At 44.9% G+C, this 816,786-nt stretch carries 715 protein-coding genes, 19 tRNA genes, 6 rRNA genes, 26 pseudogenes, 4 riboswitches and 3 other annotated features (2 of these 773 running past the window's edge); of the genes and pseudogenes, 581 read left to right on the top strand and 185 right to left on the bottom strand.

Translation table 11 applies throughout. The annotated features are described in order from the left end of the window. The 9 genes from ACBP55_RS36475 to pssA form a co-directional block, all read left to right on the top strand. Positions 1 to 2,617 (top strand): 23S ribosomal RNA (locus ACBP55_RS36475) (it extends 301 nt beyond the left edge of the window). Between the two features lie 131 nt (positions 2,618 to 2,748). Further along, a 5S ribosomal RNA gene (gene rrf, locus ACBP55_RS36470) occupies positions 2,749 to 2,865 on the top strand. Between the two features lie 547 nt (positions 2,866 to 3,412). Then, on the top strand, positions 3,413 to 3,874 hold the full coding sequence (locus ACBP55_RS36465) for a CtsR family transcriptional regulator (protein ID WP_029196492.1): 462 nt from the start codon (positions 3,413 to 3,415) through the stop codon (positions 3,872 to 3,874). Positions 3,875 to 3,887: 13 nt separating this feature from the next. Then, positions 3,888 to 4,400, top strand: a complete 513-nt coding sequence (locus tag ACBP55_RS36460) for a UvrB/UvrC motif-containing protein (protein ID WP_464648453.1) — start codon at positions 3,888 to 3,890, stop codon at positions 4,398 to 4,400. Between the two features lie 65 nt (positions 4,401 to 4,465). Continuing rightward, positions 4,466 to 5,485 carry a protein arginine kinase gene (locus tag ACBP55_RS36455; RefSeq protein ID WP_051253568.1) on the top strand — a complete coding sequence of 340 codons (1,020 nt, stop codon included), beginning with the start codon at positions 4,466 to 4,468 and terminating at the stop codon, positions 5,483 to 5,485. A 60-nt stretch (positions 5,486 to 5,545) separates the two neighbouring features. Further along, positions 5,546 to 7,987, top strand: coding sequence for an ATP-dependent protease ATP-binding subunit ClpC (gene clpC, locus ACBP55_RS36450; RefSeq protein ID WP_464648452.1), 2,442 nt, complete (start codon positions 5,546 to 5,548; stop codon positions 7,985 to 7,987). Between the two features lie 292 nt (positions 7,988 to 8,279). After that, entirely contained in the window at positions 8,280 to 9,710 is a 1,431-nt protein-coding gene (gene radA, locus ACBP55_RS36445; protein WP_464648451.1) for a DNA repair protein RadA, read from the top strand. A gap of 448 nt (positions 9,711 to 10,158) precedes the next feature. Next, entirely contained in the window at positions 10,159 to 11,238 is a 1,080-nt protein-coding gene (gene disA, locus ACBP55_RS36440; protein WP_464653557.1) for a DNA integrity scanning diadenylate cyclase DisA, read from the top strand. A 119-nt stretch (positions 11,239 to 11,357) separates the two neighbouring features. Further along, positions 11,358 to 12,107, top strand: a complete 750-nt coding sequence (pssA, locus tag ACBP55_RS36435; RefSeq protein ID WP_029196485.1) for a CDP-diacylglycerol--serine O-phosphatidyltransferase — start codon at positions 11,358 to 11,360, stop codon at positions 12,105 to 12,107. 75 nt (positions 12,108 to 12,182) lie between these two features. On the opposite strand, the gene ACBP55_RS36430 is transcribed toward pssA, so the two are convergent. Beyond that, a complete protein-coding gene (locus ACBP55_RS36430; protein WP_029196484.1) occupies positions 12,183 to 12,578 on the bottom strand; it encodes a hypothetical protein in 396 nt (131 codons plus the stop codon). Between the two features lie 155 nt (positions 12,579 to 12,733). Between ACBP55_RS36430 and ACBP55_RS36425 the strand changes: the two genes are divergently transcribed. The 63 genes and pseudogenes from ACBP55_RS36425 to ACBP55_RS36115 all read left to right on the top strand — a co-directional run bounded on the left by ACBP55_RS36425 (position 12,734) and on the right by ACBP55_RS36115 (position 59,916). After that, entirely contained in the window at positions 12,734 to 13,801 is a 1,068-nt protein-coding gene (locus ACBP55_RS36425; RefSeq protein WP_464648450.1) for a PIN/TRAM domain-containing protein, read from the top strand. Positions 13,802 to 13,908: 107 nt separating this feature from the next. Next, positions 13,909 to 14,613, top strand: a complete 705-nt coding sequence (gene ispD, locus ACBP55_RS36420; RefSeq protein ID WP_464648449.1) for a 2-C-methyl-D-erythritol 4-phosphate cytidylyltransferase — start codon at positions 13,909 to 13,911, stop codon at positions 14,611 to 14,613. After that, the gene (ispF, locus tag ACBP55_RS36415) at positions 14,610 to 15,095 is read left to right on the top strand and encodes a 2-C-methyl-D-erythritol 2,4-cyclodiphosphate synthase (RefSeq protein ID WP_464648448.1); all 486 of its coding nucleotides are present in this window, start codon (positions 14,610 to 14,612) and stop codon (positions 15,093 to 15,095) included. The genes ispD and ispF overlap by 4 nt, the downstream gene beginning before the upstream one ends. Before the next feature lie 30 nt (positions 15,096 to 15,125). Next, a complete protein-coding gene (gene gltX / locus ACBP55_RS36410; protein ID WP_464648447.1) occupies positions 15,126 to 16,580 on the top strand; it encodes a glutamate--tRNA ligase in 1,455 nt (484 codons plus the stop codon). Positions 16,581 to 16,925: 345 nt separating this feature from the next. After that, positions 16,926 to 17,597 carry a serine O-acetyltransferase gene (gene cysE, locus ACBP55_RS36405; RefSeq protein ID WP_464648446.1) on the top strand — a complete coding sequence of 224 codons (672 nt, stop codon included), beginning with the start codon at positions 16,926 to 16,928 and terminating at the stop codon, positions 17,595 to 17,597. Next, positions 17,578 to 18,978: a cysteine--tRNA ligase gene (gene cysS, locus ACBP55_RS36400; protein WP_464648445.1), complete on the top strand. Its 1,401-nt coding sequence runs from the start codon at positions 17,578 to 17,580 to the stop codon at positions 18,976 to 18,978. Before cysE ends, cysS begins: the two co-directional genes overlap by 20 nt. Further along, positions 18,975 to 19,406 (top strand): Mini-ribonuclease 3, encoded by a 432-nt coding sequence (locus ACBP55_RS36395; protein ID WP_464648444.1) that lies wholly within the window; start codon positions 18,975 to 18,977, stop codon positions 19,404 to 19,406. Before cysS ends, ACBP55_RS36395 begins: the two co-directional genes overlap by 4 nt. A 53-nt stretch (positions 19,407 to 19,459) precedes the next feature. Further along, positions 19,460 to 20,201, top strand: a pseudogene (gene rlmB, locus ACBP55_RS36390) (23S rRNA (guanosine(2251)-2'-O)-methyltransferase RlmB). Between the two features lie 5 nt (positions 20,202 to 20,206). Further along, on the top strand, positions 20,207 to 20,719 hold the full coding sequence (locus ACBP55_RS36385) for an NYN domain-containing protein (protein WP_464648443.1): 513 nt from the start codon (positions 20,207 to 20,209) through the stop codon (positions 20,717 to 20,719). Between the two features lie 119 nt (positions 20,720 to 20,838). Further along, positions 20,839 to 21,483, top strand: coding sequence for an RNA polymerase sporulation sigma factor SigH (gene sigH / locus ACBP55_RS36380; protein ID WP_028557511.1), 645 nt, complete (start codon positions 20,839 to 20,841; stop codon positions 21,481 to 21,483). A 225-nt stretch (positions 21,484 to 21,708) separates the two neighbouring features. Beyond that, positions 21,709 to 21,858, top strand: coding sequence for a 50S ribosomal protein L33 (rpmG, locus tag ACBP55_RS36375; protein ID WP_079418041.1), 150 nt, complete (start codon positions 21,709 to 21,711; stop codon positions 21,856 to 21,858). A 19-nt stretch (positions 21,859 to 21,877) separates the two neighbouring features. Next, positions 21,878 to 22,090: a preprotein translocase subunit SecE gene (gene secE, locus ACBP55_RS36370; RefSeq protein WP_029196474.1), complete on the top strand. Its 213-nt coding sequence runs from the start codon at positions 21,878 to 21,880 to the stop codon at positions 22,088 to 22,090. Between the two features lie 24 nt (positions 22,091 to 22,114). Then, a complete protein-coding gene (nusG, locus tag ACBP55_RS36365; RefSeq protein WP_029196473.1) occupies positions 22,115 to 22,648 on the top strand; it encodes a transcription termination/antitermination protein NusG in 534 nt (177 codons plus the stop codon). 102 nt (positions 22,649 to 22,750) lie between these two features. After that, positions 22,751 to 23,176 carry a 50S ribosomal protein L11 gene (gene rplK / locus ACBP55_RS36360; protein WP_029196472.1) on the top strand — a complete coding sequence of 142 codons (426 nt, stop codon included), beginning with the start codon at positions 22,751 to 22,753 and terminating at the stop codon, positions 23,174 to 23,176. A gap of 118 nt (positions 23,177 to 23,294) precedes the next feature. Continuing rightward, positions 23,295 to 23,987, top strand: a complete 693-nt coding sequence (gene rplA / locus ACBP55_RS36355) for a 50S ribosomal protein L1 (RefSeq protein WP_029196471.1) — start codon at positions 23,295 to 23,297, stop codon at positions 23,985 to 23,987. Positions 23,988 to 24,041: 54 nt separating this feature from the next. After that, positions 24,042 to 24,196: a sequence feature (ribosomal protein L10 leader region), on the top strand. A gap of 66 nt (positions 24,197 to 24,262) precedes the next feature. After that, a complete protein-coding gene (gene rplJ / locus ACBP55_RS36350; protein WP_029196470.1) occupies positions 24,263 to 24,772 on the top strand; it encodes a 50S ribosomal protein L10 in 510 nt (169 codons plus the stop codon). Between the two features lie 54 nt (positions 24,773 to 24,826). After that, a complete protein-coding gene (rplL, locus tag ACBP55_RS36345; protein WP_029196469.1) occupies positions 24,827 to 25,192 on the top strand; it encodes a 50S ribosomal protein L7/L12 in 366 nt (121 codons plus the stop codon). 145 nt (positions 25,193 to 25,337) lie between these two features. After that, entirely contained in the window at positions 25,338 to 25,934 is a 597-nt protein-coding gene (locus tag ACBP55_RS36340; protein WP_464648442.1) for a class I SAM-dependent methyltransferase, read from the top strand. A gap of 382 nt (positions 25,935 to 26,316) precedes the next feature. Beyond that, positions 26,317 to 29,856, top strand: a complete 3,540-nt coding sequence (gene rpoB, locus ACBP55_RS36335) for a DNA-directed RNA polymerase subunit beta (protein ID WP_029196467.1) — start codon at positions 26,317 to 26,319, stop codon at positions 29,854 to 29,856. A 69-nt stretch (positions 29,857 to 29,925) separates the two neighbouring features. Beyond that, positions 29,926 to 33,546, top strand: coding sequence for a DNA-directed RNA polymerase subunit beta' (gene rpoC, locus ACBP55_RS36330; RefSeq protein WP_464648441.1), 3,621 nt, complete (start codon positions 29,926 to 29,928; stop codon positions 33,544 to 33,546). A gap of 189 nt (positions 33,547 to 33,735) precedes the next feature. Continuing rightward, the gene (locus ACBP55_RS36325) at positions 33,736 to 33,987 is read left to right on the top strand and encodes a ribosomal L7Ae/L30e/S12e/Gadd45 family protein (RefSeq protein WP_029196465.1); all 252 of its coding nucleotides are present in this window, start codon (positions 33,736 to 33,738) and stop codon (positions 33,985 to 33,987) included. Between the two features lie 163 nt (positions 33,988 to 34,150). Continuing rightward, complete coding sequence (rpsL, locus tag ACBP55_RS36320; protein WP_028557500.1) at positions 34,151 to 34,570, top strand: 30S ribosomal protein S12; 420 nt, start codon at positions 34,151 to 34,153, stop codon at positions 34,568 to 34,570. Positions 34,571 to 34,614: 44 nt separating this feature from the next. Then, complete coding sequence (rpsG, locus tag ACBP55_RS36315) at positions 34,615 to 35,085, top strand: 30S ribosomal protein S7 (protein WP_028557499.1); 471 nt, start codon at positions 34,615 to 34,617, stop codon at positions 35,083 to 35,085. Between the two features lie 38 nt (positions 35,086 to 35,123). Beyond that, complete coding sequence (gene fusA / locus ACBP55_RS36310; RefSeq protein WP_029196464.1) at positions 35,124 to 37,199, top strand: elongation factor G; 2,076 nt, start codon at positions 35,124 to 35,126, stop codon at positions 37,197 to 37,199. Between the two features lie 39 nt (positions 37,200 to 37,238). Further along, the gene (gene tuf / locus ACBP55_RS36305) at positions 37,239 to 38,429 is read left to right on the top strand and encodes an elongation factor Tu (RefSeq protein ID WP_028557497.1); all 1,191 of its coding nucleotides are present in this window, start codon (positions 37,239 to 37,241) and stop codon (positions 38,427 to 38,429) included. Between the two features lie 240 nt (positions 38,430 to 38,669). Continuing rightward, entirely contained in the window at positions 38,670 to 38,978 is a 309-nt protein-coding gene (gene rpsJ / locus ACBP55_RS36300; protein ID WP_028557496.1) for a 30S ribosomal protein S10, read from the top strand. A gap of 45 nt (positions 38,979 to 39,023) precedes the next feature. After that, positions 39,024 to 39,647: a 50S ribosomal protein L3 gene (gene rplC, locus ACBP55_RS36295; protein ID WP_029196463.1), complete on the top strand. Its 624-nt coding sequence runs from the start codon at positions 39,024 to 39,026 to the stop codon at positions 39,645 to 39,647. A gap of 16 nt (positions 39,648 to 39,663) precedes the next feature. Beyond that, entirely contained in the window at positions 39,664 to 40,290 is a 627-nt protein-coding gene (rplD, locus tag ACBP55_RS36290; RefSeq protein WP_029196462.1) for a 50S ribosomal protein L4, read from the top strand. Next, the gene (gene rplW / locus ACBP55_RS36285; RefSeq protein ID WP_028557493.1) at positions 40,287 to 40,577 is read left to right on the top strand and encodes a 50S ribosomal protein L23; all 291 of its coding nucleotides are present in this window, start codon (positions 40,287 to 40,289) and stop codon (positions 40,575 to 40,577) included. Before rplD ends, rplW begins: the two co-directional genes overlap by 4 nt. Positions 40,578 to 40,609: 32 nt before the next feature. Then, positions 40,610 to 41,440, top strand: a complete 831-nt coding sequence (rplB, locus tag ACBP55_RS36280) for a 50S ribosomal protein L2 (protein WP_028557492.1) — start codon at positions 40,610 to 40,612, stop codon at positions 41,438 to 41,440. Positions 41,441 to 41,524: 84 nt separating this feature from the next. Further along, positions 41,525 to 41,803 (top strand): 30S ribosomal protein S19, encoded by a 279-nt coding sequence (rpsS, locus tag ACBP55_RS36275; protein WP_029196461.1) that lies wholly within the window; start codon positions 41,525 to 41,527, stop codon positions 41,801 to 41,803. Positions 41,804 to 41,833: 30 nt separating this feature from the next. Next, the gene (gene rplV / locus ACBP55_RS36270) at positions 41,834 to 42,166 is read left to right on the top strand and encodes a 50S ribosomal protein L22 (protein ID WP_464648440.1); all 333 of its coding nucleotides are present in this window, start codon (positions 41,834 to 41,836) and stop codon (positions 42,164 to 42,166) included. Positions 42,167 to 42,179: 13 nt separating this feature from the next. Continuing rightward, positions 42,180 to 42,842: a 30S ribosomal protein S3 gene (gene rpsC / locus ACBP55_RS36265; protein WP_029196460.1), complete on the top strand. Its 663-nt coding sequence runs from the start codon at positions 42,180 to 42,182 to the stop codon at positions 42,840 to 42,842. A 3-nt stretch (positions 42,843 to 42,845) separates the two neighbouring features. Further along, positions 42,846 to 43,280 carry a 50S ribosomal protein L16 gene (gene rplP / locus ACBP55_RS36260; protein WP_029196459.1) on the top strand — a complete coding sequence of 145 codons (435 nt, stop codon included), beginning with the start codon at positions 42,846 to 42,848 and terminating at the stop codon, positions 43,278 to 43,280. After that, entirely contained in the window at positions 43,270 to 43,467 is a 198-nt protein-coding gene (gene rpmC, locus ACBP55_RS36255; RefSeq protein ID WP_028557487.1) for a 50S ribosomal protein L29, read from the top strand. The genes rplP and rpmC overlap by 11 nt, the downstream gene beginning before the upstream one ends. 27 nt (positions 43,468 to 43,494) lie before the next feature. Then, positions 43,495 to 43,758 carry a 30S ribosomal protein S17 gene (rpsQ, locus tag ACBP55_RS36250; RefSeq protein WP_029196458.1) on the top strand — a complete coding sequence of 88 codons (264 nt, stop codon included), beginning with the start codon at positions 43,495 to 43,497 and terminating at the stop codon, positions 43,756 to 43,758. Between the two features lie 35 nt (positions 43,759 to 43,793). Continuing rightward, on the top strand, positions 43,794 to 44,162 hold the full coding sequence (rplN, locus tag ACBP55_RS36245; protein ID WP_028557485.1) for a 50S ribosomal protein L14: 369 nt from the start codon (positions 43,794 to 43,796) through the stop codon (positions 44,160 to 44,162). A 55-nt stretch (positions 44,163 to 44,217) separates the two neighbouring features. Then, entirely contained in the window at positions 44,218 to 44,571 is a 354-nt protein-coding gene (gene rplX / locus ACBP55_RS36240) for a 50S ribosomal protein L24 (protein WP_079418006.1), read from the top strand. Between the two features lie 33 nt (positions 44,572 to 44,604). Continuing rightward, complete coding sequence (gene rplE, locus ACBP55_RS36235) at positions 44,605 to 45,147, top strand: 50S ribosomal protein L5 (protein WP_029196456.1); 543 nt, start codon at positions 44,605 to 44,607, stop codon at positions 45,145 to 45,147. A gap of 36 nt (positions 45,148 to 45,183) precedes the next feature. Further along, positions 45,184 to 45,369, top strand: a complete 186-nt coding sequence (locus ACBP55_RS36230; RefSeq protein ID WP_029196455.1) for a type Z 30S ribosomal protein S14 — start codon at positions 45,184 to 45,186, stop codon at positions 45,367 to 45,369. A 33-nt stretch (positions 45,370 to 45,402) separates the two neighbouring features. Then, positions 45,403 to 45,801: a 30S ribosomal protein S8 gene (gene rpsH, locus ACBP55_RS36225; RefSeq protein ID WP_029196454.1), complete on the top strand. Its 399-nt coding sequence runs from the start codon at positions 45,403 to 45,405 to the stop codon at positions 45,799 to 45,801. 29 nt (positions 45,802 to 45,830) lie between these two features. Beyond that, positions 45,831 to 46,373, top strand: a complete 543-nt coding sequence (gene rplF / locus ACBP55_RS36220) for a 50S ribosomal protein L6 (RefSeq protein ID WP_029196453.1) — start codon at positions 45,831 to 45,833, stop codon at positions 46,371 to 46,373. Between the two features lie 101 nt (positions 46,374 to 46,474). Then, the gene (gene rplR / locus ACBP55_RS36215) at positions 46,475 to 46,843 is read left to right on the top strand and encodes a 50S ribosomal protein L18 (protein WP_464648439.1); all 369 of its coding nucleotides are present in this window, start codon (positions 46,475 to 46,477) and stop codon (positions 46,841 to 46,843) included. Positions 46,844 to 46,871: 28 nt separating this feature from the next. Then, on the top strand, positions 46,872 to 47,369 hold the full coding sequence (gene rpsE / locus ACBP55_RS36210) for a 30S ribosomal protein S5 (RefSeq protein ID WP_029196451.1): 498 nt from the start codon (positions 46,872 to 46,874) through the stop codon (positions 47,367 to 47,369). Between the two features lie 11 nt (positions 47,370 to 47,380). Next, the gene (rpmD, locus tag ACBP55_RS36205) at positions 47,381 to 47,569 is read left to right on the top strand and encodes a 50S ribosomal protein L30 (RefSeq protein WP_029196450.1); all 189 of its coding nucleotides are present in this window, start codon (positions 47,381 to 47,383) and stop codon (positions 47,567 to 47,569) included. Positions 47,570 to 47,605: 36 nt separating this feature from the next. Then, positions 47,606 to 48,046 carry a 50S ribosomal protein L15 gene (rplO, locus tag ACBP55_RS36200; protein ID WP_029196449.1) on the top strand — a complete coding sequence of 147 codons (441 nt, stop codon included), beginning with the start codon at positions 47,606 to 47,608 and terminating at the stop codon, positions 48,044 to 48,046. Beyond that, complete coding sequence (gene secY, locus ACBP55_RS36195) at positions 48,046 to 49,350, top strand: preprotein translocase subunit SecY (RefSeq protein WP_029196448.1); 1,305 nt, start codon at positions 48,046 to 48,048, stop codon at positions 49,348 to 49,350. The genes rplO and secY overlap by 1 nt, the downstream gene beginning before the upstream one ends. Before the next feature lie 85 nt (positions 49,351 to 49,435). After that, positions 49,436 to 50,086: an adenylate kinase gene (locus ACBP55_RS36190; protein ID WP_029196447.1), complete on the top strand. Its 651-nt coding sequence runs from the start codon at positions 49,436 to 49,438 to the stop codon at positions 50,084 to 50,086. Further along, complete coding sequence (map, locus tag ACBP55_RS36185) at positions 50,086 to 50,838, top strand: type I methionyl aminopeptidase (RefSeq protein WP_029196446.1); 753 nt, start codon at positions 50,086 to 50,088, stop codon at positions 50,836 to 50,838. Before ACBP55_RS36190 ends, map begins: the two co-directional genes overlap by 1 nt. Before the next feature lie 10 nt (positions 50,839 to 50,848). Then, complete coding sequence (locus tag ACBP55_RS36180) at positions 50,849 to 51,154, top strand: hypothetical protein (protein ID WP_464648438.1); 306 nt, start codon at positions 50,849 to 50,851, stop codon at positions 51,152 to 51,154. A 2-nt stretch (positions 51,155 to 51,156) separates the two neighbouring features. After that, entirely contained in the window at positions 51,157 to 51,375 is a 219-nt protein-coding gene (gene infA / locus ACBP55_RS36175; RefSeq protein WP_009676800.1) for a translation initiation factor IF-1, read from the top strand. A gap of 107 nt (positions 51,376 to 51,482) precedes the next feature. Continuing rightward, complete coding sequence (gene rpmJ / locus ACBP55_RS36170) at positions 51,483 to 51,596, top strand: 50S ribosomal protein L36 (RefSeq protein ID WP_029196444.1); 114 nt, start codon at positions 51,483 to 51,485, stop codon at positions 51,594 to 51,596. Positions 51,597 to 51,615: 19 nt separating this feature from the next. Further along, entirely contained in the window at positions 51,616 to 51,984 is a 369-nt protein-coding gene (rpsM, locus tag ACBP55_RS36165) for a 30S ribosomal protein S13 (RefSeq protein WP_028557471.1), read from the top strand. 18 nt (positions 51,985 to 52,002) lie between these two features. Beyond that, positions 52,003 to 52,399, top strand: a pseudogene (rpsK, locus tag ACBP55_RS36160) (30S ribosomal protein S11). A gap of 126 nt (positions 52,400 to 52,525) precedes the next feature. Further along, complete coding sequence (locus tag ACBP55_RS36155) at positions 52,526 to 53,470, top strand: DNA-directed RNA polymerase subunit alpha (RefSeq protein ID WP_029196443.1); 945 nt, start codon at positions 52,526 to 52,528, stop codon at positions 53,468 to 53,470. Positions 53,471 to 53,494: 24 nt separating this feature from the next. Further along, positions 53,495 to 53,860 (top strand): 50S ribosomal protein L17, encoded by a 366-nt coding sequence (gene rplQ, locus ACBP55_RS36150; protein WP_029196442.1) that lies wholly within the window; start codon positions 53,495 to 53,497, stop codon positions 53,858 to 53,860. Positions 53,861 to 53,999: 139 nt separating this feature from the next. Then, on the top strand, positions 54,000 to 54,761 hold the full coding sequence (gene truA, locus ACBP55_RS36145) for a tRNA pseudouridine(38-40) synthase TruA (protein WP_173192016.1): 762 nt from the start codon (positions 54,000 to 54,002) through the stop codon (positions 54,759 to 54,761). A 172-nt stretch (positions 54,762 to 54,933) separates the two neighbouring features. Next, positions 54,934 to 55,371 carry a 50S ribosomal protein L13 gene (rplM, locus tag ACBP55_RS36140; protein WP_029196440.1) on the top strand — a complete coding sequence of 146 codons (438 nt, stop codon included), beginning with the start codon at positions 54,934 to 54,936 and terminating at the stop codon, positions 55,369 to 55,371. Between the two features lie 18 nt (positions 55,372 to 55,389). Next, a complete protein-coding gene (rpsI, locus tag ACBP55_RS36135) occupies positions 55,390 to 55,782 on the top strand; it encodes a 30S ribosomal protein S9 (protein ID WP_029196439.1) in 393 nt (130 codons plus the stop codon). A 265-nt stretch (positions 55,783 to 56,047) separates the two neighbouring features. After that, positions 56,048 to 56,740, top strand: coding sequence for a phosphoadenylyl-sulfate reductase (locus tag ACBP55_RS36130; protein ID WP_464648437.1), 693 nt, complete (start codon positions 56,048 to 56,050; stop codon positions 56,738 to 56,740). A 27-nt stretch (positions 56,741 to 56,767) separates the two neighbouring features. Beyond that, positions 56,768 to 57,939: pseudogene (gene sat, locus ACBP55_RS36125) on the top strand (sulfate adenylyltransferase). A 72-nt stretch (positions 57,940 to 58,011) separates the two neighbouring features. Next, positions 58,012 to 58,767, top strand: coding sequence for an N-acetylmuramoyl-L-alanine amidase CwlD (gene cwlD / locus ACBP55_RS36120; protein ID WP_464648436.1), 756 nt, complete (start codon positions 58,012 to 58,014; stop codon positions 58,765 to 58,767). 60 nt (positions 58,768 to 58,827) lie between these two features. Beyond that, positions 58,828 to 59,916: an Mrp/NBP35 family ATP-binding protein gene (locus ACBP55_RS36115; RefSeq protein WP_464648435.1), complete on the top strand. Its 1,089-nt coding sequence runs from the start codon at positions 58,828 to 58,830 to the stop codon at positions 59,914 to 59,916. Between the two features lie 48 nt (positions 59,917 to 59,964). On the opposite strand, the gene gerD is transcribed toward ACBP55_RS36115, so the two are convergent. Continuing rightward, positions 59,965 to 60,765 carry a spore germination lipoprotein GerD gene (gerD, locus tag ACBP55_RS36110; RefSeq protein ID WP_464648434.1) on the bottom strand — a complete coding sequence of 267 codons (801 nt, stop codon included), beginning with the start codon at positions 60,763 to 60,765 and terminating at the stop codon, positions 59,965 to 59,967. Positions 60,766 to 60,903: 138 nt separating this feature from the next. On the opposite strand from gerD, the gene ACBP55_RS36105 reads away from it, so the two are divergent. Next, positions 60,904 to 61,500: a KinB-signaling pathway activation protein gene (locus ACBP55_RS36105; RefSeq protein WP_029196434.1), complete on the top strand. Its 597-nt coding sequence runs from the start codon at positions 60,904 to 60,906 to the stop codon at positions 61,498 to 61,500. A 36-nt stretch (positions 61,501 to 61,536) separates the two neighbouring features. Here the strand turns inward: ACBP55_RS36105 and pdaB are convergent, their stop codons facing one another. Continuing rightward, positions 61,537 to 62,319 (bottom strand): polysaccharide deacetylase family sporulation protein PdaB, encoded by a 783-nt coding sequence (gene pdaB, locus ACBP55_RS36100; RefSeq protein ID WP_464648433.1) that lies wholly within the window; start codon positions 62,317 to 62,319, stop codon positions 61,537 to 61,539. 113 nt (positions 62,320 to 62,432) lie between these two features. Here pdaB and ACBP55_RS36095 point away from each other — a divergent pair, with 113 nt between their 5' ends. The 34 genes and pseudogenes from ACBP55_RS36095 to ACBP55_RS35930 all read left to right on the top strand — a co-directional run bounded on the left by ACBP55_RS36095 (position 62,433) and on the right by ACBP55_RS35930 (position 86,566). Next, positions 62,433 to 63,044: a stage II sporulation protein M gene (locus ACBP55_RS36095; protein WP_268616244.1), complete on the top strand. Its 612-nt coding sequence runs from the start codon at positions 62,433 to 62,435 to the stop codon at positions 63,042 to 63,044. Positions 63,045 to 63,196: 152 nt separating this feature from the next. Further along, positions 63,197 to 63,427, top strand: coding sequence for a regulator of G-protein signaling domain-containing protein (locus ACBP55_RS36090; protein WP_029196431.1), 231 nt, complete (start codon positions 63,197 to 63,199; stop codon positions 63,425 to 63,427). Positions 63,428 to 63,738: 311 nt separating this feature from the next. After that, a 16S ribosomal RNA gene (locus ACBP55_RS36085) occupies positions 63,739 to 65,280 on the top strand. Between the two features lie 124 nt (positions 65,281 to 65,404). Continuing rightward, positions 65,405 to 65,521: ribosomal RNA gene (gene rrf / locus ACBP55_RS36080) — 5S ribosomal RNA — on the top strand. A 92-nt stretch (positions 65,522 to 65,613) separates the two neighbouring features. After that, positions 65,614 to 65,690, top strand: a tRNA-Ile gene (locus tag ACBP55_RS36075). 92 nt (positions 65,691 to 65,782) lie between these two features. Then, positions 65,783 to 65,858 (top strand) — tRNA-Ala (locus ACBP55_RS36070). Positions 65,859 to 66,071: 213 nt separating this feature from the next. Beyond that, positions 66,072 to 68,987 (top strand): 23S ribosomal RNA (locus tag ACBP55_RS36065). A gap of 105 nt (positions 68,988 to 69,092) precedes the next feature. Further along, a 5S ribosomal RNA gene (gene rrf, locus ACBP55_RS36060) occupies positions 69,093 to 69,209 on the top strand. Together the 16S, 23S and 5S rRNA genes with 14 tRNA genes alongside form the textbook arrangement of a ribosomal RNA operon. Positions 69,210 to 69,214: 5 nt before the next feature. Beyond that, positions 69,215 to 69,290, top strand: a tRNA-Asn gene (locus tag ACBP55_RS36055). A gap of 2 nt (positions 69,291 to 69,292) precedes the next feature. After that, positions 69,293 to 69,368 (top strand) — tRNA-Thr (locus ACBP55_RS36050). A gap of 15 nt (positions 69,369 to 69,383) precedes the next feature. After that, a tRNA-Glu gene (locus ACBP55_RS36045) sits at positions 69,384 to 69,458 on the top strand. A 23-nt stretch (positions 69,459 to 69,481) separates the two neighbouring features. Beyond that, positions 69,482 to 69,557, top strand: a tRNA-Val gene (locus ACBP55_RS36040). A gap of 12 nt (positions 69,558 to 69,569) precedes the next feature. Further along, positions 69,570 to 69,642 (top strand) — tRNA-Thr (locus ACBP55_RS36035). 9 nt (positions 69,643 to 69,651) lie between these two features. After that, positions 69,652 to 69,723 (top strand) — tRNA-Gln (locus tag ACBP55_RS36030). Between the two features lie 10 nt (positions 69,724 to 69,733). Then, a tRNA-Lys gene (locus tag ACBP55_RS36025) sits at positions 69,734 to 69,809 on the top strand. A gap of 57 nt (positions 69,810 to 69,866) precedes the next feature. Beyond that, positions 69,867 to 69,946: transfer RNA gene (locus ACBP55_RS36020), tRNA-Leu, on the top strand. A gap of 39 nt (positions 69,947 to 69,985) precedes the next feature. Further along, positions 69,986 to 70,060, top strand: a tRNA-Gly gene (locus ACBP55_RS36015). Positions 70,061 to 70,069: 9 nt separating this feature from the next. Then, a tRNA-Arg gene (locus ACBP55_RS36010) sits at positions 70,070 to 70,146 on the top strand. 22 nt (positions 70,147 to 70,168) lie between these two features. Further along, positions 70,169 to 70,242, top strand: a tRNA-Pro gene (locus ACBP55_RS36005). Between the two features lie 7 nt (positions 70,243 to 70,249). After that, positions 70,250 to 70,320 (top strand) — tRNA-Gly (locus ACBP55_RS36000). Between the two features lie 716 nt (positions 70,321 to 71,036). Next, positions 71,037 to 72,044 (top strand): phosphotransferase, encoded by a 1,008-nt coding sequence (locus ACBP55_RS35995; protein ID WP_464648432.1) that lies wholly within the window; start codon positions 71,037 to 71,039, stop codon positions 72,042 to 72,044. A gap of 14 nt (positions 72,045 to 72,058) precedes the next feature. Further along, a complete protein-coding gene (locus ACBP55_RS35990; protein ID WP_464653551.1) occupies positions 72,059 to 73,291 on the top strand; it encodes a glycosyltransferase family 4 protein in 1,233 nt (410 codons plus the stop codon). Further along, positions 73,188 to 73,634, top strand: a complete 447-nt coding sequence (locus ACBP55_RS35985; protein ID WP_464648431.1) for a HipA family kinase — start codon at positions 73,188 to 73,190, stop codon at positions 73,632 to 73,634. The genes ACBP55_RS35990 and ACBP55_RS35985 overlap by 104 nt, the downstream gene beginning before the upstream one ends. A 166-nt stretch (positions 73,635 to 73,800) precedes the next feature. After that, positions 73,801 to 73,989, top strand: coding sequence for a hypothetical protein (locus ACBP55_RS35980; RefSeq protein ID WP_464648430.1), 189 nt, complete (start codon positions 73,801 to 73,803; stop codon positions 73,987 to 73,989). 305 nt (positions 73,990 to 74,294) lie between these two features. Beyond that, positions 74,295 to 77,081: a phosphoenolpyruvate carboxylase gene (gene ppc, locus ACBP55_RS35975; protein ID WP_464648429.1), complete on the top strand. Its 2,787-nt coding sequence runs from the start codon at positions 74,295 to 74,297 to the stop codon at positions 77,079 to 77,081. A gap of 121 nt (positions 77,082 to 77,202) precedes the next feature. Continuing rightward, positions 77,203 to 78,072 carry a DMT family transporter gene (locus ACBP55_RS35970; protein ID WP_464648428.1) on the top strand — a complete coding sequence of 290 codons (870 nt, stop codon included), beginning with the start codon at positions 77,203 to 77,205 and terminating at the stop codon, positions 78,070 to 78,072. Positions 78,073 to 78,168: 96 nt separating this feature from the next. Further along, on the top strand, positions 78,169 to 78,765 hold the full coding sequence (gene sigW, locus ACBP55_RS35965; RefSeq protein WP_051253878.1) for an RNA polymerase sigma factor SigW: 597 nt from the start codon (positions 78,169 to 78,171) through the stop codon (positions 78,763 to 78,765). A gap of 69 nt (positions 78,766 to 78,834) precedes the next feature. Further along, on the top strand, positions 78,835 to 79,440 hold the full coding sequence (locus tag ACBP55_RS35960; protein WP_464648427.1) for a zf-HC2 domain-containing protein: 606 nt from the start codon (positions 78,835 to 78,837) through the stop codon (positions 79,438 to 79,440). A gap of 188 nt (positions 79,441 to 79,628) precedes the next feature. Further along, positions 79,629 to 80,443 (top strand): annotated as a pseudogene (gene cdaA / locus ACBP55_RS35955) (diadenylate cyclase CdaA). After that, complete coding sequence (locus tag ACBP55_RS35950; RefSeq protein ID WP_464648426.1) at positions 80,436 to 81,668, top strand: CdaR family protein; 1,233 nt, start codon at positions 80,436 to 80,438, stop codon at positions 81,666 to 81,668. The pseudogene cdaA and the gene ACBP55_RS35950 overlap by 8 nt, the downstream one beginning before the upstream one ends. Before the next feature lie 41 nt (positions 81,669 to 81,709). Beyond that, positions 81,710 to 83,050, top strand: coding sequence for a phosphoglucosamine mutase (gene glmM, locus ACBP55_RS35945; protein ID WP_464648425.1), 1,341 nt, complete (start codon positions 81,710 to 81,712; stop codon positions 83,048 to 83,050). Between the two features lie 484 nt (positions 83,051 to 83,534). Further along, the gene (glmS, locus tag ACBP55_RS35940; protein WP_464648424.1) at positions 83,535 to 85,364 is read left to right on the top strand and encodes a glutamine--fructose-6-phosphate transaminase (isomerizing); all 1,830 of its coding nucleotides are present in this window, start codon (positions 83,535 to 83,537) and stop codon (positions 85,362 to 85,364) included. 185 nt (positions 85,365 to 85,549) lie between these two features. Further along, positions 85,550 to 85,912, top strand: coding sequence for a helix-turn-helix transcriptional regulator (locus ACBP55_RS35935; RefSeq protein ID WP_464648423.1), 363 nt, complete (start codon positions 85,550 to 85,552; stop codon positions 85,910 to 85,912). Between the two features lie 405 nt (positions 85,913 to 86,317). Further along, the gene (locus tag ACBP55_RS35930; RefSeq protein WP_464648422.1) at positions 86,318 to 86,566 is read left to right on the top strand and encodes a hypothetical protein; all 249 of its coding nucleotides are present in this window, start codon (positions 86,318 to 86,320) and stop codon (positions 86,564 to 86,566) included. Between the two features lie 329 nt (positions 86,567 to 86,895). Here the strand turns inward: ACBP55_RS35930 and ACBP55_RS35925 are convergent, their stop codons facing one another. The 5 genes from ACBP55_RS35925 to ACBP55_RS35905 form a co-directional block, all read right to left on the bottom strand. Next, positions 86,896 to 87,627, bottom strand: coding sequence for an amino acid ABC transporter ATP-binding protein (locus tag ACBP55_RS35925; protein WP_464648421.1), 732 nt, complete (start codon positions 87,625 to 87,627; stop codon positions 86,896 to 86,898). Beyond that, the gene (locus ACBP55_RS35920) at positions 87,624 to 88,271 is read right to left on the bottom strand and encodes an amino acid ABC transporter permease (protein WP_464648420.1); all 648 of its coding nucleotides are present in this window, start codon (positions 88,269 to 88,271) and stop codon (positions 87,624 to 87,626) included. The genes ACBP55_RS35925 and ACBP55_RS35920 overlap by 4 nt, the downstream gene beginning before the upstream one ends. Positions 88,272 to 88,281: 10 nt before the next feature. Next, on the bottom strand, positions 88,282 to 88,947 hold the full coding sequence (locus ACBP55_RS35915; protein ID WP_464648419.1) for an amino acid ABC transporter permease: 666 nt from the start codon (positions 88,945 to 88,947) through the stop codon (positions 88,282 to 88,284). A gap of 67 nt (positions 88,948 to 89,014) precedes the next feature. Beyond that, a complete protein-coding gene (locus ACBP55_RS35910) occupies positions 89,015 to 89,833 on the bottom strand; it encodes a transporter substrate-binding domain-containing protein (protein WP_464648418.1) in 819 nt (272 codons plus the stop codon). A 514-nt stretch (positions 89,834 to 90,347) separates the two neighbouring features. Then, entirely contained in the window at positions 90,348 to 91,283 is a 936-nt protein-coding gene (locus ACBP55_RS35905) for a hypothetical protein (protein ID WP_464648417.1), read from the bottom strand. 537 nt (positions 91,284 to 91,820) lie between these two features. Between ACBP55_RS35905 and ACBP55_RS35900 the strand changes: the two genes are divergently transcribed. The 5 genes from ACBP55_RS35900 to ACBP55_RS35880 all read left to right on the top strand — a co-directional run bounded on the left by ACBP55_RS35900 (position 91,821) and on the right by ACBP55_RS35880 (position 95,628). Next, positions 91,821 to 92,717 carry an ABC transporter substrate-binding protein gene (locus tag ACBP55_RS35900; protein WP_464648416.1) on the top strand — a complete coding sequence of 299 codons (897 nt, stop codon included), beginning with the start codon at positions 91,821 to 91,823 and terminating at the stop codon, positions 92,715 to 92,717. Continuing rightward, entirely contained in the window at positions 92,708 to 93,133 is a 426-nt protein-coding gene (locus ACBP55_RS35895) for a hypothetical protein (protein WP_464648415.1), read from the top strand. Before ACBP55_RS35900 ends, ACBP55_RS35895 begins: the two co-directional genes overlap by 10 nt. Before the next feature lie 90 nt (positions 93,134 to 93,223). Next, positions 93,224 to 94,084 carry a carbohydrate ABC transporter permease gene (locus tag ACBP55_RS35890; protein WP_464648414.1) on the top strand — a complete coding sequence of 287 codons (861 nt, stop codon included), beginning with the start codon at positions 93,224 to 93,226 and terminating at the stop codon, positions 94,082 to 94,084. Continuing rightward, positions 94,081 to 94,911 carry a carbohydrate ABC transporter permease gene (locus tag ACBP55_RS35885; protein WP_464648413.1) on the top strand — a complete coding sequence of 277 codons (831 nt, stop codon included), beginning with the start codon at positions 94,081 to 94,083 and terminating at the stop codon, positions 94,909 to 94,911. The genes ACBP55_RS35890 and ACBP55_RS35885 overlap by 4 nt, the downstream gene beginning before the upstream one ends. A gap of 15 nt (positions 94,912 to 94,926) precedes the next feature. Next, positions 94,927 to 95,628: a PIG-L deacetylase family protein gene (locus ACBP55_RS35880; RefSeq protein ID WP_464648412.1), complete on the top strand. Its 702-nt coding sequence runs from the start codon at positions 94,927 to 94,929 to the stop codon at positions 95,626 to 95,628. A 64-nt stretch (positions 95,629 to 95,692) separates the two neighbouring features. Here ACBP55_RS35880 and ACBP55_RS35875 read toward each other — a convergent pair whose 3' ends face one another. Next, positions 95,693 to 96,334: a GntR family transcriptional regulator gene (locus ACBP55_RS35875; RefSeq protein WP_464648411.1), complete on the bottom strand. Its 642-nt coding sequence runs from the start codon at positions 96,332 to 96,334 to the stop codon at positions 95,693 to 95,695. 178 nt (positions 96,335 to 96,512) lie between these two features. On the opposite strand from ACBP55_RS35875, the gene ACBP55_RS35870 reads away from it, so the two are divergent. The 33 genes and pseudogenes from ACBP55_RS35870 (at position 96,513) to ACBP55_RS35710 (ending at position 131,054) form a co-directional block, all read left to right on the top strand. After that, positions 96,513 to 97,664 carry a mandelate racemase/muconate lactonizing enzyme family protein gene (locus ACBP55_RS35870; RefSeq protein WP_464648410.1) on the top strand — a complete coding sequence of 384 codons (1,152 nt, stop codon included), beginning with the start codon at positions 96,513 to 96,515 and terminating at the stop codon, positions 97,662 to 97,664. 67 nt (positions 97,665 to 97,731) lie between these two features. Further along, positions 97,732 to 98,073 (top strand): alcohol dehydrogenase catalytic domain-containing protein, encoded by a 342-nt coding sequence (locus ACBP55_RS35865; protein WP_464648409.1) that lies wholly within the window; start codon positions 97,732 to 97,734, stop codon positions 98,071 to 98,073. After that, the gene (locus tag ACBP55_RS35860) at positions 97,986 to 98,756 is read left to right on the top strand and encodes a zinc-dependent alcohol dehydrogenase (RefSeq protein ID WP_464653549.1); all 771 of its coding nucleotides are present in this window, start codon (positions 97,986 to 97,988) and stop codon (positions 98,754 to 98,756) included. Before ACBP55_RS35865 ends, ACBP55_RS35860 begins: the two co-directional genes overlap by 88 nt. A 14-nt stretch (positions 98,757 to 98,770) precedes the next feature. After that, positions 98,771 to 99,862, top strand: a complete 1,092-nt coding sequence (locus ACBP55_RS35855; RefSeq protein WP_464648408.1) for an ABC transporter substrate-binding protein — start codon at positions 98,771 to 98,773, stop codon at positions 99,860 to 99,862. A gap of 52 nt (positions 99,863 to 99,914) precedes the next feature. After that, on the top strand, positions 99,915 to 101,018 hold the full coding sequence (locus tag ACBP55_RS35850) for an ABC transporter ATP-binding protein (RefSeq protein WP_464648407.1): 1,104 nt from the start codon (positions 99,915 to 99,917) through the stop codon (positions 101,016 to 101,018). Continuing rightward, positions 101,011 to 101,856: an ABC transporter permease gene (locus tag ACBP55_RS35845; RefSeq protein WP_464648406.1), complete on the top strand. Its 846-nt coding sequence runs from the start codon at positions 101,011 to 101,013 to the stop codon at positions 101,854 to 101,856. Before ACBP55_RS35850 ends, ACBP55_RS35845 begins: the two co-directional genes overlap by 8 nt. Before the next feature lie 9 nt (positions 101,857 to 101,865). Further along, positions 101,866 to 102,639 (top strand): ABC transporter permease, encoded by a 774-nt coding sequence (locus tag ACBP55_RS35840; RefSeq protein ID WP_464648405.1) that lies wholly within the window; start codon positions 101,866 to 101,868, stop codon positions 102,637 to 102,639. An 81-nt stretch (positions 102,640 to 102,720) separates the two neighbouring features. Further along, positions 102,721 to 103,473 (top strand): HAD family hydrolase, encoded by a 753-nt coding sequence (locus tag ACBP55_RS35835; protein WP_464648404.1) that lies wholly within the window; start codon positions 102,721 to 102,723, stop codon positions 103,471 to 103,473. A 28-nt stretch (positions 103,474 to 103,501) separates the two neighbouring features. After that, the gene (locus ACBP55_RS35830) at positions 103,502 to 104,608 is read left to right on the top strand and encodes a lactonase family protein (protein WP_464648403.1); all 1,107 of its coding nucleotides are present in this window, start codon (positions 103,502 to 103,504) and stop codon (positions 104,606 to 104,608) included. A gap of 220 nt (positions 104,609 to 104,828) precedes the next feature. After that, positions 104,829 to 105,278: pseudogene (locus ACBP55_RS35825) on the top strand (SDR family oxidoreductase); the annotation flags it as partial. Between the two features lies 1 nt (position 105,279). Beyond that, positions 105,280 to 105,828, top strand: coding sequence for a type I restriction-modification enzyme R subunit C-terminal domain-containing protein (locus tag ACBP55_RS35820; RefSeq protein WP_464648402.1), 549 nt, complete (start codon positions 105,280 to 105,282; stop codon positions 105,826 to 105,828). Positions 105,829 to 106,024: 196 nt separating this feature from the next. Beyond that, the gene (locus ACBP55_RS35815; RefSeq protein ID WP_464648401.1) at positions 106,025 to 106,480 is read left to right on the top strand and encodes a hypothetical protein; all 456 of its coding nucleotides are present in this window, start codon (positions 106,025 to 106,027) and stop codon (positions 106,478 to 106,480) included. A 552-nt stretch (positions 106,481 to 107,032) separates the two neighbouring features. Further along, positions 107,033 to 107,410: a hypothetical protein gene (locus ACBP55_RS35810; RefSeq protein WP_464648400.1), complete on the top strand. Its 378-nt coding sequence runs from the start codon at positions 107,033 to 107,035 to the stop codon at positions 107,408 to 107,410. A gap of 20 nt (positions 107,411 to 107,430) precedes the next feature. After that, positions 107,431 to 107,679 (top strand): hypothetical protein, encoded by a 249-nt coding sequence (locus tag ACBP55_RS35805; protein WP_464648399.1) that lies wholly within the window; start codon positions 107,431 to 107,433, stop codon positions 107,677 to 107,679. Between the two features lie 382 nt (positions 107,680 to 108,061). Continuing rightward, on the top strand, positions 108,062 to 109,378 hold the full coding sequence (locus ACBP55_RS35800; RefSeq protein ID WP_464648398.1) for an ABC-three component system protein: 1,317 nt from the start codon (positions 108,062 to 108,064) through the stop codon (positions 109,376 to 109,378). Then, positions 109,353 to 109,634: a hypothetical protein gene (locus tag ACBP55_RS35795; RefSeq protein WP_464648397.1), complete on the top strand. Its 282-nt coding sequence runs from the start codon at positions 109,353 to 109,355 to the stop codon at positions 109,632 to 109,634. The genes ACBP55_RS35800 and ACBP55_RS35795 overlap by 26 nt, the downstream gene beginning before the upstream one ends. Before the next feature lie 90 nt (positions 109,635 to 109,724). Next, a complete protein-coding gene (locus tag ACBP55_RS35790; protein WP_464648396.1) occupies positions 109,725 to 111,008 on the top strand; it encodes an IS110 family RNA-guided transposase in 1,284 nt (427 codons plus the stop codon). A 542-nt stretch (positions 111,009 to 111,550) separates the two neighbouring features. Next, positions 111,551 to 113,464, top strand: coding sequence for a hypothetical protein (locus ACBP55_RS35785; RefSeq protein ID WP_464648395.1), 1,914 nt, complete (start codon positions 111,551 to 111,553; stop codon positions 113,462 to 113,464). A 179-nt stretch (positions 113,465 to 113,643) separates the two neighbouring features. Continuing rightward, complete coding sequence (locus tag ACBP55_RS35780; protein ID WP_464648394.1) at positions 113,644 to 115,524, top strand: ATP-dependent nuclease; 1,881 nt, start codon at positions 113,644 to 113,646, stop codon at positions 115,522 to 115,524. 658 nt (positions 115,525 to 116,182) lie between these two features. Continuing rightward, complete coding sequence (locus tag ACBP55_RS35775; RefSeq protein ID WP_464648393.1) at positions 116,183 to 117,163, top strand: hypothetical protein; 981 nt, start codon at positions 116,183 to 116,185, stop codon at positions 117,161 to 117,163. A gap of 104 nt (positions 117,164 to 117,267) precedes the next feature. Beyond that, the gene (locus ACBP55_RS35770) at positions 117,268 to 117,663 is read left to right on the top strand and encodes an SAVED domain-containing protein (protein WP_464648392.1); all 396 of its coding nucleotides are present in this window, start codon (positions 117,268 to 117,270) and stop codon (positions 117,661 to 117,663) included. Positions 117,664 to 117,725: 62 nt separating this feature from the next. Then, the gene (locus ACBP55_RS35765; protein WP_464648391.1) at positions 117,726 to 119,204 is read left to right on the top strand and encodes a hypothetical protein; all 1,479 of its coding nucleotides are present in this window, start codon (positions 117,726 to 117,728) and stop codon (positions 119,202 to 119,204) included. 777 nt (positions 119,205 to 119,981) lie between these two features. Further along, on the top strand, positions 119,982 to 120,227 hold the full coding sequence (locus ACBP55_RS35760; protein WP_464648390.1) for a helix-turn-helix domain-containing protein: 246 nt from the start codon (positions 119,982 to 119,984) through the stop codon (positions 120,225 to 120,227). A 162-nt stretch (positions 120,228 to 120,389) separates the two neighbouring features. Next, entirely contained in the window at positions 120,390 to 120,938 is a 549-nt protein-coding gene (locus ACBP55_RS35755; RefSeq protein WP_464648389.1) for a sugar O-acetyltransferase, read from the top strand. Positions 120,939 to 121,101: 163 nt separating this feature from the next. Further along, entirely contained in the window at positions 121,102 to 121,653 is a 552-nt protein-coding gene (locus ACBP55_RS35750) for a helix-turn-helix domain-containing protein (protein WP_464648388.1), read from the top strand. Between the two features lie 288 nt (positions 121,654 to 121,941). Further along, a complete protein-coding gene (locus ACBP55_RS35745; RefSeq protein WP_464648387.1) occupies positions 121,942 to 122,316 on the top strand; it encodes a RidA family protein in 375 nt (124 codons plus the stop codon). A 64-nt stretch (positions 122,317 to 122,380) separates the two neighbouring features. Continuing rightward, positions 122,381 to 123,733 carry a D-serine ammonia-lyase gene (locus tag ACBP55_RS35740; RefSeq protein ID WP_464648386.1) on the top strand — a complete coding sequence of 451 codons (1,353 nt, stop codon included), beginning with the start codon at positions 122,381 to 122,383 and terminating at the stop codon, positions 123,731 to 123,733. Between the two features lie 32 nt (positions 123,734 to 123,765). Next, on the top strand, positions 123,766 to 125,103 hold the full coding sequence (locus ACBP55_RS35735) for a GntT/GntP/DsdX family permease (protein WP_464648385.1): 1,338 nt from the start codon (positions 123,766 to 123,768) through the stop codon (positions 125,101 to 125,103). A gap of 877 nt (positions 125,104 to 125,980) precedes the next feature. After that, on the top strand, positions 125,981 to 126,154 hold the full coding sequence (locus ACBP55_RS35730) for a glycerate kinase (protein ID WP_464648384.1): 174 nt from the start codon (positions 125,981 to 125,983) through the stop codon (positions 126,152 to 126,154). A gap of 72 nt (positions 126,155 to 126,226) precedes the next feature. Beyond that, a complete protein-coding gene (locus tag ACBP55_RS35725) occupies positions 126,227 to 127,204 on the top strand; it encodes a 2-hydroxyacid dehydrogenase (RefSeq protein ID WP_464648383.1) in 978 nt (325 codons plus the stop codon). Positions 127,205 to 127,315: 111 nt separating this feature from the next. After that, entirely contained in the window at positions 127,316 to 128,782 is a 1,467-nt protein-coding gene (locus tag ACBP55_RS35720; protein ID WP_464648382.1) for a spore germination protein, read from the top strand. A gap of 7 nt (positions 128,783 to 128,789) precedes the next feature. Further along, the gene (locus tag ACBP55_RS35715; protein ID WP_464648381.1) at positions 128,790 to 129,908 is read left to right on the top strand and encodes a GerAB/ArcD/ProY family transporter; all 1,119 of its coding nucleotides are present in this window, start codon (positions 128,790 to 128,792) and stop codon (positions 129,906 to 129,908) included. Between the two features lie 24 nt (positions 129,909 to 129,932). Continuing rightward, positions 129,933 to 131,054, top strand: a complete 1,122-nt coding sequence (locus ACBP55_RS35710) for a Ger(x)C family spore germination protein (protein WP_464648380.1) — start codon at positions 129,933 to 129,935, stop codon at positions 131,052 to 131,054. 60 nt (positions 131,055 to 131,114) lie between these two features. Here the strand turns inward: ACBP55_RS35710 and ACBP55_RS35705 are convergent. After that, positions 131,115 to 132,064: pseudogene (locus ACBP55_RS35705) on the bottom strand (MBL fold metallo-hydrolase). Positions 132,065 to 132,242: 178 nt separating this feature from the next. Between ACBP55_RS35705 and ACBP55_RS35700 the strand changes: the two are divergent. From ACBP55_RS35700 to ACBP55_RS35665, 8 genes are all read left to right on the top strand, one after another. Next, complete coding sequence (locus tag ACBP55_RS35700; RefSeq protein ID WP_173191135.1) at positions 132,243 to 132,767, top strand: DoxX family membrane protein; 525 nt, start codon at positions 132,243 to 132,245, stop codon at positions 132,765 to 132,767. 129 nt (positions 132,768 to 132,896) lie between these two features. Next, positions 132,897 to 133,508: a molybdenum cofactor guanylyltransferase gene (gene mobA, locus ACBP55_RS35695; RefSeq protein ID WP_464648379.1), complete on the top strand. Its 612-nt coding sequence runs from the start codon at positions 132,897 to 132,899 to the stop codon at positions 133,506 to 133,508. Between the two features lie 109 nt (positions 133,509 to 133,617). After that, complete coding sequence (locus ACBP55_RS35690) at positions 133,618 to 133,782, top strand: cytochrome c oxidase subunit 2A (protein ID WP_464648378.1); 165 nt, start codon at positions 133,618 to 133,620, stop codon at positions 133,780 to 133,782. Positions 133,783 to 133,816: 34 nt separating this feature from the next. Next, positions 133,817 to 134,287, top strand: coding sequence for a cytochrome c oxidase subunit II (locus tag ACBP55_RS35685; RefSeq protein ID WP_464648377.1), 471 nt, complete (start codon positions 133,817 to 133,819; stop codon positions 134,285 to 134,287). Positions 134,288 to 134,318: 31 nt separating this feature from the next. Continuing rightward, positions 134,319 to 135,983 carry a cbb3-type cytochrome c oxidase subunit I gene (locus ACBP55_RS35680; RefSeq protein ID WP_464648376.1) on the top strand — a complete coding sequence of 555 codons (1,665 nt, stop codon included), beginning with the start codon at positions 134,319 to 134,321 and terminating at the stop codon, positions 135,981 to 135,983. A 91-nt stretch (positions 135,984 to 136,074) separates the two neighbouring features. Continuing rightward, entirely contained in the window at positions 136,075 to 136,380 is a 306-nt protein-coding gene (locus tag ACBP55_RS35675; RefSeq protein WP_464648375.1) for an STAS domain-containing protein, read from the top strand. Between the two features lie 53 nt (positions 136,381 to 136,433). Beyond that, positions 136,434 to 138,461: a putative bifunctional diguanylate cyclase/phosphodiesterase gene (locus ACBP55_RS35670; protein WP_464648374.1), complete on the top strand. Its 2,028-nt coding sequence runs from the start codon at positions 136,434 to 136,436 to the stop codon at positions 138,459 to 138,461. Between the two features lie 184 nt (positions 138,462 to 138,645). Then, positions 138,646 to 138,837: a hypothetical protein gene (locus ACBP55_RS35665; protein ID WP_464648373.1), complete on the top strand. Its 192-nt coding sequence runs from the start codon at positions 138,646 to 138,648 to the stop codon at positions 138,835 to 138,837. A gap of 79 nt (positions 138,838 to 138,916) precedes the next feature. Here ACBP55_RS35665 and ACBP55_RS35660 read toward each other — a convergent pair whose 3' ends face one another. Next, entirely contained in the window at positions 138,917 to 140,200 is a 1,284-nt protein-coding gene (locus tag ACBP55_RS35660; protein WP_464648372.1) for a methyl-accepting chemotaxis protein, read from the bottom strand. A 168-nt stretch (positions 140,201 to 140,368) separates the two neighbouring features. Here ACBP55_RS35660 and ACBP55_RS35655 point away from each other — a divergent pair, with 168 nt between their 5' ends. Then, positions 140,369 to 140,911, top strand: a complete 543-nt coding sequence (locus ACBP55_RS35655) for a hemerythrin domain-containing protein (RefSeq protein ID WP_261303017.1) — start codon at positions 140,369 to 140,371, stop codon at positions 140,909 to 140,911. A gap of 26 nt (positions 140,912 to 140,937) precedes the next feature. Here the strand turns inward: ACBP55_RS35655 and ACBP55_RS35650 are convergent, their stop codons facing one another. Beyond that, a complete protein-coding gene (locus ACBP55_RS35650) occupies positions 140,938 to 141,633 on the bottom strand; it encodes a Crp/Fnr family transcriptional regulator (RefSeq protein ID WP_464648371.1) in 696 nt (231 codons plus the stop codon). Positions 141,634 to 141,926: 293 nt separating this feature from the next. Here ACBP55_RS35650 and ACBP55_RS35645 point away from each other — a divergent pair, with 293 nt between their 5' ends. From ACBP55_RS35645 to ACBP55_RS35600, 10 genes are all read left to right on the top strand, one after another. Then, positions 141,927 to 142,391, top strand: coding sequence for a GAF domain-containing protein (locus ACBP55_RS35645; protein ID WP_464648370.1), 465 nt, complete (start codon positions 141,927 to 141,929; stop codon positions 142,389 to 142,391). 90 nt (positions 142,392 to 142,481) lie between these two features. Further along, positions 142,482 to 143,135, top strand: a complete 654-nt coding sequence (locus ACBP55_RS35640; protein ID WP_029195708.1) for a response regulator transcription factor — start codon at positions 142,482 to 142,484, stop codon at positions 143,133 to 143,135. Further along, the gene (locus tag ACBP55_RS35635; protein ID WP_464648369.1) at positions 143,128 to 144,234 is read left to right on the top strand and encodes a PAS domain-containing sensor histidine kinase; all 1,107 of its coding nucleotides are present in this window, start codon (positions 143,128 to 143,130) and stop codon (positions 144,232 to 144,234) included. The genes ACBP55_RS35640 and ACBP55_RS35635 overlap by 8 nt, the downstream gene beginning before the upstream one ends. Before the next feature lie 362 nt (positions 144,235 to 144,596). Further along, the gene (locus ACBP55_RS35630) at positions 144,597 to 146,816 is read left to right on the top strand and encodes a helix-turn-helix domain-containing protein (protein WP_464648368.1); all 2,220 of its coding nucleotides are present in this window, start codon (positions 144,597 to 144,599) and stop codon (positions 146,814 to 146,816) included. Positions 146,817 to 147,127: 311 nt separating this feature from the next. Next, on the top strand, positions 147,128 to 147,415 hold the full coding sequence (locus tag ACBP55_RS35625) for a hypothetical protein (protein ID WP_464648367.1): 288 nt from the start codon (positions 147,128 to 147,130) through the stop codon (positions 147,413 to 147,415). A 250-nt stretch (positions 147,416 to 147,665) separates the two neighbouring features. Beyond that, a complete protein-coding gene (locus ACBP55_RS35620; RefSeq protein WP_464648366.1) occupies positions 147,666 to 149,204 on the top strand; it encodes an extracellular solute-binding protein in 1,539 nt (512 codons plus the stop codon). Positions 149,205 to 149,281: 77 nt separating this feature from the next. Further along, the gene (locus ACBP55_RS35615; protein ID WP_464648365.1) at positions 149,282 to 150,190 is read left to right on the top strand and encodes an ABC transporter permease; all 909 of its coding nucleotides are present in this window, start codon (positions 149,282 to 149,284) and stop codon (positions 150,188 to 150,190) included. 12 nt (positions 150,191 to 150,202) lie between these two features. Beyond that, entirely contained in the window at positions 150,203 to 151,069 is an 867-nt protein-coding gene (locus ACBP55_RS35610; protein ID WP_464648364.1) for a carbohydrate ABC transporter permease, read from the top strand. Positions 151,070 to 151,126: 57 nt separating this feature from the next. After that, positions 151,127 to 152,026, top strand: a complete 900-nt coding sequence (locus tag ACBP55_RS35605) for a DMT family transporter (protein WP_464648363.1) — start codon at positions 151,127 to 151,129, stop codon at positions 152,024 to 152,026. A 66-nt stretch (positions 152,027 to 152,092) separates the two neighbouring features. Further along, positions 152,093 to 153,124: a dienelactone hydrolase family protein gene (locus ACBP55_RS35600; RefSeq protein WP_464648362.1), complete on the top strand. Its 1,032-nt coding sequence runs from the start codon at positions 152,093 to 152,095 to the stop codon at positions 153,122 to 153,124. A gap of 46 nt (positions 153,125 to 153,170) precedes the next feature. Here ACBP55_RS35600 and ACBP55_RS35595 read toward each other — a convergent pair whose 3' ends face one another. From ACBP55_RS35595 to ACBP55_RS35580, 4 genes are all read right to left on the bottom strand, one after another. Next, complete coding sequence (locus tag ACBP55_RS35595; RefSeq protein WP_464648361.1) at positions 153,171 to 153,992, bottom strand: AraC family transcriptional regulator; 822 nt, start codon at positions 153,990 to 153,992, stop codon at positions 153,171 to 153,173. Between the two features lie 155 nt (positions 153,993 to 154,147). After that, positions 154,148 to 155,230, bottom strand: coding sequence for a Gfo/Idh/MocA family protein (locus tag ACBP55_RS35590; protein WP_464648360.1), 1,083 nt, complete (start codon positions 155,228 to 155,230; stop codon positions 154,148 to 154,150). 1 nt (position 155,231) lies between these two features. Next, the gene (locus tag ACBP55_RS35585; RefSeq protein ID WP_464653547.1) at positions 155,232 to 155,993 is read right to left on the bottom strand and encodes a sugar phosphate isomerase/epimerase family protein; all 762 of its coding nucleotides are present in this window, start codon (positions 155,991 to 155,993) and stop codon (positions 155,232 to 155,234) included. Positions 155,994 to 156,556: 563 nt separating this feature from the next. Beyond that, positions 156,557 to 157,453, bottom strand: a complete 897-nt coding sequence (locus tag ACBP55_RS35580) for a helix-turn-helix transcriptional regulator (RefSeq protein ID WP_464648359.1) — start codon at positions 157,451 to 157,453, stop codon at positions 156,557 to 156,559. 173 nt (positions 157,454 to 157,626) lie between these two features. On the opposite strand from ACBP55_RS35580, the gene ACBP55_RS35575 reads away from it, so the two are divergent. Genes ACBP55_RS35575 through ACBP55_RS35565 form a run of 3 tightly spaced genes read left to right on the top strand, consistent with a single transcriptional unit; the run spans position 157,627 to position 160,492 of the window. Continuing rightward, positions 157,627 to 158,472 (top strand): sugar phosphate isomerase/epimerase family protein, encoded by an 846-nt coding sequence (locus tag ACBP55_RS35575; protein ID WP_464648358.1) that lies wholly within the window; start codon positions 157,627 to 157,629, stop codon positions 158,470 to 158,472. A gap of 11 nt (positions 158,473 to 158,483) precedes the next feature. After that, entirely contained in the window at positions 158,484 to 159,485 is a 1,002-nt protein-coding gene (locus tag ACBP55_RS35570) for a hydroxyacid dehydrogenase (protein ID WP_464648357.1), read from the top strand. A gap of 59 nt (positions 159,486 to 159,544) precedes the next feature. Then, positions 159,545 to 160,492, top strand: coding sequence for an acetylxylan esterase (locus ACBP55_RS35565; RefSeq protein ID WP_464648356.1), 948 nt, complete (start codon positions 159,545 to 159,547; stop codon positions 160,490 to 160,492). Between the two features lie 52 nt (positions 160,493 to 160,544). Here ACBP55_RS35565 and ACBP55_RS35560 read toward each other — a convergent pair whose 3' ends face one another. Further along, entirely contained in the window at positions 160,545 to 160,841 is a 297-nt protein-coding gene (locus ACBP55_RS35560) for a hypothetical protein (RefSeq protein ID WP_464648355.1), read from the bottom strand. Positions 160,842 to 160,913: 72 nt separating this feature from the next. Here ACBP55_RS35560 and ACBP55_RS35555 point away from each other — a divergent pair, with 72 nt between their 5' ends. The 3 genes from ACBP55_RS35555 to ACBP55_RS35545 all read left to right on the top strand — a co-directional run bounded on the left by ACBP55_RS35555 (position 160,914) and on the right by ACBP55_RS35545 (position 164,164). Continuing rightward, on the top strand, positions 160,914 to 161,111 hold the full coding sequence (locus ACBP55_RS35555; protein WP_464648354.1) for a hypothetical protein: 198 nt from the start codon (positions 160,914 to 160,916) through the stop codon (positions 161,109 to 161,111). 95 nt (positions 161,112 to 161,206) lie between these two features. After that, complete coding sequence (locus ACBP55_RS35550) at positions 161,207 to 162,907, top strand: ribonuclease J (protein WP_464648353.1); 1,701 nt, start codon at positions 161,207 to 161,209, stop codon at positions 162,905 to 162,907. Between the two features lie 75 nt (positions 162,908 to 162,982). Next, positions 162,983 to 164,164, top strand: a complete 1,182-nt coding sequence (locus ACBP55_RS35545) for a cation:proton antiporter (protein ID WP_268616166.1) — start codon at positions 162,983 to 162,985, stop codon at positions 164,162 to 164,164. Positions 164,165 to 164,295: 131 nt separating this feature from the next. Here ACBP55_RS35545 and ACBP55_RS35540 read toward each other — a convergent pair whose 3' ends face one another. The 3 genes from ACBP55_RS35540 to ACBP55_RS35530 form a co-directional block, all read right to left on the bottom strand. Next, positions 164,296 to 165,288, bottom strand: a complete 993-nt coding sequence (locus tag ACBP55_RS35540; RefSeq protein WP_464648352.1) for a zinc-binding dehydrogenase — start codon at positions 165,286 to 165,288, stop codon at positions 164,296 to 164,298. 77 nt (positions 165,289 to 165,365) lie between these two features. Further along, positions 165,366 to 166,196 carry a Ppx/GppA phosphatase family protein gene (locus ACBP55_RS35535; RefSeq protein ID WP_464648351.1) on the bottom strand — a complete coding sequence of 277 codons (831 nt, stop codon included), beginning with the start codon at positions 166,194 to 166,196 and terminating at the stop codon, positions 165,366 to 165,368. Between the two features lie 443 nt (positions 166,197 to 166,639). Further along, on the bottom strand, positions 166,640 to 167,344 hold the full coding sequence (locus ACBP55_RS35530) for a response regulator transcription factor (RefSeq protein WP_464648350.1): 705 nt from the start codon (positions 167,342 to 167,344) through the stop codon (positions 166,640 to 166,642). Positions 167,345 to 167,617: 273 nt separating this feature from the next. Here ACBP55_RS35530 and ACBP55_RS35525 point away from each other — a divergent pair, with 273 nt between their 5' ends. The 7 genes from ACBP55_RS35525 (at position 167,618) to ACBP55_RS35495 (ending at position 176,257) form a co-directional block, all read left to right on the top strand. Continuing rightward, the gene (locus ACBP55_RS35525) at positions 167,618 to 168,901 is read left to right on the top strand and encodes an EAL domain-containing protein (protein WP_464648349.1); all 1,284 of its coding nucleotides are present in this window, start codon (positions 167,618 to 167,620) and stop codon (positions 168,899 to 168,901) included. A 35-nt stretch (positions 168,902 to 168,936) separates the two neighbouring features. Then, on the top strand, positions 168,937 to 172,164 hold the full coding sequence (locus tag ACBP55_RS35520) for a response regulator (RefSeq protein WP_464648348.1): 3,228 nt from the start codon (positions 168,937 to 168,939) through the stop codon (positions 172,162 to 172,164). A gap of 144 nt (positions 172,165 to 172,308) precedes the next feature. Beyond that, positions 172,309 to 173,202 (top strand): PhzF family phenazine biosynthesis protein, encoded by an 894-nt coding sequence (locus ACBP55_RS35515; protein ID WP_464648347.1) that lies wholly within the window; start codon positions 172,309 to 172,311, stop codon positions 173,200 to 173,202. Positions 173,203 to 173,341: 139 nt separating this feature from the next. Then, the gene (locus tag ACBP55_RS35510) at positions 173,342 to 173,548 is read left to right on the top strand and encodes a hypothetical protein (RefSeq protein WP_464648346.1); all 207 of its coding nucleotides are present in this window, start codon (positions 173,342 to 173,344) and stop codon (positions 173,546 to 173,548) included. A 286-nt stretch (positions 173,549 to 173,834) separates the two neighbouring features. After that, complete coding sequence (locus tag ACBP55_RS35505) at positions 173,835 to 174,113, top strand: hypothetical protein (RefSeq protein ID WP_268616174.1); 279 nt, start codon at positions 173,835 to 173,837, stop codon at positions 174,111 to 174,113. Positions 174,114 to 174,257: 144 nt separating this feature from the next. Then, entirely contained in the window at positions 174,258 to 175,487 is a 1,230-nt protein-coding gene (locus ACBP55_RS35500; protein ID WP_464648345.1) for a hypothetical protein, read from the top strand. Between the two features lie 38 nt (positions 175,488 to 175,525). After that, on the top strand, positions 175,526 to 176,257 hold the full coding sequence (locus ACBP55_RS35495) for an MOSC domain-containing protein (RefSeq protein WP_464648344.1): 732 nt from the start codon (positions 175,526 to 175,528) through the stop codon (positions 176,255 to 176,257). An 84-nt stretch (positions 176,258 to 176,341) separates the two neighbouring features. Here the strand turns inward: ACBP55_RS35495 and modB are convergent, their stop codons facing one another. Beyond that, positions 176,342 to 177,013 (bottom strand): molybdate ABC transporter permease subunit, encoded by a 672-nt coding sequence (gene modB, locus ACBP55_RS35490; RefSeq protein WP_464653545.1) that lies wholly within the window; start codon positions 177,011 to 177,013, stop codon positions 176,342 to 176,344. A gap of 2 nt (positions 177,014 to 177,015) precedes the next feature. Next, the gene (gene modA, locus ACBP55_RS35485) at positions 177,016 to 177,870 is read right to left on the bottom strand and encodes a molybdate ABC transporter substrate-binding protein (protein ID WP_464648343.1); all 855 of its coding nucleotides are present in this window, start codon (positions 177,868 to 177,870) and stop codon (positions 177,016 to 177,018) included. A gap of 167 nt (positions 177,871 to 178,037) precedes the next feature. Here modA and ACBP55_RS35480 point away from each other — a divergent pair, with 167 nt between their 5' ends. Both ACBP55_RS35480 and ACBP55_RS35475 read left to right on the top strand, forming a co-directional pair. After that, the gene (locus ACBP55_RS35480) at positions 178,038 to 178,997 is read left to right on the top strand and encodes a substrate-binding domain-containing protein (RefSeq protein WP_464648342.1); all 960 of its coding nucleotides are present in this window, start codon (positions 178,038 to 178,040) and stop codon (positions 178,995 to 178,997) included. Between the two features lie 451 nt (positions 178,998 to 179,448). Further along, positions 179,449 to 180,333, top strand: a complete 885-nt coding sequence (locus tag ACBP55_RS35475; RefSeq protein WP_464648341.1) for a prohibitin family protein — start codon at positions 179,449 to 179,451, stop codon at positions 180,331 to 180,333. Between the two features lie 138 nt (positions 180,334 to 180,471). Here the strand turns inward: ACBP55_RS35475 and ACBP55_RS35470 are convergent, their stop codons facing one another. Continuing rightward, complete coding sequence (locus tag ACBP55_RS35470; RefSeq protein ID WP_029195725.1) at positions 180,472 to 182,028, bottom strand: ABC-F family ATP-binding cassette domain-containing protein; 1,557 nt, start codon at positions 182,026 to 182,028, stop codon at positions 180,472 to 180,474. A gap of 275 nt (positions 182,029 to 182,303) precedes the next feature. Between ACBP55_RS35470 and ACBP55_RS35465 the strand changes: the two genes are divergently transcribed. Next, the gene (locus ACBP55_RS35465; RefSeq protein ID WP_464648340.1) at positions 182,304 to 182,861 is read left to right on the top strand and encodes an SRPBCC family protein; all 558 of its coding nucleotides are present in this window, start codon (positions 182,304 to 182,306) and stop codon (positions 182,859 to 182,861) included. Between the two features lie 132 nt (positions 182,862 to 182,993). Here the strand turns inward: ACBP55_RS35465 and ACBP55_RS35460 are convergent, their stop codons facing one another. After that, positions 182,994 to 183,743 carry a spermidine synthase gene (locus ACBP55_RS35460; protein WP_464648339.1) on the bottom strand — a complete coding sequence of 250 codons (750 nt, stop codon included), beginning with the start codon at positions 183,741 to 183,743 and terminating at the stop codon, positions 182,994 to 182,996. An 80-nt stretch (positions 183,744 to 183,823) separates the two neighbouring features. Between ACBP55_RS35460 and ACBP55_RS35455 the strand changes: the two genes are divergently transcribed. Then, positions 183,824 to 184,735 (top strand): helix-turn-helix transcriptional regulator, encoded by a 912-nt coding sequence (locus tag ACBP55_RS35455; protein WP_464648338.1) that lies wholly within the window; start codon positions 183,824 to 183,826, stop codon positions 184,733 to 184,735. Between the two features lie 63 nt (positions 184,736 to 184,798). Then, positions 184,799 to 185,185: a GyrI-like domain-containing protein gene (locus ACBP55_RS35450; protein ID WP_464648337.1), complete on the top strand. Its 387-nt coding sequence runs from the start codon at positions 184,799 to 184,801 to the stop codon at positions 185,183 to 185,185. 515 nt (positions 185,186 to 185,700) lie between these two features. Here the strand turns inward: ACBP55_RS35450 and ACBP55_RS35445 are convergent. Next, positions 185,701 to 186,597 (bottom strand): helix-turn-helix domain-containing protein, encoded by an 897-nt coding sequence (locus ACBP55_RS35445; RefSeq protein WP_464648336.1) that lies wholly within the window; start codon positions 186,595 to 186,597, stop codon positions 185,701 to 185,703. A gap of 122 nt (positions 186,598 to 186,719) precedes the next feature. Here ACBP55_RS35445 and ACBP55_RS35440 point away from each other — a divergent pair, with 122 nt between their 5' ends. From ACBP55_RS35440 to ACBP55_RS35425, 4 genes are all read left to right on the top strand, one after another. Continuing rightward, a complete protein-coding gene (locus ACBP55_RS35440; protein WP_464648335.1) occupies positions 186,720 to 187,796 on the top strand; it encodes a Gfo/Idh/MocA family protein in 1,077 nt (358 codons plus the stop codon). Between the two features lie 22 nt (positions 187,797 to 187,818). Then, positions 187,819 to 188,655 (top strand): sugar phosphate isomerase/epimerase family protein, encoded by an 837-nt coding sequence (locus tag ACBP55_RS35435; protein ID WP_464648334.1) that lies wholly within the window; start codon positions 187,819 to 187,821, stop codon positions 188,653 to 188,655. A gap of 265 nt (positions 188,656 to 188,920) precedes the next feature. Further along, a complete protein-coding gene (locus ACBP55_RS35430; RefSeq protein ID WP_464648333.1) occupies positions 188,921 to 189,409 on the top strand; it encodes a hypothetical protein in 489 nt (162 codons plus the stop codon). Between the two features lie 26 nt (positions 189,410 to 189,435). Then, a complete protein-coding gene (locus ACBP55_RS35425) occupies positions 189,436 to 189,720 on the top strand; it encodes a hypothetical protein (protein WP_029195735.1) in 285 nt (94 codons plus the stop codon). Positions 189,721 to 189,764: 44 nt separating this feature from the next. Here ACBP55_RS35425 and ACBP55_RS35420 read toward each other — a convergent pair whose 3' ends face one another. Continuing rightward, positions 189,765 to 192,086 (bottom strand): helix-turn-helix domain-containing protein, encoded by a 2,322-nt coding sequence (locus tag ACBP55_RS35420; protein ID WP_464648332.1) that lies wholly within the window; start codon positions 192,084 to 192,086, stop codon positions 189,765 to 189,767. A gap of 154 nt (positions 192,087 to 192,240) precedes the next feature. Between ACBP55_RS35420 and ACBP55_RS35415 the strand changes: the two genes are divergently transcribed. From ACBP55_RS35415 to ACBP55_RS35355, 13 genes are all read left to right on the top strand, one after another. Continuing rightward, positions 192,241 to 193,764 carry an extracellular solute-binding protein gene (locus tag ACBP55_RS35415; RefSeq protein ID WP_464648331.1) on the top strand — a complete coding sequence of 508 codons (1,524 nt, stop codon included), beginning with the start codon at positions 192,241 to 192,243 and terminating at the stop codon, positions 193,762 to 193,764. A 782-nt stretch (positions 193,765 to 194,546) separates the two neighbouring features. Continuing rightward, entirely contained in the window at positions 194,547 to 196,076 is a 1,530-nt protein-coding gene (locus tag ACBP55_RS35410; protein ID WP_464648330.1) for an extracellular solute-binding protein, read from the top strand. Between the two features lie 100 nt (positions 196,077 to 196,176). Next, positions 196,177 to 197,127 (top strand): ABC transporter permease, encoded by a 951-nt coding sequence (locus tag ACBP55_RS35405; RefSeq protein WP_464648329.1) that lies wholly within the window; start codon positions 196,177 to 196,179, stop codon positions 197,125 to 197,127. A 50-nt stretch (positions 197,128 to 197,177) separates the two neighbouring features. Further along, on the top strand, positions 197,178 to 198,053 hold the full coding sequence (locus ACBP55_RS35400; protein WP_029195740.1) for a carbohydrate ABC transporter permease: 876 nt from the start codon (positions 197,178 to 197,180) through the stop codon (positions 198,051 to 198,053). Between the two features lie 56 nt (positions 198,054 to 198,109). Further along, on the top strand, positions 198,110 to 199,222 hold the full coding sequence (locus ACBP55_RS35395; RefSeq protein WP_464648328.1) for a glycoside hydrolase family 88/105 protein: 1,113 nt from the start codon (positions 198,110 to 198,112) through the stop codon (positions 199,220 to 199,222). A 173-nt stretch (positions 199,223 to 199,395) separates the two neighbouring features. Beyond that, entirely contained in the window at positions 199,396 to 200,100 is a 705-nt protein-coding gene (locus ACBP55_RS35390) for an alpha/beta fold hydrolase (RefSeq protein WP_464648327.1), read from the top strand. A 38-nt stretch (positions 200,101 to 200,138) separates the two neighbouring features. Continuing rightward, complete coding sequence (locus ACBP55_RS35385; RefSeq protein WP_464648326.1) at positions 200,139 to 200,852, top strand: metallophosphoesterase family protein; 714 nt, start codon at positions 200,139 to 200,141, stop codon at positions 200,850 to 200,852. Positions 200,853 to 200,947: 95 nt separating this feature from the next. Continuing rightward, the gene (locus tag ACBP55_RS35380) at positions 200,948 to 201,889 is read left to right on the top strand and encodes a GyrI-like domain-containing protein (protein WP_464648325.1); all 942 of its coding nucleotides are present in this window, start codon (positions 200,948 to 200,950) and stop codon (positions 201,887 to 201,889) included. Positions 201,890 to 202,203: 314 nt separating this feature from the next. Beyond that, positions 202,204 to 203,181: an ABC transporter permease gene (locus ACBP55_RS35375; protein ID WP_464648324.1), complete on the top strand. Its 978-nt coding sequence runs from the start codon at positions 202,204 to 202,206 to the stop codon at positions 203,179 to 203,181. A 3-nt stretch (positions 203,182 to 203,184) separates the two neighbouring features. After that, positions 203,185 to 204,081 (top strand): carbohydrate ABC transporter permease, encoded by an 897-nt coding sequence (locus ACBP55_RS35370; RefSeq protein ID WP_464648323.1) that lies wholly within the window; start codon positions 203,185 to 203,187, stop codon positions 204,079 to 204,081. 64 nt (positions 204,082 to 204,145) lie between these two features. Then, positions 204,146 to 205,744, top strand: coding sequence for an extracellular solute-binding protein (locus ACBP55_RS35365; RefSeq protein WP_464653543.1), 1,599 nt, complete (start codon positions 204,146 to 204,148; stop codon positions 205,742 to 205,744). Between the two features lie 28 nt (positions 205,745 to 205,772). After that, the gene (locus ACBP55_RS35360; RefSeq protein WP_464648322.1) at positions 205,773 to 206,591 is read left to right on the top strand and encodes a hypothetical protein; all 819 of its coding nucleotides are present in this window, start codon (positions 205,773 to 205,775) and stop codon (positions 206,589 to 206,591) included. A 55-nt stretch (positions 206,592 to 206,646) separates the two neighbouring features. After that, a complete protein-coding gene (locus ACBP55_RS35355) occupies positions 206,647 to 207,537 on the top strand; it encodes a hypothetical protein (protein WP_464648321.1) in 891 nt (296 codons plus the stop codon). A gap of 29 nt (positions 207,538 to 207,566) precedes the next feature. Here ACBP55_RS35355 and ACBP55_RS35350 read toward each other — a convergent pair whose 3' ends face one another. Beyond that, the gene (locus tag ACBP55_RS35350; protein WP_464648320.1) at positions 207,567 to 208,634 is read right to left on the bottom strand and encodes a glycoside hydrolase family 88/105 protein; all 1,068 of its coding nucleotides are present in this window, start codon (positions 208,632 to 208,634) and stop codon (positions 207,567 to 207,569) included. Between the two features lie 130 nt (positions 208,635 to 208,764). Between ACBP55_RS35350 and ACBP55_RS35345 the strand changes: the two genes are divergently transcribed. From ACBP55_RS35345 to ACBP55_RS35330, 4 genes are all read left to right on the top strand, one after another. After that, the gene (locus ACBP55_RS35345) at positions 208,765 to 209,688 is read left to right on the top strand and encodes an AraC family transcriptional regulator (protein ID WP_464648319.1); all 924 of its coding nucleotides are present in this window, start codon (positions 208,765 to 208,767) and stop codon (positions 209,686 to 209,688) included. A gap of 328 nt (positions 209,689 to 210,016) precedes the next feature. Then, positions 210,017 to 214,588 carry an Ig-like domain-containing protein gene (locus ACBP55_RS35340; protein WP_464648318.1) on the top strand — a complete coding sequence of 1,524 codons (4,572 nt, stop codon included), beginning with the start codon at positions 210,017 to 210,019 and terminating at the stop codon, positions 214,586 to 214,588. Further along, complete coding sequence (locus ACBP55_RS35335) at positions 214,585 to 217,320, top strand: discoidin domain-containing protein (RefSeq protein ID WP_464648317.1); 2,736 nt, start codon at positions 214,585 to 214,587, stop codon at positions 217,318 to 217,320. The genes ACBP55_RS35340 and ACBP55_RS35335 overlap by 4 nt, the downstream gene beginning before the upstream one ends. 84 nt (positions 217,321 to 217,404) lie before the next feature. Continuing rightward, the gene (locus ACBP55_RS35330) at positions 217,405 to 219,708 is read left to right on the top strand and encodes a PDC sensor domain-containing protein (RefSeq protein WP_464648316.1); all 2,304 of its coding nucleotides are present in this window, start codon (positions 217,405 to 217,407) and stop codon (positions 219,706 to 219,708) included. Positions 219,709 to 219,756: 48 nt separating this feature from the next. Here the strand turns inward: ACBP55_RS35330 and ACBP55_RS35325 are convergent, their stop codons facing one another. Further along, positions 219,757 to 220,113: a DoxX family protein gene (locus ACBP55_RS35325; protein ID WP_464648315.1), complete on the bottom strand. Its 357-nt coding sequence runs from the start codon at positions 220,111 to 220,113 to the stop codon at positions 219,757 to 219,759. 1 nt (position 220,114) lies between these two features. Further along, positions 220,115 to 220,882, bottom strand: a complete 768-nt coding sequence (locus tag ACBP55_RS35320) for a DODA-type extradiol aromatic ring-opening family dioxygenase (RefSeq protein ID WP_464648314.1) — start codon at positions 220,880 to 220,882, stop codon at positions 220,115 to 220,117. A gap of 164 nt (positions 220,883 to 221,046) precedes the next feature. Here ACBP55_RS35320 and ACBP55_RS35315 point away from each other — a divergent pair, with 164 nt between their 5' ends. Beyond that, complete coding sequence (locus ACBP55_RS35315) at positions 221,047 to 221,367, top strand: winged helix-turn-helix transcriptional regulator (RefSeq protein WP_464648313.1); 321 nt, start codon at positions 221,047 to 221,049, stop codon at positions 221,365 to 221,367. Between the two features lie 774 nt (positions 221,368 to 222,141). On the opposite strand, the gene ACBP55_RS35310 is transcribed toward ACBP55_RS35315, so the two are convergent. The 3 genes from ACBP55_RS35310 to ACBP55_RS35300 form a co-directional block, all read right to left on the bottom strand. Next, positions 222,142 to 222,522 (bottom strand): ArsR/SmtB family transcription factor, encoded by a 381-nt coding sequence (locus ACBP55_RS35310; RefSeq protein ID WP_464648312.1) that lies wholly within the window; start codon positions 222,520 to 222,522, stop codon positions 222,142 to 222,144. 1 nt (position 222,523) lies between these two features. After that, positions 222,524 to 222,949: an SRPBCC family protein gene (locus ACBP55_RS35305; RefSeq protein WP_464648311.1), complete on the bottom strand. Its 426-nt coding sequence runs from the start codon at positions 222,947 to 222,949 to the stop codon at positions 222,524 to 222,526. A gap of 168 nt (positions 222,950 to 223,117) precedes the next feature. Continuing rightward, entirely contained in the window at positions 223,118 to 223,351 is a 234-nt protein-coding gene (locus ACBP55_RS35300) for a hypothetical protein (RefSeq protein ID WP_464648310.1), read from the bottom strand. Positions 223,352 to 223,587: 236 nt separating this feature from the next. Between ACBP55_RS35300 and ACBP55_RS35295 the strand changes: the two genes are divergently transcribed. Then, positions 223,588 to 224,589: a Gfo/Idh/MocA family protein gene (locus ACBP55_RS35295; protein WP_464648309.1), complete on the top strand. Its 1,002-nt coding sequence runs from the start codon at positions 223,588 to 223,590 to the stop codon at positions 224,587 to 224,589. 530 nt (positions 224,590 to 225,119) lie between these two features. On the opposite strand, the gene ACBP55_RS35290 is transcribed toward ACBP55_RS35295, so the two are convergent. Then, a complete protein-coding gene (locus ACBP55_RS35290) occupies positions 225,120 to 226,469 on the bottom strand; it encodes an APC family permease (protein ID WP_464648308.1) in 1,350 nt (449 codons plus the stop codon). A gap of 87 nt (positions 226,470 to 226,556) precedes the next feature. Continuing rightward, positions 226,557 to 226,660: riboswitch (guanidine-I (ykkC/yxkD leader) on the bottom strand. A 193-nt stretch (positions 226,661 to 226,853) separates the two neighbouring features. Beyond that, positions 226,854 to 226,951: riboswitch (guanidine-I (ykkC/yxkD leader) on the top strand. A 70-nt stretch (positions 226,952 to 227,021) separates the two neighbouring features. On the opposite strand from ACBP55_RS35290, the gene ACBP55_RS35285 reads away from it, so the two are divergent. The 4 genes from ACBP55_RS35285 to atzF are packed head-to-tail and all read left to right on the top strand — an operon-like array spanning position 227,022 to position 233,927. Next, on the top strand, positions 227,022 to 227,744 hold the full coding sequence (locus ACBP55_RS35285; protein WP_464648307.1) for an urea amidolyase associated protein UAAP1: 723 nt from the start codon (positions 227,022 to 227,024) through the stop codon (positions 227,742 to 227,744). Continuing rightward, positions 227,745 to 228,398, top strand: coding sequence for an urea amidolyase associated protein UAAP2 (locus ACBP55_RS35280; protein ID WP_464648306.1), 654 nt, complete (start codon positions 227,745 to 227,747; stop codon positions 228,396 to 228,398). A 57-nt stretch (positions 228,399 to 228,455) separates the two neighbouring features. Continuing rightward, on the top strand, positions 228,456 to 232,076 hold the full coding sequence (gene uca, locus ACBP55_RS35275) for an urea carboxylase (RefSeq protein ID WP_464653541.1): 3,621 nt from the start codon (positions 228,456 to 228,458) through the stop codon (positions 232,074 to 232,076). A gap of 18 nt (positions 232,077 to 232,094) precedes the next feature. Continuing rightward, positions 232,095 to 233,927 (top strand): allophanate hydrolase, encoded by a 1,833-nt coding sequence (atzF, locus tag ACBP55_RS35270; protein WP_464648305.1) that lies wholly within the window; start codon positions 232,095 to 232,097, stop codon positions 233,925 to 233,927. 306 nt (positions 233,928 to 234,233) lie between these two features. Here atzF and ACBP55_RS35265 read toward each other — a convergent pair whose 3' ends face one another. From ACBP55_RS35265 to ACBP55_RS35255, 3 genes and pseudogenes are all read right to left on the bottom strand, one after another. Then, the gene (locus ACBP55_RS35265; protein ID WP_464648304.1) at positions 234,234 to 234,431 is read right to left on the bottom strand and encodes a PspC domain-containing protein; all 198 of its coding nucleotides are present in this window, start codon (positions 234,429 to 234,431) and stop codon (positions 234,234 to 234,236) included. Between the two features lie 439 nt (positions 234,432 to 234,870). Continuing rightward, a pseudogene (locus ACBP55_RS35260) lies at positions 234,871 to 236,068 on the bottom strand (MFS transporter). Positions 236,069 to 236,201: 133 nt separating this feature from the next. Then, complete coding sequence (locus ACBP55_RS35255; protein ID WP_464648303.1) at positions 236,202 to 236,483, bottom strand: ArsR/SmtB family transcription factor; 282 nt, start codon at positions 236,481 to 236,483, stop codon at positions 236,202 to 236,204. 542 nt (positions 236,484 to 237,025) lie between these two features. On the opposite strand from ACBP55_RS35255, the gene ACBP55_RS35250 reads away from it, so the two are divergent. The 4 genes from ACBP55_RS35250 to ACBP55_RS35235 all read left to right on the top strand — a co-directional run bounded on the left by ACBP55_RS35250 (position 237,026) and on the right by ACBP55_RS35235 (position 242,372). Further along, positions 237,026 to 239,701, top strand: a complete 2,676-nt coding sequence (locus ACBP55_RS35250; RefSeq protein ID WP_464648302.1) for a YhgE/Pip family protein — start codon at positions 237,026 to 237,028, stop codon at positions 239,699 to 239,701. 69 nt (positions 239,702 to 239,770) lie between these two features. Continuing rightward, on the top strand, positions 239,771 to 240,313 hold the full coding sequence (locus tag ACBP55_RS35245; protein ID WP_464648301.1) for a hypothetical protein: 543 nt from the start codon (positions 239,771 to 239,773) through the stop codon (positions 240,311 to 240,313). Positions 240,314 to 240,519: 206 nt separating this feature from the next. After that, entirely contained in the window at positions 240,520 to 241,194 is a 675-nt protein-coding gene (locus tag ACBP55_RS35240; RefSeq protein ID WP_464648300.1) for a phosphatase PAP2 family protein, read from the top strand. Then, positions 241,191 to 242,372 (top strand): MGDG synthase family glycosyltransferase, encoded by a 1,182-nt coding sequence (locus ACBP55_RS35235; RefSeq protein ID WP_464648299.1) that lies wholly within the window; start codon positions 241,191 to 241,193, stop codon positions 242,370 to 242,372. Before ACBP55_RS35240 ends, ACBP55_RS35235 begins: the two co-directional genes overlap by 4 nt. A 418-nt stretch (positions 242,373 to 242,790) precedes the next feature. Here ACBP55_RS35235 and ACBP55_RS35230 read toward each other — a convergent pair whose 3' ends face one another. The 4 genes from ACBP55_RS35230 to ACBP55_RS35215 all read right to left on the bottom strand — a co-directional run bounded on the left by ACBP55_RS35230 (position 242,791) and on the right by ACBP55_RS35215 (position 246,823). Further along, the gene (locus tag ACBP55_RS35230; RefSeq protein ID WP_464648298.1) at positions 242,791 to 243,699 is read right to left on the bottom strand and encodes an ArsR/SmtB family transcription factor; all 909 of its coding nucleotides are present in this window, start codon (positions 243,697 to 243,699) and stop codon (positions 242,791 to 242,793) included. 603 nt (positions 243,700 to 244,302) lie between these two features. Beyond that, the gene (locus tag ACBP55_RS35225) at positions 244,303 to 244,968 is read right to left on the bottom strand and encodes a hypothetical protein (RefSeq protein WP_464648297.1); all 666 of its coding nucleotides are present in this window, start codon (positions 244,966 to 244,968) and stop codon (positions 244,303 to 244,305) included. A gap of 116 nt (positions 244,969 to 245,084) precedes the next feature. Next, positions 245,085 to 246,104, bottom strand: a complete 1,020-nt coding sequence (locus ACBP55_RS35220; RefSeq protein ID WP_464648296.1) for a LacI family DNA-binding transcriptional regulator — start codon at positions 246,102 to 246,104, stop codon at positions 245,085 to 245,087. Positions 246,105 to 246,235: 131 nt separating this feature from the next. Beyond that, positions 246,236 to 246,823: a P-loop nucleotide/nucleoside kinase family protein gene (locus ACBP55_RS35215; protein WP_464648295.1), complete on the bottom strand. Its 588-nt coding sequence runs from the start codon at positions 246,821 to 246,823 to the stop codon at positions 246,236 to 246,238. Between the two features lie 199 nt (positions 246,824 to 247,022). Here ACBP55_RS35215 and ACBP55_RS35210 point away from each other — a divergent pair, with 199 nt between their 5' ends. The 13 genes from ACBP55_RS35210 (at position 247,023) to ACBP55_RS35150 (ending at position 264,437) form a co-directional block, all read left to right on the top strand. Further along, on the top strand, positions 247,023 to 248,261 hold the full coding sequence (locus tag ACBP55_RS35210; protein ID WP_464648294.1) for a serine hydrolase domain-containing protein: 1,239 nt from the start codon (positions 247,023 to 247,025) through the stop codon (positions 248,259 to 248,261). 298 nt (positions 248,262 to 248,559) lie between these two features. Next, positions 248,560 to 249,099 carry an NUDIX domain-containing protein gene (locus ACBP55_RS35205; protein WP_464648293.1) on the top strand — a complete coding sequence of 180 codons (540 nt, stop codon included), beginning with the start codon at positions 248,560 to 248,562 and terminating at the stop codon, positions 249,097 to 249,099. 47 nt (positions 249,100 to 249,146) lie between these two features. Next, entirely contained in the window at positions 249,147 to 249,329 is a 183-nt protein-coding gene (locus tag ACBP55_RS35200; protein WP_464648292.1) for a hypothetical protein, read from the top strand. After that, a complete protein-coding gene (locus ACBP55_RS35195) occupies positions 249,317 to 249,610 on the top strand; it encodes a type II toxin-antitoxin system RelE/ParE family toxin (protein ID WP_464648291.1) in 294 nt (97 codons plus the stop codon). Before ACBP55_RS35200 ends, ACBP55_RS35195 begins: the two co-directional genes overlap by 13 nt. A 297-nt stretch (positions 249,611 to 249,907) precedes the next feature. Continuing rightward, complete coding sequence (locus ACBP55_RS35190; protein WP_464648290.1) at positions 249,908 to 250,240, top strand: DUF3024 domain-containing protein; 333 nt, start codon at positions 249,908 to 249,910, stop codon at positions 250,238 to 250,240. A gap of 26 nt (positions 250,241 to 250,266) precedes the next feature. Then, positions 250,267 to 250,719 (top strand): DUF4362 domain-containing protein, encoded by a 453-nt coding sequence (locus ACBP55_RS35185; RefSeq protein ID WP_464648289.1) that lies wholly within the window; start codon positions 250,267 to 250,269, stop codon positions 250,717 to 250,719. A gap of 105 nt (positions 250,720 to 250,824) precedes the next feature. Further along, positions 250,825 to 252,270 (top strand): DEAD/DEAH box helicase, encoded by a 1,446-nt coding sequence (locus ACBP55_RS35180; RefSeq protein ID WP_464648288.1) that lies wholly within the window; start codon positions 250,825 to 250,827, stop codon positions 252,268 to 252,270. Positions 252,271 to 252,903: 633 nt separating this feature from the next. Next, entirely contained in the window at positions 252,904 to 253,848 is a 945-nt protein-coding gene (locus ACBP55_RS35175; RefSeq protein ID WP_464648287.1) for a carbohydrate ABC transporter permease, read from the top strand. A gap of 20 nt (positions 253,849 to 253,868) precedes the next feature. Beyond that, entirely contained in the window at positions 253,869 to 254,696 is an 828-nt protein-coding gene (locus ACBP55_RS35170; RefSeq protein WP_464648286.1) for a carbohydrate ABC transporter permease, read from the top strand. A gap of 122 nt (positions 254,697 to 254,818) precedes the next feature. Continuing rightward, positions 254,819 to 256,174 carry an ABC transporter substrate-binding protein gene (locus tag ACBP55_RS35165; RefSeq protein WP_464648285.1) on the top strand — a complete coding sequence of 452 codons (1,356 nt, stop codon included), beginning with the start codon at positions 254,819 to 254,821 and terminating at the stop codon, positions 256,172 to 256,174. A gap of 102 nt (positions 256,175 to 256,276) precedes the next feature. Then, positions 256,277 to 258,064 carry a cache domain-containing sensor histidine kinase gene (locus ACBP55_RS35160; RefSeq protein WP_464648284.1) on the top strand — a complete coding sequence of 596 codons (1,788 nt, stop codon included), beginning with the start codon at positions 256,277 to 256,279 and terminating at the stop codon, positions 258,062 to 258,064. Positions 258,065 to 258,066: 2 nt separating this feature from the next. Next, positions 258,067 to 259,698: a response regulator transcription factor gene (locus ACBP55_RS35155; RefSeq protein ID WP_464648283.1), complete on the top strand. Its 1,632-nt coding sequence runs from the start codon at positions 258,067 to 258,069 to the stop codon at positions 259,696 to 259,698. Positions 259,699 to 260,300: 602 nt separating this feature from the next. After that, on the top strand, positions 260,301 to 264,437 hold the full coding sequence (locus ACBP55_RS35150; RefSeq protein WP_464648282.1) for an OmpL47-type beta-barrel domain-containing protein: 4,137 nt from the start codon (positions 260,301 to 260,303) through the stop codon (positions 264,435 to 264,437). 262 nt (positions 264,438 to 264,699) lie between these two features. Here ACBP55_RS35150 and ACBP55_RS35145 read toward each other — a convergent pair whose 3' ends face one another. From ACBP55_RS35145 to ACBP55_RS35135, 3 genes are all read right to left on the bottom strand, one after another. Beyond that, the gene (locus tag ACBP55_RS35145; protein WP_464648281.1) at positions 264,700 to 264,846 is read right to left on the bottom strand and encodes a hypothetical protein; all 147 of its coding nucleotides are present in this window, start codon (positions 264,844 to 264,846) and stop codon (positions 264,700 to 264,702) included. Between the two features lie 586 nt (positions 264,847 to 265,432). Beyond that, positions 265,433 to 265,876 carry a hypothetical protein gene (locus ACBP55_RS35140; RefSeq protein ID WP_464648280.1) on the bottom strand — a complete coding sequence of 148 codons (444 nt, stop codon included), beginning with the start codon at positions 265,874 to 265,876 and terminating at the stop codon, positions 265,433 to 265,435. A 45-nt stretch (positions 265,877 to 265,921) separates the two neighbouring features. Next, the gene (locus ACBP55_RS35135; RefSeq protein ID WP_464648279.1) at positions 265,922 to 266,113 is read right to left on the bottom strand and encodes a hypothetical protein; all 192 of its coding nucleotides are present in this window, start codon (positions 266,111 to 266,113) and stop codon (positions 265,922 to 265,924) included. Positions 266,114 to 266,394: 281 nt separating this feature from the next. On the opposite strand from ACBP55_RS35135, the gene ACBP55_RS35130 reads away from it, so the two are divergent. Continuing rightward, positions 266,395 to 267,612 carry a multidrug effflux MFS transporter gene (locus tag ACBP55_RS35130; RefSeq protein ID WP_464653539.1) on the top strand — a complete coding sequence of 406 codons (1,218 nt, stop codon included), beginning with the start codon at positions 266,395 to 266,397 and terminating at the stop codon, positions 267,610 to 267,612. Between the two features lie 87 nt (positions 267,613 to 267,699). On the opposite strand, the gene ACBP55_RS35125 is transcribed toward ACBP55_RS35130, so the two are convergent. Together ACBP55_RS35125 and ACBP55_RS35120 are read right to left on the bottom strand one after the other, a co-directional pair. Beyond that, positions 267,700 to 268,323, bottom strand: coding sequence for a DedA family protein (locus ACBP55_RS35125; RefSeq protein ID WP_464648278.1), 624 nt, complete (start codon positions 268,321 to 268,323; stop codon positions 267,700 to 267,702). Between the two features lie 205 nt (positions 268,324 to 268,528). Further along, complete coding sequence (locus ACBP55_RS35120) at positions 268,529 to 269,479, bottom strand: DNA-3-methyladenine glycosylase family protein (protein WP_464648277.1); 951 nt, start codon at positions 269,477 to 269,479, stop codon at positions 268,529 to 268,531. Positions 269,480 to 269,634: 155 nt separating this feature from the next. Here ACBP55_RS35120 and ACBP55_RS35115 point away from each other — a divergent pair, with 155 nt between their 5' ends. The 3 genes from ACBP55_RS35115 (at position 269,635) to ACBP55_RS35105 (ending at position 272,199) form a co-directional block, all read left to right on the top strand. Then, the gene (locus ACBP55_RS35115) at positions 269,635 to 270,177 is read left to right on the top strand and encodes a bifunctional transcriptional activator/DNA repair enzyme AdaA (protein WP_464648276.1); all 543 of its coding nucleotides are present in this window, start codon (positions 269,635 to 269,637) and stop codon (positions 270,175 to 270,177) included. Positions 270,178 to 270,200: 23 nt separating this feature from the next. Beyond that, positions 270,201 to 270,749 carry a methylated-DNA--[protein]-cysteine S-methyltransferase gene (locus tag ACBP55_RS35110; protein WP_464648275.1) on the top strand — a complete coding sequence of 183 codons (549 nt, stop codon included), beginning with the start codon at positions 270,201 to 270,203 and terminating at the stop codon, positions 270,747 to 270,749. 631 nt (positions 270,750 to 271,380) lie between these two features. Beyond that, the gene (locus ACBP55_RS35105; protein WP_464648274.1) at positions 271,381 to 272,199 is read left to right on the top strand and encodes an SPL family radical SAM protein; all 819 of its coding nucleotides are present in this window, start codon (positions 271,381 to 271,383) and stop codon (positions 272,197 to 272,199) included. Between the two features lie 51 nt (positions 272,200 to 272,250). Here the strand turns inward: ACBP55_RS35105 and ACBP55_RS35100 are convergent, their stop codons facing one another. Continuing rightward, on the bottom strand, positions 272,251 to 273,192 hold the full coding sequence (locus tag ACBP55_RS35100; protein WP_464648273.1) for a helix-turn-helix domain-containing protein: 942 nt from the start codon (positions 273,190 to 273,192) through the stop codon (positions 272,251 to 272,253). 209 nt (positions 273,193 to 273,401) lie between these two features. Here ACBP55_RS35100 and ACBP55_RS35095 point away from each other — a divergent pair, with 209 nt between their 5' ends. Further along, positions 273,402 to 274,139: a ThuA domain-containing protein gene (locus ACBP55_RS35095; protein ID WP_173189408.1), complete on the top strand. Its 738-nt coding sequence runs from the start codon at positions 273,402 to 273,404 to the stop codon at positions 274,137 to 274,139. Between the two features lie 150 nt (positions 274,140 to 274,289). Here ACBP55_RS35095 and ACBP55_RS35090 read toward each other — a convergent pair whose 3' ends face one another. The 5 genes from ACBP55_RS35090 to ACBP55_RS35070 all read right to left on the bottom strand — a co-directional run bounded on the left by ACBP55_RS35090 (position 274,290) and on the right by ACBP55_RS35070 (position 278,296). Continuing rightward, complete coding sequence (locus ACBP55_RS35090) at positions 274,290 to 274,448, bottom strand: hypothetical protein (RefSeq protein ID WP_164826792.1); 159 nt, start codon at positions 274,446 to 274,448, stop codon at positions 274,290 to 274,292. A 54-nt stretch (positions 274,449 to 274,502) separates the two neighbouring features. After that, positions 274,503 to 274,835, bottom strand: coding sequence for a winged helix-turn-helix transcriptional regulator (locus ACBP55_RS35085; protein ID WP_029199412.1), 333 nt, complete (start codon positions 274,833 to 274,835; stop codon positions 274,503 to 274,505). Positions 274,836 to 275,172: 337 nt separating this feature from the next. Continuing rightward, a complete protein-coding gene (locus ACBP55_RS35080; RefSeq protein ID WP_464648272.1) occupies positions 275,173 to 276,741 on the bottom strand; it encodes a sensor histidine kinase in 1,569 nt (522 codons plus the stop codon). Continuing rightward, the gene (locus ACBP55_RS35075; RefSeq protein WP_464648271.1) at positions 276,738 to 277,433 is read right to left on the bottom strand and encodes a response regulator transcription factor; all 696 of its coding nucleotides are present in this window, start codon (positions 277,431 to 277,433) and stop codon (positions 276,738 to 276,740) included. The genes ACBP55_RS35080 and ACBP55_RS35075 overlap by 4 nt, the downstream gene beginning before the upstream one ends. 101 nt (positions 277,434 to 277,534) lie before the next feature. Continuing rightward, positions 277,535 to 278,296: a hypothetical protein gene (locus ACBP55_RS35070; RefSeq protein WP_464648270.1), complete on the bottom strand. Its 762-nt coding sequence runs from the start codon at positions 278,294 to 278,296 to the stop codon at positions 277,535 to 277,537. A gap of 182 nt (positions 278,297 to 278,478) precedes the next feature. Here ACBP55_RS35070 and ACBP55_RS35065 point away from each other — a divergent pair, with 182 nt between their 5' ends. Continuing rightward, on the top strand, positions 278,479 to 278,775 hold the full coding sequence (locus ACBP55_RS35065) for a Rieske (2Fe-2S) protein (protein ID WP_464648269.1): 297 nt from the start codon (positions 278,479 to 278,481) through the stop codon (positions 278,773 to 278,775). 6 nt (positions 278,776 to 278,781) lie between these two features. On the opposite strand, the gene ACBP55_RS35060 is transcribed toward ACBP55_RS35065, so the two are convergent. The 3 genes from ACBP55_RS35060 to ACBP55_RS35050 form a co-directional block, all read right to left on the bottom strand. Beyond that, on the bottom strand, positions 278,782 to 279,123 hold the full coding sequence (locus ACBP55_RS35060) for a YrdB family protein (RefSeq protein ID WP_464648268.1): 342 nt from the start codon (positions 279,121 to 279,123) through the stop codon (positions 278,782 to 278,784). Between the two features lie 138 nt (positions 279,124 to 279,261). Continuing rightward, entirely contained in the window at positions 279,262 to 280,104 is an 843-nt protein-coding gene (locus tag ACBP55_RS35055) for an SDR family oxidoreductase (protein ID WP_464648267.1), read from the bottom strand. Between the two features lie 110 nt (positions 280,105 to 280,214). Then, a complete protein-coding gene (locus tag ACBP55_RS35050; protein WP_173189420.1) occupies positions 280,215 to 280,628 on the bottom strand; it encodes a MarR family winged helix-turn-helix transcriptional regulator in 414 nt (137 codons plus the stop codon). A 231-nt stretch (positions 280,629 to 280,859) separates the two neighbouring features. Here ACBP55_RS35050 and ACBP55_RS35045 point away from each other — a divergent pair, with 231 nt between their 5' ends. Continuing rightward, on the top strand, positions 280,860 to 283,076 hold the full coding sequence (locus tag ACBP55_RS35045; protein WP_464648266.1) for a sensor histidine kinase: 2,217 nt from the start codon (positions 280,860 to 280,862) through the stop codon (positions 283,074 to 283,076). Positions 283,077 to 283,078: 2 nt separating this feature from the next. Then, on the top strand, positions 283,079 to 283,783 hold the full coding sequence (locus ACBP55_RS35040; RefSeq protein WP_464648265.1) for a response regulator transcription factor: 705 nt from the start codon (positions 283,079 to 283,081) through the stop codon (positions 283,781 to 283,783). A 111-nt stretch (positions 283,784 to 283,894) separates the two neighbouring features. Here ACBP55_RS35040 and ACBP55_RS35035 read toward each other — a convergent pair whose 3' ends face one another. The 3 genes from ACBP55_RS35035 to ACBP55_RS35025 form a co-directional block, all read right to left on the bottom strand. Then, complete coding sequence (locus ACBP55_RS35035; protein WP_464648264.1) at positions 283,895 to 284,203, bottom strand: hypothetical protein; 309 nt, start codon at positions 284,201 to 284,203, stop codon at positions 283,895 to 283,897. Between the two features lie 89 nt (positions 284,204 to 284,292). Beyond that, positions 284,293 to 284,673 (bottom strand): hypothetical protein, encoded by a 381-nt coding sequence (locus tag ACBP55_RS35030; protein WP_464648263.1) that lies wholly within the window; start codon positions 284,671 to 284,673, stop codon positions 284,293 to 284,295. A 114-nt stretch (positions 284,674 to 284,787) separates the two neighbouring features. Then, the gene (locus ACBP55_RS35025; RefSeq protein WP_464648262.1) at positions 284,788 to 285,375 is read right to left on the bottom strand and encodes a TetR/AcrR family transcriptional regulator; all 588 of its coding nucleotides are present in this window, start codon (positions 285,373 to 285,375) and stop codon (positions 284,788 to 284,790) included. A 356-nt stretch (positions 285,376 to 285,731) separates the two neighbouring features. Between ACBP55_RS35025 and ACBP55_RS35020 the strand changes: the two genes are divergently transcribed. Both ACBP55_RS35020 and ACBP55_RS35015 read left to right on the top strand, forming a co-directional pair. Further along, positions 285,732 to 285,854: a hypothetical protein gene (locus ACBP55_RS35020; protein ID WP_464648261.1), complete on the top strand. Its 123-nt coding sequence runs from the start codon at positions 285,732 to 285,734 to the stop codon at positions 285,852 to 285,854. Positions 285,855 to 285,932: 78 nt separating this feature from the next. Continuing rightward, positions 285,933 to 287,126, top strand: coding sequence for an MFS transporter (locus tag ACBP55_RS35015; protein ID WP_464648260.1), 1,194 nt, complete (start codon positions 285,933 to 285,935; stop codon positions 287,124 to 287,126). 399 nt (positions 287,127 to 287,525) lie between these two features. Here the strand turns inward: ACBP55_RS35015 and ACBP55_RS35010 are convergent, their stop codons facing one another. Both ACBP55_RS35010 and ACBP55_RS35005 read right to left on the bottom strand, forming a co-directional pair. Further along, positions 287,526 to 289,001, bottom strand: coding sequence for an S-layer homology domain-containing protein (locus ACBP55_RS35010; protein WP_464648259.1), 1,476 nt, complete (start codon positions 288,999 to 289,001; stop codon positions 287,526 to 287,528). A 290-nt stretch (positions 289,002 to 289,291) separates the two neighbouring features. Beyond that, on the bottom strand, positions 289,292 to 289,903 hold the full coding sequence (locus tag ACBP55_RS35005; protein ID WP_029198142.1) for a biotin transporter BioY: 612 nt from the start codon (positions 289,901 to 289,903) through the stop codon (positions 289,292 to 289,294). Positions 289,904 to 290,020: 117 nt separating this feature from the next. Here ACBP55_RS35005 and ACBP55_RS35000 point away from each other — a divergent pair, with 117 nt between their 5' ends. From ACBP55_RS35000 to ACBP55_RS34985, 4 genes are all read left to right on the top strand, one after another. Then, positions 290,021 to 290,860 (top strand): ATP-binding cassette domain-containing protein, encoded by an 840-nt coding sequence (locus ACBP55_RS35000; protein WP_464648258.1) that lies wholly within the window; start codon positions 290,021 to 290,023, stop codon positions 290,858 to 290,860. Continuing rightward, positions 290,851 to 292,521 carry an ATP-binding cassette domain-containing protein gene (locus ACBP55_RS34995; RefSeq protein WP_464648257.1) on the top strand — a complete coding sequence of 557 codons (1,671 nt, stop codon included), beginning with the start codon at positions 290,851 to 290,853 and terminating at the stop codon, positions 292,519 to 292,521. The genes ACBP55_RS35000 and ACBP55_RS34995 overlap by 10 nt, the downstream gene beginning before the upstream one ends. 789 nt (positions 292,522 to 293,310) lie before the next feature. Next, positions 293,311 to 294,084 (top strand): EcsC family protein, encoded by a 774-nt coding sequence (locus ACBP55_RS34990; protein ID WP_464648256.1) that lies wholly within the window; start codon positions 293,311 to 293,313, stop codon positions 294,082 to 294,084. A gap of 160 nt (positions 294,085 to 294,244) precedes the next feature. Beyond that, on the top strand, positions 294,245 to 295,474 hold the full coding sequence (locus ACBP55_RS34985; RefSeq protein WP_464648255.1) for an NAD(P)/FAD-dependent oxidoreductase: 1,230 nt from the start codon (positions 294,245 to 294,247) through the stop codon (positions 295,472 to 295,474). A gap of 366 nt (positions 295,475 to 295,840) precedes the next feature. Here ACBP55_RS34985 and ACBP55_RS34980 read toward each other — a convergent pair whose 3' ends face one another. Then, on the bottom strand, positions 295,841 to 297,382 hold the full coding sequence (locus ACBP55_RS34980) for an MDR family MFS transporter (protein ID WP_464648254.1): 1,542 nt from the start codon (positions 297,380 to 297,382) through the stop codon (positions 295,841 to 295,843). Positions 297,383 to 297,549: 167 nt separating this feature from the next. Next, the gene (locus ACBP55_RS34975; protein WP_464648253.1) at positions 297,550 to 298,578 is read right to left on the bottom strand and encodes an AraC family transcriptional regulator; all 1,029 of its coding nucleotides are present in this window, start codon (positions 298,576 to 298,578) and stop codon (positions 297,550 to 297,552) included. Between the two features lie 144 nt (positions 298,579 to 298,722). On the opposite strand from ACBP55_RS34975, the gene ACBP55_RS34970 reads away from it, so the two are divergent. Then, positions 298,723 to 299,304, top strand: coding sequence for an NAD(P)H-dependent oxidoreductase (locus tag ACBP55_RS34970; protein WP_464648252.1), 582 nt, complete (start codon positions 298,723 to 298,725; stop codon positions 299,302 to 299,304). A gap of 7 nt (positions 299,305 to 299,311) precedes the next feature. On the opposite strand, the gene ACBP55_RS34965 is transcribed toward ACBP55_RS34970, so the two are convergent. From ACBP55_RS34965 to ACBP55_RS34955, 3 genes are read right to left on the bottom strand one after another with little or no spacing between them, the layout of a single operon-like run. Beyond that, the gene (locus tag ACBP55_RS34965; protein ID WP_464648251.1) at positions 299,312 to 300,388 is read right to left on the bottom strand and encodes a Ger(x)C family spore germination protein; all 1,077 of its coding nucleotides are present in this window, start codon (positions 300,386 to 300,388) and stop codon (positions 299,312 to 299,314) included. Further along, positions 300,385 to 301,464, bottom strand: coding sequence for a GerAB/ArcD/ProY family transporter (locus ACBP55_RS34960; protein WP_464648250.1), 1,080 nt, complete (start codon positions 301,462 to 301,464; stop codon positions 300,385 to 300,387). The genes ACBP55_RS34965 and ACBP55_RS34960 overlap by 4 nt, the downstream gene beginning before the upstream one ends. Continuing rightward, entirely contained in the window at positions 301,457 to 302,794 is a 1,338-nt protein-coding gene (locus tag ACBP55_RS34955; protein WP_464648249.1) for a spore germination protein, read from the bottom strand. The genes ACBP55_RS34960 and ACBP55_RS34955 overlap by 8 nt, the downstream gene beginning before the upstream one ends. Positions 302,795 to 303,041: 247 nt before the next feature. On the opposite strand from ACBP55_RS34955, the gene ACBP55_RS34950 reads away from it, so the two are divergent. Continuing rightward, the gene (locus ACBP55_RS34950) at positions 303,042 to 303,752 is read left to right on the top strand and encodes a FadR/GntR family transcriptional regulator (protein ID WP_464648248.1); all 711 of its coding nucleotides are present in this window, start codon (positions 303,042 to 303,044) and stop codon (positions 303,750 to 303,752) included. A gap of 74 nt (positions 303,753 to 303,826) precedes the next feature. Here ACBP55_RS34950 and ACBP55_RS34945 read toward each other — a convergent pair whose 3' ends face one another. The 4 genes from ACBP55_RS34945 to ACBP55_RS34930 form a co-directional block, all read right to left on the bottom strand. After that, entirely contained in the window at positions 303,827 to 304,993 is a 1,167-nt protein-coding gene (locus tag ACBP55_RS34945; RefSeq protein ID WP_464648247.1) for a trans-sulfuration enzyme family protein, read from the bottom strand. 47 nt (positions 304,994 to 305,040) lie between these two features. Beyond that, complete coding sequence (locus ACBP55_RS34940; protein ID WP_464648246.1) at positions 305,041 to 305,877, bottom strand: carbohydrate ABC transporter permease; 837 nt, start codon at positions 305,875 to 305,877, stop codon at positions 305,041 to 305,043. After that, positions 305,877 to 306,761: a carbohydrate ABC transporter permease gene (locus tag ACBP55_RS34935; protein WP_464648245.1), complete on the bottom strand. Its 885-nt coding sequence runs from the start codon at positions 306,759 to 306,761 to the stop codon at positions 305,877 to 305,879. Before ACBP55_RS34935 ends, ACBP55_RS34940 begins: the two co-directional genes overlap by 1 nt. 82 nt (positions 306,762 to 306,843) lie before the next feature. After that, a complete protein-coding gene (locus ACBP55_RS34930) occupies positions 306,844 to 308,172 on the bottom strand; it encodes an ABC transporter substrate-binding protein (protein ID WP_464648244.1) in 1,329 nt (442 codons plus the stop codon). A 332-nt stretch (positions 308,173 to 308,504) separates the two neighbouring features. Further along, positions 308,505 to 308,655, top strand: a riboswitch (cyclic di-AMP (ydaO/yuaA leader). Positions 308,656 to 308,752: 97 nt separating this feature from the next. Between ACBP55_RS34930 and ACBP55_RS34925 the strand changes: the two genes are divergently transcribed. The 3 genes from ACBP55_RS34925 to ACBP55_RS34915 are packed head-to-tail and all read left to right on the top strand — an operon-like array spanning position 308,753 to position 311,882. Continuing rightward, positions 308,753 to 310,588, top strand: a complete 1,836-nt coding sequence (locus ACBP55_RS34925) for an APC family permease (protein WP_464648243.1) — start codon at positions 308,753 to 308,755, stop codon at positions 310,586 to 310,588. Between the two features lie 44 nt (positions 310,589 to 310,632). Continuing rightward, positions 310,633 to 310,893 carry a YqkE family protein gene (locus ACBP55_RS34920; protein ID WP_464648242.1) on the top strand — a complete coding sequence of 87 codons (261 nt, stop codon included), beginning with the start codon at positions 310,633 to 310,635 and terminating at the stop codon, positions 310,891 to 310,893. Between the two features lie 11 nt (positions 310,894 to 310,904). Then, positions 310,905 to 311,882: a polysaccharide deacetylase family protein gene (locus tag ACBP55_RS34915; RefSeq protein WP_464648241.1), complete on the top strand. Its 978-nt coding sequence runs from the start codon at positions 310,905 to 310,907 to the stop codon at positions 311,880 to 311,882. Between the two features lie 16 nt (positions 311,883 to 311,898). Here the strand turns inward: ACBP55_RS34915 and ACBP55_RS34910 are convergent, their stop codons facing one another. Beyond that, positions 311,899 to 312,114, bottom strand: coding sequence for a hypothetical protein (locus ACBP55_RS34910; protein WP_029198156.1), 216 nt, complete (start codon positions 312,112 to 312,114; stop codon positions 311,899 to 311,901). Positions 312,115 to 312,754: 640 nt separating this feature from the next. Between ACBP55_RS34910 and ACBP55_RS34905 the strand changes: the two genes are divergently transcribed. Further along, complete coding sequence (locus ACBP55_RS34905; protein WP_464648240.1) at positions 312,755 to 313,321, top strand: NUDIX domain-containing protein; 567 nt, start codon at positions 312,755 to 312,757, stop codon at positions 313,319 to 313,321. Between the two features lie 56 nt (positions 313,322 to 313,377). Then, positions 313,378 to 313,758 (top strand): DUF1284 domain-containing protein, encoded by a 381-nt coding sequence (locus ACBP55_RS34900; RefSeq protein WP_464648239.1) that lies wholly within the window; start codon positions 313,378 to 313,380, stop codon positions 313,756 to 313,758. A gap of 25 nt (positions 313,759 to 313,783) precedes the next feature. Here the strand turns inward: ACBP55_RS34900 and ACBP55_RS34895 are convergent, their stop codons facing one another. Beyond that, positions 313,784 to 314,431, bottom strand: coding sequence for an SOS response-associated peptidase (locus tag ACBP55_RS34895; protein WP_173189469.1), 648 nt, complete (start codon positions 314,429 to 314,431; stop codon positions 313,784 to 313,786). A gap of 110 nt (positions 314,432 to 314,541) precedes the next feature. Then, on the bottom strand, positions 314,542 to 315,429 hold the full coding sequence (locus ACBP55_RS34890; protein WP_464648238.1) for a GGDEF domain-containing protein: 888 nt from the start codon (positions 315,427 to 315,429) through the stop codon (positions 314,542 to 314,544). A 363-nt stretch (positions 315,430 to 315,792) separates the two neighbouring features. Here ACBP55_RS34890 and ACBP55_RS34885 point away from each other — a divergent pair, with 363 nt between their 5' ends. The 20 genes from ACBP55_RS34885 (at position 315,793) to ACBP55_RS34790 (ending at position 340,623) form a co-directional block, all read left to right on the top strand. Continuing rightward, positions 315,793 to 318,009 (top strand): ATP-binding protein, encoded by a 2,217-nt coding sequence (locus ACBP55_RS34885; RefSeq protein ID WP_464648237.1) that lies wholly within the window; start codon positions 315,793 to 315,795, stop codon positions 318,007 to 318,009. A gap of 142 nt (positions 318,010 to 318,151) precedes the next feature. Further along, a complete protein-coding gene (locus ACBP55_RS34880; RefSeq protein WP_312876181.1) occupies positions 318,152 to 318,730 on the top strand; it encodes a Pvc16 family protein in 579 nt (192 codons plus the stop codon). Between the two features lie 12 nt (positions 318,731 to 318,742). Then, positions 318,743 to 319,546, top strand: a complete 804-nt coding sequence (locus ACBP55_RS34875) for a peptidase associated/transthyretin-like domain-containing protein (RefSeq protein WP_464648236.1) — start codon at positions 318,743 to 318,745, stop codon at positions 319,544 to 319,546. Between the two features lie 126 nt (positions 319,547 to 319,672). Continuing rightward, positions 319,673 to 321,406: a phage tail sheath family protein gene (locus tag ACBP55_RS34870; protein ID WP_464648235.1), complete on the top strand. Its 1,734-nt coding sequence runs from the start codon at positions 319,673 to 319,675 to the stop codon at positions 321,404 to 321,406. 42 nt (positions 321,407 to 321,448) lie between these two features. Continuing rightward, positions 321,449 to 321,883 (top strand): phage tail protein, encoded by a 435-nt coding sequence (locus ACBP55_RS34865; RefSeq protein ID WP_173189480.1) that lies wholly within the window; start codon positions 321,449 to 321,451, stop codon positions 321,881 to 321,883. Positions 321,884 to 322,057: 174 nt separating this feature from the next. Then, on the top strand, positions 322,058 to 322,435 hold the full coding sequence (locus ACBP55_RS34860) for a hypothetical protein (protein WP_057304095.1): 378 nt from the start codon (positions 322,058 to 322,060) through the stop codon (positions 322,433 to 322,435). Beyond that, the gene (locus ACBP55_RS34855; RefSeq protein ID WP_079410461.1) at positions 322,432 to 322,635 is read left to right on the top strand and encodes a DUF6760 family protein; all 204 of its coding nucleotides are present in this window, start codon (positions 322,432 to 322,434) and stop codon (positions 322,633 to 322,635) included. The genes ACBP55_RS34860 and ACBP55_RS34855 overlap by 4 nt, the downstream gene beginning before the upstream one ends. A 7-nt stretch (positions 322,636 to 322,642) precedes the next feature. After that, positions 322,643 to 322,999: a phage tail protein gene (locus ACBP55_RS34850; protein ID WP_464648234.1), complete on the top strand. Its 357-nt coding sequence runs from the start codon at positions 322,643 to 322,645 to the stop codon at positions 322,997 to 322,999. 130 nt (positions 323,000 to 323,129) lie between these two features. Beyond that, on the top strand, positions 323,130 to 327,650 hold the full coding sequence (locus ACBP55_RS34845; RefSeq protein ID WP_464648233.1) for a hypothetical protein: 4,521 nt from the start codon (positions 323,130 to 323,132) through the stop codon (positions 327,648 to 327,650). Between the two features lie 65 nt (positions 327,651 to 327,715). Further along, the gene (locus tag ACBP55_RS34840) at positions 327,716 to 328,237 is read left to right on the top strand and encodes a CIS tube protein (protein WP_464648232.1); all 522 of its coding nucleotides are present in this window, start codon (positions 327,716 to 327,718) and stop codon (positions 328,235 to 328,237) included. Continuing rightward, positions 328,221 to 328,343, top strand: coding sequence for a hypothetical protein (locus tag ACBP55_RS34835; protein WP_464648231.1), 123 nt, complete (start codon positions 328,221 to 328,223; stop codon positions 328,341 to 328,343). Before ACBP55_RS34840 ends, ACBP55_RS34835 begins: the two co-directional genes overlap by 17 nt. 4 nt (positions 328,344 to 328,347) lie before the next feature. Continuing rightward, positions 328,348 to 329,436, top strand: a complete 1,089-nt coding sequence (locus ACBP55_RS34830) for a phage late control D family protein (RefSeq protein ID WP_464648230.1) — start codon at positions 328,348 to 328,350, stop codon at positions 329,434 to 329,436. Then, positions 329,436 to 330,161: a phage baseplate assembly protein V gene (locus tag ACBP55_RS34825; RefSeq protein ID WP_464648229.1), complete on the top strand. Its 726-nt coding sequence runs from the start codon at positions 329,436 to 329,438 to the stop codon at positions 330,159 to 330,161. Before ACBP55_RS34830 ends, ACBP55_RS34825 begins: the two co-directional genes overlap by 1 nt. An 18-nt stretch (positions 330,162 to 330,179) precedes the next feature. After that, positions 330,180 to 330,581 (top strand): GPW/gp25 family protein, encoded by a 402-nt coding sequence (locus tag ACBP55_RS34820; protein WP_464648228.1) that lies wholly within the window; start codon positions 330,180 to 330,182, stop codon positions 330,579 to 330,581. 53 nt (positions 330,582 to 330,634) lie between these two features. Further along, entirely contained in the window at positions 330,635 to 332,125 is a 1,491-nt protein-coding gene (locus ACBP55_RS34815) for a hypothetical protein (protein WP_464648227.1), read from the top strand. Beyond that, complete coding sequence (locus tag ACBP55_RS34810) at positions 332,079 to 333,710, top strand: putative baseplate assembly protein (protein WP_464648226.1); 1,632 nt, start codon at positions 332,079 to 332,081, stop codon at positions 333,708 to 333,710. The genes ACBP55_RS34815 and ACBP55_RS34810 overlap by 47 nt, the downstream gene beginning before the upstream one ends. A gap of 687 nt (positions 333,711 to 334,397) precedes the next feature. Continuing rightward, positions 334,398 to 336,632 carry a putative baseplate assembly protein gene (locus ACBP55_RS34805; protein WP_464648225.1) on the top strand — a complete coding sequence of 745 codons (2,235 nt, stop codon included), beginning with the start codon at positions 334,398 to 334,400 and terminating at the stop codon, positions 336,630 to 336,632. A 29-nt stretch (positions 336,633 to 336,661) separates the two neighbouring features. Further along, a complete protein-coding gene (locus tag ACBP55_RS34800; protein WP_464648224.1) occupies positions 336,662 to 338,779 on the top strand; it encodes a phage tail protein in 2,118 nt (705 codons plus the stop codon). Between the two features lie 33 nt (positions 338,780 to 338,812). After that, a complete protein-coding gene (locus tag ACBP55_RS34795) occupies positions 338,813 to 340,504 on the top strand; it encodes a hypothetical protein (protein ID WP_464648223.1) in 1,692 nt (563 codons plus the stop codon). A 48-nt stretch (positions 340,505 to 340,552) separates the two neighbouring features. Next, a tRNA-Ala gene (locus ACBP55_RS34790) sits at positions 340,553 to 340,623 on the top strand. A 146-nt stretch (positions 340,624 to 340,769) separates the two neighbouring features. On the opposite strand, the gene ACBP55_RS34785 is transcribed toward ACBP55_RS34790, so the two are convergent. After that, on the bottom strand, positions 340,770 to 341,222 hold the full coding sequence (locus ACBP55_RS34785) for an Lrp/AsnC family transcriptional regulator (protein WP_464648222.1): 453 nt from the start codon (positions 341,220 to 341,222) through the stop codon (positions 340,770 to 340,772). Between the two features lie 172 nt (positions 341,223 to 341,394). Between ACBP55_RS34785 and ACBP55_RS34780 the strand changes: the two genes are divergently transcribed. Together ACBP55_RS34780 and ACBP55_RS34775 are read left to right on the top strand one after the other, a co-directional pair. Further along, on the top strand, positions 341,395 to 341,571 hold the full coding sequence (locus ACBP55_RS34780) for a hypothetical protein (protein WP_464648221.1): 177 nt from the start codon (positions 341,395 to 341,397) through the stop codon (positions 341,569 to 341,571). After that, complete coding sequence (locus ACBP55_RS34775; protein ID WP_464648220.1) at positions 341,568 to 343,094, top strand: MFS transporter; 1,527 nt, start codon at positions 341,568 to 341,570, stop codon at positions 343,092 to 343,094. The genes ACBP55_RS34780 and ACBP55_RS34775 overlap by 4 nt, the downstream gene beginning before the upstream one ends. On the opposite strand, the gene ACBP55_RS34770 is transcribed toward ACBP55_RS34775, so the two are convergent. Then, on the bottom strand, positions 343,091 to 343,975 hold the full coding sequence (locus ACBP55_RS34770) for a LysR family transcriptional regulator (protein WP_464648219.1): 885 nt from the start codon (positions 343,973 to 343,975) through the stop codon (positions 343,091 to 343,093). The two genes, ACBP55_RS34775 and ACBP55_RS34770, sit on opposite strands and share 4 nt — an antisense overlap. A gap of 110 nt (positions 343,976 to 344,085) precedes the next feature. Between ACBP55_RS34770 and ACBP55_RS34765 the strand changes: the two genes are divergently transcribed. The 7 genes from ACBP55_RS34765 (at position 344,086) to ACBP55_RS34735 (ending at position 348,786) form a co-directional block, all read left to right on the top strand. Further along, positions 344,086 to 344,496 carry a tautomerase family protein gene (locus ACBP55_RS34765; RefSeq protein ID WP_464648218.1) on the top strand — a complete coding sequence of 137 codons (411 nt, stop codon included), beginning with the start codon at positions 344,086 to 344,088 and terminating at the stop codon, positions 344,494 to 344,496. 2 nt (positions 344,497 to 344,498) lie between these two features. Then, positions 344,499 to 344,828 carry a carboxymuconolactone decarboxylase family protein gene (locus tag ACBP55_RS34760; RefSeq protein ID WP_464648217.1) on the top strand — a complete coding sequence of 110 codons (330 nt, stop codon included), beginning with the start codon at positions 344,499 to 344,501 and terminating at the stop codon, positions 344,826 to 344,828. A 650-nt stretch (positions 344,829 to 345,478) separates the two neighbouring features. Next, positions 345,479 to 345,619 (top strand): hypothetical protein, encoded by a 141-nt coding sequence (locus ACBP55_RS34755; RefSeq protein ID WP_464648216.1) that lies wholly within the window; start codon positions 345,479 to 345,481, stop codon positions 345,617 to 345,619. Further along, the gene (gene ltrA, locus ACBP55_RS34750; protein ID WP_464648215.1) at positions 345,594 to 346,358 is read left to right on the top strand and encodes a group II intron reverse transcriptase/maturase; all 765 of its coding nucleotides are present in this window, start codon (positions 345,594 to 345,596) and stop codon (positions 346,356 to 346,358) included. The genes ACBP55_RS34755 and ltrA (ACBP55_RS34750) overlap by 26 nt, the downstream gene beginning before the upstream one ends. 514 nt (positions 346,359 to 346,872) lie before the next feature. Next, positions 346,873 to 347,241 carry a hypothetical protein gene (locus ACBP55_RS34745; RefSeq protein WP_464648214.1) on the top strand — a complete coding sequence of 123 codons (369 nt, stop codon included), beginning with the start codon at positions 346,873 to 346,875 and terminating at the stop codon, positions 347,239 to 347,241. A gap of 29 nt (positions 347,242 to 347,270) precedes the next feature. Beyond that, positions 347,271 to 348,119, top strand: a complete 849-nt coding sequence (locus ACBP55_RS34740) for a reverse transcriptase domain-containing protein (protein ID WP_464648213.1) — start codon at positions 347,271 to 347,273, stop codon at positions 348,117 to 348,119. Positions 348,120 to 348,234: 115 nt separating this feature from the next. Then, positions 348,235 to 348,786, top strand: a complete 552-nt coding sequence (locus ACBP55_RS34735; protein ID WP_464648212.1) for a group II intron maturase-specific domain-containing protein — start codon at positions 348,235 to 348,237, stop codon at positions 348,784 to 348,786. 105 nt (positions 348,787 to 348,891) lie between these two features. Here the strand turns inward: ACBP55_RS34735 and ACBP55_RS34730 are convergent, their stop codons facing one another. Together ACBP55_RS34730 and ACBP55_RS34725 are read right to left on the bottom strand one after the other, a co-directional pair. Continuing rightward, complete coding sequence (locus tag ACBP55_RS34730; protein WP_464648211.1) at positions 348,892 to 349,554, bottom strand: stalk domain-containing protein; 663 nt, start codon at positions 349,552 to 349,554, stop codon at positions 348,892 to 348,894. Between the two features lie 236 nt (positions 349,555 to 349,790). Continuing rightward, positions 349,791 to 350,450, bottom strand: a complete 660-nt coding sequence (locus ACBP55_RS34725) for a TetR/AcrR family transcriptional regulator (RefSeq protein WP_464648210.1) — start codon at positions 350,448 to 350,450, stop codon at positions 349,791 to 349,793. Positions 350,451 to 350,728: 278 nt separating this feature from the next. Between ACBP55_RS34725 and ACBP55_RS34720 the strand changes: the two genes are divergently transcribed. From ACBP55_RS34720 to ACBP55_RS34705, 4 genes are all read left to right on the top strand, one after another. Then, a complete protein-coding gene (locus ACBP55_RS34720; protein WP_464648209.1) occupies positions 350,729 to 351,580 on the top strand; it encodes an SDR family NAD(P)-dependent oxidoreductase in 852 nt (283 codons plus the stop codon). Continuing rightward, positions 351,577 to 352,587: a zinc-dependent alcohol dehydrogenase family protein gene (locus ACBP55_RS34715; protein ID WP_464648208.1), complete on the top strand. Its 1,011-nt coding sequence runs from the start codon at positions 351,577 to 351,579 to the stop codon at positions 352,585 to 352,587. The genes ACBP55_RS34720 and ACBP55_RS34715 overlap by 4 nt, the downstream gene beginning before the upstream one ends. A gap of 31 nt (positions 352,588 to 352,618) precedes the next feature. Continuing rightward, positions 352,619 to 353,782, top strand: a complete 1,164-nt coding sequence (locus tag ACBP55_RS34710; protein ID WP_464648207.1) for an SMP-30/gluconolactonase/LRE family protein — start codon at positions 352,619 to 352,621, stop codon at positions 353,780 to 353,782. A 1,265-nt stretch (positions 353,783 to 355,047) separates the two neighbouring features. Further along, positions 355,048 to 355,290 carry a YolD-like family protein gene (locus ACBP55_RS34705; RefSeq protein WP_464648206.1) on the top strand — a complete coding sequence of 81 codons (243 nt, stop codon included), beginning with the start codon at positions 355,048 to 355,050 and terminating at the stop codon, positions 355,288 to 355,290. On the opposite strand, the gene ACBP55_RS34700 is transcribed toward ACBP55_RS34705, so the two are convergent. Further along, complete coding sequence (locus ACBP55_RS34700) at positions 355,266 to 355,439, bottom strand: hypothetical protein (protein ID WP_464648205.1); 174 nt, start codon at positions 355,437 to 355,439, stop codon at positions 355,266 to 355,268. The genes ACBP55_RS34705 and ACBP55_RS34700 overlap by 25 nt on opposite strands. A gap of 8 nt (positions 355,440 to 355,447) precedes the next feature. Beyond that, entirely contained in the window at positions 355,448 to 355,780 is a 333-nt protein-coding gene (locus ACBP55_RS34695) for a LytR/AlgR family response regulator transcription factor (RefSeq protein ID WP_464648204.1), read from the bottom strand. 276 nt (positions 355,781 to 356,056) lie between these two features. On the opposite strand from ACBP55_RS34695, the gene ACBP55_RS34690 reads away from it, so the two are divergent. Together ACBP55_RS34690 and ACBP55_RS34685 are read left to right on the top strand one after the other, a co-directional pair. Then, on the top strand, positions 356,057 to 359,962 hold the full coding sequence (locus ACBP55_RS34690) for an S-layer homology domain-containing protein (protein ID WP_464648203.1): 3,906 nt from the start codon (positions 356,057 to 356,059) through the stop codon (positions 359,960 to 359,962). A gap of 332 nt (positions 359,963 to 360,294) precedes the next feature. Next, positions 360,295 to 363,255: a hybrid sensor histidine kinase/response regulator gene (locus ACBP55_RS34685; RefSeq protein ID WP_464648202.1), complete on the top strand. Its 2,961-nt coding sequence runs from the start codon at positions 360,295 to 360,297 to the stop codon at positions 363,253 to 363,255. A 227-nt stretch (positions 363,256 to 363,482) separates the two neighbouring features. Here the strand turns inward: ACBP55_RS34685 and ACBP55_RS34680 are convergent, their stop codons facing one another. The 8 genes and pseudogenes from ACBP55_RS34680 to ACBP55_RS34645 form a co-directional block, all read right to left on the bottom strand. Further along, complete coding sequence (locus ACBP55_RS34680) at positions 363,483 to 364,610, bottom strand: response regulator (protein ID WP_464648201.1); 1,128 nt, start codon at positions 364,608 to 364,610, stop codon at positions 363,483 to 363,485. Then, entirely contained in the window at positions 364,588 to 364,824 is a 237-nt protein-coding gene (locus ACBP55_RS34675; RefSeq protein ID WP_464648200.1) for a hypothetical protein, read from the bottom strand. Before ACBP55_RS34675 ends, ACBP55_RS34680 begins: the two co-directional genes overlap by 23 nt. An 89-nt stretch (positions 364,825 to 364,913) precedes the next feature. Next, positions 364,914 to 366,348: pseudogene (locus ACBP55_RS34670) on the bottom strand (MFS transporter). A 54-nt stretch (positions 366,349 to 366,402) separates the two neighbouring features. After that, positions 366,403 to 366,990 (bottom strand): TetR/AcrR family transcriptional regulator, encoded by a 588-nt coding sequence (locus ACBP55_RS34665; protein ID WP_029195490.1) that lies wholly within the window; start codon positions 366,988 to 366,990, stop codon positions 366,403 to 366,405. Between the two features lie 128 nt (positions 366,991 to 367,118). After that, complete coding sequence (locus ACBP55_RS34660; protein ID WP_464648199.1) at positions 367,119 to 368,318, bottom strand: MFS transporter; 1,200 nt, start codon at positions 368,316 to 368,318, stop codon at positions 367,119 to 367,121. A gap of 78 nt (positions 368,319 to 368,396) precedes the next feature. Continuing rightward, positions 368,397 to 368,996 (bottom strand): TetR/AcrR family transcriptional regulator, encoded by a 600-nt coding sequence (locus ACBP55_RS34655; RefSeq protein ID WP_464648198.1) that lies wholly within the window; start codon positions 368,994 to 368,996, stop codon positions 368,397 to 368,399. A 126-nt stretch (positions 368,997 to 369,122) separates the two neighbouring features. Continuing rightward, entirely contained in the window at positions 369,123 to 369,974 is an 852-nt protein-coding gene (locus tag ACBP55_RS34650; protein ID WP_464648197.1) for a DMT family transporter, read from the bottom strand. Positions 369,975 to 370,001: 27 nt separating this feature from the next. After that, complete coding sequence (locus tag ACBP55_RS34645) at positions 370,002 to 370,952, bottom strand: metallophosphoesterase family protein (RefSeq protein ID WP_464648196.1); 951 nt, start codon at positions 370,950 to 370,952, stop codon at positions 370,002 to 370,004. A gap of 291 nt (positions 370,953 to 371,243) precedes the next feature. On the opposite strand from ACBP55_RS34645, the gene ACBP55_RS34640 reads away from it, so the two are divergent. The 8 genes from ACBP55_RS34640 to ltrA (ACBP55_RS34605) all read left to right on the top strand — a co-directional run bounded on the left by ACBP55_RS34640 (position 371,244) and on the right by ltrA (ACBP55_RS34605) (position 382,971). Continuing rightward, positions 371,244 to 372,899, top strand: a complete 1,656-nt coding sequence (locus tag ACBP55_RS34640) for a DUF4091 domain-containing protein (RefSeq protein ID WP_464648195.1) — start codon at positions 371,244 to 371,246, stop codon at positions 372,897 to 372,899. A gap of 138 nt (positions 372,900 to 373,037) precedes the next feature. Then, a complete protein-coding gene (locus tag ACBP55_RS34635) occupies positions 373,038 to 373,808 on the top strand; it encodes a DeoR/GlpR family DNA-binding transcription regulator (protein ID WP_464648194.1) in 771 nt (256 codons plus the stop codon). Between the two features lie 240 nt (positions 373,809 to 374,048). Further along, positions 374,049 to 375,698, top strand: a complete 1,650-nt coding sequence (locus ACBP55_RS34630; protein ID WP_464648193.1) for a type 2 periplasmic-binding domain-containing protein — start codon at positions 374,049 to 374,051, stop codon at positions 375,696 to 375,698. A 57-nt stretch (positions 375,699 to 375,755) separates the two neighbouring features. Next, entirely contained in the window at positions 375,756 to 376,673 is a 918-nt protein-coding gene (locus tag ACBP55_RS34625; RefSeq protein ID WP_464648192.1) for an ABC transporter permease, read from the top strand. Positions 376,674 to 376,727: 54 nt separating this feature from the next. Then, positions 376,728 to 377,606 carry a carbohydrate ABC transporter permease gene (locus ACBP55_RS34620; protein ID WP_464648191.1) on the top strand — a complete coding sequence of 293 codons (879 nt, stop codon included), beginning with the start codon at positions 376,728 to 376,730 and terminating at the stop codon, positions 377,604 to 377,606. A 172-nt stretch (positions 377,607 to 377,778) separates the two neighbouring features. Further along, positions 377,779 to 380,058 carry a helix-turn-helix domain-containing protein gene (locus ACBP55_RS34615; protein ID WP_464648190.1) on the top strand — a complete coding sequence of 760 codons (2,280 nt, stop codon included), beginning with the start codon at positions 377,779 to 377,781 and terminating at the stop codon, positions 380,056 to 380,058. A gap of 112 nt (positions 380,059 to 380,170) precedes the next feature. Beyond that, positions 380,171 to 381,070, top strand: a complete 900-nt coding sequence (locus ACBP55_RS34610; RefSeq protein WP_464648189.1) for a copper amine oxidase N-terminal domain-containing protein — start codon at positions 380,171 to 380,173, stop codon at positions 381,068 to 381,070. A 488-nt stretch (positions 381,071 to 381,558) separates the two neighbouring features. Then, positions 381,559 to 382,971 carry a group II intron reverse transcriptase/maturase gene (ltrA, locus tag ACBP55_RS34605; RefSeq protein ID WP_464648188.1) on the top strand — a complete coding sequence of 471 codons (1,413 nt, stop codon included), beginning with the start codon at positions 381,559 to 381,561 and terminating at the stop codon, positions 382,969 to 382,971. A gap of 127 nt (positions 382,972 to 383,098) precedes the next feature. Here ltrA (ACBP55_RS34605) and ACBP55_RS34600 read toward each other — a convergent pair whose 3' ends face one another. Together ACBP55_RS34600 and ACBP55_RS34595 are read right to left on the bottom strand one after the other, a co-directional pair. Beyond that, positions 383,099 to 383,320 (bottom strand): hypothetical protein, encoded by a 222-nt coding sequence (locus tag ACBP55_RS34600; protein ID WP_464648187.1) that lies wholly within the window; start codon positions 383,318 to 383,320, stop codon positions 383,099 to 383,101. A 58-nt stretch (positions 383,321 to 383,378) separates the two neighbouring features. Then, complete coding sequence (locus ACBP55_RS34595) at positions 383,379 to 384,287, bottom strand: AraC family transcriptional regulator (RefSeq protein WP_464648186.1); 909 nt, start codon at positions 384,285 to 384,287, stop codon at positions 383,379 to 383,381. A gap of 162 nt (positions 384,288 to 384,449) precedes the next feature. Between ACBP55_RS34595 and ACBP55_RS34590 the strand changes: the two genes are divergently transcribed. Both ACBP55_RS34590 and ACBP55_RS34585 read left to right on the top strand, forming a co-directional pair. Next, a complete protein-coding gene (locus tag ACBP55_RS34590) occupies positions 384,450 to 386,210 on the top strand; it encodes a glycoside hydrolase family 35 protein (RefSeq protein WP_464648185.1) in 1,761 nt (586 codons plus the stop codon). Between the two features lie 22 nt (positions 386,211 to 386,232). Next, a complete protein-coding gene (locus tag ACBP55_RS34585) occupies positions 386,233 to 387,069 on the top strand; it encodes an alkaline phosphatase family protein (RefSeq protein WP_464648184.1) in 837 nt (278 codons plus the stop codon). A gap of 217 nt (positions 387,070 to 387,286) precedes the next feature. On the opposite strand, the gene ACBP55_RS34580 is transcribed toward ACBP55_RS34585, so the two are convergent. Together ACBP55_RS34580 and ACBP55_RS34575 are read right to left on the bottom strand one after the other, a co-directional pair. Further along, positions 387,287 to 388,738: an IS1182 family transposase gene (locus ACBP55_RS34580; RefSeq protein WP_464644886.1), complete on the bottom strand. Its 1,452-nt coding sequence runs from the start codon at positions 388,736 to 388,738 to the stop codon at positions 387,287 to 387,289. A 649-nt stretch (positions 388,739 to 389,387) separates the two neighbouring features. Then, positions 389,388 to 389,540, bottom strand: coding sequence for a hypothetical protein (locus ACBP55_RS34575; RefSeq protein ID WP_464648183.1), 153 nt, complete (start codon positions 389,538 to 389,540; stop codon positions 389,388 to 389,390). A 49-nt stretch (positions 389,541 to 389,589) separates the two neighbouring features. Between ACBP55_RS34575 and ACBP55_RS34570 the strand changes: the two genes are divergently transcribed. The 3 genes from ACBP55_RS34570 (at position 389,590) to ACBP55_RS34560 (ending at position 393,564) form a co-directional block, all read left to right on the top strand. Continuing rightward, positions 389,590 to 390,561 (top strand): CapA family protein, encoded by a 972-nt coding sequence (locus ACBP55_RS34570; RefSeq protein ID WP_464648182.1) that lies wholly within the window; start codon positions 389,590 to 389,592, stop codon positions 390,559 to 390,561. A gap of 100 nt (positions 390,562 to 390,661) precedes the next feature. Then, positions 390,662 to 392,473, top strand: a complete 1,812-nt coding sequence (locus tag ACBP55_RS34565) for a sensor histidine kinase (protein ID WP_464648181.1) — start codon at positions 390,662 to 390,664, stop codon at positions 392,471 to 392,473. 2 nt (positions 392,474 to 392,475) lie between these two features. Then, positions 392,476 to 393,564 carry a response regulator gene (locus ACBP55_RS34560; protein WP_464648180.1) on the top strand — a complete coding sequence of 363 codons (1,089 nt, stop codon included), beginning with the start codon at positions 392,476 to 392,478 and terminating at the stop codon, positions 393,562 to 393,564. A 185-nt stretch (positions 393,565 to 393,749) separates the two neighbouring features. Here ACBP55_RS34560 and ACBP55_RS34555 read toward each other — a convergent pair whose 3' ends face one another. Continuing rightward, complete coding sequence (locus ACBP55_RS34555) at positions 393,750 to 394,874, bottom strand: SGNH/GDSL hydrolase family protein (protein ID WP_464648179.1); 1,125 nt, start codon at positions 394,872 to 394,874, stop codon at positions 393,750 to 393,752. A gap of 210 nt (positions 394,875 to 395,084) precedes the next feature. Here ACBP55_RS34555 and ACBP55_RS34550 point away from each other — a divergent pair, with 210 nt between their 5' ends. The 5 genes from ACBP55_RS34550 to ACBP55_RS34530 all read left to right on the top strand — a co-directional run bounded on the left by ACBP55_RS34550 (position 395,085) and on the right by ACBP55_RS34530 (position 406,794). Next, entirely contained in the window at positions 395,085 to 396,062 is a 978-nt protein-coding gene (locus ACBP55_RS34550; protein ID WP_464648178.1) for an ABC transporter permease, read from the top strand. 11 nt (positions 396,063 to 396,073) lie between these two features. Continuing rightward, entirely contained in the window at positions 396,074 to 396,955 is an 882-nt protein-coding gene (locus tag ACBP55_RS34545; RefSeq protein WP_464648177.1) for a carbohydrate ABC transporter permease, read from the top strand. A gap of 169 nt (positions 396,956 to 397,124) precedes the next feature. Then, a complete protein-coding gene (locus ACBP55_RS34540) occupies positions 397,125 to 398,591 on the top strand; it encodes an extracellular solute-binding protein (protein WP_464648176.1) in 1,467 nt (488 codons plus the stop codon). Between the two features lie 125 nt (positions 398,592 to 398,716). After that, positions 398,717 to 404,680, top strand: coding sequence for a heparin/heparin-sulfate lyase HepB (gene hepB, locus ACBP55_RS34535; protein ID WP_464648175.1), 5,964 nt, complete (start codon positions 398,717 to 398,719; stop codon positions 404,678 to 404,680). A gap of 29 nt (positions 404,681 to 404,709) precedes the next feature. Continuing rightward, the gene (locus ACBP55_RS34530; protein WP_464648174.1) at positions 404,710 to 406,794 is read left to right on the top strand and encodes a cadherin-like beta sandwich domain-containing protein; all 2,085 of its coding nucleotides are present in this window, start codon (positions 404,710 to 404,712) and stop codon (positions 406,792 to 406,794) included. Positions 406,795 to 406,859: 65 nt separating this feature from the next. Here the strand turns inward: ACBP55_RS34530 and ACBP55_RS34525 are convergent, their stop codons facing one another. From ACBP55_RS34525 to ACBP55_RS34515, 3 genes are all read right to left on the bottom strand, one after another. Continuing rightward, positions 406,860 to 407,894, bottom strand: coding sequence for an NAD(P)-dependent oxidoreductase (locus ACBP55_RS34525; RefSeq protein ID WP_464648173.1), 1,035 nt, complete (start codon positions 407,892 to 407,894; stop codon positions 406,860 to 406,862). Positions 407,895 to 408,019: 125 nt separating this feature from the next. Then, complete coding sequence (locus ACBP55_RS34520) at positions 408,020 to 408,151, bottom strand: hypothetical protein (RefSeq protein ID WP_464648172.1); 132 nt, start codon at positions 408,149 to 408,151, stop codon at positions 408,020 to 408,022. A gap of 20 nt (positions 408,152 to 408,171) precedes the next feature. Then, positions 408,172 to 409,275 (bottom strand): Gfo/Idh/MocA family protein, encoded by a 1,104-nt coding sequence (locus ACBP55_RS34515; protein WP_464648171.1) that lies wholly within the window; start codon positions 409,273 to 409,275, stop codon positions 408,172 to 408,174. Positions 409,276 to 409,432: 157 nt separating this feature from the next. Between ACBP55_RS34515 and ACBP55_RS34510 the strand changes: the two genes are divergently transcribed. Beyond that, on the top strand, positions 409,433 to 410,662 hold the full coding sequence (locus ACBP55_RS34510; protein ID WP_464648170.1) for a substrate-binding domain-containing protein: 1,230 nt from the start codon (positions 409,433 to 409,435) through the stop codon (positions 410,660 to 410,662). A gap of 63 nt (positions 410,663 to 410,725) precedes the next feature. On the opposite strand, the gene ACBP55_RS34505 is transcribed toward ACBP55_RS34510, so the two are convergent. Further along, a complete protein-coding gene (locus ACBP55_RS34505; RefSeq protein WP_464648169.1) occupies positions 410,726 to 410,971 on the bottom strand; it encodes a hypothetical protein in 246 nt (81 codons plus the stop codon). Positions 410,972 to 411,220: 249 nt separating this feature from the next. Further along, on the bottom strand, positions 411,221 to 412,219 hold the full coding sequence (locus ACBP55_RS34500) for a zinc-binding dehydrogenase (RefSeq protein WP_464648168.1): 999 nt from the start codon (positions 412,217 to 412,219) through the stop codon (positions 411,221 to 411,223). A gap of 289 nt (positions 412,220 to 412,508) precedes the next feature. On the opposite strand from ACBP55_RS34500, the gene galE (ACBP55_RS34495) reads away from it, so the two are divergent. Genes galE (ACBP55_RS34495) through nudK form a run of 3 tightly spaced genes read left to right on the top strand, consistent with a single transcriptional unit; the run spans position 412,509 to position 415,700 of the window. Beyond that, positions 412,509 to 413,531 (top strand): UDP-glucose 4-epimerase GalE, encoded by a 1,023-nt coding sequence (gene galE / locus ACBP55_RS34495; RefSeq protein WP_464648167.1) that lies wholly within the window; start codon positions 412,509 to 412,511, stop codon positions 413,529 to 413,531. Then, positions 413,528 to 414,832: a MerR family transcriptional regulator gene (locus ACBP55_RS34490; protein WP_464648166.1), complete on the top strand. Its 1,305-nt coding sequence runs from the start codon at positions 413,528 to 413,530 to the stop codon at positions 414,830 to 414,832. The genes galE (ACBP55_RS34495) and ACBP55_RS34490 overlap by 4 nt, the downstream gene beginning before the upstream one ends. Beyond that, positions 414,729 to 415,700, top strand: coding sequence for a GDP-mannose pyrophosphatase NudK (gene nudK / locus ACBP55_RS34485; protein ID WP_464648165.1), 972 nt, complete (start codon positions 414,729 to 414,731; stop codon positions 415,698 to 415,700). The genes ACBP55_RS34490 and nudK overlap by 104 nt, the downstream gene beginning before the upstream one ends. Positions 415,701 to 415,784: 84 nt before the next feature. Here the strand turns inward: nudK and ACBP55_RS34480 are convergent, their stop codons facing one another. After that, a complete protein-coding gene (locus tag ACBP55_RS34480) occupies positions 415,785 to 416,618 on the bottom strand; it encodes a helix-turn-helix domain-containing protein (protein ID WP_464648164.1) in 834 nt (277 codons plus the stop codon). Positions 416,619 to 416,804: 186 nt separating this feature from the next. On the opposite strand from ACBP55_RS34480, the gene ACBP55_RS34475 reads away from it, so the two are divergent. After that, on the top strand, positions 416,805 to 417,830 hold the full coding sequence (locus ACBP55_RS34475; protein ID WP_464648163.1) for a zinc-dependent alcohol dehydrogenase: 1,026 nt from the start codon (positions 416,805 to 416,807) through the stop codon (positions 417,828 to 417,830). Between the two features lie 1,093 nt (positions 417,831 to 418,923). On the opposite strand, the gene ACBP55_RS34470 is transcribed toward ACBP55_RS34475, so the two are convergent. After that, entirely contained in the window at positions 418,924 to 420,300 is a 1,377-nt protein-coding gene (locus tag ACBP55_RS34470) for an extracellular solute-binding protein (protein WP_464648162.1), read from the bottom strand. Between the two features lie 244 nt (positions 420,301 to 420,544). Here ACBP55_RS34470 and ACBP55_RS34465 point away from each other — a divergent pair, with 244 nt between their 5' ends. The 9 genes and pseudogenes from ACBP55_RS34465 (at position 420,545) to abc-f (ending at position 428,927) form a co-directional block, all read left to right on the top strand. Continuing rightward, positions 420,545 to 421,273 carry an amino acid ABC transporter ATP-binding protein gene (locus tag ACBP55_RS34465; protein WP_173190954.1) on the top strand — a complete coding sequence of 243 codons (729 nt, stop codon included), beginning with the start codon at positions 420,545 to 420,547 and terminating at the stop codon, positions 421,271 to 421,273. 80 nt (positions 421,274 to 421,353) lie between these two features. Further along, complete coding sequence (locus tag ACBP55_RS34460; protein ID WP_464648161.1) at positions 421,354 to 422,169, top strand: glutamate ABC transporter substrate-binding protein; 816 nt, start codon at positions 421,354 to 421,356, stop codon at positions 422,167 to 422,169. A 112-nt stretch (positions 422,170 to 422,281) separates the two neighbouring features. Continuing rightward, positions 422,282 to 422,893 (top strand): amino acid ABC transporter permease, encoded by a 612-nt coding sequence (locus ACBP55_RS34455; protein WP_464648160.1) that lies wholly within the window; start codon positions 422,282 to 422,284, stop codon positions 422,891 to 422,893. A gap of 20 nt (positions 422,894 to 422,913) precedes the next feature. Beyond that, on the top strand, positions 422,914 to 423,564 hold the full coding sequence (locus tag ACBP55_RS34450) for an amino acid ABC transporter permease (RefSeq protein WP_173190950.1): 651 nt from the start codon (positions 422,914 to 422,916) through the stop codon (positions 423,562 to 423,564). Positions 423,565 to 423,598: 34 nt separating this feature from the next. Then, a pseudogene (locus ACBP55_RS34445) lies at positions 423,599 to 424,358 on the top strand (TSUP family transporter). Further along, positions 424,241 to 425,653, top strand: coding sequence for an ATP-binding protein (locus ACBP55_RS34440; RefSeq protein WP_464648159.1), 1,413 nt, complete (start codon positions 424,241 to 424,243; stop codon positions 425,651 to 425,653). Before ACBP55_RS34445 ends, ACBP55_RS34440 begins: the two are co-directional and overlap by 118 nt. 5 nt (positions 425,654 to 425,658) lie before the next feature. After that, a complete protein-coding gene (locus ACBP55_RS34435; protein ID WP_464648158.1) occupies positions 425,659 to 426,561 on the top strand; it encodes a response regulator in 903 nt (300 codons plus the stop codon). Between the two features lie 122 nt (positions 426,562 to 426,683). Further along, complete coding sequence (locus ACBP55_RS34430) at positions 426,684 to 426,827, top strand: hypothetical protein (protein ID WP_171640423.1); 144 nt, start codon at positions 426,684 to 426,686, stop codon at positions 426,825 to 426,827. 105 nt (positions 426,828 to 426,932) lie between these two features. Further along, positions 426,933 to 428,927 (top strand): ribosomal protection-like ABC-F family protein, encoded by a 1,995-nt coding sequence (gene abc-f / locus ACBP55_RS34425; protein ID WP_464648157.1) that lies wholly within the window; start codon positions 426,933 to 426,935, stop codon positions 428,925 to 428,927. A 361-nt stretch (positions 428,928 to 429,288) separates the two neighbouring features. On the opposite strand, the gene ACBP55_RS34420 is transcribed toward abc-f, so the two are convergent. Next, on the bottom strand, positions 429,289 to 429,573 hold the full coding sequence (locus ACBP55_RS34420) for an IS3 family transposase (RefSeq protein WP_464648156.1): 285 nt from the start codon (positions 429,571 to 429,573) through the stop codon (positions 429,289 to 429,291). Positions 429,574 to 429,620: 47 nt separating this feature from the next. Then, a complete protein-coding gene (locus tag ACBP55_RS34415) occupies positions 429,621 to 429,908 on the bottom strand; it encodes a transposase (protein WP_464648155.1) in 288 nt (95 codons plus the stop codon). Positions 429,909 to 430,088: 180 nt separating this feature from the next. On the opposite strand from ACBP55_RS34415, the gene ACBP55_RS34410 reads away from it, so the two are divergent. The 4 genes from ACBP55_RS34410 to rarD all read left to right on the top strand — a co-directional run bounded on the left by ACBP55_RS34410 (position 430,089) and on the right by rarD (position 433,533). Beyond that, entirely contained in the window at positions 430,089 to 430,787 is a 699-nt protein-coding gene (locus ACBP55_RS34410) for a pirin family protein (protein WP_464648154.1), read from the top strand. Positions 430,788 to 430,812: 25 nt separating this feature from the next. Then, entirely contained in the window at positions 430,813 to 431,145 is a 333-nt protein-coding gene (locus ACBP55_RS34405) for a hypothetical protein (protein ID WP_464648153.1), read from the top strand. A 72-nt stretch (positions 431,146 to 431,217) separates the two neighbouring features. Further along, positions 431,218 to 432,303, top strand: coding sequence for a nitric oxide synthase oxygenase (locus ACBP55_RS34400; protein WP_464653537.1), 1,086 nt, complete (start codon positions 431,218 to 431,220; stop codon positions 432,301 to 432,303). A 339-nt stretch (positions 432,304 to 432,642) separates the two neighbouring features. Further along, positions 432,643 to 433,533, top strand: coding sequence for an EamA family transporter RarD (gene rarD / locus ACBP55_RS34395; RefSeq protein ID WP_464648152.1), 891 nt, complete (start codon positions 432,643 to 432,645; stop codon positions 433,531 to 433,533). Between the two features lie 506 nt (positions 433,534 to 434,039). Here the strand turns inward: rarD and ACBP55_RS34390 are convergent. Together ACBP55_RS34390 and ACBP55_RS34385 are read right to left on the bottom strand one after the other, a co-directional pair. After that, positions 434,040 to 435,704: an MORN repeat-containing protein gene (locus tag ACBP55_RS34390; RefSeq protein WP_464648151.1), complete on the bottom strand. Its 1,665-nt coding sequence runs from the start codon at positions 435,702 to 435,704 to the stop codon at positions 434,040 to 434,042. Positions 435,705 to 435,754: 50 nt separating this feature from the next. Beyond that, a complete protein-coding gene (locus tag ACBP55_RS34385; RefSeq protein ID WP_029197689.1) occupies positions 435,755 to 436,141 on the bottom strand; it encodes a DUF4280 domain-containing protein in 387 nt (128 codons plus the stop codon). A 538-nt stretch (positions 436,142 to 436,679) separates the two neighbouring features. Between ACBP55_RS34385 and ACBP55_RS34380 the strand changes: the two genes are divergently transcribed. From ACBP55_RS34380 to ACBP55_RS34335, 10 genes are all read left to right on the top strand, one after another. Continuing rightward, positions 436,680 to 439,967 carry a stalk domain-containing protein gene (locus ACBP55_RS34380; RefSeq protein WP_464648150.1) on the top strand — a complete coding sequence of 1,096 codons (3,288 nt, stop codon included), beginning with the start codon at positions 436,680 to 436,682 and terminating at the stop codon, positions 439,965 to 439,967. A gap of 17 nt (positions 439,968 to 439,984) precedes the next feature. Next, positions 439,985 to 442,750, top strand: a complete 2,766-nt coding sequence (locus ACBP55_RS34375; RefSeq protein ID WP_464648149.1) for an adenylate/guanylate cyclase domain-containing protein — start codon at positions 439,985 to 439,987, stop codon at positions 442,748 to 442,750. Positions 442,751 to 442,771: 21 nt separating this feature from the next. After that, positions 442,772 to 443,266 (top strand): GNAT family N-acetyltransferase, encoded by a 495-nt coding sequence (locus tag ACBP55_RS34370; protein WP_029197686.1) that lies wholly within the window; start codon positions 442,772 to 442,774, stop codon positions 443,264 to 443,266. A gap of 47 nt (positions 443,267 to 443,313) precedes the next feature. Further along, entirely contained in the window at positions 443,314 to 446,346 is a 3,033-nt protein-coding gene (locus ACBP55_RS34365; protein ID WP_464648148.1) for a cyclic nucleotide-binding domain-containing protein, read from the top strand. A 69-nt stretch (positions 446,347 to 446,415) separates the two neighbouring features. Then, positions 446,416 to 446,853: an ATP-binding protein gene (locus ACBP55_RS34360; protein WP_464648147.1), complete on the top strand. Its 438-nt coding sequence runs from the start codon at positions 446,416 to 446,418 to the stop codon at positions 446,851 to 446,853. Then, positions 446,850 to 447,185, top strand: coding sequence for an STAS domain-containing protein (locus ACBP55_RS34355; RefSeq protein ID WP_307438433.1), 336 nt, complete (start codon positions 446,850 to 446,852; stop codon positions 447,183 to 447,185). Before ACBP55_RS34360 ends, ACBP55_RS34355 begins: the two co-directional genes overlap by 4 nt. A 42-nt stretch (positions 447,186 to 447,227) precedes the next feature. Further along, entirely contained in the window at positions 447,228 to 448,676 is a 1,449-nt protein-coding gene (locus ACBP55_RS34350) for a PP2C family protein-serine/threonine phosphatase (RefSeq protein ID WP_464648146.1), read from the top strand. Between the two features lie 125 nt (positions 448,677 to 448,801). Next, on the top strand, positions 448,802 to 449,563 hold the full coding sequence (locus ACBP55_RS34345; protein WP_464648145.1) for an eCIS core domain-containing protein: 762 nt from the start codon (positions 448,802 to 448,804) through the stop codon (positions 449,561 to 449,563). A gap of 78 nt (positions 449,564 to 449,641) precedes the next feature. Further along, positions 449,642 to 451,345: a hypothetical protein gene (locus tag ACBP55_RS34340; protein WP_464648144.1), complete on the top strand. Its 1,704-nt coding sequence runs from the start codon at positions 449,642 to 449,644 to the stop codon at positions 451,343 to 451,345. 14 nt (positions 451,346 to 451,359) lie between these two features. Beyond that, a complete protein-coding gene (locus tag ACBP55_RS34335; RefSeq protein ID WP_464648143.1) occupies positions 451,360 to 451,881 on the top strand; it encodes a YbjN domain-containing protein in 522 nt (173 codons plus the stop codon). 80 nt (positions 451,882 to 451,961) lie between these two features. Here ACBP55_RS34335 and ACBP55_RS34330 read toward each other — a convergent pair whose 3' ends face one another. Together ACBP55_RS34330 and ACBP55_RS34325 are read right to left on the bottom strand one after the other, a co-directional pair. Beyond that, positions 451,962 to 452,600, bottom strand: coding sequence for a hypothetical protein (locus tag ACBP55_RS34330; protein WP_464648142.1), 639 nt, complete (start codon positions 452,598 to 452,600; stop codon positions 451,962 to 451,964). Between the two features lie 418 nt (positions 452,601 to 453,018). Next, positions 453,019 to 454,002 carry a bile acid:sodium symporter family protein gene (locus ACBP55_RS34325; RefSeq protein WP_464648141.1) on the bottom strand — a complete coding sequence of 328 codons (984 nt, stop codon included), beginning with the start codon at positions 454,000 to 454,002 and terminating at the stop codon, positions 453,019 to 453,021. Between the two features lie 272 nt (positions 454,003 to 454,274). Between ACBP55_RS34325 and ACBP55_RS34320 the strand changes: the two genes are divergently transcribed. The 19 genes and pseudogenes from ACBP55_RS34320 to ACBP55_RS34230 all read left to right on the top strand — a co-directional run bounded on the left by ACBP55_RS34320 (position 454,275) and on the right by ACBP55_RS34230 (position 475,112). Next, positions 454,275 to 454,928, top strand: a complete 654-nt coding sequence (locus ACBP55_RS34320; RefSeq protein WP_464648140.1) for a TetR/AcrR family transcriptional regulator — start codon at positions 454,275 to 454,277, stop codon at positions 454,926 to 454,928. Between the two features lie 37 nt (positions 454,929 to 454,965). Continuing rightward, positions 454,966 to 456,741: a sensor histidine kinase gene (locus tag ACBP55_RS34315; protein ID WP_464648139.1), complete on the top strand. Its 1,776-nt coding sequence runs from the start codon at positions 454,966 to 454,968 to the stop codon at positions 456,739 to 456,741. Continuing rightward, a complete protein-coding gene (locus ACBP55_RS34310) occupies positions 456,713 to 458,323 on the top strand; it encodes a response regulator transcription factor (RefSeq protein WP_464648138.1) in 1,611 nt (536 codons plus the stop codon). The genes ACBP55_RS34315 and ACBP55_RS34310 overlap by 29 nt, the downstream gene beginning before the upstream one ends. Positions 458,324 to 458,605: 282 nt before the next feature. Further along, positions 458,606 to 459,475: an ABC transporter permease gene (locus tag ACBP55_RS34305; RefSeq protein WP_464653535.1), complete on the top strand. Its 870-nt coding sequence runs from the start codon at positions 458,606 to 458,608 to the stop codon at positions 459,473 to 459,475. Positions 459,476 to 459,491: 16 nt separating this feature from the next. Then, positions 459,492 to 460,382 (top strand): carbohydrate ABC transporter permease, encoded by an 891-nt coding sequence (locus tag ACBP55_RS34300; protein ID WP_307438450.1) that lies wholly within the window; start codon positions 459,492 to 459,494, stop codon positions 460,380 to 460,382. Positions 460,383 to 460,443: 61 nt separating this feature from the next. Further along, positions 460,444 to 461,982, top strand: coding sequence for an ABC transporter substrate-binding protein (locus ACBP55_RS34295; RefSeq protein WP_464648137.1), 1,539 nt, complete (start codon positions 460,444 to 460,446; stop codon positions 461,980 to 461,982). A 20-nt stretch (positions 461,983 to 462,002) separates the two neighbouring features. Then, on the top strand, positions 462,003 to 463,508 hold the full coding sequence (locus ACBP55_RS34290; protein WP_464648136.1) for a DHA2 family efflux MFS transporter permease subunit: 1,506 nt from the start codon (positions 462,003 to 462,005) through the stop codon (positions 463,506 to 463,508). Beyond that, entirely contained in the window at positions 463,505 to 464,362 is an 858-nt protein-coding gene (locus ACBP55_RS34285) for a sugar phosphate isomerase/epimerase family protein (RefSeq protein ID WP_464648135.1), read from the top strand. Before ACBP55_RS34290 ends, ACBP55_RS34285 begins: the two co-directional genes overlap by 4 nt. 44 nt (positions 464,363 to 464,406) lie before the next feature. Next, the gene (locus ACBP55_RS34280; protein ID WP_464648134.1) at positions 464,407 to 465,507 is read left to right on the top strand and encodes a Gfo/Idh/MocA family protein; all 1,101 of its coding nucleotides are present in this window, start codon (positions 464,407 to 464,409) and stop codon (positions 465,505 to 465,507) included. A 108-nt stretch (positions 465,508 to 465,615) separates the two neighbouring features. Further along, a riboswitch (TPP riboswitch) is annotated at positions 465,616 to 465,714 on the top strand. Between the two features lie 662 nt (positions 465,715 to 466,376). Further along, on the top strand, positions 466,377 to 466,775 hold the full coding sequence (locus ACBP55_RS34275; RefSeq protein WP_464648133.1) for a beta/alpha barrel domain-containing protein: 399 nt from the start codon (positions 466,377 to 466,379) through the stop codon (positions 466,773 to 466,775). After that, a complete protein-coding gene (locus tag ACBP55_RS34270; protein WP_464653533.1) occupies positions 466,744 to 466,998 on the top strand; it encodes a thiamine phosphate synthase in 255 nt (84 codons plus the stop codon). The genes ACBP55_RS34275 and ACBP55_RS34270 overlap by 32 nt, the downstream gene beginning before the upstream one ends. Next, complete coding sequence (thiO, locus tag ACBP55_RS34265) at positions 466,999 to 468,243, top strand: glycine oxidase ThiO (protein ID WP_464648131.1); 1,245 nt, start codon at positions 466,999 to 467,001, stop codon at positions 468,241 to 468,243. It abuts the gene before it with no gap. After that, positions 468,227 to 468,430, top strand: a complete 204-nt coding sequence (gene thiS, locus ACBP55_RS34260; protein ID WP_173185701.1) for a sulfur carrier protein ThiS — start codon at positions 468,227 to 468,229, stop codon at positions 468,428 to 468,430. Before thiO ends, thiS begins: the two co-directional genes overlap by 17 nt. Before the next feature lie 5 nt (positions 468,431 to 468,435). After that, positions 468,436 to 469,202 (top strand): annotated as a pseudogene (locus ACBP55_RS34255) (thiazole synthase). Positions 469,203 to 469,800: 598 nt separating this feature from the next. Beyond that, positions 469,801 to 470,667 (top strand): bifunctional hydroxymethylpyrimidine kinase/phosphomethylpyrimidine kinase, encoded by an 867-nt coding sequence (thiD, locus tag ACBP55_RS34250; RefSeq protein ID WP_464648129.1) that lies wholly within the window; start codon positions 469,801 to 469,803, stop codon positions 470,665 to 470,667. Further along, positions 470,664 to 471,309: pseudogene (gene thiE, locus ACBP55_RS34245) on the top strand (thiamine phosphate synthase). Before thiD ends, thiE begins: the two are co-directional and overlap by 4 nt. Before the next feature lie 13 nt (positions 471,310 to 471,322). Further along, positions 471,323 to 473,108: pseudogene (thiC, locus tag ACBP55_RS34240) on the top strand (phosphomethylpyrimidine synthase ThiC). Positions 473,109 to 473,387: 279 nt separating this feature from the next. Continuing rightward, positions 473,388 to 473,993, top strand: a complete 606-nt coding sequence (locus tag ACBP55_RS34235; RefSeq protein WP_029198371.1) for an ArsR/SmtB family transcription factor — start codon at positions 473,388 to 473,390, stop codon at positions 473,991 to 473,993. A gap of 3 nt (positions 473,994 to 473,996) precedes the next feature. Then, positions 473,997 to 475,112, top strand: coding sequence for an aminopeptidase (locus ACBP55_RS34230; RefSeq protein ID WP_173185706.1), 1,116 nt, complete (start codon positions 473,997 to 473,999; stop codon positions 475,110 to 475,112). 508 nt (positions 475,113 to 475,620) lie between these two features. Here the strand turns inward: ACBP55_RS34230 and ACBP55_RS34225 are convergent. Beyond that, on the bottom strand, positions 475,621 to 476,067 hold the full coding sequence (locus ACBP55_RS34225; protein ID WP_464648127.1) for a helix-turn-helix domain-containing protein: 447 nt from the start codon (positions 476,065 to 476,067) through the stop codon (positions 475,621 to 475,623). 47 nt (positions 476,068 to 476,114) lie between these two features. Further along, positions 476,115 to 476,471, bottom strand: a complete 357-nt coding sequence (locus tag ACBP55_RS34220) for an AraC family ligand binding domain-containing protein (RefSeq protein WP_464648125.1) — start codon at positions 476,469 to 476,471, stop codon at positions 476,115 to 476,117. Positions 476,472 to 476,659: 188 nt separating this feature from the next. On the opposite strand from ACBP55_RS34220, the gene ACBP55_RS34215 reads away from it, so the two are divergent. Together ACBP55_RS34215 and ACBP55_RS34210 are read left to right on the top strand one after the other, a co-directional pair. Continuing rightward, positions 476,660 to 477,511, top strand: a complete 852-nt coding sequence (locus tag ACBP55_RS34215) for a sugar phosphate isomerase/epimerase family protein (RefSeq protein ID WP_464648123.1) — start codon at positions 476,660 to 476,662, stop codon at positions 477,509 to 477,511. A gap of 130 nt (positions 477,512 to 477,641) precedes the next feature. Continuing rightward, positions 477,642 to 478,316 (top strand): TVP38/TMEM64 family protein, encoded by a 675-nt coding sequence (locus ACBP55_RS34210; RefSeq protein WP_464648121.1) that lies wholly within the window; start codon positions 477,642 to 477,644, stop codon positions 478,314 to 478,316. A gap of 196 nt (positions 478,317 to 478,512) precedes the next feature. Here the strand turns inward: ACBP55_RS34210 and ACBP55_RS34205 are convergent, their stop codons facing one another. After that, complete coding sequence (locus ACBP55_RS34205) at positions 478,513 to 478,851, bottom strand: hypothetical protein (RefSeq protein ID WP_464648119.1); 339 nt, start codon at positions 478,849 to 478,851, stop codon at positions 478,513 to 478,515. 490 nt (positions 478,852 to 479,341) lie between these two features. On the opposite strand from ACBP55_RS34205, the gene ACBP55_RS34200 reads away from it, so the two are divergent. From ACBP55_RS34200 to ACBP55_RS34150, 11 genes are all read left to right on the top strand, one after another. Beyond that, positions 479,342 to 480,649, top strand: a complete 1,308-nt coding sequence (locus ACBP55_RS34200) for an ABC transporter substrate-binding protein (RefSeq protein WP_464648117.1) — start codon at positions 479,342 to 479,344, stop codon at positions 480,647 to 480,649. A gap of 85 nt (positions 480,650 to 480,734) precedes the next feature. Next, on the top strand, positions 480,735 to 481,619 hold the full coding sequence (locus ACBP55_RS34195; RefSeq protein ID WP_051253895.1) for a carbohydrate ABC transporter permease: 885 nt from the start codon (positions 480,735 to 480,737) through the stop codon (positions 481,617 to 481,619). Between the two features lie 18 nt (positions 481,620 to 481,637). Beyond that, positions 481,638 to 482,465: a carbohydrate ABC transporter permease gene (locus tag ACBP55_RS34190; protein ID WP_464648114.1), complete on the top strand. Its 828-nt coding sequence runs from the start codon at positions 481,638 to 481,640 to the stop codon at positions 482,463 to 482,465. Positions 482,466 to 482,513: 48 nt separating this feature from the next. After that, positions 482,514 to 483,536, top strand: a complete 1,023-nt coding sequence (locus ACBP55_RS34185) for a LacI family DNA-binding transcriptional regulator (RefSeq protein ID WP_464648112.1) — start codon at positions 482,514 to 482,516, stop codon at positions 483,534 to 483,536. 40 nt (positions 483,537 to 483,576) lie between these two features. Then, a complete protein-coding gene (locus tag ACBP55_RS34180; RefSeq protein WP_268616371.1) occupies positions 483,577 to 484,530 on the top strand; it encodes a carbohydrate kinase family protein in 954 nt (317 codons plus the stop codon). Beyond that, the gene (locus tag ACBP55_RS34175; RefSeq protein WP_464648110.1) at positions 484,530 to 485,900 is read left to right on the top strand and encodes a family 4 glycosyl hydrolase; all 1,371 of its coding nucleotides are present in this window, start codon (positions 484,530 to 484,532) and stop codon (positions 485,898 to 485,900) included. Before ACBP55_RS34180 ends, ACBP55_RS34175 begins: the two co-directional genes overlap by 1 nt. Further along, a complete protein-coding gene (locus ACBP55_RS34170) occupies positions 485,900 to 487,183 on the top strand; it encodes a glycoside hydrolase family 125 protein (protein ID WP_464648108.1) in 1,284 nt (427 codons plus the stop codon). Before ACBP55_RS34175 ends, ACBP55_RS34170 begins: the two co-directional genes overlap by 1 nt. 126 nt (positions 487,184 to 487,309) lie before the next feature. Further along, on the top strand, positions 487,310 to 488,251 hold the full coding sequence (locus ACBP55_RS34165; RefSeq protein ID WP_464648106.1) for an aldo/keto reductase: 942 nt from the start codon (positions 487,310 to 487,312) through the stop codon (positions 488,249 to 488,251). After that, complete coding sequence (locus ACBP55_RS34160) at positions 488,248 to 489,006, top strand: sugar phosphate isomerase/epimerase family protein (RefSeq protein WP_464648104.1); 759 nt, start codon at positions 488,248 to 488,250, stop codon at positions 489,004 to 489,006. Before ACBP55_RS34165 ends, ACBP55_RS34160 begins: the two co-directional genes overlap by 4 nt. A 24-nt stretch (positions 489,007 to 489,030) precedes the next feature. Then, on the top strand, positions 489,031 to 492,162 hold the full coding sequence (locus ACBP55_RS34155; protein WP_464648102.1) for an alpha-mannosidase: 3,132 nt from the start codon (positions 489,031 to 489,033) through the stop codon (positions 492,160 to 492,162). 980 nt (positions 492,163 to 493,142) lie between these two features. Beyond that, on the top strand, positions 493,143 to 494,171 hold the full coding sequence (locus tag ACBP55_RS34150; RefSeq protein WP_464653531.1) for an LLM class flavin-dependent oxidoreductase: 1,029 nt from the start codon (positions 493,143 to 493,145) through the stop codon (positions 494,169 to 494,171). Between the two features lie 8 nt (positions 494,172 to 494,179). Here the strand turns inward: ACBP55_RS34150 and ACBP55_RS34145 are convergent, their stop codons facing one another. Continuing rightward, a complete protein-coding gene (locus ACBP55_RS34145; RefSeq protein WP_464648100.1) occupies positions 494,180 to 494,488 on the bottom strand; it encodes a hypothetical protein in 309 nt (102 codons plus the stop codon). 75 nt (positions 494,489 to 494,563) lie between these two features. On the opposite strand from ACBP55_RS34145, the gene infC reads away from it, so the two are divergent. Beyond that, positions 494,564 to 495,049 (top strand): translation initiation factor IF-3, encoded by a 486-nt coding sequence (gene infC / locus ACBP55_RS34140; RefSeq protein ID WP_464648098.1) that lies wholly within the window; start codon positions 494,564 to 494,566, stop codon positions 495,047 to 495,049. 109 nt (positions 495,050 to 495,158) lie between these two features. On the opposite strand, the gene ACBP55_RS34135 is transcribed toward infC, so the two are convergent. Beyond that, the gene (locus ACBP55_RS34135) at positions 495,159 to 495,947 is read right to left on the bottom strand and encodes a C39 family peptidase (RefSeq protein ID WP_464648096.1); all 789 of its coding nucleotides are present in this window, start codon (positions 495,945 to 495,947) and stop codon (positions 495,159 to 495,161) included. Between the two features lie 289 nt (positions 495,948 to 496,236). Between ACBP55_RS34135 and ACBP55_RS34130 the strand changes: the two genes are divergently transcribed. Both ACBP55_RS34130 and ACBP55_RS34125 read left to right on the top strand, forming a co-directional pair. Then, entirely contained in the window at positions 496,237 to 496,743 is a 507-nt protein-coding gene (locus tag ACBP55_RS34130; protein WP_464648094.1) for a hypothetical protein, read from the top strand. Beyond that, positions 496,740 to 497,990: a M48 family metallopeptidase gene (locus ACBP55_RS34125; protein ID WP_464648092.1), complete on the top strand. Its 1,251-nt coding sequence runs from the start codon at positions 496,740 to 496,742 to the stop codon at positions 497,988 to 497,990. The genes ACBP55_RS34130 and ACBP55_RS34125 overlap by 4 nt, the downstream gene beginning before the upstream one ends. 364 nt (positions 497,991 to 498,354) lie before the next feature. Here the strand turns inward: ACBP55_RS34125 and ACBP55_RS34120 are convergent, their stop codons facing one another. The 4 genes from ACBP55_RS34120 to ACBP55_RS34105 all read right to left on the bottom strand — a co-directional run bounded on the left by ACBP55_RS34120 (position 498,355) and on the right by ACBP55_RS34105 (position 503,212). After that, on the bottom strand, positions 498,355 to 499,503 hold the full coding sequence (locus ACBP55_RS34120) for a conserved virulence factor C family protein (protein ID WP_464648090.1): 1,149 nt from the start codon (positions 499,501 to 499,503) through the stop codon (positions 498,355 to 498,357). Between the two features lie 99 nt (positions 499,504 to 499,602). Beyond that, positions 499,603 to 500,190: a guanylate kinase gene (locus ACBP55_RS34115; RefSeq protein ID WP_464648088.1), complete on the bottom strand. Its 588-nt coding sequence runs from the start codon at positions 500,188 to 500,190 to the stop codon at positions 499,603 to 499,605. Between the two features lie 157 nt (positions 500,191 to 500,347). Further along, complete coding sequence (locus tag ACBP55_RS34110) at positions 500,348 to 502,393, bottom strand: DEAD/DEAH box helicase (protein ID WP_464648086.1); 2,046 nt, start codon at positions 502,391 to 502,393, stop codon at positions 500,348 to 500,350. Between the two features lie 132 nt (positions 502,394 to 502,525). Continuing rightward, a complete protein-coding gene (locus tag ACBP55_RS34105; RefSeq protein WP_464648084.1) occupies positions 502,526 to 503,212 on the bottom strand; it encodes a YhcN/YlaJ family sporulation lipoprotein in 687 nt (228 codons plus the stop codon). Positions 503,213 to 503,490: 278 nt separating this feature from the next. Between ACBP55_RS34105 and coxB the strand changes: the two genes are divergently transcribed. From coxB to ACBP55_RS34075, 6 genes are all read left to right on the top strand, one after another. Further along, on the top strand, positions 503,491 to 504,507 hold the full coding sequence (coxB, locus tag ACBP55_RS34100; RefSeq protein WP_464648082.1) for a cytochrome c oxidase subunit II: 1,017 nt from the start codon (positions 503,491 to 503,493) through the stop codon (positions 504,505 to 504,507). A gap of 66 nt (positions 504,508 to 504,573) precedes the next feature. Further along, entirely contained in the window at positions 504,574 to 506,406 is a 1,833-nt protein-coding gene (ctaD, locus tag ACBP55_RS34095; protein ID WP_464653529.1) for a cytochrome c oxidase subunit I, read from the top strand. Continuing rightward, positions 506,403 to 507,017, top strand: coding sequence for a cytochrome (ubi)quinol oxidase subunit III (locus ACBP55_RS34090; protein WP_464648081.1), 615 nt, complete (start codon positions 506,403 to 506,405; stop codon positions 507,015 to 507,017). Before ctaD ends, ACBP55_RS34090 begins: the two co-directional genes overlap by 4 nt. 1 nt (position 507,018) lies before the next feature. Next, on the top strand, positions 507,019 to 507,336 hold the full coding sequence (locus ACBP55_RS34085; RefSeq protein ID WP_464648079.1) for a cytochrome C oxidase subunit IV family protein: 318 nt from the start codon (positions 507,019 to 507,021) through the stop codon (positions 507,334 to 507,336). A gap of 75 nt (positions 507,337 to 507,411) precedes the next feature. Further along, a complete protein-coding gene (locus tag ACBP55_RS34080) occupies positions 507,412 to 508,269 on the top strand; it encodes a cytochrome c oxidase assembly protein (RefSeq protein ID WP_464648077.1) in 858 nt (285 codons plus the stop codon). A 9-nt stretch (positions 508,270 to 508,278) separates the two neighbouring features. Further along, complete coding sequence (locus ACBP55_RS34075) at positions 508,279 to 508,740, top strand: DUF420 domain-containing protein (protein WP_261302760.1); 462 nt, start codon at positions 508,279 to 508,281, stop codon at positions 508,738 to 508,740. 149 nt (positions 508,741 to 508,889) lie between these two features. On the opposite strand, the gene ACBP55_RS34070 is transcribed toward ACBP55_RS34075, so the two are convergent. The 4 genes from ACBP55_RS34070 to ACBP55_RS34055 form a co-directional block, all read right to left on the bottom strand. Continuing rightward, the gene (locus ACBP55_RS34070) at positions 508,890 to 509,597 is read right to left on the bottom strand and encodes a glycosyltransferase family 2 protein (RefSeq protein ID WP_464648074.1); all 708 of its coding nucleotides are present in this window, start codon (positions 509,595 to 509,597) and stop codon (positions 508,890 to 508,892) included. A 38-nt stretch (positions 509,598 to 509,635) separates the two neighbouring features. After that, positions 509,636 to 510,052, bottom strand: a complete 417-nt coding sequence (locus ACBP55_RS34065; protein WP_173185729.1) for a protein kinase family protein — start codon at positions 510,050 to 510,052, stop codon at positions 509,636 to 509,638. Between the two features lie 116 nt (positions 510,053 to 510,168). Continuing rightward, complete coding sequence (locus ACBP55_RS34060; protein ID WP_464648072.1) at positions 510,169 to 511,593, bottom strand: DUF7948 domain-containing protein; 1,425 nt, start codon at positions 511,591 to 511,593, stop codon at positions 510,169 to 510,171. A gap of 380 nt (positions 511,594 to 511,973) precedes the next feature. After that, on the bottom strand, positions 511,974 to 513,092 hold the full coding sequence (locus tag ACBP55_RS34055) for a mandelate racemase/muconate lactonizing enzyme family protein (protein WP_464648070.1): 1,119 nt from the start codon (positions 513,090 to 513,092) through the stop codon (positions 511,974 to 511,976). A 185-nt stretch (positions 513,093 to 513,277) separates the two neighbouring features. On the opposite strand from ACBP55_RS34055, the gene ACBP55_RS34050 reads away from it, so the two are divergent. The 3 genes and pseudogenes from ACBP55_RS34050 to ACBP55_RS34040 all read left to right on the top strand — a co-directional run bounded on the left by ACBP55_RS34050 (position 513,278) and on the right by ACBP55_RS34040 (position 515,430). Beyond that, positions 513,278 to 513,673 (top strand): hypothetical protein, encoded by a 396-nt coding sequence (locus ACBP55_RS34050; protein WP_464648068.1) that lies wholly within the window; start codon positions 513,278 to 513,280, stop codon positions 513,671 to 513,673. A 58-nt stretch (positions 513,674 to 513,731) separates the two neighbouring features. Further along, positions 513,732 to 513,854, top strand: a pseudogene (locus tag ACBP55_RS34045) (gluconate 2-dehydrogenase subunit 3 family protein); the annotation flags it as partial. After that, entirely contained in the window at positions 513,844 to 515,430 is a 1,587-nt protein-coding gene (locus tag ACBP55_RS34040) for a GMC family oxidoreductase (protein WP_464648067.1), read from the top strand. The pseudogene ACBP55_RS34045 and the gene ACBP55_RS34040, both read left to right, overlap by 11 nt. Positions 515,431 to 515,520: 90 nt before the next feature. On the opposite strand, the gene ACBP55_RS34035 is transcribed toward ACBP55_RS34040, so the two are convergent. The 3 genes from ACBP55_RS34035 to ACBP55_RS34025 form a co-directional block, all read right to left on the bottom strand. Further along, positions 515,521 to 517,443, bottom strand: coding sequence for a PAS domain S-box protein (locus tag ACBP55_RS34035; RefSeq protein ID WP_464648065.1), 1,923 nt, complete (start codon positions 517,441 to 517,443; stop codon positions 515,521 to 515,523). After that, positions 517,382 to 518,119 (bottom strand): PAS domain-containing protein, encoded by a 738-nt coding sequence (locus ACBP55_RS34030; protein ID WP_464648063.1) that lies wholly within the window; start codon positions 518,117 to 518,119, stop codon positions 517,382 to 517,384. The genes ACBP55_RS34035 and ACBP55_RS34030 overlap by 62 nt, the downstream gene beginning before the upstream one ends. Positions 518,120 to 518,259: 140 nt before the next feature. Further along, complete coding sequence (locus ACBP55_RS34025; protein WP_464648061.1) at positions 518,260 to 519,036, bottom strand: helix-turn-helix domain-containing protein; 777 nt, start codon at positions 519,034 to 519,036, stop codon at positions 518,260 to 518,262. Between the two features lie 124 nt (positions 519,037 to 519,160). Here ACBP55_RS34025 and ACBP55_RS34020 point away from each other — a divergent pair, with 124 nt between their 5' ends. The 8 genes from ACBP55_RS34020 to ACBP55_RS33985 all read left to right on the top strand — a co-directional run bounded on the left by ACBP55_RS34020 (position 519,161) and on the right by ACBP55_RS33985 (position 530,930). Beyond that, positions 519,161 to 520,219: an amidohydrolase family protein gene (locus ACBP55_RS34020; RefSeq protein ID WP_464648059.1), complete on the top strand. Its 1,059-nt coding sequence runs from the start codon at positions 519,161 to 519,163 to the stop codon at positions 520,217 to 520,219. A 15-nt stretch (positions 520,220 to 520,234) separates the two neighbouring features. Continuing rightward, on the top strand, positions 520,235 to 520,585 hold the full coding sequence (locus ACBP55_RS34015; RefSeq protein WP_464648057.1) for a Rieske (2Fe-2S) protein: 351 nt from the start codon (positions 520,235 to 520,237) through the stop codon (positions 520,583 to 520,585). A gap of 143 nt (positions 520,586 to 520,728) precedes the next feature. Then, positions 520,729 to 521,127: a hypothetical protein gene (locus tag ACBP55_RS34010; RefSeq protein WP_464648055.1), complete on the top strand. Its 399-nt coding sequence runs from the start codon at positions 520,729 to 520,731 to the stop codon at positions 521,125 to 521,127. Further along, entirely contained in the window at positions 521,124 to 523,037 is a 1,914-nt protein-coding gene (locus tag ACBP55_RS34005) for a helix-turn-helix domain-containing protein (RefSeq protein ID WP_464648053.1), read from the top strand. Before ACBP55_RS34010 ends, ACBP55_RS34005 begins: the two co-directional genes overlap by 4 nt. A 284-nt stretch (positions 523,038 to 523,321) precedes the next feature. Next, on the top strand, positions 523,322 to 524,245 hold the full coding sequence (locus tag ACBP55_RS34000) for an ABC transporter permease (protein WP_464648051.1): 924 nt from the start codon (positions 523,322 to 523,324) through the stop codon (positions 524,243 to 524,245). A 12-nt stretch (positions 524,246 to 524,257) separates the two neighbouring features. Continuing rightward, positions 524,258 to 525,121, top strand: a complete 864-nt coding sequence (locus ACBP55_RS33995) for a carbohydrate ABC transporter permease (RefSeq protein ID WP_464648049.1) — start codon at positions 524,258 to 524,260, stop codon at positions 525,119 to 525,121. 61 nt (positions 525,122 to 525,182) lie between these two features. Next, complete coding sequence (locus ACBP55_RS33990; RefSeq protein WP_464648048.1) at positions 525,183 to 526,760, top strand: extracellular solute-binding protein; 1,578 nt, start codon at positions 525,183 to 525,185, stop codon at positions 526,758 to 526,760. Positions 526,761 to 526,931: 171 nt separating this feature from the next. Further along, positions 526,932 to 530,930: an Ig-like domain-containing protein gene (locus tag ACBP55_RS33985; RefSeq protein WP_464648046.1), complete on the top strand. Its 3,999-nt coding sequence runs from the start codon at positions 526,932 to 526,934 to the stop codon at positions 530,928 to 530,930. A gap of 52 nt (positions 530,931 to 530,982) precedes the next feature. On the opposite strand, the gene ACBP55_RS33980 is transcribed toward ACBP55_RS33985, so the two are convergent. Next, the gene (locus ACBP55_RS33980) at positions 530,983 to 531,873 is read right to left on the bottom strand and encodes a LysR family transcriptional regulator (RefSeq protein WP_464648045.1); all 891 of its coding nucleotides are present in this window, start codon (positions 531,871 to 531,873) and stop codon (positions 530,983 to 530,985) included. A gap of 174 nt (positions 531,874 to 532,047) precedes the next feature. Between ACBP55_RS33980 and ACBP55_RS33975 the strand changes: the two genes are divergently transcribed. From ACBP55_RS33975 to ACBP55_RS33955, 5 genes and pseudogenes are all read left to right on the top strand, one after another. Continuing rightward, positions 532,048 to 533,427, top strand: coding sequence for a GntP family permease (locus ACBP55_RS33975; protein WP_464648043.1), 1,380 nt, complete (start codon positions 532,048 to 532,050; stop codon positions 533,425 to 533,427). Positions 533,428 to 533,451: 24 nt separating this feature from the next. After that, positions 533,452 to 534,238: pseudogene (locus tag ACBP55_RS33970) on the top strand (3-hydroxybutyrate dehydrogenase). A 68-nt stretch (positions 534,239 to 534,306) separates the two neighbouring features. Beyond that, a pseudogene (locus ACBP55_RS33965) lies at positions 534,307 to 534,994 on the top strand (CoA transferase subunit A). After that, on the top strand, positions 534,991 to 535,671 hold the full coding sequence (locus tag ACBP55_RS33960; protein ID WP_464648041.1) for a 3-oxoacid CoA-transferase subunit B: 681 nt from the start codon (positions 534,991 to 534,993) through the stop codon (positions 535,669 to 535,671). The pseudogene ACBP55_RS33965 and the gene ACBP55_RS33960 overlap by 4 nt, the downstream one beginning before the upstream one ends. After that, entirely contained in the window at positions 535,664 to 536,848 is a 1,185-nt protein-coding gene (locus ACBP55_RS33955; protein ID WP_464648039.1) for an acetyl-CoA C-acetyltransferase, read from the top strand. The genes ACBP55_RS33960 and ACBP55_RS33955 overlap by 8 nt, the downstream gene beginning before the upstream one ends. 68 nt (positions 536,849 to 536,916) lie before the next feature. On the opposite strand, the gene ACBP55_RS33950 is transcribed toward ACBP55_RS33955, so the two are convergent. The 7 genes from ACBP55_RS33950 to ACBP55_RS33920 all read right to left on the bottom strand — a co-directional run bounded on the left by ACBP55_RS33950 (position 536,917) and on the right by ACBP55_RS33920 (position 543,521). Next, positions 536,917 to 537,816 (bottom strand): fumarylacetoacetate hydrolase family protein, encoded by a 900-nt coding sequence (locus ACBP55_RS33950; protein ID WP_464648037.1) that lies wholly within the window; start codon positions 537,814 to 537,816, stop codon positions 536,917 to 536,919. A 100-nt stretch (positions 537,817 to 537,916) separates the two neighbouring features. Beyond that, a complete protein-coding gene (locus ACBP55_RS33945) occupies positions 537,917 to 538,690 on the bottom strand; it encodes an SDR family NAD(P)-dependent oxidoreductase (RefSeq protein WP_464648035.1) in 774 nt (257 codons plus the stop codon). Between the two features lie 14 nt (positions 538,691 to 538,704). Then, on the bottom strand, positions 538,705 to 539,454 hold the full coding sequence (locus ACBP55_RS33940; protein WP_464648034.1) for an IclR family transcriptional regulator: 750 nt from the start codon (positions 539,452 to 539,454) through the stop codon (positions 538,705 to 538,707). An 853-nt stretch (positions 539,455 to 540,307) separates the two neighbouring features. After that, positions 540,308 to 540,988, bottom strand: a complete 681-nt coding sequence (locus ACBP55_RS33935) for a TIGR00266 family protein (RefSeq protein WP_029194582.1) — start codon at positions 540,986 to 540,988, stop codon at positions 540,308 to 540,310. 34 nt (positions 540,989 to 541,022) lie between these two features. Next, the gene (locus ACBP55_RS33930) at positions 541,023 to 542,222 is read right to left on the bottom strand and encodes an MFS transporter (RefSeq protein WP_047687135.1); all 1,200 of its coding nucleotides are present in this window, start codon (positions 542,220 to 542,222) and stop codon (positions 541,023 to 541,025) included. 97 nt (positions 542,223 to 542,319) lie between these two features. Next, positions 542,320 to 542,562, bottom strand: coding sequence for a hypothetical protein (locus ACBP55_RS33925; RefSeq protein ID WP_464648032.1), 243 nt, complete (start codon positions 542,560 to 542,562; stop codon positions 542,320 to 542,322). 80 nt (positions 542,563 to 542,642) lie between these two features. After that, positions 542,643 to 543,521 carry a helix-turn-helix transcriptional regulator gene (locus ACBP55_RS33920; protein WP_464648030.1) on the bottom strand — a complete coding sequence of 293 codons (879 nt, stop codon included), beginning with the start codon at positions 543,519 to 543,521 and terminating at the stop codon, positions 542,643 to 542,645. Positions 543,522 to 543,664: 143 nt separating this feature from the next. On the opposite strand from ACBP55_RS33920, the gene ACBP55_RS33915 reads away from it, so the two are divergent. The 4 genes from ACBP55_RS33915 to ACBP55_RS33900 all read left to right on the top strand — a co-directional run bounded on the left by ACBP55_RS33915 (position 543,665) and on the right by ACBP55_RS33900 (position 546,354). Continuing rightward, entirely contained in the window at positions 543,665 to 545,071 is a 1,407-nt protein-coding gene (locus ACBP55_RS33915; RefSeq protein ID WP_464648028.1) for an MATE family efflux transporter, read from the top strand. 76 nt (positions 545,072 to 545,147) lie between these two features. Further along, positions 545,148 to 545,426, top strand: a complete 279-nt coding sequence (locus tag ACBP55_RS33910) for an ArsR/SmtB family transcription factor (RefSeq protein ID WP_464648026.1) — start codon at positions 545,148 to 545,150, stop codon at positions 545,424 to 545,426. 1 nt (position 545,427) lies between these two features. Beyond that, the gene (locus ACBP55_RS33905; protein ID WP_464648024.1) at positions 545,428 to 545,883 is read left to right on the top strand and encodes an SRPBCC family protein; all 456 of its coding nucleotides are present in this window, start codon (positions 545,428 to 545,430) and stop codon (positions 545,881 to 545,883) included. Positions 545,884 to 545,919: 36 nt separating this feature from the next. Then, on the top strand, positions 545,920 to 546,354 hold the full coding sequence (locus ACBP55_RS33900) for an SRPBCC family protein (protein ID WP_464648022.1): 435 nt from the start codon (positions 545,920 to 545,922) through the stop codon (positions 546,352 to 546,354). Between the two features lie 530 nt (positions 546,355 to 546,884). On the opposite strand, the gene ACBP55_RS33895 is transcribed toward ACBP55_RS33900, so the two are convergent. Then, the gene (locus ACBP55_RS33895) at positions 546,885 to 547,088 is read right to left on the bottom strand and encodes a hypothetical protein (protein ID WP_464648020.1); all 204 of its coding nucleotides are present in this window, start codon (positions 547,086 to 547,088) and stop codon (positions 546,885 to 546,887) included. A gap of 364 nt (positions 547,089 to 547,452) precedes the next feature. Then, positions 547,453 to 548,358, bottom strand: a complete 906-nt coding sequence (locus ACBP55_RS33890) for an ArsR/SmtB family transcription factor (RefSeq protein WP_173185756.1) — start codon at positions 548,356 to 548,358, stop codon at positions 547,453 to 547,455. A 165-nt stretch (positions 548,359 to 548,523) separates the two neighbouring features. Between ACBP55_RS33890 and arfA the strand changes: the two genes are divergently transcribed. Further along, positions 548,524 to 550,035, top strand: a complete 1,512-nt coding sequence (gene arfA / locus ACBP55_RS33885; protein WP_464648018.1) for an arabinosylfuranosidase ArfA — start codon at positions 548,524 to 548,526, stop codon at positions 550,033 to 550,035. A 63-nt stretch (positions 550,036 to 550,098) separates the two neighbouring features. On the opposite strand, the gene ACBP55_RS33880 is transcribed toward arfA, so the two are convergent. Further along, entirely contained in the window at positions 550,099 to 553,689 is a 3,591-nt protein-coding gene (locus tag ACBP55_RS33880) for a family 10 glycosylhydrolase (RefSeq protein ID WP_464648016.1), read from the bottom strand. Positions 553,690 to 553,957: 268 nt separating this feature from the next. Between ACBP55_RS33880 and ACBP55_RS33875 the strand changes: the two genes are divergently transcribed. The 8 genes from ACBP55_RS33875 to ACBP55_RS33840 all read left to right on the top strand — a co-directional run bounded on the left by ACBP55_RS33875 (position 553,958) and on the right by ACBP55_RS33840 (position 561,695). Further along, positions 553,958 to 554,272: a c-type cytochrome gene (locus ACBP55_RS33875; protein ID WP_036632564.1), complete on the top strand. Its 315-nt coding sequence runs from the start codon at positions 553,958 to 553,960 to the stop codon at positions 554,270 to 554,272. A gap of 97 nt (positions 554,273 to 554,369) precedes the next feature. After that, positions 554,370 to 556,382 carry a sulfatase-like hydrolase/transferase gene (locus ACBP55_RS33870; protein WP_464648013.1) on the top strand — a complete coding sequence of 671 codons (2,013 nt, stop codon included), beginning with the start codon at positions 554,370 to 554,372 and terminating at the stop codon, positions 556,380 to 556,382. 125 nt (positions 556,383 to 556,507) lie between these two features. Continuing rightward, the gene (locus ACBP55_RS33865; RefSeq protein WP_464648011.1) at positions 556,508 to 556,633 is read left to right on the top strand and encodes a hypothetical protein; all 126 of its coding nucleotides are present in this window, start codon (positions 556,508 to 556,510) and stop codon (positions 556,631 to 556,633) included. A gap of 215 nt (positions 556,634 to 556,848) precedes the next feature. After that, positions 556,849 to 557,625: an ABC transporter permease gene (locus ACBP55_RS33860; RefSeq protein ID WP_464648010.1), complete on the top strand. Its 777-nt coding sequence runs from the start codon at positions 556,849 to 556,851 to the stop codon at positions 557,623 to 557,625. After that, positions 557,622 to 558,413: an ABC transporter permease gene (locus ACBP55_RS33855; protein WP_464648008.1), complete on the top strand. Its 792-nt coding sequence runs from the start codon at positions 557,622 to 557,624 to the stop codon at positions 558,411 to 558,413. The genes ACBP55_RS33860 and ACBP55_RS33855 overlap by 4 nt, the downstream gene beginning before the upstream one ends. A 35-nt stretch (positions 558,414 to 558,448) precedes the next feature. Next, positions 558,449 to 559,420, top strand: coding sequence for an ABC transporter ATP-binding protein (locus ACBP55_RS33850; RefSeq protein ID WP_464648006.1), 972 nt, complete (start codon positions 558,449 to 558,451; stop codon positions 559,418 to 559,420). Between the two features lie 21 nt (positions 559,421 to 559,441). Further along, on the top strand, positions 559,442 to 561,403 hold the full coding sequence (helD, locus tag ACBP55_RS33845) for an RNA polymerase recycling motor HelD (RefSeq protein WP_464648004.1): 1,962 nt from the start codon (positions 559,442 to 559,444) through the stop codon (positions 561,401 to 561,403). Continuing rightward, on the top strand, positions 561,375 to 561,695 hold the full coding sequence (locus tag ACBP55_RS33840; RefSeq protein WP_464648002.1) for a hypothetical protein: 321 nt from the start codon (positions 561,375 to 561,377) through the stop codon (positions 561,693 to 561,695). The genes helD and ACBP55_RS33840 overlap by 29 nt, the downstream gene beginning before the upstream one ends. A 299-nt stretch (positions 561,696 to 561,994) precedes the next feature. Here ACBP55_RS33840 and bluB read toward each other — a convergent pair whose 3' ends face one another. Continuing rightward, positions 561,995 to 562,642: a 5,6-dimethylbenzimidazole synthase gene (gene bluB, locus ACBP55_RS33835; RefSeq protein ID WP_464648000.1), complete on the bottom strand. Its 648-nt coding sequence runs from the start codon at positions 562,640 to 562,642 to the stop codon at positions 561,995 to 561,997. A gap of 205 nt (positions 562,643 to 562,847) precedes the next feature. On the opposite strand from bluB, the gene ACBP55_RS33830 reads away from it, so the two are divergent. The 29 genes from ACBP55_RS33830 to ACBP55_RS33690 all read left to right on the top strand — a co-directional run bounded on the left by ACBP55_RS33830 (position 562,848) and on the right by ACBP55_RS33690 (position 602,905). After that, positions 562,848 to 563,939 (top strand): GerAB/ArcD/ProY family transporter, encoded by a 1,092-nt coding sequence (locus tag ACBP55_RS33830; RefSeq protein WP_464647998.1) that lies wholly within the window; start codon positions 562,848 to 562,850, stop codon positions 563,937 to 563,939. Further along, positions 563,939 to 565,390 carry a spore germination protein gene (locus ACBP55_RS33825; protein ID WP_464647996.1) on the top strand — a complete coding sequence of 484 codons (1,452 nt, stop codon included), beginning with the start codon at positions 563,939 to 563,941 and terminating at the stop codon, positions 565,388 to 565,390. The genes ACBP55_RS33830 and ACBP55_RS33825 overlap by 1 nt, the downstream gene beginning before the upstream one ends. Continuing rightward, the gene (locus tag ACBP55_RS33820) at positions 565,387 to 566,550 is read left to right on the top strand and encodes a Ger(x)C family spore germination protein (RefSeq protein WP_464647994.1); all 1,164 of its coding nucleotides are present in this window, start codon (positions 565,387 to 565,389) and stop codon (positions 566,548 to 566,550) included. Before ACBP55_RS33825 ends, ACBP55_RS33820 begins: the two co-directional genes overlap by 4 nt. A gap of 200 nt (positions 566,551 to 566,750) precedes the next feature. Continuing rightward, on the top strand, positions 566,751 to 567,683 hold the full coding sequence (locus ACBP55_RS33815; protein ID WP_464647993.1) for a hypothetical protein: 933 nt from the start codon (positions 566,751 to 566,753) through the stop codon (positions 567,681 to 567,683). A gap of 66 nt (positions 567,684 to 567,749) precedes the next feature. Then, positions 567,750 to 568,487, top strand: a complete 738-nt coding sequence (locus ACBP55_RS33810) for an ABC transporter ATP-binding protein (RefSeq protein ID WP_464647991.1) — start codon at positions 567,750 to 567,752, stop codon at positions 568,485 to 568,487. Then, entirely contained in the window at positions 568,480 to 569,229 is a 750-nt protein-coding gene (locus ACBP55_RS33805) for an ABC transporter permease (protein WP_464647989.1), read from the top strand. Before ACBP55_RS33810 ends, ACBP55_RS33805 begins: the two co-directional genes overlap by 8 nt. Before the next feature lie 5 nt (positions 569,230 to 569,234). After that, positions 569,235 to 570,710, top strand: a complete 1,476-nt coding sequence (locus ACBP55_RS33800; protein WP_464647987.1) for a sensor histidine kinase — start codon at positions 569,235 to 569,237, stop codon at positions 570,708 to 570,710. Further along, on the top strand, positions 570,707 to 571,396 hold the full coding sequence (locus ACBP55_RS33795; protein ID WP_029194561.1) for a response regulator transcription factor: 690 nt from the start codon (positions 570,707 to 570,709) through the stop codon (positions 571,394 to 571,396). Before ACBP55_RS33800 ends, ACBP55_RS33795 begins: the two co-directional genes overlap by 4 nt. A gap of 999 nt (positions 571,397 to 572,395) precedes the next feature. Next, the gene (locus ACBP55_RS33790; RefSeq protein ID WP_464647984.1) at positions 572,396 to 579,943 is read left to right on the top strand and encodes an S-layer homology domain-containing protein; all 7,548 of its coding nucleotides are present in this window, start codon (positions 572,396 to 572,398) and stop codon (positions 579,941 to 579,943) included. 77 nt (positions 579,944 to 580,020) lie between these two features. After that, positions 580,021 to 581,232 carry a HupE/UreJ family protein gene (locus tag ACBP55_RS33785; RefSeq protein WP_464647982.1) on the top strand — a complete coding sequence of 404 codons (1,212 nt, stop codon included), beginning with the start codon at positions 580,021 to 580,023 and terminating at the stop codon, positions 581,230 to 581,232. A gap of 35 nt (positions 581,233 to 581,267) precedes the next feature. Beyond that, a complete protein-coding gene (locus ACBP55_RS33780) occupies positions 581,268 to 582,299 on the top strand; it encodes a permease (RefSeq protein ID WP_464647980.1) in 1,032 nt (343 codons plus the stop codon). A 16-nt stretch (positions 582,300 to 582,315) separates the two neighbouring features. After that, on the top strand, positions 582,316 to 583,251 hold the full coding sequence (locus ACBP55_RS33775) for a TIGR03943 family putative permease subunit (protein ID WP_464647978.1): 936 nt from the start codon (positions 582,316 to 582,318) through the stop codon (positions 583,249 to 583,251). A 32-nt stretch (positions 583,252 to 583,283) separates the two neighbouring features. Further along, positions 583,284 to 584,159, top strand: a complete 876-nt coding sequence (locus tag ACBP55_RS33770) for a cupredoxin domain-containing protein (RefSeq protein ID WP_464647976.1) — start codon at positions 583,284 to 583,286, stop codon at positions 584,157 to 584,159. 84 nt (positions 584,160 to 584,243) lie between these two features. After that, complete coding sequence (locus tag ACBP55_RS33765) at positions 584,244 to 585,212, top strand: sugar-binding transcriptional regulator (protein ID WP_464647975.1); 969 nt, start codon at positions 584,244 to 584,246, stop codon at positions 585,210 to 585,212. A 168-nt stretch (positions 585,213 to 585,380) separates the two neighbouring features. Continuing rightward, positions 585,381 to 586,283, top strand: coding sequence for a TrmB family transcriptional regulator (locus tag ACBP55_RS33760; protein WP_268616646.1), 903 nt, complete (start codon positions 585,381 to 585,383; stop codon positions 586,281 to 586,283). Beyond that, positions 586,280 to 586,951: an HD domain-containing protein gene (locus ACBP55_RS33755; protein WP_464647973.1), complete on the top strand. Its 672-nt coding sequence runs from the start codon at positions 586,280 to 586,282 to the stop codon at positions 586,949 to 586,951. The genes ACBP55_RS33760 and ACBP55_RS33755 overlap by 4 nt, the downstream gene beginning before the upstream one ends. Before the next feature lie 580 nt (positions 586,952 to 587,531). Further along, complete coding sequence (locus tag ACBP55_RS33750; RefSeq protein WP_464647971.1) at positions 587,532 to 588,779, top strand: DUF445 domain-containing protein; 1,248 nt, start codon at positions 587,532 to 587,534, stop codon at positions 588,777 to 588,779. A 40-nt stretch (positions 588,780 to 588,819) separates the two neighbouring features. Beyond that, positions 588,820 to 589,659, top strand: coding sequence for an ABC transporter ATP-binding protein (locus ACBP55_RS33745; protein ID WP_464647969.1), 840 nt, complete (start codon positions 588,820 to 588,822; stop codon positions 589,657 to 589,659). After that, entirely contained in the window at positions 589,592 to 590,356 is a 765-nt protein-coding gene (locus tag ACBP55_RS33740) for an ABC transporter permease (RefSeq protein ID WP_464647967.1), read from the top strand. Before ACBP55_RS33745 ends, ACBP55_RS33740 begins: the two co-directional genes overlap by 68 nt. A 16-nt stretch (positions 590,357 to 590,372) precedes the next feature. Next, positions 590,373 to 591,398, top strand: coding sequence for an ABC transporter substrate-binding protein (locus tag ACBP55_RS33735; protein WP_464647966.1), 1,026 nt, complete (start codon positions 590,373 to 590,375; stop codon positions 591,396 to 591,398). A 1,321-nt stretch (positions 591,399 to 592,719) separates the two neighbouring features. Continuing rightward, positions 592,720 to 593,679, top strand: coding sequence for an ABC transporter permease (locus tag ACBP55_RS33730; protein WP_464647965.1), 960 nt, complete (start codon positions 592,720 to 592,722; stop codon positions 593,677 to 593,679). Between the two features lie 84 nt (positions 593,680 to 593,763). After that, positions 593,764 to 595,494: an extracellular solute-binding protein gene (locus tag ACBP55_RS33725; protein WP_464647963.1), complete on the top strand. Its 1,731-nt coding sequence runs from the start codon at positions 593,764 to 593,766 to the stop codon at positions 595,492 to 595,494. Between the two features lie 77 nt (positions 595,495 to 595,571). Continuing rightward, positions 595,572 to 596,483 carry a carbohydrate ABC transporter permease gene (locus tag ACBP55_RS33720; protein WP_464647962.1) on the top strand — a complete coding sequence of 304 codons (912 nt, stop codon included), beginning with the start codon at positions 595,572 to 595,574 and terminating at the stop codon, positions 596,481 to 596,483. 23 nt (positions 596,484 to 596,506) lie between these two features. Then, positions 596,507 to 597,394, top strand: coding sequence for a CehA/McbA family metallohydrolase domain-containing protein (locus ACBP55_RS33715; protein ID WP_464647960.1), 888 nt, complete (start codon positions 596,507 to 596,509; stop codon positions 597,392 to 597,394). Between the two features lie 42 nt (positions 597,395 to 597,436). Continuing rightward, positions 597,437 to 598,456: a LacI family DNA-binding transcriptional regulator gene (locus ACBP55_RS33710; RefSeq protein ID WP_464647958.1), complete on the top strand. Its 1,020-nt coding sequence runs from the start codon at positions 597,437 to 597,439 to the stop codon at positions 598,454 to 598,456. A gap of 32 nt (positions 598,457 to 598,488) precedes the next feature. Beyond that, positions 598,489 to 599,523 carry a carbohydrate kinase family protein gene (locus ACBP55_RS33705; protein WP_464647957.1) on the top strand — a complete coding sequence of 345 codons (1,035 nt, stop codon included), beginning with the start codon at positions 598,489 to 598,491 and terminating at the stop codon, positions 599,521 to 599,523. A gap of 28 nt (positions 599,524 to 599,551) precedes the next feature. Next, positions 599,552 to 600,451: a metallophosphoesterase family protein gene (locus ACBP55_RS33700; protein ID WP_464647955.1), complete on the top strand. Its 900-nt coding sequence runs from the start codon at positions 599,552 to 599,554 to the stop codon at positions 600,449 to 600,451. Beyond that, positions 600,448 to 601,986: a leucyl aminopeptidase family protein gene (locus ACBP55_RS33695; protein ID WP_464647953.1), complete on the top strand. Its 1,539-nt coding sequence runs from the start codon at positions 600,448 to 600,450 to the stop codon at positions 601,984 to 601,986. The genes ACBP55_RS33700 and ACBP55_RS33695 overlap by 4 nt, the downstream gene beginning before the upstream one ends. Positions 601,987 to 602,236: 250 nt before the next feature. Beyond that, the gene (locus ACBP55_RS33690) at positions 602,237 to 602,905 is read left to right on the top strand and encodes a DUF559 domain-containing protein (RefSeq protein ID WP_464647951.1); all 669 of its coding nucleotides are present in this window, start codon (positions 602,237 to 602,239) and stop codon (positions 602,903 to 602,905) included. A gap of 867 nt (positions 602,906 to 603,772) precedes the next feature. Here ACBP55_RS33690 and ACBP55_RS33685 read toward each other — a convergent pair. Both ACBP55_RS33685 and ACBP55_RS33680 read right to left on the bottom strand, forming a co-directional pair. After that, entirely contained in the window at positions 603,773 to 604,225 is a 453-nt protein-coding gene (locus ACBP55_RS33685) for a bactofilin family protein (protein WP_464647949.1), read from the bottom strand. Next, entirely contained in the window at positions 604,225 to 605,235 is a 1,011-nt protein-coding gene (locus ACBP55_RS33680; protein WP_464647947.1) for a M23 family metallopeptidase, read from the bottom strand. Before ACBP55_RS33680 ends, ACBP55_RS33685 begins: the two co-directional genes overlap by 1 nt. 270 nt (positions 605,236 to 605,505) lie before the next feature. Here ACBP55_RS33680 and ACBP55_RS33675 point away from each other — a divergent pair, with 270 nt between their 5' ends. From ACBP55_RS33675 to ACBP55_RS33665, 3 genes are all read left to right on the top strand, one after another. Further along, positions 605,506 to 606,708, top strand: a complete 1,203-nt coding sequence (locus tag ACBP55_RS33675; protein ID WP_464647945.1) for a WD40/YVTN/BNR-like repeat-containing protein — start codon at positions 605,506 to 605,508, stop codon at positions 606,706 to 606,708. A 148-nt stretch (positions 606,709 to 606,856) separates the two neighbouring features. Then, positions 606,857 to 607,441 carry a C40 family peptidase gene (locus tag ACBP55_RS33670; protein WP_464647943.1) on the top strand — a complete coding sequence of 195 codons (585 nt, stop codon included), beginning with the start codon at positions 606,857 to 606,859 and terminating at the stop codon, positions 607,439 to 607,441. Further along, positions 607,431 to 607,643, top strand: a complete 213-nt coding sequence (locus ACBP55_RS33665) for a C40 family peptidase (RefSeq protein ID WP_464647941.1) — start codon at positions 607,431 to 607,433, stop codon at positions 607,641 to 607,643. The genes ACBP55_RS33670 and ACBP55_RS33665 overlap by 11 nt, the downstream gene beginning before the upstream one ends. Positions 607,644 to 607,662: 19 nt before the next feature. Here the strand turns inward: ACBP55_RS33665 and ACBP55_RS33660 are convergent, their stop codons facing one another. The 6 genes from ACBP55_RS33660 to ACBP55_RS33635 all read right to left on the bottom strand — a co-directional run bounded on the left by ACBP55_RS33660 (position 607,663) and on the right by ACBP55_RS33635 (position 612,884). Next, on the bottom strand, positions 607,663 to 608,589 hold the full coding sequence (locus tag ACBP55_RS33660; RefSeq protein ID WP_464647939.1) for a polysaccharide deacetylase family protein: 927 nt from the start codon (positions 608,587 to 608,589) through the stop codon (positions 607,663 to 607,665). Positions 608,590 to 608,643: 54 nt separating this feature from the next. Next, the gene (locus ACBP55_RS33655; RefSeq protein ID WP_173185800.1) at positions 608,644 to 609,375 is read right to left on the bottom strand and encodes a polysaccharide deacetylase family protein; all 732 of its coding nucleotides are present in this window, start codon (positions 609,373 to 609,375) and stop codon (positions 608,644 to 608,646) included. Between the two features lie 152 nt (positions 609,376 to 609,527). Continuing rightward, entirely contained in the window at positions 609,528 to 610,025 is a 498-nt protein-coding gene (locus ACBP55_RS33650; RefSeq protein ID WP_464647936.1) for a hypothetical protein, read from the bottom strand. A gap of 25 nt (positions 610,026 to 610,050) precedes the next feature. After that, positions 610,051 to 611,232 carry an MGDG synthase family glycosyltransferase gene (locus ACBP55_RS33645; RefSeq protein ID WP_464647934.1) on the bottom strand — a complete coding sequence of 394 codons (1,182 nt, stop codon included), beginning with the start codon at positions 611,230 to 611,232 and terminating at the stop codon, positions 610,051 to 610,053. 57 nt (positions 611,233 to 611,289) lie between these two features. After that, positions 611,290 to 611,865, bottom strand: a complete 576-nt coding sequence (locus tag ACBP55_RS33640) for a thymidine kinase (protein ID WP_464647932.1) — start codon at positions 611,863 to 611,865, stop codon at positions 611,290 to 611,292. Positions 611,866 to 611,906: 41 nt separating this feature from the next. After that, a complete protein-coding gene (locus tag ACBP55_RS33635; protein WP_464647930.1) occupies positions 611,907 to 612,884 on the bottom strand; it encodes an HD domain-containing protein in 978 nt (325 codons plus the stop codon). 601 nt (positions 612,885 to 613,485) lie between these two features. Here ACBP55_RS33635 and gltB point away from each other — a divergent pair. Together gltB and ACBP55_RS33625 are read left to right on the top strand one after the other, a co-directional pair. Beyond that, positions 613,486 to 618,078: a glutamate synthase large subunit gene (gltB, locus tag ACBP55_RS33630; protein ID WP_464647928.1), complete on the top strand. Its 4,593-nt coding sequence runs from the start codon at positions 613,486 to 613,488 to the stop codon at positions 618,076 to 618,078. A gap of 144 nt (positions 618,079 to 618,222) precedes the next feature. Continuing rightward, positions 618,223 to 619,707 carry a glutamate synthase subunit beta gene (locus ACBP55_RS33625; RefSeq protein ID WP_464647926.1) on the top strand — a complete coding sequence of 495 codons (1,485 nt, stop codon included), beginning with the start codon at positions 618,223 to 618,225 and terminating at the stop codon, positions 619,705 to 619,707. 339 nt (positions 619,708 to 620,046) lie between these two features. Here ACBP55_RS33625 and ACBP55_RS33620 read toward each other — a convergent pair whose 3' ends face one another. Beyond that, a complete protein-coding gene (locus tag ACBP55_RS33620) occupies positions 620,047 to 621,318 on the bottom strand; it encodes an MFS transporter (RefSeq protein WP_464647924.1) in 1,272 nt (423 codons plus the stop codon). 127 nt (positions 621,319 to 621,445) lie between these two features. Here ACBP55_RS33620 and ACBP55_RS33615 point away from each other — a divergent pair, with 127 nt between their 5' ends. Then, positions 621,446 to 621,913 carry a hypothetical protein gene (locus tag ACBP55_RS33615; RefSeq protein WP_464647922.1) on the top strand — a complete coding sequence of 156 codons (468 nt, stop codon included), beginning with the start codon at positions 621,446 to 621,448 and terminating at the stop codon, positions 621,911 to 621,913. 80 nt (positions 621,914 to 621,993) lie between these two features. On the opposite strand, the gene ACBP55_RS33610 is transcribed toward ACBP55_RS33615, so the two are convergent. After that, positions 621,994 to 622,686: a response regulator transcription factor gene (locus ACBP55_RS33610; RefSeq protein ID WP_464647920.1), complete on the bottom strand. Its 693-nt coding sequence runs from the start codon at positions 622,684 to 622,686 to the stop codon at positions 621,994 to 621,996. 132 nt (positions 622,687 to 622,818) lie between these two features. Beyond that, positions 622,819 to 624,018, bottom strand: a complete 1,200-nt coding sequence (locus ACBP55_RS33605) for a sensor histidine kinase (protein ID WP_464647918.1) — start codon at positions 624,016 to 624,018, stop codon at positions 622,819 to 622,821. A gap of 195 nt (positions 624,019 to 624,213) precedes the next feature. Between ACBP55_RS33605 and ACBP55_RS33600 the strand changes: the two genes are divergently transcribed. Then, a complete protein-coding gene (locus ACBP55_RS33600) occupies positions 624,214 to 625,146 on the top strand; it encodes an ABC transporter ATP-binding protein (RefSeq protein ID WP_464647917.1) in 933 nt (310 codons plus the stop codon). After that, positions 625,130 to 626,074 (top strand): ABC transporter permease, encoded by a 945-nt coding sequence (locus tag ACBP55_RS33595; RefSeq protein ID WP_464647916.1) that lies wholly within the window; start codon positions 625,130 to 625,132, stop codon positions 626,072 to 626,074. Before ACBP55_RS33600 ends, ACBP55_RS33595 begins: the two co-directional genes overlap by 17 nt. A gap of 78 nt (positions 626,075 to 626,152) precedes the next feature. Here ACBP55_RS33595 and ACBP55_RS33590 read toward each other — a convergent pair whose 3' ends face one another. The 3 genes from ACBP55_RS33590 to ACBP55_RS33580 all read right to left on the bottom strand — a co-directional run bounded on the left by ACBP55_RS33590 (position 626,153) and on the right by ACBP55_RS33580 (position 628,458). Next, the gene (locus ACBP55_RS33590) at positions 626,153 to 626,887 is read right to left on the bottom strand and encodes an HAD family hydrolase (RefSeq protein WP_464647915.1); all 735 of its coding nucleotides are present in this window, start codon (positions 626,885 to 626,887) and stop codon (positions 626,153 to 626,155) included. Between the two features lie 81 nt (positions 626,888 to 626,968). Beyond that, the gene (locus ACBP55_RS33585) at positions 626,969 to 627,421 is read right to left on the bottom strand and encodes a bactofilin family protein (RefSeq protein ID WP_464647913.1); all 453 of its coding nucleotides are present in this window, start codon (positions 627,419 to 627,421) and stop codon (positions 626,969 to 626,971) included. A gap of 5 nt (positions 627,422 to 627,426) precedes the next feature. Further along, positions 627,427 to 628,458 (bottom strand): M23 family metallopeptidase, encoded by a 1,032-nt coding sequence (locus tag ACBP55_RS33580; protein ID WP_464647911.1) that lies wholly within the window; start codon positions 628,456 to 628,458, stop codon positions 627,427 to 627,429. A gap of 201 nt (positions 628,459 to 628,659) precedes the next feature. On the opposite strand from ACBP55_RS33580, the gene ACBP55_RS33575 reads away from it, so the two are divergent. After that, positions 628,660 to 629,751 carry a ParM/StbA family protein gene (locus ACBP55_RS33575; protein ID WP_464647909.1) on the top strand — a complete coding sequence of 364 codons (1,092 nt, stop codon included), beginning with the start codon at positions 628,660 to 628,662 and terminating at the stop codon, positions 629,749 to 629,751. 220 nt (positions 629,752 to 629,971) lie between these two features. Here the strand turns inward: ACBP55_RS33575 and ACBP55_RS33570 are convergent, their stop codons facing one another. The 4 genes from ACBP55_RS33570 to ACBP55_RS33555 all read right to left on the bottom strand — a co-directional run bounded on the left by ACBP55_RS33570 (position 629,972) and on the right by ACBP55_RS33555 (position 634,462). Next, positions 629,972 to 631,342, bottom strand: coding sequence for a GerAB/ArcD/ProY family transporter (locus ACBP55_RS33570; protein WP_464647907.1), 1,371 nt, complete (start codon positions 631,340 to 631,342; stop codon positions 629,972 to 629,974). A gap of 72 nt (positions 631,343 to 631,414) precedes the next feature. Beyond that, the gene (locus ACBP55_RS33565; RefSeq protein WP_464647905.1) at positions 631,415 to 631,645 is read right to left on the bottom strand and encodes a hypothetical protein; all 231 of its coding nucleotides are present in this window, start codon (positions 631,643 to 631,645) and stop codon (positions 631,415 to 631,417) included. 2 nt (positions 631,646 to 631,647) lie between these two features. Then, positions 631,648 to 632,823, bottom strand: coding sequence for a Ger(x)C family spore germination protein (locus ACBP55_RS33560; protein ID WP_464647903.1), 1,176 nt, complete (start codon positions 632,821 to 632,823; stop codon positions 631,648 to 631,650). Further along, positions 632,810 to 634,462, bottom strand: a complete 1,653-nt coding sequence (locus ACBP55_RS33555; protein ID WP_464653526.1) for a spore germination protein — start codon at positions 634,460 to 634,462, stop codon at positions 632,810 to 632,812. Before ACBP55_RS33555 ends, ACBP55_RS33560 begins: the two co-directional genes overlap by 14 nt. A gap of 227 nt (positions 634,463 to 634,689) precedes the next feature. On the opposite strand from ACBP55_RS33555, the gene cls reads away from it, so the two are divergent. Continuing rightward, a complete protein-coding gene (gene cls / locus ACBP55_RS33550; RefSeq protein WP_464647901.1) occupies positions 634,690 to 636,117 on the top strand; it encodes a cardiolipin synthase in 1,428 nt (475 codons plus the stop codon). Positions 636,118 to 636,145: 28 nt separating this feature from the next. Here the strand turns inward: cls and ligD are convergent, their stop codons facing one another. Then, positions 636,146 to 637,030 carry a non-homologous end-joining DNA ligase gene (gene ligD / locus ACBP55_RS33545; RefSeq protein ID WP_464647899.1) on the bottom strand — a complete coding sequence of 295 codons (885 nt, stop codon included), beginning with the start codon at positions 637,028 to 637,030 and terminating at the stop codon, positions 636,146 to 636,148. 236 nt (positions 637,031 to 637,266) lie between these two features. Between ligD and ACBP55_RS33540 the strand changes: the two genes are divergently transcribed. The 7 genes from ACBP55_RS33540 to mnmH all read left to right on the top strand — a co-directional run bounded on the left by ACBP55_RS33540 (position 637,267) and on the right by mnmH (position 645,315). Next, positions 637,267 to 637,866: a nitroreductase family protein gene (locus ACBP55_RS33540; RefSeq protein WP_464647897.1), complete on the top strand. Its 600-nt coding sequence runs from the start codon at positions 637,267 to 637,269 to the stop codon at positions 637,864 to 637,866. Between the two features lie 1,022 nt (positions 637,867 to 638,888). After that, complete coding sequence (locus ACBP55_RS33535; protein WP_464647895.1) at positions 638,889 to 640,571, top strand: hypothetical protein; 1,683 nt, start codon at positions 638,889 to 638,891, stop codon at positions 640,569 to 640,571. A gap of 159 nt (positions 640,572 to 640,730) precedes the next feature. Then, the gene (locus ACBP55_RS33530; protein ID WP_029199385.1) at positions 640,731 to 641,297 is read left to right on the top strand and encodes a sigma-70 family RNA polymerase sigma factor; all 567 of its coding nucleotides are present in this window, start codon (positions 640,731 to 640,733) and stop codon (positions 641,295 to 641,297) included. A 4-nt stretch (positions 641,298 to 641,301) separates the two neighbouring features. After that, on the top strand, positions 641,302 to 642,030 hold the full coding sequence (locus ACBP55_RS33525) for an anti-sigma factor domain-containing protein (RefSeq protein WP_464647893.1): 729 nt from the start codon (positions 641,302 to 641,304) through the stop codon (positions 642,028 to 642,030). Between the two features lie 82 nt (positions 642,031 to 642,112). Next, a complete protein-coding gene (locus tag ACBP55_RS33520; RefSeq protein WP_464647891.1) occupies positions 642,113 to 643,081 on the top strand; it encodes a ring-cleaving dioxygenase in 969 nt (322 codons plus the stop codon). Positions 643,082 to 643,218: 137 nt separating this feature from the next. After that, on the top strand, positions 643,219 to 644,268 hold the full coding sequence (gene selD / locus ACBP55_RS33515) for a selenide, water dikinase SelD (protein ID WP_464647889.1): 1,050 nt from the start codon (positions 643,219 to 643,221) through the stop codon (positions 644,266 to 644,268). A 15-nt stretch (positions 644,269 to 644,283) separates the two neighbouring features. After that, positions 644,284 to 645,315 carry a tRNA 2-selenouridine(34) synthase MnmH gene (mnmH, locus tag ACBP55_RS33510; protein ID WP_464647887.1) on the top strand — a complete coding sequence of 344 codons (1,032 nt, stop codon included), beginning with the start codon at positions 644,284 to 644,286 and terminating at the stop codon, positions 645,313 to 645,315. 37 nt (positions 645,316 to 645,352) lie between these two features. Here mnmH and ACBP55_RS33505 read toward each other — a convergent pair whose 3' ends face one another. Next, positions 645,353 to 646,237, bottom strand: a complete 885-nt coding sequence (locus ACBP55_RS33505) for a LysR family transcriptional regulator (protein WP_464647885.1) — start codon at positions 646,235 to 646,237, stop codon at positions 645,353 to 645,355. A gap of 126 nt (positions 646,238 to 646,363) precedes the next feature. Here ACBP55_RS33505 and ACBP55_RS33500 point away from each other — a divergent pair, with 126 nt between their 5' ends. Continuing rightward, positions 646,364 to 647,641 (top strand): adenylosuccinate synthase, encoded by a 1,278-nt coding sequence (locus ACBP55_RS33500; RefSeq protein ID WP_464647883.1) that lies wholly within the window; start codon positions 646,364 to 646,366, stop codon positions 647,639 to 647,641. A 337-nt stretch (positions 647,642 to 647,978) separates the two neighbouring features. Here the strand turns inward: ACBP55_RS33500 and ACBP55_RS33495 are convergent, their stop codons facing one another. The 5 genes from ACBP55_RS33495 to ACBP55_RS33475 are packed head-to-tail and all read right to left on the bottom strand — an operon-like array spanning position 647,979 to position 650,950. Continuing rightward, positions 647,979 to 648,413 (bottom strand): protein-tyrosine phosphatase family protein, encoded by a 435-nt coding sequence (locus ACBP55_RS33495; RefSeq protein WP_464647881.1) that lies wholly within the window; start codon positions 648,411 to 648,413, stop codon positions 647,979 to 647,981. A gap of 13 nt (positions 648,414 to 648,426) precedes the next feature. After that, positions 648,427 to 648,900 (bottom strand): ArsI/CadI family heavy metal resistance metalloenzyme, encoded by a 474-nt coding sequence (locus ACBP55_RS33490; RefSeq protein ID WP_464647879.1) that lies wholly within the window; start codon positions 648,898 to 648,900, stop codon positions 648,427 to 648,429. A gap of 1 nt (position 648,901) precedes the next feature. Further along, positions 648,902 to 649,324, bottom strand: coding sequence for an arsenate reductase (thioredoxin) (gene arsC, locus ACBP55_RS33485; protein ID WP_464647877.1), 423 nt, complete (start codon positions 649,322 to 649,324; stop codon positions 648,902 to 648,904). Positions 649,325 to 649,348: 24 nt separating this feature from the next. Further along, positions 649,349 to 650,641 (bottom strand): arsenic transporter, encoded by a 1,293-nt coding sequence (locus tag ACBP55_RS33480; protein WP_464647875.1) that lies wholly within the window; start codon positions 650,639 to 650,641, stop codon positions 649,349 to 649,351. A gap of 36 nt (positions 650,642 to 650,677) precedes the next feature. Next, positions 650,678 to 650,950 carry an ArsR/SmtB family transcription factor gene (locus ACBP55_RS33475; protein WP_464653524.1) on the bottom strand — a complete coding sequence of 91 codons (273 nt, stop codon included), beginning with the start codon at positions 650,948 to 650,950 and terminating at the stop codon, positions 650,678 to 650,680. 435 nt (positions 650,951 to 651,385) lie between these two features. Between ACBP55_RS33475 and ACBP55_RS33470 the strand changes: the two genes are divergently transcribed. Continuing rightward, positions 651,386 to 652,333: an ATP-dependent DNA ligase gene (locus ACBP55_RS33470; RefSeq protein WP_464647873.1), complete on the top strand. Its 948-nt coding sequence runs from the start codon at positions 651,386 to 651,388 to the stop codon at positions 652,331 to 652,333. A 78-nt stretch (positions 652,334 to 652,411) separates the two neighbouring features. Here ACBP55_RS33470 and ku read toward each other — a convergent pair whose 3' ends face one another. Next, complete coding sequence (gene ku, locus ACBP55_RS33465) at positions 652,412 to 653,281, bottom strand: non-homologous end joining protein Ku (protein WP_464647871.1); 870 nt, start codon at positions 653,279 to 653,281, stop codon at positions 652,412 to 652,414. Between the two features lie 161 nt (positions 653,282 to 653,442). On the opposite strand from ku, the gene ACBP55_RS33460 reads away from it, so the two are divergent. The 8 genes and pseudogenes from ACBP55_RS33460 (at position 653,443) to ACBP55_RS33425 (ending at position 662,362) form a co-directional block, all read left to right on the top strand. Beyond that, positions 653,443 to 653,628 (top strand): hypothetical protein, encoded by a 186-nt coding sequence (locus tag ACBP55_RS33460; protein WP_029197048.1) that lies wholly within the window; start codon positions 653,443 to 653,445, stop codon positions 653,626 to 653,628. Beyond that, positions 653,625 to 653,807, top strand: coding sequence for an H-type small acid-soluble spore protein (locus ACBP55_RS33455; RefSeq protein WP_268618490.1), 183 nt, complete (start codon positions 653,625 to 653,627; stop codon positions 653,805 to 653,807). The genes ACBP55_RS33460 and ACBP55_RS33455 overlap by 4 nt, the downstream gene beginning before the upstream one ends. A gap of 137 nt (positions 653,808 to 653,944) precedes the next feature. Further along, the gene (tsaE, locus tag ACBP55_RS33450) at positions 653,945 to 654,427 is read left to right on the top strand and encodes a tRNA (adenosine(37)-N6)-threonylcarbamoyltransferase complex ATPase subunit type 1 TsaE (protein WP_464653522.1); all 483 of its coding nucleotides are present in this window, start codon (positions 653,945 to 653,947) and stop codon (positions 654,425 to 654,427) included. Further along, positions 654,424 to 655,248 (top strand): tRNA (adenosine(37)-N6)-threonylcarbamoyltransferase complex dimerization subunit type 1 TsaB, encoded by an 825-nt coding sequence (gene tsaB, locus ACBP55_RS33445; RefSeq protein WP_464647868.1) that lies wholly within the window; start codon positions 654,424 to 654,426, stop codon positions 655,246 to 655,248. The genes tsaE and tsaB overlap by 4 nt, the downstream gene beginning before the upstream one ends. Continuing rightward, positions 655,248 to 655,755 (top strand): annotated as a pseudogene (gene rimI, locus ACBP55_RS33440) (ribosomal protein S18-alanine N-acetyltransferase). Before tsaB ends, rimI begins: the two are co-directional and overlap by 1 nt. Before the next feature lie 82 nt (positions 655,756 to 655,837). Further along, entirely contained in the window at positions 655,838 to 656,905 is a 1,068-nt protein-coding gene (tsaD, locus tag ACBP55_RS33435; protein WP_464653520.1) for a tRNA (adenosine(37)-N6)-threonylcarbamoyltransferase complex transferase subunit TsaD, read from the top strand. Positions 656,906 to 656,979: 74 nt separating this feature from the next. Further along, positions 656,980 to 657,230 (top strand) — a binding site (T-box leader). A gap of 119 nt (positions 657,231 to 657,349) precedes the next feature. Then, positions 657,350 to 657,617, top strand: a binding site (T-box leader). Positions 657,618 to 657,989: 372 nt separating this feature from the next. After that, positions 657,990 to 659,561: a 2-isopropylmalate synthase gene (locus ACBP55_RS33430; protein ID WP_464647866.1), complete on the top strand. Its 1,572-nt coding sequence runs from the start codon at positions 657,990 to 657,992 to the stop codon at positions 659,559 to 659,561. A 368-nt stretch (positions 659,562 to 659,929) separates the two neighbouring features. After that, complete coding sequence (locus ACBP55_RS33425) at positions 659,930 to 662,362, top strand: hypothetical protein (protein ID WP_464647864.1); 2,433 nt, start codon at positions 659,930 to 659,932, stop codon at positions 662,360 to 662,362. Between the two features lie 352 nt (positions 662,363 to 662,714). Here the strand turns inward: ACBP55_RS33425 and ACBP55_RS33420 are convergent, their stop codons facing one another. After that, positions 662,715 to 664,664 carry an ABC transporter ATP-binding protein gene (locus tag ACBP55_RS33420; RefSeq protein WP_464647862.1) on the bottom strand — a complete coding sequence of 650 codons (1,950 nt, stop codon included), beginning with the start codon at positions 664,662 to 664,664 and terminating at the stop codon, positions 662,715 to 662,717. Positions 664,665 to 664,980: 316 nt separating this feature from the next. Here ACBP55_RS33420 and ACBP55_RS33415 point away from each other — a divergent pair, with 316 nt between their 5' ends. The 10 genes from ACBP55_RS33415 (at position 664,981) to groL (ending at position 672,574) form a co-directional block, all read left to right on the top strand. Continuing rightward, positions 664,981 to 665,217, top strand: a complete 237-nt coding sequence (locus tag ACBP55_RS33415; protein WP_464647860.1) for an endonuclease/exonuclease/phosphatase family protein — start codon at positions 664,981 to 664,983, stop codon at positions 665,215 to 665,217. Continuing rightward, the gene (locus tag ACBP55_RS33410) at positions 665,214 to 665,684 is read left to right on the top strand and encodes an endonuclease/exonuclease/phosphatase family protein (RefSeq protein ID WP_464653518.1); all 471 of its coding nucleotides are present in this window, start codon (positions 665,214 to 665,216) and stop codon (positions 665,682 to 665,684) included. The genes ACBP55_RS33415 and ACBP55_RS33410 overlap by 4 nt, the downstream gene beginning before the upstream one ends. 65 nt (positions 665,685 to 665,749) lie before the next feature. Next, positions 665,750 to 666,379 (top strand): 5-formyltetrahydrofolate cyclo-ligase, encoded by a 630-nt coding sequence (locus tag ACBP55_RS33405; RefSeq protein WP_464647859.1) that lies wholly within the window; start codon positions 665,750 to 665,752, stop codon positions 666,377 to 666,379. 16 nt (positions 666,380 to 666,395) lie between these two features. Beyond that, positions 666,396 to 666,884: a cyclic pyranopterin monophosphate synthase MoaC gene (moaC, locus tag ACBP55_RS33400; protein WP_464647857.1), complete on the top strand. Its 489-nt coding sequence runs from the start codon at positions 666,396 to 666,398 to the stop codon at positions 666,882 to 666,884. 111 nt (positions 666,885 to 666,995) lie between these two features. Continuing rightward, complete coding sequence (locus ACBP55_RS33395; protein WP_029197035.1) at positions 666,996 to 667,487, top strand: MogA/MoaB family molybdenum cofactor biosynthesis protein; 492 nt, start codon at positions 666,996 to 666,998, stop codon at positions 667,485 to 667,487. Positions 667,488 to 667,533: 46 nt separating this feature from the next. Then, positions 667,534 to 668,547, top strand: a complete 1,014-nt coding sequence (locus tag ACBP55_RS33390; protein WP_464647854.1) for a molybdopterin-binding protein — start codon at positions 667,534 to 667,536, stop codon at positions 668,545 to 668,547. Positions 668,548 to 668,973: 426 nt separating this feature from the next. Beyond that, a complete protein-coding gene (gene tatA, locus ACBP55_RS33385) occupies positions 668,974 to 669,513 on the top strand; it encodes a twin-arginine translocase TatA/TatE family subunit (protein ID WP_464647852.1) in 540 nt (179 codons plus the stop codon). A 70-nt stretch (positions 669,514 to 669,583) separates the two neighbouring features. Beyond that, on the top strand, positions 669,584 to 670,342 hold the full coding sequence (gene tatC, locus ACBP55_RS33380) for a twin-arginine translocase subunit TatC (protein ID WP_464647850.1): 759 nt from the start codon (positions 669,584 to 669,586) through the stop codon (positions 670,340 to 670,342). Between the two features lie 228 nt (positions 670,343 to 670,570). After that, the gene (gene groES / locus ACBP55_RS33375) at positions 670,571 to 670,852 is read left to right on the top strand and encodes a co-chaperone GroES (protein ID WP_028553854.1); all 282 of its coding nucleotides are present in this window, start codon (positions 670,571 to 670,573) and stop codon (positions 670,850 to 670,852) included. 93 nt (positions 670,853 to 670,945) lie between these two features. Continuing rightward, positions 670,946 to 672,574 carry a chaperonin GroEL gene (gene groL, locus ACBP55_RS33370; protein ID WP_029197032.1) on the top strand — a complete coding sequence of 543 codons (1,629 nt, stop codon included), beginning with the start codon at positions 670,946 to 670,948 and terminating at the stop codon, positions 672,572 to 672,574. An 83-nt stretch (positions 672,575 to 672,657) separates the two neighbouring features. On the opposite strand, the gene ACBP55_RS33365 is transcribed toward groL, so the two are convergent. Further along, the gene (locus tag ACBP55_RS33365) at positions 672,658 to 673,320 is read right to left on the bottom strand and encodes a class I SAM-dependent methyltransferase (protein ID WP_464647847.1); all 663 of its coding nucleotides are present in this window, start codon (positions 673,318 to 673,320) and stop codon (positions 672,658 to 672,660) included. Positions 673,321 to 673,711: 391 nt separating this feature from the next. Continuing rightward, positions 673,712 to 677,947 carry a GGDEF domain-containing protein gene (locus ACBP55_RS33360; protein WP_464647845.1) on the bottom strand — a complete coding sequence of 1,412 codons (4,236 nt, stop codon included), beginning with the start codon at positions 677,945 to 677,947 and terminating at the stop codon, positions 673,712 to 673,714. A gap of 272 nt (positions 677,948 to 678,219) precedes the next feature. Between ACBP55_RS33360 and ACBP55_RS33355 the strand changes: the two genes are divergently transcribed. Then, positions 678,220 to 678,525 carry a hypothetical protein gene (locus tag ACBP55_RS33355; protein WP_464647844.1) on the top strand — a complete coding sequence of 102 codons (306 nt, stop codon included), beginning with the start codon at positions 678,220 to 678,222 and terminating at the stop codon, positions 678,523 to 678,525. A gap of 179 nt (positions 678,526 to 678,704) precedes the next feature. After that, positions 678,705 to 679,463, top strand: a complete 759-nt coding sequence (locus ACBP55_RS33350) for a C1 family peptidase (RefSeq protein ID WP_464647842.1) — start codon at positions 678,705 to 678,707, stop codon at positions 679,461 to 679,463. A gap of 56 nt (positions 679,464 to 679,519) precedes the next feature. Here ACBP55_RS33350 and ACBP55_RS33345 read toward each other — a convergent pair whose 3' ends face one another. From ACBP55_RS33345 to ACBP55_RS33330, 4 genes are all read right to left on the bottom strand, one after another. Then, the gene (locus ACBP55_RS33345) at positions 679,520 to 681,001 is read right to left on the bottom strand and encodes an O-antigen ligase family protein (RefSeq protein WP_464653516.1); all 1,482 of its coding nucleotides are present in this window, start codon (positions 680,999 to 681,001) and stop codon (positions 679,520 to 679,522) included. Next, positions 680,979 to 682,040, bottom strand: coding sequence for a hypothetical protein (locus ACBP55_RS33340; protein ID WP_464647840.1), 1,062 nt, complete (start codon positions 682,038 to 682,040; stop codon positions 680,979 to 680,981). Before ACBP55_RS33340 ends, ACBP55_RS33345 begins: the two co-directional genes overlap by 23 nt. 128 nt (positions 682,041 to 682,168) lie before the next feature. Further along, positions 682,169 to 682,771, bottom strand: a complete 603-nt coding sequence (cysC, locus tag ACBP55_RS33335) for an adenylyl-sulfate kinase (protein ID WP_464647838.1) — start codon at positions 682,769 to 682,771, stop codon at positions 682,169 to 682,171. A gap of 30 nt (positions 682,772 to 682,801) precedes the next feature. Then, positions 682,802 to 684,100 carry a sulfotransferase family protein gene (locus ACBP55_RS33330; protein WP_464647836.1) on the bottom strand — a complete coding sequence of 433 codons (1,299 nt, stop codon included), beginning with the start codon at positions 684,098 to 684,100 and terminating at the stop codon, positions 682,802 to 682,804. A gap of 199 nt (positions 684,101 to 684,299) precedes the next feature. On the opposite strand from ACBP55_RS33330, the gene ACBP55_RS33325 reads away from it, so the two are divergent. The 30 genes and pseudogenes from ACBP55_RS33325 to ACBP55_RS33180 all read left to right on the top strand — a co-directional run bounded on the left by ACBP55_RS33325 (position 684,300) and on the right by ACBP55_RS33180 (position 713,685). After that, positions 684,300 to 685,103 carry an ABC transporter permease gene (locus ACBP55_RS33325; RefSeq protein WP_464647834.1) on the top strand — a complete coding sequence of 268 codons (804 nt, stop codon included), beginning with the start codon at positions 684,300 to 684,302 and terminating at the stop codon, positions 685,101 to 685,103. Between the two features lie 12 nt (positions 685,104 to 685,115). Continuing rightward, positions 685,116 to 686,387, top strand: a complete 1,272-nt coding sequence (locus ACBP55_RS33320) for an ABC transporter ATP-binding protein (protein ID WP_464647833.1) — start codon at positions 685,116 to 685,118, stop codon at positions 686,385 to 686,387. Between the two features lie 12 nt (positions 686,388 to 686,399). Next, a complete protein-coding gene (locus ACBP55_RS33315) occupies positions 686,400 to 689,654 on the top strand; it encodes a glycosyltransferase (protein WP_464647831.1) in 3,255 nt (1,084 codons plus the stop codon). 10 nt (positions 689,655 to 689,664) lie between these two features. Next, the gene (locus tag ACBP55_RS33310) at positions 689,665 to 690,501 is read left to right on the top strand and encodes a mannose-1-phosphate guanylyltransferase (protein ID WP_464647830.1); all 837 of its coding nucleotides are present in this window, start codon (positions 689,665 to 689,667) and stop codon (positions 690,499 to 690,501) included. Further along, a pseudogene (locus ACBP55_RS33305) lies at positions 690,494 to 690,604 on the top strand (mannose-1-phosphate guanylyltransferase); the annotation flags it as partial. The gene ACBP55_RS33310 and the pseudogene ACBP55_RS33305, both read left to right, overlap by 8 nt. A gap of 126 nt (positions 690,605 to 690,730) precedes the next feature. Continuing rightward, complete coding sequence (locus tag ACBP55_RS33300; protein WP_464647828.1) at positions 690,731 to 691,015, top strand: phosphomannose isomerase type II C-terminal cupin domain; 285 nt, start codon at positions 690,731 to 690,733, stop codon at positions 691,013 to 691,015. Positions 691,016 to 691,062: 47 nt separating this feature from the next. Continuing rightward, positions 691,063 to 693,141 carry a YfhO family protein gene (locus ACBP55_RS33295; protein WP_464647826.1) on the top strand — a complete coding sequence of 693 codons (2,079 nt, stop codon included), beginning with the start codon at positions 691,063 to 691,065 and terminating at the stop codon, positions 693,139 to 693,141. Between the two features lie 13 nt (positions 693,142 to 693,154). Then, positions 693,155 to 694,501 carry a hypothetical protein gene (locus tag ACBP55_RS33290; protein WP_464647824.1) on the top strand — a complete coding sequence of 449 codons (1,347 nt, stop codon included), beginning with the start codon at positions 693,155 to 693,157 and terminating at the stop codon, positions 694,499 to 694,501. A gap of 31 nt (positions 694,502 to 694,532) precedes the next feature. Next, on the top strand, positions 694,533 to 694,931 hold the full coding sequence (locus ACBP55_RS33285; RefSeq protein WP_464647823.1) for a sugar 3,4-ketoisomerase: 399 nt from the start codon (positions 694,533 to 694,535) through the stop codon (positions 694,929 to 694,931). Between the two features lie 29 nt (positions 694,932 to 694,960). Further along, positions 694,961 to 696,052 carry a DegT/DnrJ/EryC1/StrS family aminotransferase gene (locus tag ACBP55_RS33280; protein ID WP_464647821.1) on the top strand — a complete coding sequence of 364 codons (1,092 nt, stop codon included), beginning with the start codon at positions 694,961 to 694,963 and terminating at the stop codon, positions 696,050 to 696,052. Continuing rightward, a complete protein-coding gene (locus tag ACBP55_RS33275; protein ID WP_464647820.1) occupies positions 696,042 to 696,974 on the top strand; it encodes a glycosyltransferase family 2 protein in 933 nt (310 codons plus the stop codon). Before ACBP55_RS33280 ends, ACBP55_RS33275 begins: the two co-directional genes overlap by 11 nt. 23 nt (positions 696,975 to 696,997) lie before the next feature. Next, entirely contained in the window at positions 696,998 to 697,687 is a 690-nt protein-coding gene (locus tag ACBP55_RS33270) for an acyltransferase (RefSeq protein WP_464647819.1), read from the top strand. A gap of 12 nt (positions 697,688 to 697,699) precedes the next feature. After that, the gene (locus ACBP55_RS33265) at positions 697,700 to 698,704 is read left to right on the top strand and encodes a ketoacyl-ACP synthase III (RefSeq protein ID WP_464647818.1); all 1,005 of its coding nucleotides are present in this window, start codon (positions 697,700 to 697,702) and stop codon (positions 698,702 to 698,704) included. Positions 698,705 to 698,724: 20 nt separating this feature from the next. Further along, a complete protein-coding gene (locus tag ACBP55_RS33260; protein ID WP_464647816.1) occupies positions 698,725 to 698,958 on the top strand; it encodes a hypothetical protein in 234 nt (77 codons plus the stop codon). Next, on the top strand, positions 698,939 to 699,361 hold the full coding sequence (locus ACBP55_RS33255; RefSeq protein WP_464647815.1) for a GtrA family protein: 423 nt from the start codon (positions 698,939 to 698,941) through the stop codon (positions 699,359 to 699,361). Before ACBP55_RS33260 ends, ACBP55_RS33255 begins: the two co-directional genes overlap by 20 nt. Then, entirely contained in the window at positions 699,358 to 700,101 is a 744-nt protein-coding gene (locus ACBP55_RS33250) for a sugar phosphate nucleotidyltransferase (RefSeq protein WP_464647814.1), read from the top strand. The genes ACBP55_RS33255 and ACBP55_RS33250 overlap by 4 nt, the downstream gene beginning before the upstream one ends. Before the next feature lie 14 nt (positions 700,102 to 700,115). Further along, a complete protein-coding gene (rfbC, locus tag ACBP55_RS33245; RefSeq protein WP_464647813.1) occupies positions 700,116 to 700,661 on the top strand; it encodes a dTDP-4-dehydrorhamnose 3,5-epimerase in 546 nt (181 codons plus the stop codon). An 18-nt stretch (positions 700,662 to 700,679) separates the two neighbouring features. Continuing rightward, the gene (gene rfbB / locus ACBP55_RS33240) at positions 700,680 to 701,696 is read left to right on the top strand and encodes a dTDP-glucose 4,6-dehydratase (protein WP_464647812.1); all 1,017 of its coding nucleotides are present in this window, start codon (positions 700,680 to 700,682) and stop codon (positions 701,694 to 701,696) included. Between the two features lie 2 nt (positions 701,697 to 701,698). Then, on the top strand, positions 701,699 to 702,547 hold the full coding sequence (rfbD, locus tag ACBP55_RS33235) for a dTDP-4-dehydrorhamnose reductase (RefSeq protein ID WP_464647810.1): 849 nt from the start codon (positions 701,699 to 701,701) through the stop codon (positions 702,545 to 702,547). Positions 702,548 to 702,645: 98 nt separating this feature from the next. Further along, a complete protein-coding gene (locus ACBP55_RS33230; protein WP_464647808.1) occupies positions 702,646 to 703,512 on the top strand; it encodes a glycosyltransferase family 2 protein in 867 nt (288 codons plus the stop codon). 6 nt (positions 703,513 to 703,518) lie between these two features. Beyond that, positions 703,519 to 704,925, top strand: a complete 1,407-nt coding sequence (locus tag ACBP55_RS33225) for an undecaprenyl-phosphate glucose phosphotransferase (protein WP_464647807.1) — start codon at positions 703,519 to 703,521, stop codon at positions 704,923 to 704,925. Positions 704,926 to 705,007: 82 nt separating this feature from the next. Continuing rightward, positions 705,008 to 705,133: a hypothetical protein gene (locus ACBP55_RS33220; RefSeq protein WP_261302619.1), complete on the top strand. Its 126-nt coding sequence runs from the start codon at positions 705,008 to 705,010 to the stop codon at positions 705,131 to 705,133. Positions 705,134 to 705,312: 179 nt separating this feature from the next. Then, a pseudogene (gene rfbC / locus ACBP55_RS33215) lies at positions 705,313 to 705,859 on the top strand (dTDP-4-dehydrorhamnose 3,5-epimerase). A 118-nt stretch (positions 705,860 to 705,977) separates the two neighbouring features. Continuing rightward, positions 705,978 to 706,241, top strand: a complete 264-nt coding sequence (locus ACBP55_RS33210; protein WP_464647804.1) for a hypothetical protein — start codon at positions 705,978 to 705,980, stop codon at positions 706,239 to 706,241. Between the two features lie 189 nt (positions 706,242 to 706,430). After that, positions 706,431 to 707,612, top strand: a complete 1,182-nt coding sequence (locus tag ACBP55_RS33205; RefSeq protein WP_464647803.1) for an outer membrane lipoprotein-sorting protein — start codon at positions 706,431 to 706,433, stop codon at positions 707,610 to 707,612. A 170-nt stretch (positions 707,613 to 707,782) separates the two neighbouring features. Then, a complete protein-coding gene (locus ACBP55_RS33200) occupies positions 707,783 to 709,120 on the top strand; it encodes a YecA family protein (RefSeq protein WP_464647801.1) in 1,338 nt (445 codons plus the stop codon). A gap of 82 nt (positions 709,121 to 709,202) precedes the next feature. Beyond that, positions 709,203 to 710,393: an alanine racemase gene (gene alr / locus ACBP55_RS33195; protein WP_464647800.1), complete on the top strand. Its 1,191-nt coding sequence runs from the start codon at positions 709,203 to 709,205 to the stop codon at positions 710,391 to 710,393. 207 nt (positions 710,394 to 710,600) lie between these two features. Further along, entirely contained in the window at positions 710,601 to 710,882 is a 282-nt protein-coding gene (locus tag ACBP55_RS33190) for a CopG family ribbon-helix-helix protein (RefSeq protein ID WP_028553892.1), read from the top strand. A gap of 3 nt (positions 710,883 to 710,885) precedes the next feature. Beyond that, positions 710,886 to 711,237: pseudogene (locus ACBP55_RS33185) on the top strand (type II toxin-antitoxin system PemK/MazF family toxin). Between the two features lie 165 nt (positions 711,238 to 711,402). After that, positions 711,403 to 713,685 carry a Tex family protein gene (locus ACBP55_RS33180; protein WP_464653514.1) on the top strand — a complete coding sequence of 761 codons (2,283 nt, stop codon included), beginning with the start codon at positions 711,403 to 711,405 and terminating at the stop codon, positions 713,683 to 713,685. A 694-nt stretch (positions 713,686 to 714,379) separates the two neighbouring features. Here the strand turns inward: ACBP55_RS33180 and ACBP55_RS33175 are convergent. The 3 genes from ACBP55_RS33175 to ACBP55_RS33165 all read right to left on the bottom strand — a co-directional run bounded on the left by ACBP55_RS33175 (position 714,380) and on the right by ACBP55_RS33165 (position 716,058). Further along, entirely contained in the window at positions 714,380 to 714,961 is a 582-nt protein-coding gene (locus ACBP55_RS33175; protein ID WP_464647798.1) for a hypothetical protein, read from the bottom strand. Between the two features lie 327 nt (positions 714,962 to 715,288). Further along, positions 715,289 to 715,453, bottom strand: coding sequence for a cortex morphogenetic protein CmpA (gene cmpA, locus ACBP55_RS33170; RefSeq protein ID WP_090818813.1), 165 nt, complete (start codon positions 715,451 to 715,453; stop codon positions 715,289 to 715,291). 251 nt (positions 715,454 to 715,704) lie between these two features. Further along, on the bottom strand, positions 715,705 to 716,058 hold the full coding sequence (locus tag ACBP55_RS33165; RefSeq protein WP_464647797.1) for a hydrolase/acyltransferase: 354 nt from the start codon (positions 716,056 to 716,058) through the stop codon (positions 715,705 to 715,707). A gap of 128 nt (positions 716,059 to 716,186) precedes the next feature. Here ACBP55_RS33165 and ACBP55_RS33160 point away from each other — a divergent pair, with 128 nt between their 5' ends. The 4 genes from ACBP55_RS33160 to ACBP55_RS33145 all read left to right on the top strand — a co-directional run bounded on the left by ACBP55_RS33160 (position 716,187) and on the right by ACBP55_RS33145 (position 718,732). After that, on the top strand, positions 716,187 to 716,645 hold the full coding sequence (locus ACBP55_RS33160; protein WP_464653512.1) for a SprT family protein: 459 nt from the start codon (positions 716,187 to 716,189) through the stop codon (positions 716,643 to 716,645). A 19-nt stretch (positions 716,646 to 716,664) separates the two neighbouring features. Next, a tRNA-Asn gene (locus ACBP55_RS33155) sits at positions 716,665 to 716,740 on the top strand. A 7-nt stretch (positions 716,741 to 716,747) separates the two neighbouring features. After that, positions 716,748 to 716,836: transfer RNA gene (locus ACBP55_RS33150), tRNA-Ser, on the top strand. Between the two features lie 153 nt (positions 716,837 to 716,989). Then, a complete protein-coding gene (locus ACBP55_RS33145) occupies positions 716,990 to 718,732 on the top strand; it encodes a methyl-accepting chemotaxis protein (RefSeq protein ID WP_464647796.1) in 1,743 nt (580 codons plus the stop codon). Between the two features lie 62 nt (positions 718,733 to 718,794). On the opposite strand, the gene corA is transcribed toward ACBP55_RS33145, so the two are convergent. Then, positions 718,795 to 719,724: a magnesium/cobalt transporter CorA gene (gene corA, locus ACBP55_RS33140; protein ID WP_464647794.1), complete on the bottom strand. Its 930-nt coding sequence runs from the start codon at positions 719,722 to 719,724 to the stop codon at positions 718,795 to 718,797. A 150-nt stretch (positions 719,725 to 719,874) separates the two neighbouring features. On the opposite strand from corA, the gene ACBP55_RS33135 reads away from it, so the two are divergent. The 4 genes from ACBP55_RS33135 to metK all read left to right on the top strand — a co-directional run bounded on the left by ACBP55_RS33135 (position 719,875) and on the right by metK (position 722,824). Next, a tRNA-Glu gene (locus ACBP55_RS33135) sits at positions 719,875 to 719,946 on the top strand. 18 nt (positions 719,947 to 719,964) lie between these two features. Continuing rightward, a tRNA-Leu gene (locus ACBP55_RS33130) sits at positions 719,965 to 720,046 on the top strand. Positions 720,047 to 720,354: 308 nt separating this feature from the next. Beyond that, entirely contained in the window at positions 720,355 to 721,572 is a 1,218-nt protein-coding gene (gene mtnK / locus ACBP55_RS33125; protein ID WP_464653511.1) for an S-methyl-5-thioribose kinase, read from the top strand. Positions 721,573 to 721,615: 43 nt separating this feature from the next. Then, positions 721,616 to 722,824 carry a methionine adenosyltransferase gene (gene metK, locus ACBP55_RS33120; RefSeq protein WP_464647792.1) on the top strand — a complete coding sequence of 403 codons (1,209 nt, stop codon included), beginning with the start codon at positions 721,616 to 721,618 and terminating at the stop codon, positions 722,822 to 722,824. 236 nt (positions 722,825 to 723,060) lie between these two features. On the opposite strand, the pseudogene ACBP55_RS33115 reads toward metK, so the two are convergent. Together ACBP55_RS33115 and ACBP55_RS33110 are read right to left on the bottom strand one after the other, a co-directional pair. After that, positions 723,061 to 723,391: pseudogene (locus ACBP55_RS33115) on the bottom strand (hypothetical protein); the annotation flags it as partial. 111 nt (positions 723,392 to 723,502) lie between these two features. Next, a complete protein-coding gene (locus ACBP55_RS33110) occupies positions 723,503 to 724,456 on the bottom strand; it encodes a carbohydrate kinase family protein (RefSeq protein ID WP_464647790.1) in 954 nt (317 codons plus the stop codon). 193 nt (positions 724,457 to 724,649) lie between these two features. On the opposite strand from ACBP55_RS33110, the pseudogene ACBP55_RS33105 reads away from it, so the two are divergent. The 3 genes and pseudogenes from ACBP55_RS33105 to ACBP55_RS33095 all read left to right on the top strand — a co-directional run. Continuing rightward, positions 724,650 to 725,579, top strand: a pseudogene (locus ACBP55_RS33105) (methylenetetrahydrofolate reductase); the annotation flags it as partial. Positions 725,580 to 725,636: 57 nt separating this feature from the next. Continuing rightward, complete coding sequence (locus tag ACBP55_RS33100) at positions 725,637 to 726,587, top strand: spermine/spermidine synthase domain-containing protein (RefSeq protein WP_464647789.1); 951 nt, start codon at positions 725,637 to 725,639, stop codon at positions 726,585 to 726,587. A 161-nt stretch (positions 726,588 to 726,748) separates the two neighbouring features. Beyond that, on the top strand, positions 726,749 to 728,575 hold the full coding sequence (locus tag ACBP55_RS33095; RefSeq protein ID WP_464647787.1) for an APC family permease: 1,827 nt from the start codon (positions 726,749 to 726,751) through the stop codon (positions 728,573 to 728,575). Between the two features lie 22 nt (positions 728,576 to 728,597). Here the strand turns inward: ACBP55_RS33095 and ACBP55_RS33090 are convergent, their stop codons facing one another. After that, a complete protein-coding gene (locus ACBP55_RS33090) occupies positions 728,598 to 729,071 on the bottom strand; it encodes a hypothetical protein (RefSeq protein WP_464647786.1) in 474 nt (157 codons plus the stop codon). A gap of 966 nt (positions 729,072 to 730,037) precedes the next feature. Between ACBP55_RS33090 and ACBP55_RS33085 the strand changes: the two genes are divergently transcribed. The 9 genes from ACBP55_RS33085 (at position 730,038) to ACBP55_RS33045 (ending at position 739,738) form a co-directional block, all read left to right on the top strand. After that, positions 730,038 to 730,448, top strand: a complete 411-nt coding sequence (locus ACBP55_RS33085) for a hypothetical protein (protein ID WP_464647784.1) — start codon at positions 730,038 to 730,040, stop codon at positions 730,446 to 730,448. A gap of 178 nt (positions 730,449 to 730,626) precedes the next feature. After that, complete coding sequence (locus ACBP55_RS33080; protein WP_082562338.1) at positions 730,627 to 730,704, top strand: potassium-transporting ATPase subunit F; 78 nt, start codon at positions 730,627 to 730,629, stop codon at positions 730,702 to 730,704. Positions 730,705 to 730,751: 47 nt separating this feature from the next. Continuing rightward, positions 730,752 to 732,422, top strand: coding sequence for a potassium-transporting ATPase subunit KdpA (kdpA, locus tag ACBP55_RS33075; RefSeq protein WP_464653509.1), 1,671 nt, complete (start codon positions 730,752 to 730,754; stop codon positions 732,420 to 732,422). Positions 732,423 to 732,493: 71 nt separating this feature from the next. After that, positions 732,494 to 734,536: a potassium-transporting ATPase subunit KdpB gene (gene kdpB / locus ACBP55_RS33070; RefSeq protein WP_464647782.1), complete on the top strand. Its 2,043-nt coding sequence runs from the start codon at positions 732,494 to 732,496 to the stop codon at positions 734,534 to 734,536. A 28-nt stretch (positions 734,537 to 734,564) separates the two neighbouring features. Beyond that, complete coding sequence (locus ACBP55_RS33065) at positions 734,565 to 734,966, top strand: potassium-transporting ATPase subunit C (protein WP_464647780.1); 402 nt, start codon at positions 734,565 to 734,567, stop codon at positions 734,964 to 734,966. Between the two features lie 7 nt (positions 734,967 to 734,973). Continuing rightward, positions 734,974 to 735,129 carry a potassium-transporting ATPase subunit C gene (locus ACBP55_RS33060; protein WP_464647778.1) on the top strand — a complete coding sequence of 52 codons (156 nt, stop codon included), beginning with the start codon at positions 734,974 to 734,976 and terminating at the stop codon, positions 735,127 to 735,129. 77 nt (positions 735,130 to 735,206) lie between these two features. After that, positions 735,207 to 737,507: a histidine kinase gene (locus ACBP55_RS33055; RefSeq protein WP_464647777.1), complete on the top strand. Its 2,301-nt coding sequence runs from the start codon at positions 735,207 to 735,209 to the stop codon at positions 737,505 to 737,507. A gap of 4 nt (positions 737,508 to 737,511) precedes the next feature. Next, the gene (locus ACBP55_RS33050) at positions 737,512 to 739,077 is read left to right on the top strand and encodes a DUF4118 domain-containing protein (protein WP_464647775.1); all 1,566 of its coding nucleotides are present in this window, start codon (positions 737,512 to 737,514) and stop codon (positions 739,075 to 739,077) included. Continuing rightward, complete coding sequence (locus tag ACBP55_RS33045) at positions 739,040 to 739,738, top strand: response regulator (RefSeq protein ID WP_464647773.1); 699 nt, start codon at positions 739,040 to 739,042, stop codon at positions 739,736 to 739,738. The genes ACBP55_RS33050 and ACBP55_RS33045 overlap by 38 nt, the downstream gene beginning before the upstream one ends. Before the next feature lie 555 nt (positions 739,739 to 740,293). Here ACBP55_RS33045 and ACBP55_RS33040 read toward each other — a convergent pair. Further along, positions 740,294 to 740,902, bottom strand: coding sequence for a hypothetical protein (locus ACBP55_RS33040; protein WP_464647771.1), 609 nt, complete (start codon positions 740,900 to 740,902; stop codon positions 740,294 to 740,296). Between the two features lie 575 nt (positions 740,903 to 741,477). On the opposite strand from ACBP55_RS33040, the gene ACBP55_RS33035 reads away from it, so the two are divergent. The 26 genes from ACBP55_RS33035 to ACBP55_RS32910 all read left to right on the top strand — a co-directional run bounded on the left by ACBP55_RS33035 (position 741,478) and on the right by ACBP55_RS32910 (position 768,033). Then, complete coding sequence (locus ACBP55_RS33035; RefSeq protein ID WP_464647769.1) at positions 741,478 to 742,503, top strand: HD-GYP domain-containing protein; 1,026 nt, start codon at positions 741,478 to 741,480, stop codon at positions 742,501 to 742,503. Positions 742,504 to 742,549: 46 nt separating this feature from the next. Continuing rightward, positions 742,550 to 742,888, top strand: coding sequence for a response regulator transcription factor (locus ACBP55_RS33030; protein ID WP_029196382.1), 339 nt, complete (start codon positions 742,550 to 742,552; stop codon positions 742,886 to 742,888). Positions 742,889 to 743,094: 206 nt separating this feature from the next. Beyond that, positions 743,095 to 743,856, top strand: a complete 762-nt coding sequence (locus tag ACBP55_RS33025) for a YveK family protein (RefSeq protein WP_464647767.1) — start codon at positions 743,095 to 743,097, stop codon at positions 743,854 to 743,856. Continuing rightward, positions 743,837 to 744,502: a CpsD/CapB family tyrosine-protein kinase gene (locus tag ACBP55_RS33020; RefSeq protein WP_029196380.1), complete on the top strand. Its 666-nt coding sequence runs from the start codon at positions 743,837 to 743,839 to the stop codon at positions 744,500 to 744,502. Before ACBP55_RS33025 ends, ACBP55_RS33020 begins: the two co-directional genes overlap by 20 nt. 46 nt (positions 744,503 to 744,548) lie before the next feature. Continuing rightward, the gene (locus ACBP55_RS33015; protein ID WP_464647765.1) at positions 744,549 to 745,832 is read left to right on the top strand and encodes an efflux RND transporter periplasmic adaptor subunit; all 1,284 of its coding nucleotides are present in this window, start codon (positions 744,549 to 744,551) and stop codon (positions 745,830 to 745,832) included. Between the two features lie 21 nt (positions 745,833 to 745,853). Continuing rightward, a complete protein-coding gene (locus ACBP55_RS33010; RefSeq protein ID WP_464647763.1) occupies positions 745,854 to 747,575 on the top strand; it encodes a hypothetical protein in 1,722 nt (573 codons plus the stop codon). A 12-nt stretch (positions 747,576 to 747,587) separates the two neighbouring features. Next, positions 747,588 to 747,806: a hypothetical protein gene (locus ACBP55_RS33005; RefSeq protein WP_464647761.1), complete on the top strand. Its 219-nt coding sequence runs from the start codon at positions 747,588 to 747,590 to the stop codon at positions 747,804 to 747,806. Positions 747,807 to 747,876: 70 nt separating this feature from the next. Then, positions 747,877 to 748,662, top strand: a complete 786-nt coding sequence (locus ACBP55_RS33000; RefSeq protein WP_464647759.1) for a hypothetical protein — start codon at positions 747,877 to 747,879, stop codon at positions 748,660 to 748,662. After that, positions 748,662 to 748,931, top strand: coding sequence for a PqqD family protein (locus tag ACBP55_RS32995; RefSeq protein ID WP_464647757.1), 270 nt, complete (start codon positions 748,662 to 748,664; stop codon positions 748,929 to 748,931). Before ACBP55_RS33000 ends, ACBP55_RS32995 begins: the two co-directional genes overlap by 1 nt. Further along, complete coding sequence (locus ACBP55_RS32990; protein WP_464647755.1) at positions 748,918 to 749,373, top strand: signal peptidase I; 456 nt, start codon at positions 748,918 to 748,920, stop codon at positions 749,371 to 749,373. Before ACBP55_RS32995 ends, ACBP55_RS32990 begins: the two co-directional genes overlap by 14 nt. Positions 749,374 to 749,392: 19 nt before the next feature. Continuing rightward, positions 749,393 to 751,216 carry an ABC transporter ATP-binding protein gene (locus tag ACBP55_RS32985; RefSeq protein WP_464647753.1) on the top strand — a complete coding sequence of 608 codons (1,824 nt, stop codon included), beginning with the start codon at positions 749,393 to 749,395 and terminating at the stop codon, positions 751,214 to 751,216. Beyond that, the gene (locus tag ACBP55_RS32980) at positions 751,185 to 752,210 is read left to right on the top strand and encodes a nucleotidyltransferase family protein (protein ID WP_464647751.1); all 1,026 of its coding nucleotides are present in this window, start codon (positions 751,185 to 751,187) and stop codon (positions 752,208 to 752,210) included. The genes ACBP55_RS32985 and ACBP55_RS32980 overlap by 32 nt, the downstream gene beginning before the upstream one ends. Before the next feature lie 195 nt (positions 752,211 to 752,405). Beyond that, positions 752,406 to 754,346, top strand: a complete 1,941-nt coding sequence (locus ACBP55_RS32975; RefSeq protein WP_464647749.1) for a lasso peptide isopeptide bond-forming cyclase — start codon at positions 752,406 to 752,408, stop codon at positions 754,344 to 754,346. A 15-nt stretch (positions 754,347 to 754,361) separates the two neighbouring features. Next, positions 754,362 to 754,496 (top strand): paeninodin family lasso peptide, encoded by a 135-nt coding sequence (locus tag ACBP55_RS32970; protein ID WP_261302588.1) that lies wholly within the window; start codon positions 754,362 to 754,364, stop codon positions 754,494 to 754,496. 112 nt (positions 754,497 to 754,608) lie between these two features. Then, positions 754,609 to 755,538, top strand: coding sequence for an HPr kinase/phosphorylase (locus ACBP55_RS32965; protein WP_464647747.1), 930 nt, complete (start codon positions 754,609 to 754,611; stop codon positions 755,536 to 755,538). Then, the gene (locus ACBP55_RS32960) at positions 755,539 to 755,847 is read left to right on the top strand and encodes a lasso peptide biosynthesis PqqD family chaperone (RefSeq protein WP_464653507.1); all 309 of its coding nucleotides are present in this window, start codon (positions 755,539 to 755,541) and stop codon (positions 755,845 to 755,847) included. A gap of 36 nt (positions 755,848 to 755,883) precedes the next feature. Then, entirely contained in the window at positions 755,884 to 756,339 is a 456-nt protein-coding gene (locus ACBP55_RS32955) for a lasso peptide biosynthesis B2 protein (RefSeq protein ID WP_464647745.1), read from the top strand. Positions 756,340 to 756,357: 18 nt separating this feature from the next. Continuing rightward, complete coding sequence (locus ACBP55_RS32950) at positions 756,358 to 757,551, top strand: nucleotidyltransferase domain-containing protein (RefSeq protein WP_464647744.1); 1,194 nt, start codon at positions 756,358 to 756,360, stop codon at positions 757,549 to 757,551. Between the two features lie 4 nt (positions 757,552 to 757,555). Beyond that, positions 757,556 to 759,397 (top strand): ABC transporter ATP-binding protein, encoded by a 1,842-nt coding sequence (locus ACBP55_RS32945; RefSeq protein WP_464647742.1) that lies wholly within the window; start codon positions 757,556 to 757,558, stop codon positions 759,395 to 759,397. Between the two features lie 127 nt (positions 759,398 to 759,524). Then, on the top strand, positions 759,525 to 760,247 hold the full coding sequence (locus ACBP55_RS32940; protein WP_464647740.1) for a glycosyltransferase family 32 protein: 723 nt from the start codon (positions 759,525 to 759,527) through the stop codon (positions 760,245 to 760,247). Next, entirely contained in the window at positions 760,244 to 760,846 is a 603-nt protein-coding gene (locus ACBP55_RS32935) for an acyltransferase (protein WP_464647738.1), read from the top strand. The genes ACBP55_RS32940 and ACBP55_RS32935 overlap by 4 nt, the downstream gene beginning before the upstream one ends. Continuing rightward, complete coding sequence (locus ACBP55_RS32930) at positions 760,839 to 762,038, top strand: glycosyltransferase (protein ID WP_464647737.1); 1,200 nt, start codon at positions 760,839 to 760,841, stop codon at positions 762,036 to 762,038. Before ACBP55_RS32935 ends, ACBP55_RS32930 begins: the two co-directional genes overlap by 8 nt. 14 nt (positions 762,039 to 762,052) lie before the next feature. Then, a complete protein-coding gene (locus ACBP55_RS32925; RefSeq protein WP_464647735.1) occupies positions 762,053 to 763,021 on the top strand; it encodes a polysaccharide pyruvyl transferase family protein in 969 nt (322 codons plus the stop codon). An 18-nt stretch (positions 763,022 to 763,039) separates the two neighbouring features. Then, positions 763,040 to 764,308 carry a peptidase gene (locus ACBP55_RS32920; RefSeq protein WP_464647733.1) on the top strand — a complete coding sequence of 423 codons (1,269 nt, stop codon included), beginning with the start codon at positions 763,040 to 763,042 and terminating at the stop codon, positions 764,306 to 764,308. A 10-nt stretch (positions 764,309 to 764,318) separates the two neighbouring features. After that, complete coding sequence (locus ACBP55_RS32915) at positions 764,319 to 765,869, top strand: lipopolysaccharide biosynthesis protein (protein WP_464647732.1); 1,551 nt, start codon at positions 764,319 to 764,321, stop codon at positions 765,867 to 765,869. 85 nt (positions 765,870 to 765,954) lie between these two features. Further along, complete coding sequence (locus ACBP55_RS32910; protein ID WP_464647730.1) at positions 765,955 to 768,033, top strand: right-handed parallel beta-helix repeat-containing protein; 2,079 nt, start codon at positions 765,955 to 765,957, stop codon at positions 768,031 to 768,033. Between the two features lie 524 nt (positions 768,034 to 768,557). Here ACBP55_RS32910 and ACBP55_RS32905 read toward each other — a convergent pair. The 3 genes from ACBP55_RS32905 to ACBP55_RS32895 all read right to left on the bottom strand — a co-directional run bounded on the left by ACBP55_RS32905 (position 768,558) and on the right by ACBP55_RS32895 (position 771,052). Then, positions 768,558 to 769,625: an EpsG family protein gene (locus tag ACBP55_RS32905; protein WP_464647728.1), complete on the bottom strand. Its 1,068-nt coding sequence runs from the start codon at positions 769,623 to 769,625 to the stop codon at positions 768,558 to 768,560. Beyond that, positions 769,606 to 770,655 (bottom strand): acyltransferase family protein, encoded by a 1,050-nt coding sequence (locus tag ACBP55_RS32900; protein WP_464647726.1) that lies wholly within the window; start codon positions 770,653 to 770,655, stop codon positions 769,606 to 769,608. The genes ACBP55_RS32905 and ACBP55_RS32900 overlap by 20 nt, the downstream gene beginning before the upstream one ends. A gap of 127 nt (positions 770,656 to 770,782) precedes the next feature. Beyond that, positions 770,783 to 771,052 carry a hypothetical protein gene (locus ACBP55_RS32895; RefSeq protein WP_464647725.1) on the bottom strand — a complete coding sequence of 90 codons (270 nt, stop codon included), beginning with the start codon at positions 771,050 to 771,052 and terminating at the stop codon, positions 770,783 to 770,785. Between the two features lie 624 nt (positions 771,053 to 771,676). On the opposite strand from ACBP55_RS32895, the gene istA reads away from it, so the two are divergent. Genes istA through istB form a run of 4 tightly spaced genes read left to right on the top strand, consistent with a single transcriptional unit; the run spans position 771,677 to position 773,967 of the window. After that, on the top strand, positions 771,677 to 772,618 hold the full coding sequence (istA, locus tag ACBP55_RS32890) for an IS21 family transposase (RefSeq protein ID WP_464647723.1): 942 nt from the start codon (positions 771,677 to 771,679) through the stop codon (positions 772,616 to 772,618). A gap of 3 nt (positions 772,619 to 772,621) precedes the next feature. Continuing rightward, positions 772,622 to 773,008 (top strand): Mu transposase domain-containing protein, encoded by a 387-nt coding sequence (locus ACBP55_RS32885; protein ID WP_464653505.1) that lies wholly within the window; start codon positions 772,622 to 772,624, stop codon positions 773,006 to 773,008. Continuing rightward, positions 772,996 to 773,223 (top strand): hypothetical protein, encoded by a 228-nt coding sequence (locus tag ACBP55_RS32880; RefSeq protein WP_464647721.1) that lies wholly within the window; start codon positions 772,996 to 772,998, stop codon positions 773,221 to 773,223. The genes ACBP55_RS32885 and ACBP55_RS32880 overlap by 13 nt, the downstream gene beginning before the upstream one ends. Beyond that, the gene (gene istB / locus ACBP55_RS32875; protein WP_464647719.1) at positions 773,224 to 773,967 is read left to right on the top strand and encodes an IS21-like element helper ATPase IstB; all 744 of its coding nucleotides are present in this window, start codon (positions 773,224 to 773,226) and stop codon (positions 773,965 to 773,967) included. 386 nt (positions 773,968 to 774,353) lie between these two features. Here the strand turns inward: istB and ACBP55_RS32870 are convergent, their stop codons facing one another. Further along, positions 774,354 to 776,510 carry a right-handed parallel beta-helix repeat-containing protein gene (locus ACBP55_RS32870; RefSeq protein WP_464647717.1) on the bottom strand — a complete coding sequence of 719 codons (2,157 nt, stop codon included), beginning with the start codon at positions 776,508 to 776,510 and terminating at the stop codon, positions 774,354 to 774,356. 375 nt (positions 776,511 to 776,885) lie between these two features. Here ACBP55_RS32870 and ACBP55_RS32865 point away from each other — a divergent pair, with 375 nt between their 5' ends. From ACBP55_RS32865 to ACBP55_RS32785, 17 genes and pseudogenes are all read left to right on the top strand, one after another. After that, entirely contained in the window at positions 776,886 to 778,061 is a 1,176-nt protein-coding gene (locus ACBP55_RS32865; protein ID WP_464647715.1) for an acyltransferase family protein, read from the top strand. A gap of 46 nt (positions 778,062 to 778,107) precedes the next feature. Then, complete coding sequence (locus tag ACBP55_RS32860) at positions 778,108 to 778,302, top strand: hypothetical protein (protein ID WP_464647713.1); 195 nt, start codon at positions 778,108 to 778,110, stop codon at positions 778,300 to 778,302. 747 nt (positions 778,303 to 779,049) lie between these two features. After that, positions 779,050 to 780,879: a polysaccharide biosynthesis protein gene (locus tag ACBP55_RS32855; protein WP_464647711.1), complete on the top strand. Its 1,830-nt coding sequence runs from the start codon at positions 779,050 to 779,052 to the stop codon at positions 780,877 to 780,879. Positions 780,880 to 780,895: 16 nt separating this feature from the next. After that, the gene (galU, locus tag ACBP55_RS32850) at positions 780,896 to 781,771 is read left to right on the top strand and encodes a UTP--glucose-1-phosphate uridylyltransferase GalU (protein ID WP_268614153.1); all 876 of its coding nucleotides are present in this window, start codon (positions 780,896 to 780,898) and stop codon (positions 781,769 to 781,771) included. A gap of 9 nt (positions 781,772 to 781,780) precedes the next feature. Beyond that, complete coding sequence (locus tag ACBP55_RS32845; RefSeq protein WP_464647708.1) at positions 781,781 to 782,935, top strand: glycosyltransferase family 4 protein; 1,155 nt, start codon at positions 781,781 to 781,783, stop codon at positions 782,933 to 782,935. Next, positions 782,920 to 784,029, top strand: coding sequence for a glycosyltransferase family 1 protein (locus tag ACBP55_RS32840; protein WP_464647707.1), 1,110 nt, complete (start codon positions 782,920 to 782,922; stop codon positions 784,027 to 784,029). Before ACBP55_RS32845 ends, ACBP55_RS32840 begins: the two co-directional genes overlap by 16 nt. 3 nt (positions 784,030 to 784,032) lie before the next feature. Then, positions 784,033 to 784,917 (top strand): glycosyltransferase family 2 protein, encoded by an 885-nt coding sequence (locus tag ACBP55_RS32835; protein WP_464647705.1) that lies wholly within the window; start codon positions 784,033 to 784,035, stop codon positions 784,915 to 784,917. 19 nt (positions 784,918 to 784,936) lie between these two features. After that, positions 784,937 to 786,006 (top strand): annotated as a pseudogene (locus ACBP55_RS32830) (EpsG family protein). Between the two features lie 22 nt (positions 786,007 to 786,028). After that, entirely contained in the window at positions 786,029 to 787,066 is a 1,038-nt protein-coding gene (galE, locus tag ACBP55_RS32825; protein WP_464647703.1) for a UDP-glucose 4-epimerase GalE, read from the top strand. Next, entirely contained in the window at positions 787,063 to 788,127 is a 1,065-nt protein-coding gene (locus tag ACBP55_RS32820; protein ID WP_464647702.1) for a glucosamine inositolphosphorylceramide transferase family protein, read from the top strand. The genes galE (ACBP55_RS32825) and ACBP55_RS32820 overlap by 4 nt, the downstream gene beginning before the upstream one ends. A 13-nt stretch (positions 788,128 to 788,140) precedes the next feature. Continuing rightward, on the top strand, positions 788,141 to 788,746 hold the full coding sequence (locus ACBP55_RS32815; protein WP_464647700.1) for a sugar transferase: 606 nt from the start codon (positions 788,141 to 788,143) through the stop codon (positions 788,744 to 788,746). After that, positions 788,733 to 789,722 carry an ATP-grasp domain-containing protein gene (locus ACBP55_RS32810; RefSeq protein ID WP_464647698.1) on the top strand — a complete coding sequence of 330 codons (990 nt, stop codon included), beginning with the start codon at positions 788,733 to 788,735 and terminating at the stop codon, positions 789,720 to 789,722. Before ACBP55_RS32815 ends, ACBP55_RS32810 begins: the two co-directional genes overlap by 14 nt. After that, positions 789,712 to 790,404 (top strand): HAD family hydrolase, encoded by a 693-nt coding sequence (locus ACBP55_RS32805; RefSeq protein WP_464647696.1) that lies wholly within the window; start codon positions 789,712 to 789,714, stop codon positions 790,402 to 790,404. The genes ACBP55_RS32810 and ACBP55_RS32805 overlap by 11 nt, the downstream gene beginning before the upstream one ends. A 53-nt stretch (positions 790,405 to 790,457) precedes the next feature. Then, positions 790,458 to 791,633, top strand: coding sequence for a DegT/DnrJ/EryC1/StrS family aminotransferase (locus tag ACBP55_RS32800; RefSeq protein ID WP_464647694.1), 1,176 nt, complete (start codon positions 790,458 to 790,460; stop codon positions 791,631 to 791,633). A gap of 120 nt (positions 791,634 to 791,753) precedes the next feature. Continuing rightward, positions 791,754 to 792,101, top strand: a complete 348-nt coding sequence (locus ACBP55_RS32795; protein WP_464647692.1) for a helix-turn-helix domain-containing protein — start codon at positions 791,754 to 791,756, stop codon at positions 792,099 to 792,101. Then, positions 792,088 to 792,492, top strand: a complete 405-nt coding sequence (locus ACBP55_RS32790; protein WP_464647690.1) for a VanZ family protein — start codon at positions 792,088 to 792,090, stop codon at positions 792,490 to 792,492. Before ACBP55_RS32795 ends, ACBP55_RS32790 begins: the two co-directional genes overlap by 14 nt. Before the next feature lie 135 nt (positions 792,493 to 792,627). After that, on the top strand, positions 792,628 to 792,969 hold the full coding sequence (locus tag ACBP55_RS32785) for a helix-turn-helix domain-containing protein (RefSeq protein WP_029196342.1): 342 nt from the start codon (positions 792,628 to 792,630) through the stop codon (positions 792,967 to 792,969). Positions 792,970 to 792,971: 2 nt separating this feature from the next. Here ACBP55_RS32785 and ACBP55_RS32780 read toward each other — a convergent pair whose 3' ends face one another. Next, positions 792,972 to 793,172, bottom strand: coding sequence for an anti-repressor SinI family protein (locus ACBP55_RS32780; protein ID WP_036633525.1), 201 nt, complete (start codon positions 793,170 to 793,172; stop codon positions 792,972 to 792,974). 195 nt (positions 793,173 to 793,367) lie between these two features. Between ACBP55_RS32780 and ACBP55_RS32775 the strand changes: the two genes are divergently transcribed. After that, positions 793,368 to 794,240: a metallophosphoesterase gene (locus ACBP55_RS32775; RefSeq protein WP_464647687.1), complete on the top strand. Its 873-nt coding sequence runs from the start codon at positions 793,368 to 793,370 to the stop codon at positions 794,238 to 794,240. Positions 794,241 to 794,279: 39 nt separating this feature from the next. Here ACBP55_RS32775 and ACBP55_RS32770 read toward each other — a convergent pair whose 3' ends face one another. Next, the gene (locus tag ACBP55_RS32770; protein WP_464647685.1) at positions 794,280 to 794,681 is read right to left on the bottom strand and encodes a hypothetical protein; all 402 of its coding nucleotides are present in this window, start codon (positions 794,679 to 794,681) and stop codon (positions 794,280 to 794,282) included. Between the two features lie 244 nt (positions 794,682 to 794,925). On the opposite strand from ACBP55_RS32770, the gene ACBP55_RS32765 reads away from it, so the two are divergent. Beyond that, positions 794,926 to 795,432 (top strand): tyrosine-type recombinase/integrase, encoded by a 507-nt coding sequence (locus tag ACBP55_RS32765; protein ID WP_464647683.1) that lies wholly within the window; start codon positions 794,926 to 794,928, stop codon positions 795,430 to 795,432. A gap of 234 nt (positions 795,433 to 795,666) precedes the next feature. On the opposite strand, the gene ACBP55_RS32760 is transcribed toward ACBP55_RS32765, so the two are convergent. Next, positions 795,667 to 796,035, bottom strand: a complete 369-nt coding sequence (locus ACBP55_RS32760; protein ID WP_464653503.1) for a helix-turn-helix domain-containing protein — start codon at positions 796,033 to 796,035, stop codon at positions 795,667 to 795,669. A gap of 137 nt (positions 796,036 to 796,172) precedes the next feature. Here ACBP55_RS32760 and ACBP55_RS32755 point away from each other — a divergent pair, with 137 nt between their 5' ends. Then, positions 796,173 to 796,601, top strand: a complete 429-nt coding sequence (locus ACBP55_RS32755) for a hypothetical protein (RefSeq protein ID WP_464647681.1) — start codon at positions 796,173 to 796,175, stop codon at positions 796,599 to 796,601. 550 nt (positions 796,602 to 797,151) lie between these two features. Here the strand turns inward: ACBP55_RS32755 and ACBP55_RS32750 are convergent. Beyond that, positions 797,152 to 797,580, bottom strand: a complete 429-nt coding sequence (locus tag ACBP55_RS32750; RefSeq protein ID WP_029199423.1) for a DUF2621 domain-containing protein — start codon at positions 797,578 to 797,580, stop codon at positions 797,152 to 797,154. 166 nt (positions 797,581 to 797,746) lie between these two features. Here ACBP55_RS32750 and ACBP55_RS32745 point away from each other — a divergent pair, with 166 nt between their 5' ends. From ACBP55_RS32745 to ppnP, 4 genes and pseudogenes are all read left to right on the top strand, one after another. After that, entirely contained in the window at positions 797,747 to 798,874 is a 1,128-nt protein-coding gene (locus ACBP55_RS32745; protein WP_268616859.1) for a deoxyribonuclease IV, read from the top strand. A 66-nt stretch (positions 798,875 to 798,940) separates the two neighbouring features. After that, positions 798,941 to 799,840: a formyltetrahydrofolate deformylase gene (purU, locus tag ACBP55_RS32740; protein WP_464647678.1), complete on the top strand. Its 900-nt coding sequence runs from the start codon at positions 798,941 to 798,943 to the stop codon at positions 799,838 to 799,840. A 189-nt stretch (positions 799,841 to 800,029) separates the two neighbouring features. Beyond that, positions 800,030 to 802,052: pseudogene (gene tkt, locus ACBP55_RS32735) on the top strand (transketolase). 78 nt (positions 802,053 to 802,130) lie between these two features. Next, entirely contained in the window at positions 802,131 to 802,448 is a 318-nt protein-coding gene (gene ppnP, locus ACBP55_RS32730; RefSeq protein WP_029199427.1) for a pyrimidine/purine nucleoside phosphorylase, read from the top strand. A 106-nt stretch (positions 802,449 to 802,554) separates the two neighbouring features. Here the strand turns inward: ppnP and hisC are convergent, their stop codons facing one another. Beyond that, positions 802,555 to 803,664, bottom strand: a complete 1,110-nt coding sequence (gene hisC / locus ACBP55_RS32725; RefSeq protein ID WP_464647675.1) for a histidinol-phosphate transaminase — start codon at positions 803,662 to 803,664, stop codon at positions 802,555 to 802,557. 261 nt (positions 803,665 to 803,925) lie between these two features. Here hisC and ACBP55_RS32720 point away from each other — a divergent pair, with 261 nt between their 5' ends. The 9 genes and pseudogenes from ACBP55_RS32720 to ACBP55_RS32680 all read left to right on the top strand — a co-directional run bounded on the left by ACBP55_RS32720 (position 803,926) and on the right by ACBP55_RS32680 (position 811,643). Next, positions 803,926 to 805,431 carry an aminotransferase class I/II-fold pyridoxal phosphate-dependent enzyme gene (locus tag ACBP55_RS32720; RefSeq protein WP_464647673.1) on the top strand — a complete coding sequence of 502 codons (1,506 nt, stop codon included), beginning with the start codon at positions 803,926 to 803,928 and terminating at the stop codon, positions 805,429 to 805,431. A 42-nt stretch (positions 805,432 to 805,473) separates the two neighbouring features. Beyond that, a pseudogene (cyoA, locus tag ACBP55_RS32715) lies at positions 805,474 to 806,382 on the top strand (ubiquinol oxidase subunit II). A gap of 35 nt (positions 806,383 to 806,417) precedes the next feature. Further along, a pseudogene (locus tag ACBP55_RS32710) lies at positions 806,418 to 808,396 on the top strand (cbb3-type cytochrome c oxidase subunit I). After that, a complete protein-coding gene (cyoC, locus tag ACBP55_RS32705) occupies positions 808,396 to 809,022 on the top strand; it encodes a cytochrome o ubiquinol oxidase subunit III (RefSeq protein ID WP_464647671.1) in 627 nt (208 codons plus the stop codon). The pseudogene ACBP55_RS32710 and the gene cyoC overlap by 1 nt, the downstream one beginning before the upstream one ends. Beyond that, entirely contained in the window at positions 809,023 to 809,349 is a 327-nt protein-coding gene (gene cyoD / locus ACBP55_RS32700) for a cytochrome o ubiquinol oxidase subunit IV (RefSeq protein ID WP_464647669.1), read from the top strand. Continuing rightward, positions 809,346 to 810,224: a heme o synthase gene (cyoE, locus tag ACBP55_RS32695; protein ID WP_464647667.1), complete on the top strand. Its 879-nt coding sequence runs from the start codon at positions 809,346 to 809,348 to the stop codon at positions 810,222 to 810,224. Before cyoD ends, cyoE begins: the two co-directional genes overlap by 4 nt. A gap of 24 nt (positions 810,225 to 810,248) precedes the next feature. Continuing rightward, on the top strand, positions 810,249 to 810,656 hold the full coding sequence (locus ACBP55_RS32690) for a FixH family protein (protein ID WP_464647665.1): 408 nt from the start codon (positions 810,249 to 810,251) through the stop codon (positions 810,654 to 810,656). 80 nt (positions 810,657 to 810,736) lie between these two features. Continuing rightward, a complete protein-coding gene (locus ACBP55_RS32685) occupies positions 810,737 to 811,039 on the top strand; it encodes a c-type cytochrome (RefSeq protein ID WP_464647663.1) in 303 nt (100 codons plus the stop codon). 24 nt (positions 811,040 to 811,063) lie between these two features. Then, positions 811,064 to 811,643, top strand: a pseudogene (locus tag ACBP55_RS32680) (SCO family protein). Positions 811,644 to 811,742: 99 nt separating this feature from the next. On the opposite strand, the gene pdxR reads toward ACBP55_RS32680, so the two are convergent. From pdxR to ACBP55_RS32660, 4 genes are all read right to left on the bottom strand, one after another. Then, positions 811,743 to 813,176 carry a MocR-like pyridoxine biosynthesis transcription factor PdxR gene (gene pdxR, locus ACBP55_RS32675; RefSeq protein WP_464647661.1) on the bottom strand — a complete coding sequence of 478 codons (1,434 nt, stop codon included), beginning with the start codon at positions 813,174 to 813,176 and terminating at the stop codon, positions 811,743 to 811,745. A 325-nt stretch (positions 813,177 to 813,501) separates the two neighbouring features. Continuing rightward, positions 813,502 to 813,879, bottom strand: a complete 378-nt coding sequence (locus ACBP55_RS32670; protein WP_464647659.1) for a hypothetical protein — start codon at positions 813,877 to 813,879, stop codon at positions 813,502 to 813,504. Further along, positions 813,872 to 814,438, bottom strand: coding sequence for an ImmA/IrrE family metallo-endopeptidase (locus ACBP55_RS32665; RefSeq protein ID WP_464647657.1), 567 nt, complete (start codon positions 814,436 to 814,438; stop codon positions 813,872 to 813,874). Before ACBP55_RS32665 ends, ACBP55_RS32670 begins: the two co-directional genes overlap by 8 nt. A gap of 162 nt (positions 814,439 to 814,600) precedes the next feature. Further along, entirely contained in the window at positions 814,601 to 815,008 is a 408-nt protein-coding gene (locus ACBP55_RS32660; RefSeq protein WP_464647656.1) for a helix-turn-helix domain-containing protein, read from the bottom strand. Positions 815,009 to 815,172: 164 nt separating this feature from the next. On the opposite strand from ACBP55_RS32660, the gene ACBP55_RS32655 reads away from it, so the two are divergent. Both ACBP55_RS32655 and ACBP55_RS32650 read left to right on the top strand, forming a co-directional pair. Next, positions 815,173 to 815,571, top strand: coding sequence for an ArpU family phage packaging/lysis transcriptional regulator (locus ACBP55_RS32655; protein WP_464647655.1), 399 nt, complete (start codon positions 815,173 to 815,175; stop codon positions 815,569 to 815,571). Positions 815,572 to 816,402: 831 nt separating this feature from the next. Continuing rightward, positions 816,403 to 816,786, top strand: the 5' portion of a protein-coding gene (locus ACBP55_RS32650; protein ID WP_464647654.1) for a minor capsid protein. It continues 483 nt past the right edge of the window; 384 of the gene's 867 nt are visible here — the first part of the coding sequence; the start codon lies at positions 816,403 to 816,405; its stop codon lies beyond the right edge, outside the window.

Raw genomic sequence — 816,786 nt, 5'->3', positions numbered from 1 at the left:
AGGACCTCGATATGGGGTTAGTTCGGTAGGCGAAGTGATCTGGAAAGGTCCGGCATAGAAGGTAAAAGCCCTGTAGCTTAAATCGAACGAAACCCCTAGAGGTATCCTGAGTACGGCGGGTCACGTGAAACCCCGTCGGAATCCGGCAGGACCATCTGCCAAGGCTAAATACTCCCTAGTGACCGATAGTGAAGCAGTACCGTGAGGGAAAGGTGAAAAGCACCGCGGAAGCGGAGTGAAAAAGAACCTGAAACCGTGTGCTTACAAAAAGTCAGAGCACTCTTTATGTGTGATGGCGTGCCTTTTGTAGAATGAACCGGCGAGTTACGTTCCCGTGCGAGGTTAAGTTGAAAAGACGGAGCCGCAGCGAAAGCGAGTCTGAATAGGGCGCTTTAGTACGTGGACGTAGACCCGAAACCGTGTGATCTACCCCTGTCCAGGGTGAAGGTGAGGTAACACTCACTGGAGGCCCGAACCCACGCATGTTGAAAAATGCGGGGATGAGGTGGGGGTAGCGGAGAAATTCCAATCGAACTCGGAGATAGCTGGTTCTCCCCGAAATAGCTTTAGGGCTAGCCTCGGATGTTGAGTTGTGGAGGTAAAGCACTGATTGGGTGCGGGGCCCGCCAAGGGTTACCAAGTCCAGTCAAACTCTGAATGCCACAAACTTAAATCCGGGAGTCAGACAGTGAGTGCTAAGATCCATTGTCAAAAGGGAAACAGCCCAGACCATCAGCTAAGGTCCCCAAGTGTGTGTTAAGTGGGAAAGGATGTGGAGTTGCACAGACAACCAGGATGTTGGCTTAGAAGCAGCCACCATTGAAAGAGTGCGTAATAGCTCACTGGTCGAGTGACTCTGCGCCGAAAATGTAACGGGGCTAAACACGCCACCGAAGCTATGGCTTGCACTATGTGCATGGGTAGGGGAGCGTTGTATGTACGTTGAATTCTGACCGTAAGGACAGGTGGAGCGCATACAAGTGAGAATGCCGGTATAAGTAACGAAAAGATCAGTGAGAATCTGATCCGCCGAAAACCTAAGGGTTCCTGAGGAAGGCTCGTCCGCTCAGGGTAAGTCGGGACCTAAGGCGAGGCCGAAAGGCGTAGTCGATGGACAACAGGTGGAAATTCCTGTACCACCGTAGCCGTTATGAGCGATGGAGTGACGCAGAAGGATAGTGACGCGAGCTGATGGATGCTCGTCCAAGCAGTGAGGCTGGTTAGTAGGCAAATCCGCTAACCGTTAAGGCTGGGCTGTGATGGGGAGGGAAACTTTAAGTACCGAAGGTCATGAGTTCACACTGCCAAGAAAAGCTTCTAGCCAGGCGAAGGTGCCCGTACCGCAAACCGACACAGGTGGGTGAGAAGAGAATTCTAAGGCGCGCGGAAGAACTCTCGTTAAGGAACTCGGCAAAATGACCCCGTAACTTCGGGAGAAGGGGTGCCTCGGTAGGGTGAATAGCCCGAGGGGGCCGCAGTGAAAAGGCCCAAGCGACTGTTTAGCAAAAACACAGGTCTGTGCGAAGCCGCAAGGCGAAGTATACGGGCTGACGCCTGCCCGGTGCTGGAAGGTTAAGAGGAGTGGTTAGGGGTTAAACCCGAAGCTATGAATTGAAGCCCCAGTAAACGGCGGCCGTAACTATAACGGTCCTAAGGTAGCGAAATTCCTTGTCAGGTAAATTCTGACCCGCACGAATGGCGTAACGACTTGGGCGCTGTCTCAACGAGAGATCCGGTGAAATTTTAATACCTGTGAAGATGCAGGTTACCCGCGACAAGACGGAAAGACCCCATGGAGCTTTACTGCAGCTTGATATTGGACTTTGGTACGATCTGTACAGGATAGGTGGGAGCCTTTGAAGCCTGAGCGCCAGCTTGGGTGGAGGCGCCGTTGGGATACCACCCTGATCGTATCGGAGTTCTAACCTGGTACCGTAATCCGGTATGGGGACAGTGTCAGGTGGGCAGTTTGACTGGGGCGGTCGCCTCCTAAAATGTAACGGAGGCGTTTAAAGGTTCCCTCAGAATGGTTGGAAATCATTCGCAGAGTGCAAAGGCATAAGGGAGCTTGACTGCGAGACCTACAAGTCGAGCAGGGACGAAAGTCGGACTTAGTGATCCGGTGGTACCGAATGGAAGGGCCATCGCTCAACGGATAAAAGCTACCCTGGGGATAACAGGCTTATCTCCCCCAAGAGTCCACATCGACGGGGAGGTTTGGCACCTCGATGTCGGCTCATCGCATCCTGGGGCTGAAGTAGGTCCCAAGGGTTGGGCTGTTCGCCCATTAAAGCGGTACGCGAGCTGGGTTCAGAACGTCGTGAGACAGTTCGGTCCCTATCTGTCGCGGGCGTAGGAAATTTGAGAGGAGCTGTCCTTAGTACGAGAGGACCGGGATGGACGTACCGCTGGTGTACCAGTTGTCTCGCCAGAGGCATCGCTGGGTAGCTATGTACGGAGGGGATAAGCGCTGAAAGCATCTAAGCGCGAAGCCCCCCTCAAGATGAGATTTCCCAGTATGTAAGACCCCTTGTAGACGACGAGGTTGATAGGTTCGAGGTGGAAGTGCAGCAATGCATGCAGCTGACGAATACTAATCGGTCGAGGGCTTAACCAATTCCCAACCAAGTGAAGATAAGCTTTGTAGTGAATTCCGAATACTTGATTGGGGCCCAGAAAACCTAAGCAATTCAAACCTTTACGCAAGTTTCGTATCTAGTTTTCAAGGCGCAAACCACGCTTTGACTGTTTGGTGATGATGGCGGAGGGGACCCACGCGTTCCCATCTCGAACACGACCGTTAAGCCCTCCAGCGTCGATGGTACTTGAACCGCAGGGTTCTGGGAGAGTAGAACGTTGCCAAGCACACTGAAGAACCTTATGAGGAGAATTCCTCATAAGGTTTTTTGCTGTTTAACGGGAGAACCTCCCGTTAAATACGCCATTTCCGCAGACAAGTTAACACTAACAGGAAAACCTTCAGCTAATTATGCTTATTTCGCCGAAAGTCTAAGAAAACGCCAAATTACATGGAGCTTTTCCCGTTAACCACACATTTCTCCCTATCGCACTCCAAATTAGCAGGAGGCTTTCCTGTTAATTGAAAATGCCCATTCGAGTAGATGCATGGTACTAAGTAAAATCCGCACGCGTCAGAATATACCCGATCATTTGCTCCTGCCCCTCATGAAGAGCCTTTTTGAGAGAAATCTCAAGAAGGCTTTTTTGTTTTTATTTCGAATAAAACTGTAGGTAAGGTCAACAATAGTAAGGTTCACTTTTGGATATCGGATCATTAAGGATTGGATTTTAAGAGCAGTACTTGTCAAAAAGAAAGGAAATGATTATAATCTAGTTAAGGTCAAAGAAAGTCAAAGTCAATTTACTTCTGGCAATCTGGGAGGACGAATTGATGCGCAACGTATCAGAAATTATTGAGCAGTATTTAAAACATGTCTTGCAGCAGAGTTCCGAAGGGGCCATTGAGATTCAACGCAATGATCTAGCTGATCAGTTCCAATGTGTGCCTTCCCAAATTAATTATGTGATCAGTACAAGGTTTACCTTGGAAAAAGGTTACATTGTGGAAAGCAAGCGCGGCGGTGGTGGATACATACGTATCCAAAAAATCGAGCTCAAGAGTCACGGGTCCATTTTAGACCACATTTTTCGCACGATTCATACGCACATTGATCAAGTCACTTCAGAAGGACTCGTATACCAACTGCAGGAAGGCCATTATATTTCAACACGAGAAGCTAACCTGATTCGGGCCGCAATTTCGAGAGATGTGTTGACCTTCAAGCTCCCGCTGCGCGATGAAATTCGGGCTAAGATTCTTAAAGCAATGCTGATATCCTTGCTTAGCAGATGAGGAGGCATATGAAATGATTTGTCAGGAATGCGGGAAACGACCGGCGACTCTTCATTTTACAAAGATTGTGAATGGAGACAAGAACGAGTTCCACATTTGTGAGAATTGCGCTCGTGAAAAGGGCGAAATGATTCCAGGAACATCCAACGGATTTTCGATTCACAATCTGTTATCAGGATTACTTGATTTCGAACCATCATCGCTATCCGCTGCAAAGTCTCAGGCGATCCGTTGTGAGAACTGTGGCCTTACGTATTCTCAGTTTAGTAAATTAGGACGTTTTGGTTGCGGATCTTGCTATCAAAGCTTTTCAGAAAAGTTAGATCCTCTCTTCAAAAGAGTGCATGGAAATATCGTTCACGTTGGGAAAGTGCCTAAGCGAAGTGGTGGCATCATCCAATGTAAACGGGAAATTGATACGCTCAAGAAGGATATGATGACCTGTATCGAACAAGAAGAGTTCGAACAGGCTGCAAAGATTCGTGATCAAATTCGTGAAATTGAGAAGAAAATTGCGGGTATGTGAGTTTGTAAGGAGGTGTGAATCCAGTGACATCACAGCGGTTTACAGCAGATGCATTAAGCGAATGGATGAAGGGCGAAGGGCCTGAGTCGGATATCGTCATCAGTAGTCGGATCCGCATTGCTCGCAACCTTAGGGACTACCCTTATCCCATGCTAGCGACAAATCAACAATCACAAGAAGTGCTGGATCATTTGTCCGGTGTGCTTGAAAATGATGAGTTGGAGACGATAAGCAATTTTTCGCTCATTCCGTTATCCGATCTCAATGAGCTTGAACGAATGGTTCTAGTAGAAAAGCATTTAATTAGTCCTAATTTAGCTAACGAGTCCAGGAATGGCGCCGTTATTTTAAGCGAAAATGAATCCATCAGTATTATGATCAACGAAGAGGATCATCTTCGCATACAATGTTTATGTCCCGGTTTTCAGATTAAAGAAGTATGGGATTTGGCGAACCAAATCGATGATATTTTTGAAACACAGCTGGATTATGGGTATGACGAAAAAAGGGGCTACTTAACAAGCTGCCCTACGAATGTCGGTACCGGGATCCGCGCTTCGGTGATGATGCATTTACCGGCGCTAGTGCTAAGCCAACAAATTAATCGGATTTTATCAGCTGTTACGCAAGTTGGGTTGACAGTTAGAGGATTATACGGGGAAGGCAGCGAAGCTTTAGGAAATCTGTTTCAAATATCGAATCAAATTACGCTTGGCCAATCCGAAGATGAGATTATTGATAATTTACACAGTGTAGCACGGCAAATTATAGAGCATGAACGTGCTGCGAGACATAAGCTGATTCAAGAGTCCCGAATGCGGATAATAGATCGTGTGAACCGTTCATTAGGTATTTTGTCATATGCGGGAATCATGGATTCGAAGGAAGCCGCGCAGCGTTTATCAGATGTGAGACTTGGCATTGATCTTGGAATAATCAACAACGTTTCATCGAATGTTTTGAATGAGCTGTTGGTGATGACGCAGCCTGGTTTTCTTCAACAATATGCCGGTGAGAAATTGAATGCCGAAGAGCGAGATATACGCAGGGCAGAGTTGATACGCGAAAGATTTGGTAGGGTTTAAGAAAGATAAGATTCATCCTTTAGGATTTCCATAGATATACTAATTTTGGAGGTGTTCTCTATGATGTTTGGAAGATTTACGGAACGTGCGCAGAAGGTTCTCTCTCTTGCTCAAGAAGAAGCTGTTCGTTTAGGGCATAACAATATTGGTACGGAACACATTTTACTTGGTCTAATTCGTGAAGGGGAAGGTATTGCCGCTAAAGCGCTCGTTGCTTTGGGCTTAGGTCTTGAGAAAATTCAAGACGAAGTGGAGTCACTGATTGGCAGAGGACAAGAGCAGCCTACCAACATTGCGTATACACCTAGAGCGAAGAAGGTCATTGAGCTTTCGATGGATGAAGCGAGAAAATTAGGTCACACGTACGTGGGGACTGAACATATTTTACTCGGGCTTATTCGCGAAGGAGAAGGTGTTGCGGCAAGAGTCCTTAATAACTTAGGTGTCTCTTTGAATAAAGCACGTCAACAAGTCCTTCAATTGCTTGGAAGCAGCGAGACCGTGTCACCAAGTCATGGTAGTAATCCGAATGTGAACACGCCTACATTGGATGGTTTAGCACGCGATTTGACGGCGTATGCCAAAGAAGGTCATTTGGATCCAGTGATTGGGCGCAGCAAAGAAATTGAGCGTGTTATTCAAGTGTTAAGCCGCAGAACGAAGAACAATCCGGTACTGATCGGTGAGCCAGGTGTTGGTAAAACAGCGATTGCGGAAGGTCTTGCACAGAAAATTATAAACAATGAAATTCCCGAAACGTTGAAGGATAAAAGGGTAATGACCCTCGATATGGGATCTGTTGTAGCAGGGACTAAGTATCGCGGCGAGTTTGAAGACCGTCTCAAAAAGATCATGGACGAAATTCGTCAAGCCGGAAATATCGTACTATTCATTGATGAGCTTCACACATTGATTGGTGCTGGCGGAGCTGAAGGTGCAATTGATGCCTCCAACATCCTTAAACCGGCACTAGCTAGAGGCGAGCTGCAATGTATTGGTGCTACAACGTTGGATGAATATCGTAAGTATATTGAAAAAGATGCCGCATTAGAGCGTCGTTTCCAACCGATTACAGTAGATCAACCATCACCTGAAGAAGCAATTCAAATTCTTTATGGACTTCGTGATCGCTATGAAGCTCATCACCGTGTGAAAATTACGGATGCTGCGATCCAAGAAGCTGTTAAGCTTTCTGATCGTTACATTACGGATCGTTTCTTACCAGATAAAGCAATCGATTTGATCGATGAGGCGAGCTCCAAAGTAAGACTACGTTCTTACACAACGCCACCTTCATTGAAACAGCTTGAGAGCAAGCTGGATAACATCCGTAAGGAGAAAGATGCAGCGGTTCAAAGTCAAGAATTCGAGAAAGCAGCTGGACTTCGTGATACGGAGCAGAAGCTTCGCGAAGAGCTGGATACAACGAAGAATGATTGGAAAGAGAAGCAAGGTCGTTTGGACACAGAAGTAACACCAGATGATATCGCGCAAATTGTGGCGAGCTGGACAGGAATTCCGGTAAGTAAACTTGCTGAAGAAGAAACAGAGCGTCTGCTCAAAATGGAAGATATTCTTCATGAGCGTGTCATTGGCCAAGAAGAAGCTGTTAAAGCGGTAAGCCGTGCAATTCGCCGCGCTAGAGCAGGTCTGAAAGATCCGAAGCGTCCAATGGGCTCTTTCATATTCCTCGGACCAACGGGTGTTGGTAAAACCGAATTAGCACGTGCATTAGCAGAATCTCTATTCGGTGATGATAACGCTGTAGTCCGAATTGATATGTCGGAATACATGGAGAAGCACTCGACTTCCAGATTAGTAGGGGCGCCTCCGGGTTACGTTGGATACGAAGAGGGCGGTCAACTTACCGAGAAAGTTCGCCGTAAGCCATACTCGGTTGTACTGCTCGATGAGATCGAGAAAGCACATCCAGAAGTGTTCAACATTCTATTGCAAGTGCTGGAAGATGGTCGTTTAACAGATTCCAAAGGACGCACGGTTGATTTCCGCAACACATTGATTATTATGACATCCAATGTTGGCGCGGATATGATTAAGAAAAATTCTTCGCTTGGCTTTACGGCTGCTGTTGATGCAGGTAGAGATTACACCAATATGAAGGATAAAGTAATGGGCGAGCTCAAGAAAAGCTTCCGTCCCGAGTTTCTTAACCGTATCGATGAAATTATCGTGTTCCACTCCTTGGATGAAGCACATATCGCACAAATTGTCAGCCTGATGGCCGATGATCTACGCAAACGCTTGAAAGAGCAAGAGGTTGATTTCTTGCTAACAGACAAAGCAAAGGTATTCCTTGCCAAAGAAGGATTCGATCCGACTTACGGAGCGAGACCGCTGCGCAGAGCGATTCAGAAGCATATCGAGGATCGCTTGTCTGAGGAACTGCTCAGAGGCAATATTGCCAAAGGTGACTCTTTAACCATTGATGAGAAAGATGGCGAACTTGTCGTCCTGAAGGGCGAAGGCGTAGCCGCGAAATAATGAAAGCAAAGAAGCATTTTGCTCCATCCTACCTAGGGTGCAGCAAAATGCTTTTTATTTTTCCCCATCAAATGAGCCATTCGACATTATTCAGTAGCCGATAATAGCTCATTTGCTACTTTGAACGTAATAAAGTTTGTTAAAATAAATAATGTATCTCAAACAAACGGTATTATCCATGTTGATAAATATGTAAGAAATACATAAAAAAATGTATGATAGAACGGTGGATGCAGAAATAAAGGAAACCTTTGAAGAACTATTTGATTAATTGGGGAAGTGAATCTTAACTATGAAAAAGAAAACCATTTATAAATGTACCAGTTGTGGTCAAGAGCATCCAAAATGGCAAGGTTCGTGCAGTAGTTGTCGTGAGTGGAATACCCTTGAAGAAGATGATGTAATAAACGCTCCTAGTGGTGGTCAGAAGGGCATAAACAAAAAGAAGAATGTTATCATAAACCGTCTTACAGATACCGTATCCCAAAACAGTGATAGGATTGTTACCAAGTACAATGAATTTAATCGTGTAATGGGTGGAGGAATCGTTAAAGATTCTGTTACGATTATTACGGCTGTTCCAGGTGCGGGAAAATCCACACTCTTATTGCAAATATCAGATGATGTGGCAAAGCAAGGATTGAAAGTGCTGTATGCTTCAGGTGAAGAAAGTGATAGTCAGATAAAGAGAAGAGCAGAGCGAGTCTTGCAAGATATTCAAAAAAACGTTTGGGTTTATTCTGATAATAGTTTGAATAATGTCTTAGGTTGTATTGACCAAGTAGACCCTGACCTCATTATTATTGATAGTATTCAAACTTTTGTATTAGAAGAATATCCGCAAAGACCTGGCTCACCCACGCAGACGATGGAATGCGCGAATACTCTTTTAAAGGTCGCAAAAGATGCACAAAGACCAAGAGCCATTATAATGGTTGGGCAGATGACCAAAGATAACGAATTAGCTGGATTAAGAGCATTAGAACACTTGGTAGATGCTGTTCTTGTTCTTGAGGGGGAAGAAGGCGAGGAGCTAAAACAGCTATTTTCGACTAAAAATCGCTACGCCAGCACAGGAGAGCTTGGATTTTTCACAATGGGTGAGCAAGGATTGACACCTATTGATAATCCCTCAGAGTTCTTTATGACACAAAGAGACGAGAATGATGTAGTTAGTGGAAGTGCATTAACAGTCGTTAAAGAAGGCACAAGACCCATCATTTTGGAAATAGAAAGTTTGGTATCAACCACGTTCATGCCATACCCAAGCCGGATTGCTGAATGTTTAAAAAAGGACCATGTGAATACACTTATCAGCATCATGGAGCAAAGAGCCAATATCCCTCTTCATGATAAGAACGTGGTTGTTAAAACGACAGGCGGTATTCGTTTAAAAGAACAATCATCAAATTTAGCCGCGATAATGAGCATTGTATCTTCCTGCAAGAATCAAGGTATCCCAAATGATACTGTATTTATCGCAGATATTGGATTAACGGGTGAATTAAAAAAAGTACCTACGTTAGAACTAAGAATTAGAGAACTTGAAAGAATGGGTTTCAAACGTGTCTATGTTGCGCTCAATGGATTGAAAAGCACAACTACGTTTTCTACAATAAAGGTAATCCCATGTAAGACATTGAGCCAAGTCATCCACTCTGTATTTGGCACTTCTTCTAAAGGCAAAGAGGAGAAGGCACCTTGGGATGAGGAAGATAATTAGACAACAGCTATTGTTGAGCGTAATAGACTTCAAGTTAAACGGAGTGTGACCTACATAAAAAAGTTACACATATCGACTCCTGCCAATTTAAGTATTTAGATTGAATGATAAAGTTTCGAACTTAGTAATAAACTAAACTGGTTATCCTAAGAAAATTAGAACTGTTCTTTCGTTATATACAACTTCTTTTAAAGAAATGAATTTTCCGTTATACTTAGTTGTAAGGATTTAGCAATTTGACTCTATCCAGTCATACAATTCGGATTAAGGGTGTTAAGTTGGATCAAAGCAGCATGAATTTCGAATCTGAAATGTATTATATACGTAGAAGGATGGATACATCCGCCTAGTATGGAGATTATCGGAGTGAACACGGTAGCAGAGGCATTGAAAGCGGCACTGGGTTAACTCGTGGTCATTCAACCTGCAAGCCTTCAGGAGGAAAATGATGAGCAAAGAAGAGATAAAGCGAGACGTCATGAGCCAATTGCTGCAAATGGTAGCACCTGGTACACCGTTCCGTGATGGGTTAGAGAATGTCCTACGCGCCAAAACGGGTGGACTTATTGTAGTTGGATATAGTGCGGAAGTAATGGAAATCGTGGATGGCGGTTTTTCCATAGATTGTGACTTTTCTCCCAATTATTTATATGAGCTTGCCAAAATGGATGGCGCGATTATCCTTAGTGAGGATATCAAACGCATCCTATATGCGAACACACAATTAATCCCTGATTCCTCGATCTCATCCTCGGAGACGGGAATTAGGCATAGGACAGCCGAACGAGTTGCGAAGCAAACAAATAAATTGGTTGTTTCGATTTCACAGCGGCGTAATGTAATAACGCTTTATCAAGGTAATTTGCGTTACGCGTTGAAGGATATTGGTGTCATCCTGACCAAGGCGAATCAAGCGATCCAGACGTTGGAGCGTTACAAAGTCGTGCTGGATCAGTCGCTGACCAATCTAAGCGCATCCGAATTTGAGGAATTGGTTACCCTGCACGATGTTACCAATGTCATTGCCCGGTTTGAGATGGTGCTGCGTATTAAAGCAGAGATTAATCGATACATTAATGAGCTCGGGAATGAAGGCCGCCTTATTAGCATGCAGCTGGAAGAACTTGTTGGGAATGCGGAACTTGAAGCGCGTTTGATCGTAAAAGATTATGTACGTGATTTATCGGAAGACCGCGTCAAAGAAATGCAAGCAGGCTTAAAGCGGTTATCCTCGGATGAACTGCTGGAGCCCCACCAAATCATCCGATTGCTTGGATATCCGCATACGAATTCTATTGCTGAAGAACCGGTTTCTCCTCGAGGGTTCCGAATTTTAGGCAAAATTCCGCGGCTGCCATCTATTATTATTGCGAATCTGGTCGAAAAGTTTGGTTATTTGCCTCACATGATGATGGCGACAATTGAAGAATTAGATGAAGTTGACGGTATTGGCGAAGTGAGAGCCCGAGCCATTAAGGAAGGTCTCAAAAGAATTCAAGAACAAGTGTTCATTGACAGACATATTTAAACTAGATACAATCATAAAGTATCATTGTTGAGGTTTTGTTAAGTCAAGGCAGTTTTATTGGTCGAGGTTTTATTAAGTCGAGATTAGGGTATAGTAAATCCAGAGGTGGACAAAAACATATGTTAACGAAATCAATTCCCAGTCTTTTTACAGTAGGGAACTTATTCCTAGGTGTTCTGTCAATTATTCTTGCTTTCAGTGGTGAACATGGAATTGCAGCAGTACTTGTCATTGTCGCTATGTTGCTTGATGGACTTGACGGTCGTGTAGCCAGAGCTTTGAACGCGCAGAGTGAGTTCGGTAAAGAGTTAGATTCGCTGTCCGATGTCATTTCATTCGGTGTAGCACCAGCCTTTATCATGTATGTGGTTGCATTTAATGATCCGAATGTGATTAGTCCGGCATTTGCTTGGATTGTTACAGCGATCTTCCCGATTTGTGGAGCGCTCCGTTTAGCTCGTTTCAATGTCGTTGCTGGTACGCCTGGCTATTTCATCGGTCTTCCGATTCCAGCCGCAGGCGGTGTTCTTTGTACACTAGCGTTGTTTGTGAACGAAATTAATGTATATGTGTTGTTGGTAAGTACGATCCTGTTATCTTACTTGATGGTAAGTACAGTAAAGTATCCGAACTTCAAGAAAGCCGGTATTCCTAAAGCAGCTATTTGGATAACGCCAATTATTGTTGCCGTAGCAATTTTGATTGCTATCAAATGGCCGGAGTCGATTTCTAAAATGATTTTCGTACCTCTATTAGCCTACGCGCTATATGGCCTAAAAAAAAACGTTGATGGGTTCTTCATCCGTCTCCGGAGAAAGAACAAAAGACGCGGCATGGACGACACGAATTCAGTGAAATCGGACGTTTAACACAGGCTTCGAAAATAAAAAGCATTTATTTTCTTCTGATGATTCAGAGAGAAAATAAATGCTTTTTTTTCGTCTTCATGACATGTTGAAAAGTCCCAGTGTTGTGCATTTCTTCGATTCGTTCTCAACGACTTGCTCCAAATTAACGTCTAGGATGTTACTAAGTGCAGACATATAGAAGAGATTTCTACCTAGTTCCGTACTTACGACCTCGATGCATTGTTCACATAAGTGACCAGATACATGAGTGCCGAGCACTTCCTTGGCCTCATCCAAAGTCATCTCAGGATGATACTCTTGCTTGGCTGCATGAACCTGAATACATCCACATTCCGTAATAGATTTCACCACAGAACGATTAGTAGCTGCACCAGACTGTTGGAATTTGGATAAGACGTCAAGCAGACTTCGGTGACGGAGTAACAATTCAGATACTTGATCCTGAAACTGCTTTAAAGTCAAGGAGCTCATTCCATCCACCTCGGGTGTGTTGGTAACTTCCAATTTCATTATAAAGGAAGCCCTCTAATATTTCAATTTTCCATGTAAAGAAGTGATTAACGTTGGAGAAATTGGAACATAATTGTAATAAGGCTTAAAACAAGTTTGATTTAGGGGGTGAATCTGTGATGAGAAAATGGGTACAAATCATTTTGGCCATCATGGGTGGTAGTTTAGGTTATAGTTGGAGTGATTCGATCCTTCGAAAGACATTGCTAATGAGTGATGCGGGACAAGTTATTTGGATTAATAGTTTATGCGCAGTAGGTATGTTCTTCCTTTCGTCATGGGTTGCAAGTCAAGGAATGAAACTGCTTATGAGAGGCGAAAAGAATGTAGCGGATATCCCGGTGTCCGATTTACTCTCAGGTACATTAGGTTTAGTCATTGGACTGCTTATATCGGTATTGGTGTTCCCTGTCTTAGAGCAAGCGAAATGGGCTAGTCCCTTTTTACCGTTCATTGTCTCTGCGGTATTAGCTGTAATGGGTTTCCGTATCGGTTACAGCAAGAGGGAAGAGTTGGTTCAGATCATTGCTAAGAGCCGATCCACAGGCCCGGAGAAGCAGACGCACCGTCCTTATGAGGAGCATAAGATTCTCGACACGAGTGTCATTATTGATGGCAGGATCGCTGATATTTGCAAAACGGGATTCATTGAGGGAACTCTCGTTATTCCGGAATTTGTCTTGGAAGAGCTGCAGCACATTGCGGACTCGTCGGATTTACTCAAACGGAATCGCGGTCGGCGCGGTCTGGACATTTTGAACAAAATCCAAAAGGAACTTGAAGTGAAAGTGCTTATTTACGAAGGAGATTTCGAGGAAATATCTGAAGTGGACAGCAAGCTGGTCCGGCTCGCCAAAGTACTGCAAGGCAAAGTGATTACGAATGATTTTAATCTAAACAAAGTATGTGAATTGCAAGGTGTTTCGGTGCTCAATATCAACGACCTCGCGAATGCAGTGAAGCCTGTTGTCCTACCGGGTGAAGAAATCATAGTTCAAGTCATTAAGGATGGCAAGGAGCATGGACAAGGTGTAGCTTATCTGGACGACGGTACGATGATTGTGGTGGAAGGCGGGCGCGAATTCATCGGGATGACACTCGAAGTGATGGTCACAAGTGTTCTGCAGACGTCGGCGGGACGTATGATTTTCGCGAAACCGAAACTATTGGAAAAAGCACAGTAAAACCAGTATGATAAGGAGATGTAACATAGCTCTTACTAGGTCGTTTATCCTTGGGTCTATGCTTACGAAGAAAGCTTTCTTTCAGAAAGCACTTAGTTGGAGGACTTATGGGGAAGCTAGGAGTTATCATCGTGGCAGCGGGCAAGGGCTCGCGAATGGGAACGGCTGAAAGTAAACAATACTTACAACTGGGACACAAGCCAATTCTGGTACATACCTTGCAATTATTTCAAAACATACATGAAGTGGATGAAATTATTCTCGTTGTTGGGGGAACGGATGTAGATCGCTGTAGAGGCTATGTACAGGACTACGCTCTATCCAAGGTCACTCGTGTGCTAGCGGGAGGCGCTGAACGTCAAGATTCCGTTAGATGGGGTCTGGACTCCTTACAGAAGGATACAACGTGGGTACTCGTTCATGACGGTGTTAGGCCTTTCGTGAAAAAAGAACATGTGTTCGATTGCCTTATGAAAGCGCAAGAACAGGATGCAGCTGTACTGGCCGTACCTGTTAAGGACACGATCAAAATCGTAGATACCGAGAAACGAATTCAATCTACACCGGATAGACGAAGCTTGTGGGCGATCCAAACGCCGCAAGCTTTTCGGTTTTCTCTTCTACAGGAAGCGCATGAACGAGCTCTTCAGGATGATTTCATGGGGACAGATGATGCAATGCTGGTGGAACGGATAGGAACGACGGTGCATGTGGTCGAAGGGGACTATTATAATATTAAGATTACGACACCGGAAGATTTGCCATGGGCAGAATGGATATTACATAACGTAAGGGGAGAGGGACAGCTATGATTCGCGTAGGACAAGGATTTGATGTTCATCAATTGGTGGAAGGCCGCAAGTGCATTATTGGAGGCGTGACGATTCCTTATGAAAAAGGGCTGCTCGGGCACTCTGATGCCGATGTGCTGCTGCACGCTATTAGCGATGCTATTCTGGGTGCGCTAGGTTTAGGCGATATCGGGAAGCATTTCCCGGATACAGCTGCGGAGTTCAAGGATGCGGATAGTCTAGTACTGCTGAAGCATGTTTGGCAGCTGGCTAAAGACAGAGGGTATCGTCTTGGGAATATAGATTCCACCATTATTGCCCAGAAGCCAAAGATGGCGCCTTACATTCCGCAAATGGCAGAAATTATTGCAGCTGCGCTTGATGCTAAGCTGGATCAAATAAATGTAAAAGCGACGACAACGGAACAGCTTGGTTTCACGGGTCGAGGCGAAGGAATTGCTGCGCAATCGGTTGTTTGTTTAATTCGAGATGTGCTAGAATAGCAGGTAATATTGGGGAGAAGAGGGACACACATGAATCAGCCTTTACGTGTGCGTTATGCACCTAGTCCGACTGGACATTTACATATTGGCGGTGCTCGTACAGCACTGTTTGATTATTTATTGGCGCGTCGCCATGGCGGTGCGTTCGTTGTTCGTTTTGAAGACACGGATCAAACTCGTCACAAAGAATCCGGAATTGAAGATCAGTTGAACGGTCTTAGATGGCTTGGCTTAGAGTGGGACGAGAGCGTAGATATCGGAGGTCCTTACGGTCCTTATCGTCAGATGGAGCGACTGGATATTTATCAGACGTATCTCGATCAATTGGTTCAGAGCGGCCATGCGTACCATTGCTATTGCTCGGAAGCCGATTTGGAGCAGGAGCGGGCAGAGCAAGAAGCACGCGGAGAAATGGGTGGTTATTCAGGGAAATGCCGTAACTTAACAACTGAGCAGATTGCTGCTTATCAAGCTGAAGGACGTAAGCCTTCCATTCGTTTCCGTGTTCCAGAAGACCGGATTATCGGCTTCGAGGACAAGGTGCGCGAGCGTGTTGAATTTGAATCCAATGGGATTGGCGATTTCATCATTGCACGTACGGATGGCATTCCAACCTATAACTTTGCTGTCATTGTGGACGATCATTTGATGAAAATCAATCTGGTTATTCGCGGTGAGGAGCATCTGTCCAATACACCAAGACAAATTCTCATGTACGAAGCACTGGGACTTCCTGTGCCTGACTTTGCTCATTTGGCGCTTATTTTAAATCCTGATCGTAAAAAAATGAGTAAACGGGATGAATCCATCATTCAGTTTATCGAACAGTACAAAGAGCTAGGCTATTTGCCTGAAGCTGTTGTTAACTTCATTGCCCTGCTCGGTTGGTCTCCTGGCGGCGAAGAGGAAATGTTCACGAAGGAAGAACTTATTGCCCAGTTTGACCTGGATCGCGTATCCAAGAGTCCGGCTGTGTTTGATATGGATAAATTGAATTGGATGAACAATGCTTATTTGAAAAAGGCGCCTCTCTCCCGAGTGGTCGAGTTATGCGTGCCTCATCTGCAAAAGGCTGGGTACATCCAAGGTGATTTGGATACGGCAGCTCAAGAGTGGGTAACGGCTCTCGTAGGCCTCAATCAAGAGAGAATGCGTTTCGCGGCTGAGATCGTCGAACTATCTAGTATCTTCTTCAAAGAAGAGCTGGTTATCGACGAGGAAACTTCGGCTGTATTGAAAGAGGAGCATGTGCCTGTTGTGCTAGCTAGCTTCCTCACGCAAGTCGAACAAGCGGAAGACTTCACCGTAGAAGCTATCCCTGCTTTGCTTAAGCAAGTGCAGAAGGATACGGGCTTCAAAGGGAAACAATTGTTTATGTCGATTCGTTCTGCGCTAACAGGACAAGTGCACGGACCTGATTTAAATGTGTCTCTTTACTTACTTGGCAAAGAAAAAGTTGCCTCTCGTCTAAGGAACTTATTGTAATGCGGGTTTCTTTTCGCTATACTTAGTTCAATATCGAATGCAATGATCAGGAGAGTACGTTTAACTAGGGATTTATCAGAGAGGATAATCGAAGCCGCGAGGCTTTGGCTGTGAGTTATCCAATTCCTGTAATCGGAAATGCACCTGGGAGCTGCCGCGCCGAATACTCGTGAGAGTAGGGTAGGCGCAGCCGGAATACCCACGTTACGGGAACCTAAGTTGGGAGACTTCCGAGTCACCAAGCAGAGTGGAACCGCGATAATACGCCTCTGCAGCCATATGGCTGCAGGGGCTTTTTTGTTTTAGAAGAATCCTTGTAATGATTTCTACGAAGAAGGTGAGAACATGTGGGCAACGATCAAATCTGATATATCCGCCGTATTCGATAACGACCCGGCTGCACGCAGCTGGTTTGAGGTTGTTTTTACGTATTCTGGGCTTCATGCGATTTGGTCTCATCGAATCGGCCATTGGTTTTACAAGCGGGGGATGTATACGATCGCTCGTATTGTTTCGCAGTGGAGCCGGTTCATGACAGGGATTGAGATTCATCCGGGTGCAACGATAGGGAAAAGACTGTTTATTGATCATGGCATGGGTGTTGTTATCGGAGAAACCTGTGAGATCGGTGACGATGTCATCCTATACCAAGGCGTAACCTTAGGGGGCACGGGGAAAGAAAAAGGTAAGAGACATCCAACTATTGGCAATAATGTAGTTATTGGCTCTGGTGCCAAAATTCTCGGTTCTTTCCTTGTAGGTGAAAATTCACGTATTGGTTCTAATGCGGTAGTCATTCAGGAAGTTCCTTCAAATAGTACCGTAGTCACGATCCCTGCTAAACTTGTGAAGCGGGACGGGGTTCGTGTTAATCGTTTGGACCATGGGAACTTACCTGATCCTATTGTTGATATATTTCAGGAGTTACAGAATCAGATTAACGATTTAAAACAACAACTTGCACAAGAACGCCTTAAGAATGGAGAAACGAGAGAACATGACACTCAGAGTGTATAATACGCTAACACGGAAAAAAGAAGAATTCGTTCCAATTGAACCAGGCAAAGTGAAAATGTACGTTTGCGGACCTACTGTGTATAACTATATCCATATTGGTAACGGCAGACCGGTTATTTTCTTCGATGTTGTACGTCGCTATTTGGAATCTCAGAAATATGAAGTGACCTATATTACGAACTTTACCGATGTGGATGATAAAATGATTCGTAAAGCCGAGGAGTTGGCTGTTACCGTTCCAGAGCTTGCCGAAACATTCATTCAAGCTTTTTTGGAGGACGTCAAAACGCTTGGCGTTCACGACGCTACCTTGAATCCGCGTGTGACGGAGAATATCCAAGAAATTATTGATTTCATAGCTGCTCTCGTTGAGAAAGATTTCGCGTACGAAGCCCGCGGTGATGTGTATTACCGAACAAGCAAATTTGCTGATTATGGTAAGCTGTCCAACCAAAATCTGGAAGAGCTCCAATACGGTATCCGTATTGAAGTAGACGATCGCAAAGAGAGTCCTCAGGATTTTGTACTTTGGAAAGCGGCCAAACCGGGCGAGATTTATTGGGATAGTCCATGGGGCCAAGGGCGTCCAGGCTGGCATATCGAATGCTCCGCCATGGTGCGCAAATATTTGGGTGAAACGATTGATATACACGGCGGCGGACAAGATTTGACCTTCCCGCATCATGAGTGTGAAATCGCTCAGACGGAAGCTGTAACGGGGCATCCGATGGCCAATTATTGGCTGCACAATGCTTTCCTGAACATCGACAATGAGAAAATGTCAAAGTCGCTTGGCAATGGGATTCTTATTCGTGATCTCGTTAAACAAATCAAGCCGCAAGTATTCCGTTTCTTCATGTTGTCCGCGCACTACCGCAATCCGCTGAATTTCAGCGATGAGAGCTTGAAACAAGCCTCTAATGCGTTAGAACGGATCCAGAATGCTTATGACAACTTGAAACACCGACTTACTACTGCTTCTGCGACCAGCGAAATTGAATCAGCGCTTACGGATCGCTTGGCTGCGATTGCTAGCCAGTTTGATGATAAGATGAACGACGATTTCAATACGCCGGATGCTATTACAGCGGTTTTCGACCTTGTTGCTGAAGCGAACCTTTACCTGCAACAGGAGCGGGTAAACGCAGCCGCGCTGCAGCTCTTCTTGGATCAGCTGCAAGCGTTCGATCAAACCTTAGGGATTCTTTCGCAGCAAACGGATGAGCTGTTAGATGAAGAGATCGAGCAGTTGATTATCGAACGGACGGAATCGCGTAAGTCGAAGAACTGGGCCCGCGCGGATGAAATTCGTGACCTGCTCACAGAGAAAGGGATATTCCTTGAGGATACACCACAGGGAATACGCTGGCGCCGTAAATGAGCGAGTCCTTCCATGATGCTGCGAACCTTTTTGTTTTCCCGCCATCTAAAAGTCCCCATTTATTAAATCCGCTTGTATTAGCGTATATAGGGGATGCTGTGTATGAAGTGTACATCAGACAATATGTCATTTCTGGAGCTAACCATCGGCCAAACCATTTGCACAAAGCATCAACGGGATATGTCTCAGCCAAAGCGCAATCCAAATTGTTGGAAGCTTTGATGCCGATGCTATCAGAAGAAGAAGTTGACATGGTAAAGCGGGGGCGCAATGCCAAATCGGGAACTACAGCCAAAAACGCGGAAGTGCTTGAATACCGGCACAGCACCGCGTTTGAGTGCTTAATCGGATATTTGTACTATAAACAATCTTTTGAGAGATTGAAGGAAATATTAGACTTTGCGATTGCTTACAAGCAGAACAAGTAGCTTAAGCTAAAGATGATTAAAATGTTCAAGCAAAACTTTTAGGAGGAACAGGAATGGATGAAGAATATATCGGCGGGAAGCACTCCGTTCTGGAGGCGCTTCGTGCAGGTCGGACGATTAATAAAATATGGATCGCAGAGAGTGCTCAGAAGCAATTCGCAGGTCCTATTGTAGCGGAAGCCAAAAATGTTGGCATTATCGTTCAGTTTACGGACAAGCGCAAGCTGGACCAGATGGCCGAAGGACTACAACACCAAGGGGTTGTAGCGCAAGTAGCTGCCTATGAGTATGTCGAAGTGGAAGATATTCTAGCTAAGGCTAAAGAGCTTGGGCAGGAACCATTTGTCTTGATTTTGGATGAGATCGAGGATCCGCATAATTTGGGTTCAATTCTGCGAACAGCTGATTGCACAGGTGTCCATGGCGTCATTATCCCCAAGCGGCGTTCCGTTGGACTTACGGCGACTGTTTCCAAGACCTCAAGCTGGGGCTGTTGAATACGTTCCCGTTGCACGTGTGACGAATATTGCGCAGACTATCGAGAAGTTGAAAGAACAGGGAGTCTGGGTCGCTGGAACAGATGTAACCGCTGCTCAAGATGTGTATAAAGCCAACTTTAGCATGCCAATAGCACTCGTTATTGGTAATGAAGGTAAAGGTGTAGGCCGATTAATTAAAGAGAAATGTGACTTCTTAGTTAAGCTTCCGATGGCGGGACATGTGAATTCTTTGAATGCGTCCGTTGCCGCGGGTGTATTGATGTACGAAGTGGTTAGACAGCGTAATAAGAGTTAAATGAAATGGAACAGTTTCTGATTGTTGATGGCTACAATATTATTGGCGCTTGGCCTGAGCTGAGTAAGCTGAAAGACACAGATCTGGAGGGCGCTCGTGATCAGTTAATTCATATGCTGGCGGAGTATCAATCCTACTCGGGTATGAAGGTGTACCTTGTTTTTGATGCCTATATGGTACCAGGACTTGGGAAGAAGTATGTACAGAGTAAGCTTATAGTACTCTACACCAAAGAGAAGGAAACGGCAGATGAACGGATCGAACGCTTGGTCACGAATTTGATGGGAAGGCGTAAGCAGATCTATGTAGCCACTTCGGATATGATTGAGCAGCATGTCATTTTCGGTAAAGGAGCTCTTCGGATGCCCGCTGGTGAACTGCTAGTCAAAATCAAACAGAATCGCAAGGAAGTGCGAGAACGTATTCATTCTGAAACTTCATCCAAGCGTAATCCGTTCGAAGGTAAACTGAGCCGTGAGCTCAAAGAGCAGTTCGAACGGTGGCGAAGAGGAGAGTGAATCCTCCAAATGCTAGAAATGGTGCGGTTCACCGTTGACGGTGTGAGTTTTCTTCATGTATACTTAACCTAAACTTTTATAGTGAATCTGGGTAGTCCTGCAGGCCGGAGGGATTGTTGGTGAGTGTCGACCTCAAAGAACTGAGAATGTATGATTATGACCTCAAGCCAGATGAAGACATCGTCGAAGCAGTTCGTGAAGGCAGTAGCGAAGCATTGGAATACCTTATCAATAAATATAAGAATTTCGTACGTGCCAAAGCACGTTCTTATTTTTTGATAGGTGCAGACCGTGAAGACATTGTGCAGGAAGGTATGATAGGTTTATATAAATCTATTCGCGACTTCCGAGGAGACAAGCTTGCTTCATTCAAAGCCTTTGCTGAACTGTGCATTACGCGACAGATCATCACGGCGATCAAAACAGCAACGCGTCAGAAGCACATTCCTCTTAATTCCTACGTGTCATTGGACAAGCCTATCTATGATGAAGATTCTGATCGTACGCTGCTTGACGTTATTAGCGGTTCCCGGGTTACAGATCCTGAGGAGCTTGTAATCAATCAAGAAGAGTTTACGGGCCTTGAAGATAAAATGGGAGAGATATTAAGTGACCTAGAGCGCAGGGTATTGATGCTCTATCTCGATGGCAGATCGTATCAAGAAATTGCTGTTGATCTCGATCGTCATGTGAAGTCTATTGATAATGCTCTTCAACGTGTTAAACGCAAACTTGAACGTTATCTAGAAGTCCGAGATTTGTAGGAAGTACCCGCGCCGCTTAAGCAGTGCGGGTGTTTTTCTTTTAGGAGAATGTTTAACTATTGTCTAGAGAGTCTATACTGATGATACTCTCGCATTTATGAGACTTCTGCCTTGACACCCTATTACGGGTTGTGATAAAGTATTTCAGGTAGCCCTAAAAGTCGCTTTCTTTTTGACGCGCTTAGAAGGGCTTTAATTAGAAAGTGTCTGTAGGAGGTGTACATCATGCGGGTCATCATCACATTAGCGTGCACAAATTGCAAACAAAGAAACTATGCATCCACTAAAAATAAGCGCAACAATCCCGACCGTATTGAGTTGAAGAAATATTGCAAATTTTGCAATGAACATACTGCTCATCGCGAGACTAGGTAGTTCTTTGGAGGTGTAGTTTGTGGCGTTCTTGGCTAGAATGAGACAAAGCTTCGGATCCACTTTTTCCTTCTTCACCGACAGTTGGTCAGAACTCAAAAAGGTCAAGTGGCCAAGTCGCAAAGAGATGACAACCTATACGCTTGTTGTATTAGGTACTGTAGCTTTTGTTGCTATCTATTTTTTTGTGCTGGATCTAGGAATTTCTGAGTTGCTGCGCCTTGTTTTTAAATAAACAGGACTATAGGTGAATTTATTCATGGAAAAAAGATGGTACGTCGTACATACCTATTCAGGGTATGAGAACAAAGTGAAAGCCAATTTAGAGAAACGCGTTGAATCTATGGAAATGACGGACAAGATCTTCCGTGTGCTTGTGCCTATGGAAGAAGAACTGGTAAACAAAGACGGCAAGAAAAAAGTCGTCATGCGTAAAGTTTATCCAGGTTATGTCCTCGTAGAAATGATTCAAACAGATGACTCTTGGTATGTCGTGCGTAATACGCCAGGAGTAACTGGATTCGTAGGTTCTACAGGATCCGGCTCTAAACCGACTGCATTATTACCTGAGGAAGTTGAATCTATCCTGAAGCATATGGGTATGGAAGAACCGAAGGAGAAAATCGACTTCGAACTCAAAGAAACCGTACGCGTCAAGGTGGGACCTTTCGCAAACTTTGTCGGCTCTGTTGAAGAAATTGTTGCTGACAAGGGTAAACTTAAGGTACATGTCAACATGTTTGGTAGAGAAACCCCGCTTGAGCTCGATTTCGACCAAGTGGAAAAGCTATAAAACAAGAAAACCAAGGGTTTCTACCAGGTCTATTCCTCGGGATAGACCTTCGTTAGTGGGATGGCAATGAGATCCCATATTAAAAGCAAGGAGGTGTCTATCATGGCAAAAAAGGTTATTAAAATCGTGAAGCTTCAAGTTCAAGCTGCGAAAGCAAATCCAGCACCACCGATCGGTCCAGCATTGGGTCAAGCAGGTGTGAACATCATGGCATTCTGTAAAGAGTTTAACGCTCGTACTGCTGATCAAGTTGGTCTTATCATTCCGGTTGAAATCACAGTATTCGAGGATCGCTCCTTTACATTCATCACTAAAACGCCTCCGGCTGCAGTTCTTCTTCGCGTCGTTGCTGGTATCGAAAAAGGATCCGGTGAACCAAACAAAAAGAAAGTTGCAACTGTGAAACGCGCAAAAGTTCGCGAAATCGCTGAACAAAAAATGCCTGACCTAAATGCTGCATCCGTTGAGGCTGCAATGCGTATGGTTGAAGGTACTGCTCGCAGCATGGGAATCACTATCGAAGATTAATTCCGCAAGGAATGCGGTTAAACGGTAAGCACTTGCTTTCGAAGTGAGTTTTCTACGAAAACTCTTCAGCCGCTCGGTGGGAGGATTATCCGCTAATACCACTAAGGAGGAAATTTAAATGCCTAAACACGGTAAAAAATACCGCGAAGTATCTCAGCTTGTAAATGCTGAAACTTTGTATGATCCGTCAGAAGCAATCGAGCTTGTTAAGAAAACAGCTCCTGCTAAATTTGATGAAACTGTAGATGTTGCAGTTCGTCTGGGTGTTGACCCAAGAAAACAAGATCAGGCTGTTCGTGGTGTCGTTGTACTTCCACACGGTACTGGTAAAACGAAACGTGTACTTGTATTTGCTAAAGGCGAGAAAGCGAAAGAAGCTGAAGCAGCTGGTGCAGATTTTGTTGGTGATGCTGATATGATCAACAAAATTCAACAAGGTTGGTTCGAATTTGACGTTTGCGTAGCTACTCCGGACATGATGAGCGAAGTTGGTAAACTGGGTCGTATCCTCGGGGGTAAAGGTTTAATGCCAAACCCTAAAGCAGGAACAGTTACTTTCGACGTTACTAAAGCTGTTCAAGAGATCAAAGCAGGTAAAATCGAGTACCGTCTTGACAAAGCAGGCCAAATCCATGCTCCACTTGGCAAAGTATCTTTCGATGCTGATAAGTTGAACGAAAACTTCAAAGCATTGGTTGATGCACTTGTAAGAGCGAAACCAGCAGCTGCTAAAGGTGTTTACCTGAAAAACATTGCTGTATCCTCCACAATGGGTCCAAGCGTTCGTGTGAACCTGCAATCCTTCAGATAAGTAAAAGCTACCAGTTGACTTCGGTTGCTGGGCGTGATACTCTATCAAAGGTCATAAAAATGAATATGCAAACCGTAGACAGTAGGTGCCAACGTGCTTAATTTCCTACCGAGGTGTTATGATATATATTGCGATTTCTTTGTACATCAGGGAAAAAGTGAACACATCATGCCTTCGTAGCGTCTACGAAGGCATTTCTTATTTTAGATAAGGAATGCTGATGCTCCTACTGTTTGCGATCTTGAAAGATAAATGCATAAGAAGTGAGGTGTACTATGGCAAACGCGAAAATTCTTGCACAGAAAGAACAGGCAGTAGCTGAAGTAACTGAAAAGTTTAAAGCTAGTGCTTCTACAATCATAGCAGACTACCGCGGTTTGAACGTAGCTCAAGTAACGCAGCTGCGCAAAACCTTGCGCGAAGCTGGAATTGAATTCGTAGTTCTGAAGAACTCGTTGGCTAGACGCGCATCGGCAAATGCTGAATTAAGCGCATTGGATGAGTACCTAACAGGTCCAACTGCTATTGCTTTCAGCAATGACGATCTAGTCGCTCCAGCGAAAATTTTGACTGAATTTGCGAAAAAGAATGATCAATTGAGCGTAAAAGGCGGCGTGGTCGAAGGCCGCGTAGTTGGATCCCAAGAAATCAAAGCACTTGCAGAACTTCCGTCCAGAGATGGTCTTCTCTCCATGTTGCTTAGCGTTCTTCAAGCTCCAGTTCGTAACTTTGCACTTGCTGTTAAAGCAGTTGCTGAGAAAAAAGAAGCTGAAGGTCAAGCTTAATTTTGTTTTACAACAACAACCACAAAATATATGAATGATAATGGAGGTTTAACCATGAGCAACAATGCAACGATCCTAGAAGCAATCAAAGGCATGACAATCTTGGAATTGAACGACCTGGTTAAAGCAATTGAAGAAGAGTTTGGCGTAACAGCAGCAGCTCCAGTAGCAGCTGGCGGTGGCGCAGCAGTAGCAGTTGAAGAAGCTCAAACTGAGTTTGACGTTATCTTGACTAGCGCTGGCGCATCCAAAATCAACGTAATTAAAGTAGTTCGCGAAATCACAGGTCTTGGCCTGAAAGAAGCGAAAGACTTGGTTGATGGCGCTCCTAAAGCAGTTAAAGAAAAAGTTAGCTCCGAAGAAGCAGAAGCTGTTAAAGCTAAGCTTACTGAAGCTGGCGCTTCCGTAGAAGTTAAGTAATCTTTCAATAGGAAACCTCTTGAAGCTTGACTTCAAGAGGTTTTTTTAACCGTTATAAGATGAGGTTTTTACCCTTAGGAAAGCCTTAGGAACGCTCTCGTTATTTGATTTTCCTAAAGGTAAAAGTGGAGGAGGAATTCATAACGTGTCAGAGCATTACTATACGGAGCGACCGACGGTTAAACGAGATGTTCAGACTACGCAAGAAGTCTTGCGTGGCAAGACATATACGTTCCTGACGGACGCGGGAGTCTTTTCGAAAAAAGGTGTCGATTATGGAAGTAAACATTTAATTGAAACCATGCAATTGCGCGAGGATGCTAAGGTTCTTGATGTAGGGTGTGGGTACGGTCCAATCGGGCTAAGCGCTGCTGTGATGTGTCCGAAGGGGCATGTGACAATGGTTGATATCAATGAGAGAGCGGTCGAGCTTTCTGCTGATAATGCGAAGCGTAACGGAATTGCGAATGTGACCATCCTTCAAAGTGATCTTTTGGAACAAGTAAAAGAGCAGAGATTTGATGCTGTTCTAACTAATCCACCGATTCGTGCCGGCAAGGAAGTTGTTCATCGCATTTTTTCAGATGCTTATGATTGCTTAGTTGAGGGCGGGGCTATCTGGGTTGTTATTCAAAAAAAGCAAGGTGCTCCATCGGCAATGAAAAAACTCGAGTCTATTTACAGCGAAGTGACTGAGGTTTCCAAAGATAAAGGGTACAAAATTCTCAAGGCTACGAAGTAGTGGCGGTGGATGAGATTTGGTTTTAAGTCTTAACTGTCAATCTAGGGAAATTGTTTGACTTGACATTTCACATGTGGTATTATTAAAAAATGTCAGTATTAAGATGGGACACATGTCTTTAGTTAACAAAAATGTCAAGTATTTTTTTCTTCCAGAATGAATAAAATTTGAACGAGTAACGTATAATGTTTGAATTTTAGGAAACTCTAACAGGATGGGAAGAAATATTTGGAAAAGTCTTATTGATTTCAGGGAAAAACCTTCCTTCATACAGTCGCTTAATTCGGACGGGCTCCACTAATGGAGGCGTCCTGAGTGTACGTCGGTAGAAGTTTTTCTTCTTCTTTTTATTTATTGAGTAGAGTTGAGGGGTGAATGAAAGTTGGCGGGACATCTTGTTCAATTTGGACGACGTAAACGCAGGACTTATGCACGAATTAATGAGGTGCTGGGCATTCCAAACCTGATTGAAATCCAGCAAAAATCGTATGAGTGGTTTTTGGAAGAAGGACTTCGCGAGATGTTTCAGGATATCTCTCCGATCCAGGATTTTACAGGTAACCTAGTACTGGAGTTTATTGACTATAGCTTAGGTGATCCTAAGTATTCGGTTGATGAATCCAAAGAACGCGACGTAACCTATGCGGCGCCGTTAAGAGTCAAAGTCCGTTTGATTAATAAGGAAACCGGCGAGGTCAAAGAACAAGAAGTGTTCATGGGTGATTTCCCTATTATGACTGACACGGGAACGTTCATTATTAACGGTGCGGAGCGTGTAATCGTCTCCCAGCTCGTTCGTTCACCCAGTGTTTATTATAGCACGAAAGTGGATAAAAACGGCAAAAAAACATATACCGCAACCGTCATTCCGAACCGTGGAGCTTGGTTGGAGCTTGAGACTGATGCGAAAGATATCATCTATGTTCGTATCGACCGTACGCGTAAAATTCCAGTAACTGTTCTTCTTCGTTCCTTAGGATTTGGTACGGATGCTGAGATTTTGGATTTGCTCGGTGATAATGAATACATCCGTAATACGCTCGATAAAGATAACACGGATTCTACGGAAAAAGCGTTAATCGAAATCTATGAGCGTCTTCGTCCGGGTGAGCCTCCTACGTTAGATAATGCTAGAAGCTTGATCGTTGCTCGTTTCTTTGATCCGAAGCGTTACGATTTGGCTAATGTAGGTCGCTACAAAATTAACAAGAAACTTCACATCAAAAACAGATTGTTCAATCAACGTTTGGCTGAAACACTGGTGGACTCCGAGACTGGAGAAATCATTGCAGAAGCTGGTCAATTACTTGATCGTCGTGTGTTAGATGAAATCCTTCCTTTTATTGAAAAAGGTGCAGGATATAAAGAATTTACAATTCCAAAAGGTGTAACGGGCGCAGATACGATTCCAGTTCAGTGCATCAACGTTTATTCACCAACAGAAGAGGGCAAGGTCGTTAAAGTTATCTCTAACGGTGTTATTGACAAAACTGTCAAAAACATCACGCCTGCCGATATTATTTCATCCATAAACTACTTCATCAATTTGCTTCACGGTATCGGAAATACGGATGATATTGACCACTTAGGTAACCGTAGACTTCGTTCTGTAGGTGAATTGCTGCAAAATCAATTCCGTATTGGTCTTTCCCGTATGGAACGTGTTGTTCGTGAGCGTATGTCAATTCAAGATGCGAATGTGATTACACCGCAAGCCTTAATCAACATTCGTCCTGTTATCGCATCAATCAAAGAGTTCTTCGGTAGCTCCCAGCTTTCTCAGTTTATGGACCAAACGAATCCACTTGCTGAATTGACGCACAAAAGACGTCTTTCTGCACTCGGACCCGGCGGTTTGACGAGAGAGCGCGCAGGTATGGAAGTTCGTGACGTGCATCACTCTCACTATGGCCGTATGTGTCCAATTGAGACGCCAGAGGGACCGAACATTGGTTTGATCAACTCCTTGTCTACGTTTGCCCGTATTAATGAGTATGGCTTCATTGAGGCGCCGTATCGTTGGGTAGATCCGAAGTCAGGACTTGTAACCGACCAAATCGCATACCTGACAGCAGACGAAGAGGATAACTATGTTATCGCTCAGGCGAATGCACAATTGACGGAAGATAATAAATTCGTTGAAGATGCTATTATCGTTCGCTATAAGGATGACAACTTAACACTTCCGGTTGAACGTGTCGATTACATGGACGTTTCTCCGAAGCAAGTTGTTTCCGTGGCAACGGCGTTAATTCCGTTCCTTGAAAACGATGACTCCAACCGTGCGCTTATGGGTTCAAACATGCAGCGTCAAGCGGTTCCGCTTTTGATCCCGAAAGCACCTCTTGTAGGTACGGGTATGGAGCATAAGGTTGCTAAAGACTCAGGAGTATGTATTGTCTCCAAATTCGATGGAATTATTGAGAAAGCTGCTGCGAATGAAATTTGGCTGCGTCGCCAAGAAATGGTTGATGGCAAGCTGGTTAGCGGCAACATCGTCAAATATAAGCTCCACAAATTTATGCGTTCTAACCAAGGTACGTGCATCAATCAACGTCCTATTGTCAAAAAAGGTCAATTGGTTAAAACGGGCGATATTCTTGCAGACGGACCTTCAACAGAACAAGGTGAATTGGCGCTTGGACGTAACGTTGTCGTAGCCTTCATGACTTGGGAAGGTTACAACTACGAGGATGCGATCTTGCTTAGCCAAAAGCTTGTGAAAGAGGATGTATACACTTCTATTCACATCGAGGAATACGAGTCCGAAGCTCGTGATACGAAGCTGGGACCTGAAGAAATCACACGTGATATCCCGAATGTTGGGGAAGATGCACTGAAAAATCTTGATGAGCGCGGTATTATCCGTGTCGGTGCCGAAATCGGCGCAGGCGATATCCTTGTTGGTAAAGTAACGCCGAAAGGTGTAACGGAGCTAACAGCGGAAGAAAGATTGCTGCATGCGATCTTCGGTGAGAAGGCTCGTGAGGTTCGTGATACATCCCTTCGCGTACCGCATGGTACAGACGGTATCGTTGTTGATGTGAAAGTATTTACTCGTGAGAACGGCGATGAGCTGCCTCCTGGTGTGAACCAACTCGTTCGTGTCTATATCGCACAAAAACGGAAAATTTCCGAAGGCGATAAAATGGCGGGACGTCACGGTAACAAAGGGGTTGTAGCACGTATTCTTCCAGAAGAAGATATGCCTTTCCTTCCAGATGGTACTCCGGTTGAAGTTGTATTGAATCCACTAGGGGTTCCTTCACGGATGAACATCGGTCAAGTTCTTGAAGTTCACTTAGGTATGGCTTCCAAGTACCTAGGTATCCATGCTGCAACGCCAGTATTCGATGGAGCGCGTGAGTATGACGTGTTCGATGCGATGGAAGAAGCAGGTATGCAGCGTAGCGGTAAAACGATTCTGTACGATGGTCGTACTGGGGAATCGTTTGAACGTGAAGTAACCGTCGGCGTCATGTACATGATTAAACTGGCGCACATGGTTGATGATAAAATCCATGCCCGTTCAACAGGACCTTACTCCCTTGTTACTCAGCAGCCGCTGGGTGGTAAAGCGCAGTTTGGTGGACAACGTTTCGGGGAGATGGAGGTATGGGCACTCGAGGCTTATGGAGCTGCTTATACATTACAAGAAATTCTTACCGTGAAGTCCGATGACGTTGTAGGCCGTGTGAAAACATATGAGTCTATCGTTAAAGGCGAGAATGTTCCAGAGCCAGGTGTTCCTGAATCATTCAAAGTTTTGATCAAAGAGCTTCAAAGCTTAGGTATGGATGTTAAAATCCTCTCCGGCGACGAAGAAGAGATCGAAATGAGAGAAGCCGACGATGACGACGAAGTCACTAGCGATAAATTAAACCTAAACTTAGAGGGCTCTGAATTAGGAGTCAACGAATAAAGAACACCACAATAGATCGAGAACGATTCACTGCATAGTGGGTTTAAATTCTTAAAGGAGGGTTGCTCCTTGATGGACGTTAACAACTTCGAGTTTATGAAAATCGGCTTGGCATCACCCGATAAAATTCGCTCTTGGTCCCGTGGGGAAGTAAAGAAGCCGGAAACGATTAACTACAGAACCTTAAAGCCTGAGAAAGAAGGTCTTTTCTGCGAAAAGATCTTCGGGCCTACCAAAGATTGGGAATGTCATTGCGGTAAATACAAACGAGTTCGTTATAAAGGCGTAGTTTGTGACCGTTGTGGCGTTGAAGTAACACGTCAAAAGGTACGTCGTGAGCGCATGGGTCATATTGAACTTGCCGCTCCGGTATCTCACATTTGGTACTTCAAAGGTATTCCAAGCCGTATGGGGCTTGCGTTAGATATGTCTCCAAGATCATTGGAGGAAATTATCTACTTCGCTTCCTATGTGGTAACAGATCCAGGGGATACACCTTTGGAGAAGAAACAACTTCTTTCCGAGAAAGAATACCGCAGCTATCGCGAGAAGTACGGTTATGCTTTCCAAGCGGGAATGGGTGCGGAAGCCGTTAAGAAACTTCTGATCGATATTGATATCGAGCGTGAAGTAGATACACTCAAAGAAGAACTCAAAACAGCGCAAGGTCAACGCCGTAATCGTGCGATTAAGCGTTTGGAAGTTATGGAAGCTTTCCGTAACTCGAAGAATTTACCAGGTTGGATGGTTCTGGATGTACTTCCTGTCATCCCTCCGGAGCTTCGTCCGATGGTACAGCTCGATGGTGGTCGCTTCGCGACTTCTGACTTGAATGATCTGTATCGTCGCGTGATCAACCGTAACAACCGTTTGAAAAGATTGCTCGACCTAGGCGCTCCGGATATCATTGTTCAAAATGAGAAGCGGATGCTGCAAGAAGCGGTTGATGCGCTTATCGACAACGGTCGTCGCGGCCGTCCGGTAACAGGTCCTGGTAACCGTCCTTTGAAATCCCTCAGCCACATGCTGAAGGGTAAACAAGGTCGTTTCCGTCAAAACTTGCTCGGTAAACGTGTTGACTACTCCGGTCGTTCCGTTATCGTTGTAGGTCCTAACCTGAAGATGTACCAATGTGGTCTTCCGAAGGAAATGGCTCTTGAGCTGTTCAAGCCTTTCGTGATGAAAGAGCTTGTGAATAAAGGTTTGGCCCATAACATCAAAAGTGCAAAACGTAAAGTTGAGCGTGTAAGTCCAGATGTTTGGGATGTTCTTGAAGAAGTCATTAAGGAGCACCCGGTTCTTCTGAACCGTGCCCCTACGCTGCATAGACTTGGTATCCAAGCGTTCGAACCGATTCTGGTAGAAGGCCGCGCTATTAAACTTCATCCGCTCGTTTGTACAGCTTACAACGCTGACTTCGACGGTGACCAAATGGCCGTTCACGTACCATTGTCCTCTGAAGCTCAAGCCGAAGCTCGTTTGCTCATGCTGGCGTCAGGCAACATCTTGAATCCGAAAGACGGTAAGCCTGTTGTTACGCCTTCACAGGATATGGTTCTGGGAAGCTTCTATTTAACAACAGACAACAAATTCGCTAAAGGTGCTGGTTCTATTATTAGAACGGTACATGAAGCAGTTTCTTCTTACCAATCGGGCAAAATGGCTCTGCACGCACGGGTTGCTATTCCTGCAAGAGCATTGAACAAAGTTAGTTTCACTGAGAAACAACAAAATGCAATCTTGATCACGACGATCGGTAAAATCATTATGAATGAGATTTTCCCTAGCGACTTCCCATTCATTAATGAACCAACCAAAACGAACCTACTTAGCGGGATTCCTGATTCTCACTTTGTTTTCGAAAAAGGTGCTGATCTTAGAGCTATTATGTTGGAGCGCGATGAGAACAAAGCGGTAGGTAAAGAATATCTCGGTTCTATCATTGCTGAGTGTTTCCGTAAATACCACACAACTCAAACGTCCATGATCCTTGATAAAATTAAAGAGCTTGGATTCACGTACTCCACCAAAGCGGGTATTACCGTAGCTGTCTCAGACGTTGTCGTTCCTACTGAAAAAGTAGCCATTCTCAAAGAATGTGAAGAGAAAGTACGTGTAGTTACGAACCAATACCGTCGTGGTTTGATTACAGATGAAGAGCGTTATGACCGTGTTATTGCGATCTGGAGTAAAGCGAAGGATGAAATCACAGATATTTTGATGAAATCCCTTGATAAATATAACTCTATTAGCATGATGGTTGAATCCAAAGCACGGGGTAATAAATCACAGATTACACAGCTTGGCGGTATGCGTGGTTTGATGGCGAATCCATCCGGTAAAATTATGGAGTTGCCAATTAAATCGAACTTCCGTGAAGGCTTGACCATCTTGGAGTACTTTATTTCCACGCACGGAGCGCGTAAAGGTCTTGCCGATACGGCGTTGCGTACAGCTGACTCCGGTTACTTGACTCGTCGTCTCGTTGACGTTGCACAAGATGTAATTGTTCGTGAAGATGATTGTGGAACAGATAAAGGCTTCATGGTTAGCAAAATTCAAGATGGTAAAGAGGTTATTGAAGATCTCTATGACCGTATTGAGGGTCGTTATGCTTATGAAACCCTTCGTCATCCGAAAACGGGTGAAGTCATTGTTCAACGCAATGAGCTCATCGAATCGGGTATTGCTGACACAATTATTGAAGCAGGTATCGAGAAGCTTCAAATTCGTTCTGTTCTTAGCTGCCGCACCAATCATGGTGTTTGTAAAAAATGTTACGGTCGTAACTTAGCTACTGGTCAATTTGTTGAGGTTGGGGAAGCAGTTGGTATTATTGCTGCTCAATCCATTGGTGAGCCAGGAACACAGCTGACGATGCGTACGTTCCATACCGGTGGTGTTGCCGGAGATGATATTACGCAAGGTTTGCCGCGTATTCAAGAGCTCTTCGAAGCTCGGAATCCGAAAGGTCAAGCGATCATTTCCGAAATCGATGGTACAGTCAAAGAAATCCGTGAAGCTAAGGACCGTCGTGAGATCGAAGTCCAAGGGGAAGCGGAATCCAAAGTCTATGCTGTTCCTTACGGATCACGTGTACGTGTTTCATTGAATCAACAAGTGGAAGCTGGAGACGAGTTGACTGACGGTTCTATCGATCCGAAAGAAATGCTCCGTATCAAAGGTATCCGCGGCGTGCAGAACTACATTCTGCAAGAGGTTCAACGCGTTTATCGTAACCAAGGGGTAGAAATTAACGATAAACATATCGAAGTTATGGTTCGCCAAATGTTACGGAAAATCCGTATCGTTGACGCTGGAGATACAACGCTTCTACCTGGTTCCTTCGTAGACATTCATGAATATGAAGCAGCCAACAAAGTAGCCTTGTTCGCTGGCAGTGAGCCTGCTGTTGCGAGACCAATCTTGCTCGGTATTACTAAAGCGTCCCTAGAGACTGATTCCTTCCTATCTGCAGCGTCTTTCCAAGAAACAACACGTGTCTTGACTGATGCAGCGATTAAAGGCAAGGTTGACCAATTACTTGGTCTTAAGGAGAACGTTATTATCGGTAAACTTATTCCTGCAGGTACAGGTATGCCTCGTTACCGGAACATCCGTATTACGGATCCGAACGAAGTACTTGTACAAGACGAAGACCTTGAAAAAGAGACTGTCGCTGTTGAATAGATTTGCGGTGTAATCATGAGGGATAGCCACTTTATTATGAAGTGTGCTGTCCCTTTTGATTTACTTTTGTTAATCTAGTAAGAATAATAAAATATAAGAAGTTATTCCTTGACACCCGAAGTTCAAAATGCTAATATATCGTAGTGTGCCTAAGTCGATATTCTTTCCTTTCTTTGAAGGGGGTGCCTTATGTCTTATGATAAAGTCAAACAGGCGAAGAGTATTAGTGTAGGTACGAAGAAAGTTACAAAAATAGTCGAACAAGGTAAGGCAGTCGAAGTTTTTGTTTCCAAAGATGCAGATCCGCGATTGACGATAAATCTGGTAACTCTTTGTACGCAGAAGGGTGTACCTGTTACCTATGTGGATTCTATGAAGATGCTAGGTAAAGCATGTGGAATTGAAGTTGGAGCTGCGGTAGCAGCTGTTGTAAATGAATAAACGCTAAAGACGTTTTTGTTAGTGGTTATAGCCTACATTAGTACTAGTGACTTTTTGCAGCTATCCATGGCAAGGACTTTCTCTTTGCTCATTTATGACTCGCCTGGATCTGTGGGCTTGCAAGAAGAACATCATGTTATGAATGTAGGGAGGAGGTGGCGATATGCCAACAATTAACCAACTAGTACGTAAAGGTCGTCAAGCGAAGGTGGATAAGTCTAAATCACCAGCTTTGCAAAAAGGTTTTAACGCTTTGAAAAGAGAAGCAACGGATTTGAGTGCACCTCAAAAACGTGGTGTCTGCACGCGTGTAGGTACTATGACTCCTAAGAAGCCTAACTCCGCACTTCGTAAATATGCACGTGTTCGTTTAACGAACCGCGTAGAGGTGACAGCTTACATTCCAGGTATCGGTCACAACCTGCAAGAACACAGCGTTGTATTGATCCGTGGAGGTAGAATTAAAGATCTTCCAGGGGTACGTTATCACATCGTGCGTGGCGCGCTGGATACTTCCGGTGTTAACAACCGTAAGCAATCCCGTTCCAAATACGGTACAAAACGTCCGAAAGTTAAAAAATAAGAGATAATAATCAGGGATGATTCTTATAAGAAAGGGGGATAACTATGCCTCGTAAAGGTCCAGTTACTCGCAGAGACGTATTGCCAGATCCAATTTATAATAGCAAACTAGTTACTCGTCTTATCAATCGCATTATGGTTGATGGAAAAAGAGGGGTAGCACAAACCATTCTATACAACGCTTTTAACCTCGTGAAAGATCGTACAGGTAAAGAGCCGATGGAAGTGTTTGAAGCTGCTATCAAAAATATTATGCCAGTACTAGAAGTTAAAGCTCGCCGTGTTGGTGGAGCAAACTATCAAGTGCCTATCGAAGTAAGACCTGATCGTCGTTCGACATTAGGCTTGCGTTGGTTGGTAAACTACTCACGTCTACGTGGTGAGAAGACGATGGAAGAAAGATTGGCTTATGAAATCATCGATGCTAGCAACAGCACAGGCTCTTCCGTTAAGAAACGTGAAGATACACACAAAATGGCTGAAGCTAATAAAGCATTCGCTCACTATCGTTGGTAGAATTCTAAATTAATATCAGAAAGGAGACATAACGACCTATGGCTAGAGAGTTCTCCTTAAAAAACACACGTAATATCGGGATCATGGCTCATATCGATGCTGGTAAAACGACTACAACAGAGCGCATTCTGTACTATACTGGTAAAGTTCACAAAATCGGAGAAGTGCACGAAGGTGCAGCTACGATGGACTGGATGGAACAGGAACAAGAGCGCGGAATCACGATTACTTCCGCCGCTACAACTGCGCAATGGGAAGGTCACCGCATCAATATTATTGATACCCCGGGACACGTTGACTTTACCGTTGAGGTAGAGCGTTCCCTTCGTGTGTTGGATGGAGCAGTTGGTGTATTTAGTGCGAAAGAGGGCGTTGAGCCTCAATCGGAAACAGTTTGGAGACAAGCTGATAAATACAACGTTCCACGTATTGCTTACGTAAACAAAATGGACATCATCGGTGCAGACTTCTTGCAAGTTGTTGAATCGATGCGTCAAAAGCTTGGTGCAAATGCAGTAGCTATTCAACTTCCAATCGGTGCTGAGAATGAATTCAAAGGTATCATTGACTTGGTTGATGAAGTTGCTTATATGTACAAAGACGATCTTGGTAAGGATATCGAGAAAATCGAGATTCCTGCTGAGTTCAAAGATCAAGTTGCAGAACTTCGTTTGGAATTGATTGAGAAAGTTGCTGAGCTCGATGAAGAGCTTACAATGAAGTATCTTGAAGGCGAAGAAATCTCTGTTGACGAAATCAAAGCAGCTCTACGTAAAGGTGTCTGTGAAGTGAAAATCTTCCCAGTTATCGTAGGGTCTTCTTACAGAAACAAAGGTGTTCAATTGATGTTGGATGCGGTAATTAATTACCTGCCATCACCACTTGATGTACCTGACATTAAAGGTGTACTTGACGACGGTACTGAAGTGGTTCGTAAGTCTGCTGATGATCAACCTTTCTCAGCGCTTGCATTTAAAATCATGACAGATCCTTTCGTTGGTCGTCTTACGTTCTTCCGTGTTTACTCTGGTACCTTGAACTCCGGTTCCTACGTTGTTAACGCAACGAAAGGCAAACGTGAGCGCGTTGGTCGTATCCTGCAAATGCATGCGAACAGCCGTCAAGAGATCAGCATTGTATACGCTGGTGACATCGCCGCGGCCGTTGGATTGAAAGATACAACGACTGGTGATACACTTTGTGATGAGAAAAATCCAGTTATTCTTGAGAAAATGGTCTTCCCTGAACCGGTTATCCAGCTTGCTGTTGAACCGAAGACGAAAGCCGACCAAGATAAAATGGGTATCGCATTGCAAAAGCTTGCTGAAGAAGATCCGACTTTCCGTGCTTCTACAGACGAAGAAACAGGACAAACGATCATCGCTGGTATGGGTGAGCTTCACCTTGAAATCCTCGTTGACCGTATGCTTCGCGAGTTCAAAGTAGAAACCAATGTAGGTAAACCACAAGTTGCTTATCGTGAAACGTTCCGTGCAGCAGCTAAAGTTGAGGGTAAATTCGTTCGTCAATCCGGTGGTCGTGGTCAATACGGACATTGTTGGGTTGAGTTTGAACCTCAAGAAGCTGGTACAGGTTTCATTTTCGAAAGCAAAGTAGTGGGCGGATCTATTCCAAGAGAATATATCGCACCTATTCAAGCTGGTATCGAAGAGTCCATGAAAAACGGTGTAATCGCAGGATTCCCGCTCGTGGATATCAAAGCTACAGTTGTCGATGGATCTTACCATGATGTTGACTCCAATGAAATGGCGTTCAAAATCGCGGGTTCCATGGCACTTAAAGCAGCTAAAGAAAAATGTAAACCGGTTCTTCTTGAGCCAATCATGAAGGTTGAAGTTACTGTACCAGAAGAGTACATGGGCGATGTTATGGGTGACCTTAACTCCCGTCGTGGACGCATTGAAGGTATGGATAACCGTCATGGCGCGCAAATCATCCGTGCTAAGGTGCCTTTGTCCGAAATGTTTGGATATTCCACAACACTTCGTTCGAGAACACAAGGCCGTGGTGTTTACTCCATGGAACTTTCACATTATGAAGAAGTACCTAAGTCCATTGCAGAAGAAATTATTGCAAAAGGCAAAGGCGCTTAATATAAAACTATTAGTCACTCTAAGGAGGAATCGTTTAAAATGGCAAAGGCTAAATTTGAACGTAACAAACCGCATGTTAACATCGGTACTATCGGTCACGTTGACCATGGTAAAACAACTTTGACAGCTGCTATTACAACTGTATTGTCCAAAAGATACGGTGGAGCTGCAGTAGCATTCGACCAAATCGATAAAGCACCAGAAGAGCGCGAGCGCGGTATCACAATCTCCACAGCTCACGTTGAGTACGAAACACCTAACCGTCACTACGCACACGTTGACTGCCCAGGACATGCTGACTATGTTAAAAACATGATCACTGGTGCTGCTCAAATGGACGGAGCGATCTTGGTTGTATCCGCAGCTGACGGCCCTATGCCGCAAACTCGTGAGCACATCCTTCTTTCCCGTCAAGTAGGCGTACCTTACATCGTAGTATTCCTTAACAAATGTGATATGGTTGAAGACGAAGAGTTGCTTGAATTGGTTGAGATGGAAGTTCGCGACCTTCTTAACGAATATGAGTTCCCAGGCGATGATACTCCAATCATCCGTGGTGCAGCTCGTGAAGCTCTTCAAAACCCAGATGGTCCTTGGGCTGACAAAATCATCGAGTTGTTCGAGCAAGTTGATACTTACATCCCAACTCCTGAGCGTCAAACTGACAAGCCTTTCCTTATGCCAGTTGAGGATGTATTCTCAATCACTGGTCGTGGAACAGTTGCAACTGGTCGTGTTGAGCGTGGTACTGTTAAAGTACAAGAAGAAGTTGAAATCGTTGGTATCGCTGAAGAAACTCGTAAATGCATCGTAACTGGTGTAGAGATGTTCCGTAAATTGCTTGATTCCGCTCAAGCTGGTGACAACATTGGAGCATTGCTTCGTGGTGTAGACCGTAAAGATATCGAGCGTGGACAAGTTCTTGCGAAACCAGGTTCAGTTAAACCACACACGAACTTCACAGCACAAATCTACGTTCTAACTAAAGAAGAGGGTGGCCGTCATAAGCCTTTCTTCACAGGTTACCGTCCACAGTTCTACTTCCGTACAACTGACGTAACGGGTATCATCTCCCTTCCAGAAGGTACAGAGATGGTTATGCCTGGTGATAACATCACAGTTACTGTTGAACTGATCAACCCAATCGCAATCGAAGAAGGAACACGTTTCGCGATTCGTGAAGGCGGACGTACAGTTGGTGCGGGCGCGGTTGCAACAATTCAAAAGTAATACCTATATATAGAAGAAACACTCATCGTTTAGGCGATGGGTGTTTTTTTTATGCATATGCCTAAAATTTCGCTTGCTTTTCGTTTTCAAATTTTATATAATATAAAACGTTGGTCTGTGACGTTGCGATGATGCGAAAGGTTGCCGACACACCTGGCCCCTTTGCCATGGGGAAGGATGTTGGAGAATTTTCGCGGAGTATGTCCGATACTAAATTGGGCGATAGAAGGAGGGACTTATATGGCAAAGCAAAAAATTCGTATCCGTTTGAAAGCTTATGATCACAGAATTATTGATCAATCAGCTGAGAAAATCGTGGAAACTGCCAAGCGTTCCGGTGCAGGTGTATCCGGTCCGATTCCGCTTCCGACAGAGAAGCAAATCATCACGATTCTTCGTGCGGTGCACAAGTACAAGGATTCGCGTGAGCAATTCGAAATGCGTACGCATAAGCGTCTTATCGATATTGTGAATCCAACACCACAAACAGTTGATGCTTTGATGCGTCTAGACTTACCGTCTGGCGTTGACATCGAGATCAAACTGTAAAACAACTATAGAATGAACGTTTAGGAAGGAAATGAGGTGTCAACGATGAAAGGTATCTTAGGAAAAAAACTTGGGATGACACAGTTGTTTACTCCGGAGGGTAATGTAGTTCCGGTAACTGTCATTCAAGCGGGACCATGTGTGGTACTGCAAAAGAAAGATGTGGATAACGACGGATATGAGTCGATCCAAATCGGTTTTGATGATGTTAAAGCTAGCAGAATCATTAAACCAGAGCTTGGCCATGCGAAAAAAGCAGGGGCAACGCCTAAGCGCTACGTTAAAGAAATTCGTGGCATTCAGTTGGGTGACTATGAAGTTGGTCAAGAGCTGAAAGCAGATCTGTTTACAGAGGGCGAATTCGTTGATGTAACGGGTACTTCCAAAGGTAAAGGTTTCCAAGGTAACATCAAAAGACATAACCAATCCACAGGCCCGATGGCTCACGGATCACGTTATCACCGCGGACCAGGTTCCATGGGTTCCATTCAAGCAAACCGCGTTCCTAAAGGTAAGAAATTGCCAGGGCACATGGGTAACGAAACAGTAACATTGCAAAACCTTCAAATCATTAAAGTAGATGCTGAGCGTAATGTATTGCTAGTTAAAGGTTCCATTCCGGGTCCTAAGAACAGCTACGTTAGCGTGAAGTCTGCTGTGAAAAAGTAAGAAAGGAGGAAGACAGATGCCAAAAGTAGCTTTATATAATGTAACAGGTGCTCAGGTAGGAGAAGTTGAACTGTCTGACGTTGTTTTCGGAATTGAGCCTCACGTTCACGCGATTCACGAAGCTGTTCTTTTGCAACAAGCAGCTGTGCGTCAAGGGACACACAAAACAAAAGGTCGTTCGGAAGTTCGCGGCGGTGGTCGTAAACCTTGGAAACAAAAAGGTACAGGTCGTGCGCGTCAAGGTAGTATTCGTGCTCCACAGTGGAAAGGCGGCGGTACCGTATTCGGACCGACACCTCGCAGCTATGGTTTCAAATTACCTAGAAAAGTTCGTCGCTTAGCGATCAAATCCGCTTTGTCCTCGAAACTTATCGATAACAACTTGATCGTATTGGATCAGCTTCAATTGAACGCTCCAAAAACGAAAGACTTCGTAGCTATTTTGAACAACCTGAAAGTAGATCGTAAAGTATTAGTTGTAGGCGTTGCTAACGACTCCAATGTTGCTTTATCAGCTCGTAATATTCCAGGTGTGAAATTTGTTGCTGCTGATGGAGTTAATGTTCTTGATGTCATGTTGTATGACAAATTGATCATTACACAAGAAGCTGTACAGAAAGTTGAGGAGGTGCTTGCACAATGAAAAATCCACGCGACATTATCAAGCGCCCGATCATCACTGAGCGTACAAGCGACCTAATGGCTAACAAAAAGTATGTTTTTGAAGTGGATCTTCGCGCTAACAAAACAGAAATTAAACAAGCTATTGAAGCTATTTTCAAAGTAAAAGTTACAAATGTAAACACATTGAGAATGCCAGCTAAGCCTAAACGTTATGGCAAACACTCCGGTTACACTTCCATCTGGAAGAAAGCTATTGTGTCCCTAAGCGCAGAAAGCAAAGAATTGGAATTCTTTGAATCAGTATAAACCCTATCTCTTAAAGTAAGGAGGAAATCAGAGTGCCAATTAAAAAATATAAACCAACCTCACCAGCTCGACGTGCGATGTCGGTTTCTACTTTTGAAGAAATCACAACATCAACACCGGAGAAATCCTTGCTTGCTCCTCTGTTCAAGCATGCTGGTCGTAACAACCAAGGTAAAATTACGGTTCGTCACCATGGTGGTGGACACAAACGTAAATACCGTATTATCGATTTCAAACGTACTAAAGATGGAATACCAGGACGCGTTGCTACAGTTGAGTACGATCCTAACCGTTCCGCGAACATCGCATTGATTCATTATGCTGATGGCGAGAAAAAATACATCATCGCTCCTAAAGGCCTTAAAGTGGACGATCGTATCGTTTCTGGACCACAAGCAGATATCAAAGTAGGTAACGCTCTTCCATTGGAAAACATTCCAGTTGGTACAGTTATCCACAACATCGAGTTGAAGCCTGGTAAAGGTGCACAACTAGTGCGCGCTGCCGGTACGGAAGCTCAACTTCTTGGTAAAGAAGAAACTTACGTAACCATTCGCCTTTCATCTGGTGAAGTTCGTAAAGTCCTTAAAGTTTGCCGCGCAACAATCGGTTCTGTTGGTAACGAGGATCACGAGCTAGTGAAAATCGGTAAAGCAGGACGTAATCGTTGGAAAGGCAATCGTCCACAAGTTCGTGGGGTTGTTATGAACCCGAATGATCACCCACACGGTGGTGGTGAAGGACGCGCACCAATCGGACGTAAATCACCTATGTCACCATGGGGTAAACCGACGCTTGGTTTCAAAACTCGTAAAAAAGGCAAAGCATCCGATAAATACATTGTACGTCGCCGTACGAAGTAATCACGATAAAGTGAATCGAATAAATGTTTCGATTTATCACGGATATATGAATTCTCTTGAGGTTCAAGGAAGGGAGGAACACCCATGGGTCGCAGCTTAAAGAAGGGTCCATTTATTGATGGATACTTACTGAAAAAAGTAGAAGACTTGAACACTTCCAGCAAAAAACTGGTTATCAAAACGTGGTCCCGTCGTTCTACGATTTACCCGCAATTCGTTGGTCACACTTTCGGAGTATATGATGGAAGAAAACACGTGCCTGTGTATGTAACCGAAGATATGGTTGGACACAAGCTTGGTGAATTTGCACCAACTCGTACTTACAAAGGTCATGATGACGACAAGAAAACCGGAAAACGTTAATTTCATTTTTAACCGAGAGGAGGTACTACCATGCAAGCTAAAGCAATATTGAACCACGCTCGGATTGCTCCTCGTAAAGCAAAGCTAGTTGTTGACTTGATTCGGGGAAAAGCGGTAGGCGAAGCGATTGCAATTCTGCGTCACACACCTAAAGCAGTTTCTCCAATCCTGGAGAAACTATTGAATTCCGCAATTGCCAATGCAGAGCATAACTATTCATTAGATCCTAATAAATTAGTGGTATCTGAGACGTTTGTTAACCAAGGACCTACAATGAAAAGGTTCCAACAACGTGCAATGGGCCGCGCTAGCGCGATCAAAAAACGTACCAGCCACATCACAATCGTGGTATCTGAAAAATAAGGAGGGATAACGTGTGGGTCAGAAAGTAAACCCGGTAGGCTTTAGAATTGGTATTATTCGTGATTGGGAGTCCAAATGGTTCGCAGAGAAAGATTTCGGAACTCTGTTGCTTGAAGACGTCAAAATCCGCGAATACTTAAAAAATAAACTTAAAGACTCAGCAGTTTCCCATATCGATATCGAGCGCGCGGCTAACCGTGTGAACGTTACGATTCATACTGCTAAACCAGGAATGGTTATTGGTAAAGGCGGAGCTGAAGTTGAAGTTATTCGCAACTACATCGCTGGTATGTCCAATAAAAAAGTTCACATCAACATTTCTGAAATCAAAAGCCCAGATCTTGATGCAATTCTCGTAGCTGAAGCTATCGCACTTCAATTGGAACGTCGTGTTTCATTCCGTCGTGCTATGAAACAAGCTATGCAAAGAACAATGAGATCCGGCGCTAAAGGTATTAAAGTAGCAACTAGCGGACGTCTTGGCGGTGCTGAGATTGCTCGTACGGAAGGATATAGCGAAGGAACAGTTCCACTTCATACGCTTCGTGCGGATATCGACTATGGTACTGCTGAAGCAGCCACTACTTATGGACGTATCGGTGTAAAAGTATGGATTTATCGTGGAGAAGTGCTTCCGCCAGCTAAGAAAAAGGCTCAGCCGGAAGGAGGAATTTAAATCATGTTAGTACCTAAACGTGTAAAACACCGTAAAGAACACCGCGGTAACATGAAAGGTCGCGCTAAAGGCGGAACGGAAGTAGCTTTTGGCGAATATGGTCTGCAAGCGGTAGAACCGGCTTGGGTATCCAACCGTCAAATCGAAGCAGCACGTATTGCCATGACACGTTACATCAAACGTGGCGGTAAAGTTTGGATTAAAATCTTCCCAGCTAAACCAGTTACACAAAAACCGCTTGAAGTCCGTATGGGTAGTGGTAAAGGTAACGTGGAGAAATGGGTAGCAGTAGTAAAACCGGGTAAAATTTTGTTTGAACTTGCTGGTGTAAGTGAAGAGGTCGCTCGTGAAGCGATGCGTCTTGCTGCTCACAAGCTTCCAATCAAAACGAAATTCGTGAAAAGAGAAGAAGTAGGCGGTGAAGCAAATGAAGGGTAGTGAATTCCGGAACTTAACCACTGCTGAAATTGAGCAAAAAGTTAATGGTTTTAAAGAAGAACTCTTTAACCTCCGTTTTCAACTAGCTACTGGTCAATTGGACAACCCGACTCAAATTCGTGATTTGCGTAAAGAGATCGCTCGTGCCAAGACTATTTTGCGTGAAAGAGAATTGGGGATTGGGTAACCAAATCTAGAAGGGAGGGTTCCTTAGATGGCTGAACGTAACGATCGTAAGGTACTGATCGGTAAAGTTGTCAGCGATAAAATGGATAAAACCATTGTTGTTGCTGTCGAAACTTACAAAAAACATGATCTCTATCACAAGAGAATCAAATATACGAAAAAGTTTAAAGCGCATGACGAAAACAACCAAGCTAAAATCGGTGACACTGTGAAAATCAGTGAAACTAGACCATTATCCAAAGATAAAAGCTGGAGACTGGTTGAAATTACTGAAGTTGGCGTTGTTATCTAATAATCGAGACATGAACCCCGAAAGGAGGGAATACGATGATTCAACCATTTACTCGTTTGGCTGTCGCTGACAACTCAGGTGCGAAACAATTAATGTGTATCCGCGTTTTGGGTGGTACTGGTCGTCGCGTTGGTCACATAGGTGATTTGATCGTCTGTTCAGTAAAAGAAGCAACACCAGGTGGCGTTGTCAAAAAAGGTGACGTTGTTAAAGCAGTTATCGTTCGTACGAAGAGCGGTGCTCGCCGTAAAGACGGATCATATATCTCATTCGATGAGAATGCGGCTGTTATCGTGAAAGAAGATAAAAGTCCACGTGGTACACGTATCTTTGGACCAGTTGCACGCGAACTTCGTGACAGAGACTTCATGAAGATCGTATCCTTGGCTCCAGAAGTTATCTAAGAACAGTTACGATGTTTGTTTTCCTAACGGGAAACCTCAGGAGGTGTAGAAGCTAATGCCAAGATTAAAAAAGAGATTAGAATCTCATAACAATAAACTGCACGTGAAAAAAGACGATACGGTTTTTGTAATCACTGGTAAAGACAAAGGTAAGAAGGGTCGCGTTATCGCTGCTTATCCTCGTCAAAACCGTGTGCTTGTAGAAGGTGTAAACATGGTTAAGAAACATGCGAAACCATCTCAACAAAATCCACAAGGCGGTATCTTGAATCAAGAAGCTGCAATCCACGTTTCTAACGTGATGCTAATTGATCCTAAGAGCGGCAAACCTACTCGCGTAGGATACAAAGTATTGGATAACGGAACGAAAGTTCGTATCGCGAAAAAATCCGGCGAAGTTATCGACTAATACAAACAAGCATGGAAAGGAGGCAAATGAGTCATGGCAGTAAGAATGAAAGATCGTTACTTGAACGAAATTACTCCAGCGTTAATTCAGAAGTTTAACTACACAACAGTCATGCAAGTTCCTAAAATCGAGAAAATCGTTATCAACATGGGTGTTGGTGAGGCTGTATCGAACTCCAAAGTACTTGACACTGCTGTAGAAGATCTTCAAAAAATTGCTGGTCAAAAACCAGTTGTAACAAAATCCAAAAAAGCGATCGCGGGTTTCAAACTTCGTGAAAATATGCCAATCGGCGTGAAAGTAACTCTTCGCGGCGAACGCATGTATCATTTCTTGGATAAACTTTTCAACGTATCACTTCCACGTGTACGTGACTTCCGTGGTATTTCCAACAAGGCTTTTGACGGCCGTGGAAACTACACACTTGGTCTGAAAGAACAACTCATTTTCCCAGAGATTGAGTATGATAAAGTTGATAAAGTTCGTGGTATGGATATTGTTATCGTTACAACGGCTAAGTCCGACGAGGAAGCTCGCGAGCTTTTAACACAACTCGGAGCGCCTTTCGTTAAATAGGTTACCAGTCGTACCTATCAGGAGGTGTTATATTAAGTGGCAAAAACTTCGATGAAAGTCAAACAGCAACGTACCCCGAAGTTTAAAGTGCAAGCATACACACGTTGTGAGCGCTGCGGACGTCCGCATTCAGTGCTTCGCAAGTTCAAAATTTGTCGGATTTGTTTCCGCGAATTAGCACACAAAGGTCAGATTCCTGGCGTTAAAAAAGCAAGCTGGTAATCACCCTATTTTCGGGAAGGAGGTTTACACAAAATGGTCATGTCAGATCCAATTGCAGATATGCTAACTCGCATTCGTAATGCGAATATCGTACGTCATGAAACAGTTGAAATTCCTGCATCAAAAGTGAAGAGGGAAATCGCTGAAATCCTTAAAAAAGAAGGATTTATCCGTGACGCTGAGTACGTTGAAGATAGCAAACAAGGTATCATCCGTTTGTTCCTGAAATACGGTTCAAACAATGAACGTGTTATCTCCGGTTTGAAAAGAATTAGCAAACCAGGTCTACGCGTTTATACTAAATCACAAGAAATCCCTCGTGTATTGGGCGGATTAGGGATTGCCATCATCTCCACATCTAAAGGAGTTATGACGGATAAAGATGCTCGTCAATCCAAAGCTGGCGGAGAGGTTATCTGCTACGTTTGGTAATACAATTGTAATTGAATGGAGGTGCAAACATGTCTCGTATTGGTCGTAAGCCAATCACCATTCCAAGTGGTGTAAATGTAACACTAGACAATACTCAAATCACGGTTAAAGGCCCTAAAGGTTCTTTGTCCCGTGAACTTCATAAAGATATGAAAGTAAATGTTCTAGAAAACGAGATTTCCGTTGAGCGTCCTTCCGATAACAAGCTCCACCGTTCCCTGCATGGTACAACACGTAGTGTTGTTGCCAACATGGTAAGTGGCGTAACGGAAGGTTTCACGAAATCTTTGGATCTAGTTGGCGTTGGTTACCGTGCTAACAAGAGCGGTGACAAATTGGTTCTCAACGTTGGGTACTCCCATCCAGTTGAAATCAATCCTGAAAACGGAATTGAGTTCGATGTTCCTACGAACACGAAGATCATCGTTAAAGGTATTGATAAAGAATTAGTAGGCGCTATGGCAGCTAAAGTTCGTTCCGTACGTGAACCAGAGCCGTATAAAGGTAAAGGTATCAAGTATGAAGGCGAACGCATTCTTCGTAAAGAAGGTAAAGCTGGTAAGAAGAAATAAGATCGTTAGATCGCGGGTAATAGCTAAGAGTTTTCTTGTGAAAACTTGCTACGTAAGCATAAGCCTCGCATCATAAGATGATGAAAGGAGTGTAAGTATAGATGATTACTAAAAGCGATAAAAATAAAGCTCGTTTGAAAAGACATCTTCGTGTTCGTAAGAAAATCGAAGGTACTACTGTTCGTCCGCGCTTGAACATATTCCGCTCTTCCAAGCACATGTATGCTCAACTTATCGATGATACAACGGGTGTTACAATCGTTGCTGCATCGACTCAAGATAAAGAACTGAAAAGTGATATTGGTAATGGCGGTAACGTTGAAGCTGCTCGTAAAGTTGGCGCATTAATCGCTCAACGCGCGAAAGAAAAAGGTTTAGACAAAGTGGTTTTTGACCGCGGTGGATACCTTTATCATGGACGTGTTCAAGCATTAGCTGACGCAGCTCGTGAAGCTGGACTTGAATTCTAGGAAAAACATATATAAGGAGGTAAAAGACTTGCGTGTAGATCCTAATACTTTAGAGCTAACAGAAAAAGTTGTTAATATTAATCGCGTAGCTAAAGTAGTAAAAGGCGGACGTCGTTTCAGCTTCAGCGCACTTGTTGTCGTTGGCGATGGCAATGGCTGGGTTGGCGCAGGAATCGGTAAAGCTTCCGAAGTTCCTGATGCAATCCGCAAAGGTATTGAAGATGCGAAAAAGAACTTGATTCATGTTCCTATCGTAGGCACTTCGATTCCTCACCTTGTAACAGGTAAGTTTGGTGCAGGACGCGTTCTGCTAAAACCAGCTTCCCAAGGTACAGGAGTTATCGCAGGCGGACCAGTTCGTGCAGTTCTTGAACTTGCTGGTATCGGCGATATCTTGACAAAATCCCTTGGTTCATCGAACTCCATGAACATGGTTAACGCTACGCTTGAAGGCTTAAGCCGCTTGAAAAAAGCGGAAGAAGTTGCAAAGCTTCGTGGTAAAACAGTTCAAGAGCTATTAGGTTAGGAGGGGTAAACATGGCGAAACAATTACAAATTACCCTAAAACGCAGCCTGATTGGCCGCCCTGAAACACAACGCGTTACTGTGAAAACACTTGGTCTTCGCAAGATGCACCAAACTGTTCTTCATCAAGATAATGCTGCGATCAGAGGCATGGTTAATCAAGTGAGCCATTTGGTAGAAGTTAAAGAAATCGAAGCATAGTAGCAAGATATTAAGATCTAGAGGAGGTGTGCAACGATGAAGTTACATGAGCTAAGTTCTGCTACTGGTTCTCGTCACACTCGTAAACGTGTTGGCCGTGGTACAAGTAGCGGCATGGGTAAAACATCAACTCGCGGACATAAAGGTCAGAACGCACGTTCCGGTGGAGGCGTTCGTCCTGGATTCGAGGGTGGACAAAACCCGTTATACCGTCGTTTACCTAAACGTGGTTTCACGAATCGTTTCCGTACGGAATACGCAATCGTAAACCTTGAAGATTTGAACAATTTCGCAGCTGGTACCGAAGTTACTCCACAAGTATTAATGGAGACTGGTATTGTTAAAGCTCCTAAAGATGGTATCAAGATTTTAGGAAACGGTGAAATCACAGTAAAATTAACCGTTAAAGCGAATAAGTTCTCTCAATCAGCAATTGAGAAAATCCAAGCTGCCGGCGGTCAAACCGAGGTGATTTAATGTTTAATACCATAGCCAACATCTTCAAAGTAGAAGATTTACGCAGAAGAATTTTATTTACGCTCATCTTGCTAATCGTCTACCGCTTAGGTGCCTTTATTCCAGTGCCTAACATAAATACGGCTGTCCTGAAACTTCAAGACCAAGCGAATCAGAGTGATGTCTTTGGTTTGCTTAACACGTTTTCAGGTGGTGCGCTCTTCCAATTCTCTCTCTTCGCGATGGGAATTACGCCTTACATCACGGCTTCTATCATAGTTCAGCTTTTGTCCATGGATGTTATTCCACGCTTTGCGCAATGGGCAAAAGAAGGTGATGTTGGAAGAAAGAAAATGACACAAGTTACTCGTTACGGTACGATTATTCTAGGTGTGATTCAAGCCTTTGGACTTTCAATAGGGTTTAACCGTTTGTATAGCGGTCTCGTTATTGATCCAGGTGTTGCAACCTTTGCTCTAATCGCTCTCGTATTGACAGCTGGAACAGCTTTCTTGATGTGGCTCGGTGAGCAAATCACGGAATATGGGATTGGAAACGGTATTTCCATTATCATCTTTGCAGGTATCGTCGCGGCGATTCCTACAAGCATACAGCAAATTTACAAATCACTTTTTGCGACCGAAGGAGCTTTGTTCCTGAATATCGTGAAACTGATCATTATTGCTTTGGTTGTTATACTGATTATTGCCGGGGTCATATTCGTGCAGCAAGGTGTCCGTAAGATACCTGTACAATATGCGAAACGGGTAGTTGGTCGTAAAATGTATGGTGGTCAAACCACTCACATTCCTCTTAAAGTGAATGCGGCTGGTGTAATCCCTGTAATCTTTGCACTATCGTTATTGATGTTCCCTCCTACCATTGCAAGTTACTGGAGAGGTAATGTTGTTGCAGAATGGATAATTAACAATTTAAGTATTAACCAAACTGCTCCATTAGCGATTGTACTTTATGTACTGCTGATTATTGGATTCACATACTTTTATACCTTCGTACAAATTAATCCAGTCCAAATGGCTGACCAGATGAAGAAAAATGGTGGCTATATACCAGGTATTAGACCCGGTAAGACAACATCGACTTATCTGACTCGCGTAATGACTAGAATTACTCTTTCTGGAGCTTTGTTTCTCTCAGCGATCTCAATTCTTCCAATGCTTTTTGGAGGACTTGCCGGTTTGCCTAGTTCGGTTCGGATTGGTGGTACATCTTTACTTATCGTAGTAGGCGTTGGTCTTGAGACGATGAAACAAATCGAGAGCCAATTGATTAAGCGTCATTACAAAGGATTTATCAATAAATAGCTAATAGGTTCTGATGGGGCAATATCTGCGACATCGGCACCTATTGTGCTGTTCGTAATGCCGAGTGCGATGGGAGGTTTTAAGTGTGAACGTAATTTTTATGGGGCCTCCTGGTGCAGGCAAAGGCACGCAAGCTGAAAAGATCGTTAACGAATTTCAAATTCCTCATATCTCAACTGGAGATGCTTTTCGCTTGGCGATGAGTCAAGGTACACCACTTGGTGTTGAAGCCAAAGGTTATGTGGATAAGGGACTACTGGTTCCAGATGAAATAACGAACGGTATTGTGAGAGAGCGTCTTGCCCAACCGGATTGCGATAAAGGATTTTTGCTTGACGGGTTCCCTAGAACAGTTGCTCAAGCAGATGCGTTATCTGAAATCGTAGATTCATTAGGTAAGAAGATTGAGGTTGTTATCAATCTTTCCGTTGATCGCAGTTTCTTACTTGCAAGACTAACTGGCCGAAGAATTTGTAAATCCTGTGGGTCTACGTATCATGTAATCTTCAACCCACCAAAGCAAGAAGGCGTATGCGATAAATGTTCGGGTGAGTTGTACCAACGATCTGATGATACGGAAGAGAAAGTCGGAACTCGTTTGGATGAATACATCAATAAAACGGCTCCGCTGCTGGATTACTACCAAAAGAGGGAATTATTGCGTGAGGTTAACGGGGAACAAGACATTCATGCGGTAACCGAACAAATTAGCTCACTGCTACGAGGTCTAGCGTAATGATCATTTGTAAGTCCGAGGTTGAACTAGACCTAATGCGAGAAGCTGGTCGTATCGTAGCCGAAACGCACCGCTTATTGGCAAGGGCGATTCGTCCGAACATTACAACGAAAGAACTTGATCAGATCGCAGAGGAATTCATTCGCAGTCAGGGAGCGATTCCATCTTTTAAAGGCTACAACGGTTTTCCTGGAAGCATTTGTGCTTCAGTCAACGAAGAATTAGTTCATGGTATTCCTGGTCCTAGAAAGCTGGCTGAGGGCGATATTATCAGTATAGATATTGGTGCTCAGTATAAAGGTTATCATGGAGATTCTGCTTGGACGTATCCTGTCGGTGAAATTTCTGAAACAGCTAGGCGTTTGTTAGCTGTAACAGAACAATCACTTTATCGAGGCATAGCAGAAGCTAAACCAGATGCTAGACTCTACACGTTGTCGCATGCAATCCAAACTTGTATTGAAGACGCAGGCTTCTCCGTGGTTATAGAGTATGTCGGTCACGGTATCGGAACGGATCTTCACGAAGAGCCACAAATTCCGAATTATGGTGTACCTGACAAAGGTCCTCGTCTCAAACCAGGCATGGTCCTAGCCATTGAACCGATGGTGGTCGTTGGCGAAAGATTTGTCCAAACACTCGAAGACGATTGGACTGTAGTCACAGCGGATCGAACCCTATGTGCTCATTTTGAACATACGATTGCAATTACGGCAGCCGGTTATGAAATATTAACTTTGCCTAGATCGTAGGTGATGATGAATGGATAGCATGATTCCGAAGGTGGGTCAAATCGTAAAGGTGCTTCGCGGTCGAGATCCCGGAGAATATGCGGTCGTGATTGGAATTGTCGATCATCGCTTTGTCTGGCTTGCCGACGGTGATCATCGCAAATTCGATCAACCGAAGAAGAAGAACCTGAATCATCTTCAGTTACAAGAAACGATTAGCAGTGAAGTGGAGTCAAGCATTAGGGAAACAGGTCGTGTTACTAATGGAAAGTTGCGCTTCGCAATTGCCAAATTCGTTGAACTTATGCAAGATGAAGCACAAGAGAAAGGAGAATGACTGTGGCCAAAGAAGATGTAATTGAAGTAGAAGGTACAGTGATTGAACCTCTTCCGAATGCAATGTTTAAGGTTGAATTGGAAAATGGTCATAAAATCCTAGCCCATGTATCCGGTAAAATCAGAATGCACTTTATCCGCATTTTGCCTGGAGATAAGGTTACCGTAGAATTATCGCCTTATGATTTAACGAGAGGCCGTATAACCTACCGTTTTAAATAAATGTTCGGCTTACATGTAAGTTACTCTCTCAAGGCGTATGCTTACGAAGCAAGTTTTCTAACCGAAAACGCAACATGGTTGCTTACGATGATAAGGAGGGCTTAAAAATGAAAGTTAGACCGTCAGTAAAACCGATTTGCGAAAAATGCAAAGTTATTCGCCGTAAAGGTAATATCATGGTTATTTGTGAAAATCCTAAGCACAAACAAAAACAAGGTTAAAAGGAGGTGCAATCTGTAGATGGCACGTTTAGCTGGAGTTGACTTACCTCGTGACAAACGAGTTGTAATCGCGTTGACTTACATTTTCGGTATCGGCACTACAACTGCTCAGAAAATCATTGCTTCCACAGGTATCGACGCTAGTACTCGCGTTCGTGACTTGACTGAAGATGAAGTGAGCAAGATCCGTGATGTAATTGACAAAACCCTAAAAGTAGAAGGCGACCTTCGCCGCGAAATTTCCCTAAACATCAAACGTCTAATCGAAATCGGATCCTACCGTGGTCTTCGTCACCGCCGTGGTCTTCCTGTTCGTGGACAACGTACTAAAACTAATGCTCGTACACGTAAAGGTCCTCGTCGTACAGTAGCTAATAAGAAGAAATAATAAAGGGGGTTAGAGCTAATGGCAAAACCTAAAAAAGTCGTCCGTACGAAACGTCGTGACCGGAAAAATATTGAGAGCGGTGTAGCACACATCCGTTCAACATTTAACAACACGATCGTAACGATCACGGATCCGCATGGTAACGCAATTTCTTGGGCAAGTTCAGGAAACCTTGGATTCAAAGGTTCCCGTAAAAGTACTCCTTTCGCGGCGCAAATGGCAGCTGAAAAAGCAGCTAAAGCAGCTATGGAGCACGGCTTGAAAACTGTTGAAGTAATGGTTAAAGGTCCAGGAGCTGGCCGCGAAGCAGCAATTCGTTCTTTGCAAGCAGCTTGGTCTTGAAGTAAACCTGATTAAAGACGTGACTCCGGTTCCTCATAATGGCTGCCGTCCTCCAAAACGTCGTCGCGTATAATTCAGGATCACTTTGTAGTATAATTATTCCAAAATCGTGAATAATGGTTTGAAGGATAGGAATACTATGAAATTTTCAGGCGAAGTATCCAGAGGGAAACGACGTATTGAATGGAGGGTACATTTCATGATCGAAATCGAAAAGCCAAAAATAGAAACCGTAGCATTAAGTGAAGATGGCGCTTATGGTAGATTTATCATCGAGCCGTTGGAGCGTGGCTATGGTACAACCTTAGGTAACTCACTACGTCGTATCTTACTGTCCTCTTTACCGGGGGCAGCAGTAACCTCTGTCCAAATCGATGGCGTTTTGCATGAGTTTTCAACGATTCCTGGCGTGCTTGAGGATGTAACGGAAATTATCCTCAACTTAAAAGGCTTATCGTTGAAAATTCACTCCGATGAGGAGAAAGTGCTTGAAATTGATGCAGAAGGAGAAGGTAATATTACCGCGGCTGATATCCGTGGTGATAGCGATGTGGAGATTCTTAACCCGGATTTGCATATTGCAACCTTGTCTCCCGACGCACGTCTTCACATGAGGATTCATGCGGGCAGAGGACGCGGTTACGTCCAATCGGACAAAAATAAGCATGAAGAACAACCAATTGGTGTGATTCCAATTGATTCGATCTACACGCCTATTACCCGAGTAAACTATTCTATTGAGAATACTCGCGTCGGCCAAGTGACTAACTATGATAAGTTGACCCTCGAAGTGTGGACTGATGGAAGTATTCGACCAGAAGAAGCAGTGAGCTTGGGTGCCAAAATCTTAACTGAACATCTTAACTTGTTCGTCGGTTTGACGGATGAAGCGAAAGATGCTGAGATTATGGTAGAGAAAGAAGAAGATAAGAAAGAGAAAGTTCTAGAGATGACTATCGAGGAACTTGATCTATCTGTTCGTTCTTACAACTGTCTCAAGCGTGCAGGGATTAACACCGTACAAGAACTGATTACCAAAACAGAAGAAGACATGATGAAAGTTCGGAACTTAGGCCGCAAATCACTTGAAGAAGTTCAAGAGAAGCTCGAAGAGCTGGGTTTGGGTCTACGTACTGAGGAATAATCTTGTCAGAAGGAGGTTAATTCAATGAACTACAGAAAGTTGAACCGCGATTCCAGTAATCGTAAAGCATTATTCCGTGATCTGGTTACAGATCTGTTCATACATGAACGCATCCAAACTACAGAAGCAAAAGCAAAAGAAATTCGTTCCATCGCTGAGAAGTTAATCACTCTTGCGAAGCGCGGAGATCTTCATGCACGCCGTCAGGTTGCTGCTTTTGTTCGTAGAGAAGCTGCAGACGAGAATCAAGATGCGATTCAAAAACTGTTCTCTGATTTGGCTACTCGTTACTCCGAGCGTCCAGGTGGATACACTCGTATCCTTAAACTGGGACCACGCCGCGGTGACGCAGCACCAATGGTTTACCTAGAGCTAGTAGATCGCGCATAAAGACGGATGGGAAAGGGTGGACGGAATCGCTAGATTCTGGTGAAGCCCTTTTTTTGCAGTCTTAGCACGCTCTCTAGAAGTGAATTTAGCTAAGGCTAATCACTAAAGATAGGAAGGATGACTCATGGAGGATCAAGCCTTGAGAAATCTACGTTTTACCATAAGTTACGATGGAACGGCTTATTCAGGTTTTCAGATTCAGCCTAAAGCAGATACGATTCAATACCGTTTAGAGCAGGCTGTTTTCATGTTGACTGGTGAGAGGGTGAAAGTCATCTCATCCGGGCGTACAGATGCCGGTGTACACGCGAAAGCCCAAGTTATTAATTTCAGTACGAACTCTAAGATACCAGTGGAACGTTGGTGTTTAGCTCTCAATGCTAGACTCCCCAGAGATATTGTCGCACATACCGCGGAAGAAGTCCTTCCTTCCTTTCATTCTCGCAAAGCCGCGAAACGCAAAACATATTGCTTTTCAATTCGCTCGGCGCGCTTCCCTGATGTCTTTCACCGCAACTATGAATACCATCATCCTACGCATTTGAATGTGGAAGCCATGAGAGAGGCGCTCCCTTGCTTGCTAGGTGAGCATGATTTTACTTCGTTTTGTACGGTGAGAACAGATAAGGAAGTAAAGGTGAGAACCCTCTACGAGGTTCGTCTGGAGACGGAAGCTGACGAGTTATCTACGACGGGGAACATTGCCCGGATCCGGTTAATCGTAACGGGTAATGGTTTCCTTTATAACATGGTTAGGATCATTGCAGGAACGCTGATTCAGATTGGAGAAGGTAAGAGACCTAGCAGTGATATGCAGCGGATTCTCGAAGCTAGAGACCGATCTCAGGCGGGTCCTACGGCCGAAGCTATGGGTTTAACGTTATGGAGAGTCGACTATTAAATAGCCTAAAACACTACTTGCTTCTTACGGATGTTTCGTGTAAAATATAACTTGGCGTTTCGTGATCGGCTACCCCACAGCCCCTGATCACAAATGGCCGTCAACCATCCATCATTTATGTAAAATAAAAATAATAATTATGTATTGAGATATATTTCTAGGAGGATTAAGCATGCGCACCACATATATGGCTAAGCCAAATGAAGTTGAGCGTAAATGGTACATTGTTGACGCTGCAGGCCAAACACTTGGCCGTCTTGCAAGTGAAGTTGCTAGCATTATCCGCGGTAAGCACAAACCGGAGTTCACTCCACACGTAGATACTGGCGATTTCGTTGTTGTTATCAATGCTTCCCAAATTAAGCTAACAGGTAAGAAAATGCAAAACAAAATGTACTACCGTCACTCTTTATACCAAGGTGGTTTAAAAGTGACTTCTGCTCAGGATTTGCTGAACAGCAAACCTGATCGCATGATCGAGTTTGCCGTACACGGTATGCTTCCTAAGAACCGTCTTGGCGACAGCTTGAAAACAAAGCTTAAAGTCTACGGTGGAGCAGAGCACCCGCACCAAGCACAACTACCAGAAGTCTGGAATCTTCGCGGTTAATATAAGGAGGAACGTTTCGTGGCACAAGTTCAATATTATGGAACGGGTCGTCGTAAACACTCGGTAGCGCGCGTGCGCTTAGTACCGGGTGAAGGACGCATCATTATCAATAAACGTGATCTAGATGAGTATTTCGGTCTAGAAACGTTGAAACTGATCGTTAAACAACCATTGACATTAACTGAGACTGTCGGTAAATACGATGTTCTAGTTCTTGCAAATGGTGGTGGAATCAGCGGACAAGCTGGAGCAATTCGTCACGGTATTTCCCGTGCATTGTTGAAAGCTGATCCGGAATACCGTGGATCCCTGAAAAAAGCAGGATTCTTAACACGTGATTCCCGTATGAAAGAGCGTAAAAAATATGGATTGAAAGCCGCTCGTCGCGCTCCTCAATTCTCCAAACGTTAAGATCTTGCGCCTATGGCGCTCAGAAAAACCTTTTCAGTATTCACTGGAAAGGTTTTTTTCTTTAATCAATACACGGTTTTACTTGTTTTGTTGAAAAGTATTCTCAATTCGACGTGCGGGAAAGCGATTTTGTAAAGAATAGTTAGAAAATCAGCGAAGTTAATACCAAAATGATAAAAAGCCATTGACAGAAGAAAGATCTCAGTTATAATTGACTTATAAATCATACGATATCACTCGGAATTAAATAAGCGGAGGTAATATTATGAATCTTTTTGAAAAAGAAGCGTTTGTTACGAAAGCTGCTGAAGAATTTGAAAATCAATCAGCGCAAGCAGTTTTGAAATTAGCGGTTGAAACATATGCTAGCTTGACGTTGGCGTGCAGTTTCGGTGCTGAGGACGTTGTGCTCGTTGACATGCTCCAAAAGATTAGTCCAAACGTAGATATTTTTTACTTGGATACAAACGTGCATTTCCCAGAAACTTATGAAACGAGAGATCGCCTAGAACAGCATTATGGCACTAAATTCGTACAGGTATTGCCAAAGCTTACGCTTGATGAGCAGGCTGAGAAATTTGGCGATGAGCTATGGAAAAGCGATGCAAACCAATGCTGCAACATTCGTAAAGTGGATCCACTAACGGACGTTCTTAAAAACTATGACGCATGGATCACAGGAATTCGCCGCGACCAAGCGCCTACTCGTGCAAATGCGAAAAAAGTGGAATACGATGTGAAATTCGGTCTTATTAAGTTTAATCCACTTGCAAGTTGGACTTCCGAAGATGTATGGAATTACATTCGCGAGAACGATGTCATTTACAACCCGCTGCATGACCGCAATTACCCAAGTATAGGCTGCACACACTGCACACGCCAAGTGGCAGAAGGTGAAGATCCGCGTGCTGGTCGTTGGGCAAACATCGAGAAAACGGAATGCGGACTTCATAAATAAGAAGCGAAATGATGGAGGTGCTAGTAAATGCCTACGATCAAACCGCATGGCGGCGAATTAATCAATCGATTGGTTCCCGCAGAACAAAGAGAAGACTGCTCAAACGCGCGGCGTCTTTGAAACAAATCCGGGTAAATTCTTGGACGATTTCTGATCTGGATCTTATTGCAGTAGGAGCTTTCTCACCGCTTACCGGTTTTATGGATGAGGAAAACTACAACTCTGTAGTTGAAACGATGCGTCTGACGCATGGAACAGTTTGGAGCATTCCAATTACGCTGTCCATTGCTCCTGATGTTGCAGCTACCATCACGATCGGAGAGCAAGTAGCGCTTGTTGGCGATGAGGATAACATTGTTTATGCCATTTTAGACACTACAAGTATCTACAAAGTTGATCAAACGAATGAAGCAGTTAAAGTCTTCAAAACGGATGACATGGCTCACCCAGGCGTAGATAAACTCTTCTCGCGTTCTTCTACGAATATTGGAGGACCTATCCAACTGCTTGACCGTCCTAAGCCGAAGAAATTTGAAGATTTCTACTTCGATCCTTCGGAAACTCGTTGTATTTTCGATGAAAAAGGGTGGAGAACGGTCGTTGGTTTTCAAACACGTAATCCGGTTCACCGAGCTCACGAATACATTCAAAAGTCGGCCATGGAAATCGTGGATGCCCTTTTCCTTAATCCGCTTGTTGGTGAGACGAAATCCGATGATATATCTGCAGATGTACGTATGAAAAGTTACTTGGTACTGCTTGAGAACTACTATCCGAAGGATCGGATTTTCTTAGGTGTATATCCGGCTGCTATGCGTTATGCAGGTCCTCGTGAGGCGATTTTGCACGCTATTGTGCGTAGGAACTATGGTTGTACGCATTTCATCGTAGGACGCGACCACGCGGGTGTTGGCGATTATTACGGCACATATGAAGCACAAGAAATTTTCAGTAATTTTACTGCAGAAGAAATCGGGATTACTCCATTGTTCTTTGAACACAGTTTCTTTTGTACCAAATGTGGCAATATGGCATCTAGTAAAACTTGTCCACATGATAAGTCCCACCATATGCATCTCTCCGGCACGAAGGTTCGTGGATTGCTTAGAGACGGTCAATGCCCGCCTCCTGAGTTTACTCGTCCTGAAGTTGCACAGGTTCTTATTGAAGGTCTAAGAGACCCTGAATATCAAGTTTAAGTAAGGTATATTTGTCCACCCTGTCCCATATAGATGTTACAGAGTCTATGGGGAACAGAGGTGGATTTTTTTATGCGTAAAAGGAAGAAGAGGCTGGTCGTTTGGCTAACTTTTAACAGTAGTCTTAAGCTTGTTCTCTCGACCTTGCTGGTTGGACTTGTCGTTTTCATCTATGCCTATGAGCTGCCGGCAACGAGTACCTGGTCGGATTGGACTTTACCTTTGTCAGGTAAAACAATTGCTCTGGATGCTGGTCATGGTGGACCTGATGGTGGAGCTGCCAGTAAGGAAGGAGTTGTTGAGAAAGATATCAATTTAGCGATCACACTTCATATTCGCGATTATTTGCAGCAGGCGGGTGCGATAGTCATTATGACAAGGGAAACGGATACCGACTTGGCTGAATCCGGCACGAAGGGATATAGCAAAAGAAAGACGCAAGATCTCCATAACCGAGCCGATCTCATCAATGAGAATAATGCGGATATGTTTCTTAGTGTGCATTTAAACAGCATACCTTCTCAGAAATGGAGAGGCGCACAAACATTCTATTATCCGAATAATCCGAATAACCCTAATTTAGCCGCACTCATTCAATCGGAGTTAAAGAAGAACTTAGAGAATACGGATCGTGTTGCCAAACCGGCGGACAAGAGTGTTTACTTATTGAAAACGTTGAAAATTCCGAGCGCACTTGTAGAAGTGGGTTTCCTATCAAATCCAGAAGAAGCAAGACTGCTTGCAAATGAGAAATATCAGAAGATGGTGGCAGCATCTGTCTATCAAGGGATCTTAAGATTTTATGCGGGGGAAAAAGTGGGTTCTTAATCAAAATGTGTTATAATTAAGGCCACAATTACAATGTCCGAATAAAGGTATGGTGTGGCTATGATAAATAAAGAACAACTATTAGAAGCATTACAACCTCTTGTGGAACCTCATTACAATAAAAGCGTTGTGGAACTTAATTTAGTTAGAGATATCATGTTTAATGATAATAATGTATCTTTAAGCTTAATTGTCACGACCGAGGATGAGGCGTTCAAAGAGAAAGCAAAGGTTTATATTCAGCAAACTTTAGAAAAATTGGGTATAGCGCAAGTACATATTCGTTTCAGACTCATGACTGATTATGAGCGTAATCAAATTAAGGATGCGGTTCAACCGGCTGCAGAGAAGAAAACTCAACCTATTCAACCACCAATCGAACAACCTATTTTGGGAGAAGCCTCTACAGTTGAGTTTATAGCTGTTGCAAGTGGCAAGGGTGGTGTGGGTAAATCAACTGTGACTGTTAACTTAGCCGTTGCCTTAGCCCGCCAAGGGAAAAAAGTTGGAATTATCGATGCGGATATCTACGGTTTCAGTATTCCGGATATGATGGGTATCGAAGAACAACCGAAGCTTGTCGATAATGTCATTATGCCAGTTGAGAAATTTGGTGTAAAAGTAATCTCTATGGGCTTCTTTGTTCAAGATAACGCGCCTGTCGTTTGGCGTGGTCCTATGCTAGGGAAAATGCTTCGCAATTTCTTTAATGAAGTTAATTGGGGAGATGTTGAATACATCCTTCTGGATCTTCCTCCGGGAACGGGAGATGTAGCGCTAGATGTACATCAGCTCATCCCGCAAAGTAAAGAAGTGATTGTGACAACACCGCATGCCACAGCGGCTTTTGTAGCTGCTAGAGCAGGTGCGATGGCCATTCAAACTAACCATGAAATTCTAGGTATTGTCGAGAACATGTCCTATTATGAATGTAAAGATGGCAGCATAGATTACGTATTCGGTAAGGGCGGCGGTGCTAGACTTGCGGACGATTTGCATAGTGAATTATTAGCGCAGATTCCGCTTGGAGCACCCGACAATCATGTTTCGGAAATCGATTATTCACCATCTGTTTACAAGTCAGACTCAAAAGCTGGACAAATCTATTTGGACATGGCTGCGAGCATCATTACTAAATTGGAAAAATAGATATAAAAGGGCATACGGAGAAATCCGTGTGCCCTTTTAATTTCATATTTAAGAATCGGAAGAGCTGGAGTCATCCTTTTTCTTTCCGCTGTCTTGCTTTTGGGAGTCTCCCGAATCACTTTTCTGATCTTTCTTTTTGTCTCCTCCACTGCTATCTCCGCCGCTATCTGATTTACCACCGCTATCTCCGCCCTTTTGTTGAGCACTTTTAGCCGTAGGCATCTGATCGGGCTTACTTTGTTGTGCTATGGCTGCCTTAAGAAGGTCAACCATATGTGCACGGAATAAAGGACTCTGGATCGATTCTTCCATGACTGTCATCATTTGCTGGCGGTATGCGGCAGTTTTCATAACATCCAGCATCATCTTTTCATATTCAGGGTTTTTCATAACATCAACGAGTGATTTTTGATATTGCGGGTCTTTTAAAAGCTCTTTGAACATCTGTTTGGTCTCTGTGTGGATTGACTTAGCAAAATCACCGGCAAATTTAGGGTCTTTCATCATATCCGTGAGGAACGCGTTATTCTCTTTTGCTGTGAGTACATCCTTAACTGCCATCTGCAGCTGCAAAGATTCATTTGCAGACAAAAGTTTGATTTGAGATTGTCCAGCTACACCGGTGGCGCCAACATCACCATTCATTATGCTGCGGTTAGCTGCACTGATTGCTTTCTTCCCATCCTCTGACTTCAAGATATCAAGAATCATGGTCTTTTGTTCTTTATACGTGTTAGCTTGAGATTGACCTTGACCTTTTGATGAACTATCTGATCCACACGAAGCGAGAAGTAAAGCGATAGAAATGAGTGGTAGGACTTGCAGCTTTCTCAGATTTGTTATGGACATAAAAGCATGCTCCCTTCCCTAGCTTAATAGTTGTTAGTATGTGTGGTTCGGGATAGATTATAAGGGCTATTCATTGGCTTTTTATCGTAAACGTTGGTACAATTAACAATTAGAGTTGAAGTATGGAGGTAATTGATCTTGACGCTGCGGAAGTGGTTTCACTTATTTTGGACAACACTGCTATTAGGAATGATTGTATCTATAGGGATTGGACTCATCTTACAATATTCCGACAAAGAATTTTCAGTTATGGGGCTCTCGGCAGTAGGATTTAACGTTTTAAATATGCTGCTTGGTGGTGCGACAATAAGCGTTCTGAGCCAAATGGGCTTTTTTGCCTATCTGATAGTCAGGTTTATTGCTGCGGGAATCATCCGATCCAAGACGGTATGGGATCTTCTGCAATTGGCTGTCGTCATTGTTGTCTTGTTTGACCTCGTTTACTTGAGAATGACTAATTTTGAGGGTACAGGATCCGTTTTGAGTTACACTGTTTTGCCAGTAATCATATTGGTAATTTCCATAGCAGTTGCTTATTGGAAGGTAAAGATGACGAATCGGAATGCGTTTATCCCAACGCTGTTCTTTATGTGCGCTGTTTCGGTTCTTGAAGCCGTACCTGCATTAAAGCTAGATAATGCAGCTTCGAGTCTTTTTATGTTGGCTCCGTTGCTTGTTTGTAATGCATGGCAAATTTTGATTCTACATAAAATATTGGATAACAAAAAGAGCTAATATAATTAGCTCTTTTTTGAATCTGAGATCAGCTCATTAATTAATATGTTTCATTGCTTGGTCTTCAACTGGTTTGGTCTCCACCTGGGTTTGTTTGATTAGCTCACTAACCGTAACGAATTCGTATCCTTTAGCTCTTAACTGCTCAATGATAACTGGTAAGGCCTCGTGTGTTTGTTGAGACGAATCGCTTGCATGCAGTAGCACAATATCGCCTGGATGCGCTTTGGTTACTACACGGTTAATGATGGTATCAACACCTTTGTTTAACCAGTCTTGAGAGTCAGTGTCCCATTGGATAACCGAATATCCCAAATCATCAGCAATTCGAAGCACTCGTTTGTCAAAGTCACCGTTAGGAAGGCGGATTAGGTTTGGTTCTTTTCCGATCAATTCCGTTAAAATGCCATGGGCTGTAGTAATTTGTTTGCGTATTTCTTCATCACTTAGCGTACTATAATTATCGTGTTTGTTGCCATGGCTTCCAATTTCGAAACCATCCTTTTTGATATGTTCCACAATCTCTGGGTGGCTTTTGCTCCACGGAGAGGATAGGAAGAAGGTTGCATTCTTCACACCTTTTTCCTTGAGAATATTCAAAATAGGTTCTGCACGCTTCTCGCCCCATGAAATATCAAAGGTCAGAGCAATGACCTTTCTTTCGGTCTGCACGCTATAGATAGCGGAGGGCTCTGCATTGGAAAATACGGAAACATTGCTTTGTTCCGAATAAACAATAGCAGCAGCGAACACAATGGCAAGCGCGATAAATACATATTGTTTAAACTTACGAGCATTTACAACGAAAAAGTAGTTCATGAATAGCTTGTACCTCCTCTAAGCCTTACATACGGGCAAGGCTTGTATACTCTTTTGTAAATAATGTATGCTCGTACACAGTACTTATGCTTCCGAAATTGGAGGGAACCAAAATGAGATTTCGACCATTGTTCCAACATTTTAAAGAAATGAAACATTACTTCATCGTTGTCGTTTTAGTTTTTGGGTTTAGTCTTTATCTAGGTTGGGCGAATTCAGCGCAATTTTCACACTTTTTAGAAGGTCAGATGCAAGGGCTTAAATCATTAAGCCAATCCCTAAGTAATAAGGAAAATCCCCAACTATGGTTTTTTATCTTCATCTTTCTAAATAATGCAATTAAGTCTGTGGTAATTATCTTTCTTGGTCTATTACTTGGCGTTCTGCCACTCTTTATGTTGATTGCTAACGGGATGATACTCGGATATGTACTTTCCTTACAAACGCATGAAAGCACTCTGTCCATTGTTCTGAGGGGAATTCTTCCGCATGGTATCATAGAGATTCCGGTCATTTTAATTGCCTGTGCATATGGACTTAAATTAGGTATGTTAGTTTGGAAGTCGGGAGCACAGATCTTTGTACCTGATAAATATAAAACAGCTCGTGCGGAGCTTATTAAAACACTCCATCTAACAAAGCCGTTAATCGTATCTATCGTAATTCTGCTGCTCTTTGCTGCAATTATTGAAAGTACACTTACCTACTGGTTGGTGCATCTGTAAAATATTTTCAAAAGTATTGTCATAAAAATGGCAAAATCTGAGCATAACAGTAAAACGGTAAGGAGAGCGGATCGGATAAGGGTCGGCTCTCTCTTTCAATCAAACTGTAAGTGCCATAAATCTCTACAGTCGAGAGGGGTTTGGATGGATGTATGCTCGGATTCTTGTTCAATGATCGGGAATGCAGAGAGTTGGATTATGTACTTCGTAAAGAATTAGATGAAATGTTGTTCGATTTAAATGACAAAAGAATTGATCAAGAGATTAAAGGGGCCATAGAATCCAGATATAAAGTGATCTTCCGGATGTATGCTCGCATAGCGACGCCAAAGGAAATATCAAAGTATGCAAGAAACCGTAATTATCAAGCACAAAAAAAATAGAGGGTAAGTGCTTGACTTACCCTCTCATCCTATGGTATTTTATAACTCGCCCCTTCGAAAAGAAGGATAACAAGTTGTTTGTGAAGATGAGGTTTTAATATTTCTTCAAAAAAATACTTGCAATCATCTAGGTCGATGTGGTATATTAAAAAAGTCGCCGCTAAACGGATGGCGAAGAAATAAGAGAGAATATTGATCTTTGAAAACTGAACAACGAGTGAGTAAGCACGAACGAGAAATCGTTCAAAAAAGAGATTGCAAAATCTCGCTAGCAACGCAAATGAGCAATTAAGCTTTCAAATAGTTTTACTATTATGGAGAGTTTGATCCTGGCTCAGGACGAACGCTGGCGGCGTGCCTAATACATGCAAGTCGAGCGGGTTTATCCTTCGGGATAAGCTAGCGGCGGACGGGTGAGTAACACGTAGGTAACCTGCCTATAAGATCGGGATAACTATCGGAAACGATAGCTAAGACCGGATAATTGGTTTTCTCGCATGAGAGAATTATGAAACACGGAGCAATCTGTGGCTTATAGATGGGCCTGCGGCGCATTAGCTAGTTGGTAGGGTAACGGCCTACCAAGGCGACGATGCGTAGCCGACCTGAGAGGGTGAACGGCCACACTGGGACTGAGACACGGCCCAGACTCCTACGGGAGGCAGCAGTAGGGAATCTTCCGCAATGGACGCAAGTCTGACGGAGCAACGCCGCGTGAGTGATGAAGGTTTTCGGATCGTAAAGCTCTGTTGCCCTAGACGAACAGCAAGGAGAGTAACTGCTCTTTGTGTGACGGTATAGGAGAAGAAAGCCCCGGCTAACTACGTGCCAGCAGCCGCGGTAATACGTAGGGGGCAAGCGTTGTCCGGAATTATTGGGCGTAAAGCGCGCGCAGGCGGTCAATTAAGTTGGGTGTTTAAGCCCGGGGCTCAACCCCGGTTCGCATCCAAAACTGGTTGACTTGAGTGTAGGAGAGGAAAGTGGAATTCCACGTGTAGCGGTGAAATGCGTAGAGATGTGGAGGAACACCAGTGGCGAAGGCGACTTTCTGGCCTATAACTGACGCTGAGGCGCGAAAGCGTGGGGAGCAAACAGGATTAGATACCCTGGTAGTCCACGCCGTAAACGATGCATACTAGGTGTTGGGGATTCGATTCCTCGGTGCCGAAGTTAACACAGTAAGTATGCCGCCTGGGGAGTACGCTCGCAAGAGTGAAACTCAAAGGAATTGACGGGGACCCGCACAAGCAGTGGAGTATGTGGTTTAATTCGAAGCAACGCGAAGAACCTTACCAGGTCTTGACATCCCGGTGTAACGCCTAGAGATAGGCGCCCTCTTCGGAGCACTGGAGACAGGTGGTGCATGGTTGTCGTCAGCTCGTGTCGTGAGATGTTGGGTTAAGTCCCGCAACGAGCGCAACCCTTGATCTTAGTTGCCAGCACTTTGGGTGGGCACTCTAAGATGACTGCCGGTGACAAACCGGAGGAAGGTGGGGATGACGTCAAATCATCATGCCCCTTATGACCTGGGCTACACACGTACTACAATGGTCGGTACAACGGGAAGCGAAGCCGCGAGGTGGAGCCAATCCTTAAAAGCCGATCTCAGTTCGGATTGCAGGCTGCAACTCGCCTGCATGAAGTCGGAATTGCTAGTAATCGCGGATCAGCATGCCGCGGTGAATACGTTCCCGGGTCTTGTACACACCGCCCGTCACACCACGAGAGTTTACAACACCCGAAGTCGGTGGGGTAACCCGCAAGGGAGCCAGCCGCCGAAGGTGGGGTAGATGATTGGGGTGAAGTCGTAACAAGGTAGCCGTATCGGAAGGTGCGGCTGGATCACCTCCTTTCTATGGAGACTCGGATCTGATAGATCCAGTCAAGTGCGAAAGCACAAAACAGCTTACTCACTCGTGTTCAGTTTTGAAAGAGCAAGCCTCTTTCTGCAGGATGGTTAACACCATGTTGCACTCGTTTGGTGATGATGGCGGAGGGGACCCACGCGTTCCCATCTCGAACACGACCGTTAAGCCCTCCAGCGTCGATGGTACTTGAACCGCAGGGTTCTGGGAGAGTAGAACGTTGCCAAGCGAGCCCACGTCAAGCTTTCGAAGAAAGCTTTCTTCGAAAGCTTGTAGGTGGGTTTTTATTTTGGGAAGTTTCCCGAAAAGGTAACATTATAAGGGCCCTTAGCTCAGCTGGTTAGAGCGCACCCCTGATAAGGGTGAGGTCGGTGGTTCGAGTCCACTAGGGCCCACCATTTAACTTCATAGAGAAGTCCAGTATCGGGGTCCCCGAAAAGTAATCGGAATCCACCTCGAAGCCACACTTCACTTTTTGGGGTGAATTTATGGGGCCATAGCTCAGCTGGGAGAGCGCCTGCCTTGCAAGCAGGAGGTCAGCGGTTCGATCCCGCTTGGCTCCACCAAAACAACATTTCAATACAGAAATTTCCAAGAAATTTCGACTTGAAATGAGCTAATAAGATGTGATAAGATAACTTTCGCCGCTGAAATAGGGCAAAGAATACGAATCACAGAAACAAGTTGTTCCTTGAAAACTAGATAACGAAACAAAACGTAAAGTAAGAACTTAGGTAGCATGATCTTTGGATCTTGCGAAATTTTCAAATGTTTTTTCTGGTTAAGCTAGAAAGAGCACACGGAGGATGCCTAGGCACTAGGAGCCGAAGAAGGACGTGGCGAACGACGAAATGCCTCGGGGAGCCGTAAGCAGGCTTTGATCCGGGGATGTCCGAATGGGGGAACCCAGCTGTGGTAATGCGCAGTTACCATGCAGTGAATACATAGCTGCATTGGAGGCATACCCAGGGAACTGAAACATCTAAGTACCTGGAGGAAAAGAAAACAAAAGTGATTCCGTCAGTAGCGGCGAGCGAAAGCGGAATAGCCCAAACCAAGGAGCTTGCTCCTTGGGGTTGTAGGACCTCGATATGGGGTTAGTTCGGTAGGCGAAGAGATCTGGAAAGGTCCGGCATAGAAGGTAAAAGCCCTGTAGCTTAAATCGAACGAAACCCTTAGAGGTATCCTGAGTACGGCGGGTCACGTGAAACCCCGTCGGAATCCGGCAGGACCATCTGCCAAGGCTAAATACTCCCTAGTGACCGATAGTGAAGCAGTACCGTGAGGGAAAGGTGAAAAGCACCGCGGAAGCGGAGTGAAAAAGAACCTGAAACCGTGTGCTTACAAAAAGTCAGAGCACTCTATATGTGTGATGGCGTGCCTTTTGTAGAATGAACCGGCGAGTTACGTTCCCGTGCGAGGTTAAGCTGAAAAGGCGGAGCCGCAGCGAAAGCGAGTCTGAATAGGGCGCTTGAGTACGTGGACGTAGACCCGAAACCGTGTGATCTACCCCTGTCCAGGGTGAAGGTGAGGTAACACTCACTGGAGGCCCGAACCCACGCATGTTGAAAAATGCGGGGATGAGGTGGGGGTAGCGGAGAAATTCCAATCGAACTCGGAGATAGCTGGTTCTCCCCGAAATAGCTTTAGGGCTAGCCTCGGATGTTGAGTTGTGGAGGTAAAGCACTGATTGGGTGCGGGGCCCGCCAAGGGTTACCAAGTCCAGTCAAACTCTGAATGCCACAAACTTAAATCCGGGAGTCAGACAGTGAGTGCTAAGATCCATTGTCAAAAGGGAAACAGCCCAGACCATCAGCTAAGGTCCCCAAGTGTGTGTTAAGTGGGAAAGGATGTGGAGTTGCACAGACAACCAGGATGTTGGCTTAGAAGCAGCCACCATTGAAAGAGTGCGTAATAGCTCACTGGTCGAGTGACTCTGCGCCGAAAATGTAACGGGGCTAAACACGCCACCGAAGCTATGGCTTGCACGTATGTGCATGGGTAGGGGAGCGTTGTATGTACGTTGAATTCTGACCGTAAGGACAGGTGGAGCGCATACAAGTGAGAATGCCGGTATAAGTAACGAAAAGATCAGTGAGAATCTGATCCGCCGAAAACCTAAGGGTTCCTGAGGAAGGCTCGTCCGCTCAGGGTAAGTCGGGACCTAAGGCGAGGCCGAAAGGCGTAGTCGATGGACAACAGGTGGAAATTCCTGTACCACCGTAGCCGTTATGAGCGATGGAGTGACGCAGAAGGATAGTGACGCGAGCTGATGGATGCTCGTCCAAGCAGTGAGGCTGGTTAGTAGGCAAATCCGCTAACCGTAAGGCTGGGCTGTGATGGGGAGGGAAACTTTAAGTACCGAAGGTCATGAGTTCACACTGCCAAGAAAAGCTTCTAGCCAGGCGAAGGTGCCCGTACCGCAAACCGACACAGGTGGGTGAGAAGAGAATTCTAAGGCGCGCGGAAGAACTCTCGTTAAGGAACTCGGCAAAATGACCCCGTAACTTCGGGAGAAGGGGTGCCTCGGTAGGGTGAATAGCCCGAGGGGGCCGCAGTGAAAAGGCCCAAGCGACTGTTTAGCAAAAACACAGGTCTGTGCGAAGCCGCAAGGCGAAGTATACGGGCTGACGCCTGCCCGGTGCTGGAAGGTTAAGAGGAGTGGTTAGGGGCAACCCGAAGCTATGAATTGAAGCCCCAGTAAACGGCGGCCGTAACTATAACGGTCCTAAGGTAGCGAAATTCCTTGTCAGGTAAATTCTGACCCGCACGAATGGCGTAACGACTTGGGCGCTGTCTCAACGAGAGATCCGGTGAAATTTTAATACCTGTGAAGATGCAGGTTACCCGCGACAAGACGGAAAGACCCCATGGAGCTTTACTGCAGCTTGATATTGGACTTTGGTACGATCTGTACAGGATAGGTGGGAGCCTTTGAAGCCTGAGCGCCAGCTTGGGTGGAGGCGCCGTTGGGATACCACCCTGATCGTATCGGAGTTCTAACCTGGTACCGTGAACCGGTATGGGGACAGTGTCAGGTGGGCAGTTTGACTGGGGCGGTCGCCTCCTAAAATGTAACGGAGGCGTTTAAAGGTTCCCTCAGAATGGTTGGAAATCATTCGCAGAGTGCAAAGGCATAAGGGAGCTTGACTGCGAGACCTACAAGTCGAGCAGGGACGAAAGTCGGACTTAGTGATCCGGTGGTACCGAATGGAAGGGCCATCGCTCAACGGATAAAAGCTACCCTGGGGATAACAGGCTTATCTCCCCCAAGAGTCCACATCGACGGGGAGGTTTGGCACCTCGATGTCGGCTCATCGCATCCTGGGGCTGAAGTAGGTCCCAAGGGTTGGGCTGTTCGCCCATTAAAGCGGTACGCGAGCTGGGTTCAGAACGTCGTGAGACAGTTCGGTCCCTATCTGTCGCGGGCGTAGGAAATTTGAGAGGAGCTGTCCTTAGTACGAGAGGACCGGGATGGACGTACCGCTGGTGTACCAGTTGTCTCGCCAGAGGCATCGCTGGGTAGCTATGTACGGAGGGGATAAGCGCTGAAAGCATCTAAGCGCGAAGCCCCCCTCAAGATGAGATTTCCCAGTATGTAAGACCCCTTGTAGACGACGAGGTTGATAGGTTCGAGGTGGAAGTGCAGCAATGCATGCAGCTGACGAATACTAATCGGTCGAGGGCTTAACCAAATATAGGGATCTTTGACGAAAGTCAAAGTCTCTCTGCCTAAACCCTGAATATTACTTTACGCAAGTTTCGTATCTAGTTTTCAAGGCGCAAACACGCTTTGACTGTTTGGTGATGATGGCGGAGGGGACCCACGCGTTCCCATCTCGAACACGACCGTTAAGCCCTCCAGCGTCGATGGTACTTGAACCGCAGGGTTCTGGGAGAGTAGAACGTTGCCAAGCAGTTTTCCCTGATAGCTCAGTTGGTAGAGCACTCGACTGTTAATCGAGTTGTCACAGGTTCGAGTCCTGTTCGGGGAGCCATTGCTTCCATAGCTCAGTCGGTAGAGTGCATCCATGGTAAGGATGAGGTCACCGGTTCGATTCCGGTTGGAAGCTCCAGTAATTTATTAGTAAGGCCCGTTGGTCAAGTGGTTAAGACACCTCCCTTTCACGGAGGTAACAGGGGTTCGAGTCCCCTACGGGTCACCATTAATTTTCTAATTCTTTCCCATGGAGGCTTAGCTCAGCTGGGAGAGCATCTGCCTTACAAGCAGAGGGTCGGCGGTTCGATCCCGTCAGCCTCCACCATTAACTTCATATGCCGTTGTAGCTCAACTGGTAGAGCAACTGACTTGTAATCAGTAGGTTGGGGGTTCAAGTCCTCTCGACGGCATGTCTTCGATGGGGATTAGCCAAGCGGTAAGGCAACGGACTTTGACTCCGTCATGCCAAGGTTCAAATCCTTGATCCCCAGTTCTTCATATGAGTCATTAGCTCAGTTGGTAGAGCACCTGACTTTTAATCAGGGTGTCGTAGGTTCGAATCCTACATGACTCACCATATATATGGATCTTTGGTCGTAGACCAAAGTCTCTCAGATTGCCTTATTTACAGCATGCGCGTATGGCGGAATTGGCAGACGCACTAGACTTAGGATCTAGCGGGTGACCGTGGGGGTTCAAGTCCCTCTACGCGCATTAAATCCTCAGCAGTATTCATACTCCTGAGGTACCCATGCGGAAGTGGCTCAGCGGTAGAGCATCGCCTTGCCAAGGCGAGGGTCGCGGGTTCGATCCCCGTCTTCCGCTCCATTTTATTAAGCGCCCTTAGCTCAGCTGGATAGAGTATTTGACTACGAATCAAAAGGTCGGGAGTTCGAATCTCTCAGGGCGCGCCATTTTTCATATGTATAACCGTATCGGGACGTAGCTCAGCTTGGTAGAGCACCTGCTTTGGGAGCAGGGGGTCGCATGTTCAAATCGTGTCGTCCCGATAGACACGCGGGCGTAGTTTAATGGTAGAACTTCAGCCTTCCAAGCTGATCGCGCGGGTTCGATTCCCGCCGCCCGCTTTAGAGAAAAAGATCACCTTCGGGTGGTCTTTTTCGTTTGAACGGGAAAGGAAGAGAAGCCGTATGGGTTCGACCGTCCGTGAAGACATCATAGAATATACCCAAGTAGGACGCGCGTCCAAATATACCGCTAGCCGCTTCCGTAGGAAGCATTTTAAATAAGTATTTGGAGTATTCCCGCCGCCCGCTTAACAGAAAAAGAGACCACCTTAGGGTGGTTTTTTTTGTTTTAACGGTGAAAAGGAGAGTATCCTCAAGAGTTCGACCGTCCGTGAATACATCATAGAATATACGCAAGTAAGACGCGCGTCCCAATATACCACTAACTACTTCCAGAGGAAATATTTTGAGTAGAGTATTTGGAGTATTCCCATCACCTGCTTCACAAGTTACAAAAACTGAAAGCCTTGATAAAGGCTTTTTTTGCTTTCTATAACTTCCTTTATGCCTAATACTGCGATTAATGATCGCCATTGTTGAGTGTTTGCTGACAAATTATTTTAGGAGGAATCTTTGAGATGGCTGAGAATTGACGATATGCATGTTTTGATCTCCCCTTATTTGCAACTGGTCAATCCAATATTCAGAGTGAGTTAATAGGCTGCTGCTCGAGGTTCAAATTCGGCTTTATTTACATATTCTTAATAAATAGATGAAATTAGATACAAAAAGGAATCCAAAATTTATTTGTGGTTATATAGCAGGAGGAATCTTATATGACCAGCCAGCAAGTTAACCTACTAGCACAAGCATTTAAAGTAAAGATTAAGCATATGCGAATTATTAAGTCAGGTGTTTACCGTTTGATATCCACCGATGGAAAACAACATTGTCTGAAGAAGATGAGCTATAGCTTACGACGATTGCGCTGGATGGATCAAGTGTTGAGGAGGATTCGGCGCAAGGGTTTTTCCAACATTGCCTGGCGGAATCCGTTTGAGCGTTCAGGAAGACATCTTTATGCCAGACGAGCGCGCGGAGGAACCCCATACATTCTTACCTCTTGGATCAATGGACGGTCACCTTCATCCACATCGCAAAGAGAAATTAAAGCCTGTGCTGCATCTTTAGCCCGATTTCACCTTGCTGGTCGCAAAGCATTACTTCCCCGATCAGGTGCCCTCAATATGCTGCGAAAATGGCCTTCCCTTTTACAAGCACGCGAAGTGTTATTGAAAAAACAAATAAATAAAGCAAAGCGAAATGGTCACGGCAGTCCGTTGGATCGTTTGCTGCAAGTACACGGGGATAGCCTTCTCCAGAGATCGCAGGAAGCTCTGCGTGTACTCAGACGCAGCAATTACAAAGCAATGTGTAAGGAAGCCGTGGATAGCGGGGCCTTGTGTCATGGAGATAGTGGACCGAAAAATTTTGTTCTTACCCGCAGTGGAACGTATATGATCGATTTTGAAACACTGCGTTTTGACTTGCGGGCATATGATCTTTATCGAATGATTCGTCTTTCCTGCAAGAACAAAGGATGGAAATTATCAACGGCACGTTCCGTACTGGATGGATACCAAAGCGTTTCTAAGCTTGAACGTTCAGACATCGAGTTGATCATGGTCTGGCTCCAATTTCCGAACAAAGCTTTTAAGCTGCTCTCCCGCTACGATCGATCGAAAGCCGAGGGCAGACGAAAAATCGAAAAAGATCTAGAAAAAGTGATTGCTGACGAACGGCATATCATCTCATTCCTCCATAAGCTGAGCCAATATGTTTAAAAGGGTTGATTGTGATGAGAATTTGGGTCATGACGAATGAATATGAAGGTAATATTGTTGGCGGGCTTGGCATCGTCGCAATAAATCTTTCAAAGGCGTTGGCCAAAAGGAACGGGATACTCCTAACTATTATTTGCAAGGGCGCTAGTCGTGAAGTGACCGTTGATAGCGATGGCTCGATAAGGGTCATTCGATTTCCCAGTAGTTCGAAGTATCATTCGGTTAGCAGGCAAAAATTTAATGCTGTACCGATTGCCAGATGGTTGCAAGCACATGGGTTTGCAAGTCCGAACTTGATCCATATTCATAGTTTGCAGTGTGATGAACTCGCTAAGCATTACAAACACAAATTTCGTATTCCGATCATATATACATGCCACTCCCTAATCGTATTGGAGAAAAGACTGAGAGGCCGGACGAATATGGCGGCGCGTCAAAAAAAACTGATTCGTATCGCAAATGCCATTACGGTACCCAGTCGGTGGCAAAAAAAGAAAAACAGGCAATATTACCCCTTTTATAAGGGACAAATCAAGGTGATTCAAAATGCCGTGTCAATGAAAAATGAGATTAACAAACCGGCATTCAATCCTTACCATTTGTTGTATGTCGGACGTTTGACTGCAATGAAAGGGGTTAAAGAGTTGCTACACGCTATTTCACTGCTAAAAAAAAGCAATCATCATGTCAAGCTAGATATTGTAGGGAAAGGATCTAGAGCTTACACGATTAAATTAAAAAAAATTGCTCATAAACTGAATATCAATAAGAATGTCAAGTGGATTGGGCAGCTCAAACCGATGGCCGTTCAAAGATTATATTCTTCCTACGGAGCTGTTATTGTTCCAAGTCGCCATGAGTCTTTCGGTTTAGTCGCATTGGAAGCAATGGCCAATGGGGCCCCGCTTGTGTCAACCCGGAATGGTGGCCTCCACAGCTTTGTGAATAAGAATAACGCAAGTGTCATTCGAACAGTAACAGCGTCAAATATCGCTTCAAGTGTCAGAGAGATATGGAGAAATCCTGAATTGACCATCAGTCGTGTTAGAGTGGCCAAGGATACAGCGCATCGGTACGGCTGGTCAAAAATATCAAATCAGTACTTTTCGTTATTCTCCAGGTATGCAAAAGGGAGGAGGATTAATGTTGCCAGTACGTCACTGGAAATTGAAAAAGATATGGAAAACGAAGCGCCAAGGCCAAGTATGGATCGTCCAGAATACCTTGGGGAGGCGCGGCTACTTTAAATTTTCAAATAGGAATCAGTGGTATTTTTCGGGGCCAATGATCGCTAATGAATATATCGCATCAACACTAGCACAACGTCTTGGGTTCCCTGTCGGCAAGCTCCAATTAGCAAAAGTCTCCGGACCCGATGGTAATCTGCAAACAGGAGTAGTTTCCAAACAGGTAATGGCCAAGGAGGTCATAACGTGGAGAAAGGCAGGAAAACACGTACATTTAAATCCATCCAAATATATAAAGCGGCTTGGATTGATGAGGCACCTGATCGTTTTTGATGCGTGGATTGCCAATATAGATCGAGACTGCAGGGAAAAATCTCATACTATACCGAAAAGCAAATGGTGAAAAATATAATTGGTATTTGATCGACCATGGACATACCCTTTACGGATCACCGAGAAAATGGAAGAAAAGAGCATGGAACGCTCCTTTTTGGAAAAACATACGGAAATTCTATCACACTCCCAGGGGCCTTCTGCGGCTACAATCCTCATGGGCAGTCTTAGAACCGATGGTTCAAAAAATAGAACAGCTAACCGACGCGGATATAGAAGCTGCTCTGGACAGTGTACCAAAAGGGTATCTTAGCCCTAATAAGCGCCAGTTTATTAAACGGCTTCTACTTACACGAAAAAAACAATTGCGCAGTATGATCAAACGTTGGCTCGCTAGTAACGGGCTGAAGGAATACAACAAGTAAGCGTGATCATGAAAGGCGCTAACACTTCGTTAGTGTCTTTTTTCTTTCGACCTTCTTATGAGGTCATTTTTCAAAGAAAAAAAGAGGGCAACGGTAAAAGAGGATTCAGTGGAAATTCTTTTAACATGCTGTATAGCCAAGTAGTGATACATAAATTACCACGCTCAGGCGTGGCTTTTTTTTATTTTAATACTATGTGCAGAGGGCGGATTGTGGTAAAATATTCTGAAATGAGTTTTTATAGCATCTAGCTTTTGTAGAGAGAAGCATTAATGCAACATAGTGAATAGATGAGGTGGAGAGTTATGTTAGAGAATGATATTGTCCTACAGAAGCAAGCAACGAATAACCTGCTGCGCAGGGACGTACGCTTCTTGGGCCACATACTAGGTGAAGTTCTGGTTCATCAAGGCGGTAATGATCTGCTTGATGTTGTCGAGAGAATTCGTGAGATGAGTAAGTCTTTAAGAGCACACTATGTCATCGAGATATATGATGAATTCAAGAAAACGATCTCCTCCTTGGATCCGGAGATTCGTCATCAAGTAATTCGTGCATTCGCTATTTACTTCCAACTTGTTAATATTGCTGAGCAGAACCATCGGATCCGTCGTAAAAGAGATTACGAGCGTTCCTCCGGTGAGTCCGTACAGCCAGGTTCCATAGAGAGTATTGTTCAAGAGTTAAAGAATAATCATATTCCATACGCAGAAGTTCAAGAAATTCTGAAAGCTATCTCTTTGGAACTAGTAATGACAGCTCATCCGACAGAAGCGATGCGTAGAGCTGTGCTTGATATTAATCTGCGTATTTCGGAAGATATGATGAAACTCGATAATCCTATGCTGACATATCGCGAGCGTGAGCAATTGCGTGAGAAGCTGCTTGGAGAGGTTCTTAATCTTTGGCAAACGGACGAGCTTCGTGATCGGAAACCAACGGTTATTGATGAAGTTCGCAATGGTTTGTATTATTTTGACGAAACTTTGTTTGATGTACTTCCAGAGATCTATCATGAGCTTGAGCGTTGTTTAAATAAATATTACCCGCAAGACTCTTGGCATGTGCCGTCTTTCTTGAAATTCGGTTCATGGATTGGTGGGGACCGTGACGGTAACCCGTCAGTTAGAGCCAATGTGACTTGGGAAACATTAGGTTTGCATCGTCAACTGGCTTTGCAAAAGTATGAAGAAGTTCTCAAAGAAACGCTCGAGAACATGAGCTTCAGTAATAGCATTGTGAACGTAAGCAATGATCTCATAGAATCTATTCAATGCGACCGTGAAGCAATGGGCAATATCCAGGACGTTTGGCGTAATGAGAAAGAGCCATATCGCATCAAAACGACTTATATGATTGAGAAGGTTCATAACACGGGCAATCCGAATGTTCCTACAAGCCAGAAATACAACAGCCCGGAAGAGTTTATTAGTGATTTGAAAATCATCGAGGCTAGCTTGAGGATGCATTTTGCTGACTATGTAGCTGATAAATATATTAAAAAGCTTATTCGTCAGGTTGAGCTGTTCGGCTTCCACTTGGCTGCTTTGGATATCAGACAGCACAGTAAAGAGCATGAGAATGCGATGACTGAGGTTTTGGCGAAAATGGGCATCACAAGTAATTACAGTAAGTTATCGGAAGAGGAGAAAATCAGTCTCTTAACGGATGTACTGAATGACCCAAGACCGATTACATCTACGTATTTGGATTACTCGGAAAGTACACAGGAGTGTTTAGATGTTTATCGCACTGTTGGCAAAGCTCAGAAGGAATTCGGTCGCAACTGTATTAACAGCTATCTCATCAGTATGACGCAAGGAGCAAGTGATCTCTTGGAGGTTGTTGTCTTTGCGAAAGAGGCTGGATTATATCGCAAAGAGAGTGATGGCAGCGTGACGAGTACGCTTCAGTCTGTACCTCTTTTTGAGACGATTGATGACCTGCATGCGGCTCCTGGCATTATGAGCACGTTGTTAGCGATCCCTGCTTACAAAGCTAGCCTTGACCCTGAGACACAACTGCATGAGATTATGCTGGGATACTCTGACAGCAATAAAGACGGCGGTGTGATTACAGCGAACTGGGAGCTTCGTATGGCGCTCCAGGATATCACAGAAGCTGCTAAACAATACGGCGTTAAGCTTAAGTTTTTCCATGGCCGTGGCGGAGCACTTGGTCGTGGCGGTATGCCGCTTAACCGCAGCATTCTGGCACAGCCGGTTGAAACGCTTGGTGGCGGCATTAAGATAACAGAGCAAGGTGAAGTATTATCTTCTCGTTACTCCTTGCAAGGCATTGCATACCGCAGCTTGGAGCAAGCGACGTTTGCGTTAATTACGGCATCCAAATTATCACGTTCCCCGCAAAGAAATCCACTGGAAGACAAGTGGGAGAACATTATGCGTGGTATTTCGGAACAAGCTCAGACGAAGTATCAGGATCTCATTTTCCGAGATGAAGACTTCTTAACGTTCTTTAAAGAATCCACACCGCTTCCTGAGATTGGGGAGCTGAATATCGGTTCACGTCCATCCAAGCGTAAAAACAGCGATAAATTCGAAGATTTGCGCGCGATTCCTTGGGTATTCTCTTGGACCCAGACGAGATATTTGCTTCCGGCTTGGTACGCGGCGGGCACGGGTCTCCAAAGCTTTTATCAAGGAAATGCGGCGAACTTAGAAACTTTGAAAGAAATGTACGAGAATTGGTCTTTCTTCCAGACGATGATTGATAATTTACAAATGGCTCTTGCCAAGGCAGACCTTCAAATTGCTAAGGAATACGGCAACCTAGTGAAAGAATCAGCAATTGCAGAGCGTATCTTCAATCTCATCAGGGAAGAATATGAACTGACTTCGTCCATCATTTTACAAATTACGGGTCAGCAAGAGATTTTGGATAATGTTCCTGTTATTCAGGAGTCCATCCGTCTGCGTAATCCCTATGTAGATCCGCTGAGCTATATGCAGGTAGAGCTGCTTACTGAGCTTCGTGCACTACGTGAGAACAACGAGGATGATGCTATCCTGCTTCGTGAAGTGCTGCTTACGATTAACGGAATAGCCGCTGGGCTTAGAAATACGGGCTGATAAAACTTAGAGCGCAGAAGTAAGATACAGGATGATAAAGTCGGGGGCCACGTATCACGTAGGCAGCTCGACTTTTCCTGTCCTTAAACGAAATGCCCATAGACGGGAGTTGTGCATCAACATGGGGCGATGGTTAGCAATGGTTCTAGTCATCATCGGGGCGTCAAGCTACGGCTTGCTTTCCTCTTTTATCAAGATGGCCTATGATCAAGGATTTACAGATGGGCAAATTACACCGGCACAAATGACGATGGGAACTTTATTTGTATGGGTGTTGATTCTTTTTCACAAAAAATCATGGGTCAATCCCTTTAAAGGTCCTTGGATTAAGCTCGGTTTGATAGGTATCTTTGGATTGGCTTTAACGACAGTCTTTTACAATATTGCTTTAAAAGAGTTGAATGCTTCTTTATCGATTATTCTTCTGTTTCAGTTCACATGGATGACCATTGCGATGGATTGTATCGTGAAACGAAGACTTCCAAAAAAGGCGGAAAGCTTAGCCATTATCTTAATATTGGTTGGGACGTTGCTTGCCGTAAATGTGTTTGAGACGAACTGGGAACAATTTAGTTTACTAGGAATTTTGTATGGATTGTTGTCGGCTCTGACATACAGTATATTCCTCTTTTTCACTGGACAAGTGGTTAGTGCCCTTCCTCCTCTTATGAATTCGGCTATTATGCTTACCGCGGCGATGCCTGTGATGTATATTCTGTATCCACCGACGGTATTTGTACACGAGAATGGGAGTACACTGCTGTTATGGGGACTTTTGTTGGGTTTCTTGGGGCAGGTTGTGCCTACAGTGTCGTTTAATATCGGAATTCCGCGAATCGGTAGTACGCTTGCCGCTATGCTTGGATCGGTGGAACTGCCAGTAGCCGTTATTGCTGCTTACCTACTTATAGGAGAGCCGGTAAATGGGTTACAATGGTTAGGGATGGGACTGATCATAGGAGGCATAATTATTTCTGAAAACAAATCATAATTTCTTACGTATGTATAGAAGAGAGACTTTAATCTACGATTAAAGGTCCCACAGCGTTTAGGGAATCGAATTGTCGAGAAGCCGGAGGAAATCGAATTGAACTTTGTAGAAGCACGTCTGGCTAAGGTGGCCAGGAATGGGGATCGGAATGCTTTTGCAGAGCTTGTAGAGCTCTATAAGGACAAGATCTTTCATTTGGCTTACCGTATGCTGAATAATAAGCAAGAAGCCGAGGATGCTGTGCAGGAGACGTTCTTGCGGGTGTATACTAATCTGCACCGATACGATGAGAATCAGAAGTTTTCGACTTGGATTTTCCGAATAGGGACGAATCTGTGTATCGATAAGCTGCGTCGAAGAAAGAACACCTACTCGCTTGACGCGGAGATGCCGGATGGAGAGGGCAATGATTATTATGCCATGCTTCCAAGTCATGAGGACACACCTGAGAAGCAAGTCATTGTGTCCGAAACCCAAGAACAGATACGCCGGGCCATTGAAACGTTACCTGAAAAATATAAATCCGTTGTGATTCTGAGATATCTGCACGATATGTCCTTGCAGGAGATAAGCGAAGTTCTTGACATGCCAGTTACAACGATCAAAACACGTGTACATCGAGGGCGGGAGTACTTACGTAAACGGTTAGAGCAGGAGGATCAAGTTGGCAGCACAAACCCTGTTCATATGTGAAACATATTTGAAATTCAAACGTATGGTATACCACAACATGCAAAAGTCTAAGAAAGGGGTGGCTGAATCATGAATTGTAAAGAAGCCCTCCCGCTCATACATGAATATCTCGACGGTGATCTGCAAGGATCCGATTCTCAGCGATTGAAGGAGCATTTGATATCCTGCCAAGCCTGTCATGCTCTGTTCAGACAATTGGAGAAAACGGACGCGATGGTTAGAATGCTGCCTCCCGTTAGAGTATCTGATACGTTAACTGCACAAATTATGAGCGGACTGCCTCCAGTGAAGAAGCGCAATTCCTGGATGGTCTTCATTCGCAGGCATCCTGCTGTATCGGTAGCTGTTGTTTTCGCTACGGTCATGTTCGGAAGCTTCATGTCCATGTGGAATGATGATACGAATTTGATGGTGAAGGGAAGTAACCTTCAGGATGTTGTGATTGAGGGTGATACAGTTACTGTACCGCAAGGGCATACGGTGAAAGGTGATCTCGTTGTTCAGCGGGGTAAACTGAAAGTTGAAGGCGATGTAACCGGAAACTTAACCGTTATTGATGGTTCTCTCAATTTAGCGTCAACCGCTCATATCTCTGGGCACGTCACACAAGTCAATGAAGCATTGAGCTGGGTCTGGTATAAATTAGGCGAGTACGTAGGAATGTTCTCGCATTAGCTTGAAACGTCTTCCAAATGGCTTTTTGCCAGAGGAGGGCGTTTTTTTTCTTCCTAAATATAATAAAATGAACCAAACTCGTTGTAATAACGTCTTGTGAAGAGAGAAAAATAGAAGTATAACTGGGTTTATGTTATGATTCTATTATAGAGAGATCACTGTGTTCAGTCGCTGGGGGAGAATAATAAATGGACTTACTCACGAGCATCTCGGCTAAGGATATCGTTGATATTCTGATCGTTAGCTATGTGATTTATAAACTGATCCTGTTGGTGCGTGGGACGAGGGCTATTCAACTTATGAAGGGTATCCTTGTGGTCGTCATTACATGGGTATTTAGTATTTGGTTTAAGCTCAGTACGCTGCAATGGATGATGAACCAGACCTTTACGTTCGGAGTTCTTGGGGTTATTATTATTTTTCAACCGGAGCTAAGGCGGGCATTGGAGCAGTTGGGCCGGGGAAGCTATTCAGCCGATCTTCTACGGAAGAGGATCAGGATGTGAATAAGCGGATTAGTGAAGTGATACGAGCTGCGAATTATTTGGCCAAAAGAAAGATAGGGGCCTTGATTGTTTTCGAGAAAGAGACCGGTCTGACCGATTATGTCGAGTCCGGTATTGCAATAGAGAGTAAGATCAGCGCGGAGCTGTTGATTAATATTTTCATACCGAATACGCCTCTTCACGATGGGGCTGTGATTATTCGCCAAGGCCAATTAATGGCTGCTGGTTGTTACTTGCCCTTGTCTGAGAATCCCTTTATCAGTAAAGAGCTTGGTACTCGGCATCGTGCGGCCATTGGGATGAGTGAGGTTTCAGATGGAATGTGTATCATTGTTTCGGAAGAGACCGGGCAAATCTCGCTGACAATGAATGGTCATATCGTACGGGACATCAAAGAAGAATCTTTGATTGCCAAATTGTTCGAAGAACTGAAGCCGAAGGCAAAAACAAAAGAGAAGAACCCTTTCTTGAAATGGAGGGGCCGTTCGAATGGATAAATGGTTACGCAATACGAATGTGGTGCGGATTGTTGCACTTGTTATAGGTATTTTGCTATGGGTTGTTGTTCACATGGAAGAAACCAATCTATCTGGAAATTCACCTCTCCGCGAACGGGAAGAAACCATAAATAATGTGGCCATTACGACAAAATATGACGAAACTCATTATCACATTTCGTCCATGGCTCCTGCCAACGTACAGGTTATTGTCAAAGGGAAGGAATCATCGGTTAAGAAAGTGACGACCAGTAATTCTTATCAAATTGAGCTCGACTTGACGCAAGTGGGTAAGGGAGATCATCAGGTAGCACTAAAACCGGTTGGCTTTCCTTCAGATGTAGATGTTCAAATTGTTCCTAGAACTGTCCATGTGGTTATCGAAGAGCTGCAGATGAAAGAAGTGCCCGTCGTCATTAATGTCAAAGGAACACCAGCAGCGGGTCTCAAAGCCGGACAGCCGATTGTGAAGCCAGCCAAGGTGTATATTACTGCGCAGACCAGCAAGCTGGATCAAATCGAGAATGTTCGCGGCGAGGTTTCGGTAGATAAGGCTCAGTCTGCCGTTACGAAGCAAGTGAGACTGCAAGCTTTTGATAAAGACGGCAAAGAAGTAACATTGAATATCAATCCTTCTGTGGTCGATGTCGAAGTGCCAATCACGAGCCCGTTCCAAACCATACCTTTACAAATGAAGATTAGTGGAGAACCGCCGAAAGGTTTCGCGATAGCGATGGTTACTCAAAATCCGGACAAGGTAACTGTCTACGGTACTCAAGATGTTGTTGATCGCCTAGAGTTTTATCAAGGGCCGCAGCTGAATGTTCAGGATCTGAATGAAACCAAGGAGTTTGCACTGGACATTCCCTTAAGGAATAAAGTAACTCAACTGGATCCTGCCAAAGTTACGGTTCACGTGGAAATTGTTCCTTCCATTACGAAGGCTTTGGAAAATGTACCGATCACGATTATTGGTCAAAACGAAAATTATAATACGAAAGTCACACTGCCGGAGACGGCTAAGCTAAACATTACGGTAGAGGGCGCTCCTGCACTGATTGATCAATTGAAAGTGCAGGATGTACAGGCGATCCTGGACGTTAGTAATTTGCCGCCAGGCAAGCATGAGCTGAAGGTGACATTAAATCTGCCGACTTATGTGAAGCTGGCTATGCCTCAAGAAGTAAAGGCAACTGTAGAAATCAGCGAGAAAGCACCAAAGTAACAAATCCATAATGGGTTGTAGAAAAAGAGGAGAATATAAACATGGGGAAATATTTTGGTACAGATGGTGTGCGAGGAGTCGCTAATGGCGAACTGACACCAGAATTAGCTTATAAAGTAGGCCGCTGCGGCGGTTATGTCTTAACGAGACAGGCCAAGCATCCGAAAGTCGTGATCGGGAGAGATACACGGATCTCGGGTCCCATGCTGGAAGCTTCACTCGTAGCAGGATTGCTATCGATTGGTGTTGAAGTTATTCGCATCGGTATTGTCAGCACACCGGCGGTAGCTTATTTAACGAAGAAGCTCGGAGCCGATGCGGGCGTTATGATTTCGGCTTCGCATAATCCGGTAGAGGATAATGGGATTAAGTTTTTTGGGGGCGACGGCTTCAAGCTGCTAGACGAGACAGAGCTTGAAATTGAGCAGCTGCTTGACGCGGCTGTAGATGAATTACCTCGGCCCATTGGCGGCGAGATTGGCACGGTTTCCGATGAGCCAGATGCGAAGTTCGCCTATCTGGCGTTCTTGAAGGAGACGGTATCCGAGTCTTTCGCTGGATACAAGGTCGTTCTGGACTGCGCGAATGGCTCAGCCTTCGAGCTGGCTCCTACAGTGTTCCGCGAGCTAGGAGCGGAAGTAATCACCATCGGCGCTGAGCCGAACGGTCGCAATATCAACGATCATTGCGGCTCCACGCATCCTGAGAAGCTTCGCGCAGAAGTGGTGAAACATGGCGCAGCCATTGGTCTTGCTTTTGACGGCGACGCGGATCGTCTGATCGCGATCGATGAGACTGGCGAGGAAGTCGACGGCGACTTCATCCTTAGCATTCTGGGAGATGCGCTGAATCGCACAGGGAAGCTGAACCACGGCACAATTGTGACGACGGTGATGGCGAACATTGGCTTTTTCAAAGGGATTGAAAAAGCGGGTCTTAAAGCTCTGCAAACCGCAGTAGGCGATCGCTACGTGATGGAAGAGATGCGTAAAGGCGGCTATAACTTAGGCGGAGAGCAGTCGGGGCATGTCATCTTCCTCGATTACATCCCGACCGGAGATGGGATTCTGACGGCTTTACAGCTGGTAAACACGATTGTCCAATCTGGGCGCAAGCTTAGTGAGTTAAAAGGAATTATGCGTAAATTCCCGCAGCTATTGGTTAATATTCGTGTTGCGGATAAAAGCAAGCTCAAGGACAACGCTGTGATTGAGGAAGCTATTCGTAAGGTGGAGGAAGAACTCGGAGATAACGGCCGCGTGCTGGTGCGACCTTCGGGAACGGAATCGTTAATTCGCGTTATGGCTGAAGGTCCTGACAAGGAGCAAGTTGAGGCTTATGTTCATGATATTGCTAAGGTTATCCAAGAGCAATTAGTATAAAGGGCAGGGACAAGTGGATCCCCCTTGGGTGCTTCTTGCTAATTGGGGGATTTTCCACGAAAAAATAAGTTGCGCGCTTGCGCTAAAATGAATATGATGTATTTGACTCAAGAAGGAAAGGCAGGGTTGAGGTTGATTAGCAACAAATAGCGCCAGAACTCGCAAGCGGGACGGAAATGTAGTGAGATTGCTACTACTTCGCAGGTGAGTTGACGAGGTGAAGGTGTTCGAAACATTCGGCGGGGACCTTCCGGCATGAGGAGTGCCGTTAAGTTGGAGAGCAAAAACGTTTGGGCGACCAGGCTGACAAGTATCCAACATCCATTTATCAATTATTTATAAACGTAATGATCGTCCTTATATATGGTTTATTTGATTTACCGTTTTTCTTGTCTAACTGATGGATTTTTAAATGATTATTAAACCAGGATCTTTGAAAAATAGCCCCTTTAGAAGAGGCTTATAAAACTATGGAGGTACTACTATGTGCGGAATTGTTGGTTATATTGGAAAGCGTAATTCTCAGGAAATTTTATTGGAAGGGCTCAAAAAGCTCGAATATAGAGGCTATGACTCTGCAGGTGTAGCTGTGTACACGGCTGATGGTTTACAAATTAAGAAGGCCAAAGGCCGCATCGCGAATCTTGAATCCAAGCTGGATGAGACTCCACTGAACGGAAGCGTTGGAATCGGACATACGCGTTGGGCAACACACGGAAAGCCTTCGGATGTAAACTCTCATCCTCATACGGATAATTCGATGAAGTTTTCGGTTGTGCACAACGGCATTATCGAAAATTACATTAGCCTCAAAGAAGAGCTGACTGCGAAAGGTCATAAATTTGTATCTGAGACAGATACCGAAGTTATTTCTCACTTAATCGCTGATTTGTACGATGGAGATATCCTTAAAGCCGTTCAAAAAGCGGTAAAGCATATGACAGGTGCGTTCGCGCTAGGCGTACTGACCGAATATGAACCTGATCGCCTTGTAGCTGTGCGCCAGGCTAGTCCTTTGATTATCGGTATTGGTGAAGGCGAGAACTTCATTGGTTCGGATATCCCTGCTATCCTTGAATATACACGGAATGTGTTTATTTTGAATGATGGCGAAATGGCGCTGTTAACGCGTGATGGTGTCGAATTAATGACTTTAGAGGGGAATTTTATTTCCAGGGAAATGTTTCATGTCGATTGGGACATAGTAACAGCTGAAAAAGCCGGATTTGATCACTTTATGTTGAAAGAAATCTATGACCAACCCAAAGCTTACCGCGACACAATGGGCAGCCGTATTTCCCCTGATGGTCTTGGCGTGACGTTGAACGAGCTTACGATTACACCTGAAGCGATTCGAAACATTAATCGTGTTCATATTGTTGCCTGTGGTACAGCCTATCATGCGGGTATGGTTGGTAAGTATGTCATTGAGAAGTTGGCGCGCATTCCGGTGGAAACGGATGTTGCCTCTGAATATCGTTATCGTTCACCGATAATCACGAAGGATACGCTTGTCATCGTAGTTAGCCAGTCTGGCGAGACCGCGGATACGCTTGCTGCACTTCGTGAAGCTAAACGTTGTGGTGCACATGTATTGGCCATCACAAATGTGGTAGGTAGTTCAGTAGCACGTGAAGCTGATGATGTGATCACAACTTGGGCAGGACTTGAAATTGCAGTTGCGTCTACGAAAGGATATACATCGCAGTTAATTGCTTTCTATCTGCTCGGGTTGCACCTGGCTCAAACGCTAGGAACTCAAACGTCCGAAGAGATTAAAGAAGCGGTTAAAGCATTGAAAGAGCTGCCGGCTCAAGTAGAAGAAATTTTGGCGCAAGCAGAAGCCATTAAAGTAGTCGCTGAGGAGATGGCTAAGCATGATAATCTCTTCTTCATCGGAAGAGGCTTGGATTATGCTGTAGCTATGGAAGGCTCTTTGAAGCTGAAAGAGATTTCTTACATTCATTCGGAAGCTTATGCCGCAGGTGAATTGAAGCACGGTACACTAGCGCTAATCGAGGATGGCGTTCCGGTGATTGCGTTGGCTACTCAGCATGAGCTGCTTGAGAAAACGGTAAGCAATATTAAAGAAGTGAAAGCGCGCGGCGCAAATGTACTTGGGATTGCTGTAAAAGGTGAGCTGGAGCTGCAGAAGTCTGTAGACAGCACCTTCGTTATTCCGAAGACGCTGGATGTACTATCACCTGCGTTGGCGGTCATACCGTTGCAGTTGCTATCTTATTACGCGTCGTTGGCACGTGGCAATGATGTTGATAAGCCTCGTAATTTGGCGAAGAGTGTGACGGTTGAGTAATTGATGGGTAAAAGAAGAAGGCATTGTCCCTATGTAAAAAAGTTGGAAAGTAGTAAAGAATATTGGAAAGTAGTTAAGAAAGTCGGAGTGTAGTAAAAAATGTTGGAAAATGACCTCTGAGAGAAAAGTCCCGATGAAGAATAAACTCATCGGGACTTTCTTTTTTATATTGAAAGGAGACAAGTATGCTATCTTCCTTAGGTGATCGAATTAGGGTAATTCGGAAAACAAATCGATTAAATCAGAACGAATTTTCAAATTTAATTGGTATTTCTCAAGCGACACTTAGTGAGCTTGAAAAGGATAAATATAATCCGTCCATAGACACTATCTTATCTATTTACAGGGTTTTTAAAACTAATTTGAGTTGGCTAATTCTCGGTGAAACGGTTAAAGAAGAGAATAACGAACATACAATAGATTTGTTTCAAACAGTGATTAATGAAAAAGAACTGAAGTTAATTGAGCTATTCAACAAATTATCGGACAGTGATATGGATGAGATTATGCTTTTTATGGAGTTAAAGATTGGGAGATATCACAAATAACTATCGCTACATAATGTTGAGCTACTTAGGCAACGCGCGATTCGCTCGGCGGCCCACTCTACAAAGGGGCAGTAAGTACAGTTTACTATTTAACGAAAATATCATTATCGGCGCAAACGATCACGTCCAATGGTAGCATCAGATTATAAATCGGAATGATGTTGTAACACCAATCGGATTTATTCGTATATTCAGTAAGCTCATGGAGATGACTCCCAGCCAATACCGAGAGAAATAGGAATTGCTCTAGTCCTTATGGAAGATTATGCTATATAAATATGGTCGAAAACGTTTCTGGAGGGGATAGGAAAATGAATCCAAGTAAGCGACAGAATGAACGGTTGACTCCGCTGCTTAAGAGCGTCATGGAAAAGGGACCGGCTGTGCCTGTACCGTTGTGCGGGATTGGGCCTTCCCTTTGTTAAGGCAGTCAAGGGTCCATACTCGTATATACCGGTTATACCTACTGGGGGTGTAACCCTAGATAATGTAAGCGTGTTTATAGAGGTTGGTTCAGATGCTGTAGGGCTTGGTGGCACTCTTGTTCGACAAGATGCGATTGAACAGGAGAACTACAGTCTTATTCGAGAGACCGCAGTCAAATTTGTGGGGGAAATCCGTAAAGCGAGATTGCAATATAAGACGGAAGAATAAGGATTTATTTGGTGCAAGCTGCCGGCATTACGCTGGCAGCTTTTTGCATACAAAAAAGGATTCTTCGGGATATGTGGCGAGCTTTCTTTAGATTTGATAACGAATGTAGACCAAATTCGAAACCAATTGGGTAACAGTAATGACATTATCGTCCGTGAATTTGAAATCGCACGAACAATACAATCTGTTGCCATTTATATATTTGTATCGGATCGATCAGCCCATCATTGAGTCTTTTCGACAATTAATCCTTATCGAATCGGACCGCGTGGCCTTTCATTACATGCGTCCCGACCCCTATTTGTGTAGCTACATCTGCTACATGCCTCTTATCGCTGAATGACCGCTTTAAGAAATTCACGGGTTCTGTCGTTTTGCGGATTGGTGAAAATATCTTCCGGTTTGCCCTCTTCGATAATACGGCCTTCTGCCATTACTACAACACGGTCGGCCACTTCCCGGGCAAAATTCATCTCATGGGTAACGACAATCATCGTCATCCCTTCCTTGGCCAACTCCTTCATAACGGATAAGACCTCTCCGACAAGCTCAGGGTCCAGGGCGGATGTAGGTTCATCGAATAACATGATTTTAGGCTGCATCGCCAAAGCTCGGGCAATCGCGATTCGCTGTTGCTGCCCGCCCGACAACTGCTCCGGATATCGATCCTTCTTATCAATGAGCCCCACCTTCGCAAGCAGGGTCTCCACGATTTCCTTTACCTGCTGCTGATTCAACTTACGTACATGACGGGGACCCAAGGCAATGTTTTGAAAAACGGTCAAATGGGGAAATAAATTAAAAGATTGAAAAACCATGCCAACCTCGGTTCCAATCTTCCGTGAAACGGGTTTTTTAGTGGCCATAACCGGTTGGCCATTCATGCAAATCTCGCCGGAATCAATTGTCTCCAAATGGTTGATGCAGCGGAGCATGGTGCTCTTGCCCGAGCCACTTGGACCGATGACCACCACGACTTCCCCTTTTTCGACTTGAAGCGATACATCGTGAAGAATTTTAAGCGAACCGAACGATTTGTTGAGATGTTGAAGTGTGATCATTTAATATAAATTCTCCTTTCCATCCATGTTACGAACATGGAGAGCGGATAACAGATGATAAAATACACAAGCGATATGAAAAGTAATATTTCAAAAGGCTTGCCGGACACATTCATAATCGCTTTTCCCTCATGCAATAACTCCGCATATCCGACGACAGAGGCTACGGAAGTATCTTTGATAAGCGTAATATAAAATCCGATCAACGGCGGCAAGGAAACTTTCAAAGTTTGGGGCAATATGACTCTAAACATCAGTAGAAAATAAGAAAAACCAAGAGCCTTTGCGGCCTCGAACTGTCCCTTGGGGATGGAATCGATTCCGGCCCTTATGATTTCGGCTATATAGGCGCCGGTATATAAAGTAAACACTAATGCGGTTGCCTCGAATAGGTTGATGTTCACTCCGATATAAGATAACCCGAAATAAAACATGAATAATTGAATGAGCAGCGGCGAACCACGAAATAATTGAACATACGCCGTAAGCAGCACCTTTAACCAGTTGATCTGGCTCGTTCTGGCCATACTGATCATGATTCCCGTCAAAGTCCCTAAGAGGATCGCTGTAAATGAAAGCTTGCAAGTTACTACGAATCCGCTCCACAAAAGATACCGGTACTCGTAGATTACACTCAAATCCATGGTTGTCACCTTACTTCGCGTTTGATATAAACAATCGGCGGTTAATCCAATTGAAAATGGTAGAAACTATAAAATACAGCACATAATAAAGTCCGGTTACGAAAACGAATATCTCCAATGTCCGGAACGTTTGACCGTTTAAAATCAACGCGCGGTCGGTAAGCTCTTTAACGTCAAGAATCGCGAGCAGGCTGGTATTGAAGATAACCATAATAAATTGATTTGCGGAGACCGGAAAAATATGTTTGAAGGCTTGCGGAAAGATGATAAATCTGAACATTTGAGTGTAGGTAAGCCCTATAGCTTTGCTTGCTTCCCATTGCCCTTTGTGGATAGATTGAATCCCCGCCCTTATGATCTCCGACATATACGCCGAGTTGTTTATGGTCAAGGCAATAATTCCGGCTTGGATAGGCGTAAAGTGGATGCCGAACTGGGGAAGACCGAAATAGATCAAAAAGATTTGGACCAGAGCGGGCGTATTTCGGATTAGCTCCACATACATTGTCGAGACTGCATATAGTGGGTAGATTCGCTTGTTAAACCGGCAAACCGCCAGCATAACACCAATCACAAAAGACAGAAAAAAAACGAGTACAGTCAGCCACAAGGTCATGAGAGCCCCGCCTGCAAAATAACCCCAGTTCCGGAAGGGGGTCGACCAGTCAAATATCATTCGTTTGCCTCCTTACAATAAGAGGCCCGCCTTGTTTTACAGCAGACCTCCTCATCTTCATCGTTATTTAATACTGCGGATTTAGCATATAAGGAGGATTAATGCCGAACCACTTCGTATAAAGACTTTTATTCGTTCCCTGATTATTAATCTGGAATACGAAGAAGTTCAAGTAATTCAACCATTCCTGGTCGCCTTTACGTACTGCTATACCTTGATAAAGCGGAGCTATAAGCGGGTCGCCCGCCACTTTCAGTTCGGGATAAAGCTTGGCTTGGTAAGCCAGGAAACTTTCGTCCTCGACAAACGCATCCGCTTGACCGTTTTTGACGGCAAGCACACATTCCGCGGAATTGGAGAAATACGAAAGCTGTGCCTTCGGGGCAAGTTCGGTGACGGCCTGGTTGGTGGAACCCTTTACAACAGCGACCTTTTTATCATTAAGATCTTGAACTTTCTGAATGGCGCTGTCTTTCTTGACCAGCATTTTCTCGCTGGCAGCCGAGTAGGGCGCAGACACATTAATCTTTTGCAAGCGTTCGTAGGTTCGCGAAAAACTGCCTATAACTGCATCCACTTTCCCAGTTTCGATAGCCGGGATTCGCGCAGAGGAATCGAGATCGATGATTTCAAGCTCGGCGTTCAGGGATTTTGCCAATTCTTTGGCAATGTCTACATCGTAGCCTTGCGGGTTATTTTTATCGTCTTTAAACCCGAAAGGCGGGTAGGAGAGAATGACCCCGACTTTCAGTTTTTTGGATTGAACGACCTTCGTCAGAAACGAGCTTTCCATCTTACTGGAGTTTCCCGGCGTTGAGCATCCTGTTATGGCAAGAACAAGCACCAGCGCTATGAATAGCAGACCATAAACATTTCTTTTTTTCATACAAAGACCCCTTTCGATTAAAATAATATTTGCAACAGGTTTCCATGCCCAGGCCCGGTGTATCCGGGATAACGATTTGGCTGTTTGCAAAAGACAGCTGGCTCGTTAGAACTTCATTCATTCTTTCTGACAACGCTTTCAAAATCCGCATACGATTCATCACATCACTATTTTCATCCTCTTGCCTCCTTGATGGATAAATTTCGGCGCATTATTTGGGATAGCGCTTTATGAGCCCATAGTATCATCACACTTTTAATATTGTCAACAATAACAATAACAATTATGCCAAATCTTATTTGTTGCAGGTTGAAGACCCAAAAAAAAGAGCCTCGTCAACGAGACGAGGAGCACCCCTTAGAATGGTATGAGAGAAGGGTCGGCCTCTCCGGTTTATACATCAGTACCACCGAGAATGTTAATCCCAAGCATATGACGTGCAATTTTGGCAACTTGGTCAGATTTCCCGACGAAATAATACAGTTGGGAATGATCCGATTGAACAGAAAAATCTTTACTGTTCATAGAAGGGGCATGGTATTCCAATTCCCCGAAGCCGCCCATCTTTTCTCCATCGTAGAAAAACTGCATGCAGGAACCGGTATAATGCGGTCTGACTTTCCGGATAATCGGGATATGAGGCAGATGGGTTTACCTGGAACTGTCTTACGATTAAACAGGAAGTTTCCTGACTTAATCTTCGGTAATAACCGAATCTTCCGGTACTTTGCAGAGTATGATACGACAGCTTGAAGCTGCTGCCGCCTTCAAACGGGAAGCTTGCATAGTGGGACTGACGATTTATCCGGATCTCCTCTTGTTCCCGGTACATCACAAGCGGTTCGGAATCACCCAGCACAGGAACCAAAACCGTGCCGCCGGGAGGGACCTGCAGGATCGACCATAGGTTGAATTCGGGTAACGGCGAATCCGGCACATGCTCCGTCTCGGGAAGGAGCTGTAAGCGCGTTTCGCATTGATATCCGATGTAGGGAATTTGTGCCAGCTCACGGTACTCGTCGGAATCAATCATTAGAAAAGGATTGGCAATCAGGCTGTATTCCTTCGTCAGGCTAAGCGGAACATTGGTTTGATCCGGCCAATGGGTCAAAATGCTGGTTTGTCGGGTACGTACCGTCCCGGCTTTATCCGAAGGGATAAAACGATAGGAGCCGGGATCGAGCTGCGCAGGAATATCATAATTACCCGATGCATCCGCGAAAAAATCCATCTCGGGACTGATCCAGGTGCGGTCTCCTCCGACATTCCATGAGTCTTCTTCCAAGGCGTGAATATCGGTCCATACCGCGGATTCCTTACTGTTAGCCGGTACGAGGCGGATCAGGCGGGAACCTCTCTCCAAAATGATGGCGTGACCGCCTTGCGTATCTTTCAACAAACGATGGTTCTGGTTTAAAGTAGTTAATTGTCGAAGCAATGAGTCGCTCAATCGATTCTCTCCCTGTTATAAAATTGATCGTGTATCGTTCCAGTCATGAACCTTTACGTGTCCCGAGGATTGCCGCAATCACAATAACCGGGAAAGTAGCGGCATCTAATTGTCAACAAAATTGTCGACAATTAGATGCCGCTATTATACTTTAGAAATATGGTTTTTAAAAGATATTTTCATAGTATGCAGCCAGCACGAGGAATGATGCGAAGAATATACCTTTTGCCGATGAATGAATAAAGTCAGGGTCGTAACTAAAGAGGATGATTTAAAGTGCATTTATTGTTAACAATATTGTTGACAATAATAATGAAATTAAATTATACTGTCTTTCAAGCGGGCTCCGAGTTCGAGTGATCGTGGTATCCTCTATGGCTGGTTCGACCGTACGTTTCATGTGTACTTGTAAGCGATACCAAGAAGTTGAAAGGGGTGATCGTTTCCGGCATGATAGAACAATAATTTGATGGGTGTATCGGAAGAATAGTATGAAAATCTAATTTTGGTTTGCAGTTTAAGGGGAGGTTTAGAATAATGAAGATCTGTTCGAAAAAGTTGACGGTAGTGGCTGGTTTGGTTCTCACATCACTTCTTACAGCTTGTTCAAGCGGTGAAGATATGGCTCGTACCGACAGTGTCAATAAATCGAAGACTTTGAAATTTATGGTTACTACAGAGAATTACAGCGGCAGACTCAAAGAGTTCATATCGAATTATGAAGCCAAGAGCGGCAACCGCGTAGATGTTCAATTGTTTCCGGCAACGGAATTCGAGAATATGCTGAAGGTCAAAATGATGTCCGATGAAGGACCCGATTTGTTTGTTACCGACGATATCGCCATGTCGCAATTCCAAGTCTCGAAAGCATGGTTTGAGGATCTTTCCGGAGAGCCCTGGACAAGCCGGCTGTCGGAAGGCGGCAAAAAAATTATTCAATGGAACGATGGCCGAATAACCGGATTGCCCATTACGAATCCGGGAGGCATGGGGATCTTGTATAACAAAGCGATTTTCAAAAAGCTCGGGCTCGAGGTACCGACGACTTGGGTCGATTTTTTGAAGATCTGCGAAAAGATCAAGCAAGAGGGCATCGTTCCTGTCAACATCCAACTGGCCAACGGGAGCGAGTTCGGTACGACGCATATGATGCACCAGCTATTTGCAAACGCCGGGCTAAACCGAGGCAAAGAAGCCGACCGGTTCTGGCAAGATATGAACACGCACAAGATCAATGTAACGGAAGTGAAGGAGTACGAGCAGTCGTTGAATCAAATGGTGGAATTAAAAGAGAAGGGTTACATCAATGAGGATTTTATTTCAACTACGTTTGAGATGACCCAGGAAAAATTGGGAACCGGCAAAGTGGCCATGCACCCGCCGGCGATTTTATACTTGAACCGCTGCTTAAGAAATATCCAGATATGGAACTAGGTTTCTTCTCCATGCCGTTCGGCAATACGCCGGGTGCCATTTCACTCTACGCGGGGGTGGGGATCTCGGTTAACACAAAAGCTGCGCACAAGGAAGAAGCGCTGGAGCTGATCCGATTGTTCGCTTCCAAGGAGCAGCAAGAAATATACTTACAGAAGTCGCCGGGTATATCCGTCTTCTCCGATGTGAATGCTAAGCAGAATATGATCAGTGGAGATTTACAGCGTTATATGGATAATGGGAAAGCTTTTATGGGGATGTTCGGAAAGTATGAAGCCTGGAACGATATGGATGCCCGAAAAATCATGCAGGAAATGATGCTAGGCGGGAAAAAACCTGCGCAAGTGTTGAAGGAACTGAATTCCAAGATGGAAATAGTGGCCAAAGGGAAAAAGCTTCCGGGGTGGAGCCAGTGAAAGCTCAACGGTTAGGAATGGAGGGAGACTTACATGTCTGGCGTTGTTGAAGAGAAAGCAAGACGTCCGATGCGCAAATGAAGATCTCCCTTGTACTACCCCATCATGTTTGTCGTTCCCGCGTTGGTCATCTATGTTGTGTTTTTCATTTATCCGACCATCCTGGGTTTCTATTATTCTTTCACCGATTGGAATGCGGCAGGCGAAAAAATCCGATTTGTCGGCTTGACTCAATTCATCGAAGTCATTCGAAATCCGGACTTCGCTGTTGCATTGAAAAATACATTCCTATATGCAACGGTAACGACGATCGGCAAAAATGTCATTCCGCTGGTACTGGCCGTGCTGCTGACAATGGGGATGAGGTCGCGAAATGCATTGCGAGCCGTCTATTTTTCGCCTGCTATTCTCAATATCGTGGCGGTTGGCCTTATTTTCCAAGGGTTATTGAATCCTCATACTGGATTTGTCAATAATCTATTGCGTTCATTGAATCTTGACTTTTTGGCATTCGGTTGGATCGGGGACCCGTCTTTATCCATATATGCAGCCTGTTTAATGGAGATATGGCGTGCGTCCGGGATTACGATGGCCATTTATATCGCCGGTATCCAGAACATTCCGACCGATTATTATGAAGCGGCAGATATTGACGGGGCATCCGTTTGGTCGAAATTCATGCATGTGACGCTGCCGCTGCTGATGCCGGCCATTACGATCAATGTGCTTCTGTCGGTCATCTACGGCACCCGCATGTTTGAAGGCGTGTATTTCCTGACTCAGGGCGGCCCCGGTAATTCATCCGAGGTATTGATGACGCTTGTCTATAAGTATATGGGACAAGGCCTTTACGGTTATAGCACCGCATTGAACTTGATATTGGTGCTTCTTATTGTCATGATTTCGATGCCGTTACTCTCTTATATGAAGAAAAGGGAGGTAGAGGGATGATTGAACGGCGGCGAAAACGATGGATCCGATTAGCGGAGTTGTGTTTGTGGGGCATGAGTGCCGTCATCCTCATTCCCTACTTGATGGTTGTGTTGACATCGCTCAAAAGCAGCAAGGAGGCGGGTCTTTTTCGGCTCGCTCTCCCTTCAGATATTCATTTTTTCGATAACTACCGTGTCGTATTTGAGCGAGGGTACGTACTTCAAGGCTTTCTTAACAGTACATTCGTAACGGTAGGTTCAGTCGTCATTGTGTTAATTTGCTCTGCGCTTCTAAGCTTTTATATCGCCAGGGTGCGAAACCGGATATCCGGAGCACTTTACCGATTTTTCTTGCTTGGCATGGTTGCGCCGATTAGTCTAGTCACCACATTCAATGTTCTAAAAACGTTGAACATCCTGAATACGAGAACGGGGATTATCCTGATATTTGCGGGTATCTTGATTCCGTTCGCAATGTTTATTTACGTCGGTTTTGTCAGGACAATTCCGAGAGAAATGGACGAGGCGGCAACGATTGACGGATGCGGACCGTACCGCATGTTTGCCGTCATCATTTTTCCGCTCATGAAACCGATAACCTTTACGGCGGCAATACTGGTGTTCATGAACGTTTGGAACGATTCGCAAATCCCGCTGTTTTTTTTGAACGACAATCAATATTGGACCATGCCTTTGAATATCTATCGATTTTACGGCTATTTCAGCACGGATTGGAACTATATTTTCGGAAATATTTTTCTAACGGCCCTGCCGGTATTCATTATTTATCTGCTCGGGCAGCGTTTTATGATCGAAGGAATGACGAGCGGAGCGGTAAAAGGATGAGGAGGAGGAAATAGAATGCGTATACTTGCGATTGGCGCCCATCCGGACGATGTGGAGATTTTGTGCGGAGGGACGCTCGCCAAATATGCGGCACGAGGGGATCATGTGACCATCTTGATCGCAACGAACGGCAATGTCGGATCTCCTGTCTTGTCAAAGGAAGAAATCGCCGCCGTTCGCCGAAAGGAAGCGGAAACTTCGGCGGCTTGCATTGGAGCGGATTTGATTTGGATGGGGGTTGACGATGAATTTCTGTTCCATGACCGGGAGACGCGAATGGCTTTTATCAATGCCATTCGCAAGGCGTCGCCCGACGTTATGTTCGTGCACGGGAACAATGATTATCATCCCGATCACCGAATATGCGGCGAAATTGCCATAGATTGCAGAATTCCGGTTACCGTACCGCTTATCGAAACGGAATATCCACCTATGCCCCGAATTCCGCATGTTTTTGTGATGGACAACTTGGGCGGGGTAGGATTCGAGCCCGAATTTTATGTGGATGTAACGGACGTTTACGAAATGAAAAGCCGCATGATTCGTTCACATGCGAGTCAGGATCAATGGCTGAACTATCAATACGGTATGGATTACGTCGAATTCGTGTCCAAGACGAGTGCGGTTAGAGGAATGGTAATCGGAGTGCGTCATGCAGAAGCATTCCGGAGCCTTCCCATGTACCCGGTCATGGGAGGCGCGACTTTGTTGCCTTAAAGCCGGCGATCGATGACCAGGACAAATCAAAAGCGCCCTCTGATCACTCAGGGGGCGCTTTTGGCTAGTAAATATGCTTTCTCAAGACGGGTTCAATGATCGCCCAATCTTTGGTCTTAATGGCGTTCAACAATTCGCGATGCTCTTCAATAAGCAGAGAGAAGTCGTTCTGTTGATGCATATGGGAATTGTTCATGAAATGAAAAACGATTCGGGATGAGACTCCCGACCAAAGTGAAATCAGATAGGGCTCTTCAGTCAAGGAAACCAGGTATTCATGAAATTGCAAGTCTTTCTTAACGATTGAGCTCATGTCCATTTTTTGACAAGATTCGATCAATTCGTTCAGGATTTTTTCCAAATCCTCAAAATGGATATTGTTAAGACGGGGAATAACAGTCTGGATGCAGTACGATTCCAACAAGATGCGAAGCGGGTTAAGCAATCGATCGACTTCTCCCTTTTCTACGTTCGCGACAGTGGTTTCACGATGAGTTTGTGTGACAAGCAGACCTTCGCGCTCGAGAAGTAAAATCGCTTCACGGATGGGGCCGCGGCTTACGCCCATATCTTTGGATAGGTCCTGCTCGCGCAAACGCTGGCCGGGCTTCAGTTGGCCGCCGATCACGGCATCCTTGATGTCCTGATAGATTTGATTGCGCAGGGTATCCGTTTTTTTTATTGAAAACCGGAATTCGGAACTCATTATTGATCCTCCACTCTTTAATAACTCCAATTATAGATTACAATAACGAATAAAACAACTAACGTCAACGATTACAAAAAAAAATAAACAATGAATGTTATTGTTGACAATTACAAAGTTCTGAAATAATCTAGAGATGAACAAACGCACACAGTTCATTATCTAAAGGAGCGCGATTATGAAAATTATCGATGTTATCACAACACCTGTATTAATTCCCTTCAAGAAGCCTGCAAAGTGGTCCGGAGGCACGCGCCGAAATGCACCTGCACTTATCATTCAGCTAAAAACAGATGAGGGTTTGATCGGATACGGCGAATGTGTCGGTCCGACGATTCCGACGATTCAAACCGTAATCGAGAAAGAATTCAAGCCTTTTCTCATCGGGAAAGACCCCATGCAAACCGAGTTGATTTTGCATCAGTTGGAAGAATACATTCTGAATTGGTCCCAAATCGGTTATTATGCAATGGCAGGCATCGATATCGCGCTGCTCGATCTCAAAGCCAAAATATTGAACACGCCGTTATATAATCTTCTTGGCGGACTGTACCGGAAAGATGTCCGTTTCTCAGGTTACTTGTTCATAGACGATCCGCTCGTGAATGCGAAGGAAGCGGAGGAACTGGTGGCCAAAGGTTACGACGAGATTAAGATCAAAGTCGGCCGGGAAGTCGACTACGATACGCAGCGCATCAAGGAAATTCGCCGGGCTGTCGGTCCGAAAGTGAAATTGAGAATCGATGCGAATCAAATTTGGAGCGTGCCTACGGCCATTCGGGCAATCAACCAGATGGCGGTTTACGACCTGCAGCTGGTCGAGCAGCCGGTGCCTTATTACGATATCGACGGGATGGCAGCAGTCAGCCGGGCGGTACCGGTTCCCATTACGGCGGACGAATCCTGCACGACCTTCGATTCGGCGCTCAAGCTGATCGAGAAAGGCGCCGTATCCGCGTTCACCGTATATCCGTCAGAGGCGGGCGGCCTTCTGAAAGCGAAGCAAATTGTCGATCTTGCCAACAACTACGGAATATGGTGCGTGACGGGATCATGGGCGGAAACGGGTATCGCGACAATGGCGAATGCCCATCTGATTGCTTCCTCCCGCAACTTCGTATTTGCCAGCGATACGCACTATGAATGGTATGCATCGGATGTTCTACAGAATAAGCTCAATATCGCGAACGGCAAATTGTCGATGACCGATAAGCCCGGTCTTGGCGTCGAGCTTGCCCGGACTTTGGCGGACTGGCCAAAGAAGAGATCAGAGAAATGGTGTTTTATGATGACGAGTCGGCAGCCGCGTATCAGCCGCGTATCGGCATGATTCTTTAATTACCGGTAAAGCTGCGGTTTACGGCAGAGCACCTGCCACATTGAAAGGAGGCTGCAAGATGACAAAAACCATGCAAGCGCTTGTATGGCACGGTGTCGGGGATTTGCGGAGCGAGGAAGTCACGGTCCCCCGCATCGGAGCGAAAGAAGTATTGGTTAAAGTACGGTACGCGGGTATTTGCGCAACCGATCAGGAAATTTTCAACGGACAATATCCGTATCCCGCACCGTACATTCCTGGCCACGAAATTACGGGCACGATCGAGGAGATCGGGGAAGGCGTCGAGCAGCTGCAAGTCGGGGCCGGGTCGTCATTGACCCGGCCATCCCTTGCGAGACATGCAGATTTTGCCGAAACGGACGCTCGGAATTTTGTCAACATTATCGCGAGCTCGGTATAAACGAAAACGGGGGTTGGGCACAGTTCGTTAAGGCGCCTGCTAGATGCGTATACCCGATCCCGGTTACGCTCAGCGATAAATCCGCGGCTGTCATCGAGCCCTTGGTATGTCCGTTCGGTGCGGTTCATGCGGCCGGCGTCGAAACGGGGGATCATGTGCTCGTGATCGGCGACGGACCGGCCGCGATGTATTTCGTGCAAATTGCCCGATTGATGGGTGCGGCGTCCGTATCGGTTTCCTATAAATTGGACTCCCGCATCACAGGATTGCTAAAATGCGGTGCCAAGTACCTTGCCAAAAGCGAGCGCATTCATGAGCTGGTCGATACGAAAGCTTATCAGGCGCACGGAGGCTTTGATCTGGTTATTGACGCCGTGGGGTATTCGGAAACGATAAGACAAGCCATCGGAATGGTTCGAATCGGCGGAAGAATTATTTTATATGGACTGAAGGAAGCTGAATCGGACGCCTTCCCTCATAAGGAAATTATTTTGAAAAATCTGACGCTGTACGGCCGGACAAATGCGCCTGCACTCTGGGGCAAAGTGATTGAATGTATTGAAAACGGTTTTTTGGAAATTGATTTCATTCCCGATCAAGAGGTTAACCCGCAGGAGGTAGCGGAGCTGCTCTCGAAACCGCAATGGCCGTGGGTAAAGTGCATCGTGAAGTGGAGCGAATAAAAGGAGGGGCTCTAATGAAAAGAAACGTACGTCTGGGTAAAATGCTTGCATCGTCACTGATTCTGCTCCTGCTTGCCGCATGCGGAGACGGCTCTGCATCTTCCGATAAGGATAAACCTTTTGCCGGCAAAGAACTAAACGTCTTGTCCTGGGAAGGGTATCAGGAGCCGGAATGGGTTAAACCTTTCCAGAAGCAGCATGGCGTTAAGGTCAATGTCACCTACGCGGGAAGCGTTGACGAGATGTTTTCGAAAGCGGCTTCCGGCTCGCTCCATTACGATTTGATCTTTATGGATGGGGGCTCCGTTACACGGTACAACAAAATGAAGCTGATTCAGCCCATCGACGTCGCCAAATTGAAGCATTACAACGAACTCATCTCGAACATGAAGAGCATCAATGACAAACACATCGTGTCGGGCGGACAAACTTATTCGATTCCGTTTGCCTGGGGTTCGCTTCCTCTGGCCGTCAATAAGGATAAAGTCAAAGAACCCGTCACCTCGTGGTCCGCCCTATGGGATAGCAAATATAAAGGGAAAATCGCCACCATCGACGATGCAAACAATCAGGTTGCGACTACCGCGCTTCTGCTTGGTTATCCCGATCCCTATAACCTCACGGAGGAACAGATGGCTGAAGTGAAGAAGAAGCTGGTTGAGCAAAAGCCGCTGGTCCGTTCCTATTATTCCGGTTTCGAAGACGGCAAAAACCTGATGGCGAGCGGAGAAGCTTGGATCCTGTTTACGCAGGGGCCGACGATGGTAACCGATCTTAACGACCAGGGCATGAACGTGGAAGAAGTCATTCCGAAGGAAGGGGCGCTTGTATGGATCGATAATGCCACAATCGGGGCGAAAACGGAAAACCCGGAACTTGTTTATAGCTATATCGACTATTTAATCTCTTCCGAGGTACAAGCCCAATTGATCAAGAAAACCGGCTACGGCGGGGTCAACGGCAATTCCGTTCAAATATTGACGAAAGAAGAGGCGAGGAAGTCCCATATGGACGATCCGTCCTATTTTGACAAATTGGTTTATGTTTCGTTCCCCGAGAGCTTTGAAAAACGCATCAAGCTGTGGAATGAAGTAAGGGCACAATAGAACGTTGCATGATAAAGACTACGATCAGATCCTTACAAGGAAGGTAAGTTATATGGACAACACACAGCAGGTTGTAATGGAGTTGGCAGGTGTAAATAAACAGTATGGAACCTACACTGCAATTAAGAATCTAGACTTGTCGATTCGCAAAGGAGAGTTCTTCTCCATTGTCGGACCGAGCGGCTGCGGGAAAACGACCATACTCAAAATGATCGCAGGTTTCGAATATCCGACCTCAGGGTCGATAAGGATTGCCGGCAGGTCATCGGACAAGCTGCCCCCTCACAAGAGAAATGTCAATACCGTATTTCAAAATTACGCTTTGTTTCCGCATATGAACATCTATGATAACGTGGCTTATCCGCTTCGGATCAAGAAAACGGATAAGGCCGCCATACAAAAGTCCGTTATGGAGCATCTGGACATGGTGGGGATGTCTCAGCATGCTCACAAGGCGCCTCAGCAGCTCAGCGGGGGGCAGAAGCAGCGGATCGCACTTGCCCGTGCCATGATTTCCAAGCCTGATATCCTACTTTTGGACGAACCTCTGTCGGCCCTAGATTTTCATCTTCGTCAGGATATGCAACGCGTGTTGAAACAATTGCAACGTGAAAGCGGTATCACGTTTGTGTATATTACCCATGACCAAGGAGAAGCGCTTAGTTTGTCGGATCGTATCGCCGTAATGAATCAAGGTATCCTTCAACAAGTAGACACCCCTACGGTTATCTATCAGAAGCCCGCTACGAAATTCGTTGCAGGCTTCATCGGAAAGACGAATATTTTGAAGGGCGCGTTCGACGAAAATCGGATTTTTGTCATATCCTCCGGGAACGGGAAGGCCTGCTTGAGCATACGAGACGAAGGATTCTTCCAAGCGGGAAATGAATTCTATATATCGATACGGCCAGATAAGATCAGGTTCTCGAAAAAGGACGATAGCTACGACAACTGCATTCGAAGTACTTCCATCGTCGATCTGGCGTATTACGGCTCGGAAAGGGAAATCCTCCTGAACACGGAAGAGTTTGGGGCGCTGCTCGTGAAGGTCCACGAACATGAATCGGCAGACTTGACAGTCGGGGAGAAAACAGACATTTATTTCCGTTCCAAAGACGTCATTTCCATACCGATAAGCGGAGCCGCCTATGAATAACAAAAATATCGTTACCGGCTTGACCTTCTTGTGGGTAGCGCTCTTCATACTTATTCCGATCGGCATTATGATTGCATACAGCTTCTGGTATGTGGAGGATTTCAAGATCGTCAAGGAGATTACGTTCCGGAACTATGAAGAAGTGATTTCGAATGGAACTTACCTTTCTATTTTATGGAAGACGATCAAATTGGCCGCACTAATGGGGCTGTTAGCCACCCTTATCAGTTATCCTCTGGCTATTTTCGTTCATTTTCATGGGGGAAAACACAAGGAGTTTCTGTATCTTGCGGTTCTTGCGCCACTTCTTGTGGGATATTTGATCCGGGTTTACGCTTGGAGATCGATATTGGGCGAAAAGGGCGTCATTAATTCCGTCCTGACCATGACGGGGATATTGTCCGAGCCTACCGATAAGCTGCTGTTCAACAATTTCTCGGTTGTCGTTACGATGTTGTGCATTGCCATACCGTTCACTTTTATACCCATCTACAACGCGCTCGAGAAAATCCCTGCCTACCTGTTGAATGCGGCGGCGGATCTCGGTGCGAATGCGCGGCAAACGTTCCTGACCGTGCTGCTTCCGCTCAGCCTTCCCGGTATGGTAACTGGTTTTATGTTTGCCTTCATTTCGGCATTGGGGGATTACATGACACCGTCACTCGTTGGCGGCACTTCCGGAATCCTGATCGGGAATTTTATTCAATCCCAGTTCGGCAACAGCTTCAACTGGCCGCTCGGTTCCGCCCTTGCCATCGTGATTCTGATGATCACCCTTATTGTTATCGCCGTATCCCAGAAACTTGGCGATGTTAAGGGCGTCATCGAGGAAGGGTAGGGAGACGACATGAAAATAGGGAAGCTCTTGTTTGTCGCATTCGTTTGTCTTGCATTTTTCTTTATGTATTTCCCCATAGCGGTAATCGTCCTGTTTTCCTTTAACTCGGGTAAAATACCGGCGTTTCCGATCGATGGCTTTACCTTGCACTGGTATGCAGAGCTCTTCCGGGAGCCGAAGCTGTGGCTTGCCGCCAAGAACAGCTTGTTGGTAAGCATTCCGTCGGTCATCGTCAGTACCGTTTTCGGAACGATGGCGGCATTCCTGTTCCAACGCCATAAATTTCCCGGACAAGGCTTCTTGCAAATGGCGATACTGATGCCTTATGTACTTCCCGGCATTTTGACGGGCATTTCCCTTACCTTGCTGTTCAAATTGCTGAATGTGCCATCGACGCTATTAACCGTTATCGTGGGTCATACCGTTCTGATTACGCCTTTGATCATGATTATGACGATGAATCGTTTGAAGCGTTTTGACAGATCTATAGAGCTGGCATCCATGGATCTTGGTGCAAGCCCTTTTATGACGTTCTTTCGAATCACGCTGCCGAATATCAAAGGAGCGATTATCGGCGGCATGTTGCTCGGCTTGACTGTCTCCTTCGACGAGGTGATTGTGACCTTCTTCCTGATCGGTACCGACAATACATTGCCGATGCAGATTTGGTCCATGATTCGTTACGGTTTTTCGCCGCAGATCAACGCCATTTATTCCATCATCATCATCGTTACGTTGTTTTTTGTGTTCTTCACGAATCGGAATAGCGCGAAGAACAAGTAGGTGGACATGTTTATACCGGCGAATACGCTTCAAAGGTTAACGTCACTTTGTGGGGATATTTTATAGGGGAGGAAATCGAGGATGACAGGAAAGACAGTATATTTTGGCGAAAAAGCGACCAAGGTCAAATGCGTTGCATTCGATAAAGACGGGACGCTGTTCGATGCGTTCGGGTTCTGGCGCTATATCGATAATCTGCGAAAAGAAGAGTTCGTTTCCCAGGTCGGGCTCGAACATCAGCAGGCATGGAGCAGTCTGATGGGAATGACCGAAGAATCGATCGATCATCAGGGCGTTCTTGCAGTCGCCTCCACGCAGGAAGAAATCACGATGACAGCCGGCCTTATCTACCAGTTGAAGGGCTGGCCGTGGATCCGGTGCAAGCAGTTGGCGGCGGATATTTTCAGAGAGGCCGATGCGAAGCTGGAGATCGATAAAGCTTTTAACCGGGTGGAAGGGGCTCCGGACATTTTTCATACGTTAAGAGAGGCGGGCATCCATACCGGCATTCTGACTTCTGATGCTTTAGCCCGTACGGAAGATTGCATGCGCCTCCTGGATATTGTGGAGCACCTGGAATTTGTCATTACGCCCGAAAAAGTCAAGAACGGGAAGCCTTCTCCCGATATGGTTCATATAGCGTGCGAAATTCTGGGCATCCAGCCGTCCGAAATGGCCGTCGTCGGCGATTCTTTGGTCGACTTGAGAATGGCAAAAGCCGCAGGAAGCTTGGCGGTCGGCATCATTACCTATGATGGTTCCTCCGAGGTACTTGCACCTGAAGCGGATATCCTCATCCGTTCGCTTACGGAAATTCGGGTTGACTTTTCCTAATATTTAATCGAAATCGGATGTGGTAGATTTGTCGAACGGGAACAAATTGACGGTTGCAGTCGGTTCATATGGAGCAGGGGAGCAGGAAGCGATACATTTTTATCGATTTGATAAGATCCGAGGGACGCTGGGGCAGCTTGGGGGATTTGCAGGAATTGAGAATCCGTCGTTCCTTGCTATTGGCAAAGATGCGAGTCATCTGTATGCAGTAAGCGAGACCGATGGTACCGGAGAGGTTGTATCTGTGACAGCTGACGTCTCAGGCAGGATGATTTCCGAGCTGAATCGCCAACCAACATACGGGGCGTTTCCTTGTAATCTGACCGTCGATCCGTCGGGCAAATGGTTATTGTCGGTCAATTATGAGGGGGGCAGCGTATGCGTTTACCCTATTGAAAAGGATGGGCGGATAGGCCGTCTTTCCGATCAAGTGCATCATGCCGGAAGAAGCGTTAATCCGGCAAGACAAGGCTCGCCTCACCCTCATTCCATCATTGCGGTTCCCTCTACATCATTTTATTTGGTATCGGACTTGGGGACGGAGCACATTTATACCTATCGTCTTGATGGCAAAATTGGGAAATTGGAGCTTATTTGCAGGACAAGAGCGGAACCGGGGGCAGGGCCTAGGCATTTGGCCGTACATCCAACGAAACCATGGATTTATTCGATAGAGGAATTAAGCTCGACCGTTACCGTGTACGAATTTGAGATGCAGACTGGGCAGCTGAGGCCGATCCAAACGATCACCACTTTGCCAGGTGACTTTACAGAGGAAAATACTTGCGCCGAAATTGCGGTATCTTCGGACGGAAGATTTGTTTACGGCTCCAATCGGGGACATAATAGCATCGCAAGTTACAAGATTGACGAGGAAGGCAGATTGGCCTTATTGGGACATACCGCAACAAACGGGGAAACGCCCAGACATTTTGCGCTTGTTCCCGGAGGGAAATGGTTGATAGCCGCCAATCAAGACTCCGATTCGATCATCGTCATGAAAATCAATTCCAGCGGAGTTCCGGAGTTGACGGGACAGCAATATGTTGTAGAGAAACCAAGTTGCATACAAATAATTGAAACAAGTTCATGGTTAACTGATGCACCGCCTAAGCCCGGACGGTCGACGAATTAATTAAAAAAAGCGAAGGAAATGGGTATACCCGGACTCGCTGTATATTTATGTAGCAAATGAATAATTATCAAAATTCGCTTTAAAATTTTCCTAACGAATTCTGCAACAAACGGCAATTTCTGCCGCGGTACTCTTTAAATTCTTATCAATTCTGCAACAACAAAAACGGAGCCACGCAGGTTTGCGGGCTCCGTTTTCTAATTAATTCTGGAATATCACACATGCTGCACAGGATTGGCACGATGTGCTGAACTTGAATTTGAATGCTACTTTCTTCCTTTGCCAGCTAGTAGGGCGCCATATGATCGAGCGCGGCAGCGGCAAAATCATTAATATCGCTTCAATGTTGACCTATCAAGGAGGCATTAACGTTCCTGGGTATACGGCATCCAAGCATGCCATTGCAGGCGTTACGAAAGCGCTGGCGAATGAATGGGCAAGTAAAGGCATTAATGTTAATGCTATCGCACCAGGCTATATGTCGACGGATAATACAGCTGTGATTCGCGCTGATGTTGAACGTAACGCTTCCATTCTCGCTAGAATTCCTGCTGCACGATGGGGAACTACGGAGGATTTGCAAGGCGCTGCGATCTTCTTAGCATCGAATGCTTCTGATTATATGAACGGACACGTGCTGTGTGTTGACGGCGGATGGATGGCGAGATAATATGGCGAATGCGATACGATTGCCACATCTTTTTGGAGTGCAGATGGTAAGCCTATTTCCGCTGAAGAGTTTTTACGCAACTTATATGGAGCACTTCCAGATTTTTAAAAGTGAAGATGAATTACGTGAAATTTGGTCAAATCCTTTAACTAGAAAAGCGTTTCTAGAGAAGCTCGCTGATGCAGGCTATGGAAAAGATGAATTAACAGCGTTACAAAGCTTAATTAAGGCTGAAAGAAGCGATCTGTTTGACGTACTTGAATATATATCATATGCTATAAAACCTATTTCAAGAGAAGAACGAGTTGCCCGAGCCAAGCCCAGTATTTTTAAGAATTTAGATGATAAAGAAAGAGATTTTCTAGAGTTTGTACTCTCCAAGTACGTTGAAACTGGATTTGAAGAACTTGATCAAGAAAAGTTACCACGCCTGTTAGAATTGAAATATCATTCAATTTCGGATGCAGTGCAAGTCCTCGGTGGTGTTAGCAAGATACAAACAACATTTATGTCTTTTCAGAAGAGTTTATATGAAGAAGAAGCATCATAGTTTATAACATTATTAATACAAGAAGAAGGACAAAAACTAATGACATAAGAGTTTTAACTGGGGACACGTGGTGATGAATTGTGGTGTTTTTCACTTCATCATTGCGTACTATTTAGCGAAGGAACTGTTGATAAACACACTTAAAGGAATTATAGGTTAATAATGCACTGAAATATCGTTTTCAGGGGGGGAATAGATGACTTGGAATAGTTTTATTAATAATTTTTTCTCTGTTCAAATATTAGTAGCTATTATCTCATCTAGTGTTATTGGAGCTTTCATCTCCTCTTTAGTGATAAAGTTAAACAATGATCGAAATTTGAAGTTGAAGTATATCACCGAAGAGAGACAAAAATGGAGAGAGCAGATAAAAGATAAGGTCAGTCTAATAATTTCTGATTCATATTCAAATAATAATGAGTTGTTAAAAATCGCAACATCATTGCAACTAAGTCTAAACCCAAATGATCCAAATGATCAGAAAATTACTCTATGTCTTGATCAAATTCTTCAAGATCCATCCAATTCGACTGAAAAACTACGACTTAGAAAAATGATTGTTCAGTTACTTAAACATGATTGGGATAGGGCAAAAAGAGAAGCAACAACATGTAAAATACCTTTTAAGTATCCTAAAAGAAAGTTAGAATAACATTGGTAATTTCTCATTTCTGTTCACTGTTAGATTAGGAAGGCAAATATGAATACGATGAAGTAACAGTGGAAATAAGAAGTCCCTCTGCATTTGATGCAAAGGGACCTTTTGTTCGTTCTTGATTGGAAACAGATAAAGGGATTTATTTCCATGCAGATTCAGTGACGTAAAAAATTCTCCGGAATTTTTATATAGATCAGCGTGCCCATCCTAGCCCGCCACTGTTTTCTTTATAGAACCAGTCTAAAACTTGAAATTAGAAGGATGAAGATTTTCGAATTCAAGTACGGCGTGGGATCAACAACTCGAGCCAATAACAGTTGATGGTAGAATATTTGGATTCATTTTGAAGGAAATCATGAGTATCTCGCGAGTTATGAACACATCAATAGAAAAAGAAGTGATTTTGATGAACCTAAAACTCACCTAACTGCAGTTGCTTTTTTTAATCTCACTAAATATCGTAATTTCGATATATTATATCAATCCAGTATACTTATATTGGTTTATGCTCATAATAGAGACATAATATGATAAATGAGGTGAAGTATGAACGATCAAATGCTTAATGCACTTGTGACATCAAAAGGAATTCTGTTTCAAGGAAAGTATTATAGCTGTGAAAGGGCAATACGAGAAAGATGGTTTGAACTCGCTCACATATACGGTGAATGGACAGTTCAAGTTGCTTCAAATGATTATGAGGCCATTTATCTTCCTCTAGGTGATGGAAGGGAAGTGTGTCGTATCATCATTGAACAAGAGTACGAAGGTTCAAAATTGGAACGATATTTTCTTAGTATCCAGGCACTCAAGAAGGAATGGAAAACCTCTCAAAAACGGAGAAGGCAGAGAACTATAAGATCATTACATAAGCTTGAAACAAAGAAGAATTCAATTTTTGGCATAGAGGCGGAAGTAGACTAATAGTTTAGGAGGCATTCGACATGCAAGAAATGCTAAATGAGGTTACAAAAATATTAGGTACTCTTCAATCGAACATAGAAAGACAGAAGAAGTACTATGATTACCCTTTTACACAGAGCTGTGATCTTTTTTACAAATTAATTTTGTTACAACAGAAGATGGAAACTTGGAACCAGTGTAAGTCTTTAATAGAGAAGTATAAGAAGTCTCGTATGGGGCCTATCATGAAAAGAAGAAGTGAAGATTTTGAGAGCAGTTTCATTCTGTAACTTTCCCTCTCATTTACGAACAAATGTTCGTTTTACGCCCTATTTATATAATGCAAAATGGGGTGAGAACTTTTCCCTGAGTTAAAATATCGAGGGTTATATAATCAGCTGGACAAGGATTTCGTTTAGTTCTAGCTATTTAAATGCTCCCGACAAATTTTATGATACTCAATTCTTTCGTATCCAAAACCATAGATATGAGATAGTTTATTTCCATTTTATCATTTTTTCAATTTGTGACTCATTCTTAATTTGTTGGCTTATGCGTGCTAGTAGCAAGCTCGCAAATATATTTAAAACAAAAAAAGAAAAAAAAGGAAATTCAATGTTTTCTGTCGAATCAAGATGGTTATTATTACATCGTCTAGCGGAGGACAAAGTCATGGATCATGCGATAAACTTTGCCAAGTCATTATATAATCAGAATCGGCTTGTGCCTTTTATCGGAGCGGGATTATCTTATCCATTTAACATACCAACTTGGGGGGACATGATTCTGGAATTATCTGAGGAACGTGTAGACCTATCCTTAAGAGAAGCGATTAAATTTGAAATTGTAAAACGCAAAGATTATTGGGCTGCTATAGAAGGCCTATTAAAATACGGCGAGATGACCGAATTCGAGCTTCAGCAAGCAATTGTCTCATTAATGGAGAGGAAAAAGCGCAATAAAAATGCCGTGGTTGACCATAACTACTTGGATATTGGTGAAATGAATTTCAAAATTCATCTGACGACCAATTATGATTACTTAATCCATGAATTCATCCAAGGTGACTGTCATATGCCGTTAATGCTAAGCAACTGTAACCTAAGTACACAGGAAATTATCACCGACCCAAAAAAACGGATCTTTCATCTTCATGGCCACATGTCAGATACAGGAACCATTGTAATCAGTAATCAAAAATATAATGAGTTGTATGCCATGGAAAAGTACAGACAGCTATTTGGACACTTTTGTGGTAGCTATACGTTCTTGTTCATAGGCTTTTCATTTGATGATTACTACATCAAAGACTTGATTAAAAAGTACAGGGAATTCTTTAATGCCAAACATTTTATAATTCTTGACCGACCGGGGCCTTCATTAATCGAAACGCTAAAAAAGGATTATTTCTTGGAAGTACTCTCTTACGACAGCACAACTGAGGGCCATGCTGGTGGAATACGGAGAATACTTCATGAGCTGCGTTCGGGCAGCGAGGTAGAAATAAATACAGAAGACATGAACGAATTTTTACTTCCCCCTGAAGCAAATAAAGAGCAACTCGAATTACTCGAAAGCCACCTGTTTGCGAAGAAATTAAAATTGGAAAATATCGATCCAACGATTTTAGATATGAGTAAAGAATTTTACTATTATGCCGATACTTATATCCGAAGATTAAGAAAGAAAAGGCTGAGCGAAGAATTAATCCAGACGATCCTTACAATTTGTTTTATGAGATATAAAGATCTGCGGGCGGAATTTTTAATCCACAATGACAGCAAACGTTTCGTAAACGAAGTTCATGAAGCTTTCGGCAACATAGATTATGGACGAATCAAGCAATATTTAGAGAAGGTTTCACCATTAGCTCTTGAGAATAAAGGATTTGCTCATATTCTCGCCGACGATGAAATAAAGGATGTTTGGTGGGGAAACAACAGAATTACTGGAGATGAAGATAATGGACCCAACTCTAAAACTTCCTGATCAGATCAAGCTGCTATTTGATAATGAATATTTGGATACATTCACAGTTTTAACGTTATTATCCGCGTTCTCTTCAAAAAAAGCGGGTATTCCACTGCGTCAATTAATTTTTTATTATAGTTTGGTGCTAAGCGAAGATGGACGCGATCATTCCGATACATCTTCGAATATTTATTTTAAGATTGAAAAGAAAATGAAATCCTTAATTATCCGCTTGCATAGTTTAGGTGTTATTGAACCTTCCTGTAGGGCCTAAAAAATGGTCTTTGTCAAAAAAGGAGCGCCTCGGTATGATGGGTTTGTCCACGGGTTTGAAACCCAACACCATCAAGGAGGCGCTCTTATTATGAAGTTTAAGCAATCAGACGAACAAAATCAACGAATAGAACGAATTACTCCATCTCACTTAGTAATTGGCATCGATATAGCGAAGGATGCACATGTCGCACAAGCAACGAACTTTCGCGGAATTGTTCTTTCTAAACGACATCTTACGTTTACCAACAGCAAGGAAGGGTTTGAAAGGTTTGGACGTTGGATTAATGAGTTGCAGCAGAATCACCGTTTGAACAACATAATAATTGGAATGGAACCGACGGGGCACTATTGGTTTAATTTAGCGAATTGGCTGGTAGAACAGGGGTTAAGCGTTGTTCTGGTGAACCCTGTTACGACGAAAAGAAACAAGGAGAATAGAGATAATTCTCCTTCTAAAAATGATCCGAAGGACGCTCTAGTCATCGCGGATGTTGTTAGTAGGGGGTATTACTCTGAATACACAAAGCAATCGCATTATTTTGAAAGGATGCGCGTTATCATGAGTGATCGAGAGTTTTGGGTAGCGAATAGCATACGGCTTCAGAACCGAATCATTCGCTGGTTGGATATTCGTTTTCCCGAATATACGTTAGTGTTTTCAGATTGGACCTGCAAGCGATCCTTGGCGACGCTTTATGAATTCCCTGTTCCAGCAGACTTACATGGGGTGACTACAGCAGAAGTCATAGCAAGCTGGAGAAAGCACATGAAACGAGCTGGCGGAACTACAGGGCTAGAGAAGGCTGCACAGCTCATCGCTTCTGCAGCTAGAAGCATAGGAGAAATTGTAGCTACCCACGAAGCTAAACAGGATTTGCGCCGGCTACTCGATGAGTATTGCCGCATAATCGAGATTCTAGAGATGATTGAGCAAGAAATCTTGGTGCTCCTGGACAAGATACCTTTGGCTCAACAACTTCGCTCCATTCAAGGTCTTGGACCCATCTTCATTGCGGCAATCCTTTCCGGTGCAGGTGATCTAAGCCTCTATTCCCATGGACGACAATTACTGAGAAGAGCAGGCCTGAACCTAGCTGAGAGTATGTCAGGGAAACGGAAGGGGCAGATCGTACTTTCTAAACGTGGAGATGCAACGCTGCGAAAGTATTTGTATTTAGCGACCTTACGTCTTATTGGGAACAATCCGTTATTTCGGAAGTGGCATGAACATAACGTACAGGTAAGGCACATGAAAAAGTACCGTTCTATGTTTAAATTAATTGGTAAGCTAGCACGTATTCTGGTTGGTCTAGCTCAACGAGGAGAGTCTTTTTCTACTGACAAAGCGGTTATACATGACTGTGTAGCTTAAAGTAAATCTATATACGTAGGTTGGTTCATTCGCAGGATTACAAAGAAAGCACGGAGTACCGATTACCCGTTACTTAAGGGCACAGACCCGCATATTGAACTTGATCGGCCTCCACCCCTTGGACAGGTGTAACGAAGGAAGGTAAGGGCATAGACCCGTTGAGATCTGGGAGGGTGAACCCCCGAGGGCATTGTGGAGAAAGCGTGCAGTAATTGGAATAATGAGGAAGTTAAGACTTATCCTCTATTTAAGTATGCCTTCATGGCCGTTCGGTGATGTCACTACCACTACTATGCCGTTATATCCTTTTTACCAAGAGGGTGTAATCCTGCGAATGAGCGAGTAAACGTGAGAAAATCCCTTAATACCGAGGGAAGTAACAGGTAGCAAAGAGGTAACTTGTAAAATCAAAGAAACGGGCAAACAACTAATAGGCTCGCTTGAATCATCGTATTTTACCGAGCTGTGCGAAAGAGCCGGCAAGATCATCGCGGAAGTTCCATTTTCGCCAACGATGGAGAAGCAAATTTTTGGAGGGTACAATGGGTCATCGAATAAAAATAAATAAACTTATTGTTCAGGGTGATGAGTATCAGCGCACCTTTTTATTCTCAGAAGGATTAAATATCATCTCTGGTGATGCCTTCACAGGAAAGTCTTTAATTCTCAAGTGTATCAACTACTGTCTAGGAGACTCCGAGATTATACCGTCCAATGTCCAGCGGGAGCTATTTGCCTATTGCGACCGTGTATATTTGGAGTTAAATATTGATGAAAAGACATTTACTTTGTTGCGGGATTTGAAATCACAACCGAACCAAATTCATACGTTTTTTTGCAGGTTTGATGAGATCCACTCTTTTATTCCAAAAATAATCACGGTTTCCGATTTTCCAAAATTCATGTTTGAAATTTTGGAAATACCCGAACTGCACCGTATTAAATATAAAGCGCATGATACAAAGAAAACAACCGAATCCATTTCATTTCGGGACATTATGCGTTATGTATATATTTCGCAGGATGAGCTTGGCACCAAAAACTTTTTAAAAAATGAAAACTTCTTTGTTCGCCCCAAAAATAAGTCTGCTTTTCAGCTCATGCTGCATCTTGTAACTCCAGATTATGATTCCATCGTGCATCAGATTGTTGAAAACCAGAACCGAATTCAAGACATAAAAAAAGAAATATCAGGATTGACGCAGTATTTAATTGAGCGCAATGCGGACAACAAGATGGAAAAGGATCTAGAACTGCTTCAGGTTCGCAATAACGCAAAGGATATGTTGACCAGAAAAAAAGAACTACTGAAGGAAGTCCAGGACGAAAAACAAAAGCAAAACAGTCTTTATGACAGCGTGCAAGAAAAGACTAAATCCATTTATAAAGAAATTCGATTTAACGAAGATATGCTTCGCGATGCAAGGTTTTCATGGGTTAACAAAAGTTCTCTTCTTGAAGAATACAAAAAAGAAAAACAAGAATTAAGCGCTACTAAAGAAGCCATGTATAAAGTTCATATGGATCATCAGGAGCATGTATGCCCGCTCTGTTCGTCATCAATTACGATGGAAGTACCGTCAATGTCTGTCGACGCCATAGAACATGTCATAAAGCAATTGAACACTAAAATACGTAATATTGAGCACTCGATACAAACCAATGAGCTTGAAATAAAAAATAAAGAAGAAAAGTTAAAAGAGTTGTTTGAACAACAAGATATTTACGATCGTGTATTAAAAGAATTCTCCAAAAAAACAGAACTGCCCTACCTATCGGAACTTGAAGCCATTAATACATACATAAAAACAATTCAAGAAAAGGAATATGTGCTTGTTGAAATTCAAAGGGTATATAAAAAAATTGAAGAAAAGGAATTTGAAATTGCAAGTATCACTAAAATACTGGACATCTTAAAGGAAAAAGAGAAAACCTTAAAAGTGGGGGACAAATACGAACAAAACGTACTTGAGTTTTTGGATGATAAATACCGCGATGGTTTAAATAAATTTCAATTTAAAGCAGATCCGTCAGACAGCATGATAGATCGAAAAAATTACTCACCATTGTACGCGGATGCTAGTGTTTTTGAGCATGAAAGCGGCGGATTATTAATGTGCATTCAGATCGCTTATATCGGATCGATCGTGAAGAGAAAAACGCTGGACCCGAACGTTAATCATCCTGGATTTTTAATGTTTGACACACTCAGCAAATATTTGGGCACTTATAAAGCCATCGATGAAAGTGAGCGTCTCGATCCGCTGAGTTATAAAGCTATTTATCAGTATCTAATTGAGCTCGCAGAAGATTTTCAAATATTTGCAGTGGATAACACGCCACCTGAATTCGCAGACGATTATGTAAAATTTACTTTCGCTCGTGCGCAGGGAACAGACGACCTACAGGGATTTATTGATATGAGTAAGAATGAGCTGAAAAATATCGAAGAGTAATCCCTATCGATTATGGAATAAGGAGCCGTGAACTGTCCAGAGCTATTTTGGCTTTCCAGATTATTGCGAATCCTTCCTTTTTAACAAATATGTTCTTTAATAAGTTCCCCTTAATTACAGAATAACGATTAGCTTCAATAATTGTGGATTTAAAGCAAAAGTACAAAAGGGGTTCTTATATGCCTAAGATATCAATGAAGGTTTTTTTGAGTAGTGCTAAAAATACAAGTGACAATATTAAAGCTGTGTTACTAGATTTAGATGATGAATATGAATTGTCCTACCATGGTACTATTGAAAGGGCACACCTAGTAAGAAAGAAAATGAGTATTCGAAATCAATATGATAAGTATGGCCACTTTATCATTAAAGAAGGAAAAGTGTACTTTTCTGAAAGGATTACATATGGTCGGGCTTCAAAAATTGCCAAAAACATAAATCTACATAAGCTGTATAAATCATTATCGGGTAAAGAAGAGATTTTTGACCGCAAAGCAAAGTTATTGAACTTGCATGATACTCAATTAATTATTAATCACTTAATTGTTAGAGATCCTACGCAACAGAAGTTAAAGGAGATACATATTCATTCCTTGAAAAATATCAAGGACCTAGAAATAAGTTTTAATGATGAAAAAAGATTAACAGCAATTATGGGGAGCAACGGGACTGGAAAGTCAACGATACTGCACGCTCTTGCTTGTTGTTACAAACCATTAAGACGGATGAAAACTGAAGACTATCATTTCAGCTTTTTTTTCACCCCAACAAACGATTCCCCATGGACAGGCAGTGCTCTATCAATTGTTTCTGAGGAGAGGACTCAAAACAATGTACACCTTATTACAAAAAAATTTACGAAGCCAAGGGATAGGTGGGTGCCTAAATATAACACAAGACCGGCAAGATATGTGATATATATTGGTATTGTTTCAAGTGTTCCGTCTATTGAGTTAGAAAAAAGTAAAAACTCAATTAATTATTCAACAATCCCTATGTCTGATGAGGTTTCAAATGTAGTCAAAATAAAAGCAAGCTATATTCTTAACAGAGATTATAGCTCTTATAATCTTCATGAAACTAAAAAATCGACTTATATTGGTGTTGAATTAGGTAAAATTAAATACTCTGCATTAAGCATGTCAGCTGGAGAACAAAGAGTGTTTAAAATAATAGCTGAGATATTAAAGGCTCCTAAATATTCATTACTTTTAATTGATGAAATTGATTTGCTTCTTCATCCAGAGGCACTAAAAAAGTTAATATTAGTTCTTAATGAATTAGCTGACCAGAAGAAATTGCAAGTAATTTTTACTACTCATTCTCCTGTAGTAATTGAATTAAATGAAACGATAAATATCAAGCATATTTTTAACACCGCAGAAAAAACTCTCTGTTTCAATGAGACGAAACCCGAAGCCGTCTTTAGATTAACGGGCCAAAGGGAATACGTACTTGAAGTTTTTGTGGAAGATGATTTGTCAAAAGCAATTGTTGAGTACATGTGCGAATTGATGGACATTAAACCCTATGTCAGTGTGAAAATGTATGGAGCAGCAATTAACTGTTTTACTCTAGTTGGCGGTATGTTGTTACAAGGTGAGAAGGACATTGATAAGAGTATTTTAGTACTTGACGGTGACGTGTATACAGCCGTCGCAGAGAAGGAAAAACATTTGAATAAGGTTATTACAGGAAATACTCATGAACATAAAAAGAAACGAGAACAAGCTCTTTCACAGATATATCAATTTAATTTGCCCGATGAATACTCCCCAGAAAAGTATATTTGGTCATTAATTAGGGGGATTGAACTCCCATCTGATTCTAATACGAGGAAAATAAAAGAAACATGTATGAGTATAAATATGGTATCAGATAGTCATGAATACGTGAATGAAATTATTAAATCACTTGGGTATGGTAGGGAAATTGGTTTGTATAAAGTAATCAAAGCAGCATCTGAATCGGCGTTTTGGGAGGAGTATATTGAGCCAGTGAGCCAGTGGCTTATGTCAAAAAAGAGTTTGATTGTTGAAACTGCGTCAGTAATAAAATGAAATTTTTGGCGAAAGTAATTTGTTTAAGAAGGTATTTAGTGAAGGCAAGCGTATATGGGCTTGGTCTTATTCAAACACACTTGTTCGAAACGTAGGGGAAAGGTCGTTGCTCTGCATTGTTCTTGATGTAATAGATTATGCCAATTTAAAATATCAAAGCGAAACATTCTAGGGGACATACATAATGCGAATGAACCTATGCAATCAAATTCATTAAGAATAAACATACAATGAGGAGATTATCGAAGCAGCCTTAGTTATGAGATAGTTCATCGCTCGAAATTTTGGCTAATCGATAATTCATATTTCTTCTGAATTTATGTAGTGAGACAAAAACGCTACGTTTATGAAAGATTGATGTCCTGCCAGCTACTCCTCCCAGGCCAGGATGTAGTTAACTTTTCCCCAATGGCCATACTTCTGCCCCAGTGGCTTCGTTACTGTCATCCACCGGTCTGACCTTCTTCGGGTCAGACCGGTGGATGACTCAACGCCAAATATGGCTCCTCAGGATGACTCTTCACTTCTTCTACAATAGATGCATAGTGTTCTGTGAAAATAAAGTTTTATACAAGCTGTGGCTTTAAGCCACAGTGTAATCATGAGCGTCTAGTCGTTTTTAACAGATGCAAAGTATATTGCTGAGGGAGGGAGAAAGATGGGTTGGAAACTCTCACAAGAGGAATTCTGCGTATTGAACAAATACATGGGATCGGGTGATTTCTATAACACGAATGTGTTGTTCTTCGGAAACGAGGAGGGACTTGGAGGCAAGGAGCTGGAGGCCAATCTCGTAGCAAGAACGACAGCGTTCGGAGAGTGGGACTTGGAAGGGAACATCGTCTCGTCGCTGAATGGGAGAACGAGGGAAAAAGGGTACTGGGAGCCGAACGCGGCTGATGGCGGAGACAAGGTGCACGCCCGTCTCTACGAGCAAGGGCTCGTTGGGAATCCGAACCGAAAGCCGTTCATCGATGGGTATTTTCTGCCCATGGCCGCTAGAATTTGCCTTGCGCTTGAGAGGCCGAAGCTTGATCCAGCCTATTGGTTCAAGCCGAAAGGTGAGTATTTTGAGGGCCGTGTCAACACCATCGACGAATACATCGAGAATTACTTGTTTCGAAAACGGGAGGAAGGGATGAGCACCGCTCTGAGTGATTGGCGTCCTCTGCCTCGTGTGAAGGAAAACACGAGGCCACTCGAATATGAATACATCGATTGGAAAAAGTACATAAGGGCGTTCAACAACCCGTTCGGAAAGAAGGATATCTCGGATTCGTTTGCCTCATATTCGGGAGCATCAATGGAGAGAGCGGGCATGTTCGCGGATATGATGCGCGTGTCGAAAATCAAAACCGTAATAGGGTTCGGAGATATTTCGGCGAAGGCAAAAATGCTGTCAAAGCTGTATCCAGACATTAAATTCGGAGGCGTCAATTCGGTTTCATTTCCAAGTACAAAAACGCTTGAAGGAAATATCGAGCTGGACGAAAGAGACGTTAAAGTTTTACTTCTTCCGTTTCCAGATCCAAGAAGTCGTACATGGAGGAACTTACCGAAATATGAACGATATTCGACGATGCTCTCGCTTTTCGCGGAGGTGATGGAAAAGAAGATTGTGCCTCATTATCAACGATGAAGCAAAAGGACGCCTCTTGACTCAGGTCAGGACTCACTTGTCGATTCGACTTTCGTAACAATAGCATCAAGACAAGCAGGCTGCCTTCTGATAAGACTTCTTCTATGGGATCTTCTCAGATACACTCTCAGTTTACTTCAACAACTAACACATCGAAGCTTGTGGTATTGTTATCGGTAAGTGCATTAATCAACTTGAAGGATATTGAAGAAGTGTTGCCACCGCCATTCGACCTTCAAGAAATAAAAGTTGATGACCCAAGGATTAATCGAATTCTATACCGAGAAGATGTTCTATCGATTCAGAGGTGGTTTAAATATACTATTGAATCACTTTTTCAAAGTGGCCGCTATACTGAGATACTTTTATTTTATAGTGGACCTGCAGGACTGGCAGTTGAAATTGGGCGGAGTATTAATCCAAGCCTGTGGCCTGGGGTCTTTTTGTATCATTTCAATATTCGTAATACTCCAAGATACCAACTGGCATTTAGTGTATAATTAATTTATCCGAAATTGTTAGCCTGCCTACTATAAAAGTTATTTTATTGGGAGTGTTTTATTTGAAGAGTTTTGAAAATGATGTTTTAAAGTATCTTAGCAAACTAGAAGAACTCACAAACGATTTTCTTGGAATCGATATTAAATATGTAGCATCGAAAAATAAAAGAGGGGCCGTTGATGTAAAAACTGAAACTAGATTGCCTCTGAAAGCACCGGGACTTACAGAAGAACTAACCTCTAAAATACTGGGTGCCATTTCTACTGAGATGAAGCGGGCAGTTAATGTTAAGGGAGAGTTAGACTATAATTTATTTCGTACCTTAACTGAAGATATATCGTTATCTCTAGTTTTCTCCACCTACTTTAGAAGTAGAACTCAACAAAAATACAACATACAGAAGTTTGCAGATAGTATAAAAGAAATCGGTTCAAAGACTTATGAAAATCAACCAGCGAATATTGGAGTAATATTCTGCCCAGATGCAGCTTCAATTGTTGAGTTAAAACAATGTGACTTAGAATATATCGAATTGGCGAAGAAAAGGACCGTGCATGAATTTTTTCTTTCTGAAAAACCCTTTTTGAAATTAATTGATAGCCAATCGCTAATGATAGTAATTGATAAAAAATTTGAAGTCTTTGCAATAATTCGGAAGAAGAGTGGTAAAACAAGCTTATGTGATATTTTCGAAAATATGTATAATCAATGTACTATAAATGATGTGAAGATGAAGGTATTAAAGAGTTTCGTTGAGGAAACTTCAATTAACAAAGGCAAAATACCTCCGGATAGTCCTCAATATGAAGTTTATACTTTTATAGAAGAAGCGTTAACTAAAAGAATAAATACAATTCCTTCGAAAGTTTACCCAAAATTTATCTATATTGCGGTGACCGATAAAAAGGTGAATTATTTCACTTCTAACAAGTTTATTATTTCTCACCAGGAAGGAAAATGGAAGATCAGGCAGTATCATTTGCTTACTGCTTGTATAATGAGATTTATTTTTGTCAATATGCTTCATTATTTAGTGAAAATTAAGTTGTCTGACTTTGAAGTATTAATGAATTCAATTACAGATGGTGTCACAAAACTGACATCGATAATCAAAGGGATTTCTAGTAGTCACAATAGCTCAATATTTATTATGTTAGCGAATGAATTACTAACAAGTGAACTATCAATTACCCAAACCAGAAAGTTAATGGAGACCCCTCTATTTAACTCTAATAATGTTGAAAGAAACTTTATTAAAGTAGCTCAAAACGGTGGTAATTCCTTAAACATTCTTAATATTGATAAATACCTTATGAACTCAATAGCAACTGTAGATGGTGCTGTTGTATTGGACTCTAATCTTAATATTTTAAGCTACGGTGAAATTGTTAATGTTCCAAAAGAAAAAAAATACCCTGATACGTTTGGTTCAGGAACAAAAGCGACCAGGGCAACTTCTGAGCACGGAATTGCAATTAAAATTTCAGAAGATGGTGATATTAAATTATTCCAAAACGAAAAACTCTTATTACAGGTCTAAGGTTTCCTATGTAAGTAGCTGTTATTTGGGAACTAACATTAAAGTAAGTACCAGGTACTTACTTTAATGTAATCTTATGTTGAGTTTACTTTTCTCACGAACCAACTATAAAAAGTAGCTTGGGCTCGTTGGTCAGTATGCATATACTCTTTGCGAAATCATTCTTTAACTAATCGAAAAAATAAATCTACATATTATGATTTTTATAGTAATATATTCAAATCGCGAAGCATGCTTCTAAAAGCCCCGTCAGGCATGCGAGGCTTTTTAGTTGTTTATCTAATGCTAAGGAACATGTCCCTTACACGATTGATGTAGCAATTAAGTCGCATATTATTTTCAACTCTAACCAGATCACATATAATAACAAGTTCATCTTCATACTAGAGCCATAACAATGACCCCCTCCGGGAACCCTTATGGCTTTTAATTAGTCAGCGTCCCATCTCTATTCAAGGTCCTCAGTTTGCATAATTAGTGCACTATTCAACTTTGATCTTATTTCCTGTCCTTTCCAACTTTTTTAATAAACCTCAAAAGATTGAGTCAAACGTACTTTCCGACATTTATATATTCGGTGTTTTTTTTAAGCTGCGAAAACTCAATAAATTCAACAAAATCACTTTCCATTTTTTTTGCTAAGGGACAGCATATTAACTCATTACAATAAAGTATTGTTCTATGAAAATTACTACTTGTCTACACTAGAGGTTTTTCATTCAGTGACCCGATCAATAATGTGTTCGGGTCACTTATTATTTAATTGGATGTGAAAAAATGATAAATATTGGACCCAATATTCGTAGATTACGAAAATTAAATAATATGAATCAAGTGGAGTTCTCGAGTAGAATAGGCATTTCTCAAGGGAATTTAAGTGAGATTGAACAAGGGAATTGTAATCCATATTTTGACACCTTATTAGCAATAAAGAAACAATTTAATTGCAATATTGATGATTTAATAATTATTGAGAATGATTTATTTAAATCAAATAATTCTTCTATTTTAAATTTGATATAGTCCCGGTGAGCTAGTAAAGTCATTGGGACTATTTTTTTTAGTGTAGATAAAAGAACCGTCATTAAGACGGGCAGGATAGTGGAATGACTTTACTTTGATTCGCCTAAACTATAAGTTTGATTTAACCGAACTACACAAATTGAAATTAAAAGGAGTATACAAATGGGCGATGGCAAAAAAGAAAAAATTTATTATCAAAGAAGTACTGAAGAATTAAAGATGAAGAGCATTAGAGCTCAGAAACTGGTTCAAGAATTTAACAGGAGTGATTTTGAAGAATTTGAAAAGAAAGAAAATATTATTCGGGAATTGTTTGGAAGTGTAGGAGAAGGGCTTAGCATCGAGCACAACTTTCATTGCGATTTAGGTTACAACATACACGTAGGAAATAACTTTTATGCAGGATATAACTGTACGATTTTAGACATGGCAGAGGTAAGAATTGGTGATGATTGTATGATAGCTCCTAATGTTGGGATCTACACCGCTGGTCATTCTGTAGAACCAAAGGATAGAAATAAAAGTGGTTATGGGATACCGATAACTATAGGAAACAATGTATGGATTGGCGGGAGTTGTGTAATCTTACCTGGTGTAAATATTGGAGATAATTCCATTGTAGCTGCAGGTTCAGTTGTCACGAAGGACGTGCCTGCAAATACAATAGTCGCGGGTAATCCAGCAAAAATATTAAGACAAATAACCGAGTAATATGTAAGGTGATAACGTTGTTCTTGCGATTTCTATCAAGCCTCTGAAACTAAAAAATCTAATCAAACTTTAATATTTCTAAGATTTATGATATCTTTAGGCTATTAAGCTCAGGAACGGCATATTAATTAAATTTGAGTATTTTTAAGAGGTATGATGAATTATGGATAATCTAGAATTAGGTAAAACAATCGCAAAATTTCGCAAAAACAAGAATTATACGATTAAACAGGTATCAGAAATAACGAATGTAACCTCATCAATGTTAAGCCAAATTGAAAGGGGACTTTCCAGTCCGTCACTGAATACTCTGCGCATGATTGCCGATGCGTTAGAAGTTCCTTTATTTAGTTTGTTTACCGAATTTGTGCAAACTAAAGATTTAATTACCAGAGCTAATTCCAGAAAAAAAATCATATTTCCATCGAACAATTGGGAATATTCATTATTGTCTCCGGATTTAAGTGGCTCAATTGAGATGGTTTTAATGAAATTACCTCCTGAATCCCAGTCTGCCGAAAAACCTATGAGTCACATTGGTGAAGAAGTAGCGTATGTATTGGCGGGTGAGGTAGTATTATTTATTGGGGACGATGTGGAGACTTTATATCATGGAGACAGTGTAAAAATACCACCTGGAATAGAACATAAGTGGGAAAATAGATCGGATAAAGAAGCAACCGTAATTTTTGCTATTACTCCTCCGACATTTTAGAAAACAAATTATAATCATAGACCGTTTCTGTATTTGCAAGTGTATTGCACACTAGTAAATACAGAAACGGTTTTTTTTACCAAAAAAACGATTATATTAAGCTTGAATTAATAAATTAAAAATGCTAATATTCATTTATAGTTAATTTATTAAATATGATTTAACTTTTTTGAGTCTCCGTTAGAATATCATCAACAATGGAGGTGCACATATATTAATATACTGCAAATAGAATTGCAATTAGATATTAAAGGGAATGTTATTTCAAAACAAGGAGATGAAATTTTTATGAAAAAAACAATTATGACTGATAAAGCTCCCTCTGCTATTGGTCCATATTCGCAAGCGATTGTAAGCGCTTCACGATTGTATGTATCTGGGCAACTTGGAATTAATCCGCAGACAGGTGAAATGAATGATGACTTTGCATTACAGGCAAAACAAGTGATGGAGAACATCTCCGCAATTTTGAACGAAGCAGGATACGTTTTCGAGGACATTGTAAAAACGACTATTTTTATGACTGATCTTGCCAACTTTACTTGTCTGAATGAAATCTACGGCTCTTATTTCAAGTCTAGCAAACCCGCTCGTTCCTGCATCCAGGTTGCAGGTCTTCCTAAGGGAGGCAAAGTAGAAATAGAATTAATCGCAGAAAAATAAATTGAAAATCACCCCAAATCACCTTTTGGATTTAAAATTTGTCCATTTTAGTACGGAGGTAAACATGACTAACAACATTGCTGGAAAAACAGTCGAAGAATGGAAAAATGAATTACCGGATCTACAGAAAATCATTGATACTCAGGAAGTTTTCTGGGTAAACCCGCAGCTTGAGAGTTGCAGCAACCGAATTATTAACACGGAATTAGGGATAGCTAGTATCGAAGATGCGGAACAACGACTGCTTCGCTTCGCGCCCTATTTAGCAAAAGTATTCCCGGAGACCAAGGAAAAAAACGGAATCATCGAATCTGAATTAGTCAACATCCCTAAAATGCAGCAGAAGTTATCAGAAATGTTCAATCAGGAAATAGCGGGAAATTTATATCTTAAATGTGACAGTCACCTGCCCATCTCTGGTTCTGTAAAGGCTCGTGGAGGAATTTACGAAATATTAAAAGTGGCCGAAGAGATAGCCTTTAAACATGGCATGCTGTCAATAACCGATGACTACTCCATTCTGGCAGATGAAAAATTTCGGACTCTCTTTTCGAATTATTCGATTGTGGTCGGATCAACCGGTAATCTAGGTCTTAGTATTGGTATTATGAGTGCCCAATTAGGTTTCAAAGTTATTGTGCATATGTCTACTGACGCTAAACAATGGAAAAAAGATTTATTACGGCAAAAAGGTGCTATCGTAGTTGAGCACAATAGCGACTATGGGAAAGCAGTAGAGGCTGGCAGACAACAATCCCAGGAAGATCCCAATAGCCACTTCGTTGATGATGAAAATTCTTCAACGTTATTCCTTGGTTATGCCGTAGCAGCTAAGCGGCTCCAAAAGCAACTAAATGACATGAAGATTCCAGTCGATCAGGATCATCCGCTTTTCGTCTATCTACCTTGCGGTGTAGGCGGCGCTCCTGGCGGAATTACTTTCGGATTGCGGACAGTATTTGGAGACAATGTCCATTGCTTTTATGCAGAGCCAACCCATTCACCGGCAATGTTGCTAGGTTTAATGACACGTAAGCATAGCGAGGTATCAGCTCAGGAATTTGGAGTTGATAATATTACAGCAGCAGATGGACTTGCCGTAGGGAGACCATCAGGCTTTGTGGGCAAAGCACTAGAGAAAGATATTAGTGGTGTCTTTACGATTCAAGACGACTGTCTCTATCGAATCCTTAGAAAGCTAGCCGATTCAGAAGGAATATTCTTAGAACCATCGGCAGTTGCAGGATTTATCGGACCAGTTCAACTGAACGCTTCTTCCATGGGAAAAGATTATTTGAAAAATAATCACCTTGAACAGAAGATGCGAAATGCCACTCACATTCTTTGGGCTACTGGCGGCGGCATGGTTCCAAAAGATGTCATGGATGATTTCTACCGTAAAGGTGCAAACAGCTAATATACTTTATAGTATAGGGAGAGGTTAAGACAATGGAAACTGGAACAATGATGATGCTGGTATTAGTCGCATCTATAGCAATTCTCATCTTTCTCATTCTTCGAGTTAAATTACATCCCTTTCTATCCTTAATATTAGTGTGTATATTTGTGGGAGTTGCTACAGGTATGCCTCTTCCTAAGATTGCTACTTCCATTGAAAACGGAATGGCTGGAACGTTAGGTTTTCTGGCCACCGTTATCGGTTTTGGTACGATTTTAGGCAAAATGTTGGAAGTATCTGGCGGCGCAGAGCGTCTTGCACGAACATTATTAGAAACAATGGGAGAAAAAAGAGCTCCTTGGGCGATGACAATTGTCGGCTTAATTTGCGGAATTCCCGTATTTTTTGAAGTAGGATTTGTTTTACTTTTTCCATTGGTTTTCATCGTTGCCAAACAAGCTAAGATGTCGTTACTCCGTATTGGAATTCCTTTGGCAGTATCGCTGATGGTCGTTCACTCGATGGTCCCTCCACATCCGGCAGCGTTTGCAATTACTACAAGTTTGGGGGCTGATGTAGGTAAGGTCATTCTGTTTGCTCTTCTTGTGGGAACTCCTACTGCCATTTTAGCTGGTCCAATTTGGGCCAAGTTTATCAGTAAGAAGTGCAAGACTGGGGTATTAATAGAATCGGAAGAGACCGCTGCAACACCAACTGAGAATCTTCCAGGTTTCGGCATTACCCTATTTACAATCCTATTGCCCCTAATCATTATGGTAGGAAAAACGATTAGTACATTGTTTCTCGCAAAAGATTCTGCGTTATTGCCTATTGTAACTTTCTTAGGCAATCCAATTATAGCACTTCTCATTTCGGTATTTGTGGCTTATTATACGTTAGGCCTTTCTCGTGGTTTAAACATGAAAAACTTGTTATCGCTTACAGAACAATGCTTTGGACCGATTGCCGGCATCTTGCTGATTATTGGTGGCGGTGGAGCATTTAATGCCATCTTAGTTGACAGTGGGGTAGGTACTGAATTGTCTAAGATTTTGATGTCACTAAATATGAACCCAATTATTCTCGCTTGGCTAATAGCTTGGCTCATGCACCTTGCTATCGGTTCCGCCACGGTGGCCATGATTAGTACTGCAGGCATGGTGGCACCTATGCTGGCTGCTTATCCTGGTGTGAGTCCGGAAATTATCGTTCTTGCCATTGGTTCCGGAGCGATTGGCTGGTGTCATGTCAACGATTCGAGTTTTTGGTTTGTAAAAGAATATTTAGGATTATCGTTACCGGATATGTTTAAGAGCTTCACTGCGGCCTGCCTTATTGCATCATTTGTTTCTCTAGGTGGTATATTAATTTTATCTCTATTCGTTTAATAAAATATTATTAATACACCATCCTCGCCATTCGTCATGGAGAGATACAGAAGTAAAAAGGTACTTAAATTACATGCTTCCAACGACATGTAATTAAAGTACCTTTTTCATTTCTAGCTACTTGCGAAATGGGGTCTTAATTTCGAAGTAGCAAAGATATGGATCATCGTTTTTGGATCTATTACAGTTACTCATTTAAGACTTTTTTCTGATCGGGATGTTCTACAAAACCCAGCCAGCACCACCTTTTTGTCGCGGTAAACACTTGACCAGCTAGATTTCCTGTATATTTGGATTTAGGTATCTGAATTTCAAATATAAATCATCATGATTCTGTATTATACATGATACGTCGAATGTAGTAGTATGAACGAGCGGACAAGAAATAATGAACACATTACACTACAAGGTGAGCAATTACTTGCAAGAAGTTTTCGGGTTTTAAGCAGGTTTGATAGGATCGTCACAACCGTGTTTATCAGACGCAAAGACGCTTTAATCACCCCCGCCTTGTCAGCCTTCTTATCGGAGTGTTAAGTAAAATAATAATAATTAAATATTATTTTCATTTGGAATTAATAAATCATACCTATAATAAAAACCAACCCCCCTTTAATATATAATTTAGACCCTCAGGCCGTTGCTGAGGGTCTCTTTTTGTTAATTAAACTAACAACACATAAGCGGTTCAAAATCCGTTTCATAATCAATGCCTCAAACGCATGAATACGCAACTTACATGTTTGAGGCCATGGAAACAAATAAGCCGTTCAAAATCGGCGGAAATGTGATGATCTAATCGAAGCTCATAGTGACTGGTTGCCAAAGTTTGTGTAAACTAGAAGAAATGTGAACGGAACAAGAGGGAACTTCACCTATGAAGGTGGTCATCGCTATCGATTCTTTTAAGGGCAGCGTTTCATCGATGGAAGGAAGCAACGAGATCGAGCTAGGCATTAAAGAGGTGTACCCTAATGCGGAGATTGCAAGTTTCCCGATAGCCGATGGCGGTGAAGGAACAGTGAAAGCAGCGGGAAATCAGCGAAAGTAAAATACCGATCACTCCTGATCCGCAGAGGGGTAGGTATATTTGCATAATAGAAAGGGAGAGGGAAAAACCGTTATGGCGAAATATAAGGTGGTATTAACCAAAGAAACATGGCCTGCTGCCATGGAAAGAATTGAACAACATTGTGAGGTAAAGGTTTGGAAGGAAACTGAACCGATCCCACGGGCAATATTACTCGAATGGTTAGAGGATGCGGAGGGTTTATTCAGCACAGGTGATGTACAAGTAAATGACGATTTGTTGGCTAATGCTCCTCAATTAAAAGTTGTAGCACAGTCATCGGTAGGGTACGACAATGTGGATATCGATGCCTGCACGAGGAATGGAATCCCCTTTGGGAATACGCCTGGCGTGCTTGTCGAAACAACGGCAGATCTAGCCTTTGCGTTACTTCTGAGCGCAGCTCGTCGGATTCATGAATGTTGGGATTTCGTCAAATCAGGCCATTGGGCAAGTACGAATAACATTCCTTTCGGTGTAGATTTGTATGGGAAAACTCTCGGTATCGTAGGCATGGGGGATATTGGCTGCGCCGTAGCTAGGAGAGCAAAGGCGTGCGGGCTGAACATTATTTACTATAATCGTACAAGGCGTACGGATGATCAGCTGCTCGAAGCGAGATATGTCGGCTTTAGAGACTTGCTGCAAGAATCCGACTTTATCATTACCCTCGTTCCTTTATCCAAACAAAGCCGAGGAATGTTTGGAGCTGAAGAGTTTGCGCAGATGAAGCCTTCGGCCTATTTTATCAATGCGGCACGCGGGTCTATCGTGAATACCGAAGCCCTTTATGAAGCATTGAAAAGTAAACAAATCGCATATGCCGCATTGGATGTGACCGATCCAGAACCCATTGCGGGAGACCATCCGTTACTCAGCCTTCCGAATATCTTAATAACCCCGCATGTAGGTAGTGCAACATACGAGACGAGAAATCGCATGGCACATTTAGCTGTGGATAATTTATTGGCAGGTCTGGATAGAAAACCGCTTCCCACTTGTGTGAATCCAACCGTTAATTATTTGAAGTAAGCTCTTTAAATCTAATGGCTTCGCCTTTTAAACGAGGGCGAAGTTTTTTGCATTGTTTTTCATGCATAACTAGAAAGAAAAAAATGGATACTATGGTTAAAGGTGATAAGTATGGATTTACCGGATTCCGTTGATCTTTTCGAAGAATCGTTGAAAAGTCTGCTCCATAATTGCTCGGACCTTATCGTCAAACATGCGAATGATGACCTTAATCTCATTTATTTCTGTGATTTAGTTGACGCAAGTCTCGTTAACAATCAACTACTCAGCTCCCTACAGCAAATCCGGCTAGAACCATTCTCGATGGAGGGACTTGCTCAATCAATCCCTATTGGCCAGACCGACCTTACTTGTGAAATGGAGCAAGTCATTATCTTGCTGCTGCGCGGTTGGACAGTGGTATATAAAGTTGGACATTCAGATGCCATTCTGGTCAATACATCTAAACAGCCAAAACGATCTCCATCCATAGCCGAAATCGAAACGAATGTGATCGGGCCTCAAATCGGATTCACCGAATCATTGGAAACGAATCTGGGTATCGTTCGCAGCTATATTGCTCATGAAGACCTGTGTAATGAATCCTTTGAAATTGGTGAAAAAACAAGAACTCAGGTGCAATTGCTTTACTTGAAAGATGTCGCAGAAGAGCAAACGGTCAATACGCTGCGTCAACGTATTTCGGAATTAGAGATAGACGGCGTCATCGCGAGCACCCTTCTGGTACAGCTTATTGAAGATAATTCTTTGTCGATTTTTCCTCAAATGATTTTAACCGAACGACCCGATCGTGTTAGCTTTAGCTTATTGGAGGGTAAAGTCGTCCTGCTTGTTAATGGCAGCAATTTTGCAATTGTAGGACCGAGTACATTCCTTGATTTTTTCAAATCACCGGAAGATCACTATCTGCATTGGAATATTGCGATGTTCATAAGAGGATTGAGGTTCTTGGCCATCTTCATCTCCATCTTGCTGACCCCAGCATATGTGGCTGCCTTAACGTTTCATTATGAGATCATTCCTCCTAGTCTGCTCGTTCCGCTAGCCCAGTCGCGTTCCAAAGTGCCGTTTCCACCTTTGTTTGAATCGTTATTTCTAGAAATTACGATCGAGCTTCTACGTGAAGCCGGGGCTAGACTACCGACCAAGGTTGGACAAACGATGGGCATCGTGGGAGGTATTGTTATCGGACAAGCGGCGGTTCAGGCCGGCTTTACGAGCAACATCTTAATTATGATTGTCGCCTTGGCTGCTCTGTCTTCCTTTACCACACCCATATACTTAATGGGCATTAGTATCCGATTTGTTCGTTTTCCGATGATTATTGCTGCGGGCATTTGGGGTGGGATCGGCATTGTGTTCACGATTTGTTTATTACTCATGCATCTATTACGTCAAACGAGTCTTGGACATCCGTATATGCATCCGATCTTTCCTCCGCGATGGAGGGATTTGATAGATACGGTCATTCGACTTCCTTTTCCATTTCTCTCCGCTCGTTCTACCTATACGCGCACGCCGAATAAGCAGAGATTCAATAAGAATCAAGCGAAGCAGAAAAAAGACATCGACGAGTAGACGGGTGATGACCAAAATGGAGATCTCGGATAAACCGAGGAAAGGTTTAATGTTTCAAGCGTTCCTACTTGTTTTTATAATTAGTAAAGCCCAATTGGGGGTGGGCGTGCTCGGATTCCAGCGAGTTATTTTTAAATCAGCGGGTCATGATGCTTGGATTTCGGTCGTTGTGGCCGGTTTAGCCGCACATCTTTCCATTTGGTTGATGATTCGCACGCTAGCGCATTATGATTCTGCGGACTTGTTCGGAATTCATTATGCGCTATTCGGAAAATGGGTAGGGCGGATTCTTAGCCTCCTGTTTATGACGTATTTCGCGTTCTACGTCTTGACAATCTCCCGTACGTATATTGAAACTGTTCAGTCGTGGATATTTCCTGATTTCCCGATTTGGCTCCTCATGCTGCTTCTCATTACGCTAATTGCTTATGGTATGACTGGTGGAATTCGAGTAATTATTGGCATGTGCCTGTTTGGTTTTGGATGTTGGATCCTGACCACGCTATTTTTTTATGCGGCGATAAAGCATGCTCAGTGGAGTTTTTTACTTCCGATTATGGAAGCCACGCCTTCCCGGGTGTTACAAGGTGCGAGTAAGATGCCGCTGACGCTTGCTGGGTTCGAGGTTATTTACTTTCTTTATCCGTTCATTCGAGATCAACAAAACATTCATCGTTACGCTCAAATAGGCGTTCTTCTTAGCAACCTGTTTTATTTGTTCGTCATGGTTATTTCAATCGTCTATTATAGTCAAAATCAGATGCCAAAAACGATTTGGGCTACTTTTAGCTTTTTGAAAATCATCCGATTTCCGTTTCTGGAACGATTCGAATACATTGCGATTCCGCTCTGGATGCTTATCCTAGTTTGCAATTTAATGTTATTCACATGGGTCATCCTACGTGGAATGAAGCGTGTTTTTCAGCAAAATCAAAAACGGACGTTAGCCGTATTCTGTGTCATTCTGTTCGCATGCTCCTTTCTGTTCCAAAAACACGGACAAATATATAAAATGAACTCTATCTTGAACTCCGTGTCGATTTATGTGATCTTTCTTTATCCACCCCTTCTTTTTCTGTTGGTGAAAACCGTACATGCCATTAAAAAAAGAACCGTTAATCGATAAGATTACTCTCGGGGAGTGAAATGCGTGAGAAGACCGCTTTGTCTATCTCTATTGCTCGGCACAGTCGTTTTGTTCTCGGGATGTGTCAAACCATTCATATTAGAGAATTTGGCGCTTAGCATTATTATCGGATATGACTCTCTTGAGAAAGAACGTATTCTTACAACATCGGTCTTGCAAAAAATCGATCCGAGCGCCAAAGAAAAGACGCAGGTTGTAGCCAGCACGGCTTACACCAGTAAAGGATCGCGCATTTCTTCGAATCGAGAACTTAGCAAATATTTGGTTGGCGGGCAGGTGAGGGTCGTCATGTATGGCAAAAAGCTCGCCTCCAAAGGGATCATCGATATGGTTGATACCTTGTCCCGTGACCCAACGCTCGGCGATATGATTTACCTTTGCGTTAGCGATGAGAAAGCTTCACATATTTTAACGCATCGCTATCGGGAAATATCGAATATTGGCATGTATCTCTATGAAAATTTAAGACAAAATTCGGAGAGAGAGGAGCTTCCTTCCCCAACACTCCAAGATTTTCTTCGTGATTATTATAGTGAAGGCAAAGATCCCGTCGTTCCGTTGCTCAAACGAAGGGGCAATGAGGTTTATATCAAAGGACTGGCTTTGTTTCATGATGATCGCATGGTTCACGAAGCTTTGCCGCGGCAAGGATTTCTGCTCAAAGTACTACTCAATACGCAGAAGGAGGGAAATTTCGAACTCGTAGCAGGCGCCGAACCTTTAGCGAAGTACATGAAGCATCCAGATAAAGAGGTTAAAATTGTGTTCACCACTGCGAAAAGCAGCAGTAAAATTAAGCTTCTTGACTCGAAAGTACCAGAATTTATGGTGTCGGTGTCCATGCAAGGGGATCTTCAAGAAATTTCGACTCCTTATTCTTTAGATACGCCCGAGGCGATATCGGCCTTAGAGAAAGAAATTGGGAAAAAACTGAAGGAGGAAATAGAAAGATTCATCGCGAGTTTGCAATCGAATGAATCTGATGCTGTCGGGTTCGGTGAGGTTTATCGGAGTCATACAAGAGACTCAAAGCTAACCAAAGTAAAGTGGCACCCCATGTTTAGAGAAGCAAAAATCAACGTTCGCGTAAATTTCACATTGAGACATACCGGTGCGATTGAATGAAGGATCAGAAAGCAAAAGCTGCCATGGGCTTAGTCCATGGCAGCTTTATTGCTTTGTCCGTCAGTCCACCAGTGTTTCCCCGTGTTTCAGCAGTTTAAGACGACTGGAGTCGAGCTCCCTTCGCTGCCAATCGGCCAACAACCGGTCAAGTGCTTCCTGCGGCGTATCATCGGCTAGCCGGAAAGCGCCATAATGCATCGGTATGAACGTCTCGGCGCCAACATCGAGGAATGCCTGAATCGCCTCCTCCGGTGTAACGTGCTGCATACCCATAAACCACTCTGGCTCGTAAGCGCCGATTGGCATGAGTGCATAGCGTATACCCGGAAACTTCGCTCCGATGTCGCGGAAGCCTGGGAAATATCCGCTGTCTCCCGCAAAATAAATGGCACTGTTCTTCTCCGCGCCGTCTACTGAATGCTCATCTGATCGCTTGATCAACCAGCCTCCCCAAAGCGAGCTGTTCGTATCCGTCAATGTGCGCCGAGTCCAGTGCTGCGCTGGAACGAAATGAAACTCCAACGGCCCGACCGTCATCTTCCCCCACCAAGGCAGCTCGTGGACCGTACTCAGCCCAAGTCGCCTCACCTTCATGCCGAGTCCTTCTGGTACTAGGGCGACAGGCGTTCCTTTCAGCTTGCGCAATGATCCGACGTGCAGGTGATCGAAATGCGAATGAGACAGCAAAACGACATCAACCGGCGGTATTTCATCGAGTGTAAGCCCTGGCGCCTCCAGTCTGCGGGCAAGGCCCATCCGGCCGCCCAGACCGGATCCGTAATGATCGTCAAGCCCGCCATCTGCAGCAGGAAAGTCGAATGTCCAATCCAAGTGATCGTTGTTTCGCTGCGGTTATTCATGAGCAGTTCTTGCTGCTTATGCTCCGCTTGGCCGATACGAAAAGTGAGATCCTTGACTTTCCCTTTCCGTTCTTGCTGCCATCGACGAATTTCCTTCCAGGTTTTCACTTTCGCGGCGGGATCCATATTGCTATAACGTTTGCGTGCCATAAATCGCTGCTCCCCTCACAAAGCCACCATAAGTCCTTTGAAATAATATCTCCATACCTATTAAGATGTAGAATCTTATCGCTTTTGTCAATTTTTAGTTGGTGTGATCTATCTCACATACCAGAATGTTTTTTCGAAATATAATGAAGACAGAAAAGAACAAAAGGAGATGGTTCAAATGATGAAATGGTTAAGAGGAAATCGTTACGCGGCGATGATGTTGACGATTATTCGTTTGTATGTGGGTTGGCAGTGGATGACAGCGGGATGGCATAAAATCGCCGGGGCAAAGCCATTTGACGCAGCGGGTTATCTGAAAGGCGCAATTGCGAAACCAGTCCTTGAATCGGGAACTACGGATATGGTTTACGCGAATTATGTAGCTTTCTTAAAAAGCTTTGCCCTCCCCAATGTGGGCATCTTCAATACGATAGTTCCTTGGGGAGAATTGTTAGTTGGTTTGGGTCTGATTCTTGGCGCACTGACGACTACAGCCATATTCTTTGGATTATTAATGAACTTTATGTATATGTTCGCTGGAACGGTTAGCAGCAATCCATGGTTAGTGCTTCTTGGATTCTTTATCATCGCCGCAGGCGCTAACGCAGGCAAGTTCGGCGTCGATCATCTGATCCTTCCTTATCTTCACAAATGGTTTGATAAATTAATCGATAGACTCCATTTGAAGCCAAAATATAAATAAATGGGAACTTTGGAGCGGGTAATTTACAAAGGATGTTCATATATGCGAAAAGAACCTACTCTTTGACTCAGTTCGCTGAAGAAGAGTAGGTGTTTTTTTCTCACTACAAAACGGGATAGAGGGAGAGTGATGGTGATGCTTACAGGCGTCATTTTGGCTGGTGGAGCAAACCGTCGAATGAATGGGGAACTGAAAGCATTACTTCCATTTGGTGGACAGCCTCTTATTGTTCGCCAAGTGGATCGGATGAGGATATTGTGTGATGAAATCATTGTCGTAACCAACGATCCCAAATCGTTTCTTCCAATTCTGGATCGTTCGGTACGGATCATTACGGATTTTCACACTGGCTATGGACCGCTTGGGGGCATGCATGCGGGATTGTCGTTAGCGAAGCATTCATCGGTCTGGGTTGTTGGTTGTGATATGCCCTTTATTTCGTACAAAGCCGCCGAACTTTTGTGGAACAGCAAGCGGGAAGGGATTGAGGCTGTCATTCCTCTTGTATCGGGTAGATTAATTCCCCTACATGGGATTTATGATCGAGAATGCAAGACTAAGATTCTTCCTCTGCTCAAAAAAGGCGAAACTCGGGTTTCTGCTTTACTTGGACATATTTTCTGGAGTGAGTTAGGAGACGAATATTTGCAGAAGAATGGTGTCGATCTGAAGTTCATTTCGAGTATCAAGACCTTGGAAGATTATGAGGCTTTCAAAAACACCGTGAAGACGGGGATTTAAGGAATTGTACCCTTTTTTCATATACGGAATGTGACATAAATCATAGTGACCCCTGGAGAATGCTCCTAGAATGAGGATAGCTAGATTTTAAATTGGAGGTGGGTCTGATATGAGTATTAGAAAGTTAAGCAATGAGCAGCCCGAACAAATGAGAATAAACAAGGCGGAGCAAGAACCCGTATTGAAAGGCACATTTGCCTCGGTCATGCTGCTTGGAGCTTTTTTGGCCATAACCTGGGTCGCCGTATTTCTATTATTTCTATACAGACAGTAGTTCATTTTACGATTAGAAAAGGGTGGTTTAAGCCATGCATATTCATAAACTTGAGAAAATTTGGCTAACGATTGGCATCAGCATGCTGTTCGTATTCCTTGGCGTTTTGGGTGTTTCTGCGTTTGCCATGGGGGTAAAACCGCCAAGTGAGCACCATCATCGGATTGATCCTGCGAAAGTAACAGAGACTGCCCCTTTTGACAAACCAGGATTGTATAAGACCGGAGAAAAAGAATACGAAGCGGTGATGACCGCTTTTACATTCGGATATGCCCCAGACAAGATGGAAGTTCCTGTTGGTGCAACGATTAAGTTCGTAGTCACGAGCCAGGATGTCGTTCACGGCTTCGAAATACCAGGGACGAACGTAAATATGATGATAGTTCCAGGCGAAATCAGCCAAGTGACGCATACGTTTACGAAACCAGGCGAGTACCTAATTTTGTGCAACGAATATTGCGGTGGAGCGCATGAATATATGAAAACGACGATTATCGTGAAATGACGGGAAGAAGCACAGAAGGGTGGAAGTCTGCATGAAGAAAGGGCAGTTGGAATTGTTTGAAAATAAATTCGATCTCAAAGACGGGAAGCTGGTCGTTGCACACATCATCGTGGCTTTCGTTGCACTGCTCATCGGAGGGATCGCGGGGCTGCTGCAAACATTAGTGAAGAGCGGGACGGTCAAGCTGCCGTACGGCATCGGTTATTATGAACTGCTGACTGCGCATGGCGTATTAATGGCGATCGTATTTACGACCTATTTCATTATAGGCTTTCTATACTCAGGTATTTCATACACGTTAGGTGGAAAGCTGCTTCCGATTGTTCATCGCATGGGATGGCTTGGATTTGCTTTCATGACGGTGGGAACAGCCCTCGGGGTAGCAATGGTTTTGACAGGAAAAGCGAGCGTCTTGTATACGTTCTATGCGCCCATGAAAGCTTCGCCTTACTTTTACATCGGATTAGCCCTATTGGTGGTAGGGAGCTGGATTAGCGGGTGGGGCATCTTCTATCAACTGAAGTATTGGAAAAAGACGCATCAAGGCAAGATCTCTCCGTTGTTTGCATTCATGGCGGTCATCACGTTCCTTATGTGGCAAATTGCTACCATTGGGGTTGCTGCCGAGGTGCTGATTCAGCTCATTCCATGGTCTTTCGGATGGGTGGAAACGATTAACGTAATGCTCAGCCGTACCCTGTTCTGGTACTTCGGCCATCCGCTCGTGTATTTCTGGTTAATGCCTGCGTACATGTGCTGGTATGTCATTATTCCGAAAATTATCGGAGGCAAAATCTACAGTGACGCTCTCGCCAGATTATCCTTTGTCCTCCTCCTGTTATTTTCCATTCCTGTTGGCTTTCATCATCAATTGATGGAGCCGGGCATTAGCTCATTCTGGAAGTACCTGCAGGTAGTCTTGACCTTCATGGTGGTCGTTCCGTCACTGATGACCGCTTTCTCTTTATTTGCAACTTTTGAGATCAATGGTCGTGCCAAAGGAGCTACAGGTCTGTTCGGTTGGATAAAAGTCATGCCATGGAAAGATGTGCGATTCTTCGCGCCATTCCTGGGTATGCTGATCTTTATTCCAGCTGGCGCAGGCGGATTAATCAATGCAAGTAATCAAATGAATGCAGTGGTTCATAATACGTTATGGGTAACAGGGCACTTTCATTTGACCGTTGCGACGAGTGTAGCGCTCACGTTCTTCGGAATTACGTACTGGCTGCTTCCAGCCGTAACGGGCCGTGTGCTGACTAAGCGCATGAACAAGCTTGGGATTATTCAAACGATCATTTGGTGTGTGGGCATGTTCTTTATGTCAGGTGCGATGCATCTCGTCGGACTATTCGGTGCACCTCGAAGAACGGCATTCACGACCTATGAGGGAAACGTGGATGCGGCAGGCTGGATGCCCTACTATGTATTCATGGCTATTGGCGGCACAATATTATTCATTGGCGTATTGTTGATGGTGTACAATGTCTTCGCCCTGCTTCGGGCGCCAAAAGGTGTGACAGAGTATCCAATCGGCGAAGCGATGGAACAAGCAGAAGCGACTCCGGCCTACTTGGATCGTTGGAGTGTGTGGATTAGCTTGTCGGTGGCGCTGATATTGATTGCTTATACAGTACCGTTAATGGATATGATTATGCATCCAGGCGTCGGTTCCAAAGGATTTGTCACTTGGTAAAAGGAGAGAAGCACCGAACTTTATGTGAAGTAAAGCTGGTGCTTTTTCACAATGAAGTGAGGCTGGAAAATAGGGACCTGGAGGGGTAACAATGTTTCTAGATGTTCGAGTGTTCGACGGACAGGTGAATGTAACGCCTAGGGGCAAAATTTATGTGGATGAAGCAACGATCATAAGGGAGAAGCTGTTTCCCTATTTGGACAAGGGATGTAAGCAATTTGTTTTTCATTTATGTCATGTGGATTATATCGATAGTTCCGGACTTGGCGTACTGGTTGCGCTTCAGAAGAAAGCTCATCTTAGCGGCGGAGGGGTGGTCATTCAAGGTCTACAGGGTGATGTCAAAGAACTGTTCGAGCTGACTCGTTTAACGAATGTTTTTGAGATTCACCCCTGATTTAGCCATATTTACATGTGAAACAAGTCGCTGACCTGGAGGTGATAGCATACATGAAAGATAAGCTGCGGCTTTATGCACGTGTTTTTAACAAAGTTATGGAATCCATCATGATTACAGATTCTGGAGGTATTATCCTTTCGGTCAATCCTGCGTTTACAACGACAACCGGCTATACGGAGGAAGAAGTGGTGGGTCAAACGCCGCGTATTTTGTACTCCGGTAAACAAAAACCTGAGTTTTATATTCATATGTGGGCAACGATTCATGAAACGGGTGGTTGGAAGGGCGAGATCTGGAACCGACGGAAGAATGGGGAGCTGTATCTCGAATGGCTGACGATAAGTGCAGTGAGGGATAAGCGGGGCAAAATAACCAATTATGTAGGCATTTTCATGGATATAACGGAGCGCAAGAAGTCTGAGAAGAAACTGCAGCTGCACGCCAGAGTCTTCGAAACAGCGAGTGAAGGGATTATGATTACGGATACGAAAGGAACGATATTATCAGTCAATCCGGCATTTTCCGAAACAACTGGCTTTACGGAAGCTGAGGCTTTAGGTCGAACCCCGCGCATGCTGCATTCTGGCGTGCAGGATGCCGAATTTTATATTCAAATGTGGGCATCGATTCATGAAAGAGGCAGCTGGCAGGGCGAGGTCTGGAATAAGCGAAAGAATGGGGAAATCTACCCGGAATGGCTGACGATTAATACCGTTAGGAATGAGAATGGCAAAATCTCCAATTATGTCGGGGTTTTCACGGATATTACAGAACGTAAACTGTCGGAAGAGAACTTAAAATATTTGGCTCATTACGATGTATTGACCGGGCTCCCGAATCGATTTTTATTTCATGACCGACTGAGTCATGCCATCACGCAGGCCAATCGGCAGGGCCACTGGGCTGCCCTGATGTTTATTGATCTCGACCATTTCAAACTGATTAACGATACATTGGGACATGCAGTTGGAGATCAACTGCTCCAGAACGCCAGCAAACGGCTGGAGAGCTGCGTTCGAACCAGCGATACGGTATCACGACTGGGCGGCGATGAATTTACGGTCATTCTACCCTACATTGATGAAACCGAAGATGCGCTTCTTGTAGCGCAGAAAATACTGGAAGAGCTGGCTCAACCTTTCTTCCTAGCCGAACAGGAGCTGTTTATAACGGCCAGCATTGGAATCAGCATTTATCCCTTGCATGGAGAAGATAGTGAAACCTTGATCAAACAAGCCGATTCGGCCATGTATCGAGCCAAGGAACAGTCCAACAATTATCAGCTGTACACTTCAAATATGAACGCAACCTTCTACCGGAAAATGAAACTGGAAAACGGGCTGCGAAAAGCAATGGAGAAAGATCAATTAAGAATTGTGTACCAGCCGCAAATGGACATTCGAACGGGCAGGATCAACGGCATAGAAGCCTTGCTTCGCTGGCAGCATCCCGAGATGGGAATGGTTTCGCCGAATGAATTTATTCAGATCGTAGAAGAAAATGGACAAATTGTCGAAATCGGAGAATGGGTGCTGCGCAAGGTTTGTGAGCAGAACAAGGCCTGGCAATCCGCAGGCTATCCTCCCTTGAAATGTGCCATCAATCTGTCGCCCCGACAGTTCAAGAATAAGAATTTGATTGAAACGGTCAAGCAAATATTGAAGGAAACGGAGCTGGATCCGAGTTATCTTTGCTTCGAAATTACGGAAAACATCAGCATACACCAAATTGAGTCGGTACTGACGGTTCTGCATGATTTTAAAGAGATCGGGTTGGAGTTAGCCATTGATGATTTTGGCAAGGGACATTCCGCTTTAAGTTATTTGAAAAAGTATCCCATTGATACATTGAAAATTGATAAATGCTTCGTTCAGGGTATTGAGATGGATCGAGGGAACGCATCGATTGCCAAGGCTATGATTGATATGGCTCACGGTTTGGGGCTCCGAGTGATTGCCGAGGGCGTGGAAACGGAAGATCAGTTGGCTTTTCTCAAGGATCTCCAGTGTGATTCTATACAAGGATTTTGGTTAAGTCGACCGCTGCCTCCTGAAAGGATTGAATCCTTTTTCGGGTGACGAGCTTATCTTTGGATAGATGGTTACCAATGTTGTATTTCCTACAACAATTCACACGCTGAAGGGCTATTTTGCAACTTGAAGTTGCAGTTTGTACAACATTTTGGGCCCATTTCTTACGAAATGGCCTGTTTAGGACCAAATTGTTGTACAAGATGCAACAACGAAGGGAGAGAGGCGAGATTTGGGCAGCAATTGTTGCACTTTTTACAACATCACTCATTCAACAGAGAATAGGGATACATTCATCCGGGAACTCAAGTTAGCATATGCGGCGACGATTGATTCCGATTTAAGACACTTCCATCTAGAGCTTGATTGGATGAATGAATCGACGGACGGCATAACCGGTTATTTGATGGCTGACGAAGGTTGATCAAGCATACGATTAAAAGCCTTCCTACATGCTTCAGCAGTGCATGTAGGAAGGCTATTTCCAAGGACAGAGACCGATTTCATCTCACTTTGAAGATTTCAATTTGTTTCTTTAAACTTGCGGATTGATCTCTCAATACATCGGAGGATGCAGCGATTTCCTCCATCACGGCCGTCTGTTCCTGTGTTGAAGCGAATACGCCTTTCGCGCCTAAAGAGATTTTGGCAGCAATGTCGGTGACATCTCGAGCTTCATTTAAAGTGAGCTGTACTTGATCAGCTTGGCTTGCGACCATGGATGCAATATGATCCACGAGTTGATCGACCTGATTAGCTTCACCGACAATACTTTGAAGCGCTGAAGCGGTTGTCTCCCCATTCGCGGCTTCTTTATTAACCATTTCGAATTGTTGTGTAATTTTGAAGACGACATTCTTGACCTCAGACTGAATTTGATCGATAAGCTGGTTAATGTCATGAACCGCCTGCGAACTTTGTTCGGCAAGTTTCTTCACTTCACCCGCCACTACGGCAAAGCCTTTGCCGTGTTCGCCGGCTCTCGCGGCCTCAATGGAAGCGTTCAAGGCTAATAAATGCGTTTGATTGGCGAATTCACCAACAACGCTCGAAATATCGCTGATTTGCTTCGCATTGCTTTCCAGAAGCCGCACGGTATGTATAGATTCTTGATTAGAAATTGCAAGGCTTTGCATCCCATTAACTAAAGACTGAATCACTCTTGCACTATCCTTAATGGTAATAATCATTTGTGTCGTTAAATGCCGGGCTTCATGGGCTTCTTTATTAATCGCATCCGTGGTTCTCATGATTTGTTCGACGGACATAAACATGGTTTCGGAGGATTTCGATTGCTGTTCAGCTCCATGGGAGATGTCTTCAATCGTCGTTGTTATCAGTTCCACATGAGCTGCTGCATGTCCAATCGCTGATCTCAATTCATCCACATGCATATCGGTTCCTATGAAGTTGACTGAAATTCCATCAATGATTTCTCTTAAATTTCCGATCATCAGCGAGAAAGAAAGGCTGAGTGCTCTTAATTCATCATCCGATTTACTTGGAGTAATCGTAATTTGCAAATTCCCTGCGGAAGCTTCATTAGCTGCGTCTGTAAGCTGAAGTAGGGGTTTAATGAACCATTTTGCCGCAATCCATCCCAGAAATCCTGTCCAGAATATACCCAAAGAAAGGGTGATCCAGATGAACAGCCAATCCGGCATGTAATCTTTAAATAAACCTTGCAGGGTAAAAATAAAAAAAGCACTTGTCCCATAGGTTACAGTGGATACTAACGTGATGCCAAGTACCATTTTCTTGACTATGCTCAATTTAAATTTCTTCATCTTCGTCAGTCCCCATTCTGCCTTTTTCTGTGATGATTTCTTCCAATAAGTACTTTCCAAAAATATAGCAGAGTCTTGAAAACGTAGATGTGATGTTTCTCACAGCGATAATCGGCAAAGCATTTATACTAGAGATAGAAGCAAAAGACGTATGTTGGAGGGATGAATATGGCACCACTTTCAATAACCTGTATGTTGGGAATAGCCTCATCCAACCCAGATGAACTTGATTTTGCCACGGATCGTCTGAAGGAAGAGCATAACCAATTAAGACAGCAGCTAAAGGCTCTCGAACATAGCGCTAAGGAAGTGAGCCTGCTGGATGATCCTGCGGAGGGCGTTCAGGTCTTGCAGCAACTAAGGCAGCAAACCGCTGATTTTGTGGAGGCACTGGAGCGCCACGCGGAATGGGAGGACCAGGAGTTGTTTCCCTTTCTGCTTGACTATTTTCATCGACAATCGGCTCCATCGATCACTCCCTCCTTTTGGGTACTGGAAAAGGATCACCAGCTGGCGATTTCATTTATCCAGACCTTCAATGAAACCATCATCGATTTAACGCCAATTGTCATCAAAAAACAGCTGATTGAGGCTGCGGCACATCTCATACAGGCCTGTTTAATCTTAAATGATCACTTTACGATGGAAGAACAGCTCGTAATTCCTTTAACGGAGAAAGTGCTTACGGACCTTGAATCCTTCTTTTCCTAGTTAAATGGACCATTTCAATCGGAATGCTACATGCGGCAAATCTCTTTCGGACAGTTTTCGCAGTGGCATACATCGCGGAGATAGGTTAAATCCTTAATCACGATATGGCCATTTTGAATCTCAAGCGCATCTTCCTTCTTCATATCACTCAACATCCGATTGACACTTTCCCGTGTAGCTCCTATCATATCGGCCATTTCTGTATGATTGATCTTGTAATTGATCAGCGTATGTTCACCGTTTGGAACGCCATACGAATTACTAAGTCTGATAAGTAACGAACAGAGTGCGCCTGGTTTTCCGTACATCATCAAATCACGGAACTTCGTTTCGGTCATGCGGTGCATAAGCCCCATCCATTTCATAAACTCGATGGCCAAATCCCCATGCTGCCAAAGTAAGACTTCGAGGTCTTTTCGTTGAATGACCCCGATCTCACAATCTTCTGTTACTTCTGCACTATAGCTTTGTACAGAGTTCTGAAAGGGATCGATCTGACCGAACAAATCACCAGTCTGATGCAGAGATAGGATAAAGCTTTTACCCGTTTCCGACAGCTTGGTGATACGCACTCCGCCTTTCATTACGTAGTACAATTTATCCGCGACATCACCTTCCCAGAACAGATAATCACCTTTCTCCGCATGTTTCACATACATAATGCTTTGTAATTTATGGAAATTTTCTTCGGAAAAAAAGGCGAAAATACCTTTAACAGCCATCTGTACCAACTCCTCAACGTTTCTTTGTTATCTCTATCTTAACGGGTTCAGATGGTTTTGTTTATCGGGAGTTCTGCTGATCTTTTGGGGGAAAACTCCCTATATGGTGTGAGATAAATCACAAGTTAATCCCTTACTTTCCTGATGACTCCTGAGGTAATTTGCAGGTGAATTCGCGCAATGTCCTGATTGCGAAATCAGGGTTTTCCCTGACATACAAGATGAGTGGAAACGTCTACAATGTTAATTAAAATAAATCGGCTCTGGTGCGTAAGGAAATGGAGGTGGCCTATATGGCTCATGGGGATGCAAACATCATAGAAGAGCTGGAGCGTTTGCGAAGCCTAACGTCAAGCGATTTTATCGCACTGGCGCCATTGCATGACAAAGCCGAGCGCATTCGTTGGAAGTATGCTTCAGGCAGCAGGAATGAGCGCTATCAGCAAATGGTGATTAAATCAGGCCAAGGATTAGCGGGTTCCGTCCTGCGCCTAGGCAGATGGGTGAAGCTCGATGACTCGCATCCTGACTCCGATCAAGTGCGACGAAGTTGTCCTGTCCTACTTGCCGAGCAATTGCAGACAGCAGCTGTATTTCCAATTTTAACGGATTCCGATAATCTCTTGATAAAAGGCTTGCTGTTCATTGGCAAAAGAACACAGCCCAGATATACGGAGGCCGAGCTCCTTGTCGTTCAGGAAGGTCTTCCTACGCTGGCTTGGTATCTGAAGGAGAATACAGGGGAAATAGCAAAATGAGTTCCATTATTGGAATTCATTTTATTTGTTATTAGTAATACAATAGGAGTAATGATAGGGTAGTTCTAGCCGATTTATTGGAGGATGGGTATGCCGAAAATTCTGGTAGTTGATGATCATGCCGTAGTCAGGTCGGGATTAATGAGCCTGCTGAATGGTAAGCACAGCATGGAAGTTATCGGAGAGGCTGCCGATGGACAAGAAGGTATTCAAGCAGCCCAATTGCTGAAGCCGGATGTCGTATTAATGGATTTGAACATGCCCCATGGCATGGATGGACTTACAGCAACAACAGAATTGAAGCGTCTGATGCCGGATTTGGCGGTGCTGGTTCTGACCATGCATGACGATGACGAATACCTGTTTAGGGCGATTCACGCCGGCGCCTCAGGGTATATATTGAAAAGCGCTCCGCATGAGGAGCTGTTGACAGCTATCCGCTCCGTTGCATCAGGAAACGCCTATTTGTATCCTACAGCAACCAAAAGGCTGATGAGTGAATATATAGAACGCTTGAAGCATGGAGAAAATATAGGTCCTTACGAATCCCTTTCGGAACGTGAGAAGGAAGTTCTGTCTCTGATTGCCAAAGGATTTTCCAATAAAGAGATTGCCGAACAGTTGATTATTAGCGTAAAAACGGTTGAATCGCATAAAAGCAACGTAATGGAGAAGCTAGGGCTCAAAACGAGACCAGAGTTGGTCAAGTTTGCGGTGAAGAAAGGATTGTTGAATTTTGAGTAAGGATGAAAACAGGGAGTATCCGGAAGTGATTGGTGAAAATGTAACCGAGCTTATAGCCCACATGGATGAGTATATTACTGACTCTTTGTTTCAAGCTGATTTGAAACAGTCTCTCAAGCAGTTGTCCAATGTAAAGTTCGCTCTAGATGAATCTTCCATTGTTGCCGTGACGGATCATAAAGGGAGAATTCAATACGTCAACGATAAGTTTTGCGAAATCTCCCAATATACACGTGCTGAGCTTCTCGGGCAAGACCACCGGATTATTAACTCGGGCTATCATCGGAAGGACTTCATGACCCTCTTGTGGCAAACGATCTCCTCTGGCAAGGTGTGGCGCGGAGAGATCAAAAATAAAGCAAAAAGTGGCGGATTCTACTGGGTAGATACGACGATTGTGCCATTCGTAGATGAGCAAGGACAACCCTACCAGTATCTTGCGATTCGTAACGAAGTGACGCAATTAAAGCGTGTCGAAGAGGAACTGCAGCTTATGATGTCGCAGGTGATGCAAATTCAGGAGGAAGAACGAAGAAAATTTTCTCGTGAGCTGCATGACGGTATCGGACAGAGTCTGTTTTCCCTGTTGATTCAGATGGATAGAGTGATCGGGGAAAGTGAAAAGTCTGAAATATCCGGGCTTCGGCATGTGGTTTCCGGAATCATTGAAGAAGTTCGTAATTTGGCGTGGGAAATCCGTCCGTCTGTTCTGGATGATTTGGGTGTAGTGCCGGCCATTCGAACCTATATAGAAAATTACACGGGGCATTACGGTATACGGGTCTTATTGGATAGCAATTTGCGTAAGCGATTGGGAGCGTTGGAGGAAACGACCATATACCGCGTTATACAGGAGGCTCTTACCAACGTGGCCAAATATGCCGATGTATCAGAAGCTAACGTGTTCGTTCATGATAAAGAATCGTTTGTTGAAGTACGCATCGAAGATCGGGGAAAAGGTTTTGTTCGCAGTGGTGGCTCCAAAGGAGTGGGGCTGTTCAGTATGGAGGAAAGAGCCAAGAGCATTGGCGGTCAAATCACTATTCATTCTGAAATGGAAAAAGGGACGACAATCACCTTGATTGTTCCGAAAAGGTGAATCATACATCCCTGCGGAGTGCTGAGCTCATTAACTATGCTGGAGCCACATCTAGCGAGAAGATGATTGTAAATGTAACGAAGTAGGTTATTGAAGAGGCTCACCCAACTCATCTAAGAGATGAGTTGGGTGAGCCTCTTGTGCGCTTGGGCAGAGCAATTGACTAAGGCGTGTGATTCACTGGATAGCTCCCACAGCAGCAGTGGAAAAGCTCTGCGAATCTCTAGCAAAAGAACTATGATTAATTTCATTTGTACATTTTGTTTAATGCTTTACAAAAGTGACGTCGTTTGTTTTAATTGGAACTAATAGGAAGCAGTGAGTAGATTACACGAACGGATCGATAGTAAAGGAGGGATCTTATGAGTAAATTTCTACCTATACTTGTCTATATCCGAAACCGATCTAACTCTTTATTCCTGCGGCTTGTCGCAGGATTTTTGTGTATCATACTGATACTTGTCTCCCTCACGATCTATTCCATTTCTGTCTCTAAGCTGAACGTCCGGAAGGAAATTGTTCAATACAACACCCTCATGCTCAATAGTACGATGGAGAGTTACGAGAAGCATATTGAAATGGTCAATAAACAAATGCACTTGTATCTCTACAGCGAAGAAGTCCAACGTTTTCAATATACTCCCCAATATATTAATTATCCCATTCTGCAAAGGGAGATCAATTCATGGGTGTCCAATTCCTATTTATTCATCGAAAATATCGTCTTGTATACAAAGCACGATGAACTTATTCTGGAGAAAGGCACGAGTACCGACGCGCAAACGATGTTCAATGTCTTCCAAGTCAGCAAGGAATATCCGCTGAATTTCTGGCGGCAGCAATTCGACGAAAACTACAGCAGCCGAATTTTACCTTCTGCCGGTTTCTACAATGAGAGCTTTGGACACAGGGAATCAAATGGCGAGTTGATCCCGATTATATATAAAGCCAAGGGGAACAGCGGTTTGATGATCGTTGTTTTTCTCAATGCGGATAAAATGTTCAAGGCATTTCGCGTAGCTCCGAGCGATGACTTTATTATGTATAATGATCAAGGGCAAACCATGTTTAATCGTGGGGAGCAGGAATCATTTATAAGTTTAAGTGATTTGCAGAAGAATGATAACAAAGAACTAATTGTAAACGGCAAATATTATTTCCATGCAACTGGCAAAGTGAGCGGATTTACCTACGTTCACCGTGTTCCGGTAGAAAAAATTGCTTCGCAAACGCGTCTGAATCTTTCACTTGTCGCCATATTAGTGCTCTCGATCACGTTGAGCGTTATCGCTGCGTTCCTCATCGCCGCACGCATTAACAATCCGTTACAAAAGGTGATTAGATCAACTCAAAAAGGCAGACCATTCCGGTCGAATATAAGAGAGTTCGATATCATTAGCTCTCAACTTTACGATAAGCAAAAAACAGATCAACAGCTAGCGCTGTTCAACCATCTGAAAGCGATTCGACATAACGAAGCAGCTGCGGTCATACTTGATTTTACAGAGAAAAATTTTGTTTTTGTTCTTTCTCATGTGGTGGGCAAGAAGAATTATGCTTGGGAGCATGTGTCCTTCCAGAAATGGCTGTATTACATCAAAGTGTTTATTGAAAATGAGATGAACCAGGTATTTCCAGATTCAATGACTTTCCAAATCGAACAAAATCAGATTCTGAGTCTTGTGTTCATTGAGCAAATGGGTGATCTGGAGGATTTGCTTGAAAGGATGAAAGCAACTTTTGGACAAGATAGCGATTACGGAAACATAACCATGGCCGTTACCTCGCTTTTCAGTCATTCGAAGCATATTGCAGATGCCTATCAGGAGGCTCAAGGAGTGCTTGGCAAGCGCAAGCTGATTGACGAAGTACAAATTGTTACAGCAGGGCATGTGTCACGGCAACTTAGCGGATTTACAACCAATCAGGAAAAAGAATTCAGTGTGAATCTGCGAGAAGGCAACGTCGAGCAATTGGAAGCGTTTATGGCGCGGTTTTATGCAAAATGGGATAGAAATGAGCTAACGGCTGAATCGTTAACTGGCTTTGCCGAAATGCTGCTGAGTAAAGTTAAAAATGAAGTCTCCTTCATATTGGATGGGGTCGAGGACGACGGAATGCAAGCCGCGTTGCAACTTATAAACGAAAAGATTCAGCAGTGTGTCACCATCCTCGAAGTGGAGAAGCTGCTGCAGGAAGGGGTGACGTTTGCCGCCAAAGCAGTCAGGGAGAGGAAACAACGAGCCGAGCAGAAAGATCCGGTCACCTGCTTCGTTATGGATTACGTAAACGAGCATTACGCCGAAGACTTGTATTTGGATGTACTGGCACAAAAGCTGAATTTGAGCGGCGGCTATTTATCCTCGTATTTTAAAGAAAAAACCGGCATGAATATCGTGGACTATATCAATGAAATCAGGATTAACAAGGCTACGGATCTTCTGGAAAAAAATCGGTTGAAAATTCACGATGTTGCAGAAGCGGTCGGTTATCGAAATAATACTTCGTTTAATCGGATGTTCAAAAAATATACCGGCGTCACGCCAACTGAATTCCGCAAAAACTCAAATATCCCTTCCTAGAGAAAGCTTTGCACCCGCAGAGCTTTCTTCTTTTTTTAAACATTTTCATGAAACGTGATATTATCTTCCGTTTTCCGAAGAAAGTTGAAGGCGCATTGGCTTTCGTTAATTTACGGACAGGTGGGACTTTTTTATGATGGTGACAGCACAGGAAGTGCTAGCTCCTGCTGTTTCACTACATTTTTTGCAGAATCTTAAAAGGATAGATGGGGGGGAGAGCAACGTACCAAAGCAGATTCAAGTTGGGAATCTAATCCTGGAAGAGGTGTAAGTTATTGGTCTGTGTTGTGGTAAAAAGAAGAATTTCATTAATGCTAGTTATGCTCCTATTCGTTAGTTTGATTACAAGCGCTTTCGTGAATCAGACTGCCTTCGGAGCAGAGCCGTCCAACCAAGAGATGCTAACGAACGGCGGATTTGAGGACATTCAGAATGGGTTCCCAGTGGGCTGGCAGCCCACCGTGCCCGCGCAAGCATCGCATATTACCTCGGTTACTTCTACGGTGTATGAAGGAACCAAGAGCTTGAAGCTTGATGATGATGGCGTCGGCGGAAAGCCGGGAAGTCGGCGTGAAAACAGCGAGCATCCCGATTCGTAGTTAGTTTCGTCTCCAAGTTTGGCAAGGAGGATGTGTTGAGAAGCCCTCATTGCCCTAATAACATGACGTCCTAGGCAGATCCACTGCCTGTTTGATAGGAAACGTTTTTCAGGAAGTTAAACTTTTTTTCATGTAACCGAATAAAGTTGATGTTTTCATGGCATTCATTTATTTACCTAGCAGCTGCCTTTACTTATGATGATGGAGTCAAACATATAAATTGAATTGGCATACAGAAAGGGGTTACCAAATGAAACATGTAAAGAAAAGCAGTTTTGCCATCACCATGATCTTATCTTCCATTCTGATTGTCACGGGGTGCAGCAGCAATACCGATACGAAATCGGTAACAAAAGACAATCAACCAAGTACGGCTTCACCTTCTTCCCCATCAGCCAAGCTACCGGAACCGGCTACGATCCGTGTATTTACGGAAAATTCGACGTCATGGCCGCCCAAACCGGATTGGGGCGTATGGAAGTGGGTGAAGGAAGAGACGAATATTACCGTAAAGCAGGAATTGGCGTCAGGTCCTGAGTCGCTGTCGCTTTCCGTTTCATCGGGAGACATGCCGGATGTATTATCCGTCTTCCCGGGAGAAGTTCAGAAGTTTGGACCGCAGGGGGCGTTCTTGGATTTATCTAAGCATCTGGATAAAATGCCTAATGTGAAAGCCTACCTAAAGGCGAACCCGGAAATCCGCGAGCGGATTACGATGCCGAACGGAGAAATTTACAGCATCATTAACGACGGAGCGGGTGCGGGCAGCCAAATGGTGTGGTTTTACCGCGAAGATATTTTCAAAAAACACAATCTGCAGGTACCGAAGACGTGGGATGAGCTTTACGAAACATCGAAGAAACTGAAAGGGCTGTATCCAGATAGCTATCCGTTCGTCTTCCGCCATGGCGTTGGCACGTTGGACACGTTCGGTCCATCCTTCGGATTCTACCCCGGCTTATATCAGGATCCAAAAACAGGGAAAATGGACTACGGCGTGAAACAGCCTGCAGCCAAAACAATGATTGAGAATTTAAATAAATTCAATAAAGAAAAGTTAATCCCGCCTGACTGGCTCACGATGGACTATAAAGCATGGACACAATTCATGACAACGAATAAATCATTCATCACCGTTCAATTTATCGGACAGATTGAAATTATGAACAACCAGCTGAAAGAAGGTAATCTGAAGTTTATGGCACCACCCATTGGTGTCGGTACGCAGCCGTATCTCCCAAGAGGCGGCACCGAGGAATATGGATTTGCGGTTGCCTCCAAGACCCAGAAACTTGATGCTGCCCTTCGTTATCTGGATTACATCTATTCAGAGAAAGGCAAGGAAATCCAAAGCTGGGGCAAGGAAGGCGAAACCTATACCACCCAAGGGGGTAAACGGAAGTTCAAGGATCTGTACAAAGAAGCCAACGATTTACGCCGGGAATCAGGTATTCAAACAGCGGGCACGTATGGATGGTTTGACTTTAATGCATGGCTGTCCCTTGTCAAAGAAAGTGAGCAATTCTCCTATCAGGAAGCTCCTAAATATCGATTCCCTACGTACAACAGGCTGCCTGTTCTGACACAGGAAGAAGCGGCTTCGGTCGCTGTTTCTAATGATCAATTGTACAAATTTTACACAACGTCTATAAGTAAATTTATTTTGGGTGATACGCCGATGACCGAGTGGGATAAATTCACCCAAGATCTGGACAAATACGACTTGAAGAAACTTCTCACTACGTATCAGACCGCATTGGACCGACAAAAAGCGAATGCAAGTAAATAATGAATGAAGGAAACCTGCTGGGCAATGCGTCGCATGTAACGTATTGCCCAGCAGAATCTTAAGGAGGAGACGAGGCTTTGAATCAAACAATCATCAAGAGATTCATGCGGGACCGTATTTACTTTCTGCTGCTCGCTCCGGCATTGCTCTACTATATTTTGTTTAGATATGTGCCGATGTTTGGAATCATCGTGTCCTTCAAGGACTATAATTTGTTCAAAGGCGTGTGGGCAAGCGAATGGGTGGGGCTTAAGTATTACCGGATGTTTCTCGCCAATCCTGACGCAAATGTAATCATTAAAAACACAGTTCTACTAGGGATCTACAGGTTGCTATTCGGGTTCCCGGCGCCGATTATTCTGGCCGTGCTGTTCAATGAAATGCGCTTTAAAAAATATAAACGATTCGTGCAATCGGTTAGCTACATGCCGTATTTTTTGTCGACCGTTGTCGTTTCCAGCATCATGATCATGCTGCTGTCACCGAGCACCGGTTGGATTAATGGCTTCATCCAATCACTTGGATTTGAGCCTATCAACTTTCTCCAGAAACCTGAATGGTTTCGGACCATCTACGTCAGCTCGGATATATGGCAATCGGCTGGGTTTGGTACCATCATTTATTTGGCTGCCTTGGCCTCAGTTGATCCTCATTTGTATGAAGCAGCCGAAATCGACGGAGCAGGTAGATGGAATAAAATGGTGCATGTAACGCTGCCCTCTCTTGTGCCGGCGATGGTTATTATCTTCATCCTGCAGATTGGGTCAGTCCTCGAACTAGCCTTCGACAAAGCGTTCCTGCTGGGCAATCCGGCTACCTTCGAAACGTCGGATATCATCTCGACTTATGTATACCGGATGGGCATCATTCAAGGGAGCTTTAGTTATGCTACCGCCATCCATTTGGCAATGGGCGTCGTCGCATTTCTATTCGTCTATTCGACGAACCGGATCGCCCGAAGAGTAGGGGAAACCAGCTTATGGTAAGGAGGAAGAGAATTGTATAGGCGTATAGGCGTGTTCGATATTGTTAACGTTCTGCTGCTGGGGATCGTCGCGTTTACAGCGCTGTTTCCCTTCATCCATATGGCGTCAGTGGCGATAAGTTCGCCGGAGCACGTGGTCAGAAATGAAGTCGGTCTTTGGCCGAAAGGGTTTCAAATAGACACAATCAAAGCGGTGATAAGCGATAACCGCTTGTGGGTCGGCTATAAAAACACGCTAATCTATGTGGTGTTGGGAACGGCCATATCGCTGCTGATGACAGTGACAGGCGCCTATTCCTTGTCGCGAAAATCGCTTTTGTTTGGAAAACCAATTATGCTGCTCATTGTGTTCACGATCATGTTTAACGGAGGATTGATACCTTTCTATCTCGTTGCCCGTGAATACGGTTTAATGAATACGATCTGGGCAATGGTGCTTCCCAATGCAATCAATACGTATAACTTGATCATTATGCGTACTTTTTTTCAAGGACTCCCGAAAGAAATTGAGGAGTCCGGCAGAATTGACGGATTATCGGACTTTGGTATATTGTCACATATCGTCATCCCTTTATCGAAACCGGTATTAATGACGATCGGGCTGTTCTATGCGGTTGAAATCTGGAATTCTTTTACCACTGCGCTTATTTTTCTAAGAGATGCAAGTATGCATCCTCTCCAGCTTATCATTCGGAATATGGTTATCGTCGGTCAAGTCGGTGATATCGTGGAGTCTTCAACTGCAAGCGGCCATAAGGTTGTACTAGAATCGCTGAGATATGCTGTCATTCTTATAGGAGCTCTGCCGATTATCATCGTGTATCCGTTCATTCAGAAATACTTTGAGAAGGGCGCATTAATCGGGTCCGTAAAGGGGTAATTTGGATGAAAGAACAGAGGTTAGCGTGATTTGCTTATCTAGCTAGGAGTTGCTGCAGTGGCATATTTCTCATTAATTTTAGCGGTAGTCATATGGGGTTTGTCTTATATATTCATGAAGGATGGGACGGCTCAGTATCCGAAGGATTTGTTTCAATTATGGCGATATGTGCTTGTTAGCGCGATCTACGTCATTATTTTCTACAAATCGATCAGGAGTATCAATGCGAAATTGTGGGTAACTGGCTTGTTCAAACTGGGGCTGGCTAACTTCGTACTCAGCTTTTTTTCCATATATGCGGTACAATATACGACTCCGACGAGGATCGTCATGATCAATAGCCTGATCGTTGGCGTTGTTCCCTTATTGCAATATATTCACTATAAGACACAGATTAGTCTGAACGAGAAAATGGCAATAGGTATATCCTTGCTAGCGATCACTTTTTTGCTTGAGCCATATAAGATGACTTTTCAGATCGGAGACGTGCTAGGCCTAGTTGGTATGCTTGGGTATGCCTATACAATTGTAATCATGAGTCGGTTATTGCAAAAGGAACAGACTTCGGTCATTCAGGTTTCCTTTCTTACCGTAGCGGGTTCGGCATTCTATTTTGGTTTGGTAGCCTTGTATTACGGACTGTTCCATTTCGAATGGCTCGCTGCGCAAATAATACCTACAGATGTCCATACAATTGCAGCCATTGCGTATATGATCGTCATCGTGTCCATATTTTCCAACCTGTTGCAATCGTTTGGTCAGAGAAAAGTGTCATCGGTCGTCGTAGCGATTGTGTTTTGTCTGGAGCCTGTTATTACAGCTGTTTTTGATTATGTACTGCTGGGCAATGTCCCTTCAACAGGCATCATCATTTGCGGAGTTCTGCTGGTTCTGGCGACCATTACGGCTTCGATGAAAAAGGTGCGAGCGGAGACGTCAGTGGATTCAGGCTGGTAGACTTTAGCTTTGGAACTGTAAAAAAGATCGCTCTTTCACTTTATGAATCATAAAGGGGATACAATCATGGCGTATGTATTATCGCAATTGAACCAAACGGGTGTACCGCCACTTTTGCAAGGGATTGAGAGTTATGAACAATGGACGGAGAAACTGTCTGATATTCGCAGGACCTGGCTTGATTATATTGGCGAACTGCCTGCAAGGGTACCTATCCGGCTACAAGTTAACTCTCAAAGCAAAGAATCGAGCCATACTCGGTTACATGTCGAATACGATACCGTTTATGGTGATACCATAACTGCCTACATATTAGTTCCAAATGAAGAATCCCATCGTCCAGGAAAATTAGGTTACCCTGCTGTTATTGCGCTGCATCCAACGCAAGAACTGGGGAAAGACAATATTGCTCTGTCCACAGGGAGCAAAAATCGCATGTATGCACTTGAACTCGTTGAGCGCGGTTATGTGGTGCTTGTCCCTGATGCGCTGACTGCTGGTGAACGGATTTATCCGGGCAAAGCGGCATTTGATAGCGAACCTTTTTATGAACAGCATCCAGGATGGTCAACAGTAGCCAAGAATTTAACAGACCACATGCAGAGCATTGATGTTTTATGCTCATTGGATGTTGTGAATCCACTTGCAATCGGAGCGATCGGACATTCTTTTGGCGCTTACAACGCTTATTTTCTGGCAGGTATGGATGATCGGATTAAGGCTGTTGTATCCAGCTGCGGCTTTAGCCCCTTTACTGGGGATTCGTACCCAGAGCATTGGACCTATCGGAATTACCCCTACACGCACATTCCCAAAATTTTAGCAGATTTACAACAGGATCAGGTCCCCTTTGATTTTCATGAAATTGTGGCTTTAATCGCTCCTACACCTTTTTTCAGCTACGCAGGTCAGGATGATCATATTTTTCCTCATTGGAAATCTGTTGGGGAAGGGATGTTGGAGCTTTCAAGGCTGTACCGATGGTTAGGTAAAGAAGATAATTTCAAGTCGTTAATCGGTGCAGGAGGGCATGATTTTCCTGAGGAAATACGCATGCTGTCTTATTTATTTTTAGATCAATGGTTGAAGAAGGGCTAAGAGCTACAGTTTCGTTGTGCAACCGACTAGGTGGAGAGTGATCTTTCTATTGTTCCATTCGAAGCTTCGAGCGTTTCTGTTGTTCTTCTCTATATTGACGGGGGGATAACCCAAAATGCATGCGAAATTGTCGATGGAAGTACGTATAGTTATTAAAACCGCTTGATTTAGCGACAGAGTCAAGTGACATTGCGCTGAAACGAATGCGTTCACATGCGACGGCAAGGCGGACTTCAATGGCATAACTCATGATGGATTGACCGAAATTGGTTTTAAACAAGTTCACAGCTCTGGAGATACTAATTCCCGCATGTTTGGCAATTTGCTCCAAGGTGAGAGCTCCTGTCGCATGCTGATCGATGAATTTTTTAATTCGATAGGCAATGTAGGATGGACTTAACGTTTTTCCCATACCGGCAATTTCATGCAGGCGCTGTAAGGTCAAGCAAAAGACGCGCAGCTTATAATCTGTCAGCTCTTCGATGGTGTCATTCATCCGCAATGTTTCCTTCGCCAACTGATTCCACAATTTCAGAAGATCGTCGTCGAGAGGGATGTTTGTCTTTTGCGGAGGCGAGAAATTGTCCCACCACTGGTCAATCCATGTTCCATTGCAAATCACATAGTAATCGATGCTGTTGTCTTTCAAGATGAGCTCGTACTTTTCACCTGGACGAAACATAAGTAGGTCTCCAGGATCAATCACGACAAATTCGTTATCAACGAGCGCTTCACAGCTACCACTTGTCTGCAGCCGGATGATGTATGTGTTTAATAACTCACACGGATTTCGAAAACGCTTCTTATGGTGCGCCATGCCTACATACAGCGTTTCAGCTTGCAATTCATCCTCGCGTCCATGCAGCACACCGGCTTCCTCCTTTGACTCGAGCAAATCGTTCATGTTTTGGTTCTATTAGGTAATTATACAAACTTTCTAGGCAATTGTACGCAAATATTTCCATACACAAACGTGACCGCCCTTGAACAGGGCGGTTGTTGTATATTCTAGTTTTATTTAGGTTACTCGAAATAAATCGCTTTCCCTGTCCTCGAAGACTCATATATAGCTTCTAATATTTGTGTGACAACAAACGCTTGCTCCGGTTTTACCAACGGCTCGGTATTATGAAGGATACATTCGAGCCACAGCCGCGCTTCCATGTCGCTTGCACTCTCTGCGCTGCCTTCAAAAAAAGCAACTCCGCCTGCACTCAAATCGATGGTTGTCGCATTCATTCTGCCCAGCTTTTCGCTGTTAATGCGGAGTCCGTCACGCATGTCCGCTCCGCCTTCCGTACCGCAAAGCGTCGTTTTTGCCTCTACTGTATCCAGTGTGTTAAGTGCCCAACTGGCTTCGAGTATAACGGTCGCACCGTTCTGCATCGTTATGAAGCCGAAAGCGGAATCCTCCACCGTAAATTTTTTCGGGTCCCACGGTCCCCATATATTTGCTGCGTTTTCTTTGCGGCTAAGCTTGTGATAAGCCCTGCCCAAAACACATTTTGGTGCGTAATTGTTCATCATCCGAAGTGTTAAATCCAACGCATGGCTGCCGATATCAATGAGCGGGCCACCACCCTGCTTCTCTTGATCTAGAAAGACACCCCAGGTTGGAACAGCGCGTCTACGTATCGCATGAGCTTTGGCAAAATAGATGTCGCCGAGCTCGCCGTTATCGCAAATTTGTTGCAAATAACGGCTGTCTGGCCGGAAATTATTCTGATAGCCAATCGAGAGCTTCTTGCCGGTACGTTTGGCGGCGTCCACCATGGCTTGTGCTTCTGCGGCAGTTTTAGCCATCGGTTTCTCACACATGACATGCTTGCCTGACTCCATGGCCGCAATAGAGATCTCCGCATGTGAATCGTTAGGCGTACATACATAGATGACATCGATGGAGGCATCCTTAAGAACCTCTTTATAATCTGAAAATGCTCTTGCGTCAATCGAACCGTATGCTGCCGCTGCTTTTTCTGCTTTTTCGACAATAATATCGCAGAAGGCGACCATTTCTAGTTCCTTCAGCTTGGACAGTGAAGGGAAATATTTCTCGAACGCAATGCCTCCACAACCAATAATTGCACCTTTGAGTTTTTTCGTCATCTTAATCGACCTCCGTAAACCTATAATTTTGGCGCAGCCAATCCATACTTATCTTTACACTTTCTAACGCAGGTAGGTCACAATCGTCTTGTTCGACGATGAGCCATTCAGTTCCCGCTGACTCTGCTGCTGCGATAATCGCCGGTAAATTCATTTCGCCGCGCCCCAGTTCCAACGTTTGATAAGTGCCATCGGCGAACTTGCGAATATCCTTCAAATGAATTAAAGGTACGCGTCCGGCATATTTTTCGAGGTAAGCAATAGGGTCGCAGCCAGCTTTATGTACCCAACAAACATCGAGCTCACTTTTCATATCGTTTGGGGATGTACATCCAAAAAATGCATCAAACCAAATCTGATCCCCATAAGCTTCGGTAAATTCAACGTAGTGATTATGAAAGCCAAATGCGATGCCTTTGCTCGCGAATTGCTTGCTGCACTCGACAAAAAAAGCAACAGTTTCAGGAAGCGCCTGCCGTTGTTCTTGATTGATTCCTGGACAGACGACATAACGGCTGCCAATGGCAACATTCATGGCAATTTCTTCTTCCAAATGGTTCCGCAGTCGTTCCATGTTTACATGGCTGCCGATGGCTTTTAGTGACAAGTCTCTAAGCAGCGTCTTTAACTGCTCTGGGCTAAAATCGTAATAACCTGCAAACTCCACACCCTCATAACCAAACTCGGCCACCTTTTGCAAAGCCGTTGCGGCGTCATGCGCCATTTCATCACGAAGTGTGTATAATTGCAGGCCAATTCCCATTTTCCTCACGAAAGGTTACCTCCCATTTCAGACAAATTGTTCATTTCTGATTCATTATAAGATGAACGATCTCGCCATGAAATGAAGGATGTCATTGAAACATGAACAATATGATTAAGTTTTTCAGTAAATAAATTCCCTTAGGGGCTCAGAAAACAAAAAAAATGAGGGGGCAAGGTTATTCTTGCCTTCTCATTTTTTTGTTTTCTGTCGATTTGCAAAGGAAAGCCACCCGACCTCTAGCTAGCGGAACGTCGATGTCTTATTTCGGGAAATCTGTGCATGAAATTGAATGAGAGGAACGTGAATGCTCTATTTGATCAATAGGAACGTTCCGGAGGCGAAAAACCGCGAATAACGCATCGACGTTCCTCTTCCTCGTGATTTCGGGGGTTTTTATCCAAATAGCACATCGACGTTCCCTCTCAGCAAATTCTGGTTACCATAGTATAGTAAAGTAAAGGGTCAAGAGGCATAACTTCCAAAAATGGCTTTTGGGACAGCCCCATCCGTGCGCCTTACCAAGCTGTCACAACATATCTAAGTTCTACCCTCTAAGGCTATTAAGTTTGATGCCTACGATAGTCGCCTGGCGTTACGCCTGCGTGCTTCTTGAACGTTCTATTGAAGTGACTTATATGATTATAGCCCACACGGGTTGCAATCTCGGTCACATTGAGGTCCGTTCCCCCCAGAAGCTCCATGGATGCCTGAATACGAATGGCTGATAAGAGCTCGATATACGATTTGCCCCGCACCAGTTTCAGCATATTGCTGAAATATGATGGAGCCATCAATGCTTTTGCAGAAACCTCTTCCAAATGGAGATCTTCATTGTAATGCGTTTCCATATATCCAATAGCCTCATAGAAGGCTTCTCGGTGATGTGCCACCCTGTTGCGCTCGTGTTGACTTTGCGTTTGTGAATAGCGTTTATACTGCCTGCCGGTAATGACGAGAAGCCTCAGGAGCTCGGCCTTGATCGCTAACCGGTAGCCTTCTTCTTGTTCCTCCCATTCGGTGAGAATGACGTTCAGCAGGTTCTCGACAACGGTTTGTGTAGGGGGAGGGAACGACATTTTGGGCAAAAGATCGGCTTCGGAAATGAGGGGTCTGATATAGGCGAAATCGACGAACGTCTGCATTTGCGCCAGATCCTGAAAGCTTTCATTAATCGCATGGGGCATGAAATCGACCTGTATCATCTCAAAATCCATCGAATCACGGGGTTCCAAGCGATGCTCTTGAAAGGGCGGGATCGAGAAGAGATCACCTTTGGTCAACACATATTGCCTGCCTGCTGCCCAATGAAGACAACTGCCGGACATCATGTAGCACAGCTGCAGGTGCTCGTGAGCGTGTTGAAATCGATTCATATTCTGTGGTGTTCGAATTTCGATTTTAAAAGGAAACTGCTCGTCGAGTAACCCTTTGTAGACATAGATCGGATAATCAGACATACTTGACCTCCACTAAATTCATCCGTAACTCATTAGCTAAAGATAATGGTACACAGATTCGAGGAATTGTGCAAAAGAAACATGGAAAAGGGAAAGCGTTAGCTGAACTTCGCTGTAATAATAGAAGGAAGTTAAGTTACCCACTAGATTTGGGAGGAAATGGGTATAGCCGTATGAAGCATCTGGCATTTAGCACGCTCCCCTGCGAGGGCTGGTCTTTGGCGGAAATGATTACGTTTGCCAAGGCATGCGGTTTTAGCGGAATGGAGCTGAGGGAAGGGCCCACATGGGGCATAACCACCGAAATGGCGCAGGATGAGCGGAAAGTGGCGATTCGGAAATTCGAGGAAGCGGGCATCCGAATCACCAATATTGGTTCAAGTGTATGTTTTACAGGCCAAAGAGGGGATACCGAGCAATTCGATAATTTTAAAAAGGTTGTTTCGCTCGCTCGTGATTTGAAGGCTGGCGGAGTGCGGATTTTCCTTGGCTACTTCAATAACCGCAGAGACAATCCGGTTCCTGCTATTCCATATCCTGAAATCATAGCCCAGATTAAGCAAGCTTGCGATTATGCGGCCTCTTACGGTGTGCAGGTATGGATCGAGACACATAATGAATTCGCCACTGGCCGTTCGCTTCGCAAGCTGCTGGATGATGTAGACAGAGCGAATTGCGCGGTTATCTATGATATTATCCATCCGCTGGAAGAAGGAGAGACGCCAGTGGAGACCATTGCGTTACTTGGCTCGCAGTGCGTTCATGTACATGTCAAAGACGGCGTCCCTTTTGAAGATCCGCTGGAGTCGAGCTGGATGTACACCAAGGTCGGCGAGGGGCAGGTGCCGATTGCTTCCATTGTGGATCAGCTTGAGCAAATGGGATACAACGGCTTTTACTCCTTGGAGTGGGAAACCAAATGGCGCAAGGAGCTGCAAGTTCCCGGTATGGAGCCAGCAACTATTTTTCCTGCGTATGTTGAATTTATGCGTGAATTATTTCAAAGCCTAATGAAATGAGGGTTAAGCCTATGAAAACATTAATTACGATCGCTGACGCTGGATTACGTGAATTGTTTTGGCAGGAGCACACTCTGAATAAGCTTTCGAGCTTTTCGGAGGTTGATTTTATTCCCTTGAATGAGAAATTTACAAGCGAGGACCTATCGGAACGAATTGGTTCATATGATGCCTGTATCACTTCATGGGGCTCGCCTCGCTTTACCCCGGAAGTGCTCGCACGCGCGGAGAGATTGAAGTTTATCGGCCATGGAGCAGGGAGTGTAGCATCAATCGTCAAAGAGGATGTGTTCGATACTTCGATTGCCGTAACATCGGCCAATAGAGTGCTCGCCCTCTCGACTGCAGAGTGTGCAATTTCACTGATGTTTGCCGGGGCGTGGGACTTAGCTGGGTACAGCGCTCGGCTTAAAGAGGGGCAGTGGAGCAATAACAACCGCGATACGATTCTTGGCGTGACGCGAAGAGTGATCGGCCTAGTCGGCTACGGGGAAATCTCCAAGCAGGTGATCCGGATGCTCCAGCCTTTTAACACGAGAATCTTGCTGCACTCTAGTTATTGTACAAAGGAGGAAGCGGCTGCGCAGGGCGTCGAGCTCTGTGGTTTGAATGAACTGTTCGAGCTCAGCGACATTGTCTCGTTGCACAATACGTGGACGCCTCGTACGCAAGGGATGATCGGCGCGGAACAGATAAGACTGCTGCGCGACGGGGCGCTCTTCATTAATACGGCTCGCGGGCCTATTGTGAAAGAAGAGGCGCTCTTGGAAGAACTGAGCAAAGGCAGGATACATGCAGCCCTTGATGTTTACGACATGGAGCCCATGCCAGCCGATCATATGCTGCAGGCGATGCCGAACGTGTTATGCTTGCCGCACATTGGCGGGTTCCATGGAATATTGAAGCGCGAGCTCTGTGATTTCATCGTCGATGAGCTGCACCGATTCGTGAAAGGTGAGGATTTGCTCGGCAAAGTTACGTTGGATCAGTACCGCAGATTGACGCCGTGGTAGAGGTATCTCGTAGAAAAATTGTATAATCAAATGGACAATTTCAAACGAGGAGTGTAGCGATGAACGCAATAGAAACACGGATTCATTCGTTGAAACAGTATGTGCCAGAGTTAACGGCACCAACCGATCTGGAAGATTTTTGGGATCGTGTCTCCCGGGAAGCAGCAGAATCCGTGAGATATTCGATTGAGCCGGTCGCCTCCCCGTTCCTACAGGCGGAAGTTTACAAAGTTGTATTGGAGGGGGCGGCCAATACGCTGGTTCACGCTTGGTATATGCTGCCTTCCGTCCAGCTGCATCATCCACTTCCCTGTATCGTAACCTTTCACGGTTATTCCGGTTCCAAAGGTCAGCCGGAGGATCACGCTGCTTGGCTGCTTATGGGGTATGCTGTTCTCGCCATCGACGTTCGGGGGCAAGGGGGGGAGACTGGCAACGGGCTGCCGCAAGCATACGGCATGACCAAAGGATGGGTGACACAGGGGATTCTCGATCCGGAGAGTTCCTATTACCGGGCAGTAGCTATTGATGGCTTGCGTGCTGTACGGTGCGCGATGGCAATGCCGGAGATAGACTCCGAGAGGGTGTTTGTTTTTGGCGGCAGCCAGGGAGGCGGTCTGGCACTGCTTGTATCCGCCTTGGAGCCTAAGCTACGGGCTGTAATCGCTCATGTACCGAATATGTGCCACATGGATCTGGGGATACTGCAATCGGTCAGTTCACTCACCGAAGCTGCGGAATTCGTAACTCGCTTCCCGGACCGCCTTGACGAGGTGCTGCGGACGCTTAGTTATTTCGACATCATGAATTTGGCCCATCGCATTACGCTGCCCGTGCATGTGACGGTAGGACTGAAGGACACGACCTGCTTACCCGATGCGATCTTCGCCGCCTATAATCGGATCGCATCAGTTAACAAAACGATCGAGGTTCACCCGTTCATGGGGCATGCGCTGCCCCCGGGATTTCACGCTGCGGGACATGCCTTTTTCTCACAGTGGCTGTAAGAGCTGGACAAGGGGGAGCAGCAGCCTAGTAGTGATCTTTAGCTAACCATTACTAGGCTGTAGGCTCGTTTTTCATAAAGCTTTTAGCTAAATTCTCGACATTTAAATCTCTTGTATTGCTTTCATTGTCTCTTAAAATCTGAATCCAATACTGCTCCCCCGGTTTATATGCTCTGAAAATAGCCTGTTCTTTATTTTCAATACGAACATCGTGACCGCAGTCTATTAAACATTGTTGAAAATCAGATAAGGTAGGTTTTTGATTTTCTTCTAAGAATATAAGCCCTCTTAAAAGTTGGATGCTATCCTTGTGGATAACTTTAAAGTGAATAATGTGTTCTTTTTTCATAGATAAGCACTTCCTCTACAACAATTCTCAGCTATTATAGACATATGGTAGCTTTTTTTGTTGTTGGGAGCAGTGATTTTTGTTATAGCTTTTCATATGAAATGGTGTTGGATTTATTTAGAATCGTTCATTAAGTCTCTGCCAACAGAGCGCGCGTTCGACAATCTCATCTGGGGCATGGTCGGAATCCCCATATTGACCATCGTCTTCGTTTTTATTTATCGGGGCTATGCCAGAAAGCGAACGAATGCCGTTGCTACCATGGCCTAATAAATTGTAATAAAGAGGATCCACATGGGATCCTCTTTTTGTTCGTTTGACGGAGAAATTTTGGTGTATAGGTTATCCCTAATCTGGAAAAATTAATGCGGATATGTAAATTTGGGGGGGCTTTTCAGGTGAGCAAGACAGACAATCAGTTATCTGTTTTCTCTTTAGGCGGGATCAACGAAATTGGTAAAAATATGTATGTGGTGCAATACGCAGATGATATTATTGTCATTGATTGCGGCTCGAAGTTTCCGGATGAAAGCTTGCTCGGAATTGACTTAATCGTTCCGGATATTACCTATTTGCTCGAAAATAGCGATAAAGTCCGCGCACTGATTATTACGCATGGACATGAAGATCATATCGGGGGCATTCCATATATAAGAAGACAATTGAACATGCCGATTTATGCAACTCGGCTTACGCTAGGGCTAATTGAAGGCAAGTTGAGAGAGTCTGGACTGCTTGCAGATACCCAATTTATTGAGATTGACTCCGATTCGAGCATTGAGCTTGGACAAATCACGTCTACTTTTTTCAAAACAAACCATAGTATCCCTGATTGCTTAGGGGTTGTTTTTCATACACCAGAAGGAACGGTCGTACATACGGGAGATTTCAAATTTGATTTAACACCAGTTGGCAATCAATACCCTGATATTCATAAAATGGCGGAGATTGGGAAAAACGGTATTCTACTTCTTTTATCAGAAAGCACGAATGCCGAGCGCCCTGGCTACACACCTTCAGAAAGTCTTGTAGGCAAGCATATTGAGGATGCCTTCCATAAAGCGAAGCAAAAAGTGTTTATAGCCACATTTGCCTCTAATGTTCATAGGCTTCAGCAAGTCGTAGATGCTGCTCAGGCAACGAATCGGAAATTAGCCTTACTAGGACGCAGTATGGTCAATGTTGTGAGAATTGCTTCCGAGCTCGGCTATCTAACGGTCCCTGATGGGATGCTGGTGGAAGCGGGAGAAGTCAATCGGATGGCTTCCGATCAGATCGCGATCTTATGCACCGGTAGTCAGGGAGAGCCGATGGCTGCCTTATCGCGATTGTCCCGTTCGAATTATCGTCAGGTAGAAATCATGCGTGGAGACACCGTTATTCTGTCCTCATCCCCGATCCCGGGAAATGAACGCAATGTATCGCGGACTGTCGATAATTTATTTAGCCTAGGGGCTGAAGTGATTTATGGTTCGAGCTCAGCTACTGGGATGCACGTATCCGGGCACGGGAGCCAAGAAGAACTGAAGTTAATGCTCACGCTGATGAAGCCGAAGTATTTTATTCCGATTCATGGTGAGTTTAGAATGCTTCATCAGCACCGTATTTTGGCGGAAGGCGTTGGCGTGGACCCGGCTAACATCTACATTTTGAATAATGGCGATGTCGTGGATATTAAGAATGAAGTGGCAACTCAGAGCCGCAAAGTGTACGCGGGGAATACCTTAGTCGATGGATTAGGGGATGTTGGCAATATTGTTCTGCGTGACCGTAAACAACTGGCCGAGGATGGTATCTTGATCGTGGTCCTCCTGCTTAGCAAAAGTGACGGTAAAATTTTGTCAGGTCCGGATATCATCTCCCGCGGGTTTGTCTATGTTCGAGAGTCGGAAGACCTGATGGATCAAGCGAATATGCTAGCAACAGAAACGATAAACAGGCTTCAAAGAGAAAACGTGAATCAATGGAATGTGCTTAAAACGAATGTAAAAGAAGCGCTAGGAAAACTCTTTTATGAAAAAACGGGCAGGAGACCCGTTATTCTCACCATACTCACGGAAATCTAGCACAAAGTAAGCACCAAACAGCGGATCCCTTCGGTTTGAGGTCGATTCCGCTTTTTGCTTTAGAGGGGGACTCAAATGATCCATTATTGGCTTGTACTACTCACTATTGCCGTCGCAGTCGCCTACATCGCGGACAAGATGAAACAACCGTATCCAACTTTGCTGGTTATTGCCGGGCTATTGTTGGGGGTCATACCGATTCATGCTTTGGATGAAATCAAAACATATGTCGCATCGGATCATGTCTTTCAAACAGCAGTCATTCTGATCTTTCTGTCAGCTTTAATAGGGGATGCGGCCCTTAAGCTGCATGTTCAAGAATTAAAAGCGAATAAACGACCGATTCTCTTACTCTCATTGTTAGGAACTTTCATTACCTTTGTGCTAATCGCAGGACTTTGTAACGCTTTGTTAGGCCTTTCTTTGCAAAAGTCCTTGGTGTTCGGTGCTCTAATGGCCGCGACAGACCCAGTATCGGTGCTAAGTATTTTTAAAGCCATGGGATTAAATGAAAAGTTGTCCACGATTGTTGAAGGCGAAAGTTTGGCCAATGATGGTGTAGCCGTTGTTTTATTCAAGATTGCAGCAGTTACAACGGTTCTCAGTGCTTCGGGGATCATGGAAGGTGCTGTGGAATTCGTGAAAGTTGTCCTCGGCGGCATCATTATCGGTATGGTCGGAGGATTCATTGCCTCCAAAATTACTTCGAAAATCGATAATTATTTGGTTGAAATAGGACTTTCCATCGTTCTTTTCTATGGTGTTTTTGAAATGGCAGAGATGTTTCACCTCTCTGGGGTGATTTCCGTCGTATTCGCGGGTCTAATATTGGGGACATATGGGAAAAAGATTGGGATGTCCGACCTTACACTCGATAAGATGGACTCCTTCTGGGAAGTGATTGCTTTTATAGCCAATGCGTTAATTTTCCTTATGGTAGGGCTAGAAATTTCAAATATAAATTTTACGGATAAATGGTTGGAGATTGGCGGGAGCATTCTGATTGTTGTAGCTGCCAGGTTCATTGCTGTCTACGTTAGTCTGCTTATGGATCGTTCTATCCCTAGTTCGTGGAAGCCTATTATCGCTTGGGGCGGTTTGAAGGGTTCCTTATCCATTGCATTGATCCTGAGTTTGTCTCCGTCCTTTGAAGGCCGTGACTTATTGCTAGCCATGACCTTCAGCAATGTGGTCTTTTCTCTTTTGATTCAGGGCACTACGGTTAGCAAATTGGTGTCTAAATTGAAAGTTAGCTAGCGCTGCCCTCTTTTGCTAGAAGCACGAGCTGCAGCAACGCCAAGGAGAGGGAAGCCACGCTGGAGGTATTGTTGCCGGAGAAATAAGCGCATGCCGCCTAAATGGCGCATGCGCTTATTATTTGTCAATATCTAGATAGGCAGCAGAAGCACTTTGCCCGAAGTCATATTGGCCGTATACTGCTGGATGGCATCAACGGTTTGACTCATCGGGAAGTTTTGGCTAATCTCGGTTTGGATATGTGATCCGATTGATTTTTTCATCGAGCTCTGCAGGGCGAGAAGTTCAAAAATCGATTGTGTTTTCACCCAATCGGATGCCCAGAATCCGGCGATACGTTTCCGGCGAAAAACAAGATCATCCGCGTTGATTGTTGTCGTTTTTCCGCCTAGAAGGCCGTATTGGAAAATGGTAGCGCCATCAGGGAGAGCCGATAGCACGGGGCCCGTTAAGTCGCCTCCTACGGCATCAAAGCACACGGTAGCTCCAAGCTCATGCGTCTTGCGCTTTAAGTCCTCCGCGAAGGTAGCTGAGCTGCTGTTGACGATATGCTGTCCGCCAATTTCTCTCAGCAGCAGTTCTTGTTCTTCCTTGCGAACAACACTAATCACAGGAATACCATGCTCTTGGCCGAGCTTCACAAGAATTCTGCCAAGGGCGCTCGCACCGGCTGTTTGAACGATGGCTTTGGATTTATGCTGCTTGGCTATCTTCACCATGGCCATGGCACTTGCCGGATTGACGAAGAAGACAGCACCCTGTTCATCGGACACATGATCTGGCAGCACCATGCAGGTCATTGCACTCGCTTTCGTATAGGGCGCCCAGGAGCCGTAAACTTCGGATACGAAGGCGACACGCTTCCCTTTTAACATACGTGCGACAAGGCTGTTGCCTGTAGCGACAACCGTTCCGCATCCTTCCATGCCGCCAACCGAAGGCAGCTCTCGTTGCATGCCATACTGTCCGTGCAGAAATAATAAGTCGGCGGGATTAATGGAGGCGGCATGTACTTTAATCAGCACCTCACCGCTGTTTATGTCAGGAATGGCAGTCTCGCCAAATTCAATCCCTGAGATCCCTCCATACTCCTTGATCATAACGGCATTCATTATCTTCGTCATGCGAGTAAACCCACCTTATCTATTTGCGTATAATGTTCTCTAATGATTATATATGACTGCTGCAAAAGTGGGAATATTTACAACTGCTTGATAAATCCATGAGCGATATTGAGATCCGATGGCATGAATTTGGTTGCGCCCGATTTGATCAAGCCAGCAAGAACGACACAATTAGAGGCAATGGCCCCGCGCATCCATTTGGGATCGAAGGGAGAGTTAGCTTCTAGGGTTTGGAGGTCCTGAGCTGCCAATTGTCTGGTTAGTAGAGTGAAATCACTTCTATGGCAATACAGATCATCCTCAAGCTCGATCTGGAAATGACGCAAATACGTTTTCTCACCGCCCGTATAGGCAAACTGCTCTAAGGAAGCCGGCAATCGGCAGGAAAGCCATTTGATACAAGTGGCAATCTGTCTTTGATCTGGAGGTCCAAGCAAGTTGAATTGTTGGTTAAGATCCGAAATGCCGAAAGGAATCAGATAAGGAGCTTCGCTTTCACTTGTGATAACTTGGATGCTGCCTCCCCCGGCATTGATGACATCAAGGTCACTGGGGATATCCGATTCGGCTATCGCTTTCTTCAGCAAGTCAGCCTCTTCTTTTTGACTAATGGTTCTGTAAGCAATCCTCAAATTCCTACAAACTTCCTGCATATGTTCGGACAAATGAGGTGATCTTCGCATCGCTTCTGTACCAATAGCTTCGATGTCTCCTTGGCCAAGGCCTTCGATAAAGGAACACTGCGTAGAAAGCAAAGACTTTAAAGTACCTTCAATAGACGGCAGGTCCACCCCGCTCTCCAGAAGCTCCCATGTTAGAACATCCACTTGCTCAATATGATCGTTTGATTTCCTGAACACTTTGGCGCTATGACTTCCTAAATCCAAAATTAATTTATTACTGTGCATAAGATCTCACCCATTTGTTCCATAGTTTGGTTATCCCCTAGCGTGGTCTCAGAAGTCCAATACTAAAGGATCAATGATTTCTATGTCAACCAATTTTTGCTAAAAATTAGTAAAAGTTTGTATAAAGATCTAGTTTCAACAAATTGCATTGTTTTACGACACAGCGGGAATGAAATCATAGGGGGTAGGGGGAATAGATGCAAGGATTTGCTGTTTACATTGGATTTTTTGAAGAGCTTGTTTGTGAAGGTTGAGGCGAAGCAAGATGAAGCCAGAATGAATACTTTTGTGTGCTAAGAGGTGTCCTAAATCGTAGCTAGCTTTTCACCCTATCAACGACAAATAAGAGCCTCTAAAGGCTCTTATTCAGCTCCAATAGCTACTTTATGCGCAAATAGAAAGCTCCAAAAGGCGCTTGTTTCTCCTTTAGGAACATCCCATCGTCACATGACAAATTTATAGCCTACGCCCCACACGGTTTTTATGTATTTTGGTTCTTTGGGATTAACTTCAATTTTTCTGCGCAAATTCGTAATATGAACGTCAATGGCACGGTCGTTTATGTAGGAATCGAAACCACGTAAGGCATTTATGAGATCTTCTCGGCGGTAAACGCGTTCGGGGTGCTCGTACAGCAGCCGGATAAGCTCGAATTCGGAAAACGTCATTTCGATAGACTCGCCTCGAACATAGAGCGTTCTTTTTTCCAAATTAATGTTTAAATCCGTGGTTGGTACGGTAACTTCATGATCGGCCTGAAGTTTTGGCGTCTCGGTAGGGTGTCCCAGTTTGAAACGACGTAAAAGGGCTTGTATTCTGGCTTTCATCTCATGCATGCTGAATGGTTTGACTAAGTAATCGTCAGCACCTACAGTGAATGCTTCAATCTTTTCGCTCACTCTGGAGTCAGATGAAATGATAATAATGGGCACAGGCGTTATGTTCCGTAGGGAAGTACACAGCTCAATTCCTTCAAAGTCAGGAAGATTAAGATCGAGAAGAATGAGATCCGGTTCGAATTCATGCAAGGCTGCAAGGCCTTCCTGACCGTTGTGGGACCTAAGGACTAGGAAGTCTTCCTCCTTCAGATACATACAAATCATTTCACCGATAATATCATCGTCCTCAATTAGTAGAACTCTGTCCATTAGAAACTCCCCCAAACTAAGCTAAATTTTCCAATTCAAAAATTCGTGAAATGAACAGAGGGAATGCACACGCTAACACTTTACTCATTAATTCTATTATACGGTGTCGAAATTTAAGAGTAAACCGCTATCATTGACATTTTAAGAGAAATTGTTAGTAAATTATTAGCGAAATTAGAAGGGGGAATTCATACCATTTATGCAAGTAACCTAATAAGTGGAAAGTATAATAGAGATAATGCGTATTTTATTGCTTGTAAGGGTGGTGGGGAAATGGGTCTTTTGGACGGGTATGGTGTTCTAGTTGTAAGTGAATCAAGTGAATTAAGATCAGAAGTAGGAGCCTTAATCGAGAAAGATACACAATTCGTAATGACAGGTATGGCGAAGCACGGAAATACTGTCCTTGATTGCATCTTGGCTAGTAAACCGGATTTGGTCATCATTGATTTAGATATGGCTAACTCAGATGGACTAATTGCACTTCATCTTATTATGAATCATAGTCCTATTCCTGTTGTAGTACTTAGTACGCATACACCCGAAGGTTCTATGAAGACCATTCAAGCGATGCGTTTAGGTGCGGCAGATTATTTTCATAAAGAAATGTTAACCCAGGAATTGACGAATAAAATTGCGACCTCTTATTTTCTAGAACGATGCAAAATGGCTATTCAAAACGGGATTCAAGGCATATATGACTCTCACTTTTTTTCAACAGGAATTGCAGAAACCGTGCTTTCTGCCCCACAGCCACATAGACAAGATCAGTTCCAAAGGCGGATGGACATCGAGTTTCACTTGCGAAGAGCGATTAACAATAAGGAATTCCATCTTGTTTATCAACCAGTGGTTGATGTATATACGAATCGAATTGTAGGACTTGAGAGCCTGATACGTTGGCATAATCCTACTTTGGGTCATGTGCCTCCATCTGATTTTATCCCTATAGCCGAGGAAAGCGGTCTTATTCATGAAATTGGGGAATGGGTACTGAAGGAAGCCTGCATGCAGAACAAGCGGTGGCAGGAGGCGGGCCTTTCCAAGGTGTTTGTTGCGGTTAATCTGTCCAGGCGACAGTTCAATGATAGCCGACTTAGCCGGATGATTCAGACTATTTTGGAGAAAACAGGCTTACAGCCCAAGTACTTGGAGCTCGAAATTACCGAAAGTATGAGTATGCAGGTTGAGCTGGCCGCCGATGCGCTTCGTCAGCTGAAGAAGCTAGGTGTTCGCGTCGCAATGGATGATTTTGGAACCGGGTATAGCTCACTCGGGTATCTCAGAGATTTTCCCATTGATAAATTGAAAATTGACCAATCCTTTATTAAGGGATTGATACATAAACAAGTGAATGCGGTAATAGTAAACACGATGGTTACGATGGCAAGAAATTTGAATCTTCTCGTTGTAGCGGAAGGTGTAGAGACAGAGGAGGAGCTTCAAGTACTGCAGGAGTGCGGCTGCAGGCTGGTACAAGGCTATTATTTCAGCCAGCCGGTCAAGGCGAAGCGCATAGAGGAAATGCTGCATCTAGAAACCAAACAAACAGGATAGCGTGATTATCCTACATTCTAAGTCGATATAGGCTGGTGATTACTCTGCTTCACGCTTTGATTACCAATTTTGCTATTATAACGATTTTTGTATTATTCGTGGAACAGCTTTCCATCACGATGAAACTGAATCAGAAGCCTGCCTGGCTCTATAAGGTTTTCATTGGGCTTTCATACGGAATGTTAGTTTTTGTCCTCTTACACTTCAGTGTCCACGTTGATGATCGCGTTATTATTAACTTTCGCGGAGTAGCCTTACTGCTTTCTATTTATCTAGGAGGATTCATCTCCTTAAGTATTACATTCGTATGCTTATGGATAGGGCGCTACATCTTTGAAGGTAACATAGAAATACCGCAGCTGATATTTGGAGTGATAGCTGTCACGGGGACTAGTTTTATATTTGCAAAAACGCGTTCATATTGGCTTAAATGGTTATTTGGAGGAGTCATTTTCTACCCGTCCTATTATACGATGATATGGTTTGTTTATCGAACACCGCTTGATATCTTTTACAGATATATTATCATTCAGCTGCTTTGTTTGTTTTTTGTTGCTTGTTTTCTGCGATATTTAGTCCGTGCTCGTGAGTATAAACAGCAGATCTATCAAGTGGAACAGGAACTAATCGATATGCTGCGCTTTCAGGCAGGCTTTACGTTTAAACTCCATAAACACCGGGATCAATACGTTTACGTCTTATTTGAAGGACAGCTGGTCTATCATCTTGGTCTGAGACCGAGCTTATTCATCGGCAAGAAATTGGACGAAATTCATGTATTAAGTGAAGAGTCCAAACAATTCGTAAAGCAGCATTATGATAAAGCTTGGCAGGGTGAACGAGTTTCGTATGAATACGATTGCAGCGGATCTACGATTCTTGTTAACTTACAACCCATTTATAAGTATGGTTCCGTCAATGAAGTGATTGGATCTGCCATGGACGTGACCGAACATCGTGCAGCGCAGAGCAAAGCGAGAGTCAGAGATGAGCAATATCGGACGTTAGTGGAAAATTCGGAGGACTTTATTTTCAGATTTCGCCTGGACGGAAGCATCTCCTCTACGAACTACAAAATGTATCAGACCTTTCAGCTAGAGTATGAGCAAGTAAGGGGACAGCAATTAACGGACCTTGTCCGGATGGATGACACTGAGAAGTGGCAGCGGATATTCGAACAAACGATTGAGAGGAAGAAAACGCAGCAATTTGCGATTAACTTCCTGCTTCCGGATGGCAGTCAGCATACGTATAACGTCACCTTGTCCCCTTTATTCAATGAGAATAAAACAGAGATCACCGCTGTCACCGGTACGGTACATGATATAACCGACTTGAAGAAGCGGGAAGAAGCGGATGAGTCGAACAGGGCGAAGAGTAAGTTTCTAGCTAGGATGAGTCATGAAATACGTACGCCTCTTAACGGAATTATTGGACTTTCTTTACTTTTACAACGAACAGAATTGACGACGATTCAGAAGGAATATTTGGACAAAATTGAGTGTTCCTCCAATGTCCTGCTTACGACGATTAACGATATTCTTGATTTCTCAAAAATTGAAGCGGGTAAAATGACCTTAGAGATGGTGGAGTTCTCATTAGAACAGTCCCTCCAAAAGGTTGCCGATCTAGTCAGCGTATCTATAGGTAAGAAGCGAATCGAGATCATGCTGGATACTCCAGCAGATTTACCGGATATCGTTAGCGGAGATTCCTTTCGTCTTGAACAAGTACTCATTAATTTATCTAATAATGCGATTAAATTTACCAAGCAAGGCTATATTCGATTAAAAGTTCGGGTCGAGAAATACGTGGACGAAGGGGTCGTTGTTTCTTTTGCAATGGAAGACTCTGGAATTGGTATTTCAAAAGAGCAGCTATCGCAGCTGTTCTTACCGTTCTCGCAAGCAGATACATCCATAAGCCGCAAATATGGCGGTACCGGTTTAGGACTTGTCATTTGTCAGCATTTGGTGCAGTCAATGGGGGGCGTTTTGCAGGTGGATTCGGTCCTTGGGGAAGGCAGCCGCTTTTATTTTAGCCTGATGTTTGGCACAAAAGGGGATGCAGGGAAAGAAGCGAAGAGCCTGGACCAGCACGCTGGGTTGCCGCAGGGGAATAACCGTGTGCTTTTAGCTGAAGATCATCCAGTTGTTGCGCAGCATATCTCGGAGCTCTTTGTTTCCTTTCAATATCACGTGGATACGGTTTCATCTTCATCCGATTTGTTTGCTTCTTTGGATCAGGACAGCATGACCAAGTCTGCAAATGATTATTTATTTCTGGATATGCAAATGGATCAAATGCAGCATCCCGCCACTTGGCGCCATGTTTTAGATTCGATAGATCGCTCGCAGACGAAAGTGATTGCGTTTACAACACTTGAAGGCAGAGAGGAAATGTCCGAATTGCCCGAGGAGCTGAAAGCGGATGAAGTTATTGTTAAGCCTGTCAGCAGGTTGACCTTGCGGAAAAATTTGCAAGCTTTGAATCAACGTAGACTGGAAGCATCGCAAGCCATTGCACCCAATTCCATTGAAGTAAGCAACTCGTCGTCCATGTCCAAAGGTAGTATTTTAGTTGCTGAGGATAATGAAATTAATCAAATGGTGATTATTGGCCTTCTTGAGCAATTAGGTTACCAAGCGGTTATCGCGCAGAATGGCTATGAGGTCCTGGAACTTGTTGATCAGCAGGAATGGAAGCTTATTCTAATGGATATTCATATGCCTGAGATGGATGGCTATGAGGCAACACAGCGGCTGAGGAAGCTCAAACTGATGAATAAGATCCCGATCATTGCCCTTACAGCAGATGTCATGATGCAGGACCTGGAAGCTCTTAAATTGGGGCTGAATGACATCCTCATTAAACCAGTTAATGAAAAGCAGCTTTCCGATATGCTGGAGAAGTGGATAAATCCGAATTGGTTATTTGAAATCGAGGGTGTAGATACCACGCAAATCATGCGAAATATCGATCATAAAATACATATTTTTCAATATATGATGGAGAAATTTAAGCTGGATTACTGTAACTTCTCAGAGCGAGTTTATCCGGTTATCATCCACCAGGAGAATGCGACTGCACGCAGAATGGTTCATACGCTTAAAGGTATAGCTGCCAATTTCTACGCGGAGCCGTTGTTAACGGCGGTTCTGGCTTTGGAAAAAAAGATGGAAAACGAAATCAATTTGGATGCCTGTCATGAGGGAATTATACGCATTCAGATTGAGATTAATCGGATACTTGGTGTAAAGTAAGATGCCCCGCAAACGAATTACCGGAGTCGTTAGAAGATTGGTTGTAACGTTGGGGGACTGCCGCGGCAGCTTTTCTTTTTTGAGGAGGAAAAAAATCATATAATTGGTATTAGAAGATTTATTGTGAAAAGGCAGGTGTACGATATGAAAACAATAAAGGTTTATCATTACGATGCATTTAGTCATATTCCTAACATGGGTAACCCTGCGGGCGTCGTATTGGATGGCGAAAAGCTTACTGACGATGACATGCAAAAAATAGCAGAACAAGTTGGTTTTAATGAAACAGCTTTCCCACTTAAGTCCGAAAATGCTGATCTCAAGATTCGATTCTTTACACCTGGTCATGAAATGAACCTCTGTGGTCACGCTACAATGGCAACCATTTATGCATTGAAAACAAAAGGGCTGCTTGGAGATCAAACAAAATTGACGATTGAAACAAGAGCGGGTGTATTATCGATTAGACTTGACTCACAACTGAATAAAGGGATTTACATAACGATGCAGCAAGCCCCTCCGCAATTTCAAGACTTCAATGGTTCACTGAAAGATTTGGCATCTGCCATGGGGATTCAAGAAGAAGATATCGAAACCAATCTACCAACACTGTATGGAAGCACTGGCATATGGACGTTGTTAGTCCCGATTAAAAACCTTAGTGCTTTCAGAGCAATGAAACCGAATAATAAGCACTTTCCAGAGGTATTACAAGATATGCCGAAGGCCTCGGTACATCCTTTCTGCTTAGAAACATACGATAAGAATGCGCACATGCATGCTCGACATTTTTCATCTCCCTATTCAGGTACGATTGAGGACCCGGTTACTGGCACCGCTTCAGGTGTAATGGGGGCTTATTATGCCAAATATATGAACGAGGAAGCTGACTATCCACTAAATCTTTTGATTGAGCAAGGCCATGAAATGGGCAGGGATGGCAGAATTCACGTAACAGTAACACGAAACAATGATAGGTATGGCATAGAGGTTAAGGGTACCGCTGTTCATGTTAAAGATTTCGAGGTTTCCATATAATACGGCGGCTTACAGATATATCGACAATAGCATTGTTAAAGAAGAAGGGACATGACTGTCCAAGGTCTGGAATGAAAAGCGCTCCATTGAGTAATAATAACTTGAAGTGTATTTTGTTATGGATAACGGAGGGATTTCATTGGATCAAAAGGAATTGCATAAGAAGCTTGGACGTCCAGTTAGTTGGGCCATAACCTCGAATCTGGAAGAGAACGCGGATAACGCTATCTCGAATCATGTGGACCAGACAGATGAAGAAGTTCCGTCAAATTATCAGGCCATGGGTGAGAGCTATAGCGATACGACTAACTTTGAAGTTAACAAAACGCCTGGCAGATTGAATTAGAATGACAAATAGGAGGAGTCATGTTGAGAGTTTTCAATATGGCTTTTTTTAATAGATTAATTTATATGTTTTGGGTAGGACGTAAGGCGAAAGGCGAAAGCTTGCCCCTATTTAGCATGGTTTGCTATGGATTTTGCTGAGTTGAGTGAGATTCTCGATACATGCATAATCATTCGGTGATTGACTATATTTTCCCGGGTTACTGTTTTCTGGTTTATGAGAGAAATGGAGAATTAGGTAGGCATAAAATGGTATAATAAGGATATTAACGTGAAGGAGGTCAAATATGAAAGATACTTCCTACAACCCTTTTAATGACAAGACTCTGCATCAAACTGAGAAACTAAGCAATGAGGTTGCCACTGAAGAAAGGGCACCTTTTAACGAAGCGATTAAGCATGGCGATATCGTTCAAGGCTTTCAATCACCTAAACGACTCGAGCAATTTCCAAAGTGGTACCAGAATCCTCGGAGAATTTACGCGACGATTTCTGTGCTCGTTTTTGCATCGTTTATCATATATCAAATTGTCCAAAATATTGTTGAGATAGCCACGGGAAAATAGCTTTGGAATATCACTTACAACGTTGAGCGCCTTATCCGACAATCGGTGGGGCGCTTTGTTGCGCGTTGGACAATTTGCTAATGAGGGAAAATTTGTAACTTTCATGCAGAACTTACGTCTAATTATCGAAAGGAGATGATTAGTTTGACCAAATGGTTAACCTTGCTGCTGGCCGCAGCAATAGGTGCCCTATCCGGACCGCAGCTCTCTAAGGCTGAGCAGGAGCTCGCTACGCCAGGTGCCATGCCTTATGTAACCTTGTTGGACGAGTTTACGCTATATGCAAGCAATAACACAAGATCGGATGAGGTCATCGGCTCGCTTAGCGCCTTCCAGTCTGTCCACCTAGCTCCGATTGAGAGCAGCACTCTGCTGGGCATCACTCGTATGGATAAAGTGCCTGTTATGACATGGCTTGGTGTAGCATGGATTAATTTGAAGGAAGGCGCGTACAAATACGGACAAATGGAGCTTCAGGAGCAAAAGCTGACTTTACTTGAACAGGAAACAGACCTGTATGACTCTGCGTCAACGATGAAGAAGACCGAGTACAAGCTCTCTCCGCAAACGGTTCAGGCGATTGCCTCGATCTCTGTGTGCGACCCGTATACGCCGTGCTACTCCAATGATAAGTGGTATTTAATTAAAACCTCGTGGCTTGGAGACAAGTGGATTCGCCCGTATCATTATGCAGAAAAATACAAAGGTGCTCCGGTTGAAGGAATGATATCGATTGAACAGGAAACTGAGGTTTATATGCTGCCTTTCGAGAAACCGTTGACTGACGAGCCGAAGCTGCCCCCTCAGATCGTGAAGCCTATCGAGAAGTATAACCAGCAAGCGCGAATGGTTCCACCAAGCATCTGGTATAGGGTCGATACAGCGAAAGGACAAAGATGGATACATGCAGATGATTCCCATGGACTTGGGTTTGAGGGTGTAGAGAAGGTCGACCTTAAGCTGGACATTCCTGTCCCATTTCACTATTACAAATTACCATTCCCTTATAGCGTCGAATTACCTGAGCTTCAGCAGCCGCAAACTGTTCATGCGATTGGAAAATTACACGGTTGGTACTTTGTTGTATCGGACGGTTCTGGTAAGTGGATCAACCTAGCCAAAGAAATCTCATCCCACTTGACCGGTGACTTCGATAACGATGCCAAGTTCGGGGTAAAGCTGAGTGATGTTAGTCTTGAACTGACTGCTGCATCCATTGCACTGGACACACCGTATATGGACGCTTCATTGACAACGCATGTGCTTACCTTCACCCCGCAAACCGTCACCGCTTCACGCGAATGGAAGTCTCCAAACGGTGAAAAGTGGTATTACATTCATACTTGGCAAGGAGCCAAATGGGTACGGCTTTAGCTAAAGATAATCCATGCGATGACCTAGGAGGATCTATTTTGACATTACATAGCGTAGGTAAAATTAGTGAAATAACCCGATATCCTGTAAAGTCATTTGCGGGTGAAAGTTTGCAGGCTAGCTGTATGGAGAAAAGTGGTTTATACGGCGATCGCTATTTTGCCTTTATTGATGAAACAAAAGAGGGATGGGATAGCTTTATCACGGCTAGAGAGTTCCCTAACATGCTTGCTTATAAGGCGAGAATCATCGGAGAGGATCATGAAGATGAGCTGCCTGAGTTAGTAGTCACATCGCCAGATGGACGGATTTTTAACTGGAATGAAGAATTATTAGATGAAATCCAAAGATATTCCCCAAAAAGGGTGTCTATGAAGTACTACAAAACGCAGAACGCTGATCTGATGGCTGTCGATTCAGGGAGTATCTTAATCGTTACGGACACTACTTTACGCAAGCTTGAAGAGATATGGGGAAAGAGATTGGATCGTAGACGCTTTAGAGCAAACCTAGTCGTGACATTAGATGAAAACTCCAGTAATGAAGGTAATTGGATAGGTAAGCGAATACGGATAGGCAGTACTGAATTACAAATTGATAGTTATTGTGAGCGTTGTTCAATGACTACAATCGATCCAGATACACTCGAACGCGATGTTTCTCTGTTGAAGAAAATTAACGAGGAGATGAATTTAAATTTTGGAGTGTATGCCTCTGTCATAAAGACAGGACCCATTCATGTTGGTGAGAGGGTATATTTAGTAGATTAGCCTCATGAATTAAAAAGGTCCGGAACATATAGATGAAACTCCCATATGTATTCCGGACCTAGAATCTTCCTACATCCAATTTCTCTAATTTTTTGGTTTGTGGCTAGCAAACAGCATCAATCCGAATGAGATAATGATTATGGCTCCTGCCCAGTACCATGCAAGGGTTTGATCACCAGATTCAACAGCAATATAGATGGCGGTAGGCAACGTTTGGGTTTTGTGAGGGATGTTGCCAGCTATCATCAGCGTTGCGCCAAATTCTCCCAGACCTCGAGCGAAGCCAAGAATGTAAGCTGTTGTAACAGAGCGCCATGCCAAAGGTAAGGTTATATAGCGTAGAACTTGCCACTCGGTTGCTCCCGTTGATCTCCCCGCGTCCTCCAGATCTTTGTTAACCGAGGAAAACCCGGTTTTCATCGTTTGATAGACTAATGGAAAAGCCACCACGATCGAAGCGATAACGGCGGCCCCCCATGTAAATATGATCGACTGATTGAAGAAGCTTTCCATGAGGTACCCAATCCAACTCTTTTTACCCAGCAGGACCAGCAAAATGAAGCCGACGACTGTCGGAGGCAGTACCAAAGGCAGAAGAAAAGTAGTTTCTAACAATGTTTTTCCGCGAAAGTTCCGCCGCGACATTCCCCAAGCTGCTAATCCACCAATCAAAAGAACAAAAACGCTGGATACGACGGCAACCTTTAATGAAAGGATTATCGGATAAGCAAATTCTGTCCAATTAATCTGTTTCATCATCATTTTGGTATAGAGAATCCGTATTTCACAAACACATCTTGGGCTTCTTTACTTTGGAGATATGTGTAGAAGTCAGCGGTTTCTTTGCTGTGTTTGGTTGCTTTTACAATACCGGCAGGATATTCAATGGGCGTGTACGTTTTTGGATCAACACTAAAAGCTGCTTTTACATTTTTTGAAGTCAACGCATCGGTCTTATAAACAAAGCCGGCTTCAGCATTCCCAGACTCCACATAGGTAAGTACTTGGCGTACATCCTTGCCCTGTACGATTTTGGCTTGAAGCGGGTCCCAAAGTTTCGCATTAGTCAGTGCCTCTTTGGCATAGCTGCCAGCAGGGACGGTCTGTGGTTCTCCGACGGCTAAGTGCTTGATCGTTTCGTTTGTTAAATCTTCTATTTTTTGTACAGTCACTTTACCATCAGCTGGAACGACGAGAACTAATTCATTAATTAGCAAGCTTTTTTGCTGAGTTGAATCAATCAATTGCTTGTCGACTAAGGTTTTCATATTTTTAGTTGCTGCCGAAAAGAATAAATCTACAGGAGCTCCTTGTTCGATTTGCTGTTGCAGAGCCCCTGAAGCTCCGAAGTTAAAATTGAGTTTAATTTGTTTGTTTTTGTTCTCGTAATTCGTTTGAATCTCTTTGAAGGCATCGGTTAAGCTTGCGGCTGCAGAAATCGTTAATTCTACTTTCTCAGTGGGAACTGAAGTAGGTGTTGCTGTTGCTTGAGCGGATTGAGTTGGTGTTGTGCTTGCTGCGGATTGTTCCTTTTGACTCGAACACCCTGTGATAATCATTGCCGATATAACGAAACATGATAAAACATAACTAAACATTCTTGATTTTAACATTATGTACCCTCCAATTTTAAGTTTATATCTATTTGATTATAAATAGAATAGTATATTTATTGATCATTATATAAAACCATATTTAATTAGTAAACAACGGGATTGAAATACCCTATTTATCCGCTTATGATAGATGATAATGAAAAACATGCTTTTGGAGGTTTACCATGACAGCCGACGTTTCCTATACAACGGAAGAGATATCTAAACTTTTGAAAATCTCCAAGCTAACCGTCTATGATTTAATTAAAAAAGGGGATCTGCCTGCCTACCGTGTCGGAAAGCAAATGCGGGTAGACGCTTCTGATCTCGAAGCATATAAAACACGTACGAAAGGAGGTATGGCCTCTACTCCCAAAAAGGAGCTAGCCGAACCTTCCGTACAGCAGCAAGTTCATGCTCAGGCTGCCTCATCTTCGAAACAATCTCTTGTTATAACTGGACAAGACGTTAGCTTGGACATTTTAGCCAAGCATATGGAGAGAAATTTACCCAATTACAGACCGCTTCGTTCTTACGTAGGAAGTCTGGATAGTTTAATTTCGATGTATAAAGGTGAATCTGATATTGTCAGCACCCATTTGCTGGACGGTGACACAGGTGAATATAACATTCCCTATATCCGAAAATTGCTGACGGGTTCTTCCTATCTGGTTATGAATCTCGTTTCACGATCGGCTGGCCTATACGTTAAGCAAGGAAATCCTAAACAGATCTACGGATGGGCTGACCTCAAGAAGCCTGGCCTTCAACTGGTCAATCGTGAAAAAGGTTCCGGCGCACGCGTTCTTCTCGATGAGCAGCTCCGCCTTCATGGAATTCCACATCAGCTGCTAAGCGGTTATGAGCAGGAGGAATCGAATCACATGGGCGTGGCTGGTAAAGTCGCCACGGGTGAAGCGGATTTCGGAGTTGGGATTGAGAGAGCAGCCTATATGGTTGGCGGCGTGGAGTTCATTCCACTTATTCAAGAACGATATGACCTTGTCATGTTAAAAAAACCGGAAAACCTGGAATGGATTGAACGACTTAAGCAGGTCTTACAATCCGAATCCTTCCATAATGAGCTGCGTCCAATTCAAGGCTATGACTTATCGCAGACTGGGCGCATTTTATTCGAGACTTAATATGTCAGAACTGTAGTATTTTAAAACATGCTAATTCACTAAACCACAAGTGAATTGGCATGTTTTTTGGTTTTTAATCGATTTGGTGTCAGAGGAGGAGGAATTCCGTCTAAGGAACAAGGGGAGATCTTTGCACTACGATGGTCTGACATCGACATGGAAAAATGTGTAATTAAAGTTAGGCGAAATTTAGTGATCTAGATACAGCCCTACGCGAAGCTGAGGAAAAGCAAAAAGAGTATGAAAAAAGAAAATATGAAAAATAGCAAGATTAAGCACCCACGCGGAGTGCTTTTTATTGCTCATCGAATGTGCGTTCTGTTTCTACAAATGGCTAGGAAGTGGCAATGTGGGCTTTGAATGATGTATTGAAGGTGAATTAGATGAATAGATTTTGAAGTAAAGAGATTAGGTACTAATAAACTAATTCACTATTCAGGAGAGTGTAACTATGGAAACAGGTCTGAACGTAAGAAAAGGATCGACTTTAACCAAAGGGATCAAATATGGAGTTGGTGGAGTTGCAATATTACTATTAATTTTGACTTCGTTTAGTACAGTGGAAAACGGTCATGTTGGATTCAGAAAAACATTAGGTAGTGTTAGCTCAACAGTACTGGAGCCAGGTCCTCATTGGAAGTGGCCGTTCATCTCAAGCATTGTTGAAGTCAATACTCAAGTAGCTAAATCGGAAGCAGATGCAGCGGCGTCTTCCAAAGACTTGCAACCTGTTCATAGTCATGTAGCTGTTAACTTTACAATTCCTAAAGGGGTGGCTTACAAGTTACTCCATGATGTTGGTTTAGATTTCGACGCCAAAGTAATCAATCCTCACGTGCAAGAGATATTTAAAGAAGTTACAGCTAAGTACAGCGCAGAGGAGCTAATCTCTAAGCGTGAACGTGTAGCTTTAGAGACAAATGAATTATTGAAGAAAGCTTTAGAGGCTTACAACATCCAAGTAGGGGATATCTCTATTGTTAACTTTACATTCTCTGATGCATTTAATCAGTCTATTGAGCAGAAACAAATTGCTGCTCAAAATGCAATGAAAGCCCAGAACGATCTAGATAAAGCTAAGATCGACGCTCAACAAAATGTAGTAAAAGCAGAAGCAGACGCTACAGCAGCGAAAGCTAAAGCGGATGCTGATCTATATGTAGCTCAACAAAAAGCAAAGGGTAACCTAGAGCTTGCTAAGTCAATAACTGCTGACTTGGTTGATTATAAATTCCTTGAGGCTTGGAAGGGCGATGTGCCTGATGCTTGGGGTAACGGTTCTTTGATTAACATGTTACCGAGCAAAACTCCAATACCTACAGAAACTAAGAAGTAATCTAATAAGTGGAGAGTCATAGAAAAACCACTAGCGGGGGCTAAATGCTATAACCCTGTTCGAGCAACGCTATTGTACAATAATATAAAAAGCTTACCTAATCGCAAGAAAGCGATTAGATAAGCTTTTTAGGTTAGTTTAAAATACTTTCGTCGTCCAAGATTCACAGTTCCATGTTTCTGTTACGACATCACGGTAGAAATCCGGTTCATGGGAAATCAGCAGGATGCTGCCTTTGTACGCCTGGAGAGCACGTTTCAGTTCATCCTTCGCATCGACATCCAAGTGGTTCGTCGGCTCATCGAGCACGAGCAGGTTCGTCTCGCGGTTGATCAGCTTGCAAAGCCTAACCTTAGCTTTCTCACCACCGCTGAGTACCACAACTTTACTCTCGATATGCTTGGTTGTAAGCCCGCATTTGGCTAACGCCGCGCGTACTTCGAATTGTGAGAACGAGGGGAACTCATTCCACACTTCCTCAATACAGGTATTGTTATTGGAATCCTTGATCTCTTGTTGGAAATAACCAATTTGGAGGTTATCTCCCTTTTGTACAGATCCGGAAAGTGACTTGATTTCGCCTAAAATACTGCGCAACAAGGTCGTTTTACCGATACCGTTCGCGCCTACAAGCGCGATCTTCTGACCGCGTTCCATGCGAAGGTTGAGCGGTCTGGATAAAGGATCCTCGTAACCGATGACGAGATCAGTCGCTTCAAAAATCAGCTTACCAGCCGTTCTCCCCTCCTTGAAATTAAACTGCGGCTTCGGTTTTTCTCTGCCCAACTCGATGACTTCCATCTTGTCCAGCTTCTTTTGCCGGGACATCGCCATATTCCGCGTCGCGACACTCGCTTTGTTACGGGCAACGAAGTCCTTCAGTTCGGAAATTTCCTGCTGCTGACGCTTATACGCGGATTCAAGCTGCGACTTTCTCATTTCGTGAACCTGCTGGAAATGCTCGTAATCGCCAACATAGCGGTTTAACGCTTGATTTTCCATGTGATAAATCAGGTTGATAACGCTGTTAAGGAACGGAATATCATGTGAGATGAGAATGAAGGCATTCTCGTACTCTTGCAGATATCGTTTCAACCATTCGATATGCTGTTCATCGAGATAGTTGGTCGGCTCATCGAGAAGCAGAATGTCTGGTTTTTCAAGCAGAAGCTTCGCAAGCAATACCTTCGTACGCTGCCCACCGCTTAAATCATTGACGTCCTTGTCCAGTCCAATATCCGTAAGGCCCAGTCCTCGGGCGGTTTCTTCGATCTTGGCATCGATCATGTAGAAATCTTGATTCGTCAATGTATCTTGAATCGTTCCAACATCTTCAAGCATTTGCTCAAGCTCTTCTGGTGTTACATCGCCCATCTTGGCGTACATATCGTTCATTTCCTGTTCCATATCGAACAGATATTGAAAGGCTCCCTTTAAGATATCGCGGATCGAAAGGCCCTTGTTCAGTACAGCATGTTGATCCAGGTAACCAACGCGCATACGCTTGGACCATTCGACTTTGCCGTCATCCGGCTGGAGCTTACCTGTAATGATATTCATGAAGGTGGACTTCCCTTCACCGTTAGCGCCGATGAGTCCGATGTGCTCGCCCTTGAGTAGGCGGAAGGATACATCGTTGAAGATGGCGCGGTCTCCAAAGCCGTGACTTAATCGTTCTACGTTTAATATGCTCATGAATGACACCTTTTCTTTTGATCTATTCTTACTTTATTCCTATTTTATTATAAACGATAGGTAACGAACAACACCAAAAAAGACCATCCCCACTTAGAGCAGCCAGACGTCGCAAAAATTGTTGCTATGGTTACATATTCCTTCATAGGTTACCTAACATTGGGGAAAATAACATTGCCCTGTTTCATCTCCTCATTAGGATGAGGCATTGACATACCTTCACTTTCAATTTGCTTACATATTCTACAACTTCAAGTACAGGGAGATAGAAGACAATGACGACATTATCTTGCAAGTGTGGTTTCACAGTAGAAGAGATAAACAGGTACAAAGCAGAAGCAAAGATGTGGTACCATACGATTCATGAACATGCCGAAATGTTAAAAGACATGTCCGTGGAGCAGCTTGAAGAAAAGCTGAAGGGGAAGGACAAGCAAAATGGAGGTAAATCGACGATCCAACAAGAGGTGTTATTCTCTGTGAGTCCGAATCGCATCTACGAGGCATTGACCGATGCGACACTGTTTAGTGAAGTGATGGGAGGCTCTCCGACAGAAACGTCGACCGAATCCAGCGGCACCTTTTCCTGCTTCGGAGGGATGGTCGTAGGGAAGAATATAGAGCTAAGGCCAAATAAGCGAATTATTCAGGCTTGGCGTATCAAGGATTGGGAAGAGGGCGTATATTCCCTAGTGAAGTTCGAGCTGGAGGAACAAGAGGATGGAACTCGCTTAACCTTGAGCCATACAGGATTTCCTGAGGACCAAAGTGAACATTTGTCTAAAGGCTGGCATATCAACTACTGGGAACCGCTAAAACAATTCTTCGCCTAACACAAAAAACGTTATTCGTTCACTTGAACGATAACGTTTTTTATGTCCACATAAGAAAGTATAAGTTTTCGGTTCCCGAGAACCGCTTTCTTATTAGGTCGCTCGCTTTGAATTGCCTCGATAGAGGTTTTCTCACCTTGGGCTGCTATCCCTAATGACATAGCCTTGTCCTAGTTCAATCTCTGTGAAACCCGCCATATGGCGTGCTTGAAATGCGATTGGCTTATTTCTGCCTATAATAATGATATTTAGGATATCGGCGGCACCCTCGGATGGCAGGGCAAATGATTTGATGTAAGCATATTCCTCGCTAAGCGTCGTATGAATGGCGTTTAGAAGCGGATCATTCTCACCTTTGCCCATCAGATTCATGATGATAGATCCTTGCGAATCGAGCTTTTCCCTCGTTATCCTGAAAAATTCCCTAGATATTAAATGCAGAGGAGTACCCTTCTCCGTGAAGGCGTCTAAAAGAATATAATCGTAGGCCTGCGGTTCTTCACTCCCGAGAATTTGGCGTCCATCACCGACGATCACATTATCCTTGCAGTATCCAAAAAACCTCTTGCTTAACTCCACGACTTTATCATCGAGCTCTGCGACTTTAAATCGTTTCTCCGAATAATGCCCTGCAATCGTTCCAATTCCATGCCCAATTACAAATACATCCTCGAATGATGGGGAGTTGAAATCCATTAAATGGATAATCGCCCGTGGATATTCAAATAGGATTCGTTCGGGATTATTCAAATCCATCGCACCTTGTATAGCCTTATTGGAAAACTCCAATACTCGGAAGTTTCCTTTCTTACCATATAACTCCGGCGTGTCGTATACGGTTATCTCGTGATTATTGCTGACCTCTTTAAACAGTAAATTCAAGTCCTGCAGCTCCTTTTTTTAAAAGAAAATGTATGAATTATTTAAGCAATATGGTAATTTGATCAAACAAGGAGGATGCCATGAAAACAGCGAGAATGTTCTCCATACTGATCTATTTATTGAAGAAAAAATTAGTTTCTGCTGATGAATTAGCTAATGAATTTGAAGTAAGTAAAAGAACGATCTATAGAGATATGGATGCTTTATCAGCAATCGGAATCCCTATTATTTCGTATCTAGGAAAAAATGGCGGTTTCACATTAATCGATAACTATCAACTTGATAAATTTACGTTTAACGAAGAAGAAAAGAAATTTTTATTAGAAGGTCTAACTTTAAAAAGTGAGTTATTTGATAATCATCAATTAACCGTTTTACAAAGAAAAATAGAGCTATTGAAAGAAAATAAGGAAGAATTTCATTCTAATATTACAATAACATCATCTACATTACACCGAGAAACGATTGAAGAAGAAACAAAAGTGAAGATAAAAAAAGTACTCTCTATCATTGATGAGGGGAATAAAATTTGTATTCATTATGTGTCACAAACAGCGAATATATCTAGTAGAATTATTCAACCTTTGAAATTAAATTTTATGAATGGTAGTTGGTACTTGGAAGCCTTCTGTGAAACCAAAAAAGGTTTGAGATTATTTAAATTGACTAGGATAAGAAAGATGGAAGTCATAGATGACAAGACTAGAACTGCTTATACGGAGGCAAATGAGTACTTGACTACTAAGTCCGTTAAAGTAGAGGAGATTATATTACTTTTTTCAAAAAGTGAACTTGGTAAGTTATACGATTTTTTTACGGAAGATGAAATATCGGTACTTGGAGATGGGAGCTTAAAGGTAATCTTTCATTATGACAGCACTAAAAATATATTGCCATTCCTACTCATGTTTGGCAGGCATGTAAAGATATTATCTCCACAATGGCTTAGAAATGAATATCAGAATGAAATTAAATTTATTTATGAAAACTGACAGACTGTTGTCATACTTTGAATGTTATATTTTCTATATTAAAACTAGTAGGAGGAAATATACATGCATGCAGCAGTTACTGAAAAGCTTATTTATGGTAAAAGAATAAGAACAAATAATCAAAATACAGACAAAATACTTAGTTTGTGGGAAGAGTTTCTTCGTTTAGATGTAAAAGGTGATATATACGCTGTTTATCATAATTATTCAAGTGATTTTACAGGTGATTATGATTTGCATATTGGTTCTGAAGAACAATTTACGGATGAAAGTAGTGTCATCATTCTAGCAGGAAACTACCATGTTGTAGAGGTAGATAATACCGATCCACAGGGAGTCTTTCATGCTTGGGTGGATATCTGGAAAAGTGATATTAGAAGAGCATATAAAACTGATTTTGAATTTTATTCTCAGGATGGCAGTATAAAGATATTTCTATCAGTTGAATAATGAATCGTAAAAAGATCCACAACAATGAGTTGTGGATCTTTTCTATTTTTTTGACAACAAATTATCGATTGCGTTGTAACAACAAAAATCCGCTAACACTTGACGTTTTTCTCTGGAACACGATTTTAAAACCAATGTCATGGTCTAATAAGCAGTTTAAGGCATTGATAAGCAATCCATTAGGTACCAGCGTAAACCTACAAGGTTGAGCACTGCCAATAACACGAGCAGCAATAATTCTGCGTGCTGAACCAGGGACTAGAGGGTTTCTTGTCCAACTAATCAATACTAGATCAGGCTGTAAAACAGCTTTTGCACGAGCCATTCCGATCACCTCGCTTCTATATTAGATTCTCTATATAAAATGCAAAGTAGATTCATAATGTGCTAAACAAAAGGCGGAGTAATGAACACAGGAATGAATGATAAAAAAGACCTCTCAGCTGCCGATTACGGCGTGTGAGGTCTGGGTTTAGTGCTGAGAAGACCGTTTCCGAGGAAAACAGCCGGAGTCGCTATCCTTGCGTTACTCGTCGACCATACTCGGCTTTGCGATAGTCCTTCGGCACGATGCCTTTGCTTTCCCGAAAAATGCGGGAAAATGTCTTATACGAACCGTACCCGACCTCCAAGGCAATCTCCGTCACGCTCATGTCGGTGGATACAAGCAAGCTGCACGCATGGCGCAGTCGCAGATCGTGCAGGAAATGAACGAACGTTTGGCCGGTCGTTTGTTTAATGACCTCGCTGATGCGGGATACACTCATAGTGAATCGTGTCGCGAGGTCAGATAAAGCTAGATCCTCTTGGTAGTTGCGGTGGATGTAGTGAATGATTGGCCACACGGAAGGGCTCGTTTTCGTCCCTGAGAGCGGCGAGATGGCCGTAACTTCAGCCTGCCCCGCTTGTTTCCAACGATAACGATCGAACCGAACTAGGATTTCCTTCAGTCTCGCTTTCAGCAGCGTCTGCCTGTAGCGTTCGTTCGCGTTGTATTCTTTGTACATATCTTCAATGAGAGCACTCATTTGCTGTTGATCTTGCCCACTTAGTTGGACATAGCCCGGCAGGGTATTGGTATCATTAAACAGGCCGGACAAGCCTTGGTCGTTCCCGGGCTCCATAAGCAGGTCCATACTGAACGAGCAGTTGAAAAGGACTAAATGCTCCCCCGGATCTGTGAAAATTTCATGCACCTGATAAGGCAGTACGAACGTAAAAGTGCCTGGTGTCATCGGATGTTTCACATCATTTATGGTTTCTGCTCCCCGGCCATGGACGACATAAGAAAACTCTAGGTAATCATGGCGATGTGCCCGAAAACCACGTTCAAGCGTATTCCTGCTGAGGTGGAAAGGGAAGGACGATTCCATATTGGGATACGTTTTTAGATAATCGGGAAAGTACGTCATAATGAGGCTGATCTCCTTCGAAAAAATGGGACGTTTTCCGAAATAACGGTACGACTTCTTGCTGCACTTATTTTAACATAAAAGGAGATCGAACAGGATGTGCATATGAGGAGGAACGAACAGTGGAAAGCGTTAACAAAATTAGAGTAGGTATTATTGGAGCGGGGAATATCGGCGGGGTTCACATTCGTGAATTTTCGAAGTTAGGCAATTTATGTGAAATTACGGCGATTACGGATGCCTATCTGCCACTCGCGGAAGCGCGCGCACAGGAACACGGTATTGCTTACGTGCCAGCTACCCCTGAAGAACTTATACAAAGTGCGAATGTAGACGCTGTTATTATCGGCGTGCCCAATATGCACCATGCTTCGCTTGCTGTACAAGCGATTGAAGCAGGCAAGCATGTGCTGATCGAGAAGCCAATGGGTATTAATGCGGAAGCGGCCAAACAAATTTACAAGGCTAGTCAAGCATCGGATAAAGTTGTCATGATCGGTCACCAAATGCGCTGGGAATCCGTACCTCTTCAGATTAAGGAGCAGGTCGATGCCGGTGAGTTGGGCAAAATTTATACAGCGAAAACCGGTTGGTTCCGACGCAAGGGTATTCCCGGTTGGGGTACTTGGTTTACGAAAATGGAGGAGTCAGGCGGGGGCCCGCTGATTGATATTGGCGTTCATATGCTGGATCTTGCCCTCTACTTGATGGGGAATCCGAAACCTGTGTCAGTATCAGGCGCTACGTATGCCGAATTCGGGCCTCGCCGCAAAGGTATCGGAACATGGGGTACGCCGAACTGGAACGGTACGTACGACGTTGAAGATTTGGCTACTGCTTTGATTCGCATGGAAGATGGCAGCACGCTGACGCTGGAAGTAAGCTGGGCTGTGCATATGGATACGGACAATACACCGTTCGTTCATCTGATGGGAACAGAGGGCGGAGCGAGCTATCGCGGAGCTAACGGTAAGCTGTTAACGGAGAAGTTTAACAAAGCGATCGAGACCGATCTGAATAAACCGGATGATGATGAGGGTGAACGTCTGCGCCTCAGCCGGCATTTCCTAGATTGCATTCGCGAAGGCAAACAACCGATTACATCGGCACTCTCCGGTTATACGAACAATTTAATTCTCGATGCCATTTACGAATCTTCACGAACTGGGAATGAAGTGAAGCTGAACTGGAACGAATAACATTACACTTGGAGGGATAATCATGCTAAGAGGATTAACGGGGGCTGGACTCGGCAAGCTTGAAAGTAATGAACAATTCATCGAGTTGGCGGCAAAATATGGCTTCGGGGCCGTCGACATCGACGCGCTTGGTCTAGTAGAGAGCTACAGCGTAGATGGGGCACGTGAGCTGCTCAATAAACATGGCCTCGTCATTGGTTCCATCGGCTTGCCGGTTGAATGGCGAGGGACGGAAGAGACGTTCCGTGCAGACTTGCCGAAGCTGACACAGGCAGCAGCCGCTGCTGCTGCGCTTGGATGTACGAGCTGCTGCACGTATGTGTTACCTTCAACAGATTTGGGCGCTGCGCATTTCATGGCGTTAGCCACACGCAGACTGCGTACTTGTGCTCAAATCCTAGGTGCCTACGGCATCCGTCTTGGACTAGAATTCGTGGGGCCGCATCATCTGCGAACCCATTGGAAGCATCCATTCATCTGGACGCTGGATGAGACCTTAGATTGGATCGACGCCATTGGCGAGAGCAACGTTGGTTTATTGTTCGATTCGTACCATTGGTACACGAACGGGCTAACAGTGGCCGATATTGAGAAGCTACGCGCCGAGCAGATCGTGCATGTCCATATCAACGACGCACCTGATGTTCCCGTGGAGGAAGTGTTGGATAACGCACGGTTGTATCCAGGTGAGGGTGTAATCGACTTGGCAGGCTTCCTGCAAGGGTTGCAGCGTATTGGTTATAAGGGGGCTATCTCTCAGGAAATATTGACGGCAACGCCGCCGACAGAAACCCCCGAGAGCTTGGTTCAACGTTCCAAAGCTGGCTTCGACAAAGTGTATGCGGCAGCTGGAATTTGATTTTGTAACATAGAGGTAATGGTTTTTGAGATGGGCTCGCCTTGAGTGGGGATGGCATAGACGTGGGAAGAAGCTTGCTGACGCAAGTGTCCACGGCCACCTTCAAGGCGTGCCCTCTTTCATTTTTATGCCAAGAAAAAATTATTCGACAAAGGTTCCTAAAATCCCACCCTACGGAATGACAACCTTTTTACCCATTTTCTTATACTATTTTCTTGTCCATAGACACAACACATCACGAATTTAAAGGAGATTCAAAGGGGAAATGGAACAAGAAGACTATATCGCAGAGGCAACCTTCCATGCTAACATTTCATACCTCATTCAAGCCCAAACGAAAAAGCAAGCCTTAGAACAGGTTGCATACGAATTAGACCAAACCAACATCCAGCTTAATGAAATTACGTTAGAAAATGAACTAGGGGACTCCCACGTTTTTACGGTTCAAGAAGTTGAAAAAATGGACTGGTATGATGTAAATCATACAGAGTGCTGTAACCAATTTAGGGTGTTTGGTCGTATGCAGCTGCTTATTACTCTGCGGAGACAGAGTGACACTATGAAAGATGTGGAACAATCAACCTACCATTTGTCTCAGTCACTTGTATACGGTAAACCAGTTTTGACAATATCAGAAGGCTATAAGCACATATTTTTAACCGTTTCACAACATAAAATGGAGTGGAAAACTAAGCTTCAGGAAACGGAAAAAGAAAAGGAAACAGAAACGATTCTTTTGAGTAAACTTGCCTAAGAATAAATGAAAGAGAGGATACGATCATGCAAATCAAAAAGAAAAACGACATTGGAGAGATTTTGGACAATTTTTCATCGTTTGCGAAATGGGACCCTTCAGGAGAGAAACTCTACCTCGTATTTGCTGACAACAAACGCGGAGGGCAATGGACTTTGATGAACTACTCAGATGATCGTTTCAGCGTTCATGGACTTGGCCAAGACTATGTAGATGAGAAAGAATCGTTCTTTGAAGAACGCAACAGCGTTGTATCATTTCTATGGGATAATCGTGCGGCCCTCAAAGCTGCCGTCAAACCGACAACCTAGCATTTGGTTGCTAGAATTAGAGACAAGCAAGGAAGGCAAGGAACCTATGGATTAGGTGCCGAGCCTTCTTTCTTTTTGTCCCGATACTGGCCAGGGGTTAAGCCTTCTTGCTTGCGGAACGAACGGATGAAGTTCTGGGAATTGTTATAGCGCAGCTTGGACGAGATATCTTTGATTGGCATATCGGTTTCGGACAGCCATTTCTTAGCCATATTGAACCGGTAGGTCGATAAGTAGTCACTGAAGGAACAGTTCGTTTCTTTGCGGAAAATACTGCTCAAATAATTCGAGTTATAATGCAGCCGGGAGGCGCATTCTTCAAGCGTAAGGTCGGTATCGTAATAGTGCTGCACAAGATCAATAATCTTCTCGGAAATGTTGTGGTACTGGGCATCCTGCCGGTCGCGATAAATGCGAATCAGCGGGTGTATGACCTCTGTCCAGAACCAGTCCTCGATTTCGGCTGTCATATGCAAATTGAGAAGCTCCTCGAAGAGAGACCCTTTGTTCGGATGAATCTGATTCAAGCCGATTCCGGATTCCTGCATCACCATGAGCAGGTTATTGAGCAGCCGTGCCAATGGAATTTGATATTCCTGCGGTGTCAGCGGAGCTGCGAATACCGCTTGCAGCAGCTGCTTCAGCAGCTCTTTGGACTTATCCTTTTCGGCTAGCTTGATCGCATCAATCAATTCATTCTCGATGGGTTTCGGATAGTTTAAATTCAAGTAATGCTTCCCTGAGTTAATATTTTCATATTGAATGATGATGCCCTCACCCAGCTTGATGCGATGCTTCAAAGCCTCCAGACCTTCCCGATAGGCAATCGCCATCTGTGAGAAAGCATGAATCGGGAGGCTCATCCCGATGCTGACGTGGAGATTCAGGAAGCTATAGATATGCTGCTGCATCTGCTCGGTTAATGCATATACGGTATTGCGAAAGGCAGCTGCTTCGCTATCGGCACTACCAATCAAGGTGACTACGGTTTGGTCAATAATGATGGGAGCGAGACGCTGCTGCGAAGGAATCAGCTCCTCGATCATATTGTGCACAGCGAAGAGCAGCAGCTCTATATCCCGTTTTTCGTAACGCGTATTGTCGATAGAATCGATCTGCATCGTGATCACAGACATCGTTTTCCACTCTTCAATGTGCTTGTTATAGCCGAATTGCGCCAATTTCTCCAGCAGCTCGCTCTGTTTGAAATGCCCTTGGAAAGCTTTGATTAAGAAAAACGTTCGTACCTGGCCGATATGCTGGTGGACTTCTCTTTCCAGTTGAGACTTCGATTGGAACAAGGTATGGACATGCTCGCTGATCATTTGGAACTCGTTGGCCTTTCGCTTCTGATTCACGGACACAAGCCCCCCGATTTGGTTCAAAAGAAGCTGGATCGGCGAATACATTTTGCGCGAACCTAGCCAAGCTAAGACCATGGAGAGGAGCAGCATCAGGACGCATACATAGATCGTATAGGTACCGATTTTACTTGATTCCTTCGTCAAGCTGTCGATAGAGGTTAAGGATAAATAGGTCCAGTTGTTGAGGTTTGAACGCAGAAAGCTGACGGAATAAGGCTTCTCGTTAATATTCGCTGAGAACTGGCCCATTGGCGCCTCTAACTGCTTCAAATCTGTAAGCCCTGCTTCGGTGATGGATTTGCCGATGAGGCTTGAATCCGGATGCATGAGAATCCGATTCTGTTCATCCATAATCAAGATGTCATCCAGATGCTCGGTATCACTTTGGATCAAATCCTGCAGACTGCAGGCAGGAATGTTAGCCAGAGCCAAGCCGTATTTCTCCAGACCGGTAGTGGGCAGCTTTTTAACCAGAGAAATACTGTAGTCACAGGTAACGCTTCGCGCGTTTTCTTCGGTGAAAAACCACTTGGATGGATTAAGCGTCCAAACGCTGTTCTCCTGTGTATTCATCAGGGTCATAAGCTTATCGTAATAAGGGTAGCTGTCATAGCGGTACAAGCCCGAATTCTTAATCATCCAGTTTTCCCTGGCATTAATCAGGATGACATCTTCCAGCTTGGTATCAAAGGATTGCATATATCGAATTTCGCTGCGCAGGTCATCATACATCATGAAATCGTTTACAGTTAGCGGCATATCCATCGCCTTTTTGAGCACGGTAGAGTTGATGACCTGATTAAGTGTATGGTTGACAGTCGTTAATTTCTGCTCTACATTGGAGTTGATTTGGGTGATTAACTGCATTTTACCTTCGTTGACATTCTTTTGAATTTCACTCGACGAGGTGACGAAGGCGAAAGCGCCGATGAAGATAACCGGCAGCGTGCTGAGCAGGAACCCGAATATGGTCATTTTGCTAAGAAAACTTAAAGAGCGCATCGCATCCAACACCTATCTATCTTGAGGATGATCATTCAGCTATCTATGTATTGTAGTCAAGACAGGCGTTAAGAGCAATAATCATCTAAGTGACGGATAATCATTTTCTCTGATTTTGACTATAAAACACTGCTGCTATAAGGGGGAAGCTCTCATGAGAACAAGTTTACATGGCAAGGGTTTTAAGCTTTTTGGTCTCCTTTTGATAGGGCTGTTGATGGCTGCTTTGATCAGTGCTTGTCAGATAAATAGCTCGAAAAAGACAGAGGATGTGAACGGCAATCGTCCCGTTATATCGATTATGGCGCCGCTGCATTTTCCGCATCCGCCCATCCCTGAATTGGTTCAGGAAATCGAGAATCGCACACAAACTAAGCTGGATCTGAACTGGGTTCCGGACGGAATTTATACCGATAAAATGAACACCGCGCTCACCACAAACTCATTGAAAAAAGCAACCTATGTGAAATATACGGACTATATGCTGATGAAAAATTCGATCCGTTCCGGCGCATTTTGGGATATCGGACCTTACTTGGCGGCGTACCCGAATCTGAAACAGCTGAACAAGGAGATTTTGGGACAGGCAGCTGTCGATGGCAAAATCTATGGCTTGTACACCGAGCGGCCCTCCTCTCGGCAGGGCATTATTATTCGTGAGGATTGGCTGAACAATCTGAAGCTGGCTAAGCCGACGAATCTAGATGAGCTGTATCAGGTATTGAAAGCTTTCACGTTCGGTGATCCTGATCTGAATGGGAAGGCAGATACCATCGGTCTGACGGACCGGAATGATTTGGTTTTTGGTGCGTTCAAAACGATCAGCTCTTATTTCGGTACTCCGAATAACTGGGGTACTGATGGCGCTGGAAAGCTAGTCCCTGAGTTCGAAACCCAGGCCTACGTGGACACGATGAACTATATGAAGAAACTGTATGACGAGAAGCTGATCAATGCGGATTTCGCAGTCACCAGTAAGGAAGTTCAGCGTGATAAACTCATTCGCGGCATTGCGGGCGTCTATATTGGCAGCATGCAGGATGTGCAGCGTCTTTCGGATGAAGCTCAGCTCATTAACCCGAAGGCGAAGCTTACGCTCGTGAACCATATCGAAGGCCCAATGGGTTTTAAAATTTGGTCGATTCCCAATTATAGTGCGCTCTACCTGTTCTCGAAAAAAGCGATTCGCACCGAAGCGGAATTGAAGCAGGTCCTTCAATTTTTTGATCGTTCGATGGATAAAGATGTCGCCAACTTGATGAAGTACGGGCTGGAGGGACGTCATTACACAGCCAAAGGAGATCAAGTTCAACTCTCGGAAGAGACCTCGAAGCTCCGTGTGAATGAGGTGAATGCGCTGTATGCACTCATGATTGCTGATCTGAACAATCCAAAGGTCATGCGCGTCTCGGAGAGCGAGTCCTTGTCGCAGCTCGCGGACCGACTGAGTTTGGACAACGAGAAAAACGTCGTCAAAGACCCGACTGTTGGTCTGGAGTCGAAGACCTACGACGAGCGAGGCATCGAATTGTACAAAATTGTATCTGACGCTACGTACAATTACATTTTGGGGAAACTGGATAAAGCCGCATTCCAGCAAGAGATTGAGCGCTGGAAGCGAAATGGCGGCAGCCAGATGATAAGAGAGTACAATGAGGCTTATGGGAAGCGAGGTTGAGATAAGGAAACCGCTGGCGCAGGTGCGCGGCGGTTTTTTTTCTTTTTTGTGAGTTGGTGGAGGAGCTGAGCAGCTACGGGAGAGGCCCGTCTAGGCTGGAACGATGATTTTCATCGTTAAAGTTGCTTATGAGCGCGCGTGAGTGAGTGTAGCGATGAAAAACATCGCTACAGCATCAGGAAGAGTGCCTAACTGGTTAAAGTGCGAGCTGAGACGATGATTTTCATCGTTAAAGTCGCGTATGAGCGCGTACGAGTAAGTGTAGCGATGAAAAACATCGCTAAAGTAGCAGGAAGAGTGCCTAACTGGTTAAAGTGCATGCTGGGACGATGATTTTCATCGTTAAAGTCGCGTGTTGGTGCGCGAGTAAGTGTAGCGATGAAAATCATCGCTACAGTGGCGGGAAGAGTGCCTAACTGGTTAAAGTGCGAGCTGAGACGATGATTTTCATCGTTAAAGTCGCGTATGAGCGCGTACGAGTAAGTGTAGCGATGAAAAACATCGCTAAAGTAGCAGGAAGAGTGCCTAACTGGTTAAAGTGCGAGCTGAGACGATGTTTTTCATCGTTAAAGTAGCTTATGAGCGCGTACGAGTAAGTATAGCGATGAAAAACATCGCTACAGTGGCGGGAAGGGACGATAATCATCTCCCCGACCGATAATCTTCATCTCACATTTTTACTGTGTGGGGCTTAACTGAGCAAATGATTATTTCGGTACCTCCCTGCGGCCGTGTAGTGTGGAATTTGTAGCACACAACAATTTCGCGGAGGTCTAACCAATATGAAGAGAAAATTAGTCTCGATTCCACTTAGCGTTCTGCTCGTTTCCAGCTTTGCGCTGGCAGCTTGTTCAGACGGGGGGAAGTCAACTCCTGCAGCTACGACTGGTGTGGTGGAGTCGCCTAAAGCAACGGCAGACAACAAACCGACGGCGATCACGATTATGGCACCGCTGAACACAGCGCAAACGCCGCCCGATACGATTATTAAAGAACTCGAAAAGTTAACGAACACGAAGTTAACGTATCAATTTTTCCCGGCTGATACGTATGAGGAGAAGCTGAATACAACGTTTGCTACAGGGGCACTGCCGCAAGTCACTTACCTGAAAAATCAGGCGACATTTATTCAGATGAAATCGGCCATTCGTGACGGACAATTCTGGGAAATTGGTCCTTTGCTGAAGGACTTCCCGAACCTGAGTAAATTGAAGTCTACAACCAATGATAATACGAAAGTGGATGGCAAGCTTTACACGCTATATCGCGGTGTAGATATTGCCCGTCAAGGCCTCATCTATCGGAAAGATTGGGCGGATAAGCTGGGACTGAAGCCACCTGCAACAACCGAAGATTTGTATGCCATGATGAAGGCGTTCACTGAAAATGATCCTGACGGCAACGGCAAAAAGGATACTATCGGCTTAACGGATCGCAACGATCTCATTTACGGATCATTCAAAACCGTTGCCACTTGGTTCGGTGTACCGAACAATTGGGGCATTAAAGATGGCAAGCTGCAGCCTGAGTTCATGTTTCCCGAATATGTAGCGACAATGGATTACTACAAGAAGCTGCGTGATGGTGGACTTATCAACAAGGACTTCGCGGCTACAAGTAAAACGGATCAACAGAAGCTGTTCACCAATGGAACAGCGGGTATGTATATCGGTGCCATGACAGATGTTGCATCTCTCAATAAAGATCTGATCAAAAATGTGCCTACAGCAGTAGTAGATGTACACAGTATGGTTGCTGGGCCAAGCGGTAAATTCGCAGCATGGGCTCTTCCTGGCTATGCGAACGTCGTTCTGTTCCCGAAATCCGCTACGAAAACAGAAGCTGAGCTAAAGAAAGTCTTGGCGTTCTTTGACAAAATGATGACGCCTGAAGTTGCCAACCTTGCAAACTGGGGCATTAAAGATGCTAACTACAGCGTAATCGACAACAAAGCAAAGAAGCTGGATGAAGAAAAGTGGACACGCGAAGTTAAGCCTTTCACGGACGCGGCCATTGGTGATGAAGATACGTCCGGCAGATACTTGGGTATTCCTACGATTCCTGCTCAAGGTAAGGCAGATGAACTCAAGATTGCCAACCTGCAGTTCGCTGTGCAGGATCCGGTAGCTGCTCTGGATTCGAAAACGAACCAGGAGAAGGGCGCTCAACTTCAAGATGTGATTAAAGATGCAACGAACAAATATATCTATGGCACGATTGATAAGGCTGGTTTTGATAAGGCTATTGAAGATTGGAAGAGTCGTGGAGGCAGCAAAATTATCGAGGAATACAACGCTGTTTATAAAAAATAATGAGATAGTCGTGAAGCATGCAGATTGAAGGCGGGGAAGGCTGCTGTTCATGCAGCAGTCTTCTCGTAATGAATGAATCGCCCGGAAAGGAAGAAGTCGTATGCAGGAAGTGAATGTAGCACAACGTGTGGTGGCTAGGAAACAAAGCAGTGAGCTGGGTAGACGACTCTGGAAAAACAAATGGATCTACGTCATGCTGCTGCCGGGAGTCTTATACTTTCTCGTTTTTAAATATATTCCCATGTACGGATTGATCATTTCGTTTCAGAATTATAAACCGTTTAAGGGGATTAGTGGAAGCGAATGGGTTGGTTTTGAGCATTTTCGGCGGTTGTTTACAGAGCCCGATTTCTTAATTATTTTAAGCAATACATTAATCTTATTTGTCATGAATCTCTTGTTTTATTTCCCGATTCCGATTCTTCTGGCGCTCATGCTGAATGAGGTCAAAGGGGATCTTTTCAAAAAAGTATTTCAAACGATCGTTTATCTGCCACACTTTATGTCCTGGGTTATTATCGTCTCGATCAGTTTCGTTATGCTGACGATGGATGGCGGTATTATCAACGATATTATAGAGTTTTTCGGATTTGAAAAGATCAATTTCTTGTTAGCCCCGGAATGGTTTAGACCGATCTATATTCTTCAAGTTATTTGGCGTGAAGCGGGTTGGGGCACGATTATTTATCTGGCGGCGATTGCTTCCATTGATCCTCAGTTGTATGAGGCTGCGCGTATGGATGGTGCAGGACGGATTAGACAAATGTGGCATATTACATTGCCCGCTATTCGAAGTGTCATCATTGTTTTGTTAATTTTGAAAATTGGTGCGGTTCTCGAACTCGGTTTTGAACATGTCTACTTGCTTCTCAACTCCATGAACCGAAATGTTGCGGAGATCATTGATACTTATGTATATACAGCAGGGTTAAAACAAGGGCAGTTCAGTTACAGCGCTGCTATCGGATTGTTCAAATCGTTTATTGGACTTGTGTTGGTTATGTTAGTTAACCGAATTGCCAAGAAGATGGGCGAAGAGGGCGTTTATTAAATGCTTACGAAGTAAGTTTTGCTAACGCAAAACTCTAAGGAGGTTACACCATGGTTGAAGATACTACGCTAGGCGGCAGAATGTTTGGCATCATCAATTATTTGTTGCTAACGATCATTGGTCTCATTACGCTTATCCCCTTTGTACACGTTGTAGCGGGTTCGTTTACGACCAGTGCGGAAATGGCCGCCAAGAAATTTGTCATCATCCCGACGGACTGGAGCATAGAGGCCTATCGATTCATTTTCTCGACGAATACGATTTTTAAAGCCATGGGCGTTTCGATTGGTACCACGCTTGCGGGAACGATCATCAGTATGTTTATCACAGCTCTGATGGCCTATGGTTTGTCCCGTAAAGACGTGGATGGAAGAAAAGTCATTATGTTTCTTGTCGTATTTACGATGTTGTTTCACGGCGGCTTGGTTCCGACCTTCTTGGTTGTGAAGGAACTGGGGATGATCGACAGCTACGCGTCGTTGATTCTACCTTCTGCGATTAGTGCCTTTAATTTAATTATTTTGAAAAACTTCTTTCAAAACATCCCAGAGGGACTCGAAGAATCTGCCAAGATCGATGGCTGCAGTGACTTTGGTATCTTGTTCCGAATTGTGCTGCCTCTATCGATGCCGGCTATCGCAACAATCTCGTTATTTTACGCCGTGACGTACTGGAACACTTACCTCAGCGCGATTCTTTACTTGAATGAGAGTGCGAAGTGGCCGATTCAAGTCCTCCTCAGACAAATTGTCGTGCTTGCGAGCGGGATGGATGTCAGTGCGGATTTGGATAGTGTCACACCGCCTCCTGCACAATCGATTAAGATGGCCGTTATCGTCGTTGCGACTTTACCAATCTTGTGTGTGTATCCGTTCTTGCAAAAGCACTTTGCTAAAGGGGCTATGATCGGCTCCATTAAGGGATAAGGAAGGGATTTCAATTAATCCGAAAATCTATTTTGATTATAGAGAGGAAATTTATTATGACTCATCATTTTGTAAAATCACCGATCGAATGGGCAAAAGCTGCCTGCGATTCAATTATGAGCACGTACACGCCAATGGAGCTGCCGCCTGCCGGGCGCTGGCATTATCATCAAGGTGTATTTTTATGCGGCATGGAAATGCTGTGGGAAGCTGAACAAGATGACCGCTATGACGCCTACATTCAGGCGTATGTGGATGGTTTGATCGACGAACGAGGCAATCTCTATTTTGCGCGGGATGAGCTGGATGCCGTTCAAGCTGGCCTTTTGTTGTTCCGATTGGAAAAACAGACAGGACACAGCAAATACCGAATCGCTGCGGATAAGCTGAGAAGTTTGTTGAACACGCTGAATCTTACTTCAGAGGGCGGTTACTGGCATAAAGACAAGTATGCATTCAACATGTGGTTGGACGGTTTGTATATGGCGGGTGTCTTCTCATTGAAATATGCGAATGCTTACGGAGATATTGCATTGCGTTCCACAGTGCTGCATCAAGAGAAACTAATGCGCAAATATATGAAAGATGAAGAGACAGGGCTGTTGTACCATGCGTGGGACGAAAGCCGCAAGATGCCATGGGCGAATGCCGAAACAGGCTGCTCACCGGAATTTTGGGGCCGCTCACTCGGCTGGTATGGCCTAGCAGTTACACAATTCCTTGATGAGCTCCCAGCGGATGAACCAGGGCGCGAAGAGTTAGTTAACTCTCTGCGTGATTTCGTTCATGCTTTGATTCGTTATCAGGATGCAGAGAGCGGACTTTGGTATCAAATCGTTGACAAGGGTGATCAGCCCGATAACTGGCTTGAGACATCCTGTACGAATCTGTTCGTATACACGATTGCCAAAGCGATTAAGCACGGAGTCGTTGGCCAAGAATGTGTGGATGCAGCCGTGAAGGGATATGAAGGACTGATTCGAACGCTGAAGTTCGACGAGCAGGAGCGGGTGATACTACCGCTGATCTGTATCGGAACGTCAGCAGGCGATTATGAGAACTATGTGACTCGACCGACTAGTGAGAACGACCTTCATGGAGTGGGCACATTCGTGATGGCGTGTGTAGAAGTGGAATCGCTTATCAGGCATTCGACATATGTGCAGTAGATAAATCAATAATCAATTCGTAACTGGACGTCCATCAGGACGTCCTTTTCATATTTCTTATGTAAGATCAATAATAATTAAGAAATCCCGAGTTAACCAATCTATGATAAAATAAAACCTAAATAATAGAAATACGCATAGATTTTAGAGTTTGCTAGGGAGCTGATATGTCGATGGTCGAGCCGCATTTTGCGCTGAATCAAGAAGTACGCCTTCATTATCTTGTTTCTTCAACCAGTACGGCGAACACGCCGTTAGTTTATATTCCCGGCATGCTGGGATCTGCAGAAGAGTTCTTTTTTTCAGCTTTTGACGACAGGGAATGTACAGCTATCAGCCTCAGGGGGCGCGGGAAAAGTGATTCTCCGAAGACCGGATATACGTTTAACGATCATGTGGCCGATATTGAGGCCGTGGTATCCCAGAAACATACAGATTCGGATCGCTTCGTTTTGATGGCTTTTTCCAGAGGGGCTGCTTATGCGATGGGCTTTGCTAGTCAGAGACCAGAACGGCTGAAAGGATTAATCATTTGCGATTTTCCTGCGCAGTACCCTGTGTTTAGCACAGAATGGCTTGAACGATGTTTATCTAATCCTCACACCAATTCCGACGTGGTACAAGCTATATTTGATGAAACGGAAGAAGTTGATCTGTGGGACCAGCTTAAGGCAATCGAGTGCCCTGTTTTAGTTATCCGCGGTGGAAATGAGGGCTCTTTCTTAAGTGAAGCAGATGCGATGCGCTATCAAAAACATCTTAAACACGTGGAGATCGTCGTCTTTGAGGATTCCGGCCATGCCCTGTGGGAACCGGATGAGGCCCGTTTTCGACAAACAATTCAACATTTTCTAGAGCAAATAGATGGCCATAAATAGATGGATTTACAGGAGCTCGCCATCAGGGGGTACAGGATATGAAAAGAACATTGGCCGTAAGCGATATACATGGCTGTGTGGATGAATTCAAGCAATTACTGGATAAAGTAAATTATAATGCCGTAGAAGACCAGCTCGTGTTGCTTGGTGATTACGTGGATCGAGGGCCGCAAAGTCGGGAAACCGTAGAATTCGTCATGCATTTGGTGCGAGAAAAGGGAGCGATTGCGCTCAAAGGAAATCATGACCAACGTTTCGTGGATGTTCTGGGGGACGTCGACGCACTGACGGAAATGAAATTTTTTGAACATGGTGGTATCCAAACTTTCAAAAGCTTCTGCGGGACCGAGGATCTTGATTTGAAGCAATCGAAGGAACGAATCCGAGCAAAGTTCAGCGATCATATTTCATTTTTAAATAATCTTCCGTATTATCACGAGGACGAGACTCACATTTATGTTCATGCTGGGCTTAACCCTACATTTTCGGATTGGAAAACCCAACCAGAAAGGGACTTTTTGTGGATTCGTGCTCCTTTTGTTCAGCAGCGAACCGTCGTGAAAAAAATAGTCGTTTTTGGGCATACGCCGGCTAAGGATATTCATGGGAAAGCAGATGTTTGGTTCGATCGTGATAAAATCGGCATCGATGGCGGCTGTGCATACGGCTTGCAAATCAATTGCTTGGAAATCAAGGGCAGGAATCAGTACAAAACCTTTTCGGTTGCTTCCAAAGGGAGTTGGAAATCATAAATGCGATGATATCGCGCACTCCATTAGCAAGAAAGATCAAGAATCGTTATTTTAAATAGCTTACACTGTGTTTAGAGTGCTGGAGGGGGCAATCGATGGACACCGATTACTTTGTGCAGATTCAGAAGACTTTGGATTATATTGAAGATCACCTATCCGAGCCTTTATCTGTTGCTTGTTTAGCTCAAGTTGCTTGTTTCTCTGACTTCCATTTTCATAGAGTCTTTCAAACCATGGTGGGAGAAGCTGTGATGGAGTATGTTCGGAAAAGAAGATTAGCGAGTGCGGCCTATCAGATCGCACATACGGAGAAGAAATTAATCGATATTGCCCTCGACAATGGGTTCCAGTCCCACGAGAATTTCACTCGAGCATTTAAAAAAGTTTTTGAACGTACGCCGCTTGCGTACCGTAAACAAGGTATTTTGACGCCAGTTTATGCGAAAGCGAATGTGCTGCAAAGAAAATTCAACCCAAAGCGGAGAGACTTTGAGCTACGCTCAAAGATCCCTATATTAGGAGGAATTCGAATGGAATATCAATTGAAGACGAAGCCTGCTTTTAAACTGATTGGCTATGAACTGAAAACGTCCTGCAAAGAGGGAAGAAACCATCGTGAAATCCCTGCATTCTGGGGCTCATATCTACAAGAGGGCAAGGGGAATCGCATTCCCAACCGTGTGCATGCAGATTCACAAGTTGAGCTGGGTATTTGTACGGATTTCAACATGGAGACTGGGGATTTAAGTTATATCATCGGAATGGAGGCCACTGGTTTTGAAGGTGTGCCAGCCGATTTGGTGAGCCGTGAATTTCCAGAGGCAAGGTATGTGGTGTTTACGACACCTAAGGTCCCTCAAGATCAATTCGTTGCATCCATTCAGAGCACGTGGAAATCCATTTTCGAAGAATGGTTTCCTCATTCTGGCTATGAGCATGCAGGCGGTGCGGAGTTCGAACTGTACGATGAACGCTGTAACCCATCCAAATATGAGCTCATCCAAATGGACATTTATATCCCGATTAAGGAAAAATAGCTGCATGCTTGTAACAAATGGGAATCATTTGTAATCCAAATGACATCTGGTTTTCATCTGGCTTTAAGGTTCGGGCCCTATACTGAAATTCGACCCCCTTTTTAAATATATATACTTGATGACCCGCAGCCCGTTGCTGTGGGTCTCTTTTTTTGCGTCTTTAGGAAAATGAACCTAGTATAAAAAAGGTGACAGGGCAATTGTTAAGAAAAGACAGCAGAGCAAAACGTGTCTATTTGCAAGCAAGCAGCGGCAGGATACGATGATATCGCCGGCACAACAGCAGGCTCACATTTGGAAAGGGTGAACACAACATGGAGGAAAGAGTGACCGGCTTAACTAAGAAGCTAAGTCAGCAGAAGCCAATTCCAACCAAGCCGATTCCGTCCACATTCCGAGGCCGCTTGATACGGGATCGACATTTGTATCTGATGCTTCTGCCTGTGATTGGATTTTATCTGTTGTTTAAATATGCTCCGATGGTCGGCGAGATGATTGCCTTCAAGGACTACCGATTCGCCGACGGCATCTTCGGCAGCAAGTGGGTAGGGCTGAAACACTTCACTAGCTTGTTCCAAAGCATCGATTTCTGGAGAGTGCTAAGAAACACGCTGCTGCTCAATGTGTATAGCCTTGTTTTTGGATTTCCGATACCCATACTACTCGCGCTTCTGCTTAATGAGGTACGCAAGGAATGGTATAAAAGAACCGTTCAAAATCTGCTCTACTTGCCCCATTTTATCTCATGGGTTGTGCTTGGGGGCATCTTCATTGCTATGCTTTCTCCAAGCACGGGTGTTGTCAATTTGGTGCTGACGAAGGTGTTTGGCATCGAGCCCATTTATTTCATGGCTAGCTCCGGCTGGTGGCCTGTGGCTTACACCTTATCAGGCATATGGAGGGAAGCGGGCTGGGGCACGATTCTTTATCTGGCTGCAATGGCCTCGATTGATCCGCAGCTGTATGAAGCGGCCAAGATGGACGGCGCATCGAAGCTGCGTCAGATTTTGCATATTACATTGCCTGGCATTCGCAGTACAATCGCTATTCTGCTTGTTCTTCGCATGGGGCATATGATGGATGTGGGGCTTGAGCAGACACTGGTGCTGCAGAATATGTCCGTCTTGGATGTTGCGGATGTAATTAGTACCTATGTGTACCGTGTCGGTTTGCAGAATATGAACTACAGCTATACGACGGCCTTAGGGTTGTTCCAATCCGCAGTTGGGTTGATACTGGTCGTAGGCGTAAACAGATTGACTCGAGCGTTCGGAGAACGGGGGTTATGGTAAGCGATGCAAAGTTTATACAGAAAACAATCCCTTTTATCCCGACTAGGGACGTCAGCTAATTATGCGATACTCGGCTTTCTTTCGTTAATTGCCTTATACCCGTTCTGGTATGAGGTTGTATCGTCCTTCAGCAGCAGCAGGGCTATTACAGCCGGTGAGGTGACTTTGTGGCCGGTCGAATTCAATGCGGAGGCCTATAAGCGTCTTTTCCAGGATGGGCAGCTCTTTATAGCGATGTGGAATACCGTGCTGGTAACCATAGTCGGCACAGCGCTCAATATGACACTTACTTTGCTGGCTGCATATCCGCTTTCCAGACGAAGACTGATGGGGCGTAATGGGCTGCTCATTTTCATCACCTTCACCATGCTGTTCGTTTCGGGCGTAATCCCGAATTTTATATTAGTTAAATTATTAGGACTCATGGATACCTATTGGGCGTTGTGGCTTCCCTCATTAATCAGTACATACAACATGTTTGTGATGAAAACGTTCATGGAAGGCTTGCCGGAGGAAGTGGAGGAATCAGCGTCCATCGACGGCGCTGGGGACTGGCGAATTCTGCTTCAAATCATTGTCCCATTATGCAAACCGATCATAGCGGCCATCTCACTCTTTTATGCGGTAGGCTGGTGGAATTCATACTTCAATGTATTGCTCTACGTTACCAAAACAACCAAGCAAACCTTAACGCTTAAGCTCTATCAAATGATCCTGCAGGTGGATCAGAATCTACTTGATCATGCATCCGGTAGCGAGGGTGTTGCGGAGATGACGCTCACTCCCGAAGGGATTAAAGCAGCGGCGATTGTCATTGCAGTCACGCCCATTCTGATCGTGTACCCGTTCTTGCAGAAGCATTTTGTCAAAGGCGTCTTGATTGGATCGGTCAAAGGCTGATATCTCGGGGCGAATAGTCCTTGATATATACCACACAATATTTAGGGGGATGGAACCATTGAAAATGACTAAACATGCGTGGAAACCAGTTCTTGCAGCAAGTATGTCTTTAGCAGTACTAGCCGCTTGCAGTACGAATACGACTACAGAGGGTGGCAGTTCAGCAAAGCCTCAAGGAAGTGCAGCTGCTACAGCAACAGCGGCCGGTCCGAAGAAAGAGATCAGTATTTCCGCTTTTGATCGTGGAACAGTAGCCGCTGAGGAAGGCAGCTACGAGAGCAACCGTTGGACAAAGTTTATAAATGAAAATTCGCCGGCCAAGGTGACCTGGGTGCCAGTACCTCGGGCACAGGCTCAACAAAAGCTCAGTACTCTGGTGGCTTCCGGAAGCGCACCTGATCTCATTTGGGAATATGACCGCAACTATATTGCGCAACTGGCCAACCAAGGTGCTATACAACCGGTAGACGGTTTCATCGAGAAATATAGCACGACTATGAAAAAGTATCTGCAGGAGCATCCTGAGCTCAAATCAGCGTCAACGATTAACGGCAAAATGTATGCGGTCACTAGCAGTCGAAGCATAGATGGAATTGCCAACCATGGGATGTGGATTCGTCAGGATTGGTTGGATAAGCTGGGCCTGAAGGCGCCGACGACAACGGAAGAATTGATCGAGGTAGCGAAGAAATTTAAGGAAGCAGATCCGGACGGTAATGGTAAAGCAGATACAGTGCCTATTGTGTTTAATGGCAACGCTGTGCAAATCATTCGAGCTCTCTTTTTCGTGAATGAGAATCAATGGTACTTGGAAGAGGGTAAGCTCAAATTTGGCAGAACGTTGGATCGTTACAAGGATTCCATTGCTTATCAGAAATTATTATTCGATCAAGGCTTGCTGGATAAGGAATATATCACGGATAGCAACTTCCAACGTGCGCGTCAAATGTGGACGACTGGCAAAGCAGGTATTTATTTTGGTTCATGGAATATGCAGAACGAATATATGGATCTTAAGAAAAATGTCGCCGATGCCAAGATGGTTCCTTTAGAGCCAGTGGCCAGTAAGTATGGGAAAAATGGTTTATATCAAGAGCTTCCGGCGAGTATTCTGGTAGCCTTTAACAGTAAAATGAAAGAAGACAAAATCGAATCCGCTGTTAAATTCCTCGACTGGATGATGGATAAAGGGGATATGGCGATGAAATACGGCGAGGAAAATGTCCATTACAAGCTAATTGACGGTAAAATCCCGCAAGTCATCGATGCTGACAAATCTCGTAAAGAAGTATCCTACGCAGGTGAGTATGCGATTGTAACTGATTTTAGTCTGAAATCCGACTGGTTTCCGACCATGGCTGCCCAAGATCCGCTCTCCCAGGAATATGCCAAATTGAAGTCACAGTCATTGGATGTAGCACTCAAAAACAAATACCGCAGAGACATAGCTTTTAGCCCAGATATTCCGGAAGTAAGCCAACTGATCGCCACGTTCCATCCGATCGCTACGCAAATCGAGGTGAAAGCCGTAACTGGAGGCGGTGCATTAACCCCAGAGGCTGCTATGGAAGAGTCACGTAAAGAGTGGAAGCGTCTTGGTGGAGATAATGTTGAGAAGCTTGCACAAGAGTGGTATGAGAAAAATAAAGAGTTCTTGAAATAATCAGAGCGTGAAGGATGGAATGCTCCGTATGAGTTTAAATGAGACCATGCTAGATCACAAACAACTTTTGATAAAGGCAATCACAGCCAAAGAAAGTGAGTATGATTCTCTTGTTTGTATGCTTCGTCGGCCCTTTCATAGTCCGGGGTACCATACTACGCTAACGGCGAAAGATCACCCGACAACCCATCCGACCTATCAATCGCTGCTCTATGCAGTTGGCTTGCTAAATACGGAAATGAAGGAATACGAACAGAGAGCCTGTGATATCATTGGCCGCCTGCTATCTTTGCAGGATTGTAATCCGCTAAGTGATACTTATGGGATATGGCCTTGGTTTTATGAAGAGCCGCTTACACAGATGGCTCCTCCTGATTGGAACTGGGCGGACTTTTGCGGCAAGGAACTGCTTCTTGCGGTGCTGCGTCACGGTCATAAGCTGCCTGAAGCGCTTAAAGATCAGATCCGAGAATCGGTAAGCTTTGCATGCGACGCAATTATCAGACGGAATGTAGGACCGAACTATACGAATATTGCGATTATGGGGGCATTTGTGACCTTAATCGCCGGTGAGCTGTATGAACGGAAGGATTATGCGGATTATGGGCTGGAAAGGTTGGAGAAGCTGCAGCAATATACAGCAAATTTAGGGACCTTCCAGGAATTCAACAGTCCTACCTATTCGGTCATTGCTATTGTGGAGCTGTCTAAAATTGGTGAGTATTCCCTCAACTCTCGTGCGAAGGACATAACCGCTGAATTGCTAGATATGGTCTGGCGAATGGTGGTGGAGCATTATCATCCGGGTCTCCCAGCAATGGGCCGGTCCGCACAGTCGCAGTTATAGTACGTTACTGACGAATAAGACTAAATCCTTCCTGCAAGTGGCTACCGATAACAAGTTGGTTTTCTTTACATCCGAGGATTTGGAATATGATACAGAGTGGTACGGCAGTGGAATCCAATGTCCAAAACAATATGTTGAGCAATTTACCCGTGTAGAAGTACGTGATCTTAGGCAGCCTTATTATCGCAATGAGGAAACCGGATTCGTGAAATGGGCGGATACTTACATCACGCCGCAGTATGCGATCGGAGTGTTTAGGAAAGAGATCATGTGGAATCAAACCAGAGGGATGGTTGCTTATTTCGATAATGGCGGGCAGCCGACCTATCTGCAAATGCGCTGCTTACACGATGGGTACGATTATTGCTCGGCTGTTCTCAGCGTTGCAGCGAGCCGCAGCCATCTGTTGTTAGGCGTAAACTTTCTGACGAACGGCGGGGATACACACCCAAATTTGGATCGCATTCAAGGCCGTATAGAGGCAACGGATTTCCGGATTCGAATGGAATTTGGCGGTTGCTTGGAGCTTATGAGCGTTGAGCAGGAAGGCACTGTGGCACAGGTGCAGATCAATGGACTGCCGCTTCGTTTCGAAAGTTTATATGCTGCCTTTGAGGGTACTGAAGAGAATCAACTGCGCTGCGGCGACAAAAACGTATCCTCCGCTGCTCCCGGTTGGAACTGGGAATGGAGCAAACAGGGGGACACATATGGACTGGATCTGGTTATTTACGCTGGCGAGCGGCAAACAATAGACTTCCAAGCTATGGACAAAGCTGCGTTTTTATTCTCGTTAGCTATTGGTGACACAGTGAAGGAAAAGCCGCTAATAGTCATTGAAGAAGAAGCGGAGCAAGTGACAGTAAGGCAGGCTGACAATCGTGCGGACGGCTCAAAGCAGCAACTGGCGATCTCCTTGAAGCCGAATGACAAGCATCCGAACTAGGGATTGCAGAAAAAGAAGGATCTCGCCAATTACATGGCGAGCTCCTTCTTTTTTACAATTAATTCAGAGAGCAGCATTAGCACTAGCCCCTGTCCATAAAGCGTGGGATAACAAGGAATTGTGTTATAAGCTTCAATCGTTGGCATAACAGGTGTTCCTCCTGATACGCCGGTTACTTCCCCGGTAGGCAGAATTTTTGATAGAATAGCTTCAACGGCGCGATAGGCTGCTTCCTTGCTGGATGGGTCGAGCAAACCGCGTTTCACGGCTAGTAGAATGCCGCAAGCGATACCCGCGCTGCCTGAAGTCTCCGGATAGTAATCAGGCTGATCCATGACAGTGGCCCATAGGCCATCTGGCTGTTGATAGCGAATGAGCCCTTGCATCATAGAACTGTAGCGCTCTAAAGTTTCTTCTGGCACATGGGTGAGGCCTTCTATTTCTTGCAGGATCATCGGCGTTGCGACTGCGATCCATGCGTTAGCTCTCGTCCAGCGCGCAGATGACATATGATCCTGCGCGATGCAGTTCCAACCGTGGAACAGTACGCCCGTATTGTCATCCTGAAGCAGTCGCAAATGGAGGTCAAGCTGGTTGACAGCTTCCTTGGCATAGGCGGTTTCACCGGTAAGGCGAGCGAGGCGCGCTAGGAACAGATCAGCCATGAAGATCGTGTCTGCCCATACCTGCTCGGGGAAGCTGGCATTTTCAGTAACAGTATGCTCAAATGCGCCTTCCCTTGTACGAGGAGCTTCGGTTAGCATCCACTTCCCGATGCGCTCGGCAGTTTTCAGAAAGACGGGGTCCTTCGTGTGACCGTAAAGAGCAGGAAATATGGCGAAGGGAGCCATGGAGTTAATGACCTTCAGATGCTCCGATTTATGCATGTTTTGGCGGGCCCATGAGGTCAGATGATTCAGGATCTCCGGATTTTGCGTGCTTTCATAATAGGCAAGTGCCGATATGACGCCGACGCCGGGCACCCAATCCCAATGATGAATATCCAAGCCCCAATTTCCCGTATGATCAGATAGCATGTAACCATAAATTTGGCTCGCGGTTTGTTCGAGATAAGCAGATGCAAGTGTAGTTGGCATTGTCGTATTCCTCCAAGAGAAGTAGTGGCATACGCTCACTATACTATGCAGGATGACCATGAAGCTTGGCGTATTCTCTTATTGACTTGGGGTATTGTCTACGAATTAGATGCGAAGGAAGTGAAGAACTGTGAGCGGGGCGAAATCGGAAAACTTGGAACTGGTGGAGCAGCCTGATGCCATAGGAGCGGCAATAGACGAGTGGACGAATCAGACACTTTCCACCTTTCCCGTTCATTGCTTGTATCGAACAACGAGCTTGTACCAGCGCAGTTTCCATTCGCATAGCGGATTCGAAATTTATTTATGCATACAAGGCAGTGGCAAATACATCGCCGGTGAGAGGATTCATACATTAGGACCGGGAAATTTCACGGTCGTACGGCCTATGGCCATGCATAGATCACGCCCGGATATAGATGTGCCCTTTCATCGCTATGTTCTTGCCGTGGAGAAAAGCTATCTAGAAGGGCTGTACGAGCGAGATGGGCAAATAGCCGCTTGGATCGAGCAGTGGCTTCCAGAGATGGGCAGCGACTCCCTTCATGTCCAATTAAATGCCCGCCAATTGCTGGGCTTGCAGGAAACGCTTAGTCAACTGGAGCGGGAAATCAGGGAGCAGCAGCCGGGATATCCCCTTGCTGTGAAAGGGCTCCTGCTGCATATGTTTACTCAGTTAGGCCGATATCAGACGGATATAGGCGTTGTTCAGCAGGGATCGGGAGACCGGAAGAGGGTTGTCGAAAGCATACTGAGCTATATGATGGAGCACTACCAGGAGTCCTTGCGTATAGAGGATTTGTGCGGACAGTTTCACCTTTCACGATCGTATCTTTGTAGAATTTTCAAACAGGATACAGGGGTCTCCGTCAATGAGTTTCTAATTGCCTATCGTATCAACAAAGCGAAGGAGTTCTTACAAGGGAGCGATCTGCCCATTACGGAAGTTGCAGCTTCTGTAGGTTTTCAGGATATTTCCCACTTTTGCCATACGTTCAAGCGATTGACGGAGTTGACACCAAGTGGTTATCGAAACCTATACCATTCAATTTAATTCGTACATCAACCGGCATGCTAGGCAAGAGAGTTCTCTTGTCTGGGCATGTTTTTTTTCATTTGGGGAAGTGACCTATTGGCGGATCAAGTTACATCTTTTAAGACAGTACTATTGAGGCTGTTGAATTGCACTCTTACAGCGATGGATCGAAAGAAATGCCACGTCCGACAAAAACTGTCTATTGTGATTTCAAGCGCATTTGATAAGGTTAATCTCATCATACGATGGAACCCAAGATTTGAGTGGAGGTGAGAGGAAGTGTGACGAGCGTTGCATGCAAACACGCTCTAATCAGGCTATTCATTAGGGAGAAGGGAGTTCTGTGATGCTTAAAAAAGTATGTCTCATCATCTTCGCAATGTTATTGTTTATTCAATCCATAGGTATGGCATCGACTGATGTACCTATCGCGCATGCGGCCGAGTCGGATGTACCAAAGCTGCTAAGTGATAATACATTAGGCCAGTTGTTTCCGGAAAATACACCGGTCATTGATACCGGAGCCATATATGATTGGCAGCAGGAAGGAATATATGCTACGAATGGCGGGCTTTTAGCTGCAGATCCTGGCAAAGCGGCCAAAATGACAGACGGTTCTGTAAGCGTTGTCACATCGACCTACAGTCAATTAGGAGCAGCTCACGGAACGCTGGTCTATGACCTGCAAGCCGTATACCGGGTATCCGCCTTGCAGGTTTGGTCCGAATTCTCGGGAACAAGCGGCTTGAAGCAGGTCGAGATTTATGCAAGCATCGACGGTGCGAATTACAACCGCGTTGCAGATACCGAAAGTACATACGGGGATGACGCAGGCATCGTTCCTGTGACCAGCAGCATCAAACCTGCCCCATATGCCCGATATGTAAAGGTCATCCTGCACAAAAATCCGGCTAAGCTCACGATGAGCATAGGAGAAGTGGCAATATGGGGCGACGCTGCGGAAGCGCCGGCGATTCTAAGCAATAACCAGTTAAAAGCTGGTGGTTACTATGCCACAGGGATGCCAAAGCTGGATACAAAGGCAACCTATAAATGGAGCGCCGAACAGCCTTTTGTGACGCAAACTGGTTTAATGACGAGCGACAATGAAGCCGGCGCTAAGAATGATGGGAGCGTCAGCGGCTTGCCTGATCTAATTGACGGTTCGAGCACGGAGGAAACGGCAGATACGACAGCCAGTATGGCCGCAGGCTCCCAAGGGAAATACGGAACGGTAACTTTTACATTAAATGATGTGTATCAGATCGGGAATATCGATGTGTGGTCCAAAGCGGAGAGCGGTAATTTCATGGACGGCTATGAGGTTTTGCTGAGCGTCGATAACATCAACTATTTCTCAAGCGGATACACTGCCAATCCTAACAGCCGATATACAAATAGCATGGTTAATACGCCTTCCTACGGCATCCCCGGCAAACATGCGAAATATGTAAGAATCGTCATGCATAATGCCAACGACTCCGACCGACTGATTGCCGGAGAGATCGCAATCTGGGGCTGGAAGCTGTATGATGTGACGCTTGCCAAGAAAGATAACCCGGATCAGGTCGAATTCACGACCTATGTGAAAAATTACAACACGCTATATCTGGATTGGTCTGCGTATAATTCCGTAGTCAATAAGGTCAATAAATACAGCATCTACATTCAGAAGAGCGACTTTACGACAACAAACGGGCTACCCGCTCATGTGACGGCCAATAACGGATCGGTTGAACAGAAGGGGAAGTTTCTGCTTGTTTCTTCTTTGGAGCCTGAGACGACTTATTACATCGCAGTAACTCCGACGAGTGCCGCCTCGGGCGAACGCAAGGATGTTAGCGCGGTCAAAATCACGACACCTAGCGTTCTCGGCGGGGAGAAGGTCGGGGACATCTTCGCTATTAACGATACGCCTTATGGCGGAGGCAATTATGTGCAGCACGGGAGCAAAGAGGATGAGAACATCATCCGCAAGCTTATTCTGACGAGAGGCATCGAAGGGATTAACTTCAACCGTTGGTGGATTCATGATTCTTGGGTCAAAACGTTCTCTAATAAATACGGGGTTGGGTTCCATACGTTCTACCACGGGCCACAAGATGTTCCGATGGAAAACAAACAAGGAACCTGGTCCTTCTCCACGGTTAATGAGCCTGACTTAAAGGGCACAAATCCTTCTGCACTGGCCATGCAATTTAAGCAAAACCACGAGAGCTTGAAGGCGGTGGATAGCCGAAACTTACTGGTCGAGCCTGCTCTTGGCGGAACTGAACCAGCAAGTATGACTTGGCTTGAGAACTTATATAAATCAGATGGGCAAAATGGGGCTTTAGTGAAAACCTATTTTGACGTGCTTGATGTACACCCCTATGTGAAAAACCATGAAGGCAGCTTGCCTGGACTCATTCCAGGTGCGCCGGAAATGCTGATTAAGAAAATTGAAGATATCCAGGCGCTGAAAGCCAAATATGGCGATCAGGAGAAGCCGATTATCTTCACTGAGCTAGGATGGAGCACCTATACTGGAAGCAGTTATCTTCGTCCGGTGAATCTGATCACACAGCGCAACTATTTGGCTAGAGCTTATATGCATGCGATTGCTGGCGGGATTAAGAGAATGCACTGGTACGATTTCCAAGATGACGGACTCGATGCGACCAATCTAGAACATAATCTGGGACTCATCGACTGGAACGGCATCCCGAAGCCAAGCTATTATGCTTACTATACGATGTCTAAGGTACTGAAAGACGCCAAATACGTAAGGGCTCAGCCGAATGTCGAGCATCCGTACTATGGTTATGAATATTGGCATGAAGGGAAAAATCAGTATATCACATCGCTTTGGGCGGCGGATGAATCTACCAAAACAGCAACCTTCAAAACGAAGGACGCCGGGCTTACCGTTGTAGGTATTGACGGAAGCTATACCTATTTGCCGGTCAGCGATGGTAGCGCAAGCTTAACGATTAATGGCGCACCTGTGTTTATTTACTCCAGCACGGGCGTTGAGATTTCGTCCATTGATGATTCCTTTGTGTTAAAGACTCCCTCGGTGGATGTTAGACGTGGAGAGGTTATCCACGCTGCGATCAACCGATTCGGGATGGGTGCGGAGCTGGACGGAAGGTTGGAGCTAATTGGTCCATCCGATGAATGGAAGCTGGAAGGTGACGTAAACTTTACAGCGGGAACGACGGCCATTCCGATTACTATTCCCGTTCCGCTTAACGCGGAAGAGAAAGTCCAGGAGCTTACGCTCCAAGTCATCTCGGGCACATCGCTTGTTGCGTCCATGAAATTAAAGGCTAATGTACTGGAGACGATCAAAGTCCGCATGGCGCCTGAGATTGCTGTACCCGGGCAATGGGATCAATGGAATGCGGCAATTTATGTGGAGAATGCGACTGAGGACAAGGAGCTTAGCGGCGCTATAAGCGTTACCGAGGCTGTATATTTGGTCTTAGGACAAAGCGGCCCGATTGCTTTCAATGGTCTCTTACCCAGGGAAATTAAGAAAATAACGATTCCGATCACCGAGCTTCCGGAAAAGGCGAGAGCCAAGCTAAAACTCATGGTTGAGTTGGATAGCGGATTTACGAAGATCGTGGAGAGACCGTTTAACTTTATTGCAGCTGTGAACGACCAGACGGCGCCGATCATAGATGGCAAGCTGTTAGAGGCAAGCTGGCATAATGGCATGCCTATCGTCATCAACCGAGCGGATCAAAATAAGAACATCGCCAATTGGGGCGGTGAGCAGGATTTAAGCGGCAAAGGCTATCTGAAGTGGGACCGCAATCATCTCTACTTCGGTATGGAAGTTCAAGATAATATCCATGTTCAAAAAGGAACTGGCGGCGACATGTGGCAGGGGGATAGCATACAGTTCTCTATTGATACGGGAAGAGTTAACGGCATCGGCAGCGCGGAAAACAACGAGTTCGGTATCGCGCTAGGAGAACAAGGCCCGATGGTCTGGAGATGGTTGTCAGCTAACGGTAAACCGACAGGAGAAATGACGACTGTGCAAGCGGTGGTTAATCGCAGCGACATCGCCACCACCTATGAGCTCGCGATTCCGTGGTCGGAGCTGCTGCCTGAAGGCCAATCGCCACAGGACAAAGACATCTTCGGGTTTTCCATGCTGATTAATGAGAATGACGGAACTACTCGACGCGGTTGGCTTGAATATATGAGCGGGATTGGTTCCAGCAAAAATACGCAGTTGTTTGAAGATTTGATTTTCACCGAAATCGCTGCGCCCGAAGTGCGAGTAACAGGAGTTACGCTGGACCAAATGACGGCATCATTGAATCTGGGAGAAACGGCCGTCCTGAATGCGACGCTCCTTCCAGGCGACTCAACCAACAAACAAGTTCGCTTTACATCGAGTGATCCAGCGGTGGCAACCGTTGTGCAAGGGGTCTATGGTCTGCAAGCAACCGTCACTGGTCTGTCAGCGGGTACGGCAACGATTACTGTGACGACAGACGATGGTGGCTATACGGCAATAAGTACGGTGACAATCAAGGCACCTGTAACAGACGGCGATGTGCAAGTAACAGGGGTTACAATGAACCGCTCGACCGTAACTTTGAAAGAGGGTCAAGCGATATCCCTGAACGCAAAGGTCCAACCAAGCAATTCAAGTAACAGGAAGGTCCGCTTCACATCGAGCAATCCGGCGATTGTAAGTGTTGCTCAAGAGGTCGACAAGCTGCATGCAACTATTACTGGAGTGTCAGAAGGTACAGCGACGATTACCGTGACGACAGACGATGGCAGTTATACGGCGAGCAGTATAGTAACCGTCAAGGCACGTTCAAAAGGTGATGACATGCCTTCTGAAGCGGCCGCCGACGAAGCTGTTCCGATCCTGTACGCCACATTCCAGAGAGGAGCTTTGCCATGAGATTTATGAAAAAGAGCTGTGCTCTTGTCGTTGCATTTGCTTTTCTGCTCGGTTTGGTTTTCGTTGCTATTCCTTTGGAAAGTCAACCTGTTCAAGCGGCAAACGGCGAGAAGGTACTAAGTGGAAATGTGATCGGAGGGACACTCTTCCCTGAGGGTACAGCGGCTATGGCTACCGGAGCGTCCTATACCTGGTTGACAGAAGGGATCCATGCGACGGATCCGGCTCTGATCGCTTCGGATGACACCAGTGGGCCGGATATGACGGATGGCAGTAACGGTCCAGACGATAACACGAGCAGCACAACAGGGAGCGCGGAAGGCTCTGCTGCATATGGAACGCTTATATACGACTTGAAATCCGTCTATAAGGTATCATCGGTGAAGGTATGGGCGGACACGGACAATAACAGTCATATGAGGAATTTCGAGGTATATGCCAGCTTCGACGGAGTGACTTACAATCGGGTCGGGGCAATGGACAATGCGAATCCACCAGACTCGGGTTTTGCCCCCGTTACGCTTGCCGTCAAGCCTGTCGTTTATGCGCAATATATCAAAGTCATTATGCACAAGGATCCGGCAAAGCAAGTCATGAGGCTAGGTGAAGTGGCCGTATATGGCGATACTCTGGAGCCGATGGCTATTTTGAGCAATAACTATTTAAGGTCTTCCGGCTATTATTATAATACGTCCCTTCCCAAGATTGCGACTGGCGCATCCTACGAGTGGTTGACCGACTACCCGTTCATTACAGATGGAGATTTAATCAAATACGATAACGATAGCTCCAAGAATGATACCGTAGGGGGAGCACCGGACTTAATCGACGGTTCCAGCAAAGAATCCGACGCTGCTTCTACGACCAATTCGATTTGGGGTTCGAAAGGGAAGTTCGGCACGGTTGTTTTCAACTTGAACGATGTGTATCAAATCGGAAAAATCGATGTATGGACATTGGCATCAGGTGGTAACAAGTTCATGGACGGGTATGAGGTTCTCGTTAGTACCGACGGTGTGAACTATACGTCTCTCGGTTATACGCCTAATGCGAGCAGCCGCACAGCGAACGTGATCGTGAATACGCCGGGCTACGGTGTTCCAGGCAAGCCTGCGAAATACGTCAAAATTATTATGCATAATGCGAATAATTCGGAGATCTTAACGGTCGGAGAAGTGGCGATCTGGGGCTGGAAGCTGTACGACCCTGCGCTTCCGAAGAAGTCGACGCCGGATCAAGTTGAGTTTACTGCGGAGCTCAAAAATTACAGCACGCTATATCTGGACTGGTCCAGCTATAACAGCGTCGTCAATAATGTAACCAAATACGGCGTTTATATCGAGACATCTCCTTTTGCGAGTACGGCAGGGTTGACGCCGAAATTCGTGGCTGAGGCCAAGTCCCTTGAGCAGGTCGGCAAATACTTATCGTATTTCGCTCTGAAGCCGGAGACCACCTATTATGTAGCCGTAACTCCCTTCCATTCGACCGGTGGAGAGAGGAAAGATGTTGAGACGTTGAAAATTACTACGCCATCTGTTCTTGGCGGGGAGAAGGTCGGAGATATATTTGCCATCAACGATGCTCCTTACGGTGGAGGAAACTATGTGCACCATGGCGAGACGGAAGATGTGTTCCTGATGACAAAATTGCGTCTTCTTAGAGATCTTGGAGGAATCAATAAGAACAGATGGTGGGATCACAGCAGCGCGATGAAGACGTTGTACGGCAAAAGCGGACTAAATTTCCACTACTTTTATCATGGCCCAAGCTATGTTCAGTCTGATAATAATGGGGGAGCCTATACGTTCTCAACTTATAATGAACCTGATCTTGCCAAAAGAGATCCGGCTGCTGCAGCGGCCGCCCTCAAGGCAAATCATGACAGCTTGAAAGCGGTCAGCAGCAAGAGCTTGCTTGTAGAGCCTGCTCTCGCCGGCCTGGATCGTTTAAAAGCGGATGAGGGCTTGAACTGGCTGGATGCCTTGTATAATTCCGATGGACAGAATGGCGCCTTTGTGAAAACGTATTTCGATGTCATGGATGTCCATCCTTACGTCAAATATGAGTATCCTGCTGTTCCAGGTCTGGAACAAGGCGCACCAGAAAAGCTTCTCCAATCGTTCCAGGAACTGAAAACCGTCATGGCCAGCCATGGTGATGGAGAAAAGCCAATCGTAGTTACCGAGCTAGGCTGGAGCACCTATACAGGCGGAAGCTACTTAAAAACGGTGGATCGATCGACCCAAAGAAATTATTTGGCCAGAGCATACATGCACGCCATCGCAAACGGAATCCGAACGATGCACTGGTATGATTTTGCCGATGACGGTACGGAGACCAACAATTTGGAGCATAACCTCGGTCTGATCGACTGGAACGGTAAACCGAAGGAGAGCTACTATGGTTACTACACGTTGATTAGGGTGCTTAAGGATTCGAAGTATTTGGGTACTGTATCAAATATAGCCAATCCCTATTATGGTTATCAATTCTGGGATGAGAATAAGAACCAGTACATCACATCTTTATGGGATGCTAGCTGGAAAACGACAAGCAGCTCTTCCAGAACGGCCCAAATTGCGACATCTGATCCCGGTGTAACGATTGTTGGAATAGATGGGAGCTTCAAATATATTGCTGCAGTATCAGGAGTTGTAAGCGTACCTCTGACTGGAGCACCAGTGTTTATCTACTCCCTTGCCGGCGTTACTGTAAATACCATCAACTGATAGGAAGACCAGATTTTCCCTCCCGGACAGCCGTGTTAATGGTACAATAGAAAACAAAACAATGCGCCGAAGCGGAGGTCCATCATGAGAACCAGCATATCCGGAAAAGCCATGATGATATATGGTATCGTATTCCTCTTCATCATCACCCTGACCTTCTGGTTGTCCTATACTGGCACCGTGGGCAGGCTGCAGAAGGACTTACAGGATGCTAATCTTGCACTGCTGAAGCAGGTTGATTCCAAGATCGAGGCTGCCTTTCGCCAGACGGAGAAGGATCTGCTCTCCATGGCGGAAGGGCTGGAATTTGTTTATTTTATGAATAACAGCTACAGTGATGACGGTCACAGGTATAGCATTTACTATACATTGACAAACAGATTGAGGGAATTTATTTCAAATAATCCGAATTATTCCTCAGTCTTTGCGTATTCACATATCAGTGGCGACTTAATGACAGAGGAAACCTATTTAAAGCAAGCTTCGTCAGAGTTCAATTGGTTGGCCCAGTACCTGGATATGCCTGAATATTTTAAGTGGCTATCGACTCAGAAGGTATGGGATGGTCATGAGACCCAAGATGTGATTACCTTGGTCCGCAGCTTTCCTAGCCTTAGCAGTCCTGGCTTCAGGAAGGGTCTAATGGCTATTAGCATCAAAGAGGCTCAGTTGTCTCAGATGATTAAAGCGATCTACGAGGATGGGCACGCTGGTCAATTTTTCATTCTGGATGCGGAAGGGAATGTCGTCACTCATGACGATAAGAACCAGCTTTACCGCAACATGAAGTCGCTGCCATATATACATACGATCTTAATGGATCCTGACAGCGGCTCTTTCAATGTGAAGCTGGACGGGATTCAGGAGTCAGTTTTTTACCGGACGAGCGGATACACAGGTTGGAAATTTGTCAGCATAATGCCGGAGTCCACCGTATTTGAGCCGATCAAGGTTACACGCAACCTGCTGCTCACATTTGCCGTCGTGATGTTCTTTTTGGCATTGGCTGCATTATTTTATGTGAACCGCTGGACCTTTAAGCCGCTGGATCGTTTGGCAGGTAAGCTGTCCGGCGTGAACAAGCGTAGAGGACAGGGAGCAGAGAGTATAGGACTCAGAAACCTGGAGCATATATTCGATGAGATGGTTACAGACCGTGAGCACTTGGAACAGCATGTCAGGGATTCGAAGCCTATGCTCAAGTGGAAGATCATGATGGATGTATTGAACGGCAACCGTTCCGATTTCCATGCGATGTATCATCATTTGGAATTTTTAGGGATTCACATGTATTCGGAGCGCTTTATCGTTTGTACGGCTGAGATTGGCAAGGAAGGAGAACAGCTGAATCCGCGGGACGAAACGTTGTACACCTATATGTTCTGCAATGTCGCGGAGGAGCTGATCCGAACTGAACATGCGGGTTTGGCCATTGATTTGGGTGGTGGCCGGGCGGCTGTTCTTCTCAGCTTTGCAGAAGGTGATTCGGAGCAAAATCATTTGAGAACATTAGTCATACTTGAACTCATCCTTGATATCATGAAGAGGCAGTTTGGCTTAACGGTAACTGTCGGAGTCGGCAAATGCCGCATGGAGATGAAAGAGATACCGAACTCCTTCGATGAGTCGCAGAAGGCGCTTCATTATAAGATGATCTTTGGTAAGCATTCGGTCATATCGGTAGACGACTTGCAGCCGCCGGATCGACAGGATTATTACAAACTTAGCCGGATGATCGATCCGGTGATGGAAGCCATGAGGCAAACAGATCGCGTCAAGATGCTAACGTACTTATCGGATGCATTCCGTGAAGCGGTTGTGAGCAATCTTCCTCCGGAGCTGATCAGGCAGCTATGCTACGACCTTGTGATGAAATCTTTGCAAACCGTCAAAGCCATTGGGATTGAGCCGGAAATATCGATGGGTCCCCTGAGCAGCTTTTATGACCGGATCGGGAAGTGTGAGAACTGGAAGGATGCGGAACGGCTAGTCGGAGATACTCTCGAGGGCTTGGCTTCACAAATTGAGGAAAAGCGCAATTCACGTGGGAAAAATGAGACGATCGAGCGAATGCTGGACTATATCCAAGAGCATTATCAGGAGTATGATCTGTCCTTAGATCGGTTGGCCGAAATGTTTCATCTCACTCCGCCTTACATCAGCCGATTGTTTAAGGATCACACGGAAAGCAATTTTATCGATTACATGATCGAGATTCGCATTAAAGCGGCTATGGAGCTTTTGAAAGATAAGTCCATCAAAGTTAACGACGTTTCGGGAGCGGTCGGATATGCAAATACGAGAAGCTTCCTACGCACCTTCAAAAAATATACAGGCTTAACGCCAACGGAGTATCGGGAACACATGTCGAAGCCTATTCCGTCGTAAATTACAAAAACGGGTATCACCTGCCATCTGGCTGGGATACCCGTTTGCTTATGCGCGTTTGGATCGTCTTAGCACAACAATTAATGCCAGGAGGAGAAAGATAAGCGGTAATGCCGCGGTGCTCATACCTTGACCTGATCGGACATGAGTTAGCATGGCGCCAGCCATTATAACTACAATAATCCCAGCGGAGAAGAATGCAATGCGCGGATTCCAGAAGCCGATAACCAGTCCGATTCCTGCTAATAATTCAATAACTCCAACGACATACATGGCGTTTAAACCATACCCGTAGGTTTCTGTAAAAGCTTCCACCTGCATGGGATTTGTGGATAATTTCATAAAGCCAAACATTAGAAACGCGACTGCCAGCACACCTTGAAATATGCGAGTCGTCCATTTCATGTTAAAAAGAGACCGAAAGATAGCTGAGCGAACCGACTTCATAGCTGCGATGAATTACTTGGACGGGACGTTCCGGGTCACCGCTGCCCATTGTAATAAAGAGCGGAATGAAATGCTCTGGTCTTGGCACAGCCATGCGAGCATTCGGGGCTAAAGCAGCGTAGTCGAACAGCGCTTCCAGGTTCTGCGATTGCATGTTCTGGATGAGCCATTCGTCGAAATCAACAGCCCAAGCGTCTGGCTCTTTGGCATCCCAATTGAGAGCTCGCAAATTATGCACAGTAGCACCGCTTCCGATAATCAGGATATCCTCCTGATCGAGGCCGCGCAGCGCTTCGCCAATGCGATACTGCTCCGCAGGCGGCAAGTACGGATTGACAGACACTTGAATGACTGGGCATGCAGGTAGTGGGAACATCCGTAAAAGCGGAACCCATGAGCCGTGGTCAAGCCCGCGCTGTGAATCCAAATTCACAGGGATGCCTTTCGCCGTGAAACGGTCAGCGATCATTCGAGCCAGTTCCACATCCCCTTTGGCCGGATATTTGATTTGAAACAACTCATCCGGGAAGCCGCGGAAATCGTAGATCGTGTCATATACGTCATTGGTGGACGAGATAGTGAGTACCTCTGTTTCCCAATGAGCTGTGAAAATGACAATAGCTTTCGGGGAAAGCTTCTTGCCATAGTCGAGCAGGAATTGTGTGCAAGCTGTATCTTGAATAGCCATCATGGGAGATCCGTGTCCTACAAATATGGGTGAAATCACGATAAAAACACTCCTTTTTAAATTACTTAAATTCACTTAGTTACTTTATGTAACTGATACTACGCCAAATTTATAGTTTCGTCAAGTAACTAAATTACTTTTTGTAACCTTGTATATCCGTGTCCACTTACTCTATAATAAATAGACATATAGAGGTGATAAACATGGAACGAAACCTATTGTGTCCTCGTTTCGAGAAAGCTGTAGAAATCCTCAGCAAGCGCTGGACATCGCTTATCGTTTTTCAATTACTATCAGGCCCGCAGCGGTTCATAAATATCGATCAGGCACTTCCAAATTTGAGCGGCAAGGTGTTGTCGGAGCGATTGAAGGAGCTTGAGCATGAAGGTATTGTTAAGAGGGTAGTATTCCCAGAAAGTCCGGTTCGTATCGAATATTCACTTACGGATAAGGGGCAAGCGTTGGCTCCGATTTTCGGTGAAATTGCGAAGTGGTCACAAGAGTGGCTTCCAGTTCAGGAGTAGGGTAAAAAAGGTCATCCAACCTGTAGAAATTAGCAGGGGAGATGATCTTTTTTTTTGTGGAGGATCTGAGAGATTATGAAGTGAACGCGTGCAAATCCTGGAGTGCGCGTTGTAGTGTCGCGTGGTAGTAGTCGGCCTTTTCATGGATTGGAATCCATAGTTTATAAATGCAGATATGGGATTGTTGACTGAATCCACACATTTGGATGGATGATGTTGTAAGTCTGAATCCGCACTCATGGTTGAATGATGTTGTAGGGCTGAAACTACACTCTTGGTTGGATGATGTTGTATTTTGTGCAACAATTGTTGCCTCTACTCCGCCTTCTTCGCCTCATTGTTGTAAAAAATACAACTTTTTGGACCACATATAGGCTGTTTCTCCACAAATGAGTCAGAAATGTTGTATGGAATACAACTTCTACCTGCTATTTAGCCATTTGAGGTGAAATTTGTTGTATAAAATACAACATTGGTAAAGAATGAAAGGCGCTTACTCGAGATTGTGTGGTAGATGGAGATGTGTAAAGTGCTCACTTGCTAGAGTATGGAGAAATGGAGTTGTCTAAGTCTCACTTGATGTCTGTGGAGAATTGGAGAAGTGTAAGACGCTCACAATTGAGAGTGTGTTGGGAGATAGGGCTGTCTAAGATTCTCACTTGAATGTGTATGGGGGAATAGAGTTGCTGAAGAGCCAACATTCTTTTGCCAAGAATGATGCATTGGATTGAAAAAAAGCCGAGGGTCCGATGAACCGACGGCTTTTCGTGTTTGTTATTCGTGTTTCGTAGGATCGACCAATTCCAAAACGGATAAAGCATTTCCGCCTTCCTCGTCGTCCGATTCCACGAATCGTTTGAGCACGTTTAACTTGTTTTCCCAATAGCGTTCATAATAGGATAGCCAACGCTTCAACTCCATAAGCGGTTCCGCCTCCAGCCTGTATCGGGTCTCGCGGCCGACTTTGCGTTCTTTCACCAACCCGGCATCAGCCAAAATGCGAAGATGCTTGGACACCGCGGTGCGGCTCATCGGGAAATGACCGGAGATAACCGTGACGGGCATCTCTTGCTCGCCGAGCAGCTGCAACACCTGACGGCGGGTCGGATCGGCGATCGCTTGAAAGACGTCATGCTTCTGCGAGGGGACTGCCATCTTAAGCCTCGACGTGAGCAGCCAGTTTCTTCGCCAGGCCAACCCAGCCCATCGACATGGTCTCGCGAACCGCAGTGTGAGGTTGACCGAATTCTGTAACTTTGTCCGCATCCCAGCCGGAGTGGATGAGCGTAAATTCGGTTTTGCCTTCCAAATCGGTCAATTCAAAAGTCAGCGACCAATCCTTGCCCCATGCAAAAGTCAAACGGTTCGGCGGGTCGAGCTCGGTTACTTTACAAGGGGATTTGCCAAAAGGTCCTGCTTCCAAATGAAATTCATAGCCAACCTCTGGCTTGAAATCATTGGGCATGAGCCAAGCTGCGATGCCATCAGATGTCGCTACGGCATTCCAAACTTTTTGAATCGGCGCGTTAAAAACAAGTGTTTGCCTGATATCCGGCAATGTGCCTTGAGTCTGATTTTCCATAAATAAAAAGCCTCCAATGATTAATTTTTTAGGATTTTGTTTTTACTTTACTCTTATGACGTAAACGCAGGGCCGACAATTTATCGTCCACCGCGACATTGCTTACAAGACGATAGTCCGTTTTTTCATCCATCAACTTCCACAGAATGTCTCGGTTAATGTCGGTTTTCACCTTTGAGCTTTGCTTCGGATAAGTAATCCAGAACAGCCGTTCAAATGGGCAATTGCTTTAGGGGCCCACTCCTCCACCTCGGCGGCATTGTTAACAAATAGCTGAACGAAATCGTAGGTCCCATTCGGCTCCTCGTTATCCTCAATGCCAAGCTTGTAGCCTTCAGGTGCCTGAAGAACGAGGGCTCGTCCTTGTTTATAGCGCAGCTTTTTCAGCAGTTCCTCCTGCATTGTAAGTCAATCCTTCCCTTATTTCCTTTCTGTATTGTGCCCAAAAGATTAGGTTTTCCAAAGGCATTGCAATGTGAAACCAATTGGTTACATAACGGATTATACGAAACCTTTTGGTTTCATGTCAAGGGGGTTTTTAGGCAACAATTCTGCCTTCCTGTTTCTGTTCTTTTTTTCAACAGTTCTGAAATCATGGTATAGTTATGAAAAACAAGAGTGGAACAAAGGAGAACGATATGATACGTTTTGCTGTTATTGGAACCAATTGGATTACGGAAGAATTCATTCATGCTGCCCGCGAGACGGGGGAGTTCGTCTTAACTGCCGTATACTCGCGTACGGAGGAGAAAGCTGCGGAATTTGCTCAGAAATTTGAGGTTTCTCATATCTATACAAGCCTAGAAACGTTTGCACAAAGCAAGGAATTCGATGCGGTTTATATTGCTAGTCCGAACTCGCTTCACGCTGAATATGCGGTACTCTGTATGAATCATGGCAAGCATGTTATTTGCGAAAAGCCTGCGGCATCCAATACTGCTGAACTCTCAGCGATGATTAAGGCTGCACAAAATAATAAAGTGGTGTTCATGGAAGCCCTCAAGTCCACACTACTTCCTAATTTCAAGGCCATTCAAGATAATTTACATAAGCTGGGTAAAATTCGTCGTTATTTTGCGAGCTATTGCCAATATTCCTCCAGATATGATGCCTATAAGCAGGGGACGGTTCTGAATGCGTTCAATCCGATTTTTTCCAATGGCTCATTAATGGATTTAGGCGTTTATTGTATCTATCCGTTGGCGGTACTTTTTGGTGCTCCCGATCGTGTACAAGCAAGTGGAGTACTGCTGGAGTCAGGTGTAGATGGCGAGGGCAGCCTGCTTCTTAGCTACAAAGAGATGGATGCGGTTATCATGCACTCCAAAATATCGAGCTCCTATCTGCCTGCAGAAATTCAAGGCGAGGATGCGACGATGATTATCGATAAAATCAACACGCCTGAAAAAGTTGAAATCCGCTACCGAGATGGTTCGGTAGAAAACCTGACGCGGGAGCAAGCTGTGCGAACGATGCGCTATGAAGCGGAAGAATTTATTCGACTTATTAAAAGCGGAGCATTAGAGTCCACGACAAACTCACATGCGAATTCCAGCATTGCCATGGCTATTATGGATGAGGCTAGAAAGCAGATGGGGCTTGTTTTTCCTGCTGACCTTAAATCGGGACATCTCGAATAAGTAAGGTGGCTTTCCTACAGATGATCAAAGCGTGCCGATTCAACACTCTGCCACTAGCGAGAATGAATAACGATTTACCCGTCTTTTTAGGCAAGAGTGGCCGGCTATCAGGGTTGAGTAAGTTCGATACAGGCAAGTGAAGAAAAGTGTGATATCTATCTGCGAAGGTAAGTAAAGTTTGATAGGCGAGCGAAGTTGTAATTTGTACAACATTATGCAAGATAATCGGTATTATCGCGGCAATTGTTGCAAAAAATACAACATATTTTCCCGAAAGTGGCTCAATTGGGTGAAATGCGGGGAAAATGTTGCACAAAATACAACATCGGCAGCTTGTTGAGAAGAAACAGCCGAAATTGTTGTACTCTGTACAACTTCTGTCTATTTAGGCCGGGTAAAACACCCAACCCCCATAACGAGCTATCCCTATTCGCAGTAGCCTTACTTCTCCCGATACCATTCCTGAAATGTAAAAAAAGGTTGTCTCACTAGTAGCTAAAAGCTACCAATGGGACAACCTTTTTCTCATTCTATTCCAAAGACCCGGAAGGACGGCCGCTGCTCGTGATGATGGGCCTGCTTGCCACAGTTAGCGTACGTGCGGAACGCTTTCGAATCAAATGATACATAATGCCCGCGAGGAGCCATACGCCTCCCATCCATAAGGCGTCTTTGTCGAGCAAAGACAGTAGATAGCCAATGAAACCGGCTCCGATCAACGGCATAATGAGATAAAGGAACGTTTGCTTCGGCGAGCGCTGCTTATCTTTGATGTATTTTTGGGCGATAACGGAGATGTTTACAAAGAAGAAGGCCGTCAATGCCCCGAAATTCACGAATTTCACAGCATTGTCTAGCGATATGACAAGAGCGAGCAGAGAGACAACGCTGACGATAACGATGTTAGTGACTGGTGTGTTGAACTTAGGATGAAGGGCGCCGAACACCCGTTTAGGGAGTATGGAATCGCGCCCCATCACAAAGAGGAGACGAGAAACGCTAGTTACCGATGATAAGCCTTGGGTGAAAATGGCGAGTATAAGCACTGTGATGAATACAGAGCTAAGTGCGGCTCCGCCGACGAGCTTCACGATCTCGAAACCAGCCGAATCGGTATCGACGAAGGTTAGCTGTGGATAAACCAGCTGTGTCAGGAATGACGGCACCAAGTATAAAATGCTGGCTGTAATGATGATAATCATGATCGCCCGCGGAATCGTTTTCTCGGAGTTTTTGGTTTCTTCCGACATGGTTGTGACCGTGTCAAAGCCTAGAAAGGAGAAACAGATCATCGATGCTCCGGCAAGAATGGTGGAAAAAGGGACTTCGGTTTGCAGGAATGGCTGCAGCGGATGAACATCTCCGGTGATATTTCGGAATAGGAAAAAACAGAAGACGGCGATAAAAAGAATCTGAATCCAGACGAACAGCTTGCTGATATTTGCAGAAAACTTAATGCCAATAATATTTACGATGCCGAGGACGAAATTGAGCCCAATGATCCAGACATAAGCTGGAATGGACGGGAACTGTGCGTGAAGATAGATACCGAAGGTGAGGCAAGCGATAATGGGGGAGAAGAAGTAGTCAAGAAGCAGTGCCCAGCCGACCAGGAAACCCAAGTAGGGATGTATGCTTTTCTTCGTATAGGTGTAAGCGGAACCTGATGTAGGAAAAGATTTGGACATGACACCGTAGCTGTACGCGGTGAAGAAAATGGCAACGAAGGCAAGTAGATATGCTTGCGTCAGCATGCCATGCGCATTCTCATAAGCAATGCCATAGATGGAGAAATAGATCATAGGCGTCATCCATGCCAGCCCCATGTAAACGACTTGGGATAGGTTTAAAGATTTGCGCAGTGTGACTTCTGATTTCATGATGTTGACACTCCCTTATCCTTGTTTTCCAGTGATCGTACGGAGCGTATATGCAAAAAAGCCAAGGAGATATCTAAGAAACAGATATCCTCCCGGGCTTTTATCCCTCCGTGAACACAGGGTTAGCTGTGCGTTTTCTCTTGGTCCAGACCGAGACTTCTTTCGCTCGCGGAACCCTAGAAAACCATGTATGTGATGAATCATTACTTACCTATTAGTCAAAAAAAGGTCTTTTGCTTTCTTATGTTAGAATCCAATGATATGTGTAAGTTAATATAACACAAAGTTAATCATATGAGAAGTATTTTAGATAAAAACAGGAATGAATCTAGAAGTTATTGACACATACCATAAACGATGTTATGTTTAGTGACACAAACGAATACGATTGTTTACTAGGGTTCCGCCGGCATGACCGGGCTGGTCCGAGAGTAAACCGCTCTTGCACAAGAGCGCCACGGAAGGATAAAAACCTGGGAGATATCACCAAGACATTTGAGTCTTGTGATGTCTCCCTTTTTGTTTAACGACATGGCAAAGGAGATGGGTAGCATGGATAACATTTGGAGCAAGACAATAGGGCCAGGCGGCAAGTGGTCAGGAGCGGTTGGTAGAGGGAAGTTGATTCGTTTTACGGCGCTGGAGGCGGGTGCGAATGTGTCTATACAAGTGTTCCACGCGAGGGATCTTACAGAGCGCTACAATATGCCGGATACGCTGAAAGCCCAGCATACAGCCCATTTGACACGCGGTAACGTGCTGATGAGTGACAACGGCCGAGCGTTAGTGAGCATCGTGGAGGACAGTATCGGTTGGCATGATCCGCTTAGCGGATATATAAGCCGTGCGGCTACGGATGCCAAATACGGGACGACGAATTTTCAAGAGCAGCGCAATGAGTGGCTGCGGAGCGGGCAGGAGAACTTCGCGGTAGAGCTGGTACGTAATGGCCTTAGCATGCGCGATATGATGCCGGTTGTGAATTTATTTTCCAAAGTGTTTTGTGATGACAATGGGGATATGCATTTTAGTGCGACTCATTGCCCTGCGGGTGCAACGGTTACGCTGCGTACGGAATTAGATGCCTTGCTCGTCTTATCGAACACGCCGAACCCGCTAGACTCAAGATCAACTTATCCTTCTGTGCCTGTCAAAATGGAAGTGCTGACTGCATCGCCTGTGGGTGAAGATGATTATTGCTTGAATTACCGCCCGGAAAATCGCCGAGCTTTTGGAAATACATGGGAATATCACACGCTGTTAGGAGGAATTTAAATGGCTGTTTTTAATCGAGTAGAAAGCCCTCGCATCACCCGGGATGCCATCTATAGCGAAGTTATTCAAGCGGGAGACGGTTGGATGCGGGTTTTGAAGCCAGGGCAGGTGCTGCGCATTGTCGATCTGGAAGGGAACCAGGCGGCAGACACGTTGTTTTATGATGCAGAGAATCCGGAAGATCATTATAGTGCGGTTGCGACGATTACAGGTCAAAGCAACATTTATCTCAGCACAGGCTCGGTCCTCCGGGCAGAATCCGGTAAGGCATTGCTTGAAATCGTAGCCGACACTTGCGGGCGCCATGATACGGTCGGAGGTTCGTGCTCGGCTCAAAGCAACACGGTGCGTTACTCGCACGATAAGCTGTCGATGCATAATTGTCGGGATACGTTTATGTTACAGCTTGCTCAGCACGAAAGCGGAGCGTATACGAAGCGGGATTTGGCGCCGAATATTAACTTCTTTATGAATGTACCCGTCACACCGGATGGTGGACTGAAGTTCGATGATGGTGTTTCCGCTCCGGGCTGCTATGTAGAGGTCCAGTCGTTAGGCAGCTCTATGGTGCTTATCAGCAACTGTCCACAGCTTAATAATCCTTGTAATGCCTATAATCCGACGCCGATCCAGGTTCTTATTTGGGAGAAGTAAGTTCCTTTGCTTAAGAGGAGATAGATGGTCTACGAAATTCTAAGGGGTGTGGATACGATGTTTACTAAAGTGCTGATTGCTAATCGTGGCGCTATCGCTGTACGTATTGAGCGTACTTTACGCAAGCTCGGGGTTAAATCCGTTGCTGTATATACAGGGGCAGATCAAGATAGTTTACATGTGGATGGCGCGGATGAAGCTGTTCTGATCGGGGAAGGACCGGCGAAGGAAAGCTATTTGAATACAGAGCTGATTTTGAAAACAGCGCTGGAAACCGGTGCGCAAGCGATTCATCCCGGTTACGGCTTTCTAAGTGAAAATGCCGATTTCGCTCGTGCTTGCCGTGAGAATGGCATTGTATTCATCGGACCTACGCCGGAGCAAATGGAAATGTTTGGACTCAAGCATTCTGCGCGAGAAATTGCCGAAAGAGCCGGCGTACCGATGCTGCCCGGGACTCCATTGATTAAAGAGCTGGATGAAGCCATAGTTGAAGCTGCGCGTATTGGTTACCCTGTTATTCTTAAAAGCACAGCAGGCGGCGGCGGTATTGGGATGCGCGTTTGCGCTGATGAAGCAACACTAAGAGCCGCATATGATGGCGTTCGCCATTTGGCAGAGACGAATTTCAAAAACGGCGGCATGTTTCTCGAAAAATATATCGCGAGAGCTCGTCACGTTGAGGTACAAATTTTCGGTAATAACTACGGTGAAGTTGTTACATTAGGTGAGCGCGATTGTTCCATTCAGCGCCGTAATCAGAAGGTTATTGAAGAAAGTCCGGCTCCGAATCTGTCGGATGAAGTGCGTGAGGCGATGTTCGCCTCTGCGAAGCGTCTTGCTGCTGAAGTGGGCTATCGCAGTGCGGGTACCGTGGAATATCTTTATGATCCGGAGACGTGTGAGTTTTACTTCCTTGAGGTCAATACCAGACTTCAGGTTGAGCACGGTGTGACGGAAGAAGTGCTGGGTATTGATCTTGTCGAGTGGATGGTGCTTGAAGCGGCTAATGAGCTTACCAACATTCAATCGCTTATCCGTAAGCCGGTAGGGCACAGCATTCAAGCGCGGATTTATGCGGAGGACTGCCTCCAGCAGTTCCGTCCGAGTGCGGGGCAGCTGGATCGGGCGGTCTTTTCTGAAAAAGCAAGGAATGAGACATGGGTCAGGGATGGGTTGACAGTAACGACGCTATACGATCCGATGCTGGCTAAAATTATTGTCCACGGTGTAGACCGTTTGGACGCCATTCGTAAATTGATCGAAGCGTTAGCGGAAACGCGCATGTATGGAATTACAACGAATCTGCAGTATTTGCAGGCTCTTCTGCAAGAGAAAGATTGCGTAGACGGGAACGTCTTCACGCAATTGTTGAATACGTTCGAGCCCGTGGAACGGGCTCTGGAAGTTGTAGACGGCGGGATCCAAACCACCGTCCAGGACTTCCCGGGCCGCATCCGCCACTGGGACGTGGGTGTACCCCCTTGCGGACCGATGGATCCGCTATCGTTCCGCATCGGTAACAAGCTGCTTGGCAACAATGACGATGCCTGCGGATTGGAAATGACGCTGCGCGGAGGTTCATATAAATTCCGCAGCGACATGTGGTTCTGCGTAACTGGCGCAGATATGCAGGCGGAGCTGGATGGAACGGCTGTTGTAACGTATAAGCCGGTGTTGGCGGCTCGCGGTCAAGTGCTGAGCTTCGGCGAGGCCAAGGAAGGTATGCGCACTTATCTTCTTATCTGCGGCGGCTTGGATATGCCGAAAATTCTCGGCAGCTCATCTACGTTTACGCTAGGCGGCTTCGGTGGTCATGGCGGTCGAGCGCTGCGTACGGGAGATGTGCTGGGTGTGAAAGAAGGCGGAAGTCCAGTTCAAGAGGCGGCAGAGCTTGCTCTGGAGCATCGTCCTGTGATGACGCGAGAGTGGACGATCGGTGTGATCCCTGGACCCCATTGTACAGGTGAATTTTTGCATGCAGAATACTTGGATCAATTGACGGAAACGAGTTGGGAAGTTCATTTTAACTCCTCGAGGACAGGAGTTCGTTTGAAAGGGCCTGCGCCGCTATGGACGCGTGAAGATGGCGGGGAAGCGGGGCTTCATCCATCCAATATACACGATAATGCGTATGCGGTCGGTACGCTGGATTTGACGGGAGATATGCCTATTCTTCTTGGATCGGATGGCCCGAGTCTTGGCGGTTTTGTATGTCCAGTGACGACGGCTTCGGCTGAGTTTTGGAAGCTGGGGCAGCTTCATCCGGGTGATGCCATTCGATTCCATTTGCTGACACTCCCAGAGGCGGAAGCATTGCGTGATCAGCAGGAAAGTAATTTGCGTGCGATGGGTGAGGGGAATCTAGGACAGCTGGTACTTGTGCAGCTCCCTGCTACTAATGAGGAGATTACACCGGAATATCCGCGTCTTTTCCAAGAATCTGCTAATCGCAGATTTCCTATTACGATCCGCTGCTGCGGCGATCAGAATTTACTTGTTGAGTATGGCGAGCTTGAACTGGATTTGCTGCTGCGCTTCCAAGTGCAGGCTTTGATGCAAGCGATTATGGAAAGTGGCTCGATTCCAGTGCTGGATTTAACGCCAGGGATTCGTTCCTTGCAAATTCACATCGACCCTTCACAAATAACGGTAAGTGAAGCGTGTGAGAAAATTGTTGAGATTGACGCAGCTCTGCCTCCTTTGGAAGAGTTCCGCGTACCGTCGCGTATTGTTCGTTTGCCGCTTTCCTGGGATGACCCCGCGACACAGCTGGCGATTCAGCGTTATCAACAAGGGGTGCGTCCAGATGCGCCGTGGTGTCCGAGCAATCTGGAATTCATTCAACGCATTAATGGATTAGAGACAATTGATGATGTTAAAAAGATTGTTTATGACGCTAATTATTTGGTACTTGGATTAGGTGACGTGTATTTGGGGGCTCCTGTAGCTACGCCTGTCGACCCGCGTCATCGCCTAGTCACAACGAAATATAACCCTGCACGAACTTGGACACCTGAGAATGCCGTTGGTATCGGCGGTGCTTACATGTGTGTGTATGGAATGGAAGGTCCGGGCGGATATCAATTCGTAGGACGTACGATTCAGATGTGGAATCGTCTGCGCTCGACGGAAAGCTTCAAGGCGGGTAAACCTTGGTTGTTAAGGTTCTTTGATCAAATTCAATTCTACGAGGTCAGCGCAGAGGAATTGCTTCAACTACGTGAAGACTTCCCGAGAGGCAGATATGAAGCGGATATTCAAGAAACGACATTTGATTTAGGCGAATATTTGCAATTCTTAAGCTCAATCGAAGAGAGTGCGGAAACGTTCCGCAAGCAGCAGCAAATTGCTTTTAAAGAAGAGCGGGAAAGCTGGAAGGCGAAAGGGTTGGCGGAGTACGTATCCGAGCAGGAGACTGTCAATGAAGGACCAGAGGATGAGCTGCCGGCAGGAACTGTTGCTGTACGCGGTATTATGCCGGGAAGTGTGTGGAAACTTCTAGTTTCTCAGGGGGAACAAGTGAAGAAGGGTGATCAGCTGGCAATTCTGGAAAGTATGAAAATGGAGTTCCCGCAGCATGCGCCTTGTGATGGCTATGTTTCTATGATTGGGGTGAAGCCTGGAGATCAAGTTCATGCAGGTCAGTTGATTCTCGGTATTGCACAATCTGCTTAAGGAGAGAGGTGTCTGTAGATGACTGAAAGAATCGAAGTGGCAAAGGAATTAACTATCAAGTGGCTCCGGGATAAATATGAGAAGCAGGAGTTAACGCCGCAAGAAGTGATAGCAGCTATTGTGCAGCGCTCGTCGGATGATGTAGATATGAATATTTGGATTACACCGCCGACGATGGATATCATTCAGCCTTACTTGGAAAGATTAAAAACGGTTTCTATGGCTGATGCGCCGCTGTGGGGAATTCCTTTTGCGATCAAGGATAACATTGATCTGGCTGGGGTGCCGACGACAGCTGGCTGCGCGGAGTATGCGTATACGCCGGCGGAGCACTCAGGTGTCGTGGAGAGATTGATTGCCGCAGGAGCGATTCCGGTCGGCAAGACGAACTTGGACCAATTCGCGACGGGGCTTGTCGGCGCGAGAAGTCCTTACGGTGACGCGAATAACGCGCTTCGCCCGGAACTGATCAGCGGCGGCTCGAGCTCCGGCTCAGCCGTCTCGGTAGCTCGTGGCCAAGCGGCGTTCTCGCTTGGCACAGACACGGCAGGCTCGGGTCGCGTGCCTGCAGCTTTGAACCGATTGGTTGGCTATAAGCCGAGTTTCGGCGCCTGGCCAACCAAAGGGGTAGTGCCTGCCTGTGCGAGTTTAGACTGTGTAACCGTCTTCGCGCACAGCTTGGATGACGCGCTAGCCGTAGACGGCGTAGTGCGCGGGCTTCACGCGGATGACCCTTGGTCACGCAGTGTAACAAGGGAAGCCGCTAAGCTTCCGGCCAAAGTTTTTCTGCCGGAAGGTGAGTTGGGTTTTTATGGTCCTTATGCTTCGGAGTACCGCGCTGCGTGGAACGCAGCTGTTGAGAAATTAAAGGGATTAAGTGTTAAATTAAACATCCCGGTTGAATATATCGATGTTGCGTTGTTCGCTGAAGCGGCGGCAATACTGTATGAGGGCCCTTGGGTGGCCGAGCGTTGGGCAGCCTTGGGCGACTTTATTGAAGCGAACCCGGGGGTGGCTTACCCGGTGACGGAGAAAATTCTCCGCTCTGGTTCCGCTGCGGAGTATGATGCGGCATCCGTGTTCCACGCGATGCATAAGCTGCAGCAGTTCAAGCTGGAAGCTCGCAAACTGCTGAAGGCTGGGGTGCTTGTCATGCCTACCTGCGGGGGGACGTGGACGCGCGAGCAAGTGCTGGCTGATCCGATTAGTACGAATCGGGATATGGGGCGCTACACGAATCATTGCAATCTGCTTGATTTGTGCGGAGTTGCTGTGCCGGCGGGTGATGCGGCTCCGCAGACGCCTTTTGGCATCACGTTCTTCGCGCTCGCTGAAGAGGAGAGCTTGATCTGCGGCGCAGCCGAGCAGTTCGTAGCGGGTGATGTGGACGCCGAACTGGCATCGGCTGATGAAGGGATTGCGCCGCGTGCTGCAGGCTCGGCGGCGGATGAGGTTGCCGTGGCAGCGGCGCCGACGACGCTGGTCGCGGTCTGTGGCTTACACATGCGCGGCTACCCGCTGGAGAAGCAAATGCTAGGCTGTGGAGCACGGTTCATCCGGGAGGATGAGACCGCAGCGAAGTACAGCCTGGTGAAGCTGCCGACCACGCCGGCGAAGCCGGGGTTGGTAAGGCAGCAGCAGGGCGGCGCAGCCATCCTGCTGGAGGTTTGGGAGATGCCGCTGGAGGCATTCGGCGGCTTTGCGGCTGCGATCCCAGCTCCGCTGGGGATCGGGAAGGTTGAGCTCCGGGACGGCACGGAAGTCCCGGGCTTTGTTTGCGAAGCTTACGCGGCCGCGGGCGCGGAAGATGTAACAGCTTTGCGCACATGGCGCAAAGTGGTGCCGTTATAACAAAGAAGGGGCCGTCTCAAAAGTAGATAAATCTACTTGCGACAGCCCCTTATGGCCTACTGATCTTCTGGGAATTCGAATTGGTATTCAGAACGAAATTCATACTTCCATTGGATTTTTCCAATGGAATCGACTTTCAGGCTTCAAAATGCGTTCTTCTATTGGAATAAATCCAATGGAATTGATTTTTATGCTGCCGAACCTCAACTTCTATTGTATTTTCTCCAATGGAAGTTGCAGATAGACTGCAAAAATCATAAAATGAGTTTTCATTTTTCCAATTAAGACTTATAAGACAACCTCTTTTTATATGTGGCTATATGGCATTTTCGGAACAAGGATAGAGCCGATGAAGTAAAGCAGTATGACGGTTCCGAAGCTGCATAGTGCAGTAAAAGCAACGATTAGGCGAATGATGGTTGGATTAACTCCGAGCCATTCTGCGATTCCTCCGCAAAGGCCGGTTAATTTACTGTCTGTAGTGGATCTGAATAATTTGTTCATTGTATAAGTCTCCTCTCAAATGTAAGCATGTTGTATGTCTGCTTCGTTCTTATGTCTATATTGTAGCTTGTTCGAACTTCTACGAAAACGGACCGCCGACGGTTATGGAAGCTGTACTAAAGTCGGGGAAGCCCCACTACTTAAGAGGAGTTTAGGCATGGTCGATAATTCTTTTCGTTATGTAAGACCGCTCTGTTGTTTATCCCATGTTGTATTAACATCAACATTGTCGGAACTGTTTGCAGCTACGGCAATGTTCCAGTCGAGGATGCCGTCCGGAATGTCTTTCTTCTCGATTCACAAGGACTGAACGACGTGCTGGTCATCGAAGGGGCGCAACGGCCAATGACAGGTGAAGTGAAAAAAAGGATAATCCATAGCTCCATTAGAGCCGGATTATCCTTTTTTGTCTTTTTCCAATGCCGCCATTAGATAGTTCTTATGCTCTTTGCAACGGCTCAACTGAAGATTCAGCAATAGATTTGCTTCCTGCTCTGGATCGTCTGAAAGATAAGATCGTAATACCCACTGCAATTCCAACGCCAATCGCTCCGATCCAAGTCACAGACGCCAAAGATATTTGTCCAACTACAACGCCGCCAACGCCGGCACCGGCAGCCATAGCAAGCTGCATAACCGAGCTGTTCAGACTGAGCATAATACCTGATGATTCAGGAGCTAAGGTAACCAAATTATATTGTTGAGTAGGTCCGGACGACCAAGCTGCGAATGACCATAAGATAAGCAATGGAAATACAACACTTGGTGAGTGCGCGGCTAAAGTTAATAAAATAAGGGTTATAACATGTAACAGCATGCCCGATGTTAGCGTTCGACGAACTCCCCAGCGATCCGCGCTGTAGCCTCCGAGTTTGGAGCCAATCAGGCTGGCAATACCGAATGCAAACAAGGCGGTACTTAATGTTTTCTCGCCCATACCAGTAATCGTTAAAAGATAAGGCGAAATATACGTATAGGCAATGGAATAGCCGCCCAGCCAAAAGAAACTAACCAACAAGGCCATAGCTATTTTTGGGTTTTTCAAAAGAGCCAATTGTTTACGCAGCGGTATAGCCGCCTCTCCCTGTAGAGATGGAATTGTTAGGGCGATAACGACCATCGCAAGCAGACCCAGGGCGCCGATTCCGCCAAACACCATTTTCCAATCGTATGAAGCGGCAATCATTCTACCCAGCGGGACTCCGACGATCAAGGAGGCAGTGAAGCCCATGATGACAGTTGCGATCGCACTGGCCTGTCTACCTTGAGGGGCGATCATAGCCGCGATACTCAATGCGGTGACAACGACGACCCCGGCTCCAAGAGCCATCAAAACTCGAGCGCTAACGAACAGTCCGAATCCCGGCATGACAAAAGCCAAACCATTAGCGAGGACGAACAAACCAAGAGCATAAAGGAGCAGTTTACGCCGGTCCCGACCCGGAAGTTAAGGCCATGATGATCGGAGTGCCGATCGCGTAGATGAGTGAGAAAACAGTAATCAGTTGGCCGGCAGCCACCAATGAAATATCCATCGAGCTCGAAATTTTATCCAGAATTCCCGCTATAATGAATTCCGATGTTCCAACTAAAAAACTAAGAAGTGCTAAAATGTAAATTCTCCATGTTTTTGACATTTTGAAAACCTCTTTCATTTAAATTTTTATATTTCTAGATATATTGGAATATGGGGTAAAAAATAATACTTTGTCGCAGATGCGAGAATATATTTTTATGTTTCTAAATATGTCGAAATATAAAACAAAAAAATTAATCGAGCAAATAGGGTACGAATTTTTTGGCATTTTCCCAATTCACGCTGAAGTAAACGAACGTTCCTTTTTTTTGAGAGTCAAGCAGTCCGCAGTCTGTTAATTGTTTCAAATGATGAGACAGTGTGGATAACGCCACTGATTCCAAACGGTTTTCCAGTTCTGCGGGGCATAAATTACTTTCTTTGATCAGCATCTCAAAAATTTTGTAGCGAGTAGGTTCGCCTAACGCTTTATGAACTTTCACCGCTTGCTTGGCTTCCAAACTGACATCAACCATCGTAGATTGCTCCTTTCTGTTGTTTCTATATTCATCGAAATAAGGATAGCATGCCTCTGTAAAAAAGTAAATACCTGCGTGTTGCCCTGTACACCGCGCTGTGGGTTTATGTGCGAATAACTCAAATTTGTGATGATTCTTCACATAGCCTCCCTCTTTTCATCGATTAAAAAGGCTCTTTTTGCGGAAATTCTGCTTATTCCCACCCTCGTCTTTCAACCTGCTTTCTGACCTCTGATCTTTGTCCCTCTTTTTATCGACTCCAACTGACCTTATTAAACTTATCCACAAAGATACCCACAATATCAACATGTCCACAGAGCAGGTTGTGTATAATAAAACGGACATGCTATACACATATCCACAGGGCAACTTACCCACAGCCATTACGGCTTCTAAGATTGGAGAACTACTTCAGACGGATTCCATTTCGTGTGTTCTCGATATTCTTTTATATAGTCTTTTCTTATATGGCAAATAAGTGTATGGTATCTTAGGTGCAAGGTAACATTAACCATATCGTTGAAAGTTGTGGAGGTATTATGAAGAAAATTTTGAGCATTTATTTAACGGATCTTCGGAACTTGTGGAAAGTGCCCACGGGTCTTTTTCTTATGATTGCACTAGCTATTTTGCCGTCTGTATATGCTTGGATTAACCTAGAGGCGATGTGGGATCCTTATGCGAATACGTCTGGTATCAAAATTGCTGTAACAAGCAAAGACCAGGGGGCCGTTGTCCAAGAGAAAGCTATTAATATCGGTAATGAAGTTGTGGATAATTTGAAAAATAATCATTCCTTGGGTTGGACATTTGTGAACGAGCAGGAGGCTCTGGACGGTGTTGAAAAAGGGGATTATTACGCAAGTTTGATCATTCCGGACGATTTTTCGCGAAAAATAACAAGTATTGTGGATGGATCGATGGAAAAGCCGGAGATTTTATACACGGTAAATGAGAAAATCAATGCGGTTGCTCCCAAAATTACGAGTAAAGGCGCTTCCAGCGTGACTGCGCAAATCAGCGAAAATTTTATTAAAACGGTGAGCACGTCAATTTTAACGCGAATGAAAGCGTTGGGTATCGATTTGGAGAAAGAGCTTCCGACGATTCGGAATATGGAGTCAAGGATCTTTGAGTTGGAAAAGCGTATGCCGGAAATTACGGCTATGGGCGATAAAGCGCTTGAGATCGAGCAGAAGCTGCCCGAAATCAAGGAAAAGGGGCAGAAAATCGTCGAGCTCGAGAAACGGATTCCCGAAATGGATCGGGCTGGAGATACGGTTCTAAAGATTGAAGAGCGTTGGCCAAAGATTGAAGCTGCTGCGCAAGAAGTGCTGGTCATTCAACAAAAGCTGCCGGAAATCCAGAAGGCCGCTGATCGTATTGCAGAACTTGATCAGAACTTCGGCAAGGTCGAAGAGGCTCTCAACACAGCGATTGATAAATCACGCAAGGCGGACGAAATTGTTACCGCGGCCTTAAACACCCTGCCTAAAATAGAGGCTATTGCTGCGCAGGGTGGTGCATTTGCAACTCAATTGAGCAGCTTTCTACAAAATAATGATGCGGCGTTCCAAGCGCTTATCCCTGTCGTGAAGCAGAATTTGATATTGCTTCAGCAGACAGCGGATGCTGTAACTCAGCTTACTGGCTTGCTCCAGGATGCTAATCTTGACCCGCAGAAAGCTTTGGCTGCTATAGGTTTGCTCACGGATCGCCTTACTACGGGCGTGGCTGTCATCGACCGAACAGTCGATTTGCTTACACGCTTGAACACCTACTTGCCGAATGGTCCGCTTACCGATTCGATAAACCGTTTGAACAGTGTCAAATCCAATTTCAATAACCAACTTCAAACGTTAAGCAAGATCCAAGCGGCCATTCAGCGCGGGGAAAAGCCAGCGAAAGATCTTGTGGATAATTTGAACACGTTGTCCAAAGAGGCGAGCAGCGCAATAGGCAATATCTTGTCGCGTTACGATTCGGAAATTGTTCCGAACATCACCAAGGCACTGGGACAATTGAAGTCTATCGCCCAAAACTCAGCAACTGTGCTGCAGACATTGCAGTCCCAACTGCCGAACATCAAAGAGATCTTAGTGGACGCGCAGAGCGGCATTCATTTCGCGCAAGCTCAGCTCGATGTGCTGCAAAAGGATCTGCCGAATATTCACGCCAAGGTACATGAAGCGTCAACAACTCTTCAGACCAAAATGAACGAGTTCACCAACGCGATCAATGAAGCCGCGCCGTTCGTTCGTAATGATCTCCCCAAAGTCGAGCAAAAGCTGCATGAGGCAGCAAATTTTGTGCGCAATGATTTACCGGCGGCTGAGGATGAAATTCGCAAATTATCTGATCTGTACCAGACGAAATTTCCAGAGGTAGAGAGTGCTGTCCATCTAGCGGCCAACCTTGTGCGCAATGATCTGCCGGCCTTTGAGGCGGCTGTCCGCAAGGCCGCGGATCAAATCCGTAAGGTGGAAGGCGGGGGCAGTATCGAAGAGATTCTGCGACTGCTGCAGAATGATATTCAAAAGCAAAGCGATTTCCTCGCGAATCCTGTGTTGATTAAAGAGGATAGGCGTTTTCCCATTCCGAACTATGGGTCGGCGATGTCGCCCTTTTATACAACGCTTGCCTTGTGGGTAGGAGCTATGCTGCTTGTTTCGATGATGAGAGTGGATGTGGATAACCCGGACGGCCTGCTCAAGCCGCACCATGTCTACTTTGGACGTATGCTCATCTTCCTGACGGTTGGATGTCTCCAAGCCATCATCGTCACGCTCGGCGATATGTATCTTTTGGGCACATATGTTGTGGATAAGTTTTGGTTCATTATCTTTGCCATTCTCATCAGCAAAGTGTTCATAACCATCACGTACACACTAGTCTCCGTATTCGGGAACATAGGTAAAGGGATAGCGATCATTTTCCTTGTACTTCAGTTCTCCAGCTCCGGAGGCACTTTTCCGGTTAGTACAGCATCGCCTTTTTTCCAAAAGCTGAACCCGCTCGTGCCGTTCACTTATGCAGTAGGTGTCATGCGCGAGGCGGTTGGTGGTATGCTGCTCTCCGTGGTGCTTAAGGATGTGTTCTTCCTCTGCGTGTTCATTGCGATTTGCTATGTCATTGCTCTAGCACTGAAAAAGCCGCTCAGCGGCTATACTAAGAAAGTTGCGGAGAAGGCAAAGCAGACAAAGCTGATTTCTTGAAGAAAGTTATGTAGAATTTTGCAACAATTACCAACTGGGCGCGTCTTTAGTTATAAAGGCGGTGTTAGTATGAATAAGCTAATCATATGGATTGTTCTTCTTGTTTTTCTTTTTCCCGCAAATACCTATGCGCTATCCTGTGCGCAAATGCCATCGATGGATCAGGGTTATGACCGATATGACGGTGTATTGATAGGTCTTGTTGAGGGGGTTGTTCGCAAAAAGAGTAGTAATCAAATTCAAGTAACTGTCGTAAAAAGCTTTAAAGGTATTGAAGAACATACAATTAAAGTGGACGAGGACATCACATGGGGATCACTTAACGGGCCGAGTGAGAAGGGGGTGCACTATCTCTTTTTCCTAAAAAAGAATGGGAATGATTGGGTAAACCCGCTGTGCTCACCGTCCAAAAAGCTTGCTGACGCTTCCAAAGAGCTCGACTACTTGAAAGATAAAGAGATCCCGTTGAAAGAGGCTGAAGCTGCAAACGGATCTTTCATAGGAGACAATGCGTCCAAGCATTGGACTGTAATCGCCATCTTAGTTGGCTTGATTGGGGCTATCTTAGTTAGAATTCTACGTTATAAGAAGCGATCTAACAGAAATAAATAAGCATTCCCTTATCTCACTAGCCTTTCAGACTTGTGCATAGTCACAGGTCTTTTCTGTACATTTTCCCTTTTCGCAAAATAGAACTTAGACTTTGGTCTAGGTTTTTTCGCGACCTTTGGCTAACGAAAGACAGTACCTTAGTGCGTTAAGAAGTTGGGGGATCTCTTTTATAATGAAGATAACGTAAAGGAGAGCGAGGAATTGATGTGAAAAAAACTTCGTGGTGGTCATATATAATGGCATGCAGCGGCTTGCTATTGATCCCCCTAGTGGGTCTCATCTACATTCATTTGAATCAGGCGGACGGGGTGGCTTACAGCTTAGTTACTGATTTGGATCGGCAAATTCCGTTTATGAAGAGCTTCGTTATTCCTTATCTGTCTTGGTACGGGTTTCTGTTGGTTGGGTTTTTATATTTGGCTTATAAGGATCGCAGCATGTACTATAAAACACTTTTTCAGTTCATAATGGGTCTGCTCTTGTGTTACGGGGTATATGCTATATATCAGACGACTGTTCCTCGGCCGGAGCTAACCGGAAACGATTGGCTGCTGCGGATGGTACAGTGGGTGTATCGCTCAGATCAACCGTTTAACTGTTTTCCAAGTACACATGTGTTAACTTCGTATTTAATGATGAAAGCTTATTTAAGATCAACAGCTATATCTTGGCCCTATAAAATAATGGCTACGAGCATGTCATTGCTCATTATTGTATCGACGCTGTTCATGAAGCAGCATGTTCTACTGGACATTTTGGGGGCAGTCCTGGTTTCTGAAGGAGTTGTGTACGTCGTGGAACGTTTTAGAAATGGTTTGCTGAAAGAATCGGTGGCTGTGAATACGCAGCAGCGAAAGTTCGAAGGGGGACTTAGAAGATGAAACATAGGGACAAACTATTAATCCTGACAGGCAGCCTAGGGGACGGGCATAATAAAGCAGCGCAGGCGATTCTGGAAGCTGCACGGTTTTATAAACCGGATGTGGATGTGAAAGTGGTTGATTTCTTGGAGTGGACGCATCCTTACCTGCATTCAGTGGGCAAATACTGCTATATGCAGTGGGTGAAAAGTCTGCCATCGGTTTACGGGTATTTGTACCGCAAGACGCGAGAGGATAATACATTGTCTCATATGTTTAAAAAGATGAAATCGTTCAGCACCGATAGGATGCTGGAGCTGCTGCAAGAAGAGGAGCCGACGGAAGTGGTGTGTACCTTTCCAGGGGCTGCCGCGGCGATGTCGTATTTAAAATGTAACGGCTTGACCACGGTGCCAACTGTGACAGTGATGACCGATTATACGGATCACAGTTACTGGGTTCATCCCGGTACGGATCGTTATCTCGTTGGTGCTGAGCACGTGAAGCAATCGCTTCTGCGTTACCGGATTCCGGAGCAGCGTATTGTGGTGACGGGTATTCCGATTCGAATGCCTTTCACACAAACGTATGATCGCAATGAGCTCCGTGATAAGCATGGTTTACAGCGTGATATGCCTACCGTGTTGGTGATGGGCGGCGGGCATGGCTTGATCGGCAAGCAGTTCAAGTCTGTGCTGCAATCAGACGATTTGGCAGTGCCGGTGCAGTTTGTGTTCGTATGCGGACGCAATGAGAAGCTGAAGCAGCAGCTAGAGGAAGAGCTGGGCGGCGAGAAAACGCGTCATCGCGTGATGGTAACAGGCTTCGTGGATCATGTCCACGAGCTGATGGCTTTATCCGATCTGATCGTGACGAAGCCGGGAGGACTCACCGTATCCGAGGCGCTCGCGCTCGAGCTACCGATGATGCTGTACAAGCCGATACCTGGACAAGAGCAGGATAATGCGGCATTTCTTGTTGGTCTTGGAGCAGCAATTGAAGTGAAGAATGCGGGTGAGCTGAAAAGACAATTGCTTGAGGTTATCGCCAACCAGTCTTTGCTGGTGAAACTTAAGAAGAATGCTAAGCTTAGTCAGCAGAACCAAGATGCTCTTCACACGCTGAATGCGATATTGGATACTCACCATCATTTCATCCCTGCACTAGATGGCCTGCAGCTAGCCTATGCAAATGTGTGATAAGTTGGATCATCAACCATCGATGTAAAGTTAGCTTTGTTTTTGGAGCTCGTTTCTCCCTCTTTTTCCCCTTCGAAAAGCACCGTACTTTAGCTCAAATTGTACAGGTGCTTTTTTGTTGTCAAGTTTGGTGTCAATATGGGGAGGTGCAGATTTATTTTGAAATAAATCTGTGGATGGGGGGTTTGCTTGACATTTTATTTTTGTCAATTTAAGTGGGGAGCCCAGTGGAAATTGGCCGACATTTAATTGTCGCTACTACTTGCGACTCGCCGGTTGTGCCAAGGCTGGCACTACGGCTAGTACCGGGTCGAGCCCCTCGGCCGGCCCCCGGCGAGCCCCAGTGCCGGCCTCTCGGCCAGCGACCCTACCTTTCGCCCCGCGCTGCGACCTACGGGGGCTCATTAGCTATTTGGCCCTACTTGTCCTCATGCATTGTAACTACGATGTCTTGCTCATAATTTCCAAATTGCTTGCCGAATAAAGTAATGCCGCCGCAGTTTGTGGAGTCTTCTAAGGATGCAATTCGAAAATGGATGTCTTTTGCGAAAGAAATATGTAAGTCTTGGATGGTGACGTCAGAAATCTTCGTTCCGTCCAAGAAAGAGCCTTGCGGATTGACGGTGATGATTTTCAAAAGACCGTGCTGAGTGAAACCATTTCCCCACCAATCCGGGGATAGGACACCTCTTTGCTTGCCAAAATCCCCAGGACTCGTCCATTGACCTAGGAGAGTTTCGTTGATAAAGAAAGAAATATCGGATGGCCAATTCTCGTTAAATCCCGGGGCCTCAGAACAGATTTCAAAAGAAATTTCCATCGAGCGAAGCTTCTGATTGCTGTGAAAAAAGTTAGGGATTCTATATTCGACATAGCCACTCCCGAACCAAAGGATGCCTGCATGCACATGTTGGGGATCAGAAAAATATCTGGGGTCATCAATGACGCCGATGATTTGCGTAGGCGAAGCCAGACCGCACGTAGGTTTCACCTCAAAGGATGAGTATTGGCCAACCGGAATTGATATCGTATTCGTCGGATGTTCATACGGCTTCTTTGCTTTGAACTGAAGCATCGCTTGCTCGAGCTGCAGATAACATACTTTCTGTGTCCCGCGGACACCGGTCATACTTTCGGACGTCACAATTCCGGCTTGTTCTAGCTTCTGGATATGCTTAGTCACGATGGCAGATGAAATCTCCAGCCGCTGTGATAATTGTTTAATGTTCAAAGGTTCTTCACCCAGCAGCTCAATAATTTTCACGCGGGTTTCCGAAGAGAAACATTCTAAGAAGTACATATTTTTGGTAGAAACCTCAATTTGCATAGTGGAACCTCATTCTAATGTTTTTATTCATTGTATAACTTGTAAGTTAATTAAACAATGTTAAAACAGTGTTCGTACACATGTTTTGCTCAACTTGCACAGCATTGTTGTACTTTGTGAATCGTAGCAGGGCTACAGAAGCGTAATTCTCAACTCCGATCCCAGGCTAATGGCCGCTCCAATTGGTGCAGTTCGACTAATGGTTGCTCAAATGGCGCATATCAGACTATGAATATCCCTAACCAGCCGAATTGTTGTATTTCGTGCAACAATACGGCGGTTTTTTTGGACAAATTGGCTTTTTGTTGTACCGCGTACAACAATTTGATGCGAATCGCTCAGATATAGGTGTTTTGAGCTCAAATTGTTGTACGAAATACAACAATAGCAGGCCAAAGCGGCGTTAGCTAGAGATATTGTTGCACAAAATACAACTTGGACTGATATAAACTTGTGGATCCTCCAATCGGAGGGTACCCAACTGCTGCTGGATGCCCAACTGCTAGATGCCAAGTAAACTTGCCACGATTTGATGCATGTCTGGAAAGTGGTTGCTCGATACTGATTGTCCCCAACTAAACGATAAGGCATCAACCCATACCATTAAATCAAATTCTGCCAAGCACCTTCCTTCAACTCATAGTAACAGGCATATTTGTCGCGCGTTATGGATCGCAGGATGCCCTTTTCGACTAAACCGTATAGCCATTTGCGTGCTGTCCGAAAATTTACATCACAATGCAGGGTGATATCCTTAGGGCGAATTGGCTTCCCTAGGTTTATGGCTAACCTGAGGACTTCCTTTTCTTCTGGAGAAATAGAAGTGGTTGCTAAATTGCGGAGGAGATGAGGTCCGATGACCAGCTGCAGCAGCATCCGGCAGACCTCGGGCAGGTTCTGGATATCATCGAAGGAGAAATGAATCATGGTCCAACCCATTCCTGTGAGGAACGTATCTCGGTTCAGAGCGTAACTGAATTTCTCGCGGTCCATGTCTTTGATATGGCTTTGATAGCCATCGCACTCAATTCCAAAACGACCAAATGGAGTGAGGAACGCAAAGTCGAGGAATTGTGATTTGCGATTCCAGTCGAAGATCTCATATTCCGGATGCAGGTTGTCGAAGTTTCCGAATAGCGGCCACCACACCAGTTGGAGCAGCAACTTTTCCGCATAATTGTGTCCCCTCATTAAACGCCCCTTTCTTTCACCGCTTCTGCGAGCATGATGGTTTTCTATGAACGATTGATGTGCCTGTTCAAATGGCATTTGGCAATTGCCTCCTTATAAAAGAATAAAAAAACGCCCTTGCGCCACAGGGCTCAAGGACGTTCTTCGTCTAACGAAATTATAACATTAGCAGGTAGATAGTGGAATTGAAAATATTACCTTTCTCCCAACATTTTACAAGAATCACGCTCAATGAGTTCTCCATAGATGGAAACCTTCGCAGGGCTTCCGCCGAAGTCAATTTTGCGAATGAGAAAATCCACGGCTTCATAGCCGAGCTTTTCCCGCTGCACTTGGATCGTCGTTAGACGAGGCGCAATAAGTTGAGCCGCTTCAATGTCGCCAAACCCAACAACAGAAATATCCTCCGGTACCTTGTAGCCTTTGGATATTAGGATTTGAATGAAGGAAATCGCAATGCGATCATCTGCACAAAACCAAGCTGTCGGCATGGAAGTCATCGCATCGAGATGATCTGCTAACTGGGTGGGGGTGGAATTTAGCTCCTCCAGTGGTGAGGGATTGATGATATTGTGATTCATATCGATTGCCAGCTCTGCATCGGACATGGCATTTTGGTATCCGGACCAGCGTTCTTTGAAGCTCTTCGACTTACTGATCGCACCGATAAATCCAATCTGCTTGTGCCCTTTGTCGATAAGATGGGAGACGATTTTGTAAGCCTCTTCGGCATTCGCTGTCACAACGGCGTCAAGCTGTAAGCTATCGTAATAATGATCCACTGTGACGAGGGGAATTCCCAAGTCAAAAAGCATTCGAACATAGTTAAGGTGAAGGACACCAACTAGGAGCATGCCTTGAAAATCTATTTCATGATAAAGCTCCGGCAGGATGAGTTGATCCTCCATCTCTTGTGTAACACCGCAGATAATGGCGTTGTAGCCATGTTCTTTGGCTCTTTTTTCAATGGACCAGAACACTTCGTAGTAGAAAATTTTATTATTACGAATGTTTTCAGGGATTAAGACGAGCAGGTTCCCGCGTTTCTTTTTCGTTTTCGAATCTGTCCGGTAGTTCAACTGATTAGCTGCTTCAAAAATACGAAAGCGCAATTCTTCACTGACGCCAGCTTTATTATTAAGGGCCAAGGAGACGGCATTCTTGGAAATGCCCAACTTATCCGCGATGTCTTGCATGGAGGTTTTCGAGTTCATTTTATGTATGGCCCCTTGAGAAGTATGTAGATCCTATTTGTATTTTATATTTATAAAAGTATTTTGTAAAGTGATGTGAATTTACAAAATACTTTACACGAAAATATTGTCAATGTTGTTGTTTGGATCTTTTAGCTTCTTAAAATGAAATTCTCAAGATCATCTAGCTTTACAGATGAAAGCGGTCCTGAATTATCGAAATAAAGAATGGAAGAGGGATCAATTAGCCATTTGATTTCCCTGCGAACGAGCGACTGGCTGAAATGCTTCCAGTTGTCCAGCTTCCAAACATCCAAAGCGGAGCCTCTTGTCCGTATACGTTCTTGGTAGGCTTCCTCGCTTGGTAAATAGACAAAAACAGCCCTAACGCACACATCGTTAATCGTAGCGCCAACGTTTGAAAGCTCCTTTTCCAGCCAAAACGGATCAGCAAGTTCTTTGGTAAAAGGTCCGACTACAATGGCATCCAAGCCTAGTTCGAGATTCTCGAGTGCCGCGTCCATCGTTATGCGGTAGCCTAAATCGCGACAGAATTTCTTGTATGTGGGGGAATCCCGGTCGTTCGGGTCTTGTCCTGCAAGGGTCATGATCGCTTCAGCCGCGGGTCGGAGCAGCGTATCCATGTCCAGAAAAGCTCCGCCGTGTTTATGTGCCCATGCTTTGGCAAGTGTCGTTTTCCCTGCACCGGCAGGACCTATGAAAAATATGAGTTTTCGCATGCCTAACCTCCGAATAAAGTTTCCTTTTAAGGGGATTTGTACGAATATTGTAACATATGGGGCTTAAATCACATGAAATTCAGCAAACGTTCAGCTAATATTAAGGTTCTATTAAGGTTTAAGCCATATTTAGTTCACACTTATCATGTAAAATACATAGCACAGGGGGCTAAAAACCATACTGGAAGGAAAGATAGAGATGAAAAATAATAATAAAAATAAACCACTTGTCGGAAGTGGAAATAAAACAGCGGCCCTTTCTTTGTCAGCGTCTGGAACCCAAAATAAACAAGTTCATTTTTTGAACAAATCGATTCCACAAATGACTATCAATTCGGATAGTATTTCTTCAAATAAGACTAATGATTGGCCTACTCAAGGTTGGAAAACGTCTACGCCTGAGGCGCAGGGGATGAACTCGGCTGCACTGGCCAAGATGCTCGAGGTTTTTCGCGACCAGCAGGTACATAGTGTGGCGGTGATTCGTAACGGGCATTTGGTTGCGGAAGCCTATAATGAGAGTACTCAAGCAGACTTGCCGCAGGATGTGAAGTCCGTGACCAAAAGCGTGACGTCCGCATTGATCGGTATTGCGTTGTCTGAGCGTAAGCTGATCAGTCTGGATCAGAGGCTTGCTTCTTTTTTTCCTGAACTAGAAAGTGATCCATTGAAATCAAAGATCATGTTAAAGCATTTGCTTTCCATGACCTCGGGGCTAGCGTGGAACAATGAAAATGAACAATCCTCAACCGAAATGATGTACTCATCGGACTGGGTGCAATATGTTCTGAAATGTCCGGCTAAGAACCAGCCTGGTGCAATGTTTAATTACAGCAATGGTGATGCGCATCTTCTGTCTGCTGTATTGCAAAAGGTAACAGGTGAGTCCATGTTTGACTATGCCAAATCCCGCTTATTCGAACCGCTGGGGATAACAGATGTAAACTGGAATCATGATCCTGAGGGCTGTACGATTGGGGCTTGGGCTATGGCTTTAACGTTAAGAGACATGGCCAAAATTGGCTATCTGTATTTGAAGGAAGGCCAATGGGAAGATAAGACCATTATGCCGAAGCCATGGATCCGGGAGTCGGTGACTAAGCGCATATTCCTCAATTATAGTAATGGTACACAAGGTGGTTACGGCTATTATTGGTGGTCCAAGCCATTGGCTCAAGGGCTAGTCAGAGGAAGCAAAAAGCAACATGAAGTGTTCTATGCATCTGGTTCAGGCGGAAGACGCATATTTGTTGTTCCTGATCTGCAATTAGTCGTTGCAGCTACAGCGCATTCAGCGGATGTGGACATGCCGGAACTACTGCTGAACCATGTAGTTGGGGCTATTCGATCGGATAAGCCGATTTCAGAGAATTCGGAAGCTTTTGCTGGGTTGGGTCAAGCTATTGAGGCTTTTAAGATGGGATTAGAGTTGGCGTAAAAGTATATAGAAATAATGAAGGAGCTGCCGTGGCAGCTCCTTTTTGCTTTGTAAATTAAGTGAGTGTAAGTGTGTGAATGTGCAGGGATATTTTGGAATTAATTGAATTAATAATTAGGGAAGTAAATGAATTTTTTGAAATTACTTGAATTGAGGATTTCTTGTTAATTGAGATTTATAGATCCTTCTCACTAGGATTATAAAATCCGTTCTCTATAGATTCATACATTGTTCTTGATGTCCCTGAAGACATAACACAATTCGGAAAACTTATAGGAAAATAAAGTAAATATTATTAATGGAGTTGATCATTTTGTCAGTAAATATAACGTACAAAATATATACAATGTGTATGATACAAGATGGAACTAGAGTTTTACTAATGAATAGACCAGACAAACTAGGGTTTCCAGGATACATAGCACCGGGAGGTAAGGTTGATTTTCCAGAGAGTATAGTTAATGGGGCAATTCGGGAAGTAAGAGAAGAGACCGGCTTAATTATTAAAGATATTATTTATAAAGGTCTAGAAGAATTTTGCGAACCTGATAAAGGACTAAGATATATGGTATTTAATTATTTAGCTACTTCATTTGAGGGAGATATACTCGAGAATCCTCCAGAAGGTAAGCTATTGTGGGTAGAAATCGAAGAAGCATTAAAGTTACCTATGCAAGATTGGTTTAAGCGAAGATTTCCTTTGTTCTTTGAAAAGGGAACGTTTGAATTGAGTTTTGTATGGGATGAGAAAAGCAATGTAACATTAAAAGAGACTATTAAGAGCTATGGTGTGGGTAAATATAACCCAAGAAGTATTAACACTTTAGAGATGAACTGAATTATAATTAAGTTATTATAATTTAATTTGTAAGGAGTGGCTCACAAATGAGTGTAAAAGATGAAGTAATTAAATTGATTCAAGAATTACCTGACACTGCTACTACTGAAGATATATTATATAAGCTATATGTAAGAGCAAGAATCGAAGAAGGTATTAAGGAATTAGATGAGGGAAAAGGGTTGTCTCATGAAGATGCTATGGATGAAATATCCAAATGGCTCAATTAATTTGGTCTCCTAGATCACTATCTGATCTACAAATAATACACGAATATATTCAGCAGGATTCACGTGAACGAGCTCGAGATTTTATTAACGAATTAATCAGAGCAACTTTGAATATTCCTGAGTTTCCACTCGCTGGGAGAATTGTATCCGAATTTAAAGATAGTAAAACCAGAGAGAAAATTTATAAAAATTACCGAATTATATACAGGTTATACGGAGAAAATGTAGAGTTAATCGCAATTTTACATCAGGCTAGAAGATTGAATAAACAAGAATTTTAAAGACATCATTGTGAGTAATATCAGGATGTCTTTTTATTTTGCAGGTAGACAAAGGTATGCAGCAGAAAACACCATCCTTACGCATTAATTGATGTCTCCTTATCTGCAGTTGCAGAGTTCAGTTTTTTTGATAACAGAGGATATTGTAAGCAGTCTAGATAGATTAAGTGATGATTATTATTTGGCAACTCAGGGGATTTACGGGGATAAGGATGAGGTAGTTCAAGAAGCGCTTGAATTTTTAAAGCAATATGACATATATTTTGAAGATAATCTTACATAATATGAGGTGGAACTATGTTTGACGAATTCACAAAGAAACGATTAGAAAACATTTTACAGGCATATATTGAGAAGAAGATACCCAAACATTTAAACAATCAGATTCGGATGGTGTATAAATTTAGAGGGAACAATGTGACACTCATTGAGGAAAGAGAACCCTATATCGGTACAGAATGGACGCAATATGATATTGCGCAGTTCAGATTAGAATCAAATGTATGGAAGGTCTATTGGACAGACAGCAGGGATAAGTGGCACTGGGTTGATCATATCGATCCCGATAGTAATTTTGAAAAACAACTACAATTAGTTGATCAGGACAATACAGGAGTGTTTTGGGGATAGAGCATTTAATAGAACCGAGGTAAACCATGAGGAGAATAATTTGTCTTATTCTTTCTGTATTTGTACTATCAGCCTGTAATACATACACACTTCAAGACGCAAAGAATAATGGGGATATTATTTTAGGTCATCTGGGGCCAATGAACTCTGAAAAAATTGATTCTTTTGTTGCTGATTTTGAAAAACAGAAAGCATCTAAACTTAGGATTACTAGTTACACAGACGAAGGGGATCCAATATTAAGTGATCTCTACTATGAAGGGAAGCAAATTAACTATACATTCGATAACTCAAGAGATAAACATGGTGGAAACCAAAAAGGGAAAGATAAAACATCGTGCAATAAAATTGAGAAGAGAAGTGTAACAAGAGAAGACAGTACAAAAGGAATAGAATATATCTTAACGGATTGTAAGGAGATTATTGGTTTTCATTCGGGCGATAAAAATGAAATTTTCTTAATGTTTAAAGATCAGTAATTGTCTTGGTCTGCTCCTCTCAAGCCCTCTTTTAGGGCTTTTTTTTGTTCCCGAGGCCGGATGTAGTAATATAGGAAGAACAGCAAGAAGAAGGGGAGTTTATTTGTGGGTATAAGAAGTTTTACGGATTATCAATTGAGCGAGGATATCATTCGCGCCCTGCACAGCCTTGGATACGAGCAGCCGACTGATGTGCAGAACGAAGTGATTCCTATCGCGCTTCAGGAGAAGGATCTCACCGTTAAGTCACGTACGGGAAGCGGGAAGACGGCGGCATTCGGCATACCGATTTGTGAATTGGTGGAGTGGGAAGAGAATAGGCCGCAGGCGTTGATTTTGACACCGACGAGAGAACTGGCCGACCAAGTGAAGCAGGATATCACGAATATCGGGAGATTCAAGCGGATTAAAGCGGTGGCTCTTTATGGGAAGCAGCCATTTGCCAAGCAGAAGATTGAACTGCACCAGAAGTGCCATGTGGTTGTTGGGACGCCGGGCCGCGTGCTGGACCATATTCAGAAAGGGACGCTGGATTTGGAGCGACTGAAGTATCTAGTCATCGATGAAGCGGATGAGATGCTTCGGATGGGCTTCATTGAGCAGGTAGGAGCGATTATTGATGAGCTGCCAACGGATCGGATGACGATGTTATTTTCGGCGACACTCCCGAATGATGTGGAACAATTATGCCATCAATACATGCATCACCCTATCGATATCGAGATTCAAACGCCGGAGGCATCCAAGGTTCAGATTGAGCATGCGATCATAACGGTTCGAGAAAACGATAAGTTTAATGTGCTTAAGGATGTCTTCGTGGTGGAGAATCCTGATAACTGCATCATTTTCTGCCGGACGCAAGAGCATGTCGACTACTTATATAGACAATTGGAGCAGCTAGATTATCCGTGCGATAAGATCCACGGGGGCATGGTGCAGGACGATCGGTTCCTGGTCATGAATGCTTTCAAAAGAGGGGAATTCCGTTTCTTAGTTGCCACGGATGTCGCGGCGCGAGGGATTGATGTGGAGGATATCACACATGTCATTAACTACGATCTTCCGCTTGAAAAAGAAAGCTATGTCCATCGAATCGGAAGAACGGGACGTGCGGGGAAGACGGGCAAGGCGATAACGTTTGTTACGCCAAATGAGGACAAGTTTCTAGCTGATATTGAAGGCTATCTGGGTTTTGAAATACCGAGAAAAGACGCTCCCGCGGCGGAAGAGGTTGCTCTTGGTCAACCGGCTTTTGATCAGAAAATGCAGGCCACACCTGTCATTAAGAGGGATAAAAGTGACCAACTGAACAAGGGAATTATGAAGCTCTATTTTAACGGTGGGAAAAAGAAAAAGATTCGAGCGGTAGACTTTGTGGGAACACTCGCCAAAATTGAAGGTGTGACGGCAGACGATATCGGTATTATTACGATTCAGGACAATGTGTCGTATGTGGATATTTTGAATGGTAAGGGCCCGCTGGTGCTCAAAATTATGAAGAATACGACGATTAAAGGCAAGCTGCTCAAGGTGCATGAAGCGAATAAGTAAGATCACGATCCGGTTAGCCTCTAGGGCTCATCGGATTTTTTGCCTTTTGTGGTTGACCACTGCCAGGCTGCGGTGCTAGAACGCACTCTCAGTATTCGCGCCAAGGGGAGGAGGGGGATTGGGAGGCCGAACCGGCAGTCTTTTCTCGGTCTATAGGAGCGAATGTTGTACAACGTACAACAATTTTGGACGTTTCACTGTCCACAAGCTGAAGATGTTGTATGCTGTACAACAATTCAACCGCATTTCCTTCAAAACAGCTGCTTTTGGAAGAAAATGTTGTATGTTCTGCAACAATCGCAGGGATAACGCGGATTACCCAGCTTAATGTTGTACAAAATACAATATTGCTTGCCAGAGCAGAATTGTTTTGATCAAATATGGCTTGGACCCCAAATGAGGGAGCCGACGATCTATTTACTTGATAATGGTTAAAATGTGCAACTTAACTTGCTTCGCATCAACCTAGACAAATGGCTCGTTTCTTTAGAACAGCGTAAGACATTTATCCTTGTATCCCGCCACATTTACATGCCCACAGGTTAAAATTTTACCCAAAGGGGTCAATTAATTGACTTACCGATCCTTCTCCACCAAGGTAGACTAGAGAAAACACGACATGGGGTGAATTTCATGGCTACCAAAATACATTCACAAGCAGGCACCATTCCATCCGTACAAGTGAAGCGGAAGCGGTCCATGCAGCAGGTGCGCGAGGATCTGGTCGGATACGCATTCGTCAGTCCCATGGTACTTGGATTATTTATTTTTACATTATTTCCAATTGTAGCGTCCTTTTTCCTCAGTTTTACGAATTGGAACTTTGTTGCCGGGTTTTCTAAAGTGAAATTTCTCGGCTTAGATAACTTTGTTAAGCTTTTGCATGACAGCGTTTTTCTTCTCTCACTCAAAAATAACCTGATTCTTATGATTGTAGTGCCGCTAACATTGATCTTTTCGCTCGTTCTGGCGGTCGTCATTGATAAGAAAATTCATTTTAAAGACCTATTTAAAGTCGTTTATTTCATTCCATATATCTCGAGTGTTGTTGCTGTAGCAATTGTGTTTCAGGTATTGTTCCACCCAACTTATGGACCGATTAATCAAATATTAATCGACTGGGGGGTAGCGAATCCGCCAAAATGGCTAGCTGATCCAGATTTCGCTTTATATTGTGTGATGGGTCTGATGATTTGGATCAGCATTGGGTATAACATGATTATCTTTATGGCCGGTTTGCAGTCGATTCCTAACGATCTGTACGAAGCCGCGGACATTGACGGAGCATCGAAGTTGAAGCAATTTTTCAGCATTACGGTGCCGCTCTTATCACCAACCACATTCTTCTTGCTCGTAACAGGCATTATCGGAACATTTAAAGCGTTCGACGTTATTTCCGTTCTCACCGGCGGTGGTCCAGCTAATTCCACCAGTGTAGTCGTCTATCGCTTGTATGAAACGGCTTTCGTAAATCTGCAATCTGGCTATGCCTCCGCGATGGCAATTGTGCTGCTGGTGTTTGTCCTTCTGATTACACTCGTACAGTGGTTTGGACAACGTAGATGGGTCAATTACTAGAGAAGAAGGAGGAGTAACCGATGGACAAGTTTAAAAATGTTAAGAAAACGCTGCTAACTATACTCATGTTTATCATAGGCATATTGTTCATGTCTCCCTTCTTATGGATGATATCCGCTTCCATGAAGCCGGAAGCAGATGTGTTCGTGTATCCCATTCAGTGGATTCCGAAACATTGGAATCTGATTGAAAATTATAAGGCAGTCTGGGAGACGAAGTTTTCCCTCTATTATTGGAATTCCATTAAGGTATCGGTGTTAACGACGGCGCTTTCCGTCCTGCTTTCCTCCATGGCAGCCTATGCTTTTTCGAAGATCAAGTTTCGCGGCCGTCATGTGCTCTTTGTTCTCGTTCTGGCGATTTATATGATTCCCAGTCAAGCGATTCTCGTTCCGCAGTTTCTATTGTTCCGCTGGATGGGCTTGTTCGACAGTCACTTTGGCTTAATTTTGCTAGGCTCCTTCAGTGTTCTCGGGACTTTCATGCTTCGCCAGTTCTATATGGGCATTCATGAGGAGTTTATCGAGTCGGCGCGAATGGATGGAGCGGGTCATGTTCGAATTTTCTTCTCAATCTGTACACCGCTTGTACGTCCGGCGATCGCTACTTATGCGATTCTGCGCTTTATCTGGACCTGGAACGATTACCAGAATCCGCTCATTTTCTTAAGAACGAAAGATCTATTCACACTGCCTCTAGGCATCAGATCCTTTGCAGATTTAAATGGAGAGTTCTACTCACTCATTATGGCTGCTTCTGTATCGGCAATCGTCCCTTTACTTATTATTTTCATCATTGGGCAAAAGCAAGTTATCGAGGGAATCTCGATGGGTGGGGTTAAAGGCTAAGTTAAAAGGTCAAAAAATGAGTGCATGAGGTTAAAATAGTGCCTCGTGTGCTCCAAACAAGTTTGTTACGATCGATCATGTAAAGGTTTTCAAAATAACGAATACAACTTGGAGGGGTTCCTATGAAAAAGAGTTTATTAGTACTAAGCGGTTTACTAGCTATCAGTACTGCACTTGCAGGCTGCGGTAAAAGCGAAACACCAGCAGCGGTTAAAGGCAACGATGCAACGGCAACGGCAACGGCAACGGCTAAGGCGCCAGTTACCATTAAGGTACAAGGCTGGTACACGGAAGCTCAAGGAAACTGGAACGCGACGGTTGAAGCTTATAATAAGACACACCCGAACGTGAAAGTTGTTTATGAAAGTATGTCCGAAAAAGGCGATTCCCAAGAAGGGATGAAGAAACTGGATCTATTAGCAGCTTCCGGCGATCAAATGGACGTTGTAATGTATTCAAGTGCACCCGACTTTGCACAACGCGTAGGAGCCGGTATTTTGGAGCCGCTTGATGAATACTTGAAGAAAGACAACATTGTTGTAAAAGATGAATATAAGCTTGATCCTGCTATAAACGGCAAATATTATGCGCTGCCAGGTAAAATGGCTGAATGGTTCGTTCTATTGAACAAAGATAAGTTGGATGAAGCGAAACTGCCGGTGCCAACAGAATGGACTTGGAATGATTATGCGGAGTATGCTAAGAAATTGACTAAGGGTGATGGTGCAGCCAAGCAATACGGTTCCTACTTCCACACGTGGAAAGAATACGCGGAATTGGCACTGAACAGCGACATGGACAACGCTTATCTGGTGAAACCTGACGGTACTCAGAATATCGATAATCCGAAGGTCCGTTTCTCCCTTGATTTACGTAACAAAATGGAGAATGTGGATAAAACATCCGTTCCTTATTTTGAAGTTGTTTCACAAAAAATGGCTTACCGTGACGTATTCTATAGCGGTAAAACAGCGATGTTAGCAACAGGTAACTGGATGGTAGGAGAACTGGCGTTGAATGCGAAATTTAAGACAGTATTTGCTCCATATCCGAAGTACGACGCGAAAGATGCGAACGGTCTAACGATCGGGGGCGCTGACTTTGTGGGTGTTGCAGCAAATTCTAAGAATAAGCAAGCGGCCTATGATTTTGTGAAATGGTATACGACAGAAGGAATTCAAACACAGGGTCTGTTCTTCTCTGGTTGGAAGAAAGCCGATATTGCGAAGAATGTAGATGCGATTCTCAAAAATGGTAAACCAGAACAAGTTGCAATGATCGATAGGGATTCTTTGCTGGCTACATTGAAAGTAAATAAACCAACAAAACTTGTTATTCCTCCGACATATGCCCTGCAGCAAGAGAAAGATTTCTTAACGCAAGTTGAGCTGTTTTTGACAGGCAAGCAGGATCTGGAGAAAACAATTCAAACGGCAAAAACAAAAATTGAAGATATCCGTAAGAGCAATGCCAAGTAGTTATTAACGAACGGTGCAACATTCCTGATATAATTGAAAGAGGAGGCCTAGGGCTCCTCTTTTTCCCATTTCATCGATTCATCCGAAAGGCAGGAGAATGCAGTGCCGAACTGGCTTCGTACTTTATCACTACGCAATAAATTGGTGCTGACAATTCTGATTTGTCTAGTTCTCCCTTCTCTTGTCTCCATGAACGTTTCCAGTCTGCTAACTAGAGATGCTGTGAGGTCGCAAGTGGCTGATAATTCCCAAGAATCGATGCGGATCGTCAATCAGATTGTAAACGGACAAATGAAAAATATGCTTTATGTGATGAATTTCATTCAATTTGATGAGGATCTGCAGCCTTCTATTCGGGAATTAGGCCGGGCCAATGACCAAACGGATAAAGGTGATGTTTTGGCGTATAAACAAACGATTATCAAGAGAATGACAACGGTTATCAACTCATTTGGTAATTTGTACGTCACACTGCTTTTGCCCAATGGTGAGTATGTAGCTTCGTATTCAACCTTTGCTTTTAACCCGAATGAATTTCTACAAAAAAGTTGGTTTAGCGATGTGGAGATGGCATCCGGTTATAATGTGAAATGGATAGGCGCTGAACCCAATTATAGTCAAGCAACCAATCAACCTTATTTATTGGCGGCAGCAAAACCGCTTCGTATCAATGGATTAACGTACGGTTATGTGGTTGTAGGAATGGAATTAAGCACAATCCAACAGTTATTTGATCAATATAAAAATAATGAATCGATGGTCATTGTTGACGGTGAGGGGCGTATTCTGGTCGATAAAGACTCCACCACCATCGGTCATCCGTTTCCTTACTATGATCAGCTTCCGGCGCAGGATGGATCTTCTTTTGTGAAGGTAGATGGGGAAGATTACATCTTGCTCAGTAGTCATGTGACACCGGAATGGAAGCTTGTGAACATGAGTCCTTATAAAAGCGCTGCTCAAAAAATTGAGTCGTTCCGAAAGACTGATTTTCTGATTCAGTTATTCTTTTTAATCCTATTTGCTGTAGCGCTCCTATATATGGTGCGTACGCTTACCAAACCAATTGCGCGGCTTGTCCAAACCGTAGTCCGCATCGAGTCCGGTCAACTAAGTGAGCGATCTAACATCAGCGGGGGCGATGAAGTAGGGCGGCTTGGCTATGTTTTCGACCGAATGATCGACCGCATTGAGTGGATGTTAGAAGAGAACCGCCGCGAACAAGAGTTAAAGCGAAAGGCAGAGCTAGCTATGCTGCAGGCGCAAATTAATCCGCATTTTCTATTTAATGTGCTCAATTCGATCCGTCTGAAAATCATGATGAAAGGTGACTCTGAGAATGCGGAGTTGATCAGTTCATTGTCATCACTGTTACGGATGACGATCAACCGCAACAACGAATACATTTCGCTGCATGAAGAGATTGAGATCAACGAACATTATATTCGACTGTTAAATTCTAGGCACGGTGATCGGGTACAACTGCAGATTTCTGCAGCTTCAGACACCCTTCTGTTTGAAATACCTCGGTTTTTATTACAACCGCTAATTGAGAACGCCTATATACATGGTCTTAAAAGTAAGGGAGGGGAAATCACCATTGCTTCGAGAATTTGTGAGGATGGGAGGCTGCAGGTGGAGGTTAGAGATTCGGGTGTCGGGATGCCCCCTGAACGTTTAGCTGCACTTCGCAATCATTTGGATATCGCTCCTGCCCATCAATCAGAAGAAACAAGCAGCCCATCTTTGTCAGGCATTGGTTTACACAATGTATTTGAACGACTTCGTTTAATATATGGTCATCGTTTCGATTATGAAATCGTAAGCGGTCCAGATCAGGGGACGCAGATTGTGCTGCGCTTTCCTCAATTAGCAGGAAAGGAGGGTTAACCATGTATTCCGTTATTATTGTGGATGATGATTTACCAGTGCTTGAATTTCTGAAGACTTCAATTCAGTGGGCAGAATTAGGGTATACGTTGACAGGCGCTTACGAGAATCCACTTGATGCGCTCGAAGCAGGACGCAAAGAAAAAACGGATGTGCTTATCAGCGATATTGGCATGCCTGGCATGAATGGACTGGAGCTCATTGGGCATCTGCGTGAGGTTCATCCTCATGTGAAGACAGTCATTCTATCTTGCCACGATGATTTTCACTTTGCGCAAACCGCGATGAAGCTGTCGGTGAGCGAATATATCTTGAAGGAAACGATGAATGTTAGCAACATTTCTGACGTGTTGGGAAGGTTGAAGGAACAATTGGACGCGGAGGTCCAACTATTGTCGAAGAGCCACAAGCTCGAGAAGGAGGTTTATCAACACCGCGGTGCGTCCAAGCGTCAATTTATCCGCAGTACCGTGAATGAGCCTTTGTTTGATGCTGTAGAGTGGACGCTGAAAGCTGAAGGATTCGGTATTCGACTTGGCAAACATGGCGTACTTCCGGTCTTTGGCTACGCGAATCGAGTGAAGGACGCAGTTAGTCGTTTTCAATCCAAGGATCTGTTTGAATACACCATCCAAAATATTGTGGAAGAACTGCTTGTCGATCAGAAGGAGACAGCACTTTTCACTTATGATACCGGGGAATTTGTTTTGTTGTTTCCACATTATTCGGAGCTTCATGTTAACAACAGCCAGAAAGTGGAGCAGACACTAAGGCAACTGCAAAGCAGCTTACAGCAATACTCGAAGCTTTCATTCACCTTTCTAACAGGAAGCCCTGTCAAAGATGCACGCTCATTGAAAGACCAATTGATTCGAATGGTTGAAGGGAAGAATCTGCGATTCTATTTGCCGGAGTCATCTATCATCAAATTGGGTCATGTCAGAGATGGCTTCGGGGACGGAGGGCTGCTGCTGGCACAGTACTCCGAAGCGCTGGATGAGTTTCGGAGTGTCGTTTTTGATGAGCGATTGGATATGATCGACGTATTTGTCTCGAAGTGGATTGATTTTATCCAATATAATCGGTTTCATCCAATGGAAGTAAAGGAATGGTTGCTGAAGATGATTCTCGACGTGCGGATGCGGCTCAAGTCGCTGCAGCATTATCAGTCAACCTTCTCCTCGGAGCTCTTGCATCATGATGTTCATGAGTTGTCGTCCCTCCGTGAGCTTGAGCTGTGGCTCAAGGATTACCTTCAGCAGGCTATTCAATGGGCAGGCAAGGTATATCGCGAGTCGCACAACCGTGAAATTCTGGAGTGTCAACGCTTCGTATATAATCATCTGCACATGAAAATATCCCTCGAAGACGCTGCTACTCATCTGCATTTGCATCCAAGCTATTTGAGTCGATTGTTCAAACGGGAAACCGGGGAGAATTTCATCGAATACGTCACGCGGCTGAAGATGGAAAAAGCGAAGGAGCTCTTGGAAATCACCGATAAGAGCGTTGAACAAATTTCGGATATGCTGGGCTACGAGAACAAGAATTATTTCGGTAAGCTGTTCAAAGCGCATACAGGGTTTGTGCCGAATGCCTATCGCGGACAAACGAAAGCGAATCAGTCGTCTTAACTAAGGTAACCCGAGTTTCTTGAGGGAACGTTTATGCTATTTGGACAGTAAACACCTAGAATCAAGGGGAAGAGGAACGTCGATCCGTTATTTGGACGAAAACACCCGAAATCAGGAGGAAGAGGATCGTGGATGCGTTATATTGTGTTTTTTGCCTCCGGATCATTCATAATGATCAATATAGCGTACTGACGTTCCTCTTAGTCTATTTATTGTACATATTTTCCGAAATAACGGATCGTCGTTCCAGTAACTAAAGATAGGGTGATACTATACAAAAATGAGGACAGTTGGGCAGGTATAATCTGCTGTTCAGCTGTCTTTTCAATTTCAGGAAAAATAAGGATGTCTCGAAATGTAAGCGTTTACAATCTAACTAAAGTGATATTGATGAACAATCCTGCTCAAGTGCAAGTGAAGATTGCATAGCTTGTTAATTAAACAATTGTACACCTGCACAAAATTCCTTATCTTTACAAAAAAATATCACTTTTTCCTTTTGAACCATGGTAAAATTTAGTGGCACTATTGGGCTTGTCTGTCCATAAAGACTTTGCTTATGAAGAAATTTTTTGACTCAGCAACGCTAAGGAGGAATTGTAATGAGTAGGCTAGCAGGATGGAAAGCAAAATTGTTTAAAACAACACTTGCCTTAACAATCGCGTTACCGTTTCAAGTATTGGCCACAAGCAGCTGGCAAGCTGTTATGGCGGAAGGACCAAGTGATCCGGCTCCATTCATTGAAGCCAAAGTTGTGAATGAAAATGCAGGAAAGAAAGTGCTTTTCGACAATACGCATGAACAAACGGCTGGAGCGGCTGATTGGGTTATTGATGGCGCCTTCTCCGATTTTGCCAATGCTTTAGCGAATAATGGTTATTATGTGAAAGAACTGCGCAAAACGACACCCATTACGTTGAGTGATTTGAGTGGTTACGATGTATTCGTCGTTGCGGAGTCGAACGTTCCTTATAAGACGAGCGAGCAGGCTGCTCTTGAGCAATATGTGCAGGGTGGCGGCAGTATCTTCTTCATCGGAGATCACTACAATGCAGACCGCAACAAGAACCGTTGGGACGGTTCGGAAGTATTCAATGGATACCGCAGAGGCGCGTGGACGAACCCAGCTAGCGGCATGAGCGCAGAGGAGACAGCTTCGTCGGCGATGCAGGATGTAGCTAGTTCGGATTGGTTGGCTACACAGTTCGGTTTGCGTTTCCGTTATAACGCTTTAGGGGATATTACGGCGAACCAAATTGTTGCGCCAGAGCAAGCTTTCGGGATTACCAGCGGTGTCTCGACAGTAGCTATGCATGCAGGTTCAACATTAGCCATTCTTGATCCGACTAAGGCAAAGGGAATTGTATACCTGCCACAAACGAGCGATGCTTGGGCGAATGCAGTTGATCAAGGTGTATATAACGGAGGCGGTATAGCCGAAGGTCCTTATGTGGCTGTTGCTAAATCGGGTGCAGGCAAGGCTGGATTTATCGGCGATTCCTCACCGGTTGAAGATGCGACACCGAAATATGTCCGCGAGGATACAGGTGCCAAGAAGACGACTTATGACGGCTTTAAAGAGCAGAATGATGGTGTGCTGCTTGTAAATATGGTGAACTGGCTCTCGAAGAAAGAAAGCTATACGAGCTTATCTCAGGTTAGCGGCTTGCAGTTGGATCAACCGACGGCACTTCTGCCCTTTGAAGATCCGGCTGCGTCAACGGAACCACAGCCAGAGCCGTGGGCTGCGCCAAACGCAGGCTACAAATGGTATGACCGCAGCACTTTTAAACCGGGCTCGTACGGCGGACCTACGGCAACAGCTAGCGCAACTTACAGCTTCGTGCATCAAGCAACACTACCCAATGCAGTGGACTTCCCAGTGCGGGTAGTTGTGGATAACCTGCCTGCGTCTACGACTGTAGCGGGGTTCAGTGTGGGTATCTATTTGGTCACCGGGGGCGCTCAAATTGCCATGATTCAAAATGCAGACGGCACATGGCCTACTGCATACGGGTACAGCTCCACGTTTAGCGTGACCTCAGATATTAACGGACATGCTACGAAAGATCTGAATGTTCGAATTAAGCCAGGAACGACGGCTGCGGCTAACTTAAGGCTGCGCCAAAACGGAACAAACTTGAAGACCGAAGGTGTTACGCTTGGCAACGTTCCGGCTGAACCGTTACCGGAAGAGCAGAATCCGATTCCGGCAAAGATCACCGTCGCTGAAGCGCGGGGTAAAGCTACAGGTACATTGGTGACTGTAGAGGGCGTTGTAACTACGGAACCGGGATCTTTTGGTGGGCAATCTTTCTATTTGCAGGATGCTACCGGCGGTATGTATGTGTTCCAGAGCTTGAGCGGATTCCATCTTGGAGATACCGTGAAGGTGACGGCATCGACAGCGCTATTTAACACAGAGTTCGAGCTAACGGATCCAGTGGAAATTGCCAAAACTGGGGTCTCTGCTGTGCCTACACCTGCAGCTGTATCTGCTGTAACTAGCGATAATCAAGGGCAGCTGGTCGAGCTCAGCAATGTAACTATCAACAATATCATTAGTGCTACACCGACTGGCTCTTTTGAATTTGATGCGGTTAGCGGAGCTGTAAGCAATCATGTTCGGGTCGATGCTCGGACTGGATTAACACAAAGTACGTTCCCGTATCAGGCAGGTCAAACCGTGAATGTCAAAGGTGTCGCTGCCATTTTCAAAGGTGTATTCCAGTTGAAACCAAGAGGATTGAACGACTTTACCAAAGTGGCTGATACATTGGCACCAGTGACGACAGCGGCATTGTCGGGTGCTCCAAATAGCGAAGGCTGGTTTAAAGAAGATGTGACGGTTACCTTGACAGCGGTGGATGAATCAGCCGGTGCGGTGGGGACCGAATACAGTATCAATGGTGGGACTGCAGCTACTTACGTAGCACCTATTGTTATTCAAGACGAAGGAACGAGTACGATTGGCTATTTCTCTACAGATGCTGCTGGGAATGTGGAAGCGGCGAAATCTTTGCAGGTGAAATTGGATAAAACAGCACCGGTTGCTGTTTTGACGGAGTCCGGTCACGCAGTAGCAGATGTGACAGATGCGGATACGTTAAGATTTGATTTGAACAGTACAGATGCACACTCCGGTGTGGGTGCACAGACATTGACTTTGGATGGTGCTGTGATTAACAGCGGTCAAACGATTGCCGCAGGAAGCCTAGCACTAGGAGCACATACGGTGCAATACAGTGTAGTGGATGTAGCAGGCAATTTGGTGCAATCGACACAAACTTTCAACGTGAGTGCGAGCGTTACATTCACTCAAGCTAGCCTTGCTGCTGACTCGGTGTCTCTGAAGCCAGGCGAAACAACGGCTACTCACCTTTCAGGCACATTAAGCAACGGAGCGCCTGCTGATCTTAGTAGTGCTGTAGTTGCTTACAACACAAGCAATGGAGCGGTAGCAACTGTAGATGCACAAGGTAAAGTTAGCGCTTTGGCTGAAGGTACTGCGCAAATTTCAGCTCTCGTTACCATGAATGGGAAAACAGTACAAACGAATGCTGTGACTATTACGGTTGTGAAGCCAAGCGTTACGTTCAGTCAAGCTACGCTTACTGCTGACTCGCAGTCTCTAAAGCCAGGCGAAACAACGGCTACTCACCTTTCAGGCACATTAAGCAACGGAGCGCCTGCTGATCTTAGTAGTGCTGTAGTTGCTTACAACACAAGCAATGGAGCGGTAGCAACTGTAGATGCACAAGGTAAAGTTAGCGCTTTGGCTGAAGGTACTGCGCAAATTACAGCTACCGTCACGCTGAATGGTAAAACCGTACAAACCAATGCTGTGACTATTACGGTTGTGAAGCCAAGCGTTACGTTCAGTCAAGCTACGCTTACTGCTGACTCGCAGTCTCTAAAGCCAGGCGAAACAACGGCTACTCACCTTTCAGGCACATTAAGCAACGGAGCGCCTGCTGATCTTAGTAGTGCTGTAGTTGCTTACAACACAAGCAATGGAGCGGTAGCAACTGTAGATGCACAAGGTAAAGTTAGCGCTTTGGCTGAAGGTACTGCACAAATTACAGCTACAGTCACCCTGAATGGTAAAACAGTACAAACCAACGCTGTGACTATTACGGTTGTAAAGCCGTTATCGGTTGGGGCACCTGGTAAGCCCGTTTTGTCAGATAACAGTGGCTATGCTACTGGATTAAAAGATGGCAACTACACCGTCACGATGAACATGTGGTGGGGGAATAACGGCTCCGTGTTCAAGCTGTACGAAAATGGCGTACTCATTAGTACGCAAACATTGAAAGACGCGTCTCCAGCAGCGCAAGTGGCTAAAGTAGATGTGAAAGGCAAAGCGAACGGCACTTACACGTATACGAGTGAACTTATTAATTCCTTCGGAACAACAGCTAGCAGCCCACTTGTGGTCAAAATTACAGACGCATTGCCAGGTAAACCGGTATTATCTCAAGATAATTGGGATGGAGATGGCAACTACAAGGTGACGATGAACATGTGGTGGGGTACCAACGCTACCGAGTATCGCCTATACGAAAATGGCATCTTGATCGATACCAAGACCTTGAACGCAGCTTCTCCAAATGCACAAAGCGCAGTGTCGACGATTGCCGGCAGAGCGATTGGCGTGTATGAATACCGCAGCGAGTTGGTCAATGCGGGTGGTGTCACTTCGAGTGACAAGATTACGGTGAAAGTAACGAAGTAAGAGATGAAGTGAGTGACGAGGTAAGTAACTGAGAGTGATGAAGTAAGTAACGAAGTAAGAGATGACGTTCTGGAAAAAGGGCCTTTAACAACTCCGGCTGGAGTTGTTGGAGGTTCTTTTTTCGTCCAGGTTAGGGGGACGGGAGACTGGTCTTGAGTCCAAGTGCCGCCCTATGCAGTAACGAATTTGCACTCTAGTAGCTTGTACGTACATTCCTGAAGCCTAAAGCTCCAAGCTCCGAATCCAAGGCCCAGTTGCCCGACTAAAGTAGTAGGCCCGCCAGTAGCCATGAATTCAAGTCAAGTGACCCAAGCCCAAGCCCAAGCCCAAGCCCAAGCCCAAGCCCAAGCCCAAGCCCAACCCCAACTCCAACCCCAACCCCAACCCCAACCCCAACCCCACGTGCCAAACTACCCCTCTAGTTATCAGAAATCGGTCGAGTCTACCGCAACAGATGCAGAAAGTGCAGTAAATTCTGAGTTATTTACCGATTTGAGTAGAAGAGATGCATTTAGTACATCAAATATCAGCGCTATAGCTGAAATTTGCTTTTATAGGCTGAATTAGCTGCACTTTTTGCATCAAAAGATGTTATTACTGTCGGCCGAGTTCCAGGATTCCCTATTATGATCCTCATCCTCATACTCACGCTCATCCCCGTCTAAATCTACATTTACATTTATTTACTTGCCCATCCTCATCGTCATCGTTATATCCCACCTCAACCCAACCTCAACCCAACCTCATACCCTTCCCTATCCCCAAATTCATCCTCATCTCCATTTTTCATCATCTTCCCGGGCACCTGCAGCCTCATTCCCTTTCCCAGACTACAAGTACAAAACAAGCTACTCCAAGTAATAAATCTACTCATGAGCTAATATTTGGCGAGGTACCCTGTAGTTTCTCCGCATGCTACTTTAGTGTAATTCCCAGCAGCTTTTTCCCAACCTCATCCCCTTCTCCATTTTTCATCTTCATCTGCCCAGAGCCAGCTAGTCTACAAAGTCCATGATCCCACGAGCGAGCTCGTATTGGACGACTCGTCCTCCTGCGGTTCGGCTTATTGGAGTTAGCCATCCTTTGGTGCGTAAGGATTGAAGAAGTCGCACGGCTGTTCGATGATTTATTGCGAAGTGTTCTTTAACATCTACGGGACGTATGGGTCTAGCTAACTGGTTGAGCAGTCGGATGACTTCTTTTTCGGCTAGGATGGCTCGGTTCGTAGGGGAGGGGGCAGACTGATAGCGGCTCAAAAGCATGCGGAGTAAGGTGATACATAGCTCAGGGCGATGAGCAACATCGTCGTAAGCGAACGAGACTACTCGAAAGCCAAGGGCTTGGAGGAAAATTTCTCGGTTTAATTCTTCGCAATATCGTTTGCGATCCATGTCCTGAACATGGGGGCCGAAGCCTTTGATTTCCCAAATGAACTTCACCTCACCAGGTAAATAGGCAAAATCTCCGAAGTACGAGCGTCCTCTCTAATCTAAAACTTCATATTCAGGGTGCAAATGATCAAAATGCCCGATTAGCGGAAACCAGACTTGTTCCAAAAAAAGGGCCTCCGCATGCTGGTGCCCGCGTTCAAGTCTTCCCTTGCGTTCACCTGATCTCTGGGAGATATGGGCGTTGAGAAAGGCCTGGTGCTTCTCATGAAAATGTGAACTACTCATATGTATAACTCCTCTTTTGTATAAATAAAAAAACGCCCCTCATTCATTAAAAAATGAATAGGGACGTTCTTCGTCGCGTTAGCACTCATTATAGTCGAAAGGCGAAAACGTGGCAATAACCACTCTGCACTCTGGTTTGTTATTGTGTTTTGCTTAGACTTGCTGGCATTTCATCTTTGGGCAATTTCCCCTTCGCTCGGCATTGTAAAAGTTACCTACTAGACAAAAACACATCTCGATGGTAGCGTAAATTTACTACGAAAGAAAGTTTGTGATGCGTGATGTCCAATCCTATTGCTTCCCAAGTGAGATTATCTTCAAGTCGTTCAAGCCGATTATGGATCGTGCTCGTGCTCGGTTCACTGGCTTCGTTCGGTCCGCTCTCGCTCGATATGTACTTACCCGCGCTGCCTGTGCTCGCGAATGATCTTCATACGACTACCTCGCTGGCACAAATGAGTTTAACCGCCTGCATGCTCGGGCTATCGATCGGTCAGCTCATCGCCGGTTCGGTAAGCGATGTGCGCGGAAGGCGAATGCCACTGCTGATCGGACTCGTTATTTATGCGATTTCCTCTGTCCTGTGCATGTTCTCGCCAACAATTTGGGTATTTCTGGGTCTGCGTTTCGTTCAAGGCATGGCTGGCGCAGCTGGTATCGTTATCTCCCGTGCGATTGTTCGTGATATGTATGAAGGTGTGGAGTTGACGAAATTTTTTGCCCTTCTAATGTTGGTTAATGGGTCTGCGCCTATACTTGCTCCCATCGTAGGTGGACAAATTTTGCAATTCACCTCGTGGCGTGGTGTATTTCTTGTTTTGAGCCTGATCGGTGTGGTTATGCTCTTTGCTACTGTGTTCGGCTTGAAGGAAACACACCCGCCAGAGCGTCGTTCCAAAGGTGGTCTCACCAATACACTTCGAACGTTCGGCGGCCTGCTCACAGACCGTATGTTTATGGGCTATGCGCTAACGCAAGGACTCGTTTTTGCTGGCATGTTCGCCTACATATCGGGTTCTCCTTTCGTGCTGCAAGATATTTTTGGCGTTTCCCCACAGATATTCAGTCTTTGCTTCGCGATTAACGGTCTGGGTGTTATCATTGCCGGTCAAATCACGGGTAAACTTGCAGGCAAAGTAAGCAACCCTCGATTGCTAGCTGGTGGGCTTGCCATTGCCGCTTTCGGCGGCTTGTTACTGCTCATTTCTACCCTTATCGGGGCAGGGTTATATGCGATTTTGGCGGCATTTTTCTTCATCGTTTCAAGCGTAGGACCGGTCTCTGTAGCAACCTCCTCGCTAGCTCTTCAAAATCAAGGGAAAACAGCAGGCAGCGCGGCAGCATTGTTAGGCTTGCTTTCTTTTATCATAGGAGGCCTAGTTGCTCCGTTGGTCGGTATTGGCGGCAGCCAAACCGCAGTTCCGTTAGGCATCATCATAGCCGTGATGGAAATAGGAGCGATCCTTTGTTTTATTTTACTCACCCGAAAAAAGGCTTAATAACAAAATCAAATAAGGTTGCCTCATTCGATCTTTTAAGACCGAAGGGCAACCTTTTTCATATAAAAAGGGGTTTAGATAATTGCTTTATTGAGGCTTTTGCAGCCCCGTTTTCAAACGATTACGCCATTTTACAAGTAGTAAAATAGCCACCGCAATACACAACCCAATCAAAGTGTAAATCAAAAACTTTTCAACCCACATAAAAATGATAAGCCACTGATCACCGAAAAGGTAACCAATTCCGAAAAATACAACCACCCATAAAGCTGAGCCTGTGAAGGAGAATAAAGCAAAAATTCGGTATGGAACACGGATGATGCCTACAAAATAAAAGATAAACTGTCTGATTCCCGGTATGAAATAACTGAAAAGAAGCAATTTGTTTCCGTATTTTGCGTAATATTCTCTAGATTTCTCCAGATGTGCGGGCTTCAAAAACAGAAACTTTCCATATCGTTCGATCAGAGGCGTGCCCAGTCTATATCCGATCCAATAGGTAATCGTCATGCCGATTATAGATCCGACCCAGGCCGCACCCATGGCTAAGAACCAACTAAGCACCCCTTTATAAGCTAAAAAACCCGTATACGTCATCGTTGTATTTCCCGGAGGAATCGGAAGCGCAATAGCGTCCAATGGCAGACCGATCAACAATACCCAATAGCCATATTGTGCAAATAATTGTTCAATTAGTCCCATAAACTTCATGACTGATGCTCTCCTTGTAACAAAAAACAGGGTATTTTTTATAGAAAATTTGCATGAATCTCTCTTAATTTGCGCAGAAATGAATCATCTTACATAAAATTATACCTGTTTTAAGTAAAGCTATGAACCGTCATAAAGTCAAGTTCTGGTCAGGACCTAAGTCTAGTTATCCGCAGGGGAAGGCTACGTAATCGCATCATTTCGGCTAGTATAATACACGCCATAAATAAAAAGTCGCATAAGCTTCCCATCCACTCCATCCTTCTGCAAGCTGCCTAATATGGGGAATAGTCGGTTTCTGCTCTAAACCAAGCACATGCTTCAGAGCATTGTGCAGGCCAACGTCAGCAATAGGGAAAGCAGCGGGGTTCCGCAAGCAGCGCATCAGGACATAATTGGCCGTCCACGGGCCGATACCGCGAATACTTAACAGCTCTTTCTCCATTTCTGCAAAATCGTTCCGCCTCAGCAGTTCCTCTTTAACAAGCAGCCCCTCCGCCATCAACTTGGCAACGCCGATTAAGTATTCAGCCTTTTTACCCGTGAACTGCAAGGCAGTCAAAGCATCAGGTGTGAGCTCGGCGATTCGCTCTGGTGTAGGAAATGCCCAATACGTTCGTCCTTCCCAGTCTAGCCTGGTGCCGAAGGCTTCGACAAGACGTTTTTTGAGCGTATAGGCAAAAGTCAGGTTGATTTGCTGTCCGATAATGCCCCAGCTCATCGCTTCGAATAGATCTGGAATCCCCATCACGCGCAGCCCATAAAAGTCTTGTGTGACTTGCTTCAACAGAGGATCACCCTTGGCCAACTCGTAGAACGGCGTAAGGTCGGTGCCGAGATCAAACCACTCCCACACATAACGAGCCACATTTTCACGGAGGGATGGGGTGAGGGAACCGCCCGGACTATGGATAAGTTGAATGCGCAGCCGCGAATTATCCTCACTGTTGACAGCGATTAGGACATGGTTATCCCCAACTGGAATCAGCTTGTAAATAGCCAAGTTATCCACATGGAATAGGCATTCATTGGTGGATCGGGATAGGTAACCGAGATTGTGCTCATATCGAAAAAGATCAGGAAGCGGCAGCGTAAGGGAGCTCGTCTGCTCGCTCCATTTTAGGATAGAAGGGTCAAAGGGGTGAAGATGTGGCATGTTAAGTTCTCCTCTAATCTGATAAAGTTGCTTCCTCTATTATCGCTGAAGGCGGCTTTCGTAATCTTGCTTTCTCATCTCTCTTCCCTTACAACAGCAGCATAGTTTGGTTATACTGAGCTAGTAGGGAAATGGAGCTGAGAGGAGCGGTAGTCATGCAAGAACGGTTTTGGAAAGCGATTGTTGCGAATGATGCGGCTTATGATGGTACGTTTTATTATGCAGTTACGACAACAGGGATCTTCTGCAGACCTTCCTGCAAATCAAGGTTGCCTAAGAAGGAGAATGTCCGGATTTTTGTGAACCGTCAAGCGGCTTTCTCAGAAAATTATCGTCCTTGCAAAAGGTGCAGGCCAGACGGCGTGAGACTTCCTGATGAGGAATGGGTGTCGCTTATGGCGTCTCACATCAAAGATCATTATTCCGAGCCGCTGACGTTGACAACATTGGCAGATCACTTTTATGCGAGCGTTTATCATCTGCAACGGACTTTCAAACGCGTACAGGGCGTCACGCCTCTAACCTATCTTCAACAAGTGCGCATCGAGGCGGCCAAACAGCTACTTTTAGACACGAATGCTCCTGTGAATGCGATTGGTGTTCAGGTGGGGATTCCGAATGCGGCACATTTTGCCACGATGTTTCAAAAAAAGACCGGTTTCTCGCCAACAGAATTCCGTCAAATAAAATCAATTTAAACATAACCGAGGAGGGTTCGAAGATGCAAACTAAACCAACCAAGTTGATCTACTGGGGAGTCGTTCGTTTATTGGGGAATAACTTTTTGATGGCGGCAACGGATGAGGGGCTTTGCTATTTACAATTTCATGATGCGGATCCTGCAGCTGGTGTAGATGAGGGTGCGTGGTCGGAATTAGCGAAATGGGCTCGCGCGCAGCTGCCTGAGCCTAACTGGGTAGAGGATGCAGAGAAGCTGCAGCCCTATATCCTTCAATTAGAGGAGTACTTGAAAGGACTACGCACGACATTTACATTGCCGTTGGATCTGCGTGGTACTAGTTTTCAGCAGGCGGTTTGGCGTGTGCTTCATGAGATCCCACATGGGGAAACGTTTAGTTATTCACAGGTAGCCCAAGAGCTGGAAAAATCAAGTGCAGTTAGGGCCGTAGGCACTGCCATTGGGGCTAACCCCGTGCTCATCGTGGTGCCGTGTCATCGTGTAGTGGGGAAGGATGGGTCATTAACTGGCTATCGGGGCGGACTTCGGAACAAGGAGAAGCTGTTGTTGCTGGAGCGAGCGGGAATGTGATTTAGAAATGGCAAATTTCATGGAAAATGGAAAAATCCATTGGAGTTATTCCAATGAAAGCGCAAAAGCTAAAGTCTAAAGAGAGATTACATTGTATTTGCTCCAATGCCAATTCAATCAGGATGCCTCCTCACCACGGGGGAAGCATGACTCCAAAATTTGATTGTATAGTCGTCGAGTGGGGTTGACCACCGCCATGCGGCGGTGCTACAACGCGCGCCCAGGATTCGCGAGTTCAGCAGCTTTGTGAAGGGTTATGATAAGCCGAATTGTTGTATTTCGTGCAACAATTCGGCGGTTTCTTTGGACAAATTGGCTTATTGTTGTACCGCGTACAACAATTTGGTGTGAATCGCTCGGAAATAGGGGTTTTGAGCTCAATTTGTTGTACGAAATACAACAATAGCAGGCCAAAGCGGCGTTAGGTAGAGATATTGTTGTACTAAATACAACTTTGAATGTCTTGAACATGTGGATTTTCAATCGACGGGTACCCAAATTAGTGGTGGATGCCCTACAGTGCTAGTTGCAAATAAAGTTGCTCAACGATGTATGTTAGACTAGATGTTTGCCTAATTGGAGCATGTCCAATGGGTCGATCCAATTATTGTATGTCGGTGGAGGTGAGTCTATGAAGATTGACGTAAACCAGAAGACGGCGAAGCAGCTGCTCACGAAAGCGAGCGGCTTTCTTAATGGTTACACTCACACGTTAAACCCTTACACCGGCTGCTCCTTCGCCTGTTCCTACTGCTACGTGAGGCAGATGCCGGTCGCGTTGTTCCGCAGTGATGCATGGGGAGAATGGGTCGATGTGAAAGAAAATGCGGCCGCGCTTCTAGCGAAGGAGCTCACCAAAGCGAAGAGCAAAGGGCCGGTAACGATCTTCATGTCATCGGCCACGGATCCCTACCAGCCGATCGAGCATAAGGAGCGACTCACTCGCTCGCTCCTTGAGGTGATGTCCGCGAATCCGCCGGACTTCTTGTTCGTTCAAACCCGCAGCCCGCTCGTGACACGGGATGCGGACCTATTAAAGCTGCTCGGCGAACGCGTAAGAGTCAGCATGACGGTCGAGACTGACCGCGAGGATATACGCCGAGCGTTCACGCCGTCCGCGCCGCCGATTCCGGCGCGTCTCACTGCCCTCCGCGAGCTCGCAGCTCGCGGCATTCCCGTGCAGGCCACGATAGCGCCAGCGCTGCCGAGCTCGGAGCATTTCGCCGAGCTGCTTGCGGGCATCGTGGATCGGGTGTGCATCGACGATTACTTCATGGGCGATGGCAGTGGGGGCAAGCGCACGGAACGCATCGGCGTGCGCGCGATCTATGACGTGCTGGAGCTGCCAGACTGGTACAGTCGGGATGCGTACGAGCGCGTGCGCGAACAGCTCCTGCGGCATTTCCCGCAGGAGCGTGTGTTTGTCAGCCAACAAGGCTTCCTGCCTTGATGGAAATGAACAAAGCCTCCTACGGGATTTCCCGTGGAGGCTATAAGTGCGTTAGTCCGCTTGCGCAAGCAGAGGCGTCAACCCTGATTGACTGCGCATGCGTTGTTTAAATTCTTTGGGCGAGCATTGGTTATGCCGCTTAAACAGCTTGTAGAACTGCGCCATATTCAGTATGCCTACTTCAAAGCTTACTTCCATTATGCTGAGGTCGCCTGTTAACAGGAGACGCTCGGCTTTTTTGATCCGCTTGTAATTAACGTAATCGACGAAGGATATCCCCATCACCTTTTTGAAATACTTAATAAAGTAATGATAGCTTAAATTGAGCACACTGCACATGTCTTCGACCGAAATCCGTTCGCTCAGATGCTCGTCGATAAAGTCTAGCGCCGGGCGCACGCGGGAAATACCGGAGTCCTCGGCAAGAGCCGAGAAATCTCTTTTGTCATTGCGCAGCATTAAAAGTAAGAGATTTTTGACAGCGGCACTGATCGCCAACTCGTACCCAATCTTGCGGGATTGCGACTCTTCATAAATCTGCATGATGAGGTTGTAAGCAGCTTGTTTGACAGCTGCATTGCTTTGAAACAGCTCATTAAATTGCTCAAGCGGATGAGTCAACTCTGAGAAACAGTGCAGGTAGGGCATGGTGCTTAGGTCAAAATGCTGCTTTAAATCAATCTGGAAAACGATCTGTCTCAAGGCATCCGCTGAATGCTTATATGTCCGATGGGGCTGGGAAGAGCCCAAGACCATGACATCTCCAGGCGCCATCACGGTATAATCGTGCTTCGTTTGGATGCCGAGTTGACCTTCTATGACCACAAGAAATTCAACTTGCATATGTGAATGCCAACGCCAAGGAGTAGGAGGCCCAAACTGCGGGGTGTCCGAACTCATTTCCCAAATTTTCAAAAAGAGCAAGGGGTTCTGATAAATGACTTCTTCATTAACGATCTCGGTAAAGGTGCTAGTGCTATGAATAGGGTCCATGGATAGGTATACCTCACTACTGTGAAAGACATTTTTGAATACGTAAAAAGTGGCGAAACGTAAGGTTTATCAGTATTGAGTATATCATTGTTTAGCAGGGAAGGACACTATTGAATAAGAATTAGGCAGGATCTTGCCTTTATTTTCGGCGAGGGAGTGACTATACTCAAAAGTATGAATGAATACGCTACCTTGGAGGGAATAAGAAGATGAGTCAGAAGCTTAGAGTAACGGTTTGGAACGAGTTCCGTCATGAAAAAGAAAACGAAGTCGTACGCACAGCATATCCAGATGGTATCCATACGGCGATTGGTGAAGGCTTAAGCGGAGCAGTTGATGTCACTTATGCGACATTAGATGATGCTGAACACGGCTTGTCCGAAGAAGTTTTGAATAACACAGATGTTCTCATTTGGTGGGGACATAAGGCACATAACGAAGTGCAAGATGAAATCGTTGACCGCGTTCAAAAACGCGTATGGCAAGGCATGGGGCTCATCGTGCTGCATTCCGGACACTTCTCTAAAGTGTTCAAAAAGCTGATGGGCACATCTTGTGACCTCAAATGGCGTGAAGCGGATGAGAAAGAACGTCTTTGGGTTGTTGCTCCGGGGCATCCAATCGTTGAAGGTATCGGCGAGTACATCGATCTTGAAGCAGAGGAAATGTACGGTGAGCACTTTGATATCCCTCAGCCGGACGAGCTGATTATGGTTTCTTGGTTCGAAGGCGGGGAAGTTTTCCGCAGCGGATGCACGTTCAACCGCGGCAACGGGAAGATTTTCTACTTCCGTCCTGGACACGAAACGTACCGTACGTACTACAATGAACAAATCCGCCGCGTTATCAGCAATGCGGTTCACTGGGCGGCACCATCTACACGTGAGTACCCGAAATACGGTAACCACAAGCCGCTTGAAGAAATTAAAGCAAAGGTCAAAGCTTAATTGCGATTAGATAGGAATGCTCCCGGTTTATCGGGGGCATTTTTTTTGCTTTGTGATGTTTTTAAGCGTATCGAGCAGCTGCCCCCATCTAAAAAGAAAAAAACCACCCTGTCGGATGGATATCCCCTGGATAGTCTTCTGCAGCTTCGCTTATTTTTTTATAAGATTCAGCTTAAGCGCCTGCTCCTCCGTCAAAATAAATTCCTCCTGAGGCCATATTTCCTCATCTTTATCTCTCCCGAAGAGACGAAGTATGTCTGACCAGACCCCTTTTTCCATAGCTTCCGAAGCTGAAATCATGATCTTCAATGCAAACACCTCCTGAGATTAGTTACTTGTATATCACCTAGCTCCACAATTAAATTAATGAGTTAGTATGGGATCCATATTCTTTTCTTTCATATGATGCTCTCCCCAGGCACACATAGCATCGAGAATGGGTTTGAATGACCAACCATAATCGGTTAAGGAGTAGACCACTTTCGGTGGCACTTGATCATAGCTTGTTCTTTTCACCATTCCGTCTTGTTCCAATTCGCGTAACTGTTGGGTAAGCATCTTCTGGGTAATGTCGGGCATTAGCCTTTTTAACTCGCTTGTTCGTTTGTCCCCTTTGTCCAAATGACACAAGATGACGACCTTCCATTTACCGCCGATCACATCAAGTGTGGCTTCAACTGGAACATTATAGGCCATAGTCGTATACCTCCTTTTGAAAAATAAGGGTACTATATAGTACCTATATACCTTAAATGTATCTATACTACTTCAATGCGCGTACTTATCAAAAAGTTTGTATACAAATATAATAGCACTCAGAGTCAAAGTGTTAAAGTGTACGGCCATTCACTTCAATTATAAACTAGGAGGATATCATGAGCCAATCATTCGCACAATCTGCTTCTATACAAAAAGAAACCTTAAATTTAAGGGAATGAGCGCAATGGTTCTAGTTGCCGTCTTACTCACTGGTAAGCAGAAGAAAGCACAAGCGATCAGGAATCGTTTCCCTGTTGCTTGTGCTTTTTTGTCCTCATGAAACTTTTGGCACGGTTGATTTATTCGTCTGCTTTCCTGGTTCGATGTAAAAGGATACGCCATCTCGCTGGTTCGCCGCACAAACAGTCATGCCATGATGGTCCATGATTTGTTTCACGATGGCGAGTCCGAGTCCGAATTGACCATCTCCGCCTGAGCGGAAAGGCTCAAAAAGGCTGTCCGCGATGGCTTGATCAAGAAGCGGGCCATCATTACTTATACAAAACTTAGACAAAGATGTTTGCCCTTTTACCGCATTCTCATTGTCGAGTGACTGGGATTTAACCACGATGCGGATACAGCTTTTGGCATAGCGGAGCTGGTTGTCGAGCATATTTTCCAAGGCGATTTTCCATTGTTCCTGATCACCGATTAGTGTGGTATGAGGAGCGAGATCCATCTCCCACTTGATTTCAGGACGACGATACCGCAGCCGTTCAACCACATCTTCAATGACAGAATTGATCTCAAAAGGCTGAAAAGGCTTCTCTCGGGATGTCAAATAGTTCAGCTTATTCAGCAACAGCAGGTCGCGAATCCGCTTCTCCAGCCGCTCGCCCTCTTTCATGATAACGCCAACGCTCTCATTGAGGGTTCCCTTCGGATAGACGCCGTCTTGAATAGATTGTGCATAGCTGCGAATCACCATCACAGGCGTCTTCAACTCGTGCGACGTATGCTGCAGGAAGAACTGCTGCGCCCGATCCTGGCGCACTAACCGCTGCCGCATGGATTCAATCGCTTTGGCTAGCCGCCCAATCTCATCCTTGCGGCTTGTTGAGATAGGCTCGTGCCAGTCACGTTCGGCCATCCGCCCGACATGGCGCTCCATCTGAACGAGTGGACGTGTGAAATAGCGAGCTATTCCCAGACAGGGGAGCCAACTAATGAAGATAAGTCCTACCATCAGCAGCATGAGCCGGCCAAACATCGTCATCACAAGATCGTTGCGATAGTTTCCCCAAGCATACGAAACAATGAAGTTGGGCTTAGCTAGATCACCTTCTTTGCGAATCACATAGAAGATACTTTTGTTCTCAATATTCCGCGTATATTTCTCTACGGGCAGCTGTTGTGCGAAGGCATCATGCTCCATAGCCTGCATGAAAGGCTCGCTAATGGTAGCGCTCGAAGCAAATGTTTGATTGCTGGCAGCAGTACCGCTTATCATGAAATGCTGAATCGCTGGTCCGCTCAATGTAGCTTGAAGAGGAGCAGTTGCCCGTATCTCCATAGTTGAATTAGGGAGGATGTTGTTTACTTCATTGAGGTCCATTTTCGGTACGACCAAAATGCGCTTGTCCATAGGTATGCCCTGTACAAAACTGGGAACCGGAAGTTGAATGATTGGCTCCGCGGGGATTGTCAAAGTCGTCGCTTTGCTGCTTTCCACACGAAGACCGCTCTGTGTATCGAGTAAAATATCATACAACTGCTCAGTGAAAAACCCCTTCAATGTCCAAGGAAGCAGAATGGCGAGCAGTGTGAAAATCAAAAGTGTTAAGGAAGCGAACGCCCCCCAGAGCTTAACCGCAAGAGGCCAATTTCCCAGACGCATTCTCATGCTTTCACCATCCTATATCCGTAACCATATACGGTTTCAAGTCGCAATTCCGGCAGCTTACGGCGTAATCTTCGCACCAAATCGTCGACGACGCGATCCGTACCGAAGTAATCGATGCCCCAGACAGCGGTAAGCACCTGCTGACGTTCAAGCACCTGTCCATGGTGATTCACCAGGTAAAGCAGCAGCTCGAATTCCTTCGATGTAAGCTCCGGGTTCGTTCCATCGGCGTCAGTCACAATGCGGCCTTGCTCATCGATCAGATAGGGGCCGACTGTTAGTTTCACGCGGCGTTCTTGCGCAGCTATCAAGGATCCATGGAGTCGGTCCCCATAGACGCGTTCAAGCAATTTACGTGTGCGAATCACGAGCTCCCGCGGTAAAAAAGGCTTGGCCAGATAGTCATCACTGCCTAGCTCCAGTCCAATAATTCGATCAATATCGGCATCTCGCGCGGAGATAAAAATAACAGGCTGCATCGGTTGATCCGCCTTGATTTCTCGCATTAGCTGATAACCATCAACGCCAGGCAGCATAATATCGAGGACCCACAAGTCCGGCCGCTCCGAGATTGCTTCTCGGGCTGAAGTTCCGTCGGGGAACGAGCGCACTTGCCACCCCTCTTTCTCTAAATATGCGGCTAGAACGCCTCTTAAATCCTCTTCATCTTCTACCAGATAGATGTGATACATGTGCCTAATCTCCTACTTTCCTGACTACATAGGGAAAAAGTGGAGCCGATCAGCTCAAAAAATGCGATCGGTTCCACTAGATTCAAATAACTAAACAACCTTTATTTCTCAGCGGGTGCTGGAATTTCTGTTTTCAATTTCTTCGTCAACTCGCGAAGATCTTCGGTTTGCTTCACATAATCCTTCAATAATTCAGGCAATAAGCTTTTAATCGCCGCGGAATCATCTGCTTCCACCGCTTCTGTTAATTTCTGCTGACGTTTGAAAGATTCGGGGATCTCCGCTTTCATTATATCACCAGCTACAACACCCTCAAGTGGAAGTGCTTGGGTAACCAGTTGTTTGATCATGATATCTTTTGTAGGCGGCGTTATTTCACCATCTGAATTGATGGTAACAGAAGGAAGGGCTGGGACGGCAGTAACGGAAGCTGGGAGCCCTTCCATTTGAAGCGCATCGCCTTCAGTCAGGACTTTCTCATCCGTTTTACCAGTCGCAGCATCTTTTTTAATGATCACTTTTTTAGCAAAAGTAGGCTTTGGAAATTCATTTTCTACCTGTTTGCGATCTTCCAGCGCCTTTTTCCAGTCGGATAAGGTTTCTGGTGCATAGGTACTGGCAAGCATTTTCCAGTAGTTTCGCTCATGCGATGGCTGCATCAGTAGACCTGCGCTAGCACTAGTCGCACGGAACATCATGACTGGTTTACTGCCTTCAGGTTGTGAGATTTGGACAGCGGCTTGGATCGTTTTCGTTTCTTTGGTCGTGTCTGCTGCGGATGCATTGACGGCTCCGAATGCGATAGTTGCGATTACGGCTAGCAGGCTAGTTTGAGCTGCGCGTTTTTTCCATTGTGTTTTCATTTTAGAAAACTCCTCTCGGTATATGTAGCTTGTAGGGGATGTTAGTCATTTCCCTTACACCCTTACTGTACCGAAAGATTATGGACATCCTATCGTAACATTGTGGGAAATTATGTGTAGAAGCTTGTGGATTGCGATAAACTGTTAAGACAGAGTATGAACATTTTGCTAGGAGGATTAGGATGAAAGAAATTGAACTAGGTCCGGAAGAGCAATTCACTGATTTACCCGCAGAAATTGAAATTGAAAACCAAAAGTACTGGATTTTGAAAAACGACGAACCGGATAGTTATCGTTTAGTGTCGCGCAAATGTCCGCATGCTGGGGGGTTGGTAGAGGCGGAAGGTGGGGAGCTGGTATGTCCCTTGCATGGTTGGGAATTCGATTCTCATACTGGCGTGTGTCTGAACGTGCCTTCAAAAAGTCTAACGGCGTATACCGTTATTGTAAAAGATGGGCTGCTTGTCGCCCAAATGTGATCGCATTTATTGTTTCCAAAGGAACTTCAGAATGCAATGAAGGATGTAAAAAAGAGCGAAATAAATAGCGAGAGAATGTTTGCCGGTTACATAAAGAGCTATGATGGCAACTACGAAAATAACGAGTTCGATGATAAATTGGAGAGGCTGAGAGACGGTTATTGAAGCTTTCGGTGAAACGAACATGCCCCATAGGATGGCTGCAAGCAGTGGAGTGCCAATGCCCAGAATGCCTTTGAGCAGCCACCCGCTGCCGACGTGAAATCCCCAATAGCAAAGGGAAGCAAGGATGCAAAGCTCTAACAGAAAACGTAAGCCCAAATTGGCTGCTTTCATCATGATCATCATGATAACAACACTCCCTTTCACAGATAAACTAAATATAATAACATATTAACTAATGGTATTAGTATGTGCAATCTTTTTTGGATTTTAAAAATACCACTGCAAAACGTTTTTTACGTTTCGAAGTGGTATTTGATTTTGTTACTTATTCAAGTGCAGCTTACGTGTGTTGAGCATGCCGCCCAGGCCAGTGGGATCTTGACTCACTTTATATTGGACGAAAGCTTCTGCAGCCTCCGAAGTTCGAATGCGCAATGGCTTCGGCTCCAGCTCCGTGACTAATTTAACCATCACCTCTGCAACCGATTCAGACGTTTGAGGCACCGTATTCCGCTTGGAGAAATTGTCCAAATACTGTGTGATAATTGGCTTATATTCATCCTCCAGAATGCCGCCTGTTTGTTGAACATGACCGAGGACGGTGCTGTTAAAATTAGTTGCGATCGCTCCGGGCTCAAGCAGCGTGACATCGATATTGAACGTAGGCTTATAATAGGTAGCCAAACTTTCTAATAAACCCTCAACAGCAAATTTAGCCGCGCAATAAATCTCATTAAAGGGTTGTCCGACTAGGCCGCCGACACTCGTTGTTGCAATCAGATGCCCAGCATCTGACTTGCGAAGAAGCGGAAGCCCTGCACGAATCGTATGCATAACCCCATACACATTCGTATCAAAAACGCTATGAATCTCCTCCATAGTCGCTTGCCCCAAGGCTCTCAAAAATCCAAAGCCTGCGTTGCAGAACAAAACGTCAAGGTGACCGTGGTTCTTTTCGATAACGGCAAATGCCTGTTCCATTGATTCAGGGCTGGTAACTTCCATTTCGATAAAATGAAGATTAGGCTGATGGCCGTATTTCTCTTGATCACGTTCCACGTTGCGTGTACCAGCGTAAACCGTCCAACCCATCTCAGAAAATTTCATTGCAGTCGCTAATCCTATGCCCGATGAGGCTCCGGTAATCGCAATAATTTTATTCATTGAAAACGCTCCTTGTGTGTTTAAATTTTAAACTGTTTAATAACTAAACAATATAACGATTAAACAAAATAGTCAAGATGAAAACAAAAAATCCCAACAGGACGTTGGGATTATAGAGGCAATTTTTCTAAAAGCTGTTTGAGTGAAGCCAATTCTTCCTTGGAATAGGGGGTGAATAGCTGTTCGATTTTGTTATTATACGCAGCTAAAATGTTAATTATCAGTTCATTTCCTTTATCCGTCATTTGCACGAGCTGACTTCTGCGACTAGTGGGATGCGGCTTGCGGATGACCAAACCCTGCAATTCCAATTTATCTAACAGCTGAGTGATAGCACCTCTAGTTAGCCCGAATTCATTGGAGATATCCACAGCGATGCATTCAGGGTGTTTGCGCAGAAACTCCATGACATACATCATAATCGGGGTAATGTGAAAGTGAGGCAGCACCTGCATCAAATAGGAGGAGATCACATTTTTAATTTCGCGAAATTTGGTCGTTATTAATTCTTGGTCATTTTCCATAAGAAGCCGCCCTTTTTTGTTTAGTTTCCATACATTATAACAAAAAAGTGACCCACAGCAACGGGCCGCGGGTCTAAGTATATTTTAAAGGGGGGTCGAACTTTATTATAGGCTTACTTCATTAAAACTAGATGAATCTCAGATTTCATTTTCATTACATTTTTGCAAATGGTAAAATAGAGCTAATGAACACATCTAAGAATAGTGTTGCTAGAGCGGAGGAACTATGTTTTGAAACATTATTCGATGCGATCGCATTTGACCCTAACTTTCGCTATTATGGCGATGATTCCGATTCTAATTCTAGGCAGTTTTCAAGTTTCTCAAATTACCCATATTACGCAGGAGTCCAATCAGAATCAGCGGCAGACAACCTATCGGCTGGGGGATGCCATCCAAGATTACATGTACTATCATCGAAATGCGGTTGAAACGTTAGCTGCTACAATTTCGGCGTCTGATGCTGCCTTTCGAACGCGCGAAAGCTTAACGCTGAAGCTGCAATCGCTGCAAGAAAATTTGGCAGGCTTCACGGGCATCTACGTTGTAGATCAAAACGGAATCATTAAAGCGACTCATACTGCTGCGAATAACTCACTCATTGGCGCCGATGTTAAGGATCGGGACTACACCAAACGTGTGCAAACCGCGCAAAAGACCATTATATCTTCCTTATTCCGGGGACCAGAAGGGTTGAATCAGCCGGCGGTCGCGATTGCTGTACCGATATATAAGGGAAATAAGCAAGCTGATGGCTTTGTACTCGCAGTGCTCGAACTGGCTCCGATTAAGGAGCTTGTTACCAAATATGATTACGGCAAAGAAGCGTATCCGGTTGTTCTGGATCATGCGGGTAAACCCATCTATCATCCGAATGCAGCGCTGACGGCATCCATGGCCGATTTATCGAAGGAGCCTGTTGCCGAAGATGCCCGAGTCCAGCGACAAGGGGAAGGTACTTACCAATTAAGCACCTCCACGCATAAAGAACAGATTACTTATAAAGTCATCCCCGAAATCGATTGGATCGTGTGGGTAAGCAAGTCCAAAGCCGCAGTTAATGCTGCTTTCATCGAATCTCTCCGTATCACGATATTGCTGCTGGTGTTCACCCTCATTTTGACAGTGCTGCTAGGTAGTTTTCTGGCAAAACGGCTGAATGGAACCATTCATGCCTTAGTTGGTTACACGCAGCGTCTTGCAGGAGGCACCTTCGCCAAACCGGATAGCAAAGTCGTTCCTCAAGGTTCACCTCTGGAACTGCAATTGCTGGCTGATCATTTCTTCCGGATGGCTGAGCAAATTAAGGAAAATCAAGGAGCGCTTCTGCAGCTCAACAGCGAGCTTGAGAATCGTGTCGAGGAACGGACCCAGCGGCTGCAGGACGAGCATGCGACCTTGAACGCCGTTCTGGAAAGCATGTCCGATGCGGTTGTCCTGATCGACGTGGAGCATAACGTTGTTTATGCTAATCATCGGATGGCCGAAAACTTCGCGATTCCGATGTCGGAGTTGGGGGATATGAATGAGGCGGCATTGTTTGAAAGGATTGCTCTTTTGCTGCCTGAACGTCAGGAAGAGCTCCAGAAGCTTACTGCTGAGCCTAGGATGCAGGGGGCTTTTACGGTGAAATCGGAGCAAGGCAAAGAGCGCTTTATGATGGTTTCGGCGTTTCAAGTGGCTAGAGAAGGGCGGGTTTTTGGCCGCGGTTATGTGTGGCGTGATATGACTAAGGAGCATGAAATCGATGCGCTTAAGAATGATCTGATTTCCCTTGCATCGCATGAATTTAAAACACCAATCACGAGTATTCGCGGCGGTGTTGAGACGCTTCTTCGCGTGGATGCTCAGTGGGAAGAAAGCTTCAAGCAGGAGCTGCTGGAGGGCATTCATGAAGACATCGGGCGCATTCAGGATCTGATCGATGAGTGGTTGGATATCTCGAAGATCGAATCGGGAGCTATGCGGATTAATCCGCAGCCGCTCCGGCTGGAAGCCGTTGTGGAGAGCGCAATGAGAAGGCTGCCGCAGCAAGCGAATTATGAGCATACCCAATTCGATGTGCAGCTGGACGAGGATATTCCTTTGGTCTACGCGGACAAGCTTCGCATGGAGCAAGTCCTCGTGAACTTGTTCACGAACGCAGTTCGATACAATGAGCAGCATCCGATCATTCGAATTACCGCTAAAGCGGATGAACGTTATGTTCATTTGGAAGTTCAAGATAATGGCATCGGGATATCTGCAGAGCATGTGGATAAAATATTTGACCGCTTCTACCGAGTGGATGTGTCATCCAGCCGTCAAACGGGTGGAACTGGACTCGGTCTTGCGATCTGCAAGGGGATCATGCAAGCGCACGGCGGAGAGATCCGCGTATCGAGCAAGCCTGGTGAGGGAAGCACATTTATCCTCTCCATACCGAGGTTTGAAGGGAAGGAGAGCTGATAATGAACAAGAAGAAGATTATGATCGTCGATGATGAGCCTAAAATCGTACGATTCGTTGCAGCGAACCTCAAATCGTTGGATTTCGAAACCTTGGCCTGCCAAAGCGGCGCTGAAGCGCTTGAGAAGGTTGAGGGATTTGATCCGGATTTGATTTTACTTGATCTGATGATGCCGGGCATGGACGGATTCGACGTGCTCAAAAGGCTGCGCTCCTACTCCAGCGTGCCAGTCATCATGCTGACAGCGCGGAGCAATGGGGCAGATAAAGTGCAAGGACTCAACCTAGGAGCGGACGATTATTTGACGAAGCCGTTCTCGTTAGACGAGCTATTCGCCCGTGTGAACGCCGTGCTTCGCCGGATGGATGGCCGAATGACAACGACAGTCACAACGAGCGAGATTACGCTCGGACCTGTGACCGCAAATCTAGCTCAGCGTCGAATTTGGCTGGGAGAAACAGAGGTTAAGTTTACGGAGACCGAGTATAACTTGTTTGCTCTGCTCTTGCAGCATGCGGGTAAAGTTATGACCCATGAGCAGCTGCTGAGCGAAATCTGGGGAAGTGAATACCGCGATGAAGTTGAATATTTGCGGGTCACCATAGCGAGAATTCGCCAGAAGATCAAGAGCCTTGCAGAGGGGCAGGAGACTGTGGAGATTATTGTAACCTACCCTGGCGTGGGTTATATGGCGAAGCATGGATGATACGAATGAAAGCAAGATCCTATTGAAAAGGCCCCTTGCCCGTTTTATCGGGTAAGGGGCTTTTGGTCTCGTAACACATGAAAAATAAGCTGAGAGAGCCGAAATGGGCTATTATTTTGTCGCTTTTACATATGTATCATTTTTCCTAATAGCAATAGATTTTTGCTGGTCAACACCAACTATTTTATATAATTTACTCCCTACTTCTGTGTCATTTGCCTCACCATTGTTATTAGGCATAGGACTTACTTTTTTTCTTATTTCACCTATTTCATCTCCAATATCCGTTGAGGGCACAGTTTCAGTAGATACACCATAAATAATATCGCCCCACATTATTTGAGAGGGATAAGAACCTTTTGAATGATTACAGGCAGTAAACAATGAAAGGATTATAAAAATACAAATCAAATGTTTCAACTTAAGTCACCTCAATTTGATTTATAGGTAATAACTATTTTTGCAGAAAACCATCCTTGAAAGTTACCAAAGGATGGCTTAATAATATATTATGGTTGGAATAATTTTGCATCTTTCATTTTTGGTTTACTTTTGAATTTCTCTAACTCGTTGGATATTTCATTGTTAAAAGTCAAAGGATCAATCTCATCCCTTACACCTTTGAAAATTTTCTTTTCCGTATTTTTTTCTTTTAGATTGTATTTTCCTTGGAGCATTCCAGTCAGGACATAGTAATCTTCATTTGCTACAGTGATATCACTATCATCTCTTGAAAGGAATACAAGAATATCCTCTCCTTTTTCAAAATTAGGATATCCCTCCGAAAACTTCATAACTGGAATGATAATACTCCAAGTGAGCGTCCTTCCAGGAGCTTCATCATAACTATCCGTAGTGGTTATGATGAGAATGTTGCTACAAAGGATCATGATTGCTCATGGAAATAGCGGCAGCTTAGGGCTTATTTTTCGTCCAGGGCTACCGCTGTTTCTCTTGTTGGGGGCTGTTGTGCTTTGCGTCAGCTGTAGTCTGCATCTGCGGCTTCAGTTCGAGCGGATTCCTTCAAATGCGTTCATTACCAAATGCTGCACATAGGAATCGTCTAACTTTCCACCGGTCACCAGCAAGCGATAGAAAATCGGCCCATAAATGAGATCGGTGCTTAGTTCAATATCGAGATTTTTTTTCAATTCCCCGCGTTGAACCCCCTGCTCCAGAATACTCCTGGCCTCAAGCCGGCGTGGATGGAAATATCGGGTCCGATAGGCCTCCGCTAATCCTGAATCAAACTGCCCCTCGCCTAATAACTCCTTAATGATTGTACCCTCCCGACTTGTCAAAAACCGGGCTAAATTCGTGGCGTGAATAAGAATATCATTGAATGCCGAGCCCGTGTCAGGCACGGGCAGTCTTGCCGATGCGGCAGATAGAAAACCATCCATCACCACTGCAGACTTATTAGGCCACCATTTATAAATCGTCGCTTTGCTAACCTTGGCGCGATCAGCAATTTTTTCAACTGTGACCGATCCAAAGCCATCTTCCAGCAATAAATCATAGGAAGCGGAAAGGATAGCCTTTTGCGTTTCAACATTACGTGGCCGCCCTCTTTTGACCTGCACCAGAATCATCCCTTTCGCCTATTTGAATAAAAACTGGAAAAATATAAACTGTACGTTCAGTATACTCAATACGAAACACAAAGTAAAAAAAATGAAATGGCTATTTACAAAACCGGACGTTCAGTATATGATTTAATCATCGATTAATGAACTATACGTTCAGTATTTAATTTATGAGTCAGAAGATTTATGCTTCCGCAACTTGGAAAATAACCACGAGGAGGAGGAACTGCAAAAGGAACAAGTAATGAAAGAGAGCTGCATCTCAAGTTGGATGATGATTGTTGGCAGTGACTTGCCCTTTAGCCCGCAAAACCAGATCATTCAATACATGAAAGAAAAGATAAATATAATGGTGACAATTCTTGGTCGTACCAGCTGCGTATGTTATCGATAATGAAGGGATAATCGTCACGGCGCTTGCAGAACAAGACTACAGAACAGGCATGGAGCCTTCCGGTGTATTGAACATCATTCGCTCCTTATAAATACAGAATAAATTCCAAATGTCGTGAAATAATGGATTAATTGACTACAAAATTATTACCAAATAAGGAGTGGTACCTATGACTGCTTCAAAAAAACAAGTAATCGAGAAAAATATTCCAACATGGTTAACCATGCTTGTGGCGACCGCATGCGGTATCATAGTAGCTAATCTTTATTATGCACAGCCTTTGGTGGGGTTAATTAGCTCTTCAATCGGGCTCTCTGCTAGCAGTGCTGGCTTGATCGTAACATTAACCCAGATTGGATACGTTTTCGGCTTGCTATTTATCGTACCTTTGGGAGATATTGTTGAAAACCGAAGGCTAGTAGTAGTATCGTTAATTCTCACAGCAGCTGCACTGATCGTCACAGCAATGACGAAAAACCCTATGCTTTTCTTAACGGCTTCCCTTTTTATTGGATTGGGGTCGGTCGCAACACAAGTGCTCGTACCTTTTGCATCATACCTTGCATCAGAATCTACACGGGGCCGCGTTGTTGGCAATGTCATGAGTGGTCTGTTACTTGGCATCATGCTCTCCCGTCCGTTATCGAGCCTGGTGGCTGACTTCTTTAGCTGGCATGCAATATTTGCCTTGTCAGCGACAGCTGTCATTGTCTTGGCGATCTTACTGTCAAAAGTGCTGCCAGCAAGAAAGCCAACGGCAAGCACGAACTATGTAGCGTTGCTTGGCTCAATGTGGCAGCTGCTGCGAACAACCCCGATCTTACGACGACGGGCTGCTTATCATGCGTGTGTGTTTGCGACTTTCAGCTTATTCTGGACAACTGTTCCATTATTATTATCTGGTCCCGTTTTTCATTTTTCTCAGAAGGCCATTGCATTGTACGCGCTTGTAGGAGTCGCAGGTGCGATAGCTGCGCCTGTGGCTGGTCGCTTAGCTGATCGGGGCTGGACTAGACCCGCCACAGGAATAGCTCTCGGTATTGTCATCGTTTCAGTGTTGTTGCCGCTGATAATTCAAACAAATTCCCCTGTCGGAGTAACAGTTTTAGTCATATCAGCTATTCTGTTGGACGCTGGAGTATCCGCAAATCTTGTATTGGGGCAACGCGCGATCTTCTCATTGGGTCCGGAAATTCGCAGCAGACTGAACGGGCTATTCATGGCTATTTTCTTTTTTGGTGGCGCCTTGGGATCTGCAATGAGTGGATGGGCATACGCATCAGGGGGATGGAGTGCAGCACTATGGATTGGAATAACTTTTCCGATCATTGCCCTGCTTTATTTCGCGACAGAGAAAAAGTAATTCTTTGAAGAGCAGTTATTTAAGTTAAACTTTAGCAGTCAGGAGAGTCTGATTGCTAATTTTTTTTGGAGTGATTCTGTGCTACAGAAAGCATGTATATGTATAAACGTACATTCCCAAAAATGCCGTTAGTTTCAAATATGACGGCACACACTCGGAGCCAGAAGGATGCTTATTAACCACAAATGTATGCTGAGAGAGCCGAAATGGGTTTTTCGGGACGCGACCCGCAGCCTATTAATAGAAGAAGCAGCGTGAGCGGAGTCAATATGGTCAGGAATGAATGGTTTTTAAGCAACATGGGAATTCACCTCGGATTTGTGGGATACGGATAAATAATAGAACGAGAGCACCTCATTCAAGGTACCCTCGGATCTCTTTATCTTTTTAATGTGAAGATTATTTGGCTAAAGTCAAAGTGACGCCAGTTGCCGTAGACCATTTGCCTACTGGAGCAACGGTATAAGAAGTGCCTGGAACGAGTTGAGCGTTATTAAGAAGAGCGAAAGTACCTACAGCGCCTTTACGTGAAGTCAGCGTGTATTCGGCCGTTAATACTGTACCATCAGTTGCGGTAAGTGTAACTCGGCGAGAGACAAAAATTTCATCCTTAGGATCTTGCGAAAGTGTAACAGCGATCGTCTTTGTATCAACCGCGGCAGCGGATTGGATAGTAAGCGGCGCGATTTCTTTGGCTGTAAAAGTTGGATTCGCGAGAGTAGCCCAGTCAGCCGAAACTGTATATTTGACGCCGGCTTTGAACGTTTCGCCGTTAGGTAGAATAAACTTAGGTGCTTGTCGACCATCAGTTGCTTGTGTGAATGGCAAGTAGTTCGCTGTCATTGCTCTACCACCCTCAGGGGTAATTTGCACTTGACGATTACGCATCGATGAAAGAATTTGATATGTTTTGCCGTTGTAGCTGTTGTTCTCGTCAACGATGAATGAGCCTGGGCGGCTTTTGCTGTAAGCTGCAATCACATAACCGTAATCAGCAACACCATCAGCCAAGTTGGATTCAACTTCAAACAAATCACTAGCCACCTGCGCTGTGGATTTTAGTGCGATTTTTTCCGTGCTCGCTGTGAAAGTACCAGCAGGCTTACCTTTATAAGTCAGCGTGTAAGTTGTCCCGGCTTTTTGGGTAGGAACTGGAACGATGTAGGTGGATTTGGAGCCTGTTTTTAACCGTGGAACATTACTGATCGCTAGGCCGTTGTCAAAAACAAAGTTTTTGGACGCTTGATCCAGTTCCAATTCTGCCGCCGGAATCGGTGCCGAGAAAGTAACTTGCAGGGTTATGGCATTCAAAGCTTGGAGCTTAGTCACTTGAATAGGCGCTAATTGCTGAGCTTCAAAAATAAGCAGAGCGGCTTGGCCGCGCGTCACTTGACTGCCTGTGATAGATGCAAAGCTTGGCAGCTTTTCAACGGCTGCTTTATCAACTTTCAACACGCTCGCAATCACGTCAGCAAGTTGATCGGAAGAGATGGATTGACCTCCCCGGAATTGTCCGGCTGTATCTTTCATGGCACCTAGAGTCTCAAGGGCAACTGCATAGGAATAGAACCAATCACCTTTCGTTACATCGTGAAAATGGTTGGCTGCAGCTGGGTCCATGCTCACATGAAGCGCTAATGCGACGATTTTGGCAACCTCTGCGCGAGTTACATTCTGATTCGGCTTAAAAGTGTTGTTCTCATAACCGGAAACTACTTGCTGCTGTGCTAATTGTTCAATCGCTGTTTGAACTTGAGTTGAGTTGGCAGAATCCGTGAAAGGATTAGCTGCTAATGCATTGAAAGGAAGAATTGCTGATAAACCTACGGTTGCTGTGATGGTTAATGCGGCTAAAGTCTTTTTGCTGTTTTTCATATATAACACTCCTATTCGTTGATGTTTGGATTGCTCTGCTGTTTGCATCGTGCTGTTGTCTACAAGAATTAGCTTACACGTCAGGGCATTACAATCGAATAAAAATTCCGTGCTGCACATTACAAAATCGTAAAAAATTTGATATGCTCACTTGAAAAGCAATACAAAAACGGCCTTACAGATGTAAAAGATTTGAGAGAGTGCTCAGATCTTTTACGGCTGTAAGGCCGTTATTCACTACTGTGGGAAAGTGCTAGCATTGACACGTATAAAAGGTAAATTTCAAAGCCTTAAACGCTAAGATCAGTAGGACTATTACTTTTAACCACGCTATGGGAAGAGGAGCCCGTAAGTCTTTGCGGGGGGAATACTTGGCGAACAGGAGCAATAATTAGTGCGGCCACCACAGCTTTGATGGCATCTCCTATTAAGAATGGATAACACGCTGCTGCCATGGCTTTGGCGAATGTATAGGTAGGTACTTTGTACATTAACCAAGGAACTCCGGCCAGATACAGAATAAGAGAGCCGAATACTTCAAGGACTAAGAAGGCGGCGATGTAACCCATGATGCCATTCATGCGAATACGAGGTAAAATAAGACCGATAAGCATAGCCGAAATTGGCCAAATCATAATGAAGCCTCCAGTAGGTCCGAGGACGACACCTAAACCGCCATTCCCGTGAAGCAGGGGAAATCCGATAGCTGTGAGGACAACAACGAGTGCCATACTAAGGAATCCATAGCGAGCTCCCAGAAGTCCGCCGGCAAGCATAACCGCCAGTGTTTGCAATGTAATAGGTACAGGTGTCAGAGGAAGAGAAATTTTCGCAAAGCTGAATAAAACGAGAATAGCGGCAAATAGTGCACTGAAAACAACGCCGCGAAGAGTGAGTTTCATATTGTTCATCGCTCCTGTTTCTGGTATTGTAAATGTATTGTCAACCGACTCGATATGTATTGGTTGACAATCAGATGATAGCACATCTTTTGTGAAAGTGAAAGGAACTTTTTACATATGACAAACAGAGAGATTTTAGCTTCTTTGGAGAAAGCCTCCGTTATCTATCGAACCGAATCGGGAGAAGGAAGGCAAGTGTGGTCCGATATCTCCATGGATATTCGTCAGGGTGAGTGGATTGTCGTCATAGGGCCAAATGGCAGCGGTAAAAGCACACTAGCCAGCGTACTACTGGGCTTAAGTCCGCTCTCCAGTGGGCAGTTCGTTCATAAACAAGACCAGAATAGGCTAACTCGCGGTGTGCTGCAAATACCGGACGCCCAGTTTGTTGGAGATACGGTTCAGGAAGAGCTGGACTACTTACCGCATGGGCAAAATTTAAGCACTGAAGCATGTAAAGCGTGGTACCTTGAAGTCTTGTCTGCCGTTGGATTGACGATCCCAATCGAGCGAACACTTAACACGTTATCCGGCGGGCAAAAGCAGTTGGTGAATCTCGCGGCAGCGCTTGCTGCTCATCCAACGATCCTTGTATTAGATGAGCCGACCGCTATGCTGGACCCTGCGGCAAGGAATGAAGTGCGCCAAGCGGTACGCGAAGCGCATAAGCAGGGGACGACGATTGTGTGGATTACTCATCGCTTGGAAGAGTTGGCGGATGCTACGCGAGTTGTTGGTTTTGGAGAGGGACGGATTACCTTTGATGGGGAGCCGAGAGCGTTTTTTTATGGGGAAGGGAGAGAATTATCGGTTATGACACCTTGTATGGCGTTAGGGTTTGATCCGCCTTTTGTGGTTAAGACAGCCATTGGTCTGCTGCAGCAAGGTTGTCAGCTTGATATCCTCCCGATAGAAATGGAAGAGCTGGCCAAGGCGGTGTCATCCTTATGCCCATAGCTCTGCAGGACATTCGGGTAAATGCTCCGGATGACCCTAACAATCAACTGCTGAAGGATATCAACTTCAACCTAACGGATGGATCAATAACCTTATTGATTGGTCATACAGGTTCTGGAAAATCAACATTGCTTCAGGTCCTGGCCGGAATTGTGGAACCAACCTCAGGAACAATTACCCTCGATGAGCAGCCATTGTGGTACAAGCGGAAAGTAGACCAAGCCCATCTTTTGCGTCTAGGTCTTATCTTTCAATTCCCCGAGCAGCAGCTGTTCGCACGCAGTGTACGCCAAGAATTCGCGTACTCTTTGCGTCCTTACCGGCTCGGGGCGGACGAACGCGAGCGCCGCATTCACGCCGCTTGCGCTGATCTCGATCCACGTGGCGTTATCGCCATGGATCGTTCGCCTTTCTCGTTGAGCGGCGGCGAGCAGCGCCGGCTCGCGCTGGCCACAACGTTCGCCACCGCGCCGGATTGGCTCCTCATGGATGAGCCAACTGCCGGCTTAGAGGCGGCAGCCGTCCGCGAATTGCTGCGCATCATTCGCGTTAGAGAGCGTGGCGGCTTCGTCATCGCCACGCACGACCTGGACACGTTCTTTCCGCTAGCGGACCGTGTCCTCGTTTTAGATCGCGGCGCGCTCGTCTTCGACGGCTCGCCGGCAGAGCTTTGCCGCGCGCCGGAGGTGCTGACGCGCGCGGGGGTCGGCCTCCCGAGCTGTGTGGAGGCCGCTATAGAGCTGGCGCGCTATGGCATCGCCATCGCGCCGGACCTCACGCCGGAGCTTGCCGCTCCGGCGATCGCAGAGGCGCTGCGCGAATGCGCCAGCGCCAGCCCTAGGCCGGCGCCGCAAGCGGCAGCGCCGGGCCCGCAGGCCACGCGCGAAGCTGGCGTGGCAGCGAAGCCGCCGCAGGCCGCATGGCTGCGGATCGATCCGCGCGCGAAGTGGCTGCTCTACCTGCTGCTCGTCATCGAGACGATGCAGCAGCAGCAGTGGAGCGGCCTCGCGGCATCCATGCTGCTCCTCAGCCTCGCGTTTCTCGGCCTCCCGCGATCCGTCCTTCGCGGCAGCATGAAGATCGCCCTGCCATTCCTGATCTTCATGTTCATTTCGATCCTTCTGGCAGGGCTGGACTGGTCAACCGCTGAAGGGCAGTTTCCGCTGGGTTTCTCGGCGGAGCGTGGCTGGAGCACGGCACTCACGTTAACACGTTTGTTTCTCGTCCTCATGGCAGGCTATTGGCTAGCCGTCACGACGCCTTATGGTCAGCTCGTGCAAGGGCTCAATTGGGCTTTGAAATATTTCCACAAAGTTAAGCTGCCAGTTGAATCGTTTTCTTTGGCCGTTTCCTTGATTTTCCGCTTCATTCCGCTTATCCTGCGGGAGTGGCAGCGGTTCTCAGCCATCGTCAGAGCCAGAGGCAAAGCATCAATTCGCCCGGGGGCTGTTCGTTCACGAGATATCCCGGCGCTGGTCGTCCCTTTGCTGCTCGCTATGTTTCATAAGGCTGAGCAAATGACCATTGCAATGGAACTGAAAAAAATCGACGGCAAACAGCTGCTGCTGAGGAAAAACACGTTACAGTGGCGAGGTATGGACAGCATCCTCGTTGCCATGGGCATTCTTTGTTTTACATTACTACTCTTCATGCAATTCTAAATTCAGGGGGCTGTCCCAAATGTAGATAAATCTACTTGAGGACAGCCCTTTAGGCCTATTCATCATCTTGGACATTCGAATCGGTATTCAAAACGAGATTCATACGGGCTGTCCCATAAGGCGTTCATCTTTAGGCTGCCTCTTCTTTTCACTGTTGTAATACATGGAAAACCTACCCTTAATTTGGTTTTTTTTCTGAAAAAGTTTAGTTTACATGGAAAAAAATCTCCCGTTATTTCTGATGTTTTCTCGAGGAATAGCGATTCTCCCAAAAATTAGAGGGAGGTTTTCCAGTTAGATGACCGTTTAGAACAGTTAACGTCAAATTAACTGGAGGAACTCCTGTTAGATTTCGCTCCGTATCGAAACAAAATAGAGGCTGCTCGCTAGGTTATTATCCTTTTGAGTCAGCCTCTTTACTCTGAGGCTTCGAAATTCGTGCTTCAATTGGAATTATCCAATGGAATTGACTTTTAGGCCGTCAAATCCCCACTTCCACTGGATTAATCCAATGGAAGTAGCAAGCAGACTACGAAATTCACAGTGTGGGAGCTGAATTTTGCAAAAATGACTTTGGGACAGCCCCTTGCTCTTCATCTTGCTCTTCCGCTTGAGTCTTGTCGCTCTTCCTCTTGAGTCTTTGTCGCTCGTCATCTTGTAACTTCTTGCTTCCACTCGCCGCTCCTCTTCCCGCCACTCTACGTATTCATCTTCGCCCGCCACGTCATGTTGAGACCAATCCCTCCGTATACTATACTTAAATCAAGAACAGAAATGGCGGTGACGAGATTGGAAACAGCGTACACAATTTACGAGCAGCAGATGTTGAAGAAGCTGAAACGCTGGGAAATCCGGCAGCAGAAGGCTCCCAACCTGATGGAGAGAGCCTCCAAATCTGTTCAAACCAGCATCAATAATTTGATTCCCGATAAGGTTCATAAAACGATCACCGCGACCGTCAAAGGGATCGTGCAAACGACCCTATTCGGTATGAATTACATCCCCAAAAACGACCCGATATACGGCGCTTCCTTAGCAGATAGCGATGCTAGAGCTGAGGAATTATTATCCTTATATAAAAAGATTGCCGCAGCAGAAGGAGCAGGTACGGGAGCGGGCGGGATCCTGCTAGGACTGGCGGATTTCCCGATTCTGATCGGCATTAAATTGAAATTCCTATTTGAGCTGGCGCATGCGTACGGCTACTCTACGAAAGATTACAGGGAGCGGTTGTTCATTCTCTATGTGTTTCAACTTGCTTTTTCCAGTCCGAATAAGAAGCCGGATCTTCTTCATACCATTAAGAATTGGCATACCATTTCGCATTCCTTCCCCCCGGCTGAGGACTACATGAATCTAGTGGATTGGCAGCAGCTGCAGCAGGAATATCGGGATACAATTGATTTTCGTAAAATGCTCCAGCTCGTTCCCGGCATCGGGGCGGTGGTGGGAGCTTGGGCGAACTTTGGTTTGCTGGAGGAGCTCGGCGTAGCAGGAATGAACTGTTTTCGATTACGCAGATTACATGATAAAGCGAAGAGCGGAGGCTTCGAATCCAAATAAAACGCTTATTGTTCAAAAATTGGTCAAATTTATAGTGATTTTCGATGAGAAATAACATATGATAGAAGAAAGAGTCGTCAACCGACTCTTCTTATAAAAGTATGTGATATTTTTCACATATATATGTGATTTATTTCACAAATCGGAGGAGAGGATTTCAATGAGCAAACCGAAAGTGGTTATTCTTGGCGCAGGTTACGGTGGTCTGGTCACAGCTATTAGGCTTCAGAAGCAGATGAAAGCAAGTGAGATGGATGTTACCTTGGTGAACAAACATGATTATCACTACATCACGACGCATCTGCATATGCCGGCTGCCGGTACCGATCATCACGATAATGCCCGTGTGGCGATTGCGGATTTAATTGATGAGCATAAGATTCATTTTGTGAAATCAACGGTAAGTCAAATTTTGCCTGAGGAAAAGAAGGTTGTGCTCGGGGATAGAGACCTCTCCTACGATTATTTGGTTATTGGGCTTGGGAGTGAGACCGAGACATTCGGTATTCCTGGGATGAATGAATATGCGATGTCGATTAAGAGCATTAATAGTGTGCGCTTTATTCGCCAGCATATTGAATATATGTTTGCCAAGTCAAAAATGGAGCCAAAGAGGAAAGAGTACCTCACCTTTGTGGTTGGGGGCGCCGGCTTCACTGGAACAGAGTTTGTGGGGGAATTGGCGGATCGGATCCCTGTGTTGAGCAGGACCTATGACGTCGACCCGTCCACTGTGCAAATTATAAATATCGAAGCCTCTCCATCGGCGCTGCCTCCCGGTTTGCCTGAAGATCTTGTCGAATACGGCATGGAAGTCATGCGCCGCAAAGGTGTTCAGTATAAATTATCCACACCGATTAAGGAATGCACACCAGATGGCGTTATTCTTGGCAATGGCGAGTTCATTCGAGCAGGCACCATTGTTTGGTCGGGAGGCATTCGCGGGAATTCCTTGTTACAGCAAGCGGGATTTGATGTTCAGAGGGGGAGGGTCAAAGTGGACGAGTGCTTGCGCTCCTACCAGTATCCGGATGTATTTATTACCGGTGATTGCTCCATTGTGATGAGCCCTGAGGGGACGCCTTACCCGGCGAATGCCCAGATTGCCGTTCAGCAAGGTTACAACGTAGCGAGAAATCTTCTATGTGCCGTTCGCGGCCGCGACCTTAAGCCCTTCGCTTACGATTTCAAAGGGACCGTGGCATCCTTGGGCAGAGGAGAGGCAGTCGGTCTTCTCAAAGTGAAGAAAGTCAAAGGGAAATTCGCCGCTCTCCTGAAAAAAGTCATCGATGCTCGCTATCTATACCTCATTGGCGGCATCCCGCTCATATGGAAAAAAATGATTTTCAAACAAAAAACAACAGCCCGCAATTATCACGTGCCGAATTAATTAAGAAGCAAAAACTGGATTGAGAAGATCAGAAATTAATCTGATTTTCTCTCCAGTTTTTTGCTTTACGCCAGAAATTAAGTTTTTTTGGGGCTAGGGAGAAGTCCAAGTTTCCCTCTAATTAGTATGGTTATCTATCGATTTTGCTGAGCTGAGTGAGATTGTGGAGGCATAATCATTCGGTAAGTGACTTTGTGTTTTTGCTGTAAATTGTTTGATTGTTCGTTGGTTTGTTTATGGGCAATGGGGGGAATTAGAAAATTATTGCTTCAACATATACATCCTGGGACTAAAATGCTGTGCATTAACCATTGCACACACTTGTTCGAGGACGGCGTAAGCCGTTCATTTTGTCATATATTTCTGTCATGTATTTCTAGTCTGAGCTTCTTTGGAAGTCAGCACGTCTTTTGTACTCACAGCCTCTTCCGCATTCGTCAGCACTTCTTTTCTCATAAACAAGCAAGCTATGAAAGCTGCGATAGCGAAAATGATGCCTATAGCGAAAATGTGTTGGAACGCCTCTGTAAATACCATTTTGATCTGCAGCAGTAAGTCATCTGAGAGCCCCTGTGGGATGCCTCCGTTTAGGATTGTCTGTGCAGTTCCTTCTGGGAATTGGTCCGACAATCCGGATAAACCGCTGGCGATATTTCTGGAAAGCAGGCTGCCGAAGATACTGAACCCTAGCGTGGTACCAATAGCCTGTAACAACTGCACGGTTGCAACCCCGACTCCGCTGTGTTCCTGTGCAACGGACTCCTGCACGATCAGATTGTCTGAACCGAATAGAACGCCGATCCCAAGTCCCAAAATGAAGAACGCCGCGATAATATAGATAACTGTTGTATCAACCTGTAAGCGTGATAGAAGGACATAGCTTACGATCGGGAAAATAAAAGATACGATAAAGAGATTCTTGTAGGCGATCTTCGTTATGAGATTACCGCAAAGAATACTAGCAGGAATCGCACCCGCCATGAAAGCTAGCGTCAAGTAACCAGACGCGGTTGGTGACATTCCCATGACATTCTGTGCGAAAAAAGGGAACCCAGACATGCCTCCCATGATGCCAAGCATCGTCAAGAAAACAATGCAGGACAAAACAACGACGGATCGATTTCTGAAGAGTACAAGCGGAATAATCGGCTCCTTAACCTTCGATTCGATTCGAATAAAGAGCATGGTAAGAGCTGCGAATAGCGTCAATAAGCCAATTATAACAGGGGAAGACCACGTATAGCCTTTGATGTCGATCAAGACCGGAGCCAGAAGAAGTGAGAGCATGGCAAGAACGAGTGTGAAGGCTCCTGCCCAGTCAATGGATTTTTTCTCGGTGTTGATCGTTTCACGTAAGCCTTTGGAAACGATAAAGGCAGCGATAAGTCCTATAGGAATGTTGATCAGAAAGATCCAATGCCAGCTCACATAGCTCACGAAATACCCGCCAATCGTAGGTCCGATCAGCTGTGGCAGTATCAATAACGGCCCGACAAGGCTCTGGACCTTGGCTCGCTGCTCCAGCGGAAATGTATCGCCAATGATGATCATGGCCAAAGGCATGAGTCCACCGGCACCGATTCCTTGAACGCCTCTTCCGATTAACAGTATGGTCATCGAATCAGCGAGTCCACTAATGATGGATCCGATCATAAATAAGGCCACACAGCTTAAATAAATCTTCTTGCGGCCATAAATATCGGCAAGCTTGCCGAAGATCGGCATGAACATCGTAATCGAGAGCATGTATATCCCTGCTACCCAGCCATAAAGTGTCATGCCGTGCAGATCGCGAATAATAGTAGGCAGAGCCGTCGATACAACCGTTTGATCCAACTCTGAGAATACCAGGCCTAGCAGCAGACCGATTAGAACTAACGTCTTGTTGTTTCCTTGCTTTTTCATCATTACACCTCATCTTTAATTAAATTCCTAAACGCTTCTCTAAGTATAGATCCACGAGGTGTTTCACTCATCCGACGCAAGCTTTAAAAAGTTCTCGGTCTAGCGATGTAGTTTTTAAACACTGGATGAACGCAAAAAAGCCCTTTCGGGCTTTCTGGTTTTGGATGTTTTCATAGTTGAAGCTGTTTCAATAAATCCATCCTATACTGTCTTGGTGTTACCCCAGTCCACTTCTTAAAAGCACTTTGAAAGGCACTTGGCTCTGAGAAGTGAAGAAGGTAAGCGACCTCTCCTATTTTATATTCCGGTTTAGCCAAATAACCCACAGCAAGCTCTCTTCGAGCTCGATTCAAGATATCTTGATAGGTTGTATTTTCGTGCTTTAACCTTGCCTGAATGCTTCTAACGCTCATTTTGAAAGCCAACGATGTCTCTTTTAAACTTGGAAAAGGCATCGGCATGTCCTTCATAATCCAATTGTATAATTGGTCGGAAAAAGTTCGACCTTGCATGAGTCTGTGTCTGGTTTCCTCCGCGATAGCCTCGAAGGTCCCTAATAGCTTGGAATCCGCTAATAAAATGGGATACTCCAGAATGTCCTTGCTTATTCGAATCGCATTCGAATCCTTACCAAACTGCGGCATGATCCCTAATACCGACGTATATGCGTCAATCTCCGTGGAGAGAGTATGAGTGAAATGCACCTCTTTTAAAGAAATGTTTCGGCAGCTTAGCCTTATCATTAAGTGGTACAAAGAGCTAGCCATATCCTCTATGCAGTGCCTGGATGGTTGCTTGTAAGGATGATTATAGGACAACCCGATGATAACGTCATTCTCCTCTATTTGCCAATTGATGTTGTACCCATTGCATACGATCACATTATATTTTTGAAAAGCGGCTAAGCCTTGAGCGATTGTTTTTGAATGAAGCATCACATATCCAAGAATCCCCAGATCGGAAACCTCTATGTTTTGTCCTTGATGTAATCCGAACATGTCATCCGATGTAATGGCAGCGGCAACTTCCGTCAAGCGTTCAAAATCCTCTTCCGACAACCGAGCCTCGGGGTCTTGAAAAATGGATTCATCTATATTTGCTTTTTTGAAAAATTCGTCTTTGTTATGTCCCTTGAACACAATGGCTTTGATAATTGGATAAACAAGGGATACAGATAACCCTGAGTAGTTTGGTAACAATCCCGCGACCTCCATTCTGCACATAAGAATAAGATTTTCGCATGTTTCATCATACTTTTCTAATTCCAAATGGCTTATTCTTACTTTATCTTAACACGCACAGTGATGAAAGATGAATAAACAGAGCCACGAGGAGGCAGGATCATGCGACCAAACATAGCCATTATTAACGGACATCCTTATGCCAAGAGCTACTGCACAGCGTTATCGGAGGCCTACAAGAAGGGTGCAATTGCTAGCGGCTCGGAGGTACGCAGCATTCATATAGGCGATTTGACTTTTGAACCGAATTTGAAATACGGCTACCATCAACGGCTGGAGTTAGAAGAGGATTTGCTTGCGGCTCAAGAGACGATCCGTTGGGCGGATCACCTGGTGTTCGTCTATCCGATATGGTGGGGGACAGTCCCAGCGATCCTTAAGGGGTTCATCGATCGTGTATTTCTGCCTGGCTTCGCCTATCGGTATCGTCCAAATTCCATGTTCTGGGACAAATTGTTGAGTGGGAAGTCTGCCCGTCTCATCGTAACCATGGATACGCCTTCTTGGTACTATCGTTGGGTGTACAAACAAGCAGGGCATCATGTCATGAAGCGTGGGACCTTGCAATTCAGTGGAGTCAATCCCGTCAAGATTACAGAAATAGCTCCCGTTAAGTCTTCAACAGATAAGCAGCGTGAAAAGTGGCTGGCAGATGTTGAAAAGTTAGGTTTGAAGCGTTCGTAGAATGGGCTCACGAATCAATCGTATTAAATTTCAAATTCCCGCTATTTCTAATATTCACCTTTACATTTAATATGATCTTGAGCCGTGGATACCACGATTCTCTCCATTGTTTTAGTTGATCATGCGACAGATCATTACGGAAATATTGTCCGTAACCAAATAAATCAGACTGATTTTCCTGCAGCTTGTCAAGCATCGCTTTAGCTCTTTTATTCAACAAGTTTGTGAGTTCTTCCTTAATCTGTTCTTTACGGGGGTTACCCTTCGTCTCCAAAAGCATGCCAACGACCTTCATATCCGTTTCTACTTGCGGTGTATCGCCATCCCAATGATGACGATGCTTAAAATCCACGTCGATGATAAGAACAGTGGCATGCTCCATTACTTCTACATTGGCCCCCTGAAAATCACCTTTCATAACGTTGTATATGAGCGTATCATCCGAAGAAATCGTTCCAACCATGACGCCCCGACTCATAATGGCGGAACCATCTAACTTAAACATTGTACGCTCTCCAGATTTAATGATAGGAAGTGCATAATCTTCCGTATGTGAAAAGCCCCCTCGAAATGCTTCCCATAAATACACAATAGACGTATTGGGGGTCCAGCCAGCCAGCTTGTTGAAATAATCATAGCTCGCAGTGCCCCCCTCCGCTCCGCCTTGCTCTTTTTTGTTCAACAGTTCGATAAAATCACCTCTATACACAGAAACCAGCGATTTAGGTGCAATGTCATGAGACCTTATAGCATATTCAAGCACTTCTTTTATACCAACCTTAGCGGTTTTTTCATCAATCATAAGAAGTTTGAGATGCAGTAAATCAATACTACTTTCTACATTTCCACGTATCCGATCCAAGGCTTCACTAATGGTTGAGGCTTCCCCCGTTAATATTCGTGGTGTCGTATTTGAGGAATTAGGTTGTGGCACTCGAAGCCCCACTTTATACGTTTTGGCATCTGTTTGACTAATAGCCATCGCCACAGGTAGTATCCTTTTATTAATATCCTTATTGTCCCAACAGCCTGATAACAGGGATATGGCTAGGAGTGCTAGAACTGAACGCAATATGTATATCATCCTTGGTTAACTCGCCTCCTTTGCAGCGCGCCAATAATCCCAATTACGACCGGAAAGACAAAGATACTATAAGCTCGTAGCCCAGTATCCAGCCAAAGTAGGTGTTCGGTTTCAGACCAACCCGGAATCAGTGAACTTAGCATGTAGGCCATGATTGTAACAATTACACTCAACCATTTATTGGATAAGGGTACTACAATGTTTCGAAACATCTCAGCTATGATCCAAATTAAAACCGCACTATAGAGAACTAGAAAAGCAATCGTAGAAGTTGTGTAAAACAGCGTCATTCTCTCGAATATGGACCAGCTCATATCGATCGTATCCATCCCCGTGTGAAGAGGGAATTGGAATTGAATGACAGTCTCTTGTCCGAAAATGAGAAGGGGGATATAAACGGAAGCCAAATATAAAGGAAACAAGCCAGCCATCAAAAGTATAAATACCTTGCGGCTGCGCGCGACATTTCGAAAAAAAGGGTGAATCATACCCAAAAATAAAAACCCGGAAAAAGCAAAAAAACTGGAATAATAAGCAGGATGCTTCAAAAAATCAAAGTTCGTGTTCCAAATTGGGGATGCATTACGTATATCGAAATTTGATATGGAGCTGCTGAGTGCTGCAAAAATCCAAGGTATGAACAAAACGGAGATAATAACACTTGTTCGGAGCACAGTCTTGATGCCATACCAGGCTGCAAACAAGCCCAAGAAGATAAAACAGAGTAAGGCCACTATCGGCGTTTTTGGTAAAAATACGATGGTCATCATTTCCGAATATACCCTAGAAATTAATACTAGAGTCGCGAGAAAATATAACATAATTGGAATTAGAAGGATTCTTGATATCCAGGGCCCCAATACTTGTTTACAAATCTGAACGATCGTCATGTTAGGGAAAGATGACAGTCCTCTTAGATAGATCCACATCATGACTGCTTCAAATAGGCAGCCTATCAGGATAGCTTCCCAATGGCCTTTGCTTGTCGATTCAAATATTTTCTCAGGATATAAGAAAAATATCAGCCCGAAATGTAAAATGATGAATGTCAGATAGACGGATATTTTATTAACCATCCTGGGGACCTTCCTTTACATTTACATTGATGTAAGCGACCCCAAATGTCGAGATAGAGGCCATATAGATGGACAGCCAAATGAGTCCGCCAATCGTACCGAGAACACCAAAAATAGCACTAAACACAATCAAAACATATTTAGATAATCGAATAAATAGCCCATTTTGTACCCCGTTTAATGTAAAATTCGCTAAAGCCGAAGCTGCTAAAACAATAATGAATAGATTACTAACCAATTTGGCGCTTACAACGGCTTGCCCAAGAATAATTCCACCCACTGTCGTTATCGAAGGACCGATACTCTTGGGAAGACGAACACTGGCTTCAATCAGCATCTCAAGAATAATTAACATAAATATGACTTCCAAAAAGGCCGGATAGGGTACCCCTTCACGACTCTGGGCAACAGACAAGGCTAGCTGAATTCTCAATACCTCTGGATTCACAGAGACCAATGATACATATATAGCAGGTAGGACTAAAGCGATAAACAAGCCGATAATCCGAAGCATCCGAAGGGTAATCATTGTGGCCTTGGGAAAGTTGCGATCGGATTTAACGCACCAGAGATCAGTAATGATAACTGGCAAAATAAAAGCGAACGGAAGTCCTTCGATAAACAGGATAACACGACCGTTTTTCAAATGGTCTGCTGCTTCTGCCGGTCGCTCAGAAGTTAGACAAGGGGAAATAAGACTGAAATTCCCCTCTCCCAATACCTTGATGATTTCTTGCAAATGATTAAATTCCTTTGCTTTATTTGCCTCAAGCTTCTTCATTAAGGAGGAAAGCAGCCTATGATTAACAGAGTCGGATAAATAAGCTAAGGTGGTGAGTTTTGGCTGTTTTGTTCCCATCAATAAAGTATTCATGGTTAGCGTAGGGGATCTTAGCTCATTGCGGATCAGCGCCATATTCGTGTCCAAATCCTCGTTAAATGCTCCGTAGGAAGACTCAACCACATTCTCATTTTGTGGAACATCTATCGCTCTCTTAATCATGGTTGGTACGGGCTTGATCACAAAATTTCTTATAGGGTTATCGAGTAAGTAAATAACTAAGTTACCTTCCAATAAGCTGTTCATCTGCTTGTCATAAGTAGCGTTAAATTGGCCATTCAATAGGCTTATTTGTTGTTGCCAATCACTGATTGGACTGGAATCCATCCAAGAAAATAATTGGTTCGTATGCGCTAAATTAACAAAGGGACGAAAATAACAAAAGACAACTTGCTGACCCAAAAGTTGCTTTCGTTGCATCACAAAATCACTATTTGATTCAAATTGACGTTTAATTTTGTCCATATCCGTTGTTTCTGTCAGATTCATGTTATATCACCTGAGGTTAGGTTTCCTTGCGAGACGGAAATTTATTCCTTGTATCATGACTGGGAAAAAGCCTGCCTTAGTAGCTCCGATTTTACATTAGGGATGATTGAACACTGAGAATCCAACCGGATTTTTGCTAGGCTAAGTGAGATTATGGTAATGTTTAGTTTTTCTTGAAATAACTCTTCATCCTACATGTATGCTATAATATAGTCATATAGTAGTACGTGAATGAGGAGGCCCTTCGGTGCGTAAAATCAAAAAACCACAGCTGCACGAAATCGTTGCACAAGAAATTATTGATTATATTCGGAATTCTGGTTTGCAAAAAGGGGACAAACTGCCCCACATCGAAGAAATCGTTCAAATGTTAGGCGTAAGCCGCACCTCGATTCGAGAGGCGCTGCGCTCGCTGGAAGCGATGGATTTTGTCAAAATCCAAAATGGTAAAGGCATTTATGTCGAAGATCCCTCTTCCTACCGATTTTCGATGAAAATTGATATAGAAGATGAAAAAACATTCATGATCCAAGCCTGTCAAGTTCGCAGGGCATTAGAAGGACTTGCTGTAGAACTTGCTACCGAGCATGCATCAGAAGAGCAAATCAGGCTCATGCATCAATTCTTGGATGAAATTCGCAATCACGAGGAAGTCATTGAAATTACGACTGTCGCAGATAGGAACTTCCACAAGACCATTTATGAAGCATCCGGAAACTTGGTGCTGCAAGGCATTATTTTATCGTTATCTTCTTTCTTTGAGAAGTTCTGGGCGCAGGCTCCACTTGGACAAGAGCGGCTTTTCGAAGATACCTTCCCTTTCCATCCTACCATTGCCCAAGCCATCGCCGACCGCGACAAAGTAAAAGCGATATCAACCTTTCATCAATTGATGGATGCTATCGAACTGGCTATTTTCAATGTCCCTGTTCAAGGAGAGCGCAAAGTATCTCGTTGATCAAATAAGTATATACAAAAAAGGGGCCTCCCTCAGTCATCTTTCATGACCATGGGACGGCTCCTTACTATTTTCTATATGACGCTCTGATGTTCAGCTCCAATCGAAGCAAACGCCTGCTTCAAATCATTGATGAGATCGACCGGCTCCTCAAGGCCTACATACAATCGAACGATTACCCGATTATCGGGCTGATTGGGCATGTACACTAAGCTCTCGAAGCCACCCCAGCTTATACCCTTGCGGAAGTACTGCAGTTGATTCGCCCAGTACCGCATGCGTTCCATCGGTATATGGGTTTCGAAGGAAAAGAGACTTCCACTACCCGACATTTGCGAACAATAAAGCTCATGCTGGGGATGGCTTTTCAAACCGGGATGGTTCATTTTTATGATAAAAGATTGGTTTTCCAAGTAATGGGCAACCTTAAATCCATTCTCTTGTAGTTTATGCATCCTGAGTGGCAATGTACGCAAACCTCTCATAAACAAGGAGGCGCTTTGCGGATGAAGGATACCGCCGAACAGCTGGAATTCCTCTCGGAACAGTTGATCTATATGTTGTTTTGCGCCAATCACGACCCCTCCGATCAAGTCGCTATGACCGGAAATATACTTAGTCATCGAGTGTACGACCATATCAATGCCATTAGACAGCGGACTTTGGAAGCATGGGCTAGCCCATGAACCGTCAATAATGGTTTTTGCTCCAATTTTTTTTGCAAGCGCTGCGATTTGCTCTAAATCCTGAAGTTCAAATAAAATGCTCGTCGGACTCTCCAAATAAATTAAGCGGGTGTTCGGACGTACGGCACCCAGAACTTGCATCATATCCTTACCATCAACAAAGGTAGTCTCAACTTGAAATTTCACCAGATATTCTTTCATAAGTCTTCTGGCTGGACCGTAGCAGCCATCCACGCACACGATATGGTCACCCGCTTGTACGGTTGACAAGATGGCAGCCGAAATCGCTGCCATACCTGAGGCAAAGCATCTCGCTTCCTCTCCGCCTTCCAGCTCTGCCAAACGCTCTTCCAATAGACGAACCGTCGGATTGTTGCCGCGAGTGTAAATCATACTACTCACTTCAAAGGCAAGCGCCTCTTCCAATTCTTCATGCGTTTCAAACGTGAACAAACTGTTCTGATAAATCGGATGCGTGACCGCACCGTAATGTCGCTCATCATGCACGTCATGCGTGACGATGGTCTTCTTGCTGTATGTCTGAATCTCTGGCATACTTTCCTCCACCTTCTCCTAAATGCTTCTATGATTCTATGTACGAATTAGCCTTTTTCGGCGCCTTGTGTTAATCCTTCAACAATGAATCGCTGACAAAACGCGAAAATAATAATCGTAGGAATAACAGATAGCACCGCTCCCGCAGACATGGGGCCCCAATCAATATTAAACTTCGTAATGAAGCCGTTCATAGCAACCGGAATCGTCTTGGCCGATTCTTTATCGATAAACATGATCGACATGAAGAGTTCATTCCAATTTTGTACAAAAGCAAAAATAAAAGTCGCTGCAACACCCGGCAGCATGACCGGCATAATAATACGGAACAACGCTGACAACCGCGTGCATCCATCAATCACAGCCGCTTCTTCCAAACTGGCAGGAATGCGTTGGAAAAAGCCGCGGAGCATAATCGTGCAGAATGGTATGAGTCCGGCTGTGTACAAAATAATGAGTGAATACAACTGATTCAGCAGGCCGAATTTCGACATCATGAGATACAACGGGGCGAACCCGACAAAAGCCGGTATCATCTGTGTCATGAAAAAGGCGAACATAATTTGAGGGCCACCCTTAAATTTATGACGAGCCAATACATAAGCACTGAGCGTCGTAATAAGAAGCACTGTGAATGCAGAAGCGAGAGAAACGATCAAACTATTAAAGATATAAATATGAAAATTGGAGATTTTGAAGATATTTATATAGTTTTCGAATGATATCGTTGACGGCCAATATTGCAGGGGCAGCTTAAAAATTTCTTTGGACGGCTTGAGTGAAGTGATGAAAATCCAGTAGAGCGGAAATAACATGACGATCAGCACAATGCCCAGAAACAACACTTTTCCAGGGAGACGTAACCATTTCATGATGGGATTCATCAGAAATCAGCTCCTTTCTCGGACTTGGTCGCCATCAAGTAAAACACGGTATACATGGCTAATAGAATAACCATAATGACCCCTGCCGCAGCAGCTTGACCGTAGTCGCCTCCGAACATAATTTTATCCATCATGAAAGTGGCCAAAATATGTGAAGAGCCCGCAGGTCCTCCATTGGTCATCGCATATATAATATCCGGGAAATTGAAAATCCAGATCACCCGCAGCAAAGTAGTAGCGATGATCGTCGGCATAATGTAAGGGATAGTCACGTACCAGAACTTCTGTGAACTGTTCGCCCCATCGATACCAGCGGATTCATAGAGATCAGCAGGGATCGACTGAAGCGCAGCAAGCAGCATGATAGCAAAGAACGCTACGCCGTACCAGACGTTAGCTGCAATCACAGAAGGCAACGCCCACTTAGGATCGGATAAAAAACCAATCCTTTCGGTAATGAGGCCCATCTTTAAAAGCAGATCGTTAATAACACCGATTTGGCCGTTTAACAGCCATCTCCAGATGATGCCGATCAGGAATCCAGACATAGCCCATGAGTAGAAGATTAGTCCTTGGTAGACACCTCTGCCTTTGAACGGTTTCTTCAAGACCAATGCCAAAATGAACCCTAAAGTAAACTGTAAGAAAAGAGAGATAAACACCCAAAAGAAGCTGTTGGACAGAGCTTTCAGAAAAGCAGGCTGGCCAAATATGAGAGTGAAATTGTCAAACCCAATAAAATGAATATCCGTTAAATCGAATAGTGTATATTTCTGGAACGCCATCCCAACACCCCGAAAGAAAGGGTAAAACGTAAATACAGAAACGACCAGTAGGGAAGGTTGCAAGCAGTAAAATATGAACTTGTTTACATTATCTTTCATCTTTGTCCTCCTCCCGTAAGTATCCAAAGAAAGGAGGGGTCCCTTTGATCCAGACCCCTCCAAAGCACCTTTGTCATCCGGGTTATTTTTTCTGAGTTGCTTTTTCATTTTTCCAGTAAGCGTCCCACTGCTCTAGAACTTTATCCAGCTGCATGCTGCCTAGGATCATCGCCTGATTGTTTTCAACTTGAAGCTTTTTAAATTGGCCATTACCTTGATAGTTTGTCGCATCTCTCATCATGAAGTAATCTTTGGAATTATTGTTCATATTGATAAAGGCTTGGTAGGCCCCAACTTTAAAGAATTCATCATCTTGCGCCGAAGTGTGAATCGGAATGAGTCCAATGCCCTTGGCGAACTTCAAGTTCTGCTCGGGGCTCGATAAGAATTCGATCAACTTCCAAGCTTCTTCTTTATGTTTGGTGTATGATGTCATTCCCCATCCTGCTGCGCCGACGAATCTTGGAGCTTTACCACTGGGTCCTAGTGGAATTGGCGCTGTCGCCCATGTTCCTTCTGCCATTTTCTCTTTCGTTACGGAGATAACTTCCGGATCGTTAATCAACATCGCGGTTACACCCGACACGAAGCTTTCCACTGTTTCCGCAAAAGCCCAGTTCGTTGAATCCTTTGGCGAAGCTTCTTGATAAATTTTCGTGAATAATTCCATGGCTTGTTTCGCTTCCGGCGAGGAGAAGATCGTTTGACCGTCCTTCAAGAACATGGAGTCGTTCGGATTAATTTTATCACCGACAAACGCTTGCATAATCATGAGGGAGAAGTTATCGCCCCCTGCTCCGCCACGATACGCATATCCGTAACGATTCTTGGCTGGGTCAGTGAGCGCTTTGCCCTTTTCATAGACCTCTTGCCACGTTTTCGGCGGGGTTAATCCTTTTTCTTTGAACCAGTCTTGACGATAGTACAATACTTTCTGGTACAGCCCGTAAGGTATGTAATATGGCTTGTTATCAATGTATTCAGCTGCCATTTTAGCACTGTCGTTCAACGTCTTGTAATTCTCCCACTTCGTTGTAAACGGTTTCAGATCTTCGATGAAATTATTTGTTACAAATTGTTTTGCGGTATTATCTCGAACCTCGAGAACATCCAAACTTTCTTTCGCTCCCAGCATAGCAGCGATCTTCGTATCCGCATTCTGAAGCGGCGGCGAGATTAACTCTACTTTAATGGTTGGATTTTGCTTCTCGAATTCGCCGAGCATGTTTTTGAGAAGCGTTGTTCTTTCAGGGCTGGTCAAACTCTCAATCATTTTTAGTGTAACGGTCGCATTTTTGTCTCCGCCCGCGTTTCCCGTCTTCTCATCCGACGAGCAGCCTGCCAGTATCCCTCCTGCTAACATGACAATGGTTAACCCAGTGATCGACATCTTCTTTACAATAACAGTCATACGTGTGACCTCCCTATAAATTTTCTTAGTTCGATTTAACTGTGTGTCTATATAGCTATATAGCTGTACAGCTATCATACAGCTAAATCTTAAAGTAGTTGTATTTTTCTGTCAAGCGTAAAAAAAGACGAATCCACCAGTGATGCTCAACCCGGGCTATTCGCCAAATGTTAAAAATCCACGATGTAATAAGAGAATGGAAGTAAATCAATGAATGGCAGGATTGTAAGCGTATTATTGAGTGAATGTAGTGGTTGGAGTTATCTTTTTAAGTTTATTCAATCCTTTACTATGCTGTAAGAAGAGAGTAGTATTCAACTCGTACGTTACAGTTGAATATTTCGCTTAATTTTCTTATTAGAAAAGCGGGGGAACCAAAAGTTTTATGGGGTGAGTAAAGGTGCTTACGTATGGCACCATTTAGGGCAGATTCTCGCGGCCCGAACCCGACAGCTAACCTCGTAAGCGACCGTGGGAAGGAGAACATGTGTATAAACACAAGGTCTATCCTTGTGTTTTTTTGCGTCCTAAAACACAAGAATACGTCAGATATTAGGTTTAATTGGGGGAACTATCACGAATGACAAGCGACTCATTGAAAAAAATTATGTTTGGCAAACCGCTTAAATCCAGCGAAATGGAATCCGAAAAAATGCCGGTTTGGAAAGGACTGCCGATCCTATCCTCGGATGCCTTATCGTCAGTTGCTTACGGGACTGAGCAGATTCTTTTAGAACTTGCGACTGTTGGGGTTGCCGCTTTTGCGTTCTCTTTGCCTATTGCGTTATCCATTATTGCTCTGATTATGCTGCTAGTTTTGAGCTATAGACAAGTGATAGAGGCCTATCCGCAAGGTGGCGGAGCGTATATGGTTTCCAAAGAAAACCTAGGTATGGTGTGGGGAAGGCTGACTGGTGTTTCGCTGCTCATTGACTATACACTTACCGTTGCCGTTTCGATCTCTGCCGGCGTGCAGGCGATTACGTCAGCGTTTCCATCAGCGGTGCCGTATATTGTTCCGATTACTTTAGTTCTTGTGTGGATCATGGTTTGGCTTAATTTACGTGGAACATCGGAATCAGGTACGATTTTCGCTATTCCAACGTACTTTTTTATATTTTGTATTTTACTGCTAGTGGGCAAAGGTATATACGATATGCTGACGGGTTCCATTAATATGCATCCTATAGTGTTTGCTCCGAGTTCAATGACAAGCTCATTGACGTTATTCGTCCTTTTAAAAGCATTTTCCTCGGGGTGTTCCGCCGTGACAGGGATCGAGGCCATCTCCGATGCCGTGCCACATTTCCGCACACCATCCGTTAAAAACGCGAAGCGCACGTTAGTTTCCTTAGGGACACTTTTGGCTATCGTGTTTGGAGGCGTAACGGTATTAGCTTTGGGTTATGGTATTGTACCTGATCCTAATGGCCATACATCCGTCTTATCGATGGTGACAGAGCAGGCTTTTGGTCGTGGGGCGATGTACTATGCAACTCAAATTGGTACCATGCTCATTCTGGTTTTGGCTGCAAATACTAGCTTCAACGGCTTTCCAATCTTAGCATCCATTATGGCACAGGATAAAAACTTTCCGCGTATGTTCTCGTTCCGAGGAGACCGACTTTCGTTCCACTATGGGATTATCACGCTTGGTGTGCTTGCCAGTATTCTTCTGATTGGTTTCAAAGGTAAGACAGATGCACTCATTCCTCTATATGCGATTGGCGTGTTTTTATCTTTTACACTTGCGCAAGGCGGCTTGGTTCGTAAATGGTTGAGAGAGCGAGTGAAAGGTTGGATCGGAAAGCTGCTCATCAATGGTTTAGGCGGGATCGTTTCTCTTGTTGTTTTGCTCATATTTTCCATAACTAAATTTGCCGAAGGTGCGTGGATTGTTATTATTATAACCCCGCTGCTGCTTTGGTTAATTACGAAAATTAGTCATCACTACGATGATGTAGCGAAGCAATTGCGTATTGATATAACGATTGAGCGGGTTTGCACGAAGGAGCCTTTGATTATTGTGCCTGTGGCGGGCATTCATCGGGTTGTGGCACAGTCCTTGAACTATGCGAAATCGTTGTCGCCAAACGTGATTGCCTTCTATGTATCGTTCTCAGATGAAGATGAAGAATTGATGCAGGAGAAGTGGGATAAATGGGATCCGGGCGTTCGATTGGTTATTTTTAAATCGCGTTATCGGACGATACTTAAGCCGCTTGCTGAATTTATTGAGAGAATTGACACACATGTTTCGGAAAAACAAAACATTATGGTCATTCTACCGCAATTTATGCCGAAAAAATGGTGGCATCGACTGCTCCATAACCAGTCTGCTGCACGCATTCGTTCGAAGCTGCAAGCAGATAAAGATATCGTCGTGGCGACGGTACCGTATCATTTGCACGAGTAGAAGTGTACAATAATAGGGAGAAACTGAACTGAGGTGAACCCGTTATGGCAAAGAAAAAATGGTCGTCTACTCCTGCTGTTACCAGCGTGCAAGATAAACCCACAACACTTAAGGATTTACTGCGCCCGGAAATACTTGAGGGACTCAAAGCGCAGGCTGATGCCATGAAAGCAGAGGAACAAGCGAAGAAAGATGCAGAGAGAGCAAAGGCGGAAGCTGCTCGCAAAGCAGAAGAAAAACGGCTTGAGAACGATTTTGGACATCTGCTGTCTAAAAGCAGTCTGGATTGGCGAAAGCACAAATGAGGGGGCGCACGATGTGCCTTCTCTTCCTTCTTCTCGTAATGATAGCGTTGTCATCCTGTGAGATGGGTAATAGAAAGTCAGCTCAAGGGACTGCTGAGGTAAGTGGTGCACCGACAGTGACAATGACACCAGCATCTATACCAACATCGACGACAATGGTGTCAAAAGAGACTCCGACGCCATCGGTGGCATCGGCATCAGCTCCAACAGCCATGGATACACCGCTGATTCCATCTTCGCCTCCAAGCGAACCCAGTTCATCGCCTAGTCCGGCTTTTTCGTCTTTGGAAAAGACCCTAATCGAGCGTTACGGAAACGCTAAACCAAAGAAATGGGGCGAAAATGTCCCAGGCGTTCGGACACATCTTACTACAAAGGAACAAGTGATTGCGCTGACTTTTGACGCATGTGGGGGGAAAGAGGGCAGTGGGTACGATGAGAAGCTGATCGACTATTTGATCAAGGAGAACATCCCGGCTACTTTATTTATGAATGCGAGATGGATAACGGCCAATAAAGACATATTTGCCAAATTAGCCGCAAACCCACTGTTCGAGATTGAAAATCATGGGACCGAGCATCGGCCCTTGTCTGTAAATGGCAAGTTGGCGTATGGCATCGCGGGAACCAAGAATGTGAACGAAGTTATTCATGAAGTGAAAGACAATGCTGACCAGATCGAGAAGCTGACTGGACGGCGTCCTGTATTTTTTCGCTCGGGCACAGCCTATTATGATGATGTTGCAGCAGGAGTTGTTCATGATTTAGGGTTTCAGTTGGCAGGTTACAACGTACTCGGAGACGCTGGAGCGACTTATAACACGGAACAGGTATACAATGCGCTGCTAAAAGCCCGAAGCGGTTCTATTGTATTAGCTCATATGAACCACCCGGAGAAAGATACGGCAGAAGGCATTATGAAAGCTATTCCTGAGCTTAAAAAAGAAGGCTACCGCTTCGTTCTTCTAGCTTCCTATACCTTAAACTAAGCGATAGCTGCAGCAGCTATCGTTTTTTCATTTCAAAAAATTCACAAGCCTCTCGATCATAGTACGTCAAATCACTAACACGAGTTTGTACGACAACTGTCGTTTCACTGAAACGTAAGACAACCGCATTCGAATCCACAATGTGATCATCTTTGAAAACACGGACGACAGCCTGTCTTTCAACTGCATCTTGAAAATCTGTATCCGTTACTAAGCGTTGATTTCTAGCCATCCTCGGCATTCCCCTAACTTGTTTAAAATAGTTCTTCTATTGTACCACAAGGTATCGATCAACCCGAATTCACATGATCCTCCGCCCAGCCTAGCATACAATGTAGCACCAAATTGGGCAGAGAGGATGCGTGATGTAGGATCGTGACGATGTTTTTGGTGTAGTAAGACCCCGTTCCGTCAACCGCACCTCGCCACCCTCTGGGTTCCTCCATAGGGTGGCGGGTTTTTCTTTCGCCAGCCGAATCCGCGAAATAAGAGTCTCCAAAGACTCTTATTTCCGTATAAACTTACCAAAAAGTAAAAATAGCAGTCCCTAGGACCTCTTATTTGCTCAGATTCTCTCGAATCCCAACAAATTCTACCTAATAAGAGTCCCTAGAACCTCTTATTTTCACTTGAAGTCCTCAAAATGCCCAAATAGCAGCCCCTAAGGCCTCTTATTTACTCAGAACCACCTCGTTTCTAAATTCAGCGATATCGCAAGACAAGTGCAGGAAGTATCTCCAATTTCCCATGCAATGAGCGGAAAACGTACGGGATCGGAGTTGCCTATTTTCCACTTCAAGCAGTAAGCTTACATACAGTGAACTCGAATGGAAGTTGGAACTCAAGACTATAAGAAGTTGGAGATGAGATAGATGGAAGCCAAGTTTTGTATGACCTGCGGTGCTACTATGGAGTCGCGCGATGTGGATGGCACGATAAGAAGAGCTTGTACCGCGTGCAGCTTTGTTCATTGGGGTAATTATAGCATCGGTGTAGGCGCACTCGTGATGAAGGATGAGAAGATGCTGCTTGTACGCAGGGCTCAGGAGCCAGGGAAAGGCCGATGGACCAACCCGGGCGGCTATATTGAGCAGCATGAGCTGATTCAAGATACGATTGAGCGCGAAGTGCTGGAGGAGAGCGGAGTCAAAGCGGTTGTAAATCGATTAGTAGCCGTGCGTGATTTGCCTAGAAGCATACACAATGTATACATTGCTTTTGAAATGGATTACATCAGCGGTGAGCCTCAGCCAGACGGCGTAGAGGTCGACGCAGCGGGATTTTACAGCTTGGCCGAGATGGAATCGATGAATGTGGCGGATTTTACACGCTGGCTCATTGATGTGGCTCTACATTCCAAATCGACGGGTCTAGTCGAGGATAAAGATCCAATCATTAAAATGGAAGGGTACGGATTGTACCGTGTCCCTAAAATATGACCCAGGCGATCAAGCTTCGGGGACATCACTTACTTTGTCTGCTAGGCTACAGAGGTATGGGATACTCCACAGAGTTTTGTGAGAATATGACCGCAGTCTACGAAAAGCTTCGGAAAGAACCCGAAACGATGATCCGCATTGTACTAGGACCTGACGATCTTTGCGCAGCTTTCCCGAAGGATCAAGAAGCGCATTGTGAAAATAGGACCGTCTATCAGCACGATGCAGAAATCGTCACCAAGCTTGGCTTGCAAGTGGAAATGGAGCTGAGCTGGTCGGAGATTTGTGGGCAAGTGGCCGACCGTGTGAAACCGGGCGACATTGGTCACCTATGTGCCACATGCCGCTGGGAGCCTTACGGTGTTTGTGCGGAAGGTGTACGATTGATCGGTGAGGGGGGCGATTTGCCGCCCGTCACTACCAAAAAAGAGGGCTAGCGTGTAGACGCAGCCCTCTTTTTTTTCATACAAAAACACTTACATCCGAAGCGTTCTCCAGCTTCTCCGCAGGAGAAGACAAAACATTTGCAACCATAAGCAGATCATCTACAGGTCGAAGGATGGATCTGAGGAGTCTGCTGTCTTTCATCTCCGGCTGCAGCCACATTTCGGCCTGATCTTGGTCGAGTATCGCCGGCATTCTGCGTTGATAAGGAGAGACGAGTGAGTTCGCTTCTGTCATCAGCATCATACACGTACGAAGCTCCTCTTCACCAGATGGAGCCCGCCAGACATCATACAGTCCCGCGATGCCGAAGGTGCCGCTGCGCATTTTGAACTTAATCCACTCTGTCTCTTTTCCCTCCGTCACGCTAATATAAAATCCACTGCAAGGAATGATACAGCGCTGCTTTCTGACGATACGCTCGAAGACGACATTGGTGAAGATCGAATCGCGGTCCCCGCATACGGCATCTTTTGCCCAGAACGGCATTAGACCCCAACGGAATTCATCCAGGATGCGTTCTCCCTTTTTATTGATCATCACAGCGGAAACAGATTCTGTCGGCCGCACCTCATAACGATTGGAGCTGTACGATAGCAGCCGATCAATGCGGAATTGTTTAACAAGCTCGTTGACATCAGCAAGAATAGATATGGAATGACACATTGTTTTACCACCTCATTTGGTTTTGGCTATTATTTGCCTATTCAACCAAATTCATGTATGAGGCTTAGAAAAAAAAGCTAGAAGCTTTAGAGCTCCTAGCAATGAATAAACTATTCGGAAATATGCGAATGAATGCGATTTTTCCCATTTCTTTTGGCGGTATACAAGCATTCATCAACAAGCTGGAACCAAGCTTTTTTCATCGTGTTGCGATTATAGCTAGCGAGTCCGATACTCATCGTTAACGGTTGATCCGGCATCTCAGGAATCTCGGTATTTCGGATGATTTCCATTAATTTTTCGCAAATATGTAAAACTTCCGCGTGTGATTTGCCTACAAACAGAACGGCGAATTCCTCACCGCCATAGCGAAAAGACATATCGTCAGGGCCGAGCGCGTCTTTTAGAATGGAGCCGATCGTTTTGAGAACCATGTCACCGACCCAATGCCCGTAGGTATCATTAATCTTTTTGAAATTATCAATATCGATAAGAGCTAGCTCAAGCGGCGTATCATGGGGCATATGCGAAATCAGATGATCGGTATGTTCTTGAAAAGAACGATGATTAAAGAGCTCGGTGAGCGCATCCACTTTGGAAAGGCGGTCAATCATCACATTTCGAATAAGGAGATCCTGTTCGCGAACGACGGAATCTTTTAACTCGGTAATGAGAACTAGCCCTTTATTCATAATGACAAAGCACACAAGTGCGGTTGAGGTGAGAACTGTAAAGGACACGATCACATCAGAAGTCATTAATGCATACCCTTGATATACCTGGCAAACTAGTAATGAAATGAAATATATAAGGCCTAAACTATAAGCGAAAATAATATATTTCTTTTGGAAATAGATTGAGGCTAAAATAATAGGGATACTAATTAATTCGTAGCTGTTCATCAGCTCGGGAATACAGAGAATAAAGATACAAACCATGGTCATGGTCCATATAATCATGATAAAATCGCTGTATCGTTTCAGAAAGTGAATAGCCAAATAACCGGCTCCCATTAGGGAGACTGCAGGCAGGCCGTAATGATTTGAACATGCATGAACTTGTTAAACCATTGCGAAGGCTGATCATACCTATTAAAAAAGAATCCAAGTAGAGCAACCACTTCGTAGAGTAATAGGATCCACCATAAAATATGTATAAGTTTTCGATTCCATATATGATCATTAGCGGGAAGCTGTTCCATGTAGTGGAGGCCACTTTCCTTTCGGTTTAGCAATTATTGGAAAAACGTTTTGTGCCTTATCAATCATTGTAAAGAATAATACCCCGTTTAGGCAAGCTGTTTACAAAGGGGAGTCTTTGTATTTTTTTGTAAATATCGATTAGGGTTATCAGGAGGGGCTATGGCAGCTCAAGGTTATGTACATGCATGGGAACATTATAAAGATGAGCTTACCTTGTTGGATAAAAAGCTTGAGCTTTTATATAAGCGTCGTCAAAAGCTGACGCCAGACCCGCAAACGGATTCGTTTCGCGGGATGTTCGTGTCCGAAGATGAGTTCATCCGCCTTATAGACGGGCAAAGTGGGGATGAGGAGCTGGATGGGGAAGAACTCGAGCTCTTGGCTGGTATTCAGAATTCGGAAGCGTTCATTGCCCTGCGACGTGAAGAAAGCCGCAAGGCAGGCGTGTTCTTGCCACTGTCGTATGTATCTTCTGTATTTGGGCTTTCGCTCGTGGAAGAGCGGTTCGTTATGCTGGGGCTCGCGGTAGAGCTAGATCGCAAATATGAACGCATCTTCGGCTTTCTGCAAGATGATCTGACCAGCAAAACGCCTAATATTAGTCTAGCGCTGCAAATTGCTTGCAGCAGTCCTGATGATATGCGGGCAGCGCGAACGACATTCATGGCGCCGGAGGGTAGACTGGCGCGCTATGTGCTTCACCGCGAAGCGCAGGAAATTAGCGGCCAGACGTTATTGTCGAGGCCGTTGCTTCTGGATAAGCGAATCATCTCATTCATGCTGGATTCGGGTGAAATGGACCCGAAGCTGAAGCCCGCTGTCCGGATGGTTTATCCCGATGACGAGCTGGCTCCTCTGCTCGTCCATGAGGATTTTCAGCAGCGGCTGCGAGGCTTCATCCTAGCTGCGCTCCAGGCTCCGGCGGCTGAGCGCAAACGGCTCGCATTCCACCTGTGGGGGAATGCGGGCGCAGGCAAGAAGCTGCAGGTGGCGCATCTCAGCGGCTTCTTCAATAAGCCGCTGCTGCTTGTTGATCTCGCTGATGTGCTTTTGCATGCAGCGAGTTTTGAAGATCAGCTGAACGCGATTGTTCGCGAAGCGATCCTGCACCAAGCCGTGCTGTGCTTCACACGGCTGGAAGCGCTCTATCCGGAGGAGCCGGATCTTGCGGCGCAGCGGCGACTCGGCTGGTTTCACGAGCTGCTGGACGGCTACGGCGGCATGGTCTTTCTGCTGGCCGGGCGGTTCAACCGGCTAACGTGGAAGCCCAAGGAGCGGCTGCTCCTTGAGCACGAACTGCAAGTGCCGGACGAAGGCGGGCGTGAGCGCCTTTGGACGGCATTCGCGCGCGAGCTCGGCGTGAGCGCGGACGTGGACTGGCGGGTGATGAGCGGGAAATTCCGCTTCACCCCTGGGCAAATTCGCCGCGCGCTGACGCTGGCGCGCGGGTACTCCGCCTGGCAGCGCGAGGCTGCGAGAGAGGGCTCCAGCGATGCGGCAGCGCTGGACGTGCTGAGGGCAGATGCGCTCTACAAGGCGTGCTACCAGCAGGTGCAGCACAAGCTCGAGCGCAAGGCGACGCGCATTGAGCCTCGCTATGGGTGGGGAGATGTCATCCTCCCGCCTGAGCAGAAGGATCAGCTCCGCAATGCGTGCAATCAAGTGAAATACCGTGGCGTTGTCTACAGCGACTGGGGTTTCGAGAAGAAGCTGGCCTACGGCAAGGGGCTAAGCATGCTGTTCGCCGGCCCGCCGGGCACAGGGAAGACGATGTCTGCACAGGTTGTCGCCGGTGAGCTTCAGCTGGAGCTCTACAAGGTCGACCTCTCGCAGGTAATCAGCAAATATATTGGTGAGACCGAGAAGAATTTGCATGAGATCTTCGAGGAAGCGCAGCTTAGCAATGCGGTTTTGTTCTTCGACGAAACCGATGCGCTATTCGGAAAGCGTTCGGAAGTCAAAGATTCGCATGATAAATATGCGAACATCGAAACTGCCTACCTGCTCCAGAAAATGGAGGAGTATCAGGGTATCACAGTGCTGGCAACGAATCTATTAAATAATATTGATGAAGCCTTCTTGAGGCGAATCAATTACGTCATTAAATTTCCTTTTCCAGATAGCGAATATCGTGAAAAGATTTGGTATTCCATGTTTCCGCCTGCCGCCCCGCTTAGCGATGATGTCGATTTCAAATATTTAGCGCAGCGCTACGAGATCGCCGGTGGGAATATCAAGAACGTCGTCCTTTCTTCAGCTTTCCTAGCAGCAGAGGCTGGCGAACCCATCCGGATGCTGCATATTATCAAATCGATTCGACACGAGCTTCAGAAATCAGGCAAAATCCTTGCCCGCCAGGAGTGGGAAGAGTACTAATCATAGAAGGTGGGTAATTACAAATAAATAATTTAATCCCTATAGTCATCCTAGTAATTTGCAATTATAATATAAAAAGGTACACATTATGACATAATCCTTACCATCTTCATTACATTACATAGGTATTTTGAGGCAGGAAGTGAGTCTTATTGGCGATTATTCTGTAATTGCAGATGTAAGCGCATCTTTAATCAAGCTTCTCAGAGAAAATATGACCCCTGATCCCATTCCTCAACCTGAGATGATTGGGCTTGCTTCGCCTGTCGATAAAGGGGATTTCTACTTATCTCTCTATTTGTACAACATCCGCGAAAGCGGTGATAATCGTCGTACCCACATGATTGCTAGAGGGACGAATGAAATTCAGTATCCGCCTATGGTTGTAGATCTTAGCTACTTACTGACGGTACAATCACCAGCAGAACTGCAATCCAGAGCGCTGGATGAGCATCGGATACTAGGAAGAGCGATGCAAGTGCTCTACGATCATTCTATACTTCGAGGTTCTATGACCCTCGGAACGCTAGCTGAGCAAGATGAAGAAGTTCGCATTGTCATGGAGCCTCTTAAAGGAGAAAGCATCCTGAATATGTGGAACTTCGCTGATACCCCGTACAGACTCTCTGTCAGCTATTCAGTTGGGCCTGTAAATATCGATTCAACCCGCATCAAGACAACCAAAAGAGTTTCGGAAACCGATTTTCGTATACAGGGTTAGGGGGATTAGGTTGTGGATCACATTCGCGTTTCGCAATTGAAAACCCGCGTATCTTTGGTTGTATGCGTCATCGATGCAATTACCTCACAAACTCCTCTTGGCAACACGACCACCGTTTATCTGGAAGGCACCCGTTCGAAAGCAATTCGTAAATCGAATGGTTCCTATATATTCAACGATTTACCGCCCGGTGATTACCGTCTTATGGTAAGCAACGAGCACTATTTTCAAGAACAAACTCTCATCACAGTAGGAACCGACAATTTTATAGAGGTTGTTCAGTTAAAGCCACTGCCTTCTTATCCTTTTTCGCAAGGAACAGGACTGATCCGAGTCATGCTGCAGGATGCTGCCGGAGCTCCTTTGAGGGATGCCCATTTGCAGGCGCTGATTCTCTCGGAAGAGTGTGCCCGTGCTCGAATTATGGCAGATCAAGCCGACAAGGGAGCACTTGAAGTAACACTGGGTTCGTTTACAGGTGTTATCGCAGTTGGAGATTCTTATTTGCTTCGAGGACGAGGCTCTAAAGCTGCCGAAGAGCAAATTCGAATTATCGAGGTATTGGAGCATCAAAAGCGTTTTCGTCTAGAGAAAAAGCTGACTAAAGGATTTACTAGAGGTGCTCTGCTGCTGCCCATCCAAGAAAGCCGTGCTACAGATAAAGGAGAGGCCGTTATTGCTTTTCGCGGCAATCGGATTCCGTCCTTTCAGACAGAGTTGGCTATTACATACGGCAAAGATCGGCGGCATATTTTGAAGGAAGTATTTGTAGCAGAAGGAACAACGACGAACCTTGGCATCATTCAACTCGCTTAACCCTAATTAGTAGAATGGACACGTCCATCTTCTATACAAAAATGACAAGCAGAAAGGAGAGAACTGGTTTCATGTCTGTGGCCGTATTGATTTGCAAGAAGTGCCATCTGACTGAACTGGGGAACAATGGCTGACTATTTATCACCTGGAGTCTATGTGGAAGAGTTTGACAGCGGGGCGCAACCGCTTGAAGGTGCAAGCACAAGTACGGCCGGGTTTATAGGGCTTGCGCAAAGAGGGGAAATTGAAGGTGTCCCTCAACTGGTTACGAGCGTAGCTGATTTCCATCGTTTATTCGGCAGCTACTTGTCCGAGAATGAATTCGGTGAGTATCGTTTCCTTTCTTATGCGGTTGAGCATTTCTATTTAAACGGAGGTTCTCGCTGTTATGTCATGCGCGTAGCGCCAACTGACGCTAAGGTAGCAACGAACAAAGCGGCAACGAACAAAGAATCCGCGATTCTTGAGATTACTTCCAAGAACCCGGGAACATGGGGTAACCAAGTTCGTATCGTGGTTGTTCCGTCAAGTAAAGCTAAGACGCAAATCTATGAAGTGCTGAGTGAGACCCAATATCGCGTGAAAAATAACGCTGGCTTCAATGTCGGCGATGTTGTTGCCTTCGAAGCCGCTGGCCAGAAGCAATACAACAAAGTTGTTTCTTCTCAAGACAACATTATTGAGCTTGCTGAAGCGCTTGATGGAGATGTTGTGGATAGCGGTCTGCTTCCATCCAAAGTGTTAACAACAAGTGAATTCACGTTGCATGTATTTTACGGCGATGAAGCAGAGACTTATGAGAAAGTGTCCCTGAATATCTCTGCAGCGAACCATATTGAGAAAATCGTTTCCCGTTCGAACATCATTACGGTGAAAGATCTGACAGATGGTAAGGATCTGGGTGCTGTTGCTCCGTTTGAAGTGCTTTCCGGTGAGGAAGAAACGGTTGGCAAATTCCAAATCGCTTTGTCTGGCGGAAGCAACGGTTCAATCGCGCAAGTAACGCCTGATATCTTCATGGGTGTAGACCGTGGACCTGGTAAACGTACAGGGATTCAGTCTTTCATCGACAACGATGTTGTTAGTATCATCGCGATTCCAGGTGTAACTGAACCTACGGTTCAATTATCTCTCGTAGCGCATTGCGAAAATCTGGGCAGCCGTTTTGCCGTTCTTGATATTCCGCGTGAGAAAACAAAAGTTGCCGATGTTATGACGCACCGTAACATTTTTGACAGCAGTTACGCAGCGATGTACAATCCGTGGCTTCAAGTGTTCGATCCATTAGACAAAAGAAATATTTACATACCGCCATCTGGCTCTGTTATCGGTATCTACTCCCGTTCCGACCAAACGCGTGGCGTTCAAAAAGCGCCTGCCAATGAAGTCGTTCGCGGTGCAGTTGGCCTTGATTGCCAATATAACAAAGGCGAGCAAGATATCCTGAACCCACAAGGCGTAAACTTGATTCGTGCTTTTGCCGGACAAGGTATTCGTGTATGGGGTGCTCGTACAACGTCGTCGAACGGCTTGTGGAAATATGTGAACGTAAGACGTTTGTTCATCTTCATTGAAGAGTCCATCAAGAACGGCACGAACTGGGTCGTATTCGAACCGAATGATGAACAGCTGTGGGCTCGTGTACAACGAACCATTGATGCGTTCTTAACTCGTGTCTGGAGAGACGGTGCCTTAATGGGCGGAAGTCCTTCCGAGGCGTTCTATATTAACATCGGACGCAGCACAATGACGCAGGATGATATCGACAACGGTCGATTGATCTGTGTGATCGGGGTAGCTCCGGTCAAACCTGCCGAGTTCGTTATCTTCCGCATTACTCAGAAAACAAGAGAAGAATAGTTGAAACGTTAGATATTTTTCATATTAGGAAAGGGGTATTATATGGCTGGCGAACGTAGGGATCCATACCGCAATTTTAGATTTAGAATTGAAGTAGAAGGTATTCAGCAAGCTGGTTTCAGCGAAATCTCTGGATTTGACGCATCCTTGTCGGTAATTGAGTACCGTGAAGGAAATGAAACCATTACGCCTCGGAAGCTTCCGGGACTTGCTAAATACGGCAACATCTCACTGAAGTGGGGTGTTACTGACTCCATGGACATGTATAACTGGATGTCGGAGTCGATTCAGGGGAAAGTTTCCCGCAAAACGGTCACGATCATCGCAATCAATGAAGAAGGCGCAGACGTAGCAACTTGGCTGGTTATTGAAGCATGGCCGTCCAAGTACTCGGCTCCAAGCTTCAAAGGTACAGGCAATGAAATTGCCATTGAGAGCCTAGAGCTTGCCCACGAAGGCATGACACGCACGAAGTAATCAAGGATAAACGACTCCGTCGTCCTGAAGGGACGAACGCGTTTGTCAAGGTTGATGCGAAGCTAAAGTATAAAACTTATACTTTGTCATCAACGAGCACTAGAGTAGGCGCCGGAGCGCGAAGTCTCCGGTTCCTAACTCTTCTTTTTTTCATAATGCTAAGGAGGTAACATCATGGCTTTCAAAACAGAATATGAATTCGAGCTGCCTAGAGGATATGTGGATGACAACGGTACGCTGCACAAAAGAGGCGTTATGCGGTTAGCAACAGCTGCGGATGAAATCCTACCCATGCGTGACCAACGTGTCCAGCAGAATCCCGGTTATTTAACGATTATCTTACTTACTCGTGTGATTACCAATCTAGGTGATTTGCGTGCGATTGATACACGTGTGGTAGAGAAGTTCTTCACAGCAGATCTAGCTTTCTTGCAAAATTTTTATCGTCAAATTAATGAAATGGAAGTGCCAAGAGTACACACGAGCTGTCCGAAATGTGAGCATGAGTTTGATGTGGACGTGTCTTTTTTGGACGAGATGGCGGGGGCATAACGGGTTATCCCATTGACAAGATCTATGAGGAAGCGGGCTTTATTGCTTACTACTTTCATTGGACGCATGATGAAATCATGTCAATGGAGCACCGGGAGCGCCGAACGTGGTGTGAGGAAATATCCCGCATCAACCGCAATCTGAATGACGATGGTAAAAAGCAGCCTGACAATCCGTTTGATGTGTTCGGTAAGAGGTGAGTAGCAAGTGAAACAGTCCAAAAAAGAGTCCAAAGTGCATAACGTAGGCGGCGCATTCCGGTTCGAGGTAGAGCTTGACGGACTGATTGTCGGCGGTTTTTCTGAGGTAACAGGCATGAAGTCTGAAACGGAAGTTAAGCCCTTATGGGAAGGCGGCGTGAACACGCACCCCCACTATATGATCGAACATACGAAGTATCCTAATATTGTGCTAAAAAGAGGCATTACCACTTCCAGCGAGCTCTGGGAATGGTACAATGGTGTCGCCCAAGGCAAAATAAAGCGTAAAAATGGCTCCATTATTTTACACAACCAAGCAGGCACGGAGATGTGCCGATGGAATTTTTTCAGTGCTTTTCCGTGAAATGGAACGGACCTGATTTGAATGCCAGCAGCGGTAACATAGCTATCGAGTCGATCGAGACTGGTGCATGCCGGTTTGAAAACTATTTTCAAAAAATAAGTGTGAGTTCAAAAACTTAGGGGGATTGTTTATGAAATCTCGACAATCGCATAAACCCCGAGTGAAGAGAACTAAGGGCATTTTGCAGATTTCTGCTGCTAGCAGTAATTCTGCAGGACGTGCAGCCAGGGAGTCCAAACAGTTTGCTTCCGGTATTATGGGCAAATATGGGTTTTGGCGCAACAACTATTTAGGTATGTTAGCTCTTATTTTTAAACAAAAAGGAATTCTCACGGATAAGAATTTATCGGCCTTAGCGGATTCGAACGATCAGTCGTGGGTTATCCAGCTGAAACTTCAGCTGCAAAGCTTGCTGCATCCCGAATCAGCACCGCTTATTACGAAAAAGCAAACGATTCGTCAGTTACAGCAGCTGATTGCGAATAGTGGTCACAGGCTTCCTTCACAATCAACTTTTGAAGAGGTTTTGGGTAACAATCAGGCGGTGCCGTCAAAGAAATCAGTTTCAATTAACTACGTTAACAAAGGCAATTCACCGTTAATTCAGCGATCTATTCGGCAGATTGCCGCTTCCATCGGGATGCTTTCACATGCCCAAAGCAGCAACCCGAATCAACAATCGCAATCGGTGAATGGACCTCAACATACAAAATTACATACGCAGCGCTCAATCGTGCATAGAGCTGCACCTATGGATAATCATGTGCAAGTAGTCAAACATGTGGATGCTCTTCGGCAATCATCGCAATGGATAGAGCAGTTCCAAGAAGGGAAACCAAGCGCTGGTTTGCCTGATGCCAATGTAGGTCATTCTGCAATTGCGTCTTCTGTGGTATCTACAAATGGGATGCAGCCTTCTTATCAGCATGCTGCCAAGCTCTATTTAAATGGTGTGTACCAAACACCAACGCTGCAAAAGGGAGTACGAAGGCTTCCGCAGTCTAATCACACCTACACCTTGCCTAAGCTTGGTGAGGGGCCTTTTTCGAATGCAGAAGCGCCTGCTTCTGTGCATTTTATTAGAAGCTTACTTGTCAGAAATATGGCTAGTTCTAGTGAGCAAGAGGATGCTTTGCTAATTGCGCTATTGTCGCCGATTGGTGAGTCAAAGAGTGATGGGAAACTAATTCGTAAGAAAGAAGCTTCAACTGCAAGAGGTTTTCTAGCTGCAAGTCAGCAACCATTAGCTATTAATGCCGCCCGATTGACTTCAACTTTGCCTTTTGCTATGCATGCTTCCACATCAAGGGGAGCCCGGCAGAGTGTGCCGCATGTTTGGCGTAAACGGGATGAGCAGGTAGAAGGTTTTGGACAAGAGAGATTAGCAGCTCAAGTGGTGCATCAAGAAGATGCCTCTACTTCGGTGAGAAGGCAAGATCAAGTACAAGATCAAATGCAAGATCAAATGCAAGATCAAGTGAAAGATCAAGTGCAAGGTCAAATGCGAGAAAAAGTAGAAGATCGAGTGCAAGTAAGAGTACAGGAACAAGTAGAAGAACTTGTACAAAAGCGAGAACAAGAACAGTTGCAAGAACGACTGCGAGTGCAAGAACAGGAAAAAACGCAGGATTGGGATCGAGTTCAAGAGAATGAGCAGATTCAAGTTCAAAATCAGGTTCGGAATCGAGCTCAGGATCATGTGCAGGATCAACCGGATCAAAAACAAGATAAATTAGATCAGGTACAGGATCAGGTAACGAGTCAAAATCGAAACCAAGATCAAGTATTGATTCTCCTGTCGCAAGATGAACATACGCACCAATTAGTGCAGCTAGAGACAAACGCTTCAGTGGGTCAGAAGCTTGGGCTGGGAACTGAGCAGCAGCCGATCTCGGAAGCGGTCTCCTATGAAAATTGGGAAACTCGTTCGAGCACGCGTGAAGGTAACAAGAGAAATCGAGGCTCCTCCATGATGGAACGCCTTATCAAGCTAGTTACTAAGCAAGTGGCTGAGCAAGGTATTGAAGCAGCTCCATTTGTAGAGGGGGCTTATCCTTCCCAGATACATAGAAAAGCAAGTGTAATGGAAAATGGACTAGAATCTGTTGTGAAAATTCAAAGCAACGAGAAATTGCTAAAGCAACTGGTCCAACGACAAAAACAAAGACAAAACTCTTCTAATGATTCATTTGTTAGGAGTACACATACAGTTCCACAAAAAAAATTACAGGTGATCTCCGATCATCTAACCATGACTACTCACATTCCAAGGATTATGCGCAGGGAGAATGTCGTGCAAAGTAATGCTGATAATTCCCTGGCCATCGCGAGATCAGCTGCGAATCCGAATGTGGAATCGAGGATGCGGTCACACTCTGATGCAATGCTACTTCAACCAAATAGGAGTACAAGAGCAGCTGCACAAGCTGATCTTGGCACTGATATTTATGCCAAAGCACAAGGGAAAGCGGGGAGTGCACAACTATCTTCCAATCCTAGTGCCAATAGAGTGATACACCAACCAGGAAGTCCCCGTGAGGGATACTTGGCTAGTCTGCAAGCCAGTTCTTTTTTACAAGATTCACAGCGTGTTCTTCGAGCTGCTTCGAAACCTGAAGAGCAAAATGAAACAAGCATGAAAATAGGTCCGAATTTCCCAATAGCTGCGAAGTCACCGAGACTTAGGGACCAAACATCAGATGCCTTGGGTGCTATGATGCCGCTTGAGGGATATCGAGCTAGCTTGCAAGCCAGCTCGCGAATTCTGCTGCAAGAGGTTGGGCGTGTATTTCGCAAGGTGGCAGGAACCGAAGTAAATAGTGAGCTAAGTAAGCAGCAATCTGCGACACAAGAGGAAGAAACATCAACTCCTGTACGAATCAAACGTTCAACTCCAACTTTAGCTTCTGAACTATCTGTAAAAGTGGCTGAATCCAGCGTCAAAAAAATGGGAGCTAAGCCGGAGGCTCGACGGATTTTTCGTACTCCTGTTGGGTCAGCGGGCTCGAGACAGTGGGAAGAGGGCAGGCAACAACGTGCAAGGGCGAATGAAGAAGGAGTAGAGGCTAATTCGCAGGGGGTCTTACCTTCCCAAAGTTTAGCTTCTGAGATAGCTACAAAAGTCGTTGAAAACAGCTTGAAGAAGATTGCCCCTAGTCTTACAGTGAATTCAGGTCAAATAGGCGTACAGCGCAGCATCTCACGAGATACTAAGTTATCAGAGCCGTCTTCCGTTCGTGCCATTTGGAGGCAAGTTGAAAATAGGCCGATAGGTGAGACTGGAACGAATATGGAGGCAGCAAGAGGAACCAATCGAGAAAGAGCTAGTGAAAAGGTTGGTAACAAAGCTAGCGGCAGATTTAGTAAAGAAGTTAGCAACAAAGTGAGTAATGACAGTGCAAGTAATGACAGTGCAGGTAATGAACAAGCAAATCATGCCCCACTGGAACTTGTTAGAGGAACTATAAATCGGTCCCCCGTGGATATGGTAAGAAGAACTGGCGGGCCGACGGGAATCGATCGAGTAAGAGAACAGCAAGCAGCGATACAAAGAAAGATCGATACCGAGGTAATGACGACGATTCGAACAGGGATAGGCGAGCCCAGACAATCGATGACTCAGATTGGGACGGGTGAAACGATAGCCCGACGAATGGAGAGTCGGACAAGCCCTGGAGAAGCCGGGCAAACAGCGGATATTCGCAGAGATACAAGAAAAATGAGTCAAACGATGGATTATCGAGCAGCAGGCGAAGAGGTTGCTGGGCAGACGACAAGTCAGACCGGCCGAGCCGTTTGGCGCAGGGCGCAAGTCGAGCATGTTCAGAGACAAGTCGTTGTCGATGACAGCGAGCGCGAGCTGCAGGGAAGGGATGGTTCGGAGAATCGACTGGAAGCCGGCAGCTTCCAGTCGGATTCAGCGGAACGAACCATCCGGGCTAGAGTGAGCGCGCTGGAAGAGGAGCGCGCTCAGGGGGTTGAATCTGCTGCCGCTTCGCGGGCAGCAGGAAGTGTAGGCGCGCATGCTGCGCGCGCGCCGAAAGCTCGCCAGCCCGTGAGCATGACACCGCGTGTCATGCCGCTGCTGGCGAGCAGCGCAGGAGCGCTTCGCGCTGCTCCTGCGGGTCTAACCCAGGCGGCTGCCATCGGCAGCGCAGCCGCAACAACTACAGCTGGCGCGCAGCGCAGCGCCAGCATGACCCACAGCAGCAGCGCAAGCTTGGCTGCTGCAGCAGTCAAGCCTCTGCCCACGCAAGTGCAGCGGCAATCGCTAGCCGGCGGCGTGTTTAACGCCGGCCAACCCCACCAAAGCGTGCAGCTGCACAGCAGCACGCCAACCGCGAGGCAAGATTTCCTAGCCTCGCAACAACCTCAACCCACGCTGGAGCACAAACAAACTCCAGCCGCAGAGATCAGCAGCGCGCTTGCGGAAGCGCCGCTGGAGATGGACTGGCTTCGCACCAAAGCAAGCGCAGACGAAGCACCAACCCCAGCAGCGCCGGTTCATCAGGCGGCGCCGGAGCTAAGTGCCGAGCAGCTGCAGGAGCTGATGAAACAGCTCCCGCAGCTGGACATAGCCAAAATCGCGGATAAAGTGTACCGCGAAATTGAAAAAAAGATGAAGTTCGAGCGGCAGCGCCGAGGCATCTAATTATTTTCGTCGTGAATCGTTAATAACGTTAAATATATAGATAATAGCAGAAAGGACAGACACCTATGGCGCTCAAGAAAGCAATGATTATCGTTCATAAGGGAAGCAAAACAGAAAATGTACAAGTGATGTTCAATCCGGGTGAGTATACCCTAGACACGAATAACAGCTATTCTTGGAAAACAGTGCCAGGTCTGTCCATGCCCATCGCTCAATTCGTGAGCGGAGGGACAACGACACTGTCCATGGATTTTTACTTTGACACCTATGAAAAAGGGACGGACGTCCGTCTGCTTACGAAGAAAATCTCAGGTCTCCTAGATGTTGAGAAGGAGATCCATGCACCGCCGCTTTGCCGGTTTGTTTGGGGGTCTCTGGACTTCAAGGGGGTAGTTGTGGCGGTTAATCAGCATTTCACGATGTTTCTGGAAACCGGAGTTCCGGTTCGTGCCAAGCTGAAAGTGACCTTTAAATCCACGCTGAGCAAGAAAGACCAGCTTAAGCAGATCCCCCTGGCATTCGTCCGACCGGACGAAGCTGAAAATGCTGAATCAAGGGGAACAGCTTTGGATGATTGCTGCAACTGAATACGAGGATCCAACCTTATGGCGGGAAATCGCCAAAGCTAATCAGATTGATAATCCTATGAAAGTCGCAACGGGACGCCGCATTTCAGTTCCGAGGCTGGATTAAGCCGATGGCGTTAGAATTAGAAACGAGCTCTTTTCCCTATGATGACTTGGCCAAGAAGTACAAAGATTTTTATGCGCCTTCCTATCTAATTAGCGTAGATGGAACGAAAATATCGGACACGATAGCCATTGATATTCTCCGAGTTGAAACGTCTATCGATGGAACCGCTGACTCCTTTTCGTTTCGTATTGCGAATGCGTACGATATTACAAATAATGAGTTCCAGTGGCTGTCTACGTTCTCTTTAGGCAAGGCCATTGAGATCAGCTTAGGTTATGTAGACAAAATGACCGCTGTATTTTCGGGACAGATTACATCCGTTGTTGTTGATTTCCCAGAAGAAGGTGCTCCTGGCCTCGTCGTACGGGGGATGGATATCTCTTATCTCATGATGAAAGGGACCAAGTCTCGTTCGTGGAATAAGAAGAAATATAGTGATGTTGTCGAGGAAATTGCCAAAACGTATGGCTTCAAAACGCATATTGATGCAACGACGACGGAGTTTCCTACGCTTTCGCAGAGTCAGATTAATGACTATCACTTTATTCAAAATTTAGCTAATTTGGTTAACTATGATTTCTTTGTTGTAGGGAAGAATTTATATTTCCGTAAGCCGCTCACGGCGATGACGGCCTTGATGACGCTAGAAATGGGGAAAACCCTCCGTAGTTTAATGATTGATATGAATTTAGCGGAACAAATCACGGGTGTAACCGTCAGGGCCTGGGATAATAAAGAGCTGAAAGTGATCGAAGGTAAATCGGCTAGCATTACGAAGCTGGGCTCTAATAGCAAGACGGGTAAGGATATCTTGGCATCTAAAGGTGATTTCGTCGAGCATATGTATACGAATGTGACCTCTGTGGAAGAAGCGAAAAGCTATGCGAATGCGATTCTGAATCGCCGAGCGATGAAGCTGATTAGCGGTAGCGGGGAATGTATTGGAATTCCTGAAATTCGCGCAGGGCGATATATCAAGCTAAGTGGTGTTGGGAAAACGTTTGACCAGACTTACTATATTACCGGAGCTACACACATTTATGACGATGAAGGCTATACAACTCGGTTTCAGCTGGGGGGAAATGCAGTCTAATGTTCAAAACTCCCGATATTACGATAGGTGGCGTGTCTGATTTTGCCAGTCAGAAATTTGGCGGCGTCATGGTCGCCATTGTAACGAATAACACCGATCCCGATAAAATGGGACGAGTGAAGCTCAAGCTGTCCATGCAGGAAACAGAGACCGAAACAGACTGGGTCCGCATCGCGACATTAATGGGCGGTAAGGAAATGGGCAGTCTTTTTATACCGGAGGTAGGGGATGAAGTTTTAGTCGCTTTCCATCTGGGAGAGCTGCGAATGCCTTTCGTCATCGGCACGCTCTGGAATCCGAAGAATAAGCCGCCTGCGCCCGCGGATAAAAATGATTTGCGCATGATTAAATCACGCTCCGGCCATGAACTTTCTTTCAACGATAAGAGTGGTGACGAGAGCATGAAGATTAAGACGAAAAAAGGCCAATTTATTGAGTTGAAGGATAAGGATGAGAGTATTTCGATCGCGGATTCAAGCGGGAATAACAAGATTATGATCAAGGGCGGCTCGGCGAATGAAATTTCGGTGGTGAGCCAAACCTCAAAGATCACCTTGAACGCCAAAGGCGAGGTCAGCATTGAGAGCACGAAGGAAATCAAAATCAAATCCACTCAAATTAGCATAGAAGCTTCTGCCACGATGGCTCTGAAGGCTGGGGCAACACTGGACCTGAAGTCCGATGGTATCATTAATATTAAAGGCAGTATGGTCAAAATCAATTAACGTGAGGAGCGTGACGAGGTGTCGGAAGCATTTTTGGGACGAGGCTGGAAATTCCCCATTCAGGTCGATCCTGCAACAGGGCGAATCCGAATGTCTGAGTATGAGGAAGACATCGAAGAAGCGATCCGCGTTATTTTGGGAACCACACAAGGGGAGCGGGTTATGCGCCCGAGTTTTGGCTGTGGTGTTCAGGAATTTATTTTCGGATTAACGGACGATACAACGCTTCATTTGCTCCAAAGTAATATTGAGGAAGCCATTCGGAACTGGGAACCTAGGGTTCACGAAGTCGATGTACAAGCCATTCCGGAAGCAGATGACCCTGCTAAAGTGATGATTCATATTTCTTATCAGGTACGTACGACGAATAACCTGTTTAACCAAGTCTATCCGTTTTATTTATTTGAAGGATCCAATTAGAGAGAGGCTGGCTGCGGAAGTGATGACGATACGTACAGAGAGGAGGTGGAGCTGTGCAACCTCCCAAAATTGATTCCAGAGATTTACCCGATCTGATCGCGCAAATGAAGGAAATGGCGCCGTATTATACACCAGAGTGGCGGTTCACGCCTGAAAATCCGGACCCGGGTTCCGCGCTGTTCTTGATGTTTGCTGATATGTTTCAGGACAATATCAAACGGTTAAATCGAGTGCCTACGAAAAATTTGATATCGTTCCTCAACATGTTCGATGTGACGCTGCTTCCGGCACGTCCTGCCCGAAGTTACTTGACGTTTGCACTGAACGAGGGTACGAAGGAGTCCGTGTTCATCTCGGCAGGCACACAAGTTGCCGCTGCAGCTGAAGAAGGAAGCATCTTGTATGAGACCGCTCGCAGCGCGCTATTGACTCCTGCACTGCTTACGGATGTGTACATGACGAGCCGCAAACAGGATATGATCATTCGCATTTCCGAAGAGTTCGTCACGGCATCCCGGCAAGGACATGCAGCGCCGACAGCGCTTTTCCGCTTGCAGGATGGCGACAATTTGCAGGAGCATGCCATTTATTTGGAGCACAGCTCTCTTTTCACCGTGTATCATACGGCGCGTATTGAAATCGAATTCCGTAACTCGAAGCGGCGTTTTGATGAACTTTCGATGTCCAGCCAACTGGCAGATCCCGAGTTAACCGAGTGGTTGTATGCCACAGAGGAAGGCTGGAAGGCTTTTGACCGCGTGGAGGCTAGAGGTAATCGGGTTATTTTATTGAAAGCAGTGGCGGGTGAGATTGCTCTGCGAGAAGTAAACGGGGCATCGGGACGTTGGATTCAGTGTCGCCTTAAACCTCTTGTGAGCGGTGGCAAAACACTGGCGGACAGCAGGTTGTCCATGGATAACATCTCATTTAAAACGGATTATGTTGATACACTGGAAACTGGTGGCATTCAGCCTGATCAGATGTTTTACAATGATATTGGTGCGGACCCGTCGGGGTTTTATCCGTTTGGTGATCAGTTTGCGCTTTATGGTTCTTTTTACATTGGGAGCCAGGAAGTTTTTACGAAAAAAGACGGCGATATTAAGCTGAGCTTTGGGCTTCAAGCCATTCAGAATCGGTTTCAGCCAGAGCTGACGGAACAAGTCGATTGGAAAATGGTGATGAAAAAATCCAAGTTCGATAAGCCGCCAGTTACGCACGTCACCGTTATGGAGGTTGCTTGGGAGTATTGGAATGGGGCAACTTGGTTGCGGCTGGATGTGGGGAAGGAAGCAGAGAAGTTGTTTTATTATCCGCAGGAGCAGAAGGTACGCAAAGAAATTCACTTCCGCTGTCCGGCTGATTTAGAGGCGACTTATGTGAACGGCAATGAGAACTGCTGGATCAGGGCTCGAATTTTGCACATTGAGAATGCGTATGTGGCGCAAGCGATCTATCTTTCACCTTGGGTGGATGATGTGTCCCTGACCTATCAGTATGATGATCGTCTCTACCCAGACCGCACGTTGTTTGGCGCTGAATAATACGGTGTTTGAGGATCGGACTCGGCATAGCCGTCAGTTGGAGGGTGGGTTTGAGCCCTTTCAACCGTTGGAGGGCCGTCATCCGGCCTTGCATCTTTCTTTTGACATACCGCCAGTAAAAGGTCCGATATCGATGTTCGTTTCAGTGAAACAGCAGCGTTTCTCGGAACAGGACATGCCGTTACTGGAATGGGAGTATTTGCGAGCTGGTTTGATGCCGGGAAGTCATTCTGAATGGGCAGCACTCAAGGTTATCGATGATACGAACGGTTTGACCCAGAGCGGTACCGTGCAATTCGTCGGTCCATCTGATTTTGCAGGAGCATCGTTGTTCGGTAAAGATGGTTATTGGATTCGTGCCGTTAATCGTGATGATAAATATGATGATAGTTCCGGTCGGGTACAAATTCCTATCATTCAAGGCCTGTATATGAACACGGTTCAGGTACTTCAGCAGGAGACGATTATCGGGGAAATTCCCGATTCCAAAGGTTTGGAAGAAACGGAATACCAGCTCAGCAGAAGCGGGATTGTCTCCGAAGAGGTATGGGTAGATGAGACGGAGTTTGTGACTGAAGAGGAAATCGCTGAATACGAACACGTCGGGGCTCCACTTATGGAGGTTACTCGGGATTCCGAAGGAAACTTACTTCAACTTTGGGTTCGTTGGACAGCGGTTCGTCAGATGGCAGATTCCGGCAATCGGGACCGTCACTATATGATTGATCGTACGTTTGGTCGTATTCGTGTAGGTGATGGTATCCATGGCATGAGGCCGCCAAAGGGTGGGTTGGAGCAGCTGAAGGTAACCTACCAAGTTACGTCTGGGCAAATTGGAAACGTAGCGGCGCGCCAGATTAATCAGATGCAGGACTCCATCGCGTTTGTCGGTGAGGTTTATAACCCAGAACCAGCGTCAGGCGGGTGCCAAGCCGAAAAGCTGGAGTCGGCCTTGCAGCGCGGTCCAGAAATGTTAAAGCATCGTGATCGAGCCGTATCGTCCAAAGATTACGAGTGGCTGGCACGTGAAGCTTATCCGAACATTGCAAAAGTCACGTGCATCCCTAATCGGAACGCCTATATGCATAAAGAAATCGGGGCGATGACTTTAGTTGTGCTACCAAAAGAAGGGCAGAAGGGAAGCTCCGCGTTTCCAGAACTGAAAAAGCAGGTAGAGAGGTATATTCTACAGCGGGCTTCCAGCCTTGTTGCTTTCCCGGAAAGGCTTCAAGTGATTGAGCCGGTCTATATGGAAATTTCTGTTTCGGCGATCGTAGCTGTGGAAGGAATGGACGCTGTTGTAGCTACCGAAATTCAGGCTTTGGAGAAGCTGAACCGCTTCCTTGATCCGCTAACCGGCAATTTCGACGGCAAAGGCTGGGCAATTGGTCAACAAATTCACCCCTCCGTTTTCTACGCGTTGTTGAAATCAATTCGAGTGATCAGTCATGTAGAGAGTCTTTACATGACCGTATACAAGATTGAGGACGGCGAGCGTACGGAACTCGACGTGAACCGCCTTCCGGCGCTCCCGCATGGGATCATCGTGAGCGGCAAGCACAAGGTGGTTGTGAATGCTTTGTAGTGAGGGTGTTGGGGATGGGGAGCACTGGAACCCCGGAACCCCTAGCAACATGGAAGTCAGTCTTGCTGACGAAAGGGTTCTGGCAAATAAGAGTCTTTAAAGACTGCTATTTTCCGTTTTTTACCTGGATTTGCTGAAATAGAAGCCTCTAGAGACTCTTATTTAAGCAATATCACATAAAAAGAGGGGATTTATCAGAAATTAGAGTCCTTAGAGACTGCTAATCGGTAACTCCAACGGAAAATAGCGAAAATAGGAGCCTTAAAAGACTTCTATTTTAGGGATGTTTTACATCGCTAAAGTAGGGATAAATTAGCTAGTTGGCGGGTTAGGGATGATTTTCATTGTTAAAGTAGCTGATCGGTGGTTGCTCGGTAGAGTCGAGCGACTTTAACGATGTTTTACATAGCTAAAGTAGGAATAATTGTGCTAGTTGGTGGGTTAGGGATGTTTTATATCGTTAAAGTAGCTGATTAGTGGATGCACGGGAGAGTGTGGAACTTTAACGATGTTTTACATAGCTAAAGTAGGAATAATTGGGCTAGTTGGCGGGTTAGCAATGTTTTATATCGTTAAAGTAGCTGATTAGTGGTTGCGAGGAAAGTCGAGCAACTTTAACGATGTTTTACATCGCTAAAGTAGTGGTGTTGGTGCGGGGTAGCAATTAATCGAAGGAGGTGAGCACAAGTGCTGCCAATACCTAATTTGGATGATCGTATGTTTGAACAGATGGTGCAGGAGGCTCGGAAGTCGATACCGAAGCTTTTTCCGGAGTGGACGGATGAGAATGAACATGACCCGGGGATTACGCTGCTGGAATTGATGTCATGGATGACAGAGATGCAGCAGTATTACTTAAACCGGGTGACGGAGCGCAGTGAGCGGAAGTTTCTGAAGCTGCTTGGGATTAGGCCTCGTGAAGCGGTATCTGCGGTTTGTGATGTGGCGTTTGCTGGTTTACAGCAGCAGCTTGTGCTCCCCAAGGGGACACCGCTGCAAGCGATGGACCAGCGGTTTGAGACCATAGAGACGGTGCATCTTGTGCCTTCCGAGCTTGAGAAAGTACTGGTCCGCACGGAGACGGCGGCTGGTGATTTTACATCCAACAATCAGGCTAAGATTGCTTATTATGCTTTTGGACCTGAAGCGCGTAAGGGCGCGCATTTGTATCTCGGTTTCGATAGAGCGCTGCCTGAGCAAATGGAGATCTCGATAGCCTTTAAGCTATTTGACCGCTATCCGGTAACGGTGGGTCACCGCGAAGATGGGACAACGCCGATGATTTCGTCTGCTAAGGTGGTGTGGACGTTCGCGGGTGCCGGGCAGCAGGGGCAAAGCGAAAGCTGGCTGCCGATTGAACAGATAAGTGACTCAACGGTTCATCTCTCACAAAGCGGCGAGCTCCGGTTTCGGATTACGTCGGAGATGAAGCCGATTGCTCTTTACCCTGCGGATGATCGCAGCCTATTCTGGATTTGCTGTACTCTCGAGGAGGACGGCTATGAGCTGTCACCGAAGATTGAGAAGGTTAGTCTCAATGCGGTGAAAGCGGCTGAGCAGGAAACTTTCAGCGAAGTTACTGCTTTTGACAGCTCAGGTGAGCCTGACCAGAGCTTCGAGGTAAGCTCGTATCTCGTTTACAACGGTCTGCACACTGTGCAGGTGCAGGATGAGCAAGGGCACTGGCGCGACTGGCACATCGTCGCGGAGCTCGAGGATTGCGAGCCGGATGATCGCTGCTGCCAGCTGCAGCAGGACTCGGCTCTGCGTACCACCCGTCTGCGCTTCGGCGACGGGGTGAACGGGCGTATCCCGCCGCAGGGCGCGCAGCGGATACGGCTCATTGCCTATACGGCCGAGTTCGACTATGGCCGTTTTGTCGGGGGCAGCAGAGGTCTGCCCGGGCAGACCTTTGAAATCAGCCGTGGCCGGATGTATAAGCCCAGCAGCATGCTGCTGCAGGTTGGTTACCGGCCACGCGGAGAGCGTGACGTCGTTTGGGACGACTGGCAGTCCGTGGATGACTTCGATAATTCGAAGTCCACGGACAGGCATTACGTCTACGACGCTGCGGCAGGGACGATCCGCTTCGGCAATAACGAAGCGGGTCTCACTCCGCCCAAGTCCGTGGAACCGAACATTCGGTTCCTGGCGCTGCAAGCGGGCGGAGGTGTGCGAGGCAACGTGAAGGATGGCCTCGTGACCGGCTTCACGAATACCAAAGGCGTGCGTGTGACGAATCCGTTCCCGGCGCGAGGCGGCCTCGAAGCGGAGACGCTCACGCAGGCGAAGCTTCGTGTGCGGCGCGAGCTCGACACGCCGACGCGGGCCGTGACTGGCGAGGACTACGAGGCGATCGCGAAGGCGACGCCGGGGCTGCGTGTCGCGCGTGTGAAGGCAATCCCGCTGTACAAGCTGGGCATGCGGGATTATCCGAAGGTCAAAGCACCCGCGCAGATGACCGTCGTGGTCGTCCCATACAGCGAGAGCGATAAGCCGAAAGCAGGCAAGGGCTTCTTGCAAACGATCAAGCAACATCTAGATCGGCATCGTCTTTTGACCACAGAACTACATGTAATTCCCGCCGAATACATTAAAATAACGGTTCACGCTGTCGTGGTGATGGAACCTAAGCACAAAGAGGAACAGCGTCGAATCATGCAAGAACTAAGGCTTTTGCTTCAGCCGATGGATCATGGGCAAGGCTCGGAAGGCTGGCGTTTTGGCCGGACCGTGTATAAAGGCGATATTTATGGCGTTATTTCCCGAATTAAAGGGGTTGTCTATGTGCAGGACATTTGGATAGATGCCGAGGGCACAGGCTTTCATAAGGATGGCGCTGGCGACATTCATATCCCGCCTTATGCCTTGGTTTATTCCGGTGATCATGAAGTGGAAACCATTAGTCAAACGGATTTATAAGTCCTTTTTAGGAAAAGAGGTGTCGAACGATGCAGGATGGGCAAACGTTTTTTTCCCTTAACAAACCGCTTGACTGGGAACAAGGATATGAAGCCAATATTCATATGCAAAGCGAAGGATTTTCGATTCAGCAGACAGAAAAATACAGCATTCATCGCATCGTTTGCACAGACGAGTTGGAAGGTATTCATCCTATTCAAGAGATGACTGTCGGGCCGGGTCGGAAGTTATTTTTGTTAGACGAGGCTTCGAATGTATGGATTTATGATGATGGAAGCCGCCATCGGGAGTCGTTATTTCGTCAGGGTCATCAGTTGTTTAGCTATCAAGCGATGCTGGCCTCTATGTCAGATCTTCTGGTGATCGCAGACGCTCACGTCGATAGCGAACGAAGACTTGCGGTTTATTCGATTTCCAATGGACAGACCATGTGGGCTATTCATGATTGGGAAGGGCTTGAATTGTTCCCTCTTTCGGTTAATACGAGATTAACAACGGCGAATTCGCTTTACGTGACGGTCCCGTTGGACATTGCGATTGGTATGAATGGAAGTCCTGAAGTCCCTAAGGGCGGCCGGATCGGCATTATACAGTGGAACGCGGCAGGGGAAGTGGTGCATGTGTATGAACATGAAACCCTCCGTCTAGAAGAAGCGGCTGGAATTACTGCACTTCGAGGGCGTTATTATTCCGCTGCTGCGGATGGTACATTAGTTCTATTGGATGCGCAGCTCAGAACGGTAACGGTGTTCCATGAGGATGGTCGGGAGCCGTTCCATTTTAAACTGGAGCAGGAAGGGCACTTTGCCGGAATTTCCATTGATACGAATCATAATCTTTATATAGGGGACAGCGGATACGCACAGCAAGAAGGAGTAACGGAGCGGTTTATTCTAAAGTTTCGCGAGAATGGCGAGCAGTTTGATAAAGTAACGAGCTTCCGAGGGCGAACGGATAAATTGCTGCATGATGGGCGCAATCGGTTGTATGTTTTTGATCGGATAAGCGGTCAGATTAGCCTGCTTGATCTTCGTGCCCGTACGATGCTGCTTGAGGGGACTCAGCTCCCGGAGGCCATCTATTTCTCGGCGGAGCTGGATACGACGGAGACGGAGACACAGTGGCATAAGATTCGTTTAGAAGCCGATATACCGGAGGAAACGCAGGTTCGTTTTTCCTATTTTACATCGGATGAAAGTGAAGGATTCATAGATGGCGAATACGTAAATTATACGGACTATTTGACGGATCCAGGCATTTCGATTCGAGATAAATTGGCTGCGACGCGTGACTTATGGTCGGAGTCCATTCTGAATCCGAAGGATGCTCTTCTGATGAATGCCAGAGGCCGTTATTTATGGTTCAAAATGGAGCTGATTGGCAGCGAGCAAAAATCACCTTTCATCCGAAAGCTTCGGGTCTATTTCCCGAGAACGTCATTGATTGCCTATTTGCCACCCATTTATCAACAGGACGAGGAGCATAGCCCTTTTCTGGAGCGGTTTTTGGCGATGTTCAGCACGTTCTTTGACGATATGGAGGATAAAATAGACCGTATTTCCTCTCACTTCGATCCGGATGCGGTATCCGGCACTTATCTGGAATGGTTAGGACGCTGGCTGGCTATCACGGATCATGAGGCATGGGGCGAGGCGAAGCTAAGATTGCTGATCAAACAGGCCCCTGAGCTTTACAAATTGCGGGGTACTCGCGAGGGCATGATGAACATGCTTAAGATTTACACAGGGTCTGAAGCGTTCTTGCTGGAGTATTTTCAGTTTAAACAAATGCAGGAGACGTCGGAGCTGCGGCAGCTTTTTGCCCAGTTATATGGGGATAATCCTTATTGCTTCTGCATTATGTTAAAGCCTGAATTCGTTCAGACCGACGCACAGCGGCTAACGATCGAGCAAATCATTGAAGACCAAAAACCAGCCTATACCGAAGGCAAATTAATCGTTCTACAACCGTGGATGTACGCGGACATGCATACCTATCTGGGCATTAATACTTACTTATCAGAGCCTACCTTGTTAACACTCGATCAGCATTCGTCGATGCCTTACAATACGGTGCTGATTGACGTAGATCTCGATAAACGAATGGATATACATACTCGCTTGGAATTGGATTCCGAAATCGAATAAACGAAATGAGTCTTGGAAGGTGAGGGGATACTTATGAAAAAAACACGCTATTACCCGTTTGAGCGCAATCGGTATTTCTATGGAAAATTGCTGACGGTAAGGGATTTCGAGTCCGAGCAAAAGTATTTCAACGATAAGCGCAGAATGATGAACCGTTTGCTGCATGGTTCTGGTGTACTTACAGGTCTGCAGGTTGTCGCGGTCGATGAAAAGTCAGTTTCTGTAGAGATGGGAGCTGCGATCGACGCGCTTGGCCGGGAAATTGTCGTGCCTTCTCCAATGACATTGAAGCTATCCATGATGGACGGTTTCAGCAATAACCAGTACGCGAAGAACGTATATCTATGTATTGCCTATGACGAAAAGGAGAAAGAACCCGTTCACGCGGTGGCTAATTCTTCTATTCGTTCTGACGAAATTAATGACTATAATCGTGTGCTGGAAAGCTATCGCTTATTTATCCGAGAGGATGCGCCTGATCCGGCAACACTGCCTTTGGCAAATCTGTCCGATCAGACGGTCGTTCTGTATCAAGATTCTCACGTGCGCGTGCTTCAAACAACACCTCGTTATGTGAATCCAGGTCAGCTGTTCGAAATGAAGCTGCGCTTCGAGAAGACTCTAAGGACCGGCAGACTGTCCTTTCAATATGAGCTGGCTGCTGAACGCGTAGAGGCAATTGAAGGAAAAATGGTTGTGTTCCAAGAGCCGCAGGATGGGCAAGAGAGCGAGTATGAAATGAAGGTGCTTTTGCGAGCGGATAGCACAGCGTCCGTGAAGGGCACGATTGGCGTGCAGGTGGATACGGCTGTACTGAAGCTGGATGACAGGCAGTTGGAGCTGCAGACACAAGCTGTTGGCGAACTGCAGATTATTGGCGAATCCGTGCGGGAACGGTTGATGTCGGATTTTGTGAAACAATCGTTGGAGGCTTCCTTAGAGGCTCCGTCGGAGCCATGTATTTATTTGGCTAAAATATGCCTTGTTCAAGTGGGGCCAACCTATGTTATTGAAAGTGTCGAGCAAGTGCCATTTGGCGAATACGTGTACAATTCTTCGGTCATGTACAGACTCAGCAAAGCGAATGAGTACCGCGAAGAAACATCGGGTCAGTTCGTAACGAAGTCCAAAGTGAAAACCTTGGCGCCAGGACAGCCTCCGGAATTCAAGGTTAACTTCAATAAAGCGATTAGCGAGCTTTCATTCGATTTAAGCATTCCAGCGGGCGGCGGTAGCGGCATTGCGGGCATGCTTAGCGGTGTCGTGGACATTCCGATTGAGCCTTTCACGAAGATTGCTGTGTCTCCATTCGGGAGAGCGACCAAAAGCTTCTTCTCCGGCGAAATCGCACACGGACTCGGCGAGGGCAACGTGCTGATCATCACAAGCTTGGAAGAGAGCAGCAGTGAAGCTTTCTCAGAAATGCTATCCAGCGGGGACCGCGTATACGGCGGAGCCTCCGATGTGTTCAAAGGCAGTGAGTTTGAACCCGATGCGCCAGAAGTGAAGATAGGCACCATTGCCTATCCACAAAAAGGCACGTTCCGCATTGGTGTGAAGGTACAGCAGAATTCTGAGCCAGGGAATGTACGTGTGCGTTGGTGGGCGTATAGCGCGGAAATGGCCAGTACTGCACTGGGGAATGTCAGTGGTGGCGCTGATTCATTAGACGAAGCGCTTTCGGCTATGAGAGAAGCTGCCTCGGCGGGCAGCGGGGCTGAGTAGTTGTTTACTGAGTAAACTATTCTCAAGACAGATAAAAGTAAGACGTGGGGAATTAACTCAACTGGGAGAGCGCTTTGCTGGCAGCGATGAGGTCAGGGGTTCGATCCCCCTAAGCTCCATACAGAAAAAAGCCTTTAAACACAAGGATTTTCGAGTGTTTGAAGGCTTTTTTGCATTCTTTTTTCTAATCGATTTGCGTCAGAAGATAGTTATCCAATCTGATATAACCCATATGCTTTCGCATCGGCATCCCTTCTGCTTGGCATTAGTCAACTCTACATGCTTCTTCGAGAGAATGAATGGGAAGTCTATGATCGATCGGTGAAGACATGACAATCAGGATCGTATAGGTTCCATACTTATCGCACTGATTGCCAAACTCTTCGAGAGCGCGTGTGGATTCGGTCACTACTTTTAATAAATAACTGTGTTCTCCGCTTATGCGGTGGCACTCGGCAACATTGGGAGATGCATGGACAAAATCAAGAAATGCCAGGCAGTCTCTAGTCCGAAACAACATATAGGCTGCCGCATGCTTCCCAATTTTTTCAGGAGAGATGACGGTGCGATACTCCTCGATAATTCCGTTTTCTTCCATTCTTCTAACTCGTTCCGTTACAGCAGGTTGGGACAAACCCACGCTTTTACCCAGCTCTGTCATTGAAATCCTTGCCTGATTTTGAAGATAGAAGAGGATTTGTTTGTCTACATGATCCACTTTGAATGTCCTCCTTTAAATTTAAGGTGTTTCAGATGAAACTGATTTAATTTATTTGTATAATCATCATAATTGATTGATTGTGATATGTAAAATGAATGATTTTAATTATATAATAACTTCACACCAATAAGATGTTCCATATATGAAAAGTTAGAGAGGATGGCTACCATTGAGCAAATACGATTTAAATAAGCTAGGTACAGAAGATTTTCAGGCACGAATTGATGAGGTCATTGATTGTGCAAGCTCGGCTTCGAATATGCGCAGGCGGCGCAATGGCACGGCTTGCTGGCCGCTATGGCGCAGCCCAATTACCAAATCTAAGTCTGGAGGGAACTCTCAATGAGCCTCTCCCACTCCAGCAAACATATAATCGCATTGGCCGCTATATGTTTGTCCGCGCTAATGTTCGGCCTCGAAATTTCCAGTGTGCCAGTGATACTGCCAACCCTGGAAAAGGTATTGCATGGCAATCTCAAGGATATGCAATGGATTATGAACGCCTACACCATTGCTAGTACGACAGTTCTGATGGCTGTTGGAACGCTGGCTGACCGGTATGGAAGGAGGCGTATTTTTATTATCAGCCTCGTCTTGTTCGGCATTACATCCTTGATTTGTGGCTTGGCACAAAGCACGTCAGTTCTGATCGTCAGCCGATTTATTCAAGGCGTGGGTGCTGGCGCGATGCTGATTTGCCAGATAGCAATTCTTTCACATCAGTTTCAGGAAGGAAAAGAACGCAGTAAAGCCTTTGGCGCATGGGGGATCGTGTTCGGTATCGGCCTCGGTTTTGGACCCATCATCGGCAGCATGATCGTGGCCGTTTCGAACTGGCATTGGGTTTTCCTAGTCCACGTCCCGCTGACCATCCTCACTTCGATCTTTGTCTTAGGCAGCGTGGAGGAGTCCAGCGATCCGCAGGCGAAAAAGCTGGACATTATCGGCATCGTCACGCTTTCGTTGACGGTTTTTGGGTTGGCATACTTTATCACGCAAGGGCCGGAACTCGGCTTTACCAGCATAGCCGCCATCAGCACCCTTGTTGCAACGGCAATATGTTTCATTATTTTTCTGTTTGCGGAAAAGCTCAGCACCCATCCGATGTTCGACTTTTCCGTATTCAGGATACGTAATTTTTCCGGCGCTCTCTTTGGCTCCGTCGGCATGAATTTCAGTTTCTGGCCGTTCATGATCTATCTGCCGATCTATTTCCAGAGCGGCCTTGGTTACGGCATCGTGGCAGCTGGGCTGTCTCTCTTGGCTTATACGCTGCCCACCCTGGTGATTCCGCCTCTGGCAGAGCGCCTTTCGCTCCGTTATCAGCCGCGCATAGTCATCCCATCGGGTCTGTTCATCATCGGCATAGGCTTCATTTTGATGAAATTTGGCAGCGGCGGCGATCACGCCAGCTGGTTGACCATGCTCCCCGGTTCCCTGTTGGCTGGTATTGGGCTTGGCTTAACCAACACGCCTGTGACCAACACGACCACCGGCTCGGTTCCGAGTACCCGTGCAGGCATGGCTTCCGGCATAGACACGAGTGCCAGATTAATCAGTCTAGCCATCAACATCGCCGTAATGGGATTCATCTTGCAGGAAGGCATCCTGTCTTATTTGAAGGGTGCACTTCCTGGGACTCTCGATGCCGTGCAATTGCGGTCTTTGGCCGAAAAAATAGCCGTCGGAAACACTTCATCTCTCAAGCAGGGTTTGCCAGCACTATCCTCTCTGGATGCGTCCGGAGCCGTCGTCCATTCCGCGCTTGTGCACGGCTTTGGCTTGGTGATGCTCTATGGCGGTATTGGCGTCTGGGTTTTGGCCGCGATCAGTTTTATGATATTTGGACCCAAGAAAGCATTGCCCTAAGGCTCGTTTCGCTGCAGTTCCTCTTTTACATATTGCATTAAAAGAATTTTGGATGATGAAGTATACTCCGTGTTGCGTAATTGCAGCAGGCCGACCGGGATGGATGAATCCTTGAGTTCGACGTGTATTTTCACGATATTCGGGGGTAACGCCGTGGAATCGAGAACGGCCCCTACGGAAGGAATTTGCTGAACGAACCCGGGAATAGCCGAGATTTGACTCACCGTATATAGAAAAGGAGCCTCGGTGTAATGGGAATATTGCTTAGATAACCGCAGGTAATACAAGCAGGTATTTCCTCCAACGATCATCGGATAGTTAAGTAGTTCTTCAAAGGGTATTATTCCGTTTCTTTCGGCCAAGGGATGGCTGATCGCTACAATAAAGGAGATATTCTCGTTATATAGCGGTTCGAAGCGAAAAGAAGAAAGATCGGTAGGCTCTCCGCATATGGCAAAGTCCAATTGATTCTGGAGTACCGCGCGTGACAGGGATTCGGTGTTCCCACTGACAAAGTGACACGATACTTTTGGTTTATGTTCCCGGAATCTTCGTAGTGAGTTGGGCAGCACATGCTCAATCATCGATTCTAGCCCTCCGACATGCAGGGAACCGATCTCCTCTCTTTGCAAAGCTCTCACTTGCTCAGTTACATGGTTCCAGTGCCCAATGAGCTTGTCAATTTCCGCGGCAAAAAGTTGTCCAGAGGCCGTTAACTCCGCATCCCATCCTCGCTTGAATAGCTGGATGCCCAATTCCTTTTCCAGCCGCTGGACTTGATTTGTAATCGTAGACTGAGCGTAATTCAATTTCACTGCTGCTTTGGTGAAGTTTCCTTCTTGAATAATGGTTTGAAACGTAGTTAGTTCCTTTAAGTCCATGGCTTATATCTCCATCGAATAAATTGAATTAATATATGATTTTATTCAATTATACAAATAAAGAAGTAGGAAGTACAATTAGGGTATCTTGCAGAAGGAGTGATATTTGAATGCCATTCATCAGAGTAAGCTACTTGGAAAATCACTATGGGACACAGCAACTGCCCATCATAAGCCGTGCGATTATGAGCGCTCTAATTCAGCATTTCAATGTGCCGGAAGACGATTACTTTCAAGTGTTCCATTCACACAAAGCAAGCGAGTTTTATTATAGTCGGAATTACTTAGACATAGAGCGAAGTGACGGGCTGCTCTATATTCAAATCACGCTCAAATCCGGAAGAAGCACCGAGCAGAAAATTAGCTTTTATGGAAAGTTAGCCGAACTATTATCAACTAAGCTTAACATGAGGAAAGAAGACGTATTCGTCGTGCTGGTCGACACGGAATTCGAGGACTGGACATTTGGTAACGGAGTCGCGCAAATGATCGAACGTCCAGACAACAAGAGGGAGGCATAAGAATGAAGCATCGGAAAATTGTATCAAACGTTCGTGAATCGTTTGGGGATATTGCCCCTACTTTCGTGCGCTATTCGGAAGAAGTGCTCTTCGAGGACGTTTGGAGAAGAGAACAATTATCGCTTCGGGAACGCAGTCTCCTTACGATATCAGCGCTAGTCGCCGGAGGACTTACAGGGCAACTTCCTTATCATCTCCGCTTAGCAAAAGAGAACGGTTTGACCGAAGAAGAACTGATCGAAGCGTTGACCCATCTCGCGTTTTACGCCGGATGGCCGCGCGCCGCTTCTGCAATTCAAGTTGCGAAGGATGTATTCGAGGAGAACACATAAAGACGGGAATGGCAGTGTAACTAACCACTGCGGTGGACAATAGAAAAAATAACAAGTGAGCTATCATCTCGTTTGCAAAAAAAGCACTCATCTACAAGACAAGGTCTTGTAGATGAGTGCTTCGTTTGCGCTTGGCAGCGCATTGACTAAGGAGTGAAAGTCTCCAGCACACCGCGAGGTGGCGGAAGTGCATAACTGACAGGCAGTGCGTAGTCCGTGAGGATGCGTGCGGAGGGTCTGAAGGTAAATCCCGGAACAGGCGGCTAAACCAAGTTGGCTAGCGAGATCGGATAACCCTGCACAAAAAGGGAATGTCCAATACCACCGTAGGTCTCGAAAGTTAAGAGGACTGGGTTCGGGGGAAAGTCGGTGACGTAACCCAAGGAGATCTTATCGTTTCCGCAAAGCGGTAATCTCTCAACAAGACCGTGACGGTTAAGATGAGAGGTATGAATGGTGAGAAGTCAGACGTAGGGATAGTAACGAAAAAGCTTGCCAGAAAGGCCGCAAAGGTAAGTGAATCGGCGTTTTTTTTTTATCGCCGATGCAAGCACTGACCCAAAAGGCAGAGACTTGTGTGAAGCCCGAAACCGTGGAAGAAGAGTAATTGAGGGAAGCCATGTGCCAGACAGGAGCCGGGGAGCCATGAAGTGCGAAGAGCGGGGAATGAACATAAGGAGAAGCCGTCTGGGGCGAGTACCGGCAGTGAAGCGGAGATTGCTGAAAGGCTACAAACCGTGAAACTGGGAGGGAAGGAGAACGAACATGGGGGAACAGGAGCAGGACAATGACTCACGTGAAGGAGTAAAGAAGCAAGAAGAACGAAAATGGTACAGTCTAATCGACAAGATATGGGCAAAACCAAACTTGGAGGATGCTTTTAAAGAGGTTAAGCGAAACCGGGGAGCGGCAGGGATCGATCAGGTGACTGTAAAGGCATTTGAATCAAAGTTGGAGCACCATCTAGAAGTGCTTCAGCAAGCGCTGAGAAGTAAGACGTATCGGTCAAAGCCGGTCAGACGTGTATATATTCCGAAAGCAGACGGTACGCAAAGACCATTGGGCATACCTACCGTGGGAGATCGAGTCGTGCAAGCGGCGGCAAAACGCATACTGGAACCAATCTTTGAAGCGAAATTTATGGACTGTAGCTATGGATTCCGACCGGGGAGAAGCGCTCATATGGCATTAGAGAAAATCCGCCAAGATCTAGAAGACGGATATCGCTATGTCATAGACGCTGATCTCAAATCGTACTTTGACACGATTCCCCACGAAAAACTTGTAGGGATTGTGAAAGAAACGATTGTTGACGGAAGTGTACTAGAGTTGCTAGAGAAATTCCTGAAAGCAGGTGTGCTAGAAGGCGGTAGTTTCCACATGAACGACCAAGGGACGCCTCAGGGAGGAGTTATTAGTCCATTATTAGCAAACATCTACCTCCATCCGCTAGATCGAGTGATGACGCAGCGAGGACATCGTCTAACAAGGTACGCAGATGACTGTGCGCCACGAATGCATGGCGCGTAAGAAAGCCAAAGCAATGCTGAACAAAAGATGAAGGCGGGCCCTTCGGAGTCGCTGTGCAGGCGGAGGCTTCAAACTACCTTAAGCTGCTGCGGTCAAAAGCCGTTGGTGGTGAGCGTTAAGGAAAAGGCAGAGCAAGACTCTGTCAGGTGAGTGTTACGGAGACGAACACAGGTCAATGGCTGATAAAGTGTCGAAAGCGTAGGGACGTCATCAAAACCAGGAGGGAGTCGTTGGCCTGGGATGAGTCTGGAGGAAACCTGTTTACTGTCCAGATGGTGACCGGCATGAAGGCGGCGTGAACGTAACACAGGCTTTTGTTCGGAACGTGGGAACCTACGACTCCGATGCGAATGGAAAAATCCAAGCGGAAATCCCGCAAGGATGAAAGTACAAATGCGGAGTATAGGGGCGGAATAGCCCGTAGTAGCGATGAACCCACTGAAAAGGTGGCGGAGCCAAGGGGCTGTGTTATCCAGTTTTGAAAACACGTCAACCGCGTAAGTGGGAGGAACAAATGGACAAAACAAAGTCGTATGAGATCTCAAAGCATACCGTATGGGAAGCTTATGAGCGAGTCAAAGCGAATAAGGGAGCAGCCGGAGTCGATGAAGAGTCGATTCAAAAGTTTGAGGAAAACCTGAAAGCCAACCTCTTTAAAATCTGGAACAGAATGTCCTCGGGAAGTTACTTTCCCCCACCAGTTAAGGCGGTAGAGATACCGAAGAAGAACGGCGGGGTAAGGATATTGGGGATTCCAACCGTCTCAGATCGTATCGCGCAAATGACAGTTAAGCTGATCTTTGAGCCGATGGTGGAACCTATATTTCACTCCGACTCTTATGGGTACAGACGGGAAAATCCGCGATTGATGCGGTTCGAGTAACAAGAACCAGATGTTGGAGATATGACTGGGTGTTGGAATTTGACATTAAGGGTCTATTCGACAACATCGATCATGGGTTGCTTATGAAGGCAGTAAAGAAACATACGGACTGTGCGTGGATCATTCTCTACATCGAAAGATGGCTAAGAGCTCCGTTCCAAATGAAGAATGGAGACATCGTAGAACGAACCTCCGGCACGCCGCAAGGCGGGGTCGTCAGTCCAGTACTTGCGAATCTGTTCATGCACTATACATTCGATAAATGGATGGGAATCGAGCATCCCAATAATCCGTGGGCAAGATATGCGGATGATGCAGTGATCCACTGTCGTACGAAAGAGGAAGCTGAACGGCTGCTTGAGCAACTCAAAGGACGGTTCACGCAATGTAAACTCGAACTGCATCCGGATAAAACGCGAATTGTGTATTGTAAAGATGATGACCGCAAAGGAGAGCATTCCGAAATTAAGTTCGACTTTCTGGGGTACACCTTTCGGCCAAGACGATCGAAGAATCGGTTTGGAAAACACTTCATCAACTTCACGCCAGCAGTGAGCAACAAGGCGTGCAAAGCGATGAGGCAAACGATTAGAGGATGGCGGATGCATTTGAAGCCGGACGTGGCCATTGATGACCTGTCGCGGATGTTCAATGCCTCGATTAGAGGGTGGATCAACTACTATGGACACTTCTGCAAGTCGCAATTATATCCCGTTTTACGCCATATGAACGAGGCACTCATCCATTGGGCAAGAAGGAAATACAAGAAACTGGAGAGGCACAAGACACGGGCGACAAATTGGATGGGACGACTGGCAAAAAATCTTCCTAAACTGTTTGCTCACTGGCAGATGGGAATACTGCCTACGACTGGATAATGGGAGCCGGATGAGCCGAGAGGTTCACGTCCGGTTCTGAGAGGGCCTGAGGGTGCGATTCCCTCGGGCTACTTACCTCGTGATCTGTTGCAAAACACAGAAAGGTGCGGAACGTGTGTTAAAGTCTGTCACCGGGTTACTTGAGAGAGAAATGGGACTGAAAGTTCATCCGGAGAAAACGAAAATTGTGAACAGCAAGAGGGAGTCATTTGAATTCCTTGGGCATGAATTCAAGCCGGGAAAAAGGATGACGCCAACTGCCAAAGCAATGACGAAATTTAAAGAACGGGTGAAGGAGATCACGAGAAGGAACCAAACGGTAGATGTACAAAGGTTGGTCAAGAAGGAGCTAAACCCGTATTTGCGGGGATGGGGCAGATATTTTGGAACAGGTGATGTAAGTAGTCGATTTCGGGACTTAGATGCTTGGATAAGAAGACGACTTCGCTCTGTGCAGTTACGTAGTTGGAAGAAAGTGAGAAAACTTCACCGTGAAATGCGAAAACGAGGATGGGATAACAAAGAGTTACCCGGTCTCCGAATGACAGCATGGAGAAGTTCCCACTCAACCTACGCCCAGTATGTGATGCCGAATAAATGGTTTGAAGAAATTGGTCTAAGTAGTTTGCTTGCAATTTACAAAGAACTTCATCCCCAACGGGGATAAACACTGGAGGAGCCGGATGCGTTGACCCGCACGTCCGGATCTGTGAGAGGCCCATGCAATTGCGCATGGGCCTACTCGATTTTGAACTACAAATTTTGATTTAAATTATTTATAGTAAGAAGTAGTTAAAGGTACAAAAATACCTGATTTATCGTTATTTTCATATGAATAAAAGACAGTAACTTCATTTAGTCCAGCCACATTAACTTCGATTGTTTTTAATCCATCATCTATCTTCACTGTGTCTTGTTTAAGTAAAACGCTATTTTTGTCTTGAATTTTTATTTCAACCTCTGAACCTATAGCAGCAACCTGTAAATAAAGTTTTTGATACTTCCCTTTCGGCTCTAATGTGAAATTTGATCCGGAAGATTCTGTATTCTTAATGACTTCACCATAATCCTTATTTTTATATTTGGTTAAATTCGGGTCTTTAATAGCTTGATAGAAAGTTTGAATAGCATTAACAGGAGTACCCTCGACTTTTTCTCCAAACAAAACACTGTTTGATGCAGCGTCGTAATCTACAGCTACGTTCAGTGAGCTTGCAATAGCCCTTGCAGGTAAATAAGTGCTTCCATCGTATGTAATTGGAGTTACAACATTCCCTTGAGCGTCTAGTAACTGAACTGTATTTCCGTTAACCTTTACTTTAATATCGTTGTTCAGATAAGCTTTAATTTCTTGCAAATTAGCTCCTGCGTAAACTCCACCTGCTGCACCAAGAATCATAGAAATCCCTACAATCGAAACTATTGTTTTTTTCATAAATATCTCTCCCTATCTCATTTTTTCCATACTTTTCCTTTCTAAATATATATGACAAATAAAGTAAACACAAGTCATGCCCAAATAAGTAACTTTTCACATTACAAAAGTGATTAGTAGAACAATTAATAGAAACGGGTAAACGTCAAATATCCCCCATCTTTCAAGATGGGGGATATTTGACGTTTACAGAGGAGCAGCATTTATATCTACCGTTAAAAGTCCCTGGCGGCGCATTAGGTGCTACGAACTGGCAACAAAGAACTGGAAAGTAAAGACAACGTTTGTTTGTATACCGCATGGGCCGATTGTACATCTCCTAAGTGTCCACCCATGTAAAGATGAATAACGCCATGGAGCGAGGCCCAGACGATACGTACAACGGATTCCGTGTCATACTGACCGGGAATTAGTCCTTGCTCTTGCGCATTGCTGATCACGGTCAATAACTGCCGCATGGCTGTTACGGTGCCATGCATGCTTTCCTCGTCCGGTTTGAAATCTGCAAAGGCTCCTCCGAACATCAGCTTATAATAGCTGGAGTAACGCTGCCCGAATTGCCAAAAGGTTTCGCCTAGATTCAGCAAATGCTGCGCCGGATCAGCTGCTTGCGGTGTTCCCTCGAATTCGTTAGCGAGAAGCTTACAACCTTCCAGATACAGCTGCTGAGCCAAGCCCTCTTTATTGACAAATAAGCTATAAATGATTTTTGTCGAGCAATCCATTTTCTGCGCTACTTTACGTACTGTAACTGCTTCTGGGCCCTCTTCTTGCAAGAGCGTTGCGGCAGCATCAACTACGAGTTTGCGGAGATTTTTAGTATTTTGTAAGCGAGCCTCTTGGTAGGTTTTCAGCACTCGTGTGTTCGTATTAAAGGAGTTATCCTGGTCGCTCATAATCATCTTCCTTCGGTTATCATGTTTTCGTCAGGAAACAAAGTTTCTTAATTTCTTATCAAAAATTTTATACAGTTGATGGGTAGTTGTCAATGAGATATGGGATGTTCCAAGATCGTATTGACAATCTTAAAAAGTGTGGTTACAATGAAATCAATCAGAAACACTGTTACCGAATATGCGATGACTCTTAATTTTTTGGGAATTGAGGATTCCTTTAACCATATGGTAACAGTGTTTCATTATTATAACATAGTATCTAAAAGGAGAGTAGCACTATGAAAATTCAAGGAAAATGGGCGCTCGTCACTGGAGCTTCTTCTGGTATTGGAGAGCAATTCGCGAGACAACTAGCCAAACAAGGCAGCCACTTGGTACTCGTGGCTCGATCGAAGGGCAAGCTTGAGAGCTTGGCATCAGAGCTAATGAAGATATATGGCATCAAAGCCGAGGTTATCGCTATGGATCTTGCGAAAGAGGGCGCACCCAGCGAGTTATATCGGCAATGTGAACTTTTGAATGTGGATATCGAACTGCTAATCAATAATGCAGGCTTTGCTACACATGGTTTGTTCGAGCAAGTGTCAGGTGAGCGTCAACATGAAGAAGTTATGCTCAATGTCGCTGCTGTTGTAGATATGACGCACTTGTTCTTGCCAAACATGTTGCGCAAAAACTCAGGAGCAGTTATTAATGTGGCTTCAACTGCCGGATTTCAACCGCTTCCCTTTATGGCAGTATATGGGGCGACGAAAGCTTTTGTCTTGTCGTTTACACAAGCATTATGGTGGGAAAATCGCGACCGCGGCGTGAAATTCTTCGCACTTTGTCCCGGTTCGACGGACACCAGTTTCTTTAATGTTGTAGGAACGGAAGAAGCCTCTGTCGGAAAGAAAGATACGCCGGAAAGAGTCGTAGAGGTTGCACTTCGTGCGTTGAAGGAAGGGAAAATATACGTCGTTCCGGGTGTGCAGAATTATATCGGGGCGCAGTTATCGCGATTCATAACTCGAAAGCAAGGTCTTCGACTTGTTGGAGGCATGCTTCGTCCACGCGGAGGATCCGGCAATAATAATAATAATAAGAATACAGGTAATCAATCTGATCTTGCAGGGAGGACAATTCGATGAAAGCTATACAACTGACAAACGGCTTCGGCTTTGAGGAATTAAACTTAACGGAACTCGACATACCAACGCCAGGCCCCCATGAGGTGCTGATCCGCATGAAGGCAGCTTCTCTCAATTATCGGGATCTAGTGATCCTCAGCGGATTAATGCCGATTGAAATCAAATTCCCCTTCATTCCATTATCAGACGGAGCGGGAGAAATTGTAGCCGTTGGCCAAGGAGTAACGAGGTTTCAGGTCGGAAATCGAGTTGCAGGTAATTTGCAACAGCGATTCATTGCCGGCAGTCCAAGAGCAGAAGTGTTAAGAGACAGTCTGGGTGGTCCGTTGAACGGAGTTGCGGCCGAGTATGTCGTTCTACATGAAGACGGAATCGTCCATATTCCCGATCACCTCACTTGGGAGGAGGCTGCCACCTTACCGATCGCGGCATTAACCGCATGGAGCATGCTAATCGAATACGGTGGATTGCAAGCGGGTGATACCGTGCTGCTGCAAGGAACAGGCGGTGTTTCCATCTTCGGGCTTCAATTTTCTCTTATGGCCGGAGCGCGAGCGATCATCACATCGAGCAGCAACGACAAGCTGGAACGAGCAAAAGCTCTCGGTGCATGGCAAACGATCAACTATTCGGAAGTTCCCGATTGGGATAAAGCAGTGTTAGAGCTGACTGGCGGCGTCGATCATGTTCTGGATGTTGGAGGAGCGGCAACGATGACTAAATCCATAAATGCGCTTCGCATTGGAGGGACCTTGAGTATGGTCGGGTTCTTATCGGGCTTGACCATTCCGGAATATGATGTCACGGGCATCTTGCAGAAAGCCGCGACTGTTCGCGGCAGCCAAGTCGGCAATCGGGATCACTTTGAAAAGATGAATCGAGCGATTGACCATCATCGATTACATCCCGTCATCGACCGTGTATTCCCTCTGGATCGAATTGGAGAAGCATTCGCGCTCTTGGCTGAAGGAAAGCAATATTTCGGTAAAATCGTAGTCCAAATTTAAATCTCACATAAAAGACACAGGAGGCACTCTAATGCCAAATACACAAGTTCGCTCCGTTAAATCTACTGAAGGCGTGAATCGTCCGAAAGGCTCACCGCGTAAAATAGTACGCAGATTTTTGTTATCACTACTTACGTTGCTCGTTCTCGGAGTGATCGTTTTCTTGCTTATTCCTTCACCGATCGAACCGGCAAAATGGTCCGCGCCGACGGCCCCCTCTTTTGAGGAAGCGGGCCCTTGGAAACAGAACAACAAACTCAGCTCTGCTCAGCTTGTTACTGATGCCCCTAAATCCCCGGAATTCATTACCTTCGATAAGGAAGGCCAGCTATACACAGGAGATTCTGACGGGAAAATTTACAAGGTTCCTTTCGATGCAGAGGGCAATCCACAAAAGGCCCAAGTGTTTGCAGACACCAAAGGAACGCCTAATGGGCTTATATTCGATGCCAATGGCAATTTGATCGTTACTGATGTCAAGAAGGGACTGCTATCTATAAACCCATCCGGGAGCATAGAGGTCTTGGCCGATCAAGTGGACGGCAAGCCAATCTATTTAGCTAACGAACTTGATATTGCCAAGGACGGCGCAATTTATTTCTCCGATACCTCGAACTATGGCAGCGTGACCTTCAAAGAAATTGCCGAGAACAAGCCGCATGGACGTTTGCTGAAGTATGATCCAAAGACCAAGCAGACGACTGTCCTGTTAGAAGGGCTTTATTTTGCAAACGGGGTTGCCTTGTCTGCGGATGAAGATTTTGTGCTTGTGGCGGAATCGTATCATTATCAGTTGACCAGATACTGGCTCAAGGGTCCAAAGAAAGGGACATCTGATATTTTTGTGGACAATCTCGCAGGCTTTCCAGACAACATTACGCGTGATGAGCAAGGTCATTTCTGGGTCGGTATCTTCACGACTCGCCTTTCCTTTGTAGATCAGATGCATAGCAACCCTTGGTTGGCCAGTACCATGGCCAAAATACCGCAGTCGCTGCTAAACGGTGCAAGCGCACCGGTGAAGCATGGTCTTGCTGTGGAGCTCAGCCCGCAGGGAGAGCTTATCGGAAGCTGGCACGATCCAGAAGGCACACTGTACGGCGTAACTACGGCTATAAAACATAACGGATATTTATATATAGGAACGGCACCAGGAGGTAGCCTGGGCGTTCATCGCGTGCTTTTAACAAAATAAAGTTGGAATCCGGGAGGGAACGAATCATTTTATATACTTAGCTACAAATTTAGTGATTAAAAGAGATGGCAGAAATAAAGCTACTATACAAAACAGCAGCAATACATTAATAAATGGCGATATCCTACCGTCGAAAAAGAAAGTATATGTCCACTTAAAACCGGTGAACAACAGAAAATATGTCAATATAAAGAAAATGGTTAATAGGATTTTCCTCATGTTTCTTAAGACCGCCCTTTTGTTTGTTGCTTAATTTAGTGCTGCTCCATTTGATAGTCAGCTAATTTCTCATTTAAATACATTTCAATTTTTTCAGGCTGGGTATCTAACGTAATTTTGAATAGGGGCTCAGGTTTAACATACTGCTCGTCTGAGGCCATTTTATCTTTCAAAAGTATAGATAAAGTTCCATCTTTCAGATTTAGTTTAATTGTTCTATAGTCGTAGCTAAGGCCTTTTTGGAGTAAATGAGGTAATGTATTTTCTCATCTCGACCCTTATTTTCATTCATTTTTCTTAAGTAAATCCCATTTTCTTTTGATTTAGTTTGCACCCATGTTTGTAGACTTGTATCAAGATCAGATCGTTCAATGTTCTTGGAAATTATTTGATCATTTGAACATCCAATCAATAGAAAAAGACAAATGGAACCGAAGATTCTGATCAAATTAGTCATAGATTCTCCCTTATGTTAGTCATACGAGAACGTCGATTAATTCCTCATCTGGTAGGCATGACTCCAAAATTCGATTTTAGAGTCGTTCAGCAGCCTCGTAAAGATAGATCGGCTATAGTGGCTACCAATGTTGTAAAATCTACAACAATTTACACGCCAAAAGGCTATTTTGCAGGTTGAAGTTGCAGTTTGTACAACATTTCTAACCCATTTGTCGCGAAATGGTCTGAATGGGGCTAAATTGTTGTACGCTATGCAACATCGAAGGAGATTGGCGGGATTTAGGCAGAAATTGTTGCACTTTTTACAACATCAATTCAACCGAGAATAAGGATTCATTCATCTGGCAACATCAAGTGAGAATATATGACGATGGGTTCCTTAGTGTTCTAGCATATTGACATACCCAGAATTTGTCAATGTAATCCAAAAGGCTCATGCAACTGCGCATGGGCCTCTTGGATTTTGTCGATATATGGGAATTATGGAGCTTTGGTTCCATATTTCTATAATGGGGCAGCGCTAAGGGGCAGTCCTTTTCTTGTGTTTCTTCGAATCCTATTTTACTTAACTTCGTTGGAGAGAGTGTGTGTATTTGATCATGACAAACGACCTTGAATTTGCAAACATCATTAAAGAATCGCTATTGAATCAGCGTTTTATTCATATTCGGTATTTCGATGGGATGGGCAATCATGAACTGACGTGGCTGGCGATTATGATTAATCAGCAACTCCGAAGTGTCAAAATAAGCCATACAGAAGGAATGGAATGGATTTCGCTGGACGATATACTTCACATCCGCTTTCAGTCTGACGGAACGCGATCTTGAATAATTTCTGTACTGGGCTCCGAGCGGGAAAGCAGTTGTCGCAGAGATTCCTCTGTGATGGCTGCTTTTTCTTTTTGCGAACGGCCCTCCAGCATCTTCTGTTCAAGGTCGAGCTGCTGCTTCTCCAATTCCTCCAGCTTGTTCAGCAACGTCGAATTCAACCCCCCCGCTCGCAACCACGTTGACGGCATTCGTGATTTGCCGTTACAAATACAATATCGACTCCCGGACAAGCCTCCTGCGCCAACTTAACCGCATCGATTCCCGATTGTTCCGGCAAGTGAATATCGAAAAATATGATGTCCGGCTGAAGCTTCGGCATTCGCTCAATAGCCTCTCCGCATTCCGAAACGAGCCGAACACGCCCGGAATATCCCGATAGCATTCGCTGAAGTTGGTATAGCGCCAGCGATTCGTCATCCACCAACATGAGCTTCATGTATTTCACAATCGAAATATATACGTAGATGACGGTGTGGGTTATTTTCACGCAATCGTACGCCTCTATTTTCCAAACAGCCTATCGTTTAAACCATGGAAGGTACGCAACCTGCCGCAAAGGCAGTCGGAACTTGTAGAGATTTTGTATAGTTCCTTTTGTTATGATCACAGATGTCGAATGGACATGGATTTTATCGAGATATTGGACAGGAGTGGGACGAGAATAAGAACGATCGTTTACTGATGCAGGTACAACATCCGTACCGGATTACCGACGTAAGAAGCAAAATAACTCAAGCGAGAGCAGGGTAGGAGTGAACAAAAGATGAAATTAAAAAATCAAAGAATGTTATCTGTTCTAATGGCAATCGTTATGGTATTAACGATGATGCCTTTTCATCCGTTAGAAGTAGGAGCAGCGGTAACACCAACACTTGATCTCGGTACTCCGGTTAGATCATCCGCAACAAACTATCAGCTGGCAAATGCTGCATTTGGAAGTACGGGTGTCGTTGATACAGACGGCGGATACTTTAAAGTAGCTGTAAATAATGGCTCAACTGCAGTTGGGACTGTTCCAAACAGTATTACCGAGTTGACTAATGGCATAACCATTAGCGGCATTGTTACTGACCAATCTACATCTACAAATAGAGTGTTCAATTTTTCAGGCGCTGCTACTTATGAAGACATTCGAGCTGCGATTCGAAATATGACATTTACACAAGCTGCAGGGCAAACCCAAAGTGTCACAGTCAATGTAACGCCAGGGGCGCCATTGTCCAATGGAAAAACATCTGTGCGTACCTACAATGGACGCTATTTTGCATATGTGGCAAGACAGACTACCATGACTTTTTATGATGCTGTGACTACTGCAACGAACAATAATGGACATCTCGTAGAGCCAGCAGCAGGCGATGCTGGTGCTGGAGAAATGTTGGCGATTGCCAGTATGTTTAAAGAATTTAAGAGTTCCTTTATGACAATTTCAGGAACCCAGTGGAACTTTATAAGCTTTATTGGCGCTACTAAAACTACATCACCTAGTTGGAGCACTTCTAATAATGATAGTCTGACACATTATGTATCGAACATCGGTCAGCATACAAATCTTGAGACCTCGAATTATAATGTGCCTAATGGACCCATCACCCATATTACACTTCTGCTAGACACCAATAATACTAAAGTAGGTTACTTAGGCGTAACTGATGTACACGGTAGCGGTACATTTAAAGATCCAGGAGTTATTGTTGAGTATAATCCCGGAGTCATTACCAACATCACGGCCACCAAAGATGTTCCAGGTTTTTCGGGCGGTGGGATCGATAGTGTAACAGCAGCCGTTTATAAGAGTGTAACAGCTTCCGTTTATAACGGCTCCAGCACAATAATGGCAACCCCTCGTGATGTAAATACGGTTATGACTGTTACACATGCAAACGGGAGCCCAGTTACAGGACTCAGAGCATTTGACCAAAGTGGCAACGAAATTACTGCTGGCGTAAACGGTTGGTATCCAAGCAACGGAAGCCCGATTGTATTTCTGCCTTTATTGCCGGGTGGAAAATACAAAGTAGCTGCTACATCGACATTCGATGCAAGTACAGTAACTCCAAGTACGGCTTCTGAGACACAAAGTATTACATTGCCAACAGTAGGCAATAACCTTACAACAGGACACGACCCTGCAAATGCCGGTAAAACATCCATTACCGTAAATCCATCCTCAACTTTGGCTAAATATGCTGTAGCCGATGAGAATGGCAATGTGGTAAGTGGTTGGAAAACAGGCACCGGTTCAGATGTAACTTTTGATAACCTTGATCCTAATACCCATTATCAAATTGTAGCGATTCCTGCCGATGCTGGCGGCAATCCTCCTGTATCGGGCGTGAGCGGTACACCAGTCTTAACGCCAGTTGCGCCAGTGGACGCAAGCAACATCTTGAGAATGCCATCAAGCACCGCCGGCAGCGACCTGATTCAAATTAACAATACTTCACCTACAGTCCAGTACGCCCTTGTAGATAAGAGTACAGGCAAATACGTTGATGTACACGGTAATCTGACTACTGAACCTGTTTGGATAATCGGAAATGGAAGCACATTAACCTTCCAACCTGTTGATGCTGCGAAAACTTATCAAGTCTTAGCCCGGCCAATACCGGCAGCAGGTGAGATTTCGCCGATGCCGACAAGCGGAACGGATGTACTTCCTTATAATACCGCAAACCTGTCTGGCGGAATGATGTATGAAGATACAACCTATCCTACACATGCAACAATCACTGTGGCTGGCGTTAAAGGCAGCGTAAGTCAATATACTGGAAAATATGCTGTCAACGGTGTACCTGTAGGGGTGTATCCGGCAAGTATTACGATTACGAACCCTGACAACGCAGCACTTAACGCAACATTTACGGCTACTGCTACCGTAGATGACCAAGGCAACGTCACATTTGGACCATTTACGACAAATCCTGGGACGCCTGTGGGAATGAGCGTTACAAGCGATGCAAAAGGAACCATTACTGTGCATCCTTCTGCTGCTGTATCACAGGTAGCCAGCGATATGGCAGCTGCTATCAATACGAATACTCTAGAGGCATTAAAAGCAGCACATGATGAATTTACTGTGCTCACACCGGAAGAACAGTTGCAAATAAGCAGGACAACGGTTGAGAATGTATCCAATGCGATATTAAAGTTGCTCCAGGCTTCATTAAAGATTAGCAGTGTCGTAAGCGGTGTTGCAAACCCTGCTGCCACAAGAAATCAATTGGATAATCAAAAGGGTATGCTGCTTACGCCTGCAGAAATTGCTCAAGTACTGAACGGTCAATCCTTGAATGTCACTCTTAATCTGAATGCAACGGATGTGTCTACTAGCACAACTCCAGGAGTATCAGCCGACAAAAGCTTAATTGAAACCCGCGTTGCCTCAAGTGCGGCTATCATTGGCTTTATGTATGATATTAACATTACCAAAAAAGTAGATGTACTAAACAGCAGCGGTGCAGTAATCACTCCAGGCGCTTCACAGCTTGTGCCTGTAGTGCCGGAGCCGATTAGTATTACACTGCCCATTCCAACAAGCCTGCTGGGTTATAAGTATTTCGCTATTGTAAGAGTTCACAATGGCGTTGCGGAATTCATACCAGCCTCTGTCAATGGAACAACCGTAACGTTCTCCTCAACCAAGTTTTCGACTTATGCTTTGGTTTACTCCAACCAAATGATATTTGCGGATAACTTGCCGGGTACAGGACCTTCACTGCCATCAACGGATGGCGGAAGTGGAGGCGGAGGTTTCATCAGCTCCACCGTCACGATTGATAACGTGACAGGCGGAAAAGTTACTGTAGACAATAGTACCGCTACATCAGGTACAAAAGTGACTATTACTGTTGCACCTGATGCCGGATATACACTGGACAAGTTAACGATTACTGATGATAAAGGTAATCTAATCAACTATACGGACAATGGCAATGGTACTTATACGTATGTCCAACCGAGTGGTTCAGTTAAGATTAACGCTACGTTCAAAGCTTTAGATAAGACACCAGCACCGGCTGCCGATACGGGAGTATCCAAGTTGCTCAATACAATGGAACATTTTGCATATTTAAGCGGGTATGAGGATGGAACCTTTAGGTCGGATGCCTCAGTAACCCGTGCTGAAGTCGCTCAGATGTTCTATAATCTTCTTAGAAATCAGGATGTAAATACTTCAGGAAAGCACTTTGCTGATGTACCTGAAAAGGCATGGTATGCAAAAGCTGTGAACACCTTAGCTAGCCTCGGTATTATTAACGACTATAAAGATGGCTCCTTCGCACCTAATAGAGCCATCACTCGCGCAGAGTTTACAATCATTGCAGTAAGCTTTTCGAATAAAGCTGCAGGCAATAAGAGCTTTACAGATGTATCGAACACCCATTGGGCCTATGCCAGCATAGCAACTTCAGCGGAATACGGATGGGTAAATGGCTATCAGGACGGTGCTTTTGAACCGGATAAAACCATCAGTCGCGCAGAGACTGCTACGATTGCAAACAGAATGCTCAATCGTCAGGCTGACAAGAAAGCCGTCGATGCGTCCACTAACATCAAAGTTTTCAAAGACCTTTCAAGCGGCTACTGGGCATACTATGACATCATGGAAGCAACCAATGCCCATCAATACAAAAAATCAAACGGTATGGAAATTTGGGTACCGTAACAAAGCGCCATTGATTAAGTAAGCACAAAACAAGAAAGCCCGCCAATGTTTTCATATGGCGGGCTTTCTTTACATTCTAGACTTTGTTATCCGATTGCGGCAGAAGGAATTCACGCTTTTCTTGTCGAAAATATGAACTCCAGCATTTGCCATCAGATGGTGGAGTTGCTCGGCAAAACGTTGGGAGTGACTCTTTATGATACGGATAAAAAACAAAACCGCTCTGAAATATGTTGCATCGTTCATCCTGTTTCTCTCCATACTTCTTGGAATCCGGTGGCTTTGGTTCAGGAATTTTTACTACGCCTGAACATCCTAGTGCGGTTCAAGGCGTGCTCGATCTGCGTGGCTGGGACTTCGTGAAATCCAATTCCATTACGCTGAATGGCGAGTGGGAGTTTTATCCGGAAGCGTTCATCAGACACGAAGACAAGGGCCGGGAATCTCTTGGCAAGCGTTATATTCAGGTTCCGGGAGATTGGCGAAGCGCTTTGCCATCCGGGTCAAAGTCATCTTTCGGATACGGGACATACCGGCTGCGCATTCTTGTCGATCCTTTGCCGCATCAGTCTTTCGAATTCTGGATTCAGGAAATTCAAGCCTCTTCAGTTGTTGAATTCAACGGTCAGATAGCAGGAATCGGCCAACCGACTGATCAATCGAAAACGTATACGCCCCGCCGGATTTCTTATACCCCGCTCTATAAGGGAAACGGAGTGAGTGAGATCGAGCTGCTTGTACGCGTTGCCAATTTCGAAGATCCGTTTAAAGGCGGCATTGTCAGGGACATCCGTTTCGGGTCGGATGCGGCCATCGATTCCGAACGCTGGAGCTCCATTGGCTTTCAGGTTGTAACATTCATGATACTGATGTTGCATGGCTTCTACGCATTGATGTTATACATGTTCAATCGGCAAAAATCGTTGCTCGTCTTCTTCATGCTGCTTCTGGTCTCCGGTCTTTCGATTGTGTCCGATAACGACAGCCTGCTGCTGGTAGGCATGCCTTTCATCAACTATGCATGGGCGCTGAAAATCAAGGTACTCTCGTATTTGTCTTTCTCCTTTTTTTTCCTATTACTGATTGGAATATTTGCCAAGCTCAAAACAAACACTGGATTGTTCCGTACGTACGTCGGCGTTTTCACTTTATATTGGGGGTTTGTGGCGGTCATGCCGCCACCGCTCATTTACTATTCGATCGATGCTAATGTATTCACGCTGATTAGCTGGTTCCCATGGGCCTGGATTGTCTATCTGGTCGGCAAAATGATAGCAAGAAATCAGCCTGGCGCCATTTTTCTGGTGCTTGCCGCCACGAGCATCTTATCCAACTCTGTCTGGGGAGCGTTTAATACTCGCTCGGAAGTAACGAGCGTCTACTACCCGGTTGACGTGCTGGCGGCTATTGTCTGTTTTTCTGCTTACTGGTTTAAGCAGTACTTCCGCAATTCCGAAGAAAACGCTAAGCTGAACGAGCAGTTAAGGATGGCAGACAAATTGAAGGACGATTTCCTAGCCAACACATCGCATGAATTGCGAAATCCGCTGCACGGGATACTGAATATGGCGCAAACGGTACTTGACAGCGAAAAACATGCGCTGAGCGATAAGAGCGCCAAAAATTTGGAGTTGATGATCATCGTCGGCCGGCGCATGTCGTTTATGTTAAATGACCTGCTCGATTTGACGCGTCTCAAGGAGGGTATCGTCCGCCTGCATCTGCAAAGTGTTCAGTTGCAAGCGGTCACTTCCGGCGTATTCGACATGGTTCGCTTCATGACCGAAGGTAAACCGATCCGTCTCATCAGCGAGATTCCAAACGAGTATCCCCCTGTGATGGCCGACGAAAACCGGCTCGTTCAAATTGTGTTCAATCTTGTTCACAATGCGGTCAAATTTACTAATGAAGGGACAATCACCATCCGGGCAGTCGTTAAGGGCGGGAAAGCGTACATTAGCGTTGCGGATACAGGCGCAGGCATGGACGCGGAAACGCTGCAAAGAATCTTTAAGCCCTACGAGCAAGGCGACACCGGCATGACGGCGGCTCCAGGCGGCGGCATCGGACTCGGGCTTGGCATTTGCAAGCAGCTCGTAGAGCTGCATGGCGAAGCGTTAGAGGTCATCTCTGCCCCCGGCGAAGGCACAGTATTCACGTTTTCATTGGCGCTGTCCGATTCGCTTTTCGTTCAACCGGAAATGGAAGCTGCGTCGATTCTATTGCCCGCTTATATGGAAACAGGCGCTGCCGGCTCGAACATTCAATACGGTAAAGATACGGAGACGCCAAGTTCCAGATCTACGGATAGACCGATCGTATTGGCTGTGGACGATGATCCGTTTAACCTGAAAGTATTGGAGGACATTTTAACTGCGAAAAGCTTCGATATCGTTGCGGTTACGAGCGGCAAAGAAGCGTTGTCTCAACTACATTCGAGAGTGTGGGATCTGGTTATTACCGACGTCATGATGCCTCACATGTCGGGATATGAGTTAACGCACGCGATCCGCGAGCGCTATTCGAGCTCGGAACTGCCCATTCTGCTTCTGACCGCACGCAACAAGTCTGAAGATATTGCCGCAGGATTTTTGGCAGGCGCCAACGATTACGTTGTAAAACCAGCGGATACGATGGAGTTGATAGCTCGGGTGAGGGCATTAACCGATGTGCACCGTTCGATGCGCGAACGGCTGCGTATGGAAGCAGCATGGCTGCAAGCGCAAATACAGCCGCATTTTTTATTCAACGCGCTCAATGCGATAGCGGCGCTCAGCGACATCAATCTGAACAGAATGCGCCTTCTGCTTGACGAGTTCGGAAATTATTTGCGATCCAGCTTCAACTTTCAAAATTCCGAGCAGCTTGTTCCGCTTGAACAGGAGCTTGCTCTCGTCCGTTCATATTTGTATATTGAGAATGAACGTTTCAACGGCAATTTGGATATTGTTTGGGAAATTGATGTAGGCATGAGGCTGAAGATTCCTCCGCTTTCTATCCAACCTCTCGTAGAAAACGCAGTACGGCATGGTATAACGAGGCGTTCGTCGGGAGGAAAGATACTTATTCAAATCACCGAATATGAAGACCGCTCAGAAGCAACCATTACCGATAACGGCGTTGGAATGGATGAAGAAACGGTGCAAGGACTATTGCGCACACGTTCGGGCAGCAGGCAGGGAGTCGGTCTGCTCAATATCGATCGGCGGCTGAAACAAATGTATGGGAATGGATTGCAAATTCAGAGTTATCCGGAGCAAGGTACTACCGTTTCTTTTGTCGTCCCGAAGTGAAGCGTGAGGAGTGTCAAGTTTAGCGTTTGCAGGCAGTTGGCTTGGAGGAGGCGAACGATGTGATTGCTTCCCTCCTCCGAGCCAAGTGTGCACCTCAAGCGCTACTTTGAATATGGCTCGATACGACAATAGCGAAGCATTGTTAGGGGCGCCGCGCAGCGGTATGGATAGTTACCAAGTTTCTGCTTCGATGTCCTCCTTCGTCACCTCATTGCGTCATTGGCAATTTATTTCTCGATTAATTCGAACCAGTCTACTAGCTTGTCGGTCAAGCCGATCTGCAGCTCTTTTGAAAACAGATGATTCAGCTTACGGAAGTGCCTCTCCGCTTCTTTGCGCCGTCCGCTTGCCGTATAAAGCTTCATCAGCGCAAGTCCGTTGTCTTCGTTATACGGATCCGCATCCTGAATCCGTTCGTACATTGCGAGCGCTTCCTCCAGCACTCCGGCTTTCTCATAGAATCGGGCTATCGAACTGGCGTGCTTATACCATAGCTTCCGTAGTCTTTCGCGTTCGGTCTCCGCCCACCCATAACCGTGCTCCTGAAAATAGTCCCCTTCATAAAGTTCAAGCAGCCGCAGCAGCTCGGAGTGACTGTCGGCCAAATTCCCTCCGCTCGCCTGCCGCAAACCGTTCTCCCATTCATCCACGTCAATCCGAATGCGGCTTGTGTCCAGCACGTAGCCTTCCTGAATAGTCAGATTGCGGATGGGGATATCGATGCCCATTTGCTTCAAGCACTGTCTGATGTGATAAATCGATGTGTACAGTTGACTCGTCGCTTGTTTCACGTCAAGTTCCGGCCATAGCAGCTCCAGAAGCGTTTCCTTGAGGACAATATTGCCGCGATGGTGCAGCAGATAAGCAAACAGCTCCTGCGTTTTTGTTGTTCGCCATTTCGGAATTTCCGAAGACCCGCTGCTGTTCTGAAAACGGAGAGACCGAAAACAGAGAACGCGGGAAGGCGCCGTTGACCGGATGTCTTCTTGTTTATGCAATCTTCTTTGCATCAGTCGCTTTATCGTATGATCCAAACGAGCTTGATGCAGCGGCTTAAGCAAATAATCGACCGCATTCAGTTCGAACGCTTGGATAGCATATTCGTTATATGCCGTTACAAACACAATATCGATTCCCGGGCAAGCCTCCTGTGCCAACTCCACTGCATCGATGCCCGACAGCTCCGGCAAGTGAATATCGAAAAATATGACGTCCGGCTGAAGTTCCGGCATTCGCGCAATAGCCTCCCGCGCATTCTGAAACGAGCCTACGACCGAAATCCCGGAATATCCCGATAGCATTCGTCGAATTTGATTTAGCACCAGCGCTTCGTCATCCACCAACATAATCTTCATGTATTTCACGCTCCATAAAAATGCATACATTGTTTTTCAGCGCCATTTGACCAGCTATACCCATACTATCGGGATTTTGGCAATGGATAATTAGTGCTTTTCCGAACAAGCCGTGTTGCTGCGGAAAAAGAGCGCTGTTATTCACTATATCATCATTAGGGTGCTGTTCCCACGAAATTTGGGAGTCCTGAAGAAGCTCACATATCGCTGCCATTGGTAGCCTCAACCGCTCGAAATCGCATATTTTAAAAATGAAATTAAATAGCCCATGCAACTGCGCATAGGCCTCTTTGATTTCTTCGTTTAATTATAACTATTCGATAAAGCAGCTGCCTCAGACTCCTTCAAGACCACTTTTTTCTCCTTCTTTCTACCAAAAGAGAAATAGTAAATCGCTAAAATAACCAGTTGCAATGCGGCAATAACGAAGCAGATATTACTGAAAATAAAGCCAGAAGAATAGCTGTAAAAGGGGTTCCAGTTTGGAACACCGCGGGATCCAAGATCAACGATTTTACTGTATACGCCGATAGCGATCCCTTGCGAAATGAAGTTGACCATCACGAGCATGCCCATCCCAACGCCAACTTGTTCCTTAGGCAAGGTTCTTGAAACCGAATTGGATATCGCAATGACGATGAAAGATTGCCCGACGTTGCCGAGAATCAGAAAGACAGCAATGAGCAGGGGAGAACCTCCGGTAAAAGTGGAGAGCAAAAGAAAACAAGCCAGCAGTAGGCTTGAAGCCACATATACGACGAATGAGTTGCCTTTTAGATCCGCGAGTCTACCGCCTTTACGTCCAAATACGGCCGAAGCCACGGCTGCAGGGACCATCGCGAAGCCAATCCAAAGGGATGGAAGCTTCTGAATGTCTGCTAATAGCAGAGGGCTGAGTACATAAAGTGAGCAGCAAGTACCATTGATGAGGAATGAAATGGTCAGTCCGAGTGTATACTTTTTATTTCGAAAGAGTTTTGGCGCAATAAAGGGCTCCCCAGCGGTGCAAATTCGAGCAATGAATAACCCTAAAGCGAGTAAGCCACCTAACAAAAGCCAGATTCCCTTCGTAACACTCAGCAATAATAAAGCGATTGTGATGGCTAACAGACTACCTCCAATCCAATCAAATTTCCCTGTTGTCCCCGGCTTTTCATTTCCTAAATACTTACGGTAAAAAGGGAGTGTCGCCAAAACTAGCAAGGGTACTGCAAATAACCAGCGCCAGTGTAATGTGCTAACGATTAAAGCCGCGACAACAGGCCCAAGTGCATTACCAAAAGCCAAACCTACCGCAGTCATGCCAAGTGCTGCACCTCTGCGTTCCGGAGCGAAATAACGCAAGGGGATGATCATCGCAATCGCGGGAATAACGGCAGCTTCCGGATGCTTGCAGACATCTGCCGACTAGCGCCATTCCGAATGTTTGTGAGGTTAGCCCGATGAGGGACCCGGCCGTAAATAATAGGAGTCCGAAGGTTACCAAATTTTTCAGCTTATAGCGGTCTGACAGCTTTCCGTAGGTGACTGCACCAATCGCGTAGATCAGAATGTAGGCAGATGAGAGCCAGCTGACCTGGGCAATCGTGAGAGAGAAGTCTTCACTAATCTTAGGCAAAACGATGTTGAACATGATGCCGCTCATCATGGATATAGTCAGGGTGAACATCAAAATACGCATTAATTTGTCGCTGGTTTGCTGTGGTTCTTGGATTTGGGTAGTCAAACGTGACCACATCCTTTTTTTAAAATTTGACTGTCAGTACTGACTGACATTTGGTCTGTAAAAAAACTAGGGTTGTAAGGCCCTAGCAAAAATCTTTACGCTCTCTTGAATAAATGGCTCCAATGAAATGGTTGAGTAGTTTTTATGACTATCGAGATCGTTCATGTATGCCCCGAAATTCATCATCATAAAGGAGAAGGCGTGCATCTCCGGATTCGTGGGAATCATTTTGCCCTTTTCAGACATTGTGATGAAATAATTCGTTAAGATTTCCAGCAACTGCAGAGGATGCTTATGTGTACGCTCGCGGAAGCCGGGCAGTTGACCCTCTTCTTTGAGACTGATCTGGATCAATTTGCGATTACGGTTCATAATCTCATGATAGGTTTTACTAACCAGAAGCAGATCCTTCTCTAGATCCCACACGAGCTTTTCACTAAACAGCTTCTTCATCTCTTCGGCATAATGATAGCGGTCAAATGCGGCTTCGAGGAGCTTCTGTTTACTGCCGAATTGGCGAAACAATGTTTTCTCACTAAGACCTGCTTCCGTGGCAATTTCAAGAGTAGTTACTCCATTGTAGCCTTTAGCCGCGATCAAATTGAGCGCCGCCAAGAGAAGTCTATCGCTGCTTCCAAGCTTGCTGCTGTCCATATGATCCCTCTTCCATAACAATGTCAGTGCTCACTGACATCATGATATGCTGGATAAGGAATAAAGTCAATACATGTATATCCTGTTATAAGAACTTTTCTGTAAAATCATGCTTGGTGATTTCAATGCTAATTCACATATTCAGCTTGCATGTCTCTTCTGGCCTGTAACGATAAGACGAAGCATAGAATGAGAACGAAGGCTGCGGCTGCGTAGGGATAATTAATGTTCATATCGAACAGAAAGCCTGCGACAACAGGTCCCGCGATATTCCCGAGACTTGTGAAAGCCGAGTTCAGGCCTGCCACATACCCTTGCTGCTCATGTGCCATTTTGGACATCTGAGTGCCGATTGCCGGTCGTAAAATATCAATGGATAAAAACACGATGAAAGTAACCGTGATAATCAAAAAGTAGCTGTTCACGAAAAGCGTTAACAATACGAACAGACCTGCAATGATCAAACAGAAGGAGATGACTCGCTTCTCTCCAAACCGATTCAATATCCATCCGAAAATGGTTACTTGCACGACAGCGCCAGCTATGGATCCGAACGTGATGATAATCGCGATGTCTTTCGGTGTGAAGCCGAATTTATGATCGACGAAAAGTCCGAATATCTGTTCATAATTCGACAGACCGAAGGACATAACAAACACAATGATCAAGCTCAAGAAGTAAGGCTCTCGGTAGGAATGCGCCAACTGTGTAATAAGACTTTGTTTCTTCATTAGGACAGGCGTGGAGTTTGTGAGTTTCTCTGCTGTTCTTGATTCAGGTAGAACAAGAAATGTAAGGACAGCAGCAATAGCGCCGGCCACCGCAGCCGAATAGAAGGGGACACGAATCCCGTATTCAGCTAGAAACCCTCCTATACCGGGACCAATTATAAACCCTGTTGTGATCGCCGCATTAATGAATCCCATACCTTGAGCTCTCTCTTCGACAGAGGTAACATCTGCTGCATAGGCCATCACAGCAGGCATAATGAGCGCGGCGCCGATTCCTCCAAGCATTCTAGAAACGAACATAAGAAGAGGAGTGCTGGCTGCTCCGAAGAGCCACTCTGAGAGGGCGAATAGAATCATGCCAGCCACAATAATCCTTTTCCGACCAAGAGAATCGGATAACCTGCCGGCTAAAGGTGAAAAGATAAGTTGAGTGAGTGAGAAAGAGGCAACCAGCAATCCCATCAGACTTCCGCTTATATGAAGCTCCGTCATATAGGTGGGCATAATGGGAACGACAAGACCGACGCCTGTAAAGACGAGAAATATATTAAATATGAGGAGCAGGACAGCTCCCCTGTTTCTTAGTAATAAAGGCATTCGAAAGCCCTCCAAAGTTTTGTGATGGGTTTAAAATAAATAATACTGAACGTTCGTTTTGTAAAAGTCCGAGGAAACCTATCTCGGTTCCCGTGCAATCCCGTGCAGAAAAACCTTCATTGCTGTTTTATACAAAGCTAGCGCATCCTCCAAATTGGTTCTTCGAGACATCTGACTAAGCCCAATAATCAAGCTTTCTAGAATAATAGCCAATCTTTCCACATCATTTTGTTTAAATTCATCGTTATCAATTCCTTGTTGGAACAACTTTTGGTTGAACGTAAGATGTCCAGCGATCATCGCCGTAATTCGTTCTTCGACTTCGGTGGCATTTTCCTGATTGCTGAAAAATTCATCAGCTGCTTTGGTAAGAGGATGGTTAAGGTCTTCGCGAACAAGCTGCTCTGCAAGTCCGTATAGTTTATCTGTTGTTGTTGGGTAGAGCGCCTCTTTTAGGCTCCATTTATGTTCCCATTCTCTCTCCCATTCATCAAGCAAATAGAGAAACAAGCCTTCCTTGCTCTTAAAATGATAGTAAATGTTCCCCTTGCTGCTCGCGGTTGCCTCCACAATATCTTCAATGGAAGTGGCTTTGTACCCTTTTTGAACAAATAGGGCTCTTGCGGCGTCGGCAACACGTTTTTTGGTCTGCTCACTTTGCAGCTGCTTTTTGTTCATATGATTCGACTCCGATTCAACTGATTATTAAAAACGACTTATTGAATTGAATGCATTAATAATACTGAACGTTCGTTCTGTATCTTAACAAAAAAAGCGGCATCAAGCAAGGGGAGTACCCCCTGTTTAGCCAAAAAAGCTAATGATCAGAATGCCGATCAAGATGAGAATGGAGCAAATAATTCTTAGTTGGCCTTGCTTTTCTTTGAGCACAACAATGCCCAGAATTGTTGCGAATACCGTGCCAATCTCACGAATGGGTGAGATATGGGCGACGGGGGCATATTTCATGGCGAATAAAAATAACAAATAAGATCCGGGGTTGAGGATCGCTCCCAGTAAAATGATCTTGGCGTTCAGTTTCCACTCGATCCGAAGTTGTTTAGAAGCGAGGACAATCGGCGTCAGTGCAGCCATGAACCCGATATTCGTAACCTCCAATAAAGCGATAGCTGAGACATGCTGAAGGTTGAAGCGATCAACAAAAATGTAACATGTCGTACATAGGCCGACACAAAGGGCCATAAGGAACGGCTTAACAGTTCCGGGCGATCCTTGTTTACGGGTGAAAATACCGCTAAGCCAAATGAAACCGAAGACCATGCAGAGCAGGCCTATCCAACCGTATATGGATAAGGATTCACGAAGGAACAAGACACTGCCGATGGGAATGAAGAGCGTGCTGGTGCCTCGCATAATCGGATACACCTGGGACAGGTCGCCCATATTGTAGGTACGTGCCAGCAACAGGGAGTAGACACTTTGCAAACAAGCAGATAAAAGTAAGAATCCGTAGGCTTTTAGAGATAAAGGGTTAAGCCATAGTTCTCTGATTAAATAAGGAAGAAGCCCGATTGTGGTCACCATCATGATGGACCATAGAAAGACGCTTTTATTCTGGCTTCTTTTGGTGAATAAGCTCCAGACTGCGTGCGTAAGACCTGAAGCTACGACTAGTAAAATTGAAACAATAAACAAGAGATCATCTCCAAACCTTGAGAGAAGTTAGACGTTGGGGATGTGTTCGGGTTGATCCATGATTACCGTACCGTCAGCCAGCCGCAGCCAGGATTCGAAAGAACGCTCGCCTTCGCGGAGTCGAATGATCCGGGCACCGCGGGGGAAGCCGTCTTTGCCATAGGTATTGTAGCCCGTTGCTCTTCCGTAGCAGAGACGTACGCCGTGAAGCTCACCCCAATAATCGTTGACGTGGTCGTGGCCGCAGAAGGTTCCGATGACATCGCCCATTTCGACCATAGCCGTAAACAAGCCCGAATTGACAGGAGGGCAGCAGACATGTTCAAACTTGTTGCCATAGCAGGTCTCATTGTCCCAGACTTGTTTATATTCCGGAAGCGGGATATGGAAGAAAGCCAGGGCAGGGTAATCTTGCGCCCCCATGCTCGATTGGAGCCTACGGGATTCCTCCCTGTACCAGTCGACCTGATTGCTGCGAATCCAATCATAGCCTTGGATATGCGGCAGCGCAGAGCGATCCCCGGAATCGAAGAAGTACAAAGCGGCAGCGGTCTGACCATCGGAACCCAAAATAGATAACGTATAGTTGCCGACGCCGTTCATTCCTTCTGGTCCTCGCTGCGCAACGGTATGGGAATGCTCCAGCACGGTATGCATGAGCTCATCTCTAGTGATGGTAGTTTCTGTATCGTGGTTGCCGAACACAACGGCCCATGGAATACCGCGAGATTCAGCCGTGTGAACGGCATCGCGAAATGCTTGATGCGGATGTTCGCAAACAGGCTCACCGGAAGCTCCGTACCCTGTATAAATGACGTCACCCGTAAATACGACAAGGTCAGGACGCTCAGCGTCTAGGACATCTTCCATTAGACGACGTGTTTGCTGATCCTCATCTCCACCATTTTCCCAATGTAAATCGGTGAACTGGACGATGGTAAAAGTTCGATCTTCGCGAAAGGCAAGCGGATGCTGCACGATAAATGTCCCCCTATAAGTTGTATTTTTGTAGTATTCATGTTGTTTCTTTGTGATATAATGTTGTTTGTTGGCTATTGTATCGCTGGTTTGCACGGCTGTCAATGAAGAAATTTTTTGATGAAAAGATTGAAAGCAAGAATGAAACCGTTTTCGAATGTAGTGCTCGTGGGGAGGTTTTTTTCGCAAAAAAGAGCGATTAAGCAAGAAATGCCGATATACGGTACGGAGTAACAACCGTATCTTTATAATCAAACAACCTATTAAATGTAAGTAAGAGGAGACTACATCATGTCTGATAAAAAGATTGATTTGCGGTGTTTGAATTCTTTGGCTAAAGTAATCGCTCATCGTGAACTGGATTCCCGTTATTTTCTTGAACGAGCAACAACATTCAGCAATGAGATTTTCTCTTTTCAGGTAGCCTATCGATCGGAGCAGCTTGTCAAAGGGATACGAGTCACAATCGAATCACCTCTTTCCGACTACATAACGGTGCGAAAAGTAGGATTAGTGCCAAGTGAATTAGCATGTTATGGCGATCATGATGATGATGTAATCAGTGATCAACCTGGACTGTATCCGGATCCGTTGATGCCATTGGATGTCCATGGTGAGGTCGCTTTACCTGGGAGCTGGAGCTCTTTATGGATAACGGTTGAGCTCAAGAATCAACATTTAGAGGGTGTGTATCCAATTGATGTGATTTTGCTGTCTGCTGATGGCAATCGGATGGGCTCAGAACGTATCGATTTACAAGTACTAAGCGGTTCTTTGCCCAAGCAAAAGTTGATTCGAACCGAATGGTTCCATACGGATTGTTTAGCGAATCATTACAATGTGAATGTCTTCAGCGAAGAGCATTGGACACTGATTGAGCAATATGTTCAAACGGCGGTCAAGCAAGGGATCAATATGATTTTAACGCCATTATTCACCCCTCCATTGGATACAGAAGTTGGCGGTGAGCGCACGACTGTGCAGTTGGTAGAAGTAGAGCGTGATGAGAATGGATACCGATTTGATTTTCGCTTACTGGAGAGATGGATAGCGCTTGGAGACCGCTGCGGGGTTCAATATTTTGAGTTTTCTCATTTATTTACGCAATGGGGGGCACAGTTTGCGCCTAAAATCATGGCTACGGAAAAGGGGCAGCTGAAACGAATATTTGGTTGGGAAACTGACGCAACAGGGGAAGAATACAGTCAGTTCCTAGAGGCGCTTTTACCTGAATTGGATCGGTTTATTAAAAAGCAGGGCATTCAGGATCGCGTATTTTTCCACGTTTCGGACGAACCGACCTTGGATAATTTGGAATCCTATCGGGCAGCAAGTAACCGGTTGAGCCAGTTCCTTCAAGGCTATCCTACGTTCGATGCGCTTTCGGACTATGAATTTTACGGGCATGGCCTTGTGAACACGCCAGTGGTTGCCAACAATCATATTGATGCCTTTATTAGCCGCGGCGTGGATAATCTGTGGACTTACTATTGCTGCGCGCAGTACAAAAAAGTATCGAATCGATTCTTTGCATTTCCTTCGGAGCGAAATCGGATCATTGGATTCCAGTTATATAAATTTGATATTCGAGGGTTTTTACATTGGGGTTATAATTTCTGGTATTCGCAATATGCGCGTAAAATGGTGAATCCATTCGTCCAAACGGATGCAGATCGAGCTTTTCCTTCTGGGGATGCCTTTCTTGTATATCCAGGAGAAGCGGGACCCATCGAATCTATTCGAATGGTTGTATTTTATGAAGCTTTGCAAGATGTAAGGGCGCTTGAAATGTTGGAAGGTTTGATTGGTCGCGAGAGAACGATTGCTTTAATTGAAGAAGATCTTGAAGTGCCATTAACCTTCAGCGATTATCCGCATGAACCTGACTGGATTATCAAGAAACGTGAGCAGATCAATCAACTTATTGCATCGCTGGCTAAAGGATAAGCCGATCCGTTGACATCGTAAGCGCCACCTTATAAACTGGATGAAAACAACAGGAAACATCACAATGTGGATATCATCGGTCAATAGCTGATGCTTACGATGTCAGTTTTCCTTACGGAAAACTCTTAGGAGGCCATTATGTCATTAACATACGAAGATCGCAGGATGACGATCCTGAACCATTTGGAGATGGAAGGGAAAGTGCAGGTGCATCACCTGTCCGAGATGCTTAATGTTTCGACGGAAACGGTGCGGCGGGATTTGGATCGGCTAGAGAAGGAAGGCAAGCTTCGCAAAGTGTACGGAGGCGCTGTCAAAATGCGCATCGAGCTGGTCGAACCACCTTTTCTTAGGCGGGCGCAAATGATGAAGCCGGAGAAAGCGGGCATCGGCAAGCTGGCTGCCTCTTTGGTCCAAGACGGCGAAACGATTATGCTGGATAACGGCACGACGACGATTGAAATTTTGCCTTACCTGAAGGATCGTACGAATGTAACCTTGATTACCCATTCTGTTCCGATTCTCAATCTGGCCATGGAAACGTTCCGGGGAAGAATTATTTTCGCAGGTGGAGAAATGAACGTGGAGTGCCAGGCCGCAACAGGCTCGTTAACGGATCAGTTTCTGGATCAATTTAAGGTGAACAAAGCGTTTATTTCTGTAGGAGGCATCTCACTCGCAGACGGCATTACCGACTTCCATTTGGCGGAAGCCATCATTTCGCGTAAAATGATGCAGCGCGCCGAGGAAGCCATTCTGGTAGCAGATCATTCCAAATTCGGAATGTCGACGTTCGCCAAAGTGTCAAAGCTCGAAGATATCTCGATGCTCATTACCGATCCGGGCTGCTCGAAGGAATGGATCGATACGATTGAGGCGCTCGGCATTGAAGTGCTGATCAGCGACTAATAGGAAAATCGCCACCGAACCGGCTCTCTTAGCGGTGAAAGGGCGATTTTTTCTTTGCAAATAAGGGTATTCTCAAAAAATGAGGATGATACAAAAAGAAGCGACGTCTATTCCTAAGAAAACAATACGATTGAATAATCGACGATATACGACATCAGCAGGCGTGAGATATGCTTCTTTCACAGGGCTAATCCGCTTCATGGCGGTAGCGCCGGACTACGAGATAAGGGGAGTGTTTCCATGAAAAGAAGATTTCAATTTAAAATGCTGCCGATCGCGGCAACCATTCTTACACTATCGCTTGCAACCGCTTGCGGAAATGCTGGATCTACAAAAGATGCTGCTAGCAGCACAGCGCCAGCGTCATCAGTTGCATCCGTTTCTAAAGATCCTGTGAAGGTAACATTGTGGACACCGATGAATCCGAATGCCAAAGCCGTCGTCAAAAGCTTGAACGAACTCCCTATGGTGAAAGAGTGGGCCAAGAAGACAAACGTAACGTTTGACTTCCAACATTCTTCTGGAAACACACCGCAAGATGATGTTCAGCAATACGGTGTAATGGTTGCTTCTAATAACCTGCCGGATTCGATGTTGTGGAATTGGAACAGTGTGCAGGGCGGAACATCCAAAATGTTCAAGGACGGCACGATTATTAAACTGAACGATTTAATTGAAAAGAATGCGCCGAATTTGAAGAAAATTATGGACGCTAACCCGCAGATCGCCAAACAGATCAAGGCGGATAACGGTGATATTTATGCGATGCCTCACTTGAAGGTAGGTCAATATGGCCAGTACAAAACTTTCAGCGGCATGGTCATTCGTCAGGATTGGCTGGATGAGCTCGGACTGAAATCGCCGGAAACGATTGATGAGTGGGAAACAGTGCTCAAAGCGTTCAAAGAGAAGAAAGGTGCTATTCCTTTCACATTGAACAAATCCTATCCGATGTCATTTGCTGACTTCGCAGGCGCATACGGTGTTACGGGCATGTCGACGATTGCGAATGCGAGCAGTTTCTATGTCGATAATGGCAAAGTGAAATTCGGACCTGCTCAGCCAGAGTTCAAGCAATATTTGACGACGATGCAAAAATGGTACAAGGAAGGTCTGATCGATCCGGACTTCGCTTCCAATGACTCCAAAACGATGGATGCCAAAGTAACTTCCGGCAAAGCTGGAGCTTTCTACGGTTTCATCGGCGGAAGCATCGGTACGTATACACCGGCACTGCAGAAGACAGACCCGAAAGCGAAGCTTTCTGCTGTCCAATATCCTGTTTTGAAAAAGGGCGACGAGCCTAAATTTGTACAAGCGTCATGGGAATACGACAACATCGGAACGGTCATTACGAGTGCGAATAAGCATGCAGCCGAAACGGTAAAAGCCTTGGACTATCTGTATAGCGAAGAAGGAGCAATGCTCAAAAACTTCGGTATCGAAGGTCAAACGTACACGAAAGTAGACGGTCAACCGAAGTACACGGACCTGATTTTGAAAAATCCTGATAACCTGCCGATCAGTCAAGCGATGGCTAAATATTTTATCGCCAACTACGGCTTCTCCGGTTTGGATGATGACCGTTACAACGATCAGTATTATCAATTGCCAGCACAAAAAGATGCCGTAAAACTATACGCGAAATATGCGAATAATGCCTACAAAGTGATGCTGCCGCCAGTGGTTCTGTCTACGGATGAAGCGAAGGAGTCTGCGAAAATCTTGAACGATGTGAGCACGCTGTTGACGGAGCAAATCACCAAAATTGTGATGGGTGCCGCAAAAGTGGAAGATTACGATAAAACGGTAGAACAAGTGAAGAAGATGAATATGGACCGTGCTGTGGAGATCTACCAAACGGCAACGGATCGTTACAACAAACGCTAAAGAGTTCGAGGGGAGCTTGCCTCCCCTTTTTTATCAAACAGGTAAGGAAGTGAGAACATGGCCCATTCCATTCGGGTTTTACTAGATGACATAAGAAAAAATCGCGCGATCTACCTGATGGTCCTGCCGGTTGTGCTGTACTTCTTCATTTTTAAATATTTCCCGATGTATGGCGCCGTTATCGCCTTCAAGGATTTTAGTCCTGCGAAAGGCATTTGGGGCAGCGATTGGGTAGGCTTTCAACATTTTAAAGATTTCTTTCAAAGCTATTATTTTATCCGCGTGCTGCGCAATACGTTTCTGATCAGCTTTTATAACTTGATATTCGGCTTTCCAGCACCGATTATTCTTGCGATCCTTTTGAATGAGCTTCGCCAGAAGTTTTTTAAATCGATTGTGCAGACGGTGTCCTATTTGCCGCATTTCATCTCGATTGTCGTCATTTCAGGGTTAATTATTGACTTCACGAACCGTGGAGGGATTGTAAACTCCATCATTATGTTCTTCGGCGGGCAAGATTCTGCGCTTATGAATAACGCCGAGAATTTCCGTACCATTTTCGTCAGCACGTCTGTTTGGCAAGAACTTGGTTGGTCATCCATCATTTATTTGGCCGCGCTTAGCGGGATTAATCCGGAGTTGTACGAAGCTGTTCGCGTTGATGGGGCAGGGAGATTTCGTCAAATCTGGAGTGTAACGCTTCCGGGACTCATTCCAACGATTATGATTTTGCTTATTCTTCGCATTGGCGGATTGATGGAGGTTGGCTTCGAGAAAGTCGTTCTGCTTTATAATCCAAATACGTATGAAACGGCGGATGTGATTTCATCCTTTGTTTATCGTGAAGGGCTGGCACAAGGGAATGATTATAGCTATACAACGGCTGTAGGGCTATTTCAATCCATGATCAACTTCATTTTACTTATTAGCGCTAACAGCATATCCCGCCGATTCTCGGGCAGCCGGTTGTGGTAGCCTACGCTTACGATGTCAGCTTTTCTTATGAAAAGCTCTCAGGAGGAACTAACGATGAAATTAAGCGCAACTGAGCGTCTATTCGATATCGGTAATGCGATTCTTATGATATTGCTTATCGTCTGTACGTTATACCCGTTCTACTATGTGTTCATGGCGTCCATCAGCGATTCCAATTTGCTAATCCAGCATTCGGGCTTGTTGTTGAAACCGCTGGGGTTTAATCTCGGTGCTTTTCAGAAAGTAATTGCGAATCCCAACATTTTGACCGGATATGGGAATACGCTGCTCATCTTGATTGTGGGTACGGCGGTTAATCTGTTTTTTACTACGCTTGGGGCCTACGCGCTGTCCAGAAAGTTCGTGATGCGGAAGTTCCTGATGATCTGTATCGTGTTTACGATGTATTTCAGCGGCGGATTGATTCCGACCTATTTGTTAATCAACAACTATCTGCACATGGGAAATAGCTACCTTGCACTCATCTTACCCGTGGCGATCAGTACATGGAACTTGATTATTATGCGAACTTCGTTCGAAGCGATCCCTGAGGGTTTGATGGAATCAGCTAAGATCGATGGCGCAGGTGAATGGCGCATTTTGTTCCAGATTGTAGTGCCGCTGTCCATGCCTGTTATTGCCGTAATGGTGCTTTATTATGGCGTAGCCCACTGGAATTCCTGGTTTAATGCGATGCTGTTTCTACACGATCGGGAGAAGTTCCCGCTGCAGCTGATTCTTCGAGAAATTCTGGTGCAGAACAGCACGGATTCGATGACCACGGGAACGGGGAATGCGAACGACACGCAAGCGATTGGGGAAAGCATTAAATACGCAACGATCATGGTGGCTACATTGCCGATTCTGATTGCCTATCCTTTTTTACAGAAATATTTTGTGAAAGGCGTCATGGTTGGCGCACTTAAAGAATAACGACCAAACCTGTTCTCTTTTGGATCTTCAAAAGGGGGCGGGATATTTGGTTTTTTCCACTTTCTGTGAGGGAATCACTAAAAATGATGATGATACAAAAATCGTAGATTGTACTTGCGCTGTTGAAGATGGGATAATACTGCATACAGCATGAGTAAGGGAGGACTTTTTTGTGAAGCGGAGCGTATTTTTATTTTGGCTTTACTCGAACTTAACCATTCTATGTATTCCCATCGTCATCACGATGTTGGTTCTTTTTCAGTCGCAGCATTTATTGAACTCGGAGGTCATTCGATCCAACAAAGCGCTGCTTAACCAGGTGAAGCAATCGCTGGACAATCAGTTCAAAGATATTAAGCGGATGGGTCTCCAGCTTTCCCTCGATCCTAAAGTCATTAAGTATGTTAATCAATCTGATTTCAACAGTACGCAAGTCAAAATCGATACACTGGATCTGATCACTTCACTTCGTTCGTATGCCGCCTCGAATGGGGATATTAACGATTTATATGTCTATATGAAAAAAGGGCATTTCGGGGTTACGACATCGACAATGAATCAAGATGAGCTCCTTTTCCAATTGCTCCATGCAGGAGATAAAGGCATCACCATGAAGCAGTGGAGCGACAGTATGGAGAAAATCTACTATGGAAATTTCCTTCAATTCGCTGACGATGACATGGTTTACATGCAGTCACTGCCGATTCAGAATGCCAGCGAAGCGCCGGCAACACTTGTTGTCATGCTGAACGCAGAGCGTTTGAAAGCAGCTATCTCAAATATCCAGATTGCCCAAGCTGGCAGTGTGTTGATACTCGATTCCACGAACAAAATGCTCATGGCTGCAGGTGATTCGGATCATGTCTCTGATATTAATTTCGAGCAGATCAACTCAGCGGAAGGGTCATTTAGTCAAAAATGGGGCAATGAAGAGGTAACGGTTTCTTACGTTTCTTCGGTTGAAAATGAATGGAAGTATGTGTCCATCGTTCCTACGAAAATTTATTCAGCGAAAGTAAGTCAATTGCGCAGCTGGATTTATGCGGGTTTATTTCTGTGTGTTTTTGTCGGTGGTCCGATGTCTATCTGGCTGACGCGAAGACATTATATGCCGATCCGCCGCATGGTGGATTTAGTTTCTCCGAAGGTGAAGTCCAATATCGAAGGGATTGGAAATGAATTCTCACTGCTCCAGTCCTTCATGTCGGAAAATGAAGCTTTGCAGGTTACGGCAAACCGAACCATCCAGAAGCAGCAAGATGTGCTGCGCAGCCATTTTCTGGCGCGACTGCTCAAAGGCAGAGTCGAGAGCGGTTCGGCACTCGCGCAATCGATGGAATCGTTTGACCTGCGGTTCGAGACGAACCGTTTTGCCGTCTTACTGTTTCATATCGGCGACTATGATGCTTTGTTTAATGATAATAGGTCGCGCGATGCGGAGTCGAAATTGCAGTATGTTTATTATATCGTGACGAACATTACGGAAGAGCTGATTCGCAGAAAACATACGGTGTACACGACCGAAGTGGACGGTATGATTGCTTTTCTAGTTAATATTCAGAATGACGATGAAGTTCGGACGAAGCAGGATTTAATTGAGATTGCGCAAGAGGCGCAGTTCATTATTCAGGGGAAATTTTATATTCAGCTGACGATAGGCATCAGTGATATCCATCCACTTTTGACCGGAATCCCCCAAGGATTCGATGAGGCGCTGGAGGCGCTTGAGTATAAATTCGTCATTGGTCCAAGCCAAATCATACCTTTTGATCGGATCAAACGACCGAAGAATGAGCTGTATTATCCGCTGGAAATGGAGCGGCAGCTGATCAATCATATTAGAACCGGGCAGTACGAGGAGGCCATGGAGGCCGTCAGTGAACTGATCGTAACGAATGTGTCGGACGGCACGTTGTCGCTGCAGCTCGGCAAGCTTCTCATGTTTGAACTGATTGGCACGATCTTGAAGGCTATTGAGCATTTGGATCAGGGTCCTAATGAACTGGCGGTTGAAAAGCATGCGCTCATTAAGCAATTGACCCAGTGCGAGTCTTTCGTGGAAATTGAAGATGAAATTTATAAGTTTTTGAAAACGGTCTGTGACTACGTCGATTCCAAGAAGAAAAGTCACAATACGAATCTGAAGGATCAAGTGCTGAGCTATATTGATGAGCATTTGGCGGATATGGATTTGAGCCTGACGTCGCTGTCTCTGAAGTTTGAAGTCAATGCGCCGTATTTATCGCGGTTCATCAAGGAGCAGTCTGGGGAAACATTTATTGATTACGTCAATAAACAGCGAGTCCAGCTGGCTAAGCAGCTGATGACGGAGACCGATGATACGATTACGGATATTACGCAGAAGGTCGGTTTCTCGAATAGTAATACCTTTATCAGGGTTTTTAAACGCTATGAGGGGATTACACCAGGGCAGTTCAGGAAAGGTGAATAAGGCAAGAATGAAAGTGCCATTTTGTGTGCTGTGACACAGAAAGTTGTCCGTTTATTGGGTATAATGAGTGAACCAACAAAAAACGACAGATTATTCTGGGAGCGTGTAAAGCATGAAATGGAAACTTAACATTGTGGTTTCGATAGCTGTTCTGGGCACTTTATTAAGTTCTGCGGCATATGCAGAGCCTAAGTATGATAAAGGTCCGAATCATTCGAGTACAGGTACAGGTACAGGTACAAGTACAAGTACAAGTTCTAAAGATCAAGTGGATGTGAAGCTGAAGGAGAAGAAGGAAAAGAAGGATTCTGAAGAACATGAATCGGTGACTTCATCTACCTACGGCTCTCATGGACATAAAGGGTATAAAGGTTTACAAAACGCATACGAGAACGTTAAAGATCGTCCTGCTGGTGCCGTCATTTCCAAGCTGCTGGAAAAGTACAATTTGCAGTTAAGTGATTCGACAAATATTAGCTCAATTCTCTCAGATGCCGTTATTGAGGCAGAGAATAGCGGGGATCTGGACACAGCGGCCGATATTCAGAAAGAAGTCGTTAAATCAGACTCAGCGAACCTGAGTGTATACAAAAAGCTAGGAGCACTGAATAGCAAAAAAGGGAAATTAGGTATCAAAGCCTACGTTAATGGCCTTGAACCAAACTTTGAGGTCCCGCCATTTATTAAGGATGGGAATACGTTAGTCCCTTTCCGAGCGATTGCTGAAGCCTTGCAGGCTACCGTGACTTGGAATCCAGAAGATAACTCGATTACCGTAGTGAAAGATGGTGTCACAGTGAAGCTTGTGATAGGTGTTCGTAAAGCCTTTGTGAATGGACAAGTCGTTGATCTAGAAGTGGCTGGAGAAGTCTTCAATGGGTCCACGATGGTGCCAGCACGCTTCATTAGTGAAGCGCTGAAAGCCAATGTGCAGTGGGAACCAGAATCCCAAAGCGTCGTGATTAACGAAGTTGTAGGACCAACGCCGGACCTAGGCGCGGCACTGAAGTAAACTACACGAGAACGCCCGCAAACCGTGACACAGGAGTGAAAACGCGAGAACGCCCGCAAACTTCGAGGTTTGCGGGCGTTTTTATGTGCGCCACGCATGGCGATTAACTAGGTGGTGAAAGTCCACTGTGGGGGTTTGTAGTTACCAACCACTAGCCAAGAGCAAGGGTGTCCATCGTAAGGTGGAATCTGAAGGAAGCTGGAGGCAAAAATTCCGACCCAAGGAACACGAACATTATCAGGCATAAGGTATGGGATGAGTTTGCATAACAAAACGAAGTCCAATAACTACACGGACATACCAATGTAAATGATGTGGGTACATGGAAGGAAAGTGAATCGTCTTACCGTGGGAGATCTCATGGACGTGAGAAGATCATTTCGAATCACGGTTGAAATAAGATTTATCATGAGAAGTCAGCAGAGGCCATAGTACCTGATGTAGTCGACGACATGAGGGAAGGGCTGAACCTTAGGAGGTGTTAGTCAATGAAAGTTACCAATACAGGAATAAAGGGCAGCCAACTTCGAGCAGAAGGCTCCAAGCAGAAAGATAATGCGGAACATGAAGGATATGCGGGAGTGCACAATCCTGAGAGGATAACTGAAACAGGCAACACCAACGCAAACGAGTCGAAGAAGGGACTGCTTGAGGAAATCGTTAGCAGAGACAACATGAACCAAGCGTTCAAAAAGGTCAAAGCGAATAAAGGCTCTCATGGTATCGACGGGATGAAAGTAGATGAACTTCTGCAATATCTCAAAGAGAACGGAGAGAACATCAGGCAGTCCATTCTGGACGGAAACTATCGTCCGAATGCCGTTCGAAGGGTAGAAATACCGAAAGAGAACGGAAAGAAAAGAAATCTAGGAATCCCGACCGTCGTGGACCGAGTTATCCAGCAGGCAATTGCCCAAATACTTACACCCATCTACGAGAAGCAGTTCTCAGAGAACAGTTTCGGATTCCGCCCCAAGCGGAGCACACACGATGCCATCAGGAGAAGCCAAAATAACATAGAGGAAGGATACAAATATGTAGTCGACATGGACCTAGAGAAATACTTTGACACGGTTAACCAAAATAAGCTCATCGAAGTGCTATCGAGAACCATCAAAGACGGGCGAGTCATTTCGCTCATACATAAGTATCTGAGAGCTGGCGTCATCGTGAAACATCACTTTGAGGAATCCGAAGTTGGCGTGCCGCAGGGCGGAAACTTAAGTCCAATACTGAGCAACATCATGCTAAACGAGCTGGATAAGGAGTTGGAAAGCCGCGATCATAAGTTTGTGCGATACGCGGACGACCTTCTCATCTTTTGCAAAAGTAGAAGGAGCGCCGAGCGGACACTAGAGAACATTCTTCCTTTCATCGAGAAGAAGTTATTTCTCAAAGTGAATCGGGAGAAAACGGTAGTGGACGAGGCGACGAGAGTCAAATTTCTTGGATTCTCATTCTATCCGCGAAATGGAGAAACAAGGGTCAGAATTCACACGAAATCCATTGCAAAGATGAAAGCTAAAATAAAGGAACTTACATCCAGAAGTAATGGAGTAGGAAATGAAGATCGTGTGGAGAAACTTAGACGCTACATAATGGGATGGGTCAACTATTTCAAAATAGCCGACATGAAGAAACTGCTCCAAACTACGGACGAATGGATGAGAAGGCGAATCCGCATGATCTACTGGAAACAATGGAAACGAGTGAAGACAAAGTTCGCAATGTTGCAATCACTCGGAATCCAGAAACAGAAAGCATGGGAGTACGCCAACACAAGAAAGAGCTATTGGAGAACCTCCAATAGCCCAATCCTCAACAAATCCCTCGGAAATAACACGATCAAAGGACTCGGATTCTTATTCTTTTCAGATTATTATCGACAAGTCACTGCGTAAACTTAGGAACCGCCGTATACCGAACGGTACGTACGGTGGTGTGGGAGGTCGGCTATTCAATTAATGGATAGCCTCCTACCCGATTATTAGAGGAAACGGAAGGGTGCGCAAGTTGAAAAATAGCCTTTTATACAGTTGAAGAGGAACGACGATACGCTATTTCGTGATAAATACGTTGAAAATGGGATTTGCGGAACGAGGATCCATTATTTAGTGAAAAAGTAAGATCCGGAGGCAAAAATAACGAAATAACGTCCTGTGGTTCCGCGTACCCTGGCATTTTAGTGGTTTTGACCAAAATAGCGTCTCCCAGTTCCGCGTACCCTGGCATTTTAGTGGTTTTGACCAAAATAGCGTCTCCTAGTTCCGCGTATCCTGGCATTCGAGTGGTGTTCGCCCTATTTCCGCTACAGTACAAGCGGCTGCTGTGTGGCATGATGCTTCGGCTTGAATTCACTTGGCGACAGGCCAGTCCAACGCCGGAACTGCCGCGAAAAGTGGCTGGCCGAATGGAAGCCGAGCTTCTCCGCAATGTCGGTCATCGGCAAATTGGTTGTGACGAGCAGCTCTTTGGCTAGGTTCAGCTTTTGCCGGCTGACATACTGACGCGGCGATAGTCCGTAGACTTTGGAGAAGAGCTTGCTGCATTGACTGCGGTTCAGGTTCAGCTCTTTCGCGACCCCCGCGACGGACGCCTCCTCGCATACACCGAGCGACAGCTTTTCTTCAATTGCGTGGGCGACATCAGCAGTGAACAAGGAGGCGTCTTTGTCCGTCGTTGGCTCATGTCTACTTAGTGAGTCGTGTTCGCGAATCAAGTTTAGCACGTCATGTATGATAAGCAGGGTGTAAGACTGTAGCAGCAGTTTGTCCTCGAAGCGCAGATAGTGTTGTTCTTGTTTCACGTCCTCCGTCCGATTGCGATGCATGATAGCCTCTAGTTCGCTTACGTAGAACTGAAGCTTGCTTTGCTCCGCAACCTGACGATGAATGTGCCGATAAGGAGTAGTCGATAGCAGGCTGCGTATTTCAGTATCATCGAGATCGAAATGCACATTAAAATAGCCGTAATGTGTGGTGGCGCTATTTAAGGATTGATGCCTCACGCCGGATTTGATCAGCAGCCAGTCTCCTTGCCTCATGGTGATGGATTCACGGTTCATTTCTTGCACAACTTCACCCTCCGAGCAGTAAAGCAGTTCAAACAAATGATGATGATGCCTAGGGTAGTTCCATCCAGGGGGCTGTAAGCCAAAGTGGCATCCTACAACTTGTAAAGTATTGATCATATTGGGAAAACGATACAAATCATCCATGAAGGGCTCCTTCCGTATGTCATCGCTGTATCTTCAATCATAACACTGAGTTGGCACGTTTGGTATAGAAAATGCTCCATTTGGAGATTGAGGATTAGGCGCATTTTCAGCGATGATTAGATCATTCATACATTATTGCATTCATCAGTCGGAGGGATAAACATGGCCAATTTACAAGCCCAAAATAAGCAGTTTCTTTTAGATGGAAAGCCTATTCAACTCATCTCTGGAGCCATCCATTATTTTCGCGTCGTGCCTGACTATTGGGAAGATCGTTTATTGAAGCTCAAAGCTTGCGGGTTTAATACCGTCGAGACGTATATGCCTTGGAATTTGCATGAGCCGGAGGAAAATGTTTTTAATTTCGCTGGCATTGCGGACGTAGAGCGATTCATTCGGCAGGCTGGCGAGCTGGGGCTGCATGTGATCTTGAGACCGAGCCCTTATATCTGTGCGGAGTGGGAGTTTGGCGGATTACCGGCATGGCTGTTGAAATATCCGGACATGAGGCTTCGCTGCATGGATCGGGCTTATTTGGAGAAAGTCGACCGATACTATGACGCGCTGATCCCGCTATTGGTCCCGCTGCTTAGCACAAATGGCGGACCCATCATCGCGATGCAGATTGAAAATGAATATGGCAGCTACGGCAATGACACAGCGTACTTAACGTATTTGCGGGATGGACTCATCAAACGCGGTGTAGATGTTATGCTGTTTACGTCTGACGGTCCGGAGGACGGCATGCTGCAGGGCGGGACGGTTCCAGGCACGCTGGCCACGGTGAACTTCGGTTCTAAGCCGGAGGAAGCTTTTGATAAGTTTCGCGAGTATCGTGTTGATGAGCCGCTCGTTTGCATGGAGTACTGGAACGGTTGGTTTGATCACTGGTTGAAGCCTCACCACACGCGTGATGCGGGCGATGTTGCGGACGTATTCGACCGTATGCTTCGCGCTGGCGCCTCAGTGAATTTCTACATGTTCCACGGTGGGACGAACTTTGGCTTCTACAACGGAGCGAACTATGGTGATAAATATGAAGCGACCATCACCAGCTACGACTATGATTCTCCTTTGTCCGAATGCGGAGATGAGACGGAGAAATATAGAGCTGTTCGTAGCGTCATCGCAGGTTATCTAGGCAAAGATGTGAAGGATTTCCCAGAATTACCTGGACCCATGAAGAAGAAAAGCTATGGTCGTATCACTTTGACTGAAAAAGCAGATATGCTTGACCATTTGCCGCTTCTCTCAGAGTCCGTGAAGCGCGTTTACCCGGAACCGATGGAGAAGCTCGGTCAAAGCTATGGATTCATCGTTTATTCCACGCACGTGTCGGGGCCGCGCACCGGTGAAAAGCTGCACCTGCAGGAGGTACATGACCGTGCGCAAGTCTTCTTGGATGGTGTCTATCAAGGTACGGTGGAAAGATGGGATGCGCGTCCACTCCCGATGGACATTCCCGCTCAAGGTGCGAAGCTGGACATTGTGGTCGAGAACATGGGGCGCGTCAATTATGGTCCAAAATTAAAGGACTATAAAGGCATTACAGAGGGTGTGCGAATGAACAATCAGTTCTTGTTTGATTGGACGATATATCCACTCCCACTGGACGATTTGTCGGCGATTCCATTTGGACGCTCCGCTGAGGTGAGTGAACGGAATGATCGCCCTGCCTTTTATCGAGGGGAATTCACCGTGGAAGAAGCGGGGGACACGTTCGTTCGTTTGGACAACTGGTCGAAAGGCGTAGTCTGGATTAACGGGTTTAACTTGGGCCGTTATTGGGAGAAAGGGCCGCAGCAAACTTTGTATCTGCCGGCGCCTTTACTGCGGACAGGACGCAATGAAATTATCGTATTTGAATTACATCATACAGAGAAGCCGGTCATTGAGCTGACGGATGCGCCGGATTTGGGATAACTTGTAATTGGAGGGATTGACAATGGCATCTACAATGGCAGTCAAAAGAGTCATCATTCTTGGCATAGATGGGGCGGGGGCATTCGTCAGCGAAGCGGATACGCCGTATATCGATGTGCTCCTCCTTGGCGGAGCCAGGACGGATCATGCGCAGACCGTATTTCCCTCCAATAGCGGGGAATGCTGGGGTTCTCTGCTGCATGGCGTAACGCCGGAGAAGCATGAGTCCCATTTGAATATTAAAATGGAACGGAACTACCCATCTGTCTCGGCAGCGCCTTCCTTATTTCAAATCATAAGTGAAGCCAGGCCTAACAGTAAGGTGGCTTCCTTCGTCTCATGGAAACCGATCCAGACCGGAATCATTGAAGAGAACGATGCGGTTTATAAATACGCTGCACCGGATGAAGAATTGATTCCTGCCATTGCCGCGTATATCCATAACAACCCGGATTTTGAGCTGCTGTTCGTTCAGTTGGATGATGTGGATGCTGCCGGCCATCGGCATGGGTATGGCACCGAGGAGTACTTAAAGGCGATCTCGCGTGCAGACAATCAAATCGGTGAGATCAGTAAAGCCATTCTAGATGCAGGAATGCTGGAAGACAGTCTGATTATTGTAACGACGGATCATGGCGGCGGGGGCTTAGATGCCTTCAATCATGGCAGCGATCATCCGAAGGACATGACGATTTTCTGGGGCTGCCGCGGTCCTGGCGTTCTCTCAGAGGCTGATTTAGCTGGCATGACTATCATGGACACGGCTGCCGTCGTGCTGTCTGCCCTAGGCCTGCAACTTCCCGATGATTGGGATGCCAAGCTTCCGAGCGGGTTGATGGCGCAGACGGGGCAGCGCTAAAGGATGACGCATGGCGACTGGGCTAGCCAGACGCCGAATGGGCAAAGAGCAATCGAGTCAGTGAAATGGAACCTCCAAATCCACCTGAAGTGGAAAGAGGCCACTGAAGAACTAGCCTTTTAGTTTAATTGGTGGTTCATTTACAGAAAAAAGAAGACATCCTCCTAAGTGGTCGATGTCTTCTTTCGCTGTTTTTGGCCTTTTGGGACTTTCAATTTTAATCATTTAGCTTCAAGATTCGTTTTAGATTCACCGCAAAAATCGCCATTGCTCCCTGAAGTTCCATACCTAATAGACCCGCGGAAGTGGCTACATCATACCCGTGTCTGTGCTTCAATTCACTGTTCTTCGCTTCAATTTTGTAGCGTTCTTTCGACTTCGCTTTGAAATCTTCACTCTCTTGAAATGCCATTTGGTCGGAATGTTCGTCGGACTTTATGCTGACGGAGTAGCTCTTTGACTTGGCTCCTTCCTTGTAACACCCTTCCCGAAGAGGACATCGCTTACATTTCGACACATCAAAATAATAGGTAGTCACTTGGTTCTTGCTGACACCTTTTTTCCCCTGCCTCGCTTTTCGCGTCGCCAAATGACCTGCTTTGCAAACATACAAACCTGCGTCTTTGTTAAACTCAAACTCCTCTTCTTTTTTCCGGTTTCCCTGGGTAACCACGGGATTCAGTTTGGCTATTAATTCAATATGGTTTGTATTGCTGTAGATGAGATTGTCCTTCTCCGAGTACGCCATGTCGCCGATCACTGTTCGGACATCCATGCCTGCCACTTTACTTTTTTCAATGAGTTCTTGTAGTTGCTTACCGTCGTTCTTTTCACCTGTTGTAACGATGGCTGCTGTAATAATTCGTTCCTCGGTCATGGCCAGATGTGTCTTGTACCCAAAAAAAGCGGAGTCCGCACTCTTGTGCCCAACCCGTGCGTCAACATCTTCTGAAATTCGAAGCTGCTCTACATCATCTAGAACGGTTTCCTTCAACATGTTGAGGGTCTCTTGAAGTTTGGGCACTAAAGCAATACCTAGCTCATTTTCTACGGTATGTATGAGTTTTTGGCAATAACTGATCTCATCTTTCAAATCTGCATTGGTATTTTTGGCTGGGAGCTTGCCCTTTAAGCTTTCATCTATCATATAGAGAGCTTTGCGCACCTTACGTGCCCGATCCTGCAAGATTTCTTGAGGAGACTTCTGGTTGTAACGCGCTTTGGTGTGGGTGGCATCAACAATAATAGCCTTGCTCTTAATAATTCCCTTTTCGGTGGCAAGTTGCACAGTTTTCTGAATGAGCAAATCCAGCAAATTCATGTCTTTCAAACGAAGTTTGCGAAATTTGGTCAAGGAACTAGGATCCATAACAGGGTCTTCTGGCGCCATTCCAAGAAAATATTTGAAGGACATATCGTAACGAGAACGGTCAACAATGTCCACATCGGACAAATCGAAAATAGCTTTCAACAACAAGTATTTAAACATTCGGATTGGATCAATGGCATTACGACCATTATCGAGACAGTAATTTACCTGAAGTTCTTCGTATATGAATGTAAAATCCACGAGTTCATTTATTTGTCGAAGCAAATTATCCTTAGGCACAATCAAATTATAGAGTTCAACATAAGGACTTAACAGCAAAGTTTGTTGTTTTTGGATCACTCGACTCACCCTTATTCCAATGATAATAAAAGTATACAAGAAAAAGGTGCAGTCTCCTCACATTTTTCGCGAGAATACTACACCTTTGTTTGGTTTTACTTTTTCAGTGGCCTCAGTGGAAATGGGGGTTTTTCTTTTTTTTTAGAGAGGCTCGGAATTCAATTTGGCATTAGGGAAATTTGGAATACTATCTATGTCTAGTTGCGGGTTAAGGGTATGTTCTTGTAGTGAATTTGTTTGGATTTTTTTGTGACGTCCGACTGGCAACGCGGGCTGGGTTGCAGGATTTACGTACCGTAATGATGTTTTTCATCACTAAAGTTTGAACGGGATAGAAATGTATTTCGTTAACGATATAAAACAACCTTAAATGAGTGGAATCAAGCTAATTAGCCCGGTTTCCGCGCCATAGTGATGTTTTTCATTGCTAAAGTGTGTGAGATAGGGGAATCTCCATATTTAACGATGATTAACATCGCTAAATACCTTGTAACTAGGTGTGACAACTTCCAGCACCTAACCTCAGCATCAGTCACCAGCACCCAGCACATAGCCTCAGTATCCGGCCCCAGCCCCAGCCTCAGCACCTAGCCTCAGTAACTAGCACCCAGCACCAGTATCAGCATCCGGCAACATTCTAACACTAGCATCAGTCCCCAACCCCAACCCCAACCCCAACCCCAACCCCAACCCCAACCCCAACCCCAACCCCAACCCCAACCCCTCCACTCAGCCTCTGGCACCAGTCCTCAGCCCCAGTTTCCCAACCTGCGCAGACTCCGAAGTCCAGCCTATTGTACAATCAACAACCCCTTTCATCGAATAATGTGCTCATGAGAGGAGGGAATGCGTTGGAACAAATAACGATCGCCGCTGTCGGAGATTTATTGATGAAAAGTGAAATTATTGACTCAGCTAAACAAGGAGACGGATACTCGTTTGATTCTATTTTTGAACCCATTAAACCTTATCTAATGAACCATGATCTAACGATTGGCAATCTGGAGACGACCTTCTCTGGGAACAGGCAATTGGGCAGAATGGGAATCCGACCCAAATGTAATTGTCCAATGGAACGAAGGAATCCGAGAACGGGATACCCTGTATTCAATTGCCCAGATGCACTGGCAGCAACGCTGAAAAACGCAGGGTTTCATGTATTAACTACTTGCAATAACCACTGTTTGGATGGTGGTTCAGCTGGCTTGAAGCGAACGTTGAAGGTTCTCGATCAGCACGGGCTCAAGCATACGGGTACCTCACGTACCCTTGATGAAGCTAATCAGCATCTGATTATGTCTGTAAAAGGGGTGAATATCGGTATATTGGCCTATACCAAAGGGACGAATGCCATATCTGTTCCACGTCGATGGATGGTGAATTCATTCGATCGAAGAAAGATGGTTGCAGATATCCGCCAATTGAGAAACAAAACCGATTTCATCATAGTATGCTTACATTTCGGGAAAGAGTATCAGACGTATCCGAGCAGAGATCAGAAGCAATTGATGCAGTTCCTCTTTAAACAAGGTGTTAATGTAGTCTTGGGTTCACATCCACATGTGCTGCACCCAGTATCTCAGACCGTAGTGAAAGACAACGATGGTAAGGTGCGCAATCGAGTTGCTGCGTCCTCCTTAGGTAACTTCGTTTCGTCGAAGCTGACAAAAAGTGAGAATACGATTCGGGGTATGATTTTGTCATTGACTCTAACTAAAAATGAAAGTGGCGTCGTAGATGTCCTGAAAATTGACGAAATTCCAACGATGGTGGAGAAGAAGAAAGGGGATAAGACTACGTTTGCAGTTGTACCAGTGGGATAATAGTTTTATTGACACATTGTAAACTACTACTTAGTATTAGGAAGAAAGTGGAATTGTCGCCTGTCTAGTTGGGAATTGCAGGCACCTGTCAGGAGAGGGAATGAGTATGATTCAAGCGATCCGGAGTTCACTGGAATGGAAGCTTATTCTAATTATCTTCGCAATCATCTTTTTTACGGTGACCGGGATCAGCACATTCAGTTTCGTTAAAAGTTCAGAGGCGATCAATAATGATGTGGTACGTTTCAGTGACCAGATCCTGAAGCAAGCGAACCTGAACCTGAGCCGCTACTTTGGGGATAACGAACAGTTCTTCCACACGATTAGCGCTAGCAGCGAGTTTCAGGACTGGTTGAAGACAGGCATCGATGATAAATATGACCTCTTCGATCGTTACAAAAAGTTAGAAACGAGATGGATCACGCCCTTTTCCACCTATCACCCAGAAACGTTGTCCATCAAGTTTTACAATGATAACGGAAACGAAAGCATTTACCGAAACGAATACATGTGGGGATCGATTTTGGCGCCCTATTATTCGTTGAAGAATGAACCGTGGCTGCATACGATCGATCTGACAGGACAGTTCTCACGTTATTACGGCATGAACGAATACTATACCGACCAGGCGGGGAAGCCGAAGAGCATCCCCGTTTTAACTTATGCGCAAAAGTTTCGTTTTGCCGAACAGAGCGGTTATTTAGCCATTGATATTTCCCTTTTGGCTACACAGCAAATATTGGATGAAATCCAGTTGGGTGAACACGGACTTGGCATGATTGTTGATCATTTCGGAACGATTGTGTCTTATCCCGATCCAAATCGAATCCATACAAAGCTTGATCCAAACATCTTTGAACATATTCATTCCAGCCTCTCTGGTTCTTATTACCGCGCCGAATCGAAACAAATGATCGTTTATCAAACGATTGCCGGTACCGATTGGAAGGTTATTGTCATCGTACCTTACGGAGATTTGGCCAAAAGCATATCCAGCATCCGCTATTTGACGTTATCGCTTACAATCGGCGGGTTGCTGATTGCTTCGATTTTAGCTTATTTAATCTCTCATTCCATTACGCGACGACTCAAGCAGCTGCGCAGGACGATTAAAAGGACGAAGTTTGGTCATTTCGACGTCCGCGCACAGGTGAGTGGAATCGATGAAGTTGCCGAGCTTGCTTCGGCCTACAATTTGCTTCTAGAACGAATTGAAGATTCCATTCATCAGCTTGCTGAGACCCGTCTTGTTCAGCAGCACGCGGTATTATCTGCTTTGCAATCACAAATCAATTCCCACTTTTTATATAATGCGCTGGAGTCAATTAATTCCATGGCTAATTTGGCCGGACAACCGGACATTCAACAGACGACGATTGCATTGTCCAACATGCTGCGGTACACATCCAATTATCAGCAAACGGTCGTTATTTTAAAGTATGAGATTGACCATCTGCAAAATTATCTTTTTATCCTTCGAATATTGTACGGTGACAACGTTTCGTTCAATCTCGAACAAGACAAGTCCGTTGAAGATGCTCAATGTCTCAAAGCAATTATTCAGCCATTTGTTGAAAATAGCGTTAAACATGCTTATGAAGTAACGGGGGATCATTTGTTTATTCGAATTTCGACGACTCGTTGGAAGGATCGGTATGTCCAAATCGAAATCGAGGATAACGGGACTGGGTTTACCGACGAAAGGCTGAATGCGATTCAGCATGCTTTGAGTTTGGAACAGACAGAGCAAGATTACATGCGTCTTTCGCGGATCGGCGTGCTGAACGTTCACTATCGGTTGAAAATGTTTTATTCGGAATCGGAAACGGGTGTTTCCATAGAACGGTTGTTGCCAGAAGGCGGCACACGCATAATAATTCGGTTTCCGTATCGATCCTTGGAGGTGGTATAAACATGATTCGAGTACTTATTGTGGATGATTCCATGCTAATATGCAGCAGCTTGTCTAAATCTGTAGCGGAGTACAGCGATACAACTGTCGTTTCGGGAACTGCCGCGAACGGTGTCAAGGCGTTGGAATGGCTCGATAACTATTACGCAGACTTGTGCATTACGGATATCAGGATGCCGGCCATGGATGGATTAGAATTGATCGAACAGATCAATGTGCGTTGTCCTTGGATGAAGAGTATGGTCGTGTCCAGTTACGACGATTTTCAATATGCTCAACGCAGCATCAAGCTCTACGCGCTTGACTATATTTTAAAACCAATTGATCCGCGAGCTTTTAATGAGTCTTTACGCTCGGCGACGGATCGCATCATACAGGAGCGAAACTACGAGGCTGCCCAATTGATATTGCGTAAATTGCCTTTAAACCGATCATGGATGGAACGGTGGATCGAACATATCCAGACAATGCGGGGAGAAACGATGCCGCTGCTCATTGTCGAAACACTTGATCTATTGGAAGGGTGGGCTGCGGAACGTTATTATTTGCTAAATGCACTTTCCAATCTTTGGCTGCAGACGGTAATCGAAGAGATGGCGAAGGACAAGCTTCGACTGGAGTTGGACGAGGGTAAAGATTTGGGACTTGGAGACAATTTGCTGCCTCTTCATGCCATCCGTAGTTATTTTCGCTTATGTGCGGTCAGAAGGCTGGAGGAAGGTGCCAATCAGCTGATGACCGTCATGCGCGGCGTCCGTGACAACCAGTCGACCCGAGTTGTTGATACGATGAAACAATATATTCATGTCCATTATGGAGAAAAAATCAATTTGCAGGATTTAGCTGACATCGTCTCGCACAACAAAACATATATGTGCACCTTGTTTAAGCAGGAGACGAACATAACCGTTGGGCACTATATCGTTTCGGAACGGATGAATCATTCACGCGATTTATTGCTGAGTTCGACATTAAAAGTTTACGAAATCGCGAATCGTGTCGGCTACGAAGACGTTGACTATTTCACGAAAATATTCAAAAAACATTTCGGCTTAAGTCCGCTGGACTATAAAAAACGTATGGAATCATAATTTCCGGACACACCGAACCGTGTGTCTTTTTTTACCACATAAGAATTTATAAGTTTCCGGGGTTCCCGGAAGAACGAATTCTTATTGGCGAAAAAAACAACATCTAAACGCGGTCGCTCATCCTCGATGGACTTCGATAGAAGTTTTTCTCATTCTTTGAAATTAACGATGATGAAATCATTATATTAAATTATAGGAGTAACACAGCTACCAGATAATCGAAGGATATCAGCCAAAACAGGCGTGAGCTTATCCGCCATCCGTTGAAAGCCAAGGTCAGTCGGATGTCCTCCATCTACTGTGCATTCTGCAAAATCCAAGCCGAAAAGCTCGCTTCCGTTTTGAAAATAAACCTGTTCGTCTCCAGCACTTTGAAGATCGTTGACGATATGGGCTTGTGTTTGGATCATCGCTAATTTTTTCTGAAGGATTTCATCTTGAAAGGTATCAGAGGCGAAACATGGTCTTGTCAAAACCAAAATAGGTACTTTTGGATGCAGGCTTCGGTAGATACGAATAAATTCGGGTAAGGTTCGTGCCATTTCCTCAACACTTGGACAATTTCCCTCGTAATCTAACACCAGACATGCAGGTTGTTCAATTTCCGAAATCAATTGTGCCATTTCAGGCTCGCCTCTTCCATTTCCAGAAAACCCAAGATTAATAAACTCAAGCGGGAATCTTCGACTTAATATATTTGTATAAACCATCCCTGGCCGATTGGCGCATCCCCCCTGTGTAATAGAAGTACCGTAGAAGATAACTTTTCCTTCGTTTAAATAAGCAGTTGGAGCCACGATTGTTGCTTGTGAATCGATTCCTAATCGAATTTCCTTTACGCCTTGATAAAGGGGGAAATTAAGCACGATTTCTCTCATCTCCGCAGTCATGTCTTTCATCATAACAGATTCATAATGGTCCTTTGTATGATCGAATCGAGTCGTACTGCAGAAATGGAGACGCTCATTCTTCTCAATATAGCAATCAAAGCCACATTGTCCTGTAGCTGGCATATGATCCATAGAGGCAGGACTATCGAGAGTCACCTGGATCGATAAGCTAGTTGAATTTGTTCGAAAACGAAGTTGCCCTCCAGTCGTATGATTAGCTAATGCGTCTACAGCAGACGGAATGGAGATTTGCGCTTGGACTGGAAGACGGCGATATAACCTTTCATGCTTGTACCAAGCCAATCCAGCGACCATATAAGTGAAGTCATGTGGGGAAATCCATTTCAATCCTTGTTCTGTGACTTCTGTTATCCGCATGTTTTCGTCCAGTTCTTCAATCCGAATCAATTTATCATTCATGATCTTGATCGTCTCCTTTTACGTTATACGGTAGATTCGGAAAGCGGACACCCTAACGACACATGAATTATAGCATAGACTATTCGATTGTGACTCCAGAAAAACAAACACCCGAATATCGTCGGGTGAAAACGAAAGCTTATCCTGTATCCGACAAGTTTCGCTTTCCTTATAATAAATTCAGACAGATAGAGAAAGGAGTGGAATGGATTGAACCGTACGATGTCTACAAAGCATGAATCGTTTACATCAGGAGTGTCAGATGCCTCAGGAGTTGTTGTTAAATCGTCGTTTTCCCGATACCTTATGAGAAACCATCCGTTGTACATCATGCTTTTACCGGGAATTTTGTATTTTGTTATTTTTAAATACATTCCCTTGCTCGGAAGTGTGATTGCATTCCAGGATTACAATATTTTCAAGGGTTTCTTAGGGAGTGATTGGGTTGGATTTCAATGGTTCGTGCAGTTGTTCACGTTTCCGCAATTCAAACGAATTTTTAGCAATACGATCATCTTAAGCTTTTATCAAATTGCCTTTGCGTTTCCTGCGCCACTTTTGCTAGCTTGTTTGCTGAATGAACTGAAAAATATGGCGTTCAAGCGGACGATACAAACACTCATTTACCTGCCTCACTTTTTATCTTGGACAATCGTTTATGGGTTGATGTATATGCTATTCTCCAGCCAGACAGGCGTCGTTAATCATTTCATAAATTTAGCGGGAGGAGATACGGTCAATTTCCTGCAAACTCCAGAATATTTCCGAACACTGGTTGTTGGTTCCGGTGTATGGAAGGAGGTAGGGTGGAATACAATCATCTTCCTTGCGGCGCTGGCGGGGATTAGCCCTTCTCTCTATGAGGCGGCAACAATCGATGGAGCTGGACGTTGGAAGCAATTTGTACATGTGACGTTTCCGGGAATATTGCCTGCAATTGTCATTCTTTTGTTAATCAAAACCGGCAATGTGCTGGATGTCGGCTTCGAACAAGTATACTTATTTTTGAATCCGACTACGCTCCGTGTTGGTGAAATACTGGATACCTACGCTTATCGGCAAGGCATTCAGGCAGGGCAGTTCAGTATTGCAACTGCGGTTGGCCTATTCAAATCGATCATCGGATTTACGCTTTTAATAATGGCTAACAAAACCAGCAAAGCAATCACCGGCGAAGGATTGTACTAGGAGGCTTACTAATGAAAATAAGAAAATCACTTGGTGAGAAGATCTTTGATGTTTCAAACGTAAGCTTTCTGATCTTGATAACGCTTACTGCGATGCTTCCGATCATTCATGTTGTCTCAGGATCGTTAAGCTCGTCAAATGCACTCATTCACAGTAAAGTCACATTTTGGCCCGTAGAAGGGACTTTTGAGAATATTAAGCTTGTTGCTGGGAATTACGCCTTTTGGAAATCAGGCTGGATGACGATCAGAATTGTTCTGCTTGGCACTGCGATCAATATGTTTTTCACCATGATTACAGCGTATCCGTTATCCAAAACGAATCTTAAGGGAAGAAAGTTTTTTATGCTGTTGATTATTTTCACATTGGTCTTCCAAGCCCCGATTATTCCGACGTATTTGTTAGTTAAAAACTTGCATTTATTGAATTCGATATGGGCATTGGTGGTGCCAGGTGCAATTAGCGCTTTTAATATGCTGTTATGTATAACGTTTTTTCGTTCGGTCCCCGAGGATTTGTTTGATGCCGCCCGAGTGGACGGGATGAGCGAATACCGTATGGTTTGGAGCATTGTGATGCCGCTTTCCTTGCCAATAGTAATGACACTTCTGTTGTTTTATTCAGTGGGACATTGGAATAATTACTATGGGCCTCTCCTGTTTATAAACGACCGGAACAACCAAACACTGCAAATGTACCTCTTTGCACTAATTGCAAATGGAGATTCTGATTCGTTAGCGGGTGGGGCGGCGGCTGAAGCTAGTATTAAGCTTTTTCCGGTCGCGCTGCAAATGGCCACGATCGTGCTGGCTACCATTCCCGTTTTATTGATTTATCCATTTTTGCAGAAGCATTTTGTAAAAGGGGCCACGCTTGGCTCTGTCAAAGAGTAAAGGGGTTTGTCGGCTTTCGCCTGCAGATATAATTACCAAAATAAGGGAGGGTAAAAAATGGGTTTCGATAATGGTTTCAAAAAGAATAGGATCAAAGCTCTGTACATGTTGACAGCTGCCACCCTGCTCCTGTCGGCGTGCTCTACGGGGAAAGAAGCAGGTGGCTCAAGTGCGAATCCAGCAAGTACGCAAGCAAGCGCCTCGGCTAAACCGGGCTGCACCGGTCAAAATTCGCGTGTTCGGAGACGATGGCAACCAACCTGTTCCCGGCGGTAAGGTGATGGACGATCCTACGTTCAAATACCTGGCACAAAAAACGAACACCGATTTGGATTGGTCGTTTCTACCTCATGCACAGTATGGGGAGCAGATGAGAATCAAGTTTGCTAGCGGCGATATGCCTGATGTGGTTCAAAGCTGGGGAGACGATTTTGATTTGATTAAGAACAATCAAGTGATTGCCTTAAACGAATATATTGACAAATACGGGCCTAATCTGAAAAAAAGTATTTCGCAAGCAGCTTGGGACGAAGTAACGATTAACGGGAAAATTATGCGAATACCGGAAGGACAGTTGGGGAATGCGAATGTAAACCGTATCATGTATGTCCGCAAAGACTGGATGGACAAGGTCGGCATCACGACGCCGCCCAAAACGCCGGATGAATTTTTGAATATGCTGCGGGCTTTCCGCGACAAAGATCCAAACGGCAATGGCAAGCCAGACGAACTTCCGATCTCCGCCCGCGAAAAAATCGATTGGTTGGATTGTGTGTTCAGCATGTTCGGTGCAGACTATTACACGGCCAATTTGGTCAACGGAGAAGTCATGCCAGGGATTGTCACCCCTAATATGAAGCAAGCGCTCGGATTTCTGCGGACACTGGTGGATGAGAAGCTGATCGACAGCGAGTTTATGACGAATAAACGAAATGTCTGGGAGCAGAAGATTCAGAATAATTTAGTCGGAGTCTGGGTACATGCGCCAGCACTTGCTTGGGATTGGCAGGATAAATTGAATAAATCCCTTCCTGGCTTGGGGGCCAATGTCATCGCAATTCCGACGCCGAAAGCACCTGGTGTGTTACATTCGGGTGATGCGATTGTAGCTATTAACAAATCATTTCTGGTGACGAAATCAGCAAAAGATCCAGCAGCGATTGTAAAAATGTTCGATTGGCTCGCTAGTCAAGAAGGACAGGAGTTTGTCAATTTTGGCCTGCCAGATGTAACGTTTAAGAAGGACGGCAGTAATATTGCGTATGACAAACAAAAGGATACAACTGACAAAACAGTACTTTGGCGCTCACCAACGTTTAATTTGGTCGGATTTAACAAAGAGATTGCAAAAGTTCAATTGGGCAGTCAGGAAGCCGTTGATAAAATGGAATCCGTATACAAAATCGCGGCTAATGAAGGTATCAAGAGACTGTTGTCAGGCATGCCGCCAGGTAAAAATGCTGCAAAACCCGAGCTGCAGTGGAATGGTTCACTGTTTCAAGAAGCAGCAGCACAGATCATTCTCGGTAAAAAGCCGCTGGATTACTTCGATACCTTCGTTAAGGATTGGAGAGCGCAAGGCGGGGATCAAGAGATCAAAGATGAGACTGAATATTATAACAGTAAGCAAAAATAGTTCAACGATTGATCCGTCATAAGACAACAGGATCTGTAAATCGGAAGGCGGTTGAAAGGACGGTATTGTGTGACATACCTGATCCAATCTTCCGCCTTTCTTCAATAGGAAGAGAGGATGTGTAAATGATGAAAAATATTGTCCAAAAGCTTTTTATTATATTTATGGTTGTTACTCTTGCATTGCCCTTTATCAGTATGGGTGCCGCTAAGGTTCAGGCAGCAACTGCTTCATTCACAACCGATAAGATATTCGAAGCGGAAGCTGGGACAATTAAAGCTCCGATGCAGGTTTATTCGGATAAGTCGGATGCATCTGGAAATAGTTATACCATGGTGCCTACAACAAGTCCCAGAGTGGATGGCCCCTTTTATGCGACTGTTCCACCTGAGGCGAATTATTCTATTTCTGTAGATACGGCTAAAGTGTATCAGGTTTGGGCTAGAATATTTACGCCAAATGGAGCATCCGCTACTTTATTTCTTGATTTTGACAGTGCAGGAAAATATGCACAGTTCAATGTTCCTGGTTCTGCGGGTTGGAATTGGGTCAAGATCAGTTCCGTTTCTTTGACACAAGGCGTTCATGATATGAAAATCAAATATCGGGATCCAGGAATAGGTTTTGACCGTTTTGTCGTAACAAGTAATGCAGCTTATACGCCAACAGATCTTGGGATAGATCCGACAGTCGTGGCTGAAAACATCTATCCTAATCCATACACCCAACCGAAGATAACTCCTCCGTCAAATCCAGATCATTCAGATCATCCGAGATTATATGTTCGAAGCAGTGACATTTCCCGGATCAGGGATAACATAACGAAAGGCGAGTTGCAGAGTGTATGGACCAATGTGTACAAAACCAGCGCACAAACTGTAGTAAACAACGGTATTCTTAGTCTACCTCCACCCGGAGACGTTGCGACGAATTATGACGCCACAATCAATAAAGTCGTTAGAGCCAATGCGCTTTTATATTTGTTGAATGGAGATACGGCTGCAGGTGGTAAAGCGGTCAGTGTAATGTACAATTTTTTCAATACGGTAGTTTTTCCATCTTTTCCGGCAGGTGGTTCAACCGGGGACATGGGAGAAGTGATTGTGACCGGAGCCATTGTCTATGATTGGTGCTACAACCTGATGACCGATGCGCAGAGACTGAACTTCAGGCAGAACATGGAAAGAACTGCGACCAATATGGAGATGGGATATCCGTCGACCAAGCTAGGGGCTGTTGTGGGTCATGGCTCAGAAAGTCAATTGATGCGTAACATTCTTGCATTCGGCGTAGCTGCTTATGATGAAAACCCCAACATCTATAATATCGCAGCAGGAAGATTCTTTCAGCAATATGTAGAAGCGCGCAAGTATATGTACACCTCGGAGTGGCAAAGTCAGGGGGAGTCTTACGGAATGTCCCGATTCCAGTGGGATATGTTTGCGACCCTGCTATTTGACAGGATGGGTGCAGGAAATGTATTCAAAGACACGAACCAGGCGAAATTGCCTTATCAGGATATTTATACCCACCGTCCGGACGGTCAGAGGTTAAGATATGGAGATGGCTTTTCAACTTTTTTTACCCTCGGGCAATATTGGACGAATGATATCATGGCGCAAATGCTTACCTCCAGCTACTATAAAGACCCTATTCTCAGAGGTGAATTTATAAAGGAATATAACTATGGTACCCAAAACAGCCTGATTGATGATATCTGGATGGTGCTTTTCGATGACCCAAGTTTGTCAGCCGCAAGCCAAACATCGCTGCCTCTAACCAAGTATTTCGGAGACCCCATGGGTATTATGGTGGCAAGAACCGGATGGGATGGTGGGATTAATTCCTCTACAGCCGTTGCGCAAATGAACATCGGCGAGACCAATTTTGCGAACCACCAACATTTGGATGCAGGGAGCTTCCAACTTTATTACAAAGGTGGGCTGGCGATTGATTCCGGCGTATACCAAGGGATAGCGAAAACCGACGGTTACTTTTCCAACCATGACCTGAATTACAATAAAAGAACCATAGCGAGTAACTCCATGCTGGTTTACGATCCTATGGAAACGTTTAATTATTACTCAACCACTTTAGTGAATGATGGGGGACAGCGTATCCCCAAAAACTTTGATGAACCGAATACCTTAGATGATCTTACGAAAACGGCCAACGGGTATACAACAGCAACGGTGCTGCATCAAACCTACGGCCCCGACCCGAATACACCAGATTTCACCTATATCAAAGGAGACCTGTCGAAAGCCTATAGCTCAACAAAAGTAGGGGTAGGGGACTATAAACGTTCCATGGTATTTCTCAACATGAAAGATAATGTGCATCCTGCAGCGATGCTCGTATATGACAAGTTGACAACGACAAACCCGAGCTTTAAGAAAACATGGCTGCTGCATAGTCAGACTGAACCTGATATCAATGGAAATACGGTAACAATTGGAAGAAATGACAGCGGCTACAATGGAAAACTGGTCAATACGTCACTCATGCCTTCGAGTAAATCGATAACGAAAGTGGGAGAACCGGGAAAAGAGTACTCTGTTGGTGGCGTCAATTACCCTAATCCAACAAGCGATTCTGCAAACAATCCCGAACATGGGGTATTTCGTGTAGAAATATCTCCGACAACGCCTTCAACGACAGACGAGTTCCTTAATGTCATGCAGGTCATGGACAATGTTAATGGTCCAGCGCCTCTGGCTGTTGAACAGGTGACCGGCGACAAGGTGGTTGGCGCCAAAATTTCAAACAGAGTTGTCCTGTTCGGCAAAGAAAGCCAATCTGTCGACACTTCAGTCACATTCACAGTCTACGGAAATGAAAGCAATTTGTATTACCTTGTAACGGATTTGACTCCCGGAGCCTGGACCGTAACGAAATCTGGGGAGACTGCGACAACGAAATACACGATCCCAGTTGGCAGAGACGAATTGTATTTCCAAGGAAACGCGGGCACATACATCCTTACTCGTTATGCTGAAAGCACATTGCCCGAAGCTCCCTTGGTTCCTAATATCCCTGCGCCCACTGCGCTGAATACAATTGTAATGAATCTGGATGGTACCCAGCTGCCAAATGATGAGCGGGCACAGGTCGTTGCCGATACAGTCATGGTACCCTTTGAAAAAGTGCTCGTTGCTTTGGGTGCAAGGGTTCAAAGAAATGCGGCTACCGGCACATGGGTTGCGAAGAAGCTTGAAACAACAGTTGAAGTAACTGCTGGAAGCAATCAGATCAAAGTAAATGGCGTGACAACCGTGATGGATAAACCGGCATTGCTCATCAATGGAAGACTGTTTATTCCGCTCAGCTTTTTACCTGTTACGACATGGGGAAAAGCGACTTGGGACGCAGAGTTCCAGATTGTAAATATAACCTCGATTCGACACACAGCGAATTACGGACTTATCGGCATTACCGTAAGTGAAGGGGTTTATTCGGGAGAGAATACAATCGATGGCGACTTAGCGACAAGGTGGTCAGCTGCAGGTGACAATGCTTGGATAACCTATGATTTGGGAAGTGTAAAGCCAGTCAATCGAATAGGTATTGCATGGTATAAGGGCAATGAGAGAAATGCCATTTATGATATTCAAGTATCAGAAGATGGATTAAACTGGTCAACGGTCTATAGCGGACAGAACTGCGGGACTTCTTCGTCAATAGAGAATAATGGATTTTCTACGATTAAGGCAAGGTACATCAGAATTGTCGGACACGGTTATATGTCCAAATATGGACTTATTCTTAATAACTCCATTTCTGAAGTTATCATTTACTCGGGACAACTTGGTATTGCCGCAGTGAGTACAATCACAGAAACCCCAGGTAATGAAGGGATTAAAACACTGGATGGTGATCTGATAACTTACTGGGCTGCGGAAGGGGATAACAAATGGATCCAATATGATCTAGGATCCGTACAAACGGTCAATGGTATTGGTACCGCTTGGATCAAAGGGAATGAGCGTCAGGAAATTTATGATCTTCTTGTTTCTGCCGACGGAGTTATATGGAAGACGGTTTTCAGCGGTAAAAACAGCGGTACTACGTTGCAAATGGAAAACAAGTATTTCCCAGATGTTCAAGCAAGATATGTGAAAGTATTAGGTCATGGCAACACGGTTAGCGGGTGGAATTCTTTGGCCGAAACAGCCATTTACGGTATAAATTCCGGAAGTGGAACGATTGCAATATCGGCAGGCATGGTGAGCTTCACCGATTCGACTGGAACTCCTATTGACAGTCTGGCTTCAAACAGTACAGTTCTTACAAAAGTATCTGTTACGAACAATGGCAATAATGCGGCAGATGTCATGCTGGCAGCTTCACTTTTTAGAAATGATACCCATCTGGATATGAAATATGTCAAAGCCGCTTTGCAGCCGGGCGAGACTAAGATTCTGAGTGTGCCTGTAAATTTGCCTGCCGATACAAATGATTGTTATTTGAATGTATTTTTATGGGATGGCTTGCAGCACTCGGTAATCCCTTCGTCTGCTTTCCCGCGACAGGACACAACACTGAAAAGTATTTCTATTGGTGGAATGCCTCTTGCAGGATTTGATCCGAACTTGTTGACTTATACGGTTGATCCTACGACTGTATCAGCTACTGGCGTTCCTCTGATAGCAGGTGAAGCGAGCTCCCCATCCTCAACGGTTGCTATTGTACAGCCAACTGATTTAGAGGGGACGGGGAGCATTACGGTAACTGGCATATCTGGTGTCACGAAGAAAGTATATCAGATCAAGTTTCATGTCATATCCCATGATGGCACATTAAAAGATCTGAAGGTAAATGGAACAGCTTTGGCAGACTTTTCAAGCGCTGCAACAAACTATACCTTCACACAAGGAACAAATCATATTCCCATCATTACGGCAACAGCTAATCATCCAAAGGCAACAGTGCTGATTTCGCAGCCGACATCCGTTCCCGGAGTGGCGACGATTACGGTAACTGCAGAAGATGGTGTAACTTCACAGCAGTATTCCGTGAATGTTCTTTTTCACTTAGGAATAAACGCAACCTTAAAAGACTTGAAGATTAACAATGCGATGGTTCCGGGTTTTTCAAGCAGTATTACCTCTTATAAAACGGGCCTGACTGCCAAAGATTTGGCCAGTTTTCCTGTTACATCTATAACGGCTTCGGCGATCGACCCTAATGCGACTGTCTTGATCACACAACCGACAGGCGTACCGGGAACAGCGACAGTTAAAGTGACAGCAGAAGATGGGGTTACCGTCATGACCTACACAATTAACCTCACGTACATCAAAGGAACAGACGCCACCTTGAAAAATTTGAAAGCAGGAAGTACGGCCATTCCAGGCTTTTCAAGCAGCACTTTTGCCTATACGTATAATTATGTGCCTAACGGGAACCCGATAATTACTTCCTTACCGCAGATTTCAGCAGAAGCTACAGACTCTCTGGCAACAGTTGTTGTAACACAAGCCAAATCACTGCCTGGCAATGCAGTTGTATTCGTGACAGCAGAAGATGGAGTGACTGTAAAACAATATAATGTGACTATCAATAGCGTTAATGTTGGAGGAACAAGTGTGATCACAGCTTTTAATAACGCTTACGTTGCATCAAATGCGCCGAATACAAACTATCATAGTTCTCCAGCGAATCAATATCTGGTGGCAATGGCAAATAAATATGTAACCTATTTGAAGTTCGATATTTCAGGGGTTGTCGGGAATGTATCGTCAGCAACATTGGAATTTAGGGCTCAAACTTGGTCTGCAGGGCCCGTTACTTTATCCGTTTATGGGGCGGTTGATGATTCTTGGAATGAAACAGGGGTAACCTGGAATAACAAACCTGCGGCAGGTGCTCTTTTGGGGAGTGTTTCCGTCGATACGGCTTGGAAGGAAAACAGTATGGATATAAACAGCTTGATTAGCTCAATCATTTCAGCAAATCAAGTCAATCCAGCTAATACGGATCCCTATGTTACTATCGCAATTCAAAGTTCATCAACTTCTGTCGGTACACAGATAGCATCCAAGGATAAGGATTATTATCCGCCGTATTTGAAAATAAAAACAAACTGAAAGAAATGTAGAAATGGAGGTTATACCTAGTGAAGAAGTTTCTGATGTTGTTCTTTTTAATCGTGCTGGCCTATGCATTCAGTCCGCAAAGCACTTTCGCGGCTACATTTCGGACTCTAAATGTTGTGTTTGAACCGGTTACACATACGGTTAACATATCCGGCAGCCTGTCTTCAGGCGGCGGCAAAACCATTGGCATATCTGTAACGGATCCATCCGGAAACATGGTTTATATTAATGAAGTTACTAGCCAAACTGACGGCAGTTTTACCGCAGCATACACTTTGCAGCCTGGGTCGGTTGACGGTGTCTATCTGGTAAAGATAGGGGCAGACGAAGTTGGCACTCTGCAAACCAGAACCTTTACTGTTGGAGACTTGCACAACCAAATCGCAAACCTTCGATCCATCTATATAGGCAATACTGTATTGGAGGGATTTGATCCAGACGATTTAGCCTATACGATAAATGCAGGATCAGTTGTACGGGGAATACAGGTAACTGCCATTCTGGAGCAGAACGGAGCAGCGTTGCAAATCAATGGAGAGATGGCATCAAACAATAGTCCATTTGGACCCATCGTCCTTTCAAACGGCGTTAATAACATTCTGATCGAAGTAGCCTCACAAGATGGGACAAATCAAAAAAGTTATCACATAACGGTATTGAAAGCGATGGGTGAAGACATTACTGCGCCAACGACAACGGACAACGCTCCGACAGAATGGGTCAAACAAGACACAACAGTGAACTTAAACGCAAGCGATAGTGGATCAGGTATTGGTGCTACATATTACGCAGTAGATGGTGACATACAACAAACAGGTACTTCTATTGTACTGACAACTGAGGGAGTGCATACAATTGTTTATTGGAGCGTAGACAACGCGGGCAACACAGAAGGCAAACACACAGCAACCGTTAAAATCGACAAGACAACTCCTGTTACAACAGTGACCAAGTCGCCTGCACAACCGAATGGACAACAGGGAGAATACATAACTCCTGTCACTGTAACGGCAAGCGCCTATGATACCTTGTCAGGTGTGAAGAAGATCGAATACAGTCTGGATAACGGGAGTTTATGGCAGCCTTATACAGCACCGGTTACGTTTCAACAGGAAGGTCAGTATACGTTTATGTATCGGTCAACTGATCAAGCGGGTCTTGTTGAGCAGCCCAAGAATTTTATTTTTCAAATTGGCTCACCTATAGATCCAGCAGCTGTTAAGGTACAGTTAAAAGACAGCAGTGGAAATCCGCTAAGCGGAGGTGTCGTCAAATACTATGACGGAGGCTGGAAGGATTTTGGAATCACCAATGCCTCAGGAATTGTAAGTAAAGCTTTACCAGATAAAGCGTACACCTTCGCCATGACATATGAAGGAACGTATAAAGAGAGGGTACAAATTACAGGCGTAGACAAAGTTGTTGTATTTAATACGATCAACGTCAAGGTGCGGCTGAAGGATAGCCAAGGAAATCCGCTCGACAGCGGCACTGTGAAATATTATGCGGGAAGCTGGAAGACCATCGGAAATACAAGCGGCGGAGAGCTCAGCAAAGAATTATTGCCTGGCTCCTATACGTTCGCGATGACTTATGAGGGAACGTACAAGGAGAAATTGCAAAATACCGGAGCAGACGCAGTCGTCGTATTCCAGACGGTCAACGTCAAAGTGCAGTTAAAGAATAGCCTAGGGAATCCGATAGATAGCGGCTCGGTGAAATATTATGCGGGGAGCTGGAAGACCTTCGGAAATACAAGCGGGGGAGAGATCAGCAAGGAATTATTGCCAGGTACCTATACGTTCGCGATGACTTATGAGGGGACGTATAAGGAGAAGGTGCAAGATTCAGGATCCGACGCGGTGGTCGTATTTAATACGGTCAATGTCAATGTACGGCTGAAGGATAGCCAAGGAAATCCGCTGAACGGCGGTACTGTGAAATATTACGCAGGAAGCTGGAAGACCATCGGAAATACAAGCGACGGAGAGATCATCAAGGAATTATTGCCTGGCTCCTATACGTTCGCGATGACTTATGCAGGAGCGTACAAGGAAAGCGTAAATAACATCGCAACAAATCCAATGGTCGTATTTCAGATTTAAAAGATGGATCTTTAACAAAAGTGCCACTCTCATTGCATTCGCGTGGGAGGGGCACTTTTGTTTATTTATTCATATTGTGAAAGGGGAAGGAACTGCTCGACTAGTTTCTCGGCCCAACGTTGATTTGCTTGCACCGTTCGTCCAGCGATATGTGGCGTGTGAACGACATTGTGCCTTCCCAACAATGAATCCTGCAATGGTAAGGGCTCGATATCAAATACATCGGCTGCAAGGCTAATCTCATTTTTAAGAACGCGCTCACGAAGCGCCTGCATATCGCAAATTTCTGCTCTTGTCACCAGTACCACTAAACATCCTTTAGGCAATGAATGAATATGCTCCGATGTAATCAGTCCTGTTGTTTTCTCAGTTAAGGGCACCATAGGTACGAAAATCTCAGCATCTTGGATGAGCTGGCTCAAATGCCATTCTTTTCTAGCTCCTGAGCGGTGAAAGGAAGGTTCAGTAGCGAAGGGATCCCACGCCGCAACGTCTGCCCCAAGCATGCTGACAAAGCTTGCATAACGAGAAGCAATATTGCCTGCCCCGACAATACGGACGCGTTTACCTTCAACGGTTCCATTCGTAAAGTTGGGATCGTCACCAAACTGTTCTCCTCTTGTTTTTGGTGTGCCTACACCATTCTCAGGCTCATAATACCATGGCTGCAAGCTTGAAATGATCTCATGATGCATTTGAGGAATTCTACGTAAACCACATAAGGTCAGCGCCAAACCGAATTCGGATACCGATTGTCCCCAATAACCTTCGCTAGGATGCGTGTAAATGGTCACGCCTGCATCCTTCAATATGTTCATTTGTTCTTCCGTTACAGGACTCCCATAGGAGTTAGTTGTAATAACGGCTTCTTTTAAACTGCTGAAAGCTCGTAAACAGTCGGATGTTACAGCTACATTTAAGGAAACCAAACGGGTAACGCTGTCGGGTTCGGGAACAAGCCCTCCGAGCGGTTTTAACTCATCAGGAGTCACTCGAATAAATTCAGTTGATCCTTGGGCTTTCCAAAGTGTGTGAAAGTGGTCCGCTGTCCACGGCCAGGTCGCATCGAAGCTAGGATGGACGATAATGACACTTCTCATATAGGGGATCACTCCTTGTTCATTGATGTTTTAATGCATAAATCTCGCCAATTGTTATTCACAAGGGATGGATCCCTATCACCACAAAATACGAGTATCCGATATTGATGGATTTTATTTCGCCTTTACCCAGCTCCACTGACCTGCAATACAACTTTCTTTTGTGCATTCTGCACAAGAATCGGGTCAGGATGACCGCCACGATAAATACGTATGCTATTTTCATCGGTTTCAGCTCTTAAATGAAGGATATTCATGGGGATGACCTCCATATAAATTACCGGAATATGGGCAGCTTCACTTGCTCACCATTGTTCATGGCGGATTCATGTGCGCATATGCCGGCACAAGTCCAATTGGCGGATGTATAGACGTTGGGGAAAGACTCACGGTTCTCAACGATGCTCATAATGAATTCATGTGCCAAATGCGGATGGGAGCCACCATGCCCGTTTCCTTGTTTAAAGGATAAATGCACGTTATCTGCCGAATCATAGACACCCTCCAGCGTATATTTACGTATACCTTCCGGGAGTAAGTGCGCATAATCTGGAATTTCAACCCGCTTGGCAATCTCACCTGTGAAGATAACGGGTTCTTCCCCCTCTAACTGCTGCCATTCAAAGCTCATTTGATCCGCATAAACGTCGAAGCTTTCGACATATTCGCGTGATGTTTCAAAGAGAGAACGCGTAACCTCCATGGCGAGGTTAGAATCACGAAGTCGGAATATCGCGGATTCGACTGCAAAAGGCGACCCGTATTTGGCAGCAAGCTTATCAGCTATTTGTCCCGAGCCCAAGCACGAGACGAATTCTGCTTCCTTACAGGCAAGTGCGAGCAAAGGGCTGACCGCGTGCGTCGCATAATGCATAGGTGGGAGACCTTCCCAATATCCAGGCCAGCCTGACATCTCTTGTTGATGAGCACCGCGCAGAAACTGAATCCTTCCAAGTTGGCCGCTGTCTCGCAAAGCTTTCACATATAGAAACTCGCGAGTGTAAACGCAGGTTTCCATCATCATATAATTTTTCCCAGATAGCTGCCCAGCTTCGACTATTCTCCTACAATCTTCAACAGTTGTCGCCATAGGAACCGTACAAGCTACATGCTTGCCCGCCAACAATGCGGCAATGCTCTGCTCGGCATGGTTAGGGATTGGAGAATTAATATGCACGGCATCAATGTTGTCGTCCTTCAGCATGTCATCGAAACTGGTATATCTAACTGGGATACCGAAATGGTCACCTATCTGATTCAGTTTATCCGTTGTTCTTTGACAGATGGCGTACATGTCCGCATGTGGATGGTTTTGATAAATCGGTATAAATTCAGCCCCAAAACCTAAACCGACTATGGCGACTCGTATTTTTGAAGACACAATTGGATCCTCCTATCCTATTCCATTTATAGCTTGACTTTAGAGCAAAAAACAAAAGAAGTCGATGAGATTATTTGCTTTTAAAATGAGATTTTTCACCTATCTTTCCTAGTTGTAAAGATTAGAATATAACCATATATTAATAGGAGGTGCGAAAATGAGGTGTTCACTAATGAGTTTATTCACATCAGGATTCAACGATAATTCATCTATAACGAATCCACAGCAAAAACAAGTCGCTCTATTAATTGAAACTTCGAATGGGTACGCTCGTGGACTTCTTAGCGGGATAAACACCTATTTGCGTGAAAACCGTCCTTGGTCGATATTTCTCAGTGAATATAGTCGAAATAACACCGATTTAACTTGGCTGCGTGAGTGGCAGGGGGATGGCATTATCGCCCGTATCGAAAACGAGAAAACCGCTCGGTTTATTAAGGACGCGGGTCTTCCAACGGTAGACCTCAGTGCCTCAAGGATGATTCCGATCCTTCCTTATGTAGAGACCAATGATCAATCCATTGCCCATTTGGCTGCCGAGCATTTTCTCGAAAGAGGCTTTAAACATATAGGATTTTACGGGGACTCTCGTTTTCAATGGTCTAAATTACGATGCACCTATTTGGCGGCATATCTTGCGGAGAGAGGTTATGATTGCCATATTTATGAAGCCTCTGAAAATCGATTAGGTGAAATATCTTGGATGACAGAAAGAGATAAGCTGGTTCAATGGTTGTATGGCCTACCCAAGCCGATAGGAATAATGGCGTGCTATGACATTTGCGGCCAACAGCTTCTCGAGGCTTGCCGGATTGCTCGGATTGCCGTTCCTGATGAAGTGGCTGTCCTAGGTGTGGATAATGATGAGCTCCTGTGTGAATTATCCAATCCTCCCTTATCCAGCATCAAAACGAATGCCGTCAAGACAGGCTACCAAGCAGCGGAGTTACTCGAGCGTATGATGTCAGGCGAAGTCATAGGGGGACAAATGCATTTGATTGAACCCTTAAATGTGGAAATTCGATTGTCAACAGATGTTCTTGCCGTAGAGGATAAAATAGTATCCGATGCCGTGCGATTTATTCGTAATCATGCCTATGATGACATTCAAGTTCAAGATATTCTCGGACAACTTAGGGTTTCGCGTCGCATATTGGAAAGCCGATTTCAGAAAGCATTGGGTCGCACACCGCACGATGAAATCATAAATGTAAAACTAAAGCTTGTAAAAAAACTACTCCTAGATACTAAACTTCCCTTAGCAGTCATCGCCGAACGCATCGGATTTAAGCATACAGAATATATGAGTGTAGTCTTCAAGAGAGCGACGGGGATTAGGCCAGGACAGTTTCGGCAGCAGAATAAACATCGCATGCAAGATTTGTAATAGCAAAAGTGCCTCTCTCATTGCAATCGCGTGGGAGGGGCACTTTTTAATTATAGAAAAGACTTAGTTAATTACCGCCAGTTCCGGAATAGCGACGACTTTCTTCAAATGCTGGGATTCCATACCCGCAAGTATGGTCTGAAGCGCCCTGTACCCATCTACTCCGGTAATGTCATGGCCGTTTCCAGACAGAATACCATCAACAAAATGATGAATAACGCCTGAATGATGCTGCTCCCCTGCCTTGTTGGTTTGCAATGCCCCGACTTCATGGTAATCCCTCATACCGTCTGAGTATTCAACGATCACCCCGAATCGATCATCGGTTCCGATTTTCAGGGTACCTTTTTCGCAGTATAAAATAGTGGCGTTAATTTCACTCGCATAATTGGTCCAACTGGCTGTGCGCGTTCCAAATTAGGATCACATACAGCTACAATGACTACATCCTTATGTGCAAGGTATTCAGGCAAATAGCGGTGCTGTAATATGGCCCCGCATCCAATCAGCCCTACTCTAATGGTGATTTCACAATTCGATTCCTCTCTTCCGATTTCATCATTGTAATGTCGTCCAATCAAACAGAACACCCATGGCAGAACTTCGATTTTGCACCAATAAATCGTACACCTGCGGGGCCTCAGATGGAGAATAATGATGGGTAATCAAAGAGGACACATCCATTCGTCCTTGCGCAATATAGCTTAGGAATAGAGCGGCCATTTCGGGATGATTCCAACCTTGGTAATTCATTTGGGCATGGATGCCCAGAATGGAAACGGAGTTGGACACAACATTGCGGCCCATTCCTTGCTCAGAAGGTGTAGCTGTATCTCCCAGTAAAATAACTCGTCCCAAAGGCTTGACGAGCCGAGTAGCTTGGGCTAAGACGGCCGGATGTCCGGTAATATCGAAGATAACATCCAGCATCCTGCCATTTGTTTTTTGCTTGATTTCCTCGTGTGCTTTTCCCGCGTCCATTGGCAGCAGATGTATGCCTGGTCGTTGCCCAACCAGCTGCAAACGGCTCTCTGCAGGATCGATGGCGAAAATTTCTTTGACCCCAGACAGATATAAATATTGGGTAACCAGCTGTCCGAGAAGTCCGAGACCGATGACACCTACCGTTTCTCCTAACTGCAGCTCTGCTCTTCGTACACCAAGCTGTGTTGTTTTGGAAAGATTGATCCATACGCCTTGCTCGGAGCTGATATTCTGCGAAAGGAGATAGGCATGTTTGACATCTGTTTTAAAATATTGCGTATGCGAATTCTCGACAAACACACGATCTCCTTTTTGTATCCCCTTAACTCCAGGCCCAATTTCTAGCACTTCAGCCACCATGCAATAACCGGGATAGAACGGATACTTAACCCAGTCGGACCAGTTGGTATCGGGGTCAAATACTCCTCTAAGACATTGAAGCTCTGTCCCTGTACTAATCAGGGAGCATAGAGCGGCACATAAAATTTCGGTCTGGCCGAGTGCAGGATCGAACGTTTCCTTTCGGACCTCCACCTTTTGCTTTTCTGTGAAAACGATACGCAGTGTTTCCATTACCATACCTCCTCTAACGGATTCATTTACCCTCGAGATTAGTGTATAGGTATCGGATTTACAAAAATAGAGCACAACTTTGCTGAAGTTTAACACTTATACAGGTCGTGCGGTTGGGGTATTACTGAACATCCAATTATTCGATAAAACTCTTGAACATAAACGTAAAGACTGGTTGTTTGCCAACACATCCCCTGGCTCAACTCATCAAAAATAATGCTTGAACGTAACGTAACGTAACCCTATATAATTAAAAATAATACTTATTGAGATTAGTGGAGGAAAGATTATGGCGGTATTGATTTGTGGAGGAGCGGGTTATGTTGGAAGCCATACATCCGCATTATTGTTTGAAAAGAATGAAGAGCTAATCATTATAGACCGTATGGCTCGAGAACGTCAGAACGCTGTTATAGGAGGCAAGGTGTACAACGGAGACTTGAATAACTCTGAATTTTTAGACAAAGTGTTCTCTGAGAATGAAATAGAAGCGGTTATTCATCTGGCTGCCAGTAGTCTTGTTGGAGAAAGCATGTCATGCCCATTGGACTATTACAATAATAATGTCGTCGGTACCTTAAGATTGCTTGAGGCGATGAATAGATATCATGTCGATAAAATCATCTTTTCATCCACAACTGCTATCTACGGGAATCCCAAGAGTGTTCCGATAAAGGAATCGGATAGTCCGAGCCCGACGAATCCCTATGGAGAAACAAAGCTAGCCATAGAGCGAATGTTAGGTTGGGCAGAAAAGGCACATGGAATCAAGTATGTTGCTTTAAGATATTTTAATGTTTCCGGTGCTCACGACAGCGGTGAAATCGGCGAGGATCACTCTCCAGAGACTCACCTTATTCCTCTAATGTTACAAGTAGCGTTGGGGCAGAGGGAGAAAATCGTAATCTTCGGGGATGACTACCCAACCAGAGACGGAAGCTGTATTAGGGATTATGTCCACGTAATGGATATTGCGGAAGCTCATTATGTGGCATTGAATAAATTGCGCAGTGACGGGCCAAGCGGGATATATAACATTGGTAATGGAGAAGGATTCACTGTGAAAGAAGTCATTGACACTGTTAGCAAAGTAACAGGTAAGCCGATCCCTTTTGAGATAGGTGCCAAACGTGCCGGAGATCCTGCAGTATTAGTCGCATCGCCTATTCTGATTAGGAATGAACTGGGCTGGTATCCGAAACGTAGTACTTTATTAGAAATGGTCGAGAGTGCATGGGAGTGGCATCGGCGGCATCCCCATGGATTTCCTAAGATTGATCAAGGAATTCAGAAGGAGAGAAATGTGACTTGAAGCGTGAGGATTACCTAACTACAGGGCAGATTGCCCGACGAACCGGGATGACGATTAGAACTTTGCGATACTACGATCAGATTGGATTGTTAAATCCATCACATTATGATCATGCTTCCCTACGGATGTATAGCAAAGAAGATTTAATTCGTCTGCAAAAGATTCAGACTTTAAAATATATCGGATTATCACTCAACGAAATTAAACAAATCATTCAAGACAATTCATTACCCATACATGATTTGAGAAGTTCTTTAGTCATGCAAAAAGAAATTATTCAGCAAAAAATTGCCCATATGCAGTATGTGGTGAAAGCCATTAATGAATCCATGGGTATTCTAGGTGATAAACTGGAACAAGTGGATTGGGAAAGTCTGGGTAATCTTATTCATGCCATTCATGTGGAAATAGATTGGGTTGAGCAATATCACAACGCGTGCCGACTACAAACGAGAATTCAGTTATACGATAAATTCAGTGTAAATAAAATCGGTTGGCACCGATGGCTTTTTGAGCATTTGAGCCATTCACCTAATTTGAGGGTTTTAGAACTCGGTTGTGGCGATGCGGCATTATGGAGCCGAAATATAGAACGTGTTCCTGAGTCATGGAGCATCACACTTACGGATCTTTCATCGGGTATGTTGGACGAAGCGCGTAAGAACTTAGGTGAATATTACGACCGCTTCAAATTTCTTGTCGTGGATGCGCAAGATATTCCTTTTCACAACGATGAATTCGATATCGTAATAGCCAACCATATGCTTTATCATGTGCCGGATATCTCCAAAGCCATTATGGAAATACATCGGGTTTTGAAGCAAGGCGGAATGTTTTATGCTTCAACCATGAGTAAACGCCATTTGCAAGAAATCGAGCAATTAGCTAAATCATTCGATTCCCAAATCCAGGTGCTGGATCATGTAATTGAACGATTTCATTTAGATAACGGTAAGGAAATTTTGTCCCCTTGGTTTTCTGAGATCGAATGTATTCAGTATGAAGACCATATGCTTGTAGATGAAATTCAACCGCTTATCAATTACATAACTTCAACTCCAATGAATGCTAGAGAGGTTCTTAATGGAGTTACTTTAGATAAATTCAGAAAGTTTATAAGTACCAAGCTAGAGCTTAGAGGGAAGCATATATATAACGAAAGAATCCGGATTTTTCTTAGGGAGGAAATAAACAACGATGTTACAAGAGATGAACCCCAGAGTTCGTATCGTGAAAGAAGAGGTTTTATCCAACAACTGGTACGTACTAAAGAAAATAACTTTTATGTATCAAAAAAGTGATGGTACTTGGGAAACTCAAGCTCGAGAGGCTTATGACCGCGGTAATGGTGCGACCATTCTACTATATAATATCGAGAAGAAAACAGTCGTGTTAACGAGACAATTTCGAATGCCGACCTATTTAAATGGTAACGGAACGGGGATGCTTATTGAGGCCTGTGCAGGTTTGTTGGACAATGACGGTCCTGAAGAAAGTATCCTTCGAGAAACGGAAGAAGAGACCGGATATCGTGTAAAGAATGTTCATAAAATCGGCGAAGCTTATATGTCCCCAGGTTCTGTGACCGAGATACTTCACTTTTATATGGCTGAATATACAGCAAACATGCGTGCCGGTGTTGGTGGGGGATTAGAGGATGAACAGGAGTATATAGAAGTACTGGAAATCTCATTAGAACAGGCATTGCAGATGGTTAAAAACGGAGAAATCAAAGACGCAAAAACGATTATGCTCTTGCAATACGCCCAAATCAACGGGCTGCTTGAATCCGTTAGTAAACCGCAGCACATCCTCATCGCCGGTCCCTATCGTTCTGGCACTGGTGATGATATCCGTTTGATTGAGAAGAATATACGCTTCATGAACGAAATCGCTCTTCAAGTATATGAAGCGGGACATTTGCCTGTATTAGGCGAATGGTATGCACTTCCACTGATGGAGACAGCTGGCTCAAAAGGGATTGGAGACGACATATTCAATCGAATGTTCCACCCGTCTTCAGTGAGATTATTAGACCATTGCGATGCGGTCCTCCGTGTGGGCGGACCCTCTCAAGGTGCAGATGAAATGGTGAAGGTAGCAAAGGAAAAAGGAAAATTCATCTACAAGCATTTTCATGAAGTTCCTCAAGTAAAAAACACTTATTAGGGAAGACCTTTCTGTAAGCACTTTTAACAGACTGCCGAGATTTTTGCGGCAGTCTGTTTTCTAATGCATCAAACTTATCACTCTTTAAATATTTTTATCAAACAAACGCTTGTATTGAACGGGGGAAATGCCCGTGTATTTCTTGAAAAGGCGGGTAAAGGTTTGGAGATCGTTAAATCCGAGGGTGCTGCTGATTTCAGTAATGTTCATTTCCTGCATTTCCAAAAGCGATTTCGCTTTTGCGATTTTCATTTCCCGATGCAGCAGAATCGGAGATTTGCCGAACATCTCTTTGAAATGGTTGCTTACGTAGGTAGAATTCATATGTAAATCCTTGGCTAAATCTGATAATGAAAGCGAAGCCTCGGGCTGGGTGACAATTTTCAATAAGATAGACAAAAAGCTGTGAGACGGCTGTCTCAACTCCGTGGTATTCATGCTTCCCATAGCATTTTCCAATAACAAATAAAGCAATTCAAGGGATTTTGCTTTTTGCAAAATGATATTAGGGATATGGCCTTCCCGTGCGGTGGCGAGCACGAATTCGTCGAATACGGCCTCGAATTTTTTGTGATTTTTCAACGTGTAGATATAAGGGATATGTAAAAACGGCAGCACATCGATCACATCCTGAATCTTGTAAGTAAAATGCCACCAGAGAAACTCGGTTTCCTCATCGCTATCTTTATATTGGTCATGTTCCAGAAAAGTAGGGATAAAAATGACGGATCCCGGTTCAATCACATAGATGTTGTCCTGAACCCTGAGTTTGGCCGAGCCTTTTCTCACATAAGTCATCATGTAATACTCTTGAAATACACGGTTCCGGTAGTTCATCTCGCGACGGCGATGGATATCAAACTTTAACACTTTTAGCTCGGCTGTTTCCAGCAGAGATGAGAGCATATCATTCTTCATGCTAGTCAACCCCTATCTTAAAATTGATTATATCATAATTACTGGTTCTTATTTGATTCTTATCTAAATCAATTCACAGAAAAAAAGGACAAATTTTCGACAAAAAAAGGTTTGACAGTCCTTTTTCAATGGCTTAACATGGATTATATGATCCAGATATATACCAACAATGAAAGGAGAGAAGAGATGAAGGCAGTAATTTCCTTGAAAGGCAAGGTTGAAGTGTTAGACATTGAAGAACCTTCCATTGAAACGAACCATGTGCGTGTTGAAACCTGCTATTCCGCAATTAGTTCAGGCACAGAGCTTTTGCTGAAAAACCTGATGACTGATAGTCCCATTCAACTTGGTTACAGTGCGATGGGAATCGTGCGAGAAGTTGGGGAAGGTGTCTCCCATGTGAAGGTAGGGCAGCGTGTCGCTTGTTACGGCTCACCTTATGTTAAGCATGCGGAACTCTTAGTGGTGCCTAAGCATTTAGTTGTTCCGCTTCCGGATGCATGCAGCTCGAAAGAAGCATCCTTCGTCGGGCTTGGTGCGATCGCCATTCATGCGCTGCGGCAAGCGGATTTGCGTTTTGGAGAATCGGTTGTTGTGGTTGGACTAGGTATTCTGGGACAAATCGTATGTCGGATTGCAGACGTCTCCGGCAACCGGGTAATCGGGCTTGATTTGTTGGCAGAACGCTGTGCCAAGCTTGCGGAAGCTAGTGCTTTGCAAGTGTGTGACAATGTACAGGATGTCAACCGCACCATTGATTCGTTACATCAGCATCAAGGTGTTGATGCGGTCGTCCTCTGCGCCAATGGCGCCAATTCCGGCATGATTGATCAAGCCCTTCACTGGATTCGCGACAGGGGGAAAATCATCATTGTCGGCGATGTGAAGATGGACTTCGATCGGGAGTTGATGTTTGCCAAAGAGGCGCAAGTGCTCATCTCGCGCGCTGGTGGTCCTGGTCGGTATCATGATAGTTACGAAAGCAAGGGCGTCGACTATCCGATCGGTTATGTGCGTTGGACGGAAGGTCGCAACATGGCGGAATTTATCCGTTTACTTGCGGAACGGCGGATTTCCATCCAAACACTTATCACGCATGAGATGTCTTTACCCTCTATGACAGTGGCTTACGAATTGCTTCGCGAATCTCCGCGAGACGTATTAGGCGTTCTCATTGATTATGGGAAGGAGCGTCACAACTCCAAAGGGTGATTATTGAATCGTTGAGCAGTTTTTTCTACAACAATTCGCACTCATAAAGGCTATTTTGCAACTTGAAGTTGCAGTTCGTACAACATTTTGAACTCAATTGCTGCAAAATCGCCTGTATCGGGCCCAATTTTTGTACATAATGCAACAACGAAGGGTGAGAGGCGGGTTCTAGGCAGAGCAGCAATTGTTGCACTTTTTACAACATCATTCAACAAGAGAAAATAGATTCATTCATCCGGTAACCTCAAGTGTGCATAGCCTCGTTTTCCTTCATCAAATCCTACCAGTCCATGAGAGTATGATAGTTACATCCAGCCGTTTTTCATTATAAAATAGCGTTGTCATGCTCCATGACTGGTCAGCTGTGAGTATAGCTTTATGATAGCTGTTGGTTGGGTTCTCACTACTTAGGCTGTGTGAAAATTAAAAAATCGGGTAGGGAGTGTTTGCTCCTCTACCCGATTTTTTTCTTGATATTTAGGCTATAAGGTAAGCCGAGGCTTATCCCCTTTTTAGCATGATATGTGTTGTGCTGAGCTGAGTGAGATCGTGGATGCATGCATAATCATTCGATTTGGTAATTGATTTGTTTCTCTGGTGTTTAGACGAGCAATAGTGGTTACCAATGTTGTATTTTATACAACAATTCACACGTCAAAAGGCTATTTTGCAACTTGAAGTTGCATTTCGTACAACATTTTGAGCCAATTTGTTGCGAATTGGTCCATATTGGGCCTAATTGTTGTACATTTTACAACATCGAAGGGAGATAGGCGAGATTTAGGTATAATTGTTGCACTTTTTACAACATCATTCTACCGCGAATAGGTTTCATTCATCCAGCAACCTCAAGCGAGCATATATGACAATTGATCCCGATTTAAGACACCTCAATGTAGAACAAGAATGGACGAATAAATCGCCGGTCTCAAATGTACAACATTACACGGATAAGTAAGCGACCGTTTCAACATATGCATCTTGGGCCTAACTCGAGTAGAATCAACAGATTCTCACCCGAGGACGGCGCAAGCTCCAAGGTCGCTTTTTTTGTCCGGCGCCATCAAGACCTCCACCCGTGTTATTGTCTATCCTAATGGGCGTCCTGCAGCCTTCGGCAAACCGTCTCGAAGTCGTCGAGCCGTGCCCAGTAAAGCTTGAGAATGTGGCGCATGGTTTCCAGCTCGTGAAAAGTAACGTTCATGTCGGAATAGAAACTAAATGTCGGGATGATGTCCCGGTACATGAAGAACCGAGAAGGACGCGCTAGCGTCTCTTCCCCAGTCCACTCCGCCGCCGTTTTGACACTCGGAATGGTAAGGGTGGTTCTGCGAATATGCAGCTGCGCTTCGTTCGAAACAAGAAAATCGAGCAGGGTCTGGGCTGCTTCCTTGTGCTTGCTCGATTTAATGACCGCAAGACCAATGATTAAGAGCTGAGTCTTCGCCTCCAACGAATAGGGAAGCGGTGCGATGTCATAATTGAATTCAGCATTACGCAAATGGTTCAAGCTGTAATAGCTGGTCACAATCATGGACGTCTTTTGCTGCAAGAAAAACCGTTCGGCATCAGAGTCATTCTCCGACATATAGACGGTGTCCGGGTTCATTCCTTCAAACAGCCCAAGGCTTGTTTGCATAGCTTTCCGAAAGTTATCGTTGTTGAAAATCAGCTTACCCTGTTGATCGCGTTCAAAAACGACTTTGTTTTGCAGTAAAAAGAGCGGCCATCGATTGATGGATTGCAGGTGAAACAAGATGCCGATGCGATCATGCTTTTGCGTTAAGGCTAGCGCCGCTTGCTGTACATCGTTCCAACTCCAGCTGCTATCCGGCTCTGGCAAGGAGGCTTCCTTGAAATGATCTCGGTTGTAACACAAGACAATCGGTGAAAAAATAAACGGCTGTACGTACAAATGATTATCTTTGGTGAACGGACCCGACAGAAAGGGATACGTGCCATTCTTTCGTTCAAGCGGCTCCAAGATATCCGAGACAGCCCCATTTTCAGTAACCCTTTCGTAGCCTTGATTATTTAAAGTGATAAGGTCGAACGCGTCTCTCTCCATGGCTTCTTTCGCGTTCTGAGAAAAGTACGATTGCGAAAGAGGGATCATTTGGACGGCAATATGCGGATGCTGCTGTTGAAACTTTTTGACTAGTTCCAATAAGTTAGCTTCTAGGGTGAGAGTAGGGTAATAACCGAATTTCAGGGTAAGCTTTTCGTTCCGCCCCGTCCCAACTACGCGTGTCCCGATTCGCGGTGCTTTTTCGATCATTTCCTGATTGAGTAGAGTTTCCAGTCCTTTACGAACGGAGTTTTTGCTAAGCTGGAACTGTTCAGCAAGTGTTAATTCGGAAGGCAAGAAGTCACCGGGCTGAAGTTTTCCGGTAAGGATATCGCTGCGTAATGTCGTGACCATGTCTTCCAGTCGGGTTCGGAAGGTTGATCGTTTGGGTTTACCCGCCATTTATCTGAGTACCTCCTGGGCCATTCAATGTTGGTTTGTATCTGGGTTATATTATAGTATGCGAAGATGATTGGACACAAGGTTCGCAATCTTCTGCTGCCATTTTTTTCTAACCCAATGTCGGATTGCATAAGATTCCATAGTTTTTTCTTTATCATTTAAATACATCAAGTGTTAATTTACATAACAAACAGTTTACATCAGTAAGATTCATCAATAAAGACTCATCGAAGGGGGGGTTCCATTGATCTCATTTCGTCAAGTAGAGAAGCATTATGGCGATTTTCATGTGCTCAAAGGAATTGATCTTCAGATCAAGCAGGGTGAAGTCGTTGTCGTTGTAGGTCCGTCAGGTTCGGGCAAGAGTACGCTGCTAAGGTGTATCAACCGGCTGGAAACCATCACAAGCGGTGAGCTAATTGTGAATGAGTACAAGGTCAGCGATAAGAAGATGGATTTGAACAAGCTGCGTCGTGATATCGGCATGGTATTCCAGCATTTCAATCTCTATCCGCATAAGAAAGTGATCGATAACATTACGCTTGCTCCGATGAAGGTGCATGGTATGGCTAAGAAAGAAGCCGAAGAGATCGCGATGTATTTTCTGGATAAGGTTGGTATTCAGGATAAGGCGCACAGTTTTCCTTCGCAGTTATCCGGTGGACAGCAGCAGCGTGTGGCCATTGCGAGGGGACTGGCGATGAAGCCGAAAATTATGTTGTTTGATGAGCCCACATCAGCCTTGGATCCAGAAATGGTCGGAGAGGTGCTTGATGTTATGAAGGCGCTTGCAAACGAAGGAATGACGATGGTTGTGGTTACACACGAGATGGGCTTTGCCCGTGAAGTAGCCGATCGTGTTGTTTTTATGGACAAAGGTCAGATTGTAGAAGAGTCCCCTCCAGAGGAGTTCTTCGTCAACCCTCGTGAAGAAAGAGCGAAATTATTTCTGAACCGGGTACTTAACCATTAATAAGGAGATGAACAAAACCATGATATCAAAAAAGTGGAATTTCATGTTGATGTTAGTTACGGTATTCGCATTGGCGGGGTGTGCCTCTAACAGCAGCCCAACAGGAGGCGCATCAAGCACTCCGGCGAGTTCCCCCAGCAGCAAGCAGCGCTCCAAGCACTGCCAAGCCTGCCGGTGGAGCGTCCGTTCTGGATGAGATTAAAAGCAGAGGCAAACTCGTTGTTGGTGTGAAATTTGATACCAAGCTATTCGGTTTGAAGAACCCGACTGGCGGTGAAGTTGAAGGCTTCGACATCGACATTGCCAAAGCATTAGCGAAAGAAATTCTCGGCGATGAGAAGAAAATTGAGTTGAAAGAAGTAACGTCCAAGACGCGCATTCCGATGCTCGACAACAAAGAGATTGATATGATTGTTGCAACGATGACGATTACCGAGGAGCGGAAGAAGCAAGTTGAGTTTTCCGATGTTTATTTTAAAGCCGGACAGTCTTTGCTCGTGAAGAAAGGCAGCCCTATTAAGAGTGTAGCGGATGTCAAAAAAGGAACGAAAGTATTGGCTGTAAAAGGCGCTACCTCCGTTGCGAATATTAAAGCAAAATCTCCAGATGCCACCATCCTTGAGTTTGATAATTACCAAGATGCTTTCAGCGCCCTGAAAGCGGGTCAAGGGGACACGTTGACCACAGATAATGCCATCCTTTATGGCATGATGGTACAAGATAAGAACTTCGAAGTGGTTGGCGAACCGTTCACAGATGAGCCTTATGGTATCGCGATGAAAAAAGGTGAAACAACGCTTCAAGCCGCGGTGAATGATGGACTGAAGAAGCTGGAATCAAGCGGCCAATACGCGAAAATTTACGAGAAATGGATTGGCAAAGCGCCAACCAAATAAGGGTAACGAGAATAAAAGAAGAGATGGGTGGCAGCTGCTGCCCATCTTCTGTCTATGAGGGGGGAGCGCATGCCGGATTTTCTCGATTTTTACCGATTATTTTGATATCTACATGAAGGGCTTCTTCAATACGATCATTGCCAGCGTTATTGCATTAATTGGCAGCTTTGTGCTGGGTACGGTCATTGCCATTTTTCGTATTGGATCGGTGAAACCGCTGCAATGGCTAGGGACTGCTTATGTGGAGTTCATTCGAAACATACCGCTCTTGCTTGTTGTATTCGTGTTCTTCTATGGGCTGCCGTCCATCGGCATTACCCTTAGCGGATTCATATGCGGGACCTTAGGCCTTACGGTGTACACGGCAGCTTTTATCGCAGAAGCGATCCGAGCCGGTATTATGTCGGTGCCCAAGGGTCAATCTGAGGCGGCACAATCCTCGGGACTGACCTATCTCCAAACGATGTGGCATATCGTCCTTCCGCAAGCGATCAAAATTGTCATACCGCCGCTCAGCAACCAATTTATTAACCTCGTTAAGAACTCGTCGGTACTTGGCGTATTCGCAGGCTTAGACCTCATGTATTTCGGGGATCAGGTCGCAAGTGAGACCTATGCTACGTTCGATACCTATATCTTCGTTGCTGTGCTTTATTTGATACTCACGCTGCCGCTAAGTTACGTAGCCTTGCGTCTAGAACGTAAATTAGCCCGCGCAGACTGACTATAGGAGGGGGTGAGCGAATGGATATCATGCAGGCTTTCTCAGCTGATAATGTAAGGTTTGTATTTGAAGGTTTCTATATGACGCTTAAAGTCGCTGCGATCTCTATTGTATTTAGCTTTATCGTGGGATGTATTGTCGGTACAATCCGGTATACGAAGCTGCCGGTTGTTTCACCCATTCTGGCTATAGCAGTTGAGCTTCTTCGCAATTTACCACTGCTGTTAATCATATTTTTCTCGAGGTTCGCCTTACCGGATATCGGGATCAAACTCGGACCCATGAATGCGACGATTTTGGCATTAACGTTATTTGAAGGTGCGATGATTGCGGAGATTGTGCGAAGCGGGCTGAATTCCATTGATAAAGGACAGATTGAAGCCGCTAGATCTTCAGGATTAGGTTATGTGCAAACCCTTTGGCATATTGTTCTGCCTCAAGGGCTGCGCCGAATGATGCCGCCACTAGTGAGTCAATTTATCTCTTTGTTAAAAGATACGTCTCTTGCGATTGTTATTTCCTTGCCTGAACTGATGCACCATGCGAAAATAGTAATTGGACAAAGCTACAGTTATACCATTCCAATTCTATTTTTAGTGGCTATTCTGTATTTCGCTGTGAATTATGCGCTATCACTAGCAGCTCGCAGGATGGAATCAAGATTGGTATAAGAGGAATATAACATCCAGAAGGAGTCTTGGCATCATGTTACATGTAAGTTGGGAAATGATGATATTCATCATCATCGGTGGTTTTGTAGCGGCATATGTAGATTCAGTTGTAGGTGGAGGAGGGCTGATCGCTCTACCAGTTCTACTGGCCACGGGGTTACCCCCGGCTGTTGCGCTAGGAACGAACAAATTGGCGGGCACCATGTCTTCTCTGACGAGTACGATTTCTTTCATGCGGTCTGGGAATGTTGATCTAAAAGCCGTACGCGGTTTGTTCTTTTTATCTCTCTTAGGAGCCGTGTGCGGAACGATGGTGCTCCGGCAAATTCCATCTGATTTCTTAAAGCCGCTGGTTATCGTTATGTTGATATTGATCACCATCTACACGATTTTTCGCAAAAATTGGGGGGATCTTTCTACCTTCCGCCAATTCTCAACGAAAACAGCGATGTTAATGGGCTTCGCCGCATTCGGTTTGGGCTTTTATGATGGCTTCTTTGGGCGGGACCGGTTCCTTTCTTATTTTCGTTTTTCTGATGTTAGGATTCAATTTCGTCAAAGCGGCTGGTAATTCCAAAGTCCTAAATTTCGGGAGCAACGTGGCTAGCTTGGCTACTTTCATGGTTCTGGGATCCATTAATTATGGGATAGGCATTCCGATGGGAATAGCCATGGTTTGTGGATCTTTACTGGGCTCACGCATGGCGATCCGCAAAGGCTCAGCGTACGTTCGACCGCTATTTCTTACCGTTTGTATCATCCTAATTGGCAAACAGATATGGGATATCTTATAGGGGGTGAAAGGCTGGGACGCTTAAAGAACGAAGGGCTGCAAATGATTCTCGTCGCAATCGTGACGGCCATAGCCGGAGAGTTTAAGATCACACCTTTCAGTGGCGAAGTGTTTCGGATTGGACTTGGCAGCAGCGCCTTTTTACTCAGTTTGCTTTTGATGAAGCACCTGCCTTATGTCTATACAGGTATCATTACCGGGATCACGGTCCTGCTATTTCGGACGTTGGAGGATGGTATCCTAACGCAGGGGGCCGCGTCCTTCAGCGCGAGCGCGCAAACGCATTTATCAGCCGCATTTTATTATATGGCCTTCGCGATTGCTATGAGCTTGATTAAACGGGAATGGGACCAATTCCACCCTTTTGTGCTGGGATTGTTCTTATCGGTTATTGATCTTATGTCCAATGAGATTGAATTGCTGGCGCGCAGCTTGATTTTTCATTCAGCGAACATGTTTACTGAGCAAATATTGTATATCACCGTTACCGCTGTCGTGCGGAGCTACTTCGTGGTTGGTATCTACAACAGTGTGACCATAAATCAGATGCGAGTCGTGCATAATGAGCAGCAGAAGCGTATGGAGCAGATGTTAAATACGAATAGCGGTTTATATGGCGAAGTATTTTACTTGCGGAAGTCGATGGATACAATTGAGCAAATAACAGCCAAGAGCCACAATTTATATGAAAAAATCAATGGTGCGGGGTTAAAAAGCTACTCTCGTACCATTTTGGAAATTACCCAGCAAATTCACGAGGTCAAAAAAGACTCGCAGCGCATCCTAGCCGGGTTATTGAAGCTGTTCGATCGCGATTTCGCTTCCGATATGAGGCTGGCCGAAGTCATGGAATTCGCTATCAAATCCAACCTGGGTTACAGTGCGATGCTTGGCAAAAAGATTCAATTCAAAAGCGATATTCAAACGGACTATTGTTCGGATCAATACCTCCCTCTTTTAACCGTCATCAATAATCTCGTGTCTAATGCCGTTGAGGCGATTGAAGTTCAAGGATCGATTCTCGTTAGTGCTTATGAGCAAGGTGCTGAGACCATCATACTCGTTGCTGACAATGGTGTTGGCATTTCTGAGCAGGATAGGGATATGATTTTTGCACCTGGATTTACGACCAAATTCAATCAGGAGGGCTTTGCCGCGACAGGGATTGGACTTTCTCATGTGCGAGATATTGTTCATTCTTTAGGCGGAGACATTCATTTGCGTTCTGACGAGCCGGGTTTTCAGACCACTTTTGTGATAACCATATTGACCGATACGTTGAAAAAAGGAGCGTAGAGATCATGCTGTCGTTCGGAATTGTTGACGATGATGCGGTAAGTAGACGGATGCTGCAAAAGATCATTGAAAAAGGCGGTTTAGGCGAAGTCGTTGGTACGGCTGGCAGCGGGAGCGAAGGGGAGAAGGTTCTTCTGGAAACCACACCCGATGTAGTGGTCATTGACTTATTAATGCCGGATCAGGATGGAATTGAGACGATTATTCGGTTGAAGGAGCAAGGTTATCAAGGGAAATATGTGATGATTTCGCAAATTGAAAATAAAGAAATGATTGGCAAGGCCTATCAAGCTGGTGTCGAATTTTACATTCAAAAGCCAATTAATAAAATTGAAGTGGAAGCTGTGCTGTCCAAGGTTAATGAGCAATGGAATATCAGCCGCTCCTTGCAGGAGATTAAAGAATCTTTAACCAAGTTAAGTTTACTGCACACAGGCCCTGAGAGTATTCGAAAAAAACGCAGCGTCCGCGAAATTATGCAGCCCATTCTCATGGATATGGGAATCGTGGGGGACACCGGCAGTCGCGACTTGATGGACATTATGGAACATCTCGCACGTCATCATAAAGCGGAAGGAATTCCGCCGCTCAAGGAGCTTTATGAAACCGTTTCTAGATGCCATAAGGTGAAGGAAGCGGATGTTGAAAAAGAAGGCAAGGCCGTCGAACAACGGATTCGCCGTACCATTATGGCGGCATTAACCCATATCGCCAGCATCGGATTGACGGATTATAGCAATCCGAAATTTGAGCATTATGCGCCTCTTTATTTTGAATTCCAGGATGTGCGTATGAAAATGAAAGAAATCGATGAGAACTGGAAGCCGGAGAGAGGCAAGGTTAATATTAAGAAATTTCTCCAAGTTCTCTATCTTGAGGTTACGGATAAGATGCGCAGCGAATATTAATAATAGGGCTGACAAGAAGAAAATTAGCGTGGATAAGAACAAAAATAGGGCAGTTTCTGGTTGCGAATTGACCGTTGGTTATGGTATTTTGAATTAATGAAGAAGAAGGAGGTGAAGGTAGGATGAATCGAGAGTTCGTGAACAACCGTGTGAGCCAGTTACCCATTGCGATGGCTGGCATCGTTCATGCAGCAGTCAAAGACGCGAGAAGTCTGTCCATTTATGCTCATACGGAATTACAACTCACGAAAAGACACCTACCTTAACCCTCAAACGGATAAATCCGAAAGGTCGTAGGAATTTTCCTGCGGCCTTTTTTTTGTACGTAGGCGATGGATAGGGTCTTTCACAAATTAGGAGGATCCTTCATTATGTTAATTATTAACGGTCAAAATATAAAGAAATACCATGGTGCGCAGCTGGTTCTCGAGGATGTTACGTTTGAAATTCATCAGGGAGAACGAATAGGACTTGTGGGACGCAATGGCAGCGGTAAATCGACCCTGCTTCGCCTTATCTCTAAGATGGAGAAGCCCGATGAAGGGCAATTAACGGTGCGAAAAGATACGCGGATCGGTTATTTAGCACAAATCCCAACGGAGTGGGAGAGCGGTACGGTGTATGATGTGCTGGCATCCAGCTTTCAAGGGATACTTGAATGCCGCGCCAATATGACGGAGCTGGAGCAGCGGATGTCGAGCTCAGAAGTCATGAGCGATGAGAAGCAGCTGGATCAGCTGCTTAAGCGGTACGCACAGCTGCAAGAACGTTTCGAACGGGAAGGCGGCTACGAGCTGGATGCAAGAATCGACCAAGTCGCGAACGGACTTCGCATTGCACGGGAGTTTTACGAGCGGAGCTTTGCCTCGCTGTCCGGAGGGGAAAAGACGAAGATTGCGCTCGCTTCCCAGCTGATCGGCAAGCCTGATTTGCTGCTGCTGGATGAGCCAACGAATCATCTGGATTTGTTCGGTGTGGAGTGGTTGGAGGACTATCTCACCCATTATGATGGCGCATGCTTCATTGTTTCTCACGACCGCTACTTTCTGGATCGGGTTGTTACGAAGATCGTTGAGTTGGAAGATGGCGAGTCTACGACCTATCTGACTCCATACTCGGGATATGTGAAGGAGAAAGAAGTCCGACTGCTGCAGCAGTTTGCTGATTATCAGGAGCAGCAGAAGGTCATCAAAAAGATGAAAGAGACGATCAAGCAGCTGACGGAGTGGGGTCGGGTAGGAGGGAACGAGAAGTTTTTCCGCCGGGCGGCTTCTATGCAGAAAGCGCTGGATCGGATGGAGAAGCTCAAACGGCCTGTTCTTGATCAGAAGGCAGCGGAATTCGGATTGAAGCTGGACGACCGCTCCGGTCGGAGAGTGATTCGTTTCGAGGATGTGAACAAGCGATACGGGGATAAAGTGCTTCTGCAGCGGGCAAGCGGCTTACTGGAATATGGCGAGAAGGTGATGCTCGTCGGGTCAAACGGTTCTGGCAAAACAACGCTGCTGAAGATGATTCTGGGTGAAGAGCAGCCTGACCAAGGGGAGCTCGAGCTTGGAGCGCGAGTCGATATTGGTTATCTGGCTCAACAAGAATATCCAGAGGACCATAAGAAATCGGTGCTGACTTACTTCTGTGAGGAAGCGAAGCTGGAGGAAGGAGAGGCTAGGGGCCGACTTGCTGCTTATTTATTTTATGGAGCAGATGTGTTCAAGTCAGTTAGTTCTCTCTCGGGTGGTGAGTGGACTAGATTGCGATTAGCACTGCTTGTGCTGCGTAAGCCTAATTTACTTATTCTCGATGAGCCCACGAATCATATGGATATTGCCTCCAGAGAAGCGTTGGAAGAGGCACTGGAAGAGTTTCCTGGAACCGTGCTGGCTGTGACGCATGATCGTTATTTTATGAATCGGCTGTCTCGCAAAATATGGGAGCTGGATCAAGGACGAATTACCGTTTACTTGGGTAATTTTGATGACTATAAAGAGAAGAGCGCTCAATTGCGGGTTAATCAAACGAGTAGCAACATGGGCGTTGGGGCGCGGAAGATACTAGGTGCTAGTGATGCTCCGAGACGCGCTGTGGATGATACTTTACCAGTTGGGGCTAAATCTAAGGCGAGTGCTGCGGCTAAACATTGTGCCGATGAGACGCCGCGAGCGAAGTCTAGAAGCTCATCCGTATTCACACGGGAGAGGTTAGAAAAGCAGATTGCGGCTGGCGAAGCGCAGTTGAACCATCTGGACCAGCGGCTAGAGAATCTGGCGGCGGATGAACTTAGTCAACTGTGGGCGGAAAGAGAAGCGGCGCAGGAGATGTTGGATAGGCTCTATGAGCAGTGGATGCAGATTGAGGAGCAGGAATAGAAAAAGGGGAGCGGAGGCTCCCCTTTGGTTTGAGTGGGCGAGGCCCAGCTTGTTGGTTTGGGTTGGGCGGAGGCCCAGCTTTTAGGATTAGGGTGAGCGATTCTCACCCTTTTTTTGTTCCCGTGGATTCCGAGACGGCGATGTTGGTCAAACTGCATCACGTCGCGGAACCACGAGGCGCTATTTAAAGAAAATAGCGCCAAATGGGCATGCCGCGGAACGTGAGGGCTCTATTTGTTAGAAATCGCGCGATTAGAGGGCGGAAATAAGGAAATAGCGGAACGACGTTCCGCGAAAGCCTGCAAACAGGCAAAATCATCGCAAATAACGTATCGACGTTCCGCGAAAGCAATAAAGCAGCTCAAACCGATGAGGTGTCTTGATTCGTGGTGGCATTAGATTTCCGCACTGTGCGCGACTCTAAGCCGAGTTTCTTCATCAGACGACTAACTGTTTTAGAAGACACCATATGGCCTTCTTTGAGCAACTCTTCTGTGACTCTTGGGCTACCATAAAGCTGTTTGGATTTCTTGAAATGATACTGAATTCGTTTTTCGAGTACGATCCGACGATTCTCACGAGAGCTAGGCTTACGTGTGAGCCATTTGTAATATCCGCTTTTTGATACGTGCAATACGCCGCACATCTTCTCGACCGGGTACTGGAAGCGGTGTTTAAAAACAAACGAATAAATCAGCGCGGGTCCTTTGTGAAGAAGTGCTTCGCCTTTTTTAAAATTTCATTTTCCTCCCGTAACTCCCGGTTAAGTTGTTCCAGTTTCTTCAATCGTTCATAGTCGACAAACACTTGGGTTTGTGTCTCCAGAGTACCGCTTCCATACTGTTTAATCCAACGACTTAAGGTACTTTTAGGGATATTTAGTTCTCTGGAAATCTCAATTGGTCTCTTATTCTCTGTTTCCATGAGTTCAACTGTTTTTCGTTTAAATTCCTCATCATAACTTTCACGTTGGTTTCCCATGCCACACCTCGACCTTGAATTTCGTTTAAGGTGCATAGAATGCTTAAGCCAGTCCATACCCTCTACCTCAGAGGGCAAAGGTTTTTTGACGTCTGGGAGATCTTTCTGCCACCGTTCTGACATGGAAGTCTATAGCCCAAATATGATAAGCTATACGTATTAAAGAAGGAGGCGATTGCTGTGATACAAGTTTTCCCTGCGCATACGCGTAATACAACCGATCTGGGCTGGCTAAAGAGCCATAAGAATTTCTCGTTCGGCGATTATTTTGATGAGGATAATGTAGGTTTCGGGGTTATGCGTGTTTGTAATGACGATGATATTGCCGCTGGTCGGGGCTTCGGTCCACATCCCCATAGCGACATGGAGATTGTCAGCATCGTTCTCAGCGGAGCAATTAAACACGAAGATAGTCTGGGGCATGTTGCTGTAACGGGAGTGAATGGCGTGCAGCGGATGTCAGCTGGAAGCGGCGTGATCCATGCCGAGTACAATGCGTCGGAGAAGGAACCGATGAGTTTGTTTCAGCTTTGGTTCATGCCTTCTAAGCGGGGCTTGGAGCCGTCTTTTGAGAATGTTACCTATGAGCCTGAAGCGTTGGTCAACGCACTGCTTCCGGTAGTTACGCCTGAGGGGGGCGAGCATGCAGCCAAGATCCATCAGGATATGAGCATTTACTTGAGCAAACTGGAAGCGGGCAAAGAACTTGTGTTTAAACAAGGAGAGAATCGACGTATTTTTCTTATGCTCATAAGCGGGAAGTTATCTGCCAATGATGCTCTATTAGAAACTAAGGATAGCGCTCGTATGGAAGCTGAACAGACGGTTGCTATTCGTGCGATAGAAGATACACATTTCATGCTAATCGATCTGCCATAATGAATGATGAAGGAGGGCTAGGCGGATGAAGGAAGTCTTTTTAATTAAACATGCAGTGGGCGGTCGAGCGTTCGTAGATACAGGTAAGCATCCGATCCCCTACACGTGGGAGCAGGTTGGAGACCAATGGGTTTTTACCGTGCAGATAGAGAAGAAGGAAGATATCGCTGAGCTTTTGAAATGGAAAGAGGAACTCAACGTTTTCCTATTCCAGGAGTTTGAGAATGAGCCAACAAAGAAATTATGGTTTTATATAGGCGATGATTCCGTTCACTATTCCGAGGAAAAAGGCGAGTTAACCATTGCAGCAAAGTCTCAAATCGTCTACATTCCTGATCAGTTTAGCGCGCAACTGTAACTCAACATAGGGAGAGCTGTGCAAGTGTCAACTGCTTGTGGGGCTCCCCTTTATCGGATTGGAGCAACATCTATGAAAGTGCAGGATCAATTACTAGAGAAGGCAATCCCTTTTATCCAGGAATGTTATAGTGAACTAGGCCAAAGCTCGGGCGAAATCGAGGTCCGTCTTGCTGAAATTACCGAAGCTATTAGGTATAAAGGTTACTACGAACATACCCGTCAAGAGCTTGAGCATGGGGCGAAAATGGCATGGCGTAACAGCAACCGTTGTATCGGTCGATTGTTCTGGGAGTCACTGACTGTACACGATGCTCGTTATATAGAAACCGAAGAACAGATGGCTGAGGCACTTTTTCGTCATATAGAAACAGCGACCAATGGCGGCAAAATCCGTCCAGTGATTACGATTTTCCCACCTACGCATGATTCGGCTCATGGAGCCTTTATTCATAATGATCAACTGATCCGTTACGCGGGCTATGAAACTGACAATGGGATTCTCGGTGACCCAGCTTCAATTCAAATAACGGCGTTCTGCCAATCGCTTGGATGGCAGGGGGCCGGGACGCCTTATGATGTGCTGCCGCTTGTTGTTCAAATGGGAGACCGGAAACCGAAGCTGTTTGAGATTCCTGCCGAGTTTGTTCTGGAAGTGGATATTACACATCCGGATATAGCAGCGTTCGATGATTTGCAGCTCAAATGGTATGCCGTACCGATCGTGTCGAGTATGTACCTTGAAATCGGAGGGATTCACTACCCCGCTGCGCCATTCAATGGTTGGTACATGGGCACTGAAATCGGGGCGCGAAACTTTGCAGATGAAGCGAGATATGACATGCTGCCGCGTGTAGCGTCTGTCATGGGTCTGGATACTCGGCGTGATGCCTCTCTTTGGAAAGATAGAGCGCTTGTTGAGTTAAATGTGGCGGTGCTGCATTCGTTTCAACAGCAGGGAGTAGCTATTGTGGATCATCATACGGCGGCGAGGCAATTTAGGAGTTTTGAAGAGAAAGAGCAGAAGGTCGGTCGTGATGTCACGGGTGATTGGTCTTGGCTGATCCCGCCGCTATCTCCGGCGACGACGCATATTTTTCATCAGCATTATTCAAATGAAGTGAAATTGCCTAACTTTTTTTACCGGCATGAGGTCTGAGCATTCGCAAAGGGATTGCATCTCCGTTTATGCATAGCACCAAAAATCGTGTAAGTCGGATCCCCGGAAATCGGGGATTTATTACCACATAAGAAAGTATAAATTTTCGGTTCCCGAAAACCGATTTCTTATTGGCGATAAAACCTAATATAGGGATCTTTGGTTGTAGACCAAAGTCTCTCCGCTTATAGGGATCTTTGGTCGTAGACCAAAGTCTCTATATTAGGTCGCTCATCTTTGAATGGCCTCGATAGAGGTTTTCTCATTTGAAAATTGACCTATGGACAAATTACGAGATTCATAGAATTGTGTTATAGACATTGAAAAGAGGATTTTATAATGAAAAAAGGGCTTTGGTACGCCATTCTAGCCTATATCGCATGGGGCTTGCTGCCAGTTTATTGGAGGTCTTTTGGATCTCTGCTTGCGGGTGAAATATTGTCTCACCGTGTTATCTGGTCATTTATATTCATGGCCATTCTCTTACTGATAGGGAAAAGCCGTTGGAAAGAATTTCGTGAGATGGTTACGAACCGGAAAGCACTGCTCATGATCGGAGTCAGCAGCATCTTAATCAGCTCCAATTGGCTGATATTCATTTGGGCCGTCAATAACGGTCATGTTATCGAGACGAGTCTCGGGTATTATATTACCCCGTTGATAAACATCATGCTGGCGGTCCTGTTTCTACGTGAAAAACCAAGCCGCAGTCAGTGGGTGGCCGTCGCTTTGGCGGGTGCCGGCGTTTTGCTGGCAACCATCGATTATGGCAGATTCCCATGGGTTTCTCTCTCACTAGCGTTTTCCTTCGGCCTTTATAGTCTTGTCAAAAAGAGGGTTTCCTACGATGCCTCTATCGGTTTGGCAGGGGAAACCGTCATTGTATTCCCGATAGCAGTCGCGTATATTGCCTACTTACACTTCTCACATCATGATTCCGCATGGGCGTTACCGCCTATCTCCTTAGCGATGCTTTTATTGTCAGGAGTGGCAACCGCTTTGCCTCTGTTATGGTTTGCAAAAGCAGCTGCTCGGCTGCCACTTTCCATGCTTGGATTCATTCAGTATATAGGTCCTTCCATTACGCTGCTTTTAAGTGTGTTCCTATTTAAAGAGAAATTCTCCCCAGTGCTTCTCATCAGTTTCTCCTTGATCTGGACGGCGCTGATCGTTTACGCACTCGCGTCGATGCGAGTGGCGAGGACTTCGGGAACTTCTATAGCGAAGTAGGAAAGACAGAAAAAACCGTTCGAGACATAGTCTCGGACGGTTTTGTTAGTTTAAGCTTAGGAATTACCTCCTTAAAACTGATTTAGAGGAACGACGATCCCTTATTTTGGGATTTAGATGCTAGAAATGAAAATAGAGGAACGTGAGTGCCTTATTTGTTAAAATAAGCACGATTTGGGAGTAAAACAACGAAAGAGCGTATCGTCGTTCCGTTTGCCCCGAAATTCGAGCTTTTTCACCCAAATAGCGGAACGACGTTCCGTCAAAGAGTGGATAACGCGATTACATGGTCGGTATTTTACGCATTGCTATCCTTCCACGTGCAAAAGGGACCCATTAACACATGAAGGACTTGAGGCAGCGTCATCTGCAAAAGGAACCCATTAACACATGAAGGACTTGAGGCAGCGTCATCTGCAAAAGGAACCCGTAACACATGAAGGACTTGAGGCAGCGTCATCTGCAAAAGGAACCCGTAACACACGAAGGACTTGAGGCAGCGCCTCTTATTTGGTAGAGCTGACCTGAAGCAGGTGAGCTTCTTTGGTTTTGTTGAAATGTGTGAAGGTGAAGATGAAATCACCTTTGTAGTAGCTGTTCGTGTAGGTGCCAGCCCCGGCACCTACCGCGAGTTCCATGACGATGTAGCCGGCATCGTTCGGTTCTCCGCGCTTTTTGATGGTCTCGATGGCTGGCTGCAGCAGCGCCAAAGGCTTCGAGCCCCAAATGCTGAGGGAGGTGACAACGGCCTCCTTCGGGTTGCCCTTGGACGGCTCTACCAGCAGCGACAGCTGGTAGGCTGGATAGTTCAGCAGCAGCTTAACGCCTGCTGCTGTTGCCGGATCGGCCGCGCCAGCGCCGACGGCCGGCGGAACCGCGGCGGCGTCGCCCGCAGCCGCCGCTTCCGCGGAGGCGGCCACTGGCGCCTCCTGGCCCGCGAGCATGACGCTGGCATCCTGCAGCGTCACCTCGGCCGGTTTGCCCAGCAAGTCTTCGACTTTCTTGCTGGACAAACCGAGGAAGCCCTGCAGGCTGGCCTGGCCGCCTGCAAAAAAGCTACGCAGCAGCGGCGCGCCGTCTGCGTCAAACAACGTACCAAGGCCGTCATAGACGCTGGCCTTGAAATCGCCTTTGTAGACGAGTTTACCCAACTCGTCATACTCTTCTCCGGCGCCGCTCAACACGCCGCTCTGGAACGTGCCTTTGAAGCGCGGCACGCCCTTCTCATCGAAGGCGGTGCCTTCGCCGCCATACGCGCCGGCGAGGAATTGGCCTTTATATTTGATCAGGCCATTCACATAAAACTCGGTGCCATCTCCGGAATAGCTGCCGTTCTTAAAGCCGCCTTCATAGATGAGATGGCCCTTCCCATCAAACAGCTTACCAGCCCCGTTATATTGACCCGCTGCAAATTCACCCTCATATTGCGCGATACCGCCAGAGGAGAACAGCTTTCCAGCCCCATTATAAAGGCCGCCGTTAAACAAGCCTTCATACAAAAGATCTCCGCTAGGCGCGAACAATTTCCCTGCCCCGCCGTATTTACCATTTTGAAATTCGCCGATATACTGCACTTTCTGCTGCGCATCGTATTGGGTTCCCGCCCCGTTAAAGGCGTCTCCGGCAAATGCACCTTTATATTGCAGGGTGCCGTGTTCGTCATAAAGGGAGCCGCTGCCTGATTTTTGCCCCTTTTCAAAATCACCTTCATACGCCAGCTTGCCGTTTTCATAAAAAAGCTTACCTTTGCCGGCATATTTGCCATCAACCAGATCCCCTACATAGAGAGCATCCTTTTGGGCACCCACAACTTTGCCATTACCTGAAAAACTCGTAAGTTTAGGGGTATCTTTCTGAAGGACAGGAACGCGATTCAACCACTTATTGACGATCGCAGGGGGGCGAATAAAGATAAAAAAGATCAAAACGAGCAGGAATAAAGTGATAAAAAGAAGCAATCTTTTGGAGACATAATAGGAGCCGATCAAAACGTAGTTTTTCAGTGACGTTTCGCGCGTCTGAAGCATGACCCTAAGGACCTGTTGAAACTTAATGATCGCTAGTTTGGGCAGCCTTCCGACTGTTGCGATAGCTTTCATGATATGCCCAATGAATGGCGCAACGACAGGCCTTAGCACTTTTTCAATGGTTTTGACCGGCTGGATCTCCAAATCTTCTCACTCCTAGATGGAATTATTAAATGAGGTATTTTTAAAATGAGTTAGGGCACCTGAATGGTCATTTGCCCTGGTTGTTGAATTTGAATGACGCCGCCCCAGTTGCACATACATTTGGACGTATTGTTCAGCGCGGGCATGTTCGCGACGAGCACAGTCGGTGATCCAGGAGCCCAAGGCGCCGCTGTTACTGGCACGCAGGGCATGGGAGTCAGAACGCCAAGTGCAGCCGCCGTTGCCGCAGCAACCATCGGATTCGCCATAGAATTGCACATCCCAAACGGCAGGATGTTCACCATCGGCTTATTATCCATAATGTTGGCAATGGGCATAGCGGTCATCACCATGTTCGCCGGAAGCACCATTAATGTACCAGGCGCGGCCCCGAACGAGCATTGCAGCATCGCACCACCGCAAACGAGGTTTCCCATGTGAATCTCTCCTTCCTTGTGCAAAAATCGCGCCGCCGTGCTTCCAGAGTAGGACATTAAGCATGTTTTTCAGCGTTAAAGTAGCGGAATTAGTAACCGTCTTGCGTTTAAGGTTGTTTTATATCGTTAAAGTAGCTATATAGGTGATTAGTTGCAGATCTGGCAGGTAGTAAGAATGTTTTACATCGTTAAAGTAGCGAAATTAGTAACCGTCTTGCGTTTAAGGTTGTTTTATATCGTTAAAGTAGCTGTATGGGTGATTAGTTGCAGATCTGGCAGGTAGTAAGCATGTTTTTCAGCGTTAAAGTAGCGAAATTAGCAATCGCCCCGCGTGTAAGGTTGTTTTATATCATTAAAGTAGCTATAGCGTACTCCGTCAAAATTCGCTGTTTTCCATTACTTTTATACTACTAGATAAGTATGTGAGCAGTCTATTACTATATTCGATCGTTTTCACTATTTTTCTCCAAAAGATGGGTGCGGGATTGGGGGGAGTTATTGTACTATAAGAGGAGATGGTTGAGCGGAGGGATTTATAGTGATAGGGGCAAAATTAATAAAGTTGGGGCTTGTGCTGATGTTGGGGGCATCGTCTATTTTGGCAGTAGGCTCAGGAGCTGAAGCTGCAACGGTGAAGTCTTTAAGCATGCGGGAAGCCATCGATCAAGGTTTGAAAATAAGTCCCTTATTGCGGGATGCTAAGACGGATATTTTGAAGAAAAAGATAGAGCTGGAGCAAGCGCAGCATGCGGTTAAAAATGAGGAAGCTAAGGCTTCCGGACTATTTGCCAAGCCTCGCAATTTAGGTCAGGAATTGACGACTCGTTTGAAGGTGCCACAAGCACGCAAGGAGCTTTATATCGCTCAGGAGACGCTGCGGCAGTCGATGAATACAGCCCGATTTGATGTGCAAAAGGCTTATTTAGCAGCTTATCAAGATGCAGTGGCAGAAGAAAATGCACGGAAGAAAGCGGAAGAAGCAAAATCTGCCGTGGAAACGGTGAAAAAGAAGCTGAAATTCGGTCTTGCAGATAGCGCCGAGCAGGAGAAGGCAGATAAGGCAGTGGAGAAGGCGCTATCTGAATATAAACAGGCACAATTAACGGCGAAATCCAGTCGTCTGGCGCTAGGCAAGCTGCTGAATTTAGACATGGAAAATAAAGTCCAGCTTTCGTTTGAGCCGGATTATGCGGATTTGAATCAGAAGCAGCTGCCTGCCTATATCGCAAGGGCTCAAAAGTCGACGCTTAGTTTGCTTAAGGACACGGAGGATCGGCGGTTAGCTGATGAGAAGCTGAATACGACGCGTGACTTGTACAGCGCTAAGTTTGGTTCGGCGCGAATGAAGGTCATGGACGGGATGTATAAAGCCAAAGATGTGGATATGGAGCTGTTCCTAGCTAGTTATGAAACGACACTTTCACAAGTGAAGAAGGACTGGGAAGGCTTTTTCATGCTGCTTGGATTCATTCCTATTCCCAAATCGCTGCTTCAGGGGGAGTTTGACGGGCTGCGCTATTTAGACGATCTCAGGGATGCGCTTCCGATTGCGACCATGGAGCAGAATAAGGTGCTGCTTCAAGAGAAGGAAAGTCGGAATGCGGTCATTGCTGCGGTGCGGCAGTCATTTTTGGAAGCAAAAGGGGCCGAAGAAGGCTATGCGCAGGCCTTGCGTGATAAAGACAATGCGGCAGCCAATCTGGATAAAGCGAATCAGAAGTTAAAGCTAAGTCTAATGAAAACAGATGATCTCCAGGCCTATAAGGATGCTGTCATTCAAGCTGACCAACAAATTTTAGCTGCCCAAATGGGTTATAAAATGGCGCTCGGCAAGCTGGATATGGATACCGGGGGTGCGGTTGAAAGAACGATAAAGAAAGGTGTTTTGCCTTATCGTAACCTTGATGACGGACTTGCAGCTGTAAAGCCGCAAAAGCCGAAAGCGCCTTTAGGTACTTGGAAGCTGAAGCCCGCGGTGGCCGCTCTGCTTAGTGATTTTAGTATAAAAGTAAATAAAAAGTTGGGCGCTACAGAGTACGCGGTATTTACGAAAGAAGGCCGTGCGATTGGGAAGCGGACGAAAATAAATAAGCCTGTGCGAAATTTATCGCTCAAGTTTAGTTCAATAGATCAGCTCAAGGTTGTTCTGTACAAAAAAGGGAAAAAGATCGATGAGCTGCCTCTGGAAGGCAAAGGGAATTCAGGGCAATTAATAGCTGCAACGGCCGAAGATGGAGCGGCTGGCGGAAATTCAGGCAGCAATTCGGGTGGAAGCAAAGGGGACGGCAGCAGTGGCATAGGCGATAACGGCTCAGGTGCTGAGGAGGGATTAGGAACCGTCATCATCGGTTCCTACAAAGTGCAGCTGGACGCGCTGACCCCAGCGGCCTATAACGCTGCAGCGGCCACGATGGCGAAGTCGGGGCAGGGGATTTTTTATAAATCGGATGAGCCTGGGGCGGTTTGGATCGGCATGGATAATGCCGTAGACTCAAGCGCGTTAACCGATTCAGCCAGTTCTGCTGCGCTGACGAAGGAAGCGGCTGCTGCTTTGAAGGTTACCGTCGAGATCACGAAGCCGGGAGCTATTGCCTCCTTGGAGACTCCCGCACAGCTGCAGCAGCAGATCGATACGCTGAAGAAAGATATCGTGAAGCTGGAAACGGCCAAAGAGGCGGCCGTAGCTGACTTGAAGCTGAGCGAGATCGCTGATCTAGCGGTACAGCTGAAGGATGCGCAGGCCCAGCTCGGAATGCTGGAGGCGCTGCTGAAAGGCGACAGCGGGGCAGCTCTCCAGCAGATGGAGCTGGTGAACAACCCGGACGCGCTGATCGCAGCGCTGTCCGAGGAGGCCGCACCGCCGGCCGAACCGGGCGGTGGAGGCACGCCCGGCGGCGCAGGGCCTGCCGCCGGGAACGAGGCCAGCGAGGATCAGCTGGCCGAACAGGCTGAGCTCCAGCAGCAGAAGCTGGAGCAAGCCCTCGCCGCCGGCGAGCCGAAAGCGGCAGCAGCTCAGCTGCAGCTGCTTCTGGCGACGCAGGCGCAGCTCGCGGATGCGCAGACTGGCGCATCCAAGGGTCTGGCTTCGCTCCAAGCGGCGAAGCAGAAGCTCCAAGCTGCGCTTAGCGCAGCGCAGCAGGATCCTGAGCGGGTCGCGACGCTGACCCGCTCAATCGAAGCCGTCGACGAAGCAATGCTGTCGATGCAGAAGGACGCGCTGTTCGCGCAGCTTGACGCTGTGCAGGAGCTGCTGGCAGCGCTGCCGCCAGCTTCAGCCGTGCAGCCGCAGCTGGAACAGCAAATAACTAAGCTGCTGGAGCAGCTCCAGCAGCAAGAGAAAGCCAAATACACGCCAGAGGAGCTGCAAGCTCTGGCTGAAATCTCTACTAACTTGACTAACATCAGAACGGTAGACACAAGCTCTTCGTCTGGTTCTGACCCAGAATCCAGCCTTGTTCCCGTCACGATTCAACCCATTTCGGCAGAAAACGTACTTTCTCCCAATATTTTCATCAAATTCGACGTTCCGCCTGTTATAATAAACGGGCAGGCCTATTTACCTATAAGATCCGTATCCGAATCGTTCGGTGCGGCCGTTGATTGGGATCAAGAAAGCCTTACCGTCACGGTTAGCACGGAATATGCGACCATTACTAGCCGTATTAATAATACTACGGCATATATAGACGGCGAGCCCACCCAGATCGATGGACCCTCTTTGCTGCTCGCAGGAAGGACCTATGTGCCGCTAAGGTTCATATCCGAATCCCTAGGTCTTCAGGTCGACTGGCATGCACCTACTCAAATCATTCAGATTTCTAAATAAGAGGAGATTAAAGAGCGATGAAGAAATCGATTGCGGCATTGCTGCTCGTACTGCTGCTTCTGGGTGCTGCCGGTACTTATCTTAGTCTACATCGGGATAGCTTCACGCTATGGCCCTTTACCAAAAGCATGCCCTTCGATGGTTTATCGAAGGCTGTCTCTGATCAACAAAACAATTTGTTCGTCATCGATAATGCCAAAAAAACCATTCATAAGCTCAACAGCCAAGGTGTTCTGCAATTCTCCATCACCAGTGAGACGGGGAAGAATGGGGAAGTGTATCGCTTTAATGACATGGCTGTCGATGACCAAGGCTACCTCTATACCATCCGTACACTGCTCGATCCGTACGGCATTGCGGTCAAATCCGAGCAGATTGTTCGTTATAAGCCTGACGGAGAGTTTGATCGCAGCTTGTTTACAGAAGAATATGATTCACAAACGAAACGATACAGAATCGGGTCCTTACGAAATGTTCAGGTTCGTGAAGGTATGGTGTACTTTTTCAACGACGAAGTGCAGCAATTAACCTTATATCAGGCACCGGTTGGCGAAACTTCATCCTCCGAACCGAAGTCCGTGTACACGATCAAGCTTCCTGAGAATAAATATGTGTCCGAGGCAGATGGTTATAAGCCAGGGGAGATCTATTATTCAACGCGCAGCGGAGAAATTTATCGCGCTTTTAGTGATGGACGCTCGGAGCTAGTTTATCCGCTTCCGGGTCTTGACCGTACAAGGCGCAATTTCCCGGAGAGCTTGCATCTAGATAATCAGGGACGGCTTATTTTCATCGATTTCAACAGCAAATCGATCTCCAGACTGGATCCCAAGCAGCCCTACATCATCGAAAGCCTTGTGAATGAGGCGAAAGCCAAAGCTAGCGGCGTAGAGCTTGCCTTTGATGCAACGAATAGCAGTATCGCTCAAGATGGCAGCCTCATTATTGTAGAATCAGCTCAAATTAATCGCCGTCTTTCGGATGGAACCATTACCCCCTCCTTAGTAGAAGCGTTGTATAGCGAAGCGACGAAAACAAAGGCCATTCTTCTTTGGTCCATCGCTATAGCAGGAATTTTACTTCTGCTTTATGCGATCAAAATTGTTTTCTTTAACTTGCTGCAGCGTCGTCTCCCTCTCATGATGAAACAAATTTTTATTTTAGTGCCGGTCATTGCGGTTTCGATGATTCTTCTATCTACCGTCATTTACAACAGCTTCTCAACGAAAATGGAAGAAGAAACCTTCAGCGAGCTTCTCTTACTGGCCAAAAACGGTCAAAATCTGATTGATGGCGATAAGCTGGAGAGCCTTGCTTCACCTCTGGATTACAATGGGACTGTTTATCAGTCGTTCCGTAAAAAGATTCAATCTGTCTTCGATAATAATGAACAAGATGATAATCAAGGCTTTTACAAAGCGGTTTATAAATACGAGAATGGCGTCATTTATCGGATTTTGGAAGACGATGACGGAATGCATATGTTTAATCCATTTCTACAAACACCCGAGAATCAGCAGGTCGTGCTCCAAGGCAAGCCGGCCACAGGTCAATGGCAGGATTTCTCCGGCGAGTGGAGATATGCGATTGCTCCTATTTTTAATTCAGCAGGTAAAATTGTCGGTGTTTTCGAAACTAGTAAAAATTTGGACGGCATCCTCAAGCATCGTCAATTGGTACTTCAATCGATCATTCGCAACATTGCGTTTATCTCGATAGGTTTACTGCTTGTTCTCTTTCTGATGACCTATGTGCTGCTCTCTTCGATTCGGAAGCTTCGCAATAGCGTTGGAGAGATTGCCAAGGGGAACTGGGATACGGTTGTTACGATCAACACAAGGGACGAAGTGTCAGACCTAGGCGACAGTGTTAATACGATGGCTGCCCGCATTCGAGATTATATCACCAAGGTAGAAAATTTCAGCCAATCCTACTATCGCTTCGTGCCGCAGCAATTTCTGCGTTTTCTGAACAAAGAAAGCATTCTGGATGTCGAGCTCGGTGATCAGGTGGAGCAAAATATGTCCATCTTGATTTTCAATATCCGAGGCTTTTATCAACTGTCCAAAAGGCTCTCGCCAGAAGAGAACTTCAACTTCGTCAATTCATTTCTGAAAAGATTCGGGCCTTATGTACGCAATCATCAAGGTCTCATGAATAAGTACTTGGGCGCGGGCTTCATGGCGCTATTCCCGAATCAAGCAGACGAAGCGCTGCGAGCCTGTATTGAGATGCGTAAAGAACTGGACATCTATAATTCTCATCGAGCTAAAGTGGGCTATAAGCCGGTTGATTTCGGCATTGGTTTGCACAAAGGACCGCTCCGACTAGGGATCATTGGTGAGGAGCAGCGTTTGGAAGGCAATGTGATTTCCGACGGTGTTAATTTGGCAACGATGCTGGAGAAAATGACGGAACCGCTAGGCGCATCGATTCTCATTACCGATTATGTGGTTCAATCGTTGGAGCAGCCTGACGGCTTCCTCTACCGTAATCTGGGATTGATTCAGGTAGAAGGGGTCAAAGAGCCGCTTCATCTGTTCGATGTGTATCAGGGTGATCCGGATACGATCCGAACGCTAAAGGATAAAACCAAAGCTTTGTTCGAGCAAGCTGTGACGTACTACCAAGTAGGGCGTTTCTATGATGCGCGTGAAGCGTTCTTGATGGTCATTAAGCAAAATCGTCAAGATAAAGCGGCACAGTTGTATTTCTATATTTGTGATGAATATTTCCAAAACGGTACAACAGCAGAGTGGAATGGGACATTATCTGTTTCTTAATGTGAAAGAGGAGATCTTGGCATGCATGTACACGAATTAGTAACGGAAAAGGACGCATTGCGAATTACAGATTTTTATTTGTCTTCGGAATCTTTTGATGACCAGCGGCATACACCGGGAGAGCTTGAACATTTCCGCAATGCTCCCCGGTTAAGTTTGACGCAGCGCAATCATCGTCATTGGTTTATTGAGAACGAATCAGGTGAGATTATTGCGGTTACCAGCTGCAAGGAAAATGAGCATCAATCCGGAGGATTTCTGTGGGATTACTTAGCTGTACACCGCGAGTACCGCAGACATGGCTTTGCGAAGATATTATTCCAAGCTTTGGAGGCATTTGCAAGATCAGCGGAGGGGCGCTATATCCTTACCTACACCTGTGATTTACCAGAGTATCAGCCCATCCAAAAAATGTTTAGAGCGAATGGCTTTGAATTAATCGGCACGTATCCGAATTACTATTATGAAGGTGAAGCCAGGCTGGCTTTCTACAAACCATTGTTAACCAACAAATGAAATAATAGATTGGACCTGATGATATGCAAGGAAGCTTAACCAGATGGATGGGACTGCGCACAGAAGATTTCCGGAAGCTATGGATGATGCTGCCGATCTTTTATTTTAGCGGGATTGCTGAATCCTTGAACTATACGGCGTTCATGGCGCTTTTTAACCAAAGATTCGGTGTGCAGTATCTGCCTTATATTTATATCGTAGAAGCGGCAATCATGCCTCTAGAAGGCTGGCTTTTAGCAAAGCTGGCGAATCGGCTGCCTAAGGCCAAAATGATGACTACACTCTACCTCATCATGATGGGATTGCTGCTCCTCAATGGTGCGGTGCTGCTTGGATTCAAGCTAGGCGGCATTGATTTCCGGTATTACTACCCGATTCTGTTCTTGACTTCCAACTTTGTGGTGAGACAGCTTACGCTGCTGCTCTGGAGTACGGCCTTTGATTTGTGCCCCACTCAGCAGGCCAAAAGGTTAATGCCGGTGTTCATCGCTTCAACGACAACCGGCGGAATTACGGCAGGCTTGATCGCCCACCAAATTGGTAAACTGCTTGGTACCGAAGCGGTATATGCGCTCGCTCCAGTGCTGATGGTGTTCGGTTTCATCTTTTTCCGCAAAGCATTGACTCGCTATTTGGTGCCCTTGACGTTGAAAGAAGACAAACGCTTGAAGACCCCGGCAAATTCTGGCACAGGGAAAGAGGAGCAGCAGCCTGCTGGCTATTATGTGAAACAGATGCTGCGCAGCCCGTTCCTGCTTTGCGCCATTGCTTTGATGACACTTATGCCTGCGGTTTATTTTATGATCGAGTATCAATACTTTACGGCTGCTGAGAGCAAGTTCCCTAAGGAAGGCGATTTAACCTCATTTTATGGATTAATTACCGCTATTCAGTTCACGATCTGCTTGCTTCTGCAAACCGTGTCTACCCGCTTAATGAACTGGCTTGGCGCGAGTAATATGCTGCTGGCGATTACGGTTATCTTCCTTGGCGGTTTTGGACTTACGGCTTTGTTTTTAAATCAATCGCTGGGGCTTGTGATGGTGTCCGGCTCCTACGCCATTTTTTATATTTTGCTGTATTACATTGCGGAGCCGTGCTATCAGCTGTTTTTCAAAATGATGCCTATCGGAAGGCGCGACGGCTATCGTTATTTTGCTCAGGGCGTGGCTGCTTCGGGCGGGATCTTAATCGGTTCGCTGCTATCCTTGCTGCATTCGTTTGGCCTCATTCAGTTGTCCCCTCTTGCTTGGGTAGGTGTCGTTGTAGCGGCTATTCTCGTTGTGGTGGCGTGGTTCGGAAGGAATCTGTACATACGTGAATTGGTCAAAAGTGTGCAATCCTTGCATGCGGATCTATCGGATATTGCGGGCTCCTTTATCGGGGGCATTCGCAGCTCCAAAGCTCTATCATCCATGCTCGGCTATCTGAAGCATCCGAATGATTATGTGCGAGAGCTGGCTCTCGAAGTGATTGGTAAAGCGAAGGATTCCGCGTTCCTGCCTCAGTTGATCGGAATGATCGGTGAGGAAAGCTCAAGAATCCGCATTGCTGTGCTGCGGGCGATGAATCTTCAAGGTGCTACGATTCAGGATCTCGTGCAGGTGGCTTCATTCCTAGAGGATGAGGACCCTGAGGTACGTGCGGAAAGTGTGAAGTTGATTTCAAAGGCAACACATCTCAAAAGCCAATCGCATTTCTTCATTCGTGTTAAGCTGCTAGACAACCATCCGAAGGTTGTTCACGAAGGCGTTAAGGCGCTTTATGCGCTGGAAAGTGAAGAAAGCTATCAAGCTTGTGACGAGGCGATTATTAAAATGCTCGATTACGGCGGTGAGTGGGCGGTTTACGGCTGTCACACCGTAGCGGATCTTAAGCTGGATTCCTATTCAGCATGGGTGTTATCGCTGCTCGACGATCATCGTCCTGCTGTCAAAGTTGCGGCTGCGCACTGTATTGGCAAGCTGCAGCATGTGGATGCAATTCCCCACCTCTTGTCGATGGTGCCGCTCGCCGATCAAGAGCTGCGCAAGGCCATTCTTGAGGCTTTCGTAGATATGGGGGCCAAGGCTCTGCCAGCCTTGTTGAACGGTGTGAATCATGTGAATCCGTTTATTTGGAATTCGGCGGTTACAGCGCTTGCAGAGCTTCTGGATGAAAGCAAGTTACGGTCAGAGTTAGTTGATCGCTGCGTAAGTCGAATGCTTGCTTCCACGCAGGAACGCGCGCTGCCGGCAGCTCTTCATGAGCTGGGGATGCAGGGGCTTGCCGAGCTTGCCAACCAACGCTGCGGGGAGCTGCATAATGCGCTGGTTGGCGGTGCGTGGGCGGTAATGGCCAAGTTCGTAGATGAGCGTGTGGTTACGACACTTCGCGAAGCGACTCAGGACGAGAGTGACGAAGTTCGCGATAATGCTTTGGAAGTTCTTGCTGAAGGGCTTGGCGACCGCAGATTGGCCTTGGCCCTGTTGGAATTATTAAAGAAAGAAGCGGGCAGCAGCCGTGGGGTTATGACGGAGCCGCTTCTCATTTTGCAAGAAGCTAAGATTTGGTCGGATGATTGGCTTCGAGATATTGCTGTTTATGCACTAAGTTCACTGGAGCGTGCCGATATGAAGGAAGATCGCAAGTTTTTAACGATGCTGGATAAAGTTATTTTCTTGAAGCAGGTTTCCCTATTCGCGGACCTGTCCGTGGATGAACTAGGTTTAATTGCAGGGATTGCAACGGAAGAAGTACATGAAGATCTGACTTATCTATTGCGCCGTGGTGAGAAGAATGCAGCCATGTATCTCATCATTGAAGGCAACGTAGAGCTGAGCAATGAGACGGGTATTGGGGAGACTGTAACGATTGGTGTACTGGGACCGAAGCAAGCATTCGGCGAAACGACGGCATTAGACGGATCGCCTTCCTCGATTACCGCTCAAGCGATTTTCGATGAGGTGCGTGTGCTCACTTTGCAAGGGGAAAGCTTGTCTCGGTTAGTGAGATTGTATCCAGAGATCGGGATTGGGCTGCTTCATGCTTCTAGTGCCAGAGTGCGGCTGCTCGAAAATATGCTTTTAAAAATGGCTTAAATCGGTTATTCCTTATTTCGGTAATTCGGCTTGTGGCTTCAGTAATCAGCGTCTGGGAGGGTGAATGTCGTGTCAGCAGAGTCCATCGTTTTGAATAATGATCTGAAGGAACTGGAACGGCTAGGTGTATTCTTGCGAGGCTTGTCAGGGACGATGGGCATGGATGACCATACGCTGTACCAAGTGAATTTAGTCTGCGACGAGCTTGTGACGAACATCATTCTCTATGGCTATCCGCTTGATGAACCTAGTAGGCATACGATCCGCATTGATTTGGGGCTTGTCCCTGGGGGTTGGGAGCTTCGAATGACTGATCGCGGAGTGCCTTTTAATCCTCTGTTAAAGTCTAGTCCGACTGTGGATCTGAGCTTAGAAGATCGCGGTCTCGGCGGTCTCGGCATCTACTTTGTGAAGCAGGTTATGGATGACATTATGTATGAACGCTTGAACGGGGAAAATGTGCTAATGATGAAAAAATGGCGAATCAAGGAGGAGGGAATATCATGATGATAACAGAGCAAATGCAAGGTGATATCGTGCTGCTGAGCTTAAACGGCCGACTGGATGCGAATACTTCCGCGAGCTTGGAATCGGCTTTTGCAAAGCTAGTCGAGCAAGGGAATGGCAAGTTTGTGTTTGATCTTCAAGGACTTGACTATGTCAGCAGTGCGGGGCTCAGAAGCTTACTTGCAGCAGCCAAAATGATTAAGGTGATTCAAGGCAAGCTGGCGTTGGCACGAATGAATGAACACGTGAAGGACGTTTTTGACATGTCGGGATTTAGTCGTATTTTCTCGATTTATGAGACGGAAGCGGATGCTGTCCATGCTATTTCTTAGTACGGCGGCCTGGAATCAAGGTAAGGCAGGGGGGCGCGCTGGATGAATATCGTTGTAGGTGATCTCCTCATTGTTTGTCTCGTGGTCGTTATTGCTTGGCTATTCAGCGAGCGAAAGCGTAGATCCGTAGAGCTTGAGCTTCAGAGAACCATGCAGCTATTCGATGTTAGCTTAGAAGTGAATTCAACGATCCGCAAGCAGGATTTGCTTGTGAAAATCATGGAAACCTCTTCTCGCATTATGAATGCGGAGGCTTCGTCGGTCATTTTGGTCGATGAGGAAAAAGGGGAGCTGTTCTTTGACCTTGCGCTGGGTGAAAAAGGCGATGAGGTGCGTGAAATTCGCCTCAAAATAGGTGAAGGCATCGCAGGCTGGGTGGCTCAGACCGGTGAATCAGTCAAGGTTGATGATGCTGGACAGGATGAGCGGTGGTCGTCGAAGGTAGCGAAGCGAGTCGATTATCCGACGCGCAGCCTACTCTGCGTTCCGCTAGTCAGCAAGGGGAAAATCATCGGTGTGCTGCAGGTGTTGAATAAGCGGGATGGTGCGCATTTCACTGACCGCGATTTACAGCTGCTCGAGTCGATCGCTTCGCCAACAGCGGTTTCCTTGGAGAATGCCATGCTGTATGAAGCGCTTGAGAAGTCTATCCATGCGTTGAAAACGACGACTGCTGCTAAGGAACGGATGGAGAGCGAGCTGCGCATTGCCACCGATATCCAGATGGGATTCCTGCCTCGCGGAAGTTTGTGTATAAGCAGTGGCGGCGTTGAAGGTGAAACGAACTGCTCATCTGAAGCGGACGGTGGTGAAAGTGCTGCCGCAGTCGCCGTCGAGGCACATGCCATCATTCGTCCTGCTCGTGAAGTGGGCGGAGACTTCTACGACTACTTCTGTATCGGGGCGGATCGCTTGTTCTTCGTGCTTGGCGATGTGTCTGACAAGGGAATTCCTGCGGCATTATTCATGGCGGTAACCATGACATTACTGAAAGGGAAGATGACCTCAGAGATGACTCCCGGAGAGCTGTTGACGGCAGTCAATCAAGAGCTTTATAAGGATGACTCAACGATGTTTGCGACGATCTTCTGCGGGGTTTTGAACGTCGCGACAGGTCTACTCCTGTATAGTGATGGCGGTCATTGTCCTCCTTACATTGTGAGGGATGGCGGTGAGGTTGAGCTTTTGAAAGGGAAAAAAGGCCTTCCACTTGGCGTCATGGACGACATGGTGTATATGAATAATGAGGTCGTGCTAGGTCTAGGAGATCGTATAGTCGTGTATACGGATGGCATTACAGAGGCCGAGGACCAGCTTCAAGATCAATATGGCTTTTCCCGCCTCAAGGATGTATTGATGAAGGAACAATCGAGTGCGCCTGAGCAATTGCTTGATCAGATGGTGATGGATGTGGATCTATTCGCAGATGGTGCTGTGCAATCCGATGATATTGCCGTGCTCATTGTTGATCGCAGTCCTACCAAATTGTAAACTCCGCTGTATAGCGTTGTGATATAGTAAGTAGACAGACTTCTTGCACTCAGGGACAGAATTGTTGAAGTGCAACCATGATTCAATGAATGCTTCCATCAAAAGCTCGCTAGGAGGGTTATGCCATGCAAAAATCCCATATTAACCGGCAACCAGATTCTTCTTTGCATACGAATAAAATCAATAAACCGAATTCTTCTGTTTCATCCGATTTGATGAATATTCAACGGGCAATTGGCAATCGCGCCGTGGGCAATATGTTGACCATTCAGACGAAAATGACCGTTGGACCAGCTGGTGATGCTTATGAGCAAGAAGCCGATCAAATGGGTAAACAAGCGGCTGACCATATTGCTGCATCTGAAAGTAGTGGAGCATCTAAGCCAGATGTTCAGCGCTCAGAAGGCGGAGAATCTGAGGAAGAAGAGCTGCAGATGAAGCCATCATCAGAGTCGATTCAGCGCTCGGAAGGCGGAGAGTCTGAGGAGGAAGAGCTGCAGATGAAGTCATCATCAGAGTCGATTCAGCTCTCGGAAGGTGGAGAGGCTGAGGAAGAAGAACTGCAGATGAAGTCATCGTCGGAAGGCGGCTTTGAAGCAGGTGCAGGGATTGAGTCGCAGATTAAAGCGAAGCAAGGGAGCGGGAGCAGAATGGATGCCAGCATTCAAGCGAAGATGGAATCGGCGTTCAACACTGATTTTAGCAACGTAAATATACATAATGATTCAGAATCATCGAAGATTAACCGATCCTTAGGTGCAGAAGCTTTTGCTACAGGGAATGATGTGTTTTTCCGCGAAGGCCGATACAACCCAGATACACGCGAGGGGCAAGAACTGCTTGGTCACGAATTAACGCATGTTGTTCAACAACGAGGCGGCAAGTAGAGCGAATCTAGCAGCGAGCTCATAGTTTCAGAGAATTTTATCGCAAGCACAATCCTATGCGTAAAGGAGGTTCTCTGGATGCCACCAGGAAAACAGGCCCAGTTCAAACAAGCGAGTCCCTCGCACCAGAATATGCAGCAATCGCAGGTGGCTCCGACAAGTAAGGCAGGATCACAAGTGTCGCCATTGGGGGCTAACTTCTTTATGCAGATGCAGCGCACAGTAGGGAATCGCGCTACACAAACCTTCGCGAATCAATTGATTCAACGCAACGCAACGGCGCAGACCCCGCAACAGGCAGCGACTGTCGCGCCAACGACCGCGGCGCCAACAGCAACTGTAGCGCCAGCCGTGATCCCGGCTGCTTCAACCTTGCATCCAACAGCCGACATTACCAAAGACAATGCGGATATGACATCAGGTGTTACCTCATCTTTTAGTGATAGCTTCGGCAAACGTTCGGATGATTTGAAAGAGTCCTACGATAAAACGAAGGATGCTGGCACAGCGCAGCAGTCAGCTACTATGGGGGCAGTCGCCTCCACAGCAGATCTCGTGGGCGGGCCGTTCCAAATCATGAGTGCGATCAGAGAAACAATTGCTGCTTCTAGCGAACGAGTGGGTCATGATAAACGTTTTCAGTATGCAGGTACAGGTTCGACTATGATCGAGGCAAGTGGTAAAATGGTCAGCGGCTCAGCTGGTCTTGTTGATAAGGCAGCTAAATCAACTGGCCATAAGGATGGTGTCGGAGGTTCCTCATCTGTCAGTGACTACACAGGGACGGTAGCGGAAGCGATCTCCGCAGTTAAGAATACGATCATGGCCGTTAAAGCAATTTACGATATGTATAAAAAGCATTCGGACAATGGCGGTCTGAATAATGCAGAAAAAGCAAGAGGCGTTATCGAGATCATTAGCAATGCGATTCAGGCCGCTCAATCTGGGATCAAAGTGGCCAAAGGCATTATGGATATCATGGAGTCAAGTACAGCAAGCCTGACAGCCGTTATCCCGGGCGTAAGCATTGCTGTTAGCGGTGTGAAAATTGCGATCAAAACCGTAGATGTTATCAAAGCCGGCTTAAATCGTAGCGCCATGACAACATTGAAACGTGACTTCAAAGGCAAAGCAGGGAATGCCGACGTTCTCAAAGAAAAACGCTGGTATACGCGAAATGCGGGTGTCGACAAAGCGAAGCTAGCAAAGAAAAAGCAGGATCTCGAAGTGCTTAAGGCGGGTGGAGATGCTGCGGCAGCTGAACAACTGGACGAAATCGCCAAATATGAATTAGCGAAAGAAATGAAAAAGATTAACGTGAAGCGAACAGATCGTGGAGCTATTCAAATTGGGCTTGAGCTGACGAAGATCGCTGCCGACATTGCTACGCTTACAGGGGTAGGAGCTCAGGTAGGAACGCCGCTGAAAATCGTTGCCACAGGTATTGGCGCAGCGATGCCAATTGCCAGATCCTTGAAGCAAGCTGGACGTGACCGCGCATCGAAAGCAGGCGCTTGGGGTATTACTAAAGCGATATTTAACGCTGATAAATCAACAGAGAAAAAGAAAGAAAAACGAGCCCACGACACAGAACTTATTTTTGATATGTTCGAGAAGCTCCCGCTTTACGATGAACAGGATGCAGCGTGCGTCGCACGCTACAAACAAGTTGAGAGCTTCGTAGAAGCAGCTGGTGTAAGTATTCAAGCCTTGTATAAGTTCGATGGCGATGCAGAGAATCTGAAAAAAGCTATTATTGAAGCGATGGGTAAGAGAGAATAGGAGATTAAAGAGATATGTTGACAGAACTAGCGCATGCGCGTCATTTGGCACAATTAGGGCAACTGAAAGAGATTTTGGATGAAGCAGAGCTTGCCACGAATTTATTAGAGAAATCCGAAGCTATTCCCCTGCATGTGCTAATGGCAGGGTTTCAAGAGGATAGTAAGGGTCGAGATCGATTCCTTCATTTTAGCTTTTTACCGTTGAATGATGAGGAAATAGTCGCTATTCAACTGCTGCAAATCTACAGTACGCTGCCGTTTCATCTTCAAGCGGGTGCTCGTGAAGATGTAGCTGCGCTTTTACTGGAAGTTAATACTCGCTTACCAATAGGTCACTTTGGTGTGAATGAGGAAGGCGAGATCCATTATCGCTATGTGTATAGCCTATCGGCTTCGCGTACGTTCGAGAGTGATGAAGTGTTAGAAATTCTTACCCTATTCGTGTATATGTGTGACATGTTCGGAGAGCACATCGAGCAAGTTGCCAACGGTGAAGCAAAAGCAGAGCAGGTTATTCAGTCCTTAAGATCATAAGAATGAACCAGAAAGACCTCCAAACCCACATTGTGGTTGGAGGTCTTTCTCACATTATCATTTCCTCGGAAATATTCGACTTATTTCACCTTGTTTTGCAGCAATTCGATGAGCTGCTTGCCAGGATCTCTCATTTGGCCGCCAGCAGGACGATTTCCATTGCCATTCTTGCCGCCGGTTTGATCGGGTGCGTTAGCGTTTGGTTGTGCAGAAGCATCTGGTTTATTTGCTGTATTTCCAGATTGACCATTTCGATTGCCCTTGCCATTACCGGTGTTTCCGTTATTCCCAGAACCATTTGCACCGCCGTTTCCTCGATTGCCCATACGCGCAGCTGCATCTTCTATAAATTTCTTCTGGGCATCTGTCAGCTTTTCAAACAGCTTGGTCTTGTTTTCATCGCTAAGTTCAGCTTTTGTGACGATCTCTTGAGCAACGGGCAGCATGGCTTGAGCCTGTTCCTTCGTAATGGTAAGTCCATCAGCTTTGTCTAGCTGGAGCAGGGTCTGAAACGTACTGAACATTTGTCTTTGCGCCGCATTCATGACAGGTCGGTCTTGAGCATTTTGCTTGCCGTCTGCCTGGGATTGTCCGTTTTGTTGTTGCTGCTGCGGTTGTGCTGAGCTTGCTGCAGCAGGTTGTGAGGATGACGGATTCCCACAACCGCTCAGTAATACGGGGATAAGCATGCATAAGCCCGCTATTTTTGTCATTTTCATTATGTTATGTATCACTCCTATCAATCATCTTCTTCACAATCGTACACAACAATTATGAAAAATCTGAGAAGAGAAGCTGAATGATACATAAAAGTTAGCTTAAAATGGGCTGAGGGAAAGGAGTTTTAGCTTAATACCAACACAAAAGATTCGTAATCGAACTGATTGCGCCGCGGCGCAGAACAAGAACTGGAAGAATCAGAATGAGCAAAGTTTTACAACTGGGAGGTGCTATTTATGCAGGAGCTTGTTGGGGAGTGCAAGGAATGCAAAAAGCCAATTTTCTGCCATGATGGATTTATTGACGGCGTAGTGTTAGACGATAACACGTTAATATGTTTTGAATGTTTCGACGGAGAGAGCGAAAACATCAGCTAGCAGAACAAAAGAAGAAGCTGCTCGGGCAGCAGCTTCTAAACTAAACTTGTTTCACACTTTTGACCGTTAAACTGGGAATATCACTTTTCAAAGCGTAGCGTCTGTTCAACAGATAGCCGAAAAGGGAGGCCAGCGATTGCTGGAACAGCATTCCTAGTACAACGGGGACAGTCACCAGAGGCGGGAAGTAGGCAACTGCGAGTACCGCGCCAGCACTAATATTACGCATCCCACTGTTAAACGTAAGTGCTACGACGACGTCCTGATCCCAACGCATAAGCTTAGCGATCAGCCATCCAAGAATGTATCCAAGTGAGGCTATGAAGAGTACAAATCCAGCTAAGCCTAGTAGTTTAGCGTTAAAATCACGTAAATAAGGGGCAATCACGGAGCTGTTGATCGCGACAACGACTCCCATGGTTATTTTCGAAAAAGGACCTAGACGCCCACTCCATTGTTCCTTAATTTTACCGCGTGTCCATTGATTGAGCAGCATGCCAAGGATAGAGGGTAGAACGATCATCAGGAATAGACCTTTCATCATGGCGAAGGAGTTCATCTGTACTTTGGTGCCAATTAACGCAGATAGCGTGTAGGGAACGACAAAGGGTGAAAGAATGGTGTCCATAAGGATAATCGATAACGTGAGCACGATATTCCCGCGATAAATGGCTACCCAGACGAAGCTTGTAATGCCAGTAGGAATGGCTGCTGCTAATATGAGGCCAGTTATCGTCATGGGCTCATGGCTATATACGACATGCCCGAGACCCATCGCAATCAGCGGCATCGCGACATGTAGAATCAACAATGTGATGATGAGTGGAAGAGGCTGAACAACTACTTTGACGAATTCTTTGAAGCTGGAGCTTATGCTGCCAGCGAAGGTCATAAAGGCAAACAACCAAGGGGATAATTGGGTGAAACCGGATAAATGACTGCCTAGCAAAACACCGATGAGAACGCTGACTGGTGTGATTAGCGGCAAGATTTTTTCTAATTGACGATTCAATTGAGACAGCATTTAGGTGAACATCCTTCCTTTAAACTTCTTAGGCAGCTTTGTCTCCCTATTATATGAGTTGGAAGGGGTAGTGACTAGCCCCACATCATTATGGATGAAATTTAGTCGAGCTTTTTATGCCTCTGGAGAAATGGTTAAAAGAGTGATTAGAAATAATGAAAACGTTTGCAACAAATTCAGTTATTGGATATAATGGGAGTGCACTCAAGGTGTTTACACTGTGTAAATAGGTCATTTGTAAGGGTAGTTTCTGTATCGAGGAGTGTTTATATATGAAAAGCATTTGGGAACTGGAATTGGAGGAGCAAAGAAATAAACGGCGGCAGGACATTATTCTGGCTGCTCAGGAGCTTTTTTTGGAAAAAGATTTGCCAGGTGTAACGATGAAAGACATCGGACGTCAATTGGGGATCAGCCGTGTCACGCTTTACAAATATTATAACTCGATTGATGAGCTGGCGTTTGAGGTTCAGATGAAGGTGTTAGATGATTTATTTAGATTTGTCGATTCTCACATAATTGGTGAACGAGCCGATGAGAAAATGCAGAACTTGTTATTGGCATGGCAGGATTTTACTCAGACTAGGCCTAGCCATTTGCGCTTTATTGGACTGTTTGATCACTATTACCGAGAAAAGTATCCAACCCTTGAACTGGAGGAAAAGTACAGAATTTTCATCAAAAATATCTTTCCATCGCCTTTTCAGCTTATTAAGGAAGGCATTCAAGATGGCTCGATCCGCCCTGATCTGCATCCCGCCAAAACTTCAGCCATGATTGCAAACACGATGATGAGCATGACGCAGCGGATGGCTTCAAGGGGAAACATCCTTCGTGCCGAACAAGAGATCGATCCAGATGAGATGATGCGGCAGCTAATTAACATGATCATGGCCTATCTGAAACCCGAAGCGTCTTCGATCTGATCATCAAGCTTTCATGAGAGGGGAAGTCTATTCAATCATGCAAATTCATACTTTGCCTCTGTTCAAGACACTGCGCTTTAAGTTGATATTTGGGTTATTGATTATTGTCATACCCATCGTGATTTTCATGATCTATAACAATTTGTATGCCATCAAAGTTGTTCGAAATCAAGTGGCTCAATCGAATAAAAATTTAATCAGCTTATATATGGGACAGATCGACCGTAATTTGGATGAGGTTGACAAATATTTATTCAACTTCGCTGCGCAAGACATGGGACTGCTTGTACTTGATGCGCAGCGAGATCAAAATGCCGATCGGTACTCTTTTACGAAAATTCAATTAAATAATAAGTTGTTAAAAGATCTCCCTAATTATAAATCAATGGATATGTTCTTTGTTTACTCGGAACCGAATCAAGATTTATTGACAGTTATGAGTGATCAAGTCTCTTACACCAGACAGGTAGCCGTTGAAAATAGCATTAAGACCATTTTTCAGGACCAACGAGATGGTTCAAATCAGACAAGCTTGAAAGAATGGTTCATGCTAAAACTCGGAGATCAATACTTTTTAACCCGTGTGATCAAATATGGGAATGTCTATATTGGGGCATGGGCGGATGCGAGTAAATTAATGGTGCCGTTGAATCTGGTCGATTTGGGAAACAACGGTAGGGCGCTGCTGGTTACGGACCTGTTCGAGGCCATGTCTAACCAAGCTTTTGTACAAGACAATCACATTAATTTGAACGATGTTGGAACGGATTATAAACTCACTGGAAATAATGAAAAATTCTTAGTCGTTGGCGAAAAATCCGCGAAAGGCCGTTTCAGCTTAATCGCTGTCATACCAGACAGCATCATTCTAGAGAATCTTCCACTCCTTCGCCGAATGGTATCGTTCATTTTGATGGGATCACTTATTCTGCTTCCTTTCGTTTTATTTCTTTTAAGAAAAATCATCTTGATTCCGATAAATCGGATCATGATGGCCATGAGGAGAATCGAAGACGGGAATTTGGACGTCCGCATCACATACAGCCCTTCTGTCATTGAATTCGACAAGATGAACCAATCCTTCAATCGCATGATATCGCAAATACAGGAATTGAAAATTAATGTTTTGGAAGAGCAGTTAAATCATCAGAAGGCCGAGCTCAAGCATTTACAGCTTCAAATTAATCCGCACTTTTTTATGAATTCGTTGAACATTATTTATAATTTGGCGCAGGTGAAAGACTTCGCATTGATTCAGGAAATGGTTCTATGTCTGGTAGAATATTTCCGCTTTATGTTTCGGAGCAACATGGCATTCGTCGCTTTGAGGGATGAGGTCCAGCATACTCTTAATTATTTTCGTATCCAGGAGATGCGGTTTCCCAAAAATTTGACTTATGATCTATCTGTCCCGGACAACCTGATGGACGTAGTGGTTCCTCCGCTTGTTATTCAGACCTTTGTGGAAAATGCGATCAAACACGCAGTTAGCATGGATAAACAGATTCATATTGGTATCACCATTGAAGCCACATCAAATAAGAAAATTAAAATACGAGTTGAGGATACAGGTAAAGGATTTCCCGAAGACGTTTTAACTCGGCTGCAGATGGAAATGGATATCGGTAACGGAGAAGGTCATCATATCGGGATATGGAATGTGCAGCGCCGATTGCGCCTCCTATATCAAGATCACGCCCAAATCACGTTTTCAAATGGTGCAGGCCATGGCGCAGTGATTGAAATTCTCATCCCATTTCATGAGAAGAAAGGTGGAGAAGGCTATGCTTCAATTGCTGGTCGTGGACGATGAAATTCATGCCGTACGAGGGATAAAAGCTGGGGTAGAGTGGGACCAACTTGGATTTTCAAGGGTTCATGAAGCTTTTAACATACGGCAGGCGAAGGAAATCTTTTTGACCCAAAAAATTGATATTCTGCTATGCGACATTGAAATGCCGGAAGGTGACGGCTTTCAATTGTTATCTTGGGTCAAAGAACACTCTCCGGATACCGAGTCTCTCTTCTTAACCTGTCATGCTGATTTCGAATTCGCGCAAAAAGCGATTCAATTGGGAAGTCTGGATTATATGCTCAAACCTGTCCGTTTTCCGGAATTGGAGAAAGCCGTTCGAAAAGCCATCGAACAATTGGAAAAGAAAAGAGGATTAATCCAATTTAATGAGACCTATAAACATTACTATCAGTTATGGGAATCGTACCAACCCATGGTTGTTGAGCGCTTTTGGCAGGATTTAATACATAGGTCGATCCCTTCGAATAAGGTTCAAATCAAAGAAATTATGGCGAAGCAAAATATACCTTATAGCGATACATCCTTATTTATGCCGATATGGATCAGTGTTCAGCGTTGGCATAAAAAACTGACGCTTCGTGAAGAAAAAATAATGGAATACGCCTTGCGCAACTCTTTGGAGGAATTGGCTGTATGGAAAGAGTCCAACGGTCAAATTGTTCAGATCAAAAGCGGAGGGTTACTGGCCATCCTCTCGGTCGACCCGGGCAGCAAGATCGATAAGAAGAAATTAACCAACGAATTACAGGGTTATATCGATGCATGTAATCATTACTTTTTCTGTGATCTTTGCTGTTATATCGGTTCTCCCGTATATACGGAGGGAATGCTGGAGATGTTCGAATCCTTAGTCACGATGGAATCCCGCAATGTTACACAAACGAATAAAATTTTCTTCTTAAGTGAACAACGATGCAGCTGCTACGATACATTTCCAGTCCCCAAAATGAACGGATGGGCGGAATTGCTCAAATGTGGATGCAAAGGGAAACTGCTCAAAGAAATCGATCAAAGTTTGGATGCGATGAAGCAAATGGAGAGTCTCGATGCCAAATTGCTGCGCGGATTTTATGAGGACTTTCTCCAGATGATTCATCACGTATTGCATTATAAGGGCCTGAGGGCGCATCAGGTTTTTTCGGAAGAGCTTCTGTCTATGCAGGCATCATCCGTATCCCGTTCCATAGCTGATCTTAGGCAATGGATAATCACGATGATCGAAGAAGCTGCTGATCGAATTAACACAGTGGATGTAAGCCAAACAGTTGTGGAAAAAGCGAAGCAATATATCGCTCAGCACATCAACGAAGATGTTTCACGGGAGGATATCGCCAGCCATGTGAATATGAATCCGGACTACCTGACAAGAATTTTCAAGAAAGAAACCGGCTTGACGATTTCTGATTATGTGCTTCAGGAGCGGGTAGAATTGGCCAAAGAGATGCTGGTGAAGACAGAGCTTCCGATTGGCAGCATCGCCGCTTCGGTAGGTTACAATAATTTTTCTCATTTCTCAAAAATGTTCAAGAAAGCGACGGCCATCAATCCACAGGATTACCGCAAATTGTATGAAGCGTAAACTATAAATTTGTCTAGATACATGAGATCGTACCCTTCTCGGGTTCGGTCTTTTTTTGCTCAAAAAGAAGTCGGAAATGCGATAACAGGAAGTCGGGAAACAGGTAGAGTGCGAAGCAGCGGTTATATATGATGAGAGTATAACGGACGAGGGAGGAACGATATGGAGACAACGACAACAAGGGCAAATTCAGCGACCACGCCAGCTGCTGGAATAACGGCAACGAAATCAATAACCAGAAAAAAACTAAGAAAATTATGGAGGTATGCTCCACTGTTCGTGATGGTCATACCCGAAATCATTTATCTGATCATCAACAACTATTTGCCGATGTTTGGCTTGATCATTGCTTTCAAAGACGTCAACTTCACGAAAGGAATTTGGGCCAGCGATTGGGTTGGATTTAAAAATTTCGAGTACCTGTTCAAAACCTCCGACGCTATGCTGATTACTCGAAATACGATTCTATATAATACAGCATTTATTATCATAAATTTGATCATCGCCGTCGGCGTAGCTATTTTGCTGAATGAAGTGAAGAAGAAATTATTTGCCCGGTTTTACCAAAGCGTCATTCTCATTCCCTATTTGATTTCCATGGTTATTGTCGGCTATCTGGTGCTTGCCATGCTAAGCGGAGAAACCGGTTACATTAATAAACAAATCCTTCCTAATCTTGGAATGGACCCAATCTCATGGTATAGCGAAGCCAAATATTGGCCTTATATTTTGACCTTTATGAACATTTGGAAGCATGTTGGATATCTATGCGTCATCTATTTAGCGGCGATTATCGGAATCGACCCTGAATATTACGAGGCCGCCAGGATTGACGGAGCGAGTAAATGGCAGCAGATCACGAACATTACAATCCCTTTAATCACTCCGGTTATCGTAATAATGACGCTGCTGCAAATCGGCCGTATATTCTACTCGGAGTTCGGATTGTTCTATCAAGTACCGCTTGATACGGGTGCGCTCTTTCCTACAACCAACGTTATCGATACGTATGTCTATCGGGCTTTACTAAGATTAGGTGACATCGGCATGTCTTCGGCAGCGGGCCTATATCAATCCGTTGTGGGATTCATTCTCGTACTCATCTCAAATTATGTGGTGAGCAAGCGAAACAGCGATAACGCTTTGTTTTAATAAGGAGGGAATCCAATTGAAAGTAAAAAGCCAGCTGTACCAAGCGATCATTCATGTTTTCTTTATTGGCATTGTTTGTCTCTGTCTTCTTCCGTTTTTTCTGCTCGTAATCACTTCTTTCACCGACGAGATGACCATTGTGTCAGAAGGGTATTCCTTCCTACCGAGTAAATTCAGCTTGGCGGCGTACGAATTCCTATGGAATGATTCCTCCAACATATTTCGGGCGTACGGTATAACCATTCTGGTAACTTTAGTTGGTACGTTTGTGGGGCTGTCAATTACTGCCCTATGCGCCTATCCATTATCTAGAAAGGATATGCTGATTCGCAAGCCCCTCTCGTTTATCGTGTTTTTCACACTGCTGTTTAACGGAGGCCTAGTCCCCACCTATCTGGTATATACACAAGTGTTCGATATGAAAAACACACTGCTGGCCTTAATCATTCCCGGTTTGTTATCCAACGGATTTTACGTGCTGATTATGCGAACCTTTTTTATGACTTCAATCCCAACCCCAGTTATTGAATCAGCATCCATTGACGGGGCGGGGGAATTTAAAATCTTTTTCCAGATCGTGCTTCCTCTCTCTCTTCCCATTCTGGCTACGGTCGGATTAATGCAAACAATCGGCTATTGGAACGACTGGTTCAACGGATTAATCTATGTGACCGACAGCAAGCTGTTCAGTTTGCAAAATTTGTTAAACCGGATTTTGTTAAACGCGCAATTTTTGTCAAGCAACGCGAGCAGCAGCACAACGGAACTTGCTGCAAGCAGTAACATTCCGATGGAATCGGTCCGGATGGCTATGGCGGTTATTGGGACTATACCACTATTGATCGCATACCCTTTTTTCCAGAAATATTTCGTCAAAGGTCTCGTCATTGGAGCAGTCAAAGGCTAGGCTATACTCGGCAGCATCAGCCGGTTAGCATAAATGGAATATAAAACAGGGAGGCTACGAAATGAGAGGGAATAGAAAGAGCGTCCAAACAGCGTTAGCGGGAATGATAGCCGTTTCTCTTCTATTGACGGCATGCAGCAGCGGAAGTGGTGGCTCTACGGCTACTAAGGCGCCAAGCGCGTCAGGAGAATCTGGAAAGGCGAAGTCGGATTTAAAGCCTTATGAATTAACCGTGGCCTACTATAAGATCGGCAACAACAAAGATCTGCAGGAGGTCCAGGATGCCGTTAACAAACTGACCAAAGAGAAAATTAATGCAACGGTTAAATTTGTGCCTATTGACCCTGCTGCATATCAGCAACAAGTCAATCTGATGCTTGCGAGCAATGAAAATTTGGACTTGCTAGTCACTTTGACAGCACTCGGCTACGGTACGCAAGCGGCAAAAGGACAGCTTGTTCCTTTAGAGGATCTGCTTAAGAAATATGGACAGGACATTGCCAAGGTCGTCACACCGGAGATTCAAAAAGCGACGATGGCCAGCGGTAAGCTTTATGGCATACCTAGCGTACGCGACTGGGCAGCCGACTACGGTATCCTGATGCGCAAAGATATTGTTGATAAATACAAGATTGATCTAAGCAAGATCAAGACCTTTGATGATTTGGATGCCGTATTCAAGGTCGTCAAAGACAACGAGCCGAATATGGCGGCAATTGTACCGGAAGGCGGGGGTACGTCCTATATCGCGTCCATTGCACCTGGCTTTATGGACCCATTGAATGATGATAACGGCGTGCTGCCGGACCATGATAATAACCTAAAGGTAGTCAATTGGTTTGAATCGAAGCAATATTCTGATCTATTGAAAATGGTCAGAAGATGGTATTTGGACGGCTATATCCCTAAGGATATCGCTACAAACAAAATCCGCCCTGAAGACCTTGTGAAGGCCGGTAAAGCTTTCTCCTTTACAGTGCATATGAAGCCTGGCTATGAAACGAAGGAAGCCATCTTGACAGGCACACCGATGGTTGCAGCTCGCATTATCCCACCTGTCACTTCTACGTCTTCGATTGCAAACGTCATGTTCAGTATCGCCAAAAACTCGAAGGATCCGGAGAGAGCCATGATGTTCCTCAACTTGCTTTACTCCGACAAAGAGTTGATCAACTTGATTGACTATGGCATTGAAGGAAAGCACTACGTCAAGAAGGGTGACTTGATCGCCTTCCCGAATGGCGTGGATACGCAGAATGCTACCTATAGCCCGAATCATGGATGGGAGTGGGGCAATCAATTCCTTTCCTACATTTGGGAAACAGATCCAGTTAGTCTTTGGAAAGATCAGGCTGATTTCAATAAATCGTCCAAAAAATCAAAAGCGCTCGGCTTCAGCTTCACAGTCGATCCGGTTAAAACGGAAGTGGCTGCTGTTCAAAGCGTGAAGGACCAATTTAAATTAGGTTTGGAAACCGGTACGCTGGATCCGGATAAAAACTTGCCTGAATTTATTAGCAAAATGAAGGCTTCTGGCATGGACAAAATTATAGCTGAGAAGCAAAAGCAGCTTGATGAATGGGCGAAAACCAATAAGTAGTTTTTGCGAGGAGAAGCTGCATGTCCCCTACAGAGATACAGGAGAGAAACATACCGTTTGCGCCTGTAATGATCGCGATTTTCTTCGGGTCCGTACTGGCGACACTTGGCATGAGTTCGATAAGTGTAGCGTTCCCCGTTTTGATGGCACAATTTCATACCGATTTGACCACCATGCAGTGGACGATGACGGGTTACCTGCTGGCAACCGGAATTGTAGCTCCCCTCACCGGGTATCTTGGGGAAAAGTTCAGTACGAAGTATCTCTATGTCGCTGCGCTTATTGGCTACACGATGATTTCAGGACTTAGCGCTTTCGCATGGAATATTGAATCGTTAATTGCGTTTCGAATCGTTCAGGGTATTTTTGGCGGGATGATTTTGCCAGCCACAATGACGATCCTTTATCAGGTGATTCCCCGAGCCAAGCAGGCGTTTGCGCTCAGCATGTGGACCTTGTCGACGATGCTTTCGCCCGCGTTCGGGCCTCTACTCGCGGGCTGGCTGATCGGAAAGTTCGAATGGAAATGGCTGTTCCTAATGGACATTCCATTCGGCATTGTGGCTGTTGCAGTCGCTTGGCGGCTTATTCCTTATTACAGACTGAATACACCGAAAACGTTCGATTTGCCCGGCTTGGTTACCGTAATTCTGAGCAGCGGTTCCCTCCTGATAGCCTTCAGCGAAGCGCATGCATGGGGATGGAGCTCATGGAGAACGCTGTTGCTGGTCGCTTTCGGCATCCTAATGCTCGGGTGCTTTATTCGGAGAGAATTAATGATCCCTGAACCGCTCTTGAATTTGAAGGTATTTGTCAATGTGAAATATACGGTTAGTCTTGCCGTACTGGCCGTTATTACGCTCAACCTGTATTCCGGCGCCTACTTGATACCGGTGTTCCTGCAGAACATTCAAGGGGCGTCCGCGCTGGAGGTCGGTTTGATCTTGCTTCCGGCCACACTTGCGATGGCAGGCGTGATGCCGCTCGTTGGCAAGCTGTATATGAGAATAGCACCGCAGTGGCTAATCGTTTCCGGGGTTCTCTTGATCGCGGTCGGGACACTAGCGATAGGACGACTGGATGTGAACGTATCACACGGGTACATTGTTATGTGGCTAACTATTCGCTACATTGGACTTTCGTTAACGATCATGCCGCTTACCAACGTTGGTATGGAGGCTATCCCACGTGAGCTGTCCGGTCACGCTTCATCGGTCAATAACTGGATCCGCCAAGTTTTCGGTTCCTTTTCCATCGCGTTGTTTACTTCACTTATTGCATCACGGTTGACCGTTCACAACCAAGCGCTTGGTCTAGATGGGGCTGCAGCAGCCGAGCGAAAGTTGTTGAAGGCGGTAGCCTTCACGATGAGCTCTAATGATGTGTACATCGTGGCGACGATGATCGTGTTAGTTGGTCTTCCTCTCGTATGGACGTTGTTTAGAGGCAAACCTCGGAATGAAAGGCTAGCGAAGCATAAGCTTCGGCATGTGAAAAATTTAACACAAAAGGAGCAATTAAAATGAGCATTTCAATTGGCGTAAATTTATTTTCAGTCTTTCAAGCACTAAATAACGACTATTTTGGCACCTTTGAGAAGGTAGCTGCAGCAGGCTATACCAATGTGGAATTAATCACCACCAATTTTATGACAGGCGTCCGATATAGTGATTCATTCCCTTTGCAAACCATCAAAAATAAGCTGGAAGAATTGGGACTTAAGCCTATAGCAGCACATGAAAGACTGGATCAAGATGCCCAGAATTGGGATCAGTTAATTCAAGAAAATGCTGAGCTTGGCTGTAAAGCGATTGTATTGCCGTCTGCCTGGATCAAAAATCGTGAAGACACATTGGTAACCGCAGAACAACTGAATGCAATCGGAAAAAAATGCAAAGAAAACGGTTTGCAATTTTACTTTCATAATCACTTCCATGAATTCAAAAGATGGGGAGGTACGACCTTATACGATATTTTAGTTGAAAATACGGACCCGTCCTATGTCAAATTTGAGTTGGATTTGGTCTGGGTTATGCGCGCTGGTCTTGATCCGATGACCGTTCTTGAGAAATTAGGCAGCCGCTGCGATATCGTCCATCAGAAAGATTTAAATAAAGAGGTCCTCCATCTAAACGTGTTTGACGCTCTTCAGCCAGGCGATGAAGACTTGGATATGATGCAGCTGTATCGCGGGAAGGGATACATACAAGCAGGTGACTTTGTGGATCTTGGAACCGGCGTAATAGACTTCAAAGCCACCTATGACAAGATAAAAGAAATAGGCACCATCCAATATGCCTTTATAGAAAATGAGGGTATAAGCGACGATAAATTTACGAGTATAGAGAATGATTTAAAGGTTTTGCAAAAGTATGTATAAAGCCGTTAAATGGCGAAAAATTTGATCATAGGGAGTGTTCGATCATGTCAACAGCTAAATTAAAAATCGGAATTATAGGCTGCGGCGGCATTGCCAACCAAAAGCATATGCCTTCATTAGCGAAGCTTGCTCATCTAGGCGAAATGGTCGCTTTCTGTGACGTCGTTGAAGAGCGGGCAGTGAAAGCTGCAAAGGAATTTGGAACGGAACAGGCCAAAGTTTATTTGGACTATAGGGAATTATTGCAAGATGAGTCGATTGACGTTATTCATGTGTTGACTCCCAATCTGCAGCATTCCTTCATAACGGTAGCTGCTCTGGAGACAGGTAAGCATGTCATGTGCGAAAAGCCGATGGCGATCAATTCGATTGAAGCTAAAAAGATGCTAGAGGCAAGCAAGAAAACAGGAAGAAAATTGACCATTGGTTATCAAAATAGATTCAGAGACGATTCGCAAGTATTGTACAATGCGTGCCGCCATGGGGAGTTCGGCGATATTTATATGGCCAAAGCACACGCCCTTCGCAGACGCGGAGTTCCAACCTGGGGCGTTTTTACAGACAAAGAGCAGCAGGGTGGCGGACCGTTGATCGACATTGGTACGCATGCGCTGGATTTATCTCTCTGGTTCATGGACAACTACAAGCCGAAATCGGTAACAGGATCGGTATTCCACAAATTAGGGGATAAATTCGAGGGCAACATGTTCGGTCCATGGGATCCGAAAAGCTACGAGGTTGAAGATTCGGCTTTCGGATTTATCAAAATGGAGAATGGTGCAACGATATTCCTGGAATGTGCATGGGCGCTGAATATTACCGATACGAGAGAAGCCATGACTACCCTGTGCGGAACAGAAGGCGGAGCGGAAATGAAAGGCAGCCCTGCTATGGGCAAAGGTGAGCTGGTATTTAACAGCGCCAAGTATGGAAAGCTGGTCGAAACTAAGGCAACTACAGGTGGAGGCATCGCTTATTTCGACGCAGGTGCCGAAGAACCAGGCGTGAAAGAAGCCAGACAATGGCTGGAAAGTATTCTCAATGACACGGAGCCTCTTGTTAAACCGGAGCAAGCTTTTGTTGTTACCCAGATTTTGGAGGCCATTTATGAATCGGCAAAAACAGGGAAGACGATTGAATTTTGATCGTTGACGATAGATCAAGTGTATAGAAAAAGGAGTAAATATTTTCAATGAAAATTTTTATTTCCAAGTGATGGATGACGTGCTATGATATTTAACAATTGCATACGAATGAATCCCTAGGGGCGCCGCAAGGCTGAGACAGAGCAATCTGAACCCTTTGAACCTGAACTGGGTCATACCAGCGGAGGAAAGTGGAACGATCATTGGAGCCCCATCTTTGCATGTTTATTAGGCGGCGCAACCTACAACCACTTTTCTTTGGAAAAGTGGTTTTTTTCATGTCTGAAATTATTTAAACCCATTCCATACCGTGTGTGGTACAGAAAGTAGTGGCTGGGCCCTAAATGTCAAATTTATTTGGATTCCTACACTGTAGTGATGTTTTTCATCGCTAAAGCCGGAATAGATGAGCTAGCTGGTGGGTTAGCGATGTTTTTCATCGTTAGAGTAGCTGATTGTTGATTGTGAGAGGGTATTGAGCCATTTTAGGGATGTTTTTCATCGCTAAAGTTGGAATAGATGAGCTAGCTGGTGGGTTAGCGATGTTTTTCATCGTTAGAGTAGCTGATTGCTGGTTGTGAGAGGGTATTGAGCCATTTTAGGGATGTTTTTCATCGCTAAAGTCGGAATAGATGAGCTAGCTGGTGGGTTAGCGATGTTTTTCATCGTTAGAGTAGCTGATTGCTGGTTGTGAGTGAGTATTTAGTGATTTTAGGGATGTTTTATACCGCTAAAGTGTATGCGAAGGGGAAAAGTGTCTCCGTAGTGATGAAAAACATACTTAAAACCCGAGATGAATCTGGATAAGGGAGTTTCTCATTTTTGTAGTGTTTTTTTAGCAATGCTCAGGAAGGGAGTTGAGCCTCAATATGTCAGGTTATGAACTACATGTCATTTCCAATGGCAAGTTATCTTGGACGGAGTTGGCGGCGACTGCAGCTCAGATTTACCCTCATGTCACAGCTATTCATATACGTGAGAAGACGAAATCATTAGACGAGATCTTCCTAGGTGTGCAGTTTCTGCTCGAAACAGGTATTCCGGCGAAAAGCCTATATATCAATGGTTTCCCGTCTATTGTCACGGCTGCGGGATTAGGTGGATTACAGCTCAAGGGCAGCACTCCGCCGCTTTCAACCCTAAGAGAATTCTGTCAAGGAGTGAAGAGGACTGGTGTGTCGATACATAGTGCGGAGGAAGCTAAGCAACGAGAGCTTGGAGGGGGCGCATTATGTGATGTTTGGTCATATTTTTGCTTCGAGTTCTAAGGAGGGTATTCCGCCAAGGGGGTTGGGGGCACTCAGAGGTGTGGCAGCCCAAGTAACAATTCCGATTATTGCGATCGGAGGCATGAGGCCTGAACGGGTAAGTTCAGTTTTGGAGGCGGGAGCTTCCGGTATAGCTGTGATGAGCGGGATATGGGAAGCGGAAGATCCGCTAGCAGCAGTGAAGGCTTATGCCAAGGAGCTAGAGCGAAAGGAGGTGGGATAAATGAAACAAATGAACGATGTGATCATTATCGGCGGTGGAGTTATTGGCTCCTCAATCGCCTATAACTTGGCAAAAAGAGGTCAGTCCGTCCTGCTCCTCGAGCGCGGGAGGCTCGGCATGGAAGCCTCGGCGGCGGCAGGGGGCATGCTCGGAGCACAATCCGAGATGGAGGATACGGGGCCGCTTTTCCAGTGGGCCCGACAAAGCCGAGCGATGTTCCCACAGCTGAGCGAGGAACTGAAAGCTCTCACGGGCATCGACATCGGTCTCGTCCGTGAAGGATTGCTGAACGTGGCGCTCAGCGACGTTCAAGAGCAAGAGCTGCGCGCGAGGGAGAAACTCCAATGCGCAGCGGGCGAGCAGGCGGAGTGGCTGAGCGCAGCTGCTGCCGCCAAGCTCGAGCCTGCCCTGAGCGGAGCGACGCGCGGAGCCTTATACCTGCCCGGCGATGGGCAGGTAGAGGCGCCGCTGCTGGCGGCGGCGTTCGCGCAAGCAGCCCGGGTACTGGGGGCAAAGGTGCAAGAATTCGCCCAGGTACAAGGGCTGCTGACGGAGCGAGGCCGAGCCGTCGGTGTTATGACGAGCGATGGTCCGCTATATAGCGACCACGTCGTCGTGGCGGCTGGCACGTGGAGCGGACAGCTGATGGCAGGTATCAGCGTTGACCTGCCGGTGTATCCCGTGAAGGGCGAGTGCTTCTCTGTCCTTACGGCGAAGCCGCTGCTCAGGAAGACCCTGTTCACGACAGGGTGTTATATCGTCCCGAAAGCCGGAGGACGACTGCTGGTCGGCGCGACGGTAGTGCCGAACAGCTACGACCGCAAGGTATCGCTGGCTGGGCTGGCTGAGCTGATGGATCGTGCGAGGCTGCTTATGTCCACGATTGGCGAAGCCGAGTGGGAGAAAGCTTGGTCGGGTCTGCGACCGCAGACGACAGACGGGCTGCCGTACATCGGCAAAGTGCCGGCGTACGATGGTTTATATGCCGCTTGCGGGCATTACCGCAATGGGATTTTGCTTAGTCCGATCACTGGTAAGGTGATTGCGGATTTCATTTTGGGCGGGGGAGAGGAGAACTTTCAGCCAGAGCTTGAGCTGGAAACACAGACCAATTCGGGTTTGGAATCCCTGCTCGATGTTTTTAGTCCTGATCTATCCGGGCAATCGAAGCGGATTGGACGGCGTGAAGGGAAGCTATTTTCAGCCACAGGAAAGGAGCTGCACAGCATTGAAGCTGCACATTAATGGGCAAAGCGTAGATATTCCAGATTCGATCCGAACCATAGAAGAGCTGCTTTCGCATTTTGAATTAAGTGAGAAAATGCTCGTCGTGGAACATAATGAAAACATTTTGCAAAAAGAAGATCACGCGAAAGTTGAGCTTTCCGAAGGACATAAAATCGAAATCGTTCATTTTGTTGGAGGGGGATAATTCTTATGTTAAAAATCGGTCCTTACGAGTTTCGTTCACGACTATTGCTAGGCACGGGGAAATTTCCGAATTTTGATATTCAGAAGCAGGCGGTTGAGGCTAGTGAATCTCAGATATTGACGTTTGCGGTGCGACGTATGAATATTTTTGAAGCGAGTCAGCCTAATTTCTTGTCGATGCTGGATGTGTCGAATTTCACCTTGCTACCGAATACGGCAGGCGCCAAAACAGCCGAAGAAGCTGTACGTATCGCGAAACTAGCGAAGGCTTCCGGACTATGCGACATGATCAAAGTTGAGGTTATCGGAGACGAGATGACGCTGCTGCCTGACCCGGTGAAACGTTGAAAGCCTCGGAAATGCTGCTAGAGGAGGGCTTCATCGTGCTTCCATACACATCAGATGATGTTCTTTTAGCCAAACGCTTGCAAGCCCTCGGAGTTCATGCCATTATGCCAGGCGCATCGCCAATCGGAACAGGTCAAGGCATCATTAATCCGTTGAACCTGAGCTTCATAATTGAGCAAGCAACCGTGCCTGTAATTGTCGATGCCGGTATTGGCGCTCCTTCGGACGCGGCACTTGCAATGGAGATGGGAGCCGATGGTGTGCTGCTCAACACCGCTGTGTCGGGTGCCAAAGATCCGATCAAAATGGCTTACGCCATGAAATTGGCGATCGAAGCTGGACGTGCCGGATTCGAAGCGGGGCGCATTCCGAAGAAGCGGTATGCCTCGGCTAGCAGTCCGATGGAGGGTTTTAGTCGCGTTTAGTCGGGGAAGAGCAGAAGTGTGAATCTGAGAAAGCCGAAAAAGACGTCTCGGTAGAGGGAAAGTAGATAATCCATGGTGAGCGGTCGAATATGGCCTTCTCAGCTGGTGTAAGTGGGTTGAGAGTATGAATGTGAGGCTGAGAGGATTGAAATGGACGTCTTGGGAGAGGGAAAGTAGATAATCCATGGTGAGCGGTCGAATATGGCCTTCTCAGCTGGTGTAATTGGGTTGAGTGCATGAATGTGAGGCTGAGAGGATTGAAATGGACGTCTCGGGAGAAGGAAAGTGGATAATCCATGGTGAGCGGTCGAATATGGCCTTCTCGGCTGGTGTAAGTGGGTTGAGTGCATGAATGTGAGGCTGAGAGGATTGAAATGGACGTCTCGGGAGAAGGAAAGTGGATAATCCATCGTGAGCGGTTGAATATGGCCTTCTCAGCTGGTGTAAGTAGGTTGAGAGTATGAATGTGCGGCTGAGAGGGTCGAAATGGACGTCTCGGGAGAGGGAAAGTGGATAATCCTTGGTGAGCGGTCGAAAAAGGTCTCCTCAGTTTATGTTACCGGGAAAGCAAGAGTGTGTGTCTGAGAGGGGGAGTAAGATGTCTGTTTACAAAGCATTAACGATCGCGGGCTCGGATAGCGGAGGTGGTGCGGGGATTCAAGCAGACTTGAAGACGTTTCAGGAACTGGGCGTTTATGGGATGTCGGTCATTACCGCGGTGACCGCGCAGAATACGCTGGGTGTTCAAGGGGTTTATCCGATGAGTCCTGAGGCGATTGAGCAGCAATTGGCCTCTATTGGGGAGGATTTACCTCCAGATGCACTCAAAACAGGGATGCTATTCAGTGGTGAGATTATACGAATCGTAGCGGCTGCGATACAAACCTACAAGTGGGAGCGTGTCGTGGTCGACCCTGTGATGATAGCCAAAGGCGGGGCCTCCTTGCTTCAGCAAGAGGCTATTGATGCGATGATTCACTCTTTATTGCCGCTGGCCGATGTGGTTACGCCGAACATACCTGAAGCTGAAGCGCTAAGCGGCTTGCAAATAACGGACAGCGAGTCGCGTCAAGAGGCTGCGAAGCGGATTCATCTCTATGGCTGCAAGAACGTGATGATAAAAGGTGGTCATGAAGTGAATACGGAGCATGCAACTGATTTGCTGTATGACGGGAAGACTTTCACAGAGTTCTCGTCCAGACGCTTGGTTACCAAGCATACGCACGGTACAGGTTGCACGTTTGCTGCGGCGGTCACTTCGGGACTTGCGCAGGGCTTAACGACGAAAGAAGCAATCCAACTGGCAAAAAGGTTCATCCAAGCTGCAATTGCGGAGCCGTTAAACATAGGAAGCGGTCATGGTCCTACGAACCATTGGGCTTATCAACGTGGAGTTAGAGCCAGCAATGCTAATCTAGATGACATTTTAGTTAACGAGGATGTTCTCATACGAGGTTCACGATGAATAGCGAGCAGCTGCGAAGAGCGCTGCGTTTGTATTTGGTCATGGGCAGCCCGAACTGTGGCGGGGCTGACCCTGGCTGCGGTGTTGGAGGCCGCGATTGCCGGCGGCATCACGATGTTTCAGTTCCGCGAGAAGGGCGCCGGAGCCCTGCAGGGGGCGGCGAAGCTCGAGCTAGGCGCGCGGCTGCGCCGCCTCTGCGCGCAGCACGCGATCCCCTTCATCGTCAACGATGATGAAGGGCTCGCTCTAGAGCTTGCGGCCGATGGCATTCACATCGGCCAAGAAGACGCCCCAGCCGCTGCCGTGCGGCAGCGGCTGAAAAACATGATCGTGGGCGTCTCGGCCCACGATCTCGCGGAAGCCCGGTCGGCGCTTGCCGAAGGCGCCGACTATCTGGGCGTAGGCCCCCAATACGCCACGCGCACCAAGCTGGATGCGCGTGAGGTTCAGGGGCCTGCCGTCATCCAGCGGATTCGCGCAGGCGGCATCCGGCTGCCGCTCGTTGGCATCGGAGGCATCGATGCCACGAATGCCTCCCACGTCATCCGCGCAGGGGCGGATGGCGTAGCCGTAGTCAGCGCGATTGCAAGCGCGCACTCACCACGTGAAGCAGCAGCTCAGCTGCTTAGAAACATCAATTAGAGGAGGAATTCTTATGACAACGACGAATAGTAGTTCCGTGAAAGACGTCCAAATTTCCACGTTTCCAGGTAGTAAAAAGGTATATGTACAAGGCTCAAGACCAGATATTCAAGTGCCAATGAGGGAAATTTCTTTGGGAACCTCCACGAATATTCACGGAGAGGAAGTAGCTAATGAGCCTGTGCAGGTCTATGATACAAGTGGTGTTTATACGGATACAGAACTGAAAACGGATATCCGTCAAGGTCTTCCCGCTAATCGCTTAACATGGATTGAAGAGCGTGGTGACGTTGAATCCTATGTTGGACGTGAAGTGAAGCCAGAAGATAATGGGCTTGCATCTCCTGATGCGAGAGGGGCCGCAGAAATTTTCCCAGGCTTACACCGTAGACCGCTCCGAGCTAAGCAAGGTTGTAACGTGACTCAGATGCATTATGCACGCCGGGGCATCGTGACACCGGAAATGGAATACATTGCGATTCGAGAGAATCTCGATGCTGAATTTGTTCGTAAAGAGGTCGCTATCGGTCGTGCCATCATTCCTTCCAATATTAATCATCCCGAAAGCGAGCCGATGATCATCGGACGCAACTTCCTTGTGAAAATTAATGCCAATATCGGAAATTCCGCTGTCGCTTCTTCCATTGAGGAAGAGGTCGAGAAGATGACGTGGGCAACCCGTTGGGGCGCTGACACGATTATGGATTTATCGACGGGCAAAAACATACATACAACACGCGAATGGATCATCCGCAACTCGCCGGTTCCTGTTGGAACGGTGCCGCTGTATCAAGCACTAGAAAAAGTGAACGGCAAAGCTGAGGACCTCACTTGGGAAGTTTACCGTGACACGCTGATTGAGCAAGCAGAACAGGGGGTTAGCTACTTTACGATCCATGCGGGCGTACTTCTTCGTTACATCCCTATGACAGCTCAGCGCGTAACGGGTATCGTCTCCCGTGGTGGATCCATCATGGCTGCATGGTGCTTAGCTCATCACCAAGAGAACTTTCTCTATACGCATTTCGAAGATATTTGCGAAATTATGAAAGCTTACGACGTCGCCTTCTCCCTTGGTGACGGACTGCGCCCTGGTTCGATCGCGGACGCGAACGATGAAGCCCAATTCGCCGAATTGGAAACACTCGGCGAAGCTGACCCAGATCGCTTGGAAGCACGACGTCCAAGTGATGGTTGAAGGACCAGGGCATGTGCCGATGCATCTGGTCAAAGAAAATATGGACCGTCAGCTGGAAGTTTGCCAAGAAGCGCCATTCTACACGCTAGGACCGCTGACGACCGACATTGCGCCAGGCTACGACCATATCACTTCTGCTATTGGAGCAGCGATGATCGGCTGGTTCGGCACAGCGATGCTGTGCTATGTGACGCCGAAGGAGCATCTCGGCCTGCCGAATAAAGAGGATGTACGCGTTGGGGTCATCACGTACAAAATCGCTGCGCACGCTGCCGATCTGGCTAAGGGCCATCCAGGAGCGCAAATTCGCGATAACGCGCTGTCTAAGGCGCGCTTCGAGTTCCGCTGGCGAGATCAGTTCAATCTCTCGCTCGATCCAGAACGTGCCATCGAGTACCACGATGAGACGCTGCCTGCCGAAGGCGCGAAAACGGCGCACTTCTGCTCCATGTGTGGACCGAAATTCTGCAGTATGCGCATTACGCAGGATATACGGCAGTACGCACACGCACAAGGGCTGGACGAAGAGTCTGCGCGAAACAGCGGCATGGAAGAGAAGTCCAAAGAATTCCGTGAAGCAGGAAGCCAAATTTATCGATAAAATTGAGGGGCGTTTTCACCATTAATTGGTGACAGAAACGTCCCTTTTTGCTACCATAGAGAAAAGCTTAGCTTCGTTAATCCTTTAAAGCGTTGAAACGGTCAATAAAGAGGGCATTCATGCTTGCTGAGACTGCAATTGACATGAAATCCTTTTCGCATTATGATACGGTTAAAAAGATTTGACCGTCGTTTAATTAATCTCATTAAGAGATTAAGAGTTGACCATGAGCGCATGTTTAAGGGCCAGATTGGTACAATAGAGGGAGGTCGAGTCCAGATGAAGCTGCAACCAGTTTATATTATTGAAGAACTTGAGCAATTGAAAACGATAAGCGATCCACTACGTGCTAAGGTGTTACTTTACTTAATAGAGAAAGCTTACACCGGTCAGCAAATAGCTAAAATGCTGGGAATGGCACGTGCGAAAGTGCATTATCATTTGAATGAACTTGAGAAGCATGGTTTAATTTCGGTCGTTCGTACGGAACTCAAGAATGGTATTTTGCAAAAGTTTTATCGTGCAATAGCCCGCGGCTTCGTCCCTAGTGAAAAACTGCTGCCTTACGTCTCAGAGGTAGAGAATTACTATCGCGAGAGGACGCTTAGCGTACTTGGACGTGCCAGACGCAGAGCGATTAATGCCCCTGAAGAGGCGTTTCAAATTCCTTCTTCTGATCGTACCCAATGGCCGATTATCATGACCCAGGTCGAAGTCAAAATGAGCAAAGAGAAATATGCAGAATGGCTGAGAAAGTTTCGTGCTCTTATTTTTGAGCTCGATGCGTCGCAGGAAGAAAATGGGGAGTGGTTTTATTTGACTACGGTCGGCTTTCAAACGAATGAGCCGTCTTTTGACCCTGTTGTAGAAGAAGAGGAGAGATAAAGGATGCTAGATCCAAGACTAACGAAGCTCGCAGATGTGCTTGTAAATTATTCGGTTAAGGCGAAGCCCGGCGAAAATATTTTGATAGAAGCGTATGGCATTGATTCAGCTCTTGTGAAAGAGATCGTGAAAAAGGTTCACGCAGCTGGCGCGCACCCTTTCGTCAATGTTAGAGATCACGTAATTATGCGTCAACTCATCATGAACGGTACAGAAGCTCAAATGCAAACATGGGCAGATGCCGATGCTTTCCAAATGAAACAAATGCAAGGCTACATAGGTGTGCGCGGCGGAGCCAATATTTATGAACTGTCGGATATTCCGGCAGACCGGATGAAGCTGTACAATTCGATTTATTATCAACAAGTTCATTTCGATGTCCGGATTAAAGATACGAGATGGGTCGTTCTGCGTTACCCAACGTCTTCCATGGCGCAGCTTGCCAGCATGAGTACGGATGAGTTCGAGGAGTTCTACTTCAACGTATGCACGATGGATTATGGCAAAATGTCCAAAGCCATGGATGCTTTGAAAGAGCTAATGGATCGCACAGATAAAGTGCGCCTAGTTGGTCCAGGCACGGATTTGACGTTCTCGATTAAAGGAATCGGCGGCGTTAAATGCGATGGTGAGCTCAACATCCCGGATGGCGAGGTTTACTCTGCTCCTGTTCGTGAGTCGGTGAATGGGATCATTTCCTACAATACGCCAACGCCTCATGATGGTTTCATTTTTGAGAATATCGTACTTGAATTTGAAAATGGTAAAATCATCAAAGCGACAGCTAACGATACGGACCGAATTAATGAAATTTTCGATATGGATGAAGGCGCACGTTATGTAGGGGAATTCGCGATTGGTGTGAATCCTTACATTCAAGAGCCGATGAAAGACACGCTTTTCGATGAGAAAATCGACGGCAGTTTCCACTTCACGCCAGGAAATTGCTACGATGATGCTTATAACGGCAACAAATCCTCTTTGCACTGGGATATTGTGAATATCCAACGTCCGGAATACGGCGGGGGCGAAATTTGGTTTGACGATGTGCTCATTCGTAAGGACGGTATTTTCGTACTGCCTGAACTTCTGCAGCTGAATCCTGAGAACTTGAAGTAGAACAGACGAGGGTTCGGTAGTGAGGTAGCTGGTTTTCGGAGGTTTTGAGATTGCTCGGTAAGAGGTAGCTGGTTTTCGAGGTCTTGAGACTGCTTGGTAGTCAGGTAGCTAGCTTTCAAGTGTTAAGATGCCCCACACTATGGCTACTAATTTACTCGATATCTCCTCGAGCCAGTTAGATGTATTTTGTGCATCAAAGTTGGCTCTAACGCGCTTCTATGCATGATTAACTGCAAAAAGTGCAGCTAAATTCCGCGATCTGTGTGTCATTTACTCAAAATCGGAAAAATAGATGCACTTTCTACAGCAAGTCAACTCTTATAGCGTGATTCATCGCCTATTTGATGTACTTTATGCAGTTATTGGGCATTAGCGCGCTCCTAGTCTCCGGATATCATCGAGTCTGATCACTACTCCATAGTGCCAACAAAAAAAGGTTGTCCAAAGTCACGAAGACTTGGGCGACCTTTTTCTGTTTGGTGACCTTTTTCAACTCGCAGTTTCGCGATCAAACCCGCCTCTGCTGGGCCTGGTACTGCCGAGGAGGAAGGCCAACAGCCTTCTTAAACGTTCGAATAAAGTTGGAGTAGTCGTTGAAGCCTGCTAGCTGGCACGTATCTGTGACTGTTGAGCCCTCGCGCAGCAGTTGTTTCGCTTTGGCGATGCGCTTGAACAAAATGTGCTCATGGATAGTGCTGCCTGTGTGTTTTTTGAACAGTCTGCATAAGTAGGAACGATTCATGAACACGACGTGTTCCAGTACCTCGAGCGACAGATCTTGATCTAAATTTTCGTCAATGTAGGTGAATAGAGAGGAGAGCTTGTCGGGAATCATGATCTGTTCCTCTTGTTTGCCTTGATTTTGAAAAACTCGATTGATAAACACGAGCAGCTCGATAAAGGCTGAAACAAGCAGGATTTCCGATCCTGGGAGCGCTTGAGGTCGATTATACATTTCCATACGCTCATAAAGCTTCATAATGTCATCAATCTGCTGTGGAGTCACCGCATCCGGTTTTGCTCGCCGAATACACGGTTATTGAAGCAGTCAAGCAAGTTAAACTGCGGAGAACTAAACGACTTCACCAGCGTGGGATTGAAATGGATTACGACGTTCTCATATCGCTGTTTTTTGGATTGAAAATTAGGGCGATGCAATTCATTACTGTGCATGATCAGCAGATCCCCGTACTGCAGGGGGTAGACCTGTTTTTCGATGAAGTAATGAACGTCTCCAGTAAGGAAAAAATAAATTTCATAGTGGTCCTGGTGTTGGTGGAAATCCAATGGAAGCGGATCATGAGTCACGGCATGTCTGAAATTAATCATGCGATGTAGATTATGGTAAAGTTCCTGCATGTGAGGTTCTCCTCTATTTAGCTGGAGTCAATATTAGCAAACTTTTGCCCAATTAATGCAATGAATACGTTTTTATTATACTGCAAAATAAAGAATAGATAAACAATCAACCACAAAGTGACGCCAAGCTCTGAAGCATATTCCGTATACTTTGCGGGGCCCCAAATGAAATTAGGAGGCATATTCAAATGAAATTATCCGTATTTACTGTAGCGACACCTGATCTGACACCAGAAGAACTAGCCAAGGCGGCCGTTGCTGCCGGGATTGAAGGTATTGAATGGCGTTTTAAAGATATTCCTGCTGACGCGGTAAACGAGAAGCCATCTTTCTGGAGGAATAATCTTTGCTCCATTGATCCGAATGGTTCGGATGAAGAACTAGAACGTTTCCGACTTGCTGCTGTTAACAATAACTTGGTGAACTTGAGTATCACGCCTTACTTAAACACTTGTAATGTTGCAGAGACCGAACATGTTTTCAAAACTGCTCAGAAAATAGGAACTTCCTTCATTCGTGTTGGTGTTCCTGGCTATGACAAGAGCAAAAATTATAATGACTTGTATGCAGCGGCTGTGGACTATTTACATCACGTGCAGGAATTTGCTCAGCAGTATGGCGTTAAAGCTTTAGCTGAAATCCACCATAATACGATCACGCCAAGTGCTGGCTTGGCACATCGACTGGTTTCCAATTTCAATCCGAAATACATTGGGGTTCTGCATGATGCGGGCAACATGGTGCATGAAGGATACGAGAATTACCGCATGGGTCTTGAGCTTCTTGGACCTTATCTAGCGCATGTTCATGTGAAAAATGCAAGATGGTTGCCAACTGGCGAAGAGCAAGATGGCATCAAGCTCTGGAAAAGCGAGTGGTCACCACTAAGCGAAGGGATCGTCAATTGGAAGCAACTGCTGAATGACTTAAAAGCGGTTGGCTATGATGGTTACCTCGGCATTGAAGATTTCAGCGGTCAATATGGCTCGCAGGAGATGTTGAATAACTTTGCTTCGAAAGTGAAGCAATGGTTGGCATAAATGATTGTAAGGTCTTAGGAGTCTCACTCGTCTTCAGCGGGTGGGGCTTTTTTTGCATGCCAATGGTTGATATGCAGTCCTTGCTTTGTGTAAGATAAAACTCAAGAATGCTGGGCGAAGGAGGGGAGTCATGGCGCACTCGAAGCCGCTCTGGTTACTGTTGTTATGGTTTATAATCGCTGTCGCGGGTCTGCTCGTTTTGAAATGGACCGGAGTATGGGAGCGTTTGGATCTGGATTGGATGACCGATTGGTTGCGTGAATTAGGTCCACTTGGCGGGCTGCTGTACATTATTGTTTATACACTCCGTCCATTGGTATTATTTCCGGCGACACCGTTGACCCTATATGGAGGCTATGTGTTCGGTGCTTTTTGGGGGACTATCTACGATATTATTGGGGCTGGCGCCGGTGCGATGCTTTCTTTTTATATTACGCGTAAATGGGGTCGAAACAGCTTTCAGCGGATTTTGCGAAACAAGAAGCTTCAGTCTTTCGACCAGAAGGCCGAAGAAAAAGGTTTTATGGTCGTTCTATATATGCGCTTAATGCCTTTCTTTCCTTTCGATGGCGTAAGTTATGGGGCAGGACTGTCTAAAATTCGTTTCTGGGACTATACGTGGGGAACGCTGATTGGAATAATTCCGGGTGCCGTTGTTTATAATGTTTTTGGCGCATCACTGCAGGATATTGGATCGGGCAAGTTCTATGCCGCAGTGGGAATGTACATCGCTTTTGCGTTAATACCGCTGCTGCTGAAAAAGACACAGGCTCTAAAGACTCGCGACCGGGAAAAGCGTACATAGAAGATTAGTAGGGGGGGGAATTGGTGGAAGGAGAAAACCCTATTTAGAAATGGTTAGCCTTAGAGAGGCAAGTTGTTGTACATCGTACAACAATTTCCTTGATTTCTTCTTCACATTGCTAAGAATGTTGTATGCTGTACAACAATTTTCCCTTTTTAGAGGCTGTAGAGCTACTTTTGGCTGAAAATGTTGTATTTTATGCAATAATCGCGTGAAAAACGCGGAATTGCTTGCATAAAGTTGTACAAAATACAACTTTACACGAATGAGTATATAACTTAGGCGTAGCAAACTTTCGTTCAAACACTCTCGCCTCAAGAAAGGCGTCAGGAATGTAAAATAGCTCTTCTCTGGCACAGGAATAGACGGTTGTTCCAATGGTTATTGAACCTTTGCCTTCATAAATGTATACAAACGAATGGACAAACGATTTCCGCGGACCAATTCGCTCATTTGGACGAAACGGAAAATAATCGGCACGATATATCTGCGGAACAATGTCCGATAGTTGTATCGTTTTTACCTCTAATTTCATATAAGTAGTGTCACCTCGCTCACTTTAATATTTGTATAATACAATACTTTATTAACGATGAGATTCATAGGGTGGAAATTTTAAGCCTTTGTAAATTTATGCCATTGTCAAAAGAAGATAATCGATTTATACTATGAACCAGAAGCACAGTAAAACTTCTGGTATCGATACCAGAAAACGCTTCATGTATTCATATGCAACAACTTTGGATATTTAACGCACTTTCTGGTATCGATACCAGAAAGTTGTAATCTTACACAGGAAGGTGGTTAGCCCCTGCGAACGTTTTGCCCATCATTCTGGTATCGATACCAGAAATAATTCTTAGACGAAATGTTTATGCTAATGAATGAAAATAGGGTGGTGCAAGCGCCATGAGTACCGTGAAACTAAGAGGGCGTCGTATGTGGTTGGGGAAAGCTGAAATGAGTTTTGAATTACAAATGCCTAATATGATGATCAAATTTCGCTTAATCGGAGGAACAAGACTATGAAATTTAAAGCATTGCACAGTGTGCCACTAGCTCTTAGTTTAATTCTTGTCGTTTCTGCCTGTGGTAACCAGACTAATACGAGTACTTCGACGCAAAAACCAACGACGACCAGTTCTAATCAAAATGAAAGCGCTTCTAATCAGAAGATTTCGTTAACGATGTGGTATTGGAATGGCGCGATATCCGATTCAACCATTGAAGCAGCGAAGAAGAAATTTCCGAATATTGATTTGCAAGCACAGAAACTTCCTTCCGGTGGTGATTATGCTACCAAATTAAAAACGACAATCTCAGGCGGAGGAAGCGGGCCGGACATCGTCGCGATGGATAGCTGGATTTCTTCCATGCTGCCTTACAAAGAAAAATTCGTCAATCTATACGATCAAGGCGCTAAGGACATTCAACCTCAGTATTTGGACTGGAAATGGAAAATGGCCGCGTCAACAGACAATAAATATTTGATCGGATTGCCGATCGATGTCGCTCCTCTTGTTATGTACTACCGCAAAGATTTGTTTGAGAAAGCGGGAGTGCCGAGCACGCCGGAAGCTATTAAGAGCCAAGTGAAGACGTGGGGCGATTATTTCAATCTTCAGCAGAAAGTGAAAGACGCAACAGGATCGCAATTACTATCCATTGTCGACGTTTTCAGAAACATCATAGGCCAGAATAGCCAAGGCTATTTTACGGAAGATGGGAAATATATAGGTGATCAGGCACATATCAAAGGTGCTTGGGATATGGCTGTGAAAGCCTACCAATCAGGCTTGACGTACGCAAATGTTAGTGATGCTGAGAAAAATGCGGCAATGAATAACAGCAAAGTTTCTTCTTTCATCGGGGCGTCTTGGGCTGTTGGTGATTTGATTGGTGCAGCTCCTGACACGAAAGGGAAATGGCAGATTGCCTACCCGCCTGGTGGTGTGGGTAATCAAGGAGGATCATTCTTCGGATTGTTGAAATCAACGAAAAATCCGAAAGAAGCTTTTGAAGTGATTAAATTCCTTACAAACCCTGAGAATCTGGTTGCTGGCTATAAGGAATTCGGTAACTATCCATCTACACCGGAAGTTTATACGAAACCTGAAATGGTCAATAAAAATGATTTCTTCGGAAACCAAGATCTAAGTCCGATATTCGCTGACGCGGCAAAAGATGTAAAAATCGCGCCTGTCGATCCAAGAGACGATATGGTCGGTACTTCTTTAACCGACGAAATTGGCTTAATTGACACACAGAAGAAAGACCCAGAAAAGGCTTGGAAAGACGCGCAGGATAAAATCAAAAGGCAGCTTTCACGTTAAGCCGATAACGGCAGAAATATGAATGAAATAATGGATGAGGTGAGGAGCTAATCTTCGCACCTCATCCAATTAGCGGAGGAATAGCATGGGAGGTCTTTTTAAAGAAATTTATAAGAGCAGAACACTGTATCTATTTATTTCTCCATTTTATATTTTGTTTCTGATCTTTTCTGTATTTCCCATTTTATTCTCCATGTACTTAGCTGTACATAAATGGGATGGGATTGGGGAAATGAAATATGTTGGATTCAAGAATTTTGATTATATGCTCCATGATCCGACTTTTTGGAAGGTGTTAGTCAACAATATCGCGCTTTGGATATTGGGCAACGCCCCGCAGCTTCTGTGCGCATTAGTTGTCGCCTATATCATCAATTTATCTATCGTAAGATTCAAGGGTTTTTACAGAATTGCCTATTTTCTTCCGAATGTAACGGCCATGGTGGCTGTCGTCATTATCTTTCAGTCCTTGTTCGGCAACGAGTACGGGCTAATTAACTATTTGATGGAAAAAATCGGTCTTCATAAGATAGCATGGTTAAATTCTGAATTTGGAGCAAGAGTTGTTATTGCAGCCATGATTTCTTGGAGATATATGGGGTATAACGCCGTCATCTATTTATCAGGCTTGCAAAGGATTCCAAAAGATCTATACGAAGCAGCTGAGCTGGACGGCGCTACCTTATTTCAAACTTTCACCAAAATTACGATACCAATGCTCAGACCCATCATCTTGTTCTCCGTGATGATGTCGACAATCGGCGGGTTTCAAATTTTCACGGAACCTCAAGTATTAGCTGGAAATCAACCGCCATACCCGGGCACCGATACGATCGTACTCTATATGTTCCGGGAAGGTTTTAATTATCAGAATTATGGGTACGCAGCTGCGGTATCCTGGGTGTTATTCATCATCATCGGCTTATTATCCGTCCTCAATTGGAAATTTTTCAACAGATCGGATGATTGATAAAAAGGAGAATACGAGATGACTGTTGAAGTGTTGACAAAAAAAATAATCGTAAATAGCGTTTTGATGATCGGTGTCGCGATCTCTATATTCCCGTTCTACTGGCTTATCGTCATGTCCACGAATGAGACAAGTGCAATGTTTGCTTTTCCTCCGAAGTTAACATTCGGAACTAATTTTATGAATAACTTTCATCATGTATTGGAGAAAAGCAATTTTATTCGAGCCTTCTTAAATACGGTTTTCATTGCATTGATTAGCTGCACGCTTCAGCTGTTTTTCAATTCATTAACTGGATTTGCCTTTGCAAAATTTAAGTTTCCGGGTTCTAAATTGCTCTTTTTTGCCATGATGGCCACGATGATGATTCCTGCGCAAATGCTGCTAGTTCCGCAATTTATCATCATTAAGGAGTTCGGTTGGCTGGGAAGCTATAAGGCCTTGATTATCCCAGGCATGGCAAGTGCATTCGGAATTTTTTGGATCAGGCAATATGCGCTGGCGATTCATGATGATTTGCTAGAGGCCGCGAGAATCGATGGCTGTAATAAATTTGGACTGTATTGGCACGTAGCTTTACCGATTTTGAGACCTGCACTTGCCTTTCTTGCGATCACGACGTTTATGGGCGTATGGGAAGATTACTTGTGGCCTTTGATCGTATTGACGGATACCTCCAAATTCACATTAATGTTGGCCTTACAGCAGTTAAAATCGGCTCATACAGCAGACTATTCGATGGTCATGACAGGGGCGTTAATGGCTACTCTTCCATTGATTGTCTTCTTCCTCATTGTGAGCAGACAATTCATCGCTGGGATTACAGAAGGTGCAGTTAAAAGCTAAGAGATACGTTGGAAGAGAATTAGTTTTTCAGAAGGCAGGGTGACAAGGTTGGCTCCGAAGATTAAGGATGTCGCCAAACAAGCAGGCGTTTCCGTGACTACGGTTTCGCGGGTGCTTAATGGAGAGAAGTATGTAAAGGACGATCTAAAAGCTAGGGTGAAAAGAGCTATTGACGAGCTCGGTTACGCGCCTAGTCATATCGCAAGGAGTCTGGTACGGAAAAAGACGAACCTTATCGGTGTCATTGTCCCAGACCTCACGTCAAGCTTTTACTCCACGATTCTAAGCAGTATTGAAGAAACAGCAAGTCTGAATGAGTATAATCTTCTGGTGTGCAACATTATTGAGGATATCGATAAGGAATTCAAATATTTGAATGTATTTCATGAAATGCGTGTAGACGGCATTATCATTATGCATGAGAAATTGAATGATGAAATCCGGGCATTTTTGAATAAGCTGGACATTCCGATTATTTTCTCAAGTGTAAGACCGTCTGATCAAACGTTCCTTTCTGTTATCATTGACGATTATGCGGCAGCCTTCGATGCAACCAATTATTTGATAGAGCTTGGACATCAACGAATTGGGTTTATTGGCGGCGACATGAGAGATGTGACCTCTGGTCAAAATCGCTACATCGGTTACCGCGGTGCTCTATCCGAGCGCAGCATTCCAATCGTAGAGGAATACATTCGATTCGGCGATTATAAAATACAAAGCGGATACAATCTCATGAAAGAGATTCTAGCATGCGGTACCCATCCAACAGCTATATTTGCGGTGAGTGACGATATGGCTGTCGGGGCAATGAATTGTATTCATGATCATCAGTTGCAGGTTCCTGAAGACATTTCGGTCATAGGATTTGATGGAAGCCAGTTGACGGAGTTGGTTCGTCCACAGCTGTCCTCGATGGAGCAGCCTATTCAGGATATGGGGAAAGTTACGGTGGAAACGCTGCTCGAATTGATAACAGGGGATGCGGAAACGCCCAAGGAAGATATTATTTTGAAACACAAGCTTGTAGTCCGTAATAGCTGTGGACCTAATAGAGATAGAGAAGCGTAAAAGCATAGATAGTTAACTGGATTGAGAGAGGGAGAGTATATTGAAAAAATTTGATGCGGTGGTCATCGGTGACGCCAATATAGATCTCGTTGTGGCAGGACTTAATCAAATTCCTCAGCCTGGGCAGGAGATTTTCGTTAATAATATGACGATGCATGTTGGCGGGGGAGCAGCTTTGTTCGCGATTTCGCTTGCTAAGCTTGGGCTTCATGTAGCTTTTAACGGTGTTCTGGGAGATGATGGCTACGGCCATTATGTTCGAGACGAGTTCGGCCAATATGGTATCGATACCAGTTTGATTAGAACGAGTAAAACGAGTAATACCGGTATCACAATCGCGATTAATCCCGAGACGGATCGGTCTTTTATCACTTATGGAGGATCCAATATGGAGCTTCAAATAAAGGATTTGGACTTGTCACAAATCGCTCAAGGGAAACATGTTCACGTGACCGGTTATAGAGGAAGACGCAACCACGAAGAATTCATAGCGATGGCAAAACTACTTAAGGAGATGGGTGTGACCCTTTCCTGCGATGTAGGCTGGGATGATTCCGGCGAGTGGTTTAAAGGTGTTTTCGATTTAATGACTTATTTTGATGTGTTTCTGATGAACGAAACGGAAGCTTTTCATTACACAGGCTTCGATCACATAGAAGAAAGCTTACGCTTTATGGCCAATTATTCTAAACATATTGTGGTTAAACTCGGTCCAAAAGGGGCCGTAGCCATGAAGGATGGCCGGATAACGTACCATTCGGCATTTCCAGCCGAGCCTGTAGATACAACTGGCGCAGGGGATTCATTTAACGCTGGCTATCTTTATGGATATTTGACGGGTCAAAATGTGGAGACATGCTTGCAGTACGGAAATGTTTGCGGAGCACTATCTGTCGGCGCTCACGGCGGCAGCACGGGCACACCGGACAAGGATGGGCTTGATGCCTTTATCCTTCAATTCGGAGATCATATCAAAGAACGTATGGAGGCGTAATGATGAAACTGACCTTAATCGGAGGCGGCGGGGTTCGCGCCGTTTTATTTACAAAAAGCTTAACGTTAAAAGCAGAAGATGCTGGGATTACTAAGCTTGTACTTCATGATACGGATGAGGAGCAGCTTGCTGTTATTTCGAAATTATGCCAGATCGTCATCGATCGCAGCGGAATCAACCTTCAGCTGGAGACGACGACAGATAGCCGCGAAGCGATTAAGGGTGCGGATTACATTGTAACTACGGTACGTGTTGGTAAGGAATGGTCACGATATATAGATGAGCAGATCGCACTAAAGCATGGCGTGATCGGTCAAGAAACCACTGGACCAGCCGGTTTCTCGATGGCGATTCGGACGATTCCAGTTCTGATGGAATATTGCGAGATTGCTAAAGAGCTTGCGCCTCAGGCCTGGATCTTTAACTTCTCGAACCCGTCTGGACTCGTTACGCAGGCCTTGCGAAATGCGGGTTACGATCGGGTGATCGGAATCTGCGATTCGCCAAGCCATACGAAGCTGAGAATGGCGGAGCAGCTAGAGATCGATCCGAAGGAGCTTGAAGTTGAATTTTTCGGACTTAATCATTTGTCATGGATGACCAAAGTGATTTACCAAGGCAAAGACATCATGTCGGAACTTAAGAATGATCCAGATTTTACAAGTCGTGTAGATGAATTCAAAATGTTCGACAGCGATTTGCTGAAATCACTTCCTTTTCTGCCGAATGAATATCTGTACTATTACTACCACCGCGAAAAGGCCTTCGCTAATATTGTCAAATCAGGTATGACGCGCGGCCAGATGATCGCTGAGAATAATAAGGAAATGCTCGATATCTTACGCAAGATGGATATTGAAAGCAATCCGGATGAAGCCATTCAAACCTATTTGTACTACACGCAAAAAAGGGAAGCTTCTTACATGGCGATTGAAACCAACTCGGAGTCTAAGCCCGTTCTTCCTACAGATAAGCTGGAACTGCCTAACTCACTTGGTTATGCGGGTGTCATGCTGGATTTCGTGGAGTCGCTGCAAACGGGTGCGTCCAACAACATCGTGCTATCGGTACCGAATGAAGGCAGTATCGAAGGCTTCGCGGACGATGACGTCGTAGAAATTTCTTGCATCATCACGAAAGACGGGGCAAAGCCAGTTCAGATCGGTTCCGTGCCGGAGGAAATGAGCCTGCTGATGAAAAATGTGAAGCTGTTTGAACGGCTTACCGTTGAAGCAGTCAAACACAAATCGCGTGATTTGGCTATCCAGGCACTCACTGTTCATCCGCTTGTTAATTCCTATTCCATTGCTAAGTTGCTTGTCGATGATTATTTGGAAGCTTATAAGGATATTCTGGGGGATTGGAAATAATGACCTTGCCTAATGCTGTCACTTCCTTGCTCGAAGAAGCGGAGATTATGCTTGCTGAGCACCCGAAGCTGCTCGCGATGTTCAAGAACTGCTATCCGAATACGCTTGAAACGACAACCAAAATCATGAACGACAACACCGCCTTTGTATTCACTGGGGATATCCCGGCAATGTGGTTAAGGGATTCCAGTGCGCAGGTAAGGCATTATATACCGCTCATGGCCGGAGACGAAGAACTGCAGGATATAGTGGCGGGGTTGATTCGCAGACAAATCGCTTATATTCATATCGACCCCTATGCGAATGCGTTCAATGAGGAAGCGAACGATAACCGGTACGATCAGGATCTGACCGAGCTGAATCCGTGGATTTGGGAACGTAAATACGAAATTGATTCGCTCTGTTACCCGATCCAACTGTCTTACTTGTTTTGGAAGGCGACCGGACGGACGGATATGTTCGATGATTCCTTCCGGACAGCGGTTCACACCATCATTTCGCTATGGAAAACCGAACAAAGACATGCTGAACAATCTCCTTACCGGTTCGCCCGTGTAGATTGTCCGCCAAGTGATACGCTGCGTAATAATCGGATGGGCATGCCCGTCAATTATACAGGGATGACATGGTCTGGATTTCGGCCAAGCGACGATGCTTGTACATTCGGCTATTTGATTCCCGCCAATATGTTTGCGGTAGTGGTACTCCGATACATCGAGGAAATTGCCCAGATCGTATGGGACGATCAGGAGTGCGTACAGCTTGCGGCGGAGCTTCGAGAAGAGATAGACTTTGGCATTCAAACCTACGGCACGTATCTTCATCCAAAGTACGGAAAGATCTATGCGTATGAAACAGACGGATTCGGCAATTACAACCTGATGGATGACGCCAATGTTCCTAGTTTGCTGTCGATTCCTTATTTGGGTTATACGACCTTTGAGGATCCAGTGTATCAGAATACGCGAAGATTTGTGCTAAGCAGTGATAATCCATACTTCTTTGATGGGAAATATGCGAAGGGAATCGGAAGCCCGCATACGCCGGCTGGCTACATTTGGCCGATCAGTCTGGCGATGCAGGCCCTTACCTCGGAGGATGAAACCGAAGTACGAGAGCTTCTAGCGATGCTGCTGCGAACGGATGCGGATACGGGGTACATGCATGAAGGATTCGATCCGAATTCCCCGACCGATTATACGCGCCCATGGTTTGCTTGGGCCAACAGCTTATTCGCCGAGTTGATCCACCGTCTGATGATAAAGGGTTACTTTCATTCATAGATGCTCTGACGAAGGAGGGCGCGGTCTCATTGAGCTGCGCTTGATGCTGATGTTTAAAGAGGATGAATAGAACGGCAGCTGTACTCACATTACTTGATCGGTCAAATGTTTGGAGGAGGATTCAGGATGAGATATATGAATATCAAGGGCGTAGACAAACCCATTTCCCGGTTGTTCATGGGAACGGGAGATTTGAGGAAATTGGAAGAGCCAGAACGGATGATGCTGGATGCTTACATTCGCGCTGGCGGCAATGCCTTCGATACCGCTCATCAATATCGGGGGAAAGAACTGATCCTCGGCCAATGGCTTGCGGAGCAGAAGAATCGGGAAAAGGTGGTCATTCTAACCAAAGGTGCCCATCATGATGACGGCAGCCCGGGTCCGCGGGTAAATCCGGAAGCAATACGAAAGGATCTAACTGAGAGTCTGGAAAGACTAGGAACGGAATATGTCGATCTATATGCGCTGCATCGGGATGATCCGAGCGTGGCGGTCGGACCGATCATCGAAGAGCTGAATGTCCACCTTGAGGCTAAGCGAATCCGAGCTATTGGAGCGTCTAACTGGTCGCATAAGCGAATCCAGGAAGCTAATGAGTACGCGGCTGCCCATAAACTCGTAGGCTTTTCGTTCAGCAGTCCGAATCTTAGTCTTGCTAAGCCTAACGAACCTCGCTGGGAGGGCTGCGTTTCGGCAGATGAGGAAACCTGCGGTTGGCATTCGGTCAATCAGCTGCCATTATTGGCATGGTCCGCCCAAGCTGGTGGATTTTTCTCAGGCAATTTCACACCAGACAATCGTACGGATGAGGAAATGGTCCGCGTGTACTACAGCGAAAACAACTGGGAACGATATCGTCGTGCCGCAAAGCTAGCAGAAGAAAAGAAGGTTTCACCGATTCAAATTGCCTTATCATACGTTCTTAATCAGTCATTCCCGACATGTGCAATCATTGGGCCTCGAAACCCCGAGGAGCTGGATTCCTCCATACAAGCAATGAATTTGCCCTTAACGGAACAAGAGGTTGAATGGTTGGATTTGAAAAGGGAGGAGATTGCGGAATGATTAAACATAAATTGGCTGCGCAATTATATACCTTGAGAAACGAATTGAAACAAGATTTCCCAAGCGTGCTGAGAGAGCTGAAAAAGATGGGATGGGCAGCCGTCCAAATCGATGGGCTGCATGGAAACCCTGCGAAGGATATTGCTGCGGTCATGAATGAAATCGGCTTGCAAACGGCTGGCATGCATGTCGGTTTGGAGCGATTGAAGAACGATATGGACGCCGTATTGGAGGAGGCTCGCCTTTTCGATACGAAGGATCTGATTTGCCATTCACTCCCCGACGGGCTGCAGAATCCAGAAGGATATGCTAGCGTACGTCGTGATCTACTGCAAGCTGCTTCCAAAGTCAGTGGTATGGGATACCGCGTAGGCTATCATAATCACGATTTTGAATTTCATACGACAATCGACGGTAAATTTGCGCTTTCATATTTGCTTGAAGATCCGGCTATTTATGCGGAGATAGACACCTACTGGGTCAAAAAAGCGGATCAAGATCCGCTATCCTTCATCCAAAATTATGCTTTTCGTATGGCTATTCTCCATTTGAAGGATATTACTGCAGACGAAAGAAAATATTTTGCTGAAATCGGAACTGGATCAATTGATTTCGCACCTATCCTGAAGTGGGGATTGCAAAATGGTGTCGAATGGTTCGCTGTTGAGCAAGATTATTGCCCGGGAAACCCGATGGATAGTTTGGCTTTAAGTTATGACAATTTGCTTAAACTAGAGAAGAAATTGATTCATTGAAATCGATAGGAGGAGAGATTCGATATGTTTTTTACAGAATCGAAGCTGGAAGCGAGACTGCGCGAATTAAGCGAAACCCGGTATCGCGATGCGGTACCTTTGGAGCGATTTTCAGCTGCGGAAGACGAGGATGGCGCTAATGGAGCAAGGCCGCCAGTCACGCAGCCTACATTTGAACTGAAGACAGGTGAGACTTGGAAAGGGCGCGACCGCTACGTGTGGCTATCGCGCACGATTGATATTCCAAAGGAATGGGCAGACAAAACCATTTTAGGGCGCTTCGATTTCGGTGAAACGGGCGGAGGCAACAATGACGGCTTCGAATCCTTATTATATTGGAACGGATCCCCTTTTCAGGGTGTCGATTCGAATCATCAAGAAGTATTTTTGCCGGAGGAAGCAGCAGGTACGCAGGGGCGGATGGATATCCGCCTGTGGTCAGGTCTCGAAGGAGGAGGGAAACCGCGCGAGAAGAAGCATACGGTGAATCGTGCAGAAATCTGCTGGCTGGATGAGCGGGTTGACGATTTCTACTACACAGGACGCGCTGTGCTGGAAACAATCCGCAGTCTGGATGTTAACCATCCTGAACGTACTCAGTTAGTTAAAGCGCTCGATCGTTCTTTTAAGCTGGTAGATTGGTCGAATCCGCTCTCAGACGCCTACTATGAATCCGTGTATAGTTCCCGTGAGCTGCTGCTTGAGGAATTAAATCAGATGGAGAAGAAGCATCCCGTTACGATTACTTGTATTGGGCATACCCATATTGATGTGGCTTGGTTGTGGAGACTTAAACATACTCGGGAGAAATGTGCACGCTCGTTCTCCACGGTGCTGCGCCTAATGGAACGATTCCCGGACTATGTGTTTTTGCAGACACAGCCTCAATTGTACGCTTATATCAAGCAAGATTATCCTGATATTTATGAGCAAATCCTTGAGCGTGTACGTGAAGGGCGATGGGAAGTTGGCGGGGGCATGTGGCTGGAAGCGGATTGCAATCTAACCTCCGGGGAATCGCTGGTGAGACAATTTTTACACGGAACCCGATTTATTCGTGAAGAGTTTGGAGTGGAAAGTAACTATTTATGGCTTCCCGACGTGTTCGGGTACAGCTGGGCACTGCCGCAAATTTTGCGAAAATCCGGTTTCGATACGTTCATGACGACCAAAATCAGCTGGAACCAGTTCAATCGCATGCCTCACGATACCTTCAAATGGCGGGGAATTGATGGCACCGAAGTGTTGACGCATTTCATTACCACACCTGGCGACTGGGAAGAAGCTAACTCGTTCTTCTATACGTACAACGGCGAGGTAACGCCAATGACTGTCAAAGGTACTTGGGATGCCTACCGAGATAAAGAAGTGAATCAAGAGCTTCTGCTTTCTTATGGGTATGGGGATGGCGGAGGCGGTGTCAATCGAGAGATGCTGGAGATGCGCCGTCGTTTGGAAGACATGCCTGGCCTGCCACAAGTGAAAACAGGGCGCGCAGACGAATACTTCGAGCGGTTACATGAAACAGTTGAAGCAACGGACCGTTATGTGCATACATGGGACGGTGAGCTGTATCTTGAATATCATCGTGGTACTTATACAAGCCAAGCCTACATCAAACGAATGAATCGTAAGCTGGAGCTTCTATATCGTGAAACAGAATATGTCAGCGCTTTGGCTGCTTTGTTGAAATCCGATTGGAGCGTTTATCCACAGGAGATGCTTAACAAGGGCTGGACTATCATTTTGCGCAATCAGTTCCATGATATTATTCCTGGTTCTTCGATTACAGAAGTCTACGAGGACAGTCGTGAAGAATACGCGGAAGCGATGTCTATAGGAACAGCCGCTTGGAATGAAGCAGCAGCACGAATTGGAAACCAGCAGCAAAAAGGTACGGTAACGGTTCTGAACAGCGCTTCATGGGAACGCAGCGATCTTGTTGTAATCCCTGGGGAAAAAGCTGCAATTGGCAGCGTTTGGACAGATCGGGAAGGCCGCGAGTTGCAATCGCAATACACGGATGGCCGCTGGCTCATCAACGCACCTCAGATGCCATCATTAGGAATGACGACGATTCACTTTACAGATCAAACTCAAACAGCAGTGGTTGACGAGATTCCTTTCCAACTGGATGGACGCTCGCTGAAGACACCTCATTATGAAATTGAATGGAACGAATCCGGTCAATTGGTTCGCGTATTCGACTTAGATAATCGCCGGAATGTGCTTGCTGCAAGCTCGCGAGGCAACGTTCTGCAGGTGTTTGAAGATAAGCCGATTGATTTCGATGCTTGGGATATCGATATTTTCTACCAAGAAAAAATGCGCGAAGTTACCGATCTTGTATCCGTAGAGCTCGTTGAAGAGGGACCATTAGCAGCAACTGTTGCATTCAAATGGAACTTTGCAAAGTCTACGATCTCGCAGTGGATGACTGTCTACTCTGGCAGTCGTCGCATTGATTTCCGCACCCATATCGACTGGCAGGAACGTCAGCAGCTGTTGAAGGTTGCCTTCCCGGTAGACGTGCGTTCCACAGAGGCTACTTACGATATCCAGTTCGGTAACGTCAAGCGTCCGACGCATTGGAATACGAGCTGGGATTGGGCGCGTTTTGAATCCGTCGGGCACCAATGGGCGGACTTGTCCGAACGTGGATACGGCGTAAGCTTGCTCAATGATTGTAAGTATGGCTACGATATTAAGGATAACGTCATGCGCTTGTCGCTAATTAAATCCGCGATTCATCCGGACCCGACAGCTGATCTTGGGGAACATTCCTTTGTGTATGCTCTTCTCCCACATGCGGGGGATTGGTACGCAGGCGGTACCGTACAGGAAGCATGGGCGCTGAATAATCCGCTGTCGAGTTACGACGGTGTTCCAACGCAAGGTACACTTTCTATGTTCCAATTCTCTGCTCCAAACGTAATGGTAGATGCGATCAAGAAGGCAGAGGATGGAGAGAGACTCGTTCTGCGCATTCACGAGTTTGCTGGAGTCCGTACTCATGTGGATATCTCGAGCGATTTTAACATTCGATCACTGCAGGAATGTGATCTGATGGAGCGTCCGATCGGAGAGGTGGAGGCTGCTAATATTGAGCTGAAACCTTATGAGATTAAGACGTTTCTTGTTAGTCTTGAAGTTTAGGGTAGCGGCTGGAAAATCTGAACCTGAATTCCCACCTACGCTTTAAAATAGTAAAAACAATGGGAGGCTGTTCCAAAAGTCATATAAGAAAATTCAGCCCCCACTTTGTGAATGTAGGAGATTACCTGCTGCTCCCATTGGATTAATCCAGTGGAAGTAGGGATTTGATGGCCTAAAAGTCAATTCCATTGGATAATTCCAATAGAAGCACGAATTTCGAAGCCAGAGAGCAGATTCCATTGGAAAAATCCAATGGAACTATGAATTTCGTTCTGAATACCGATTCGAATGTCCCAGAAGGGTAATACGCCTTAAGGGGCTGTCCTCAAGTAGATTTATCTACTTTTGGGACAGCCCCTCTTCGTTGTCTCCTAGATAGCTTGGTTGGCTATGGATATTGCTTGGACATGCGGAGCTTTTGGCAGACTATGGTGGAGTTTCGAAACTGTCGATTCATTCAGTTAAGCCTTCTAATAACTGGTATTTACTCACCCTTCTTTGGCTATCGTAGTTATCCAATGTTGTAATATCTACAACAATTCACACTTCAAAAGGCCATTTTGCAGGTAGAAGTTGTAGTTTGTACAACAATTCGAACCCATTTGCTCCGAAATGGCCTTTATAGGGCACAATTGTTGTACATGATGCAACATCTATGGGAGAGAAGCGGGATCTAGGGAGAAATTGTTGCACATTCTACAACATCGTTCAACCGAGTAGAGAGAATCATTCATCCAGCAGCCTCATATGAGCTTATATGGCGATGGTTTCCGATTTTATAACACGAAAAATGACTGGCTGGAAAAAAAGCTGGCATAAAATTTTCCTGTAACCATATACTTTTAGTAAGTAAGAGGAATGGATTAATCAAAATTTAACAATCCGGGACAACGCCATTAGGGGTTTGTCCTTTTTCTTTTGGTGGTCGGACGTTGTATAATCAAGATCATCGGCAGATGACTCAGAAAGAAGGGATGACAATGCTGAAGTTAAGTATTCTTGATCAGTCACCGGTATCATCCGGGTTTACGCATAGTGAGGCTTTACAGCAAACAATTGGGCTGGCTCAGGTGGCCGACCGTCTCGGCTACACCCGATTCTGGGTGTCGGAGCATCATAACTCGGCAGGTCTCGCCGGCTCCTCGCCAGAGGTGCTTCTCTCCACTCTGGCTGCCCGCACGAGTCGGATTCGGCTCGGCTCCGGCGGCGTGCTGCTGCCCCATTACAGCCCCTACAAGGTCGCTGAGAATTTCCGTATGCTCGAGGCGCTTTATCCGGGGCGCATCGACCTTGGCATCGGGCGTGCGCCCGGAGGCACGCCGCATACGGCCAAAGCGCTGCGAGGCATCAGCGCTGACATGTTCGAAGGACTTGAGCGGTTCCCAGCGCAAGTCACGGATCTTCTCGGATTCCTCGCCGACTCGGTGGAACCCGGGCACGTGTTCGAGGGCATCCGCGCCACCCCTTTGGTGGACTCGATGCCCCAGGTGTGGCTGCTCGGCTCCACCGGACAGAGCGGGGTGTATGCCTCGCAGGCAGGCGCAGCGTTCTGCTTCGCGCACTTCATCAACGGAGCGGGAGGACAGCATGCGGTGCGCAGCTACCGCAGCTCGTTCCAACCGTCCGCGCTGAATGTCGTACCGCAGGCGACAGTGTGCATCTATGTGCTGTGCGCTGAGACGCAGGCGGAGGCTGAGGGGCTTGCGGCTTCGATTGATTTGCGCATCCTGCAAACGGAAAAGGGCGAATTCACAGGAGTGAAATCGCCCGAAGAAGCGGCTGACTATATATACTCAGATTGGGATCAAACAAGGGTAAGGGACAATCGATCCCGTATGATTATTGGTGATCCAAACCAAGTGAGAGAGCAGCTGCTGAAACTAGCCGAAAGCTACCAAGTCGATGAAGTAATGGTGGTAACCGGCGGCTACCGCTATGAAACGAGACTGCAGACCATTGAATTGTTGGCTGAAGCTTTTAACCTTGAGATGAGGCAGCATGCTTTTTAAGGAAACAATTAACGGTTCTTTCTTGGCCGCTTTTCGATTTCTTGTGTGACAATGAAGGCTAGCTCCTCGTTGCCGAATAGAGATAGTACGCCTAGTACAGTGTCATCAGGGACTTCACCGGCGTCCTCTTTGGGAACCGTTAAGTCAAGGGCGTGCTGCAGCGCCTCGTTATTTGGTTGGTCTGGGTATGCGCTATGATAGAGCGCTGTAGGATCCAAATCATGGTTGATACACCATTGTGCAAAAACGAGGATCATCATATGCTCTTCACGTTTGTAATTTTCGATCATTTGCTCTTCTAATTGTTTATTATTCATAGTAGTTAGACATCTCCTTAAACAACCTCTTCCTGTTGATGGGTTCATTATAGCGAAAGATTAGGTGTATTCACAATGATTAAGAATGAGAAAATCAAAGCATCCGAGGTTCATGTTACTGGACTACATGGCGAAGATCTGGGCGTTATGCCCACGAAGGAAGCACTGCTGCTAGCGAAGCAGCTGAAAGTAGATTTAATCTGCACCTCGCTCATGAGCAGTCCACCTCCCTGTAAGCTCATTGGCGCTGGGCAAGCGAAACAAGAAGTCCAGCAGGAAAAACAGCAGGCACGCAAGCGGGAGCAAGCACCTAAGGTGAAGGAGCTCCGCTTAACGCCTAACATCGAAGAACATGACCTAGAGACGAAGAGGCAGCAGGCGGAGCGCATTCTGCAAGGCGGCGATGCTGTGATGTTGGTCGTGAAGATTTCAGGCAAAGAAGGCGCGAAGGCGAAAGAATTGCTGGAGACACTGACCAAAGATTTGAGCTCGCATGGTCGTAAGCACACTGGCATACAGCTTAGCGGTAAGCAAGCAGCTGTGCAAATGGATCCCTTATAAAAAAAGCATGAACTACTCGTTATATATCGAGGAGTTCATGCTTTTTTAAGCGAAGGAAATTATGGACTGTGTATGAATGCCACTAGACAAATCAAAGGAGGCTTTACTGTTAGTTAACGGTAATCGCTTGAGATCCCATTTGCTCCCATACAGTTTTGAAATCAGATAAAGCATAGGCTTCCTGCTTACCGGTCATAGGATCGTTCATATAGGCATAATCGTCGTCCCAGCCTGTTAAGAGCAAGGCATGCTCAGGTTGATACCACTCAACTGTCAGCCCCTCTTCATCCTGCCATTCCATCTCCAAATAAGGTGTATCCATATGTTCGGTTGCCCAGATCATGGCAGGTTTTCCCTGTGCAATAATCGTGAGCAATTCATCAAAGTCACTGCCCGTCAAGTCCCTAATTCGACCGGGTAACCAATGATCCAGCATGTCCGCAATCGGCTTATGATAAATACCATAACCTACTTCATAGGGGTTACCTACAAAAACATTTTTGGGATTACTGCCAATAAATGCTCCGTCATCATTGACATAGGGCAGCTCGCCTAAGGGGAGCGCATCAGCGACTTCCTCTTTGGATACGGGGACTCCAGCCCAGTTTAGCAGCATCGTGGCAACGACTGCTTCGCATCCGTTCGGCAGCTCGGGCAGTTGCGATAGGGCAGGAACATTTTCCAATTGAACATGATGATTCATCTTGGGTTGAATAGTTGGTGTTGGAATAGGTATTGATATTGGTACTGGTACTGCTGCGGATTGTTCTATACCATCTAAATATGGTTTAGTAACAGATATAGGTAATGCCTGCTCTAAGGCAGGGGATGTAGGCATAGCGATTGCCAAACAAAAGATGCTGAATAACACTAAAAAACAACAAGTTATTTTCTTCATTTCCCACATCCAATCTGGGTTATCTTCTCATTACAACATGGGAAAATGGAAAAATCAAATAAAGAGATCGACTCTCTTCAATTTCTACAACTTGAAAATGATTAAACCGATGCACATACAATGCCAACTCAGTCGCATAGTCTAGGAGAACGGGTGACCGCTCTCATTGCCCTTAATTATATTTGATATATGAAACAAGAATGCTTGGCGCATTTGTTCAGGAGGTATAAGCTCGTAGAATAGGGTAAAATGGGAGCAACGACTCGTTCAATGGATATAGGGGAGACATATGAATAAACACGAGGATGAGAAAAAGGCGCTGGAACAAGCCGCAATTGATATCTTTCTGGATTTATACAATGTGAACAATGAGGTTCCCCTACGTATGGTTCAGCAGCAAGAGAAGCCGGACGCGCTGCTTGAGGATGCCAGCAATAATCAAGTAGGGTTAGAAGTCACCCATCTGTTCTACGATACCGAGGAAGCACGGCTTATGCTGTCGCGTTCCCAGTTGACTAAGCCTAGCGCCGAAGGAATTGATACGTTTATTCAGGTCATCAATGACCGTATTCAAAGTAAGGAACATAAATTAAAAGAGTACTCTCATGATTATCCCTGCATGCTGCTTATTCGTAATCTATCTCTATTGTTTGGGATGTCCGATATACTTGGCAGGAAGCGTAATCTGATACTGCCGCATGGGCATTTTACTCAAGTGTGGCTCCTGTCTAGAGACTTTACACCAGACTGGTTATTGATAAACTTGAATGAAGTTGGTCGTGGAGGTATGAAATGAAGCGTTTCTACATAGGTCTTGTCGCAACCTTTTGTGTGTATGCGATAGCCTTAATCATTTATTTCCTAAAAGGGAATTTATTCAAAATCCCGCTTGAACTAATTGGAACCAGTGCTGACCCTCATACGTTCATGACCTTACAAGAAATTACTAAGGCTGAGTCCTTGTCTCGCATACGGTCACTAGCTTTTTTTCTAAGCACTCCACTGCAAATGGGGGTCTTGCTGGCCCTACTCGGAACGGCAGTCAAGTTTCGTCGTATAGCAGAAAGGTTGTTCAGAGCTTCTTTTCCTCAGATCATTGTTTTTGTGCTTTTATTTACTTTGCTTATGGACGTGCTCTTGCTGCCGATTGATTATTTTCTGTTCAAAATCGACCAGGCTTACGGGTTGTCAACGGAAACACTAGCCTTGTTCTGGAGTGATCATGGCAAAGATTTTCTGATCAATGTCCTGGGTACGACAGTTATCGTGTTGATTTTCAGAGGGGTGCTAAAATGGAGTCCTAACCGTTGGTGGCTCTGGTTCTGGTTGGTATCTATTCCGCTTATTTTGTTCGTCACCTTCATCCAGCCTGTTGTGCTGGACCCGTTGTATCACGATTTTCAACCGCTCCAAAATCAAGAGCTAAAGGCGCAAATTCTCCAGCTTGCCGCGCGGTCACAGATCCCTGCGGATCAAGTATATGAAGTCAATATGTCTGAGCGGACTCAGACAATAAATGCTTACGTGAATGGGATTGGAGGGAACGCCCGGATCGTTCTTTGGGATACGATACTGAAGAAGCTGCAGCCTGATGAGATTTTGACCGTGATGGCTCATGAAATGGGGCATTACGCCGAACGGCATATCTATCTAGGAATAGCTTATGGGATCGCATTGAGTTTTATCGGATTCTGGCTTGCCTTTCATGCGTATCGTTCGTTTATTCGGCGTTGGGGTTCAATTTGGGGAATAAGAGGGGAAAGCGATTTAGCTGCGCTGCCGATCTTGCTGCTGATTGTGACGATCATGAGTTTTGCCTCGGCGCCTGCGCAAAATGCCTTCTCAAGAGTCATCGAGCATCGCGCTGATGCCTATGCGATGAAAATGACGGGAGACGGCAACGCCGCGATCCGCGCCTTTCAACACATTGCCAAAGAAAATCTCAGCCCCGTCACCCAACCTAAGCTGGTTCAGTGGTTCCGCGGCTCGCATCCTACGATTTTGGAGCGGATTTTGTATTTTGAGCAGTTTGATAAGCGTTAGGTAGCTGTCCCACTTCTCATATGTAAAAAAGCACGGAGGGCATCCTGATCTGGAAACCCTCCGTGCTTTTTTTGACTTCTTTATACTTGCACTTTACTTGCTGCTGATTGTCCTACTCTTGCTAGGCCAAGTGAGATGGCGGATAAGCAGGTTTACTCGGTAAGAAAACTATATTTCCTAGCGTTTTGTGTGCTAGGGTTGACCACCGCCTTGAGGCGGCGCTACAACGCGCGCCCAGGATTCGCGGGCTTTCTTTGAAAAAATGGGGAATTAGAAAGGCAAGTTGTACGGCGTACAACTTTGCACGGAGAAGCAAGCAATGCTGCTTCTGCAATAGTAAGGTTTCACACAATTTCCCCGAACACTATTCGTTTCTACGGGTCATTTGCTGCCATACGGAGCCTTCGGCGGCGTGACCGCCTTCGATGCGTTCGAGTGCGATTTTCACCTGCATGCGCACCTCGAATTCGGGATCGTCGACTGCTTCGTGCAGGGCACTCAGAGCAGTGTTATCTCCCACTTCGTACAAGAAGCGCGCCGCGCGCCAGCGGACTAGCTTGTTGCGGTCTTTGAGCGCTTTCGCCATAGCCGGTATGGCGGCAGGGTCCCCGATGTCGGACAGCGTATCGCCTGCGGTCCGCCGAACGGAAGGTGTATCGTCCTCGAGGGCACGATACAGGAAGGGCAGTACCTCGGGTTCCTTGATATCCCCGAGGTATACGGTCGCCAGTCGCCGAATCGACGTGTTCTCGTCCTGCAGGGCATGGACGAGAAGCGGCAGCGTCGTAAGCGACGGCTGGATCTTCTGAAGCGCGGCGTAGCGCAGCTTCCAGTCGCTGTTGCGCAGCTGCGCAAGGGCTGCGCTGGCGTCTTCAACCTCCGCGGATTCTCTAGCGGAGGTTCCTTCCGAGGTCTCCCGCATCGCGAGGGAGACCAGGCTTTCGACGCGGGCGTCGTCGTAAGAAGCGTCCAGCTCCTGGACGACTTCGCCCGCGATGTCCGCGAGCTCGCCGTAGCGTACGCCGAGCTCCTCGAGCTTCCGCTCCTTAATCAGGTTCGGCGATGCCGTACCTGCGCGAACGGCCGCCTCCGTGAAGCGCTGCGGCATGCCTACGCGAACTTCCTCTGCGCCAGCGCGCACCCTCACCTGGAGCGGGATGCCGCGAAACATCTGCACGAGGACTTGTGCCTCACCGAATGCGGCTTCAGCCGTGGGCTGCTGTTCCGGAGGCAGGCCTTCGTCTGCAGATGGCTGCGCTTCGCCAAAAATCTCACGGGCTCTGGCCAGAATGAACTGCCAGTCCCCCTTAGAGGTACGGTCAAGGGCAATGAAGTCTGCTGCGTGGAACACACTTATCACGCCTTGAACAGCCAGTAATTGCCCGATATTTTCAGGTGCAAGCTTGCTGTTTTCTTTTGTATAGGTTTTTCGCACGCCTGCAGGAAGCGACTCATCCATATTGAGCTTCATCGAATTCGGGCTTGGCGTAGGTTCAATAGATATAATTTTCAAGTGGACAACTCCTTCATAAAGGCATCGCAGCCGCTAACTGTTACATGAAAAGACCCGGACGAGGTTCCGTCCAGGCCTGTTATAGGCATTTACTGCCGTTTAATCTAAATCAACTAGATTGCGATTTAAGTACTGATCCAATGTTTTCGTTAAATCAAACACGGTATGAGCCAGATCCACATTCTCAAATACATGATCACATTGGTCACGGAAAGCTAATTCATCTTCGTAATAAGAGAGATACTTCGAAATGACTTCTTCCGAGTCTCCACTTTCTTTCATCCGTTGTTCAAGTTTATCCCGACCGGCATGAATGAAGATAAGGACAACGTGATCTCCGTAAATCTTTTTGAGTGTTTCGGCGCCAAAGCGGTTCAAAATTAAATAAATACTTCCGCTAAGCTGGAACATGTGTTCAATATCTGCACTTTTGATACCATACAAATGGTCATTAACTGTACTAACCTCAATGAATTCACCGGCAGCTTGCGCTTTAGCAAACTCGGCAGGAGAGATAAAGTGATAATCTTGACCATCTTCTTCGGTAGCCTTCGGAGGTCTGGTGGTGTAAGAGATGACCTGCTTCATGCCGAGCGTAGAGCCTGACATTTCCGCGACCGTCTTACGACCAGCACCGTGAGGACCGGTGAATACAAAAATCATTTCCTTGTCCTTTAATGCGTACATGGAACATACCTCCTTAATGGGAATTGTGGGGGGTAAATCCTACGTGCGTGCAACGGTATGAAACGATTTTTGATCAGTAGGATCACTTGCAACCGTAGTTATATTTTACAACGTTCGGGTTATTCGGTAAAGACTTGCGTGGAAAGCGCTTCTTTTTTTAGCGCTTTCCGCCGCGACCGCCACCGCGTGGTGCACTGCCGCGGGATCCGCCGGATTGCCCGCCGCGAGGCGAGCTGGATCTGTCGCCACGCGGCGCTCCGCCGCGTGCTCCAAAGCTATCACCGCGAGGTGCGCTGCTGCGTGCTCCACGCTCTGCACTATCGCCGCGTCCGCGTGCCTGGCCGCTGCGTTCGCCGCCAGCTTGCCCGCCGCGAGTCGCGCTCTGTCTGTCGCCCCGCGGCGCAGCGCCGCGAGCTCCAAAGCCCTCGCCCCGCGGCGCTGCTGCACCGCGTGCTCCGCGCTCCGCGCTGTCGCCACGGCCTTTGCCGCCGCGAATTGTGCGTGACGCGCTTGCTGCGTCATCACGCCCCGTGCCGGCATACTTGTTGTATGGCGAGTAAGACTTATCGCCATGAGGAGCAGAACGTCTGCGCTCCGTACCTTCAGCACGAGGCGCTCGTTCAGCTCCGTCTCCGCCGCTCCATGACTTGGTAACGCGTGCTTTAGCAGCGTTCATGTTGTCGCCGCGGCCTGGTCCAGCATTCGTTGCTGCTGGACGTTCTTTACTCTCAGCGCGTCCCCACGTATTTGGATTGCGTTCCGAGTTGACCTTCGCAGGACGCGGGCCAGTACGTGCACTTCCAGGCGCAGCACTACGCGAACCGAATTTATCGCCTCTAGAGGACGAACTTTTCGTTCCATACTGAACGTTGTCCCGACCGCCACGGCTAGCTTCGCGAGCGCCGGATCTTCCGCTGCGTCCGCCAGTTGCGCCGTTTCTTTCATTACGCCCCCCGCGTGATTGCCCGCCACTGCTTCTGCGTGCGGAACCTCTGCCTTCCGTGTCAACATATTCGTCAGAATTGGAACGAACACGTCGTTGCTGTTGTTCCGGACTTCTCAAAGACATCCGAATGCCTTTTTCGATTAATTCAATGGTAGGCATATCTCGCTGTGTAGCAAAAGTCACAGCTACACCTGATTCACCAGCACGGCCCGTTCGGCCAATACGGTGAATGTAGCTCTCGGCATCTTGCGGGACATCATAGTTGAAAATATGGGTGACCCCTTCAACATCCAAGCCTCGAGCTGCGATATCCGTTGCGACCAAGAGTTCGATTCGCCCGTCTCTGAAACGCTTCATGACTTGTTCGCGCTTCGCTTGAGACAAATCACCGTGAAGCTCATCCGACATTAAGCCGATTTCCTGCAAAACCTCATTGAGCGCTATAGCCTTAGCTTTCGTACGACAGAAAATCATAGCTAGATATGGCTTATATTCTTTAATAGCAGCTATCAAAGCATCTTGTTTGTCTCGATCTGTCGTTGGAACCAGGACTTGTTTAATTTCAGCCAAAGTCACTTGTTTGCTTTGAATTTTAATTTCCTTAGCTTCTTTCATATAAGCTTTGGATAGGTTTACGACCTGCTCAGGCATAGTTGCAGAGAAGAGAAGTGTTTGACGATAAGGGGAGGTTTGGGCAATGATATCCTTCACTTCATGAAGGAAGCCCATATGCAGCATTTGATCAGCTTCATCTAATACAAGTATTTTTAATTTATAGAAGTTGATAGAACCGCGGCGAAGGTGATCGAGCAATCTACCCGGTGTTCCTACTACTATATGTATGTTGCCTTGTAGCTTTCTAAGCTGCTTTTCTACATCTTGCCCGCCATATGCAGCCAAAACCTTTGCTCCTGTAACAGGGACAAGGCTTTTCAGCTCGTTGCTAATTTGAATAGCTAATTCACGTGTCGGTGTCAAAATAAGTGCTTGGACATCTGGGCTTTCTACATCAATTGTTTCTAATATAGGAAGTACAAAGGCAAGGGTTTTACCAGTACCTGTTTGTGCCTGTGCGATAACATCTGTACCTTTTAACAAAACAGGTATCGCTTCTTTTTGAATGGGGGTCGGTTCAACGACTCCTCCAGATTGTAATACGTGAACAAGACTTTCTCTAATTCCTAATGAGGCAAATCCGTTTGACATGGTAAATTGGCCAGCTCCCTTTTTCTTGCTTAATATAGGGACTTTGGTCATAGACCAGAGTCTCTCCTTGTTAAAGACGATTCCCTCATTGTACAGGAATGCCAGACAAATGAAAACAGGAGCCGACCAACAAGCAGCAAATACTACTTTATATAGAAGGAATTTTCTTTCGTAACTTCTACATTAGCCTCCAGGCAGCACTTGAGCTGTGCCGAAAACGCGCGTAACCGTTTGATTGAAATCCGTTAATAAAGGCATCAGAGAATGGCCCTTCCAGCTTTCTTGGGCGTAGCTGTTCATTTTATTAAGGAAATCACGGTTTGCCGAAATGTAGACATCCATGATGTTAGGCTGCAGCTTACGAATTTTCTCAGCTATAGCTTGTTTGAATCGATGAGAAAGCATATCATGGTGCACCGCAGTTTCATAACTATTGTAACCATTGTTTAAATCATTGGACGGCATGGTGTCATTGAATGGTGCATGATCGTTATAAAAGCCCTTGGTAGTCCCCTGGTTATTCGTCTCTCTGGTGGAACCCTTGGTACCTGCAGCACTGCTGTCAATCATTAGAGCGACGTAGGCATTTTGATCGGTAGTCATCACGATGGCTGTATTTACCCCATTCATAGCATTTAATTGGTTGGAAAGAAATTGGCTGTAATCCAGCTTTGAATTGTTATGTGTAACTGGACCAGAGAGCTGTTGGGTTTGATAAGCTCTTTCGGATTCCTCTGTTTTTTCGACAGGGGCGCCAAAATTCGTGTGGTCGGGGCTTTTCCCATATTCTCTTCCATTCTCTGCACAACCGGATAATGTCAGCAGGAGGAATATCATTCCACAAATCGGAAAACCTAACTTCCTGAGCATCAAAAGAGACCTCCCATATACATTGTAATGTCTATAGGATGGGATGTTTCTTCGCTTTTATTCGTGTTCGGAAATAAAGGCTTTTATGCATAAAGAGGCGGGTGTATGGAAATAACCATGGAGGGAAAATATATCGCTACAGAGCGGTTTAAGAACAATTTGTGAACTTCCCTCCAGCGATTGACAAAAACTTTTCACGAATTTATAGTTAATAAAGTGAATTGACATGGGCATGGCCTTCGTGGTAAAAATATTGTTTTAAAAGTGGGGTTGATACAATGAGTCGATTGAAAAAGTTATGGCGTCTGGTGCCCCTTTTAGCGGCAATGATGTTCTTGCTAACCGGGTGTGGAGACCCAACCTTATCTGCTTTATTGCCAAAAGGTCCTGTGGCAACCGAGCAGCTTTATTTAATGAAATTAAGTCTCTTTATCATGGTTTTTGTCGTAATTGTCGTGTTTGCAATTTATGTGTATGTATTAGTTCGTTTTCGCAAACGCGCTGGCGACAACAGCATACCTAAACAAGTTGAAGGTAGCCACGTGCTTGAGATTATCTGGACTGTTGTTCCGATTCTCCTTCTGTTAGTGCTTGCGGTACCAACAGTGACCTACACATTCAAGCATTCAACGAATTACAATAAGGACAAAGCTGCGGTTCATGTCAAAGTAACTGCACATCAATTCTGGTGGCAGTTTGAATATCCCGATTTAGGCATTGCTACAGCTCAAGAGCTTGTCGTACCTAAGGATAAAATTATTGCATTCGATCTTGTTTCAGCTGATGTGTCTCATGCCTTCTGGGTACCATCCCTAGGTGGTAAAGTGGATACGAATCCAGGTATCCATAATACGCTTTATCTTCAAGCTGACGAAATCGCTACCTTCCAAGGAAGATGTACAGAGCTTTGCGGAGCCTCGCATGCCTTGATGAACTTTACCGTTCAAGCGAAGTCTGAAGCCGATTTCAACGCTTGGGTCGCGAAAATGAAAGCTCCTGCTACTGTGCCGGCAACTGCACAAAAAGGTGAAGAGCTTTTCAAAGAAAATTGTATGTCTTGTCACGCTGTTAATGCGAACGGTCCTGGTGTTGCTCCTAACCTGAAAGGTTTCGCAGATCGCGATACACTTGCCGGAATTCTGGAACATACTCCTGAGAAAATGGCATTGTGGATACATAATCCGCAAGACCAAAAACCGGGCAACAAAATGCCGGCTTTTGGTAAAGAAGCAGGCGGTAAGCTTGATGACGCTCAAATTAAAGATATTGTTCAGTACTTACAGACTTTGAAATAAACTTCTCAGGTAAAGGAGGTTAATACGTTGGCTCACTCTCATCCAGTAAAAAAACATACCGGTCTGATGGATTGGCTTACAACAGTCGATCACAAGAAAATCGGTATCCTGTACTTAATAGCGGGCGGCTTCTTCTTCCTCGTAGGAGGACTTGAAGCCATCTTGATTCGGATTCAACTCGCTTATCCCGATCAGCATATTTTTATCGGCGATGCATTTAACCAATTAACCACGATGCACGGAACAACGATGATTTTCTTTGCGGCTATGCCGGTCATCTTCGCATTCATGAATGCCATCGTTCCTCTGCAAATTGGTGCAAGGGACGTTGCGTTCCCATTCGTGAACTCCCTTGGTTTCTGGTTGTTCTTCGCTGGTGGCGTACTGATGAACACAAGTTGGTTCTTGGGTGGCGCACCTGATGGTGGTTGGACAGGATATGCTCCATTATCCACGATAACGGACACCAGTTGGGGACAAACACTTGAAAACAACCTGCGAGGTACTGATTTCTATGTACTAGGGCTACAAATTGCTGGTATTGGTACTCTAATCGGGGGAATTAACTTCCTGGTTACAATCATCAATATGCGTGCACCGGGTCTTACTTATATGCGTTTGCCGATGTTCACATGGTCAGCTTTCGTTACTTCAGGTTTGATTGTTCTTGCTTTCCCTGCCATTACAGTTGGCCTTGTTGAACTGATGTTTGATCGCGTCTTTAATGGTGCATTCTTCGATGCAGCTAGAGGCGGCAACAATGTGTTATGGGAGCATTTATTCTGGCTCTTCGGGCATCCAGAGGTATATATTCTGATTCTTCCAGCTTTCGGTATCATTTCTGAGATTGTTTCAACTTTCTCGAAGAAACGTCTTTTCGGATACAGCTCCATGGTTTTTGCAACAGTTTTAATTGGTTTCCTAGGCTTCATGGTTTGGGTTCACCATATGTTTACATCAGGTTTAGGTCCAGTTGCCAATTCCATCTTCGCGATTGCTACTATGGCGATTGCAGTTCCAACTGGCGTGAAGATCTTTAACTGGTTATTCACACTTTGGGGCGGACAAATTCGCTTCACAACAGCGAATATTTTCGCTACAGCTTTTATCCCAACATTCGTAATGGGTGGAACGACAGGGGTTATGCTTGCGATTCCAGCAGCAGACTTCCAGTATCATGATACGTATTTCGTTGTCGCTCACTTTCACTATGTTATCGTTGGTGGTCTAGTGCTTGGCTTGTTCGCAGGTCTTTACTACTGGTGGCCAAAAATGTTTGGACGTATGTTGAATGAAGGAATGGGTAAACTGCATTTCTGGCTGTTCTTCATTGGCTTCCATTTGACATTCTTCCCTCAGCATTTCTTGGGACTTATGGGAATGCCGCGTCGTGTCTTCACGTACCAACCTGGACATGATCTCGAAGTAGGCAACTTGGTTTCAACCGTAGGTGCATTCTTGATGGGTATCGGTACATTAGTATTCTTAATCAACATTATTGCAACATCAAGAAAACCAATTACGGCTCCTGCAGATCCATGGGATGGTCGTACATTGGAGTGGGCGATTCCTTCACCTGCACCTGAGTATAACTTCAAACAAACACCGCTTGTTCGCGGATTAGATGCACTTTGGAAAGAAAAAATGGCTGGTAATAAACAAATGACTCCGGCAGAACCTATAGGTTCGATTCATATGCCTTCAGCATCCATATTACCGCTTGTTATGTCAGTAGGTTTGTTCATTGCAGGTTTTGGTTTTATGTACCGAAACTACTATGTAGCTGCCGCGGGAATCCTCGTTACATTTATTGCGATGTTCTTACGTTCTGTATACGACGATCATGGTTGGCATATTGAGCCGGAAGAGCTTGAAGACGACAAGGGGGTTAAGGCATGAGTACTCATCATACGGGCGCACTGCCTGCTAATCCGGAAACGGCTACCCTCGAAGGGAAAAATAAAGTTCTCGGATTTTGGTTATTCCTTGGAGCCGAGGTTGTGTTGTTCGGTTGTTTATTCGCAACCTACATCGCTCTTCGGAACTCTGTTCCAGACGGTCCTACAGCAAATGAGCTTTTCAAGCTCAAAACAGTAGGCTGGTCTACCTTCATTCTCTTAACAAGTAGTTTAACGAGTGTATTCGCGATCATCGCGATGCACAAACAAAAGCTAGGCCAATTGCTCGCGTGGCTTGCAATTACTGTATTGTTTGGTCTTTCGTTCTTGGGAATGGAGATTTATGAGTTCATTGAGTATGTGCATGAAGGACATAAATTTTCAACAAGTGCTTTCTCGACATCGTTTTATACATTGGTCGGATTCCACGGAGCTCACGTAGCTTTCGGGGTTTGCTGGATTACACTGTTGATTTTGCAAGGACTCAAAAAAGGTCTTACAGTCGTTACTGCACCTAAGTTTTACGTAGCTGCATTGTATTGGCACTTTATTGACTTAGTCTGGGTATTTATCTTCACAGTCGTTTATCTGATGGGGAAGGTGGGTCACTAAGATGAGCAGTAATTCTCATGATACACACGCACCTAGCAAACGAGTTAAGCATGAATCACCGCTGAACCACTACTTGTCGTACATTATCTCGATTCTTCTCACGATGTTGGCATTCGCTGTCGTTCTTTACGGAGACTTGGATCGTTCCTTTATTTTAATCTTCATCGTTACTTTGGCTATTGTGCAAGCTGTTGTCCAGCTTCTGTTCTGGATGCATGCCAAAGAAAGAGGACACTTATTTCCGCTCATTTTTATCGGGGCTGGAGCATTCGTTGCTCTCACCGGTGTTATTATGGCAGTATATTGGGTATGGTGGTAGGAAAGCAGGAAGAGGCAACTTTGTCTAGACAAAGTGCCTCCTCTTTTTTTAGTTGAAAGGAGATAGAGATTAGCTATGAGCCAAATTGGTGGATTTTTCGATTTGTGGAATCCTGTTATACTGTTGGTGGTCATCGTTGTCGGATATGTCTATAGTCGATTTGTCGCTAAGGGGAATGGGAATTTCGCAGATGCAGAACCAGTTTCGGATAAGCAGAAGCTATGTTTCTATACGGGGCTGGCCCTGTTCTACATAGGACAAGGGAGTCCGATTAACTACATCGGTCATCATTATTTGTTCAGCGCGCATATGCTGCAGCAAACGGTCCTGTATTTAATTGTTCCTATATTTATATGGCTAGGTACGCCTGCTTGGGTACTCCGTCTTTTCATGCAAAATCGAGTCTTCCGCGGCGCAGTTACATTTTTCACACGTCCGCTGATTGCGCTGTTTTTGTTCAACATGCTCTTCTCCATCTATCATATGCCTTTTATTATGGATTATTTGATGAATAATGATGTATGGCTTTTTGGTTATCATACGGTTCTTTTGTTCACAGCTTTCATGATGTGGTTCCCTATATTTTGTCCACTTCCAGAGCTGAATCGCCTGAATGATCTGAAGAAATTGGCGTACATTTTCGGCAATGGTTTGTTGTTGACCCCTGCCTGCGCGCTTATCATATTTGCAGAGTCGACCCTTTATGATATGTATTCAAATGTTACTGTGCCTTTCACTCATTTGTCTCCGCTCGATGATCAACAACTCGGCGGCGTTATTATGAAAATCATTCAAGAGATCGTATATGGAGCAACACTTGCCTATATTTTCTTCAGATGGTACCGTAGAGAGCGTAAGGAAGATGACGATATGGAACTTGTTGAGACACAAGAGAGCTTGAATAACCAGGGCGGGAATTGGAATCGCGCTTAGAAAGGATTTATGGAGATGCACATTTTACCAACTATTTCTACGATGTTTATCGTTATCAGTGCCATATTTGTTGGTTTCGGCTGGTATCATATTGTAAAAGGGAATCGGGAAACGCATCAAAAGCTGATGGTTCTTGGAGCAATCTTCGCACTGGCGTTTTTCATCATCTACATGTCCCGTACCTTGTTTGAAGGGAACACGGCATTTGGCGGGCCTGAAAGTCTGAAGCTGCCGTATCACTTATTCTTGTTCTTTCATATTACGTTGGCAACAGTGGGGGGAGTACTAGGTCTAATCACACTATGGTTTGCTTACAAAAACAAATTTCTAAAACATAAAAAAATCGGACGAGTCGCCGCGATCGTATGGCTGCTTACGGCGCCTACAGGCGTCTTGGTGTATGTTCTGCTTTATTTGATGTATCCAGGTGGGACGACGAAGCCAGTGATTGATGCGATTTTTGGCTTGTAAGGAGAAGCTGAATCTGTGAGTTATGCTCACAACATTCAGCTTTTTTTGTTCTCGTATTTTCCAAATATTGTGTGGTTGTTGAGATTTGATGAGGATGCTTGAAATGTTTACGGGCATGACAGTCTTATCAGAGATTGATTTGAAATATCTTATTTTGCTCGGGTGCCCATTTTTCGGAAATTCCTGGTTTTTGCAACTATTTCGCTTCTTGAAATAAGGTGGTCGTCACTGGTTTTCCATGTGTGGCTTTTTTTGTTTTTTCTGCGGATCATTACATAATTGTAAGGACTTGATGAGTATACTTTAAAGTGATTTATCCTGCATCTTTTTGCAAAGATCACATCTTCATTTAGTGAAATTTTTGGAAATCGGACTTTTTTGAAAACACGCCTTTTAAATAAGATGGTTCCACCGGTCACCCACTTAACGAATTTATGTTGTTTTTTTGGTGAATATAGGACGAGCAGATCTCTCGTTTTGATAAAAGCCAGATAAGCCCTTTTTCCCACAACATGCGCTTTCGAACGACGCAGCGCTTTCATCTGCTCTGTCAAATAATATTTCGAGTAGTAGTCGTCATCATCGAATTTTGCTATATAGGGGTGCTTCGTCCGTTTTATAGCATAATTTAGACACTCACCCAGAGAGACCTTTTCCCCCCTCCTGTAAACCGAAACATTTTTATGGTCTTTTGTTTTTTTTCGGTACTTAGATAATTTCATGCCGTTTTTATTTAATATGATAATTAATTCTTTTATCGGGTAACGCTGTCTTTCATAATTTTCCAAAACATTACCAAAAAAACTTGGTCTATTCGTACATGTGATGATCGATACTCCCCGCTTTTTTTTGCTCACTATATCTCCTCCCGGAATTAAAAAAATACGTGCGCATTTCACTTTTTGCGGTGTTTTTTAAAATTCCCATAATCAATAATAACGATTCGTCCATTATTTTTTAAACGTAAGTTATTAGAATTAAGATCACGGGGAATGATTCCTTTCCTTATGAATCTGCTTTCCAATGCGAAAAGTTTACGCTTATATTTTTTTGATCTGGGAAACTTCCGTTTGTACTTTTTCATTATTAAAAAGCGATATCCAAACCCATGAGTTATTACTTTTCCCAGGTATTTTTTGATCCGAGATGGAGCTGACTTATATATAATTACCTCTTTCTTATTGCTTGACCTTCCATTTTTAGATTTAGCAACTTTTATTACATGGCGATTACCCAAATCATGTACGACTCGCCACTTACCTATCCCGATAATTTTTTTTCCTTTTATCATTTTTTTAATCTTCTTCTTCATGTAACAATGTACCCCTCCCGTCATAAGGTGTATTGTTATTCTATTCAACCACGTTAATAAATTGAAAAATTTACCACAAATAGACACTCAGTGAAGAGGGGGCCAATGAAAAATTATTAAAATTGATATTGAAAATTTCCATAGTCAATCACAATGATTTCCCCGTTAGAATTTAGACGCAGGTTTTGATAATTGGGTCCATCACGACCTGATATTTCATAAGGAATTATTCGATTTTTCTTAAATTTACCTTTCATATCAAAAAATTTTTTCATATTTTCTTTATTTCTTCGGAAATTTATATAATAATTTTTCATTATTATCCAATTGAATCTATCATCGTGCTTTAGGATGTGGCCAAGATGTTTTTTTATCTCGGATGGAGATGTCATGCATATGGTTACTTCTTTCTTGTTGCTTTTTATCCCATATTTAGACTTAGCTACCTTTAGTACGTATCCATTACCCAGATCATATACAATTCGTCTTGAACCCAAACCAATAATGTTTTTTCCTCGAATCATTTTTTTAATATTTTTGTCTAATGAAACATGATCCGCTCTCAGGGAGCGGTTGTCTGTCATTCTATTCGATTTACATATTCGTTTTCGTTTTTTGTGTGTTCGTGAACCCGACGGCCTGTAAGGTCCAGGCTCACATTGTAATCCTTGCGATTCGGGAGGCTCAGGGTAGCTTTCAAGACCTAGGGTTATTTGAGGTGTTGGTAAACTGACAGGTCCGGGTTCCCCTAGAAGTCCCAGCGGTCCTTGCATTACGGGGCAGACTATAATTAATTCTTCTTGAATACCGCCTAAAGTAGTGGCAAAGTCGGGCGTGGTGGGGGAATTGGCGGAATTAATGTCTTCAGTTTGGTATGCGTTATCAACTAAAGAATAACCTGTATGCTCGCCTTCGGTCATCTCAAATCCGACGCTTTGGCTTCCATCCGCTTCGGCCCTAATTACAAACCGGTATCCGACTGGTTCATAGATGTGATCCTTTTTCTGATAACCAACCGGTTTGAGGTCCATGAACGTCCCAAAGGGGGTAACGATCAACAAATTACCGGCGTCATCGATACGGATCTCGTCTGCCGCCTCATAGATGAACCGAATATCCGCCATCCGGGCACCCGGCTGTAGCATCACATCATATTTCATATTCCCATCGTGTCCTTGAAACACCACATCAATGCCAGGCCACATCTGCCGGTAGACGATTTCCCGATAGATGAGGAGATTCGAGTAATGCTCATTAGGATCGCTACCGCGTCCCGTTTCAGGTGATGCTCCTTCTGGGGTCACGTCAGAACGGGCATTCAAAAACCGCCGAGCCAGACTCGGATTATGAAAAAACGATAGTTTAGGATCAAACTCAAAGAAGGTCATCCCTACTTGTTCCTGGCTAAAGGTAAAACGAAATGCTCTGCCTTCCGCATAGAACCGAACTGCATCATCCAACTTTCCACCATTCGGAATAAATGCTATAGGAAGTCCATAAGTCTCCAATATTCTCTGCTTCGTCTCTTCATCAGGTTGCATGGGATTTCGTTTCCCCTTTCTGATAGACTCATGCCATGAGTTCATTTACACTGATACATAGATACGTATGTCTATATTTGCTTGATTGGGTATGCACCCTTAATTATATAAATAGGCATGAAAGATATTGAAAAAAAGCACCAAATTGGGTGCTTTTAGTCTCATTTTTAACCGTTACTCATAATAGTACCCCAGGAGGAAGAGAGACCAACCAGAATGATCTAGTTGATCTCGTCATTCGACGGAGATCAAACTAATAAGATCCTTTAATGCGCAATAGGAAGAATTATCTCTATCGTTTGGTAGGATTCTCTCAACGCTATTAATTGGTCCCTTGATGTTAAGTAGTAAAAGCCGAGCCGGAACCAATAGGATTTTACCTACCTATAACTACTTCCATCCCATCGATAAAACGAAAGCATTTCAAGATCAATTTCGAGCCCAATTCCAGGGCCGTCTGGAATTGTTATTTCTCCGTTCGAAGGTTGAATTGGAAGCAATCCAGTAAAAGGGTTGTCCATTACATCCCATTCCACGGGCTCGATGGAGTCCGATTTCATTTTACTCCACGGCTCCAGGCTAGCTTGAGCGAAAAGGGCATATTGACGCGATAAGGCGCCATCAAAAGTATGCGGAGTTATGCGAATGCCAAAACTTCTAGCCAGACTTAAAGTTTCTCTGTAAACATCGATCCCGGACATATGGAGAGGATCGGGAGTGATGAAATCGAGGACATGCTGTGCAAGCAAAGAAATATAATCTTTAGTTGTTTCGATACTCTCACCGCCGGCCAATGGTACAACCAAACGGTTTCTTAGCAGTGCGTAATTAGAAACATGCTTTATCTCCAACGGTTCTTCAAGCCAAAGCAGATTGGGCCAGGCTTCAAGAAAAGACTGCCATTGGAGGGTGGCACTTATGTCATAGCTTTGATTGGCATCCAAAGCCAGCTTAATTTTTCCTTGCAACAATGACTGTACTAAGTTGATATGCTGTTGATCTTCAACAATTGATTTTCCACCTATTTTTAGCTTGACCTCTTTATATCCTTGGTTTACTGCCTTTTCAACAGCCGTCAAAGAATGCTTTTGCCAGTCTGTATCTTCCGAATAGGACTGAAAAGAGGCATATACAGGCACTTTGTCACGAAACTTGCCGCCCCACAGGTTACACACGGATACCCCGCATGTTTTTGCCATAATTTCGGTTAATGCCATACTAACGGCAGCAGCAGCGCGTGAGTGCCATTTTTTTATGACCTGCACCATTTGTATTCTATTGAAGATCGACTTGCCGATCAAATAGGGAATGATTCGCTCATGAAAACCTGTGTGCAAGGTTGGCAGCCAATCGGCGCACTCCCCCCAGCCTTCGACGCCAGTATCAGTCGTTATACGAATCACATAACATGTGCGGTACGATTTGATGCCGTTGGCATCGCCATAAGGCTTGGGAATACGGTAGAAGATTGGAAATGTGTCAATTTTACGAATCTGCACGGAAAGATACCTCTCAGCTTTATTTAGCCGTTCACAATAACACTCGGATTTTTCGTCGACACCTCCTTGCCTTTTTCTTAGTATGGTTGCGAACCCTGTATATTATGACCACTCTTGGATGAATTTTCTGGATGCTGGATATGCTAGGGGCATTGAGAACCTTACATAAGAAATGAGGGAGACCTATGTATTGGCATGCTTGGCCAATTGCACGAATATTGATTCTGTTTGTCAGCCTTGCTTTTATGTTGGTGGGGATACAGGTGACGATGTTTCATTACCGGCAAAATTTTCACCATAAGGCGATGTGGCTTCCGGTCATTTCTTCGCCGATTTTTCTTGTCGTTGGACTCGCTCTTACGATCTATAACATTTCTTGGTTGAGTGCTTTGTTTCAGATCCTAATGTGGTTCGGCGTGGTTTCAGGACTGATCGGATTTTATTTTCATGTTCGGGGAGTCGGTGTCCGTGTTGGTGGTTATGCGCTTCGCAACTTCCTCATCGGACCGCCAGTCACGCTCCCGATGATGTTTACCGCCATCAGCGTGCTTGGACTTATCGCGGTCTTTTGGAGATCGTGAACATGAACGCACACAAAACGGATGAAAGGCGGAAGCAGATATGAACGGAAAAACGCGGTACCCTCATCCGCGGGTTTGGTCGGAAATCGGTTATGCGGGTCCAGCTTATCCGCGAGGATACGTGCGTACACAGCTTGGACAATTGGATCCATGGGAGGCTAAGGCGGAACATGAAGCGTAAATATGCGAATGAAGAAGTAGATGCTGTCATCGTCGGTGCTGGCGCTGCGGGAGGGGTATTGGCAAAAGAATTAAGCGAAGCCGGATTATCTGTCGTCGTACTGGACGCCGGTCCTTTCCGTGATCCCCAGAAGGATTTTGCCAGCGACGAACTCTCAATGAGAAATCTTAGTTGGCAAGATACGAGAATCGTAGCCGGCAACGATCCGCTCACTATGGGACATAACAATTCCGGCCGCGGTATCGGCGGCGGAACGACCCACTTTACAGCCGTTTTTTTGCGTTTTCAGGATTTAGACTTTAAAGCAAAGACGATCGACGGGATTGGCGAGGATTGGCCAATAAGCTATGAAGATCTTGAACCTTATTACACCCGAACGGAAAAAGATATTGCGGTCTCCGGGCCCAAACATTTTCCCTGGGGACACTTCAACGGTCCTTATCCATATCCAGAGCGGGAACCGCTGAGTCCAAACGCGTATATGTTCATGAACGGTTGTGAAAAGCTGGGGATCCGTTCTTCCGTTGCTCCTCTGGCCATTTTGTCCGCCCCATTCGAAGGCCGTCCTCCTTGCATCAACCGTGGATTTTGCAATCAAGGCTGCATGCCGGATGCCAAATTCAGCACACTGATCGTGCACATTCCAAAAGCCATCAAGGCAGGAACTGAGGTATTGCCGGATTGCATGGTGACGCAGGTATTGATGGGCAAAGACGGACTGGCCAAAGGCGTAGCATTCGTTCATGAAGGTAAAACGTATGAGCAAAAGGCTAAAATGGTCATCCTGAGCGCATTTGTGGTAGAGACTCCGAGGCTGCTGCTCAATTCGGCAAACGCGCAATTTCCGGAAGGACTTGCGAACAGCAGTGGTATGGTCGGAAAATCCATTATGGTGCATAGCAGCAATGACGTATATGCGAAATTCGATTCCGAGGTCCGCCTGTATAAAGGAACGCCGGTACTTGCGACGACATTGGATTATTACCGGACAGACCCGAACCGCGATTTTGTTCGCGGCTATACGCTTCATGCCCATGGCGCAAGACCAGTTGAATTCGCAAATGGGGTCTCCAAAGCAGAGGGTGGCCCAGTATGGGGCGAGCGACTTAGGCATGCGCTCCTGGATTACAATTATTACGGAAGAGTCACATTGGTCGGCGAGGTATTGCCGAATCCGAATAATCGAGTTACTTTAACGGATGAGAAAGATGAATATGGTTTGCCGCGGGCAAAAGTTACATTCAGTTATGGGGAGAACGACCAAAAGCTGATCAAACACGCGGTGAGTACGATGAGTTTGATATTGGAAGCCGAGAGTGGAAAGGTGGAGTTCGTCGTTCCGGATACGGCGCATATGATGGGAGGATGCAGAATGGGGGACAACCCGACTGAATCGGTCGTCAATTCTTACGGACAGAGTCACGACATCCCCAACTTGTTCGTTTGCGACGCGAGTATCTTTGTCACTTCAGGCGCCGGGAATCCGACCAACACCGTCATGTCACTTGCGTTGCGCACGGCTGATTACATCAAAGAAAAAGCAAAGAAAAAAGAAATGCAAGCAAGCCGGGGATAACCGGCTTATTTGCATTTATAAAGAGGAGAAACGAGATCAACCAGAATGATCTAAGTGATCTCACAAAGGGGGGCAAGCTAATACGACGCTTTAATGTGCAATTGGAAGACTTATCTCTATCGTTGTCCCTTTATTTTCCTCGCTAAACACCGCGATTTCTCCATGATGATTCTCTATAATCCTTTTACTAACCATGAAGCCTAGTCCGGTTCCCTTTTCTTTTGTTGTATAGAAGGGTTCTCCTAATTTAGAAAGAATGTGTTCGGGAATCCCACATCCTTGGTCAATAAAGCGAAGTATGATATGATTTTCATTTTTACTTGTTACTTGAATAAAGAGATTTCCGCCCTTCGGCATAGCTTCAATACCGTTTTTAATAAAGTTAATACACACTTGTTTCAGTTGATTTTCATCACACAGAATAGTCGGGATATCCGGATCAAACTCCGTGATGATTTGAACATTGTTGATAATGGCTTGCGTATCTAATAGGGTGGTGACTTGTGCTAGGAGCATCCGAATGTCTTTGCGTTCCGTTTGAATGATTTGAGGTTTTGCAAGAATTAATAGTTCATTTAGAATCATTTCAATTCGTTCGATTTCGGAGGCTATGATGTCCAAATACATCTTTTTCTCGACGATGCCAGATTTCATGAGTTGAACGAATCCTTTAATTGCCGTGATCGGATTGCGAATTTCATGAGCAATTCCAGCCGCTAATTGACCCGCAATGGACAATTTTTCTGACCTAATCAATAGCTCTTCCGCTTGCTTTTTGTCAGTGATATCCCTTAGGATCACAGCCCAACCAGTAATATGTCCATTCTCTCTGCGCATAGTGAAAGTTGAAATCATAACCGTAAGGTTAACGCCATCTTTTCTTTTTCTAATGGTTTCAAATCCCTCGATGGTTTCAATGGATTTAATTCTTGCCAGATTATGAGCGACATCCGGTTTGAGTTCAAGAGGTATGTTGGGTAAATCAAGTACATGGAGTCCAATAATTTCGGGCTCTGTCCATCCATACGTTTTTTCAAAAGCCTGATTGATTCTTACTGCTATTCCTTCCAAATTAAGGATAAGAATCGGGTCCACATTTCGATCAATGAAGGATTCAAGCTGGTCTTTCGCTGCTTTCAGTTCTTGCTCCGCACGTTTTCTTTCACTAATATCTCTTCCCATAGCTAAGACTTTAACAATTTCCCCGTCTTCATTACGTATCATTTTTGCTGTTGTTTCAAACCAGACATATTGTCCTTGTTTGTGACGAACTCGGCATGTAAAAGTATCTATATCTGATTTTTGCAGAATACTTTTATCAATAAAGGAAGCAACATCATCCGGGTGCCAGAAATCGGTTGCGATTTTGTCCACATACTCATCAGGCTCATATCCAAGCAATGTCTTAATGGCTGGGGAAACATAACGAACAACGCCATCAGGCGTTGCAAATGTAATAATATCCTGCGCATTCTCTGAAATAAGTTGGTATAGATTTTGACTTTCTTCTAGCCTCTTCCACAATTCATTTCGGTATGTAATGTCACTGGCAATTCCGTAGACACCAATGACTTGCTGATTGACAAGGATCGGGACATTGGTCACATCGAAGGTCGTATATATTCCTTTCCTACATATACCTGTCGCTTCATATCGCTGCGCAAAACCTTTTGCTGCTTGATTGAAATGAAGCTCTACCAGTTCTAAATCTGTAGGAACTGCGACCGAACGAAAGTTTATCGGATTCTCTAGCATTTCCTGTTTCGTATAACCCATCAGCTCTTCAAAAGTTTGATTAATAGAGGTGTAGTTGCCCTCCAAATCCATCGAATAAATTAAATCCGGATGAAAGTCGAAGAGGGATTTATAACGCTGCTCGTTGTCCTGCAAACTTCGCTCTTTTTTGATTCGTTCTGTAATATCTCTGGAAACGATGATAATTTCTTTCGTCTCACCAGTTTCTGAATCGAGAAGGGGGACTGCTTGTTGACTCGGTCCATATATAACTACCATCCTTTTTTCGTAAACGAACAATCTTGTTAGACAGCGTGTCTGTCTGAAGAATAGCTATATGATCCTGAATGGCTATCGGGACATCCTCAGGATGAAGAAATTCATAACCTGCTTTCCCGATCATTTCTTCAGGCGAATACCCCAGAACTTCATAACAAGAAGGAGAAGCGTAGAGATAGGTTCCGTCAGGGTTGTGCATGGTAATGAAATCAAAAGCGTGCTCCACAACGGATCGATAGCGCTGCTCTCTTTCTATTAAAAGGCGCTTTTTCTCCTGTATTTCGTTACCAGCAATCTTTTGATCGGTAATATTGATAACCTGAGATATGAAAAATTGGGGCTCTCCAGCTTTATTTTTCACTAAGGTGATCGTTATTTGTACCCAAATAATTTCGCCCTCTTGCTTAAACAGACGTTTTTCCATTTGGTAGGATTCTCTCATACCTTCAATTAATTGCTTCCTAAACGCAAGATCAAGGTCTAAATCATCGGGATGTGTCATTTCTTGAACGCTCTTAAGGAGTAATTCTTCCTCAGATAATCCTAAGATCGAGCAGACAGTTGAATTTGCTTTGAGAACGCTCCCATTAATGGTTACGAGAACCATACCAATTGGAGCATGTTGAAAGGCTTGAAAAAATAAGGTTTGATTCTCTAGCTGTTGCTCAATTAGCATTGGGTAACCCTCCCGTTATAACTCGATGTATGAACTGTTCTATGGAATAGATCTTTTCTCCTTCTCGCTTACCTAAACAAATATCGAGGGGTCCTTCACCGGGAGCGGTGGAGGACCTGTTTTGTTTTTATACAGCATGATTACATTTTCCCGAGCTTCAAGGAGTGGGAAGGTGGATGCCCGACGATTTTCTTGTACATGTAGTTGAAATAGGTCTGGTCGCAGTAGCCGAGCGAATCCGATATTTCCCCGATCGTCATATTCGTCGTCAGAAGTAGCTCCCTTGCGGTGGCGACGCGTATCTCATGCATATATTCTACCGGCGTTCGTCCGGTTACTTCCTTGAACACATTCGAAACATAATTCGGACTTCGGTCGACATGCTGGGCGAGATCTTGTAGCCGCAGAGGTTCCCGATAATGCTGAACGATATATTGCTGAATCCGCAGTGCGAGACTTCGACGCGAGGAGGAGAACGCTTCGTTCGTTAATTCACGCTGTACAAGTCCAAGAATCTCCGTCAATATGCCTTCGGAAATCATCTCATAAAAAGGCATCTTGCCGATCCACGATTCGTTGAGAACGGAGAAGCGCTGTTTGATGTAGTCAAAACCGGTCGGACGGTATTGTAAGTAGGGCTCGCTGCTGAATCCAGTAAGCTTATAGAGAGGTAAATCACTAAAGTGTGCAGAGTACATATGGTGGGGCTCACTCTCATCGGTCTCTGCAGCCCGCCAAGTGCCTTGGGTTAGGAACAGTCCTTCCCCCTTCGATATGCATAATGTCCGATCACCAATTGCGTAGCGTACTTTCCCCTTCACAACGAGCAGCAGAATATGATGCCGAGTAGGGGCCAGGTCCACATGCCAATTCGATTCGGCCGGTTGTTGGTCGAATATGATATGTTCGATCTTCATCAGAAACGTCTCCCCTCGGTCCTTCAAAAATCGTAGAATCCTTAAAAAAACTGTATGATTACCAATCGTAACCTCTATCAAAAGAAATTACAATAAGGACAGACGAAGGAAAGGGGATTGATGTATGAACAAGGAAATGAAATGCATTGATGTCGATGTCCATAACGACCTGAAGAGTCCGCAAGAATTGCTGCCGTATTTGCCAGAGCCGTGGAGATCTAGAGTAGCGAGCTCGGGGCTCGGCTTTCCTGGGCACGGATATTGGTCTCCGGTCGGGGTCGTCCGCAAGGATTGCATGCCACACTCCGGGGGACCGTCCGCCTCCGATCCGGGTTATCTCGTTAAGGATCTTGTCGAACAGTTCAACATGGATAAAGTGATCCTAACGGGCAACTTGACGAACTCCTCGACGATCCATGATCCGGATTACGCAGCAGCGCTCGTCTCGGCCTACAACGATCATATTGTCGCCGACTGGCTGACGAAGCACGAATCATTCCGGGGTTCGATCACCATCGCTCCGCAGGATCCGTCCCTCGCTGTGAGGGAAATCGATCGGCTGGCCGATCATCCGGCAATGGTACAGGTTCTCATGGGCAGCGCGCAGCGTGCAGGGCTCGGACAGCGCCAGTTCCATCCGATTTACGAAGCAGCCGAGCGGCATGGTCTGCCCATTGCTATTCATCCGGGGGGCGAAGGTGCAGCAGGGATGCCGGCCCCGACGCCAGCCGGTTATCCGACTCGTTACCTGGAGTGGCATACCTGCCTTTCGCAAAATTATATGGCACATCTGACCAGTCTCGTCTGCGAAGGCGTATTCGAGAAATTTCCGAAGCTGAAGTTCGTGATGCTGGAGGGCGGCATTGCTTGGCTTCCGCATCTCATGTGGCGGCTGGATAAAAACTACAAGGCATTGCGTTCCTCGGTGCCATGGCTGAAGCGGCTGCCGAGTGAGTATATCAGGGACCACTGCATGTTCTCCACACAGCCGATCGAGGAACCAGATGACCCTAAGCAGCTGATCTCGATCTTCGATATGATCGATGCCGAGAATATATTGATGTTCTCCAGCGACTATCCACATTGGGACAACGATATGCCGACGGAGATTTTGAAGCGGCTTAGCTCCGAAGCGCGGCAAAAAATATTTTACGATAACGCCAAAGCGTTGTATCGCATATAGGAGGGGGGATGAACAATGGCAATCCATTATGTAGCTGAAGCGGATGATATTCGGGAAGGCCAGAGCAAGATCGTGGATGTCGAGGGCCGATCTATCGGAATCTACTGCGTAGGAGGCGAATATTACGCGCTGCATAACAGGTGTCCGCATGAAGGCGCTCCGTTGTGCAAAGGTTCGGTTTGCGGAACAACGCTGCCATCCAAGGTATACGAATACGAATTCGGCCGCAATGGCGAGCTGGTGCGTTGTCCTTGGCATGGCTGGGAATTCGAGATCAAGACTGGGAAATCGATCTTTGACGAGAAAGTTAGAACGAGAAGCTATAAGGTTCAGGTCGATAACGGCAAAATCGGGATCGTCATTTAGACACTAATGCCGAATCGACTAGTTTCCTGTATGATGGGGAAACAGCATGTTTTCCGGAACGGGCATTCCTTGCTGTAATAAGGCGGGGAATGTCGTTTCGTTTTTAATTGCTATCGCCGATACAGAGAGGGGAAGGTCGACTAATGCCGGTTTTTTTCAAAACGAAATCGTTTCGGATCACTCTCTTCTGGCAGTTTTTCGCGAAATATTTCTTGCTTATCGTGGTACCGGCTATTGTCGCTACCATATTCATCAATGTGTTCGTCGTTCGTTTAATCGAGAACGAAGCTGAAAAATCCAGTTTAGGCATTATGCGCAATTACGCGAGACAGATGGATGCTCATCTCCAATCTTTGCAAGCTAACATGATTCAATTGCTCGGCTCGCCCAACATGAAAAGCTTGTTGAAGGATATCGGCAAGCAGCCGCCGACCCCCGAACAGATCGAGCTCTTCTATGCGACGATGGAAGAGATGAATACGATCCGGACGGAACCGATCGTATCCGGGCCTTTCTTTACTTTGCCAATGCCGATCTTGTGATCGATCATCATATTCATACAAGCAAGTCATATTATTTCAGGAATCAGTTTTCACTGGAGCCGCCGGACGCCGAGCGTCTATGGTCGCAATTCACAGGCAAAAAAATGATGCACTTCACCGATCCGTACTACGCTTACATGACGGATTACGGGGCGAGAGCTTCTTTCACCTCCGTCGTCATGGGGTTTCCGTTCAATTCCGATATGCCGGGCGTATTCCTCTCTGTTCAGATTGAGAAGGAAAAGCTGCGGCGCTTGATTCAGACGCAGGAGAGCTGGATCTCCCGCACTGCGATTCTGGATGCAGACCGCAGTGTGGTCAGTCAGTCGGATGAAGAGAAGCTGGATAAAGAACAATGGCTGAAGGTGCTTCATTCGGGGTCCGAAGGAGCCTTGGCCCAATATGATAGCAGACTGGCAGCGTCTTACGTCCGGTCGGAGTTTGATTCATCATGGTACTACGTCAGCTGGGTCGATCTGCAGACACTGATGCAGCCTGCGCGCACGCTTAGAATGTTAAGCATCGCGTTTCTCTGTTTTTTTCTGCTGCTAGGCGCTTTCGTATCGTATTACTTGAGCCGCCGCCTGTACAATCCGATCTCGGAGATCCGGAACAGGCTGCAGTCGCATCCTCCGCATCGTCTATCGGAGCATGCGGTGCCGCACGATAACGATTTCGATATCATCCAACGATTTACTAAGTTGTTGATGAACGAGCATAAAGAGCTATCTCAATTGGTAAAGGGAATTCTTCCTGTCGTCCAAGAGGATTTTGTCTCACGAATATTGCTCGGGGAATATCGGGATGACTTGTCAATCGCGTATTATTCCAAAGAAATCGCGTTTGCCTGCGAGCTTGAGGGTGCGCGCGCCGTGCTTGTGGTCGAGTATCAATATTACGACTCCGTACTTGAGCAGCTGTCGGAAACGTCCAAGTCGTTTCTGCTCGCGGAGGTGAAGGAGATGATCGGCAAGCAGGCGCAGGGCACGATCTGGCTTTGCCAGACCCGGGCGGACATACTGGCCTGTGTCGTTCACTGGGATCACGACCAGCAAGGGGAGTTGGCGGAGGTCGCCGCACAAATCAAATCGGTGTTGGAGCCGTACGCCATCTATTTTAAAGCGACGATCGGATTAGGCAAGATCGTCCGAACGATGGGCGAGCTGAGTGCATCCTATCAATACGGATTAGCGCTGCTGAAGCAAAAAAGCTTGAATGCCCAAGTGGAAATATTCAGTGATGAGGACAGTTGGGACGACCGGGAGCCGCTGGACAGTTTTCTCTCCGCGGAGGAAGTCAATCGGATCGGAAATGTCTATCGAGCGGGCGATTACCCTCGTTTGCTTCAGACTGCGAGAGAGTTTCTCGAAATGGGCAAAAGGAAGCAAGCGAACGCCTCTCAGATGAAAAGTTTGTTCTCTGATGTGCTCAATACATGGATTCGCGCCGTTGAGACCGACAGAAACGACTTGGAGATCTCGACGTATTCCGGTTTGTTTGATTCCTTGAACCGAAGTCAGACTTGGGACGAGATGGAGCAGTGTCTCGAACGCATCCACGCCATCCTGTTCCTTTCGCTGCCGTCGATGAGCCGCAGCGACCAGTTCGAAGATGTCGTGAGGTATATCCGCGAACATTATGACGAGGATCTGTCGATCGAGCGGTTTACGGAACAGATGAATATGTCGGTCAGTCATTTCAGCCGCACGTTCAAAGAGGTGGTTGGTGAGAAATATGTGGAATTCATTACGAGTGTCCGCCTGTCGGCAGCCAAACAGCTGCTGCGCGAGACAGACATGAAGATCGAAGAAATTGCGGAGCGGGTAGGTTATTTGGGAAGCAATGCGTTCATTCGCAGCTTTCGTAAGTACGAAGGGGTTACGCCCGGGAAATACCGCAGCATCAAGTAAATGGGCTTTTTTTGCGCGGTGTGCCTTTTTTGTTTAAAGCGCGTGAGAGAGAGGATGCCACAGCATCATGTAGAACCGAGAAGTCGGCCAATTGGCCGGCTTCTTTTGCTATTCTCGCATTCTTCGTAAAACGAGCCAATCGCGAAAAAATGCACGATTTACATGGGAGGGGTCATATCCCTATGCTATGACTAAGCGTTCCCGGCTTGCCTCAGGCCAGCCAAATCGCTGGGGCGATACAGAAACGACTATACAGATGAACGATTTGGGAGTGTGATTCATGAATGGTTGCAAGCAATTGGAAAGCGGGCTGGAGGGTCGCTCGGAAGAACAAGATCCTATATTTGTTGATGCTGCCGGGCATTCTGTACTATATCATTTTTAAATATGTTCCGATGTACGGGATCCTTATCGCGTTTCAGGATTATTCAATGGGACTTGGCATCTGGGGCAGCAAGTTTGTCGGATTCAAGCATTTCACCGAGTTTTTTGTGAATACGCCCGATTCATGGAAGCTCATCCGCAATACGCTGATGCTGAACTTGTACGATTTATTGTTCCATTTTCCGACACCGATCGTGTTAGCGCTTCTATTTCACGAGTTGAGTAACAAGTATTTTAAACGGATGGTCCAGACGATCAGCTATATGCCGCATTTCTTGTCCACCGTGGTGATCGCGGGCATTCTCGTCATCTTCCTGTCGCCCACGACTGGGATAGCTAATGTCATCATGAAGTGGTTCGGTGCTGAACCCGTCATGTTCCTTGGGCTCCCGGAATGGTTTCGAACGATCTTCATCGGATCCGAAATTTGGCAAAAAGCGGGCTGGGGCACAATCCTTTATCTAGCGGCAATTGCGGGTATCGACCCGTCCTTGTACGAAGCGGCCGAGATGGACGGTGCGAACCGCTTCCAAAAGATGCGACATATTACGCTTGTCGGCATGGTCCCGGTCATGATTATTTTGTTCGTGCTTAATTTGGGCCACATTATGGAGATCGGCTACCAGAAGATCATTCTGCTGTATAACCCTCTGAACTATGAAACTTCGGACGTGATTAATACTTACGTGTACCGGAGAGGGATTCTCGATGCAGACTTCAGCTTTGCATCTGCCGTCGGCCTGTTCCAATCGGTTATCGGTCTCGTGCTGGTCGTGTTCGCAAACCGGATCGCCCGCAAACATTCCGAGACCAGTTTATGGTAGAAGGAGGTACACATGCATACCAAGCAAAGTTTTCCATCGAAGTTGTTCGACTTCTTCAACGTACTTATCATGCTGTTATTGATTATCGTTATGCTGTATCCGATGGTTTTTGTGTTCTCAGTTTCTATCAGTAACAACGCCATGGTAGCGGCAGGAAAGATCGTGCTATGGCCTAAAGGGATTACTCTGATTGCTTACGAACGGCTAGCTTTGGATAAACAACTATGGCTCAGCTACTGGAATACGATCCGCTACACGCTCTTCCATACGCTGCTGACCGTGTTTGCGACGGCTGCGATGGCTTATCCACTGGCCAAGAGATGGCTGCCCGGCAGACGGGCGATCCTGATGCTTGCTGCCTTTACGATGCTGTTCAGCGGTGGACTGATTCCGACCTTCATGGTCGTGAAGCAGTTGAATTTGCTAAACACGATATGGGCGATTGTCCTTCCTTCGCTGATCAGCACCTGGCACCTCTTTATTATGCGGACCTTTTTTGAAGCGCTTCCGCAGGAGATTGAAGATGCCGCGACGATAGACGGCTGCGGGCCGGTGCAAGTACTGCTGCACACTGTGATTCCGCTCTCCATGCCGGTTATCATGACGATTAGCTTGTTTACAGCCGTCGGACAGTGGAATGCCTTTTTCGATGCGCTCCTTTACTTGAACGAAAAGCACATGTATCCTCTGCAGATCATGCTGCGCAGCTATCTGATCGAAGGTTTGAATCCGCCGCAGGGCGAAGGCGATCTCAATTCGATGGAAACGGTGAAGTATGCGCTGATTATGATTGCAACGCTACCTATTCTGTGCGTGTACCCGTTTGTTCAGAAACATTTCGTTCAAGGCAGCATGATAGGTGGAGTAAAAGGATAGAGTCGGATTCACATCGAATCTGTTTTCTATAGATAAAACTAGATAATGGGAGGTTTGCAATATGAAAAAGAAGAAGATAGCGGCGATGCTTGTCCCGGTCCTGCTTGCCGGGATTGCAACGGCTTGCAGCAGCGGAGGGAAAGCCAGCCAATCGCCGGATCCGGTAACAAGTGATTCAGGAGCGGCGAAGCCGAAATCGTCTGTGTTCACGTGGCTTGTTGCCGATCGCGTCGAAGGGCCTGTGCGTCAAGACTGGGAAGTGTTCAAGGAGCTTGAGAAGAAAACAGGTGCCAAGATTGAATTTCAGGCGGTTCCAGCCGCATCTTTTGCCGAGAAGCAAAAGATTCTGATTGCGACCAATTCGGTTACCGATTTGATGTTGGTGACCAATCAGGAGGGCCGGGAGTATGGTCAAGAGAAGATATTTCTAAATCTGAAGGATTACCTGGATCAGGCCCCCAATATCAAGAAGTTTTTCGATTCGAATCCGGAAGCGAAGGCGCAGGCCACCGCAGCGGATGGAGGCTTGTACACGATTCCTCAACTGGACAGCTATATCGGGGGAAAAGGATTCAACCAGGCCTGGTATGTGCGACAAGATCTGATGGATAAATACGGTTTGAAAGCGCCGACAACCCTCGATGAGCTCTACCAGCTCCTCAAAGCGTTCAAGCAGCAGAATCCTGATTCCTACCCGCTTACGTTGACCCCGCCTGAGTCCGGCGAGATGGGGGTGTATGGCGTATTTATGAAAGCATTTACCGGTATACAAGGTTATATCAATCTGAATCCCGAGAACGATCAATTTGCATTTACTGGGAATCAGAAAGGATTCAAGGAAGCTCTCCAATTCATGAATAAATTGTACAGTGAGAAACTGCTAGACCCCGAATATTCGCTGCTGACACGGGCGCAATATGACGAGCGGCTGATCTCGAGCAAATCGTTCGTCACCTACTATTGGAAAGCGGATGTCGAACTTCTCCAGAGCAAAGCGCGCACAGCAAGCGGCAATCAGCAATTCAATTTGGACGGATTTCTACCTGTTACTGCTCCAGGTGTGAAAAATTATTTGTTCTCCCGTCCGGTTGTTGGAAGTCTGGGCATGGCGGTATCTGCCAAAGTCAAAGACAAGCAAGCGGCAGTCAAACTTATCGATTATTTAGTTGGCGAAGAAGGCAAGAAACTGCTTAATCTTGGTATCGAGGGTAAGACGTATAAAATGGTGGACGGAAAGCCTCGTTTTATGGAGGAGTTCGGAACGGCCCCATACAACACGCTTCGTCGCGATTACGGCGTCTGGTATCCGATGATCGGCTTTGACTTCGCTCTCCCGCGCTTGGCTTGGGAAAGCGCTTTGGACGAGAAGACGAAGAAGATCAATGCGGCTTACGAACCGCTTGTCATCTCGGCTCCGCGATCCTACGTGAAGACGAAAGAAGAGCAGGAGATGGAGAAGTCGAAGTTGAACAATCTCACGAAATATCTGGATCAGAGGATGGCTGAATTCGTGATGGGGAAAACACCGATCAACGATGAGAAAATCAATGACTTAATCGAGCAGTCGAAAAAGCTCGGCCTGGATGACATTGTGAATATGTACAACACGGCCTATAAGCGGACTTACGGCTCGAAGTAAGGACTCTCCTGACGCCAGAAAATGGATTTGGAAAGACGGATGCAAACCAAGCGTTTGCATTCGTTTTGATCAAAATAGAAAGCGCTTTCTACTTTTGGGGCCTTTACGGTGAGATTGGAGGTCCATTCATTCAAACTCCATTAATGAAAATGAAGAAAGGATGGATGCATAATGTATAAAAAGATAATGTCGGGGCTCATTTTATGTACTCTTCTAGTTTCGTTGTTACTCCCGCTACCTAAAGGATTTGCCACTGGAAGTACAGGCGTCCTTCAGTTCCAGGATGATTTCAGTACAGGGATGTCACTGTGGAATGGAATTAACGGGTCATGGGTCGTTGATAATGGCGCACTTCGCGTTACAACGTCCAGCTCGAACAATATTGAGATGAAAGGGACGAATTCGGTTTGGCAGGATCAAATCGTTGATTTCAGGCTGAAAATCTTGGAAACGCCGGGAGGTGGATTTACAAGAGTATATACGAGGTATATTAGCAATACCAGCAATTTGAGCTTGATGATCCGGCCTATCGGGCTAAGTTATACCATTAATGGGTCTAGCGAGGTGTCCCTTTCCGGCTATAAATTTACCGTTGGCAGTAACTACGACATCAAGATGAATATATCGGGAAGCACGGCAACCGTATATGCAAAAACGGAATCGGAAATCGATTATACGAGTGTAGGAACGATTACGGGCGTACCCGTTCAAAGTGGGAAGGTCAGATTTTCAACCTTCAACGATAAAGTGCAGTTCGATAATGTAAGCGTTGCCAATTTGCGCGATTCGGCTTTTATGGCTAACGGAAACATATTGTCTTCTTTGAACGTGGGAAGTCAATCCAATATGCAATTAATAAATGCGACTGGAAATTCGGTTATATGGACTTCTGGCGATGCGGCGAAGGCAACTATTGATGGAAACGGTATGGTTACCGGATTAAGCAGAGGACTAGTTACTATTACTGCCGCTACGGCAGACAATTTGTCGCAAGTGAAATTCGATATCTATGTGAAAGATCCGGTGGATTCCATAGGGGTATTGCAGTTCCAGGATGATTTCAGCAATGGCATGAATCTATGGAATCCTGTACAGGGGACTTGGATGGTTGATAATTCCCGCTTATCTTCGACAACAACCGCTTCCTCTCTGATTGAACTCAAAGGGGCGAATGCACAATGGAGAAATCAGACGATTTCGATGCGGTTTAATCGTGGAGACAATTTGGCCGGAAACTTCATTTCCATTAAGCTTAGATATGTGAGCGAATCCGATTACACACGGCTGCTGATCAGGGGGACCGGGTTAAGCTATATTAAAGCAGGCGGTACGGAGCAGTCTTTTTATTCCGCAGCATTTAATCAAGGGATAGATTACGATATCAAACTGGCTGCTTTGGACGATTCGGTTCAAGTATATGTAAAAAGCGCAGCGGATGCTGATTATACGTTTGCGGGAGCCATTTCCAACGTTGCGTATTCATTTGGCAAGGTGCAGTTGACTACTTACAATCTAAAGGCGACTATTGATGATATTAAAATTTGGAACCATGAAAGCTCGAAATTAGTCATGGGCACCAAGCTGGCCGCTTACGCCAGAGGAAATAGTGCGCCTATTCCGATCACCAATAAAACTGGCAAAAATGTCGTATTGAGCTCAAGCAACCATGCTGTAGCAACAGTCGATCAAACTGGTGTTGTCACAGCCGTCGCAAAGGGGCAGGCTACTATTACCGCTGCAACGTATGATGGTTCCTATCAAGATAAGAGTGACGTTATCGTCTATGTACGGCCAACAGGCGTTTCCCTAAATAAGACCAGTACTTCGCTATATGTTGGGGAATCCGAGGAGCTTACGGCGACGATCGCTCCAACTGATGCCGATAACCCGTTTACCGTATGGTCAATCAGCGACCCATCCGTGGCAAGCTTGTTCGGCGGAGCAAGCAAGTCCAGAGCGATCAAAGCGTTGTCCGCCGGGACGACGACGGTTACTGTTACTACGGTAGACGGCGGATTTTCGGCCACAACCCAGGTTACGGTGAATCCTATACCGGGTCCAACCGTTTCATCTGCGGAATTCCAGATCGATACGACTCCGTATGCTTTGCCGCCCTATCTATTAGGGGTGCATAACGAACAAGTTTTAAAAATCGGCAGGGTGACCGACTTTCAACCTGCAAGTCATGATAATCTCGGCATGGAACTCAAGCTGCAAAACGTGCGTGGTCCGGATGGAACAGGCGCTGATTTCTACATGTACAACGAAGGTACCCTTATTAATTCGAAGGATCCGCGTTATCAGCAATTTTACGGAAATAAAACGATCGGGGCTATTGAAAATGTAAGCTTAAAGCCGGGCTATCCAGGGCTATCCCTTGCGAATTCGTACCATCTGGCCAATACTTTGGGTGTGCCGTACGTATATGACTTGAATGTCATCTCTCAGTCGGTAGATGAAATTTTGACTCAAATTCGGCAGATGAAGCAGCTGACAACCCAGCCTATTTATGTGGAAATGGGGAATGAGCTATATTCGATTTTCTTTGATAAAGCGTTCCCATCGGTAAACGAGTACATTGCAAAATGCAAATTGATTTATCAGGGCATCAAAAGCATCGACCCAACCATAAAAGTTGGTATTGTCGCGGTCGCGAAAGACCTTGAAGACAGGATCGCGGCTGACCCCAATAATCAGCCAGATCCTAACGTCGACTGGGGAGCAACGCAGGGGGGACGGGTTGCTGCTTGGAATCAGAGCCTGGCGCAAGACACCAGTTTCTACGATGCGATCATTGTCCACGTGTATTCCCCTATCCCGTATCTGAATGATTTGACGAACAGCAAGATGATGGACTATTTGTATACGTATAACCAAAGCGCATTGGAAGGGCTCATCATTCAAAAAAATCAATTCCCGGGCAAGGAAATGTGGGTAACGGAATGGTCCTCGCTTCCGACGGTCATTTTCGGAGAGACGGACTTGAACGAGAAGGCACGCAAACAGTTCATGAAGACACCAGGATTTGCGATCCACAATATGGAACGGGTGCTGCAAATGATCGAGTCAGGAGCAGTAACGATTACCGACGTACATGCGATGGTGGATACTCAGGGGTTTGGAATCGTGCAGCAGGCATCGAATGGCGATCTCGTCAAATTACCGAATTTTCATGTATTTAAAGCATTAGGCGATTTGCTTGACGCAAACAGCAGTTACTACAAGATCAATCTTGCACAGGGCAACGTTCAAAATGAAAAGCTTCGCTTTATAGCAACGGATGTATATTATAATGTCGCGGATGTTGGCGCATGGGGATTCGGTGATGCAAGCGGCATTAAGAAGGTCGTATTTGCCAACCGCACGATGAACCCGGTTAACGTATCCGTTCCAGAAGCGGAGCTCAAGACGAATTGGATATACGGAGGAGAAAATCCTTTGCCGGACTACCTGACCAACCCGAATGCGGGCTGGCTGGACGCTCCTCAGGTCAATCCGTTGCCAGAGACACCTGTCTCAAGCTTTGCCGGACAGATCCAATTGAAGCCGTATTCGATGACGATCGTGGACATTGTGATTACGAAAAGCAAAGGAGTGCCGGGAAAACCTGATCTGTCTAATGACAATGGATATGATACTGGCATTCAAGACGGCAATTACAGGGTGAAAATGGATATGTGGTGGGGAGATAACGGTAGAATCTATAAGCTGTATGAAAATGATGTGCTCATCGAGACCCAAATTCTTGTGGATAATTCACCGAGTGCCCAATCTACCGTAACGTCAGTTACCTACAAGATGAATGGGACCTACCGCTACTACGCTGAACTCACCAATACTTTTGGCACAACGAGAAGTGACATTATGACCGTTATCGTTACTCAGGCAACACCGGTGAAACCGGCCCTTTCCAATGACAACTGGGATGGCGACGGCAATTTCAAAGTTGACATGAATATGTGGTGGGGAACGAATGGAACGACCTATAATTTATACGAAAACAATATTCTCATCTATACACAAGCAATGACAAGCCATACACCGGCTGCTCAATCTGCAATGGCGACCGTAGCAAATAGAGCAATAGGCACCTATGAGTATCGCGCTGAGCTCGTTAACCATGCGGGAACCATGTCCAGCGATAAGATGATTGTAAAAGTAACTAAGTAATATTCATCTTCGAATGACCTCAGACCCCAACATTAAGTGAATGTGGGTAGAGTCAAATCTCTGTCTCCGAAAGCTCTTGGCTAAAGGAAATAAATTCACGCATTGCGTAAGAAACGTAGTGATCTTTGGGCCAAATAATGACTAAATTCCAGGGAATAGAAGGCTCTATTAAAGGTAACGTGAGTACTTCGTGACAAGTGATTTTACTGCAAATCGTCTCGGGTATGATGGAAATGCCTGCATTCGAAGCAACCATTTCAGCCAAAAGGTCCCACTGCGAGCTTTCGTAGACAACGGAAGGATCGAATCCTATGGATCGACAGGCATGAATGACATGATTTCGAACGGCATAGCCGCTAGGGAACAGGATAAAGGGTTCATTTCTAAGCTGTTGCAGAGAAACGCTGGATTGCTCAGCTAGCGGATGAGAACGATGGATGATGAGCGCTAATTTTTGATAGATAAAAGGCAAGGTTTCAAAGTTAGACGTGTCTACAGGCCCAACCACCACACCAAGATCAAGCTTTCGATTTTGCACCAGGTTTTCTACATTCTTAGCGCCTTCTTCGACAAGTTGGAAGTGGATATTCGGGTGTTTCATTTGGAACTTTGCGATAACTCGTGTAAAGAAAACGGAACCAACTACTGGGGGCAACCCTATGGTGATGGTTCCTTTTTTTAGGTTGGAGACATCATCTAAGAGGTGATGAAGATCTTGGACAGCCTGAACGATGACTTGAATCTGTTGAACGGCGATCTCGCCCGAGTCCGTCAATTGCACATATTTACCTGAACGATCAAATAAAGAAACGCCCAGTTCTTCTTCTATATTTTTCACCATTTTGCTGAGTGTTGGTTGTGAGAGGTGAAGGGCTTCGGCCGCTTTAGTAAAATTCATGTGTTTAGCAATTTCAAGCAAATAAGTTAACTGGCGTAAATCCAAAGGATCATCCCTCCCCGACCCATAGCATTTTTTCATGATTGTCATTCCAAATATGAATTTTACCTGTTAGGATTCTGCATGTAAACTGAAATTAATCCAAATGTAATGTAAACAGTTTATTCATACCAAACAAGTTGGAAGCGCTTTACAAATGACGATAAAGGAGAACAGAACATGTTTATTGAGGTTGTAGCGATTGTGTTATCCTTAGGCCTGCTGATGTTTTTTGCTTACAGAGGCTATCCGGTCATCGTGTTTGCACCTATTTTCACCTTGCTGGCTGTATTGATTTCGGGAATTGCTTTAATGCCGAGCTATACAGAAGTGTATATGGTGAACGCAGCAAATTATGTGAAAAACTTTTTCCCAATTTTCCTATTGGGAGCTGTGTTCGGTAAAGTGATGGAATTGAACGGTGCGGCGTCCTCCATTGCGCAATCGTTAGTGAAGGCATTGGGATCGAAGAGAGCGATGCTTTCCGTTGTCCTTGCTTGTGGTATCTTAACTTACGGCGGTGTTTCTTTATTTGTGGTAGCGTTTGCAGTGTACCCTTTCGCTGTTTCGATCTTCCGAGAAGCGAATATTCCGAAGAGATTGATTCCCGGTACGATTGCTTTGGGAGCGTTTACTTTTACAATGGATGCACTTCCAGGGACACCGCAAATTCAAAATATTATTCCTACAACCTATTTCGGAACGGATTCTTACGCGGCTCCAATCCTTGGTATTATCGGCGGTCTTATCGTATTTGGCTTAGGGCTGTTCTGGTTGGAACGCAGACGCAAGCAAGCGGAAACTGCTGGTGAAGGCTATGGATTAGGACATAAGAATGAGCCTGAGGGGCTAGACAATCAGAAATATCCGAATCTCTGGGTGTCCATCATCCCATTAGTGCTTGTATTGGTATTCAACTATTTGCTGAGCAGAGGTTTCTTAACGGTAAACAACTGGTATTCAGCTGAACTTTTGAAAACGTTTAATATTGCCAACGTAAAAACGGTGTCGTCTTCTTGGGCATTGATCGTGGCCTTGCTCATCGGTATTCTGTCTGCGATTTGCATTAATGCGCGTGTTGTCCAAAGTAAATTGGCAGCGGGCTTAACTGCTGCAGCAATGGGTGCGCTGCTTGCTATTTTCAACACAGCTTCAGAGGTAGGCTTCGGTAATGTCGTAAAAACGCTGCCAGGATTCAAAGCTATTCAAGGTTGGATTCTTGGCTTAAGCTCTCATCCGCTTATCTCTGAAGCGATTTCTGTCAACGTGTTGGCCGGTGTAACGGGCTCTGCATCAGGAGGTCTGTCCATTGCTTTGGAAGTCATGGGTAAGCAATATTTGGAAGCAGCCAACAATGCAGGGATTAGCCCGGAACTGTTGCACCGGATTGCTTCGATGGCATCAGGTGGGATGGATACGCTTCCTCATAATGGTGCCGTTATCACACTCCTTGCGATTACAGGACTCACGCATCGACAATCGTACAAGGATATTTTCGCAATTACGGTTATCAAAACAGTAACGGTTCTCGTGCTCGCGATCATTTTATCGATTTTTTAACAGTTAAAGATGGAGGTATGCGCAATGGCTAGGTTCTTGGAAAAAAGAGTCGCTTTGATAACAGGGGCTGCAAGCGGTATTGGCCTTGAAATCGCTCGCACTTATGCTCGGGAAGGAGCCAAGGTGGTCATTTCCGACATAAATGGTGAACAAGCGAATCTGGCTGCGCTGCGGTTGCAGGAAGAAGGCTTTGAAGCGATAGGGGTCAAATGTGATGTAACGCAGGAGACGCAATTTGTCGAAGCCATTGAAACCGTGGTTCAAACCTATAAACGGCTTGACATTCTCGTCAATAATGCAGGCTTACAGCACGTAGCACCCCTTGAGGATTTCCCCGTAGAAAAGTTTGAATTTATGATCAAGGTGATGCTGACGGGTGCTTTTATCGGAATTAAGCATGCTTTCCCTATCATGAAGGAACAAGGCTTTGGTCGGATTATTAATATGGCTTCGATCAACGGGGTCATTGGATTTGCAGGCAAAGCGGCCTATAACAGCGCAAAGCACGGGTTGATTGGCTTGACGAAGGTAGCGGCACTAGAAGGTGCTGCTCACGGCATTACGGTGAACGCGCTGTGCCCGGGCTATGTAGATACACCTCTTGTTAGAGGCCAGTCTGCAGGACTTGGCGAAAACGCGCAATGTTCCATTGGAAAGCGTCCTTGAAGAAGTTATTTACCCTTTGGTTCCCCAAAGGCGCCTCTTGGCTGTAGAGGAAATTGCTGACTATGCCATGTTGATTGCAAGCGATAAATTACGAGGTGTTACGGGAGCTTCACTATTAATCGACGGCGGATACACGGCACAGTAGAGATAAATCAACCTAGGGATAGGGTTAGGGATTGGAGAGGGATCACCTTGAATAAAATATGTTCTTCCATGGAGGAAGCTGTAGCGGATATTCGTGACGGAGCTACGTTAATTGTTGGCGGTTTCGGGCTCTGCGGAATTCCAGAGAATTTAATTACGGCGCTTAAAGCGCAAGGGACCAAAGATTTGTGCGTAGTTAGCAACAACTGCGGGGTTGATGATTGCGGACTTGGACTGCTGCTGGCCAACAAACAAATCAAGAAAATGATTTCCTCCTACGTGGGAGAAAACAAAACGTTTGAGCAGCAGTTTTTAAGCGGGGAGCTCGAAGTTGAGTTAGTTCCACAAGGGACGCTTGCCGAACGAATTCGCGCTGGCGGAGCCGGTATTTCCGGGATTTTATACAGCTTCAGGCGTAGGCACTTTAGTCGCCGAGGGCAAGGAGCTCAAAACATTTGACGGACGCACTTATTTATTGGAAAAAGGGATTGTCGGCGATTTTGCCTTGGTTAAAGCTTGGAAAGCTGACCCGCTGGGCAATCTCGTGTTCCGCAAAACATCGCGTAACTTTAATCCGCTGGCAGCAGCAGCAGGGAAAGTGACGATTGTTGAGGTGGAAGAAATTGTGCAGGCAGGCGAGCTGAACCCGGACGATATTCATACGCCAGGTATCTATGTGCAGCGAATTGTGAAGGGGGCGTCCTATGAAAAACGGATTGAGCGTCTCACCGTTCGAAGTAAGGAGGTATCGGTATGAAAAACGACCGTCTAACGATCATTAAATGCGCAGTCGAAGAAATAAAAGATGGCATGTATGTCAATTTAGGCATTGGTTTGCCGACACTTGTCGCCAATTATATTCCCCCGGAAATGACGGTTATGCTGCAATCGGAAAATGGGCTTTTGGGTATCGGAGCCTACCCCTATACGGGGGAAGAAGATCCGGATTTGATTAATGCCGGCAAGGAAACGGTAACGGCTGTTGCGGGCGCTTCTTTTTTTGACAGTGCAGAATCGTTCGCGATGATTCGAGGCGGCCATATAGACTTGGCCATTCTTGGCGGTATGGAGGTAGCGGAGAACGGTGACCTTGCCAACTGGATGATTCCTGGGAAAATGGTGAAAGGGATGGGCGGCGCCATGGATTTGGTCAACGGCGCCAAACGGATCATCGTCATCATGGAACATGTGAATAAATCAGGTGAGTCGAAGGTTAAAAAAACATGCACCCTGCCTTTGACAGGCAAAGGTGTAGTGAATCGACTGATTACGGATTTAGCCGTTTTTGATTTTACCGAAGAGGGCATGGTGTTATCGGGCATACAGCCAGGCGTAACGATGGAAGAGGTTCTCTCTAACACCGAGGCGCGTTTTACAATAGGCCCTCTCTTACAAAGTGAACTTCAGGTAAGCAAAGGAGATCGTCATGAGTAGAGAAGTCGTTATTGTTAGCGCAGTCCGTACAGCCGTTGGCAGCTTTCAGGGAGCATTGGCGGACATATCTGCGCCTGAACTCGGCAGTACGGTCATCCAAGAGGCATTGAAGAGAGCGAATCTGGCAGACAGCCAAGTAGACGAAGTCATCATGGGTAACGTGCTTCAGGCAGGAGTAGGGCAAAACCCAGCCCGGCAAGCTTGGCTGAAGGCGGGGTATTCGCAACTCGTTCCAGCGATGACGATTAACAAGGTGTGTGGTTCGGGCCTGAAGGCCGTCATGCTGGCGGCACAGTCTGTGAGCCTCGGAGATGCGGATATCGTGGTGGCTGGCGGTATGGAAAATATGACGCAGGCGCCCTATCTGCTGCCCGGGGCGCGTTCGGGCCTGCGGTTTGGTGACAGCACGATGGTGGATTCGATGATTCGGGATGGGTTATGGTGCGCGATGTGCGATATCCATATGGGCATCACGGCCGAGAATATAGCGGAGCATCATCGCGTTACACGTGCAGAGCAGGATGAGTTTGCGGCGTGGAGCCAACTGAAGGCGGAACAGGCGATTGAATCTGGTAGATTCAAGGACGAGATAGTGCCTGTAGCCATTCCGCAAAGAAAAGGTGAACCGGTGCTATTCGCGCAAGATGAGTTTCCTCGAGCGGGGACAACAGCTGAAATACTTGGGAAGCTCCGTCCTGCTTTCAAAAAAGAGGGAACGGTTACGGCTGGCAACGCGTCTGGCATTAATGACGGAGCCGCTGCGCTGGTTGTTATGTCTGCGGATAAGGCTAAGGTGCTTGGACTTAAACCCTTGGCTCGTATCAAAGGCTATGCGAACGCAGCCTTAGATCCATCTATGATGGGCATGGGACCCGTTGATGCGGTTCGTAAGCTTCTTCGCAAATCAGGAGTTTCATTAGATAGCGTTGACTTATTTGAGCTGAATGAAGCTTTTGCTTCTCAGTCTTTAGCCGTTGGACGAGAGCTGGGCATCCCAAGGGAGAAATTAAATGTCAATGGAGGATCGATTGCCATTGGGCACCCGATTGGTGCAAGCGGAGCCCGCATTCTGGTTACGCTGCTGCATGAGCTGGAGAAGAGAGAAGGCAAGCTGGGTGTGGCTGCGTTATGTATTGGCGGCGGACAAGGTGTTGCGATGTTGGCGGAGCGAGGTTAAGTGGAGCAAAAAAGCAAGCCGCTGCGGCTTGCTTTTTTGCTGTTTCGGTTTTTAAACACGCAAGCTAGTTATTCGTTAACCATGCGATTGGTCAAGCTGCCTAATTTCTCGATAGAAATCGTCACGACATCGCCGTCTTTTAAGTATACGCGCTTATCAACTGGATCGCCGAGCACAACACCTTCTGGTGTACCTGTTAGAATGATGTCTCCCGGATACAGCGTCATATGCTGAGAAATATAGCTGACAATTTCGTCACAGTGGAAAATCATATCCGCCGTGTTCGAGTTTTGGCGTATTTTGCCGTTGACAGTGGTGCTAATCTGCAGGTTATTCGGATTGCCGACTTCATCCGCTGTCACTAGATAAGGACCAAGTGGACTGAAGTCATCGCACGATTTGCCAAGCAGCCATTGCTGGGTCCGCATTTGCAAATCACGCGCAGAAAGGTCATTCACGCAGCAATATCCGTACACGTGATCCAAGGCTTCTTCTTTTGGCACGTATTTGGCCTGTTTACCAATCACGATGACTAGCTCGGCTTCGTAATCGACTTCCTTGGTTACACGAGGTAGTGCAATGTCATGCCCGTGCCCGGTAAGCGTATTATTAAATTTGTTGAAAAGAATCGGGTATTGCGGGATCGGGGCATTCGTTTCTTCAGCATGCTTGCGATAGTTCAGACCTACGCAAATGATTTTGTTAGGATGCGTAACGCAGGGGCCGTAAATCATTGTCTCTTCGCTTAGCAGTAAGGAAGCGCGGTCTTCGCGCTCTAGGACAAGATTAACAAGGTTAAGTAATGCATTGGTAGCGGCTGCCCCGCCATTAATGGCTTCGTGAACAGTGGTAGGGACGGTGAATGCTGCCGACAGCTGCTTGACAGCTTGAACGACATCCAGCACGCCAAACTCGGTTTGGATGCCAAGGGTGAACGAATCATTTTTCCTGAAAGTAAGCAGTTTCATTAGAAAAACCTCCTGAATGAATGAGTGAATAAGTGAATGAATGTGTGAGTGAATAAGTGAATACACAAATAAATGAATAATGCAGAATAGGGGCCGCTGCTTAAGCGTTTTTGCCGAAAGTCACGCCTCCATCAATATATAACGGTGAACCCATCATAAATTTGGAATCGTCTGAAGCGAGGAACAAAGCCGCTAGCGCGACGTCTTCTGGACGGCCCAATTCGTTGCTCAGCTGTCTAGTTTTTAAAGAGGCAATGGCAGCTTCGGGATCGTCATAGGAGGTGCGGAGATAGTTTTCTACGAAAGGGGTTAAAATGGTCCCCGGCAGCAGCGCATTCACCCGGATGCCATAGGCGGCATAATCCACCTGCATGGATTTGGTCAATGCGAGGACAGCGCCTTTGGTTGCTGCGTAAGATGCCCGGCGAGCCAGACCTATTTCAGCTATACAAGAAGACATGTTAATAATAGAGCCGGACTTGCGATCCATCATATGCGGCACGACATACTTAGAAGGTAAGAATACACCTTTGACATTTACGCTCATGATGCGGTCCCAGGCGTCAGGTTCGAGCTCATGAAGCGCGCCTACACCACTAATTCCGGCATTGTTGAAAAGTACGTCAATACGGCCATGTTTCTGTATGATTTGCTCTACCATCTGACTGACGGACTCGGCTTGGGTAACGTCCGCTTGTATGTAAGCTGCTGTTCCGCCAGCCCGGATAATTTCATCCGCCGTTTCCTGTCCTTTGATGACGTCGAGATCGTTCACGATGACTTGCGCGCCTTCTTGTCCAAATAAGAGGGCAGTGCTTTTGCCGATTCCTGATCCTGCACCTGTGATGAGAATGACTTTGTCTTGTAATCGCATGTGAATTCTCCTTTTTATTCGGATAGTTTGTGAGCCAGCTTACAAACTTCTTCTATACAGGACTGCTTTTTCTGTTCCCATTGAGGTAACATCATAGAGCAGCTGACAGCGGCAATGACTTGACCTTGAGCATTATGGATCGGAGCTGCCGCACAGCTAAATCCAAGCACGGCTTCCTCCAAGTCCAGCGCATAGCCTTGTTGTCGGATTTGTTCTAAACTTAGCTTTAATGCTTGTAATGAGGTAATGGAATGAACCGTTAAATGTGGAAATGGTTCTTGGTCAGAACGATAAAGCAAATCAATTTCCTCATCGTTCAGATCAGCCAGCATGACCTTGCCGAGTGCCGTGGCATGAGCAGGTAATCGCATGCCTGGTTCGGAGGCTAGCCTAACAGGCGTAAGCGCTTCCTCTTTGGCGATATAAAGGACTTCCTTGCCATCTAATTTGGCAAGTTGGAATGATTCGCCCAGTCTCAGCTTGGACAAGGAAGCCTCCTTGTGGAAGGATTCATTCAAGTCTCGCTGCTGCATAGAGGCATGGCCGAAACGAGACAATTCTCTTCCTAACCGGTAGGTTTCTCCGGTTTCCTTTTCGATCCACCCCAAGTTCTCCATGGTTAATAACAAGGAGTACATCGAGCTTTTGTTAATGGCGAGCGTTCGAGACAAGTCGATGAGCTTCAACTCACCGGGATGCAGAGAGATTTCTTTGAGGATCAGGTGTGCACGTTCGATGGCCGGAACGCGGTATTTATCATCCAAGTTAGGGCCTCCTTGTTCGCAAAGCGATCGTTCGCATACAATGCGTTTCTGTATTGTGGTTTTTTATACAAAACCAAGTTTATATGATAGAACCATTTTATCATATAATCGTCAAAAAAACGAGAACCCTCCGTGAGGATTTCTCGTTTTTTTTCTGTTGATCCGGGCGCGCGCTGCATCGCCGCATGGCCGCATGGCGGTGGCCAACTTGCTTCGGTTCAATCTGTATGCGCTCGTCTTATAGGACGACGGAGTTGTTCATCCATGGCCCAAAAGATTAGGACAATAATTCACTTATCTTCGTCGTTTATCCTTTGTGGAAAGTGTAGATTAGGTTACCTGCACTTACATGTTGTAAAACGTACAACAATTTCCTTCGTTTCTTCCCACTAAGCTGGAGATGTTGTATTTGGTACAACAATTTAGCGAGTTTTCATGCTAAACGGTTACTTTTAGGCAGAATTGTTGTAGGTTCTGCAACATTTGGGCGAGTTGGCACAGTTTTGCTTGTGTAAAGTTGTAGAAAATACAACATTTGCAAGTGTAGAATCCACAATTAGGCTCCAAAAGAAGCTCTAAAAGAAGCTCTAAAAGAAGCTCTAAAAGAAGCTCTAAAAGAAAGTTCCAAAGAAAGTTCCAAAAGAAAGTTCCAAAAGAAAGTTCCAAAAGAATGCTCCAAAAGAAAAGTTCCAAAGAAGCTCCGAAGTAGGCTCCAAATTCTATTTTGTGAACAAATTTATACCATCGATGAAGTTACTCCATCTAATTTAGCTCGCAAGTTACTCTAAACACGGGATCGGATACCATAGCACTTATCTGCCACCCGGAATGAACTGCTTGGATGCCATAACACTTATCTGCCACCCGGAATGAACTGCTTAATCCACCCGCCGAAACCCTGCGGGTTCCTCGTTTGAATGAGTACGACACCTTCGCCGCGGAATCGGCAGACAACGCCCTCGCCGCTCGTCAAGCTGGATAACCAGCCTTTGGCCGCTTTTTCAATCGTATACTGCGTATAATCCGGCCAAGCGACGAGATGCCCGTTATCGATGATCACTTCTTGCCCTGGAGCTAGATTAATGGCATGTATAGCGCCGTAGGAGGAAAGGAACACGGTGCCTCTTCCGCTAATTTCAACGATGAAAAAACCCTCGCCAGACATAAAGCCGCTCATCAGGTTTTGCATTTTCGTGTTCACCTGAATGCCGGATGTTCCAGCAAGAAAGCCGTCTTTTTGCACATACAGCTTGTAGGATCCGTCTAGCTCTACGGCTTCAATATCGCCAATGACCGTAGGTGCCAGTAAAACCTCGCCTGATCCTCTGGTTGGAGTCAGTTCTTGGAAGAAGAATTTCTCACCGCTCAGCATTCGGCCTAAACCGCGCATGATGCCGCCCTCTACGGTTCCCTTGAGTTCGATATTGGGTGACATCGAGACCATGGCTCCAGCTTCTGCCTTAATATTCTCGCCAGCTTCAAGCTCTACTTTCAACATAGGAAATGCGCCTTTGTATAGAATTTCGTGTTTCATAGTGATCCTCCAGTTTTAAACGAAATAGGTTTTGTTAAGCCGTTTTTGAATGGTAATGACTGTCTAAACTGCGATTCGTAAAAACGAATCCAGCACAGAGCAGCAAAATGCCCATCGTGACATAGAAGACGGATGTGAAACCGTACGCTGCCGCAAGATGGCTGCCAATTAAGGGGCCAATCAGATTGCCTAGGAACAGCGATGAGGTGTTAAAGCCGTAAGCGGTCCCCTGAATCTGAGTAGGCGCTAGCTTCATGACCAGCGCGTTCAGAGAGGGAATCATGCCGCCGATGAACAGCCCAAGCAGGAATCTGCCGACTAGGAGCATGGTGATGCTAGTGGCAAAAGCCTGCGGGATGAAGGCAAGTGCCGCCATCGATAAGGCGATCACAAGTGTTTTGCGCTGGCCGATACGGTCGCCGAGTCTCCCTAAGGATGGAGCGCCGAACAAGTTCGCGATGCCGGTAATCGCAACGATTAGACCAGCGAACAGCTCCAAGTGGCTGCCGGTATATAAGGTCTTCGCGTACACCGTCACAATCGGCTCGATGCTCATCATGCCGATCTGTGTGATCAAGGAAGCAGCGAAGACCGGGAGCAAAGGCCGAAACAGCCGCCAATCGGTGCGCTGTCGTTCTTTTTTCTTTGAGGGAGGCTTACGCTCCTCCTTGATAAAAATCATGACGATGATGCTCGCGCAGAGCATGAGCCCTCCTGTAAAGAAGAACACATGGCTGTAGCCGAAAAAACCTGCCAGCAAGCCCCCAAGTAAGGGACCGATGAGCGAGCCGGCGATAGCTCCCGTTTGTAAGGTGCCAAGCGACTTGCCCGAATGCTCCGGCGGTGTAACGGAAGCTTGAAGAGACACGGCCATGGAGATGAAGCCGGAGAAGATACCGTTGAGCAGCCGCAGAGACAATAGCTGCCAAGGTGACGTGACGATGCCCATAAGCGCTGTCACAATCGCCATCCCGAACCCGGCGCGAAGGAGCATGATTTTACGCCCGCGTCGATCCGCGATAGCTCCCCAGAGCGGCTGAGTGAGAAACGATGTGATGAATTGTGCAGCGACAATCCAGCCTGTCCAACGTACAATTTCGCCAAGATCTTGAACCCCGAGTTCTCCGATATAAAGCGGTAAAAACGGAAGAACGAGATTCATGCCGCACATAACGGAGAAATTAGCACCCCATAGAATCCACAGTGACTTTTTCCAATGTAAAGGGGATGGCATGGTCGCGGGCTCCTTATCATTTTTTTCCAGTATAACATAAAAAGAGCTATCCCCAAGCGGTCACGACCGCAAGGAGGATAGCTGCTGGGGAGAAGGTTTATTGATTCATATTCGACATCATTGCGCCGAAGAAGAGGACAAAGAAAATAAAATAGAGACCGAGTCCAATGAGAGCCCAGATTAAGCTTGCTTTGGCATAATTAGATTTCGAAGGGTTTTCTCCTTTACTGAATGCCCACACGAATAACATCACAATATTCACAAGTGGGATCGCAAGGAGCAGGATGGTAATCATCCAGTCTTTTACACTTAGGACAGGTGCATGCTGTTGTTCTTCCATATCAAGTCAACTCCCTCTAAGTTATATAAGTTAACTGTATTTAGAAGTTAGCCTATATATGCCTTCGAGTTGATCGTTAATTACCCTCGCGAGAACTGCTGCCTGTACTTGCGAGGAGAGATACCTTCCATTTTGGTGAAGCAGGTGGCAAAATAGGCAGGTTGTTCAAAACCCACCTCTTCAGCGACATGCGCAACGGGAAGATCGGTTTGAAGCAGCAGCAGCTTAGCCTGCTGGATCCTTAACCTGAGCAGGTATTCTGTAGGGGAGCAGCCATATTCTTTTTGCATACAGCGAGCAATGTAAACAGGGTGGAAGTTGACATGATCGCCGAGTTCTTTGGCGGAAACTGATACTTTGTAATGCTGCCTTAAATAGGCGGCCGCTTTTTCCGCGCAGGCCTTGGAGGGTGAAGGATGATCGTTGTCCGTGGAAGCGGAAAGCTGGCGTAATAGCTCATGAAAAAGCTGCTGCTGCGCAAAACGGACACCGCTCTGATGAGCACTCGGTTGCAGTTGCTGAAGCTGTTCGAACAGGTCATAGGTTTTTTCAGGCTGCAAAAGTGTTGTATATTGAGGGATCCGAATCGTAAAGGGCTCAACAGCAAATGGCTCAATTGGGGTTTGTGTTGGATCTTCCAGAGGTATAGGTTGAAACGTATGGTCTACCATAGCCCATGGTCCTCCTGCATGGAAGTGCATCCAATAAGTACCCGTCAGCTCGGAACAGACTTTTGTAGCGAAATGATAGCTGTCCGGCCTTAGAATAACGGCTTGTCCAACTGCTACTTCGAACCTAGCATCCCCCTCGCCTATATAGAAGCAGCCCGATGTGGTGATCAGCAAATCAAAGACTTGGATATTGCGTCTGCTCGGATGTTTGCTGCCTTTGGATATGGTGTTGAAACCGCTTGTAATGTAGTGCGGCAGCGGAGGGACAGTCATTTCGATAAAAGCCATCGGAGTCACCTTTTCATCTCTTGAATGGAGGTTGGAATTTTGAAACTTTAAGTTGCAATACTCATACTTGGTGTCAACTATAGCATCTATAATTTGAGCAGACAACAAAGTTTCATTTATACAAAAAGAGAGATGATAATCGGATGGTGAAAAACATGGTCAAAGAGAAAAATAAGTTTACACTGTGGCTTCTAGCTTGGCCTATTTTCGTTGAATTGCTTCTGCAATTGCTTTTAGGTGCCGTAGATACCTTAATGGTGAGCCGTGTATCGGATGATGCGGTGGCGGTGGTCGGTTTATCGAACCAACTGTTCCAAGCGATGATGATTTTATTTATGACGGTTGCGAGCGGAGCTGGGATTTTGATAGCTCAGAAAATCGGAGCCAAGCAGAATGAATCTGCACGCACCGTTGCCATTATGGCTGTAACGGTCAGCGCAGTGATAGGTAGTGTACTGAGTGTGGTTCTTTATATGGAGGCTCGCCCTCTGGCTAAACTCTTCCACTTGGAGGAGCGGCTGCTTCCTCTGGCTGAAACCTATATCTCGATCGTGGGGAGCGGGATGGTATTAACAGCTTTGACTGCTTCGCTAAGCACCGTAATTCGGAATACGGGGAACACCAAGGGACCGATGATTACGGCTATTGGTATGAATGTGATACACATCGTGTTTAACTACGGTTTTATATACGGCCAGCTCGGATTTCCTCAACTGGGGTTAACGGGTGTTGCCATTTCGACTCTTGTGAGCCGGTTGCTCGCGACGTGTTTGCTGCTGTTTATGTTCGTTTCCGCGTTCGAGCGGAGGATGGAGTGGCGGGATCTAATCATATTCAATCGAAAGTTGTTTGGCGATATTTTGAAAATAGGTTGGCCGCTCGGCGTGAACATGTCTTCTTGGGTACTGACGCAGTTGACGATCTATACGTTCCTAGCCACGATGGGAGCTAAGGAATTGGCGGCGAGAACATATATGAACACGCTCGAGTCGATTTGTTTTATGTTAGGCTATTCCATTGCCTTAGCGGTTCAAATTCAGATTGCCCATCTGTATGGAGCCGGAAAAATCAAAGAAGCTTATAAGAGCGGATATCGAGGAACATGGATTGGACTCGGTTTGGTAGGATTCAACAGCATTATTCTCTTTCTTATCTTCAAAAGTTTTCTCGGCTTCTTCACCTCAGATGTGGATATTATCAAACTGGGACTCTCATGTTTGGTGCTGACACTTATCCTGCAGCCAGGGAGAATGCTCAATATGGGCTTCGGAAATGCGCTGAGCGCGGTAGGTGATACCCGTTACAATATGATGATTTCCTTGTTCTCGATGTGGGGCGTGGCCGCGGGTCTTTCCTATGTATTAGGCCTGCATATGGGCTGGGGACTTGCGGGTATTTATGTCGCTATGATTTGCGACGAATATTTACGCGGCATCCTCGTTGTGATCCGTTGGCGTCAGCAGAAGTATTTGCGCCGGGCGGAGGCACGGGATAAGGGCGTTGCGGCTTCAGGTAGCGCTGAGGCTGCTGGTGTGGGCATACATGCGTAGGTTGGTTTAGCAAACACTACAATATGTTTCTAGAGAGGCACGGAATTGCTCTTCCGTGTCTTTTTGTGTTTCGAGAATGGAACGAACAGGCACAGAATTCACCTATAGACCCAAACTTGACATGCAAAATGAACTATGTGAACATCTTGAGATGACGCGTCAATCCGTAACCAAGCACCTGCTTATTTTGGAGGAAGCGAATCTTATTCTTATTGTTCGGCAAGGACGCAATAAAAATCATTATCTAAATGTTGAACCCATCGGAGAGATTTATGACCGCTGGATCAGCAAATACGATCGTGATCGTATCGAAGCATTGCTTGAACTTAAAAAGCGGCTTGAAGCGGAGGATTAAAATGACTGATGCAGCATTTGTTTACGTAACTTACATCAAGACGACACCCGAAAAGCTTTGGGAAGCTTTGACAAGCAGCGATTTTACCGAAAAATACTTCTTCGGAAGCAAAATTCAGTCGGACTGGCAAGAAGGCTCTACCGTTGCCTATTCGCGGAATGGACAAGTCACCGATCATGGCATCATTTTAAAGTGCGAGCCGCATCGGTTACTTTCTTTTACATGGAACATGGTAGGGGATAAAACCACTCGTAGGCAGCCTTCCCAAGTCACCTTTGAGTTGAAACCGCTGGATTCGACCGTCAAACTAATACTTAAGCATGAAAATCTAGCATCTGCTGACATCGTGGATAGAGAAGATACCTTTGAGGGATTAAATAATGGATGGCCAGCCATTCTGAGCAACTTAAAAAGTTTACTCGAAACAGGGAACACGTTGCCGCCCATTTCCATTTAACCCGTCACATATACATTGAAAGAGAGTTGATGTAGGATGAACACCCTTACGAAATTTAAAATAGTTAAGCCCGTTAATGACGTATTTGAAGCTCTTATTGACCCTGTGAAAATGTCCAATTATTGGTTCTCTTCGGGTTCTGGAAGATTGGAGCAAGGCAAGACGATTACTTGGAGATATGATGAATATGCTGCCCAGATGGATATTAAAGTATTGGAAATTGAGGTAAATAAGAAAATCGTTTTCCAGTGGGGTAGAGCGGATGATGGACATGTTGTAACGATTACGCTGAAAGAGTTGGATAATTCGAGTACCGTTATTGAAGTTAATGAAGAAGGTTTTAATGAAAATGATGAGAACCTAATAAGTCAATTGATTGATAATAAAGAAGGTTGGGTTTACATGTTGACCTGTTTAAAAGGGTATTTGGAATTTGGTGTTAATGGATTACGAGCAGCCATTGTGAGATGAGTGTTAATAGAAGTTCAAAAAGAAGTTCAAAAGAAAGTTCAAAAGAGCCCATGGGGCTCTTTTTTACTTAGCGCGCCTAGCCAAGCTAGGCACAACTAATAGTGGCGGGCTGCGGGGGTGTAATACCGATGAAGGGAGGACAACAAAACCTCAAGGGGGTGGGACCCCTACTTTGTTCAAGCATGTGGAGGAGGAACGAGTGAGTGCAGTCCCACCTGCTAGCTACGCCAAAGTAAGAGCTCAGGAACTTTTGCTGAGAAGCCGATTTCCGGCTTCTCAGACTCAGTGGGCGAGCTTCGGCTCGCAGAGTTCTCACTGTAAGCACGTTTTTCGCGCTTATGTGTTCACGCCAGAAAGTATAAGTTTCGAGGTAGAGCTTAAGGGTATCCCCTTTCTAAGGTGGCCATTCAAAAACTTCTGCAATTGTGCAAAGTCGGCTGTCGATTCATTGTGGACAAACGCTAACGAACTCAGAAAACGTTATGAAGCCCAAAAGCGGGCTTTTGATAGTCTAACGAATCGAGAAAACGCTATTGCAGGAAAGACAGCCCCAAATCACGCTTTTTCGCTAACGTAACGAGGCTGCGATTCGTTAGCCATTCGAGTATGCGCATGATGAGGACAATTGCGTGTGCACGGTTCGTTAGCTCTGCGACAGCCTCCAAATCGGTCTGCAGAGAAAAGAAGATGATCATGGAGAAAGCGGATATGGTCGGTTGGAGCCCTATATCCAATTCCCTCCCCAAGCTCAAACATATGGATTAGCACACAAAGGACCTGAGGCAAAGCCTCAGGTCTTTCTTTAGGCGCTCCAGAATAAGCGCGTTTTCCGTGCTTATTCTGCACGGACGTGCAGGAAAGTCTGCCGAGAAGTCGATTTCCGGCTTCTCGGACTTAGTGGGCGAACTTCGGCTCGCAGCGCTCTCGCTGTAAGCGCGTTTTTCGCGCTTATTTGTTCGGGCGCTCCAGAATAAGCGCGTTTTCTGTGCTTAATCTGCATGGACGCGAGGGAAAGGTCTGCCGAGAGTCGATTTTCGGCTTCTCGGACTCAGTGGGCGATATGACAGCCCCTAATTCATATGTGTACAAAGAAGCCCCCTACCTGCGGTAGGTGCGAAACAGAATGTCACGGTTGTAGTTGCCAAACCCTTCACCGTACAAGGTTAAACCGCCGACATGCGCGGCATGGCTCGGCACCTCAAGCCGCAGTGTCCACTCGTTGCGGGACATGGGGATATCCTTGATCGAGACAGCCGATAGCCGCTGTCCGTCAAGGAATGTTCCCTGCTCTGTGACCCGGATGATCTTCAACCAACCATATTGGTTGATCGTGTCCGGCCACCAGGCAGGCGTGAGTTGGCCGCGGCCTTGTCCCGAATCACCGGGACTGGTCCAATAGCCGAGCAGCGTATCATTGACATAAAAATGAATGTCAGACGGCCAATTCGCTTCAATTCCGGGGGCTTCGGAGCCGATTTCCAGCGAAATCTCGATTTCCTCAAGCGTCTGACCGGGCAGCGCATAGTTCGGAATGCGATACTCCACGAAACCGCTGCCGAACCATAGAATCTTGGCATGCATCCGCTCCGGCTCGAAGAAAAAGCGCGGATCATCATATTGACCAATCACATGATCAGCGGTTGCCAAACCGCAGGTTGGATGGACATCGAAGCGCGTGTAGTGGCCTACCGGAATCGCAACTTCATCGAATGCTCGCTGCTGCTCGATTGGCTGCGGGAGCCGCATTTCGATGCGGGAGATGGCCAACTTACACATTTTGTGCGTACCGTTCTGCTTGCGTACTAAATCGGTCTGAATAAGCCCTCCAGCCTCGAGCTTTTTAACGTGCATAGTTACGATGGCGCTGCTTAATCCGAGCATATGGGCTAATTCCTTGACATTCATCTCTTTCTCAGCAAGTAGCTCCAGAATCTTAAGCCGCACATCGCTAGCCAGCGCTTCATACAGCGGCAGCCATTTGCGGTCTGTTGTCGTTTGGATCATCGGACAATCTCCTCTTAAGTAGACTAATTAATGAAAATATGAATGCAACAGAAGGCAGATGAAAAGCTTGAAATCCTCTGCAGATTATTGTTTAATATAGTCATTGACATAATAAATGTATTAACTGATTCATATTTTTATTAATTATACTACGAGGTGAATGCAATGTCTATGAAAGCTAGTATGATTATCGACAAAGATTTTAAAATTGGAGAAGTAGATTCTCGTATTTATGGCTCATTTATTGAGCATTTGGGACGTGCGGTCTATGGCGGAATTTACGAACCTGGACATCCACAAGCGGATGAGCAAGGTTTTCGAGCAGACGTACTGGAGCTGGTAAAAGGGTTGGATGTTCCGATTGTTCGTTATCCGGGAGGTAACTTTGTATCCGGTTACAACTGGGAGGATGGCATTGGACCGTTAGAAGGGCGTAAGAAGAGACTTGATTTGGCTTGGCGCACGATTGAACCTAACTTAGTTGGACTGAATGAATTCATGGATTGGTGCCGCAAAGCAAATACAGAAGCCATGATGGCGGTTAATCTGGGGACTCGCGGCCCTGATGAGGCTAGAGATATCATTGAATATTCCAATATCCAAGGCGGCACCTACTGGAGTGATTTACGGATTGCGCATGGGTATAAGGCGCCCCATAACATCAAAACCTGGTGTCTAGGCAACGAAATGGACGGCCCTTGGCAAACGGGCAGCAAAACTGCCGCGGAATACGGACGCACAGCCTGTGAAACGGCCAAAGTCATGAAGTGGGTCGACCCGTCAATCGAGCTTGTTGCTTGCGGCAGTTCAAGTCTCACTATGCCTACTTTCCCTGACTGGGAAGCGACTGTACTTGAGCATACGTATGATCATGTTGATTATATTTCCCTGCATCAATATTATGGCAATCGTGATAAGGATTCAGCCAATTTCCTCGCACAATCTATGGGCATGGATCGGTTCATCCATACGGTGATTTCGACGGCGGATTACGTTCAGGCCAAAAAGCGCGGTAAGAAGAAAATCAACCTATCCTTCGACGAATGGAATGTTTGGTATCACTCCAACGAGGCGGACCGGAGAATTGAGCCATGGTCCATCGCACCACCGCAGCTTGAAGACATTTACAACCATGAAGATGCCTTGTTAGTTGGTTGTATGCTTATCTCCATGTTGAAACGTGCGGATCGTGTGAAGATGGCTTGTTTGGCACAACTTGTTAACGTCATCGCACCGATCATGACCGCGAATGGGGGAGCAGCCTGGAAACAGACGATCTACTATCCTTACATGCATGCAAGTGTGTTTGGACGAGGGACTGTTCTTGTGCCGCTGATCAAATCACCGAAATACGACGCGAAGGATTATACGGATGTGCCTTACTTGGAAGCTGTTGCCATTCATAACGAAGACAAATCCGAAGTGACGATCTTCGCGGTTAACCGTCATCTAGAGGAGGCACTTCCTTTGGAACTGGATCTTCGCAGCTTTGGTGAATGCCGAGTTATCGAGCATATCGTTCTGGAGAACGACGATTTGAAAGCTTCGAATACCATAGATGCCCAGGATCGGGTGAAGCCTCACACAGGCGGAAATGCGACCCTATCGTCAGACAGTCAGATTCAGGCGATACTTGGCAAAACATCGTGGAACGTCATTCGGTTGAAATTAGTTTAATAATAAGACATGGCCCGGGACTACCCCTGCCATGTCTTTTATTTTATCCGCAGCCTTTACGGTTTATTGCAGAGACGCAGCTAAACGGATCAAGACGTCGGCCTGATGAGCCGTCAGCCTTTTGCCGGTTTGTGCCTGCACTTCATGGATAAATGCATCGTAATTACCGTGCTCAAGCTTTTTCACAAGCGAGTTCGTAACCCCGTCGGCTCCCGGACCTGCTACAAATGTACGGGTTACGTTTGAAATGGAACTAACGGTCGTCTGAACCGTGTACGTAAACGATGCGGATGCTGTGTTGCCTGCGGTATCCTGAACATCGATGGTCACGACGTGCGAGCCGAGACCAATCTCATAGGCCGGAGCATCGACAAGAAGCGCGGAGCAAGGATTATAGACGAGGCCAGAAACCGTATCGGAAGCGGTACACTTTATTTGAACGGTTTGGTCTACGGTATATGTGGTTCCGCCGCTGATTTGAATCACGGGAGCCGTCCGGTCGATGCTAATTTCCGTACTTTTCGCTTGTTCCACGTTGCCGGCAGCATCCTCGGACCGGTAAAGAAGGGTGGTCCCGCCGTCGGCCTCAATGGTAATAGGCCCTCCGTAAGGCTGCCAGCTTATGCCGTTGTCGGTGCTGTATTGCGTGGAGCTGACGCCTGTCAGGTCATCCGTTGCCGTAAGTTTCACGGTCGCCTCCGAAACGTACCAGCCGTTACGGATCGTTCCTTGGGCGGTTGCCGTCGTCACAGGTGCGGTCACATCAAGTACGTTCGTTATCGCAATCGTGTTGCTGGCTGCACTTTCGTTATGGAGGCGGTCCACAGCGGTAATGACATACGTATATCGCGCGCCGTCAACAGCTGTCCGGTCGATGAACGTTCCCTTCGCGCCCTCCTGCTTGCGAACGGTAGCGACGATCTTCGTTGCATCCTGCAAGCTTCCTGCCGTATCACTCTCGAAACGGTATACGGTAAAGTAGGCCGCGTCTGATGTACCATTCGCCCAAGTCAGCTCCACACCGGATGGTTTGCGGATGGCCGAAGCGAGAACAGGGGCGGTCGGCGCTTGATTGTCGAGCCAAGGCATCGCAGGGACAAGGGCCGGGTAGCGGTAGAGATCGGTTTTTAACCGGTCTGTAAAGCCCAGCGGATTCGCCGGCAGCCATTTGGCGCTGAAGAAGATGCTGCCTTTGACGTTGCTGAAATTGCGATTATAGCTTACTTGGTCTGGCATTTCGTTCGGGTTTAGCCAACTCGGATCGTTTGAGCCGATGCGGTAGGTGGCCTGACCGCTGTAAAGGTGAACGTTTTTGTTCGCAACAACGCCGTTCCACCATTCGATCAGCTTGTCGTACGCGGCAGGCGAATAGCCCATGTACCAATAGATTTGCGGTGCGATGTAATCGATCCATTGCTGGTCGACCCATTTTTTCGTGTCCGCATAGATGGCGTCGTAGCTGCTGAGACCGTTCGTATCGGAGCCTGCCGGATCTTCCCCTTTGTTTCTCCAGATGCCGAATGGACTGATACCGAATTTAACGTAGCTTTTCTCCTGCTTGATTCTAGTGCCAATCTCCTGTACGAACGAATTGACGTTGTTGCGTCTCCAGTCTGCTTTGCTTGCAAAGCCCGCACCATATGCCAGGAACTCCTTCTGGTCGGGGAAGTCCACTCCGCTGACCGGGTACGGATAGAAATAATCGTCAAAATGAACCGCGTCGACATCGTAATTGTTCACGACTTCCATAATGCCGTTCATAATGAAGTGCTTCGCTTCCGGAATTCCCGGGTTGAAATACAGCTTTCCGCCGTACGAAACGACCCAGTCCGGATGCTGGCGCGCCGGGTGATCCGGTACCAGCTTGTCGAGACGATCCTGCAAGCTGATCCGATAGGGGTTGAACCAAGCGTGGAACTCCATATTGCGCTTATGCACTTCCTCCAGCATGAACGCAAGCGGGTTATACCCGGGATCCTTTCCCTGCACGCCTGTCAGCCATTCCGACCATGGACCGAATTGGGACGGGTACAAGGAATCCGCCGTCGGCTTTACCTGCACGATGACCGCATTGATCCCTGTAGCTTGCAGCTGGTCCAGCAGCTTGATGAAATCGCGTTTTTGCTGCTCCGGGTCCGTTACGCCTTTGTCCGGCCAGTCGATATTGTCAACGGTTGCGATCCAGGCAGCTCGGAGCTCTGACTTCGGAATGGCTGTCATCTTGTTCACCACCAAGTAGAAATCGCTCGTTTTCCCGCCATACGTCGCGGTAATCCGGGAGGTGCCGAATTTCAGCGCCGTAACAATTCCGTCTGCGCTCACCGCGGTGACCGCCGGGTTACTGCTCGTATACGTAACACCGCTAGTCAGCTGAACGGGGTCCGAAAGCCATGTGTAGGTGCCGAGCACCTTCGCCTGCAAGGTATCGCCAACCGTCATCGTGTGGAGCTCGGTCAGTTTGATGCTCTGCAATACCGGTACAGGGGCGTTTACATTCAACGTATAAGCCGTTGAAACGCCTTTATAGGACATTGTGATCGTTGTCGTTCCAGGTTTTACGGCTTTCACCATGCCATCGGCATCGACGGTTGCAACATCAGGAGTGCTGCTTTCAAACGTTGCTCCGCTCTGCACGGTAACGGGTTCAGTCATGTCCGGGTATACGGCGTACAGGCGAATTTTGTTCGAAGAGCCGGATTCCAGCTTCTCCAATGAAGATTGCTCTAATTTCGACGGCAAGGCTGCACTTGTTGAGACGGTCAGCACGTAGGATGCTTCTGGAGCCGTTCCATAGGAGGCATAGATCGTCGTTGTGCCTGCCTGCAGCGCCCGGACGGTGCCGCTTACGTCGACGGTTGCGACCTGATCGTTGCTGCTTCGGAAAGATAGCCCGCTTGTAACCGGAACCGGCTCCGCTGCGTTCTGGTAAGTCGCGAATACTTGCGCCTTCTTCGATTCCCCAACCTGAAGTGGAGGCAGATCCGCTAAATCGAGCCCGTAAACGGTCGAATCCGTGTAAAACGCCGTCAATTGGTCAAAATAAAGCGCGCCTTTGTTTTTATTGTTGTCTTTGGTCTCTGCCACATAGATTTGATTGAGCTTAATCGGAGCCTTCAGCGAGATCGGAACTGATACCGTGATGTACTTCCAGCCGGTCCAACTCAGCCCGTTTCCGGAGGTGAAGTCAAGTGCTGAGACGGTTCCCGCCGAATCTTTGACTTGAGCGCGCAGCCAATGGTTGTTGCCATCGCCGTACACCCAGAGGCCGAGTTTCTTTGGAAGTCCCTGCAGCGTTCTGCCCGTTGTGCCGTCAGGATCCTTGAAGTTAACATAAGCCGCCGAGGTTCCAATCGTTCCGGTAAAATCATAGGACAATTTAACAGCATGATAGCCGTAATAAATCGTTTCCGGTCGGCTGATGAGTCCGATGCTTGCCGTCGCCCTTGCCGAGGACGAGAAGAGATTAGCCGTTTGCTCAAAGCCTTCCACACCGGCGGCAGCTTGAACGGCAGCTAACGTCTGCACATCTGGGCTCAAAGCAGCCTCCGTGTCCGCGCTAGCAACGGGTACACCGAACATGATTGTGCTCAAGAACAATAATAAGGCCATGGTAAAAGGGATTGAAACTGCGCGAATTTGAACAGATTTCTTCAACGGGATTCACTTCCTTCTCATTATGTATTCGCTTACATAATTGCCGAAAATACGGTTTTCCTCCTTTCTTCCTTTCTCTTAGCAAATGTTATAAAAAATTTCGGCTGCCTTTAGCATACAAAATAATATTTCAACATTCAATAATATATGTGAAATTTTATTTTACTGAATTTTCAGGAGAATCGTTCTATCGGGCAAGCTCCTTTATTTTACAATCGATGCTCTGGTATGATGAGAGAATATGACTAATTGAAGGAGTTTCGTGCGTATGAAATTAAAGCTGTTTGGCGTCATTGTTCTGGCTCTCGGCTTATCCGCCTGTGGAAATAAACAAAATGAAACGCAGCCTGCGGCGGTAAAAGTGGATGTTCCTAAGATTTATCAAAATTTCTGCATCTCGTGTCATGGAAATCAATTACAAGGCGGACAAGGCCCTAATATCCAAAAAGTAGGAGAACGTTTAGATGAAGCCGAGATCATCAAGCGTATTCAAAAGGGTGGTGGCGGAATGCCGCCGTTCCAAGTGGCACTGAAAGAGGAAGAATTGAAGGCGTTGGCGTCATGGCTGGCAGGGCTTAAATAATGGGTATATATGGTAATACTAAGGTTCCTTTAAGGTTAGCTACATAATTCCTTCACATTTGGTATTTATAATAGGGGCAAGAGGAGAGTGATGCAATATGCACTTGAATTTGAAGCCCCGGAACCATCTTCCTAAGAAGATGAGACCAAACCGTCTGGGAGCGACGATTTCGCTTTTATTATTTATGATAGTCTTACCTGTACTTTCAGTAGCCGGAATGGAACTTCTAGAACGTGGTTCCTTGCATGAAACAGTCCAATGGATAACAACTAATCGACCACTTTTTCTATTAAATGTAGGACTGTCCTTCTGTTTACTAGCTTTCATTTATGCGGTTGTAGGATCATTAGCTATTTCCGGATCCATCACAACTTTATTGCTCGGACTAATGGCACTGATCTCTTATATGAAGGTGAAAATGATTGGGGAGCCATTCTTCCCGTGGGATATTTTGCTGAATAAAGAAAGTATGGATATTGCTTCGCTCGTAACAGGGAAAGCCGCACTTCTCCGAATCGGAGCTGTGGTCATCGCGGTCATTCTTGTATTTTTACTGAAATGGATTCTTCCGCGCATATCGTTTTCTATCATCAGTCGAATTGGTTTAGGGCTGTTCTCGCTCTATGCCTTATATGCATTTGCAATCAAAACACCGTTAGCTGGAAAAATTCTTGACCATTTGGGTGTAAACGAAATTGTGTGGAATCAGAAAGAGAACTATGCGAATAATGGATTAGCGTTAGCTTTCACCCTTAATGTCAAAAACTCGATCGTTCAAAAGCCAGAAACGTATAGTGATCAGAGTATTGCTACCGTTGCAGCTAATCTCCAAGAAGCAGGCGTGCAAACGGCAGGACTGAAAAAGTCCGTAGATGCTGATTCTCTAAAAGGGAAGAAGCCGAATGTGATTTTCATTATGAGTGAAGCGTTCTGGGATCCAACTTTGCTAACGAACGTGAAGTTCAGTGAAGATCCGGTGCCCACCCTCCATCGTTTACAGAAAGAGTCGAGTTCCGGATATCTGTTGTCCCCCCAATTCGGTGGCGGTACCAGCAATGTGGAATTCGAAGTGTTGACGGGGAACTCAATGAGCTTTCTGCCAGGAGGGTCCATTCCGTATCAACAATATATAACGAAACCAGTACCGAGTTTGGCGAGTTATTTTGCCGATCAGGGCTACAAAAGCATGGGAATTCACTCCTATGAAGGCTGGTTCTGGAACCGAAATTCGGTGTATAAGGAGTTAGGCTTCGAATCGTTTAAGAGCAGTGAATATTTCGTGAATCCGGAAATGAAGGGTTACTTTATCTCTGACGCCGAAGTGTCTAGGAGCATAATAGATGAAGTAGATAAAACCGAGGAGCCTATGTTTATGTACACGGTAACCATGCAAAATCATGGGCCGTATGATGAACCTCGGTATGGAGAAAATCAGTTCAAAGCACAAGGCAACTTGACGCCTGAAGCAAAAACGATTCTTGAAACCTACGCGCAGGGCGCACACGATGCGGATCAAAGCTTGCAAATGCTGATCGATCACTTCAAGCAATCGGATGAACCGACGATGATCGTATTCTATGGGGACCATTTGCCGATGCTGGGATTAGATTATCAAGTATATAAAGAAGCAGGCTTCATCCAAAGCAGCAACGCGAATAATTGGTCGCTGGAAGAAGTGAAGAAGATGCACAGCATCCCGCTTGTTACTTGGTCGAACTTCGATATGCCGAAGCAGGACATTCCGCTGCTCAGTGATTCCTTCCTTGGTGCCCACGTGCTGGATATGCTGCATATGGAAAAACCGGCGAACTTCAAATTGAATGCCGAATTGGCGGCGCAAGTGCCAGGACTACTGAGTAACCTTGTTGTTGATGCGAACCAAGAACTCCATGCTAAGGTTCCCGAATCATCGCAAGCACTCCTTAATGACTATAGGAATGTGCAGTACGATTTACTTTTCGGCAAGCAGTACTTGGCTGAACATATTGATCATGACTATTTGACGAAAACCTCTCAGGATAAATATAACGCTGAATTTGGTGAAGAACATGTGCAAGCAGCGGGAGTGAACAGTAATTCCCCGCCGGCTAAGCCGGTGAGCGCGCAGTAAGAGAAGAGAAGTCCCTGTTTGTTGCTTTGAGCGACGAGACGGGGACTTTTTCGTTTTTTGGTTGTGGTGGAGGGCGGTGAGCTGAGAGGATGGTTTTCATCGCTAAGTGGAGGAGAAAGAGGGAAATGAGCACTTTAACGATGAAAAACATGCTTAAGAAAGCGGAATCAGGTTGGATTCGCATGTGTGGTGAGCTGAGAGGATGTTTTTCATCGTTAAGTAGAGGAGAAAGAGGGGAAGCAGCACTTTAACGATGAAAAACATGCTTAAGTAAGCGGAATCAGGGTTGATTCGCATGTGTGGCGAGCTGAGAGGATGTTTTTCATCGTTAAGTAGGCCTCCATCTGCGGTAAAAAATAATCATTGCCATGGTTAGGGGAATTTTGGTAATATAGACTTCCGTCTCTACGCGGCGGCTGCAAAAAAAGCTAGTGGATAAGGATCAAAACAGCTCAGGAGGTGTTTTATGCTTTTCGCGGTTTTGGCGCGCAAGGCGTATGCGAGGAATTTGCAGTATCGCGGTTCGCATCTGCTGCACAATGCAGTGAGTGCGGTGTTCGGCTTCATTTATGCTAGCATCTGGACTGGCTTGGGGAGCGACTCGTCACTCGGTGAATACGGGGCTAAAGGGATTGTAGGTTATATTGCTTTTAACCAAGCGATCCTTTGGATTACGCAGTTCACGACGAATGGACTCGGGCTCGAGCAATCGGTGCGCACCGGGCAAATTGCGGTCGATCTCATGCGGCCGGTACACTTATTCTATCAGGCGATGAGCCGGGAATGGGGCCAGGTATTTTATCAGTTTCTTTATAAATTTATCCCGATTTATGCCCTCTATTACTTTATTTTCTCCTTACAGCTTCCACATCACGCTTCGGTTTATGGCTGGACAGCGATTGCGCTCGTCTTGGCGGCATATATCTCCATTTGTACGAATTATTTGATAGGCGTTGCAGCTCTGTGGACCACAGAGTCACGTTGGTTTTACTGGGTCAATTATTCCTTCAGCACTCTGCTCTCCGGCTTTTTCATTCCTCTAGAATGGTTGCCAGGTTGGCTCCGCACGATTAGCTTTTACACACCATATCCCTATCTACTCTATTACCCAACTCGTATTTACATGCAGCTTGAACAAGGAACTGTTGTGCTCGGAGCTCTCCTATGGGGCATCGGGTTTACTTGTGTCTGTTTGGCGGTTACGCAAGGGGTACGCAGAAAGCTGGAGGTGCAAGGCGGATGATGTCAGTAAGGCTCTATATATTGCTGATTAAGGCGAGCTTGCGAAGCCGAATGCAGTATAAGTTTAACTTCTTTTTTTCGACCGTGATGGCTTCCTTTGTACATATCTCAGAATTTCTGATGGTGGCGCTCGTGATGATGCGTTTTGGCAATATCAAAGGCTGGACACTGTACGAGGTATGCTATCTGTATGGGGTCATGATGATATCCAAAGCGATTTATCGCACGCTAGCTTCCGATGTGCATCATCTAGAGAAATATCTCGTTTCGGGTGATCTGGATGCACTTCTCACACGGCCTGTCCCTGTACTGTTAGCGCTGATGACACAAAATTCACGGCTCTTATTTGCTGAAGTAGGGCAAGGTATCATCTTACTTTTTATCGCTATGAAAGCTTTAATGGCTGATGGACAAATCGGATGGTCAGCCGTTCCTTTAACGGTGTTAATTATCCTAACGGGTGCCATTATTTTATTCGCCATTGGTTTGGCAACTGCAGCAGCCGGCTTTTGGCTGACCCGGATCGAATCCCTGCAAAATATGACCGAAGACGCTTCTCAAACCGCGGCGCGCTATCCGCTTTCCTTATATCCAAAGTGGCTGCAGGGGGCGCTATTGGTGCTCGTTCCGGTAGGCTTCGTCAATTACATACCTACTTTATATTTACTGAGACATCAAGGTGGTATCGGGATGTTGATAGGAACCATTGCTGTTTCATTCGTTGCGCTCTGGTTGGCTATGCGTTTCTGGAAGCTAGGATTATCTCGCTATCAAAGCACAGGAAGTTAACCGAGGGCTTCATACAAGGAGGGATCACAAGAAACATGATAACCGTAACGAATTTACGCAAAACTTTTCAAACTCCGATAGTCAAAGAAGGCAAGTTCTCAGGTATTCGAACGTTGTTCTCACGAGCCTATAAAGAGAAGGAAGCGGTACGCGATGTAAGCTTCGAGATTGAATCTGGCGAGTTCGTCGGGTATATTGGACCTAATGGAGCAGGAAAGTCTACAACGATCAAAATGCTCACCGGCATTCTACACCCAACCTCCGGCGAAGTTCTTATTCACGGCTATAGTCCTCAGAAGCATCGAAGACGAGTCGTAAAGCAGCTTGGCGTTGTATTCGGTCAGCGCAGTCAGCTGTGGTGGGATCTGCCGGTTAAGGATTCCTATGAAATTCTAACGGCGATGTATCGGGTGGAGGAAAGCACCGCACGCCGCAGATTAGGCGAATTGACTGAGCTTCTTGAACTGAAGGAGCTGATGGATACGCCTGTCCGGAAGCTTTCCCTCGGGCAGCGGATGCGGGCCGATTTGGCGGCTTCGATGCTGCATGATCCGGATATTTTGTTTCTGGATGAGCCTACCATCGGGTTGGATGTTGTCGCCAAGCGGAACATTCGCGGCTTTCTTCAGACATTAAATCGAGATTTCGGTAAGACGATTCTGCTGACAACGCATGATATGGATGATATCGAGCAATTGTGTAAAAGAGTCATTGTGATCAATCATGGACAAATCGGATATGACGGGTCGATCGATGAGTTGCGGGAGCGGATTGGCTTACCAACGATGATGAAGGTTACTTATCGAGGTGAAATCCAAGTCCCTGCCAGCTGGGAGCTTCCGTTTCGCGTGGTGGAGCAAGATACGAATTGTCTCACGATCGCTTGCAACCGTCAGGAGTTGAAAGCGATGGAAGTGCTGCGTATTGTCAGCAGCTGGGGCGATATGGATGACGTACATATGGAAGAGCCTGAGTTTGAAGAGGTGATCCACGGTGTATATAAATAGATAGAACTGGAGTGAGACCGTATGCCTATAGAGAACGAAGAACGGGAGAGGGAGACGCAGCGCGTTGCCTCTGTCCGAGCTAATATACAGCAGCGAATTGAAGAGCTGCGCCAAACGGTGGATGAGCGCCGATCGGAAGCGACAGCAATTGGCCGCAGCTTCTGGGATGATATCTCAGTCAATGCGGATAATGCGGATGATTTGATTGAGACGGCAGCGAGTATGGCCCAGCAGGAGCACGTGCTGCAGGGCCAAGAACGCAGCTATCGCTTGGCGCAAGATGCGCTGCGTAAGCTGCAGCGTGTTGTCGATGCGCCGTATTTCAGCCGCATTGATTTCAAGGAGCGCGGTGAGCAGGAGCGCGAGAAGATTTACATCGGACTGACGTCCTTCATAGATGCCAAGACGGATGAAATTCTTATCTACGACTGGCGCGCGCCTATAGCCAGTCTGTTCTATGACTATCCGCCGGGCCCGGCGACGTATCGGACACCGGAGATGGATGTCAGCGGCGAGCTGATGCTTAAGCGCCAGTACATCATCAAAGCCGGAGTACTGCAGGACGTGTTCGATACGGGGATCTCCATCGGTGACGAGATGCTTCAGCAGATGCTGAGCCGCAGCGCCGACGAGAAGATGCACAGTATCGTCACGACGATCCAGCGCGAGCAAAACCAGATCATCCGCGATGATCGGCACAAGGTGCTCGTCGTGCAGGGGGCGGCCGGCAGCGGCAAAACCTCCGTCGCGCTGCAGCGTATCGCGTATCTGCTCTACAAATATCGGACGACGCTTAGCGCAGACAATATGATTCTGTTTTCGCCGAACTCCCTGTTCAGCGATTACGTCTCTCATGTACTGCCGGAGCTTGGCGAAGCTACCATGCAGCAAACGACATTCCAAGACTATTTAACACATAAATTAAGCGACACGGGTCTAACGCTGGAAGATCCCTACGATCAATTGGAGTTCATCCTTACGGGGACGGATCAAGATCCCGCTTACGCAGCGCGGCTGCAAAGCATTCATTACAAAACGTCCGCTGCTTTTCTCAGTGTCATTGAGGCCTACGGGGAGAAGCTGAAAAACGGCGGAATCCGATTCCAAGATTTATCGGTAGGTAAGAAAGTGTTGATTACCGCCGAGGAGCTTAGCGAACGGTTTTACAGCAAGTCCTCTATTCTTGCTTTGGGTGAACGGATGGAGCAGTTATCGGAGTGGCTGCTGGAGAAGCTGGATGAATTTCAAGCAGATGTACAGAAGAGGTTCTATCGTAAAATGGTACGGGAGCCGAAATATGTGGGCACCGAGCCAGAGATGAAAAAGATGAGCAAGGTCAAGGCGCATAAAGCGATTGCTCCACTTAAGGAGAAGGCGCGAAAACTCGCTTATGTGGACGTGCTCGGGATGTACAAAGACCTTTATATAAATCGTGAGCTGCATCAAGAGCTTATGCACCATGAGGGAAAGCGCCTGCCCGCAGCTTGGGATACGATCAGCGCCTTCACGGCAGACGCGCTTGCTAAGGGAATGCTGCATTACGAGGATGCGACACCTCTTGTCTATTTGAAGGGTCTCGTTGAGGGGCAGCTGCGCGTAGGCACCATCCGCTATTGTCTTGTGGATGAAGCGCAGGATTACTCTCCGTTTCACTATGCGTACTTGAAGAAGCTGTTCCCGCGTGCTCGGTTTACCCTGCTAGGGGACTGGAATCAAGGGATCTTCACGCACGCGAACGCGAGCAGCAGTACGGATGGCGAGGGGCAACCGAGCGAGTACAGCTCCATTAGCGAGCTGATGAAGGAAGACGAGACGGAGACGATCCGCCTCGTCAAGAGCTACCGCTCGACGCGCGAAATCGTCGATTTCGCTAGTCGCGTGCTGCCGGGCGGCGAGCCGATCGAGCCGTTCAGCCGCAGCGGCGAGGCGCCGCGTGTTCTGCGCGCGGCGGACGATGGCCGCCTTAGCCGCCTCGTGGGCTGAGGCGGCAATCGCTAGACGCGACGGCGGTGCAAGCTCCGTCGCGATCATTTGCAAGACCGAGCGCGAGACGCGCCGCGCGCACGCTAGCCTTAAGCCGCTGCTGCCGGGACTCGCGCGGATCACCAAAGAGACGCTGCACTATGAGGCAGGCGTCATGATTCTGCCGGCGTACCTCGCCAAAGGGCTCGAGTTCGACGCCGTTATTCTCTACGATGCCGGGCGGCTGTCTACGCGGAAGCGAAGGAACGCAAGCTGTTTTACACCGCTTGCACCCGTGCCCTTCATCACCTAGACGTGTTCTATCTAGGTGAATTGACACCTTTTCTCCTGAACGAATAGACATTCGTCCATACACATCTGCCCTGCCCGACATAGGATAGATCGAGTAACAAGAAAGAAAAGGTTCTTGCAGGCAGAAGGGAGGAATAGCCATGTCAGGCGTTGGATATTCTAACACAGCTATTGTATTGGTTCTGTACATTCTGTTGGTCATCATTCTCACAACATTCTAATATAAAATAGGATGCACAAAGCCGCCCTCTGATTGATAGGAGGGCGGCTTTTCTTGTTATATGCTCGAGACATGACTAGTTAACCTTTTGAATGTCCCCAAGTCTCGCTGAATATCAGATTCGTCAGGCTCCTGCGTTTCTCCCAATTGGCTGTCTCCAAAATGGGCTTCTCTGGATAATTTTCTGTGAATCCAATAGATAGCAAGGCTATTGGATCAATATGAGGAGGTATCCCTAGGATATCTCGCACATCATTTTTCTTGTAGAAGCTTACCCAGCCCATCGCTAATCCCTCTGCACATGCGGCTAGCCACATGTTTTGAATCGCACAGGCAACAGACATGATATCGGTTTCTGGTATCGAATTTCTTCCTAGCACATGAGAACCACCGCGTGTTGGGTCACAAGTAACGCAAATCGTGATCGGGGCCTGCTTGATGCCTTCGATCTTGAGATTAAGAAATTCGTCTTGACGCGTATCTTCATAATGAATGGCCAAAGCCCGTCTCTCTTTATCTGCCGCCCAAGCCAAACGTTCTTTCACTTTATCCGTAGAAATGATGATAAAATTCCAGGGTTGCATAAATCCAACGGAAGGACCATGGTGCGCTGCATTTAGCAATTTCATTATCGTTTCTTCCGGGATAGGATCCGATAAAAATGTTCGTACATCCCGTCTTGTATAAATGCTCTTGTACAAGCCTTCCTTTTCTTCTTCCGTAAACATTCCTTTCACCTCACCCCTTCATTAAGCTCCCGTACGATGTAACTATTCATTAAATTTACACCCTCTCTTCTCTTTTTGCAATCGATGGAAGACCTAATTTCGATAGGCGTCTAAATCTAATTTGTCGCACCGCATAAATCCACATGAATAGGAAATCTTAATTTATAAAAAGTTTCCACCTAATACCAATGTGGGAGATTAGCTTATGTCCGGAACCAAGAAAATTACCGCGCTTCAATTATATTTTGTATTAATCCTATCCATTGGCATCACGAACCATGTTTTATTAATTCCGGTGCTGCTGCATTTAGGTAAGCGTGATTCCTGGTTCGGCGCAGCATTGTCCCTGATTCCTTTGCTCCTATGGGTATGTCTGCTTTATATCGTCGTTAAACGTTCGAAACAGATGAACATGATGGAGTGGATCAAACGGAAAATTGGGAAAGTGGCTGTTTTTCCATTCAAGCTAGGTCTCATTGCCATTTGTTTTGTAAATGCCATTATAACTATAAAAGATATGGTGACATGGACAAATGTGACCTATTTACCTCGGACACCGCCTTTCATGATTGCTCTTCTGTTTATAATCTTTTGCTTTTTCGCGGCGAGATCAGGGGTGCGAGCGATTGCAATTACCTCAGGCATTCTACTGCCAGTTGTCGTTTTTCTTGGGTATTTTGTGATGGGAGCTAATTTCCAGTATAAAGACTACAGCCTGCTTACGCCTTTATTTACACACGGTTATGGACCTACACTTACTTCCATCATGCTTACTTGTGGCGCCTCCTTCGAACTGCTAACTCTTGTATTCCTCCAACATCATGTCGATACCCGTATCCGGCTGTCGGCTTTATTGATTCTTGCAGCAATTATGATTGGACTTACCATAGGACCGTTAACGGGCGCTATTGCCATATTCGGTCCTTTTGAAGCCGCGGATATAAGGTATCCAGCCTTTGAACAGTGGCGCATGGTTACCTTGGGGAAATATATTTCCCACTTGGATTTCTTGTCTATTTTCCAATGGATATCAGGGGCTTTTGTCCGGACGTCGTTGCTTATGTTTCTTAGTGTGGATGTTATCGGTATTCAAAAGAAGCGCACAAGGACCCTAATTCTGCTAGGGATTAGCCTGATGTTTCTAGCGGCGAGCTTGTATCCAGTTACTGACAACCAGATGGTGCATCTCATTCAAAATAAATATTATCCCGTTATGTTTGGAATAGGCTTAAGCTTGCTTCTTGTCTTGCTTGTGATGTCTATCCTGCCGGGGAGACGAAAGGAGAAGAATGCCTAATGAATGAGCAGGATTTGCGAGATTGGTTTGCGTTGTCTGACGATGTGATCGTGAAATCTTACCGGTTATCGGATGCTCATCCGAAGGGGCGAGTGATACTTATGTATTGCGAAGGTATGACGAATATGGATCATATCGAGAATCTCGTACTGCCTAAACTTGAAGGTCTATTCAAAAATCAAGTTGATGCTAACGCCTCTAAGTTAGATGTGAATACGATGCTTCAATTGATTGAAATTACGGGATCTAATGCCATAGAGACGATGACGGTTTCGTTGTATGCGGGATCGCTGATCTTGTTTTTCGAGGAGACGCAATTGCTGTATGCACTGGATATTTCTGCGCCACCCAATCGCTCACCAGAGGAATCAAGTACAGAGACATCCATCAAAGGTCCAAAAGATGCCTTTACAGAAAGCATCGTTACGAATATCGCCCTTGTTCGTAAACGTTTGCTGACGCGCAGTCTTTGCGTTGAAAAAATGCAAATTGGAACGAGAAGCAACACCTCGGTAGCACTCCTTTATATAGACGATGTAATAAATCCGAATATCCTCCAGGAAGCAAAGCGGCGGCTTCAAGCTATTAACGTTGATGCTTTGATTAGCAGCTCGCAATTAGAAGAAGAGATGTCTGGACGCAAATACCCATTCTTTCCTCTGTTGGATTATGCGGGAAGACCCGATTATGTTGCGGATAGCTTGCTGCGCGGACGATTCGCGGTCATGGTAGATGGTTCTCCTATGGCCATTATTGCGCCAGCGAATTTGATGTATATTCTGAAATCCCCTGAAGATGTGCATTCCCCGTATTACTATGTTGCCTTCGAACGTATTTTGCGTCTAGGCGGGTTGATTGTTTCAACCTTATTGCCCGGTTTTTGGATTTCACTATCCGCCTTTAATCTGGACCAAATCCCGTATCCCTTAGTAGCTACCATCGCCACATCCAGGCTGGGATTACCCTTGTCAGGTCCGATGGATTTTATTATCATGCTGCTGCTGTTCGAAATGTTCCGAGAAGCGGGTGCACGGCTGCCCAAAGTGGTAGGTCAAACAGTCACTGTCGTTGGCGGACTTATTGTTGGGGACGCCGCCATACGTTCGGGAATCACGAGTCCTACAACATTAGTGGTGACCTCAATTACGACGATATCGATGTACACCCTAGTGAATCAAACGCTAGCAGGAACGATTACAGTGCTGAGGATCATCGTTTTGATCATATCCACGATTTTCGGTATTTACGGATTTATGGTATCCCTCATGGGACTCGTTTTATATTTGTCAACATTAGAATCATTCGGTGTGCCTTACTTAGCGCCCTTGTCGCCGCCTCAGTTCAGGGATATCATCCCTGCCATATTGGCTAAACCGTGGAACAAAATGAAGCGAAGACCGAAGGCATTAAGTACGAAGGATGACACACGCCAAGGCGGGGAATCCTCATGATAATGAAAGGTTTAGGACGATTAGCCGTCGGTTTGCTGCTTCTGGTTAGTCAGACAGGCTGTTGGGATATGAAGACGATCCAAGACACGAATTACATAACAGCGATGGGCTTTGATTATCAAAAAGGGCACTACATGGTGTACTGTCAAATGTTGGACTTCTCTAACGTGGCTAAACAGGAGGGCAGTAAAGGAGGGCAACCCCCTGCGATTTGGGTCGGACAAGAGGAAGGGGAAACGGTTAATGCGGCTTTCGCCCGATTGTACAAAACCATACAGCAGCGAGCCTTGTGGGGGCATGTGGGTGCTTATGTTTTTACAAGAGAGGCCCTAAAGCAAGGTGTAGGTAAATTTACGGACAGTTCAGTACGCTATGGGGAAACAAGGTTTACTCCATGGGTTTATAGTACGGATGAGCCGATAGAGACGATTTTTTCGGTCATCCCTTTTTTCAATGTCTCCCCTTTGGCCTCTATTCTTATGCAGCCTGAAGAAAATTACCTTCAACGAGCATATATTCGTCCGCTCAAATTGTACAGGTTTGCTGCTCTAACTAGAGAACCTGGGTACACGGTGATGATGCCCACCTTGGCTATTCGTAAGGATGTGTGGGTGAAAAATGAAAAACCAGATCCTAAATTAGAAGTAAGCGGAGTCTATGCGATAGCTAAAAAAAATCAGGTGGAATGGCTATCAGAGGATCAGTTCAAAGGAGCGCGCTGGTTAGAAAACAGCACCGTCCGTACGCCTATGGTCGTTAATATAAATGGGAAGGCAAAACAATCTGTTATTATTAAGAAGCCTAAAGCCCGCATTACGCCGCGAATGAATGGAGATCAACCCCTATTTGATATTCACATTGAAGCCAAGGCTGTCGTTGTCGAATTGTTAGAGAACATTGATGAAGATACATTGAAAAAACAGATCGCCAAACAAATCTCTGAGGAAATCGAGCAAACCTGCAAGTTGGGAAAAAGCCGTGATACGGATATCTATCAGCTCGAACATGTGTTATATAAGCAAGCTTTTCCGGAGTGGTCTAAGCTTACAACTAACGGAGAGAAACCGCTGGAAAATTATCAATTAGGCGATATAAAAGTAGATATCCAGCTATCCCACTCCGGGATGCTTAAGATGAGAGAAAAAGAGGAGCAGTACTAGCTATTGACCTATATTTGAAGCCTTCATCTCCGCAAATTTGCGGTTTTGGAGGCTTTTTTTATAAAAATTTAAGAATTGTTTTAGGCGAGGTTTATAGCTGTTTTAGAGGCAGTTAATGCAGAGGGGATAAGATGAATACATGGAAGCGAGGAACGCATCCAAATTAGATAAAGCGTATGAATACGCGGAGGAAATAAGATATGAATAAGAAGTTAGCGATGTTGGGATTAGGCGTTGCGGTAGGCAGCATGATGCTAGTGACCTCGGTATATGCAGGTGTGGGAGACGCTCCCGGGTATGAAACATTCAAATCAGCATTTAAACAAACGGCAGCGGTGAAGAATGTAACTCGCCAGGTGAATGTATCCCTACAAGACAATGGGGCTTCATTACTCAATGTGAATTCAACCATTAAGAGCAATGGCGTCGATCACGCTGGCAGCGCGGTAGTCGAAGTGAAAAGTGGAACGGATGAGCAAACCATTCACTTCTACAGCCAAGATGGGAAGCAGATTGTAAAAACAGAGGATTCCGAGGTGTATAAAGTGCTGGAAGGTGAGGGGATGCCAGACAAATTCAAAGGGCATGACCAAGTGGGCCAAACACCTAACCCGCAAGTGATTAGCGAAGTGGAAAATGTGGTCGATGCATTGGTTGGTAACCTGAAGAACTATGTAACGATGAGTGAAGCACCTGGCAACGTGAAGGACATTCATTTCAAACTGTCTGGAAGTCAGATTTCACCTGTTGTGAACACGATTGGCTCGCTGGTTATTAAACACGGCACTGCAGAGAACAGTCACCGTCCAATCCCGGCTAAAGCGGATACCCTTGGTGTAGATGTAACGACACTTAAAAACAGCCTGCCTCAGCTTGTAACGGACATCAAAATGGATGAGGTCGAAGTGAATGCTAGCGTGGATGCGGATAACCATATTACGAATCAAACGGCACAAATCCATATTTCCGGTAAAGATGCTCAGGGTGCAGCGCATGATGTGGTCTTAAGTGTAGATATGACATTATCTAGTCTGAACTCGACAACACCGGATACGATTGATTTGAACGGAAAGCAAGTGGAAACAGTGAAGTTTGATGAGAATTCTCACAAAAGCTGGGGAGAGAAGCATTAATAGAAAGACAAGGGGAGGGTTCAACGAGCGTTGACCTCCTCATTCATTCTGAAAGGCGGCCCGTTCATGAAACCCGTAGTAGAAATTAGGAACCTCACGAAAACTTACAAAAATTTGCGCGGCATCCATCAAGTGAATATGACGGTGCAGCAGGGTGATATCTATGGGTTTTTCGGACCCAATGGCGCCGGTAAAACATCGGTCATGAAGATCATGGCTGGTTTAACAAAAGCGCAGCAAGGCGAAGTGAAGCTGTTCGGCTATGATGTGTCTACACATTATGAGCAGGCAATGGCGAAGGTTGGTGTGCTGATTGAAACAGCGGAAGCTTACACCTATATGAGCGGCAAGCGGAATCTGGAGTTAGCGGCGCGTTTTTACCCTGGGATCGGCAAGCAGCGAGTGGACGAAGTACTGGAGATCGTCGGACTCACCCCATTTCAGCACGAAAAGGTTGCGGGCTACTCACTGGGCATGAAGCAGCGGCTCGGACTAGCGGCAGCGATGCTGTCGAAGCCTGAACTGCTTATTCTCGATGAGCCGACCAATGGGCTCGATATTGAAGGGATGGTTCATATTCGGGAAATCATTATGCACTTAGCGCGTGAAGAGCGAATTACCTTCCTCATCTCCAGCCATCTCATTCATGAAATGGAGCTGATGTGCAATCGCATGGGCATCATTCATCAAGGACGGCTTGTTCGTGAGGGACTCATCTCTGAAATTGCCAAAGGCAGCGCGACGCTGGAAGAAGCGTACTTGCGCGAAATCAAGGAAGTCAGGAGGCTCGCGGCCCATGCATAGCTTAACCGCCAACGTCTGGAACGAAACGATCAAACTCGCATCGAAGAAGAAAACTATTTTCTTCCTAGCTGTTACGCTGCTTCTACCGGTTATTGCAGGATTATTGCTTGCACGCTTTCAAAGCGGCATCGGCATCGGAGCCATCGCATCGGGCGATTTCCCTATCGTCATGCTCGGTTTATTTACGAGTATCTTCCTGCCTTTGTTCGTGTTCATGGGAGCCGCGGATGTATTCGCTGGTGAGATGGGTGAACGCACGATGAAGAATACGCTCACTCGGCCTATCACTCGCTTTAAGGTTTTCGCATCCAAGCAAATTGCGCTGGGCGTGTACATTGTGCTTTATTTAGTCGCTGCCTTGGTGGCTTCGATCGTGTCCGCCTTATTTTTCCAAAATTTTGGAGGCGTAAGTACCGTAGTTACATGGTTCCTCGCCTATGGCTCGGCCTTCATTCCTCTGCTTGTGCTCAGTATTGCAGCCGTGTTTCTTGCGCAGTTTTTCTCTAGCAGCAGCTCCGCATTGACGGTGAGCATTCTTCTTTATTTGGCGTTTAAAGTAGCCGCTTTTTTCATTCCGCAAATTGCAACCTACTCGCCAACAGCTTACACAGATTGGCATATGCTCTGGATTGGCAGTTCGATGGCCATTGGCAAGATGAGCAGCATCTTTATGTTTTTGATGGCGTGTAGTATATTGTTTTTTACAGCAGGATATTATTTGTTTGATAAAAAGGAGATTTGATCCGGATGTCGATTCGTGTACGGCTGGTACTTTCCTATATAGCCATGCTGCTTGTACCACTAGCGCTCTCCGTACTAGCCGTGATCTTAATCAGCGTCGCAACGTTTGGGAATCTGAAGTCCGTCTTTCAGGTGGATTTTTCCCAAGGCAATCCGATCAAACGTGTTGTTGATCAAGAGCTAGAGAATGTCGCTTACATGAAAGCGAAGACGGATACGGAACCGGATGCTTTTCTGGATCCTGCATTCGTGAAGGATCTTGAGGAGAAATTCCATAAAATTAATATGGGCATCATCATCCGGAAGGATAAAGAGATTACGTACGTTTCACCGTATATTAAGCAGGGTGAGGCTGAGGATACCTCCAAGCTGCCTTCATTTGGCACATCATCCGGTCAATTTCAACGGAATCAAGGTTCCCTGTGGATAACTAGACAGCAGGATTTTTTATTTTCAGATAAAAGCAAAGGCTCAGTCTTCGTCTTTCTGGACGGCGGTCCCTTTCAAAAGTATCTCCACCAATTTTCCAAATCTGTCATTGTTACATTTGTTCTCATTCTCGTGTTGACGAATGGTGTCCTGACCTACTTCGTTTCTCGCAGTATTATTAGGCCATTAAGAGCGCTTAAACGTGCGGCGGAGGAAATCAAGGAAGGCAATCTCGACTTTGAGATTGTACCGCATTCCGATGATGAAATCGGCGAGCTTAGTACGGCATTTGAAGAAATGCGACGTAAACTCAAGAAGTCCGTGGAGGTTCAGCTTCAATATGAAGAGAACCGCAAGGAGCTTATTTCGAATATTTCCCACGATCTCAAGACGCCGGTTACGGCCATTAAGGGATACGTCGAGGGGATTATGGACGGTGTATCGAATTCCCCAGACAAGCTGGATCGGTACATTCGAACGATCTATAATAAAGCAGCCGATATGGACCGGCTCATTGATGAATTATTTCTGTTCTCCAAGCTGGATTTGGGCAAAGTGCCCTTTCAATTCGAGAAGGTTGATCTCGGACAATACGTGTTGGATTGCGCGCAGGAATTGCAGTTCGATATGGAGAAAAAAGGGGTTCAATTCGCGCTCACCGAGCTGCCGAAGTCACCGCTGTATGTGACAGCAGATCGTGACAAGCTCAGACGTGTACTGCTCAATATTATCGAAAATGCGATAAAATATAGTGAAGAAGGCCAATGTCACATTACCTTAACGTTGAGAGAGATAGACGGCCATGCCGTCATTCAAATAAAAGATAGAGGTCAAGGCATATCGGAAGAGTCGCTTCCTCATATTTTTGACCGGTTTTACCGGGCAGATCCTTCACGTAACACAGCTACCGGAGGAAGCGGGCTTGGGCTGGCGATAGCCAAACAAATTATGGAAGAGCACGGCGGAAGAATCAGCGCAACCAGCATTATCGGACGGGGAACGACCGTGTACATGGCATTACCGCTTAGTCAGCAGGGGGAGAGCGAAGGATGAGTCGAATCTTAATTATTGAAGACGAGCAAAGTATTGCGGAGCTGGAGCGGGATTATTTGGAGATCAGCGGCTATGAAGTCGATATCGAAAATAGCGGGGATAAGGGGCTCCAGCGAGCCCTCTCTACAGAGTATGATCTCATTATTCTCGACCTGATGCTGCCGAAGGTGGATGGCTTTGAAATCTGCCGGCGTATTCGCAGTGAGAAGGACATTCCCATCGTGATGGTTTCCGCTAAAAAGGAAGACATCGATAAAATCCGCGGCCTCGGCCTCGGCGCTGACGACTACATGATCAAGCCCTTCAGCCCCAGCGAACTGGTGGCCAGAGTCAAAGCCCATTTAGCCCGCTACGAACGGCTGATGGGGCGGCGCGAAACGCGGAATGATGAAGTCCGCATCCGCGGTTTAATGATCGATAAAACCGCGCGCCGTGTTTTTGTAAACGAGAAAGAAGTCGTCTTCACGACGAAAGAATTCGATCTGCTCACCCATCTGGCGATGAATCCGAATCGGGTGTACAGCAAAGAGCAGCTTTTTGACCTCCTCTGGGGCATGGACGCCATGGGAGAAATCGCGACAGTGACCGTACATATTCGCAAGCTGCGCGAGAAGATTGAACAAGATCCGTCCAACCCGCAATATATTGAGACCATCTGGGGAGCGGGATATCGGTTTCGGATATAATTAAGGTTGATCTGTAATATGGTAGTGCTCTAAGCGAGGAGGCTGTCTCAAAAACCAATTTAATATTTGGGACGTTCTCTATCATGCTAACAATTTTGAGACAGCCCCATTTTCCGTACTCGGGAGTGAATCCCATATCCCCCCAAGTCTGAGCTTGGGGACTTGTTTAACTCGGTTGGATGTTCGATACGGAAAATAAGGTGACTGAAGATGCTTATTTGTTCGAATAGCTCCTGTTATGGATACTTAAGCAAGTTACATTCGCTTATTGTTCGCTAAAGCTCCCAGGATGTAACGTTGTGCAGAACATTAGCACGATCTGTTGTCTTATCTCACGAGATACCTCGATAGTTAGAAGGAATTAGCACACCAAACTTGCCTATTCATTCCCTAGCACAATGTAGATATTTTAATGAACTAGGTAGATATGGAAATGTTTCACATGCCAATTCGGCTATAAAAGAACCTTCATCCCACTGTTAGTGGAATTGGAGGTTCTTTTGCGTAAAATTCGGTACGTTCTCAATCATGCGAACACTTTTGAAACAGCCCATCTTTTTACAAATGAAACATTATAAATTTATCATTTGTTCATAATATTTGAGAATGAAGCAAGTTAATTTGCGGTTATTGCTAATTCACCTATAACAAGGGATAAAAAATAAATGATATCTTGTGCAAATAAGGGTTTTTATGGTATTTAGAGTTAAGAAATTATGTTCAGGTTTACATAATCTTTTTTTCAATTTTACATTCCCTTGACAATGGTCGAATAAATAAATGCTATAGTACTTTGTGCTTAGATATTTGAGCAGGTAGTGAGTCTGCAAAGGAGGCTAAGGAATTGGTATAAGGGAATAAAATAACCGCTATCAATTAGCTTTTTAAGGGGCGCATAGTTGTATTAGCCAAAGGTTTTTTTCGTTGAGAGGATCTGTATGTAAAATGTTTGTTTTTAATTGATTGCAAATGGATTTATTAGGAGGCAGGATTACACGAATGTTTAATTTCATAAGTAAACATAAGAAGTGGCACAGTATTGTCATGACGCTGATTATGTTAATTTCTATGGTATTGCCTGTGCGTCAGGCGATGGCAACTACAGACACATTGGTTGAATGGAAAAATCTAAGTACCCAAAATGCAACCAGTGGAATTCCCGCAAATTTTGATCCTGTAAAAAAAACGATATCGGCAGTTGGGGCTGGTGGAACTTACTCCTATCCGGCAGGTCCAATCAGTGGTGATGCAGCCATTAGCCAAAACGGGTGGAAAACTGCGACACCGTCATATTGGCAAGTCTCTTTTGCTACTACAGGATACTCGCAAATTCAGTTATCCTCCAAACAAGCGAGTTCCGGTACAGGTCCAAGAGATTTTAAACTTCAATATAACTTGGATAATAGCTTGGATGAATCGAAATGGATAGATTTGAAGAGTTACTCTGTGGGCAATTCCGGTAATTCAGACTGGACTACAGGTGCACTAAGTAACATTGATCTGCCACTAGCCAACGATAAATCAGTAGTTTATGTTAGATGGCTTGTTTCATCATCTTCTCTAACTGTTGCTGGGAACGCGATTCCAGCGGGCGGTACAGGTACTGGTTCTAGCAGGATTGCCGATATTACCATTACCGGCACACAGATAAATCCCGGTCAATCTACAGCCGTAACAGGAGTTACGTTGAATAATACCGCTCCATCGATGACAGTTGGAGGTTCCGTGTATGGTCTGATCGCGAACGTGAGTCCGACCGACGCGACGAACAAAGTGGTCACATGGAGCTCAAGCAATGCAGCTGTAGCCAATGTAAACAGTAACGGTGTAGTGACTCCACTAGCTGAAGGCACGGCGGTGATCACAGCAACAACGGCAGATGGAGGTTTTACGGCGACTAGCACAGTAACAGTAGCGCCTGCGCCAGTGCAGACGAAGACAGCTAATCCTGTTGCCTCGAAGCTCACTTTTCCTAGTTTAACTAGTGTTACGGGATCAGCCGGAGCTGTTGCTGGCAGCGTCCTAGTATCTGTTTATGCCGATTCTAATAAGACAACGCAGATCGGTTCGGGGACTTCCGCAGCTGATGGATCCTTTAACCTAACTTTATCCAACCAGCAATCCCAAACAACTATATATGTTACGGCGCAGGAGAACGGTAAAGATTCGAGCGATCCGGTCGCCGTTAGTTATACCGCAACACAAGTCATTAATCCTGGTGACGTCGTTCTAAGTCAGTTGTATGTGAATGGCGGTAACTCAGGAGCGTTTTATAAAACAAAGTTTATTGAACTATATAATAATACAGATCATGATATTAACCTTAATGGTTGGTCTATCGCTTACACCTCTGCGGCTACAATGTCGTTTGGAGCTGGAAAGCCGTTATCGGGTACGATTAAGGCACATGGCTATTTCTTAATTACTTTTCAAACGGGTACAACGGGTAAAGATCTGCCAATTGCAACTGATTTAGATGTAGCTGGACTCACGACTAGCGGATCTACGGGCGGTGCTATCGTACTTGCCAAAAAAACGACGGCAGTAACAGGCGTTACTGATCCGGATGTGGTAGATTTGCTTGCTTATACGAATGCTGCAACAACGGTTTTTAAGAATCCTTTATATTGGGGACAGCCTTTTGTTGCTACAAATGTGGGCAGTGGTACTATACTACGGTTGACCAACGCAGGCTCTGATCCTAGAGGAGCAATTGGTTTTAATAACGGATGGTTTACAAAAGATCCTTCTAAAGATTTTGTTGTAAATACCCCTGCGTCCACGAGTAATCCGGCTGAAGTGATCATCCGAAATTCAAACTATATGCTTTCTCCGGATGCATCGAAAATAACGTTTACCACAAGTGGTGGTACAAGTACAGTTGTAGGTTCAGCAGGAGCTGTTCCGGCATCGTCAACGGTAAAAGCTTATTTGGAAAGTAACGGTACTGTTTCTAACACGGTTCAAGCCAAATCCGCGACGGACGGATCCTTTACTTTAAGTTTCCCTAATCCAGGTAGTTCGGTTTATTTGACTCATACGGATACACAAGAAAGCAAATATACACGTATCGACGTAACCGGATACACCAGCACCGTAACTACGATTGATCAGTTGCGCAAAAACGACACGAACGGCTTACCTCTCAATATCGGCTATTCAGCAATGATCGAGGGTGTCGTAACGTCAAGCAATAAAGCGCTGGGTCCTGAGAAAACAAATTTCTATATTCAGGACGCAACAGGTGGAATAAATGTAATCGGCGGCACAGATCCATCTGCACCTATTCAATTAGGCCATAAAATGAGAATTACAGGTAAACTAGCCTTTACAGCAGGAACAACGCAATTCATTCCTGCCTCCATGCTGGATGAAGGGGTGAATACACTCCCGAATACAACTCCAATGACGTTGAATTCCTGGAACGCATACGCAAATACTGAACCAATGGAAGGTAAATTAGTTTCTTTCAAGGGTAAAGTGACGAATATTCCTGCTTCAGGTCCAGACTATAACGTGACGGTTACAGACGAGTCTGACAATACAGCTATTGTGAGCATTCTGAGTACTACCGGAATCGATGTGGCAGGCGGAGCTGTTTCGTTGGGCGAAACTTATACGTTCACAGGTATTGTGAAGCAATCCAAACAAGCTTCTCCATATACCAGCGGTTATGCTCTGCTTCCAAGGAAAGCTGGAGATATTCAAGGCGAACTGCAGCTCATGCATACTCCATTGCAGAAAGCATACATCGGTGTGGATACTAATTTTAAAGCGACTGCGAAATTTGCAGATAGTGTAACAATCTGGTATAAAGGCCAGTCGGACATGACTTATACGTCTGTTGCTATGGTATCGGCTGATAAGCTGAACTACAATGGCAAGATTGCAACTGCCAGCATGCCTGCCGGAAAATTGCTCTATTATATAGAGGCGATAAGCGGTGGTAATGTGAAAAACGTCGGTAGCGTGGTAGAGCCAATTTCCATCGATGTGGTGGAAGATAAAGACGGACCCGCATATGCCGATTTCCTTCCTCTGGAAGGGGACGAGATCGAAACTAAGCATCCCGCAATCTCCGCCAGTATGGAGGATGCGAATGGAGTCGATCAGACATCCGTCAAAATTTGGATAGATGGTGTCAATGACTTTACGTCAAAGGCTGCTATTACAGAGACAAGAGTCAAGTTGACGCTAACGCCAAGTGACGATTTGAGCACTGGTGAACATGCGGTAACGATATCAGGCAAAGATAAACTTGGTAATGAATCAACCCGAACCTGGAAGTTTAAAGTCGCTGAGAGATTTACCGGCGGTAATCATTACTACGGAACAACACATAATCATACTGACATTTCCCATGATGCCACGGGTACCCCGGAGGATGCCTTGAAAGCAGCCATGGCGCATGATTATGACTTCTTCGCTTTCTCTGATCATTCACATGATATCGATGCTTCTCAAGTTGGCTCGGATACCGTTGATCATAATGGAATGCCGGAGCGGACAGGCGGCTCCGATTGGGCGCTAACGAAGAGTTTGGCTAAAAATTATACAAAAGACGGCAGTTTTGTTGTTTTCCCGGCTTTCGAAATGACCTCCACGACTTGGGGACATTCCAATGTGTTCGGTACTTCTAACTTTATCGATCGTGTTGAAAGCGGAGGCAAATATCAAAATTTGCAAAACTATTATGCTTGGGTTCTGACATACGACAACATTGTTGCGCAATTCAATCACCCGGCAATGTCGGCGAACGCATTCGACAACTTCATTCCTTATGATAAGAATGTGGATAGGCTCTTTACGATGCTAGAGGTTGGTAATGGGTCGGGGAAATACTCCTATGCGAATGCCCAAGAGAAGCTTTTCAGTGCTCTGGATTTAGGATGGCATGTTGCCCCAACTTATGGCGAGGATAACCACGATGCTACTTGGGGTCAAACCAAAAAGCGTACTGTCATCGTCGCTAATGATCTTTCTCAGGATTCCCTTATGGAAGCCATGCGTAAAATGCGTGTTTATTTCACAGAAGATTCGAATGCAAAGCTAGATGTGTCTGCAAGCGGATGGTACATGGGGTCTACCACAGACACCAAGAATCTGCAGTTTAACATCGTCGGAAGCGATTCTGTTTTGGAACAGCAAACTGACCCGAAATATAGTTATCTGAAGACAATTAGTGACGATAACATTGCAAAGGTCGAACTGCTTACAAATGGCGGAAGGGTTATAGACAGCTATACACCGACTGAAAATCAAACTTCGTTTACTTGGACACCTACCGTTAATGTCATAGGTGGGCAGCAATGGTTCATTACTCGTGTAACACAGAAAGACGGAGACCGTATTTACTCTGCGCCGATCTGGTCTCCAGTAGAACCTGTATCGGTAAAAGTAAGCGATGTGACGGCTGTTGATGGAGCTATTGTCGGCGGTTACAATGCAGCGTTAAAAGCGGGTATTAGCAACATGGGCACTGTAGACATTACCAATATGACGGCACACTTCTACTATGATCAAGTAGATTCCGGTCATCTCATTGGAGATGCTCAAATATCTTCCTTGAAAGTGAATCAATCCACAACGGCAAGTATTGTTTGGAATAATCCTCCTACAGGAAACCATACCGTCATTGTCATAATGAATTCTGTGGATCAAGATCTCGGAGATAATCGATTTGAACAAGTGTTTACAGTCAAAGCGCCTCTAGGGAAAACGATCCTTATTGATGCTTCGAAACAAAACGAAAATACAACCAAAGATGCGGGCACATACAAAGATAATTTTAAATTATTTACAACCATGATGAGACAGCAGGGATATACAGTGGCCGAGAATACAGAAACCATCACAGACGATGTACTCAAGAATGTCTCGGTAATGTATATTTCGCATCCAGCTTCGGCCTACAGTAGTACGGAGATCGCAGCTATTTCCAAATTTGTCGGGCAAGGCGGATCTCTGTACCTAGCAGAAAAGAGTAATTATGGCGGTTCCAATCAAAATCTGAATGCCATTTTATCTGGTGCGGGTTCGAGCCTCATGGTGAATAATGATGGTATTTTCGATGAGACGTCGGATGGGAACTTCTGGGGGACACCGCTCAATTCCAATTTCTCAGTTCGTGCGCATCCGAAACCGGTTAGCAATAATTTAACGGATTTTGTTTCTACAATTGAATATTATAGCGGCTCGAGTCTAGCTAAGAATGATGGTACCGGCAAAAAAGTTGCGCTGACCAATACCGATTCAATTACGATATTGGTACGTGGTAACGAATCCACATTCCAAGACTCAACCCTAGTTAAGGCGGATACCGCTACGTATAATGTTCACACCTCTAATGGTAAGTCGGGACCAGCGTTAACCGATGTAACAGGCGGGTCAGCTATACCACTCGTTGCTTCAGAGGTCGTAGGTAACGGTAGAATCGTTGTCTCGGGGATGAATATTTTCAATGACAAACAGATGGATCAGACTTACAACCCCAAAGGGAACGACCCGTTTGCACTTAACGTAGTGAACTGGCTGTCCCACCTGGAACCAAAAGTGACGAATATCGCTGATGCGCGCAAGCTACCAGAGGGTTCTCAGGTTTTAATTCAGGGTAAAGTGACGACAGCTGCGGGTGTATTCTTCGATGCTGCATATGTTCAAGACGATACTGGAGGCATTATGGCATTTAATGAGGTGCCAGTCGGAACGCTCAAGTTCGGCGATGTAATCCGAGTATATGGACATATTAAAATTTTCGAAAACAATACAGAGATTGAGTTCGATAAGTTTACTAACAGTATTGTGCAGGTCAGCTCTGGTACACCAATTGAACCGAAAATTGTCAATACGAAAGATTCAGTGTCCGATACCTACCAAGGACAGTTAGTGAAAGTAACCGGTAAAGTTACTGCGAGACCGGATGACACTACTTACTTGATTGACGATGGTTCGGGTGAGGTTATGGTTTTCGTAGATGGCTTCATTATCAATCAAAGCGGACCGATTCCTCAGCTTAAAGTAGGGGATACGCTCGAGGCTGTTGGCCTCTCTGGTAAATACGCCATGGGAGATCGGATTCGAGTCAGAGATACGAAAGAGTTAAAACAAATCGTAGGCGTTCAAGTTCCGGTAACGGGAGTAACGCTTAACAAATCCACGCTGAGCCTGACCGTAGGAAGCAGCGAGACGCTGACATCAACGGTAGCACCTGATACGGCGACGAATAAAGCCGTGACGTGGAGCACTAGCGACAGCAAAGTAGCCACAGTAGCGGATGGTGTCGTGACTGCTGTGAAAGCAGGTACGGCGACGATTACCGTGAAAACGGCGGATGGAAATTTTGAAGCATCTACTGATGTTACAGTCACAGCGGCTTCGAATCCGGATACCAACGGAGGTAGAGGGGATACAAGCTCAAGTCCAACTAATACTGAGCCGACTGGCACGGTCAAGGTAACCATAGATCAGCTTAAAGTTAAAGAAAACGGTAAGGCGACAGTAGTTATAAAACCTGATACGACAGAAGTCAAATTACCATCAAATACTTCTGAGTTGCTGGCGAACAACAAGCTTGAAATTAAGTCAGATAAATTAAAGTTGGAGCTTCCAACTGATCTCCTTAAGCAATTGGAGAATAAATTCACTAAAGAAGAATTGAAAGATAGTACAATTTCTCTGAAGATGAATCCGTTAAGCGTAACAGCGGCGGAAGCTATTATTACCCAAAGCAAGATTTCATCTAATGCGGGTGTTAAGCTTGCAGGCGATGTGTACGAATTCAGTTTGTCGATTACTTCGGCTGACGGGAAGACGGAGTATCTTGCCAAGTTCGATCAGCCGATCACCATTCGATTAAAGGTGGATCCAAGCATTAATAAGAAGGAAGCGGGTATATTCTACATCTCTGATCGAGGGGATTTGGAGTATATAGGCGGTGAATACAAGGACGGTGAAATGGTGGCGCAAATCAGCCATTTCAGTAAATACGCTGTTCTAGAAGTGAAGAAAGCTTTCAACGATTTACCGGTTAGTCACTGGGCGCACAACGTAATTACAGAGCTAACGTCCAAACAAATTCTAAGTGGAACGAGTCAAACAACGTTTGAACCAAGCCGTTCAATTACACGCGCGGAATTTACAACGATGCTGGTAAAAGCATGGAAGCTGAACGAATCCGACAAGGTAGTTTTCAGCGATGTATCAGCAAATGCTTGGTATGCCAAAGCAGTTGCTAGCGCATATACGGCGGGTATTATTAGCGGCAAGACTTCTAACCAATTTGATCCGAATGGTCTCATTACCCGTGAAGAAATGGTCACCATGATGATGAGATCCTATGAGGTTCACATAGGTAAGAAGCTAGAGGCTATCTCTGACTCTAGCTTTAAGGATATGGACAGCGTCTCCTCATGGGCAGCGAGCAGCGTGCAAGCGGCAGCTAAGCTGGGATTCATACAAGGACGCGCACCAGGCCAATTTGATCCATCGGGAATTACTTCTCGTGCGGAAGCAGCCCAAGTCATTTACAATCTGCTTTATCATTCCTAATCAAGTCCTGATTCAGGGAGGGTGTCATTCGAAAGAATGGCATCTCTCTTACTTTTATATTAGACAGGGGGATAATCATGTACAGGCTATCTGTTTCTGCCAGCCGTATGGCTCTATGTATCTTGACTGCAGTCATGCTTATAGTTATACCGTTTAAGCAAGCGGTCTATGCTCATGCTTATAGCGCGAGCTACACCACGTTGGATTTGACTAAATCTCAAACGGGGTTAACGTTCGCCATTGATGAGCTTTCTGTCATCGAGTTGGCTGGCGGAGACAGCAATGATAACAAGATGTTGGAGCCCGAAGAATTTGAACGCATCAAAGAGAAGTTTGCTGGCATTGTTAAACAGAATTTGACTATGAAAATTGGCGGAGAAGTCCAATCCGAAATGCAGCTTCAAAGCATTGCACTGGATCGGCAAGGTGATGCGACAAAGGTTATTTTAAAAGCTGCCTATCCTCCAGTAACCGCCGGCAAGCCAGTGTCTTTGAAGGATACATTTTATCAAAATGATTCGAAAGCCAATTATGTTGATCTTTTAACGATCCATTATGGAACGGAGAGCAGTACGTCGGCATTATCTGCTCAGAATCGCAGCTGGACTATGATGCTTACAGATAATGAAATTTCAGGTTTGTCACAAGATTTGCAAAGTATGAAGGCGCAGCCGTCACCAAATCATGAAAAGTCGGCAGTTGGCAGTCACGCAGCGGATGCAGTTAAGAAAAATGACACGCCCTCAGATTGGTTTTCATTCTTCAAGCTGGGTATGAATCATATTCTAGGCGGTTATGATCATTTGCTCTTCTTATTCTCATTGCTCATCGCTCGGCAGACATTTAAACAGTACGCAACAATGATCACCGCTTTTACAATTGCGCACAGTTTAACATTAACGTTGACGGTTTTTAATATCATTCATGTTTCTCCAGCCATCGTTGAACCTCTGATTGCGCTTAGTATTTGCTATGTGGCGCTTGAAAATATTGCCCGTCAGACTGTTAGTCTTCGCTGGGTGTTGACCTTTCTATTCGGACTCATTCACGGCATGGGATTTGCCGACATTTTAAAAGAAATGGAGATTCCCAAAGCTGAGCTAGCCACTGACTTAATCAGTTTTAACCTTGGGATCGAAACGGTCCAACTCACCATCGTAGGCGTGTTGATTCCCCTTTTATACATGCTTCATCGCTTTAAATATGCTAGAAGAATCGTCATCTCAGGCTCTAGTCTGGCGTTGTTGTTAGGCGCGATATGGTTGATCGAAAGGGTATTCCAAGCTTAAAATCATCGAGATCATACAGGGTAGGAGGTATTATTTTGTATCAAGCAGCTATTCATAGGAAACCCCAGAAATCTAGCGCCAATCTGTTTGCTGCACTTTTACTTGCATGTATCGTATGTTTATATGTTTTCTCAAATTACGCACCGGGAACCATCTTTCATCACCCCAAGCTGCAGCTGTTTAAGACGATGTTCCTAAGCATTATTATCGAGGCAATGCCGTTTATATTAATTGGCGTTTTCATCTCAGCGATTCTGCAAGTGTTTGTATCTGAACGTGCGATTCGGAGAATAATTCCTCGTAATCCCTTATTAGGTATTCTTACGGCAAGTGTGCTTGGCATTATATTTCCCATCTGTGAATGCGGAATGGTACCGGCGATCCGGAAGTTGATTCGCAAAGGGATGCCGATTCATGTAGCAACAACGTTTATCCTAGTAGGTCCAATTCTGAATCCAATTGTGTTCTGGTCAACCCTTACCGCTTTTCGCAATCGTCCCGAAATGGTTTACACGCGTATGGGATTGGCTTTTATCGTCGCGCTATTGATTGGGTTGATTGTGTACCGGTTTGTCAAAAGCAATCCATTACGTTGGAGCGAGAAGGATAGTGTGCTTGGAGAAGATAATCATCATCATGATCATTCCCCAGAAGGCACAAACAAATTGGTTAGCGTTATGGGACATTCGATTGAAGAATTTTTTGAAATGGGCAAGTATTTGATGTTCGGAGCCTTTCTCGTTGGCATACTGCAGACCTTCGTTAGTCAGGATAGTCTGGTCGCTGTAGGACAAGGAGAAGGAAGCGCGAATTTGCTTATGATGGGTCTGGGCTTTCTGCTGTCTCTCTGTTCAACCTCAGATGCTTTTGTTGCTCAGTCATTTATTTCGACCTTTTCCAAAGGGTCGCTAATCGCCTTTATGGTGTTTGGACCTATGCTGAATTTGAAAGGCTTACTGATGATGTTAGCCGTTTTCAAAACAAAGTTTGTCGTATTACTCAGTCTGTTAATTATTATTTTCGTTTATGCAGGTTCCTTAATCTTAGAATATACCATGTTGAAATGAGGTGAAACGATTGCCTATGAATTGGAATTACGAAGCCGTGCATCGCATGATTAAAACAGGTATACTGATTGGCTTTGCGAGTCTAGTCATCTATCTAATTGTTACAGGAAATATGCTGCTTTACATTGCGCCACATTTGATGTTCTATGTTGAAGTTAGTGCTGCTGGGCTTGTCATTATGGCTGGCTTTCAAATCTATATTTTAGTTCTTTCCCTTAAAAAGAAAGTGGTCGTTTGTGATTGTGGGCATGACCATGTTCATGAACAAGATCATGGGTTCAGACACAGTCACAGCCACGGACCTTCGCGCTCCATATGGATGCATGTAGGTATCTACAGTCTGTTTGCATTACCGCTTATACTAGGCACCTTGTTGCCGAATACGGCTCTTGCCGGTTCACTTGCACAAAACAAAGGAATGAATGTTAGCGGCGTTGCTGCGAAGGCCAAAGCGGGGTCCTCAGAGCTTGTCGAAATCGATGGAAATGCAGATGCAGAGCTTAAAAAAATGTTTAAGACAAATGTTTATAATCGGGACTATGCCAAGTTAGGTATCCAATTATATAACCATGAGCTAATTGAAATGAAAGATGAATGGTTTATAGAGAAGTTGCAAGCGATCAACACATTTGTGGAAAACTTCCAAGGAAAGCAAATTAAAATGACTGGTTTCGTATATCGAGAGAACGGATTATCGGAAACGCAATTTATTTTGGGGCGGATGGCCATGACACATTGTATAGCGGATATCTCTCCTTACGGAATCGTAAGTGAGACAGTGGATGCTGCCCAGTATAAGAATGATTCATGGCTTACGATAACTGGAACCATTGACCAAACGATGTATCATGGACAGAAAGTAATGAAGATTAACATTGACAACATTGAGCCGGCAACCGCTCCGACGGTACCCTATGTCTATCCGGATTGGAATTTTGCAAGTAAACTATAAAGTCATCTTAGTATTTCAATGGAGGTGCCCGAATGGCGCTCGGTATTGGCAGTCTTGTTCTTATTGCTTTGGCAGCAGGCTATTTCATTTTAAATTTCTACAAGCATAAAGAGGCTTTGCATAGAGCAATTGGAAAAGCAATCATCACTCTGTTTGCTGTGGTTACTAGTACAGCATTTAGTATCGTAGCTATCCAAGTGTTTGAATATAATGTGTATTTGTCTTTTGTGGTTTCGATGCTTTTTGTCATTTGTGTTGGATATGCGGCAGGTAACTTCTATCGGGTGTATACGATTTGGAACACGATCTTAACAGGCATACTTGGAGCAATACTTGGCATGCGTTTTGGGATGACGCTCTATCTGTCTAGCAAAGTGATATTTATCGCGGATGTTTTATTGATCATGATACTGTTTCTGCTATTAAAAATAGTTGAATGGCAATCTAGTGTGATACGCCCTCATAAAAGAACCAAAACACCACGGACAAAGAAAACGAATGTTCAAACGGTTGTTGGTTTAAGTGTCATTTATAGTTTGTTTGTATGTAGTATGGGCATATTGCTCTTCGTACAGAAAGATACCATTTCATTAGGTCAAATAGGGCAAACGCAATCGCAAGAAGCCCGCTATGACGAAGTGAACGATCTTCAAACGGCAAGGATTGAATTGAACGCTGGGGGATTTAACCCGAAGCAAATTAGTTTTAAAAAAAGCATTATGATTAAGGCGGTCTTTGTTGTATCAGTTTCCTCCGATGTAGGAATGACATTGGTTTCTAATGATCTGCACATTAACGCTCCTTTGAAGTCAGGTGAGAATGTGTTCTTGCTAAACAACCCGCAGCCAGGTACTTACGCTTACTCGGTGGGATCCAAGTCAATACAAGGGACTTTTACAGTCAAATAAATAATTGGGGGAGCGATTGCCATCTCAGTGGAATCTGGATATAATTAGCAAGAAATTAAGATAAATTGAAAGTGTGGGTTACAGATGGCTGATGAACGTGCCGAGGACAAATTAGCCAGAATCATCGATGCAGCCAGAATGTATTACCAATTGGATTACAGCCAGCAAGAGATTGCACAAACGTTTGGTATTTCTCGTCCGACGGTATCCCGTTTTTTGCAACAGGCTAAAGAAGAAGGATATGTTGAGATCAGAATTAAAGATCCTAGGGGAAATAATGAGTATCTGGCTAAAGAGATCGAGAAGAAATTTCAGTTAAAGAAAGCAATCATTGTATCCGTACCTCAGTATGAAGACGCGATCGTCAAAAAGTATTTGGGCGAAGAAGCAGCCACGTACTTGGATGAGATAGTCAAAGATGGTGACATTATTGCTATGACATGGGGAACCACGTTATATGAGTTGGCTAGTAATTTGAAGTCTAAGCCTCTAAAGGATGTCAAGGTTGTTCAGTTAAACGGGGGGGTTAGTCATTCAGAAATAAATACCTATGCCTATGAGATTGTAAGTTTGTTTGGTAAAGCATTCCATACAATACCCTATTTCATACCACTGCCAGCTATTGTTGACCATTCTGTAGTCAAACATGCGATTGAGGCAGACCGGCATATTCGCAATATTCTTAATCTGGGCAGGCTATCAAATATCGCAATTGTTACGGTTGGGGCGCCGACCGAAGATTCCGTGTTGGTTAAAGCGAACTACTTTTCGGAGTCCGACTTAAAAATAATTTATGAAAAAGGCGCTGGAGATATTTGCTCCCGCTATATTGATATAGATGGAAATATTTGCTCGGATGAGCTAAACCAACGAACGATCGGCATTGAACTGGAAGAGCTGAAAAAGAAAGAACAATCAATTCTTATCGCAGGTGGCGTAAAGAAGGTGGATGGCATTTACGGCGCACTTCGCGGCAAATATACGAATGTGCTCATAACCGACCAATTTACGGCGAAGTGTTTATTGGAACGCAGCAGTGTAAAACCAATTTAAGAAAAAGGATCGGAGGGTGGCCAATGCGGCTGCAGTCCGGTCCTTTTTATTTGCCCCGAAAAGACCATCATTGTATAAGACGAATGTACTGATGATGGAAGCAGAAGTCTATACAACCTGAAGTGAAAAATCATGTTACAATATTGATCAAGAAATCATAACGGGTTGATGAAAAGGGGAGCTGGCATGGAGGATGTTCATCTGCATTTAAAAAATCTTGGCTTCACGGACCTAGAAGCCAAGTGCCTGCACGTGCTCGCCGAAAACGGCACGCAGACGGGCTACGAAATCGCCAAGCAGCTTGGCGTTTCGCGCTCGAATGTCTACTCCGCACTGCAGAAGCTCGCGGAGAAGGGGGCTGTGCTCACAAGTCACGGTGAGCCTACGCATTATCAGAGCGTGCCGATCGAAGAGATCGGCGAGCGGATTGAAGCGGAACTGCAAGCCTCGATCCGCTACGTGAAAGCGCATATGCCGAAGCAGGGTGCGCACCGCTCGGAGTACTTCAGCTTGGAGGGAGACGCAAAGGTCATCGAGCGTATACGAACGGAGCTGAAAAAGGCGAAGGAAGAGGCGCTCTGTGAGCTATGGTCGGAAGAAGCGCAGCTTCTGAAGGAAGCTCTTAGGCAAGTGCCAGCACAAGGCGTGCGCTTGCTGGTTTCGACGATTGGCGAAGCGGAGCTGCCAAGCGGGGCTCATCGATTCCAGCACGGACGCGAGGAGGGTTGGCAGAAGCGCAATGGGCGGAAATTTACGCTGCTGATCGACCGCAAGCTGGCGATTGTTGGCACACGAGGCGGTGATGAACCGGCTCTGGCGATGATGACAGAGCATCCAGCGATGGTGGAGCTGCTGCTGAACAATTTTTTCCGCGATGTGGTGATCCATGAGCTTCAGCAGGATATGGGCGCAAAGCTGGAAGATAAATATGGCAAGAACTTCAAAAAAATTATTCAGAAGTATACGGAAATGAAGATGATGGATCCCCAACCGGAGGATGTAGGGAAGTCGTTGGAAGTCAAGTCTAGTGAAGGAAAGTCTGCCGAAGGAAAAAGGAGAAAGAAGAAATGACGCTGCATGACGGGCAACAAACGAAGATAGAGGGAATTCTACTCGCAGCGGAAGCGCTCGTGAAGGAGAAGCTGGAGCGCGATAGCAGCGGCCACGACTGGTGGCACATTTATCGCGTGGTGCAGACGACGAAGCGCATTGCTGCCCAGGAGGGCGCGGACGGTTTCGTCTGCGAGCTTGCGGCGCTGCTTCACGACGTCGTCGACGAGAAGCTGAACGCCGATCCAGCCGCTGCGCAGCGCGAGCTGGAGGCGTGGCTCGCTGCCAGCGGGACGCCAGCGGAGCAAGTGCAGCACGTGCTGGAGATCATCAGCACGATGTCGTTTAAGGGCGGCGCGCGTCCGCCAATGCGCACGCTGGAAGGCCAGGTCGTGCAGGATGCCGACCGGTTGGATGCGATAGGCGCGGTAGGCATCTCGCGCGTATTCGCTTATTCGGGCTGGAAAGGCCGCCCGATTCACGACCCTACCGTCATGGCCCGTGAGCATATGACGGAGGAGGAGTATCGCGCTGGGAAAGATACCGCGATTAATCACTTTTATGAGAAGCTCCTGAAATTGAAGGAGCTTATGAACACTGCCTACGCCAGGCAGCTGGCAGAGGAGCGGCACCGCTTCATGGAGCAGTACCTCAAACAATTTTACGCGGAGTGGGAAGGCGATCGGTAACAAACGAAAAAGAGCCAATGATGGCTCTTTTTTTTGGTGAGATGGGCTGATCTTTTCGCGTTTGCAGGTAAGATTGTTGTACAGCATACAACATTTTTTGGGATTTCATGGTTCAAAATGAAAACTGTTGTACGCTGTACAACAATTTGGTCTAATTTGCTTAAAAGATGCTCGATTTGAGGGAAATTGTTGCACTTTGTACAACTCCGGGGTGAATATCCTTGCTTTCAGGGACACATTGTTGTATAAAGTACAACTTCGCTTCACTTTCGGTTAAATACCAAGCTTATCATGCTACTTTTTCGGTTATTTACCTAGCTAATCAGGCTACTATTCGCTCCATCGCCCAGCCCGATTACTGGGGAGAAGTGGTGTGTAGGATCGTTTCCCCCAGCCATCACTCAAAAGACGGCTTCGACAACGGAGCAGGTCTCCGGTCTACAGGGTCTTATTGTCCCATTTATTACACATCAACGACCCGCATTCAACAAAAAAAGCTGCAAGAACAGTTTTCGTCGCATTTTGTGATAAAATAGAAGGAATGATTAATTAACTTCGAGTAGAAAGAGATGTTATGACGATGAAAAGAGAAGCAAAGTATATTGCGACAGTTTCATTAGGCGTTATGGGAGCAGGCTTTTTAGCCACACTGCCGGTATCTTCAACCATATGGGGAACCTTTTTACAAGGTGGTTTTGAGGCTGGAGTTGTAGGCGGCTTGGCTGACTGGTTTGCGGTTAGTGCCCTGTTCCGTCATCCGCTTGGCATTCCGATTCCACACACGGCCTTATTGCCGAGGAATCGTGAGAGGATCACGAAAGCGCTCGTTTCGACGGTTGAAAATGAACTGCTTTCCAAAGAAACCATTCGTGTCCGTTTGCAGCAAATTAGTTTCCTTGAACGTGGACTTGAGCTGGCGGAGAGCCAATTGGACAATGTCGCGCTTCACAAAGGTCTCTCGACACTTGCCAAGCAGGCCATTAACGCGATTGATCTGGAAAAATTGACGCCGCTCTTGGTCGAGGAAATTCATAAAGCACTCCAAGACGTAGATTCGAGTCGACTCGTTCGCACGATTGTAAATAGCATTGTCGATGGCGGTTATGACGGCAAAACGTTTGATATTGTTATCGATAAAGTGGAAGCATGGGCTGTTAAGACGGATACGCGCGATCAACTGGGCGCTATGGCGCTCAAAGCGTTAGAGGGTCTGCAGTCGAATGGTTTCATGGCATTTGCTGTTAATGCGTTCATCGGTATGGTGAATGAAGAGAAGATTGGCGGCATTATCCAGAACTTCGTTCTTTCCTACATTGAGCAGATGCGGACGAAGAATCATCCGCGCAGAGAAGCGGTTCTTACCTTTATTCGGAATGAACTGAACAAGCTGGATCGGAATCCGCAGCTTTTGGCTGAGCTAGAAGGTTTGAAGGCGAAACTGCCCGGTTTATTTGATATCGATGAGAAATTATCGGGGCTGTTAGAGCGGTTGAAGGCGAAGGCAGAGGATTACGTGGATCAGACCGATTTTGTGCCTCAGTATGTGGTTCCGGTCATTCGTAAAATGCTGATGTCGGTGAAAGAAAACGAGGATATGCTGCAGCGCGGCGAGAGCTGGATTCAAGAGAAAATCGCTGCTTATTTGGAGCAAAATCACAGCAAAATCGGTCAACTCGTGAAAGATAATCTGGATAAGCTGACGGGCGAAAAGTTGACCCAGTTGATGGAAGATAAGCTAGGCAATGATTTGCAGTGGATTCGTGTTAACGGTGCCATTTGCGGATTCATCATCGGACTTGGCTTGGCAGGGTTAAAAATGCTGTTTTAATTGAAAAACGACGGGACTTGCCCGAGTGGAGGTAGGCATTTTGATCGAGATTAAAGGCGTTAGTAAGACGTTTGTTCAGCGATTAGGCGGCAGCTATCAGGCGCTGGATAATATCACTTTAACGATTGAAAAAGGGGAGTTCGTCTCCTTGCTGGGCCCATCCGGATGCGGCAAATCGACCGTGCTGAACTTGGTCGCAGGCTTCGATACGCAGAGTGAGGGCGTTATTCAGGTGAATGGGAAAAAGGTGACCGGCGCTGGAGCGGATCGTGTCGTCGTGTTCCAGGAGCATGGACTATTCCCATGGTTGACGGTGCTGGACAATGTTGCCTTCGGTCTCAAGCAGAAGGGTATTGGAAAAAAAGAGCGTTACGAGCTGGCGATGGAACAGATCAAAGCGGTGCATCTCAGCCGGTTTACAGATCGTTATCCGCATGAGCTTTCGGGCGGGATGAAGCAGCGGGCTGCAATCGCTCGGGCGCTTGCCATGGACCCAGAGATTTTGCTGATGGACGAGCCATTCGCCGCTTTGGATGAGCAAACGCGCCTTATTTTGCATAAAGAACTGGAAGAAATCTGGATGCGTACGCGCAAAACGATCCTCTTCATTACCCATAACATTCGTGAAGCCGTGATCCTCTCGGATCGTGTATTCGTGATGTCCACGCGTCCCGGGACGATTAAGAAGGAGTTCGCCGTGAAAGCAGCGAGACCGCGGGACAGCGCAGACACCGTACTCCATCATGTGGAGAATTCGATTATGGATGCGCTGGCTGACGAGCTGGAGAAAGTGGTAAGGGAGGAGACTGGCGATGAGTACATCATCAAGAAGAACGATTTTTCTGGTACTGCTTCTGATAGCTTGGGAGGCGGGATTTAGATTATTCGGATGGGGCTGGAAGTTCCCTTCGCCCACCCAAACCTTGCAAGCCTTCTACGACGGGTTGGTGCATGGAGAACTGCTCCAAGCGACAATTGCGAGTATGGCGAGGTTGTTGGTGTCCTTTGCTTTATCTTTGCTGATTGGTACAACCCTTGGGTTCCTATTCGCACGCTACAAAATGCTGGATGATACGCTTGGATTTCTGGTGGTTTCTTTGCAGACTATTCCGAGTATTGCTTGGCTGCCTTTTGCTATTATTTGGTTCGGTCTTAACGAATCGTCGGTCATTTTCATTACAACACTCGGAGCAACCTGGACGATGGCGTTGGCCAGCCGTACCGGGATCAAAAATATCCCACCCATTTATTTGCGCGCCGCGCAGACGATGGGAACGGGCAATGGGTTTAATCTATTCGTGCAGGTCATGATTCCTGCCGCTTTCCCGCATTTGATCAATGGTGTTCGTACAGCTTGGGCTTTCGCATGGCGCGCGCTTGTTGCTGGTGAGCTTATTGCCAAAGGGGCTGGGCTAGGCCAGCTATTGCAGGATGGAAGAAATCTTGGCGATACCTCGCTAATGCTGTGTATTGTCATTATTATCGCGGTACTGGGCACGGTATCTGATCACTTCTGCTTCAAGAAACTCGAAGATAAAGTGCTGGAGCGCTACGGCCTCGCTGGCTCGAAGTCTTGAGTAGGGAGTGAGTCGGATGAGGAAACAGGCGTGGGTGCTGATGCTGCTTTTGGTCACTGTTTTAGTCCTGAGTGCATGCGGGGAGAAGTTGACTTCTTCTGGCAAGGCTCAGGTTGTTAGGGTCGGTGTGTTTAAAAATGTCACGCACGCTGCGGCGTATATCGCACTGGAAAAAGGTTATTTCGCCCGGGAATGGGGCAGCGAAGTGAAGATCGAAGTCACGGCGTTCGATAACGGCTCTGACTTGTCTATCGCTATGGCGACAGGGGATATCGATGTCGGATTCGTTGGTCCTGGACCTGCGACAACTTTCTATTTGAAAAGTGGGAATTACCGGGTCGTATCCGGTTCGAATAATGGCGGCGCGGTGCTTGTGGCCCGGAATGGCTCAGGAATTAATAGTGTTAAAGATTTAGTAGATAAAACAATCGCGATTCCGTCCAAAGGAAACACTAACGAAATCTCGCTGCGCATGCTGCTGCAGCAAGAAGGTGTGAGCTTGGGCAGAGGTGCAGAGAGTGCGCACCTCATCGTGCGCTCCCCGTCGGATGCGCTGATCTCCTTCCGTCAGAATGAGATTGATGCGACGCTCATCCCCGAGCCTTGGGGGACACAGATCGAGAAGGCCGGGCTTGGCAAAGTCGTCGCCGACTGGAAGGCGATCCCGCCGAACAACGGCGACTATCCGACGGTCATCATGGTCGCGAGCGACAAATTCATTGCGCATCACCGGGATATGGTGAAAGGCGCAATTAAGGCGAACAGGGATGGCATCGCATTCATCCAGAACAGTCCGGAGCAAGCCTATGATCTCATCAACAACCAGCTGAAGCAATACAGCGGCAAAGGGATGGACAAAGGCTTGATCAAAGCTTCGCTGAGCCGTTTGAAACTTACCACCGACGTTGACGTCAAGGTGATGGAGGAGATGGCGAAGGTGTCCATCGATGCCCGCTATATTAAGGACATTAATAAAGAGGAGCTCGACCTTCGTAATTTCGTCGATTTGTCGATGCTCGAAGAGGTAAAGAATGGGAAATGAAGAGAAGAGCCTGATTCATCTAGTTTGGATGAATCAGGCTCTTCTCTTCTTTAAGGGCAGCAAGAATAAGCGCGTTTTCCGCGCTTATTCAGTACGGACACTCAGGACGGTCAGCTGAGAAGTCGATATTCGACCTCTCAGACACTGGCGACGAGCTTCGGCTCGAGGAACTCCTGCTGAAAGCGCGTATTTCGCGCTTATGAGTACGGGGTTGCAAAAATAAGCGCGTTTTCCGCGCTTATGTGCAGTACGGACACTCAGGACGGTCAGCTGAGAAGTCGATTTCAAACCTCCCAGACACTGTCGACGAGCTTCAGCTCGAGGAACTCCCGCTGAAAGCGCGTTTTCCGCGCTTATATGTACGGGGCAGCAAGAATAAGCGCGTTTTCCGCGCTTATGCAGTACGGACGCACAGGACGGTCAGCTGAGAAGTCGATTTCCGACTTCTCAGACACTGTCGACGAGCTTCGGCTCGCGGAACTCCCGCTGAAAGCGCGTTTTCCGCGCTTATGTGCAGTACGGACGCACAGTACGGTCAGCTGAGAAGTCGATTTCCGACCTCTCAGACACTGTCGACGAGCTTCGGCTCGCGGAACTCTCGCTGAAAGCGCGGAAAACGCGCTTATTTGTAGGTGGCTAACTTTTTCTGATGCTTATTTACTGGTGCTTATTTTCTGATGCTTGTTTTCTGATGCTTGTTTACTGGTGTTTTTATTCTAATTTTTTTGATCTAAGTGTTTCGTTTCCTAGCTTGTGTTTGTTGGTTTTTTGAAGAAATGGAGAATTACCCATTCAATCGCGCCCAGGTTTCGCGAAGTTGTACTTCGTGCAACAATTTACTTGATTTCTTCTATGAAAGCTCCAGATGTTGTACGCTGTACAACAATTTATCCTATTTCCGAGTCATAGAGCTACTTTTGGCTAGAATTGTTGTATTTTTTACAATAATCGCGGGGAAAACATGGATTTTCCTGTCTAAAGTTGTAGAAAATACAACATTACACACGGACTAGCAAGTAAATGTTTAAACATATACGTAATTCGAGCCGTATCAACCTACACAAAATGACGAAGGATGGCGTAAGCTGTCTTTTTTTATTCACTGCACAGTGATCTATTGGTTATTTACAGAAAATTAAGAATATTATATGAAATTTTGTGTTGTCAAACGGAGAAAATGGATTTATACTGGAAATAGTTTCAATATGAAAGCGATTCCATATAACGTTGCTTGTGTAATTTCAGCTCATTTTTTTATTTTATGCAATATGGAATCGGTACCAGACGTTTTTGCAGAAACCCATAGGAAGGTGGTTGTAACATGGAAACGAATCTGCCGCAAGCTAACGTTGGCGCTGCGGTGAAGAAGAAAAATGCTGATCTGGGAAAAAGATTATGGCAACACAAGCAGTTATATCTCATGCTCCTTCCCTGTTTTGTATTTTTCGTTATTTTTTCGTATATCCCGATGGGTGGACTCATGCTAGCCTTTAAGAATTACCAGTTTAACAAGGGAATCCTTGGCAGTCCTTGGGTGGGGTTAACGTATTTCAAAGCTTTTTTTAACGACTATCAAAGTGGAAAGCTGATTAAAAACACACTGATTATCAGCAGTATCAAAGTATTTCTGGGGCTGCCTTTTCCGATTCTGCTTGCGCTGATGTTCAATGAGGTCAGAAGCCGAAGATTTCGCGGGATCACACAGAGCATATCCTATTTACCGCATTTTCTTTCCTGGGTTATCGTCATTGGCCTTATGCAGCGGGTGCTTGCTCCCGAAACAGGGCTGCTGAACGAGGCGATCCGATTCTTCGGAGGAGACGGAAGCACTTTTTTCATGATGGAGAGTAAGTACTTTTATCCACTCATGTTTGGAAGCCATATTTGGCAAAGTATAGGCTGGGATTCCATCATTTATTTGGCCGCTATTGCCAGCATTAATCCTGAGCTGCATGAAGCTGCCAAGATCGATGGCGCTAATAAATGGCATGAAATCTGGCACGTTACCTTGCCGGGCATTCGATTAACGATTTCGATCTTGTTTATTTTGTCGCTGGGCAGCATACTGCAGGCGGGATTTGATCAAATTTATCTCATGAGAACACCCGGGAATATGGAGTTAGCCGATATTCTTGACACTTATATCATTCGTGTAGGCCTTCAAAATGGGCAATATGGTTATGCGACGGCTGTTGGTTTAATGCAGGGTGTTATTGGACTGATTCTTGTTGTAACGGCCAATCGAGCTTCCAAAAAGTTTTTTGACGAATCCATATGGTAACGTTACCATGAATTCCGCTTTTCAACTGTTGAAGGGCACCTTTGGGTGTTATTCATAAAAATTGAAGGATAAGGGGAGTATTGTATGAGCAAAAGATGGGTCAAATGGGTAACCATGCCTTTGGCAGCGAGTTTACTGCTTGCCGGTTGTGAAAGTTCTAGTCAACCAGCAGGTGGAGGAGACAATGCGAGCTCAACACCGTCAACCACAGCCAGCAGCGGCAAGCCCGCAACTTGGATTGCAGACCGAACAATCAAAGGTCTTCTGTTTATTGACAGCGATGATATAACGAAAGACATCAATCCGGAGATTGCCAAGAAGCTGAAAGAAATGACAGGGATTACTTTGCAAATGGATGGTGTAAACTCGCAGCATGCGATTGACGGTCTGATTGCAGGGCTGGCTTCCAATGATTTGCCGGACTTCATCGTTTATTATCTCAATAATAGCGGTCGTCAAGAAATGCCAGTCATTCTGAAAGCTGCCAAAGAAAACATGTTCACTGACCTGACTCCTCTTATCAAAGGTACAAAGATATACAGCAAATATTTGGATGATAAATATTTGCCGCTTGATACGAAAAATGGTGTCATGTTCCGTCCGGAATTTAACGGCTCCAGTTACTTTGTCCATATGAACATTCAAAGAGAGGGCGGCTACGAAGAACGCAAGTATGTCGGAGGACCTTTCATACGCAAAGATATTGCCGAAGCGTTGAAGGTTGATCCTCGAACGATTAAAACAACGGATCAAGTGTATGAATTGGCCCAGAAGATCAAAGATGGCAATTTCAAAGATAAAAACGGAAAAGTGGTTACCCCCCTTGGACCTAGATATTGGGGCAATAGCAATCACGAGAATGGACCCCTGTTCAATGATATGACCTGGGGAGCGACTGACCAACACTTCGAAAAGAACAAGGAAGGTAAAATTGTTCACGAAAGCAAGACGGAATATCCGATGAAGCGTATTGAGTTCGTTCAGAAGCTTTTGAAGGATAAACTAATGGCTCCTGATTATTACGCGATGGAGGAAAACAAAGCGACTGAAGGAGCTATTAACGGTTCATTTGGCATTATCGGCGATATGCATAGTTATTTGGACTTCAATAAAGATATGAGCTATCTTCCGCTTGGACCAATTAATTCTGTGGATGGAAGCTACCGGATGTCCGTTGACTATAAGAGTGGGTCCTTGGCCTGGTCGATTCCGAAAACAACGAAAAATCCGCAGGATATCGTCAAATTCGCTGATTTCCTGGCCAGTCGTGAAGGCAAGCTGCTCTGGCAGTACGGTCTAGAGGGAAGAGACTTTACGCTGGATGCCAAAGGCAATCCGTTGGTCAAAAAAGAAGTATTGGAGCTACGGAACAAAGATCCGAAAGCGGCTATGGAGCTTGGCTTTGAGGGAGTAGGGAATAGCTGGGGAGGCTATCTCGGCAGTACGGATATCAACAGGCTGGGTGATTTCGGCGAAATGATGTATGGCGATGCTGTTTCACCGGAAGCCAATGCGACACCTCTGAAAATTGCCGAGTACTGGGGCTATGACGAGAAAAAGAAAAACGCAATCATTAACGACGGCTATCGTCCGCTTTCATTTATTAACGAGCTAGCGACAGGCAATGAATTAAAAACAGCCTTAACGAACTACAATGATAGCGTCATTCGTGCGTTCTATGCCAAAAGCATGGATGAAGCGCAAAAAATTCTAGATGCATCGAAGAAGCAATTGCAGGCAGCTGGCTTGGACAAATTCGAAGAACTGCTTATGAAGAAGGACAGCGATCCTAAAACAAAGGTTATTCTCAAATAATAAATGGATGAGTAGGGAAGCGGGCGCTCCCCCAGATCATGGCGGGAGCGCACTTCTTAGTACGGGGAGAGATTAACGTGGGAAATGAATTTTATAAGCTCTCAGCAGGTGAAAAAATATTCAAGTTCGTTAATTATGCACTCATTATTCTCCTGTGCCTGTCCATCATATTGCCTTTTCTAAATATACTGGCACTTTCCTTTAACGCAGGTAAGGATGCGGAAAGAGGAGGAATCTATTTCTGGCCACGCGTTTGGACGCTTGAAAATTATCGCGAAGTGTTTACATCGGCTAATATCGGCAAGGCATTTGCCATATCCATATTTCGTACGGCTCTAGGCACCATTGCAGGCGTGTTTTTAGCAGCTATGGCTGCTTATACGCTAAAAAGCAAGACGATGCCGGGCGTACGATTTTTTACGCTTATGGTCTTTTTTACGATGTTGTTCTCTGGCGGCATTATTCCTTATTATATGCTGCTCAAAAGTCTACATTTGACCAATACGATCTGGGTCTATGTCCTTCCTGGACTATACAGTGCATGGAATTTGGTCATCATGCGGACATTTTTCCAGCAGATAAGCGTCAGTCTGGAGGAATCGGCAAAGCTGGATGGCTGCAGCGACTTTGGTATTTTTATGCGGATTATCATGCCGCTCAGTAAGCCTGTGCTGGCAACTATCTCCTTGTTTACAGCCGTGACTCATTGGAATGATTGGTTCACAGGGGCATTTTTTGTCCGAACCGCTTCGCTTAGACCTTTATCTACCCTGTTGCAGGAGATGTTGACCAAACAGGATGCGATTCGGGAATCCTTGATGCAGGCCGCCGGCACGACGCAATATCAAATGCTTGAGCGCATGCAGCTTACGGGAGATTCTCTGAAGATGGCGACGATCATTGTGGTTGTGGCACCGATTATTGCTGCCTATCCTTTTATTCAGAAGTATTTTGCCAAGGGTGCGATGATTGGGTCGGTCAAAGAATAAACGGCTAAAAGGAGAGGTTGTAAGTGACTGTAATAACAAATCCTTATGACAGAAAAGGTATCTGGCTGCGAGGCAGCTTTCATAACCATACGACTAACAGTGACGGGCATCATCCGCTTTCTACGGTGTACAGCATGTATCATGATTATGATTTTCTAGGCATATCGGATCATGATCTGATTACCGAGCATGAGGGTGAGCACACGATAGGGACTGTATTTGAAGCTATTGAGGTGAGCAGTTCGCAAACGCATATGCTGCTTGTCCACCCTCCGAGATCTCTCATGGACGGCTATTCTAATGAATTTTCGATAACCAATTACCAGAGACTTTCTGATATATGTGTAGAGAACGGCGGCTTATCTATATTGGCCCATCCGAACCGTTTTTTCTCCCATTATTGGCGGCATGAGGATATGCTCAGTATGCAGCGGTACAATGGCATTGAGGTCGTGAATGGGGACGGGAATCCGGAATATGATATCGCTTTTGATAAATGGGATTACCTATTGTCCGCAGGACGCAGGGTATGGGGCTTTGGAAATGATGACTCACACGTCTACGGGCAGGAGAAACGAGCTTGGAATATGGTGCTCACCGAAGAAAATACGACTGGAGCTATTCTTACCGCGATTCGTGAGGGCAGCTTTTATGTTTCTACAGGCTATGGCTTTGACGGAATTCGGGTAGAAAACGGTCAAATTATTTATGATCTTCGATCGAGCCCATTCTATGATAAAATGTATAAATATGTGACATTGATTGGTAAAGATGGCCGTATCCTTCATGAGGAAACAGGAAGAATGAAACAGGTGAAGTATACGGTCAAAGGCGATGAAGGATATATCCGCATCGCTGTCTACTTGGAAGGTGGATTCGGGGCATTCGCTCAGCCGATATTTGTCGAATAACAGAGTAAATGTTCATGCTGCAAGTAAGGAAGGATGATAATCATGGCGCCCAAAATTAAAGATGTAGCCAAGAAAGCGGGAGTATCCGTAACCACAGTTTCCAGAGTGTTAAACGGAGAAAAATACGTGAAGGACGATCTGAAGGCCAAAGTGAAACGCGTGATTGACGAGCTTGGTTATGCCCCAAGCCACATCGCGAGGAGTTTGGTACGGAAGAAAACGAACCTGATTGGCGTCATTGTTCCCGATCTGACATCAAGCTTCTATTCCACTATTTTGAGCAGTATCGAGGAAACGGCGAGCTTGAATGATTACAACCTACTGGTTTGCAACATTATCGAGGATACGGATAAAGAGCTGAAATATTTGAATGTGTTTAAAGAGATGCGTGTAGACGGCATTATTATTATGCATGAAAAATTAAGCGATGACATTCGCAGTTTTATTAATAAATTGGATATCCCGGTCATCTTTTCAAGTGTAAGACCTGTAGATCATAAGTTCGTTTCTGTCATTATCGATGATTACGAGGCGGCCTATGATGCGACCCGTTATTTAATTGAGCTCGGACACGAGCGAATTGCCTTTATTGGCGGGGATATGAGAGATATCACCTCAGGACAGAACCGTTATGTGGGCTACCGCAATGCTCTCAAAGATCACCGGGTCAGGACTGTGAATGACTATATCCGGTTCGGCGACTATAAGACGCAGAGCGGATACAATCTGATGAAGGAACTGCTTGCCTGTGAGCCTCGTCCTACCGCTTTATTTGCAGTAAGTGACGATATGGCGGTTGGAGCTATGAACTGCATTCATGACCATCAGCTAAAAGTGCCGGACGATATATCCATCATCGGCTTTGATGGAAGCCAACTGACGGAGCTCGTTCGTCCTCGCTTGTCCTCGATGGAACAGCCTATTCAGGACATGGGGAAAATTACGGTGGATACGCTGATTGAATTAATTTCAGACCCTACATTCAGTCCGCGGGAAGATTTGATCTTGGGACATAAACTTGTCGTGCGCGACAGCTGCAGGGCCTATCAAACTGAGAGATAGGACAGAGAACGGAGCGGGAGAGGAAGTGCGGAATGAACAAATTTGATGCGGTTGTCATCGGCGATGCCAATATTGATTTAGTAGTGGTGGGCTGTAATCAGATTCCTCTGCCTGGACAAGAAATTTTTGTTGAAGATATGTTGATGCATGTAGGCGGAGGTGCGGCTCTATTCACGATCTCGTTAGCCAAGCTAGGGCTGCATGTAGCATTTAACGGTGTTCTTGGAGATGATGGCTACGGTCATTATATCCGGGAACAGTTTGGTCAATATGGTATCGATACCAGTCTAATCCTGACTAGCCCAACGAGTCGTACAGGCATAACGATAGCGATTAATCCGGAACAGGATCGTTCTTTCATTACCTATGCAGGATCAAACGCGGAGATGCAAGTAAGCGAGCTGGATTTAGCTCAAGTAGCGTCAGGCAGACATGTCCACGTAACCGGTTATAGAGGACGACGCAACCACGACGAATTCGTTGCTATGGCCAAGAAGTTGAAAGAGATGGGAGTCACACTTTCCTGCGATGTAGGGTGGGATGATACCGGAGAATGGTATTCCGGGGTGTTTGAATTGATGCGTTACGTAGATGTCTTTCTGATGAACGAAACCGAGGCGCACCACTATACGGGCTTCGAACACATAGATGACAGCTTAAGCTACATGTCGGGCTTCTGCAAGCATGTTGTAATCAAGCTCGGACCTCAAGGAGCCGTAGCGATGAAAAACGGTTTGCAAACGTCTTGCCCCGGATTCTCGGTCAAAGCCTTAGATACGACAGGAGCAGGGGATTCATTTAATGCCGGTTACATGTATGGGTTCTTAACAGGGTTAAATGTCGAGACTTGCCTGTTATATGGCAACGTTTGTGGAGCCATGTCCGTCGGAGCTTATGGCGGCAGCACCGGTACCCGGATCGGGAAGGGCTGGAAGCTTTTATTAGGCAAAATAAAGAACACGGATCTGACCATTCTGAGGTGGTATAACGAGGGATTGTCGCTGTTTCTACAACATCATTCTACCGAGTTTGCGAATACATTCTCAGTAACTAATTCAGATATTTGAAACTGCGATTAGAAAGGGGCATGGATGAATGGCGGACGATCTGAGGTTCCGGGAGGACGGGACATTTACTATTGTACAGCTCACGGACTTGCATATAGGTGGCGACAAGGACAATGAAGAGGATTTGAGGACGCTCGCTTTAGTCAGTGCGGTGCTGGCGGCGGAGAAGCCGGATCTCATCGTGTATACGGGCGATCTGATTTCAAGCTATGGCGTATCTAACTCTTCGGCATCTTTTCGAAGAGCTATTGCTCCAGCGGTTGAGTCTGGCATACCCTGGACGCACGTATTCGGTAATCACGATACGGAGGCGGATGTGACACGTGAGGAACTGATGGCGATCGCGCAGGAACATAAGACCTGCTACTCGCAAGCAGGACCAGTCGATCTCAGCGGCGTTGGCAATTACATGCTTACGATTCAAAGCGTGCAATCCGGGAATCCGGCTGCTGTTCTTTATTTTCTCGATTCCGGCGTGATGGCACCAGAATCAGTGGGCGGTTACGCTTGGATTGCCTCAGATCAGGTGCATTGGTATAAGCAGCAGTCGCTTGCTCTCCGCGAACGGAGCGGGGCTATATTGCCTGGGCTCGCGTTTTTCCATATCCCGCTTCCTGAATACAACGATGTATGGAATCTGGGGAAAGTGAGCGGTACCAAGCACGAAGAGGTATGTTGTCCCAAACTCAACAGCGGTTTGTTTGCTGCCATGGTGGAAATGGGCGATGTGATGGGAACCTTTGTCGGTCATGATCATGACAATGATTACTGTGGTACGCTGCATGATATTCGGTTATGTTTTGGCAGAGTGACAGGCTGCAGCACCTACGGAGACTTACCTCGGGGTGCTCGCGTTATTCGTCTGCAAGAAGGAAGGCATTCCTTTGAAACATGGCAGCGGCTAGAAGATGGAGGTATCTTAAGATGACGTTTACGGTTGGTGGAGAAAATGATGCCCAGACTCTCATTGTTCCCATCTGCTCGGACGACATCGAAGAGATGGGAGCGACACGCCTTCCTTCATGGCTGCAAGCCTATTCACTTCTGCCGCATATGGGAGAACGAGGAGAGCTGACTTGGCTTCATGGCCGTATTGGAGAACGTCACGCGCTGCTGGTCGGTTGTGGAGAGGCCTCACGCCTGGATACGGAACGAATCCGCGAGGCAGCGGGGAATGCAGGACGTGCGATTAACAAGCACAAGAAAGCGCAAGTAGGCATAAATTTGGGCGAGCTGCTGAAGCGCTGTGAGCATTCGGTTGTCATGAGCGAAGCGGAAGCAGTAACCGCTTGGGTGGAAGGCTGGAAGCTTGGCACCTATGCGTTCGAGGTATATCGGACGAAACAGACCAAGCATTCGGAAGTAAGCTTACAGTTTCTCACTGAAACAGAAGCAGATGTAGTAAAGGAAGAGGAAGCAAGATTCGAAGTGTTGAACGAAGCGGTACGATGGGGACGCATTTATGCAGAGGGAGCGATTCTAGCCCGCAATCTCGCGAATGAGCCACCCAATATGCTGCGTCCGAAGACACTTATCGAAAAGACGATGGAACATTTTGCCCATACGAAGGTTGAGGCTGTCGTTTATGAAGGGGAGCGTATGGAGCAGCATGGTATGGTCGGCTTGATTGCCGTGGGCAAAGGCAGCAAGTACCCTCCAGCGCTTCTGGAGCTGCGCTATTGTACAGATGAGGCATTGCCGCTTACGGCTCTAATTGGCAAAGGCATTACTTTTGATACAGGCGGTATCAGTCTGAAGAAAGACTTCGATATCAGCGATATGCGAATGGATATGGCTGGGGCGGCTGCCGTGATAGGCGCGCTTGATATTCTTGCTGCTGGGGACGTTCGGGCGAACGTTGTTGTGCTGATTGCTGCTGCCGAAAATATGCCTGACGGGGAGGCATTGCTGCCTGGCGAGGTGCTGCAATACCCGAATGGCGTATCGGTTCAGGTGGGCAATACGGATTCGGAAGGCCGCTTGGTGCTCGCCGACGCTTTAATTCATGCTCATCGCCTTGGGGCAGTGGAAGCCGTTGATATTGCGACCTTGACCTATTCTTGCGGAGCCGCACTGGGTTCCAGGTATGCTGGAATCTGGGGGCAGGACGCTATGGTGGCGGAGATCGTACAAGCGGGGAAGCAAGTTAGCGAAAAGGTGTGGCAGCTCCCGCTTGTCGACGAATATGAGGCTTACCTGCACAGTGATTATGCGGATATCTGCAACATCAGCAGGGTAGGAGAAGCAGGGGCTACGACGGCAGCTTTATTTTTGCGTAAGTTCGTCCAGCCATCGCTGCGTTGGGCTCATATCGATATGGCTTCTTTAAAGGATGTATCGTCTGCTCAAGGCTGGCATTCGGCAGGTGCGACCGGTTACGGGGCCCGTTTACTCGCACAGTTTGTGCGCAATCGGGTGTCCAATGAAAACGTGATTTCCCAAGGGGATAGCCGTTTGCTTTAGTGCCGTTATATCCTCACGTTTGTGATTAATATTCGCAGGTAAGAAACACGGAAATTCCCAGCATCAGAAAGCTCTCCTTCCTTGGCAGCCTGCTCCGCTCATAAATTAGGAATAATTACCCAATATTCGTACTGGTTAACCGAACGAATTCGCATTATAATAATCTCAACGAGACGAAGAACGTCCCGCTCCATTCCTCAACAGATGGAGCTGGGTCGTTCTTTTTTTCATTTGTGAGGGGAGGTTGAAGATGACGTTTGAGAAGTCACATGCTTATTTTATTCAGAACCATTTACAGAGGCGAACGGGAGAAAGAAGAGGCCGCTTGGAGCGGGGACACCGGGAAGCCGAGAGATTATTTTGCAGGAACATATGGTGGCCTCTCCTAGGGAATTTCGACGATTTACATCCGGAATTCGAAGTACTCGATTGGCGCGGCCTATCCTATTTCTGCGATTTCGCCTGGCTGACGCAAGCTGTAAAACTGATCATCGAAATCAAAGGTTTCGGTTCGCATGTTCGGGATATGGACAGACAAAAATACTGCAACGAACTGAACCGGGAAACATTTCTATCTGCTATGGGATTCCAGATCATATCTTTTGCCTATGATGACGTCGCTCATCGTCCAGAGCTATGCATCACGTTATTGCGGATGCTGCTTAGTCGCTATCAGTCGCAATCATCTCCCGCAAGCTCGAGCAGCGTGTCTGAGAGGGAAATCGTTCGTCTCGCCTGCAGACTCGCTCGTCCGCTGCGGCCTATTGATGTAGTGACTCATTTAGGCATCAATCACCGAACTGCCGTTCGAAAGCTGCAGTCGCTCTGTACGAAAGGATGGTTTTCCGCTGTCACAGGGGCAGCAGGCAAAAATATCGTGCGATACGAACTTCAACGAAGCGCAGTTCAGCTTTTGTAGAATAAATGCAATTATACATCCATTTACCTCATATTTAGCTTGGTAAATATAATCCCTGCAAAAATACACTTTTCCGCGGTTGCTTCTCAAGTTCAGGCAGAAATTCTGCAATAATACTGTATATTTGCAGGAATTCCTTCCCAATAGTCGAACTCGATTGAAAAGACTGCACTTACGCAGGCTTTGTTAGTTGTGTCAATTCCCCTGACGAAGATAATTACTTAGAGGACAAAAAAAGACTGCCTCGAGCAGCGTGTCGGAGAGGGAAATCGTTCGTCTCGCCTGCAGACTCGCTCGTCCGCTGCGGCCTATTGATGTAGTGACTCATTTAGGCATCAATCACCGAACTGCCGTTCGAACGCTGCAGTCGCTCTGTACGAAAGGATGGGTTTTCCGCTGTTACAGGGGCAGCAGGCAAAAACATCGTGCGATACGAACTTCAACGAAGTGCAGTTCAGCTCTTGTAGAATAAATGCAATTATACATCCATTTACCTCATATTTAGCTTGGTAAATATAATCCCTGCAAAAATACACTTTTCTGCGACTTCTTCTCAAGTTCAGGCAGAAATTCTGCAATAATACTGTATATTTGCAGGAATTTCTTCCAAACAGTCTGACTCGATTGAAAAGACTGCACTTACGCAGGCTTTGTTAGCTGCCTTGAATTCGCTCTAACTAGGAATTCAATTAGGGAGGTTCGAGGCTTCGCGGAGTCAAAGAGCTCCACAGACTCCACTTTTACCGTTTTCAGGAGCGAGAGAAGGTATGGTGCCATTGCATTGCACAGAACAAAATAGAGACCGCCCACAACCTGGCCAAAAAGGCCAGCTGATAGGCAGTCTCTATTTTTGCTTACTTCCAATGCTTAGTTCCCGCCAGAAGCAGCCTGCTGCTCGTTCTTCTGCTGTTTATGTGCTTTGGCATCGATGACTTTGCCGTTGCCTCCGCCTTTGTCACTAACAGCTGCGAGGTTCATCGCACTGCTTCCTTGGAAAATGCCGCCCTCCTGAATAATGAAGGAGCGGACATCGATATTGCCAACCAGCACGCCGGAGCTGGTCACGATGAGCTTGCCTTTGGTGTGGATATTGCCTTTCACCTTGCCGGCCACGATGACATCGCGTGCCTGGATGTTGGACTGCACAACAGCGTTCTCACCAATCGTGATGTCGCCTGCGCACTCAATGTCGCCGTTCATCTGACCATCGATGCGAAGGCTGGCTTCGGACATGATTTTACCCTCACAAATGGTACTGCCTCCAATCAATGTGTCGGTTGTTTTCGTATCGATTCGCTTCGTTTTTGAGCTTCCAAGCATTAGGGTTCATCCTTTCTATTGGTAATGAGATAAGGGAAGGGGTCAATCTGGACGCCGTTCTTATGAACTTCATAATGCAGATGGGAGCCCGTACTTCGTCCCGTGGAGCCGAGTAGGCCGATCTTTTGACCTTTCGTTACTGATTCTCCGCGTTTGACGAGGATTTTATTCAGATGCATGTACTCCGTTTGTATCCCTCGGGAATGATCGATAATAATATGATTGCCGTGTTCGTTGTCGAAGCTGGCTTCTACGATTTTGCCTGCAGCAGTGGCATATACGGGGTCATTGGTCTCCCCATCGAGGTCAATCCCAGCATGCATAGTCGGTTTAAGCGTAAAAGGATCTCTTCGTATGCCGAAACCTGATGTAATAACATGGGTCACCGTTGGCCAAAGTGTCGGCGTTATACTGCGTAGACGGTCAGCTTCTTCCAGTCTGGCTTCGGATTCGCTTAGATTCACAAGAAGGGCGTTAATATCCCCAACTAACGAAGTTAGTCCTTGTTTGGTGCTGCTGACCAAAGTAGTTACTTCTTGTGAAGTAACCGGGACCTCGCTGCCACCGACGTCAGAGCGTACTCCACTCAGAGATTCTGTACTCTCCATAGAAAGCTTTTTGCTTGTCCGGTTTGTTCCTTCTGGCTGGCTCATTAACTGAATGACATGGTCCAGTTTCTTAATTTCTTCTAGCTTCACCTTAAATTCATTCGCTTGCTGGGATAAGTCAATCAAATTGTTTTGAAGCTGTTCCAGTTCGCTATTTTTAAGTGTAATTTGATTAACCAGTTGGCGTTCTTGTCCATCGAACGTTTGCTGCATGCTGGTTCTCGTTTGATGGGAGTAGATATTCATTAAGTAAATCGTGACAAAAAATCCAATCAACACGAGCAGGATCAAGCTAGGCACGATATACAGACTACTGTGCGGAAGCTTGAATCTTACGGTTCGGCGGTTGGCGCCCGGAATGATCATTAAGGTGAGTTCTTTTTTACCCCAGATGAATTTCAACCGATCCTCTTCCTTTCCGTAACAATGTCCCCCTCCTTGATTCGATTGTATTCGTCAATGGGATGAGTCATGCCTAATTTATTATTTTGCTAGATAGGGATGTCGGTCATTCTTGTAGCTTAAGTATTACTTAAGTGTTGCTTAACATAAGCGCTATACGCTATGGGACATACTAAATCTGCCAATTATTAATATGTTTAGGGCTCAACTTTTCCTATAAAAGTTACGTCTATAAGGTAGATCGATGAAGGATTAGATTTGAAGGGAGCTATGATGATGTTGAGAAAAACGTTTACGCTTTTGGCAATAACATTATTCGCACTTACAGGGTGTCAATCATCCGGTACAGCAAGCGGAACGGGGAATGCTTCCAATTCACCTGCACCTAGTGCAACGATCACGCCACAACCGACAACGGCGGCTGATACGCCAGCTCCTGGTTCGACAGCGGTTCCTAATAAAGGGAATGAAACACCATCGAAGGTATCGATGAACGGGGTAACCGCGGTAAGGCTGGCTGATGCCAAATCCGGCTGGATCGGCGGCAAAGGTTGGATCGCACGGACAGAAGATGGCGGCGTGAAATGGAAGGTTCAATATGAAGGGACAGGCGACATTAAGCAGTTGTTCGCTCTGAATAATCAAGATGCTTGGGCAGCAATCGGTGATGAAGGTAAACTGCTAAGTACGAAGGATGGTGGTCAGCACTGGACAACCGTTGGTAAAGTACCGAATCAGGCATTCCTTCATTTTGTATCGAAGACGGAAGCATTTAGCGGAAATGCACACACCGTGGATGGAGGCGCAAAATGGACTTCCCTGCCAGTACCCGAGGGAATAAAAGGGGACGCCTATTTCCATGATGCCAATCATGGATGGGCAGTCAGACAAGTCAAAGATCAAATAGAAGTCCAGCGCACACAGGATGGCGGCAAGACATGGAATAAGGTGATGTCGCGTAATACAGCAGCTTCACTAACCGGTGTCGTTATTCGTTCTGCAGGTGTAAACGATGCTTGGGTTGAGTTCATTGGCGAATCGGGGATGACCCAAACCTCGTATTCGTTGTTTCACACGAAAGACGGCGGGAAGAACTGGCTGACGGTTCTGGCAAACAGCACCGCCGGAGGTGGACCAGCCCCTGGTTTCCCTACGGGTGAGAACAAAGGGCCGAAGAACACGGGCAGCAAGCCGGGACCTCTATACGTCGTGAGTCCAGACGTAGCTTATATGGGCGGGCAGTGCCCGAGCTGCGACAAGCCGAATTCCGTCGGGTGGACCAAGGACGGCGGCAAGACCTGGGTGAACGGCAAGGAGTCGTTCACAGGTTACGGTGAGCTGCTGCTGGCTATGGCAGACATCAATCAAGGCTGGCTCATCACGAATGGCAATGAGCAGCCAAGCGTGATGTACACCACCGCTAGCGGTGGCGTCAGTTGGAACAAGGTGCATACGTTTGATGCAGCGAAATGAAGAAGAAGCCTTTCTGGAAGCAGAGACCTGCTGACAGAAAGGCTTCTTCACTATCTAATCACCCATGAAATCCCATCCTATATACCCCCTAACCTTGTCATCGGCCTTAGAATGGTATAGGTAAACTTGCTTATCTAGAGGAGACGACATGCTTGCCAAAAAATATGAGATATCCGCTCTAGTCATTGCTTTTCTGGTCCTGATCGGTTTTACCATGAAAAATCCTGAAAACATGGAATTATCGTTTGCTAATACAGCTAGCGAAGTGGCGGAACCTTCAGCGAAACCAAAGGCTGAAGTTAGAATGTCGGAGCAAGCGTCAGCTCATATCACAGGAAGTGAGGTGCAGCAAACAACTCCTGACAGCAGCGCGCCTTCCGTGAAGGAGAAAGAGAGTACTCTCACGCAAGATCAAACTCAAGATGGAGATGATCCAGTCCCAAATTCGAAGAATGTAAAGATATCCGCAACCGAAATCGCTAAAGTCGTCACGCATTTTGAACAGCTTGCCCATTCGGATCAAAAGGAGCCGAGCTGGAAACGCAAAGCCGACCATCTCATTGTGAAAGGATTTGACTTCCTTGGAACCCCCTACGTATTCGGGGCGAAGTCGGACCAAACCGACTCTTTCGACTGTTCTTCCTTCTTGAGATACATCTTTATCAGTCAAGGGGTGTCGCTGCCGCGAGATTCAAGGCAGCAGAGTCAGCTTAGGTACAGAAGTGTCCATTGAACAACTGCGTGAAGGTGATCTCGTGTTTTTCACCACTCCCAAAAGAAAAAATAAAAGCGGCATCGACCGGATCGGACATGTTGCGGTGTACTTAGGTAACGGCCTTATGCTGCATACCTTCCGTGCGGGCATTGGAGTCACAATATCTGAATTGAATAGTTCTTGGAAAGAGCGCTTTGTCCAGGCTAAGCGCGTTCTGTAACTCTCCCAAAAGTTCCAAGTCATTCGGTCCCAAAGTACTGTTCACCGACTGGAACCCGATTAGTAGACAAAACATCGCTTACAGTCCCTACGTGCAATCCTTTATTCTTTACAGCGGTAATCATGCCATCTAGGGCTTTACTTGCTGATGCAGTAGGATGCATGAGGATTAAAAAACCATTGTCCACTTTTGTATTTATTTTATGAATAATGGTTTGCGGGCTTGGATTTCTCCAATCAATCGTATCTAACGTCCACAACACCGTATTCAGCTTCATACTTTGAGCAACTTCAACGGTTTCTTTATCGAAATCACCCGACGGGGGAGCAAACCATCGGTTTTTTACTTGTAGTTCTTGAGAGAGCAGTTTCTCGGTTTTCGAGATTTCTTGGTAGGCTTGGCTGTTGCTTAATTGGCTCATTTTTTTATGAGAATATGCATGATTGGATACTTCATGACCGCGGTTCAGGATTTGTTTGGCCGTAGTCACATTTTTTTTCAGCCAAGATCCGTCCAGAAAGAAAGTTGTTTTTACATGATGCTTATCCAGTGTATCGAGAATTAGTGGTAGATATTCATTTCCCCATGCAACATTGATCATGAAGGAAACCATGGGTTTTTGAGGGTTGCCGCGATAAATAGGGGCTGCACCCAACTGGTTAAGATGAATTTCTGGCGGTATTTCCTTATATACATAATGAATAGATCTGCCGCCAAGGTTGTTCTTATTCATTTCGTATGTCTTTTGGATATCGACTTCCAGACCATTGTATCCAGGGATAGCACCTTCAACACGATCAATTCTGGCGGAAATAGGTAAGATTCGCTTTTTTGGAGCTTCATTCATAATCTCGGTCATGACGGAATCGCCAGCGGATGCTGTGAATCCAGACAAAACCGGCAGCGCACAAAGGATCAAACAATAACGCAGCTTAAAATGTGCCATTGCAAAGCACTCCATTTCAAATCACTTTTTAGATTTAGGCATATCTATGTCTGTCTAATTAATTTTTGCAGGGAGAGCTTTGTTATAGTTTAGAAGCTGTGAAACGGTAACAAGTTGATATCCTCTATTTTTTAATTCTGGCAAAATGATTTTCAAGGCTTCTATGGTCTGTGTAGGACCTTCAATATAGTCATGAAATAACACAATATTTCCGTTTTTCGCATTCTTTAATACGCGATTTACAATCTTGTTGACTCCTGGCGTACTCCAATCCTTTGTATCCAATTGCCAACTCCACATAATCATCTTATAACCTTCAGCCCGGACAGTAGCTACAAGCCGTTCATTATAAAACCCTCCAGGTGGGCGAAACAATAGGCATCGCTTTCCTGTTGTGTCATAGATAAGTTCCTCTGTTTTATTAATTTCTTTTTTGATATTGTTTTTTTTGCTTAGATAGGCGTGGGTATATGTATGATTAGCTATCTCATGGCCCTCGCGTATGGTTTGATTTAGAACGTCAGGGTAAAGCTTTACTTTATTGCCAACAACGAAAAAAGTGGCTTTAGCTTCGTACTGTTTTAGCAGTTCCAGAATCTGAGGTGTGTACGCAGGGTGAGGACCATCGTCGAACGTTAGTGCAATGACTTTTTCATCGGTGTTTACTTCCCAAACGATTTCTCCGCGTGTCTCATAATAAGCTCGATCTTTCTTAGGGGCGGAATTAGCATTAGCAGCAGGCTGGATCAAAAAAAGACAAATGCACAAAATCAAGAATATTCTCATGGTGTTCTCCTTTATACAAGTAGGTGACAAAATTATAATCTCCAATTAACCCAATCCAATTCAATATTCATTTGGAGCGTACAGCTCTTATGGTTATTTTGAACAAAAAAAGACATGCTGCGAAGGGCAACATGTCTTTTTGCATCATCTTATTAGGGCTTAGGTTGATCACCGCCATTATTACCGCTTCCGCTCCCATTCGTATTCGCGTTTCCATTGAAAAACGTATTCGTCAATGCACGAATCTTCTCCATGAATTTCCCGTATCCATAACCGGTAAGAAACGCCACACTGATACGAGCGGCCATCGAGTCCCCGACTTGCAGCAGCAGAATGCCGCTCTCGAATAAGACGATCGTAATAATCGCTGATCCGAAGCATAGTATTGGACGCATCAGGTACCAGTATACCCATTGGGTGGTGAGGTCATGGTAATGCTCATGAAACATGCGCAGTCCATACAATGCCCCGCCTAAAGCTCCTGCAAATCCAAAACTCACATACTCGTGATACAGATTTACGTCGATACCGAGCAGCTTCCCCTGAACAGAGCCGCTGCCCAGCACAGCCATCATCCAGAGGCTTCCAACGAACCAAATAAGTAAATAGGTGAAGATGAACTGCTTGCCGAATCGGTGAAGGGGACCCATAAATAAAACACCGCCCTTTACATGGTTAATACCATTGTATGAGCGGTGTTGTTGTTGATGCCTGCAGATAGGAGCGCTTCTCCGATAACTTTAGGTATTGAATGATCGCTGCGGAGCAGTCTTGCGCTGTATATTTTTGGTGGTTACGGATATCCATCCTGCGTTTCACAAGTTCCGGATACTGATCAAGCAGCAAGTTGAACCAGTGATCTATCATCTCTAGCGATATAATTTTCTGGCCATAACCCTGTTCCTGAAAATAGTCGCAGTTCGTCTCTTCTTGACCAGGAATCGGGCTGTAGAAGAGCATTGGAATACCTTTGGCCATCGCTTCTGTACAGGTCATCCCGCCAGGCTTCGTAATGAGCAGATCGGAGATATCCATCAGCTTGTTAATCTCGCTTGTATAACCGATCAGATGTATGTTAGGCTGCCGGAATACGTCTTCCTCGAGTAGCTGTTGACGCGCTTTTTCATTCGTCCCCAAGCAAATAATAAGCTGGATATCCTTGCTCCAACTTGCCAAGTACGTCAGCAGTTCTTCTTTTTCTTCTTTTTTAAATACACCCCAACCGCCGCCCATTACCATAACCGTGGGCATTGCTTTTAGACCGAATTCTTGGCGAATCTGCTCTTTGCTATGTTCCAAACGGAAATTAGGATGCACAGGAATCCCTGTGACTTCAACATGTGTTTCCGGCACGCCGCGGCCAATCAAGCGTTCTCTTACCATCGGTGTTGAAACCAAATATTTGTCTACAGCCGGATCAATCCATGTGCCATGAACGTCGTAATCGGTGATGACGGTGAAGAGGGGAACAGCAAGTCCAGCTCTTTTGAGACGAGAGACAATAATGCTCGGAAAAGGATGCGTGCAAACGATGACATCTGGTTTTAGCTGTTTGATGATCGCTTTTGTTTGGGAGTAGAAAATACGGTGCAGAATAAGCCCTGCAACGCGGCTAGGCGTTTTTTCATATTGATTACGGTAAAGCATACCATAGAGTTTGGGTTGTGATGTAACCGTGCGGCGGTATGCCGAAAAGATCCAAGGCGCCAAGGTAGGATGCAAAAAAGCACCAAGCTCGATCACACGTGTAATAATCTCAGATGAGCTCTGCCTAAGCTCCACTGAAAGCGCGTGAGCCGCTTGCGTATGACCTTTCCCGAAGCCCTCGGATAAGAGCAAAATCCGTTTTTTTCGCAAGGAACTCACCTTTCTTAATAAAACCATATCTTTGTAACCTATAGATAAGTATTGCCATTAAATTTGTGAAGATTTCCGCTTAGATGCGTAACATTTACGACACACAGGTACATAGCTTTCATTACCGCCAATTTGAATCTGTTCGCCGTGGAAGATCGGTTCTCCATCTTTGCAGCGCATATTCATAATCGCTTTTTTGTCGCAGTACCAGCAAACCGTTTTGATCTCCTCGATCGTGTCAGCTACAGCTAATAAGGCATCGCTTCCTTCGAATAATTGCCCCATGAAATCAGCCCGGAGCCCATAAGCAATAACGGGAATATCCAATTCGTCCACAATTTCAATTAATTGAGCAACCTGCTCTTTATTCAAAAACTGCGCTTCGTCAACCAAAATGCAGTTTGGGCGTTCTGTGCTCGCGAGTGCAATCATATCCAAGTTTTTGTCGACGACGGTAGCGACCTTTTGCATGCCAATTCTGGAGACGACTTTGCCAACCCCAAAACGGTCATCTACGACGGGCGTGAGAAGCAGGACTTTCTTCCCTTGTTCTTCATAATTGTGTGCAACACGTAAAACTTCAATGGATTTACCACTGTTCATTGTGCCGTAACGGAAATACAATTTTGCCAAACTGGGCCATTCCCCTCTGCGGATGAAATAAATGTAAGTATTTAAATGGTAAAAAAGTAGGTGGCTGTCATGCTATCAAGCTCTGCTAGTTTGACGGCGGATTGAAAGCTTACTTCTGAGGCGAGCTTATCGCCGATAAGTGGCTGTTTCTTGTAAAGCTTTCGAATTTTGACTTCTATACTGCCTGGAACAGGCTCCCCTGTGATTCGAATCCGCTCAGGCTCGTACATCAGCACATGGATGATTTCCCTGGAAATCGTATTGTTGCTTTGCAAAAGCTCTTGGATCAATTCATGATCCATAAGGGAAGGAATACGTTCCTTCATGCCGGGATTCGACTCGCAATGATGAGCAGCGGCCTTGGCCAGCAGAGCATCCATCGCAAGAAACTGCGGGTTCAGAAAGAGCCGGTGGTCCTCGACGACCGCATGAACGAGCGCAGCAGCTGTATCTTCATCAGCTTCCACGTAATGACCGCGTAAGCGAAGCCCTTTGACAATCTCTGAGGGGGACCGTACTTGTTGTCCGGCATAATAAGTATCCCTTAGAAAGCTATCCAGATGATCGAGCCCGAGAAGCGTCGTTTTATTCGTAAGAGGGCTGTCTTGATTCAAAATATCGACAATCGACGGTGGTGAAATGCCGTGCTTGATAAGAATATCAGCAACGACGCCGCGCCTTATCAATTGTTCAGTCTGCCGATGATGATCGAACCCAAGTGTTCTCTCAACCGCATGAGAGAAAGGCAAGTGTCCAATATCATGCAGAAGCGCAGCAATGCGCAGATGAGGATCATCTGGGCAAAAGTGAGCCATCAATGACCAGACGCCTACTGTATGTTCAAAACGGGAATGTGTCATCGGTGAAAATAGCGCAGATGCCCCGAAGTGATGCAAAAACTTCAGACGGCGAACCGGCTGCGACCGGAAAAGCTCAACTTCAATCGGATGGGCCTGCATGTGCCATTGATAAAGAGGCTCCCAGATCGTTCCGGTTGAAAAAGTATGCTGTATACTCAAAACAGAGTTCCTCCTAGGCTGTGGAATCTGGATGTATGTTCTTTGCAGCGGTATAAGCTATCATAGCATGAAACATAGAATGTTCGCTATCATCGGCCAATGAAAAAGAAACTCAAAACTTGGCTTTGGATGCTCGTGGAAAGTTAACTTTACTTGGAAACATTCCCATGGAACTCCTAGTGATTGTATCATTATTTTAGGCGCTGCGGTATGGGATGGCAAGCCGGTCCGGCTGTGGGAGAACGATTGAATATAAAGGTAGAGACTTATAGCAACGGGTCATCCTTTTAGCGGTGAAATCACGAAGCAACAAGGATAATTTACAGAACAGTCAGGCGACTAAGGCGGACGGGAATCTATTATAATGAAAACCTTTTCATATTAATTATTTTTGAATTGAACTATAAGATATCAAGTGTTAATATAATATAAAAAATATTGAGAATATTTCATCTAATTAATTAGCTTGGTTTAGATGGAATAGGCATTCGCGTGTCATCACTTTTTAGCGCTTTAACGCGTGCGTCCAAGGGTAAATGACTCCATCATCCAGCAAGGATGAAGAGTACAACCAAAAAAGAGGGAAGAAAGGTTGCACAACATGACTAAAATTGGATTACCTCCCAAACAGGGATTGTACGATCCGGGGTTTGAGCATGATGCGTGCGGTATTGGCTTTGTTGCCAATATCAAAGGTGTCAAATCACATGAAATCGTCAAACAGGCGCTTCGTGTCCTTTGTAATTTAGATCATCGCGGTGGTCAAGGCAGTGAACCGAATACGGGTGACGGGGCAGGCTTATTGATGCAAATCCCGGATACGTACCTTCATTCCGCTTGTGAGGAGGAGAATATAAAGCTCCCTGCTGCTGGCTGCTATGGTGTCGGTATGGTCTATTTACCTCAGGATTTGGAGGCGCGCCAAGCATGTGAGAGTATAATTGAGCGAATTGTCAAACAAGAAGGGCAGCAATTCCTCGGATGGAGAACCGTTCCAACGGACAACAGTTCATTGGGAGATTCCGCGAAGTCAGCAGAGCCGTTTATACGCCAAGTGTTTATTGGTCAAAGTGAAGATGTTTCGAGCAACTTGGATTTTGAGCGTAAGTTATATATTATTCGTAAGCTGTCTGAAAACGCTATCAAATTAGCTCATGGTGATTCGCAATTTTACTATTCTAGCTTGTCTAGCAGAACGATTGTTTATAAAGGAATGTTAACGCCTAAGCAAGTGGACGATTATTACTTGGAATTGCAAGATGAGAAAGTAGACTCCGCACTCGCACTCGTTCACTCCCGCTTTAGTACGAACACATTCCCGAGCTGGGAACGTGCACATCCGTACCGCTATTTGATTCACAATGGTGAAATTAATACCCTCCGTGGCAATGTGAACTGGATGCACGCCCGTCAGGCTATGTGCGAAACCGAATTATTCGGTGAAGATTTCAAGCGCATTCTTCCTGTTATTGATACCGATGGCTCCGATTCACAAATGTTTGATAATACCTTAGAATTCCTCATGCTTTCTGGACGCTCGCTGCCGCATGCAGCGATGATGATGGTGCCAGAGCCTTGGTCCAAGCACGAAACGATGGATGATGAGAAGAAAGCTTTCTACGAGTACCACAGTACACTGATGGAGCCGTGGGATGGTCCGGCGGCAATTGCTTTCACAGATGGCAGTCAAATTGGAGCAATCCTTGACCGTAATGGCTTGCGGCCATCGCGTTACTATGTCACTACCGACGATTTAATTGTACTCGCTTCAGAAGTTGGCGTCTTGGATATTGAGCCGGAGCGTATTCTGTACAAAGATCGCCTCAGACCGGGACGCATGCTGCTTGTTGATACGGTTGAAGGACGCATCGTGACGGATGAGGAAATCAAAAGCCGCATCGCTGGTGAACAGCCATACCGCGATTGGCTGAACGAGCACCTGGTTTCCCTTGAAGAATTGGAAGATGCCCCAATCGTGCTCGGTTCCGACTATGACACGGTACTGCAGCGTCAGCATGCATTCGGTTATACCTTCGAACAATTGCGTAAAACACTGGAGCCAATGGCCAAAACAGGTGTAGACCCCATTGGTTCAATGGGGACGGATGCCCCGCTTGCTGTGCTTTCCGATCGACCGCAGCTGTTATATAACTATTTCAAGCAATTGTTTGCGCAGGTTACCAACCCGCCGATCGATGCGAATTTCGAAGAAATTATTACAGCTCAAGGCACGACAATCGGTCCTGAGCGCAACCTGATTAACCCTGAACCGGAGAGCTGTCGACAAATACGTTTGCAATCACCGTTTCTTTCTAATAAAGAGTTGGCGAAGCTGCGACATATTAAGCGCGATGGCTTCAAAACTGTTACATTGCCTACTCTATTCGAGGCGGCCGAAGGCACAGAAGGTCTGGAAAGTGCTATGCAAGCCCTTTATGCTGCGGCTGACCAAGCCATTGTGGAAGGCGCTTCGCTATTCATTCTTTCAGACCGCGGTGTGGATAGCCGTAAGGCGCCGATTCCGGCGCTGCTGGCGACTTCGGGCCTCCATCACCATTTGATTCGACAAGGCACACGGACCAAGGTCAGCTTGCTTGTAGAGTCGGGCGAACCGCGTGAAGTGCACCATTTTGCTTTGCTGCTCGGTTATGGCGCAGGGGCTATTAACCCGTATCTCGCGTTGGAAACGTTAGACGACATGATAGCGCGCAAGCAGCTTGTTGGCGTTGATATTGAGAAAGCGACCTATAACTACATTAAAGCGGTGACGAAGGGCGTTGTTAAAGTCCTGGCGAAAATGGGTATCTCCACGATTCAGAGTTATCGCGGGGCACAAATTTTCGAAGCGATTGGACTTAGCCAAGAGCTCATCGATTCGTATTTCACATGGACACATACACCTGTTGGCGGGATTGGCATCGATATTGTGGCTAAGGAAGCTTTGATCCGCCATAATCGCGCTTTTTCCGAGCAAGAGGGACGCGATAAGGTGCTCGATACCGGTGGTGATCTGCAGTGGCGCAGAGACGGAGAAGACCATCTCTATACACCGGAAACGGTGCATGCCTTACAATCAGCCGTTCGTACGAACAACTACGCGATGTATAAGAATTTCTCGAAGCTCATCAAACGTGAGGATGAGAAATATATGGCTTTGCGCGGGCTTCTGAGCTTCAAGGAAGGCCGGCAACCGATTCCGATCGAAGAAGTGGAGCCGATCGAGTCGATCTTCAAGCGCTTCAAGACGGGAGCCATGTCCTATGGCTCCATCAGTAAAGAAGCGCATGAAACAATCGCGATTGCGATGAATCGCATCGGCGGCAAGAGCAATACCGGCGAGGGCGGCGAGCATCCGGAGCGCTTCACGCCGGATGCGAACGGCGACCTTCGCCGCAGCGCAATCAAGCAGGTGGCGTCCGGCCGCTTCGGCGTCACAAGCCACTATCTCGTCAATGCTGACGAGATTCAGATCAAGATGGCGCAGGGCGCGAAGCCAGGCGAGGGCGGTCAGCTCCCGGGAACCAAGGTGTACCCTTGGGTGGCCGAGGTTCGCGGTGTTACGCCAGGCGTAGGCTTAATCTCGCCGCCGCCGCATCACGATATTTATTCGATCGAGGATCTAGCTGAGCTGATCCACGATCTCAAGAATGCCAACCCGCGGGCGAGGATCAGCGTGAAGCTGGTATCCGAGGTCGGTGTTGGCACCATCGCTGCCGGCGTAGCCAAAGGGAAAGCGGACGTTGTCCTGATTTCCGGCTACGACGGAGGAACAGGCGCGTCGCCGCAGACGAGTATTCGTCACGCGGGACTGCCTTGGGAGCTCGGTCTGGCGGAGACGCATCAGACGCTCGTGCTCAACAACCTGCGCAGCCGTATCGTCGTCGAGACAGACGGCAAGCTGATGACGGGGCGCGACGTTGTCGTAGCTGCCTTACTAGGGGCTGAGGAGTTTGGCTTCGCGACAACTCCGCTCATTACCATTGGCTGCGTAATGATGCGCGTGTGCCATCTGGATACTTGTCCGGTTGGGGTTGCTACGCAAAATCCGGAGCTTCGCAAGAAATTTGCCGGGGATCCGCAGCATGTGGTCAATTTCATGACCTTCATCGCGCAGGACGTGCGTGAGATGATGGCTGAGCTTGGCTTCCGCACCATTGAAGAGATGGTCGGCCGCACAGATGTGCTGGAGTCTAAGCAAGCAGTCGAGCATTGGAAAGCTAAGGGCGTAGATTTATCGCCGCTTCTGCACCAACCAGAGATGGGCGAGCATGTAGGCCGATTCTGCCAAATGTCGCAGGATCATGGTTTGGATCGCTCTTTGGACGTAACGAAGCTGCTCGCGATTTGTGAGCCTGCTATTGAGCGCAAGGAGCATGTGCACGCCATCCTGCCAATTGCGAACGTCAACCGTGTTGTCGGAACGATTGTAGGTAGTGAAGTTACACGTCGTCACGGTGTGGACGGCTTGCCTCACGATACGATCCGCCTCCACTTTAATGGTTCTGCTGGTCAAAGCTTCGGTGCTTTCGTACCGAAAGGGATCACGCTTTCGTTGGAAGGCGATGCGAATGACTACGTTGGTAAAGGATTATCCGGTGGTAAACTGGCTATTTTCCCTTCCAGTAAGTCTCATTTTGTTCCTGAAGACAACGTTATTATTGGTAATACCGCGTTCTATGGCGCAACCGACGGGGATGCTTACATCCGGGGGATTGCAGGCGAGCGTTTCTGCGTAAGAAACAGCGGCGTGCGAGCGGTTGTCGAAGGTGTTGGCGACCATGGTTGTGAATACATGACGGGCGGCCGTGTCGTTGTCCTCGGTTCTACGGGCCGCAACTTCGCAGCAGGTATGTCAGGCGGTATCGCCTATGTACTGGATGAGAAGGGCGATTTCTCAAGTAAGGTGAACAAAGAAATGGTTTACCTTGAGCAATTGGAAGAAACCTATGAAATGAATGAACTGAAAACGATGATTCAGCATCATGCCACATTTACGGATAGCAGCGTTGCCCACCAAGTTATTCAGCACTGGGATGAGTACGTTTGGAAGTTCGTGAAGGTTATACCGAAGGACTACAAACGGATGTTTGATGCTATCGAAAAGGTGAAACGCTCCGGACTAAGCCAACAAGAAGCCATCATGGTTGCTTTCGAGGCGAATATGAGGGACGTTTCTCGGGTCGGTGGAAATTAACGAATCAGATCAGATGCTGACGAAGTAGGTTTTGCTGAAGCAAAACATGAAATGCTTCCGATGCCCATTTTTCTGGTGAAAAACTCAGCACATGCTTACGAAGTAAGTTTTCTCGCGAAAACGCTCAGGAGGGATTAAACGTAAATGGGTAAACCAACTGGTTTTATAGAACATCGTCGTGAAGTGGCAACTGAAGCTGCTCCCCTAGTCCGAATTGGACATTGGAAGGAGTTTGCGACGCCGCTGACAGAAGATAAATTGCAGACGCAAGGCTCTAGATGTATGGATTGTGGGATTCCTTTCTGTCACACAGGGGCGTTGATCAGCGGCATGGCCGCTGGTTGCCCAGTCAATAACCTCATTCCGGAATGGAATGATCTGGTATATCGTGGTGGGTGGAGAGAGGCTCTGGACCGTCTGCATAAGACGAACAACTTCCCAGAGTTCACGGGACGTGTTTGTCCGGCGCCATGTGAAGGCTCTTGTACGGTAGGTCTGAAGGATACACCGGTTACGATCAAAAGCATCGAGAAAGCCATTATTGATAAAGGCTTCGATGAGGGCTGGATTACACCTGAGCCTCCGGAAGTGCGCACAGGTAAAAAGGTAGCTGTCGTAGGCTCGGGGCCATCCGGACTCGCTGCAGCAGCGCAGCTGAACAAAGCCGGACACTGGGTCACCGTGTTCGAGCGTGCAGACCGTGTGGGCGGATTGCTCATGTACGGCATTCCGAACATGAAGCTGGATAAGAAGTACGTCCAGCGTCGTGTGGACCTGCTGGAAGCCGAAGGCATCACGTTCGTTACCGGCGCTCATGTCGGTGTGAACTATCCGATCGAGAAGCTGCAAGAGGAATTCGATGCCATTGTTCTGTGTGGCGGGGCAACGAAAGGCCGCGATCTTCCGATCGAGGGGCGTGAGCTAGGCGGCGTCCACTTGGCGATGGAATTCCTGAGCAAGAACACGAAGAGCTTGCTGGATTCCGAGCACGCTGACGGCGCGTTCATTTCCGCCGAAGGGAAGGATGTTATTGTCATCGGCGGCGGCGACACGGGTACAGACTGCGTGGGTACATCTTTGCGTCATAAAGCGAAGAGTGTTACGCAGTTTGAGATTATGCCGAAGTCACCGGACACACGTCCAGCGAACAATCCTTGGCCGGAATGGCCAAAAGTTCACAAGGTGGACTATGGTCAACAAGAAGCGGCTGCCGTGCAAGGCGAAGATCCACGCCAATACTTAATCAACACGAAGAAGTTCGTGGGGGATGAGAATGGCAATTTGAAGGAATTGCACACAGTGCTCATCGAGTGGCAGAAGAACGAGAAGGGTGGGTTCGTTCCTGTGGAAGTACCCGGCAGCGAGAAAGTATACCCAGCTCAGCTGGTACTGATCGCGATGGGCTTCACAGGACCGGAGAACACGGTGCTGGATCAACTCGGCGTCGTCAAAGACGAGCGCTCCAACGCGAAAGCCGACTACGGTAAGTTCGCTACGAGCGTGGACGGTGTCTTCGCTGCCGGTGACATGCGCCGTGGGCAAAGCCTCGTGGTTTGGGCGATCAACGAAGGCCGCGCAGCGGCTCGTGAAGTCGATCGTTACTTGATGGGATCATCGAATTTACCATAAAGATGCGGAAAGAAGGAAGGAACCCTTGGTTTGGGTTTCTTCCTTTTTTTGACCCTGATTTAGTTGTCGTCAAACAATAGCAGTGGGAATATCTTATCTAGCCAACGTCTGCGTATCCGGACGTAGCAAGAGGAACGACGATGCGCTATTTATCGAGATATCTACCTTTATGAACACAAAAGGGAACATGGATACGTTATTTTACCATTTAGTCTGAAATACGGCTCTCAAAATTGAAATAGCGCACTGACGTTCCGCCACGATAGCATAATAGCGAATATTAAGCAAAATAACGCATTGACGTTCCCTTTCGTGAGGTCCTTAAGATAACCTAACCAATCACTGAAACCGACGAATAGCCGGCACGCATAGTACACTAGCAACAATGGCGATGCCAATCGAAGCGAATATCGTTATGGTCGTAATCCCGCCAATACCATCAGCAATCCAGCCGACTAGGAAATAACTCACAGGTAGCAGGGCGAAGGAGCCTAACAGATCCAGACTGACCACTCGGCCGAAGGCTTCTGCCGGTACAAGCTCCTGTAAGCTGGTCTCCCAGATAAGACCGAAGATCATAAGTCCAAAGCCTTCTACCGCCATCAGCAAAGCTAGAATGACCGGTGAAGAGGTGAAAGGCAAGAACAGCAATGCCACGCCGCTGAGGAGTACAGAGCCGTAGGCGAGTAGACCTCGATGAGGCCATTTTGTTTTAGAGCCAAAAATGAGTGCTGCAGCAATAGCTCCAAGGCCGGAGCACGTAATCCCTATACCATATATCAATGGATCCAGGTGTAGATGTACTTTGAATAACCAAGGAACCAGAATGACACTAATTCCACTATAGCTAATATTAATGAACGAAAAGGCAAGGATCGTTATCCAAAGCCAGGGATGACCTTTGAGAATCTTAATGCCTTCTAGAAATTCGCTCTTCCACGAAGTCGAGGGTTGATTTGCGGATTGCTTGATGGTTGGTGTGTAAAGCGATTTTTTAACCAAAAAGAGCAAGCAAAAAAAGGAGAATAGATAGGTCAGTGCATCTAATCCGAAGCCGTAACTGGCTGATAAGGTGGAAATCAGCAGTCCGCCGAGGACGGGGCCGATGAGTCGGACGCCTTGATTGCTCATTTGTGTCAGAGCGTTAGCTGCATTGCGAATTTCGGGTGTGAATACGGTGGCGCGTACAGCTGAATACGCAGGATGAAAAAGGCCTTCCATGAGGCCATAGATGCCTACAAGTCCGAATAAAACATGGATGGATAAGGTGTTAGTGAAAATAAGAACAGCAATGGCTAACATGGCTATGAATCGGACGATGTCAGATAGCATCATAATTTTAACGCGATCATAACGATCGACGATCCAGCCGGAAAAGGGGAGCATGATGACGTAAGGGAGCATATAAGCAGCCATAACGATGCCCATCATCGTGGTTGAACCTGTTAGGGAATAAACAACCATGGGTAAAATAACGGTAGTAACAGAACCGCCCAGCATGGATATGAGTTGGCTAAGCCACAGATAAGGAAAGGAACGCGATTTTACGAAAGGTATCAGGAAATTATCTAGTACCCGCTGTTTCTTTTTAAGCTGGGATTCTATTTGCATGTTTGATTTACTCCTAACTCACAGAATCAAAAGGTGAACAATTCATACACATCATGTACAATAGAAGGAGCAGGTGATTGCGCACGACGCTGCGTGAGCCTAGAATGTACGGATTGGAGGGGAGCACATGAAGAAAGAGGATCTCATTTCGGCGGCGGAACTGCATGCACTGCTAGCTGAGAATGGGGAGGACCTTCAGGAGTTTGAAATGGACGAACCCATTGGTACACAGCATCTTCATTCTCTGCAAAAAGCAGTTGTACTCCTCTCCCAGCAGGTAGCGGATCTTCAAACGCAGCTTCATGCGCATTTCGAACTCCAGAACAAACAACAAGAACAATTGCTGCGGCAATTTAAATATCAAATTGAACATAAGCTTCAAGAGCAGTTGGCCAATGGGATCATTGTCGTGCAGCAGCCGACAGATATGGATGCCGACGTACAACAGCAGGGAGTTGATAAGGAATCCCTACTGACGCTTTATTCAGCTGAACTGCCTGAACCAGCTGATGAGGAGCCGACATATTCCAGGGTGAAAAGCTACAAAAAGATTCGGAAACGAAAGAAGTCGTTGCTGGAGAAGCTTTTTGGATAGGTGAAAAGGACAAAAGGGAAAAAAGACCGCTTCTTCCTAGTCGAAGGGCGGTCTTTCCGTGTCTTAGTGCAGTTGAAAATCTAAAGCATCCCTTCCTCATGAGCCTTCTTGGATGCTTGCACGCGATCTCGGACGTCCATTTTCGAGTATATACTGGAAATATAGTTCTTCACAGTGCCTTCGGACAAGAATAGCTTTTCGGCAATTTCTCTATTATTGAGGCCATCGGCGATACAGTGCAGCACTTGCACTTCGCGCTCGCTGAGTCCATACGCATCAGCCCGAACCTGCTCCTCCACAGCTTTGACCCCGGCACCCTGTGATGTGGGTGTGTGATCAGCAGCGCCTCTCGCTTCCTTGACGAGCATTCTGGCGATATCTTGCGGGATGAGTGTACCGCCTTGATGCACCCATTTAATACCGGCCGCCAGATCCTTTGGATGAATAGCTTTGAGCAAATAGCCTTCGGCACCCGCTCCTAAGGCATCAACGACATAGCTGATTTCCTGGAAGGTTGTCAGAATGATGACACGAATCTGTGGCCATGTAGCTTTGATTTGTCGGGTTGCTTCGACGCCGTCCATGACAGGCATATGAATGTCCATGAGCACTACATCAGGCTGCTGTTCTTCGCACTGCCTTATAGCTATGTGACCATTCTCAGCCAAACCGACGACATGAATATCCGGATCCATATCAAGCACGATGTGTAGGCTTTCTCTTATTAAATCCTGATCATCAACCAGGAGAAGTTTAAGCGGGGTCGTGTTCATGTTTGGTCCTCCTCAGAGTTTTTCGCCAGAAAAACTGGCTTCGAAAGCATTACTTGAGTTTTTCGCCAGAAAAACTGGCATCGAATGTTTGTATCCACATTGTACCACCCAGTGCTTCCAACGGGAAAGAATTTAGAAGGACGGCGAGTGTTTGGCAGGAATGGAGCAATGGACGACAGTACCCTGACCTAATGTGGAACTAACCTGCAGCGTACCCTGCAGAGCAAAGATGCGTTCCTGCATGGCGTTGATACCAAAGCCAACTTTGAGCTGCTCTGTACCGATGCCATCGTCCTCAATGCGAATGTCGACTAAATCATCGGAATATGTCAATGTAACTTCTACAGTGGAAGCCCGACCATGCCGTTTGGCATTGGTCAGTGATTCTTGCAGACAACGAATAAGCGAAAGTTTGGTTTGTTTCGGAATTTCGAATTCCTCACCTACGGTCGTGAATCGGATTTGGGTCCCGGTATGAAGGGCAAATTCGTTGGCCAGTCTCGTCAATTGTTGGGAAAGCAGCATATCGCCCTCGGGAACCATCTGATGAATGCTGCGGCGTACTTCTTCGAGTCCATTGCGGGTTACACTACGCAGAACGTCCAGCTTTTCTTTGGCTTTGTCTGGCGCAGCTTCGATCAGGTAGGACACAGCGTCCATCCCCATGATGACGGAAGTAAACGTATGACCCACTGTATCGTGCAATTCACGTGCCATCCGATTGCGTTCCTCAAGCAGCGTAAGCTGTTCGATTTGGTTGGCGTACTGCTCTAATGCGTTATTTTGCTCATGGATTAAGTGATACTGACGTTGGTTCTCGGCTAAAAGCTTTTCGGTTTTCTCATTCGAAGTCACAACCCGTTGTAAGCTAAGGCCAATGGCGAAGAACAGCACAGCATTTAAGATAAAGCTAAATAATTGGCCAACCCCCATCCCGCTATGTAGGATGAAATAATACTCAACAGGCATAGCCACCATGAATATGGGTGCGGTCCACCAAGCATTTTTTCGGTCGGTGAGGAATCCAATGACCATTAATGGGCAATTAATAGTAAGGTACGCATCCTGCTGCATCCAAGAAAGATAGATTTGTAGAGGAATACCAGTCAGCAGCACGGCAATTGGATAGAAAGTTGAGTTGATGTAATTCGGTCTCCAGAATAGAAATGGAGCGCCATAGGACAGGAGGATGGCCAATATTGCTTGGATGTTGGTCGTTAGTTCATGCTCATGCATATGCAGAAGCGCATAAAGCAGGCCAAGCAGCGAAGAACCGGTCAAAACGATAAATAGGGACCACTCCACACCGTGCCAAGGTCTTCTTTGAATCATAAAAGGACTCCTTTACACAAGATCTTAAGATCATTGTACATAAAATCAGGAAAAAGCCATAGTGAGCGCAGTCATATGGTTTCATGATCATTGTGACCTGCTCTATGACTATTCTTAGGAAGATTACTAGGCAAAGCCGTTCAGGTAGGGTAGCATTGGGTTATATTGGTTTAAAAGTTAGGGGGAGTGTTAAAGATGACGGCAACAGATGCCATTACGCCGATAGTAAAAATCGATCAAATTACGAAACGAATCGGTTCTAAGACGATTATCGATAAATTAAGCTTTGAGGTGCCGCGGGGCGAGGTGTTTGGGTTTCTTGGTCCAAACGGTGCGGGAAAAACGACAACCATTCGGATGATGGTCGGACTCATGTCGATCACAGAAGGGGATATACGGATTGGCGGCTATTCGATTCGTACCCATTTTGAGCAAGCGATTCGTCATGTTGGCGCTATTGTGGAAAATCCGGAAATGTACAAGTTTCTGAGTGGTTATCATAATTTGGTCCATTACGCGAGAATGTTCCCGGGCATTGAGGAAGACCGCATTCAGGAGGTCATTGATCTTGTTGGTATGGGAAATAGAATCCATGACAAGGTCAAAACGTACTCCCTCGGTATGCGCCAAAGGCTTGGGATTGCTCAAGCTTTGCTGCATAAGCCGTCTGTGCTGATCCTAGACGAGCCTACGAATGGGCTGGATCCAGCAGGTATTCGTGAGCTGCGTGACCATTTACGGAAGCTTACCCGTGAGGATGGAATTTCAGTTATCGTGTCCAGTCATTTACTTTCGGAGATGGAGCTGATGTGCGACCGTGTCGCCATTATTCAGAACGGGAAGCTGGTGGACGTTAGACTGATTAAAGAGTTCGGTCAGGCGGATGGCAAGCAGCAGGTGGTTTTTGAGGTGGCGTCACTGGATCAAGCTTTGACAGTAGCTGCCGCGCATGGAGCCCCTGTGGTAGTGGCTGGAGATGAGATCATTATGATTCTTGATAAGCATGAGACGGCAGCATGGAATAGAAGGTTCGTAGAGGCAGGGATTGCAGTCTACGGCATCCGAGCGGCAACCAAATCCCTGGAAGATCAATTTTTAGAGATGACGGGAAGTGATCCGATTGCTTAATCTCATTCGAAATGAACATATGAAAATATATCGTAGGCTTCGTACTTGGATTCTAGGTATATTATTGATTGTCATTGTTGTATTAGCTGCACTGTTCTCACATTCAGGTGATCGTACAAATGAAGAATGGAAGACAAGAACGGCGGAATCGATAGAGCACAATCAGAAAGAACTGGAAAATCCGGATGTACCGGCCAAATTTAAACAGCAGATGAAGGAAGACATAGCCCTCCAGCAATACATGTTGGATCATAATTACCCTCCGACAGATAATACCTTATGGGGCGGCACCCTAAGCGCAGCCGGATTAATCATCATGGTTACGTTATTTACCGTGATCATTGCCGGAGATATGGTCGCTGGTGAGTTTACATGGGGGACAATTAAGCTGCTGCTCATTCGTCCTGCTAGCCGAGCAAAGATTCTCCTGTCAAAGTATCTAACAACGCTGCTGTTTGCAGCTACTCTACTGATTGTGATGTTTATTACATCTCTGATTGTGAACGGGTTCCTCTACGGATTTCAGAGTCTAAACCTTCCACATTTGACTGTAAATGCAGCGGGACAAGTTCAGGAAGGGAGTATGCTTGTGTATGTGTTTGCAACCTATGGACTAAAGCTGATCGAACTCGTCATGATCGTGACGATGGCCTTTATGATCTCGACCGTATTTCGCAGCTCCTCACTGGCTATTGGTCTTAGCATTTTCATCATGTTCGCGGGGCAAATTATTACGCTATTGCTGATGAGATACAGCTGGGGCAAATATTTTTTATTCGCCAACACGGATCTTACTCCCTACTTACAGGGGCAACCGCTGGCCGAAGGGATGACGCTTGGTTTCTCGATAACTGTGCTGCTCTTCTACTTCTTGTTGTTTAATGTGCTTTCATGGGAAATATTCCGCAGACGCGATGTAGCCGCCTGATTCTCGGGCGGTCTTGCAAATAACGGATACAAAAAAGGACGACTCCTAGGTTATGAAACCTTTGGAATCGTCCTTTTCTCATTTCTGAATATACGCCTGGATGGTATCAGGAACTTCCTGCAAAGAGTCCAACTGATAGAACGCCCCCTTGGGAGTGATGTCAATGGTTCCTTTGTTATACTCCCAGTCTTGCTGTACAGGAATGTGAATCGAGTGAATACCCGCATGTAACGCAGGCAATACATCTGTCTTGATCGAGTTGCCGATCATCCATGTGTGGTTGCGATCAAAACGCTGTTCATTCATGATCGTTTCCATGTATTCTCTCGTCTTATGCACCGTAACAAAGATGCGATCATCAAAGTAGGTGTCCAAGTTCAAATCCTTCACTTTTTTCATTTGGATGGATGCATCGCCACCTGTATATAGGAACAGTCGGTGGCCGGCCTGCTTAAGATGATCAAGGGTTTCGTTCATAAGCGGATAAGGCTCTACCGTGTATTCATAGACAGTGTGGCCTAATTGCATCAACCATGACTCTTCTTTTACATTCGTTGGACGGTTATATTGTGAGGCGAACCATTGGTACGTTTCAACAAATGATTTGGGAAAACGATCCGGCATAAACCCATGAATGTGGATGCCAGCGAGATCGATTTGGAGCTGCTTCTGCTTGATGTCCTGCGCGCTAAGTCCATGCCCGGAATACCAAGTAAGCATAAGATCGATAAACTGGTCAATCACGAAGTCAAAATATTTATTACAATGCACCAACGTATCATCAAGATCAAAAAGTATCGTCTGTTCTCTCATAGGCTCTGTCTCCTGCATCAGTTAGAAATGAATTTCCAACTATTATATCATGCACCTAACCCCAAAGCCTAGGCGAGACCCTTACATTGCAACCGTATTCCCCTTAAAGGCCCCATTGGCGGATGAGGCAGGTTTATTCCCGTTCTCTTGCTCACCGTTTTGAATAGGAGCTGATGAAGATGTTTTCGAGTCCATTTTACTATTTCCTTGGAATTGTCCACCTTCTTCAATAACAAAGGAAGCCGCGCTAATATTGCCTTGAAGGGAACCTGTAGAAGTAATTGTCAGCTTGCCCTTGGTGATGATATTACCCTGCACATTTCCTGCCAATACAACGTCTCTTGCCGAAATATTGGATTTTACAACGCCATTTTCCCCAATAATAACATCCCCTGCGCACTCGATATCACCTGTAATGCCGCCTTCAATGCGAATGCTCGCTGCTGATTTGATGCGGCCTTCAAAGGTTGTGCCTTCTCCAATCAAAGTGTCGGTTGTATTCGGATTCATGAAGTCTTTCTTTTTCTTAAACATGGTGGTTATTCATCCTTTCGAGTCGCTTTGAGATAAGGTTTGGGATCGATGCTTTCCCCATTTTTGAGTACTTCATAGTGCAGATGAGGTCCGGTACTGCGTCCCGTGGAGCCGACTAGGCCAATAGAACTACCTTTTTCCACGGAATCTCCCTTATTCACTAAAATTTTATTTAAATGCATGTACCAAGTGCGTAATCCCTTAGAATGCTCGATGACGATATTGTTGCCGTGGAACATATCGTTCCCCGTGCTGACGACTGTGCCGTCTGCGGTCGCATAGACAGGATCATTCTCACGGGCACCGAAATCAATGCCGGAATGAAAGCTTGGACGATGCGTAAAAGGGTCCGTACGGTAACCGAACGTCGATGTGACGACCTTAGTGGTAGTTGGCCACAGGGTAGGGGTTATGCGAAGCAATTGCTGCTTATCGGCAACCTTTTGCTTCGTTACGGTTAAGCTCGTTTGAAGCTCATTCACTTCGCTGTTAAGTGCCGTGAAGGAAGCTAACGTCTGTTCGCCAAGCTTTATAATGTCTTCCTGAGAAGCTGGATTAGGACTTCCGCCAATGCCGCTGTCAAGGGCAGGGAGCTTTCCATCTGCATCCGCAGGTTTATCCTGTGTGCTGGGTGACGTGCTGGCAACGGCTGTCCCGGTTGTGTTTGCGTCGATCCCGGCAATCGATTTGAGATCACTTTCGAATTTCTTCATCTCTTCGACTTTTGTTTTCATCTGTTCGGCTTGCTGAGACAGTTGAATCACTTCATTCTGTAATTGTTCGATGGCCTTGTCTTTGGAATTTAATGCAGCACTCCATTGCTGGTTAGCTCCTGTTAGCTTAGACTGCAGAGCGCTAGCCTCTTTCAAGGTGCTTGCATGCATCGCATAAGTGATTATAGAAATTAGCAGCAGCACGGATAAGCATGCTGCAGCGATATAAGCGAATAGATGGGGAATACGAAACCTGACGACCGATTGATTAGCATCTGGAATGATGACTAGCGTCAGTTTTTTTGGTTTCCAGTTGAGCTTCATAAAGGCTTAATTGTCTCCTGTCGTGGTTGAATTTGGTAAAGTTCAATATTCCTGTACTTCATTCGTCATATTCTGATAAAAACCTTCCTAATACCTATTGGTCCTAGATAAAATGAGTCGAAAGTAGGAAGGAATCCTGTCGGATATAATCGAATGTACTTAACAAATACAGGAAGTTGTAGATATGGAGTGGAGCCGCTAATGATAAAGCTTGCAGGTATCGATATAGGGAACGATAGTATTAAACTGGTGCTGGATGGTTCTAGAGAACCGCTAGTGATCCCGAATATCATTGCGCCGGGATACGAAAGACATATTTTGCAGGAAGAAGATTCACCATTGAAAGCGCTGGATGTAATGATTTACAGTCCATCCCTTTCACAAAGAAATCAACGTTATTTCGTCGGACAACTTGCTTTGGAACACGAAGATAACTTGGAGCTTGAAGACACAGATAATAAAGCGATATCGGATCAATCCCTTATTGTTGCGCTTACTGCACTAGCTTATCAAGGTCTCACCCACCAAGCCTTTAATGCTGGATACGGAAATGTAGACGAAGTCGAATATTCGCTCGGAACCGGTTTGCCTGTTCGTGCGTTTGCGAAGTTCAATCAGCAATTCGAGCAAAGACTTCTTGGTGAGCATGAAGTGACGTTCCTATCCACTCCACAATTCCAAAATCGCAAGATTAAAGTATCGGTTCGCAAGGTTGCAGTCTCCATTGAAGGGGCCGCAGCTGTGTTCCATTTGGCAACGCATGACAGCTTGCAAGTCAAGGATGAAGAGATTTACAACGGCTGCATCGGCGTTTGCGAAATCGGTGCTCTGACAACGGACTTCCCTGTTATCAAACGGATGGCGATTGACAATCACTTCAGCCATGGCGAGCAAATTGGTATCGCCACCTATCTGGATGCCGTCATTCGCGATGTCGAAGATGCTTATGGCTACGTGTTTCCAAGCCGCGCGAAGCTGGTGCAGCGAGTGAAGAATCGTGAATTTACGATTCAACTTCTTGGCGAAGGTCAGGTCGATATTCGACCGATCGTGGATCAACATTTCCGCCGTGCGGCTTTGCGTATGATTGAAATGATCAAAAAGCGCTGGCGCAAATATCCCGATATTCAGTGCTTCTATGTGATTGGTGGAGGTGCCTCTGCGCTGAAACCGTACATCCAAGAAGCTGCAGGGTCATTAAAACTGCGATTCGCGAATGACAGCGAATATCTAAATATGTATGGCTACTTGAAAGTGGCCAAAAGTCGGTCAAGTCAGTCAGTTCCTGTCTAATCATTTAACGTGCCTGTTATGCGGGTGCGTTTTTTTTCCACATAAGAAAGTATAAGTTTTTTCTAACAGAAAACCTGACTTTCTTATTGGCGATAAAACCTACAATTAAACGCGGTCGCTCATCTTCGAATGGCCTCGATAGAGGTTTTCTCATGCATTTTTTTGCCGCTAAGGAACAACCGATTAATAACTTGCAATTAATTATTCGATTGTTCCTAAATCATTTACCAACATCTGGTTGCTTCGAAAGGTTCACCTCCATATAAGTTGTCAGGACTGTAAGGAATAAACAACAAGCAAAACACATTGCGCAGGCCGTGCTCATGATCGGCTTATACTTACCGAAGGCAAGTCCGATGACGATGCAGACAGTGGAGAAGATGATCAGGATATTGCCCAGCCATAACCATTGCTTGTAGGAGAATCGTACACTGGTCTTGGTCATCTGCTCGGGAGGAGTTTTATTAGAATTCCCATTCTCCCTGGGCGGCACCGCTGGTTGTGGCTGCTTCCGGAGCTTGATCCTCGCGGCAGCCAAGAGGATGCCGATGACAAAAGGCTGATATCCCAGAACGATGAGCGGCATGCTGAAATTCGCGAAGGCGAGCAGTTCCGTGATACTCTTGAACGATAGAATCGTCGTAAACGCCACCAAGAGGGCGACCTGCTTGTTAATGACGGGATAGTTGCGCTCCTTGATGATCGAGCTAATGCCTAAGAGAATCGCTAAATAAATGGCGATCATTTTGCAAGCTAGAACGGGTAACCAGATGGTCAGGAGAACGATATCAAGCCGATCGAGGAAATCCGTCACATGAATCACTTGCACCAAATTGTAAGCGGGATATATGAAATTCGCAGGCATTTTCGGTCCCAAAACGGTAAGTACCAAAAAAATGATCAGCGTGAACAGGCCAATACCGAGCAAGGATCCGTGTCGGATAGCGGAACGGATTTGATTTGCGTTGTACATCGTGTGCAGAAAGGCGCCGAGAATGAAAATATCACCCGCGCTTCCGATGGCAAGCAGGTTACTGAAGGCCAATTGTTTGAACGGCATTGTGAGAACGGGCATAGCGAGCTGAAGGTTGAATTCGTTCGACAGCAAGAGTGGCATCAACAAAGTTACGATGACGAAGAGAGGATAAAACATATCGTTGACGCGAGCGACGATTTCCACGCTGCTTCTCCCAAAATAAATCAAATACAAACAGGGCACCAGAACTAAGATTTCCACGGGTGTGTTGTGCAGCAACAACGTGGAATTATATTTCGATGCGGAAGACAAATCCTGCACGAGAATTTGCCAGAAGTGGAACAAAATCATCAGATTGACGACAGTACCGCCCCAGCGCCCTAGCAAATGTATGGATATTTCGAAAATATTCAGCTTGGGAAACATCTTCACTAAATATCCAAAAAAGGCTGCAATCACAAATATATAGAAAACAGATAGGATATAGCTGAACCACGCATCCATCTCACTTACTCGAATCAATACATTTTGCAACGTAAAGATGCCTCCGCTTGTGATGATGGATGAGGCCAGCCACGCCAGCTGTCTCTGGTTAATCACTTGTTTTTTATCCATGAAGGACACCGCCTTTTCGATTGCTTCAAGGGCTGATCACTGAATCATTGAGTTATTGATGCTAAATTGCAATCAAATGCCCATAAAATGACTAAACCAAGGGGAGACCGTGTGGATAAAGAAGCGCGATGGCATCGGAATCGGTATGTGTAAATATTTGGTGATAAAGAGTACGAATGTGACACAGGTAATTAACCCATATGCCGCCTTTACGCTGCCTCTCTGATGCTTAAGTTCCTTGCGGTCTATCAAAAGGCTGGCAATCATAATGAATAGAAAACTTAGTATAAATATGCTGTTCATGTCTATCTCCCATCTTTGGTCACATTCTGATTGATAAGACCGGTTTCGGTGATAGAGGCTTCAACTTGGATGCGGAATTCAGCTTCTTTAAACACATCTCGCCACCGTTCTTTTAAACCGTTGTTCCAAGTGTTAGGATGACTTCTCCAAATCATTAAACCCAGTTGCGCTGAATCGGTCCCTTCCTTTTGCATTTGCTTAATGGCGGCTAGGACGCATTTCTTCACTTGCTCTGCGAATTTACGCTCCACCTTGTGGATGGCTTCCGACTTGTTGAGATCTTGTTCGGATAAATCTTCACCAATGACCCCTTTAGCCTCCAACTTAAGTTGAAAGATCACCTTGTCCCCTTGCAGTATAGGTTTGATATCGGTATGTCCCTCTTTAACTAGAATGGAAATATCTTTGCCTGATTCGAACGGAAAAGTGAGAAGATGCTCTCTAACATAGTTTCTCAGCCACATGAGTCCATTCGCCTCCTGGTTCTTGTAAATGCCAACCATTCGGTCTCCTTTGAACTGACCATAGCCGACTAACTGAATTTCTTGAGAGGGCTTCTTGGCTCCTTGAGTTTCCTTGGCTTCGAGGTAGCTCAAAATAGGATCACTGTTAAAGCTAAGCGCAAGGCCAATATCCTTCGTGGATGTCGCCATCGCGCGGCGCGATTTGGTTATTTCGCGAATGACTTCGGAGGGAAAACGTTCAAACTTGGGCTCCGCATTCAGCAGGTCGTAGCCTTTGCCCTTCGTTACGACGAGAAAGCAGGTCAGCCGACTCTCCGGTGTCCGTGCCGCATCGTCAAACATGATGCCAATGCCTGCCTTGGCAAGCTTTTCGCCTAGGACGATCGTACGTCGATGAGACAGAAACAGTCTGCGCGATATTCGCATCTGCAGTTTACTTGTTGCGTCGCGTATCGTCGTTCCGACCTCCGAATCTAAATAATAACTTTTACCCCCTCCACTCGTACCGCCTCCACCCCCGCTGGCGCCGCCCATGGAACCGGGGAGGGGGAGCATAAAGGTAACGCGATACTTGCCGTCGTCCTCTAGATCAATGGAGGAGGTGAGCACAAAGGCGATATCGTTAGTTTCGGTACGATCCCAACAGCCTGTCAGGAATGTCAGCACGAGGGTGATCATCATCCCAAACACGAAAATACGCCTACGATGAGTCATTTGAATTGCCCTCCTCACTCGCTTTATGCTCATGCTGAATTCTGCTTCCGTCTACGCCTCCGTCCTCCTTGATTTGCTGAGGCAGCTTGCTATCCATGTGCTCTGTATCTTGAATCGCCATAAATGCAGGACGTTTCTCCATCGCCCACGAAGGAGAGCGAATCAGCGAATCTTGTAAGTCTCCAGCGGATAACGGTCCTAATGGGGATAAATAAGGCACTCCGAAGGAACGTAAATTCGCCATATGTCCAAATAATATCATCAAGCAAAAGATAATTCCGTAGAAACCGAATACGGAGGCAATGATTAGAAAAGGAAAACGCAGCATCCGAATAGCGATAGCGCCGTTATAGCGCGGGATGGTGAATGAAGCAATCCCGGTAATGGATACGACGATGACAATCGGTGCGGAAACGATGCCGGCTTGAACAGCGGCTTGTCCAACAACGAGCGCACCTAAGATGGAGACAGCGGAGCCGACCGCTTTGGGCAATCGGATACCTGCTTCGCGTAAAGCTTCGAATGTAATTTCCATGATGAACGCCTCAACAACGGCTGGGAACGGAATCGCTTCACGGGCGGCGGCAACACTTAGCATCAGTGTTGTCGGTAGTAGTTCATGGTGGTAGGTCGTTATAGCGACATACAGAGCAGGTGCCGTGAGCGACAGAAACAAGAAGATGTAACGCAGCAAGCGTAATAGTGTACCGATTTGGAATCGTTCATAATAATCCTCACTCGCTTGCATAACCTGTATAAATACGAAAGGGACGATGAGCGCAAAGGGTGTGCCATCAACGAGAATGGCCACTCGTCCTTGTAGGAGAGCACTAGCAACAACGTCTGGCCGTTCTGTGTATTGGATCTGTGGAAAGGGCGAATACGCATCATCTTGGATGAGTTCTTCAAGCATGCCTGATTCCAAAATGGCATCGATCTTGATTTGCTCAATCCGCTTGACCACTTCCTCAATCAGGGAGGGCATTGCCAAATCGTCGAGATAACAGACGACAAGAGCGGTATTGCTCTCTTTGCCGACGCTCATGGATTTCATCTTGAGTCTAGGCGTCTTTAGTTTGCGGCGGATCATAGAGGTGTTCGTGCGAATGCTCTCCACGAAGCCCTCTTTCGGTCCGCGTACGACAGTTTCCGTTTCCGGCTCGCCAACGGAGCGCTTATCTGTACCGCGAATACCAAGCAGAATGGCTGTCGCGTTGCCTTCTACGAGCAGGGCGGCATCCCCGCCCAAAACAGAAACGAGCAGGTCTCCGTAATTATCGGAGATCTGTGTCTGAGACACCGGCAGTATCGTGCCTGCGATGCGGTCGATCGCTGTTTGGCCGCCACCCAGAATCATTAACGATTTCATCGTTTCGTTGAGCAGTTGGGTGTTAGTTAGTCCATCAACGAAGAGAAGCAGTGCCGGAATGTGCGGCTCGATCTCGAATTCACGGACAACAACATCAGAGCAGTCCTGAAACATGGCTTTAATAAATTCATGATTTTCATGTAGAAGAAGTGATAATCTAGTTTCCTTAAGTTCTTCGATGAAATGATAATCAAGCGAATCAATAAGCTCCGATTGCTCATCATTCTCACCGAGCCTGTCTGACGGGCGTTTACGCAGGATACTTTTCATCAATTGTTTGGATGCTTTAACCATTGCGTTTGGCCCTCCTGCCACAATCTGGATGAAGATTATAGGAATGCGTTTCTTATTTTTCTCGAAATGAAAGGATTTTATTACGAAAGTTGGAAAATTTTATTTGGTCGAGTCCAGACTGAAGGATGGGTATAGATGAGAAGCCCTTGGCAAAAGCTATCAGGACAAGAAATACGGGGAAATTGGTAGAGGAGATGAAGCTATTGTTGTGGGTTGTCATACTACTGCTGCTATTCATCTTTCAGACCGCCACGATTCTGATCGGCGAATACAAACGACCGGCTAAGACGGTAGCCTGGCTGCTCGTATTGTTTATTTTTCCAATCATCGGATTTATCATGTACTATTTCTTAGCTAAGGAATATACCCAAAGGAAAATGGTTAGGCGCAGAGGACGTCGCAAGATGGATGAAATTAAACATCAATGGATGTATAAGGAATCGGCGTCGATAGCGAACAATGCGGGGAATTATCAGCTGTTCGAAGAACCGCGACTTTGTGGACTGCTCCATAACATTCCGGGCTCACCCATAACACCGAAAAATCGAGTAGAGGTGCTGACCAATGGGGAAGTCACTTACGAGGCTATGATAAAGGCGATTGAACAGGCGAGAAGTCATATCCATTTTGAATTTTATACGATAAGACATGATGAAACTGGTGTGAAATTTCAAGAACTTCTGATCCGTAAGGCGAAGGAGGGTGTCAAGGTCAGAGTTATTTATGACGGGGTAGGCAGCTATACACTTTCTACGGCTTACATCAATAAGTTTAAGCAAGCTGGGGTTGACGTGCATCCTTTCTTGCGGCCGCTCATTGCCTTCTTCGATAAACGAATGAACTATCGTAATCATCGGAAAATTATTGTCGTTGATGGCTTGGTAGGGTTCGTTGGCGGTATTAATATTGCCGATGAATACTTAGGGAAAGATCGAAAGCTTGGTTTCTGGCGGGATACCCATCTCATGCTGCACGGTGACTCGGTCTATTATTTGCAGCAGACCTTTATGACAGATTGGATGTTCGTTAGCGGGGAGCGGTTGGTTGAAGAAACGTTATTTCCTGAGCATAATGAACCGCAAGCTTCGTTGGTCCAGGTTATTTCAAGCGGTCCAGATGCCCACTGGGATGCTATTCAGGAGATGTTTTTCGCAGGCATTATGGCAGCAAAGAAGCGAATTTACATGACTACGCCATACTTTATACCAGATCCCAGCATCACGATGGCACTCAAAACTGCGGTAATCAGCGGTGTCGATGTCCGTATTATACTCCCTTATAAATCAGATTCCCAAATCGTTCAGTACGCATCGCGATCATATCTGCTTGAGCTGATGCAGGCGGGGGTACAGTTCTATCTATATCGCAAAGGCTTCATGCACGCCAAGGTCATGATCATTGACTACTTGATGGCTACAGTAGGTACGGCGAACGTGGATATGCGCAGCTTTTTTAGCAACTTTGAATTGAATGCCGTAATGTTTAATAAGGATGAAATTAAGCGCTTAGAGGCTGATTTTTTAAAGGATTTGAAGGAGAGTGTTGAGTTGAAATTAGCTGAATTTGAGATGAGATCCCGCTTGGAAAAGGGGAAGGAAGTCATTGCGCGATTATTATCCCCTTTGTTTTAATAAAGTAGTTCTGTAGAAGGCTACTGTATTATTTGAGACGGTCTAAAATGGCGTTCAAATTTTGTGGAGGGACCTGCTCAATGAGGTCGCCATACGTTTTCAAACGGTTCATCACCGTATTTAAGTTGAAATCGCGGATGTTAGGACGCAGCTCAACCTCTTTCCATAACAGGGGGGTGGAAACAGAGGCGTCCTTTTTGGCGCGTGGTGTGTAAGGTGCGGATAAAGTTTTTCCATACCAATGCTGTAAATAGTCTACGTAAATTTTATCGCCGCGATTTTTCTTGAACCTTTCGATGGTAAAAAGATTGGGATATTTCTTTACGACAAAGGCGCCAATAAAATGACCGATACGGCGAAGCTGCTCAAATGTGTAGCCATGCTGAATAGGGATGTAGATCTGAACACCCGTAGCGCCTGAGGTTTTGGGAATCGACTGAATATGGAGTGAATCCAACACTTCTCCAATGATGTGGGCAGCCTCCATAATACGCGGCTCTTCCTCTAGCGAAGGATCGATATCGATCACCCATTCTGCGGGCAGCGTCTCGCCAATTCGGTGGAAGGAGGGATGAAACTCCAAACAAGCCAAATTACCCAGCCAAATCAGGGTGGGTAAGGAGTCTAGATTGATGTAATTAATGCCATCCAGCGGCGCCAGCTTCACGAAGCTAGGTACCGGATCGGGGGCATTTTTTTGATAAAAGGATTTTTCATTATACCCGTTAGGGAAACGAATCGTTGTTAAGTGGCGATTACGGCAGTAGCGCAGCAGGTAAGGAGACAACTCGGTTAATTTAGCGAGATAATCGGCCTTGGTAATGCCCATTTCAGGCCATAGAAGCTTATTCGGGTTCGTAATCGTCAGCTCATGCCCTTCCACGAGCAGAGTTCCTTTGGTTGTGACCGCCATGTATCATTCGTCCCTCCTGATATGGATTTACATCCGATTATTCCCCGCGGGGAGGGATCTCAAACTTCAACGACCTTTTGAAATGTCATGAAATTTTGCTTGACAAAAAGATGGATTTAAACGATACTTATGAAAGTTAATAATATTTAGTAAGTAACATATAAAGTGGAAGTTGATTCTTATTTGTAAATTAAAACTTAATTCTATCAGAAGATAGAAGCGGAGGAGAGATAAATATGAGTAACTCATTTTTAGCTGCAGTAAAAGAAAGACGCACGTACTATGGACTGAGCAAAGAAGTGGTCGTTTCGAATGAACGCATCCAAGAGATTGTGAATGAGGCAGTGAAACATACACCGTCGTCTTTTAACTCACAAAGCGCAAGAGTTGTTGTCTTATTCGGCGAGCAATCCGATAAATTGTGGAACATTACGAAGGAAACCCTGAGAAAGATCGTACCAGCTGACAGCTTCGCGCCAACAGAGGAACGTATCAATAGTTTCAAAAGCGGGTATGGAACTGTGTTGTTCTTTGAAGATGAGACAACCGTAGAGAATCTGCAAAAGCAATTTGCTGCTTACGCTGACAATTTCCCGATCTGGTCCAACCAATCCTCAGGCATGCTGCAATTTGTAGTATGGACGGCGCTTGAGCAAGAAGGTCTTGGCGCATCGCTGCAGCACTACAATCCTCTGATTAATGAGGAAGTTGCCCAAACGTGGAACCTTCCAAGCGAGTGGAAGCTGCTTGCCCAAATGCCATTCGGTAAACCAACTTTTACACCGGGTGATAAAGAGTTCCAACCACTCGAAGACCGCGTGAAGTTTTTTCAATAAGAAAATGTGAGTCTAGTCATTAATTCGTCCTTATAAAAAAGCCATCCCATTCGTCCTTTGACGGTGGGGTGGTTTTTTGTGTTGAAGAACAAAACCAGACAGTTATATTCATTTTGGCTTCGAGAAGTCCTTTGCGGACTTCTCAGCGACACTTTGCTACTTTATCGACGGTGAGAAGTCCATTACGGCTCTCTCAGCAAACATTTGTGGTAAACAAGCATCATTCTGACGCCGAGAAGTCTTTTTCGGACTTCTCAGCGACACTTTGCTACTTTATTGACGGTGAGAAGTCCATTACGGCTCTCTCAGCAAACAATTGTGGTCAACTAGCATCCTTCTGGCTTGGAGAAGTCCTTTTCGGACTTCTCAGCAACACTTTGCTACTTTATCGACGGTGAGAAGTCCATTACGGCTCTCTCAGCAAACATTTGTGGTTAACAAGCATCCTTCTGGCTCCGAGAAGTCTTTTTCGGACTTCTCAGCAACACTTTGCTACTTTATCGACGGTGAGAAGTCCATTACGGCTCTCTCAGCAAACATTTGTGGTTAACAAGCATCCTTCTGGCTCCGAGAAGTCTTTTTCGGACTTCTCAGCGACACTTTGCTACTTTATCGACGGTGAGAAGTCCATTACGGCTCTCTCAGCAAACATTTGTGGTAAACAAGCATCCTTCTGGCTCCGAGAAGTCTTTTTCGGACTTCTCAGCAACACTTTGCTACTTTATCGACGGTGAGAAGTCCATTACGGCTCTCTCAGCAAACAATTGTAGTCAACTAGCATCCTTCTGGCTTGGAGAAGTCCTTTTCGGACTTCTCAGCGACACTTTGCTACTTTATCGACGGTGAGAAGTCCATTACGGCGCTCTCAGCAAACAGGCTCGAAAACCAAACTTTCACAAGCGCCATTTTTCAAGCTAACGTAATCTTGCTTAAATAAATTGTCCGCCACTCATAATTCATAAAACCGCTTGCAGCTCCGCGACGTTACCTTAGATAGAAAATTTAAGGAGGAGTAATCGAGCATGGGTAATTTTAAAAAAGTATTCGTATCTTCCCTAGTGTTACTGGGTCTTATGGCGGGAGTGACGGCTCTATCAGCAGCTGCGGCTGAGCCTCTGAAGGTCAAATCCGAAACGGATATAGCAGGGGATCTGGGTATCCTTCAAGGAGAGGGCAATGGGCTGACGGCTGAATACTTAAACAAGCCAACCACTAGGCTGCAAGCCGCGGTGATGTCCTTAAGATTAAAAGGTTTGGAAGCCGAAGCTTTAGCTTACACCGGTACTACTAGCTTCAAGGATGCTAGCAGCGTTTCCAAAGAAAACCAAGCGATTCTAGGTTATTTGAAAGCGAACCCGAGTCTTGGCTGGCAAGGAACCGGCGATGATAAATTTGAACCGCTATCAGGAATTACAGCGCAGCAGTATTATAAGGTTCTGTTGGAATCGCTAGGTTACACGCAAGGTACGGATTTCGAGTACGCGAACGTATTTACTTTTGCCTCGAAAAATGGCTTATCCAGGATTGCTAATGTGAAGCAATTCAAAAACTTACATATCGCTACAGCAACTATCGAAGCTTTGAAGGTACCTATCAAAGGTACTGTGAAAACACTAGCCGTCGATTTGATGGATAAAGGTAAAATCAGTGCGACGAAGCTCGATGTGCTGAAAAACGAAGAACTCAGCTTGAAGCAAAGCGATACGTTGGGTAGTTATCTGACGGACTCCAAAGGCATGACGCTTTATTATTTTACCAAAGACGCAGCGGATGTGAATTCATGTGTGGGCCAATGTTTGGCCAACTGGCCGATCTTTAACGGCAATAACTTTACGGTTCCTGCGGAGTTTAGCGCAGCAGATTTCAAAGTGTTCGTGCGTGCTGACGGCAAAGAACAACTGACCTACAAAGGCTGGCCTTTATACTACTTCGTTAAGGATCAAAAAGCCGGAGATACCACGGGAGATAACGTTGGTAAGGTCTGGTTCGTTATTAAACCCTCGAATGGCGGCGTGGCGCTAGGCACCAAAGCCGATCTAGGCAATTATTTGACAGATGCGAACGGCATGGCACTTTACTACTATGATAAAGACACGAAAGGTGTCAGCAATTGCTCCGGTAAATGCTTGGAGAAGTGGCCATTATTCTACGCACCTAATATTGCGCCTCCAACGGGAGTCAATTCAGCTGATTTCGGCACTCTCATTCGTGCAGATGGCAAAATGCAAACAACGTACAAAGGTTTCCCTCTGTATTATTGGGTAGATGATAAGAAAATGGGAGACACATTAGGTCAAGATGTTGGTAAAGTCTGGTACGTGATTGATCCCGCCAAATTCAGTGGCACCAAAGTTGCGAACACCTCTGTTAAAACAAGTAAATCCGACGCTCTTGGCACGTATTTGGTAGATCAGAACGGCATGGCTTTGTACTTGTTTACAAAAGATAAAGCGGACCCTAACTCCTGCGTAGGTCAATGTTTGGTTAACTGGCCGATCTTCTATGATGCGAGCCTTACGGTTTCCTCGGATCTATCTAGCAGCGATTTCGGTACCCTTACTCGAAACGATGGCACGAAACAAAGCACATATAAAGGCTGGCCGCTTTACTACTGGATCAAAGATCACAACCCTGGCGATACTACTGGGCAAAATGTAGGAAAAGTCTGGTTCGTCCTCGATCCAGCTCAAACTATAGCAAGATAACAGCCTCAGTCGATTCTGCAAGTTTATGGCGCTCCAACATGCTGGTAAATGCAGCTGAGTTGGAGCGCTCTTTTTTCTATAAAGCTATTGCCAAGTTGTCTAGCTGGCGATAAGGTAGAAAGATAATAAACTTCATTTCGACTCGGGGTGTACCGAATTATGCGAAATCGAACAGATGGTGAGCTCATGAAGCTGGTGATGGCTAAGCATCATCCTGCCTTAGAAGAGCTTTATGATCGCTATGCGAAGCTGGTGTATTCATTTGCGCTGAAATCCATGAAGGAAGAGCAAGCGGCCAGAGAAATTGTTCAGCTTGTTTTCACACGTCTTTGGACCACTGAAAAAGGCTATGACGCAAGCAAAGGTGCATTCGTCAACTGGGTGATCACGGTTACCCGTAATATCACCATTGATTGCTTGCGCAAGAAGCGTAGACTTGATCAAGTGATCCAATTTGAGCCCAGAGAGTGGGAACATACGCTTATTTCGAGTGATCCTGATCCAGAATCGGTCATGTCACGTAAATGGATAGGAGAGCAAATTCAAGAGGCCTATGTGCATTTGTCGGATAGCCAAATTCAATTGATCGACATGATGTACTGGCAAGGGTATTCTCTAAGCGAAATAGCGACTCAAACGAATGAGCCGCTTGGTACGATAAAAAGCCGTTTGCATCAAGGGTTGAAAATACTTCGGAAGCATCTGACATCACTGAGGGAGGGATGACGTAATGAAAGAACAGGAGACTGTGGAATGCAGTTATCTTGTCAATTATTTGACAGGCGACTGTACGGAGTGGGAACGCGCTGCTTTCGAACGGCATCTGCGAACTTGTGTCACATGCCGGGAAGAATTAAGCGAGCTGCAGGAGGTCTGGCAGGCACTTCCTTTTGAGATGGAAGAAGTGGAAGTCCCTGCGGATTTGAAACAACAAGTTATGCAGTCTATTGTCCCAACCGAACTCAAAGCGATCAAGAAGAAAGTAAAGAAGAAACGTTCGTTCAAATGGGTGTATGGCGGAGCTGCTGCCATTATCTTAGGCCTTGTTGTAGGCGTATGGTGGAATAATCAACAACCCAAAAACTTTTCAGCCAACCCCGCCTTAAATCAACCCGCAGAAATCGTGCATACATTTCAATTGAAATCCGTTGAAAGTACGATGCCAACAGCCTCTGGCACAGCTTGGGTGCTGCAAAATGGCGATGTCCACAATGTGGTCATTAATCTGCAAGGTCTCAAGGAAACCCAAGGGGATTGGGCGTATCAGGTTTGGTATAACCGAAGCGGGAAGCGATACAATTGCGGGACGCTCCGAGTAGACGAGAAGGGTACTGGTGTGCTGACATACAGCATCCCTGTCAAGGTGAAGGATTTCCAAATTGACTCCTTTGGCGTTACGTTAGAACCGGATCCGAATGGTTTGCAGCCGCGCGGGAAGAAGATACTGGGCACTTCGTAGCTCATACTCCGAATTGGTTAAGGTTAAACTACTAGTTGTGTTTGATCAGAGGTCTAGGCATTCATAGAGAGGACGGATAGATTTGAACGTAAAAGGTATTCATCATTTAACCGCGATGACAGGGGATGCAGCAGCGAATTTCCAGTTCTACACCGAGGTGCTTGGCATGCGTCTTGTCAAGAAAACCGTCAATCAAGATGATACAACGGCTTATCATTTGTTTTATGGGGATGAAAAGGGGAATCCGGGAACAGAGCTCACCTTCTTTGATTTTCCCGGGGCCCAACCTAATGTTGCGGGGGTAAGCAGTATTTCAGGTACATCTCTTCGTGTAGCTAATGACGAGGCGCTTCCGTATTGGATAGAGCGATTCAAGGAACATGGTGTAAAGCACTCCCCTGTGGAGGATTTTGCTGGACGTAAAGTCCTTTTTTTCGAGGATCCAGAAGGTCAGCAGCTAGCTATTGTTTCCGATGAAAATAATACAGGTGTTAAAGGCGGGAAGCCGTGGGAGAAAAGCTCGGTTCCCGTCTCATACGGCATCACCGGACTAGGCCCTGTAAAGCTTACCGTGCGGAAACCTGAATCCACACTGGCTGCGCTTCGTTTGCTAGGCTTCACGGAGAAAGCACGCATTCCGGCGCTGGCTAAAGGACAAGAAGATATAATCGTCATGCAAGTAGGCGAAGGTGGGTCAGGTGCCGAAGTCCAGGTCGAGCCGCGCAGCGATCTCCATGTATCAAGTCAAGGCAGCGGCGGCGTTCATCACGTTGCTTTCCGTATTGAAGACAAGGAAGAACTGTTGGCATGGGCTGAAATCCTTAACAAAGAAGGATTACCTAACTCAGGCTTCGTAGAACGATTTTATTTCCGGTCTTTGTACTTCCGCGAGCCGAATGGCATTCTGTTTGAACTTGCGACTGACGGTCCGGGCTTTGCTACGGATGAACCCCTTGAAACCCTAGGCGAATCGCTTTCTCTCCCGCCATTCTTAGAGAACCAGCGTGTGTCCATTGAAGCAAACTTGAAGTCGCTGCATACGAAACGGTGATACCATTAACGAACATTCTGCTCTGTGATGAAGCTCACGGATAAGAGATGTTCGTTTTTATTTTTAAGATGGAGGTAAATCGGTTATCATGGATACATACATACAAAGCTTGAAAATGATGAAGGGATAGGTGCCAGATGACGACAGGGGATAAAATCAAACTAACCTCTTACTCCACGAAAGGTGGATGCGGATGCAAAATCGGTCCGGGAGATCTTTCTCAAGTGATAAAATCTTTGCCGCCTACAGTTGCCAACCCCAATCTTCTTGTTGGGATAGATACCAGCGATGATGCAGGGGTATATAAATTAAGTGAAGAGCTTGCGCTCGTTCAAACCGTAGATTTCTTCACTCCGATCGTTGATGATCCCTATTCATTCGGACAAGTGGCTGCAGCGAATGCCATCAGTGATATTTATGCCATGGGCGGTAAGCCATTAACGGCATTAAACATTGTTGCTTTTCCGATCAAAACGCTTCCCAAGCAAGTGCTTGCCGATATTTTGCGTGGCGCTGGGGATAAAATGCAGGAAGCAGGGATTACACTAGTAGGTGGTCATTCTATTGATGATAACGAGCCGAAGTTCGGACTAGCCGTCACAGGATTGGTGCACCCTGGGAAGATCCGTACCAATGCAGGAGCTAAGCCCGGAGATAAATTGATCTTAACGAAGCCGATTGGCGTAGGTATATTGACAACTTCGATCAAAAAGGATCGACTGAATGAGGAAGAAATACAGCGAGTCACGCAGGTGATGGCAACGCTGAATAAGACGGCGGCGGAAACGATGGAGCCTTATAACGTTCATGCCTGCACAGATGTGACGGGCTTTGGTTTAATGGGACATTCTCTGGAAATGGCCAAAGGCAGCGGCGTGGGTATTCGCATTGCTGCGCAAGATGTACCTGTATTGCCGCGAGTGCGCGAGCTTGCCGAAGAAGGATTCGTTCCTGGTGGTACCAAGAACAACTTCGCTCATGTCCAGGAGTCGATCACATTTGCTGAATCGTTAGATCAAATTAGCCAATGGATTTTGTGTGACGCGGTCACCTCAGGCGGTCTCCTCATCTCGGTTGATGGAGAGCAAGCGGAAGAATTGCTGCGTAAGTTAAAGGATGCAGGTGTAGAAGCGAGCTTGATTGGCGATATCACGGCAGAACATCCCGGAAGCATTGTTGTAAGTTAAAGGAGCGAAAATCCATTGTTTCAAGACATTACCATCGAAGAATTACTAACCCTGCAAAATAAAAAAGAGATCGTTCCGATCGATGTCCGTTCCTCATCCGAATTTGATGATGGCACGTTCCCTGGCAGCTTGAATATTCCCATATTTGAGGATGCAGAGCGTGCCGAGATTGGTACCCTATATAAGCAAGTGAGCGTGCAAGCAGCTAAGGATAGAGGGCTGGAGATCGTTTCTGCGAAGCTGCCCGCTTTTGTGAAGACTTTCGAGCAAATCAAGGAACCAAAGGTCGTTTTCTGCTGGCGCGGCGGGATGAGAAGTAAAACTACAGCAACCGTTTTGTCGCTGATGGGCATTCGGGTTTACCGGTTGACTGGAGGTATTCGGGCCTATCGGAAGTGGGTTGTAAGTACACTTGAGCAGCTTGGAGATTTTAAGCCTCCTGCACACGTTATTCAAGGAAACACGGGAACCGGGAAAACAGCTATTTTGCGCAGTCTTCTGGAAGAGGGTTATCCTGTCTTGGATTTTGAAGGGATGGCGGGTCATAGAGGCTCCATTTTTGGGGAGATTGGCCTGAAATCGCATAACCAAAAAACATTCGAGTCCCTGCTGGTCGGACAACTGCTGAAACTTGAATCCGCGCCTTACGTTTTAATGGAGGGTGAAAGCAAGCGAATAGGCAAAGTCGTTCTTCCCGAGTTTATAGTTCGAAAAAAAGAAGCGGCTACGCAGATTTTTATAGAAATGCCAATCGAAGAACGTGTTCAGCATATTATCGAGGATTATAAGCCTTTCGAAAATCAGTCGGATATTTTACATGCGTTTAATCATATTAAAAACCGCATCCATACCCCAATTGCCAAAGAAATTGAGACCAATCTTCAAGAACAGCACTATGAGGATGCCGTTAGGCTGCTTCTGATGCATTACTATGACCCGCGCTATGAGCATGCGATGAAGCAATATGAACAAGACAGAATCGTCATCAAGGCTGGAAATAGGAAGGAAGCAATAGAGGCTGTGAAGAACCATTTATCGGGGTTTTAAATGGCGGCATCTTTGAATAACCTCGAAAGAGGTTTTTTCACATTTGTCTTAAAGTATCATATACATGGTTAGCAGCGGCAGATAATGGAGTGCTCTTTAACTTAATAATACCAACCTTTCTGGCTGGGATAGGTGTTGTTAACTGAATTTCATACAACGTTTCATCTAATAGCTCTTGATTGACAAACTCTCTGATTCCACAAGCTATACCGAAGCCATTTCTAGCAAATTCGATTAGTAAATCAACACTTCCAAGCTCAATCTCTGGCTTCATGGACAAACCTTGCCCTTCAGCAAAATGATCTAAATAGGCGCGGGTGCTGCTCCCTTTCTCAAGCAGGATAATCGGATGCTCAAGTAATTTCTGAAGAGAAATGGGGGTTTCTGCAAGTTGCTTGTACGCAGCACCTGTTAAGAAACAGTCGTGAATGACGATACTTTCCTGAATTGAAATTTGAGGGTCAGCAACAGGGAGATTGACGATACCAAGGTCAATTTTCCCCTCTTTTAGCAAAGTAATCGTCTCGGTAGTAGTTCTGTTCGTGACTTGTATCTTTACTTTGGGGAACGACTCGTGAAACTGCTTAAGGTGCGGCAAAAGAAAATGTTTACAAAGCGTATCACCGGCTCCAATTTTCACCTCTCCGTGCGTAAGTTGATGCATCTCCGTAATTTTTCTTTCACCATTAAGAATGAAATGATAAGCCTGCTCAATATAGGTAAAAAGCTCGCGACCTTCCGTTGTTAATGTCACTCCTCTAGATGTGCGGAAAAATAATTGCCCGCCCAGTTTTGCCTCTAATTGTTTAATCGAATGCGTAACAGCCGGTTGTGTAACAAATAGTTCATCAGCTGCCTTGGATAGACTTCCCGATTTGGCCGTGATATAGAAGACTTGATATAGTTCCATATTGTGAATCATAGTTCGTTCACTCCCTTGATATCAATTAAATTAATATCTAATATTAGCAATATTAATTTTTTTTATATGAATATTGTCATTATACTTAGATGTAGGGAGTTATTTCAATGGGAGGGTGATCATAAGATGACGATTACAGCGATTGTAGGAGCGAATTGGGGCGACGAAGGCAAGGGGAAATTAACAGATGTGCTTGCCGTTCATTCCCAGTTTGTAGTCAGGTACCAAGGAGGGAGCAATGCGGGGCATACGATAATTAACGACTATGGCAAATTTGCGCTGCATATGCTTCCCTCCGGAGTCTTCTATCCAGGAACCACGAATGTAATTGGACCTGGTGTTGCCTTAAATATGGGGAAGCTCCAAAGTGAATTTCAGGAATTAGTGAAGCGAGGCGTGCCTGTACCTAAGTTATGTATTTCTGAACGCGCGCAAGTCGTGCTGCCTTATCACATTCTATTCGATGAGTTGGAGGAGGAACGTTTAGGGGATAGGAAGTTTGGGTCCACCAAGCAAGGGATCTCGCCATTCTATGCGGATAAATATGCGAAGATTGGCATACAAGTATCCGAATTATTTGATGAAAGTCATCTAAGATCAAAGTTAACTAGGGCATTGGAGTCCAAAAATATACTTCTCACTCATTTATATAAAAAGGCTCCCCTCGATGTCGATCAGCTTGTTGATGAAGTTCAGAAGCAAGCGGCATTTATTCAGCCATTTGTGTGCAATACGACAACATTGCTGCAAGAAGCCTTATCACAAGGACAATCGGTATTAGTGGAGGGACAATTAGGAGCGCTCAGAGATCCAGACCATGGGATTTATCCGTATACAACATCTTCATCGACATTGGCTGGATATGCTGCTGTTGGGGCAGGAGTTCCTCCATATGACATTAAGAAAGTTGTTGCTGTAACGAAGGCTTATTCAAGTTGTGTCGGCGAAGGGCCATTTGTATCCGAAATTCATGACGAAACCGCTCATGAGATACGCACGCGTGGCGGGGATGCGGGAGAATTCGGTGCAACAACCGGCAGGCCAAGACGCGTAGGATGGTTCGATGCGGTTGCGACCAAATATGGTTGTCAAATACAAGGAGCAACCGAGGTTGCCCTAACCAATCTAGATGTGCTGGGTTATCTGGAAGAGATTCCAATTTGTAACGCTTATCGAATTCAAAATGTGATTAGCATGGATTTCCCGCATACCCCGCAACTACAGCAAGCAGAGCCAGTCTATGAGAAACTGCCAGGCTGGAAGTGTGATATCTCACATATTCGTACGTTTAACGATCTTCCTATTGAAGCTCAAAATTATGTGCTTCACATAGAGAAATTGATTGGTGTACCTATTCGCTGGGTCTCCATTGGGCCAAAACGCGATCAAATTATTGAAAGGTAGAGTGTTGATTCATTCATCCAAACTCGTTTAACATCGAGGTGTCTTAAAATGATGAATGAATCCTGATTCTCGGAAGCATGATGTTGTAGTAAGTGCAACAATTTCTGCCTAGAACCCGCTTCTCACCCTGCGTTGTTGCATCGTGTACAACATCCATAATACTAATAACCCTTCACAAAACTGAGGAGCGACTCAATATCACTTTTTGGAGTCGTACTAGTAGTGGTGAGGAGGCATAATGAATGTGTCAGCGATCTCAGATAAGCAGCGTTACGAATAACAAAATAACTAGGCCTCTAAGCAATTAATCATTGCTCAGAGGTCTAGTTTGTATTGTTTATCTATTAAATATTTTCTCAAGTGCCTCACGTTGAGGGGGTCTAACATTCAAGACGGGGCGGATGCTTTGAGCGAGTTTCTCCGCTTCTTCAATGGTCTGGCTTTTGCCGAGTGTTATCAAAGTCCCAATAGCCACAGCACCGGTACGGCCTTTGCCGCCGCCACAGTGGAAGCCGACCTTTTTCCCTTGGTTATAAGCCTCTACAACGTGATTGATTGCTTGCTGAAAAAGCTGATCTTGTGGTCCCTCTGCGTTGTCTCCAAGAGGTACTTGGATCCATTCGACGTCTCCAGCTGGGAAAGCACACTCCGTGGCTTCTCCACGTAGATCAATAATCACTTCAACGTTCTCGTTCTTGACCATGTCCTCAACGTCAGAAGCACCGCCAAAGTAGATTTTATCTTCGATTAAGGCTTGATAATTTATAGGCATGGATACACCCTCCTTATTTTTTCTTAAATGGCGTAAATTCAATGGTTGCCTTTACAGGTGCGGACGGTGGTGCACAGCATAATGAGGCATCCAACGGCTCTCCCGCGGATTCAAATTCAGAATCTTCCTTGGTATAAAAGATTTCCCAAGCATTGCCGTCGGGATCATACACCCAAACCTTATCTTGAACGGCGTAACAGCAGGTTGTGTTCATTTCGTCGGTGAGCAGAAGGCCGCTTTGTCTTAAACGCTCACCCATCTGAAGGACGTCTTCCGTGTTATCCACTTGAAGTCCCAAATGATTGAGAACGCCGTTTTTCTCGAACGGTCTTACATTCAAAGAGAAGTGAAGAGCGGGACTCTCAAGCTCGAATTTCGCATAGTTATCTTTGACTTTCGTTGGCTCAGCGCCGAAAAAAGCGCGGTAAAAATCTAATGATTTGTGAAGATCGGAACAATTCACTGCGACGTGCATTCTTTTGATCATCTTAATTACCTTCTTTTACGAACTGCGTAATACGAGCTTTAATGGCATCGCGAACCTCGCGGAATTGGGCAGTAATTTCTTCTTCTGTTCCCGTTGCTTTGGCCGGATCATCGAAGCCCCAGTGCCATCTTTCGGCCTTATCATTACGTACAACAGGGCAGTTGTCATTCGCATGACCGCATAATGTAATGATGTAATCCGCTTGACTCAAAATCTCAGGGTCAATCACATCAGAGGTATGATTCGAGATATCAATGCCATCCTCTTTCATCGTGGCAACCGCTCTTGGGTTTAATCCGTGTGCTTCCAGGCCGGCACTTTTCACTTCGTATTTGTCGCTGCCCAAGGCTTTCAAATAGCCATCTGCGATTTGACTCCGGCAAGAATTTCCCGTACATAGAAAATATACGATTTTTTTGTTCATAGTAAACATCTCCTTATAGGTTGATTATGAAACTACGTTTAACCATAGGTACAGACCAATTAACGTGATTAACAAAGTTGGGATCGTAAGGATGATGCCTATTTTAAAATAGTACCCCCAGGTGATTTTCACACCTTTTTTGGATAGGACGTGGAGCCATAATAGAGTTGCGAGCGAGCCGATTGGCGTAATTTTAGGGCCTAAATCGGAGCCAATGACATTGGCATAAATGAGAGCTTCACGAATGATTCCTTCTGTTTGAGTGCCCTTGATCGCAAGCGCATCAATCATAACCGTCGGCATATTATTCATAACTGAGGAAAGGATAGCGGCCAGGAAGCCCATCCCTATGGTGGCAGCGAACAAGCCTTGTCTAGAAATGGTGTCAATTAGTTCTCCAAGAGCATTGGTTAAGCCAGCGTTCTTTAATCCATAGACAACTACGTACATGCCGATTGAAAAAATTACGACAGCCCATGGCGCATCTTTGATGATTTTTTTGGTTTCGATCACCTTGCTCGATCGGGCAATCAGAATGAAGTTTAGTGCAGCGACCCCGGCTATGATGGAAACAGGAATTTTAATAAACCCACTGATTAGGTAAGCAGCCAGTAGGATCCCAAGAATGACCCAAGATAATCGGAATAGCTGAATATCCTTAATCGCATCAGAAGGACGCTTAAGCTGAGTGACATCGTAGTTTTGAGGAATGTCTTTTCTAAAATACAGGAACAGCACAAGCAAACTAGCAGCTAATGAGATTAGACTTGTAATAAACATTCGGCTAGCATAGGTGACAAAATCAATACCGAAAAAGTCAGCCGATACGATGTTCACCAAGTTGCTCACAACGAAAGGAAAGGATGTCGTATCTGCAATAAAACCACTGGCCATAATGAACGGCAGAATCATTTTATCTGGAAATTTCAAGGCACGAACCATAGCTAGAACAATTGGCGTTAGAATTAGCGCGGCGCCATCATTGGAGAATAGTGCAGCAACAGCGGCCCCGAGCAGGATGACATAGACGAACATGACTTTCCCGTTCCCTTTGGCAATACGTGCCATATGAAGGGCAGACCATTCAAAGAATCCAATGTTGTCCAAGATGAGGGAGATCAGAATAATGGCGACAAAAGTCAAAGTCGCATTCCACACAATACCAGTCACAGTGACAACATCATTCAGAGAAACAACCTGAAAGAGCAGTGCAAGAATGGCACCTGCTGATGCGGACCACCCTATATTCAGCCCTTTAGGCTGCCAAATGACGAAGGTCAGCGTAAGTAAAAAGATAATAACTGCTAAATAAACCATACGTTCCTCTTAAACCTCCTAATTCGTAAGCATCTGCTAGTCGCAGCAATCGAGCTGCTCGCAAGACATGAGATCGACCATTTGTTTTTGAGAAGGCAAATGTTGAAATAGTTCGTGCAAATAAGGCTTATCGTCAATGTTTAACGAGTAATATACCCATTGCCCCTTCTTGGCTTCCTTAACCAAGCCGCCATCCTTCAATTTCCGCATATGTTGGCTCACATTAGGCTGGCTGGTATTTATGATTTCTACGATTTCGCACACGCAAAGCTCGCGTTCCTTCAGAAGCGAGAGAATTGTGAGCCGCATTTTATCCCCCAACAGCTTGCAAACGTCCGCGACTTTATGTATTTCAACCAAAGCTGCACGCTCCTTCGTAAGGTGTTATACAAGAGATTTCTTTGTCATTTTCTCAATTTCATTTTTATTTGTCAATGATTATATAATTACTTGATTATACAACAATTTCTCTACTTTCTTCTCAATATGCTGTAGATGTTGCAGTTTGTACAACAATTTAGCCATATTTCATGTTAAGGAGCTACTTTTTGGAGTAATTAGTGTATTTTCTGCAACAATTGTGAGAATAACGCGGATTTGCTTGCATATTGTTGTACAAAAAATACAACAAGGCTAGAAGCAGATACTGTTAGCTGAGAGCTGATATCAGAAAATGGGCTTTTGGTTTGTTCTTTTTTAATCATGGCAACAATGAAGAGAACATATCAAACAGGGGAGACCCACATGGAACTTAAGCCCGTATTTCCTTTCGAACCGATCAGCACGGAAACGATTCCAACATCCAGTGATTGGGTGGCACAGATTAAATGGGACGGCGTCAGAATGTTAACTTATTTTGATGGAAATGACGTTCGTCTAATGAACCGCAGATGTAATGACCGTACGAAGCAGTACCCCGAGCTGTTAGAAATAAAATCCTACTGTTCGGCTTCATCCGTCATCTTAGACGGGGAAATCATCGCATTTGATCAAAAGAAGCCCGCCTTTCATGAGATTATGAAAAGAGAATCTTTACGCAAAAGCCAAAGCATAGATAAAGCAGTCACGCAGACGCCCATTACTTATATGATTTTCGATATCCTCATGTACAATGACAAGTGGGTCGTGGATAAGCCATTATCAGAGAGACAAAAGATACTCCATGAAGTGATTACCCCCTTGCCCCAGTTTCAGATTACGCAAAACATTGCGGACGGAAACAAACTCTTCGATGTTATGAAGGAGCACGGCATGGAGGGAGTTGTATGTAAGGACCTTAAGAGTACTTATGCAATTGGGGGAAAAGACAGCCGCTGGATGAAGAAGAAGATTTTCCGCGACCTATTTGCTGTGATTGGCGGGGTAACGACTAGGGCGGGAGTTGTGAATGCGATAATGCTGGGGTTATATGACAAAGAAGGCCGTTTTATTTATATTGGTCATGCCGGCACTGGGAAATTAAGCAGGGAGGATTGGCGTCAGTTGACGAAGATCGTTGAACCGATGAGGACGCCACAAAAGCCTTTTGTAAACGAGCCTGAACGGAGCAAAGAAGCCATTTGGATTGAACCCAAGTTAACGGCGAAAATACAATTTCTCGAATGGACTCCCCACGGAACGATGAGGCATCCCAGTATTCAAGCTTTCGTTCAAATGGATCTAGCGGATTGCACGTTTTCACAGAATATGTAGATGGTAAACAACAGAACAAAGCAAAAGCGCTAATCCTTGAATATCAAGAATCAGCGCTTTATTTGCGTTCTATTCACATTACGTTACCGGTTCTTTGACTTTTTTGGCTCTCGGTTTCGCTTTCGGCTTCTTGACCTCAGTGACACTGGCGTCCTCACGCAAGGTAACTTTGTCATCCGTCGGCTTCGTGGCGTCAAGACTCGCTTGCAGCGCTGCCATGAGATCAATAACGCTCGTTTTCTGCAGCGTAGGGGCAGCTTGTACTTCTTCTCCAGCCACTTTATGCTCAATTGCTTCGAGCAAGCGGCCGCGGTATTCATCTTTATACTTTTCGGGCTCAAAAGGTGTCGATAGCTGGCTGATCAGCATCTTCGCCATTTCCATTTCACGCTCGTTCACGGTAACTTTCTCGGGAAGGTTGGGAACTTGAGAAATCGGCCGAATCTCATCCGGGTAAAAAATAGTTTCCATAGCGAGGCAGTTCTCGATAACTCGAATGGCGGCTAGTGAGCTTTTGGAACGGATCGAGACTTTGGCGATGCCAATTTTACCGGTTTGACGCATGGAATCCAGCAGCAAATGATAGGCACCAGAACCAGTATCTCCAGGCCCGAGGTAGTAAGTCTTTTGAAAATAAACCGGATCAATATCTGTCAAGTTGACGAAATCTAGAATCTTGATCTCTTTATTCGCTTCGCCTGAGATATTTTCCAACTCATCCTTCTCAAAAATAACGAAACGTCCAGGTTCATACTCGTATCCTTTGGAAATTTCCTCCCACTCTACTTCCTTGTCACAAGTCTGACATTTACGCACATAGGAGAGTGGTGTAATACAAGTTTTATGTATGTAACGCATAGAGATATCCTTATCTTCCGTAGCCGAAAACATTTTCACAGGCACATGAACAAGTCCGAAGCTAATAGCGCCTTTCCAAACCGTATGCATCTCGTGATTCCTCCCCATTAATCGTGATTGTACTAGTATTCTCTTGAATTAATGGCTTTATACGGTAGGGATTTAAGAGAATAGATGGCCTTGAGAGTGGGTACGTTAAAAACGCAAGTTGATTACCAAGAAGCTAATCTATGCTAAGGAGGGATTCACGGATGGCACAAGATTCAAATGCATCCCAAGATAAAGATAATCAAGGGAAAGATGATCATTTCATGGATATTGATCGCATGATTAACGAAGGCTTGGGAGGCGGCAACGTCACCTTGCACAATGGATTAATCGAATCCTCAACGACGGATACGATGGATCATCCGGAATCCGTATTGGATGAGCCATGAACATTCATCGCGCTCAAGAAATTTTAGCCGCTGATGAGAAGATTCACGTCGAGTTAAATGGCCTCCCTGTCTGGATCGACAGTGTGGATTCTGGCAAAGCAACGGCCAAAGTTCATGCGGAAGAAAACCCGGCCGATTCTCGGGTTGTGACGGTTCAAGAGTTAGAAGAGGTCCATTAGTGGATGTGAAAGAACAGCAAAGCCTGCTCCGAGTTATTTCGGGGCGGGCTTTTTGTATTAGAGAGTTGATGTTGCCTACTAGCGAGGACTATAATAGGAGCAGCACGCGCAAACGGAAAGAAAGGGATGAGATCTACTTGCCTCAATCCACATTTACGTACAACTCCAGGCACGAGGAAGATACCGATAAACTGGGGGGATTGCTGGCCGCCTATTTGCAGCCTGGCACCGTCTTTACACTAGATGGCGATCTGGGTGCGGGAAAAACGAGGTTTTCGCAAGGCTTTGCCAGAGCGATGGGAATTACCGAAATCGTTAACTCGCCTACATTTACCATTATCAAAGAATACGAGGGAGCCGAGCTTCCTTTCTACCATATGGATATGTACCGCATTTCCCAAGAGGAGGCGGATGAATTAGGGCTCGACGATTATTTTTATGGAGCGGGCGTTACGCTGATCGAATGGTCAAGTTTAATTGAAGACCTTCTGCCGCAAGATCGGCTAGCCATCACGATTGCCCATCAGGATGATCAAACCAGAGTATTTCACCTGACTCCGCACGGAGACCCGTATCAGAGCTGGTGTGTACAAATGAAGGAGAACGGACATTTACAATGACAGAACGGACAATGAATTTAGGACGATGCTTAGCCATCGATACTTCAACATCTGCAATGACAGTTGCTATTTTGGAAAATGGCAACATGCTGGGCGAGGTCAGCTCCTACGCTGAACGGAATCACTCGATAGGGCTTCTTCCCCATATTCAAGATCTACTTGCGAGTTTACATCTAAAACCAAAGGACCTACAATCGGTTGCTGTAGGCCAAGGCCCCGGTTCCTATACAGGGGTTCGTATTGCCGTGTCTGTTGCGAAAACATTCGCATGGTCGTTAGGTCTGGATCTTATTGGTGTATCCAGCTTAGAAGCAATGGCGCTTGGAGGTGCTTTGAAGGAGCAGAGCGCGACCGGAAATGGGCCGACTTGGGTGGTGCCGCTCATGGATGGTAGACGTAAGCAGGCTTTCACGGCAGTATACGCCTATGAGGGTGCTTCTCCGTTAACAGCGAATGGTGAGCTCGGGGCAAATTGGCAAGAAGTTCTGCCTGATGGCATTCGTGTTATTGGTTCTTGGACAGAGCAAATCGTTAAGCAAGCAGCCTCATCTTCGCAAGGACAAAGGCCCTATGAGATTCTGTTTGTGGGTGAAACCGAAGGCTTCAAGGATGAGCTTGAACAATTTGCGCGGGCTTGGGACGGAGTCGTTCGTATCCTTTCCTATGGCATTGAAGCGGAATATATCGGTAGACTAGCCTATCCGAGGCTGGCTAAAGGGGAGAAGGCTGATGTGCATACATTTGTCCCCAATTACACCAGATTGCCGGAAGCTGAAGCAAATTTACTGGCCGGAATTAAGACGAAGAAAGGGGATCATTGATGATGGAGCAGCGGCAACCTCAAACAACCGAAAACTCGTTGGTGTTCCGTTCCATGCGAATGGAAGACATCCCTTTTATTTGTGAAATCGAGCAAGAAGCGTTCACGACGCCTTGGACCAAAGGTGCATTCGAGAATGAATTAACGAACAATCAGTTCGCTCATTATATGATTATGGATATCGAAGGTGAGGTCGCCGGGTATGGCGGGATGTGGCTCATCATGGAAGAGGCGCATGTCACGAATGTGGCCGTTCGGGATACGTATAGAGGTCGTAAGCTAGGGGAACGTTTGCTTCGGGGGACTGATGAAAACTGCCGCTTTCTTAGGGGCAATTCGGATGACACTTGAGGTTCGAGCTTCGAACTACGTTGCGCAAAATTTGTACGAAAAAGTCGGATTCCGCTCTGTTGGCGTGCGTAGAGGGTACTACACGGATAATCGCGAGGATGCTGTCATTATGTGGGCAGACTTGCCTAAGAGAAGAAAGGATAGTCTCGGAGATTGAGGCTTTCGGATAGGTGAAGAATTTGACTAGAGATGCAGGGCAAGAGCAAACAAGTGCAATAGGACAACAGCAAACAAGTGCAATAGGACAAGAGCAAAAAAGTGAAACAGGACAACAGCAAAAGGAAGCTCCCGTCACGAAGCCGGTGTATATATTGGCGATCGAAACGAGCTGTGACGAGACTTCCGTAGCCATTGTCGAAAATGGTAAAATCATTCGTTCCAATGTGATTTCCAGCCAGATCGAAACACACCAACGCTATGGCGGTGTGGTGCCGGAGGTGGCTTCCCGCAAGCATGTGGAGTCCATCACATGGATGCTTGAGGAAGCCGTCGAGAAGGCGGGCGTATCGCTGCAGGAGCTGTCCGCAGTTGCCGTAACCGAGGGACCCGGATTAATCGGGGCCCTGTTAGTAGGCGTCGTTGCGGGCAAAGCGCTAGCCTGTGCCTTAGACCTGCCGCTAATTGGTGTTCACCATATTGCGGGACATATTTATGCGAATCAACTTGTGCATGAGCTCGAGTATCCGTTGATCTCGCTCGTTGTGTCCGGCGGACACACGGAGTTGATTCTGATGGAGGGGCCGGGCCAATTCCGCATCATCGGGCGAACGCGTGATGATGCGGCTGGCGAGGCCTACGACAAAATCGCGCGGGCGATGGGCCTGCCTTACCCGGGCGGACCGCATGTGGATCGGCTTGCGCAGGAAGCCGAGTCCGAGATCAAGATGCCTCGCTCTTGGCTCGAGGCAGACTCTTACGACTTCAGCTTCAGCGGATTGAAATCCGCTGTGCTGAACGTCGTCAACCAAAGCAAGATGCGCGGCGAGGCCGTTCAAGTCGCGCAGATTGCCAAGGGCTTCCAAGCCTCCGTCATCGACGTGCTTGTGGAGAAAGCTGACCGCGCCGTGCGTGAATACGGCGCGAAGCAGCTGCTGCTCGCGGGCGGTGTCGCCGCGAACAAAGGGCTGCGCAGCAGGCTCGCTGAGCGCTGCGAGCAGCTGAATGTGCCGCTGCTCGTGCCGCCGCTTAACCTTTGCACGGACAACGCTGCGATGATAGGCGCAGCCGCTTTCCTCAAGTGGGACAAGCAGGAATTCGACTCCATGGAACTGAAGGCAGAGCCTCAACTCAAGCTGGAAGAGTGGTAAGGGCAAAAAAATAAATTTTCTGACAACTGTATTGACTTTGCCAAAACGGCATATTATAATCACAATCAATACTTTCAAACGCAACGAACGGGATTAGTAAGGAACAGAAGTTTCGCTCAGAGAGCTGTGCGCTTGGTGAAAGCACAGACGAAACGGTACCTGAACTCGCCCGGGAGCGGTAAGACTGATAAGGATGCCAAGGATCCAGCACCCAAGTAGGTCTTGACGGTTGACCCCCGTGATCAGGTACATGAGTGGTTTCGAGTGTAACAGCTCGGATCAATTAGAGTGGTACCGCGGAAGGTTCAAGCCTGTCGTCTCTTTTATAGAGATGGCAGGCTTTTTTGGTTGTTCTGAAACTTGAAGCGAACATGAGCAAATGTGAAGAAGAAATATGAACATATAACAAACGCGATGAACAAGAGTAGTAAGGAAAACATACACAAAAACGCAATGAACAAGAGTAGTAAGGGCTCACTTGTACGGTACAGAAAGCTGCGGGTTGATGCGACGCAGACCGTGAATGCCCCGAACTCGCTTGGAAGCGGTCATCCTGAGCAGGCAGTTCATGCTGTTAGGGATGAACGGATGACCTCCGTGATCGGGTGACGTAGTGCTGCAGCTAGTTTGCTGCGCTATGTCTGAGGTGGGCTCCGTGACTTGGAGCCAACAAGAGTGGTACCGCGCTGGGTGAAGACCTGTCGTCTCTTATGTGGAGATGACGGGTCTTTTTGTTGTTTTTTTGAGGTGGCTGAATTGATTTATCTCAGTAAGTCTCTGTAACGATGAAAAACATCACTAAAGTTTTATTGCGCCCAATATTTGCTGCTTTAGTGATGAAAAACATTCTTACAGGGGAAAAAATATGAAATCCGCCTCAAATGAAGTGACTTAAGCATGAAAAACATCGCTAACGTCTCAGAAAATCCCAAGCTACCTACATTAGCGATGAAAAACATCACTAAAGTAGCGTGGAGACACATAAGTCAGTCGTAGTACGATTCATTTTCATATTCAACTTCGAACCGAACCAAAAAAATAAATTGCCAGCAAGTCTGGCCCAACCTTGAGGAGGAATTTAACCATGGAAAACAACATCACTAACAACAATCGACGTATTCGGATTTTTGACACGACACTAAGAGATGGCGAACAGGCGCCAGGAGCCTCACTGTATCCAGAAGAGAAGATCCGTATCGCAAGGCAGCTTGCGAAAATGGGCGTGGATACCATCGAGCCGGGCTTCCCGATATCTAGCCCTGGGGATTTTCAGGCCGTGCAGCAAATTTCACGGGAACTGCAAAATATAGAGATTTGCGGCTTCGCCCGCGCTGTTAAAGCGGATATTGACTCGGCGGTAAAAGCCACACAGGATGCTGCTTCAAGGCGCATTCACATGTTCCTGTCCTCGTCGGATATCCATCTGGATTTCCAACTGCGCAAATCCCGTCAACAGGTGGTAGAGATGGCTCGCGCCATGGTTGCCTATACGAAGCAATTCGTTGATCGGATCGAATTCTCCCCGATGGACGCAACGCGAACAGGGGACGAATTTCTGTTTGAAGTGCTTGAGGCGGTCATTGCTGAGGGAGCAACCATACTGAACATCCCTGACACTGTAGGCTACGCGCTACCAGAAGAATATGGGGCTATGTTCCGCAGGGTGCGCCAAAGTGTAAGGGGCGGCGACACCGTGGAGTACAGCGCGCATTGCCATAATGATTTGGGTCTTGCGGTTGCGAACAGCCTAGCGGCTATTGCAGCGGGAGTCACACATGTGGAAGTAACCGTTAACGGTGTTGGGGAACGCGCAGGCAACTGTTCTCTCGAAGAACTCGTTATGGCCATTGAGACGCGCAAGCAAACCATGGGTGTGGAAACAGGGATTGTATCCAGTGAAATTTTCAACACATCCAAAATGGTCAGTCGGATCATGGGCTTTCCCATTGCATACAATAAGCCAATTGTCGGCCGAAATGCCTTCCAGCACGAAGCGGGTATCCATCAAGATGGGCTGCTGAAAAATCGCAACACGTACGAAATTATGGATCCGGAAAAGCTGGGCATTCCACGGTCTATGATTATTCTTGGCAAGCATTCAGGACGTCACGCGCTGAAACATCGCGTCGGACAATTTGGCATTGAACTTACAGGAGAAGAACTGGATACACTGTATACTAGATTCAAAGAAAAAGCAGATGACCAGAAAATGGTGACAGACGACCAGCTTATGGAGCTTGTAGGCTCAACCGTTGATGGGCAAATGGAGCCATTTACACTGACACACATGCAAGTCGTCTCTAGCAGTGATCGCAATCGTGTTGCCTCCGTGTCGGTAAAGAACAATCAAACTGGTGTTGAAAATGTGTACTCGGGGACAGGTGAAGGACCGATTGAAGCCATCGTGCAGTGTCTTAGACAAGCGATTCCGATGGCTGTGGATTTCTCCGATCTGGAGCTTCATTCGTTGTCCACAGGTGAAAAAGCAACAGGCGAAGCGGAAGTCACTATCTCAGTTGGCGGCCAAACTTACAAAAATACGGGCATAGACCAGGATGTGCTTGTTGCTGTAGCCAAAGCTTTTATCTCAGCTTGCAATCAAGCCATTCGAATGCAAAATAGCGCAGCGGCTCCAACCGAAGCTACTACGGCTTGATAAAACGACTACACCAGATCAAATTGTAAGAAAACTTAGATATATACACAGCTTGTGTGCAAAGTTATTCACATACCCTGTGTACAATGTGTATAACTAGGGTAAACCCATGGTTACCAATGGTTTTAAAAGAATGCGGAGAAGAATAACTTTTTAACATTTTTTTGTGGATAATGTGGATAAGAATGTGGAAAACGAAGGAATAGCGCAGAGGGAGGCGAATTTTGCCTCTCTTTTTTTGTGGATAACGATGTGGATAACTTAAATGGTGTAAAATCACCCCGCTTTAAATTATCGGAACAATCCGGCAGTGGATAGCTTTTCACTTGGATGAAAATGCTAAAAGCAAAAACAGTGGGTGAATACACTTGAAATTAAAAATAGCAGGCATCATTGTGGGTATCTTGACTTTAATGTTTGAGTTGTCCACAAGTGCGGAGGGAATAGAAGCTGGAATCGACCCATCCATCCACAACATAGTAAAGTCCAAGCACGTAACAGTGGTTTCGATACCGGGTTTATCGTTCATGGAGCTCCAACCAGATCAACTTGTTGAGCTCCCTCATTTACGGCGGCTGACGGAGTTAAGTGCAGTTGGAGCTATGAACATTCGCACATCGAGTCGTACGATGAGGGATGTTTATGTCTCGTTGGGAGCAGGAGCACCTTCCGTAGGAGTAGCAGATGTGCAGGCTTTTGCAGCAAAAGAAACAAGGCACGGCATTCGTATTTCCGAACTTATGAATCGTTACATAGGCCGCTATGGAGAAGATAAACCGATCGAGATTGACTCCGTACTGGTGCCTGACATCACGATGCTGCAGCGAGTTAATAAGAACCAAGGTTATGTACCAGGTATCCTAGGGGAATTGTTGAAGGAGTATGGTGTTTTTCGCTCTGTGCTGGGAAGCAGTGATTTAGGGAAGGGATCAGGCATGGAAGATAAAAAATTGCGGCGCTACAGCCCGCTCATGCTGATGGATGCCAATGGTTTTGTGGACAAAGGTGCACTCGGAGATGACGTCATAACTGTGGTTGTGGACAGACCATACGGTGTTAGTACCCATTATGCACAATTGCGTTCTTTATGGGAAAAACGGATGCAGCCTAGTATCACACTAGTCGAATTAGGCGATCTGTACAGACTTTATACGGATCAAAACCATTATAACGAGGAACGTTTCACGCAGTTGAAAGGGCAAATCTTAAAGGAAATAGACCAATGGATAGGGCAAGTAGTGGCAGGGATGGCGGAGGAGGACAGCTTGTGGATCTTCTCTCCGGAAGTGAATAGTAAGGCGGCAAGAGCCAAAGCGTATCTATCTCCTATCCTTCATTATACGACTGACAGTAGAGAGGCAATTCTGGTCTCGGAATCTACTCGCAGGCAAGGTGTCGTCACGGCGCAAGATTTCACAAGTTCGCTGCTAAAAGAGTTCAACATCCCCGTGCCGAGTGGACTGATGGGCATTCCTTTATCCTATATGGGAAAAAGTGATGTTCTTGCTGATCTTGTCAGGGAACAGAGCAGCATGCAGATGATTTACCGCAGTAGGCCGCTGCTTTTATATCCCTTTGTTACTTATGAAATGCTTATATTGCTTTTGAGTTTGATGTATGGTCTGTGGATTAAAAAAAGACTGGCAGACCCGGGATATCTCGAAGGAAGGGAAATGCCTTGGCGTAGGAGTGTGCGAACGCTGCTGTTCTCCTTGCTCACGGCGCCTTCGGTCATGCTGTTGATGGGCTGGTTGGTTGTTCCTCTGACAACAAAAATAGGGATAGAAGGCACGATGCTGGTGCTGATTGCCATTTTTATTGTGTGCACGCTAATTATTTCTGCTTTTATGGAAAAATGCCGCTTATCCACAGCCATGATCTGGCTTGGTTTTGGGAACGCGCTGATCATAACGCTGGATGGCAGTACAGGGGCCCATGCCATGAAGTATTCCATTCTGGGTTATGATCCGATGATCGGCGCCCGCTACTACGGCATCGGGAATGAGTACATGGGCGTCTTGATCGGCGCCCTCGTTCTTGGCGTGACGGCGGCCTTGCAGCGCCGTCATGGGAGTGAGCAGCCTGCGCTGCGCGGCGGTGGGCTTGATGGTGTTACTCCGCTCCTTGTAGGGAGCGGAAAGGTTGAGGGATCGCCGCGCCTCGCGGACGCGGCGGCTTCGCCCGCCGCCGCGCTGCTCGCGTGCGGGGCGTTCTTGCTCGTGACGGCCTGCCTGGCGGCACCGTCACTCGGCGCGAACGCGGGCGGCGCCTTGAGCGCCGCGGTCGCCTTCGGCGTAGCCGGCGCGCATTGCTTCGCCGGCGATCGCTGGCGCGAGCTGCGCCTAGGCAGGGGCGCAGCCCTGCTGTCGGCGCTGCTCGCGCTGGGGCTTGGGGCGCTGTGGCTGCTCAACAGCGCCGATTCTCCCGCGGCATTCGCGCGGGAGAGCCATGTCGGGCGTGCGTTTCACGCGCTGCACGCCGGGCACTTCGATCAGATCGGACAGCTGATCGAGCGCAAGCTGCGGATGAACGTACACTTGCTTCGTGCATCCGTGTGGAGCAAAGTGCTCATCACCAGCCTTATCGTGATGGCTGTCCTTGTGCTCCGTCCACGCGGCCATCTTCGCTCGTGGCAGCACAAATACCCGTATTGGATGTACGGGTTCTCGGCCAATATGATCGGAGCCATCGCAGCGCTGCTGCTTAACGACTCCGGCATTGTTGCAGCAGCGACGTTGATCATTTTCGTCGCTGTACCGATGCAGCTCCTTCGATTGCAGGAGCTGGAGACTTCGAAGTAGTTTCCTGCAGTTCAGTGACAGCGACAGGAAGGTTTAACGATGTTTTACATCGCTAAACCTCCCATTATGCGCACAGTGACACCATCCGACCACACTTAACGATGTAAAACATCGTTAAAGGTGAAGTAAATAAGCGACAGGGAGGTTTAACGATGTTTTACATCGCTAAACCTCCCATTATGCGCACAGTGACACCATCCGACCACCTTTAACGATGTAAAACATCGTTAAAGGTGAAGTAAATAAGCGACAGGGGGGTTTAACGATGTTTTACATCGCTAAACCTCCCATTATAAACCCAATGATTCCATCCTACCTTACTTAACAACGCTCAGCATCGTTAAGTGAGCAATCAAGCCAACAAAAGCTCCCACTCCTCATAACAAGCAGCGAGCGCACTCTTCCGTTCATCAACCGCAGCGGTTTTCTCCTGAACGAGCACATAGTCATTGTACACAGCTGGGTCAGCAAGCTCCGCCTCCAAGGCGGTCACTTCATCTTCCAGCCGAGCAATGTCGAGCTCGAGCTGCTCCAGCTTACGCTGGCGGCTGCGTTCTTCGCGCTTCGCCAGCTTGTCCGCTTCATACCCACCGCCACTCGTGGGTTCACTTTTCCCAGCCGAAACGCTGCCTCCAGCGGCCTTCTTCTCCGCTTCTTTGGCCAGCCGCTTCGCTTCCATTTCGGCGAGCTCGGCCTTTTTCTCCACGTAATCGTCGTAGTTGCCAAGATAACTCGTAAGCCCATCCTTCTGCAGATCGAGCATGCTCTCAGCCATCTTGTTCAGGAAGTAACGGTCATGGGAGATGAAGAGAAGAGTGCCCTCGTAATCCATCAAGGCCGACTCCAAAACCTCTTTGCTGTACAAATCCAAATGGTTGGTAGGCTCATCGAGGATCAAAACATTCGCTTTTTGCAGCATCAGCTTGGCTAAGGCTACGCGGGCTTTTTCCCCGCCGCTTAAGGCAGCGACCTTTTTGAACACATCTTCACCGCTAAAAAGAAAGCTTCCTAGCACTGTCCGAATCCGCGCCTCCTCCAAATGAGGATAAGTGTTCCACACTTCCTCCAGCACGTTGTTGGTCGGGGTCAGTCCCGTCTGCTCTTGATCGTAATAGCCAATCGTGACGCCAGCGCCCCATTTGAAGGTGCCTGCGTCTTGTTTGTGCTGACCAATTAATGTTTTGAGCAAGGTGGATTTGCCTACACCGTTAGGTCCAATGAGTGCAGCGGTTTCCGAACGACGAAGCTGGAAGGAGACGCCATCAAGCAATCGCTTCTTTCCATCATAGGAAAGCGCCAAACGATCAACCTGCAGCACTTCCTTGCCGGAAGTCTGCTCGATTTCAAAAGAAAACGAAGCCCGCTTCAAATCCCCCATCGGCTTGTCGAGTCGATCCATTTTTTCCAGCTGCTTGCGGCGGCTCTGCGCTCTCTTCGTCGTCGAAGCACGCACAATGTTGCGCTGAACAAAATCCTCCAGCTTCGCAATTTCATCCTGCTGTTTTTCGAACTGCTTCATTTCGATTTCATAATTAGCTTCTTTAATCTCGATGAATCGGGAATAGTTCCCGGTATACCGCTTGGAAGCATTTCGCTCAATTTCATAGATAGAAGTCACCAAAGCATCCAGGAAAAAACGGTCATGAGACACGACCAGAATAGCACCGGGATAGCCGCGTAAATAACCCTCTAACCAAGTTAGCGTTGGAATGTCCAAATGGTTCGTCGGCTCATCGAGCATGAGGAGATCAGGTTCTTCGAGCAGCATTTTAGCAAGGGCAAGTCTTGTTTTTTGACCGCCGCTGAGCGTTTTGACTAACGTATCCGGAGGAAACTGTCCGAAGCCCATCCCATGCAAAATGCCGCGGATTTTCGCTTCAATTTCATAGCCCCCATGTTCACGGAACCATTCGGAGCGCTGAGCGTAACGATTCATCGTGGTTTCGTACTTTTTTTCGTCCGAGATCAAATTAGGGTCTGCCATTAATGCTTCAAGTTCACGAAGTTCTCGCTCCGTCTCCAGCAAGGAACTAAACACGCTGAGCAGCTCGTTCCAGATCGACTTGTCCGTTTGCAGACCGCTATTTTGCTTTAAATAGCCGATTTTCGTTTCTTTCGCCTTGAATAAGTCCCCGCTGTCATAGGACATTTCGCCGGCAATAATTTGGAGCAGTGTCGATTTACCGGCGCCATTCACGCCAACTAAACCGATCCGTTCCCTGTTTTCGATCTGAAGCGTTATATTGGAGAGTACAGAGCGTACCCCATAGCTTTTGGAAATGTTTGAAACCTGTAATAGCATCTGCTGCTACCTCCTGCTTATTAATGAAAGGGCTTGATCTAGCCCGTCCTTTCGCTCTCTTATAAATCCCATCAATTCACTAGTATACACCATGCGAGGCGGCATCGTATGCTTAATTTTGCATAAATGAGAATGGGTAGGGGATGGGTAAATGGTACTTTTGAGGCATGCTAAGCATATAGGCTATTCGTTCTTACCCCTGCTTCTGTTGATATGTCTGTGTCAAGGAGTATCAAGCTCTTCAGACATTGGGAGGCATGCGATATCTGCAATTCCCGCGTCTAGTTCAACCACTTCCCCAGCAGCATTCACGATTATGACGTTTAATATCCACCACGGTGAAGGTTTAGATGGTAGAGTAAATATACAACGTATTGCTGACCTCATTCAAAATGCCAAAGCCGACGTCATCGCCTTGCAAGAAGTGGATCGGTACCGCTGGCGCAGCGGGTATGTGGATCAAGCGAAGGAATTGGCCGAGCTGCTTGGGATGGATATGCGTTTTGCACCTAATATAGGGATCTTTGGTCGGAGACCAAAGTCTCACATATAAAGGCGGGGCAATATGGCAATGCGATTCTCAGCCGATATCCAATTGAGGACAGCAGCTATACGCTGCTTCCTGGGAATAAGGAACCTAGAAGCCTGTTAGTGGTAAAAATCAAGGTTGGTTCTGAACCCGTTCGAATAGCCGACACACATTTGGGTCTATCCAAAGAGGATCGAAGCGTTCAACTTGCTCGTATTTCAGAAAAGGTATCAAACTACGATGACCCACTTGTTGTCGCAGGGGATTTTAATATGGAATTAGACTCTTTTCCGTTCAAAATAGAACCAACACAGCTCACGAATGTGCCATTACGAGATGATGTGAAATCGACATTTGTGGATGGAAAAAGGATCGATCACATTTTTACAAATAGGAAGAATGTCCAATCTTCATGGGCGATTCCGACGATATTCTCGGACCATTTTCCCGTAATAACGCTCATTCGGCTGGGGTCTTCGGTGCGAGTATAGTTTTTTTCCTTGTTTATGTTAAAATGGGGGAAACCACTCCTCGTTAGGGAAGGGCTGAAGCTAGTATGAACATCCGAGAGCGGAAAATCGAATTACGCAAAGAAATGGAAGAACTGCGCTCCTCCATCATGAATGAAGAACGTGAAGAGAAGCAGCAGCGCATAAATGAAAGATTGATAAAACTATGCAGCGATAGGCTTCTTGGGCATGGACAGAATGAAACGTCCGCTCCGCCTACGATCATGAGTTATATGCCTTTTCGGTCTGAGCCGGATGTTGCCCCTCTGATGGAATGGTGTTGGCAGCAGGGAATTCGTGTGGTTGTGCCGAAGGTTGTAGCAGATACGAAGACGATGAATTTGCATATCATAAGCAGCTATGAAGATGTGGAAAGCGGAGCATATGGCATCAGAGAACCTCGCAGCGAGGTGCCGATTGAGCACGATTTGTCTACCCTATCTATGATCTTAGTGCCAGGGCTTGCTTTTGATTTGGATTTCGGCAGACTTGGCTATGGAGGCGGTTTTTATGATCGCTTCATGCAGCTATTTGCTGCGCGCGGGCTTAAGCGGCCATTTGCGGTTGCGGCCGCTTTTGATAATCAGTTGATTCCTGCGGTTCCTTCTTCCTGGCATGATTTCCGAGTTGACGGGATCGTCACCGAAAGCAAAATGGTCTTCAAATCAGAATCCTAAAATAGAGGTGAGTGCTTTGCCCGATTCTTCTCCATTAACCCATTTTAATGAGCAGGGACGAGCACGAATGGTCGACATTTCGGACAAAGCAGAGACGAAGCGTACGGCTACCGCGCGTTCCACTTTAATGATGAAGAGCGAGACGCTCGATTTAATTAAGCAGGGTAAAATGAAAAAAGGCGACGTCCTCGCCGTTGCGCAAGTGGCTGGCATCATGGCCGCCAAAAAAACGTCTGACTGGATTCCAATGTGCCATCCGATTGCGCTGACGGGCATTGATATTCAGTTTGCTGATAATGGCAACAATGAACTATACATAGAAGCAACTGTCCGGACGACGGGTCCGACTGGTGTTGAGATGGAGGCATTAACTGCCGTATCCGCCGCCGCGTTAACCGTCTACGACATGTGCAAAGCAGTAGAGAAGGATATGATTATCAGCTCTACGCTGCTTGTCCTCAAAACAGGCGGCAAAAACGGGGATTTTCACAGACAAGATAGTTGACAGTGACGCGACTAGACAGATAAAGCAGTTTATTTCATAGAAATGAAAGTCGACGATCACTCAGGTTAGTGGGGTTATCTCATTCAGTTAACAAGGGAGAGGTGACGAAGGATGCACTGGAAAGTTGCGATTTTGACAGCCAGTGACCGCGGTTACCGAGGAGAACGAGAAGACACTAGCGCTCAGGTAATCCGCGAGCTGATTGAAGAGGAAATTCAAGGCGAGATCATCGAATATCGGGTCGTTCCGGATGAGATGGATGAAATCATGGCTTCATTAATAGAAATGACGGATTATTACCAGGCTGACTTGATTTTAACGACTGGTGGAACGGGACTAGCCCCCCGAGATGTGACACCGGAAGCAACGCTTAATGTGATTGACCGGGTAGCACCGGGTTTTGCTGAAGCTATGCGGATGATTTCGATGCAAAAAACACGGAAAGCTATGCTTTCCAGAGCGGTATCCGGCATTCGCGGGCGCACGCTAATCATTAATTTGCCGGGCAGTCCCAAGGGCGTGCAGGAGAATCTGATGGCGATCATCGATCAGCTTCCGCATGCGCTGGGGATTCTAACAGGCAAAGAAGGTGACCATGGGTGAGCGAACATGAACTAATTGCCAGGGTCAAGCAAGAAGGTGACCAAGGATGAGCAAACATGATTCCATGCTGCGCGAGGTTAAAGTCGAAGATGCCATCGGTATGATTTTGCCTCATGATCTGACTCAGATTTTGCCTGGTGAGTTCAAAGGGCGCCTGTTTCGCAAAGGTCATCAGGTGACTGAGGCCGATATTCCTGCGCTTCTGAGCATCGGCAAAGAGCATATCTATGTGATGGAGCTGCAGCCTGGCTACCTGCATGAGGATGAAGCTGCGCTGCGCATGGCAAAGGCCATAGCTGGGGATGGGCTCACGCTGACGGAGCCGCATGAGGGCAAAGTAAACGTGAAATCGGCGATTCACGGCTTGGTTAAGATCGATAAGGCGTTCGTCGACAGTGTGAACGCCGTTGATGAGGTCGTGTTGTCGACAATTCGCAGCAACACGGTCGTTCAGGCAGGCGCTTCGTTAGTCGGCACGCGGGTGATCCCGCTGATTGTTGACGAAGCGAAGGTTGTAGAGGTCGAGCGTCTGGCTGCCGCTCGACGTGCGGAGGGCTTCACCTTCTTAGAGGTGAAGCCGTTTCGCAAGCTGCGCGTCGGCGTGATTACGACGGGCAGCGAGGTCTTCAAGGGCCGAATCAAGGATAAATTCGGCCCGGTCGTGAAGGAGAAGCTGGCGCAGCTCGGCTCCGAGGTGGTAGACCAACGCTTCGTGTCGGACGACAGCGAAGCGATAGTGGGTGAGATCCACGCGCTGCTAGCGCTGGGCGTGGATCTGGTTTTGGTCACGGGCGGCATGTCCGTGGACCCGGACGATCGCACACCGGGTGCGATCAAGATGGCCGGCGCCCGCGTGGTCAGCTACGGCACGCCGATGCTGCCGGGCTCGATGCTGATGATCGCCTATCTGGGCGATGTGCCGATCATGGGCTTGCCGGGTTGCGTGATGCATGACCCGTACACGTCCTTTGACGTGCTGCTCCCGCGGATTTGCGCGGGCGAGACGATCGTGCGCAGCGACATTACGGAGATGGGGTACGGCGGGTTTTATCAGTGCTAGTGGTAGTCGATGAAATCCTGCAAGTTAAGCTTGTTTGAATTTATTGTGTGATTTGTTGCATGGCTTACAAGTTGATTTTGCTTGTTAGAGCACATTCAAACATTTAGCTGCATTTTGTGCAGTTAATTGGTTGAATTTGTTTCGTATCTAGCAATTTGCTGCAAAATGTACATCTTTTTTGGCGCTTTGGCGGTAAATTGGCTGTTTTTAGCTGATTTTGATGTACAAAATGCAGGTAAAGTGGGCCGTAGAGGTGAAAAGTAGCCAAATAACTGCACTTTTTGCAGCTAATGCAAAAGTGTGTGACTATAGTGAAGGTGTTGACCTCAGTTACCACCCACTAGGAGATTTCGTTGCCGATTTCAGCGTTTGCTAATTTGTTATACGGTTTAGATGAAGTCGCAACAAATAATGGAGATGAAGTCCATGTTTCAAAATATCGGTTTCACCGAGCTCTTATTAATAGCAGTCGTTGCTCTTGTACTATTTGGACCGCAGAAGCTGCCCGAAATTGGCCGCGTGCTTGGGCGCACGATCAGGGATTTTAAGAAAGGCGCCCACGCACTGCTGAACGATGAGTCTGAAGAAGCGGCGGCGCCGAAGCCGGCAGATCAGGTCAAACCTGCTCCGCAGGTTTCGACTCAAGACGGAGCAGCCTCGTCAAACCCTGTCGAAGCAGGTGCTCCTTCCGGGAGAGCGGCTGTGGAGTTTATGACTACAGCTCCCTCATTAGTCAAGTCGGCTGTCGAACCGAGTACAGCTACACCAGAAGTAGCGGAGTCCGGCTCTTCCGCCAATGCTGAAGCTGTCCACGCGGTCGTGCAGACCGAGCAGACACCGGCAGCGGTGTCCGCTGTGAAAGCACCGTCAGTCACTCCGACGCCACCCGCTCGACCGAACGCAACACCCGCCTCATCGGCAGCGTCTGCAGCGCCGCCAAGCAGCACGCGGCGTCTACCGGACTAGCCGCTTTCTTTTCAGCATAACAAGTGCTTCAGCCGTATAGGTTTGATCCACTAGATCAGGTTGGTGAAATATGACAACGAACGAAGAAATGTCACTCGTAGAGCACCTTGGTGAGCTGCGCAAACGAATCATGTGGGTACTGGCTGTCCTGGTCGTAGGGATGGTAGGCGGATTAATCAGCGCGAAGCCCATCATTCGTTACCTCAAAAACATTCCTCCTGCTAATGGCATCAGTTGGAACGTTTTTTCCCCGTGGGATGCCCTGCGCTTGTATATGAATTTTGGATTGGCCGTAGGTATTCTGATTACCCTGCCGGTTATTCTTTATCATATATGGGCGTTTGTTAAGCCAGGCTTGCGTGAGGCTGAGCAGAAGGCTTCGATTATTTATATTCCATATGCGTTTTTGCTCTTTTTGGTAGGTCTTTCCTTCGGTTATTGGGTTGTTTTTCCGATGGCCTTTTACTTTACTTCCTCCATTAGCCACAGTCTCGACATCACGGAGATGTATGGCGCGGCGCAATATTTTACATTCATGTTCAACATTATTCTTCCGCTGGCCATTACGTTTGAAATGCCGATTGTCGTGATGTTCCTCACGAAGATTCGCCTTTTGAATCCGAAGCGTCTTCACAAGTTCAGAAGATATGCCTACATGCTGCTCGTTATTTTATCTACGGTTATCACGCCGCCAGATGCGATATCGGCTATCTTAGTGGCTTTGCCGCTTATTGTTTTGTATGAATTTAGCGTCTTTATGTCGGGATTTATCTATCGTAAACAGTTGGCGAAGGATGCTGAGTGGGAGCGGGAGTTCGGTCCTAAATAATAAAACAGTCTGCATAAGGTGCAGGCTGTTTTTCTTTTTTCAAAGGGAATATTTGTTTTTCATTTGGGTAGAATGAGGGGGGTGCCTGAAAGAATGAAAAATGTGTAAAAGGACTTGCAAATTACTCCCAGAATGAGTATCATAAGAATTGTTGTTAGCACTAAACACATTCGAGTGCTAATAACCGAATACACCCAATACCAATTTTCTAAAGGAGGCTATTTTTCCATGATCAGACCGTTAGGTGATCGAGTAATCATTGAAGCCGTTGCGAAAGAGGAGACTACAGCAAGTGGCATCGTGCTGCCAGATACAGCTAAAGAAAAACCACAAGAAGGTAAAGTTGTAGCTGTAGGCGCAGGCGCGTTGAAAGATGGCGTTCGTGTTCCGCTTGAAGTAAGCGAAGGCGACCGCATCATTTTCTCCAAATACGCTGGAACTGAAGTGAAATACGAAGGCCGCGAACTGTTGATCTTGCGCGAAAGCGACATTCTCGCTGTATTAGCCTAATTTAGCAGGATATAGATCGGCACTGCGTTTACTTAGTTTTTCCGTAATACTACTTACTATGTACAGGTTCTAAATTAGAGGAGGTTTCCTATCATGGCAAAAGAAATTAAGTTCAGTGAAGACGCACGCCGCGCGATGCTTCGTGGGGTAGATGCTTTAGCTAATGCTGTAAAAGTAACCCTCGGTCCTAAAGGCCGTAACGTTGTTCTTGAGAAAAAATTCGGCAGCCCGTTGATCACAAATGACGGTGTTACGATCGCGAAAGAAATCGAGCTTGAAGATGCTTTCGAAAACATGGGAGCTCAACTTGTTAAAGAAGTTGCTACCAAAACTAACGATGTTGCTGGTGACGGTACAACAACTGCAACGGTTCTAGCACAAGCTATGATCCGCGAAGGTCTGAAAAACGTTACTGCAGGCGCTAACCCAATGGTTATCCGCAAAGGTATCGAGAAAGCTGTTAAAGCGGCTGTAGAAGAGCTTCAAGCTATTGCGAAGCCAATCGAAGGCAAACAATCCATCGCACAAGTAGCGGCAATCTCTGCTGCTGACGAAGAAGTAGGCGAATTGATCGCTGAAGCTATGGAAAAAGTAGGTAAAGACGGTGTTATCACAGTTGAAGAATCCAAAGGATTCCTTACTGAACTAGAAGTTGTAGAAGGTATGCAATTCGACCGTGGTTACACTTCCCCATACATGATCACTGACACGGATAAAATGGAAGCTGTCCTTGACAACCCATACATCCTGATCACTGACAAAAAAATCTCGAACATCCAAGAAATCTTGCCTGTTCTTGAAAAAGTGGTTCAATCCGGCAAACAACTTCTGATCATTGCTGAAGATGTTGAAGGCGAAGCACAAGCAACGCTTGTTGTGAACAGACTTCGTGGCACATTCACTTGCGTAGCTGTTAAAGCTCCTGGTTTCGGTGACCGTCGTAAAGCTATGCTTGGCGATATCGCTGCTCTAACTGGTGGCCAAGTGATCACAGAAGAGCTTGGTTTGGATCTGAAATCCACGCGTCCTGAGCAATTGGGTAGCGCGCGTCAAATCCGCGTAACCAAAGAGAACACAATCATCGTTGATGGCGCTGGCGACAAAAAAGACATCGCAGCACGTGTTACTCAAATTCGCGCACAATTGGAAGAAACAACTTCCGATTTCGATAAAGAAAAATTGCAAGAGCGTTTGGCTAAACTTTCTGGCGGCGTAGCTGTTATCAAAGTTGGCGCAGCAACTGAAACTGAGCTGAAAGAGCGCAAACTTCGTATCGAAGATGCTCTGAACGCAACTCGTGCAGCTGTTGAAGAAGGTATCGTTTCTGGCGGTGGTACAGCCCTGGTTAACGTGTACAACGCAGTAGCTAAGGTAGTAGCTGTTGGCGACGAGCAAACAGGCGTTAACATCATCCTGCGCTCCCTAGAAGAGCCAGTTCGCACAATCGCAGCTAACGCTGGTCAAGAAGGCTCCGTTATCGTTGAGCGCCTCAAGAACGAAAAAGTAGGCATCGGCTACAACGCAGCAACTGGCCAATGGGTGAACATGTTCGAAGCAGGTATCGTTGATCCTGCTAAAGTAACTCGTTCCGCACTGCAAAACGCAGCATCCGTAGCAGCTATGTTCTTGACAACTGAAGCGGTTATCGCTGACAAACCAGAAAAAGACAAACCAGGCATGCCTGATATGGGCGGCATGGGTGGAATGGGCGGCATGATGTAAGTCGTGCCCAAAATAGAGGCTTCTCATGAGTTCACTGAACTTATGGGAGGCCTCTTTCTTTTTCGGTTTGGTAAAGGAACTTGCTATTTATAAAGATAGACAAATAAACTAATACCTTCTTTTTTGATCTTGTAGTTCTTAAAAGGGGTTTCTTTTAAAAGAGATTCAAAATCTTCTTTCGTGTAAGCACCTTGTTTTAGGAAAGTTTTGAATGCAAACTTCACAAAATGCTTGTCAAATCCTTTCATTCCTGTCTGTCTAATCTCATTGTTAATATCTTCAGATGTTGCCTCGTAATTCATGTCGACGATTAGGGAGGTTCCGCCCTCTTTCAGCACTCGATACATTTCACTAAGCGCCTTTACGGGGTCCTTAAAGTTCTTGAATGCAGCACTGCAAATAATAGAATCAAAAAAGCTATCTTCGCATGGTAGATGGGATGCGTTACCCTCTTTAAAATCAACTGAAACATTTGCTTCTTTTGCATTATCTTTTTCAATTTTCACAAAGTCTGGGCTAATCTCAACTCCTGTAACGTTAAACCCTTTCTTGGCGAGTTCAATCGACAAATAACCCGGGCCTGGAGCAACTTCCAAAATATTTGCACGTTTGCCGACAAAAGTTGCAACTTCATTCGCATAGGTTTGCATTTGAGTCATTCGACTTTTGCGAGAATTCTTATCATACCACTTTGCAGTTAAGCCATAAATGCCGACATCCTTGGTTTTACGCATGTTTTTCATCATAAACATATCTCCTTTAAAATTAGCTCGATTTCTTCAGCATCTTATTGATTTCATTATATAGGATCGATCGGCGCGTCTGAACCATCCGGCGGATGACATACAGCTCCGTCTTCAGACGGAGTCGTCGAGCAAATCACAGATCTTTTCGTCGGCGCTCCATGATGACTTTATAGAAGCACGATCTTATTAACATAAAAAAAAGCCCTTATGGGCTTATTGTGAAGGTTGTGGTCTGGATCGTTTCAAGTAACTTATTGTCGGTTTCGATATTCTCAACATGGTGTGCATCTAAGGTTTGTTGGATTCGGTCGATCTTCAAATCCATCACTTCTAATTTAGTTAGTATCTGTTTTAACAGTTGTTCCATAGCATTCACCTCAATAAGCAAATATCAAATCTCCCAAGCCGCAACAACCTTGTTCTTCCCCGTCTGCTTCGCAGTAATCTCCGCCGTATCAGCCTGTTCAATTAATTCCTCTATCGAAGTTGGACTGCAGAGCTCTAGGGAAGATACGCCCACACTGACAGTGATTTGGTAAGGGCGTCCGAAGGCAAATTCTCTCTCAATTTCGCCTCGCAGCTGATGGGCAATCTTGAGGGCTTCCTTCCCATCCGTTTTAGGTAAAATGAGAATAAGCTCCTCGCCGCCATATCGTCCAGCGATATCGCTCTTTCTTAAATGAAACCGGAATATATCTGCGATTTCACGTAAAACTCGGTCCCCTTCCGGATGTCCAAACTCATTGACCTTGCGGAAATTATCTACATCGATCATGATCACGGATAAGTCGAGGTTATAGCGTCTAGAGAGATCGAAATCTTCTCTCAGCTTTTCCATGAAATAACCGCGTAAATAAAAGCCGGTCAGGTTATCAATCACCATCTCTCTATGCAAGAGAACGTTGATAATATGCGGTTTGATGAAAGAAAGAAAATGCTCCATATGCTGCAGCTTTGTTTTGGTCATCCCATCTACATAAACCTGGAGCGTAATAGCTTGATCCCCTCGTTGAAAGAGAGTGAAAGTGTGAGCCCAGCTATCTTCACTTCGGGTTTGATAGGCAACCAATTCATCGTGGTCTCTTAGACCGGAAGCTGTCACGAAAACCTTTTGTTTATAATGCAGCAATGTGTAGGTGATGGCGAGCTGAATGACTGGAAAGTAGTCAAAAAGTGCCTTGGTCAACCTCTGCATGGTTGTCATTAGATCTAAAGTTTCAGTAACCTGCTCACTGAGCTCGATGATGATTTGTAAATCCAAGGACAGAAGCAGCCATTGCTCTCGGTCGGCAATCATTTTTCGAACAAAATCATCCTGCATAATCGCAGGTGATGCCGGGGCAAAGGTGGGCCGAATAACCCGTTCCATGCAATCGGTTAAGTAGGGGAGCCAAGTTTCCTTTTGAATAATTTGATAACCATTTAACGCTCGTCGCAAATAGAGCATCGCATTTTGAACATCGCCCTCATAGATGGACCTCTCCGCCGAAAGTCTAAAATAATCTGGCCAAAAGATGTCAAAAGAGCATCGTTTGAGATAAGCTTCAAAGTTTTCAAACCAAATCCCCATATTCTCCGAGCGAAGCTCTAAGAGAAGCGTAAGCAATTCTCGGTAAGCCCAACCAGCATACATCCCTGAGTTATTTTTCGAAATAAATTGTTCAAAAAGCTTGCAGGCTAGCTCCAAATTTCCTTCTCTAGTTTGAAACAGTGCGTCCAAGAAGAACGATGTGTTCTCAAATTTCAAAAAGCCCGGGACGATGATAGGTTGATTTTGACGGAAAGCGACATAACCTTGAAAAACGGATAATAAAGCCATACTCGACTCTGTGATTTGCTGCTCGAAAAGGAGGGCTTCCAATTCTTGAAACAGTTCCCACTGGTCCCATTCAAGTGCATATAACAACTGATTCGTTAAATATGTCTCGGCCAAATCCTTGCGCCGCAATTCGTCAACCTGCAGAACACGTTCTTTGTGATAGTAGTAGCTGGCCAAATCTCCTTGATTTAAAGAGAACTCCATGGCATTCAGATGGCCTACTTGTTCCTTCGTCGTGTAGCCAGAGCGCTTGGCACCTTCAATCCCGCGATATACATATGTATTGATCAGTTTATTGTTGCTCTGATAGGAATATAAGTCATAAAGACGGAGCATGAGGTCCGTATGAGGTGATGTTTGCAGAAGCGGTTCTAACTTAGCTGCAATGGATAAAGCCCACTCCTCGGTTTCAGGAAAATGAATCAGCATATTAATCGTATAATAGTTCGTAATCTCCGCAAAATGGCGAAGTGAAAGCAAATTTCTCTTTGGATAGACGACCTCGGTATAGAAGACATGAAGCTTACGCACCTCATCATCCTGTAGAGGGAAACAGAGATTGCTGGTATTGAGTAGAAAAGCAGCCCGTACCCGGTCTTCTAATGCCTGACTTTCATCGAAAATAAAGGGGAACAGCTGCTCCCGTAAAATATAAACATCCAAATCATTTTGGATGATGCGGATATACATCCACTCGAAACGATCGGTGATTTGGCCTGTTCGTTCATATACAGCTAGAGCCAATTGTTCGGAAAGAGCAAATTGGTTAAGCAGAAGATACATTCTACTTAGCAGCCTGTCTAGGAAAATGAGATAAGGCCGTTCTAATTTTTCATATAAATATTTGATGCGTTCTAATAATTCAACCTTTTGTCCATAAGAGAGAAGGGAACGGATCTGTTTATAATATTTTAATAGCAAATAATATTCTACCTTAAACTCACTCGCTTGGCTGGACAGTGAAATGAGTTGAGGTAAACCAACTGGACGGAATTGATGCTGGTAAATCAGTGCTGTTTGGTGGTAAGACATTTGTTGAACGGCTGGCAGCTGCTGCAAGACCAATTCGGTAATTTCAGTTGAGATAAATAAACTATCATTGTGACTGACATGAACAAGGCCAAGCTCTGCCAGCTTCGTAACCGAAGACAGGATGTTTCCTAAATCCGCTTCATTAGCCTTAAACAGGGAAAACACACTTATTGGCATTGGCAAACAGCATAAAAGCCGTAGCAGCTCCAGTTCCTCATTGTTCAAAAGGGAGATTCGCTTAGAAAACAAGGGAAGAGATTGGAGCTTTGCATAATCAAGATGAAATGTTGTTGTTTTGTGCCAGCCCTTGTTAGTGAGATGAATACTTCCAGATTGAATGAGCTCCTGCAGAATAATGCGGCAGTGACTAAAGTTGATCTTGTGCTCATAAAACCAATTTTTCAATTCGGATAGTAACGTGGAATCAGCTCGTCCCAATTGTGAAGACAACAGTTGTTCATAAATCGCCTGGTCCGCATGATGAATTTCAAGTGTTTGAAAGGATAAGCTAGTGAATTGTGAAGGTGTCTGGCTGCCGCTGAAAATAACATGCAAGCCGGTCATTTCATGACCATGTTCTCTCCAGAAGTTAAGGAAAATGAGCTGGGAATCTTCATCGAAGTGTTCGCTGTTTTCAAAAATGTAAAAAATATTTTGAACAGGGAACATCGGGATAATGGAACAAAAAAATTGATACAACCACTCCGTTAGCAAATAAAGGATATCGTCGCCTTCATAGTGCTTTTTGAGAAGCTGGTCAAATTTACGAGAAAGATTCCGCAGCATGGTGATTGATTCTGGAAATAAGCCAAAGCCAAGATGTAAGGTTCTGGAGACCACTTCACGCAAAGTTGAATAAGGAAGCCCTTGGGAGACAATTTTGAAGAAATAGCCTCTTTCTAACATCTCATTGATATGCTGCGTATAAACATCAAATCGAATAGCCTCATCCGCACAAACGAGCCCCAATAAACGATTCTCATTTGACTGTAAAAAATAACGAAAAAGCTTTTGATGCTCTTGTGTAATTGGTGCGGCGGCAGGGTGCAGCCAGTTGGGGCTGCTATGGGAAATAAGCGGTTGTATCTGCTCAGGCAGTTGAAAGGCTGCTCGAATGATATCGGCAATTTCATCAGCAAATAAAATAGTTTCTGGCTCAATACGCAGACGTTCTGATAATTGCAGCAGGTTATTAGGCATGGAGTTGGAGCCATATATCGTATGAATCAGTAGATGGATAGCTTCAAAATCAGCAGCTCGGGAAAGCAGAAATCGCCGTGCATAACGTGGAAATGAAGGGAATGAAAAGTCCGTCAATAAATGATTAATAAATTCGATAGCAGAAGGGAATGGCTGGACATCGATAATAATGCCTAACGTTTGCGGATTGAAAAAAAGCTGCTCTGGCAGCAAAAAGCCCATATAAAACTGCTCTTCGTGCAAAATGGAAATTGCTCTACAAATGGAGATTAGCAATTTACCTTTGGATTCATCACTTAATGCAGCTTTTTCTATATGCGAAAACGGCAAATAGCCTTCTGGTAATGGAGAAAGCTGAACGACAAGATTGCCCTCGACAAAATTCCAATCCAGCGGCTGACGGAAATAATCGCCTTTAGCGGATTTGGCCCAAGAGAGCAAACGATTCTCGATTTGTTTTTCGTGGAAATAATTCCAAAGCTTATGATGAAGATGCATCTCAGAATAATCAGGGGCATGAGAGTATGTTAAATGCCGAAAGTCGGAATTCGTGTTTTGAGTTGTATGATTCATCATACTCCCTCCTCCTTCTAAGGTATGGGAATTCAGACACTGGGGATGGGATGATACCATCAAGTATATACCATTGTTCAATTGTAACAAATATATGAAGCGAAAGGGAGAGGTATCATGGTGCGGATAGCCTGCCATTTTCGAGCCTGCTTGGACTTTTAACCTGCTTGGCCCATAAAACCAAGCCTAATTTTTGGCTTTATGGGCATTGGTACATTCCTTGGACTAGGGATAAACGTATACTAACACAAACCTATAGAGGAGTTGACCCATCCATGGAACACAAACATCACCATCACCATTTCAGCCCGATTAGCCAACCTAGCCAACTCAGTCCGCTTAGCCAACCTGGCCCAGCCAAACCATTTCAATGTCCACCTGCTGACCCAATCATGACAGATCCAGAAAGAGTTGTAAGAGACTTCTACCACCCACAAAGAGTTCAAGTTATTCATCCTATTCAAATCGTTAACCGCCACCACTGCGTTCCAGTCTATGAACATGTTTATACTTGTTCTGAGGTAGATGAATATTGCGGTACTCATCCGCATCCGCATCAAGGCATGCTGCGCGAGAAATAGATAAGAAACCCTCGGAAAGAATCATTGATTCTTTTTGGGGGTTGTTTTGTGTGTACTCAGAACAGTAGAAATGAACAATGCATGGGGGGCTGGGCTTCTATTAGTCTAGTGAAACAGACCGTATACATATTTTAGTATAAATTGTATAATTATGTATCATATTGAAAGGGTGTGTGGTTATGTCGAATCGTGTGTTTCCATTAAAGCGGGAAAAGCGTGATTTACGCGATTATCATTTTATGAGTACGGCGTTTAAGTCCCCGAGCGAGCTGCCCAAGAAAGTCGACTTGCGCTCAAACATGTCCCCCATTGTCGATCAAGGCGCACTCGGAAGCTGTACGGCCAACGCCATAGCTAGCGGGCTTCGAGAGTATTTACTCGTAAGCAGTCAGGAGAAGTGGACAGCCCTTTCTCGGCTTTTCTTGTATTGGCACGAACGCAAGCTCGAAGGCCATGTGGATGAAGATTCAGGGGCCTATATCCGAGATGGGATGAAAGTGCTCCAGAAGATTGGCGTTTGTCCAGAAGAGGATTATCCGTATAACATTGGGGATTTCAGAGATACGCCCGATTCCAAAGCAGAAATGGATGCAGCTAATTATAAAATCGGCGACTACCATCGGATCACCGACTTATATGCCCTCAAGGCAGCACTGGCTGAGCAATCACCCGTTGTTATCGGCATGATGTTATACGAGAGCTTCCAATCTCCTGAAGCAGCCCAAACGGGCAAAATTCCGGTTCCGAAGAAGAAGCTTGAACGTGTTCTGGGCGGACATGCCATGTTGGCAGTCGGGTATGTGGATCGAGGCCAGTCAGGTTATGTCATCGTGCGCAATAGCTGGGGCGCGGACTGGGGAGATCATGGGTACTGCTATATTCCTTATAAAATGTTTCAGGATCCGGACAGTGTGATGGATATGTGGACGGGGCGGTAAAGGAAAAGGAAAAGGAAAATAGAAAAAAGGCACCACATCACTGTGGCGCCTTTTTTCTATTTCAACTGAAAATTAGTAGCTATGATTGCATCAATATTCTGTTTCTCCGCTGGATCCTTGGCAATAAGCTTATTTAACAAATCATTGTCCGCAGTTCCTTGCTTCTTAAGAGAAGCCAGATACCATCTGGCGACGACGCGGTTCGTCTGATCATCGAATTTATCAGTCACATACGGTTTAATCGTATTAGCTGCCCCCGCATAGTCACCACGCATGTAGTGAACTTGACCTACATTGAGCGCCATACTAGGCGTCACAGCGAACTCGCGTCCTTGTGCTTGTTCTTTAGGCAGATTCTTCAGGGAATCTATGCGAGCCAGAACTTCATTGTATGTGGTAAGTACATTGTCGAGCTTTTTATTCGTATCTTGTATATTATTCTTTTGAATGTCTTGGTTTGCGAGTTCGATATTTAAAGACATGCTTTTTTCATAGAGATCAATATACCAAGGATAGTTAGGAATTTGAGCGGTGGACCAGTCTAACGCTTTTTGAGTTTCGCCTTTAATCAGAAGCATATTGAGCTGCTGCATGGCGACCATCCGGTTATGCGGTTCCTTTTTCAACAATTGATTGAGAAGATCTTGTGCTTGATTGAAGAAAGTTTCTGCTTTCTTCGGGTCTTCCTTCTGCATCTGATTAGAAACTTGAAGTAGAATCCCGATTCTGCTGACCTGTCCTGTTAATAAATAGTCTGGATGAGCAGGATGCAAAGAAATCGCTTTGTCCAGCGGAGTTACAATTTGATTGTAATCTTGACTCTTTTTGATAACTTCAAGTGTTTGCTTATAAGAACTATTCGCCGAGACTAGTTGAGCTGAGATATAGAACATTACGATCGACAAGACTGCTAGGAGTGCCGGGAACATTTTGTGGAGCGCAAGTGAATCAGACTTTAATCGTATCGGAGCCGATGTACTGTTACTCAGCATCCCACCTAATGCAAGGAACAAGATAGCACCTAAGTACACATAACTCAAATCGAAGTCAATCATACTGTGTGCTAAGAGTGAAACTGTTACGATGAAAAATAGGAAGTGTAGATCTCTTTTTTCCTGTGAGCTTTTGATGTAGCTTCGTATATAAAACACCATAACAGCAAGTACGAAACCGATAAAGGCAAGGAATCCTAGCGCTCCAGCCTCAACCAAGTATTGAAGGGCGAAGTTATGAGCCTGACGACTTGTGTACGGGTTATTTTGATACTTCTCATATAAAGAAGCCCAAGCGCCACCGCCTGCTCCAATGATCGGATAGTCCGACCAGAGCTTCACAGCATCTTTGTAAAAAGTACCGCGCTCTAGAACGCTGTGTTGTTGGAAGTTGATATTCTCAAGACGTATTTTGACATTGTTAGGAAGGATATTTTTCAAACCTGTATCTCCGAAAAGAAGAACAGCTCCTATAACACCGACGATAATAGCAGCTATAGGGAGGATGAAAGCAGCATTCTTCTTAGCTGAGAATCGAGCTGTCACTCGCTCCAACCAAGGAGACTCCGAAGCGTTGAATAACGACTGCAAGTGCAGTGAAAACTATCGATGTAAGAAGTAAAATCCACCAGCCGTGCCAGGATTCAGCTGCACTAGGCTGTTTTTGTAATCCAATCCCGATATCTGTTACTTTCTGTAGAATGACCAATGACGCAGCGAAAGCTAGTCCAAATTGTATGAGTGCTAGAATCTGTCTACTAATTGAGAAGAAGAAAAGCATAATTAAGAAAACAACGGGAATAACTACAATCGCTCCGCGGGAGAGAGTTAACCAGAACGAAACAATGATGGGTATTAACATAATTGCATTAAGTAGAACTATGTACCATTTACTAGACTTAACAATGAAGAACAATGAACTAAGGGATAACGTGATTAAGAAGGCAGCATACGTATTCGCATATTGGAAAACTGAGGTTAAACGTAAACCGTTGGAGTCAGTCATGATCGCATCGCGGTACAAATAAGGTGTACTTGCATCCATGAGTGCGAACCATCCGACTAGGTGCCCAGCGAAGTTTCCGTTACCTAACCAGTACAAAAGTCCGAAGATTACTACGAAGTAACCGGAGATCAACAATAAAGCGGCAACAATCGACGTGCCTAGCTTGTTTTTTGTCAGAAATACACCTAAAATGAAGAAGGTTGCATACAGCATTTGTATATAGATCATATTTGTTGCCAAATAATGTGATGCCGAATTTGAAAGAGAGATCACGTAAGTCAGGGGCATCAGCAAGACTAGAATGGTCAATACATCTTTTTGTTCCTTAAGCTTGAATACAAAGAATGCAAGGATTGCAATGAGCAGTAATATGATGGAGGACCACACGGAAGCCGAGTAGATTGTTCTCTCAAAATCGTAAGTCCCACCATTGAACAACGCCCGTTGAAACGGCGCCCAGAACATAAACAAGCCCGTAAACACAGCCAAAATCCAAAAAATAACAGAGCTTTTCTCTGTCGTTATCGTTCCATTCGCTTTTGCACGCGAAGCCGCGTAGGCATTCTTACTTGCACTCATGACAAAACAGTCTCCTTCTTCGCTAAAGTTCGACTTTATTTTAGCATACTGGAAGAGGGTTTCCAATATAAGTGATTATTAATAAAAAAAAGCCTCTCTCTTTACAAAAAGGAAGAGGCTTTTCGTCTTTACAAAAACTCACGGTTCCTTAGAAAGCTAACCAATTGCAGAACAGAAGCCTCGACAGATTGCTTTTCTGTTTCAATTACTAACTCCGGGGATTCCGAAACCTCATAGGGTGCCGATACACCTGTAAATTCTTTGAGCTGCTGCGAACGGGCCATTTTATATAAACCTTTGGGGTCGCGTCGCTCACATTCATCGACGGAACATTTAACATAAACTTCTATGAATTCCCCTTCAGAGAACATTTTGCGAACTGTTTTCCTATCCTCCATATAAGGAGAAATGAATGCAGTTATAGTGATTAAGCCAGCATCTACAAAAAGTTTCGCTACTTCTCCTATACGCCGAATATTTTCTTTTCTTTCATCTGGAGAGAATCCTAGATCCTTATTCAACCCATGCCTAACATTATCACCATCTAATACATAGGAACGGATTTCTTGCCTATACAAAAACTTGTCCAATTCATTCGCTAATGTAGACTTACCTGAAGCAGACAAGCCAGTTAGCCAGATGACACAGCTTTTATGTTTGTTTAATGTTCTTCGGTCATTTATTGATACTTTAGGTTGATGCCAAAAAACCTGGGACATTATTTTACTCATGCTCATGCTCCTGTTGGGAAAGTTATACTATCAAACTGAATATACAGTCAAATTTACTTCATTTGATAGTTCACCGGTTTTAGTGTCAATAAGATGCAAGTTATAATTACCATGATAAGTGGTTAGTTCTCTTGGGACAATTGCAGTTACAAGTTTTCCTTCGTTTTGGACAGATGAACTTAAAATATTACCATTTAAAGAAATCCTAGTTGATTCTGTGGCATTTTCGGCAGCAACCCAGATTGCGTTCTCACCGTTTTCTTGTAAGTTAAATGATTGATTGGCTATGATCTCTTTTGGGCCATAGTCCTTTAACACAAGTGGTTTGAATTTTTGTAATTCTCTTTCCAATTGTGCAATCCGTTTATCCTTTTGATCATTTTCAATTTGAAGGTTGGATGCCCATTGGCTCAGTTTATCGATTTCATTAGGACTTTGTGATTTTGCATAATTATTGAATTTTGAGCGAATGTATCTGTAATTAGATAATGAAGGTGACGTATGTTTTTTTTGATCAATTAACAAACTTGAATAGAAATCTAATGCTTCTTTTTTTGCAATAGGAAATTGACTTGAATTTTTAGAATCATCATCTTGTGAATATGTAGAACTGTTGATTTTAGTGCCTAAAGGAAGAAGACAATTACTATCAAATGATTCCCCTACAAATTCTAAGCATTTAGATATTGTTTCATGTGGGTTACTAATGAAATCCTCAAAATAAATTCTGAGAACCTTTTCTGAACCCAAGGCTCTTTCTGCAAATACACAATCTTGAGTTAGCCGTAGCCATGTAGTGTATGCTTCTACTTCAGGATAATCTCTAACCCCTACTGTTGAAAAGTGCATCAAAGATCTTGCAACATTCTCTGGATTTCTAAGTATATGAATGAATTTAGCCTTTGGGTACATTTTAATTAATCCATAAACATAATGAGAGTTCTCAGGTGTCCCATCAATCCATCGTTTTTTTGGGTCACTTACTGATCGCTGTATACTATATTTGTCATTGCCTAGCGAATATATTTTAGTTAATTTCTTTCCATTCTCTATTAAATTGATTTTGTGGGCTTTAATGAATTTATCAATGTGAAGCCCAAAAGATTCATAGAATTTGTTTTTAGTAATTCCAATTGCACCTAAATGAGAGTGGTGATTATTGGTAGTTCCTAATGAATACAAATCTTCAATATTAACACTTAATCGACTTATCCAATTAGTCTCTTCCAAAGGAAGAATATTGCTGTGTTGACCTAAGCACCAAGTTAATACACTAGTTCCGGACCTATAGGAACCAATAATAAATATAGGCTGAGCATCATGAGGCATATGTAATTATTTCCCCTTTAAATTAAGTATATTTTATTTTACAAATTAATTATGAGGAAAGTATGTCGAAAGATTAAATTGATTTCCACATATTTCACAAAATGTTAGAGAGGTAGTATTTAAGTCCTTGATTTGATAAGATATTTCTGAACATCTTAATTATTAATGAGATTAACTTATTTAAAGGAGTTTGCAAATAGTGAAAAAGTCATGGTTTAAATTGTTTCGAGAACTCACCGTAAATCAACGACTTATTTGGGTTCTTGCTAAAAACGACTTTAAAAAGAAGAACTTAGGATCCTATTTAGGGATTACCTGGGCGTTTATACAACCTACAATTAACATTTTGATTTTATGGTTTGTTTTCCAAGTTGGATTTAAATCCACACCCGTTGACGACTTCCCCTTTATACTTTGGCTTTCAACAGCAATGATACCTTGGAATTATTTCGCTGAAAGTTTGCAAACAAGTGTTCATTCTATCACAGAGAGTAGCTATTTGGTTAAAAAAGTAGTATTTCGTGTTAGCATTTTACCCATTGTTAAAATTTACTCGGCATTATTTGTACATATTTTCTTTTTGGTGTTTCTCTTTATTATGTTTTTATTGTATGGCTATGGGCCGACGATTTACCTTTTACAAATACCATATTATTTAGGTGGTATGATTCTTCTACTTATTGGTCTCTCGTGGATAACTTCTTCACTTACTGTCTTTCTTAAAGATATTGGACAAATTATTTCAATGGTTGTCCAATTTGGGTTTTGGTTAACACCGATTTTTTATTCCTTAAAGATCATTCCAGAGAAATATGTGTTTATTTATAAGTTGAATCCAATGTATTACATCATTGAAGGGTATAGAGAAACCTTCATTTACCATAAGTGGTTCTGGCAGCATGAGTTTCAAACTATTAATTTTTGGACGATCACGGTTGTCCTTTTAATTATAGGGAAGATTCTGTTCAAGAAACTAAGACCTCATTTTGCAGATGTTTTATAAGGAGAATAAGAAATGAAGAATGATTTAGCCATTCAAGCAAATAACTTAAGTAAAATATATAAACTTTACGATAAACCATCGGACAGACTTCTTGAGTCTTTAAATCCTTTTGGCAAAAGATACCACAGAGAATTTCATGCAATTAATAATATTTCTTTTGAAGTCAGAAAAGGGGAAACATTAGGAATTATTGGGAAGAACGGCTCTGGTAAATCAACTTTACTAAAAATGATAACAGGTGTATTAAATCCAACTTCAGGTAAGATTGATGTAAATGGGAAAATATCAGCATTATTAGAACTTGGTGCTGGTTTTAATCCAGAATTAACTGGTCTTGAGAACATTTATATGAATGGTACAATTATGGGCTATACTAAAGATGAAATGGATCAGAAGTTAGATGATATCTTGTCCTTTGCAGATATTGGTGAATTTATTTATCAGCCTGTCAAAGTTTACTCAAGCGGAATGTTTGTAAGATTAGCTTTTTCCGTAGCAATTAATATAGATCCTGAAATACTAATTATTGATGAAGCCTTGAGTGTCGGGGATATGAGATTTCAACAGAAATGTTTTCGTAAAATAGATGAATTCAAAGATACAAAGACGATATTGTTTGTATCTCATGATTTATCAGTCGTTAATAAATATTGTAATAGAGCGATTTGGATTAATGAGGGGGTATTGCTTGACGAGGGTAACCCAAAGGAATTATCTAAAAAGTACCAAGCTTATATGATGGGTTCGAATTTAAACAAAACATCAAGAGATCAAGAAAACGAACAGTTAGATGACAGTATTCAACAAATAGATGCCATCAATGAAAGTTTGGATGTTTTAGGCGATAATGATGCTAGGATTGCTGGGATATCTTTATTCGATGTGAAATCTGGTAAGAAGATCTCAATAGTTGAGCCAGGTCAACCCGTAAAAATGTCCATTAAAATTAAAGCAAATACTTCAATAAAGGATCCTATCATTGGGTTTTCTTTAAAAGACAGAATAGGCAATGTTATTACGCAATCAAACAGCTTTGTACTTGAAGAATCTATTCAGGAAATGAAAAAGGATAATTATTACGGATTTTGTTTTGAATTTCAATTTCCGCCATTAAATATCGGGCAATATTCAATTTCTCCAGCCATAGCTTCAGGTTCTCAGGAAGTACATACGCAACATAGCTGGGTTCATGATGCATTAATTGTTCAGGTATTACCTGTACAAAAGTATCAATTGAGTGGATTTTTCGTTATGGATAATGTGAAATTTTATTCTTTAGAATAAGGCGGGGAATACATGGAATTTACTGGTGAACGATTTGTGCCACATCTAACAGAAATGCAAATAAAAGTGGAGCATCTTCAAAGATATTTATCGATTACAGAATTAGTTAAAGGGAAAATAGTTATTGATGCTGCTTGTGGTGAAGGGTATGGATCGTCCATTCTTTCCGATACAGCAAAAAAGGTTATAGGGATAGATATAAGTGATGAAACGATAAAACATGCCAATACAGTATATTCAAAAGAAAACCTATCTTTCCTAACAGCATCTATAGAAAACTTGCCAGTAGAAGATCATTCGATAGATTTAATTGTTTCTTTTGAGACTATTGAACATGTAGATGAGACATTGCAGAATGCATTCCTAAGTGAAGTGAAAAGAGTACTTAAACATGAAGGCATATTAATAATCTCAACCCCTAATAAGCATATTTATTCTGACCTGCGTAATTATCAAAATCCTTTTCACATTAAGGAATTTTATAAAAACGAGTTCAACGAATTTCTCGGCAGATATTTCAAAGAAGTTGAAATCTTTCATCAAAAGAACGAAGTGGCATCGGTCATAACCCGTTTTTCAGATGAAGAAGACATCCGGCAACTGAAACTAGAGCAAGATAACCCCGATACAGAGGGTACATACTTTATTGCCATATGTAGCGATGAGCATATTAAACGCCTAAAATGTGGTTCATCCATTCTTTTTGCTGACAAATATAGTGAGATGTTGAATAGAATACTGTCTCTTCAAGATGAGGTAGATGATAAAAATAAACATATTAAATATTTAGATGCCAATATTGGAGAGCTTTCAGCTGAGATACATAGGCTAAAGAATGTAATAAAAGATTTACAAGGAAAAACGATGGATCTTCAAGGGGAAGTGAACGATTCCCAAAATGAAAATCGTCAGTTAAAGCAGAATATAGAAAAAAGAATGATGGAGATAGGAGATCATAATCAAGAAATTCAAAACAAGGACCAGGAACTTAAAAACAAAGACGGTCATATAAACCTATTATTAGAGAGTGATAGAACCCTAAATAATATATATCATTCTAGCGGGTGGAAACTTCTTACTAAGTATTATCGTCTCAGAGACATGGTGATACCTAAGAGTAGTAAAAGAAGATTAGCCATTAAACTAGTTTCTAAATCAATAAAAGAACCACGTAAGATGTTAAGAAGTTTGAATAAATCTAATTTGAAGAAATTACGATATTACATGAGTACTGAGGACTTGGGGAATATAGAAAGTCGTATTGATCATTACATGGATCGACATAAGAAAGTTAACCAATTTGAAATTAAACTGGTTGATTCGAATCAAATTAAAGAGAAAATAGTATTTCCCAATTATGAAAAGCCATTGGTTTCTATTATTATTCCTGTATACAATCAATGGGATTATACTTATTCATGTTTAAAATCAATCTCGATGAACACTGATAATATTGCGTATGAAGTTATTATCGCGGACGATATGTCGAATGACGAAACGATCCATATATCAAATTATATTGAAAATATCCGTGTCGTTCGAGATGGAGTCAACAGAGGTTTTTTGCTGAATTGCAACAACGCGGCGAAACAAGCAAAAGGGAAGTATATATTCTTTTTGAATAATGACACTAATGTTCAAGTAGACTGGTTGAAATATTTGGTGGATTTAGTCGAAAACAATAGTAAAATAGGTATGGTTGGATCCAAATTGGTTTATCCAGATGGCAGACTTCAAGAAGCCGGGGGTATCATTTGGAATGATGCAAGCGGATGGAACTACGGCAGATTGGATGACCCGAGTAAACCTGAATATAACTATGTAAAAGAAGTGGATTATATTTCTGGTGCTGCTATCATGATCCGTACTGATTTGTGGAATGCGATAGGTGGGTTTGATGAGCTTTATGTTCCCGCTTACTATGAGGATTCTGATTTAGCTTTTGAAGTGCGTAAACATGGTTACAAGGTAGTTCTTCAGCCTAAATCCGTTGTTGTTCATTTTGAAGGGGTTTCGCACGGAACTGATACAGGTTCAGGAATTAAGAGTTATCAAATAAAGAACAAAGAAACCTTTTTAAATAAATGGTCTGAAGTATTAAATAAAGAAAATTATGCAAATGGACAGCAAGTCTTCAATGCTAGGGATAGAAGTTTTTCAAAAAAAACCATCCTTGTTATTGATCATTATGTTCCACACTATGATAAAGATGCTGGCGGAAGATGTACTTATCAATATTTGCAATTATTTGTTGAATTAGGCTATCGAGTAATTTTTATCGGAGATAATTTCTTCAAACATGAGCCATATACCTCTAACTTGGAGCAAATAGGAATAGAAGTCTTATATGGTAACTGGTACAACAGCCACATTAAAGATTGGATAAAACAGAACGGTAAATATATCGATTATATCTACTTGAACAGACCACATATATCAATCAAATATATTGATTTACTTAAGCAATATTCAAAAGCTAAGGTTGTTTATTTTGGACATGACCTTCATTATATAAGAGAAGCAAGGAATTACGAAGTAAATAAAAATCCAGAACTATTGAAGTCGTCTGAAAATTGGAAGAAAATCGAATTCGAATTGTTTAATAAAGCAGATATCATACATGTAGTTGGCTCTTATGAACAAGAAATAATACAATTCGAATTACCTAATAAGCCAGTGCGAAATATACCCCTTTATATGTATGAAGAATCCGATTACTTAGAAAAAATAGCAGCATTCAGTAATCGAAAAGACATACTTTTTGTGGGTGGATTCAATCATAAGCCAAATTATGATGCAGTTTGCTGGTTTATTAAAGAAATATTCCCTCTGATTATAGAAAAGTCGCAAGAAATTAAATTTTATATTATTGGTTCAAATCCACCGGATGAACTTAAGGCGATGGAGTCAACTAATATTATAGTAACAGGCTTCGTTACAGATGATGAATTAGCTGAATATTACAGTCGTTGCAGATTGGTTGTTGTTCCTTTAAGATTCGGCGCGGGGGTTAAGGGCAAAGTTGTTGAATCATTATTTAATCAAGTACCCATAGTAACCACTCCTATAGGAGCTGAGGGATTAGAAAATATAGGAGATGTTGTATCTATATGTGATACTCCTGAAGAATTTGCAGCCAAAGTATGTCATATATATCACGATGAACATTTGTGGCAATCGCAGTCATCTAGTTCGAGGACATATATTCAACAGTATTTTTCAAAGGAAGCGGCTAAGAAGGTTATTAGCTTAGACATCAGGCCATAGGAGAATTAATATGATAAATATCATTTTATGTGGGGGAAATGGTACAAGACTTTGGCCGTTATCTAGATCTAAATCCCCCAAACAATTTTCTAAATTTATGGATCAGCAATCATTATTTCAAAAAACCGTTCAAAGAAATCAAAATATATGTAATCAATTGATGATTGTGTCGAATGAAGAACAATATTTTATGGCTTTGGATCAACTTCATCAAATAGATGTTGAAGATAGCCTTTTTCTTTTAGAGCCTGTTGGAAGGAATACTGCACCTGCAATTGCATTAGCATGTTTACACTTAAATAAAGATGACATCGTTCTGGTTACGCCGTCTGATCATTTTGTGAAAAATGTTACTAAATACGAAGCACTAATGGAAGAGGCTCAAATGTTTGCGCGCGATGGGTACCTCGTAACATTCGGCATAAAACCAACTTATCCTGAAACAGGATTTGGTTATATTGAGTCATCAGGTAATGATGTGATTTCATTTAAGGAAAAGCCAGATGCTGATACTGCTATGTCTTACATGGAACGAGGGAATTTTTATTGGAATAGCGGAATGTTTATTTTCAAAGCAGGTGTTTTTCTAGAACAACTATTACAATATTCTCCCGATATTTTTATGAATTCAAAGAATGCGTATGACAATGCTTCTAAAAACAATTTCATTAGAATTAAAATTGAGGATATGATGGCTATCCCTGCTATCAGCATAGATTACTCTTTAATGGAAAAGAGTGATAGGGTGAAGGTTATTCATGCAGATATTGATTGGTCCGATTTAGGGGAACTTCGAAGCACTACACAGGGAACTACCAAGAAACGAATATGGAAATACAATATCTGACAATAGTGTTAATATCGACTCTAAGAATAACCTAATACTTACAAGTGACAGATTAGTCACTACAATAGATGTAGAGGATTTAATTATTATAGACACATCAGACGCACTGTTAGTCTCTAAACAGGGATCCTCACAGAAGGTAAAAGAGATTGTTGGTAAATTACAATTGATAAGGCCCGAGCTAACAGTAACCCATTCAACTGTGTACAAAACATGGGGTCATTATACAGTGCTTGAAGTGTCACAAAGGTATAAAATAAAAAGAGTTGTGGTCAAAGCTGGACAAAAGCTAGCTTTACAAAAACACTTTCATCGTAATGAACATTGGATAGTAGTTAATGGAACTGCACAAGTGACGATTGATGGAGATGTAAAAATAATTAGAACAAATGAATCAACTTACATCCCAATGGGAGTAGAACACAGACTTGAAAACCCAGGGAAAATTGATCTCATTTTAATTGAAGTTCAATCGGGCGATTATTTGGATGAGGATGATACTTTGAGTCTATAAATTCAATATATTGTTCTCTCAAAAATTATTTGTATGGAGTTGAATAAATGCGTAGTGTGTTGCTGAAGTACTATAATAAAGATAGTAACTATTTCCATATTTCTTTAATGATATTTATCATTGCATGTATCTATATTTCAGTATTAACATGTAAATTATGGCTTAAATGGGATATGTATGGAGGGACGTTTCCCATATCAGTTTCACTTTCGAATGCACTGAAACATGGGGAATTGCCTTTATGGGAGCCGTTTCAATATAGAGGAGTTCCGATGGGTAACTTACTTGGTTTTCCTACTTGGTCTCCATTTACGATTGTATTTGGTTTAATAGGATACAATCTGGTCTTACTTCAATTTCAATATATGTTTTTGATTTTTTTCGCAGCAATATTCACATACTTAAGCATTGATAATCATGTTTCTAATAAGTGGCTTTGTTGTATCGGTGGAATAGCTTATGCAACTAGTGGATTATTTGTTTCAAACGCGGAGCATTTAACATTTATTTCAGCAGCTGCAATATTTCCATTGTTGTATTTTTCATACACAAAGTGGATAAAATCATTAAGTTTTAATTGGGCTATAGTAATAGGGGTTTCTTTAGCATTATTAATATTAAATAACTACCCACCATTTATTATGCTAAGTGTTTTATTTATATTTATTGATTTTCTATTTGCTATCCCATCCCTCCTTGCAAGATATAAATTTAAACAACTACTCATTTTGGTATTACGTGATATTCTGGTTGTAGTAGCTACTAGTGGGTTATTTGGTTTAGTAGGTATCATTTCTATCTTGCAAGTTATTAATGAAATTACAAGAGAAAAATTAACTTATGAAGTGGCTACTTCTTCATCATTAACATATTGGAATTGGTTCAGTTCTCTATCACCAGTAATACCTCAAATAAAAAGTAAGCTTATTCAAAATGTAGATATATCTATGAATAACACTTATGTAGCACTTCCAATTATTATATTAGCATTTAGTATTCTCCCAAGACGAATTAAGGAGATTGGACTTTGGTTTCAGATTATATTTTCATTTTTAATTTGCCTCGGTAAAAATACTATATTATTTAAAATTTTATATCTGGTTTTACCTGGTATTAGTGCATCTAGATTTCCAACAGGATTTAGATATTTTTTCTTTTTTTACTTAATTATTCTTGTTTCATTAAACACAGAATTAATTTTCAATAATATTAAGTTACTAAAAAAAATGAGGAAAATATTTTGGATATTTGTATATGTATTAGGTACCATCTCCCTATTCTTAATAATTCAAAGATTGTTCGAGATTCCAAGTATAGACATGCCCAAAAAAATTATTTCAGAATTTGTGCTTAGTACAATAATACTAACCGCATTTACAAGTTCAATAATTTTTCTTTATAAGAAAAATGTTCTTTATATCTCACTATTAATTTTGGTGATATGTTTTTCTTCTTTAGCAGTTTTGAGAAATGGGAAATTTACTATTGGTGCACCCCAAAAACCAGAAGATTATAACGAACTTATTAAAAATATTTATAAATCTGAGGTATCTTATGTACCGAATGAGTACGTAAAACCTAAACCAGTAGCATTAGCAGATACAGTTTTTACTAGAAGATTTCAAACTGGAGGTTATGTTGGTAACTTCTACTTAAAGAACTTTGAATCTGCTTTAAGGAATAAACTTTTACCAAATGAAGGTGATCCAGCTATATGGGCTATAACTAATTCAGATATATTAGAGGATGAATCTAATCATAAAATTACTATTAAGGAAAGAGCTGCTAAAAAAATACTTAATACGCAATTGCTTGTTAAAAGTAATGATATATCTGTAACTTTAAATGCAAATGAATCTTCATTTGTTATATTAGAACAATCCAATTTTTCAGGGTGGAAGGTTCTGGTTGATAATCAACCTTCTCAACTCTATTCAACCAATTCAGGAGTTATGGGAGTAAAGGTTAATAAAGGTCAACACCATATTACATTTATATTTAAACCAATAAGTACTATAGTTTCAGCATATATTACATTTAGCTTTTGGATCATTTTATTGATTTATTTTTTAATAACGTTAATAAGAAAAAGGAATCAAAGATTAATATTAGTTGACAGCATTTAAATGAGGTGAGTATTTGAATTGGAAGTTGTTTTCCTTTGTTAATAGACTAATAGTAATAATTATTCTAATAATTTCATTTAGTTTATTTGTTCATTATCTGAGAATTAATATTAATTCTAACTTTTATGATGAAAATTCCTATATTAATTTAAGCTCACAAATAACAAACAAAGGATTGTACAATTTTAATGAACCATTAAGGACATATTTTTTATCACTTTTAATTTCTCTATGTAGATTATTTACAGATGGAAATATTAAAACTATAAAAATTCTATTTAGTGTATTGCAATTTACAATATATTTATTCACTATTCTCTTAATGGCTAATAAATTTTATCAAATTACTAATAAAAAAATCTATTGGAATTTAATATTTATTATAGGAATGTTAAATGTATATTTATTAAATGTATCAACACTTTTTTTAACAGATTTACTCTCTACTTGTTTACTTACTATTTCAATAGTATTGATTCTTACTACTGATTTACATAAAACAAAGAATTTTATAATAGCAATTACTCCGATTCTTCTATCAATAGTAACAAGACCATCTGCACTAATTTTTTTATTACTAGTATCGATTATTATTTTAATCAAAATAAGGCATAACCTCTTTGTTTTGTTGAGAAATGTTTTAATTACAATAATGCTTTCATTAGTAATATTTTCACCACAAATTTATAATAATTTCAAAGAATTTAACGAATTTAATCCATTAATACACGAACAACTTTACGAGAAACAAAGTATATGGTCAGCACATTACCTTAAATATGGAACAGTAGTTATTCCTAATGAAACTCCTCAGTTATATTATAACTCGCCATTTAAAACTGCAGAAAATACCAATATATATGAATTAATGTTTGAAAATCCGCTTAATGGATTAGTACTTGTGGTTTCTCACATTTTTGGCGTGATTGATTGGGGTTATATAGAATCATATATAAATGATTTTTATCCAAAGGGTAGGATTGTAGGTTCTATATACTTATATACTTTCTGGTATTTAGTAATATTAGGGGTATATGATCTCTTAAAAAGGAACTTTTATTCATCGGAATCTAAAAAATTTATTTATGGTTCATTGTTATTTCTTGTATCTTTTTATTTAATTTTCATCTCGACCACTGTAGTTGAATCTAGATTCGGTTTCCCAATATTTATGCTATTACTTCCGTTGTCAACTATTGGTATGGAATTTTTAATAAAAAAATTTGGTGTCAGAAAAAATTATTTTAAACCAACTCTTATAGTAGCTTCTTATGTATTATTTCTAATTATTATGTTTAATTTATCTTTTATTATGGATATGCAAACTAATAGGATTTTCTGGTATAGACATTTGTTTTAAATGAAAAATAAAATAATAGGGGAAATAATTCATGATGGAAAGCAAAATAATAAATATTGATCAATTTGGGGATGAAAGAGGATTACTTGCGGTGATTGAGAGTAATACGACAATTCCATTCGAGATAAAAAGAACTTTTTATATTTACAATACAGAACCAAATGTTAGGAGGGGATTTCATGCTCATTATAAAACAAGACAAGCATTAGTAAGTGTTAATGGAAACTGTAAAATTCATCTAGATAACACTCTTAGGGAAAATGAAATAGTGCTTGATGCTCCTAACAAAATTTTACTCTTAGAACCTAACGACTGGCACGAAATGTACGATTTTTCCCCAGATTGTGTTCTATTGGTGCTAGCCTCCCATTATTACGACCCAGAAGATTATATTAGGGATTATAGCAAATTCATTGAAGTTTATGGATAATAAATAATCAATAGAGGGGTAGTTAAAAAGTGATACCATTTTTAGATCTGAAGCAAATTAACATTCGCCATGAAAAAGAAATAAAAGAAAGTATAAATAGGTGCTTACATTCAGGATGGTATATTCTTGGATCTGAAGTGGAATCCTTTGAACAAGAATTCGCTAGTTATTGTGGAACAAAATATTGTATAGGTGTAGCTAATGCATTAGATGCGCTAAAGTTAATTCTAAGAGCATATAATATTGGTGAGGGAGATGAAGTTATAGTCCCATCAAACACTTATATTGCTTCCATGCTCTCAATATCAGCTAATAAGGCAACACCAATTTTAGTTGAACCCAATATTGATTCATTTAATATAGATCCGAAATTGATTCAAGAAAAAATAACTTCTAGAACTAAAGCGATTATGGTTGTTCACTTGTACGGTCAAACATGTAATATGGCACCAATCATTGAAATTGCTAAAAGAAATGATTTGAAAATAATAGAAGATTGTGCTCAAGCTCATGGAGCAATGTATGAGGGTGGGAGAGTTGGGAATTTAGGAGATGCAGGTGCATTCAGCTTTTACCCTGGAAAAAATCTCGGAGCTTTAGGAGATGGAGGGGCTGTAACTACAAATGATAAAGAACTTTATATAAATCTTAAGGCTCTGAGGAATTATGGATCACATAAGAAATATGAAAATATAGTTAAGGGCGTGAATAGTAGATTGGATGAACTCCATGCAGCTATTCTCAGGGCCAAATTACCCTTCTTAGATGATGATAATAATATTAGAAGAAATATAGCTAATCTCTATCTTAAACGTATTAATAATAGCAAAGTCATACTGCCAGCAGTTGAACAGGAAGATGAATTAACACACGTCTGGCATGTCTTTGTAATTAGATCAGAAGTAAGAGATGAATTGCAGCAATACTTGAAAGAGCGAGGGGTCCAAACACTAATACATTATCCCATCCCACCACACAAACAAGAGGCCTATTTGGAATGGAATAAACATACTTATCCTATCTCAGAGAGAATCCATAGAGAAGTTCTAAGTTTACCTATTAGTCCTGTAATGACCTTAGCTCAAGCTGAATATGTAGCGGAGGTTATTAATGAGTTCTAAAAAAAAGTTTTCTATAGTGATTCCGATTTACTTTAATGAATTGAATATACCTCATACTGTACCGCGGCTAAAAAAATTACAGGAGATTTTACCTGAGTTTGAATTAGAGTTTATCTTTGTAGATGATGGGTCTAAAGATAATTCATTATCTCTTCTGCTAAAAGAGAAAGAAGAAGATTCAAGAATTAAAGTGGTTAGGCTAAGTAAAAACTTTGGATCAATGTCTGCTGTTCAGGCTGGATTACACTATGTTACTGGGGATTGTATCGGAATTATTTCTGCTGATTTACAGGATCCTCCCGAGCTTTTTGCAGAAATGATAAGCAAGTGGGAAAGTGGAAGTAAAGTTGTCATGGCTACTAGATCGGATAGAGAAGAATCATTCTCTCAAAAATTGTTTTCTAATAGTTATTACTATTTAATGAATAGATTTGCGATCAAGGATTATCCCAATGGTGGGTTTGATTTCGTTCTTATAGATAGACAAGTTGTTGATGAATTAAATACAATGAATGAGAAAAATACGAATATCATGAGTTTAATTTTTTGGGTTGGACATAAACAAGAGACCGTACCGTATATTAGACAGCAACGTCAATATGGAAAGTCACGATGGACTCTTAGTAAGAAAATAAAATTATTCATTGATTCATTTGTTAGTTTTTCATATGCACCCATTAGATTTATGTCTTTAATCGGGTTTATCACTGCGGTTCTAAGTTTCTTATATGGTGTTGTTGTTATAATTAGTGCTATATTAGGAACTGCAACACTACAGGGCTGGACAACAATAATTGGATTAATAACTTTTTTATTAGGCTTAATAATGGTTATGCTTGGTATTATTGGTGAGTACTTATGGAGAATTCTAGATGAAACAAGAAGAAGACCAAGTTATATTGTCGATGAATATTATGAATAATCCATATCAAGGAGATACTTAATATGATTTATGAAACTGCAAGAATTTATAGTGATAATATCGGATCTAATGTAGAAATTCGTGACTACGCTATTATATATAAGGATGCAACTGTGGGTAATAATGTAATAATTGGAGAGCATTCTGTTATTGGTAGAAGTGCAACACCAACTTCAGTTGTAAAAAAAGAATTTTCAAAGAAGAGACAAACGTATATTTCCGATGACGTTTCAATCTGCAGTAATGTTATCATTTATGAAGATGTTGAAATAGGTAGGGACTCTTTAGTTGGAGATAACTCTTCTATAATGCCGAATGTTCGCTTAGGTGAAAGCGTCTTAGTAAGTAGATGCGTGACTATTAATACGGATGTAGAAATTGGGAATAATACTCGAATTATGGATAATACCCATATTACAGGGCGAGTTAGAATTGGAAGTCATGTCTTTATTAGTGTCGGTGTGACAATGGCAAATGATAATTTATTTGGTAAGAAGGGCTACAACGATGATGTGTATGGTGCCATTATTGAGGATTATGTTTCAATAGGAGTAGGAGCAGTCATTTTACCTGGTGTTAAAATTGGTAAAGGTAGTATTGTTGCTGCGGGAAGTGTAGTAAAAAAAGATGTGCCTGAGAATGTTATCGTTGCAGGTAATCCAGCGAAAGTAGTTTCAAAAGTTCCATCTTCTTTAACCAGGCGAATAGATTAGGAGGGACTACAGTTGATAAAAAGTTATATTAGTGCGATCGAATATTACTTGCCAGATGGTAAAGACTTTAACGACCCAAACGATCGATTAACACACAAAATTGGCATTATGACAAAAAATATCGCAGCGGAGGACGAATTTGCCTCGGATTTAGCTTACTATTCAGCAATGAAAATATTTAATAATGGAAAAGCGAATCCTGATGATATAGATTTTTTATTATACTGTACACAGTCACCGGACTATATACTTCCAACTACAGCATGCTTACTTCAAGAAAGACTTGGTCTTCCTACAAGTTGTGGTGCTCTTGATTTTAATTTAGGATGTTCTGGATTTGTTTATGGATTATCTTTAGCAAAGGGTTTAATTGAGTCGGGAATGGCGAAGAATGTATTATTGTTAACAGCAGATACCTATAGTAAGTATATAAACCCAAACGATAGAAGTGTTCAACTGTTGTTTGGAGATGCTGCTTCCGCTACTTTGATTTCTGGAAAAGAGGGCGAAGGTGATGAAGATTTTATTGGTTCCTTTGTCTTTGGTACAGATGGTAAAGGAGCAGATAATTTAATTATTCATGCAGGTGGTTTGAAAGAACCATTAACGGCATCTTCATATGAAGAGATTCAAGATGACCACGGAAATTTACGTTCCAGAAGCAATTTATATATGAATGGTAATGAGATTTTTAATTTTGCTTCAAAAGAAGTACCAAAAGCAATTAATAAAGTGCTCGAAAAAAGTAATTTATCTATAGACCAAGTAGATTATTTTGTTTTTCATCAAGCGAATCAGTATATGCTTGAAACATTGCGCAGAAAAATTGGTATCAAGTCAGAAAAGTTTTCGATACAATTTGCTGATTGTGGTAATACGGTATCCTCGACAATACCTATAGCTTTAATTAGAGACTTCCAAGAAGAAAAATGCTCAAATGGAGACAATATTGTTTTAGTAGGATTTGGTGTGGGGTATTCTTGGGCATCTTGTGTAATAAAACTCAATTTAAAATAAAAAAATCAGGAGGAATAAAAATGACATTACACGAATTTATTGCAGCTTTTGAGGAAATTGTTATGGTACAATCAGGAACAGTAAATTTAGAAACACAATTGGATACTTTAGATGATTGGGATTCATTATCAAGGGCTTCTTTATTAACAACATGTGAAGAGGAACTTGACTTGAAAATCGATGAATCAATCTTAAGAAAAGTAACATTTTTTTCAGAGATTGTTGATCTGGTAGATGAGAAGTTGGTTAAGTAACGATCTCATGAGAAACATTCTACAAAAAGAGATCATTCGATATTTGATTGTAGGTGGATTAAATACAGTAGTTACTTATGTATTATACCTGCTTATTCTTAACGTTTCTAATATTACGATAGCATATACTACTTCATATATCTTAGGAATACTTATATCGTATTTTCTAAATGTTATTTTTGTTTTTAAGACAAAGGTTTCTATTAAAAAATTTTTTCAGTTTCCATTAGTGTATGTTGTTCAATATTTTTTAAACACTTTTTTTTTAATAATACTAGTAAAGAATCTAAATGTTAATGAAAAACTTGCACCATTAATAATATTAATAATTTCAATACCTATCACTTTTATATTAACAAAAGTGATATTAGGTAATAGGAAATTTAAGGAGAAACCACAATGAAAGGTATCATCCTAGCAGGCGGTACGGGTTCTAGATTATATCCATTAACTAAAGTAACCAACAAGCATCTCCTTCCAGTGGGGAAATATCCAATGATTTTCCATTCCGTTTATAAACTTAAACAAGCAGACATTCTAGATATTCTAATTGTAACGGGTAAAGAACATATGGGAGATGTCGTTAACCTTCTGGGTAGCGGTAAAGAAATGGGTGTCACATTTACATATAAGGTTCAAGATGAAGCCGGTGGAATCGCAGAAGCACTTGGTTTGGCAAAACATTTTGTTGGGGAAGACAAAATGGTAGTTATTCTTGGAGATAATGTGTTTAGTGATGAAATCTCTAGTTATGTTCAAAATTTCAGAGAGCAAGACCACGGAGCTAAAATATTAATTCAAGAAGTTCATGACCCTCAAAGATATGGTGTACCTGAACTTGCTGGTGATAAAATTATTTCTATTGAAGAGAAACCTAAATTTCCTAAAAGCGGATATGCAGTTACTGGTATCTATATGTATGATAGTCATGTATTTGATATTATTAAGACTTTGAAGCCTTCAGGCCGTGGTGAATTAGAAGTTACAGACGTTAATAACGCATATATTAATAAAGAAGAACTTACCTTTGACGTGCTAAAAGGTTGGTGGACAGATGCAGGCACGCATGCTTCTCTTGTAAAAGCAAATGAACTAGCTAAGGACCTTGATTTCGGTGAAGAGTTCGGTAAGCTTAAGCTTTGAGAGGAGATTCATTAATGGAAATTACTCAAACAAATTTAGATGGTGTTCTTATTCTGGAACCTAAGATCATTGAGGATCAGCGTGGTTTTTTTATGGAGAGTTACAGAAAAGATTTATTTCTAAACCTAGGCATTGATTATGATTTTGTTCAGGATAACCACTCCCTTTCAAAAACTGAAGGTGTAATCAGAGGTCTTCATTATCAATTAAATCCAAAAGCCCAAGCGAAGTTGGTAAGAGTGGTAGCCGGTTCTATTTTTGATGTCGTTGTGGATATTCGGTCAGCCTCATCTACATTTGGACAATGGTACGGGGTTAAACTAAGTAGTGAAAACAAACGGCAACTTCTAGTTCCAATGGGATATGCACATGGATTTTGTACATTGGAGCCGAATACTGAGGTGCTTTATAAGGTGGACGAGTATTACTCTCCAGAGCACGATAGGGGAATACTTTGGAGCGACCCAGCAATAGGAATAGATTGGCCAATATCTAAACCTATCCTGTCTGATAAAGATCAAAAACACCCGCTGCTCCAAGATGCGGAAATCAACTTTTAACTTAGGAGTAATAAGGATATGAAAATACTTGTAACTGGTGGAGCCGGGTTTATCGGCAGTAACTTTGTACATTATATGCTGGATCGTTATCCAAGCTATGAATTCATTAACCTGGATACACTAACGTATGCTGGGAATTTAGAGAATCTCACATCGATTCAGAATAATAGCCAATATACATTTGTTAAAGGTGATATCACAAACGCAGAATTAGTGAACAGTCTATTCGAGCAAGGCGTCGATACGGTTGTTCATTTTGCCGCGGAATCGCATGTGGACCGGAGTATCCTTGAGCCAGACGTGTTCGTGAAAACGAACGTTCTTGGAACACAGGTGTTACTTGAAGCAGCTAGAAAATATGCTGTTAAGAAATTTGTTCATGTCTCCACCGATGAGGTTTACGGAACGTTAGGTGAGACTGGACTTTTCACAGAAGAAACACCATTAGCTCCGAACAGTCCTTACTCTGCTAGTAAAGCTGGTTCAGATCTCTTGGTACGGGCTTATCACGAAACATTTGGGCTTCCGGTTAACATTACCCGTTGTTCCAATAACTATGGTCCTTATCAATTCCCTGAAAAGTTAATCCCGCTAATGATTGCTAATGCTTTAAACGATAAGTCACTACCTGTCTACGGAGACGGTCTTAACATTAGGGATTGGTTGTACGTTGAGGATCACTGCAGTGCGATTGATCTCGTTTTACATAAAGGTATTAACGGCGAAGTTTATAATATCGGTGGTAATAATGAGCGAACGAATATTCAAATCGTTCAGACAATCCTTCACGAGCTAGGAAAACCAGAGTCCTTGATTCAATATGTCAAAGATCGCCCTGGACATGATCGTCGTTATGGTATTGATGCAACTAAGATTACTAAAGAGCTAGGATGGAATCCAAAGCATAATTTTGAAACTGGCATTCATGAAACGATTCGTTGGTACTTGGATAATCAAGACTGGTGGAAACGAATCCAGACGGGTGAGTATCAGAATTATTTCGCAAAGCAATACGGCGAACGCCTTGGTGTTTAGGTATGAGGATATTAGTAACAGGTGCGAATGGCCAATTAGGGCAAGACGTTGTCAAACTATTGTCTACTAACCATGAGGTACACGGTTTTGGACGAGAGCAACTTGATATTACGAACGAAAGTCAGTGTTTTGAGATTCTTGAAGCTTTGAAGCCTAATGTTGTCATACATTGTGCAGCTTATACGGCTGTAGACCTTGCTGAGACTGAAGAAGACATGGTATATAAGATCAATGCCTCTGGGACAAGAAATCTTGTTGTTGCCGCTGAAAGAGTAGGGACTAAGATCTGTTATATTAGTACTGATTATGTTTTTGACGGGACAGCTTCTATGCCATATAGAGAATATGACAACACTAACCCGCAGAGTGTTTATGGGAAATCCAAAAGGGCAGGGGAGCAGCTTGTTCAAACGCTTTCCTCCCGATATTTTATCGTTAGAACTTCGTGGGTTTATGGTATGTATGGTGCCAATTTCGTTAAAACTATGCTCAAAATAGCTCAAGATCGTGACAATTTGAAGGTTGTAAATGATCAGTTTGGGTCCCCAACGTATACTGTTGATCTTGCGAACTTCTTAGAGATGCTTATTCAGACAGAGCGTTATGGCATTTATCATGCTTCGAACTCAGGAGTGTGTTCGTGGTTTGAGTTTGCTAATGCGATCTTTGAAGAGAGTGGGAAGAAGATCAATGTGGAGCCGTGTTCCACGGAAGAATTTCCGCGACCTGCGCCAAGACCCCGATACTCAGCAATGGAACATTTAGCAATTCGTAGTAATGGTTTTGAAGATTTGAGATCATGGCGTGAGGGACTCAGGGCTTTTTTAAATGAATATAGAGGAAATGAATGACTAGAAGGATTAGCTAATGCTAGTCTTTTTTTTAATCTAAAATTTATAAACCCATGCTATAATAAGTTTAATGAAATCATGAAAAATGAGGTTTTCAAGTGGATTTAAGTATTATTATACTAAATTATAAAACACGTGAACTAACGTTAGCTTGTTTAGAATCTGTTTTTTCGTCAGCTACATATTACAATTATGAGGTCATCTTAATCGACAATGCTTCAAATGATGACATAATTCCAAAGGTAAACGAGCAATACCCACAAGTGGTCTGTATTGCAAATACCGACAATGTTGGCTTCTCCATAGCCAACAACCAGGGCATAAGCATCGCCCAAGGCCGTTATGTCCTTCTTCTGAACTCAGACACAATCGTTCAAACCGATACATTAGATGTCATGTTGCATTTCATGGACGAGAACCCAACCGTAGGAGCTAGTGGCTGCAAAATCGTACTTCCAGATGGCTCGCTAGACAAAGCCTGCAAGAGGGGCTTTCCAACGCCTTCAGCGTCCTTTTACTATGCATTTGGTTTCTCTAAGTTATTCCCTAAGATCCCTCGCTTCAACCAATATCAGTTAGGTTACCTAAGTCCGGACGATGCCTATCCGATTGACTCATTAGTTGGTGCTTTCATGTTAATCCGCCGCGAAGTTATTGAGCAAGTGGGGATGTTGGATGAGGAATTTTTTATGTATGGCGAAGATATTGATTGGTGCTATAGAATTAAGGAAGCGGGGTGGGTAAATTATTATTACCCTCGCACACAAATTGTCCACCTCAAAGGCGCAAGCAGTCGTAGGAAGCCGTTTAAGATCATATATGAGTTCCACAGGGCTATGATTTTATTTCATAATAAGCATTATCGAAAGAAGTATTCCTGGCTAACGAACACAATGGTTTATGCAGGTGTTAGCTTAAAATTTATACTTTCTTTAGTAAGAAATAAACTACGTCCAGCGAGGTGATTTGCATTGATACGACAGAGTAAAGGGTTCCTGACACAACTTTATGCACTGGCCGACTTCATATGTATTCAGCTCGTGTTTTTACTTTCATGGTGGCTGAAATTTAGAAGCGGTTGGATCCCATTTGTTTCTCCTCTTCCATTCAAGCATTACATAATGTGGAGTGTCAGTTATGCAATAATTGCAATTTTTCTCAGTTATATGATGAACTTTTATACACCTAAGCGAAGGAAGCAGTTCTCTTATGAGGTTTTTAAGATTATCCAAGTTCACATATTCAGCTTGCTGCTGCTGTTAAGTGTTTTGTTCATTTTAAAAGAAGTTGATGTTTCACGTTCTTATCTCTTATTATTCCTTGTGAACAATATTCTTTTCATCAGTTTTTATCGTTATATGTTAAAAGTTTCACTGAAACGTGTCCGGCAAAAAGGTTATAACAAACAGTTCATTCTTATTCTAGGTGCAGGTTCACTTGGCCGGCAGTTCTACACAAAGCTAAGACAACATCCAGAGCTGGGGTATGAGGTGGTTGGTTTCCTTGATGATTATCAGGAGAAACATGAAGTCAATTACCAGAGCTTTAAGCCGATTATCGGGAAGATTGATGATCTGGAGTCCATTCTGAACGATCTGATTATTGATGAAGTTATCATCGCTCTACCTTTAGATGCGCATCGCAAGTTCGGCAGCATTATCAATGTCTGTGAAAAAATTGGAGTCAAAACACTGATCATACCGGACTTTTACGATTTCTTGCCGTCCCGTCCTTATTTCGACAATTTTGCTGATATGCCTCTGATTAACGTACGTGATATCCCGCTGGATGAGTTCCGAAATCGACTTTTCAAGCGAGCTTTCGATATTATTTTCGCTTCTGTGGCTATTCTTATTACTTTGCCTGTTATGATTGCATCCATTATTGCTATTAAGTTAACTTCTCCAGGTCCGATCATTTTTAAGCAAGAGCGCGTAGGTCTAAACCGTAGAAGGTTTATGATGTATAAGTTCCGCAGTATGAATGTATTGGCAGAGAGTGCCTCCAATACGGAGTGGACGGTTGAAAATGACCCGCGGCGAACGAAGGTCGGTACCTTCCTCCGCAAAACGAGTCTTGATGAGCTGCCGCAGTTTTTTAATGTGCTTTTTGGGCATATGAGTGTCGTCGGTCCAAGACCGGAACGTCCTTATTTCGTGGAACAATTCAAGGAAGAAGTTCCGAAGTATATGGTGAAGCACCATATTCGTCCAGGTATTACAGGGTGGGCGCAGAGCAACGGATTGAGGGGAGATACCTCTATCGAAGAACGCATTAAACACGACATTTTCTACATTGAAAATTGGACTTTTTTATTCGATATTAAAATTATTTGGAGAACGATTATTAACGGTTTTATTAATAAAAATGCGTACTAAAAATTTTTTCGTATCAACCGCATGATTCGTCAACATCTTCCCCATACTATGCATATACTTAGTATGCGGGGAGGTTATTCTTATGATCGATCATGAAGACGCTTACCAGGATGATCACTTGTCGGTTGGCAAAGGGTTGATTGTTGGTGTTGTGTTCGGCTCCCTGATCTGGGCGGCCATTATTGCCGGTGTTGTGTATATGTGGTAGACGTATTTCATAAATGAAGAGGCTGCTGAGGCTATTATAGCCCCAAGCAGTCTCTTTTTTTGTCCAAGAAAATGTCGGACCTGGAAGTTGAGTGCTGACAACATAAATCCAATGATGGCATGAGCTAGAGACAATTCTAAATCAACATGCATAAGTTAGCTACAGAGGTGATCTAGCTGATGAATGTTATTGCCACAAAACTGCCAGGATTATTTATTATTGAGCCGGATGTTCATGGGGATCATCGGGGGTTTTTTATGGAAAGTTATCATCGCGCGAAATTGGCGGAGCATGGAATAGATATTTCTTTTGTTCAAGACAATCATTCTTTATCTGCAGAAATTGGAGTTTTGAGGGGGCTTCATTATCAGTTGAATCCAAAAGCACAAACGAAGCTTGTTAGGGTTGTTTCAGGCGCTATTTATGATGTGGCTGTTGATATACGTAAAAACTCTCCTACCTTTGGTCAATGGGTGGGCGTCACTCTCAGTGCGGCTAATAAGCGCCAGCTTCTTGTTCCACAAGGGTTTGCTCACGGGTTTTGTACGACTGAGCCCCAAACTCAAGTCTTATACAAGGTAGATGAGTATTACTCGCCTGTACATGATAGGGGAATCTTATGGTCTGACCCTGGCAATTGGCATTGATTGGCCGACCGCTAATCCCATTTTATCGGATAAGGACCGGAAGCACCCGTTGTTTAAATATGCTGAGATTAATTTTTAAAAATTAACTTTTAAAGTCTGTTTATGGATGGTTTTGGTGAAGGAATAATGGATACCGTTTGAACTAATTCTCGGGTATAATGAAATGTATAAAGCTTCTGGTGTGGAGGTTAACCTTGATGAGTGAAATGACAGACCGTGAATTTCTAAGTACGATACTCAGGAGAATGAATGAGATAGGCGCGGATGTTACGCCCATTAAAGATCGGGTTGACAGTATGGACAGGCGATTGGGAAATGTTGAGGACCGGCTGACAAAAGTTGAAGATACTTTGCAAGATGTCAAACAAGTTCAAATTCAGCAAGGTGAGCAAATTGCAGGCATTGCTGTGACGATGATGGAGCACGCGGCAAGTATCCGCACACTTAAACTAGTCAAATAAATGAGTAAGATTAGCTAACCTAATCTTACTTTTTTTTATCCAAAAATACGATATAGGCTTCATTTTGCGTTCATGTATGCCCCAGCTATTGCTTTATTTTGCCAAGCCCCAACTCGTCTGCATAATCGGCCAAGTCCCCTCATATGCATGTACTATGTTGATGTTAATCATGAGTGAGGGGATGATCGAATGCGCCGGGTCACATGGGTGGTAGCAGTGGTGATGTGCTTAGCATTGGTTCTCGCGGGATGCGGGATGGGCAAGAAGGATGCAGGATCTATTGTAAAGGATTTGGATCATGTGATCAGCAAGTCGGGCAGTTATCAGGCTTCGGGCAGCATGATTTTGAACACGGGGCAGCAGCCGCAGGAGTATCAGGTAGAGGTGGCTTACTCGCCGGATCATTTCTATCGTATTTCGCTTACAAATGCGGGGAAGGACGTGACGCAAATCGTGCTGCGTAATGAGGAGGGCGTGTTCGTACTTACGCCGCATCTCAAGAAGAGCTTCCGCTTCCAAAGTGATTGGCCGGAGAATCAGGGGCAGGTGTATTTGTTCCAGTCTCTAGCGAAGAGCATAATTGCCGATAAGGATCGCCAATTTACAACGGATAATGATACGTATGTGTTCGATGTTGCAGCCAATTATCAAAATGAGCAGCTGTCACGCCAGAAAATTTGGCTGAATAAGAAGACGCTGGCGCCTAAGCAGGTTCAGGTGTCGGATGCGAATCACAATGTGTTGGTTCAGGTGAATTTTACGAGCTTTGAATTCGATGCCAAGTTCGACAAGGACTTTTTCCAAATGGAGCGTAATATGACCAGCTGGAATTTGAAGTCTTTACCTACGATGGCTGGCGCAGCGGATGCCAATCACCCAGCAACGGGTGGCAAGTCTGTAACAGATAAGAATCTGTCAGCAACAGGTGGCCAATCCGATCAAGCAGCAGGCCAAGCTCAAGATGGGCAAAAGTCTACAGCGACGAAAACAGGTACAGATACGACGAAGTCGTCAGCCGCGGCAAGCAAACCGCAGAGTATCGGTATTATCGAGCCGTCCTACCTGCCGAAAGATGTGGTGAAGCAGGATATCACGGATATGAAGCTTGGTGAGGACGCAGCGGTCCTTTTGAGATACAAAGGCAAGTACAACTTCAGTCTCATTGAGGTGAGACCACAGGCGAAATCGGTGTCCTTGCAGCCGGGTACGATTGTTGATCTTGGATTCACGATCGGCGTGCTCACGGGGGATGAGAAGAAGACGCTCACTTGGACGAATGATGGCGTAGAGTTCAGATTGTCAACTGGCGATTTGCCTACAAATGAAATGATCAAAGTCGCTGTGGCGACTGAGGGTCAGTCTGGGAAGTAAGAACAATTAGCGACAATATAAGCTTAAAAAGGGAAGCCCTGTGCGATTCGAGCAGGTGCTTTTCCTTTTTTTAGTCAATTCTTGTACAAGAAGATTTAACCAACTCCCACGAAAGGGAGTTTTTTTGGTATAATGCAACTTTGGAGTAAATAGATAATGGAGTGTCTTTGATGAAAACAAATGAAGAGTTAACAATGGAAGAGAAGCCATTTTGGGAAAATGAAATTGCCTTGTTCGGCAAGTATCTTGCGGAGGAAGGCAAATTAAAAGCAGACACAATTGACAAGCATATGGATCGCATTCAATTTATGGCGATGGTTTATTTTGATAATTACGAAATTGATTATGAAGAACTGCAAAGCGAGATAATTATTGATTTTCTTGGTCGTTTCTACATTAGCAATGTACTGAATAGTTCTAAGTCTGACATAAGTGCTTATTTACCATCGATTAAAAAATGGGTGCAGTTTCTGTTGCAATCTGAAAAGATTTCGGGTAAACAGTGCGCGGAGATAGTAGAAGTATGTAAACATAAAGAGTTTTTCATTGAGCGTTTTGAACAATACATGGATGCAAATAGCGACCGGGCTTTGGAAAATTGGCATAACTCAAATGATTTTGAGGCTTACCTGGCCTTTCAGGCGTCTGAATCCACACGTAACGAGTTTGAGCAAAGACCTATTTTAGTAGATAAAAGGCTGCTTGAGCAATGGATGGATGAAAAGACAGCTGTACCTCAAATCGTTGCAGATTTTCAAATATTTCTGGCTTCCTTGCAGGATGCCAAGAGTTTGAAATTGACGACTGCCAGACAACATTTGCCTCGGAATTTTTGGAAAGAGCTTGATGAGAAGCTTGGCTGGGAGCTTTTTCGTAAACCAACATTGAACCAGGACCAGGTGCCATTGTTTCAATTCTTTTTCTATGCAGCTCAGCATCTTGGATTGATATCTGAGAGCAAGAAGCAGTGTGTAGTCACGAATCAGGCAGCAAGCTATCTCGCATTAACTGATAAGGAACAAGGAGTCGTTCTATTAGATTCGCTTTGGAATAAGGTTGAATGGGGACAGCTGCAGGAAGCGAACGAGGGTGGTCGTCCTGAGTGGGTCCAAGAATCAAGAAAGGCAATCGCAAGTGTGCTAGCAAGCTGGCCTGTAGATCAGGCGCAGGATGTTGAAAACGAGTGGAAACGGAACACGGATGTGTTCCTGCACTCTGTTGTTGCTGTGTTGGAACGTTTTGACCTGGTTAGTGCGAAGTATAGGCCGGAGTCTGAAATCAAGTATGCTTTTGAAAGAACGCCGCTTTTCATGACGGTAAAGGACTCGGGTATGCGGGTTTTCCGTTATTTTGCTAATGAAAATGTTCGACCTCAGTTGAAGCCGGCGGTAGTTCGTGACATCCATTCTACGAATGATTTAAAGGCTGTTTCTGGTAAAAGTAAAATCGGACGTAATGACCCTTGCCCATGCGGGAGCGGGAAGAAATATAAGAAATGTTGTTTATAAGTCTGCAAAAGTAAGGTTGACAGTTTTTCGTGATTAGGCTTAACATAGGTTTACTTGTAATGGATAAATGAGGTGAACGCTGGTGGATGCTTTTTATCGTCCCACGTGGGTAGAAATTTCGTTAGATGCACTGCGAAGCAACATTGAAGGTTTTCAGAAGGTACTGCCGGAAGGAATGAAACAGATGGCAGTCGTTAAAGCTGATGCGTACGGACACGGGGCTGTTGAAGTATCCAAAGAGGTTCTCGCCGCGGGTGTGGATTACTTGGGTGTAGCGTTTTTTGATGAAGCGTTGGAGCTAAGGAATGCAGGGATCACTGCACCTATTCTGGTACTAGGCTATACGCCTCCAGAAGGGGTTGATAGAGCGCGTGAACTCGATGTGACGATTGCGGTCTATAGCCGAGATGTTCTCGAAAAGCTTTCTTTTCAGGGGCAAATGAAAGACAGGGCACTTCAAAAGAAGCTAAAGATCCATATTAAGCTGGATACTGGTATGGGAAGACTTGGTTTGCATACGGAAGAGGATGCTATTCCATTTATTGAGGAAGCGTTGAGGCTGCCGAATGTGGAAGTTGAGGGTTTATTCACGCATTATGCGAATGCAGATGAAGTAGATAAGAGCTATACGATGGAGCAATATCGCCGTTTTGAGCGAATTGTGAGCTATTTTACGGGTATAGGTGTTACATTTCCATATATACATGCAGGCAATAGCGCGGCGGCCATAGATTTGCCGGAATTGACGTATTCGATGGTGCGTTTGGGGATTTCGATGTATGGTTTGTATCCTTCCGAGGATGTCGATCAAACGAAAATTGAATTAAAGCCGGTGCTCAGTCTCAAAACAGGGATTGTTCATCTTAAAACGCTGCCTCCAGGCTCGGGAATTAGCTATGGAACGATTTATCACACCAAAGGCGAAGAACAAATTGGGACACTGCCGATTGGCTATGCGGACGGGTATTCTCGGATGCTTTCGGGTAAAGCTGAGGTTCTTGTTCGGGGCAAAAGAGTGCCGATCGTCGGTAAAATCTGTATGGATCAATGTATGATCAATGTATCGGATGTGCCGGATGTTCAGTCACTGGACGAGGTTGTGGTGATCGGGGAGCAAGACGGAGAGCATATTACGGCTGAAGATGTAGCTCGTCAACTCGGTACTGTTAATTATGAAGTCATTTGTATGATTTCACATCGTGTTGCTCGCGTGTATGTGCGCGACGGCAAACGGATAGATGCCATTAATCCTCTCATGCGGCATCGCTATTGAAAGTAACAGATTAATTTACCATTTATTTTTTGTGCTGCATGGAGAGGATTTTCCGAATAGGCCATCGAATACTATGTAAGTAGGATTCTTATATCCAAGTGTGTAACATATTTGATATACTGGATGCATATATCTATTGTATAAATTGGTTTTTGGAATGACATACTGGTAATATTGTCTTTGTATCGTTTCTGGGGGTGCGAAAGTGTGAGCAATGCGCATAATACGAAAAGGATCATGATTAGCTTGCCTGACAATCTGTTGCAAGAAGTGGACGGTATTGTCGAGAAGGAAAATTCTAATCGCAGCGAATTTATTCGCCAGGCAATGAAGCTGTATTTAATTGAACGTAAAAAGCGCAGTCTACGCGAATCCATGCAGCGTGGGTATATGGAGATGGCGAAAATAAATCTCAGCATGGCATCTGAAGCTTTTCAAGCGGAGGAAGAAGCGGACGGTACGCTTGATCGCTTAGTAAGCGGGGTGTAAGCAGTGATTGTGAAACGTGGTGATGTATTTTTCGCAGATCTTTCGCCGGTAGTAGGGTCGGAGCAGGGAGGGGTTCGTCCTGTTCTAGTGATCCAAAATGATATCGGCAACCGCTTTAGCCCAACCGTGATTGTTGCAGCGATTACAGCTCAAATCCAGAAGGCGAAGCTTCCCACGCATGTAGAAATCGATGCGGAAACGCATGGTTTCGATCGAGATTCGGTGATTCTGCTTGAACAAATCAGAACGATCGATAAGCAACGGTCTGACGGACAAAATTACGCATTTGGATGAAGAAACGATGCGCAAGGTGGACGACGCTTTGCAAATTAGTGTGGGACTGATAGAGTTTTGAATAGGATCAGGAACGGACGAGGGTGATTGGTTCCCTCGTTTTTTGGTTTGTATACATACATATGAATAGAATTGGGGGAAACTGGTAGTGGCAAATACCGAAGAGTTGAAGATTAAGACAAGTGAAAGGGAAGAGATTGAGGGAATGAAGACAAAGGCAAGTGAAATGGAAGAGACTGAGGGAACGAAGACAAAGGCAAGTGAAAAGGAAGAGACTGAGGGAACAAAGACAAAGGCAAGTGAGTATGAGGAGCCGAGGGAGAAAATACAGATCTCGGAAGAAAAGAAAGCAGAGATCCAGGAGCGTATCCTGAAGCAGATCTCTGCTGAATTACAGCTGCCCGCAAGCAAAGTGAAGACAACGATGGGGCTGCTTGATGAGGGCAACACGATCCCGTTCATCGCACGTTACCGGAAAGAGATGACCGGGGAGCTAGATGAGAACCAGCTGCGAGATATCGAGGAACGGTTACAATACTTGCGCAACCTAGAGGATCGTAAGATCGAGGTTGTTCGTTTGATTGATGAGCAGGGCAAGTTGACCGATGAACTGCGCAAATCGATTGAAGGCGCTGCGAAGCTGCAGGAAATCGAGGATTTGTACAGACCGTTTCGTCAAAAGCGCAAAACGAGAGCGAGCGTTGCCAAAGAGCGCGGTCTGGAGCCGCTAGCGGACTGGATCTGGAAGCAGCCACGTCAAGGCTCGCTGGATCAAGAAGCAGCGCGTTATGTGAACGCGGACAAGCAGGTAGGAAGCGCCGCAGATGCGATCCAAGGCGCGATGGATATTCTTGCGGAGAATATCGCGGATGATGCTAAGATTCGAGCTTGGGTGCGTAGATATACGCATGATCAGGGGATTTTGCGTACCGAGGCTAAAGATGCAAAGGCTGAATCCGTATATGAGATGTACTATGCGTATCAAGAACCTGTGAAAAGGCTGCCGCCTCACCGTATTCTCGCGATTAATCGCGGGGAGCGGGAGGAAGTCTTGAAGGTTGGCTTGGATGTTGCGGTTGATAAAATTCATGATTATATGTCTCGGCAAATAATAAAAGGGCAATCGATCGTGCAAGATGTGCTTCGTGCGATTGTCGAGGATGCTTATAAAAGATTACTAGCGCCTTCCATTGAGCGTGAAGTGCGTGGTGAAATGACCGAGATGGGCGAGGAGCAAGCGATTAAGATTTTCGCGGAAAATCTACGGAATCTGCTGCTCCAAGCCCCGGTCAAAGGGCACGTAGTGCTGGGTGTCGATCCCGCTTACCGGACAGGCTGTAAGCTGGCCGTCATCGACGACACCGGTAAAATGCTTGAAATCGCCGTCACATACCCGACCCCACCTAATAATAAGGTGGCAGAAGCGAAGGCGAAGTTCAAGCAGTTGATCAGCAAGCACGGCGTCGAGCTGATCGTGATCGGTAATGGGACGGCTTCCCGTGAAACGGAGCAGTTTGTAGCGGAGCTGATTGCGGAGATCAAGGAGCAGAAGCTCAAGTACTTGATCGTAAGCGAAGCGGGGGCGAGCGTGTACTCCGCGTCGAAGCTGGCGCAGACGGAGTTCCCGGAGCTCGACGTAGCCGAGCGCAGCGCGATCTCGATCGCGCGGAGGCTGCAGGACCCGCTCGCGGAGCTTGTGAAGATCGAGCCGAAGGCGATCGGCGTCGGGCAGTACCAGCATGACGTTTCGCAGAAACGTCTGGACGAGAACTTGAAGGCCGTCGTGGAGTCGGCCGTTAACCATGTCGGCGTGGACTTGAATACGGCGTCCCCGTCCTTGCTCTCGTACGTGTCGGGCGTGAACGCGACACTGGCGAAGAACATCGTCAAGTATCGCGAGGAGAACGGCAAGTTCAGCTCCCGACAGGAGCTGTCGAAGGTTCCGCGCCTTGGCGCGAAAACCTTCGAGCAGTGTGTCGGGTTCATGCGGATTCCGGGCGGGCGGAACCCGCTCGACAACACCCCGATCCATCCGGAGTCTTACGACGTGGTGGATCGGCTGTTCAAGGAGCTGCGCCTGGAATTGGCGCAGCTTGGTTCGCAGCAGCTGCTAGCGCTGCTGCAGACGCTGGAGCCAGAGGAACTGGCTCCGAAGCTGGGCGTAGGTGTCCCGACGATGCGGGACATCTTAGACAGCCTGCAGCGGCCTGGGCGAGATCCGCGGGACGAAGTCCCCGCGCCGATCTTCCGCACCGACGTGCTGCAGCTTGAAGACCTTGTGCCGGGCATGGAATTGACCGGCACGGTGCGCAACGTTATCGACTTCGGTGCCTTCGTCGATATCGGCATTAAGAACGATGGGCTGGTGCATATTTCCCAGCTCAAGAACGGCTTCGTGAAACACCCTATGGATGTGGTGTCCGTTGGGGACATCGTCCAAGTCTGGGTGCTTAACGTAGACGAGAAAAAAGGTCGCGTTGGCTTGACCATGAAAAAGCCTCAACAATAAGAAACAGCAGCAGTTGGCAGCGTTTTGCTACCAGCTGCTTTTTTTTGTAGGCTCACCGAATTACCAATAAGAGCTTCCAGAGGCTGTTATTCCTCCTGTTTTATGGCATATTCGATAAATAGAAGCTCCTAGGGACCCTTATTCTGCATAAAATAATAAAATTTATAATGAAATTTGTAAATAAGAGCCTGTAGAGACTTCTATTTCAATATTTTTGATCGAAATTGCTCAAATAACAGCCTTTAGGGACTCTTATTTGGGAACGAGGGGGCTCGAGTCTTAGAATTACTCGCACGCCCATCCAAGAGGCGTTACCGCCATCAGCGAATCTCCACATCATCCTTCCTTAAATTACTTGCACGCCTATCCAAGAGGCGTACCGCCATCAGCGAATCTCCACATCATCCTTCCTTAAGTTACTCGTATGCCCTTCCAAGAGGCGTTACCGCCATCAGCGAATCTCCACATCATCCTTCCTTAAATTACTTGCACGCCTATCCAAGAGGCGTACCGCCATCAGCGAAACTCCACATCATCCTTCCTTAAGTTACTCGTACGCCCATCCAAGAAGCGTGACCACCATCAGCGAAACTCCACATCATCCTTCCTTAAGTTACTCATCTCCATCACTTACCCGACATCATCCTCTCCAACAAGTATCATCAATACTCCCCAGCATGGGAGGTTAAAGAGTTTATTTATGAACTCGCCCCACATCCTTCAAAGAGTAAACCCTTACATTCCGCTCACCAGCGACAAGTGAGATCATTCCTTCCAGGGAAAGGCGTTTCAACCAGACCGCAGCGATACGAATATTTACATTGCATTCGGCAGCAACTTCCTGAAGTCGTACTTTGCCGCTGCGACGCTTGGCTATTTGGATGATTAGTTGCTTCCGTAACACCCACTTGTCAGCTTCTAGCAAGGCGATAGGTGAGAGAGGGGGTATTTTAGCAGCAGTCTTTCTCGGTAACAACGGATAAACATTATTTTTCTGAACTACACTCATCTCGCCTTGTACAAATCCCAGTTGCTCTTGAACATTATTGTTCTTGGCTTGTACTAATCCTGCTTGCTCATGAACAGCATTATTCCTGCCTCTCACTAATCCTAATTGCTCAAGAACAGCAATGTTTCTGCCCTGCCGCTCTTGAACTGCTCTAGAATTCCCCCGCTGAATCATTAATTCAGAACCACTCATCCAACCACCAAACCCTTGACGTCCTAACCCAAGTTCACGCATTTTTCTTAGCCAACCTTTTGTTTTACGTGGCATAATAATCGACTCCCCTTTTTTATGTACGAAAAAAAGCACACCCGAACCGCAGAAATTCTGCAAGATCGAGTGTGCTTCACTCCGAATAATCTATTACATTTATTTACAGTATAGAGGGCACATTTCAAATATGCAACCTTTTTTTAACAAACGTTTACTTTTCTCTGCAAGTAGTAAGTTGCTCTGGTTTAAATTCACTTTTCTCAGCAAGTAGTATGTTTGGTCTGTACCCACTTTTCTCAGCAAATAGTGCTTTAATCTGGTTTCACTATGTCATTCAACATTGCAAAAAAGCCAGCACCCGCTTCGCAAGTACTAGCTCTTTTATCAGAATTTACGCTTGCCCGGTCCGTCCGTCGATTGGGTGTCAGGCCACTCCTCTTGTGAGCGGCGGGTGCGGTAAAAGTACCAGCTATCATTCAGCAATCGGATTTGTCTGCGGTTTTTGTTCTGGAAGGCCCGCATTAATTGATTACAGAGCCATTGCGGCATATGCCCATCCCCTTCTTCGCCATGTAATAATAGCATATGAAGGATTGCTTCGATGGGTGCAGGTCCTTTTGATTTGCGTTACTTTTTTGCTTTGTCCTACTCTTCGCGTTGCCCTACTCTTCGCTTTGCCCTACTCATTGCTTTTGCCTTAATCTTTGCTTTTGCCTACACTTTGCTTTGCCTTACACTTTGTATTGCCCTACTCTTTGCGTTGCCTTACTCTTTGCTTTGTGTTTTTAATCTCACTAAGATTAACCCTCAAATTCTTCTTCATACCACTGTTCCAGCTGGGCTTGAAGTGCGCGAATTTCAGTCAATAAGGAAATAAGCGGATAAGACTTTTCCTGGATGCCAGCAAAGGTTTTTTCCAATCGATTGATGTAATCTAAACCTTGAATGAGGGTGTGCGCGGTGCCAACCAATTCCAAGTCGTCGCATTCTGCAATAACCCGTGGAAGCTGAGGGACATGGTCAGCGGTCAATTTCTCTAATTCTTTGTGCAATCTTTGATTCAGAGCTGTCAATTGATAAGCGTAGGAAGATGGCATTTCAATGAATTCTACTTGTTGTTCGAACTTAAGAATGACATATCGCATTTGCGGCATAAGGGTTGTTCAAATCCTTTCTTTTGAAAGCTTTCGATCTTCTTTTCTACTTGACAGTATAGCCGTACATACGGTACAAATTCAAGTGAGAACTTGTCAAAGGAGCGAATGGGGATGGAGGATCGGGACTGCAGCAATGGATCGAGCAGATCTCTATGGATTCGTTTGGGAGGCCTTTTGTGCATCAGGCGCGGTTTAACAGGAGGTTAAGGTCGACGGGCGGGCGCTATTTTACCAAATCCCATGATATAGAAATCAGTTGGATGCAGTGGGAAACATTTGGACGAGATGAGATTGAGAAGATCATTAAGCACGAACTTTGCCATTATCATTTGCATATATTAAAGCGTGGCTACCAGCATCGCGACAATGATTTCAAAACCTTGCTGGCGCAAGTCGGAGGTACCCGATTCTGTCGTTCGCTGCCGCGGGCTTCCCAGAAACAGTCCTATAAATACAGGTTGGAATGCGTCAATTGCAAAACCGAATACTACCGCAAGCGCAAAATGGATGTACGGAAATATGCATGTGGAAAATGTAAGGGGAAATTGAAATCGTATACACTTGACTTACCAGCGCCTTCATAATAAAATAATACTTGTTCATTCCCTGATAGCTCAGTTGGTAGAGCACTCGACTGTTAATCGAGTTGTCACAGGTTCGAGTCCTGTTCGGGGAGCCATATCTTTGGAGAGATACCCAAGTGGCTATAAGGGGACCCTCTGCTAAGGGGTTAGACTGCGTAAGCGGTGCGAGGGTTCGAATCCCTCTCTCTCCGTATCGATTTAGCTGGAATTAAGCTCAATGGCGTTCATGCCGTTGGGCTTTTTTTGTTAGTTAAATACATTCATTTTTAACAGTTTTCTAACATCTATCAAACGAATTTCCGTTATAGTTGATCAAAAATAGATCAATGACGGGGGCAGATTTTGTGGCAAAATTGTTATCTATACGTGTACGACTCCTTTTATTACTATTAGTTCCTTCCATGCTGTATCTGGGCACAAGTGTGTTTTTACTGCAGCAAAATAAGTCTAATACGGAGGTATTGGCTTCATCCCTTTATGAAACCACGAACAAAAGTACTTCGCTTATTTTGAATGCCGATCGTGATATGTATCAGGCGTTGACAGCTTACCAGCTGCTGGTTTCGGGGACGTTGACTGCGGAAGAGAAGACGAAGCAGCTTAAAGCTTTGAAAGACAATATCGATCAAACGAATACAAGGGTTGGACAAGCGGCTGATATTATGAATGCTAAACAGTTGTTACAAACAGCGCACACAGAGACGAAAATGACCATTGAACAGAACATAGCTGGCTTTCATACGTATTTTGACCAATGGGTGAAAGAAGCGAATGCCGTTGTTCAGTCCTCAAGTACAGGAAAAGGGATTATTAATGACGCTAAATTAATTGCAACTTTCGAAAAAGGCCGCGAGGGCATGAATCAAATCGGTGAAATTTTGGATGCCTATGCGAAATCAAGTATTGAAGAGATCCAGGCTCAGCATGATAAAACAGCAAAAACGATCTACATATCCGTCGCTATTATAGTCATTTTGCTCACGACAGCAGGATGGATGGTAATTAGTCAAATCATGAAAACGGTCAAAAATATCGTGAAAGTTACCAGCCAAGTAGCGGCGGGAGATCTTCGTCATGAGACTCAAGTCAATTATACCAAGTGCGAACTAGGCCAAATCACTGAATCGGTAGATATAATGGTTTCGAAAATCAAAGGTTTGATCGGTACGATCGCTCACAATACGCAGTTCGTGCACGACGCTTCTGTCGAGCTTTCGGACAGTTCCAAGGAATCGGCCACGGCCTCTGAGCATGTCGCTACCAGTATTCAAGAAATGACACAGGACGTCGAGATGCAGGCAAGAAGCAGTGTAGAAACAAGTAGAGCGATTGAAGAAATGACGATTGGAATTCAGAGAGTGGCTGAAAATTCAGGCGTTATGGCAGAGCACTCCTCCCTAACTTCTCGCCATGCCGAACTTGGCAATGACTTGCTTGGGAAACTGCAGCAGCAAATTGTGAACATGTTGACATCGGTCGAGCAGCTCTCACAAACTGTACAATCCTTAACACGTAAATCCGATGAGATTGGTCTTATTGCCTCGAGCATTACAACGTTTGCGAATCAAACGAACCTGTTGTCGCTGAATGCTTCTATCGAGGCAGCTAGAGCGGGTGAGCATGGCAAAGGGTTTAACGTTGTCGCGAATGAAATTCGTAAGCTTGCATCGCAATCTATCGAGTCAGCAGAGGGAATTAATCAGTTGATTCATGAGACGAGAGTGGAGATCGCAAGTGTTTCTAATTCCATGAATGCAACCAAGCAGGAAGCTAGCGCGGGGTCGAGCATGATGCAGGAAGTGAATCAAAGCTTCCATACCATCATGCAATCGGTGACACACATTGTGACTCAAATTCATGAGACTTCAGCGATCACCCAGCAAATGTCGGCAAGCTCCGAGGAGATTTCCGCGACAATGGATCAATCGGCAATGAGTTCAACGCATATTTTGAACAAATCCCAGGGGGTTGCTGCTGCAACTGAGGAGCAGTTAGCGATGATGCAGAACATTGCTGCTGCCTCCGAACAGCTTAGATCCGTAGTAAATACATTAAATGAATCTGTTTCTTACTTTAAAATGAAGTAACTGCTAAAAGTAAAAAGGCACTCCCTGTGATTAATGGTTCACGGTGGCGTGCCTTTTATTCGTTAAAACCAATGTTTCCGTTTAAAGTAATACCACATAACACAGCTTAAGAGGATCATAAGGATCCAAACATACACATATCCATAATCCCAACGCAACTCGGGAATATCTTTGAAATTCATGCCGTACAGTCCGACGACAAAAGTCAGAGGAAGAAAGATCGTGCTAATGATCGTTAATGTCTTCATAATTTCATTCATCCGGTCGGACTTCATACTCATTTGGAGCTCGAGAAGAGCGGTTAGCGATTCCCGAAAAATGTCCAAAGAATCCACGACTCGTGAGATATGGTCCATGATATCGAGGAAATAGACATCATCTTCTTCACGCGTGTAGGGGAAGGAGTGGTGCGCGATGGCGGAAAGGGTAATTCGTTCCTCCACAATGACGCGGCGCAGCTGATGCATACTCCGTTTAAGTTGGAAAATATCCTGTGCAATGCGAATCCTAGGGTTGCGATACACGGCCTGTTCCATGCTATTCAGGCGATCATCAAAATGATCCGCAACGATGGAATAATCATCGACACAACGATCGAGTATCGCATGAAGAATGGCTCCCGGATGACTTAATCGTTCTTCGACCTCTTGGCAGGTATGGTAAAGCTGATCTATGAAGGGGAGCTTGTCCTTATACACGGTTATCACAAAATTTGCTCCGATCACGATCCCTATTTCCTGTGGTTCAAGCTGATCGGATACCGCGAAGAAGGTTAGAAAAATATGATTCTTATAGGTATCCATCTTCGGTCGTTGGTTCAGCTTAATCGCATCTTCAACGAGCAGAGGGTGGCATTTGTATAAGTCGCCTAAAACATGTTTAACATCGTCAGGAGAGGGGTTCTCCATTCTCACCCAAGCTACTTCGTTCGAGCCGGGAACGCGTACTGTTTCCTCATGGACCGTTCCATGGGTAGATTCATAAATTAGCATGAATGACAAGCACCTCGAGTATTTTGAATTGGTCTCAGCATACCATATTTGCCTATATGCATTCCAGATTTTGTGCTTGTCAACGACGACAGAATCAATTATAATTACAAATGTCGTCAAAATGGGCTGCAAAAGCTTACAGACATTCGTGGCCCGTTGGTCAAGTGGTTAAGACACCTCCCTTTCACGGAGGTAACAGGGGTTCGAGTCCCCTACGGGTCATTTTTACTTCAATACCTCGCGGTCGTGGTGGAACGGCAGACACACCATCTTGAGGGGGTGGCGCTCACAAGGCGTGAGGGTTCAAATCCCTCCGACCGCATCCCAGTTTTAAGCAGGAAACCCTTACTCTGTAAGGGTTTTTTTTCTGTTTATCTTTCGGCATACAGATACAATACAGTTCAAGTAATCGATAACGAAAATAGGAGCTCGCTTTTAGCGGCTCTTTTTTATTTTCATGGACTAAAAAATCATTAGTTTTCCCTCCCTTACTATGAAACTCTCTATAATTCACCTAAAAATGTAGGTTGTTTTACTAATTTTGCTTTTCACAAACACCAAAGCTACTTTCTTTGATTATTAATAGAATAGAAATATTTTTTATGGCGAGGAAGGAGGAAGGGGATTATGATTCAATACCAAGTCCTTAATAAATATGGAGCTATGGCTTACGCCCGAAAATTAAGAGATATGTTCATGGGAAATGCACAGCTGGTTTGTAGGGAAATCGGGGATGGAAATTTGAATCTCGTTTTTCAGATTTCAGACAAATCTTCAGGAAAAAGCATTATTTTGAAGCAGGCGCTTCCCTATGCACGGGTGGTTGGGGAATCCTGGCCATTAACCCTCGAGCGGGCACGAATTGAAAGTCATGCGTTGATCCTTCAACATGAAATTTGCCCAGGTTTAGTACCTAAAATCTATCATTATGATCCTATTTTGGCGCTGACCGTGATGGAAGATCTGTCGAACCACCTGATTATGCGCAAAGGATTGGTTGCTCAGAAGCGCTATCCTCATTTTGCACAGCATATAGGCACTTTTTTGGCACGAACTTTGTTTCTGACGTCCGATTTTGCTTTGCCTGCTCAAGAGAAAAAGAAAAAAGCGGTTCAATTTTCGAATCCGGACATGTGCAAAATCTCGGAAGATCTCATTTTTACAGACCCCTATTTCGATTCCGAAACCAATCAATTTAATCCATTGGTAGCAAATAAGGTGGAAGAAATATGGAAGAATGACCCGTTGAAGCTTGAGGTGGCAAAATTAAAGGAAGGTTTCCTCACGCATGCTCAGGCGCTCATCCATGGGGACCTTCATACTGGCAGCATCATGGTGACAGAAGAAGATACCAAAGTGATTGATCCGGAATTCGCCTTTTATGGACCTATCGGATTTGATATCGGGGCCGTGATAGGAAACCTTCTGCTCAGCCTTGCTTCCCATGAAGGACATACGTTGAATTGGCAGGAACGAACGAAATACCAAGCGTATCTTCTCAAGATGATCGAACAAATATGGACTTACTTTGAAAAAGAATTTAGGAATTTATGGGAAAAAGAATCAAAAGAAAGAATGACAGTAATCCCGGGTTACCTAGATCAATATTTGCTTCAAATACTTGAGGATACTGCAGGATATGCAGGTTGCAAAATGATTCGTAGGATTATTGGCCTCGCACATGTAGAAGATTTGGAAAGTATAGATGACCCAAGTCTGCGGGCGAAGGGGGAAAAACTAGCGCTTTTGGTCGGACAAAAGTTGGTACTGGAAAGACGGAAATTTCAAGGAATCAACGATATGACATCTTGTGTAAGACAGATAACAGGGTGCGGCGAAGAAGGTTAAAACTTATTTTCAGGGGGAAATTGTTAACGGGGAGGTATTTTGTATGACTATTAAAAAAAGAAGCTATCTCTTTACGTCTGAATCTGTGACCGAAGGTCATCCTGATAAGCTTTGTGACCAAATTTCTGACGGTATTTTAGATGCTATAGTTGAGATAGATCCGTATGCACGCGTTGGTTGTGAATGTTGTGTAGGTCGGGGGTTTGTTCTTGTAACCGGCGAGATTACGGCAAATGCGTCTATTGATTATCAAAAAGTTGTTCGAAAAACAATTAGCAGCATTGGATATACACGAGCTGAGCTCGGTTTCGATGCGAATTCATGTGCAGTCTTAATTGCCATTAATGAACAATCTCCTGATATTGCAATGGGGGTAAATAGAGCTTTGGAAATTCGTGATGGTAAGTTGAAAGAAGATGAGCTTGAAGGAACTGGTGCTGGTGATCAAGGATTGATTTTCGGTTTTGCTTGTAGTGAAACCAAGGAATTGATGCCATTGCCAATAGCTCTATCCCATAAACTGGCGTATCAATTGGCTCAAATGCGCAAGAATGGTACATTACCTTATTTGCGTCCCGATGGGAAAGTGCAGGTCAGCGTAGAATATGAAAGCGATTGCCCTATTCGTATCGATACGATCGTGATCTCCGCTCAACATGATCCAGAAGTGTCTCTAGAGCAAATCAAAAAAGATATGCATGAATGTGTGATTTTGCCTGTCATTCCAGTTGATTTGATAGATGAAAATACAAAATATTTTATTAATCCAACGGGCCGTTTTGTGATCGGTGGTCCAGAGGGAGATGCAGGATTAACGGGCCGTAAAATTATTGCCGATACCTATGGCGGCTATGCTCGTCATGGCGGAGGTGCATTTTCGGGTAAAGATCCGACCAAGGTTGACCGATCGGCTGCCTATGCCGCGCGTTACGTAGCGAAAAACATTGTAGCGGCAGATCTCGCTCAAAAATGTGAGATTCAGATTGCCTATGCTATTGGGGTGGCGCATCCCGTTAGTATAGCTGTTGATACTTTTGGTACGGGGATCATTGACGAGGACAACCTGATTGAATTAATTCGCAATCACTTTGATCTTCGTCCCGCAGGCATTATTAAGATGCTTAATTTACGCAGACCTATCTATCAAAACACGGCCGCGTATGGACATTTTGGCCGTACGGATGTTGAATTTCCTTGGGAACTGACGGACAAAGCGGAATTGTTAAAAAAGGATGCAACAAGATGGGAATGACTAGATTACCGCTTGTGCGTGGCATGATGTAACGGATGAAGAATATCAGGTCCATGTGAATAAGGTGCTAGATTTCAAACCAAATGCGACTAAAGAACAAGAAGATAATATGAATAGTTGGACGGTTTGATCTGGATTTGAAAAACTTCGAGGCAGTCCCCTAAGTTTAAATTGATTTAGGGACTGCCTCTTTTTTTCGCCTCCAATTCGGATGGATCGCTCTGCGATAGCCCGAGACCCATTGCATGAAGGAACGTTTCACGGTTCAACTCGTTACAGTATTTGTGCCTGTCCATGTCCCGTACGTGCGTGGCAAAGCCTTTGATTTCAAATAAAAGTTTAACGTGTCCCGGCAGCTCAGGCAAAATCGGCAAAGTAAGATCTGCCCCGCCAATCGAGTACTTCGTATTCCGGATGAAGATCTTTGAAGCTCCCAAGCAGCGGCCAGCAGACATTGCGTAGAAACAGCAATTCACCGTGCCGATGGCCCCTCTCCAGCCGGCGCTCGCCCGTCCTGCTTTCAAGATGAAACTGGATAAATGCGGCATGCTCTTCATCAAAAGTCACACTCTCACCCCACCTCTAAAAAATAGAAAACGTCCCGTTTCCACTCAATAGAATGGAAACGGGACGTTCTTCGTCACTTGCTTATGATTATAAGGCAATTGCGTGTTTTTCTCAAACCACATTCCTAAAAAACTCATCCTCTTTTATTTTAATAGGCAGATCCAAGCATGTGTTTTCTGTCGATTCAATGGTCCACCCTGCCACCTTAGTTCCACAAATCACAGCTTCTTTTAAAGAAAGCCCCTTTACTAATCCCATGACTGTACCTGAAAAGAAAGCATCTCCAGCTCCGCTCGAATCAACAAGTTTGACGGGGAAGACAGGTTGATAGCCAATTTCTTTGGTTTGGGGATTGTAGTAGACAGCTCCTTTTTCTCCTAATGTAACTACCATAGCGCCCATTCCCGTCCGATCAACAAATTGAATTAGAGACTCTAGTTTTTGAGCGACAGTTAAATTCGTAAAATTCAGCTCGAAAAATAGATCTGCTTCAAAATTGTTGCATATAAAACAATCTAAATGTTCCAGTAGTTTTCTATGATGTAAGATCACGTCTAAGTTGCCGGGAACGCCGTAGATCGGTTTCTTTTCTTCTGCAGCTAGCTGGATGACGCTATGGGCAATTTGGAAATTAAGATCCAATTCAAGCGCAATGTGGGTGGATTGCCGAATCATTTCTTTTCCTTTGCTTGAAATCAACGCTTGTAAAAGAGTAAGATCCGGCATTTGCGAGATGGAACCTGCTAGATTCCCATTCTCGTCCAAGATCGCCAGCCACATGCCCATTCCCAGTTGTTTTGACTCGATAAGCCCGTCGGTATTGACGTTTGACCTGTGAAGTCTTTCTACGACTTCTTTCCCGATTGCAGTGGCATCAACGGAAGTAACAAAACATGTCGATACATCGAGATTTGCTAGATTTTCAGCTACATTTCTTCCTACACCGCCGTGGACAAACTGAATGCTACCGAGGTTTCTAGTTGATGGTTGATAATTTTGCCGGGCAAATCCTTTGCAATCTATGAAAATCGTTCCTATGACTAAAACAGAAGGAGGCAGATTCATATGTTCAACCCCTTATACCATAATGGTGTGCGCATCACTACTATATTTATATTCTCGTACTAGCAAATGCGTAATGTGCATTACACCGAAAATGATATATTTGGGCATGATCATAGCTACTTATCCATACCATTTCGTTTCGATTACATAGTATATAGTAGTTTAATAGAATAGGGGTGAGAAGATGGAGAAAGGTTCAGATCCTCCTAGGCAAAGAACATTACCGGAGATGGTTCAAGAACAAACGACCATTATTGTGGAATTAGATCCCCCAAGAGATCTGGATTACTTTCCTTTTTTTGAGGGGGCTGCTGTGTTAAAAGAGGCTGGAGCAGACGCGGTCACTATGGCGGATAACTCGCTCGCGATGACCCGTATCAGCAATATGGCGATGGGGACGCTCATGAAAGAATGGGTTGGAATTCGTTCTCTGCTCCATGTGACTTGCCGGGACAGGAATTTGATTGCTCAACAGTCTCATCTGATGGGACTTTACGCCCTGGGCATTGACCATGTGCTCACGGTAACAGGTGACCCTCCACGCTATGGTGATCTTCCGAATGCAACCTCTGTATACGATACAACTTCAATTGAAATGATTCGCCTGATTAAAAAGCTAAACGAGGGGATCTCATTCTCGGGTCGTCCCCTTAAAGCTCGTACGGGATTTACCGTTGGGACAGCTTTCAATCCCAATACACGGCATTTAGACAAGGCTGTTGAGAGGTTGGAGAAAAAGATTGAAGCAGGTGCTGATTATGTCATGAGTCAGCCTCTTTTCAGTCATCAACAAATCGAACAGGTGGCACAAGCTACTGCGCAATTACCAATTCCTATCTTTATTGGGATCATGCCTTTAACCAGCTATCGGAATGCTGAATTTCTCCATAATCAAGTCCCAGGCATACGACTTTCAGATGACGTACTTGTGAAGATGGCTCGCTACCAAGGTGAAGATGCAAGAAAGCAAGGAATGGAAATTGCTATGGAACTCGTGGATACCGTTTCCCGTTATTTTAAAGGTATTTATCTGATTACTCCGTTTATGCGGTATGAAATGACGGCGGAATTGACGAGGTATGTGAAGAGTAAGGATCAAGATGGAGGGATAAAAATTGTGTGATTGGAAACGGAGTGGTTATTGTTCTAAAAGTATTTCAACCATAGGGGGTGGATATTTATGATTTATCGAAAAGCGCAAGTGATACCTAGCAGTAAAATTAAGCAATCGCTTATCAAAGCGAGAATTTCATCCCTTCGGGATTATATATCAGAGGAAGATGAGCCCGACGGGAAGTACCGCATTCTGCGCAAAATTAAAACACGCTTCCAGCGAATCGCCGTGGTAAAGCAAGCCAATGGCAAAGTGCTGATCTATGGGGATGGCTACGTGATGTTCGGCACGACAGAGGATGATAACATGTGGGCCGAATCGATGGTCCATATTCCAATGGCCGTGGCCAAGCAGAAGCAGAACATTCTGATGATCGGTGGAGGCGGAGGCATTACAACGCGTGAAGTACTCCGTTATCGAGACGTAAAATCGATTACAGTCGTTGATATTGACTCCGTCATGATGGATTTAGGCAAGAATTTGAAGCCGCTGGTAAAGTTCAATAAGGGGTCTTTGCGAAATCCTAAGGTGCGAACCGTCGTTCAGGACGGCAGAACGTTCGTGGCTAAGAACCAGAAGAAGTGGGATGTCATTATTATCGACGTCCCAGAACCTAGCTATAAATCTCTTGCGCTCGGCCGTCTCTACAGCAAAGAGTTTTACAGTCTCCTGAAAAAGCGCCTGGCACCAGGGGGAGCCATTACCATAGCGAGCTCCTTGCTGTCAGAGATGCCAGAATTCGTCTGGAGTATAATGGCAACGCTCAAAGCAGCCGGTTTTTATGTGTTGCCCTATCATTTTGATGTCATGAAGAGATATGGGGAGGACTGGGGGTTCTGCGTAGCGGCAACCAGACCGATCTCAAACTTGAAGATTTCGATCTCAACCCGCTACCTGACCTCTGCAAGACTAAAGGGAATGTTTCACATCCCTAGCAAGTATTTACGAAAGTGGCGTCTGAGAAAAATCCAGACAGATAGCAACCGAGTGCTGGCTAGTATCCATGAACGGCATTGATAACAGCTCTATCCCCGGAAAATGAAGTCCCTGCTGTAATTGCTAATCTTTTTGCAATGAAAGCGGGGATGTTCTTTAAACTGTTCCCCCTTTTTATGATTCTTTTTTCACACAATTGGGTAAAATGAAATGAACTTAAAAAACGATGGCGGGTGTAAATCATGTTTTCCGTAATTAAACGATTTTTAATCGGTCAGCCATTAAAGTCAAACGAATTAGGGGAACAGAAGCTTAATAAAAAGAAAGCTTTAGCTATCCTCTCTTCCGACGCTTTATCATCCGTTGCTTATGGACCTGAGCAGATTCTTATAGTTTTGATTACCGTAAGTGCTGCTGCTTTTTGGTACACAATCCCTATAGCAATAGGCGTTCTGTTTCTTCTATTAGCACTTATCTTGTCATATCAACAAATCATATATGCCTACCCGCATGGAGGCGGGGCCTATGTCGTTTCGAAGGAAAATCTCGGGATGAACGCGGGTTTATTTGCAGGCGGCTCCCTTTTAGTTGATTACATACTGACAGTGGCAGTCAGTATCTCGGCAGGTACAGACGCCATTACTTCTGCCTTTCCGCACTTACATCGTTATACTGTGATTATTGCCATCGTACTGGTTATATTCATTACAATCTTAAATCTCAGGGGTATAACCGAGTCGGCTTCTATTTTAGCTTATCCTGTGTATCTATTTGTTCTGGCTTTGTTTATCTTAATTGGTGTCGGGTTATACCATATCGTAACGGGGAATGTCTCGGCGGATCTGCATGCTCCAATTGGTACGCCTGTTGCAGGTATTTCCTTGTTTTTATTACTAAGAGCCTTCTCATCAGGGAGTTCTGCTTTAACAGGGGTTGAGGCTATCTCTAATGCCATTCCGAACTTCGAAGATTCAGCTCCCAAAAATGCTTCCAAAACATTGATGGCTATGGGCTTGTTACTTGCCCTTTTATTTGCGGGAGTCGTGTATCTAGCGTATTACTATGGGATATCTCCCAAAGAAAAGGAAACGGTTGTCTCGCAAATTGCTGCTGAAACGTTCGGCAGAAATTTCATGTATTACATCATCCAAGGTACAACAGCTATGATTCTTGTGCTCGCGGCGAATACGGGATATTCTGCTTTCCCCTTACTGGCTGTTAATCTGGCCAAGGATAAATACATAGCAAGAATGTTTACGATTAGAGGAGATCGACTAGGGTATTCCAACGGGATCATTTTCCTGGCGGTAACATCGATCTTGTTAATTATCCTTTTCAAAGGGAAAACAGAGCATTTAATCCCTCTGTATGCAGTCGGAGTGTTCATTCCATTTACCTTAGCTCAGACGGGTATGCTGATGAAATGGATCCGCGAGAAACCGAAAGGCTGGATGGTTAAATTAACGATTAATTTAGTTGGAGCATTGATGAGCTTTACGGTCATGATGATTTTCTTTATTACCAAGTTTGGGCAGGTCTGGTCCGTACTCATCTTTTTGCCCCTGATTGTTTTTATTTTTCATCAAATTAAGAAACACTACGAGGCCGTAGGCGAACAATTACGAATAACAACTTGCGAGCCGGCGATTCCTATTGAAGGAAATGTGATGATTGTGCCTGTTGCAGGCATTACGCATGTGGTAGAGAACTCCTTGAATTATGCCAAATCCCTTTCGCCAGATCAGATCATCGCCGTTTATGTGGCTTTCGAAAGAGATGCCGAGAAACAATTTGAGGAGAAATGGAATACGTGGCAACCCGATATAAGGCTGGTAACGTTACATTCCCAATATCGGAGCATTGTTCAACCATTAACGAAATTTATTGATACGGTCGAAAATAAGGCGGCTGAATCCAATTTTCGGGTAACCGTCCTGATCCCGCAGTTTATTCCTAAGAAAAGCTGGCAGCATATTCTCCATAACCAATCCAGCTTGCTTATTAGAGCTTTCCTTCTTTACAGAAGGGACCTAATTGTGACGACAGTACCTTATCATTTGAAAAAATAAGCTTAAGTAGGGTGGCCTTACTTCATAGTAAGGCTGCTTTTTTATGCACAAGCTCGTCTTGGTGCTCTTCATTCACCTGTTTAATGAACGCTTGAAGCTCTTCCTCGGTTTCGCATACGGCTGAGTGCTCCAACCAAATAAAGAACTTTTTCTTGTGCACGGCTGAAGCATGCAGGGGGTATTTGTCCCGGGATTTTAAAATATACAACCCTGAAGAGTCTTCTTTCCAAGGTGATTTGAAAATCGTACGGATGGATAATCGAGTCCGATTCTCCCAGTCCTGCTTTTTTTGTTTGTTTCTTATGGATTGATACATAGTCAGAATGGTGGGTTGATCGGATATTTCAGTCCATTTTGAAAATCCGGCCTGGTCAGCTTGTTGGGTGATCCCCGATTTTTCTTTACAAAACCAATAACCAAGGATAATCGGTTGATTATTTTCTTCTAGCCATAAGACACCAAACCATTCGTAATCTAAATGAATCGGATTTAACAAGTTGGGTGCTATCCCTAAATAATAATGGGCAGATGTAGACATACATGTTCTCCTTTATTTTGACTTAGGATCTAAGTGGCAGTGAACGAATATGGCATCATTGTAACGTTGAACCGTATAAAAAGGGGGTAAAGAATCGCTAGCGGCGTATAAAAAAAGAATAAAAACGTAAAGCAGGCTGCGCGGCAGTGTACGGCTGGAGCTTCGGAGGGTTGATATTCTTGGAAGCTGAACTTAAACCGGGAGGCAGACTGCGATAGGTTTGGAAAGCGAGTCCAAATATGCGGAAATCGCGGTTAGACCGGCATTGGCAGGTCGAGAGGTTGATTATCTGTCGTAGATAGGCTGGAAAGCTAGCTACTCAGAGAAATAAGAGCCTTTGGGAGCTTCTATTTGTGCAGAAAGTGGCTAAAGGAGCGGGATAAGAGTCTTTAGGGACTCTTATTTGTCGTTGGTAGGGTGGGAAAGGGTAGCTACTCAGAGAAATAAGAGCCTTTTGGAGCTTCTATTTGCGCAGAAAGTGGCTAAAGGAGCGGGATAAGAGCCTTTAGGGGCTCTTATTTGTCGTTGATAGGGTGGGAAAGCTAGCTACTCAGAGAAATATAAGAGCCTTTTGGAGCTTCTATTTGCGTAGAAAGTGGCTAAAGGAGCGGGATAAGAATCGTTAGAGGCTCTGAGCTTATCCTTGGTCGTGGACTAAGGTAAGCTCCAAAATGGATTTGATTGTATGTAAACACTGGGCTTCTCGGGGTGAATCCAAAGTAAGCGCAGTTTGCCAAGATAGGGCACTTCCAAGCTCGTATTTCAGCGGATCCAAGGCCTTACCCTTACGGATGGTCTGAAGTATGTTCATCAGAAACAATCTGTGTAAATCAATTTTTATGCTTTTTTTATACGGATGCTATAGATTCTTTACCCCCTTTTTATACGGTTCGGCGTTACAATATGTCAGGAAAGGGGGCGGTGATGGTCATGCAAAGTGATTGTTTGCTGATAGCTGCGCCGACCAAGGCAGGCGAGGACTTTATGAAACAGGTAAAGTTGGTTGGTTTACCTTTTATTGCATTAACCAATAACAAGATGGAGAAACTCAAACTTGAGGGGCAGGGTGTGAAACAAATTATCCAAGTGAATACGTCGGAACCGGGCCTATCCATCATTCCTGACTATCCAATTGGAAACGTCATTTTATTTGAGGAAAGCTTGCCCTTATGCTGCCGGTATATCCAGATATGTCGCGGCCTAACCTCTAGACCCATTTATGTCATTACGCAAAGCGTGAATCCCCGGTTGATCTACAAAGGACTGGGCGCTGATTATGTCATTTATTCTAAAAATGGTGATGCGAAGTTTCTGCTGCCATCTTTTAAAAATTAAATAAATGATTGAGGTTCTGTCGATTTCAAGGAGGTGTGTTATGTACAACGATGTAACGATGGTTCTATTAATCGCAGTATCATTTTTAGTGTTTTGGGGATTTGTGAAATATTGTGAAAAAGCGTGAGCTTATGTACCGAAGCGAGGTTATTGACCAATCCTTTTAGGAGGCAAACATATGATTGTTATTGGACTAATTGCATTTGCCATTATGGTGTATCTCGGTTTTGTTCTAGTGAAACCAGAGAAATTTTAATTGTAGAATATGAACTTATGTAAGCAAGGGGAGAACCTACTATGGGTATGGGATTGTTACAGGTAGTCATCACACTGGGTATTATTATGCTTTTGGTGAAGCCTGTGGGAAGTTATTTGGTTAAAGTGTTCGGTAATGAGAAGAGTCGCCTTGATCGCGTATTTGGTCCTTTTGAGCGTATATCCTATCGTTTGATGGGTGTTAAAGAAGAGGAAGCGATGGGCTGGAAAAAGTATTTAGGAGCCGTGTTATTGCTCAATTTGGTCATGATGCTCTTGATTTATGCGGTGTTTCGACTTCAAAAATACTTGCCTCTAAATCCAGACAGCATCGGTAATATGCCACCGGCTTTAGCTTTTAATACCGCTATTTCTTTTATTACAAATACGAACTGGCAAGCTTACAGCGGTGAAAATACATTGTCCTATTTCTCTCAAATGGTGGCAATTACATTCCCAATGTTTACATCAGCTGCAACTGGATTTGCAGTGGCAGTTGCATTTATTCGCGGTTTAATAGGACGTCAAGATAATCTCGGTAACTTCTACGTGGATATAACTAGGGCGATTACAAGGGTATTTCTACCGCTTAGCTTCATTGTAGCTTTAGTCTTAGTATTTCAGGGTATTCCGCAAACATTGCTGGGGACTGTGCAGGCTACAACAATTGAAGGAGCGCAGCAAACGATTACTCGCGGGCTAGTCGCTTCTCTTGAATCAATTAAGCATATAGGTACGAATGGTGGCGGGTGGTTCGGTACGAACGCTGCGCATCCTTTTGAGAACCCGACGCCAGTCGCTAACTTAATTCATATTATTTGTATGATGCTGCTGCCTACATCTCTGGTGTACGCATTTGGACTAATGATTAAGAACAAAAAGCAAGGTTGGACGATCTTTGCTGCTATGGGGATCATTTTTATCGTGATGTTGTCAACGGTTTTTTACGCCGAGTATCGCGGTATAACGGCGGTTGATGCGATGGGTGTACATGGCAACATGGAAGGGAAGGAAGTCCGTTTCGGGATTGCTGAATCTGCTCTCTTTACTGCTGTAACTACGGCTGCAACAACAGGTTCCGTTAACAATATGCATGAGTCGCTTACACCGCTCGGAAGCATCGCCCCTTTCGCAGAAATGATGCTGAACAATGTGTTCGGCGGTAAAGGGGTTGGCTTGTTAAACGGCTTGCTTTACCTCATTTTATCGGTTTTCATCTGCGGACTGATGGTAGGGCGAACGCCAGAGTTTTTAGGTAAAAAAATTGAGGGAAAAGAAGTAAAGTTGGCGGCAATCGCTATTCTGATTCATCCGCTCATCATTTTGGCGCCGACGGCGTGGGCACTTATACGGCCTGAATCCGTTACTTCGATTGCTAATCAGGGGATGCACGGGTTGTCGGAAGTGCTGTATGCTTTCACGTCCGGTGCAGCTAATAACGGATCTGCCTTTGGCGGTTTGACTGCAAATACGAACTTCTATAACTTGGGTATCGGTATGGTCATGCTGTTTGGCCGTTACATTTCAATCATTGCGATGCTGGCCATTGCGGGTTCACTTGCTACTAAGCGTGTAGTTCCTGTTACGACTGGCACACTGCGCACGAATACACCTTTATTTATGGGGGTTTTAATCATGATTATTCTAGTTATTGGTGCTCTAACGTTCTTCCCGGCGCTGGCATTGGGGCCGATTGCTGAACATTTGGCGGCGCGTTAAAGGAAAAACGAGTGAGTAGAGAGACTTTGAGCTACGCCCAAAGGTCCCTATATTAGAAAGGAAGTATTCACATGGCTGTAGAACGTAAAAAAACAATGACAAAAGAAATTATGAATCAAGCTATCGTTGATTCGTTTAAAAAATTAAATCCTTGGGCGATGATCAAAAATCCGGTTATGTTTGTGGTTGAAATCGGTACGGTCATTACGCTTCTTCTTTCGCTCGCACCCGATCTTTTTGGTACCACAGAAGTAGGGCGGGGTTATAATATCGCTGTGTTTCTGATCTTGCTTTTCACCTTGCTTTTCGCTAACTTCGCGGAAGCTTTGGCGGAAGGGCGGGGCAAGGCACAGGCGGATTCTCTGCGGAAGACGAAATCGGATACGAAAGCTCGTTTGGTGCAAAAGGACGGTTCTTATAAGGAAGTATCTTCAACTTCTCTCCGTAAGGGAGACGTGGTCCGCATTGAAATCGGTGAGATCATTCCATCAGACGGTGAGATCATTGAAGGTTTGGCATCAATTGATGAATCGGCGATTACGGGTGAGTCCGCTCCGGTTATTAAGGAAACTGGCGGCGACTTCTCATCCGTAACAGGTGGAACGCGTGTCGCTTCTGATTATATCGTTGTCAAAGTGACGACCGATCCCGGCGAATCGTTCTTGGATCGCATGATTGCGCTCGTGGAAGGCGCCAAACGGCAGAAAACACCGAACGAAATTGCTTTAACAACGCTGCTTGCGGTATTGACGTTGATCTTCTTAATCGTCATTGTGACCATGGTACCCATGGCGAAGTATTTGGACGTGAAATTGGAGATTTCCACACTGATTGCCTTGCTCGTCTGTCTCATTCCGACGACAATCGGAGGTCTTTTATCAGCTATCGGTATCGCTGGTATGGACCGTGTGACTCAGTTCAACGTGCTTGCTATGTCAGGTAAGGCTGTTGAAGCTGCTGGCGACATCGATACGATGATCCTAGATAAAACAGGGACGATCACTTTCGGAAATCGGATGGCTTCGGAGTTCGTACCTGTGAATGGCGTAGCCGCTAAAGACATTACGTTTACATCCTTACAAGCATCAGTGAAAGACGAAACTCCTGAGGGTCGCTCCATTGTGGAGCTTGCGAATAAGCTTGGGGAGACGTGGCAAGCAGATAGCTATCAAGGGGCAGAAGTGGTGGAGTTTACTGCGGAGACACGGATGTCAGGACTTAATTTAGCTGATGGGAAACAAATCCGCAAGGGTGCCGTCGACGCAATTAAGAAATATGTAGCCGCTATGGGCGGGAAAATTCCTAGTGACTTAGAAGCAGTCACAAATCGAATTGCCAAAGCCGGAGGCACTCCGCTGGCAGTCGCAGTTAACGAGCGGATCTATGGCGTTATTTACCTCAAGGATACGGTAAAACCGGGCTTGAAGGAACGATTTGCGGAACTGCGCGCAATGGGTATCAAAACGGTTATGTGTACAGGGGATAACCCACTGACAGCTGCGACGATTGCACTTGAGGCTGGTGTAGACGAGTTTATTGCTGAGGCGAAGCCGGAAGATAAAATTGCCGCGATTAAAAAAGAGCAGCAAGAAGGCAAGCTCGTAGCCATGACTGGCGACGGAACGAATGACGCTCCTGCGCTTGCTCAAGCCGATGTAGGACTTGCGATGAATTCAGGCACGATGGCTGCGAAAGAAGCGGCCAACATGATCGATTTGGATTCCGATCCGACCAAACTGCTTTCTGTCATTTCTATCGGTAAACAGCTGCTAATCACTCGCGGAGCTCTAACAACATTTTCAATTGCCAACGATATTGCCAAATATTTCGCGATCATTCCTGCGATGTTTATCTTAGCTATGCCGCAGCTGCAGGCCTTGAATATTATGAATCTGGCTTCGCCGGAATCGGCTATTTTATCAGCGCTCATATTCAATGCAATTATCATCCCGCTCCTCATCCCCATTGCTATGAAGGGTGTTAAGTACCGGGCAATGTCAGCAGATAAATTGTTGTCACGCAATATTCTGCTCTATGGTTTAGGCGGTGTGATCGTGCCTTTCATTGGGATTAAAATCATAGATATGGTGCTTCACGGTTTAAATATCGTTTAAAGAGAAAGAGAAGCGAGGAGATAGCGTTATGAAATCGGTTTTTATAGCTGTTCGTGTGTCTTTATTGTTCATGATCGTCTGTGGGCTCATCTATCCGCTCGTAACGACTGGTATAGCCGGGGTGTTATTCCCTAAACAAGCAAATGGAAGTCTCATTGAATCTGGCGGTGTCGTGATTGGATCTGAATTATTGGCTCAAAATTTCGAGTCACCGAAGCTCTTCCATCCAAGAGGATCTGCCGCCAAGTATGACCCGACTGCTTCATCAGGCTCCAATACAGCGGTGGCTTCAAGCGATTATGCTGCGGCAATGGCAGAGAGTATTGCTGCCTTGAAGCAAGAAAATCCTAATCTAACGGAAATCCCAGCTGACTTAGTCACTGTCTCCGGTTCCGGTTTTGATCCGGATTTATCTCCAGGAGGGGGCTAAAGCCCAGGTGCCGAGAATTAGCAAGGAAACAGGGATCTCTGAGAAAAATCTCAATGATCTCGTTGATCAGCTTTCCAAAACGCGCCAACTCGGAGTTTTCGGTGAGCCAAGAGTCAATGTGACGGAATTAAATATGGAACTGCTGAAGCAAGTGAAATTGTGAGATAAGCAGGCAACCACTCTCGGTTATTTATGAGAGTGGTTTCTGCACATTTTAGGGAGAAGGGAGAATGTTGCCATTTGGATGGTTTCAAAAGAAAAACACCGGAAGAAATCCTATATTCCATCTCTAAACTGCACCGCGGCAGTTTTAAAATATATATCGGCGCCGTCAGTGGATCCGGTAAAACCTATCATATGCTTCGCGAAGGGCAAAACCTCAAGCAGCAAGGGATTGATGTGGTCATTTGCGCCGTATCAACGCTCCAAAGACCGGAAACCGTGGAACAATTGGGGGATCTGGAAAGGGTCCCGAGCATTCATTGGATCAAAGACGGGGTCGAGCAAAAAGATCTCAATTTGGATGCGTTAATCGAGAGAAATCCGGAGGTCGTGCTCGTAGACGGGTTGGCCCATTGTAATCGAGAAGGCGCACGGTTTCCCTCACGTTTAGACGACATCAAGTTTTTACTTTCCAATGATATTAGTGTGATTACCACGGTGAATGTGTATGAGCTGGAAGAGGCGATGGAGGTTGCTCATAAACTGACAGGCATTGAAGTAGGGCACTGTGTTCCCTCAGATACGTTGGAGCTTGCTGATGAGGTTCGATTAATCGATGCGACGCCGGAAACGATTTTAAATCGATTGGGAGAAGGCCATTTAAAGGGGAATAAGGATACAGCGTTATTCAAACGCGGTAATTTAGGCGTGCTGCGAGAACTGGCACTTCGTCTTGTTGCTGAGGACGTTAACGATTCTCTGGAAGAACATCGCGAACAAATGGGGATTCTGGGTCCATCTGGTGCTACCGAGCGCATCCTTGTAACAACGCAGTATCATTGGAACGGTTCGATTTATGTGCGCAGAGGACAGCAGATTGCGAAGCGATTGAATGGTGATCTTCATGTGGTTACGCTGCGTAATTTCAATAAACCGCTCACCAAAGAAGCGGCCACTTTTCGCAGGTCCATTATGAAGCTTGTCCAAAAAGTAGGCGGCAAATTTGAAGAGCTGCCTTTTCGGAACCGTCGCAGCATCGCTCAAATATTGGTCGATTATGCGATAGCTCATCATGTAACACGCATTGTATTAGGACATTCTAAGCAAACCAAATGGCAAACTCTTTTACAAGGCTCCGTCATCAATGGCGTGTTAAAAAGAACGACAAATATCGATGTATTCTTGATTGCTGATCGTGCTTCTCAGGAGGGTGAGCGCATTCTGCCAGCCCATATCCACTCTTTGAAGGAACCTTACAAATATAAACGTTTGAGCAAACAAGAAGTAGAGGCGAAAATCGAAAAAATCAAACGGGGTAGATTTAAAGTCTATATTGGAGCTGCCCCTGGTGTCGGTAAAACGTATACGATGCTGAGAGAAGGCAACGATCTGCTCAAAAAGGGGATTGATGTGAAGATTGGCTTGCTTGAAACCCATGGAAGAAAAGAGACAATCGCACAGATTGGGGAACTTGACATCATACCGCGGGCAGAAATCCAGTATCAAGGTGTAAAGCTGGAGGAAATGGATACAGAAGGTATCATTCGTCTTAGACCTGAAGTGGTTTTGGTAGATGAATTAGCCCATTCGAATGTACCCAGCAGCAAGTATAAAAAACGGTATGAAGATGTGATGGAAATTCTGGAAGCGGGCATATCGGTCATAGCAACCGTTAATGTGCAGCACCTGGAAAGCTTAAATGATGCCGTGGAACAAATTACGGGTATTCGAGTTAGGGAAACGGTTCCCGATAGTATTCTTCGCATGGCGGATGAAGTACAGTTAATCGACGTTGCCCCCGAGGCCTTACAGCTTCGCATGAGAGATGGTAAAATTTATGCGATGGTCAAGGTGGATCAAGCGTTGAACAATTTCTTTAAAACAGGGAATCTGATCGCTTTACGGGAACTCGCGCTGCGCGAAATCGCTGATGATGTAGATGAACGTCTAGAATCTATGGAGCGCAAGAGCTCACTTCGTGGCCCATGGCGCAGAAAAGAAGTGATTTACGTGTGTATCACGGAAATCTCACAAGCCGATCGCTTAATTCGCCGCGGCTTTCGGATTGCGCATCGGCTTAAAGCAACTTGGCATGTAAGCTTTATTGCGGTGGGAGGCGTAGAGGAGTGGAAACAGAAGCTAGAGTCATTAGAGCGGTTAACCATTAGGCTTGGAGGCGAGTTTTCATACCAAGAGGTGGCCAACCGCAACCAAATCCCGCAGGTTTTTGCTTCCAAGGCTAGTGAGGCGGGAGCGACTCAAATTATTGTGTGGAAGGACGCCATTGTCAAAAAGCTTGTACCGCTTGCAAGTACAATGGATGTGCTGATTGTTGCTGACTATGAGACGTGGCAAACTACGGGAAATAAGGTAAAATGAACACATGGTGAAAAAAACAAAAGAATTGATGAACTGGAAATCGTATTTTATTATCGCTATTTTTATTACAATACTAACCATATTTTTAAGAGCCTTTGGTCTTTTTCTAGATTTAGTTAACATTGTGCTGCTTTATTTATTTCCTGTTCTTTTTAGTGCTGTACGCTGGGGAAGAGGGCCCTCCTTTTTTGCTGCGGGAATAGGGGTATTGGCGTTTGATTATTTTTTTGTGCCACCCATTTTTAGTCTTACGGTTGCTGATTTGCGTTATATGATCTCTTTTATTGTTTTTTTATCAGTTGCTGGCCTTACTTCCAACTTGGCTTCTAAACTGAGGAATCAAATTCATCAAGCGCAGCAAAAAGAAGCAAGTACGGCTGCTCTGTACGCTTTAAGTCGTAAGATTACCGCCATTTCAGACCTAGATGTCCTACTAAATCAGATTGTTCAACATGTTTCAGATACGATTGACGCTAAGGCTGCAATTATTTTACCAAACGAGTTGGGGGAACAGCAGTTGGAAGCCTGCTCCAAGGATGGCGAAGATTGGGCCAGTGATGAATCCCATCTGTCTATCGCCGCTTGGGTCAATAAACATAATTCCATTGCCGGTCGAGGGACTCTTACATTGGGGGAATCATCGGATCTGCATGTCCCTTTAGCTACGGATCAGCAGGTTCATGGCGTGCTTGCTGTTCATGTTGGCGATAGAAATTTGTCAGATATGCCGGAGCTTATTCGGATCATCGAAGCGCTATCTGATCTTGTAGCCGTTGCGATATCTCGCGTTAAACTCGCGAATGAAGCCAAGGTGGCGCAATTAACGGCTGAATCGGAGAAGCTGCGTACCGCGCTGCTGGATTCGCTTTCACATGAATTGCGAACGCCCCTGGCAACGATCATAGGTTCAGTAACCGGACTCCTAGAAGGGGAAGACGTCTTCGGTCCTGAGGATCGACGAGAGTTATTACTCACGACTCGTGAGGGAGCTACCCGGATGAACCGGTTGGTCGGCAATTTACTGGGCATGGTTCGGATTGAGAGCGGCATGCTGCGTTTAAATAAACAGTGGTGTGGGATAGAGGATATTGTAGGTGTCGCGCTTACGCAATTGAACGACGCTTTGCTGCACAGAAAAGTAAACATACGTCTTGCGCCAGATCTTCCGTCTGTACCTCTAGACGAAGTTCTTATTGAACAGGTGTTGATTAATGTCATTAGTAATGCCATTAAGTATTCGCCGGATGGAAGCGAAATTGTGATTGAAGCGGATCACAACCAAGACATGATTGATTTGACCATCAAAGATCAGGGTGCAGGCATTGCCTCAGCTGATTTGGAGCGGGTATTTGAGAAATTTTATAGAGGCCATTTAACCAAACATATCCCAGGAACAGGGCTTGGGCTTGCGATCAGTAAAAGCATTGTGGAAGCACATGGCGGCCATATTGCAGCCTCGAACAATGGGAATCGAGGAACAGCTATTCGGATAAGCTTGCCTTTACAATTCGCTGAGAAAGACGGGGATGGGAATGACAACTACAGGAGCGAAGATCCTAATCATCGATGATGAACCACAAATACGAAAGTTGCTGCGCGTCACTCTAACTGCTCATGGATTTGAAGCAGCTGAAGCTTCCACCGGTCAAGAAGGCTTGCTGCAGGCTACGATGGTGCGCCCTGATTTAATTGTCTTAGACCTGGGTTTGCCTGATATGACGGGCATGGAAGTGCTAGCTAATATCCGCGAGTGGTCGCAGGTGCCCATCATTATTCTTACTGCTCATGACCAGGAACAGGATAAAGTTGCCGCCTTGGATCGCGGCGCCGACGATTATGTGACGAAGCCGTTTGGCATGGGCGAATTTATGGCCCGTATGCGAGTTGCCTTACGGCATATCGCCAAGACGCAAGATGAACCGGTGTTGAAACTGGGTCATTTAGTCATTGATTTATCGCAACGTAGTGTTGAGCTTAAGGATGAGAAACTCAAATTAACTCCTACGGAATACGATTTGTTGAAAGTTCTCGCCCTGAATGCAGGACGAGTAATGACACACAAACAATTGCTCAAACAAGTTTGGGGCGGTCAGCAGTATGAATCAGACAGCCAATACTTGAGAGTATATGTTGGTCATCTGAGGAAAAAGATTGAAGAGGACCCGACAAGACCGAAGTATATCCTTACGGAGCCTGGGATCGGATACCGTTTTGCTTGGCAGGAAGGCTGATAAGAAAGAAGGCTGTTATTCCGTTGAACTGTGCCGCCATTCGTTGGTACTTAGAAGAAAGACCCTAGATTAAGCTGTTAAAAGATGGATCCCGTACGCAGAATTCACCGGGAGTCATCTTTTTTTGTGCTCATTTTCGGTATCATCTACATTTAGGCTCACTTGAGGTTGCTGGATGAATGAATCCCTAAATGCGGTAGAATGATGTTGTAAAAAATGCAAAAATTGCTGCCTAAATCTCGCCTATTTCCCTTCGATGTTGCATAATGTACAACAATTTGGCCCAATATCGAGCATTTAGCAACAAATGTGCTCAAAATGTTGTACGATATGCAACTTCAAGATGCAAAATAGCCTTTTGGCGTGTGAATTGTTGCAGAAAATACAACATTGGTAACCACTAAAGCCCATCTGCCATCTCGAAAGCTGAATGACTCTAAAATCGCATTTTGGAGTTATGATTGTAAACGTAAAAATACCCGAGAGATGTCACTTTTTTCAAAGTTCCATCTTCCGGGTATTTACTATGAGAATAGCAGCCTTTTTCGTATTATTTTAACAAGTAAATGAGTCAATGAAGCGCAAATCGATACCGAAATACCTCCAAGAGAACCCAGTCCAACGGAAGCCTGCGATTGAATTGCGTCCGACAAAGGTAGGGAAATACCAGAACTGTTGACCGTTGTTGAGCCAGACATAAGTGAAATTAAACAAGCAGCGGCGAATACTTCCCGGGTCTACGGCAAAAGCGGAGGCACCTTCCGATGTAAACGGCTTCTGCGGTGTATAAGCTGGAGGCGCCGAAGTTGGAGCTTGCTCTCCTCCTTGCTGTTGCCCAGGGAAGGGTGGGTCAGGGAAGCCAGGATTCATGCCAGATCCAGGGAAGCCAGGAGACATGCCAGGATTCATGCCAGGAGACATGCCAGGAGACATGCCAGGAAACATGCCAGGAGACATGCCAGGAGACATGCCAGGAGAGATGCCAGGAGACATGCCAGGAGACATGCCAGGAGACATACCAGGAGACATGCCAGGAAACATGCCAGGAGACATGCCAGGAGACATGCCAGGAAACATGCCAGGGGACATGCCAGGAGACATGCCAGGAGACATGCCAGGAGACATGCCAGGAGACATGCCGGATCCAGGGAATCCAGGAGTCATACCGGCTCCCGGGGGTACCAGGAGTCATACCGGTTCCGGGGGTACCAGGAGTCATACCGGCTCCGGGGAATCCAGGAGTCATACCGGTTCCGGGAGCACCGGGAGTCATGCCGAATCCGGGTAAGCCCGGAAATCCGAAGCCGCGCGTATCGTAAGCTGGCACCCAACCATAAGCTTGGGGTACTGCATAGTCATACGGATAAGGAAAAGCTTGCGGATATGAAGCCGGATAGAACTGTTCCGAAGTTTCAGGCTGTACGGATACAGTTTCGAATTCACGAAGTTCATCTTGTTTGTTGTCTGAAGCCATTGCGTAATTTCCTCCTTAGGTAAAAGCGGATTAGTCGATACTTACTATATGCAGCAGGGTAGACGGATGTCACGATGTGATTTTAGCGCTAATTGAACAACAAAAGCAGACCAATAGTCCTACTTTTGATGGTTTCGAGAGATGGCATAGGTGATTTAACCTACATTATCCAGTGAAATACGGGATTCTGCTCCCATAGATTGTACTAATTTTGTCGTATATAATTGAAAATGGTTATATTTTGAAATAATTGGAGCGAGCTTTATTGAGAGAACTATTGGGTAAGATGTTGAAATACGATGTGACAACAAGCCATGGACTTGTCTTAGTACCAAGTCAATCGGTTCTCAATCAAGAGCATTTGGATTTGTTTCGACAGCATCGCATTGACCTTATGGAAATCATTACGACAACCATGTATGAGCATAAGCTTGTTTCTGTATCCCCACCAGATTCTTCCGAACTCCTTGTCCAAAAAGCTTCTCAATATGCCAAGGACTTATTCGAGCGTATTCAATCGCAGAAGAAGATTCCGCTGCTGGAAATCAAGAATGAATTGATTCCTATCGTTCTGCAGGCTGCTGAGAACCCCGATTTATTTCAATTGTTTGAAGCTGTCAAAGCGAAAGATGAGTACACGCATAAGCACAATATTGGTGTAGGCATACTCTCAACGCTGATTGGAAAATGGTTAAATTTAGCTGATAATGAAGTGGCGCTATTATCGCTGGCGGCAACGATGCATGATGTTGGTAAGATCAAGATTTCGCAAGAGATTCTGTTGAAGCCGGGGAAGTTAACCTCAGAAGAGTACGATGAAATAAAGCGACACACGATTCTAGGCTATAACATGCTGAAGGAAACGGTAGGGATTAACTACAGAGTAGCTCTGGTTGCTCTACAGCATCATGAACGGGCAGATGGCACTGGATACCCCTTGCAATTAAGGGATAGCCAGTTGGATCGAATGAGCCGAATTGTTGCTGTTGCCGATGTCTTTCACGCGATGTCCTCGAAGAGGCCTTATCATGAAATGATGCCCTTTTACGAGGTTGTGAGCCGGATGAGGAAAGGGTTTTTCGGAGAATTGGACCCCCACATTGTGTCAGTATTTCTTACGAATATGATTAATAATTTGATTGGCAGAACAGTAAAGCTAACCGACGGCCGCTCTGGCGAGGTCGTTTATATTAACCCTACGGATGATACAAACCCGCTTGTAAAGATTGAGGAGTCATTTCTAGACCTAAGTAGAGAAAGACACATCCATATAAGTGAAGTTGTGATATGAGAGATCGCTTGGCAATCAATTAGACATATATAAAGGATGTTATCGGATGACAAATAGGTTGATTACAGAACATGAAAGTTACGTAAATGTGGAGCTAACCAAGGAACCAGAGCTGGTTTTTCATCAGTTTTTTGCGAATTACGGCCTCACGCAGCGTGAATCTGAAATTCTGTCTTTACTTGTTACCCATGGATACACCAACCGTGAGATTGCTGAAAGTTGTTACATTAGTGAGAAAACTGTGAAAATACATTTGGCTAATATTATGAGCAAAATTGGCATAGGCTCGATGCGGAAACTGCTTGCGATGCTTCTGCAGCAGGCGCTAACCCTCTCCAATCGAACGAATGAATCAAGTAGAATAACGACAATAGGGATGAGCTAAAGCCCTAAGAGAAGAGTCCTGAAACAGGAATTCTTCTCTTTTTTTATGAAGATTTTATCTGATACATTTTGGAACCTAAATAGCAAATATTTTATTGACATGATACAAAAAGTATCTTAAAGTAGTAATATCATCATGATACAAATAGTATCAAAGATTTCGTTATTTTCTACCAAATGCAAGTAGACTTCCTACGGAGGGGAATCATGGAGATCAATTTTAAAGAATATTTAATGATTATAAAGAAACGCTTGTGGCTCATCGTATTAGTCGTACTAGTGACAACGATTCTAACTGCTTTGTATACCTCATCCAACTATCAGCCCATTTACCAAGCTTCGACCAAGTTGATCGTTAACAAGACGGTTGAACAGGACCAATTAGGTAGAGAGCAGATCGATTACGGAGCGATCGGTGTTAATATTGCCCTCATGAATACCTATAAAGAAATCATCAGGACCCCAGCTATTATGGATAAAGTTGTTCAACGTTACCCCGATTTAAATGTGTCCTCCGACCAACTCATCTCTATTGTAAATGTATCTAATTTAAATGAAACGCAAGTCATGACGATCGTTGCAAGACACTTCTCGCATGAAAAAGCAGTGAGAATCGCGAATGCCGTATCGGATGTCTTTCAAACCGAAATTCCCAAGATTATGAAAGTGGATAATGTAACCATATTAAATAGAGCAAAAGTACAGGACAATCCCGCACCCATCAACCAAAAATCAAATCAATATCTTATTTTAAGCTTTATAGGTTCCTTAGCTGTAATGATCGGTCTTACCTTCCTGCTGGATGCATTGGACGATACGTTAAAATCAGATGAAGACATTCGTCAGGTATTTGAAGTATCGACCTTAGGGTACATACCAAAAGTGAAAAACAAAGCATTACGAACTAAGCAGAAAAATAAATCTAGAAAAAAAGCAGGGGAACCGTCATATGCCAAAACCATCCACTAATTCTGCGATTATGATGCAAATTCATCCGGATTCCTCCACCTCAGAAGCTTATCGGTCTTTAAGATTTAATATCGAATGCTCCGTTTTTGGACGTGAGGCGAAGACGATTACGATTACCTCATCGGGCCGTGGTGAAGGGAAAACGACGACAGCTATTAATTTGGCAGTGGCTTATGCTCAGATTGGCAAGAAAGTGATTCTGCTCGATGCGGATCTGCGTAATCCTTCTATCCATCTTGCATTTGGTGAAGATAATGGCATTGGATTGACGAATTATTTGGTTAACCAGAATGCATTGGAAGGGATCATACGGGAAACAATTGTTGAAAATCTGTCTATTTTGACCTCAGGACCTGTCCAACAGAATCCTTCCGGTTTATTGGCATCCAAAGCTATGGATAACCTCTTAGCAGAACTGAGAACCAGATACGACATGGTCATTGTGGATACGTCATCGGTCTTAACGTTAACGGATGCGAAAATAATGGCGACCAAGTGCGATGGGGTGCTTCTCATTGTGGAATATGGCAAGGTGAAACGTGGCGCAGCCAAGAAGGTGAAAGAGGAGCTTATGCTTGCGAAAGCCAAGCTGATTGGGGTGGTTATGAACGAAATAAAAGACCATCATGCGGAAACCTATATGTAACTTTTGTCGGTAAAAAATTGTAGTAAGGGGAGCGAGTTTATAGCTAATGAGACAAAAAAGACGAAAGCCGCATCGGCGAGTCGTGAGAACCGCCTGCATCTTGACGCTGAGCATTGGAATTCTGGCCGGATGCTCCGAGACAGCCCCGTTAAATCCGGATGCTAATGCTTTATCTCAGGAGCAGGCTTTAAAAAATGTCAAAGTATTTAAGGTCATTAATCAAAAAATTGGAGATCCGCTCGAACGTGCGGCTGAAGTTCAATCCTCCGTTCAATTCGACGTCGTAGCCAAGATGGCTGGGGACGTTGATCAAATCCTGAAAAAGCGCGGAGATATGGTGCAAGAAGGGGACGTAATCGTCAAACTGAAGTCTAGCGAGATCTCAGCCCAACGAGAAGCGGCGGACGCTGCTGTCAAAACGGCCCAGGCAGCCATAGAAAAAGCAAAAATTAGAGCAAAAAAAGAAATGGAAAGCCAGAAGCTGGAAATGAGCAACGCCATTCAAAAAATGGAGTTAGGCATGACGAGCTTGCTGCGAAATTACAATAAAATGAAGAACGACTATGATATTGGTCTGGTTACGAAAGCCCAGCTGTATCAGATGGAAAACCAAATGATGAATGCCCGCATGGATCTGGATCAGCTCAAGCAGAAACTAAGCATTTTGGAACCGATTGATGCTACTTCCGAATTGGAAGATCAGCTCAAAAATGCTCGTGTAACCTTGCAGCAGGTAGATCAATCCATGAAAAATCTTGAAGTAAAAGCCCCTGTGAGCGGCCTGTTATCGGAGATGCCGTTAGAGGGATGGATGAGCTTGCAGCCGGGTGCTACCATCGGTGTCATTCAGAGACTGGATCCGATTAAAATTAAAGCTCAGCTATCGGAAGAAGAAACGAGACACTTAAGTGGCAAGACAGAGCTGTCCTACTATATAGCAGGAACTAAGACGATGTATAAAGGGAAAATTAGTTATCTCTCCAAAGTGATCGACCCGCAAACGAAAGCTTATGAAATCAACTTAGAAGTGCCTAATAAAGATTTGACCCTGAAACCTGGCATGAAGCTAAGGATTCAAATGACAGAGGAGAAAGACCAAATCGTTCCCACCGTTCCGACCTATAGTATCGTTAAAGAGGGTGATGATGCCTTCGTATTCGTACTATCGGGCGATATTGTCGAGAAGCGCAGCGTACAACTTGGCAGGCTAAATGAACCTAATCAAGAAGTGCTTTCAGGAGTCAAAGAAGGGGAATTGGTCGTTAAATCCAATCCTAATCAGTTAAGAGACAAAGAAAAAGTCCAAATGACGGCTATTGAAGAGCAATAATGAAAAATGGAGTGACTTGAATTGAAAATAAATTGGAAACATACCATGGTCATGTTCATCTTATCCGTCTCTCTCGTGATTCCATCTGCGTCCTTTCATGCATTGGCAGATGAGAAATATACGCAGTCATCGAGTACGACTAGCTATCAACTTACCGATGCGATCAAGGTGGAAGTTAAAAGTATTTTAAATGAATCATCCTCTGAAGGAACTAGGATTGCCGCCGTTGTCCGCATATTTAACGATGGAGACCGCTTGACTGGGGTCCCGGAATATGAGGTTCGCGTCAAGACACAAGAAGGCTTGGAATATATCATGCGTCCTAGTCAAGCTAATGTCAAAAATATTCAACCTAAAGAAACTGCCGAGCTTAGTTATATGAATGTTGTTGATCGTTATGACACTTTCTCATTAACCGAACTCTCGTGGTTGGATGTGGATGAATTCGTCTATCCCAAAGAAGAAAAGAGAATCATATCTATTCCCGTATCCGCCATAGAATGGAAAGGGGAGAAGGCTGTCCTTTCTGATCCCGCCATGATGAAGAAATGGGAAGATACGTTTACGATTCCCGTGTTATCGAGCACAGTAGAATACAAACCGGTTAGCCTGAATGAACAAAATACACCAGATGGCCCTATGACGATTGTAGGTTTGCTTGCAACGAATAAGGGAGATAAGAAAACAACGATACCCGATTTTCGAATAAACGGGGTATCTGAGAAGAAAGTGTATGCCGGCAAACGGCTCGAACAAGATAAGCTGTTACTTGAACCAGGTGAGCAGCAATATGTCCACTATGCCATACCGGTCAGGAATAGGATGGAACTGAAAAGCTTATCCATCCTTACACCCGAAGACTTTGCGGTTGATGACAAAACGCACAACAATTATTTAATAGGCAGATTGACGATTGCATTGCCGGAAGCTGCCAGTAATCTGCGCTACTTGAATTCTTTATTAGAGTATGAATGGAATAAGCCGATTAAGTTTGATCCGTTATACAAGTTGATTCGGCCTGAAGTAGATGTATCCATGGTTGATCTGCAATTGCATGAAAGCGCTGGCGGCGGCTTCAAAGCAGCAGTTGCTAAGTTCAAGCTGCTCAACCATAGCGAAAGTCCATTGCAGGTTCCTCATTTCCAGGCGGAGCTGTCGAGCAAAAGCGGTAATAAATACTTAGGCACCAGACAAAGTACGCTGGTAGAAACGCTTATTCCGAATATAAGCTACGTCATTTACTATTCATTTATCATTCCGAGCACGGAGACAGGTGAACAGTTGGCCATGCAGATTTTGGATACGAAGAGTGTTGAGCCCTACAATATTCCGCTGGCTGCCTTCAAAACAAAGGTTATGGAAGAGACAAGCGATAAGTCCCTTGCTTTCTACCCTTTTCAAGTTACTTTGAACGATTGGTCCACAGGGGCCAACTACAATATGGGATCTGGAAGCTTACCCTACTCGTATAAGCTGAATTTGGATTTCAATATCAAACTTCAGGATGAGGTCGTCGTCGATCAAAGCTTCTCCAAGATGAGGCTCGAATTGGCTGATGCCAAAAACAGAATTATGGTAACGAAGGTTCTTTCGTTTACGGGTGAGAACAAGCTGGTTAGCGGCACACAGACTATTAATTTTGACTTGGATCGGTTTGAAACAACGGTATATCTTCGTATATACGAAATTATTGATACACCCTTCGGGGAAGCAAGACGACTTATCCAAACTTTGAAACGATAGGAGAGTGAAACGATGGAAGAAAATGCGAAGAGGGAACAAAAATTGTATGCGCGCCCCATGGTTTTAAGTCAACAACCGGTTCGTTTTGAGACAACTCAAAGCTGGAATAAAGGCCACGGTAACCTGAATCACCCGGGTACAGGGAATGGCGGCATTAATTATCCGAACCCTCCGTACACCGGACCGCATAATGGTAACGGAGGCGGCAACGGTAACGGTAAGAATAAGTAAGTTTGTCCAAGGAGGTCAATAGTGATAGGCTATTGACCTCGAATTTCAATTCGACCTCAGGGGATGAAGCATGGAACTCTTTCATACACAAATTGGTGAGCATGCCATTCAATTGATTTGTCAATCAGAAGCATTAATGTGCATCATGCGTAAGAATTTCCCAGCTGCGGATCTGATCGTAAGTAAGCCTGATATCATTATTTATCTCAAAGAGGGATATGGAGTTTCCTTTGTTGATTATGACGTCGAAATTACCAAAGAAGTCGATAGCGTCTCCTTCCGCAGGGCTGATTATTTGATCGAAGCAGAATTGGATTATCGTTACGCTGTTATTTCCGTAAACAATGAATTGGCTTTAAAGCATGCCCTAATGAATATGTACAGCTCCTATGTGGTTCATCACAAGTGGGGACTGTTAATTCATTCTTCCTGCGTCATGGATAAGGGAAAAGCGTATCTGTTTGCAGGCCATTCAGGTGCTGGTAAATCTACCGCCGCTAAACTATCAATGCCTCGTAACCTTCTTTCCGATGAAGCAACTGTTGTCAAAATTATGCCGGATAAGGTGACCATCTTTAACTCCCCATTTCGAAGTGAGCTGGACCGAACAACAGGCGCAGAAGAAAATAGTCCGTTAGCAGGGATTTATTTATTGAATCAGGCCGTCGATAATCACATCGTTCCGCTTAGTAAGTCGAATGGATTCCTTCATCTCATGGATAAAGTGTTTTATTGGTCTCACAGCCCTGAAGAAATCGGGGGCATACTTCAATTGTTGCAGCAATTGGTCAACTCGGTCTCGATTTGCGAGCTGCATTTTCAAAAAAACGATACATTTTGGGAGTTGATTTCGTAATGACCCAGTACCTTCGGATGAATGATTATGAGTCTATTCAATTAGATATGGAATGGATTATTTTGAACACAGATGAGTATACCTTAACGAAGTTAAACGGAGTGGGTGGATTTTGCTGGTCATTGCTTGGCGCAGCTCAGACGGTTAGCTCTATTAGCGAAGCAATTCGAAAGGAGTACGAATTCGTCGACGAGACGGTTGAAGAAGATATTGAAGCGTTCTTGAACGATATGATTGGACGCGGCTTGGTTCAACATGGAGTTTCATAAGGAATTTGTACAGATCATTACTCATGCAATTGATAAAAGAGGATGGATCGAGCTTCCAGCTCGTGGAACGAGTATGTATCCTTTTATCAAGAAGGGGGATATTTGCCGTTTTGTCTCCACGCAGGCTGCAAACCTGAAGAAAGGCGATATCATCCTATTTCATACACCTCATGGAAACTTAGTCGCCCATCGTTTTTGCCGATTGGTAACTAGGAACGAGCAGTTGCATTACCTTTGTAAGGGAGATGCCAACTTAGCGCATGATGAGGCTATTGCACTGGAGCAGTTAATTGGCAAGATGACCTGGATTAGGCGGAATGGGCGGATCATCCATGTATCGAGTCTACCCTCATATGTTTGGGGCCAAATTCTCCTCGCATTCCCTATGATATCGCTATTGCTAAGAGTTTATTTAAATCGAAGAGAAAGCACGCAAGCCTAGACTTTCTATGGAGTGACCTATGACTCGAATAATACGAAGGTACCTATTTACCGTAAGGGAATACATAACTTTCAAGGATATTCAGAGAACCTACACCTTACTGAGTCCATATATGCTGCAGCACTGGAAGGCGTATGCCATTCTCTTTTTCTTGTTATTCGTTGATATCACCCTAACGTTGGCCTATTCCTGGTTCTTCGGAAACCTGACGGACGCTGCTATTCAAAGTAATTTCGTACGAATGAAGTGGTTAATTCCAATTGGCATTAGCTTTGTTATTCTTAGTATTTCTTCGACTTATCTGAATACCGTTTTTGAAACCATTGCAACAAATGCTGTGAAGAGGGATTTTTCAGTACACTTATTTAAACATATATTGCTTCTATCTGGAAAGCATATTTCCAACCACCATTCTGGTGAGCTAATGTCTCACTTCTCCAATGATATTCATAACATTAACGGTGTTATTGGCAGAAGCCTAATTGACCTTATAAGACTCCCCTTTATTTATTTAGCTGTTTTGATTTATTTGATGCAAATTAGTTGGAAATTAGCGCTCATTTGCGTACTAGTCGCTCCGATTGCTATGCTATTTAGTATTATCTTCGGTTTATTACTCCGTAACAACGGCAGATTGGTTCATAACCTGATAGGAAATATTAGTACCCTTCTAAATGAAACATTTCATGGTTTGCAAGTCATTCGATCATTTACCATGGAAAAATCAATATTTGCGAAATATGTTAGTAAAAATCAAGAACTCTATGCCCTAGAGTTAAGGAATGCAAAATTGCGTGGATGGTTTTATGTAGGGGGGCATGCTGTTTCTACGATAACTTTTCTTGTAAGTCTCTGCATGGGTTCGTATTACGTGTCATTAGGTTTAATATCAGTAGGTTCCTTGCTGATTTTTGTTAACCTAGTTAACCATTTGGTTTATCCATTGACAGAGCTCGCCGGACAATGGGCAGGCTTTCAAAGATCATCTTCAGCTATGGAAAGAATACTCAAAATCTTGGAGCAACCAACAGAATCAACTGATTTACCGTTAGCCGTCCAATCTTTGCCATTGGAGAAGTCTATTCAGTTTCAGGACATCACGTTTAGCTATGATGGGCATAACAACATTTTTGACCATTTAAATTTGCAGATCCCGGCCGGAAAGGTCGTTGCCATAGTCGGTTTGAGCGGGGCAGGGAAAACGACATTATTTAATCTGCTCTTAGCATTTTACAAACCGCAATTCGGTAAGATTTTCATTGATGATCGTTCTAGTGAAGCATTCTCGCCTTCCGAATTAAGGAGTTTATTTGCCCATGTTTCTCAAGAAACCTTTCTATTTGGCGGTACGATAAGGGAAAACCTCCTATTAGCTCGAGAGGGTATTACGGATGCGGAGATGATGCAGGCTGCTACGATTGCCAACATCCACCCTTACATCATATCTCTTCCTCATGGCTATGACACTGAAATTGGGGAAAGAGGGGTAAGGCTGTCCGGTGGACAAAAACAACGTATGGCTATTGCCCGCGCGGTGTTAAAAAATGCCCCGATCCTCCTGCTGGATGAGGCTACCTCCGCCTTGGACAATGAGACAGAACATCAAGTAAAAGAAGCTCTACACAGATTAATGACTGGCCGCACAACGCTTGTCATTGCACATCGATTATCGACTGTTCAAAATGCTGATGTCATCATTGTCATGGACAAAGGGAAAATTGTCCAAACAGGACGTCATCACGATTTAATGATGGAGTATGGACTGTATCGCAGTTTAAATCAGAAGGGATTTCAGAAAAGGGGAGAGCTCGTTGATCATTACTTTGATACAAGCGTTATATGATCCAAGAGTCCCCATACCCCAGGATATAGCGTTTTTTGAGAAGGCACTCGAGGATATTGAGTTTTTTGATATATCACCGCAGATGTATTGGTTATTAAAGCAGCGGGGACAATTGGTGCAAATGCCGCCGTTTTTTCAGGAACGGTTACAACAAAAATATAAAGGCACCTTATATCAAAATATGTTTATCCGAAGTCAAACGAAAATAGCATTAGAAAAACTTGAAGAAGCGGGAATTCAGACAATCCCCCTTAAAGGCACTTTCTTTGCTGAAAAGTATTTTGGACACTTAGGAGCTAGAGGTACGTCCGATATTGATCTTTTGGTGCAACCTTTTGATCTGGAAAGAGCTATTCATTGTGTAAAATCACTGGGGTATATAGAGCAGGAACGGATTCCTTCTCATTTCCATTGGAGCTTCAGTAAAGAAATACCTGATTCACCAATTCCTCTGACAATTGAGTTACATTGGGATTTGATGAAAGAAAAAACATCTGATATAAATATGGATGAATTCTGGGAGCAAGCCACAGCCATAGGATCATACCGGTATATCAAGGAATTATCGGATTACCACACGTTTTATATGATTTGTTTGCACGGTTGGAGGCATAATTTGTGTTCTCTTAAATATTTTTTGGATATCATCCAGATGATCCATATCCTGCAGGACAAAATTGATTACATCCGTTTACAGAAGGACGCTGCTGCCCACAAAACCTTGAGAAGGACCGTCAGGACACTAGCCATTGTTTACCACCACTTTCCGCATCTAGCAGGCATTAAAGAGCTGCCCGTTAAAAAAGGAATCAACCTTTGGTGGCAATACAATGCAATTAGAGATCGAAATTACAAGACATACATGCAATATGTAAATTGGATCTATTATGAATTTTTCGATTTTGATTCGCTAAAGCATACCTGGGCAGCGCTCGTTAATTTCACGTATAGCGTAGGAAATATGAGGTTTTCGCATAAGATCAAAAAGATGTAGGAAGTTGTTGACAGTGATGATAGAAGATGATATTCTGAGGTTGTTCTCGATAAAGAACGACTTTAGGAATGTAAATGAAATTCTGAAATCGTCATGTAAGCCAATAGAAGTAAATTCATGCAAAGAAACGTTCTTTAATGAGAACGACAAAAGAGAGAGATTCTCTTTTATCATATAGAACTGTGGAGGAAACGAATGAGTGCAATAGCCGGAATCTTTCACCTAGATCAAGAGCCAGTGAATGCTGAACATGGCCTTAGATTGATGCAAGGATTCGAAAAGTATCCTTCCGATGATGTTCAGACTTTGCAGCTGGGGAAAGTGTTCCTAGGCTGTCATGCACAGTGGATTACACCCGAATCGGTCGGTGAACGAAATCCGTACTATGATTCTGAAAGAAAGCTGGCCATTACAGCAGACGCGATCATTGATAATCGTGATGAATTGTTTCAATTCTTGCAAGTGGAGCATAGCCGGAGAAAAGAAATGCCTGACAGCGAGCTGATACTGCTTGCTTACCTGAAATGGGGAGTAGACTCGCCGAAATATTTAGTGGGTGACTTTGCTTTCATGATTTGGGATGAAAGAAACCAGCGGCTTTTTGGTGCAAGAGACTTTTCTGGAAGTCGAACACTGTACTTTTTCCGGAATCGCGAGCGATTTGCTTTCAGCACGATCATTGAACCCCTGCTGTTGTTACCCTATGTGAAGAGAGAGTTGAATGAACAATGGCTCGCTGAATACTTGGCTATCACTTCAGTGGTTGATGCGGTGGATGCTTCATTAACGCCAAATAAACATATTGAACAAGTACCTCCATCTCACAGCATTTCCGTAGTTGGAGATCAAATAACGCTTACCAGATATTGTAACATAACCCCTGGGAAGCCATTAAAACTAAGCTCAAATGAAGAGTATGTAGAAGCGTTTCAAGAAGTCTTTCAACAAGCTGTAACAGCACGCTTGCGTACTTACCGTGGCGTGGGGGCTCACTTGAGCGGGGGATTAGATTCAGGCTCAATCGTTAGCTTTGCAGCAAAGGCTCTGCGTGCGGGAAAGAAACAACTGCATACATTCAGTTATATTCCTCCAAATGATTTTGAAGATTATACACCTAGACACCTAATGCCTGATGAAAGACCTTTTATTCAATCGACTGTGCAGCACGTAGGTGGGATCAGAGACCATTATTTAGCCTTTGAGGGGGCGAACTCCTACTCAGAAATCGACGATTACCTGGAAATGATGGAGATGCCATACAAATACTTTGAAAACTCCTTTTGGCTCAAAGGTATGTTTGAGAAGGCCCGAGAGGAAGGGATCGGAGTACTGCTAAGCGGTGCGAGAGGGAACTTAAGCATATCATGGGGATCTGCCTTAGACCATTATGCGCTCCTTTTGAAAAAGATAAAGTGGATTCACCTTATCCAAGAATTGCATCACTATAGCAATACCATGGGAGGACCCAGATTACGAAGACTTCCTGTTGTGGCAAGAGTAGCATTTCCATTTATTGATCGGCTCTTTCCTACAGATAAACCCTATATATTTCCAAGAATAATTAATGATGAATTTGCGCAAAGGACGAATGTTTTCAAAAGATTAAGCGAGTATGGCATCGATCATACAGGGTGGTTCTCCACATCGAATATTTATGAACTAAGAAGAAGGCATTTTGCAGATGTGTTTCATTGGAATGCTACGAATACGCTGACAACGAAATTGTCCCTGCGTTATTCATTATGGCAGCGGGATCCAACCAACGATTTGCGCGTCATCCGTTTTTGTTTATCTGTGCCCGAAGAACAGTATGTTCAAAAAGGCTTGGATCGAGCTCTTATCAGAAGGTCCACAGAGAAATTATTGCCTGATAAAGTGAGGCTAAATCAACATTATCGGGGAGTTCAAGGAGCGGACTGGCTGCATCGGGTGATTCCGTACTGGGATACATTTGTAGATGAGCTGAGGAAGCTTAGTGCAGACCAAACCATTCTAAAGTTTCTGGATGGTAAAGTCATCCAAGCAGCGCTCTTAAAGGCTGAGGGTGGAGCCCGACCAGAAGACGCTACGGATCCTGATTATAAGATTCTAATGCGCAGTTTAATTCTATATCGATATATGAAAAAATTTGCTTGAAAGGAGGTGAAATATATGAAAAAAGAATGGTTGAAACCTGAGCTTGAAGTATTGGATGTTAATCAAACAATGCTTGATCCGAAAAATGGTAACCACCTTGATCATGCTTATCCGACAGGTACTCCTAAAGACCAATTAACATGGAGCTAAGATTGATTTAGATTCAAAGCTACTTACGAATTCGTACATATGTTAAAAGCCCTTATACATCAAGATAGTATAAGGGCCTTTAACATAATAATGGATGCATTGGAGTGAAAAAATGATAGAAGTCGAAAAAAAAGTCGTCTACAAAGCCTTCGGTTTAACGATTTTAAGTGATGTCGCTTTACCGGAATTGACGATAATGGACGAGCAAATAGAAGAAATCGATATCGAAATCAAAATGGATGTAGATCTAACCAGGCTATATTATGAGCTAACGGAAGAACCTCATCAATTTGTAGTGAAAGATCATGTAGTCCTATTTCATTTTCCTGAAATTGCTACCTTTTCAATCAAAGAAGGAAAAAGGATCACGTTTTCACCTATGAAAGAAGCGGAAGACGGCGAGATTCGACTTCTTATTCTAGGAACTTGTATGGGTGTCATCTTGATGCAAAGGAAGATATTTCCGCTGCATGGCAGTTTAGTGGCCATTCAAGGAAAAGCATATGCCATTATCGGAGATTCAGGAGCAGGGAAGTCCACACTGGCCTCAGCTTTCCTTAACGAAGGCTATCAGCTGCTAAGTGACGATGTCATTGCTGTATGGCTTTCAGGGGAAAACATGCCCTATGTTACTTCATCATATCCCCAGCAGAAGCTATGGCAGGATAGTCTCACTAACTTCGGCATGGAGTCGAGTGAGTACCAATCCTTATACGGGAGAGTGGATAAATACTATATCCCCGTGTCCTCTAAATACTTTACTGGCTCCTTACCGCTTGCAGGCGTATTTGAACTAGTAAAAACAGAGGATAAAGAGATTACTATTCGTCAAATCGCAAAACTTGAACGATTCAAAACCCTTTTCTACCATACCTATCGTAATTTCCTTATTCCGGACTTAGGATTGACCGAATGGCATTTTAACACTTCTGCAAGTATTGTAAATAACGTTCAGATGTTCCAACTAAGCCGCCCGACATCTGGCTTCACGGCGCCTCAATTAGTAACAACGATTATGGAGACATTAAATTTGGAGGCATAGATCATGATCAAAAACCAAGCGCTTTCGCTGCAGGACATTGTTGTCCAAGGTAAAGGAAACATTGTAAGTGATATGGGCGGAGAAAAAGTGATGCTGAGCGTTCATAATGGAAAATATTACAATTTAGGTGAAGTTGGCGGGAAAATTTGGGATGCAATCGAGGAGCCAATTGCAGTTACGCAGTTAGTTGCAAACTTAGTGGCCGATTATGAGGTGGATCAAAGCGAGTGTGAACAACAGGTTATCTCTTTTTTGACACATTTAATGGATGAAAAGTTAATTGGCGTGGAAGAAGAAGCTAACTCGTAGTTTCGAATGTTTATTCCACATAAGCGGGGAAAATCAATGGGGAATTTGAATAAGGTAAAAAAATTTCTTTCATTAGATACGAAAACAATGCTTATTTTTATAGAAGCTTTTTTATATTTGGGATGGGCGCGGTTTCTTATCTTCCTGCCCTTTTCTAAAGTCGCACCTTCACTAGGAGCGCAAATGGAGGAAACTTCGAATGTACAGCTCCACAAGCACACAGCAACATTGCTGAAAGTGCACGATGTGATTCAGATTATGAGTCAACATACCTTGTGGGATAGCAAATGTTTGGTTAAAGCGATAGCCGCTTTGAAAATGCTTGAAAAGCGCCAGATCGAAAGCACGCTCTATTTAGGGACCGGTCGGGACGATTCAGGTAAAATGGTTGCTCATGCTTGGCTTCGCAGCGGACCCTTCTATATTACCGGAGCAGAAGGAATGGAACGATTCGCAGTTGTCGGCAAGTTTGCCAAATATATAAGTGAATAGAGAATGAAGGGGATTAAGATGGAAAACGATTTCCGTTCGGATTCGATGCACTTTTCAAATGAATTGACGTTACTGCTATCCATTATGAGAATGGATAAAGGGGAATCTATGTTATGGAAAGATCAAGACCAGGCAAATGAAATCGATTGGGGAGCTTTTCTGCAGCTCGCAAGACATCATAGGGTTTTTTCCCTGCTATATACCAGTCTTCGGCAAACAGATTCAGCTTGGGTCCCCGCGTATGTCATGAATGCTCTGAAAAAGGATTATCAAGAAAACACCTTTAACATGCTGCGATTGAGTGCAGAGATGGAGCAAATTTGTAAGCTGTTCTCCGAGTCTGACATCCGTACGATCGTCTTGAAAGGACCTGTTCTTGCAGATGACCTTTATGGAAATGTATCCCTTCGTACATCCCGTGATTTGGATATCCTGATTCCGATGCAGCATGTGGACCAAGTCGAGGAACTGCTCAGAAGTCAAGGCTATGTGAAAGAAGAAGAATACAATACGATATTGGATGATTGGAAATGGAGACATCATCATGCGACCTTTATCCACCCTGATACAAGGGTTACACTCGAAATTCATTGGAGATTAGGCCCAGGGCCCGGGAAAGAGCCAGGTTTTGATGAATTATGGGAAAGAAAACGGATAAGCAAGATTACCAGTCATCCTGTCTATTATTTAGGGAGAGAGGATTTATTTCTATTTCTTGCTTCTCATGGGGCACGGCATGGATGGTCGCGGCTTCGCTGGTTGGCGGATATCGACCGGATAACCAGACAACCTATTGATTTTGCCAAGCTTCACTCGCTTCTTACGAAAAATAGACAGCTTCATCTTGGAGCGCAAGCAATGATTTTGGCTGCGCAGCTGCTGCATACTCCTTTGACAGCTGAAATGGAGTCAATGACCACAGGAAAGCGCGCAAGGCGCTTGGCTGCAGATGCACTGTTTTACATTCGCCAAATGGTAAATCTGCATACAGCTCCCGTTCCGGAGCACGTGTCCAAATATCATAAAAAGCATTTATTTTCACTGATGTCAGCGCAACAAAAAATACTTTTCGTGATGAGTTTCTTTTACCCTTATCCAGAGGATGCCGATACACTGACATTACCGAAGAGGTTGCACTTCCTCTATTTCCCCTTGCGTCCTGTCTTGTGGGCCTGGCGAAAAACAAATTCCATATCACAGAGAGGGACGTAACGTAATGGAACATCTCTTTTATTTTACAAAACAGATGCATGCCTACGCCGGTAAAATTTTATATGTGAATCTTCTGGGGATGGTGTTAATCAGTTTCCTTGATGGTATGGGAATTTTTTTATTACTCCCACTACTGAATATCAGCGGAATCATGAATATGAATATGAATATGGGATGGATCTCTCATTTAGGTATCTTTGAAATTTTCAATGAGATTCCTAAACCACTGGCACTACTGTTGATCGTGGGCATGTACGTCATACTTATCTCAGGTCAAAGTTTGATCCAGCGGAATCTCAATCTCCGGGATATCAGAATTCATACTGGTTTTATTAATCATGTAAGATTAGAGACTTATAACGCTTTACTTCAGGCGAACTGGGATTTTTTCATCAAGAAAAGAAAATCGGACCTGATCAATTCGCTGACAGGGGAATTGGGACACGTGACTAGTGGAACTTACGTCTTCCTTCAATTCCTAACCTCTATTGTATTTACCCTGATTCAAATTGGAATCGCTTTGTTCTTATCCGCAAAGTTGACGGTATTCGTGTTAATCTGCGGGCTGGCTGTTTCCTTCTTTTCCCGGACATTTATTAAACGATCAAGAATGTTGGGGAATCAATCGTTAGAGCTCGGACGCAGTTATATCGGGGGGATTACGGACCATTTTAATGGAATTAAAGACATCAAAAGCAATATGTTGGAGGAATCGCGCCGAACTTGGCTCATAAATTGGAGTCAAAGATTCAGTCAGGAACGATTTGAACAAACCAAGTTAAGTGCAAATTCACAGCTGTATTATAAGATTTCGTCAGCATTAATTATTGGATTTTTTATCTATGCATCTAACATGTTCTTTCAAAACCAAGGTCAGCAACTCATGTTGATCATTCTCATTTTTTTCAGGCTTTGGCCGCGATTCCAGGGTGTTCAAACGAATTTGGAGCAAATTTCTGCGGCAATACCAGCTTTTAAGTCTTTGAAGGAATTGCAAAATGAATGTATGGAAGCCAGGGAAATCAAGGGTATTAGCGACTATAACCATGAGAAGCCGATACGTATTGAGGAATATCTCGAGTGTCGCGATGTCTCCTTTCGGTATAATCGTAATGAACAGTTATATGCCCTCCAAGATATAAATTTACGCATTCCGTCCAAGCAAATGACAGCGATCATCGGTCGATCTGGCGCAGGTAAGAGCACCTTAATCGATATCTTGATGGGGCTGCTGAAGCCGGAGAGAGGGCAAGTACTTATGGATGGAGTTCCCCTTACGGAAGCTAATTTATTATCTTTGAGAAAATCCATTAGTTATGTTCCCCAGGATCCGTTCCTCTTTAACGGAAGCATAAGGGATAACATGCTGATGATTGATCCAAGCGCAACCGAGGAACAACTGTGGGAATCGCTCGAGTTTGCTGCATCAGCCGAATTCGTCAATAAACTTCCACAGGGACTCGATACGCTGATTGGTGACAGAGGCATCCGTCTGTCCGGCGGAGAAAGACAACGGCTTGTATTAGCCCGAGCAATACTGCGCAAACCATCTATCCTTATATTGGATGAGGCAACCAGTGCGCTTGACTCAGAGAATGAGGCGAAGATACAAGAAGCGCTGGAGCGACTGCAAGGAAAACTGACGATCATCGTCATCGCTCATCGTTTATCAACGATACGAAATGCTGATCAAGTCATAGTGTTAGATAAAGGAAGAATTATTCAAAGTGGCGGATATACCCAATTAACGGGAGAAAAAGAAGGATTGTTTGCCAGTTTATTGGGAAATCAGATGCAAGAAACGAATAAATCCTCAGTCACATACCTGGGTTCTGTTGCAACATGAGGAATATGCGAAGACGTATGTTGACATGTTCTCTATAAAGAACTAAAATGGATGTAGGGCCAAAATATATTCCGCTAATTTCACTTGTTGTTCTTTATAAAGAAAATATTAACGAGGAGAACCAACAATGCCAATTCCAAAGATCATCCACTATTGCTGGTTTGGCGGGAAAGAAAAGCCCGACATCGTGAAGCGATGTATAGCAAGCTGGCATAACCATCTAACTGGCTATCAATTCATAGAGTGGAATGAAAACAACTTTGACACCAGCAGCAATATATATGTAAAAGAGGCGTACGAAGCGGGCAAATTTGCGTTCGTCAGCGATTATGCGAGAGTGTACGCGCTCTATCACTATGGTGGTATTTATTTAGACACCGATGTGGAAGTGTTCAAATCCTTTGACGACCTGTTACATCACGAGTCGTTCTGGGGATTTGAGCAAGAGAACTACATCGCAACAAGTACGATCGGAGCCGCGAAAGAAAATAAGCTGATCCAAGTATTTATGGATTCCTATCATACCAAGAGCTTCATCCTTGCGGATGGAACTTTTGATTCGTTAACGAATGTAGCGATGATAACGAAGATATTAGGCGATTGGGGAGTTACTCCCAATGGCAGCTATCAGGATATAGAGGGTGTTGGAACCTTTTATCCGCAAACGTATTTCTCTCCTTATGATTATATTAACTGCAGGAAATTCATCTCGGAAAACACGTATGTGATGCATCACTTTTATAAGAGTTGGTTGCCGCCTACAACTAGGCTAAAGGGTAATATAAAGTTAACATTGTCCAAAATTATCGGCGGCGAGAATATTGCTAGATTAAGAGGGTTCTTGAGATGAAACTATTGAGAAAAGTTATATCAACGCTTATCGCGGAAAGCCGCGGCAGGGGAATCTATCATACAATAATTATGAATATTTCACATGTAATAGGAATCTTGAGAGCTTGTATGAATAAGCTTATTTACTTTAATAACATTGAATCCTCGATCTTCTTTCTTCAAGCAAACAGCAGAATAGAAGCATTTAATAAGCATGCCAAAATCCATATTGGGAAGTTTGTGTTTATCAGGAAAAATGCGAGTATTAGAGTCGATCATTACGGCAAACTCCATATTGGCGATAAAGTGTTTATAAATGATAACTGTAACATTAATTGTGTACATAAGATTTCTATTGGTAAATACACCAAAATAGCTCCGAATGTAAGCATTAATGACCATGATCACAATTTCAAGCATTCAACAGATGAACACCTTATTAAGGGAGAAGTCATGATAGGGGAAAATGTCTGGATCGGCTCTAATGTTGTCATTTTAAGAGATACGTTCATCGGGGATAACGCTGTAATCGCAGCAGGAAGCGTTGTGAAGGGGAATGTTCCCGCTAATACTTTATTCTTAAATAAAAGGGAAAAGAGCTTTGTTCAATATGCATAAAAAGAAAATCTTAATAACTGTGTATGATATGGAAATTGGCGGAATTGAAAGAAGCTTAATCAACATGTTGGAGAGTTTTGACTATGATCATTATGAAGTGGATCTCTTCATTTGCCACCATTCTGGTGACTTCTTAAGCTTAATCCCTGAGAAAGTTAACCTTCTTCCACAAATAGCTGCGTATACCGTATTCCGTAAATCCATGCGCCAATGTTTACAGGAAGGGCAAGTCTCAGCAGTCTTGATTCGAATATTGGCTAAAGTCATTTCTCGTGTGAAGGCGAAATCAAGACAACTGAAAGAGGGAACGGGCTATATCCAAATGCAGCTTGTGCCTAAATACATGTCGTATGTGTTGCCGAACTGGGAGAAAAAATACGATTTAGCTATTAGTTATGCGTGGCCGCATGATCTTGTGGCGAATAAAGTGAGTGCACTGAAGAAGATCGCTTGGATTCATACCGATTACAGCGAATTAGAGATTGATAATGAGATCGACTTGGCTGTCTGGAATAAGTACGATGTGATCGCCTCGATTTCTGATGCCGTAACGGATGCTTTTATCCAAACTTATCCCACCCTAGCGAACAAGATCCAACTAATCGAGAATATTACTTCGCCGGCGTTCATCCGAAAAATGGCGGATAGTGATATTCAGATAAATGAAAGATATCAGGATGCCTTTACCATTGTGTCTGTTGGAAGACTTTCTTATGTTAAGGGTTTTGATATGGCTGTCAAAGCATTGAGGTTGTTACATAATAAAGGATTCACCCAAATAAAGTGGTTAGTCGTAGGATATGGCGGTTACGAGGATGAACTTAAACAGTTAATTACAGATAACAAGTTAGAAGACAGCTTTCTGTTGCTAGGAAAAAAGATAAATCCATATCCTTATATAAAGGCATGCGACTTATATGTCCAGCCCTCCAGGTATGAAGGAAAAGCAGTTACAGTAACAGAGGCGAAAATATTAGGTAAGCCGATATTGATTACCAATTATCCAACTGCTAGCAGTCAGATTGAAGATGGGATTGAGGGTTTAATTTGCGGATTGAGTGTTGAAGACATAGCAGATGGGATAGAGAGGTTCTATAAGAGTTCAGAGCTTAGGGAAGAGTTGGCAGTTACCTGTGATAATACAGACTATAACAACAGTTATGAATTAACCAAATTATATAGGATTATATAGGAGGAATTTTATTTATGGAAAATGTATTATTGCTAGACACATCGGTAGGATCTCTGAATAAGGGTGATGATATCATCATGAAGTGCGCGCGACATCAGTTATCGGATATAAACAAAAACAAATTCGTTATGACCTTACCGACGCATGTTCCCTCTTTTCATTGGTATCAAGTGGTAAGAAGGTCGTATGCTCAAAATTTTTATAAAGATGCTAAATATAAGTTTGTATGTGGCACTAATTTATTAACGATGGATATGTTTAACCGCTTCCCACAATGGAATATTAATATATTCAATTGTGAACCTTTACGTAATAGTATTTTGGTTGGGGTTGGAGCAGGTAAAGGTGAACAAATTGGTAATTATACTAAAAAGCTTTACAAAAAAGTTCTATCACATAAGTATATTCATAGTGTTAGAGATGAAAGAACAAAACGGTTTTTGGAAGATATGGGCTTTAAAGTACTCAACACAGGCTGCCCGACAATGTGGTCATTGACACCTGAACTGTGCAAGCAAATTCCAACAGGAAAATCTGAATCGGTTGTGTTTACTCTTACTGACTATTCAAAAGATCTTGTCAGAGATCAGCAGTTAATCAATATCCTTAACGCTAATTACAAGCATGTGTATTTCTGGCTGCAAGGTTCGGGGGATTATGACTATTTCAAGGCTTTAGACAATATTAAAAGCATTAATATTATATCTCCTTCAGTTGAGGCATATGAGAATATCTTATTAACTGATATTGATTATGTGGGGACACGATTGCACGCTGGTATATTCGCAATGGGTCATAAGAAGCGTTCTATTATTATTTCGATTGATGAAAGAGCACGTGGAATGAACGAAACCTACAACCTGAATGTTTTAGAAAGAAAAGATATTCATAAACTTGAAGACTTGATCCATTCTAAAATTATTACTAATGTAAATGTGAATTATGAAGTAGTTAATAAGTGGTTAGCACAATTTCAAGTTTGAAATGGGGGGGTTAAACAAATGCAAAAGATAATCCTTAATAAAATTGTCGTAAATCAAAATAGAGTAGACTACTTCTTTACCATCGAGGGGAATCTGCAAAAATATTTTAATAGAAAAAATCATATGTTTCTTGAATACAATCATGATATATCAGAGATTCCAAATGCCATCTTAACGATTCCATTTGTTGCTAATGTTATGCCCCTAATGTGGATTACAGATTCGACATTGACTGTAGACCATTTGGACAAGTCTTTTTATGACTGTTTAATCGATGTGAAGGCTGCTTATCAAAAGATGTTCCCAAATATAGCATTCAAAGGTTTACTGGTTGTAGATAAAATTGAGGAACATATCTACGCTCCTGAGCTTAAAGCTGCTTCCTTATTTAGTGGAGGACTTGACGCTGTAACTACCTTTATACGAATAAAAGATAAAAAACCGTTATTAATTACTGAATACGGTTGGCATGATGATACGGTACAAGAAAGCGAAGTTTGGAATGCAGATAAAGAAAATGCAGTTTCTTTTGCAGAACTATATGGATTAGAAAACATTCTTATTCAATCCAACTATGGAACATTTATTCATGCTCAATCCATTGATTATGACTATCACAAAAGATTGGGAGACAGCTGGTGGCATGGTTTACACCATGGCTTAGCCATAATTTCTGCTGCAATTCCTATAGCCTTTAAACTGAAAATTGAATGCATTTATATAGCAAGTTCAAATTCTCCTCTGTTCCAAGTTGCTTGTGCATCAGATCCAACTGTCGATAACAATATAAGATATGCCTCCGGGAAGGTTAACCATGATGGTTATGAGCTTACTAGGCAGGATAAGGTTAAGGTTTTAGTTAATTATTATGATGCAGCTAAAGAACCAGTTCAAATAAGGGTCTGTTTTAAAAATAAAGAAAATTGCTGCTCTTGTGAGAAATGCTTAAGAACCATTCTAAGTATAGTGGCCGAAGGCAAAGATCCAAAATACTTTGGATTTAATGTACCAGATAATTTATCTGTACATGTTAAGTCATTCTTGGAAAAAGAAGTTAAATTTTTTACACATACTATTATTACGATTTATTGGAAAATCATTCAAAATACGATGAGAGAAAATATAAACAGAATTGTCCATAAAGATCTGCTGGATTGGTTTATGGATTACGACTTTGCAACAGAACGTAAGAAAGCTTTATTAAGATATCGGGTAACCCAATTTGTACCGATAATTAACAGGAGAATTAAAACAAAAATAAATCGAATTTTTGCAAATTCACAATGAAAGAGATCATATGAGAATAGAAAATTCCCTGAAAAATATGATATTTGGTCTTACAGGCCAAATTACAAGCGCGATTATGGGTATTATTGTAAGGACAGTGTTTATTTCAACGCTCGGAGTTGAATATCTGGGCGTTAACGGACTATTTACTAATATATTAATCCTGCTTTCTGTTGCCAATTTAGGATTTGATACTGCAATTATCTATAACCTTTATAAACCATTGGCAGAAGGCAACCAACGGAAAATTCAAGGCTTTATGAATTTATACAAAAAAGCGTATCAAATCATTGGTTTCATTATCTTTATGGTCGGTTTAATACTGCTGCCCTTTCTTTCGCATTTAATGAATGGGGCAACAAGCATACAAGAAATAAAATTTATATATATCTTATTCTTAATTAATTCAGTTTCATCTTATTTCCTAGTTTACAAACAATCTATAGTAATAGCCGACCAGCATAATTATATTATTTCCAAAATCCATACCGGGTTTACTATTATATCTAATCTACTCCAAATACTTTTATTAATAACTACAAAAAACTTTATAGTGGTGCTTGCCTTACAAATTACCATGAATATTCTGAAAAATGTATATATTTCTCATAAGGCTAATCTACTTTACCCCTACATTAAAGAAAATAATAATGTGAAATTAACTTATGAAGAAAAAAAAGGTTTTTTCAAAAATCTCTATTCCCTAATGCTCTACAAAATAAGTGGAGTAGTAATAAATGGTACGGACAATTTAATTATTTCTTCTTTTTTTGGATTATATTGGGTTGGAATTTATTCTAATTATTTGTTAATCATTGCTACAATTAATACTTTTGTTAGCCAAATCTTTTATTCAATTACAGCAAGCGTGGGGAACTTAGTTGTAAAAGAAAATGAGGATCGGAATTATTTTGTTTTCCGTATCATTCAATTATTAAATTTTTGGGTATATGGTTTTTGTTCGATTTGTCTTTGGAATCTGATAAACCCAACTATTACGATATGGTTAGGTGAAAACTATGTAATGAGTACATTCATAGTATTTTTTATCATATTAGATTTTTATACAAGTGGTATGCAGAATGCCACCACAACTTTCAGAGAAACGACAGGCTTGTTTCAAAAAGGAAAATACCGTCCTGTTTATGCGGCCTTAATAAACATTGCAGCTTCAATCATTCTGGCAAATAAGATAGGAATTGCGGGAGTACTATTAGGCACCGTAATAAGCAGGTTATGCACATATTTCTGGTATGATCCTTTTGTTATTTTCAAATATGCCTTTCAAAAGCCAGTTAAAATCTACTTCCTCAGATATTTTGGCTTTGGCATCCTCGTATTTTCCATGGGATTTATCATAAATTATATGGGTAATACGCTAGCACTGCATGGACAGATGAACTTGATAATAAGGGCGATATTATGTCTTATAATTCCTAATATATTTTTCTTTATCTTATTCAGAAAATCAGAAGAGTTTACATATTTGTATAGAGTTGCACTTTCACTTTTACAGAGATTACCTTTGAAGAGATTTCAAAAGAAAGTTGAATCATTATAATATTAGTAATATAGCGGATTTTCATAATAATCCAATCTCCTCTATTTTTTTTGCATAACATGTAAAATAGAAGGAGGTTGGATTTATGTCTGGTTATGTTTTGGAATTAACTCGATGGAACGTGAAGAATGACGGCACAGATGCAATTAATACTTCAAAGGGGATCAACGCTGCTATTACTTGGGCATCTCAACAGGGATTTGCAGAAATTGTGCTACCTGGTGGCATCTATTTGATTGATGAGAATAACCCGATCCAACCTCTGAGTTTTATGACATTGAATTTAGGGGGCTCCACATTAAGGATTCGAGATAATGGGTTACAGAAGTATGCTATCGTGAGCTTTCAAAGTAATCAACAGTATTCAAAACTTACAAATGGCAAAATTATAGGTGATAAGGACACACATGATTACAACACAATTCCCGGTACACATGAGGGCGGGTATGGAATTGAGGTAGGGAGTTTTACACCAAAGGTTGGCAGTAACATCCGGTTTCTTTCTATCGATCATTTGGAAATCTCTAATTGCACGGGAGACGGAATCATTTTTGCAAGCACTTTTGGGCAAATTTCCCCTGTTCCTATACAGTTCGCTGCATCATTCGAACAAGGAGGAATAAATACTTCTAATGGTACTTTCACAGCAGATAGTAAAAGAATTCGATCTACAATAAAGATCGATTTGAGCCAGCCTTTAATTAAGAAATACGGATATTTCGGATTATACGGTAATGGGTACGGAGCACTTGGATCAGAAATTACGTCTAATCATTATGACGTCATTTTCTTTAAGAGTGATGATACGTTTGTCTCTGCCTCAAATACAGTGCAATTTTTTGATGAAGTGGAGATTCCTTTAGGGGTAGCTTATGCGAGAGTGGTTCTGCATCAAAGTGGAGTTCCCTCTAGCAAAGGAGTTTCTATAAATCTAAGAGTCCCAGAGTTTCCAAAACATGTCCGCGTGGAGCAGAGTGAAATTCATCATTGTAGAAGACAGGGAATATCTATTTGTGGAGGTAAGCATCTCCATATTAAGGACTGTGAAATCCATCATATTGCCGGTACGGACCCTCAAGGTGGAATTGATATTGAAGATGGATATGATTTAAACCAATTTATCCATATCGATGAGAACGATTTTCACGATAATACTGGTTATGATGTTGTAGCCGTGAATGGGAAATATATTAATATAACTAACAATCGGCTAACTACGACAACCAAATATGCATCCCTTGGGCTAAACAGAGGTGTGGATAAGGCTATAGTAACAGGGAATACAATTCACAATGCATTAGTGAATCTTGAAGGAGAAGTGTTATTTACTAACAATCAATTATATGGCTCTCATTTGAGGCTCGGAGGAGATGCACAGTTACCTAGAGAAATCAGTGTTAGCCAGTGTATGTTTAATAATTGCCTGTTAACGCTTGATAAAAGTACTCCATATCAAATTAAGATTGATGGTTGCAAATTTTTTAACGATATTCAAAAGACTAATTCATTTTATAATGCCAAATGGTGTAGTGTAACATTTAGAAATGAGCCCCAGATCTTCTCGAATTGCGAATTTGATGGTGATGACTATTACTATTTAAATAATATAATTAATGGAACTAACGGTGGTTGGATCTATGACAATGTTACATTCAAAAATATTAATAAACCTTTGGGATTGCCTGCTGGAACTTATACAAATTGCAAATTCCTGGGAAACGTAAATTTGACTCTTAATGGATCCGGTACAAAAAATGGGGAATTTACCCTAAGGGAGTGTATTTTTAACGCTAACATAACTGTGAGTAATACTAACAGTTTTAAACTATTAAATTGCTATTTGCAGCAACAAGGGGGTACGGTACTCAAGATTCAAAACGTTTTCGATCAAGTGATTATTAAAGGAAATGTAATAAATTATCTGAATTCAGTCGGAGTAAATTCCATAATAAAAATAGAAAACACGTTCGTTGGGAATTGGATCGTAATTGAGGATAATATAATTTCGTCAACCATAAATCAAATTGGTGTTGAGAACGCAATTTTAATTAACCAGAAAACCCAAGTTATTGTTAGAAATAACACGTTGTTCCATGCAGTACTTAAACTTAATGGCAATGAACTTAATCGCTTTAACGTTATTGACGGAGTAATGAATCCATGAAATTGACCCCAAAAGCTAACTTTTGGGGTCAATTGTTTTATATGGTTGTAGTCCGCCCACAGAGCTAAAATTTATTTCTAATATTTTTTATGAACATAAAATCTGCTCAGACAACAAAATTCATTCTTGCTTTTTTACATTTTGACACGTTCTTTATAAAGGACGTGTCAAAAATGTGAAAATCTAGAATCAATATATTAGTCATTTCATCTCCAACTTATTAATTGTTTATTCACCCAAAAGGAATTAATCGTTAAGAGAAATTCTGTATATAACAACGAAATACTTCCATCTATCGCAGCACCTTACAAAGGCAACGTGTGAGATATGATCCCTCAGTATTGTTCTTTGTAACGAATTTTGTGTCAGGATGATACAATCCACCAAGATCATACTCTACTTTTTCTCTCCACATCGCCTTACACTTTGGACATAGATAAGTCACAGTTTCAAGTTATTGAGTCGAACTTATATCGCGCATTTTATTGTACCCCTTCGTGTTTATTCCCAAGCGGTTGAAGGTTTCAAAAAAACTTTAAATAATCACTACGATACTGAATGTTCAGAGCTATAACATTTTCATAATAGAAGTAAATTATATATAAAACTATTATCAAATAATAAACAATCTTCTGCTCTCTTTTTACAAATAATTTAACAGCCCATGACATGAGTATTAAATTATATAATCCAAAATAAATAATATATCTGGCGTAAATCCAGTTCTGGGTTGACAAAATCATGAACACTAATCCAACTAGACTCATATTTACAATGTAATCACTTTTTGGAAATATCTCTCTAAGCTTTTTTCTGCCCAAGAAGGCGATGACGAGTGGGGCAGCGAAGACAATCACTCGAAGCATATTTGCTCCATGGTCAATGGCATCCTGATATTTTCCGTAATCCCCAGCGAACTGCAAGAATATACCAGATAATTGATTGTATCCAATTACAATAATTATTGCAAAAGCAAGAAAGGAATATGTGGTCTTTGTCCAAGCTTCTCTTCTTACAAAAAAGTATAATGGAATATAGATTAGGGCACTCTGATGGATTGTTGAAGCCAGAAGAATAATCAACATGTATTTTATCCAACGACCATCTAATAAGTACTTTGTAGCTGTAAAAAGAATGGCTGCGGCCAAAAATTGTCTTACACCATTCATCGAAACTATATAAAGTCCCGATGTAATATACAAAAAAATGCTTAACTCAAACATCCTTGAATAATTATATAGAACGGCAACAATTAATATATTAGTTATCACCGCGGTAGTGAAAAGCAATATCTGCGGATCTGATGATATTGTAAGCAAAAACCTTTGAAGCAAGTAGAACCCCTGTTCTTTACTGGGAAGCATAAAAGGTTTATTAGCCATCAATACATATGAAAGTTTATATCCAAAGGTATCACCTATATTACTTCTAAGTCCTGATAACAATGTCAATGCTATCATAACGAACAGAACCAGAATTTTATTGGGCTTATTATACTCTTGCCGCATGGATAGACGATTCACATTTGTTGTGATTCTTGCCATTGAAGAAAAGACATACACAAAAATTAAATTAATCCAAATCAATAGCATATGGATTCCTCTGTAACTTTCCACCATTATTCTTTATGAACAATGATTTAGTATATTTAAGTAGAGGTTTTTCAACAATCGAATAGAAAACACATCCAATAACAATTGATACAACTGAAAAGACTAAGTGAACAAAAATATTTGGAGCGAATATATCGTATAGATTTAATTTCTTTATGATTGATCCTAAAATCAACAATGTAATCAAATGAGTAAGATAAATAGAATAAGAAGCATCTCCAAAATATCTTAGTATCTTTGGTACAGACACATATCTATTGATTTCTAGTTTTACCAGTCCGAGTATGAGTACGGCAAAGGGGAACCCCCACATTATGAAACGGTGCATGTTTAAAACGTTATAGTGTTGCAATACAGCAGACACAATAATTAGCGCAATTCCAAGATGTATTGTCCATTTAAAATTAAATTTATTTTTTAAAATAAGTAAAGCAACACAACATCCAAATAGGAATTCCAGATTTATTGGGTTAAAAATTCGACCTATGGAAATAGGGAATTTAACTGGAAAAATATAAAAATAAATTATTGTAAGTCCCCAAATGGTAATCATAGAATAAAATATCTTTTTATTAAACAGTAAAATACCACAAAATATTAAATAAAATAATATCTCGAATTCTAATGTCCAAGCAGCTCCAATAATAGGATCTTGTTCTTGAGGTAGCAATAATAATGAATGAACAATATAATCGATTGAAATGATACTATGTTTGAATATAGCCACCATTATAATGTAACCAAATGTGACTAACCAATATATGGGGAATATTCTGATGAGTCTTTTTTTTAGAAATGGAATAACTGCCTTTTTATTCCCTATATCTCCGTTGTGGATATATAAAATGATGAATCCACTTAATACAAAAAATAAATCCACTCCATGCTGACCTAATATATATAGACCTGATGAACCAAATTCATGAAATATCACAACTGCAATTGCTGCAATTCCTCTTAGCAATTGCAGTGTATCGAAGTTTCTACTATGAATGCTCTTAATCATCATCCACACTCTCCTGTGCAATATTCTTTATATCGAAACATTTGTTCTTTATTAAGAATGTAACACAAATAAGGTGTGAATGTAAAAACATTTTTTTATTCGATAAATTCTATTTGTCGTTTTTTAATGACTAACCAACGGCAGTAATTCCATCGCCAATCGTCCTTATCTTTTGAGAAGTATAGGCGGCATCTGGTTGTAAACTATACTGAATGGAATAGTTATTGTTGAGCGCTGCTGATAAGGATGGTACAGAAAGTGCATAGTTAGCATCCCTGCGAGCACCGAACAGCTCTAGTTTATTGTTGATGTTGTTGGACTCAAAATAGTTATCTGTTATTTTTAGAAACTTTTCTGCATAAACCGTTAGCGCTCTATTGATCACAGTTGGGCTCAACATGAAGTTTTTGTTGCCTTCTACGAAGACATTCTCAAATTGGATATAAGAATTCCTTCACTACTAATTCCAGTTACAGAAGTATTTTTGGCTACTTGAACTCGGTTGTTCTTAAAGTGTATCGATTTTCGTTTCGAGTTTGGAAGCCCTCTGAATTTCGTATCCATATTATTAAATGTGCAATCAGTTACAACTATCTCATTAGCGGTGAAATTGGCATCGGCAGCGAGGTTCTTTTGACCGTTAAAGGTGGTTCTTGAAAGTGATATCTGATTACCTTTTATGGTTCCGAATTTATTAAGAACGGTAACGTCACAGTCTGAGAATTTGAATGAGTTTTTACCTATATAGTCGAATGCGGATGAGTTATCTGTGAAGTATCCAACATGATTAATATTAAACTTACATCTATTGAACTCTATCTGTCCTCTGCGAACTATCCACGGAATAATTGTCCCCTCGGGCTTATTTGAATATTTCGGTGCCTTAGAGTCATCGAGTTAATGAGTGAGAGCCACCACGTTAATCTATTAGAGCCACTATGTTAGTAGAGAGAGCCACCCGTTGGTAGAATGGACAGATGTGCGTCTGCTGAGCAGTGCACAAATACCAACGGGAGGTCATCGAATGACCAAGTATCGAGAAATTTTACGGCTCAGTAGCATGGGGCTGAGCCAGCGCAGTATCGCTTCGAGTATTCAATGCTCGCGTAACACCGTCTCTGAGGTGTTACAACGTGCTAACGAAAAGGAGCTATCATGGCCACTACCGGAGGATGTGGCAGAAGCCGACCTTCAGTATCTCTTGTTTCCTGAGAAGGTTCAGGCATCTTCGCGAAAAGTTCCGGATTGTGAATATATGCATCGGGAATTGGCCAAGAGTGGCGTTACTCTTAGCTTGCTCTGGAGCGAATATTGTGAGAACTGTCGTTTAAGCGGAGAAATCCCCCTCATGTACACCCAATATTGCAATTACTACCGCAAATATGCCGCCACGACAAAGGCTACGATGCATATTCAGCGTAAGCCAGGCGAGCAAATGGAAGTCGACTGGGCCGGTCAGACCGCCACTTTAGTGGACCGAGATACGGGGGAAATACTTCCTGTATACATCTTTGTCGCCGCACTTCCGTGCAGCCAATATGCTTACGTAGAGGGCTTCCTATCCCAGAATCAAGAGAGTTGGACTTCTGCCCACGTAAACGCCTTTACTCATTTTGGAGGCGTCCCCAAAATTCTTGTGCCGAACAACCTTAAAACCGGTGTAGAACAATCCTCTTGGTATTCCCCTGTCATTAACAAGACTTATCAAGAAATGGCTGAGCATTACAATACAGCCGTCATTCCAGCTCGTGTTCGAAAGCCGAAGGATAAGCCAAGTATAGAGGGAACCATTGGTATCATATCGACTTGGATCCTCGCTGCTTTACGCAAGAATACATTCTTCTCTCTCAGTGAATTGAATGAGGCCATCGCAGACAAACTGGATGCATTCAATCGCAAACCCTTCCAGAAAAAGCCGGGCAGCAGGCATAGTGCATTTCTTGACGAGGAGAAGCACACCCTGTAGCCACTGCCCCTTACCGCGTACGAATGCGCCACTTGGAAAGTTGCCACTGTACAGTTTATTTATCACATAGCTGTAGAAAATATGCATTACAGCGTTCCCTATGAATATATCAAACACAAGGTAGATGTCCGTATTACGAGGGGCGTCATTGAAGTATTCTACAACCATCATCGCATTTGCTCGCATTCTCAGCTCTATGGGCGCCCTGGGCAGTATCACACCGTGTCCGATCACATGCCGGAGAAGCACAAACAATTTGTTGAATGGAATACAGAACGCTTTGTATCGTGTGCTAAGCAAGTAGACCCCAATGCAAGCGCCGCTATTCAGGCTATTCTCGCAGGTCATCGTGTCGAGCACAAGGTTTTAAAGCATGCATGGGGGTACTAAAATTAGCAGATCGGTACTCGCTGGTTCGACTGGAATCCGCTTGTGCACGAGCCCTCAGCTATACGCCGAGCCCGAGCTACAAGCAAATCAGCACCATACTCAAATCAGGCCAAGACACACTTGAGGAAGCCGCCACAATTGAACAGCCAAGCCTTCCATCCGTTAATCCGCATGGCTTCACTCGCGGCTCAACCTACTATGGGAGGAAATCATAAATGCTAACCAATACAACGATCACCAAACTCAATGAATTGCGGCTAAGTGCCATGGCAGAATCCTTGCATGAACAGATGCAAAATCCCTCGTACTCCAGTTTGGCTTTTGAAGAGCGCTTCGGACTTGTAGTAGATGCGGAGTGGGCAAGGCGTAAGTCAAATCAATTAAACAGACTCATCAAGAAAGCAACGCTGCGTTATCCAAACGCTTGCGTAGAAGACATAGAATATCATACCGACCGGCGTTTAGAGCAATCCCAAATCCTACGGCTTGCTACGGGTAATTACATTCATGAAAAATTAAACGTCATTCTCATGGGAGCATCAGGTGCAGGTAAAACTTTCATCGGCTGTGCGCTTGGAAACGCAGCCTGCCGTCATCTCTATGCAAGCAAGTACATTCGCTTACCGGAACTATTAACCGACCTAGTCATAGCGCGAGGAGAAGGGACATACAAAAAAGTTATTGCCCACTACAAAAAAGTAAGTCTTCTTATCATAGATGAATGGCTGCTAGTTCCTCTGACCATAACGGAGTCTCGAGATCTGCTTGAAATCATAGAGGCTCGGCATCAGAATGCTTCAACGATTTTCATCTCCCAATTTGCTAAAGAAGGATGGCACGATAAAATCGGAGAACATACCATGGCAGACGCTATCCTAGACCGTATCGTTCATAATTCCAATCACATGCTCATCGACGGCGAAGATTCGATGAGAAAAAGAAAAGCACAGTTGATTTAAGCCCAGCTTTGCCAACGAGAGCCAACTATTCACGGTGGCTCTATTTCATTAACAACGTGGCTCTCACTTATTAACCCAGCGGCTTTGCCGCACCGAAATAATCATTATTGAAATTGAATTTGCAATTATTAAAAGCAACGACATCATAAGGCACATCATAGGAAGGAACAAATGAAAGATAAGCAGAAAGCAGAAGAGATTGCCGCAACGGGTGCAGATGTTGAGATTGACCCCAAAAGCTAACTTTTGGGGTCAATTGTTTTAAATGGTTGTAGTCCGCCCACAGAGTCGCGAGCGTTTTTTGTTAGGTTTGTGAAAGTAGCTCCCAGCCCCTGCTGTGGGGAAGGACTTAAGGTCATTGGCAGTTTGCAGTTAGGTTTTTATTATTACTTCGCTAATTCTTTATTTTCAATATTAATATCGCTTGCTTTTAACTTTAATTTTGCTACTACGAAAATATTGTTGGAAATCGTATAGGCAGGTGCACCTGTACCTGCGTCAATGGTGTGAATTCCATCTAAATCTATATTTGTTTTTATTGTGCTATTTTTGATTGTAAAGGATTTAACTTTGGCTGGTTTGGTAAAGCCTCCAGGTGGTCCTATTTTGATAAATGGTTTACTTTTTAGTGTAAGATTATTAGCAGTGAAGGTGCTGTTTAGTAATGATAACTGTTTTGCTCCTTGTAAATAAATTGCAGCTGCGTAACCAATATCTTTTGAAATAGTAAAGTTAGAATTGTTGACATTGACATCTGGTTCTCCATACAAACTATCTAGTGTAAATATCTTACTTAAAGCATTAAAAGTACAATTATTAAAAGTATATTTACCTGGTTGATTAAAAACCAAACCAACAGTTTCAGTTGTTGTGGATGAAAAATTGCAATTATTGTAAGTTCCTGCGGGGAATACCGTTCCATTGTAAGCATTGAAATCTTGAACAATTAAATTATCATATATATTTTTATCCGTTCCTTTGCCTTGAAGTGTCGAGAGTTTTGTCAATCCTTTTATTGTGATATTCGAGAGGTGAACAGGATTTTGGCCAACATTCAAAGATCTGTAAGAAGTTGTGTTAGTGTTGGTAATTGTAATATTATCTACTTTTGATCCGAATGGCTCAGTGTTGTTCAAATTTAAAGTGCTATCAACTAAAGTCGCATTTGTGAATGTATTACTTGTTGCAGTCAGATCAACTCGCGAGTTACTGAATTTGTTCTGATCTGCAACTCCTGTTCCACCCATGGTAAAGTCAGCATTATTAAATGTATTGTTTGTAATCGTTGTATTTGGGAATGCCTTCCAGATGTAGAATCCCCTTTTACTTTCAAATAAATTATCAGTAATAGAAGCAGTGTCTCCATCAGCAAAAACGATATCTCCACCTGTATTATTGTAAAAGTGATTATTTTTTATAATAAGATTATTATTGGGGTAAAATCCTTGCGCTTCTGAGTCAATTCCAAATTGGGGAGCAGTCCCTTTGATATCATGAAATTTATTATTGCTAATTTCAATTCCATCTACTCCGAAAATTGAAATTCCTTGCCTTCTATTAAACGCTGATTCTGAGTTTTTTATTATTACGTTTCTAGATACATCATTAGTAAAAAATTTAACGAAAAAATTATTAAGATCAATAGAACTAAAAACAGGGTAAAAAGTATCAGCGCCTACTGGGATTTGAACTAGGTCAAGTCCAAATCTGACTTGTTTAACAGAAGACAAATATTTACCGTTACTATAATAATAAACATCATATTTTTTACTATTAACACCTAATGGTTGCTCAAAAGCAAAGTATTTTCTTCCTTTAAATTTTGGGCTTGTAAAGTCTAGGGCAATCTTACTTCTAACTTTTGATGTGGAATTAATAAAGTTGCCCATATTATCGATATCACCATAACCGTAGCTTTTACCGTCGAAGTTAGCTATTCCAGCGTTAGAGCCACTAATTGTAATGCCATCTCCAGTGAAATCGACTGTTCTAACGCCATCTATCGTTAAATTGTATGCACCCTCTGAGATTATTCCCATACCGAATTCATGGGTTCCATAGCTATAAGATTGGTCTTTCCCACTGAAATTATGTGATTGTTTATCCCCTTGATAAGTTCCACCTTTTAGAGTTACATTATTTGCACCATAGCCAATGTAAATTGTTTGATAACCCTCAAACCCATTAGTTTCTTTTTGAATAATCGTTGATTCATCAAGTAAGAATGTCATATTGCTTACCATGTTTATTTGCGCTTGTGGATCATTTGGTTTATTTCCTTTACTAATTAAATATTTGCCAGTCGGTACTTTAAAGATTCGATAGCCTTGACTATGTGCCCATTGCAATGCTTTGTTGATTCCATTTGTCGTTTCGATTGGATGTGTTCCGTCACTATAAATATTCCAGCGGGAAAGTTCTAAGTTGTAAGTTGTAGGCACTGCTGTTTGTGTTGAAGTTTCTTCTGAGGCAACTGCACCAACACGTAAAGATTGAAAAGAAAGTATTAAAAAAATTAGTATTCCGAATGCTTTCGTAGTCATTTTCTTACCATCCTTATGGAGTTATTTATATTCTTGTAACATTGTACACTAAAAATAGGGAAATATATCGAAAGAAGTCATAAAATGGATTGTAAAATATTGATATTTTATTTCTTGAATGTTTTAAAAAGTGAAGGGTAGATTTGTCTCTAATATAGACGATTAAAGCCTAAAGGACCCGGAGCATATTCGAACGGAACGACCTCGGTTTCAATTGTTGATACGTTTGATAATACAGTTACTATACGGTTTTACAGACCGACCTACGTAGATATAGGGCTTATACCAAATTAGTTCTTGCAACAAAATCCCAATATTTGCTATATTCTTTATTAAGGACGATAGCGTTCTTAATAAAGTATTTCGGGGGTTGCCATGAACAAGCGGTATGAAGAGTTGGATTCTCTTCGAGGAGTTGCGGCACTATTTGTAGTGTTTTCGCATATGTATCAAGTGATTCCACCTAGAAAATTATCTAAAATAATCTTTGAATTCAGTCCTCTTCGTTTGTTTATTTCAGGCGGAGAGGCTGTGATATTATTTTTTATTCTAAGTGGTTTCGTCTTAGCTCTTCCATATTTTAATAATAATCAATCTAGTTATACATCATTTATTATTAAACGCATATGCCGGATTTACATGCCTTACTTAGTTGCGATGTTCATCGCAATTGGATGTAGAGAAATCTATTATGAAGGAAGAATGAAGGGGTTAAGTGGGTGGGTAAATTCGTTCTGGACGGCTCCACTTAGCTTCCAAGCGGTGAAGGATCATGTACTTATGCTAGGTACTTTTCTCAGTAATCTAAACCCTGTCATATGGTCACTTGTACATGAAATGAGAATATCAATCATTTTCCCATTAATCATGCTACTCATAGTAAAACTTGATTGGAAAAAAAGTTTGAGTTTAAGCGTTCTTTGTACGTTAGTGGCAATGATATTGTTTGAGATTTTCCAACCTAAAAACACAGGAGTAGAATACGTAGCATCACTCAATTACACTGCAATGTTCATCATTGGTGCTCTGATAGCCAAACATAGAACATTTATTGCAAGTAAATATAATCTGCTAAACAAAAAGATGAAATTGCTTATTTTCGCATCTGGCTTGGTAACTTACTTATTGATACACCCATCGTTTGCAATTAAAGCTTTTGTTTATCAAGGGATATCTCCTTTTTACAGAACAGTAATTGATTCGTGGGCAATTACTTTGGGTGCAGCGATCTTAATCATATTTGCCATTAACTCGGCCTTGTTCTCGAAAATATTAAGAACCAAATTTGTATGCTTCTTGGGCAAAATATCTTATAGCTTGTATCTCATCCATGTGGTGATTATTCTAACGATGCTGCAAACATTGCATAGTACGGGTGTTCCGATCAGAATAATTCTTATCGGATCCTTGCTGGTCTCGTTCTTGTTTGCTACTTTGATGTACAATTTTATTGAAAAACCATCAATTAAGTTGGGTAAGTACCTGACTACAACTCGACTTAAACAGAATAAAAGCGTTGAGTCAGAAAAGGTGAGTAGTAAGTTCGCCTGAATAAAAAACATAGCACTAAACTTCGAGCAAATCGGGGCTAATTTTTATGTTCAAAAATCTGGTAAGAGAAGGTGATGCAGTTAATGCCCAAGACATTGCGCAGGAAGCTTTGCAATCCACAAAGGCATCCCATCATCGGCTAGATAAAATTAACAAAATCATTTTTTGGGTAGGAACGACAGTAATAGGTGCGATTATCGTTAGAGCTATTACAATTGCTTTTAAATTTAAAGGAGCGTGATCTATCCATGGACATGATCTCGAATGATATATTAACACTAGCAACATTGGTTGTCGCATTCGTTGGAGTTATTAAATCATCGGTATTGATGCAAAGTTTAGCCCGATCATCGCAATGGTGATTGTGGCTTTTTTGTTTCGATTCCGGATGATATCCAAAGCAAACTGCTATTAATCTAAGTCATTGGACACTCAGCGTCTGGTGTGTACCATTATTCAAAGAATAAAGGGAATCCAGGTAGCTCAGAAGGTTGGTCAACCTGAAGGCAGCCGTATTTACTTTGCTGTAATGTGCAGTAGATTTGCCCGCTCCGCATAGAGGAATTGATACAAATATAATGAGCGACTAGGAAAATTAATTAGTGTTGACATGTTCTTTATAAAGAACTACAATTAAATTAACTATTTGGGACCAGAGAAGAGTAATTTTTTTTTTCTCGAATTGTTCTTTATAAAGAATTATTATGTAAAAAACGTTCTTTATAATAGGATTATTGCCAATCTTTATAGCTTCGTTCTTTATGAAGAACAATAAAATGGATTCCTAAATACGCTCCGGTGATGCCTCCTTACCGTTATCAATGGAAGCACTCGACCATGCTGTGGGTTGAATCGACCTTAGACGCGAGTCGTCAAAAGTGTGGTGCGAGGAAGGGTTAGATGCCCTAGAACGTATTAAAGGATTTAATTATATGGTCTTTCTCCAAAGGCCTTATACTTAAGAACTTTAGTGAGAGGGTGGATTTATTTGTCATACCGACAAAGGTTATCTCTATTAATATTCGTAGACTCATTCATTGTATTAACGTCCATTTTTTTTAGCCGACTTTTATTGAGCGCAGATCTAAACGTCATAACGCTGCCTTTGGTCGTTAGTTCCATTACTTTGCTCATTAGTCATCATGTGTTTTCGTTTGTGTATAAGCTTTATAAAAAAGCCTGGGAACATGCGAGCATCGGGGAATTGTTGTTTATTGTAAAGGCGATTACGTTTTCTATTATTACCGTGGCGTTTGTTCAGCAAATCATTGTGCAGGATATCTACTTCCGTTTACTCGCAGTCACATGGATGCTCCACATCATGCTGATTGGTGGATCTCGTTTCTGTTGGCGCCTCCTTAGGAACCGTTATATCAATAAACAAGTGAATAAAAAGCGTACTTTAATCGTAGGTGCCGGTTCGGCAGGGATGATGGTTGCCAGGCAATTGATTAAAAATAATGACGCGGATCTAGAACCTATTGCGTTTATTGATGATAACGCGCGAATGCATAACCTGGATATTTTGGGAATACCCGTCGTTGGCGGCGTTGATCGCATAGAAATGACGGTAAAAGAGCTGCAAATCGACAATATTATTATTGCAATTCCTTCTCTAGGTAAAAAGGACCTCAACTTCATATTCCAAGAATGTGCGAAGACGACAGCAAAGACCCAAACACTCCCTAAGCTTGAGGATCTAGTAACGGGTAAGCTTTCCGTTAATCACTTCTTGGACGTTCAGGTTGAAGATTTATTAGGTAGGGAACCGATAGAGCTTGATATTGAGAGTATTTCCGAATTTATCACGGACAAAGTGGTACTAGTAACTGGTGCTGGAGGCTCGATTGGTTCGGAAATTTGTCGACAAGTCACGAAGTTTCAGCCTCAGAAGCTGATTCTCTTAGGACATGGGGAGAACAGCATCTATTCAATTGAAATGGAATTAAAGGACATTTGTGTACATACAGAGATTGAATTCGTAACGGAAATTGCCGATATTCAGGACTCTTGGAAGATGATGACGATCATGAACAGACATCGGCCTGATGTCGTGTATCACGCAGCTGCCCATAAACATGTACCGCTCATGGAGCGAAATCCGGAAGAAGCTTTAAAGAACAATGTAATCGGCACGATGAACGTTGCTAAAGCGGCGAGCAAGTTCGATGTTGGTACATTCGTCATGATATCAACGGATAAAGCGGTGAATCCAACCAGCGTCATGGGTGCCACCAAAAGAATGGCTGAGATGATTATTCAGGATATGGATAGAAGCAGCAATACCAAATTCGTTGCTGTTCGTTTCGGCAATGTGTTAGGAAGCAGGGGCAGTGTTATTCCGAGGTTTAAGCATCAGATTGAAAAAGGCGGTCCGGTTTCAGTCACTCACCCCGACATGATTCGCTACTTTATGACGATTCCTGAAGCATCCAGATTAGTCATCCAAGCCGGAGCCTTAGCGAAAGGCGGAGAAATCTTTATCCTAGACATGGGAGAGCCAGTGAAAATCGTAGATTTGGCGAAAAATCTCATCAAGTTATCCGGCAACTCACTGGAGGACATCGGGATTGAGTTTACCGGAATGAGACCGGGTGAGAAGCTTTATGAAGAGCTGCTGAAAGCCGACGAAATCGACGAACAGCAAGTATATCCCAAGATTTATATAGGTAAAACTGCGGATCTTTATGTAGAAGAAATCAAAGAGATGATTTCCATTTACACCTCACTTGATAAAGAGAGCCTAAGGGAATATCTCGTAAATTTAGGAAATAGCAATATCATTCCATTACCAAAGAAACTAGTCTCAATTGGCTAAAAAGGAGCAAACATCTATGAAAGTAAGAAAAGCCATTATTCCGGCCGCTGGTCTGGGGACAAGATTTCTACCTGCAACCAAGGCTATGCCTAAAGAAATGCTGCCCATTGTCGATAAACCAACCATTCAATATATCGTTGAAGAAGCCGTTGAGTCAGGCATTGAAGATATTATTATCGTGACGGGTAAAGGGAAAAGGGCCATTGAGGATCATTTCGATATTTCCTTTGAGCTTGAACAAAATTTATTGGAAAAGCAGAAGTTTGACTTATTAACTGAAGTTCAGAAGTCGTCCAAAGTTGATATTCATTATATTCGTCAGAAGGAACCCAAGGGTCTGGGACATGCCATCTGGTGTGCGCGCAATTTCATTGGGGATGAACCTTTCGCTGTGCTGCTAGGGGATGATATCGTTCGAGCGGAAAAGCCTTGTCTGAAGCAGATGATGAATCAATATGAATCTCGACATGCTTCCGTTATTGGAGTAAAGCACGTATCCGATGAAGAGGTGTCCAGGTATGGAATTGTCGATGGAAACGAAATTGAGAAACGTTTATATAGCATCAATCATCTAGTTGAGAAGCCCAAGAAAGAAGAAGCGCCGTCTAATCTTGCGATTATGGGCCGATATATCCTGACACCGAGGATTTTCGACATTCTCAATAATCAAGAGCCGGGAGCCGGTGGTGAAATTCAACTTACCGATGCCATTGCAGAATTAAATCGACTTGAGTCGGTATATGCCTATGAATTTGAAGGCATGCGATTCGATGTGGGCGATAAGCTAGGTTTCATACAGACAACGATTGATTATGCCCTGCAGCGCGAGGATTTAAGATACGAATTGCTGAAATACCTGTCTTCCACCTTGGAGAGAGAATTAATTAAGTAGGGGATGCAAATGCCTAAGAAAGTGCTGTTATGTGCCACAGTTGATTATCATTTTAAAGCTTTTCATGTGCCCTACATGAAATGGTTTAAAGAGCAGGGTTGGGAGGTCCATGTTGCCGCTAACGGGAATATGGACCTTCCTTATGTCGACGCGAAGTTTAACATTCCGATCCAACGGTCACCTTTTCATCGAACCAACATAAAGGCTTATACGGAGCTTAAGTCAATTATTGACGAAAACAAATATGATATCATACACTGCCATACCCCGATGGGCGGTGTACTGGCTCGTTTAGCAGCGAGGAATGCGCGGAGAAATGGGACTAAGGTCATATATACCGCTCATGGCTTTCATTTTTGCCAAGGAACCCCCGTTCTTAATTGGTTAGTTTACTATCCCCTTGAGAAATTTCTTTCGTATTTCACGGATTGCTTGATTACCATAAATGAGGAAGACTACCAACTAGCCGTTAAGCGTCGATTCAGAGCAAGTCGAATTGAGTATGTGCATGGCGTTGGCGTGAATACTGATCGCTTCAGCCCCGTCCATGATTCACATAAGCGTGAATCGAAGCTGACAACGGGCTATCACCCGGATGATATCCTCCTGTTCTATGCGGGAGAATTTAATCAGAACAAGAATCAACAATTACTCCTTCACGCACTAGCTTCGGTCAAAAATGATGTTCCTAATGTCAAACTCCTGCTTGCTGGTGAGGGTTCGTTGAAGGAACAATGTCAAGATCTAGCCAAGGAGCTGGGTATAGAGGATCAGGTTGATTTTCTGGGTTATCGAAATGACATAGATCGCTTATTACCGATGTGTGACATTGCCGTTGCATCCAGTCTTCGTGAAGGGCTACCGGTGAATATCATGGAAGCTATGGCTTGTGGCCTTCCCATCATCGCAAGTGAGAACAGAGGTCACAAAGAATTGGTTCAGAATGATCATAATGGTTGGATTACAGAGCCTAATGATCAAGCGGCAATGGCAGAGAAGATCATACTGCTAGCTAACAACAAGGAATTAAGAGTAAAGCTTGGTATGTGGGGTAGAGAGATGGTTGAAAGAAGATACGCCATCCAGAAGGTATTAAATGAGAAGAGTACGATATATTCCCTATATATGGGCGAAAAGGTGGAGGGCATGTGGGCGATCCAATAAGAATTCTACACGTTGTAGTCAATATGAATCGAGGTGGAGCGGAAACACTCCTCATGAATTTATATCGCAATATGGATCGTTCCAAGGTTCAATTCGACTTTCTAACCAGTAAAGTGGGAGCGTATGATTCCGAGATTATGGAGATGGGTGGAACCATTCACAGAATCCCCTATGTATCGGATATTGGTCATACCAAATATATCCAAGCTTTGGATCATTTCTTTACTGCATATCCCAATTATAAAATTGTGCATGCCCATATGGACAAAATGAGTGGATTCGTATTGCGCTCCGCTAAAAAAGCGGGAGCACCTATACGGATTGCGCACAGTCATAATACGAGCAGTGAGGGCGGAATTGCTGCCAAAATATATAAGTGGGTTGCCGGAACATTTATAACGTCCTGTGCAACTCACTTTTTGGCATGTTCGAATAAAGCGGGCCAATGGTTATTTGCAAACAAGGGAAATAAAGTTGTGATTCTGAAAAATGGGATTGAGAGTGATAAATTTGCATTCTCACCTGAAGTCAGGGAGCAAATAAGGCGGGAGCTGAAGCTTCCCTCAGCGTGCTATGTCGTAGGGCATGTGGGGAGATTCGCTCATCAGAAGAATCATTCCTACCTCATTGATATTTTTGCGCAGTTGAACCGAGATCAGCCGAATACAGTGCTTGTTTTGGCAGGGGACGGACCGCTGCGTCCAGAGATGGAGAAGAAAGTGAAAGCTTTGCAGCTGCAAGATAAGGTAAAATTCCTTGGCGTGAGAAGTGACATTACGCGACTGCTTCAAGCTTTTGATATGTTCGTATTTCCCTCTTTACATGAAGGACTGCCTGTTACGCTAATTGAGGCGCAGGGCGCTGGACTGCCTTGTCTCATTTCGGATGAAATTACCCAAGAAGTGGATATGGATATTCATTTAGTAGAGCGGTTATCGCTCGGTGACAAACAGGTTTGGGTAGACCGGATGAAGCGTGTAATTGCAAGGAATTTGCCAAGGCAGATACCGGCTTTATCCTTATCGAACAAGGGTTACGATATTAAGAATACAGCGGCGTGGACAGAGGGTTTTTATTTAGGCATATCGAGGTGAATAATGAAGAAACTTACTGTATTTACACCCACGTATAATAGAGCATATTGTCTTCACGTTTGTTACGAGAGTCTGAAGCGGCAAACATCCAGAGATTTCATTTGGTTAATTATAGATGATGGCTCTACAGATGATACGGGGGAATTAGTAGCGGGCTGGATGGCAGAGAATGAGATCCATATCCGCTATCATCGGCAGGACAATCAGGGTATGCATGGAGCCCATAATACGGCTTACAAGCTAATCGTTACGGAGTTGAATGTATGTATTGACTCTGACGACTATATGCCGGATGACGCCGTGGAACAAATAAACGCCTTTTGGGAGTTACACCGCAGCGAACATGTGAGTGGCATCATCGGTCTTGACGCTTTTACAGATGGCAGGATCATTGGCTCAAGGTTGCCGGAAGATCTCAAGAGCTCAACACTTTTTGAGTTATATAGTAAACATCGTGTGACCGGTGATAAGAAGCTAGTTTATCGAACAGCATTAACCCGACAGTATCCTTATCCTATTTTCGAAAATGAAAAGTATGTTGGTTTAGCCTATAAGTACTACATGCTGGATCAGCAGTATGAAATGCTGCTCATGAATGAAGTGCTTTGCTGCGTGGAATATTTACCGGATGGTTCAACGATGAACATGCTTAAACAATACCGCAAGAATCCAAACGGCTTCGCCTTTTACCGTAAGGAACTCATGAAATTGCCCTTCGCAGGTTTATTCTTTAAATTCAGACAATCGATCCACTATGTGTCCAGCAGTATGACATCAGGTAATAGTAGGTTTATGCAGGAAACACCTGCCAAGCTCCTCACTTTTCTTGCTATTCCCCTTGGAATCATGCTCTATTGGTATGTGATTAGAAAAACAAGAATCTCTTGAGTACTCGAAAGGAAATCAAATATGGCCATACTTTAATCTGGTTGTCGTCTATATCGCATCTTTCTTTTCAAGGCATTTGGCCACGCCAGTGACAATCGGCAGTGGACCTGTATGGTTTAAGCCCAATAAATGGCTGACTGCAATCGTGATGGCAACATTCGTATTGATAGCCGGGCTTCGTAAAAATATTGGTGATACCTTCTTTTATATGTATGCCTACACGTTAAATGATTTTACATGGGAACAAGTTAAAGCTGAGAAGGATATTGGTTTCGGCATCTTGCAAATGATATTGAAATCATTCACCCAGGATCCTCAGTTGTTAATATTTTTAACAGCGTTAGTGACCAACGTTCTAATTGTCTATGTGTTATACAAGTATTCTAGATTGTTTGAAGTGAGTATTTATATCTACATAACATCTGGACTTTACATTGTATCAATGAATGGAGTCAGGCAATTTCTAGCTTCAGCCATTGTATTCGCTGCTACCAAATATTTATTTGCTGGAAATTGGCAAAAGTACTTTCTCGTGGTTGCCTTCGCCTCTACGTTCCATGAGAGCGCATTAATCCTTATTCCTATTTATTTCATTGTGAGAAGGAAGGCGTGGACGTCATCCACTTTTGTTCTCCTATTTCTGGCGGTTATGTTAATTCTGGGATATAACGTATTATCGGATGCTATTTTCGCAGCTATCGCGGATACGCACTATAGCGAATATAAGGAATTCCAAGAAGGCGGAGCTAACGTCATTAGGGTAGCTGTTGGGGCTGTTCCTTTGATATTTGCTTATCTGGGAAGAAACAAACTGAGGGAGATATTCCCCCATGGCGACTACGTCGTAAACATGTCGTTACTGAATTTTATTGTCATGGCCGTCGCTACACAAAATTGGATATTTGCAAAATTTACCATTTATTTCGGGTTATATAATGTCATTCTCATGTCATGGGTCATTAGTTTATTCGTAAAAAGACAACAGAAATTCATTTACTACGCGATCCTAGGCTTTTATATGATTTATTTTACTATGAAAACGTCGTTACTTTAAACATTATTTATAAAAGTGATTACTTGAAATTCTGATAAACAGTTTGGGGGTCAAATAATGGCAGTTCTCGTAACGGGTGGAGCCGGTTATGTTGGCAGTCACACCTGCTTGGAGTTATTGAATGCAGGATATGAAATAGTAGTTGTGGATAACCTTTGCAATAGCAGTTCGGAATCCTTAAGGCGAGTAAACGAAGTAACGGGAAATGATTTCAAATTCTATCAGATTGATCTATTAGATCGGCAGAGTCTTGAAGATGTCTTCAAGCAAAATAAAATTGAAGCCGTGGTTCATTTCGCTGGGCTTAAAGCAGTAGGTGAATCCGTTCGTTTACCGCTTCGCTACTACCATAATAATATCACGGGGACGCTCGTGCTTTGCGAACTTATGCAGGAGTATGCAGTAAAAAGAATGATATTCAGCTCATCCGCTACGGTATACGGCATGTCGGAATCCGTACCGATCTCGGAGAATTCTCCACTTGGTGCAACGAACGCCTATGGGCGCACGAAGCTAATGATTGAAGAAATCATGCAGGATGTGTACGTTTCCGATCCCAATTGGAGCATCGCGATCCTGCGCTATTTTAACCCTATTGGTGCCCATAACAGCGGAAGATTAGGCGAGGATCCGAACGGCATCCCGAATAATCTGATGCCTTTTATCACGCAGGTGGCGGTAGGCGGGTTAAAGGAACTGCAGATTTATGGGAATGACTACCCGACTTTGGATGGCACAGGTGTAAGGGACTATATCCATGTGGAGGATCTAGCGCGCGGACACTTGAAGGCGCTGGAGAAGGTCATGGCAACTACAGGTGTGGAAGCGTACAACCTTGGGACAGGACGTGGGTATAGCGTTATCGAAATGGTTTCTGCTTTCGAAAGAGTAACGGGCAGACGCATTCCGTATAAGATGACGGATCGAAGACCTGGAGATATAGGAATTTGTTATTCGGACCCGACTAAGGCTGAACGGGAGTTGGGATGGATCGCCGAGAAAGGCATTGAGGAGATGTGCCGGGATGCCTGGCGATGGCAATCCAATAATCCGTGCGGTTATATCGAAGAGGAAGAAGTGTTGAGGACGACATGAATATTTCAGATAGCTTGCATCATCATAATCATATCATTCATATCCTCACAGCAGGGGGGATAGTGGAGGTTAAGAAGTTATTCATCATTCCTACAATAAGCCTCAAAATATTTAGAAGATTAAAAAATGGTTATTCGCTATTTCTGAAAGGGATGATTGTATCCAACTGGTCGATTACCGTGTTCATCACGGATGACTTTGTATCTGAAGCTCCTCCAAGCAGCAAATTGGACACTCCCTCTTTACGTGCTGCAGATGTAACAGACGTTTCGGCAGAGTTTGTCGCTGATCCATTTATTATCCAACATGATGCTACATTCTACCTGTTCTTCGAGGTTCTAAATAAGGCTTCGGGTCGAGGAGAAATAGGTTTAGCTTCGAGCTCCGATGGATCCGAGTGGAACTATCAACGTCTAGTGCTTCGCGAAAATTACCATTTATCCTATCCCCAAGTGTTTGCCTATGAGAATGAATACTATATGTTACCGGAGACAGCAGAAGCCAATGGTGTCCTCTTGTATAAATCACGAAATTTCCCCTATGAATGGGAAGTGGAGTGTGAGTTGTTCAGCGGTAGGTATTTAGATCCCTCTATTGTACAAGCGGATGGGAAATGGTGGATATTTGCAGGTACGGATGAAGGGAATTTTCATCTTTTTTACTCCGATCATTTAATGGGATCTTGGCGCGAACATCCTCAAAGTCCGATCCTGTCAAATAACAAGATGATTAGCAGACCAGGAGGAAGACTAGTCGTTGCAAATGGAAACATATATAGATATACACAAGCTAATTATCCACATTATGGAGATTCAGTCCGTATCTTCAAAGTCAATCAACTCTCAGAGTTTGAATACGAGGAAGAAGAAGTTTCCTGTATTTTAAAAGGCTCAGATAAAGAGAATGATTGGAGAAAAGATGGGATGCACCATATCGACCAGCTTCAGATGAATGATAATCAATGGTTAATTGCCGTAGATGGTCATTCTCTTAGAAAAATGAATTATCTATTATGGAAGCTTGACCGTATCAAATCAAAATATTTCAGCCCAAATCAATAGGAGTAGATCATTCATGAAGCGATTTTGTGACTTGTTGGTATCCATTCCATTATTCGTAATCTTTCTTCCGATTATCGGGATCGTTGCTGTATTGGTTAGGTTAAAGTTGGGATCTCCGGTCATATTTAAGCAGCAAAGACCGGGATTACACGGGAAACCAATTAATCTTTATAAATTCAGGACCATGACGGAAGCAAGGGATCATGAGGGCCATTTATTGCCTGATTCGATCCGATTAACCCCATTTGGCATGTTTCTTAGAAAATACAGTTTAGATGAATTATTGCAATTGGTTAATGTCATCCAGGGAGATTTAAGTTTAGTTGGGCCAAGGCCCCTGTTGATGGATTATCTACCCTTATACACCGAAGAACAGGCGAAACGACATCAAGTTCGACCCGGAATTACCGGATGGGCTCAAATTAATGGTAGAAATGCGATCTCATGGGAAGAAAAGTTCAATCTCGATGTCTGGTATGTCGATAATCAAAGCTTTCTTCTTGATTTAAAAATTTTAGCTTTAACCTTTATTAAAGTGCTTAAACCACAAGGGATCCAAAATGGCAATCATGCAACTATGCCTATATTTGAAGGGAGTATGAAAAATGTTGAACAGTAAGATGAATATTTTGTTTACCAGCTCTGGTAGGAGATTATCCTTATTGCAGCAATTTAGGAAAGTTTTCGTTCAACATAACATCAACGGGAGTATTATGACCGCGGATTTAAAACAAACAGCACCTACTGCATTCTTTAGCGATAAGCATTTTATTGTACCGAGAGTAACGGATCCAAACTACATACCGAAATTACTTCAAATTTGTCAAAAGGAAAAGATTGATATCATCATCCCTCTTATAGATACGGAACTGGTTATTTTTTCAGAGAATCAACATGTATTTGAAGAAATTGGTGTGAAATTATTAGTTTCTAGTAAGAAATTAAACGAAATTGCATGTGATAAAACCAAGTCTTATACGTTTTTCCAAGATAGAAATATCCCTACTCCGAAAGTACTAAGTGATGATGAAATTAATAATAAACAGTACCAGTTCCCATTATTGATCAAGCCTCTCGACGGAAGTTCAAGTGTAGGGGTTACCAAAATCAACAATGAAAAAGAGTTGTTCTTTTTTAAGGATTACATCCCCAATGCCATGGTTCAGGAATTTGTTACGGGTACAGAGTATACGGTTGATGTGATGGTTGATTTTAATGGAAATATAAAGACAGTCGTTCCAAGATTACGATTAGAGACCAGAGCAGGTGAAGTCAGCAAAGGGGTTACTAAGAAAGATAATGACATCATTACCGCCGTACAACAAGTGGTTAAATCTTTGCCTGGGCCAGTTGGGTGTATTACTTTGCAATGCTTTAAAAAAGAAAATGGAGAGATAACTTTCATTGAAATTAATCCTCGTTTTGGAGGAGGGATTCCGCTCTCTATTGAAGCTGGAGCAAATTTTCCATTGTGGGTCCTCCAAATATGCAGCGGTGAAACCTTCTCCGAAGAGGATTATAACTGGCGTGAGAATCTAACGATGCTTAGGTATGATGAGGCGATCTTTACGGAGAGTATCCAACATGACCGTTAATGCATTGGTTTTTGATATGGATGATACCTTATACGAAGAAAAGGATTATGTGAAAAGCGGCTTTAAAGCGATTGATCGTTGGATGAAAAAGGAGTTCAAGATCACGGGATTTTATGAAACAGCACTGGACTTATTTCTCATAGGAGAAACAAAGTTTATTTTCAATAAAACGCTCTCGAAACTAAATATTGTTTATGATGAGACGATGATTAAGAATATGGTCGATCATTATCGATCCCATGAACCTGATATTCATTTGCTAGAGGATGCAAAGTGGATTCTTGAAAATGTAAGGGACACGGTCAAAATTGGTCTAATCTCGGATGGATTCTTAGTTGCTCAGGAAAAGAAAGTCAATGCACTAAAGCTTCAAGAGAAATTTCATTCCGTTATTCTTACGGATAGATTGGGCAGAGAGCATTGGAAACCCAGTGATGTTCCCTACGAACAATCAAGTCAGGAATTACAGCTTCCACATGATCAGTGTGTTTATATCGGAGATAATATAAAAAAAGATTTTATAGCTGCCAAGCGGCTTGGGTGGATAACAGTCCAAATAGATCGAAAAAATGGGATATACTCCGGGATCGCAGCTGAACAGGAATATAAGGCACATTATATAATCGATAATTTAAGAAATCTAACGGATTTACCTATGCTAAAACATATGTTTGTCAATTAGCGCTGAAGAGCGTTTTTTTCGTTTTAACTATGGAAAGGGCGTGGCATTAACGTATGACGACACATAACAAAAAAATTTATCTTTCCCCTCCACACATGAGCGGGAATGAAATGAGCTATATCCAGGATGCCTTTGATACGAATTGGATCGCTCCTCTGGGTCCGCATGTAGATGCATTCGAGCAAGAGTTTGCTTCACATGTCGGGTCTATTGCAGCAGCAGCCGTCAGTTCAGGGACCGCGGCAATCCATCTGGCATTGCGACTGATCGGGGTCAAAGAAGGGGACAGCGTTTTCTGCTCAAGTCTCACCTTCGTGGCTAGCGCAAATCCGATTGTTTATTGTGGAGCGAGGCCGGTATTTATTGATTCTGAGCCCGAGACATGGAACATGTCACCTAGGGCATTGGAAATCGCTTTGCAAGATGCTGCTCTAGAAGGAAAATTGCCTAAAGCCGTTATTGTTGTCAATCTATATGGCCAAAGTGCAAAAATGGACGAAATCATGTCGTTATGTGATTCCTACGATGTTCCCATTATTGAGGACGCAGCCGAATCGCTGGGTTCTATGTATAAAGGACGAGCAAGTGGAACTTTCGGAAAATACGGTGTGTATTCATTCAATGGGAATAAGATTATATCCACTTCAGGCGGAGGAATGCTGGTTTCCGATGATATAGAGGGATTAAAGAAAGCTCGGTTCCTCGCTACTCAGGCACGGGATCAAGCCGTTCATTACCAACATAGTCAATTGGGATTCAATTATCGAATGAGCAATGTATTGGCTGGAATAGGCAGAGCACAGCTTGAGGTGTTGGAAGAGCGAGTCAATGCCAGAAGAGCGGTATTTAACCGTTATGATGAAGCCTTATCACATATGCCTGGCATTCAATTCATGCCGGAACTAGCCAACACGCGCTCGAATCGGTGGCTCACCGTATTAACGATTGAGGAGAAAGAAGCTGGGGTAACCGCAAGGGAAGTGCTAGAAGTACTGACAGAACTAAACATCGAAGCCCGCCCAGTCTGGAAGCCGCTTCATCTGCAGCCGATTTTTGAAGGATCTCGGTACTATCCGCATGGCAACAACGAGAGTGTATCGGAACGATTATTTCAAACAGGAATATGCTTGCCGTCGGGATCGCAGTTGATGGAGGATGAACAACAGCGTGTGATCACTTGTATCAAGAAAACGATTATGCAAAAGATGCCATTCAAAGTGATTATTTAAATAGGAGGAACTAATCATGTGTGTAATTATCCATTATACCGGAAATCAGGGGGCGAATGATGTCCTGGTTAAAGGGAACTTCGAGCAAATAAATCTACCCAATTGTGTCACTGTGGAGTGATGATAACCATGATCGGTCAAAACATTTCAAGTATCCGTAAGCAAAGGGGGTATACGTTGTCCGAGCTTTCAGAGCGGACCGGTATTTCCAAATCCTATTTGAGCAACATAGAAAGAAATCTAAAACAGAACCCCTCTATTCATGTCATGGAAAAAATAGCGTTGGTTCTAAAGGTAGACTTGAAAACGCTATTAAAAATTGCCGCTGATGTGGAAACAAGCCAACAGCTCGATCAAGAGTGGATGGATTTTATTTCTGATTTGAAGCAATCAGGCATTGATAAGGAACGGATTCATGAATTTAAAATTTTAATAGAGTTTATGAAGTGGAATAATGATAAAAAATAGCATGAAACTGCTGTTCTGGTGGAGTTTATTAAGTGTGTTCCTAGGAGCCATATTTATTTTCACCGCTCTTCAGACCTTTACCGGCGAGAATACCAAAGTGCAAATCCAGCAGATAACAGGAATGAATGAACATAACGCCTATGTAACCAATGCGATTATTCGCAAATCCGCCCATGTACTTATGTTTGGCTTGCTCAGTATCATTTTTTATGTAGCGATTCGGAGGCGATCGATCTGGCTCGCTTGGATTTGCACGACCTTAATGGCCGGAGTTGATGAATGGCATCAGTCCTACATACCGGGAAGGTCCGCATTAGTCGAGGATGTGCTGCTGGATTCACTAGCAGCGCTGATATTTCTTAGAATTATCGTTTATATCAGAAGACGATAAATAGTTAGTAGTACCTCAAACAGCCCCTTTTTGGGGCCTTATTGTTCTTTATAAGAAACAAATTTGTTCGTTAGAAGAAATTCTGATATAATATCATCAAGAGCAACATAACTTCATTATAAGGGAAGATCTGATATGATTGGAAAACGTGTTCAACAATTAAGGAAAGAGAAGGGTCTGTCTCTTACAGAACTGGCGGAACGTGCAGGGGTTGCTAAATCTTATATTAGCAGCTTGGAGCGGGACATTCAGAAGAATCCTTCGATTCAGTTTCTTGAGAAAATAGCAGCTGTACTGAAAGTACCTGTCGACAGGTTAATTGATGATCAGGAAGAAATGGCTCTTAATGACCGCGAGCTTGATCAGGAATGGTATGAGATCATTAAAGAAGCCATGACTTCTGGTGTTGATAAGCAGCAGTTTCGGGAATTTCTGGATTTCAATAAATGGAGAATGAAGCGTCCGAACGACGAATAGTTCTAGGAAGATTGTTTAATGAATCCCTTTGAGGACATGAAGCGATCGTTTTCAGTTGAAAGTGAAATTGTCGTGGGTTGGAAGGGGCTTCTTAGGAATGCGCGGATATCTTCCATCGTAAGACCCATCTTACGAGCACTCATAATAAGATTAACCCACTCCATATCAAATTCTTCGGTATCCAGCTGGTTTATCGGATTCACAAACGACCCCTCCAAATCATCTATCGCGATACAATTTGTATCTGTTGATTTATTATCGCATGTTTTTTCTGTGAAATCAATCCCGATTATATTAAAATTATACAAATTGTATCGCTGGTTAAATGGATCCCCTCGACAAAAAACACGTAATTTAGATATAGTCTTAAAACAAAGATGAGGGTAGGGAAACCTAACGTGAAGAATGATCGTATAAATCGCAGGACGTTTCTCAAGAAAAGTCTGTATGCGGTTGAATCCTTAGCCATATTAACGGGAGTTAGTGGCTTATATGGCATCTTCGGAGAGCGATATTGGGTTCAGTCGACAACGGTTCGGCTTGCTTACCGTCGTTATCCTTCATCATTTGCAGGCGTACGTATTGTCCAATTCAGTGATACGCATATCGGCAAGTATTATAGTCTGGAACAGATGAACAAAGTGGTTGATCTGCTGCAGCGGCAAGAGCCCGACATCATCTGTTTTACAGGAGATTTATTTGATTCCAAATTCGGTGAAGTAAGTGATGAGGTGATTCCGATCCTATCGCGACTCCGAGCAGGAATGGGTAAATTCGCTGTGCTTGGTAATCATGATATGCGACTGGATGGCAATCGAGTGAGGGATGTACTCGAGCGATCCGGCTTTACCGTATTAGTCAACGAGAGCCGATCTATTAAACGTGGAAATGGACGTATAAAGGTCGTTGGAATAGATGAAATGTTCTACGGTAACCCAGATCTGCCTTTAGCCTTGCAAGGTGTACAGAGGGATGATTTCGTGCTGCTTCTTGCGCATGAGCCGGATTTCGCCGATACATCGTTGACAAGCCAGGTCGATTTGCAGCTTTCTGGACACAGCCACGGCGGACAGATTAGGATTCCATTGTATGGGAGTATATTTACGCCGAACCTAGGACAAAAGTACCCTATTGGTTTGTACGCCTTTGAAGGTAGTGAGTTTCACGTCTACACCAACCGCGGAATAGGTACGACTTTGTTCCCTATTCGGTTCAATTGTCGACCAGAAATTACAGTCTTTGTCCTAGAAACGAAGCTGCCAAAAGCATAAACAAACTCCGTCAGCCTAAGCCAACGGAGTTTGTTTTCATCAATAGCAAAACCACTTTTTCCAAATATCAAACGAATCTTTACTATCGTTATCATTTTCATGTTCGTTATCGTGATTATTGTTGTTATTGTTATTATGGTTGTTATTGTTGTTGTTGTTGTTGTGATTATTATTGTCCTTATCCTTGTCCTTGTCCTTGTTGCTGTTGTTATTATTGTTATTGTTATTGTTATTGTTGTTATTCTGGTATGTACTTGTACTCCATAATTTTCTTAGATCATTACTGGTCCCTTTATTACTCGTAAAAATTGAAAAAAGCTGAGAAAAAATGCTGGATTTCTGAGAATTTCCGGAGTCATTATCTGAGGCGGAAGCATACGCAGGGTACATGATTGCACTTAAAAGTAAAATCATGCAAGAAATTCTAACGATTTTTAACATGGTACATAACCTCCCTTCCCGATAAGTTATTGCATGTAATCGTTCTTTATTAAGAATTATACAGCAAAAATTAGGTTTTGAGAACTATAAAAGGCATAGATCATTCTTTTATTTTATGATACAATATGTAACATAATATAAGTAGGAGGAATGATAGAGCAGAAATAGAAGTTTTCTAACTGCAATAAGATACAATGCGTAACATACAAACGGAATTGATTAAAAATCATGCGAGGTGCAACTCATGCAGGTTGTTCAACCTATTAGAGAACAAGAGAAAATCGAACAGATACAGGCCGTTTTGAAAGAACAATCGATTCGAGACTGGCTTCTTTTCACCATTGGGATTAATTCGGGGCTCCATCTAAGTGATTTGTTGTCTTTGAAAGTGAGCGATGTGAAGGATCGAAGTGAAGTCAGCATTAAGGAAGAGAAAACGGGTAAGGTAAAGACGTTTCAACTTTCTCCACAGCTGAAAGCATATATTGAGGAGTATATCCAATATATGGATGTTGATGCTTATTTATTTCCATCCCAACGAACGGGCAATCCGATTAAAAGAATACGAGTTTATCGTATTTTAAATGAAGCAGCCAAGCAAGTTGGATTAAACGACATAGGTACACACACACTTCGAAAAACTTACGGCTATCATTATTACCTAAGAACCAAAAACGTTTCGGTCCTCAGAGATTTATTCAATCAATCGGCTCCATCAGTAACTTTAAAGTATATTGGCGTGAGGGAATAGAGAGTCAAGCTAAGTTGACACTTGGTGAAAGTAGTGGCTCGAGATAGATACATAGTGTATCAAGACTATTAATAAGAATGTAATTCTTTTTTAAAGTTAATAGCTGAGCGTTGGGAGTGGAGTTTCTTATGAAACAAGAAGAAAAGATTTCGGTGGAAATTCATCATGTTCTTCAGCAGTTAGGGATCGACCAGCAGAAGTTTCAGGATCAAGTTATGATGTCTTCCTCACAATCTACTCCAAGGAACGCTCAGCTCTTACAAAAGCGATGAATCGTTTTGCTTCCTCTGGGGTCAGTACGCGACCATCCACGGTTAATGAAAACTTTTTCAAAATGCTCTCATCCGTTAAATCGAGATGCTCTACAAACTCTCTAACATCTTGATCTAGAACGGTTTGCGGCTGGTCAGTCCGGCCAAGCAAATAATCCACAGTAACATTGAAAAAATTGGCGATCTTGTTAATCGTTTCATAGTCCGGTTCACGTCGATTTGTTTCGTAGTGAGAAAGGGCTGCTCTGGATATGCCAATTTTATTGGATAGTTCTTCTTGCGTTAATCCTCTTTTTTCGCGTAAAAGGGCAATGCGATCTCCGTATTTCAGCGTGATCATTCCTCACTGTTTAAGTATTCTTTAACATTATTACCACTGTTTTTCCGGCTATATACAGAGAACTATTATAACAAAGCAGAGATTCATTGACTAGATACAAGATGTAACAAAAAGGAGGGATGAGGCAAATGGCGTTGGAGAGAAAACGTAAACTGTCCTTAGTCGTACCACTGGATGGAAAGTTGAATATTCTTCGAATTCGAAATCAACTCATTAATAGCAAGTATGCACTAATTGAAATTATAGCACTTGAAAAGTCCCAATTCACATTTGCTAGTCCCCTATGTTTGCCAACCAACCATCAAGTAACCTATGGTTTTGAATTTTCGATTTTCGGTCAATTATTTCAAGTGAATGGCCGTATAGAATTAGAAAGCAATAACGATAATGAATATATTTATAAAGCAGTTATTAAATCTGAAGATCATGTTGATTCAGAAATGCTCTATGCCATTAATCAACTTGCGGTCACGCAGAATACGGAATATGGTAAGCTTTCTAAAAGCTACACCCCAGAACCTTCATCAGCTTTAAATACAGTTGATTTGATATGTTGAGGGAAAGATAAAGCCGCTCTGCTGTGCTAATCCGTTTGTTGCTCTCATAAGGTTAGTATAAAAACCAATGAATGTCGAATAAAAATATGCGAATGAATACATAATTTCTATATCTATACACGAGAAAATGAATTCAACCCCTTGCAATGTTACAAAACGTATCTTATAATCAATATATATACAGAATGTAACAACATACGACATTTTGAGCACTCAAGGGGGAGGGATATCATGAATTCGGATATTGTATATTGTATTCAATGTAGTTCAATTATAGGTAGAGGTCATTCAGATCAAATATTTAAGACGGGCTTCTATCATACAACGATTCCACTTTGTCTCTGCAAAACGTGTGTTTCCACGGAGGAGAACAGGTTAAGCATAGAAATTATAAGCAGTCCCCATAAGTGCTATTCCGACTTTGCCCTGCCCTTGTCTATCTAGCCTAAGGGCGGTGTAAGTCGGTTTTTTTTGGTCACTTTGGTAAGCGCTTTCAAAATATGCAAAAAAAGCCTTCCTCATACGTAAACAGCGGAATGGCTTTATTCATTTAATGGAGCAAATGCTTATGCGCACTATAGTCAATCTGCTGCTTTTCGAGGAAGCTAGTCAAGCTCTTATAGTCGCGCCGCGGTGTTGCGAGAATGTAACCTTGAATACAGTGGTCACGCGTTACTTCACTTGCATGAGCCTCTAAGGCAACCTGTCCAATGCGAGCTGCAATGGAATGCTTGGCAATATCTCTAAAGGCAGTCGGCACAGGAGATACCAATTGATCAAGAAATGCTTTAGAATCCTCTGTCCATAAGTGCCGCGAACTGTCCACGTAGTGATTTTGCCAATCCAGCTTCGATTTGCCATCTTCTTTGGGCAGCACCTTTAGGAACTTCCGAAACATGAAATAACCGCCAATGGACATGAACAAAAGCAGGACACATACCCAGAAAATGATGAACCACATGAAAAAATCATTAGCCATTTATTTGTCACCTCACTAGCCTACATCCATATATCTTAAGAATTATACCTTATTTCTAGATTTCTTGCGACAATCCTAGTAAAATAGAAAGGTAGTAGACGTAATTACTTTGGTCTTCTATACCTATGTAGTTGCGTAGTAGACACACAAAAAGGAGTTAACCACTATGCCCAAAATTGGCTCACACGTTTCGTTCTCAGATAAAGGCTTGTTAAATGCAGCAGAAGAGGCAGTCACATACGGTTCTTCCACATTTATGATATACACAGGTGCCCCACAAAATACGCGCCGTAAACCGATTGAAGAGCAATTTATCGAAGAAGGCAAAGCTGTGATGGAGAAGCATGCGATGAACGAAATCGTCGTACATGCTCCCTACATTATTAATCTAGGTTCTTATAAAGAAGATACCTTTGAGTTAGCCGTGCGTTTCCTTCAGGAAGAAATTCGTCGGACAGACTATATTGGCGTTCGCAATATCGTTCTTCATCCCGGGGCTTACACGGACAAGGATGCGGAGTATGGCATTGCCAGAATCGCGGAAGGTCTGAACGAAGTACTTGCAGGCGTTAAAGATACGAATGTGAACATCGCGCTGGAAACAATGGCTGGCAAAGGGACGGAGATTGGCCGAAGCTTTGAGGAATTAGCTGAAATTATGGAACAAGTTGAGTTTAACAATAAATTATCTGTTTGTCTGGACACTTGCCATATTCATGACGCGGGGTATGATATTGTGAACGACCTTGATGGCGTTCTGCATCATTTTGATAAAGTGATCGGATTAGAGAAACTGGGTGTTATTCACTTGAATGATAGTAAAAATCCTCGCGGAGCCAGCAAGGACCGTCATGCGCCGCTTGGTTCAGGATGGATTGGCTTTGAGGCAATGAATAACGTTGCCAACCATGAGAAGCTGCAGCATTTGCCTATGATTCTTGAGACTCCTTGGATTGGTAAAGAAGATAAAACGCAGCGTCCGATGTACGAAGCCGAAATAGCATTGCTGTCAGGTAATCTTAATGGACGTTTTGGCGGCGAATTCTTGGATCATGTAGAGCGAATTGACTTTTTGTTAGGCAAAAAAGAGATTCATTACCGTGATTTCGTCCTGAATACATGGGAATTGTTGAAAAATGATGCCAAGGCCAAGAAAGCGGACGGACGTGAGCCGCTGGAGCGTTTGTATGATATTTTACACGAAGAAAATCTCTTCTCTGATCTTAGCGAGGAGCAGATTAATCAACGATTAATCGTTTGGCTCGCTGGTAAAGATATACTCAAGAAAGCTTAATATAGATGACAGCAAACTAAAAAGAAAGCTTTCTTACAGAAAGTTAAAGCTATTAGGGGGATTAACATGGAACAGGGAAGTACAAATAACTCATTGCGCAGGGAGAGCGTAATGGTGAATAGGGCTAGGATGTTGATCTCTTGTCCGGATCAGCCGGGAATCGTCGCGGCGGTCTCGCAATTTTTGTTTGAATATGGTGCGAATATCGTGCAATCCGATCAATACACAATGGATCCTGAAGGCGGCATGTTTTTCATCCGCATCGAGTTCGATTTAACGGAGCTTGGGGCCCGGGTTGATCAATTGAGAAAGGATTTCTCTGTCGTTGCGGACAAGTTCTCCATGGATTGGAGTCTTTCACTTGCAAGCCAGAAGAAACGCATCGCTATCTTCGTGTCCAAGGAAGATCATGCTTTGCTTGAGCTGCTTTGGCACTGGCGCGCGGGTGACCTTAACGCAGATATCGCGATGGTTATTAGCAACCATCCGGACATGCAATCTCTGGTCGAGCCTTTTGGAATTCCCTATTACCATATTCCTGTTACCGCGGATACGAAGGCAGAAGCAGAGCGTCGTCAGCTTGAAGTCGTTGGAGACAATGTTGATGCGATCGTGCTGGCTCGCTATATGCAGATCGTTTCGCCTTCTTTTATTAAACACTACGCTAACCGCATTATTAATATCCATCACTCCTTCTTGCCTGCCTTTGTTGGCGGGAAGCCTTATGCGCAAGCGCATAACCGTGGGGTGAAAATCATTGGCGCTACCGCACATTATGTGACCGACGAATTGGATGGCGGACCTATTATTGAGCAGGACGTTCAAAGGGTAAGCCACCGTGATAACGTAGAAGATTTGAAAAGAATCGGTCGACATATTGAACGGATCGTCCTTGCTAGAGCGGTAGCTTGGCATGTAGAAGATCGAATTATTGTGCATAATAACAAGACAGTAGTATTTAATTAGGTTAGATTAGGCTGTGTCCATTACTGGATGCAGCCTATTTGCTTGTGACCGCTTAGGCTGATGATGTTTTAGCGGGTTATTGTGGCAAAGCCTTAAAGCAAATGGTACAATAATGCAAGCGAGAATAGTCACTTGTATGTACAAGTCATTGATTGACGAAAATACAGAAATATAGGAGGGAATTTTCGAATGACAGTAACAAACAAAACAATTGAACAATTAGCGGTCGACACGATCCGTACTTTGGGTATCGACGCCGTTGAGAAAGCGAAATCAGGTCACCCAGGTATGGTCATGGGGGCTGCGCCAATGGCTTACGTGCTGTGGAAACAGCATATGAAGCACAATCCATCTAATCCTAAATGGGTCAATCGTGACCGCTTCGTGCTTTCAGCCGGCCACGGATCCATGCTGCTATACAGCCTGCTTCATCTTTGCGGATATGATCTGCCAATGGAAGAGATCAAGAACTTCCGCCAATGGGGAAGCAAGACCCCAGGACATCCGGAATACGGTCATACAGCAGGTGTTGACGCAACTACGGGTCCACTTGGACAAGGTATTGGTATGGCTGTTGGTATGGCCATGGCGGAAGCTCACCTGAGAGAGACTTATAATAAAGAGAATTTCCCTGTAGTCGACCACTATACATACGCAATCTGTGGTGATGGCGATATGATGGAAGGCGTTTCATCAGAAGCCGTTTCCTTGGCAGCTCACCTTAAATTGGGCAAATTAATCATGCTGTACGATTCCAATGATATCTCGCTGGATGGCGAGCTTAATATGGCATTTTCCGAGAACGTTCAGAAGCGTTTCGAAGCTTACGGCTGGCAAGTGCTGCGCGTAGAAGAGCAAAATGATCTTGCGGCGATTTCCAAAGCCATTGCTGAAGCGAAAGCTGATACAACGCGCCCAACATTGATTGAAGTGAAAACGACAATCGGTTTCGGCAGCCCGAACAAAGGCGGCAAAGGCGGCCACGTTGGACCTCACGGATCTCCACTTGGCGGCGAAGAAGTGAAGCTGACGAAGCAAGCTTACGGCTGGCCTGAGGAGCCGGACTTTCTTAGTTCCGGACGAAGTTAGAGCGCACTATGCAGAAATTCAAAAAGAAGGAGCTGCAGCTGAACAAGCTTGGAGCAACCTGTTGAATGACTACATCAAAGCATATCCGGAACTGGGTAAACAGTTCAGCGCGGCTGTAAGCAATGAATTGCCAGCTGGCTGGGATGCAGATCTTCCGGTTTACAGCACATCAGACAAGCCTATGGCGACTCGTGTTGCCTCCGGTAATGCAATCAACGCGATTGCACCTAAATTGCCGCAATTGATCGGCGGTTCCGCGGATCTGGCAAGCTCAAACAACACCATGATCAAAGGCGAATCCAATTATAGTGCCAGCAACTATGCAGGTCGCAATCTATGGTTTGGTGTTCGTGAATTCGGTATGGGTACAGCGATGAACGGTATGGCTCTGCATGGCGGAGTTAAAATATACGGGGCTACCTTCTTCGTATTCTCCGATTACCTGCGTGCATCGATTCGTCTTGCAGCTCTTATGCAGCTTCCGGTGATCTACGTTCTAACACATGACAGCATCGCTGTTGGTGAAGATGGACCGACACATGAACCGGTTGAACAATTGCCTGCGCTTCGCGTCATTCCTGGCATCACCGTTATTCGCCCTGCAGACGGGAACGAAACGTCGGAAGCATGGCGTTATGCGATTTCTGGGGCGAAAGGGCCAGTTGCGCTCGTATTGACTCGTCAAAACCTGCCGATCCTTGAAGGTACTGTCCAAGGCGCGAAAGAAAACCTCAGCAAAGGCGGATACGTTGTATCCGACGCTACAAATGGCAAGCCAGTTGCACAAATTCTGGCAACAGGTTCCGAAGTACAATTGGCTGTCGCGGCGCAAAAGCTTCTTGAAGCCGATGGCATTAACGTTCGTGTCGTAAGCTTGCCAAGCTTGGAGCTGTTCGAGAAACAGTCACAAGAATACAAAGACTCCGTCATTCTGCCGGAAGTGAAGAAGCGTCTAGCTGTTGAGATGGCTTACCCGCTTGGTTGGGAACGTTATGTTGGCGACCAAGGTTCCATCCTCGGCATCACTACATTTGGAGCATCCGCACCAGGGGATTTGGTTCTCAAAGAGTACGGATTCTACCCAGAGAATGTAGCAGCTAGAGTGAAAGCTCTATTGTCTTAATGAATTGAAAGCAGCCACAGCCCACCTCTCGTGGGCTTGGCATTATTTTTATTTATTTTAGAGGGGGAACCAATGACCATGTCTAGCTTTGAAAATGTAACCGTATTAACGAAAGCCAACGTTTATTTCGACGGTAAAGTGACTAGCCGCACCGTTCAATTCGCCGATGGCACCAAAAAAACACTCGGCATTTTGCTGCCGGGCGAGTACGAATTCGGAACAGATGTAAAAGAAATCATGGAAATCCAAGCTGGTGAGCTGAACGTATTGCTTCCTGGAAGCAGCGAATGGATTACCATCAGTGGGCAAGGTGAATTCACAGTTCCCGCCAATGCAAAATTCAAGCTCGAAGTGAAAACAGTTAGCGATTATATCTGCTCTTATATTCATGAGTAAAATATGGGGGGGTTAACCTCCCGACAAAGAATCCCATACATCTATTGGACAAAATGTTCAATGGATGTATGGGATTTTTTTTGTAGAGAAACGCCTACTCGGGCTACTACGTCAGTTTCAAAATTTCGGAAAGCCTTTGAATAAAGGTCGAATTTTCTTCTTCTGTTCCCACTGATACGCGAATATGGTGAGGAAGCTTCCATAGTCCTCCGTAACGAACAATGATTCCTTTCGTCAACAATTGCTCGTAAATAGATTTGGCATCCGGACCAAGTTCAACTAGTACAAAGTTACTCATGCTTTTAATAAAGGGGAGACGAAGTTCTCGGAATGAAAGGTATAGCTGATTCTTGCCTTGTCTATTTATTTGTAATGACAAGTGTAAGTGTTCAACATCATGAAGAGCAGCTGCCGCGGCGGCCTGAGCCAATGTATTAACATTAAAAGGTTCCTTGACCTTGAGAATTTGCTGGATGATGGGCTCTGGAGCTGCTCCAAACCCAACTCTCAGTCCTGCCAAACCGTATATTTTGGAGAAAGTCTGAAGGACAATAATCGGATATCCGGCACGAACAAATTCTAATCCATCTGTGTAGTCGTCAGCATCAGCATATTGACTGTATGCTGCATCAAACAGCACGAGAATATGTTTGGGCAGCACGTCCAGCAGATGATGCAAGACGGATTTTGATAAATAGGTGCCGGTTGGGTTGTTAGGCGAACAGATGCAAATCATCTTGGTTTGTTCAGTAACCGCGTTTACTATGGCATCAATATCAAACGAATATAACTTCCCAAGTGGTACGGTAACGATATTCGCGCCCATAAGATTCGCTCCGAATTCATATTCGCTAAATGACGGTGAGGGTACGATGATTTCATCGCCAGGCTCCAGAAAAGCCTCCGATACAAGTGTGATCAATTCATCCCCGCCATTACTGATGATGAAATTATCCGCTCCCATGCCGAGTTTCACGGCAATTAGCTGTCGCAGGTTCGAGGTACTTGAATCGGGATAGCGGTGAATGTCCGATAAAGAATACATAATGGCTTTCAATGCTTTGGGGGAAGGTCCCAATGGATTCTCATTGGAGGCCAACTTGACGATTTTGGATAAACCCTGCTCTCTTTGAAGCTCCCAAATGGGCTTTCCCGGGGTATAGGGGGTAATGTTTTGAAGTGTCTTTCGTGCTTGGACTTCAATGATTTCAGACATAACAAATCTCCTCCTTTATAAATTCCTTTGACAACGCCTGCTTATTTGTAATGTAAGTCCTCCTAGCTGCAAAGTAACCATCCAATCCGTGTTCTTTCTACCAATCCAGTTAATATGAGCTTTGTTGATATGTAATGGTTGGCGACAAAAGAAACGAAATGGATGGTTACGCATGAACATTAATCTATTACGATCAATCAGGAATAAGATATTTGTGCCATCCGTCATTGGAAAAATAATGGGAATAAACAGGGGGACAGAATGGATCATCAGAAGACGCCGTTGTTTACGGCACTAGTTCAGCACGCAGCAAGCGACCCGCTGCCTTTTCATATTCCAGGTCATAAAAAAGGGAAAGGAATGGACCCCGAATTCCGGGCCTTTGTAGGAGATAACGCTTTATCGATTGATCTTATCAATATAGTTCCGCTTGATGATTTGCATCAGCCGTCAGGCGTGATTCGCGAAGCTGAACAGCTCGCGGCAGATGCATTTGGCGCAGACTATACGTTGTTTTCCATACAAGGCACAACAGGGGCCATCATGACCATGATCATGTCAGTCTGTTCACCTGGAGACAAAATCATGATACCTCGAAATGCTCATAAATCCATTTTGTCGGCCGTTATTTTTGCAGGAGCCATCCCTGTATGGGTTTCGCCGGAAAAGGATGACAGACTTGGTATCGAGCATGGAGTGACAACAAAATCGGTGTTGCAAGCGTTGGAGCAGAATTCAGATGTGAAAGCCGTTCTTATTATCAATCCGACCTATTATGGAACAAGCATCGATTTGCTTGAAATGGTCGAACTTGTTCACAGCTATGGAATCCCTGTTCTTGTGGACGAAGCACACGGCACGCTTATCCACTTTCATGAGGATCTTCCCCTATCGGCTATGCAGGCGGGTGCAGATATGGCGGCAACTAGTGTTCATAAGCTTGGCGGTTCGCTGACTCAGAGCTCGATTTTAAATGTGAAGGGCAATCGGGTAAGTATAGAGAGGATTCGTACTCTAATGAGTATGCTGACGACAACCTCGACATCCTATTTGCTGCTTGCTTCCTTGGATACGGCCCGAAGGCAATTGGCTGTGAATGGGCAAAGGCTTGCCGAGAAAACGATAAGCTTAGCCCAGTATGCCCGTCGCCAGATCAATGAGATTCCAGGGTTCTACTGCTATGGAGATGAGATACTCAAAGCAAGAGGTGTTTTCCATTATGATCCTACGAAGCTCTGTATTCATCTTGGGCAGCTGGGCATCTCCGGATATGAGGCTGAACAATGGCTGCGGGCCAATGACAGGATTGAGGTCGAACTAAGCGATCTTACCAATATTTTGTGTCTAATCACGTTGGGAGACTCAGAGCAGGAAGTGAACCTGCTGCTTCACGCGTTGTGGCGAATGTCCGCCGCCTTCAACCCAAAAGAGGAGGACCAAGACCTTGTTCCACCGATGGTTCCTGAGTCAACGCGATTTGTATTGTCACCCAGAGATGCTTTCTATGCGGATACAGAAAAAGCTTTCTTTCAGCAATCTTGTGGACGAGTTATCGCAGAATTCATTTATGTGTATCCCCCGGGTATTCCCATATTAATGCCGGGACAGATGATATCCCAGGAAATCATTGACTATATTAAGCTGCATCTGGAAGCAGGTCTCCCCGTTAAAGGACCGGAGGATCCAAGTATTCAAAAAATTAGGGTCGTGGCCACTACACAGCAGGAGATACTTTCGCAAACAAGCAGATATGTAATCCCCGATTAAGAAGTTTCAAGTCAGAATGTAAGTTGATAGGAGCTGAGAAATATGAATGTACCCAAAATGCTTCGATGGATGGGACTATTTTACATGCTGGTAATTCTGGTATTAATAACCACAGGGTGCGCAGAAAACATCGTTGTACTGAATCCCAAAGGACCCATTGCTGAACAACAACGGGATTTAATGCTTATTTCAACCTTATTGTGCTGCATCGTTATTGTGCCTGTTTTAATTCTTACGGCATTTATTATTTGGCGTTACCGCGATAAGAAAGGAAGGAATGCCAAATACACGCCAACATGGGAGCACAGTACCAAACTGGAGACTATCTGGTGGGGAATTCCGATCATCGTTATTTTAACGCTGGCGGTGATTACGGTACAGGCTACCTATGCCCTTGAGCCGTCTAAGCCTTTGGAGTCAGAACAAAAAGCCATGACTATTCAGGTGACTTCATTGGATTGGAAATGGTTGTTCCAATACCCGGAGCAGGGGATTGCAACAGTGAATGAACTGAAAATCCCTGGAGGGGGTTCCCATCCGATTTGAGATCACAGCGGATTCTCCAATGAACTCCTTCTGGATTCCACAGCTTGGCGGTCAGATGTACGCGATGTCCGGAATGGCCATGACGCTATATTTGCAAGCCAATGAGCCGGGAAGTACTGGGGGTCAGGGGCTAATTTTACGGGAAAAGATTTTGCCAAGATGTATTTTAACGTAGAGTCTACCACGCAGGAGGATTTTGACCTATGGGTAAAAAAGGTGAAAGCTGCTTCACCTGAGCTAACGCTGGATGGCTATAAAAAGTTGGCAGAGCCGGCTGCGTCAGAAGTGAAGTCGTATTCCGCTTTTCCAGAAGGGTTGTTTGAGATGACGGTCACCAAGTATGCTTCATCGCATAATCATGGCTTGTCGTGGAAAGACATTCAAAGGATTCAGATTGAAAAATAACAGGCTTGGAATTGAGTAGTAAGGAGAGAGTTGCCATGTGGGAGAAAGTAAAAAGCTTCGCATCGGATTTTTTTGTTACAGGAGATCCGTTAATTTATGGGGCAGATGTCAGTATTGCTCTGACCATCGTTCTGGTGGTATTCGTGCTAACCTATTTCAAGAAATGGACATGGCTGTGGCGTGAATGGCTAACCAGTGTCGATCATAAAAAGATCGGTATTATGTATATCATCTCTGCCTTTCTGATGCTGTTTCGAGGTGGAGTGGATGCACTCCTCATGAGGGTTCAGCTAGTTGTGCCTGAGTTCGACTTCTTGGCTCCGGATCATTACAATCAGATTTTTACGACGCATGGTGTCATTATGATTTTATTTATGGCCATGCCGTTTATGTTCGGTTTGTTTAACGTCATGGTGCCTTTGCAGATCGGGGCGAGAGATGTGGCGTTTCCGTTTCTCAATTCGCTAAGCTTCTGGCTATTCTTCTCAGGGGCGATGTTGTTCAACATGTCCTTTGTGATCGGCGGTTCGCCGGATGCAGGCTGGTTGGCGTATCCGCCTTATTCGGGGCTTATGCATAATCCGGTCCCGGACAGGACTTTTATATTTGGGGGATTCAGATTTCGGGGATCGGCAGCTTGATGACGGGGATCAACTTCATCGTCACGATTCTGAAAATGCGTGCGCCTGGTATGAAACTGATGAAAATGCCCATGTTCCCATGGTCTGTGTTATCGAGTTGTATTGCCATCATCTTTTCATTTCCGATTTTGACGGGAACACTGGCGCTCCTCTTTTTGGACCGTTACGCAGGCGCACATTTCTTCACCTTGGATGGCGGCGGTAATCCGATGATGTATATCAATCTGATTTGGATGTGGGGGCATCCCGAGGTCTATATTATCGTGCTGCCCGCTTTTGGTATTTTTTCAGAAATTGTAGCTACCTTTTCGAAGAAAAAGCTATTCGGTTATAAATCAATGGTATATGCCATGATGATTATCAGTATTTTGTCATTCCTCGTGTGGGCGCATCATTTCTTTACAATGGGTTCCGGTGCAGACGTGAATGCTTTCTTTGCTCTGACCACCATGTTGATTGCGATCCCTACAGGCGCGAAGGTGTTCAATTGGTTGTTTACGATGTTCCGGGGAAAATCACGTTCGAAACACCAATGCTTTGGACAATTGGGTTTATCCCTTGCTTTGTCACGGGCGGGTTGACGGGAGTGCTGCTGTCGGTAGCTCCTGCTGATTTTCAGTTTCATAACAGCTATTTCCTAGTTGCTCATTTTCATCATGTCATTATTGGCGGTGTCGTATTTGGTTATTTCGCCGGCCTGTATTATTGGTGGCCTAAACTCTTTGGCTTCAAGCTGAATGAGCGCATTGGCAAATGGGCGTTCTGGTTCTGGAATATTGGCTTCTATTTGTGCTTCATGCCGCAATATGTACTTGGTCTAATGGGTATGACACGGCGGGTAGCGACCTATGGATGGGATAAGGGCTGGTGGGAAATGAATCTGGTCTCTACGATCGGTGCAAGCTTAATGGGTGTGGCTTTTCTGTTCCAGGTTTGGCAAATTGCACATAGCGTTAAACACCATCGAAGCAATAGGGATACAACGGGCGATCCGTGGAATGGCCGCACACTGGAATGGTCGATCCCATCTCCTGCACCGCACTATAATTTTGCAACGTTGCCTCAAGTTTCACAACAGGATGAATGGTGGGAGGAAAAGCTGCGAAGAGAAAACGGACAGCAGTCTCCGCCTTCTGTTAAGCTGGAGCCGATCCATATGCCCAAAGATTCCGCCATACCCATTATTATGTCAGCTTTTTGGTTTATGACCGGTTTTTGGGTTCGTGTTTCATTGGCTTTGGTTAACGATACCGGGATTGGTCGGCGTAGCGGTGTGCATGATTGTCCATTCCTTCAATTATGATACCGATTATTACATCCCAGTGGATGAAATTGAACGAACAGAAGCTGCGATAAGGAAGGTGACAAGCTAATGGCGCAATCAAATGTCTCGGGGCAGGTTCATCCACCCGAGTCGCATTCGGAGCATCATGCTCATCCGGATATGGAGGAAATGCGAACGTTCGGATTCTGGATCTATCTGATGACCGATGTTATTTTATTCGGAACTTTTTTTGCAACTTATATTGTGCTTCGAGGTAATACCAACGGCGGTCCGGGGCCAGCCGAGCTGTTCGAGATTGGCGGAGTGATCGCGAGTACGTTCATTTTGCTCACAAGCAGCTATACATGCGGGTTGGCGCTATTGGCCATGAATAGAGGGAAACGACAAGCCTTGATCGGCTGGCTGGGTATTACCGTATTGCTTGGCGCAATCTTCATCGGGCTAGAAATCAACGAATTTATTCATCTGGTGCATGAAGGCGCAACAATGGGTTCAAGTGCCTTTTTATCGGCATTTTATACGCTGGTGGGTACTCATGGCCTACATGTACTGGTTGGATTGATCTGGATGGTTGGTGTGATGATTCAGCTATCTAGGAAGGGCATCACGCCTGTAACTAAGCGTAAAGTCAATGTGATCAGCTTGTTCTGGCATTTCCTTGATGTGGTCTGGATTTTCGTGTTCACGGTTGTTTATTTAATGGGGGTGAGCTAGATGGCGCAGGTTGAATCGGTCCATACGACAGAGGAAGTGCACGGTTCGTTCAAAACGTATACGATTGGCTTTCTATGCTCCATCGTTCTAACGATGATTCCAATCGCTATTGTGATGAATGGCTGGCTAGAGGGAGTAAGCAATGCGGTTGTGCTGATGACGGCAGCCGTTCTTCAATTGGCTGTACAGCTGATTTTTTTCATGCATCTGCGTGAGGAGAAGAAACCTCGTTATAACCTGTTCTCCTTGCTTCTCGGTTTGGTTATTCTGTTGGTTATCGTCGCCGGCTCGATGTGGATCATGCTGTACAATATGGTGGCTTTATGAGTCGTACAGGTTTATTCGCTGACTGGATTCAGTTAACGAAGCCGAGAATCCTTCAACTGAATCTCTTTGCCGCATTTGGAGGCTATTGGCTTGCCTCCAAATGGATGGTGGAGTGGAGCTTATTGGTATGGACGCTGCTTGGAACGGCCTTAACGATGGCGGCTTCATGTGTGTTTAATAATATTTGGGATTACAAGCTTGACCAGAAGATGAATCGAACTAAAGAGCGGCCTCTTGCAACCGGCAGACTGAAGACAAGAGACGTAGTCATCTATGCTCTGACACTTGGGATAGCTGGAGAAGCCATCTTGTTTTGGAAAGTAAATGTGTTGTGCGGCTGGTTAGGACTGATCGGGATGTTCGTCTACATCGTTATTTATACGATGTGGCTGAAGCGAACTTCGACTTGGAGCACATCCATTGGAGGGATGTCTGGCGCCATACCACCAGTGATCGGTTATTGTGCCTATACAAATGAGGTTGATGCGGGCGCTCTGCTCTTGTTTTCATTATTGTTTCTATGGCAGCCTGCTCACTTCTGGTCACTTGCCATTCGGCGTGTAGAGGAGTATAGAGCAGCAGGCTTTCCGCTTCTGCCCGTCCTTAAAGGGATAGGACGCACCAAGCTGCAAATGATTCCCTATGTTGCGCTGTTATTTCCGACTGTCATCCTTTTATATATGTATGATTATACCGGGTTAGTTTTCTTGATTGCGTCTTTGTTGGCAAGCATCGTTTGGTTATGGCATACGCTGCGGGGAAGAACAGCGATGGATACTGAACGCTGGGCCAAAACGAATTTTTTGATTTCGGTGAATTACTTGATGGTGGTGTTTTTCCTTATGATCCTAGATACGCCGGGCCGACCATTCTAATTGAAAGCAGGAGGATATTTAAAAATGAAGAGATCGTTGCTTCTGTTGGGGGTAGCAGTTGCTAGCCTCTTGCTGATCGCAGGTTGTTCAAGCCCTCCATCTGAGTCTAATGAAGTTGCCGATTTGGTACATGTTGTGATCATATCATCTCCCGAAACGATTCAACTAGGTCAGCCTGTTCAAATAGAAGCACATGTTACACAAGGCTCCAAGCCAGTAGAAGATGCCCAAGAAGTAGAATTTGAAATTTGGAAAGAAGGCAATAACAAGCATGAGAAAATCAAAGTGGCTCATGACCGAGGGGGAATTTATCCCATCAGCCGAACATTTTCTGAAGAAGGGGTTTATTATGTCATTGCCCATGTAACTGCCAGAGATATGCATGTCATGCCCAAAAAGGAACTGGTCGTTGGAGCTGTTAAGTCGAAATGACAAATGAGTCTGATTAAGGATTTCCAAACTGCATAGAGAGGTAGGGGAATGCTTTGAGTGGAAAAGGTTGTTTACTTCTTATGATGTTTATCTTACTTTTATCCGCATGCAGTCAAGGAAATAATGATCGGTTAATGGTTTCGAACTCAGCCACTCCTGAAGATGCCAAAGCAGTTGCACTGTATAAAAAGCAATGTATTTCCTGTCATGCCGTTGATTTAAGCGGTAAAGTAGGTCCAAGCTTGCAGAAGATTGGTACCAGGCTATCAGACCAACAGTTGATGGATATCGTGCATGATGGAGGAGGGGGCATGCCTTCGTTCAAAAAGATATTAAGTGCCGAGGAAATTGGGGTTTTGGCGCAATGGCTTGCGAAAAACTGATATAGACAAAAGAAGGTGTTGCAGGTGAAGAAAGCAGTTATGTGCTGCTTAATAAATTTGGCGATATTGTTTCTTGTAACAGCATGCGGCAGCGGCAAGCCTAATCAGCTTCATATTCCGGTCCAGCCCTTTGAGTTCACTGATCAGGATGAGAAACCAGTCTCACTGTCAGATTTGAAAGAAAAGGTGTGGATTGCAAATTTTGTTTTTACCCATTGTGCTACCGTATGTCCAACCATGACGGCCAATATGGCAAGGCTTCAAGAACGATTAAAAGAGGCCGGAGCGAAGGCTGAATTGATTTCCTTCTCTGTTGATCCGGAGCAGGACGACCCTGGCAGCTTTAAAAAACTATCTGCAAAAATTTGATGCCGACTTTACGAACTGGCATGCGTTAACCGGCTACGATTTTGATGAGATCAAAACATTTGTTTTACGTTCGTTTAAATCGCCTATAGCGAAGGATACCAGCACGGATCAAGTCATACACGGCACTTCTTTTTATCTGGTGGATCAATCAGGAATAGTCGTAGCCAAGTATGACGGAATGCTGGATGTTCCTTACGACAAAATCATAAAGGATGTAAAGGTTTTGAAGCAATAGAGAATTCGATCGTTATCGAAATAAAGGGTTGTCCCAACTATCGTAAACTACACGATTCATGGGACAACCCTAATTTTAGTTAAGCCGCCAAATAGAAGATTACAATACGCTTCGAAGAGCGGCTGCAAATTTGGCGATTCCCGGACCAATTTCCTCTGCATTTGATCTTGCAAAAGTAAATCGCACATAACCGGAGTCTGAACCGTAGACGCTGCCGGGTACCATGATAACGCCACTTCGGATAGCTTCTTCCAACAGCTTGTTATCATTCACCTCGGGGATAATTTTGCACCATAGGTGCAAGCCTCCTTGAGGAATCGTAAAGCTGACCAGGTCCGGCAATTCTTTATGGAGTGCCTCCATCAACAAATCTCGTTTATAGAGCAGATGCATCCTCAAACGATCCAAATGAGGCTGGAAATAGGGAGACTTCAAGAACTGCGAAGCAACCTTTTGGGGAACGACACTAAGTCCGAAATCCATCTGTTGTCGGGCATCGGCCAGCCTCTCGACTACGGCATGGGGAGCGACCATCCACCCAACACGCAGCCCTGATGCCGCGATTTTGGATAAAGAGCCGATATAAAGGACCGAGCCAATAGGATCAATGGATTTGAGCGGCATCGGTGGAGTCCCGTCATAGGCAGTCAGGCTAAAGGGATCATCCTCTACAATGGGAAGGCCTAGTTCACTTGCAACATCAAGCAATTCAATACGACGTTCATCATCCAGTACAAGGCCTGTTGGATTTTGAAAATTTGGGTTAATAAATACCATCTTAATCCGGTGTTTCTTGTAAAGTGAACGAATATCCTCAGGTCGGACCCCTTTATCATCGACTGGAAGACGGAACAATCGAAGACCGGCTGATTGAAACATTGGCAATGAGTAGTAATAAGAAGGATCTTCAATGGCAACCGCATCACCGGGAGACAGCAAACATTGTGTAATTAAATAAAGAGATTGCTGGGAACCTGATGTAATGAGAATGGAAGCATCGGTTGTTTGAATCCCCCGATATTGTTTTAAATACGAAACCAGCGATTCTCGGAGCGGGTCGTACCCTTGTGGATTGTCATAACCCAAATAGGAGGTGTAATGCTTTTCGCTCATGAGATGATTGATTTCTTCAACAGGAGCCAGATCTCCAGCCAGTTCACCGCTGGCAAAATCAATCAAATCTGGATTTTGCCTGAGTGCTTCCCGGATACGTCTCAAGAACGGCAAGTTAGGCAAGAAGCTCCCGCCTTCTGTATACCGATGCCAGTTAGGGGTATGCCTGGGTGTAGTTCCCCATTTAAATTTACTTACTCGCGTTCCGCTTCCCGACCGACTCTCTATAATTCCAAGTGCACGAAGCTCCGCATATGCCAGGACAACGGTGCTGCGGTTCACGCCCAATTGCTCCGCTAATTTTCTTTCGGAGGGAAGCAGGCTTCCCGGTGGAAACTCGCCGTAAGAAATCCTTTGTTCGATATCGTCAGCAATTTGTTGATGTAAAGTTTGGTCGCTTAAACGATCGGGTTTCCACATGATTTACACCTCTGCCTGTTTATACTTAGAATGAACACTATTGTGATTTTTATCATAACATTTGACAAGTCCATAGCCAGCTTCAATTTTCAACATAAAAATGACAAATGTCAATCGATCTGTTGACTTGAATGGGGTACATGACCTTAAATTGATGGATATAATTGATTGCGTTTTGGATTATGAAATGACAAAAGCATATTGGGAGTACATGGACACGAGTACCGGGTTTCAGAGCGGTTGGAACTCTACATTCATCCCTCCCCACGATCAAAGGTATGGGTTTACACCAAGGACGCCGCGAGGCATTTTTCTTAATTCGTCTCTATTCGGAAGACCAACTGTATAATGATCGGATATCCATCTGCAGCACCTCTTCGATGTCGCTCGTGCGGATCCATAATTGCTGGATGCTTTGTAAAGAATCAGGTGGAAGCGACATATGTCGTTGTTGAATTCTGGAGAGGCTGATGCCAATGCATTGGGGGTGTCGTTGATTGATGACAAGGTCATCCAGCAAGACAGTTATTCCAGCCTCTAAGTCGGGGATTTCTTCCATTTTAAGCTGCTGAAACGGAGCTGTTAATGGCACGTACATCGATGCTTTGCTCCAATCCAGCTCGTGAGGCCGAAAACGCAGTGACATGAGGAATGGCTGTATACACTCTTCATGAAAGTCATAAAAAACAGTAAGCTTAGCCATCAGAGGGCGCCCCTTTTTGCTTCAGATGCTCCAGCTTGTCCATGATAAGGCGAGTTTCATCGGACCAATTGGCTGGATTGTACTTGGTAGCCTGGCTTTGTGTAAATAGCTGGTATTCATGATCCAAAATGCCTTGCAGGACGCGCCGTTGAATTTGTTCTATACGTGCTGCTGCAAGCCGGTGGGTTACTTGAAATTCATCGGATAGCAGGGCTATCATTTCGTTTTTTTGCTCGGGCAGCGGCAGTTTCTTAAGCATAGAAATGGGTAGTGCCGCGTAGAGCTGGAAAGCCGATGCGTCCTGCTCCTGCCAATCGACATAGCGACCTGGCATGATCATTTGGTTGCCGGAATGGCGAAGTACATGACAAAGCTCATGAAGGAAGTCTTCCCACTGCTCTTTGGCAGATAATCGACGGTCTACGTTGATGCTGAATTGTCCGTTATTTTCCACAGCCATGCTGTTCATATCCATCGCATAAACCCAAATATGCAGTTTAGCAGCCAAATTAGTCATACTAAGCTGAGCTGGATCTGTGATGTCATGTTGGAGATACAAAGCTTCGACCCATTGTTCCAGAGGGGTGGTTTGGTAGTGAGTGAACAGGACAAACACCTCGTTATAGGAATGTACGTTCGTTTATTTAAGGTAAAGAAAAGCCCGTTAGGGCTTGGCTTTATGTAAAAGGATAAGTTCATCAAGATGGCGCTTAAGCCACTGTTATTGTTGACTGTCTGGATTGCGACCCTGCTGCTGCTCCTTGATGAAATTCCAGAAGCGGAGCATTTCGTCTCGCTTTTCTTTAGGCGCATTTTGGAAATCTTTAAAAAATAAACTGACCTCAGGGTCATCGATTTCTGTAGCTTGGATCGGGTTAGAGGGTCCTTCGAGGGCCTCTTCGTCTGTCGGAGCAAACCCGGCAAGCAGTAGAAGATCATCCTTCTCCGAGCTGGAAAGTGCATCGGCTAAGGCGATAACCGTTTCTCTGGATGGATTGAAGCGGTTATTTTCTATGGAGTGTATAAATGAATAACTGACACCGGATCGTTCCCCGAGCTCTCTAAGTGAGAAATGGTTCATCTTACGCAGATCCCGAATTCGAATGCCAAATTGCACCATATCTTTCATCGCTTCATCACCTATCTCTATTGTAAATGGTTATGGATATAAAAAACAAGAGGCTCTAATAAAAATGTTTAGAATTTCAAAACATTTGTATTGAATTTTAGAACGAGAAGAGCTATGATTTGTTTAGAATTTCAAAACGACAAATTTTAGGAGATGATCGGAGAATGGTGGAACGTATTTTACACATAGAGCAAGAACATATTGATCGGCGGGCAACGCGCAAGCGGGTGGAAGATGTGCTTGAAACGGTTCGGATGTACAGGTTGATGGGGGCTGTGCGAAGAGAGAGTGGAGCTATTTTGGAAAGGAAGAATCCTACTGAGCACAAGAATGAGACTGAGGATCTGATGGTAAAGTTGAATTCAGAGTGTGAACATGCCCTATCCATCTTAGAAGTAGACGAACAGGAAATTATTCGCAAACGTTACTTGCAAAAAGATAAGCAATTCGACTTCATGCTGTTTCATGAATTGAACATGAGTGAGCGCACGTATCGTAGGGTCAAGGCTAAGGCAATAGCAAAGCTGGCATATATGCTGAGGTTGGAAGTAGTCTCTCAGTGACGATGCCGATAGGCTGGAGTATTACGATAGCTAATAACAGGTAAGGAGATGGGGGAGCCTTCAGGGTATTAAGATGGGAATGGATGTGGAAGCTGTATGATAGATGTGGAGGCTGTATGAGGTAATTATGATGGGAATGGATGTGGGAGATGTAAGAGCTGATTAAGATGGGAAGAGATGTAGGGGTTGTTCAAGTGACTATCAATTGACCGTTTGTTGGCATTTAATCCAAATATTGGTATGTTATGATCGTTGTGTAGATTAGTGAGGGAGGTGATTATGCTGAACAGGATTCAAGGGATAATGTCCGGATTGAGCGGATTTGTGAGGGCTGCTCAGGGGACGAATGGAAGGAGTGAAACGAGTGGTAGTTAGTTCTATTAGGCAGTGTATGTTTTGAAAAGAAAAAAAATGTTTTGAATTTCAAAACATTTATGGACTCAGACTTCACTTACCGACTCACCCATCACCGAAATCACCCAATCACTTACTCACTCACTCACTCACTCACTCACTCACTCACCCTTAAGGATTTGTGGTAAATGGGAATGCTGGAGTGAAGTGCTGTAACGATGTTTTACATTGTTACTTAGGGCTCCAGTGGTAAGATCGGCGCTGAGACGATGTAAAACATGCTTACCGATGAGACAAAGAGGCGGAAACGACTGGATGGCGTGCTGTAACGATGTTTTACATCGTTACAGAGGGCTCCGTCGGTGAGATCGTCGCTAGTACGATGTAGAACATGCTTACAGATGAGTTAAAGAGGCGGAAACGACTGGATGGTGTGCTGTAACGCTGTTTTACACAGGAAGGAGGTGAAAGAAGTGAATGATTAACATGGCAAATCAACTAGCGTTATATCTTCAGTCCGTAGGTGTGGGAACACTTGGGAGCGACATGTTCGTGGACAGTTTTCCGCAGGCCCCTGATGAGGCTATATGGCTCACCCACGTTGGTGGCAACGCGGAGTTCATGCTAGACGCGCCGGGTAGCTGGTGCAAGCTGAGCTTGAACGTGAGAAGCACAACGCCGGTGGGGGTGCAGGATCGCATCTGGATCGCTATTAACAAGCTGCTCAATCCGAATGGCGGTGTCATCAAGGTGGACGGGCAAACCTACACGGTGCAAATTACTGCGCTGCCTGCTGTGCAGGACAAGGATGCAGAAGGCAGATACATCATAAAATCTGTTCTGATCCTTCGGCAAGTAAAG

Source organism: Paenibacillus sp. WG02 (genome assembly GCF_055396115.1).
Note: the sequence above shows the minus strand (reverse complement) of the source record. Positions and strands in the feature narration are given on the sequence as shown.

Coding starts and splice junctions, on each gene's coding strand:
- ACBP55_RS36465 (WP_029196492.1), top strand. CDS start 3,413: ATGCGCAACGTATCAGAAATTATTGAGCAGTATTTAAAACATGTCTTG.
- ACBP55_RS36460 (WP_464648453.1), top strand. CDS start 3,888: ATGATTTGTCAGGAATGCGGGAAACGACCGGCGACTCTTCATTTTACA.
- ACBP55_RS36455 (WP_051253568.1), top strand. CDS start 4,466: ATGAAGGGCGAAGGGCCTGAGTCGGATATCGTCATCAGTAGTCGGATC.
- clpC (WP_464648452.1), top strand. CDS start 5,546: ATGATGTTTGGAAGATTTACGGAACGTGCGCAGAAGGTTCTCTCTCTT.
- radA (WP_464648451.1), top strand. CDS start 8,280: ATGAAAAAGAAAACCATTTATAAATGTACCAGTTGTGGTCAAGAGCAT.
- disA (WP_464653557.1), top strand. CDS start 10,159: ATGAGCAAAGAAGAGATAAAGCGAGACGTCATGAGCCAATTGCTGCAA.
- pssA (WP_029196485.1), top strand. CDS start 11,358: ATGTTAACGAAATCAATTCCCAGTCTTTTTACAGTAGGGAACTTATTC.
- ACBP55_RS36430 (WP_029196484.1), bottom strand. CDS start 12,578: ATGAGCTCCTTGACTTTAAAGCAGTTTCAGGATCAAGTATCTGAATTG.
- ispD (WP_464648449.1), top strand. CDS start 13,909: ATGGGGAAGCTAGGAGTTATCATCGTGGCAGCGGGCAAGGGCTCGCGA.
- ispF (WP_464648448.1), top strand. CDS start 14,610: ATGATTCGCGTAGGACAAGGATTTGATGTTCATCAATTGGTGGAAGGC.
- gltX (WP_464648447.1), top strand. CDS start 15,126: ATGAATCAGCCTTTACGTGTGCGTTATGCACCTAGTCCGACTGGACAT.
- cysE (WP_464648446.1), top strand. CDS start 16,926: ATGTGGGCAACGATCAAATCTGATATATCCGCCGTATTCGATAACGAC.
- cysS (WP_464648445.1), top strand. CDS start 17,578: ATGACACTCAGAGTGTATAATACGCTAACACGGAAAAAAGAAGAATTC.
- ACBP55_RS36395 (WP_464648444.1), top strand. CDS start 18,975: ATGAGCGAGTCCTTCCATGATGCTGCGAACCTTTTTGTTTTCCCGCCA.
- ACBP55_RS36385 (WP_464648443.1), top strand. CDS start 20,207: ATGGAACAGTTTCTGATTGTTGATGGCTACAATATTATTGGCGCTTGG.
- rpmG (WP_079418041.1), top strand. CDS start 21,709: ATGCGGGTCATCATCACATTAGCGTGCACAAATTGCAAACAAAGAAAC.
- nusG (WP_029196473.1), top strand. CDS start 22,115: ATGGAAAAAAGATGGTACGTCGTACATACCTATTCAGGGTATGAGAAC.
- rplK (WP_029196472.1), top strand. CDS start 22,751: ATGGCAAAAAAGGTTATTAAAATCGTGAAGCTTCAAGTTCAAGCTGCG.
- rplA (WP_029196471.1), top strand. CDS start 23,295: ATGCCTAAACACGGTAAAAAATACCGCGAAGTATCTCAGCTTGTAAAT.
- rplJ (WP_029196470.1), top strand. CDS start 24,263: ATGGCAAACGCGAAAATTCTTGCACAGAAAGAACAGGCAGTAGCTGAA.
- rplL (WP_029196469.1), top strand. CDS start 24,827: ATGAGCAACAATGCAACGATCCTAGAAGCAATCAAAGGCATGACAATC.
- ACBP55_RS36325 (WP_029196465.1), top strand. CDS start 33,736: ATGTCTTATGATAAAGTCAAACAGGCGAAGAGTATTAGTGTAGGTACG.
- rpsL (WP_028557500.1), top strand. CDS start 34,151: ATGCCAACAATTAACCAACTAGTACGTAAAGGTCGTCAAGCGAAGGTG.
- rpsG (WP_028557499.1), top strand. CDS start 34,615: ATGCCTCGTAAAGGTCCAGTTACTCGCAGAGACGTATTGCCAGATCCA.
- fusA (WP_029196464.1), top strand. CDS start 35,124: ATGGCTAGAGAGTTCTCCTTAAAAAACACACGTAATATCGGGATCATG.
- tuf (WP_028557497.1), top strand. CDS start 37,239: ATGGCAAAGGCTAAATTTGAACGTAACAAACCGCATGTTAACATCGGT.
- rpsJ (WP_028557496.1), top strand. CDS start 38,670: ATGGCAAAGCAAAAAATTCGTATCCGTTTGAAAGCTTATGATCACAGA.
- rplC (WP_029196463.1), top strand. CDS start 39,024: ATGAAAGGTATCTTAGGAAAAAAACTTGGGATGACACAGTTGTTTACT.
- rplD (WP_029196462.1), top strand. CDS start 39,664: ATGCCAAAAGTAGCTTTATATAATGTAACAGGTGCTCAGGTAGGAGAA.
- rplW (WP_028557493.1), top strand. CDS start 40,287: ATGAAAAATCCACGCGACATTATCAAGCGCCCGATCATCACTGAGCGT.
- rpsS (WP_029196461.1), top strand. CDS start 41,525: ATGGGTCGCAGCTTAAAGAAGGGTCCATTTATTGATGGATACTTACTG.
- rplV (WP_464648440.1), top strand. CDS start 41,834: ATGCAAGCTAAAGCAATATTGAACCACGCTCGGATTGCTCCTCGTAAA.
- rplP (WP_029196459.1), top strand. CDS start 42,846: ATGTTAGTACCTAAACGTGTAAAACACCGTAAAGAACACCGCGGTAAC.
- rpmC (WP_028557487.1), top strand. CDS start 43,270: ATGAAGGGTAGTGAATTCCGGAACTTAACCACTGCTGAAATTGAGCAA.
- rpsQ (WP_029196458.1), top strand. CDS start 43,495: ATGGCTGAACGTAACGATCGTAAGGTACTGATCGGTAAAGTTGTCAGC.
- rplN (WP_028557485.1), top strand. CDS start 43,794: ATGATTCAACCATTTACTCGTTTGGCTGTCGCTGACAACTCAGGTGCG.
- rplX (WP_079418006.1), top strand. CDS start 44,218: ATGCCAAGATTAAAAAAGAGATTAGAATCTCATAACAATAAACTGCAC.
- rplE (WP_029196456.1), top strand. CDS start 44,605: ATGGCAGTAAGAATGAAAGATCGTTACTTGAACGAAATTACTCCAGCG.
- rpsH (WP_029196454.1), top strand. CDS start 45,403: ATGGTCATGTCAGATCCAATTGCAGATATGCTAACTCGCATTCGTAAT.
- rplF (WP_029196453.1), top strand. CDS start 45,831: ATGTCTCGTATTGGTCGTAAGCCAATCACCATTCCAAGTGGTGTAAAT.
- rplR (WP_464648439.1), top strand. CDS start 46,475: ATGATTACTAAAAGCGATAAAAATAAAGCTCGTTTGAAAAGACATCTT.
- rpmD (WP_029196450.1), top strand. CDS start 47,381: ATGGCGAAACAATTACAAATTACCCTAAAACGCAGCCTGATTGGCCGC.
- rplO (WP_029196449.1), top strand. CDS start 47,606: ATGAAGTTACATGAGCTAAGTTCTGCTACTGGTTCTCGTCACACTCGT.
- secY (WP_029196448.1), top strand. CDS start 48,046: ATGTTTAATACCATAGCCAACATCTTCAAAGTAGAAGATTTACGCAGA.
- map (WP_029196446.1), top strand. CDS start 50,086: ATGATCATTTGTAAGTCCGAGGTTGAACTAGACCTAATGCGAGAAGCT.
- ACBP55_RS36180 (WP_464648438.1), top strand. CDS start 50,849: ATGGATAGCATGATTCCGAAGGTGGGTCAAATCGTAAAGGTGCTTCGC.
- rpmJ (WP_029196444.1), top strand. CDS start 51,483: ATGAAAGTTAGACCGTCAGTAAAACCGATTTGCGAAAAATGCAAAGTT.
- rpsM (WP_028557471.1), top strand. CDS start 51,616: ATGGCACGTTTAGCTGGAGTTGACTTACCTCGTGACAAACGAGTTGTA.
- ACBP55_RS36155 (WP_029196443.1), top strand. CDS start 52,526: ATGATCGAAATCGAAAAGCCAAAAATAGAAACCGTAGCATTAAGTGAA.
- rplQ (WP_029196442.1), top strand. CDS start 53,495: ATGAACTACAGAAAGTTGAACCGCGATTCCAGTAATCGTAAAGCATTA.
- rplM (WP_029196440.1), top strand. CDS start 54,934: ATGCGCACCACATATATGGCTAAGCCAAATGAAGTTGAGCGTAAATGG.
- ACBP55_RS36130 (WP_464648437.1), top strand. CDS start 56,048: ATGAATCTTTTTGAAAAAGAAGCGTTTGTTACGAAAGCTGCTGAAGAA.
- cwlD (WP_464648436.1), top strand. CDS start 58,012: ATGCGTAAAAGGAAGAAGAGGCTGGTCGTTTGGCTAACTTTTAACAGT.
- ACBP55_RS36115 (WP_464648435.1), top strand. CDS start 58,828: ATGATAAATAAAGAACAACTATTAGAAGCATTACAACCTCTTGTGGAA.
- gerD (WP_464648434.1), bottom strand. CDS start 60,765: ATGTCCATAACAAATCTGAGAAAGCTGCAAGTCCTACCACTCATTTCT.
- pdaB (WP_464648433.1), bottom strand. CDS start 62,319: ATGAACTACTTTTTCGTTGTAAATGCTCGTAAGTTTAAACAATATGTA.
- ACBP55_RS36095 (WP_268616244.1), top strand. CDS start 62,433: ATGAGATTTCGACCATTGTTCCAACATTTTAAAGAAATGAAACATTAC.
- ACBP55_RS36090 (WP_029196431.1), top strand. CDS start 63,197: ATGCTCGGATTCTTGTTCAATGATCGGGAATGCAGAGAGTTGGATTAT.
- ACBP55_RS35995 (WP_464648432.1), top strand. CDS start 71,037: ATGACCAGCCAGCAAGTTAACCTACTAGCACAAGCATTTAAAGTAAAG.
- ACBP55_RS35990 (WP_464653551.1), top strand. CDS start 72,059: ATGAGAATTTGGGTCATGACGAATGAATATGAAGGTAATATTGTTGGC.
- ACBP55_RS35985 (WP_464648431.1), top strand. CDS start 73,188: ATGTTGCCAGTACGTCACTGGAAATTGAAAAAGATATGGAAAACGAAG.
- ACBP55_RS35980 (WP_464648430.1), top strand. CDS start 73,801: ATGGTTCAAAAAATAGAACAGCTAACCGACGCGGATATAGAAGCTGCT.
- ppc (WP_464648429.1), top strand. CDS start 74,295: ATGTTAGAGAATGATATTGTCCTACAGAAGCAAGCAACGAATAACCTG.
- ACBP55_RS35970 (WP_464648428.1), top strand. CDS start 77,203: ATGGGGCGATGGTTAGCAATGGTTCTAGTCATCATCGGGGCGTCAAGC.
- ACBP55_RS35960 (WP_464648427.1), top strand. CDS start 78,835: ATGAATTGTAAAGAAGCCCTCCCGCTCATACATGAATATCTCGACGGT.
- ACBP55_RS35950 (WP_464648426.1), top strand. CDS start 80,436: ATGGATAAATGGTTACGCAATACGAATGTGGTGCGGATTGTTGCACTT.
- glmM (WP_464648425.1), top strand. CDS start 81,710: ATGGGGAAATATTTTGGTACAGATGGTGTGCGAGGAGTCGCTAATGGC.
- glmS (WP_464648424.1), top strand. CDS start 83,535: ATGTGCGGAATTGTTGGTTATATTGGAAAGCGTAATTCTCAGGAAATT.
- ACBP55_RS35935 (WP_464648423.1), top strand. CDS start 85,550: ATGCTATCTTCCTTAGGTGATCGAATTAGGGTAATTCGGAAAACAAAT.
- ACBP55_RS35925 (WP_464648421.1), bottom strand. CDS start 87,627: ATGATCACACTTCAACATCTCAACAAATCGTTCGGTTCGCTTAAAATT.
- ACBP55_RS35920 (WP_464648420.1), bottom strand. CDS start 88,271: ATGGATTTGAGTGTAATCTACGAGTACCGGTATCTTTTGTGGAGCGGA.
- ACBP55_RS35915 (WP_464648419.1), bottom strand. CDS start 88,947: ATGATATTTGACTGGTCGACCCCCTTCCGGAACTGGGGTTATTTTGCA.
- ACBP55_RS35910 (WP_464648418.1), bottom strand. CDS start 89,833: ATGAAAAAAAGAAATGTTTATGGTCTGCTATTCATAGCGCTGGTGCTT.
- ACBP55_RS35900 (WP_464648416.1), top strand. CDS start 91,821: ATGAAGATCTGTTCGAAAAAGTTGACGGTAGTGGCTGGTTTGGTTCTC.
- ACBP55_RS35895 (WP_464648415.1), top strand. CDS start 92,708: ATGGAACTAGGTTTCTTCTCCATGCCGTTCGGCAATACGCCGGGTGCC.
- ACBP55_RS35885 (WP_464648413.1), top strand. CDS start 94,081: ATGATTGAACGGCGGCGAAAACGATGGATCCGATTAGCGGAGTTGTGT.
- ACBP55_RS35880 (WP_464648412.1), top strand. CDS start 94,927: ATGCGTATACTTGCGATTGGCGCCCATCCGGACGATGTGGAGATTTTG.
- ACBP55_RS35875 (WP_464648411.1), bottom strand. CDS start 96,334: ATGAGTTCCGAATTCCGGTTTTCAATAAAAAAAACGGATACCCTGCGC.
- ACBP55_RS35870 (WP_464648410.1), top strand. CDS start 96,513: ATGAAAATTATCGATGTTATCACAACACCTGTATTAATTCCCTTCAAG.
- ACBP55_RS35865 (WP_464648409.1), top strand. CDS start 97,732: ATGACAAAAACCATGCAAGCGCTTGTATGGCACGGTGTCGGGGATTTG.
- ACBP55_RS35855 (WP_464648408.1), top strand. CDS start 98,771: ATGAAAAGAAACGTACGTCTGGGTAAAATGCTTGCATCGTCACTGATT.
- ACBP55_RS35850 (WP_464648407.1), top strand. CDS start 99,915: ATGGACAACACACAGCAGGTTGTAATGGAGTTGGCAGGTGTAAATAAA.
- ACBP55_RS35845 (WP_464648406.1), top strand. CDS start 101,011: ATGAATAACAAAAATATCGTTACCGGCTTGACCTTCTTGTGGGTAGCG.
- ACBP55_RS35840 (WP_464648405.1), top strand. CDS start 101,866: ATGAAAATAGGGAAGCTCTTGTTTGTCGCATTCGTTTGTCTTGCATTT.
- ACBP55_RS35835 (WP_464648404.1), top strand. CDS start 102,721: ATGACAGGAAAGACAGTATATTTTGGCGAAAAAGCGACCAAGGTCAAA.
- ACBP55_RS35820 (WP_464648402.1), top strand. CDS start 105,280: ATGGCGAATGCGATACGATTGCCACATCTTTTTGGAGTGCAGATGGTA.
- ACBP55_RS35815 (WP_464648401.1), top strand. CDS start 106,025: ATGACTTGGAATAGTTTTATTAATAATTTTTTCTCTGTTCAAATATTA.
- ACBP55_RS35810 (WP_464648400.1), top strand. CDS start 107,033: ATGAACGATCAAATGCTTAATGCACTTGTGACATCAAAAGGAATTCTG.
- ACBP55_RS35805 (WP_464648399.1), top strand. CDS start 107,431: ATGCAAGAAATGCTAAATGAGGTTACAAAAATATTAGGTACTCTTCAA.
- ACBP55_RS35800 (WP_464648398.1), top strand. CDS start 108,062: ATGGATCATGCGATAAACTTTGCCAAGTCATTATATAATCAGAATCGG.
- ACBP55_RS35795 (WP_464648397.1), top strand. CDS start 109,353: ATGGACCCAACTCTAAAACTTCCTGATCAGATCAAGCTGCTATTTGAT.
- ACBP55_RS35790 (WP_464648396.1), top strand. CDS start 109,725: ATGAAGTTTAAGCAATCAGACGAACAAAATCAACGAATAGAACGAATT.
- ACBP55_RS35785 (WP_464648395.1), top strand. CDS start 111,551: ATGGGTCATCGAATAAAAATAAATAAACTTATTGTTCAGGGTGATGAG.
- ACBP55_RS35780 (WP_464648394.1), top strand. CDS start 113,644: ATGCCTAAGATATCAATGAAGGTTTTTTTGAGTAGTGCTAAAAATACA.
- ACBP55_RS35775 (WP_464648393.1), top strand. CDS start 116,183: ATGGGTTGGAAACTCTCACAAGAGGAATTCTGCGTATTGAACAAATAC.
- ACBP55_RS35770 (WP_464648392.1), top strand. CDS start 117,268: ATGGGATCTTCTCAGATACACTCTCAGTTTACTTCAACAACTAACACA.
- ACBP55_RS35760 (WP_464648390.1), top strand. CDS start 119,982: ATGATAAATATTGGACCCAATATTCGTAGATTACGAAAATTAAATAAT.
- ACBP55_RS35755 (WP_464648389.1), top strand. CDS start 120,390: ATGGGCGATGGCAAAAAAGAAAAAATTTATTATCAAAGAAGTACTGAA.
- ACBP55_RS35750 (WP_464648388.1), top strand. CDS start 121,102: ATGGATAATCTAGAATTAGGTAAAACAATCGCAAAATTTCGCAAAAAC.
- ACBP55_RS35745 (WP_464648387.1), top strand. CDS start 121,942: ATGAAAAAAACAATTATGACTGATAAAGCTCCCTCTGCTATTGGTCCA.
- ACBP55_RS35740 (WP_464648386.1), top strand. CDS start 122,381: ATGACTAACAACATTGCTGGAAAAACAGTCGAAGAATGGAAAAATGAA.
- ACBP55_RS35735 (WP_464648385.1), top strand. CDS start 123,766: ATGGAAACTGGAACAATGATGATGCTGGTATTAGTCGCATCTATAGCA.
- ACBP55_RS35730 (WP_464648384.1), top strand. CDS start 125,981: ATGAAGGTGGTCATCGCTATCGATTCTTTTAAGGGCAGCGTTTCATCG.
- ACBP55_RS35725 (WP_464648383.1), top strand. CDS start 126,227: ATGGCGAAATATAAGGTGGTATTAACCAAAGAAACATGGCCTGCTGCC.
- ACBP55_RS35720 (WP_464648382.1), top strand. CDS start 127,316: ATGGATTTACCGGATTCCGTTGATCTTTTCGAAGAATCGTTGAAAAGT.
- ACBP55_RS35715 (WP_464648381.1), top strand. CDS start 128,790: ATGACCAAAATGGAGATCTCGGATAAACCGAGGAAAGGTTTAATGTTT.
- ACBP55_RS35700 (WP_173191135.1), top strand. CDS start 132,243: ATGATGAAATGGTTAAGAGGAAATCGTTACGCGGCGATGATGTTGACG.
- mobA (WP_464648379.1), top strand. CDS start 132,897: ATGGTGATGCTTACAGGCGTCATTTTGGCTGGTGGAGCAAACCGTCGA.
- ACBP55_RS35690 (WP_464648378.1), top strand. CDS start 133,618: ATGAGTATTAGAAAGTTAAGCAATGAGCAGCCCGAACAAATGAGAATA.
- ACBP55_RS35685 (WP_464648377.1), top strand. CDS start 133,817: ATGCATATTCATAAACTTGAGAAAATTTGGCTAACGATTGGCATCAGC.
- ACBP55_RS35680 (WP_464648376.1), top strand. CDS start 134,319: ATGAAGAAAGGGCAGTTGGAATTGTTTGAAAATAAATTCGATCTCAAA.
- ACBP55_RS35675 (WP_464648375.1), top strand. CDS start 136,075: ATGTTTCTAGATGTTCGAGTGTTCGACGGACAGGTGAATGTAACGCCT.
- ACBP55_RS35670 (WP_464648374.1), top strand. CDS start 136,434: ATGAAAGATAAGCTGCGGCTTTATGCACGTGTTTTTAACAAAGTTATG.
- ACBP55_RS35660 (WP_464648372.1), bottom strand. CDS start 140,200: ATGAAGAAATTTAAATTGAGCATAGTCAAGAAAATGGTACTTGGCATC.
- ACBP55_RS35655 (WP_261303017.1), top strand. CDS start 140,369: ATGGCACCACTTTCAATAACCTGTATGTTGGGAATAGCCTCATCCAAC.
- ACBP55_RS35650 (WP_464648371.1), bottom strand. CDS start 141,633: ATGGCTGTTAAAGGTATTTTCGCCTTTTTTTCCGAAGAAAATTTCCAT.
- ACBP55_RS35645 (WP_464648370.1), top strand. CDS start 141,927: ATGGCTCATGGGGATGCAAACATCATAGAAGAGCTGGAGCGTTTGCGA.
- ACBP55_RS35640 (WP_029195708.1), top strand. CDS start 142,482: ATGCCGAAAATTCTGGTAGTTGATGATCATGCCGTAGTCAGGTCGGGA.
- ACBP55_RS35630 (WP_464648368.1), top strand. CDS start 144,597: ATGAGTAAATTTCTACCTATACTTGTCTATATCCGAAACCGATCTAAC.
- ACBP55_RS35625 (WP_464648367.1), top strand. CDS start 147,128: ATGCTAGTTATGCTCCTATTCGTTAGTTTGATTACAAGCGCTTTCGTG.
- ACBP55_RS35620 (WP_464648366.1), top strand. CDS start 147,666: ATGAAACATGTAAAGAAAAGCAGTTTTGCCATCACCATGATCTTATCT.
- ACBP55_RS35600 (WP_464648362.1), top strand. CDS start 152,093: ATGGCGTATGTATTATCGCAATTGAACCAAACGGGTGTACCGCCACTT.
- ACBP55_RS35590 (WP_464648360.1), bottom strand. CDS start 155,230: ATGACGAAAAAACTCAAAGGTGCAATTATTGGTTGTGGAGGCATTGCG.
- ACBP55_RS35585 (WP_464653547.1), bottom strand. CDS start 155,993: ATGGGAATTGGCCTGCAATTATACACACTTCGTGATGAAATGGCGCAT.
- ACBP55_RS35580 (WP_464648359.1), bottom strand. CDS start 157,453: ATGTCTGATTATCCGATCTATGTCTACAAAGGGTTACTCGACGAGCAG.
- ACBP55_RS35575 (WP_464648358.1), top strand. CDS start 157,627: ATGAAGCATCTGGCATTTAGCACGCTCCCCTGCGAGGGCTGGTCTTTG.
- ACBP55_RS35570 (WP_464648357.1), top strand. CDS start 158,484: ATGAAAACATTAATTACGATCGCTGACGCTGGATTACGTGAATTGTTT.
- ACBP55_RS35565 (WP_464648356.1), top strand. CDS start 159,545: ATGAACGCAATAGAAACACGGATTCATTCGTTGAAACAGTATGTGCCA.
- ACBP55_RS35560 (WP_464648355.1), bottom strand. CDS start 160,841: ATGAAAAAAGAACACATTATTCACTTTAAAGTTATCCACAAGGATAGC.
- ACBP55_RS35550 (WP_464648353.1), top strand. CDS start 161,207: ATGCGGATATGTAAATTTGGGGGGGCTTTTCAGGTGAGCAAGACAGAC.
- ACBP55_RS35545 (WP_268616166.1), top strand. CDS start 162,983: ATGATCCATTATTGGCTTGTACTACTCACTATTGCCGTCGCAGTCGCC.
- ACBP55_RS35540 (WP_464648352.1), bottom strand. CDS start 165,288: ATGACGAAGATAATGAATGCCGTTATGATCAAGGAGTATGGAGGGATC.
- ACBP55_RS35535 (WP_464648351.1), bottom strand. CDS start 166,196: ATGCACAGTAATAAATTAATTTTGGATTTAGGAAGTCATAGCGCCAAA.
- ACBP55_RS35530 (WP_464648350.1), bottom strand. CDS start 167,344: ATGGACAGAGTTCTACTAATTGAGGACGATGATATTATCGGTGAAATG.
- ACBP55_RS35525 (WP_464648349.1), top strand. CDS start 167,618: ATGGGTCTTTTGGACGGGTATGGTGTTCTAGTTGTAAGTGAATCAAGT.
- ACBP55_RS35515 (WP_464648347.1), top strand. CDS start 172,309: ATGAAAACAATAAAGGTTTATCATTACGATGCATTTAGTCATATTCCT.
- ACBP55_RS35505 (WP_268616174.1), top strand. CDS start 173,835: ATGAAAGATACTTCCTACAACCCTTTTAATGACAAGACTCTGCATCAA.
- modB (WP_464653545.1), bottom strand. CDS start 177,013: ATGAAACAGATTAATTGGACAGAATTTGCTTATCCGATAATCCTTTCA.
- modA (WP_464648343.1), bottom strand. CDS start 177,870: ATGTTAAAATCAAGAATGTTTAGTTATGTTTTATCATGTTTCGTTATA.
- ACBP55_RS35480 (WP_464648342.1), top strand. CDS start 178,038: ATGACAGCCGACGTTTCCTATACAACGGAAGAGATATCTAAACTTTTG.
- ACBP55_RS35475 (WP_464648341.1), top strand. CDS start 179,449: ATGGAAACAGGTCTGAACGTAAGAAAAGGATCGACTTTAACCAAAGGG.
- ACBP55_RS35470 (WP_029195725.1), bottom strand. CDS start 182,028: ATGAGCATATTAAACGTAGAACGATTAAGTCACGGCTTTGGAGACCGC.
- ACBP55_RS35465 (WP_464648340.1), top strand. CDS start 182,304: ATGACGACATTATCTTGCAAGTGTGGTTTCACAGTAGAAGAGATAAAC.
- ACBP55_RS35455 (WP_464648338.1), top strand. CDS start 183,824: ATGAAAACAGCGAGAATGTTCTCCATACTGATCTATTTATTGAAGAAA.
- ACBP55_RS35450 (WP_464648337.1), top strand. CDS start 184,799: ATGCATGCAGCAGTTACTGAAAAGCTTATTTATGGTAAAAGAATAAGA.
- ACBP55_RS35445 (WP_464648336.1), bottom strand. CDS start 186,597: ATGACGTACTTTCCCGATTATCTAAAAACGTATCCCAATATGGAATCG.
- ACBP55_RS35435 (WP_464648334.1), top strand. CDS start 187,819: ATGCTAAGAGGATTAACGGGGGCTGGACTCGGCAAGCTTGAAAGTAAT.
- ACBP55_RS35430 (WP_464648333.1), top strand. CDS start 188,921: ATGGAACAAGAAGACTATATCGCAGAGGCAACCTTCCATGCTAACATT.
- ACBP55_RS35425 (WP_029195735.1), top strand. CDS start 189,436: ATGCAAATCAAAAAGAAAAACGACATTGGAGAGATTTTGGACAATTTT.
- ACBP55_RS35420 (WP_464648332.1), bottom strand. CDS start 192,086: ATGCGCTCTTTAAGTTTTCTTAGCAAAATGACCATATTCGGGTTCCTG.
- ACBP55_RS35415 (WP_464648331.1), top strand. CDS start 192,241: ATGAGAACAAGTTTACATGGCAAGGGTTTTAAGCTTTTTGGTCTCCTT.
- ACBP55_RS35410 (WP_464648330.1), top strand. CDS start 194,547: ATGAAGAGAAAATTAGTCTCGATTCCACTTAGCGTTCTGCTCGTTTCC.
- ACBP55_RS35405 (WP_464648329.1), top strand. CDS start 196,177: ATGCAGGAAGTGAATGTAGCACAACGTGTGGTGGCTAGGAAACAAAGC.
- ACBP55_RS35400 (WP_029195740.1), top strand. CDS start 197,178: ATGGTTGAAGATACTACGCTAGGCGGCAGAATGTTTGGCATCATCAAT.
- ACBP55_RS35395 (WP_464648328.1), top strand. CDS start 198,110: ATGACTCATCATTTTGTAAAATCACCGATCGAATGGGCAAAAGCTGCC.
- ACBP55_RS35390 (WP_464648327.1), top strand. CDS start 199,396: ATGGTCGAGCCGCATTTTGCGCTGAATCAAGAAGTACGCCTTCATTAT.
- ACBP55_RS35385 (WP_464648326.1), top strand. CDS start 200,139: ATGAAAAGAACATTGGCCGTAAGCGATATACATGGCTGTGTGGATGAA.
- ACBP55_RS35380 (WP_464648325.1), top strand. CDS start 200,948: ATGGACACCGATTACTTTGTGCAGATTCAGAAGACTTTGGATTATATT.
- ACBP55_RS35375 (WP_464648324.1), top strand. CDS start 202,204: ATGGAGGAAAGAGTGACCGGCTTAACTAAGAAGCTAAGTCAGCAGAAG.
- ACBP55_RS35370 (WP_464648323.1), top strand. CDS start 203,185: ATGCAAAGTTTATACAGAAAACAATCCCTTTTATCCCGACTAGGGACG.
- ACBP55_RS35365 (WP_464653543.1), top strand. CDS start 204,146: ATGACTAAACATGCGTGGAAACCAGTTCTTGCAGCAAGTATGTCTTTA.
- ACBP55_RS35360 (WP_464648322.1), top strand. CDS start 205,773: ATGAGTTTAAATGAGACCATGCTAGATCACAAACAACTTTTGATAAAG.
- ACBP55_RS35350 (WP_464648320.1), bottom strand. CDS start 208,634: ATGCCAACTACACTTGCATCTGCTTATCTCGAACAAACCGCGAGCCAA.
- ACBP55_RS35340 (WP_464648318.1), top strand. CDS start 210,017: ATGCTTAAAAAAGTATGTCTCATCATCTTCGCAATGTTATTGTTTATT.
- ACBP55_RS35335 (WP_464648317.1), top strand. CDS start 214,585: ATGAGATTTATGAAAAAGAGCTGTGCTCTTGTCGTTGCATTTGCTTTT.
- ACBP55_RS35330 (WP_464648316.1), top strand. CDS start 217,405: ATGAGAACCAGCATATCCGGAAAAGCCATGATGATATATGGTATCGTA.
- ACBP55_RS35325 (WP_464648315.1), bottom strand. CDS start 220,113: ATGAAATGGACGACTCGCATATTTCAAGGTGTGCTGGCAGTCGCGTTT.
- ACBP55_RS35315 (WP_464648313.1), top strand. CDS start 221,047: ATGGAACGAAACCTATTGTGTCCTCGTTTCGAGAAAGCTGTAGAAATC.
- ACBP55_RS35310 (WP_464648312.1), bottom strand. CDS start 222,522: ATGGCAGTCCCCTCGCAGAAGCATGACGTCTTTCAAGCGATCGCCGAT.
- ACBP55_RS35305 (WP_464648311.1), bottom strand. CDS start 222,949: ATGGAAAATCAGACTCAAGGCACATTGCCGGATATCAGGCAAACACTT.
- ACBP55_RS35300 (WP_464648310.1), bottom strand. CDS start 223,351: ATGCAGGAGGAACTGCTGAAAAAGCTGCGCTATAAACAAGGACGAGCC.
- ACBP55_RS35295 (WP_464648309.1), top strand. CDS start 223,588: ATGATACGTTTTGCTGTTATTGGAACCAATTGGATTACGGAAGAATTC.
- ACBP55_RS35290 (WP_464648308.1), bottom strand. CDS start 226,469: ATGAAATCAGAAGTCACACTGCGCAAATCTTTAAACCTATCCCAAGTC.
- ACBP55_RS35285 (WP_464648307.1), top strand. CDS start 227,022: ATGGATAACATTTGGAGCAAGACAATAGGGCCAGGCGGCAAGTGGTCA.
- ACBP55_RS35280 (WP_464648306.1), top strand. CDS start 227,745: ATGGCTGTTTTTAATCGAGTAGAAAGCCCTCGCATCACCCGGGATGCC.
- uca (WP_464653541.1), top strand. CDS start 228,456: ATGTTTACTAAAGTGCTGATTGCTAATCGTGGCGCTATCGCTGTACGT.
- atzF (WP_464648305.1), top strand. CDS start 232,095: ATGACTGAAAGAATCGAAGTGGCAAAGGAATTAACTATCAAGTGGCTC.
- ACBP55_RS35265 (WP_464648304.1), bottom strand. CDS start 234,431: ATGAACAAATTATTCAGATCCACTACAGACAGTAAATTAACCGGCCTT.
- ACBP55_RS35255 (WP_464648303.1), bottom strand. CDS start 236,483: ATGGTTGATGTCAGTTTGGAAGCCAAGCAAGCGGTGAAAGTTCATAAA.
- ACBP55_RS35250 (WP_464648302.1), top strand. CDS start 237,026: ATGAAGAAAATTTTGAGCATTTATTTAACGGATCTTCGGAACTTGTGG.
- ACBP55_RS35245 (WP_464648301.1), top strand. CDS start 239,771: ATGAATAAGCTAATCATATGGATTGTTCTTCTTGTTTTTCTTTTTCCC.
- ACBP55_RS35235 (WP_464648299.1), top strand. CDS start 241,191: ATGAAACATAGGGACAAACTATTAATCCTGACAGGCAGCCTAGGGGAC.
- ACBP55_RS35230 (WP_464648298.1), bottom strand. CDS start 243,699: ATGCAAATTGAGGTTTCTACCAAAAATATGTACTTCTTAGAATGTTTC.
- ACBP55_RS35225 (WP_464648297.1), bottom strand. CDS start 244,968: ATGCCATTTGAACAGGCACATCAATCGTTCATAGAAAACCATCATGCT.
- ACBP55_RS35220 (WP_464648296.1), bottom strand. CDS start 246,104: ATGAACTCGAAAACCTCCATGCAAGACATCGCGGATAAGTTGGGCATT.
- ACBP55_RS35215 (WP_464648295.1), bottom strand. CDS start 246,823: ATGCGAAAACTCATATTTTTCATAGGTCCTGCCGGTGCAGGGAAAACG.
- ACBP55_RS35210 (WP_464648294.1), top strand. CDS start 247,023: ATGAAAAATAATAATAAAAATAAACCACTTGTCGGAAGTGGAAATAAA.
- ACBP55_RS35205 (WP_464648293.1), top strand. CDS start 248,560: ATGGAGTTGATCATTTTGTCAGTAAATATAACGTACAAAATATATACA.
- ACBP55_RS35200 (WP_464648292.1), top strand. CDS start 249,147: ATGAGTGTAAAAGATGAAGTAATTAAATTGATTCAAGAATTACCTGAC.
- ACBP55_RS35195 (WP_464648291.1), top strand. CDS start 249,317: ATGGCTCAATTAATTTGGTCTCCTAGATCACTATCTGATCTACAAATA.
- ACBP55_RS35190 (WP_464648290.1), top strand. CDS start 249,908: ATGTTTGACGAATTCACAAAGAAACGATTAGAAAACATTTTACAGGCA.
- ACBP55_RS35185 (WP_464648289.1), top strand. CDS start 250,267: ATGAGGAGAATAATTTGTCTTATTCTTTCTGTATTTGTACTATCAGCC.
- ACBP55_RS35175 (WP_464648287.1), top strand. CDS start 252,904: ATGGCTACCAAAATACATTCACAAGCAGGCACCATTCCATCCGTACAA.
- ACBP55_RS35170 (WP_464648286.1), top strand. CDS start 253,869: ATGGACAAGTTTAAAAATGTTAAGAAAACGCTGCTAACTATACTCATG.
- ACBP55_RS35165 (WP_464648285.1), top strand. CDS start 254,819: ATGAAAAAGAGTTTATTAGTACTAAGCGGTTTACTAGCTATCAGTACT.
- ACBP55_RS35155 (WP_464648283.1), top strand. CDS start 258,067: ATGTATTCCGTTATTATTGTGGATGATGATTTACCAGTGCTTGAATTT.
- ACBP55_RS35150 (WP_464648282.1), top strand. CDS start 260,301: ATGAGTAGGCTAGCAGGATGGAAAGCAAAATTGTTTAAAACAACACTT.
- ACBP55_RS35135 (WP_464648279.1), bottom strand. CDS start 266,113: ATGAGTAGTTCACATTTTCATGAGAAGCACCAGGCCTTTCTCAACGCC.
- ACBP55_RS35130 (WP_464653539.1), top strand. CDS start 266,395: ATGTCCAATCCTATTGCTTCCCAAGTGAGATTATCTTCAAGTCGTTCA.
- ACBP55_RS35125 (WP_464648278.1), bottom strand. CDS start 268,323: ATGAAGTTTATGGGACTAATTGAACAATTATTTGCACAATATGGCTAT.
- ACBP55_RS35120 (WP_464648277.1), bottom strand. CDS start 269,479: ATGCCACATCTTCACCCCTTTGACCCTTCTATCCTAAAATGGAGCGAG.
- ACBP55_RS35115 (WP_464648276.1), top strand. CDS start 269,635: ATGCAAGAACGGTTTTGGAAAGCGATTGTTGCGAATGATGCGGCTTAT.
- ACBP55_RS35110 (WP_464648275.1), top strand. CDS start 270,201: ATGCAAACTAAACCAACCAAGTTGATCTACTGGGGAGTCGTTCGTTTA.
- ACBP55_RS35105 (WP_464648274.1), top strand. CDS start 271,381: ATGAAGATTGACGTAAACCAGAAGACGGCGAAGCAGCTGCTCACGAAA.
- ACBP55_RS35100 (WP_464648273.1), bottom strand. CDS start 273,192: ATGGACCCTATTCATAGCACTAGCACCTTTACCGAGATCGTTAATGAA.
- ACBP55_RS35095 (WP_173189408.1), top strand. CDS start 273,402: ATGAGTCAGAAGCTTAGAGTAACGGTTTGGAACGAGTTCCGTCATGAA.
- ACBP55_RS35085 (WP_029199412.1), bottom strand. CDS start 274,835: ATGGCCTATAATGTTCCAGTTGAAGCCACACTTGATGTGATCGGCGGT.
- ACBP55_RS35080 (WP_464648272.1), bottom strand. CDS start 276,741: ATGAGAATGCGTCTGGGAAATTGGCCTCTTGCGGTTAAGCTCTGGGGG.
- ACBP55_RS35075 (WP_464648271.1), bottom strand. CDS start 277,433: ATGTATCACATCTATCTGGTAGAAGATGAAGAGGATTTAAGAGGCGTT.
- ACBP55_RS35070 (WP_464648270.1), bottom strand. CDS start 278,296: ATGAAAACACAATGGAAAAAACGCGCAGCTCAAACTAGCCTGCTAGCC.
- ACBP55_RS35065 (WP_464648269.1), top strand. CDS start 278,479: ATGAAAGAAATTGAACTAGGTCCGGAAGAGCAATTCACTGATTTACCC.
- ACBP55_RS35060 (WP_464648268.1), bottom strand. CDS start 279,123: ATGATGATCATGATGAAAGCAGCCAATTTGGGCTTACGTTTTCTGTTA.
- ACBP55_RS35055 (WP_464648267.1), bottom strand. CDS start 280,104: ATGAATAAAATTATTGCGATTACCGGAGCCTCATCGGGCATAGGATTA.
- ACBP55_RS35050 (WP_173189420.1), bottom strand. CDS start 280,628: ATGGAAAATGACCAAGAATTAATAACGACCAAATTTCGCGAAATTAAA.
- ACBP55_RS35040 (WP_464648265.1), top strand. CDS start 283,079: ATGAACAAGAAGAAGATTATGATCGTCGATGATGAGCCTAAAATCGTA.
- ACBP55_RS35030 (WP_464648263.1), bottom strand. CDS start 284,673: ATGATCCTTTGTAGCAACATTCTCATCATAACCACTACGGATAGTTAT.
- ACBP55_RS35025 (WP_464648262.1), bottom strand. CDS start 285,375: ATGATTCTGGTGCAGGTCAAAAGAGGGCGGCCACGTAATGTTGAAACG.
- ACBP55_RS35015 (WP_464648260.1), top strand. CDS start 285,933: ATGACTGCTTCAAAAAAACAAGTAATCGAGAAAAATATTCCAACATGG.
- ACBP55_RS35010 (WP_464648259.1), bottom strand. CDS start 289,001: ATGAAAAACAGCAAAAAGACTTTAGCCGCATTAACCATCACAGCAACC.
- ACBP55_RS35005 (WP_029198142.1), bottom strand. CDS start 289,903: ATGAAACTCACTCTTCGCGGCGTTGTTTTCAGTGCACTATTTGCCGCT.
- ACBP55_RS35000 (WP_464648258.1), top strand. CDS start 290,021: ATGACAAACAGAGAGATTTTAGCTTCTTTGGAGAAAGCCTCCGTTATC.
- ACBP55_RS34995 (WP_464648257.1), top strand. CDS start 290,851: ATGCCCATAGCTCTGCAGGACATTCGGGTAAATGCTCCGGATGACCCT.
- ACBP55_RS34985 (WP_464648255.1), top strand. CDS start 294,245: ATGAGCAAACCGAAAGTGGTTATTCTTGGCGCAGGTTACGGTGGTCTG.
- ACBP55_RS34980 (WP_464648254.1), bottom strand. CDS start 297,382: ATGATGAAAAAGCAAGGAAACAACAAGACGTTAGTTCTAATCGGTCTG.
- ACBP55_RS34970 (WP_464648252.1), top strand. CDS start 298,723: ATGCGACCAAACATAGCCATTATTAACGGACATCCTTATGCCAAGAGC.
- ACBP55_RS34965 (WP_464648251.1), bottom strand. CDS start 300,388: ATGATATACATATTGCGTTCAGTTCTAGCACTCCTAGCCATATCCCTG.
- ACBP55_RS34960 (WP_464648250.1), bottom strand. CDS start 301,464: ATGGTTAATAAAATATCCGTCTATCTGACATTCATCATTTTACATTTC.
- ACBP55_RS34955 (WP_464648249.1), bottom strand. CDS start 302,794: ATGAATCTGACAGAAACAACGGATATGGACAAAATTAAACGTCAATTT.
- ACBP55_RS34945 (WP_464648247.1), bottom strand. CDS start 304,993: ATGCCAGAGATTCAGACATACAGCAAGAAGACCATCGTCACGCATGAC.
- ACBP55_RS34940 (WP_464648246.1), bottom strand. CDS start 305,877: ATGAATCCCATCATGAAATGGTTACGTCTCCCTGGAAAAGTGTTGTTT.
- ACBP55_RS34935 (WP_464648245.1), bottom strand. CDS start 306,761: ATGAAAGATAATGTAAACAAGTTCATATTTTACTGCTTGCAACCTTCC.
- ACBP55_RS34930 (WP_464648244.1), bottom strand. CDS start 308,172: ATGACTGTTATTGTAAAGAAGATGTCGATCACTGGGTTAACCATTGTC.
- ACBP55_RS34925 (WP_464648243.1), top strand. CDS start 308,753: ATGACAAGCGACTCATTGAAAAAAATTATGTTTGGCAAACCGCTTAAA.
- ACBP55_RS34920 (WP_464648242.1), top strand. CDS start 310,633: ATGGCAAAGAAAAAATGGTCGTCTACTCCTGCTGTTACCAGCGTGCAA.
- ACBP55_RS34915 (WP_464648241.1), top strand. CDS start 310,905: ATGTGCCTTCTCTTCCTTCTTCTCGTAATGATAGCGTTGTCATCCTGT.
- ACBP55_RS34910 (WP_029198156.1), bottom strand. CDS start 312,114: ATGGCTAGAAATCAACGCTTAGTAACGGATACAGATTTTCAAGATGCA.
- ACBP55_RS34905 (WP_464648240.1), top strand. CDS start 312,755: ATGGAAGCCAAGTTTTGTATGACCTGCGGTGCTACTATGGAGTCGCGC.
- ACBP55_RS34900 (WP_464648239.1), top strand. CDS start 313,378: ATGGGATACTCCACAGAGTTTTGTGAGAATATGACCGCAGTCTACGAA.
- ACBP55_RS34895 (WP_173189469.1), bottom strand. CDS start 314,431: ATGTGTCATTCCATATCTATTCTTGCTGATGTCAACGAGCTTGTTAAA.
- ACBP55_RS34885 (WP_464648237.1), top strand. CDS start 315,793: ATGGCAGCTCAAGGTTATGTACATGCATGGGAACATTATAAAGATGAG.
- ACBP55_RS34870 (WP_464648235.1), top strand. CDS start 319,673: ATGGCTGACTATTTATCACCTGGAGTCTATGTGGAAGAGTTTGACAGC.
- ACBP55_RS34865 (WP_173189480.1), top strand. CDS start 321,449: ATGGCTGGCGAACGTAGGGATCCATACCGCAATTTTAGATTTAGAATT.
- ACBP55_RS34860 (WP_057304095.1), top strand. CDS start 322,058: ATGGCTTTCAAAACAGAATATGAATTCGAGCTGCCTAGAGGATATGTG.
- ACBP55_RS34845 (WP_464648233.1), top strand. CDS start 323,130: ATGAAATCTCGACAATCGCATAAACCCCGAGTGAAGAGAACTAAGGGC.
- ACBP55_RS34840 (WP_464648232.1), top strand. CDS start 327,716: ATGGCGCTCAAGAAAGCAATGATTATCGTTCATAAGGGAAGCAAAACA.
- ACBP55_RS34835 (WP_464648231.1), top strand. CDS start 328,221: ATGATTGCTGCAACTGAATACGAGGATCCAACCTTATGGCGGGAAATC.
- ACBP55_RS34830 (WP_464648230.1), top strand. CDS start 328,348: ATGGCGTTAGAATTAGAAACGAGCTCTTTTCCCTATGATGACTTGGCC.
- ACBP55_RS34825 (WP_464648229.1), top strand. CDS start 329,436: ATGTTCAAAACTCCCGATATTACGATAGGTGGCGTGTCTGATTTTGCC.
- ACBP55_RS34810 (WP_464648226.1), top strand. CDS start 332,079: ATGATGATCGTCTCTACCCAGACCGCACGTTGTTTGGCGCTGAATAAT.
- ACBP55_RS34800 (WP_464648224.1), top strand. CDS start 336,662: ATGCAGGATGGGCAAACGTTTTTTTCCCTTAACAAACCGCTTGACTGG.
- ACBP55_RS34795 (WP_464648223.1), top strand. CDS start 338,813: ATGAAAAAAACACGCTATTACCCGTTTGAGCGCAATCGGTATTTCTAT.
- ACBP55_RS34775 (WP_464648220.1), top strand. CDS start 341,568: ATGAGCCTCTCCCACTCCAGCAAACATATAATCGCATTGGCCGCTATA.
- ACBP55_RS34770 (WP_464648219.1), bottom strand. CDS start 343,975: ATGGACTTAAAGGAACTAACTACGTTTCAAACCATTATTCAAGAAGGA.
- ACBP55_RS34765 (WP_464648218.1), top strand. CDS start 344,086: ATGCCATTCATCAGAGTAAGCTACTTGGAAAATCACTATGGGACACAG.
- ACBP55_RS34760 (WP_464648217.1), top strand. CDS start 344,499: ATGAAGCATCGGAAAATTGTATCAAACGTTCGTGAATCGTTTGGGGAT.
- ltrA (WP_464648215.1), top strand. CDS start 345,594: ATGGGGGAACAGGAGCAGGACAATGACTCACGTGAAGGAGTAAAGAAG.
- ACBP55_RS34745 (WP_464648214.1), top strand. CDS start 346,873: ATGGACAAAACAAAGTCGTATGAGATCTCAAAGCATACCGTATGGGAA.
- ACBP55_RS34730 (WP_464648211.1), bottom strand. CDS start 349,554: ATGAAAAAAACAATAGTTTCGATTGTAGGGATTTCTATGATTCTTGGT.
- ACBP55_RS34725 (WP_464648210.1), bottom strand. CDS start 350,450: ATGAGCGACCAGGATAACTCCTTTAATACGAACACACGAGTGCTGAAA.
- ACBP55_RS34720 (WP_464648209.1), top strand. CDS start 350,729: ATGAAAATTCAAGGAAAATGGGCGCTCGTCACTGGAGCTTCTTCTGGT.
- ACBP55_RS34715 (WP_464648208.1), top strand. CDS start 351,577: ATGAAAGCTATACAACTGACAAACGGCTTCGGCTTTGAGGAATTAAAC.
- ACBP55_RS34710 (WP_464648207.1), top strand. CDS start 352,619: ATGCCAAATACACAAGTTCGCTCCGTTAAATCTACTGAAGGCGTGAAT.
- ACBP55_RS34690 (WP_464648203.1), top strand. CDS start 356,057: ATGAAATTAAAAAATCAAAGAATGTTATCTGTTCTAATGGCAATCGTT.
- ACBP55_RS34680 (WP_464648201.1), bottom strand. CDS start 364,610: ATGAAGATTATGTTGGTGGATGACGAAGCGCTGGTGCTAAATCAAATT.
- ACBP55_RS34675 (WP_464648200.1), bottom strand. CDS start 364,824: ATGGCAGCGATATGTGAGCTTCTTCAGGACTCCCAAATTTCGTGGGAA.
- ACBP55_RS34665 (WP_029195490.1), bottom strand. CDS start 366,990: ATGGACAGCAGCAAGCTTGGAAGCAGCGATAGACTTCTCTTGGCGGCG.
- ACBP55_RS34660 (WP_464648199.1), bottom strand. CDS start 368,318: ATGCCTTTATTACTAAGAAACAGGGGAGCTGTCCTGCTCCTCATATTT.
- ACBP55_RS34655 (WP_464648198.1), bottom strand. CDS start 368,996: ATGAACAAAAAGCAGCTGCAAAGTGAGCAGACCAAAAAACGTGTTGCC.
- ACBP55_RS34640 (WP_464648195.1), top strand. CDS start 371,244: ATGTCTGATAAAAAGATTGATTTGCGGTGTTTGAATTCTTTGGCTAAA.
- ACBP55_RS34635 (WP_464648194.1), top strand. CDS start 373,038: ATGTCATTAACATACGAAGATCGCAGGATGACGATCCTGAACCATTTG.
- ACBP55_RS34630 (WP_464648193.1), top strand. CDS start 374,049: ATGAAAAGAAGATTTCAATTTAAAATGCTGCCGATCGCGGCAACCATT.
- ACBP55_RS34625 (WP_464648192.1), top strand. CDS start 375,756: ATGGCCCATTCCATTCGGGTTTTACTAGATGACATAAGAAAAAATCGC.
- ACBP55_RS34620 (WP_464648191.1), top strand. CDS start 376,728: ATGAAATTAAGCGCAACTGAGCGTCTATTCGATATCGGTAATGCGATT.
- ACBP55_RS34610 (WP_464648189.1), top strand. CDS start 380,171: ATGAAATGGAAACTTAACATTGTGGTTTCGATAGCTGTTCTGGGCACT.
- ltrA (WP_464648188.1), top strand. CDS start 381,559: ATGAAAGTTACCAATACAGGAATAAAGGGCAGCCAACTTCGAGCAGAA.
- ACBP55_RS34595 (WP_464648186.1), bottom strand. CDS start 384,287: ATGGATGATTTGTATCGTTTTCCCAATATGATCAATACTTTACAAGTT.
- ACBP55_RS34590 (WP_464648185.1), top strand. CDS start 384,450: ATGGCCAATTTACAAGCCCAAAATAAGCAGTTTCTTTTAGATGGAAAG.
- ACBP55_RS34585 (WP_464648184.1), top strand. CDS start 386,233: ATGGCATCTACAATGGCAGTCAAAAGAGTCATCATTCTTGGCATAGAT.
- ACBP55_RS34565 (WP_464648181.1), top strand. CDS start 390,662: ATGAGTATGATTCAAGCGATCCGGAGTTCACTGGAATGGAAGCTTATT.
- ACBP55_RS34560 (WP_464648180.1), top strand. CDS start 392,476: ATGATTCGAGTACTTATTGTGGATGATTCCATGCTAATATGCAGCAGC.
- ACBP55_RS34555 (WP_464648179.1), bottom strand. CDS start 394,874: ATGAATGATAAATTGATTCGGATTGAAGAACTGGACGAAAACATGCGG.
- ACBP55_RS34545 (WP_464648177.1), top strand. CDS start 396,074: ATGAAAATAAGAAAATCACTTGGTGAGAAGATCTTTGATGTTTCAAAC.
- hepB (WP_464648175.1), top strand. CDS start 398,717: ATGATGAAAAATATTGTCCAAAAGCTTTTTATTATATTTATGGTTGTT.
- ACBP55_RS34525 (WP_464648173.1), bottom strand. CDS start 407,894: ATGAGAAGTGTCATTATCGTCCATCCTAGCTTCGATGCGACCTGGCCG.
- ACBP55_RS34520 (WP_464648172.1), bottom strand. CDS start 408,151: ATGAATATCCTTCATTTAAGAGCTGAAACCGATGAAAATAGCATACGT.
- ACBP55_RS34510 (WP_464648170.1), top strand. CDS start 409,433: ATGAGGTGTTCACTAATGAGTTTATTCACATCAGGATTCAACGATAAT.
- ACBP55_RS34500 (WP_464648168.1), bottom strand. CDS start 412,219: ATGGAAACACTGCGTATCGTTTTCACAGAAAAGCAAAAGGTGGAGGTC.
- galE (WP_464648167.1), top strand. CDS start 412,509: ATGGCGGTATTGATTTGTGGAGGAGCGGGTTATGTTGGAAGCCATACA.
- nudK (WP_464648165.1), top strand. CDS start 414,729: ATGTTACAAGAGATGAACCCCAGAGTTCGTATCGTGAAAGAAGAGGTT.
- ACBP55_RS34480 (WP_464648164.1), bottom strand. CDS start 416,618: ATGAAGAATGATATGCTCTCATCTCTGCTGGAAACAGCCGAGCTAAAA.
- ACBP55_RS34475 (WP_464648163.1), top strand. CDS start 416,805: ATGAAGGCAGTAATTTCCTTGAAAGGCAAGGTTGAAGTGTTAGACATT.
- ACBP55_RS34470 (WP_464648162.1), bottom strand. CDS start 420,300: ATGGCGGGTAAACCCAAACGATCAACCTTCCGAACCCGACTGGAAGAC.
- ACBP55_RS34455 (WP_464648160.1), top strand. CDS start 422,282: ATGAAGGGCTTCTTCAATACGATCATTGCCAGCGTTATTGCATTAATT.
- ACBP55_RS34450 (WP_173190950.1), top strand. CDS start 422,914: ATGGATATCATGCAGGCTTTCTCAGCTGATAATGTAAGGTTTGTATTT.
- ACBP55_RS34435 (WP_464648158.1), top strand. CDS start 425,659: ATGCTGTCGTTCGGAATTGTTGACGATGATGCGGTAAGTAGACGGATG.
- ACBP55_RS34430 (WP_171640423.1), top strand. CDS start 426,684: ATGAATCGAGAGTTCGTGAACAACCGTGTGAGCCAGTTACCCATTGCG.
- abc-f (WP_464648157.1), top strand. CDS start 426,933: ATGTTAATTATTAACGGTCAAAATATAAAGAAATACCATGGTGCGCAG.
- ACBP55_RS34420 (WP_464648156.1), bottom strand. CDS start 429,573: ATGTGCGGCGTATTGCACGTATCAAAAAGCGGATATTACAAATGGCTC.
- ACBP55_RS34415 (WP_464648155.1), bottom strand. CDS start 429,908: ATGGGAAACCAACGTGAAAGTTATGATGAGGAATTTAAACGAAAAACA.
- ACBP55_RS34405 (WP_464648153.1), top strand. CDS start 430,813: ATGAAGGAAGTCTTTTTAATTAAACATGCAGTGGGCGGTCGAGCGTTC.
- ACBP55_RS34400 (WP_464653537.1), top strand. CDS start 431,218: ATGAAAGTGCAGGATCAATTACTAGAGAAGGCAATCCCTTTTATCCAG.
- rarD (WP_464648152.1), top strand. CDS start 432,643: ATGAAAAAAGGGCTTTGGTACGCCATTCTAGCCTATATCGCATGGGGC.
- ACBP55_RS34385 (WP_029197689.1), bottom strand. CDS start 436,141: ATGGGAAACCTCGTTTGCGGTGGTGCGATGCTGCAATGCTCGTTCGGG.
- ACBP55_RS34375 (WP_464648149.1), top strand. CDS start 439,985: ATGAAGAAATCGATTGCGGCATTGCTGCTCGTACTGCTGCTTCTGGGT.
- ACBP55_RS34370 (WP_029197686.1), top strand. CDS start 442,772: ATGCATGTACACGAATTAGTAACGGAAAAGGACGCATTGCGAATTACA.
- ACBP55_RS34365 (WP_464648148.1), top strand. CDS start 443,314: ATGGGACTGCGCACAGAAGATTTCCGGAAGCTATGGATGATGCTGCCG.
- ACBP55_RS34355 (WP_307438433.1), top strand. CDS start 446,850: ATGATGATAACAGAGCAAATGCAAGGTGATATCGTGCTGCTGAGCTTA.
- ACBP55_RS34350 (WP_464648146.1), top strand. CDS start 447,228: ATGAATATCGTTGTAGGTGATCTCCTCATTGTTTGTCTCGTGGTCGTT.
- ACBP55_RS34345 (WP_464648145.1), top strand. CDS start 448,802: ATGCAAAAATCCCATATTAACCGGCAACCAGATTCTTCTTTGCATACG.
- ACBP55_RS34340 (WP_464648144.1), top strand. CDS start 449,642: ATGCCACCAGGAAAACAGGCCCAGTTCAAACAAGCGAGTCCCTCGCAC.
- ACBP55_RS34335 (WP_464648143.1), top strand. CDS start 451,360: ATGTTGACAGAACTAGCGCATGCGCGTCATTTGGCACAATTAGGGCAA.
- ACBP55_RS34330 (WP_464648142.1), bottom strand. CDS start 452,600: ATGAAAATGACAAAAATAGCGGGCTTATGCATGCTTATCCCCGTATTA.
- ACBP55_RS34325 (WP_464648141.1), bottom strand. CDS start 454,002: ATGCTGTCTCAATTGAATCGTCAATTAGAAAAAATCTTGCCGCTAATC.
- ACBP55_RS34320 (WP_464648140.1), top strand. CDS start 454,275: ATGAAAAGCATTTGGGAACTGGAATTGGAGGAGCAAAGAAATAAACGG.
- ACBP55_RS34315 (WP_464648139.1), top strand. CDS start 454,966: ATGCAAATTCATACTTTGCCTCTGTTCAAGACACTGCGCTTTAAGTTG.
- ACBP55_RS34310 (WP_464648138.1), top strand. CDS start 456,713: ATGCTTCAATTGCTGGTCGTGGACGATGAAATTCATGCCGTACGAGGG.
- ACBP55_RS34305 (WP_464653535.1), top strand. CDS start 458,606: ATGGTCATACCCGAAATCATTTATCTGATCATCAACAACTATTTGCCG.
- ACBP55_RS34295 (WP_464648137.1), top strand. CDS start 460,444: ATGAGAGGGAATAGAAAGAGCGTCCAAACAGCGTTAGCGGGAATGATA.
- ACBP55_RS34290 (WP_464648136.1), top strand. CDS start 462,003: ATGTCCCCTACAGAGATACAGGAGAGAAACATACCGTTTGCGCCTGTA.
- ACBP55_RS34285 (WP_464648135.1), top strand. CDS start 463,505: ATGAGCATTTCAATTGGCGTAAATTTATTTTCAGTCTTTCAAGCACTA.
- ACBP55_RS34280 (WP_464648134.1), top strand. CDS start 464,407: ATGTCAACAGCTAAATTAAAAATCGGAATTATAGGCTGCGGCGGCATT.
- ACBP55_RS34275 (WP_464648133.1), top strand. CDS start 466,377: ATGTCAGGTTATGAACTACATGTCATTTCCAATGGCAAGTTATCTTGG.
- ACBP55_RS34270 (WP_464653533.1), top strand. CDS start 466,744: ATGTTTGGTCATATTTTTGCTTCGAGTTCTAAGGAGGGTATTCCGCCA.
- thiO (WP_464648131.1), top strand. CDS start 466,999: ATGAAACAAATGAACGATGTGATCATTATCGGCGGTGGAGTTATTGGC.
- thiD (WP_464648129.1), top strand. CDS start 469,801: ATGTCTGTTTACAAAGCATTAACGATCGCGGGCTCGGATAGCGGAGGT.
- ACBP55_RS34235 (WP_029198371.1), top strand. CDS start 473,388: ATGAAGCTGCAACCAGTTTATATTATTGAAGAACTTGAGCAATTGAAA.
- ACBP55_RS34230 (WP_173185706.1), top strand. CDS start 473,997: ATGCTAGATCCAAGACTAACGAAGCTCGCAGATGTGCTTGTAAATTAT.
- ACBP55_RS34225 (WP_464648127.1), bottom strand. CDS start 476,067: ATGTATAATCGACCTCAAGCGCTCCCAGGATCGGAAATCCTGCTTGTT.
- ACBP55_RS34220 (WP_464648125.1), bottom strand. CDS start 476,471: ATGCAGGAACTTTACCATAATCTACATCGCATGATTAATTTCAGACAT.
- ACBP55_RS34215 (WP_464648123.1), top strand. CDS start 476,660: ATGAAATTATCCGTATTTACTGTAGCGACACCTGATCTGACACCAGAA.
- ACBP55_RS34210 (WP_464648121.1), top strand. CDS start 477,642: ATGGCGCACTCGAAGCCGCTCTGGTTACTGTTGTTATGGTTTATAATC.
- ACBP55_RS34205 (WP_464648119.1), bottom strand. CDS start 478,851: ATGAAATTAGAGGTAAAAACGATACAACTATCGGACATTGTTCCGCAG.
- ACBP55_RS34200 (WP_464648117.1), top strand. CDS start 479,342: ATGAAATTTAAAGCATTGCACAGTGTGCCACTAGCTCTTAGTTTAATT.
- ACBP55_RS34195 (WP_051253895.1), top strand. CDS start 480,735: ATGGGAGGTCTTTTTAAAGAAATTTATAAGAGCAGAACACTGTATCTA.
- ACBP55_RS34190 (WP_464648114.1), top strand. CDS start 481,638: ATGACTGTTGAAGTGTTGACAAAAAAAATAATCGTAAATAGCGTTTTG.
- ACBP55_RS34175 (WP_464648110.1), top strand. CDS start 484,530: ATGATGAAACTGACCTTAATCGGAGGCGGCGGGGTTCGCGCCGTTTTA.
- ACBP55_RS34170 (WP_464648108.1), top strand. CDS start 485,900: ATGACCTTGCCTAATGCTGTCACTTCCTTGCTCGAAGAAGCGGAGATT.
- ACBP55_RS34165 (WP_464648106.1), top strand. CDS start 487,310: ATGAGATATATGAATATCAAGGGCGTAGACAAACCCATTTCCCGGTTG.
- ACBP55_RS34160 (WP_464648104.1), top strand. CDS start 488,248: ATGATTAAACATAAATTGGCTGCGCAATTATATACCTTGAGAAACGAA.
- ACBP55_RS34155 (WP_464648102.1), top strand. CDS start 489,031: ATGTTTTTTACAGAATCGAAGCTGGAAGCGAGACTGCGCGAATTAAGC.
- ACBP55_RS34150 (WP_464653531.1), top strand. CDS start 493,143: ATGCTGAAGTTAAGTATTCTTGATCAGTCACCGGTATCATCCGGGTTT.
- ACBP55_RS34145 (WP_464648100.1), bottom strand. CDS start 494,488: ATGAATAATAAACAATTAGAAGAGCAAATGATCGAAAATTACAAACGT.
- infC (WP_464648098.1), top strand. CDS start 494,564: ATGATTAAGAATGAGAAAATCAAAGCATCCGAGGTTCATGTTACTGGA.
- ACBP55_RS34135 (WP_464648096.1), bottom strand. CDS start 495,947: ATGAAGAAAATAACTTGTTGTTTTTTAGTGTTATTCAGCATCTTTTGT.
- ACBP55_RS34130 (WP_464648094.1), top strand. CDS start 496,237: ATGAATAAACACGAGGATGAGAAAAAGGCGCTGGAACAAGCCGCAATT.
- ACBP55_RS34125 (WP_464648092.1), top strand. CDS start 496,740: ATGAAGCGTTTCTACATAGGTCTTGTCGCAACCTTTTGTGTGTATGCG.
- ACBP55_RS34115 (WP_464648088.1), bottom strand. CDS start 500,190: ATGTACGCATTAAAGGACAAGGAAATGATTTTTGTATTCACCGGTCCT.
- ACBP55_RS34110 (WP_464648086.1), bottom strand. CDS start 502,393: ATGACCAAAGTCCCTATATTAAGCAAGAAAAAGGGAGCTGGCCAATTT.
- ACBP55_RS34105 (WP_464648084.1), bottom strand. CDS start 503,212: ATGCTCAGGAAGTTAGGTTTTCCGATTTGTGGAATGATATTCCTCCTG.
- coxB (WP_464648082.1), top strand. CDS start 503,491: ATGAGTCGATTGAAAAAGTTATGGCGTCTGGTGCCCCTTTTAGCGGCA.
- ctaD (WP_464653529.1), top strand. CDS start 504,574: ATGGATTGGCTTACAACAGTCGATCACAAGAAAATCGGTATCCTGTAC.
- ACBP55_RS34090 (WP_464648081.1), top strand. CDS start 506,403: ATGAGTACTCATCATACGGGCGCACTGCCTGCTAATCCGGAAACGGCT.
- ACBP55_RS34085 (WP_464648079.1), top strand. CDS start 507,019: ATGAGCAGTAATTCTCATGATACACACGCACCTAGCAAACGAGTTAAG.
- ACBP55_RS34080 (WP_464648077.1), top strand. CDS start 507,412: ATGAGCCAAATTGGTGGATTTTTCGATTTGTGGAATCCTGTTATACTG.
- ACBP55_RS34075 (WP_261302760.1), top strand. CDS start 508,279: ATGGAGATGCACATTTTACCAACTATTTCTACGATGTTTATCGTTATC.
- ACBP55_RS34065 (WP_173185729.1), bottom strand. CDS start 510,052: ATGAAGAAGAAGATTAAAAAAATGATAAAAGGAAAAAAAATTATCGGG.
- ACBP55_RS34060 (WP_464648072.1), bottom strand. CDS start 511,593: ATGCAACCTGATGAAGAGACGAAGCAGAGAATATTGGAGACTTATGGA.
- ACBP55_RS34050 (WP_464648068.1), top strand. CDS start 513,278: ATGTATTGGCATGCTTGGCCAATTGCACGAATATTGATTCTGTTTGTC.
- ACBP55_RS34040 (WP_464648067.1), top strand. CDS start 513,844: ATGAAGCGTAAATATGCGAATGAAGAAGTAGATGCTGTCATCGTCGGT.
- ACBP55_RS34035 (WP_464648065.1), bottom strand. CDS start 517,443: ATGGTAGTTATATATGGACCGAGTCAACAAGCAGTCCCCCTTCTCGAT.
- ACBP55_RS34030 (WP_464648063.1), bottom strand. CDS start 518,119: ATGCTAATTGAGCAACAGCTAGAGAATCAAACCTTATTTTTTCAAGCC.
- ACBP55_RS34025 (WP_464648061.1), bottom strand. CDS start 519,036: ATGAAGATCGAACATATCATATTCGACCAACAACCGGCCGAATCGAAT.
- ACBP55_RS34020 (WP_464648059.1), top strand. CDS start 519,161: ATGAACAAGGAAATGAAATGCATTGATGTCGATGTCCATAACGACCTG.
- ACBP55_RS34015 (WP_464648057.1), top strand. CDS start 520,235: ATGGCAATCCATTATGTAGCTGAAGCGGATGATATTCGGGAAGGCCAG.
- ACBP55_RS34010 (WP_464648055.1), top strand. CDS start 520,729: ATGCCGGTTTTTTTCAAAACGAAATCGTTTCGGATCACTCTCTTCTGG.
- ACBP55_RS34000 (WP_464648051.1), top strand. CDS start 523,322: ATGGTTGCAAGCAATTGGAAAGCGGGCTGGAGGGTCGCTCGGAAGAAC.
- ACBP55_RS33995 (WP_464648049.1), top strand. CDS start 524,258: ATGCATACCAAGCAAAGTTTTCCATCGAAGTTGTTCGACTTCTTCAAC.
- ACBP55_RS33990 (WP_464648048.1), top strand. CDS start 525,183: ATGAAAAAGAAGAAGATAGCGGCGATGCTTGTCCCGGTCCTGCTTGCC.
- ACBP55_RS33985 (WP_464648046.1), top strand. CDS start 526,932: ATGTATAAAAAGATAATGTCGGGGCTCATTTTATGTACTCTTCTAGTT.
- ACBP55_RS33975 (WP_464648043.1), top strand. CDS start 532,048: ATGTTTATTGAGGTTGTAGCGATTGTGTTATCCTTAGGCCTGCTGATG.
- ACBP55_RS33960 (WP_464648041.1), top strand. CDS start 534,991: ATGAAAAACGACCGTCTAACGATCATTAAATGCGCAGTCGAAGAAATA.
- ACBP55_RS33955 (WP_464648039.1), top strand. CDS start 535,664: ATGAGTAGAGAAGTCGTTATTGTTAGCGCAGTCCGTACAGCCGTTGGC.
- ACBP55_RS33950 (WP_464648037.1), bottom strand. CDS start 537,816: ATGAAACTGCTTACTTTCAGGAAAAATGATTCGTTCACCCTTGGCATC.
- ACBP55_RS33945 (WP_464648035.1), bottom strand. CDS start 538,690: ATGCGATTACAAGACAAAGTCATTCTCATCACAGGTGCAGGATCAGGA.
- ACBP55_RS33935 (WP_029194582.1), bottom strand. CDS start 540,988: ATGAAACACGAAATTCTATACAAAGGCGCATTTCCTATGTTGAAAGTA.
- ACBP55_RS33930 (WP_047687135.1), bottom strand. CDS start 542,222: ATGCCATCCCCTTTACATTGGAAAAAGTCACTGTGGATTCTATGGGGT.
- ACBP55_RS33925 (WP_464648032.1), bottom strand. CDS start 542,562: ATGGAAGAACAACAGCATGCACCTGTCCTAAGTGTAAAAGACTGGATG.
- ACBP55_RS33920 (WP_464648030.1), bottom strand. CDS start 543,521: ATGGCTTTTATCGAAATGACTGTCCCTCCGCTGCCGCACTACATTACA.
- ACBP55_RS33915 (WP_464648028.1), top strand. CDS start 543,665: ATGGTGAAAAACATGGTCAAAGAGAAAAATAAGTTTACACTGTGGCTT.
- ACBP55_RS33910 (WP_464648026.1), top strand. CDS start 545,148: ATGGAACGAACAGGCACAGAATTCACCTATAGACCCAAACTTGACATG.
- ACBP55_RS33905 (WP_464648024.1), top strand. CDS start 545,428: ATGACTGATGCAGCATTTGTTTACGTAACTTACATCAAGACGACACCC.
- ACBP55_RS33900 (WP_464648022.1), top strand. CDS start 545,920: ATGAACACCCTTACGAAATTTAAAATAGTTAAGCCCGTTAATGACGTA.
- ACBP55_RS33890 (WP_173185756.1), bottom strand. CDS start 548,358: ATGATCCAAACGACAACAGACCGCAAATGGCTGCCGCTGTATGAAGCG.
- arfA (WP_464648018.1), top strand. CDS start 548,524: ATGTCTATGAAAGCTAGTATGATTATCGACAAAGATTTTAAAATTGGA.
- ACBP55_RS33875 (WP_036632564.1), top strand. CDS start 553,958: ATGAAATTAAAGCTGTTTGGCGTCATTGTTCTGGCTCTCGGCTTATCC.
- ACBP55_RS33870 (WP_464648013.1), top strand. CDS start 554,370: ATGCACTTGAATTTGAAGCCCCGGAACCATCTTCCTAAGAAGATGAGA.
- ACBP55_RS33865 (WP_464648011.1), top strand. CDS start 556,508: ATGAGCACTTTAACGATGAAAAACATGCTTAAGAAAGCGGAATCAGGT.
- ACBP55_RS33860 (WP_464648010.1), top strand. CDS start 556,849: ATGCTTTTCGCGGTTTTGGCGCGCAAGGCGTATGCGAGGAATTTGCAG.
- ACBP55_RS33855 (WP_464648008.1), top strand. CDS start 557,622: ATGATGTCAGTAAGGCTCTATATATTGCTGATTAAGGCGAGCTTGCGA.
- ACBP55_RS33850 (WP_464648006.1), top strand. CDS start 558,449: ATGATAACCGTAACGAATTTACGCAAAACTTTTCAAACTCCGATAGTC.
- helD (WP_464648004.1), top strand. CDS start 559,442: ATGCCTATAGAGAACGAAGAACGGGAGAGGGAGACGCAGCGCGTTGCC.
- ACBP55_RS33840 (WP_464648002.1), top strand. CDS start 561,375: ATGGCCGCCTTAGCCGCCTCGTGGGCTGAGGCGGCAATCGCTAGACGC.
- bluB (WP_464648000.1), bottom strand. CDS start 562,642: ATGTTTACGGAAGAAGAAAAGGAAGGCTTGTACAAGAGCATTTATACA.
- ACBP55_RS33830 (WP_464647998.1), top strand. CDS start 562,848: ATGTCCGGAACCAAGAAAATTACCGCGCTTCAATTATATTTTGTATTA.
- ACBP55_RS33825 (WP_464647996.1), top strand. CDS start 563,939: ATGAATGAGCAGGATTTGCGAGATTGGTTTGCGTTGTCTGACGATGTG.
- ACBP55_RS33820 (WP_464647994.1), top strand. CDS start 565,387: ATGATAATGAAAGGTTTAGGACGATTAGCCGTCGGTTTGCTGCTTCTG.
- ACBP55_RS33815 (WP_464647993.1), top strand. CDS start 566,751: ATGAATAAGAAGTTAGCGATGTTGGGATTAGGCGTTGCGGTAGGCAGC.
- ACBP55_RS33810 (WP_464647991.1), top strand. CDS start 567,750: ATGAAACCCGTAGTAGAAATTAGGAACCTCACGAAAACTTACAAAAAT.
- ACBP55_RS33805 (WP_464647989.1), top strand. CDS start 568,480: ATGCATAGCTTAACCGCCAACGTCTGGAACGAAACGATCAAACTCGCA.
- ACBP55_RS33800 (WP_464647987.1), top strand. CDS start 569,235: ATGTCGATTCGTGTACGGCTGGTACTTTCCTATATAGCCATGCTGCTT.
- ACBP55_RS33795 (WP_029194561.1), top strand. CDS start 570,707: ATGAGTCGAATCTTAATTATTGAAGACGAGCAAAGTATTGCGGAGCTG.
- ACBP55_RS33790 (WP_464647984.1), top strand. CDS start 572,396: ATGTTTAATTTCATAAGTAAACATAAGAAGTGGCACAGTATTGTCATG.
- ACBP55_RS33785 (WP_464647982.1), top strand. CDS start 580,021: ATGTACAGGCTATCTGTTTCTGCCAGCCGTATGGCTCTATGTATCTTG.
- ACBP55_RS33775 (WP_464647978.1), top strand. CDS start 582,316: ATGAATTGGAATTACGAAGCCGTGCATCGCATGATTAAAACAGGTATA.
- ACBP55_RS33770 (WP_464647976.1), top strand. CDS start 583,284: ATGGCGCTCGGTATTGGCAGTCTTGTTCTTATTGCTTTGGCAGCAGGC.
- ACBP55_RS33765 (WP_464647975.1), top strand. CDS start 584,244: ATGGCTGATGAACGTGCCGAGGACAAATTAGCCAGAATCATCGATGCA.
- ACBP55_RS33760 (WP_268616646.1), top strand. CDS start 585,381: ATGAAAAGGGGAGCTGGCATGGAGGATGTTCATCTGCATTTAAAAAAT.
- ACBP55_RS33755 (WP_464647973.1), top strand. CDS start 586,280: ATGACGCTGCATGACGGGCAACAAACGAAGATAGAGGGAATTCTACTC.
- ACBP55_RS33750 (WP_464647971.1), top strand. CDS start 587,532: ATGAAAAGAGAAGCAAAGTATATTGCGACAGTTTCATTAGGCGTTATG.
- ACBP55_RS33740 (WP_464647967.1), top strand. CDS start 589,592: ATGAGTACATCATCAAGAAGAACGATTTTTCTGGTACTGCTTCTGATA.
- ACBP55_RS33735 (WP_464647966.1), top strand. CDS start 590,373: ATGAGGAAACAGGCGTGGGTGCTGATGCTGCTTTTGGTCACTGTTTTA.
- ACBP55_RS33730 (WP_464647965.1), top strand. CDS start 592,720: ATGGAAACGAATCTGCCGCAAGCTAACGTTGGCGCTGCGGTGAAGAAG.
- ACBP55_RS33725 (WP_464647963.1), top strand. CDS start 593,764: ATGAGCAAAAGATGGGTCAAATGGGTAACCATGCCTTTGGCAGCGAGT.
- ACBP55_RS33710 (WP_464647958.1), top strand. CDS start 597,437: ATGGCGCCCAAAATTAAAGATGTAGCCAAGAAAGCGGGAGTATCCGTA.
- ACBP55_RS33705 (WP_464647957.1), top strand. CDS start 598,489: ATGAACAAATTTGATGCGGTTGTCATCGGCGATGCCAATATTGATTTA.
- ACBP55_RS33700 (WP_464647955.1), top strand. CDS start 599,552: ATGGCGGACGATCTGAGGTTCCGGGAGGACGGGACATTTACTATTGTA.
- ACBP55_RS33695 (WP_464647953.1), top strand. CDS start 600,448: ATGACGTTTACGGTTGGTGGAGAAAATGATGCCCAGACTCTCATTGTT.
- ACBP55_RS33690 (WP_464647951.1), top strand. CDS start 602,237: ATGACGTTTGAGAAGTCACATGCTTATTTTATTCAGAACCATTTACAG.
- ACBP55_RS33685 (WP_464647949.1), bottom strand. CDS start 604,225: ATGCTTGGAAGCTCAAAAACGAAGCGAATCGATACGAAAACAACCGAC.
- ACBP55_RS33675 (WP_464647945.1), top strand. CDS start 605,506: ATGATGATGTTGAGAAAAACGTTTACGCTTTTGGCAATAACATTATTC.
- ACBP55_RS33670 (WP_464647943.1), top strand. CDS start 606,857: ATGCTTGCCAAAAAATATGAGATATCCGCTCTAGTCATTGCTTTTCTG.
- ACBP55_RS33660 (WP_464647939.1), bottom strand. CDS start 608,589: ATGGCACATTTTAAGCTGCGTTATTGTTTGATCCTTTGTGCGCTGCCG.
- ACBP55_RS33655 (WP_173185800.1), bottom strand. CDS start 609,375: ATGAGAATATTCTTGATTTTGTGCATTTGTCTTTTTTTGATCCAGCCT.
- ACBP55_RS33650 (WP_464647936.1), bottom strand. CDS start 610,025: ATGGGTCCCCTTCACCGATTCGGCAAGCAGTTCATCTTCACCTATTTA.
- gltB (WP_464647928.1), top strand. CDS start 613,486: ATGACTAAAATTGGATTACCTCCCAAACAGGGATTGTACGATCCGGGG.
- ACBP55_RS33625 (WP_464647926.1), top strand. CDS start 618,223: ATGGGTAAACCAACTGGTTTTATAGAACATCGTCGTGAAGTGGCAACT.
- ACBP55_RS33620 (WP_464647924.1), bottom strand. CDS start 621,318: ATGCAAATAGAATCCCAGCTTAAAAAGAAACAGCGGGTACTAGATAAT.
- ACBP55_RS33615 (WP_464647922.1), top strand. CDS start 621,446: ATGAAGAAAGAGGATCTCATTTCGGCGGCGGAACTGCATGCACTGCTA.
- ACBP55_RS33610 (WP_464647920.1), bottom strand. CDS start 622,686: ATGAACACGACCCCGCTTAAACTTCTCCTGGTTGATGATCAGGATTTA.
- ACBP55_RS33605 (WP_464647918.1), bottom strand. CDS start 624,018: ATGATTCAAAGAAGACCTTGGCACGGTGTGGAGTGGTCCCTATTTATC.
- ACBP55_RS33600 (WP_464647917.1), top strand. CDS start 624,214: ATGACGGCAACAGATGCCATTACGCCGATAGTAAAAATCGATCAAATT.
- ACBP55_RS33590 (WP_464647915.1), bottom strand. CDS start 626,887: ATGAGAGAACAGACGATACTTTTTGATCTTGATGATACGTTGGTGCAT.
- ACBP55_RS33585 (WP_464647913.1), bottom strand. CDS start 627,421: ATGTTTAAGAAAAAGAAAGACTTCATGAATCCGAATACAACCGACACT.
- ACBP55_RS33580 (WP_464647911.1), bottom strand. CDS start 628,458: ATGAAGCTCAACTGGAAACCAAAAAAACTGACGCTAGTCATCATTCCA.
- ACBP55_RS33575 (WP_464647909.1), top strand. CDS start 628,660: ATGATAAAGCTTGCAGGTATCGATATAGGGAACGATAGTATTAAACTG.
- ACBP55_RS33570 (WP_464647907.1), bottom strand. CDS start 631,342: ATGGATAAAAAACAAGTGATTAACCAGAGACAGCTGGCGTGGCTGGCC.
- ACBP55_RS33565 (WP_464647905.1), bottom strand. CDS start 631,645: ATGAACAGCATATTTATACTAAGTTTTCTATTCATTATGATTGCCAGC.
- ACBP55_RS33560 (WP_464647903.1), bottom strand. CDS start 632,823: ATGACTCATCGTAGGCGTATTTTCGTGTTTGGGATGATGATCACCCTC.
- ACBP55_RS33555 (WP_464653526.1), bottom strand. CDS start 634,462: ATGAAAAGTATCCTGCGTAAACGCCCGTCAGACAGGCTCGGTGAGAAT.
- ligD (WP_464647899.1), bottom strand. CDS start 637,030: ATGGCGGTCACAACCAAAGGAACTCTGCTCGTGGAAGGGCATGAGCTG.
- ACBP55_RS33540 (WP_464647897.1), top strand. CDS start 637,267: ATGAGTAACTCATTTTTAGCTGCAGTAAAAGAAAGACGCACGTACTAT.
- ACBP55_RS33535 (WP_464647895.1), top strand. CDS start 638,889: ATGGGTAATTTTAAAAAAGTATTCGTATCTTCCCTAGTGTTACTGGGT.
- ACBP55_RS33530 (WP_029199385.1), top strand. CDS start 640,731: ATGCGAAATCGAACAGATGGTGAGCTCATGAAGCTGGTGATGGCTAAG.
- ACBP55_RS33525 (WP_464647893.1), top strand. CDS start 641,302: ATGAAAGAACAGGAGACTGTGGAATGCAGTTATCTTGTCAATTATTTG.
- selD (WP_464647889.1), top strand. CDS start 643,219: ATGACGACAGGGGATAAAATCAAACTAACCTCTTACTCCACGAAAGGT.
- ACBP55_RS33505 (WP_464647885.1), bottom strand. CDS start 646,237: ATGATTCACAATATGGAACTATATCAAGTCTTCTATATCACGGCCAAA.
- ACBP55_RS33500 (WP_464647883.1), top strand. CDS start 646,364: ATGACGATTACAGCGATTGTAGGAGCGAATTGGGGCGACGAAGGCAAG.
- ACBP55_RS33495 (WP_464647881.1), bottom strand. CDS start 648,413: ATGCCTATAAATTATCAAGCCTTAATCGAAGATAAAATCTACTTTGGC.
- ACBP55_RS33490 (WP_464647879.1), bottom strand. CDS start 648,900: ATGATCAAAAGAATGCACGTCGCAGTGAATTGTTCCGATCTTCACAAA.
- arsC (WP_464647877.1), bottom strand. CDS start 649,324: ATGAACAAAAAAATCGTATATTTTCTATGTACGGGAAATTCTTGCCGG.
- ACBP55_RS33480 (WP_464647875.1), bottom strand. CDS start 650,641: ATGGTTTATTTAGCAGTTATTATCTTTTTACTTACGCTGACCTTCGTC.
- ACBP55_RS33475 (WP_464653524.1), bottom strand. CDS start 650,950: ATGCGGCTCACAATTCTCTCGCTTCTGAAGGAACGCGAGCTTTGCGTG.
- ACBP55_RS33470 (WP_464647873.1), top strand. CDS start 651,386: ATGGAACTTAAGCCCGTATTTCCTTTCGAACCGATCAGCACGGAAACG.
- ku (WP_464647871.1), bottom strand. CDS start 653,281: ATGCATACGGTTTGGAAAGGCGCTATTAGCTTCGGACTTGTTCATGTG.
- ACBP55_RS33460 (WP_029197048.1), top strand. CDS start 653,443: ATGGCACAAGATTCAAATGCATCCCAAGATAAAGATAATCAAGGGAAA.
- ACBP55_RS33455 (WP_268618490.1), top strand. CDS start 653,625: ATGAACATTCATCGCGCTCAAGAAATTTTAGCCGCTGATGAGAAGATT.
- tsaB (WP_464647868.1), top strand. CDS start 654,424: ATGACAGAACGGACAATGAATTTAGGACGATGCTTAGCCATCGATACT.
- ACBP55_RS33430 (WP_464647866.1), top strand. CDS start 657,990: ATGGAAAACAACATCACTAACAACAATCGACGTATTCGGATTTTTGAC.
- ACBP55_RS33420 (WP_464647862.1), bottom strand. CDS start 664,664: ATGCTATTACAGGTTTCAAACATTTCCAAAAGCTATGGGGTACGCTCT.
- ACBP55_RS33415 (WP_464647860.1), top strand. CDS start 664,981: ATGACGTTTAATATCCACCACGGTGAAGGTTTAGATGGTAGAGTAAAT.
- ACBP55_RS33405 (WP_464647859.1), top strand. CDS start 665,750: ATGAACATCCGAGAGCGGAAAATCGAATTACGCAAAGAAATGGAAGAA.
- ACBP55_RS33395 (WP_029197035.1), top strand. CDS start 666,996: ATGCACTGGAAAGTTGCGATTTTGACAGCCAGTGACCGCGGTTACCGA.
- ACBP55_RS33390 (WP_464647854.1), top strand. CDS start 667,534: ATGAGCAAACATGATTCCATGCTGCGCGAGGTTAAAGTCGAAGATGCC.
- tatA (WP_464647852.1), top strand. CDS start 668,974: ATGTTTCAAAATATCGGTTTCACCGAGCTCTTATTAATAGCAGTCGTT.
- tatC (WP_464647850.1), top strand. CDS start 669,584: ATGACAACGAACGAAGAAATGTCACTCGTAGAGCACCTTGGTGAGCTG.
- groES (WP_028553854.1), top strand. CDS start 670,571: ATGATCAGACCGTTAGGTGATCGAGTAATCATTGAAGCCGTTGCGAAA.
- groL (WP_029197032.1), top strand. CDS start 670,946: ATGGCAAAAGAAATTAAGTTCAGTGAAGACGCACGCCGCGCGATGCTT.
- ACBP55_RS33365 (WP_464647847.1), bottom strand. CDS start 673,320: ATGATGAAAAACATGCGTAAAACCAAGGATGTCGGCATTTATGGCTTA.
- ACBP55_RS33360 (WP_464647845.1), bottom strand. CDS start 677,947: ATGATGAATCATACAACTCAAAACACGAATTCCGACTTTCGGCATTTA.
- ACBP55_RS33355 (WP_464647844.1), top strand. CDS start 678,220: ATGGAACACAAACATCACCATCACCATTTCAGCCCGATTAGCCAACCT.
- ACBP55_RS33350 (WP_464647842.1), top strand. CDS start 678,705: ATGTCGAATCGTGTGTTTCCATTAAAGCGGGAAAAGCGTGATTTACGC.
- ACBP55_RS33340 (WP_464647840.1), bottom strand. CDS start 682,040: ATGAGTGCAAGTAAGAATGCCTACGCGGCTTCGCGTGCAAAAGCGAAT.
- cysC (WP_464647838.1), bottom strand. CDS start 682,771: ATGAGTAAAATAATGTCCCAGGTTTTTTGGCATCAACCTAAAGTATCA.
- ACBP55_RS33330 (WP_464647836.1), bottom strand. CDS start 684,100: ATGCCTCATGATGCTCAGCCTATATTTATTATTGGTTCCTATAGGTCC.
- ACBP55_RS33320 (WP_464647833.1), top strand. CDS start 685,116: ATGAAGAATGATTTAGCCATTCAAGCAAATAACTTAAGTAAAATATAT.
- ACBP55_RS33315 (WP_464647831.1), top strand. CDS start 686,400: ATGGAATTTACTGGTGAACGATTTGTGCCACATCTAACAGAAATGCAA.
- ACBP55_RS33310 (WP_464647830.1), top strand. CDS start 689,665: ATGATAAATATCATTTTATGTGGGGGAAATGGTACAAGACTTTGGCCG.
- ACBP55_RS33295 (WP_464647826.1), top strand. CDS start 691,063: ATGCGTAGTGTGTTGCTGAAGTACTATAATAAAGATAGTAACTATTTC.
- ACBP55_RS33285 (WP_464647823.1), top strand. CDS start 694,533: ATGATGGAAAGCAAAATAATAAATATTGATCAATTTGGGGATGAAAGA.
- ACBP55_RS33275 (WP_464647820.1), top strand. CDS start 696,042: ATGAGTTCTAAAAAAAAGTTTTCTATAGTGATTCCGATTTACTTTAAT.
- ACBP55_RS33270 (WP_464647819.1), top strand. CDS start 696,998: ATGATTTATGAAACTGCAAGAATTTATAGTGATAATATCGGATCTAAT.
- ACBP55_RS33260 (WP_464647816.1), top strand. CDS start 698,725: ATGACATTACACGAATTTATTGCAGCTTTTGAGGAAATTGTTATGGTA.
- ACBP55_RS33255 (WP_464647815.1), top strand. CDS start 698,939: ATGAGAAGTTGGTTAAGTAACGATCTCATGAGAAACATTCTACAAAAA.
- ACBP55_RS33250 (WP_464647814.1), top strand. CDS start 699,358: ATGAAAGGTATCATCCTAGCAGGCGGTACGGGTTCTAGATTATATCCA.
- rfbC (WP_464647813.1), top strand. CDS start 700,116: ATGGAAATTACTCAAACAAATTTAGATGGTGTTCTTATTCTGGAACCT.
- rfbB (WP_464647812.1), top strand. CDS start 700,680: ATGAAAATACTTGTAACTGGTGGAGCCGGGTTTATCGGCAGTAACTTT.
- rfbD (WP_464647810.1), top strand. CDS start 701,699: ATGAGGATATTAGTAACAGGTGCGAATGGCCAATTAGGGCAAGACGTT.
- ACBP55_RS33220 (WP_261302619.1), top strand. CDS start 705,008: ATGATCGATCATGAAGACGCTTACCAGGATGATCACTTGTCGGTTGGC.
- ACBP55_RS33210 (WP_464647804.1), top strand. CDS start 705,978: ATGAGTGAAATGACAGACCGTGAATTTCTAAGTACGATACTCAGGAGA.
- ACBP55_RS33205 (WP_464647803.1), top strand. CDS start 706,431: ATGCGCCGGGTCACATGGGTGGTAGCAGTGGTGATGTGCTTAGCATTG.
- ACBP55_RS33200 (WP_464647801.1), top strand. CDS start 707,783: ATGAAAACAAATGAAGAGTTAACAATGGAAGAGAAGCCATTTTGGGAA.
- ACBP55_RS33180 (WP_464653514.1), top strand. CDS start 711,403: ATGGAAGAGACTGAGGGAACGAAGACAAAGGCAAGTGAAAAGGAAGAG.
- ACBP55_RS33175 (WP_464647798.1), bottom strand. CDS start 714,961: ATGCCACGTAAAACAAAAGGTTGGCTAAGAAAAATGCGTGAACTTGGG.
- cmpA (WP_090818813.1), bottom strand. CDS start 715,453: ATGCCGCAATGGCTCTGTAATCAATTAATGCGGGCCTTCCAGAACAAA.
- ACBP55_RS33165 (WP_464647797.1), bottom strand. CDS start 716,058: ATGCCGCAAATGCGATATGTCATTCTTAAGTTCGAACAACAAGTAGAA.
- corA (WP_464647794.1), bottom strand. CDS start 719,724: ATGCTAATTTATGAATCTACCCATGGAACGGTCCATGAGGAAACAGTA.
- metK (WP_464647792.1), top strand. CDS start 721,616: ATGACTATTAAAAAAAGAAGCTATCTCTTTACGTCTGAATCTGTGACC.
- ACBP55_RS33110 (WP_464647790.1), bottom strand. CDS start 724,456: ATGAATCTGCCTCCTTCTGTTTTAGTCATAGGAACGATTTTCATAGAT.
- ACBP55_RS33100 (WP_464647789.1), top strand. CDS start 725,637: ATGATTTATCGAAAAGCGCAAGTGATACCTAGCAGTAAAATTAAGCAA.
- ACBP55_RS33095 (WP_464647787.1), top strand. CDS start 726,749: ATGTTTTCCGTAATTAAACGATTTTTAATCGGTCAGCCATTAAAGTCA.
- ACBP55_RS33085 (WP_464647784.1), top strand. CDS start 730,038: ATGGTCATGCAAAGTGATTGTTTGCTGATAGCTGCGCCGACCAAGGCA.
- ACBP55_RS33080 (WP_082562338.1), top strand. CDS start 730,627: ATGATTGTTATTGGACTAATTGCATTTGCCATTATGGTGTATCTCGGT.
- kdpA (WP_464653509.1), top strand. CDS start 730,752: ATGGGATTGTTACAGGTAGTCATCACACTGGGTATTATTATGCTTTTG.
- kdpB (WP_464647782.1), top strand. CDS start 732,494: ATGGCTGTAGAACGTAAAAAAACAATGACAAAAGAAATTATGAATCAA.
- ACBP55_RS33065 (WP_464647780.1), top strand. CDS start 734,565: ATGAAATCGGTTTTTATAGCTGTTCGTGTGTCTTTATTGTTCATGATC.
- ACBP55_RS33050 (WP_464647775.1), top strand. CDS start 737,512: ATGGTGAAAAAAACAAAAGAATTGATGAACTGGAAATCGTATTTTATT.
- ACBP55_RS33045 (WP_464647773.1), top strand. CDS start 739,040: ATGACAACTACAGGAGCGAAGATCCTAATCATCGATGATGAACCACAA.
- ACBP55_RS33040 (WP_464647771.1), bottom strand. CDS start 740,902: ATGACTCCTGGATTCCCTGGATCCGGCATGTCTCCTGGCATGTCTCCT.
- ACBP55_RS33030 (WP_029196382.1), top strand. CDS start 742,550: ATGACAAATAGGTTGATTACAGAACATGAAAGTTACGTAAATGTGGAG.
- ACBP55_RS33025 (WP_464647767.1), top strand. CDS start 743,095: ATGGAGATCAATTTTAAAGAATATTTAATGATTATAAAGAAACGCTTG.
- ACBP55_RS33020 (WP_029196380.1), top strand. CDS start 743,837: ATGCCAAAACCATCCACTAATTCTGCGATTATGATGCAAATTCATCCG.
- ACBP55_RS33015 (WP_464647765.1), top strand. CDS start 744,549: ATGAGACAAAAAAGACGAAAGCCGCATCGGCGAGTCGTGAGAACCGCC.
- ACBP55_RS33005 (WP_464647761.1), top strand. CDS start 747,588: ATGGAAGAAAATGCGAAGAGGGAACAAAAATTGTATGCGCGCCCCATG.
- ACBP55_RS33000 (WP_464647759.1), top strand. CDS start 747,877: ATGGAACTCTTTCATACACAAATTGGTGAGCATGCCATTCAATTGATT.
- ACBP55_RS32995 (WP_464647757.1), top strand. CDS start 748,662: ATGACCCAGTACCTTCGGATGAATGATTATGAGTCTATTCAATTAGAT.
- ACBP55_RS32990 (WP_464647755.1), top strand. CDS start 748,918: ATGGAGTTTCATAAGGAATTTGTACAGATCATTACTCATGCAATTGAT.
- ACBP55_RS32985 (WP_464647753.1), top strand. CDS start 749,393: ATGACTCGAATAATACGAAGGTACCTATTTACCGTAAGGGAATACATA.
- ACBP55_RS32975 (WP_464647749.1), top strand. CDS start 752,406: ATGAGTGCAATAGCCGGAATCTTTCACCTAGATCAAGAGCCAGTGAAT.
- ACBP55_RS32970 (WP_261302588.1), top strand. CDS start 754,362: ATGAAAAAAGAATGGTTGAAACCTGAGCTTGAAGTATTGGATGTTAAT.
- ACBP55_RS32965 (WP_464647747.1), top strand. CDS start 754,609: ATGATAGAAGTCGAAAAAAAAGTCGTCTACAAAGCCTTCGGTTTAACG.
- ACBP55_RS32955 (WP_464647745.1), top strand. CDS start 755,884: ATGGGGAATTTGAATAAGGTAAAAAAATTTCTTTCATTAGATACGAAA.
- ACBP55_RS32950 (WP_464647744.1), top strand. CDS start 756,358: ATGGAAAACGATTTCCGTTCGGATTCGATGCACTTTTCAAATGAATTG.
- ACBP55_RS32945 (WP_464647742.1), top strand. CDS start 757,556: ATGGAACATCTCTTTTATTTTACAAAACAGATGCATGCCTACGCCGGT.
- ACBP55_RS32940 (WP_464647740.1), top strand. CDS start 759,525: ATGCCAATTCCAAAGATCATCCACTATTGCTGGTTTGGCGGGAAAGAA.
- ACBP55_RS32935 (WP_464647738.1), top strand. CDS start 760,244: ATGAAACTATTGAGAAAAGTTATATCAACGCTTATCGCGGAAAGCCGC.
- ACBP55_RS32930 (WP_464647737.1), top strand. CDS start 760,839: ATGCATAAAAAGAAAATCTTAATAACTGTGTATGATATGGAAATTGGC.
- ACBP55_RS32925 (WP_464647735.1), top strand. CDS start 762,053: ATGGAAAATGTATTATTGCTAGACACATCGGTAGGATCTCTGAATAAG.
- ACBP55_RS32920 (WP_464647733.1), top strand. CDS start 763,040: ATGCAAAAGATAATCCTTAATAAAATTGTCGTAAATCAAAATAGAGTA.
- ACBP55_RS32915 (WP_464647732.1), top strand. CDS start 764,319: ATGAGAATAGAAAATTCCCTGAAAAATATGATATTTGGTCTTACAGGC.
- ACBP55_RS32910 (WP_464647730.1), top strand. CDS start 765,955: ATGTCTGGTTATGTTTTGGAATTAACTCGATGGAACGTGAAGAATGAC.
- ACBP55_RS32905 (WP_464647728.1), bottom strand. CDS start 769,625: ATGCTATTGATTTGGATTAATTTAATTTTTGTGTATGTCTTTTCTTCA.
- ACBP55_RS32900 (WP_464647726.1), bottom strand. CDS start 770,655: ATGATGATTAAGAGCATTCATAGTAGAAACTTCGATACACTGCAATTG.
- ACBP55_RS32895 (WP_464647725.1), bottom strand. CDS start 771,052: ATGTTGAGCCCAACTGTGATCAATAGAGCGCTAACGGTTTATGCAGAA.
- istA (WP_464647723.1), top strand. CDS start 771,677: ATGACCAAGTATCGAGAAATTTTACGGCTCAGTAGCATGGGGCTGAGC.
- ACBP55_RS32880 (WP_464647721.1), top strand. CDS start 772,996: ATGGGGGTACTAAAATTAGCAGATCGGTACTCGCTGGTTCGACTGGAA.
- istB (WP_464647719.1), top strand. CDS start 773,224: ATGCTAACCAATACAACGATCACCAAACTCAATGAATTGCGGCTAAGT.
- ACBP55_RS32870 (WP_464647717.1), bottom strand. CDS start 776,510: ATGACTACGAAAGCATTCGGAATACTAATTTTTTTAATACTTTCTTTT.
- ACBP55_RS32865 (WP_464647715.1), top strand. CDS start 776,886: ATGAACAAGCGGTATGAAGAGTTGGATTCTCTTCGAGGAGTTGCGGCA.
- ACBP55_RS32860 (WP_464647713.1), top strand. CDS start 778,108: ATGTTCAAAAATCTGGTAAGAGAAGGTGATGCAGTTAATGCCCAAGAC.
- galU (WP_268614153.1), top strand. CDS start 780,896: ATGAAAGTAAGAAAAGCCATTATTCCGGCCGCTGGTCTGGGGACAAGA.
- ACBP55_RS32845 (WP_464647708.1), top strand. CDS start 781,781: ATGCCTAAGAAAGTGCTGTTATGTGCCACAGTTGATTATCATTTTAAA.
- ACBP55_RS32835 (WP_464647705.1), top strand. CDS start 784,033: ATGAAGAAACTTACTGTATTTACACCCACGTATAATAGAGCATATTGT.
- galE (WP_464647703.1), top strand. CDS start 786,029: ATGGCAGTTCTCGTAACGGGTGGAGCCGGTTATGTTGGCAGTCACACC.
- ACBP55_RS32820 (WP_464647702.1), top strand. CDS start 787,063: ATGAATATTTCAGATAGCTTGCATCATCATAATCATATCATTCATATC.
- ACBP55_RS32815 (WP_464647700.1), top strand. CDS start 788,141: ATGAAGCGATTTTGTGACTTGTTGGTATCCATTCCATTATTCGTAATC.
- ACBP55_RS32810 (WP_464647698.1), top strand. CDS start 788,733: ATGTTGAACAGTAAGATGAATATTTTGTTTACCAGCTCTGGTAGGAGA.
- ACBP55_RS32805 (WP_464647696.1), top strand. CDS start 789,712: ATGACCGTTAATGCATTGGTTTTTGATATGGATGATACCTTATACGAA.
- ACBP55_RS32800 (WP_464647694.1), top strand. CDS start 790,458: ATGACGACACATAACAAAAAAATTTATCTTTCCCCTCCACACATGAGC.
- ACBP55_RS32795 (WP_464647692.1), top strand. CDS start 791,754: ATGATAACCATGATCGGTCAAAACATTTCAAGTATCCGTAAGCAAAGG.
- ACBP55_RS32790 (WP_464647690.1), top strand. CDS start 792,088: ATGATAAAAAATAGCATGAAACTGCTGTTCTGGTGGAGTTTATTAAGT.
- ACBP55_RS32785 (WP_029196342.1), top strand. CDS start 792,628: ATGATTGGAAAACGTGTTCAACAATTAAGGAAAGAGAAGGGTCTGTCT.
- ACBP55_RS32770 (WP_464647685.1), bottom strand. CDS start 794,681: ATGTTAAAAATCGTTAGAATTTCTTGCATGATTTTACTTTTAAGTGCA.
- ACBP55_RS32765 (WP_464647683.1), top strand. CDS start 794,926: ATGCAGGTTGTTCAACCTATTAGAGAACAAGAGAAAATCGAACAGATA.
- ACBP55_RS32755 (WP_464647681.1), top strand. CDS start 796,173: ATGGCGTTGGAGAGAAAACGTAAACTGTCCTTAGTCGTACCACTGGAT.
- ACBP55_RS32750 (WP_029199423.1), bottom strand. CDS start 797,580: ATGGCTAATGATTTTTTCATGTGGTTCATCATTTTCTGGGTATGTGTC.
- ACBP55_RS32745 (WP_268616859.1), top strand. CDS start 797,747: ATGCCCAAAATTGGCTCACACGTTTCGTTCTCAGATAAAGGCTTGTTA.
- purU (WP_464647678.1), top strand. CDS start 798,941: ATGGAACAGGGAAGTACAAATAACTCATTGCGCAGGGAGAGCGTAATG.
- ppnP (WP_029199427.1), top strand. CDS start 802,131: ATGTCTAGCTTTGAAAATGTAACCGTATTAACGAAAGCCAACGTTTAT.
- hisC (WP_464647675.1), bottom strand. CDS start 803,664: ATGTCTGAAATCATTGAAGTCCAAGCACGAAAGACACTTCAAAACATT.
- ACBP55_RS32720 (WP_464647673.1), top strand. CDS start 803,926: ATGGATCATCAGAAGACGCCGTTGTTTACGGCACTAGTTCAGCACGCA.
- cyoC (WP_464647671.1), top strand. CDS start 808,396: ATGGCGCAATCAAATGTCTCGGGGCAGGTTCATCCACCCGAGTCGCAT.
- cyoD (WP_464647669.1), top strand. CDS start 809,023: ATGGCGCAGGTTGAATCGGTCCATACGACAGAGGAAGTGCACGGTTCG.
- cyoE (WP_464647667.1), top strand. CDS start 809,346: ATGAGTCGTACAGGTTTATTCGCTGACTGGATTCAGTTAACGAAGCCG.
- ACBP55_RS32690 (WP_464647665.1), top strand. CDS start 810,249: ATGAAGAGATCGTTGCTTCTGTTGGGGGTAGCAGTTGCTAGCCTCTTG.
- ACBP55_RS32685 (WP_464647663.1), top strand. CDS start 810,737: ATGATGTTTATCTTACTTTTATCCGCATGCAGTCAAGGAAATAATGAT.
- pdxR (WP_464647661.1), bottom strand. CDS start 813,176: ATGTGGAAACCCGATCGTTTAAGCGACCAAACTTTACATCAACAAATT.
- ACBP55_RS32670 (WP_464647659.1), bottom strand. CDS start 813,879: ATGGCTAAGCTTACTGTTTTTTATGACTTTCATGAAGAGTGTATACAG.
- ACBP55_RS32660 (WP_464647656.1), bottom strand. CDS start 815,008: ATGAAAGATATGGTGCAATTTGGCATTCGAATTCGGGATCTGCGTAAG.
- ACBP55_RS32655 (WP_464647655.1), top strand. CDS start 815,173: ATGGTGGAACGTATTTTACACATAGAGCAAGAACATATTGATCGGCGG.